This window comes from Chryseobacterium sp. KCF3-3, from assembly GCF_045865955.1.
Lineage (GTDB): Bacteria > Bacteroidota > Bacteroidia > Flavobacteriales > Weeksellaceae > Chryseobacterium.
In genome coordinates this window covers 2,822,706-3,745,451 of the sequence record NZ_AP035792.1, presented here as the reverse complement: position 1 = coordinate 3,745,451, position 922,746 = coordinate 2,822,706, and the positions used below count along the sequence as shown (strand labels likewise).

Sequence of the window (922,746 nt, the reverse complement as noted above, 5' to 3'; positions counted from 1 at the left end):
AACGAATGATTCTCTCTTCATCTTCATCCATCATAAAAATGCGGACACTTCCGTTTTCAATAAAATAAATAGAGGTATCTGTACTGCCCGGGATCTTCAGGAACTCATTTCGTTTGAATTCTTTCTTTTCCCAATGAATTCCACTCTGAAGCAACTTTTCAACCATTTCATTTTATTATTTGCTTTTCCAAAGATAATAGGTAATTTTAAAGTTTTAAAACACTAATCACTGATAATGCTCAAAAGAACAGTACTTTTTATACTGCTTTCGGCCGGATTTTATGGTATGAAAGCGCAGCAGACTATTCCCTTCCGGATTACAAAACACAATAATATCATTGTGAAAACCCTCGTCAACAAGAAAGATTCACTGGATCTGATGTTCCAGATCGCGATGAAGGATTGTTCAATTTCCCCCGAACGAAAGCGGAAAGCGGATCATATTATTTTTAACAAAGACGAAATCAGTGATCATAATATTATAGAAATCGGGAAAATCACTCAGAAAAATGTGCGCTTTTTTGATAATCAATTAACCGGGCATGAAGCAGACGGAAAGATAGGAACCGGAATTTTTGAAGGGAAAGTATTTAAAATTGATTACGACGACAATCAATTTGTAATGTACAATACAATGCCTGATCTGAAAGGCTATCAGCCTGTCAATATCATCTTAGACCATGATGGGTTTTATCTTGCGGCAGATAATATTATTGATGGCGATCAACAGCAGGAAGCTTATTTTGTACTGCAATCCGGATTTTCGGGAGCAGTTCTTTACAGCAACGAATTCGCTGAAGAAAAGCATCTGGATAAAAAGCTGAAGGTAACAGGAGAGAAAACACTGAAAAATTCTGAAGGGAAAACTTTAACTACCAAGCAAGCCGTTCTACCCTATTTCAAGTTGGGAAACAGCGTGTTTAAAGATGTTTCTGTAGGATTTTTCTCCGGCGAACTGAAAACACAAAATGTAAGTTATATCGGTGCTGATATGCTCCGAAGGTTTATCTGGATCTTTGACGCAGAAAGGAAAATGGCTTACATTAAACCCAGCAAATATTTTTCAGAACCTTATTACAAAATGAATTAAAATATTAATAACTCTTTACTATTAAGAAAGATGATAAAGATTAAAACTGTAGCAGCACTTATATGTTTTCAACTGGTTATTGTGAGCTGTCAAAAAGAAGAGAAGAAAACGGTTACCACAGAAACAAAAATTACGAATGATACTATAAAAACAGTAAAAACTGAAGAGAAAATAGATTACACCAACTTTAATATATTCAGTCTGTCTGTTATTTCATCCGCAGAAAAAGATTCTGATATGGATATTTTCATTTCTGTTTCAGATATCTACAAAGGAGAGCAACCGATACCTGCAGAAATTGTTAAAAATCATAAACAGATGTCTTTCGAAGAACGTCAGCATTTTGAACTGGATGCTTCCAGCAGAAAAAAACTTCTTAACGGAATTCAGCTCACGGAAAATGATTCTTTATATATTTATGAGTATGGTTCTAACCAACTTCAAAAAATGCCAGTCGGCCAATTAAAGGCAGTCGCTTATCTAAGTCCTTATACAGACAGTGAAGATTTAGATCCGGATTCTTATATGATGGGGTTTCAGGTAGCCACTCACCAAAAAACCACAGACTACGACCGATACAATAATGCCATCGCCTATTTTGGGAATAAAAATCCGTTTGTAGACAATAAAATGAAAGCAGTAAAATGGCAAAAAACCGGTGCTGATATTTCAAAAAAATACTTTTCTCACTCAAAACTGGCTCTGGGAAAAACTTATCAGTCACAATATGAAAATCTAACCTATTATCTGCAGGATTATCTTGAAGAAGGAAATATCACAGAGCGCAAACTTGTAGTAATCAATGATCGTAAAGAAAAAATTGCGGAAAAGACATTCAGTCTTACAGGAAGTGATGGAGGAGAATTTATGCCTCTTTATGGAATAGATGCTGATGAAGCCAATATCTCCCAATGGACAGGCCATCTTTTCAAAGGGAAACCTCCTGTTATTTTTGGGTTCATGGCGCAGTCTTTTGGCTGTCCTTCCATCAGTTTTTCAGATCAAAAGGAGAAGGATTTCCCGATTAATTGTGATAACAGGCATTAACCTGAAAAGAATCTGCATGGATTCCTATGGAATGACAAACTGTGCGGATAATCTTTGAGAATAAATCTGCTCAATCAGCAAAATCTGCGAGAGAAACATTCAATAGGAACGGGCTTTAGCCCGTTTTTTATTATATCAGCAATTCCATTGGCTTTAGCCAAAACCTAATTTTAAAATTAGTATATATAAAAAAGAAACTGTCTCAAAAGCCTAATTGTTTGACTTTTGAGACAGTTTCTTTTTCAGCGTATTATTTCTTAGAATAATATTTGTCTTTCAGATTCATAAAATAAGTTTCGGAATCTTTGAAGCCGTTACTCTTCATGAATTTGATAACTACATTCAGATAAGTTTCTGAAGGAATAAAATTTGTTCCCATTTTTTCAGAAAACTGTTTATAATCTTCTTCAAGCAGTTTGGGATTTTTAGCCAATTGTTTTATATCCGTTCTGAATCCTTTGAATATAAATTTCAAAGCCTCATAATTTCCGGGATAAGAAACCGTTCCGTGGGTTTCTCCTTCAAAAAAGCGATGTTTATAGTTCAAAGAACCGTTCTTTTCTATAATTCCTTTAAACTCTTCAATAGCCTGTGTCATATCAGAATTCCAGTTTTTCTGCTGTTCTTCATTATCTGCCTGGGAAACATACAATGATTTTTTTTCAGGAAAGTTCTTATTTTTTTCCAGATAATCTTTCGTTCTGGAAATAGTCACTTTATGATCCCACCATAAACTAGGATCATTCGCAACATAAGCATTAAAATAATCAGGATGTAAAAGGAAGGTATTGATGGCAAATAATCCTCCGAAAGAGTGCCCTACCAACACAGAATAATCCTGAGTCCTGTAGTTTTTGCTGATAAATGGTTTCAGCTCTTCCTGAATGAATTTCACGAAGTTTTCACCACCTCCGCTATCTGCAAAAAGTGTAAGAGAAGGATTTACGGGACTTTTCTTTTCAGACTTTGTCGGGGTAAGATCTCTTGTTCTTTCTGTGTTTTTAATTCCGACAACAATACATTCCGGAATATCGGCATAGGGTGTTCTGGCAATGAAATCCGTTAATCCTGTATAATATTCAAAATTGATTTCTCCGTCCAAAAGATAGATGACAGGATATTTTGCAGGATTGATGGTATTGTCGTTATAAGTTTTGGGCAGATGAACCCAGATTTCTCTGTTTTCATTGAGAACTTTTGAAAATACGTTTTGCTTCTCTCCTATCGTTAGTTTTTCCTGGGATTTCCCCAATGTAAACAGTAAAAATACAGGAATGTATATAATTTTAAACCAATTGTTCATGGTGTGAATCTTTTCTGTGTTGATGAATGTTTTTAATTTCTTTATTCTTTTTGGGTGATTTGTTTCTTCTTCCCCACCAGATCAGAAATCCGGTAATCGGGAGACTGGTACAGATAATTCCGATAATGAATGTGAATATTTTACCGAACATTCCGCCCCAGTAGCCTACGTGAAGATCAAAATTCATATGTTCTATCACTTCATGCATCTGAACTTCTTTAGGATAATCTATCTCTTTTCCGGTGTATTTATTGGTTTCCATACTTTTTCCGTTGATAAGGCTTTTCAATCCGATAAACTGAGCGACTCCAACATGGTATACCGTTGCGGAATCATTTCTGGGAATACTCATTCTGAACTGTTTTGCATCAGGAAACTCATTAAACTTTCTGTCTACAAAATCAGTATAAGTCAAAGCTTTCTTTTCCGGATCAAACTTAGGTTCATATTTTTCCGCAATAGTATGGGCATCTACAGCTCCTCCGAAAGCCTGTTGGGTAAGATTGGTTAAAACCTCATAGGCCATAATCAATCCTGTAATAGTAATAAATACGGCCGGAAGTAATGAATAAAACCCAAAAACATTATGAAAGTCGTAGTTTTTCCTGCGCCATTTTGTTCCGGATTTGATTTTAAAAGCTGTTGTTCTTGTTGTTTTGTTCCATTTTTTTGGCCACCAGAGAATCAGTCCACCGATAAGCTGAACAAAAAATATGATGGAAGCAACACCGACTACTGTTTTCCCGAACTTTCCTGCCAGTAGCTGTGCATGAATATGGGCTACAACATAGAAAAACTCATAGCTTTTTGTAGAACCGATTACTTTCCCGGTGTAAGGGTTGAGATAATGATAAGCAAATACACCTCGCGGGCCACGCCCTTTTTTCTTTGGTTTCTCTGCTTTATCTGCATTTTTATCTTTAGGCGGTTTGGTGGCTGAAGCTACTCTGAAACTTCTGTCAGCACCTTTATAAGTATCAAAATAGAACGCTTTTCTGTCCGGAACCTGTTGATGAAACTGAGCAAGTAACGCTTCAGGGGTCATCTTTTTTGTATGAGCCGGAGCATTGACGTATTTAGCACTTCCCCCGCACAGATCAATGATTTCGTCACAAAAGACAAATACAGTTCCCGAAAGAGTAACAGTAAGCACAATGATTCCGGAAACCAGCCCGAGCCAGAGATGTAACCAACCGGTGATCCTTTTGGTAAGGGATTTCCCCTGCTTTTTTTTAGGATTCGTTTTTTTATTTTCCATATCTGTTTTCATCCAATTAAAATGTAAGTGTAGAAAATGCAAAGGCGCAATTGTATTTATAATGGCGTGTTTGTAAAGTGAAAAGAGTTATTTCTGCTGCCGTTTACTTTAGCATATTTGAAGGCTTCAGAAATAGTGAGTATTATAAATCAAAGTGTTGCACCTTTGCGGTTTTCATCCTTATATTTTTTTGAGATTATTTTTGTTTTTAGGTATTAAAATTTGAATGCAAAATTGGCAAGGATTTCTCTTGGCTTCTGTGGTTGTCCGTAGAAGTTCCAATAGTTTTCATTCAGAGCATTATTCATTTTCAGACCGATTCTGTATTTTTTCTTGTCATAGAAAATGGTAGCACCTACAGTAGTATAAGACGGAGCAAGGAAATGATTGGTAATATTGATATAAGTTTGATCTACGAAATTAAATCCAGCTCCGAAACCAAGTCCTTCATAAGCTCCATCCATGATTTTGTAACTTGTCCATAGATTAGCTACATGTTTTGGAGTCCAGGCGATTCTTTTTCCACTATCTTTGCTTCGGTCATCATATTTATTATCGTTATATCCATATCCGGCAATGATATTCCATCCTTTAAAAGGGTTGGCAATGATACCTATTTCCAGTCCCTGACTTTTGATATTACCATCCTGAATACTTCCTATTCCGCCCGGATCTGCAACCAGCCTGTTTTTAACATTAATATTATAATAGCTCACGGTTGTCAGTAATTTTTTATGAAAAAGATCTACTTTGAAACCTGTTTCAATCTGATTTCCCTGCTCAGGATCCCATTTTGTCAGGACACCCACTTCATTCAAAGATGGCGCATAGTTTTTAAAACCATTCACATAATTGGCAAAGAATGAAATCTGTTCTTTTACTATTTCATACACCAATCCAAACTTTGGTGAAAATTGGGTCTGACTGTACCCTGTAACTTTATTTTCAGGATATCCGTTTTTCGTAGAAATTTCAACACCGTTTACCACCGTGTCGTCATTTTTATAGCTGTCTACTCTTAAACTGGCCATCACCAGTAAATTATCTGTAATATTTAAAACATTGGAGATATAACCACTGATCGTTCTGAATGTTGTGATATCAGATTCTGTGGATTTTCTCTCCTTATTCATGAATTTATTCCTTGAGATAGGATCCCATGCTGAAGAACTGTCCAAAGTTACTTTGTCATAAGGCATGAAAACATTACTGTATCCATTGGCTTCATAGTAAGGGAACTGATATTTTGTTCTTTGCTGGAAGTAATCTATTCCCACTACCAATCGGTTTCTTAAGCCGCCTATTTTAAAATCTCCTGTAAAATTCTGTTGAATATTGTCTGTGGTTACTTTAAAGCTGTCGAAAGGACGGATCATTCTTTCTACCTGATTGTTATTCAGATATCTCAGCACTAAAAAGATCGACTCATTTTCATTAGCTTCCCCTCTTTGATAAGATGTTCTTGAAGTCCACTGATCATTGAATTTATGAGTTACCTCAGCCATTGTCACAAAATTGGTTCTTTTGGACCCGATATCATTACTGGTAAATGCTCTTTTGTAAGCGACTTCCAGATCTTTCATTGAGTGTAAGGTTAATTTCTCTGAGTTTCTTACATAAGCATTCAATGTTTTGTCCGGAGCATGGAACTCTGTATCAAGTGTCACCGTGGTTTTGTCGCTTACTTTATACAAAACACTTCCTGAGAAAAATAATCCTTTGTTGTAGCCTGCATCCTGGAAAGAATCCTGAGAATAGGCAGCGACATTGAATCTTGCCAATGCCGTTTTTTCTTTGTTCAAAGGGGTATTCACATCTGCAGTGATTCTGTTCATTCCCCAGCTTCCGGTGGTATAATTGATAATTCCTCCGAAGTTTTCCTGTGGTTTTTTCGTAACGATATTCACCACACCGCCATAGTTGGCTAATGTCCCTCCAAATAAAGTTCCGGATGGGCCTTTTATTAATTCTACTCTCTCGATATTAGCGATCTCGGACTGAACTCTTGGGTTTTGAATCAACCCGTTTCTGAAACTGGCATTGGAGCTAAAACCTCTCATGAAAATGTCATTCCCGCTGTCGTTGACACTGTTGCTTACCACCACTCCTGGAGCAGAAGCCATGGCTGTGTTAAAGTCCATTGCTCCCATTTCACTGATGATTTCTTTGGGTACAAAGTTGTAAACGGTAGGATTTTCAAGATTTTCAAGAGGAAGTCTTGCGATGGATTCAGATTTTTTGGTTCTGTAATTGTGAGTTCCCTGAAGGGATACGGACTGGATTTCAGCCACTTTGATGGTATCCGTTTCCTGGGCACTCAGCATTGTTACGGCTAATAGAGCTGCAGAAATAATAGTTTTTTTCATGTTTATAATTAAGTTAGTTCTGCAAAATTATCTTATTTTTATTAATTCTAAATAAAAACATGATACAAATCATAAAACTTCCTTAATGAAATAACCGATCAATAAAGGATTTTATGAAAATAAACAACAATTAGAATATGAATTTTTCTTATCTTCATCACTCTATACAAAGTTAATTATTGATTATAATTTTCAAGAAATGAACAGCAACATCCAAGAAACCACCCAGCAATTTCTACAGTTTATGTCGGAAAGAAATTTGACAGAATTAACTAATCTTTTTTCTGACACCGTAGACTGGTATATACCTGGAGATGAACAAAAAGCACCCTGGTTGGGAGTAAGAAATAATAAACAGGAAGTCGCCGAATTTTTTGAACTGCTATGGAAAAATACAGAACCTGTTTCTGCAAAAATTGATCATATTTTTACCGATGATGAAAATGCCGTGATTACAGGAGAATTTGTAACGAAAATGCTTGAAACAGGCAAAATTGTAGAGTCTTTATTCTGTATTCAGATGCGTATTCAAAATAATAAAATTACACGCTACAGATTGCTGGAAGATAGTTTGGCTGTTTCAAAGGCTTTGGAAAAGTAGGTAAAGACTATTTATCTTATTGGTAACAACATACATTGGAGTTGTTTAAACTTATCAAAAATATTGGATATTTCTTAAACCATTAAGAAGGATTTAAGCAGTAAAGCATCATTAAGTTAAGATAAATCATTCTGATTTTTAAGCTTAAAGCGAAGCTTATCTTAATACTCTCAATACCTTAATACAATCTTAATGTTTCAAAAAAGTTTAAACAAGTTCATTATTAATGAGATTCTTTGAACAATATTCGCAGAATTTCATTCTGTGTCAGAATGACATCGCTATTAAAATCTAAAATTATTTTTTATATAACAGCAGCAGCCATCATCGACATATAATAATTGGCGCAATGCAGTGCATTAATTAAAACGATTTCTTTTTCGGGGAAGGTTTCAAAGGCATCAGAGGTGGTAATCTGGTATTCGTAATTCATGGAAGTCCATTTCAGATGGGGTTTTATGATCATCAGCTCAACGCCGTCCTGATCTGTAAGGACAAATGATTCTTTAAAAATCCCTCTGTGTTTAAAAAGATAACCATTTTTAATTCCGTCAAAATAGGTCTGCACTACAATTTCTCCGTTCCAGTTCATCCTGAATTTCAGAAGCACTCTTTCATGATCTTTAAGCTCAATCGTAGTTCCCCAAAAACCTTTTGGCTCCACCTGATAGGTTTGTCCATCAGCAATTTCAATAACAGCATTAAATTTAAACCAGCTTGTATAAGTAAGTTTTCCAATTAATCTTTCTTCTCTTGTAACTTCAAAAGATAAAGAATTGCTTGATTTTGCGTAATATTCTGCCATGGTTATATTTTGATTTGGTGGAAATTCTATTAGTTTTTAAATAATAATAACAGCTTGAATTTTAACGCTCTAATTTATAAATAATTCGGTAAACATCATGTAATTTTAATTTGATATGGTAAAAACGCTCCTGAATTCATTTTAACCCTGTTTTTTGTATTGAAAATTTGCTTTTAAATGTAGGATAATATGATAAACAATTACTTAATTGTCTTCAAACCAATACTTCCACTTCTCATCATCAATTCCAAATTTTCCCTGCCACCATCTTGCGGGATAGCCAACATCATCATTCCTAATGGGTCTGTGCTCTCTTTCCGGATAGGTAACGTATTGATCTGCATACCCAAAATGGACATCATCATGTAAAATTCCGATCACTCCCAATATTTCTAACAATCCTAACCGTTCTTCATCGTTTGATTTTATTATTTTGGAAATCTTCTTTTTAAGTTGAGAAATTCTGTCGTTGGGTTCTGATGTTTCAATGATTCCTTTTAGTTCATTGAGAATCTTGTAGTCATTTTCATTGGGTTTAACAACCGGAAGTTTTGGAAATTGTTCCAGATCAAATAAAATCTGGATTAAATTATCAAAACAGCATCCGTCTTTGTATTTGAAATAATTGATGGTATTGAATTCGACAGGATCTTCAAATTCATAAGTATGAAGCCCACACACCGCACAGATGTTTTCATTAGGTTCCGGACTTGGGGTAAAGCTATGCTCTTCCAGATTTTTTGCAATGCAATAGCTGGATAAAAATGAGCGATACTCTAATTGTCTGGTGCTTAAGCTATAAATAAAAGCATCTACCACTTTCTGCTTTTCAATACCAGCCACAGCCCTTTTAATTCTTCTGCAAATTTCATCATGACTTATCTCTTCCTGATCATACATTACAGACTGCTTCTTTGCATACTCAAAATCATCTTCAGAGATATACTGCATATAGGTTTCCCAATAAAACCAATCCCTTACACTTTCGTTCTGGGAAGTTTTTATGGTGTTGAGTAAAATTTGTATTGCTTTCTTATCCATTCTTCATTGGTTGTTAATTTCAATAAGGACAAATGTATCGAATAAAAATAATGAAAGACTCCTGTTTTAAAGCAAAAAACCTCATAGATTTCTGAAATCTATGAGGTTTAAATTGTTTTCACATCAATTTTATTCAATCTTTGTAAGTGTCATTGTTTCGTCATGATCTATACTTTCAGGCCGTTTCCCATTCATGTTGATCAGCATAAGGAATTTTGAATCGTTAACCGGAACGATAATTCCTAGCAGTCTTCCTTTTTCCTGATTATCTTTTATTGCAATAAAATCAATCTCAATTGGTGTTTTATCCATATCAATTTTATATTTTAGTTCTCCCTTTTGTCCATTATTAGGACCTCCGTGGATGATAAAATTCTTGCCGTCAATTTCTTCCCCATTAATTGTAATGGATAGATATCCATCTTTTGTAAAGCCTGCTTTGCCTTTACTCTTCCAGTAATCAATAGATTCCCAGTTTCCCACAATATTAAACTGGGATTTTTGAGCTTTGGCCTGAAAACCAATAATAAGTATAAACGCTATTACGCTTTTTAGAAAAGCCCCTTGTATTTTCAAATAAAAATTCATAGTAAACTTTTAATTAATTTTATAAACATAATCCTTACTGATATATCTGTTTTTATTTATTAATTCTGAAGGATAAAAAATGGTTCCATTAATCTCAACACTCTTAATCCTATATCTCCAGCTTCCATTATGGCTTTTGTAAATTTTTGTTGTTGAATTTGGATAAAGCTCAAGAACAATGGAAGAATCTTTCACTTCTACTTTTTCAAGAGACTTTGGGTTTTTGACTTTATAAAAAGCCCTGGACGAAAGTATTCCATGTTCATAATTAAATGCAAAGCTGTCGGCTTCATTATCAATTGCTTTTGAGATGGGATAACTGTAATTGATCTTAATTATTTTTTTGGAGTCAGTCAGGTTTTGAATATAGAAATCAGTTATCCAGGAACATCCTGAAAGCACTGCTACGAAAATACAACATAGAAATCCTATCGTAATTGATTTTATATTCATTGTACTGGAGTTTAAATGGCTTTTGCAAAAGTAAACAGAATCCTTTATTTTTTCTGGATTAATTGATAAAAAAATCCCACAAGATAACTTGTGGGATTTTAATATTTATTCTAGTCCGAAATTACATCGTCTCCATTTTGAAGCTCATGCTTTCGATTACTTTTAGGATTGCTTCTACTGTATCCATTGAAGTTAAACAAGGAACACCGTTTTCCACACTCATTCTTCTGATCTGGAATCCGTCTCTTTCTGCCTGCTTACCTTTTGTAGTGGTATTTACAACATACTGAACTTTTCCTTTCTGAATCAGGTCGATAAGATTTACACTTTCTTCTCCGATTTTGTATCCGATTTTGCAAGGGATTCCTTTTTCTTCGAAGAACTTCGCAGTACCTTCTGTAGCCCAGATTCTGAATCCTACTTCATGGAATCTTGCTGCAAGAGCTGCTGCCTCATCTTTATGCTTATCTGCTACCGTAAACAGGATAGATCCGTGCATAGGAACTTTTCTTCCCGCTGCTACCAACCCTTTGTAAAGTGCTTTTTCAAGGGTTGTATCTTTCCCCATAACTTCTCCTGTAGACTTCATTTCCGGGCCTAAAGAGATATCCACTTTCGTTAGTTTAGAGAAAGAGAATACCGGTACTTTTACAAATACTCCTTCTTTGTTTGGAACCAATCCGTTTTCGTAACCTAAATCTTTCAGTTTTTGTCCTAAGATTGCCTTTGTTGCAAGGTTCGCCATCGGAACTTCTGTGATTTTAGATAAGAAAGGAACTGTTCTAGAAGAACGAGGGTTTACTTCGATTACATATACATTTCCTTCGAAAAGAACGTACTGGATGTTCATTAATCCGATAACATTAAGTCCTTTTGCCAGTCTCTTCGTATAATCTACTAAAGTATCAATCTCGCTCTGAGAGATATTTTGTGGCGGATACACTGCGATTGAGTCTCCGGAGTGAACTCCTGCTCTTTCGATGTGCTCCATAATTCCTGGGATCACTACTGTTTCACCGTCACAGATGGCATCCACTTCAATCTCCTTTCCTACCATGTATTTGTCTACCAATACTGGGTGCTCAGGGCTTGCTTCTACCGCATTTTCCATGTAGTGAGCCAGTTCTGCTTCTGCGTATACAATTTCCATCGCTCTACCTCCAAGAACGTAGCTTGGACGCACCAATACCGGATATCCGATTTCGTTGGCAATTTCGATAGCTTCTTCTTTCGAAGTTGAAGTTCTTCCTTTTGGCTGAGGAATTCCAAGCTCCTGAAGTGCTTTTTCAAATTTATCTCTGTTTTCAGCTCTGTCAAGGTCTTCCAGTGAAGTTCCTAAGATCTGTACTCCGTGAGAGGCTAATTTATCTGCAAGGTTAATCGCAGTCTGCCCTCCGAACTGTACTACTACTCCTTTTGGTTTTTCAAGCTCGATGATGTTCATTACATCTTCTTCTGTAAGTGGCTCGAAGTATAGTTTGTCTGAGATAGAGAAGTCTGTAGAAACTGTTTCCGGGTTATTATTGATGATAATCGCTTCGTAACCCATTTCTTTGATCGCCCATACTGAGTGAACGGTTGCATAATCAAACTCAACTCCCTGTCCGATTCTGATAGGTCCGGAACCTAGTACGATGATTTTTTCTTTGTCTGAAACAACGCTTTCGTTCTCTTCTTCGTAAGTTCCGTAGAAGTAAGGCGTTTCACTTTCAAACTCAGCAGCACAAGTGTCTACCATTTTGTAAACCGGCATGATTCCGTTTTCTTTTCTGAAGTTGAAAACCTCACGCTCTTTTACATCCCAAAGAACCGCGATGTTGATGTCTGCAAAACCTAATCTCTTAGCTTCAATTAGTGTTTCTTTATCAAATTTGTTGTCAGCGATTACTTTTTCGAAATCAACTAATTTTTTCAGTTTCCAGATGAAAAATTTATCGATTTTACTCCATTCTACAATTTGTTCCCAGTCGTATCCTCTTCTTAAAGCGTCTCCGATAATGAACAATCTCTCATCATCACACACTCTGATTCTTCTTTCGATTTCCTCATCAGTAAGTGCCTGAGCCTGCTTTGTTTTTAATCCTAAATGCTTGATTCCTGTTTCTAATGAACGGATTGCTTTCTGTAAAGATTCTTCCAGGTTTCTTCCGATCGCCATTACTTCACCAGTTGCTTTCATCTGAGTGGAAAGTCTTCTGTCTGCCGTTTCGAATTTATCGAATGGGAATCTTGGGAATTTTGTTACCACATAGTCAAGAGCCGGCTCGAAACATGCGTATGTTTTTCCTGTTACCGGGTTCATGATTTCATCCAGCGTCAATCCTACAGCAATTTTTGCAGCAATCTTTGCAATCGGATATCCTGTTGCCTTACTTGCTAACGCTGATGAACGGGAAACTCTAGGGTTTACCTCGATGATATAATATTCGAATGAATGCGGATCTAAAGCTAACTGTACGTTACATCCACCTTCAATTCCTAACGCTCTGATGATTTTTAAGGAAGCATTTCTCAGCAACTGATACTCTCTGTCTGAAAGCGTCTGAGAAGGTGCTACTACGATAGAGTCTCCTGTGTGAACTCCTACCGGATCAATATTTTCCATGTTACAAACCACAATGGCGTTGTCGTTTGCATCACGCATTACTTCGTATTCAATTTCTTTGAAACCTGCGATTGATTTTTCGATAAGACACTGTGTAACCGGGCTGTGTTTCAGTCCCAATTCAGCAATCTCTTTCAATTCAACTTCTGTAGAAGCGATACCACCTCCGGTACCACCCATTGTAAAGGCAGGACGAACAATTACAGGATACCCGATTTCATTTGCGAAAGCAAGTGCTCCTTCTACCGTATTGACAATATCAGATTCCGGTACCGGCTCGTTCAATTCTCTCATCAACTCACGGAAAAGGTCTCTGTCTTCTGCTCTGTTGATGGCAGAAAGCTTTGTTCCCAATACTTCCACTTTGCACTCTTCAAGAATTCCTGATTTTTCCAATTCTACCGCCATGTTAAGACCTGTCTGGCCACCTAATGTTGGTAATAATGCATCCGGACGTTCTTTTCTGATGATGTGGCTTACAAACTGTAATGAAATCGGCTCGATGTATACTTTATCAGCGATTTCCACATCTGTCATGATCGTTGCAGGGTTTGAGTTGATCAAAATTACTTTGTAGCCTTCTTCTTTCAAAGACAGACAAGCCTGCGTTCCTGCGTAATCAAATTCAGCTGCCTGACCGATGATGATAGGTCCTGAACCGATTACTAAAATTGTTTTTATATCTGTACGTTTTGCCATTTTTCTTTTTTTAGATACTAAAAGTTTGAACTTAAACTTCCAGCATTATGCTTTATTTAAATTGAATTAACACACTTTGTCATTCCCAAGGATCTCATTTTGTTGTTGAGATTCTTCATTCCGCTTTCGCTTCTTTCAGAATGACAATTGGAGTGTCTTACTTTTTAAAGTCCTCCATCATTTGAATGAACTCATCAAACAGGTAGTTTGCATCTTCAGGACCAGGGCTCGCTTCAGGGTGATACTGAACTGAGAAACAAGGGTGGATTTTATGTTTTAATCCTTCGTTTGTTCTGTCGTTCAAGGCGATGTGTGTTTCGATAAGGTCTGTTCCTTTTAAACTTTCCTGATCAACTGCATATCCATGGTTCTGAGAAGTAATGGCTACTGTATTTTTCTCCAGATCCAATACCGGGTGGTTTCCTCCTCTGTGTCCGAATTTCAGTTTGAAAGTTTTCGCTCCACAAGCAAGACCAATTAACTGGTGTCCTAAACAGATTCCGAAGATTGGAACTTTTCCTAATAATCCTCTGATCATATCCAACGCATGTGGTACATCTTCCGGGTCACCAGGACCGTTTGACAACATAATTCCATCCGGATTCATGAGTAGAATTTCTTCTGCTGTAGTATCCTGAGAAACCACAATAATGTCACAGTTTCTTTGAGACAATTCTCTGATAATTCCCAGTTTTGCACCGAAATCTACTAAGACTACTTTGAAACCTCTGTTGGGGTTAGCGTAAGGTGTTTTTGTAGAAACCTCCTCTACCTGATTGGTTGGGAAAGTTGTTGTTTTCAGTTCAGAAGCTACAGCAGCTTCGTCAGCATCAGCGTTTACAATTTTTCCTTTTACTACTCCATAGTTACGAAGAACTCTTGTAAGTCTTCTGGTGTCGATTCCTGAAATTCCTGAAAGGTTTTTCTTTTTAAATAATTCATCTAAAGTAATCTGAGTACGGAAGTTGGAAGGAAGATCGCAAAGTTCTTTTACGATAAGTCCTTTAATTGCCGGCTCGATACTTTCATAATCATCACGGTTAATACCATAATTTCCGATAAGCGGATAGGTCATACAAACTATCTGACCGCAGTATGATGGGTCAGAGATCAATTCCTGATACCCTGTCATTCCGGTATTGAAAACTACTTCCCCTGCAGTTTCCAATTCTGCTCCGAAACCTTCTCCATGAAACACTTCACCGGACTCCAGTATTAATTTTTTCTTCATTTTAAACTTTTATCTCTTATTATTTATATGTCATTAACAGGTCGCCCTTACAGGGCTCGGATTTTTTAAATCCTTTTATTTTCATGGGCTTCACCCATTGCTATTAGCAGGTCGCTCCTCTGGAGCTCTTTAACTTCTTACTTCTTACTTTTAACCTGGCTCTTTTTTATCTTGGCTCTTATTTAAAGGTATATCCTTTGCTTTCCAACGCTTCTTTTAAAATGGCCATTCTGGCGAAAACACCGTTTTCCATTTGTTTAAAGACTCTTGATCTTTCACATTCTACAAGATCTGAATCTATTTCCACTCCTCTGTTGATCGGAGCCGGATGCATGACAATTGCTTCTTTTTTCATGGCCTTCTCTCTTTCTTTCGTCAGACCATATCTTTTATGGTATTCTGAAGCAGTGAAACTCATTGCTGCATCATGTCTTTCGTGCTGGATTCTTAACAACATTAAAACATCTACTTCAGCGATTAGTTCGTCCACTGACATATATGTTCCGTTGATCAAGGCTCCTTCATCAAACCACTGTTCAGGTCCTGAGAAGTATACTTTTGCTCCCAGTCTTCTTAATGCCTCAGCATTTGAATTGGCAACACGACTGTGTTTTACATCTCCTACAATTCCCACTTTCAGTCCTTCAAACTTTCCGAATTCCTGATAGATGGTCATCAGATCCAGCATACACTGTGAAGGGTGATTTCCTGTACCGTCTCCTCCGTTGATCACCGGAATTTTAATATTTTTCAGTTCCTCGAAGTATCTGTCTTTCTTATCACGGATCACCACAAGGTTTACTCCTATACTTTCAATCGTCTTTACAGTGTCATAAAGACTCTCACCTTTGTTTACCGAACTGTGTGATGCATCAAAAGGAACTACCTGAAGTCCCAGTTTTCTTTCCGCAAGATCGAAACTTGTTTTCGTTCTTGTACTGTCTTCGAAGAAAAGGTTTGAGCAAAAAACTTCTCCTTCAATTTTAGCAGTTTTACCATTCGCAAAAGCCAGTGCTTCTGTCAGTATACTGTTGATTCTCTCGGTGCTTAGTTCTGTAATCGTAAACATAATTCTAATTTTTGGGCATAAAAAAAGCGAAGACAACTATCTTCGCTTAATAACAATAAATATCGTAAAGGGCGCTTTCGCCCGGTAAATCTAATGATATAAATGCTTTTTTATTCATTAGGTGCAAAGATACAACAATTTTATGAACCTACAAAAATTATGTTTAAAATAAATTAAAAACTTCAGTCTTTCCTTATTCTCATTTAAAATTAATATTTTTGTTAGCACACAACTTTATTTATGGATTTAAAAGACAAAATGATTCTCAGTATTATTCAGGAAGACTCTACACTATCGGTTAAGGAAATTTCCGAAAAGATAGGTCTTACCTTTACTCCTACGTATGAGCGAATCAAACAATTGGAGAAACAGGGCATCATTGAAAAATACGTAGGTCTTTTAAACCGTGAAAAACTAGGTCTGAATATCATCGTTTATTGCAATGTCCGTCTTAAGGAACAATCCAAAAAAGTATTGGAAACCTTTGAGGACAACATTTCCAAATACGATGAAGTTCAGGAAATCACCAGCCTTTCCGGGGAATATGATTATATGCTGAAAATTATCGCAAAAGATATCAATTCCTATAATGAGTTTGCCGTGAGTGTGATTTCAAATCTTCCCAACATCGGACAATATCACAGTTCTATTGTACTTCACGAGGTGAAAAAATCTACCAAGTTTAAAATTGATCTGGAATAATCCCTTCTATTTTAAACTCATTATTTATTCCTATTTTACTTGCTGAAAATCTTTGATTTTCTTGCGTTCTTGAAAAGAATATATATATCATTATCATTTTGCGCCTTTGCGTTTTCCAACAGACTTTTTTCTGATCTTTTATTTTATTAGAAAAACGCAAAGACGCAAAAGAAATTTATAAACTTTACGCTTTAAGGCGCTAAGATTTTATCTCCGATAAAATTTTATGCAGCATACTTTCACTAGTTGGAAATATACCTTAAAACTGATTTGGAGTAAGTCCTTTTATTTTTAAACCATTAAGAGTTTTTAAGTGGTGAAGAATTATTAAGGAATTCGCAAGCGAATTTTAAATCGAATTTTAAAGCTTGACGGCTAAAAAAATCACAGATTTTCTTAACTTCCCTTCAAGTCTTTATTTCCTTAATGGTTCAATTTATCAATCATCAAATTCAAAGAGCGGAATTACAATCCAGCCATTAAGAATTGATCTGGAATAATTCTTCTATTTTAAACTCATTATTTATTCCTATTTTACTTGCTGAAAATCTTTGATTTTCTTGCGTTCTTGAAAAGAATATATATATCATTATCATTTTGCGCCTTTGCGTTTTCCAACAGACTTTTTTCTGATCTTTTATTTTATTAGAAAAACGCAAAGACGCAAAAGAAATTTATAAACTTTATGTTGTAAGGCGCTAAGATTTTATCTCCGATAAAATTTTATGCAGCATACTTTCAAAAGTTGAAAATATACCTTAAAACTAATTGGGAGTAAGTCCTTTTATTTTTAAACCATTAAGAGTTTTTAAGTGGTGAAGAATTATTAAGGAATTCGCAAGCGAATTTTAAAGCTTTACGGCTAAAAAAATCACAGATTTTCTTAACTTCCCTTCAAGTCTTTATTTCCCTTAATGGTTCAATTTATCAATCATCAAATTCAAAGAGCGGAATTACAATCAAGCCATTAAGAATTGATCTGGAATAATTCTTCTATTTTAAACTCATTATTAATTCCTATTTCAATTGCTGAAAATCTTTGATTTTCTTGCGTCTTGAAATAAGATGAATCATTATTATTTTGCGCCTTGGCGTTTTCCAACAGGTTTTTTCTGATATTTTATTAGAAAAAACGCAAAGACGCAAAAGAAATTTATAAACTTTATGTTGTAAGGCGCTAAGATTTTATCTCCGATAAAATTTTATGCAGCATACTTTCAAAAGTTGAAAATATACCTTAAAACTAATTGGGAGTAAGTCCTTTTATTTTTAAACCATTAAGAGTTTTTAAGTGGTGAAGAATTATTAAGGAATTCGCAAGCGAATTTTAAAGCTTTACGGCTAAAAAAATCACAGATTTTCTTAACTTCCCTTCAAGTCTTTATTTTCCTTAATGGTTCAATTTATCAATCATCAAATTCAAAGAGCGGAATTACAATCCAGCCATCAAGATCACTTAAGCAATTAAGATTTATTAAAGATTAAGGTTCACAACGAAAAGACAGCAGGCTAAAAATTATTTTTAGAACTTCTACTGATATTGCCTAAGTTTTGATGACCTTAATGGCTTAGATTCTAACCCAATAATTTATTTTTCAGTTTATTGAACTGATATTCTATTTTATCCAGGCAAAGATTTCCGATACTTCCCTGGTGGGTATGTTCAAGATTTCCAGGCTCAAATTCAAACTCGTTGTTTTCAATTTCCTGCCCCACTTTTACATAAGCATCACGGAATGAACTTCCGTTTTTCACTTCTTCATTGATCTTTTCTACACTGAAAAGATATTTATACTTTTCATCTTCCAGAATTCCGTCTTTTACCTGAATATTGGGTAAAGTATAGCTTAAGATTTCCAGACATTCCTTTAAAGAATCTATTGCCGGGAAAAGTATCTCTTTCGTCAACTGTACATCTCTGTGATAACCGGAAGGCAGATTACTTGTCAAAAGAATCAATTCGTTGGGAAGTGACTGGATTCTGTTGCATCGTGCACGAACCAACTCAAAGATATCCGGATTCTTTTTATGAGGCATAATGCTGCTCCCTGTGGTAAATTCCTTTGGAAAGCTAATAAAGTCAAAATTCTGACTTAAATACAGGCAAACATCATAAGCAAATTTTCCAAGCGTTCCTGCTAAAGTAGCCATTGCCATTGACAGCATTTTTTCCGACTTTCCACGGGTCATCTGAGCATATACCGAATTATAATTCATCGACTGAAAGCCTAGATTATAAGTGGTACTTTCACGATTGATTGGAAAAGATGAACCATAACCAGCCGCCGATCCTAATGGATTTTTATTAATGATATTCTTTACGGAAAACAGCATTTCCACATCATCCAAAAGCGCTTCGGCATAAGCTCCAAACCACAATCCAAATGATGAAGGCATCGCAATCTGCAAATGGGTATATCCCGGAAGCAGAACGTTTTTATGCTGATCTGCCAGTTGAATTAAAATCTGAAAAAATTCGTCTGTAAGCGCTGTAATTTCACGGATTTCATCCAATAAGTACAATTTTATATCCAATAAAACCTGATCATTTCGTGATCTTGCTGTATGGATTTTCTTTCCTGTATCGCCTAATTCTTCAATGAGAATGGCTTCTACCTGAGAATGGATATCCTCAGCATCTTTATCAATTTCAAAACTACCTTCTTCAATTTTATTTAAAATACTGTTCAAGACAGATAACATCTGTTCTGATTCTTCCTTTGTAATAATTCCGGTTTCTGCCAGCATTTTGCAATGGGCCATAGAACCTTTTACGTCATATTTCGCTAAACGTTCGTCAAAGTCAAGGTCTTTACCGACTGTAAAGCTATTGACTAATATATTGGTGGCAAGGTCATCCTTCTGCCATATTTTTTTCATATTCTTTGATTTAAAATACTGATGGGTTTTGACAAGCCCGGCAAGGCAATCCTTATTACTATTAACTATAAAAAAACATTTCCTTATGTAAAGCCTTCATTTCTAATTTTCTTTTTGCATAAATCTTATTAAAAACTAAACTTATAGTGCCTGCCGGGCGGAGTCAAAACATATATTGGGCTGAAAGCCTGAGGCTGGAAGCCGGAAGCTAATAACATACTGCAATAACTTCCCTCTTCCTACACTCATCTTCCATTTTTATAACACTTTTTCTAAAATTCTGATGTAAATTTCTATTCCTTCTTCTATTTCATGGATATAGATAAATTCATCTGCAGTATGAGAGCGCCTACTGTCTCCAGGTCCCATTTTTACCGATGTACATGGAATGATCGCCTGATCTGAAGAGGTTGGTGAACCGTAGGTGGTTCTTCCGATTTCAATTCCTGCTTTTACAAACGGATGATCCATTTCGATTTTGGAGGAATTCAGTCTGAAAGATCTGGCCGTTAACGTAGATTTCATCTGAGACTGAATGATATCAAACGCTTCCTGATTGGAATATTCGTCTGTTACCCTTACATCCAGTGTAAAATTGCACGACTCAGGAACAACATTATGCTGTACCCCTGCATGAATTCCGGATAAAGTAACCTTAACTTCTCCCAGATATTCTGAAACCTTTGGAAATTTAAAGTCTAAAATATTCTGCAGATCCTGCATACATTTTACAATCGAGTTATCATCATTAGGATGAGCGGCATGAGAAGGAGTACCTTTCATTTCTCCATCAATTACAAGAAGTCCTTTTTCTGCAATCGCCAGATTCATCTGCGTGGGTTCTCCTACAATAGCGAGTTCTACGTTGGGTAGCTGCGGAAACAAAGCTTCTATTCCATCAAACCCTGAAATCTCCTCCTCTGCCGTCAAAGCAATAACTAAATTATATTTTAAATCTTCTTTATCATAAAAATGCAAAAAAACCTGTGCCATAGAAACCAAAGAAGCTCCTGCGTCATTACTTCCCAATCCGAACAGTTTCCCCTCTTTTTCTACAGGAATGAACGGATCCAGCGTGTAAGCTTTGTTAGGCTTTACGGTATCATGATGGGTATTCAGTAAAATGGAAGGTTTAAAAACATCAAAATGCTTATTTACCGCCCAGATATTGTTTTTAAAACGTTTGGTAGGAATCTGGTGTTTTTTGAAAAAATTCTCAATTTCTACCGACGTATTGAACTCATCTTTACTGAATGAAGGAATCTCAATCAAATTTTTAAGCAATCCGACCGCATTATTCAATAGCTCTTCTTTATTATAAACAGATTTCAGTTCCTGCATGATGATTTTCTATATGGTTTTTCAATTCTGTTTCTTTGATCAGAAACACTTTGTCTACATTATTTTTTATGGCTCCCAGAGCATTTTCAAGTTTGGGTAAAATCCCTTTGTGAAGTTTCCCTTCTTCTTTTAATACAGTAAAATCTTCCTCAGTTACACTTTTGATCACCGATTCAGGATTGTTTACATCTTCTAAAACTCCTTCTTTATCAAAACAATACAACAATTCAACTTCATATTTCTCTGAAAGGGCTTGCGCCATCACAGAAGCAATGGTATCCGCATTGGTATTGAAAAGATTTCCTTTTCTATCGTGGGTAATCGCAGAGAACACAGGAACAAGGTCCAGCTTGATGAGTTTTGAAACCAGCTTTCTGTTCACACTTTTCTTATTGATATCTCCTACAAATCCAAAGTCGATTTCAGGATGTTCTCTTTTTTTAGCTTTGATCAGATTTCCGTCCGCTCCTGAGAATCCTATGGCATTGCATTTTTTCTGCTGCAGCTTTTCAACAATATTTTTATTGATTCCTCCCGCATATACCATCGTTACAATATCCAATGTCTCTTTATCCGTAATCCTCCTTCCGTTGATCATTTTCTGTTCGATGCCCAGTTTATCCGCCAGTGTTGTTGCCAGCTTTCCACCGCCATGAACAAGGATCTTTTTTTCCTGAATTTCAGAAAATTGTTCTAAGAATTGGTTTAATAATTCCTCATCATCAATTAAAGCTCCTCCAATTTTTATGATGTATAACTTTTCTTTCATTGTCAACTTTTTGAGATCCTTACCTCTTTCTATCCCTGTCAATTTTTAAAACCTTGACAAGGATTATTTTAGGCTTTTAATTCATCTAAAATTTCACTAAACACTGCCTGTGCAGAGAAAATTCGGTTTTTCGCCTGCTGATAGATGATAGAATGATCTCCATCCATAACCTCATCACTCAGCTCTACATTACGACGAACCGGAAGACAGTGCATTACTTTCGCAGCGTTGGTATTGGCTAATTTTTCATTCGTAAGCATCCAGTCGCCTTTTACTTCAGGCATTGCAGCATAGTCATCAAAAGAAGACCAGTTTTTCACATAGATAAAATCTGCATCTTTCAAGGCTTCATCCTGATCATGGATCACTTTCACATCTTTTGTGAAGTTTTTATCCAAATCATACCCTTCCGGATTGGCAATTACCAATTCCACATCCATTTCCTGCATCCATTCTGCGAAAGAATTTCCAACGGCATGAGCAATAGGTTTGATATGGGGCGCCCAGGTCAATACCACTTTTGGTTTATGGTCTTTTTTCCAGTTTTCTGTAATGGTAATACAGTCTGCTAAGCTTTGCAGTGGGTGGCGTGTAGCAGATTCCAATGAAATCACAGGAACTTTTGCGTGTTTTTCAAACTGGCTTAAGATGCTTTCATTCACATCATCTTCTTTACTCTTCATTCCTGCAAAACAACGTACTGCAATGATATCGCAATATTGATTTAAAACCTCGATTGCATCTTTGATATGCTCTACAGTATCACCATTCATTACCGCTCCATCTGCAAATTCAAGATTCCAGGCTTCCTGTGCGGCATTTAAGGTCAATACATTCAACCCTAGGTTTTGAGCTGCGATCTGACTGCTCAGACGGGTTCTCAAACTTGAGTTTAAAAATACAAGTCCGATTGTTTTCCCCTTTCCTTTTTGCGTTTCAGTAAGAGGATCTGCTTTTATCTGTAAAGCTTTTTTTATGATTTCCTGTAAGTTTTCTACATCACTTACAGAGGTAAATTTTTTCATTTTGAATTGATTTTAAAGATTGTGTTTACACATTTTTGAGAGTTTTAACGCAAGGGCGTTTCACTCAACAATTGACATTTGTTTTGTCATTCTGACGAAGGAAGAATCTTGCGTTGTTATATTGTAAGAGATTCTTCATTTCACTTCGTTACATTCAGAATGACAAACGCAGTACCTTTTTGCTATTTTGCCTTTTACATCTTAAATACTTCCCAACACTGCTTTCAAAGCATTGATGAAAAGATCTGTTTCCTCTTTTTTGATATTCAGCGCCGGAAGAATCCTCAACACTGTTTTATCATTCGAGTTTCCTGTGAAAATATGATGACCGAAAAGGAGTTCTTTCCTTACTTCCGAACAGTCTCTGTCCAGTTCTATTCCGATCATCAATCCTTTCCTTCGGATGGAATTAATATGTGGTAAATCTTTAATTTCATTTTCAATATACTCACCCATCTGTTGAGCATTTTCAAGAAGATTTTCATCTTTCATAACTTCCAGAACAGCAATTGAAGCAGCACAAGCCAGATGATTCCCTCCAAATGTAGTTCCCAGCAAACCGTTGCTTGCCTGGAATTTAGGATGAATCAAAACTCCGCCAACAGGAAATCCGTTCCCCATTCCTTTAGCTGTCGTAATAATATCTGCTTCTACACCAAATTCCTGATGCGCAAAGAAATATCCGCTTCTTCCGTATCCGGACTGAACTTCATCCAAAATAAGAACGGCATCATATTTTTCACACAATTCTTTGATTTTAGATAAAAATTCCGGAGTTGGAATCATAATTCCTCCTACTCCCTGAATTCCTTCGATGATTACGGATGAAATTTCATTCCCAAATTGTTCAAAGGTTTCTTCTAGCTGTTTTACATCATTCCATTCTGATTTGATAAATCTTTCGGAGAAGTTAACCGGAGCAACAATTTTTGGATTATCAGTCACAGAAACCGCTGCAGAAGTTCTTCCATGGAATGAACCTGAGAAATAAAGTACTTTACTTTTTCCGTTATGAAAAGAAGCCAATTTCAATGCATTTTCATTCGCTTCCGCTCCAGAGTTACATAAGAAAAGGTTATAATCTTCATATCCTGAAAGCTTTCCTAATTTCTCTGCCAGTTCAGTCTGTAATTCATTCTGAACAGAGTTAGAATAGAAAGATATTTTTTCCAGCTGATCTTTCAGTTTGTTCTGATAATGCGGGTGATTATGACCAATAGAAATCACAGCATGACCTCCGTAAAAATCAAGATACTGCTCTCCTTTATCATCCCAAAGAAATGATCCCTGAGCTTTTACCGGATTTATGTTGAATAATGGATATACGTTGAATAAATTCATGTCTTTTTATAAGTGATAATTGATAAATAATGAATGATGCTGGATGTGGGATTCGGGTTTCGAGTTCCCATACATCAATCTACTTTCTATATTAGAATGCTATCGGTTTCAGGTTCAATCCTGCATTTTCCTCCCAGTTCATCGCCAGATTCATATTCTGAACAGCCTGTCCCGAAGCACCTTTTAACAAATTGTCAATCGCTGAGTGAATAACGACAACATTTCCACTCTTTTCGATTTGAATCACACAGCGATTGGTATTGACAACCTGCTTTAAATCAACTGCCCTGCTACTTACCGTAACAAAAGGCTCCTCCGCATAAAAATCCTGATACAATTGTTCTATTTCCTCCAACGTCAAATCCGTCTTCATGGTGGAACTTGTAAAAATCCCTCTTGCAAAATCTCCTCTCCATGGAACAAAATTCAGGGTTACTTCTTTATTATTGAATGAAATCAGCTGCTGCAAAATCTCATCAACATGCTGATGAGTTAATGTTTTGTACGCTGAAACATTATCATTTCTCCAGGTAAAATGAGTGGTAGCCTGCAGAGATTGTCCAGCTCCCGTAGAACCTGTAATCCCTGTAGTAAAAACTTCATTTAACACTCCTTTTTCTGCCAATGGCAACAATGCCAATTGAATGGCCGTAGCAAAACATCCCGGGTTCGCGATGCTTTTAGCACCCACCAGTTGGTTTTTATTGACTTCAGGCAATCCGTAGATAAAATCTCTGTTTCCGAAATTTCCTTCCAAACGGAAATCGTTTCCAAGATCAATCACCAATGTTTCATCTTTAACAGGATTCTGAGTTAACCAGTTTTGACTTTCTTTATGCGGAAGACACAGAAAAAGAATATCTACGTCTTCAGGTTTGTCCGTCAAAACCATTTCACAAACCGTCGTTAAATCCGGGTACAGATCCGAAATTCTTGTTCCCGAATTCGAACGACTATATAAAAAACTCAATGTCACATGGGGATGAAAAGCCAGTAAGCGTATCAGCTCACTTCCTGTATAACCGTTGGCACCAATTATTCCTACTGTTTTCTTCATTTTAATTCTGACAGCATTTTGTTCTGCCTTTCATTATATCGTCCCTTCGGAACTAGTTGATATTTTGGTTAATCTGATGGTATATATTTAAAGAATTGCTTACAATCTTAGTATATCCTTTTACATCTTCTCCCGTCCACGCTCTGTTAGCTTCTCCGTAGCTTCCGAATTTATCAGACATCAGATCATGAGCAGATTCAATTCCATTCAAAATAAATCTGTATGGGTGAAGCGTTACAAATACTTTTCCACTCACTGTTTTCTGAGAATCTACTAAGAAAGACTCAATATTTCTCATCACAGGATCTAAGAAAAGTGCCTCATGAAGCCAGTTTCCATACCAATCGGATAACTGAGACTTCATCATTTGCTGATATTTTGAAAGAGTGTGCTTTTCCAATAAATGATGCGCTTTGATAATCACCGATGCCGCTGCTGCTTCAAATCCTACTCGTCCTTTAATTCCAACAATGGTATCTCCTACGTGAATATCACGACCAATTCCATATGCTGAAGCCAATTCTTCTATTTTTTGAATGGCATATACTGAATGTTCAAAGCTTTCTCCATTGACTCCTACCACTTCTCCGTTTTTAAACTCGATCTCCAGTTCTGAAGGCTGAGTTTCTTTAATTTGAGACGGAAAAGCTTCCTCCGGAAGATAATTCCTTGATGTCAATGTTTCTTTTCCTCCTACTGAAGTTCCCCAAAGTCCTTTATTGACAGAATATTGCGCTTTCTGGAATTCCATTTCATAACCATGTTCTTTCAAAAACTCAATTTCCTCTTCACGGGACAAAGCCATATCACGGATGGGTGTAATGATTTCAATATTCGGGCACATCACCTGGAAAATCAGATCAAAACGAACCTGATCATTTCCAGCTCCCGTACTTCCGTGAGCAATAGCATCTGCCTGTACTTCAATAGCATATTTTGCAATTTCCTGCGCCTGAATAGTACGTTCAGCACTTACAGAAAGAGGATAGGTATTGTTTTTCAGTACATTCCCGAAAATCAGATATTTCACACATGAATTATAATAATCTTCCTGAGCGTCAACGCACCTGTATTCTTTTACCCCAAGGTTTAAAGCTTTTCTCTCCAATTCTTTTTCCTCTTCTTTTGAAAAACCTCCGGTATTTACAGTAACTGCATACACCTCATATCCTAGTGTTTCACTAAGATATTTAGCACAGTAGGAAGTATCTAAACCTCCGCTAAACGCTAAGATGACTTTCTTTTTCATCTGGACTCTTTTTATTTTTATTAATTGTCAAATGGAACTCATCAATCGAATTCTGAGCAGAATACTCAAAATCAGCCTGACTCATTTCAAAATATTTACTTTCAGGCAGATTATCTACTACCTCATCTTTTTTTTTATCATTTTCAGGAACAAATAACATGGCTGTACACAGACAGTTTTTGCGTTCCTTCATCATTAAAATCTCATAGTTCACGCAGTTTTTGCAACCATTCCAGAATTCCTCATCCTGAGTCAGTTCAGAATAAATGACCGGCTTATAGCCTAAATCACTATTGATTTTCATTACTGCCAAACCTGTTGTCAAACCAAATACTTTCGCATCCGGATATTTATCTCTAGATAATTGGAAAACTTTCTGCTTAATCTGAGTAGCTACTCCTCCGTTCCTGAATTTCGGTGACACAATCAGCCCCGAATTGGCCACAAACTTCCCATGTGACCAGGTCTCTATATAACAGAAACCTACCCACTCGCCGTTTTCAGTGGCTACCACAGCATTGCCTTCTGAAATCTTCTTACTCAAATATTCTATAGAACGTTTTGCGATACCCGTCCCTCTACGCTGTGCAGAATCGTACATTTCCTGCTGTATTTCACTCACATACATTAGATGTTCGCATGAGGAAATTTCTATTTCCATTTATTTATCTAATTTTTTTGGCAAATTTAAAATATATTTTCTTTTAAATCCAAATAAAAAAGATATTTTTTTTGTTTTAAAATTTTAAGCAGGTAAAATTATCTTTACAGAAAAATATACATTTGCTAATTTATTATATATTTGCTAAAATAATATAGTTATGGAAAACACCTGTCCTAAATGCAAGAGTATCAAAGTAGTAAAAAGCGGTATCATTAATGAGAAACAACGCTTCCACTGCAAAGACTGCAACTATTATTTTACCGTCAAAAAACTGGGAAAACAAATTGATGATTACTATGTCACCAAAGCTCTTCAGCTTTATTTAGAAGGCTTAAGTTACCGTGAAATCGAAAGAATCATCGGAGTTTCCCATGTTACAATAAGCTCATGGATTAAAAAATACAACATCACAAGACCTCCTCATTCAGAATTCCATCCTGTCTATAAAATCCTGAAACAGAGCGAACTCATTGAATACATTGCACAGGAGGAAAACATTAAAAATTCCGGAATTATCATCACCCAGTTTGCAGATAAATACATGCTGATTAAATGGGAAAGATTTAAAAAGTAGTGCATGGTTCGGGGTGCGAGTTACGGGGTACAGGATCCGAGTTATATAATGCGACTATGAAAACATTGCGGGTTACGAGGTTTAAAAATCAAGGGAAAAACATCCTCACAAAATATTGTATATCAAATTATTAAAAATTATAATTTTAAAATATCGAATCCCGAATTACAAAAACCCGAATCCCGAAACCCGAATCCTTCACCCCGAAACTCAAAGCTTCACCAATCATAACTATACTATTACCAATAATATATATTAAATTTTCATAAACAAATTATTAATTACAATTTGGCATTCACAAAAAACAACGCCAAAAATTGATAATTTATGAAGAAATTACTTACATTCATTGGATTAGCCTTAATCAGCAGTTCTGCCTACTCACAAGGCTCTCCTGATTATGGCAATGGCTTAAAAATTAACCTCAACCAAAACGGTGATAAATTCGTCAGATTTATTTTATGGGACCAGTTTTGGCTAAGAAACACTTCCATGAACCCCGGAACTATGGTAGGAGGCGAACCTACCGACAATTCATGGAGCCTGGGAAACAGACGATTACGTGCTTTAACGTATGCTCAAATTTCTAAAAGATACATGATTCTCCTTCATTTCGGAATCAACAATCAGACATTCATTAACGGTGGCGCTTCAGGAACTTCAGGCACAGGCGGTTATGGAAACGGAAAGAAAACCCAGTTATTTTTTCATGATGCCTGGAACGAATACGCAGTTATTTTACCTGGAGAAGCAGGAAAATTCAGTTTAACTTTAGGGGCGGGACTTCATTACTATATGGGACTTTCCCGTATGACTATGGCTTCTACGCTTAATTTCCTCACATTAGATTCTCCTGTTTTTTCATGGCCACTGATTGACAATTCCGACCAGTTTGCAAGACAACTGGGAATGTTTGCTAAAGGAAAATACGGAAAACTGGAGTATCGTTTCAGCTTAAACAAACCTTTCTCCACAGATCTTATTCCTGTGAATGTAACAGATCCTTCAAAAGCTGTAGCCGTAGATAACAACGGAAACCCAAGTTTCTCAAAGGCAGGATATGTTGAATATCAATTCCTTGATGAAGAATCCAATACACTGCCTTTCAAAGTAGGGTCTTATCTGGGGACGAAAAAAGTATTCAATGTAGGAGCCGGTTTTTATCATCAGGCTGATGGAACAAGAACTTCCGTCAATTCAAATATTGAAAAGCATGACATCACTCTTTTCGCAGTAGATGCTTTCGCAGACATTCCTTTGGGAGAAGCGAAAAACAAAATGGCCGTTTCAGCATATGCAGGATATTATAATTACAATTTTGGCCCCAACTATGTAAGAAATCTGGGAACGATGAATATTGGGGCATCAGATCCTAATTTCATCGGCAATAAAGCCATTGCAGGACCAGGAAATCTACAACCGACCATCGGAACAGGTAATATTATCTACGCACAGGCTGGTTTACTATTACCAAGTCAGGCAGAAAAGCCAAAAATCAGAATACAACCTTTTGCCGCTTATACGCACAAAAGTTTTGAGGCTTTCGATAAATCTTCATCACAGTTTGATGTGGGAGCCAACTGGTTCATAGACGGGCATCATGCGAAAATCACAACGCAATATTCAACAAGACCTGTTTATACAAGTCCTACAGAAAGCCCGTCTTCTAAAGGGGAATTTATTGTACAGTTTCAAATCTACCTTTAAAATCTGAACCATTAAGAAGAGTAAAGAATTTAAGATAAGTTAAGCTTCATCAAAGATGGATAAAGTATACCGCTGAATAAAATGCTTCAGCTATAATCTTAATTAGTCTTAACCCCTTAAAAACCCTTAATGGTTTAAAACAATTTCAAATTAAATCCTATTCCACTAACATCAAAAACTAATCGATATGAGTGAAAATCATCACGAAACCTACGAAAATATGACCGACAGGCAGAAAAACCGCACCATCTGGAGCGTGATCACCGCCTCATCCCTCGGAACATTAATAGAATGGTATGACTTCTACATTTTTGGAAGTTTGGCCGTTGTTTTAGCTACCAAATTTTTCCCTGCTGACAATCCTACAGCTGCCTTTTTATCTACTTTGGCAACTTTTGCTGCCGGATTTGTGGTAAGGCCTTTCGGAGCATTATTTTTCGGGAGACTGGGAGATATTATCGGAAGAAAATACACTTTCCTTGTTACGTTACTGATTATGGGATTTTCCACGTTCCTGATCGGATGTATTCCAAGTTATGAAACCATTGGCTTTATGGCTCCGGTTTTGGTTTTAATTTTAAGATTACTTCAGGGACTTGCTTTAGGAGGTGAATATGGAGGTGCAGCCACGTATGTTGCAGAATATGCCCAACCTCATCGCCGTGGATACTGGACTTCATGGATTCAGACGACTGCAACAGCCGGACTTTTCATTTCATTAATTGTCATTCTCATCACTAAGACAACGCTGTCTGCAGAAGAATTCGATACCTGGGGATGGAGAGTTCCATTCTGGATTTCTATTCTAATGGTTGCTGTATCTTACATCATCAGAAAGAATATGAAGGAATCTCCTCTTTTTGCGAAAGCCAAAAGCGAAGGTAAAACCTCTAAAAATCCTTTAAAAGAAAGTTTTGGAAATAAATATAACTTCAAGTTTGTCCTATTGGCTTTATTCGGAGCAGCGATGGGACAAGGGGTAATCTGGTATACAGGGCAGTTCTATGCGATGAGTTTCCTTCAAAAAGTAATGAATGTAGAATCTGCACAAGTGGATTCATTGATGGCAACGGCTTTATTTTTAGGAACACCTTTTTTTGTATTCTTCGGATGGCTATCTGATAAAATCGGAAGAAAAGCGGTGATGATGACCGGAATGTTAGTTGCTATTTTAGCCTACAGACCCATTTATGACAGCATGTTCAAGAGTGTCAACCTCGAAAATAAAACGGTTGCAGCCAACGGGATTACCGAAAAAAGAACGGCAAAAATCCACAATGATATTGCAACAGACAGTTTAGTTACTTTTCACAAAGAAACTCTTTATACCGATGGAACCTTAATCAAAAAAGACAGTATTGTTCACTGGTCGCCTGCAGGAGTTGTCATGAAAGACGGAAAAGCTGAGGAAGCCAAAGTTTCTCAAAGTTTAAAATTAAGTGATGACACCAAATGGTATCTTATCTTCCTTGTATTCATTCAAGTGATATTTGTGACTATGGTATATGGACCAATCGCTGCTTTCCTTGTCGAAATGTTCCCTGTGAGAATCCGTTACACTTCAATGTCATTGCCTTACCATATTGGGAACGGAGTCTTCGGTGGACTTCTTCCGGCGGTAGCAACTTATCTGGTAACCACAGGAAAAGAAGCAGGACATGCGACATGGTATCTGGAAGGGCTTTGGTATCCGATTGGAGTCGCTACAGTGTGTTTGATCATCGGATTATTTTATCTTAAAAATAAGAACAATAATCTTCACGATTAGGTACTGAATCACTCAAATTTTTATTAATTTTAAAACTACTAAAATGAACGGACTAAAAAAAATATTAGGCATTCTCTGGATTGCAATAGCAGTAATTGTAGGCTATTTCGGAATTACGGTATTGGGAATCCCAAAAATCGCATCCGGAAAACAGGAAGATCTGGTTTTTGGCATCATCATTCTTTTTGTGCTGATGCCGATTATCTCAGGCGGAATGGCCATTTTCGGTTATTATGCCTTAAAAGGAGAATATTCTGACGATAAAATTTAAAAACAATAGAGATAATTGATGAATGCAGTGATTCATCAATTATCTTTTATTAAAAATCATTTATGAAAAAAAGACACGAGCAAAAACTTATCATACTGAGTGTAGGGCTTATGATTGCTTTCAGTATTCCTATTTCATTGCTTTTCAACAGTGACAGGGAAGTCTTGGGCTATCCTATGATCCTGATCTATCTGTTCGTGATCTGGATGATCTCCATTGTGATTTCTTTTGTAATTGTAAAAAGGCATGATGAGTAGTTTCGCTTTATTTTTTGTTGTTCTGTTTTACCTGGCTCTTCTTTTCTTAGTTGCTCATCTGGCAGAGAAGAAAAGGAGTAAAGTATGGATCAACAATCCATATATCTACGCTTTGTCTCTTGCAGTATATTGTACTGCATGGACCTATTATGGAAGTATTGGCGTGGCAGCTACAAGCGGATTAAACTATCTTCCGATTTATATTGGCCCTATTATGATTATTCCGGCGTGGATCTACATCAATACCCGGATTGTAAGAATTTCAAGAGTCAATAAAATAAGCAGCCTTGCCGATTTCATTTCATTGAGATACGGTAACAGCAGAAGCCTGAGTGCAATTATCACAGTAGTCTGCCTTCTGGCCATAGTTCCTTATATCGGACTGCAGATCAAAGCTATTTCTGAAACCTTTCATTTGGTGACAGAAACACCTATGTCTAAAGATATTCTAACGGACAATGCAACTTTTGTAGTGGTTTTAATTGCACTATTTTCCTCTTATTACGGAACACGATACGTGGATGCTTCGGAAAAAAGGCTGGGAATTATCTCCGCCATTGCTCTGGAAAGTTTTTTGAAACTATTTTTTATCATTATTCTTGGACTTTTCGTTATTTATTATGCTTTTGATGGATTCTCTGATATTTATGAGAAGGCAAGTAAGTTCGAAGATTTTAAAGAAAAAAATACATTCAACGGAATTGAAGGAGCCATGAACTGGATGGTTCTCTGTATGATTTCCGCCACAGCGATCTGCATTCTTCCGAGACAGTTCCACACTGCAATTGTAGAAAACAGACAGGAAAAGCATATCAGAACAGCCATTTGGTTTTTCCCGCTTTATCTTTTAATTTTTACCATATTCATTTTCCCGATTGCATGGGGAGGAAGATTAATTTTCGATGGACAGAAAGTAAATCCTGAGTTCTATTCTATTCTCATTCCACAGCATTTTGATAATACTTTAATCACAGTGCTTGTTTTTCTTGGTGGATTAAGCTCATGTATTTCCATGATTATTATTTCTGCCATTACTTTATCCATCATGCTTTCCAACAACCTTATCATTCCATACGGATTGCTGGGAAAATTAAAATCTGAAAGCGAAGAAAAAAATACGAGAAGCATCACCAACATCAGAAAGTTCAGCATTTTTGCCCTGATTATTATGGCTTTTGCCTTCTATAAATATTTCATTCTAAAAACATCACTGGATTCCGTAGGATTAATTTCATTTGTTGTCATCGCACAATTGGCTCCTGCATTTTTCGGGGCCTTATTCTGGAGAAGAGGAAGTTATAAAGGTGCTGTTACAGGTCTTTTAGCCGGATTAGTGATCTGTTATTTTGGATTAATTATTCCTCAGTATTATTTTTCCTACAATCAGGAATTCAAAGGAATAATCAGGGAAATGTATGATGCTTTCGGCTTTTTTACCATTCCTTATTTAGGGAGAATTCCGCAGATCTTTTTCTGGTCAATGCTGGTCAATACAAGTCTGTTTACTATTGTTTCCGTGAGTTCAAAAGGAAATTACCGTGAGAGAAACTTTGCTGAATTGTATGTAGATATTGACAAATATATTCAGAATCATGAAAATGCTTTCATCTGGCGTGGAACAGCTTATATTTCAGACATTCAGAATATTCTGGAACGTTTTTTAGGCAAAAATAAAACAGAGCAGGCCTTAAGAATTTTTAATTTAAAATATAATATTGATTCAAAAACTGAAACTGCGGATTCAAGATTTATCAAATTTTCAGAAAACCTTTTAGCCGGAAGAATCGGTACAGCTTCCGCAAAAATACTGATCGAAGGAGTAACCAAAGAAGATAAAATATCTTTAAAAGAAGTTTTAAATATCCTTGAAGAATCAAAAGAAAATATCAGCTTAAATAAAAAACTTACTGAACAGTCTGAAGAATTACAAAAACTCTCAGATGACCTAAGAACAGCTAACGAAAGTCTGATCATCAAAGACCGTCAAAAAGACGACTTCCTGGACTCTGTTGCGCATGAGCTCCGAACTCCAATCACTGCCATACGCTCTGCCGGAGAAATTTTAGCCGATGATGATGATATTCCTTTTGACATCAAACAGGAGTTTTTAAACAATATCATTACAGAATCTGACAGATTAAGCGAAATCATCAATGATATTCTTTATCTGGACAAATTACAGCATGGCGAAATCTCTTTACACATTCAGGAAAATAACATTATTGAAACGTATAAAAAAGCATTAAACCCTCTCCTTCATCTGATACAGCAGAAAAATATTCATTTGAGTGAAGTTAATCTCCTGAATCATTTTATATTTGAATATGATGAAGCGAGAATGATTCAGCTGTTTCAGAATATCTGGGGAAATGCCTTAAAATTCACAGAAGAACAGGGAACAATCCAGACTAAATTATTTGAAAAAGACCAAGAGTTGGTAATTACCATTTTCAATACCGGAAAACATATTCCGGAAGAGGATCTGGAAATGATTTTTGACAAGTTTTATCAGTCGAAAAACCAGAATATTTTAAAGCCTACAGGAAGCGGACTGGGACTGGCCATTTCCAAAAAAATAGTACAGGCACACGGAGGAAATATAAAAGCAGAAAACAGCGGATTGGGTGTAACTTTCACCATCAGCCTTCCTGAAAAAACTAAAAAAGAGATTATAAATGAAGTTGAACACCATTAAAACCTTCCTATGAGAAAGATAATTATTGCGGATGACGAACACAAAATATTAATGTCGTTAGAATACAGCTTTAAGAAAAACGGATACGATGTCTATATCGCCCGTGACGGAACAGAAGTCCTTGAATTCCTGAAAACAATGATTCCGGATGTTATTCTTCTCGATATTATGATGCCTAACCTTGATGGTTACAGCACACTCGATCTCATTAAGCAGGATGAAAAAATGAAAGACACCAAAGTGATTTTTCTGAGTGCTAAAAACAATCCAAGAGATATTGAAAAAGGATTGGAAATGGGAGCAGATGCTTACGTTACCAAACCCTACTCGATTAAGAAACTGATGCAGCAGATTGAGGAGATGTTTTGACACATCAAATAAACCATTAAGAGATTGCTTCGCCTTTGGCTCGCAATGACATGCAGATACGCAACACAACTATTGACCTTGATATTGATATGAATACAGATACCTTATTTAAACAAAGCATAGAAAACAAAGAAGACTTCTGGAAAAAACAAGCAGAAGAAATCAAATGGTTTGAGTTTCCGCAACAGATTCTTTCAAATGGTGAAAACGATTACCCACAATGGTTTTCGGACGGAAAACTTAATATGTGTTATTTGTGCATTGACAAACACATTGAAGACGGTTTCAGGGATCAGTTAGCAATTGTTTACGATTCTCCTGTAACCCATCAGAAGAAAACCTATACTTTCCATCAGGCAAAAGAAGAAATCTCAAAACTGGCAGGAGGATTGGTTTCTCTGGGATTAAAAAAGGGAGACACTGCTGTTATTTATATGCCTATGATTCCGCAGACGCTTTTTGCTATGCTGGCTTGTGCAAGAATCGGGGTTATTCATAATGTGGTTTTTGGAGGCTTTGCTCCACATGAGCTTGTTGTGAGAATTGATGACTGCAAACCTAAAGTTTTAATTACCGCTACAGCCGGTGTGGAAATTGCCAAAAGAATCCCTTATCTGCCGTTGGTAGAAAAAGCAATTGAACTGGCACAGGATAAAGTAGACAATATCATTGTATACAACAGAAAATTAGTAGATAATCAAGATGAAATGTTCGAGGGATTGATTGATTATGAAGAACTGGTAGAAAAATCTACTCCAGCAGACTGTATTTCTGTAGAATCTACTCATCCGCTTTATTTGCTTTACACCTCGGGAACTACCGGAAAGCCTAAAGGTATTGTTCGTGATACCGGAGGTTATGCTACGGCATTACAGTTCTCAATGAATTATGTTTATGGTGTAGAACCAGGAGAAACCTATTGGGCAGCTTCAGACTTTGGATGGGCCGTAGGGCACAGTTTTTCCGTGTACGGACCATTAATCAACAGAAATACAACGATAATTTTTGAAGGAAAACCCATCATGACTCCAGATGCAGGTACTTTCTGGAGAATTATTTCGGAATATAAAATTTCGGTGATGTTTACGGCTCCTACCGCCATCAGAGCGATTAAAAAAGAAGATCCCAACGGAGAACTGGTAAAAAAATATGACCTCTCGCATTTCAAAAAACAGTTTCTGGCTGGTGAAAGATGTGATGTAGCCACTTTGGACTGGTTTGCAAAACATATTGGTGTTCCCGCAATAGATCACTGGTGGCAGACAGAATCCGGCTGGCCTATGCTTGGATTGCTGACTCACGATGAAAGTTATCAGATCAAAAGAGCATCAGCTGGGAAACCTGTTCCAGGATATGACATTAAAATCTTTGATGAAAACGGATTGGAACTCGATCCTCACCATGAAGGTTATCTGGTAATCAAACTTCCTCTTCCACCCGGTGCCATGCTTGGAATATGGAAAGATTACGGCCGTTTTGAAAGCAGCTATCTGTCTCAGTACAAAGGATATTATTTTTCTGGAGATGGTGCCATTCAGGATGAGGATGGCTATATTTTCATTACAGGAAGAGTGGATGATGTGATCAATGTAGCGGGGCACAGGCTTTCCACTTCTGAAATGGAAGAAATTGTTTCATCCCATCCCGATGTTGCAGAATGTGCGGTGGTAGGTATTGATGATGATTTAAAAGGACAGGTTCCTTTTGCCACGGTTGTTTTGAAAAACGGTTCAGCTATCTCTGAAGAAGACATTGAAAAAGATATCATTCAGATGGTCCGCAACAAAATCGGAGCAGTGGCTTTTCTGAAAAATGTAATGGTTGTCAAACGCTTGCCTAAGACAAGATCGGGAAAGATATTAAGAAAACTGATCCGAACACTGCTTGACGGAAAAGATTTTCAGATTCCGTCCACCATTGATGATGAAAAAATCATTGATGAAATTCAGGAAAAAATCAAGGAATATAGAGGCTAAACGGGAAATTAGACTTAAATTTAAATACATGTTTAATTCAATAAAAAAATTAAACCATTAAGAGAAATAAAGATGTTAAGGAAAATTAAGTTCATCCAAGATGAATAAAACAAATAGCTTACTCTATGACTTCAACAATATTAAATCATGGAGTTGTTTAAACTTATCAAAAATATTGGATCTTTCTTAAACCATTAAGAAAGATTTAAGCAGTAAAGCATAGTTAAGTTAAGATAAATCATTCTGATTTTTAAGCTTAAAGCGAAGCTCACCTTAATGCAATCTTAATGGTTCAAAAATGTTAAACAAGTTCCATTTAAAATTTAATGGCTTAAAAATCAAAACATAAAAAATTATCAAAATAAAATCAATAAAAACGAAAGGGATATGAGAAATTACTTAATAGAAGATTTACCACAATATTTTGAAGACTATAAGAAGTCTATCAAAAATCCTAAAAAATTCTGGGATAAGGTAGCGGATCAAAACTTTGTGTGGTATCAAAGATGGAGCAAGGTTGTTAAGTACGACATGAATGAAGCTAAGATCACCTGGTTCAAAAATGCGAAACTCAATATTACTAAAAACTGTATCGACAGACATCTTACCATAAGAGGAGAAAAAACAGCAATCATCTGGGAACCTAACGATCCTAAAGAAGAAGCACAGCATATTTCTTACAATGAACTGTATACACGCGTTAATAAAACAGCCAATGTTTTACGCGATATGGGAATTGAAAAGGGAGACAGAGTCTGTATTTATCTTCCCATGATTCCTGAGCTGGCCGTTACGATGCTTGCCTGTGCAAAACTGGGCGCTGTACATTCTGTTATTTTTGCAGGATTTTCTGCTTCTGCAGTGGCTTCAAGAGTCAATGACTGTGAAGCCAAAATGGTCATCACATCAGACGGAAGCTACAGAGGAAATAAAGTTCTGGATCTGAAAACTATTGTAGACGATGCTCTGGAAAAAACGCCGACTGTTGAGAAAGTTCTTGTTGTAAAAAGAACCCACAACGAAATTAAAATGAAAGAAGAGAGAGATTACTGGATGGCTGATTTATATGAGAAAGCTTCTGCTGATTTCGTTACCGTCATTATGGATTCCGAAGATCCGCTTTTCATTTTATATACTTCCGGATCTACAGGAAAACCAAAAGGAATGCTGCATACCTGTGCAGGCTACATGGTGTACACCGCTTATACCTTCAAAAACGTATTCAATTATAAAGAAAATGATATTTATTGGTGTACCGCAGATATCGGATGGATTACAGGACACTCTTATATCCTTTATGGACCATTATTAAATGGAGCGACTACCGTAATCTTTGAAGGCGTACCTACTTACCCTGAACCTGATCGTTTCTGGGAAGTGATTGAAAAACATAAAATCACTCAGTTTTACACCGCTCCTACCGCCATTCGTTCTTTAGCAAAAGAAAGTACGGAATGGGTGGATAAGCATGATTTGAGCTCTCTGAAAGTAATCGGATCTGTAGGAGAACCTATCAACGATGAAGCATGGCACTGGTTCAATGATCATGTAGGAAAGAAAAAATGTCCGATTGTGGACACATGGTGGCAAACGGAAACAGGAGGAATTATGATTTCACCATTACCTTTTGTAACACCTACCAAACCTACTTATGCCACTCTCCCATTGCCTGGTGTACAACCTGTATTAATGGATGATAAGCGAAACGAAATTACAGGAAATCAGGTGACCGGAAATCTTTGTATCCGCTTTCCATGGCCGGGAATTGCCAGAACCATCTGGGGTGACCACCAAAGATATAAAGAGACTTATTTTACCGCATTCCCTGGAAAATATTTTACAGGTGATGGCGCTTTGAGGGATGAAGTTGGATACTACAGAATTACAGGCCGTGTAGATGATGTGATTATTGTTTCAGGGCACAACCTTGGAACAGCACCTATTGAAGACAGTATCAACCAGCACCCTGCCGTTGCTGAATCTGCTATTGTAGGTTATCCACATGACATCAAAGGGAATGCATTGTACGGTTATGTGACACTTAAAGAAACCGGGGAAGGACGTGATAAGGAAAATCTGAAGAAAGAGATCAACCAACTGATTTCAGATCAAATAGGACCTATTGCAAAACTGGACAAGATACAGTTCGTTTCCGGGCTTCCAAAAACACGTTCCGGAAAAATTATGCGTAGAATCCTGAGAAAAATTGCCGAAGGTGACTTCAGTAATTTCGGAGATATCAGTACGCTTTTAAATCCTGAAATTGTTGAGGAAATCAAAAACGAAAGAATATAAATTTTATCAATTTTTTAACCAATAGAAGCTCTGGAAATGATTTTCAGGGCTTTTTATTATAGAACAAGAAAATTATCATAGATGAAGACACATATTATCCCTAGCTACCGCACGATTGCACCGTGTGAAACCTATACTACCAATCCAATATCTATCAGGTGTGATGTTGATATATTAACTTAGAATAATAAACAGTTTTAACCACACGAAAGGATTCGTGCGGTAGCAGGGAAAATATAAGATCATTAAAAAAGAAAAGTTTTTAGGAATTCAAGCTGAGGTTTTGATCTATAGTTTTAACCACACGAAAGGATTCGTGCGGCAGCAGGGGATGTTGATATATTAACTTAGAATAATAAACAGTTTTAACCACACGAAAGGATTCGTGCGGTAGCAGGGTTAAAAATGTAAGATCATTAAAAAAGAAAAGTTTTTAGGAATTCAAGCTGAGGTTTTGATCTATAGTTTTAACCACACGAAAGGATTCGTGCGGCAGCAGGGGATATTATTTATTTTTTCTGGTAAATTAAAAAAATAATGCTTTAGAATTTTCCTTTGCTACTTTGGGCATTAAGTATGATGATAAGGCAACTTTGAAATCCTTCGCTGGCACGAGCATCTCGCTCGTTTAAAAAAAACTTGCAAGTTGTGAGTTTTTTTGTTTGTGACTTTCTATTTTAAACAGAAACCAAAAACGAAATAGACATCAAGATTTCAAAAAGCCCCATATTATCCAATTGTTAAAATTAAACACCCGTTCAACAACTATTCTTAAACATTATCATTATCTATTGAAAACTGAATATTAATTAACAAATTATATTGACTCAAATACAATGATAATAAGAAAATTATTACTAACTTTAATGAGAACTTTAAAACCAATTAACTATGTCACATATATTAGCTGGAGTATTTGGTCATCACAGCGACTACAAAAAACTGGAAAGTGATCTGGAAAATTCAGGATTCGGAACTTCAGATTACATTGTATACCTTAATGATGGTTCCGGTAATTCCCAATATTTGGCAAGCGTTACCGTAAATGATCTTAATCAGATAGATCTTGCACGAAATGCATTTGTTCAGAATGCAGCATTGAAATCCTATTTATTCGAAAATATGAAGATCAATGAAACCAATTACGATACCATCAAAAGGTATATTGATGCAAGAAACAGAGCTGAAATCCACACCAGTCCCGAAATTAAGATTAAAACGTCAAGTGACGGCATGAATTCTGAAGTAAAATTCTAATCGATATAAAATCTAATAGCCGGAGATCCGCAGTATATGCTGCGGATCTTTTATGTTTGAAAAAACTAAAAAATTTCGTATTTTCGTCTTATTATAGGCATGTGCACAAATGAGCTACGATTTAGAACAAGAGAATAAAGAGATCCTTGCCAGATATAAGGACCTGATTTCTAACACATACAGAACATTGGATGAGGAAAACAATAAACTCATCCGAAAGGCATTCGATATTGCGCTGGATGCCCACAAGGATCAAAGGAGAAAATCCGGAGAACCTTACATCTACCACCCTATTGCTGTTGCTAAAATTGTAGCGACAGAGATTGGTCTGGGTGCTACTTCTATTGCCTGTGCGCTTTTGCACGACGTAATTGAAGATTCCGATTATACCTACGAGGATCTGAAGAAAATCTTTGGTGAGAAGATTGCGAATATCGTGAATGGACTGACCAAAATTTCCATCATGAACCATCAGAATATTTCCGTACAGTCTGAAAACTACAGAAAACTGTTATTGACATTATCTGAGGATTTCAGGGTGATTCTGATTAAAATTGCTGACCGTCTTCATAATATGAGGACTCTGGAAAGCATGGCTCCGGACAAGCAGAAAAAAATTGCTTCCGAAACGGTTTATATCTACGCTCCAATGGCTCACCGTCTTGGGTTGTACAACATCAAATCTGAGCTTGAAGATCTTTCTTTAAAGTATAACAGCCCCGAAGTATACAACGAAATCACGGAAAAATTGGAACTGGCCAAAGAAAGCCGTGAAAGATATATCGAGGAATTTAAGAAAGAAGTATCTGAAAGACTTCATGAAGAAGGCTTAAACTTTAAAATCAAAGGCCGTGCAAAAGCGATCTCTTCCATTTACAGAAAGATGCTGAAACAGGGCGTTTCCTTTGAAGAAGTTTTTGACAATTATGCCATCAGGATTATTTATAAATCGGATGCAAAAAATGAAAAATTTCTGGCATGGAAGATCTACTCTATCGTTACGGACGTATACCACAGTAACCCTTCAAGAATGCGTGACTGGATTACACAGCCCCGTTCTACAGGATATGAAAGTTTGCATTTAACCGTTTTAGGGCCGGACAGAAAATGGATTGAAGTACAGATCCGTTCGGAAAGAATGGATGAAATTGCTGAAAAAGGGGTCGCTGCTCACTATAAATACAAAGAAGGTTACAAACAGAGTTCTGATGACAGAAACTTTGAAAAATGGGTGACCGAGATCCGCGAAGTCCTGGAACAGCAGCAGAACCTTTCTACTTCGGAACTTTTGGATAATATTAAACTTAATTTATATTCCAAAGAGGTATTTGTCTTTACGCCAAAAGGAGAAATTAAAATCCTTCCGACTAATGCTACCGCTCTGGATTTCGCCTTCTCTGTCCACTCCGATCTGGGAATGAAATGCTTAGGTGCCAAAATCAATGGAAAGCTGGTTCCTATCTCTTACATTCTTCAAAATGGAGATCAGGTAGACATTCTTTCTTCACAGAATCAGAAGCCAAAATCTGACTGGCTGGAATTTGTAGTAACTTCGAAAGCCAAATCCAAGATTAAAAGTTATCTGAACTCTCAGAAAAACCAATTGGTAGAAGAAGGAAAAGAAATTCTGCAGAGAAAACTTCGTCATGCGAAAATCAATTTTAATGATGAAGAAATTAATAAACTTCAGAAGTTCTTTAATTTAAAATCATCTCAGGAGCTCTTCCTTAAATTCCAAAGTAATGAACTGGATGTAAGCAGCCTGAGAAAATATATAGAAAGTAAAAACGTATTCAATAACTTACTTTCAAGATTCAGAAAATCACCTAATAAAAGCCAGCATTTTGAGGATCCGAAAGAGGAAAACCTTGACATGATTGTCTTTGGGAAGGACGAAGAGAAGCTTAACTACACGTATGCAAAATGCTGTACCGTGATTCCGGGAGATAAAATCTTCGGATTCATCACGATTTCAGACGGAATCAAGGTGCATAGTGATAACTGCCCGAATGCCATCAATCTGAGAGCTCAGTATGATTACCGTGTTATTCCGGCCAAATGGGTGAATGCGGAAAGCTTCAAGAACAGAGTAAAAATTGAAATTGAAGGACTTGACAGAATGGGAATGATTAATGATATCACAACTGTTATCAGTGGAAGTATGGGGATGGATATGAAAAGTATGTCTATTGAATCCAACAATGGTGTTTTCACAGGAAATATCAACCTCGAAGTCAAAAATAAAGGTCAGTTAGAAGAAACCTTTAAAAAACTTAAAAATATTAATGGTGTTTCCAGAGTGAGACGAGTACAATCGTAAACATGAATTTATCTCTTTATTTTAAAAAATTTTTCAACAACAGTCAGTCCTCAGGAATTATTCTTATTTTCTGTGTACTTATTTCATTGCTTATTGCCAATTCATCTGCTGCAGAGAACTTTCAGCATTTTTTAGACCAGGAAGTAGGAACTCATCTTTTTGGATTAGAATATCCTGTCAGCATCTGGATCAATGACGGATTAATGGCAGTTTTCTTCCTTCTGGTAGGCCTTGAAATAAAACGTGAACTTGTAGAAGGTGAATTGTCATCCTTTAAAAATGCCTCCCTTCCTATTTTTGCAGCGGTAGGCGGAATGCTTGTTCCTGCGGTAATCTACAGCATTTTCAACACAGGAACGGAATACAGTAATGGTTGGGGAATTCCTATGGCAACCGATATTGCATTTTCCCTTGCTATCATTTCGATGTTAGGTAAAAAAATCCCTAATTCTATCAAAATATTTTTGGCAGCATTAGCTATTGTAGATGACCTGGGAGCGATCCTCGTAATTGCAATTTTCTATACAGAACAAATCCACTGGAGTTATCTTCTTTTATCTTTTGGAGTGACTGCCCTGCTTTTTATTTTAAACTTTTTAAAAGTAACCAAAACAATATTTTACATCATTCCGGGATTGTTCTTATGGTATTTCCTTCATCATTCCGGAATTCATGCGACGATAGCAGGTGTTTTGCTTGCATTTTCCATTCCTACCAATGCTTCGAACGTAGAAATTTCACCATTGGAAAAGCTGGAGCATCAGCTTCATATTCCGGTAAGTTTTCTGATTATGCCCATATTTGCTTTAACGAATACCAATATTACTTTTTCCAGTGAAATGGTGGCAGGAGTTACAAGTACATTAGGATTGGGAATTATCTGTGGATTGGTATTGGGTAAGCTGATTGGGATCAATTTATTTTCATTGATTGCCATTAAATTAAAACTCAGTTCCCTTCCTCAAAACAGTAACTGGCTACAGATGATTGGTGTAGGATTGTTAGCCGGAATCGGGTTTACCATGTCTATTTTTATTGCATTGCTTTCTTTTAAGGGAGAAATTCCGATTCAGGATGAAGCGAAGTTTGCGATCCTGATTGCGTCCTTTATCGCTGCAATTGCCGGATTTACCATACTCAGCGTAAGCTCAAAAGAAAACCCTGAACTGGAAGAGAATTAATCTTTCTTCCGGTTCTCCAATTTTCTTTTATGTTCCTCATCACTATCAAAATCAGGTTCAGTAATCTGGGCATGATATTCTGAGGCTTCTTTCTCGATCTCATCAGACAACAGCTTTTCTATTCTGAGTTTTCTAATCGCCATATTCAGCTCATTTCCGAATAAAAGGAGATATACATTAACATTCACCCAAACCATCAGTAGAATCATACTTCCAATAGAGCCATAAAGTACGTTATATCGGGCTATATCCTTTACATAAATGGCAAAAATATACGTTGTAACCACAAACAATACTGTGGTAAGAATAGCTCCTGGAACCGCTTGTCGGAATCTTGTAATCTTCACAGTTCCCAGCCAGTAAAATAAAGTCAGAAGTATAAAATAAAAAAGCGGAAAAGAAACAAACCCGATAATTTTGGAAAGGTTGTCTACAAGCCACGTTACATCATAAGCCGGAGTAAAAAGCTTCATTACAACCTCTGCATAATATACTCCGAACAGGGCTAGAAAAACGATGGTGATAAAACCTATTGTAATAAAGAAGGAAAGGATAAACTCTTTTACATCACTTAATTTTTCATCTGTATTTTCATTAAAACCGTTAATCAGGGAAAATGTACCATTGGTCGCGAAAATAAGAGCCAGAAGAATGGTTAGGTTACTGATTCCTTTCATGTTTGGAATGATATTGCTTACAATGTATCCTTTCACGTCTCCTTCCATGTTGGAAGGAAAAACATTATGCATCAGTACATCAAAAATATAAAACTGAAGCTCATCATATAGTGGCATATGAGGCAGTACAGAAAGCAAAAACAGAATAAACGGAAAGAGGCTTATGGTAAAGCTCCACGAAATTGCAGCTGCTTTTCTTCCTATTTTTCCTTTAAAAATTCCGGAGATATAGATCTGAAACATCTGCCAAAGTGATATTCCCAAAACAGGAATATGAATGCTGTCAAAAAACTCTTGAATCTTTAAAATAAATTTAGGAACCTTTACACTCATCGATCTGTTTGTCTTTATACAAAGGTAGGAGAATTAAATTAAATAGGGAAAAGATAGGTGGCAGATGTTAGGTAGCAGGTGGCAGGGTTTAGGGATTAGGGGGGAATTTGAGAGTTTGAGAGTGGGAGGGCTTTAGAGTTTAAGGTTTAGAATCTAAGGTTCAAGGTAACCCGCGACTAATATAACTTGCAACTCGAAACCCGAAACAAATAACCTTGAATCCCGAAACTACAACCAAAAAACCAGCAACAAATTAGCCGCTAAACCCTATCTTTGCACTCTGAAAATTCTTACAATGCGAATCAGTTTACTTTGTATCGGTAAAACAGATGATAAGGAAATTACCTCTTTAATCAATTATTATCTCAACCGCTTACCCAAACACTGGAATTTTGAAATCACAGAAATTCCGGATGTAAAAAATGCCAAAAACCTATCCCCTGACCTTCTTAAAAAGGAAGAAGCCAAGTTATTCTTAAACCATATTGACAAAAACGATCTGGTTGTGATTCTTGATGAAAAAGGGAAACAGTTTACCAGCCGTGAATTTTCTCAGAAAATTGATACCTGGATGAATTCTTCTGTAAAAAAAGTACATATTCTGATTGGAGGAGCCTATGGCTTTTCTGAAGAGATCTACACCAGAGCCAATGAAAAAATGTCTTTATCCAAAATGACGTTTACCCACCAGATGATCCGTCTGTTTATTGTAGAACAGCTTTACCGTGCAGATCAGATTTTACAGGGGAAACCTTATCATAACGATTAAAACAAAAGAGGCTCTCAAGAATGTCATTCTGACGAAGGAAGAATCTCACCAATACAATTTATGAGATTCTTCACTACATTTCGTTCAGAATGACATTTTTTAACAACCTCCTTTTTTATTTCAGACTGATCTGTCTCTTGGCTTCACCCACTACAAAAGCAACGGAATTGGCAATATTAAAGCTCCTGATGAGTTTCGACATAGGAATGGTTAAATGATTTTCAAAACGGTCCAGAACCTCTTTACTCAGTCCCACACTCTCCTTTCCGAAAACCAACCAGTCTCCATCCTGAAAATCAGTTTCAAGATATGATTTTTCGGCATGTGAACTCATTAAAAATACCCGTGACTTATCAGGGATACTTGTAATCCATTCTTCCACATCTGCATATTCAGTAACATCGAGATGCACCCAATAGTCCAATCCCGAACGTTTCAGATTTTTATCATTAATTACAAATCCAAACGGATGAATCAGGTGTAATCTGCTTTCGGTTCCTACACATAATCTTCCGATATTTCCAGTATTATTAGGTATTTCAGGTTCTACAAGAACAATATTCAACATCTTTCTATCTCTTTCGTTTTTTAGTATGGATTTATTTAAATGATTTGGGTAGAGTATTTTTTAATTTACTTCTTTACACATTTAGCATAAGAATCAGTCAGGACTGCTTTTTCATACCCTAAAGCGACCGCTTTATCCAGATTTTCACAAGCTTCCTTAATTTTGGAAGTGTCCATCAGAATCATGGCTTTGCTTACATAAGACTGGGCAAATTTTGGGTCTATGGAAATCGCTTTATTGGCATCTGTAAGAGCTTCTTTATATTTTTTCATTTTAAAATAGACGTCTGCTCTGCCGTTATAAAGTAATGATTCCGGTTTTTCAGCAATAAGTTTATTATAATCTTTTAAAGCTCCGTCAAGGTCACCATTATTCTTTTTCAGATTGGCCAACCCTGTTTTTGCAAAAATATTATCCGGAGCAAAAGTCAGAATCTGATTTAGATCTTTGATAGCAAGTTCTTTTTTTCCCTGACTGTCGTAAATTTTGGAACGTGTAAGATACAGATCCGGAGTTTCAGCATTCACCTGAAGTCCTTTTTCTATATATTCCAGTGCTTTTACCTTATTTCCTTTCTGGCTGTAAAGCGATGAAAGATTTACGTATACAGAAACGGATAAGGGATTTGCTTTCAGAGCAGAATCATAGGATTTAAAAGCCTGAGTCGTTTTTCCAAGCCTTCTCTGAGCTGTACCCAGATAATCGTAATATTCAGATTGAAATTTTTGGATCTGTTCTTTTTCTGCCAATTTTAAATACTGCTCTTCTGCACATTTATAATCAGCTTTTTGGAAGCACTCTTCGGCCAGTTTTTTATTCTGGGCATAGAAATTAAAGGAGAAAAAGAGGGAAATTACGGCTAGTAAAGTTTTTTTCATGAATTTATAGTTTGTTTGTTGATCACTTTTTTGGCGAGTGCACCAAATATCACTCCCAATAAAGATCCAACAAACGCCCCCACCAAAATATCTATCGGGAAATGCACTCCTAAATATATACGGCTGTAGGAAACCACTATAGCCCATACAAATATAGCATATGGAAACCATTTAAGTTTATTTTTTAATAAAATACTTAAAAAGGCAGCCAAAAAGAATGTATTGGAGGCATGAGCAGAATAAAACCCAAATTGTCCACCGCATTTCACGATTCTCATATGATGTTCCAGAGTAGGATCATGACACGGTCTCAACCTTGCCACACCATATTTAAAGACACTGGCCAACTGGTCAGAAACCGTTGCCCCAATAGCCAAAAATATAAGGATAAAAACTAATGATCTTAGTTGATAATTTTTGTATAAAAAATAAAGAAATATAATATAAAGAGGCACCCAGATCCAGGTACTTGAAATCAGCATCCAAAACTGGTCGAAAGATGAATCGCCCAAATTATTAAGGTAAAGAAATACCTTCTTATCTTCCTGAATGATTTCCTCCATCGTTATCTGCTTACAGGTCCTTCGTAAGTCTCATCATCTGCCGGTTTCGGTTTTGGAGGCTCATTAGAAGCCACTGAAGAAGGTTCCGTCAGAATATCTTTCTGAATATCATTCATCGGGTTGAAATCCTTTGCAGCATCTTTTACTTTCTCAATCTCACGTTTGATTTCAGAAACAGGATTATCCGTTTCCTTCATGATTTCAGTTTTGATATCTTCTACTGCTCCACGCATCTTTCTAACGCCTGCACCTAAGTCACGCGCAATCTGAGGCAGTTTATCCGGACCGAATAATACAACGATTGCAATGGCAATGAGTGCCATTTCTCCAATGCTTAATTCCATGGCGTAAAATTACGAAAGATTATTGCATTTATGGAATGTAAACTAAAAATTTAAACAAATTTTAAGATTTTATAATGAAGTTCAGGGTTCAAAGTTCAAAGTTCAAAGTTTAATGTTTAATGTTTAATGTTTGGTGGACGGGTTGCGGGTTTCGAGATTATTTTGGTGCAGGTTGCTTGGAGACGAGTTTTTGGTGTTGGTACGAGTTTCAAGTTTATTTTGTTACGAGGTGCGAGGTGCTGGTTTTTTTTATTCCTGTTTACCCACAAGCTTTAAACTCAGAACCTTGAACCCTCAAACTCTCCCACTCTCAAACTTAACTACCTGACATCTGCAACCTGCAACCTCTACTTATTAATTAACAAATATTTAATTCAAAACAATGAGAATTACACAACAATTCTGTATATTTATAATGCACAACCAAATAAATATTAATTATGAAAAAACTAGTGACTACTTTTAAAGTTTTCGCCGTGTTATCGGTATTGGCATTCCAAAGCTGCCAGAATGAAAACAACGAAATGAGCCAACAGGAAGCGGTTCAGGCTAAGACAACCATAGATGAGCTGAAAAAAGAAATCACTCCTTCTTCTTCTCAACTTGTTCCTGAAGCAGTACAGCTTCAACTGAATGAATCCACCAAAAATCTTGAAACTTATTTAAAAAATGATTTACAAATTGTTGGAGTGGCTGTATTAGGAAAAATTTCAACCCAACAAGGGGTAGAACTTTCCAAAAAACTGATTACAGATAAAGATCAGTTCATTGCATCCGGAAATATTATGGATCCATCTTCTGTAAAAATCGGAAAAATTGGAGATTTGTATAATGGTGAGGATTTAACAATCGCACAACAAGGGTTAAAAGAAGCCATCACCGAAGAAGTAAAACCAGGCACCCAGGTTATGGAAGTAACATGGAACGGCAAAAACGGGAAATTTACCACCTTATGTTTTTATGGTGATTCAGGAATTATCTGGGATAATATCTTCGGAGGTCTTGTGATGATGGATACCCGTGGAAATTCGGAAGCATCGAACAATCAGGCTTCAAAAGTGGTTTCTACATGGTATAAACAATGGTGGACAGCCAACTGGCTTTGGGGTTCTAAACGAGGTGAAGCAGGATATCAGATTACCATTTATTATTCAGGGTCTACGGTGTCCAATGCAGATGTAAGTGACTGGGGATATATCAGTTTAGGAAAAGCAAAAAGTGAAAGTAAGATTACCAAAAAGACAGGAGCTTACGGACAATGTCGTTATGCACTGGGACTTTGTACACCTACAGGTTCTTTGAGCTTTAATTCCACTAATTTCTCTGTATCATTCTCCGGATTGGGCAGTAATATTGTAAGTAACGGGACAAAATCCCTTTATCCATAATAGTTATCCTCATAAAAATCAGATTTTAATCAAAACGGGAAGCTCACTGAGCTTCCCGTTTATTGTATTTTATAAGTTCTACCAGATCCTGACTTTTGACTTCAATGCTTCTATTGCATTTTCTTTAAGTCCGAAAGTATTAATCAATATCTCATAGAGCTGTACATCATTTTCTATCCTTATAGATTCTTTTTCACCATCATCAGACCGGATATTCAGTACATGGTCTGTATAAGTGTAGCGGGCATTCTCATCTACTTTTGAAAGAATCAGTCTGTTCTTAAAATGAGAATCCGGATGAGTAGACAAATACCAGTTGGAAATATCAAGATCAATAGGTTCTACATACTCAGGAATAAATCGGTACACCGGAAGCCATTGTTCTTTCCACATCCAAAGTGTATAGGTTTCTTCTTTATGGGAAACTTTAAATATTCCGTTGGGTGTTTGCTGCTGTTCTTCTTCATTTAAAAGTACTGGTGCAGTAAGGGTGGCTGTTCCAAATCCGCAGTCTACCACATATTTTTCTTCTTCAAAATCAACAATAAGCAATAGATGAGTCTGCGCAGCAATACTATCTTCCTGTCTTCCCCACACTACCCTTCCAAGCTGGAGTTTTACATTGAATCCTAATTTTTTTAAAACTTCACTTAAAAGCAGATTTTGTTCATAGCAGTATCCACCTCTGGATTCAATAACCAGTTTTCTGAAAACATCATCTACATTCAAAGAAGGAACAATTCCTGTATAAGAATCAATATTCTCAAAGGGAATATACTTGGGATGGAGCTGATGTATTCTTTTCAATGTCTCCAAACTCAATTCCGGACTTCCGGAGAAATGAATCCGTTCAAAATACTTTTCCAGTTCTGATGTATTCATAATTTGGTTTTTCCTGTTTCAACAATGAGTAAAACTATTTCACTCATGTAAAATTATTGAAAGATGTAACCCAAAATCATCTATATCTCATCAATAGAACAAATCTATTTAATGAAAATCTTTTTTTGAAGTCACATCAACTAAATTTTTATTTTTCTTCTGAAAAGCAGAATAGGTAATTACCACGCTGATTGCCATTAAAATAAAAGCTAAAAAGAAAGGTGCACCGGAAAATTTGAACGGCGCTTCATCATGGGTGAAATAATAAAATAAATTAGTCATCATTGGAGGTCCGATAATGGATGTAGCACTCATTAAACTCGTTAATGCTCCCTGAAGTTCTCCCTGTTCATTGGAAGGAACACTTTTCGTAATAACCGATTGTAAAGCCGGTCCGCAGATTCCTCCTAAACAATAAGGTACGAGAAAAACAAACATCATCCAACCTTCTGAAGCAAAGGCAAACAATAACATTCCTACCGCATAGAAAGCCAATCCGTAATAAATACTTTTCTGTTCTCCCAGTCTTGGGGTTGTATATCTGATAAGACCACCCTGTACGAGACCTACCAACAAACCTACAACTCCTAAGGAGATTCCAACCATTCTTTCTGTCCAGCTGAACTTATACATGGTAAAGAAACTCCAGTTGCTCTGTACAGCATGACCTGCAATATAGATTAAGATCAAAGAAACAATCAAACCTGAAATTTCAGGGTGTTTCCCTAAAAACTTAAATGAACCAATGGGATTGGCACGTTTCCAGTCGAATTCTCTTCTTTTATCTTTATCCAAACTTTCAGGAAGAATGAAGTATCCATAAAGGAAATTAAGCAGACACAGGCCGGCAGCCGCATAGAAAGGAACTCTGGCTCCATAATGTCCAAGAACTCCACCCAGAACAGGTCCTATGATAAATCCGAGCCCAAAAGCAGCACCTATCAGGCCGAAATTCTTAGCTCTGTCTTCATCCGTGGAAATATCTGCAATATAAGCACTGGCCGTGGTGACACTTGCTCCTGTAATCCCCGCAATAACTCTTCCCAAAAATAACCACCAGATCGTGGGAGCCAGTGCAAGGAAAATATAATCTACTGCAAATCCGAAAAGAGAAATTAGAATGATGGGTCTTCGTCCGTATTTATCACTAAGGTTTCCTACTAACGGAGAGAATATAAATTGTGTAAATGCATAGGCAAATCCCAACCAGCCACCATATTTTGCGGCTTCACTAATATCTGCATGAATAAGTTCCTCAATTAATTTAGGAACAACAGGAATGATGATTCCCCATCCTGTAATATCGATCAGTAAAGTAATAAATATGAAGCCTATAGCCGCTTTTTTCTTTGAATTTTCCATGATGGTGCAAAATTAATCAAATCTGAAAAATAATGATTCTAAATTATGAATACTTCATATAAATTTTAAAAAGCAAAAAGACTAAAACGTTATTAAATAATATATTACATTTACCACAGCTTTATTTTTCCCGCATTTTCCTACCGAACATAAAGAATAAACCTGCTCCAAAAATGAATTTGAAACAGGTTACTATCCTTAATTAGAGACCAATCTTAGTTGCTGTTCAACGTTGTGTATATCATTCTGTTTGTTATGATACACTTAATCAAACAACTTTGTTTTACCGTTACTTTTACCACATTGCTGTATTGATAAGCCGTTGTGTTTCCGTTCAGAACAGATCTTACTCCCCGACGGTAATAAGCAGTTTGTGTAATAGGCGGAGCATCATAAGTAGCAGATGTAGCGTTGGTAATATTTACAAATGTTACGTTATCTGCGGAGCTTTGCCACTGATATTCTGCAGAACCACTTACCTGCGCCGCTGTAGTCTGACTAAATGCAGCAGGATCATTGCTGATATCCATACATATTGTCTGATCCGCTGAAATAGTTCCGGGAGCATTCACTGAGTTGACAAAAAGTCGTCCCACAGTAGAAATTGCCTGGAAGGAACAGGTATGGAAGCTGGAATTGGCAACAACTCTGTACTGATTATTGTGAAATCCTGCAGGAACATTATTAATACTAAGAGTAGATGAAGTGACATTCGCATAGTTGAACCCGTTTGCAAGATTAGTCCATGTACTTCCGATAAGAACCTGCCACTGATAGGTAATATTATCCGGTGTTTCATCTGTAGAAGTATTATTGATTACCGCTGTCATCGTTGTAGATCCTCCGGCAGCAACTGTTTTATCAGAAGGCTGAGACAGAAAGGTCATAGGAGCCAGATAATACTCTGAAAGAATGTTATATACTCTCATCTGGCTGAAGGAAAAACCAATACCAATAGCTTCTCCGAAAGCCAACTGCACTTCATCCCATGCAGCTGTCGGAATTACTTTAATAATTCTTCGCTCCTGATTATCTCCGAAATCAAAGAAGAAATGCCCGTTGATACCAGTACGATAGACTTCCTGCCCATTATTGTAGAAAACAAAATTCCCCCCATTAAAACTGGGATTAAAATTGAATCCATCGGAAGCAAAATCAATATAAACAGGTTTATTAGCCTGAAAATCGGCTCCCGAAGTTCCTACCCCGATATACATACTACAGAATAGTCCGGCACCAGTTCCTGGTTTCAAAGATGCATATGAGTTGACATCCGTATCCGTCATATTATTAGGATTAACAGCTTCTTTTCCTAATCTGAAACAAAGAAAACCACCATCACTTGAACTTGAGGTATTGGTATCCAATAATCTTCCACATCCACCATTGGGAAGGGCAACCATCTCCTGCGATGCCACTTTGCCTGATACAAAAAGACATATTACCATAAGCAAACAGCGTACTATTGAAATTGTTTTCATCATCAATAATTTTTAAAGTTAATTATACGTGGTAGACACTCATCCCTGGATAAGGATGATCATAATGACTGTATGTCACTTCAAATTATTTGATTACAAATACAATGTTGACAAAAGAGCAGGCCGTTGCCGTTCCTACCACATCATATTTCAATATTCCATTGGGATCAATGCTTACATTACTCAATACAGTATTATCAAAATCGGTAACATAATAATACAAATCTGATGCATTAGCAAAGAAAGGAATTCCCCCTGGAGCTCCCGTACTTGAGACCTTAGGGGTCGAAAACTGAGCCTTATAAAGCTGGAACAAATCTTTTGTTCTTCCTGTACCTAAATTAGAGGTATCAATACTGATGGACGGCATATAGAAAAACTTAACAATATTACCACTGATGGGAACCCAGTTAGGACTGGAAGGAGTTCCTATATTCTGAGTTAATGCCTGTCTTTGGAGATCATAAACCAGCAAGCCGTTGGCCGGTGTGGCTATTGTTGACAGATTGGAAATTCTTGGGATCAGTACACCTTTAGTGGTATTCGTAATATCTAAGGCAGCACTTTTATCAGGATTAGGAGTTCCAATTCCTACCTGTGCTAAAAGGAAACTAGCAGCACATAATGCCACAGCAACTAATAATTTTTCGATTTTCATTTTTGTTTTGTTTTATATAAATATAAAATATTTTACTACATAAAACTCTTATTTTTTAATATTTTTCAATTAAAATAATTATTTCCATATAAACTCACAAAAACCCTTTATTATTCAACAATTACACACAATACAATTATTCTCTAAAATTAGAGTTATTATATATAACTCCAATTAAAACTCATTAAAAAAAGTAAAATCTACAATATAAATTATAAAAACAAGGTTTAAAAAACACTAATAAATAATTACCAATAGAAAACAGATAAAATAATTAAAAACTAGATGAAAATTTAATCATTTAAAACAAAAGCTTTCAAATAGTTAGGGTGAGATACCCTATTTATCATTTGAAATGATCAAAAAGAAAAAAAACGGATAAGTATATAAAAAAAAGACCGCTTCTTTCGAAACGGTCTTTACTAATTTATTGTAGTTTGTATTACTTTGAAGCAAGTTCTTCTTTAGCAGAAGTGGATTTTCCATGTACCTCTTCTTCTTTCCCTGTTTTAAGGAAGTCGTAAGCAATTGCAGACGCAATAAAGATGGATGAATAAGTACCGAATCCAATACCGATTAACATCGCAAACATGAATCCTCTCAAGTTATCACCACCGAAGATGAAGATCGCAAGGATAACCAAAATCGTAGTGAATGAGGTGTTGAATGTTCTACCCAATGTACTTGAAATAGAGTCATCAAACAGACCTGCTAATGTTAAAGATTTTTTCTCTCTCAGGTATTCTCTAATTCTGTCGAAGATAATTACGGTATCGTTAATTGAGTATCCTAATACAGTAAGAATCGCAGCAATGAAATCCTGGTTGATCTCCATGTTGAACGGCATATATTTGTGAAGCAATGAATATGCTCCTAAGATAATTACCGCATCGTGGAATAGAGCAGCAACTGCTCCAAGAGAGAACTGCCATTTTCTAAATCTTACTAAGATATAAATGAAGATCATTGCTAATGCAGCTAATACCGCATAGATACCGTGAGTCTGGATATCATCAGCAACAGAAGGTCCTACTTTCTCAGAAGAGATAATTCCTGCGTGGTCTTTATCAGCAGATTTGAAATCTTTCAATGTAGTTCCTGCCGGTAAGTTTGATTTTAAACCTTCGAATAATTTCTGTTCGATAATCTGGTCAGCTTTTAAAGATTCGTCCTCGATAAGGTAATCGGTAGAAATCTTTAATTGTTTGTTGTTTCCGAAAGTTTTAGCTTCTACAGAAGAGTTTTTACCGTCTTCAGTTTTGAATAATGCTACTAATTTTTCTTCAACATCTTCAGCTTTTACATCTTTATCAAATCTTACCACATAGTTTCTACCACCGGTAAAGTCGATACCGTATTTGAAACCATGCGTTGCGATTGAAATCACACAAATAACGGTAAGAACAGCAGAAACGATGTAAGCATATTTTCTCTTTCCGATGAAATCGATCCAGGTATTTCTGAATAGGTTCTTCGTAGCCGGAGTCCAAACAGAAAGTCCTTTTCCTTTATTTAATCTTGAGAAGATCATTACTCTTGAAAGCAATACAGACGTGAATAATGTCATTAAAATACCGATCATCAACGTCAATGCAAAACCTTTGATAGGTCCTGTTCCGAAGAAGAACAATACAACTGCCGTTAGGAAAGTAGTAGTGTGACCATCGATAATCGCGTTTAATGCATGTTTGAAACCATCTTTGTAAGCTTCAAGGATACTTTTCCCAGCGAATAATTCTTCTTTAGTTCTTTCATAAATGATAACGTTCGTATCGACCGCTACTGCCATCGTAAGAACGATACCCGCGATACCTGGAAGCGTAAGGGTAAAGTCACCCGAATCCATGATACCGAAAATATAGAATAAGTTGATCACCATTGCAATTACCGCATATACACCAGCTCCACCGTAGTAGAAAATGATATAAACAATGATAATAGCGAATGCAATGATAAACGACATTAAACCAGAATCAATAGCCTCTTGCCCTAAAGATGGACCTACAACGGTAGCCTGAACTACTTTTGCACCTGCAGGCAATTTACCAGCACCTAACACGTCTACCAATTCTTTAGCTTCTTCCTGAGAGAAGTTACCAGAGATCTGAGTTCTACCGTTAGGGATAGCACCTACAACGTTAGGAGCTGTGTATACTCTGTTATCAAGAGTTACTGCAACCGGTTTTCCAACATTTTTCTCAGTTAATGTTTTCCACTCTTTTGCTCCTTTAGAGTCCATCTGCATATCTACCACTACTCTGCTTAGTTCATCGTAGCTGATATTTGCAGTTTCAACAGCACCGTCTACCGGAGCTTTCTGGTTGATGTTACCTCTGATCGCATACAATACTAAGCTTTCGCTATCTGTAGCTTCAGGTTTGTAACCCCACATGAACTGTGTATATTTAATGTTAGACGGACGTAAAGACTGACCTACTTTGCTGTTTAAGATTTTGTTTACAACAGCAGTATCAGATAGTTTTACGTTAGCAACACCATTTGTTCTTAATTTGTCAAGCTGTAAAAGGCTCATGAAGTTCACATTTTTTGCCACTCCCATAGAATCTCCTTTTGTAGCAACCATAGTTGTCAAAGTCTGGAAATAAGGCGCAATTTCAGGAACCTGCTGTACTTCCCAGAACTGAAGTTTTGCAGAAGTCTGAAGCATTTTCTTCACTTTATCGATGTCCTTCATACCAGGCATTTCCACAGAAATTCTAGCTGTACCAGGTACTCTCTGAACGTTTGGCTGGATGGCTCCAAGCTTATCAATTCTCGTTCTGATTACCTCGAAAGCTGTTCCTACAGATGCATCGATTTTTCTTTTAACAATGCTTTTCACCTGCTCATCAGGCGTGTTGTACTTCACCTCAGTAAGGGTTGTATTTCCGAAAATTTCCGGATCTGCCAACTTAAGGTTTGTCCCTTTAGCTTTGTTAATTACATCGAACTGCTCAAAGAAGTTGTCGATGTAAGGTTTAGTAGAATTCTTCTGTGCTTCATCAGTTTTGTTTAAAGCCTCAATAAGAACAGGATTTGTAGAATAATTGGTTAAATCATTCACAAGATCTCTTTGGTTGATTTCCAAAAGAACGTTGATCCCTCCTTTCAAGTCAAGACCAAGTTTCATTTCCTTGTCTTTGGCTTTAGTGTAATAAAGTTTTGTGAATCCTAAATTCAAAGTATCCTTAGAAAGTCTTGCGATTTCTTTTTGATACTTCTCCGGATTGTCTCCTGCAATAGCAGTCGCCTGCTTTTCAATTTTGCTGGCGTACCATGTTGGTAATAGCTCGTTTAAGCAAATCAACCCTAGTACAATAGCGACAATTGTAATAAGTCCTTTTCCTTGCATTTTGTTATAACTACGTTAAATTAAGTCGGCAAATATAATGATTTTCTTGTATTTTATGAATTTTTAACAACAGAAATGGTTTATTTCCAGATATATTGGTATCGTGATTTCTATTTAAGATTTAACAATTTTTTCATACTATCATAACGAAGTTTTCAAAATATGATTGGTATAAAATTTTCATTCATCATATCAACGCACTAACTATCAAAATATTATGAAAAAATTACTTTTTTGCATCAGTATTTTTTCTTCCTTAATTGTTAATTCTCAAAGCATTAATTTGGAAGAATTTGCCACGGGGCTTACCAGTCCTGTAGAGATTACGAACGCCAATGACAACCGTCTTTTTGTGGTTCAACAGGACGGCATCATTAAAATTATTCAACCCAATGGGACAATTAACACAACCCATTTTCTGAATATCGGATCAAAAATTACTTTCGGCGGTGAAAGAGGCCTTCTCGGTCTTGCATTTCATCCTCAATACTCTACCAACGGGTATTTTTTTGTGTATTATAACAACCTTTCAGGCAATATTATTGTTGCCAGGTACAGTGTAAGTTCTACAGACCCCAACGTAGCAGATCCTGCTTCAGAAAAAATACTGCTGAATATTCCCAAGCCATTTGACAATCACAATGGAGGAAGCATTCATTTTGCTCCTGACGGAAAGCTCTGGATCATCACCGGAGACGGAGGAAGTGGTGGCGACCCTAATAATAATGCCCAAAATAAAAATGTGTTATTAGGAAAAATGCTGAGAATAGATGTAGATGCTACCGGCCCTTACAATATTCCACCAGACAACCCTTTTGCCGGAGCCGGAGTGGATGGTGCAGACGAGATATGGGCTTACGGCCTTAGAAATGCCTGGAAATTTTCTTTTGATCTGACTACCGGCAATGCCATGATTGCGGATGTTGGTCAGGGAGCAATAGAAGAAATCAATAAAATGCCTATTACTACAGCCGGATTAAATTATGGCTGGCGCTGCTATGAAGGGAATAATGCCTACAATACTGCAGGATGTGCTGCCCAATCCACCATGACCTTCCCTGTTGCTGTATATAACCATTCTGGCGGAAAATGTTCTATCACGGGTGGTTATGTCTACAGAGGAAGCCAATACCCGTCACTTCAGGGGAAATATTTCTTTGCTGACTATTGTTCTTCTCAGATCGGAATTCTGGATACCAATAATGCCATTACGTGGACGACTCCTTATTCCGGAAATAACTTTTCTACTTTTGGAGAAGATTATCAGAAAGGATTGTATGTAGCAGATTTGAGCAATGGAAAAATTTTCAAAATATCCACAGGAACTTTAGGAACTAATGAAAATACTTTAGGCACAATAAAAGTTTATCCTAATCCTGCTTCCAAAGAAATTTTCATTGAGGGAGTGAAAGATAAAAAAGCAACCCTGGAAATCATCAGTGCAGAGGGAAGAAAGGTTATGGAAACGGATCAGATTATTAATGGCAAAGGAATTAATATTTCGGGGATTCCTGCCGGAGTTTATTATATTAATCTAAAATCCGGGGAACTGAAATCATATAGCCAGAAATTGATTATTAAATAGTAGTAGCTGGTTGTAAACGCCAACGAAACGCTAAGGCTTTTAAATTCTATAAAAAACGATCGCAAAGGCGTTTCACTAAGCAAAAAACATTGGATATTTCTTAAACCATTAAGAAGGATTTAAGCAGTAAAGCATAGTTAAGTTAAGATAAATCATTCTGATTTTTAAGCTTAAAGCGAAGCTCATCTTAATACTCTAAACACCTTAATGCAATCTTAATGTTTCAAAAAAGTTTAAACAAGTTCAAAATAAGCCATCTCAACAAAAAATTGAAACTGCCCAAACTTTTTGGACAGCCTCTTGTATTATTACTGCCTGATAAAAAGTGTAAATACATTGGAAATATCAATATTTACGGCATGAATTAACAGGTCGCTCCTTCGGAGCTTTATTTTATGGCGATCTCATTTTTTCTACTAACAGTTGATCCCGATGGGATCAAATCCAGCTCCAATAGGAGCTGACTGTTAATAGGACGTATTTATTTTAAAATTAGAGCTCCGGAGGAGCGACCTGTTAATTCTATTTAAATTTTATCGAACAAGAATGGTTTTTATATAAATGTCAGATCCAAGGTTGAATCAAGACATTGATATGACTCTCAAACTCTCCTAAATTCTTTTTCTTTATAACAAAAGAGACTGCCCAAACTTTTTGGACAGCCGCTTTTGTTTTATATAGTCATTGAGAAAATCCTTGTTTCAGGTTTATTTCTCATCATTCTCAGATCAAAAACCATCGCTACATTTCTCGTGAATGCTCTTCCGGCTTCTGTTATTTTAACTTCAGTTCCGTTGATTTCAACCAAACCGTCATTTTCCATTTCTTTCAACATTTCCAGTGCATTGTCAAGCTCAGGGAAAGAATTATTAATATCAAAAGTGGTTTCAAGCTGACACATCAGATTCAGAATATGCCTTCTTACCGTAAGATCCTCATCGCTCAGAACATGTCCTTTTACAACAGGAATCTCACCCTCTTCAACCATTTTCTGATACTCTTCCACTGTTTTTACATTCTGAGCAAAAGCATACCAAGAATCTGAAATGGCAGACATCCCAAGTCCAACCATCAGCTGGGTATTGCTGGAAGTATAGCCCATGAAATTTCTGTGTAGTTTTTTATGAATCAAAGACTGATACAGATCATCATGCTCAAGAGAGAAGTGATCCATTCCTACTTCAATATATCCTAAATCCTGAAGAAGCTTTTTCCCATCTTCATACAAACGGCGTTTCTCTTCTCCACTTGGAAGGTCATTTTCATCAAATCCTCTTTGTCCAACACCTTTCACCCATGGAACGTGTGCGTAAGAGTAGAATGCCAGTCTGTCCGGTTTCAGCTCCATTGTCTTTCTTATAGTGTGCTCCATTGCATCCCAATTCTGGTGCGGCAATCCGAAAACAAGATCATGACTGATTCCTCTGTACCCAATTTCCTTAGCCCATTCTGTAACATTTTTTACATTTTCAAAAGGCTGGATTCTGTTGATCGCTTTCTGAACTTTAGGATCATAATCCTGAACTCCAAAACTTACTCTTCTGAAGCCGAGATCATATAAGGTCTGAAGATGTTCTTTCGTAGTATTGTTTGGATGTCCTTCAAAAGAAAATTCAGGATGTTCCGCAATATCTACCGATGAAAAAATACCTTCCAATAATGTTCTTAAATTCTCAGGAGAGAAAAACGTAGGAGTACCACCTCCAAGGTGTAATTCTTTCAGTTTAGGTCTTTCGTTGAAAAGATCAAGATACAGTTTCCATTCCTTTAAAACACTTTCCAGATAAGGTATTTCAACACTATGTTGTTTGGTAATACGCTTATGGCAAGCACAGAACGTACATAATGCCTCACAGAAAGGCAAATGGATGTAAATAGAAATTCCCTCCTCTGCATTGCTTTCATGAAAAGACCTGATTACAGTTTCCTTCCATTTTTCCGATGAGAATGTTGATTCATCCCAATATGGAACGGTAGGATAAGAAGTGTAACGCGGTCCGGGAATATTATACTTATCTATTAAAGAGTTCATTTTGAAAATTAAAATTTTATAAGGACATGAAATTTAACATCATTTAAATTTCATCTTACAAAATTAACCATTAGTTATGAATTTTAACCTATGAATTATATTAGGTTCTATTTTATAATGAGTCTAAATACGTATGATCAGGCTTTTGACAAATAGTGATAAATTCTATTCCTGATATTTAAAATTTTAATTTCATCACTGCAATTCTGTTATTTCCTGCAAGAACCACATGGTTAGCATCAATCCACTGACAGACAAAGAAGCCTTTCTCATCAGAAATTTTCGTCCATGTTTTTCCAAAATCTGAGGAATAACTGATGTGCTTATCTCCTACTGCAATAATTTCTTTTCCTTTGGATCCCGGCTTTATTTTCACGCAGGTTGTATATCCTGCATTCTGTCCTGAAGCCTGAATCTGCCAGGTTTTCCCTGCATCACTTGTGGTTGCGATATTATTGATATTAGCATCCTGTTTTGTATAATCTCCTCCAGCTGCAATTCCAAAGCTTTCATCAAAAAAATCTACAGAATACATTCCCTGTGAAGATTCTCCCTGTACAAATGGGGTATTGAATATTTCAAATTTTTCATCTTTCAGATTCATTCTTAAAATTCTTGAAGCTTTTCCTCCGGTGGCAATCCATAAGTATTTTTTAGAGGATGAAATATTGGTATTACTTGCAGCAAAAGCAGCTTCACCCTCATTTAATTTTACATTATTCTTAAACATACTCCATTTCCCGTCTTTGTAAACAGCCAGCTTCAACATCTGATCTTTATCTGCATCACTAAAAGTATAGGCCAGCTTATCATTCACAAAATGTAAGGCATCATAAAAAGCAGTTTTGGCTGTATCTTTAAAAACAACCTGTGATTTCAGAGTTTTCTTATCAATGACAAAGAAACGTCCTGGACTTTCGATGTTGATTGCATAAAAAGTCGTTTTGTCCTGTGCTAATGTTCTGAACTGAAGTTTTTCTTCAGATAGCTTGATCTGTTTCTGGTTTTTATAGTCTTTAAGATCTACAAATCCAAATTTAGAATCTGTACCGCTGTACCAGACCTTATTGTCATATAATTCAAGAGCTCTGATACTGATCTTATCATTAAGAATGGTTTCAAGACTTTCCACCTGTTGGGAAAACGCTGTAAATCCTATGGACAGGAATAAAATGGACAAAATATTTTTCATAGTAATAGTATTGGGACAAAAAAAACCGCCGAAGCGGTTTAATATGATGATTAATCTTGATTCTGATATTTTTCAGGATTGTTAAGCTTACTGTTTGATTTTCCATACAGGAAGTATACTAAACCTCCTAAGAACAACCATACTGCAGAAAGCTCCAAAGCATGAGCACTTAAGTTAAAGATCAAATAAATATTGATAAATACTCCTAATGCTACCACTATTTTGTAAGCCGGAACTTTGAAAGGTCTGATCAAATTAGGTTCTTTTTTTCTCATCACCCAAACGGCAATACAAACCAGGGTAAATGCGAATAGAGTTCCGAAACTTGTCATATCTGCCAATGTTGAAATTGGGGTAAATGCTGCGATCAATGCTACCACAAGTCCTAACAAAATGATTCCTTTGTAAGGTGTTTTTGTTTTTGGATGAAGATCACCGAAGAATTTAGGAATCAATCCGTCTTTTGCCATCCCGATGAAGATTCTGGACTGTCCCATCATCATTACCATTACTACGGAAATTAATCCTACAGTAGCTGCAATGGTTACAATATTACTCGCCCAGTGTTTTCCTGCAATTTCAAAAGCATACGCTACAGGAGCTTTGATAGCATCCGGATATTTTCCTTCCGGGTTAAAGTCTGTATAATGCATCATCCCTGTTAATACAAGAGATACACAGATATATAAAGCAGTACAAACCAATAATGAAGCAATAATAGCGAAAGGTACATCTTTCTTAGGGTTAATAGCCTCTCCAGCTTGTGTAGAAACAGCATCAAAACCGATATAAGCAAAGAAAATAGCTGCTGCTCCGGAAATAATTCCTTTAATACCGTAGGCAGAAACCATATCTCCTTCAGAATTTTTAATCTGAACCTGATCCGGAATAAAAGGCTTCCAGTTTTTAACACCATCTACTGCATTGTAAAGATCTGTATTAGAGAAAATAATATATACACCAGCGATAATTACAAAGATAACCGCTGAAGTTTTCATTAAAACGATCAGATTATTCGCTCCTGCAGCTTCTTTAGTTCCCTTTACCAATAATGCAGTAATTAAAAGAACCAGAATAAATGCTGGCAGGTTCATTGAAAAACCATCTCCGGTATAACTTGCCGGATCTGATGTCAGATAAGCGGGCAAGTGAATATTAAAAATCTTCAAAAATTTGTTAAAATATCCGGACCAACTCACGGAAACCGCCATACTCGCCATGGCGTACTCGAGGATGAGACACCATCCCATGGCCCATGCAAAAATTTCTCCTACTGTTCCATATGCATAAGCATAAGCTGAACCCTCTACAGGAATAATGGATGCAAACTCTGCATAGCACAATGCAGCAAAAACGCAGGCGATCCCTGCTATGATAAAGGAAATTGCAAGTGCTGGTCCTGCATGATAATAGGCTCCTGTTCCTGTAAGAACAAAGATTCCACCACCGATAATAGCACCTACTCCAATTGCTGTTAAACTCCATTTTCCAAGGACTTTTTTCAGCTCACTTTTCTTCATATCTGCCTCATAGGCACTTAGTGGCTTTTTAACCCAAATTTTCGACATGTTTTTTTATTTATTAAGGATTTACGAAAATATAAAAAATTTAGGAACTCCCACGTTTATCGTTAAACTTTCCTCATTTATTTTACATTAAAGGTTTAAAAACCTGAACAACACATTATATAATCCATTTTAAAAAGTCCATATTTTTGCTTATTTTTGATTGCATGAATTTATATGATCTTTTTGTAAAGCCTTATGAAAGCTATGATTCTTTACAGATTACGTTGGAAGCATCAGGTGCAATTTTCGGAATACTGAGCGTATTTTTTTCCATAAAGAAAAATATATGGGTATACCCTACCGGCATTATTTCAACCCTGATCTACGTATATCTTCTTTTCAATGCCGGGCTGCTGGGAGACTGTATGATTAACGTCTATTATACTGTCATGAGTATTTATGGATGGGTTCTATGGGCAAGAAATTCTGAAGATCATGTTCATGTAGAAGTTACATGGGCTACCCGAAAAGAATGGATACATGCAAGTATTCTTTTTGTGCTGAGTTTGGGATTTGTTACTTTTATTTATTATTGTAAACCTTACATTGATCATTTAGAAGGTGCTTATTTGGGATTATATCATCTCGATTGGGCCAATTGGATGGATATTTTTACCACTTCCATATTTTTAGTAGGAATGTGGTTGATGGCCAAACAGCGCATTGAGAGCTGGATTTTCTGGATTCTCGGAGATCTTATTTGCATCCCTATGATGATTTTTAAGGGACTTGGAATCACTTCGGTTCAATATTTGGTATTTACTATAATGGCGATCTTAGGATACGTCAATTGGAAAAAAAGTTTTAAAGAAAAAAAAGTACAATAAAGTCATGAAAAATTTATTTAAAATAGCAATCAGTATTTTTGCTATTACCAGTTTAACCTCTTGTTTAGCATATACTGACGGATACGGAAGCAATAGTGGTTACGGATATGGTGATCCCTATTACAACAATGGGTATTATTATGCTCCTTCAGGATACTACGGAAGCGGTGGATATTGGGGCAATGACGGCTATTATTACAGAAACAACGTTAATTATTACTATGATAATGGCATTCCTTATTATTATGACAGTTATAACAACTCCAGAAGAAAAGTCTATGTAGAAAGAAGATCTTCTTCTTCATCAAGACCTCAAAACGGATTCCAGAATACGCGTACAACGAACAGTAACGGTTCATACAATAATAACGGAGGATTCAATAATAATAGAAACTCCAACAGCAACAGCGGATTCAGAAACCAGAATAGTGGTTATCAAAACAATCAGGGAAATCAAAACAACAGTGGTTTCAGAAATTCTAACAGTAACAGCGGATTCAGAAATCAAAACAGCAGTAATCAGAACAATCAGGGAAACCAGAATAACAGCGGTTTCAGAAATTCTGAAAGCAGCAGATCAGAATCTTCTGGCGGTGGATTTAGAAATAGCTCAGGCAGCCAAAGCACCAGTTCAAGCAGACAGCAGAGCGGCGGAGGCGGCTTTAGATAAAACGATTATAAATAAGAAAACGAACAGCTAACACTGTTCGTTTTTCATTTAAAATATAGTAATTTTGCTTCTTTATTTAACAAAAAATATGGAATTTTATAAATATCAGGGAACAGGGAATGATTTTGTAATGGTAGACAACCGTGATCTGCAATTTACTAAAGATAAAGATAGTATTGAAAAATTATGTGACAGACGTTTCGGAATAGGTGCTGACGGTCTTATTCTATTGGAAAACGATCCTGAATATGATTTTAAGATGGTGTATTACAATTCTGATGGTGGAGAAAGTACAATGTGTGGAAACGGAGGAAGATGTCTTGTTGCTTTTGCTTTTTTCCTGGACATTTTTGAAGACAAATGTAAGTTCATTGCAACCGATGGTGAACATGAAGCTGAAATCCATAACGGAATCATTAAATTAAAAATGATCAATGTGGATACTGTTTCCCATGACGGCAATGACTTTGTTCTGAACACCGGATCTCCTCATTATGTAAAATATGTAGACAACCTGAAAGATTATCACGTTTATGACGAAGGATATGGCATCAGAAATTCTGAAAATTATAAAGAAAAAGGAATCAATGTGAACTTTGTAGAAAAAATTTCTGATAATGAAATTTTTGTAAGAACCTATGAACGAGGCGTTGAGGACGAAACTTACAGTTGCGGAACAGGAGTTACAGCTTCTGCTTTAACTTTTCTTCAAAAACATAATCTAACCTCTGTAAAAGTTAAAACTTTAGGTGGAAACCTTAAAGTATATGCTGAAAAAAGCGGTGATGCATTCCAGAATATTTGGCTGGAAGGTCCTGCAAAGCAAGTTTTTAGAGGTAAGACAGATTTTCTTTAAAAACAAAAAACTTTTAATCAACATTTATAAAGAATGAAAAAAGCAATTCTCATAGTCATTCTGCTGGTTTTTGTAGTGGCAGGATTTTTTGGTTTGAGATTTTATAATAAATATTTAGGAAATAACGTAGAAAAGGATGGCTATGTTCTGATTCCTCATAGAGCAGGTTTTAAACAGATCCTCGATTCTATTGCTCCTTATATTAAAGACAGAGAGTCTTTTGAAGCTGTAGCTAAGGAAAAAGGCCTTGATACGAATTTTAAAGCAGGGCGATATCATATTCAGAGCGGAACAGGTAACAAAAACCTTGTCAATATGATCAAAGCAGGTAACCAGACTGCAAATTCTTACAGAATCGGTGATTTTGGAGATATGTATCAGATGATTGGTAAGGTGACTAAAAAAACAGAAATTGATTCATTGCATTTTGTGAATGATCTGGATGCTGTTGCGCAGGAGAAAGGCTATAAAAATGTTGAAGATTTAAAAAAATATTTTTTCATTGATACTTATAATTTTTTCTGGACAGTAAGTCCGAGAGAATTTTTTTCCAAGTTCGAAAATCAATATAATGATTTCTGGACAAGTGAAAGAAAAAACAAAGAACAGCAGTCCGGTCTTACAAGAGATCAGATTTATGCTTTAGCTTCTATTGTTTATAAGGAGTCCGGAGGAAAAAAGGACGAAATGAAAACAATTGCTGGATTATATTTAAACCGTTACAGAAAAGGCATGAAGCTTCAGTCTGATCCTACGGTAATTTATGCGATCAATAAGCAGACTAATTTTAAAGAACCTATAAAAAGGGTATTATATAAGCATTTGTCTACACCATCACCTTATAATACTTATGCCAATGCAGGTATTCCTCCGGGACCTATCTGTGTAGTGGATAAGAATTCAATAGATGCTGTTTTAAATGCCGAAAACAACAATTATATATTTATGTGTGCTGATCCGGCAAGATTCGGATACCATAAGTTTACTGCAAGTGCTGAAGAACATGCAGTGAATGCAAAGGCTTATCAGGACTGGCTCAACTCAAAAAATATAAAATAAGCTTAGAAAGCACCTGAAAATTTAAACAGTTAGAAAAAACATACAACCATAATGTTTTGAAGATCAAATTGATATGGATATTCAAAATATTAAGGGTTATTCTTTCACGATCTTATACAAAAAAATAACCTATGAAGAATAAGACAGAAATTGTCAATATTTTCACCAGAAAAACTTTAGGACTTACCCTAGTACTTTCAGCGGCAGCACTGGCTTTTGCACAGGAGAAGGCTGGAGTTTCAGGAATCATTGTCAACAAAAAAAATCAACCGGTTCCTTATGCTTCCGTAACTTTTAGCAATAAGGCCAACAAGACTTTAAGTGATGCTGTACTGACAGATGAAAAAGGGCAATATACACTTCAGCTTATGCCCGGAGACTATGATATTACAGTAGAAGCTATTGATTACAAAAAAAGTGTAGTCAGCAAAAATATTGCAAAAGCAGGTAATATCGGAGCATTATCTATTGAAGCAGAGCCAACCTCTACTGTTGATGGTAAAACAAAGGAAATACAGGGTGTTGTGATTACTGCTTCAGCCACCAAAGCATATAAAGTAGAACTTGATAAGAAAACCTATGATCCTTCACAGGATATTGTGAGTAAAGGAGGAAATCTTCAGGATGTTTTAACCAATGTTCCTTCGGTTTCTGTAGATACAGACGGAACGGTATCGATGAGAGGAAATTCCAATGTAAAATTTCTGATTAACGGAAAGCCTTCTTCTCTTCTTGGAATAGATGATGGAGCCAACGCTTTGCAAAGTATTCCGGCGGATCAGATTGAAAGAATTGAGGTAATTACCAACCCTTCTTCTAAATTTGAGGCAAGTGGGACCGCTGGTATTCTGAATATCATTCTTAAAAAGGATAAAAAAATGGGATTCAATGGTAGTGTAACCGGAACTTTAGGTTATCTTCCAAGAACCAATCTTAATGCGAATTTAAACTGGAGAAAAGGTAACTGGACCTGGTTTTTAAATGGCGGCGGCGGTTATCAGAAGAATGAAAGCACCATGAAGAATACAACCACCAGAAAGGATGATATTGGCAGCCTGGCTTCTGATGCATTCCCTTTTACACAGTATTCTCAACAAAATGGTAAAACGACAAGAGAAAGTAACACTTATAATGTGACTGCTGGTTTTACTCATGATTTCAGTGATAAAACATCCATCAATTTCTCAGGAATGATCAGAAGTTTTGATACCGATCAGACAGGTCTTAATTCTTATAATGAAAGACTGTATACGACTCCTACTTCTGGAGTAAGCAATGTTTTAAGGGAAAGAAACAGCTACGGAAATAACACAAACCTGGCAACCCAGTTTGATCTTGGACTTGATCAGAAAATTGGAGATAATGGCCAGTTATTATCCGCATCCGCAAGTTACCAGACCAACAAAACAGACGGAATTAATAAAATTGATCAAAGAACATTTATTGAAAATATTGTACAGCCAAACGGTAATATCATCAATAATGTAAGTACAGATTCTAAAACGGATACTTTCATTGGAAAAATCGATTATGAACTTCCAATAGGTGAAAAGTCTAAATTAGAAGCAGGAGCACGTTATGATTATAACAGAAATACCTATAACTATTTTGTAGATCAAAAGTTAAACGATCAACCTACAACTACCAGGTTCGATTTCACAAGTAATACGGTATATTCTGAAAAGATTTTGGGAGTTTATGCACAGTTTAAAAGTAAAATTGGAGAAAAATTTGCGTATCAGTTAGGATTAAGAAGTGAGACTTCAAAAATTGACGTTAATTTTCAAAATTTTGATGTAAACGGAAACCCGGCAAATACTCCGGAAGTTAATAAAAACTATACTAAGTTCTTCCCTTCTGTATTTTTAAGCTATGATCTGGCAAAGAACAATCAGATCTTGTTAAATTATTCAAGAAGAATTAACCGTCCGAGAGCTTTCTCCCTGATCCCTTTTATGTCTTTTGATGATGACAGAAACTATTTCAGAGGAAACCCGAATCTTAATCCAACCTACGAAAACTCTTTTGAACTTGGATACAATCTTTCAAATAAAAAGATTACGTTTAATCCAACTCTGTATTTTAAAAAGTCTGAAGACGAGCAAAACAGATATCAATATGTAGATCAGACGGGAGCTGTAAACACCATTCCTTTCAACGTGGGTACGGAGACCAATTATGGTTTGGATTTAAACGGAACTTATGATCCTTACAGCTGGTGGAAAATAATGCTTTCTGCTGACCTTTACGGATATAAAAATACAGGAAGCTATAACTTATTCCCGGACAATCCAAAAACCTTAAATGATTTCTCTGGTTCCGGATTCTCGTACAGAATACGTTTTAACAATACATTTAAGCCTACTAAAAACTTAAGCCTTCAAATTCAAAGCTTCTACAGAGCTGCTGAGAAAACAGCTATGAACAACAGAAAGGCAATGTATGGGATAGATTTTGGAGCGAGCCAGACCATCTGGAAAGGAAACGGAATTATAGGATTCAACATCAGAGATATCTTTAATACCAGAAAAATGAAAAACTTCTCTGATAATGCTCAGTTTACCCGAGAAATGGAAATGCAATGGCAGCCAAGACAGTTTGCTTTATCTTTCACTTATAAGTTCAAGCAAGGCGAGAAAATTGATGCCAAACCTAAAATTAAAAAAGATATTAATTCTAATACAAAAGGGGACGAAGAACAAGGCGGCCCAATGTAATACAACAAAAATCCCGAAAGTTCTTTCGGGATTTTTTTATTTCTGTTATTTTACAGGTTCTGCTTTTGCGTATTTTTCTTTTTCAGCTTCATAGATTCTTCTTCTCAGATCACTGGTGGAAAACCTATGGTCTCTTTTGTTGAAAAAAAGCTCAATTCCTTTTTCTTCACAGTATTTTTTACCTGTAAAGTCTCTGTCCATATAATCATCCCCGATGATTCTTACGTCAATCACAAATGATTTAAGAATATCCAAAAGGTCTTCTTCTGTGTAATAAGGAATAATCTCATCCACAGCATTCACTGCTTTCAGCTGGATATATCTTTCAACAATAGTCTGACTTGGCTTATTTTTGTTTGGACGATCGTGGGACGGATCGATTTGAAGTCCGACGATTAAATAGTCACATACAGTTTTAGCTTCTTCAAGCATTTTAATGTGACCTGCATGCAATAAGTCAAATGACGAAAATGTAATACCTATTCTCTGTGTCTTCATATTAATGTTAAATTAAAGCTTCGCTGAAATAAATGTTTTTTAAAGATAAAACATTCAATTTTCAAGGAAGATGTTTTTGTAATTTGTTTTATGATCGTTTAAATTGCTCTTTCTATATAAGCATTTCTCAATGCTAAGTTATGAATTTCTGGTGTTCAGATATTTTTGCCATTCCCAAACTGTTCTTAAAGCCTCTTCAAGCGAGGTTTCAGACTTCCAGTTGAGTTCTTTTTCCGCTTTATCGGGATTAGCATAGGCAATAGTGATATCTCCTTCTCTTCTGGCACAGATCTGATAAGGCACTTCTACATGATTGGCTTTTTCAAAAGCTTTTACCACTTCCAGTACAGATGAACCTTTTCCTGTCCCCAGATTGTAAATATCTATTACAGCATCCGATGAAGAATCCTCTATCAGTTTCTTTAATGCTGCAACGTGTGCTTTTGCCAGGTCAACAACATAGATATAATCACGAACGGCTGTTCCATCCTCCGTAGTATAATCATCACCCCAGATATTCAGTTTCTCACGAACTCCAGAAGCCGTCTGCATCACATAAGGCACTAAATTATTAGGAATCCCTATCGGCAATTCTCCCAGCTTTCCGGAAGGGTGTGCTCCGATTGGATTAAAATACCTTAATAGTGATATTTTACTCTGATAGGCTTTTGCAAAATCAATCAGGATCTGTTCTCCCATTTGTTTTGTTTTCCCATAGACACTTTCAGGGGTTTTCAACGGAGTATTTTCATCTATCGGCATTACATCTGCCTGTCCGTATACCGTACATGATGAGCTGAAAATAAAATTGGAGATCTTTCTTGCTTTAAATTCCTGAAGAATATTAATCAAAGAAAACAGATTATTCTCATAATAATCTACTGGAATGATCTGGCTCTCTCCTACCGCTTTAGAGGCAGCAAAATTGATACAACCATCAATCTGGTGAGCATCAAACACCTGAGTAAGAAGTTCTTTCCTTCTTAAATCAAAAGGATAAAAAACAGGCTTCTTACCTGTAATTTCCTCAATATTTTTTAAAATAAACCTTTCTGTATTGGATAAATCATCTACAATAACCACTTCAAAGCCGTTATTAAGAAGTTCTACAACAGTGTGAGAACCAATATATCCAAGTCCGCCGGTAACAAGTATAGCCATCTTTATTTTTTAAATCTTAGCGGTTTCTTAGTCTTCGCGTTTTCCTATATTCTCTATTTCATTTATTCCTATCTCTTCTTTCTCACTATTTTTATTGAGATAAAAGATATAAAAAACAATAAAACCTATAACTCCTGTATTAAAAGTAATTACAAAGTTATAATATGAGTTATTAACATAAGTTTTAATCAGGGTATATTCGGCATAACAAACCAAAATAAAGATCATTACTGCAAAAAAATTGAGGATAGTCTTTGCTCGTTTTATTTTAAAATAAATGATCGCTACCGAAATTAAATTTATGATAATATAAAAAGAGTATTTTGCGATATTTTCATAAATACTCTCTTTATAATATGTTGAATAAGATGAGGAATTATAAGACTTCAATGTATTTATGATATAGATTGAATAAAGCCCTACAATAAAAAGGTGAAATCCTAAAAAGAATTTATACTTTCTCCCTTTTAAAAAAAATTCCTTCATGCTTATTTTATCCCATAAACTCAAGCACTGCATCCGTAATATACTTCAGCTGCTCTTCGTCCAATTCTGTATGCATTGGCAACGAAATTACCTGATCCAAAAGCTTATCAGTATTCACAAAGTCTGCAGCATTACTTTCCTGGAAGTATGCTTTTTGCTTTCTTAATGCTACCGGATAATAGATCATTGCAGGAATTTCTTTTTCCGTTAAAAACTTCTGAAGCTCATTACGTTTTCCATTCAGGATTCTTAACGTATACTGGTGGAATACGTGAGTAGAGTTCTCCGCTCTTTTTGGAGTCAGAATATTCGGGTTTCCTTCGAATGCTTCATCATAAAAATCAGCTGCTTTTCTTCTCGCTTCGTTGTAAGAATCAAGGTGAGGAAGTTTTTTTCTTAAAACTGCTGCCTGAATGCTGTCCAAACGTGAGTTTACTCCTACCTCATCATGATAATATCTCTCATACATTCCGTGGTTTACAATTCCTCTTAAACGGTGAGCTAATTCATCATTATTGGTAAAAATAGCACCTCCGTCTCCGTAGCATCCCAGGTTTTTGGAAGGGAAGAAAGAAGTAGTTCCCACAGTAGACATTGTTCCTGCCTGTTTTACAGTTCCGTCAGAGAATGTATATTCTGAACCGATTGCCTGAGCATTGTCTTCAATAACATATAAATTATGCTCTTCAGCAATTTTTAAAATTTCTTCCATGTTGGCACACTGTCCGAAAATATGCACCGGAATAATCGCTTTTGTTCTTGGCGTAATTGCTTTTTTAATCTGTTCAGTAGAAATTGTGAATGTATCATAATCTACATCTACCAGTACAGACTTTAATTTAAGCAGGTGAATAACTTCTACTGTAGCAGCAAAAGTAAAATCAGCCGTGATAATTTCGTCTCCTTCTTTCAGATCCAAAGCCATCAGGGCAATCTGTAATGCATCTGTACCATTGGCACACGGAATCACATGTTTTACTTCTAAATAAGACTCCAATTCATTCTGGAAAGACTTTACTTCAGGACCGTTAATAAATGCCGCAGAATCCATTACATTCAAAACTGCATTGTCTACATCATTCTTTATTTTGTAATACTGACTTTGCAAGTCAACCATCTGAATTTTTTTCATATACTAAATATTTCTGTAAAAATAAGGAATTTAAAATCCTATCAAAAATTTTATTGATTTTGTTTTTATCTTTATACAAATAAATTTTATGAAAAAACTTTTACTCTTTTGTTTCCTAACTGGTTACCTTACTGTTTCCGCACAAACGGAACTCGTTTTTGTTTACTTCACGGATAAGCCTAATAAAGCAGCTTTTTATGCAAATCCGCTATCAGAACTCAGCCAGAAATCACTCAACAGGCGTACGACGCTGGGAATACCACTCAATGATCAGGACGCTCCTATTGAACAATCTTACCTTCAGAATCTTCAAAATTTGGGATTTGTTGTTACGGATTATTCAAAATGGCTTAATGGTGCAGCAGTCAATGCCACACCTGCACAAAAAACGTTACTTCAGGCTCAAACTTTTGTTTCCTCTGTTGAAAATTTTGCCAGAAATAATTCTACTACCGTGAAAACAGCCCCGGGAAAATGGAAAGACGATGCCAGCATTAATAAAACACTTACCAATTTTAATTATGGTTCCGGTGCAGGACAAATAGATCAGGTCAATATCCGACCGCTACATCTGGCGGGCTACACCGGAACAGGAGTTTCTATAGCTGTGATTGATGCCGGATTTCCAACGGTGAACACAGGAAGTGCTTTTTCAAGATTGTGGACCAATAATCATATCAAAGCTTCTTATGATTTTGTGACCAAAACCGGAGATATTTACAATGCAGCTCTCAGCACTCATGGTTCCGTCGTGCTAGGTGTTATCGGTGGATATCTGCAGGATGTTTTTGTAGGAGCAGCCCCTGATGCTGATTTTTATCTTTATCGAAGTGAAAATGCTGCTGTAGAAATTCCAGAAGAAGAGCTTTACTGGATTGAAGCTGCTGAAGAAGCAGATCGAAAAGGAGTAGAAATTATTACCTCATCATTGGGATACAATGTTTTCGACGAAAGCCGTTATAATTATACGTATGCCAACATGGATGGGAATACTTCATTTATTGCCAGAGGCGCTGGGATTGCTGCTGAAAAAGGTATTTTTGTTCTTGCCGCTGCAGGTAACTCCGGACAGCAGCCTTGGCACTATCTTATGACACCCTCTGACAATGCTAAAGTATTTTCTATCGGATCTGTAGATTCTGCAGGAAATGCATCCGGATTTTCTTCTTTCGGGCCTAATGCTCTCGGGGTGGTAAAACCAGACGGAAGTACACAGGGAACCGGTACAACAACCGTGTATGATAATGCGACCTTAGTTGTAAATGGAACTTCTATTGCTACTCCTATTGCCGCAGGCGGTGTTGCATGTCTTATTCAGGCGTTTCCAACGATGAACAGAGAGCAGATGAGAACAAAGCTAAGACAAACGGCTTCACTTTATCCTCTTCATTCGGATCAGACAGGATTTGGAATTCTTAATTTCGGAAGTTTATACAATCTGGTTCTAAATACCTCTGAGACTGTAAAAAAAGAGAAGTTTTCTATCTTCCCGAATCCTGCAAAAAACATTCTGAATGTTGCTTCAGAGCAAGAAGTTCAGTCCCTGGAAATTTATGATAATCTGGGGAGACTCATCAGAAAAAGCAACCACCAGAAATCTATAAAAGTAGAGGATTTTGCAAAGGGAACCTATTATCTGAAAATTCAGACGAAGGATAAAGTTTTCTATGAAAAATTCTTAAAAGAGTAATCTTTTTGTTTCTCGCAGATTATTCAGATTGAGCAGATTTAGTACAACATAAACATCTGTGTGATCTGTGTAATCTGCGGGAAATATTCTTGTAAAACTAGTTGTTACCTATTTTGGCTAAAGCCTATGGGTGGGTCAATAAAAAAAGAATGGGCTAAAGCCCATTCCTATTGATATAATATTGTACGACAGGTACAAAACTTTTGTAATAATTTATGCAGAATTTCTACTCGCATTGATATTTCCGAATAAGGAACGTGTCACCAGCTTTTCATACGCTTCTTTGTTTCCTTCTCCTTTCTGAATTTTCATCAACGCATACTGCTGAATACTTAGCAATGGAAGGACAATCTTCTCACGGATCTTCACAGATTTTCTGGATAACGGATCTTCTTCCTGAAGCATTTTAAATCCTGTCAACTCCAGCATAATGTCTCTTGAAAGCTCATATTCATCGAAAAGGACATTCCAGAATGCACCGAATTTCGGATTGTTTTTAATGTAATAGGTCAAAGGGAAATAAGACTTATTCATACTCATCATGGAGTTCAAAACTAAAGTTTTAAAGAAGTCCGAACCTTTGTACAATTCTCTTACCTCTTCAAACCTACCCTGTTCTTTCATCTTTTGCATCGCATATCCAAAACCAAAGAATCCCGGGACATTCTGTTTCAATTGTGACCATGATCCTACAAACGGGATTGCTCTCAGATCTTCAAATCTTAGTTCACTTCCGCTTCCTCTTTTGGAAGGTCGGCTTCCGATATTGGTTTTCCCGTAATATTCAAGCGTACTCATTTCCTGAAGGTAAGGAACAAACATTGGGTGCGCTTTCAGGTCTGAATATTTTCCATAGCTGATATCTGCCAACTCAATAATCAAAGCTCTTTCCTTTTCGGTAAGTTCTTTTTTGGCATTTTTGAATACATCATTTTCTACACCGGCGGTCAGAAGCTGTTCAAAGTTATATTTTGCCTGTTCTTTATTTCCAAAAATACTGGTAATCGTCTGCCCCTGAATTGTTAGTTCTATTTTATTATTTGCAATAGTTTTCCCCTGAGAAGCATAGAAATCGTGGGTTTTCCCTCCTCCTCTGGCTGGTGGTCCGCCTCTACCGTCAAAGAATACCACTTTAATATTATTGTGCTCAGAAAGTTTTGTCAAGACTTCTTTAGCTTTATAAATTTCCCAGTTAGCTTTTAAATATCCTCCGTCTTTGGTTCCATCCGAGAACCCAAGCATAATTGTCTGCTGATTTCCTCTTTTTTCAAGGTGCTTTTTATAGACAGGATTATGGTACAGCTCATTCATCACATGCTCTGCATTGGCAAGCCCTTCCATCGTTTCAAAGAGTGGAACAATATCCATATTAATAGTTTCATCTTTATAACCGCATATTTTAAAGAACGCGTATACATTCATAACATCTTTTACGGCATCAGAATTGGAAATAATATATCGGTTCATTCCTCTCAGTCCGTTCAGATTCTGGATATCTGTAACCTGAGAAACCGTTAATAAAGTATCTTTTACAATATCTTCGAAATCTTCTGCATTGACAGTTTCTGAAATCTGAATCAGTTTATTGAACTTCTGTTCGTAATCAGCTTCATCATTTCCGTAAACTTTTGCATATACCTCATCAATCACTTTCTGATGAATTCTGCTGTCCTGACGGATATCCAATGTTGCAAAGTGAGTCCCGAAAATCATCACACGGTCTCTGAAATTGACCAAAAGATCTAAAAACAAAGAATTATGCTCGTTAACTAATATTTTTTCTGCCTCAGCTGCTTTCTTTAAAATATCTTCTGCTTTAATGCTTGTCCCGTCAAAAATTGCGGCATACAGTTCTTCACTTAATTGGGTCAATACTTCGGCAACTCCTCTGAAACTTAATCTTCTTCTGATAAATTTCAAATGGCTGTAATAAGACTTCAGAATGGCAGAACGAAGTTCTTCAGCTACTCTTTTTGTTACCTCTGCAGTTACAAAAGGATTTCCGTCTCTGTCACCTCCAGGCCAGAAACCAAGCTGGATAATATCTTCATGAAGGTGGAAATGACCGTTTCCGAAAGTCTTTTTAATCTTCGTAAACAGTTCACCAATGGTATCATAATACACATATCTCAGGTAAGAAATAATGCTCAGCGCTTCATCTATCGGAGTAGGTTTTTCTTTATTGACAAAAGGAGTTTTCCCCAACTGCTGAAGAAGCATATCAATCTGCGTCACCGAATCACTGGTAATCGCTCCTCTCAAATCCTGAATAATTCTTTGTACCGAACTCGGATAAAACTGAGTCGGGTGCGCAGTAAATACAACCTTAACACTGAAATCTTTTAATTTCTCACGTACTTTTTCAATTTTATGATCCTGAAAAGAACGTTCAAAGAGGTTGGTCACCGTTCCGTTATCACTTTCTGAATGAAGGTTAGGAAATGCAGCATCTTCAATACTGTCAAACAAAACTACCTGTCTTTCTATATACTGGATGATCTTGAAAAGCAGTTCAAGTTTCTGCTCTTCGTTCTGGAGATCGGTGTGGTTTTTAAAGAATTCTTCGACGATATCTTCAGGGGTTTTCCCTGCTTCATAACCGGTTCTGCTTTCTTCATATAGAAACGGAAGCAGCATTCCGATATTCGTCATTTTATCATAAGGCAGGCTCATAAATAATGAATTGTAGATCTGGAACTTATTTTCCACAATCTGCCTGAATTTTTCTGCGCGTTGGTCATGTATCATATTAACAAATGTAAGTGATTTTGAAATTAATTTAATTGACAAATGACAAAAATTAAGGTCGAAATACAAAAAAATAATATTAATTTTTGTTTAAAATTTGATTAGTTTTGGCAACCATGTTAACTCTATGATTAAATTCAATTTCAACGGCAATATAGATATTAAAAGCAACGGAACTAAAATTGATAAAAAAGCATTTAAAACTATACTCATTGTATTTGCTGTATTTATCTTTGTCTGTATCTCCTCAATAATAGGATTCGGGGCTTTTATATACAGAAGTTTAGATTCAATGGAACAGGCTGTGGAAGCCCACAACAATCAATTGGATAATATTGCTGATTTGCCGGTACTGAAGTGCAAAATATATACTGATCAAACAATCACTTCACCTATGTCTGGAACAGAATCTTCTTTATATCTTCTACGTATTGGTGTTGTTAATTTCAGTACCCATATGAACAGCAAACGTCCATCGAAAATTTTCGAAGAGTTTGATTATAGTGCCATTGCAGGTTTTCCTAAAGGAACTCAGCTTTCAATTAATAATCAATTATATCCTGTTGATTTTAAATTATGTATTGCTGATAATATAAATGGAGCAGTGCATTTCACAAAAGATACTTATGCCACCAATCATGAAACATCATATTATTTAAGAAATTATCATACAACAGAAAATCATAAGATATCGCTTTTAAAAGGTCAGCATCCTTGGGTTAATTCATTTCTTGAGCCGTATGGTTTAACCAATCTGCTGGTGAAAGAATATGTCTTTAAAAAGGGTGATTCTATTTTTATCAAAGGAAAAATTGAGAATGAACGAATTGTTCCATTTGTAGAGCATATGGTGAATTAATCTTCCAAAAAGCATTTCTGAAGGTTTACTGGATTTCATTAACTTTGTAAGATAATTCAACCCTATGGGCTACATCAGAGAATATTACGAACAGATCGTCAAACTGCAGGAATCAGAATGGGCATTTATAGCGGGACATTTTCATAGAAAGGTTTTTGCTAAAAATGACATCATTACCCAGCAGGGCGATACGGAGAATTACTTATCTTTTATTGAATCCGGACTGGTAAGATTTTATATTCCTGATGATGAATACGGATATACTTTCAGCTTTAGTTTTGAAAAAGAATTCAGCTGTGCTTATGACTCTTTCCTTACCCAAACTCCTTCTGAATACGAGATGCAGGCTTTAACAGAAACTGTGGTATGGCAGATTTCCTATGATGATCTGCAGAAAGTCTACAACCACACCCATGTTGGAAATCATCTGGGACGTTTCGCTTCTGAAAAATTATTTCTGACAAAAAGCAAAAGAGAACTTTCTCTACTAAAACTTACGGCCAAAGAACGTTATCTGAAATTATTTACAGAACAGCCGGAAATGATTAAGCGCGTTCCTCTAAAATACATCGCATCCTATATCGGAATTACGCCACAGGCTTTAAGCAGAATCCGCAGACAGATTAGTTAACATAGGTTCATTGTGTATCTGTTCTCTTCTCCTGAACTTTGTGGGAAAATACGACAATGAATTTATCTATTCTCGCTTACGGAAATCAGATTTTAAAGCAAAAATGCTCAAATATCATAGAAAACACCTCTGAAATCCAGAAATTGGTAACAGACATGTGGGAAACCATGGAAAATGCCAATGGATGCGGCCTTGCCTCTCCTCAGATCGGAAAATCTTTACAACTTTTCATTATTGACAGTGAGATTGTTTTTAAAAATCTGGATATGGAAGATCAGATCTTATATTTCGGGAAGGATAACAAAGGGATTAAAGAAACTTTTATCAATGCAAAAATAGTCCATACTTCGGAAGAAACCTGGGAAGATTATGAAGGCTGCCTGAGTATTCCCGGACTTTCTCAAAAAGTAAAAAGGCCCTGGGAAATTACCATTGAATACCAGAATCGGGATTTCACAAAACATACGAAAACCTTCACTGGATTAACCGCCAGAATTATCCAGCATGAATATGATCATACGTTGGGAATCTTATATACAGATCACCTGAAACCTCTGACCAAAAAATTGATGGAGTCTAAGCTTAAAAAAATCATCAATGGAAATGTTACCGTGGGATATCCGATGAAGTTTTTATAAATTTGATTATTAGACATTAATAATTAACTTTACTCTTCACACCATCTGTAATCCATGAAAAAAATTTTTACTCTTTTACTCATAGCCCTTCTTTTCATCTCATGTGAAAAAGATTGTTATAACCCACCTCTGCCGATCCTTTTTAAGTTTGTGGATTCTAATGATGAAAATCTTATTGCTAATGGGACATTGACAACTTATTCAGTGCAGGACGAAGAGAACAATAGTGTACAACTATCCAAAACATCTGACAATATGATCATTGTAGAAAATGTAGGGGCTTACAATGGAACAAAAAAGTATAAATTCTTTTCTAATATTAAAGACTTAGATTTTTCAATACAGTCGTCAGAATTTAATGGAGGTTGTGATGGCTATCAAATCAATAAAATAACGTTTACAGGTATAGATATTGATGTAACTGCTGAAAAAGGATATTATAAAATTGTATTGGAATAATTCTCTTTCTTAAATTTGCACCGGAAACCCATTCTCTATGAAAGTAATCATCGCATTTTCCCTGATTCTCTCCAATCTGCTTTACAGCCAGATCAAGGTTCCTGATGATTATAAAAAAATTCCTGATATTCTTGACACGGTAGAATATCTCTATCCGTTCATTGTTCCTGATAAAGACTATGCTTACTGGCGTGTTCTCAGTAATGATATGGACTATGAAAAATCAGTACTCTATGAAAGCCAGGCTCCTGATTTTATGACCATCAATGAACCTGTTCCTGAAAAAGGTTTTTTCCAGAAATGTATTGGGAACAATTGTTTTTCATACATTCTGGCGTGTAAGAATGAAAGGTCTGTTTATTTTTCCAATGAACAACAACTGAGAGATTTTATCGGAACGGTAGACAATCTTCCGGAGGCTATTTTACTGGCAAAAACGTATGGTTATTCAGTGGATACAAGTAACCGCTTTACAGGAGCTTATAAAATTGAAGACCGCCATATCTCTATGTACCTTATGCAATCAAAGGGCTGTCCGGCTGTGAAAGAATCTTTTTGGGTTAAAATCAATAGAAAAACCGGAAAGCTGGAGGCAAAAAGCAATGGAGTGTACGCAAAGGATGAAAACTGTACTTCTTTGTAACTGAATTTTAAAAAACGCCAAGACGCAAACTAATTTAACAAGATACAGCTTGAAGGCGCGAGGATTTTATCTGCGATAAAATTTATAAACTGCTATTTTAAACCATTAAGATCTTTGAAGATGATAAGGATAGTTAAGGGAATAGCTAAAGCTATTTTTTAGCAAGATACTTTTTTTCATCTAAGATGAATCTTAATTATTCTTATGCTCTTCACACATCTTAATGGTTTAAATTTTAGCATGACTTCTTTATATATTAATTGCTCCTTGTCCTGAAGCAATCAGATAAGCTTCTTTCAGCGTTTCAGAATAGGTTGGATGAGCATAGGAAATACGGAACATATCTTCTGCCGTCACTTCATATTCCTGGGCGATAACACCCTGAGCAATCAAATCTGCAGCTCTGGCACCAATAATATGAACACCCAATACTTCTCCATATTTAGGATCTACCAAAACTTTCGCAAAACCTTCCATATCCATTGAAGCACGAGCTCTCGCGCTGGCAGAAAACGGGAATTTCCCTACATTATATGCGATGTTATTTTGTTTCAGATATTCTTCCGTATATCCTACTGAAGCTACTTCCGGCCATGTGTACACTACTGAAGGAATGCGGTTGTAATGAATATGACGTTTCTGTCCGTTAATGGTTTCAGCCACAAAAACACCTTCTTCTTCCGCTTTATGAGCCAACATTGCACCACCGATAACATCTCCTATTGCGTAAATAGTAGGCACCGAAGTCTGGTTTTTCTCATTCACTTTAATAAAACCTCTCTCGTCCAGCTGAACGTCTGTATTTTCAAGACCGAGGCCTTTTACATAAGGACTTCTTCCCACCGCTACCAATACAAAATCTGCTTCCAGTTCTCCTTCTGTTCCGTTTTTATCTTTAAAGAAAACTTTACCCTTAGAACCTGCATTCTCCGTTTTATATACCGTCTGATTAAGACGAATATCAATTCCTTCTTTTTTAAGGATTCTCTGAAGGCTTTTTCCCAACTCATGGTCCATGGTGGCAATCAGATGATCGGCATATTCCAGAATGGTCACCTTTGTTCCGATACGATTGAAAATAGAAGCCATTTCCACCCCTATCACTCCACCGCCAATAATAACCATAGATTCCGGTTTTTCCTGCAAAGACAATGCTTCTGTGGAAGTAATAATTCTTTTTTTATCAATTTCAACTCCCGGAATACTTGAAGGTTTTGAGCCTGTGGCAATGATAAAATGTTGAGCGGTTATTTCTTTAATCTCCGATTCGCTGACAATTTTTATGGTAGAATTATTAATGAAGCTTGCTGTCCCTTTTAACCTTGTAATTTTATTTTTATTCATTAAAAAGTCCAGTCCTCCTGTATTTTTTGAAACAACGTCCGCTTTTCTCCCGTACATTTGGGAAAAGTCCAGTTCAATATTATCCAGCCTAATCCCATGTTCCTTGAATTGATGTCGTGCTTCTGCATAATGATGAGTGCTGTCCAATAATGCTTTAGTCGGAATACAGCCCACATTGGTACATGTTCCTCCCAATGTATCATATTTTTCTATAATCACTGTTTTATACCCCAACTGAGCGCTTCTAATGGCAGCTACATATCCGCCGGGTCCTGAGCCAATTACGGCAATGTCATAATGATCCATTTGATTTATTAATTTTTATGATTAAATTTACTTGCAAAATAAAAGCAAAATTAAAATAAACACTTTCATTTTGCAAGTATTATTTTAAAATTAACAAAATGAGTAAAAAAAGATCAGACTGCCCGATCAGCTGTTCACTGGAAATATGGGGTGACAAATGGTCTCTTCTCATCATAAGAGATCTGATGCTGAAAAAGGAATGTACTTATGGTGACTTCCTCAAAGCTGATGAAAAAATAGCCACCAATATTCTGGCTACAAGGCTTCAAAACCTTTTAGATCATGGAATCATTGATAAAAAAGATCATCCGGACAACAAGCTGAAAATTCTTTATTTTCTGACTCAAAAAGGGATTGATCTTATTCCCGTGATCGTGGAAATCAACCTTTGGGGTGACCAGTATCTTACGATTCCTGATGACCGGAAAAAACTATTGGAAGAGATAAAGAAGGATAAAGAAGGTTTTATAAAAAGAGCAAAAACCTATCTTTCATCTGAAAAATAGTATTTAAATTAGAATGGAATAAAAAAAGAGGAATAAAAGCAGCTCAAGGCAATAGCTTTCATAAAAATGAATAATAGCAATTTTAAAATTTCATTAACTCACTTTTCCTTTTTCATTCCGTAAATTTGACTTAAAATAAATTTAGAACAATGCTTAATTTCGAGTTTAAAAACCCAACAAAAATACTTTTCGGGAAAGGCGAAATCGCTAAAATTTCCAAAGAAATCCCTCAAGACGCAAGAATATTAATGATTTACGGTGGCGGAAGCATCAAAAATAATGGTGTTTACGATCAGGTAAAAGAGGCTTTAAAAGGTCATGAATTATATGAGTTTGGCGGAGTTCCTGCCAATCCTGAATATGAAGTTCTGATCAATGCTTTAAATTTTATCAAAGAGAAAAATATTACTTACCTTCTTGCTGTAGGTGGCGGATCTGTCATTGACGGAACAAAATTCCTTTCTGCAGCCGCCAATTATGACGGCGAACCATGGGATATCCTGAGAAAGTCGGTGAGAACATTTGAAGGGGAAGGAATGCCTTTTGGAAGCATTCTGACACTTCCTGCAACAGGCTCAGAAATGAATTCTGGGTATGTGATTTCAAGAAGGGAAACCCATGAGAAATTATCTTCAGGAGGACCTGGACTTTTCCCACAATTTTCTGTTCTGGATCCGGAAGTGATCAGAACCATTCCGAAAAATCAGATTGTAAACGGAATCACTGATGCCTACACTCACGTTTTGGAACAATACATGACAGCTCCTTCTTCTGCTGATCTTCAGGAAAGAATTGCAGAAAGCATTCTGATCAGCCTGCAGGAAACTGCTCCTAAAGTATTGGCTGATGATTTCAACTACGATGCTGCCGGAAACTTTATGTGGTGTTGTACAATGGCTCTGAACGGCCTGATCCAGAAAGGAGTCATTACAGACTGGGCAGTACACGCAATGGGGCACGAGCTGACGGCTTATTTCGGTATTGATCACGCAAGAACACTGGCAATTATTGCTCCATCCCATTACCGTTACAATTTCGAAGATAAAAAAGGAAAACTGGCTCAGTATGCTGAGAGAGTTTGGGGAATCAAAGACGGAAGCGTAGAAGAAAAAGCTGAACTGGGCATCAAAAAACTGGAAGAATTCTTCCACAGCCTTCACATCAAAACCAGACTTTCCGAGTATACAGAAGACTTTAAAGGAACTGCTGAAAAAGTTGAAAAAGCCTTTACAGACAGAAACTGGCTAGGTCTTGGAGAATATAAAAAACTGACTCCGCAGGACGCTTATAAGATTGTAGAGATGAGTTATTAATGGATTCGGGGTGCGAGTTTCTGGGTACGGGCAAGAGATTTGAGCTACGCTATTTCGAGATTCGGATGAAAGTGTTTATTAATTTTCATGTTGAAAATATATAACCCAAAACTCGTATCTCGCATCGCAGTATTCATAAAATTATTTAATTTATAAACATTCGTTTAAAAAATCGTTATTTCATTATAGATATTTCAAATTTATTTATATTTTAGCATATTCTTAAATTTGTGAAAATGAAAAAACAGCTACTTTTATTTGCCTTTTCTGCCCTGGCGCTTACTTCTTGTAAAGATGACAATCTTGAAGCTTATGATATGGATATCATGAAGGGAGATTGGAAGGAAGTTAAAAGGGAAGTAATTTCCGGAAAAGATAATAAAACAGTGCTTTATACTGAAACTTTAACAGGATGTGCAGCTAAAAATACTCTTTTCTTAAGAACAGATTATTATGTAAGCTATACAGCGTATACAGGAAGCGGTGCAGATTGTACTCCATCTCCGAAAACTGAAGGAAGATATACCTACGATGCTGATTCAAAAGTTATTGGAATTAAACTTGGCGACGAAGGATCTGTCAACTACAGAGTTGATATGTTAACAGCCAAAGATCTTAAACTTGCCCAGCAATCTGGAATCTTTGATATGAATGGAGATAAAATTCCTGACATCCCTTACGTTACCTACAAAAGATAAATCATAAACTCCCGCTAATCGGGAGTTTTTTATTACTTTTATATCTAATTTTAAACTGAATATAATGAAGAAGATTCTATCAGCATTTCTATTGCTGTACTTTGCTATTGCCTTTTCTCAGGAAAAAAAACCAATGTTCTGGCAGGACATCCAGGAGTTCAAAAAACTGGATCAGCAAAACCCACCGGCAAAAGATGCTATCTTATTTCTGGGAAGCTCATCATTCACGAAGTGGACTGATATAGCAGATTATTTTCCTGGCAAAACAATCATCAACAGAGGTTTCGGAGGTTCAAGACTTACAGACCTTAATGATTTTGCAAATGATCTTTTAACTCCTTATCAACCCAAACAAATTATTATTTATTGTGGGGAAAATGATTTTGCAGACAATCATCAGCTAAAAGCAAAAGTAGTCGTAGACCGATATAAAGCTTTCTACAAAAAAATACGTGAGAGATTCCCTAATATTGAGGTTGATTATATCTCTATCAAATATTCGCCAAGCAGAGAAGTGATCTGGCCACAGATGAAAATAGCCAATAAAAAAATTGCTGCTTTTATGAAAAAGGAACCCAATGCAGAATTTATCGATGTTACCAAGGCAATGGAAGATGCTAATGGAAATGTAAGAAAAGATATTTTTGTGGAAGATATGCTTCATTTTAAGCCGGAGGGATATAGAATCTGGACAAAGATTATCACTCCTTATCTGAAATAAACCAGAACCCATGATAAAAAAACCAATAACCATTTTATTCTTTATTTTACTGTATTCTCTTTCATTTTCTCAGGATAAGCCGAATGAAAAAACAGTTCTTCAGGAACTTTCAGAAAACGCCTGTAAATGTGCTGATTCTATTGCTTTAGCTAACAGGAAGAAGGAAGATATCATCAAAGATGTTCATGAATGTATTGATAAATACTCGGGAGCACTTCAGATCTCAACTCTTTTGAAAGGAGCAGAAGAACAATCCAAAAATGCACCAAAAGTAAATGGAAAAAAGCAGATTAATCTGACTTTTGATCCCAATAAGGATTCAAAACAGTATACAGAAAGCTATAATGAACTTGAACGCTATCTGATGCAAAACTGCGAAAGCGTAAAGAGGGCTACTACCACTACGGAAACTGAATATAATAAGTTCTCGGAAAATCAAACTGCTCTTGATTTCTACACGAAAGCGGTTAACGTATCCAAAGAAGAAAACTGGAAGGAGGCCATTCAGAATTATGAACAGGCTGTAAAGATTGATCCAAAATTCATTTATGCATGGGATAATCTGGGTATTACTTATAGAAGAGTTGGAGATTATGATAAAGCTCTTAATGCCTACAAACAGTCATTAGCCGTTGATCCAAAGGGTAAAATGCCTTTACAGAATATTGCCATTACTTATGTCTATAAGAAAGAATATCAAAAGGCTATTGATGCATACCTAGATTTTGACAAGACATATCCTGGTGACCCTGAGGTTTATTATGGAATGGGGCAAGTCTACTTTACCCACCTGAAGAATAATGAGAAAGGTCTTGATAATATGTGTAAAGCATACAGGATCTATTCTGTTCAGAAATCACCTTACCGATCAGATGCTGAAAAAATGCTAGTATATATTTATAAGAGTATGAAAGAGGAAGGCAAGACCGATAAGTTTAAAGAAATTTTAAAAAATAACAATATTCAATTGGATTAAAAATAAAAAACGATTCCAATATTAGGAATCGTTTTTATTTTATTTCTTTCTTTTCGATTTCGAAATTGCTTTCTGCTGAGCTCTGTTGGCTCCAAACTTCTTAGGTGCTTTTCTTTTGGAAGGTCCACCCCAGTTTTCTTTGGTATTTTTAGCTTTCTTCTCGTGGAATGCGCCTCCACCGTCATTCAGTTTTACCTGAGCAGGATTTTTCATCACTACCTGATCTTCTTCAGCAGCAATCTTTTTAGGATTGATCTTAACGTTCTCAGGGAATTCATTAAATTTCAATTCTTTATCCATCAATAGTTCAATGTCAAGAATCAAAGGTTCTTCTTTTTTAGTCACAAAAGTAACAGCCTTTCCTTCTTTGTCTGCTCTACCCGTTCTACCGATCCTGTGGATATACTGCTCCGGAATATCAGGGGTTTCAAAATTGATCACATGCGTAATGTTTGAGATATCAAGACCTCTTGCCATTACATCGGTAGTAATCAAACCTCTGATCTCTTCATTTTCAAAGCTTTTCATCGCTTTTAATCTGTAGTTCTGAGATTTGTTGGAGTGAATCACATCAAACTGTTCAGGGAAAAGCTCATTAATTTTAGTAAAGAGCAGGTCAGCATGTTTTTTATTATTATTAAAAATCAACACTTTAGACATATCTGCATCACTTTTCAGCAAATGTTCAAGTAAATTGATTTTAGTATTAAAGTTTTCAACTTTGTACCCTGTCTGTTCAATTTTTTCAAGCGGAGTTCCTGATTTTGCCAGTGAAATCTCAATCGGATTGGCAAAATACACATCCAGCATGTCATCTACCGCTTCTGTCATAGTAGCTGAGAAAAGAATATTCTGTCTCTTCTCTTTCATCATTTCAAAAATGTGGGTAAGCTGTGGTCTGAAACCAAGGTTAAGCATCTCATCAAATTCGTCAATGATAAGTTTCTGAACTTCTTTCAGAGAGATTGCGTTGTCTATGGAAAGGTCCATTACTCTTCCCGGTGTTCCTACTAAAATATCACAACCATCATTGAACAATAGTTTTTGAGTATTGATATTTTTTCCACCGTATATTCCGATTACTCTTGCGGTAATATTTTCCGTCAGTTTTTCAAGGATTTCAGTCACCTGTACCACCAATTCTCTTGTAGGAACAAGCACCAAAACAGTTGGATTTCCTGTCTTACTGTATTTCCATGTTTTCAGAACGGGTAAAAGATAAGCCAATGTTTTTCCGGTTCCGGTCTGTGCAATTCCCATTACATCTCTTCCCGAAAGAATAGGTTTTAAGCTCTTCTCCTGAATGGGAGTAGGTTCAAATAATTCCAAATCCGCTAAAACATCAAGAATTTTAACCGGAAGGTCAAAATCCGCAAAAGTGAGTTTTTCCATTTTGCAAAGATAGGTATTTAATTTTGTAGTATGGAAGCACGAAGTCTGAAGCTGGAAGATTATCAAACGTTCTTTTAATTTTTTGAATGTACAATGAAACAAATTAATGTATTGACACAAATCATTTCCTTCCCTCTTCCAGCCCCCATCCTCCAGCGATTGTACTCAATTCACCTTTACACTTTCACTGATTATTTTAATATCATCATCTATCCATTTGCTGGAAGTAACAATAACATATCCTTTCTTTTTTGGATCTTTTTTGATGGGGAATTTATCCTCTTCCCACTGATTACAATGGGTTGAAATAGAGGGCAATAACAGCTTCCAACCCGTTTTACTTAACGTATACACATAGAATGGATGCCAGCAGCTGGTACACCAATTGGGGTAAAAACCAATCTCCTCCTTCCCATCTCCATTAAGATCACCCAAATTATACAGACTTCCCTGCTTGGCAGGCGTAATCTTTATAGGTTTTATGTTTTTATCGCTGAAATAAATGGTTGTTTCACACTTTCCTTCACATTCGTCACCACAGTCGCTGACTTTTGTGTAAGCGTATTCTTTTGTTCCGTTTCCATCAAAATCTCCCTGAAGTTTCTCTTCATTTCCCTGTTGAGCAATACAATATGAGCTGAACAAGGTGAGTGTTGTTATAATAAGTGTTTTCATTGCTGAATTGGGGTTATAAGTTGTGGGATTCGGGTTACGAGATGCGGGGTTTAGGGTTTCGAGTTTTTGAATTTTTCGGGTTTATTTTCTGGTTACTCTTAGCAGGAGGATTATGACTAAAAGAATTGAAAAGATAAAGCCCAGAACCGCTACCAAAGATAATTCTCCGATTCTTGGTCCGGATTCGGAAGAAAAGACAATAGCTGTGGCAATAATATTTGCTCCTAAAATCATAGCCAGAATCAGATTGATGACACTGGATTTGATCAGTTGGTTGGTCTTATCTATATTTTTGATCTCGCTGGAAACCGTAAATTTATTTTCATCCAGCTTTTGAAGAACGGAACGGAGCTCTTTCGGGATTTCATCCACATTATCCGTGAAATTCATCATGCGGTCCATCCCTGTTTTTAAAAGATTTTTAGGACTGATTTTCTTGGTGAAAATCTTTTTGGTGTAAGGGTGAAGGCTTTTAACAATATCAAGATCAGGATTAATACTTCTTCCCACTCCTTCTATAAGGCTGATTCCTTTGAACAGAAGATAGAAATAATCCGGCATATAAAGCCTGTTGTCCTTTAAAATATCCTTCATCTTGTTGATAATCACCTGTACATTGATGTCCTGTAATGACGAACTGTGAACAAAATTCAGAATTTCTTCCACATCATTCTCAAATCTTCGTTCGTCCGGAATTTCATAGCTTATCGCCATTTTTTTGAGTGAACGGACTATTTTATGCGAATTTTTAGCAACAAAACTGACAATAAGATTTTCAAGAATTTCTTTATCATTGGGCTGAATTTTACCCACCGCCCCGAAATCAATGAACACAATTTTACCATCTTTTCTCACTAAAATATTTCCCGCATGAGGATCGGCATGGAAAAATCCATAATCTAAAATCTGCGACACAAAGAGCCTTAATCCGGCTTCTGAAACTTTCACCGGATCAATATCATTCGCCAGCAGAACAGATTTATCGGTAACCTTAATCCCATCAATAAACTCCATACAAAGAATATTGTTGTTGGAAAATTCTTCATAGACTTTAGGAACATATGTTTCTTTATTGTTCTTAAAATTCAGACGGAACTGCTGGATATTATTTTTTTCATTGATCAGAGAGACTTCTTCCAGTAAAGATCTTTCAAAGGTAGAAATAGCCTGTTTCAGATTCAGTTTTTCTCCTATTTCCGAATAGGCAGATATTAGTTTTTCAATATCTTTAATCAACAGTAAATCATCTTCAATGACGGACTGCACATCAGGTTTTCTCAGTTTTAAAATCACCGGGCTGCCATCCATCAGAACAGCTTTGTAAACCTGTGCAATAGAAGCTGTAGCCAGAGGCTTTTTCTGAATTTCACGGAAATAATCTTTAACGGAAATATTAAACTCGCTTTCCAGCGCCTCTTCTACATCCATATCTACCGTATCCACTTTGTCCTGAAGTTTTTGCAGCTCCTGGATCAATTCCGGTGGCAATAAGTCTTCCCTATTACTGAATGTCTGACCCAATTTTACAAAGGTAGGTCCAAGCTCTTCTAGGGCGAGTCTTATTCTTTCGTAAACGGTTCCTTTTGAAATGATTTCATCTGAATGACCAGAAGCTTCTTCCTGCTTATTTCCATTCATTCTGGCCAGAAGATCTTTGAATCCATATTTACTTAATACAGAAATCAGTCTTGCGGATCTTTTCAGTTTTCTTTGAGGCTTATCAAACATAGTGTATCAATAGTAGGTGCAATTTACTCCAAAAATTGTTCCTTTATGAAAAGAATTATGAGCAGAACACCAATGGATGAAATTAAAAATAACAACACATAATCAATATTTTAAAGAATAAAATACACCATAACAATAAAAAAGCATCATATATTGTAAAAATTGATATATTTACAACGTACAAATAAAACAAACCAAAAGTATTAAAACATGAAAAATTTACGCAACAACAAACTTTCAAGAGAACAATTAAAAGGGATTGCAGGAAATGGGATTATCATCCCTATCAAAAACTGCTCAAACCAATGCTGCCCTACTGATGGAAGACCAACATGTCCAGGATTGATTTGCCCTGCTGTAGTTTGCCCTGAGTATATGTAAAATCTGATTTTATACAGAACCATATAGTACCCGAAGAAATATTCTTCGGGTATTTTTTTTGCTCCAAAAAATGCTTACGTACCACAATTTATGGCATATTATTTCCATCTAAAACAATAGCAAACAAAACACAAGAATCTATTTATCAAACCATTACACAACAAAAACCCAAAACAGAGAATTAAATCCATAATCATGTTCAATTAACAACAAACTATAAATATAATTACAACACTATGTTAAAAAAAATTATTTCAGCTGGCCTTATTGTATCAGCAATGATGTTTACAACACAGGTAAAAGCTCAGGTAGCATCAGCCCATTCTATTGCCGAAGTAGCCACAAAAGAAATGAGCTATCTGGGACTTACAGAATCACAGGCCAATAAAGTAACGGAGATCAATACAATGACCGCAGATGCCCTAATTGCTCTTGACAGCAAAGCCGGTAACAATAACAGTCCGGAGAACAACAAAATAATTGCTGACGAATTTGTAAGCATCATCGCTCAACGTCATCAGGCCATGGCACAAATCCTTACTCCTGAACAGATGGCAGTGGTAAAACAAGACAGAGCAGAAAAGATTGCTCTTTTCAGAACATTTCTTATGGTTCCTATTCTGGATCTAACTGAAAGACAGGTTGAGCAGGTATATGAGATCAACTTCAAAGGGGTACAGGAAGTTCAGAAGGATTATGGAAAGCGTCTTAACAAGAAAAATGCAGGTCCGGAAGACGCTGACAGCAAAAAAGCAAAACGCATTATTATCAATGATTTTAAAGTATTGGATAAAGATTTTAAAAAGATACTAAGTCCTGAACAATATGAGGTTTATAAAAACAATCAGGATTTAATCAGAGAATCTGCTAAAAAAGGTTAGTTCGTTCCGCTTGGATACTTAAGAGGCTGTCCAAAAAGGTCAGCCTCTTTTTGTTTGTTTTGAGACTGCGTATAGTTATGCAGCAATTTTATACTTTTGGATTTTCATATACTTATGGAAAAGATGCATATGTTGTTTGCATTTAAGTGTATTTAGCCAATTTTTACGGTTAAGTTTTCTGTTTTTCACTAATTTTCTAAGATTATGTGCCAATGCCATTAATCCAAATTCAATATTTACTTTTTCAAGTCCTTTTAGAGTAAATCTTGAAAATTTATTATTGCTTTTTAATTGCCCGAATACAGCTTCTACTTCTATAGGCCGTTTACTTCTGTGGTAATGCCCTTTTTCAGATATCAGCCTTTGTCTGGCTTTCATTCTGTGATGGTTCAGATTATAATTCACTTCGATTAATCGATTATCCTGGCTTTGATGGCAGCTTTCTCTAAGAGGACAACCCTGACATCTGAAAGCCTGATAATAATGTACCTGAGATTCATATCCGTTACTGCTGATTCTTTTGCCTTTACCGATAAAGTTCATTTGCTGTCCGCAGGGACATACATAGAAGTTATTTTCCTCATTATAATATAAGTTCTGTACAGCAAACGCATTGTTCTTCTCACTGCGCTTCTGTTCTTTATGAAAATTATTATATTTTACATAGCCCTCTATAGCTTTTTCTGCCATCATTTCGTAATTCTCTTCACTTCCATATCCGGCATCTGCTACTACCTCTTTACTTTGTTTGTGATACTGATTTTCAAAGCTGTTAAGATGATCCTTCAATGTAGTGGTATCTCCAGGAGTCTGATGAATGCTGTAATGGGTGATAAACTGGTTTTCAGTACTGATCTGTGCATTATAGGCTGGCTTAAGCTGCCCATTTTTCATATGGTCGTCTTTGAGCCGCATGAAGCAGGCGTCGGGATCTGTCTTACTATAACTGTTGCGGCCTGAGAGTATTTTTAATTGATCTTCATACTTCTGTAATCTGGGCAGGTCCTGATGCTGAAGCTTTTTAATGAGCTTCTTACCGGTTTTATTGTCCTGTGCCACAGAGTGATTAAGTTCTGCTATTTTATCCTGAAGCTCTCTGCTGTCAATAGATTTTGGAAGGGTCTTTTCATGGGATTCATAACGCTCTTCTTTGATTTGGGATTCAATATCTTCAAGTACGGAATGAATTTGAGCTTCCAGTTTTAATTTATTCTTTTCTACAGATTTTTTCCATACAAAGCTGTATCGGTTGGCAGATGATTCTATTTTTGTACCATCTATATATTGAACATTTAAACTTACGTAACCTAAATTCTGCAAAACAACGGTAACATCTGCAAAAAGACGGTGAATATGGTTTTTAAGCCGTTTGCTCCTAAAGTAATTGATGGTTCTGTAATCAGGCTTACTGTTGCCGGAAAGCCACATGAAATGAATATTTTCTCCAAGTGCCTTTTCTATTTTACGGCATGAATAAATATTGTTGAAATAGGCATAGAATAAAACTTTGATCATCATCCGGGGGTGAAAACTTGTCGTTCCACCGCCTTTATATTCACTTATAATATGATCGATATTCAAGTTATCCACTAATTCATTGATAAGACGTACCGGATCATTAGCACCTATCTTATCAAAAATATCTTCAGGAAATAAGCTGGGAGTATTGGTGGGTAAAGATTTAAACCGTACTTTCATATCAATGTTTGTTTGGGTGCACCTTAAAGATAAATCTTAAAGGACAAACAACAAAAAAATCCCCGAAACTTTTTAAGTAACGGGGATATTTTTTTGGACTTTTTAGACAGCCTCTTTTATTTAAGGTAAGTTTCGTAAAGGTCTTTTCTTCGGTCTTTCATTACCTGGACAGAACCGTTATGATGAAGATCTTTCAAGAGGTTCAGATCGACATCTACAATCAGTGTCATTTCTGTATTGGGAGTTGCTTCTCCTTTCACAGCATTAGACGGAAAGGCAAAATCTGAAGGGGTAAACACAGCCGCCTGCCCAAACTGAATATCCATATTATTTACCTTCGGAAGGTTTCCTACACAACCAGCAATGGCTACATAACATTCATTTTCTATGGCTCTTGCAGCAGCACAGTGGCGTACTCTCATATAGGCATTTTGGGTGTCTGTAAGATACGGTACAAACAGAATTTTCATTCCCTGATCGGCCAGAATTCTTGGTAATTCCGGGAATTCTACGTCATAGCAGATCACAAGACCTATTTTCCCACAATCGGTATCAAAGACTTTGATTTCATTTCCTCCTTTCATCCCGTAGTACCTCTTTTCGTTCGGCGTGATGTGAATTTTTCGATATTCATCCATACGGCCGTCACGGTGAAGAAGGTAACTTACATTGTACAAATCGTTATTATCACTATCAAAAACAGGCATACTTCCGGAAATAATATTCACGTTGTAACTGATGGCCAATTCTGAAATCTTTTCTTTGATCTGTTCGGTAAGCTTAGACAATTCTATCATACTGTCTCTTTCGGAAAGATTGTTGAAAGGAGCCAGCAAAGGCGTGTTGAAAAGTTCCGGAAAAAGAACAAAATCAGACTTATAATCTCCCATCACATTCACAAAGAATTCTACCTGCTCATAAAACGCTTCTATGTCTTTAAACGTTCTCATCTGCCACTGCACCAATCCAAGACGGATAATGCTGTCCTGCATGGTATTCGGTTTTCTGCTGTAATAGATATTATTCCATTGCAAAAGAACCGCATTTTCTCTGGAAGCTTCATCTTCCGGAAGGTACTTTTTCAGGATTTTTATCGGAAGAAAGTTATTGGAAAGCTGGAAAGACAATACCGGATCATAGATTTCTTTGTCTCTTACTTTTCGGATATAATTTCTTGCGGAAAGCTCATGGCTGTATTTGTGATAATTCGGGATTCTGCCTCCCAGAACAATAGATTTCAGATTTAATAATTCACAAAGCTCTTTTCGGGCATCATACAATCTTCTTCCTAAACGCAGTTCACGAAACTCCGGATCTACAAAAACTTCTATTCCGTACAGAACATTTCCTGTAGAAGTATGGGTATTGAATGTATAATTTCCCGTAATATCACTATACGTGTGATCATCTCCGAATTCTTCATAATTGACGATTATGGAAAGTGCTACAGCAGCCAGTTTTCCGTCAACGGTGATACAGATCTGTCCGTTCGGGAATATTTTTGTGAGTTTATCGATACTTTTTTTGGACCAGATAGACTCCGACATCTGCGGGTAGGCCCTTTTCATCGTTTCCGCCAGCTCATTATAATCCTGAAGGGTCAGGTTTCTTGTTTCTATTTGCATTTGATGTAATTTTACTTAAATTTAGTGAAAATATTTTACTTCAATCCTTATAGAAAAGTACTTCCCAATCATTTATACAAAATTTAACAGTGGATATCTCTAAAATTTTACAAACAGTTGTTCATTCAGATAACTACTGGAAACATTCTGATTTCAGTTCTGTAATGGAGGCGCTTAAACCCCATTATAATACTCATATAGAAATGGATACAGAAAAAGTTGTTGTTCTGCTATTAGGAGATAAAGCCATCGGATACATCTGTTTGAATTATCCTCTGATTTTTATAGAAAGTCAATATGCTTTACAAGTAAAAAATATTCTGCATACATTTCATGACATAGAATACATTATGGTCGATATGCTATCTAATCCCTATCTGTCTGTAGATACTGATTTTTATAATGCCTATTTTGATTTTATGGAAAACCTGAACGCTTTTTCTGCTGAAGATTTTTATTTTTACAATGTACATTAAAAATCATTCTTGTCCGATTAAATTAAAGCGTAATTAACAGGTCGCTCCTCTGGAGCTTTGTTATTTATGGAAACATCTTTTTTTTCTACTAACAGCAGATCCCGACGGGATCAAATCCAGCTCCACTGGGAGCTAACTGTTAATAGGACATATTTGTTTTAAAATTATAGCTCCGGAGGAGCGGCCTGTTAATTCATGCTGTAAATATTGATATTTTCAATGTATTTATAATTTTTATCGGAGAGTAATGATTATATTAAATTTTATTAGCTAATGAAACCGTACGCAGTAACTTTATTCATAAGTACCTTACTTATTTTGATTTTAAGAATCTTTTATCCTTACTCAATCATTAATCTTTTACATAATTTCAACTTGTTTTCAGTATCTGAACTCAATGCTGAGGAAGTGAAAACTTTTGTTTATGTATATGTAGCTGGATCAATATTTTTAAACTATCTTATTTTTCATAAGCATATACTCTTCAAACTGATATATTGCTTGTTAATTGCTTTTAATATTTTACTTATCATTTCTTCATTAAGGCCATTTTAACAAAAAAATATCCCACCCAAAACGGGCAGGATTTTATATTTTAAATTCAAGTCAAAAATTATTCCCACTCAATGGTTGCAGGTGGTTTGCTTGAAATATCGTAAGCTACTCTGTTGATTCCTCTTACTTCGTTGATGATTCTGCTTGAAACAGTATCCAAGAATTCGTAAGGAAGTCTGCTCCATGTTGCTGTCATAAAGTCGATGGTGTTAGCAGAACGAACTACCGCTGTGTATTCGTAAGTTCTCTCGTCTCCCATTACTCCTACAGATTTTACCGGAAGAAGTACTACGAAAGCCTGAGATACTTTTTCGTAAAGGTCATTTTTGTATAATTCTTCGATGAAGATATCATCAGCTTCCTGAAGGATTCTTACTTTCTCAGCATCTACCGCTCCCAATACTCTGATTCCTAATCCAGGACCTGGGAAAGGGTGTCTGTATACCAGATGATGAGGAATACCCAATTCTTCTCCTACTCTTCTTACTTCGTCTTTGAAAAGCTCTCTTAATGGCTCTAATAATTCGAATTCCATATCTTCAGGAAGTCCTCCAACATTGTGGTGAGACTTGATCACTGCAGAGGGTCCGTTGACAGACTGGCTCTCGATAACGTCAGGATAAATGGTTCCCTGAGCTAAGAATTTAGCGCCTTCAATTTTGTGAGATTCTTCGTCAAAAACATGGATAAATTCGTTTCCGATGATTTTTCTCTTCGCTTCAGGATCATCTACTCCAGCCAATTTTGAAAGGAATCTATCCTGAGCATCTACCATTTTAATGTTCATATGGAAATGCTCTCCATACTGATCCATTACTTTTTTACCTTCATCCTTTCTCAATAATCCTGTATCTACGAAGATACAAGTCAACTGATCACCGATAGCTTTGTGGATCAAAACAGCAGCTACAGAAGAGTCTACACCACCAGAAAGTCCAAGGATTACTTTGTTGTCTCCTACTTTCTCACGGATTTCCTCAACTGTTTTTTCGATATAGTTAGTCAGTTTCCAGTTTTTCTCTGAGTTACAGATGCTGAAAACAAAATTTTCAAGCATTTTCCCTCCTTCTTCAGTATGAGAAACTTCCGGGTGGAACTGCACGCAGTAGATTTTTTTATCTTCATTAGCGATAGAAGCAATTACTCCGGATTTTGCATTTAATTCAAAACCTGCAGGCAATTCTCCTACTTCGTCAAAGTGGCTCATCCAAACGACAGAGTTCTGAGTCACTCCTTTTAATAAAGAGCTTTCTTTAACGATCTCTAAGTTTGCTTTACCGTATTCTCCTTTTTCTCCTTTGTTTACTTTACCTCCTAAAAGGTGAGCTGTCATCTGCATTCCGTAGCAGATTCCCAATACAGGAACTCCCTGCTCGTATAATTCTTTTTCAACCAGGTGAGCATTTTCTGCATTTACAGAACTTGGTCCACCGGAAAGGATGATTCCTTTTGGTTGTTTTGCTAAAATATCTTGTAATGGTGTATTGTAAGGCAAGATTTCAGAGTACACGCCCATCTCACGGATTCTTCTTCCGATAAGCTGGTTGTACTGGGATCCGAAATCTAAAATAATAATACCGTTGTTCATTTTTGAATTATGATTTATAAATTATAAATAATGAGTTATTTTTTGATCTTTCAATTGCATTGGGATTCATATCAATTTTGAGGCTCCTAAGGAGAGACAAAATCTGTATTACATCTAATAATCAACTTTTCACTCACAAAATGTGTAATCAATATGCTTAGGTTTTGGCTAAAGCCAATCATATCTCTACTTCTTACAATCGGGCTAAAGCCCGATCCTATTGATAAAAAACTGACTTTATAGCATACTGCCTGTAGCCTAAAGCCTATTGCTTCTTAACTGTTTTACAAAAAAAGACTTGGATTAGCTCCAAATCTTTTTTCGTGATTTTTATTAAAACTTTCCGATGTCTTCTCTGTAGAAGCCGTAATCGAAATGTACGTGACCTGCGTCTTCGTAAACTTTTTTGCGGGCATCTTCGTAAGTAGCTCCTGTAGCCACAATGTTCAGTACTCTACCTCCATTGGAAACCACTTTATCTCCTTTACTGATTGCTCCTGCGTATAACAGTTTACTGTGTTTCAGTTTCTCTTCTCCTGTAATTTCGAAACCTATTTCGATATTTCTTGGATAACCTCCTGAACACATTACAAGACAAACTGCTTTTTCATCTTTAAACTTAAGCTCAATATCTTTTCCTTCCATACAGTCCTGGATCACATCCAAAAGATTGTTTTCCATCAATGCCATCAATACCTGAGTTTCAGGATCTCCGAATCTCATGTTGTATTCAAGAAGGTAAGCTCCGTTTTTAGTTACCATCAATCCGAAGAAGATGATTCCTTTAAATCCGAAACCTTCAGCTTTAAGACCTTTAACAGTAGGCTCTAAGATATTTTTCTCAAAATCTGCGTAGTGCTCCTGAGTAAATTCCGGGCTTGGTGCTACTGAACCCATACCTCCTGTATTAGGTCCTGTATCTCCGTTTCCAGCTTTTTTATAATCTTTAGCTGCTACACATGGGAATAATTTTTCCCCGTTAGAGAAAGCAATAATAGAAGCTTCAAAACCTTGTAAATATTCTTCAATAACTAAACGAATACCAGCATCACCATAGATTCTTCTGATCATGAAATCATGGATTGTAGCTTCAGCTTCTTCAAGGTTGTCACAGATAACAACACCTTTTCCGCCAGCTAAACCACTTGCCTTGATTACCAAAGGATACTGCTGTGTCTGCACATATTCTTTAGCATCATTGTATGAATCAAATACGACAGCCTTAGCTGTTTTGATATCATAGGTCTGCATAAATTTCTTAGAGAAAGCTTTACTTCCTTCCAGGCTTGCTACTTTTTGAGTAGGCCCGAAAACCTTAAGATCATGCTTTTTAAATTCGTCCTTGATACCCGCTACAAGAGGAGCTTCCGGACCTACGATCGTAAGATCAATTTTTTCTTTAATAGCGAAATCTCTAAGTTCTTTGATTTCTGATAAATGAACATTTTTCCCTATTACATCGGTAGTAGCATTCCCGTTGGCAAAAAACATTTTAGAAATTCTTGAGTCATTCTGAAGCTTTGCCGCTAAAGCAGATTCTCTACCGCCTTCACCTATGATTAATATTCTCATACTTTATATTATTATCTAGTCTTATTTTACAAATATATAATTTTGAATGCTAAAAATACAATCCCTAATTATTTTTTAATTCTATTTTAATTAGTGGAAAAAGTGTCTGACACCTGTAAACATCATGGGAATATTGTGCTCATTGGCAGCCTCAATACTATCCTGATCTTTTACACTTCCACCCGGCTGAATAATCGCCTTGATACCTTCCTGAGCGCAGAAATCTACCACATCACGGAAAGGGAAAAATGCATCTGAAGCCAGTACCAAATCTCCTGAGAATTTTTCTTTTGCTCTTTCGATAGCCTGCTGAGTCGCCCAGATTCTGTTTACCTGACCGCCACCGATACCGAATGCCTGAATTCCGTTGGAAACTACGATTGCATTAGACTTCACATATTTTACTACTCTCTGAGAGAAAAGTAATGCTTTTTTCTGTTCTTCTGTAGGCTGTACTTCAGTTACCACTTTGATATCATCTGAGAAGTGAAGGTCATTATCCTGAACAAGGATTCCTCCGTCTACTTTTACCCAGGTCTGTTTGTCAGAAACAGGGTTTACGATTTTGATGATTCTCAGGTTTTTCTTTTTTCTTAAAATTTCAAGAGCTTCTTCATCAAATTCAGGAGCCATTACAATTTCAAGGAAAGTTTTATTTAATTCTTCAGCTGTAGCTGCATCAATCTTATAGTTCATTGCAACAATTCCGCCAAAGATGGAAACCGGATCACATTCAAATGTTTTTTGATACGTTTCCAATGCTGAAGTTCCGATCGCAACGCCACAAGGTGTAGAGTGTTTTACCGCACAACAAGCCATTTCTTCTTTGAACTCAGTGACAACTTTCCAGCAAAGGTCCATATCACGAAGATTGTTGAAAGAAAGTTCTTTACCTCCAAGCTGCTCGAAATCTTTCATCGCTCCGTTCTCGAAAGTAGAAACGTAGTAAGCTGCTGTCTGGTGAGGATTCTCTCCATATCTTAGATCTGCTACTTTTTTATAAGAAGCATTCAGATAAGTAGGATATTCTTCATCTAAGAGCATTCTGGAAATCGCAGCATCATACGCAGAGGTAAGGTTGAATACTTTTCCTGCAAGCTTTTTACGGGTTTCGATATACGTATCACCGTTTTGCTCCATTTCAATTTTCACTGCTGCATAATCTTCAACATCAGTGATTACTGTTACAGAATCAAAGTTTTTCGCTGCAGAACGAAGCATTGAAGGACCTCCGATATCGATAAACTCTACTTTTTCATGTAAAGAAATGTCTTTGTTTACATTTTCAAAGAAAGGGTAAAGGTTTACGATCACCATGTCAATCAGATCAATCCCGTGCTCCTGAACGGTTTGCATGTGCACTTCGTTGTTACGAACAGCCAGCAATCCTCCGTGAACTTTTGGGTGTAAAGTTTTCACTCTTCCGTCCAACATTTCAGGGAAATTGGTAACTTCATCAATCTGAATAGGATTTAAACCAGCGTCTTTCAAATGTTTGAACGTTCCTCCTGTAGAGATCAACTCATAATTCTGAGCTTCCAAAAACTGTGCGAATTCAATTAATCCACTTTTGTCAGAAACACTGATTAAAACTCTCTTTTTACTCATTTTACTTTCAATTTTTTACTTTTTACAGCTATTTCAAACTGTGTCCGGGTCTTTCACCTCCGAACTTACTTTTATTTTACTTAGATTTTTTTTCTTAATGTAACAATGAGATTCTTCGCTATGCTCAGAATGACAATTACCATTATTGATAAATTGGTACATTGTTACATTACAGGTTTCCCAGGACCTTATTGATCGCTAACGGGAATATTTCATATTCAATCTGGTGAACTTTCTGAGCCAGAGTTTCAGGAGTATCCTCAGCGGTTACTTCGAAAGACTTCTGAAGAATAGCTTCTCCTTCATCAATCCCTGGCGTTACAAAATGTACAGTTGCCCCACTCTCTACTTCTTTGGCTTCAATAACTGCATTGTGAACGTTCATTCCCCACATTCCTTTTCCTCCGAATTTCGGAAGCAAAGCCGGGTGAATATTGATTATTTTACCATTCCAGTTTTCACAGAATTCAGATTTTAAGATGGATAAAAACCCGGCCAATACGATTAAATCTGTATTTTCAGGGATTACTTTAGCCAACTCGCTGCTGAAGTTCTTTCCTCTTGGAATCAATATGTTTTCTATATTGTGATTCTTTGCTCTTTCCAGTCCGAAACATTCTCTGTCTGCTACCACCAAAGTTACTTTTGCATTCTGGATTTCCCCAGCTTCAATGGTATCAATGATTCTCTGCAGATTGGTTCCTGAACCGGATACGAGTACAACGATGTTCTTCATATTTCTAATTAGCCCCGATTGCAGCGGCATCCTTTTTTTGAAATGGCTTTGTAAAAAAGCACTGGCAAAAAAGATATAGCGGAAAGCGGGATTAAGCTTCTAAAACTTTAAATTAATTTTCTCTGCTCCTTCAGTGATTTCACCGATTTCGTAAGCGTCATCTAAAAGGTGCAATACTTTTTCAGCATGTTCAGCATCTACAACGATTACCATTCCTACACCCATGTTGAATGTTCCGTGCATTTCTTCACGTTTTACTCCACCTCTTTTTTCAAGCTCAAGCATAACACTAGGAATTCTGATTTTTGATTCGTCAATAGAAGCACAAAGTCCTTCTGGAATAATTCTAGGAACGTTTTCGTAAAGACCACCTCCTGTGATGTGAGCAATTCCTTCTACTTTTACTTCTTCCAATACTTTGTGAATATCTTTGTAGTACAGTCTTGTAGGCACTAAAAGTGTTTCATATAATGGTTTTCCTTCAAACTCTTCTTCAAAGTTCGGGAATACTTTTCTTACTAAAGAGAATCCGTTTGAGTGGAATCCTGAGCTTGGTAACGCAATAATTTTGTTCCCTGCTTTGATCTTAGAACCGTCAATGATCTGATCTTTTTCTACGATTCCTACACAGAATCCTGCAACATCATAATCTCCAGGCTGGTACATACCAGGCATTTCAGCAGTTTCACCACCAATCAGTGCACAGTTGTTATCTTTACAAGCGGCAACCATTCCTAAAACGATTTCTGCAGCGATTTCTGAATCAAGCTTTCCACAAGCCAGATAATCTAAGAAGAATAAAGGTTTGGCTCCGTGGCAAAGGATATCGTTAGCACACATTGCGAAACAATCTACACCGATAGAATCATATTTTTTGGTATCTAAAGCTACTTTCAGCTTTGTCCCTACTCCATCTGTTCCTGATACAAGAACCGGATTTTTGTATCCACCGATTTCATAGAAAGCACCAAAACTTCCCAAGTGGTTCAGTACATTGGAATTGTGGGTTTCACCGACCGCTTTTTTGATCTTGTCAACCGTTTTGTATCCTTCTTCTTTGTCTACTCCTGCTGATTTGTAAGTGTTGCTCATGTCTGCTTAGATTTTTAGATTTCAGATTCAGATTTCAGATGATTTATTGTCTTGCATCTGACGTCCTGTGTCTTCTTATCTTTTAATATTTCAATTACTTTTATACTCGATTTTAGAAAACAAAAAAGCCGACAATCTTTTCAGATTATCGGCCGTTATTTTATCTCAGAATTTCAGAGCCCACAACTTTCCCTTTATGAGAAAAACATTGTTTATAGGAGGTCTGAATTTTCATCTCTTTTCTTTTTGCAAAAATAGTAATTTTAAATGAATATTCAAATTCTATTTTTCAAGGATTGTTTCAATGGCTGCAATCTTCTTAATTTTTTCTTTTAACTCGCTGTTTTTCTCTTCATTAGAAATTTTCTGAGCGGCTTTATCAAAGTTATCATTAAAGAAAGGAAGAGAAAAAGTTTCTACCACATTTCCTCCATGGAAAGGGAAACGCTTTGATGCTGCTTCCAAAACACCTGCTCCACCTCTGCCTCCGGGAGATGTAGACATCAATAGCATTGGTACTTCATTCCAAACGGTTCTGTCTTTGATTCTGGATACCCAGTCGAATACATTTTTGAATGCTGTAGAATAGGTTCCGTTGTGCTCTCCTAAAGAAACCAACAATAGGTTTGCGCCATCAATTTTTGCTGCAAAATCATGAGCTTCCTGAGGAACACCTCCTGCTAATTCTCTTTCATGTTTATAGATTGGCATTTCGAAAGGATTTAAGTCTATCACTTCTACGTCTGCATTTTCAAATAGTGTTGATGCATAAGCTACCAACTGTTTGTTCATTGAAGCTTCTGAGTTACTTCCTGCTATTGCTAAAATTTTCATAGGTGAGGTTTATTTTTAAGATTACAAATTTAGTTTTTTATTTAAGATAAGAAGGCAATTCCATTGGGACTTCCATTAATAATACTTCTGTGTCTTCCACGGCTTCGATATTAAAGCTCTGGGTATCCCAGATTCCCAATCCGTCTCTTTCATTCAGAACACGGTCTCCGATTTTTGCACTTCCTTTTAACACAAATGCATAGACTCCATTTCCTTTTTTGTTGAGCATATAATTTTTGCCATTCCCTTTTTTAAAGTTGGCCAGATTGAACCAGGCATCCTGATGAATCCAAACTCCGTCATCATTTTTATTGGGAGATAAGATCTGCTGGAATCCGTTGATTTTCCCACCTTCTTTGATACTTTTCTGATCGTATCTCGGCTCTACATTCTGTTCTTTTGGGAACACCCAGATCTGAAGGAATTTCACCTCCTCGTCTTTATTTTTATTGTATTCGCTGTGCATAACACCGGTTCCGGCACTCATCACCTGAATTTCTCCTTTTCTGATCACCGCTGTGGTTCCCATTGAATCTTTATGCTCCAAATCGCCTTCCAAAGGGATTGAAATAATTTCCATATCTCTGTGCGGGTGTGTTCCAAAGCCCATTCCCTGAGAAACGGTGTCATCGTTCAATACTCTTAAAACGCCAAAGTTCGTTCTTTCTCTGTTTTGATAGTTGGCAAAACTGAATGTATGGTATGAATTTAACCATCCGTGATTGGCATGGCCTCTTGAATCTGCTTTATGATATACTGTTTTCATTTCTGTGATTATTTATAGTACAAATGTACGGGATGTAGGTGTTTAAAAAGTTGATGTAGGTTAAGAAAGGAAATTGGAGAAGTAAAAAGGGTTGAGAGCGCTCAGAAAGTGAGGATCATTTATAGATTGGATTACGCAAAGACGTCATTTTTTTGCATTTGATATGTTTTTAGGGCGCAAGGATTTTATCTGCGATAAAATTTTATACTGGATATTTTTTTCTTCCAATGATTGAGCTGATTATATATAAGTGCAAACATCTGTGTTACCTGTGAAAATCTGTGGGAGATTATTATAATCTTAAGATCAAAAAAAACAGATAAGTATGATGTGGGTGTTTAGTAGATTAAGAAAGGAAATTGAAGAAGTAAAAGGGGTTGAGAGCGCTCAGAAAGTGAGAATCATTTATAGGTTGGATTACGCAAAGACGCGATTTTTTTTACATTTGATATGTTTTTAGGGCGCAAGGATTTTATCTGTGATAAAATTTTATACTGGATATTTTTTTCTTCCAATGATTAAATAAGTGCAAACATCTGTGTTACCTGTGAAAATCTGTGGGAGATTATTATAATCTTAAGATCAAAAAAAACATATAAGTATGATGTGGGTATTTAAAAAGTTGATGTAGGTTAAGAAAGGAAATTGGAGAAGTAAAAAGGGTTGAGAGCGCTCAGAAAGTGAGGATCATTTATAGATTGGATTACGCAAAGACGTCATTTTTTTGCATTTGATATGTTTTTAGGGCGCAAGGATTTTATCTGCGATAAAATTTTATACTGGATATTTTTTTCTTCCAATGATTAAATAAGTGCAAACATCTGTGTTACCTGTGAAAATCTGTGGGAGATTATTATAATCTTAAGATCAAAAAAACTAATAAGTATGATGTGGGTGTTTAAAAAGTTGATGTAGGTTAAGAAAGGAAATTGGAGAAGTAAAAAGGGAGAGCGCTCAGAAAGTGAGGTTCATTTATAGGTTGGATTACGCAAAGACGCGATTTTTTTTACATTTGATATGTTTTTAGGGCGCAAGGATTTTATCTGTGATAAAATTTTATACTGGATATTTTTTTCTTCCAATGATTAAATAAGTGCAAACATCTGTGTTACCTGTGAAAATCTGTGGGAGATTATTATAATCTTAAGATCAAAAAAAACAGATAAGTATGATGTGGATGTTTAAAAAGTTAATGTAGGTTAAGAAAGGAAATTGAAGAAGTAAAAAGGGTTGAGAGCGCTCAGAAAGTGAGGTTCATTTATAGGTTGGATTACGCAAAGACGCGATTTTTTTTACATTTGATATGTTTTTAGGGCGCAAGGATTTTATCTGCGATAAAATTTTATACAGGATATTTTTTTCTTCCAATGATTAAATAAGTGCAAACAGCTGTGTTACCTGTGAAAATCTGTGGGAGATTATTATAATCTTAAGATCAAAAAAACTAATAAGTATGATGTGGGTGTTTAAAAAGTTGATGTAGGTTAAGAAAGGAAATTGGAGAAGTAAAAAGGGAGAGCGCTCAGAAAGTGAGGTTCATTTATAGGTTGGATTACACAAAGACGCATTTTTTTTATATTTAATCTGTTTTTAGGGCGCAAGGATTTTATCTGTGATAAAATTTTATACTGGATATTTTTTTCTTCCAATGATTAAATAAGTGCAAACATCTGTGTTACCTGTGAAAATCTGTGGGAGATTATTATAATCTTAAGATCAAAAAAAAACAGATAAGTATGATGTGGGTGTTTAAAAAGTTAATGTAGATTAAGAAAGGAAATTGAAGAAGTAAAAAGGGTTGAGAGCGCTCAGAAAGTGAGGTTCATTTATAGGTTGGATTACGCAAAGACGCGATTTTTTTTTACATTTGATATGTTTTTAGGGCGCAAGGATTTTATCTGCGATAAAATTTTATACTGGATATTTTTTTCTTCCAATGATTAAATAAGTGCAAGCATCTGTGTTACCTGTGAAAATCTGTGGGAGATTATTATAATCTTAAGATCAAAAAAAACAGATAAGTATGATGTGGGTGTTTAAAAAGTTAATGTAGATTAAGAAAGGAAATTGGAGAAGTAAAAGGGGTTGAGAGAGCTCAGAAAGTGAGAATCATTTATAGGTTGGATTACGCAAAGACGCGATTTTTTTTACATTTGATATGTTTTTAGGGCGCAAGGATTTTATCTGTGATAAAATTTTATACTGGATATTTTTTTCTTCCAATGATTAAATAAGTGCAAACATCTGTGTTACCTGTGAAAATCTGTGGGAGATTATTATAATCTTAAGATCAAAAAAACTAATAAGTATACGAAAGATAGATTTTAAGTTTTGGCTAAAGCCAATTGATGAATGTTTAAAAGAAAAGCGGGCTAAAGCCCGCTCCTATTGAATTGTATGATGCTATTTTAAATTAATTTCAAAACAGATTACATTACTAATTTCTAACCTCTAACTTCTAGTTTCTAATTTAAAAATGTACCTGCTTGATTTCTTCTTCAATTTCCTTTGGTGTTTCATCTTCAGATTTTACAAAAATCATGGTTACTACAGCTCCGATCAGCATGCAAACACCTCCTACAACAACATAATCCATAGCCTGTTTTCCGAAAATACCACTTACAATGGGACCTCCGAATAAACCATTGATGATCTGTGGAATGACAATAAAGAAGTTGAATATTCCCATATAAACACCCATTTTCCGTTGTGGAATCACCTCAATAAGCATGGCATAAGGCATTGCCAGAATACTTGCCCAGGCAAAACCTAATCCGATCATTGAAATCCATAGGTTGTTGACATCTTTAATAAAGTACATTGAAACCAGTCCCAAACCTCCACACAATAAAGCTAAAGCATGAGTCTGTTTTTTACCAATAAGTTTAGCGATAGGTGTTAACAGAAACGCAAACGGAATTGCCCAGAGATTATACATTCCGAAAAGTTTTCCGGTAAGGTCACCTGCATCATTAAATGCTTTGGAATGGGTATCTTCCGGGGAAAGTCCAAAATGATGGGTTGCCAATGCACTGGTTGTGAAAACCCACATCGTAAACAATGCAAACCATGAGAAAAACTGAACAATTCCCAGCTTTTTCATCTGTGCAGGAATCGCAGCAAAATCTTTAAAAATATCTGAAAACTTAGAGTTATGTTGTTCTCCTTCTTTTCCATCTTCAAAATCAGCAAATTCCTGTGGGGAATACTCTCTGGTTGTCATGATGGTGTATAGAATTGATATGATAAGCAATCCTGCACCAATATAAAAAGAGTAAATAACATTATCCGCAACAAATCCTTCTGGAGCTACATTGGAAATTCCCATTTTTGTTAACCAATCCGGCAGATAAGAGCCTAGTACCGCACCGATTCCAATTAAAATCGTTTGTACGGAAAATCCTATAGTACCTTGATGTTTGGGAAGCATATCTCCTACCAAAGCTCTGAATGGCTCCATCGCAATATTGACCGAAGCATCCATCATGGCAAGGAATATTACCGCTAACAAAAGAGCATTGGCCGCAAACATCTGCGTAACTGAAGCTGCATTAGGAAGCAAAACCAATCCTATAGCACACAAAACAGCGCCAATCAGGAAATAAGGTTTTCTTCTACCCAACGGACTCCAAGTATTGTCGCCCATGTGGCCGATTATAGGCTGAACAATCAGACCTGTAATGGGGGCCACCAGCCAGAACCACGATAATTCGTGTACATCTGCTCCTAAATTCCCAAGAATACGGCTCGCATTTCCATTCTGTAGTCCAAATGCCATCTGAATTCCCAGGAATCCCATGCTCATATTGATAATCTGGAGCATTGATAAGTCTGGCTTTTTTCTTTTCCCGACTGCCCCAGTATCATATTTCCCCATCATTATTGCCATTATGACTTCAGTTTTTGAATTAATGCATCTTCGATAGGTGCTTTTTCAGTAACCACTTTATCTACCACTTCATTAGGAACTGTCACAGAAAGAACATATTGTTTTACCTTCCAGCTTCCATTGATTTTTTCTACCACTCCGGAACCTCTGCAAATTTTCATCTGCGTATCCAATAATTCATCAAACCATGCCAGTTTTCCATCTTTGCTGAAGTAAATATTTCTTTTAAGCGCTTTAAAATTCCAGGTTTTCTTTTTGTCGAAATAAGGTTTTGCCCACACCATAAATGCTTTTTTATCCCAGATTTCGGTAGCATCTGTTCCAATAAAGGTAGATTCATCTGCAAAGAGGTTAAAATATCCTGTGTAATCCGCCTTTGCAGCTGTTGCATTGAAAGTGTCCAGCATCATACTTATTTCCGTTTTTTCTTTCTCAAATGTATTTTTTGACTGTGCGGTAAATAAAGAGAATCCCAGTAAAAAAAGGATTAATGTATAAGCAGTCGTTAGTTTTTTCATATGGTATTATTATTTTTCTAGTTCAATAATCAATGATGTTTTCGCAGGAATATTCATATTGTTTTGTAATGAAATTTCTTTGCCTGAAATAATCTCTTTTCCTTTTGCAAATCCGTTAAGTGATTCCGCAAATCGTTTCAATTCTAACGACTGATCTTTTTCATTATTGTTGATGATTACCATTACACTTTCTTTTGCATTATATCTGAAGTACACAAAAACACCATCCTGAGGAACGAAATTTTTAGTCTTTCCATTATGAATCACCTCTTTGCCTTTTCTCCAGTTCATTAATTTTTGAGTAAACTGAAAAAATTCTTTCTGCTCCTGAGTCTGAGTAGATGAATTGAAAGCATTTTGTTGATCAGATTTCCATCCTCCCGGAAAATCTCTGCGGATATCGGCATCGCCTCCTGCTTTTTTATCGCCTCTTATTCCTATTTCAGATCCGTAATAAATCTGTGGAATTCCTCTTACTGTCGAGATCAGAGTGAGTACCATTTTATAGGCATCAGGGTTTGCATTAAAGATTTCGTTCCATCTTTCGGTATCATGATTTTCGAAGAAAACAAGCGTATTATTGATATCCGGGTAAAGAAAATCACTGGTAAAAGAATCGTAAATACGGATCATTCCTTTATCCCAGCTTTCTTTTTCTTTAAGGGCTTTAGGCATATTTTCAAACAGCATGAAGTCCATCACAGAAGGTAAATATGAATTGTACCCTTCTATTTCTCCGATCTTCGAATTTTTCTGCCATGCTGCAATTTGTGCCGCTGTATAAAGCCAGGTTTCTCCTACAATATTGAATTTCGGATATTCATCAGTGATTGCCTTTGCCCATTTTGCCATCGCATCTTTATCATTGTAAGGATAGGTATCTACACGAAATCCTCCCAGTTCGGCATATTCTATCCACCAGATTGCATTTTGTATGAGATACTTCAGAACCAATGGATTTTTTTGGTTGATATCAGGCATCGTAGTATCAAACCATCCATCCAGTGCATATTTTTTATCAATATCAGAAGCATTGGTATCAAATTGCGTTGTGGTTTTATAATTGGAACGTTTAAATCCTTTTTCTCCTTCATCAAACCAATGGATCCAGTCTTTGGAAGGAAGATCTTTAATCATCCAGTGTGAGCCACCCCAGTGATTGGTAACATAATCCATCACCAGCATCATCTTTCGTTTATTCAGTTCCTGAGATAATGTTTTATATTCTTCGTTGGTACCGTAGCGGGAATCAATTTTATACAGATCGGTCTGAGCATAACCGTGGTAGGAATACACTTTTTCGTTGTCTTCATTCACTGGAGTAAGCCAGACTGCTGTTGCTCCCAGATTCTGAATATAATCAAGGTTATTGATAATCCCACGGAGATCACCTCCATGTCTGCCGTTTGGAAGACTGCGATCTGCTTTCTCGGTAAGTTCCGGCCTTGAGTCATTCTTCTCATCACCGTTGGCAAATCGATCCGGCATGATCAGATACATGAGATCTTTTGAAGTAAAAGATTCACGGTTGGCAGATCCCGGATTTCTTTGTTTCAGCTCATAAGTGTATGAACCTATATTTTTTTTGCCTTTTTTAAGATTGATAGCAAACTTCGGAACGTTTATCTCGTTGGTATTGACTGTAATAAAAACATAATTCGGATTGTCTACTTTCCGGATGTCTTTAATCTGTATTCCATCTGAAAGCGTAATTTCGTTATTAGCCACTTCTTTTCCGTACACAAGAATCTGAAGTTCAGGATTTTTCATTCCCTTCCACCAGAAAGCCGGTTCTACTCTTTCCAGATTTTTCTGAGAAAAAGCACAAGAAGCTATTGAAAGGGCGAATGCTGCATATATTGTCTTCATATTAGTTTTCAATTTAGCATTAAATTTTCAAATACACGTTCAAAAATGTTACGGAAAACCTCTTTTTTTCATCTTCATTTCTAGAAGATGATAAGATTAAATATCTTCATTTTAAATTTTATAAAGAATAATTAAATTTTTCACAAAAAATTCATGCATAAAATTAATTTCCCATGCTTTTTATGTTTAGTTTTATAGAAAAAATGTTGGATTTCAGCAATATATTCAAAACTGAAGGACCGGATGTTGTTTACACATGGACAATTCCTGTTTTTGCTGCTATAATTTTCCTGGAAATGGCCTACAGTCATTTTAATAAAGAGAAAATATATGAGACTAAAGATGTAGCAACAAATGTTCTTTTCGCCTTGCTTAATTATGGGCTAGACATCATCATGAAAGGTTTTTCATTATTCGTTATGATGTTTTTTTACCAACATCGTCTTTTCGACTGGCAGGAAGGAATCTGGTACTGGATCGCCGTATTCCTGGCTCAGGACTTTGCTTATTATGTCCATCATTATGTAGATCATCATTCACGTGTTTTCTGGGCGGTACATATTACGCACCATAATTCTGATTATTTCAATATCAGTACAGGGTTCAGAAGTCCTGTATTTCAGCCCTTGTACAGGTATTTATTTTTCTCTCCATTAGCTTTCATGGGCTTTCATCCGTGGCATATTCTGGTAGCGTATTCTTCCATACAGATTTACGGTACATTTGTACACACTCAATCCATTAAAAGTATGGGATTTTTAGAATATATCCTGGTTACCCCTTCTCATCACAGAGTACATCACGCTTGTAATATCAAATATCTGGACCGTAACATGGGAATGGGACTGATTATCTGGGATAAAATTTTCGGAACTTTTGAAAAAGAAGATCCTGAAGTTCCTGTAAAATATGGTGTTTATCCTAAAATAAAATCCAAAGACCCTGCAACGATGCTTTTCTATGAATGGAGAAGAATAGGGAAAGATATCAGACAGCCGGGAATCTCTTTTAAAGACCGCATTAAATATCTTTTTTATTCGCCGGGATGGAGGCATGACGGTACTGGAAAAACTGTCAAACAGTACCAGAAAGAATATAAAGAGAAAGTAAAAACTCCTGTTAAAGTACAGGAGCAACTATTAGAATCTGAAAATCAATATTCCCAACTGATTCAACAGGCAGAGGATAAATAAAAATACCCCGGCCATCGAAAATTCGATAAACCGGGGCACCTTAGTGTCTCTTTACAATTATTTTACTGGTTTAATTGAAATTGCGAAACCGCCACTTCTTACCATTTTAAAATTAATTTTTGACTTACTTGTAATCTCTTTTTTATAGATGTTGTAGCTTTGAGGATTGTCAATATAGTCAGCATCTTTTCCATCTTCATAAATGGTTGCTTCATATTTCTTTCCTTTGTCTAAGAAAGAGAAATCTACTGCATATTCACGTTTGTTTTCATCAGTAATACCTCCTACAAACCAGTTTTCAGTACCTTTTGCTTTTCTTGCTGTAACTACATAATCACCTGGCTCAGCAGCTAAGATTTTTGTATCATCCCAATCTGCTGCTACATCCTTAATAAACTGGAATGCATCCATGTGCTTTTTGTAGTTTTCAGGAAGATCTGCAGCCATCTGAAGCGGCATATACATCGTTACATAAAGCGCTAACTGTTTTACCAAAGTAGTTTTTACAAAACGGTTATCTCCAGGGAAATAATAGTCAAGTTTTGTCTGGAAAATTCCCGGCGTGTAGTCCATAGAACCTCCCATCCATCTTGTAAACGGAAGAACCGTCTGATGATCTGGCTTATTTCCTCCGAAAGCTTCATATTCCGTTCCACGAGCTGCTTCTGCAGAGATGTAGTTCGGATAAGTACGGCTTTCTCCCGTAGGACGTACAGACTCGTGAGAATTCACCATGATTTTATAGTCGTTTGCTTTTTCTGCAATTCTATAATAATGGTTGATTGTCCATTGAGAATAATGATGTTCCCCTCTAGGAATGATATCTCCTACATATCCGGTTTTCACGGCATCATATCCATACTTATTCATTGTTTGGAAAGCTTTATCCGCCCATCTTTCATAGTTCGTAGCAGAACCTGAAGTTTCGTGGTGCATGATCAGCTTGATTCCTTTTGAATGAGCGTATTCATTCAGCATTTTGATATCAAAGTCCGGGTAAGGTGTGATGAAATCAAAAACAAATTCTTTTGAGTGTCCGAACCAGTCTTCCCAACCGATATTCCATCCTTCGATCAATAATCCCTGGAATCCGTTTTCTGCAGCAAAGTCAATATATTCTTTAACTTTTGTATTGTTGGCAGCATGTTTTCCGTTTGGAGTTAATTTTGCAAAGTCTGTTTTACCTAAATGAACATTTTCAGCGGTAGAATAAGCCCACTGTGATTTCCCGATGATCATTTCCCACCAGACTCCCATGTATTTTGTAGGGTGAATGTAAGAAGTATCGGTGTACTTTGTAGGCTCATTAAGGTTGAAGATCATTTTAGAATCCATCACCTGTTCTGCTTTCGGAGCTACAATAATCGTTCTCCAAGGCGTTACTGACGGAGTCTGAATATATCCTTTCGCTCCCTGTCTGTCGGCAGTCAAATGCGTTTTGAATTTAAAATTCTGTGCATCTACCTCAAGGTGTGAAGCCGGATAATCTAATACAGCAGCTTCAGCAACGTTGATATATAAAGGTTCTTTTCCTTCTTTTTTAAGCATCAATGGAGACTGAACTGCATTTTTCACCAATGACTGTGAAGCGTTTGCATCGTATGCTTTGTCCCATTTTGAAGGAATTTCAGACACTTTAGTTTCCTGATACTGATATTCCTGAGAATCGTAATCTGCTACCATCCACCATGCCTTCATATCGGTAGGGAAATCGATTTCAGAATCTTCTTCTCTGATGACGAAATAATTAAGGTTTTTCTGTTGTGGAAATTCATATCTGAAACCAAGACCATCATTGAATAGTCTGAATTTCACCACAATACTTCTGTCTGTAGAAGCCTGGTTCAGGGTAACTGCCAGTTCGTTGTAATGGTTGATATAATTTTTCTTTTCTCCTAAAACCGGCTGCCAGGTTTCATTTTTGGAGTCTCTTTTTTCATCTGTCTTCGCAAAACCGTTGTTCAGATCGTATTTTGCATCTTCTGGTTTGGCAATCTCAGAAGCGAATTTTATGGCTGTGTCTTTAAATAATCTCAATCCCAATTTAGAATCTTCCACCACTACTGCACCGTTATACTTAAGGTTGTAGTAAGGCACTCCTTCTTTCAACTGGAAATTCATTTCAAATTTCCCGTCCGGAGATTTTAAAGCTTGGGCTTTCACACCTGTAAACATCATTGAGAGCAAAAGTGCTCCAACTGTAATTTTCTTCATAATGACTATTTATTAACTTAAAAAATAAAGTGCCGCGGTAAAGCAGCACTTTGCTTTATTTTAGTTTGTTTAGTTTAATTTACAATTTAGTAATGGTTAGCTTGTAATAGGCTGAATTGTGTAAATCCAGTTCAATTTTATAATTACCCGCCTGTGATACTTTATATCCTGGGTCTCCTGTAACAGTTCCTTCTAAACTTAAATAGGATTGAACACCTGTTCCTGAAACCAAAGTCTGATCTGCATCTTTTGGCTGGAACTTGATTGCCCAGTCATCATTGGCTCTGAACTTAAATACTCCTGTATTGGATAATGCAATGGAATTAATCACATAAGTTTTGGTTGCAGGATTATACACAAAGTCAGTATCTGATCCCCAACCTGTAGGCGTTGCATCACCAATAACTCCGAAGTTTGCCAACACAGCAGAATAAGTATTTGCTGCCCAGTCTACTTTCATATAATAGGTTCCTGCTGCTGCCGGCACTATATCTGATCCATCAAGTTTTAGTTTTCCGGTATTGGTTCCATCATCCCCTTTATTCCCCGGCCAATCCTGATTGATCGCAAATTTATATTTACCATTATCACCTGAAGCATCTTTGATGAAAATAAATCCTCTGTATTTATCATTTTTCTCAGGAGAGAACAGATTCGGTGAATTAGATGGAGTCCAGTTTGCATAACCAGCCGCTCCTGCATACGCTCCTGGTACATTGATCTTCGGATACACTAAATCTGGATTCGGAGTATAAGGAGTTACTTTAAGGGCAATTACATTGGAATAAAAAGCTGCTGAGCCTACTGAAGTTTTCAGTCTTACCTCAATATCATTAACAACATCCGGCACTGCTCCAATGGCAAACATGGCGGCATTCATAGCGGCATGCGTTGCAGAACCTGAAGTCATATCATTAGAAAAGTCAATGGTAGCACTTTTTTTGAAACCATCCCCTTTAATTCCGAATTCTACTTTCTGATTGGGAACTACAGCAATATTGAATGTAGGTTTTGTCCATGTAAAAGTAATGATCGCATCATTTGCATTAAGTTCATTAAGAACTATTGCACTTTTATCAGCAGATATTTTACCGGCAGACGTTTCATTAATAACCGCCTGATCTTCATCTTTTTCACAGGAAAAAACGATAAGACCTGTAAAAACCAAGGCTAATATTTTGAATAAATTTTTCATTTTAAACAGGATTTAAAATTAATACCCAGGATTCTGAATCAGATTAGGATTCGCTACAATATCTTTAGCAGGAATCGGGAAAAGATTTCTATAGTTTTCTACTGCTTTACCATCTTTTACATTTCCTTTCCATGGCCATAGATAATCTGCTGTCGTAAATTTGTTGAAACGGATAAGATCGCTTCTTCTGGTCATTTCCCAGGATAATTCTCTTCCTCTTTCATCTAAAATGAAATTAAGATTGATAGAAGATACATCTCCACTTGTATTTCCATATGCACGCTCTCTCAGTTGATTAATATAACCAATTGCTGTAGCCTGATTTCCACCAGTTCCACCTCTCAATACAGCTTCTGCATACATCAGATAAATATCTGCCAAACGGTACAATGGGATATCAGCTTCAACCCAGTTGGTATGAGCTCCGACAGATCCGTTACTTTTAACATTTTTAAACTTGACAAAAGCATATCCATCTGTAAATGAACCCAAATCATTAATTTCTAAATTCTGCCCTGCAGTAAAGAATCTTCCTCTCTTATCACTTCCATTGGACGGGAATAGTCCTACAAATGCTTTTGTAGTTCTTAAACCACTCCATCCTCCATTCACTCCAAAGTCAGCAGCTTTCATATCACCTCCTATGGCAGCATGAACAAGGAAAGTAGTTCCTCCATTGGTCTGTGTATTAATTCCGTCAAAGTTTACACTTAAAATCTGCTCCGGGTTATTGATATTGTTATCCGCCAGGAATAAATCATCATATTTTGGTTTTAAAGAATAACCAGCTGCAATTACTTTGTTACAGTATGTGATACAGTCTGTATTTCTCTGAGTTCCCGTATAAACTTCAGCATTCAAGTATAATTTTGCCAGTAATGACCATACAGCTGCTTTATCTGCTCTTCCGTATTCATTGGTTTTAGGGTCTTTTAATTCTCCTGCGATTGCAAGCAATTCAGACTCTATATAATTGAACAATGCTTTTCGTTCTATTCTTTGTGGCGGATTGATAGATCCGGGCAAATAGGATTCATCTACAAAAGGAACATTCCCGAACATATCGATCGCATGGTAATACGACTGTGCTCTTAGGAAACGAGCTTCTGCTCTCATTAATTTCGCCTGAGTAAGATTGTCTCCTGTAATATTATTGGAAGCTAATTTTTCATCCGTTACATTTCTAAGAAATTCATTACAAAAAGCAATTTCTGTGTATACTCTGTAATACATTGCAGCAATGAACTCGTTGGAAGCATCCCAAGTCATTTTGTGAAGCGTGTGAAGATTACCATCATTCCATCCAATAACGGCCTCATCAGTGGTTACTACATTCAGATTATACATCAATCTGGTATATTGGGAGAATCCACCATTGATACCGTTAATATCACTATCCGGCTGATCACCGTCTCCACTTACCTGACCTCCCATGGCAAGTCCTCCGTAAAGTTTTGCCAGAACATTTTTATAGTTGGCAAAATCCTTATAAATACTAGCTGAAGTAACATCTGTGATAGGCTCTCTTTCAAGATCTTTCACACAAGAGGCTGCTGTCAATAAAAATACTGCTGAAAGAGGCAATACTATATTTTTAAGTTTAATTCTATTTAGTTTCATTGAATTCTTATTTAAAATTGGAAGTTAAAACCTAAAGAATAAATTTTAGGCATTTGATAGTAACCGTTGTCTATTCCCCCAAAAACTTCAGGATCTACCCCTGAGTATTTAGTGATCACAAAAACATTCTGTGCCATCGCATATACTTTCAGATTACTTCCTTTCGTGAAGATTTCTCCGAAATTGTATCCGACATTGATATTATCCAGTCTCAGGAATGAAGCATTCTCAACATAAATATCAGATTTGTACTGAGGAACTGCAAACTTATACTGAGGAGCTGTAGAGAATACGTTCTGAAGGTATTCGTTGGTAGATGCTGACTGCAGTGAACTATTTGAAGCTGCATTATTATATACATAGTTTCCTAATACTGCTCTTGCACTTAATGCAAAATCCCAATTCTTATGAGATACTTTGGTAGAGAATCCTAAAATTGCATCAGGTGTAGTAGATTTGTAATAATACATATCTTTTGTATTGATTACTCCATCTCCGTTTCTGTCTACAAAAGCTCCGTCAACAGGTTTTCCGTTGTTATCATATATTTGCTGATATACCCAGAATGAATTAGGTGCATACCCTACTGCATGAGCCTGAATTCGGTTTCCAGAACCTCCTTCAATACCTCCTACTTCCATGTTAAATGATTCGTCAGCTCTGTCCTTAAGCTTCGTGATGACAGGTTTGTAATGAGTAGCATTAAAGCTTACTTCCCAGGTAGTATTCTGGTTTTTAACAGGAATTACAGTAATACTTCCTTCAATCCCTTCATTTTTCATATCACCTACGTTCTGCCAGCTTGCATTACTTAAGCCTCCAGCAGGTTCGTCTGCATATACAAGAAGATCTTTTGTATCTTTTCTGAAGACATCTATTGATCCTGTGATTCTGTTTTTATTAAAACCAAAGTCTAATCCTAAGTTTTTAGTGGTTGTCGTTTCCCAGGTAAGATTTGGATTATAGTTAGCAGGTCTGAACATAAAATAGTATTCATTTCCGAACTGATATCCCGCTCCCTGATAACTTGGATTGTAGGCTGCAAAAGCCGGGTAATTATTAGGTTTGTTACCGTTAAGTGCAGGCAATTCCTGCTGACCTGTTTTACCCCATCCTGCTCTTAGTTTTAAGGTACTGATGGATGATATATTTTTGATGAAACTTTCTTCATTAAGCTTCCAAGCTAAGGAAACTCCAGGGAAAACTCCCCATACATTATCTCTTGTACCGTTAAAGAATCTTGAAGAACCATCTTTACGAACTGATCCTGAAATAACATATTTATTAGCTATGGTAAAAATAGCTCTTCCATAGAATGAGATCAATGTATTTTGAGTTTTGAAGTCTAAATCTTGCGAGTTAATTCCTGTTCCTCTATAAGTTATAGCTCCTGGAAGATAAATATTGAAATCCTGATAAGAATACCCTGCAGTAATATCCACACCAGTATTAATAGCACTGATGTTTTTTACATAATTAAAATAGGTTTCCAAAAGCTTGTTTTTCTTTTCCATAGAATAGAAATTTGAACTTCCTTTATCTTCGAAACCTGGTCTCAGACGAGCATCTTTAAACTTGTGCCCGTCACTTTTTGTGTAATCATATCCGGCATTTACATTGAAGTGAAGGTCCGGAAGAAAGTGAAACTTATAATCTAACTGAATATTTCCCAACCCTCTTAATACAGAAGAAACATCTCTTACCCCATTGATCAACCCAAGAGGGTTTGAATTGGCATTTACATTATAACCCGTTGCAGATCCTGAATCCAGCCATTCATAATAGCCTCCGTAATTAGAGTTTCCTGAATATACCGGTTGAGTAGGATCAAAATAAGTAGCTGCCTTGATCACTCCACCATCTACAAATCTGTTATCGGTAAATGTTCCTTTCGCATTCACATTCACTGATAAATGATTATCAAAGAATTTAGGGTTTAGGTTCAAACCTACAGAAGTTCTACGAAAAGAATTTGATTTTACAATACCGTTCTGCTCATTATATCCTAATGATAAACGGTATGGCAGACCTTTAATACCTCCTGAAAGGGCAACGTTATTATCTGTACCCCATGCAGCCTGATAAATTTGATCCTGCCAATCGGTATCAGCATTTCCAAGTTTCGTTTTATAACCTGCAGGAGCATACGTATTAACAAAATCTCTAAACTCCTGAGCATTCAATACGTCTACCTTTCCCATTTTAGTAGAAACCGAAGTAACTGTTGAGAAATTAACTTTAAACTTTCCTGCTGTTCCTTTCTTGGTTGTAATGAGAATAACCCCATTGGAAGCTCTGTTACCATAGATAGCAGTAGCGGAAGCATCCTTAAGGATATCGAATGTTTCAATATCGTTTGGGTTAATTAAAGATAAAGGATCAGAAACACCATTCATTCCAACAAAATCCTGAGGAACTCCATCAATGACGATCAACGGAGAGTTTTCTCCACTTAAAGAAGAAGTACCCCTGATCCTGATTTTCGTTCCTGAACCCGGAGCTCCACTGTTATTGGTAATCTGAACTCCTGGTGTTTTACCCTGGATCAACTGCCCGGCAGAAGTAGCTCCTCCGTTGAAGTCTTTAGCCGTAACAGAAGTTATAGAACCGGTAAGATCAGATTTTTTCTGTTTTCCATATCCGATTAGTACAACTTCGTCAATCTTCTTCTCCTGAGGAAGAGAATCTTTTTTCTGCGCATGTATTACTGTACTGGCCAGTAAAAAAGCGGGCGCGATTTTTAATACTGTTGCAAAATTCTTCACAATCTTATTTTTTTATAGTTTCGTTTTTCAGTCATATTTTGGCCTGGAGCCAGACTCGCAATTTAAAAAAAAAATAGAATTATTATAAATTTAATATAATTTTAGTTAAAATTATGTATATTACGAAACCCATTTTAGTTAGTTTTTTAAAATCCAATAATTTACAACGTCTTATGCATTGCATAATATTTGTTTTAAATTAAGATAATGTTAAACAACTGTTTAACTTAATTTCATATTCAGCTCCTAAAATTTGCTTTCTTCATCATAATAATGCCACCAATAGCGGTATTCAACAGATATTCCTTATCTTTGCAGTCAAAACTTTACTATAAATGTCAAACAGAAAGATGATTACGGCAGCTTTGCCTTATGCAAACGGGCCGGTTCATATAGGACATTTGGCAGGTGTTTATATTCCTGCGGATGTTTACGCAAGATTTCAGAGAAGATTAGGAAAAGATGTAGCGTTTATCTGTGGTTCGGATGAGCACGGGATTCCTATTACCATAAGAGCTAAAAAAGAAGGAGTAACTCCTCAGGATATCGTGGACAAATATCACGAAATCATTAAAAAATCTTTTTCTGACCTTGGAATTTCATTTGATGAGTATTCCAGAACAACGTCTAAAAATCATTATGAAACCAGTCAGGATTTCTTCAAGGTTTTATACGAGAAAGGAAAATTCACTGAAGAAGTTTCTGAGCAGTATTTTGATGAGCAGGCGGGAGAATTCCTTGCTGACCGTTATATTGTAGGAACATGTCCTAATTGTGGTAACGAAAACGCTTACGGAGATCAGTGTGAGAAATGTGGTTCTACCCTTTCTCCTTCTGAGCTGATCAATCCGAAATCAATGCTTAGTGGAAATGTTCCTATCCTTAAAGAAACCAAAAACTGGTACCTTCCATTAAATGAATACGAGGACTTTTTAAATGAATGGATCATTGAAGGTCATAAAGATGACTGGAAGCCTAATGTATACGGACAGGTTAAATCATGGTTGAATGATGGCCTTAAGCCTCGTGCAATGACCAGAGACCTTAACTGGGGAGTTCCGGTTCCTCTTCCGAATGCAGAAGGAAAAGTATTATACGTATGGTTTGATGCTCCTATCGGTTATATTTCTTTCACCAAAGAATGGGCGGAGAAAAACGGAAAAGACTGGAAAGACTACTGGCAAAGTCCAGAAAGCGATCTGGTACATTTTATCGGAAAGGATAATATTGTTTTCCACTGTATTATTTTCCCTTCGATGATGAAAGCTCACGGAGATTATATTATGCCGGCTAATGTTCCTGCTTTTGAATTCCTGAACCTTGAGAACGATAAGATCTCAACATCAAGAAACTGGGCAGTATGGGCTCATGAATATGTGGAAGATTTCCCTGGACAACAGGATGTTTTAAGATATGCTCTTCTTTCATCTGCTCCGGAAACAAAGGATAATAACTTTACATGGAAAGATTTCCAGACTAAGAATAATTCTGAATTGGTAGGGATCTTCGGAAACTTCATCAACAGAGTTGCTGTTCTTATTCACAAATATTATGACGGTGTTGTTCCACAAGGTGATGTAAACAGCCCTGAACTACAGGAAATAAGTAAATCGGCAAAAGAAATCTCAGGATTCCTTGAAAATTATGAGTTCAGAAATTCATTAACTGCATTAATGAACCTTGCCCGTTTTGGAAACCAGTATCTTCAGACAGAAGAACCTTGGAAAACCATCAAGGACAACCCGGAAAAAGCGGCTCAATCTTTATTCGTTGGAGCACAGATAGCTGTTGCTTTAGCTCAGTTATGCGAACCTTTCATGCCTTTCAGTTCTGACAAATTATTGAACATGTTCAATGTTGAGAAGAAAGACTGGAGTTCTATTGAAAACCAATCAGTGCTAATTGAAACAGGGCATAAAATTAACGAATCATCTCTTCTTTTCTCAAAAATTGAAGATGATGTCATTGAAGCTCAAATCCAAAAGCTGGAAAACACAAAACAAAACAATAAAAAAACAAACCCTAACGCAAACCCTATGAAAGAAGAGATCACGTTTGATGACTTTACTAAAATAGACCTTAGAACAGCAACCATTTTAGAAGCTGAAAAAGTAGAAAAAGCAGACAAATTATTAAAACTTACTGTAGATACAGGAGTAGACGTAAGAACTGTTGTTTCCGGTATTGCTGAAAGTTTCACTCCTGAAGAATTAATCGGGAAGCAGGTGATGATCCTTCTGAATCTTGCGCCAAGAAAAATCAGAGGAATTGAGTCTCAGGGAATGTTATTATTAACAACAAAACCAGACGGAAAATTATCTTTCGTAACTCCGGATGACAGCAATGTTGAAAACGGTATTGAGATCGGATAATTAAAATCTTTATAAAGATAACAGGCTGTTTCATGAGAAGCAGCCTTTCTTTTATATACAGTTTATGGTTAATAGAAATGTTTTAAGAAAGCTTTCCAATCAGGAATTAGAAGGATATTTAAAAGAAGGCAACCGTTTTGTTCCGGAGGCCGTTCAGGCAGCTTTTGAAATTCTGGAAGAAAGAGGGCGTGTTTTCAATGAGCAGGAAAAAACAGCTGTTCAGCAATTGATTCAGCGTAAACAAGAAGCTGAAGAAGCAAAACGTGCAGAAGAAGTGGAAGTTTGGAAAGATCATATTACAGAAGATCCGGAGGCCATTAAACTTTATTCGCGAATGACTATTTTTGTCAGCTGTATTTTGTTCAGCACGATTCCCGGAGCTATTTTACTTTCTCTTAATTTAATCAAACTCAGAAAATACTTTCCTGCCTTTCTGACACTGGCATTTGGTGTGCTTTTTTTTATATTTCAAAAATACGTCCTGCTTTCCCATTTTGATTTTGGTACATCTTCCAGATACAGTCCCGAAATTGGGGTGATTGGAATCGGAGCTCTCAGTCTAATTCTTATCAGCGTTTTAGCGACTCCAAAAAAACTTCCTTACCGTGCAGCATCATATATTTTCCCGGTAATTTTATGCTTGGGAACAGCTGTTGTGATGTATTTTTATTTTCAGGAATGGTTCTCTAATTATCCGTTTGCAAGAGCGATTCATCTATTCAGACAATAGCAAGGAGCTGATTCCCGCTATCCACTTTTACTCCTCGCACCCAGCTGTCACCCTGAGCGTAGTCGAAGGGCCTCTTCTTTGCTGTGGGGTAACCGTTACTATCGGGGCTAGAAAGTACAAAAAAAGTCATTCCGGTTTACAGAATGACCATATATTAATTCGTGAGATTGCTTCGCTTTCAGCTCGCAATGACTTGTTGTCAATTATTTCTTAGTTAGTTTTGCCAGATAAGAATCTTCATCTTTCAAAACTCTTTCTATTTTGAAGCCATTATTTGTGGCAGCATTTTTCAACGTATTAAAGTCAAGATACAGCCAGGTAATCGGTTCCTCGGATTCTCCTTTATAATGAACTACGTATTCCAGTTCTCCGTAATATCCACCAGCCGGAATATACACTCCGCCATCTTTATCACGGTCGAACATATAAAGAATATCCGTACTGTCAATTAAAACCTGTCCGCCATCGTTCAGTAAAGTATGCAATTTCTGAAGATAAGTATCAATTTTCGCAAGGCTTTCAAAAACTCCGGTACCGTTCATCAATAATAAAATGGTATCAAAAGTTTCTTCAGAGAAATCAAGCATATTTTCACAAACTGCTTTTTTAATGCCTCTGAGCTTGCAGACCTCAATTGATTTTGGTGAAATATCCAAAGCCGTCACCTCAAGATTTCTTTCATTTTGAAGGTATAAAGAATGAGAACCTGCTCCCGCTCCGATATCCAGAACTTTTCCGTTGGATAACTGCAGTGCTTTCTGCTCAATATCATTCATTTCTTCAAAATCTCTGAATAAATAATCCACCGGAAGTTCATCCAGCTCAGAAATTGACGTTTCAGTCTGCAGATCTTCAGGATTGTCATTGTGGTAATAATCCCAGATCGCTCTGCCCATTAAATCTTTCATAGTGCAAAGATAGTAGTTCAATGTTCAATGTTCAAAGTTTTTAGTTGAATGTTGCGAGAGGCGGGTTTGCGAGGTACGGGTTTCGAGATGCAGAGTACGGGTTCCCAGTTACAAGATACGGCGTACCTTAAACTTTAAACTTTAAACCTTGAACTTTAAACTCTCAAACCCTCCCACTCTCAAACTCTCAAACTCTCAAACTCAAAACTCCTGCCACCTACTCCATCGAATCCTTCTCTTTATGTCTGTCCGCCTGAGATTCATTTTCTGCTACACCTGCTTTCCAGTAAGAATAAGCATATAGTTCCTGGGAAGTCCAGTTTTTCTCTTTTCTCAGATAAGTACGGATTTCTTTCACGCTTGAGAATTCACAGGCTACATAACCAAACTTTGTTGATTCTGGAATCTCAATACTTTTTACAGCATTTGAAATTTCACTGCTGATCTGAGGCTCTGCATTGTGTAACCATTTAAAATCAATCTGAGCTTTGGTTTCAAGCAGTTGTTCATCTTCTTTTCCATGAACTTCGATAATACATATCCCTTTTGCCGTTTCAGGAAGTGTTTCTAAAATAGCACTGATGACCGGAATAGCTGTAGCATCTCCTACCAGCAAATACCAATCCGCTGCCGGATACAATTCTTTCCCTTCCAAACGCATCATGACACCCAGTTTTGAGCCTGCTTCAGCTTCTCTTACCCATCTTGAGGCTGGTCCACCGTCTCCGTGATCTACAAAATCGATGATCAGTTCATTTTTTTCCAGATCAATTCCTCTGTGGGTATAGGTTCTGATGGATGGAGCCACTTCTTTTGGCGGATACACCCATTGATGATTTTCGTCCAGCGCAGGGAAATGAATCTCGTTCAGTCCAGCCGGAGGAACTGCGATCTTATTATTATCTCCCACCATCGTATTTTTGAACAGATGAACTTCCGGTGAGTACAAATACACTCTGATAAAATGGTCAGTAATGTATTCTTTTCTGGTGACTTCGGCAACAATCTGCCCTGTTGAAATTTTAGCCATAACTGATTTTTTTAAAGTTAAAATCCGGTTTCCGATTGATTCAGAAACCGGATTTGAAATACAATATGTTTTCAGATCAAGGCATTTTTACCTTCATCTTATTTTTAAAATTCAAAAGTGTAAGAAAGATTGAATGTTCTTCCTCTTCCTTTATAATTAAACAATTCCGGAAGTCCGTAAGTAGAATACAGTACCTGGGAACGCTTGCTCCATATTGTCTGATAATCTGTATTGAATAGATTCTGGATTCCTAAATTGAATTTTCCAAAATGGAATCTGTATCCTATCATCAAATCTGAAGTATTATACCCTTCCACTACATTATTAAGCTCGTCTTTCTGTTTGAAATTCTGCAAAGACTGGAATCTGAATGACCAGTTCTGAATGTTATAGCCGATATAGGTTACCAATTTGGAAGGAGAAGCATTATAAATCTCCTGTTTCTGCCATTCTCCCTTATTATCTACCTCAGATTTGATCAAAAGTCCACTTGCCCCGAAATAAACTCCGTTGTTTAAGGAATAAGAAACCTCAGCTTCAATTCCCATGTTTCTTAATTTCAAATCATTCACAAGAATCTGGAAAGTCTTCTTATCTACAGCAACGGTTTTGTCTGAATTACTTAAAAATCCTGCAATCTGTGCTCTTAAACCACCTCTGTTGACACGGTAACCTACCTCAAACTGATTGGTTTTGATAGCTTGAAGCGGCTGTTCTTTTACATTGATACTGGATATTACATCCCAGTTTGTTCCTACCAATTTGTACTGTCCGATTCCATAAAATTTAGCAGGATCAGCTAAGCTTGCTCCCTGGGAAAAAGTTCCCCAAACCTGATGCTGCTCATTGAATTTGTATAATAAACCTGCATTAGCTAAAGTCACATTATAAGAACTTTCGCCTCCGGGAATTGCGGATGCTGAATTTCCATAGCCCATAGCAATCTGTGTCTGCTGCTCTGAACCTACAAAATCATCCATTTTTACGTTGATATGCTGATAACGGATTCCTGCATTCAATTGCAGTTTTGGAAGAATATTATATTTTGCCTGAACATATCCTGCATAACTCTGTGAGTGATTCGTAGGATATCTGCCAAGGCTATATTTTGTTTCGTTGATTAAACCTCCGCTAGACATGGTTTTTGCGATATCATAAACAGATTGAGTTCCTTCAAATTTTTCAAAATCGAAATCTGCTCCGTAAGTCACATTCAGCCCTCGCCATGATTTTGACAACAAAGCTTTAATCCCTGAGTAATAAGTATCCTGCTGTGAAGAAGACATATAAGGTATTTTCCCCGTCTGCAAAGTAACATTTCCCGGGAATGGATAGAATCCTAATTTTTCACCACGGGTAGCCAATTGTACATACAAATCCTGTCCGCCTAAAATTCCATTTCCGTTATACGCTACGGTGGCCATATAACGTTCTGTTCCTACATTTTTATCGGATGAGAAACCATCTCTCATTTCCAATAATGAAGCATTTTTTGTAGTAAATGCACTTAAATTTTCACCTAAAAATAAGCTTCTGTCTCCATTAAATTTAGAGTTGTAATACTGAACAGAGGCTGTTATTTTATGTTTATTGTTAAACTGATATCCTCCTGTAGCCAAGACATCAATAGACTGGTTATACTGAAGGTCCGTCTGGGTTATATCTGTAAAAAGCTGTTTCTGATCTGCCCCATACACTCCACCATTCTGTTGGTAAGCAACACCTAGTCTTCCGAAGAACTTTTCTCCTTTAGCAGCAATAGACTGAGCAGCACGGAAATCATGGTCATCTTTTCCCATAAATCCTGTACGTACACCCAATTCAGTTTCACCGCTGATTCCTTTTTTGGTAGGTGTTTTAGTAATAATATTGATAATCCCACCAGTAGCATTCCCTCCATAAATTGAGCTTGCACCTGAAAGCACTTCGATTCTTTCGATATTAAAAGGGTCTATCGCATCCAGTTGGCGGCTTATCGCACGGATACTGTTCAGGGTGACTCCATCAATCATGACCAGTGCAGAACGCCCTCTCATATTCTGTCCGTAATTGGTTCTTCCCTGAGGACCAATATCCATAGAAGGTATCAGAATCGATAACATTTCTTTGATCGGAACTCCGCTTTTGGCCTGCTCCTGAATCTTTTCTTTCTGTACTACCCAAACCGTTCCCGGAACTTCAGAAATTTTTGTAGGTTTTCTGGAGGCTACGATCACCACATCTTCAATACCTTTAGAGGCAATAGTATCTTTAGCGGTCTGGGAAATCATCACTCCCGAAACCAAAAGACCTATGAATGCATACTGCTTTTTCATTCTTTCTACTTCAAAGTTTTATAATCTCACAAAGATAATTGTTATTTAGAAAGAATAAAAATAACAAAATATGAGATTTTTCCTTATTTTATGATGACAAACATGTTTTTTACAGAGAGATTGTTTTAATTCTGGATATATTAAAAACCATTAAGAGGGATTTAAGAAATAAAGTAGAGTTAAGATGAATCATTCTGATTTTAAGCTTAAAGCGAAGCCCACCTTAATAATCTCAACACCTTCATACAATCTTAATGGTTCAAAAAGCTTAAACAGGTTTAAAGTTTAACATCTTATTAAAAACGTAAAATCCCAGCCCAACGAAGGACCAGGATTTTACTAGTGAAAAACAAGGTATTTTTTATACTGCAGGACCTGCTGCATCTTTTATTTCTTCTAATAATTTTCTTCTTTCGCGAAGTCTTCTTCTCGCGATAACGGATTTACCTCCCAAAACTCTTATAAATCTGAAATACTGGAATCGTTTTGCTCCAAAATGATGGGTCGCAACATAAATCAATACCGCAAATCCAACTAAAATAATATATCCGAATATCTTTTTGGTGGCGATGATAATGGCATTAAGCTGAATCGCTTTCATATTAGCCGCAACATTTTGAGGAGTAATGGTCATTCCATCCATATAAACGGCAAGGTCACCTATTGCTGTAACCTGAAAACGGTATTGAAACCACGAGTACAGTGTTGAAAAAATTCCTACAGCCAGGAAGGTTCTCCAAACCAATACAAGTCCGATGGCTGCCAGCATTTCATCCATTTCAAGTTTATCCAGTGTATAAAACCATACAGAGATAAACAGTGAACACATTCCATAGCCTTTTAAAAACATAGGCAGATACCAGTTGTCATAACTGAATTCCAAAACCATAGAAAAGTACATGATAATAGCATATCCAATCATAGCAGCAAAACCGGAAAAAATATACATTTTCAAAGGTTTTTCTTTTTTGAACCAGAAGATGGCTATGATTCCTGCTAAAATAATTCCGGGAATCATCAATAAACTTAGCCTGGTATTGGTCAATTGGTCATATCCCAATACTCCCACTGCAAAAGTATTCTGAATAGAAGCTGTTCCTAAAAACATTCCCAGCCAGAAAAGCATAAACAATCCATTCTGTACATTATTTTTTTTGAAGATTTTGAATGAAAGGTACGGTCGTTTTAAAGTGAGCTGACGGATAGAAAGCAGTGCAAAACTCACAAAAGCAGCAATACTCGCATTCATGATATTCTTGGAATTGAACCAGTCCTGTTGTCTTCCAAATGAATACACATATGCAGAAAACATAAAAGTGGAGATGAAAAGCAAAATACTCAGCCAGTCAATATAATGCAGAGGAACTTTTAACGCAAAATATTTATTATGCATAAAAATCCAGTGGATCAAAGCTAAAATAAAGCATAACACAGCTGTAAAAAGGTAAAATTGCTGCCAATTGTAAAGAAGAGCAAACTCAGCGGCATAATAGGTAGCTATCTGGTTCATGACAAGAACGAAGGTATAAAAAGCTCCGTAAAACATCCCGCGGTTTCCAATCATAACCATCAGTGGGAGGAACAACTCTATGGTAACCATCATCTTCATAAAACCAATCAACAAAGAAGTAAATATGAAAACCATCGGCTGTAAAGTAGTTCCGTTCACATAGCTGAGTAATCCTAAAAGCACCAGCAATAAAACCAGTTTATCTCTTACTTTGAATCTCATTTTGATTCTGATAACAACAGGCATACAGGCTCCCATCCCAATGGTAGTTGCGTAGTTAGCCCACATAAAATATTCTGTCATGGCTCCGGTACCGCTTACCAGAGAACTGATATTTCCTGTATACACCCCACCGATGGGCATTACTACAGCAAGCAGTAATACAATCAGCAGCAGCTGTATGGGTTTTGGTACCCAGTCATTATATAATCCTTTGTTGTACATGATGAAGTTAGAAGTTAGAGGTTAGAAACCAGAAGTTAGTAACTGAAAGTTTTCAGCTTAACTTCTGTATTTTCCAATCTTTTAATCTTTCAATGATTAAAGCTTTAAATTATTGCCCAATATTTACATTCATATTCATTCCGGCACTCAGTTTATCCAGATCTTCTTTTTTGTTGGAAGCTGTAAACTCTATTCTTACAGGAATTCTCTGCTGTACTTTAATGAAGTTTCCGGTAGAGTTATCTGTTGGCACATTTGAATATCTTGAACCGGTAGCCGCAGAAACTGCTGTGACTACTCCTTCGAATTTTTTACCGCCTAAAGCATCAGCTGTCATGAAAATTTTCTCACCTACTTTAATGTTTGGCATCTGGCTTTCGAGGAAGTTGGCGGTTACCCATTTCTGACCATTCAGAACGATCGTTGCCACCTGTTGTCCCGGTTGGATCAACTGACCTTCAGAAATTGTTCTTCTCCCCATTACTCCATCATAAGGTGCTGTAATAACAGTATACGAAAGATTGATCCTTGCCATATCCAGAGCCGATTTTGTTCTTTTAATTTCAGCATCATTGATTCCCAGTCTGCTTTTCACTTCTGTAGTAGAAAGGTTGGCGGATTGTTTTTGATTCACCAGCGTTTCATAAGCGGCCTTTTGGGCATCATATTCTGTTTTTACCTGATCATATTGTTGTCTGGTAACGGCTTCAGCTACCAAAAGGTTTTTGTATCTATTTAAATTCTGCTCAGCATTCCATAATCTCGCTTTCGCTCCTGCAATATTGGACTGCATGACATTGATATTGTTGGAAACCGTATTCACGGAAGAACTGGTTGCTGTTTTCTGAGCCATTGCATTCTGATAAGCTGCTTCTGCCTGTCCCAATTGAGTAAGAATTTCACGTTCATCAAGAATTACTAACGTATCTCCTTTTTTTACACGTTGATGTTCAATGAATTTAATTTCCTTGATATAAGCAGAAACTCTTGTATTGATAGGATTAATAAATTCCTCTACCTGTGCCGCTTCTGTATAGGTTTTGCTTCCGATATGGAAATATTCACGGATTAACCAGAATAGTCCGAATCCAATCACCAGAAAAACGATGATGTTGGAAATGATTGCTCTGATTTTATTCGTTTTATTTTTATTTTTTTTATTTTCTACAGCAGATGTTGCCGGAGTTGGTGTCGTATTTTGAGTAGTTTGTCCCTTGTTTTCCATTGTTGATTTTCAGTTTTAAAAATTAAAGTGTTCCCGTAGATTTCAAAAGGTTGTAGTACTGATACAAAACATTGATCTCAGCATTTGCATAATCCAGCTCTGACTGTAGCTTCTGATTCTGCGCATCAATCATTTCTGCCTGCACAGCCAATTGGTTCAGATATTTCGCTTCTGTAATCTTGTAGTTTTCTTCAGCCAGTCTTTTGGAATCATTCAGAATATCAGCCTGCTGAATCGCTTCCTGATATTTTGTATAGGCTGCGTTCACTCCCATATCTACATTCTGCTGTACCAGAGTTTTGGCATCATTCGCCTGATTCTTCTGCAGCTCACCTAATTTTACTTTTTCCTTTGTTTTAAAAAGAGTATCGATATTATAACTCAAAGAAACTCCTGTCTGCCATCCTCCTGAATACATATCCAAAACAGGATTTCTTGTTGTAATCGGTCTTTGCAGCGTATACCCACCAAATCCTGCCAATGTAGGCGCATTATCGGTTTTGATAATCTCTATATTTTTATCTGCAACTGCAATATTTTTTTGAGCCGATTTCAGTAACGGATTGCTTTCATGAGCAAGATCTGTATAATATTCCATACCTATTCCGGATTCTTTATTCTCCAGACTTTCTGTAGGAACAATCTCCGTGTCAGAAGATAAACCTAAAGCAATGTTCAGGTTATAATTAAGGATTTTCTTATTGTTGGTAAGGGTAAGAATTCCCTGATCCAGGTTTTTGATGGCCAATTCTCCACGTATCACTTCGTTTCGGGTTACCATTCCCTGTTGATAGAATTTCTGGATGTTTTTCAGACGTTCCTGAGCCAGTTTTTTATTATTCTGAAATACCTCTTCCTGATTGATGATTTTATAGACATCCAGATAATTGGAAATCACTAAAAATTTCACATCCTGCTTATTTTTCTCTAAATCCAGTTCCGAAAGCTGTTCACGAAGCCCTGCCATTTCAATAGATTTATTCACCAATCCTCCTTTGAAGATCAATTGTGTTGCCTGTACAGCATATGAACTTCCATAATGCGGCATCGGAACGTTTGTAGAATTCGAAAAGTCTTTGTCAATAGCTACTGCATCTCCTAAATAGAACTGACTTGTAGAAGCTGTGATCGTAGGAAGTTTCTGAAGCTTAACGACATTCGTATTTTGTTTTGCAATACCAATGTTCTGTGCAGAAACCTTGAGCTGCTGGTGATTCTGAACAGCGAGTTCCGCCACCTCACTTGCGGTCATCTGCTTGATCTGTTGTGAAAAAAACAGCGCAGGAAAAGCTGCTATCAATACAGATAGTGCTGTTTTTATTTTCTTTGTCATTTTACCTTGTTTTACAGATGCAAAGTTAGGTCAACAACAAAATCAATCAAATGTTTGATTTTTGGAAAAAGATGTTCAAATGTAAGATTTTAACTTTCAAACTGATGCCTGTACTGTGTAGGGCTTACCTCCAGATGTTTCTTAAAAAAGTGAGAAAACGAGTATTGATCGCTGAATCCAAGAATAGAAGAAACCTCTGAAACCGGTTTATTGGAAGAGTTTAAGAGTACTTTTGCCTCATTAATAACAATTAAAGCAATGATGTGGCTTGCAGACTTACCCGTAATGGTCTTTACCACTGAAGAAAGATGTCTGGTTGTAATTGATTGTCGTTCGGCATAGAACTCAACTGTTCTTTCGGTAAGATGATGCTCTGCAAGATCGGTAAGAAATACAAATACAATTTCTTCCTGTCTGGACATCTGATTCAAAGAACTGTTATCTTCCTTGGAAATAATTCCTGCCATCTGATAACAGAAAACAGAGAAAAGATGTTCCACCATTTCTTTCTTATAGAGCATTTCAGTATCAGAATCAAGGATATATTTCAGGAAATTGACACTTTTCCAGACTACTTCCATTTCGTCTTCAGGAAAAGGAACTCCTTTGTTCATCTGCTGTCTGAAATAGCGATACGTAATCAGACGGTTAAATTTCAATGATAAGGCAGAAATAAATTCTCTTTTGTAAGAAACCATCCTCGACTGAAAGTCATCCGTTACTCCCACCACTTCATAAATGGTTTGTGGATCAGTTACCATAAACATATTGGCAGAAACTTCCAGATCGCTGAAATGCTGACGGAGTTTTATAGTCCCTGATTTAATAAATATAAAAGCAGGATTTTCAGGACGGAAAGGTTTACCGACAGCAATTCTCTCGAAAATATTTCTTTCCGTAAAAATATCAACGCCAAATTTTTCCAGGGCAGACATAAGACAAATGTAAGCAATCTTATCAGTGATTACAAAATTTTATTATTTTAGCAAGAATCCAATTTCCCTTCATTATGAGAAAGGTTGATCTATTATTTGCCGAGTATAGTAAAAGCCATAGAAATGCGACCAACAAGTTCATTCACTGGATTTGTGTGCCTTTAATTTTCTGGACAATTCTTGGTTTTACTTCCCTGATTCCTTCCCCACATTTCTGTGCTTCCTATTTCGGATGTGTCAGTATCATAAGCCTTATAGTGATTACTCTGATCACTTTATTCTATGTAAGACTGTCTCTTTTGATTTCCGTTGTGATGATCGTAATAATGCTTATCATGGAACATTTTATCTATTTGACCAATATCAGTGTCGGAAAGCAATCATGGATGGTTTACCTTTCTGTGTTCATCATCACATGGATTTTCCAGTTTATTGGTCATAAAATTGAAGGAAAAAAGCCCACTTTCCTCAAAGATCTTCAGTTTCTTCTGATAGGACCCATATGGCTTTTAGGCTTTATTCTGAAAAAAACAGGAATCAGATACTAATCTTCCAAGGCATAAACAGCAAAACTGGCCAGCCAGTGATCTCCACCATAATTTCCCTGGAAAAGCAGTGGTAATCCATTATTCAGAAACACATCTGCTGTTTTTCTGAAGTCTTTTTTCAACGGATGATTAGCAGGAAGTGCGTTGGAAATCCCTTTCATACACCATGCTTTAGAAAAGGATAATCCTACAAGGTGAACCGTCTGATAATCACTCAGATCACTTACTACAGGAATTTTCTCAACATTTTCCAGACTTCTTTTTTCATAAAAAGCATTCAGCCATTGTACAAATTCTTTTTGAGGAAGAACTCTGCGCATAAGATCTGCAATTTCCAGACTTGGCGAAAAGAAATCCGAACCGTCCGGCTCCAGATAAGCAGGTGTTTTCTGATCTTTTAAGAAAAAGTATTTTGCCTTTTCCATCAACTGATTTTCAAACTCTTTATCTTTATTGGCTCTTGCCCAATCTATAGCAAACGCCATTGCAAATGCTGTATTAGGGTGAACTCCGGTTCTGTTTGGATAAGTCTGTTTGGGAAGATAAGTCTTCCATGATTTCAGGATCTGATCCGTAAGCGGCTTCAGGTTTTGATGCCATATTTTAGCTTTTGGATGATCCCAGGTCGTGAGTTCTTCATCCAATTTTAAGATCCACGCCCAGCCATAGGTTCTTTCAAAAGTTCCTGTCAGCTGATATTTTGTAAAGTAATCTGCTTCTGTCTGAAGTTTTTCTTTTTGAAATGATTCATCCAGAATTTTTTCAATCTCTTTGGCATTGGAGAGATTAGGTTTTGTTTTTAAAAGTCTTGTCAGCATCCAATGTCCGTGAACAGAGCTATGCCAGTCGAAACATCCATAAAAACTAGGATGAAGATCTTTGGGTGTCAAAGGAACTTCACCGGCATTATTAATGATATGAGCCGTTTTATTAGGATATTCCTGATTGATACAGTGAAGAGGTTTATCGGACAATTTCATCGCCATCTCGTCTGTAAGTTTCGGAACTTCCTGGGCATACATCAGAAATGGAGAAAACACAAATGCTAAAAGACTTTTTTTCATGAATTAAAAATAGAAATAATTTACCAGTCTCCACAATTTTTCACATTGGTTTTAAAGCTATTTCTTCTATTTTTTGATTCAATTTTAAACATTCCCGTATTTTAAATTTTAATCAATCTTACCAATAATCATTTTTGAGCATACTTTTTGATCATATCCATCAAAAACTAACTAACCTATGAAAAAAATTATTTTACTATTATCTGGTCTTATTCTGATCAATTGCAGTAAATCTGGTGGTGAAAAACAAGAAGTGAAAGCCGACCTGATGGAAGTTTTAACCGAAGAGAAAGCGCCCTCTTCTGCAGCTGAACCTATACCTCCACCCCCATCACTTTCTGTTTCCGAAAAGCTAGTCTCTGATGAGAATGGGATAAACAAAGATGTTTACACTCCAAAGAAAACAGATACGATCTCCAAAAAAATCATCAAAAAAGGAGATATGAAGATTCAGGTGGGTGATATTAAAAAAACGCAGAATCAGATCAATGAGATCATTAAGAAAAACAATGCTTATATCCAGAAAGAAGAGTTTCAAAATACGGATATGGATGATAATCTTACTCTGATCATCCGTGTGCCTCATAAAAATTTTGATGCACTGATCAATTCCTTTTCAGATGGTGTAGGAACTGTGTTGTCTAAAAATATTTCATCCAATGATGTGACTGAAGAATATACTGATGTAGCGATAAAGCTGGCCAACAAAAAGATATATCTTGAAAAATACCGTGATATGCTTAAAAAGGCTGCTACCACGAAAGATATGCTGGAAATTCAGGAAAATATCCGTGAACTGGAAGATGAGATTGATGTGGCTGAAGGCAGACTTCGTTTTATTGATGACCGTGTGAATTACAGTACTTTGAATTTAAACTTATATAAAGAAAAAGTAAGAAGCTCAACCACTTCAAAAATTGGTTTTGGAAGCCGCTTTATAGATTCTCTGACAGAAGGCTGGAACAGTTTTGTAAGTTTTCTGCTGGGAATGGTTTCGTTATGGCCTTTCTTTTTACTTATTCCTGTTATTATTTTCCTTTGGAGAAAATGGAAACCAGGGAAGGAAAATAAAAATTAAATGATAAAAAATCCGGGCATCTGCGATGCCCGGATTTTTACTGCATTATCAACAATTTATCCTGTTTCCAGTACTTGTTTAAAATCAATAACAATGCAATAGTCTTGTTAACAGCTGTTAAATATTTTTGAAAAATTACTTTCTGATGGTTTTAGTAATACTGCTTCCATCTTTATACTGAATTTTTACAAAATAGATTCCAGACTGAAGTCGGCTGATATTCATGCTATTTTGTCCCGGATTCATGAAAGTTATGATCTGAAGTCCTTGAGGGGTGATGATATCTACTCTGTTTATTTTACCATAATAAGTTTCTGGTGCAAAATTGATCATATGTTCAGATACAATAATTGAAAGATCATTCTCTTTGTTAGCAAGAGCTGATGTTTTACAGCTTTGACCTTCATTGCAGTCGCTTACCAGTTTCCAGACAGCATTACTTCCCGGTGCTTCTCCCGGATTTGCATACCATTTGTTTTCCCAGATTTTGCAGGCGTGGAAAACCTTTGTTCCTGCTGTTGGATAGGTTTTTGCCGGATTATATTCCTGCGCTCCACAATACGTAACCGGACCGCCGGATTCACAACCTGGACCTTCGGTACATGTGCTTACTTCTTCCCATACCATATTAGTTCCCGGTAGTTCTCCCGGATTCGCATACCATTTGTTTTTCCAGATTTTACAAGAGTAGAAAACTTTCACTCCTGCTGTAGGATATGCATTAGCAGCATTATATTGCTCTGCACCACAATATTGACCATTGCCTGGCGTAGTCTTCTTCGTTCTGACTTTTAATTCATTACTGGCATCAGAGAGCTGATCATTCATGGCAATTGATTTTACGGTATAACGATATTCTGTGTCTTGTGCCAATCCTGTTCGTAAAAAGCTTGTTTGCACAGTCTCTCCTACCTTGATTCCATTTTCAAAGATCTGGTAATTTTTGATGCCTTGTGAGTGAGTAGAAGCCATCCACATCAATGAAACAGAATTTTCAGTAACTTCCATTGAATGGAGGTTTGATGGTGGTGTAGGTTTTTCGAGAGTGCCTTCACTATTCGTTTTTACATTAAGTGACGCACTTTTTCCAGAAGTAAGTCCCGAAGAGCCTTTCGCCTGTATTTCATAGGTATAAATTGTATTAGCAGTTAATCCGTTATCCTGAAATGTAGCTGTACTTACCTGCTGAATATGTTGTCCGTTTCGGAAAACGTTATAGGACACTGCATCTGATTGTGCATTCCAGCTTATTTTAGCAGAAGAGCTTGTGACTCCTACTTGTGTTAATCCTGTTGGAGTAGCGGGTGCAGAAACTCCTGTTCCGGAGGTGACGTTCACATCAATTACATTATAGAATGCATTGGTGGTATCTGCAACATCCCAAACTGCTAAAATAATATGGTAGCCCGTACGGTTAGCAGGAACTGTAATCTGATGAGAAACATTGTCCTGTGGTGGTGTTCCATTATGCGTAACTGTACCTATAAGTTCAAGATCCTGACGGGAAAGCGGTTGATTGGGATTCCAACCCTGTTTTGTCATATAATAATGCCATTTCGCAGTGGCATGGTAAGCCAGATATTTCCAGATAAAGGCGTTCACTCCGGTAGTGATATTGGTTTTCTTCCATCGGTCAGCAGTTTGGATATCCAACGTTGTGTCTCCCCCTATACTTCCATTAGCAGAAGCGATCTTTCCGTCTGCGGGACCAGCTGCAGGAAACCCTTTTGGAGCTTCCAGAGATCCGGGTTCGTTAATGATAGATCCATAGATTCCAAATGCTGTGGAATAACCGAGTGTAGCCTTATCCAGACTTCCCTGATAGCCTCTTGAAGCAGGGCTCATTACATATCCATGTGCAGATACATGAATTAGAGAAGGTACCAGCATCGCCAACATCAGCAATACCGGAAGAAAAAATTTACGTGTCATCATATTTTAATATTTTGGTGTTGATTTTATAAGATCAATTTTCTATAAGCTAATTTTTCAAACCATTTCACTCCAGATAACTAAAGAAATACAAGAGATACAGGTTTAAATTCACTGAATAATTCTAATTACATATTTTTTAATAATAATCGAATTAAACAAAATAAATTATTCAATATTTTAAATTAAAACATAAAATAATAATTCATAACATATTATTATTAACATATAATTACAACATGTTAAAACATAAAAATACAAAAAATTAAATAATTAATCACATTTTGTTGAAATATTTTTCATGTAAATCAACATTAAATAGAGCATTGAGGGAAAATAAAAACACAAAACACTGACAATTATATGATTCGCACCCAATTACTATAAAAACTATTAAAAAAAAGCTGAGAGAATTGATCATTCTCTCAGCCAGTAAATTTTAAAGATCCAAAGATTACCTTCAAAAAGGAATCAGATTTATTTCCCAAGTACAAATACTGCGGGAATTTTATGAAGTTCCGGCTTTTGTTTTTGCCAGTCTTTTATGGTTTTCGTTTTAATGAATTCATGTTCCGGATCATTGATATTGGCAGCAATACAAAGCTTTGTATTAGGCGATAAAAACTTGCATAAGTCTTCAAAAAGCTGGTTATTTCTGTAAGGAGTTTCCATGAAAATCTGTGAATATCCGGTTTTCTGAACAAGGCTTTCAAGATTCATGATCTGTTTCTTCTTTTCTCCTTTATCGATAGGAAGATAGCCATGGAATGTGAATTCCTGACCATTAAAACCACTAGAAATCAAAGCAAGAATAATGGATGAAGGCCCTGAAACAGGAACTACTCTGATATTTTTTTCATGACACCATTTCACAATCAGATTTCCGGGATCCGCAATACATGGCAATCCTGCTTCCGAAAGTAATCCGAAGTCCTGCCCTTTCAGCATTAGCTCCTGAGCTTCCTTAATATCTGCATTTTCTGTGTATTTATCCAATAAGAATAATTTCAGATCAGCCTGTTTTTTTTCGGGAGCAAAAAATTTCACAACCTTTCGTGCTGTTTTCTCATTTTCCACGAAGAAATAATCCGTCTGCATGATATAATCTTTCAAAACAGGTGAAAAGTGATTGATAGAAGTATTTTCTGATAAGTAAGCAGGGAGTAAAAAAAGCATTGTATTATTTTTTAGTTCTTTCGTTTAATGTAGGTTGTGGGAAGTATTTTGTCAAATCCATAGAAAAGGTAACGGAGGTGATTTTCCAGGTTCCATTGATCTTCATTAATGTCCAGATCTCCTTTCCCCAGTTTTCCATTTTACCGTCATACCAAAAACTGTAATCGAAATTGGCAGAAGCTATTGCTCCATCTTCCACAATCTTAATATTGTCAAATTTTTCTTCAGATTTATCATCTTTAAAACTCTTGATAAAAGCTTTATAATCATCTGCAAAGTAATAATCTGCCTTAGGATTTTTCTCCAAACGTTTGGCCTGTGTTCTGTCTTTATAAATTCCAGTCCAGAGCACCGGCTCCTGAAATAAAGAGAGATATTTGGCTTCATCTCTGGATTTGATACATCCCATGAAATCATCCATTACCTTGCGGATTTCAGTTTCATCCTTGGTTTGAGCAAAGGAAAAATTAAAGCTTACTAAAAGCAGTAAAAGCAGCTTCTTCATAATTATTATTTTGATATCTGGTTTTTGATAGCATCACATCCTTTATCCAAAAGCTGGAAAACCTTTTCAAAATCTTTCATATCTCCCCAATAAGGATCCGGAACCTCAGCATTTTTATGATCTCCCAATACTTCCAGGAATAAGGATACTTTCTGACGTTCTTCTTCATTTTTAGTTTTAGAAACTACATCTTCCAATACGTCAATATCCATACAGTAGATTTTATCAAAGGTTTCAAAGTCTTTTCTGGTGATAGGTCTTGATCTTTGTCCGGATATATCAATATGATGATGAGCAGCCGTTTTAATGGCTCTTTTATCGGGATGTTCGCCTTCATGCATTGAAATAGTTCCGGCTGAATCCACCGTATAATGATCAGGTAGTTTTGCTTTCATAATCCCTTCCGCCAAGGGGCTTCTGCATATATTCCCCAGACAAACCATTAATATTTTCATATCCTGTGTATTTAAAAAGAATCTTTTCTCACGACAAAACTAAATAAAAAATGAAGAATAAAACTATCCTTCATTTTAATTTATGTAAGCTCAACCTTAATTATTGTTTGATTCTTTCAGTAAGGTCTTTTACGTATTTCTTGATTTCTTTATCTATTTTAGAAACGTCTTTGATGGTATCACAAGCATACATTACTGTAGAGTGATCTTTTCCACCCATTTCTTCACCAATTTTAGTAAATGTAGAATTGGTAAATTCTTTGGAGAAGTACATCGCAAGCTGTCTTGGTAATGCAATCTCTCTTTTTCTTGTTTTTGAAAGCAGCTGTTCTTTTTTGATTCCAAAATAATCACAAACCACTTCCTGAATGTAAGGAATATTGATAACCTTCTTCTGGTTCGCTGCAATTCTGTTGATTGTTTCCTTAAGCAACTCAAGACTAAGATCTCTCTTATATACTGTAGAGTAAGCAATCACAGAGTTGATAACCCCGATAAGCTCTCTTACATTCGTTTTTGCTTCAGCAGCTAGGAAATCAAGCATATCTCCCGGAAGAACAATTCCGTCTCTGCTTAGTTTATCTTCAATAATCTGCCTTCTTGTAGATAGATCCGGAGATTTGATTTCTGCAGAAAGTCCCCATTTGAAACGGGAAACAATTCTGTCCTGGATATCCATGATATCTGCAGGTGCCTTATCTGAAGTAAGGATAATCTGTTTTCCATTCTGATGCAGGTGATCAAAAATATGGAAGAAGCTGTCCTGTGTAGCTGATTTTCCGGACAGGAACTGAATATCATCAATAATCAGTACATCTACCATTTGATAGAAGTTTGCAAATTCCGTCTGCTTATGAGCTTTAGCCGCAGAGATAAACTGCTGGATAAACTTTTCAGAAGACAGATAAAGAACTACTTTATCAGGAAACTGATTTTTTACTTCAAGACCTACAGCCTGTCCTAAGTGAGTTTTACCCACTCCATAACCTCCATATAAAAATAAAGGGTTGAATGCTGTTGCTCCAGGTCTTTTTGCTATGGATCTGGCTACAGTAGCTGCAAATTTATTGCTTTCTCCTTCTACATAACTATCAAATGAATAGTCAGGCTTAAGGTTAGAATCTATGTTTACTTTTCTAATTCCAGGAACTACAAACGGGTTTACAATATTAGCGGAAAAACCTTGTGGCATTGTTTCCTGTGTTTTTGGAGTAGGAACACTTTGTCCCTTGATGTTCATGGTAACTGGTTTCTCTTCACCTTTTGGTCTGTTTTCCATCACAGAATACCATAATTTCACTCCTTTTCCAATATTTTTCTTCAGGGCAGCAGAAAGTAAGGACAGGTAATTGTCCTCTATATATTCCTTGTAAAAATCGCTCGGTACGATCAACGTAAGGTTATTGGCCATCAACGAAAGCGGCTGAACCTTATCGAATAGCATATCGAAAGATTTTTCAAGTTTTTTTAGGTCAGAATTGTCTTCAGCAGCGTTCAGGTTATCGCGCATAAACTGAAGGCATTTCTGCCATATCATCATTAAATTGTCATCCATTTTTTAAGCCCCGATTATTCTTTGTTTGTACTGTGTTTAGAAGGAAGACAAAGGTCCAATATTTTCTTTTCAAAAAAAAATATTGCAGGTATTGATTATTTAAAAATATATTTGTATGTATAATTTAACACGTAAAATGATACACACAACACACTCAATACGAGTACGTTACACAGAGACAGACCCGATGAAATATGTATACTATGGAAACTATGCAACGTACTTCGAAGTAGCGAGAGTTGAACTCTTCAGAAGCATAGGAATTTCATACGATGAAATTGAAAACCAAGGAATTTGGCTGCCGGTTTCAGACTATAAAATTAAATATATCCGACCTGCTTTATATGATCAAAAATTAGAAATCCATACTTATGTTAAAAAAATTCCAGGGGTAAGAATTGAATTTGAGTATGAAATTTACAATGAAGAGCATACTAAAATAACAGAAGCTTCCACTACTCTATTCTTTCTCGACGCAAAAACCAACAAGGTAATCAAGTGTCCGGATTTCCTGATGGAGCTAATTGAGAAGAACTGGAAAGGATAGATGGTAGATAGGAGGTTTTAGGTTACAGGTAATAGGTAGCAGGTAATAGGTTGCAGGTAATAGGTTGCAGAAATTAGGAGATACTCTACGAAATATTGGTGGAAGTTTTATAAAGGTGAATTTTTAATAGAGTTAAGATATCTATCTCAAATTATCCAGTCACAAAATAAAACCGCAACTCGAAACTAAAAACATTAAACTCGAAACCTTAAACTTTAAACCCTACACCCTCTCTATTTATGAATTAATTCGCACCTTTGTACCCTTATTTTAATTATCCCTTATATACTATATTATGAAGATTGCATTTTTGGGACCTCATGCCAGTTTCACCCAGCTTGCTACAGCACAGCTTTTCCCTGAAGACGAAATAGTACCACAAGCCAGCATTCTGGATTGTTTTAATGCCGTTGAAAGCGGAGAGGCAGTAAAAGCAGTAGTACCTTTGGAAAACTCTATTGAAGGAACCGTCTCTATGACGCTGGATTATTTATATAAGACTCCGTCTATTAAAATTGAAGCAGAAGCAGTAATGCCTATTGCCCATCATCTGATGATTCACCCGGAAAATTCTATTGAGAATATCGAAAGAATATATTCACATCCGCAGGCTCTTGCACAGAGCTTCCATTTTCTGGATACTCATTATAAAGAAATTCCAAAACAGGACTTTTCCTCAACTGCAGCCGCTGCCAAATTTGTTTCTGAGAATCCGGACACTCCTATTGCTGCGGTAGCCAATCAGTTTGCAGCCAATTTATATGGTTTGAAAATAGTGAATCGTAATATTCAGGATTTCGAACAGAACCACACCCGATTTATCATCATTTCTAAAGAGCAGAATAAATATCAAAATGATAAACTGGAAACACTGGGTGAAAAATCAGGTATGCTGATCACTCTTCCCGAAGATCATCCCGGTGGATTACATCAGGTATTATCTGTTTTTGCATGGAGAAAAATGAATCTCAGCAAGATTGAATCCAGAACATTAAAAACAGGACTGGGAAACTATTTCTTCTTTATCAATGTTGAAGGGCCATGGAAAGAAGTCTTACATGAAAATGCACTAAAAGAGCTTGAATCAATCCATGCAAATGTAGATTTTCTTGGGAATTACAAAGAATTTCTCCTGGAAAGCTAGAAAAAAAACAATAAATCTGTAAAAAAACACTGCCATTAAAGCAGTGTTTTTTTTTATTTCCACTATAAAAAAAACAAAATCAAAAAAACTTTTACAATAAATTACCATAATAACAATACCTTCTGTTTAATTGAAAAATAACCCACACAATGGAGAGAATTATTATTTTTTAAACAATTGAAATACAATATGTTAAACTAAAAACAAATATAATAAGTCGTAATTAAATTATGTAGTAACATCGATCAAAATACAAACATATGTTTAAAGATATTACATCATAATAATATTAAAAATGAAAATATCACAATGTAGAGTATAATTTTTATTGTATATTTGCTTAGCAACTAATTAAAATCTTGATCATGAAAACTAAACTTTACAGCTTAATGTTAGCATGCGCTTCATTACCTCTATTTTCTCAAGTAGGTATTAATACAGCAACTCCATCTGCGACTTTAGATGTTAACGGGACACTGAAAGTTCGTGACACTCCCGCCGCTACCGCATTACCCGGATACCAGGTTTTAGCAATTAACCAGGGAACTACCCAGGTTTTCACCGTGGACCCTGCTCTATTAACAGCCGCTGCAGGAACTAATAGTTCGGTATATTCTGCAAAAAAAACAACAGGTATAACCCTTCTGAATTTAGGTGTTTTACCGTCTGATTTCCAGCCTGTCAGCTTTGTACAAGCCGACAGAACTATAGGAACTGCTACTTTATTTACAAATGCTGACGGTTCTTATAATATTCCATCCACTGGAGTTTATGCTGTTGGATTCGCATTCAGATATGGAACAGGTTTACAGGCTTCTTTACTATCAGGAGCACCTGGTATCGCAATTGCAAGAACCAGATCCGCAGTAACAACTCTAATAGACACACGTCCATTCAGTGGTGTTAACCTTGCATTAGCAGTTAACTTAACACTTTCTGATTCCAGCATTAATTCTTTGTATTCATTTCAGGCAGGTGACAAAGTCTCTTTTGGAATTGTAGATTCCGGTATTGTTTCGGCAGGATTATTAGGATCCAGTATTGCATCATTCTACATTTACAAAGTATCCAACTAGTAAAACATATTGTTAGTTATCTATACCATTTAACCCATCGCTTATACCGTGATGGGTTAATTTTTTAAATAGCATATCAAACCATTTCTTTATATTTGATAAAAAACTAATGAAATGAATGAATTTGTTGCGGTCATCATCTTTATCATTATCTTGATCATTTTCAATAATCTGAATACCAAAATCAGAAAATTGGAAAAGGAGATTTCAGATCTTAATTATAAAATCAATAATACTCCTCCGGCTCAGACTGAAGTAATTCATAAGAAAACCTCAACAGAAGAGACATTCATCCCTCAGCAAGAGCAATCTCAGCAGGTTCATCATCAAAACATACAACACAGTGAAGAAAGTGAAAACATTTCTACACCCGCCCAAAAAGACTGGCTTACTCCTGTTTCTGATTTTTTAAAACAAAATGCACTCACAGTTATTGGTATTTTCACCCTTGTTCTTGGAATTGGCTATTTTGTAAAATACGCTATTGATAAAAACTGGATTGGAGAAGCAGCAAGAGCAGGAATTGGTTTTTGTACCGGAGCAGGAATCATTATCACCGGACATTTTCTCAGAAAAAATTACCAGGCTTTTTCTTCTATTATTACAGGAGGTGGAGTTGCTGTTTTATATTTCACAGCTACCATTGCCTTCCGTGAATACCATCTGTTTACTCAAAATACCGCTTTTATCATAACTGCACTCATAACTGCAGCTTCTATAATCTTATCCTATTATTATAAAAGTGAAGTACTGATCATCTTTTCACTGATAGGAGGTTTTGCAGCTCCTCTGATGATCAGCATCGGACAAAGCAACTATCTTTTCCTTTTTATTTATATTACTCTTTTAAATACAGGAATGCTGGCAGCCTCTTTTCTGCAGCACTGGAAAAGCGTGGGATGGACAGCTTATATTTTCACCACCGGATATCTTTTCTTTTGGACCAATGAAAGCCCTGAGATTTTAAGCATTACTTTTTATTTGATCAGTTATCTGATTTTCTATATCTTCGCCCTGCATGATTACTTCAGAAGAAATATACTTTCAACCTCCGATATTTTAATACTTGCTCTCGCTAATTTTTCGAGCATTCTGGGACTGCTTTATATTTTTGATACCCTGAAATATGAACCCCCGATTATTTTCCCACTTATTTTTGCTGCTATTAATACCGTTCTTCTGTTCAGAGAATATAGCCGCAGAAATTTCGGAATTGCCTATTCTGTATTCGCAGGTCTTGTTACCAGCCTTATAACCGTTGCGATTGCTATTCAGTTTAAAACCCATCTCATCACCAGTATCTGGGCAATAGAGACTACTCTCCTTCTTTTTATCTGGAAAAAAACAGGCCATAAGATTTTCAAAATCTTCTTTTACATTCTGTTTCCATTAGTGATGATTGCTCAGCTTGTAACCTGGACCGCATATTTTGGAACAAAAGATTTCAACATCATATTGAATGCTCCGTTTATCACCAGTTTATTTACGATCATTTCTATCATAATTAACCTGTATTTATTAAGGAACACCTCCAAAGAATCCAATGGAAAAGATCATAACTTTTTTGAAGATCTTATTACTGTGGTCAGCTACGGGGTTATCTACATTACTTTTCTTCTTGAGATTACGTACCATATTTCAGAAATGCCATGGTCAGCCATTACCAGCGTAGGACTTTTATTCAGTATTTATTATATTTTTGCTTTATTACTTCTCAGAAAACCATTGAACATCAGAAATGATATCCAAAACATCCTGATTTATCTGTTTTTATTCCTGATCATCCTTAATACATCTGCTTCTACATTTCCAGTTGTAGCAGCTATTATAACAAAAAAACTCCATTTAAGTTTTTATTTCCTACACCTGCTTCAATGGATTCCTTTTATATATATAGGATATAGAATTATTCCTTCTTCAGAATTTCATAAGCAACGGATTTCTTACTGGATGCTATCTTTAGCTCTCATTACCTCTGTAAGCTGTGAACTTCACCACTCTTATATTTTAATGATCTCCAATGATCTTCCTCATTCTTATAAAGCAAGTGAACATTTCAATATTCTTTATCTTCCTATTATATGGACAATTCTTGCCAGTATATTTATTTATAAAGGCTTGAAAAATAATATCCAGGAATACAACAAGATTGGTTTTGCATTGATAGGCCTGATGGTATTAAAACTTTACGGGTATGATGTATGGCAAATGGATAACATTTCAAGAATCAGTGCCTTTATTGTTCTCGGAATTATTTTATTATTAAGCTCTTTCACTTTTCAGCGACTGAAAAATATGATCAGAAATATGGTGGACAAAAAAGACAAAACGGAAGAAAGCACCGACTGACAATCAGGGTAAAAGTTTTTATTTCTAAATAAAATTTAAAACAATTTAAGATTTTATTCAAATTTTATAAAAAATAACTATATTTATCACGTTTTTAACAGTTACATATTCTGATTATGAAAAAATTACTCTATTCTTTTTTACTCCTATCTTCTGCTACTTTATTTGCTCAGCAAAAAAATCCTGCGGTGAAGTTTGCAGTGGCTGACAATGCCATTGGGACGGTAGAATTGTTCAATACCAAAAAGAACGTATTGCAGGTTTCAAAGGTATACAATACTTCAGCCAGTCTTCCCCAAAGCTTAAAAAAATACAGTTCTGTTTTTACAAAAGGCGTAACTGAATATAAGTTTAAAAATGGAGAAAATATATTGGACAGAATGTCATTATCCAATATCAATGTACAATACAATATCCCGGCAGATAATCCTGTATTTATTGAAGGATATGAATTTGCAGACACAAGTACTATGATCTATCCTGAAATCAAGAAAAGAACAGAAACAAAAGATTACAACGGTAAGAAAACATTATTTATTTACACTACCGAATAAAACTTGAATAATAAAGTTTTTTGAACCATTAAGATTGTATTAAGACGTTAAGATTATTAAGATATATTCGCTTTAACTTAAAATCAGAATGATTGATCTTAACTATACTTTAATTCTTCAGATTCCTTAATGGTTTAAAAATATTTACCACCATTTTTCACTTATAATAGCTGAAATATGATAACCTTTATATTTTAAGGTTATTAAATTTAAACAGATTTAATATAAAAAGGATGCCGTTTTTTCAGTATCCTTTTTTATTTTTTAGTATTTATTGTTCCATTTTTTCTTGAGCTCCTCGTAAATCTTCTTTTCCGTAGAGTTATTTCCCGGCTCATACAGCTTCACATTCCTGATTTCTTCCGGAAGAAAATCCTGTTCTACAAAGTTTCCTTCATAAGAATGGGCATACTTATACTCTTTTCCATAATCCAGGTCTTTCATCAGTTTGGTAGGAGCATTTCTCAAATGAAGTGGCACAGGCAGGTTTCCCGTCTGTTTTACCAAAGCCAGAGCTTCATTGATGGCCATATATGCAGAATTGCTTTTAGGGGAAACTGCAAGATACACCGCTGTTTCACTTAATATAATCCTTGCCTCAGGATTCCCGATCACATTGATTGCCTGAAAACAGTTATTGGCAACCACCAAAGCGTTAGGATTTGCCAGCCCTACATCTTCAGCAGCCAGAATAAGCATCCTCCTTGCGATAAACTTGATATCTTCTCCCCCGGCAATCATTCTCGCCAGCCAATATACCGCTCCATTAGGATCACCTCCACGCATGGACTTGATAAAGGCTGAGATAATGTCGTAATGCTGCTCTCCGTTCTTATCATACAAAGCCATCGTCTCCTGAAGAACTTCCAGTACATCAGAATTAATAATTTCCGTTGTACCCGAATTTTTATATTGATTCAAAACCAATTCTACAGAATTGATCAGTTTTCTGGCGTCACCTCCTGAGTATTGAATAAAAGCTTCTTTTTCAAGGATTTTAAAATCCGTTCCTTCATCTTTATTGTATCTTTCCGAAGCAATATCAATTAATTCTTCCAGCTTTTCATAGCTCAAAGCTTTTAAAATATAGACCTGACTTCTTGAAAGCAAAGCCGAAACCACTTCAAAACTAGGATTCTCGGTAGTAGCTCCAATCAAAACAATCCAGCCTTTTTCTACCGCATGTAATAATGAATCCTGCTGCGACTTATTGAACCGGTGAATCTCATCAATAAAAAGAATTGGTGATTTTCCAGAGAAAAGATTCTGCTTCTTGGCATCTTCAATCACATCACGTACATCTTTCACCCCGGAAGAAACAGCAGAAAGCTTATAAAACTTTCTCCCCGACTGTTCTGAGATAATTTCAGCCAGCGTAGTTTTACCGGTACCAGGAGGTCCCCACAATATCAGTGAATTCAGGGTATTGTTTTCAATCATTTTTCTGATTGTTCCTTTATCGCCGGTAAGGTGCTCCTGTCCCAACACATCGTTCAGGGTTTTAGGTCTTAATTTTTCAGCTAATGGAATATTTTGATTCAAAGTAATTCTATTTTTTTAAGATCAATGTTCCGGATTTCTGATCTCCGAAACTTATAACAAATTTAAACTAATTTTCATTTTTTTACCCTATTTTTGCATTGTTTTGAAACTTACATTCAATAAAATCATTACATTTCCGCTGGTAATTTTGATCAAATTTTACCAATGGTTCATCTCGCCCTTACTTCCCAAAAACTGCCGTTACGAACCTACATGCTCTCACTATATGATTGAGTCGCTTCAGGTACATGGTGTTTTTAAAGGTTTCTGGCTGGGATTTAAAAGAATTTTAAGATGTCACCCATGGGGAGGAAGCGGCTATGACCCTGTTCCACCCAAACATAAATGTCAATAATAAAACTATTAAATCAATAGAAAAATGAATACACTCTTTTTCAGAATTTATCTTGTGCTGTTTGCGTTCACAACGCAGCTTTTTTTCGCACAGGAATACCCTGGAGGTTTATCTGACGGAACTTTAGATATCAATGGAAGCAATGTTCCTGTAAAAATCTATTCTACTACAGAGATGGGAGACCTTACGGCTTTTCCGGACAGAGAATCAGACAAGAACCAGTCTTTTGTTGTCATCCTTAATGAATCTAATTTTGAACCCACTTATTACAACTATGGTGCTTCCACTTTAGCAAAGTACAAGGATTCAAAGTACCAGTTTTTCGATAAAAACTTTAAACTGATTGACACTGGTGTGACCAAAGAAAATATCACCACTTTCAAGTATGCGGTAAAATCTGTAAAACCCATTACTGATTCTGACAAAGTAGAACTTAAAACTTCATTTAAAATCTGGGATCCTTCAAAAGGTATTCACATTGGGTCATTTACACTTCACTTTTACAGTTTGATGTTTGTATTTGCCTTTGGTTTCGGATATATTTTAATGACCAGAATCTTTAAGATTGACAATGTCAACCAAAAATACCTGGAGCCTCTGTTTACATGGACACTGATCGGGACAATTCTGGGAGCAAGATTAGGACACGTTATCTTTTATCAGCCGGAGTTATTCAAAGAAGATTTCTGGAGCGTATTCCTACCGATAAGCACAAAAAACGGTTTTAAATTTACTGGATTTTCGGGACTAGCGAGCCACGGAGCTACGATTGCCCTGATTTTCACTACGCTTTATTATTCATTTAAAATCATCAGAAAAAATCCATTCTGGGTATATGACAGATTGGGTATTGTGGTTGCTTTAGGAGGAGCATTTGTAAGAATGGGGAACTTCTTCAATTCTGAAATCGTTGGTAAACCAGCGGACCCGAATTCTCCGTTTGCTTTGCTTTTCCCACAACAAAGCAGTGAGTATGGCCTTACTGTACCACGTTATCCAAGCCAGTTATTTGAAGCCGTAGGATATGTTCTGCTGTTCATTCTATTATGGATATTGTACAGAAAGACAGATAAAAAATATCAGCAAGGATGGTTATTCGGTCTGTTTTTCATCATTCTTTGGGCGATCAGATTCTTTGTTGAATTCCTTAAAGAGCCACAAGGAGATGAATTCATCCAGATTGGTGGTCTGAATACGGGTCAGGTTCTTTCCATTCCTTTTATGATTGCAGGGGTTGTGATCATGATTGTTTCTAAGAAATTTAAAATTACAGAAGAAGAAAACGGAAAGCCGGAATAATTGAAGACTAACCGTTTTATTCAGCAATAAAATATAAAAGGCAAATTTGTATACATACAGATTTGCCTTTTTTTATTATCTTAAAATCATTGACTATCTTGTTTATTCACCTTATTACAGATTCCTCTCTTCCTTCCTGTTCAGTTCCTCAAAAACAGTCCCAAATGCATCAATGACATCCGTAGGCAGCATAGATTCTTTTGAATGTTTCTCTGAAGCTATATCGGCAGCTCTGCCATGTAACCATACACCAAGAATACAAGTCTCTTCTTCAGAATATTTCTGGGCCAGAAGCGAAGTAAGGATTCCGGTAAGAATATCTCCGCTTCCACCCTTTGCCAATCCTGAATTACCCGTTATATTATAAAAAACCTTCCCTTGTGGAGTGATAACCTGGGTATGATGATCTTTCAGAATAATATAAATATTCAGATCTTTTGCCTTTTTCTTTGCCAGTTCAAGCCTTTTGAAAGAATCTTCCGTACTTCCGAAAAGTCTTTCAAATTCTTTCGGATGAGGGGTGATGATTGATTTTTCAGGGATTAATTTCAGGTTTTCCGGATCTTTTGAAATGATATTCAGTGCATCTGCATCCAGAATCAATGGTTTTGAATAGTCTTTCAGAAAATTCAGAAAACTTTTCTCAGTTCCTGAATGAGTTCCCAATCCAGGTCCTACACCACAAGTAAAGTCATTGTCAATCTCAAAATTGAGTATAAACGTATCTCCTCCTTTAATGAACATGGCTTCGGGACATGAGGTTTGCAAAATATCATATCCACATTCCGGAGCTAGAGTAAAAGTCAGTCCTGCTCCAGTTTTTAAGGCTGATTTTGTTACGAGTACTGCTGCGCCTATTTTCCCGTAGCTACCTCCTATAATAACTACCTTACCATAACTGCCTTTATGAGAAAATTCCTGTCTCGGAATGAATACAGAGGCTGCCAGCGAATCATCAATCACATAATAATCAGAATCAGTAGCATCTGCATATATTTTACTTAAATCAATATCCAGCAACACTACTTTTCCTGTATATTTTCCTGTTTCAGGATGAAGGAAAGTTCGCTTCCAGCATTGAAAAGTCAGCGTATAATCAGCATTCAGAATAACAGAATTATTATCAAACATTCCATCCGCAGGTAATCCGGAAGGGATATCGATGGATATTTTAATATTCTTTTTGGTATTCAATTGCTCAACAAGCATTTTATATTCTCCTTCCAACGGTCTGGATAATCCTGTTCCGAAAAGAGTGTCAATAATGATTGTTTTATCATCAAAATTATATTGTTCTTTAGTATCAAGTTTCCTTACTGAAATTCCGGATAAATCGCGGAGTCTTTTCAGGTTGACAGAAGCATCTTCTGAAAATTTCCTTTTAGAATCATTCACAAATACATCCACATCAAACCCTTTCAGGTAAAGTAATCTTGCAACCGCTAATCCGTCTCCTCCATTATTTCCGTTACCACAAAATATGGCTAGTTTTTTATGGTTTTTACAATGCTCCGAAATCCAATGTGCTACAGCCATTGAAGCTCTTTCCATCAATTGAATGGAGGAAACCGGCTCTTGAGAAATCGTGAACTGATCCCAGTTTCGTATCTGTTCTGCAGTAAAAACTTTCATAGGTAAATTAAACTTTTAAGCAAATTACAAAAGATTTTTCATTATGATATCACGTCATTAACAAAAATAAAAAGTCATCATTAATGAAATAATGTATTGATATAATGATGAAATATTCATTAAAACAGATAATAGGAAATCAGCATAAAATTCAATATTTTGGGAATAAAAAACTATAAAACGTAGTGTTTTTTACATTTTTAAATTATATTTTTGTGTATATACTAATTAAAAAAAATATAAATTATGGGATTTGTAAAAGAATTTAAAGAGTTTGCTTTTAAAGGCAATGTTCTCGATTTAGCTGTCGGTGTGATCATTGGAGCAGCTTTTGGTAAAATTGTTTCGTCTTTGGTAGAAGATGTCATCACGCCTCTGATCTTAAACCCTGCATTGAAAGCAGCCGGTGCAGAAAACATTGCAAAACTTACATGGAATGGTGTTGCCTATGGGAACTTCCTTTCAGCGGTAATCAGTTTCCTTTGTATTGCGATGGTTCTTTTCTGGATCATTAAACTGGCTAACAAAGTGAACAAGAAAGAGGCTCCGGCTCCTGCAGGTCCTACAGAAGATCAGAAATTACTGACTGAGATCAGAGATTTATTGAAAAGCAAAAATATCTAATCTGTAACCACAGTTTTTAAAATAAAAAAGAGAGGCTGTCCAAAAAGGGCAGTCTTTTTTTATGCGACCCGTTACTGTCCGATAAAAAGTATAAATACATTGAAAATATTAATATTTATGCTATGAATTAACAGGTCGCTCCTCCGGAGCTCTAATTTTAAAACAAATACGTTCTATTAACAGTCAGCTCCCATAGGAGCTAAATTTGATCCCGTCGGGATCTACTGTTAGTAGAAAAATGAAATCCCAATAAAATAAAGCTCCGGAGGAGCGACCTTTTGATTCTATTTAAATTTTATCGAATAAGAATGTTTTTTTATTTAAAATGTCAGACCTAAGGTTGATTCAAGACATTTATATGACTCTCAAACTCTTCAAAATTCTATCAACAAAAAATTGAGGCTGCCCAAACTTTTTGGACAACCTCTTTTGCTATATTATATCGTTTTCAGATTATTGAATCTGTAAGATACTTGAAATCTGCTCTGCCAGGGAAAGACCGATTCTATCCTGTGCTTCCAGAGTAGACGCTCCTGTGTGAGGAGTAAGAGAGATTTTAGAATGAGTAAGGATTTCTTTAGAAGGTGTTGGCTCATTAATGAAAACATCTAATCCGGCAAATCTTACTTTACCTGAATCCAAAGCCTGAATCAAAGCTGTTTCATCAATAACTCCTCCTCTTGAGCAGTTCACAATAGCCACTCCTTCTTTCATCATTTCAAATTCATTCTCACCGATCATATAACCGTCTTTCTGCGCCGGAACGTGTAAAGTAATGAAGTCTGAATGTTTTAGCACTTCCTGAAGTGGTTCAGTTTCGATATCTACGTTGATGAACTGATTGTTGTAAAACTTCACTTTGATACTTGCTTTTCCAACATTATTATCAGCCGCTACTACTCTCATTCCAAGTCCTAAAGCGATTCTTGCTACTTCCTGCCCGATTCTTCCCATTCCTACAATACCAATGGTTTTTCCTCTTAATTCAATCCCTGCAGCATAGGCTTTTTTAAGACCTCCAAATTCAGTATCACCTACCAAAGGCATTTTTCTGTTGGAATCCTGAAGAAATCTTGCCCCGGAAAATAAATGGGCAAAAACAAGTTCAGCCACAGATTCTGAAGATGCAGAAGGCGTATTGATCACATGGATACCTTTTTCTCTTGCGTAATCTACATCAATATTATCCATACCTACTCCACCTCTACCAATAATATCGATGGACGGACATCCGTCAATAATATCTTTTCTTACCTGTGTAGCACTTCTTACCAATAAAGTACGGATTTTGTGCTCATTAATATAATCTACTAAAAACTCCTGAGGAACTTTTGTAGTAATCACTTCAAAGCCTTTTTCTGTCAATGCATCTATTCCAGATTGATCCAGGCCGTCGTTTGCTAAAACTTTCATAAAATATCAAGTATATTAAAAAATGAAAGATTTAAAAATTAACGGAACAGGTTCACATTTAATCTTTAAATCTTTGAATTATATTTTTATTCGCCGTCTTCTTTGAATACTTCAATGGTCACTTGCTTTTCAACCAAATCCGTAAATCTTCCTTTATATCTTGTAGCTCTTACCAGGTGGTTGTCTATCCAGTGATAATTTCCTCCTCTTGGTTTTCCGCAAAGCACACTGTGGTATTTGAAGCCATGCTTATCCAGCCAGTCGATCGTGATTTGTTTTAGATTTTCGGTTCTTGAAGTAAAAAAGCAGATCTGATGTCCTTCGTCATACCATCTGTTGATCGTTTCCAGTGCATCAGGATATGGTTCGCAGGTAACCATTCTTTCCGGCTCTTCATTGGGAACGTCATCCGTAATGGTTCCGTCGATATCTATTAAGTAATTTTTTATTCCATCCTTTAGAATAGGACTAATGTGTTCAATGTATTCTAATTCCATTACTAAATATTAAGTAACAAAGTTAGCGTTTTTACAACTATCAGGTATATTAATCTTAGTTTATGTTAATATTTTACTACAAAAACTATTATTTAAAGAATAATATCAATATTTTATTCATCATTTCACCCGAAAAAGTTAAAAATTTTCGTTTCGTATTTTGTTTTTTAAATAATAAAGTGAAAACGTAAAAGAAAATCAATTAAGCAATTAACAAATTTACCTGTTTGCATTGCCGGCTTCTTCGTCATCTTGTATCATGATTACAAAAAGCATGATGTTTATCTAAAAATTTCCAAAATACATTAATTACTCTTACATTTGTAGGAATGGAAGAATTTGTCGTTTTAGTAAATCCTGAAGATGAAGTTTTAGGGCTGATGGAGAAACAGCAGGCTCACATCAATGGCCTGTTACACCGTGCTTTTTCTGTATTTCTTTTCAACAGTAATGGGGAAATGCTATTGCAGAAAAGAGCGTCAGGAAAATACCATTCTCCCAATCAATGGACCAATGCTGTATGCTCACACCCACGAGAAGGGGAAACTTATCTAGAAGGAGCAGTACGCAGACTGAAGGAAGAACTGGGAATTGAGGCAGAGCTTTCAGAAAAATTCAATTTTATTTACAAAGCAGATGTAGGAGGTGGCCTTTGGGAACACGAGCTGGATCATGTATTTGTAGGAAATCATGAAACTGATTTCAATTTAAATAAAGAGGAAGTGGAAGAAGTAAGATTCATTTCTATGGAAGATCTGGATAAAGAAATTTCCGAACAGCCTGAAAACTTTACGGAATGGTTCAAAATCATCCTCGAAGAATATAAACACCACTTTTAATGATGAAAAAAATATTGCTTTTTTCTGCTTTTCTGACAGGAAGTCTTTTTTTTGCCCAAAAGGCAGGTGTATTTGACACTCCGAACTACTCTATCAATGTTCCTGAAGGTTGGAAATCCACCAACGACAGTGAGATCATCAATATTTTCCCTACCAGCCAGATCGGTGCTATTACCATCTCGGAATATCATGATCTTTCTCTTCCAAAAGAAGAAGTGAAAAAATTCATCCTGGCCCTTTATCAATCCCAGGATGAAGAGAAAAAAGTAAAAGCAAAAAAGAGCCAAAAAGGATATACAGAATATCTGTATGAACATTTTGATGAAAAAGAGAAGCTGTTCTGGATTACCAAGGCTTTTCAAAAAGATAAAAACTTATATTTAGTTTCCATCAACTGTGGCCAGAAGTTCTGGAACGGAAACTATATGACCCTATTCAATGAGACTTTTAACAGTTTTAAAATAAAGAAATAAAAATTAAATATGAAGAAAACAGCCTTGTACGACAAACATGTTTCTTTGGGAGCTAAGATCGTACCTTTCGCAGGTTTTGAAATGCCTGTTCAATATTCAGGGGTTACAGAAGAGCACTTTGCCGTAAGAGAAAAAGCAGGATTATTTGATGTTTCCCACATGGGACAGTTTTTCATCGAAGGACCAGGCTCAAAAGATCTTTTGCAGTATGTAACTACTAATAATGTAGATGCACTTGAAAACGGAAAAGCTCAGTATTCTTGTCTTCCCAACGAAAACGGAGGAATTGTAGACGACCTTATCGTTTACAAAATGGAAGATGACAAATATTTTGTAGTAGTAAATGCCTCCAATATTGATAAAGACTGGAATCATATTTCAAAATACAATACTTTCGGAGCTAAAATGACCAATGCTTCTGATGAGATGTCATTATTGGCAGTTCAGGGGCCAAAAGCTACTGAAATTCTTCAGAAACTTACGGAAGTAAACCTTTCAGAAATTCCTTACTATCATTTTACCGTAGGAAGTGTTGCAGGAGAAAATGATGTGATCATTTCAAACACTGGTTACACAGGAAGCGGAGGTTTTGAGATTTATTTCAATAATGCAAGTGCTGAAAAACTTTGGGATGCTGTAATGGAAGCAGGTAAAGAAGAAGGAATCATTGCTTGTGGACTGGCTGCCAGAGATACTTTAAGATTAGAAAAAGGATTCTGCCTTTACGGAAATGATATCGACGATACTACATCTCCAATTGAAGCTGGTTTAGGATGGATCACTAAATTTGATAAAGACTTCGTTTCTAAAGATGTTTTTGCAAAACAGAAAGAAGAAGGAGTTGGAAGAAAATTGGTAGGTTTCGAATTGACAGACAAAGGAGTTCCAAGACATGACTATCCTGTAGTAGATGCTGAAGGAAATGTGATTGGAAAAGTAACTTCTGGAACACAGTCTCCAATGAAGAAAGTAGGTTTAGGTCTTGCTTATGTAGACAAACCACATTTCAAATTAGGATCTGAGATCTTTATTCAGGTAAGAAACAAGAACATTCCTGCAAAAGTGGTAAAAGCTCCTTTTGTATAATCTGTTCTGAAGATATACTTAAATAAGAGAGGCTGTGATGTGTTCACAGCCTCTTTTTTGTCTAATAACAGATACAGCAGATTTTCCTGTCGGGAGAACAGGCATCACCTACCCCGGGAGTATTGGAAAGCACTCCGCCTGCAGGAAAACATAATGTATTACAGTTAACCGGAAGGTTTTTCCCTCCACCATTAATTTCCTTTAAGGCTGATCTGTTAAGATTCTTTGTTTTTGAAAAGTTTGTTTTCATGATGTAATTTTTGGTGATCATAAATATAGTCATAAATCACAACAAAACATTAAAAATCAACAACATAAAACACACTCCCAAATAAAAACAACCGGCTTAACAATAGAAATCATTAAGCCGGATAAATTAACTCGTTAAAGTTTTATTTATTCATGTACCCCAAAGAACTTCTGCAGTTCTTCAACATTTTTCTTATCATTTCCAACGAAAATCTCCTTATCAGTAATAAATACAGGTCTTTTCAGGAAGGTGTAGTGATCCAGCAATAATTCTTTAAAATCTTTTTCGGTCAAAGATTTCACATCCAGCCCTCTCAGTTTGATCTGAGTAGATTTTTTGCTGAATAATGCTTCGTATGATTTTGTTTTTTTATGCATTTCCACCAATTCTTCTTTCGTAATCGGCTCTTTTTTGATTTCGCGAAGCTCCCAGTCTGTAAGATCGAATTGGGCTAAAATTTTTCTGCAGGTATCACATGTGTTGAGATAAAATACTTTCTTCATTACGGTTTCTAAATCTGTTATGGGTTAAAATTCTCTTTCATTGAAAGTTTCGTCTTTCAAAAGTAGGATTTAATCTAAAACTTTGGAAATTATTAAATAACTTTATTCAAATTTTATAAAGATGCAGAACAAGCCTATTACTTTTCAGTTTATTTCGGAGCCTTCAGATGTTAATTACGGAGGAAATGTACATGGAGGAAGTGTTATGAAATGGATTGACCAGGCGGGTTATGCATGTGCGACAACCTGGAGTGGTAATTATTCCGTCACGGTGTATGTAGGTGGAATCCGTTTTTACGATCCAATTAAAATCGGTGAAGTGGTAAAAGTAGATGCACAGGTGATCTATACCGGAACATCCAGTATGCATATTGCCATCAATGTCTTTTCCCGAAACCTGAAACAGCCGAATTTTGAGAAAAAAACCCACTGTATTATTGTTTTTGTGGCGGTAGACGAAAACGGAAAGAAACTTCCTGTACCGAAATGGATCCCCGAAACAGAAGAAGAAAAGCAGCAGGAAATTTACGCTAAGCGCCTGATGGAGTTGAGAACGCAGATTGAGAATGAAATGAAACCGTTTTTGTAAGAGCGGGTTTCGAGATGCAAGAGTACGAGGTTCAAAGTTTAAGGTTCAGGGTTTAACGTTTTTGAGAAATCAATGACAAAAAGACGACCAATCACATGATATGAAAAGTATTTTCACCTTAACGGCATTGCTTATGATAGCTTTGTGTCCGGCTCAGACGCATCGGTTTATGTATGAACTGCAATATAAGATGGATTCTACCGAAACCTCTTATGAAAAGCTGAATATGATACTGGATATTACTCCCAAAGAGGTAAAATTCTACGGAAGAAATCTCATTACAACGGATTCTTTAAACAAGAAATTCGGGATGAATACCAGTCATACGGATATGTCCGGACAGGTAGTGAAAAGAAAAATCAATTCTTTTGATAATGAGAATTTCATTAATATTAAAAATGGATATTACTCCTTTAAAACTACAGATAAAATAAACTGGATAATCTCTGATGAAACCAAAAAGGTAGAAAATTATACATTACAAAAAGCCACTACCCGATTTGGAGGAAGAAACTGGATCGCCTGGTTCTGTAAAGATATTCCTTTTAATGAAGGACCATTTAAACTCCGAGGATTGCCAGGTTTAATTTTTGAGCTTTCTGATACCAAAAAGAACTTCATTTATCATCTTATTAAAAGTCAGGAACTGCCGGAAGTCTATCCGACAGATAACTTTATTGAATCCAATTTCGGAAACAAAGCCATTTCTATCAATGAAAAGCAAAAATATAAACTGATCATGGAATTTTACAACGATCCTTTTGCTTTCGAGAGAAACAATTTCAGCAAATCCAATAATGATCTTAAAATTAATATCAATGGAAAAGAAATCCGGAATGTAGATGAATTGAATACCCAAACCAAAAGTATGCAGGAAGTCATAAGAAAATACAACAATCCGCTTGAGATTGATAAAGCAATGCATTATCCAATATATTAAAACGATGGTTTATTTTTAAGTTTAGGCTAAAGCCTGAGGAAAGTTAAAAATTTATTTAGGTGGGCTAAAGCCCACCTCTATTGATGTTGACATCCGGATACTTAATGGTAATATCTTTTATCTTTTATCTTTTATCTTTTTATCATAATTCTTATATTTGCAGTATCAAAAGGAAATGGTGTTCTTCCTTACCCAACCGCTTTACAAAAGCTGATGACGCCTGATTAAAAGATTATTAACAAATAACTAATCAGGATTATCATGTCAAAAAGTCAAAGAACACCAGCTAAAAAAGCAATTTTTCTTACTCATTTTTTCTTCAGAAAATTTCCGGCTCTACCCTATATTTTAAAATGGCTGTGTATCAGTATCATTATTGGAACTTTAGTAGGAACCGCTTCAGCAGGATTTCTTCAATCTCTGGAATGGGCAACAAACTTCAGAGAAAACCATCTCTGGCTGATTGCATTGCTTCCTGTAGCGGGATTCCTGATAGGACTTCTTTATTATTACTTCGGGAAAGATGTAGAAGCAGGAAACAATCTGTTAATTGATACTATTCATGAGCCTAAGGGAATCATTCCTTTTAAAATGGCACCTTTTGTTTATCTCGGAACGATTGTAACCCATTTTTTCGGAGGCTCTGCAGGCCGTGAAGGAACAGCACTTCAAATGGCGGGAGCTATCGCTGATCAGCTTACAAAACCTTTTAAGCTCGACAGAAACGACAGAAAAATATTGGTTATTTCAGCGATTGCTGCTGGATTTGGCTCTGTTTTCGGAACTCCACTTGCAGGAGCAGTTTTTGGTCTTGAAGTTTTTCTGATCGGAAGAATTCGTTACAATGCCATTTTTCCGGCATTCGCTTCTGCAATTCTGGCAGACTGGGCAACCAATCTCTGGAATGTAAAACATACTCATTATCATATTGATTTTATTCCCAAACTGGAGTTTTTACCCATTCTCTACAGTATTCTGGCGGGTATTGTCTTTGGAATCTGTGCGGCTGCTTTCAGTAAAATCATCCATTGGATGGGCTCTCTTTTCAAATCAAAAATCAAATATCCTCCGCTTCGTCCTGTTGTAGGAGGAATCATTATAGCACTTGCTGTTTTTGCAATGGGAACAACCCGCTATATCGGATTGGGAGTTCCTGTGATTGTAGAATCTTTTGAAAAGCAGCTTCCATTATATGATTTTGCATTAAAAATGATTTTTACCATTGTTACGCTTTCCGCTGGATTCAAAGGTGGAGAAGTCACCCCTTTATTCTTTATCGGAGCTACATTAGGAAGTGCTTTATCACTTTTCATCCCATTACCCTTCGGATTATTGGCGGGAATGGGTTTTGTAGCCGTATTTGCCGGAGCTACCAATACTCCCTTAGCCTGTATGTTGATGGGAATTGAATTATTTGGAGCGGAATGTGGTGTGTATGTGGCTATTGCCTGTGTTGTATCTTATCTTCTTTCCGGTCACAACAGCATTTATTCCAAACAGAAAATCGGAGAAGCAAAAAACAGAAGGTATGAAAATCAGCAGGACAAATCTATTTCGGATTTTTTATAAGGGGTTACGGGTTTCGAGGTGCGAGATTCGGGGTGCGAGATTCGGGATTCGGGTTGCTAGTTAAAAGGTACGAGATTCGTGGTTATGAGATTTACATTAGGTTTATTTTGTTGTGTGATGCTGGTTTTTATTGGTTCTTAGTTGTTCTCTTATAAAATCTTGAAACCCAAAATATACAATCGCATAACCAAAAATCACTCAAACTCAAAACCACAAACCTCGAATCCCGAATCTCTCAAGTTCTCAGACTCAAAAAACCCCGAAACTCGCAACTCGCATCTCATCACCCTCAAACCCTCCCACTCTCAAACTCACCAACTCCCTCACTCCATTTCCAACTATAATTCGTAATTTTACCCCATGTTCGATTACAGATTAAAAGTTTTCCATACGGTAGCTACCCGATTAAGCTTTACGAAGGCTTCAGAAGAGCTACATATTTCCCAGCCGGCTGTTACTAAACATATTAAAGAAATTGAAACTCAGATAAGTGCTAAGCTATTTGACCGTAAAGGAACTTCTATTCAATTAACCCAAAGCGGAAAGATTCTGTTTGAGCATGCAGAAAAGATCAGAAATATCTACCGTGATATGGAATTTGAGATCAGCCAGATCAATCAGCAGCATAAGGGAAAACTGATTATCGGGGCGAGTACAACTGTTGCACAGTATATTTTACCGGAGATTTTGGCCAAATTCAATTCATATTATAAAGATATTAAGATTGAACTTCTTACAGGAAATACAGAAACCATCACAACCCTTTTGAAGGAAGAAAAGATTGACCTGGGCATCATTGAAGGAGAATCACAGTCTTCTTATTTCGAGTATAAAACATTTAAGCCGGATGAAATTGTTCTGGCTGCAAAGTCAGATCACCCTCTTGCTCATAAAACATTAAACTTAAAAGATCTGTATCAACTTGATCTGATCTTCAGAGAACAAGGTTCTGGAACTCTTGAGTTTATACAAAACAGGCTTAAAGAAAAAGAAATCAATATGAACGATCTGAATACTGTCATGCAGCTGGGAAGCAGTGAGAGTATCAAAAATTATCTTCTTCATTCGGAATGTATGGCATTTCTTTCCATCAGTACGATTTTGAATGAACTGAAAAACAATATACTGACCGTGATTGATATTAAAAATTTCAGTATTGAAAGAGATTTTCATTTTATCCTGCCTAAAGGTGAACAATCTGAACTGATCAGGCTTTTTCTGAGATTTGCAGAATAAGCAACAAGCAAAGATATAACCTTTAGTTATCCAATATAACAAAATACGATTTACTTTATAATAGTATTTTCCGGAATTTTGATGCAGATTTTAAAAGTTCGCATTATGAAAGATTTCATTCAAAATGAAATGACACGGAAAGTATTTTTTATTGTTTTGGCTGTATTATGCCTTACACCGCTTATATCTTCTCCAATCGCTCTGGCTCTAGGTTTTTTTCTAGTTGTTTTTATCGGAAACCCATTTGAAAAACACCTTCATCAATATATTCATTTGTTGCTGCAGATTTCAATTGTAGGTCTGGGATTCGGGCTGAAGCTGGATGAAGCACTTCACGCAGGAAAAACAGGACTGATGCTGACCGTTGTAAGTATTGTTACTGTAATGGTATTAGGATATTTTCTGGGAAAATTATTTAAACTGGAAAGACCTTTATCTTATCTTCTTTCCGCAGGAACGGCTATTTGTGGCGGGAGTGCCATTGCAGCCGTATCTCCTATTATTAAACCCAGTACGAAACAGATTTCTCTTGCGCTGGCTATTGTTTTTACCCTAAATTCTATTGCGCTGTTTGTTTATCCTGCCATAGGACATCTTCTGAATCTGTCACAGGAACAGTTTGGACTTTGGTGTGCAGTGGGAATTCATGATACGAGTTCTGTAGTAGGTGCTGCCAGCAAATATGGAGATGAAGCCTTGAAAATAGCAACTACTGTGAAATTGGCTCGTGCTTTATGGATTATTCCTGTTTCACTGATTACCATGTTTATTTTTAAAAGTAAAGATTCCAAAATAAAGATTCCATGGTTTATTGGATATTTCATTGTGGCGATCCTATTGAATACTTATTTCCCGTTTCTTGACCGTTTCAGCACTTCAATTACTGTTCTTGCAAAATCCGGTCTGAATCTGACTTTATTTTTGATTGGTTCTACCCTTTCTATTCAAACGCTGAAATCAATCGGATTAAAACCTTTGGTTATGGCAATTATCCTATGGGTAGCGATAAGCATCGGTAGTCTTCTTTACATCATCCATTAAAAAGAGCAGAACCCTTTTGAAGTCAAAAGGGTTCTGCATATTAAATGTGGAAATGTTTATTTCTAATTGAAATAATTTTCTTTAGATTGCGGCTTCACCACAAGTATATACCTGCGGGCAACCGATATACTGTACACAATACCAAGGTCCTGTTACAGATCCTGAGCAGCTGCATCCGCAAAGAGATAAATCCGGATTACCGCTTATTCCTCCTGTAATATTTTTCAAGTCTTGTTTTCTCAGTTTTTTAGCGTTTTTCATAATGTTCGTGAGATTTAGTTTTAATTAGATAATTTAGTTTTAGTTACATTCCAAAGTTAAACAAATATTAAACACTCGCAACAAAAACCAGAATAAAATTTAATAATTTATTGATTATAACTTCATTATTACATTCAAAATAAGGATTATCAGTATTTTATTTATTAAACAAGTTAAATTATTCTGTAAATTCAAGATCTCTGTCGTGAGTTTCAGAAATGGTAAGTGAAGAATAAAATGCAAGCCCAAATACCACGACTCCAACTATAGCAGCACTTTCCACAACAGGAAAATGTCCTTTAAGAGAATCAAAAGCGAATATCATCACCGGTACCAATCCTCTTACCATATTAGGAACGGTTGTGGTGGCGGTATTTCTGATATTCGTTCCGAACTGCTCTGCGGCCAGTGTCACAAACATTGCCCAGTATCCTGTTCCGAAACCAAGCCATACACAAAACAGATAATATTTTGTTTCTGTATTCGTATTACCAAATAACATGATTGCCACCCCGATCAGGGTAAAGATCAGCATATAAAAGATGGCCATTTTACGGGATTTTAAAGCATGGGAAATAAAACCGCTCAGCAGATCACCGACAGAAATCCCCACATAAGCCCACATAATTGCTTTTCCGGGGTTGATCTCTGTAATTCCTAATTCAGGGGCAAACTGATTGGCTAAAACAGCCAGAATCCCTATACAATACCATGTAGGTAACCCTACGGCAATGCATTTTAAATATCTTATCAATCTGTCTTTATTGGTAAAAAAGGAGAGAAAGTTTCCTTTTGAGATATTTTTATGCTCAAGATTCTTATAAATTCCGGATTCCGATACGCTTATTCTCAGTATCAATAACATAATTCCCATGATTCCACCAATAATGTAAGAAATATTCCATCCTCCAGACAGCTCTACAGTAAGTTGAGCCACTACAGCACCCATTAATCCAAAACCAGCAACCACTGAGGTTCCGATTGCTCTTAAATTCTTCGGCAGACTCTCAGAAACCAGTGTAATTCCCGCTCCAAGCTCTCCGGCAAGCCCAATACCTGCAATGAACCTTAAACCTGCATATTGGTACACCAAATGCTCTTTGGGAAAATAAGGAAGAAAACCACAGGCGATATTGGCTAATGAATAGACCAGAATAGATCCAAACAGTACAGAAAGCCTTCCCTTTTTGTCTCCGAAAATACCCCAGAATACTCCTCCGATGAGAAGTCCTACCATCTGGCAGTTCAGTATAAAGGTTCCGTCTGCATCCGGATTAAGCCCTAAAGCTTTTAAACTTGGAATTCTAACGATACCGAATAAAAGAAGGTCATAGATATCTACAAAATAGCCTAAGGCAGAAATAATAACGGGAATAGAGAAAATGTACTTCAGTTTTGAAGACAGGGACAGTTCTTGCATTTTTAAGTTTTGATAAAAATAAAAAACCTTTCAATTTCTTGAAAGGTTTTTATCAAATATCTTTTTCTGATTATTATCTGGCAATATTCACAGCTCTCGTTTCTCTGATTACTGTTACTTTTACTTGTCCCGGATAAGTCAGTTCATTCTGGATTTTCTCAGAGATGTCGTAAGAAAGCTGAGACGCTACTTCGTCATTTACTTTTCCACTCTCTACCATTACTCTCAGTTCTCTACCTGCCTGGATTGCGTAAGCACTTGATACTCCATCGAAGCTTAATGCTGCAGATTCAAGGTCTTTTAATCTCTGAATATAAGATTCCAATACCTGTCTTCTTGCTCCCGGTCTAGCTCCAGAGATCGCATCGGCAACCTGAATGATCGGAGATAATAATGACTTCATTTCAATTTCGTCGTGGTGAGCTCCAATAGCATTTACTACTTCAGGATTTTCACCATATTTCTCAGCCCACTGCATTCCTAAAAGGGCGTGTGGTAATTCTGATTCCTGCTCAGGAACTTTACCGATATCGTGTAAAAGACCTGCTCTTTTAGCTAATTTTACGTTTAATCCTAACTCAGCAGCCATAGTTGCAGCGATGTTAGCTACTTCTCTTGAGTGCTGTAGTAAGTTTTGTCCGTAAGAAGAACGGTACTTCATTCTACCTACGATTTTGATCAATTCCGGGTGTAATCCGTGGATTCCTAAATCAATGATGGTTCTCTTACCCACTTCGATGATTTCCTCCTCGATCTGTTTTCTTGTTTTTTCTACAACTTCTTCGATTCTTGCCGGGTGAATTCTACCATCGGTTACCAATCTGTGAAGGGATAGTCTTGCAATTTCTCTTCTTACAGGATCAAAACATGAAAGAAGAATAGCTTCCGGAGTATCATCAACAATAATTTCTACTCCTGTTACGGCTTCTAAAGCACGGATATTTCTACCTTCTCTACCGATGATTCTACCTTTTACTTCATCAGATTCAATGTTGAAAACTGATACTGAATTTTCGATAGCCTGCTCTGTTCCGATTCTCTGGATCGTTTGGATAACGATTTTTCTCGCTTCATTTTTAGCATTCATCTGAGCTTCTTCCATGATGCTCTGAACATGTGCCTGTGCTCTTGTTTTAGCTTCAGCTCTCATGGTTTCTACCAATTCTGCCTTAGCTTCATCTGCTGTATAATTAGAGATTTTCTCAAGTACTTCTACTTTCTTGGCAGTAGCTGTATCTAATTCCTGTTGTTTCTTTTCAAGAATTTCATTTTTCTTAGCATAATCTGCAATCTGCTTGTCTAAATCTTTTTCAAGTTTTCCAGTCTTGCTAAGCTCGTCATTCAGCTTATGTTCTTTGTCTTTCGTTCTCTTTTCAACTTCCTGCATTTTCTTTTCGCGGGATTGAATATCTGCATCATGCTGTGATTTCAATTCCAGAAATTTTTCTTTAGCCTGAAGATTCTTTTCTTTCTTTATGGATTCAGCCTGAACGTTAGCTTTTTCTATAAGGTTTTCGGCATTTTTCTTTGCATCATCTATGATGAATTTTGCTTTAGTATTCAGAGAACTTCTGGAAAAAAACATTCCCACGACAGCTCCGATTACTAAACAAACAACACCGACTATAACTTCTATCATAATTTATATTGAGTTTTAATTGTATTCATATCCTTGTTCAATAAAAAAAGCCTACAATAATCCAGAGATTGAGAGTAAACTCCTAATCAACACGATTTGAACTGATTTCCACTGTCTGTAATCCGGAAGTCCGGCACGCCATTCAATGGACATTTGTTCGGTAATTGTTTAGCGTTGAGTTTACCTTTAATGTGTTAGAATTATTGTAGGCAGTACTTTTCAGGAAAAAAAATCTATTTCCCGATTTCATTCAACGATTGATTAATCTGCGTTAATCTTTCGTTGGTTGAATTAATATTTTTCTCGTAGTTAAGAGAAACTACTTCTGCATTGGTTCCCAGTTTAAGGGCACACATAGCCAAAGCATCCTGTTTATCTCTTACATCGAAATTCTGTTCAAAATCTTTAATCATATTCTCGATCTGCTTCCCTACTTTACGCAAAGTTTCTTCCTCTGCTGCCGGTACGTTCAGCGGATACACTCTTCCTGCAATGTTGACGGTTATTCTCCTTACCTCCATTATAATCCACTGTTTTGAAGCTGAGCAATACAGAAATCAATTTCTTTCACCAATCTGTTGATATGGTTTTTCATTAATCTATTGTGTTCAGGATTTCCTGATATTGCTGAATAAAGTTTTATATTTTTTTGTTCTTCTGCTAATACCTGATTTTTTCTTCTTTCCTCATCATATTTCTTCTTCAACTCTTCATGCTCAAAATTTAATTCTTTTAAATTTTCCGTAAGATTTTTATAGTTCTTTTGCAGAGTCGAAATCTTTCTCTCTAATTCTGAAAAATTGTTTTCTAAATCTTGAAGCATTTCAGGTTTGTATATTCTAACTAAAAGCAAAAATAAAAAAATAATAACACTAACAAAAATAAAACACTCTATATTTTGATATAACAATAAAAAAGGAGGCGCTAGTGCACCTCCTCTGTATTTTTTAATACAATATTTTTTATTCAAATTTCAGAACGAACATTACCGCTCTAGTCTGCAATGTAGAGATCGCAGATGACCAGTAAGGAGGTGTAGTAGCGTTATCTGCCACTTTTTCATTGTTCATGAAGAATGTTCCTCTTACAGCAGGAGTCAGTTTAAACTTGTTGAAATAAAACTGAATTCCCATTTCTGCAGACCATGCAAAGTTGTGCGTTGTAGATCTGTAGATTCCCTGCATGTTGTCATCCGTGGAACTTGAGTTAGACTGAAGGTTTACAACATAGTTCACCCCTGCAGCAACGTAAGGCCTTGAATTGTACCATCTTTGACCGTGAAGTTCCAGAAGTACCGGAATATCAATCAAAGTAGATTTAATTTCTCTTACTTTATCCTTTTCCTGTAAAGGGAATGGCATAAAAGGAGGATTGGTTAAAGATCCACCCGCATAAATGTCATTGGATTGAGTATTAAAAGTCAACTGTCTTTGTGCAAACTGTAACCCTGGTTCTACTCTTACATCAAGATAGTCATTCAGTCTCCATTTTGCAATAAGCCCGGCACCGAAACTATAACTTTCCTTAGAGGTAACAAGGTTTTCATTATCATTCATCCCATATTTCGGATGCAAAACAATGCGGTAATCCAGTCTGTTCCCGTTCAAATAAAACCCCCAACTGAATTTCTGTTCGTCGAAATCTTCCAACTTGTCCATTCTGTTTCGGGTTCTGAATTGCGCGTTTGCAAAAACGGCAACATTTACTGAGGTTAAAACCAGTGCTTTTAATAGAAATTTATTCATAGGTTACTTTGTTGCTTTATAAATTGTGGCTATACCTAAACTTAATTTTTTATATTCAACTTTCTTAAATCCCGTATCTAAAAGAATTTGCTTCATCTTCTCCCCGAAAGGAAAAGCATTTACAGAATCCGGAAGGTATGTATACGCCCTATTATCCTTAGAAACCAATCTGCCGATGGCAGGTAATATATTTTTGAAATAAAACATATAAAATGGTCCCATGAAACCCTCAACCTTTGAAAACTCCAGTATATAAACACTTTTGTTATCTTTAACTACTCTTCTTAACTCTGCCAAACCTTTGGTAAGGTTTTCAAAATTCCTTACTCCAAATGCAACGGAAACAGCATCAAATCTATTGTCCTCGAAAGGTAAATTTTCTGCATCTCCTTTTTGCATGGAAATTTTGCCGTCTAATTTAAGTTTTTTTATTTTAATAACGCCAACATTCAGCATTTGTTGTGATAAATCTAATCCAACTACTTTAGAACCGGTTCCTTTTTCAATCGTAATTGCCAGATCTCCCGTTCCTGTAGCCACATCCAGCACTTCCTGCGGATTATCATTTTTCATCCATTTTACCAGTTTATTTCTCCACAAAATGTCAATTTTCATGGATAAAACACGGTTCAGAAGGTCGTACTTCGGTGCAATGTTGTCGAACATATCCTCTACCTGGCTCTTTTTTGTAGCCTCTGAATTGTAGGGAGTAACTTTGGTGATATCTTTTGTCAAAACTTAAAACTTGTAATATTCTTTGTAATAATTTAGGTAATCCTGCTTTCTGAAGATTTTGGATCTTGATTCCACTTTCTGGATATTTTTGATCACTTTGTCATAGTCTTCATCTACATTGTAATAAAAATCTTCTGTGTAAAGCTTATTGAAGCGTCTTGCTCCTCCGTAATAATCCTTTCCGTCAATAACAGTTTTATCAAGGTTGGCCAGTAACGAATCTTTCTTAAGATTGTATCCGTAATACTGATCGTTTACATAGTAATCCTGGTGTGTAATATTAATCAGACCACGAAGTTTATTCACTTCAAATGCTGAATCATAAAGCATTTTTTTGTTCTGATCAAAAACCTGAATAGAGTTTTTCCCTTTATTCAAATCCACATGCACATACTGCCCCGCTGAAATAATTCCTTCAGATCCGTTATTGATCTTAAAGTAATACGTATTCGGGGTAGGATTATCTACCACATAATAATTCTTCTTGGCTAAAAAAAGGAAGTAGATCCCAAAGGCAACGATAAACGCCACAGCTGCAATAAGTAAGCCTTTTAAGGACGAGTTGTTTTTCATAGATTGTAAAGTACAATTTTTGCAAATTTAATAATATTTTTAATTCTCCGTTATTAATATTAATTATTAACTTTGCATCTTTAAAAAAATCATATAAACGAATGCCGAATACGATCATTATTGGCTCTGGATCTTATATTCCGAACAGAGTTATTGGTAGAGATTACTTCATGAATTCCGAGTTCTATACTGAAGACGGAGTAAAGATTGAAAAGCCTGTGGAAGAGACCATTGCGAAATTTGTAGAGATTACAGAAATCGAAAACAGGAGATTCATTGAGGATGATCTTTCCAACTCTCAAATCGGTTATGAAGCTGCAAAAATTGCCCTTGAGGATGCAAAAGTAGACGGCGAAGAATTGGATTATATCATCTACGCAAGCAATTTCGGGGAAGTTACTGAAAACGGATACGCTGATTTTATGCCGACAATGGCAGCGAGAGTAAAAAATAAACTGGGAATAAAAAACAGAAAATGCGTAACATATGATATGGTTTTCGGATGCCCGGGATGGGTTGAAGCTATGATTTTGGCTGATAATCTTATCAAAGCTAAAGTAGCTAAAACAATCCTTGTTATTGGAGGAGAGACTTTAAGCAGAGTAACTGATCCATATGACAGAAACAGAATGATCTTCGCTGATGGTGCCGGAGCTGTAGTAGTAAAAGCAACTGACGAAGAAAATGTAGGAATTATTGCTCACAACACGATTTGTGACAACGGACCGGAATTAAACTACCTTGAAAACCAACCTTCCATCAATAAAGAAGCAGATCAAAAACGTCTTTATGTAAGAATGTTAGGAAGAAAGATCTACGAATACGCTCTTAAAAACGTACCGGTTGCAATTAAAGATACCATTACTGATGCAAATCTTTCTATTGAAGATATAGATAAAATCTTAATTCACCAGGCAAACGCTAAAATGGATTATGCAATGATTGAGAGACTTCACAGGCTTTATGATGTAAAAGAATACGATCATGCAATCTCTCCAATGACGATTCAGGACCTTGGAAATACTTCCGTAGCCACAATTCCTACTATGTATGATATTATAATTAAAGGAAAAATGGAGGGTCAATCGTTTAAAGATAATGGTAACATTGTGATGACTTCGGTAGGTGCCGGAATGAACATCAATGCTATCGTTTATAGATTTCCTAAAAAGTAATATTTAAACCATTAAAAATATAAAAGCACAGGGAAGTTTATTCTTTGTGCTTTTTTTTGATCAGACATGCAAAAGAATTTTTTAATCATCGCCGGAATCTTCCTTTTTTTGGAAGTGTACATTTATCAGGCCATCAGAACACTTACCGATAATTTCTGGATCAGAATCGGATATTGGGTAATTTCTTTGGTTGTGTACGGGATTTTCGCTTACGAAGTCACTCATTATCAGAGATCAGACAGAAGTATGGTAAGAGCCCAGATCATGATTTCCTTATTTTTAATCTTCATTCTTCCCAAAATATTCGTGGTTCTCTTTTTATTAATTGATGATATCATCAGAACCGGAGGCTACCTGATAGGTTTTGCCAAACCTTCTGAGAATTTCTTCCCGGAAAGAAGGAAGTTCCTGAGTCTGGTTGGATTGGGAATGAGTGGTGTTCTTTCTGCTCTTTTTATTGACGGAATTACGTTTGGAAAGTACAGACATAAAGTAAGGAGAGTAAGGGTGAATTTTGCTAACCTTCCGAAAAGCTTTAAAGGATATAAAATCATCCAGATCTCTGACGTTCACAGTGGAAGCTTCTCAGATCCGAGTAAATTACAGCACGCGATTGACCTGATCAATGAGCAGAAGCCTGATCTGGTATTATTTACCGGAGATATGGTGAACAACGTTGCGGACGAGTTCAAACCTTTCATCCCCTTGTTTTCAAAGATCAAGGCCAAAGACGGAAAATTAGCTGTGCTAGGAAACCATGATTACGGAGATTACGTAACCTGGGAATCACCTGCCGCCAAAAAAGAAAACCTTGACACCTTAATTGGTTATGAAAAACAGGCTGGTTTCGATATGTTGAGAAACGAACACAGAGTTATTGAAAAAAACGGAGAAAAACTATACATTCTGGGAGTTGAAAACTGGGGACTCAAACCATTCCCTCAATTCGGAAAAATAGATGATGCTTTAAAAGGAGTGCCTGAATCCGCTACGAAGATTCTGATGAGCCACGACCCAACCCACTTTGATTATGTGGTTAAAAAACACCCATCAAACATCCATCTGACCCTTTCAGGTCACACCCATGGAATGCAGTTTGGTTTAGACCTTAAAAATGTAAAATGGTCACCCGTACAATACAAATATCCAAAATGGGCCGATTTATACGAAAGTGAAGGAAAACTATTATATGTAAACAGAGGATTTGGAGTATTGGGATATCCGGGAAGAGTGGGTGTACTGCCGGAGATTACACTTTTTGAACTGAGCTAGAAGTGCGGGTTTCGGGATGCGAGATTCGGGGTGCGAGTTATTATTTGCGAATGTTTGGTTGTTTTTGTTCCTGATTACCTACCGCATTAAACACTCTCACTCTCAAACTCTCAAACTCTCAAACTCAAAAACCCTGCTACCTAACACCTATCACCTAAAAAATATAATCTTTCATGCGGGAAGTAGCCATTTCCCTGTCATTGAGAAAAGTAAGGAGGGCATCTAATTTGTCCTCCATTTTTTTGCCCGAAAATAAGCTTCGGTAAAAAGGAATATCAAAACGGTATTTCTTGAAATCTGTAAACTGCCATGTATTCAGATAAATCAGCACAAACTCTTCATTCTGCAAAGTTTCCAGAACCATATTCTGATAATACTTCATCGGCAGGATCTGAAATACAAAATCATTATAAGGCAGCTGACTGTATGGAGAGATACTTTCCGGAACAATACTCAGTCCGTCTTCTTCAGTAATTACAGTATCTCTTTTAAGCCTTTTGAAGGGAAAAAGAATATTGGCATTATCGATATTGGAGACGTAATTAAATTCCATCATCTTCAAAGTTTCCTGAGAAACTTTTACATCTTTCTGACGAATTCCTCTGATCTGTTTTTCCAGAAGTTCCTGAATATTCTTCTTGGCATTTTCAATTTCTTCAGGATTTGACCCTTTATTATAAAAAGCAATTTCATGCCCTTTGGATGAAATTGCTTTTATTAAATTCTGAAGTTTTTCGGTAAGAGAAACCTCTACAAAAAAACTTGATTTGATATCATGAATATCTAAAATTCTAAGAATCGCTTTGGTATTATCTTCTGTAATTTTCAATCGCTCATCAGCAGTAATTTGAGAGCCGTTTTTTACTTCAGCCTCAATACAAGTGATGTTAAAAGTCAATAATACCATTTAAATTAAAGTTTATATAGATTCTATAAAATATTAAAAATCAGGTGTTAAAAATAAAAGCAATTAAAGTATTACTTTATATTATTAATCCTTACCCAATTTTACTTTCAGATTCTTAATCATATCTTTTGTCATTTCAGAAATTCCGAAATCATACGTCAGACCCCAGTCTTTTTTCGCTACTGAATCATCAATAGAAGCCGGCCAAGAATCTGCAATTGCCTGTCTGAAATCCGGATTATAATCAATCGTAAAATCTGGAATTTCTTTTGTGATTTCTTCTGCCAATTCTTTTGGCGTAAATGACATTCCACCCAAATTATAAGAAGAACGAACCGTCAAACTTTCTTTTGGAGCATCCATTAATTTCAAGGTTGCATTGATGGCATCATCCATATACAACATCGGCATTCCTGTATTCTCGGAAATAAAACTTGTATACTTCCCTTCTTCGATCGCTTTGTAAAAAATCTCAACTGCGTAGTCAGTAGTTCCACCTCCTGCAGGAGTCTTCCAGGAGATCAATCCAGGATATCTGATACTTCTTACATCCACACCATATTTATCGAAATAGTATTCACACCACTTCTCCCCTGCCATTTTAGAGATCCCATAAACAGTTGTTGGGTTCAATACCACATCCTGTCCTACCTCATACTTTGGAATTCCTTTTCCAAATACCGCGATAGAACTTGGCCAGAAGATCTTTTTAAGAAGCCCTTCTTTCGCCATTTCACAAAAATGAAGTAGTGGTTCAAGATTTAGTTTCCACGCAAAAACAGGCTGCTTTTCCGAAGTTCCGGATAAAAGTGAAGCAAGGTGATACACTGTCGTGATCTCATAATCATGAATCACCTGTCTTACCAATTGAGTGTTGGTAACATCCATTCTTTCATAGTGTCCGGCAGAAGTAATTCCTTCCTGCCATCTGTCCAATCCTGAAGCAACAACGTTTTCCGCTCCGTGAATTTCAACAAGTCTGTTCGTAAGTTCGGTACCAATTTGTCCCAAGGCACCTGTAATCAGTATTCTTTCCGTATAGGATTCCATTTTTCAGATTTTTTTAGAATTGTACAAAAGTAAAAAAAACATGTCAACCAGAATAAAAAAGGTACACTTTCGCGTACCTTTTATAATTCTAAGAAAAATATTGATTAAAAATTAAGATTTATCCTGGCAAAAAGAAACCTTCCGTTCATTCCGAACTGAGAAACATTTCGGGAGTACACAAACTGATTCTGATTAGAAAGATCAATAGTAGAAGTATTAACATACACAAGGTTACCGGAAGCATCCAAAGAAGGTGTTTTCACAGCTGTCGGACCATAGTTTTTATCGGGATAAATATCAAATAAATTATTGGCTCCTAATGTCAGTTTAAGGTTTTTGGTAAATTTATACCCTACAGATAAGTCTGTAATCACTTTTCCTCCCCAAACCGGATGTTCAGTAGCCACAGCCTGCCCATTAATAATTTCTCCACTTACAATTCCGTCCCCGTTAGCATCCATTGTATTGGGATCTGTAACTTTTCCAAAATAAACATTCCTCAACAATACGCTGAATTTATCCATCTCTAAAGCATTATTCAGTGAAGCTTTAAATCTTGGTATAGCTTCTTCAAGATAAACACGGCTGGATTCAGAATAATACCTGTTTACCTGGCCGGCTTTGATTAAAACATCAGAACCATGAATATCTCCTACCCTGTTAGTCTTTGAAACAGTAATTGCCAAATCTGAATTCAGAGAATATCTTTCAGAAAACTTTGCTTTATGCGAAATCACGCCTTCAATACCTTTAGTCTGAGTATCTATAGCATTAGCAAAAAATGTAGCTGCATTCGCATTGGCCTTATCAAAGGCAGCCTGTAACCTACCAAGGTCACTTTCCGCCGGATAAGTTCCTGATGGTCTCGAAAACTGATCCGTTAAAACCACTCTGTTTTTAATTTTAATATAATAGCCATCTACTGTAAACGTTAGATTCATCTGAGGGATCTTAACCGTAAAACCGGCAGAATAACTCGTTGATTCTTCCTGCTTCAATTGTGGGATTCCTAAATATCTGGCTGCATCAGAATCATTTGAAAAAGTTCCCACCTCATATGGCACTCCTCCAACAAACTGTGTGGCAGTAGCATTGAAATAGATCTGCTGCAAAGAAGGAGCTCTGAATCCTGTAGAATGTGCTGCTCTGATATTGATCTGATCAGTAAGTTTATATCTTGTAGCTAATTTATAATTGAATGTAGATCCAAAATCTGAGTAGTTTTCGAATCTAAGTGCAGCACTCATTAGCCATCTGTCAGTTACATCCAATTCCGTATCCACATAAGCAGCAACAGAATGCCTTCCATTATTTAGAGCATTCTCAGGGCGAAAACCTGGAAATACCTGAGACCCTCCGGGTCTGGTACCTCCAAAGAAGTCAGTAGGCTTTAGAGCAGCAGCTGTTGTGGGAGTCTGAATATTTCCATTAATATCATAAAGAGCCCATGAAGCTTCCTCTCCATTTTCTATCTTATACTTTTCGAATCTCATCTCTCCCCCGAAAGCAACATTAAAGCCTTTTAACCAGTCAATCTTTGTATCAAAATCTGCATTGATGGTATTTTGAGAAAATCCTAAACCGCCTGCATCAAATTCTCTTTTATTTGGATATCGCATGGAGGCATTGGCTGTATTTTTTATCGTATAGTCAAAAGTATTTCTTCCAAAAGTATTGCTGATATCATAATTAATATTTCCCAACTTTCCTTTAAATCCCGCAGCAAACGAAAGATCTATAACATCCGAAGCTATTTCCGGAAGAAAACCATTAGGATATATAGAGGTAGAAGTTCTGCTTTGATTAGGTCTTCTGTAAAAACCTGCTGCATTTCCAGCTCTATAGGAAATTCCTCCAAAAGCATATCCCCGGATTGTTGAAGACAGATCAAATTCAGAGTTCATAAAAAACTGACCGGATCCTAACCTGGATTGTCCCACCCGCATATTAAAGTCATCTCTTGTTAACCCTCTGTAAGCAAGTTCATTTTCAGTAACATCTCCCTTCAGAAGATCCTGCAAGGCTACAATTGTATTAGCCGACTGAATATTAGCCTGTTGTGCCGCAGTAAAATAATTTACATTTGGAGCATACTGATGTATATAATCTATGATTTGCTGTGTATTGGAAGTATTATTGATATTCCCAAAAAGAGCGGAAATATTAACTCCTTTTTCTAACGCCCTTTGCTCAATAGCATTATAACCATTAAAAATATCGCCTGTTGCTGACTTGGCTCTTCTGGTGTCATCCCTGTTCAGCAAACTTGCTGTAAAATTGATAAATCCATTATTGCCAATTTTAGTTCCGTAATTAAGATCAAGCTGATACTTCGCTCCGTCCCATCCTCCGGTATGATCATTAGCTCCCTTCGAATTAAATCCTCCTCCTGTAATTGCAGCGGTGAATGCATTCGTATTTTTTTTCATGATCACATTAATAACCCCGGCAATGGCATCTGAACCATACTGAGCTGAAGCCCCATCCCTCAATACTTCCAGTCTTTCAATAGCAAAAGCCGGAATAGCATTCAGATCCGTTCCTACAGATCCTCTACCAGGAGAACCGTTAATATTAACCAGTGATGAAGTATGCCTTCTTTTTCCATTAAGTAAGACAAGTACCTGATCGGGTCCCAACCCTCTCAGCTGAGCAGGATCAACATGATCCGTACCATCTGCTACAGTTGTTGAATTGGAGGTAAAAGATGGTGCAGCATAGTTTAAAATCTGATTCAGATCGGTTTGCGGAGTTAATACAGATTGTGATCCAATATTGATAACATCTACGGGAACAGGTGTATCAGTTGCCACACGGCTTTTATTTCTGGACCCTACAGTAATCTTAACTTCATCTACTGTTTTTACTTGTACAGAATCTTTCGTTTGCGCATTTAGATTAGCGGATAGAAAGAATAATGTACCCAAAAATATAATTTTCTGATAATTTTTTTTCATGTGTTTTTTTTTCAAATGTATCAATTAAAATGATAAAAAATAAATTAAAGTTCATTAAAAATTGAAATAAATTAAACATTATTCAATACTATTGAATAAATTAATAATTATCAATAAATAAATTTAAAATATATTGATAACTATAAAAATCAAAGGATGATTTTCACATACCTGCTAAAAAAAGCCATTTACACAAAAAAATCAATAATTTTGTTGTAAGAAAAAACAATCATATGAAGAAGATTTTAATTGCTTCGATGCTGTTGGCAGCTCAACTCAGCTGGGCTCAGTTCACAGATATCAATATTATCAAGGAAGTACAGGTAAAGAATAAAGGTGTTGTAGTCTCTGCACACCCATTAGCCAGTGAAGCGGGCGCTAAGATCTTAAAAATGGGCGGAAATGCCTATGACGCTGTTACCGCAACACAATACGCACTTGCTGTAGTTTATCCTCAGGCTGGAAATATCGGAGGAGGTGGATTTTTGGTTGGCGTAAAAAATAACGGTGAAAAATTCACTCTGGATTATAGAGAAACCGCTCCTAAAAAAGCCTCCAGAGATATGTACATTGATAAAAAAGGAAAAGCAGATACTGATCTTTCCCAGAACGGAAGACTGGCCGTAGGTATTCCGGGAAGTGTAGCAGGATTCTTTGCTACGCTGAAATACTGTAAACTGCCTATGGAAAAAATCATCCAGCCCGCTATTGACCTTGCCGAAAAAGGATTTGCCATTACGGATAAAGAAGCGGAAATGCTGAATAATCAAAGAGAAAAATTCCAGAAGCATAATAAATCTTCGATCATTTTTGTAAAAGGTACTCCGTGGAAAGCCGGAGATCTGTTGATCCAAAAAGACTTAGCTGAGACATTGAAACTGATTCAAAAACAAGGCGCTAAAGGTTTTTATGAAGGAAAAACAGCTGATCTTCTGGTTGCTGAAATGAAAAGAGGAAACGGAATCATCACTCTGGAAGATCTTAAAAATTATAAAGTTGCCGAAAGAAAAGCTCTGGAATTCGACTATAAAGGAAGCAATGTTGTTACCATGCCTCTGCCTTCAAGCGGTGGAGTTCTTCTGGCTCAAATGCTAAGAATGGCAAGTTTTGAAAACCTTGAAAAGTATCAGCAAAACTCTACAAAAGCAGTTCAGATCATGACTGAAGCAGAAAGAAGAGCTTACGCCGACAGAGCAGAATATATGGGCGATCCGGATTTTATTCAGGACAAAACCTCTTATCTGATCTCGGATGAATACCTGAAAGGAAGATGGAAAAGTTTCAGTTTTGACAAGGCTACTCCAAGTGCAGAAGTAGGTAAAATCATAGAACAGCCTAAAGAATCTATGCAGACTACTCATATTTCTGTATTGGATAAAGATGGAAATGCAGCTTCTGTAACCACCACACTTAATGGATACTATGGAAGTAAAGTCCTTGTTTCAGGAGCCGGATTCTTTTTAAATAATGAAATGGATGATTTCTCTATCAAACCAGGTGTACCGAATATGTTTGGAGCAGTAGGCGGAGAAGCTAACTCCATTCAGCCTAACAAGAGAATGCTCTCTTCTATGACCCCAACCATTATTCTTAAAAACGGAAAGCCTTATATGGTCGTGGGAACTCCAGGAGGAACTACAATTCCGACTTCAGTGTATCAGTCTATCGTGAATGTAGTGGATTTTAAACTGAATGCCAATATTGCGGTGAATGCCCCGAAATTCCATCATCAGTGGCTGCCAGAAACCATTACCGTGGAAAATAATTTCCCGGAAAGCACTATTTCTGAACTGAAAAGCAAGAATTATGTCATTGAAAAGACAAAATATATCGGAAAGACAGAAATGATTGTTCTTGATGAAAACGGAAATATTCACGCAGTAGCAGACGGCCGTGGAGATGATTCTGTTGCAGTAGAATAATACTTATATAATACATCAAAAATACAGTTTGGGCTTCATTCTTCGAATGAAGCCCAAACTTTTTTAAGCACTTTAGAAAACAAGTACTACAGATTCTTTTCAATGACTTTTGTCATGTTTTTAGATAAATTTTCTTAATTTTCGCCCTTAAAAAAACAAAACGACTGTTCTTTGAAAGCAAAAAAAATACACAATCAGCTTTATTTCCAGGTGATTATTGCCATCATTGCAGGTATTCTTCTAGGAAAATTTTATCCTGAATTAGGAGAAAAGATGAAACCTTTGGGAGATGGATTCATCAAATTGGTAAAAATGATTATCGCTCCGGTAATTTTTATTACGCTTACGCTAGGAATCGCCCATATGACCGATTTGAAAAAAGTAGGCAGAATTGCAATCAAAGCAATGATCTATTTTTTCACCTTTTCAACTCTGGCTCTTATCATCGGATTATTAGTAGGAAATATTCTACAGCCAGGACATGGTTTAAATATTGATCCTTCTACTCTTTCGGGTGATGTTTCTCAATATCAGGCAAAAGCTCATGAATCAACACTTACGGGCTTCATTATGAATATTATTCCGGAGACATTATTCAGTCCGTTGGTGGGTGAAAATATTCTTCAGGTACTTTTGGTAGCAATTTTAATGGGAGTTGCTTTAGTTTTAACAAAAGAAAAGAGCCAGAAAGTAACTGATTTCCTACAGGATTTATCAACTCCGGTATTTAAAATTGTTCACATGTTGATGAAGCTGGCCCCGATAGGTGCTTTCGGAGCAATGGCTTTTACGATCGGTAAATATGGACTTCATTCTGTTCTGAATCTTATATTTCTGGTAGGTACATTCTATATTACGTCTATCCTTTTTGTCGTTCTGGTATTAGGAGCAGTAGCGTGGTATAATGGATTTAATATTTTCAAACTTCTTTTCTATCTTAAAGAAGAGCTACTTCTCGTTTTGGGTACAAGCTCTTCAGAGTCTGCCCTTCCTGGAATTATGGAAAAACTTGAAAAAGCAGGCTGTTCACGCGCCATTGTAGGTCTTGTGGTTCCCACCGGATATTCTTTCAATCTTGACGGAACGAATATTTATATGACCCTGGCCTCTCTTTTTATTGCGCAGGCCTTAAATATTCATCTTCCTATTGAAAAACAACTGATGCTTCTTTTGGTGGCTATGCTAAGTTCAAAAGGTGCAGCTGGTGTTACAGGTGCCGGATTTGTTACCCTTGCAGCAACATTGGCCGTAGTTCCTGAAATTCCGATTGCAGGAATGACTTTAATTCTTGGAATTGATAAGTTCATGAGCGAATGCAGAGCTTTAACCAACGTAATTGGGAATTCTGTAGCTACCGTAGTAGTTGCCAACTGGGAAAAGCAGCTTGATAAGAAGCAACTTCAATACTGCCTGGATCATCCGGCTGAAGTAGAAAAGAAACTGGAAGTATAGCAGGTGGTAGATGACAGGTTTTAGGTTGCAGGGATTAGGGGGAATTCAAGGTTCAAGGTTCAAGGTTCAAGGTTTAAAGTTGTAACCAGCAACTAGTAACCTCGAAATAAAAGAAACCCGCAACTCGCAACCAAAACAACTCGCAACCAAACAACCAGCAACTCGTAAACTCGAAACCCGTACCCTAGAATCTAAACCAAAATACTCAAACTTGCAGGTTGGACTTTAACATGAATCGGTGATTTGATTTTATTGAATTCACCATCCAGATGCCAGTTTTTGGTATTGACCTTAAATGATATTTCAGAGACTGGAAGATAGGTTACATATTCATCATCTTTCAGTCTTTTGGTAAACATCCGGAAAGCAAAGAGTGCAGAATACGTAAGTGGAAACTTTTTTACCAAAACCATGTCAACCAACCCATCACTTTTACTGGCTTTCGGAGCAATATAAGCATTGTTACCAAACTGGCGGGTATTGGCGATGTTCATCATCAGATACCTTCCATTGTACTGTTGATATTCTTCATCAAAAAATTTCACCTTGATCGGCTTGTAATTGAAAAAGGTTTTCAGGGAAACTTTGATATAGTTTTTGAATCCACGGCTTGTTTTTTCAAATTCTTTAACGACTTTACCGTCAAATCCCGTTCCCGAAACATTGATGGAAAGCCTGTCATTTACCGTAAAAGTATCAATCTTTCTGGAATTTTTGATTTTAATTTTTTCTAAAAGTTCATCAAGATTTTTACTGAATTGTGTTTCATTGGAAAACCCATTTCCTGAACCTGCCGGAAAAATTGCCAGAATTTTATCTGTATAAATAAGATTTTTGGCTACTGTAGAAATAGTACCATCGCCTCCTATTGCCACAAAAATATCTACCTCTTCAAAATGAGACTGAATAAATTCCTCTGTTCCGGGAATAGATTCTGACACATAATACAATGGGTTATTAACCTTTGTTTTAAGTTCGTTTAAAAACGGCTGATAGTTTTTTTTGGCCGAAAAAGGATTGATAATAAAAGCTACTTTGTCCATCACCACAAAATTAAAAAATGCTTCCAAAACTGGAAGCATTAATTTACTTAATTTTCATTCTTTCTTTAAATTCTGTATTCAATGTGCCTTTCAGGTCTTCCCATGAAACCGGAATTGTAATGTCTCCGGCAGCAAAAGCGGCAATTTCATAGGGACTGTAGTGAAAATACAGGTTTTTATCATCAAAATAAAAGTTATCAGATGCCGGAATTTTATCCACTAAAAGCATTTCTGAATTTTTTACTTCTCCGTCTCCATCCATTGTTCCACTATTTATTTTATCAATATTTTTCATCAGAATGGCTTCAATTTTATTTTTAGGCATTGAAGTAATGTCTTTCAATTCTAATTTTTTGTTGTTTTTAAGATCAAAAACCCTTTCAGAAAATCCGTAGTTATCATGTGCTCCTCCTTCATATCCGCTTCCCAAATATTGAATATGCATATAACCGTTGGTATTAGAAATAAGATTCATATGAGAGCTTGAATACCAGTTTTGAGCATAAGTGACATCTGAAACCCAGTCTTTATTATCATTTTTTACAGAATTGAAATAACTGTTTTTTTCATTATCCAGATAAGCCTGAAGACCGGCTTTGGAAAAATCTTTAATCTTTTCATTCTGGAAATAGATGCTGTCTAACAGTTTTTTATCTTTTAAAGTAGGGAAAACCAAGAGCTTTGAAGTAAAGCTCACTTTTAAAGAGTCTGTAATTTTTGTAGAGTCATTGACTTTCACAGAGTCTACTACAAATTCTTCAGTGGCTTTGTTTTCTGTTTTTTCTACTGATCCTGCCGGTTCATTTTTTTTACAGGCAGTCACTGCTAAGAAAGAAGATAATGCTATAACAGCAATCGTATTTTTCATAATTCTATTTTTTTATATCAAATACAAAAACCATTCAAAAGATGAATGGTTTTTGAAAAAAAAATATTTTTTTATTTAAATCCTGTTAACTATTACTTTTTTATAAGGCTGATTACCTGATTTTCAAATTTCGAAGCAACACCCCAGATTTGTTTGAATGCAGGGTAATATTCTTTCGGATAATCTGAACTACCAATTTTTGTAGTCGTAGTCACCACCAATAAATTTCCTTTTTGTTCTACAGAATAAGTATAAGCTATCTCTTTATCTTCGGTAACAATTCTTTTTTCTTTAGGCATTTCCTCAATCACATACCCTTCCGGGATTTCAAGAGTGACCTTTTTGGTTTTGGTTATAGGCGATCCAAAATCGATAGGATATTTTCTTACTTCGGTTTGATCAAATTCATTAGAGCTTTTACTTAAAAACAACATCGGATTAATAATCATTTTCTTCCCTACTCTGTCAATAAGGTTGGATGAAGAGAATTTCATACTGCTTTCAAAGTCTCCATTTTCCAACACTTTTGAATTGATATCTGTGAAGTCCATTGAAAAGTTCTCCTTATACTGTTTTTTGTATTTTTCTGCATTATCATCGTAGTTGTCTTTAGCATACATTGCGTATGCACCTGTATCTTTATCTGAATAGGTTCCGGAAATACTTCCGTCATCATTGATCTTGGCATTTGCAGTAAGATAAGTATTACTGGATTTCAAATTGGTCATTTGAATCTGCAGAGCTTTATCTCTGGTCACCAAAATCCCTAACTGATTCCAGTTTTTAAGAGGAATTTCATCCAGCGAAGACTGTTTAGAGGTAGCATCATAAATATGCAGCTGATTATCTATATTGATGGCACTCAACACGAAGTTCATATTGGATATATTGGGAGATACCAAATTAATCAGCCCGTTTTCTACTGTAGAAATAACCAGCGGGTCGGCTTTAAGACCAGCTTCACGAAGCATCATAACCAGAAAAAGATTGATTTCTGCGGCGTTCCCCGTTTTAGTTTCCAAAAGCTTTTTGATACCATCTTCTGTGTAAATCCCTTTGTCTTTATTCCAGGTAAAAGTCTTTTGAACGTATGAAAAAATAGCATTTGCTTTTTCAAGATCAGTTTTCATTTCCGAAACTCCTGCCGGCATATTTTCTTTTGCCAGTTTTGTTCTTTTCAGCTCACCTCCAAAATCTTCACTTTCATAAAGTCTCTTCGAAATCTGATCCCATGAAGATGAATACAGTTTAAGCTCACCGAAATTCGTAGAATTTAGCTCCGCACTGATTTTTGTTCTGAAATTTCTATCATTTCTTACAAATTTCTCAGTTTTAAAGCCATTCAAGTTTTCATAAGCAAATCTAAAGGTTTTATATTGAGCACCATACAGATATCTTTCTTCCATTTCTCTATACTTAGGGCTGATTCCTCCTGTATAGTTTACATTATAAGACATATTGATGGGCGTATCAAAGACATATTCCGTATTCAGTGAAGGAGTATCGGATTCTATCAATACCTCTGGAATTATAAATCGGAACGGAGATATAATTTCATATTGATATTCTATAACTGATCCGTTTTTCACGCTTGGAAAAGCAAATTTCGTTAAAGTAACATATTTATTCTCTTTGCTTTTATATTGAGAACTTTTCTCCACTTTTACGGGAACCGTAGTTCCATTTTCAAGATTGTAGGTAAAAGCTTTGAACTTCCCCAGCGATTCTCTGTTGGTTCCAACATTATAAATAGGAATTTCAAGATTCAACCAGTCTTCAGCTTTATCTTTATTATAAATCTTAACTCTGTAAAAATATCTTTTGTGCAGATTCCCTGTATTAGCATCTACCATAAAATAAGCAGACTTATATAAAATTTCAGCAGGAGCATTTTCATCTAATAATGATTTTGCTTTAGATAGGTCTGCGTCATTAAATTTAGGAGGATTCAGAAATTCATATTTCTTCTGAGCATTGACCAATATTGTATTGGCAGAGCAAAGAAGCAATACTATAATTTTTTTCATGGTTATATTTTTGTTATTAAAATTTTTGAGTTGTCCATATTCAGAATCTTTTTTCTGAAATTGATGTAATCATTGTATTTTTCTTTTGGATATAATCCTTTATTAATCTGCATTTTTCTGATCACCTTTACTTGCCCGTCACTTGTAGCGAAGCTCAGTTTATAAGATCCAAATTCAGAAGTAATGCTTGAATTATCCGGAGTTTCATCTACTTTATACCCCATAGGAAGAACAAAAGCAATTTCATATTCATCTTCGTAAGACATATTTACTTCAAAAGGAAGTTCACGATTTTCGTCTGTTTTAAAGATCAAATCAGAGAAAATAGGAACCGATCTGAACAGAAGACTGTTTCCTGCTTTTTTAGAGAAATTATTGGTTTTGAAATCCACGTCATAAGTAATAACAGCATTATCTCTGTCATTATTAAAATTTTTCATTTCAACTTTTTCAAAGTTTAAAACATCAAAAGTTCCCTTCAGTGCATCATTTTTTTCCTTAGGATTAAGATTAGCAAATCTTAAATTATAATCATACTGATTTCCTGTATAGGAAAAATTTCCTGTTCCCGTAATGCTGTTATCTTCATTAAGGTTAACTCTCAATATTTGTTTTTCTTTGTTCTGTTCAGCTTTATAAACCGGTGTATTGATCAGCTCAATTCCTTTTGATGTTACGGAAAGTACATTTCTGTCCGTAGTACTGTAACTTAAGTGGTTAAAAGCTATTTGCTGAGAAGTATTTTCAAGCCAGATATTTCCTTTTTCCGTTGGGACCATCAGAATAATATGATTCCCACCCATAGAAGGAAATTCCGGATCAAAGGAAACCTGTGAACGACCGGAATTGATAATACAATAATTGGAAGGAATTCCAGCTTCATTCAAAAGAATCTTCATATAATTGGTGAGCCCTTTACAATCTCCATACCCTTTTTTCTGAACCTCATCCGGCAACATGGGCTGCCAGCCTCCTATTCCTAATGAAACAGCGATATATCGGGTTTTGTTCTGCATGTACTGATAAATTTTCTTTACTTTATCTTCTACAGATCCTTGTAATTGTAAAGAAGCTACTTCAGCTTTAATTGCAGGAGTAGATGCAGAAACAGGTACCAAAAGATCATTGTAAATCCAGGTTCCAAAGTCTGTCCAGGTATTTAAAGTTCCCTGCTTTCCTGCCAGATTAAATTTCGCAAGTGCGAAGTTGACTGCAGGTAAAATTTTAACAGGTTGTGGAATCATAAAAGCATCATCAATGGCTGGTACATTTTTATATGAATACGTTTTATCATTTCCACTACCGCTTTCTATCACAGAAGTGTAATTGTATTTTGAAGGGTAAATCTTAGATCTAAGTTCAATTCCCGACGTATTAATGATTTTAAACTGTGCTTCCTCCAAAGAGATTTTAGGAGAAGTAAACGGTACAAAATCCGGAATAAAAACAGTATCTTCATCTTCCGCTTCATACGAAAAGTCAATAGTGTAGGGATATTGAACTGGAGTATATGAATAAACCAATATTCTGTTATCAGAATAAAAAACTCCCTGAGGATTGTTGGCTACATCTTTAAAATCAGATTTTGAAACACTTTTAATTTTTTTCCCGGCTTCATCATAGATCGTCACTTTGATGTTCGAAATACTTTTTGATTTATCATAAGAAATATAAGCTACGGCTTCATTATCCCCATCTTTATTTAAGACTGTAGTTACCTTATTTTTCTGATATTTTATTTCATCAATTTTATTGATCTGAATTGTTGTAAAATCCTTCCGAATCACAACATCTGCATTTTTCTTTAAATTCTCAGGAATAGCAGAGGCAGGATAGCTCTGTGCGAAATATAATGAGGCGGTAGATAAAGCCCCCAAGACTAATATTTTCATCATAGTTATTAAGATGGTACAAAAATAATAAAATCTTAATAACTGTTAAAAAAAATATAAAAGGCTTCAACATGTGAAGCCTTAACCTATTACTTAAAAAAGTACTGTATTAAATGTACCTATAAGAAAATGAACACATTATCAACTTTTCATCATTCAATTTTGAAAAGTTAAAAACAGAATATTTATACTCATTCTATATTGGGAGAAGGGTGTACCTATTCTGTAGCATGAAGGGATAAACTTCATATTATCTGCATTTCAAATTTAAAATAAATTACAATTCATGTAATTTAAATAATGTAGAATTAATAACAATAAGAAGTACAATAAATTCTACAGTTGAAAATTATTTATAAAAAAAGACCTCAAAAATGAAGTCTTTTAATTTTTTTGTTTCTTTTTTAATCATTCGGGACCAGTTTACTATCAAACTGATCACTTCCAAGTCCCAGTACAGGAATAAAAATAAATCCGAAAAGGAGAATCAGAATCGTGTAAAGAGGAGTTTCTTTGGCAAAGCCTTTAGCTAGCCTGTCATATACAACCCAGCATGCATAGATATTCACCAATGGAATAAAGAAAAGAATGATCCACCAAATTGGTTTTTTCACAATTTCCAGCAATACGATGGTGTTATAAATAGGAATAAAGGCAGCCCAGGCATCTTGTCTTCCTGCTTTCTGGAAGATTTTGTACATGCAATATCCATAGAAAATATAGCAAAGTAAGCCGAAGAACATTGTTCCGATCCCTAATCCTGCAGCTACTGCTCCAGAAGCTGCATCTGCCCCGTTGTAAGGGTCTGTTTGTAAAAGAGTTAACATATTATTGTTTTTTTGGTTTATCCAAATATAAAAAAAGCTTCTAAATAATTAGAAGCTTTTTTTATTATATTTTTAAAAACGTTTATGCATCAATTTTTGCATATTTCGCATTTTTCTCGATAAACTCTCTTCTTGGCGGAACTTCATCTCCCATCAACATTGAGAAAACACTATCTGCCTCTACAGCATTATCGATAGTTACCTGCTTCAGAATTCTGTGTTCAGGATTAAGGGTAGTTTCCCAAAGCTGCTCAGGGTTCATTTCTCCAAGACCTTTGTAACGTTGTACTTCTACTCCTTTACCGTCCGGAGCCATTTCTAAAGTAAACTCTTCACGTTCTTTTTCGTTATAAGCATATACTTTTTTGTTTCCTTTCTTTAATAGATATAAAGGTGGCTGAGCAATATAAATATAACCGTTCTCAATAAGCTCCTTCATATATCTGAAGAAGAAAGTAAGGATCAGTGTAGAAATGTGAGATCCGTCAATATCGGCATCGGTCATGATAACGATTTTGTGATATCTCAGCTTAGCCATATTCAATGCTTTGCTATCTTCTTCAGTACCTACAGAAACCCCAAGAGCTGTATATATATTTCTGATTTCCTCATTGTCATAAACTTTATGAAGCATAGATTTCTCTACGTTCAGAATTTTACCTCTTAAAGGAAGGATAGCCTGGAAGTGTCTGTCTCTTCCCTGCTTAGCTGTTCCACCTGCGGAATCTCCCTCTACAAGGAAGATCTCTGATTCTGCAGGATCTTTTGAAGAACAGTCAGATAGTTTTCCCGGAAGACCAGAACCTCCCATCGGAGATTTTCTCTGAACCATTTCACGGGCTTTTTTAGCAGCCTGTCTTGCTTTTGCAGCTAAAACAACCTTTTGAACGATCAGCTTAGCTTCATTAGGGTTTTCTTCCAAAAAGTTAGTAAGCATCTCCCCTACAATTTTATCTACAGCCCCTGAAACTTCAGAGTTTCCTAATTTTGTTTTAGTCTGTCCTTCAAACTGAGGTTCCATTACTTTTACAGAAACTACAGCTGTTAACCCCTCACGGAAGTCATCTCCTGTAACTTCTACTTTCTCTTTCTGTGGAATACCAAGATCATCTGCATATTTCTTAAGGGTTCTCGTCAAAGCACGTCTGAAACCTGCCAGGTGAGTTCCTCCTTCATGCGTATTGATGTTGTTTACGTAAGAGTGAAGATTTTCATTGAAAGAAGTATTGTAACGCATTGCTACTTCTACAGGAATATCATCTCTTTCACCTTCCATGAAAATTACGTGTTCCATGATAGATTCACGGTTTCCGTCAATGTAAGCAACGAATTCTTTTAACCCACCTTCTGAATGAAAAATTTCCGTTCTGAAAGAACCGTCTTCTAATTTCTCTCTTTCATCAGTTAATGTAATGGTAATTCCTTTATTAAGATAAGAAAGTTCTCTTAAACGGCTTGCTAATGTATCGTAATTATAAATTAATTCTGTAAAGATGGTATCATCCGGTTGGAAAAACTGTTTGGTACCTCTTCTTTCACTGTGACCAATTTCCTCTACACCTGTCTGAGCTTTTCCTCTTGAATAGATCTGCTGGTAAACGTTTCCATCTCTGTAAACTGTAGTGATCATCTCATTGGAAAGTGCATTCACACACGAAACCCCAACCCCGTGAAGACCTCCTGAAACCTTATAAGAGTCTTTGTCAAACTTACCTCCGGCTCCAATTTTCGTCATTACAACTTCAAGGGCAGATTTCTGTTCTTTTTCATGGAAATCAACCGGGATACCTCTACCGTTATCACTTACTTCAATTCCGTTTCCTTCCTTGATGCTAACGAAGATCGTGTCGCAGTATCCTGCCAATGCCTCGTCAATAGAGTTATCTACTACTTCATAAACCAAGTGGTGAAGTCCTCTGACTCCTACATCACCAATGTACATTGAAGGACGCATACGAACGTGCTCCATTCCTTCCAATGCCTGAATACTACTAGCTGTATATTGTTTTTGACTCATATTAAATATTAAAAATCCTGCTATATGCAAAGACTTACAAATATCGTGATTTTTTTCGAGGTATGAAAGTTAAAAAGTGTCAAAAAAATGTAGAGTTTTCTTAGTAAAAACATAAGAAAAAGGAAGCCAATAAAAGAATCAAAATTAAAATGTATTGTTGAAATACCAACTGTTGTAAATCATACTCTAATCAATAATTTATGCGTAAATTTATTTACTGAAAAGTTGATATTATGGATGATTTTATAGCTGCACGCGCTCAGATGGCACTCTCTCTGGGCTTTCACATCATATTCTCCTGTGTGGGTATGGTGATGCCTTTTCTGATGGCTTTTGCCCATTGGAAATACCTAAAGACCAATAATGAAGTATATAAAGGACTGACAAAAGCATGGAGCAAAGGAGTAGCCATCCTTTTTGCTACAGGAGCTGTTTCAGGAACGATGCTTTCCTTTGAACTCGGACTTCTATGGCCCGGTTTTATGAAACATGCAGGTCCGATTTTCGGGATGCCGTTTTCTCTGGAAGGAACTGCCTTTTTCATTGAGGCTATTGCTATCGGCTTCTTTTTATATGGATGGGAAAGGTTCAATAAATGGTTTCACTGGTTCTGTGGATTTCTAGTAGGAGTAAGCGGACTGGCTTCCGGAATTCTGGTGGTAGCAGCCAACTCATGGATGAACTCTCCCACCGGTTTCGATTATATCAATGGACAGTATCTTAATATAGATCCTATCAAAGCAATGTTCAATGATGCATGGTTTCCTCAGGCTCTTCACATGACGGTTGCAGCATTCTGTGCAACAGGATTTGCTGTAGCTGGAGTACACGCCTTTATGATTCTACGAAAAAGAAATATTGAATTTCATACCAAAGCTTTTAGAATTGCCGTAGGATTTGCTTTGATTGGAGCGTTCGGAGCACCTTTAAGTGGTGATGTTGCTGCAAAATCGGTGGCAGAAAGACAACCTATCAAACTGGCAGCTATGGAAGCTCATTTTGAAACTGAAAAAGGGGCTTCATTTGTGATCGGAGGAATTCCTGATGAGGAAAAAGAAGAGGTGAAATATGCAGTAAAAATTCCGAAAGTTTTAAGTTTTCTGGTGAGCAATGATTTCAATTCTGAAGTTAAAGGTCTTAAGGATTTCCCTAGAGATGAATGGCCTCCGATTGCTGTGGTTCATTATGCTTTTCAAATCATGATTTTCTTCGGAGTGGTAATGATTGTTATTGGAGCTATTTATTTATATGCTTTCTTCTTCAAAAAAGAATGGCTGAACAAACACTGGTTACTGAAAACATTTTTAATAGCAACACCTTTCGGATATATTGCGCTGGAAGCCGGATGGACAGTGACAGAAGTAGGAAGACAGCCTTGGATTATTTATGGGATTATGAGAACGGTTGATGCCGTAACTCCTATGCCGGGAATACAGTATTCATTCTATTTCTTTACTGCTATTTTCGTATCATTATCATTAATCCTTGTTTTTCTTTTAAAGAGACAGATTCAAATGGTACCGAAGCTTTACGATCCTACCGATGCTCAGTTTAACGATAAAAACAAAAAATCATGATTTACATTGTAATAGGTTTTCTCTGGCTATCCATCTGTCTTTATATTATTTTAGGCGGAGCTGATTTCGGGGCTGGAATTGTGGAACTTTTCACCCATAAAAAAGCCAGAAATAAGACCCAGGAAATCATGTATGAATCCATAGCTCCTGTATGGGAAGCCAATCATATGTGGCTCATCATTGCGATTGTAATTCTCTTTGTAGGGTTTCCCGAGATTTATACCACCATGTCTACCTATCTTCATATTCCTTTAGTACTGATGCTTTTGGGAATTATTGCGAGAGGAACAGCATTTACCTTCAGACATTATGATGCTGTGAAAGATAACTGGCAGGTTTTATATACTCAGATCTTTTATTATGCCAGTCTTTTAACTCCTTTCTTTTTGGGATTAATTGCTGCTGCTACGGTTTCACATTCTATCAATCCTGATGCTGTAGGTTTTCTGGACTTGTATGTATTCAGCTGGCTGAACTGGTTTGGAGTTTCTGTAGGTTTATTTACGGTAGCGCTTTGTGCTTATCTGGCATCTATTTTTTCATTAAGAGAAACGCGTGATAAGGCTGATCTTTTATTAATGATCAGAAAATCCAAGCAGACGATGATCTTCGTGGTAATTACAGGTATTTTGGTATTTGTGACCGCTTATATTTCAGACATTCCCCTTTTGATGTGGGTATTTTCTAAACCTTTGGGGATTATGGCAATTGCCTTTGCTACGATTGCTTTATTGCTTATTTTAAGAGCGATGAACCGTCAAAAACTACTTCCTGTACGTGCTTTGGCCGGATTCCAGATGGTGATGATTTTAGTGGCAGCAACGTATCAGCATAATCCGGATATTATTTTATTAGGAAACGGACAACATCTTTCATTGCTTGAGCATATGGCTCCTCCAAAGACTATTGCCGCATTGGGATGGGCATTGATGCTGGGTTCATTATTTATTCTTCCGTTTTTATTTTATCTGATGGCTTCTTTCAGTAAGTTGAGAAAATAGGTAAAATATGCAGACTTATAAAGACAAAACAGAACTCATTGAGGAGCTAAAGAAAAGATACCTGCTCTATGATCAGGAATTTAATGATGTAAAAGAAGAGGAAAAAGATCTTCTGCAACCAGGAGTTGACAAAACTCCGTCCCAAAATATTTCCTATCAATTGGGTTGGACTCACCTGCTTTTACAGTGGGAATCTGATGAAAGCAAAGGAATTGAAGTGAAAACTCCCACTCCTGAATATAAATGGAATAATCTGGGAGGATTATATCAGTCTTTTTATAATGAATACGGCTCTTATAGTTTACAACAGCAAAGAGAACTGCTGCAAAGTAAGGTTGATGAAATTATCACTTGGATAGAAAATCTTGACGATGAAACATTATTCACTCCCGGACAAAGAAAATGGGCAACTACTCCCGCCCAGTGGCCAGTCTGGAAATGGATTCATATCAATACCGTGGCTCCGTTTAAAAACTTCAGGGCACAGCTTAGGAAATGGAAAAAAGAAAAAGGTACAGCATAGTTCTGTACCTTTTTTATTGTTTAAAAACGCTTTCTGATCCTTTGAAAAAAGAAATTGAGTATTCCTAGTGTTATTTTGACAACAAGCATAATGACAAATGCTAATATAGCACCTGGAATCAAAAGAATTGGCCCTATAACGATCCATCCGGTTTTAAAAATTACGGCAAATGCAAGAATTGCCACAGCAATCATGATGATATACATAAGGGGTTTCATCCACCAGTCTTTACTTTCAGAATAATCTACATTGGAAAGAATATACCCTGTTCTTTTACCATATAAAATTTCAAGAAAAACTTTGTTTTCAGAAGTAATGTCAAATTTATCTTTTTTAACAAGTGTTTTAATATTCACGTCTGCATTGCTTTTATCATAGAAAAGTTCCAGATACTTTTCCTTTTTCCCTGAATCATAAGTCCTGCTTAGTCTTACAGCCGTATTATTTTCTTCATTTTCTATTCTTGAACCACTGAATACTTCAGAAAAAGATCTTTTTCTACCATCATTTTCTTCAATAAATACAACGGTGCAGGAATCATCGGAAAGACTGGCATCTCTCACAATATACATTTTAGAAAAATCTTTCTTAATATATAAGGTCTTTCCGGCAATATAAATTTCCATCCAGTTAATTCCATTTCGCCTTTTTTCCCGGTTAAATTCTACAATTTCTCCTTCATGTAAAAAGTCAGAGGTTTTGGAATTTTCTTCATGAGCCGAATATAGCGCCACAGGCTGAAGAATTTTAATTCGTTTTGACATGTTTAATAGGTTTTCAGTTAGTTTTTTAGGAGATGAATATACAAATAAAACCTTCTTTTACAATGCCCTACAAAAAAAGACTGCCCAAAAGCAGTCTTTCTATTTATACTATTTATTGTATTAAATCTTAAGCCAATTTCATCAAAAGATTTTCGTCAATCTTTTCTACTTTCACAATATTATTTTTTGTCAAAGTTTTAGAAGCTTTATCCCATTTTTTACCGGATAACTGGCTTCTTTCTTTTACTTCAGCTAGAGACATTGCTTCTTCCTGAGAGTTAAGGATTTCAAGGATTACTTTCTCATCCTCACCTAATTCAATCTGTGGAACTGCTTTTTCAGGTCTCATCTGAGGGAAGAACAATACTTCCTGGATTGAGGCATTATTCGTTAAGAACATAATTAATCTGTCCATACCGATACCTAATCCTGAAGTTGGCGGCATACCATATTCCAGCGCTCTTAAGAAGTCCTGATCGATGAACATTGCTTCATCATCTCCTCTTTCAGATAACGCCATCTGTGCTTCAAAACGTTCTCTCTGATCGATAGGATCATTAAGCTCTGAATAAGCGTTAGCGATTTCTTTACCGCATACCATTAATTCAAAACGCTCTGTTAAACCTTCTTTGCTTCTGTGTTTCTTTGTCAGTGGAGACATTTCGATCGGATAATCCGTAATGAAAGTCGGCTGAATGAAGTTTCCTTCACATTTCTCACCAAAGATCTCATCGATTAATTTTCCTTTCCCCATTGTCTCATTCACTTCAATACCGATAGACTTGGCAAAATCGTATAATTCCTTCTCCGTTTTTCCAGTGATATCGAATCCTGTAAATTTAAGGATTGCTTCTGTCATGGAAACTCTTGGATAAGGAGCTTTGAAGTCTACATTATGTTCTCCGAAAGTAGCCGTTGTAGTTCCGTTTACCTGGATAGCACAGAATTCCAATAATTTCTCAGTGAAATCCATCATCCAGTTGTAATCTTTGTACGCTACATAGATTTCCATAGCCGTAAATTCCGGGTTATGGGTTCTGTCCATCCCTTCATTTCTGAAGTTTTTAGAGAACTCATATACACCATCAAAACCACCTACGATCAATCTTTTCAGATACAATTCGTTAGCAATTCTTAAATATAATGGAATATCTAAAGCATTGTGGTGCGTGATAAATGGTTTTGCTGCAGCTCCACCAGGAATTGACTGTAGAATTGGTGTTTCCACTTCAAAATATCCTGCATCATTAAAGAATGTTCTCATGGCATTGAACAATTTTGTTCTTTTCACAAAAATTTCTTTTACCTGTGGATTTACCGTTAAATCTACATAACGCTGTCTGTATCTTAATTCCGGATCGGTGAACCCATCGTGTACAACACCGTTATCGTCAGTTTTTGCCTGAGGAAGAGGACGTAAAGCCTTTGTAAGAAGCGTAAAGTTTTTCACTAAAACAGTCTTCTCTCCTACCTGAGTAGTAAACAATTCTCCCTCAATACCGATAATATCACCGATATCCAAAAGGTGCTTGTAAACTTCATTATATAGTTCTTTATCTTCACCCGGACAGATCTCGTCTCTGTTGAAGTAAACCTGGATTTTTCCTTTAGAATCCTGCAATTCTGCAAAAGAAGCTTTTCCTTGAATTCTGCGGGACATCAATCTACCAGCGATCTTCACCTGTTTACTTTCAGAAAAGTCCTGTTTTATAGATTCTGTAGTATCTGTAATTATATACTCATCCGCAGGGAACGCATTAATCCCCATTTCAGTAAGCTTATTCAGCTTTTCTCTTCTAATGATTTCTTGTTCTGATAATTGCATTTCTTATTTTTCTAAAAGCGTACAAATTTAGGCATTTTTGACATGACCATCAATGGCTTTTTTCAGAAATTTTAAAAAGTAGTTGAGATGCGGGTTGTGAGGTACGTGTTGCGGGATGCGGGGTATAAGATGCAAGAGTTGAATTATTGCGCTATTAACCTTAAACTTTAAACCCTCGAACTTTAAACCAACCAGTTTTTCTGTTTTTCTGAGGAATAAACGTCCACGCCAGCATTCTGCTAACTTTTTGTCCCTGAGCCATATCAATGGTTTTCACCTCTACGGCTTTGACGTTTTTTAAAAGGTTAGTCAACTTATTAAGATTATCTTTTTTAGAAACCAGACATGTGAACCAAAGAACCTGTGATGAAAATAATACGCTTTCATTAATCATTTTTGTGATAAATGCCAGCTCACCACCTTCACACCAAAGTTCCGACTGTTGCCCACCGAAGTTAAGAAGAGGTTTCGTTTTCTTTGATTTACTAAGGTTTTTGGTTTTCCTGATATTCCCTTTTATGGCAGATTCTTCAGAATCATGAAAAGGAGGATTACACATCGTAAAAGTGAATCTGTCGTCAGAACCAATGATATTGGTAAAGATATGACCAGCATCAGGCTGACTTTTCAACTGAATGGCAGTGGATAAATCTTCATTCTGGTCCAGAATATTCTGAGCATTTTTCAAAGAATCCTGATTGATATCTGTTCCCAGCATGGTCCAGCCATAAGATCTCTGACTGATTAAAGGGTACACAAGGTTAGCTCCTGTTCCTATATCCAACCCTTTTACAGAATTTCCTACGGGAATTGTATCAAGCTGTTTGCCTAAAAGATCTGCAATATAATGTACATAATCTGCCCTTCCCGGAATGGGTGGACAAAGATTGGTATCGGGAATATCCCAACCTTTAATATTGTAGAAATGTAAGAGTAAGGCTTTGTTGAGCAGTTTCACTGCTTTTGGAATGCTGAAATTAATGGTTACCGTCTGATAAGCATTCTCGAAAACATAATGTTTCAGTTCCGGCACACAAGAAATAAGCTGATCAAAATCATAGGGATTGCGATGCAGATTTCTTGTGTGCAGACTGGATTTTTCAGCGGACATATTCTATTTCTTCTGACTTAAAATATATTCCACCATTTTTTTGGCATCTTCTTTAGATACCTGTGGATGGGCGGCCATAGGCACACTTCCCCATACTCCACTTCCGCCTTCTATAATTTTGGAAGCCAGCAGTTCTGTATCCTTTTCAGAATACTTTCCTGCAATTTCCTTATAAGAAGGTCCTATCATTCTCTCATTAACAGAATGGCATCCTGAGCAATCCAATGTTTCCATGATCTGATCACCTGAAAGATTAGATTGAGCAGGTTCTGAAACAACGGCCGTTTCAGAAGAAGACGCTACTTCTGCTGTATTTTCTTTTTTAGAACAGGAAATGATCATAAGACCTAAAGTTCCTGCTAAAAGTATTTTTTTCATTATTTCTTCGCTGTAGAATCTGTTTTAGCAGCTTCAGGTGCAGGAGCAGCCGGAGTTGCAGCAGCTGGAGCAGCAGTTTTAGCCGTAGAATCAACAGTAGCTACTTCTGGCTCTGGAAGCATCGTGTTGGTGTCCTGTAAAGAGTGATCTACTTTTTTAGAACAGCTTGCTAATAATAAACCTCCGATAAATGCGATTGCTAATACTTTTTTCATTTTTTTCTAATTTGGAAGCAAAAATATAAAAAATAACCTTTTAAACTTATGACAAATGTTTTCTTTGAGAAATATTTTTGTAGTCAGAGTTTTAATTTAACAATAAAAAAATAATTCAAACTTTAGGGAAATTTAAAATAGGTTATTATTTTTGTATATCGGATGATCCGAGCCAAAACCGAAATATAAATATGAAGCTTATGACTAAAAAAAATTTGTTGGCTACAACTTTCTTTGTTGTAGCCTCTTCCCTTTTTCTTTCGTGTGACAATTCATCTAACGAACCACAATCAGAATATTCTGATAAAATAGAGTCGGTGACACTTTTAAAAACAACTAAATCATGGGATGGAACAGTATATCCGGCCTATCCTACCACACAGCCGGAAATCACAGTTCTTAAAATTGCGGTGCCTCCCAATTCTGCTTTGAGCTGGCATAAACACCCTGTGATCAATGCAGCCTATGTAGAAAAAGGAGAAATTCAAATTGAGAGAAAAGAGGATGGTAAAACACAGTGGATCAGAAAAGGCCAGGTACTTCCTGAAATGGTTAATATTGGCCACAGAGGTAAAACCGGAGATCAGGGAGCAACCTTGATTGTTTTCTACAGCGGAACCCCTGATATTCCTTTGTCTGAACCGGTACAATAAATGGTTTAAACGCTATGTTCGCAAAGTAATTATTATAAAACTCTATTTTGTTCGCAAGAGCACTTCATTCAGCTAAGGACAGCGTATTTTGCTGAGTGAAACGCCCTTGCGATCGTTTTAACAGTTATTTAATAACATCTTTGTGACCTTTGCGTTTAAATAAATGATTATTATAGTTATATTTAATCCATGGTTTTAATTTCAAAAATTCTGTTTTTCACCAGTCATCATGGTTTTTATACTGTGATTCTGTTGTTTGCGTTCTTTGGATTGCTCTCCTATCTGACCAAAAAAGCATGGCTTTTAATTCCAATTATTCCACTGGCTATAATCAATGGATTTGGAGGACAGTTTTTAAATGCATGGTTTCTAAATAAATATGGTGTTGAAAGTACAGCTATTATCACCTCGGATGTAGAAACCAATTCTACCCTGAATGACATGTATATCCACGATTATGAAGCTATTGTGAAAAAACAGGATGGAAAATATATTTCAACCTTTTTCTCCACCACTACTGCATCCATCTATCCTATTGAAAATGCAATCAGAATCCCACAAACTGAAATTGCTTTCCCTGTAAAATATATTCCGGGATATGAAAAAAATATCGTCATTCTTTACAATCAGTCTGATGAAGGGCGGGCTAATCTTAAATATTCAAAACTGGCTCCTGTAAACTCTGCCAGAATCAAATATGAAGCAGACAAAACGAATAAAGAATTTATTGAAGAATACATTTCTGCCCTGGAAGATTATGTAAGATACTACGATAATGAAACTTATAAGGAAAAAATCAAAGAATTGAAACAGGAGCTTAAGCAGCTTAAATAAAGGATTTCTATATTAAGTTTTAGTATTTTCTGATATTTTTTAGTTTTTTTATTAAAAAAATTTCTACATTTGTCCCATGTTAAAAATGAACAACAATATTTGGTGGTGGCTTTCAAACTCTTCGTCGGGTCTGGAGGTATTGTCATGTTGTTAACTACAGCAGAAATAATCAAAAAACAATATATAGGCTTTGACGGATACCGTTAAAGCCTTTTTTTATTCCTTAATCTCACAAAAAAACAATAAAATGTTGACCAACACAATTACAATAAAAACTGTTTCGAAAAAAACACTGGGAGACCTTCATACTCCCATGAATATTTATCTTAAGATCAGGGATAAATTCCGGGATACTATTCTTCTGGAAAGTTCAGATTCCAAGAGTATTGATAATAACTTTTCCTTCATTGCGGTAAATGCTATTGCCGGAATAGAAGTGAAAAACCTCAACGAATATGAAATCAAACTTCCTGCTTCTGCTCCCGTAAAGCAATTTATTATGGAGCGAAATATCACAGATATATTTGAAGAGTTCCGAAAAATTTTTAAATGTGAAGAAACCAATGATCCGATTGAACAGACAGCTCAGAGTCTTTTTGGATATACAAGTTTTGAAGCGGTACAGTTTTTTGAAAACATCCATCTTAAAGCACAGAGCAAGGAAGTAGAAATTCCTGTGATGAGATACAGATTATACCAATATGTAATTGCGATCAATCATTTCAATGATGAAATGCATATTATTGAAAACTTTATTGATGGGGTAAAATCTGAACTTCATCTGTTGGAAAACCTTATTAAAAATCAAAATACTCCGGTTTATCCTTTTGAGAAAACCAGTGAGGAAACCTCTAATATTACTGATGAAGATTATCTTGAACTGGTAAAAACAGCACAGAAACACTGTATGCGTGGTGATGTTTTCCAGTTGGTACTGAGCAGAAGATTTGAACAGAAATTCAAGGGAGATGAGTTCAATGTGTACCGTGCTTTGAGAAATATCAACCCTTCCCCTTACCTGTTCTATTTTGATTACGGAAATTATAAATTATTCGGATCAAGTCCTGAAAGCCAGTTAATCATTAAAAATAATAAAGCAATTATTCATCCGATTGCCGGAACTTCAAAAAGAACAGGAAACTTTGAAGCTGATCTTGAAGCTATTGAAGTTTTAAAAGCTGATCCCAAAGAAAATGCAGAACATACTATGCTGGTAGATCTCGCTAGAAATGATCTTGGAAAGCTTGGAAAAAATGTAACTGTTACTAAACTTAAAGAGATCCAGCTTTTCTCTCACGTGATTCATATGGTAAGTGAAGTGACTGCAGATGTTGCTAATGATATCAATCCTCTTGAAATGGTTTCCGCAACTTTCCCTCAAGGAACATTGAGCGGTGCACCTAAGCATAAAGCACTTCAGCTAATCAACCAATACGAAAAAGATTCCCGTGGATACTATGGCGGTTGTATAGGAATTATCGGATTGAATGGAACCTGCAATCAGGCTATTATGATCAGAACCTTCTTAAGCAAAAACAATACATTATTTTATCAGGCTGGTGCAGGCCTTGTGGCAAAATCTGTTCCTGAAAGTGAGCTGCAGGAAGTCAATAACAAACTGAATGCTCTTAAAAAAGCTGTAGAAAAAGCCGAAAAAATAGTTGAAAAATAAGTCCGTCAACCAGCAACAAAAATTACCAGCAACTATCTAACAAAAAAAGCAATGAACAACAATATAAACACCCAACAGCCACAGCTTAAAGTTCTCGTTTTCGACAACTATGACAGCTTCACCTATAACCTTGTCCAGATTATCGAAAGAGTTCTGAATCAAAGAGTGGATGTGGTAAGAAATGATAAAATCACTCTCGAAGAGATTGGAAAATATGACAAAATCATCCTTTCTCCCGGCCCCGGAATTCCAGAAGAAGCCGGTATTTTATTAGACCTTATTAAAGAATATGCTCCTACAAAAAGTATCCTTGGGGTATGTCTCGGGCAGCAGGCTATAGCCGAAGCTTTTGGAGGAAGCCTGATTAATCTCTCTGAAATCTTCCACGGAGTAGCCACCACTACTGAAATTGTAAAAGAAAATACCAAAGTTTTCAAAGATTTACATTCAGGATTGGAAGTAGGAAGATATCACAGCTGGGCAGTAAATCCGGAAGGATTCCCGGAAGAACTGGAAATTACAGCTGTAGATAAAGACGGAATGATCATGGCTTTGCAGCACAAAACATATGATGTACACGGAGTACAGTTTCACCCTGAAAGTATTTTAACGCCGGAAGGAGAAGTAATTATTAAAAACTTTCTGTTGTCATGAAAACCTTAGAAATCTCTTCAACAACCATAAAAACACCACAAATGAAAGAAATACTGCAATATCTGTTCAATCATAACACACTCTCAAAATCTGAAGCAAAAGCGATGATGATTGAGATTGCACAGAATAAGTTCAACGCTGCAGAAGTTACCGCTTTCATAAGTGTTTTCCTGATGCGGAATATCACCTTGAAAGAACTGGAAGGCTTCAGAGAAGCACTATTACAAATGGCTGTTCCTGTAAATATCAACGCCAGTGATGCCATTGACATTGTTGGAACCGGAGGTGACGGAAAGGACACCATTAATATATCTACTCTGGCCAGTTTTGTAGTTGCCGGAGCCGGACAGAAAGTAACAAAACATGGAAATTACGGAGCTTCCACTACTACAGGGTCATCGAATGTACTGGAAGAACTGGGATATCAGTTTAAAAACAGTTCAGAACAATTGAATGAAGATCTTGAAAGAGCCAACATCTGCTTCTTACATGCCCCTTATTTTCATCCTGCACTGCAATCAGTCGGATTATTGAGAAAATCTTTGGGATTGAGAACATTTTTTAATCTTTTGGGACCATTAGTGAATCCTGCAAAACCTAAATATTCCATGATTGGAGTTTATAATCTGGAAATCGCAAGAATTTATCAGTACCTCCTTCAGAAAGAGGAACGTGACTTTACTCTGGTTCATGGTCTTGACGGATATGATGAAATAAGCCTTACCGACGACAGCAAGATTATTACAAAAAACGGTGAAGAAATCTATTCTGCAGAAGATTTAGGTTTCAATCCGGTAATGCTGGAAGATATTAAAGCCGGAAGCTCTATTCGGGAAACCGCAAAAATATTTATGAATATTCTGGAAGGAAATGGTACAGAGCAACAAAATTCTGTAATCCTTGCCAATGCTTCAGTAGCGCTACACAACACTGGTAAATTCGGGACGTATGACAACTGTCTTTTAATGGCTCAGGAAAGCCTTCAAAACGGAAAAGCATTGAATAGTTTTAATCTTTTAATTAATTAGTCTTACAATTTTTTTAACCGTTAAGGATTTTTAAGTAATGAAGAATCGTTAAGATTAATCATTCTGATTTTAAGCTAGAGCAAAGTTCATCTTAATAATCTTAACACCTTAATACAATCTTAATGGTTCAAAAGAAAAAAGTTTAAACAGGTTCGAATAAAATAATCATTGATTAAATTTTAAACACAAAAAATGACTATACTGGATAAAATTATTGAACGAAAAAAAGAGGAAGTTGCTGCAGCAAAATTGCGAATTTCCCTTGACCGATTAAAAAGCACAGCCTTTTTTGGAAGACCTACGTATTCCCTGAAAGAATCCATCAAAAATAAGAGTGGAATTATTGCTGAGTTTAAAAGACAGTCTCCTTCAAAAGGAATCATCAACAATAGTGTACAGCCTTTAGAAGTAGTTTCTGCTTACGAAAATTTTGGAGCCAGCGGAATTTCTATTCTGACTGACCATGATTTTTTCGGAGGAAATTTAAATGATGTTCTGGATGTAAGAAATGAGATTAACATTCCGATTCTGCGAAAAGATTTTATGATTGATGAATATCAGTTTTATGAAGCCAAAAGTATTGGGGCTGATGTCGTTTTACTGATTGCTTCATGTCTGTCACCAGCTCAGGTACAGGAATTCACAGAATTAGCTCACCAACTGAAATTGGAGGTTTTACTGGAAATTCATACAGAAGATGAACTGAAACATTTCAATTCAAAAATCGATCTGGTGGGGATTAATAACAGGAATCTTAAAGATTTTAAGGTAGATCTTCAGCATTCGGTTCAGTTGAAGAATCAACTTCCAAAAGAAGTTTTATCTGTTGCAGAAAGTGGTATTTACAGCCTTGAAGATTTTCTGTTTTTAAAAGAAAAAGGATTTGACGGTTTCCTGATGGGAGAATATTTTATGAAAAATACAGATCCTGCCAAAGCTTTTGAAAAATTCGCATCTCAAATTTAAACTCAATAATAATCAATGATGAGCCTGCAACCTACAACTTCAAACATGCTACCTCAACTTAAAGTCTGCGGTCTTACAAAACCGGATCAGATTCAGGAACTGATTTCTATGAAAGTAGATTTCCTTGGTTTTATCTTCTACGAAAAGTCACCGAGATATGTTTTGAATCATCTGAGCCTGGAAGAGATCTCAAATTTTGAGCATCGTGGAAAAGCAGGTGTTTTTGTGAATGAAGAAGTAGATATCATTGTAAAGATCGCTCAGCATGCAGATTTAAATTTTGTACAGCTTCATGGTGATGAAAGTAATGATTTCATTACTGAACTAAGACAAAAACTGAGTCCTAAGGTTGGAATCATTAAAGTAATCAGAATAGGAAATATTGATTCTGATAACAAAGATAAAATAGCACAAACTCTTTCCTGCAACCTCCAACCTATCACCTACTACCTATTCGATACTGACAGCAAAGCCTTTGGCGGAACGGGAAAACAATTCGACTGGAATATTCTGAATGAATTTGAAATTCCACTGCCCTACTTTTTAAGCGGCGGTATTTCTGAGGAAAATATAGGGAATATTGACACATTGAAACAACAACCTTTTGCTTTGGATATCAATTCTAAATTTGAAACAGAACCTGGCAGTAAAAATATTGACAGCATAAAAAAGTTTAAAACTTTATATCAGCAAAATAAATAACACATAAAAACACACAAGGATGAATATACATTTGCTCAAAAAGACATTTTATAAAACCTTATTTCCCCCTAAATTCGGGAATGAAAAAATCCAGAATCTGTACCACTTTGTTGCACAGAACGACAGTAATACAGAACATTGGGAAGTGGGTGGATTATTGTCCGATTTCATTTGTATTATTAAAGATTTTGAAGAAACAGATATTCAGTATTTTTTTGAAAGAATCAGCTTATGGAACAGCTATTATCTTGTCATTATTTCAGATAAATTTTTAGAAACCCATGTAAAATCAAGTGTAAAGTATGACTTAGGACTGATTTATGCTAAAATATTCTTGCTTTATGAAGATTCCGATCCTTATTATCTGATTGACAATCTGGAAATTGCCATTACCATGTATCAGTCGAAAATTGATAAAGCAACTTTAATTGATTTAATGCATAAAATAGAATTGCTGTATTATAAAAAACTGATTACCAAACAGCAGCACGATTATCACCTCACATTTATTAATAGCTTAAACCCATGAAATATCAGATAAAAGAAACGAAAGATTTAACAGAAGCCGAGATAAAACATATTCTTGAACTTTGGGACATTTCTGCATGGAACACGATGAAATCTACCTATTTCCGGTCTTTTTTTAAAGATTCAGAGTTTCATTTTCTGGTAGATACCCATGAAAATATACTGGCCATTATGAGGGTGAATTTTGATTTTACCTTAAAAATAGCAGACACAGCATATACTTTTGCAGAAGCTGTAGGACTTGTGGCAGCTCATAAAAAGAAAGGTTACGGTGCTGCATTGGTAAAGAATTTCAAGGAAAACGTCATTCAGAGAAATTTGGAAACGATTGGTTTCTGCCATTCCGATCTTCGTTCCTTTTATGAAAAATGTGATATAGAAATTCTCCACGACAAAGCCAAAATGATCAAAGAAAGTATCGGTTCGGAGTGGGTAAATTCTGAAGATGATGATATTTTGATTTTTCATACCTCGCAGGAAAGAAAAAAACTACTGAACCAGCTGAGTGCACAAAACAATGCCTATTTAACTACTAAAGAATAAAAAAATGAATTATAAAAACCCCGATGAAAACGGATATTATGGAGAGTTTGGAGGCGCTTTCATCCCCGAAATGCTCTATCCTAATGTAGAAGAACTGCAAAAAAACTATCTTGAAATCATAGAATCTGAAGATTTTCAGGCTGAATATCAGGATTTGCTGAAAAATTATGTCGGAAGGGCTACTCCTTTATATTTTGCTAAAAACTTAAGTCAAAAATACCAGACACAGATTTATTTGAAACGGGAAGATCTCAACCATACGGGAGCTCACAAGATCAATAATGCTCTGGGACAGGTTTTATTGGCAAAACGTCTTGGAAAAACAAGAATCATTGCTGAAACCGGTGCAGGACAGCATGGTGTTGCTACCGCTACAGCGTGTGCTTTGCTTGGTCTTGAGTGCATCGTTTATATGGGAGAAATTGATATCCAGAGACAGGCCCCGAATGTCGCAAGAATGAAAATGCTTGGTGCAGAAGTAGTAGCAGCTACTTCAGGTTCAAAAACGCTAAAAGATGCAGTAAATGAAGCATTAAGAGACTGGATCAACAATCCTGTGACGACTCATTATGTGATTGGAAGTGTGGTGGGACCTCACCCTTTTCCTGATTTGGTGGCAAGATTTCAAAGTATTATTTCAAAAGAAATCAAAGAACAGCTTCAAGAGAAAATCGGAAGAGAAAATCCTGATTATGTGATTGCCTGTGTGGGCGGAGGAAGCAATGCTGCAGGGACTTTTTATCATTTTGTAGAGGAAAAAGAAGTAAAAATCATTGCTGCGGAAGCGGGAGGATTGGGTGTAGATTCAGGAAAATCTGCTGCGACTACATTTTTAGGAACTTTGGGGGTACTTCACGGAAGCAAAAGCCTTGTAATGCAGACAGAAGACGGACAGGTGATAGAACCTCATTCTATTTCCGCAGGATTGGATTACCCAGGAATAGGACCTTTTCATGCGCATTTGTTTAAAGAAAAAAGAGCAGAATTCTTTAGTATTAATGATGATGAAGCTTTACAATGTGCATTTGACCTTACCAGACTGGAAGGAATTATTCCTGCATTGGAAAGTTCTCACGCACTGGCAGTTTTAGACAAGAAAAAATTTAACGAAAATGATGTCGTAGTGATTTGTCTGAGTGGCCGTGGAGATAAGGATATGGAAACCTATCTGAAAGAAATTAAAAGTTAGATACCAGAAATCAGTAAGTATTAACTCATAAAAAGTATTTGCCTTCTAACTTCTCATCGCTAATTTCTAACTTCTATAATAAAGAAATGAAAAAACTAAATATATACTTCACAGCAGGAATTCCACAATTGGAAGATACCGCTGATATTATACAACTGATTCAGGATTCCGGAGCCGATATGATCGAAATCGGAATGCCCTATTCTGATCCTGTAGCAGACGGACCTGTGATCCAGAAAGCTCACGAACTGGCTTTACAAAACGGAATGACCATTGAAAAACTATTGTCTCAGCTGAAAACCATCAAGGACGAAATCAAAATTCCCATTATTCTGATGGGTTATATCAATCCTGTTTTGAGCTTTGGATTTGAGAAATTCTGTGCAGCATGTTCGGAAAGTGGTGTTTCAGGATTGATCCTTCCAGACCTTCCTCCTATTGAGTTTGAGAAAAACTATCAGCATATTTTAAAACAGTACAATCTAAATTTCACCTTTCTGGTAACTCCGGAAACTTCCGATGAAAGGATGATCTATCTGGATTCTCTAAGCTCAGGTTTCCTTTATGCCGTAAGCTCTTCTTCCACCACCGGAAATGAAAATGCTGTTTTGAAAAATGAGAGTTACCTTTCCAGAATAGCAGCTCTTCCACTTAAAAATCCGGTAATGATAGGATTCGGAATTAAATCGAAAGATGATTTTGAAAATGTAACAGAAAAAGCAGATGGTGGTATCATTGGGACGGCCTTTGTGAATATTTTACTTCAGGATAGAGACTGGAAGAAAAGTGCTATAGATTTTATCCATTCCATAAAAGGGTAAAATTCACTAAATTTGTATATCAAAAATTGAAATGAATACAAATCAAAATAAAGCAGTAGAATTTGAAGACTTAGGAGTCAAAGAATATCAGCCTGCCTGGGATTATCAGGAACAGCTGATGAAAAACATCATTGACACCAAAATAAAAAACAGAGATCTTCCTGCAGAACAGCATACCACTACGCCTAATCATCTTCTTTTCGTAGAACATCCTCATGTGTATACCTTAGGAAAAAGTGGGCATGAAGAAAATATGCTTGCCGGTATTGATAAACTGAAAGAAATTGATGCTACTTTCGTGAAAGTAAACCGTGGCGGAGATATTACCTATCATGGTTACGGACAGGTGGTAGGTTATCCTATTCTGGATCTTGAAAACTTTTTCACGGATATTCATTTATATATGAGAAATCTGGAAGAAGTGATCATCAGAACCATTGCCGAATATGGTATTAAAGGAGAACGTTCTCCGGGAGAAACAGGAGTTTGGCTGGATGTAGGAAAGCCTTACGCCAGAAAAATGTGTGCGATGGGAGTAAAAGCTTCCCGATGGGTAACTCTTCATGGTTTTGCTTTGAATGTGAATACCGACATGCGTTATTTTGAATACATTATTCCATGTGGGATCAAAGACAAGCAGGTAACTTCTTTGAAAAGAGAACTTGAAAGAGAATTGACACCAGAAGAAATGGAAGAACTGAAAGCAAAGATCAGAAAACATTTCGCTGATGTTTTTCAGGCAGAATTGATTTACAAATAGTCAAGTTTATTTACAATATAACAAACCCGGTTTCAATAGTTGGAACCGGGTTTTTAGTTTTATGATAATGTTATTTTTATTCACTTAGACTATCCACAACGTTTGTCATTCCGCAGGAATCCAGACACAGAAAGCTTGTGATAAGGAATGAGGATAAAATAAGAGTTTAGATTCCTACGGAATGGACAAAGCGAGTAAAGATACGTACTAAAACATCTGTATTCCCGTCGCAAAAAATAACGGATTTCACCATTTTAAAAATTTTCTATTTTCTCTGAATATCCCTATAAAAATCATCATTTTTCCACCTTTTTCACTATCATTAAACCAATAAAACAGCAGAATAATTTATTTTTTTCAAAAAAACTCTTGCACATATTTTAATTTTTATTACTTTTAATATCACAAAATAGTGAACTATCACCATTATAAAGTTCACTGAAAATTAACCACAAAATATAAAAACTATGAAAAAATTTCTGTTATCCATGATGGTATTCGTGACGGTACTGTCATTTAATTCCTGCTCGGATTCAGGTGCCAATCAGGATCCTAATCTTGTTGCTAAAGAGTCTAACGAAATCGCAATGAAAGACTTCGGCAAAACTGTTCCGGTAGGGATAGAAAAAGAGGAAGGAAAATTTAAAGTTTCATTTATGGTTTCTGCACAACCTTATCAAATTAAGGATACCAAAGAAAATGCGGGATTTATCTCCATGATCAAAGAAGCTGTAGAAAATGAAACGCCTGTTCAGGTTTTCTTGAAGGCCAATTCTAATGAAATTGCAAAGGTTGAAAAAGCAACAGCTGATGACATCCGTTATTTCAAATCAGTATTTAACAAAGAAGAAAGAGGTGACAGCAAAAAAGCGGTAAGCGTTATTCCTAATCTTGCAACACTGAACAGCTTATTCACTCAGATCAAAAACCAGTCTTGTGGAACTTCTACTGCATCTTCACCATGTATCACATTCAGATATCCTGTGGATGGATGCTATGCAAGAGCGCACAAAATGAGACAAATCCTTTTGAATGCAGGTTACGATTGTGAAAAGCAATTCGTATATGGTAACTTAAGAGCTTCTACAGGAACATGCTGTGTTTCATGGGTATATCACGTAGCCATTTTGGTAAGCTTCAAAAATGCTTCAGGAATTGTTGAAAAAAGAATCATTGACCCATCATTATTCTCCAGCGGACCTGTAACTGACACTGCATGGAGAGCTGCATGTACCAATACTAGCTGTGGATCTGCTTCTGTTTCTTCTTATGCCAATACCGCAGGAAACGTATACTACAGAAGTCCATCAGGATCTTTATTATATGATAACAATTATGTAAATACCAACTGTGTATTAAACATATTCTCATCCCTTTCAGGATGTTCTCCTTCCCCTGCACCTAGTGTAGCAAGCTGTGGATTTTAACTAATTTATATAGAGCTCCTGCCTATATTTTGATATATTGCAGGAGCTTTTTTACTTAATCTCTTTTATTATGAAAGCCTGGTCCTATTTACTATTACTATTTATTATGATTACATCCTGTTCCGGTAACTCCAGTTCACAGAACTTGACATGGTACAATAATGCCACTATTTCCAACATCATGGAAGATCCTGATAAACCGAATGAAGTGGTGCGTGTCGCTATTGGAATCAGTGCACAGGTTTTTTATCTCTCTAAAAAATCACCGGAATACAAAAGCCTAATGGAAAAAGCAACCCAAAGCTTTAAAAAAGGTAAGACCTATAATATCGGTATTGAAAATAAAACCAATATCATCAAAGAAATTAAAGAGGTCAAATAATCCGGATTATCTGATCACAGAAATCCCGGCATCTACTTTTATCTCAGCTCCATGAATGTATGAAGCTTCTTCTGAAGCCAGAAACAGAACTACATTGGCTATTTCTGACGGTTCGCCCTGCCTTTTAAAAGGGATTGTCGGAATAATATCATCAATAGCACTTTCAATCTGCTCTCCCGTTAATCCTGTATTATTAAAAATATTGGTTTTAATATGTCCGGGACTTACTCCATTCACACGGATTCCACGTTCTGTAAGTTCTACGGAAAAAGTTTTGATGAATGACTGCACCGCAGATTTTGCAGCAGAATACACCGAAAAATTAGGCATCGCAATATCCGTTGCCACGGAAGTATTGAAAATAACAGAGCTTCCGCTTTTCATCAGTGGTAATACCTGCTGTACAGTAAAAAATGGTCCTTTTACCAGCATATTAAAGAGTTCATCAAACTGATTTTCATCTACATATTCCACTGGAGCAAATCTTCCGTATCCCGCATTGGCAAAGACCATATCTATATGTTCTGTATATTTTCTGACTTTCTGCTGAAGATTCATCAGATCTTTTATATTTCCTGCATTGGATACGATTCCGCAAGCACTTTCTCCAAGCTTTTCCAAAGCATTATTCACTGTTTCTTCACTTCTGCCTGTAATAATGACTCTTCCTCCTTCTTCTATAAATTTCTGAGCGGTAGCCAAACCCATTCCATTGGTTCCTCCTGTAATTAAAGCGGTTTTGTTTTTAAATCTCTGCATTGTTTTTAGTTTAAAATTCTATGGCAAAGATTGGAATTCAAAGGCTTTGAAAAAATCCGAATCATGCTGAAATGATTAAAACCGAAACTAAAAATTTCTCATTGCTCTCTTCATTATTTTACCTTTTTAAAGTTTATCAATAATTGCCATCAATAAAATCTTTCAAAATTAAATTGCACACAATTAAATTGAGTGTACATTTGTACTGTTAATTTACTTCAACATTCAAATAGAAGTGATAAAACTCAAAGTAGTTTAATTTAAAAACAAAATAAAAATGTCATTAATAGAAAATCTAAACTGGAGACACGCTGTAAAAGCTTATGATCCTACCAAAAAAGTTTCACAGGAAGACCTTAATACTATTTTAGAATCAGCAAGACTGGCTCCTACTTCATCTGGACTACAACCGTTCAGAATTATTGTAGTAGAAAATCAGGAACTGAAAGAGAAAATGGTAGCAGGTGCTTTAAACCCTGAAGTAATGAGAGATTCTTCTCACGTTTTGGTCTTTGCAGCATGGGACAGTTATTCTAATGAAAAAATTGACAAAGTTTACGATTATCACACCGATGTAAGAGACCTTCCGAGAGGACGTTTCGGCAGCTATACGGACACCATCAAAAAAATGTACGGAGCACAGACTCCTGAAGAGCATTTTGCCCACACTGCCCGTCAGACTTATATTGCCTTAGGAATTGCTCTTGCACAGGCTGCAGAACTTAAAATCGACAGTACTCCTGCAGAAGGTTTCAACAATGCTGTGGTGGATGAAGTACTGGGATTGAAAGAACTGGGATTAAAAAGTGTGACTCTTTTATATCTTGGATACCGTGACGAAGCTAATGACTGGCTTTCTTCTATGAAAAAAGTCAGAATTCCAATGGATGAATTTATCATAAAAAAGTAATACCTTCATCGAATCTTTCGTACTCAAAAATTATGGAAAATCCGAATACACCCAAACTAGAAAACCAGATTTGCTTCCCATTATATGTAATTGCCAAAGAGATTACAGGGCTTTACCGTCCTTTTCTTGATGAGCTGGGTATTACGTATCCGCAGTACCTTGTGATGATGATATTATGGGATGGTGACGGACTTACGGTAACTCATATCGGAGAGAAACTGTTTCTGGATAGTGGTACCTTAACCCCTCTTCTTAAAAGACTGGAGTCTAAAGGATTTATCATCAGAAAAAGAAAAAAAGAGGACGAAAGAGTGGTTGAAGTATTTTTAGATGAAGCTGGAAAACAGCTTCAGCAGAAGGCTTGTGAAATTCCGGGAAAAATCCAGGAAAAACTGGGAATACAACCGGAAGAGCTGCTGCACCTTAAAGACACAGTCTTAAAAATATTAAACAAAATAGAAAAATAAATGAAAACATTATATACCACTCAGGTTACTGCTCAAGGAGGCAGAAACGGACATGTAAAAAGTGAAAACGGAGTATTGGAACTTGACGTAAGAATGCCGAAAGGTTTAGGAGGAGCCAATGATGATTTTGCTAACCCGGAAATGCTTTTTGCAGCAGGATATTCTGCATGTTTCGATAGCGCTCTGAACAGAGTCATCAGCCTTTCTAAAGTAAAAACCGGAGAAACTACAGTAACCGCTCAGGTAAGCATAGGCCAACTTGAGAATGGAGGTTTCGGACTGGCAGCAGAACTGGATGTGAACATCCCTGGAGTTTCTATTGAAGAAGCACAAGCTTTGACAGAAAAGGCACACCAGATTTGTCCTTATTCTAATGCTACCAGAAATAATATGGAGGTGAAACTTTCAGTAACCAACAACGATTAATCCAATTTTTTTAAGCATAGTTATAACGAAAGGAGCTGTTTCCATGGAAACAGCTCCTTTTTATTTTTTTTTATTTTCCCGCAGATTTCGCAGATGGCGCAGATGATTGAGGATATTTTTATATGCTTATAATGGTTAAGAATTTTATTCATAATTCATCATTATTGAATATTTTTACATAATGGAAATCATTATAGATATTGTTTGCCAGGTGTATGCAGGGCAAAAATCAAGAAAGACGATTGATCTGGTTTTGAATACGTTCATTCCCGGATATGAAAAATTAAATCTCAATTATACTTACCCAAGGCACGACAGAGATTATATTTTTAAAACAGAGGACGAAATGATTGGTTATTTCATCGAAAACCCTGCCCTTGACCAAACTTTTTACTGGAATAAATACCATGATAATCCGGAAAGAATAATGGTGGGTGCCAACATTACAGATGATGACAGGCTTATCATGAGCCTAACAATGGATACAACTGAAGAGAAAAGGGATATGTATTTCGATCAGCTTAAAAAACTTTTACAATCTGATATAGGAATAGTTACTTATGTAGATCCTGCAGCTTATGAAGACGGAGAAGATTTTATTATAAAATATGGATAGAAAACAGAAACCTACTCAATCTATTCATCATTCATCATCACCTCCTGTCTTTATTTACATCACTTTTCTGATAGGCATCTACCTTTTTATAAGAATCGTTTTTTTCTTTTTCTTTTTTATCGGAAATCAGGATTCCGAAAAGATGGTCTATTTCATGTTGAAAAATCACCGCAGTAAAACCTTCTACAATTTCTGAATATTTCTGCCCTTTCAAATCCACATATTCCAGTTGGATAACTTTGCTTCTGTAGAACTGATCTCTGAAATCAGGAATAGACAAATCGCCCTCAGGACCGAGGTTCTGAAGATCAGATCGCCAAACAATTACCGGATTGATAAAATATTCCAACGGAGTTCCTTCTTTATCAAAACGCTGTACCCAGATGATCTTTCTATTGATTCCCACTTGAGGAGCCGCAATGCCTACTCCACCATCTGTTGACAGAAGAGATTCTTTCATTCTTTTTACCAGAACAGCTGTATTCGGGTCAAGCGGATCTGCTTCTGAAGAAGTGTTCAGCAATGTTTGATGCTGATTATTATCCGTCGTCTGATAAATTGGTAACGCCTTATTTACGTCTCCCTGATTGATGATTGAAAGTTCATTGGAAGTCAGTTTTTGTGCATTGAACAATCCGATAAAAAAGATCAGCAGAATGGGTAATTTCTTCATATTTTTTGAATGTAATACAAAGGTAAATATTGTGGAGTGAAAATAATTTATTTACCGATGAATTTTAAGTTTTGGCTAAAGCCAATGGAATTTTGATATAAAAAAATGAACGGGCTAAAGCCCGTTCCTATTGAAATGTAAGTAATTGATTTTTGTCATTCTGAAAGGAATGCAATGTAGTGAAGAATCTTATAATTAATTAACAGTGAGATTCTTCCTTCGTCAGAATGACACTTTTGTAAAAAATTAGAAAGTCTTCGTCATATCTCCCGGAATAATCAGATTGAAGTCTGTCGGGATATAATCTTTGGCTGGAACTTTTAGTTCAGGATCATCCGATTCAAAAACGGAGATTACTGCCATTTTCAGATTAGGGTTTTTCTGTTTGATGTACCAATAGATTCCTCCAAATTCTTTGCTGTGATAATTTCCGTTGTAGTGGATGAAGGTTTTTCCCGCCTGGTAATTTTTCAGGATAGATTCAGCCATTGTAGCATCTTTTGTAGCCTGAGCTGAAATGAAATTCATCACTTTGGTTCCTTCTGCATGATCTCCCATCATCTTTTTCATTTCCGGATATCCAGGAGTGTCTAAAGTCACTTTGATAGGCAGCTGGGCAATATAGGTTTTCTCTTTTTCACTTAATTTATTTAAGGATTCTAGACCTTCTTTTGCGGTTTGAGAGGCATACCTTCTTGGGATATTGGTAGCAACAAAATTCAGCTTTTTATCTTTCGCAAAATCCACCAAAGGCTTGTAATCAGTTGCATAATTGTTCCATAAACGGGCAGAATCTTTCAACGTTTTAGCATCAAACTTTCCGTTTAAATATTGATCCAGCTGCGCCTGATTGTCTCTTTCAAACATTTCTGCTCCTAGGATCAGCTGACCATTCTTCTTTGCAAACAACGCTTCTGTAATTTTAAGCTGAAGCCAGTGATTGATAGAACTGTTATGATTTTCACCAAAAAAGACCACATCATAATCTGCCAATTCTTTTACCAGCTTTTCCGTCTTTACTTCTTTTCCTTTTTTATCATAAAATTGATACGCTTTTAAGTCCTGTGCTTTTAATGAACAGAAACCGGCAAAAAGTATCGCTATGAAAATATTCTTCATTATATTTTATATTTAATCCCAAATTACACAAATATTCTGGTAGCTGCAGATCACTTGTCATAAAAAAGACCGCTTTGAATTTTACAAACAAAACGGTCCCATTCAAATCATCTAATTATTATTTCTCTAATGCGGCTACAAGGTCCTTCCACTCCTGAAGCTCAGGAATTCCAGGTTTTCTTTTTCCGAAGAACTGAACGATGAAGTCTCCTTCATTGTTGAATACTTCGATAGCCGTTACTTCTCCGTCTTCAGTTGGTTTTTTCACGATCCATGCTTCAGCAATTTTCGTTACATCAAGGTGTAAGTTGAAATCAGGATCCATCACATTGAACCATTGCTGGTGCCAAAGTGTTTTCTTCACATTTCCTGTATGGATCTGAATGATTCCTCTGTTTCCAACGAAAACCATGATCGGTGTATTTTTTTCAGAAGCATCTTCAAGAATGTTAACTACTTTAGCGTTATCAATTTTCTTTGCAAATCCTTCCGGAGCCAATCTTAATGCCTGCGTTCTGCTTACTCCATATTTTCTGGTCATCATGAAGAAATCATGAGTATCTTTCAATTCTGTCCATGCTTTTTTGAAACCTTCCACATCAATGTCTGAATCAGCTTTTTCAGCCTGTTTTGGAGCTACTGCTTCAAAAACAAGTACTTGATTCTGATCTTCTGCTTTGAATTTCTCTACGATAGCATCGAAAGCAGCCTCATTACTGTCTTTTGTCAGATAAATCTTGTGAAGTGCCAGACCATCTTTTCCAAAAAACTGAAGGCTTTTCTTCTCTCCTTCCAATACTGCAAAAGCAAATTTCCAGTGGTTAAGGAAAATTCTAAGATCGATATCTTCACCCACAAAAAGCTGTGCATGAGGACTGCTGAAATCTCCGTTCAGGTAAGTTCCTTTTCTTTCATGAACACATTCATCATTACGGGTAAGAGCCATAACCTTTCCTAATTGCTCAGCTTCTGTAAGGATTCCCTGGAAATCCGGGTTCAGGACAGTAACGCCTTCTCCAATGCTTGTTGCCAATAATTCTGCCTCACTTACTTCTAACTGTGCTGCTGCATTTCTTATTCTGATATGTGGATTTTCTGCTTTCAGAGCTTCCCATTTTTCCTTTAAATCATTAACTAATGTGCTCATTACTTTACTTTTTTATGGTTAAAATTGTATAAATTCTTCGTATTGTTTCGTTTCCTGTTTTACTTTTTATTTCTTCTTCTCTTTCAGAAGTTTTCATTCTTTTAAATTGGCTTTTGGAGACCAGCTCTTCCATTTCACTGTTGCTGTACAAGGTGAAATCATATTCCGTAAACGGTAGTTTTTCCATGAACTCTCTTTGTCCGAATGTAAGAACGAAAGTTCCGTCATCTTTTAAAACTCTGTAGATCTCATTTAGAAATTCTACCGGATTTTCCCAGAAATAGACCGTGTTTACGGTGAATATTTTATCAAAAGATCGATCCCGAAAAGGAAGTCTTTTGCCTTCATACAAAACAAAATCTGCTTCACTTTCAAATTCTTTATTGAGCCTTTTAGCTTCATTGTGCATGGTCTCAGAAATATCAATTCCTGTATATCTGAGGTTTTTAGCAAGACTCATTAAGCTTTTCAGATGGGCAGCGTTTCCGTGTCCTATTTCAAGAATCTGTTGCTCATCTTCTATCACAAGTGTTTTGATGCTTTCTAACGTCATGCTGATGTTGGTAGCATTCATCATTTCACCAATCTCGATCCCTTTTTCTCCCTGAGGATTGGCAAGATTCTGTGCGAGGATTTTGAGTTCGTCTTTTTCCATGGTTATCCAAAAATGATCATTGGGTTATTGGTAATAGGGTGTCCGCAGATGGTACAGGGAAAATTATAGGCATTGCTGATATTTTCTTCCGTAAAAACTTCCTCTGGAGTTCCATAGGCAGAAACCTGTCCTGATTTCATTAATAAAATCTTATCTGCAAACTGTGCAGTAAGGTTCAGATCATGTAAAACAACAATAGCACTGTTGGCTTTTTTGGTGAAATTTTTGATAATTTCCAATGCTTTGTACTGATGTTTTATATCTAAATTATTCAATGGTTCGTCCAGAAAAACCAGTTTGTGGGCGATATCATTTTCAAGCTGAGCCATTACTCTTGATAGTTGTACACGCTGCTTTTCTCCTCCCGAAAGGGTATTGTATTCTCTTTCTTTCAGATGAAAAATATCGGTTTCGTACATCATATTATTCATGGCTTCCAGATCTTCTTTTCCGGGTTGGGCATCGAAATACGGATACCTTCCCATCATGATCACATCTTTTACCTCAAGCGGAATATCGTTGCTGTTATGCTGTGAAAACTTTGCTTTGTGTTTTGAAAGTTCTTTGATATTCCATTCTTTAATAGGTTTATCTTTAAACAAAACTTTGTTATTGCCGGATTTCACTTCATCTGCCAGTACGCTCAGAAGGCTTGACTTCCCGGCTCCGTTGGGTCCTACAATGGCCAGAAATTCACCGTATTCCAGAGAGACATCTACCCCATCCAGAATCCTGAATTCTTTATGTTTATAATTAATCTGGTGTGCCTTGATCATTACAGTGATTTTTTAAATTTAACCAAAATAGCGATAAAAATAGGGCCTCCCATTAAGGCTGTTAAAATTCCGATCGGTAGTTCGGATGGCTCCACAATACTTCTGCTGAAGGTATCTGCTGTCAATAACAAAATGCTTCCGCACATTGCCGATAATGGCAAAATAAAAGTGTAATTGGATTTGAATAGCAATCTTAAAATATAAGGTACAATAAGACCTACAAAACCAATGGTTCCTGAGAATGCCACACAACTTCCAACCATCAACGCCACGATGATAATAATCTGTTTTTTCAGTCTTTCCACATTAATTCCCAGATGTTGTGCATCTTTCTCTCCCAGCATCATTGCATTCAATGCTTTTCCTTTTGGAAGTAAAATAATGTAAGCAATAATTGCAACAATGGCCAGAATGATATTCTTCGTCCATGTAGCGGCTGCCAGACTTCCTAAATTCCAGAAAGTAAGGTCTCTGAGCTGCTCATCTTTTGAAATATAGATCAAAAATCCGGTTATCGAAAACCCGATAGCCGTTATGGCAACTCCGGTAAGCAGCATCATGACTACATTTGTCTTTCCTCCGCTTGTTGAAATTCTGTAGACCAGCATCATTGATAAAAAAGAACCTATAAAAGCTGCTATTCCTACCAGTGAAAATTGTACAGCTTCAGGAAGATATTCTTTGAAATGTCCTCCTAAAACAATCGCAATAGCTGCCAGCAACGTTGCTCCTGATGTAAGTCCTATTAAATCTCCCGTTGCCAGAGGATTCTTGAAAAGTCCCTGAAGACTTGTCCCTGAAACCGACAACATACTTCCTACTAAAATCGCCATGATAATTCTGGCTGCTCTTACGTCCCAAATCACATATTTATCACTGAGTGATAAACCGGAATCTCCTTTTATAAATTGCCACAGCGCCCTGAACGGAGATTTTTCTCCAAAATCATAAACGCCTGTATTAAGTGACAGTACTGCTATAATGGCAAGCAGTACTGCACTTATAATAAGATAAAAGTATAGTTTACTTTGTGCTTTCAATTAAAAGTTTGTTTAATCCTACTGCTGCTTCTCCTACTCTTGGTCCAAAACCTGATACTAAACCTCCGTCCATTGCGATAATTTTCTTGTTTTTACCTGCATTGGTCTGAGATACTCCCGGCATTTTTAGCGCTCCTTCGTTTCCTCCTGCTCCCTGCAGACCAGTTTCGAAGAAGAATAATACATCAGGATTAGCTTTTACAACTGCTTCCGGTGTCAATGGTTTGAAATCTTCAAAATCAGTTACTGCATTTTCTCCGCCAGCAAGGGTAATCAATGAAGCCATTGGGGTGTTTTTACCACTTACCATCAGCATATTTCCTCTGGCATAGATGAACAATACTTTTGGTTTTTTAGCAATAGGCTGTACCTGTTTCAAATCGGCATCAATTTTATCATTTAATTTCTGATAATCTGTATTTCCGATCGCTTTTGCTACTTGTTCAATCAGTTTTTTAGTTCCGTCAACCGTATATTCCTGTTTGAAAACTTCCGTTTTAATGCCTGAAGACTTAATTTTTCCCATTAATTCAGGGTTGATATCTTTATCTGAAGCCAGAATCAAAGTAGGGTTTACAGCCATGATCGGCTCAATCGTCATTGATCTCATGTGTCCTAAATCTTTAGCTGTAGCTTTTAAAGAAGCAGGATAAGTACTGGTAACATCTGTTGCAACGATTTCTTTTTCGTGGCCTAAAGCAGCTACGATTTCAGTAATTCCTCCGTTTAGAGTTACTATTTTATTATTGGTTTTTGGTGCTTCAGAAGTCGCTTCCGTTGTATTTTCTTTTGCTCCTGCTTCTGCTTTTTTGCAAGAATATACTGCTACAAGAACAGAAGCTGCAAGGATGAATTTTTTCATGATATACTATTATTTATAAAGGTTCGAATTCAAAATTGGTGTATCCTCTTTCACCTTTTGTATTCTTCATGGTATTGAATCTCAGCTTGAAATAAAAACCTTCAGCATCTTTCAATACAAAGAAACGGTCTGCATACACAAAAGGAACAGGATTGGATGCCGTACCGGTAGTGGTTCTCCATTTATCACCAATTGCTCTCTGGTCATTGAAAACAAATTTTGCAGGCTCTACATCTTTCAGTTTAAATGCGTTATAAGCAGCATCAAGGCTTCCTGTAACCGTTACCTGATAAGCTCCTACTCCATTAAGAGTATTGGTTGCTACAAAGTCAGCATAGAAATAACTTCCTGCACTTGTTGTAGGTCCCATGAATACTTCATTGGTAAATGTGGTAAACACCATATCCCATTTTTTCTTCTTTGGCTGAATTTTTACCGGAGTTCCTGTTTTCAGGTTGAAGAATGAGAAGTTGTATTCTGTATCTTTGGTAATAAGATATTCTTTGATATCTGTTCCTGTCGCATTCACATCGGCATAACGGATTTTGTATCCATTCTGTGCTCTCAGAATCTGAATTTTTTTCCATCCTCTCGGATCACCGGACAATGAAACAGAACCAGCTCCGATATTGGCTGCAGAAGGTATTTCTCTTCCCAGATTGATCAGATAGACAGGGTTATCAGCATCATTTTCTTTGATTGGATCAATTCCGGATGTCTGATTTAAGAAGTCTCCGTTCGGATTGTCAACATATTTCATGTTCGCAGCATCAAATGTTCCTACCTGAGCAATGTCTTTTAAACTTGAAATATCAGTTTCCTTTACTTTACTGATGTCTGAAGCATTGGGTATTTTGATCACTGTCATCGCAAGAGACCCGTTCATAATCACCCTGTAAGCATCGCCACTGTAAAAACCAAGATCCCAGTCTGTTCTGCTGTTGACCGCAGGATTGGTATAATCACTTAAATCGATCCAAACCTGATTAGGTTCTGTAGGACCGCCAACTTGCACACTTACTTCTGATCCTGTCATAGGAGGAACCGAAACCGGATCTTCGTCTGCAGATAAACAAGACTGTGTGGCAGCCATGATAGAAAGAACAGATAATATTTTTAGATACTTCATAATAGTAACTTTATTATTTAAAATTGAAACATTAATCGGGCAAAATAGCTTCTGCCATAGAATAAATTAACAAAACCATTCGCTGCAGTATGGGCTGAGCCTGCCACTGCTGTAGAGTTTAATCTTGTTACATCGAATATATTTTTCACTCCTGCGGAAATTTCAAAATGTTTGTTCCAGAAAGGCTGGCTCACAATGAAATCCATCATATGAAAGCTATCTACTTTTCCAAGACGGAAGTCGTTTGCTCCATCGGATACATAAATTCTGTCCGGACCTGTGAACTTATAATAAAGGGCAAAATTGGTATCGGTACTTTTCAGTTTGTAGGTTGCTGAAGCGCCTGCCTGCACCAAATACTGGAAGTCTGTAGGGGAAGAAGATTTTAAATCAATCATCGATACTGATGTTCCGCTTACAGATCCTCTTAAAGACAAAGCAAACTGATCTTTTCTGAAATCTACATTAGCTGTAACCAATAGATTTTTAAATTTATTAATGTTCATGTATTTGTAGGTGGAAGGCTCCTTTATCATCACCAACTCAATTCTGTCACGTACATCCAGATATAATGCATCTACTCCATAAGCGATTTTCCAGCCATTGTCTACTGCAAAATTCTGGTTCCAGAAAAGGCCTGCTGAGAATCCTTTTTCAGGATTCAAATCGGGATTCCCTTGTACATCATGATTGATATTTACAAAATAGGTGTACAGCTCTTCATATTTAGGATAGCGGTTGGCTGATCCTACCACTGCTCTAAGATTTGAATTCTCAGAAGTTTTATATCTTGAGGATAAAGAGTAATTGTATTGATTGCTGAAGTTCTCACTAAGAGATAATCTTACTCCCGGTCTCAAAGAGAATTTGTCTGAAACATTCCATTCCGCAGAAAGGAAATTGGAATAGGTAAATATTTTTCTCTTTACCGCTTCACCAAAGAAGTCACCGGCCATTTGAGAAGCATAACCATTGGTATAATCTAGCTCATACCCTAACTGAAAGTCAAAAACTTTACTATCCAGGAAGTTGCTGAACATCCCTCTTGAGTAGATAACGTCTGTTTTATAATAAGACTTTTCGTCCTCACGGCTTTTTATGGTTCTGTTGGGAATATCGTAAACGTAGTCGTAATATTTTCTATCCTGATTCTGATAGGAGAAATCTCCCATGTATCGGATGTGCCCCAGGTTGGTTTGAATATTGAATTGATGAACCCAACGGTCTGTATTGTATCTTTTGTCTCTGCTCTCATAAACAACTCCACCCAATCCATCATTAAGAGGATTTCTGTTAACCTCCGGATTGTAGAAATTGAATTTTTCATTCAGATAAGACAGTTTGTAGAAGAATGTAGTTTTATTTTTGGTATATCTTAACAAAGCAGAAGCATCGTACTGATCTTTCGGGTTCCATTCATATCCTCTTTTGTTATCCTGTCCAAAATACTTGTAGCCTTTACTTTCTCCTTCATATCCCATAAACTGGTTATGATTGAAATTGATGCTTGCAAACCATTCTTTATTGATATTATAATCTACATTAAGATTCTGAATGTGTCTGCCGTTTCCTCTTTTCTTAAGATCATAATTATCTCTCACTGTTTCTTCCTGCAATGAGCCCCTTACACTAATCTTTTTAGTACTGGATTTCTTGGTAATAATGTTGATGACTCCGGCAACAGCGCCGTTTCCGTACTCAACTCCCATACTTCCTTTTACAATTTCGATTCTTTCGATATTGCTTAAAGCAATTTTAGTAAGGTCAATATTACTCCCAAGCCCTGTGTCCCCTACTACCGGAATATTGTCTATTAGGATTTTTACATAATCACCATTAAGTCCCATAATCTTGGCTGTAGAATTTCCTGAACGGGAATCCGGGGTAATCTGTATATTAAGACTTTGATTTAAAACCTCGGCAACATTTGTAGCTGCCATATTTTTAATCTGCTCTGCATCAATAACCTCAACCTTATATATTGATTTGTTTACAGACTGTTGCATGTACTGTCCTGTAATAACAACTTCTTCAATTTTCTTTTGATTAAGAGAATCCTTTTCTTGTGCATTTACCCATAAGGCCACGGATAATGATAGAACGGAAAGCACTTTCTTCTTCATAAGGGTACAAATTTTCGACAAATATAAAACTTTATTTAGACTCATTAAAAATAATTACATATTTTTGTGGAATAATTCTAAATAAAAATAATCTCATGAAATTAAAATTACTTTTAGGAGCTCTGATGTTTACAGCCTTAACGGCGAACGCTCAGGTGTCTAACATCAATGAAAATTTCAACAATTTTACAGCTGGGAACACAACTTTCCCACAGTTTGGATGGTCTGCCATCGTTGCACCGATAACGGGTGAGTTTCCTCCTGTACCTCCAAGAATGATTGTAGCAGGAGATTCTAACAGATTTGTTCAGTCGTATGCAGGAAACAATGCAACAGGTTCTTCTTATCTGATTACTCCACAGATTGAAACTCCAACAGGAAATAAAACGTTAACTTTTGATACTACATTGGTATCTCCATCTCCTGGTCCGGGAAGCATTCAGATAGGAGTAGCATCCAACCCTGCAGATATGTCAACCTTCGTTCCTGTAGGAAGCCCTATTAATGTATCTGTTATTGGTACAGTACAGAATATCAGTGTTAATATTCCGGCATCCACAGGTTCATACATTGTATTTAAATTCACACCTACAGCTACTCACGTAGCAATCCAGGTAGATAATGTAGTGTACAACACAACGGCTTCTTTAGGCGTATCAGACAACAATAAATCAACAGAAAATTTCAGATTTGCCTTAAATTCTGATCAGTCTGCAATAGAATTCATTGTAAAAAAAGATCCTAAAAATATTCAGATCTATTCTGCAGCAGGACAAAAAGCAGCGGAAGGAAAACTGAACGGACAAAGATTTGATATCAGCACGCTTCAAACAGGAGTATATTATATGAATATTGAAACTGCAGAAGGAAAATTGATCCAATCAAAATTCATCAAAAAATAAGGTTTATTAGACTATTATTTGCCTTTTTAAAGCCGGCGGGATCATTCCTTCCGGCTTTTTCTATGCCCAATTTTCTATGTTTATCATGAGGATTAAAATAAAAACACGATAAAAATCATGTTTTTATTTAGACTGATTAAAAATAATTATATATTTTTGTGGAATCATTCTAAATAAGGATTTAAAAAATAAATTATGAAAACAAAACTATTATTGGCTTCAGTACTGGCATTGTCTGTTCAGCAGACTGTTTTGGCGCAGACTGACGCGTTGGGATACTCACAGGTAAATATGACAATGGGGAGCGGATACCAAAACCGTGTGTTTGTAGATCTTGCAGATGGTAATATGGTTTCTCAGCCAGCCAATACTTGGGATATTGCTTTTTATAGAAACTCAAACTATGCTTTTGGATCAAGAGTCAATGATGCTAAAGATATTGAAGTATTCACTGCTTCTACCAATTTAGCAGATTGGGATAATATCAATATCAGTAATGAATCTTCATGGGGAGCACCTCTTTACAATCCGGATCAGACTACTGACTGGAGCCAGGGAGCTTTTGAACAGGGACCTGTGACTTCTCCAAACCCCAATATTCCTTCAACAGGATGGGGAGTTTACAACCCGATGAATCACCATATTCAGGGGAAAGCTATTTTTGTTTTAAAATATGCTTCTGGAACTTATATCAAGTTTGCTATTGAAGATGCTTTTGCAGGGTATACTTTCAGATATTCAAAATGGAACGGTACATCATGGGGAGCTACGGAAACAAGAACTCTGGCTAACGGTACGGATGATTCTTATTTCAACTATTTCTCTTTTGATAGCGGAGCAAAAGTTCCTAGTCTGGAACCTTCCAGAACAGCATGGGATTTTGTATTCACAAAATATTACACATTCTATATGGGCGTACAGATGTACCCTCTTTCCGGAGCTATCCAGAGTCCAAACGTAAAAGTAGCAATGGTACAGCCGGAAACTCAGCAAACAGCAGCCAATTCTATTCCTGCCAGTACAAGTTTCTCTTCAGCTATTACTACTGTAGGACATTCATGGAAAGGAATCGGGACTGTAAAAAGTGATGTTGTATACTACGTTAAAAAAGGAAACGACTATTACAGAATGTATTTCACTACCAATGGTGGAGCTAGTACAGGAAACATGTATTTTAAATACAAAAAGATTACGGAAACCTTAGGAATTACTGAAGTAGGAAAAAAAGCCTCTTTTGGTATTTATCCTAACCCTACCACAGCAGATAAAAAAGTAACTGTTCTTTTTGATGTTAAAGAAAAAGCAGGCAACAAAGGGAATGTAGAAGTTTATGATCTTACCGGGAAAAAGGTATATTCAGATGAACTTACGAACCAGGCAGGATTCTACAAGCAGGACCTGAACCTTTCTACACTTCCATCAGGAAATTATCTTGTAAAAATTACTTACGGTGGCCATTCTGAGACGAAAAAGCTTATCGTGAAATAAATTATTTTATTTTAATACTTTCTATTTTTTCTAATAAAAAAGGTGGTTTCAGAATATTGAAACCGCCTTTTATTTTTTCTTCATTAAAGAACTTAAAAATTCATAAAAACAATAGTTCTATAACGCTATTCTTTAAATCATTAAATTTTTAAATATTTAAATCTTCAATACATTAATATATTTTAAACCCCTTATAAACCTCTACAGAGCTTTCCATAATTTTGGAAGCATCTTTACGGAAGTCTAACAGGTGATCCTGACCGTTATGTCTGTTGTGGTGTTCTACACTTTCCCAAAGTTCGATCAGGAAGAAAGTTCCTTTATTATCTTTATCTTCAATAAGATCATACTGCAGACAGCCTTCTTCTTTTCTTGTTTCTTTCACAAGGTTCTGAAACAGCTCTACCGCGTCCATCAGATAATTTTCATTAAACTTAAAAAGTGCAATGATATGTAAATTCATGTTCTAATATTTAGTGATGTAAAAGTAAAATATTTTCAAAACCGAATATCTTTTTAAACCTTTTATTTTTCCACACCAAGCATAATTTTTAATTAAAAACTGATTTATAAATAGTTATAGAACTCATTACAATCACCAAAGTTCCAATAATCACAAACATTTTCTTTACAGGAAGCTTAGCGGTAAGCATTGCGGAAAAAGGAGCGGTGATAATTCCACCGATTAAAAGTCCGAGAATGATATTCCAGTGCTGGATTCCCAGGGTAAAGAAAAAGGTAATGGCAGCTGTTAGCGTAAGAATAAACTTGGCTACAGTAGAGCTTCCTACAGCAAATCTTGGAGTGAAAGCACTTTTAATCAATGTTCCGGTTACCAAAGGTCCCCAGCCTCCTCCGGCAAAAGAATCTATAAAACCTCCTATCACTCCAAGTCTGGTCAGATTGGTTTTCCTTTTCAGCGCTTTACTCTGTTTTTCTTTAAAAGCATTTGATAGAATCTGGAATCCAAGGTATAAAGTGTAAAAAGCAATGAGAGTTTTCGTTACTTTCGCATAATACTCTCCCAGATAAGTAAGACTAACAGCTCCGATAATTGCTCCGATCACAGCCGGAATGGCGAGCTTTTTCACCAGACTTTTGCTTACATTTTTCAATTTAATGTGGCTGAGACTTCCTGCGGCGGTGGTAAAACTTTCTGCTGAGTGAATACTCGCGCTTACAATATGCGGTGGAATATTGAGCAGCATAAGAGTTGTGGTACAAATAACTCCATATCCCATTCCCATAGAACCTGCAACAATTTCCGCAAAAACACCTACCAGAAGCATCCAGTAAAAAATATAATTATCTTTTGCCAGAATGGTCTGCAGTTCTTCCAGATATCCCAGTTCATACATGGAAAAAACAGCAATGGAGATAATAGCAGCTGTCACCAAAAGGACATTAATCCTTACCTGAATTTTTCTTGAAATCACCATATCACAACCGTTTTAGTCCATACTCCTTCATCATCAGTACCATTGACCATTGAGACATTTAAAGTTGGATTGTTGTCTGTAGTTCTATGCAAGGAAATTTTTCCGGATATAATACATGCAGCCACGGAATGCGCTGCGGTAATAGAGGGCGTAAGCTTTTGTAATTGGTTTACCTCTTCTTTTGAAATCATAGTTTATTCATTTGAAGTAGTGCAAATATCTGATAAAATATTTATCCTACAAAACAAGTAGACTATTAATTCAAAAAAAAGGATCGGGTTAATCAACCAGATCCATTAAAGTTTTACTTTCCAGAATATTCAGTGAAGCATCCCTCACCTCTATCAGTACATCATGAAGCCCGCAGTGATCTTCATTGCAGTCATCACATTTTTCATAAAAATTAAGACTTACACAGGGAAGCATGGCAATAGGACCGTTGACAAGACGAATAATCTTCGCCAGTTTCACATTTTCCGGTTTTTCTTTTAAAAAGTATCCTCCACCCTTTCCTTTTTTACTGTCGAGGATTTCAGCTTTTTTCAATTCAAGAAGGATGTTTTCCAAAAACTTTAAAGGAATCTTTTTATGTTCCGCAATTTCAGAAATAAGAATCGGGCCTTCATTTCTTTTTTCTACAAGATATGAAAGCGCCTTAAACGCATATTGAGATTTTTTTGAAAGCATTAGAGCAAAAATACGAAATTTGTTTAATATTTGAAAAAGACCTGAAAACAGGAATAATAAAGGAATAAAAAGGTAAGTTTGTCTATCCGTAATTTTACGGTTTTAGGTACCACATTTTTGCCTTTCTCCTATTAAATCATTATGTTTGCGCTATGTTCAGTAAACAAGAGGCACAGCAATTAAAAAAGGAATTTTGGACAGCTTTTGGAAGATCATTTCCCAGAAAATGGATTCTTTATGATACCAAAATCAAGGACATGGCATTTAAATTTTCTGCTGACAACAAAAAAGTAGAAGTTTCCCTGGATATCGAAATGAAAGATGAAATCTTCCGAAATGCTTACTACGAGAAGATCTGGTCTTTGGAAGATATTTTAAAAGATTTTATTGGAGATTTTCAGAAAGAAGAACATTTTTCCCTTGAAAATGGTAAGATAATCAGCAGAATATGGGTTGAAAAGCATAATGTTTCTATTTTTAACAAAAACACCTGGCAAGAAATTTTTGAATTCTTTGTGGACAAAATGGACGGTTTCGAACGGTTTTACTACGAATATGAGGATTTTATAAAGGATATATAGAATACTTACGAAATAAATACTACTTTACACTTCAGGTTAAGATAAAAAAAGAAAACTTATCTTTGCCCTACCACTTAAACTAATAGATGAAACAAACTAACATGATTAAAAATGAGAAAAGTGTACAAAAACATTTTTGGAGAGATTATCTCCAAAAGTAATGCTGTGAAGCTGAGCGAATATCATCTGTATTATTATGAGGAAGGTTCCGATTTCCTGAAAGAAATTGAATTTATTAACGAAGACAGTGTTTATAACATCAATTATTTTTTAAGTGACGAAGAAGACGAAACTCAGGTAGTCAATTATCTTAAAGAAAAGTCTGACTTTTTTGATATTGAAAAAAAAGAAACAACCGACAGCTTTATTATTTCTACCAATAAACTGTATTCCTTATCCGTAGATGAACTGCCTTTAATTTCTAAAACTGTTTTCAAAACAGACGATCCTGAAAATTTTATCTGTTCACAGGTTATCGATAACGAAACCCACCAACCACAGCTTGAAAGAACCATAAAATGCTGGTATACTAACGACGAAAGCGGTGAAAAATATGCAGCCATCGAATGCAGCTACCAGGAAGACGGAAAACTGGAACTTGCTGTAGACAAAACTCCGGATCCGGATCATGAAGAAAACTGGATTCATTATGATTATGACACTTTCCAGGACCTTCAGTCACAGATTTCCACTGACATCAGCTATTACAAAACTGCAGCCTTGCTCCCAAAAGAAGCTTATCAGCAGTAATCTATATTCTTTAACACACCACAACCTGATTATTAAATGGAAGAGAACCCAATTTTTTTTGCAGACGGAAAGTGATTGAAGTATAAACTTAATGAGCATCTAAGTGAACCTATCTGTTTTATCAGACCGAATCTTTAGAAAAACAATAAAGACTGTTTCCAAATTGGAGACAGTCTTTATTGTTATGATATCTTGAATATTCTAGAAAAGTATTAAAGCAAATAAAAATAAACTTATAGAAAACATGTAGTGTAATTATCAATTTATGAAATTTATACAATTTTACGGTTTACCTTTTTTTATTATAGATCAATTATTTTATTTTTGAAGAAATAGGAATATCCTTAACTTTTTTAAAACTATAATAGATAACTAAAAACTATGGAGAAAGAAGTAAACTCATTAAGTGAGTTAATTACAATTTTACGTGATGATATAGGAACTTACATTGAAGACGTTTGGTTTAGGGGACAGAGCAACTTTGATTGGCAGCTTATGCCTGGAATATTTAGATATTCTACGGATATATCAGAAACATCATTATTAACAAGATTTAAACAATCTGCTTCATTATTAATTGATACCTCTCCAAAAGATGATTTTGACTGGCTTTTTTTAATGCAACATTATGGTGTTCCTACCAGATTGCTAGATTGGTCAGAAAGCCCCCTAACGGCCTTATATTTTGCAATATCAGAAGAAATATATAACGATGATGATAGTGCATTATGGATGTTGAAGCCAATTGAGCTAAATAAGTTAGCTAATATTAAAACTACAGAAAAAAATTACATTCCAGCGTTTGATGATGAATATCTCGAAAACTATAATACACAAAATGTTAACTCTAATAAAAAGTTAGAAATGTCTCCTGTAGCAACAATAGCAACAAGAAATAATTCAAGAATTCAAGCACAGATGGGAGTTTTTACCATTCATCATTTGGATAAAAAACCCTTAGATGAATTTTGCACAAATGCTGAAATTATAAAATATAAGATACCTAAGGAATCAAAACAATTATTAAGAAAAGAGTTAGACTTACTTAGTGTTAATAAATTTTCACTTTTTCCAGAATTATCAAGCATTGGAGAAATATTAAAAAAGAAAATATCATGAGTTATATTGAAACCCATCCTCTACAACATAGTACAATCTTAAGAATATATTCAGAAAAAGATGAAATAGAATCTTCACCAGAGTATCAAAGAAATGGAGGTATCTGGACCCCAGAAAAAAAGCAACTATTGATTGATTCTATATTAAATAATTATGATATTCCTAAAATTTATTTCCATCAATACACGAGAGAAGATAGAAACAATTCGGGAAAAGTATATTCAATTATAGATGGAAAACAAAGACTTGAAACAATTTGGTCATTCATTGATAATGAATTTAAATTGTCTGATGATTTTGAATACCAAGATGATGAAAATATTAGGCTTGCAGGCATGAGTTATAATGATATAGCTCAAGAATATCCAAAAATTAAAATAAAATTTGATTCTTTTGTTTTACCTATTATATCAGTTAACACAGACGATGTTGACTTAATTGAGGATATGTTTTCACGACTAAATGAAGCTGCTCCTTTAAATTCTGCCGAAAAAAGAAATGCCTTTGGTGGTGATATGGTAAAGGCAATAAGAGAAGTTTCAAATTTAGGATTGTTTACTCAAAAAGTCAGGTTTAAAAATAATAGATATCAACATTATGAAGTAGCAGCTAGATATTTACTTATTGAATCTTCAAATTACGAAAGTTCTAAATTGATAGATACTAAAAAGGTTTATCTTGATGCCATGGCAAAGAAGTACAAATCTGATAATCTTAATCTGGTAAATACTTTTAAACAAACCGTTACTAATGTAATCCAATCAATGGAAACAGTATTTATAAATCAAGATAATCTATTACGAACGCAAGGAATAATGGTTGTTTATTATCTTTTATTTAAAAAAGCTCTACACGAAAATATTAAGATTAATAGGATTGATCTTCAAGAGTTTGATGAAAGAGTAAAAAATAATAGAAGAATTGCTGAGGGAAATTATGAAGATGCAGATTTTGAATTACTAGAATATGACAGACTTTCACAATATGGAACAAATGATGTTTCAAATATTAGAGAAAGATTTAGAATTATTTCAGAAAATCTAGGGATATAAAACAAAATTTTAGCTTATTTTTAATTTGATCTAAATATTATTATCTGATATAATTATATTATTTCTTACAAAGTATTATTAAAAAAAGAGAAAACATTTTTAATCAAAATTAAATATTATTTTTATAATAAAATCAATTAAGTATTTCCGCGCAAGATAATTTCTGGTTATTTGTACTCTAAAATTGTTCTTTTTTTCTTGATTACTTTGGGTTTCCTAGAGCTGAAAAAACCAACTCATTATAACGTTATAAAGGGTAAAAGCTGATTAATAACAAAAAATAAAAACGTGTAAATAGTTTAAAATCAACAGAATTGAGAAAGAATTATCAATTCTTTCCAAAAGAGTTATTACTTCTGGTAGTTATTAAAAAAGAAACAGTACAATTATTCATTTATCAGATTATATTTCTGCCAAACCTGCTGCAGAATTCAATAAACTGAATTAATTTCTAAACAGGATTAAGTCTTATTATAACAAAATTCCGGAAGAAAAACTTCCGGAATTTTTTATGTTTTATCCAAATTTCTTTTTCCTTAACCAGAAGAACAATCCTCCGATAAGACCGATAATAGCCAATGGAAGCAGTAAATTGATCCATTGCCAGGTCGATTTCTCTTCAGTAATTCTTTGTCTGTCAAGAAGTCTTTCTTCAATGTTTCGGTTTCTCAGTTCCATCAGGTTGCTGTCATCAAGAAGGTAATCTAAGGCATTTCTAAGAAACTGTTCGTTTCCAAACTGCTCGTTTGTTAAAAGGTCTACGCCTAATGGAAGTGGTTTACCTTTGATCACTTTGTTTCTTCCCACATCTCCGTCTGCAATCACAATCATTTTGTTTTCCGGGCTGGATGTTTTGAATCCAGGGTAAGATTTTCTTTCAATTCTTGATGCATAGGCAGAGTTGAATTTTCCTTCCAATGCTACAGCGAAGATCTTTGGTGTACTTGGTTTTTCCATTTGTCCAAGACTGTCTACGCTTGCAATTTCTTTCAGATCCACATAATTTGGAACCTGTTTCAGCAATGTTCTTTCACTGGATTCGAAAAGAACTTTTGTTTTGATATTCTTTCTCCCTCCTAATGTATCGATAGAAGTTGGGAATTCAAATTTTACAGGATTGATATTTTTGGTGATCGGATTATTGTTTTCAGCAATTCCAAGCGGATAATAAGGCCAAGGTAAGCTTGTATACTGAGGATTTCCACTCACTTCTCCTGTAACCAGTCTTAAAAGAGCAAACTTTTTCACATCTTTTACCAGAGCAGGATTGATTCTTATCCCGTAATTGAAAAAGAAGTCTGTCATATTGATATCTACAGGGAAAGGCATTACTTTTTTGGATCTTGTTAACGTATCCATTTCAGCATTTACCGCATCAATCATCCAAAGAGTTTTCCCTCCGTTCATGATGTATTGGTCCAAAATTACTTTTTCATTATCTGTAAAAGCTTTTCTTGGTTTTGCAATCACCAAAGCACTCATCTGTTTTAATAGCGGAATATCTTCCACTGAAAGTTCTGTCTGATTTTTAGGAATAATAGGTCCTGCATCGTAGTTTTCCATTGCAAGCTGTACAAATCCCTGGAACTCGTCCGGATTCAATTCATCGTGGTTGACCAGAATTCCGATTTTCTTTCTCTTGGCTGCTGCAATGTTTTTAATATTAGAAACAAGATTATATTCCAATCCTTCAATGGATCTTGTCAACTGCTGATCAGCATCGATTCCTGCCTGCTGTACCACTAACGGGATAGAAACTCCGTCATTTCCATGTTTAATCACCGCATAAGGGAAAAGGGTGATCTGTGAGATCTTTCCATCTTTTACATCCGGAAGAATAGACGGCTGCATTCCCATTGCCATCAGAGTGTCCTGAGACATTTTTGTTTTAATAGGATCGATGAATTTGAAATCAATCTTCGGATTAATTTTTCTGAATTCTTCAAGCATGAATTTCGTTTCGCTTTGCAGCTGTTTGAAACTTGCAGGAAAGTCTCCTTCCAGATACACTTCAACCGTCAGAGGCTTTTTAACAGACTCTAATACTTTGATGGTATTATCAGAAAGGGTATATCTTTTTTCTTTTGTTAAGTCTAATCTTATTCCCGAATAGGTCAGGATAATCACTAAAGGAACAATTACAATTAAGAATATTCCCAATGGAGATTTAGCATTGAACTTCTTCATGATTCTACTTCTTTTTGTTAATAAAATGATTAGACAATACTAATGAAGCCCTGATAACCAGTACAAAATAGGCAACATCCTTAAAATCAATAAGCCCTCTTGTAAAGCCTAAGAAATGCTGATAGAAACCAATATTCTGAAGGATAAAATCTGCACCTCCCAATAGTTTATAGCTCGCTAACTGTTCAATTCCAAAATACATGATGAAGCACATGAAAACGCCCAGCAGATAAGCCATAATCTGATTTTGTGATAAGGAAGATGCCAGGATTCCTACTGCTGAAAAGGCAGCAATTAAGATCATCAGTCCAATATAACTTCCGAAAGTCATCCCCAAGTCAATATTTCCTGCAGGAACTCCCAAAACATAGACTGTATACAAGTAAATTAAAGAAGGAATAAGGCATAAAATCCCAACAATCCATACGGAAAGAAATTTTCCAGCTACCAGTTCTGAAACTTTTAATGGTTGTGAGAAAAGCCAGTTTAATGTTCCGGTTTGCTGTTCTTCGGCAAAAGTTTTCATGGAAAGTGCCGGAATGATAAACATCAACAGCCATGGAACCAATACGAAATAGCTCTGAAGCGAGGCCATTCCGATCTCAAAAATATTAGAATCGTTGTCGAAAAAGAACAGGAAAAGGGTTGCTATCAAACTGAAAGCGGCAATGATCACCCATGCACTCCAGTTTCCAAAGTAACTCCAAAGTTCTTTCTTTAATATTGCAATCATAGTTTTTTTGTAAGATGTAAAAAGGATGAATGTTTCAAGACATACGGCCTACTCTACAATTATTTGTTTTTTTTATTTTTATTAACCAGTTTCACTGTCATCATGATCAGCAATACAAGAACGAAAAATCCTGCAATTAATTGCCACCAGTATTCGATCACCATTGATTTTAATATAACGGTAAATACCACCAGAAACAGAATGAATGTTGCAATTTCATTCGCCTGTCTCAGTTTGATATTGGCAATCGGCAGGGTATCTCCATGTAATTCTTTTAAATGAAGGACTTTTTTCCAGCACCAGTAATGGTAAATGGCAAGCCCGATAAGGAAGGTCAGTTTCAAATGAAACCAAGGCATTTTCATCAGCCCGGTATTTAAAAAGATCATGACCAATCCGCAAACTGCCATGATTATCCCCGCAGGAACGGTGATAATATTCCACAGCCTTCTGGCCATAAAAGTGTACTGCTCTCTCAGAATTTTCTTTTTTTCTTCCGGAAATTCATCGGTATCTTTATAATAAACGAAAATCCTCACGAGATAAAAAATTCCCGCAAAGTAGCTTACCATGAAAATAATGTGCAGCGCTTTGATTATTGTATAAAGCATTTTTAATTCTATTTTTTAACAGGAACAATCTTACTAAAAGTATCTAGTTTTTTCAAATATTCAAAAAAATTATCTTTTGCGTTATTAATCCGAACATGTTCAAATAAAACAATTAAAATAGAAATGAAGATCAAAGCAATCCATAAATAATTTTCCTGCTGAAAAAGTACAATTGCAAACATCAACATAACTATTATTCCTAAAATATTTCCAAAAATGGAAAGAACACCATTGTATACGGTTAATTCAATAGTTTCCGGTTTATCTTCTTTTGCAACAAACTTTCCCTTAAAATAAGGAGACATTTTATCATAATTAAACTTAATATCAAAACTATTCTCAGATACCCTTCCTACGAAAAATTTGTTCCAATCAAAGAACTTTTTAGATAAATTTTCATCTATATCATTTAAAATTTCCTCTTTTGGTTTTGAAAATTCAACTATATACTTGGATTTAAAAAACATTTCATTGAAAATTATGCGCAAAGATAAACTTATTATATAATTGTTAAAAATAAATTTCTATTGATCAGGAAAACCCAATCAAAAACGGGTTTATATAAAAAATAGTTCGGCTCGGGGCAGCAAAGCTGCCCGAGCCGAACATTATATTTTCATTGTTGTAACCAATTCAACGATTAAGAGATCACTCCTAATTCTTTTCCAACCTTTTCAAAAGCAGCAATGGCTTTATCCAAATGTTCTTTGGTATGAGCAGCTGATAGCTGTACTCTGATTCTAGCTTTTCCTTTTGGTACAACAGGATAGAAGAATCCGATGACGTAGATTCCTTCATCCATAAGCTTTTCAGCCATTTTCTGAGAAAGTGGTGCATCGTAAAGCATTACCGGAACAATGGCAGCATCACCATCAGGAATATCAAAGCCTTTTGCTTTCATTTCTGTTCTGAAATATTCTGCATTTTCCATTACTTTATCACGAAGAGAAGTATCATCAGAAATCATATCCAATACTCTTAATGCCGCCCCTACAATACCAGGTGCTAAAGAGTTTGAGAATAAATAAGGTCTTGAACGCTGTCTCAGCATATCAATGATCTCTTTTTTACCGGAAGTAAATCCTCCTAAAGCTCCTCCTAAAGCTTTTCCTAAAGTAGAAGTGATGATGTCTACTCTACCCATTACTTCATTAGCTTCGTGAGTTCCACGCCCTGTTTTCCCGATGAAACCCGTTGCGTGGGAATCATCTACCATTACCAAAGCATCATATTTATCGGCAAGGTCACAAACTCCTTTTAAGTCTGCTACGATACCGTCCATTGAGAATACTCCGTCTGTAACGATAATTTTGAAACGGTGGTTTTTTTCAGAAGCTGCAATCAACTGAGCTTCCAGATCAGCCATATTATTGTTTTTATATCTGTATCTCGCTGCTTTACACAAACGAACACCATCAATGATGGATGCATGGTTCAGTTCATCTGAAATAATAGCATCTTCTTCTGTAAACAAAGGTTCAAAAACGCCTCCGTTTGCATCAAATGCAGCTGCGTAAAGGATCGTATCTTCAAGACCTAAGAAATCAGCAATTTTTTTCTCCAAATCTTTGTGAATATCCTGTGTTCCGCAGATGAAACGTACAGAAGACATTCCGTATCCGTGAGATTGGATCATATCCTGAGAAGCTTTCATCACTTCCGGATGGTTGGATAATCCCAGATAATTGTTTGCACAGAAGTTCAAAAGTTTTTTTCCGTTCGCTTCTATTTCTGCACTCTGCTGAGAGGTGATGATTCTTTCTCTTTTGTAAAGTCCGTCATTCTCAATATTCTGAAGTTCGTTCTGTAAATGTTGAAGGTATTTTTCAGAGATCATTTTTAGTAATTTTTTAGATGTGCTAATTTACTAAAAAGGCAGTAAAATAAAACCTTTTATATGCTTAATTCTAAAAAATGAATATAGATTTCAGTTTTAACATTATTAGTCTACAAATTTAGTAGGATAATATTTATATTTGTTTAAAATTTTAATGCATGAGATTAAAGCCGGTACAAAAAATAAAGATGATCAGTTCAGAAACCTTTATCAACAGCCACATGAAGCCAGGAGTTCCGATTATTATTGAAGACTTTGTGCATCCGGAAAGTCCCGCTTTCAAAAAGTGGAATTATGAGTATTCCAAAGAAGTTGCGGGAGATCATAGGGTGAATATCTACGGCAGCGAGCTTGATTCCCTGGACAGAGTGGCCAGTGATCCTATTGCACAGACTACATTTTCAGAATATCTTGATTTGATTCAATCTACTCCTACTGAACACAGGCTCTTCTTATTTAATTTATTAAAAATAAAACCTGAGCTTAAGAACGACATTATCTACAATGATGTTACGAATGGTAAAATACTGAAATGGCTGCCCTTTATGTTTTTTGGAGGCGAAGGTTCTGTTACGAGAAATCATATCGATATTGATATGTCCCATGTTTTTATCACCCAATTCCAGGGAATCAAAAGAATATGGCTCTTCCCGTGGGAACAGTCTGATTTTATGTATAAACTCCCCTACAATTTCCACAGTCTGGCTCAAATTAAAAATCCCGATTACAGAAAATATCCGGCGCTACTTTATTTAAACGGTTATGAAGCTATTATCCACCCTGGAGAAACCCTCTATATTCCTTCCGGCTGGTGGCATTATATTCAATATGACACGGAAGGTTATTCCATATCGGTAAGGGCACTACCTTCAAGTCCGCTCGAAAAATGGCGTGGATTTAAAAACCTGGTCATTACCAGACATTTTGATAATCTCATGCGAAAAGCATTCAAAGAAAAATGGTTTGAATATAAAGTGAAAACGGCAAGAAAAAGAGGAGCCAGAGCGGCAAGAAAACAAAGAAGCTTTCAAATCTGAAAGCTTCTTTTGTTATATTATGATTGATTTTGATAAAAGTATCATTCATACTTTACCATTTTCATTTTTAATGTTTGATAAATTTGATATTCTTTTCATCAATCGTAATGAAATAAGCTCCCGGAACTAATTCTGCAATTCCAATCGCTTTACCTGGCTGATACGTTCCTTTTCCAACCAATTTTCCGTCTATAGCATGAATTGTAAAATCAACAGCTTTGTTAATACCTTTCAGATTAATCTCATTTTTTGCAGGGTTCGGATACAAACCAAAACCTTCTTTCTCAACAGAAGAAACACTTAACGTATTATCCTGAGTCACTGTAGAGTTTTTCTCAATAATCTGGTAATCATAATTAAACTGAACACTTGCTATCGGGAATGTTACCGACTGTAAAAAGCTTTGATTATTGGATGTATTATTAAGAACAAAATAAGCAGTCTGACCTGCAGTTCCTGTCACTTTAATAGGTAGAGGCATTTCAAAAAAGCTAACATTAGCACTACTTTGCGTCTGAGAAACTTTAAATAAAGCCTGATTTCCGCCCTGCATCCATTTTATGGTATAAGTAGGATATCCTTCGCCATATACCCAGTCATTGAAAAATTCTGTAAAGTCTGTTCCCGTAGACTGAAGCAAGGAAGCATTAAAATCAGCAGTACGAGCATAGCTGTAGGCAAGGTTCGGTCTTGCATGATAGTCTTTAAGTGCCTGGTAAAATGCAGCGTCACCTAAAATCCACTTCAGCATTCTCAATACATATCCTCCTTTAGCATAAGACAATCTGCTGTCAAATATTCTGTTGATGCTGGAAAGGCCGGAATCCGGTACATACACAGTTCCTGTTGTACTTGCGGTAATGTAGTTAGACTGACCTTGTAAGTAATTCAAAAATTCTGTGTTGGTCATCAATAGTTTTTCATTGGCAAGATGCTCTCCAAAAGTTGCAAAACCTTCATTCAGCCAGATATCATTCCATGCGCCACAGGTTACTTTATCTCCAAACCACTGGTGAGTAAGCTCATGGGCAATCAACTGCTTGCTCCATCCACCCATGGAAGACATGGTCTGATGCTCCATTCCTCCACCATACATGAATTCCATGTGACCGTATTTTTCATTACGGAAAGGATAAGTTCCAAAATAGGTTTCAAAAGTATCCATTACCTGCTTTGTCCAGTTAATATTCGCAATGCTTGTTGGATTTGAATTCGTGGACGGATAGATATAGTTCACAAAAGGAAACGGAGGATTTCCAATGGTATCAGTAAGTTTAACAAAATTTGTAATCGACAGTGCGATCAGATAAGCCGGCGTAGGATACATTGTTCTCCAGAAAGTAAGCTTCGTACTTCCTGTAGGAAAAGTTTCAGACATCAGCTTTCCATTGGCGGCTACACTATAATTGGATGGCGTTGTAATTTTAAAATCAAATTTTTCTATTTTATCATTTAAACTCTGCTTGGTAGGAAACCAGTCCTGTGCTCCGTAAGGTTCATTCAACGTAGAAAGTACCGGAGTTCCACCCTGAGTGGCTGTTGTAAAAGCACCATTGGCACTGGAAGGCGTCCCGGAGTAATGAATCGTCAGAGAATCCAGAGTATTAGCGGCTAGTGAAGCTGGAAAATCAATTTTTATTTCTTTGGAAGGAAGTTGCTGGAAAACAAGATCGTTACCATGGTATTTAACCTGAGAAACAGTTAAGGAAGTCGTCAGGTCAAAATAAATACTTCCCATACTCTGCGTAGGCTTAAAATGAGAAGTTACTGATCCTGAAATATAATTGGAAGCCGGATCAAGACTAACATCCATTCTCTGGTACTGTAAATCGTAATTGAGCGTATTGGGATTGATATTCCCGATATTCATCTTTTGGGTAAAGGATTTTTTCTCTTTTTCGATCAATCCTTTCATATCAATATTCTGTTCTTGCTTCTGGCCATAGAACTGCTGGGATAATAAAAACCCCAACACCAAAAGGTACAATTTTGTCATGTTTAGAAAAATTTAATCAAATATAAAAAAAAACCTTTTAATCAATGATTAAAAGGTTGTTATAATGTATAAAATAAAAAATTTTTAAAGATCCAGTGCAGGTTCAAGAATTTTCTCCATTCTCTTTTTTACCATATCTACTGACCCGGAATAGTTATTCACCATTAAAGAAAAAACCAGTGTTTTTCCGGAATTTGTTTTCAGATAACCGGCTAATGTTTTTACTTTATTCAGTGTTCCTGTTTTAGCAAAAACCTGTCCGTTTCCTCCCATATTGAACATTCTTTTTAAAGTTCCGGATTGTCCTCCGATGGGTAAAGAAGTCAGATAAGATCTGTAGTATTTCTGATCCATCAGAGAAGTAAGAAACTTCACCTGAGAAATTGGCGTTACATTATTGCTTCTTGACAGTCCGCTTCCATCTATATAGTTAAGACCAATCATATCAAAACCGGCATCTTTCAGGTGATTAGTCACCACCATTCTTCCGGATTCTGAAGTCTGGTCTCCCATTTTCTGATATCCTACCGTTCTCAGCAAAGCTTCTGCCAGTGAATTGTCACTGTGTTGATTGGTATAATAAATAATATCATTTAAAGTTGGGGACTTATACGCTGAAAGCATTTTTCTGTTTTCTGGTGCTGCATCTGTCATTTTCGGAGTTACTTTTCCGGTAACAGGAATTCCGCTTTTTACCAATGTTGTTCTGAAAGAGTTGGCAAGATAAGCCGGAGCATCAGGAAGTTTGGTTGTTAAAGCTCCGTTTCCTTCGTATTTATCAGCATATACCATCTGATGGTTGTAAGGAGAAACGTAGAAAAATTTCTTTTCTGTAGAGAAACCTCCTTTTTTAACAATCAGTTTTTCGTTGGCAGGGTTGATATCGCGGGTACTTCCTGCAGGCAGATAATAATTATTGTTTTCCAACCATACAACATTTTCCGGAAGCACTGAAATATTGCCTTTGAAAAGCGCTGTCTGAATGATAATATCACCATTTACCTTTTTGATTCCCTCTCTTGAAATACCGCCTACGAAATCTGAAATAATATCTCGATAAGATGCTGCACCAGCTTTGTTAGTTCCCAAAGAAGGGTCACCGCTTCCTATCACATAAAGATTTCCATTCAACACTCCATTTTCGTCTATCGTTCCTGAGTACTCCAGCTGAGTCATCCAACGGTAATTTTCACCCAGCATGTTTAATGCCGTTTCCGTTGTAAGCAACTTTGTAGTAGAAGCAGGTACTAAAGGAGTATTTTCGTTATACGAAGAGATTACCTTCTTCGTTTTCGGATCATACACTACGAATCCCCAGGTTGCATTTTTCAGCACAGGATCCGCCATCATTGTGTTTACATTAATGTCTACAAGTTCTTTTGCTGACAAAACAGTTTTCTCCACCATCGTACTAACGGGTGACGGCAGGTTTAAGCTGCTTTTCTGATTGTCATAATTCTGAGAATAAAGAACGGTAGAAACGGTAGATTGAGCCAGGAAAAGACCAGAAGCCAACACCGCCGCACTTGAAATATATTTTCTGAAATTTACCATCTATCTTCTTTTTGTTCTATAGCTTTGACTCTATAAAAAATGACAGGTTAAATCATCCAGTACAAGAGCCAAACACTTAATCAACGTCCAAAAGTAGAAATTATTGTCATATAACGGACCACCGACCCGTTATAAAAGAGTGTAAAATTTGTTAAAAATTGTTAAAAATCAACAAAAACATCTTTTTTAATGCTTTGATATGCAGTGATTTCATCAAATTCTTTCAAACTTATCAAAACCATGTTTTTGAATTTCTCATAGTTTTTCCCACGGGGAAGCTTCAGCATAATCTGGAACTGATAGAAGTTATTCAGTTTTGCAATCTGTGCTCTTTCCGGACCTAAAACACATTCTTCCGGAAGATACTTTCTGAGGATAGAACCCAGAAAGCGGGATGCACGGTCTGCTTTATCCTCTCTTCTGTGTTTCATTTCAATCATGATCAGCTTGGTGAAAGGCGGATAATGGAATTTCTGACGTTCCGTAAGGATATATTTATAGATCTTGGCAGGGTTGTTCATCTTGATCAGCTGAAATACGGAATGATCAGGATTAAAGGTCTGAATAAGGATTCTCCCTTTTCCAGACACTCTTCCAGCCCTTCCCGAAACCTGGGTGATCAGTTGATATGCTCTTTCTTCCGCTCTGAAATCCTGTACATATAATAAAGAATCCGCTTTAGGAATCGTCACCAGTTCGATATGATCAAAATCCAGTCCTTTTGAAATCATCTGTGTTCCTACAATAATGTCAGTTTCTCCATCCTCAATTTTCTCGTACAGCTTTTCGTAGGCGAATTTTTTACGCATGGAATCTACATCCATTCTATCCACCTCATTTTCAGGGAAAAGTTTGGTAACTTCTTCATGAATCTGCTCTACACCGACTCCTCTTTCGTTCAGCTTTTCAGAATTACATTTCGGGCAGGTTTTAGGTTTTGAAGCTCTTTGTCCGCAGTAATGGCACTTCATTTCATTGGCGGCTTTGTGATAAGTCATTACCACATCACAATTGGAACAGTAGTTCACATACCCACAGCTTTCACATTCTATGACATTGGAATAGCCACGACGATTATGAAGAACAATTGCCTGATTTTTTTCATCCACCGTTTTCTTAATCTCTTCGATAAGTTTCAAAGAGAAATTTCCTGAGACCTTTTTAGATTCCTGGGCTTCTTTGAAATTAATGAGTTCATATTCCGGCAGATTGACATTCCCGAATCTTTCATTCAGGAAAACATATTTCATTTTATCTTTTCGGGCTCTGTAATAACTCTCAACAGAAGGTGTTGCTGATCCTAAAATCACTCCTGCCTGGTACAATCCACCCAACACCAAAGAGGCATCTTTCGCATTAAAATAAGGAGAAACTTCTCTCGGTCTGTATGCAGAATCGTGTTCTTCATCTACAACAATAAGTCCGAGATTCTGATAAGGTAAAAATAATGCATTACGCGTTCCGATCAGAATACGGATATCGTTCTGCCTGATTCTTCTCCAGACTTCTACCCTTTCAAAATCGGTCAGCTTCTGATGATAAAAACCGAGCTGTCTGCCATATTTTTTTTCTAACCTTTGAGTAATCTGTTTCGTAAGAGATATTTCCGGAAGCAAAAACAGAACATTTTTTCCTTCTTTGATACATTCATCAATTTTCTCTAAATAAATATGAGTTTTTCCCGATGAAGTAACTCCATGAAGCAAAACATTCTTTCCTTCTTCAAAAGCCTCATCAATTTCAGATTTTGCTGTTTTCTGCTGTTCGGAAAGTTCTTCAAGTTCCTCAATTTCTCCTTCATAGCTTTCTATTCTGTCTTTCTGCATGTAGTATTCCTCTACAAGACCTTTATCTGCCAAAGGTTTGAAGTGAGAACTTCCGAAATAACCGTCTTCAAACAATTCAGATTTTTTAATAGGAACATCAGGGCTTTCAGTCTGTTTTTCTAAAATAAGAAGGAAAAGATCTTTCTGTTTTTGTGCTCTGTTCAATTTTAAAAGAATATCCGTAAGATTTTGATTGGCCAAAACCTCATCATTAATTCTTACGTAAGCCACTTCTTTGGCTTTATACTTTTCAGCAATTTTCTCATCAATTTCAATATACTGAAGATCAATAAGCGAATTGATGGTTTTGATGATATCTTTTTTAGGAATAAAAGCTTCAATATCCGTCAGATTGATCAGTTGTCGAACTTCCAGGGCCTGAACCAGATACATTTCGTTAACATCCAGGTTTTCAAAATCTATGATGGCTCCTGGTTTTAATTTTAAATAGGTTTCACTTTCCAGTTTTAAAGAAGAAGGAAACGAAAACCTGTAAATCTCTCCAAGGCTGCACAAATAGTATTCTGAAAGCCAATTCCAGAAATCAATCTGTTCCTGAGGAAGAATCGGCTGATCATCCAGCATGCTGATGACTTCCTTGGCTACAAAGTTTTCCGGTGCATTATCATGAAGCTCAAATACGATTCCCGTATAGATCTTTTTTCCACCAAACGGTACCAGAACACGCATTCCTGGTTGGATTTCAGACATCATTTCCTCAGGAACTTTATAGGTGAAAGATCCTTTGAGGTTTAGGGGTAAAACAATTTGAGCGTACTGCAAGGGAAATATTTAAAATGTAAAATTAGATTTTTCCTGAGAGAACTGCAACTTTGTGAAGATTCTTTCGCACTCCTGTAATAGACCTTGAAATCCAATGTGGAAAAAAATCAATAGGAACGGACTTCAGTCCGTTTAATAAAAAATTAAAATTTCAATCGGCTTTAGCTAAAACCTGGATTAAACACAATGTCCGCAAAAGATTAGATGAATCGTTTTAATTCGGTCGCAAGGGCGCTCCACTCAGCAAAGATATCCCTCCATATTCATATTAATAAACGATGGCTTATCATTAAAAAAGAAGTTCTGTCATCTGATACCAGAATGCAGAGGTAAAAAATCCTACAATAATACTGACTCCGATAATCAGGTTGGTCAGTTTTGTATTCAGCCGGAACTGTTCTGCAATGATACTTGAAGTAACCAATGTGGGCATGGCTGCTTCAAATACTGTAATTTTAGCTACATCTCCTTTTATTCCGAATAACAGAGCCATACCCAATACTATTGCTGGTGCCAGAATCAATTTATAAAGCATCGACATAGACATTTGGGGAATCAGTTTTTTCCATCCATTGAATTTCAGCTGTAATCCGACTGAAAATAAAGCTAACGGGCTTACTGTAGCGGCCAGTTTATCAAAGAAAGGTTCTGCAACGGTAAAGTCAATGAACCTCGACAATACCAACGCTGAAATACATCCTATTAACGGAGGAAATGTGACCAATCTTTTTAAAATGAATATGGCACTTACTTTTCCTGATTTACTTCCTCCTTTTACTGCTGCAATAATTCCGAGGGTGGAAAGCGCAAAAAACATGGTCTGGTCACAAATAATGGCAATGCTTAAAAGCCCTTCGCCATAAAAAGCACTGATTAAGGGAAATCCGATGAATGAGGTATTACTGTATCCGCTTGCTAATTCCAAAGTACTTCTGGACCGCCTTGAGTATCCCCTGCTCTTACTGTAAAACATCATAAAGAAAAAGCAGAACACAGAAACTAAAAATGTGGCTGCAATGGGGAACAGCATCTCTGTTGTCCATTTTACTTTAGGCAGATATTTAAACGAAACTGCCGGAAGAGCAAGATAAAGAATCCAGGTATTGATACCTTTATGGGCATCGGGGTGGATAGATTTTGTTGCTTTGAATATCATTCCTGCAATGATACACACTGCAATCAGAACAAAATTTACCATAACTATAAAGAAATATAATGCAAATTTACGGCTGATTTTTGAGTTGGAAGGGTAAAATTTATATTTTTTTCGGTAGAATTTCTAATGAATCTTTTCTGCTTTAAACCTTATAGGTTTCAAAAACCTATAAGGTTTGCAAAAGTTTTTTCAAAATAGATATTAATTCTTCATCACATCCCAAAGACTCATCACTTCAATTTTTTCCAAAGGTTTTGAAAGGGTAATTCTTTTTGAAGTTCCCGGCAAGAGATCAAAGAAATTATCACTGAAATGAGTATCTCCCACCAGATAAACATCTTTGGCTAAAATATCTGTTGATATTTCAATTTCAGTAGATGAAACTTTTCTGATTTTAATTTCCGGGTTTGACAGCTTTAAATCTTTAGGCTTATTAAAAAAGAACAATTTTTCAAATTTTGTGTCTTTTTCAGAACTGATTTTTAAAACAGCTTTAGACAAATCAAACTGGGCCAGTTCTGATTTACTGATATTTCGTATTTTCTTACTTACATCAGCTTTTATATTTTCTGACTGATTGCTTTTCCAAAGTATTTTTCCTTTAAAATCAATGAGTTCAAACTTAATATCTGAATTAAATTCTTTCACAAGATCACTGATCAGATAAATATCATAACTTTTATCGGTTTCAGCAATTGATATCAACACAGGTTCAAAGCTTCTTTTCGCCTGATAATGGAAGGCTTTCCAGTTTCCGAGATAATCAATGGAAGACCATGAAACTACCGGCCAACAATCATTGAGCTGCCAATACAAGGTTCCCATATTATAAGGTTTTGCACGACGATGGGCTTCAATAGCGATCTGCATTCCTCTTGCCTGTAGCAACTGTGAAACATAATTGTACTGTACAAAATCTGTCGGAATTTTATAATCACGCTTCAGGTATTCATTAATGATATCCCAGCCGCGGGCATGTTTTTCATGTGCTTTGATAGTTGGATTCTGAAGACTTAAATCCGGAGTTCCTGAGAACATTGATTTTGTCGTTTCAAGAGTTGGTGTACCCTGAAAGCCATATTCAGACATGAAACGTCCCACTTTTTCGTTGTAAATTTCAAAAGGCTGCTCGCCCCACCAAACACCCCAATAATGGGAATCTCCTTCGGTAAGGCTTTCTTTGTGTCCCCAACCGATTGAGGGAGAACTTGGCCAATATATATTTTTATCCGATTTCAGATTTTCTGCCAATGCATTGGGAATTACCTCATGAAACAGCTTTTTATAATCTTTCCAAACCTGAAGTGAATCATTTTTTGAATATTTGAACTGTTTCTGATAGCCCCAATTGACAATCGCTTCGTCAATTTCATTATTTCCGCACCACAAAGCAATAGAAGGATGATTCTGAAGTCTGTTCACCTGATCTTTTACTTCTTCTTTTACATTGTTCAGAAATGTTTCATCTGCAGGATAAAAGCTACCCGCAAACATAAAGTCCTGCCAGACCAGGATTCCGTTTTCATCGCAAGCTTTGTAAAACTCATCATCTTCATAAATTCCTCCACCCCAGATTCGGATCATATTCATATTGGCAGCTTTGGTATCTTTAATCAGTTTCTGGTACTTTTCTTTGGACATTCTTGGTGAAAAACTATCTCCAGGAATCCAGTTCGTTCCTTTGATGTACAACGGCTGTCCATTGACTTTGAAATAGAAGGATTTTCCCTTTCCGTCTTTTTCCTGAACCAATTCAACCGTTCTTAAGCCTATCCTGATATTTTTAGTATCAATATTTTTCTGATCTTTTGAAAGTTTTACTTCAAAATCATAGAGATGAGCATCACCACAACCGTTAGGCTGCCAGAGCTCCATCCCACTTGTTTCATAAGGAATGGATATCGTGTTGATTCCTTTTTTTAAAGATATTTTTTGGTGAATTTTATTAAGATCCAAGGTATAATTTCCAGCGTTTTGAGCTTCAATTTCTACATCAAAATGTAAATCAGAAGAAGTATCGGAAGTTCTTTTCTGAATATCCTTAACAGTAATAATTTTGGCATTATTCCAGAATTCTAATTGTACATCTTTCCAAATTCCAGCCGTAACCAATCTTGGTCCCCAATCCCATCCAAACTGATATTGTGCTTTCCTCACAAAACTTCTTGGTGATTCCGGTAGGGTGAACGGAACTTTTTTCGCTAATTCTTTTCCTGTATTGACAGCGGATTTAAACTTAATCTGAACTGTATTTTTTCCTGTTTTCAGATATGGCTTCACCGGAATATTCCATTTACGGAACATGTTGTCGGTTTTCTTTAACAGTTTTCCGTTAAGATAAATTTCTGAGAATGTATCCAGTCCGTGAAAAACAAGATCGATATTATCATTCTTTAATTCCTGGGTGGAAACAGTAAATACGGTCTGATAATCCCAGTCATCATTTTCTATCCATTGTACTTTTTTTTCATTTTCATCTTGATAAGGATCAGGAATCACCTTGCTATTCATTAAATCCAGATGAACGGTTCCCGGCACTTTCGCAGGAAGCCAGTTTTGATCTTTTGAGTTTCTGAACTGCCAGTTTTCAGAAGATAAATTTCTTTGGGAAAACTGTGCTGAAAGGATATTCTGTGTAAAAAGGAAAGCAAAAAGGATCGTTCTATTCATCAATAATTTTGTTTTGTATCTTAATATTCAGTAGTTCTGTCATTCCGAGGAACGAAGGAATCTCTATCTTATTGGTTTAGATTCCATGCTGCGCTTGGAATGACAAACTGAGCGCATATTATTCGTTTTATTTACTTTTCAACGCAACCACTTCATCCGCATTGGCAAAAGCTCCACCATCCGTAATTGCTGAAGAATGGAAGTATCCAGCATGGGTAACTGCTCTTATTCCTTCGATATTGGATGAGCGAAGTCCTCCTCCAACAAGGATTTCAATTCTTCCGTTGGAAAGTTCAACCAGTTTCTTAAGGTTTTCTTTTCCTTCAGATACATTCGGTTTCTGACCGGAAGTAAGAATGGTTGTAAAACCACATTCAATTACTTTTTCTAAAGATTCTTCCAGACTTGCAGCGCGGTCAAAGGCACGATGAAAGGTACACGGAAGCGGTTTTGCCAATTCGACTAAAGCTTTATTCTGTTCTATATTAACCTCATCATTTTCATCCAGAATACCGAATACAAAACCATCTGCATGTAAAGATTTTAATTGAATCAAATCATTTTTCATCTGTTCAAATTCCGAATCCGAATAAGTGAAATCTCCACCTCTTGGACGGATCATCACAAAAATCGGGATCGTAATTTTTTCGCGAAGCTTCTTCATGGTTTCGAAATCCGGAGTGGTTCCACCTTCACTCAGTCCATCACATAATTCTATTCTGTCTGCCCCATTTTCAAAAGCAATGATTGCTGATTCAGGATTAAAACAAGCTATTTCTATTTTTGACATTGTATTATCTATTTGATTTTATTTTGGTTCATCCTGCAGTACATCTGCAATCAGAAAAGAACCGTTTTGTTTTACTACTTTGATCACAGAAGGATATTGAGCTTTGAAGCCATCATCTCTCAATACTACATTGAAGATATATTCATCCTTTGAAGACGACTTTAAATCGCAACTTTCCACTTCAATACTGTTCCAATCCTGGGCGGAGATAAGAAATCCTATGCCAACTCCAGCTTTACCGGTATCAAACTTAGACTTCCATTTATCCTGAAATTCTTTGTCGGTAAGGCTTCCATCTACATCCAGATCAACATTTGTTGCATCAGTTTTATAATCAAAATAATCTTTTGTTGTCATCTTCTGCATATTCTTTTCTTCATTTCCGATATCAGCTTTAAAGTAGTTCACAATGCTTGTCTTCAGCCATTTTTGGGCTTCTTCTACATCATTGGACTCATTATTCTGAACGGCTTTTTCTTCTGTCTGTTGTGGTTGGAGATCTATTTTAATTTCCTTCTTTTCTTCTTTGCAAGACATGATCAGAAGTAGAGAAGCGATAATCATTCTTTTCATATTTGTTTTATGTTTTGGCTAAAGCCAATTGGTATCTTTTATGGGTTTAAATGGGCTAAAGCCCATTCCTATTGAATTTATTTCAAGGCAAATTCTGGTTTTTCCAGGCGGTTTCCTTTCTGATCATAAACGGCAAAGTTGAATCCATCCTGAATACAGTAAGATCCATATTCTCCCTGCTTATTGATGGCGATAAAGCCTACCTGAATATCTTTTAGATTTTTGTTTCTTCGCTGATTGATTTTTACAATTCTTTCTACCGCTTCCCTACAAGCTTCCTGTGGATTTCTGCCTTGCCTCATCAACTCAACCACAAGATGTGTTCCTACCGTTCTGATCACCTCTTCACCATGACCTGTTGCAGTAGCAGCTCCTACTTCATTATCTACAAACAAACCTGCTCCGATAATTGGGGAATCTCCTACTCTGCCATGCATTTTGAAAGCCATTCCGCTGGTTGTACAAGCACCAGAAAGGTTCCCTTGAGCGTCTAAAGCGATCATTCCTATCGTATCATGGTTTTCAATGTTGGCAATAGGTTTATATTGACTGGTTTTTAACCATTCTTTCCATTCTTTTTCTGATTCAGGAGTGAGAAGGTTCTCTTTTTTAAAACCTTGTGAAAGCGCAAACTGTAATGCTCCATCTCCTACCAACATCACGTGAGGTGTTTTTTCCATTACCGCTCTGGCAACAGAAATAGGATTTTTAACATGTTCCAGACAGGCTACAGAACCAATATTATAATTTTCATCCATAATGCAGGCATCCAGCGTTACTCTTCCATCTCTATCCGGACGGCCTCCGTATCCTACACTTCTTTCCTTTGGATCTAATTCTACAAGACGTACTCCTTTTTCTACTGCATCCAAAGCTTTCCCCCCTTTTCCAAGGATTGTCCATGCTTCTTCATTAGCTTTTAATCCGAAATTCCAGGTGGAGAGTACGATAGGTTTATTGATGATTTTTTTATTTTCAGGCAGATTTTGGGCCATCACATCTAAAGGATTAATGGTAAGTGCTGCTGTGGCAATTCCCAGTTTTTTAATAAAACTTCTTCGGTTATTGTTCATTGTAAGTAAGAATTATTTAATACAAAGCAAATATCTTAAAAAAATTCGTTGAAAGTCTAATGGCTTTTTCACTATTTTTTCTTTGCTATTTTTTATTATTTTTATAATGGTTATTTTAATTAGTATTTATGTTTAAAACATTTAGAAGAATGGATTGCTTTAAGGAATTATCGGATGAAGAAATCCAGGTCCTTTCAAGCATCAGTACTCCCAAACTTCTTCGGAAAAAAGAAAAACTTTTAGAGCCTGGTCAGCCATTTAACCATTTATTTATACTGACCAGTGGCCTTCTGAGATTTTTCTTTGACGATGAAAACGGAGTTGAAATCAATACTTTCCTGCCCTCGGAAAAAGAGGTTGCCTTTTTGGAAAGCCCGGAATCTTATTCCCCAGAAGGCGCAAAAAAGTATACTATACAGGCTGTCATTGATTCACAAATTTTTCTTTTTAATAAAGAGAAATTTGAACAGATTGCATTTCAGCATAAAGGAATTTACAATTTGTATTTAAAATCTTTAAAACAGATTATCAGCATCTTATCCGCACGCACAGAGCAGTTTTGCAAAAGTTCTCCGCTTTCCCGCTATGAAGAATTCCTGAGCAGCCATCCGTTTGTCTGTCAAAATGCAAACAGAAAGTATATTGCCAATTTTTTGGGTATTACCCCTAATTCTCTTTCCCGTATTACTGCCCGTGATGTTAAAAAAAAGAATCAAAGAAAAAAATAACTTAAGAATATTTTTAATTGTTTCGTTCAGTATAATTTTGTCCGGTCAAAAAATAGTTCCTCATCAATAAAAAACCAAATGAAAAAAAATATCATCATCTTCAAAGCATTACATCTTATAGAATAGTCTTTACATCTTAACAGGAGTAATATGTGATTATCCGGATTTTTATTCGGGTCTTAATCTGTATTTTCTTAAGTCAACATTTTATTACCATTTTATACCAATTTATGCAAAGAATAACCACCATTCTCTGCCTGTTATTAGCATGCAATTTTGTGCAGGCCTCTACAGGCAATGTTGAAGACAAAATAGCCGATGGAGCATCCTGGCTAATCTTACTTGTATTGCCTATTGCAGGGATTTATCTCTTCTGGAAAGTTCACATTTACCCGGAAAAAGTAGCGGAAAAGAAAAACCATCCCCAGCTGAACGCTATCAAAAGCATGTGCCTTCTTTCTCTGATCTTTGGCGGTCTTTTATGGCCGGTTGCCTTAATCTGGGCCAATTATGACTATGGAAACCAGACGACTCCTGAAAAAGAAACAGACAACACAGATTTACCTGAAGAAGAATTTAAACCTATCGAAAATTAAAAAACATGCTGGAATTACTAGTTGCAATATATGCCGGGATTTGCTGGCTTCTTATTAAAAAATTAAAACTAATCCCGTGGACATTTACCACACAGGTCATTGTGTATTCATTGCCGATCTTCGGATCTATCGCTTTGATATTAAGTTTAAATTATTATTGCCCCATTACCTCTGATGTAAAGGTAGGAAACAGAAGTGTGGATATTACTACACAGGTTTTAGGTAAGGTGAAGAAAGTATATGTGAGCACCAACCAGGAAGTAAAAAAGGGAGATACTCTATTTGTGCTTGACAGAGAGCCTTATTTACAGGAAATTAAATCCCTGGAAGCTAAGCTGAGCAGCATGAAAGCCACTGTGCATTCCTATGATGCAGATATTTCGGCTTCCAGAAAAAATATTTCTGCATTACAGTCACAGCTTGATCTTGCCAATAAAAGAGTAACTCAATATCAAGAACTAGTACAGGCAGGAGCAGCCAACAAATTTGATCTTGAACAGGCAATAACCAATGTACGTGATCTACAATCCAGAATCAGTGCTGCACAATCACAACAACAGTCTTTGGAAACAAAGTCCAATGCTTCTTATGGTGGAGAAAATTCATCAGTATCTGAGATTCAGGCTAAGCTGGAGCAGGCAAAATGGAATCTTTCCCAGACCATTGTTTTGGCTCCTACAGACGGTGTGATCCCCAATGTTCAGCTGAATGAAGGAGCTATTATGGCCCCATTCAAATCTGCATTTGTTCTGATTCAGAAACAGCAGTCAGTCATTGGATTTTTTGCTCAGAACGAGCTTGAATCTGTAAAAAATGGAAATGAAGTAGAGCTTGCTCTTAAAACAGAACCGGGAAAAGTAGTAAAGGCCAAACTTGAATATGTAATTGATGCTACAAGCCAGGGAATCATGAATAATGCAGGAGGAATGCTGGGCGGAAATGGTTCTACGGCAGGACTTCCTGATACCGCAAGACAATTACCTGAGACCGATGGAAAACTTATTGCCAAGTTTGTCCTGGAAGATAACCAGAAACAGCTTACAGTAGGAGCAAGAGGAACGGCTGTGATCTATTCTGATCATATTAAACCTCTTCATCTTATCAGAAAAGTAATGGTACGAATCAACAGTAAAATCAACTTCCTGATTCCTAAACTTCATTAACATGTATAAAAAGTTAGTTTTATTGAGCGTGCTCGCTGTAAGCTTAAGCTCATGCATCGGTTATAAAGAAGCTACGAAGGAAAATATAAATGAGCTGAAAGAAAAAAGTGAAATTGCTTCTCATATACAAATTCCGGATGACTGGATTTTTGACAGAAAAGCAAATTCAAAATCAATTTCCTATGACTGGATCAATGATCTTAAGACCTCTCAACTGGAAACCCTGATTAATGAAGGAATGTCATATAATGCGGATCTGATTATTGCCAGAGAAAAGCTTAACCAAATTGAGCTGGCAATGGAAATTGCAGGAAGCGACCTTTATCCAACCGTAAGTGCTGTTGCCAATACTTCCAATAATTTGGTGAGTGGCAGCCAGATTCAACGTCTTGCATTAAAAGCCAATTGGGAAATTGATCTTTGGGGTAAAAATAAATCTTCACAGATGGCAAGTACCAGCAGCTATTTTTCTGCAAAACATCAGAATACACTACTGCATCAATCTATTGCCGGGATGATTGCCAAAGCCTATTTTCTGAATATTGCCGGAAACATTCAGGAAGATAAAGTTGAAAGTTATATTCAGAAGTCTAAAGATCTTGAAAAGCTTTATATCATTCAAAAGAAAGTAGGAACGGCCAATGCTCTGGATATTTCCAATATCTCTGCAGAAATTATTTCCCTGAAGGGCTATCTTGAGAAGATTAAAAATGCCAATACACAGTCCAGAAGATCTCTGGAGCTTCTTACCGGGAAATACCCGGCGGGAAAACTGATGACCCAAAACTCTTTTACCCCCATAAAAAGTAGTATTCCTGAATCTTTCCCTCTTGAACTTCTGGAGGACAGATCAGACATACAGGCCAGTCATTTTCAGATTGAAAAAGCTTTTTATGAAGTACAGGAGGCTAAAGCAGCAAGACTTCCTTCACTGAGTATAAGTTCTTCTCTTGGGAGTGCCGGAAGTAATGTAGAATCTATTAATTCTTTATTTTCCAATCCTTTAATAAAAGTGGGCGGAGGATTAGTTTCTCCTCTATTCAATGGTGGAAAGCTTAAAAAGAATGTGGAAGTAAAAAATTCCCAACAGAAACAGGTTGTTGAAGAATATTCTAAAGCTGTTCTGAATGCATTGAACGAAGTGGAATCTTCTTTAGCGAATCTCCGTTCCATTGAAAAGCAGATGATTTATACGACTAACGCTGTCAATGAGCTGAAAAATAATATTACACTCACTGAGAAACAAATAAAGGTAGGTACCAACAACAGTTTTGTACTGATCCGTAAACAAAGAGACCTTTTGAAAAATGAAATGAACCTCATCAATCTGGAACTTCAGTACAGAATAGAGCGCATAAATCTTTATATGGCTTTAGGTGCGGAGAACTTCATTTATTCATAATTTTATACTTGGAGAGACTGCAGATTTTTTCTGCAGCCTTTTTTATAAAGTATTAATGAGGTAGCTTATCTCTGAAATATCCATATAGCCATGTTCCGGCAATGGCACTTAACAAGGTGACGGATACAGCTAAAGCTCCTGTTCCAATCTGAGCAAAAAGAGGTCCGGGGCAGGCTCCCGTAATCGCCCATCCAAAACCAAATATCAATCCGCCATAGATCTGACCTTTATTAAACTTTTTAGGTGTCAGGGTGATAGGTTCTCCATCAATTGTTTTTATCTTAAATTTTTTAATCAGCCACACTGAAATCATTCCTACCAAAACAGCGCTTCCGATGATTCCGTACATATGGAAAGACTGCAGACGGAACATTTCCTGTATTCTGAACCAGCTGATCACTTCTGCTTTCACAAAAATAATTCCGAAAATAATCCCTGCAATGAGGTATTTCAGATTGTGATACCATTTATGTGTAAAGGTACTTTCGTTCACACAAAAAGCATTCTGATAATGTATATTCTGTTCTTTTTCTTTTATCATGATCTAAACTTTTCTTTTCAATTATATTTATAGGGAAAGAATGATAGGCAGAATCATATTCGCCATTAAAAAACCACCAATCATAAAACAGACTGTTGCCACCAAAGAAGGCCACTGTAAGTTAGAAAGTCCCATGATTGCATGTCCGCTGGTGCATCCTCCTGCGTATCTTGTTCCGAAACCAACCAAAAATCCACCCACTACCATCATAATAAATCCTCTCAGGGTCAACAGGCTTTCGAAATTCATCAGCTCTAAAGGAACCAGATTGCTGTAGTCTGTAATTCCATATCCTGCCAATTCTGCTTTCAGATCAGGATTCACTGTTATGTCATTGGGGTTCACCAGAAGATGGGCAGCAATCATCCCTCCAAAGAAGATTCCCAGTACAAAAAATAGATTCCAGGCTTCTTTTTTCCAGTTGTATTTGAAAAAATTAACATTGGCAGGAATACAGGCTGCACAGATATGTCTTAATGAGGAACTGATTCCAAAGGATTTATTTCCCATAATCAATAAAGCAGGAACGGTAAGCCCGATCAATGGTCCGGCAACATACCACGGCCAGGGTTCTTTTATAATCTCCAACATCTTTTTTATTTTTTAATCTAATGTATTTAAAATTTTAGTCTGACACACAAAATCACTTTTAGGAATCTCTGTAGAGCTAATGGCTTTAAAACCTCCTTCAATTTCTGAAAAGTTTCTGTATCCTCTTGCCTGAAGAATGCTTGCTGCCATTGTACTTCTGTAACCGCTACCACAATGCATGTAGAAATGTTCAGTTGGTTCTATCTTATGAATCCATTCGTTGATATAGGCCAGAGGTTTGCTGTAAGCTTCATGAATATGTTCTGCGTTGTATTCACTTTCTTTTCTTATATCAATAATTTTTGCTTCTTTTTCTTTGATTTCGGATTCAAACTGTTCAGCCGAAATACGGTTGACAACATCGATTTCTTTTCCGCTCTTTTTCCAGGTTTCGAAACCTCCATCCAAAAATCCTAAGATGTGATCAAATCCTACTCTACTCAATCGGGTTACAGCTTCTTCTTCTGTTCCTTTTTCGGTTACCAGCAGAATAGGTTGGTTGACATCTGCAATTAATGCGCCTACCCAAGGAGCAAAATCACCATCTAATCCTATATTGATAGACTGTGGGATAAAACCTATGGCAAAATCATGATTGTTTCTTACATCTAAAATCAAAGCTCCTGAAACTTCAGCAATTTCTTCAAACTGTTCAGAGGCAAGAGCATGCAACCCTTTTGAAAGAACCTCATCAAAACTGCTGTACCCTTTTTTATTCATCATCACATTCATCCCGAAGTAAGCTGGCGGAGGCAAAAGCCCATCTGTTACTTCTTGTATAAAACTCTGTTTATCCTTTTGATTCAAGGCATAATTGGTTCTTTTTTGATTTCCCAATGTATCTACTGTTTCTTTCTGCATATTTTTACCGCAGGCTGAACCGGCTCCATGAGCGGGATAAACCGTAATATCATCTTGTAAAGGCAGAATTTTATGATACAAACTATCATATAAAAGGCCTGCCAGTTCTTCCTGAGTCATATTTGCTCCTTTCTGTGCCAGATCAGGGCGGCCCACATCCCCAAGGAATAAGGTGTCACCGCTAAAAAGAGCCTTTTCATTACCATTTTCGTCAATCAATACATAACATGCACTTTCAAGAGTGTGTCCTGGTGTATGAAGAACTTTAATTTTAATATCTCCCAGTTCAAATATCTGTTCATCTTCTGCAATAATGGCTTCAAACTCGGGATTGGCTGTCGGTCCATAAACAATTGGTGCTCCGGTTTTATGGCTTAAATCCAGATGTCCGCTAACAAAATCTGCATGAAAATGGGTTTCAAAAATATATTTCAATTCTACTCCATCTTCTTTCAGTCTGTTAATATAAGGCTGTGTTTCTCTTAAAGGATCAATAATTGCGGCTTCTCCCGCTGAGGTAATATAGTAAGCGCCCTGTGCAAGACATCCTGTGTAAATCTGTTCTATTTTCATTGTATTTTATTTTGATTTATTATCTGATACAAATTTCCATCTTTCCTTTTTCCTGTACAGCTACTTTTGTTACATAAGAAAATTAAAGGAATATTTCTCTCATGATGATATAAATACCCATTATCAGAATAAACCATCCGAATGCAGGTTTCAGTTTCTTACCGTCTATCTTTTTTGATAATTGTGATCCGATTATAATCCCGGCAACAGCAATAGCTGTGATAGAAACCAGCAGTTTCCAATCTATTGCCACATGGTTTACAGTGGAAGCAAAACCGATCAGAGAATTGATAGAAATGATAGCTAATGACGTTCCTATCGCTATCTTCATTGGAATTTTTAACAGGTTAACCAATGCCGGAATGATCATAAAACCGCCTCCTGCTCCTACCAATCCAGTTAAAACACCTACTATTGAACCTTGCCCTGCTGCCAGAAAAGCACTATTCTTATTCGTAATGCTTTCTAAAGGTTCTTCTGAAGAATTGTTTTTTATCATTTTATAAGAAGCCAGAATCATTAAACCTGCAAAAATCAGTAGTAAAAAAATATTTTTGGTAACCGTAAAGTTCTGTATCTGGAATACGTTTTCAGGAATTAAAGGAAGAAGATATATTCTGGTCAGAAAGATGGAAATGACCGAAGGAAGTCCGAATACGAATGCCATTTTAAAATTGATCAATCCTTTTTTAAAATAAGACACAGAGCCTACGAGACTGCTAATTCCTACTACAAAGAGAGAATATTCCGTTGCCAGAAAAGCATCGATTCCAAAGAGATAAACAAGTACGGGAACAGTGAGAATACTTCCTCCACCTCCTATTAAACCGAGAGAAACTCCTATTAAAACTGCGGCTGCATATCCTATAATTTCCATTTTTATTCAACTAATTCTGATGCAAAAATGGGAATGCGGGGAGAAAGCTACAGCTACTTTTGTTACATAAGGAGATTTTTTAACACGAATGAACACTAATGGTTTCACAAAGGACACAAAGAAGTTAGAGTAATTCCTCTTCTTTGAGATTGCTTTACCTTCGGTTCGCAATGATTTTGACCACCCCGTCAAAAATTCTTTGAATTTTTGCCACCCCTCCAAAGGAGGGGAATATGAGTACCTTTGATTAAATGGAAGGAGAACTTACGAGTTCAGGGGTTTTAGAAGGATAATTTTGTTTCTGCCCAGTTTAAGCCTTCCGTCTTCTTCAAGTTGTTTCAGGAGTCTTGATACCACTACCCTTGCAGTTCCCAATTCATTAGCAAGTTGTTCATGGGTCGTGTGAATGGTTTCAGAGCCGGTGAGTTCAGATTTTTTCTGCAATAGATTGAGAAGTCTTTCGTCTACTTTTTTGAAAGCAATGGCATTGATTATATCTAATAGTTCTTCAAACCTTTTATGGTACAGTCTGAAGATATAATCCAGCCATTCCGGATGTTCTTTAATGAATAAAGATACCTTATCTACAGGAAGAAAAAGAATTTCAGCATCTTCTTCAATTTCGGCTCTGACAATGCTTTTTTCATTGTGCATTCCGCCCAGAAAAGACATGATACAGCTTTCTCCGGCTTTGATGTAGTACAGTAAAATTTCACGCCCATCTTCTTCCGTTCTGATCACTTTCAGCATTCCTTTCATCACGATAGGAATAGAACGAATGGAAGCATTTTCATCTAATATAATATCACCTTCATGGTATTTTTTTGTTGTACCATACTGATACAGCTTTTCTACCAATTCTGGTGATGATGAAAATTCGGAAGAAAGTACGGTGTCGTCCTGCATTTTTTATTCTAATTTACGCCAATTTCATCAACAAACAACCATGCTTTGGAATCTGCTCCGGGATTTCCAGCCGGAATAATACCAGCATTTTCAATAGTTACTTTCAGGTATTTTGCGTTCTGAGTTCCTACATTCAGTTTGATTTTTCCAGTGGCATTTTTAATTTCTGCAGTTCCGATTTCTTTGATCAGTTTAAAATTTGTGTTATCATCAGAAACATAAATCTTTGCAGATTTAGCCAGATGAATCCAGCTTCCTTTATTTTCGAGGGTATTGAAATACACTTCTGTGAAGGCTGTTTTTTGTCCAAAATCTATTGTTGCCACAACATCTTTTCCCTGGAAGCCCAGCCATGTTTTACCTAATTGTTTTACATTTCCGATAATACCGTCTACCAAAGTGAAAGCTCCTCCAAAAGAATAGTTTTCGCTAGGTTGCTGTTCTAAAGTTATCTTTTTTCCGGTAGTCTTTGAAATGGTAAATTGCTGTGTAGACACGGCACTTTTCAACTGTCCCTCTTCAAAATAAGCTGATTTAATGGTTAAAGAATTAGGAATCTCAACTGCCGTCTGATAAGTTTTAGAATTGATGGAAGGGTTTGTTCCGTCAAGCGTATATCGGATACCGTTTGAATTCTGTGATGTTGACAGTTCATAAGCAATTCCGTTATTGGAAGGAATTACTTTTCCGGTGATGTTATAAATGCTTTTGGCATAGTTAACCTTCATACCATCCAGAACTTTAAACTGATTGATCACTCTGTTTTCAAATTCTTTATAGTTTTTAGGATCTGATGTACCCCATCCTACTTCAGAAAGAGCCATTAATCTTGGGAAAATCATGTACTGTACCTGCTTAAAATCTAAAATATATTCTGTCCACAGATTAGCCTGAACTCCCATGATGTACTTGGCCTGCTCTGCATTCAGTTCGGAAGGAATAGGATCATAAGAGTATACTTTTTCTAACGGTGTAAATCCTCCAAAAGCATTAGGTTCAGACTGTGGATCTCCCTGATAATGGTCAAAATAACAGTATGCTCCTGGTGTCATTACGGCAAAGTGCTTTGATTTTGCAGCTTCAATACCTCCATTCACGCCCGTCCAACTCATTACAGCGGCATTCGGAGCTAGCCCACCTTCTAAAATTTCATCCCATCCGATAATTTTCCGGCCTTTGCTGTTGACATATTTTTCAATCCGATGAATAAAGTAGCTTTGTAAGCCATGTTCATCTTTTAAATTATTTTTCTTAATCAGTTCCTGGCAGTGTGCACATTCCTTCCATCTTGTTTTCGGGCACTCATCACCGCCAATATGAATGTATTGGGAAGGGAATAATTTGATTACCTCATCCAAAACGTTTTCCAGAAAGGTAAAGGTTTCATCTTTCGGGCAGAAAACATCATCAAAAACGCCCCATTTTGTAGCAGGTTCAAAAGGTCCTTTGGTACATGCCAGTTCAGGATATGCAGACAGTGCAGCCAAAGCATGCCCAGGCATTTCAATTTCAGGGACCACAGTAATGTGTCTGTCCTGAGCATATTTTACAACTTCCTTTATTTGTTCCTGTGTATAGAAATAAGGGCCGTAAGGTTTTCCGTCAAACGTATTGTCAACATAAGCTCCGATCATTGATTCTTTCCGTTTTGATCCGATCTGAGTAAGTTTAGGATATTTTTTAATTTCAATTCTCCAACCCTGATCATCGGTTAAATGCCAATGGAAAGTGTTCAGTTTATACATCGTCAGATAATCGATATACTGCTTCACCTCATCAACAGTGAAAAAATGACGGCATACATCCAAATGCATTCCTCTCCATGCAAATTTCGGCTGATCTTCGATTTTCATTGCCGGAATTTTCTTTCCCTCTTTATACTGTTCAATAATCTGAATCAAAGTTTGAAGAGCCAGAAAATACCCTTGTTTCGTATAGGACTTAATATGAATTTGATTTGGAGAAATTTCTATTGAATAATATTCTTTTTTCTGCTGAGTCTCTGTTTCCGAAGGTGAAGGAATTACAGAGTTTGTTAAATGAATTCCACCACCTTTCTGAGCATATTGAAATTCTAACTGAGAACCAATCCTTTTTTTGAAATATTCTGTTTCCTCTTTTGGCAGGTTACCGCTTAGTACGAACGTTTTGGGGATTACAAATTCCCCCTGTAAAAGTTGAACTTTTTGAGGATAAGGGATTAGGTTTAATTTATTTTGAGCAAAAATCACGTTTGAAATCAATACAAAAAGTACTAAAAAAGTCCGTATCATTGGATGTGGTTAAGGTTTGAGCTAAGATAATTATTTTTCAAAACTCTTTGAACCTTTTTTAAAAGCAAAATGTAAACATTTTAAATCGTTTATATGCTTATGAAATAAATAGTTTACAATTATTAAACCATATCTATAGAAATTATTCTATTATATCCTGTGCCTTATGGTTTGTTTTTTGATCAAGCTAGTCGACTTAAAAAAATTAAAAGGTTTAAATTTGTAAAAAAATAGGATGAAAAAAAACATTTTCCTGGCAGCCAGTTTATTATTCTCAATGTCAACTCAGGCACAGATCTTTGATATTATAAAATCTGCTGTTAAAGATAAAACAGGCGTAGATCTTAATGCTCCGGTAAAAAATAATGGTACCGCAACTTCTACTAAAACTACCACTACAACTTCCGGTTCCAACAATTCATCTGCCAACCTTGGAAACCTTACCTCTACTCAGATTTCTTCAGGGTTAAAGGAAGCTTTAAGTATGGGCGTAACGGATGGAGTAAAAAAACTGGCAGTAACGGATGGTTTTTTCAAAAATGAAGCCGTAAAAATTTTAATGCCTGAAAAATTAAGAAAAATCGACACTACTTTGCGTTCTATCGGGATGGGAAGCCTTGCTGACGAAGGAGTAAAATTACTGAACAGAGCGGCTGAAGATGCCGTAACAGAAGCAGCTCCTATTTTTACAAATGCTATTACTTCTATGACAATTACAGATGCAAAAAATATCTTGCTAGGGAGTAATAATGCTGCAACAAGCTACCTGCAGGGAAAAACTCAGACTCAACTTTTCAATGCTTTTCAACCTAAAGTAAAAGCTTCTTTAGGAAAAGTTGGCGCTGATACGCTTTGGAAAAATCTGATTTCAAAATATAATACGTTTACCGGGCAGGCTGTTACTACAGATCTTAACGAATATGTTACTACAGAAACCATTAATGGAGTTTTTAAAATGGTAGCAGATAAAGAAAGTGGGATCAGAAATACACCTGCTATGAGAACAACGAGTATTTTGCAGAAGGTTTTTGGGGCTCAGGATGGGAAATAAATGAGAAGTTAGTTAACATGCTAACTTTTAGATATAAAAGCTGTTTCGTGATGAAGCAGCTTTTTTGTTGGGTTTTAATTTCTTTTGTCTTGAAACAAAAGAAACAAAAATTCAAGACCTGGATCTCTTCGCTAAAAATAAGTCCTGTTCTCTAAAAATTCTAAACTTGCGCGAATTCTTTATTTCTGAATCGGTTCGGAATTCGTCTCGCGCTTCGGACAGGAGAATTTTCTTAACGTTCTCAGGAATTATTTTTTTTACGCTGCGAGTTCCTATGTCGGTTGTAAGGTGATCTCATAGAACTATTTGTCTTAATATAAATTAATTTTTTTTTGTTCTCTTAATTTCTTTTGTCTTAAAACAAAAGAAACAAAAATTCAAGACCTGGAGCTCTTCGCTAAAAATAAGTCCTGTTCTCTAAAAATTCTAAACTTGCGCGAAATCATTATTTCTTAATCGGTTCTGAATCTGTCTCGCGCTTCGGACAGGAGAATTTTCTTAACGCTGCGAGTTCCTATGTCGGTTGTAAGGTGATCTCATAGAACTATTTGTCTTAATATAAATTAAATTTTTTTTGTTCTCTTAATTTCTTTTGTCTTGAAACAAAAGAAACAAAAATTCAAGACCTGGAGCTCTTCGCTAAAAATAAGTCCTGTTCTCTAAAAATTCTAAACTTGCGCGAAATCATTATTTCTTAATCGGTTCTGAATCTGTCTCGCGCTTCGGACAGGAGAATTTTCTTAACGTTCACAGGAATTATTTTTTTTACGCTGCGAGTTCCTATGTCGGTTGTAAAAAATTTTCGGCCTCACTTTGTGAGGCCGAAAATTTTATATTTATCATCAGATTAGAACTGCATCTCAGGAATTTCTCCTTCAATAATCAGATCTGCTTCTGTTGCTTTGATAATATCTTCTACAGAAACGCCAGGTGCTCTTTCCACCAGTTTGAATCCTTGTGGAGTCACATCAAGAACAGCTAATTCCGTAACTACTTTTTTCACACAGTTTACCCCGGTTAAAGGAAGTGTACATTTTTTAAGGATTTTGCTTTCTCCTGCTTTGTTTACGTGCATCATTGCAACGATAATATTTTCAGCAGAAGCTACAAGATCCATAGCACCTCCCATTCCTTTTACCATTTTTCCCGGAATCTTCCAGTTGGCAATATCTCCGTTCTCTGAAACTTCCATCGCTCCAAGGATGGTAAGATCTACTTTCTGACCACGAATCATCCCGAAACTGAAGGCAGAATCAAAGAATGAACCTCCTTCCAGAATAGTAATAGTCTGTTTTCCGGCATTGATGATATCGGCATCTTCTTCTCCTTCGAAAGGGAAAGGTCCCATTCCCAAAACTCCATTTTCACTCTGGAATTCTACGGAAATACCTTCCGGAACATAGTTGGCAACCAAAGTAGGAATCCCAATTCCCAGGTTTACATAATAACGATCTTTCAGTTCTTTTGAAATTCTTTTGGCAATTTGTTCTTTTGTAAGCATAATAAAAACTTAGACTGCAATTTAATTATTTTCACGTGAATACAAAAGGGCTTTGTTGTATTCAACAATTAACACTGTTAGTTAAAATAATATCTGTAATTTTGTTCCATTATTTTTTAATAGAATGAAAATACTTTTTAGATATCTTAAACCTTATCAGTGGCTGATAATCATCTCTTTATTTTTGGCTACGATCAACCAGGTTTTCTCTTTATTTGCTCCGGCTATCACAGGAAATATTCTTGATCAGCTGGTTACTCATCCTAATTTTTTTGATAAAGAAAAGCTATTGCCCAGAAACCTGAATGAGTATTTATACGGAAGCTCTGTATATCACGGTGCTTTTTACTTCTTGGGACTGCTTATTGGAACAGCAATGGTAAGCAGAATTGCCAAAGCTTTTCAGGATTACGTTGTAAGTGTAATTACTCAAAAATTTGGAGCGAAAATATTTACAGACGGTTTAAAACATTCTATGGCACTTCCCTATCAGGAATTTGAAGATCAGAGAAGTGGTGAAACCTTGTCGATTTTAACAAAAGTAAGAGAAGATACGGTCAAATTCATCACAAATTTCATTAATATTTTCTTTGGAATTCTGGTGAGTATTATTTTCGTTTCCGTGTATGCGATCCGTTTGCACTGGTCTATTATGCCGGTTTATATCTGTGGAATTTTCTTTATTGCGATTGTTACCAATTTATTGAGTAAGAGAATCAAAGTGATCCAGAAAAATATCGTCACTGAAACCACCGCTTTAGCCGGGAGTACTACTGAAAGTCTTAGAAACATTGAGATCGTTAAAAGTTTAGGATTAACCAATCAGGAAGTGATCCGTTTAAATAACAACACCTATAAAATCCTTGGTCTTGAATTGAGAAAGGTGAAAAGCATCCGTTCTTTGAGTTTTATTCAGGGGACAATGGTTAATTTTCTTCAACAGTTAATTACCCTGACCCTTTTATTTTTAATTTTTAAAAACATTGTGACTCCGGGGCAATATCTGTCTCTGATGTTTTATGGTTTCTTTATTTTCGGGCCTATGCAGGAAATTGGAAACATTATTATTTCTTATCGTGAGGCAGAAGCATCTCTTCAGAATTTTGACCGCTTGATGAAAAAAGAGGTAGAAGAAAAACCTCTTCATCCGAAACAAATCGGAGCTATTGAGGAACTGGAATTTAAACATGTTTCTTTCAAGCATCAGTCTGCTCAGTACAAAGCTTTAAATAATATTTCTTTTGATCTTAAAAACGGTGAGACGATTGCTTTTGTAGGACCGAGTGGTTCAGGGAAAAGTACATTGGTAAAACTATTGGTAGGATTGTACAGACCTCAGGAAGGGAATATTTTTTACAATGGAATCAATGGAAAGGAATTTGATTTTGATGAGCTGAGAAATCAAATTGGTTTTGTAACGCAGGATACTCAGTTATTTGCAGGAACTATTAAAGAAAACCTTCTTTTCGTTAATCCTTCCGCTACTGAGGAAGAACTGGCCGTTGCTTTACAGAAATCAAGCTGTACAGCCTTACTGGAAAGAGCTGAGAAAGGAATTGAAACCGTTATTGGTGAAGGCGGTCTGAAGCTGAGTGGTGGTGAAAAACAAAGAATTGCCATTGCAAGAGCTCTTCTGAGAAAACCTCATCTGTTGATTTTTGACGAAGCAACTTCAGCACTGGACAGTATTACCGAAGAAGAAATTACCACAACCATCAAGGACATTTCGAAAGAAAGGGAACAGATTACTGTTCTTATTGCACACCGTTTAAGTACGATTATGCATGCAGATAAAATTTATGTTCTTGAACGTGGTCAGGTAGTAGAAACAGGTTCCCATGCCAATCTTATTGACGAAAAAGGACTTTACTACGCCATGTGGAGACAACAGATCGGAGAAAGAAAAACACTTACTCCTCAAGCATAAAAAAAAGCGCTGAATGGATGTTCAGCGCTTTCTATTTTTATTGTTTGAACTTATTCTTTAGTTCTTACGGTTCTCTGCTCAATTCTTTTTTCAAATTTTTCTCCCTGAAAAATTCTCTGAATCATGATTCCCGGAATATGAATTTCGTTCGGATCTAACTGTCCCGGTTCTACCAGTTCTTCCACTTCAGCAATAGTAATCTTTGCCGCACCCGCCATCGGATGGTTAAAGTTTCTTGCTGATCCTTTAAAGATAAGGTTTCCTGCATGATCCCCTTTCCATGCTTTTACGATAGAAAAGTCTGCATCGTAAGCGTGCTCCAGAATATGAGGTTTTCCTTTGAAGTCTTTTACTTCTTTCCCTTCTGCTACTTCAGTTCCATACCCTGCAGGTGTATAAAATGCCGGAATTCCCGCCTGAGCAGCTCTGCATTTTTCTGCTAAAGTTCCCTGAGGAGTTAGTTCTACATCCAATTCACCTGAAAGCATCTGTCTTTCAAATTCAGCATTTTCACCTACATAAGAAGAGATCATTTTCTTGATCTGTCTTTTGTGAAGCAGTAATCCTAATCCGAAATCATCTACTCCTGCATTGTTTGAAATGCAAGTAAGATCTTTCACATCGCTTTCTACCAAAGCATTGATTGAGTTTTCAGGAATACCACAAAGTCCGAATCCGCCAAGCATCAATGTCATTCCATCATTAATTCCTTCGATGGCCTCCTTTGCATTTTTTACTCTTTTATCTATCATGAAATATTAGATTTTTCTGTTGGCTAAATTTAATAAATTTTCTTGTATATCCTATGAGTGGAAACAGTACTGAATTCGATACGGTTTTTAAAAACCTTCCCAAAACATTTAAAAACATCATAATCAAACCATTACATTAAAAACCGAACAGATCTGTTCATTTTTATCTTTTTTCTCATCAATTTCATCTATATTTGCCCTCTCAAAGCCGGAAATACTGTATTTTTTTTAGTTCCGACTGTAATTTAAACACAACTTTAATGTAGAAATTATTTCAATGGCGGACCATTACTGCCCTTTTCGCTTCTTTTGATCGCTACAGAGATCTGCTTCAACACCCTTCATCACATTAATCATATATAAATATCAAAGCTTACAAAAAAAACATGAAAAAATTATTTACCTCAGCATTACTTGCACTGGTACTCAGCATCAATGTATACGCACAGGAAAAAACTTATTTCGATGAAAACTGGGAAAAAACTACTCAGGACAACATGGAATATTACCGTGAAACGACTCCTAAAGGAAAACTTACCCTTATCAAAGATTTCTATAAGAACGGAAAACTTCAAATGGAAGGACTCGCTTCAGATCCAACTCCTAATAGCGAAGTGTATGACGGAAAAGTAACCTGGTATACTCCTGAAGGAAAGGTATTAAATTTTGCCACTTATTCTAACGGTCAGCAGGTTGGGCCAGCTCAGACTTATGATACGAAAGGGAGACTGACAGAAGATTTGGTATATAAAGCAGATGGAAACTTCTCAGGAAAGATGTTCACCTATAAAGATGCTGAGGACGGAATAGATTTTACTATTCTGATCGATTACGAAAACTCTTTTCCTACAAAAACCACCGTTTATGATGACGACATCAAAGGGATCAGACATGAAACGATTATTGACAAGGACAGCAATACCGAAACGAAATATTACGGTGAAAAGGGCAAGTATCTGGGAAGCGGTACCTCTTCTCCTTCCGGGGAAAATATGATGGTAGATTACTACTCAAGCCCGATGAGGATTTCTAAGATAGAAAAATACAGAAAAGACGGCAGTGTAAAGGAAAGTGTAATCTACAGCAAAACCGGAAAGATCTTACAGGAGCAGAAAATGAACAAAAAAGATGGCTATAAAACCACTTATGACGAATCGGGTAAAAAAATAGGACATCTGGTATATCAATATGATAAAGAAAATGATATTTACAATCCAATGGATGGAGAGGATTATCAACTGGCCTATGAATACACACAGGTTTCATCCATCGACACCTATGAAAAAGGCTCCATTGTAAATAGCAAATACTTTGATGAAGACAAAAAATTATCGTCTGAGAAGTTTTTAAAAGATGATGTTATACAGGAAATCAAATATTATTCTCCGGATGGAAAGCTGAAATCTACATTAACGTACCAGGATGGTATTCCATATAATGGTACTACTTATGAAGGCTTTAATGAAACCCTCTATAAAGACGGTGTTATTGTAAATATCAAAAACTATTATGAAGGGCTTAATAAACTGAATTATGAAAAAAAGCTGAATGCTAAGCAAACAGGCTATGAAGCAACTGTTTATGACACTAAAGGAACTGTTTTGTATACTTTTACACAACCTTTCAGTGAAGATGGTGAAGATTATTATTTCACAGCACAAATCACACAGTATATAAAAGGCAAACCAGCCAATAAATCTTCTGTAAAAGCCGGTGTTATTCAATCCGGAAAAATCAGACTAAAAACATTTGATGGAGCCAAAGAACTTGAACGCAGCGGAAAATGGATTCTGTTAAAGCTTTATAATATGGATGGAAAGCTTATTCAGGAAACAAAGACTCTTGCTGATACTCAGGATGAAAATGCTTCTGCTGAAAACCTGACGTTACTCAATGAGGATGATCTGTACTATCCATTTGACTAATTACCATGTCTCTATATCAAAGGCGGTTTCAATTTTTTTGGAATCGCTTTTTTATTTAAACACAGATTTTCACGGATGATTTTGCGGTTATTTACATCAATAAAAAGAGGCTGTCATTGCTGACAGCCTCTGCATTATAATTGTGTTTAGTTTACCTTACTGAATAATCAGCTTTAAAGTAAATAGTTTTCTTCCGTGTACTTTTACAAAGTAAACGCCTGCCGGAAGATTTTCATTCACCAAAGAGAAACGTTGGTTATTAATATTTTTCGATACATACAGTAATTCTCCGGAAGCTGAAACCAATTCAATTTTTTCAATCGGGTAATCACTTTTAATAAAAGTAGGCTGTCCCGGTTTGGTTGGGTTTGGATACAATACTACATTTTTCTCTGTACTTCTTGTTTCTTCAGTTCCTAAAGTAGGTGAAGCCACCTGGAACTGTACTCTGTTTGAAACTTCTGTATAGGAATCATTGGTAAACATGACCATATAATAATTTCCTGGTGTTGCAGGTACGGCTGTTCCCTGAATGGTTTTTGTTCCCTGAGTTACTCCATCAAAATAAGTATAAGAAACAAAATTATCATCCGGCGTCTGAACACTTTGAGGATAAATTCCTAACCAGTCTTTGATGATTCCCGGAGAATCTGTCCATGAAGCCGTAATGTTTTCTCCTAAAGTGTATACAGGTTTATTGATCCAAAGATCGGTAACGATGTCACCTACTTTGAAGAATACCTTCTCCCCGATTCCGTTATAGCCGTCTTCCAATAGATACTGAGCATAATAATATCCTTTCGGAAGCCCTGTAAAATTAAGAGTTCCTGATGCAGTCGTTACATAGCTCCATTTGATAGAAGCTGTAGTTCCCGGAGTCTGCCCCATTTTATAAATTCCGATCCAGTCTTTCTGCAAATTAGGCCCGTCTGTAAAATTGATTACAACAGTTCCTCCTACAGGATATGTATCAGCAGTGGTCTGCAGCTGCACTTTCGGCCCTACATAGAAATTTTTTCTTGGAGTGATTTCTGCATATCCTCCATTTGCAAAGAATCCTGCAAAATACTGACCTTTAGGAGCCAGACCATTATTAAAAGTTACTGTTCCTGCAGTCTGTCCATTCGTATAAATATACCCTTGTGAAGTGGTAGAAGCCGGAGTTTGTCCTTTTTTATAGATTCCTACCCAATCCTGCTGATTTCCGGGACCTCCAGTAAATGTAGCCGTGATAGCTTCATTCTGAGCATATTCTGTTTTGTTTAAAGTGAAGGTAGGATTTGAAACCACACTTCCTGTAATTTCGAACTGCTTCACATCACTCCAATCGCTCCATTCAAGGTTTCTGTCTCTGTAACGTGTTTTCACATAATAGATTCCGTTGGGAATAGAATTCGCTGCCAATGTTGCTTTTGTGATGTCTACTCCATCATTCAGATTTTTCGTTTTATCAGGAGTTCCATTTCCATCTTTTCCGAACCAGTTTTCAAAATCGCGGTAGAATTCTTTTTCAATCACAGAGAAGTTCGAGGCTTTACTGATCTGGAACTGTGTTGTATTTAAAAGTTCTCCGTTGGAAGACGCAAATGCACTTCCATTCAATGTCAAAGGTAAAGTAATTGGTCCTGAGAAAGTATTTGTAATGGATGGTTTTGCCGGTTTAGGCTGATTTTTATATCTATGGAAAGAATCTACCAGCACATTGTTTTTCTTGTTGTAAACTCCGCCGATTGAATAGCATTCAATATCTACTTTTCCGGTGGGAATATCTACTTCCACAATCTGATAGGTCCAATCTGTCAAAGTTTTCTGAACATCATCAAAATCCTGCTCATTAGACATTCCCCAATATTGATCCCATGCTGTTCCTCCGGAAATAATCTGGTAGTTTGGGGTATTTTTAAGCTGACCTCTGTGGTATAAATGATGGTGAGCTCCAACGTGCATTAAATATTTATCAGAAGTTACAAGAAGCGGTACAGCATTATCTCTTACCCAGGTAGAAATATCTCCTACATACTGCTCAGCCTGATACGGTCTGTGACTCAAAGAAATAATCCAGTCTACTGTAGAATCATTATTGGCTGCTGTTAAGATCTGCTGGAGCCATGTCTGCTGTGCTGAACCGGTATGTTCAGAACTTAAACTTACAAATAATACATTTCCTGCCTGCTGGGCATAATAATTCTCATTTCCTGAGCTTATCCCTTTATAGCTGATTTCATCAATATAAAAATGGGCATAGTAAGAATTCATTCCCATTGTGCCGTAGGTTTCATGATTTCCTACCGTTGTCTGAATAGGCAGATAAGGTGATAATCTAATATTCTTTTTGAAATGAACATTTTCATAGTGATCCAATGTTCCTACATCTACCTGATCACCTACCATAAAAGTAAGCGCAATATTATCTGACGGATCTGAGGTAGCTCCGAATTTTTCCTTTAGTTTTTTATACGCATTCAAAGTAAGCGTATCATATCTTGGCTCTGCTTTGATCTGGTTGTCCCCCATAATAAGGAAACGGATCTTTCCATTGGCAGTTACAGCCTGTCCCGGTAAAGGAAGTGTTCTGAAATTGTAAACGGCCGACTCAGTGGTTCCTGTTTTGATCTTATAATAGTATTTCGTGTTCGGCTGAAGATTCGCAATCTTTGCTGTGTGATAGTAGTAATTGTTGTTGTATCCCGTATCTGAGAAGATATTGGTAGTTCCCGTTACGGTTACGTTCAGATTCGCTGGAGAATCTCCGTAGATTACTGTTGTTTCATTATTGGAAGCTGTTTTCCAATTGACGATCATAGAATTCGGGGTCGGATTTTGTAAATAAGGATACAAAGCCTGCCCGAAAGCCATCTGGACCGCGAAACAAAAAAAGAAGAAATAATGTTTCATAATCGTTTTCGTTTTAAAATAACATATAGAATTTCGAATTGTAAATCAACTATTTAAAAATCCTTGCTCAGATTTTTTACTTCGGGCAAAAGTAGAGTTCCCATATAAACTCTGTCTGATGGTACTTTAAAGAAACCGTTAATTTTTTGGCAAAACCGGAATGAAAAAATTATAGTTTTTAGCACATTAAATATTTGGTGTATTCAAAAACTATTTTGTACATTTGCAACCTGTTATTCAACCTCTGACGAAGAACGTGTAAGTTGCTTAGCTTTAACATTTTATTTTATTAATAATGGATTTATTAAAGTACGTACAAGACAAGTACATTGCGAAAAAAGAATTCCCTGAATTCAAAGCAGGTGATACAATTACTGTGTATTACGAAATTAAAGAAGGACAAAAGACTAGAACTCAGTTCTTCAAAGGAACAGTTATCCAATTAAGAGGTACTGGTTCTACAAAAACTTTCACTATCAGAAAAATGAGTGGTGATGTAGGTGTAGAAAGAGTATTCCCTATTAACATGCCTGCACTTCAAAAAATCGAAGTTGATAGAAGAGGTAGAGTTAGAAGAGCTAGAATTTACTACTTCAGAGACCTTAGAGGTAAAAAAGCAAGAATCAAAGACGCTGCTTACAAGAAGAAATAATTCAGACAACAATAAATACAAAAAGAGGCTGTTTACATGTAAACAGTCTCTTTTTTTTGTTTCAATATTTTTTACTTTATAAAGGGAGCTCCTTCTCCGGTTTCCAGAAATTTTTTCAGACTGACTATAAATTGCAGCCAACCATTTGAACAGATCTCATAACATTCAATAGCCGGATTCAGACCGATATGAGTAAGTTTTATCTGGCTTAACCCTTTCTTTTCCTCTATTTCCCATACAATTGTTGTCCCGATCCACTCTGTTTGGTTCTTTAAATCAGGAAGAGCAATTAATGAGTCTTCAACCAACCATACAACTTTTGCATTAGCAGCTACTTCTTTCACACGCATTGTTTTGTGAATCTGATCTCCAAATCTTATGGTAAAGAGATTTTCAACCTCCGAAGATGAACCTTCAAACAATTCAGTCCACCAAAGAGGAATTTCATGAGTCAAAGCATGATACACTTTATCTGCCGTAGTGTTGATCTCAATTATATGTATGTAATTCTCAACGTTATTGGTATTCATCGTTTTCATAAAATATTGTATTAGGTAGTACAATTTTATGAAATTTACTATGAATCAGGCTTTTCATAAGACAAGAAATATACGTTCTTGAGCAGTTTTGGAATCCTATATTATTACATCAACCCTGTCAAGGTTTAAAACCTTGACAGGGTTCACAATCATTACTTTTTATCAGTTGCAAAAAGGCTATTCATTCTTCATAAGATATTGCAAAGGTGTTGATCCTGTCTGTTTTTTGAAAAACTCAATAAAAGCACTATCTGATGAAAAGTCCAGGATATGCGACACCTCTCCTATTGAATTACCTTCCACCAAAAGTTCAATAGATCGTTGTAACCTCCATTGCTGTCTCCAATCCTGATAAGACAGTCCGGTTTCTTTTTTAAAAATACGGCTGATCGTTTTCTCCACTGCTCCGGTTTTTTCTGCAAGATCTTTCAACATGGGAGGCATAGAATCACGTAGTGTCCATTCTTCAACTACTTTCTTAAAACGCCTGTCCTGCGGCATTTTAAGTGCCAGCTTTTCTTCCGGAGCCCTTTGCATTTCATCCCAGAACACCTTTAAAAGATTCGTTTGATCATTTTTAAGAGCAGACCATTCCCAAAAACAAATCCTTTCTATAATTTCCTTTAACAAAGCGTTGACATGAAGAACTTTCAGATCCGGTTTTATATAGTTTTGGGAATAATCTTCATCAAAATAAATGGATCTGTAGGCGACAATATTCCTGAAATTCACACGGTGAACTTCGTTCGCAGGAATCCAAAGCATTCTGAACGGAGGAAGAACCAGCTGCCTATCGGAAGTAGTCACTGTCATACAGCCTGATGGCGCATACAACAGTTGAGACTTTGTTTTATGAAAGTGAAAACCGGAATCATGCAATACCATATCAGAAGCTATCCCAATTACTTTTTCGTGAAGAGTATCTGCATTAAAGCTTTCATTTTGCTTCAGTATAGCCATGTCCTATTTTTGATATTTTTTGTTTTTATATCATTATAAATATACATGAATTTTTTGGAAACTTTGCAGAAAAAAAAATGAAAAAGACAAATCCAATCTGGTTGCTGACTTTACTTGTGATGCTTCCTCAGTTTGTAGAAACCATCTACAGTCCAGTTTTACCAATGGTACAGGAGAAGTTTGGAGTGAATGAAGAATCAGTTACCTTAACGATCAGTTTATATTTTATAGCATTTGCGCTGGGTGTAGCATTCTGGGGCATTCAATGCGACAGGATTGGAAGAAAAAAATCATTGGAATATGGTCTCATCACCTATGGAATCGGAACTTTGGCTGCTGTTTTTGCTTCTGATTTTATGATTCTTCTTACAGCCAGAATTATTTCTGCATTTGGAATTTCTGTAGGTTCTATTGTAACCCAAACCATTTTAAGAGACAGCTATGACAGAGATCATATCAGCAAAGTATTTTCCTGGATTGGAATCGGCTTATCCATCAGTCCTGTAATCGGAATGATTACCGGTTCAATATTAGCTTCCTCTGTGGGACATCAAGGTGTATTTATAGCATTATGTATATTGTCCCTATTATTCTTGATTCTCTCCAGAGAAAAAATTTCTGAAACTCATCATGCTTCAAAAGAAATTAGTATCAGTATTTTAGGAAATTTGCTCAAGCGAATGCTTCGTGATCAGGAGATCATCAGATGTTGCTTACTGATCATGAGTTTTAATGTCTTGTTATTTTCATACTATTCGCTGGCTCCGTTTATCTTTAAAGAAAATCATTATTCTTCTTATGTCTTTGGATACAGCAGTATGATACTGGCAACAGGTACATTTGCAGGAGCAAAACTTAACAGATATTTGTTATTCAGGAATATACAATCTAAATATTTAGTTAAAACAAGTACATATATAGCATTTATCGCCTCTATTTTCGTATGGATTCTGATAGGTAAAGGAATATACTTTTTAATTCCTTATTTCTTCATTGTAATGGCTTTCAGCATTGCTATTCCTAATATCCTGAGCACAGCGCTTATCAATTATAAGAGCGAAACCGGAAGTGCAGGTGCTTTATTAGGATTGATTTATTATATACAAATAGGCCTTGGACTGATAGCCATTGGATTGATACAAAACCTGGGAATTGCATGTGTATTGTTTTCTGGAATTGGAGTTTGTACTTTATTGCTGTTTGGGAACAAAAAGAATTGATTTTGAAACATTAAGTTTAATGAAGGGGATAAGGTTAAGTTTCATCAAAGATGAAAAATTAAGCAAAATGTTTATAAAGCTTATTATTTTTAATCACTTGCAAAAAACTTAATGTTTCAAATATTTTATAGTTTAAAATGAAATTATTGTATAAAATTATACAGTGCTTCAATAAATTTAGGATAGACTTCGATATGGGGAAGATGCCCTACATTTTCAATCTCTACAAGCTTTGAACCCGCAATTTCACGTTGGGTTTTCTTTCCCAATTCCTGATATTGCCCCATCTTCGGCTGAAGTTCTTTAGGAGCTCTGTCCTTTCCTATGGCTGTTCTGTCTCTTGTTCCAATGATTAGCAATGTAGGAACTTTGATATTTTTAAATTCATAGCATACGGGTTGATTGTAAATCATATCTGTGGTAAGTGCAGCGTCCCATGCTACCTGAGGATAATCTTTATGAAGCGTCCATCCAGCAATTAAATCAAGCCAGGGTTGGTATTCTTCTTTCCATTTGTTGTCGTAATAGAACTTAAGCTGATAATTTTTATACGTTTCGGCTGTATTTTTAAGTTCAGACTGATAAGCCTGATCAATGGTCTGATACGCTGCAAAAGTTTTATAATCTTCAAGCCCGATCGGATTTTCAAGAATCAGTTTTTGTACTTTCTCAGGATATAGTAATGTAAATCTGGTGGCCACCATTCCTCCCATTGAATGTCCTAATACTATAGCTTTGTCTATTTTCAATTCATCCAGAACCGCCTTTGTATTTTCTGCCAGTTGTGAAAAAGAAAACTGGTATGCATGAGGTTTTGATGATTTTCCAAATCCTATCTGATCAGGAATCACTACTCTGAATCCTTTAGCAGAAAGATCTTTCGCCGTTCTTTCCCAATAAGCTCCATTAAAGTTTTTCCCATGAAGAAGCATAATCACTTTTCCATTGGATTTTTGTGGTTGTATATCCATATAAGCCATTTTCAAATCTTCGCCCTGAGACTTGAAATTGAGATAATGTACTTCGTAAGGGTATTGATAATCAGACAGCATTGCATCCAGAGGTTTTACCTGAGAAAACATAAAACCGGAGACTGTCAAAGTAAAAACAGTCATTATATTTCTGAAATGTTTCATGAAACGTTTATTTTAGAGATTAAAATTAAAAAAAACCGCTCCAAAAGGAACGGTTTCAATTGTTATTTTTAGTTAAATATTTTTATAGAATTATGCTATTGAAACTTCTTTTTCTTTTTTTGAAGGTAAATTCATCAAAACAATAGCAAAAAGAATCAGAACAATTCCTACCCACTGGATCAAAAATACTTTCTCTCCCAGTAAAACAAAAGCCATGGTAACGGAAACCGGAAGTTCCAGTGATGAAACGATACTTCCAAGTCCTAAGCCTGCATTTGGAAACCCAACATTGAATAAGATTGGCGGGATAATAGTTCCAAAAAGAGCCAGTACAAATCCATACGTAAGAAATATCGAATAATTAAATGAATGAATATGTTCTGTATTATCTGTAAAATTCAGGTATAATGATTTTAAACCATCAAAATACATGGGTCCTATCTGGGCAAAGAATAAGAATGCAAAAACGACAACAGAACCACCTGCCAGCATAATAATACTCTTTCTGAAAACCGGAAGATGAGTAGCCAGTGTGTTAGAAGTGAACATCGTCAAAGTATAGGAAGCTGCTGCCATCAGTCCCCAGAAAACCCCATGCCAGTCCAGTTCTATTTCCATATTAATAAGATTGGTTGCCAGAACGGTTCCCAACAATACGATAACCACAGAGACCACTTTCCTTGTATTGGGCAACTTTTTTGTAATAATACTCTCTACTACCACACTGAACCATACCGACTGCATCAATAATACAATAGCAATGGAAACATTGATATATTGTACGGCAATATAATAGAATAAACTTGTCCCTCCCAAAGAAGTCCCTGCAAGCAAAAGCATTCTTACTTCTTTAGAACTTGGCATCGATAATTTCTGTTTTGAGGTTAGGGTCTGAATAAAATTGAGGATCAAAAGTCCTGTCAAACCTAAAACGAATTGGGAAGTAGTAACTTCTGAGGTGGTAAAACCATCATGGTAAGCCATTTTTACAAAAGTGGCCAACATACCGTATATACTAGCTCCAATCCCTACAAATAAAACACCTTTTAGTATATTTTTCTTCTTCATAATTTTTTTAACAGCCTGCAAAGGTACAACATATTAATTTAATCATTCTGAAGCGTCATGATAATAGATAAATAAAATCGCCACAAGCAAGCTTGTGGCGATTTTGAGATTGTTTATAAAAGTAAATTATTTTTTAACCATTACTTTCGAAGAAGCTTCGAAACCTAGTCCTTTGATTTTAACCATGTAAGTTCCGTTAACAAGATTGCTTGTAGAAATTGCTTTCTTAGCATCTGGTGAGATTTTATCTTCTGAAGAAACCAGCTTACCAGACATGTCATAAAGTTCTACACTTACTTTTCCAAGAGTGTTGCTTGGGAAGTTGATGTAAAATTCATCTTTAGCCGGGTTTGGATAGATCAAAACTTTATTATCCTTAATTGTTTTCACTTCATTTGTAGCCAACAAACATTCTTCAGGCACTGCAAAATTTTCTACCTGATCAGTAATCACATTCTTAACTCCAGCTGACGCATTTAATCCTAAACCTCTTCTTGCAAAAACGCTCCAAATCATACATTTATCTTGTCCTTGTGTACTTGCTAATTCTGCAGCCAATATCGCATCTCTACCTTCAATAAAGCTAGGATTACAAGACTGAAGTTTTAAAGCATTGGTGATTAACTGAAGTACTCTCGTACTTCCATTCGTAGTATTTGCTAATACATCTGAAGAATATCCATATTTTTCAACATATTTCCAGTGAAGATCCCAAAGCATTGTTGCCCAAACAAACCCAATCGAGTGCACATCCGGAACCAGATTACCACTTGTATTGGTATACTGCATTGTATTAGTATCTCCGTAGGTATAATCATTAATAGCTAGATTAGGTGAATATCTCACTGGTCTTATACCTCCTCCTTCAGTTGGCTGTCCCCCTACATATGTCCCCATACCTCTTGGTACTGAAGCATTGTCTCCTGATTTATTGGTTAACATTAATGCAAAGAAATCAGACCACCCTTCTCCCATCTGCTCTTTACTTACATTTGCGTTCAAACATGATGATCCTGTACCTGTAAGTCGATTTGAAATTCCATGTCCATATTCATGAATTACAATTCCATTATCAAAGCTACCATCTGGAGTTACATTATATGCAGGGTCTTTTTTTAGTGTGATGTTTACCGTTGCATTAGAAGCAAGCTGGCTTTTAATATACTCTCCCTCTGAATTTGTAACAAGTATTGAAGGAATTGTAATACTGGCATCTGTTCCCCCCATTGCAGGAGGAATGTTAACTGCAGCTGCATTATTATAAACAATAACTCCAATAGCTCCTGCATTTTGTGCATTCTTCACTTTCACTGTAAACCCACAATTAGTTCCGCCTCGTTCAATAAGTCCAATCTTCCCTGCAAGAGATCCTGCTGGTAAAGCCTGACAAGCCAGAATATCTGATGACAGTTTTACGTCTCCTGTTACACCAGCAACTGTTAATGCTGGCCCAAACTGAGCCCCCATAACTATAGGTTCACGGGTAATTGCAGTAAGCGGACTATTATAAAATAATAATCTGCTATTGGTTGTTGACCAAAGATACATCTGCATTTTAGGATTATAGCCGTCTTGAGGAGAGCTAAAGTTGGCATTATTCAAACCTCCTCCATCTTGAGCTTCTGCATATACAGAGTCATCATCTCCTCCTACAGGTCCATTTCCAAAATTATTCTGCTGGAAGTTCTTTGCAGATTCTGTAAATCCGAACTGATAGAAAACATCGTGAATTTTGTTATTCAGATAAAATAAATTGGTAATGGCAGCATTCCTATTGTTTACAGAAGTATCATTAATATTAAAAGTAAAATTAAAATTTCTTGTAAAGCCTCCTTCTGCAGGAGTACCTGTAAGATAATCAGGAGCCGTTAAAGCTGTTCCTGCTACATCTTCATAGGCAAAAACATTATTTCCTCTTGTAACAGTATAATGATTAGTTCCGTCAGAATGCCATCCTTCTGGAGAAGCAGTCAGATTCCAAGGGTTGTTAATGATTGATCTTGAACCAAAAGTAGGTGCTTCAATAGGCAATGGAAATACATTATATGATGCATTATCCGGTAAAAGTAATGGAATATTATTATTCTGTACTACACTATTTTGAGGCCCAACTAATGTATTTTCAAAATGATCAGCATGGCTCTCTCCTGCTTCTGAACCGTAAGCATCATGATGGAAATTACATGATAGTGTCAGATTGTTTTTCAACAGTATATTTCCATTATTGGCATCTACTAAAATATTCCAGTAATTGGGAGATTTTGGCTCCATTAAAGTATATTCGTAAGCCAAACGTAAGTTTCCACTCTCATCATTTGTATAAACTAACCTTTGATTAGCTGATGTAGCTCTTTTCTGAGTCTTTTCAAGATATCCGAGAATCGTGAAATTCGCAATATCAGGATTCTTCAGATCCTCAGCAATTTTTTGAAGAGCTGTATTTTTATTAATAGCAGCTATACCTGAAGTAGATGCAGTATAATCTTTGACAAAATTATCGGTGTAGTAAATAATTTTATTATCTCTAATCAATGCTGTTCCTACAGAACTGTATACCGGTAACCCCTTATAAGTCTGTAAAAATTTAACAACATTACCATTCAATGATTTTGAAGGATCTATATTATCAACAATGATATTATTAAGATCAGACTTTTTATATTCTCTTATTTTATTTTGAGAAATATAATCTTTAATCAGTTTTTCATTATCCTGTCCGAACAATATTGTCGGAAATGCAGAAAATACCGCAAATAGAAGAGGTAGAGCTTTGTTTTTCATATCCATTATCAAAGCCGCTAATCTACAAATAATTCACAAAACTTTACTATTTTTTTTATTAAAAATAAACACGTAAACAAATACATATATAAAATACAGCCTAAAAATTATTTTATGTAATTCTCAATTTATAGAACAACATAATACATTCAAGTCTTCCAAATTATGTTTACTCTGTTTTTTGATTTTTTTCATTCAAATATTTCGCAACATAAATAGATATAATTAATATGAATTTCTAATATAAACAGGGTTCATTTTTTTACTATTTTATAAAATTAAGTCTAAGAAAGCCTCTTTTTCAATACCTTAAATATAGATCACACTATAATATACTCATAAAAAAAGCCGCTCAAATGAGCGGCTCCTTATGTATAAATGATTCAAAGATTATTTACCTTCTTCCATTTTTCTTTTCAACTCTGCTAATGCATCGATGTCTCCAAGAGTAGATCTTTCTTCGTTGTTAGAAGAAGAAGTTACGTTTCTAGAAGAAGCTTCTTTTACGTTTTTCTTCTCTTCGTCTCTGAAGATACCTGTGTGAGATACTACTACTCTCTTGAATTCTTTGTTGAATTCGATTACTTTGAATTGAGCATCTTCACCTTTTTTGATTTTAGATCCATCTTCTTTCTCTAATAATCTTGAAGGGCAGAATGCTTCTACTTCAGCATCTTCGAATTGAACAGAAGCTCCTTTATCGTGAACTTCTACAGCTTTACCAGCGTGGATAGTTCCTTCAGCATATTTAGTTTCGAATTTATCCCATGGGTTTTCAGTCAATTGCTTGTGACCTAGAGATAATCTTCTAGCTTGGATATCTAATTCAAGAACTACAACGTCTAATTTATCACCTACTGCGCAGAACTCAGATGGGTGCTTGATTTTCTTAGTCCAAGAAAGATCAGAGATGTAGATTAATCCGTCGATACCTTCTTCTAACTCTACGAATACACCAAAGTTAGTGAAGTTTCTTACAGTTCCTACATGCTGAGATCCTACCGGATACTTAGCTTCGATGTTTTCCCATGGATCTTTAGACAATTGCTTGATACCAAGAGAAATTTTTCTTTCTTCTCTATCTAAAGTTAATACTTCAGCTTCTACTTCATCACCTACTTTTACGAAATCTCCAGCAGATCTTAAGTGAGTAGACCAAGACATTTCAGAAACGTGGATTAATCCTTCAACACCTGGAGCGATTTCTACGAATGCACCATAGTCAGCAAGAACTACTACTTTTCCTTTTACTTTGTCACCTACTTTCAAGTCAGCAGAAAGAGCATCCCAAGGATGAGCTTCTAATTGCTTCATACCTAATTGGATTCTTGTTTTCTCATCATCGAAATCAAGGATTACAACTTTTACAGTCTGTCCGTCCTCTAGGATTTCAGATGGGTGGTTCACTCTAGACCAAGAAAGGTCTGTAATGTGGATCAATCCATCAACACCTCCTAAGTCAATGAATACACCGTAAGAAGTAATGTTCTTAACAGTTCCTTCAAGAACCTGACCTTTTTCAAGCTGAGCGATGATTTCTTTTTTCTGACCTTCGATATCTGCTTCGATCAATGCTTTGTGAGATACCACTACGTTTTTGAACTCAGGGTTGATTTTCACAACTTTGAACTCCATAGTTTTTCCTACGAACTGATCGTAATCTTTAATTGGCTTAACGTCAATTTGAGAACCAGGTAAGAATGCTTCGATTCCGTGAACGTCAACGATCATACCACCTTTAGTTCTAGATTTAACAAAACCGTTAACGATTTCTCCAGTTTCGTGAAGTTCGTTTACTTTATCCCAAGCTTTAAGTGTTCTAGCTTTTCTGTGAGATAATTGTAATTGACCAGTTTTGTCTTCTCTCTTGTCAACCATTACTTCTACCTCATCACCTACTTTAAGGCCTTGGTTGTAACGGAATTCGTTTAGAGAGATAACACCTTCAGATTTGAAGTTGATGTCTACGATAGCTTCTTTGTCAGTTAATCTTACAACTTTACCAACTAAAACGTCGTTATCGTCAAGGTTGTTTAAAGATCCGTTGTAGATTTCTTCTAAATCGCTTTTTTCTTTTCTCGCATCTGCATCAAGACCTGATTCGAATGAATCCCAATCAAATTGTTCTGGTGCTACGTTTTGGTTTAATAAAACCTCTGCTGAATTTGTCTCTTTTGACATTTTCTAATAAAATTTGTATTCCTTCTTTTTTAACGGTTTGAATAAATGCGGATTAAAAAATACGGAAGTAATTAATTGTAAGTAATTTACTCTTCAAACCTTTTCGCCACAAAAGTGGGTGCAAAGATATGAATTTTATTTAAAATAAGCAATAGATTTCAGCAGGCTAATATTTAACTTATATATTTAAAAATCAATACTTTGATTAAAAGAATGCTTCGACTGAGCTAGGCATGACAGCTGATATTGCTTCGTTCTAAATTTAAAACAGTTAGTATTAGAGATGCCATGCTGAGCAGGGTCGAAGCATCTATAACTAGTGGGAGACAAAATGAGATTCTTCATTTCGCTACGCTTCATTCAGAATGACAGGAACGCAGAATTAAAGAAGAACATTACAGTCCTATCCCTCTCAAACTCTCCTATTCTAAAACGCTACCACTCTAGAACTCTCAACCCCTCAAACTCTCCCACGCATCACCCGCTTAAATTCACTACCTTTGCAGCATGGAATTACAGCCGATCTATCAAAAACTGCAGATTCAGGATATGAATCAAATGCAGAAATCTACTTATAAAGCGTCTGAAAACAATACAGACATTGTTTTACTCTCCCCAACTGGATCCGGGAAAACGCTAGCCTTTTTATTTCCTGTTCTCAGAAATCTGAAAAAAAATGTTCAGGGAGTTCAGGCATTGATATTAGTTCCGGCAAGGGAACTTGCTTTACAGATTGAGCAGGTTTTTAAATCTATGGGGACAGATTTCAAAGTTTCTGTCTGCTATGGTGGACATGATAAAAAAATTGAGGTTAATAATTTGATTGAAGCTCCGGCTGTATTGATCGGAACTCCTGGAAGGGTTGTTTACCACTTAAGAAATAACAATTTTAATCCGAAAACGATTAAAACACTGGTTCTTGATGAATTCGACAAAGCTCTGGAATTGGGTTTTCATGATGATATGGAATTTATTTCCAATTCTTTAAAAGGACTTTCTCAAAGAATTTTAACATCTGCCACAGCTATGGATGAAATTCCGGCTTTTACAGGCTTAAAAGATGAAAAAGTAATCAGTTTCCTAAAAGAAAATGATGTAAAACCGGATCTCCAACTGAGAAAAGTAATGACTATTCCTGAAGAAAAACTGGATACTCTTTTCAATCTGGTTTGTAAAATCGGGAACAAGAGAACTTTGATTTTCTGCAATCACCGTGAAGCTGTAGACCGTATCTCTGAACTTCTCAACCAAATGGGAATCGACAGAGAAACTTTCCATGGTGGTATGGAACAGGATGAAAGAGAACGTGCCTTACTGAAATTCAGAAATGATTCTGCAAGAATTCTTATTACCACAGATCTGGCTGCCCGCGGACTTGATATTCCTGAAGTAGAATCTATTGTTCATTATCAGCTTCCTCCAAAAGAAGATGCTTTCATTCACAGAAACGGCCGTACAGCAAGAATGAATGCCAAAGGTTTTGTATACCTGATCATGACTGAAGAGGAAAACTTCCCGTTCATTAAAAATAATACCCCTGAAGAAAGTGTTGCCGGATTTACTAAAGTTCCGCAAAAAACACCTTTCCAGACTGTTTACATCAGTGCAGGAAAAAAAGATAAAGTGAACAAAGTGGATATTGTAGGATATTTACTAAAGAAAGGAGAATTGCAAAAAGAAGATGTAGGAATTATTGAAGTAAAGGACACCACATCCTATGTTGCCGTTGCCAGAAATAAAGTAAACGCTCTTTTAAGAAAACTTCAGAACGAAAAACTGAAAGGTAAGAAAGTGAAAATGGAGGTTGCTTATTAAGAGTTTCATCAACCACAAAGTCACACATTAATTGTAATACGTGCGAGGAATTCCCCTCCTCTGGAGGGGTGGCGAAAATTCTAAGAATTTTTGACGGGGTGGTTTCATCAGCATAACAAAAAGAGTTCTGAAATTTTAAATTTCAGAACTCTTGTATTTATATATAATTATTAAAGTTTATCTGATCCCTCTCACCCTTGTAGGGAAAGTATATACAGATTTCGAGGCAGTAATAAACAGAATATCATTGTTTTTTCCCCCAAAAGCCACATTGGATGTCCATTTCTCAGGAATAGAAATATGATAGATTTTCTTTCCCAAACGGCTAAAAACATGTACGCCATCTCCCGTTAAGTAAAGATTTCCATGTTTATCCAGCTCCATTCCGTCTGAACCCATTTCACAGAAGAGTTTTTTCTCAGATAATTTTCCTTCTCCTAAAATATCATATACATAGGTTTTTCCGGCATCAATATCAGAAATATAGAGTTTCTTTAATTTTTCGCTTCCTACAATTCCATTAGGTTGTGTGAAGGTATCCAGTTTCGTAACTTTTCCTGTTCTATCTCTGTAATAAAGACTTTTATGTTGGATTTCCTGTTTAAAACCGATCCAGTAATCTCTTTCATACAAAGGGTCAGTAAAGTACATTCCTCCCACTTCATCATTCCAGACATCATTGGGTCCGTTCAATCTTTTTCCTTCAAAACCTTTTAGCAGAACTTCAACTTTTTTGTCTTTGGAAATCTTCCAGATCTCACCCTGATCGTCTGAACAGGTAATCAAATAGCCGTCTTTATCAAAGTGTGTCCCGTTGGCTCTTCCTGTTTTATCTAAAAACTCTATCACCTTATTACTTTTCCAGTCCCAATAATAAATCTTATCATTTGGCTGATCAGTAAAGTAAACATTCCCTTCTTTATCTGCTGATGGTCCTTCTGTGAAACTGAACTTGTCGGAAACCATTTCCGGTTGTACTCCTTCATAAAACATTTTACTATAATTTACTGATTGACAGTTTACCAATGCGAAAACCAAACCAATCATACTTATTTTAAAGATATTCTTCATGCTTCATTTTTAAAGCTGCAATTTACGATATGGCTCAAAAGTATCAAAACATTTTCTCATTTTGATACAATAAAAACCACCGAAGTAAAATGTCCTAATTATCCTATTTTGGACGTAGATCATATTAGTAATAAAAAGATATAATCCGGAGCTTTGCAGTAACAGGATCAATCACTTTTTTTCATGGAAAATATCTTAAAAAAATGATGAATCCGGATGAAAATTGTACCAAAATACTTTATAGCATACAACAATGAGCGCAGAGTCCAACAATATCAAGTCTTTGGAAATTGAAAATGAAGATTTCAGAAATTCCGTAGGAACCATGGATGAAACCGGGAAAAGAAAATGGATATTCCCCAGAAAACCTAAAGGAAAGTATACCAACTACAGAAATTACACCAGTTATCTTCTTCTTGCGATTTTCTTTGGATTACCTTTTGTAAAGATCAATAACAATCCTTTTCTTCTCATTAACGTGATCGACAGAAAGTTTTTTATTCTTGGACAACCATTTTACCTGCAGGATTTTTTTATCCTGGCTTTAGGAGCGGTAACCTCTGTCATTTTTGTGATGTTGTTTACGGTGGTTTTTGGAAGAATATTCTGTGGCTGGCTGTGTCCGCAGACTCTTTTCATGGAAATGGTTTTCCGCAAAATCGAATACTGGATTGAAGGTGACCGAAATAAGCAGATGAAGCTTGACAGACAGGAATGGGATGCGGAGAAAATAAGAAAGAGGCTGACTAAATGGTCTGTTTTTCTTCTCATTTCACTGATTATTTCCCACTTTATGTTCATGTATATTGTGGGCTACGAAGAAGTTTTTCGTATCATGAGTGAAGGACCGGAAGGAAACTCACTGAAGTTTCTTGTTATGATTTTCTTTACCATGACGTTTTATTTTGTTTTCGCATGGCTTCGTGAGCAGGTTTGTACGTTGGTTTGTCCTTATGGGAGACTGCAAGGGGTATTGATTGACAAGCAAACCATCAATGTATATTATGATTTTAAAAGAGGTGAAGGCCGTGCCAAATGGAGAAATAATGAAGATAGAAAAGCTGCAGGAAAAGGAGATTGTATCGACTGTAACCAATGCGTTGTGGTATGTCCTACAGGAATCGATATCAGAAACGGACAGCAGCTGGAATCCGTAAACTGTACAGCCTGTATCGATGCCTGTGATGAAGTCATGGAAAAGGTTGGTTTACCTAAAGGATTGGTACGTTATGCAACAGAAGCCGAAATTGAAAATCAGGATAAATTCCGTTTTACCCCAAGAATGAAAGCAACAACCGTTATCCTTGCATTATTAATCGGATTCCTTGGATTTTTAATGTACGATCGTGGTTCTATGGAAGCAAAATTCATCAAACCGGCAGGTTCTACATTCTTTGTTAAAAACGGTAAAATCACCAACACCTTTATTTACACTCTTCTGAATAAATCCAACGAGAAAAAAACACTTACCATAAAAGTCATTACTCCAACAAATGCAGAGATCACTTATTTTGGTTCTGAAAAAATCATATTGAAAGGAGATCAGATCCTGAAAGGAAACATCAACATTTCCTTCCCTGAAGAACAAATTAAGTTCTCAAAACAAAATATGGTCATCGGAGTATTTGATGAAAAAGGTCAGTTGGTAGATTCGTTTGAAACGACTTTTGAAGGACCGTTTAAGTTGGCACTTTAGGTTGAAGATGGTAGGTGATAGGTTGCAGGTTGTTGGGATCAGAAAAAGTCGTTGATATTTCCCTAATTCCTCTCCTCTGGAGGGGTGACAAAAATTCAAAGAATTTTTGACGGGGTGGTTTCCAACAATCTTTCATTAAACATTAAACTTTGAACCTTAAACTCTAAATTTTACACTCATTAAGCCTTATATTTCCTCATAAACTGCGTAGGAGTCATTCCGGAGCTTTTCCGGAATACTCTTACAAAGTAGGAATATTCTTCATATCCTAATCTGAAAGCAATTTCAACCAGGCTTTCATCCAGGTACATTAACATCCTTTTGGCTTCCAGCACTACTCTTTCTGTAATCACATCTGTAGCTGTTTTTTGAACAACAGTCTGTGCAATCCTGTTCAGGTGTTTGGATGAAATTCCTAATAAAGAGGCATAATGGGTAATGGATTTATGTTGGGTAAAGTTTTGTTCAATCAGATTTTCAAAATCCTGATAATGTTTAAAATAAGAAAGTCCGGCAGCTGAATCCATTGTATCAAAATCCTTTGAAAACAATCTGGAAGCATTGATGAAAATCTGAGACATCAATGATAAAATCAGCCCTTCTTTCATTATGCTTTTAGTCTGATGTTCTTCTCCCAATTCCTGAAATAAGCTAATGTTTTTCTTAAGCTCACCAGCATCCAATTGAAGTTTTCTCGGAAACGATACAGATCCAAAGAAGGGAAAATTTCTCAGTTTCTGATTCACATAATGCATTTCATAAAACTCCTGAGAACAGAAGAAAATATATCCATCAATATCTTCGGAAAGTTCCCAACTGTGAATCTGTCCCGGCGACAGAAAAAACAAGCTTCCTTCCGAAACTTCATACCTTTGAAAGTCTATTTCATGTACGCCTGTTCCTTTAGTAAAAAGAACCGCAGCATAAAAATCATGTCTGTGAGGTTTCTCTATATGACGATGTCCCACCACCAAATGATTCTTCATTGTATTAAAATAAAAATCTGAAGTATTTTTACCCGCCTGGAAAAGATCGATATGAAGAACAGAAATCGGATTCATTTATATTTATGTATCGTAAGAATTCACAAATTTAGACAAAAAAGAGCTGGTAAATAACGGTCCTCTGTATATGCTACAATAAATGTGTGCCATTGAATCATGAATTTGGCCCTATAAATTCCATTGAAACAAAGTATGACCGCACTTTTTACAATATATTTTGGGTGAAACTTTAAAAAATTTTTATCTTTGAAGTTTAGGAGTTGTAAAATGAAAATAAATTTACCTGATAAGCTGTATTATTCGATAGGAGAAGTTGCGAAAGCATTCGATGTAAACACTTCATTAATACGTTACTGGGAACAGGAATTCCCGATTATCAAGCCTAAAAAAAACAGAAAAGGAAACCGATATTTCACTCCTGAAGATATTAAAAACCTTCAGATGATCTACCATCTGGTAAAAGAAAAAGGATATACCCTGGACGGAGCCCGCGTCGCTCTGACAACCAACAGTAAAATTTCTGAAACCATCACTCTGATTGACCGCCTGGAATTTGTAAAAGCTGAATTGATTAAGCTGAAAGAATCTTTGGGAGAAAGAGAGGAAGAATAGTTTCTTTGAAAATATAAAAACCTCCGCTGCAATGAATTGCAGCGGAGGTTTTATTTAAGCCTATCAGGAAATACGATAAACAGCTATTTTTACAATATACTATACCTTAGCTCCCCCTTGACTAAGGAGATTATAAGGGTTATAGAACGGGCTGAACGAACTTTCTAAGTTGCTGAAGACGATTTAATGGTTAACAAGATTTCAGGTTTCTGAGCCAAAAATAAAACCCACCGCGGTTGCAGTGGGTTTATTTTTATCTACCACACGAAAGGATTCGTGCGGGAGCGGGGGAACCGATTTAAAGCCAACCAATAATATCTTCTTTACCTTTGCCTATTGAAAGTAAATATTGTACTTTATTGTTCTCAATTTTAATAAAAAATGGTTCTTTTAGATGTTTGTTTTCTAGAATATAAACACCTTCAGTTATGCCATCTAAATTAGGCTTTTTACTTTTATAAGAGTTGTAATCTGTAATAGTAAATTCACAATTATATTTTTTAAATTCCTTTAATACTTGAATATAGCCCTCCTTATAGTCTTTTGGTTTATCTTTATAGTAAGAGTCATAAAATTTTTCTGCACTCTCACTACTTAATTCATTAAAAAAAGTAGCAAAAACCGGGTTACTATACTGTTGTTTTGGTTTTGAACAGCAAAAGCAGAAAAAAACAACTGCTAAACTACAAACCAATACCTTTAACTCTATCGTTATCACTCTCATTATTTTTATTTTTTGGTGTTTTTGAATTACCTTCAAGGGTCTTTCCCTTGCGAATATTATTATTTTGTTCTCTTATATCTTCACCTAAATCACCCGGATTATGTCCTTTGAATCCACCATATGAACTCGTAGTTTTTGGCAATTTGATACCTCCTGCTGCTGCAGTGTTTATAACAAAGTCAGCGCAATTATTGGTATTTAGATCATATTTTGTATTTTGATCTGATTCTACAAAATCTAAAATATCATTAAAGTTTTTTTCGTTAATAGACCTTGTTTGTACTACTTCTTGTTCATGACCAAAATTATCTTTTATTTTTCCTGATGCCTCTGATGCTATAGGATTGACACTAGGTGGATAAGGATAAAAGCCAAAAGTTTTAGAATCTGTTGTACCATCCGTATTTTTCCTATTTAATGTTATAAATGCATGTCCTGAATCTCTATTTGGACTAATTTGATATACAGTTCTATCTCCTCCTTTCCCTGGTTGATCTACATGAATAACTAATTGATAGCTTTTCCCTTTTTTTCCATTATCAAAAGTTTCTCTAATTTTATTAGCATCTATTGCTTCTAAGCCCTCTAATTCTCTATGGGATATAACTTTATTTTCCGAGAAATTATAGTGTGACTGATAAGCATATTTTTCACTTAGCGGGTCAACATTAAAGAACCTCGCCATACCAGTGTCATAATTCCTCCATCTATAAGAACTCCATTTGGTATCAATCTGGTTTTCCTGTCCCTGCGTAGAGTATCTATAGCTTGGGGTTACTGTACCATTAATATTAAAATCTCCACCAAACTCAAGCCCGAAAGGATAGTAATGATTAGTTCTGTCTACTTTAACGTTACCGGAAGCATCTTTATAATACGCAACTCTGATGTTTCCTAACTGATCGCTATAATTTGCTTATTAAAATTTAGGGTACTGTTTCCAATACCCTAAATTATTACAAGTTTAGAAATTACTCATTATTTAATATCTCTTCAGCAATTTTTACTGACTCTAAGGTTTTCACATACAAAATTTTATCATAATCCTCTGGAATCCACTCTTGCAAACCAAAATGGGCTTTTAATGCATTTTGAAATCGAATTGGCCCGACTTCATTTTGATATGAAAGACTGTCAAATGTATCTTTATCAATATTTGCCAGAACATTTCCCTTGTGGTCAACCAGCCTTGCTCCGTCAGGATAGTCATCATTTGGTAAGCCTAATTTATAACAAGGAAACTTGACTGATGATAAATTAGACAAAGTATTTCCTATTATTTCCCAATGCTTATGATACAGTTTTGCATCAACAGTATATCCTAAGAAAAGTACTTTTAAATCTTGTAACCCATTTAAGTCAACTTCTTCTTTTAAATTATACTTTTTATCGAAAACGATCATTATAAAATTATGCTTGTGGTTTGGCATATAAACAATTTGTCCTATTCCAAATTCATCATTCTCAAGGGGAATTGTAAAAACATCACCCACATTTAATTTAAATCTTTTAGCCATCCTATGAATGTTTTGGTACTTTTGGTTGTTTAATTTGATTTCTTTTATTTTCTAATCCTCCATTAGGATTGGATTTATTAGTTGGTCCCCCTCCTTCGTCTATATGTTTTTGTTCTTTCTTATCAAGATCCTTACCCGGTTTTCCTCGATCTATAATATTGAAATCATAATCTGCATCTGGGTTTTTTCTTTGATGTTCTTTTTTTCTTTTTTCATATCTACCCTCATTTTTTGCCTGTCCCACATAATCTTTTTCCTCTCCATTTTTATCTTTTCTTTTATAGATAACACCTTCTTCCTCAGATTTCGTATCACTTCCTTTGTTTTCGGCTTTGCTATCTCCTTCACTGTTCAGAACACGCTTTGCAATCACTAATCCTGTACTACCTACTGCGGCGGCAACATTTATCTGAGTACCAATTACTCTTAATAACCCATTATAATTATTGATGGCATTACTCTTTGCCGTCTCATAAATAGAAGAACCGGCTCCCGCTTTTCCAGAATACATAGGAGGAGGTGTCATAGCTCCAACTCCATATGCAGGTAGTAGTACAGGCTCTAATCCTTCTAACTCCCTTGCATCAATAACTCTGTTTCCACTAAAAGCATAAGTAGACCATGTAGGATAGATTTCTGCTAAAGGATCTACAGTAAAGAACCTTCCCATTGAAGCATCATAATTCCGCCATCGGTAAGAACTCCATTTAGTATCAACCTGGTTTTCCTGTCCCTGAGAAGAGTATCGATAGCTTGGAGATATTGAAGAAATATTTAAATCTCCGCCAAACTCCAATCCAAAGGGATAGTAATGGTTGGCTCTATCCATTTGCAGGTTTCCGGAAGCATCTTTATAATACGCCAGTCTTATGTTTCCTACCTGATCTTTGTATTACTATAATGGCTTTTCTAAGAGATAGAAAAAACCACCACAATTGCAGTGGTTTTTTGTTTATCTGCCACACGAAAGGATTCGTGCAAGAGCAGGGGGCTTGTTACTATCGCTGGCATTATCACTTATCTCTAAACTCTTCTATTTTATGATTGTAGTTTTTATTATTTTTAAAACTTACATATTGAATACCAAAGCAAGGGCTTACATTACCATCCACCAATTTGGTGTTATAAAAAGAAAAATGCTTTAATTTCCTCAATGACTTGATCCATTTTAAGTCAGGAATATCTCCACAGTCCCCTAAAATTAATTTTTCCAGATTTAAACAATCCTTCAATTCATTATACTGAATTAATTTCCTACAATAGTCTAAAATCAAAATTTCTAAATTTTCACAAATATTCTCGAGCCCCTTTAAAGTACTTAATTGACTACAATAATGTCCCTCGAAAATTTTCAATTTTGAGAGTTTTAATCCCTCAAAATTCTGAATATTACTTTCTGTAATATGTATTTTTTCAAGCGAGTCTGGTAACTTAATAAACGAAAAAGATTTATTTTTGGGTCTAAACTTCCAAATGACTAATGTTTCCAAACATCTATTTTCGGACAAATCTATTTGTTCATTGTACCAATCAATTGAAAGGTACTCTAACTTCTTAAATTGAGAATAGTCGATACTTGGTTTAGATTTGGGGTCATGAATATTAACTGTAATCTTCTTAAGATTATTCAATTCATATAGCCCTGAGTAATCAATATCAAATTTGTTTAGATAGATTTCTTCAATAAAGGTAATTTCTTTTAAGAAAGATAAATCTTTAATAGAATCTGAATTGATAGAAATAGAACAGATTTTTTCTGATTTTATGTATTCTATCTCTTCAGATAAACTACGATTACCTCCCCCTATAGCCAAAGTTTTACCATCTTCCGCGATAGCATATCCATTATTTATCATAATTGCTTGTTATTATAATTCTTTGCGTCCTGCTCTCTATATCTGTCACCAGGAGACCTTCTTTGATTGTAATTATTGTCACTTTTGTGTCCAGGAGTTCCCTTTTTCTTGTCAGCGTCTGTTTCCATTCGTTCAGATTCCTGCTTAAATGCTTCTCTATCGTTTTTCGCTTCTGTCCAATCTGTCTTTTCCAAAGGATCATCATTCTTTTCTGCCTTTTCTTTTCCAGATTTTGCTGCTCTTTTTTCATCACCTTTTCCGTGATATTTTTTACCACTTTGATGAGTATTTGTATATGATCCGGTTTTCTTTTTTTCAGCAGAAGAACCACTATCTCCACTTTTACCTTTTTTATCACTATCGTTATTCAGGACACGGCTAGCAATGGTTACTCCTGTAGTACCTACTGCCGCAACGGCGGTTATTTGAGCAGCTAAGCCTCGCATTAAGCCATTATAGTTATTAATGGCATTACTCTTCATCTGCTCATACACTGCTGATCCTGCTCCCGGTTTTACTGAATATCCAGGTGGAGCTGCTACAACCCCAGGTCCATATATTGGCAGCAGTACAGGCTCTAATCCTTCTAATTCCCTTGCATCCACAACTCTGTTTCCGCTGAAAGCATAAGTAGACCATGTAGGATAGATTTCTGCTAAAGGATCTACATTGAAAAACCTTCCCAATGAAGGATCATAGTTTCTCCATTTAAAGGAACTCCATCCCGTCTCAGTCTGTTTTTCCTGTCCCTGGGTAGAGTACTTATAATTTGGAGTGATAGAATTAGCAGTTCCTAAATAGTCTCCAAACTCCAGTCCAAAAGGATAAAAATTTGTGGTTCTGTCTATTCTCAGGCTACCGGAAGCATCTTTATAATACGCCAGTCTGATGTTTCCAATATGATCGGTAAAGTACTTTATAAAAATTTAGGGTATTAATTCAATACCCTAAATCATTAATTGTCAGATTTTAAAAATTAATCATTGCTTAATATTTCTTCCGCAATTTTTACTGACTCAAGAGTCTTTTCATACAAAATTTTATCATAATCCTCTGGAATCCACTCTTGCAAGCCAAAATGGGCTTTTAATGCATTTTCAAAACGGATAGGGGCTATTTCAGATTTATATGTTAACTTATTAAATTGAGATTCGTCTATATGCTTCAAAACTTTACTTTTATAATCAACCAATCGAGCATCATCACTTGTTCCAAGTTTAAAAAAAGGTAAATGAATGGATGTTATATTATCCATATAATTTCCGATTATTAACCAATCTTTATAATATAATTTAGCATCAAAGGTATACCCGAGAAAAATTATTTTTAAATCCTCTATTTTTAAATCTGCATACTTTTCTAAATCATCAATTTTTCGATCAAATATTATGACAATAAATGCATCAGAGGTTTTGGGGAAATTTATAATTTGCCCTATACCAAATTCGTTATTTCCCAAAGGGATTGCGAAAATATCACCTTCGTTTAATTTAAATCTCTTAGCCATTTTATGGTTGTTTTGGTAATTTTGGTGGTTTAATTTGATTTCTTTTGTTCTGTAATCCCCCGTTAGGATTGGATTTATTAGTTGGGCCTCCTCCTTCATCAATATGTTTTTGTTCCTTCCTGTCAAGATCTTTTCCCGGCTTACCTCTATCAATTTCTTCAAATTCATAGTCGGCATCCTTATTAGCTCTTTGATGTTCTCTTTGTCGTTTCTTATATCTTGCTGAATCTTTGGCTTGTCCTACATAGTCTTTTTCTTTTCCCGTTTTTTCCTTTCTTTTGTAGATAATACCTTCTTCTTCAGATTTTGTGTCACTTCCTTTATTTTCAGCTTTACTGTCTCCTTTTTTATCAGAATCGTTATTAAGTACACGGTTAGCGATTACTAAGCCCGTAGTACCTACTGCTGCAAGAACATTAATTTGGGTACCTAACCCTCGTATTAAGCCATTATAATTATTAATAGCATTGCTCTTCATCTGCTCATACACTGCAGATCCTGCTCCCGGTTTTCCAGCGTAAACCGGAGGTGGTGTCATAGCTCCAACTCCATAGATGGGTAGGGGTATCCACTCCAATCCTTCCAGTTCCCTACCATCGACAACCCTGTTTTCCGAGAAATTATAATGCGACTGATAAGCATATTTTTCACTTAACGGGTCTACATTAAAGAACCTCGCCATCCCGGCATCATAATTTCGCCAACAGTAAGAGCTCCATCCAGTTTCCGTTTGTTTTTCCTGTCCCTGAGAAGAATACTTATAATTGGGTGTAATGGAATTAGCAGTACTTAATTCTCCGCCAAACTCTAGCCCGAAAGGATAGTAATGATTGGTTCTGTCTATTCTCAGGATACCGGAAGCATCTTTATAGTACGCCAGTCTGATGTTTCCTACCTGATCTGTATAGTTGTAAATATACTTATTTTGGACGAAATCATAATACCCTTCCGAAGTAGGCACAAACTGTAATATCTGATCGTTATATTGAAATCCATCCAGATAGTCTGTAGTAGAGGTGGTTTCTATATTTGCTTTGCCGGCACCGAAGGTATACATCTTTTTAAGCTTGGTACCATCTGCTTTGTATACATATTTAGTATTGACATTGAAAAGCAGATTGTTAAAATTACGTGGTTTATATAAAGAATTGAATTCTATATAATTGGGAAGGTTCAGGTAATTGTAACTGATCTGTAATATTCCCTTATCAACATGGCTGGTCATGTTTCCGTTGCCATCATAAGGAATCTCATTTCCTGAAACGTCGGGGTAGCCAGCATAATTTCCCGAAGTATCATTCACCTTAGTGAGTCTGTTCCCGGTGTAAGTATATCCCAGATTATCCATCACTACAGCTCCTACATTTGATAATAATCTGTTTCTTTTTAGGGTCTGGATATTCCCGTTGACATCATAGCTCAGGGCTTCATTATAATAATTATTCTGGGGTACAGTGGCATTGGGCTCAGAATAGATTCCACTTTTTAAACGGTCCAATCCATCGTACTGATAATTATATCTTCTAAACGTTCCTCCGTCAGCAGCCTGCCAATCTATTTCTGCAATATTCCCGTTGTATTTCCCTGTAGAAACTGTGGAGTACGCAGGATTATGGTATTTCAGTTCATAGGCAAAAAGCTTCCCATTTAAGCTCGTAGGATCATTCACTTTGGTAATCCATCCGCGGATATTGTAGGTCTGGTCTATAGACTGTAACGGTGTACCCGTGGTATTTCCTGTCTTTTTATTGATAAGCTGTCCCAGGTCATTGTAGGTATTTTCTAACAGCAGTTCTTCTGTCTGGCTGTTCACCTTGTGATAATGCTTCAGCAGTCTTTTCTGCCCATCATACACAAACGTTTCTTTGATCACCACTTCTGCATCTGTATTCCCTTTTTTGTGATAGGTATAGCTTTCATCTACAGCACCGGAGAAATCAAGCTTAAATTCCTTTTTGGTGTACCCACCTAAATGATTCCAGCTTTTTTCTGCTACTTTTCCTCCTTTGGTATTGTAATAGAAATAGGTTTTCGTCCAGTTATCATCTTCAATATTTTTCACATAAGAGGCGGTGGTCAGACCTTGGGTATTGGCTCCTCCGTTAAGCGATTTATCTTCGTTCACGACATATTGATCAAGGATTTTCGCAGGGGGAAACTCTTTGGTATCTCTTGGATAAGAGTCATAGTAATGAACAGAAAGAAGTGTCTGAAAATTAGTAAAAAGAGTATTGGTGTAATACACTACAATCCCGTTTTTGCTGAAACCTATAGCAGTAGGGGTTTCGTTAATAACAAGGTTATTAATCTGTCCTTGCAGATCGGCACGGCTTCCTCCGTCAATGAGCCCGGTATAGGCAACACGGCCAAAGGCATCATACTTGGTCATTAGCCATTTCCCTTTATTTTTCAGGTTTACATCCTGGGTAAGCACCGGGCGGTCAGACGCATCATACACCACAGATTCCCAATCGTCTCTTCCGGGCAGCCTTTTCTCCACCTGTCTGTCCAATCCATCATATCGGTACTGATAACAAAGACTGTTTACAATATCGGAGGTAACAACATTGCTGTTTTGTTCAATTTTCTTTACTGCCAGAGGGGGAATTACAAATGCTTTTTGTCCGTATTCATTGTACACATAATAGGTATCAATGTTTTGGGTTCCATCTGTTCTACGTACGAGAATAGTCTCACCACGTCCGTTCTGAAACTGTATCACAGGAGTTCCATCCTCATCGGTTACCGTATTTTTGTATAATGTTCCTGCCCCATAAAATTCACTGCCTGGGACTATGGATACAGAAGAAACCGTTTTGTTATCTGTTCCGGTTGTACTGGTAGTTGTATTGGTGATAAATTTCTTTACTTCTGAGCCCTGGTTTACTTCATATTTATACTTTTGGGTATGTCCGGATGCCATTTTCCAAGGTTCACCCGGCTGGGCCACTTGTTTTACCCTGTCCAATGGAGAATTTTCAATCTCTCTTTCTGTATACGCATTGGTGACACCGTAATAAGAATTAGCCGCCGTTTCATTCACAATCCCAGTATGGATTGCTGAATTGAGGCTATTGGCAGGAACAGGAAGAATATCTTTAGCCTGTCTTCCATACCCATCATAAGTAATAGGAGTAACTAAGTCTTTCCCGGTAGTGGTGGCTTTTACGCTAATGATCTGTTTGGGTCTTCCTAATCCGTCAAAATAGGTAACTGTTTCTGTTTTCTTGCTGCAGTCTCCATTTAAACAGGTTTTGGACTGTATATAGTTTTCTGTGGTGCTTTGTGCAAAGGCCGTCATCGCTGTAAACAGCAGACCTAAAAGTTGTATTTTTTTCATGGGTGTTTACTGTTTATAATTATACTTGAATTCTTTAACTACCTTATAGCTATAGGTTCCGGTGTTGTCTCTTTCCCTTATCTGAACCTGTTTCAATCTGTTAGCTGAGTCATAAATATAGAGTTCTCTAACTCCTGAAGGTGGAGTAATAGTGGTTACTCCTACTAAAGGATCGTAAGTATATTTGGTGGTCATTCCAACAGGCTGAAAAGCATCAAGAGCCACTAAGAGTTCAGCTTCTTTGGTGGGATCAGCAGCATCTTCATTGGATTTGGTTACAATAGCACTGATCATTCCTTCTATTTGGCTATACAAAGAACCTACAATTTTGGCTATCGGCCTTGTCTTGTTGTATCCCCAGACAATACTTACCGGAGTACCGTCTTTCTCCCTGTATTGAAGAATATTTCCTTTGTCATCATATTTTTCATAGGTAACATCCTTAGAAGAAATAGCCGGATTAAGGGTATCATAAGAATATTCAGACAGAGGAAGAACTAAATTTCCGGTAATTGCATGAGGCAGAGCGGTTGGATAAATTGTTTCATCACGGGAGGTCACTTTGGTGATATTATTTACCGTTTGTTGTGCTTTCGTTTCCAATGGAATCCCCACCATGTTTTTATCAATCATCAGCTGGTTATTTTTCTCGTGAGCATACTGATAGGTTTTTTCTGCAGTAGAAAGATCAGGGAAAATTGTTTTCTCACTGGTCAGTTGATGGTGTTTGGGATTGTTGAAGAAATATTGGGTTTCTGTTTTCATGGCATTTCCGTTCAAATAATCTGTTGTTTTCTGGGACTTCAGATATTCGAAATGGGAAATGTTTTTGTATTGTACAATATCAAGATTATCCAGCTTGTCTTCATAGGTAATCAGGCCTACAGGTTTACCAAAACAGACATCATTATATGTTTGAGTGGTATTTTGGGCACCTGCTGCCTGACAGTTTTTATATCCATCTACCGCATTGTATTTGTGAGAATGATTGGCAGTACAATAGGTATACGATATGGTTTTTACCACATCTTCTGCCGTACAGAGTTTTGTCTCATTCTTAGTGACAGGATTCTCATAATTTTTTCTGATCGAAAAACCATCTACCTGATATTTTCTGCTGTTATCCTCTTCATAATTCATCTCTACAATGCGTACCGGATTACCTCCTGCATCAAGATATTGAGTCAGAATTTCTCGTCCATTATTCCAACCAAAATTGGTCCATACAGAGTTTCGGATATTATCCCCATGAATTACTTTTCCGAAATCATCTGCATTGGTAGAGTATTTATGAATAATATTTGATTTTCCTTCTACAATTTCCTGCACGGTTTTATAAAATACATTGGGATGGGTAGCAAATAGCTGATTAATATTGGAAGATGTTACCATTGTATAGGAAAACCTTTCTACTCCTGTAGGAACTGATCCACTTGGCAGATTGGGATTATTTGTACTACAAGTTCTGGTATAAAGAAGCTGCTCCTGAAATGCCGGAGTTCTTAATACAGTAGCTTCCGTGTTTTGTTCATTTAAATCACGATAAATAAACTTTCTTGTATTGGCTACTCCATTTTCTGAGGTATCTACAATTTTAGCGATTCTTAAACCTCCAATAGGCACTTCTCTGTCTCCATAAACTGCCTCTTTACTGGTATAGCTTGCGGATGCAGTGGAACGGGTACAAACAAATAGTGTCCAAAGCTTAAGGGTTAAAGGTTCATCTTTCTGGACATGGGCAAAAATACCTCCTCCATTATTGGTAGGAAAAGTAACTGAATTACCTGCATTGGTAACAACCCCTGTTGAAGTTTTATAATACAATGGCACGGCTTGTCCACCGGGTTTCAAGAGTCTAACAATAGCTCTGTGCTTTCCGGTGATTTGTTCAGCAGGATCACACGTATTGTTAAACTGGGCACTCCCTCCCAAGCTTATTTCTTCTGTTTTTAGTGGAGTAAAAACCACTGTATTTTCAACATGAGCATTATTATCATCCGCAGTTGCCTTGATCTGGACCCCCGTTCTTTCTGATGGGCTCAACATCACATTTTTCTCAATCGAAGTATTATTTTCATAAAAAAATTCAGTAGAGCCTTTAGTAGGGTAAATAACCTTCTGAAGCATCCCTATAGGTGTATGTTGCGGGCTGACTGGCTGCGATGCTCCGTTATATGAGCTCCACAAAGCTACCTCATATATGGAAGGGACAAGATTGGTGTTGCCGGTTACACCATTATAATATCCCCAACTATCTCTACTGAAGGAGAGTCTTTGAGGAAATACATCCGGTAAATTATATTCAAACCCATAGGTAGTGTTTAAAATACCGTCCACTACAGAAGTGAGAAATAACCTGTTGTTGGCTGTAAGTTTGTAATTGAGTGTAACGTTATTAATAATACTGCCGTTAACTTTTCTAGTAACCTTTTGCAATCGTTTATAATCACTGCTGCCTCCTGATTGCAGATAATCAAATATAATCTCCCCATAAGAAGGATTGTTACTGTATATTCTCTTGATCTGTTTTCCGGCAACGGTCTGGTTATGGTTGATCAATTCACTTACCTGAGGGTATCGGATGAATGCAGGATTTCCACAACTTGATGTCATTGGACCCGCGTTAGGTGATGTGTAAGATAAGGTCTGTGACTGGCTCATCGTGTTGGTATAACCACCATCTACATTTTCAATAAATACAATTTCTCCACTGTTTATATCCTCAATTTTTGTCAGATACCAGGCTGTGGTAGAAATGGATATAAGAGAATGTCCTGCACCAGCGGTGCGGTTAGATGTCGTCTCTTTATCTGTAAAATAGTATTTGGTTCCATTATCTACCGTTATAGTAAAGGAATTTCCTCCACTGGTTCCCTCAATCACTACATCTTTTTGGGAATAAATGACAGGAATTCCTTTTTTGTCAAAGACAAATTTAATCTGCATCCCTCCAAAACTTGCCATATACAAATCCTGCTCTGTATCTATATCATCAAAGGAAGCATCCTGGAAAAACTGCATGACTGTTGGATGGTTTACGCCAAGTCCATCAATATTAGTGGGAATCACTACATTGCTCTGATGGTCTTCATCAGGCATATCTCTTATTACCCTGGTTATTACGCCTCCTGAAACAAGATTCCAGCCTAAGCCTGTAGAGCCATTCATATCATCCACTTTGATTCCATTGGAAAAATAATTAAGTCTGATGGGAATAGTAATATTTCCTGCTGCAAAGGAGGTTACAGGGATATCTACATTAGCATTTCCCGTGAAAAGACTTACGGGAAGGTTTCCAAAAGAGCCAAGTTTGTAAGACTCTGCAGATGGAGGAATAATATTTGGAAGGGTGGATGGTTTGCTGCCTGTAGTTTGCGCTAATGCTATTCCAAGGGACAGGCAAAAAAACAAACTGGTTATATTCTTTTTCATTGTGTTTTTATTTCTTAATTAATTTAGCACTTGCCGTTTTGTTGGTATCTGTTTTTATGGTAATTAAGTAAGCTCCCTGAACCAAAGCCTGGGTATTAACCTTAGTAACTCTGTTTTTGGTTTTTATACTTTGAAGTTGTCTTCCGCTCATGTCATACAACAGAATATCTGCTTCTTTGAAGTCGTTGAATCCTATTTCTACATAAGCATAATCTGATACTGGATTCGGATAGATCTTGATATCATATTTTTCAATCAACTGATCAACTTGTTTGTCTCCCAGCTTAACAATCTTCCAGTTCTCTTTACCTAATTCTTCTGCACTGGTTCCTGCCAGAATAATAGAACCATCTCTGTTCAGTTTTAAATCAGAAAGCCTTTCTTCTTTTTGTCTGGATTCTCCTTTCACATGTTTCCTCCACTGTTCATTTCCATTCTGATCCAAATACAGCATCCAAAAAGTTTCATCATCTGTCTGTATTCTTCCTTCTGCCTGAGTGTATCCTCCTAATAAAATTCCTTTAGAAGAGTTGTCATCCGCAGAATGAAGAACGCTCATTCCCATCAGAATATCACGGTTGCCAAAACTATAGGACTTTTGCCACTGTTCTTCACCTCTTTCGTTTAGGGAAATAAGCCAAAGATCTGTTCCTTCTTCAATACCTACGGTTTTGTTTCCCGATCTTTCTGATCTGGATTCTCCACCAATGATAAAACCAGTAGAAGTTAAAGCCAGGGTTCTCAAATGATCATCCCCTTTTCCTCCGAAGTTCTTTTCCCATTCTACTTTCCCGTTTTTGTCCAACTTGACAATCCAGTAGTCTCCCTCACCGAAGTTTTCAGTTTGTTTTGAGTTTCGGGATACGGGATTTGAGTTTTGAACGTTTGATGCAGAACCTGCGCCTCGCATCCCGGAATCATTTTCAGAACCCGAAGCACGAACCTCGGAACTCCTTGAATATATCCCAAGTAATGCACCTCCATCACGGGTTGGGATCATCTTCGCTACTTCATCTAAACCTTTTCCACCTAAAATTAATTGTGATAATTCTTTTCCATTTTTATCCAGTTTTGTGATTAAAACATCTTTAGAACCATAGCCTTTTGAAGCATTCTGTATATTTCCGGCAACAAAGAATCCTAAATCAGTAGTTTGGATAACAGCTCTTGCTTCTTCATCAGAAGAACTTCCTAAGGTTTTCTGCCACAATTCATCACCAAATTCATTAATTCTGATCAGCCAGATATCTGATCCTCCTTTGGAATCCTCTTTTTTGTCCAGTCCTTTTCCTGAATAAGATGTTCCGGTTAATAAAAACCCTCCATCCTGTGTGGTAACAGTTGCCGATAAATAATCATGGTTTGGTCCTGAGAAATATTTCTCCCAGACTTCTTGACTATGTTGATTGAGTTTTACCAGATGAAAATCATATCCGTTATTCTGCTTACTGCTTGAAGCCTGTTGCTTATTGCTTTGAATAGAACTTCCCGTGATCAAATACTGCTGATCTATGGTTGTAGTGACCTGGCTTAGAAAATCCTGGGTAGAGGATTGGATGTCTTTCTGCCATATCACTTCCTGGGCAGAGATACCCAGAACCGTGCATAAAGTGAATGCACCGAGAGATATTTTTTTCATCTTTGTATTGTTTTTGAGTAGTAATTAATTATAAAAACTATACGAATTTAATTCTTTTTAAGACACGAAAACTACTTTAATTCAATATACTGTAAATCATACTATTAATAATTAAATTTCCTTTCTAACACATTACAATTCATCTTATTTTGATGAAAATTATCTCTGCATGAAGACAAAAACTGTCATATTAAAAATAAAATAAGAATATTCATCTTCAAAGGTGAAATTATCACACATAAATGACAATATTACCATTAGCCCATCAACAATAAAATACTTTCTCTATATCATAATCAACCATTTCAGGATCAGCTATTGCGATGCTTTATTTTTCTCAGTAAGTTTACTTTATGATGAGAAAAAGCTATTACCAGAAACTGGCATTTATGGTCACGTTACTGACTGTATTATTTGCCTATCAGAAATACACCAGCCGGGAAAAAGAACCGTTTCCTGAAGTTACGTTCATCAAAGATGCTTCAATACCAGTAAACCTATCAGATTTTGATCCCAATACGCTGGACAATGAACAGTGGCAGAAACTTGGATTTTCAGAGAAACAAACAGCAACCATCCTGAAATATAAAGATATTGTAGGGGGAAAATTTACATCAAAAGAACAGTTGAAAAAATGTTATGCTATTTCTGAAGAGAAATTCAGTGAACTTGCTTCTTTTATTTTACTTCCTGAAATAGCAGAAAAAGGAGATTCCAAAAGATTCACTACATACGGAAAGAAAGGAATTATGATTTCAGGAAAATTCAATCCTGATCAGTTTTCTGCCAATGACTGGCTTAAAATGGGCTTTAGCGAAAGACAGTCAGAAGCCATTATAAAGTATAGAAATTATCTCGGGGGAAGTTTTATCAGTAAAGAAAAATTTAAAGAATGTTTTATCATCTCTTCGGAGAATTACAGCAAGCTTGAACCCTATCTTTTGCTTCCTACAAAAACTCCGGAAAACTTCAGGAATTCCGTAAAGAATAATCCTGTAAAATCCAAGATTCAATATCATCCATTTGATCCTAATCAGCTTGGTCTAGATGAGTGGAAAGCACTTGGGTTTTCAGAAAAGCAAGCAATCACTATCATCAATTACCGGGACAGGAATTTACGGGGAAATTTTAAAAGCTTAGACGATCTGCAGAAATGTTTTGTGATTTCCGCAGAGAAATTTCAGGAGATGAAACCTTATATCAAACTTCAGGAAAAACAACAGGAACAAACAGATTTTTCAAAAACAGATCTTAATACCATTACTTTTAAACAGCTTATAGAATTTGGGCTGGATGAAAGAAGTGCAGGCTCAATAATTGGTTTCAGAAAGAAACTGGGAGGTTTTATGAATAAGCAGCAAATTTTAAGCACTTACAATATTGATCGGGATCTTGTTCAGAAACTGATTTCAACAGCACCACTGAACACCTCGGATGTCCCCCGATATTCACTAGCAGAAGCCCCTGAAGAATGGCTTAAAAACCATCCCTATTTCAAGTATTCTGCAGACAAGATTATTTTCTACCGAATCAGTAATCCTGATGATAAAAAAATATGGAAACTTTTAAAATTAAAATCAGAATATGAAGAAAGAATGAAATTATATGTAAAATAATACAATCCGATAAAGATATAAACCCGTCCAAAATACTATTCCGGACGGGTTTGTATTCTCAACCTATATTTTTAAATTTAATGATGCATATAATTGCTTGGCCCATTGGTTCCTTCAATAGATTCCGGCAGTATTCCATATCGCTCACGTAAATTTACGGTACCCAATGTTTTTCCCGTATTAATATCAATTACGCTAATAGTTCCGGAATTTAAGTTAGGGAGATCCAATAAATTATTTTGCACTGCAACCACCTCTTTTCCGGATTTGGTTTTAAAGAAGGCCATATGATGTGCTCCTTTATCGGCATCAAAAGTCTTCAGAAGTTTCAACTGGGGAAGATTATTAATATCAAAGACAAGCACTTTTCCTGGGTCTGCAAAGCTGACATAGAGTTTGTTTGAGTCATCAATATACATTTCGAGCGCCCAGCCTAATCCTTTTGTACTTCCGTCAAAAATCTTAGTAAAAGCATCATATTTCTTGGTTGTCGTATTGTATGGAGCTATCCAGATATCTCCACCAAGCATAGTTGTCGCAAGTGCATATTGCGGAAATTTCCCACGCAGTAATAAAACTTCAACAGGAGCTGACAAATCTGTTGGAGAATCTGCTACCTGATACGTTTCTTTTATTTCGTAGGTATTCAGGTCTAATAAAGTGCAGGTATTCCCCATTCCTGTTGTCAGATCCGGGTGAATGGTTGACGTCACCATCATTAATCCTTTTTCTTCATTAATTGAAATACCATGCGGATACATTATAAATTGGCTCGGATTCGTTTGAATGGGAGCTTTAATGGTTTTGATAAGCTGATTATTACCAGCATTAAAAACCCCTATACTTCCATCTTTCGAACCTCCTGCCCCACCCATAAAGGTCATAAAATATCTTCCGTCATTAGTAAAAAACAGATTTTCACCTACAGTATTTTCTCCGGTATCAATAGGTGTTGCATTGATCAATATGGGCTGTCCGTTTTTATCTTTTCCTGCTTTTACTTCATAAAGGTAGCTGCCTCCCAGAGCAGTTGTAAACATTTTATTGGCATTCTGATTATAATAAATATGGTGAGGCAATACACCGACACCTAATTCAAGCCTGCTGCTGATATTTCCAAAATTGGGGGCTTCAGGATCGAGTTCAATAACGGCAATTCCGTCTGATGATCCTTTTAAACTTCTGTAATCAATGTAAAACGAAGAATCATGCGGATGATCCGGATTATGATTATCATTTTGACAACTCACAAATATTACCAGAGTAATACATAGTAGAACTGAATTAAATTTTAATTTCATGATTTTCAGGTTATTGGTGTTAATATTATAAATATAATATATTTTTATTGAATAATAAAAATATATTACACCAATAAGTGATAAATAATTAAATGAAAAAATATTTAATGATCTATCAACTTTTCATTCCTGAGTATGAAAGTGAAACCGTTAAAGTATATTAGATATTTTTAATCAAATGTTTTACTGGAATCTACCAGCAAAGAATTGAGCGTATTAAGTTCTTCGTCTGTCATATCTCTCCATTTCCCGACCGGCAAATCAAGTTTGATATTCATGATACGGATTCGTTTCAGTTTTTTCACTTCGTATCCAAGATATTCACACATTCTTCGGATCTGTCTGTTGAGTCCCTGAGTAAGAACAATTCTGAAATTCATTTCATCAATCTTCTCTACCTCGCATTTTTTTGTCACGGTATCAAGGATTGGAACTCCGTTTCGCATTTTTTCCAAAAATCTTGGAGTGATAGGTTTGTCTACACGAACAAGATATTCTTTCTCGTGGTTGTTTCGCGCTCTCAGAATTTTATTGACAATATCACCGTCACTTGTTAAAAGAATAAGTCCTTCACTGGGTTTATCCAATCTTCCGATAGGAAAAATTCTCTTCGGGTGGTTGATATAATCTACGATATTATTTTTTTCACGTTTTGTATCGGTAGTACAGACAATTCCTACAGGTTTATTAAAAACGATATACACAGGTTTTTCCTGAGGCTCTCTGATTGGTTTTCCGTCTACCTCTACAAGATCTTCATCAGAAACTTTGGTTCCCAACTCAGGAATTTTCCCGTTTATCTTGATTCTTCCTTCTTCCAAAAGTTTATCTGCTGCTCTTCTTGAACAGTATCCCACTTCTGATAAATATTTATTGATACGCGTTTTTTCCATTAGTCTTTTCCGTAGCCGGTATAATTTTAATTGCTGAAAATAGTACTTTCATAGTGTAAGTTTATGAAAAAACCATCAGCTTATATTCCCAGTATTTCCTAATGCAAAGTTAGGAAGAAAATAATATCCCTATGGCAGTCAAACCATAAACAATACTTTCTGGTAATGTACTATTCTCAATATCCTGAGAATTTTTAATATAATTTTTTACAGACCTTCAAATCTGTACTCGTTATTCAGGAACTGATCTGTAGCATCTTCAATAGCATAATCCCCAATTTTGGTACGTCTTAACTGCGTCAGATAAGCTCCTACTCCCAATTCCTGGCCGATATCATGGGCAAGACTTCTGATGTAAGTTCCTTTTGAACATCCTACCATAAAACTCACTAAAGGAAAATCAATTTTTATATCCTTGATATAATGGATCGTTGTTTTTCTTGCTTTCATCTCCACTTCTTCACCCGCTCTGGCAAGGTTGTAAGCTCTTTCGCCATCAATTTTAATAGCCGAATAAACAGGTGGTTTTTGTTCAATTTCTCCAACAAATTTCTCCAATACTTCTATTACTTGTTCTTCAGTAATATGGGAAATCTCCTGTTGAAGAATTTCAGGTTTTTCAGTATCGTAAGATTCTGTCTGTACACCAATCTTAATCTCTGTCCAATATTCTTTGGGAGCATCCTGGATCTCCGGAATTTTCTTTGTAAATTTTCCACAGCAGACGATAAGAAGCCCGGTTGCTCTGGGATCTAAAGTTCCGGCATGTCCTATTTTAAATTTTTTAGGAAGATCAAACTCCCTTTTAAGTTTATATTTCATTTTATTGACAGCCTGGAAGGAAGTCCAGTCCAAAGGCTTATCCAATAAAAAAATGTATCCTGATTTCAGTTCTTCAGCAGTCATGAATGGGTATAAAAGATTTCTTATTTAAAGAAATAAAAATAAATCAACAGGGCAATTCCAACAAAAATACGGTACCAGCCCCAAGGTTTGAATCCATATTTATTAAGCACTCCAATGAACGCTTTGATCGCAATAAGCGCTACAATAAATGCTACAATATTTCCTACAACGAAGATCATGATGTGATCCTGAGAAGCCATAATCATTTCATATCCTTTCTGTGGATTGGCCGTTTCTTTTCCCCAGGTCTTCACAAAAACTGAGTACACTGTTACTGCCAGCATTGTTGGTACTGCAAGGAAAAAAGAGAATTCTGCCGCTGCTTTTCTGGTAAGCCCTTGTGCCATTCCTCCAATGATAGAAGCAGCACTACGGCTTGTTCCCGGCATCATCGCAAGACACTGCCAGAAACCAATGGTAACAGCATTTCTTATGGTAATTCCTTTTTCATCATCAATCTTAGGGTTCTTAAACCATTTATCTGCAAACAGTAAAACAACACCCCCTAAAACCAATACGGAAGAAATAGCAATCTGATTTCCAAGAACGGCTTCAATTTTATCATCAAACAAATAGCCCAACACTAAAGCCGGAACTACTGCAAATGCAAGCTTGAAATAGAACTGAATATTATTTAAGTCAAAAAACTTTTTCCAGTAGGCTACTACTACAGATAAAATAGCTCCAAACTGAATAGACACCTGAAACATTTTCAAAAATTCTGTTTCCTCCAACCCCATAAGATTTGCAGTAAATCCCATATGTGCAGTAGAAGAAATCGGAAGATATTCTGTTAACCCCTCTACAATGGCAATAATAATTGCTTTGATTAAATCCATATTCCTTTAAAAAATTAAAAGATTAAGAGATCCGGAAACTCAGAATACATGATTCTCAATTTCTTAATCTCTTAATCTCAAAATATAAAAATTTATTTATTTTCTTTTTAAGATCGCGTACACTTCTATGACAAATCCTATAACAACAAACAGAGGTGCTATTCTGATTCTTCTGATAGAAAAGATATCGTCATTCCATGAGTTAGGATCAAATTTCCCATCTACAGTATTGGCATCAGGTCCCATCATCAGTAGAAATCCTACTACAATAAATGCTAATCCGATCAGCATCCATTTGAAATTCTGCTGTCCGAAATAGAAAGCGTTTTCCTGTGGTACTTCAGCTTCATGTCCAAAGTCTGAAGCGGAAAATTTATTTGTTTTTTTGCTCATTATTAAGAGTAATATAAATCGTCAACGTTTGATTTTAAGAATCTCCATGTAGCGAAAATTGTACTTAAGACAGAAATAAAAATTCCTACTCCAAGTACGAGGATAACTAACCAGAAGTACTGATTGTTGTCCTGCACGAAAGCTGAACCAATCTGACTTGTGAAATAATACCAAACTCCTCCTAACGCAATAAGACCTATTACAGAGCCGATAGCTCCCAGAATAATAGCTTCTACAATGAAAGGTTTAAGGATAAATCTTCTTTTCGCTCCTACCAGCTGCATTGTTTTAATAATAAATCTCTTTGAGAATATTTTCAGACGGATAGAGTTGTTGATCAATACAACCGCCAATATCAGGAACAGTACTGAAAATCCTAAGATCCATTTCAGAATTCTGCTCAGGTTATTGTAAACATCTACCATCAAAGTACTGTCATTTTTAACATCGATAATTCCCGGAACAGATTTGATCTCTTTGATGGCTTCATCAATTTTTGCTGGATCCACGAATTCCGGTTTTAAAGCTACTTCAATAGAAGAAGGGAAAATATTTTCTTCAAACAGTGCATCACTGTCGATTCCCATAGTTTTTTTGGCTTCTTTAGCCGCCATATCCCTTGAAATATAAGTCGCTTTTTTTACAGGAGCTAATAACTGTACCTTTTTAAAAGTTTCTTCCTCAAGTTTTGCAATTTTTACAGAATCTTTAGCATCATAGTTTTCATCAAAGTAGGCGTTCACCACCAACTGTTCTTTGATATAGTCAGAATACTTCTGGGCATTAATCAGAATAAGCCCCATTAATCCTAACAAAAATAACACTAAGGCAATACTTATCACTACTGTAATATTGCTGGACCGAAGCCTTTTCTTATTAAATTCATCTACAGATTTAGCCATTAATATTAAAATTTTTGGCTAAAATAGAAAAAATCTTCCGAAATTTGGGACGAAATAAAGAAAATCACTGTTAATAAAATCATAAAAAACTTTGAGTGTAAAAGCAAAAAAACATCTTGGACAGCACTTCCTGACAGATGAAAATATCGCAAGAAAAATCGTAGAAGGTCTTAGTTTTGAGAACTATACCAACATCATGGAAGTAGGTCCCGGAATGGGAGTTCTTACCAAATATCTTCTTGAAAAGGATCAGAACATTTACCTTGCAGAAATAGACACGGAATCTATTGAATACCTGAAAAACAATTATACAAAAGTAACGGAAGAGACTTTTGTAGGAGATTTCCTGAAGCAGGATTTCAGTTTTATCAAAGACGATCAGATTGCTATCATTGGAAATTTCCCTTATAACATTTCGTCACAGATTCTGTTTCAGATTGTAGATCATTACCAATTGATCCCGGAAATGGTGGGAATGTTCCAGAAAGAGGTTGCTGAAAGAACAGCTGCTGTTCCGAGAACTAAAGATTACGGTATTCTTTCTGTTCTGATACAGGCTTATTATGACGTATCTTATATGTTTACGGTACATGAGAATGTCTTCAATCCTCCGCCAAAAGTAAAATCGGGAGTCATCAGACTTACAAGAAATCCTAAGGAAGGACTTGCAGGCAATGAGGTTCTGTTTAAGCAGATTGTAAAAACAGGTTTCAACCAAAGAAGAAAAAAGCTGTCTAATGCTCTGAAATCATTAAACATTCCTGAAGCTTTAAAAGGACATGAATTTTTAGATAAGAGAGCGGAAGAACTAAGTGTTGCAGATTTTATACACTTTGCGAATCTCTGGAAAGAAAATCAATAAGACAATAATTATAAAAGCTCCTCTATCAGGAGCTTTTTTTGTTGAATAAAGTACAATAACCTTATTCGTTAAAAGTAGAAAGCCTTTCAAATAAATTCGAAAGGCTTTCTTTTATAGTACATTATCAATTTTAGTTTCTGTTCTTCAGCATGATCCATCCTGACCAGTTCATCTGAGCTTTTGATTTTGGATACTCAAAGTTGAACTTATACCAGTATGTTGCTGTAGGAAGTCTCTTACCACCTACTGTTCCGTCCCAAATAGGATTTTCTTTTGAGAATCGGAACATTTCCACTCCATATCTGTCGTACACAGAACCTGTAAAGTTTTTAAAGTCTCCAAGAGCCTTAAGATCCAGTACATCGTTGATTCCGTCTTCGTTCGGAGTAATGATATTGTTAATCTGCAATGTAAAGAATTCAAGAGATCCCACACAATGTGTTCCTACTCTTCTTACTAAAACAGTATAGTTTGTATTATCTAAAAGGTTAGTAAATACATTGGAATCCTGCCATGTAATCCCGTTGTCAATAGAATATTCCAAAGTACTTGGCGTATTGTTCATTGGCGGGTTTTCGGCTGTAATTGTCACTGACTTTTTGATGCTTTCATAATTTAAAGCGGTAACGAAAGGAGTTGCTGCTCCCATTACTTTAGCTTCAAAAACTTTCTTACAGATACCGTTATCAATTTCCACTGAGTAAATACCCCATTGGTTTACATTAATTTTCTGCGTTGTAGCACCTGTGCTCCAAAGATATTTGTAACCATCGCCAGCTCCTGCATCCAGTGTTACAATATCACCTACACACATTTCAACATCTTTTAATGTAGAAGTAATTTCTGGTGTTACTTCAATTCTAATTGTTGCCGGATTCAGAGATTTACATCCTTTTGCTCCCAGTGCATATACTGTAAATGTTGTAGTCTGGTATAGAGTAACGGTCTGCATATTCCCTGTTCCCATGAAATTGCTCCAAAGATAAGTATCTCCTCCTTCAGCGGTAAGGGTTACAGATTCTCCCGGACAGATTTTTATTCTGGAAGCTTTCACTTTAGCGGTTGGGGTTGTTTCTTTCTGTAATGTCAATTCTACAATTTTGCTACAGAATCCTCCATTGGAAACCAGAACATACAAAATTTGTCCATCGTTACCATTATAGTTTAAAGGAGTCTGAATATAATTGTTATTCTGTGCAACAGCATCCGCCTGATTTTCGTAGAATTTAAAGATAGCTCCAGGCGTTGGGCTGATGGTAGGCATAATTGTACTTAAATCAAAAGTAGTAATATCCGGTGTGGTACAAAGCAGCAATGTAGCATCCTGAGCCAGCGGTGTTGTTCCTCCGTGAATCTGTATGGAAGCTTTACCCGGACATGGATTACCAGGAACACTTACTTCGATAGTATAGGTACCAGGCTGTATTGCAGTAATTGTATTAGTCGTTGCATTAGGTATTGGTGCACCGTTATAGAACCACTGATATACAAGGTTAGGGTCATTTACAGAAGCTGTAATTACCTGAGGTACATTATCACATACATTGATGTCTGAAGGTAATTTTGTTCCTGCAGGATCTAAAAGGTCTACTCCGATATTGAAAGATCCACCTTCAAGGAATACTGCAGAGTCATAACTATGGTCACTGTAATCGGCAATTACCATTTTGAAGTGGTATTGCTGTCCTGCTACTACTGTTGCCGTAGCAGTCAAAGGAATCGTTCTCCCGTTAAAATTTGTTTCAACGTTTCCGGTGTTATATCCTGCAAAATATTGTTCGTTTACGGCACCACAACTCCCTGCAATTGCAGGGTGGATATTGGTAATACTTACCGGTCCTGCTCCTCCCGGAAGAACAGCCATATTTACATAAGGTCCACCTGAAGTAGGTCTCAACAAGATGGCAAATGCATCTGCAAAGGTACAAGGGAATGAGCCTGTATATTCTTCTGAGGCGATCAGATAATTAAATTTAATCTGAGAGGTTGTTGGAACGAAGTCGAACTCCAAAAGAACGGCATCATTCAATCTACTTTCCACTACTCCAATCACCTGTGCAAGGTCAGCATCTGATCCTCCACCGTTCACATCACTAAGGCCACCTTCAAAGGTGTTACCAGCTCTTCTTGCATACCCTGTAGAAAGAATAAGCCCATCTTTAAAAGGGAAATTGGTTGTAGCTTTATGAAAATATCCCCATGCTCTGTTGGCATCACTTGGAGCGTGATTAGGTGTAATCTTTACATTGGATACATTGGGAGTAAGACAGGTATTGGTCCCTGATGAGATCAATACATCTTTAACCATTTTTTCAATAGTGTAAGCGGTTTCAGGATACTGCGGAGCGTTTACATCAATAAAAGCACCAGCCCTTCTGGATAGATTTGAAGGAATTTCTTTTGCCTGTTTTCGCGGAGGCAGATTTTGTGAAAATAAAAAAGTCGAGATGACTAAAAAAAATAAACAAAGCGGTAGATATCTTCTCATAATATTTTTGTTTCAACAAATTTAATTTTTTTTTAAATATATCATATACATATTTATATTTTTTACCATAAAAAAACAAAATAAGAAGCTCTTACAGTAAATTTTCATTAATCAATCCCTATTCGGACAAATCATAAATGGTGTGGTAGCATTGTATTACAAAAAATTTTAACATATTCCTCCCCTATTCCAAATAATTCACAAAACGCAACAATATTTATTCTTAAAAACAACAAAATCTTTCATTGCTGAAAGATTTTGTTGTTGATTTTTTATTTTAGTAAATATCTAGTTTCTGTTCTTTAAGAGAATCCAACCTGAACGTTGTTCCATTTTCTTGCTGGCCGGATTTTCCCATTGTACCCTGTACCAATAAGTAGCAGTAGGAAGATTGATTCCTTTTAAAGATCCTGTCCATATAACATTACCTTTGCTTGCTTTGAATACTTCCGCTCCATATCGGTCGAAAATTGAAGCGGCGAAGTCTTTGTATCCGCTTATTCCAGTGAAGTCGATGGTATCATTTACCCCATCCATATTAGGAGTAATGGCATTGCTGATAATGAATGTAAAGTAATCCAGAGAAGTACCACATTTGGCACCTTTCACTCTTACCATTACAGAGTACATCGTATTATTCAAAACACCTGTAAATACATTGGATGCCTGCCACGTCAATCCTCCATCTATAGAGTATTCTAAAGTTCCACCTGTAGGATTACTTGCCGTAAGGGTAAGAATATGGTTATCATAAACAATATTGGTAAACTGTGGCAGATCAGGATTAATAAGCTGTGCAGAGAATGTTTTGGAACAAACCCCATTGCTGATTATCACAGAATACGTTCCCGGGATATTAGTCGTTATCGTTTGAGTCGTTGCTCCTGTACTCCATACATAAGTATAGTTGGGTCCTGCCCCGGCATCCAGAGTTCCTTTATCTCCGGCGCAAACAAATACATCTTTTAAAGTAGAAACGATCGCCGGAACTACTTCAATAGTAACTTTAGCTGGGTTCACAGAGCTACATCCGTTTCCTCCTAATGCATATACTGAATATTCTGTTGTTACTGTAGGCGTAACTACCTGTGTGTTTCCGTTTCCTGTAAGTCCTACCCAGTTATAAGTAATTCCTCCTGTGGCAGTTAATGTTACAGATTCACCTTCGCAAATTTTTAATTTAGATGCGGTAAGACCTGCTATTGGTGGACCTACCTGAACTGTAACAGTTGCGGGCGTTGCAGAAATACATCCGTTAGCTCCAACTGCAAATACCGTATATACAGTAGTTGTAGTAGGTGAAACCACTTGAGTACTTCCATTTCCTGTAAGACCATTACCCCAGTTATAAGTAACTCCTCCGGAAGCAGTCAACGTAACTGATTCTCCCACACAAATACGAGGTTGTGATGAAACTAATGCAGCAACCGGTTGTACTTTATCTTCCTGAACGGTTACTGTAGCAGTAAATGTACAGCTCAGGTTTCCTGGTTGTGATATGTTAGTAACCGTTAGAGTATAAGTTCCTCCAGCGCTTACAACAGGTGTAAGGGTATTGCCACCTGAAACAATAGTTCCTCCGGTTGTCGTCCAGGCAATTGTAGATCCTGCAGGAACGACTGATGCCGAAGCATTGATAGTAACCTGAGGAGTTGTACAGGTAATTGTTTGTGGTGCAGCAATGGTAAGAGTAGTTTGGGCTGTACTTAATAATTGCAGAGATACTACATAGCTACAACCTCCATTGCTTACTAATACATAAATAGTCTGGCTTCCTCCTGGAGGTGCATATGTTGTAGGTGTTGCAATAAAGTTTCCATTAGCTGCGTTAGCATCAGCCTGATTGACATAGTAAGTAAAAGTAACGCCTGCAGTAGTTGTAATCTGAGGTTGTGCTTCTGTAAGATTATAAGTTAATCCTGGCTGATAACACTTGTGCAATGTTGCATTTTGTGCTGTAAAAGGCTCTGAAACTTCTATTATTATCGTTGCAGGGTTTTGAGAGACACAACCATTTGCACCCACGGCTGTTACGGTATAAGTAGTGGTAACGGTAGGTGAAACAACCTGTGTACTTCCATTTCCTGTAAGGCCATTACCCCAGTTATAGGTAGCTCCGCCTGAAGCAGTAAGTGTTACAGAATCTCCTTTACAGATTTTTATTTTGCTTGCTGTAAGCCCGGTAACTGGTGGAGCACTGTTTCCTGTTACAGTAACAGTTCCTACAGCTGTACAGCTGATATTTCCAGGCTGGTACACTTTTGTAATCGTTAAAGTATATGTTCCTGCTGCATTAATAACAGGGTTTAAAGTAGTTCCTCCTGAAACAATATTTCCTCCTGTAGTTGTCCAGTTGAAAGTAGCTCCTGCCGGATAAACGGAGGCTGATGCATCCAGTGTAGTCTGAGAGGTAGCACAGGTAAGTACTGCCGGAGGAGCAATAGTAGGCGTCATTTGTGGCGCTTTTACCAATTGGAGTTGTGCTACTTTTGCACAGAAACCGTTTGCTACTCTTACGTACACTGTTCCACCTGCACTCTGATGAGCTGTTGGATTAGGAATTGTGTTGGCGTTTCCTGCATTAGCATCCGCCAATGTTGTATAATAGGTAAACACAGCTCCCGGCGTGGTGCTTATTGAAGCTTGTGCTGATGTTAAATTAAAAGTTGCATTTCCTGCAGCATAACAGGCTGTCAATGTAGCATTCTGTACTGTAGGAGACGTTCCACCTACCACAGTGATCGTAGCTTCTCCCGGACAGGTATTTCCCTGAATAAAAACCTTAACGGTATATACCCCTGGCTGTGTTGCAGTATAACTTGCATTCGTAGCGCCTGGAATCGCATTAGTACCTAAATACCACTGATAGGTAATATTGGGTCCCTGAACAGAAGCAGTAAAAGTCTGTGGTGTATTATCACACATATTTACAGATGCAGGAAGCTGTACACCTGCAGGATCCAGAATTTTCACCCCGATATCGAATGATCCGGCTTCAAGAAATACAGCTGAATCAAAGTTAGGATCCTGATAATCCGCCAGCACAATTTTAAAATGATAGGTTTGTCCTGGAATTACTGTTGCTTTAGCAGTAAGAGGAATGGTACGTCCATTAAAATTAGTCTCAATCTGAGCGGTATTTGTTCCTCCGTAATAAGCTTCATTTTTAGGCCCACAGTTTTGATATTGCGGGTGGATATTCGTTACACTTACAGGTCCTGCTCCTCCCGGAAGTACTGCAAGGTTGGTATAAGTAGGATCGGTGGATTTTTTTAACAGCAAAGCGAAACCATCTGTAATAGTACATGGAAAGTTTTGCTGATATTCTTTAGAAGCAAATAAATATCTGAAAGTAATTTCAGTAGAAGCTGCTACAAAGTCAAACTCTATAGAGGTTGCATTGGTCAAGTTATTGTTAGCAATCCCTAAAGCGTTCGCAAGATCTACATCTCCTCCGGTTCCCAGATCATCACTTAATGTTCCCTGGAAGGTATTCCCGGCTTTATTGGCATATCCGGTTGAAAGTATAATCCCTTTACTGAAAGGAAAGTTGGTATTTGATTTATTAAAATATCCCCAGCTACGGTTCTGACTGGTAGCAGACACGTTTGGAGAAACGGTTACATTGCTTACCGTTGAACTGGTACAAGTAGAACCTCCGGATATAAGTACATCATTGATAAGTTGGGTTATAGGATAGCCTGATTCCGGGTAACTAGGTGCGTTTACATCTATAAAAACACCTGCCCTTAAAGAAGCAGCTTTAGGTTTTGCAGCAATTTCTACCCTTCCTTTATTTTGAGCCCAAATAAAGTTCCCCATGAAAGCTAAAAATAACGCTAAAAATAAATTTCCTCTCCTCCTATTTAACATTTTATATTATTTTGAACAAAAATACTATTTTTTTTGATTGAAATTCAAGTTAACACAATTTACATTATTACTAACGCAAATTTATTTATATTAGAATATCAACTCTGTTTATTTTAAAATAATAAAAAAAGACTGACGAAATAGTCAGTCTTTCAGTTATAGTTTAAATTATTCTATATTTTTAAGTAATATCCATCCTGTTTTTACAGTAAGTTCTTTACTTGCAGGATCTTCAAAGGTTACCTGATACCAATACGTTGAAGTAGGAAGCTTTTTGCCCTGGAAATATCCGTCCCAATATGGGTTGATCTTCGCTGCTTTAAACACTTCTCTTCCATATCGGTCGAAAACCTGTCCGCTGAAATCTTTATAATTAACTACACCGCTGAAATCAATGACATCATTAATATTATCACCGTTTGGAGTAATTACATTTTTCATCACGAATGTAAAGAATTCAAGGAAACCTACACAGCTGGTAAATTTAACCCTAACTCTGATCGAAATGACTTTATTTTTAGGTACATTATTAAATACATTGGAAGACTGCCAGGTAACTCCGTTATCTACTGAATATTCCAGAATACCGTTACTTGGATTGCTTGCTGTAACGATCATAACTCCATTCTCACTATAATCTACTTTTATTACTTCAGGGATTACGGCTTTAATAACCTGAGTTTTGAACTCTTTTGAACAAACTCCGTTACTGATCGTTACTGAATATTCTCCAGGAGTAGCTACTGTAATGCTTTGACTTGTTTCTCCTGAACTCCACTGATATGTATATCCAGGACCTGAACCTGCATCCAGAACAATTTTATCGCCCTGACAGATGTGTCCTCCTTTCAAGTTTGAAACAATGGCCGGAACTACTTCAATGGTAATACGTGCCGGCTGAAGAGATTTACATCCCTGTGCTCCTATAGCATATACGGTATAGGTGGTAGTCTGAGTAGGGCTTACGGTTCTTATTCCTCCGGTGGTACTTGCAGAATCACTCCATTGGTATGTTACTCCTCCGGTAGCTGTAAGCAATACGGATTCTCCGGCACAGATTTTCAATCTTGGTGCGGTAAGTAAAGCTGTTGGTGTTTCTTCTTTTCTTAAAGTTAATGTTGCAATCTTACTACAGAAAGCTCCATTGGAAACCAGTACGTATAATATCTGTCCATCTGTACCAGCATAGTTGGTCAGATTGGTGATATAGCTGTTATTTTGGGCCTGTGCATCAGCCTGATTTGCATAGAAACGGAATACGGCTCCCTGCGTTGTACTGATCAAAGGTTTTGCTGTTTCCAGATTAAAACTGGTAATTGCAGGTGTTGTACAGAGCTTAAGTTCGGCATTCTGTACAGTAGGGCTCGTTCCTCCGATAATGGTAATAGTAGCTTCACTTGGACACTGATTTCCCGGAACCATTACTTTTACCGTATAAACTCCTGGTTGGGTAGCTACATACACAGCACTGGTTGCCCCTGGAATAGCCACTCCATCTTTATACCACTGATAAGTCATCCCTGGAATTGCTGCTACCTGTGCCTTTAACTGTTTCGGAGTATTATCACACATGTTGATAGTGCCTGGTAACACTACTCCAGCTTCGTCAACAATTTTAATTCCCACGTCAAAAGATCCTCCTTCCAAGAAAACTGCAGAGTCATGGGAAGGGTCTTTTGCATCTGCCAATACCATTTTGAAATGATAAGTCTGTCCCGGAATTACATCTGCAATAGCTGTTAAGGGAGTTGTTCTTCCAAAATAATTGATCACTAAGTGTGGATTCGCCAATGCTCCAAAATAACTTGCATTGATAGGTCCACAACTGAATCCGTTTCCTGCAGGAACAATATTGGTTGCACTTACAGGTCCTGCACCTCCCGGTAATACAGCAAGATTAGTATAGGTAGGATCTCCAACTTTCTTTAACAAAAGAGCAAATGCATCAGAATATCCTGTACAAGGATAGTTGGAAGTATATTCATCTGAAACGAATATATAATTAAATTTTACCTGGTTTGAATTCGGAACGAAATCAAATTCAAGAGCTACGGCATCCGTTAAGCTGACATTGGCTCCGGTAGCTGCTACAAGATCCGCATCACTTCCTGTTCCTACTGATTGTCCAACCGCAGCCACATAATTATTACCTGCTTCGGAAGCATATCCTGTAGTCAGGACAATCCCGTCTGTAAAAGGAAAATTGGTTGTTCCTTTATGAAAATATCCCCAGAATCTGTTACTGTTGCCTACTTCATGATTAGGAGACACAGTAACGTTGGTAACATTGGCTGTTGTACAATTGGTACCGCCATTGATCAAAATATTCTTTACCAACTGCTCTGGCGTATAGTTTGAAGGCGTATAAGGAGGTACATTCACATCAATGAATGCTCCGGCCCTGAGAGCTGCAGCAGAAGGTTTTATCTTTTCTGATTTTCTGACAGGCCTCGTTTGAGAAAATGCAGAAGCAGAAATCAATAAAAAAGAAAAAAGGAAAAAATAGTTTTTTAGTCTATAGATTAACATTTTGTTTTCATTTGTTCAAATGTAGCAAAAATAATCATACTAATTCACCCTCACCTATTACTATTTTCTATTTCTACATCTACATTCATAATGAATTTTTCTTATCGTTACATTTTCCATAAATCATTAAACCCAAAAATTCGGACATAAAAAAACAGATCAATGTTATTGATCTGTTTATATTTTAATTGTCATTATTCCGGCAGTTTATCATCTTTTTTCAATTGATCTATTTCATTCTGCAACTGGGAGATAATATCTTTTAACGCTTTAATTTCGTTCTTGTTCGAGCTTACATTGCTCTTGAGTATTACGTTTTTCGCTCTTTCATTATGGTCTTCTTCATCTTCGTCTTCATTGATTTCTTCAATATCCTCACTGATTTCCTCAATATCTTCCTGAATATCTTCTATATCCTCGTTGATCTCTTCAATGTCTTCACTGATTTCCTCAATATCCTCGCTGATTTCCTCAATATCTTCCTGAATGTCTTCGATATCTTCCTGGATATCTTCAATTTTCTCGTGGCTTTTATTCACAGACATCTGAATGAAGATTGCCAGATAAATAGCTTCCAGAGAAAGTACCGTCGTCAGGATAAGAAGCATTTTATCAAAATCAACAATATTCAGCATCGGAAGCAAAAACGAAGTAAGAAACAAGAGGGTATGCACAACCAGAGACTGGATAGATCCAATCCATGAAGTAATACTGTCTGCTATTTTTTCAAGAACTTCTGTTTTTTCGTTATATTTTTTCATCCTTTATATTTTTACAACAGTTCCTTTGTCACTCCTAATCCAAACAATGCAAAGTCATATTTTGCAGGGTCTTTTTCATCAAATTTTCTGATGGCAATATCAAGCTCTTCTACTGTCTTCCAATCATTCTGTGTTCGGGAAACCAAGCCTAATTTTCTGGAAATATTTCCGGTATGCACATCCAGAGGAATGGAAAGATTTTTCTGATCTATATTCTCCCAGATGCCAAAATCTACTCCTCTTTTATCTTTACGTACCATCCATCTCAAAAACATAATAATCCTTTTGGCAGAGGAATTTTTATAAGGTGAACTGATGTGTTTATGGCTTCTGTGTTTTTCTGTTTCCAGGAAACCACTTCTGAATCTTTCTATTGCGTGCAGAAAGTTATTCTCTGTTTTGTTGACTTCAAATAGACTTTCCAGGCTTTCATTTTCTTTATAAATTCTGTTGAACTGTCTGATGAAATAGGAAAAATCCTGTCCATTGAACGTTCTGTGAATGCTTTTATCCTGAATACTTTCCAGATCTCTTTCTGAATAATTCATTACAAAATCATAGGGAGAATTCCCCATAATATCAAGCATTTTATCTGCAGAATTAATGATCGACTTTCTGTTTCCCCAGGAGATTGTGGCTGCCAGAAATCCTGCAATTTCAATGTCCTGTTTTAAAGAAAAACGATGCGGAATCTGTATCGGGTCATTTTCAATAAAATCAGGAGCGTTATACTGATCTGCTTTTTCGTTGAGAAAATCTCTGAGCTCTTCAAATTTCAACATATTCATACTAAATCTTTACACTCTCCAATGCTTTTGGTAAAAATGTATTGGGAAATATTTCTCTGGCTTCATCAGTAAATACTGTCAGATCTCCATATCTGTTGGAAAAGTGACCTAAAATCAACTTTCCAACCTGAGCTTTCTGAGCAATGGTAGCTGCTTCCAAAGCTGTAGTGTGTCCTGTATAATCTGCCATTTCCTTCAAATCATGTAAAAATGTAGATTCATGATACAGAACCGTTACATTCTTAATAATAGGAATCACACTTTCAAGATAACGGGTATCACTGCAAAACGCATAGGATACTGATGGAGCGGGATCAACAGTCAGAATTTCATTTTTAAGGACATAACCATCGCTTAGTACAAAATCTTTTCCTGCTTTGATATTATGATAATCGCAGGTTTCAATTTCGCTGTACTTGGCAATCTCTTTCATATTAAGATGTCTGTCTTTCGGTTTTTCTTTAAAAAGATACCCATTACAGTAAATCCTATGATCCAACGGAATAGTGTAGACTTCTACCCTGTTATCCTCATATATTTTTTCAGAATAATCTTTATCCAGTTCATGATAAATCACTTCAAAACCTCGATGGGTTTCTGTAATCTGAAAAATGGTTTCCATCATCTTCTTAATTCCTTTAGGACCATAAACATGCAAAGGCATATCTCTTCCTAAAAGACGGAAAGAAGCTATAAGCCCCGGAAGTCCGAAACAATGATCTCCATGAAGATGGGAGATAAAAATATGATTGATTTTTGAAAATCTTGCTTTTGCCTTTCTCAGCTGTACCTGTGTACCTTCTCCACAATCGATCAGGAAGAGTCTTTCTTCCATTTCCAGCAGCTGTGCTGTGGGTGATGTATTGATGGTTGGAATCGCAGAGTTAAAACCTAATATTGTTAAATAAGTACTCAAATCAATAATTTATGATAACAAATGTACAACAGAAAATATAAATGGGGATTTCGTCCTGATATTTAAACTTAATCAGTTACTTTTAAAAAATCCATAAATAGGTCTAATGCCTGTTTACGGTGGCTGATCTTGTTTTTGTCTTCAGGATCCATTTCTGCAAAGGTTCTTTCATATCCTTCAGGAACAAAAATCGGATCATATCCGAATCCTTTAAAGCCTTTATTTTCTGTCAATAAATTTCCATGAACTCTGCCTTCAAAATATTGAGCACCGTTTTCATCATAGTAGCAAAGAACCGTCACAAAATAAGCCTTTCTGTTTTCAATTCCCTGCATTTCTTCCAATACCTTTTCGATATTTTTTGCGAAATCATGATCTCCGGCATAACGGGCTGAGAAAATTCCCGGTCTTCCGTCCAAAGATTCTACAACCAAACCACTGTCATCTCCCAAGCTTGGAACACCTGTTTTTTCAAAGCAATATTTGGCCTTGATCAGGGCATTGGCATGAAAAGAATCTCCATCTTCTACAATTTCTTCGTGAATATTATAATCGGTAAGGCTCTTCACCACGCAATCACTTCCCAGTATCTGTTGGATTTCTTCTTTTTTATGTTCGTTGTGTGTAGCTACTAATAATTCCATTTCTATATTCATTTTCAATTTTACTTTTTTAATCGGGTTACTTACATTTCAGCATAATGTACTTTATACTTTTTCATAAAAAGATAATAAAACAAAGAGAAAAGTACAATTCCAACAGCTAGTACAAGCCATTCTGAAACATGAAGAACCTTTGCAAAACTCTCATCTTTACCATAAAGAACCAATAACGACAGTGTTAAATTATTAAACGCATGCAGCAATATCGGCATCAGTAAAGACTTTGTTTTATGATAGACTAATCCCAATACGCAGCCCAGCATCACTGCGCTGATAAACTGCCACGGATTTCCATGAACAACTCCAAAAATAATGGAAGCATACAGAATCGCCTTCCATGGTTCTACTCCTTTATTGATCAATCCTTTCTGGATAATTCCTCTGAAAATAATTTCCTCAAAAATAGGAGCCATAATCACGGTCATAATAATCATTACAACAGGATTATCTGTCAATTGACTCATCAATTGGGTAAAATATTCATAAAATTCACCGAAAAACGGTCCTGTGGTTGGGATCTGAGCGGCAATAAATTCGGAAATAAACATCATCCCCGCCATCATTGGAAAGATGAGAAGATAGGTAGAAAAATTAACCGATGATAAGTTAAAATTAAGCTTCTTTTGAGTGGTACGTCTTACAATAAAAAAATCGAAGAAGGCAATAGCTGTAAGAAATCCTACAGAATTTGCTACCATCAGAAACCAGTCTTTCAATTCAATATTTTCTCTGAAAACAACTTTCCAAAAAGTGCTGAATAAAGAAACTGCCATTGTTCCCACGAATAATCCAACCACCAAAACTACACCTCCAAACCATGTGAACGTAAACTTCGGATATTTGCTATTTCCCATCCTTTCTCTGTAAAAGTTTATGAAAAACAAAGATAATTTTTTTGACTGCTACAGGCAACTAAAAAAGGAATTTCTTATTTTCGTTCCTTTATCCATGAACATCACAAAATGAATACAGAACCTCCGTTTCAAAAAATTGAGTCTACAACCAACAGATTGATGACTGTTGTTCTGAATGTGCTTTTCTTTGTGATCTTTATTCCTTTCGCTTTGCTTTTTGTTTTAGGTCCTGCTTACGGAATTTACAAAAGAGGATTAGAGGCAATGCTGTACCCTGCCCTAATCGGCTGGGGACTTTCATTGTTGATTTTAATTCCTGCAATCCGTTATTATATTATTAAGAGAAAAAAACTAGCCCATACAATTGTGGTTGATGAAACCGGTCTCTTATTTTATAATTCAAGAAATGAAATTGCAGATCAGATCCTCTACACAGATCTCCGGCCTTCAACACAGGATTTTGATATTTACACAGTCAATCCGGTGGGATCAGGAATCGCTCCTTTACTGGAGGTAACAATTCTATCAGATAAAAAAGACGAGACTACAAGACGTATTGATATGAATCTTCCTTTGAGAGTGGTAAAAAACAAATCTACTTTGTATGCCCATTTCCTACATGGTATTGTTACTTTTCGTCCTGATTTGAAGGTAGATCCTCTCGTTTTCCGAAGCTATACTATTGATACGGAAACATGGAAAGTGAACAGCAAAGGGATTTCGTTGGGAGGCTGGCTTTTAATGCTGGCCGCACTTATTATTACAGCACTTATATGCGGGCTTGTTTTTTTGTTAACTTAAGCTAAGAATTAATATGATTGAAAAATTCCAGACTATAGAATCTAAAATCAATACACCCATTACTTATTTTCTAATGGGAATTCTCTGGATCGCTGTCATTCTGATTATGGTGGTAATCGGGGTTGTTTTCAATCTTATTTACAATAATTTCAGGCAATATCTGGAACATAATCTTGGCATTTTTTTCACGCTTCTTATTGCCCAACTGTTTCTTATATTTTGTTGTATCGCTTTGATAATGGCTTTAACTTACAGAAAAAAACAAAAGATACGAAAAGCGGTTGTGGATGAAAATGGGGTTACGTTCTATAACTATCAGAATGTAATCATTGAAACTATATTATATCACGACCTTAAGCCTGCTCGAAACTCATCCACTGATGTACATGTTTTCAACACCCAGACCGTAAAATCTGGCAAAACGACATTGCAGGTCTACCTGAAAAATAAAGCGGGAGAAATTGGACCAACACGTGTTGATTTTAATTTTGAACTGGTAATTTTAAGTAACCAATATGATCTGTACCGTCATTTTCTAAAAGGGATTCAACACTTTCGTCCGGATCTGAAAATAAGTCAACAAACGATTAATCAGTACAATCTTAGTTCAGAACCACAAAAAACAGAATTTGGAATATTTGAATATATCATGGCAGCCATTGTTATTCTGATTGCTACCGGACTGATGTATATTTTTATGTTGCTAATAAAAATAATAGTCTGATAAGCTGCATTGAAGAAAAGCCAGCTATTGCCGGTTCATAGTTATATTCATCATTCTGAAACCTGAATATCCTTCTATTATTCTGTCTAATTAATATTGTCTTCATTTAAATTTGAAAACCTCGTAAAAAATCACGATTTTTGCAACTTCAAAATACGATATGTCAGACTTAATCAAAGAAATACAAAAAAGAAAGACCTTCGGGATCATTTCCCACCCGGATGCCGGAAAAACAACTCTTACAGAAAAGTTACTTCTTTTCGGGGGAGCAATTCAGGAAGCGGGTGCGGTAAAATCCAACAAAATAAAAAAAGGAGCTACCTCCGACTTTATGGAAATTGAAAGACAGAGAGGAATCTCTGTAGCGACTTCCGTATTGGCTTTTGAATATAGAGACCACAAAATCAACATCCTCGATACTCCCGGTCACAAAGACTTTGCTGAAGATACTTACAGAACATTAACTGCTGTAGACTCCGTAATCGTTGTAATTGACGTTGCAAAAGGGGTTGAGGAACAGACTGAAAAACTGGTTCAGGTTTGTAGAATGAGAAACATTCCTATGTTGGTTTTCATTAATAAATTGGACCGTGAAGGTAAAGATGCTTTCGATCTTTTGGATGAAGTAGAACAGAAACTGGGATTAACTGTTTGCCCGCTTTCTCTACCAATTGGTATGGGAAGTGACTTCCAGGGAATTTATAATATCTGGGAAGACAATATTCAGTTATTCTTAGAAGAGAAAAAGCAGAAAGTTGGAGATTCTATTAAGTTTGATGATATCAATGATACATCTATTGATGACGTAATTGGTGAAAAGGCTGCTAAAACTTTAAGAGAAGAGCTTGATCTGATCCAGTCTGTTTATCCTGAGTTTAACCGTGAGGATTATATGAATGGTGATCTTCAGCCTGTATTCTTCGGTTCTGCTTTAAATAACTTTGGAGTACGTGAATTATTGAATGCTTTCATTGATATTGCTCCAATGCCACAACCTAAGGAAAGTGATACCCGTCTGGTAAAACCTGAAGAAAGTACTTTCACAGGATTTGTGTTTAAAATCCATGCGAATATGGATCCTAAACACAGAGACAGACTTGCTTTCGTAAAGATTGTTTCAGGAACCTTCAAGAGAAACGAAAACTATTTACTGGTAAGAGAAGGTAAAAAAATGAAATTCTCCTCTCCTAACGCATTCTTTGCTGATAAAAAAGAAGTGGTGGAAGAAAGTTTCCCTGGTGATATCGTTGGTTTACATGATACGGGAAGTTTCAGAATCGGAGATACATTGACTGGTGGAGAAAAACTAAGCTTCAAAGGAATTCCAAGCTTCTCTCCAGAACATTTCCGTTATATCAACAACAATGATCCGTTGAAAGCTAAGCAATTGGCGAAAGGTATTGATCAGCTGATGGATGAAGGAGTTGCACAGTTATTTACGCTTGAAATGAATAACAGAAAGATCATTGGAACGGTTGGAGCCCTTCAGTACGAAGTTATCCAATACCGTCTAGAGCATGAATATGGTGCAAAATGTACTTATGAACCGCTATCTATGCACAAAGCATGTTGGGTAGAAGCTGATGAGAAGTCTGAAGAATTCAAAGAATTTGCAAGATTAAAGCAGAGATTCCTGGCGAGAGATAAATACAATCAATTGGTATTCCTTGCTGACTCTTCTTTCACGATTCACATGACGCAGGAGAAATTCCCGAATGTAAAATTACACTTCATCAGTGAGTTCAGAGAAAACTAAATAAAAGACAAAATCGCAAAAAGGCGAAATTGTTTACAATATAGATCCGCAGAAGTTTCTGCGGATTTTTTTATGCTTTAATTATATAGCATAATTTAAACTACAGTAGATTCCTACGGAATGACATACTGAGCGCTGCAATTTATCCACACACTTTGTCATTCCGTAGGAATCTACCCATCAATAACATGTTCAATTAATAAGCATTTTGCTATTAAACAAAACTAAATACTTTGTAAATCTTTTGTAAAACAAATACAAAACATTGAAAATATAACAGTTACTATTTTACCAGCACAATACATTTCATTTACAATCTTTACAAGAACTTCCCTTCTAATTTTACTTCATCAAAAAAATTAATCTTATGAAAAAGTTCATCTTACTCGTTGCTGTATCAAGCACTTTCATTATGTGTAAAAAAGCGGAAGCTACACAGGATAAAATACATGAAGCAATCCATTCAGCCGACAGTGCGGCTACAGTTGCTACAAAAACCGTTGAAAATGCCAGTAAAACAGTAAACCAGGTTATGGATTCTGCCAGCATTAAAATAAAAGACTTTGAGAATACTAAAAATGACATCCAGGAAAAGATAGAACATACCTCCAAAATGGTAGATTCTTTATCTGATAAAATTGCCAATACAAAACTGGAATCAAAAATTGAGAAAAAAGATTCTATAGCAAAGAAATCTGAAAAAATTGCAGCAAAAACTTCAGCACCAAAGGTTATTAAAGAAACAAAAATCATTTATAAAGAAAAGCCTAAGAATGACAGTTACGAACTGAATATGCCTAAAGATAAAATGGTAAAATCAGGATATCTTTCTATAACCGCAGAGAATGTGGAAACGGTAAAGGAAATTATCAGGGAAGAAGCGAACAGAAATAACGGCTATATCAAAAGTGAAAATCTTTCTTATGTAGAATCTGCCAGCCCTCATGGAGAAGATCAAAAAATATACAGCCTTGACATCAAAGTTCCTATGCAGCATTTTGATGGATTAATGGACGCTATCAATAGCAATGTTGGAGATATTGATACAAAAGATATTCAGGTTTCAGGGCGAAACTACGCAGACAATACCATCTGTACAATCAATGTAAATATCAGCGATAAAGCTAAAACAGAAACAGAGCCTAAAACTTTTGGTGGAAAATCACTGGCTGCCATTGAATCCGGCTGGGATGTTATTACTTCCATATTCCTGTTTATCCTTCCATTATGGCCTTTATTCCTGATTGCCGGTATTGGATATTATTTCTATAAAAAGAAGAACAGAAACATTCCTAATAATGATTCTCACTAGGTTTCAATCTTTCCTCAGGGTAGATTTTTAATATTTTTTTAATGAGGTTTAGAATTGAAGTTCGATTCTTATGTTTAATTTTATCAAACGTAAAAGAAAGTGCTTGCTTATTAGAAAAATAACTCTTAACTTTAAGTATAAGCAAAATGTAAAGAATCTTCGTTGTGAAACAGGGTTCAAAAGAAATTTGGAAATTTTATTTCATATATTAATATTTTGTGATTTGGTGTAAAATAAGGCCCTCTATTGAGAGCCTTATTTGTTTTATTTCATATTCACTACTTTATCTACAATGAACTTTGTGTTTCCTCTCCAGGGAAGTGCGCCATTGTACTCTTTGTAATGCAGGTCAAAAGTTTTACCGCTGTTGGTTTCCAGTTGTTTGAAAACTTCGGGATCATCTACGGAAAATTCAAACTCATAGCTTGTAATTGTTCCTGTTTTTCCTCTTCCAAAGCCTTCCTGAATCAGCTTGCCTTCATAAGTTTTGAAAACATAACCTTTTTTCATAGCATAGTTCAGGTATCCGGATTTTACTCCTTCTCCGAAAACAAAATAGTACTTATACCAGACAAATACGCCCAGTAACAGCAGTACAACCCCAAGGGTGATCCACAAAGATTTTTTCATAGGTAGTGTGTTTTATAAAATGTTATTTTGCGATGCTTCTGGAGATCACTATTTTCTGAATTTCAGAAGTTCCTTCATAGATCTGAGTGATTTTTGCATCTCTCATTAATCTTTCTACGTGGTATTCTTTCACATATCCGTATCCACCGTGGATCTGTACTGCTTCAATAGTAGTATCCATTGCCACTTGAGAAGAATATAATTTTGCCATAGCTCCGCTTTCAGAAATATCTTTCCCAGCATCTTTCTCACAAGCAGCTTTGAAACATAACATTCTTGCAGCAGTGATCTGAGTAGCCATATCAGCCAATTTGAATGCAATAGCCTGGTGGTTGATGATTTCAGTTTTGAAAGCTTTTCTTGTTTTAGCATATTTCAATGCCAGTTCGTAAGCACCTGAAGCAATTCCTAAAGCCTGAGAAGCAATACCAATTCTTCCTCCGTTCAATACTGCCATAGCAAAGTTGAACCCGAATCCGTCAGCACCGATTCTGTTTTCCTTCGGAACTTTTACGTTATTAAAGATCAAAGAGTGAGTATCACTTCCTCTGATTCCTAGTTTGTCTTCTTTTAATCCAATTTCAAATCCTTCCCATCCTCTTTCAACGATGAAAGCATTGATTCCTTTGTGCTTTTTCTCAGGATCTGTCTGTGCAATTACGATATAATAAGTAGCTGTTCCACCATTGGTGATCCAGTTTTTGATACCATTTAAAAGATAGTAATCTCCTTTGTCTTCAGCAGTAGTTTTCTGAGAAGTTGCATCAGAACCTGCTTCCGGCTCAGATAATGCAAATGCTCCAATTACCTGCCCGCTTGCCAGTGGAGTAAGATATTTTACTTTTTGCTCTTCAGAAGCGAATTTTTCAAGACCGGCACAAACCAATGAGTTGTTTACAGACATCACAACAGCTGCAGAAGCATCCACTTTTGCAATTTCTTCCATTGCAAGTACGTAAGAAACGCTATCCATACCTGCACCGCCGTATTTTGGATCTACCATCATTCCTAAAAGTCCCATTTCTCCCATTTTCTTCACCTGTTCTGCAGGGAATTTCTGGTCACGGTCTCTTTCAATCACTCCAGGTAAAAGTTCGTTCTGTGCAAAGTCTCTTGCTGCCTGCTGAATCATCAGCTGTTCTTCCGATAAATTAAAGTCCATAAAAAAAATAATTAGATAGCCGTAAATTTACACTTTTTAAGCAAATCTGAAAAAATAAATTAAAAGCGGGAAAAAGGCAGGTTTGGCGAGGTTTAATGATAATGGGATACGTGTTTAGGGATCTGAGATCATGGGTTAAGAAGACAATATAAAACAGATGGAAAAAAATAAACCTTTATAAAAGAATCATTGGAAATACAAAATCCCCACTTCAGGGCTTCCGGCCTCCTTTTTGATTCAAACTATTATGGTAAGCATTTAACTAATTCCTAATTATCACATTGAGATGTTTTCAATTAAAAAAAATGCTTATATTTAAATTTCTTTATAAATTACGTAAAAAATCATGACGATCAAGAGATTATTCGATATTCCACACTATGCTTTAGAAAAATATCCTAAAACGGATATGTTTGTAACAAAATATCATGGTGAGTGGAAAAAAACTTCTACACAGGAGTTTATTAATGAGGGAAATAAGATATCCAGAGGATTATTGAAGCTTGGTATAAAACCAGGTGATAAAATCGCTTTGATTACAACCAACTCCCGTACAGAATGGGCTATCATGGACTTTGGACTTTCTCAGATCGGCGTTGTTTCAGTACCGGTTTATCCAAGTATTTCTCCTGAAGATTATGAATTCATCTTCAATAATGCTGAAATTCAGTATTGTTTTGTTTCTGATAAAGAGCTGTTGAATAAAGTAATGAAAGTAAAGCATAATATCCCAAGTTTACAGGGAATTTTTACTTTTGATAATATCAGTGGAGCTGCCAACTGGAGAGAAATTCTGGATCTGGGTAAGGATGAATCTACCCAAATTGAAGTAGAAGACCTTTCCAATGCCATCAATACAGAAGATCTTGCAACCATTATTTATACTTCCGGAACTACAGGAAGACCAAAAGGAGTAATGCTTACGCATAATAATATTGTTTCAAACGTATTGGGAGCCATACCAAGAATTCCAAAGAAAAGAAGTCTGGATTACAAGGAAACAAGAGCATTAAGCTTCCTTCCCATCTGTCATATTTTTGAAAGAATGCTGTTCTATCTTTATCAGTACAACGGTTTTTCTCTTTATTTTGCTGAAAGCATCGAGAAAATGGGTGAAAATGTAAAAGAAGTGAAACCTCATTATATGACTGTAGTACCAAGACTGGTAGAAAAAGTATATGATAAAATCTACAATACTGGATCTTCAGCCGGAGGATTAAAATCAAAAATCTTCTTCTGGGCCCTGAACCTGATTACCAAAAAGAAAACCATTTCAAAACCGTCCGGGCTTCAGGAAATTATTGCTGACAAGCTTGTATTTTCTAAATGGAGAGAAGGTTTAGGTGGTGAAATTGTGACTTTGGTTTCAGGATCTGCAGCATTATCTACAAGACTTAACCTGATGTTCCAGAATGCTGGTATTCCAATTCTGGAAGGCTATGGCTTAACAGAAACTTCCCCTGTAATTTCTGTCAACAGCTTTGATAAAATGAAAGTGGGAACCGTAGGGATTCCATTGGATAATTTAAAAGTTAAAATTCAGGAAGACGGTGAAATTACAGTGAAAGGACCATCGGTATTCAAAGGATATTTCCAGAATGAAGAAATGACGAAAGAAGCTTTTACAGAGGATGGATTCTTTAAAACCGGAGACATTGGACATATCGACAGTGACGGATTTTTACAGATCACTGACCGTAAGAAAGAAATGTTCAAAACTTCCGGCGGAAAATATATTGCTCCACAGACTATTGAAAACTTAGCAAAAGCTTCAAAATTCATAGAGCAGATTATGGTTGTAGGTGATGGTGAAAAAATGCCGTGTGCTTTGGTACAGCCTGATTTTGAGTTTGCTAAAAACTGGGCTTTAAGAAATAATCTGAACATCGGTGCTACACCGGAAGAGATTGCAAAAAGCCCTGAATTGAAGCAAAGAATTGAAAAAGAGATCGACGGCATCAATGAGCACCTTGGAAACTGGGAGAAAATCAAAAAAATCGAGCTTACTCCTGAAATATGGAGCATTGAAAGCGGATTGCTTACTCCAACGTTAAAACTGAAAAGAAAAGCGGTAAAAGAGAAGTTTATTGCTTTGTATAATAAGATGTATGATCATCAGGAATAATTATTCAATGGAATTATTTAAGTATAAATTCATCTACCAATCCACTTTTGTTGGATTGGTATTTTTTATGTTTTCATGTAAACAACAGATTGAAAACACAAAATCAATAGCTGAGGAAAATATAGAAATTCCACAACTTTTATCAGATTCCACGTTAAAAGAGAAAACATTGAATGATTATATTCAAACTGCTGAAATCATAAAACCCAATGTAAAAAACGGGATTCCTTTTAACAAGCTTGATTATGATAAAATTATTGCTTATGATTTTGCTGGTGACGAAGAGACCTATCCTAATCCAATTGATAGAAAAGGAAAATTTATCCCTGTGATCCTGAGACAACAGTTTCTGACTCAAAAACAAGCCGATCAGATCCTATCTGCCTTAGCAAAAAATTCAAGCTATGGTGAGAGCTCTGCGGCATGTTTTCAACCTCATCTGGGATTAGTGTTTTTTAAAGACAATAAAAAAATCAATCAGATCAGTATTTGTTTAAGCTGTAACGCTTCAATTACAGAAATTGAAATTCCTGCCAGAATCCATAAAGTATTTAATAAGGGAACAGATAATGAGTATTCCTTTACTGGCTTCAAACCGTCTGGAAAAGCAGCAATCATCAAACTGTGTAAAGAGATTAATTTTCATTATGGAAACAAGAAAGAGTAATATATTAATAAAACAGATTGAAAAATAACTTTCTTTTTTATTTATAACGAAGTCCTTTATTTTGAATATTTTTATAGGTTTTGGCTAAAATTTCATTTTGATTAAACGGGCTAAAGCCCGTTCCTATTGATGATTTTCCATTGTTTTTTTCAACCTTAATGATTAACGCCAACTTTGTCATTCCATAGGAATCTATATCATATTAAAAGAATGTGCAAAGATTCCTACGAAATGAAAAGAACACCGTAAAAAATTAAACGGGCTAAAGCCCGTTTCTATTGAATACACAAAAAAAGCTGTCTCATTTCTGAAACAGCTTTTATATGTTTTAAAATCAATAATTAGAATTTAATTACAGATTTCATTCTTTCGTTTTCTTCCATTACCAACTCATCATCAACAAGGATTTTTCCAGAGTGCTCATCAATGATGATTTTCTTTCTCTGAGCAATTTCCATTTGCTTTTGAGGAGGAATAGTGAAGAAAGATCCTTTTGGAGCTCCTCTTTCTAATCCTACTACTGCAAGACCATTGATAGAGTTGGTTCTGATTCTGTTGTAAGAAGCTAATAATCTCTCATCAATTTTACCTGCGAATTCTTTAGACTGCTCTAAAAGATATTCTTCTTCTTTCTGCGTTTCAGAGATCAAACCATCCAATTCTTCTTTCTTGAATTTCAAGTGGCTTTTCAAATCATCGATCTTAGAGTTCAGTTCGCTTAAAGTTTCGTTTTTGTGAGCAATTTTAGCTCCGAATTCTTTAATTCTTTTTTCAGCAAGCTGAATTTCCAGATCCTGGAATTCCATTTCTTTCCCTAATGCTTCAAACTCTTTATTGTTTCTTACATTATCCTGCTGAGATTTGTATTTCTCAATTAAAGTTTTAGCATGGTTAATTACTTCATGCTTTGTTTTGATCTGATCGTCCTGATCTTTGATATCAGCATGAAATTTTTCAGCTCTTTTTTCAAGACCTTCAATCTCAATTTCAAGATCTTCAACTTCAATTGGCAATTCTCCTCTAGTATTTCGGATTTCATCCAATCTTGAATCAATGATCTGTAAATCGTATAAAGCTCTTAATTTTTCTTCAACTGAAATATCGTTGGTTTTTGCCATATTTAAATGAAATAATTTACTGGGTTTGTTTTTTCAATAGATTTTGAAATTGCAAATGTACTAAATTTTTGTGATAAAATTTCAAATAATTGTTGAGCAACAAATTGTTCTGATTCATAATGTCCTATATCACAGATCAGCATTTTAGACTCAGCCAGAAAATAGTCGTGATATTTAAGATCTCCGGTAAGGTAAGCATCACATTTCCTGGCTGCTGCAGATCGTATTCCACTTGCTCCTGAGCCTCCCAGAACCCCTACTCTTTTGATTTTTTTATTATTAAAAGAGGAATGTTTTATCACTTCCAAACCAAATTTTTCTTTTACAAATCCAAGGAAATCTTTTTCATCCATTTCTTCTTCCAGATCACCGTACATTCCCAAGCCGGCATGATGATTTTTATTATCCAGATTATAAACCTGATAGGCTACTTCTTCATAAGGATGTGCTGTCTTCATAGCACCCACAATCTGCCCTTGTTTAAAACCTTCAAAAATCACAGAGATCATATCTTCATCTGCATTTTCACGAACTCCCTGCTGTCCTGAAAACGGATTTGAACCTTCTACAGGCCTGAATGTTCCGTTACCATTCACTGTAAAACTGCATTCATCATAAAATCCGATATTTCCTGCTCCGGCTGAGAACATGGCTTCTTTTACTTTTTCTGAATAGTCTTTGGGAACAAAAACCGTCAACTGTTTTAAATTATTTTCTTTAGGCTGAAGAATTTTCATATTCTTTAGTCCCAACTGACTGCATATTCCATGGTTGACTCCAAAGAAATCATTATCAAATGCGGTGTGGATGGCATAGATGGCAACCTTATTTTCAATAGCTTTTAAAACTGCTCTCTCTACGTAGTTCTTCCCTGTTAAAGATTTTAATCCGGAAAATATAATGGGATGAAAGCACACAATCAGATTGCAGTTTCTCTCAATAGCTTCATCAACCACATTTTCCAACGCATCATGGCAAACCAGAATCCCTGACACATCGCGGTCGTAAACCCCGCAGAGTAATCCCACATTATCAAAATCTTCCGCCTGTCTGATACTTATTTCCTCTTCAATCTTTGCAATTACAGTTTTTAGCTTCATTAATTTTATATTTTACAGTTACAGCGAAGATATTAATTTTACGGGAAAAATTTCCACACCCATAAAAAAACCGGCTTTCATCAACCGGTTTTATTTTGATATTAAAAAAGACTGTTAATCTTTGAAAAGAGATACTCTTGTAAAGGATTCCACGACAACACCACAGTTGATATCAGACTCCATAAAAAGTTGATATCCTCTTCCCGGATCAAGACTTGCAGGGTCTGCAATGGTATAGAAATAAAAGGTAAGAATGTTACCCGTTCCACTTGAGCCACTTGGAACCAGCTGAATAGAGTTAATTTCAAAGCCTGAATCAGGATTTTTAAAAGTAGCTTTTATAGATCCTGAAGAATTGGATCCTGGAGTGATGGTAGCAATTACTCTCCATACATGTACTTGCCCGTAAATTTCATTTTCCCGCCATTTACCAGTTGCCGAGATATAGATATTACTGGTTACTCCGGGAAATGGAACAGTGGTTTCCGGCCAGCTTGTAGTAGGGCTTGCGGCAAATACTAGCGGAGTAGCATAAAGTACCTGTTGTCTTGGGCCGTAGCCGCTTCCTGCTGCACTTAAACTGAATGAGGGTTTTACATTTGCGTTTCCAGAATTGATTTTAACGACACCATCGTTACCAGCCTGAGAAGATGTGGGAACAAAAAGCTGTCTCCAGAGGGTACCGTCCCAATACTGGAAGTTATTTGTTGTCGTATTAAAAATAAGGGTTCCTGCAGTAAGGTTAGGGTTTACCACACCTGCAGGAGGTACTGTGGAAACATCGTTATCTGCCAGGTTGGTATCCCGGTCAGTATCTGTAAGACGAGGAATAAGAATTCCTTTTTGGTTGGAAACTATATCCAGTACTGAAGCCCCATTTGGCGCTGCAGTATTAATCCCAACCTGAGCATTAGCAAAACTGCTTATAATAAACAGAATAAACAAGGTTAAAATTTTTCTCATGATATAAAGCTTTTGTAGAATAAAATTACAAACTTGGACCAAAAAAATGTTAAAAATTTAATTTTTATATGTCATATTTTATTCGTATTTTACTAAATATAACATATTGAAAACCATGTAATTAATACAATATAATTCACTTTTTAATGATAGATTTTCCTTTAACATTTGCAAGATTCTTTTAACAATCATATATTTACCGTATACATTATAGAAATTATTAACTTCGCTGTGAAATAACCTTATATAAATGGAAAGAGAACATAATCTGATTCCTGAGGACACTTTATGGAAAAGATTCCTTTATCGTATAATTTATCGCTCCGATACGAAGCTTGGAAAACTGTTCGACATCATATTATTGTCATTGATTCTTGCCAGTACTGCTATTATTATGATGGAAAGTGTACCAAAGCTTGATAAAAGATTCCATTATACCTTTCTGATCCTCGAATGGATCATCTCTATTTTTTTTACAGCAGAATATTCTATGCGGATTGCGGTGGTAAAAAATAAACGGAATTATATATTCAGTTTTTTCGGAATTATAGATTTCCTGGCTCTTGTTCCTTTTTTTCTAAGCTTTATTTTCCCTGTTACTAAATATTTCCTGATTTTCAGAATGCTGAGAATGCTGAGAGTGTTCAGAATTTTCAACTTACTGGATTTTATGAATGACGGATATTTTATTGTAAGGGCTTTAAAAAACAGTTCAAGGAAAATTTACATCTTCCTTCTTTTTCTGATTATTTTCTCAGTTATTGTAGGATCGCTTATGTTTATGGTAGAAGGCGGAAGAGAAGGCTTTGAAACAATACCTCAATCCATCTATTGGGCAGTTGTTACAGTAACTACTGTAGGGTACGGTGATGTATCACCTATCACGCCTTTAGGAAAGTTCTTTGCTGTTATTCTTATGCTGGCGGGTTATTCCATTATTGCAGTTCCTACCGGTATTGTAACGGCCGAAATGAGAAACAAAAGACAGAACCTGGAAATAGTATGCGACCGCTGTGGTAATGATGATATTGATGATGATGCAAGGTATTGTAAGAAATGTGGCAAGAAATTAGCTTAATATTTGGTATAAGTAAAATTTATTCACCAAATACCACAAAATCATGGAACCAAAAAAGAAAAACAGACCGAATAGCTTAGTGATTATTCTTTTTGCATTGATCGTGCTGATGATCATCATCTACTTTATATTAGCAATGTTCTTCCCTACTGTTTTTGACCTTATGAATAAAGGAGAAATACAGCCTGTACCCAATAAATGATGAATAATGTGAAATACGCAATGGGGAATAATTTATAATCAACTAGAACTATAGAACAAAATAAAAAAGATGAGCAAAGTATTTTGCTCATCTTTTTTCATCAATATTTTTCAAATCAAATTCTATTCAATCTCCATAAAAAAAGACGGATCATCAATGACCCGCCTCCCTTTTTTTATTTAAATGATGAATTATTTTTTAATAGCTTTAATAGTCTGCTTGGATCCGTCTTTCATTTCAAGGGTTATTAAATAAACTCCTTGCATCAGATCTCTTAAATGGATTGTAGATTCAGGGTTGGTAATAGTTTTCACCAATCTTCCTGTAGCATCTGTCACCGTTACATTTTTAACATTTTTCACATCAGAGATATTCAATACATCCGTAAATGGATTAGGATAAAGCTGGATATTATTTTTCGCTTTAGCAACTTCTACTGTTGCCAGGTTCGCATTATTAATACTGATATCGTCAATATACAGATTATACTGGTCCGGATCTGAATAAGCATTAAATCCAAAGAAATACACTCCTGTTGTAGGCACTGTAAACGTTATAGATTCTGTATGAGCCATTTCATCATTGATTGAAGGATAATCTGCGATAGAACCTGTCATAGCTGCTGCAGCTGGTGAAGTTCCGTACGCTACCTTCAATTTTTCAACATAGGTTGATGAGTTATTACCATATTTATAACTGATGGTATACTGCACTCCTGCCGTCAAATTCAATCCTTGTGTAAAGAACCATGCATTACCAGAATTGGAAGAGTTATACTGATATTTCAACACATTGGTAGTGAATCCCTGGCTATCAGAAGGAGGATCCATTGTTTCCCAATCATTTCCTGTTCCCGCATTAACATTATTTGTGCAACCAGGCAGATCCGGAACAGTAACGTTTTCAAAATCTATTGTGTAAGGAATATTCGTACTTGAACATAATGTTGTAAAGGTAGCAGAATCACTCCATATACTTTTACTGGTTGCGCTACATGCAGATCTTACCCATACGTAATAAGGAGTGGAAGCAGCTAAACCTGGAATATTATAAGTGGTTGCTGTAACTCCTGTAAAGTTAGGGGTACTTGTTGCTGTAGGTGCTGTATTGGTTGTACTGTAATAAATATCATAGCCGTTAGCCGGAACCGGAGTGGCTGCTGCCCAGGAAACTGTAGCTCCTGCAGCGGTAATATTTGAAACAGCTAATGCATTAGGTTCACTACAAGCCGGTGCTACATCGATATTAATATCATCAACGTATAGTTTATTCATATTAGCATCAGAATAGGCCTGAAATCCAAAATAATACACGCCCGTTGTTGTTGGTGTGAAGTTCGCAAAAGCACTTGTTGCGGTGCTGATAACAACATCCGAGTGGTCCGCCAATGTATTGGTCATTCCCGCACTTGTAGCCGAAGTTCCGTAGGCTACTTTTAGTTTTTCAGCATATACAGTTCCTTCCGCATTGGCATATTTATATTTAATTCTATAGGTCACTCCTGCAGTAAGATTAATTCCGTTGGTAAAAAACCAGGTATTCGCATTCTCTGCATAGTCGTAAGAATACTGAAGAACATTTCCAGTAAATCCTTGAGCATCCAGATCACCTGTTTCCCACATATTTCCTGCCCCATCATTCACTACCGAGGTACAAGTTGGCATATCTGGTGGAGTTATACTTTCAAAATCCAATGCATAAGGCACTCCCACCGCAACACACGAGGTCATAAATGTGGCCATTTGAGACCATGCACTCTTATTAGAAGAACTGCATACAGAACGTACCCACACATGGTAAATAGTAGCTGGTGCAAGAGAAGGTAAATTTGTAGTCAATCCATTGATAGACCCTGAAACTACTGTTGCAGCAGTAGGATATGTACTGGAAGTTGAGTAATAATATTCATAACCACTTCCCGGAGCGGAAGCCGGAGCTGTCCATGCTACCTGAGCTGAATTTGCCGTAATAGCAGATACCGTTAAAGCAGATGGTGCAAAACAAGTCGGAACCGCCCCAATTACAACTGTATAATCATGAGCTTCTCCATATCCATCTGTATTACAAGGAATAGGATCTCCGGAGAACCTGTCTCCCACTCTCATTCTGTAAGTACCTGGAGTTACAGTTGAAGGAATTGTTATAAGTCCTGCTGTAATATTATCCCCTCCTACAAACGTACTGCTTGCAGAAGCTACAAGCTCCGGAGCTGCATCATCAAAAGTTCCATCGTTATTGAAATCTATCCAGATACGAACATTCTGATCACTGTAATCATGTTTAACGCTAAAATCATAACTTAAACCTGCACTGAGATTAATTGTCATAGAAGTATAATCTCCATAGGCATTAGTAGAACAACCTGTATTAGAATGATCAAATCCCGCTCCCGGAATTGCAAAAGTGTCTATCATATCCCCACCGCTACAGCCACTAGCGAACGCAGGCGTACAATAGGTTTGCGCAGAGGATAAAAAGCCAGTTATTAAGAAACCAACGAGTAAAAAATTTTTCATATAAATCAGTATTAGTTAATCAAATCTAGTGAAAATCAGCAATAAAAAAAATATTTTTTTCATCATATGACAACAAATACAAATTTTCTTTCAACAAAAGACAATTCACCTTATAAACAAAGAGACTGCTCAAATTGAACAGTCTCTTTTTTCTATTTTTAAAAGAAATTATTTATTTCTTAATTGCTTTAACGGTTTGTTTAGATCCATCTTTCATATGCAGTACTACTAAATACATTCCTTCTTTCAGATCTTTCAAATGAAGCTCAGAGGAAGGTTTTTCAATTGTTTTAATCAATCTTCCGGTAGAATCCAGAATAGAAACTGATTTTACTTTATCTGGTTTTGCAATATTCAGTACGTTTGTAAATGGATTTGGATAAACCTCTATACTTTCTCCGTTTTTAGAAACTTCAGAAACCCCCAAAGTCCCTTTGGAAATAGTAATTGTAAAAGGAAATTCTAAATAATCCACGGTTGAACTTTCATTCCCAACATTCACATAATATACAGTTCCCGGAACAGTATCAATAGATATTGGTGTAGAATGCCAACCTCTGGTAATACAAGTTAAACTTCCACATCCTCCTTTATAAACTCCAACCTTAGGAAATTCATTTCCTATAGGTGATACTATAATTTTATGAGTAGAACCATCCCCTGTAAACGTAAACCATGTACCATCATTCATTGCCGGGCTACAAGTTGTAACAAATCCATTATTATTAGTTGCAGCTAACGCGTCTGTTTGTGTGTAACTATAAGGAAATACAGAAGCAACCAAAGCTCCGGAACAACTGTCATTAACTGGAACCGGCGGCAATGTTCCAATACATATATTAAATCCGACAACTTCACTTGGGTATCTAGTATTAAATACTCTTATATAATAAGTTTGGCCTATTGTAAGCCCGGAAACCCCACCCATACGATGTGAGCAATTAATACTTGTAAGGTTACCACAATCACCACTAAAAAGCTGAAAGTAGATTTCATTACCGAACTGCACCCCAAGAGAAACCAAATCTTTCAATTGAATCAAATGACCTGTTGCAGTGGCCGTAAACTTAAACCATACATCTCCCGGTTTTGCAACACCATTGCATGTAGGAGCTGATATATTCGACGCTGTAGCCCCCACTGTACTTCCAGCTGTTGCAACGGAACAATTCACATCAGAATTTACAGGCAAAGTAATTGCATTTATACATTCATCATTGGGAGGAGGTGGTGTATTATCTGTCCCTATACATATATCAAAATCCATAGCACTGGATTGTTGCGTCGAACTACTATAAACCCTTATATAATAAGTATCTCCTACTGTAAGATTATCTACAGCCAAAGCATTCAGATAAGAACAAGAAAGACTAGCTAAACTATTACAATCCCCCTTATAAACCTGAAAACGTAAAGTAGGAGCAAAAAATACCGGGACTTTATAGATAATATTGCTTAATTTAATAACATGCTTATTGCCTGTTGCTGTAAATTTGAACCATACATCATAATTAGGACTATTATAGCAAGTAACAGGTGACAGACTGGAATCTGTCGCGGATATAATGGTTCCTTGAGTAATGCTTGCACAATTCAAATCAGGATTTACAGGTAAGTCTATAGCATTTCCACATTCATCATTGACTGGTGGTGGCGGAAACGTTACCACGCATATATCAAAATTTTGAGCAGCACCATAATTAGCACGAGTAAACACTTTTACATAATAAGTTTCACCCGGAGTAAGATTACTTACTATTGAATAATATTGAGCTTCGTCGCTACATGCAATATTTGTTAAGTTACCACAACTTCCTTTAAAAACAGAAAAATATATAAACTTATTATTTACTGCTCCTACGGAGGTTATATTACTTAATTTAATCATATGTTTGGAAGCTATAGCAGTAAATTTATACCACACATCATTATGACTATAAGAATTAATACATGAATTCTGTCCCTGATTAGATACAGACGCCATCAAATTTGTACCAGGAGTAAAATTTGTACAATCTATAGTTGGGCTCACAACCAACTCCACAGCGTCTGCACATTCATCATTAGATGGAGTTAATGGTGCAGTTGTAAACTTGATATTAGCACAACCGTAGGATTCCCCTGTTGATCCTACTGCCGTCACCTTAAGATAATATGTGGTAGTCAGTGAAAGCGGAGACGATGGGGTGAAACTTGTTCCCGTTACAGACTGTTGATTTACCACATCAGTTCCTCCTGGTGTAGTCCCTATTGAAACTTTGTAACTTGTCGCTCCTTGTGATGCAGCCCAGGTAATCACGGGTGAAGTAGGTACAAGCACTTCATTATTAACAGGATAAGATACTGCAGGACATACTGGTAAAACACTCGGCTCCAAGCCCTTAAGAGTTATTACAGATTTATACGGCAAAACATTTCCCTGATTACTAGTAGAAGGATCTCCAAAACCAGGATTTAAAAGATAGCGCCCCCCTCCTTCTGTAGTATTGTAGACAAAAAATTGATTAGAAGGATTGTCGTTAGATACCTTTCCATGAACTGCAATTACTAAGTTCCGGACATTATCATATGCAAAAGGAGTCGTAAATGTTATATCTATAATTCCATTTACATTATAAATAGCACTAGAATAAACCTTTGTCATTTGTCCGCTTGAAATCCAGTTATCATTAGGCGCAAAGGTGGTTTTTGTAGTATGTCCTATATATACATCCCAACTTGACGAGTACGCTGGATTTGCAGATGAAGTTACATAAAATTTAAGCCCGGTAATATTTCCTGCGGCATCAGCATTAATTTCTTGCTTTGTAAAAATCTGCTGAGAATAGGACGTGCTATAATCTGTATTGACTGGAGCATTACCTGTATCTGTACTTCCTGCACCTAATTTGATTTGAGCACTTAGTACAATACTTACCATTAGTAAGCATAAAAATAAGATTTTCTTCATGTATAAGTTTTTGGTTATTAACACATCCACGAATTTACAATAATTTGAAACATCTTTTTTTAAGTTTAAAAAAAAAGAAATAATGATAGATCTATAGGCATCTACACCACAAATAACAATAAAAAACGACAGCCAAATAGCTGTCGTTTGATAGGATATAATTAATAAATTTTATCTCTTAATTGCTTTAATGGTTTGTTTAGATCCGTCTTTCATATTCAACACCACTAAATACATCCCTTCTTTCAGATCTCTCAATTGAAGTTCAGAGGAAGGATTATCAATGGTTTTCACCAATCTTCCGGAAACATCAACAATTGAAACAGATTTTACTTTAGAAGCATCTGAGATATTCAGAACATCTACAAATGGATTAGGATAAGCTTTAATCTCATTATTTTTCTTTTCAACCTCAGCTGTTGCAAGACCCGAACAACCTTGCGTTACTGAAATACTATAGTTACCAACTCTGGTTGCAGCATATCCTGTAAGCAAGATATAATACGTAGTACCAGCAACTCCTGTAAAGGTTAATGTCGGAGCATTATAAAGAGAAACTGTACATCCGGCATCAGCATATCCCACACCAGAACTATTACTGAAGCAAGTAAGCGAACCACAAGTACCTGTGTATACTCTTAGATATGCATCATATTGTGTACCACAAGCATCAATAGTAATAGGTCCATTTTCAGTAGCTTTTACTGTATACCAAACTCCTTTATAAGATGCAGTAGAACCTGTACTACCACATGATGAAGCAGGAAGGGTTTCATCACCCGCCAGTGCATTTACACCTTGAACCGTTCCGTTACAAGCTATAGCAGTTGCTGTATCACATGTATCATTAACGACAGGTGAAGGAGTAGTCACAGCAATCTGGAAATTAGATGTTGTAGTTGCCGTACTTGTAGAAGAATATACTCTTACATAATAAGTTTGACCTACTACAAGATTTTGTAACAATATGTTGGAATTTCCATAAGCACCATCAAAACAAGTCATAGCTGTTAAAGCCCCACATGCTCCAGAATATATCTGTGTACTTGTTGCATTATCAGTATATAAAACATGTACAAGATGCGTAGCAGCTGTTGCTGTAAACGAATACCAAACGTCATCATTGATTCCAGATGCACTACATGTAGGCGCTGTAACTCCTGAACTCTGAGTAGCACTTACAGTAGAACCGTTCACAGCGTTTAGGAAAGCATCAGTACTGCTCACAGAAAGAGCTGTAGCGTTTGCACAGTCGTCATTTGCAGGAGGTGGCGGAGGTGTACCAATACAAATATTGAAGCTATTAGCGTACAGCGTAGTACCATTCGTATTAGAATTATAAACTCTCACGTAATAAGTCTGACCTGCAGTAAGACCAGTAAGTGGAGTATTTACAGAAGTACCACATTTAATACTTGTCAAAGTACCGCAAGCACCACTGAACACCTGAGTATACAAACTCGTTGATGAAGAAGTTCCAACCGCAGTAACATTTGAAAGCATTACCATATGATCAGTACCTGTAGCTGTAAATTTATACCAAACATCATCATCAGCTGTTCCTGTACATGGACTTACTGCCAACCCTGAGTTAGTAGCACTTAAAGTTGTTCCCGATACAGGCGTAGCACATGCCAAAGTAGAGTTTACTGATAAGGAAACAGCAGCTGAACACTCATCATTAGCAGGAGCAGCAGGAAGTGTTCCCATACAGATATCAAAAGAATTTGCATAAAAACTCGCTCCTGAATTAGCATCATATGTATACACTCTTACATAATAAGTCTGACCTGCTGTAAGACCTGTTAAGTTTGTAAAGTTTGTATTTGAGCTGATACATGTAGTACTTACCAAAGCTCCACAAGCACCACTGAATACCTGAGCATACAAAGATGTAGTAGAAGCAGTTCCAACAGAAACTACATTCTTCAACTGGAAAGTATGACCAGTTCCTGTAGCTGTAAATTTATACCAAACATCATCATCAGCTGTTCCTGAACAAGATCCAAGAGCAACTCCTGAACTTGTTCCTCCTAAAGTTGTTCCCGATGTTATACTTGTACAGCTCATATCAGGATTGATGGTAATTGCCACTGCATTAGCACAGTCATCATTCGCTGGCGGCGGTGGCGGCGTACTTACACAAATATTAAAGCTAGCATTAGCCGTAACCGTAGTAGAGTAAGTATAAACTCTTACATAATAGGTCTGTCCCGGAGTAAGACCGGTAACAATATTTGTTTCAGCATCAGAACACAGTAGACTTGTAAAAGTACCACAGTTTCCTGACAATACCTGGAAATACATATCAGTAGTTCCTGTTGTAGTTCCAGTAGAAGTGATATTAGATATTGCTATTACATGACTTGCTGCTGTTGCAGTAAACTTATACCATACATCATCATTCGGGCCTCCGAAACAAGTACCTGCAGCCATAGATTCTGTAGCACCCAAAGTATTACCAGGAGTTGTAGCAGTACAAGTTAAAGAAGGATTTACTGTTACATCCACAGCACCTGAACAATTATCATTTACCGGAGGTATTACAGTAGTCGTGAAATTTCTTTCAGTACAACCTGTTGATACTACACCACCGTTATAAGCTGTAACAGTATAATAATATTGAGTTGTCGGATTCAGTTGCTGCGCAGGAGTAAGGGTATAAGTAGTAACATTTCCCATATCAAAATTACTCAAAACATTGGAAGCACCAGCAGACGTTCCGATACTTAATCTATATCCTAATGCTCCGCTTACAGCAGACCAAGAGAAAGTAGTTAATACAGGTACACCAATCTGAGCACTTGTAGGCGCGCTCACAGAAGGACATCCCAATGTAGCCATTGTTGTGAAAGATCTTTCAGCACATCCAGTAGATGTCCCTGCAGAATTTACAGCATATACTGTATAGTAATATTGAGTATTGAAACTCAAAGAACTGGTTAAAGTATAAGAATTAGTAATTCCTACATCCTGCATATTCATAATATTTGTTCCTCCAGGCGTTGTTCCTATGCTAATCTTATATGAGGAAGCATAGCTGGAAGCCGTCCAGGTAATCGTAGGCATTACAGAAACATTGGTTGCTGCAGCTGCAGGCGCAGAAACCGCCGGACAAGCTGGAGCTGCTGCCGGAGTAAGTCCCAAAAGACCTGTAACTGATTTTGTTGTTGTTCTTGATCCTGTTGGAGGTGATGCAGGATCCGGGTTCACAGTATCACTTCTATTATACAGCGTTGAATTAGAAGGTCCGGTATAGGTGTAGAATTTGTTTGTGGTTGCTGTATAATCAGCAGTATTCTCATCTATAGCAAACACAAGGTTATCTGTATTGTTATAAGCAAAAGGAGTTGTAAAATTAACAATCACCTCTCCTCCTGAAGCACTTACAGTACCAGCAAAAACCTGTGTCATTCCAGAAACAGGAATCCAATCCGACGTAGAAGAAAAGGAAGTTTTGGTAGTATGAGCTACATACACCACCCAATCTACAGATTTGGAAATATCAGCATTGTTTGGAAGATAAAACTTCATTCCGGTAATATTTCCGGCGGCACTCGCATTAATTTCACTTTTAGTAAAAATCTGCTGGGTGTAATTGTATCCGTAGTTGACATCAACCGGGACGTACCCGCCCTGGGACGTCCCACTGCCGAGTGTTACCTGGGCATTCATAATAGAAGCTATTAAAAATAGACTTAATAGTAGTAGTTTCTTCATAAAATAGTAATAATAAAGGTTAGGGCGGTAAATGTATAAATATTAATTCAAATTTTAAATGAAAAAAAACAAAAAATATCATAAAACCTTAAACAAAAACAAATAAAAACAACAATAAAACACAATAAAACTAAACATTTATTTAATTTTAATGATTATTTCGCAATATATTGAAAAATAATAAATAATTGAAAAACAGACACTTAAATACTATACAATCAAAATAGACTTCAGAAAATTTTTCTATTTAACATAAAAAAATATTTAAAATTTTTCACTAATATTGACAATATGCAAACAAAAAAAGAGTGACCTAAGCCACTCTTTTTTATTATAAGGTATTTTCTAGTTTAAGTAAAACTCATATTTATTAAGAAGTTGAATTTCTTTAATCAAATCTCCATTAAGATCCACTGAATGCTTCATAGACTGCACTTCAATATCAGAACCATCTTCCATGTTTTTAATAAAGAATTTCAGCTTTTGATTTCCTTTATTCCTGTCGAGAACTGTTCTGAAAAAGTCGAGATCTTCCCGTCTTACATCCATCACATCCATCACCAGAGAAATACTTTTTGCAAACCGCTCAAATGCTTCCTGAAGTTCTATCACATCATTTACATTCACAAAGACTCTTCCATCCTTTACCTGAGCAAATTTGATCTTAAAAATAACAAATCTCTGAACCTCCAGCTTCTCCTTCAATCTCATATAATCTCTGTCTCCCAACCTGAATGAATACGATCCGGAATAATCTTCCAGGGTAACAAAAGCTACTTTCTCACCACTTCTGAAGCCATCTTTCACCACATATTCCGTAATCAGGCCAGCAACAGTGTATTCTTTACCGCCGCCGCCATTTTCCCTTTCTTTCTGAAGGGTTTTCCAGTCTTTCTTTTTCTCTTCAAACAACTCTTCCTGTTTATTGGAAAAAGCCTGTTCTTTATAAGCATCTACCTCATCCAGATTCAGGAATAGGAAATTCCCTTTAGGCTCTGCTTTTTTTGTTACTTCCTCCACGACTTCCTCTTCACCTGCCACAACATCATCTGATACAATTTCCGTAAGATCTGCAGCATCATCCTGAGTATCCTGTTCCAAAATAGGCGCTTCATCCGTAACTACTTTATCTTCCTCATTTTTCTCAAGAACAGATTTTTTAGAAAGCTGCCCCTGCATAAACTGGAACTGATATTTAAACTCATCCAGTGGATGTGCAGAAAGATAGAAACCAATAATCTCCTTTTCTTTATTAAGCTTATGCATATTAGGCCATTCCGGACAAGGCGCTAATTTCGGCTGCTCAATCTGAACTTCTTCCGCAAAATCAGCAAATAAGGAATGCTCCATTTCGTTTTTGCTTTCCTGGAAGCTCTGTCCGTATCTGATAAGTCTTTCAAGGTTAGTCTTTCCAGCCATGTCAATATCAAAATACTGTCCTCTGTGGAAAGAATCCAGTTCATCAAAAGCTCCGGCAAGCACTAAACTTTCCGCTACCCTCTTATTCATCTGAGAAGGCATTATTCTTTCAAAGAAATCGTAAATATTTTTAAATCTTCCGTTTTCTCTTTCTCTTGTAATTCCTTCGCTTGGCCCTTCACCAATTCCTTTGATTGCTCCCAATCCGAAACGGATCTGCCCTTTTTCGTTTACGGAGAACTTGTATTGAGATTCGTTTACATCCGGTCCTAATACATCAACTCCCATACTCTTACAATCTTCCATGAACATGGTAATAGAATCCGTATTATTAATGTTATTACTCATTACACTCGCCATATATTCCGCAGGATAATTCGCTTTTAAATAAGCAGTCTGATAAGCAATAAACGCATAACAGGTTGAGTGAGATTTGTTGAAAGCATATTCCGCAAAGGCTTTCCAGTCATTCCAGATTTTCTCTAATCTTTCCTCATTCAGGTTGTTTTTTCTACCACCTTCAATGAATTTCGGGTACATTTTATTAAGAACATCAATCTGCTTTTTACCCATCGCTTTTCTCAAAGTATCGGCTTCACCTTTGGTAAAGTTGGCCAGTTTTTGAGATAAAAGCATTACCTGCTCCTGATAAACGGTAATCCCGTATGTTTCCTTTAAATATTCTTCTGTTTCCGGTAAATCGTAAACAATTTCTTCAATCCCATGCTTTCTGTTGATGAAGTTTGGAATATATTTAATCGGACCTGGACGGTACAAGGCGTTCATGGCAATAAGATCGGCAAAAACCGTTGGCTTAAGCTCCCTCATATATTTTTGCATCCCAGGACTTTCATACTGGAAAATCCCAACCGTTCTTCCTTCTTTGAACAACTGATACGTTTTGGTATCATCAAGCGGAATAAGATCCGGATCAATATCTATATCATATCTAGCTTTTACCAGCTTCAATGCATCTTTAATAATAGTCAGAGTTCTCAACCCCAGGAAGTCCATCTTCAGAAGTCCTGCACTTTCCGCAACGGAGTTATCAAACTGCGACACTAAGATATCAGCATCTTTCGCAGCAATGGTCACAGGAACCAGATTACTCACATCTTCAGGTGTAATGATTACTCCACAGGCATGAATTCCGGTATTTCTGATACACCCTTCCATCTTTTTGGCACTTGCCAAAACTCCATGTCGTGCATCATCAGGACTATCAAGAACATATCTCATTTCATCTACGAGCATCTGTTCTTCCGGTTTTAATTTATCATATTTTGCTAAAGCTTTCGCAATGTTCATCCCCGGACTCGGAGGAATCAGCTTAGCAATATTATTCGTGTCAGGAATCGGAACATCCAAAACTCTTCCGGCATCTTTAATAGCAGATTTTCCACCCAACACTGAGTAGGTAATAATCTGTGCTACCTGAGTTTTACCATACTTTTCAACTACCCATTTGATAATTTTATCTCGTCCTTCATCATCAAAGTCAATATCAATATCAGGCATGGAAACCCTTTCAGGATTCAGGAATCTCTCAAAAAGGAGATCATATTTAATCGGATCTACATTGGTAATTCCGATACAGTAAGCCACCGCAGATCCTGCAGCAGAACCCCTTCCAGGACCAACCCAAACACCCATATTACGAGCTTCGTTACAGAAATCCTGTACAATAAGGAAATATCCCGGATAACCGGTATTGGCAATTACTTCAAGCTCGAAGTCAAGACGTTCTTTAATTTCATCAGTAATCCCATCATATGGATCATATCTTCTTTTCGCTCCTTCATAGGTAAGATAGGTAAGATAAGCCATCTCTCCTCTTTTTCCTCCGTCTAGCTCATCTTCTGCGTGGATAAATTCTTCAGGAATATCAAACTTCGGAAGGAGAACGTCCCTTTTTAAAGTATATGGTTTAAACTTTGCTGTAAACTCTTCATAAGCATCAAAAGCATCAGGATAAGCTAAAAAAGCTTCTTTTATTTCTTCAGAATTTTTAATAAAATATTCACCTGTAGCCAACCCTCTTCTTTTACCAAATCCCTTACCAATAGGTGTTGTCAGCTTTTCACCATCTTTGATACAGCTTACAATATCCTGGATATTAGAATCATCTTTATTGGTGTAAAAAGTCTCGTTCTGAGCAAGAATTTTAACATCATATTTATCAGCCAGATATAAAAGAACCTCATTCAAATGCTCTTCTTCAGGCAGTTTGTGATTCTGAATCTGAACATAAAAATCATCTTCAAAAGTATCTTTCCACCATTTGAAAAGTTCTTCTCCTTTCTGCTCACCGGTATTTAAAATCGCATCAGGAATATCTCCCATAATTCCGGAAGTCAAAGCAATCACTCCTTCTTTATATTGGGCTATCAATTCTCTGCTCACCCTTGGAACCCCAAAATAAAATCCTTTCAGAAATCCTATACTGGAAAGCTTTGCCAGGTTTTTATAACCATTAAAGTCTTTTGCCAAAAGCACTACCTGCGTTCTCCTGTCCGGATCATCTTTGGTAAATTGCTTTTGTTCATAACGTTCTGAAATATAAAATTCGCAACCTACAACGGGTATAAGCGGTTCGGAAACAGGTTCGGCTTCATTAAACTCTGTTCCGTTTTCTTCTGCTTCCTGCTTTTTCGCCAGGTATTCTTTATGTTTCTTTGCTCTGTCTCCATTAGCTCCCTCTACTGCTGAAACAAACTTGAAAGCTCCCATCATATTTCCGAGATCCACCATTCCGACAGCCGGGAAGTTTTCATCAGAAGCTTTTTTAATCAAATCATTGATGCTAGAAGTAGCGGTAAGTGTTGAGAAAACACTGTGATTATCAAAATTGAAATATTTACCTAAATCAATTTCATCAATACTTCCGAAATCCTGTTGTTTTTTCTTATTATGAAAATCAGCAACCTGCCTTCTGATAACAATATTGAAAGGCTTAATCGGATCCGGATAAAGGCTTCTGAAATAAGCAAGCTGATCTTCTGAAATCTTTAAGGTTTCAGCGGGTACTACTCCAATTCTTACCATTTCAAAGAAAGCTCTGGCAGTAGCATTTACGTCGGCAGCAGCATTATGGGCTTCATCAAATTTGTTCCCATAAAGTTTTTCATAAAGTTCTTCAAGTTTCGGAGGTTTGAATCTCCCTCCACGTCCTCCACCAAGCTGACAGAAGTCGGTTCCCAAAATCATGGTATCTGCTTTGGGTTTTTCCTGAAGATTATCTTTCAGATTTTTTCTATAAAATTCTGCCCCTACAATATTATAGTCGAATTCTACATTATGTCCGGAAACCACCCTTACCCTTTCGAGAACTTTAGAAAATTCTTCAAGAATCTCCTGAAGATCCCGTCCTTCTTCATTGGCAATCTTGGTTGTAATTCCGTGAATACGTGCTGCGTTGAAGGGAATATCGTACCCTTCAGGTTTTATTATATAATCCTGGTTTTCAATCAAGTTCCCGTCATCATCGTGCACTTGCCATGCAATCTGAACCATTCTTGGCCAGTTATCCGAGTCTGAAAGCGGAGCGTTGAAATTTTTTGGTAAACCGGTTGTTTCTGTGTCAAAAATTAAATACATATAATGTTCTAACTTTTTTATAAAAAGAGAATGTAAAGTTACTTCATTTTTTCCAATTATTATTTTATGACCACGATACAATAAATCAATAATATTCAAAACAAATCAAATGGACACTTTCCCAATAATAACTCCATTTTTTTAAGTTAAATTAAAATAATATTAAAAAATTAGAGTTATATAATAAAACACTACTGACTATTAAAATTTTACTATAATTTTGATTCAATATACTTTTTAACAATTTACCATCTAAAATGAAGAAACAATTACTTTTAATTAGTTCTTTTGCTATTTCACTATTAAGTGCCCAAAATAACGAAGAATTAAACAGACAGTTTGAAAAACAGAGAATAGAGAACAATGCTAAGTTTGATACTTATATAGCTAAGCGGTTTGGCTCCGACAGAAGCCCTGAAACTTTAAAGAAAATTGAATTACAGAGAGCCACTTTGGCAGGTTTTCTACCTGATAACAAACCTTATTTCTTACAGGCTCAAGATGCTGACCAAATTAAAAATTCCAATTCTGATTTTTTACAGGGAGGAACCATCACAGGATTAACAGGATCTTTTAACGGAGAAGGCATTAAGTTTACTATTTTTGACGGGAGTACTTCTTCAGGGGTAGCAAGAGTATTTGCAGGCCATGTATTTTTCAACAACCTTCCTAACAGAATAACGAATAAAGAAAGCAGTACAGTTAATTACGGCGACCATGCGACTGCTGTTTCCAGCTTTATAGGAGCTAAGGACTATCCATATACTGTAACTTTTAACGATGGTACAACAAGACAAGTTAACTTCAAAGGGATTGCTCCTAACTCTACAATAGATGCATATGCTTTTGGAACCTCTATATTAGATGGAGAAACTACACAAAAGACTGTCTATCAAAAAATCACACAAGCCCAACCTAACATTTCCAACCATTCATACGGAAGTAATCAGGGATGGGCAGACCCTCAGTTGATTAACAATGAACCTTCATGGGTATGGAACGGTGCTTTTGCCAGCCCTAATACCACTTTCGATGCTCAGGGTACTTACCACACCGATGACCGTAATTACGATCAAATTGTATACAACAATCCATCATATATCATTATAAAATCAGCTGGAAATTCTTTCGGCAATGGGCCTAGTTCTGCTACCAGTACATATAAAAAATACTACACAGACAACAGCGGTAATCTGGTTGAATTTGCGCCAACTGACACACTACCTCAAAGCAATTGTGCACAAGGATATGATTGTATAGGGATTGGTTCTTTAGGAAAAAACATAATTGTTGTAGGAGCTACTGATAAAATTACAACTAACAGCGGAAGGTATACTGCCTCTTCAGATGTTATCCACTCCAGCTATAGTAGTGCAGGACCAAGAGATGACGGAGGTATTAAACCGGATATTACAGCTGTGGGAACAGAAGTTGCCAGCGCATGGACTGATAACAATGCGACAGGAGGCAGTAAAATTGATATAGGAGATGGTACTTCTTATTCCGCTCCTGTAGTAACTGGTATTGTGGGACTTTGGACTCAGATTAATAAACAACTATTTGCAGGAGGCTTATTAAATGCTGCATCAGCCAAAACTCTAATGATACACTCTGCAAAAGAAGCAGGTAATATTGGCCCTGACCCGCAATTCGGATGGGGATTCATTGATGCTAAAAAAGGAGCAGAACTCCTTGTAGGGAAATCCAACAACAGTATTATTTTTAATGATGAAACTTTAAATAGCGGAGTTGCGAATGTAAAAACCGTAAAAGCATCAGCTTCAGAACCGTTAAAAGTAACAATATCCTGGATAGATCCTGAGTTCACCAACTTTACTAATCAATGGAGTAATATCTACAATAACCGAAACTCCAAGTTGATTAATGATTTGGATCTCAAAATTACAGATACCACTACAAACACGGTATACTATCCATGGAAACTGGATGCTAACAATCCAATGACTCCCGCTACCAAAGGAGACAATACAGTAGATAACGTAGAACAGGTTGTAGTAGACGCTCCGGTTGCAGGAAGAACTTATAAAATAGAGATCACCAATAAAGGCATACTGAAAAACAACACGGGTGGGAATGCCCCTCAAAACTATTCTGTTATCGTAACAGGATTTACCGAAGTATTGGGAACTAAAGAAGCCGGATTTGCAATGGATGCTGTAACCGTAGCTCCAACTGTTGTAAAAGACTTTACCAATATATTAAAAGCGCCTAAAAAGTCTACTTTTAATGTTTACGATCTTTCGGGTAAAAAATTACAGACAGGTATCATTAACAATGATAAAGAAGCAGTAGATTTATCCGCTTACACAAAAGGAATTTACATCATTGAAGTAAAAACAGACAAAGATGTTATTTCTAAAAAAGTGATCAAGGAATAACCTATATCAACAAAGATTTTACACAAAATACTAACAGTTGTTAGTATTTTGTTTTTTTATGTATATTTGCTTCCTATGGAAAATGCACTTCACGAAAAAGTTTCTCAGGATATATTACTCAAAGCGTATAATCATATGATGCTGGCGAAAGCCATGGCAGACATCTACGAAGAAAACAGAAATGTATGCAAATACGTTCACAGTACTTCCAGAGGTCACGAAGCTATTCAGCTTGCAACGGCTTATCAGCTAAAGAAAGAAGACTGGGTTTCTCCTTATTACAGAGACGAAAGTATTCTTTTAGGAATTGGCTTTGAACCTTATCAATTAATGCTTCAATTACTAGCCAAAGCTGATGATCCTTTTTCGGGAGGAAGATCTTATTATTCACACCCTTCAAGTAGGGATGAAAACAAGCCAAAAATTGTTCACCAGAGTTCTGCCACAGGAATGCAGACCATTCCTACGACAGGAGTAGCACAGGGTATCAAATACATTCAGGATTTCAACCTTCAGAATTTTGAAAATAATCCTGTTGTGGTTTGTAGTCTTGGAGATAATTCTGTGACAGAAGGTGAAGTGAGTGAAGCTTTACAATTTGCCGCTTTACACCAGCTTCCTATTATCTTCCTGGTTCAGGATAACGAATGGGGAATTTCCGTAACAAAAGACGAGGCAAGAACCTGTGACGCTTATGATTTTGTAGCTGGATTTACCGGATTAAGCAGAATGAGAGTAGACGGAACTGATTTCGTGGAAAGTTTTGAAGCCATGAAAAAAGCCGTAGACTTTGTAAGAACAGAAAGAAAACCGTTGGTTGTCTGTGCAAAGACTGTATTGATCGGACATCACACTTCAGGAGTAAGAAGAGAATTCTATAGAGACGAAGAAGATTTAACAAAACACAGAGCTAAAGATCCGGGAGAAATCCTTAGAAAATATTTACTGGAAGCAGGTGTAGACGAAGATCTTTTAAAACAAATCACTAAAAAGGCTCGTCTTGAAGCAGAAGAAGCTTTCGAAAAAGCTAAAAACGCAGAAGATCCAAAGCCTGAAACCGTAATGCAGCACGTTTTTGCTCCTACTCCAATTACAGAGGAAACAGGAACACGTGAACCTGCTAACGGAGAAAAAATCGTAATGGTAGACGCTGCCATCCACGCGATACAGGAATTGATGTGGAAACACCCAGAAGCTCTTCTTTACGGGCAGGATGTAGGAGAAAGAATTGGTGGAGTTTTCCGTGAAACGGTTACTTTAGGAAAAAAATTCGGTAGCAAGAGAGTATTCAATACGGCTATTCAGGAAGCGTATATCATTGGGTCTACAGCGGGAATGAGTGCTGTTGGACTAAAACCAATTGTTGAGGTTCAGTTTGCTGATTATATTTATCCTGGAATCAACCAGCTCATTACTGAGATTTCAAAATCAAGTTATTTAAGTGGCGGAAAATTCCCAGTAAGCAACATCATCCGTGTTCCTATCGGAGCCTATGGAGGTGGTGGTCCTTACCACAGCGGAAGTGTTGAAAGTATCTTAGCCAATATCAAAGGAATCAAAATAGCATATCCAAGTAACGCTGCCGATTTTAAAGGATTATTAAAAGCAGCCTATTACGATCCGAACCCGGTAGTAATGCTGGAGCATAAAGGATTATACTGGAGTAAAGTTCCGGGAACTGAAGATGCTAAAACTATAGAACCTGCTGAAGACTATGTTCTTCCATTCGGAAAAGGTAAAGTGATCATTGAAGCTGATAAAGATGAAACTGAAAAAGGCAGAACTTTATTAGTGGTTACTTACGGTATGGGAGTTTACTGGGCTAAAGAAGCAGCCAAAAATTTCAACGGAAGAGTTGAAGTGATTGATTTAAGAACATTAATTCCTCTGGATGAAGAGCTTGTTTTTGAAAGAGTAAAAGCGCACGGAAAGTGTATCGTTCTTACAGAAGAACAACTCAACAACTCTTTTGCAGAAGCATTTGCTCATCGTATTTCTAAAAACTGTTTCAAGTATCTTGATGCTCCGGTAGAAACGATGGGATCCCTGGATGTACCTGCCGTTCCAATCAATCTGGTGCTGGAAAAAGAAATGCTTCCGAATGCTGAAAAGCTCAGCAGTAAGATCGAAGAAATGCTGAAATATTAATTTTATATAAACTTAAAACCTCTAAAAATATTTAGAGGTTTTTTTATGCAATTTTTTCACTACTTTTATTTAAGATTATCAATCTCAATTCTAGTCGATTATCAACCAACAAAACACAATTATCCATTATCTGAGAGGTACTATGAAATACAATTAATCCCAGTTTGGTATTTATTTTGTCTATACACGCAAAACACATCCATTTTTATGATCACAACCAAATACGTCAACTATAAACAGGTTCTCAATCTTGCCGGTGTACATCTTATCCTTATCTCTATCTGGTGTACATTGATTGCTGTTTTCTTTTATTTCTTTAACTGGCACTGGATGACGATTCCATGGGTTCCTGTTGCACTTATTGGTACAGCAGAAGCATTCCTTGTAGGTTTTAAAAACAACCAGGCCTATGACAGACTTTGGGAAGCCAGAAAAATATGGGGCGGAATTGTGAATTCCAGCCGTTCATTTGCGTCTATGGTATATGCTTTCGATACCAAAAATGAAGAAATTGGAGTTTTTGATCTCGAAGACCGTAAGAGAAGAATCGTTTACCGCCATATTGCATGGTTATATACTTTCCGTGAACAGCTTTTAGTCCCTACAGAATGGGAACACATCAGTACAGAAAATAATAAATTCGGGAATATCAACCTGAGAAGAAACAGATTAATCAAGGCTGGTTTTCCTGATTACGGAAGAGCCCCTATTTTCCTTCACAAATATCTTTCGGAGGAAGAATATGAACTTAAAAACGATTATAAAAACTTCGCCACGTATTTAGTTGCCCAACAGGCAAAAGACATCAATGAGCTGAAAAATATGAATGCCATCACAGAATTCAACCAGACTCAGCTTCAAAACAGCCTGAATGAATTCTATAATTTCCAGGGACAGGCAGAAAGAATCAAGAAGTTTCCTTCTCCAAGACAGTTTGCCAGCACAGCTTTTGTTTTCAATATTCTTTTTATCATGCTGCTGCCACTAGGATTAGTGAATGAGTTTGCAAAACTTGGTGATTGGGGAATCTGGACCTCCATTCCTTTCTGTATCATCATCGGATGGATTTATATCATTATGGAGCTGGTGGGAGATTATTCTGAAAACCCTTTTGCAGGATTAATGTTTGATGTTCCGATGCTTTCAATCTGCAGAACCATTGAAATAGACCTTCTTCAGATGAGCGGAGAAACAGAGCTTCCTGATCCTATTTCTTCCAAAAACGGAGTTTTGGTCTAACTTCTTTAATCATATTCAAAACTTAAAATTCATATCAAAAGCATTGTAAAAAACTTTAAAATATTCTTTAAAACATATTCAAAAAGTTCATTGTTTTTCATAATTTAGAAGCATTGAAAGCACAAGCTATATTGATTCATCCGAATCGATTTAGCTTTTACTTTTTTCATCAACTAATAATTTTATCCTTCCTTTTGTAAACAATGAACTCCAAGCAACTTCTGCAGGCTATCACAATGCTATGTCTTACCCTCTTCTGTACTAAAGTGAAGTCGCAGGCCGCCTACAACCAAGAACTACCTAAAGAATTCAAAGACCAATTCACCAAAGAAATTAATGACAGTATTCCTTCTCTGGGATCTTTTATTGTTTCCCAGAATAATAAGGTAATTTATGAGCAGTATTTCCATGGAGCTAATAAAGAAACTATATTCAGTATAAAATCTGTTACCAAAAGTATTGTCTCTGTACTGGCAGGCATCGCACAGGATAAAAACATACTTCCTAACCTCAATACTCCGGTTTTAAAAATTCTTCCGGAATACAATATATCGAGAAGTAGTTTCAAAAACATTTCCAATATTGAAGGAAAGGTGGCTCATGATTCCATCAGAAATACATTAACATTAAAAAATCTGCTGACCATGCAGGGTGGTTTTGACTGGGTTGAAAATTCAAAAATTTCAACAGCCATGTTGTTTTCCGGTGATCCTGTAAAGTTTGTACTGGATCTTCCTTTTGAAGAATATCCGGGGACAGTCTTCAATTATAACAGTGGTGAAACCCATCTTTTTGGAGCAGCGTTGGCAAAAATTGTAAAAACGAATTTGAAGCAATTTGCCACAGAAAATCTTTTCAGGCCATTAAAGATGAATATTCCACGATGGGACACAGACTCCATGAACAGGAATATTGCAGGTTCGGAAATGTTTATGAAACCTGAAGACATGCTGAAGTTTGGTACAATGATTCTGAACAACGGAAAATTTAGCGGCAAACAGATCGTCTCTTCAAAATGGATTCAGGAATCTACTTCTGAACAGGTAAAACTGGATGCCTGGGATGTAATGCCGAATGCCGACGGTTACGGCTATTACTGGTGGCGAAGAAAGACCAACGGACATCAGGCCTTCGTAGCCACCGGCTATGGCGGGCAGCTTATCTGCGTTATTCCTGATTTAAAAATGGTTATCGTGACCACTTGTTTTTTAAATGACAAAAACAAAGGCAGAACCGAGATTAAAAGACTTCATTATTTCATCGATAAAATGACAAAAACAGATCAATAATTGAATGTCAAATCATTGATAGTCTATAATATGATGGCCGTCGTATTTTTCACTTCAGAAATCATAAATGAGCTGTGTGTACTTGCGATGTGCTGAAGCGTCGTAAGCTTTGTGAGCATAAAACTGCGGTAATCTTCAATATCTTTCACACCAATTTTAAGGATATAATCATAGTCACCGCTTACATGAAAGCACTCTGTCACTTCCTGAAGATCCATCACCTCCTTTTCAAACTGCAGTACAAATTCTTTTTTATGCTGACTTAGTTTCACATGACATAAAACTATAAAATTTTTCTTAACTTTACTCTTGTCCAGCAAGGCTACATATTTTGAAATAACACCAGCATTTTCAAGCTTTTTTACACGCTCATAAATTGCTGTAACCGACAATCCAAGCTTACCGGACAGCTCTTTGGTGGTTTGCTTACAGTCTTCCTGTAAAAAAAGTAACAGTTTCTTATCTGTTTCGTCAAGTTCCATAGATATTTTTTTGGTAAAAATTTAATAATATCGAAGATACTAAATATTTTTTCTAAATAAACAATATTTTACAGTTTTATATTCTATAAATTCAAATTTATATTGTAATTATTAAGAAATTAATGCAAATTGGAACGATAAAATAAAAACAATATTTATGGAAAACTTTAACGCAGCCAATGAGATCCAGGATCTTCAGTATTTTGGTGAATTCGGAGGAGTGAATCCTTCTATCTCTGATAGCTCTACCTATACGTTCCTTTCTGCAAAGACCATGTTTGATACTTTCGAAGGAAATGCAGAAGGATGTTATCTGTATTCCAGACATTCATCACCGATGAATCTTTATCTGGCTCAGGCTCTTGCCAAGATGGAAAACACAGAATCTGCCAACGTTACGGCATCCGGAATGGGAGCTATTACTTCCGTTTTGATGCAGGTGTGCAAAAGTGGAGACCATATTATTTCAAGCCGAACGATCTACGGAGGAACTTATGCTTTTCTTAAAAATTTCTTCCCTCAATTCAATGTAGCGACTACTTTTGTTGACATCAACAATTTTGAATCTATAGAAAAAGCAATCACTCCCAATACCAAAGTTATTTATTGTGAAAGTGTGAGCAATCCGTTGCTTGAAGTAGCAGACCTTAGAAAACTTTCTGAAATCTGTAAAAAACACAACCTGAAACTGATTGTAGACAATACCTTCTCTCCTCTTTCTATCTCTCCGACATTATTCGGGGCTGATGTGGTGATTCACAGTTTAACAAAGTTCATCAACGGAAGCAGTGATACGGTAGGAGGAGTATATTGTGCTAGCCAGGCATTTATTGATGACACTAAAAATGTCAATTCCGGCGCATGTATGCTTCTTGGTCCAACGATGGACAGCTTAAGATCTTCAAGTATCTTAAAAAACCTGAGAACATTACATATCAGAATCAAACAGCATAGCCACAATGCCATGTATCTGGCTGAAAGATTCGAAAAAGATGGCTTAAAAATATCCTATCCTGGCTTACCATCTCATAAAAACCATGAATTAATGAAAAGCATGATTCATGAAGAATACGGATATGGAGGATTATTAACTCTGGATGCCGGAACAACAGAAAAAGCAAACGAACTGATGGAGCTGATGCAGGCAGAAAACCTAGGATATCTTGCCGTAAGCTTAGGGTTCTATAAAACCTTATTCTCATGCTCAGGAAAATCTACCTCATCTGAAATCCCTGAAGAAGAGCGAGCTTCCATAGGAATTTCTGACGGACTGATCAGATTCTCTATTGGTCTAGACCACGATATCAAAAGAACTTATCATAAAATGAAGGAATGTATGTTGAAAGTAGGAGTTCTTAACCACCATGAAAACATTTCTACCATCTAAATTTATTGTAAAAAGGCTGTTTCGTTTGAAACAGCCTTTTTTTATTTTCTTAATTTATAATTCCAACCGTTTAGATTCCTTCGGAATGACAAGCTGAACGGGTAAAAACTATTCACAAAGACTATCCCCATAGTTTGTCATTCCGTAGGAATCCATACAGCAATAGTTTTCAAATAGTAAATGATGATAATAGAACTGAGACTTCTACGGAATGGCAAAGATTGTGAATAATTACAAGCAAAAAATTCAATAGGAATGGGCTTTAGCCCATTTATCAAAAAAGAATTCATTCGACCGGCTTTAGCCAAAACTTAAAACTATTTCTTATAATAATGATGCGGAAAAGCATCCTCAGGCTTCATTCTGAAAACATTCAATAAAATCCATGATTTCAGGAAACCATATCCGTAAGAAAACATCTGAATATAGGTGGAAATAACTGCCATTCCGGCAATGCTGATATTTTTAGTCAACAATAAAGCATGGAACAATACTAAAAAGGTATACAATCCGTAAAAAGCAAGGATGATTCCTCTTCCCATTATAAAGTATTCCAAAAAGCCCATCAAATATCCTAACATGAATAAGGTAGGAAATGCAAAGGAAATCTTCACATAATTGGGGTGTCTCTGATTAAGAATCGGTCTTGCACAGCCAAATTGGTAGACCTGCTTGGAGAATTTCCCAAAATCAACCCTACGTTTGTGATATACAGCAATATCATCAAAAAAAGCAGTGGTAAAACCATTTTCCCAAAGCGTCATGGAAAGATCCGGATCCTCACCTATCCTCATCTCTGAAAATCCGCCTACTTTTTCAAAAACAGCCTTTTTCACCCCCATATTAAAACTTCTGGGTTGAAATTTCGAAACAGCTTTCTTACTTCCTCTGATTCCTCCGGTTGTAAAAACAGAAGTCATAGAATACGAAATAGCCTTCTGCATCAGATTAAATCCTTTATGCGCTTTATCCGCTCCTCCAAACGCATCACAAGGAATGGTAAGAATATCGTTTTTAATATGTTCTATATAATCTTTTTCAACGATGACATCACTGTCTACAAATACCAGCCATTCGTTAGCGGCTCTTGCTGCCCCATAATTTCTTGTCAGTCCGGGACCAGAGTTATCCTTTTTGAAATATTTAATATCCAGGATTCCATCAAAATTTTCAATGGTAGGTTTCAGGTCGATTAAAGAACCATCATCCACAATAATGATCTCAAACTCCTTATCTGTCTGCTGAGTAAGAGAAGTCAGCAACTCGAAAAGTTCATCTTTTCGGTTGTAAATGGCAACGACAATAGAAATAGTAGGTTTCAAATTGAAAATTTTTCAAAATTACTTATTCGCAGAACAACCTACAAACAGTTTAACAGCTTATTCAGATAAATTAACGATAGAGAATTTTATCTGCCTTACTACATGGAGATTACAAATGAAATTCTGAACCAAGTCATTTGACATTTTAAACAAAATAAACATGAAAAATCCCTCCTAATTTTGCTATAGAAATTTAAACCAATAAAAAATGGAAACAATGATCAGCACATTACAACAACCTGTTCAATCAGGTTTTGATGCTTCTTCAACAGCTCAGGAAGTTATTAAAGGAATAGATCTTACCGGAAAAACGGTCATCATTACCGGTGGCTATGCAGGGATTGGTCTTGAAACGACAAAAGTTCTTGTTTCAGCTGGAGCGCATGTTATTATTCCCGCAAGAGATATCGAAAAAGCAAAGGAAAATCTTACAGGAATTGAAAATTTTGCACTTGAGAAAATGGATCTGATGGATCCGGCATCTATTGACGCTTTTGCAAAAAGATTCATTGCATCTGGTAAAAGTCTGGATCTTCTGATTAATAACGCAGGAATCATGTGGGTTCCCCTTCGTAGAGACAGCAGAGGTTTTGAATCTCAACTGGCCACGAATTACCTTGGACAATTTCATCTTACTTCAAAATTATGGCCCGCTCTGAAAAAAGCAAATGGCGCAAGGGTTATCAGTGTTTCTTCTTATGGACATCAGATGGCTCCGTTTAATTTTGAAGACCCTAATTTTGAAAAAAGAGATTACGATACTCTTTCCGGATACGGGCAATCCAAAACAGCTTGCAATCTGTTTGCTGTAGAACTTGATGAGAGAGGAAAAGAATTCAATATCAGAGCGTATTCCCTTCACCCTGGATCTGTATATGGAACAGATCTGGGCAGAGAAGAACCTATCGAACTTTTTAAACAGCTTGGAACACATGATGAAAACGGAAATATCAAACCGGAGGTGGAAGCACGATTGAAAACTATCCCTCAAGGTGCTGCAACAACAATTTGGTGCGCTGTAAGCCCTCAACTTAACGAAATAGGTGGTGTTTATTGTGAAAACTGTGATATCGCAGAAGTAGACAAGGGACAAATTGAACATAGATTTGATGAACCGGCAACTATTTATGGAGTACAGCCTTATTCCATCGATAAAAACAATGCGGAGCGTTTATGGAAATTAAGCGAAGAAATGCTGGGATTTGAGTTTGACACCCAATAACTGTTTTTAGCCAATTATATACAATTTTACATAATCCTGCTGCCTTATTATTATGACACTGTCATTCTGAATGTAACGCAGTGAAATGAAGAATCTAAGCTATACATGAGATTCTTCCTTCATCAGAAATCGAAGATCCGACTTAGTTAATGACAAAGCGTAAAATTATATATAGTCGTCGTTTTTAAATACATTTGTAATGAAAAACTTTTGACAATGGATTTCCAGATACAATACCTCACTCCGGATATCAAGATTTCCAGTTATGACGACAAGCTGTTCAAAACGGAAACGGTTTTTGAATATCATATGCTGGTATGGTTCATATCAGGAGAAACGAAAATTATTCAGGCAGACAAAACCTATCTGTTCAAAGCAGGAGATATTTTTCTGATTCCGAGAAATCATCTTGCCACGATTATCAATTATCCCAAGGACGGACTTCCTCATAAAGCAGTGGTAATGCACCTTACCACAGAACGGCTGAAGAATTTTTATAGCTCTGTTGATTATGAAAGAAAAAACAGAAATCCGGAATCCAGCATTCACAGTTTCAGCAGCCATCCGCTTCTGAACAGCTGTCTTGCCTCCCTGATTCCTTATTTTGATATTGAAGGTCCGTTTCCTGAAAACATTGCCCATTTAAAGATCACTGAAGCCATCAGTATTGTAAGGGAAATTAATCCGGATATTGATACTCTACTTGCAGATTTTGATGAACCCGGAAAAGTGGACCTGATTAACTTTATGGAAAAGAATTATATGTTCAATATGCCATTGGAACGATTCGGATATCTGACAGGAAGAAGTTTATCTACTTTCAACAGAGATTTCAGAAAGATTTTTCAAACGACACCACAGCGATGGCTTACTCAAAAACGTCTGGAACTGGCCTATTATCATTTATCGGAAAAGAATAAAAAGCCTTCTGATATTTTTCTGGAAGTAGGGTTTGAAGATCTCTCCCATTTTTCGCACGCTTTTAAAAAACAGTATGGCTTTGCACCTTCACTGGCAAGATAAAACAAAATAGGTTGTACCGCGTGAGTACAACCTATTTTTTATTTTAATTACTATTGGAATTATTTTTTCGGTAAACTATCCGGATCTTTTGAATCCTTCTTTTGAGATATCATATTATGATTTAGAGCTTTTCTTTCAGGTTTTGAAGGTGATTTTGAAGGTAACGATTTTGATCCAGAACCCAACAGACCGAATAAATCAAAAACTACATCAAATATGTCAAAAAAATTCCAAGACATCAGTTTATTATTTTAAATCCTACTTATTCTCTTCCAGTTTATGTACTTTCTTAGTTCCTTCATACATTTCGTACTGTAAAAATCTCGTTTCCAGTTTTCCGTTGAAAAGTTTGATCTTTCTTGAAGGACGTAAACCGATCTTCTTCACCGCTTCCAGATCGGAAGAGATCAGCCAGGCCAGTGTATTCGGATAATGCGTTTTAAAAGTATCTCCGATTTTCTTGTAGAAATCATCATCATTAATAGAAATTCTCTCATCATATGGAGGGTTGAATACCATTAATAATGGGAAGAGTTCTTTTTTAGAATCAAAGAAGTTCTGTTTTTTAATCTCAATAACATCTTCCATTTCTGCTGCTTCTACATTCATTCTTGCAGCATTCAGCATTCTTGCATCAATGTCATATCCAACAATTTTTCCATCAAATTGTCTTACTCTGTTAATTCTGAATTCTTTAATTTTTGCAAACAAGTCTGCATCATAGTTATTCCAGTTCTGGAATCCGAATCTCTTTCTGAAAATCTGAGCCGGAAGATCCATCGCAATCATTGCTGCTTCAATCAATAATGTTCCGGAACCACACATTGGATCAAGGAAATTTCCTTTTCCATCCCAGCCTGCCAGCTGAAGCATTCCGCTTGCCAGCACTTCATTGATCGGAGCCTCACCTTGTTCTCTTCTGTATCCTCTTTTAAACAAAGGATCTCCTGAAGAATCCATGGAAATCATTACCAATTCTCTGTCAATATGAAGATGGAATTTGATATCCGGATTTCTGGTTTCTACATTCGGACGTCTTTTGAATTTTTCCTGGAAATAATCTACAATCGCATCCTTCATTTTTAAAGTCACAAACTGAGAATGCTTGAAGGTTTCAGAATTTACAGTAGCATCAATAGAGAAAGACTGATCAACATCCATAAAGTTCTCCCATTCAAATTTGAACAATCTGTCATAGAACTGATGCTGATTAAAAGCTTTGAATTCATGAATTGGTACCAGAATTTTCAATGCTGTTCTCGCAGAGTAATTGATTTTATAAAGAAAACCAAGATCTCCTTCACAATTTACTGCTCTGTTTTTAATTTCAACATTCCTTCCACCCAATTTTTTGATTTCTTCTGCCAGAATCTGCTCCAATCCGAAGAATGTTTTTATCTGTATTTTAATATTTTCTGTATCCATAAGTTTGAATTAAAAGATTTAAAGCTTTAAAAATTAAAAGATTAGCCATCCAACTTCTTGTCCAATTGAATTTTTCAATCTCTTAATGTTGTAAAATACTTTGCTTTTAACCGCACAAATTTAGTTATTTTTGCATTATGGAATGGTTTGAATCTTGGTTTGATACCCCTTATTATCATTTGCTTTATAGCAACAGAGACTATACTGAAGCTGAAAACTTCATTACAAAGCTCACTGCGGACCTTCAGCTTCCGCCTCAGTCGAAAATCATAGATCTTGCCTGTGGTAAAGGAAGACACTCGGTTTTTCTTAATAAATTAGGGTATGATGTTTTGGGACTTGACCTTTCAAGACAAAGTATTGAATCTGACAAACAGTACGAAAATCAAACTTTACTTTTTGAAGTTCATGACATGAGAAACCCTATTGATGCAGATCCAATGGATGCTGTATTCAATTTATTTACAAGTTTTGGATATTTTGACAATGAAAGTGATGATAAAAAAGTATTTCAGTCGGTATACAATGCTTTAAAACCAGGAGGATATTTTGTTCTGGATTATCTGAATGAAGAATTTGTAAGAAATACCTTAGTTCCTGAAACCACAATAACCCGCGGCGATATTGATTTTAAGATCCTGAAAAAAATTGAAGGCAGACACATCATCAAGGATATCCGTTTTGAAGCTGATGGTAAGCCATTTCATTTCTTTGAAAAAGTAAAACTTCATACCCTGGAAGCGATCCATAACTATGCTTCCGAATGTGGTTTTGAAAGAATAAAAATCTGGGGAGATTATCAGCTGAATGAATTTAAGAAAGAAAATTCCCCGCGATGCATCAATTTATTTAAGAAAAAATAATGACAACAGTACTTTTACTGATTTTAAGTGTCGTAACAGGAGTATTCCTGGGAAAACACTTTGGTAAAAAAGAAAAACTGGCTAAAAACTTACTGATATTAAGTGCCGGTTTTTTGATTACAATATGTCTCAACGAAGTTTTTCCGCAGGTTTACACCTCAGCCGGAAGCAATAGTCTTGGGATATTTGTAATTGCAGGAGTTCTTCTCCAGATGATTCTGGAAGCTCTTACCAAAGGTTTCGAACACGGACACTTTCATCATCATAGTGAACACAATATTCTTCCCGTTGCTTTAATGGTAGGACTATTCATCCATGCTTTTATTGAAGGGATTCCTTTAGCTAACGAGCAGCATGAAATGTCACCTTACCTTTGGGGAATTGTATTTCATAATCTCCCTATTTCATTTATTCTGGGAGCATTTTTATTTAACAGAAAGGGAGAATCTAAAAGTTCATCATCTTATCCTTCTATTCTCATTGTAGCATTATTTGCCCTGGCTTCTCCAATGGGAATGTTATTGGGTAACTATTTCAATCCAAATCTTCAGCCCTATTTTCTGGCTATCGTAGGAGGAATTTTCCTTCATATTTCATCTGTAATCATTTTTGAAAGCAATAAAAATCACAATATCGATTGGGTAAAGATTGGGCTGGTTGTCTTAGGAGTTTCACTTGCACTCATGATGCATGTTTTCCATCAACATCCTGCCGCTGCTCATTCTCATTAAAAAATAAAAAAGCTCCGGAGTCTAGAGTCCGGAGCTTTTTTGTTATATATAGCTTAATGTGTTATAAGCTTAGAATTTCCATCCTAAAGTAAGGAAGAAATTATTTCTGTTGTTTTTCACATCACTTACAGCATAAGCATCACTTTCGAAAATGTTTTTAGCAGAATAATATGATGAATCAAAATTATCACCCATATATCCTCTCATGAAAGGATTGGTGTATTTAGACGAAATATTCTGATAAGATGCATCGATATAGAATGATTTGAAATCATATCCAATACCAAATGAAAGTGTATTTCTGTCGCTCAACATCAAGTTGCTATAAGACTGATCTCCTACACTGCCTGCATCATTAAATCTACTGATTGTAAGTGCATCAAAAGGACTTGACTGGTAAGAGTATCCTCCTCTCAATCTGAACTGCTGTACTCTGTACTCAGCTCCCACTCTTACTTCTGAAAGATTCTTGTAGTTTTCTTTGAAGAAATCATTCAATTCTCTTTCTGCACCTCCATATACTTTATAATCAGGCTTTGTAAGTCCAAGAGTATAGTCTACGTTCAATGAGAAGTTTTTACTTGCTACAAACGCAGCACTCACCGTTGCTTTAAGAGGTGAAGTGAACTTTCTGTTTTCAGCTCCCATATCATCTCCGTAAACAGGATCATTATAGAAGTAATAATTTCTGTCTATTGTCCAGAATGTAGGAGTTTCAAGAGATGCTCCCACTCTGAAGTTAGGACTCAACTTTCCGATCACCCCTAATGAAGCAGAAAAACCTGAAGATCTTTCTGAATACGGAGTATCCTGCTTGCTGAATGCTTCTGTAGAACCATTGGCAATGTTTCTGTACAACAAAGTATCATATTGATCCAATGAAGCGTTGAAAAAGTTGAAACCTGCTCCTAAATATAAATTATGATTATAATTGGCTCCAACCCCAAAACTCATCTTTGAAAGGTTTCCGTATCTTTCATACATATGCCCTGCTAATGCAGCATCTTTGGTAATATCATCCTTATCAAAAGCATAAACGACATTATTATTTCCCGGTGACTGGATGATATTGTCTAAAGTCTGATTAGAAAAATTAATACCAATATTGATAAACTTCCATCCGGTTTCTGTCATCAAAGGAAAAGCAATTACTCCTCCTGCATTCCCAAGGTCTCCTCTGGTTTTACTATAATCTATTGTAGATCCTCCTAAAGAACTTTTGTTTTTATTTCCTAAAATAGATAAAGTTCCTGAAACCTCTCCTGAAATAGCAACTCCTAAACCTGCCGGGTTCGTAAGCAAAGAGTTTGCATCACCACCTAGCGCACCATTAGCTCCAGCCATCGCATTAAACTTAGCTGATCCCACCATAGGAGTACTTGAATAAACCTCTACAGTATTTCTTATGACAGAAACATCCTGAGCCTGTGCATAAAATGCAGCAGAAATGCTCATTAATACTAAAGATTTTTTTAACATTATTTTTTAATAGTTTATTAATTTGAAAAATTATCTGAAGCCTCCTCTGCCTCCGCCGCCGGATCTCATTCCGCCACCGCCTCCTGAAGAACCGCCTCTAAAGCCTCCTCCACCAGAGTTGAAGCCACCACTAGATCTGAAACCTCCTGAATCATTAGATCTGAAGCCTCCGTTATTGTTGTTATATCTTGGCTGTGGTTGCTGATAATTGTAATTAGGTCTTGTTTGTGGCGCAGAGTTACGGAAACCACCATTAGATTGTGTATTTCTGAAACCTCCGGAATTACCGTTTCTAAAACCTCCGGAATTACCATCTCTGAAACCGCCATTGCTATTTCTGAAACCTCCGTTTGAGTTAGTATCTCTGAAACCACCATTATTATTAGTGTTTCTGAAACCTGAATTATTTGTATTCGTTCTGTAAACTGCATTGGCTACCCCAGTATTCTGGAATCCACCTCCGCTGATACCACTTCTTCTGTAAACAGGTCTGTTGTAGTAGCCACCACCCCAGTAGCCGCCTCCGTAACCCCAGTAAGGATTTCCGTAGTATCCGCCCCAGAATGGATCATAATAGCCACCATAGCCATAACCCCAGTATGGACTTCCCCATCCGTAAGAGCCTCCCCAGCCCCAACCGAATGATCCGCCCCAACCCCAGGACATGCTTGCACCCCAGCCCCAGCCACGGTTCATACCCCAACCCCAATAAGGGCTGTAACCACCATACCATCCCCAAGGAGATCCCCATCCCCATGAGTTGTCATAGTAGTTAGTCTGAGAACCTGAATAAAGTCCCCAGTCGGAATCTGTAGCATTAGAGTTCCAATTTGGATTGGTGCCACTCCAGTCATTATATCTGTTTTGCTGTTCTCTGGAATTCGTCTGTGCATTCTGAATTACATTAGAATCCTGATAGTAGTCATAGTATTCTCCTACTCTGTTTCCGCTATCATTAATGATAACTCCTTCAGGTAGCGTATCCTTATTGGGGTCGTAATACACCCCATCTGTCTCGCTATACCCTCCCATCTGAGCACCACAAGACACAAGTAATAATCCGCCCGATATAGCCAATATCCCTTTGGATCTTAGCAGACCAAGCAAATTTTTATGTATATTTCTTTTCATGATAACGTAAAAATTTTTAATTTAAATTATATTTGCAATCTGTACCAAAAATGTACCAAAATACTGGTAAAAAAATCTATCAAAAATAGATTTTTATTTTTAGATAACAATAATGTACAAAAGTTAAAAAAATTTTAAAAAATAATGGCAAAATTAACCTCAAGAAGCGAAGATTACAGCAAATGGTATAATGAGCTGGTTGTAAAAGCTGATTTAGCTGAAAACTCAGGCGTGCGTGGATGTATGGTGATCAAACCGTATGGCTATGCGATCTGGGAAAAAATGCGTGATGAAATGGATAAAAAATTCAAAGAAACAGGTCACGTTAACGCATACTTCCCGCTTTTTGTGCCCAAGAGCTTGTTTGAGGCTGAGGAGAAAAATGCAGAAGGTTTTGCAAAAGAATGTGCTGTTGTTACCCACTACAGATTAAAAACTGATCCGGACAATCCTTCCAAGCTGATTGTAGATCCGGACGCAAAACTGGAAGAAGAACTTATTGTTCGTCCTACTTCAGAAGCAATTATCTGGAATACTTACAAAAACTGGATTCAGTCTTACAGAGACTTACCGATACTAATCAACCAATGGGCAAATGTTGTTCGTTGGGAAATGAGAACACGTCTGTTCCTTAGAACAGCAGAATTCTTATGGCAGGAAGGTCACACTGCTCACGCTACAAAAGATGAAGCTATTGAAGAAGCAGAGAAAATGAATAAAGTATACGCAGATTTTGCAGAAAACTTTATGGCTATTCCTGTAATTCAAGGGTTAAAAACTCCATCTGAAAGATTTGCAGGAGCTGATGAGACTTATTGTATTGAAGCATTAATGCAGGACGGAAAAGCTTTACAGGCTGGAACATCTCACTTCTTAGGTCAGAATTTCGCAAAAGCATTTGACGTAAAATTCACCAACAAAGAAGGTAAAATCGAACATGCATGGGCAACATCATGGGGAACTTCTACCCGTTTGATGGGAGCTTTAATTATGACCCACTCTGATGATTTCGGATTGGTATTGCCTCCTACCCTTGCGCCAATTCAGGTAGTGATTGTTCCTATCTTTAAAGGAGAAGAGCAACTGGCACAAATCAGTGAAGTGGCTTTAGATATTCAGGCTAAACTGAGAGCAAAAGGAATTTCTGTGAAGTTTGACAATGATACTCAGAACAAACCAGGATGGAAATTTGCAGAATATGAATTGAAAGGAGTTCCTGTAAGAATTGCAATGGGACCAAGAGATCTTGAAAATAAATCTGTAGAAATTGCGAGAAGAGATAATCTGACTAAAGAAGTTCGTTCTATTGATGGACTTGATTCTTATATCGAAGATCTATTGAAAACGATTCAGCAGGATATTTATAACAAAGCATTTGAATTCAGAAAAAATAATATCACGAAAGTGGATACTTATGAAGAATTCAAAAAAGTTCTGGAAGAGAAAGGTGGATTCATCTATGCACACTGGGATGGAACAGCTGAAGAAGAGGAACAAATCAAGGATGAAACGAAGGCTACGATCAGATGTATTCCTCTGGACAATGACGTAGAAGAAGGTATTTCTTTGATTTCAGGAAAACCATCTAAGAGACGTGTATTATTTGCAAAAGCTTATTAAAAAATTTTAACGATTTAGAAAAAAATCGTTAATTTTTAAAGAAATATTCAAAAAAAGTGACATTTGGACGGATTTTTGTTTAAATTTATCTCAACATTAATCAAAAAAATTTATTATTATGTCTTTAAATGTCATTGATTTAATTAAAGGACAATTAGGTCCCGCATTGGTTTCACAGGCTGCATCGCAGTTTGGAGAAAGTGAATCCGGTATTTCTAAAGCAATTGGCGGATTATTACCTGCCGTAGTAGGTGGATTAGCCAATAATGCAGATAAACCTGGCGTTGTGGATGCTATTACACAAGCCTCTTCAAGTGGAATTTTAGGAAATTTATTAGGTGGTTCGTCCAGCAATCCTATTATTTCAAACTTGTTGTCTTCAATTTTTGGAGATAAAGTAAGTGCATTAGTGAATTCTATTGCCAGTTTTTCAGGAGTGAGCAATACCTCTGCAAGTTCTTTGTTAAACCTGGTGACTGGAGCTACAGTAGGCACTGTGGGAAAATATGCAGCAGACAATAATTTGGGTGCTTCAGGTATTTCCAGCTTACTGAATGATCAGAAAGGCATTATTTCTTCTTTATTGCCAGCAGGTCTTTCTTTAGCTTCCTTTGGATTAGGAGCTGAAAATTGGTTTGGCCAGGCAAAAGAAACAGTTTCTTCGGTAACTTCTACTGCTAAAGATAACATCGCTGAAGGTGTTGCTACAGCAAGAGAAAATGTTTCGGAAGGAGCAAGAGAAGTAAGAGAAAGATTTGAAAATAATAACAATAATAATCAAGGCGGAGGTTCAATCTGGAAATGGTTGCTTCCGCTTTTATTATTGATCGCTGCTGCTTATTTCTTATGGAAGCAGTGTGAGAAAAAACAAACCACTACAACCACTACCACAACATCTGATTCTGCAGCAACCAGCTCAACTACAGATACGGCTGCTACAACAGCAACACCTGCTCCTGCAACAGCTAAAACAGATGAAGACATTGATCTTAATGGAGTGATGTTAAAAGGTTACAAAGGAGGAATGGAAGATCAGATGATTACATTCCTGAAATCCGGAAACTACAAAAATGCAGCTGATGATGCGGCATTGAAAGACAAGTGGTACGATTTCGATCACGTAAACTTCAAAATGGGAAGTTCTACTGAACTTGAAGCTGGTTCACAAGGACAGTTAGATAACTTAGTGGCTATCCTTAAGGCTTTCCCTGATGCAAAAATCAAAATCGGAGGTTATACAGACAAAACCGGAAACGAAGCCAACAATGTAAAACTATCAAAAGCCAGAGCTGAATATATCAAAGCTGCTTTAGTAAAAGCAGGAGTTGGTGCTCAGGTCTTAGAAGCTGAAGGCTATGGAAGCAAATTTGCTAAAGTAGATGCAAAAGCTTCTGATGCTGAAAGAGCTGCCGACAGAAAAATGGCTGTAAGATTTGCAAAATAATCTTTAGATTGAATAAAAATTAGATCCCGGGAAGCAATTTCCGGGATTTTTTTAGGTCATGATTTTTCTGTTTACATTTATTTAATTAAATTTGTTAGTCATTTCTAACATTTATGAATTTCAATATAAAAAGCGCCTGGCAAAAAGATAAAACCAACCATTCTTTATCAGAGGTTTATTCATCAATCAAAGTCCCTAAAAATGCAACTTTTTGGAGAAAATATCTTGCATTTGCAGGACCGGGACTGATGATTGCTGTAGGATATATGGATCCCGGGAACTGGGCTACAGATATTGCCGGGGGAGCTCAATTCGGTTATACACTCCTTTCGGTTATCCTTATTTCCAATATTTTTGCAATGGTTCTACAGCACTTATCCGTGAAACTTGGAGTTGTTGCAGAGAGAGATCTTGCTCAGGCTTGTAGAGACCACTTCAGTCCTACCACTAATTTTATTCTCTGGGTATTCTGTGAAATAGCCATTGCCGCCTGTGATCTCGCTGAGGTTATCGGCTCGGCCATTGCATTAAACCTGTTATTCCATATCCCGCTCACCTGGGGAATTGTCATTACAACAGTGGACGTTTTAATCATTCTTTTGCTTCAGTCCAAAGGTTTCCGATGGATTGAGAGTATTGTAGGAGGGCTTATCTTCATTATTCTGGCGTGTTTCGTGTATGAAATTATCATTTCGCAACCTGCTTTTAATGAGATTCTGGGAGGTTTGGTTCCACAAAAGGAAATCATTCAGAACCCTGCCATGCTTTATATTGCAATCGGGATTTTAGGAGCTACCGTAATGCCACACAATCTGTATCTGCACAGCAGTATTGTACAGACCAGAGATTATACCCGTGATAAGGAAGGAAAAAAAGAAGCCATAAAGTTTGCCACCATAGACAGTACCGTTTCATTAATGCTGGCATTTTTTATCAATGCAGCAATCCTTATTCTGGCAGCTGCTACATTCCATACTACAGGTAACGAACATGTGGCGGACATTCATGATGCCTATAAAATGTTAACGCCTATTCTGGGAGCTTCTATGGCAAGTATTGCATTTGCCATTGCTTTATTAGCATCCGGGCAAAACTCAACATTAACAGGAACTCTTGCCGGACAGATCGTAATGGAAGGCTTCCTGAATATCAGATTAAAACCATGGCTGAGAAGATTGATCACCAGACTTATTGCTGTAATTCCGGCACTTATTGTTGCCATTCTTTACGGAGAACAGGGAACCACTGAATTATTGGTTTTAAGCCAGGTAATTCTTTCCATGCAACTGAGTTTTGCAGTTGTTCCATTGGTGATGTTTACCAATGACAAAGCTAAAATGGGAGAATTCGCCAATAAACCATTCCTTAAAATCTGTGTATGGATTATTTCCATTATTATTATTGTTTTAAATCTGTACCTATTGTACCAGACTTTTACAGGAGAATAAGAAATACAACTATAGTTTTAAAATTGACTATTGGGCATTGGTAAAGTGAATGGTCAATAGTCAATTTTTGCTTTGAAAAGGCAATTTTTAAAATTACACACCTACAAATTCACAAGCGTAGCGAATTGACGCCTTCACCATTGATAAGTGAATAGTCAATTTTTGCTTCGCAAAGTCAATTTTTAAATTACACACCTACAAATCCACAAGCGAAGCGAATTGACACCTTCACCATTGATAAGTGAATAGTCAATAGTCAATTTTTGCTTTGCAAAGGCAATTTTTAAAATTACACACCTACAAATTCACAAGCGTAGCGGATTGACGTATTCACGATTCACCATTACTCCTTTTTCTGCCTTAATGTCCAGATTTTAGATTTGGCAGGCTCTTTGTCAAACAATCAGTAAATAAATATTGAATTATGGAAAACCAGGATATTAACGAAGAAAGCATCAATAATCAGGAAGAAAACAATGTTCAGAATGACGCAACGTCTCAGGACAATGTGACAGCGACTCCTTCTCCAGAGGAACTTTTGGCAGAAGAGAAAGACCGTTACATCAGATTGTATGCTGAATTCGAAAACTATAAAAAAAGAACGAGCAAAGAGAAGATCGAATTCTTCCAGTATGCCAACCAGGAAATGATGGTTTCAATGTTAGGAGTTTTGGATGATTTTGAAAGAGCTTTAAAAGAAATCGCTAAAAACGGAAATCCGGCTGACCTGCAAGGTGTAGAGCTTATCTATCAGAAATTCAAAAATAAACTTACCGAAAAAGGACTAAAAACAATGGAAGTAAAGGCTGGTGACAGCTTTAATGTTGATTTCCATGAAGCGATTACTCAGATCCCTGCTCCATCGGAAGATTTGAAAGGAAAAATCGTAGACGTTATTGAAACAGGATATACTTTAAATGATAAAGTAATCCGTTTTGCAAAAGTAGTAACAGGAAATTAAAATTCATAAATGATAAATGGTGAGTGATAATTGATGAATGTTTCACTTATTAGCTTTACAATATCTTTTATCATTTATCAACAATCAATTATAAAATTGTCATGTCAAAAAGAGATTATTACGAGGTTCTTGAGATCAGCAAATCTGCATCGGCCGACGAAATAAAAAAAGCATACCGTAAAATGGCCATCAAATTTCACCCGGATAAAAATCCAGGGGATAAAGAGGCTGAGGAAAAATTTAAAGAAGCTGCTGAGGCTTATGAAGTTCTGAGCGACGATCAGAAACGTGCAAGATACGACCAGTTCGGTCATGCCGGAGTAGGTGGAAACGGTGGTTTCGGAGGCGGAGGCTTCGGAGGCGGAATGAACATGGAAGATATTTTCAGCCAGTTTGGAGATATTTTCGGTGGTGGTTTCGGAGGATTCGGTGGTGGCGGTGGAGGCCGTCAGCAGGTGAAAGGTTCTAATTTAAGAATCAGAATCAAGCTGAACCTTGAGGAAATGGTAAATGGTACTCAGAAAACCATCAAAGTAAAGAAAATGAAGATGGCAGAAGGCGCCACTTCAAAAACATGTCCTACCTGTAATGGTTCTGGTGTTCAGTTAAAAGTAATGAATACCATGTTTGGTCAAATGCAGACTCAAACTACATGTAGTACTTGTCAGGGAATTGGAAAAGTTGCTGACAAAATTCCTGCAGGAGCCAATGCGCAAGGTCTTATCAAAGATGAAGAGGAAATCACAATCAACATTCCGGCAGGAGCAAGAGACGGTATCCAGCTTAATGTAAGAGGAAAAGGAAATGACGCTCCATTTGGAGGTATTCCGGGAGACTTACTGGTGATCATTGAAGAGGAAATAGATCAGGTGATCAAGAGAGAAGGCGATAATCTTCACCAGGAATTATATGTTTCATTTGCTGAAGCTGCTTTAGGAACTAAGAAAGAAATTCCTACTGTAGGCGGAAAAGTAAAAATTACCGTTGATCCGGGAACTCAATCCGGAAAGATCTTGAGATTGGCCGGAAAAGGACTTCCTAGCATCGATAGTTATGGTAAAGGAGACATGTTTATCCACATCAATGTCTGGACTCCACAGAAGCTTACTAAAGACCAGAAAGATTTCTTTGAAAAGCAGATGTCCAGCGGAGAAATGGTTGCAGAACCATCCGGAAAGGAAAAAACTTTTTTTGATAAAGTAAAAGATTTATTCAATTAATATAGAAAAAGAGGCTTGTAAAAAGTCTCTTTTTTTGTTCAAAGTTTTATATTCAAGGTTTAAATCTCATCATAAAAAATCCTGCACTCTCTCGAGCACAGGATTTTTTGGTTATTTAATTCTAATTCTGTTTTATTTTTTTGTGGCTAAGGAATAAATTCCCTTTCCTAAAGTAAATACGGCAACCGCCAGCAATCCGCCAACAACACCAAGCGTAAGTTCTTTCAAAACATCTGGCCAGGTTGGTAATATGCCATGGAAAAATTCAATCCTATGCAGAAAAATTCCACCAGCAACCATTATTAAAGCAATTGTTCCTACGACTCCTAATATTTTAATAACAATAGGTAAAGCCTTCACTAATAGATGTCCAAGCCTTCCGAAAAAACCTTTATCGTTACTTTTCTTTATTAATTTAAATCCTGCATCATCCATTCTTACGATCAAAGCTACAATTCCATAAACTCCGACAGTAGCGATAAATGCAACTAAGCTCGTTACTAAAATCTGCGTAATGAAAGGATGACTTTCTTCCAATACAGTTCCTAAAGCAATAATAACGATCTCAATTGATAAAATAAAATCAGTTGTAATGGCCGATTTTACTTTCTCTTTTTCAATTTCTTCAGAACTTTTTTCGTCTTCTTCAATTTCCTCTATCACTTCATGACCTTTTTTGTCACGGTGAAAAAGAAATTCTATTACTTTTTCAACACCTTCAAAAGCCAGGTAGAATCCTCCAAGGATCAATACATAATTAATAGCCGGAGCATACAACCAATTAAGTAAAAAAACGACAGGAAGAATAATCAGTTTATTGATAAATGATCCTTTGGTAATTGCCCATAAAACGGGAATTTCTCTTGAGGAAAGAAAGCCAGTGGCTTTTTCTGCATTTACAGCAAGGTCGTCTCCTAAAATTCCTGCTGTCTTTTGGGTAGCAACCTTACTCGTAACCGCTACATCATCCATCAATGCTGCAATATCATCCAAAATTGCAAAAAAGCCTGATGCCATATTTTAATAATTTTTTAATCTTTGTTAAGTTCAGCAAAAATAATTATTTAATTCCGTTTTTGGATTCATAATCTAACAATAATTTTCAAAATTATAAGAATCTTTCAACAATCCTTCACTTTCAATATTTTATATCTTTGTTTAAAATCTATTCAATGGATAAAAACTGGGAAAACCAATTACAAAGTATATGGCTAAAACTTGGAACTATAAGCAATCAAGAGTTTATTGAGCAAATTAAAAATCATGCAGAATTACTTACGGAAACGGATTCCCAGGCTATTGCTGATTTTGAAAAAGCCTGCGCTTTTGACTCCACAGGACATGAAAAGGAAGCAGAACCTTTGTACAGATCAGCATTAGAAAAAGGATTAACTGGCTTACGAAGAAGAAGAGCCAGAATTCAGCTGGCTAGTACATTAAGAAATAATGGAAAAATAGAAGAAAGTATCCATATTTTAAGGGAAGAAAAAGCCCATTATTCTGATGAACTGGATGATGCGGTAGATTCTTTTTTAGCACTGTCCCTTTCTTCAGCAGGAGAATACAAAGAAGCACTGTCTTTAGCATTGAAAGCAATATCAAAACATTTGCCCAGATACAATAATTCTTTGAGCCGCTACGCTGAAAACCTGTAATTTTAACCGTTTTTAAAATCTGATACCTATGCAACGTCAATTTCATATTTTAGCTTTAAGATGTGTGTTTTGTTTGTTCAGTACATTCTACTCTACTCTGAAAGCTCAGACAGAAGATCATCTCAACACTATTAATCCTATTAATCAGGAAAAAAAGAAAGAAGAAATAGACCGCATTATAAAAGCATTTGCTGCAATTAATAAATTTAATGGAACTGCTTTGATCCATTATCAGAATAAAAACATCTTTGAAAGATCATACGGCTGGCAAGATGCGGAAAAAAAGATTCCCAATCAGGACAAAAGCATATATCAGATTGCTTCTTTAACCAAATCTTTCACGGCTTTGATGATTGTGAAGCTAAGTGAAGAAGGAAAACTTTCTTTTAAAGATCCTGTCTCAAAGTTTATCCCCGATTATCCCAGAGGAAATGAAATTACTATCGAACATCTCCTTACTCATACTTCCGGAATTTATGAGGTATTGAGAAATAAAGAGTATTTCAATCTTCTTCACACCGGAAAGTCTATACCAAAAGATAAAGAACTTTCATATTTTAAAAATGAGCCATTGGATTTTGAGCCCGGTACTCAGTTTTCTTATACCAATTCAGGCTATATTATATTGGGACTTATCATTGAAAAAATCACAGGACTTTCTTATGAAGACGCTGTAAGAAAATTCATCCTAAATCCCCTGAAGATGACTCACACAGGCTTTAACTACCTTGCTCTGAAAAGTCCGTACAAGACCGTTCCTTATTCTTATATTTCAAAAACAAAACAGGAAAAAACAGCAGTCTGGAATTCTACATTAACCGGGCCAGCCGGACAAATCTACAGTACCGTTGAAGACCTGTACAATTATTATATTGGGTTGAGGGATTATAAAATTGTTTCCAAAGAAGCATTTAAAAAAGCAACCACCCCTTATTTGAGTGGCTACGGCTATGGTTGGTTTATTGATGATCTTTATGGGAAAAAACTTATTAATCATGGTGGAAATATTGAGGGTTCTACAAGTTATTTTGCGATGCTTCCGGAGGATGATCTTTGCATTATCCTTCTGAACAATATCACGAGTAAAAAACTGGAGAAAGCAGGTAATACTATTTTAGCGGCTCTCTTACACCAGCCTTACACTCTTCCACAACCGAAGAAAGAAGTAGTCTTAAGTGCTGATATCCTTAAAAAATATGCAGGAGACTATCAGCTTTCTGATGATAATATTATCCATATTCTGTACGAAAACGGTCAGCTTTTTATGCAGAACAATAAAGATCCTAAAGTCAGAATTCTAGCTGAAAAAGAAGATGCATTTTTCCTTCAGGATGATGACACTGAGATTTCTTTCATTTTCAAAGAAGGTGAAAAAGGTATTATTACCATCAAAAAAGGTCTTTCATCAAAAACAGCAGAAAGGCTTTAATTAAGTCTTGTTTGCTTCATAATCAATAGAATATTTCGTAAATTTAAGTAATGAAAAAGCTCATTCTCCGGTATCATTTTTTCGTCATGGGATGCATTGGTTTCCTTCTGCAGTCCTGTAATACGAAATTCAGAGTTTGGGTAGGTCCCGGAGGACAGCAGAAAATTTATAATCTGAAATATGGGGAACATAAGAGACAGAAAATGGATGTCTTCCTTCCCAAAGATTATGCTGAAGATTCCCCGGTAGTACTTATCGTTCATGGTGGAGCGTGGACTTTAGGTAAAAAAGAGCATATGATTCAGGTTCAGAAAATGCTTTTTGAAAACAGAATTCCGAGTATCAGCATGAACTATAGATTGGTTTCTACAAAGGAGAAAATCACTTATAGACAACAGCTCGAAGATATTGGTCTCGCCATTGAGAAATTCAATTCTCTGGCAGAAAAAGCAGAACTTCAACCCAACAATTACATTCTTCTGGGAGAAAGTGCCGGCGGACATCTCGCCTTACTTTATGGATATCAGCATCCTGAGCAGATCAAAAAAATAATCTCTTTAAGCGGACCTACAGATTTTTACAGCTCTGAATATCTTAAATCTTTTTATTCCAAATACACCTCTCCTACTTTCCAAAAGGTAGTAGGGACTAAATTTGATCGGAAAAATATCTCTGAAGCCTTTAAAGAAGCCAGTCCCATTGCCAATATTTCAGATGTTCCTACCTTGTTGTTTCAGGGAAATAATGATGTGCTGGTGAATCAACATCAGGGAATTGCGATGGACTCTGCGCTTACCAAGATGAATGTTCCACACAAATTCATTTTCATGAAAGGAGCCGGACATGCACCAAGGTTTTTCAGTAAAAGAAAAAGAGACAGTATTATTTATCCTAATATCCTGGAATGGATTAAAAAATAGCTATTATTTAATGCAATAAATAATTAAACTACTATTTTAAACCATTCGTTCATAAGAATCTTTTAAGTATCCAGCATAAAAAATTTTTGTCTGGTGGATATATTTTAAAAACGCGATGTCCGCAAAGAAATTTTAAAGCTTATATTCTATCGATCGCAAAGACACTTCGCTCAGCAAAGTACATTACTTAGCTAAGTGAAGCGCCTCTGCGAACAAAAAGTAACGGATCATGATAATACCCTTGCGAGTTTTGCGTGGTAAAAAAATATTTATATGCACAAAAAAGCCATCTCATGATTGAGACGGCTCTATATTTTTGATTGAATTTCTTATTTATTCAAAATCCTGATCTTCGTATTTTTTAGCAAGATCTTCTTTTTTTCCGAAAACGAACTTGAAGATTACCGGAAGTGTAGTTACCAATACAATGACGATAATGATGTATTCCAGCTTTTGTTTCAGGTTGATTCCAAACTGTTCCATGAAAAGTTTATCCAGATAATGTCCTGCAAAGATCAAAATGAATGACCATAATACAGCACCGATAATATTATCTCTTAAAAACTCTTTTTTATCCATTTTTACAATACCTGCTACAATAGGGGTAAAAGTTCTTACAACCGGTAAGAATCTTGCCATAATAACAGCTAATGCACCATGTTTTTCAAAGAAATCGTGTGCCTGATAAAGGTATTTTTTCTTGAAAAGCATTGAATCCGGTCTTTTGTATAAAGCGGGTCCTGCTTTTCTTCCGAAATAATATCCTACTTCATTTCCTATGATAGCAGCAAGAGCCACTCCGGAAGCTAAAAGTGTAGTATCTAAGAAATCGCTCCCTGTAGAGCCAAAAGTCTCTTTGATGATTTCAACAGCATAAATTCCCGAAACGAACAGTAGTGAATCTCCAGGTAGAAAAAATCCTACAAAAAGACCTGTTTCAGCAAAAACAATAAACAAAATCAGCCAAAACCCTCCCATTTTTATATAAAACTCCGGGTTTAATAAATCCTTCCAGCTATTGAAATCTTCCATAAATATCGATGAACAACAAAAGTAAGCCTAAAATGTCTGAAACAAAAATTAATTATAAGATTTTAACTAAAATTCAAACATGATTTTTATAAGTCCATGTCATCATCGGAAACTGCCGTTCCATCGGCCATTAAGAATGCTTTCAGGAATGGAGTGATATTTCCGTTCATTACGGCATCTACATCTGAAGTTTCATGACCTGAACGTACGTCTTTTACCAGTTTGTATGGATGCATGACGTAGTTTCTGATCTGGCTTCCCCACTCGATCTTCATTTTGTTGGCTTCAATCTCATTTCTGGCTTTCATACGCTCTTCCAGTTCCATTTCGTAAAGTCTTGAACGAAGGAGCTGCATAGCCTTTTCTTTATTCTGAAGCTGAGAACGGGATTCTGAGTTCTCAATGATAATTCCTGTAGGCGCGTGACGAAGACGTACAGCAGTTTCTACCTTGTTTACGTTCTGTCCTCCAGCTCCTGAAGCTCTCATCGTTTCAAAGCTGATATCTGCCGGATTGATATTGATTTCAATGGTATCATCCACCAAAGGATACACATATACGGAAACAAAACTTGTATGGCGTTTTGCATTACTGTCAAAAGGGGAAATTCTTACTAAACGGTGTACTCCGTTTTCACCTCTTAAATATCCAAAAGCGAATTCTCCTTCAATTTCCAGCGTAACAGTTTTCACTCCGGCTACATCACCTTCCTGAAAGTTCAGTTCACGGATTTTATAGCCTTGTTTTTCTGCCCACATCGTATACATTCTCATCAGCATAGCTGCCCAGTCGCAACTTTCTGTTCCTCCTGCTCCTGCTGTAATCTGCAGCACTGCAGAAAGTTCATCACCTTCGTTGGAAAGCATATTTTTGAATTCGAGATCTTCAATTTTTTCAACCAATTGCGGAAATGTTTCATCCAGTTCTTTTTCAGAATCCGGATCTTCTTTAGCAAAATCAGCCAAAACCTGCAGATCTTCAAACTGTGTCTTAATTTCGTCATAGCCTTCCACCCATTTTTTCTTGGAACGAAGCTGCTTTAAAAATGCTTCAGCAGTTTTTGGATTGTCCCAAAATTCGGGTGCTGCTGTTTTTTCATCATCATTGGCAATTTCAATCTTCTTTTTTTCAATCTGAAGGTATCTGTGTAAGTCTTCAATTCTGGATTGAACTTCTTTTATCTGGTCGTTGTTAATCACGAATGTTTCTTTTTGCAAAAATAAGGAATTCTTTTAGAGTGGAGAGGTACGGATTTAAAGTTCCGAATTTAAAGTTTGGGGTTCGAGGTGCGATTTTGAGAGTTTGAGAGTAAGAGGGTTTGAGTGTGGGAGAGTTTGAGAGTTTTAGAGTTTTGGGTTGCGGGATTCGAGTTTTGGGGTTTGAGAGTTTGTGAGTGAGAGGGTTGGAGGGTTAGAGAGTGGGAACGCTTTGGGCTCGGGATGACGAGATTCGAGATAGTAGAGTTTGAAAGTGTAGGAGTTAAACTCATAACTTATAATTCATCATTCATAATTAATTATCCAGCCTATAATTTCTAAAATCATCCATCAAATCATTTCCGTTATCATTTCTCCAATCCTCGGAGCTAAAGCAACGCCCATTCCTGAAAGTCTTACCGCACAAAACTGTCTCTCCGAAACTTGTTTTACAATAGGTGACTTTTCTTCTCCCATAGCCATTATTCCTGACCAACGGAGGGCAATTTTAATATTTTGATGAGGCAGAATGACTTCTTTCAAAAAGTTTTCCAAGTGATTCTGCAGAAATTCTGTTGTTTCAAAAGCCGTTGTTTCTTCTGTTTTAAAATCCTGATTTCTTCCGCCACCCAGCAATACTCGGTTTCCTAAATTTCTGAAATAATAATAGCCTTCGTCATAATGAAATGTCCCTTTAAGTTTCAATCCATCTATAGGTTCTGTCAGAAGAACCTGCCCACGGGCCGGAATAATATTCTCTTTTTCCAGAAACTTTGAAGTGAATGCATTGGTACAATAGATAAGTTGATCTGCTTTTACAGAAAGGCCAGCAGAAAGATGAACCTCAACTTTGTCTGTTTCTTCAATATTTTGAACTTCCGTTGCAAATAAAAACTCGATTTTCAGTTCGTGGCATTTCTCCAGCAGTTTCTGTACTAACTTTCCGGAGTGAAGACTTCCTTCGCAGGGATTTTCAATCAGGAATTCAGATTTTCCAAGTCCGAATTCCTTTATTTTATCCTGTCTCAAAGTGTAGGTTTGATCCAATCCTGTTATTGCTTTCAGTTTTTCATTGACTGCATCAATATGGGATAGAGGTTCTTCATGATTTACAATTTCATAACCTCCGCTAAGTTCGAAATCAATTTCACTATTTTTAAAATAATGCTGGATTTTCTGAAGCCCGTCAAATCTCATTTTAACCAGTTCCAGTGTTTTTTCCCAGCCCATTTTCTGCGAATCTGCGATAACTTCGGTAAGACTTCCAAAACAGGCAAAGCCGGCATTTCTTGTGGAAGCACCCAAAGGAATTGCATTCCGCTCAATAATGAGGACAAATTTGTCAGGATATTTCTCTTTAATGGATATAGCAGTCCACAGCCCGGAAAATCCGGCACCAATAATGATGATGTCTCTTTTTCTGTAGAATGTATCCAGTTCCCAAATACTGTTCATAAATAATGAGTAATAGGTAATAAGTAATTTTTCTAAAACCTTAAACCTTAAACTTTAAACCTTAAACCTTGAACTTTAAACAGTCTACCCTCTATCTCCTTCCTCATTTTCATTATGCTGGAACCCGATTGCTCTTTGCGGTTCTTCAACAACTCTGTAGGTTTCCAGTTCATTTTTCAATGCCTCAATTCTGAATCGAAAGTCATCAAAATTATTGATAATGGCATCCGCAAGAAATCTCGCTACCTGATCAAGATATTCTTCAGTAAGCTTTGATCCTGCATCTCTCAGTGCACTTTCTAAAATTTTCTGATCAATTTTCAGTTTTTCGTTTCTGGTTCTCTGGTAAAGGTTTTTAATTCTTTTCTTTAAACTTTGCGTAAAGTCTATCAACATCGTATTGCTGAAGGCTTTCATCTTTGAAGAGATTTCATGCCAGAAAGGAATTTTATCAGCTTTGTTATTTTTAAGTATTTTGTAGAGTAAAGAATCTTCTTCCAATCCTCTGGTCATGGCATAAAGAATAATTTCTGAGCGTTCAGAAGCATTGGGTGGAAATATTGGAATCATCACATCAAATCTTCCCGGAGCAAGAATTTCTTCGTCAATTTCTGAAACGGAATTAGCCGAACCTACCATCAGAACACCTTCTTTTTCAAATTTTCCGATGTAGTGAAGAATCAATTCCTGAGCTTCAAGATTACAGGAAGCGACATCTGTTTCTGCCCTTCTCTGCATCATAATTTCATCGAAATCATCCATGAAAAGCAGCATTTTGTTTTCCTTCATCATACTCAGCAGGAAATCACTGAAATTGATTTCATTTCCGTCAATCAGTGAAGTTCCCAGATAATGTTTTTTAACTTCTTTAAACTGATATCCGATGATTTCAGCAATCTTATTGGCCCAGAATATCTTTCCGCTTCCCGGAGGTCCATACAGAATAATTCCCGCAGGTTTATTGATGCCCCAGTCTTTGATCTGTTGTGGATTCAGGAAGGGTTCCAAAACAGCAGAAGTATAAAAAAACAAATCTCTGTATCCTATAAAATCTCTTTGTTTAAGGCTGGTTTTATGTCCGAAATAATCATAGACAAACTGATAATTCCCGCCCAGTTTATTATCAATTCCATAACTTGAAATAGAGGATTTGAAAAAACCATTATCGAAAATATTAAGATTATTGTCTTTAATCACCTTTTCCACCTTATCTTTCGGCTGCTTAATAACTTCGGCAATCTGCTCCAGTGTTTTATTTTTATCAAGATCTTTTTCATATAGCCTTAAAAAATCTACATTTTCTCGGGCAAACTTTTCAAAATCTTCTTTTACATCAAAATTTGTACTGACACAGTCTACCAGTTCAAGATCAAAATCCTGAATAAACTGTTTTATGGCTTCTGCAGAAACATTTAATTCTTCTGCCAGTTCAATTAGCTTCATAACTGTTGATTAATTCTATCAAATTTAATGTATTTGTACATAAATTAATATTGATTTATGATAATTCTGTAACATTCTCTTATTTATATAGACTACTACTATGTAAAACAAATTACATGGAAAAGATTTTATCAGTAAAAAATTTGACGAAGAAATTCAAAAGAGTTGTGGTCAACAATATTTCTTTTGATGTCGAAAGAGGAAATGTTTATGGCCTATTAGGTCCGAACGGAAGTGGGAAATCCACTACTTTCGGGATGCTGCTTTCAACCATCAATCCTACCAGCGGAGACTGGTTTTGGTTTGGAAAAAAAGGAACGGATCCGGATACCTTGAAAAAGATCGGAGCTATTATTGAGCAGCCTAACTTTTATCCTTATTTAAGTGCAGAAACCAACCTTAAGATTGTTGCTGAAATTAAGCAAACACCCTATTCAAGGATTGACGAAGTTCTGAAGACCGTTAATCTGTATGAAAGGAGAAAAGATACTTTCAAAACTTTTTCTTTGGGAATGAAACAGCGTCTTGCCATTGCATCGGCAATGCTGAACAATCCTGAAGTGATGATTTTAGATGAACCTACCAACGGATTAGATCCTGAAGGTATTATTCAGATCAGAGAAATCATCAGCAATATTGCCAAACAGGGAATTACCATTATCATTGCAAGCCACCTTCTGGATGAAATTGAGAAAATCTGTAGCCATGTGATTGTATTAAAAGAAGGAAATTCCATTTACTGCGGAAGAGTAGATGAAATGACTTCCAACAATGGCTATTTTGAACTGAAAGCAGATAATAACACACTGCTTTTAAATGCTCTTAACGAGCTTCAGTGGTTCACTTCCATCAATCAGGAAGGTGATCTTATCAAAGCCCAGATCCGTGATGATGCTTCTGTTTCAGCTTCGGCAATGAATCAGAAACTGGCAGAGAAAGGAATCTATCTTTCCCATTTAACCAAGAAAAAGCTATCTCTTGAATCTCAATTCCTTGAACTTGTAAAAAACACTAATTAATCATGATAAAATTATTAAAACTGGAATACTACAAAAACCTGAACTACCAACCGTTTAAGGTTTTCACGATACTCTATTTCGCCATTCTTATTGCGTTGCTTTTCATTGGATTGGTCGACTTTGATATTTTTGGAGGAACCATTAACTTAAAGGAACAAGGGATTTATAATTTCCCTGAAATCTGGAATTTCACCACATGGATTGTTGCTTTACTAAAAATTTTCCTGGGATTAATCATTGTCTTCTCCATTTCACAGGAATTCAGCAACCGAATGTTCAAACAGAATACGATTGATGGATTGAGCAGAAAGGAATTCATCACTTCAAAATTACTGACAATAAGTATTTTTACCATTGTTTCAACAGCCATTGTATTGGGAATTACCTTGTTTCTGGGATATCAATATTCGAAGACAACGGAATCTACAAAGGTTTTTGCTGAGATTTTCTTTATTGGAAATTATCTGGTAAAATTATTTACGTTCTTCTGTTTCCTGATGTTCCTTTCCGTTTTGTTGAGAAAATCTGTCTTTGTATTTCTTGCTCTCTTTATTTTCTGGATTGGTGAGGGAATTTTAAAGGCTCTTGAAGTCTATTTAAAAGTAAAAGGAATGCAGGCACCTCAAAGAAATGAGGTTCTTCAGAATGATTTTTTCATCTCGCATCTTTTACCACTGGAAAGTATGTCTAACCTTATTCCTAACCCAATGATCAGATTGGATATGGCCAAAATGATGGGATTAAAATATGAATTCCACTACCCTACAGAAAGCCTTATTGCTTGCCTGGTGTGGTGTGGTGTTTTTATATTCGGATCGTACTGGATTCTGAGAAAAAGAGATTGGTAGTATAATATCTCGAATTTAAAGATTTAAAAATTACAATATTTAAAAGATTATTTTTTTAAGTGGTTCGTTTTCGGATCACTTTTTTTTTGGCTTAAAATTTTCATTCGGTACTGTCAAAAACCAGCCATGAAAAAAATATACTACTTTCCGGGATTGATCAGCGCCTTGCTGATTCCTGTTTTGTTTTGGTATTACGGAAACCAAAAGTTTGAAGATATTAATGTTTCTGTGATAGATATTGGACTTCCTGCCAAAGAAAGAGAAGGGTTTAAAAATACTTTTGCCAGTTTTGAACCTGTAAGAAACTGGAATTACCAACAAATAAAAATAGTCCCTGGTACTGCTAAAGAAAATTCAAAATTATATGTTTCCGAACTGAAACAACTTCAGAAAAGAAATGAGAAAGAGTCTGGTATTGAGTTTATTTTAGATCAAAATAATAGCTATGGTGATTTTGTCTCCGTTTTGAATGATCTGGAAATAGCTCAACAAGATCAGTATGCTGTTGACCTTGAGAAAACCGGACATATTTTTGCGGTTTATAACTATATTGATCCTAAGGTACAATATCCTGAATATGAATGTTTCCTTTGTAATGATACTATAGATTGGGGGCCAGCAGAAACTGTGAATGCTTTTGAATCTACCCGCTATGGGAAAATCTTTAATCTGTTTAGAACTGCATCCAAAGAAACCTCTTACATTATTTTCGGTTTTCTCCTATTTCTGAACATTTCTATGCTCAGCATCAAAGAAAGATTTCAACTACATCATTAATTTAAAATAAAAAGAGACTGTCCAAAAAAGTTTTGGCAGCCTCTTGTTGTTATAAAGAATAGAATTTAGGAGAGTTTGAGGGTCATATAAATATCTTGAATCAACCTTAGATCTGACACTTTATATAAAAAAACATTCTTGTTCGATAAAATTTAAATAGAATTAACAGGTCGCTCCTCCGGAGCTTTATTTTATGGGGATTTCATTTTTCTACCAACAGTAGATCCCGATGGGATCAAATTTAGCTCCAATGGGAGCTTACTGTTAATAGAACGTATTTGTTTTAAAATTAGAGCTCCGGAGGAGCGATCTGTTAATTCATAGCGTAAATATTAATATTTTCAATGTATTTATACTTTTTATCGGACAGTAATGGGTCGCATAAAAAAGACTGTCCTTTTTGAACAGCCTCTTTCTTTCACATTACTTTTTATCTAACAACGGAAGATATTTTCCGTATCCTTTACTTTCCATTTCCGCTTTTGGAATAAATTTCAGCGAAGCACTGTTGATACAGTAACGAAGTCCTCCTTTATCCTGTGGTCCGTCTGTGAAAACGTGACCTAAATGGGCATCACCGGTTTTACTTCTTACTTCTACTCTATCCATACCGTGGGAACGATCCAGTTTTTCATCAATCAAACCTTTGGTAATCGGTTTTGAGAAACTTGGCCAGCCACATCCGGATTCAAATTTATCTGTAGAGACAAACAAAGGTTCTCCTGTGGTAATATCTACATAAATTCCTTCACGGGTTTCATTCCAGTATTCATTCTGGAAAGGTCTTTCTGTCCCGTTTTCCTGGGTAACATTATATTGTTCTGCAGACAGTTTTTCTTTCAGAACCTTTTTATCCTGTTTCTGATAAGCTAGTTTTGGAAGTGGATTGGCTTTTTTCGCCATTTCAAAAAGTCCCGGTTCAATATGGCAGTAACCGCCCGGATTTTTATCCAGATAATCCTGATGATAATCTTCTGCTTTGTAGAAATTTTTCAATGGAATGGTTTCTACAAGTAGTGGCTTGCTATAGTTTTTTGCCAGTTTCTGAACTTCATCTTTTACTACAGCTTCATCTGTTTTATTGGTGAAATAGATTCCTGTTCTGTACTGGTTTCCTCTGTCGTTTCCCTGCTGATCTTTGCTTGTAGGATCAATAGTTTTAAAATATAAATCAATCAACAGTTTCAGATCTACCTGTTCAGAATCATATTTTACTTTTACGGTTTCTGCAAAACCTGTTGTATGACTTACCACCTCTTCATACGTAGGATTTTGGGTATTTCCGTTGGCATACCCCACTTCTGTTCCTACAACACCACGAATTTGTTGAAAAAAATGTTCTGTTCCCCAGAAACATCCACCTGCAAAATAAATCTCTCTAACGTTTTTGTTATCCATAATTTTCTCATTTTCTTTTTTTATTTCCACTACATTAGGCTTGTTTTTCTTGAAAAGCCCGGATCCCGCAGCAAATACTGCTATACCCAGAATGATTCCGAGTACAATTAATATATTTTTCATTTTTACCTTTTTATTCATTACTTATTATTTTGAACGATCATGAATCCAAATCCTAAAAGCATAAGGTCTTTTAGAATAAAGAAATCCGTCACAGGCACTCCGTCCACTATTTTCCATATTCCCGGTGTTGTAAACAAATAGCTTAATGTCACCAGAAAAGTTACGATCATTCCTATCCCTGCATACTTTTTCAATACAGCAAATTTCGCACTAAATATCAGGAGTAAGGCAATGATAATTTCTATCACTCCGATAAGATTTGACACTGCCTGGACGCTTATAATTTTATATACGAAAAAAGTTAAGAAATGGTTTTCTACCAAGGGTTTTATTGCAGCAGCTTCCGTGGGAGTGAATTTGAAGATACCAATCCACAGTAAAATAAGTGCTGCTCCGAAAAGCGAGATATAATATCCGATTCGGGTTAATTGATTTTTAGATTCCTGTGCTGTTCCGACCATATTTTTAAGATTTTAAATGAATACTTTATTGTTTTCAAAAGTATAGTCGGAGCTATTTTAAAATCCTGACAGAAATTTTCCTAGAAATTTAATTTATCAATCATTTTATTTTTAAAATCCTGAATTTCAGAATCATTAATTTCAGCTTTTTCTTCAGAGAATTTCTTTTTAAAAACCTTATCCAGAAGCGCCAGCTTTTCATTGTACATTCTGCACCATTTGCAGATCATCAAATGCATACTGAGCATCCTGTTTTCTTTGGAAGAAATAGATTGGGCATTCCTCTTTTCCATCAGTAAAGTGGCTTCACTGCATGGTAAAAATAATATATGTAGTATTCTTCTTATCATTTCTCTTATGATTTTGAAAACCAGTTAAACTCCAGGCATTCTCTCAACTGCATTCGGCTTCTTTGCAAAATCTTCCAAAGATTAGTCGTAGAAACTTCTAATTCCTGACTTACTTCCGGTGCTTTTTTTTCTTCGATATAATACATTTTAAGCAGAATCTTCCATCTGGAGGGCAATTCTTCAATACATTCTTCCAATGTTTTATTAAATTCTGTACTGTCTAAAAGCTCATCACCATCGCCAGAAACATTCCAGTCATTCAAAACATCATTATTTTTCCATGATCCGGTTTCATCAAAAAAATGATCAAGTCTGATATTCGGTTCAGATTTATATTTTTTCCGGTAAAAATCTGCGACTTTTCTGTTCAGAATAGCCATCAGCCAGGTCAATGCCTGACTTTTTCCTTCAAAAGAATCATAAGCTGAGTAAGCTGCAAGAAAAACTTCCTGAACCACATCCTGTGCATCTTCTTTATTTGAAAGAACGTACAGCGCACGCTTCAAAAGTGGTCCTGAATATTGTTCTATCCAGTTTTTCAATTCTTCATCTTTAGCCATTGGAAGTGTTTTTTGTCTTTTTTCAGATCGCAACGAAGGTAGGAAGTTAAATGTAAAATTACAAAATTAGATAGATTATTATTGATTACAGTCATTACAAAACTTCCATTACAGACCTTCTAGGTTTTGAAAACCTAGAAGATTTACCACACATCCATTAGCCAAACTCGTTATCATTCAAAACATAGCATAAAATTATTACAAATCGCTTAAAAATCTTAAATTTGCATCTTATCAAAAATTTGATATTTAAAAAAGCAAAAGCAATACTATGACATCACAAGAGATACGTCAAAAATTTTTAGATTATTTTAAAAGTAAGGAGCACTTGATCGTTCCTTCAGCTCCTATTGTGCTGAAAGACGACCCTACCCTTATGTTTTCCAACTCCGGAATGACGCAGTTCAAGGATTTCTTCCTTGGCTACAAAACCCCTACCGCCCCTAGAATTGCCGATACCCAAAAGTGTCTTAGAGTTTCAGGGAAGCACAATGACCTGGATGATGTAGGTAGAGATACTTACCACCACACCATGTTTGAAATGTTAGGGAACTGGTCTTTCGGGGATTACTTCAAAAAAGAGGCTATTGCTTTTGCCTGGGAATTACTGACTGAAGTATACGGAATTCCAAAAGAAAATTTATATGTAACGATTTTTGAAGGGGATGCTTCAGAAAATCTGGACAGAGACCAGGATGCTTATGACTTCTGGAAATCTCACATTTCAGAGGACAGAATCATCAACGGAAATAAAAAAGATAACTTCTGGGAAATGGGTGAAAGCGGACCATGCGGACCGTGTTCAGAAATCCATATTGACTTGAGAACACCAGAAGAGAAGGCTAAAGTTTCAGGACTTGAATTGGTGAATAACGATCACCCTCAGGTTGTTGAAGTATGGAACCTGGTTTTCATGGAATTCAACAGAAAGGCTGATAAATCTTTAGAGAAACTTCCTGCTCAGCACGTAGATACAGGAATGGGCTTTGAACGTCTTTGTATGGCGCTTCAAGGGAAGTCTTCCAACTATGATACTGATGTTTTCACTCCGCTTATTTCTAAAGTTGAAGAACTTTCAGGTAAAAAATACACCGGAATTTTAGAAGACGAAAAAGATATTGCGATCCGTGTTGTGGTAGACCACATCAGAGCGGTTTCCTTTGCTATTGCAGACGGACAATTGCCATCCAACGGAGGAGCTGGTTATGTGATCAGAAGAATTTTAAGAAGAGGAATTTCTTATTCTTACCGATTCCTGGATATGAAAGAACCTTTCCTTTACAAGTTGGTTGCTGTGCTACAGGAACAAATGGGAGCTTTCTTCCCGGAACTTGAAAAACAAGGAAAACTGGTTGCTGAAGTGATTAAAAGTGAAGAAGATTCATTCTTAAAAACAATTGAAAACGGTCTGATCAGAGTAGAAAAACTAATCCAGCAGACTATTGCAGATAATCAGAAAGTATTACCTAGCGAAGAAGTTTTTGAATTGTATGACACTTATGGTTTCCCTGATGATTTAACAAGAATCATTGCTGAAGAAAAAGGATTAACGATTGATGAAGCAGGTTTCAAAGCTGAAATGGAGAAACAGAAGCTTCGTTCAAAAGCTGATTCTGCTCAGAAAGTATATGACTGGGTAAATCTTGAATCAAAACCTGAAACATTTGTAGGATATGACCAGATGGAGTCTGAAACCTATATTACAAGATACAGAAAGGTAGAAAACAAAGACGGAGAATTTTACCAGGTGGTATTAAGCAGTTCTCCTTTCTATCCTGAAGGAGGTGGACAGGTTGGTGACAAAGGGGTTCTTGAAAATGCTGTTGAAAGCTTCGAAGTACTGGAAACTAAGAAAGAAAACGGATTAATTATTTCATTAATCAACGGTCTTCCGAAAGATGCAGGTGCTGTTTTCTATGCTAAAGTAAACGCTTCTGAGAGAAAAAATTCTCAGGCTAACCACTCTGTAACTCACCTTCTGCACGAAGCTTTAAGAGATGTTCTGGGAACTCACGTAGAACAGAAAGGTTCTTATGTAGGTCCTGATTACTTGCGTTTTGACTTCTCTCATTTCAACAAAATGACTGAGGAAGAATTAGCACTTATTGAAGAAAAAGTAAACAAAAAGATCAAAGAAAGTATTGCTTTACAGGAGTTCAGAAATATTCCGATTCAGGAAGCTCTGGAAAAAGGGGCAATGGCTTTATTTGGTGAAAAATATGGTGACAGTGTGAGAATGATCCAGTTCGGAAGTTCAAAAGAACTTTGTGGAGGTACTCACGTAAAAAACACCAGCGAAATTGGTCATTTCAAGATCACTTCTGAGGGGTCTGCAGCTGCAGGAATCAGAAGAATTGAGGCTATTTCAGGAGACAAGTCTGAAGAATATTTCAACAATCTTGAAAAACAGATCATTGAACTTTCTCAATTATTAAAGTCTAAAGATGTTGTAAGATCTATCGAAAAACTGATCGAAGAAAACATTTCATTGAAGGCTGAAGTAGATGCTCTTAAGAAGGAAAAGGCAAAAGGAGAAATCGGAGAATGGAAGAATGCTTATGAGCAAAAAGGCAACAAGCAGCTTTTAGTAAAGAAAACTTCTCTGGATGCAGGTTCTGTAAAAGACATCGTATTCCAGTTGAAGAGAGAAATTCCGACTTCAGTAACAATTATTCTTTCTGACGCAGACGGAAAACCAATGATTACCGTTGGAGTTTCTGATGATCTTGCTGCTGATTACCAGGCTGGAGCTATCGTAAAGGATCTTGCTAAAGAAATCCAAGGTGGTGGTGGTGGAAACCCTGGCTTTGCAACGGCTGGTGGTAAAAACCTTGAAGGTATAGAAAACGCTTACCAAAAAGCTTTGAACATCTAAAATAGAAACCTCTATTATAAATTTTAGCCCCGGCTGTCTCAAAATTGAGACAGCCGGGGTTGTTTTTACTATATATTATTTTAACGCAAAGTATTTTCTACAATACCTTATAATTTTCAGGAGGCAAAGAATGGAATCAACTTCATTGATTCTGACTAAGCATGTGTACTATTCTTACTTCTCGCAGATCAAACGGATTACGCAGATTTTTCCGCAAACATCTGCATAATCTGTGAAATCAGCGGGAGATTAAAATAAATTTAGGCGGTTATACAAGCTGGATATATGTTTTATTTAACGCTAAGGATCGCAAAAAACATTATTTTATCTTAAATATTTTCGTGCGCAAAGGCGTTACACTCAGCTATGAAATGATTGCGTTTTTTGCTAAATGGAATGCCTTTGCGAATGAAAAAAGCAGGAAATAAAACTTTTGCGTACTCTGCGTTATAACATACCATTCTTTATTACTCAGATATTCATCAAAGTCTCTTTATTTATATCCGTTCTAATTATTGATCTTATCTTAACAAACCATTACCTAATCTTAAACTATTTGTTTTGTCTTCTTAAAACATAATTAACACTAGACCTTTAGTTTTGTCATAATCGAAATTCAAAAAAAGTAATTATGAAAATTAATCAAACTATTGGAGCTCTATTCCTTGCAGCTATTGTTTTTCAAAGCTGTAACGATGACAACAGTAACTCTGATACTCCTGTGAATGACAAAATCAAACTTGAAAATTTTTCTAAAGAACCGGCTTTCGTTTATGGAATGGAAGGTTTTGAAAATTTAAATATTACCACTCTAATCTCTAGTTCTGATGTTCTTTCAGGTTCTCCAGATTTCGTTTTCGGAGGTCAGCCAGACGGAATGGGTCTTATGAAAGATCCTAACTCTGATGGCTATCTGATGATCACCAACCATGAGATCAAACAATCGGTATCAAGAGTGTATTTAGACAAAACATTTAAGCCTGTAAAAGGAGAATATATCTTAAACGGAACAGGAGGAATGACAAGATTATGTTCTGCTACGTTAGCAACTCCTGAAATTCATGGTTTCAGTGCATTCCTTACCGCAGGAGAATCAGGTGAAGAAAGTATGGTTCACGCTTTGAATCCTTTGGCACCTGCTTCTCAGGCAGCAGACAAAACAAGAGTAAAGCCAGCTTTAGGAAAGGCTTCTATGGAAAATGCAGTTCCGCTTCCTAAAGATGTTTCTAACGGAAAAACTTATATTATCATTGGTGAAGACCAGTCTTATTCTTCTTCTCACCAGTCTGCAGGACAATTGATCATGTATGTATCCGATACGCAGGGAGATCTTGATAACGGTAAGTTGTATTCTTTGAAAAGAACCAACAGCAACTATACTGAAACCGATATGACAAAAGGAAGCAACTATGATGTAGAATTCGTGGAAATTCCGAACGCTAAAAACCTTACCGGAGCTCAGATCAACCAGAAAAACATTGACAATAATGCGATCCGTTTTTCAAGAGTGGAAGATGTAGATTACAGAAAAGGAGCAGGAAAAGGAAGAGAAATCTACTTTACCGCTACAGGTGAATCTTCTGATGGTTTGAATCCAAAAGCAGGATTAACAATGTGGGGAAGAGTATACAAGCTTGTTCTGAACGCTAACAATATGATGACAGGTAAACTGGAAGTTGTGGCTGAAGGAGATTCTAATCCAGGAAATAACCTTATCAATCCTGACAACTTATGTGTGACTGAAAACTTTGTGTACATCCAGGAAGACGGAGATTCTTATTACAAAAATGCCAACCACGATTCTTATATCTGGCAGCTGAATATTGCTACAAAACAATACAAACCATGGCTGAACATGAGGCACAACAGAGGTGACTCTGCATGGCAGACTGCTTACAACCAATCCGGAGATCTTCAGAAATTCGGTTCGTGGGAATTCGGAGCGATGGTTGATATTTCAGACATCATCGGAATTCCGAATACCTTCTCTGTGAATATCCACTCACATACATGGCAACTGGATAAATTCAAAAACCCTGACGGTTCAGGAATCAACACCAACAAAGAAGGTGGACAGATTGTAATCATCAGAAACGTAGAAAAATAGTTTTAATTCCTTCATATCCAATTAAAGTATCAATAGAGAATCTCTGTTGATACTTTTTCATACCTATGAATAAGCTTTCAAAATACCCAATGCTCCTTTTTCTGTACTGTGCAGCAGCGCTTTTTACTCTTTATTACTGTAAAAATGATAAGCAGCAGCCGGTATACGAAGATCTTGGTTCTGTAAAAAACAGGATTATCAAAACCAATGCTGATTTCGAAAAGCAAATTAGCGAACTGAAAACCCTGGTTTCTAAAAACGCTGATGAAAAACTTCTTCAGGAAAAATTTCAGGATATCCGAAAAACCTATAAAACAATGGAATGGGCGGTAGAATACTTTCTTCCCCACTCTGCAAGGTTTATCAACGGGCCTGCGCTTCCTGAAATAGAAATGGACGAGCATACAGAAATAGAGCCCGAAGGACTACAGGTGTTGGAAGAAATGTTCTATCCTTATGATAAAGGAAATAAAGAGGAAGTGATCAGAATGCTCAATAAGCTCATCAATAAAAGCAATACTATAGAAACCAACTTTCAGGTCATTACGATCAGTAAAGATCAGGTTTTTGATGCCTTAAGACAGGAAGCTTTCAGAATTTCCAGCTTAGGAATTTCTGGTTTTGACACACCCATTTCAGGAGTATTTTTAGAGGAAATGCCTTCTTCTCTGCAAGGAATTAAGGAAACTTTGGAACAAATCTCTACTGATCGTTCGAAAAATAAAGCCTTAAAAAGTATCGTGGCAGAGATCAGTTCAACCATTGAAGTTCTGAAGAAAAGCACAGACAAAAATACATTTGATTATGTTAATTTCATTCCGGATCATCTGAACAAGATCACCGCTTTGATGCTTGATTTTAAAGCTCAGGAGAACATTCCGGATGTTGATGTAACCACCGCTTTAAATAAAAATGCAGCTACTTTTTTCACTAAAAATGCATTTAATCCTAATGCTTTCACTCCGGGAAAAGAATATGCCTACTCCGAAGAAAAGGCAGCTCTTGGACATCAGCTTTTTAATGACAAAATATTATCCAACAGCAATAACCGAAGCTGTGCAACATGCCATATTCCAGAAAAAGCATTTACAGACGGACTTGCCAAAGCCATGTCCCTTGAAAATTCGGAATTGGCAAGAAACACTCCTTCACTCAACTATGCAGGATATCAGCATGGCCAGTTTTGGGATATGAGAAAGGATGACCTGGAAGGACAGAGTTCGGATGTAATTTCCAATAAAGAAGAAATGCACGGTGATCTGAATGTCATTCTTGCCAAAATTAATCAGGATAAAAATTATCAGGCAGCATTCAAAAAGATTTATCATTCTCAAAAAACAGAGGTTTGGCAGTTGCAGAATGTACTGGCAAGCTATATTCGTTCGCTGGCGAAATTCAATTCAGCTTTTGATGAATATATGAGAGGAAATAAATCAGCGATGACAGAAAATCAAAAGCAAGGATTTAATCTTTTTGTTGGAAAAGCCCAGTGTACTATCTGTCATTTTCTTCCTTTATTCAATGGTACCGTGCCTCCGAATTTCAAAAAAACTGAGCAGGAAATATTGGGAGTAGCTTTGAATGCAGAGAATAAAACATTTGATAATGATCCAGGAAGAGGAAAATTTCATGAAACCGTTCCTTCATTACAACATTCCTTCAAAACACCAACTCTTCGAAACATTCAAAAAACTGCTCCTTATATGCACAACGGAGGGTACAAAACATTGAAAGAAGTAATGAATTTTTACAACAAAGGTGGCGGAAAAGCTTTTGGATTTAAAGTAGAAAACCAGACCCTTTCTGATGCTCCGTTACAGCTTACCGATAAAGAAATAGATGATATCATTGAATTCATGAAAGCGCTCAATGATCAGTAAAAGACGATTCTAAAACACAAAAAGAAAAACAATTAAAACTCCTGAATATGAACCCTTCAGGAGTTTTTTTATTGGTAAATGTCAGTAAAATACAGAAAGACTATCTGAACAATTTTATCCTTCGGGTTGCTTTGGAAAAAATCCATAAAAACATTAGATTAAATCAATGTTATACTCTGTTAAAAACTTTTCTACAACAATAAATATCATTATTTTTGACCTAGTTTTTTTACATGAAAAGGGGTTTACTGTTAATATTTTTTCTGATCTGCTTTTTGGGGTATTCACAAACAAAAATTAAGGTTGTGGATGACGCCAGTCAAAAGCCTGTCTTTAAAGCAAAAGTATCCTGTGACAATACAGTTATCGGATACACCAATGAACAAGGTATTCTGGAGTTTAAAACAGGATGTAAAAACATTGATATAGATGCTGATTCTTATCAGAAAGAAACCCTTACCGTGGAAAGCAGCATGGAAGTTTCCCTGCTTAAAAAAACATTAAAGACTACCAATATTGAAGCTGTTGTTATTGAAGATAAAAGTGATCCAAGAGCTCTGGAAATTCTAAGAAAAGTCAATAAACTATTTAACGAAAACTCACCCAAAAGCTTAGGATCATATTCTTACAAATCCTACGAAAAAATTTCTCTGGATATTGATGAAGACAGTCTTTCTCAGTTTAATCAGTATTTTAATGATCTTAATATTTTCAAGAAAAAAAGAGAAAAAGACTCTCTGAATAACATCACTGCAAGAAAGATATTTTCAAAAAGTAAACTCTTCCTTTGGGAAAGAGCTCAGGAGTTTTTATATTCCAAAAAGTACGGGGAAAAGATCAATATTCTGGACAACAGAATTTCCGGACTGAAGCAACCTATCTATGAAATGATCGCTCTTCAGCAAAGTAACAGGGATGTTGTTCCGGAACAGATAAAACCAGAAAACAGAGGACTGTACAGATTTTTCCTTTCAGACACAGTTACTCTTGACGGGAGAAAAAACTTTGTGATCCGTTTTCGTGAGGTGAATTACAAAAAACCGGACAGAAAACGAAAGTACAACGGTGCTATTTATGTAGATACCGAAACCTACGGGCTTAAAAAAATTGAAAATTTCAGTAAAAACAAAAACGACGGAATTATCACCAGTACCTGGGTGTTTTATAATAACAAATGGTTCCTTGCCCACGAAAAAGCCAAGCTTAAAATGGGTAAAATGGCTATGGATGACAAAGTGCATGCTGATGATAAGAAAGACAAAAAAAGCTTTGGTACCTACGCTTTTCTTACCTCAAAATATTTTGATTTCGAGGCTCCTATTGAAGAGAATCCAAAAGACTTCAAAGGCTACACTTTCTCTGTAAAAAATATTGACGGACATTCTCTGGACCAGTATAGAACCGATCCACTTACCGAGAGGGAAAAAAACACCTACACAACGATCGACAGTTTAGGAAAAAAATATAAAATAGACGGCAAAGCCCAGATTTTATCGGGATTACTGAACGGACAGATCAGAGTAGGTTCCGTAGATTTTGCCGTGGATGAAATTGTAAACTATAACTCCTACGAAGGTTTCAGATTAGGTTTAAAAGCCAAGCTGAATGAAAATTTCAACCCTTATTTTTCACCAGACTACTATTTTGCATATGGAATGAAAGACAGAAAATGGAAGTATGGAATGGGGCTTGACATGAAAACCACTCTGGAGAAAAACTCATTTTTCAGATTTGAGGTGTATGATGATGTAACCGCCTCAGGAGAATTCAACCGAAAGCTGTGGAATTTCAAGATGAGAATGATGAACTTCGGGAATAATCTGAACAATGACCGATATTTTCACTTTAAAGGAATGTCATTATCTTATCTGAACGATGTCACCAACGGACTTACCGTGGCCCTTGCTGTAAGAAGAAATACGGAAGAGGCTGAATTCGATTATCAGTTCAGAGACAGAGGAACTTCGTACCGAAATTTCAATACCCTTTTCACCTTAAAATATTCCCCGAATTCTACCAATATCATGACTCCGCAGGGAAAATCTCTGATTGATCAGAAATATCCTGAGCTGTATTTTAACTATGAGCAGAGTTACAAAATACTGCAGGGAGATTTTAATTATTCCCGTTTTGACGCCTTATTTGTTCATAATTTTAAAACTCCGATCGGGACTACAGGTTTCAGATTGTACGGAGGTCTTGTTCTGGGTGGAGCGCCTATCTGGAAAAACTTTACGATGAACGGACTGGCTTCTCCGGGTAAAGATTTTAATTTTAACCTTACTTCTTACCTTGGGTTTGCAACTCTGGAGGGAGGAAAATATTATAACGACAGATTCGTCGCGTACTACTTTACGCACAAACTTCCATGGTATTTCAAAAGTTTCGGACACAATGTTTCCAGTTTTGATTTTGTATTAAGAGGAACTATCGGAGATATGAAACATCCGGAATACCACCAGTTTAAATTCAGAAAATTAGACCATCTCTATCAGGAAGTCGGGTTGGAATGGAATAATTTCCTTTCCAGTTATTTTAACCTTGGACTATTCTACAGAGTGGGTTATTATGCTACTCCGCATTTCAAAGAGAACTTTGCTATTCAGTTTAAGTTGAAGTTTCTTGAGTTTTAATACTCTTTACCATACAAAATCTTTATTTTTGAATCAGAATTCAGAAATATTCAACGACAATATATAAAAAAGAACATGCAGAAAATCGAAATCAAAGCAGAACAGTTTTTTGAATTATTAAAATTAAAAGACACTCCGATGTGGGAGATTTTCTCACAGATGATTGATGGAAATGAAAAGGAAATTATCTTTTTGGACAATGAAGACAAAATCCTTTTTAATTATATTTTACCTTCTACACAGGAAAAACTGGAAGAAGACAGAAAGGAATTTTCAAAACAGTTTTCAGAGAAATTAGCTAACTTCAATTAAGAGTTCTTATGAATAAAAAGTACGTTCTCTCTCTCCTTGGGCTTTTTTTATTTGCCTTTGGAAATGCTCAGAATTATAAAAAACCTTTGGTTTCCGCCATCAAAGAATCTGATCTTCGTACCGATATGTATCAGCTTGCTGCAGATCAGTTCTGGGGCCGTGAAGCCGGAACTCTGGATGAATTGAAAGTTTCTATGTGGCTAGCCGACAAAGCCAAAGAAGCAGGAATGAAACCCGCTGGAGATAACGGAACTTTTTTCCAGTTCTTCGATATGTACAGGCATCAGGTAATTCCACAAAGTAATCTGAAAATTGGAAATACCAGTTTGAAATTATGGAAAGATTTCCTTGTCGCTGAACCTGTAAACGCTTCATTAGATGCTGAAATTGTATATGCCGGAAACGCAGAGCCTGAAGATCTTGCGAAACTGGATATCAAAGGAAAAGTTCTTGCAGTAAACGCTTCTGACAAAAACATTTCAAAAGATATGACCCTTTTTGTAAGAAGATATCCCGGATTTGTAAGAAATAAATATTATGATAAAGCTTTTCAGCTGGGAGCAAAAGCAATTATTTTCATCACCGATGATACTTCCGAACAAAGCTGGGTAGAAGTACTGCCTCAAATGACAAGAGGAAGCTACGGCGTAGAAGGATTAAGAGAGAAAATCACGAATAACATCCCTGTTTTGTGGATCAAAAGAGAAAATGCAGGCTGGGTAAAAAACAATCCTAAAGCTTCTCTCAATCTGATCACTGAAACTTACAAATATCCATCAGTTAATATTATCGGAAAAATAGATGGTACAGATCCCGTTCTTAAAAATGAATATGTTTTGCTAAGCGGACACCAGGATCATGACGGAATCAGACATCCTGTAAAGAACGACACCATTTATAACGGTGCTGATGATAATGCAAGTACTTGTGTTGCCATGTTAGCAATGGCCAGAGCTTATAAAAAACAGCCGGGAAAAAGAAGTATTCTGTTTGTTTTCCATGGCGCTGAAGAAAGAGGATTGCTGGGTTCAAGATGGCATGCAGCACATCCTGTAGTTCCAAAAGAGAACATTGTAGCCGTTCTGAATGGTGATATGATCGGAAGAAATGACAATAATGAAGCTGCTCTATTAGGAGGAAATGCTCCTCACAAAAATTCTGAAGAGCTGGTAAAAATGGCTGAAGACGCCAATAACGAAAGTACAAAATTCAAATACCTGAAAGATTGGGATTCTCCAAGCCATGCTGAATATTTCTATTTCAGAAGTGATCACCTTCCGTATGCTAAAATTGGGATTCCTGCCATATTCTTCACCAGTGTATTGCACGATCAGTACCATACTCCACAGGATGAATCTGAAAATATCAATTATAAAAAGCTTTATAAAATGACTGAATGGATGTATAGAACATCCTGGAAAGTAGCTAATGAAGCTGAACGTCCGAAAGTGATTTCGAATTTTTCGCTTGAAAGATAGTCTATAAAATATTTAAACCATTAAGGATAATTTAGATGGTAAGGAAAGTTAAGATTCAAATTAATTTGAATGAAGCAGCTTGCTTTATAAATATCGGAAGATATTTCCCTTAACTATTCTTTAAATCTTTACTATCCTTAATGGTTTAAAAAAATATTTTTAATTCATCATATTTCTTTTGTCTTGAAACAAAAGAAACAAAAATTCAAGACTTAGAAACTTCCACTAAAAATGAAATCTGTTCTCTAAAAACTCTAAACTCGTGCGGAAACACTCTATGTTTAGAATCATAGGTTGTCCCGCACTCAGACAGTAGAGTTTTTTTAACGTTCACAGAATTCATTTTCTTAACGCTTCAGGTTCTTATGTCGTTTGATATTGTCAAAAAACAAAAAGGCTTCACAGATTGTGAAGCTTTTTTCATCATTGTGTTTTTAGAATCTGAAATACGAAATAATTTAATGTTGAATATGATTTGGAACCATTAAGAGGTGTTTAGGTTGTAAGAAAAGTTAAGATTCAAATTAATTTGAATGAAGCACCTTGCTTAATAAATATCTCAAGATATTCTCCTTCACTATTCTTAAAAACTTTATCATCCTTAATGGTTTAAAATTTATTTTTAATTCATCATATTTCTTTTGTCTTGAAACAAAAGAATCAAAAATTCAAGACTTAGAAACTTCAGCTAAAAATGAAATCTGTTCTCTAAAAACTCTAAACTCATGCGGAAACAATCTGTGTTTAGAATCATATGTTGTCCCGCACTCAAACAATAGAGTTTTTTTAACGTTCACAGAATTCATTTTCTTAACGCTTCAGGTTCTTATGTCGTTTAATAGTCTTAAAAAACAAAAAAGCTTCACAGATTGTGAAGCTTTTTTCATCATTGTGTTTTTAGAATCTGAAATACGAAATAATTTAATATTGAATATGATTTGGAACCATTAAGAGGTGTTTAGGTTGTAAGAAAAGTTAAGATTCAAATTAATTTGAATGAAGCACCTTGCTTAATAAATATCTCAAGATATTCTCCTTCACTATTCTTAAAAACTTTATCATCCTTAATGGTTTAAAATTTATTTTTAATTCATCATATTTCTTTTGTCTTGAAACAAAAGAAACAAAAATTCAAGACTTAGAAACTTCAGCTAAAAATGAAATCTGTTCTCTAAAAACTCTAAACTCATGCGGAAACAATCTGTGTTTAGAATCATATGTTGTCCCGCACTCAAACAATAGAGTTTTTTTAACGTTCACAGAATTCATTTTCTTAACGCTTCAGGTTCTTATGTCGTTTAATAGTCTTAAAAAACAAAAAAGCTTCACAGATTGTGAAGCTTTTTTCATCATTGTGTTTTTAGAATCTGAAATACGAAATAATTTAATATTGAATATGATTTGGAACCATTAAGAGGTGTTTAGGTTGTAAGAAAAGTTAAGATTCAAATTAATTTGAATGAAGCACCTTGCTTAATAAATATCTCAAGATATTCTCCTTCACTATTCTTAAAAACTTTATCATCCTTAATGGTTTAAAATTTATTTTTAATTCATCATATTTCTTTTGTCTTGAAACAAAAGAATCAAAAATTCAAGACTTAGAAACTTCAGCTAAAAATGAAATCTGTTCTCTAAAAACTCTAAACTCCTGCGGAAACACTCTATGTTTAGAATCATATGTTGTCCCGCACTCAGACAGTAGAGTTTTTTTAACGTTCACAGAATTCATTTTCTTAACGCTTCAGTTTCTTATGTCGTTTGATATTATCGAAAACTAACTGGATATAATTTTGAACCATTAAGAAGAGTTTAGATGGTAAGGAAAATTAAGTTTCAAATTAATTTGAATGAAGCAGCTTGCTTTATAAATATCGAAAGATATTATCCTTAACTATTCTTTAAATCTTTACTATCCTTAATGGTTCAAAAAAATATTTGTAATTCATCATATTTCTTTTGTCTTGAAACAAAAGAAACAAAAATTCAAGACTTAGAAACTTCAGCTAAAAATGAAATCTGTTCTCTAAAAACTCTAAACTCGTGCGGAAACACTCTATGTTTAGAATCATATGTTGCCCCGCACTCAAACAATAGAGTTTTTTTAACGTTCACAGAATTCATTTTCTTAACGCTTCAGTTTCTTATGTCGTTTGATATTGTCAAAAAACAAAAAGGCTTCACAGATTGTGAAGCCTTTTTCATCATTGTGTTTTTAGAATCTGAAATACGAAATAATTTAATATTGAATATGATTTGGAACCGTTAAGAGGAGTTTAGGTTGTAAGAAAAGTTAAGATTCAAATTAATTTGAATGAAGCAGCTTACTTAATAAATATCTCAAGATATTTCCCTTAAATATTCTTAAAAACTTTATTATTCTTAATGGTTTAAAATTTATTTTTAATTCATCATATTTCTTTTGTCTTGAAACAAAAGAATCAAAAATTCAAGACTTAGAAACTTCAGCTAAAAATGAAATCTGTTCTCTAAAAACTCTAAACTCCTGCGGAAACACTCTATGTTTAGAATCATATGTTGCCCCGCACTCAAACAATAGAGTTTTTTTAACGTTCACAGAATTCATTTTCTTAACGCTTCAGGTTCTTATGTCGTTTGATATTGTCAAAAAACAAAAAGGCTTCACAGATTGTGAAGCCTTTTTCATCATTGTGTTTTTAGAATCTGAAATACGAAATAATTTAATATTGAATATGATTTGGAACCGTTAAGATAAATTCAGGATTTAAGGAAAGTTAAGATTCAACTCTGTTGAATGAAGTATTTCGCTTAATAAATATCGAAAGATATTTCCCTTAAATATTCTTAAAAACTTTATTATTCTTAATGGTTTAAAAATTTTAAATAAGCAAATTCATAAGAGAAGGATCATTGTTCAGATAGTTGACAAAGAAATCATACTGTTTCATCTTATCGATCAATGGGGTGAAATCTTTGTTTTGCTTCAGAGCAATTCCTACGACTGCAATTCCTTTTTCTTTTGAATTTTTCTGGGTGTACTCAAAGTAGGTAATATCATCATCAGGTCCTAATACATCCATTACAAAAGCCTTCAATGCTCCGGGACGTTGTGGAAATCTGACCAGGAAATAATGCTTTAATCCTGCATGAAGCAATGCCTTTTCCTTGATCTCTTCCATACGGGTAATATCATTATTACTTCCACTGATGATACATACTACGTTTTTACCTTTTATTTCTTCTCTGTACTTTTCCAATACTGCTACAGAAAGTGCTCCTGCTGGTTCTACCACGATAGCATCTTTGTTGTACAGTGACAATATGGTTTCACAGACAAGTCCTTCATCTACTGTAGCCATATCATACAGTACGTCTTTACAGCGTTCAAAAGTAAGATCTCCCACTTGCTGTACGGCTGCACCGTCTACAAAACGGCTTATCTTTTCGAGAAGAACGGGTTCCCCTTTTTCAAGGGCTTTTTTCATGCTTGCTGCTGCGGAGGGTTCTACACCAATAATTTTTGTTTGTGGAGACAGATGCTGAAATACAGTACAAACTCCTGCTGCCAGTCCACCACCACCTATCGGAACAAAAAGATAATCAACTAAACCTTCTGACTGTTCCAGAATCTCAAGTGCTGTTGTAGCCTGCCCTTCAATAATAGCAGGATCATCAAATGGATGAATAAATACACTGTTATGGTCTTTACAAAACCTCATCGCAGCATCTTTCGCAGCATCAAAAGTATCTCCGAAAAGAATAACGTCTATGTATTCTCCACCAAACATTTTCACCTGTTCAAGCTTTTGTCCGGGAGTTGGCAAAGGCATGAAAATCGTTCCTTTGACCTTCATGGTCTGACATGCAAAAGCAACGCCCTGGGCATGATTTCCGGCACTGGCACAAACAACACCTTTTGAAAGTTCTTCCTCAGACATGGTGGCCATCTTATTATAGGCTCCTCTTATTTTATAGGATCTGACCCTTTGAAGGTCTTCTCTTTTAAAATAAATATTCGACTCATAAATAGCTGACAGATTATTATTGACAGCCAAAGGTGTTTTTACCACTACATTTTTTAATCGTTCCTCCGCTTTATAGACATTCTTTAGAACGGAGGAACTTACATCCTCTTTCATCATCTGTTTAGTAATTAATTGTTTTCGGGTCTCAGGCTTCGTACCGTTTTACCTGCTTTCCACATTTCGCTTTCTCTCAACTCAGTAAGTTCAGCTTCCAATTTTTCACGATAATCCGGTTTGCTGTTACTGTCGATCGAACGTTGTGCCTCGTTTCCTTTCGCTACATTGTCATACAGTTCTTCAAACAAAGGCGAAGTAGCATCTCTGAAACGCTTCCACCAATCCAAAGCTCCTCTCTGAGCAGTTGTGCTGCAGTTAGCGTACATCCAGTCCATTCCGTTTTCTGCTACTAAAGGCATTAATGACTGAGTCAATTCTTCTACGGTTTCATTAAAAGCTTCAGAAGGGCTGTGTCCATTTTTTCTCAATACATCATACTGAGCAGCAAATATTCCCTGTACAGCACCCATCAAAGTTCCACGTTCTCCGGCAAGGTCGCTGTATACTTCTTTTTTAAAGTCGGTTTCAAAAAGATATCCGCTTCCTATCGCAATTCCTAATGCAGTTACTCTTTCTCTGGCCTTTCCTGTAGCATCCTGATATACAGCAAAACTGCTGTTCAAACCTCTATCCTGCAAAAACATTCTTCTCAATGATGTTCCAGATCCTTTTGGTGCTACCAGAAATACATCTACATCGGCTGGAGGAACAATTCCTGTACGCTCGCTGAAGGTAATTCCGAAACCATGAGAGAAGTACAATGCTTTTCCTGGGGTAAGATGCTGTTTTACTTTCGGCCAATATTCTATCTGTGCGGCATCACTCAGAAGATAGCAGATAACAGTTCCTTTTTCCAGTGCTTCTTCGATTTCAAATAAAGTTTCTCCTGGTACAAATCCGTCTGCTAATGCTTTATCCCAAGATTTGGAGTTTTTTCTCTGACCTACAATAACATTAATTCCGTTGTCTTTCTGGTTTAAAGCCTGTCCGGGTCCCTGTACTCCATAACCGATCACTGCTACGACCTCATTTTTTAATACTTCCTGAGCTTTTTCCAACGGAAATTCTTCTCTTGTTACTACGTTCTCCTCTACTCCTCCAAAATTCAATTTTGCCATTTTTTTTGATTTTATTTATTATTGATTGTGATGTTTAATTTTTACATTTAGCTGGCATATTCTACCACCGTCAGATATGGGTTTCTGTGATAATGTACCTCCAGAACATCTACCTGCTTTTCCATTTGTCTGCTGATCTTTTGAACAGAATCTTCTGTTTCCCGGATTACAATGACAAACTTTTTTACCTTTTCTATTTCTGAAGGCCCTACATTGAAGGTTACCATAGAAATTCTTCTTCTTGAAAAAATAGCATTGATGCGGCTGATCAATCCTAAATAATCTTCTGTGTACGCCGTAATGGTGTATTCTTTATGATCTGTTTTCATCTTTTTATTTTTAAGCTTTATTATTTAATACAATCTCCGAAACACTTTTCCCCTGTGGAATCATCGGAAATACATTGTGTTCTTTTCCTGTCATTACTTCAAGGAGGAAAGATCCTTTATGATCCAGCATTTCACGGAGTGCCCACTTCAGTTCTTCTCTCTCAGACACTTTCTTTCCAGAAATATTATACCCTTTTGCTACCTGAACAAAATCCGGACTCTGAATATCTACTGAAGAATATCTTTCTTCGTGAAACAATTCCTGCCACTGTCTTACCATTCCCAGATAGCAATTATTCAGGATTAATATTTTGACTTCCGGATGGTATTGCATAATAGTTCCCAGTTCCTGAATATTCATCTGAGCTCCTCCATCACCCATCACTGCAACCACAGGGCGGTTGGTTTCTGCATAAGACGCTCCTATTGCTGCGGGAAGACAGAATCCCATTGTTCCCAGCCCTCCACTTGTAACGTTGGTTCGGGAATGTTTGAAATGAGAGTAACGACACGTTGCCATCTGATGCTGTCCCACGTCGGTTACAATTACAGCTTCACCTTTTGTCATTTCATTCAGGTGGCGGATAACTTCTCCCATTGTAATTTCTCCCTCTTCAGGGTAAAGCTCTGTATGGATCAGATTGATACTTTCAATTTCATGACATTTTTTAAATCTTTCATGCCAGTCATGATGTTCTCTTTTTATAATCCTTTCGGTAAGAAGAGGAATCGTGTGTTTACAATTTCCAAGAACCGGAACATCTACTTTTACATTTTTATTGATCTCTGCGTTATCAATATCCAGATGAATAATCTTTGCCTGTTTTGCATATTGATCCAATCTTCCGGTCACTCGGTCATCGAACCTCATTCCGACTGCAATTAAGACATCGCATTCATTGGTTAATATATTCGGGCCATAGTTTCCGTGCATTCCTACCATTCCTACAGCTTGTGGATGATGAGTTGGAATAGCACTCATTCCTAAAACCGTCCATGCTACAGGAATTCCTGATTTTTCGGCAAATTGTAAAAATTCTTTTTCGGCTTTCCCCAGCATAATCCCCTGTCCAGCGATGATAAATGGTTTTTCTGCTTTATTGATCAGCTCTGCAGCTTTTCCAATATTTTCCAGACACGGATCAGGATCGGGTTTATAACTTCTCAATGAATTACATGACGAATATCCTTTATAAGCAACAGACTGCAACTGGGCATTTTTGGTCACATCAATCAGTACTGGACCGGGACGACCTGACTTTGCAATGTAGAATGCTTTTGCCAATACTTCGGGAAGCTCATTGGCATCGGTCACCTGATAATTCCATTTGGTAACAGGACTTGTGACGTTCATTACATCAATTTCCTGAAAGGCATCAGTTCCCAGAAGGTGTTCAAAAACCTGTCCTGTAATACAAACCAAAGGAGTATTATCTAATAGTGCATCTGCCAAACCTGTTACAAGATTAGTTGCTCCCGGACCACTTGTAGCCAATACAACTCCGACTTCTCCTGAGACTCTTGCTAAGCCCTGCGCTGCATGTACTGCCGCCTGTTCATGGCGTACCAATATATGTTTCAGATTTTCCTTATAGTCGTAAAGGGCATCATAAATAGGGATAATAGCACCTCCCGGATATCCGAAAACAGTTTTCACTCCTTCCTGAAGAAAGGCTTCAAGAATGATCCGGCTTCCGCTCAGTTGTATTTCTGTTGATATATTCAGATTTTCCATATTTTCTTATTGAGTGATTTCGTCCGTTACACAACCTTCTGCAGCTGATGATACTGTTAATGCATATTTATAAAGCAATCCTTTCTGTACTTTAAGGGCTGGTTTTTGCCATCCTTGTTTTCTTCTTTCTATTTCTTCTTCTGAGACTTTAAGCTGTATGGTATTGTTGACAGCATCAATTTCAATCAGATCATTATCGTTTACAAAGGCAATCAGACCTCCTTCGTGCGCTTCCGGAGTGATATGTCCTACTACGAAGCCATGGGTTCCTCCGCTGAATCTTCCGTCTGTAATTAAAGCAACACTGCTTCCCAGTCCTGCTCCTATCAGTGCGCTGGTGGGTTTCAGCATTTCCGGCATTCCGGGAGCTCCTTTCGGGCCTTCATGACGGATGACAATGACGTCTCCATGCTGTACGGTTCCATCCTGAATTCCTCTGATCAGATTTTTTTCACCATCAAATACACGGGCTTTACCTACGAAACGTTCGCCTTCTTTTCCTGTGATCTTGGCTACACTTCCTTTTTCCGCAAGATTTCCGTATAGTATTCTCAGGTGTCCTGTAGCTTTTACAGGTTCTGAAAGAGGCTTTATAATTTTTTGTGTATTAAAATCCAGATCGGGAACATTTTCTAAATTTTCAGCTAATGTCTTTCCGGTTACTGTTAAACAATCACCGTGTAATAATCCCTGGTTTAAGAGGTATTTCATGACTGATGGTATTCCTCCGTGTTCATACAGATCCTGCATCAGGTATTTCCCGCTTGGTTTTAAATCTGCCAACACCGGAGTTTTATCACTCATTTTTTGGAAATCATCCTGAGTAAGCGGCACTCCTACACTTTTTGCCATGGCTATAAAATGTAGAACGGCATTAGTGCTTCCCCCAAGAATAACAATCATGCGAAGGGCATTTTCAAAAGCTTTGCGGGTCATGATATCCGAAGGTTTAATGTCTTTTTCCAATAATATTTTCAGATATTTTCCTGCTTCAAGGCATTCTTCCTGTTTTTCTTTGCTTAAAGCCGGATTGGAAGAGGAATACGGAAGACTCATTCCTAACGCTTCTATTGCAGATGCCATTGTATTCGCAGTATACATTCCACCACATGCACCAGCTCCGGGACAGGAATTTTTCACAACTCCATCAAAATCTTCTTCAGTGATTTCTCCAGCTATCTTTTTTCCTAACGCTTCAAAAGCAGAAACAATGTTAAGCTGTTCACCTTTATAGCAGCCGGGAGCAATTGTTCCTCCGTACACCATGATAGATGGTCTGTTCAGCCTTCCCATTGCGATGATGGTTCCCGGCATATTTTTGTCGCAGCCTGGTAATGCAATCAATCCGTCGTAGTATTGTGCTCCACAGATAGCTTCGATACTGTCTGCAATCACATCACGGCTTACCAGAGAATAGCGCATTCCATCTGTTCCGTTGCTCATTCCGTCACTTACTCCGATGGTGTTAAAAATCAATCCGGCTAATCCATGATTCCACGTTCCTTTTTTTACTACCTGAGCCAGATCATTCAAATGCATATTACAGGTGTTCCCGTCATAGCCCATACTGGCAATTCCGACCTGAGCCTTGTGCATATCTTCCTCTGTAAATCCTATCCCGTACAACATGGCTTTGGCTGCGGGTTGTTCGCTATTTTGCGTGAATGTTTTTGAATATTTATTTAACATACTTTTCCTACATTTTCTATTCTTTTCCTCTTCTTCAAATAGAGTTCTTTACTAAATTTTGATCCAAAACTACATTTTGTAATATTCTTTTCATTTTCATTTTTTCTAAAAACTACAATATTCAATTATTCAAAAAACAGAATTATCCAATTGATAATCAAACATTTAAATTCATAATATTTACAATGACAGAACTCTTACTAATTTTAAATATGCCTGTTGTACTCTCCCACTTGCTGTGTTTTCCCAGTCTTTGGTAAAAGGAACATCATCAAGTGAATCCAGGGCAACAATTTCTGCTGCGGTACCACAGAAAAAGCCTGCATCTGCACCCCGCATTTCCTCTGGTTTAAAAAAGGTTTCTTTTACAGGGATATCAAGCTCATCGCAGATCTCCATCACCGTTTGTCTTGTGATTCCAGGAAGGATGCTTCCTTTAGCCGGAGTATATAAAACTCCGCCTTTTTCATAGAACACATTGGCACCTGAGCTTTCGGCAACATTCCCGTTTTCATCCAGAACCAGCGCTTCATCATAGCCTTTATCTTTGGCATCCTGACAGGCTAATATGGAGTTTACATAATGTCCTCCTACTTTGGCTTCCACCTTGAAAGCTTTAGGATTAGGACGTTGAAAAGGGGAAGTCATAATTTTCATTTTATCTGCCAGATAGCCGTTATTCCATTCCCAGGCTAGAAGTGACAGGTAAGATTTTTGTCCTTTTGAGAGAGACATATTGGGAGAGCACGTAACCAATGGACGGATATAAGCATCGGTAAATCCATTTCGATCCAGAAGTTCATAGGTAAGTTCTGTAAGCTGATTTACGGAATAATCGAAAGGAATATGCATCAGTTCTGCTGATCTTTTCAGTCTTTCGTAGTGTTCTTTTGCTTTAAAAATTTGAGTTCCATGATCTGTGCTGTAGGATTTAATTCCTTCAAAAACAGAGTAACCATAGTGAAGAGATTGTCCATACAGATCAGTTCCGGCATCTTTCGCTTTCATAAATTTTCCGTCAAAATAGATGGTTGTGTCGTCGTTGTAATACATGTTATAGGGGTTTAAAAAAAATTAACAAATGGGAATAAAAAAAGCCCTCTCACACTGTGAGAGGGCTCAATATATGTACAGTCATACACCTTCCTTCTCACAGACGCAAGGGAATAATAATGACGATAATAATTACTGATAATAACTGATACATATTCTTATACTATAAAAAATTAAAAACAAAAAAACCGTTTCATAATTTGAAACGGTTTTATATATAATTTAAATTAAAATCTATTTAAAATGCCGTTTCCTTACTGTTGTTAATGACAACAGCAATAATAGAAATGACAATAATATTTTTCTGATTCGTAAAATTCATACTGCAAATGTATAAACTTTTTAATTACTCACAAGTTTTTTTCACACTTTTTATTTTTTTCGTAAAAAATGAGTCAACGTTTCCTTTGCTGAAGCCACATCATGAACCCTTAAAATTTTTGCTCCCTGTTCCAGTACAGCCATGTGGAGTTTCTGTGTTTCCTCATTGATATCCAGAGGGGATTTCCCAAGTGGTTTGTAAATAAATGACTTTCTGGAAATACCTATTAAAAGAGGAAATTTTCCGAATCCCAGATATTCAACTTCATGGATCATTTTCATTTGATCTTCTACTGTTTTTCCGAAACCAAAACCGGGATCAAGAATGATATCATTCACTCCTTTTTCTAAAAGTTCTTTTGTTTTTTTAGCAAAATATTGGTTCACTTCCAGTGTAATATCTTCAAACTTTATTTTATCATGCATGGTTTCATAAGAAGGATTTACATGCATCAGGATATAAGGAAGTTTCGTTGCAGCAGCGGTATCAAACATTTCCGTATCATACTGACCTCCAGAGATATCATTGATCAGATCAATTCCTTCATTGAATCCGAATCTTACTGTTTCTGCATAAAAAGTATCCAGAGAAATCAGGGCTTCCGGAAATTCTTTTTTAATGAGAGAAATCAGATTTCCAAGTCTGTTTATTTCTTCTTCAGCACTTAAAAATTCGGCATTGGGGCGTGTAGACTGAGGACCAATATCCAATATTTCTGCTCCGTCCTTCAATAGTTTTTCTGCATGTTTCAATGCTGATTTTTCATTATTGAATTCCCCACCATCCGAGAAAGAATCCGGTGTCATATTGAGGATTCCCATAATTTTTGGGGTGTCCAGTTGTACTAACCGGCCGTTGCAATTGATTGAGTAGGTGGGAGCGTTGGAGGGTTGGAGAGTTGGAGAGTTGGAGAGCATGAGTTGGATGATTATGGATTAATGATAATTGATGAATGATTTCTGTAGTGCAAAATTAGTGATTTATGAGTTTTTAATGAGAAGAAATTAGAAATTATAGGCTGGATTATTAATTATGAATGATGAATTATAAGTTATGAGTTTAACTCCTACACTTTCAAACTATACTATCCCGAATCTCGTCATCCCGAGCCCAAAGTGTTTCCACTCTCTAACCCTCCAACCCTCTTACTCCCAAACTCACAAACTCTCAAACTCGAATCCCGCAACCCAAAACTCTAAAACTCTCAAACTCTCCCACACTCAAACCCTCTCACTCACAAACTCTCAAACCCAAAAACTCGAATCCCGCAACCCGAAACTCTCAAACTCTCCCACACTCAAACCCTCTTACTCTCAAACCCAAAAACTCGAATCCCGAAACCCGAAACTCTAAAACTCTCAAACTCTCCCACACTCAAACCCTCTCACTCACAAACTCAGCTCATCAAATTCAAAAATCTAAAACCGAATTCGTATATTTGGAAGATTAAGAAAATTTATGCTAAAAACATCAGTACAGTTCGAGAAAATTATCAGTCAGTGCCGTGATCTTTTCGGTAAAAAATTACAGGATTATGGTGCAGCATGGAGGGTTTTAAGACCGAGTTCCATTACCGATCAGATTTATATCAAAGTCAACAGGATCCGTACGCTGCAGATGACTGATAAAAAAATGGTGGATGAAAGTGAGGAAGATGAATTTATCGCCATTGTGAACTATTCTATCATTGGACTTATTCAGCTAGAGAAAGGTCTTTCCAATGATTTCAACGAAAATAAGGAAGAAATTTTAGGTCTTTATGACAAGTATGCCACTGAAGCAAAGGCTTTGATGGAGAGAAAAAACCATGATTATGGTGAGGCATGGAGAGATATGAGAATCTCTTCAATTACAGATCTTATTTATCAGAAAGTATTAAGAACTAAACAGATTGAGGACAATCAGGGAAAAACCATTGTTTCGGAAGGGCTTGATGCCAATTATTTCGATATGCTGAATTATGCAGTCTTCTGCCTTATCAAATTCTCAGAAAAAGAAAATCAATTCGAACCCAAAAATATTTAATATGCTCAAAGGTTTATTACGCTTTATTATTGCTGTTATTTTTATCCTTTCAGGCTTTGTAAAAGCCGTGGATCTGGTAGGTTTTTCTTTCAAAATGGAAGAATATTTCGCACCGCCGGTTTTCAACATGCCTTTTTTAGAAAAGTTTGCTCTGCTATTTTCCATTATCGTAGTGGTACTGGAGCTTTTCTTAGGATTTATGCTGTTGCTTAAATTAAAGCTTAAGTTTACCTTGTCCATATTAATTGCACTTTGTGTTTTCTTTGGATTCCTTACATTTTACTCAGCGTATTTCAATGTGGTAACCGACTGTGGATGTTTTGGAGATGCTATCAAATTCACTCCTTGGCAGAGCTTCTTAAAAGATGTTGTACTGCTGGTAGGATTGATTATCTTATTTATCCTTTACAGAAAAGATTTCCGTAAAAAAGATGAGTACGGAATTACTCAGAAAGAGTCTTCCAATACCTTTAAATATATCCTTTTAACTGTCTTTTCTTTAGGGATGATTTATGTTATGGCTCAAGGAATTATGCATGAACCTATTATTGATTTCCGTGATTATAAAATCGGGACTGATATAAAAGCTGAAAAAGCAAAAATTGATAAAAACCCTTCTGAATATAAAACTTTCTACACGCTGAAAAATCAGAAAACAGGAGCCGTTGTAAAAGTAAATCAGGATGATTATATCAAAAAAACAGAATACTGGGCAGAAGGCTCTCCATGGAAAATTGAAGATGGAAAGAATGAATCTGTCCTTATTAAAGAAGGCTATAAATCTGAAATTGTAAAATTCAAGATTGAAGATCCTACAGGAATGGAAGTTACTCAGGAAATCATTAATGCACCAAAAGCAGTTCTTGTTTTCTCATATCATCCAAAAGAGATTCCTGCAGATCTGCTTCAAAAAGTAGAAGCGAAGGTAAAAGCACAGAAAGGTGCTCTTATCTACGGAGTTTCCACAGAACCTAATACTTTTAAAACCATCAAAAATGTACTGATGGATGGAACTGCTATCAAAACAATAGCGAGAAGCAACCCATTTGTACTGATTCTTGAAAACGGAAAAATTATAGATAAACAGCCTGCAAAGGACTACGTTAATTAATTATAAATGATGAATGATGACTTATAAATGATCTTTCTTTGACGAGAAATAATCATGTATTAATTATCAATTATCAAATTTAAACACTAAACTTAAACATACAACAACTCATGCAAAAATCAAATAAATCAATCGCCGGTTATCATTTACTTATGATCCTTTCTTCTGTAGACGGAGAATTTGCTCCTGAGGAAGGAATGCTGGTACAGCAATACATGGCGGATGAATTTCCTTTCAGAATGAATCTTGACAACGAGCTTGAAACATTGGCTCTTTTGCAGCCTGAAGAATGGAAAGATCATTTTGAATTCCATGCAAGATGTTTCCACGAAGATTCTACAGAGGACGAGCGTGTGAAATTTGTTCAGTTTGCAAAATCACTGATCAAAGCTGATAATAAAGTAACGGAAGAGGAACATACGTTCTACGTACTGTTGAAAAACCTTTGGGGATTATAAACGCTCAACACATTGCACAAACTTAAAAAAATAAATAAATCTATATTTAAATCTTATGAGAAGAAAAATAGTTGCAGGAAACTGGAAGATGAACAAAAATGTAATTGATGCACAACAATTAATGATTCAGTTACTAAGCTATAAAAACAACAATGCTACGAACTGTGAGGTTTGGATTGCTCCACCTGCATTGTATTTGATGATGGCAAAAGATGTTTTTGAAAAGGATGAAATAGGAGTATTTTCTCAGGATATGAGCGAGCATGAAAGCGGCGCCTATACTGGTGAAATTTCTGCAGATATGCTGGAATCTATTGATGCAACCGGATCACTAATCGGGCACTCTGAAAGAAGACAGTATCACGGAGAAACAGATTCTCACTGTAACAGAAAAATCAAATTAGCTCTTGACAAAGGTCTTATTCCTGTTTACTGTAACGGGGAAACTCTTGAGCAGAGAAAAGCAGGACAGCACCTTGAGGTAGTAAAAAACCAGACTGAAGTAGCGCTTTTCACACTTTCTGCTGAAGAAATTAAGAAGGTAGTGATTGCTTACGAACCGGTTTGGGCGATCGGAACAGGAGAAACAGCAACTCCGGAGCAGGCTCAGGAAATCCATGCACACATCAGAAGTATCATCGCTGCAAAATACGGACAGGAAGTTGCTGATGAGGTTTCTATCCTTTACGGAGGTTCTGTAAAACCAGACAATGCTAAAGAAATTTTCTCTCAGCCGGATATCGACGGAGGTCTGATTGGAGGAGCAGCTTTGAAATTAGAGGATTTCTCTAAGATTATTGAAGGTTTTAACTAATATAAAATATTTATATATCATCCAATAAAAAGCGGCGGAATCGAAGATTCCGCCGCTTTTCCGTTAAAAAAATCTAATTATTGAATATCGACTACATACATTGTTCCTTTGTCTACTTTACCCGTTTTAGGTAAAATTTTAGCTTTTGGATTTCCGTTTCCATCATCCACTACTCCAAAATCATCATCATTGAAAACAGCCAGTTTATTATTTCCTAAATAAACAATTCCTTCGAATTTATCATGCTCGTAACCCAGTTTTGCAACCAGATCTACGGCTAATGTTTTGGTAACAGCTTTTATTCCTGCATTGGTAATTTCATCCCATGAACACTGCTCTAAAGCTTTTCCGTTAATTTTCATTCCGTCCACCGCATTAATATCGGCTCCGTTCACATCGGAAGCATTGCTCAGATTGATTCTGTATACTTTTTTGATTCCTCCCTGAGAACCGAAATTTCCGTCTCTTTCAATCACCAGGAATTCATTATTGCTGATGGCTGTAATATCACACACCGAATCAGAAGCGCCACCATCCTGTTTGTATAAAAACTGCTTGGTTTGCCCTGTAATAATATCAAAAGTGACAATTCTCGTTAAAGTAGTATTGGTGGCCAATGCTTTACTAGGAACAAACATCATGGATTGTATTGTACCTACCAATGTTCTTCCATCCGGAGTCATGCAAAGTCCTTCCATTCCTCTGTTGGCTCTTCTTTTTGCTAAAACAGCTGGTAGTTTTCTTGGTCCTGTATTTACGCCAACAGGGCTTATTCTTTCCATTTCTACTCCGTCTACACTGTAATGTACGATATGTGGACCATATTCATCAGAAACCCAGAATGTACCATCAGCGGCAGCAACAATACTTTCGCTATCAAGACCATATTGATCAGTACCCAAAACATTTCCGGAAGCATCATAAGCTACTTCTCCGGTACTTCCCATTCCTACAGGATTTGGAAGTCCTGTAATAGGTTGTCCGGATGGATTTTTAAGTTTAATATATTTGATGACCTCTACATTTCCGTCAGCATTGATTTTAAAATGCATAATGGTTGGAGTAAAATTAGGAGCAAGAAACTTTTTCCCATTCTGGAAGTCGGTATTAGGACCTCTATCTGTAATGACATAAAATTCTCCCTTTCTTGTAGGATGAGCAGCTGCTCCGGAACCAAAGCCACCGTTAATAACATCCACACCGTTTATTGTAGCCAGTTTTGTAAATGGAAATTCCTGAGGTAGTTTGGAATAATTAATATCCTGATTAATCATTGTGGTATCGTCATCACTTTTACAGGAAGCCAATACAGCCAGTATACCCACAGAACATAGTAATTTTTTCATATGCTATTTTATGGCTGCGAAAATAGGGCTTGATTGTAAACTGATCTTAAATACAATGATAATTGTTTTTTAACAATAGAACAGACAGAATGCATTGAAGATAAATAATAAAAGAACCTGTTTGAAAATGAAAAACCAAGAATCCAGCCCAATCGTTAATCAATTTGAAAATCAACTTTTTAAAGGAAAATAATTCACAAAACGGACTTATCAATTTATATGATATATTTGCAGCGTTTTAAGGCTGAACAATGTTCATTAATAGGGAATCAAGTGAGAATAATATTCAAATCTTGGGCTGTACCCGCAACTGTAAACTGTTTAAACTTACTGCACGAAAAACCACTGGACCTGAAAATCCGGGAAGGAAGCTGTAAGATGTGAGCCAGGAGACCTGCCGTAAAGCACCAGATTCAGAGAAAGAATTATTTCTCCTCTGAAGATAAGTTTCGGGAATAAAACTTTAAATTAATTATATCATGAGGAAAATCTATCTTTTTTTCTTACTGCTTTGCATGCAGGTATTGTCGGCCCAATTTACAGAAAACGACATTAAATTTTGGGTAGGAACAGGTTCTAAAAAAGCATATTTCATTGCAGATTTTAATGATGACAGCTCTCCCAATTCTTATGCATGGGGATATCGTTTTGACGGCGATGGCCTGTTGATGGAAGATCTTATCAATGCAATTGTGGCAGCAGAATCCCAAATGCAGGTTGACATTCCTACGGGATATCTTTCTATTCTGAATTATAATCATCACACATCTACTGTTGATGACAGCTGGATAACATGGTCCGGATCCAGTTCATCAAACATGACATGGAACAATGGTGTAGGTTATACGCCTTTGGAGGACGGAAAATGGTATGGAGTGACTTACGGCCTTGATCATTACGATATTCCTCCTTCTTCTCCCGTTCCAGCCTACAGTTCTGCCTGGTTTACTCCGTCTCAGGTTACGAACTGGGTGGGAACAGGAACTAATAAAAGCCTTGTCGTTATTGATTTCGGAACTGATAATGCCAACGGAAATGCGAATTCTTTTGTTTTTGGAATTACATACAACGGAAGTATCAATGCTGAGCAGGCTTTACAACTGATCCAATCTCAGGCTTCTTATTTTAATTTTGCATTAGCGAATAATCAGATTGCTACTCTATCATTGAATTCCTTTGCAGGGAATGCTTCCGGATCAGACAGCTGGAAGCTATATAAAGGAAAAGATCTATCAAGCTGGCAAACAAAAGCCAGCCTTTCTCAGATTCAGCTGAGCAATAATGATTGGTTTGGGTTGAGCTTTGGGCTAAGAAGACCATTTACACCCTCTGAAGCACAGCTGACTTTAGGAATTTCTTCTGTGACAAAGAAAAAACTCAATATTTATCCAAACCCGGCAAGTGATTTTATTCAGATTGAAACGGCTGAGAAACTGAAAGAAGTGAATATCTATTCTGTAGCAGGACAGAAAGTAATGACTTCCCAAGTTACTAAGATTGATATTCATTCTTTAAACTCTGGAGTTTATTTTGTGGAAATTAAGACCTCTGAAAATACAACGATCCATAAGATTGTTAAGAAATAGAGAAAGCGACTTGAGTCGCTTTTTTTGTGAAGATGTGAGTAAAATATACTGTTGAAAACCACCCCGTCAAAAATTCTTTGAATTTTCGCCACCCCTCCAGCGGAGGGGAATTTTTACCCCTTCAGTTGGAATTTTGATCTGGTTTGTAATTTTTCTCTCACATCTGTTGTTGAATCCTTATGCTGTATTCTTACGGAATGACAAACTGTATGGATAAACCATTATTCCAATTGTGTCTTTCCACAGGAGTCTAAGCATTTGGTAAATAACTTAAATGAGTGATTAAAATACAAATCCAACAAAAAAACCGCACCAATCTGGTGCGGTTTTCTTATGATTTTAAAATCAATTATTTTTTCTCTGTAGATCTTTGTAAAACCTCATCTACCATTCCGTAGCCTTTCGCTTCTTCAGAAGTCATCCAGTAATCTCTGTCAGAAGATTTTTCTACCCACTCGTATGTTTGTCCTGAGTGATGACCGATGATTTCATAAAGTTCCTGCTTCAGTTTCAACATCTCTCTCAAGTTGATTTCCATATCAGAAGCAACTCCCTGAGCACCTCCTGAAGGCTGGTGAATCATTACTCTTGAGTGCTTAAGCGCAGAACGTTTTCCTTTTTCTCCTGCAACCAATAATACAGCTCCCATTGAAGCAGCCATACCTGTACAGATTGTTGCTACATCCGGCTTAATGATCTGCATCGTATCATAAATACCTAAACCTGCATATACACTTCCACCAGGAGAATTGATATAGATCTGAATATCTTTTGAAGGATCAGCACTTTCTAAGAATAAAAGCTGAGCCGTAACAATGTTTGCTACCTGATCATCAATACCTGTTCCAAGGAAGATAATTCTATCCATCATCAGACGGGAGAAAACGTCCATCTGAGCAACGTTTAATCTTCTTTCTTCCATGATGTACGGAGTAAGATTCGTTGGGCCATACATTCCCATATACTGATCGGTAACCAAACCGTTGTTTCCTAAATGCTTTACAGAGAAATCTCTGAATTCTTTTTTAATGTCCATATTTTTATTATGTATTATTTTTTAAATATTCTCGAAGTTTAAATTACAATATTTATTCCTAAAATTTTATAGGACTTTTTGTCACAGAATACTCAAAAACCTGACGTCAAATTATCTTTTTCTATCTACATATATTCCTTTGATAGGTGAATATTCGATCATATTATTCAATCGGATAGACGCCTGTTTCAACAGGGTAATCTTTTTGATCAGCTCATAATATTTTACTTCATCCGTACTGCTGTACTGATCGAGTTCTTTAGCCGTTTCCTTGATCAGATAGTCAATATATCTGTATTTATGCAGCAAAACATCTCCCTTGATCTGATCTGCCACTTTATCACCATAATTGGGAGGATAAATATTTCTGGAAGCCCAGTTTTCAAGCTCATCCAACGGAATTAAAGCATCTACAACCTTGGTAGTAATTTCTTCGTCCATAAAAGATACAAAAAAGTTTCCACTTCTCAACTCATCTTTTTGAATCCCTTCCCTTACCTGATTGATAATGATCTCATTTTCTTTGACTAAAAATATATACTGTTCTTCTTCGAAATGATGAAGAATTTCTTCAATAACGGTAATATCATATTCCTCGTTCTGATCATTTCTTCTTTTCAGAATAATATCTCCGAACATCAGCATATGATCTACCAGCTTGTTCTCCATGAACAGTACATCATACAGAAAAGGATCTTCTTTTTCCTGGTCCAAAGGCACAACTTCCATCTTTGGAGCAGCTGTTTTTTCCTTCTGCTGTTGCTGAACATGATGAGTCTGATTCTGCGTGATCTGTTTCTGAACATCCAGTTCATTGAAAAGACTCTGTTCGGAAAGTCCGAATTTATTGGAAACTTCTTTAAGATAAACCTCTCTTTTCAGGGCATTCTGTACAAAAGAAACCGATTTTACAATATCCCTTATGGCTTCAGCCTTTTTGATAGGATCATTTCCGATATCTCTCAACAGAATTTCCGCCTTAAAGTCGATAAAATCCATCGCTTCATTTTCGATGTACTTTTCAACGTAATCCTGCGGATGTTTTCTGGCAAAGGAATCCGGGTCGTCTCCATCAGGAAAAAGTAAAACACGGATATTCATTCCTTCTGTCAGGAGCATATCAATACTTCGGAAACTGGCCTTGATACCGGCATTATCACCGTCAAAAAGAATCGTTACATTTTCTGTAAGCCTCTTAATCAGTTTAATCTGCTCTGTAGTCAAAGACGTTCCGGAACTTGCTACCACATTTTCAATTCCGGACATATGAAGTGAAATCACGTCCATATATCCTTCCACCAAAAGACAGGCATTCTTCCTTGAAATAGCCTGTTTACTCTGGTTTAATCCGTAAAGAACATTGGATTTATGATAGATCTCCGTTTCCGGTGAGTTGAGATATTTCGCAGTCTTGACATTATTCTTCAGAATCCTTGCTCCAAAACCTAAAACCCTTCCGGAAAAACTGTGAATAGGGAAAATAACTCTTTCTCTAAAACGATCTACGCCTGCAGGAGTGTTTTCAGGGAAAATAGAAAGTCCGGATTTTTCAAGAATTTCTTTGGTATACCCTTTCTCCAGGGCATAAGCCGTGAAAGCATTTTTCTTCTCCGGAGAATATCCCAGCTGGAATTTTTTAATGATATCATCCTTCAGCTCTCTTTCTTTGAAATAAGAAAGACCTATACTTCTACCCTCCTGATCATCCCAAAGAATCTCCTGAAAATAAGTATTGGCAACCTCATGAATCTTATATAAAAGATCTTTTTCTGTCTGGGCATTTTTTGCTTCCTCAGAAATTTCACGCTGATCTTCTTCAATTTCAATTCCGTATTTTTTGGCAGCGTGGCGAAGTGCCTCAGGATAAGTAAAGTTCTCAATTTCCATAAGGAAAGAAATGGCTGTACCACCTTTTCCTGTGGAGAAATCCTTCCAGATCTGCTTGCTGGGTGAAACCACAAAACTCGGAGACTTTTCTTCATGAAACGGACTGAGTCCTTTGTAGTTAGACCCTGCCCTTTTCAACTGCACGTATTCGCCTACAATCTCTTCAACGCGGATTGTGGAGAATATCTTATCAATGGTCTGTTTGGAAATCATGCTGTAAAATTAAGTAATTTTATGGAGAAGTTGGAAGTGTTTCGGGTTTCGGGATTCGAGTTGTTGGGTTTGAGAGTTTGAGGGTTTGAGGGTTTGAGGGCTAGAGAGTGGAAACATTTTGCGCCCGGGATGACGAGATTCGAGATTTTTGGTAGTAGGGTTTGAATGTGTAGGAGTTAAACTCATAACTTATAATTCATCATTCATAATTAATAACTTTCAGCTTCTAACTTTCAACCGCTAATTTCTAATTTCTAGCCTCTAATTTCTCATTAAAAACTCATAAATCATTATTTTTGCAAAACAAATTAGTATATGCAGTTCACTATCAATACAATCGAAGACTGGCAGGAAGTTGTTGACAGCATCATTCCTCAATTACAGCATCATATTCTTTTATTAAAGGGAAATCTGGGAGCAGGTAAAACCACATTCACCCAATTTCTGCTTAAAAATATGGGCAGCAAGGATGAAGTCAATTCACCTACCTACTCTATTGTGAATGAATATAATACAGAAAAAGGAAAAGTATATCACTTTGATCTTTACCGCTTAAAAAACATTGAAGAAGTCTATGATATCGGTATTGAAGAGTATCTGGACAACTCTTTTTTATGCATTATCGAGTGGCCGGAAGTGTATGAAGAGGAGCTTTATGGTCTCAACTATCACACAATGAGTATTGTGAACACGGGTGAAAACAGAGAAGTTTCATTCGATTAAATATTATGTATCTTTGCTCATTAATTGAGTGTAAATAACAATCTGTAAGACATAATTTAATTTAAGGATGAGTACAAATATTTTTACTCCTTTCACAGAAGAAGAATTAATGCCGAAAGAGGAAAAATTGGAGGTTATTAAAAAGGGAAAACAGTTTAGTATTGGAATTCCTAAAGAGACCTGTCTCAACGAAAGGAGAACCTGCATCACTCCTGACGCCGTACAGGTATTGGTAGAGCACGGCCATGAGATCATTATAGAATCCGGGTCCGGGGAAGGTTCGTTTTTTACAGATTTACAGTATTCCGAATCAGGAGCGAAGATCACTAATGATCCTAAAGAGGCTTTCGGGCAGGATCTTATTCTGAAAGTCAACCCTCCTACTGAAGACGAAATTGAGTACATGAAACCTAATACATATCTGGTTTCGGCACTTCAGATCAACCTCAGAGACAAGGAATATTTCTTAAAACTTGCAGAGAAAAAAATAAACGCCATTGCTTTTGAATTTATCGTTGATGAATACAAACAGCTGTCATTGGTAAGATTAATTGGAGAAATTGCAGGAACTGTTTCCATTTTATATGCTTCAGAATTACTGGCCTTATCAAACGGCTTAATGCTGGGAGGGATCACAGGAGTAAGACCTGCAGAAGTAGTGATTCTTGGAGCCGGAATTGTAGGCGAATTTGCAACGAAAGCAGCCATTGGTTTAGGAGCCAGCGTAAAGGTTTTTGACAATTCTTTATCCAAGCTGAGAAGACTTCACACGATTGTTGACAGCCGTGTACCGACTTCCATTATTGATCCTAAAGAACTCAGCAAAAGCTTAAGACGTGCTGATGTAGTGATAGGAGCTCTTCCAAGATTGAATATGACTCCCATCGTCACTGAAGATATGGTGATGAAAATGAAAAAAGGGAGTGTCATTATTGACATTACCATAGATAACGGTAAAGTTATTGAAACCTCAGAACTTACTACCATGGAAGATCCTTATGTCATCAAACACGGTGTTATCCACTGCGGACTTCCGAACCTTACTTCAAGAATGCCGAGAACCACCACCAAGGCCATCTCAAATTTCTTCCTTTCCTATATTTTAAATTATGACGAAGAGGGCGGCTTTGAAAACATGCTGATCCGCAAAAACGAAATGAAGCAGAGCTTATATATGTACAAAGGAAGACATACCAAGAAGATCATCTGCGACCGTTTCGGACTTACGTACCACGATATCAATCTTTTAATTTTCTAATGAAAAAACTGAAATTTTATGCAATAGGCTTCGTTCCGGGGCTTTTGATCGTATTTTTTATTTTAAACAAAAAAGGGGCAAGCTGCAGCGGATATTTACCGAACAGCCGTGTCATTGCGGAAAGCCTTTCCAAAGAATTCAAATATTCTGAAGAAGCTAAAAATGCAATGGCAGCCTACAAGATTGATGAGAAATTTATAAAAGACAGTATCATTACCAAAGGAAAAGTGGATTTTGACCGCAGCCATGCACAAAAAAAACCTTGCCCGAACTATCTTTTAACCTATCCTGAAAAAAATCCGTCTTACGAAATCACGTATGAAAAATGTGAAGAAACCGTGACGGTAAACGGTCTTAAAAAACTTAAATAGTTTTAATACCATAGTATGGGCGGCAATTATTACATGATTCATGATTACCTGATATTCATCGGAGTTTTTGCCATTTTCCTGTTTCTGACCGTCAGTATTTATCTCTTCAGCCAGAATCAGAAGCTGAAACAGAGAAATACCAAACTAACAGAAACCAATAAACTTATCGAGCAGCGGCTGAATGAAGTCCGTCTGGAACATATTGGTACCAAGCTGAACCCTCATTTGTTTAAAAACATCCTCAATTCGGTTCAGTCTCATGCCTATCAGACGTATATGTCTCTGGATAAGCTGGCGAATGTCCTTGATTATATTTTATATGAAAGCAATAATAAGTACGTCAGCCCGAAAGAGGAACTCAATTTTGCTTTAAGTCTTATTGAAATTAATAAAATTAAGATCAACCCTCTTTTCGATTTCAGAATCAAATCAAGGATCAACAAGTCTGATTCTCTGTATGAAGAAAAGGTATTTGCGCCGCTGATCTCCGTGGACCTTATTGAAAATGCCTTCAAACATACAGATTTCCTGGCTCAGGACTCTTTTATTTCTATTTATATGGAGCTTGAAGGTGGAATTTTCACGATGAAAGTCAGCAATAAAGCGTCTCTGAAAAATGTTCTTGAAAAAGAAAAAAGCGGTTTTGGAAGCCAGTCTTTTGATCAAAGGCTTAAAATGATTTACAGCACGTACTACCAGCTGGAAAGAAGTTCAAAAAACGGAGTTTTCACCGCAGAATTAAAAATCAATTTAGGAGAATTCTATGATAAAATGCGTTATTCTGGATGATGAATTACTGGCCATCAGTTATTTAAAACTTCTATGCGAACAGATCGACAATGTAGAGGTGGTAAAAGCATTCAACGATCCTAAAATTTTCCTGAACGAAATAGACAGCATCGACTGTAATCTGTGTATTCTGGATATTGAAATGCCCGGAATGACAGGGCTTCAGGTGGCTGAAATTATCTCAGGTTCAAAAAAAATCATCTTTACAACGGCATATAAAGAATATGCAGCCGAAGCTTTCGACCTGAATGTGGTAGATTATGTAAGAAAACCTATTAAAAAAGAAAGACTGATCCAGGCCTTTGAAAAAGCCAAAGAGCTGGTAGAGAATCCTCCTAAAAAAGACTTCATCGAATGGAATACGAATATTGGGAAAACGGTTATATTTACAGAGCAGATTTCCTACATCAAAACCTCTGAAATCGACAGCAGGGATAAAGACATCATTCTCAGCGACGGAACGATGATTGTCTTAAAAAACCTGAATTTTAAAAACCTTCTGGAAATGCTTCCCGCAAAAGACTTTGCCCAGGTCAACAAAAAAGAGATTATTGCGCTTTCTTCCATTAAAGTTTTTTCAACCAACGAAATCATTACCACAATTCCTACAGAAGATCACTCTTTTCTGAAACTCCAGATTGGAGACGCTTATAAAAACTCACTGATGGAGCTTTTCGGGAAATAGACCTTCTTCAAATCTTCAGGGTTTCGTTACAGAATATCCGGCCTTTATTACAACTTCCTCTCTTCAGAGTAAAATCTGTTTATTTTTGCATAGAATGAATTGATTTTATTACATTTTTTGAAACATTCATTACATTTAAAAAAAAAGAGTATTTAACATAACTATATTCTTATCAACTTTGCATAAAATATTGGAATCATGAATTTGGGGAAATACAAAAATTTAATTTTCTACATTACTACCATCGCAGTCTTTTCGTGTCTGATGTATTATTTCATTATCGAAGGGCAGACACTGGAAGTAAAAGAAAATATTGTTGCTAAAACCAACAGCGGCTCTACCTGGGAGAATTTCCTGGAATCATTTAAAACCAATCTTCACCATCCACTTGCTTTATTACTGGCGCAAATCGTCACCATCATTATGACGGCAAGGCTTTTCGGGTGGATTTGTATGAAAATAAAACAGCCTACGGTCATCGGAGAAATGATTGCAGGTATTGTGCTGGGTCCATCACTTGTGGGAATGTATTTTCCTGAGTTTTCGGCTTTTCTTTTTCCAAAAGAATCATTAGGCAACCTTCAGTTTCTGAGCCAGATAGGTCTTATCCTTTTCATGTACATTGTAGGGATGGAGCTGGATCTGAGTGTATTAAGAAAAAAAGCTCATGATGCGGTAGTGATAAGCCACGCCAGTATTATTATTCCTTTCGCCTTGGGAATAGGACTTTCCTATTTCGTGTATCAGGAATTTGCACCGGATGGTATCCAGTTTACTTCTTTTGCTTTATTCATAGCCATTTCTATGAGTATTACAGCATTTCCGGTACTGGCGAGAATTGTACAGGAGAGAAACCTTCAGAAAACCAAACTCGGAACAATTGTTATTACCTGTGCGGCGGCCGATGATATTACGGCATGGTGTATTCTTGCTGCAGTAATTGCCATTGTAAAAGCAGGTTCTTTTGCAAGCTCCATCTATGTGATCATCATGGCAATCGCCTATGTATTTTTAATGATTAAAATTGTCAGACCATTCCTGAAAAGAATCGGAGATCTTCAGGCAGGAAAAAACACGATCAGCAAGCCCATGGTCGCTATCTTCTTTCTGACCCTTATTTTGTCTGCATATGCTACTGAAGTAATCGGTATTCACGCTTTATTCGGGGCTTTTATGGCTGGAGCTATTATGCCGGAAAATACAAAATTCCGCACGCTCTTTATTGATAAAGTAGAAGATGTGGCTTTGGTACTTTTACTTCCGTTGTTCTTTGTATTTACAGGACTTCGTACGCAGATCGGACTTCTGAATGACAGCCACTTATGGATGACCGCAGGGTTTATAATTCTGACGGCCGTCCTCGGAAAGTTTGCAGGAAGTGCACTGACCGCCAGATTTGTAGGCATCAACTGGAAAGAAAGCTTAACCATCGGGGCTTTGATGAATACACGAGGTCTTATGGAACTTATTGTCCTGAACATCGGATATGATCTTGGAGTTTTAAGTCCTGAAATCTTTGCAATGCTGGTAATTATGGCACTTTTCACCACTTTCATGACAGGCCCTGCGTTAGACTTCATCAATTTTATTTTTAAATCCAAAAAAAATCAGGACGAGCCCCTTCACGACAGTGATTCCAAGTACCGTGTTCTCCTCTCTTTTGATAAACCGGAATCCGGAAGTACTTTATTGAAACTTGCACACAACTTTACCCATAAAATGAACGGCAATAAAAGCATCACTGCGATGAATATTGCTCCGGTAGATGAGATGCACGCCTATGATATCAACGAATATGAAGATTCACAATTCCAGAATGTGATTGAAACCTCCCACGAACTTAATCTGGAAGTGGCAACCCTCTTCAAAGCCTCTACTGATATTGAAAGTGACCTCACCAGTATCACCAATAAAGGACATTATGATCTCTTGCTGATCATGCTTGGAAAATCAATGTACGAAGGAAGTTTATTAGGTCGTTTGCTGGGCTTTACCACCAAGATCATTAATCCTGAAAAGCTTCTGAATACAGTAAAAGGGAAAGGAAATATATTCAACAATTCTCCTTTTGACGATTTTACGCTTCAGATACTTGACAAAACCAATATTCCTGTGGGAGTTTTGGTGGAAAAAGACTTTAAAGCCGCAGACAAAGTGTTTGTTCCTATTTTTAATCTGAGTGATTTTTACCTTCTTGAATATGCCAAAAGACTGATCAATAACAACAATTCTCAGATTATTATTCTGGATGCTGCAGGACAGATCAGAAACAATATTGAAGTGAAAGAACTGATCAGAAGCATTGAACAGGTAGCTCCCAACCACATCACCCTTTACAATGAGAAAAAGATTGAAAAAGAATTTCTGAATTCTCAGGATCTGATGCTGATCAGCAGCAAAAGCTGGAAAAATCTGATTGATACGAAGAGTCTTTGGCTTTCTGATATCCCATCTACCTTAATAATTTCAAACCCATAACCCAAATAACACACCGATATTTCTATTTCTACAAGAAGCTGTAAATATTATTCGTTGTCTGTAAAGAAAAAACGGGTATATTTATAGCTTCAATTTTTTGGGACATGCTGATTAACAGTGAAAATGGAGTTATAGAGCTGAAAACCTTCAATACACAGCTTTATCGGAGGATGAGTCTTGATCAGCTGAAGCAGACTGATTTTTATAAAGAAAAGTATCACAACTTCCAGGATGTAAAAACCGGGTATTTTTGGTATTATTTTCACCCTATAGAAATAACAGGATATCAGGTATCTTTTGGTTTGTGCTTTTTCGGAGATCAGCTGGACACCATCCATATGAACACATGGGAAAATGGTGATGCCAAAGACTGGAATGAATGGACAGAGGAAAAAGAAATGAACGTTTTTCACAGAAACAACACCTTTCTCACCCGAATCCTGGAAATCCTTCCAACCCAAAAAAAGAAAAAACCTTACCCAAGCTGCACCTTCAACTTTCCCTGGGGAAATGTATGGTCCGTATATGATCCGAGAAGTGCCAGCAGCCTTATGGGAATCAATTTTAATGAAGAGGAAAAAACAAATAAAAAATAACTTTTAACCAAAGATTAAGATTTTAAATATGTGCCGATACTCCATGATGGTTTACAAAGGTCATTATGCCTGTTTCAACTGCCAGAAAACATTCAAACGCCGCCATCTGAAAGATGTGGACCGGGATGCTCAGGTCTCTGTGGAAGCCAAGTGCCCGGAATGTGGAAATCTGATGGCCAATATGGGACTCGATTTCAAATCACCGGCAAAAAATGACGATAAACAATGGGCTCATATCCGTGATTTGTATACAGTTGGAATCACTTTCCATTCATGTGGATGTTCCGGTCCCGGATATATTCCTCAGGATCGAAAAGCTATTATTCATTATCTGGAAAAAATCCGCTCAGAATATATGCACGCATTAGTATTCTGGAGATACCGCATAGAACCTGAAAATAAAAAAGAACGCGAATTGGATTATCAAAAAAACAGAGGTCATTTATGGACGGTCAACCGAAATGCTTTTAAGGAAACAGTGAGCAATCAGGAAGGAATCAATTATTGGCTTAAAAGGATTAATGAAGTAGAAGAAAGGCTTAATATTATCAAAGCTGATCAACAGAAATAACAGATATTATTCTGCCAGTTTCAGGAGCTTTTTGAAACTCTCTGTTAAGCTTTTTTCCTGTTCAGACGGATAATCAGCACCGATATTAAATCCACGCCCTGTAGTATTACTGATCATAATGATATTTCCATTTTCAAAATAATTTCTGGTTGTAATAACCTCGGATTTATTGAAATCAAAGGCTTCCGTATCATTATTCACTTTCATTGCTTTAGTATCGTAGAAAAGCGGACGATTATACCTGTACTCTTTCTCGAAAACAAAAGATAGCTGCCCGTTCATAAGATAATATTCGATCAGCATTTGTCCCATTTCTCCATAATGTCTGGCAATAACTTTTTCCAGCCCTTTATCGGTATAATAAAATGTGGCCTCCCCGCCTTCTGCTGATTCTCCTTCAATATCCTTCTTTTTAACAGAGGTCCATTTTGTTATGGAATTGATACTTTTAAAATTAGCCTGAATAGGTTTTATCCTATTTTTTAAACCCTTGCTGCCCGTAGTATCTTTCTCGTTAAATGTTTCCCCAGTCTTTACAGTATCCTGTGCTTTAGTGGTGAAAAAAACAGACGCTGGATCGCCGGACTTCTGAGCATATACAGAACCCCAACTGATCAATATTATGAAAACTCCGTATAAGAATCTATTCTTCATATTGGCTTTTTTATAGCTTTAAAATTAATAATAACTTTTGGTTGTATTGTATATCATGAAACCACAAAAGTCATAAAAGTTTCTTTGTTGGCTTGTTTTAAGTTACTACTAACTGTTTTTAAAAGGTATATAAGTTTTAAAATATAGTAGCTTAGATTCCTATGGAATGACATAATTGGAATGATTGTCTTACCCATACTGTTTGTCATTCCGTAGAAATCCAGCCACCTTAAACCAACAAGAAAGCATCAACAGAAATTAAATCCTGCTCCTATCTCACAACTGAAGACGTAAAAATTCCCATCCTCTGGAGGGGTGGCGAAAATTCAAAGAATTTTTGACGGGGTGGTTTTCAATACACCATCAATCTCATGTCGTAATTCTACTACAATTTTTAAAATTTAATCCAAAAAAATAATTTCCAATAGAGTTTTTTAATAGCTTTATCAGATAATTCACTTTGGATGGAAATTGATTTCTTACAATATCAGGTACGAAATGGAGACACGCTGACCTCTATCGCTTCCCGGCTGGGCATGACCAGTGAGGAACTAAAGTTGTTTCATAATTCCCATTGTCAAAAAATGGATAAGGTTTGGTTTGAAAGCCTCAATGAAGTGAAAAACATCTTTGTTCCTACAAATTTTAAAACCAAAGCAGATAAAGAACAGGAAAGAAAAAATTGTCTTCCCCACCAACTTTCTGATTCTTTCTTTGCTCAAAAGTATACAGTTAATGAAACTTTTGAAAGTCTGTTCGGGTCTCCAGTTACTATTAATTATACCATTGATCTTAATCTTCATAAAGATAAAAATAAAGGACAATATATATTAAGCTACAGCCAAAAAGACTTTACATCTGATGGAAATACACCTGATGATAAAATAAGCAGTATTTCCATTGCCTGTATGCAAAGTATTATGCCTCTTGAATTTGTGATCAATGAACAGGGTAAAATCACCGGATTTGCAGACCATAAGAAAATTACAGACACTTTTTCCGAACAACATCAAGAACTTGAGGAATTTTATACAGGAAAAATTTTTCAAAGTTATCTGAATACGTTTGAAAGAAATATCAACGATGAAATGTTTTTATTAAAGCAGTTTCAGAGTACTCTCCTATTTCAGACCTTGTTTCCAAAGATAGATTGGTTTCAGAAGAAGACAAGGTGGAAAGAATCTTTCTACTTAATACAAAACTCTTTTTCTGTACAATGTGAACTCAATATCGAACAGAAAAATGAAGATGACAACTCTGTTTTGACCATTTTAACCGGTAAAATCACTGAATTATGTACTTCGCAGGAAATCATACGAGGTATTAAACTTCAGGAATCAACGTCTGAACCAGCATCCGGAAATATCTTATTGGAATACATCACTCACATCAAAAATAAGAATCTGCTTCAGGCGAAAGCTTCTGTTTTACTTGGTCATGAAGAAGAATTTATTCACCAACATCACATCAATATAACACAAGGATAATATGAAAAATTATGTCATACAAAAAGGTGATACTTTCAGCTCACTGTCCCGGCAGTTTAAGTTGAAAAATGAGGGCATTTTAAAAACGTATCACAACCTCCACTGTCCTCCGGAAGATGTTATGCAGGAGCCTGTTCCCGGAAAAACCATTTTAATTTCGGAAGATCCACAGCTTATGGCTGATGAGACAGAACCTCAAAATATCACTGCCTCATCACAGGAAGAATCTGTAGAGAATATGTCCGAAAGTGAAGAAAATTCTACAGAAGAAGAGCCAAAAGATGAAAAAAAATCACCTGAGGAAAACGAACAGCAAACGGACAAAGAGGAAAAAAAAGATAAAAAAGAAGACAGTGGTTCGAGCCCTCATGAAGGAAAATATTTCGTTGTACAGAAAGGAACCGTACAATGCAATCAGGGATTTAAATTTCCAAAATTTAAAGTAACCAGCCATCAGAAACATTACTGGAATGATGAGGAAGGACAGGCTGATTATCTCGCTGTAACGGAAGATGATCTTCAGCTTGATCCTGCTGCACAACCCTTCGGACAATGTAAACTTAAGCCAACCTCCGGAGGATATCTTCCCTGTGCTTACGCTCCTGCCGGAAAATGGCAGAAAACGTATGAAAAAGTAAAAGTATTGGGAAAAAGTTGTGTTACAGAGATCTCAGAACTGATGTGCAGCACAGGAGGAAAAATCACCATTCTCAAGCACGGACAGCAAAGTGAAGCAGGCAAAAGCCATGTTGCAAAAGCGAATACACAGGAACAGCAGGTTTATAATCCCGTTGTGGATTTTGATGAATTCAAGGAAGATACGAAAGGTACAGACGAACTTTATTACAGCTAAGCCATGACAGGAAATATTATCGGGAATCAGAATCCTCTGGTAGGAACCACCTGCTCCTACGAAGTAAAACCTTCCATCCTCTCCTTCGGATTGAAAGGTGATTATGAATGGTATCTTTATAAGAAACAAAAGAACGGAAGCTGGAAAGACATTACCAGCCAGCCTAAAAAGGGCGAAAAAGTAACCTTCAAATTTGGAGAAATAGGTCTGGGAATAGAGTTTCAAATGAAAGTCTATGAAACTAAAAAAGGAATTTTACCGGGACTTCCCACAACTAAAAATCTGGTTGCCAGCATTATATTAATCCCTACCAGTAACAAGGTTCCAAAAATAGACAAAGTAGTGCTCTTCAACAGAGGAGGAACAAACGTTAATAAAGCCAGCTATCGGGATACTCTTATTGCCCAGGCTCACTGCATCGCCATGTTTAATAAAGAGATTGAATTCCATCTTTGGGAGGATGATGCGCCTGGAAAAGGCCATGACCCTGTTATCAATAAAAACAACCGTCATACCCGCAGCTACAAAGCCCGGGTCAATGAAAAAGGGATTGCAGAAGTACAGATACCTTTGATGTCTGATGAAAAAATCCTTCGTCAGATGGCCAATCAGTTTCTAATGAAAGGTGATAAAAGTGAAGGCGCTAACCATGAGTATTATGTTACGGCAACCTATTCAGGGAAAATCCAGGGAGCCAGCCAGGTGAATGTAGATGTGGCCAATCCGGATTATAAAGGACAACCTCAAAGTCAGCCCAAACCTAAGCCGCAGCCTGAAAAACACACTCCAAAATTCCCGGCCGGACAAGGAGGCGGTCCCAAACAGCCGGATCCTAAAGGTAATATTATAGAAGCCGTTTTCATTGATGATACAGGAGAAGAACTTTCCAAAGTCGCTGTAGGAGATAAAGTAAGGGTAAGAATTCACTCCAAAAATATGGTGGAGAAGCATATCCAATATGTCATCTGGGAGTATGATACGGCTTCCAATGATGAAGTATTCAGAAGTGGGAATATTAAAATCTCTGCTGATATCCATGACACTTCAGGATTTGTCATTACCAAAGATATTTTTGAAAAAGGAATAGACTCCCCTATTGGCGATCCGGATTCTGATAAACAAAACTATTTCATTGAAATTATCTCCAAAGATCTTTCTGCAGAATCTCAGAAATTTGGGGTAAATTCGGAAGGACTGATGGAAGTGGAGAAGGTGAAGAGTGCAGCGGGGGTGCAGAAGACGCAAAAACCAGATAAACCAGGTAGTTGTATATGTCAGGAACAATACAAAGACTTAGTATGGGGTGGAAAAGTAAGTTGTGAGTTTAGGAAGAAAGTGATACAAATCGCAAAAAACTTGGAATTGCCACAGAAAAATTATGAAGGGGCTAATTGGTTAATGACAATTATGGCTCTAGAATCGGCATATTCATTCAGCCCTAAATGTGGAACTTTTGGAAAAAATCCTGATGAAAATAGTAAATATAAATATATTGGGTTAATACAATTTGGAAAAGCGGCTGCAGAGGAAATAGGAACAACAAGAACCCATTTAATGTCATTAACTGCAGAGCAACAATTAGACTATGTTGAAAAACATTTTAAGAAGAAAATATATCAAAATTTATTAAAAAATAGAACTGCACTTTACTTAGCTGTAAATTACCCAAACTCTACATCTCATGCATCTGAAAGAAACTATGTTGTTTATGATAACACAAAAGATGCATATGATGACAACCCAATGTTTAAAAGAGAGACACACGAGTTTTGGATTGATAAAGCTGGTAAAAAACAATACTATAAGGGTAAGGAAGGAAAATCTTATGTTTGGGAATTCGAAGAGGCATTAAAAGAAGTAGAGGAATTAGGACAATCTAATAAAACAAAGACTTTCACATGCAACAATAATAGTACAAAAAATGATAATATTAGTGCAAAAGATATTGTCACTTATCATATATACCATGATAGCAAAATTGAAAAACATATACCTAAAAAAATAAAAGAAGGTAATGAAACTAAATATAAATATGTCTATCACGATTCAAAAGGAAATGAGCATGAAATAACTACTGTAGATTGGCATACAACTAGAGAAAAAGGTGTTGGACAAGTTTATAAAACTAAACCAACTCATGCAAAAGTTCTTTCTGATCAAAATGTTTCTGAAGGAAATACATCTAGACGTGTAAAATATGAAAATGGAGATATTGCAGAATATGGAACTCATCCTAAAAAAGGAATTATTTGGTTATTATATAAAGCAGGAAAAAATAATGTTGAATTAATTAAAATGCCAGATAGTTTAAATTATAAAAAAGATGGAGTTTATATTGCTTATAGCTTTTCAAAAACTCAAAGAAGATATACTGGAGCTGATTCTTTTGCTGGATTTATTGGATATTTAGCTAAATCTGGATACAAACTAACCACAACGGGTAGTTGTTTTTCTGAAGGATCAAGCTTTCCAAGTCAAGAACATTGTAATGGAAGAAGTGTAGATACACTTTATTTAAGTATAGTTGAACAGGATCAAAAGGTAATCGACAGTGCAATATTTTTCCATTTTACAGAAGTGTTAAAGGGAGTAAATGCTTACTGCCAAAAACTAAAAAGAGCTGGTAATGGAGGTTCCCTTCACAATAGTCATTTGCATTCTGGAAATTTTAATAGTAGTGTTATAAAAACAATTAAAGAAAAATGAAAAACCTAATTATTTTATTATCATTCTTAAGTATTTTTTCTTGCAAAAAAGCGCAAGAAAACATTTCAAAACCATCTTTCTCCCAAGAAATTTCCATTGATAAAAATTGGAATGGTGATGCGTTAATTTCAGATTTGAATTTTGTAAAGTCTATAAACCCTACTTGTAAATTAAAAACTACTTTTTTTAATAGATCAGAAAAACAAGTTGAAGAGGATGATTCTAAATGTGCCTTATCTAAAATTAAATTCGATTACGAAAAGTTAAACTCTTTAAATAAAAAAAGCAATATTGGAAAAATTGCTTCTAATATAGAATTATTTATTAAAAATACTGTCCCTAAAAGTGATAATGCAGATTTAAGTTACCAAACGACATTGTATATTGAAAAAAATAAAACAACAACTGACTCGATTGTTATTTACCAATCTTTTAATTTTTCAGAAGCATTAACTGTAAAAACAAAGTATTATTACCTTGATAAAAGTGAAATTCACTTATTAGATATAGTAGAAGATGAATCTGGAACAAATGTTGAAAAATGGGAACATTATAAAATAAATTCTTTAGGCAAAATATCGTTAGTACAACAAAAAACTTTCTCGAAAGATAATAATATTACGAAAACAGATATTAATTTCTGGAAAGGGGAATATCATTTTGAAGCATCAAATAGAGACGAAGCAAAAACTATTTTTGATATAACAATAAATTCATTGAATGACATTTCAGTAGATATTACCGAAGAAGGGACAAAAAATAAATATTCCCAATTGAAAGCTGAACAAGTTAATAATACAAAAATTAAAATCAATTATGATAATTCCTCTGAAGATATGGGAACTATTTATATTGAAAAATCTGACAACAGCTACTTTATTTCAGGAAGCCCAATATACTTTATAAACCCTGGAAATAATGAGATGCCATTACAAAAATTGAAGTAATATTATAATTTTTTATAATGGTAAGAATGTCTCTAATATTATAAAAAACAATAAAAGCTCTCAATGGGATGATAAAAGTATTTTCGACTTTATTAATTGTGATATTTTTTGTTTGCACTTGCAAAGGTCAAAAAAAGAAAGATGATTACATAAATTTTCTGGATGTAAAATACCAAGCAACTGGTTTCTTCATTCCAGACATCTCCAATCCATACCCAACCTATACCTATTCAGATAAAAAAATAGGTATTCTGAGTGTAGATTTTATTGGAAAAAAGGATGAAACTCAATATTTTTGGAATCCGAATAATACAAAAGGTTATTTTTCAAAATCTACTAACCCTGAAAATGATGCTCAAAATTCAAAAGCAATAAAAGATCTTATTAAAGAAGATGATTATTATGTAGTTGCCTCATATCTACCTAATAAGTTCATTACTTATACAGGAGGGGAAGATGGAGAATTTGAACCAAAGCAAAATGCGAAAACAACTTTCTATTTATATGAAAAGAATAAATGGAAACAAATAGGAGAAATAGAGACTTCAAAGATTCCAGAAAATATTTTAGCATTTGAAACCAATCTTATTAAGAAATTCCAAACTTCTAAAAATAAGTAGTTAGCCCTTTAACAAAGACCTGACCTCATTCTCAAAAAACCCATTCATCCCATCAATATATAATTTCAGAAAAGAAATTTCGTTTCATTTGAAAAATATTTATACCTTTGCTCTGTGATTTTTAACAACGGAACATATTATTATAGAATTTTTACCTCAGCTCTGGGATAGGGATTCTTATGAATATAATTTAAAACCTCGTCCTAGGGACGAGGTTTTTTTATTTTAAAAAAAATAGAAAGATGAAAATAAGTATTATTGGAGTAGGATTAATCGGCGGTTCGATGGCCTTGAAATTAAGGGAGAAAAACATTACCAGCTTCATCTACGGAATCGATAACAATACACAGCATATCAGTGATGCATTAGATCTGAAGATCATTGATGCCGGAGTAGATCTTGAGCATGGAATTAAAAATTCGGATCTGATTATCCTTGCTATTCCCGTAGATGCTGCCAGAAAACTATTGCCTACTGTTCTTGACTTAGTAACTGACCAGCAGACGGTAATGGATGCAGGTTCCACAAAAGCAGGAATTGTAAATGCGGTAAAAGACCATCCGAAGCGTTCAAGATTTGTGGCTTTTCACCCGATGTGGGGAACAGAAAATAACGGTCCGAAATCCGCTATTGCAGAAAGTTTCGCAGGAAAGGCTGGAGTAATCTGCAACAAAGAAGAATCTGCAGAAGATGCATTGAATATTGTTGAACAAGTGGTTAATGCCCTTGATATGCACATGATTTACATGGATGCACAAGATCACGATGTCCATACCGCTTATATTTCCCATATTTCCCATATTACGTCTTATGCCCTTGCCAATACGGTACTGGAAAAAGAACGTGAGGAAGAAACTATTTTTCAGCTTGCGAGTTCAGGTTTTTCAAGTACGGTACGTCTTGCCAAATCGCATCCTGAAATGTGGGTTCCCATCTTTAAACAAAACAAAGAAAATGTGCTGGATGTGCTGAACGAACATATTTCCCAGCTCAGAAAATTCAAATCTGCCCTTGAAAAAGAGAATTATGAATACCTTGAAGAACTGATCACCAATGCCAACAGAATAAGAGGAATTTTAAGGTAAGTAATTCCACACGATACTAAAAGCCCAATGGTTTTTACTTTTATTTTATTAAGAAACCCTTAGACATTACGGCTAAGGGTTTTATTTTTAAAACAATGTTGTTTCTATTAACACTCCGGAACGTTAACGGCAATTGCAAGCCCGCCTTCGGAAGTTTCTTTAAAACGGTCACTCATAGACTGAGCGGTTTCCCACATGGTAAGAATCACTTCATCCAATGTTACTTTTGCTTTGGTAGGATCACTTTCCAACGCAATATTAGCTGCAGTAATCGCCTTCATAGCGCCCATTGTATTTCTTTCGATACATGGGATCTGTACCAATCCTTTAATTGGATCGCATGTTAATCCCAGGTGATGTTCCATGGCAATTTCTGCCGCCATCAGTACCTGCCCTACACTTCCACCCAGAATCTCTGTAAGTCCGGCCGCTGCCATTGCAGAGGATACTCCGATTTCCGCCTGACATCCTCCCATCGCTGCAGAAATAGTGGCATTTTTCTTAAATAAGGTCCCGATTTCTCCCGCTACAAGCAAGAATCTTATAATATCATCTTCATTGGTAAATGGTGTAAATGCCTGAGCGTACATCAATACTGCCGGAATAACTCCACTCGCTCCATTGGTAGGTGCGGTAATAATTCTTCCGAAACTTGCATTCTCTTCATTCACTGCCAGTGCGAAGCACGCAATCCATTTGTTGATATTGGTAAAGTTCTCTTCAGCGTCTACCACCTGCTGGAACCATTCATCTTTATTTTTATAAATTTTGTCTCCTAACAGCTTTCTGTTGATTCCTGCTGCTCTTCGGGTAACATTCAGTCCGCCCGGAAGGATTCCCTCTTTATTGACTCCTTTATAAATACATTCTTTGATCTGTTGCCAGATATAAAGCGCTTCCTGTCTGGTTTCTTCCTGAGTTCTCCAGCTTTCTTCATTCATGAAAATCAGATCCGACATTTTATTCAGTCCCAGTTTTTCACAATATTTTGCAATATCCGAAGCTTTATGACAAGGGTACAAGGTACGTACACACTGCTTTTGAATAGAGTTTTTCTCCTGGCTAGCGATGAAACCTCCTCCTACAGAATAAAAATCCTGCACAAGTTCTGTTCCGTCTTCGAAAACAGCTCTGAAGATCATTCCGTTAGGATGAAAATCAAGGCTCTTTTTCATATTTAAAATCAAATGATGTCCGTAAACAAATGGAATAATTTTCTCTCCTCCCAGGTTAATGGTTTGAGTACTTTTGATGTATTCTATTTTCTCATCAATTTTTGAAGTATTGATCGTCTTAAAATCTTCTCCATTCAACCCAAGCATTCCGGCAATATCAGTTCCATGCCCAATCCCCGTTTTGGCGAGTGAGCCAAAGAATTCAAGAAAAACCTCTTTAACTTCTTCTATTGATCTTTCTCTTTTTATAATCCTGATAAATGCAGCTGCTGCATTCCAAGGTCCCATCGTATGCGAACTGGACGGGCCTATTCCTACTTTAATAATCTCAAAAACCGATATTGATTCCATAAATGATTCGTCATTTTCCTCAAAAACAAAGATACATGATAAATCCTAATATATGCATAGCAAAATCTTAGATTTATTTGGTTTTGGCAGTCTATAAAACAAGTTTTTTTGTAGATTAGCTGGTTGTACGAATTTCCAATTATATTGTTCTTTTTAATCATTTTTTTAAATGGAAACATTAATTAAAAGCATTTTACAGCATGTCCAACTAAGTCCGGAAGAAATAACTGCCTGTAAAAGTTTCTGGACAGAAAAAACATTGGAAAAAGGTGATTTCCTATTGAGAAACGGGGAAATCTGCCGCCATGACAGTTATATCATTTCAGGTGTTTTAAAAGCTTTCTGCATCAATGAAGACAACGGAAATGAGGAAATTCTCTTTTTAGCTATTGATCACTGGTGGGCTACAGATATTGCCAGTTTTTCAAAACAAAAACCCTCCATTTATAATATTCAGGCCGTAGAAAAAACAAAGCTCCTACAGATCAGCCATCAGTCCTTTCAAAAAATGCTGAAGGAAATTCCATCCTTAGAAAGATACTTCAGAATCATTCTGGAAAGTTATCTCGGAACGCTGGAAAAAAGAGTCGTGTTCAATCATATGCACAAAGCAGAACAGAAGTATTATGATTTTCTGGAAACCTACCCCGATATTTCCTCCAGAGTACCTCAGTATCTGATTGCTTCTTACCTCGGTGTAACTCCGGAATTCATCAGCAGAATTAAGAAAAAAAATAAATCCTCTTGAACTAGATCAATTTTTCAGAACTCAATAATCAGGAATTTTGCTGGTATAATTCTTAACAAATGAAAATACTGATTATTAATGCCAGTGTAAGAAATGAAAGATCTTACAGCAGAAAACTGACCCAGCTTTTCGTTGAAAACTGGACAACGAAATATCCTCTTGACACGTTCACCTACAGAGAAGCGGGAACTGATACGATTCCTAATATTGATGAATCATGGATTGCAGGAGCTTTCAAAAGATCTTCAGACAAAACTGAAGAAAACCAAAAGCCTTTACAGCTAAGTAATGAACTCGTCAAAGAGCTCAAAGAACATGATGTATATGTCATCGGAACTCCTATGTACAACTGGTCTATTCCGTCCGGATTAAAAGCTTATATTGATCAGGTCATGCGAATCAATGAAACCTGGAAATTCCGATCCGGAGTTCCGGATGGTGATTACGTTGGTCTCCTTGAAAACAAAAAGCTATTTATCCTCTCAACCCGTGGCGATACCGGATACGGAGAAAATGAAAAGAACGGACACATCAATTTTCAAACGACTTATCTGAAGCATATTTTCGGAATTATGGGTGTAAAAGATGTCACCATTCATTCCTTGGATAATGAAGAATTCGGAGGTGAAGTCTTTGAAAATTCTAAAAATAAAATCTTTGAAGCAATTGAATCTATTCAATAAAGTATTTTTGATTTAATATAACACTCAGCAGGCTATCTCAAAAACCCAATTATTGGGCACTTGTCATTGACTACGTCGAATCTTTGATTTCTGACGAAGGAAGAATCTTATTAATAACCAGACGGATGAGATTCTTCACTACATTTCATTTCTTTCAGAATGGCATTTTTGGGAAAGCCCCTACTTTTATCAGCTGAAAGTTTCCTCGTGCTGAGAAAGGTCAAGCCCTTTATTTTCTGATTCTTCAGAAACTCTGAGGGTAATAACAGCATTGGTAATCTTATATAAAAGTAGTGAACCGAAGAATGTAAAAGCAGAAACCAACACCAATGCTGCCATATGATGAAGAAAAACTTCAATTCCTCCATGTAATAAGCTCGCTTTTTCACCATGAGCAAAGATGGCGGTAAGAATCATCCCCATAATTCCCCCTACTCCATGGCAGGCAAAAACATCCAGCGTATCATCTATTTTCTTTAAACCTTTCCAGTTGACCATTATATTAGAAACGATTGCGGTAATAAATCCTATAAAAAGACTCTCCTGAATACTTACAAAACCACATCCCGGAGTAATGGCCACCAATCCCACCACTGCACCGATGCAAGCCCCCAATGCAGAAACACTTCTCCCATTGATTCTGTCAAAAAAGATCCAGGTCATCATCGCTGAAGCAGAAGCAAGAGTGGTTGTTCCGAAAGCAGTGGCTGCAGAAGCAGAAGCACTCAAAGCAGAGCCGGCATTGAAACCAAACCATCCAAACCACAACATTCCTGTTCCCAGAAGCACATATGGAATATTGGAAGGCTCATGGTGCGGATTCTTTCTGTTTCCGACCACCATAGCGCCGGCAAGGGCTGCAAAACCTGCGCTCATATGCACCACGGTTCCGCCAGCAAAGTCTTTTACCCCAAAGTATTTGTTCAAAAGACCTTCCGGATGCCATACCATATGACAAAGAGGAGTATAAATAAAGATGCTGAAAAGAACGATAAATAATAAATAAGAAATAAAACGAACCCTTTCTGCAAAAGATCCGGTAATAATAGCCGGAGTAATAACGGCAAATTTCATCTGAAACAGGGCAAACAGGATAAATGGTATTGTAGGTGCCATCAGTTTATGTGGCAGATTTCCTACTCCATTAAAAAAGGGATAACTTAAGGGATTTCCAATAATTCCGTAATGTTTTCCGGCAATGGTAACGCCAAGAGATTCCCCGAAAGACAAAGAAAAACCAACAACTACCCAGACCATAGAGATGACTCCTAAAGCAATAAAGCTTTGCAACATGGTAGAAATGACATTTTTCTTCCCGACCATGCCTCCATAAAAAAAGGAAAGTCCTGGTGTCATGAGCAGTACAAGTCCTGCCGCAGCCAAAATCCAGGCTACATCAGCGCCCACAATTTTATCTTCACTTAAAAATTCTCCCGTATCAGGAATATCTGCAGCCGGATTCCAGAATAAACCTCCCACGGCTACGAGTGTGATCACCGAGAATGAAACAATCCATTTTAAGCCTACTTTCATAAAATTTATATTTTACCCTATCAAATTTAAACATAAATTTCATAAAAATAACATTTTTAAAGACTCAACCCCTATGAAAATACTATTTAAACAATAATATTTTTATTTTTCATGAGAAAACCTCTTTCAATATTTTGGAAACTTCTTTAGATTTTGTAGCAGGAAAAAGGTGTGTTCCTCCCTTTACTACGTAATCCGGATTGGAATAACGGATGGGGAAAACAATATCTTTATCACCTAATACCTGAATAACATTCGGATTTTCATCAAACTTCCATTCAGAAACTTTTTCTACAGACCATTTCAGATAATAAGGATCTCTTACTTTAAAATATTGAAGAAGTTTAGGATTTTTAGGATCAAAAAGCTTTCGGATAACAGCATATACATTGGCTGCCTTATCATTGAACAATCCTACAGGAAGGATTCTTGGAATTTTGGTAACCTCACCGGTTTTTATAAATTTAGATTTTTCCTTATCCGATTTTATACTTCCAAGGATCACTACTTTTTCTGCAGGTTTCAATTGATTAATCTCCTGCACAATAATTCCTCCAAAAGAATAACCTAGCAGGCAAAATGGTTCTGAATCATCTACTTTCTCTGCCATTCTTTTGACATAAGCATCGAAAGGCTCGTTTTTTTCAGGAATAAGCCAGTCTATAAAAATCAATTCACAGTGTTTGGGAAACTCTATTCTTTCAAGGACCTTGAAGTCTGCTCCCAGACCGCTTACGATATAAATTTTCATACCACTAATTTATGAAAAATACAGAAACAAGGGAATAACAGTGCCCAATCTTTATTTAATGACGCATAAAAAAAGAGGCTGTCTAAAAAGTCCAAAAAAATATCCCCGTTACTTAAAAAGTTTCGGGGATTTTTTTGTTGTTTGTCCTTTAAGATTTATCTTTAAGGTGCACCCAAACAAACATTGATATGAAAGTACGGTTTAAATCTTTACCCACCAATACTCCCAGCTTATTTCCTGAAGATATTTTTGATAAGATAGGTGCTAATGATCCGGTACGTCTTATCAATGAATTAGTGGATAACTTGAATATCGATCATATTATAAGTGAATATAAAGGCGGTGGAACGACAAGTTTTCACCCCCGGATGATGATCAAAGTTTTATTCTATGCCTATTTCAACAATATTTATTCATGCCGTAAAATAGAAAAGGCACTTGGAGAAAATATTCATTTCATGTGGCTTTCCGGCAACAGTAAGCCTGATTACAGAACCATCAATTACTTTAGGAGCAAACGGCTTAAAAACCATATTCACCGTCTTTTTGCAGATGTTACCGTTGTTTTGCAGAATTTAGGTTACGTAAGTTTAAATGTTCAATATATAGATGGTACAAAAATAGAATCATCTGCCAACCGATACAGCTTTGTATGGAAAAAATCTGTAGAAAAGAATAAATTAAAACTGGAAGCTCAAATTCATTCCGTACTTGAAGATATTGAATCCCAAATCAAAGAAGAGCGTTATGAATCCCATGAAAAGACCCTTCCAAAATCTATTGACAGCAGAGAGCTTCAGGATAAAATAGCAGAACTTAATCACTCTGTGGCACAGGACAATAAAACCGGTAAGAAGCTCATTAAAAAGCTTCAGCATCAGGACCTGCCCAGATTACAGAAGTATGAAGATCAATTAAAAATACTCTCAGGCCGCAACAGTTATAGTAAGACAGATCCCGACGCCTGCTTCATGCGGCTCAAAGACGACCATATGAAAAATGGGCAGCTTAAGCCAGCCTATAATGCACAGATCAGTACTGAAAACCAGTTTATCACCCATTACAGCATTCATCAGACTCCTGGAGATACCACTACATTGAAGGATCATCTTAACAGCTTTGAAAATCAGTATCACAAACAAAGTAAAGAGGTAGTAGCAGATGCCGGATATGGAAGTGAAGAGAATTACGAAATGATGGCAGAAAAAGCTATAGAGGGCTATGTAAAATATAATAATTTTCATAAAGAACAGAAGCGCAGTGAGAAGAACAATGCGTTTGCTGTACAGAACTTATATTATAATGAGGAAAATAACTTCTATGTATGTCCCTGCGGACAGCAAATGAACTTTATCGGTAAAGGCAAAAGAATCAGCAGTAACGGATATGAATCTCAGGTACATTATTATCAGGCTTTCAGATGTCAGGGTTGTCCTCTTAGAGAAAGCTGCCATCAAAGCCAGGATAATCGATTAATCGAAGTGAATTATAATCTGAACCATCACAGAATGAAAGCCAGACAAAGGCTGATATCTGAAAAAGGGCATTACCACAGAAGTAAACGGCCTATAGAAGTAGAAGCTGTATTCGGGCAATTAAAAAGCAATAATAAATTTTCAAGATTTACTCTAAAAGGACTTGAAAAAGTAAATATTGAATTTGGATTAATGGCATTGGCACATAATCTTAGAAAATTAGTGAAAAACAGAAAACTTAACCGTAAAAATTGGCTAAATACACTTAAATGCAAACAACATATGCATCTTTTCCATAAGTATATGAAAATCCAAAAGTATAAAATTGCTGCATAACTATACGCAGTCTCAAAACAAAAAAAAAGAGGCTGACCTTTTTGGACAGCCTCTTTTTTATTTATAAAATAGGTTTTATTTTTTCTTCTTTGGAACTCTGTTCTCGTTATCCAGCATTTCTGTAGTAACTTTGAACTGGATGTCCATTTCATTCTTAATGAAATAATCTTTCAATGAAGACTGATAGAATACTTTAAAGTCTCTTCTGTTAAGGGAGAACTTTGCAGATTCAATAGATGTTGTAAACTGAGTAACATATACATTCGCAGGGAAAGAGATTGTTTTTCTCACTCCTTTAAGGGTAAGGTCACCGTATACTGTAGAATTGTATTCACTGTTTGCTAAAGGAATAATTTTAGTCAAATGGAATTTTGCAATAGGGAATTTTTTCACTTCAAAGAAGTTCGAGCTCTTCAGATCGTTGGTAAGCTTGATCTGATCTTCATCAGAAACATCTCCCGCCATCATACTTCTCATATCTATTACAAACTCTCCATCAACAAGCACCGTATGGTCAAAGTTGAATTTTCCGCTTTTTAGCTTTACTGTTCCTGAGTGGGAAGTTTCTTCAGTTTTCACCACCTTATACCCCCACCATCTGATCTCTGATGAAGTCACTTTTGCAACCTTATCAAATTTCTTTTGGGCAGAAACAAATGATATACTTGCGCACACCATAGCAAACAATAGTAATCTTTTCATTCTTTTTTATTTACAATTCAACAAAAATAAAAAAAAGTGTAGAACTTCTACACTTTTAATAATCTTTTTTTGATTAATTTATTGAGCAGTTACCTTTACAAGCATATCAATATCATCTTTCACAAAAACATCCTGCATCGTAGACTTGTAAGCTACGTCAAATTTTTGTCTGTCGAAAGAGAATTTGTTTGATACTAAGCTTACTACTCCTTTGCTGTAAGAAATCTTAGCAGGGAAAGAGATTGGGCTTGTTTTTCCTTTTACAGTAAGGTTTCCTGTTACAAGAGAGTTATAAACTTTATCGTTGTTTTTCTTTACTCCTGTAATTTTGAAGCTAGCAGTTGGGAATTTTTCAACTTCAAAGAAGTCACCATTCTTAAGGTGTCCGTTTAATTTCTGCTGATATTCTCCTGTAAGGTCAGTAGAGCTGATTGAAGTCATATCCAATACGAAGCTTCCACCTACCAATTGGTTTCCTTTCATTACCATATCTCCAGACTTCACTTTTACAGTACCCTCGTGAGAGCTAGCCTCAGATTTTGCTACTTTATATCCCCACCAGTGTACATCAGACGCTACTACTTTTTTTGATTGTCCGAAAGCTAAACCACCAGCTAAAACTGCTAATAAAAATATTTTTTTCATTGAATAGAGTTATTTACTTATTTAATGATGCAAATGTAAGTATCTTATTCAATAGATTTCATTGATGTATATCAATAAAATTTATTATTTTCATGAATAATATCATTCCATAAAAAAAACTCCGGAGAAACCCGGAGTTTTTTTTTATAGCTGATAGTAAGCGGTGTAAAGCGCTATACCGTTTAATGCCGTGTGATTTTGCTTGACCAGATAGATGGGAGTATTTTTAAGCATCTCCTCCATTTTATCACTGATCTTGAATTTCTCATAGAATTTCGCCTTGTCGATATATTCTGCGATCATCTGTGGAATATCTCCGGCAATAAGTAATCCTCCGGTAGCTTTTAATTTTAATGTTAAGTTGTTCGCTTCTCTTGCCAGAAATTCAAGGAAAGTATCTAAAGCAATTCTGCAGATCAAAACATTTTCCTCTACAGCAGCTTTATAAAGCTCTTCCACAAAATTTCCCTGCGCAAGACGTTCTCCTAACCATTCAGGTTCAGGATGTCTTTTCACATCTCTTAAGAATCTGTAGATATTGAATAAACCAGATTTTGAAAGTACATTTTCCCAGCTTACAATACCATAGATATTATTTAAGAACTGGTAAAATTCAACTTCTACGTTGGTTCTTGGCGAAAACTCTGAGTGTCCTCCTTCTGTGGCGAAAGGTCTCAGGTATTTCCCGTCAAAGAAATATCCGGCTTCTCCTAATCCGTTTCCGGGAGCAAGAACCGCTACGTTTCCTTTTTCAAGATGTCCGCTTGTATAAATGGCTTCAAGATGATTATCTTCAAGAAGAGCCATTCCGTAGGCAGAAGCTTCCAGGTCATTCAGCATTTCTACTTTTTCAAACCCGAAATCACGTGCATATTCAGCAATATCCAAATGCCATCCCAATCTTGCAGGGCTGCTTTTCCCGTCCAATACAGGACCTGGCACTGCCATTCCCAGACGTTTTACATTTTCAAGCTGATTATCCTGAATAAACTTCTTTAAAATATCTGAAAAGGAAGCATATTCTTTGGTTGCGAATGTATTTTGTACTTTGATCTCAAGACCTCCGTTCCCGGAAACGAAATAGCCTAAGATTGTTATATCTTCACGGAGACTTGCTCCAATGATAGAAACATTATCATTATTACTGTTCTCTACTCCTGGTAAATAAAGTGGAAATTTTGGATTCAGAATCATAACCTCAAATTTTACCAAATATAATAATTGTTTTTGTAAATCCTGCACGGAACAAAAAAACCTTTCCACTTTCGTGAAAAGGTTTTGGTTAATAATTGTTTATATATTAAATCTAACTACTTTCCTAATGGAATATTGTAACCGAATCCTACTCCGATATTCCCCACATTATAGTCCTGACCTGGCAAATCTCCCTTCGTTCCTACAAAAACCTTTTGGTATTGTACGAAGAAATTCCAGTCTCTGTTGTGGTATCCGATCTCCGGTTTAAGGTAGAAACCTCCGCTTGCTCTCTCAACATTGGTATTTGAAGCCACTGTTTTATCTCCAACCAGGAATCCGTATCCTAAGTCAGTTCCGAAATAGAAACCGGTTTGTTTTGGATAAATTCTGATTAAAGCTGCTACAGGAACTACTCCTACATCATTGTTTTTATATCCGTTATTCTCTTTTCCAAAATAGTGAGTATATCCTGATGCAATACCTAATCCAAATCCTGGTGTAATTAGATTTTGGTATGCTACATCCACTCCTACTGCAGCGGAAAGATTATCTGCGGGAACTGCTAAACCAACATTTGCACCTACCTTGATCATATTGTTCATTTGAGCACTTTGGGCGCTTGCGATACCTGCTGTTAAAATACCAGCCAGTACTATTGCTTGTTTAAACATTTTCATAACTCTAATTTTTTAATTTTACTAAACAAGAGGATGTAAAAATCATGCCAAGCAAGGGTTTTTCTTGTATTTTAACACTCAAAAAATTCATAAAACAATGAATATCAATATATTAATTTTAACAAAATTTAAATAATTGTTTAACAAAATTTATCAGAAAATGATAGCCAAAAAGTGAATTAAAGGATGGAAGAAAGGAAGCTGGATATTGGAAGAAATAGAACTCCATAAAATCAACCCTATTTCTACGATCCAAAACTTCCAACCCCAAACTTCCTGCCTCCTGCTTCCAGCTCCCAGCTCCCAGCCTAATACAACAATATTAACAATCCTTAACCCGTTATCATTTTAACCTTTTTCTTCAAAATACATCAAAAAATAAATTCTCCACGATGGCTGATTCATTATTAAAAAACAAGCATTTTCTTTGGCGAGCAGGTTTTGGTGTTGGTATTAATCAAATTGATGATTTGAAAAATAAAAACATTAAAACGTTAATGAATGAATTATTTAAAGAAGAAAACTTCATCGAAATCACTTATGACACTCCTGATCCGGTTTCAGCAGCAGATTATATGAACAGTACAGCTCCTGCAGAAAAGAAAAAAGAAATGCAGCGGATCAACAGGGAACAAAATAACGAACTGAACATTAATTTTCTGAATTCCATCGTTAACAGCAAAGAGCAGATGAAGGAGAAGATGGCGTTTTTCTGGCATGGGCATTTCGCATCCAGAGTACAAAATCCAAGGTTCAACAAACAGCTTTTGAATACAATCAGAAAAAATGCACTGGGTAGTTTCAAAGATTTGCTTTTTGAAGTAAGCCAATCCCCAGCCATGCTTAACTTTCTGAATAATCAACAGAATAAAAAAGATCATCCTAATGAAAATTTCGCCCGTGAGGTAATGGAACTCTTTACCATGGGGAGAGGAAATTACACCGAAAAGGACGTAAGAGAAGGAGCAAGAGCTTTTACAGGATGGAGCTATGATAAAGAAGGGAATTTTAAAGAAAGAAAAAATCTTCATGACGAAGACAGCAAAACGTTTTTAGGAAAAACCGGCAACTTTGACGGAAATGATGTTCTCAATATTATTCTGGAACAAAAAACTACGGCACAATTTATCACAACAAAGATTTACAAATTCTTCGTCAATGAAAAACCTGATCAGGAAATTGTCAGTAAACTCAGCATAAATTTCTATAATTCAGGGTATGATATTAAGAAACTGATGACTGAGATATTTTCAAGTACGTGGTTTTATGATCAGAAGAATATCGGAAACCGTATAAAATCTCCGGTAGAACTGATGGCAGGAATGATGAGAATTCTTCCTATGCATATTCAGAACCCTGAAAACCTCATCGTATACCAGAAATTATTGGGACAAATGCTGCTTTATCCACCCAATGTATCAGGATGGCCAAATGGAAAATCATGGATTGACAGCTCTACTTTAATGCTGAGACTTCAGGTTCCACAGATCTGGTCCGGACTTCGCCCTTTGGAATACAGTCCCCGACAGGATGATGACATAGATATGGGAATGAAATCCCGTGAAACGGCTTTTAACAAAAGCTTTAAAAATCCTAATATCACCATCGACTGGAACCGTATTGAAAAGCTTTTCGCTAATAAAAACTGCGAAGATTATCTTCTGCAGAATACTCAAAGTCTCGATATGAATTCTGTAAAGAATTTTTCAGACAAGAGTATAAAAATGAATGTTATCAATCTGATGTCTACTCCGGAATACCAGTTAATGTAGGGAGAAGATTTTAGGTTGCAGGTAGCAGGTAATAGCTGTCACAGTATAGCTTAACTGCCATCTATTATTATCAAATAAATTTTAATAAATACGACCTAGCACTATAACCTGCAATCTATCACCTGCTACCTTTATCCTAAAAAACAAAATTATGTTAATCAAAAGAAGAGAATTCCTCAAAATAAGTTCATTGGCCACCGCTTCTATGCTGATGCCCAATTTCCTTAAAGCCATGACTCTGGATGAAGCACTGAATCCTAATCAGAATATTCTGGTAGTTCTTCAGTTTACGGGTGGAAATGATGGTTTGAATACCATTATTCCGGCCAAAAATGATATTTATTTCAGAGAAAGGAAAACATTGGCTATTCAGGATTCTATACCGCTTACAGATGAGGCAGGAATCAATCCGTCACTCTCCTATTTTAAAGAACTTTTTGATAACGGAGAACTGTCTGTGATGAATAACGTTGGCTATCCCAATCCGGACAAATCTCATTTCCGAAGTATGGATATCTGGCAATCGGCAAGCAGAAGCGACCAGTTTTTGGAAACAGGCTGGCTGGGACGTTTTCTGGATGAAGAATGCTATCGTTGTGAGCATCCTACCCAAGCGCTGGAAGTGGATGATATGCTAAGTCTTGCCTTAAAAGGTGAAAATAATAAAGCTTTTGCCTTTAAAGATCCTAAAAGACTCTACCAAACCAGCCAGGAGAAATATTTTAAATCTCTCTACGACCATCATCATGATGATGAAACAGTGTCTTATCTTTACCAGACTTTAGGCTCTACCATCAATAATGCCGATTATATTTTTGAAAAAAGCAAAGCGAAAAAAACAGAACAGATCTATCCCAATTCTCAATTAGGAAAGGATTTTAAAACTGTAGCTTCTTTGATAAAGTCAGATATCAATACTCAGGTGTATTATCTTTCTGTAGGAAGTTTTGATACGCATGTTAACCAGAATGACAGACAGAAAAAGTTATTCGATGATATCAATGAAGCGGTAAAGTCATTTGTAGCAGATATGAAAAGCAATGGACTTTTCAAAAATATACTATTAATGACATTTTCAGAATTTGGTCGTCGTGTAGCTCAGAATGCCAGTAACGGAACGGATCACGGGACAGCTAACCAGATGTTTTTTATCAGCGGAAATCTTAAGAAAAAAGGGCTATTGAACGCTCTTCCGGATCTTCAGAATCTGAATGAAGGCGATCTTATCTACAAAGAAGATTTCAGAAAAGTATATGCTACGATTTTAAAAAACTGGCTCAAAGCGGACTCTTCCAAAGTATTAGGATGGAAAGATGGTATTTATGATTTTGTGTAGGGAAACCTTAACCTAAACGATAAAAAATAAAGATGCTTAGATTCCTGCGTAATGACACAATTGGAATGCTGGCATATCCACACAGTTTGTCATTCCGTAGGAATCCAGCCACAATAATTCAGGAATGGATATGAAGAGAAAAATTACATTACTTACCAAAATTCTAACTGAAGACGTGAAAATTTCACTCCCTCGAAGGGGTGGCGAAAATTCAAAGAATTTTTGACGGGGTGGTTTTCAGCGTTCATCAAAAAAATCCATCAACAAAAAAAAGAGACTGTACATCCTCATGACAGTCTCTTTTCAATAATTTTAAATTTTAACTACTTATACGTTTATGCAGTAATCTGCTTTTTTTCGTTCTCTTTCTCTTCTTGTTTTTTATCTATCTTCTCAGATATTTTTTTAACGATATACTCTATCGCCAGCGGTGCTATAATTGCAATTAATGCTTTAAATATTCTTGATTTCATAATTAATTTGGTATTGTTAAGTTAATAGTACAATTTCCAAGCCAAGATAAAAGATAAAACATGAAAATAAATTATCTTCAATAAAGCCTTGTAAATCGGACATTTAAACTAAGTTAGTTTTCCTCAGGAACAATCAGGTTCTGATAATTTTTACTGCCAGCATTAAACTTTTCTTCCATTTTCAACCGTAGTTTTTTGGGCTTATGCACAATCAGAGAGTCTCCAAACCCAAGCAAGAGCCTTTCCAGCTCAAAATTGATCTGCACACATATTTTAAACAGCGTTCCGTCACGGTCTTCCTTTAAGATTTCCTGACTTTTATGCAGCGGCTTTGTTTTCACATAAGGAGCATTTCCCGAATCCACCCAAAAGATCACATTCCTGGGGTCCATTGACTCTGCAACAGTTACTCCCACAATATCTTTAAAATATTCATCTCCATCCAGATCCTTGTCAATATAGGGAAGATTGTCATCTGTTTCAATACTTTCCATTCTGTCCAGTGCCAGATTGTACATTTTCTGTTTGTAAAGACAGATCAGAAACCAACGGTTGTTGAATTCCTTCAAGAGCTGCGGATGTACCGTAAAAATATTGGATTCTCTTGCTGTAAAGCTTTTATAAAGAATCTTCAATACTTTTTTATTAGCAATACTTTCATACAGAATATCAATATGTTCCAACCCTTTTAGCTGTTCATTTTTATCCAGATGAATAATGGATTTCTGGCTGGTTGCATGAATAGAGTCTTCCAGTTTCTGAATAACCCCATTCATTTCCTTGAACATGGAAAAGTCTTTGAACTGTTTTAAAATCTGAACTGCATTATTCATGGCCTTCAGATCACTTTCATTCACAGAAATATTATGAATACTGTAATCCGGATCACTGTAACGATAGTATTTCCTTTCATAGACTTCAATAGGAGCTTCATAGCCGAACTTTTCACTCCGCATATTCTGAAGATCAAGCTGAACAGTTCTCTTACTCACATAAGATTCTTTTCCCTCAAATTCAAATAATGCTTCCGAACATTCATCTATGAGATCTTCCAGCGTATATTTCCTGTATTTGTTTTTAAGACATTTATCTAAAGTTTTATACCGGATCAGAGCATTTTTATTGGATGACATACCTTAGTGTTTAATGATTGGGTGTTTTTTAATAAGCAAAACTGCTTTTTATTTCTGCTCTTTTCTTGAAAACTATTTCTCTCTCAAAGCATTTTCATCAAAAGTAATCCCTTCCCAGCCGAATTTCATAAAGTTTCGGATATTTTGGTGGTCAGTTCCTTCAGGGTTTTTCAAAACATCTTCTCTGTAGAACTCACCAAAAAGCCAAAGTGTTTGTTCTTTCGTCAAATCCTGAATGCTTGCAAAACTGAAAACCTTGCACGAACCATTATTCTGGCCGGCCTGATTGGTAGTATCTCCGTTTTGAAAGGCGGTAGGGGTAAATTCATAATGTTCATCAATATGAGCGATCACATCACTAAACTGGATCGTTTCCGGGAAATGTTTTAATTGTTCTAATAATACCATGAGCCTTGTTTTTTTAATTTTATATTATTTTTACGAGTCTGCTAATGTGCATTTTCGTCTTTTTAATTAATTTTTGTAAAAATAATTAAAATTTCTTTATCTACGCAAAACTATTGCGCAATAATGATATTACTTTGCATCATCAAAATGAAACAAAATGGAATTTAATGGAAATCATTTAATCGAATTAGGATATAGACCGGCAAAATGGTTTAAAGATGCTATTAGCCATATCAACGAGAATAATCTGGGTGAACATCAGATCGCAGAGTATCTGGTACAGTTCAAACAACCAGATCTTATTCCGCTTCATGAAACAGCTAAAGATTTTATGATCAACATACGTGCGGAACACGAAAGTGAGAATGATAATGTGGAAAAAGTAATCAAAACAATGAAAGTTCTGATGAAAACCCCTACACTGATTAGCGGAGCTTTAATGCCTGATGCCTGTCCTACAGGTCCTGAAGGTCAGATTCCCGTAGGAGGTGTGGTAGTAGCAAAAAATGCTATTCACCCGGGATTCCATAGTGCTGATATCTGTTGTTCTGTAATGTTGACGGATTTTGGAAAAACCAATCCTAAAGATGTTTTGGATGCAGCACATTCTATCACTCATTTCGGATACGGAGGAAGACCAAGAGGGGAACAGATGCCGATGTCTCAGGAACTGATGGATGCTTTCAGAGAAAATGAATTCTTACAAGATGAAAAACTGATCAGCATTGCCCGTTCTCATATGGGAACTCAGGGAGACGGAAATCACTTCCTTTTTGTAGGAATTTCCAAAAATACAGGAAATACTATGATGGTAACCCATCACGGATCAAGAGCTCCGGGTGCTGCTTTATATGATAAAGGAATGAAGTTTGCTAACCGTTTCAGACAAGAAATCTCTCCTGAAACATTAAGAGAAAATGCCTGGATTCCTTATGATACGGATGAAGGTAAATCTTATTGGGAAGCCCTGCAACTGATAAGACAATGGACAAAAGAAAACCATACTTCCCTTCATGATGCCGTGCTGAATAAGCTGGAAATGGAGAAAGAAAACAGATATTGGAACGAACATAACTTCGTTTTCAAAGATGGAGATCTGTTCTATCATGCAAAAGGAGCTACTCCACTGGATGATAAGTTCATGCCTGATATTACAGGACCAAGACTGATTCCGTTAAATATGGCAGAACCGGTATTGATTGTTCAGGGAAAAACAAATGAAAGAAACCTAGGTTTTGCACCTCATGGAGCAGGAAGAAATTTCAGCAGAAGTCAGCATAAAAGATCTTTAGCTCATAAAACAACTGAGGAAATTTTCAATGAAGAAACAGCAGGATTAGATATCCGTTTCTACTCTAACGAGGTTGATATTTCTGAGCTTCCTAGCGCTTATAAAAGTGCTAAAAATGTAAGAGCACAGATAGAAGAATACGGACTTTGTGAAGTTCTGGATGAAGTGATGCCTTATGGATGTATTATGGCTGGAGACGTTCAAAAGAATGCTCCGTGGAAGAAAAAGAAGAAATTCGGAAAAGCATGATTTTAATAGTATGTTCCAACCTAATGTTCAAACCTAACGGGTTTTAGAAACCCGTTAGGTTTGAATAAAAACAATAACCAAAATTTCACAGCACTAAAAAGTTATTTTTAAAAAAAATTAAAGGCACAGAAAGTTCCTATATTTCCAGATTTACTTTCCGCCTTTTTACAAATTATAAGGCAAAGGGAGTTCCTATATTTTTTGGATAAATCACTCCCCGCTTTTTATAAACTATAGGTAAAAGGAGTTCCTATACCCTTCACTTTTAATGAATCTACTCCTCACTTATTTTTTAAAATTAAAACAATGAAAACACTACAATTATTCAATGCTGTACTGGCCAGAAAATCTGATGAAAAGCCATTTATTTCTAATGATGGATTCATCATTGAACCAGATGCTTTATGGGCAAAAAATGAAATAATTTCTTTTTATGCAAAAGAAAAACTGAATGGTAATGATTTGAATAAAACCTTTCATAAATCCTGGGAGAAAATAAAGAATACTTCCAGAATTGACTTATTTTTTGAACAGATCACTCATTATATTTCAACCTATGGAAGCGATTTTCAAAATGAAATCTATATTCCCAATGAAATCTTGAATGTTCCTGATATGAAGCTGGTTTTTAAAGTTATCAAAGCCTACTCTGTGGAAGAAATGCAGGAAAAATGTCTTGCTCTTTTAAGATCAGGTATTGCTTTAAAAGAAGAAACCATTGATGATTTGCTTTCTATTTTACATACGGAGCTGGAATATGATTTTACCGGAAAAGAAAACATCAGAAATAAAGAAGCGGTTATAAAAATTGCTGACCTTTATAATATCTATCCTGAAAATCCGGTTGAGTTTTTCCGTTATGTTATTTATAAAACAACCAATACAACGCTTTTAATCAAAAACGATGATTTGATTGATTTAATCAAGCAGAGTAATTTCAATCCGACATCCTTATTTGAAAGCTTTGGAATGGAAAAAATGGCGGAAATTTTCAACAGATTTAAACCATTATTTCTGGCTTATAAAAACAGAGCACCAAAACCGATTAACAAAATATCAAAATTATCTAAGACTCATCATAAGCCACTGATTTCAAACCCTTTGAATGACGCTACAAATACTCTATTGGAAAACAGCGATTGGCACTGGCTGGAAAATGCGACACCGTTTGCGTTATTCAAAGCATTGTCAGCATGTTACTCCAGGATGTATGGCCAGGATACGTTTGTCTACAGAGTCCGAAACGGAAAATCATGGACTAAAAAAGGTAAGGAAACTTACGTGAATCAGTTCAATTATGATTTCATTCTTGACTTTTTGAAACTGAAGTATGAAAACCTATCCGGAAAGAAGTTCTATTTCCCTGAGAATATAGAATTTGCGTTACCAACTTCTGAAAAGATGTTTGTTGGAAACATTCCTACCGGAACCCGTTTTTATGCTGAAAGACTGGCTGTAGGTATTTATTGGGAAGACCAATGGGGTGCTAATGACCTTGACCTTTCAGGATTGAATATCGCTGGAAAAATTGGTTGGAATGCCGCTTATAATCATGGTAACGGACAATTGATGTACTCCGGAGATATGACGTCTGCTCCCAACGGTGCTGTGGAATATCTTTATGCCAATAAAGGTCTTTGTGAACCAACACTTGTCATGAACAACGTTTTCAGTGGAGATGCCAACTGTGGATATAAAATTGTGATCGGAAAAGGAGATGATATTTCCTACGATTATATGATGAATCCTAATCATCTCTTTGCTGAGGCCAGATGTAATTCTGTTCAGAAGCAAATGATTCTGGGAATGCTGGTGACAAAGAACGAAAAGCAATGTTTCGTACTGTTGAATTTCGGAGCAGGACATTCACATGTTTCAGGAAATAGCCAGGTTTCCATGATGGCTACAACGGCATTGTATCAGCAATGGTATGAAGCGATGCCTTTCAATGAGCTTATCAAAGAACTTGGAGGTGAGATTACCACAGAAAAAGCGGAAGCTGATTTTGATTTCTCACTGGAAAGCCTGGAAAAAGACAGTTTTATCAGAATTTTTAAATAAATTCCATGACGTCATCTGATGGTATCAGGTGGCGTTTTTTTGTGGAATGTTATAGGAAAAATGTTGGATAACCACCCCGTCAAAAATTCTTTGAATTTTCGCCACCCCTCCGAGAGAGGGGAATTTTTACATCTTCAGTTGGGAGGTTGGTCAGGATTGTACTGTTTCTGTATGTTTTTTTACGGGATTGGGGCTGGATTCCTACGGAATGCCAAACTGTGTGGATAGACCGTCATTGTAATTGTGTTATTCCGTAGGAATCAAGCCTACAAAGTGTAATCTTTAACAAACGGACTAAAGTCCGTTCCTATTGAATAAAACTTTTACCGTAATTATACATTCACCTTCTTCACTGAAAAAACTCCTTCATTCACTTGAATAATCACTTTCCTTCCATAATCAATCTGAATACTGAACATATTCTCCAATGGAAACTGAAGCACCGTCTGAAGGATCAAACGAATGACTCCGGCATGAGTGATAAGAAGTACTTTATTTATGTCTTTTTTCTGAATCAATTCTTGCCAAAAGCTGAGAACGCGGGTTTGCATTTCCAGAAGACTTTCACCGCCTGAGGTTTTTACACTCACAAAATCCTGATACCAAGGATTGATTTCGTCTTCAGGAATATCTGTCCATTTTTTCATTTCCCAGTTCCCGAAATTCATTTCGCGAAGTCTTTCGTCTGTCTGATAATCAAACTTAAAAAAATCGGCTAAAAGACGGCAACGTTGGGAAGGACTTGAAATAATTACATCATAATCCCTGTCTATCTCCAACGTTTTAAAATCTTCAGTGAAATCTTTACGTAAAGGCATTTCAGCAAAACCATAACACCGATTTTCCGGATTGTCTACAGCGGTATGACGGATTACATGAATTTCCATACGATAATTGTTCCTAAATAAAATAAAACTTCACAAACCTGCTGTACCGATCCCAAACAGTCACCTGTATAACCCCCAATATGTTTTTTAAAATACCAACCCATATACATCTTTCCCACATACGCGAGAGCAAAAGCAAAAATCAAATACCAGTCCTGAACCAGAGCAAATACAATTAAAACACTGACAAATCCTACCAGCAAAGCCATCTTATCCAAGGGTTTATTCGCTAAAGGTTTTGATTTACTGACATCAATATCAGTCACATACTCATGAGTATAGATCATTGTTCCCGCAATAAAACGGCTTACCGTATGTCCTAAAATGACAATGAGTAAAACTCCCACCGGATTACTCATTCCAAGGGCCTGAATACTATAAAATTTTAAAGCAAAAAGCAAAATGATCCCTATTGTACCATATGCTCCTACCCGACTGTCTTTCATAATCGTCAGTATTTTTTCTTTTCCATATCCGCCTCCGAAACTGTCACACATATCTGTAAAGCCATCTTCATGAAAAGCTCCTGTCAGTAAAACATTGGAAATCATCATTAAAACAATCCCGATTTCCAGATTAAAAAGCAGTGTAGAAAGATAAAGAACCAAAGCGTTGATGAACCCAACGATCAAGCCTACCCAGGCAAAATATTTCTGAGATTTATTCATAATCTCACTGGAGTACGGAATGGTAAACGGAACCGGAATTCTTGTGAAAAACATGAGTGCCGTAGCAAAGTAAATCAGTTCATTTTTGAGGACTTTCATCTGTTATTTTTTAATATAAAAACTGGATTAATCAATTCCCGCAAAATTAGGAAAGCTTTTAACAATGATAAAGAGATCAATTAAAAAAATAAGAAACATGAATCTTATCACCTGAAATTTGTCCTTTTTATCTCTGAAGTATTTTTAGTTTTGCACCATAATAACCATGAAAAAAGAACAAATGAAAAAAGCGTATTTCGTTGGATTATGTCTTATATCCATCGTAAGCTGTTCGGCTCCCGGTGATGAGCTGGACAACGTAAATGAAGCCCAAGCCTTAAATGCATCCGGCAATAACATGATGGCGAAAGGAGGCTTCAGAGACACTCCTGATACACCAACTCCTCCTCCTGCAGGAATCTGGTCCAAATCTTTTTACTTAACCAATCCTATTTACGGATTTTACAGTGATCTGACCAAAAAATATCTGTATAATACTTCTCCTTTACCCTCCGAACTTCCTAAATCCTATCCTGGATTAAGCTATTATTTTCAGGAGAGATTATTAGGTTCTGCAGATGGGCCGGGGCCGGTCATTACAAGATGGTTTCATACAGGAAGTAATGATCTGGTATTAACGACTAATCCTAATGAGCTGGTAGGACAAAGCTACTGGGAAAAAAGAGATCTCGGCACCAGCTACAACGGTGATGAGCCGGGAAGTTTTCCGATTTACAGGTATTTTAATTCTGATAAAAAAACGCACTTCTACACCAGAGATAAAAATGAATTGGGAGATGGAAAAAATGGATTTGTTTACGAAGGTATTGCTTTCTACTTAAAAGATTCTGAACCTAAAGCATACCGTGTTCGTGACGGGCAGTTTTTCCAGGATAATGCTACAGGAAATTTGTATATTGTATTTGAAAGTACGCTGAGACGTATCGAATCCTTTGCAGTGATCAATAATCTGTTTGCTGTACAGGGTAAAGCCTATTTGTTATTTAAAGTAAATATAGAAGATTATACAGGAGAAAGAGGACCTGATATCACTGCAGGAACCCAACTGGTACGAAACACCAATACCGGAAAACTATATTTGGTAGATGATGGTTTATACAGATATTTTCCTACCATGTTTGTATTTAATGCATATAAATTCAATGAAGGTGCTATTCAAAATAAACCTGTAAGAATGATGTTTACAGGTAAAGATGTTGCACATACTTACTAATTGTCATTAATTTAAGATAAAAGGGGCTTCATTGCCCCTTTATTATTTTATAAAACTAAGATGATTTATTGGAAATATGAGCATCTTCAAAGCTTGACATTTCATTCAGGAAATTAACCGCACTCTGAATAATCGGATAGGCCAATGCACAGCCTGTTCCTTCTCCGAGACGTAGATTCAGATTGAGAATGGCCTGCTCTCTCATCAGTCCCAATAGCTGAGGATGGGCATTTTCATTGCTTACATGGCAGAAGATACAGTTGTTCAACACTTCAGGATTCTTTTTCCAGACCGTGGCTACCGCAACCGTTGCAATAAATCCGTCTACCATGATCAGCATATTGTGATGATACGCTTCTTCTATCGCTCCAATCATTTGGGCAATTTCTAATCCACCAAATGTTTGGGCAATTTCATCCTCAGTCATTTCAGCCGGATATTTTTCAATAGCTTCTTTTAAAATACTGACCTTATTGTCCAACTGATGATCATTAAGTCCCGTTCCACGTCCGATACAATGGATAATCGGAATATCAAAAAGTTTGCTCATCATCAAAGAAGAAGCAGAAGTATTCCCGATTCCCATTTCACCGAAACCAATGATGTTACAGCTTTTTTTCGCAATATCATTCACCACAGCTTTTCCATTTTTAAGCGCCTGATGATATTCTTCAGGAGTCATAGCAGGTTCTTCCAGAATATTACGACTGGATTTTCTGACTTTTTTATCCACCAGATCCAATCCTTCCGGAAAATCAAAATTGACACCGGCATCCACAATTTTGATTTTAATATCATTCTGCCTGCAAAAAACATTAATGGCTGCGCCTCCACCAAGGAAATTCATCACCATCTGATAGGTTACTTCCTGTGGATAGGCACTTACTCCCGCTGCAGCAATCCCGTGATCGGCCGCAAAAACCACCATATGAGGATTCAATAACTGTGGTGAAGTAGTTTTCTGAACCATTCCGATTTTGTGGGCAATATGTTCAAGATGTCCTAATGCGCCTAATGGTTTTGTTTTAAAATCAATTTTATGCTGTAATTCTGATGATAACATGGATGTTTATAGTTACGTTAAATGGAAAAGTGCAATATTAGTAAAATTCAATGAGTCTTTTTCTTTTGTCTTGACACAAAAGAAACAAAAGGTCAAGACTTTGAAAATTGAGCTAAAAATAAAATGTGTTCTCTAAAAATTCTAAACTCGTGCGAATTCATTATTACTTTTTTGTATCAATATATTCGTCGCACTCAGACAGGAGAATTTTCTTAACGTTCACAAAATTTATTTTTTTTACGCTCAATTTTCAAAAGTCAAAAAAATTTTAGCCCGCAATATTCACTTACTCACAAACCTGAACCCTGAAACTCTCAAACTCTCCCACACTCAAACCCTAGACCCCATCCCCACGAAACCCGGATCTCGAAACAAAAACAACGTAAGAACATTGCGCACTTCATCTTTTACTTTGCACTATAAATACAAAACAATGACACCAAAAATACTTAAAAAAATAAAAGAAGTTGAGGCTACAAAAGGCGTAGAAGTCCTTCTTGCGGTAGAATCAGGGAGCAGAGCATGGGGTTTTGCATCTCCTGACAGTGATTATGATATACGTTTTATATACCGTCACAACAAAGAATGGTATCTTTCTCCCTGGGATAAGGATGAAACGATAGAATTTATGACAGAAGATGATCTGGACGGTTCCGGCTGGGATTTGAGAAAGACCTTTCACCTTTTATTGAAGTCGAATGCAGCTTTGCTGAGCTGGTTCTATTCTCCTATCGTGTATAAAGCGGATGAAAGGTTTGTAAAACTCTTTAAACCTTTGGCTGATGCCTGTTTTTCTCCGGTAGCCGTTTCCTATCATTATCTGAGCATGAGCAAGAAATATCTGGAAGCGTGCAGAAGTGATGAAGTAAAATTAAAAAGTTACTTTTATTGCCTACGAACCACCCTCACCGGAAAGTGGATCATAGAGAAAGGAACGGTTCCACCCATATTGTTCAGTGATCTGCTTGTTTTAACAGATGATGCAACCCGACGAAAAATAGAAAACCTCGTTGCCTTAAAAGCCACCAAAGGAGAATCTTACTACCACCCGAATGATTGGGAACTGTTTGATTTTCTGGAAAAAACGATAGCAGATAATGAAAAGAAATCGAAAGGTTTATCAGGAGGAAAGGCGGATAAAGGTGAGATGGAGAGGGTTTTTAGGAAAATCTTAAAATAGAAAATAATATAAAAGCTTATTTTGCATAAAATTAAAAAATACAGATGAAAAATATAATCGCTCTGTCTCCCATGTATACAGAAGACAGCAACAATCTAAAGAAAGCATCGCTCAGTTCTCCTTACGAGCTAAACCGCTTCAATGCAAAATGGAATGTTCCGGAAGAAGTTCGTGCAGATGTAGTAGCGGTATATGGTGAAGATATTTATGCAGAAATTGTTGCAGAACAGTGTAATCTAACATTAACAAAACCAGATAACAACTGGTTATCAAGCATTTCAGACGAATTTACAAAGCGGAAAATTGCTTATGGAAAGCTGAAAGATTTTGTACATAAAGAAAATATTTTCATTAAATGTTCGGATTTTAAAAGCTTTAAAGCAGGAGTTTTCGATAAAGTTACAAATATCAAAGGCTTTGAAACACTTGATCCGGAAAGCATGGTTTTCACTTCAGAAATTGTGGAATGGGAACTGGAAGTGAGATGTTTTGTTTTTAATAATGAAATTAAAACATATTCTTCCTATTGGCGAAATGATACTTTTGATACCACCGAGCTTTCTGAGAAAGAAAAAAAAGAGATGTTTACTTTCTTTGAATCTTTTATACAAAAGTATTCCTCTACTCTTCCTGTTGCCATTGTACTGGATTTTGGGATCATCAAGGAGAAAGGCTGGGCTTTAATTGAAGCAAATCCTGCATGGTGTTCTGGATTGTACGCTTGTGATGCGGAAAAAGCTTTGGAAGTGATTGTAAACAGTTGTATTAAAAATTAGATCTCAAAAATACATATATATTGATTTTATAAATGACCATCCAAGACCTAAAAAACAAAAACCTCCTCCTCTTCGAAGCCATTTCCGGAAGCCGGGCTTTTGGGCTGGCCACGGAAAATTCTGATACGGATATCCGTGGGGTGTATTATCTGCCGAAGGAAGATTTCTTCGGACTGAACTATATTCCGCAGATTTCCAATGAAACGAATGATCTTACGTACTATGAAATCGGGAGGTTTGTAGAGCTGCTTCAGAAAAACAATCCTAATATTCTGGAAATTCTGGCAAGTCCGGAAGATTGTATTCAGTACAAACATCCGCTGATGGATCTGTTGAAAACTGAAGATTTCCTGTCAAAATTGTGCAAAGATACTTTTGCAGGCTATGCTGTTTCACAGATCAAAAAGGCAAAAGGTCTCAACAAAAAGATTGTAAATCCGATTGATCAAGAAAGAAAATCAATCCTGGACTTCTGTTTTATTTTGGAAGGACAAGGTTCTGTACCATTGAAAAAATGGCTGCATGAATTCTCTGCATCCGCAGGACGGCATAGTCTCTCACAGGAAAATTGCGGATTGATAAGTATTGATCACACCAAGGGAATGTATGCACTATTTTATGACGAATCGGGGACATTGGGATATAAAGGAATTATTCAGAATGAAGAAGCCAATCAGGTTTCTGTATCCTCCGTTCCTAAAGATGAAAAACCGGTGGCTTACCTGTTTTGCAATCTTGATGCTTACTCTGTGTATTGCAAAGACTACAGGGAATATTGGAAATGGGTTGCTGAGCGCAATGAAGACCGTTACAATGTCAATCAAACCCACGGACAGAATTACGACAGCAAGAATATGATGCACACCATCCGACTGCTTCAGTCCTGCAAACAGATTTTTAAAAACAATTCATTGAAAATCCGTGTAGAAAACCGTGATGAACTCTTAGATATCAAAGCAGGAAACCAGTCTTATGACAGTGTCATGGAAAAGACAGAAAACCTCATACAATCTATAGAAAATCATTATTCCACTTCCACTCTACCCAACGCTCCCGATCTGGAAAAAACCACAAAAACCTTAGTTCAGATCAGAGAAAAACTGTACAATAATGATGAATTATAAATGATGAGCTATGAATGGTGGGACTGTTGAATTCCAGCGCTCCCACTCTCAAACTCTCAAACCCTAAAACACTCTCCAAAACCCGAATCCCGAAACTCTCATCCCACACTCACTTACCCTCAAACGCTCCCACTCTCATACCCTCCAACCTCGTCCCCAAAAATCCCGCAACTCTCATCCACACACTCAAACCCCGAAACTCGCACCTCGTACCCCGCAACTCTCCACCACACTCACTTACCCTCAAACTCTCCCACTCTCAAACCCTCAAACCCAAAACTCACTTCTTCGCCGCCTTCGCCGCCGGATTATAATCAAGACATATTTTAATCCAGTATTCAAAGTCATCGGGTTTTTGAAAACCGATAGGTTCTACATAGCAATAGCCATTTAACTGTTTTCCTTTCATAATCATTGGAAGAAATCCTTTCTTCTCGGAAACCTCATCTTCCAGTTCGGGATTGTAGCGGCACATCAGATTATCATGACTGATGTTGATGCACATCTTTCCGTTCACAAGAAAAGACAGTCCGCTGAACATTTTCTTTTCCTCGATCTCTATATTATTTTCCATAGAAAGCCGTTCACGTACGCGGTCGGCAAGTTCAGTACTGTAAGCCATGATTTCAATTTTTTTTTGATCTATCCCTTTTAGTAATAATAGCTTCGACAGGCTCAACCTGACAATGCTTAAAAATTGCGGTTGGTATTCCAGTTGTCACCCTGAGCCTGTCGAAGGGCATCAATAAGAAAACCTCTGTTAATCATTAAGCTCGAGAATTAATTAAAGGGATAAGTTGATCAACTTTTTTGTTATTAAAATTAATAAAAACCCGTGATTAATGCGTTATTTTATGAGTTCGACTGAAGAATTCAAAATCCAATAAATAAAATTTTATTTAAATAAATTATTGTTTTACGATAATTAATTATACATTTGCAATATCAATTAAAGTTCGTACCATGAACCAGACCAAAATTATTGCAAGAATTTTATTTTATCTCTGTGCCTTACTTTCGGCCGGATATTTAATCACTTTTGGATATTCCTTATTCTGTCTGATCACAGGATTTTCGGTTACGCCTTATAAAGAAGGACAGTTCCTTCATGTCAATTATCCTTTTACAGAACAGCCGTTTCTGAATATCGAAAACAATTACCCTTATATGATCTTTTCCTTTATGTTGGTGCTTATCACTTATGGAATCTTTTTCTGGTTATCTGCCAGGGTTTTCAAAGTGTTTTTCCAGCAAAAACTGTTTACTCAGGAAAATATCATTCAGCTTAAGAGATTTTACCTGTACAATATTTTCATTCCGCTTCCACTGGTTATTGTCGCGAGTTTCTTTGTGGAAGTAGAAAGTATGATATGGGGACTGGTGTTTATTCACTTTATGCTTGGAATTTTCTGTCTGTTTCTTGCGAATATCTTTAAGCAAGGACTACATTTGCAAAACGAACAAGACTTATTTATTTAGAATGCCAATTATAGTCAACTTAGATGTGATGCTTGCCAAACGAAAAATGCAGAGTAAAGAATTGGCAGAAAAACTGGGTATCACGCCCGTGAACCTCTCTATCCTTAAAACCGGCAAAGCCAAAGGTGTCCGCTTCGATACCCTTGAAGCTATCTGTAAAATCCTGGAATGCCAGCCGGGAGATATTCTTGAATTTAAAGAGTAATCGGGATCCGGGTTGCGAGTTGCGGGGTTTGAGAGTGAGAGTGTTTGAGCGTCGGAGGGTTGGAGAATGAGAGCGTTTGAGCATGGTATGTGAAACTTCCACTTCTAACTTCTAACTTCTAACTTCTAACTTCTAGCTTCTAGCCTCCTGCCTCTAGCTTCTAGCTTCCAGCTTCCAGCCACCAATTTCTAACTTCTAAATCAGCTGCCGAAATGCCGCCTGTCCTTCTATTCCCCAAACACAACGTTATGAACACATTAACCATCAGCAATCTTAGCCTTACCTACAAAAATGGTTTCCAGGCTATTAAAAACATTTCACTGGACATCAACAACGGAATGTTTGGACTTCTTGGTCCGAACGGAGCCGGAAAATCTTCTTTGATGAAAACCATTGTCGGGCTTCAGAAACCCACCTCCGGAACACTATTTTTCAATGAAATAGACATTGTTAAAAATCCTGATTATATCCAACAGAATCTGGGATTTCTCCCACAGGATTTCGGAGTATACCCAAAAGTTTCAGCGTATGATCTATTGGAACATATTGCCGTATTGAAAGGGATTATCGACAAAAACGAACGTAAAAAACAAATTCTGAGTTTGCTGGAAAAAGTCAATCTTTCTGATTTTGCTAAAAAAGAAGTCCATACTTTTTCAGGAGGAATGAAGCAGCGGTTCGGTGTTGCCCAGGCCTTATTGGGAGATCCGAAGATCATCATTGTAGATGAACCTACTGCAGGATTAGATCCTGAGGAACGTAACCGTTTCAATACGCTGCTCAACGATATCAGCCAGGATGTGATCGTCATTCTGTCCACGCATCTCGTTGAAGATGTCAGAAATCTCTGCTCGGAAATGGCGGTGATGAACCATGGCCAAATTCTCAGAAAAGGAAATCCGGGAAAACTGATCGCAGAACTTGACAACAGAATCTGGTCAAAACCTATTCACAAAAGTGAACTGGAAAGTTATCATTCCAATTATGAAATCATCAGCAGACAGCTTTTGGAAAGAGAACTTCATATCACTGTATTTTCTGATGAATCTCCGAAAGACTTCAGCCCTGTAACCCCTTTGCTGGAGCACGTTTACTTCCACACACTCACCCAAAAACCTTAATCATGAATACGATATTTTTATTCGAAGCCAGACGCTCTTCCAAGCATTGGCTCACCTATCTTGTGGCCTTACTTTTAATTGGTCTCGGTATTTTTTGCGGCAGTCAGTTCAACCTTTCTGTAGGGGAAGGAATTTATTTAAACTCGCCTTACACCATCGGTTTTATGACCGGAATGCTGAGCCTAGCCGTGATTTTTTTCGCTACGGTTTATGCATTGCAACTACTTTTTAAAGATCAGGATTCAAAATTTGACAGCATTCTTTTTTCATTTCCTTTTTCAAAATTCACTTACCTGAAAGGGAAATTCTGCACCTATTTTTTACAGACTTTTTTAAGCTTTTCATTTTTAATGACAGGATTTATCATAGGTCAGATGATGCGGACCAGAAGTGAAATGCAGGAAGGTTTTAACATTCTTCATTATATGTATCCTTTATTCATCTTCGGGTTTATCAATAGTCTGGTTGTCTGTAGTTTTCTGTTTCTCATAGCGGTTACGGTAAAAAGAAAATTACTGGTTGCAGTAGGTGGATTGCTTCTGTATGTTTTCTATATGATTATCCTGCTGTTTTCCAATTCACCATTTATGGCGGGAAGTCTGCCGCAGTCACTGGAAACGCAACAGTTTTCAGCCTTAATTGATCCTTTTGGATTATCTTCTTATTTTATGGAAGCTCGTGATCTTACGGCTCATCAGAAAAATATACAGATGGTTCCTTTTTCAGGATACCTTTTGTTTAACAGAATTTTATTCTTTTTTATATCTGTTGGAATTCTTCTGCTTTCACTCAAGCTATTTTCTTTCTCCAATACCTCTGGACAGAAAGTAAAAACATCAGGAAATACTCTTATATTTTCGGAAACAAATGAAGCAGAATACTCCACTGTTACACCCAACTTTAATGGATGGAGTTCTTTCCGGTCTGTACTTTCATTTGCCAAAACGGATCTTACCTATTTGTTTAAAAGTGTTGCTGTTCCGGCTGTTTCCATTCTGCTATTATTTTGCGTTGGGATGGAAATGTATGCCGAAATTGAAAAAGGAATCCGTCTTCCCCAAAAGTATGCAAGTTCAGGTCTTATGGCTACAACCATTTCAGAGAATTTTCACCTGCTCGGACTTCTTATTTCCGCTTATTTTTTAAACGATGTCTACTGGAGAGGTTCTTCATCAGGATTTTCTCTGATTGAAAACAGTACTTATTTATCAAAAAACCGGTTAACCGGACATTTTATTTCCATCAGTTTTCTGCTGTGCTTCTTTACAGGAATTTTAATTATTCAGGGGATTATTTTTCAAATGGCGTATCAATATTTTCATATAGACTGGAAGGCTTATCTCGGGATTTTTCTTTTCAATACTTTCCCATTGATGCTGTTTTCCGGATTAATTCTTTTAATTAATGACAGAATTCCCAACAAATTCATTGCTCTTGGAGTTTCCATCCTTGCCGTCTTTATATTATCTGGTCCGGTTTCAGGGAAACTGATCTCCTATCCTCTTTTCAGGATTTTTTCTGATTTTAAAGGTACATACAGCGATTTTAACGGCTATGGAATCTATGAAAAGGCTTTTGCTCAAAGACTATTATTCGGAACAGGGATTATCAGTATTTTATGGATACTCAACAGTATTATAAAAACTAAAAAAGCCTCTGTACTTGCATATGGTTTCAGTATCATTCTGCTCATCTCAGGAATCTTTGCCGGAGTATTGTTTATGAAAGGATATATTCCAAAAAATGAAGATCAGACTATTCTAAGTTCCGCAGCATATGAAAAAAACTATCGAAAGTATGAAAAACTTCCACAGCCTGACATCACTGATATTGCTACAGAAATTAAATTGTATCCTTCTAAAAACGCTTATCAGCTTGTTGGAAAATATACCCTTAAAAATCAAACCAATCATCCCATCAATAAGATTCTGATCAATTTTAATGAGGATTTAAAACTGGAATCTGCTGTATTAAAATGTGGTACTGAAATCTCAAAAATTAATAAACATGTTACAGAAGTTTCATTACAACAACCTCTTTTACCAGGTAAAATAGCTTCTCTTGATTTTAAAATCTCCTATCAATGGTTTGCAGTAAACGGTCACAAGTCTTTCAATGCCATTATTGAAGACGGATCTTTTATGAGGATCAGCAGATATTATCCTACCATCGGTTATCAAAAAGATGAGGAAATTCAGGATGAAAAAGAGCGCAACCAATTCAAGCTTGGAAAACTCACTGAACCAAAGAAACCGGAAGCTCCCGAAGTTTCAAAAAGGGATTTTATCAATTTGAATATGATTATTTCCACTGAAAAAAGCCAGACTGCCATAGGAACAGGGGATCTTATCAAAAAATGGTCAGAATCAGGACGCAATTATTTCGAGTATAAAGCAGATCAGATTCCTTTCCGGTTTGCCGTTTCTTCAGCAGAATACGAGGTAAAAAATATGAATTATAAAGGAATTGACATCAATATTTTCTATCATCAGAAACACTTTGAAAATGTGAATCACCTCCTTGAAAACGCAAAGCTTACTTTAGATTACTGTCAGCAGAATTTTGGACAATATCCTTTTAAAAGCATCAATTTTGCAGAGATTTCTTCTTTTACCAAAGGTTTTGCAGCTACAGCCTATCCTTCCGCCGTCTTTATGCCGGAAGACATGATTTTTCACGCTAATATAGGTGCAGATAAGAAACAGGATGTCATCAATGAGCTTGCCGGTCATGAGCTTTCCCATCTGTGGTGGGGGAATAGTCAGATCAATCCCGATGACAGGGAAGGTTCTGTGATGCTTACCGAAACCCTCGCGATGTATACTGAAATGATGCTCTACAAAAAAATGCACGGCCAGGAAAAAATGATGGAAAGAATAAAAGTACATCAACAGATTTACGACAATGAAAAAGGTCTGTCTGAAAATGTCCCGATCTACAAAGCTACAGGAGATGTTCCCCATATTTCGTATTCCAAAGGAGCTGCGGCAATGGTACAATTGAGCAATGTATTAGGTGAAGAAAAAGTAAATATGGCATTGAAAAACTTTCTCAATAACAATCATTATCCAAAGAAACCCACTTCTCTGGATCTGATCAATGAGTTTTATAACGTTGCTCCGGATATTTCCACCAGAAAACAAATCGACAGATTATTTAAAACCATAGAAAATATAAGTTTTACTTCAGGTTCTAAAACTGCTTCTGCAAAGGCAAAACCCAAAGAACCTATCAACAGTTTTTAATTTTTTTGAAAATATTTTTTCAGGAATTGTAACAAAGTAAAATGATGAATTACTAATTAATTGATACATCAATAATTGATACATCATTTTAAATCTGAAAATATGGAAAAGTTAAATTCAATCATATTCTACAACATAGACAAAGCGATCAGAGCCTACAGAAACTATGCTCAGCGACAGCTGAAAGCTCATGGTTACACGATCACTATTGATCAGTGGCTTATCATCAAAGCGATTCTGGAAAACCCGGGAATTACCCAGAATGAAATTGGTGATCTTGTTTTTAAGGATAATGCTTCTGTCACAAGAATAATTGATTTAATGGTAAAATCCGAATACATTATCAGAAAAGTTCATCCTGAAGACCGAAGAAAAACCCAGCTGGAAGTGACAGATTCCGGGGTAAAAGTGATTAAAGAGGTTCAGAATATCGTAGAAAAGAACCGAAAAACAGCTTTAAAAGGCATCAGCAACAATGAACTGGAAGTGATGTATTCTGCTTTACTGAAAATTTCAGAAAACTGTCTCAACCCTAAAAAGTAAAACGCTATGACCAGAATATTCTCACTTATTATTGTCTGTATGCTGATGCTATTCAGCAGCAGGGTTTCCGCCCAGCAGACAATGCAAAGTTTGACTTTGTCCGGAAATATAAAATCCGACAAAGCAGAGCAAATGGAGATCAATCTCTTTGATGCCGATCAGAAATTGATCAAAACAGAAATTGCTGATAACAACGGTAAGTTCAATTTTAATGATTTAAAAGAAGGAACTTATCAGGTAAAAATTAATAAAAACGGTACTGAGGTTTATCACTCAGAAAATATTTCATTAACCGAAAATAAGACTCTCAATCCCATTGACCTCAATGTAAAATCCATTGAAGGAGTCACTATTACGAAAACCAAACCTCTCATTGAAAGGCAGGATGGAAAAATGATTATGAACGTTGAAAACAGTATTGCCAGCACCGGAAATTCTGCTTTTGAAGTGTTGGAAAAAGCTCCGGGAGTGAACATTGATAACAATGATAATATCAGTCTTCGTGGAAAAGGAAATCTTCTGATCCAAATCGATGGTAAAAATACACCGATGACGGGAGCTGACCTTGCCAATTACCTGAAGGGCATCCCCTCTTCTACCATTGAAAAGATCGAATTCATCACCAATCCATCTTCAAAATATGATGCGGCAGGCTCTGCAATTATTAATATTAAACTTAAAAAAGAGCAGCGAAGAGGAACCAATGGAAGTATTTCCAGCTCTTTAGGATCGGGGAAATATGTGAAAAACAACAATAGTTTCAGCATCAATCACAGGAATAAAAACATCAATATTTTCGGAAATTACAGCTTTGCCTACAGGGAAGCTTATAATGGATTGGTTCTTGACAGAAATTTTTATGAGGCCAATACCTTCAAAAAGGCTTATATACAGGACAATTATCTGAAATTCAAATTCAACAGCCATGTGGCCAAAGCCGGAATGGATTATTATCTGAACGACAAAAATGTACTAGGATTTTCTGTGGGGCTGGTTTCCAATAAATTCAATGTGAACGGCGATAATTCCAACGTAACACTGGGCAGCAACTATCTTCCGGAAAGTACATTCACAACGGTCAACAGATCGAATGACCGCTGGACCAATGTTTCATTCAATCTTAATCATAAATATACAATAGATTCCCTAGGTTCTGATATTTCTACCGATTTTGATTACATCAACTATGCTAATTCTTCTTTGCAGAGCTTCGATACAAGAACGCATGAAATTGCCAGCAACACAGATAATCTCGACATTATTAAAGGTGATATGGATGGAAAACTTAATATCTATTCATTAAAATCTGATCTTACAAAAAACTTCAGCAACGACTGGAAGCTGGAAAGCGGAGTAAAAACCAGTTTTGTAAAGACAGACAACGATCTGAAGTTCTTCAATGCCAGTTCTGGTGTTCCTGTTCCGGATCTTGGGAAAACCAATCATTTTATTTATGAAGAAAACATCAATGCAGTGTATGGAAATGTTTCCAAAAAATGGGAGAAGTTTAAAGTTACAGGTGGTTTAAGACTTGAGAATACCAATGTAAAAGGAACTCAGATTACCACTAACCAGATCAACAAGAGAAATTATACCCAGCTGTTTCCAAGTGCTGTTTTGAGTTATGATCTGACAGAGAAAAGTAACCTTGAAATTAATTTCAGCAGAAGAATTACAAGACCAAGCTACAACCAGCTCAATCCTTTTAAATTCTACCTTGATCCTACCACTCTGAAAGCCGGAAATCCTGATCTGAACCCGCAAATCACGATGAATTATGAATTAACGTATAGTCTGAGCAATAAATATTTCGCCACATTAAGCTACAGCAGGAATTCTGATAATATCACAGACATCTTAAAACCTGTAACAGAAAACGGACAGATCGTAACTGTACAGACCATTGAAAACCTGAATTCTGCTTCTTATTTTGGATTAAACCTGATTGCTCCTGTGAAAGTGACCAAATGGTGGGATATGAATAACAGCGCCAATTTCTACTATGGTTCATACACAGGAAATGTGTCCGGAACACAGATTAATAACCAGGGAAATTTCACATTCAGCATCAACAGTATCAATTCTTTTAAACTTGGAAATGGCTTCACTGCTGAGCTTACCGGAAATTACAAGGCCAGAGAAGTCTATGCTTATCTGAATATGAGCCCGAACTGGTACCTGAATATCGGAGCACAGAAGAAGTTTAAAAACAACAGTGTTCTGAAACTTTCCTTCACAGATGTTTTCTTTACCAGCAATATTAAAGGACAGACGGTTTATAATGATTATTTAGAGAACTTCGCTGTAAAAAGAGATACCCGTGTGGCAACCATCTCCTATACTTACAATTTTGGTTCTTCCAAAAACGGACAGCCTAGAAAAACAGGAGGTGCTGAGGATCTGAAACAGAGAGTGGGAAGTTAATTGTAAGAAGTTGGAAAACGCAAAGACGCCAAGAAGGAGAAATAAAATACTGTCTTTAAGACGCAAAGATTTTATCTTCGATAAAATTGAGCACCAAATAGCTGTACCTGTATTTTAGTCTCTCACGATTGGGCAGGCAAAGCAAATGCAAAAAATAAAACAATATGCTTGCTGAAAATCTTCGATTTTCTTGCGCCCTAATCAATATAAAATTAAAATTACTTTGCGCCTTTGCGTTTTCCAACTTATAACTTATGGTATACAAAGCAAAAATCCCTCAAATTGAGGGATTTTTTATGTTTAAGAATAAATCTTATTAAGCTTCGTTAGATGGAGTTTGGTTTTCCACTGGTTTTTCGCTTTGTGGCTTTTCACCTTGTGGTTTCTGTCCTTCAGGTCTTCTTTGTCCCTCTGGTCTTCCTTGTCCTTCGGGTCTTCTCTGCCCTTCCGGTCTACCTTGTCCTTCCGGTCTTGGAGGTCTTGGTAAAAGAACTTTACGGGAAAGTTTCATTTTCTTACGGTCATCGTAACCCATGAACTTCACTTCTACTTCATCACCTTCTGCATAAGGAACTTTGTCTAGACGAGCCCACTCAATTTCAGAAATGTGAAGAAGTCCTTCTGTTCCTTTAGCAATCGCTACGAATGCACCAAAGTCCATTACTTTCACCACTTTACCTTTGTAAACTTCACCTATAACCGGTACGAAAGTAATTTCATTGATTCTTGCAATAGCAGCATTGATCTTCTCTCTGTCTGTACCAGAAATTTCGATACGTCCGATTTCTCCCATCTCTTCGATAGCAATAACCGTATCAGTATCTTTCTGTAACTGCTGAATAATTTTTCCACCAGGTCCGATTACCGCACCAATGAAGTCTTTTGGAATCTCCATTACTACCATTTTCGGAGCGTGAGGCTTCACGTCTGCTCTTGGCTGAGAAATCGTTTCCGTGATTTTGTTCAGGATGTGTAATCTTCCGTCTTTAGCCTGCATCAAAGCTTTCTCCATGATATCCATAGAAAGTCCCTGGATTTTGATATCCATCTGACAAGCTGTGATACCGTCTGCAGTACCTGTTACTTTAAAGTCCATATCTCCAAGGTGATCTTCATCTCCTAAGATATCAGAAAGTACAGTAAATTTACCTGATTTTGTATCAGTGATCAGACCCATTGCAATCCCTGAAACAGGTTTTGTGATCTGAACCCCTGCATCCATCAATGCTAATGTACCTGCACAAACTGTTGCCATTGAAGAAGAACCATTAGATTCTAAGATATCGGAAACAATTCTGATTGTATATGGGTTTTCTGCTGGAATTACTGCTGTTAAAGCTCTTTGAGCTAAGTTTCCGTGTCCTACTTCTCTTCTTGAAGTACCTCTTAAAGGTCTTGCTTCACCAGTAGAGAATGGAGGGAAGTTATAGTGTAAGAAGAATCTTTCGTCGTGCTGCGTGATTACGCTGTCGATCATGTTTGCATCTTTTACAGAACCTAAAGTTACCGCTGTTAAAGACTGAGTTTCCCCTCTTGTGAAAACTGCAGAACCGTGAGCTCCCGGAAGATAATCAATTTCTGACCAGATTGGACGGATCGTTTGAGGATCACGACCATCAAGACGGATATTGTCTTCAAGGATCATCTGACGCATTGCTTCTTTCTCTACGTCATGGTAATATACTTTAACGAAAGGAGTTACTCTTGCCAATTCCTCTTCATTTTCAGCATATTGTGCTAAGAAATCTGCAAGAACTGCTTTGAATTTTTCTCCTCTTTCTTCTTTGTTAGATGGAGTTTTTGCTACTTCATATACTTTATCATAGCACTCTTTCCATACTTTTTCACGAATTTCTTCATCGTGATCTTCGTGGCTGTATTCTCTTTTAGGGAAAGATTTTCCTACTTTTTCAGCTAATCTCTCCTGAGCTTCGATCTGTTTTTTGATCTCAGCGTGAGCGAAGTTGATTGCTTCAAGCATTTCCTGCTCAGAAATCTCTTTCATTTCTCCTTCTACCATTACGATGGAGTCTTTAGTAGCTCCCACCATAATGTCGATATCTGATTTTAATAAATTCTCATAACTTGGGTTAACAGCCAATTGTCCGTCAATTCTTACGACTCTTGCTTCAGACATTGGTCCGTTGAAAGGAATATCTGTAATTGCAATAGCTGCAGAAGCTGCCAAACCTGCCAATGCTTCAGGCATTACTTCTTTATCGTAAGAAATTAATGAGATCATCACCTGTACTTCCGCGTGGAAATCTTCAGGGAAAAGAGGACGTAATACTCTGTCCACTAATCTCATTGTAAGCACTTCATCATCAGATGGTTTTGCTTCTCTACGGAAGAAATTTCCAGGAATTCTTCCACCTGCGTAGAATTTTTCTCTGTAATCTACCGTTAATGGTAAAAAGTCTACACCAGGATTGGCTTCTTTATTGGCTACAACAGTTGCTAAAAGCATTGTTCCGCCACATTTCACCACTACAGATCCGTCAGCCTGCTTAGCCAGCTTTCCCGTTTCGATAGTGATTTCCCTGCCGTCTGCAAGGATAATCGTTTCTGTAAACGCTTGAGGTATACTCATAAATTTGCTTCTTTATACTCCGTATTGAGTATGATTAATATTTAAACTCTTTAAATTTTCGTTTGCAAAGGTAATATATAATAATGATATATTAAATTTTTCGATTGCTTAAATAGACGCTTAAAATACAAAAAATTGGCTATCAATTGATGAAAGTTTGAAAATTTATACTAGTAATCTGAACTTATTCATCATTTATTAAAATAAAAAAGCATTTTTTTGAGGATAATGTATTGAAAAATCCTGTCGTTTTTGTATTATTGTCTCAAAAAATGAAAATAATACTTTGAAACGGAAAAAAGTATCTGTTTCATTTTAAAAATGATTAAAATTATTGCAAACCAATAGGCTGATCCCTATATTTGCCCTACTTCACCAATTACAATGCTGTAGGCTAAAAAAAGTTAAGGAACTATCCTTATCCAGATAAATAAATGTTTATGATTAATAAAGAAGTACAATCTCAAAGCAGGAATTATACGGTTCCGTTGATTACCATCACCCTGCTATTTTTTATGTGGGGATTCATCACCTGTATGAATGATATCCTGATCCCGTATCTGAAACAACTTTTCAATCTTACCTTTTTCGAATCCATGCTGGTACAGTTCTGTTTTTTCGGAGCTTACTTTATCGGATCACTGATTTATTTTATGATTTCCATTACGAAAGGAGATCCTATCAATAAGTTAGGCTATAAGAAGGGAATCCTGTTTGGAATTTTTCTGGCAGCATTCGGCTGCGTTCTGTTTTATCCGGCAGCTACGTTTTCATATTATCCGCTGTTTCTGGGAGCTTTGTTTATTTTAGGACTCGGCTTTACAGTACTGCAGATTACAGCCAACGCGTATGTTTCATTGCTGGGAAGTGAAGAATCTGCATCCAGCCGACTGAATATGACTCAGGCATTCAATGCCTTCGGAACCACCATTGCTCCGGTACTGGGAGGTCATCTTATTTTTGAATTTTTCTCATCTCCGGACGGATCATTCAGTGCGGTAGCAACGAGAATTCCTTACCTTATTTTTGCAGGTATCCTTTTACTGGTTGCTTTATTGATTTCCAGAGTTAAACTTCCTTCATTCCAGATGGGAGAAGAAGAGATTGTAAAAGGTTGGGGAGCACTTGAATTCAGCCACCTGAAATTCGGAGTATTCGCCATGTTCTGTTATGTAGGCGGAGAAGTTGCCGTAGGAAGTTTTATCATCAGTTTCCTTGAACAGCCACAGATTATGGGCTTTAATGAGATTATCAGTAAAAATTACCTTTCCTTATATTGGGGCGGAGCGATGATTGGCCGTTTTCTGGGAGCCATTTCTTTAAATCAATCAATAAGCCAAAGCAAAAAGGCTCTATATATGCTGGGAGCGGCGGCAGCTGTTTTCCTTGTGATTTTCAGTATTGTTAATCTGACTTTCAGTCAGATCAGCTTTTTCCTTGTATTTATCGTTCTTAATTTTATTGCCTTTTTCGTGGGTAAAGCAGCTCCGGCAAGAACATTATCTATTTTTGCAGCGATTAATGTTATTCTATTGATTTCTGCAATGGTAAATCATGGTGAGCTGGCGATGTACAGTATTTTAGGAATTGGAATTTTCAACTCTATCATGTTCTCTAATATTTATACACTGGCTATTTCAGGACTGGGTAAATATACAAGCCAGGGATCATCCTTAGTGGTAATGGCTATTCTGGGAGGAGCTATTGTTCCGATATTCCAGGGATATCTTGCAGATCAGTTTGGAGTACAGCATTCATTTATTATTCCTGTATTCTGCTATCTGGTTATTCTGATATTTGGAGCTTACTGTACCAAATATTTAGGTCATGTAGAAACTACAGAAGCCAAATCAGGTCATTAAAATCAAATTCAATCAAAATGTATAAGGCGGAATATCTCAAAGGTATTCCGTTTTCCTTTTCCAACCTAAAAATGTAACTTTTCATCAGAAAAAGGAACTTATCTTACAGACTAACTCAATTATTATGAAAATACAGTTAAAGCTTGAATATGCCGCATTTCTACTGTTAGGTATATATGCTTTTTCACAAACAGGATATTCCTGGTGGTGGTTTGCCGGATTATTTCTTGCACCCGATATTTCCATGTTGGGATATATAGTTAATACAAAAGTTGGGGCTTTTTGTTATAATCTCTTCCACCATTTCGGAGTAGCTGTCATTGTTTATTTTGCCGGAACAGCCTTGTCTCTACCCTATTTGCAGATGATTGGGGCTATTTTGTTTTCTCACTCTGCGTTTGACAGAATTCTGGGGTACGGTTTGAAGTATCCGGATAGTTTTCAGAATACGCATTTGGGGAAGATTGGGAAGAAGGCTGAATAATGATGTTGTAAACCACCCCATCAAAAATTCTTTGAATTTTTGACACCCCTCCGAGAGAGGGGAATTATCGCTCCTTCGGTTGTGATATTAGTCAGGATTGGAGCTGTTGTGATGCTTTTCTTGTTGGTTTAATATGGCTGGATTCCTACGGAATGGCAAACTGTATGGATAAACCATCATTCCAATTATGTCATTCCGTAGGAATCTAAATACTCTTCTATTATCACATGAAAATCAAAGACTTTAAGAAACTTAAGTGTTCTTCTCAACAATCTAGTATTTTCTAAAAAAATTTTGTGGCTTTTGTGGTTAAAAATCACTTGTTATGTAAAAACAAAAAAGCAACTTCTTTCGAAGTTGCTTTTTATTTTGAAAATCTTTATAGATTATTTTCTTAAACCTAGTTCAGCAATAATTGCTCTATATCTTGCGATATCTTTGTTTTTAAGGTAATCTAATAAACTTTTTCTCTTACCTACCAATTTCACTAGAGATCTCTCTGTGTTGAAATCGTGACGGTTAGCCTTTAGGTGTTGAGATAAGTGGTTGATTCTGAAAGTGAAAAGAGCGATTTGTCCTTCAGCACTTCCTGTGTCTTGTGCAGATTTTCCGTGTTTTGCGAAAATTTCCTGCTTTTTGTCTGTTGTTAAGTACATTCCAATATTGTTTAATGATTATTATGTAACGGGTGCAAAATTACGACTATTTTTTGATTCTGCAAACATTATTGATTTCATATATCAATTTTGATAGAAAAAAATGTTAAAAATTTCTTAATGATTTGTATGCAATCCAACGAAAAGGCAGTAATTTTGCATTCGGATTACAAATGAAAAAAATTATATTCTTTACAGCGGTTACTACTTTTTTATTCATCGGACTTACTTCGGTAAAAGCCCAGAAAAGTGCTGATGATAAAATAAAAAAAGTTCTTTACTTCAATCCTGAGGTAGAGCCTGATATCGATGAAATAAAAGATCCTACCAACAATGCTTTCTTTGATGCTGTTACCGATAATTTCAGTAACAGAAAAAATAAAATGCTCCGGGCCGAAGTTCAGGTTCCCTTTGATAGTATCGACAAACAAACGATTGCAGATTACTGTCTCAACAATGATGCAGATTTTGCCATTGTTTCCAAAGTGAGATATTTCAAAGTAGGATTTGGAAAGTATGTTTTCTCCAATCAGGTAGTTGTGAGTATGAAACTCTTTGGTGCTGACGGAACTCTTGTCACAGAAACCGATCATGATACTTACCGGAAAAATATGCGTCTGCTGGGTTCTACAACCAACTCTGTTAAAATAGGAACCGAAGGAGCGATAAAAGGAATCATTAAGAAGCTGAGAAAGCTGAAAACAACGGAAGCAGAGCTTTAAGATTTAAAGTTCAAGGTTCAAGGTTTAAAGTTCAAGGTTTAAGGTTGGAATATTCAGCCACTTATCGTTAATGGTCAATTTTGCTTCGCAAGTCAATGGTGAATTTTTTTCATGCGGATCAATCCATATATCAGACTCATTCATAATTCATAATTCATAATTCATAATTCATAATTCTTTTATAGACACTATCCTGTAGTGTATCTCTATCCTTATCAATAAGTTGAAAGCTTTCATTAGTTTAGTTTTATCTTAAATCTAAATTATTATGAAAAAATTAAATCTTAAAAAACTGAGCAGAGAAAGCCAGAAAGAAATTCTGGGAAGTATCATCCGTCTTCAAAAATGTCAATATCATTTCGAATGTCCTGGTGGATCATGCTGTCACAGAGTATGTGTTGCTTACGCATGTCCTGAATTATAAATATTTTCATGTTAAATAAAGCACTTGTTCACCCTTCCGAACAGGTGCTTTTTTATTTAAAATACACTATAAACAACTGATTAACAATTAAATATTTTCACCAAATGATGATTTATTAAATATTTTTTACTATTTTAGACCAACATTAAAACCAAAATCTCATGAAAAATCTAAAGAAACTCAGCAGAGAAAAAGCAAAACAGATTAATGGAGGATCTATGGAAAGATGCAGCGAAACTAATCCGTGTACCGTTGGATGGTGCTGTTTTGGAATCTGCTCCCCTTTCATCTGCCTTGAATAAAAGATAAAACTAAACCGTATAAAATCAAAATTTATGAAAAATCTAAAAAAACTAAGCAGACAAGTACAAAAGGAAATTAAAGGCAGTGGACCTTTCAAAAGATGTACAGAACATTACGAATGTCCGGGCGGATCATGTTGTCACAACATTTGTGTTGTCAATCCATGTCCTCTGGAATAATATATGATCATTACAGACACCTGCATTAGTAGGTGTTTTTTATTTAAAACATGAATAAAACATTGATTACTAGTAAAATATTTTCACTCACAAATGAATAATATAGAAATATTTACTATTTTAGTCTGACATTAAATCTAAACTATAACGCTATGAAAAATCTAAAAAAACTCAGCAGAGAAGCTGCCAAGCAAATTAATGGCGGTATCGGACCGTTCAGATGCAGCATCACAAGACCTTGCTCTGTGGGATATTGCTGTAATGGAGAATGCCTTGACCATGACTGCATGATAGAGCCTTAATTTAAATACAATCATATAGCATGAAGAATTTAAATCTTAAGAAGCTCAACAGGCTTGAACAAAAAAACATTAAAGGAAGTGGGATAAAAAAATGCGGTGACCACTCAGATTGTGGCCCGTACCAATGCTGTACAAACGCTGTCTGTACATACATTCCCACTTCAGAATGCGAACCAATATAAAGAATATTGGAATTTAAAATTTAATTTTTATACATCCGTTTCGGCGGGTGTTTTTTTTACCCTTATACTGAAGCACTAAACTTTAATTAATCCTTAATTTTGCCACTTTATTGCTCAGTCTTAAAAATTTGAATTATTTTTGCATATCCAAAAAATTTCACGTTTTGAATTCTAGAGACGAACTTATCTTCAACCCTGCCGATATTGCCGAAACTCTCAGCGAACTTCCTGCTGATGAGAGGCTGCTCGCGTTTCTGAAGGTTCCGAAAGAATACAAAGCAGAAGTTTTCTCACACCTTGATCCTGATTTTCAGGAAGATACCATCAGAAGTATCGGAAGCGATGAAGTTTCCGAAATTCTGAATGCCATGACTCCGGATGACAGAACTGCTCTTTTCGAGGATTTTCCGGATGAGCTGATCAAGTATTCCATCAATCACCTTAATCCGCAGGAAAGAAGAATTGCTTTAAAACTTCTTGGATACAACTCAGATTCTATTGCCCGTCTGATGACACCTTATTATATCCAGATCCGTAAGGAATGGACGGTAAAAAGATGTCTTCAACAGATCAAAAAGGTAGGAAAAAGAGTGGAAACCATGAATTACCTGTATGTGGTGGATGAAAGAAACCGCCTGATTGATGACCTTGCCATCGGAACTTTATTATTAGAAGAAGAAGATACGCTGGTTTCTGATATTACAGATAATCATTTCGTAGCGATTACTACCACTACTTCCAAAGAGGATGCGGTAACGTATTTTGAGAAGTATGACCGTGGCGCTCTTCCTATTATTACGGAAGCAGGTGTTCTGGTAGGAATCGTGACTATTGATGATATTCTCGATCAGATTGAACAACAGAACACGGAAGATATCCAGAAGTTCGGGGGATTGGAAGCATTGGATCTTCCCTACATCCAAACTTCATGGACCGAAATGATCAAAAAAAGGGCGACCTGGCTGATCATTCTATTTGTTTCGGAAATGCTGACTGCTTCTGCGATGGGATATTTTGATAAAGAAATTGAAAAAGCAGTTGTTTTGGCCTTATTTGTTCCATTGATTATTTCCAGTGGAGGAAATTCCGGATCACAGGCAGCAACTTTGATTATCCGTGCGATGGCTCTTCAGGAAATCAGTCTGAAAGATTGGTGGTATGTCATGAAAAAAGAAATTATTTCCGGATTATGTCTTGGAGCAATTTTAGGAGTTATCGGATTTATCAGAATTATGCTTTGGCAGCAGATAGGCCTGTTTGATTACGGCCAATATTGGGTATACGTAGGATTAAGTGTTTCTGTTTCCCTGATTGCCATTGTGTTATGGGGAACATTATCAGGTTCTATGATTCCGTTTGTTTTAAAGAAATTAAACCTTGACCCTGCCACTTCTTCGGCTCCGTTTGTAGCAACATTAGTGGATGTGACCGGACTTATTATCTATTTTACCGTAGCCGGACTTTTCTTAACCGGAAAACTTTTGTAATTTTAGGCATCATCTAACATGCCAATATGAAAATCGTTTCACTTGTACCTTCTATTACTGAGGCTTTATTTGACCTTGGACTGACCGAAAATGAAGTGGCAGGAAGAACAAAATTCTGTATTCATCCTCAGGACAAAATAAAAAATGTAGCCATAATCGGAGGAACTAAGAATATCAATATTGAGAAGATTAAAGCATTACAACCGGATCTTATTCTTGCCAATAAGGAAGAAAATGTAAAAGAACAGGTAGAAGCTTTGATGAATGACTTTAAAGTAACAGTAACCAATATTGATACGATTGAGGATAATTACTATCTGCTTAAAAATCTTGGAAAACTTTTCGGAAAGGAAGACAGAGCACAGCTTTTCAATCTTAAAATTTATGATGTTCTGGATCAGGCAAAACTGGAAGCACCGGTAAAAGCCGCTTATCTTATCTGGAAAAATCCTTATATGACCATTGGTTCAGACACTTTCATTCACCGGATTATGTCAGAAATTGGTTTTGAAAATATTTTCAAGGACAAAACCCGCTATCCTCAGATCACCACTGAAGATCTGGCTGATGCCGATGTCATTATGCTTTCCTCTGAACCTTTTCCGTTTAAAGAAAAACATATTGAAGAGCTACAAGTTTTTTATCCTGATAAAAAGATAATAATCGTAGATGGTGAAGCCTTTTCCTGGTATGGAACCCATATTGCAAAATGCGAGAATTATTTTAAAGAACTTCTCACAGAAATTCAACAGATGCAGCAAAGCTAATTTTTCACGATCAACTTTAAACCCAAAACTTTAAACTTTAAACTTTAAACTTTAAATATTTAATCCATGTCTGGTACAGTTATATTATCTGAAGGAGCAGAATTCGATCATGTCATACAGGAAGTTTCAAAATATATCCACCTGTATGTAATGGCGTTTGAAAAAGAAGAAAGAACCATCACCCGTGTAGATAAACGCGAAAATATGTATGGAGGAAACGGAACAGTCTATATGATACAGATGTTTGGTCAGGAAGAACTGGCCAATAACCGCCTTGCCGCCTACATGGTTTTACTGAATAAAGGAGATGAATCCGGATTCCACACACACAATCTAAGAAATGAAGAGGAATTGTACGTTGTAGTGCACGGAACAGGAGAATATAGAGAAAGAACCGGAACAGAAGGGGGAATACGCAAGAAAACGCTTCAAAAAGGTGATATCACAGCCATAAGCTCCATAGGATATCATTCTATTGAAAATACAGGAGAAGAACCTTTAATCATGTTTGTAATTACCACCAATAATCCATAAAAAAACTCCAGCTGAAATAGCTGGAGTTTTTATTTTTTTATAGTAAGTTTCGATTACAAAATCTTAGAAACTTCGTTACAAAGCCATTCTAGCAATTCACGGTCTTCTTTTGTGAAAGGATCGATGGTGTGAGAATCAATATCGATCTGACCGATGTTCTTTCCGTCTTTAAAAATCGGAACTACAATTTCTGCTTTTGTATCAATGGAACAGCTTAAATAATTGCTTTCTTCATGTACATCAGGAACTACAAATGTTTCATTGGAAACCGCTACCTGACCGCAAATCCCTTTACCGTAAGGAATAATGGTGTGATCTGTCGGCGCTCCTACGTAAGGTCCTAAAATCAACTCATCTTTGTCTCCATTTTTGAAATAGAAACCTGTCCAGTTGAAATAAGGAATCTCCTGATCCAACAAATGACAAACTTTTTCAAGTTTTTCTTCTGTATTATGTTTAGGACTTTCAAGAATTGAGGAAAGTCTTTTCTTTAATTCTGACATTGTATTTATATTTTAAGAGAATTGTTTTAGGGAAAGTTCTTCTTTATATCCGAACATTCCACGCTCTTTAATCATTTCTGCTACGCCTTCCGGAACCTGAGTTTCCCAGCCTTTCACACAACATGCAATTTTTCTCAATATTTCTCTGGAATAGATTTCCAAAAATTCCGGATTATAATTGGTAATATCTACAATACGATTGTTGTGTTTGAAATATTTGTATAATTCTTTCAGGTTTTCCTCTACTTTAAGGTTGGAAGAATCCAACAGCTGATGAGTTTCCGGATCTTTATAAGGATACAGATATACTCTCATTCCATTTCTGAAAAACTTACCGAAGGCTTCAAGAATTCCTCCTGAAAGATTTTTATAATATTTCTCATCGAATACCATCAGCATGTTATTTACGCCCATTGCTACTCCGATGTCTCCACTTGTGTAAGATGCGAAATAATCAATCAGTCTGTAATATTCAGAGAAGTTTGAAATAATAACGGTATACCCCAGTTTTCCAAGAATGTCTACTCTATCCAGGAAATCTCTTTCATCAATGTCTCCGTCTGCTCTCAGATTGGAAATAGTGATTTCGATAAGAACCTCTGTTTCTTCATGAGTACACGTAGCGTCTTTGAAGAACATATCCATACCGTTTTTAAGCATGTCAATGTTTACCTTCGTTACCGGTCTGAAACTTCCTCTTACCGCGAAAATATTTTTCTTGTACAAAACATCTGCCGGAAGCATATTGTTTCCTTGAGAGTTGAAAATCACAGCATCGGTCATTCCATTCTTTACCAATTGAAGAGACATCAGTCTGTTATCAACATAGGCAAAAGCAGGTCCGCTGAAGTCGATCATATCAATTTCCAGATTATCTTTTGCAATATCATCGTAAAGAGATTCTACTAAAGTTCTTGGATTATCAAAATAATGAAAGGCTCCGAAAATAAGGTTCACCCCCAGATTCCCTAAGGTTTCCTGCTGAAGTGTAGCATCATTTTCTTTGAATTTTACGTGGATAACGATCTCATTATAATCTTCATTTTCTTTGGTTTGAAAACGAATTCCTACCCAGCCGTGGCCTTTTACAGTTTTGTCAAAATTGATAGTAGTTACCGTATTGGCGTAAGAAAAGAATTTTCTATCCGGATTATTATCTCTTGAAATTCTCTCTTCAATCAAAGCTACTTCATATCGAAGCATTTTGCGAAGCCTGTTTTGGGTAACGTACCTGTTTTTTACTTCCTTTCCGTAGATGGCATCACTAAAATCTTTGTCATAAGCAGACATTGCTTTAGCAATCGTACCGGAAGCTCCCCCTGCTCTAAAAAAGTGGCGAACAGTCTCCTGCCCGGCTCCAATTTCTGCGAAAGTACCATAAATAGTAGGATCTAGATTAATTGTTAATGCTTTTTGTTTAGGAGTTAGTTTCTGATACATTAGGACATGAAATTTTTTGTAAATTTACCAAAATTAAACCAACCTCAAAACAAAATGAAGTTGAAATTTTTAGGAACTGGTACTTCTCAAGGTGTACCCGTTATAGGCTGTACATGTGAAGTGTGTACTTCAGAAAATCCCAAAGACAAACGTTTACGTTCTTCCGTGATGATCACTACGGAGGAAAATAAAAAAATACTGATCGACTGCGGTCCGGATTTCAGACAGCAAATGCTTACCAATCATGAACATAACGTAGACATTGCGCTGATTACCCATGAACATAATGACCACGTAATCGGATTGGACGATATGCGACCCTTGATTTTTAAAAGTGGAAAAGATGTTCCGTTGTACTGCTATTCAAGAGTGGCTCATGAAATAAAAAACAGATTTCCTTACGCTTTTGCAGATGTAAGATATCCCGGTGCACCCGCTTTTGAACTTCACGAAATTGAAAATAAACCTTTTCAGGTACTGGATACGGAAATCACTCCTGTGGAAGTGATTCACTATAAAATTACCGTTTTCGGATATAAGTTTAAAAAACTGGCTTACATTACAGATGCAGGATTTATTTCTGAAACGGAGAAGGAAAAATTGAAGGATCTGGACATTCTGATCTTAAACTGTATCAGAAAATTTGATCCCCATCCAGCCCATTTTATCCTTCCCGATGTCATTAAGTTGTTTGAAGAGCTAAAACCTAAGCAATTATTTTTAACACACATCAGCCATCATTTAGGACTGCATGACATTGAAGATAAGGAGCTTCCATCCGGAATACACCTTGCCTACGATGGTTTGGAACTTAATTTTTAAAAAAAATTATTCAAAAAGCTTTTGAACATTGAAAAAAGTTCCTATATTTGCACACCAATTTGAAACAAACATCACGTTTGAAATCAACATCAAGCCCAGGTGGCGGAATTGGTAGACGCGCTGGTCTCAAACACCAGTTCTTAGGAGTACCGGTTCGATCCCGGTCCTGGGTACAAAAAACCTCTGAAATTTTCAGAGGTTTTTATTTTTTACAGATTCTTCAAAATTCTTTCAAGCTCCAGGTCTCGTTTCTGAATAATATCATCATCAGAATATTCAATAAATTCATTGACTTTCACTCCTACTTTTTGGGTTTGAGAACCATCATAATAAAAAATACCATTCCCTGTGAATTCAAGATTGTAACCACCGGGAAGTGTTATGGTTCTGATATCACCGTCAGCTCCAGCTGTTCTCTGCCCAATAGTTCTGGCATTAGGAAAGATATTCTGAAGATTCATTGTATTCCATTCGCTCATGCTTAAAGTTTCAGGATTAACAATCATGAAAACTTTTCCTTTATAAGGATGAACGGTTTTATTTTTAATATCCGGATAATAAGTTCCAAATCCATCATAGCTGATAGGAATATATGTTCCGACATTTTTGGGATTGGGTTTATAGTATTTTCCAAAACGGTTTTCCACGGGAGAAAAATATTTATAAACATAATGAAATACAAAACCACCCCAGTCCGGATATCCTCTCATATCAAATATAATAGCTTTTTTCGAGGAAGCATCCCTGAAAATAGAATCCATATGCTCATCCAGCTTATCATCAGAGATATTATTCGTAAAAGCAAAAACATCATTGATTTTAAAATAGACAATATCTTGATGATCTATCGTATACTGCTGTTTCTGACGGATCTTATTTTGAATATATTTCGAAACAATAGCCCGCTGTCCTTCATTGGTGAAATTAACAAACTCTGTGTCTGCCATATGGGTTTTATTATCCCTGGATTGTATTTTTAATCTTTTGCGAGCCAGATTATCAGGCCAGATCAGATTCTTCTGAAAGTCCGATATCAGATACAAAAACGTTTCAGGATTGGAAGTAGAAAGCAACTCTTTTTTTTCTTTAATAATCTCACGAACACTTTTACCATTCACCTCTGTTATTTGATCACCAACATGAATATTCGCTTTGGAACAGATTTCGGGTAAAAGAATTTCAGTAACCAATAGATGATCTTTCACGATCATATAATCAAAAGGCGGAAAATAGAATCTGTGGAAAATCTCATTTTTGAAATTCAATTGATCATAAAACCTGAAAGAATGGGTATCTTCCATCTTAGAAACTACTTTGGTAAGAATAACCTCAAAGTCTTTTCTGGAAGAACAGCGAATGACCTGATCTACTAAATCTGAAAAATAAACCTCAGCATTTTTATCCATCAGATATTTGTGAGGATAAAGATAATCGATAGCACCCTGTAATTTGGCCAATGCCAGCAGACGATATGCTAAAGGCAGGTTTTCCTCTTTTTTAAACTCGTTGGTTTTAGAATCAAATGTTTTATCTTTCTTTTCAGTTTCAGTAACAAATCTATGATTGTAAATATCATTTAACAGTATCTTGTTTTCTGAACTTATCTTTTTATTGTTCTGATACCATCTGAAATCTTGATTTACAGACAATACTTCTTTTGGAGTGTCGATCACCGGAGCACCAGTAAATTTATGATTCAGATTTTTTAAAAGAAGGGTAATAATTGTGTTTTCACTGGTATTTGCATTTACTTTTCCTATTGTTTCCAAAAAAAGACTGTCTGCATCTTTCCTACCATCAGCAAGATCAGGATGGTAATATTTTATGAAATTCCAGGTTTTCATAAAATACATGTAATGGTCTTTTTGAGCATAAGTAGTAGCATGAAAAGCTATCACAAAAAATACAATAAAGATATTCTTCATTTACTTGAATTTGTGATGTAAAATACACTTTTAAAGTCTATAAATAAAATATAACTATTTCTCTTGTCATTCTATTTCGGAATACCACAGTCTTTATACGATATCGCTACAAAATAAGTAGGCCTTCTATTTTCAAAGTATATAATAGGTCACTATCAGGATTAATCAATTATTTTCAAAATAAAAAATCCTCTGAAAATCAATTGATTTCCAGAGGACTCTAAATATAAGCATTATCATCATGGGAAGTTTATTGGTTTTCGCATTGTTAAATATTAATGGTTTTTTAATGGTATTAATAACAGGGATAACTTTTTCGTTTTTGTTATATGCGCTAGTCACTTATAAAAAATCAACAGGAAAATCAATCGCTATTCTTGAAAACAAACCATTAGAATTTTTAGGAAAAATATCTTACAGTCTATATCTTATACACGGGCCGTTCCTTGCAATCATAAACCTTTATTTATTAAAAAACTTTGAGTTTACAAATGATACCCGGCAATGGATTATCTTTATTTTTATCTTTATTTTTATCATCCCTGTAACGACTATTTTTTATAATTTGGTTGAAAAGAGATTTCTAAATAAATAATTCTAAAATAGAAAAATCCGGATAGTTTTATCATCTAATTTTAAATCCGGTGTCAGATAAAAGAGATAAAAGTTTTCATTACCCATCATACAAAACTCTATCATCCCATATATAAAAGAACACCTGAAAAAGCAGGTGTTCTTGTGTATTTTAATGATCAATTTTAATTAATTCAATTTTTAAGATCTTTGAAGTTTCGGATACCACAATCTTTATGCGACATTAACCCCAAAAATATGGCCTACTAATGCAGTAATTCCCATTGCCACAGTTCCCCAGAAGCAAATTCTCAATACAGCTATTTTAATGCTGGAACCACCAGCCCGGGCAGAAACCGCCCCTAAGAGCATCAAAAATATAATTGAAAATCCATATTGGAAATACACCATTTCCTTAAGAGGAGCCAAAAGAGACACCGTAAATGGTAATAAGGCACCCACCGCAAATGAGCCGAATGAAGCTATTGCCGCCTGCAGAGGTTTCGCCTGCGTTATTTCATTGATTCCCAACTCATCACGGGCATGTGCTCCCAATGCATCGTGTTCTGTAAGTTCAATAGCTACCTGCATGGCTGTTTCTTTGGTACAGCCTCTTTTTTCATACACTTTGGCCAGCTCCCTGAGTTCTATTTCGGGCATTTGTTCCAGTTCGCGTTGTTCACGGATCAAATCAGCTTTTTCTGTATCCTCCTGAGAGCTTACGGAAACGTACTCACCGGCAGCCATAGACATTGCCCCGGCAATCATACCTGCCAATGCAGCAAGAATAATGATATGTCGCTCCGGCTCTGCAGCTGCAACTCCTATAACAATACTTGTGGTGGATAATAACCCGTCATTAGCGCCTAATACAGCTGCACGAAGCCAGCCTACTCTGTTTACATAATGTTTCTCCAGCTGATGATGCATAACTTTTGTTTTGGTGGTAGGCTAAAGTTACCCAATATTTCATCAAGAATCAATTTAAATTAACATGAGATTCTACCATCTTAGCTTACAACTGATACTGGATGTTCGTTCTTAAATCTGATAAAATCCTCTAATGAATATTCCGGGCATGCTCCTTCCTGTGAGGTGATGAATGCTCCGAGAGACACAGCCTGAGTCATAATTTCATGAACAGTACTTCCTTTTTCCAATCTTTTGGAAAGAAATCCTGCCAGAAAAGAATCTCCGCTCCCTACGGTATCTTTTACAGTAACCGGTATGGTAGGATACAGATAAAAATGATCTTCTGAGGCATACAGAGCTCCTTTGCTTCCTTTGGAAATAATAATTTCTTTAAGATCAAACTGATCCTGCAAATATTTTATCCCATCTTCTTCAGTGGTATATTCTTTTCCTAAAAAATCAAGCATCATTCGCATTTCTGCTTTATTGAATTTAGCGAGATGTGTTTTATGAAGCAGGTCTTTTATCATTCCAACCTCATAATAAGGTTCTCTGAGATTGATATCAAAGACATTATAATGGCTGAGTTCAAGCAACTGGAAGAGCGTATTTCTGGATTTCCCATTTCGGGCTGCCAGCGTTCCGAACACCAACGCATCTGTTGTATTAAGGATTTCCTTATTTTCCGGAGTGGTTTCAATATAATCCCATGCTACCCCTTCCACAATATCATAATGAGCATCATTATTTTCATCTACTGTAGCAATAACCGTACTTGTTGGATACTCTGTATTGATCTGAACATGATCTGCGGGAATATTCCAGTTTTTCATTTTATCCAAAAGATCACGCCCAAGCTGATCATCACCAATACTGCTTATCATATTGACTTCTACGCCCATTTTGGAAAGATGGTAGGCTACATTAAAAGGAGCACCTCCTACTCTTTTCTGCTCTCCCGGAAAAATATCCCAGAGCACCTCTCCAAAACATACTGCTTTATTTTTTTTGTATTCCATTATATAAAAGTAATTAAATGTATTGAGTTTATAAAAAATTTACTCTTTGAAGCTCTTTGCTTCAGAATGAATAAACCTGCACAGAAAACTGAAGAAATGCATTATTATTGACCGGATTCCACATTCCCCAAATTCCCACAGGAATTGTATAGCCTTCAATGGTAAAGCTTTTCGAAACGATAAGGCTTACCTCATTGAAACCAGTATCTTTAGCAAAGAAATTATTCTTTTCTCCATGACTGTCTAAGGCAAAAGCATAGCCCACTCTCCCTCTTATTTCAAGGTTGTCTTTTTTGTATACAGGATATTCTCCCGAAACAAATGAAGAATATTTATTTCCTGTATTTTCACTGTTTCGGTCTCTTCCGAAAACTACAGTATTCCAGCTGAGTACTAAAGGAAATTGATCACTTATGGTATAATAAGATCTGAAATCCCAAAAACGACCAGTTTCCTGAGCGGAATAATTAAAAAATTCTTTATTGTTATAGTTTGCTCCAGGAGAAAAGTTATAGATATCCCATAACTCCAGCGTAAGATGCTTATTCTTATATCCTATATAGTTGTTGAATTCTTTATAGGAACCATCAACATTTCCGCCTGCCCAGAATCCTGCATAAAAATTCTTATAGTCAAGATGTAAATCTCCGGTATAAATAAGCCCTGCAGAGACTTCAATTCCGCGCCATAAATGGCTGTTGCGAAGCTGCAGCGCTGAATGCACTTCCTGCGCGCCCATACAATGTCCTATAATCAGGAAACAAGGTAATAAATAGTTTTTTAGCATGATTCAAGTGTTTTTTAAGGCAGTAAGTATTCTGTATCCAGTAATAGTCTACAGGATATTTACATGAATTGAAAGAAACTATATAATTAGTGAATAAAGTCTTTTTCTCTTATACGCGATCCGAACAGCGCATAGGTAAGCATAAGCAGTTCACAGATTACGGTAAGCCACCAGGTCCATCTCCATGAGCCTAAAATATCTGCTAAACCTCCCTGAATAAGCGTAAAGACGGCTCCACCAAATACGGCAGAAATAAAAATACCGGATGCTTTTGAGGTATATTTATTCAAACCTTTAATAGAAAGTGTATAAATACAGCTCCACATGGATGAATGCAGAAGACCGATTGCTACAAGAAACCAAAGATTCTGAGTGATCATGGATATTAAAGCAAGTATTGCTGCAAGTACTGTGGTTGTTATCAATTGCGTTCTTGCAGAAATCTTACTGAAAAAGCTGGACACTGCTCTTCCTACCAGAAAACCTCCCCAATACAATGTGGACAATAATGCATGAATTCCTAAGTCCATTCCTCCGACAATGATATCTGTTTTTCCGAAAAAGGTAATAGGATGCCCTGAATCCATGAGCTCAAAAGCATACAGATTAATATTCGCACCAATGGCCACTTCGGTTCCTACATAAAAAAAGATGGCTAAAACTCCTAATACAAAATGCCTGAATGTCCAAATGCTTCTCTCCAGTTTTTCTTCTCCAACCACTCTTGTATGAGCAAGGTCAGGAAGATGAAGCCTTTTCGTGATGATCATGACGGTAAGAATACAGACAATCAAGATAGAAAGTGGAAACAAAAGCTGTCTGATCTCTATATTTTCAATGGAAATCCCACTGAACATGACTACAGTAACAAAAAAAGGTGCAGAAGTAGTTCCGATAGAGTTAATGGCTGTCAGAATATTCAGACGCTGTACGGGCTGAGTTCCTTTCAGTTCATAGGATGCAGCATAAGGATTTACAACCACCTGAATAATTGCTGCTGCTGTCCCCATTAAATAGGAACCCATGACAAAGACGATAAATCCATAAGGAATAACAGCATCTTTTATATTAAATTTCAAATCAGGATAATGATCACCAACCCATGATGAGCACAGATACATAAAAAGACCTGAAATCATAAAGAAAAGCCCGCGCAGAATTGTATTCTTATATCCGAAGGCGTTCACCCATTTGCTACCCAGTGTTCCGTTCAGAAGATATCCTAAAAAGAAGAAAAAGGAAATCAGGGTAGTAAATGTATTTTTAAGACTGCCTGCATGACTCAAAAAAGTAAATTTCAAGGGTGCTTGCAGCTGTTCATTCACTGTGGTCAGAAAACCTACAATAAAATAGATAAACGTAATGATGGCAAACGGCAGTATAGCATTGTTTGCTTTATTGTCTGAAGAGGTTATCCCTGGATTTATCTGCATGGCTGAGTTATTTTATGATGGATTGTAAAACCGAAGCGGTTCCTGAGCTTTTTATATCTTCTACAAAACGGTTGTATTGTTTGATGAAAGATTCAGAAGTTTTTAGCTGAATACCTTTAAAAGCTGACAACTCCAGGAAGTCCTGTGGATTTTCACTGGCAACAAGCTTCTGATCATTTTCTGTAATCCAGGGTTCTGCTGTCTCGAATATATTACCCTGATCATCTTTTTTATATGTAAGATAATGTCTGTAGGAAGCAATAAGAAAAGCCGGTCTGGTAAGGTCTTTCCCTCCTTTGATCATTTTATCAAGGTTTGGAATGATATACACCGGGAATTTTGAAATCCCATCGAAACACAGACGGCTCACCTGATCACTTACACTGTGATTGGCAAATCTTTCAATCAATGTCTGTTTATATTTTTCCAGATCTGTATTTTCAGGGGCAGGAACAAAAGGTGTAATGTCTGTATCCATAAAATCTTTGATGAATTTCACAAGATTTTCATCTTCCATAGCCTGATCTACTTTACGGTAACCCATTAAGAAAGCCGGATAAGATAAAAGGGTGTGGGAAGCATTCAATAAGCTTAATTTCATATTTTCAAATGCAGTTACATCATTGGTAAACTGTACACCTACTCTTTCCCATGCCGGTCTTCCTGCTATAAAGTTGTCTTCTATCACCCATTGTGTAAAGTCTTCACAATATACAGGAGCACAATCATCCGTTCCATTCAACTTATTTAATCTTTCCACGTCTTCCGGAGTTGTGGCCGGAGTAATACGATCTACCATGCTGTTTGGGAAGGTTACGTTTTCCTTTACCCAAGCTGCCAGTTCTGTATCCTGAGCTTCTATAAATGAGATGAAAGCTCTTTTTGTCGTATTTCCGTTATGCTGAAGGTTATCACATGAAAGTATTGTAACGGGTCCTGCATTTTGAATCTTTCTCTGGCGCAGTCCTTCTGCAACAAAGCCGAAAACAGTATTAGGACTGGAAGGATTTTTCAGGTCATGCTGTATTTTTTCATCTTCCAATATAAATTTTCCCGTTTCTTTATCAAGATTATAACCTCCTTCTGTAATGGTTAAAGTGATGATCTTAACAGTGCTGTCTGCAATTTTTTTCACCACAGCCTCAGGATCTTCTATTCCCCAGATCAACTCTCTCAAAGAGCCTATTTTATACACCTCATCATTCCCGTTTCTTCCACAAACGGTAAGAGAATAGTGAAGATTCTGAGCTCTTAAATTTTTTACGATCTTTTCATCTGAAGGCAGCAAGCATACTCCGCAGATTCCCCAATCTTTCTGATCCTTGTCATTAAGCAGCCTATTGGTATAAAACTGCTGATGAGCCCTGTGAAAGTTCCCTACTCCAATATGTAAAATTCCGGTGCGGATTTCCGATGCATCATAGTTGTAATAAATCATACTCATAAACATAAAATTGTTATCATATTAACCGATTCGTTAAAACTATATTAACAAATGGTTAACCGGATAATTTTTTTATAAATTTCAGACTGGGAACGTTCCCAAAAATCAGGGAACGTTCCCAATTGTCTATTTTTTTATTATTTTTAGCCCAAAAACAAGGCTGATGAGACGTATTACGATTAAAGATCTGTCCAAATTTTTGTCATTATCTACCTCTACCATCTCCAGAGCGCTGCTTCATGATAAAAATGTGAATGAAGAAACACGAAAAAGAGTGCTGGATGCTGCAGAGAAATTGGGCTATAAACCGAACCTTACCGCTTTGAATTTACAATCCGGACAATCCAGAACAATTGGCTTTGTAGTACCGGAAATGATTACTCCTTTTTCCTCCACTGTACTGAAAGGAATTCAGAATATTCTTTATCCTCTCGGATACCGTATTATTATTACTCAGTCTGATGAAGATCCTCTTATTGAGAGAAAAAATCTTCAGCTTCTGGAAGAGTTTAATGTAGATGCTATTATTATTAATTTATGTCATGAAACCTCAAATAATGATATTTATCAAAATATTATGGATATAGGAACTCCTTTAATCTTTTTCGACAGGATTCCTCACAAATCTCTGGATGTATCGAAGGTTATTATTGATGATGCTATTAAAGCTTCATTAATGGTAGAATACTTAATTAAGACCGGAAGAAAAAGAATCGTTCATCTCATGGGACCTTCAACCATCCGAAATGCTGTAGAAAGGGTAAATGGTTATAAGCGCATTCTTATGAAATACAATATTTTTGATGAAAACCTGATCGTACAGACCGATGGAATGACTTTCGAACATGGAAAAAAAGCAGTTAAACAGCTATTGAATAAGAATATAGAGTTCGACAGTATTTTTGCCTTCAGCGATACTCTTGCCATGGGAGCCATGAATTTTCTTCTTGAACAAAAAGTAAGAATTCCGGACGAAGTTTCTATTGCAAGCTTTTCCGGAACGGAATTGTCAACCATGGTGTATCCTCAGCTGACCAGCGTACAACAGCCTTTGGAAAAAATGGGTGAAGCCGCTGCAGAGCTGGCATTGGAAAAGATCAAAAACAATAATCTTCCAAGCAGAGCTGTATTGATGGATGCAGAACTGATTTACAGAGCTTCTACTTAAATGATTCTCAATTTTGATAGTATGACATTTTATAGTCTATTGTAAAATGACAAAAAGTCCGGGTAACAGATTACAGTTCAATACATAACCTCTTCAAAACACACCATTCTGTTCAGAAAATCCTATTTTCTTATCTTTGCAGCAATGAATTTATTATATATCAACTGGGATGTTAATCCCGAAATCGTCAATATCTTAGGACTTCCCATAAAATATTACGGATTACTATTCCTTGCGGGACTTGTTTTATCTCTCAATATTTTAAAAAGAATTTATAAAAAAGAAGGTCTTAGTTCACAGGCACACGAAGCTTTATTCTCCTATGCACTGATAGGAATTCTGGTGGGAGCCCGATTGGGTCACTGTATTTTTTATGATTTTGATTATTATTCCCAGCACCCGCTTGAAATATTTTTACCGATTCAGAAAGGACCGGATGGAGTCTACCATTTCACAGGATTTGCAGGTCTTGCCAGTCATGGCGGCGGTATTGGTCTGGTGATTATGCTTCTCATCTATGCAAGAAAGTATTCTATCCCGTTCATGACCGTTCTGGATGCCATAGCGATTGTACTTCCGCTAGGTGGTACTTTTATCAGGCTTGCCAATCTGATGAACTCTGAAATCATAGGAACTCCTACAAATGTTCCATGGGCTTTTATATTCCGTCAGGTAGATGATCTTCCGAGACATCCTGCTCAGCTGTATGAAGCGATCTCTTATTTTATAATCTTCCTTGCGGTATATTTTATTTACAGGAAGAATATTTTTAAGATCGGAAAGGGTTTTTATTTTGGAATCAGTATTCTATTGATCTTCATTATGAGAATTCTGATTGAGTTTATCAAGGTGGATCAGGTAGAATTTGAGCATGGAATGAGCCTTAATATGGGACAGCTTCTGAGTATTCCATTTGTTCTTCTTGGATTATTCTTCATCATCAAAAGTATATTGGAGAAAAGAAAGATTAAAACTACTTAATTTTCTTATTTCTTTTACCATAAAAAAACTCACTGAAAACAACTTTCAGTGAGTTTCTTTTTTGATTAGGCTTTATAATATACTATCTCGTTGTGTATCCACCGTTGGCAAAAATGGTTTGTCCGGTAATCCACCAACCTTCTGTTACCAGGAATTCTACCAGCGGAGCAATATCTTTAATATCTGTCAATCCTCCTAATGCAGATGCAGATTTATGATAAGCAACGGCATCGTCGGTTTCCTGTCCGTAGAAGAAAGGAGTATCCATTGGTCCAGGTGCTACAGCTGTTACGGAAATTCCTCTTGCCCCGAATTCTTTGGAAGCCGCTCTGGTAAAGTGCTCTACCGGTGCTTTTGCTCCTGCATAGGTGGAATATAATCCGGTGTAGGCTGCCAATAATGAAGTTACAATGGTACAGATTTTCCCATGATCGTTCAGTTTTTTACCAGCTTCCTGAAGAAAGAAGTAAGCAGATTTTGAATTGACATTGAACATGGTATCATATTCAGCTTCTGTAGTTTCTGAAAATGGCTTTTTAAGTACCATTCCTACGGTATTGATTGCAATATCGATTCCTCCGAAACGGGAAATGGTCTCATCAAAAAACTTCGTGATATGATCTACTTTGGTAAGGTCTCCCTGAAATAAAAATGCTTCAGCTCCTAATGCCTGTACTTCAGCCAGTGTTTTCTCACTTTCAGCTCTTGAGCTTTCGCTGTTATAATGGATGGCCAGCTTTGCCCCTTTGGATGCAAAATCTCTGCTTAATAATCCACCTAAATTTTTACCTCCTCCGGCAATTAAAACAACTTTTCCCTGTACATTTTGTGTTGACATGTTTTTATATTTAAATGTTAATGAGACAAAGATCAATAATAAAACCCGCCTCAACATGGTGAAATTTTCGGAAATTTCTTTTTATTATTTTTAAACCGAAGGAAAAATGTTTATTATTTTATGTAAACAATATTTTTAAATAGAATGTTATTTACCAACCAGATACGCTTTGATACAGGCCTTTTCAATTAAACACTTTTGGATAATTCACAAACTCGCTTCAATTTTAGGCATAACATTTGATACCTTCCTCCCGTATCACGCACCACCACTTCATTTTTAATATATTTTTTTATAATCCTCAGGCTTCTGAGGATTTTTTTATACAATTATTACAACTTCCTTTAGATCTTTCTTACAGAATATAAAGTATCACTTAAAACCATTTCTGATAATCAATCATTTAAAACCGGATTATTCATTTTATTGTTGTATATTTGCATATTATAAACCGAGCCACCACTTTGTTTTCTGTAACGACCCGAATATTTTTTATTCAGTCTTTGCCTTTTGAGCAGCCATATTTTTAACTTTTATTCTTCTATTAAAGAACAATACTTGTCGGAATTTTAAAGCTCTGTATGATTGGGATTATCCAAGACAGAAAACATAGCCAGGCTTTATAGGGGTCTACACAGACCAGATTGAACTCATTAATTTATAGAAACTAAATACTAAAAATAATTTATGGCAGATTCTTTTTCTAAAAAGGAAAATTTCAAGAAAAAAATTCAAAAGCAAAAAGAAAAGGCGCTAAGACGCGAAGAACGTAAAACGAACAACAACAAAGGAGCGGAGGATGTCTTCATGTATGTAGACGAATTCGGAAGATTAACATCTACTCCACCTGAACAAAGACAGGAAGTAAATCTTGATGACATTCAATTGGGTGCAGCACCTATCATTGAAGAAGATCCAAGAAAAACAGGAATTGTTACTTTCCTGAGCGAAAAAGGATATGGTTTCATTACGGAAGATAATTCCAAAGAAAACATCTTCTTCCACAACAACAACTGTGCAGAACCGGTGAAAAAAGGGAATAAGGTATCTTTTGAAAAAGAGAAATCTCCTAAAGGATTTTCTGCTGTTGAAATTCAGATTGTTAAATAATATGTACTTATAAAATGCTTCTGTCTTAAAAGCAGATTCATTTTAAACCATACACAAAGAGACTGCCCGTTAGGACAGTCTCTTTTTTTAGGGACATATAAAAAAAGTTAACTCAACTTTTAAAAAGTTAGATTCTAACGCAAGATCCTGGAATTATTTCAATTAGCATTACGGGAATCCGTAGAATCCGGTTAAAACATAAAAGAAGCTGCCTAAAAAGACAGCTCCTTCATCGTAAAAAAAGTAAAAATTAATCCAGTTTCCCTCCCAGTGCTTTAAACAGCAGGACGTTATTTCTGGTATTCTGGTGCTGAAACTGCAGTAAATCCAGCTCAGCAGTTAATTTGCTTTTCTGAGAATTGATCAGTTCAAAATAGTTTGCATAACCTGTCAGATACAGATCGTTGGAAACCTCAACACCACGGTCAAGGAAACCTACTTCTTCTGATTTAAGCTTTAAGACACGCTCATAGATCTTCGTCTGTTTCAAAATAGACTGAAGTTCATTAAAAGCAGTCGTGATACTTTTCTGATAGTTTAAAAAAGCAATTTCCTGCTCTTTGCTCGCTACTTTAAATTCATATTTCAACTGTCCTTTATTGAAAACTGGAACCATTAATCCTCCCAACAACTGCCCGGCCAGTGAACTTGGCTTGAAGAATGTTTCTACAGAAAAAGAATTCAGTCCGAAACCTGCACCCAGATCAATTTTAGGATAAAAAGCAGCTCTTGCAGCTTTCGCATCAGCCTGAGAAGCTTCCAACACATAATAGTTTGCGGCTACATCCGGTCTGGAATGGATCACATTTTCTACATTAATGGTTTTATTCAGGACTTCCATATTGGTAGGCATCAGTATTTTGCCTCGCTTCACATCTCCACCATAACTTCCCGTCAAGGTTGTAATCGCCTGTTCTACCGTAACGATTTCTACTCTGATGTGTTCAATCTCTGCCAGCCAGTTGTTATTCTGAGCTTTGAATTGCTGAACTGCCAACTCCGTGGCTTTTCCCACTTCACGCTGGGCCAGAACAATTTCAAAGGCTCTTTGCTGAAGTTTATAGTTCTTCTGATAAATGGCAAGACGATTATCCAACGCTACCAACTGGTAATACAGATTGGCAATATCTGTGAAAAGTTCTACCTGCAATAATCTTAATCCTTCTGTGGAAGCCAGATATTTCTTCTGAGCCGCAATCTTCTTATTTTTCAGTTTTCCCCATGCATCAATTTCCCAGCTGCTTCTTGCTCCCAGCCAGTAATTAGGAGTAAAATCTCTGTTGATTTTCTGATTTTCCGTAATATTAGGGGAAAGATTGGTATCATAGTTTCCAACGCCTTCCATGGTATATTTTCCGTAGCGGTCACCGGAAGCCTGTACTCCCACTTCAAGAGATGGCAATAGATCCATCTTCGATCTTTGAAGGAAACTGTTGGCAATTTCCACTCTTTGCCGGGCAATTTGAAAATCCGGATTAGCCTGAACTACTTTATCAAAAAGTTCAAGCAGGTTTGGATCTGTAAAATAAGCTTTCAGATTGATTTGCTGGAATTCATCCGGAGATTTATTTTTGTCAGCTTTAATGATCTCCTCTGGTAATTCCTGGGCTTTTTTCAGCTCTGTTACTTTGGGAACAGCACACGAAACCAGGCTCAGTGACGCTATTCCATACAATATATTTCTATGATTTAATCTTTTCATCTTTCTTCTTATTTTCAAGTTTTGCAAAGAATATATACAGTCCCGGAATCACCACCAGTCCGAAAATGGTTCCGATGAGCATTCCTCCTGCCGCAGCAGTACCAATGGAACGGTTACCGATTGCTCCCGCTCCTGATGCAATACATAAAGGAATAAGCCCTGCTACAAATGCAAACGAAGTCATCAGAATTGGTCTCAGACGTTGTCTTGCTCCTTCAATAGCGGCCGGAATAATATCAAATCCCTGTTTGTTTCTTGCTACTGCAAATTCTACGATCAGAATGGCGTTTTTGGCCAGAAGGCCAATCAGCATGACCAACGCTACCTGTGCATAAATATTATTATCCAATCCCATTAGTACCAATGCGATGTAAGACCCGAAAATTCCTGTTGGAAGGCTTAATAATACCGGCATTGGAAGAAGGAAACTTTCGTATTGTGCTGCTAATAAAAGATACACGAATAAAAGGCAGATCGCGAAGATATAAACGGTTTGGTTTCCTGATAAGATCTCTTCCCTTGTCATTCCTGACCATTCAATATCGAATCCTCTTGGCAGGGTTTCTTTAGCTACACGTTCTACGGCTGCAATGGCATCTCCGGAACTGTAACCGTCTGCAGGTTCTCCATTGATCATCGCAGACATATACATATTATATCTAGTCAGTACTTCAGGGCCGTATACCTTTTCAATAGTGATGAAAGTTGAGAAAGGAACCATTTCACCTTTATCATTTTTTAAATATAAATTCAGAATGCTTTCCGGGGTATCTCTGTGCTCCGGACTTGCCTGGACCATTACTTTATACATCTGGCTGAAACGGATAAAATTCGTTGCATAATAAGATCCCAGCATAGTCTGTAACGTTGACATTGCGTTGTCTACCGATACTCCTTTCTTCGCTGCCATATCATAATCTACATTGATCATGTATTGCGGGAAAGTGGCATCAAAGCTGGTAAAGTTGTTCTGCAGTTCAGGAGCTTCGTTTAATTTCTTAACAAAATCCTTCGTGATCTTATCTGTATTTTCAATCGTTCCTCCGGTTCTGTCCAGTAAACGCAATTCAAAGCCGCTGGTATTACCGAAACCAGGAACCGTTGGCGGAGCAAAAATTTCAATCTGAGCATCTGCAATGCTTTTTGTTTTGTCTGAAAGTTCTGCGATCAGATCATTCACTGAAATATTTCTTTCTTTCCAGTCTTTAAGGTTAATCATCGCCATTCCGTAAGAAGAACCTGCAATTTCTGTTACGATGCTGTATCCTGCAAGTGTGGTCACGTTTTCCACTCCTTTGATCTTCTTGGCAATCACTGTAACTTCATCCAGCACCTTTTCTGTTCTTTCTACCGTTGCTCCCTGCGGAGTCGTTACACTTACATATACCATTCCCTGATCTTCCATTGGAATAAACCCAGTTGGAAGGAATTTACTGGTCACAAAAGTAAGTCCGACAAATAAAAATAACAGTCCGAAAGTCACTGTAGTTCTTGTGGCAAATTTTGATAAAATACCTACATAACCATTCGTTAATCTTTCAAATCCTGTATTGAAACTCTGGAAAGCCCTGTCAATAATGGTTTTCTTTTTATTATGGTCATGAGGCTTTAAAATAATCGCACAAAGTGCCGGAGTAAGCGTCAGGGCATTCACCCCAGAAATCACAATACTGATGGCCAGCGTTAATGAAAACTGACGGTAAAAAACGCCTACCGGACCATCCAGAAATGCTACAGGAATAAATACAGCAGACATCACAATGGTAATCGCTACTACAGCTCCCGCAATTTCTTTGGTGGCACTGATGGTGGCATCCATCGCATTCATTCCTTCTTCCATTTTCACGTGAACGGCTTCAACAACGACAATGGCATTATCGACGACAATTCCGATGGCAAGAACCAATGCGAACAATGTTAAAAGGTTAACAGAGAAATCCAGCATATTCATAAAGGCAAAAGTTCCTACCAATGCTACCGGTACAGCCAGTACAGGAATCAATGTGGAACGCCAGTCCTGAAGGAAAATAAACACAACAATTCCTACCAGAATAAAGGCTTCGATAAGGGTTGTCAGTACCGCACTGATAGAAGCATCCAGGAATCGGGAAACATCATAAGCCATGTTATATTCCATTCCGGGAGGGAAAGAAGTAACTTTTAATTCTTCCATTTTTGCCTTTACGCTTTCAATCACTTCAGAAGCATTGGAGCCGGGACGTTGTTTCATCATAATCGATGCAGAAGGCCTTCCGTCTGTTTTGGAAACCATTCCGTAGTTCATCGCTCCGAATTCCACTTTCGCAATATCTTTAAGCTTTAAAATGGTTCCATCCACATCAGATCTGATGGGAACTTCCTCATATTGTTTAGGCTCAAAAAACTTTCCTTTATATTTGATTACATACTGAAGCTGGCTTGAGGTTTTACCAGAGGTTTCACCTACTTTTCCAGGTGCAGCAGAAATATTCTGTTTTTGCAGGGAAGTGATCACTTCATCTGCTGAAATATTATAAGCTGCCATTTTCTGAGGATCCAGCCATACTCTCATGGAATATTCTTTCTGCCCCATGATTTCAGCACGTCCTACTCCATCAATACGTTTCAGTTCCTGAAGGACGTTGATATCTGTAAAGTTATAAATGAACTGTTCATCCTGGCTCGGATCTGCACTGGTGATGTTAAGGTACATCAGCATACTGTTCACCTCTTTTTCAGTAGTTACACCGGCTCTGATTACTTCTTCAGGAAGTTCATCAAGAATAGTCGTTACCCTGTTCTGAACATTTACTGCTGCCACATCAGGATCTGTTCCTACTTCAAAGAAAACCTGAATGAGCGTAAGACCATCATTGGAGGTTACTGTAGACATATAAGTCATTCCCGGAACTCCATTGATCGCACGTTCCAGAGGAAGGGCTACCGCATTGGCAGATACTTCGGCGTTTGCTCCTGTATATTTTGCTGTAACGGTTACTGAAGGCGGTACAATATCGGGAAACTGGGTGATGGGCATTTTAAGCAACGCCATAATTCCCAGCAATACAAATAATATGGAAATAACCAACGAAAGAACCTTTCGTCTTATAAACATTTCTACCATAGTTAGTTGATTTAAAGATTATGAAAGGTTAATACTTCTTTTTGATTTTGATGATATCACCATCTTTCAAAGACTGAGTCCCTTCATAAATGATTAAATCTCCCTTTTTAAGACCGCTTTCTACCATATAAGAATCTCTTAAAGTAGTTCCGATCTTAATATTGGTCATTTTCACTTTATTCTGTTTATCTACTACAAAAACATAGGTCTTATCCTGAATGGAGAAGGTAGATTTTTGTGGAATAAGGATCGCATTATTCTGTTGTTCAGAAATGATAAGCTTCCCGGAAGTACCGTGTTTGATCAAACGGTCCGGATTCGGGAAAAGCACTTTATAACGAATAGAACCTGTGGTTCTGTCGATTTCCCCTTCGGCTGTTTTCAAAGCTCCGTTGAACTGGTAATTAACTCCATTCGGAAGTGTTAGCTCAATCTTCTGATGACTTCCGATCTTATCATTAGCTAAAAGTTCAAAATACAGATTTTCAGGAATGGAGAAATAGGCATATACTTCGTTCAGTTGGGAAAGTGTGGTTAGCAATGTTCCATTTTCTACCAAACTTCCATCTTTATGGGGAATTACATCAATTACTCCATCAAAAGGTGCAGTGATTCTTGTAAAGCTTATTTTCTGAAGAACTGTCCTCTTTTCTGCATCAGCAAATGCATGTTTTGCTTTGGCGGAGGACAGTTTTGCTTTCACCATTTCCAATTCATTATTAGCAACAAATTTTTTAGCATGAAGACTCTGAATCTGTTTCAGCTCTACTTCTGCAATCCTAACGTCTGCTTCAGTCTGTTTTAATGTTGCATTGGCTTTCAGAAGTTCCATCTGAAGTTCAGCATCATTGATTTTAAATAAAGCCTGTCCCTGATGCACAAACTGCCCCTCGTTGACATAAATATGCTGTATAATACCTCCAATTCTGGAACGCATTTCAACATTCTTTTTTGCCTGGATATCGGTCACAAACTGGTTGCTTACCAATGTATCTTTTTCTTTGATTTCCAGTACGGGAACTTCTTTATCTTTCTGGTTGTTTTTCTCCTTGTCTTTACTGCATGACACAGCGAATAATGTTGCAAGAATGCAAATTATTACAGTTTTAAAATACATTTTTAAATGTTTAAGTTATAAAATTTCCGTTAAAATGATTTGGTTTTCAAAAACTTAAACCTAGTACAACTGAAGAAGATGGAGAAAGGATTTAACTCCACAAATAATAGAAATTGCAATTTCAGGAAGTGTAACTTTTGGAATAACTTTTAAAATTCCTGAAAAATCTGCAATTGCAGGATCATTTTTTTTAACTGAATGTTTTACAATTTTAGCAGCTGCAGGCAATGCATGCGTATTCATATCTGCTTCTTCGTAAACATCCAGAACATGAATGTTGGTTACAGGCGGAACATGAGGAATATTCTGCAACGATTTTTCTGCCCAATTCGAATTGAAAAGAGAAAAAACCAGTAGGATATAGAATAAGAAAAATGACCTCAGACTTGCCATGTCAACCAGAACACATTAGTTTTTCAGTAAAAAACGATAATCCGGCAAAATTAGTGATTTTTACTGGGAAATCCGGCCATTGAACTGTTAAAAAAACTTAAACAATGGAGGAATAATTCTACTTATTCGTATTGGGATTCCTAGAATAATAAATAGAATGCGAAGTCTATTCATACAGTCTGTCATACCGAAGGAATCCAACTTCTAAAATTTTGAATAAAAAATGGCATTAGGTTTTGGCTAAAGCCAGATGAATTTTGGTTTATTATTAACGGGCTAAAGCCCGTTTCTATTGAATTATTTTCTCACAGATTTCATACATTAAGTAGATTATTCTCAAGACTTATCTACCCAGTTTGTCGTTCCGAAGAATCTAATTGGAATCGTTAAAGTTTTGGCTAAAGCCAATGGAATTTGGGTGATCATTTTTAAACGGGCTAAAGCCCGTTTCTATTGAATAATTAGAACAATTTGCTGAGTACTCTGAAGCGGTAATCAAAGATGTGTTCCAGTTTCTTTTTCACAAAAAGACGATGGGCAAATTCTCCTAAAAATCCCATTGGAAGTTCATAATCTATGGTATCTCTCATCAGAACACCTTCTTCATTGGGAATAAATTCATGGTGGTGGTTCCAGAGTTTGTATGGCCCTTTTTTCTGAAAATCAATGAAGCTTTTCTGAAAATCTACGTGGGTGATCTCCGTCTGCCACTTCATTTTGATACCGAATAATGGAGAAACATAATAATCAATGAGCATTCCTTCATAGATTTCATCATCTTCCATTTCCGTTAATACAATGAAGCCCATATCTTTCGGTGTAATTTCTGAAAGATTGTTTGCGGAGGAAAAAAATTTCCAGGCCGTTTCTATATCACAATTGAGCTGTTGTTCACGGAAAAGGGTATGTTTCATAAGGCAAAATCAGTTAACAGGATTGTTATGAAACAAATGTATGACAAAGATTTAATTATAGATCCACATCAGGACAGGTTTTCCTGATTTCTGAATCATCGGATCAATTTCCTTCATGGCATTGTTGGAAACAGTTGGACAACCCCAACCTTCAGGAGATCCGTTAGGGAAAGTTTCAGTATCACTCATCAGATTCCAGGAATGAAAGACAATAAATCTTTTCAAAGCATTCCTGTTGGTTTCTTCAAGGCCGTGCATCAGATATTTTATATTGATTCCCCAGTCGCTGTAGCCTCTTCCTTCCAGTTTATACTTTCCTAAAGATGAAAGGTGGCTTCCGTCTTCATTGCTGAAACCAGGATTTTCTTTAGAATTATCTTTACTCCAGGAATTGGAACCGCATCCATGGCCTACCAGATATTTTTTCGAAATCTTATTATTTTTAAAATCCCAGACAAAAAAACGGTTAACGCCGGAGTGAAGGCTCATATCAATGAGAATACAGAAATCTTTGCTAAGATTCTTTGAAGTACAAAATTCCAAGGCTTCTTCTGCTTTTAATTTTAATTTAGAAAAATCAGCTTCAGGTTTCTTTTCTTCAACTACTGATGTTTCTACCGTTCTTATTGTATTATTTTTCCTCTCCTGAGAACATGAACAGATCCAAAAGATGGTGAAAAACAAAAAAATACTTTTCATATTTTATTTATAATGCTGAAAGATTCCGAAATCAGAAGGTGTCCATAGTGCTGCTTTCTGTCCTGCTGCTTTCAAAGCATTATTTGACCAGGTGTTGCAAGTATAAAGAAAACTGTAAGTTCCTTTTGCATCGTAAAAGGCATCGTTATCACCGTAAACAGCATTGGTAGGAATCAACATGAAATTTCCATTCTGATCTCTGTCAAACTTATCTTCCACATATTTCACCAGATTTTCATACTGATTTCTGCTGATCATAATCATTTTACAGTCAGCGCCTTCTTTCATCGTATTATAGTAAGTACAATGCATGGCAGAATCACTTAGCCAGAATGCTGCTTTTATAGCTGTTGAAAATTTCAGGTCTGCCCACGTAGGTGTATCAAGATAGAAACCTTTATCTCCCCATCCTATTCCTATATACTGATAGTCTGTTTTTTTTGATTTTGTATTGGCAAAAGGAATTTTCTGGCTCCAGTCCTGCAAGTCGTTTTTCACAGGCATTACAATATCGGTATGCACTCCGTTGGTATAAATATAGATGGGAATGTCTTTCTTTTGTCCGTCATCTTTTGCAGAAACGGGAATATAGGGAATCAACAGCCCAAGGATCACATAAATAATCACAATTCCTAAAATAATTCCTACCACTTTCAGGAGATACATTAATATCGTTTTCACAGTCATGTTTTTTAATAAAATTTAATCTTTAATTTTTAGTAAAAGTATTTGTTTTAATCGAAAAATTAGCTATATTTATTTACGAAATATTCACAAATATGCGTAAAAATACTAAATCCCAAAAAAGGTTTAAAGTAAGAGTAAAAACTGCTCCTAAAAGAATACAAAAAAAACGTTGATTTTCGGTGAGATTTTGATCTCCTGAAAATCAATTTTTCTTTATAGGAAAAGCTTTTTAAGAAACTTATTGATGTAAATCTTCACCTCCTTAAAGCGAAAAATTTAAGGAATGGTCAACCATCAGCTCTGGTTTGGAACTTCAAAAAATTCCAAAAGAGGGATTGTCACCAAAAGTTTAAAGAAAAATCAGTCAGAAGATTTCTGCAAAAACTCAATATTTCTTTTGAGCCCTGCAAATTTGGTTCTTTTCACAGGAGATTTTCTGAAGATTTCCGAGAAAATTTCCTGAGTAAGTTCTTTCCATTCTCCTTTTTTGAAGTTTTTCAACGCTTCATTGGGTTGAAAACGGCTCTGTTTATTAGGTGCTGAGAATCTGTTCCATGGGCAAACATCCTGGCAGATATCACATCCGAACATCCAGTCTTCCATTTTATCTTTAAAATGATCCGGGATTTCATTTTTGAGTTCTATGGTTGCATAAGAAATGCAGCGGCTTCCATCTATAATTTTTTCAGAAACGATGGCATCTGTGGGGCAGGCATCGATACATTTCCTGCAGCTTCCGCAATGATCTGTGGTTGCATGATCAGGAATCAGCTCCAGATCACAGATAATTTCGGCCAGAAAATAAAAGGAACCACTTTGTTTGGTAATAAGGTTGGCATTTTTTCCTACCCAGCCTATTCCCGACTTTTTAGCCCAGGCTCTCTCCATTACCGGTGCAGAATCTACAAAGACCCGGAAACCAAACTCTCCTATTTCTTCCTGCAGCTCAGCTACCATTTCACGAAGAATTTCTTTGATTACCTCATGATAATCTTCTGCATAAGCATATTTTGAGATTTTAAAATTCTCCAGGATAGAGATTTTCTCTTCAGGAAAATAATTGTAAGAAAGTGAAATTACAGATTTTGAACCTTCTACCAGGAGTCTCGGATCAAGCCTTTTGTCGAAATGATTTTCCATATACTTCATTTCGCCGTTATAATTATTCTTCAGCCATTTTTCAAGATGAGGAGCGTCTTCCTCGAGAAAATCAGCTTTGGAAATGCCACAATTCTGGAATCCAAAACTTTTTGCTTTGGACTTGATCAGTTGGGAATATTTTTCGGCACCAGCATTCATTAATTTCACACTGCAAAATTAAGATTATTTTATCAATCTTCTGATTTTGGAGGAAGTTCATACCACAGCTGGTTTCTTTTCTGAAAAATTATGTTTTCATTAGGATTTTTTTCAAAAAAAAATTGCGTAATTTCGTTTGTAATTTAATATTTAAACCAACAACTATGTCTTTAATAGAAGTAATACAATCCGGAAACTATGAATTAATTGACGTTCGTGAGCCAATGGAGCTTGAAATGGACGGTAATATAGACGGTGCTAAGAATATCCCTCTAGGTGAAGTAGAAGACAGACAGGATGAAATTCTATCTGTTGAAAAACCAGTAATCTTATTCTGCAGAAGTGGAAACAGAAGCGGAAAAGCATTGGATTATCTTAACGCTCAAGGGTTAAAGGACGGCTATAACGGCGGAGGCTGGGCTGATCTGAAAGCTGTACTGGAAGCAAATCAGGGAACTTTTTAAAAGTTCCTTTTTTTATATCTTTATTTCTATGAATCTGAAAAATCAATTTGAACAGCTTTGCGCTCCGTTTACAGAAGATCAGCAATTAATCCGTGATCTGTGGAGGGAAATTGAAACCAGATATTCTGAAAAAGGCAGGCATTATCATAATCTTCTTCATCTTGAAAATATGTTTAAAGAGCTTGACGCAGTGAAAATGAATATCGCAGATTTTACAGCTCTTTCTTTTTCTGTATTCTATCATGATGTGATTTATGATGCAACTTCCAAAGCTAACGAAGAGAAAAGTGCTGCCAAGGTAGAAAAAAGACTTACCGAACTTCATATCAATCAAGATAAAATTTCATTAATTTCTGCACAGATTCTTGCTACAAAATCTCACCAGCGCTCTGATAATGAAGATACCAATTATCTTCTGGATGCTGATCTCTCTGTTCTGGGTAAAGATTTTAAAACTTATTCAGAATACACTCAGAATATCAGAAAAGAATATTCTATTTATCCTGACTTCCTTTACAAACCGGGACGAAAAAAAGTGCTTAAGCATTTTCTGGAACTTGAAAGTATCTTTAAAACTGAATATTTTAAGGAAAAATATGAGGCTCAGGCAAAGGAAAACATTGCTGCTGAACTGCAGTTACTTTAACTATAATTTCATTTATCTTTCATATCAATAAAGACACCCTGATTACAAGGTGCCTTATTTCTATATTTTATAAGTTCAGATTAAAAAAATTTACCAATAAATTCCGCAGCTTTCTCCAATACAAGCTCTGGAGATTCTTTATGTGGTGTATGTCCTATTCCGGGAATGATGTATTTTTCCGCACTTCCACTCACCTGGGTAATCGTTTTTTCTACCTGATCCAATGTACCGTATTCATCAGCTTCTCCCTGAACAAATAATAATGGAGCAGTAATATTTTTTAAGAGATATTCAATATTCCAGGTTCTGTAATCTTCACGCGTCCAGGTTTCCGTCCAGGCTCTGAAAAGCATTTCTACTTTATCACCATGATATTTCTGTAAACGTTCAGGAAGATTGGTCGTTTTGTAAGCTTCCCAGGCATCATAAACCCCTTTCAATGTTACCTCTTCCACAAAAATATGACCTGCTTCACAAATGACAGCTTCTACTCTTTCAGGATATTTTGCAGCGGTGATCAAAGCTATTGTTCCCCCATCACTGTGTCCGAACAGAATAGCATTATCAATCTTCATTTCAGTCAATACATCATTCAACAGATCTGCTTCCAGCTCCATGTAATTTACTGGTCTTATATGAGTAGGCATTGGATATGATTTCCCATAACCTAAACGGTCATAAGCCAAAGTATTACAATGGGTGGCTTCGGATAGTTTGGCTGGAAAATCTCTCCAGAGTTGTACTGATCCTAATGAATCATGCAGAAAAACAATCGTAGGTCTGTCTTGAAATTGAGTAATGTGTTCAATATATAATTTTTGTCCCTTTACATCAATTATTCTTTCTTCCATCAAATAAAATTATATTTAAAAAGTTGGCATTTTTGTTTCTTCAAATTCTCTTAAAAGGTGGTTGAAAACAGTTTCCACCGGAAGAATATCATCAATCAGAGCTGAAACCTGGCCTATTTCCAGTTCACCATCTTCCATATCTCCTTCAAACATTCCACGTTTTGCTCTGGCTCGTCCTAATGAAGCAATCAATGCTTCTTTATCTCTTCCGTTTACATAAATATCCTCCAGTTCATTGAAGAATTTATTTTTAACCATTCTTACAGGTGCCAGCTCCTTCAAAGTAAGGTGTGTATCTCCTTCCTGCAGTTCTGTGATTTTCTTTTTCCAGTTTTCATGGGCACTTGCTTCAGTAGTGGCAGCAAATCGGGAGCCGATCTGTACACCGTCTGCACCGAGAATCATGGCAGCCTTCATCTGTGAACCTAAAGCGATTCCTCCGGCTGCGATTAACGGCTTAGAAATATGTTTCTTTACATTCGGAATAAGGCAGAATGTGGTGGTTTCATCTCTTCCATTATGACCTCCTGCTTCGAAACCTTCTGCAACAATGGCATCTACTCCGGCATCTTCACATTTTACAGCAAATTTGGTGGAAGAAACGACGTGAGCTACTTTTATTCCTTCTTTCTGAAGGGTTTCCGTATAGGTTTTCGGGTTACCGGCTGACGTAAATACAATTTTCACTCCTTCTTCAAGAATAATCTGAATAATTTCATCAATATTAGGATATAACATCGGTACATTTACCCCGAATGGTTTATCTGTTGCCAGTTTACATTTCTGGATATTTTCTCTCAGGATATCAGGATACATACTCCCTGCTCCTATTATTCCTAACCCTCCACAGTTAGATACTGCAGAAGCAAGTCTCCATCCTGAATGCCAGATCATACCTGCCTGGATAATTGGATATTTAATATTAAAAAGGTGTGAAATTCTATTGTGTGTTCCCTCCATCTCATGAAGTTTTTTTGCAGCGTTAAAATCTATAAAATTGCTCATGTGTAAAAATACTAAAAACAACGATTTCCAGAGTCTTCAATTGATTAAAAATATACAGGAAAACAGATATATTTATTTTTTATATTGCTCTAAAACACTGTCAATAATTGAGCTGATATTTAAAAATCTTTGAGCGAGTTCATAGACATCCTTTTCTATATGATCAGGTTTTAAATCCAGCCAGCCTTCCATTAATGTCAACGGGCCATAATTGACCTTTACATTAGGCCAGTCTTTGTGGTATTTTAAAAATTCTTGTCTGAAGTTTTGGGCAAATTCTCTGCTGGATATTTTATAAACTTTCAATGCTCTTAGCTTTAACGCATGAATGTTATAATAGATCTTATTTTCGCGGATAGTCTTATCATTTACCCAGACTGAAAAGAAAATCCTTCCTTCAGCATCTAAAGGCGATTGTGGTTCTCCTGTCCATTCCGGCTTGTAAACTTTAAGGGCTACCGATTCTAAAACAGTATCAACAGATATTTTCAATCCATATTTACTAAGTTTTTCTTCAGGAATTTCAGATGCTGCCTGATGAAATTTTCTGAGGTAAAAAGCATAATCCATACTTTTAATTTTTGTAAATATATCAATAAAAAAACCTTCAGAAATTCTGAAGGTTTTGATTTTATTTTGTCATGGATTGTTTCTTCCAGTTAGACTTAAAGTTACAGCTGTCGTAACGTCCGTCAATTGAAATAAAAGTTGTCGGCAACTTAGAGTTAACAAACTTTTCAACCATTTCACTTTTCTTTTTATTCAGCGCCATCTGCTTGATTCTGCTGAAATCTGTTTCCAGGGTAATCTGGTGAGAAGGAATCACATCTTCAACTTTGATGATTTTGATTTGTTTTCTCTTGTTTTCTTCGTCTTCAAAAGCAGTAGTGATATCACCTTTGTTTAATCCTGCCAATTCGTAGCTGATTGTTCCAGGGATACTTTCTCTTTCAATTTTATCAGAACCATCTGCTCCAGGAATAATTCCTGCATTGAATTTTGTTCTTTTATCATCTGAGTATTTAAAAGCAGCATCTTTAAACGTCATTTTACCATCAACGATAAGACCTCTGATACTGTCTAATTTTGCTTTTGCAGTTTTAATTTCGTCATCAGTAGGAACAGCTTTCAACAAGATGTGTCTTGCATCATATACTTTACCTGATCTTTTCACTAACTGAATAATATGGAATCCGAATTCAGATTCAATAGGATCTGAAATTTCATTTTCCTGAAGGTTCAATGCCGCAGCTTCGAATGGCTTCACCATCTGCCCTTTATTGATATTTTTATATAATCCTCCGTTAGCAGCAGATCCTTCATCTTCAGAATAAATTCTTGCCTGGCTTTCAAAAGTCTCACCTCCGATAATATCCTGCTTGATTTTTTTCAACCTGTTGATAAGTTCTTGTTTGTGAGCTTCCGTAAGTGACGGGTAGATCATAATCTGAGCTAAAGTAACTTCATCTTTTACCTGTGGCAGCTGTGTTTTATACATGTTGTAAAAATCAGTTACCTCATTAGGAGTTACATCCGCTTTATCAGTTACCCTCTGGTACTTTGCCTGTCCGTAATACTGGTCTGTATCTATTTTTTCAATAGCATTTTTCAGTTCATAAGCATTTCTGAACTTATAGGCTGCAAGCATTGTTTTTTCATCCGGAAATTGAGAAAGCATCTGACGGTATTTTGCATTTGCCTGTTCTTTGATTGCTGCAGAACGATTTTCAATTAAGGTATCTTTTTTTGCTTCGTATACAAGAAGCTTATTGCTGATAAGGTTTTCCAGGAACTCACATTTGTCTGTGTTGGCAGCTCCCTGTTGTTTACCATAATTCATCTGCTCGATTACATCAGATTCCAATACAATCTCATCCCCGATAACAGCTGCAATACCATCCACCAAATCTCCTTGTTTTAGCTGGGCATTCATCATATTTGAAGAGAATATCATGATGAAAATCCCAAGAAGAAAAGTGATTTTTAGTTTATTTGTCATTTTACTATTTTAACAAGTTGCAAATTTAGAATTCTTAACGAATTTCACTCAATTTTTTATTATAAATATTTCTTAAAAAGACTTATTTACTGCAGTTCAACATCAAATGTCGTTAATTCTTTGAATTGTCTCAATCTGCTGAACATATCTGCTTCGTTTACTTCTTCTATTCTTTCTGTCCCGAATTTCTCTACCGTGAAAGAAGCCATTGCAGATCCTACGATAAGGGCAGATTTCATTGTTTCGAAATCAATTTTCCCTTTTTTAGCAAGATAGGCCGCGAAACCTCCTGCAAAAGTGTCTCCAGCTCCTGTTGGATCGAACACATCTTCTAACGGAAGTGCCGGAATAGCAAATACTTTATTGTCATGGAAAAGTAAAGCTCCGTGCTCTCCTTTTTTGATGATTACGTATTCAGGACCCATTGTGTGGATCTTTTTAGCAGCTTTTACTAAAGAATATTCTCCTGAAAGCTGTCTTGCCTCTTCATCATTGATGGTAATAACATCTGTTTTCGCAATCATATCCATTAAGATATCCCATGCAGAATCCATCCAGAAGTTCATGGTATCAAGGATAACCAGTTTAGGACGGTTGTTCATTTTTTCAAGTACAGATAACTGAACTCCAGGGTGTAGGTTTCCAAGTAACAAAATTTCGGCATCCTGCATTGAATCCGGGATTTTTGGATCAAAATTTTCCAGTACATTTACTTCTGTAGCTAAAGTATCTCTTGTATTCAGATCGTTGTGGTATTTTCCAGACCAGAAGAATGTTTTTCCTTCTTTCACGATTTCAATTCCTTCGATGTTTACCTCTCTGTCTGTGAACATATCAAGATGTTCCTGTGGAAAGTCTCCTCCTACTACAGAAACAATTCCGGATTTAACGCCTAAAATTGATGAAGTGATTCCGATATAAGTGGCTGCACCTCCTAAAATTTTGTCCGTTTTACCAAATGGTGTTTCAATTGCATCAAATGCAACACTTCCTACAACTAAAAGTTTCATATATTTTTCAATGTATATTAAAAGTAATTATTTTTTCCATTCAAAGGTGTCCAGCAGGTGTTTCATATCATTTTTGATATAGTTCACTGCAGGCGCAAGAGAGTCCGGTTTCGGTCTCGTATTAAAGTATAAGTAAGCAGTCACGAAGTGTTTCGTACTGTCTGTAATGTAAAACTGAAGGTTGGAAGCGCTCTGCCCTTTCAGTTCATAGAAGTTCCCGTATACTTTCTTTTCAGGGTATTCGAAAGATTTTGTATCTATGGAACTGGCTTTAATGGTATGCTCATATACCATTTTCTCGGCTTCCTTGATATGGTCAGCAAAGTCGTTCTGTATCGGATAATAGGTCACGAAAAGCTTAGCCTTCATTTTCGGATAGTTCAGATAGAACCAGCAAGGTTTCTTGGCTGGGGCAATGGATGCAAAGTCTGAATATTCAAAGGTATAGGCACAATCGTTTTCAAACTTTTGGTATTTCGGTGCAGGATATTCTAGACGCAATTCTCCATAAGGTTTTGGTGAAGGGTCTTTTCCACATGAAATTAAAAGCAGCGATACAAAAATAAAAATGACTTTTTTAATCATTTTGCAAAAGTACAAATTAGATTTCAGATTTCGGAAGACAAATTTCAGTCTTTCAGAGAGTTTTGAATGTAATTTTCCAACGGCTTTGGAAACGATTTTTCATGAGAGGCTTCAACGTCCGTAATCAGGTACTGATTTTCAGTTATAAAATCATTCCATATCTTCTCAGAAGTAACGTGTACATTCCATATTTCAATGCTTAAATTCTTGTGGGTCAGTTTATGGGTAACTGTTTTTGAGCCTGTAATGAAGGGTTCCATATCTGTAGTAATAGCTGTTGGAAACTCAAATAATTTCTTCCAGATGAAGTCATCGCCTCTCTGACGGATCAGAAATTGTCCGTTTTTGTGAACAAAATAATATGTCAGCGCAAGATCTTCTGCTTTTACTTTTTTTGTTTTAACGGGATAAGCTGAAATTTTCTGCATAGAAAATGCAAGACAGTCTTTATTCACGGGGCATTCTCCACACAATGGATTTTTGGGTTTACAGATTTCAGATCCAATATCCATCATGGCCTGATTAAAGTCTCCAACATTTTCCGGCATGACCAAAGCGGCCAGCTCTGAGAAATAGGTAAATGCTTTTGAATTCGAAATATCAAAGTCATCTGCAAAAAGGCGGCTCAGAACGCGGTAGAAATTCCCGTCAACAGCAGGGATTTTTCCCCCGAAACATATACTTGAGACCGCTGCTGCAGTATATTTCCCTACTCCTTTCAGTTTTAAAATTTCTTCGTATTGATGAGGAAAGGTTCCCTGATAATCATTCATGATCTGCCGGGCAGCTTTATGAATATTGATGGCTCTGGAATAATAGCCCAGTCCTTTCCAATAGAGTAAAACTTCGTTTTCTTCAGCTTCTGCCAACGTTTTTACATCAGGAAATCTTTTAATAAAATTATTGTAGTGATTCAATCCCTGACTGATCCTCGTCTGCTGAAATACAATTTCACAAATCCAGATTTTATAAGGATCTTTTGTCTGTCTGAAAGGCAGATCTCTTGCATTATTTTTATACCATTCAAGGATTTTGCTGCCTATATGGAGAAAATCTGAGGCCCTTTTATTTTTTCCCAAAAACCAATCTTGTTTTAAATCATTGAAGAGATCATTTTCTCTTCATCCCGAACATTGTTTCAATATGCAAAGATAGGTTTATTTTATTTTTGTTATCTGTTTTGATTTTTTGAAATAGATTTTTGCACTTGTTCCATGAAAATAGATTATGGAAAAAATGTTTTGATTATGAATCCGTTATTATATGATTTCTTTTTTTACTTTTATTTCTTCCTGTTTACCGGAACATGAAAAGAATATAAGTAATAATACAATTAAATAGGGTTTCATCGTTGCGTTTTATTCAATTTTAATTTTCAAATTAAAGACAGTAAAAGGTTATTTATTTCTTAACATTTAAGATGCCCCTACTTTATCAAAATCACTTCCATACCATACCATTTCTTCCAGATTAGGTAAATTATAATATTTGTTTTCTTTGAAATTATTAGTGAGTTTGGTCCAAATTTGATCGTGATATGCGACATTACAAAAACCTAAAATATATCCTTCCTGTCCGTTGTTCCACTTTTCAAGGTTATTTTTCCAGTATTTTTTAAACAATGGATCTGTAGTATCTGCTGCATATCCAATTATTTTAAATAGGTCTTCTTCTCCCCATTCTGTACTGCCATTATCATAATAATTAATAATAAGTTGAGTTACATATTTCGACAATGACATGGAATATGAGTTATTACTATCAGTAGTATTTTTTTGTATGTAATCCAAAATATCAGTATTAATTATTAATTTTCCCAATTTGTCTTTTGTGAAAATCAATTTATTGGTAATCTTATCTGGAGTTCTTATGTTGTCATTAAGAAAACTAATATTTAAAGTAGCTTTGCTAGAATTATCGGTGTTAAGATTAATTGCTTTTTCTAAATCAAATGAAAAGTTTCCAAGTTGAGAATTTAAGAAGATATCAACTTTACTGTCTGTTTTTTTTATTTTAAAATTATATGCATCGTTCTCTTCAGTGGTGTTGATTATTTCATTTTTTCCTAAAAATTTTATACTGTTTTTGTTAACATAATAAACAAGAAATAGGTGACCATTTTCTAAAAAGTTGTCTATTAAAATAATTTTATCATCATTATTTTTAAATAAGAAAGTTTCATATCCAAGATCACTATTTAAATTATTTAATTCATGAATATATTTTCTATTATTATGTATAAATACAATTGAACTTTTATCGAAAGAAATTGATAATTTTTTATTTTTATCAATACATTTATTTGAACTATATTTTTCACCAGTACATTCTAGTTGCTCTTGTTTAAAATCAATAGAATATGATGTTTTGGATTTATCTATCTTTTCCTGTTTAGGTCTGTTTTCCTTACATGATAATAAATTAAAGAAAAATAATAGTATAAATAGATTTGTTAAATTTTTCATATTATTTACCTGCTGTTTTGTCTTGTTTTTTTCTTTCAGATTCCGAAAGCTGAATTTCATTCTTATAATTAACATAGAAAGCTGGATTGTAACGCTCAGAATAGCCAGAAGGATTTTGAGCACTTCTTATTTCAAAATGAAGATGTGGTCCTTTAGTGTCAGTTGCTCCAGTATCACCAGTTTTTCCTAATCTTTTTGTTTTATAATTATCAACCGTAATTTCTTCGTTTTGCGAAACATTTAGTTCACTTAAATGAGCGTACATTAAATATACATCTTTACTCCCTTTAATTCCTTCATACTCATCAAAATCACCGTATCCTTCAATATCATATTTATTTTTATCATAAGTCCTTTTTGATTTTACATAGTATGGTTCATAAACTCTACGTTGTTTCTTAAAAATATCTAAATATTGAGAATCTACTTTTAAAACTAAACCTTTACCATATCCAGTTCCAGGAGATAAGCTAACTACTTTACCGGGTAGGCATGCATATACGGGAGTTCCTTTCTCTGCAAATAAATCAATACCATGATGAGGTCTTTTTCCGTTATCACTTCCAGGCATATCTGTTCTGACCCTTCCAAAGGCAGATCGCCATGGTCTTTTTAATCCACCAAACGTATATATAGTAATTTGAGGATTTTCTAAAGGGTTATTCCAAATAGCATTTTTATCATCAGTTTTATTTTGTGGTTTAACTTCTGGACATTTGTCAACTTCAAAAACTATTTTAGTTATTTTATAATGATCTTTTCTTTTCTTTCTTGAATTAGTATTTCTATTTATAATATTAACAATCAAATCAACAACATCATCATCTTTTAATTTTCCTGTTTCATCTGCTTTATTAAACATTTCACCTTTATACCAATCTGCCATACCTGTAAGGGCTGCCTCTTTGGGGCTATAGTCCCTATCCATTCCATCGCTTATTTTAATATTCTCAGATGCGGCAAATTTATCAATCCTTTTTTGAATTTCTCCATATGTAGTTCTCCCTGTTATTTGCAATAATCCTCTTCCTCTATAATTCCAAGTGTCTTCAGCAGATTTATTACCTAATTCTGGACGGTTTCCATATGCTATTTCTGCAATTCTCTTTTGATTTGCAACGTACCCATTTTTTGAGCTTCTTCCATATTGATATGCTAGATCATTTGGAACTGTTTTAGAACTATCATCTGTTGGATTTCCATATTTATCAACTGCCTTTCCTTGAGCATTTCGTTTTCTAAAAGCTTTAAATTGGATAGGTAACGCTTCCGCTGAGTAATTTAAACCTTCTCCATGTATTGCACCCGATAAATCTAGTCCAGATTCTTCAATTGACTGTGCGAAAAAATGAGCTTTCCGTGCACAAGTATCTAACTTATAGTTCTTTTTATATTTGTTTAAAGTTTTTGCAAGTTCAGATAAGAGAGTTTTATCTTTAACCTCTGAATATATTCTTTGTAATTGTTCAACCGTTATATCTTTCTCACAATTCGGACATTTTCCGATTTCCGGTTTCGGATCTTGTGTCTTCTGCACCCCCACCGCACTCTTCACCTTCTCCACCTGCATCAACCCATCCGAATTTACCCCAAATTTCTGAGATTCCGCAGAAAGATCCCTGGAGATAATTTCTATAAAATAGTTTTGTATATAGGAGTCGGTATTGCTGGTAGGAGAGCCCGTTCCTTTATGGAAAATATCTTTGGTAATGACAAATCCTGAAGTGTCATACACATCGGCAGGAATTTTAATCATTCTACTTCGGTAAACTTCATCGTGAAATACCGGGTCAGATTCCCAGATGACATATTGGATATGTTTTCCTACCATATTTTTGGAGTGAATTCTTACCCTTACTTTATCACCAACGGCTACTTTGGACAGCTCTTTTCCGGTATCATCAATGAAAACAGCTTCTATAATATTACCTTTAGGATCACGTTGCTTTGGACCATTTCCGGCAGGGAACTTCGGAGTGTCTTTTTGTGGCTGAGGTTTGGGGCTGTTTTGGGGATTTTCTTTATAATCCGGATTGGTCACCTCAACATTTACCTGGCTTGCTCCCTGTATTTTTTCGGAATAAGCGGCTGTAATGTAATACTCATGTTTTACACCTTCATCTCTGTCGCCCTTCATCATAAACTGGTTGGCGATCTGACGAAGAATTTTTTCGTCTGACATCAGCGGTATTTGTACTTCTGCAATACCATTTGCATCCACTCTTGCTTTGTAGCTGCGTGTATGACGATTATTTTTGTTGATGACAGCATCATGGCCTTTTCCCGGAGCATCATCTTCCCAAAGATGGAATTCTATCTCTTCATTAAACATGGCGATGCAGTGAGCCTGCACAATCAGAGTATCCCGATAGCTGGCCTTATTGATATCTTTTGAGCCTCTGTTGAAGAGTACTACCTTATCTATTTTCGGGACTTTGTTACTGGCAGGGATAATGGTAAGAGTACCTGCCAGCTCTCTGGTATCAGCAAGCCCGGGTAAAATTCCTTTTTTAGTTTCATAGACTTTCATTTGAAATTCTATTCCCAGCGCTATTTCTCCAAATTTGTAAGTTACTTTTTCACCAGTTTTTGGCTTATCGGTGATGTCTTTCCAGAGTCCGTTTTTCTGTTGCTTGTAAATATACCATTCATATTCACCCCTCAGTCCAAATGAAAGACCGGAAGGTTGTACTTCGTAGGAATATGTTTTTCCTACCTGAGGATTTCGATCCCCGGCAATATTTCCTGTCATGGCTAATAAAATTTAACTGACTTTCAGTCAGAAGCTATTTAGACAGGTACTACTTTTCTGATTAAATTGTTGGAGAGGATGCAGGATTATATCCTCATACAGGGTTAGATTCTTTTTCATTGTGTTTTTGTGTTGTTTCAAAAACAAAAATAAAAAAAATCATAACACAGTGATATAAAAAAATTGAATTAAAATTAAAAGTTATTTATTCTCTACAGAATATACGGGAGCAGCTTTCAGCCACTGATATTTTAGGTTTCTATCTTTGGCTATAAAACGGTATCCTTCAAGTTTTTTAAGATACACATACATGGAATCGGTATTTTTGATCTTTAGTCTGTATTGAGACAAAAACATCATTGGCATTTCTACAGCAGAATCTCTCACTGTTTTCAATACTTTTCCAGATCTTACTTTATAAAGGTAGAATGATTTTCCACGGCCTTTAGAACTGTCTGCCAGTTTTACCTCTGAACTTGCCAGTACAAGTTCACTTCCATCAAAACATTCATCTCTATTCATGATGTATGCTTTTCCTTCCTGACGTTCCTGTGCGAAAAGATCATTTTCATAAGTGCCCGGACTTTGGTATTTTTTTTCACAACTTATCAAAAGGATGATCAGCATAAAGGGTAATCCAATAATAAGTGTTTTATTCATATTCAATTTCATAGGTGTTGGTTGAAAAAAAACCGATGTAATATTGCATCGGTTTTTGTTATATAAAGTACGTTTATGTTACTCCTGAGTGTATTCTGCATCCCATTCGTTACCATCATCTCCTTTGTGTCCGTCCAATTTAATAACGAAACTTTTTGTAGGGAAATAAGGGGTCATACGAATATCCAGCCATACTCTGTCTTTGTTTACTCTATCCTGCTCAAAACGAACAATTTTGAATTTCTCGATCAACTTGTCCGGTCCTTTGATATTGTCAAGGAAGGTTACAATCTGTCTTCTCAAATCGTCTTCGTTCTTGGCATTCCAGTTTTCGAAAGCTCTTCTGTTCAGGAAGTCAAGCAATACTTTGGTAACATAGTCGAAAACACGAACTACGGAATACGTCTGAAGACCGATATTGTCTCCTGTAAATAAGGTCTTCGCAGAGAAAGCCATAATTTTTCCGTATTCGTTTACCATTGGTACAAGACCCATTTTTTCCAACTGAGAAATTTCACTTTTCTTCAATTCGAATTTTACAGCGTCTACTTCGTTGATATTACCATGCTTTTTACCTGCTGCTACCTGAGACATCAGTGTTTTGTGGATTTTTCCTGCTAATGAAGTGGAAGGTGGAAGTTCTACGTTTTCTTCTTCGCCTACTTCTTCAGCCTTACCACGTCCTACCAGCCAGTTACACGTCATGATAACGTTACTTCTGTGAAGCTCACCACCTGTAAGGTTTGCAGAGTGGAATAAGTCTACCACGTCATCCGGCTTATCAAGGTTGGCGAAGTCTGTAACCATCATTACTTTGTTTTCGTTACAGATTTTTGCCCACTTCTCGATAACTTTATTAGATCCTAAATATCCTGGTATTGCAAGGATTGAGTAATTATCTCTAAGATCAAGACGGTCGTAATAGTTTTTGAATTCTTCTGAGATGGCATCGATGAACAAAGGATTATCCAGATCGGAAACCTGATCAAGGCTTGCATTCACGATACTTACGTTGTCCACTTTATCCAATTCTGTGTTTTTGTAGAATTGAGCTACTGTTCTGTAGTTGGTTTCCAACAGACGAACGGCATCCAGTGTATTTTTTAAGTTTGTCTTTAAGTTCTGGTCGGCCTGTTGTGCTTTACTTTTGCATGTATCGGCCATTTTATCAGCAGATTCGCTACCTTCTAAAAGGTTTACCCAAAGATTGATCTTCTGAAGAAGTTCTTTTCTTTCATCTGCTTTATTGCTGTCATTCAGGAAGATTTCTTTTCTTGCCTTTCTTGTTGGGTTCATATTGGCAATACCGTCTACAACGGATTCAACAAAGCCAAATCCTCCCATTTTATTGAGCTCTGCAAGCGGGTTGCCTTTCGGTTGTCCCGAGTGCTGCTGCTGACCCTGCTGCTGGCTTTCTTGTGCCTGTAATTTGCTATCCATGATTTAATGTAAGTCTTTAATTATTTTTCAAGTTCTTGTGCCACTTCTTTCAATACCTCTATGAACGCTGCTCTTGTCTGATCGTTCTCCAGCATATTGCGTAGAATTTTGTTTGTTTTCAGCTGACGTACTATTTTATTGTACTGCTCCTGCTCCATGCTCAGCTGCTGCAGATAATCTGACTTCTGAGTAAGGCTTTTAGGGGTAAAGTCTCCAAGGTTTTGAAAGCGGAATTCTTCTTCTACCATTCCTCCGTCTTCTGTTTCGTGTTGTACCGATATTGAAGGCTGAAAATGTTTGAATACGTCTTCCACTGTTTTTAATCCTGTTACGATTTCAGGGGTATAAGACTCTTCTGTTGTAAGTTGGCTTACTATCAGTGATTTATTTTCCTGTATTTCCTGAATAGCTTCATTAGCGTCTACTTTTACCTCGTTTCCGCCAACACCATAATTAAACATTGCCATATTATTGTTATTTTGAGATTTACTATTTGGGTTTGGATCTGTCTTTGAATAATTTACCGATGAATCAAATAAATTACCAATCCAATGTTTAAATTTAAAAAAAAACTGTAACATACAAAATTTTACTAAGATTTTTCTTGAATCATCTAAATCTATTTACATTTATTCAACATAAAATCACCATATTACGATATCACTAAGCTATGAAAAAATAAATAAAGTCTTCCAAGAAAAATAAAATAAAATTTTTGTTCGCTTTACTCTTTTATAAACATGCCTGATGAATGTTAAAATAAGAATTCCTAAGATTTCACAAAAAAATATTCTTTATATTTAAACAAAGTGAACAGCGTCATGAAAGATGTAAAAATAGCGTTCAGAAAACCGATATTTCCCGTTTCAGAAGCATTACAACAATATTTGGAAAAATATAACAGAACTACCAAGATTAAGTTCCTGTATGAAGACCTTTTAAGATTTAATGATAATGTGAGAATTCTGGATAAAGATGGCAAAGATACTTTGTGGCTTGGAGTTCTGTATTCTGAATATGAGTTTAAAGAAATAGAGGCCAATTTAAATAAAATTTATACCCTTCTTCATTCTGATGGAGATACTGCTACTTTACCCTATCTGAAAGTGGATACGATAGACTTTTGTACTTTCGGAAATTCTAAACCTTTCCGGATTCGGGTGAGAAATGTACTGAATGACAATTATACTTATTTCTATATTAAACAGGCCGATGCTTCCCGGATCTTCGGATTAGAGCTTGAAGATCTGCTTTCTCCTAACCGGATTAACTTCCTGGTTTATAAAAATACTTTGATTGAAGAGCATATTTTAGGAATTCCCGGAGATGTTTTTATTCAGAAACATTTATCCAACTGCTCTGAACTTGAAAAGGCACAGATTTCCAAGGAATTTGTAAAATTCAATGAGCGCTGCCTTATTGGGCTCCTTGGTGATATGCGTTCTTATAATTATGTGGTTATTCCTATACATGATTTTGACCAGGTAATTTATAGAATTCGTCCTATCGATTTTGATCAGCAGACTTATGAGGGAAATCTGAAAGTCTATCTTCCGCAGTATTTCAAAGAAAATAATCAAATGGTGACCATGGTATTGGAAAAACTGAAGCCAAGTTCTATAGAACAATACCGTAAGGAGGTGCGTTCACAAATTGTAAAAAGAGTAACGAGCAGTCAAAACAGATTTGATGAACTCATTTCTATTATGAAAAAAGACAATCTTGCACCGGAAGCCAATGTCATAGAACTAAGGACGGCTTTACAAAAACTCACCTACGATGTTAATTTCAAATATTGTAAAACCATGGGAGATATTATAGAAACCGGAATAAAGTTTGTGCTCCGGAATTATAAGAAAGAATATTAAAAAAGAATCCGTCTCATATTGAGGCGGATTCTTTCTTTTCTAACAATTTCGGGTAAAATTACCAGATTTTTATTCTGTCCTGAGGAGCTTTATACAATTTGTCTCCCGGTTTGATATCAAATGCTTTGATGAATGAGTCCTGATTAACCAATGGACCGAAAGCTCTGAACATTCCCGGAGAATGTGGATCTGTTTTCACCTGATTAATCATATACTGATCGGTAGCTTTAGTTCTCCAAACAGTAGCCCAGCTCATAAAGAACCTCTGGTCCTGAGTGAATCCGCTGATCTTTCCTGGGTTTCCTTTGTCTTTTAAATACATCTGAAGCGCATCGTAAGCTACTGCCACTCCACCTAAGTCTCCAATGTTTTCACCGCTTGTAAATTTACCGTTTACGAAGCTGCCTTTTACAGGTTCATAAGCACTGTACTGAGCTGCCAGCTGACCTACTTTTGCATCAAAGTTTTTACGGTCTGCATCACTCCACCAGTTGTTTAGGTTACCATCTCCATCGAAACGTGAACCACTGTCATCAAATCCGTGAGAAATTTCGTGACCAATAACGGCACCAATACCTCCGAAGTTTACTGCTGCGTCAGCTTTAGGGTTATAGAAAGGTGGCTGAAGAATTGCTGCTGGGAAAACGATCTCATTGTTTGATCCGCTGTAGTAAGCATTTACAGTTTGCGGAGACATTCCCCATTCTGTTTTGTCAACAGGTTTTCCTACTTTATCCAGACTTCTTTGATATTGCCATGCTGCTACATTCTGAAGGTTAGAATAAAGGGTCGCACCTTCTTTCGGAGATTCTACTTTTAGTTGAGTATAATCTTTCCATTTATCCGGATATGCAATTTTTACGGTAAACTTGGATAGTTTTTCCTGAGCTTTTACTTTAGTTTCAGGAGACATCCAGTCTATATTCGCGATGTGTGTTTTGAATGATTTTAAAATGTAATCAATATATGTTTCCATCTGCTTTTTAGCTTCAGGAGTGAAGTATTTATCTACATATAATTTTCCGAAAGCTTCTCCAAGAACACCATTTACAAGGGTAAGCCCTCTTTTGTTCATTGGACGCTGTTCTTTCTGACCCTGTAGGTATTTAGCATAGAAATCAAATCTGATTTGCTCTAAGCTGTCATTCAGATTGCTTGCATTTCCATTGATGATATGGTATTTCAGATAGTCCTTCAGTAAAGGAAGATTTTTCTGAGTAATGAACTGATCCATGTTCTGGTAATACTTCAGTTCTCCAATGATCACTCTATCTGTATTTACTCCAGCATCTTTCAGATATTTTGCAAGATCAACGTTTTTCACAAGCCCTGATAATTCTGATACGTTTTTAGGGTTGTATCTTAAATTAGCATCTCTGTTCTGCTCAAGCGTCAATAAATAATTGGCAAGCTGTTTTTCAAAGTCTACCACATTCTGTGCTGCCTGAGGAGAATTTTTATATCCTAAAACTCCGAATAGCTTTCCAACGTAAGCCTGATATTCTGCAAGGGTTTTGGTATTGGCTTCGTTTACTTTCTGATAATAGTCTCTTCCCAAACCTAGATCCGGACCGCCAAGATAGACAGCATTCATATTAGAATTCTTCATATCAGCACCCACTCTCCATCCGTAGAAAGAGTTGTCACCTAATCTTGTAGCGTCCAAAAGATATTTCTGAAGGTCACCAAGACTTTTAATAGCATCTACTTTAGCAAGATCAGCTTTGATAGGCGCCAGACCTTCTGCATTTCTCTTATTGGTGTCCATAAAAGAGGCGTATAGGTTCTGGATTTTCTGTCCTTCAGATCCGGCTGGATAGGTTTCTGTAAGGATTTTGTTTAAGATATCTAATGAAGCATCATCCACATTTTCTCTCAAAGCATTGAAAGAACCCCAATTTGCTTTATCGGAAGGAATCTGAGTAGTCTTCACCCAGTTCCCGTTCACATAGCTAAAAAAGTCATCCTGCGGGCGAACACTTGTATCCATGTACGATAAATTGATCCCTTCCTCTTTTGCTTCTTCTTTTACCGGTTCAGCTACTTTTGCTGTAGCTTCTGTTTTATTGTCTGTCCCTGCAGTCTTTGCTGCACCACACGAATTAAGAAATACAATACCTGAAAGGGCAAGTATTCCAATATTTAGCTTTTTCATTAAAGATAATTTTTGATTTTACACAAACTTATCAAATATACAAACTTTAATGATATGTAATGAATGATAATTGATATATGGTGAAAATTGAAAATTCAATGTTTAATGTTTAATGTTTAATGTTTAATGTTTAATGTTTAATGTTTAATGTTTAATGTTTAATGTTTGAAGTTATTACGTATAGGACCACCCCGTCAAAAATTCTTTGAATTTTTGCCACCCCTCCAGCGGAGGGGAATGATGGAAGCCGTTATTATAACTATTATATTATTCCCCCGATTCCTTATCACAGCCCTTATTACTTATTACTTATTACTTATTACTTATTACTTATTACTTATTACTTATTACTTATTAACTATTTTCCCTAATCCCTAAAACCTATTCCCTGCAACCTATCATCTATCACCTGCTACCTCATAAAAAACAAAACCGCCCATTGCTGAGCGGTTGTTATTTTTACCAGATTTTGATTCTGTCTTCCGGAGTTTTGTATAATTTGTCTCCTTGTTTCACATCGAATGCTTTGTAGAAAGCGTCAACGTTGATAAGTGGACCAAAACTTCTAAAGTATCCTGGAGAGTGCGGGTCAGTTTTCACCTGATTTACCATATATTTCTCACTTGATAATGTTCTCCAAACGGTTGCCCAGCTTAGGAAGAATCTCTGATCCTGAGTGAATCCGCTGATTTTTCCTGGGTTTCCTTTGTCTTTTAAGTACATTTGAAGAGCGTCATAAGCGATGTTTACCCCTCCTAAGTCAGCGATATTTTCACCGTTTGTGAAAGTACCGTTCACAAAAGTTCCTTTTACAGGCTCATATTTGTCATACTGAGAAGCAAGGGCTTTTGTTGCTTTTTCGAAGTTTGCTTTATCTTCCGGAGTCCACCAGTCTACTAGGTTACCGTCTGCATCGAACTGTGCACCTGAATCATCAAATCCGTGGCTCATTTCGTGACCGATAACAGCACCGATACCTCCGAAGTTTACAGCAGCATCAGCTTTAGGGTTGAAGAATGGCGGCTGAAGGATCGCTGCAGGGAATACAATCTCGTTGTTTACCGGGTTGTAATATGCATTTACAGTCTGTGGAGTCATTCCCCATTCTGTTTTATCCACTGCCTTACCAATTTTAGCTAAATCTTTATTGTACTGCCATTCACCAATGTTCTGAAGGTTTTTATAAAGGTTTCCTCCATTTGCCTCAGAAAGGATATTTAATTTTGAATAGTCTTTCCATTTGTCAGGATAAGCAACTTTCACAGTGAACTTGTTTAGTTTCTGCATTGCTTTTTCTTTAGTTGTAGAAGACATCCATGCTAAGTTATTGATGTGAACTGCGAAGCTTTTCTTTAAGTAGTCGATCAATTCTACCATCTGAGCTTTTGCTTCAGCAGGGAAATATTTCTCAACATATAATTTTCCGAAAGCTTCTCCCAAAGAACCATTGATCAATTCAAAACCTCTTTTATTAAGAGCTCTTTGCTCCTGTTGTCCTCTAAGGTATTTACCATAGAAAGCAAACTTCATGTTTCCTAAGTTTTCGCTTAAGTAAGAAGCACTTCCGTGGATCATGTGGAATTTCAGATAATCTTTGATCACAGAAAGATTCTGAGCATTTACTAATTTATCAAAGCTCTTATAGAATCCTAATTCACTGATAATTACTTTATCTGTATTTACCCCTACTTTTTTAAGATAGCCAGGAAGATCAACACCTTTTACCAAAGTGGAAAGTTCAGCCATCGTCTTAGGATTGTACTGAAGGGTGTTATCACGGCTCTGTTCGTTTGTAAGGTAAGTATTTGCGATGCTTTTTTCATAATTAACGATACCTTTTGCTGCTTCATCAGCATTTTTGTATCCTAATTCTTTTAGCATAGAAGCTACATATTTCTGATATTCAGCAATAGCTTCTGTATTTTTTTCGTTTACTTTCTGGTAATAATCTCTTCCTAACCCTAGAGAAGGATTTCCTAAGTAAACAGCATTCATTTTAGAATCCTTAAGGTCTGCATCTACTCCCCATCCGTAGAAAACGTTTTCACCTTCTTTAGTTACAGAAGTAAGGTAGCTCTGAAGATCAGCCATATTTTTAATAGCATCAATCTTATTCAGATTTTCCTGGATAGGCTTTATTCCGTCTGCATTTCTTTTCTGCATGTTCATGTAAGTAGCATACAGATCCTGAATTTTTTTCCCTTCACTTCCGTCAGCAAATTTATCTTTCAGAAGAGAGTTCAGGATTGTCATGGAATTGTTATCCGTATCCTCAGCCAGTTTGTTGAAGCTACCCCAAGTTGGTTTGTCAGATGGAATTTTGGCTGTTTTCATCCAAGTTCCACTTACATAGTTGTAAAAATCATCCTGAGGACGCACCGAAGTGTCCATCAAGCTAAGGTCTAAGCCTTTGTCTGTGTTATTCACTGCTATTTTAGCAGCTTTAGCTTGTGCGCTCATAGTAGTTTGAGTGCAGATCCCTGCTATTAAAAACAAAGAAAGCGTTATTTTTTTCATTATGATAACAATTTTTAGAATATGTATGATTTATTTCGTATTTGTTACTTTATAAGGAAACAAATTTAAATAAATAACGTCATAGCATAATAAAAATTTACAAAAGATGGAAACTGCAAGAATGAGGCTGGAAGTTATGGTGTGATTTGTACATCCCTAACTAGAGTTGACCGTATTGTTATTTAATATCTCATTGTTAAATATATTCAAAATAGGTTTATTAATGTTCATATTTTGTCTCCAATATTCTTCAAATTTTTCTGGAGACATTTTACCAATTGCATTATGCGGTCGTTTAGTGTTATAATGGTTGACCGCTTTTTTAATAAACCTTTTAAGCTGCTCAAAGTTCTTTGGATTCCAATATTGGATATAATCATTCTTTATGGTTCTATTGATGCGTTCTGCATAAGCGTTCTCCTGAGCAGAAGCACCCATACTTATTGTACTGTTATGGGCTTTTAATAAATCAATATAATCCCTTGAAGTGTATTGACTTCCTCTATCTGAATGATGAACCTTTGGAGGCTGGTTATTTTTCAATGCCATTTTTAAAGCTTTCAAATTGGCTGAAGCACGCATATGATCTGATACACTAAAGCCTACAATTTTCTTGGTATAAACGTCTATAATAAATACGGCATAGTAGAACTTGTCTTCAATTGGAATATAAGTGAGATCCGATTGCCAGAGAGCAGAAGGAGATGATATTTTCATTCCTTTTATTACATTAGGAAAATAAATCTTTGAGGCAATTGTAGTTCTTTTATAATTTTTCTTGATGTTTAAACGATAACCCAACTGCATGAAAATCTCTATAAAATTATCTCTACCAATAAAGTTAGGTTTTAATGTATAGTACATTTTTTCAACTCCACAACCCGGATGTTCCCTTCTTAGTTCATCGGCATCCATGATCAATGCTGCCAGTTTTACATCAAATTCCTGTTGTCTTTTTACCTGTTGATGTACAGCCTGTTTACTCACGCCAATGGACCGATAAAACATATTCATGGAATAGTTTACTTTTTCTTTGTTTGATCTAAACCATTGGATTGTGGAGTGGCGAAGTTTTTTTTGATGTCAATATGTAATTCGGTTTTAGCTAAATCTATCATCTTCTCCAAATAATCTATTTTGATCTGCTTTTGCCCCACACTGCGTTCTAACTCACGGATACGATCCTCTAAGTCTTTAACTTTTTGTGTACTGCTTATTTTCATTTCAATAACTCTTTGTCCTGGTTCGTTAAAGGTAGAAAATTTATAAATCCAATTATAAATGCTGCTATTACTAATTCCATAAAGTTTTTCCAGCTGAAGAGTACTGTAGGTGCCTTTTTCAAAGAGAGAAACTATTTCACGTTTAAATTCTTCAGAATAAATCCTATTCTTTTTAATAAGTCTGATGTTTACTTTCATAATAAATTGATCTTTTTTTAGTCAACTTATTTCAGGGACGTACAATTTTCATAACTTCCAGCTTCCTCCTCCCAGCTTCCCAACTTCTTAAGAAACTGCTATCTCTTTTACATTCCCGGTTCTTTTCAGGAATCCCCAGGACTGCATTTCGCCTTTCAATGCTTTTCTTAAACTTTTAAACAATACAATATACATTAGCCATCTATACCCGAATCTCTGCGGAATAACATACAATAGATTAATCAGTTTTTCCCTCTGCATAATGAATGCGATTAAAGCTAGTGAAGCATCCACCAAAAGGAAGATCAGATAATAGGTAAATATTTTATCCCCGTTTCCGGACAGAATTCCAAAGAACATAATCACGTCTGCCAATGGCGAGAAAAACGGGATAATGTATTGGAATAATAAAATATTCGGCATTGCCCAAAGTCCCAATCCTTTATATTTGGGGTTAAGGAAAGTCTGTCTCTGTTTCCAGAACATCTGCATGATTCCGTATGTCCAGCGGAAACGCTGTTTTAAAAACTGTTTTACGGTTTCCGGAGCTTCTGTGACTGCAACAGCTCTGTTTTCATTGGCAACCGTATATCCGGCTTTTAATATTTTTACGGTAATATCACAGTCTTCTGCCAAAGTATCGGATGAATAGCCTCCTGCTTCAATAATCACAGATCTTTTAAAGGCTCCGATAGCTCCCGGAATAACAGTAATAGCATTGATGTGAGCATATGCCAGTCTGTCAAAATTCTGACTTGTCGTATATTCTATCGCCTGCCATTTGGTAAGCCAATTGACTCTATTTCCTACTTTCACATTTCCTGCTACGGCGGCAATTTTTTCTTCCGGATCTGAATTTAAAAATCTTGCGATCATATATTTCACTGCGTCCTGCTGTAGTTTGGTATCCGCATCAATACATACTACATATTCTGCATCGGTCTGCGAAATTCCGAAATTCAGGGCTGTTGCTTTTCCTCCGTTTCCTTTGGTGAATATTTTCAGTTTCGGGTGATTAGGAAATGCTTCTAATGCTTTTTCATAAGTGGAATCTTTACTTCCGTCATCTACCATAATAATGTTAAAATTAGGGTAAGTCTGTTTCAACAAATTCTGCAGTGAAGAGACAATATTCACTTCTTCATTATAAGCAGGAACAATGATTGAAACCTTCGGATAAGATTCCAGAACCGGAAATTCATCCAGTTTTTTTTCTTTTTTTCTTTCTTTAAAAGCCCAGTATGCCATCAGCAATAATCGGATCAGTCCTAACACAATGAAAATGGTAAACAGTGCAACCAAAAAATGGCTTATTCCATAGATGACAGTAGCCAATACAAGATTCAGCTGCATAATGTAATACGACTTCGTTTTAGGAACTTCAGGCATCAATTCGTTTCTGCTTTTATGTAAAATATTGGTCAGATTGGTAAAATGATATCCTTGTTTCTGAAGAGTCGGGATCAGGATTTTTAAAGCTTTCACCGTTTCTTCTCTAGTATCACCACCCGCATCATGAAGAAGAATGATATTTCCTCTCTCATGTTTGATTCCGGCCATTACACGTTTTACGATCTCATCCGCTTTTATTCCCGGCTGCCAGTCTTCAGGGTCTATATTTTCTCCGATATCAAGATAGTTTTGCTGTCTCGCCAATGCTACCGGAATAATCTCTTCTGAAGTGGTAGGCTCAGAGTCTGCATTGTATGGAGCTCTGAAAAGAATCGTACTGTGACCTGTGATACATTCGATCAGCAGTCTTGTAAGCTTCATTTCCAGCAAAGCTCTCTCAGGGCTTACTTTGGCTACATTTTCATGAGTAAAGGTATGATTTCCTATTTCGTGTCCTTCACGGTAAATTCTTTTAACGAGCGGAAGATTCTTTTCAGCATTCAATCCTACCAGAAAGAATGCTGCCGGAACGTGATATTTGGACAAAATATCCAATACCTGCGGTGTATAAGTTTCATCCGGACCGTCATCAAAAGTAAGGACAAGCTCTTTTTGAGGAGCACTTCCATATTTTTTTACTTCGTAAGAACTTGGATAGGTAATATAATTTTCGTCTGTGATGATTTTCTCTTTCGGATCAATTTCCAGGGCAATTTTTCCATCATGAGGCGTATTCAGAACGTCCAATACTTCTCCATCCCCAATATAATCTACCATAGTTTGTCCTTTCACATTTTCCAGTGTTTTCAAATTCAGCTTGGAAAGTCCGGCAAACGTAAGATCTTTATCATAGAAATTCCAGACTCTGCTGTCTTCACTTCCCAGTCTCCAGAGTGCAGTTCCTGCCAAAGGATATTCTGAAGAAAAACGCATTGTATTAAAAATAGAAGCCGCATCATTGAAAAATACAGTGTGGGTTAAATTTTTAGAATCGGTATAAGAATAATTTAAATTAAATGTATTGTCATTAAAATCAATAACTGCTTTACTTGCACTGGCTTTGGTAATTGCCTGCATATAAGTAACGGAGGTATTGTCATCCTTATTGGAACTCCAGTCATATCCATATGCTCCAAGACCCAGAATGATCTTTTGTGGGGAAACCTGTTTTACAATTTTCCCGGTCTGTTCTTCAATCCATTTTTGAGAAGAAACCGGACCTGCATCACTTCCTGCAGAATACTCATCATAAGCCATCAGCACAAAGTAATCTACGTAAGGGTTCAGTTTTGGGATATTGTAATCGTCATTATCCGTCATGATATCCATGGTAACCAACAACTGATTCTTTTTGAAAGTCTCTGAAAGTTCTTTCATAAAGGCAATCAGATTGTCATCAGAATTCAGGTTCATGTCCTCAAAGTCAATATTGATTCCTTTGAAATGGTATTTTTGACATTGCTGGGTAATTTTTTGAATCAGATGGGTTCTTTTCTGCGGATCATTAAGAACTTTTACCAATCCTTCTGCTCGGAATTCACGGTCTGAGTTGTTACTTAACATTGGCATCGCAGCCACACCTGTTCTTTTGATCACTCTATATCCTTCCGGATCCACATTGGTTTTCAGATCACCTGTTTTGGGATCAAGGAAAAACCATTCAGGAAAAACAAGATTGACATGTCTGATATTTCGTTTCAGCGACATCAGCGACTGGGGATCCCATGCTACATAAAATGCAGACCGGATTCCTCCCGGGAACTGAGCCCAGTTTCGGTTCTGATTCTGATATCTTTCTGCTCTTGCCTTCTCAATTTTGTCGAGGCTGGTATGGATTGTTTTTTCAGAGATAAAGCTTCTGAAACCTTTGTATTCTTTGGAAATCTTATTCTCCTGAAGATAAGGTTTATTGGCTGTAATTACCGCTTTATAATCTTCTTTAAAGGGAATTTTAGGACTTCTGTCCAGGGTCATCATCAGACCTAAAGCAAGCAGAAGCAGTATTCCTATAAATATAAAAACACGGCTTCCCCATTGTACACTTTTCCAGCGTTTTTTGCTGCTGGTCTGAAAAATCTGTTTGGAATTTTCCACGATTTTTGAAATTTATTGAAGGGCTTTCAAAAACTGTGAAAAACTATATAAAAATTAATTAAAAAAAAATTAAAAAAAAAGTATTCTAGTTAATTGTTTACAAGAAGACTTACCAAATCCTGAATTACCTTTTGAGAAACAAAATCCATAAAGTCTACTCTTTCCAGATGAGGCAGGTATAATTTTGAGGTTACCTCCTGATCATTCATTCTGATCGTATAGTAAACCGTTCCAACATCTTTACCATCTTCGCCTTTTCCAGGTCCGGCAACGCCTGTTGTAGAAAGGGAGATTTGGGTTTCAAACAATTGCTGGCAGCCTTTTGCCATTTCCTGAGCCACCTGCTCGCTCACTACTGTGAACTGGTCTACAGTTTCTTTGGAAACATTTAAAATTTTAATCTTTTTCTCTGTGGCATAAGCTACCATTCCACCAAGAAAATATTTTGAGCTTCCGGAAACTGAAGTAATCATTTTTGCCAGCTCGCCTCCTGTACAGCTCTCTGCAGTAGAAATTGTCAGATTCCTTTCTGTAAGCATTTCTGCCAGAATATTTTCAATTTTATCTTCAGATACGGCAATTACATGGCCTTCTACCAATGGAAGTAATTTCTGAATTTCTTCTTCTGTTCTTTGTTTCAACTGTTCTTCATTCTCGCCGGAAGCCGTAAGACGAAGCTTTACACGCGTTCCTACCGGAAGATAAGACAGTGCAATATTTTCAGGAAGTGCCAGTTCCCAATCTTCAATTTTGTCTGCAAGGATACTCTCAGGAATTCCCACCACAGAAACAATTCTGGTATGGATATAATGAAGGCTGAATCTTTTCTGTAAATAAGGAATGATCTGATCCTTAATCAATGGTTTTACTTCGTAAGGAACTCCGGGAAGGCTATAGCACAATTTTCCGTCCTGTTCCATCATCATACATGGTGCCGTTCCGTAATGGTTTTGAAAAACGATAGATTTTGTAGGTACAAAAGCCTGTTCTTTGTTTCTCTCCAGAATATCTGCCCTTCCTCTTCTTTCCATGTAGCCTTTCAAATGATTGAAGGTTACCTCATCTAAGGCAATTTCATCATTGAAATATTCTGCCAGTGCTTTTTTGGTTTTATCATCTCTGGTTGGCCCAAGTCCTCCGGTTGTAATGACTAAATCGCCAGTTTCAAAGGCTGTGTTTAATGCATTTTTAATGGTTTCAATTTCGTCTGAGATCGTAAGAATCTGAATAACTTTTATTCCTATATTTTTAAGTTCAGTCGCTATAAAATTAGAATTGGTATCTACCGTATTTCCGGAAAGGATTTCATCCCCGATAGTAATCAGAACAGCTTTTTCCATATGTTTTTTTGTTGAAAAAAATTCTATGCAAATGACGGAAAATTCTGTGGCAGCGGCAATATAAATTGATTTTTTCTATTTTTGCCTGAATTATCAAAAACTACAATACAAATTATGTCTAAATATGATGATGCTTCATGGCATTATGGTGGTGATTTTCCGGAAGGACTTCCTCAGAAAAATGGTGCTACACATACAGGAATGTTCCTGAACTGGTGTATTCATAACAATCTGATCTCCGAAGAACTGAAAGAAGATGCTGCAGAAGAAATAGAAAAAGTAAAACGAAGAGAGATGACTGGAGCAGAATTTGTCATGGATACCTGTGACGGAAAATTTTCTGAATATGATCTGAATGAACTTGGAAATCTTTTTGCCAAAGACTATTATGCAGACGACACAGATTTCGGTAACCGTTACAGCTCATTTGCCGATGATTATGTGAATATTTTTGATGCTAAAGCTGAAGAAAGTGACTACGAATATGAAACCTTCTATCACATCGAAGATACCTACGAAAACTACGATCTGATGAAACAGGTTATTGATCACCGTTTTGAAGAATGGAAAGAATACATTAATAGCTAATAATGAAAAGATAAAATCGCAAAACGGCTGATTTACAAATTGACCCTTCTGCGATTTTGTTTTTTATTAATTATGCTTTACCCATATCAGTTCATCGGTGTTATAGCCGATTTTTTTTGCTTTCTGAATGAAACGCTGGCGGATACTTTCAGGAATATTGGTAGTACGGGAAAGAATCCATAAATATTTTAAACTGCTTCCTGCTACCAGAGCATATTGATAGTCTTCATCAATATCTATGACGTTATAACCCGCCCATATCGGTTTAAAAAATGAAACTTTAAGACGTGCTTCTGTCAGGTCTTTTACAAATTTTGCTTCCCCGATTGATTCGTTCCATACTTTTTTAACGTAATCATACCCTTTATTTCTGACCTGAACTGTTCCATCCGGATTTTCTGTATACTCTGCAGTAACATTATCCATATTTTTCTCGAACCTGTAATCAAAACGGGCGATCTCATACCATCTGCCCAGGTATTTTTTTAGATCAAAATTCTTTACCGCAGATGCTCCTCTGGGAATCCTTACAGAATAGGAATTGAAAACGATAAGTCCCAATGCTCCTAACGAAACGGGAAGTATAATTTTATGAATAGTTTTCATGACAGAAAGATTTTGTGTGGTTGTTATAAAAACGTCAAAAATAATGCCTTAAGTCTGTTAAGGTACAATAAATTCTATGAAAATACTTTCAGAAAATTATCTTTAAAGCTTCCTGAAACCTCAATTTCTGTATCGTCGGACAGCATCACTGTTCCGCTTTTATGATAGGATTTCACAAAACCTGTATTGATAATATGGGAACGATGGACCCTCACAAAAGGATTTTCCAGAAGGTCATCAAAGTGTTTCAGAAAACGGCATACCATCTTCTTTGAACCATCCGTAAGATATACCTGAGTGAAGTTTCCATCTGCCTGAAGTCTTACAATGTCTTCGGTTTTCACCACATCAAACCCTTGTAAAGTTGGCAAAATCAATTGCTGTTTTTCAGGTTTTAATTTCAGGTTTTCAAGAAGGATCTTATTCCGGTTGAGTTCATCTTTTTTCTCAAGACTTTCAGCCACTTTATTGACAGCAAGAATCAGTTCCTGAATATCAATCGGTTTTAAAATATAATAACTGGCCGATTTATTCAAAGCCTGCAAAGAATATTGTGAAAATGCAGTAATGAAAATCGTTTCATAGGAGAGTTCCTTGGTAGCTTCCAGTACATCAAAGGCATTTCCAAAAGGCATTTCTACGTCCAGAAATACCAATTGAGGTTGTTTTTCAGCGATTAATGGAACAGCTTCTTTAATATTTTCAGCTTCACCCAGAATTTCCACTTGCGGACAGTATTTGGTCAGATAGCTTCGTAAAACTTCTCTTGCTATGAGCTCATCATCTACAATTACGGCTTTTATTTTCATCAGATCAGATTTTAGGTGGCAGATCATTAAGTTGCAGGTGCAAATTAGGAATATTTAACCAACCTTACAATTTGCCTACACAAGTTCTCCAACATACTTTTGGTCACTTTTATTGCAAGAAAGATGCAAAAGAATTATTTTAGAGATTAAAATTAATAAACCATACAAAATCATATGAAATCAAAACTTCTTATTCTTTGCTGCATGAGTGTATTCGGTTTTTCTTTTTCACAGATGAAAATTTCAGAAAGAGAGGATATCAGTAAGATCAATAAAAACTGGAGGCTTACAAAAACCAATTCCGGAACGTATGGAATTTCAGATATTAGTGGAAGAATCATCGCTCAGCCTGTGTATTCCAAGATTAATAAATTCGGTGAGTATTCCGATGATCTGGCACTGGTAAAAAACATAACGGGAACGTATGGATTTATTAACCGTTCAGGTACTGAAATCATTCCTGCCCACTATGAACTGGACTATATCAAAAAGAATTTTTCTGTTTTGGAGAAAAAATATATCAAATAAAATACACAGATCAATCTGAGTTTTACTTACTTCAGATTGATCTGGATAGTTACCAAAACACCACTGTTATTTTCCTTATCCTTTACGGAGCAGGTGATCTCTTTTTTGTAAAGATCATTCAGAAGCTGAATTCTTTCCAGCGTATTTTTCATTCCTCTTCCCTCTCTCGTTTTTTGGTGCTGGGTTTTCTGCTTTTTACTTTCTTCAATACCTATTCCGTTGTCTTCAATAAGGATGTTCAGATGAGATTCACTTTTTTCAAAGCTTAGTTTTAAAAATCCTTTATCAGTTCTATAGCGGAGTCCGTGCCAGACAGCATTTTCCAGAAACGGCTGTATCAGCATTCCGGGAACGTGAAGGTTTTGCATATTCAGGCTTTCATCTACTTCAATTTCATAATCGAATTTATCTGCAAAACGTGTTTTCTCAAGGGCAAGATAATTCTGAAGGAGATCCAGCTCCTGCTGAAAGGGAATAAAATCTTCAGTGGAATTTTCCATTACACCACGCATCAGCTTCGAAAATTTGGTTAGATACTGATTCGCTTCCAGTTCATTATTGGTTGCTATAAAGTGGTTGACGCTATTCAAACTGTTAAAGATAAAATGAGGATTCATCTCACGACGTAACGACTGAAGGGCAATTTTCTTATTTTTGGTCTGAACCTTTTTCAGGGTTCTGAAAATAAAAATGATTAATCCTGTCAGCAAAATCAAAGCTCCAATCAGGCTGTAATTAAAGACATTTTTCTTTCGTATAAGCTCGTCTTTAAGCTCTTTTTCTTTTTCCAGCTGTGAGATTCGCTGTTCTGTATCTTCCAGAATTTTATTATCAACAAGACTTCTGTCTTTGGAAACAAGATTCGGAAGTTTTCCCAAAAAATCTCTATACAGTTGAACTGAAGCATCTACATTTCCTGAAATCGCATAAAGGCTATCCAGTTTTTTTACACTTCTCTGTGCTTCCAGCGTATGACCTTTGTCCAAAGCAATTCCGTAGGCATTTTTCAAAAGGTCCACGGCTTCTTTAGGATCATTCTTTTTAATATAGATATCAGCCAATTCCTGAATCTGATTGACTTTCTCCTGAGAATTTTCTTTCACAAAATCCTCCTTCAGAACTTTCTTTTTGGCTTCAATAGCTTTTTCAAAATTCTTATTTTCCACATAAAGATCTGCCAGTTTCTGATTAATGGCAAGGGCTTGCTGAGGAGCTTCTTTTTTAGAAATTTTATAGGCTGTATTCAGGTTTTCTTCGGCGCTGGAAACGTCTTTCTGTTTCAAATTAACATCTGCAAGCTGGCTGTAACTTTCTGCAAGATCGCCTTGTTCGTTTTCTTTTTTGGTCAGATTGATATTATTCTGGATAGCTTCTGCTTTAAGCTCCGGTGTGGGAGAAGAAAGTCTTGCCACATCATTAGCATTGACCGCTTTGCTTTTTTCACTGTAACTCACTTGCGCTGCCATGCTGTAATTGCTGATCGCAGGCGTTATTTTATTCTGCTTTTCCTGTGACTGGGCTAATCTTCGGGTAGCTTTTTCAATATTAGGTTTGTCGTTAAGTTTTTCATACAGCTTTTTGGCTTTTGTATAATATTCTTCACTTTTCGCAAAGTTTCCGCTATTGAAAAATGTTTCTCCGATATTATAATAAGAATCTGCCTGGGCAGGTTCATTTTTCTTGTCCATTGCTTTTTTCAGCTTCTTCGTTTCTACCTGCACTTCTTCCACAGCAGCAGTGCTGTTATTAGTGGTTTGGGAATAGATTATATTTCCCAAAAGCCCAAGTAAAAAGATAGTAAAGAGTTTAAGCATTTTCATAAAACAAAGATATACATATATATAGTCTGCTCAAAAACTATTCACCAAGTGAAAACTCCATTTCACCAAGTCTCCCGGAATCTGGTTTCCAGTCAGCGTAATTTTACATCAGAATTAAAAATTTAAAACAGGAAATTATGAAATTGAAACATTTTTTATTAATCGGAATTTTAACCCTTGGAAGCTTTGTAAATGCTCAGGAAGTAAAGAAAAACTCAATTGAAGTGACAGGTGTTGCCGAAATGGAAGTAGAACCGGATGAAATTATCTTCAGCATTGGGATAAAAGCTGATAATAAAAACGATCTGGCAGATAATGAAAAGAAGTTATTTGATATTTTAAAAAATGCAGGAGTAAAGAACGAGGATATCAAGTTCAAATCCATGTACCAGAATATCTATTCTAAGACAGCTAAGTTTTCTAAGAACTATCAGTTTAAAGCCGGTACAAAATCAAGTCTTAGCAAAATCTTCGAAGACCTGAATCAAAAATGGGTAAGCAGCCTGAACATTGCAGAGGTAAAAAATACTAAAATTGCAGATTTCAGAAAAACAGTCAAGATCAATGCTTTGAAAGCGGCAAAAGAAAAAGCTGACTACTTGTTGGAAAGCATGGGTAAAAAAACTGGAAATGCTCTTGAAATTGTAGAAATAGAAGATTACACCAGCGATATGATCATGCCTGCAGCTTACAAAGGAAGAGCTAGTAATATTCAGTTGGAAATGGCTGATGCTCCGGTAGATTTCTCTTTTGATAATATTGAAAACATTAAGCTGAAATACAGCATCAAAACAAAATACGAAATCCTTTAATAAAAGATTTTAACAAGGCAGTTCCCAGGGAGCTGCTTTTTTGTTTTATGCTATCCGGCGGGCTTCTGATTGAAGAAGAATATCTGCCATCTATCAAATTTTCTTGAATGCAAAGGGTTCGGCTCCGCTCAGCCTGACAGTATTGAAATGACACATTAGATTGCTATTATCATACTGAATAGATAACCGGATTCTTCCTTGTTCTATCATCCACCAAGTGAAACCTTCCGTTCACCAAGTTCCCTTATTTTCAGTCTGAAATAGGAATAATTTTACTTTAGAAATTTAAAATAACGGACAATAGAATGGTATTTCTTAATTACAAAGTTGTTTAAATTTCACAAAATCATAAAAGGTTTCATTTTAAAACACCTTAGTTCACTTAAGTAAGCTTAAAATGATACCGCAGAAAAGTTCACATAAGATGAAAATCAAAGATTTTCACAAAACTTAGGTGTACTCATTCCGCATAAGGCTTGGTTCTGAAAAAACTTAAGTGTTTAAAACATTTGTGCCTTTTGTAGTTAAAATAATGAATGTAAATGTTTATCAATCTCTACAATAAATAACCCATAAAAAAATAACAAAATGACAACTTTAAAAATCTTAGCACTTGCAGCAGGTACAGCATTTTTAAGCACCGGAAACATTCCGGCCAACCGCTCCAATAGTAATACAGACCATACATTATCCGTACAAAAAACATCACTGATTCCGGTAAATTCAACGGTAAAGGATAATAAAATTCAGGTCGCTCTTTTACTGGATACGTCCAACAGTATGGACGGACTGATTGATCAGGCAAAATCCAGACTCTGGAATATTGTAAATACTTTAACCACTCTCAAGTATAACGGAAAAGCACCAGAGATTGAAATTGCCCTTTATGAATATGGCAATGACGGAATCCGTGATGAAAACTACATCCGCCAGGTCACTCCTCTTACTCAGGATCTCGACCTGGTTTCTGAAAAGTTGTTTGCCTTAAGAACCAACGGTGGTAGTGAATATTGTGGTGCGGTGATTCGGGATGCTTCTGCCAACCTCAACTGGGATGGGAATGAAAAAAGTATGAAACTGATTTATATTGCAGGTAACGAAGCATTTGATCAGGGAAAAATAAATTATAAAGATGTTGTTTCAAAAGCAAAAGCTAAAAATATTTACACCAACACTATTTTCTGTGGAAGCAGGGAGGAAGGAATCCAGACTTTCTGGCAAAACGGAGCCTCATTAGGAGGTGGAAAGTATTTCAATATCGACAGCGACAGAAAGGTTCTTTATATTGAAACTCCTTATGATATCAGAATTTCAGAATGTAATGCAAAACTGAATGACACCTATATCTACTACGGAAATCACGGCTCGGAATACCGGCTTAAGCAGATCACTCAGGATAAGAATGCAGAAGCACAATCAGCATCCAACTTAGTGGAAAGAACGGTTGCCAAATCTAAAAAGAATGCTTACAAAAATGATCACTGGGATCTTGTAGATAAAGCTGAAAAAGATGCAGGATTTATCGCCAATGTCAAAGAAAGTGAACTTCCAGCGGAGTTGAAAGGAAAAAGTAAAGAAGAAATTCAAAAAACAATTGCTGCCAAGTCAGCAGCACGTGACAAGATTCAAAAAGAAATAGAGGAACTTTCCAAAAAACGCCAGACTTATATAGATTCCGAAATGAAAAAACGGGGAACTGATGATTCTGATGATCTTGGAAAAGCCATTGAGAGTTCTATTGTTGAACTTGCGAAAAAAAATGGGTATAGTTTGTAGTGTAAGCGGGTTGAGGCCCGCTTTTTTTTACCACCCCGTCAAAAATTCAAAGAATTTTTGACACCCCTCCGAAAGAGGGGAATTGAGCACCTTCAATTGAAATATAGGTTTACTCACGCAGTTTGTCATTTCATAGGAATCTAAATAACCTTTATTCTTATTTATAAAAATTGGGGTAAAATAAAGTATCACCTACCAAACTGAAAATACCTTGATAACGGATGTTTTTTTCCCTTCATAAACAAAGAAGCCATTTCCATTCCTGTTATTGAGAAAGTAATTCCATTTCCTCCGAACCCCAGCACGAAATAAGAATTTTTAAATTTCTGATGTTCTCCGATGTAGGGAAGTCCGTCTTTAGTTTCACCAAAAGTTCCTGCCCATACAAAATCTGTATAAAAATGATAATCGGGTTTTATTTTATTCAGGTTTTTCAGAATCTCCTTTTCTTTTTTATGGAGTATTGCATCACGTTTTTCTGCATCATAAAAATCTTCATCACCTCCTCCAATAAGAAGTCTTCCGTCATCGGTAGTTCTCATGTAGAGATAAGGATCATCGGTATTCCATACTAATGTGCTGCTGATATTTTTAAACTTCTCTTCATCTATTTCAGAAACTACGGCATAGGTACTTTTCAGGTTGACAAAGTTTTCTTTCAGCAGATTTTTACTTTCATAGCCTATACAGTAAATGATTTTTTTTGCTCTAATCTCAAATCCACTATCTACGGTAACCAGATTAAAACCTTTATGTTCCTCTACTTTTACCATTTCAGTCTTATCAAATATTTTCAATCCTTTCTTTACATTATGCATAAACAGCTCATGAGCAAACTGAAAAGCATCAATACTTGCTCCCTGTTTTGATAAAATTCCACCATAAGTATTTTCAAATTCAAATTTTCTCAAAATGTCTTTTGCCTCCAGCCATTCTACATCAAACCCGTTTTGTTTTCTGGTCTCACATTCTTTCTTTAGCCATTCTGTATCTTTCTTTTTTGAAGCAAAATACAATGAGTTTTTCCGTTTGAAACCTGCTTTGGACCTGATTATTTTTGTAAGCTTTTCTATCCTGTCAATAGCATCACTACAAGCTTTATAGCTTAGGACAGCTCCCTTTTCGCCTATTTTTTCTATCAGCTCGTATAAAGGAATATCTATTTCGTACTGGAGCATGGAAGTTGTAGCGGAAGTGCTCCCGTTGCAAAGTTCTCTTTTATCTATAAGAACCGTAGTATATCCGTCTTCTATCATCTGATGGGCAATCAGACTTCCTGTAATACCTCCTCCTACAATGAGAACATCACATTCTTCATTGGATTGTAAGGATGGATAAGATGCTAATAATCCGTTTTTTAAAAGCCAAAAAGGTTCATTTGATTTGAGATTCATATTACTATTTTACATTTAAAATAACAATATTTATACCTTTTTTAACAATTATTCACCAAATAATGGTGTAATTATTGTTGTTCTTTTAAACTCAAACCACCAAAAAAAAATATTTATTATGATAACAATTATTCCAGAAGCTCCGGAGAATGTTGCAGCATTTAATGCAACAGGAGAAGTAACGAAAGAGGATTTTGAAAGATTGGTAATTCCGCGTGTAAAAGAGAAGGTAGAGCAATTCGGTGAACTGAATTATTTATTGTATTTGGATACCGATCTGGATAATTTTACTGTGGGAGCATGGCTTGAAGATTTACTGTTAGGACTGAAAAACCTTACTAACTGGAATCGTTCTGCCATTGTAACAGACAAAGAAGGCATACGTGATTTTACCAGTATCTTCAGTGTTCTGATGCCGGGAGAATTTAAATCTTTCCCAAAAGAAAATTTGTACAATGCCCTCTATTGGTGTAAAAACGGAGATGAAGTAGAGGCATAAAAACTTATATTATAAAAAGAGCCTGTTTCAGTGTGAAACAGGCTCTTTTTTATGTTTAAATATAAATTAATTACATTTTTTATTTATCACATGATACGCATTCAGCAGCCACTTCTTCCTCATTTTGAGTTTTTGAACCGTACAGATACATATATCTTACACTGATAACCACTCCAATAAAAGTCATCCCCACTCCTACCAGTGATGGATAATTGAATGAGTAGCCGTATTCTAAAGGAATTCCACCAAGGAAAGCTCCCATTGCATTGGCAATATTAAAACCAGCCTGCATAAAAGCGGCGGCCATCATTTCACTTTTCGGGGCAGCTTTCATCATCATAATATTGATGGGTGAAGCAATAGACATGGATAAAGCCCCACACATGAATGTCAATACCAGGGCTATATTTTTATACTCTGCAAGGAAGAAAACTCCTCCAAGAGAAATCATCATCAGGAAAATCAGCAATGCACAGGTTTTTTCCGGGCCTAATTTATCTGAAACAATACCTCCAACCAGGTTTCCAACCACCATTCCTGCTCCGGCAAGAACCATTACATAAGCCATTTGACTACTTTTGATTCCTGCAACAACAGTCATTAAAGGGGTAATATAGCTCAACCAGGTGAACAATCCTCCAAACCCTATCGCTGTAATAGCCAATACCAGCCACGATTGTTTATTTTTAAGGAATTTCAGCTCTTCCATGAAATGGGTATTCTGATTGGACTCCATTGCCGGAAGCCATAGTTTTAAAAATAAGATGGCAAAAAGCCCAATCACTGCTACTATAGCAAAGTAAAATCTCCAGTGGAAGGTGTGCCCAATATAGGTGACCAGAGGTACCATTGCCAGATTGGCAACCGTGAGCCCTGTAAACATCATCGATATATAAAAAGCTTCTTTTCCTTTTCCGGCCATTCTTGAAGCTACCACTGTTCCCACACCGAAGAACGCTCCATGCGGAAGTCCGGACATAAAACGGATAACCAGCATACTGTTGTACCCGGGAGCAATAGCAGAAAGCCCATTAAATAATGTAAAAAGGATCATAAAAGCCATCAAAACTTTTTTCGGTGGAAATTTTACGGAATATCCAATCAGAATTGGAGCTCCGATAACCACTCCCATGGCATAAGCAGAAATTAAATGTCCGGCTTGAGGAATGGTGATCTGTAATGTTTTTGCAATATCCGGCAACAGTCCCATGACGGTAAATTCCGTTGTTCCTATCCCTAAACCACCGATAGCCAGTGGTATTATTCTTTTATCAATCTTCATTGTATCTAAATCTTTTTTCTGAATTAATTCTGTTCAAATTAAAGGACTCGCTGAGTATCTTTATTTTGAAAGTGCAAAAATCGAAAGAAAGTTTGAATTTCACACCTCTTTGAATGATAAAAATTTGCTCCATATTAACCTTTTTGTTTAATTTTAATTTCAGAAACAATCAAATAAGAACAAAATGAAGATCCAGAAAGAAATTATTGAGTTTGAAAAAGGGAAATCGTTTAAGCTATTTGCTCCTTCTCTGAAAAATTGTTTTTTCTGGCATTATCATCCGGAAATTGAACTGGTATATGTAGAAGCGGTGAATGGAATCCGTCATGTTGGGAAGAATATTTCCGGTTTTACAGACAGTGATCTTTTGCTGATTGGTTCCAATGTTCCCCATCTTAATTTTGATTATGGGATTCAGACCGAATGCAAGCAGCTTGTATTGCAAATGCGGGAAAGTTTCCTTCAGGATATCATCCTTCCTGTTCCTGAATTTGAAAATATTAAAACCCTTTTAGAACGTTCCTATCTCGGACTCTCATTCTCCGGAGAAACCAAAAATACTGTTGTTGAAAAACTACAGATTATTAAAGATAAAAACTCTTTTGAATCTTTGGTTGGATTAATTGAAATACTACAAATCCTGGCCGATTCTACTGAAGTAAAAGAACTTAATAAAGATGATACCAGAATCAAATGGTTTTTGAATGATAAAATCAGAATGGGAACTATTTATGATTATATCCACGAAAATTACGACAGGAAACCCAATGTAAATGAGGTAGCAAAAGTGGTAAGCCTTAGTACTCCTGCTTTCTGCAGATATTTTAAGAAACAGACAAATATGACGTTTACTGATTTTGTCAATAATTATAGGATTAATCAGGCTAAAATATTCCTGCTGAAAGATCAGTCTGTGACAGAAGTTTGTTTTCAGGTGGGTTTTGAAAGTCTTTCTTATTTTAATAAACTGTTCAAACAGCATACGGGAGAAACACCTTCTGAATTCAAGAAGAAACATTTCAGACCGATTGAAATTAATGGGAGGATTGGAGTGATTAAGAAGGATACGACTTGTTAAGTAGATTTTGGTGCGTGTTTTATGAACCACTCCGTCAAAAATTCTTTGAATTTTTGCCACCCCTCCAAAGGATGGGAATGATGGCAGCAGTTATTGTAAAGATTGCCACATTCATTAGCTAATGCTTAACATCTGATACCTGCAGCCTATCACCTATAATCTGCTACCTGAAAAAAACAAAAAACCGTTCATTGCTGAACGGTTTGTATTTTTAGTGAATATGTTTTTCTGCGTGGTAAGAACTTCTTACAAGAGGAGAACTTTCAACGTGTCTGAAACCTAAACTTCTTGCAAAATCTCCGAATTCATCAAATTCTTCAGGAGTGATAAATTTCTTTACCGGAAGATGTTTTTTAGTCGGCTGCAGATATTGTCCTAGTGTAATCACATCTACATTGGCATTTCTGATATCTTCGATCGTCTGGAAGACCTCATCTTTAGTTTCACCTAAACCAAGCATTACCCCTGTTTTGGTTCTTCTTTGTCCGGCTTCTTTCAGGTATCTTAATACTTCAAGGCTTCTTTCATATTTTGCCTGAATTCTTACTTCTCTGGTCAGACGTTTTACGGTTTCCATGTTGTGAGAGATCACTTCAGGCGCTACATCTACTAATCTGTCAAGGTGTTTAGTAAGTCCCTGGAAATCCGGAATCAAAGTTTCCATTGTTGTTCCCGGAGAAATTCTTCTGACAGCATTCACTGTTTCTCCCCAAAGAATAGAACCCATATCTTTCAGATCATCACGGTCTACAGAAGTAAGAACGGCATGTTTGATCTTCATTAATTTGATGGATCTTGCTACTTTTTCAGGTTCGTCCCAGTTTACATCAAGTGGTTTTCCTGTTTTTACCCCACAGAATCCACAGCTTCTTGTACAGATATTTCCTAAAATCATGAAAGTAGCTGTACCTTCACCCCAACATTCTCCCATGTTCGGGCAGCTTCCGCTTTGGCAAATGGTATTTAATTTATATTTATCAACCAAAGTTCTCAGCTCTCTGTAATTCTTTCCGGTAGGAAGTTTTACGCGGATCCATTTTGGTTTTTGAACGGTAGTGTCTTGAACTGAATTTTCCATTTCTAAAATTGAAGTTCAAAGTTAAGGATTTTTTAATGGAAACCATCAACCGGATATATTGATGAAACTTATAATTCGAAATTTCATTTGTATATTTATCTCTTCAAAATATTCTTATGAAAAAAATATTCTTCCTTTTATTCGCAGTATGCGGAACATTTTGTCTTGCCCAAAAACAGTTTCAGCCTTCGGGTTCTACTATCATTGAAACGGTAGACGGAGATCTTGATGGGGATAAAATTCCTGAAAAAGTAATTATTTACAATACAAAGGACACCACAGATATGGGAAACATCCGTGAAATTCAGATTCTGAAAAAGGCAGGCGGAGCATGGACCATCCTTGAAAAATCCAGAAATGCTGTTATGGAAAGCAATGGCGGAGGCATGATGGGCGATCCTTACAGAGAAACTAAAATAGAAAAAGGACTTCTGATCATTTCTCAAAACGGTGGAAGCAGCTGGAAATGGGATGTTACAGACAAGTATAGATTTCAGAACGGGCATTTTGAACTCATAGGAACTTCCTCCACTTCAGGAAGACCTGGTGATTACTGGAAAGATGTTGATTTTAATCTTTCAACAGGACAACTGAACTATTCAAAAGAAGTAGAAAATACTGCTGAATATGGTAAGTCTTTAAAAGAAACTTATATAAAAAAAGGGCTGAAAATTAATCTGCAGAACAGAAATCAGGAAAAGCAGCAAAAAATAATTCTTCCAAAAACAAAAGAAGAGGTTTATTTTTAAATAAAAGCTATGGGATGTAAGTTTGGGCTAAAGCCCATTCTGGATTTATATTTTTAGTAAACGGGCTAAAGCCCGTTTCTATTGAATAGGATTTATTGAATTATTGAGTTTAATGATCATCAAATTCATTATTTTTCAACAGCTCAGCTAAGACTTTTTTGGCACGCATGACTCTTACTTTGGTGTTGGCAACGGAGATCCCCAGCTCTTCAGCAATTTCTTTGATGCTTTTTTCTTCAAAAAATCTCAGCTTGATAATATCCTGATAGTTGGCATCCAGCGATTCTATTGTTTTAATGATTTTCTTTTGTTCTTCTTCGGAAATCAGAAGTTCTTCGGGAGATTTTGCATATTGGTTTTTGACCTCATCAAGGTTTTCAACAGCGTCTTCGTTATCACGATTCTTCTTTCTCCAGAAATCAATAACAGTATTTTGGGCAATGGTCAATATCCAGGTTTTAAACTGAAAATGAGGATCAAACATATCCAGTTTCGACAGTACTTTTGAGAAAACATTGACGGTAATTTCATCCGCATCATTTTCATCTCTTACCTTTTTCATGACAAAAGAGAAAACATCCACCCAAAAAATATTAATGAGTTTAGTCTGGGCCTTCTGATCTTTATCTTTGGCCTTCTGGATGAGCAGGAATAGCTGTTCGTCGTTCATTAATAACAAATATAGATTATTTGGGGTGAAAAACAAAGGAGTAAAAGGGCAAAAGTCTGAACTTGTTCAATTCTTAAGGTTAACATCCAAAAGGTTTTCATGATCTGTGACTTTCTTTCCCCTACATTTTTTGCTGTTTCGCTTTTACCCTTAATACTTATGAATTTACTATCTTTGCATCTTAAAATTTTAAAGTTAAAAATCAATGAATTCCTTTATAGAAGAACTTAAATGGCGTGGTCTGTTTGCCGATATGATGCCAGGAACCGATGAACAACTGAATAAAGAGGTAACTACTGCATATATTGGTTTTGATCCTACTGCCGATTCTTTACATATCGGAAGTCTTATTCAGATAAAAATTTTAGCTCACTTCCAGCTTCATGGCCATAAGCCAATTGCATTGGTGGGAGGTGCAACAGGAATGATTGGTGACCCGTCCGGAAAATCTGCTGAAAGAAATCTTTTGGATGAAGAAACTCTTTTACACTATGTAGACTGTTTAAAAAATCAGCTTTCAAAATTCTTAAATTTCGAAGGGAACGAGCCTAACAAAGCTGAGCTAGTAAATAACTACGACTGGATGAAGAATATTTCTTTCCTTGATTTTGCTAAAAATGTTGGGAAAAATATCACGGTCAACTATATGATGGCTAAAGATTCTGTGAAGAAGAGATTCTCAGGAGAATCGGGTGCAGACGGAATGAGTTTTACAGAATTTACATACCAGCTAATCCAGGGATATGATTTCCTTCACTTATACCAAAACAATAATGTAAAGCTACAGATGGGAGGTTCTGACCAGTGGGGAAATATCACTACAGGTACAGAATTGATCCGTAGAAAAGCGCAGGGTGAAGCATTTGCATTAACAGTTCCTTTGATTACCAAAGCAGACGGCTCCAAATTCGGGAAGTCTGAAAGCGGAGAAAATTACTGGCTGGATAAAAAGAAAACTTCTCCTTACAAATTCTACCAGTTCTGGCTGAATGCTACTGATGAAGATGCTGAGAGATTCATTAAGTTCTATACTTTCTTAGGAAAAGAAGAGATTGATGCTTTAATTGAAGAGCACAAAACGGCAGCACACGAAAGAAAGTTACAGAAGAAACTTGCGGAAGAAGTAACAGTTTGGGTACATGGAAGAGAAGAGTATGAAAAAGCTCTGAAAGCTTCTGAAATTCTTTTCGGACGTTCTACTGCTGAAGATCTTGTAAGTCTTGATGAAGAAACATTCCTTGAAGTTTTCGATGGAGTTCCTCAGAAAGAAATTGCAAAAGCTGATGTTTTAGGAGTGAATATTATTGATCTTCTTTCTGAAAAATCAGGATTCTTAAAATCTAAGAGTGAAGCTCAAAGAGAGATTAAAGGAAATTCAATCTCTGTCAACAAGCAAAAAGTAAATGATACTTTTACAGCTAATGAAACTGACCTTATTGATGGTAAGTTCTTATTATTACAAAAAGGTAAAAAAAGCTACTTTATTGTAAGAGCAAACTAGTATAAGATACATATAAAAACGGGCGCTGAGATGGATCTCAGCGCCCGTTTTATGTCCTAAAAAAATTTAATATTAAAATGTATAGCTTGTAGAAGCTGACAAATACTGTCCACTGGAAGTTCCTTCTTTCTTAAGTTCTCCGTCTACCCAGATCTGAACCTTCAACGTTGCTGAAGCATTGGGTCCGACAGCATTTACTGCAACATTAGCGCTATATGCTCCTGGTTCTGATGTCACTTCCGGGCTGGACCATGTTGTTCCACTCAAACTTGATGCTGTGGTAGGGTTACCATCAATTCCGTAAACCGCTACGTCAATATTGCTTCCTGAAGAAGCAATTGCTTTAAAAACCACTTTATGGCTTTTCCCTGCTCCATTCACATTGTCGTCGTTATCTTTACTGCATGACGCTGTAAATCCAATAAACATTGCTGCTATTGCTGCAACCAATGCTCCTCTTAACAGCTGATTCATTTTCATTTTTTTCATAATCTTTTTGTTTAAATTTTAGTTACTATATTGAATATTCTATGATTCATGATTTGATATTTGCAAAGCTATGAGCATCCCCTACGTCTATCAATCCTGAAAAACCAGTAATTTTTTCTACCTAAATTCAGGTATTTTTTATGCTAAAATTTTTAATTAAATTGAACGTTTTAAAAAACATTTTACAGAATTGATCCATAATGAAGAGATTACTTGTCCTGTTAAGTCTATTTTTGTCTTTTGCTTTACAATCCCAACAAATCATTCCGCTTAATGAGAAAGCTTATATAGATAGTTTACAAAGTATTACAAAGGATAATCACCCGGATACTTCAAAAGCAACGGCCTCTTTTCTTTTATCCAATTATTACAGGAACAGTGATTCTGCTTTGAGTAAGAAGTATCTTTCCAACGGAAAAAGACTGGCTCAAAACAATCCATTTATTTCAGCAAAATATTATTATTACGAAGGACAATATCATCTGGACAGGAATAAAAAGAAAGCTGCAGTTTCCTATCAGCAGGCTATTCGGTCTTTATCGAAATTCAAAAATGAAGAGTCCGATTTCTTTCAGGCTCTTGCCTGGTACAGCTACGGAGTTTCACAAAAGGATAAAGAGGGTTATATTCCTTTGGTCAAGATAATGCTTGAAAAAAGCATCCCACTGGTTAAAAAATATGAAAACAGCAGGAATCTGGGTTTCCTATATACTCAGCTTGCGGTTATTCTTACATATAATGCTCAGTTTAAAAAAGCTGAAGAATACAATAAAAAAGCCCTGGAAATTCTTGAAAAAAACTATCCGAATTCTGCAGAATTATTTTTTACCTATCTTAATTCTGCCAACAATTTCTGTTACCAGGCCAATGGAGATGAAGCTGAAAAGTTTTTAAATAAAGCTGAAAAACTCATCAAGGGTTATCCGGAATCTTCATCCAATGCTTTTTATTATTACAGTAAAACCCTGTTGTATATTACCCGTCAAAAAAATGAAGAAGCCCTTCCTGTGATAGAAAAAGGAATTTTCTATACCAGAAAGTACAATCAGAATCTTCTGGCTCAAATGTTTTATTTCAACAAGTATGATATTTTAAAGAAGCTTAAAAGATATAAGGAGGCTAAAACTACTTTGGAGAATGTTTTAACAGAAAAATCTCTGGCCATTGATCTTAATAACAGAAAAACCTTTTACAAACAACTCTCTTTACTCAATGAAGAATTGGGAGATACCAAAGAAGCTCTTGTATGGGAACAGAAATATTCTAAGCTAAATGATAGCCTTAATACGGAGAATGTAAAAATTGAAATCAACAAACTGGAATCTAAATTCAATACTGCCGAAAAAGAAAGAAAAATAGCAACTTTAAATGCTGAGAAGAATCAAAAAGACCTGGAAGTCAACAAGAAAAACTCTTATTTATGGGGAATGGGACTTGTTTTATTGCTGGCGTTAAGTCTTCTGATCTTTCTGTTTATTATTTTCAGAAAAAATAAAAAAATAAGTAAACAGAAACTCAATGAAATAAAGCAAAAGGAAGAACTATCATTAACCAAAGCCATTCTTGATGGGGAAGAAAGAGAAAGAGAACGTATTGCAAGGGATCTTCATGATGGTCTTGGTGGAATGCTTGCCGGCGTAAAGATCAACTTTTCTACGTGGTCTTCCAGTCATTTAAACCCTGAAAAAGATCAGGAATTTTATAAGATACTGGGTCAGCTGGACAGCTCTGTAAGTGAGCTTAGACATGTTGCCAGAAATTTAATGCCTGAATCATTGCTTAATTTTGGTTTGGAAACTGCTCTACTCGACCTGTGTGAATTTTACACCAGAAAAAATCTTGAAATTGATTTTCAGGCTATTGATATTGACAAAAAATTACCTTTAAATATCCAGCTTAATATCTACAGAATTGTGCAGGAGTTATTGGCCAATGCTGTAAAACATGCCGAAGCCAGCAGTATTCTTCTTCAATGCTCCCAATCCGGCGAAAATTTTCTGATCACGATTGAAGATAACGGAAAAGGATTTGATAAACATATAGAAAACACCACTAAAAGTCTGGGACTTCGTAATCTGAAAAACAGGGTCAACTACCTGAAAGGAAAAATGGAAATCAATTCTGATGATCAAGGAACAGCCATTAATATAGAACTCAACATCCATGGAGAATGAGAAAATAAATATCGTCATTGTAGACGACCACCCTATTGTCATTGAGGGACTGAGAATGATGCTGAAAAGCCAGCCTTTCTTTCATGTAGCAGGAAGCTTTGCATCCGGTGCAGAAACACTGAGTTTCATCCGGTCTGAAATGGTAGATATTGTTCTTCTGGATATTACGCTCCCAGATTCCAACGGAACAGAACTCTGCAGAGAAATCAAAAAAATATCGCCAAGCACCTCTGTAATAATGTTCAGTAACCGTTCAGAACGAAGCATTATTATGCAGTCTATACAAAACGGAGCAAGCGGTTATCTTCTCAAAAACACCTCTATTGATGATCTTGTGATAAGTATCAGAGGGGCACTTTCGGGAGATATTGTTTTCTGCAATGAAACCAAACAGATTATCAGTCTTCCGTCTCAGAATAATCTTCCTGTTCCCAGACTGACAAAAAGGGAAAAACAAATTCTACAGATGGTAGCACAGGGGAAAACAAGTAATGTAATTGCTGAAGAACTGTTTTTAAGTCCTCTTACCGTAGACACTCATCGCAAGAATCTGCTACAGAAATTTCAAGCAAAAAACTCAACAGAATTGATCAACCTCGCTGTACAGCAACATATGATTGAAGAATAAAAAAAACCGCTTTGAAAGCGGTTTTTTTTATATATTGTTAAAGTAATTTAAGGTTCTAAGAAGCTATAATCAATAGAAGCAACCAATACCCCTTTACCTTTCTTCTTCACTGTTCTTGCTATCTCACCATCAATGTAAAGATTGATTGTCAATTCAGAATTATCATCCGGCATTGACGCGTTAGCATCAAGATTCAGCTGTGCCTGGCTGGAATTCACAAAGAATTCTCCACTTGTCCACGGTGAAGTTACAGGAGACTGCGGAGTATTGTATATGGTATTCTGAGCTGTACCTACCTGTGTTACAACACTTATAATGTTTCCTCCGGCAGTGGTCTTCACTTCGAATTGAACCACATGATCCTGAAATTCTTCATCGTCATCTTTTTTACAAGAATTAACAACGGTGATTACAGAAAATAATAAAACGAATAAAAAAGAAAGTCTAAGTAAACTTTTTGAATTGTAAAATTGCTTCATTTCTCCAAATAGATTTTTTAATGTTTCAAATATAAGTTTTTTATTAATATAAAAATAACTTTTATGAAAAATTTCCAATAAAGATTTCCAAATAATATCAAATCAATAAAAACAGAAAGCCCCGGAAAAATTCAAAAATATACTCCAAATAATTAATCATTACACATAAATCATCATGCAACAGAAGTTCATTGTATGAATAATAAAAGTTAAGATTCTGTAGGTAATTTAATTATCTTTGCTGTATGAATTTAGATTATCTAGTAAGAGAGCCGGAAAATATTACTTCCCAAACTCCTATTCTTTTTATGCTTCATGGATATGGCAGCAATGAACAGGATCTTTTCAGTTTTAGAGAAACTCTTCCCAATGACTGGATCATTGTAAGTTTCAGAGCTCCACGTGATACCCAATTTGAAGGATATTCATGGTATGATATCAATTTTAATGATCCCGAAAATTTCATCGATGTTCCACAGGCCAATGAATCTTTACATGCAGTTCTGGAAAGTATGCTAAAGATTATCAACCACTATGGACTTACGGAGAGCAAAGCTCACCTTTGTGGCTTCAGCCAGGGAGGAATATTGTGTTATGCTTTGGCTTTAAAACATCCTGAGCTTTTCAATCGTGTTGCCTGTATGAGCAGTTATCCTGAAGATAAAATTCTGGACGGTATTGTAAAAGATAAGAAAAAACTGGAAGGACTTCGTTTCTTCATTTCTCATGGTACGGATGATGCTGTGATCCCACTTGAATGGGGAAGAAAAGCAGCAGATCTTCTTTATGATCTTAGCTGTTACTTCACGTTCAGAGAATATATGAGCGGACACGGTGTCAATCAGAAGAACTATATGGATTTGATGGACTTCTTTTCAAAATAAACAAAACCTATTTTGAAATAAATTCAATAAAAAACACTACTTCATTGTAACTTATATAAACATTCCAGCTTTTGGAATGTTTTTTTATTATCATATAGATAAATTCACTAAATTCAGTAAATGAAATTTAAATTGCTTTTACTGGGATTATTTCTAAGCATTTTTGTAAATGCTCAAAATACTTTTGAGCTGATCAATACTAAAAAAGCAGTTATTCCTTTTCAGTTTATCAACAATCTTATCTTTATTCCAATCAATGTTAATGGTGCTGAACTCACCTTTCTTCTGGATACGGGAGTTTCTGAAACCATTCTTTTTAGTCTGGAAAATAAGGAACTCACGCTAAGCAACGTTGAAAAAGTAAAATTTTCAGGTCTTGGAGGCAGTCTCAGTATTGATGGCTTGAAATCTGAGCGGAATATAGGTAAAATTGGGAATGAAATTGTCAATACCTCTATGTCTCTTTATATCATTATCGATGAGGAATTTAACATTTCGCCCCACGTAGGAATTCCTGTGAACGGAGTTATAGGATATCATTTTTTCAAAGACCACCCTATTTATATAGATTATAATTCTAAAAAAATAACCGTGTATGAAAATGAAGATGGTCTGCAAAAGAAAATCAAAAGGTTTGAAGAGTTCCCTATCACCATTGAGAAAGATAAGCCCTATCTTTATGGTGGCATAGAAATGACAAATGAAAAAAAGGACTCAAAATTGTTGATTGATCTTGGAAACAGTGATGCCATCTGGCTCTTTCCTACTCTTATTAAGAACTTTGTTTATAACAGACCTAATATTGACGATTTCCTTGGCCGTGGTTTCAACGGAGATATCTATGGAAAAAGAAGCCGTATTCATAATTTCTATCTTGGAAAATTTAAGTTTGAAAAACCACTTACTGCAATGCCGGATGAATTCTCCATACAACATGTTAATATGGTAGAAAACAGAAAAGGCTCAATAGGCAGCGAAATTATGCGTAGATTTACTGTAGTCTTTGATTACCCCAATAAAAAGCTTTATTTGAAAAAAAACAGATACTTTGATGATCCTTTTCATTTTAATATGAGTGGGCTTGATTTCAAACAGGATGGACTGGAGTGGCAGGAAGATAAGGTAAAAATTGAAACCCAGAAATCGGCGATGGTAGCAACAGAGGTTTATAAAGACGCTTTTCAGTATAAATTCAGTTTAAAACCTATATTTTCTATTGCCGGTGTAAGAAAAGATTCTCCCGCTTATGAAGCTGGTCTGCAAAAGGATGACAAAATTTTAACCATTAATGGAGCCCAGACCTCAGACATGACTCTGGAAAAAATAGTAGAGCTTATGAAATCCAATGAAGGCAGAAATATTACCATGGTCATTCAAAGAAAAAATCAAAAACTTACATTAAGTTTTGCTTTGGAAGACCCCATTCCTTATCAAGAATAACAATATGAATACCGAAGAAACCACTTTAGACAGAATAAGAACCAGACCCCGATTTAAAATGTTTACTCATCTTACCAAGGAAGAGTATGCTGAAAATCTGAAAAAATATATGGAAGAACATAAAGATGAGTTTTCGGGTAATATTAATAAAGAAGTTGCCACTATTTGGGTGAAAACAGAATATGATAATTACTGGAAACCCCGACTTGCCTTACGGGTGGAAATGGAGGATGAACATACGGCAATACGCGGAGTATTTGGTCCGAGTTCTGCAGTGTGGACATTCTTTATGTTCCTGTATTTTTCTTTTTCTATTCTTTGGATGACCTTTTTCACAATGTATTACGTAGAAAAGCAAATAAAAAGCGCCGAATACCCTTGGGCACTGAGCGCTTCTTTTATTATGTTATTATTTATTCTTCTTACTTATATTGCTGCCAGATTCGGGCAACATAAAGGTAAAGAGGAAATGCTTAAATTGAGAAAGTTTGCTGAAGAATCTACATTACAATTTGAAAAGAAAATTAATTAGACAGAGGTTCTACAGGCTTTTCATTTTGAACAGGAGCTGCTGCTTTTGCTGCTTTGATCGAATCGGACACTTTTTCTCTGTTGCTTTGTTCTTTTAGCATTTTCGGAACATCTGGTTCTAAAAGTTTCGTCAATTCTTCAACGGAAATATTGTTGGCATTAGGATCATCCAAAAGATTTCTCCATGGTTTTCTTCCTCCCCATTTATAATCTCCGAATACCATTACTGCTGTACCTCTGGCTTTAGTAGTAGCTCCACCGGGATTCAAAATCCAGGTATCTGCATAGGAATACAGCCATTGGGCATCTTTTCTCAGCAATCGTAAACATGAGTGCGAAGCAGGATATCCGGGAAGCGTATATTCATGCCATCCGATTCCTCCTATATTGTGGATATTAAAATTGTAAGGAAGTTTCCATTCGCTGCTCACGGTGGAAATAGCCAGTTTCTTTTTCCAGTTGGCAAAAGTAAGCCCTCTTGTGGTCTGGGCTGCTTTTTTACCCATACTTGTTGGGCCCCATTTTATAAGACTTCCATTAGAGTATACAGCAAAGGCCTGTATGGGATATGAGAAAATGACAAACTTTTTCACTCCGCTTAATACATCCAGTTGCATTGGAAACGGTGAATAGGCCATCAGTGTGGTATCTATTTTCGCAGGAACTACCAAGGTGTCGGCATTCCATTTACTTTTAGAATCCAATCTGTTTAAAGCTAAAATAGCTGTTCTTTCTTCTACACTATATTTCTTGCTGAATTCTGCGTAAATAGAATCACGCATTTTTTTATCTTTTGGAAGAACAAAGGCATTATAAAAGCCATTCTCCTGCATAACAGGCGGAACAGATTCTTTTTTAACGACAGGAACAGAATCTTTCTTTACAGAATCCTTTTCTACCTCCGGAACTTCCGAAGAAGAAACAGTATCTTTAAAGGTATCACTTATTTTTTCTATTTCCTTTTTACAGGAAACCAGAAAAAAAGCACATAAACAGATATAAAAAAAGGATTTTTTCACAGATATGTTTTTCATAAATAAATCGGCCATTTAGTTTGGCTACCCAGTACAAATATCAGACCTAAATTTGAATCCTAAAAGACATTCTTAAAAATACCGTAAAAAAACGGAGGCTTTATCACTGTAAATGAGGAGTTATAGTTTACAATTTCAAAAAAAACATAGATTTTAAAGGTATTCTCAGATATTAAAAAAAAGCATTATTCGTCCGTATTTTCTTTTGTAGAAATCCATTCTAAAGTCCCGTTTTTACCAAAGCGGTAAACATCCTGATGCCATCTTGCTCCCCCTCTGCATCCTGTTGTTAAAAGCTTTTTATCTTTTTCTACTGTGACATCACATAAACATGAACAGCTTGAGTGGGAAAAATCCGGTTCTTTAAGCTTTTCAAAACGTTTGCTTTGTAGATTATACAGATAAATCTCAAACATTCTGTAAACACCCATTCCGTCATCGGGAACAGAAAATGCAATATCATCATAACCGTCAAAATTATAGTCTTCAATAATACTCTGTCTTGCAAAAGAAGGTTTATCGGGAGACTGAAGTTCTATGGCTGTCTTTTTTCCATCGGGATAAGTAATGATGAAATGATTATTATAAAAATGGTTAAAGGTAAGGAGAGCATCATTCAGAAGATATGTATTGCTTCCGTCATATTTTTTTTCGTTCTCAATCATTTCCATCTTAAACTTTCTGTTGTCTTTTGCTCTGGTATAAGTGATGTTCGAAGCAGTATGATGCATCATTTCGAACGTATATATTCCGGTGACATTCCCATCAATTATTTCATTCCAGACGTAATAATTAATATCCGGCTGTCCGTCACTTCTTCCACTGTCATCTACTTTAAAACTTTTAATATGTAAAGGAATAATTTCTTTCTTCCCTGAATATTGTACAAAAGCTCCTTTTCCCTGAGTTCCGTAATAAAGTGTCAACCTAAACTCTTTTGCTTCTCCTACTGATTTTAGAATGAATGGCTGTGCAGAGATCACCACAGAAAAAATTATAAAACAGAATAAAAACAGTTTTTTCATAAGGTTCAGTTTAGATAAAAAGGTTGAGTACAAATCTTACAATCCATAAAAAAACAATAAGCAACAGTATTGAAAACTGAACTTTATTTACGTTTTTATTCCCGAATTTCCATACGAGAATACGATCTATAATCATCACCAGCAATAAAGGAACTAAACTAAACAGGATATACATTCCGAATAAGGCATCAGGTGCGGATGGCCCATTCATCATAACGATGGCTGCAATCAATCCGGCAATCATAGCTATGATACCTGTAATAAAAAAGAGGGTCCAGTTTTGAAATTGTTTTTTCATGAATATACGATCAGTGGTTGGTTATGTTGAAACGGATATTGAATCTGTAATAATACAATATCCAAAAAGCCAGCCACGGCAGATTCATAATCAAAAAAACGATCGTTTCTTCACCGTCAATCTTTCCATCAGTGATCGTGAAAAAGGAAAAAACAGAAGCTGTAAGAGGCAGCAGAAACCAACATAAAGCTGTTTGTATTTTACCATGAAATTTTTGTAAGAGAGAAAGGAAGCTGCTTAAAGATAATATGCTCAGAAATGATATCCAGAAAATGGTAAACCCATAGACTAATCCACTCATATCACAATTCCTCGGCCTATCTCCTACTTCTTTCGTAAGACTTAAAAACAAGATTAAAAGCACAAAAGAAAGCAGTGTGGAGATTAGCCACGTTTTAAGTATTGAGAATAAAATAAATTTTCCTTTTGACATCTCAGCTTATGCTTATTCGCTAAAATAACAATAACCATTCAAAATACAAAACTGAAAAATCCCTGAAAAACCTGTCAGTACATTACTTTTGATAAGAACCGGCTATTATTTCCCATCTGTTTATCAATAGGGGAAAATAAAAAAGTCTTCTATTTCTAGAAGACTTTTTGCGATCCGGACGGGACTCGAACCCGCGACCTCCGCCGTGACAGGGCGGCATTCTAACCAGCTGAACTACCGGATCAATTTTTAAGGTAGCATTTGCTTTTTAACTGGTGCAAATATATAGCTTTTTTTAACTTTTCCAAAGAAACGTATTTCTTTTCTTTCAAAGCTATTGTTAAGATACAGATTGTCAAATATAAAAATTTTAATATATAGCTGCACTTAATACCCTTTTGCCCACTTTTACTTAGAAAATTTAAGAAAGTCGATTATAAAAACACACACAAAATCAACATTCTTGTTACTTTAAATTCTAAGATGACCCTTTATCTATGATTTATACATACAATAGATTCTTTCTTTTGATCATTTATTCTGTTTGCTCGATAACTTCAACAAATTTTTTACACAAAATGGATTTGTCATAAACTGTTTCAGCCAATTCCCTTGCATTCTGTCCCATTTCCTTTACCAATTCAGGATTGTCTTTCAGATAGAGTACTTTTTGTACAAGTTCTTCCGGACGGTTTGGGTTTACATAATATCCGCAATGGTATTTTTCGGCTATATCTTTCGTCCATCCGGCAGAGTTTACAATAATCGGTTTTCCTGCAGACAGCGAATCGAAAAGCTTGTTTGGAGAGTTGGTATACAAAATCGGGATATCCAAAAAGGAAATCATCGAAACATCCGAAAAATTGACAATCTCGGATACGTCAGTCATAGGGAATTTTCCGAGAAATTTCACATTTTTAAGGTTGTTTTTCTCTACTTCATCTACCAAATCTTTTTCAGTAGAACCTCCTCCTACAAACAAAAATTCTATATCTTCTCTATTGTTTAATAATTTGGCAGATTCAACAATTGTATGAGCCCCATTTGCCAATCCCAGAGAACCAAAGTGAACTATTTTGAAGGAATCTTTTTTTAAGTCAAGCTTTTCCATCAGTTGATCATTTTTCCCCCTAGGCCAGAATTCATCCATTTTAGCCATATTAGGAATCATGGATGTTTTTTCTTTTGGAATATATTTTACCACTCCAGCCTGCATACCGGGAGAAAGTGCAATAACACGGGAAGCATTTTTATAAATCACTTTTTCCAGCAGACGGGTCGTTTTTATTGTCCAACTGTTTTTTATGGCTCCCATCTGTATTGGCACCTCCGGCCAGAGATCCCTTACTTCAAAAACAAAAGGTTTCTTTTTAAACCACTTTAATATAAGTGCCGGAATACCTATTGTAAGAGGAGTAGATGTAGCAATTACCAAATCGATATCTTTCTGTTTCAATCCTAGCACAGATGATTTGTACATAAATTTCAAGAAAGCCTTTAACCTTCTTGAAACACTCATATTCTGGTCGTAGTCTTCCTTTATATAAACGACTTCAATACCATCAATTTCTACAACTTTAACATCCTCTGAAAATTTGGATGATGAAGTGAGCATGGTAACTTTATGCCCATTTTTAATAAGTTCTTGTGCCAGCCAGTACGATCTTGTTCCTCCTGGCTCCTGAGGAGTTACGAAATATTGGTGGATGTATAATATATTCATTATTTTTTTTCTATATATAATTTTTGATATACTTCAGCTATTCTCTTCCAGTCATGATTTTCTAACAATTGTTCCATATCAAAACTATAGTGATCTCGTTTTTGTATTAATCGTTCAAGTCCTCGTTCGATAGCAGAAACAGAAGTGTCTTCCACTTTTTCTCCAATAGAATCATCATAAAAACCGTCGATCCCTTCATTTTGCGTGTACATCACCGGTAAGCCTTGCAGAAGCGCTTCTATATAGACCAAGCCAAAGGTTTCTGCTTTGGAAGGCATTGTAAAGAAGTCACTTCGTTCGTAATAGGATTTTAGAACAGGCAGACTGTCTACTTTTCCTACAAATTCAAAGGAATGATCGTTTTCAATAGAATCCAGGATTCTTTTCTCGTCATTTCCTCCTCCTCCAATCAGTGTTAATTTTATTTTATTCTGAATTTTGTGATTATGATTCTTAACAGCACTAATGAGGTTAAAGACATTTTTGCCCTTATTGAATTTCCCTATATAAAGCATCTGAATGCTTTTTTCATTCTCAACAATTTTCCTGTTCACAACCTTTGATTCTATCCAGAAAGGGTCTACACCATTTGGAATCACCATTAGTTTTTGCTGTACATCGCTCATGATATGAGACAGGCGTGGATCTTCAAGCATTCTTTTTTTATAGACTGCAGAAATGGCTATGATCTTATTTGCATTCTGAAGTATTTTTTGTCCGTAGCCTCTTTCGTGCAGAAAATACTTCAAAAACACATTAAGATCCGTATTGCGCACGGCTAATATGTATGGAATATTATATTTTTTATGAAGTTCATAGGCCACTCCGCCATCGCTATACCATGTGTGAGCATGAATAAATTTGACAGTCTTGAGGTCTATTTTTGCTTCAATGTCTTGTACTATTTTTTTAATTTTTTTCTTATACAAAACCCGATCTGCATATTTTGATAAAATATGACTGTAGATAATCTGAGAGTGGGTAGTTTTAAAATCTATTTTATTTTTCCCTATTCTGGAAGATTCTCGGAATGGATTATATACAATCTGCTCTAGCCCGTTATTATCCAGCTCTCTCACTAAATTTTTATACACTGTAGATCCTGAGTAATCGTTTGTAATGTGGAGTATCATTATGGATAAATTGAATTAAACTGCAGCTCTAAAGAAGAGTTGTTAATTTTATTACTATAATTTGTAAGGTTTTTTTCGACTAAAGGATATAAACTTGTATCAAAATAGATAAGTTTCATCCAGCCATCCGATATTTTCCAACCTGTATTCTGCACACTTGGATCTGTAGTACCATCTACATTATCGGCAATACTGTCTCCTTTCAGAATCTTAAGTTTTAAGGTATTGCATAGGTAACTGAAATTAAAGTCAGCCCAATTGGCATTTCCCAATTCTCTTGCCTTTATTAAATATAATACGACATGATTTCCATGTGATACATCCTGTACAACCGGTTTATAATTCTTAATTTTCTGTAACGCCTTACAAAAAGTATCAGGATATGTACTGTTCCACGTGTAATACAAAACGCTACCTGCGCTCTTGTTTAAAACCAACGCTTTTTTCAGCTGCTGATCAAACTGATTTACAAATAAGGCATATGAATTTTTATCAGATTCGTCATACTTCATCAGATAGAGTGCAACAACTGCCCAGTTTGCTCCTGTATGAAGCCTTTGATGAAACAATAATGAATAATCTCCATATTGGCTAAAACTTCTGGCTTTCCATTTATCGAAGGAGTATTTTAAACCACTTTCTATCGCCGGCTGATAATTCGTATATAATTTATTCTTGGCTAGAATATCCAAAAACTCACCGATGTATCTGAAAAAATATCCCTCTGAAATTAAATGTTCCTGTCCGTTCACTGCTGCATTCTGATTTCCTTTTGCTACATTCATCACCCAGCCATTTTTTTGGTATGAGGTATTTGAATTGGTATCAATCAGGATTGGTTTTATGACAGAAATATTAGTATCAATATATTTTTTATCTTTTGTTTTAAGATACATATTGTTATTTGCATTGATAAAATATCCTAATGCCATGAAATCGTAAGTATTTTTACTCTTTGATGACATTTCCATTTTCTGCAAACCATAACTTTTGGATGCCTGCATATCTGCATTATATCTGCTTACTCTGTTTTGCTGAGCAAAAGAAAAGCTAAATAATAATAACGCACTAAGCTTTATAAAATCACTTAAATATTTCATAATTATTAATATTATAATTTTGAATCAGATTCTGTAACTGCTTATCATTACCTCCATCTGCCACGTTTTCCTGGCTTAGCTTAAAGAGGGAATTTTTATTTTCAATGGGAATTAAATTTGAAAAATAATTGGATTTCACGGTCTTTGTCTTATTCAACTGAGCCATCGTATTCAGCCAGACATCGTCTGCCATAAAACATAAGCTGACAAAAGCATCTTTGTTTAAAACTTCTTCACTAAAAAAATTAGTCTTATACAAAGTTCCTCCCCCACTTGTGTGAAATAGATCAAATGCCGGTCCAAAATTTCCAAAAACTTTTTTCCAGTTGGAATATTTACTTATTGTATTATCATCATTTCTTACGATTTTATGGGCTCTATGACAACAAATTGCATCAGGAAATTTTGCATGTAAATCCATTAAGTCTTTAATGATATTCGATGGATAAAAAATATCATCATCTATCGTTATGATAACGTCGTTTTGATATTCCTTAAAGGCATAGTAATATTTTTTATGAGACCTTAGATCTTCATCTACAAATCTTATTTCCAATTGTTTCTTTTTATGATAACCCATCAGATTATCCGGTATATCTTTCAACTCATTCGGAAATTGATCTTTTGCCAGATACAATACAATTTTGTTTGGCAGCAGACTTTGTCGTAACATACACTCTACAACCATCCATAATTTGGATATCCTTCCTGGAAATGTTGTAAGTGACACGATAATATTTTCCGACAATTTTTCGGGTAGTACTACTTCTTTTATAGTATTTTTAAGATATATCGGGAAGACAAAATTTGAAAACTTTCTTATAGAAAATCTTGCTAAAGACTGAGCTCTAGAAATTTTTCTTAACGATGAATATTTTCTATCTATATAATCAATTAACATTTTTAGCCGTTGTTTTATAAAATGATGATATACAATAAAGACTTGCCAGCCAAATCCACATGTACGGATTATTTAAATAAACACTATTAATTGTAAATGCTAATGGCATTACCAGTAATGATCCTAATAAAATATAGTTCGGAATTTCACGCTTTTTAAAAACCCTTTTTGGATTAAAAATTTTAAATAACAATAAAAGAAATGTAAAGAAGACAACAATCCCATATTGAGAGAGTAATTCTATAAATAAATTATGGGGTACCAGGATAGGATTATTTGTCATTTTACTAGCTGTATCAGAAAAGTTTCCAGCTCCTACACCCAAAAATTTTGAGTCCACAAACATGTCGATACCGATGTTAATCATTTCCTTTCTAGAATTGTCTTCCAGTCCTTTTTGTTCTATTCTTGTCTTTAAATAAGAAAATGATGCATTATTCATTACATATATATACCCTGCAACAGATGCTATTATTGAAATGAATGTGTACATAATGGTTTTGCTGATTGACTTGCTGGAATAAAAAATAATATATATAATAGTAGATATTAATAAGCACAGCATAGTACCACGACTTGCATTGGTTAATACAACCCAAACAATAGCTAAAATAAAAAGGATATAAACTATTTTAAATAATTTGCTTGAAATAAATTTAAGTTTAGCTAAAATAAAAGGAAATGAAATCGCCAAAAGGTGATTATACAAATTATAATTTCCAAAAGTAATAGCTGCATATTTTCTAAGAGTTCCCACACCTCCTAATACCGTATCATCTCCAAACTTTGAATTAGAAAAGTGTAAATTGAAATTAATTTCTATAATTGCAATTGGAATACTTAGTAATACAAATATAACCCAGCCATTTATCAGTTTATTTAGACTTATATACTTGCTAAAATTTACTATTTCAACGAAAATGATAAAATTTATCAGCGCATATGCAAACTCTTTTAATGATTGGTCATTATTAAATGTTAAAAATAACATTGACAATACACAATACATAATAAAAGAAAAGAAAAACAATAAATACTCTTTCCCTTTAATAAGCTTTTTATTTAAATCCTGTATCAGTAATGGTAAAAATAAAATAGCAAGAAGTCTCGGTGCCTGTAGCATACCACCGTATAAACCAAATATTTGTGAAATGATTAATATTGGGGTTATATTTTTCTTTAAGTAATTCATCTATTAATCAAATTATCCAACCTTATCAGAAGGAAAATAAAAGTCCAATTCTTATAAATAAAAATCGATTGGGAAGGAAATAGCTTTCTTTTAATATATTTCACAATAAAAGAATCATACTGCCTTGTAAAAACAAAAAAGTTTTTGGTACTAATAGTATTTAAGAGATCCATAATTTCATCTTTTTTCATATTACTCTTATGTAAAAAAATGAATAGCAAACTAAAATAATAGTGATGTCTATTTATTATGAACTTTTTCGGAAAAAAATCTATTATATCTTTCTTGTTATATAATTCTAAAATTTTTAATACTGATTCTATATTTTTTATAGTCTGTTTTTTCTTCATAATTGACTCTCCTCTCTGTACATAATTTACAAAGATGTTGTCAATAACCTGCAGAACAGGATTTTTACTATATACTTGTGTATTAAATAATACATCCTCATATATTGCTCCTTTTTCAAATATGATCTTATGTTTATCTAAGAATTTTTTTGAATAGATCTGTGTCCACGCCTGAATACCATAGTTATTGTATTTTAACAGCAAATCGTGACCACTGATCTTTTCTTCATTTTCAAATTTTTCAAATTTGACAATTTTATTTTCATAAATTTCCTGATAATTAAATAATAAAATATCAGTTTCTGTATTAATTTTTTTTAAAAAGACGTCGATACTTTCACTTTCAATATAATCATCTCCATCCACAAACCAAATATATTCCCCTTTCGCTATTTTATATCCCGCATTTCTGGCATCAGAAAGCCCTCCGTTTTCTTTTTCCAGGACGACAATTCTTTTATCTGCATTTTTATATTTATTACAAATACTGATACTATTATCTGGAGAGCCGTCAATTACTAAAATCAATTCAAAATTAGCAGAAGCATTTTGGACTATACTGGCAATACACTTTTCTATATAATTTTCAACATTATATATTGGGACAATAATGGATAAAAAAACATCATTCATTTACATTCTCTATTAATGGTAAGTAAAACTTCCTTATCTCCTGAGGATTATATTTTTCATAGTTATCATTACTCAATAACTCATCTATCGCTTTGCTTGCTTCATCTACATTTTTAACAAACTTTATATATGTTAAGTACTTGATCCAATTGTAAGTTCCTATAACTTTTTGATTATAATTTGAAAAAACGACGCACGGTGTTCCTGTAATGATGCAAAGAACCATTCCGTGTAATCTATCAGTGATCACTATTTTTGCCTTAGAAAATTGTAATAACTTATTAGTCAATACTTTTTTTCTCACTGACTCTATATCTAAATCTGTTATTTTATCACAATGCATATCAGATTTAATTATTTTGTCAAATTTTCCTTCTAAAATTTGGGTAATTTTATCTTTATCGTTTGCGGTTAGTATTGATTCCTGATCATTTCTGATTACTTCTAATGCATACTCTCTTTCATTTTCAAAACTATATTCAGTGTATAGAACAATATCGGGGGTCAGAATTACCTTATTTTTTGGAAAATAATTTTTCATTAATTCAAATGATTTTTCCTCTCTTGCTGTCAAAATCAAATTTGAATGCTTTTCAAAAATATCCTGTGTCCTTTTTAATTCAGACTCACCAATCTGATCATTAGAGTAATAGATAGTTTGTGGAAACAATATCGTTTTATTCTCAGGAAAGTTTTGAATTACCATTCTTCTTAAATTTTCTTCCCTCATATATTCATTCCCAAAATTACCACCACCATGAATGAATATCAAATCATCAGGATTAATCGTATTTCTGTACTTTTCAATAAAATACTTCATTTGAGATTGATTGATCTCAAACACATGATGCCCGGGTAAATTTTCTTTAAAAAATTTCAACTGTCCTTCAGCAATAGCATGATCTCCAATATTAGTATGGGTAGGAGTTTGAAACAAAAATAATCGCTTTGTCTTGCAATTATTAATTTCATTAGCTATTCTATCTACTCTGGCATTATTATTTATATTATTAATAATTGAATTTGTTTTATTTTTTATTCTCTTAAATAAATCCATATTTATTTCTTTATTTTTTTAATGATTTTTTTCTTAAACTGTAAATACTCTTCCCGTTTAATACCAATAAGAATAATTAATACAAACAAAATAATCTCAGCACCAATAGTTGAAGATATTGCAAAAAAGTAGCTGTTAAACTCCACTTTTTTGATGAGCCATATCAGAACAAAACAAGAGAAAATAACCAAGAAGGTCTGTTTTAAATAAAGCAATACATCTTGCAAATCATATTTCAATTTATGATTAACATACAGAAAACGAAATACGAATGTGCATAAATTCAAAATAACGTTTAAACTCATAATATATACCGGAGAAAAACCTAATTTTAAAAATATATATGCCAGAGGTAGATTTAATAATAATATCAATGAAACACCTAGTTGATAATTTCTGATATTTCCAATGGCATTTGCAGACATCCAGAATGGTCCCACTATAGCATTAATAATAGAGCCTATTATAACTATTTGAGTGAAGCTTACAAGATATTGAGGTAAATTAACACCAAGCCATAGTTTTAAGATAAATTCTGTATGCAGTAAAATCGGTACTGATAAAATTAAAAATAGAAATACTGAATATTTCGAAGTATTTAATACTAAATTTTTATGTGTTTCTATATCATTCGAAGCATAACTTTGCGTAATTTGTGGATTAAATGCTACCTGCATATTTGAAACAAAACTGTATAATACACTGTTTACCTGATTCGCAATACCTAGGGCTGCATTTACAGTAACACCTATGAATATATTCATAATCATATTCAATCCCTGTGTTGAACTTAAAACGGCCACTTGCCCGAATAAACTCCAACCAGAAAATGATAATAATTCTCTGAACAGTTTTTTGTCAGAAAAATAATGGTAAGCAGTTTCTTCCTTAAAGTTCTTATAGCAATAAATTTTATAAATTATATTCACTATAAGGTTGACCAGTAATAACAAAAATGAATAAACTATGAGCTGATCATATTCAACAAAAAGCGATAATAAAAATACAATAGCTAGTTTTAGCACAGTCTCCCCTATACCCAAATAGGCATAGAATGACATTCTTTCATTCGCCAATATGGTAGCATTGAAGGGTATTCTAATGATATTGATGATTGTTGTAATAATAGAAAACTGAAATACAAAATTTGCAGCGTTAAGCCGGTTAGCAGGTATATTTAATTTGTAATTTAAAAACCACAATCCAATAGTCTCAGACAAAATCAATACAATAATTGAGATAATTATATGAATATTGAGACTCATACAAAAAACTCTATTAACTTTTTCTTTAATATTTGAAGCCAGTTCAATATTTAAGAATCGTTGAGTAGCGCTTGTCATGGCATTATTTAAAAAAGAAAATAATACAACTACTCCAGCTACTAAATTATATATCCCAAAATCCTCTACGCCTAACTTCTGTAAAATAATCCTTGAAGTATATAAGGAGATAGCCATATTGATTATCATCCTTATGTAGAGTAATATTGTATTTTTTGCGATCTTTTTTGTACTTGACAATTTATTTACTTTTAATCATTACCAAATAGATCCCTTGTATACACTTTTTCCTGTACATCAGCAAGTTCTAACGCATTACGATTAGAAATAATGACATCGCATTCTTTTTTGAAAAGCTCTAAATCTTTTACCACTTTGGAACTGAAAAAAAACTCCTCATTAAGGGCAGGTTCAAACACTTCCACTTCCACTCCCTTAGCTTTAATCCTTTTCATTACTCCCTGTATGGCAGATGCTCTGAAATTGTCGGAGCCTGCTTTCATGATAAGACGGTAAACTCCTACTTTTTTTGGTTTTTTGGCTAGTACAGAATCTGCTATAAAATCCTTACGGGTTCTGTTGGCATCTACAATTGCCTGAATAATATTATTGGGAACAGCGTCATAATTTGCCAAAAGCTGTTTGGTATCCTTAGGTAAGCAGTATCCTCCATATCCAAAAGAAGGATTATTATAATGTGAACCAATTCTTGGGTCCAGACCAACACCTTCTACAATCTGGCGGGTATCCAGTTCGTGGATTTGCGCATAGCTGTCTAATTCATTAAAATAGGCAACTCGCAATGCCAAGTAGGTATTTGAAAACAATTTAATGGCTTCTGCTTCGGTAGGATTAGTAAACAAAACAGGAATATCCTTTTTAACCGCTCCTTCTTTCAGTAATTCTGCAAAAATCCTTGCTCGCTCGCTTTGCTCCCCGACAATAATTCTGGAAGGATATAAATTATCATACAAAGCTTTACCTTCTCTCAAAAATTCAGGAGAAAACACCACGTTATCTAAATGCATTCTGCTTTTTAAGTCTACGGTATAACCTACAGGAACCGTAGATTTAATAATGATTACAGCATCAGAATTATACTCTGCAATTTCCTTTATTACATTTTCAACACTGCTTGTGTCGAAATAGTTAGTAGTAGGGTCATAATCTGTGGGTGTGGCAACAATAATGTATTCAGCTTTATCGTAAGCTTCCTTTTTATCTAAAGTGGCTTTGAAATTAAGTGGTTTAGTACTAAGAAATGTGCTGATTTCATCATCTTCAATAGGAGATTTTTTAGAATTAAGCAATTCTACTCTTTCCTGAACAATATCTAGCGCTACGACTTCATTATGCTGGGCCAATAAGACGGCATTAGACAAACCTACATATCCTGTTCCTACTACTGCTATTTTCATTTTCTACTTTTTTTATAAACGATTATCGTATTTCTCTAAAATTCCTTTAACATCATATACAATTCCTCCTTCCTTCAGATAATGAGAAAGATCAATATTCAGGAACTCATTATGAGAAACAGTGAGAACAACTGCATCAAATTTTTCATTCATATCTTCCAGAGAACTTGTAGATCTTATACCATATTCGTGCATTACTTCTTCCGGGTTTACCCACGGATCGTAAGTTGTAACTTCGATAGAATAGTCTTCCAGTGCTTTGATAACATCTGCTGCTTTCGTATTTCTTACATCCGGACAGTTTTCCTTAAAGGTGATCCCAAGATTCAGCACTTTGGCATCCGGAATGTTGATTCTTTTCTTAATCATCGTTTTTACGACCTCGGAAGCTACAAATTGCCCCATAGAATCATTCAATCTTCTTGCTGTAAGGATAAGCTCAGAATAATATCCTACATCCTGCGCTTTTTGGGCGAGATAGAAAGGATCTACCCCGATGCAATGCCCTCCTACTAATCCGGGTTTGAATTTCAGGAAATTCCATTTCGTTCCTGCAGCTTCCAAAACGGCATGTGTATCGATATTCAAGAGGTTAAATATCTTTGCAAGCTCATTCACAAAAGCAATATTGATATCACGCTGTGAGTTTTCGATCACTTTTGATGCTTCAGCTACTTTGATGGTTGGTGCCAAGTGTGTACCTGCTGCAATTACAGATTTATATAATTCGTCTACAATTTTACCAATTTCTGGTGTAGAACCTGAAGTTACTTTTAAAATCTTCTCTACAGTACGTTCTTTATCTCCCGGGTTGATTCTTTCAGGAGAATATCCGGCAAAAAAATCTTCGTTAAATTTCAATCCCGAAACTTTTTCCAGCACAGGGATGCACTCTTCTTCTGTAACGCCGGGATAAACAGTAGATTCATAAATAACTATATCCCCTTTTTTCAATACTTTTCCCACTGTTTCAGACGCTTTGTATAAAGGCGTCAGATCAGGGCGGTTATGTTTATCTACCGGTGTAGGAACAGTTACAATATAGATGTTAGCATCTTTAATATCTTCTAGATTAGATGAGCAAAACAATCCTTTTGATGAATTTGAAAAGGGATTCTCTTTTACTAAAACCGGTAGCAATACGTCATCTTCTACCTCCAAAGTAGAATCTTTTCCGCTATTAAGTTCTGCAATTCTGGCCTGATTGATATCAAAACCAACTACCGAGTATTTTGTTGCAAATAAACGGGCCAGAGGTAATCCTACATAACCCAATCCGATTACCCCAATTTTATTCTGTATATTCATATTTTATGTGATGTTCTTACTTTATTTAATGTATATTTTGAAGATAAATTGATTATTTATTGAAAAGCTTTTGCCACCATTTTTTCTCCTTATCAGTGGTATATCCGTAACCGTAACCATAGTTGTATCCATAACCATAACCACCAACATTTTTAGAAACATCATTGATTACAAAAGAGACGTTTGATATTTTTGATTCTCTAACCAGTTTATTTGCAAAATCTATTAATATTTTTCTTGATACTCCCGATCTCACAACGTATAAAGAAGCGTCAGCTGTATCAGAAATACTCAATGTATCTGAAACAAGCATCAGTGGAGCAGAATCGATCACAATATATTCGTAACGGGACGACATTTCACTGATAAGCTTCTGATAACGACCGTTGGAAAGAAGCTCCTGAGGGTTTGGAGGAATAGATCCCGCATAAATTACATCACATTCAGGATTGGTATCCGAAGTATGTATAAGATCTTCTACATCTGTCGTTTCATCATATAAATATTCCGTAAGACCAGCATTCTTAACACGCTCATCATCATATCTCTGTATCTGTGGATTTCTAACATCCGAACCAATTAGTAATGATCTTCCGTTTTTGCTTCCCAATGTCAGAGCAAGATTCACTGAAACCAGTGTTTTACCTTCCCCTTTCACTGAAGAAGTTACCAGTATGACTTTCGCCGAATCTTTCTTAGGAAGTAGAAATTTCAGGTTGGAAACCAGTATTCTAAACGATTCCGCCAATTCGGAGAAATCATTTCTCTGTACCAAATGGTTCTGATTATCCTTCAACGATGGTATATCTGCTAATACACCAAGTGGCGAATTTTCTGTAATATCTGTACGGCTGTAGATTTTATCATCCCACATAAAGAAAAGATAGAATACTCCCAACGGTAACATTAATCCTAATAAAGCCGCTGCCAAAAGAATAATATTTTTCTTAGGCGAAACCGGAATATCATCAGTATAAGCAGGGTTTACAATTTTAGCTTTCGGAACATTTACCGAAAGATTAATTGCATTTTCTTCTCTTTTCTGTAAAAGGAAAAGGAAAAGCTGTTCTTTAAGATTCTGCTGACGTTCGATACCTCTGTAGATTTTTGACTGTCCGGGAACCTTTTCAATCATACCTGTGCTGGCAGAAATCTGGTTGTTTATCTGTGCGATAGATGCCTGAACGGTTGCTTTTTGCTGACGGATGTTATCTCTTACAATTTCTTTTAATGAAGAAATTTCTTTATTCATTTCTATCACTGCAGGGTTCTCATTCGTTGCCTGCTTCAAAGTTTTATTTCTAGTGATAACAAGATTATTATACTGTAAAATGGCCTGTTCCAAAGAAGGATTAAGTCCTAAATTAGAAGGCATAAGCTGATTATCTCCTTTTGAAGCTTCATTCTGAAGGGAGTTAAGAAGATCCAGCTGGGTTTGCTGTAGAAGAAATTGTTTAGTGTTATCGTTGGTATTCTGAAGCGCCAACTGAGCCTGCGCCTGTAAGTCTACGATTCGGTTACGGTTCTGGAAATCTTCTTTCTGATTCTCCACTCCGGAAAGATCCCTTGAAATAACCTCTAATCGTTTGTCGATAAACTCCTGAGTATTTTGAGCTTGTAAGTTTTTATCTCTTAGCCCATCCAGATTATACTGTTTGGTTACCTCATTAAGAATAGCCTCTGATTTTTCAGGAACAGTTCCTACAATCTTAATGTCCATAAGCATAGCCTTTTGATCCGGAAGATCAACTTGGATCTTTTTTTCCAAAGATTTCACCTTCTCTATAGGATTCCAGAAGACAATTTTATATTTATCTTTAAAGGTCAGACCCGGAACTTTTTGAAGAACTACAGTTCCAAAATCAAGAACTAGATTTTTATCGAAAGTTCCCTTTACTTTTTTGTTTTCCTTATCTTCCAAAACAAATTCGTTTCCGTTCACTTCTTTTACCATATATTGGGAAGAAACAAATTTTTTGGTATTCTTATAAGAAATAATTTTTGCAACAATTGGTACTTTGATAAATAATTCTGAATCCCTTATCTCACCCGAATTATAATATTGTATATTAAGATTTAGGTTTTCAACAACTTTCATAAGGATTGGTCTGGAGCTTACCACAGCCACTTCACTTTTAAGTTCATCTGCATTTCCTAAACCAAGTCCCAAATTATCAAGATCAATTAATGCTCCTGTTAAATCAGACTGTTTTTTATCAAATTTTAAAGTAGTAGTCGATTCATATTGAGGTACAGCATATCTTAGATATATAAAGGCGATAATAACAAATAATAAGACAGATGCTATAAACCAAGGCCATTTTACTAAATATTTTCCAATGATCTTTCTTAAATTCAAAGATTCTTCACTTTCCTGAAATTCTATCTGCTGCATATTTTATTTTCGAGTTAAAGCAATAATAAGTGTACCTGCTGTAAGTAAAGCACCAATAATCTGGAATGTAAGAGCTCTGTTCGGATTTGAGTTAGCCTGAACCTGCTTATTTTTATCCGGCTGTACATATAATATGTCGTTTTGTTTCATATAATAGTACGGTGAACTCACAATATCAGATCTTGTAAGGTCAACATTAACCACCTGGTCCGCACCATCTTCTCCTGTACGGATAAGTTTTACATTGGTTCGGTCTCCGAAATCCGTCATATCACCTGCAAGTCCAAGTGCTTGAAAAATATTGATTTTCTGAGAGAGACTTTCTTTCTGCCCAGGTTGTTTTACCTCTCCTAAAATACTTACATTGAAGTTTTTAAGTGTAATAGTCACCAATGGATCTGTTAGATATCTCTTAAGACGTGATTCAAGTTCCTGTTTTAGCTGTACCTGTGTCATTCCTTTAGTATATACATTTCCTAAAACCGGAAAAGAGATATAGCCTTCTTCATTTACAAGGTATTGACTTGGTTCTACGTATTGGTTAATTCCTCTACTACCGTCGCTCCCTACTTTGTTTGCAGTATTAAGGTTAAAAGGCTTTACAGCAATTTCATCGAGTGCAGATACAAGAATCAGAAGTACATCTCCTTCCTGAATATGCAAGCCCTGAAATTTTGCTTTCGCAACTTCCTCTTCCATATTATGTTTCGACATATATACCATATTCTGCTTCGGTCTGCATGATAACAAAATAACCGATAACAATGTTATATATGTAATAATTTTTTTATTCATATGTTGTTTATTCTAAGTCTACTTGTGCTATTATTTAAAATCTATCTGAACTAAATTTAATTTAAGATACCTAATCGTAAGGAAAATAACCACATAAGTATTCTATATTTACAATGAAATTATGTAGGTGAGAGGTATTTTAATCTTTATATTTAAATTAATTCTTTCTCCAGCAATTTTCATTCCGTTTGGAATTAAAATAGCAAAATTATTATTTTATATTAGTTTTTTATGTATTTTATTCTTTAATTTCATTCATATGCTTAATGTTCAGATATCTTGTCAAGAATTTCAAATTCAGAATTATTGCTTTTAAATTCCGGCACAATTATTTTTAATATTCTCACAATCTGTAAACTATCTTTATTCATTGCTGAAAGAATGATTTGTGTGCACAAAATATCTATATCTTCAAACTTCATCAATGGATCTCTGGATATCATAATTTTCTCATGATGGGTAGGAATAGTCGTAGAATTATCTGTTAAAAGTTCTTCATACAGTTTTTCGCCAGGTCTTAACCCAATAAAATCAATTTTAATATCGATACCCGGAGTATATCCTGATAATTTGATCATTCTTTCCGCTAAATCCAGAATTTTAACCGGTTTACCCATATCAAAAACATAAATCTCTCCTCCCTGCCCCATTGTTCCCGCCTGAAGTACCAATTCGCAAGCTTCAGGAATCGTCATAAAATAACGAATGATATCGGGATGAGTAATCGTTACCGGACCTCCTTTTTCAATTTGTTTTTTGAAATGGGGTATTACTGAACCATTGGAACCTAATACATTTCCAAAACGGGTTGTTATAAATTTTGTTGTATTCTCCGAAGAATTTTGTAGAGACTGTACAAAAAGTTCAGCAGCTCTTTTAGATGCTCCCATTACGTTGGTGGGATTTACTGCTTTATCTGTAGACACCATCACAAAACGATTTACATTATATTTTTTCGATAAGAGTGCTACATTTTTAGTTCCTCCAATGTTGACAAAAATAGCTTCATGCGGATTATCTTCTATTAAGGGTACGTGCTTGTAGGCTGCCGCATGATAAACTATTGAAAACTGATAATTATCAAACAATTTTTCCATTCTGGAATAGTTTGAAATATCAGCCAGTATAAATTTGAACCTTTGGTTTGGAAACTTTTCTAATAATTCGAGCTGCAACTCATATAAAGGAGACTCAGCCTGATCTACCACAACAATCAATGATGAATTTAACTGAGCAACCTGCCTTACAATCTCACTTCCTATAGATCCGGCTCCTCCGGTTACCAGAATATTTTTATTAACATGAAAACATTTTACCTCATTGTTTTCTATTTTAATTGTCGGACGATTCAGTAAATCTTCAATCTGAAGAGGACGGATACTTCTCACCCTATCTTCCTCTTTTATGATATTGGTTACGGGTACTTTTAATACTTTCAATCCTTTATCCAATGCAAAGCTAGTCCATTCTTCTATCTCTCGCTTTGTCATCACATCTTTGATTAAAACCGCATCAAATTGTTCTTTCAGAGTATTGCTCTTAAGGAATTGTTTTTTATTATAAATTTTATGGCCTAGCAACCTTGCTTTTTTAGAATCCGATCTTGCACTGAGAAATCCTGCCAGCTGATAGGGATGATCGGGATTGTGAATAATAGCCTTTACTAATGACACGGAAGTATCCTCTACCCCTACAATAGCAATTCTAGCTTTGGATGGAGTATCCTTAGAATCTATTAAGACACCGAAAAGCTCTTTGATTGCCATTCTGAAAAAGAACATCAAAAAAATGGAGATAAAGAAAAATAAAAAAAGAACAGGGTATAAAAATACAGGGTTGCCCAATATCAGTTCTGATATAAAATTCAGTCCCAGCAAGACAATAAGAGCACTGCCTGAAGACCATACAATTTTAAAAAAATCAAAAAAAGTAGAGTGTCTGATAATTCCTGCATACGTTTTGAACAGAACTATACACAGAATATTAATAAGCACCACTGAAAATATTTTTTCCTTTTGATACTTAATAAAGTTGAGTTTTACCTCCAGACTATTCAGAAGAAAATATGAAACTAAAATTGAAAAAAAAATGACTGAAACATCAATAAGAAAAACCGACCACCTGGGTATATACCTTAACTCCCTGATTTTAAAAACATTCCCCATACACAAATAAACCTAAAGTATCTTTTTCATTATTTCAACAATTGGTGGTTTTTATTATCGAGCGAAGATAATAATTATTATTAATATTTAATAGCATACGTTAATTTTTATTCAAAATATAAATCGCTAGTGCCAAGGTATTTTAACATTAAATCATTCGCATACTCCCAAAAAAAATACTGTAAAATTTACATTTTACAGTATTTTGACTACTTTGATATCGTAGTTGCGATCCGGACGGGACTCGAACCCGCGACCTCCGCCGTGACAGGGCGGCATTCTAACCAGCTGAACTACCGGATCAATTTTTTTTAAAAGAAATTGAGAAAACTTCTGCGATCCGGACGGGACTCGAACCCGCGACCTCCGCCGTGACAGGGCGGCATTCTAACCAGCTGAACTACCGGATCAATTTTTTTAAAAGAAATTGAGAAAACTTCTGCGATCCGGACGGGACTCGAACCCGCGACCTCCGCCGTGACAGGGCGGCATTCTAACCAGCTGAACTACCGGATCAATTTTTTTTAAAAGAAATTGAGAAAACTCTGCGATCCGGACGGGACTCGAACCCGCGACCTCCGCCGTGACAGGGCGGCATTCTAACCAGCTGAACTACCGGATCATTATTTGAAAGAACGTCGTTTCTTTTTCGTGGTTGCAAAATTACAACTTTTTTTGTTATCTGCAAATTATTTTAAAAAAAATGCCTCCCAATACTGGAAGGCGTTCATTATCAAACTTATTTTTTTTATAAGTGAGCGCTTAATTTTTCAGCAATTACCTCTTTTGGAGCTACACCTACTAATTTATCTACTACTTCTCCATTCTTAAAAATAAGAACTGTAGGAATATTTCTGATACCATACTGCATAGAAATCTCCTGGTTGTTGTCTACATCTACTTTTCCAACTACTGCTTTACCTTCAAAATCTGATGCTACTTCTTCGATGATTGGTCCTAAAGTTCTACAAGGTCCGCACCATACTGCCCAGAAGTCTACTAATACCGGTTTGTCTGATTTTAAAACCGTATCCTGAAATGAGCTGTCTGTAATTTCTAAAGCCATTTTTGTTTCTTTTATTTTAATTAATATTATTTTCTTTTAATCCTTTATTGGATGTTCAAAATTACGCTTTTTAGAGCACAAGCCTATCTATGCTCAACATTAGTTTTTTCTATAGTGTAATCGCTTGAAATTTCCTTTAATGCATTCACCAATGTATCAATCTCCGCTTTGGTCGTCATATGGCTGAACGAGATACGTAATGGAGTACAGTGATCCATTTCGTCCTCAGAAAGTACCATCATCATTACCATTGAAGGTTTTGACGCTCCTGATGAGCATGCACTTCCCTGAGAGATGGCAATCCCTTTCATATCCAATTGAAGTCCTATGAGTGGATTTTTATAAGGCAATAAAGCACTTAAAACGGTATAAAGACTGTTTTCTTTTTCAGCACTTCTTCCATTAAATTTAATTCCTTCTATTTCAGCAGAAAGTCTTTCAATTGCATAATCCTTTATACTCTGCATATGGTTGGTATATTCCTCCATATGATTCAGAGAAAGTTCTAATGCTTTTCCTAATCCTACGATACCACAAACATTTTCAGTACCTGCTCTAAGGCTTCTTTCCTGAGGACCTCCGGTAATAATTCCTTTTAAACCTGTCGCTTTTCTGATAAACGCAAATCCAGCACCTTTTGGCCCGTGAAATTTATGAGCACTGCAGGATGCAAAGTCTACAGGAATATCAGAGAAATCAAGGTTCATATGAGCCATTGTCTGTACCGTATCTGAATGGAAAAGTGCATGATGCTCTTTGCACAGCTGCGCAACCTGTTTAAGGTTGATGATATTCCCAATTTCGTTGTTGGCATGCATTAAGCTTACCAATGTTTTTTTATCTGAAGCTTTTAAAAGTTCTTCCAATTTAGCAAGATCAATATCTCCTTTTTCATTCGGGCGGATGTAGTTTACTTCTACACCTTTTCTGCTTTTCATATCCAGAATACTTTCAGAAACGCATTTATGTTCCAGAGGAGAACTGATGATTCTTTCCACTCCAAGGTGTTCTACCGAGGATTTGATGATCATATTGTTTGATTCGGTACCACAGGAAGTGAAAATAATTTCAGCAGGAGTTACATGAAGATAGTCTGCAACCTGTCGTCTTACATTTTCAATAAGGATTTTTGCTTCCTGACCAAAACTGTGTGTTGAAGACGGGTTTCCGAAATTCATTTTCATAGTGCCAACCATTGCATCTATAACTTCTTCTGCAAGCGGAGTGGTTGCGGCATTATCTAAATATACTTTATCCATTATTATTTTGAATATTTTAATTCTACAGAGGTAAATTTATAATCTGTGGGAACAGTAAATATAAACCAAGGGCTTGAGATCACCTGAATTTCCATTCCACCGGAAGGTTCTCCAGCCGGAACTTCTACATACAGAATCTGATTTTTCACAGATATACTTTTGATCTCTTCAATTTTGTGGCTCCCAGATCTGAAGGTTCCCAAATTGTATAAAACGACTTTTTTATTTTTCGGAAACTGCGGATATTTGATATAAGATTCTTTTCCTATTTCTGAAATACCAAAACTTCCGCTGATAATGTTGCGGAAATCCTTTTCTTCCTTAATAATTCTAAAGCCAGGAGTCTCAGCTCCTCCCTGAGATTCAGAGACAAGAAGTTCAACATTTCCCTGCATAGCAGAAGATTTCTGAGATGAAGTGCTTGCACAGCTCATGATAATTGCTGTACATGCGATTAACAGGCTTTTCATTTTTTACAATTTTATCTCCCAAAATTAGTGAAAAAATTGGTAATGTCCTTCATTTGCCCATTTCAACATTGGCCGATCTCCTGAAGTATCACCAAATGCAATAATTTTATCGTACTTAGAATCGTTAATTTCCTCTTTAATTCTTACCAGTTTTTCTTTTCCGTTACAGTTTTTTCCTATAAAATTTCCGGTGAAAACTCCGTTCTTAAACTCTGCCCGCGTAGAAACAAGCTCCATTTTCAGTTCATCAGCGAAAGGTTTCACCCAGATATCTAATGATGCTGTTACCAATAAACTCTGTGTATTATTCCTATCGATATTTTTTATAAAGTCTAATGCATTTTCCCTCACTATTTTAGGATAATGCTGTTCAAAAAACTGTTTAGACTTCAGTTCGATTTTTTCCTGGGTCTGGCCTCTTAAAATAGAGCCAATAAAGCTTTTTTTCACTTTTTCTGTTTCAGCAAGTTTCAGCTTCAGCAGAATAAAGAGAGGTACATGTCTTAAAAATTGTATACGATATTTTGTAGAATCGTAAAATTTAAGATACATAAACATTGTATCTTTATAAGTAAGGGTTCCGTCAAAATCAAAACAATACAATTTTTTCATTTTCTTAAAGCTTTAATTTCTTGAATATAAACTCAGGGATATTCCTGATAATCATCATAATAATACTCCAAACCGGCAAAACATATGCCACATTTTTCTGCTTTTTGAAGGCTTTGTAAATACAGGAAGCAGCTTGTTTGGGACTTGCTGTCAGTTTCGGATTTAGAGGCAGGCCTTCTGTCATCTTAGTTTCCATAAACCCCGGTTTTATGGTAAGAACGTGTACTTTTTTATCAAAAAGGTAGTTTCTCAACCCACTCAGATAAGCAGTAAAAGCTGCTTTGGCACTTCCATAGATAAAATTGCTCTGCCTTCCCCGGTCTCCTGCCACAGATGAAAGCCCGATAATCGTTCCGGATCTTCTGCTTTCAAACTTATGAGCAAAATAATTCATCACAGGAACCAGTTTTGAATAATTGATATCAATGATACGTTCTGTATTTCTGTTATCATACAATCCTTCTTCGGTTCCTTCTCCTAAATATCCTACGGCACAAAATAATACATTTGAATTGATATTATCAAATCTATTGTAATCAATTTCTTTAGTCAGATCCAGTTCAATGACTTCCGCCTGTTGTAGAAACTTCACATCGAGGTGTCTTGCAAAACGCTCTGTAGTTTCTTTATTTGAGGTAAAAAGATAGATTTTTTCAAACTTCTCGCCTTCCTGAAGTGCCTTTTCCACAAAAGCCTGTGCCACTTCAGATGTACTTCCCAGAACTATCATTATGAGTTATTATTTATGATTCTTTTGTGCTGTAAAGACACAAATTTAGGATTTTGAATATTTTTCAGGTAATTGGTAAGGGATGACCTGCTCATGCTGTCTTTGGTAAGATAAATTCTTCCTCCGAACTCCTGAACAATAGCATCCAGCTGATCTACCAGTTTTTTCAGTTTTGAATTAACTTTAAAATCAAGAGCCAACGTATACCCTTCTACAGGAAATGAGTTGTAAGCCTGAGGATTGTTTTTTCCAAAAAGTTTTAAAACCGCTAAGAATGAACCGTTCCCGCTTTTGGCAATCGTTTCAAGAATTCTTTTCATTCCTTCTTTTCCTGCTTCTTTAGGAATGACCATCTGATATTGTATAAAACCGGATTTCCCGTAGATCTTGTTCCAATCATTAATAGCGTCCAATGGATAGAAAAATGTTTCGTAATCAATAAAGTTTTTCACTTCTTTCTTAGACTGTTTTTTATAAAACAGCCAGTTGAAAATTTTTACGGTAAGAGCATTCAGTACAAATCCCGGAAAATAAAAAGGAACGGTAGGTTGTAATTTTTTCTTTAGTCTTAAAGGTGTTTTTGAAAAACTTTGGGGAAGTTCATGCTGAAACGCATGTTCTCCTCTCATGAGAATACTTCTTCCGATATTTTTTCCTTTCTGCAGGCAATCAATCCATGCAACAGTGTAGGTCCAGTTTTCACTTTCATCGAACAGCTTAAATATCTCATCCAGATTGTCTGCTTTTATACTTTCCTGACGAATGTATGCAGACTCTATATTTTTAAGTTTAAATTTTGCAGTAAGAATAATTCCTGTAAGTCCCATTCCACCAATGGTAGCCCAGAACTTTTCTGCATTCTCTTCTCTGGAACAGGTCATAATTTCCCCCTTCTCAGTCATTAACTTAAATTCGATAACATATTCTGAAAAACATCCTTCTGCATGATGGTTTTTTCCATGAACATCGGAAGCGATAGCTCCTCCTACTGATACAAATTTTGTCCCTGGAGTAACGTATAGAAAGTATCCCTGTGGAACTGCTATCTCCAGTACATCTGAAAGCAGCACTCCGGATTCACATTCTATGATTCCGTTCAATCGGTCAAAATTGATGAATTTATTTAATTTTTTAGTTGAAAATATAGATTCTCCCAACGAAGCATCTCCATAGCATCTCCCGTTTCCTCTCGCAATAACCTCGTTGTGACTGAGTACAAATTCTTTTATTCTTTTGAAACTGTCCTCAGATCTCATTTCCTTCTCTACTATTGGGAAATTTCCCCAGTTTGTAACTTTCTGTATGAAATTCGGTTTCATTTCTTAAAATAAATTTGAATTAAAAATGCAACTACCCAAAGCAATAAAGTAACCTGTATATAACGGTCTCTGTAAACAATTTTTGTAGGAGATTCCGTTCTGTTATAAACCAGTGTCTGCTGAAGATATCTTAACAACGCAAATACAACGAAAATCACGGTATAAAAAACTCTTTCGTGAAATCTTTCCTGAACTTCCGGAGAAAGGGTAAACATCAGATAGCAGACAATAGCCAGTGTAATAGAAATAGATAAGGCTATATCTGCAAACTGAACATTATATCCATCCAGTGCCTTTCTTGTTTTTCCTGAAACCTGGGCATTGATAAGTTCTCCCCTTCTTTTTCCAATAGCCAGTACCAAAGCCAATACAAACGTCAGTAGAATCGCCCATTGTGAGATACTGATTCCGGTAATATAACCTCCAGCCAGTACACGTAATACGAATCCTATAGCAATGATAAAGATATCAATGATAGGAACATGCTTCAGCCTGAAAGTATAGGCAAGATTCATAACCACATAAAACCCTATGATGATTGCAAATTTCCAAAGAAATTCATGGAAATAAAGTTGAGTAAAAAATACAAGAACTATATCAACCACGATGAGGCCTATAAGAATTCCTATCGCTTTTGATTTTGAAATAGCTCCACTCGCTAATGGTCTTCTTCTTTTTTCCGGGTGCTTTCTGTCTGCTTCAATATCATTGTAATCATTCAGGATATAGACAACACTTGCTGCAAGCGAAAATATGACAAATGCAAAAATGCTTTTGAGAAGCAGATCTATATTGGTAATATTACCTGAAAAGAACAGAGGGACAAATACAAAAAGGTTTTTCACCCATTGCTCCACACGGAGCAGCTTTAAATATTTCTTCATTTATGTTATTTCAAATACAAAAATAATAAATTCAAAATTTCTAGCATAAAAATACAAAAAAAACCGCCGGGGCGGTCTTTTACGAAAATATTTATATATTAAATTAACTATTGCCCTTGTTTGGCATCGTTAATCATTTTTTCATTGGCAGTAATAGCAAACTCTACTCTTCTGTTTTTAGCTCTTCCTTCATCGGTATCGTTGCTTGCTACAGGCATTGCTTCACCTTCACCTTTTGTAAACATTCTGCTTGATGCAATTCCTTTTCCTGATAAATAGGCTTTCACAGCGTCTGCTCTTCTTTGAGAAAGTTTAAGATTGTACTCATCCGAACCTTTACTATCTGTATGACCATAAATGTTGATATTGGTATCTGGGTTGTTAACCAGTACTTCAGCTAATTTATCAAGGTTTGTCTGTGCTACAGAAGTAAGGTTTGAAGAGTCGAAAGCGAAGTTAACAATACTTTCATTCATGGTTACTTTAATACCATCTCCTACTCTTTCTACCTGAGCTCCTGGTAAAGTTTCTTTAATATCTTTAGCCTGCTTATCCATTTTGTTACCGATAACATTACCTGCAACACCACCGATAATACCTCCTAATACAGCTCCGATAGCACCGTTTCCTCCTTTACCTACATTATTTCCAAGGATACCTCCCAGTACTGCTCCTGAAGCAACACCTACTGCTGTACCTCTTTGTTGGTGATTTGAATTCTGAACCGCTTCACAGCTTGTCAATAATAATGCTGATGACAAGAAAAGGGCTCCTACGTATGTTTTTGTAAATTTCATTTTTTTTGATCTTTTATGTTGATAAATTATTTCATTCCTGTTCTCTGGAAGTTGTAAACTACTTTTACATTACCTCCTTCAAAAGGAACATCTTGCTCAAGTGAAAACTGATCTGTAGTCTGATTGATCATTGTAAGGCTGTAACCAGCTGTATTTTGTTTTGCTTTTGTACCTGTAGCAATTTTTTTAAACATAAACGTATTACCGCCTTTTACTTCAAATTTGATAGGTTGTGTAATTGCCGGGCAATCTCCACCACCGTTTAAAGTATACGCTCCTGTCCAGTTATTAGGAATCAATCTCCAGTGGCTTCCTACGAAACACTGTGCGTCTGCACCTTCGTCAAAAGGTTTAATTTTATAACCTTTATCGTAATCTATGCTCACAATCTGCCAGTCTCCTTTCATTTTAAGGAAGTCGGCTCTTTGATTTTGAGATGTAGCTGCTTTGTTAACAGAGGAACACGAAACTGCAAAAAGTGATGTTCCCAACATCCCTGCAAGTAGTAACTTTTTCATTTTGTTGTTTATTATTTTGTTACTATAAAGTTACAAAAAACCGTGCCAAAATTTAAAATAAAAAATAAAAAGTCCGAAAAAATTCGGACTCTTTATGGTTTCTCCTTAAACAGAGGGAGATAAATTATTTTTTAACAGCCTTTTTTACGGATTTCGAAGGCTTGGCAGTGCCTGAAGGTTTCCCTTTGTAGAAATTCGTATACGCATATTCTGCTGCTTTTTTCAGGTCAATAACTCCACCAGCCTGAGACTGATCACCAAAACCATCTGCTGTACTTGGATTACTGCTTTTCACAAGAGCTTCAATGATCTGATAAGGTTTCAGGTCCGGCATATAAGCCAGTAAAACAGCTGCTCCTCCGGCTACAACAGGTGAAGCCATAGAAGTACCCTGAAGATATTTGTATTCGTTTTTAGGAACGGTAGAATAGATTTCCTCTCCCGGAGCAAAAACATTGACCATCTTTTTATTGTAATTAGAAAAATCTGCTCTCAGCGCATTGTTTTTATTGGTACTTGCACCTACCACAAGAACATTACTTACAAACGGTTTTTCGTCCGTAACATTTTTAAAGTTGGTAGGATAAGCCAGATGTTCTGCTACGTCTTCATTTTCGTTACCTGCAGCCTTTACTAAAAGAACTCCTTTATCTTCAGCATATTTGAAAGCATCCCAAACTACATTCTTACCAGGAGAAACTGGTTTCCCAAAGCTCATATTTAATACTTTCGCACCGTTATCTACTGCATATCTGATAGCATTGGCAACGTCTTTATCTCTTTCATCTCCATTAGGGACAGTTCTTACAGACATGATTTTAGCCACTTTGGAAGCAACTCCGTACTGCACTTCTTTTCCTTGCGGAAGTCCTGCAATAATACCTGCCACGTGGGTTCCATGTTCTGCATCCGGTCCTTCATAGTGATTATTTCCATAGATTTTTTCAGAATAATCATCGTAGTTATCTCCTACAATCTCTTTTCTCGGATCGTATGAAAGGTCATATTGTTTTGCAGCTGGAGCAAAATGATCGATGGCTTCTTTCATTTCCTCCTTCATCTTTTTTTCAAATTCTTCTGCTGATTTTCCTTTAAATTCCGGACTTTGTGAAATCTGGCCTAAGAAATCCAGAGCAATAGCATCTCTCTGATCTGTTGGAGCTTTGATAGCTGCAATAGTTTCAGCAGTTACAGGCTTACCTCCTAATAGTTTTACCATATTAGGAATCAGCTCATTCAACATAGAATAGGTCTGAAAGTTTTGTTTCGCCTCGATACTTTTTTTATTGAACATATCTTTGGCTTTCATATACATCTCAAACTCCTCCTTCATTTTAGCCTGGTTGGCTTTATTTTTTGTAGAATCATCTCCTTCGAAAACAGGCTTATATTTGGCAACTACTCTCGTTACCTCCATGTTATCGATATCAATATCACCGTTTTTACCTCCTATGAAATTCCAACCGTGTACGTCATCAATATACCCGTTTCCATCGTCATCTTTACCATTTCCAGGAACTTCATTAGGGTTTGACCATAGGTTCTTTACCAATCCGGGGTGATCTACCTGTACTCCACTGTCTAACACTCCCACCACTACGGTTTTAGGCTTCAGGCCTTTAGATTCCAAGTATTTATAAGCATTTGATGTATTTACTCCATATACTTTTGAAGATGCAAAATCTTTATGATACCATGTCATCAGATCTTTATCTTCGTTGGGATCAATACTTTTAGCTTTAGATTCCTGTGCAAAAGAGAAACTAAAACCTGCTAAAAAAACTGCAGCTAATAATACCTTTTTCATATGTTGATATTTAATTTTTTAAAGACATATTCCAATCGCCACCTTCATGTTTTTTATCCTGAAAATTTTATCAAAAGCGATTGTATGCTAATATGATTGTTTTATATTTTTTATATATACTAATGATTCCGGGCCTTTATTACAAATAAGGTCAAGAACCGAAAGGTCTTCCAAAAATCCTAATTTATCAGAAAATGTCTGGTAATATTCTTCCATTTGAAATTCTGAAGGAAGTTTTGCCGAAAACTTTTCTCTGAAATTAATACTCTCCGGATTTTTGATATATTCTTCATTCAAAGAGTGTGCCTTTTCTGTTTTCAGTATCTGTTGGATTACTTCTATCCCTTTAAGGTTAAAATCCAGAAGGAACTTTTCTTTAAGGTCAAATATTTTTCTGAACTTATCTTCATAGTACTCGAAATAAGGAGAGCTCTGGTATGCCGTTTTGATCGATTTCCAGTGAAGCGTTCTCCAGTCTTCACGATAAGAGATTTCAACATCTTTGAATTCTCTTTTTCCGTTATGGTTAATGGGAATTATTAATGACAATTTTCCGTTGGCACCATAAATATTGGCTCTGTTTCTATACGTCTGTTTCGGGAAATTTTCAAACTGTTCAAATACAATTTCATTCTCAGGATTCAAAAACACTGAGAACCATGAGATTGGGGGCATATAAAATGCCGGCAATAATACATTCGTCATATTCATAATGCAAAAATGAAGTATTTTTTCAAATACTTCATTCTATTTTAAGTTTAATTTTTCTATTAGTCGTCTTCAGTTTTTTTCTTTCCGAATAATTTCACGAAATACTCCCATCCGAAGAATAAGATAAGAATCATCGCTGCAACCCACCAGTAAGAAGTTTTATTGGCTTCACCTGTATTGGTAGCTTTGAACATTCTTTCCCAACGGATTTTAAATGGTGCCTGATAAGTAGAGCTGCTGTCAGAGAATGCACCCTGAAGGCTCATCCATGTAAACATTGGTTTTCCAACAATATTTTCTTCCGGAACGAAACCAAAGAATCTTGCATCTAATGAAGCATCTCTGTTGTCCCCAATCATCATATAATAATCCTGCTGAATGGTATACTGACTCGCTTCTCTACCATTGATGAAGATCTTTCCGTTTTTCTTTTCTAAGCTGTTGTGCTCATATTCAGAAATGATCCACTGATACATTGGCAATGTTTCCTGATTGATCGCTACAACATCTCCTTTTTTAGGAATTCTGACAGGTCCGTACCAATCCTGATTCCAAGGTTTGTTGATTGGGAAAATGGATTGCGTTGTATCAATTTTAGTTTTAGCCTCGTCTCTGTAATATACTGCAGCTTCTCCTTTTGGTGAAACCTCTTCCTTCATGTCAATAACGTGAGGAAGTTCTTTAATTTCTTTAGCCGTTTTATCCGTTAAACCCTGGAATCCATAAAGGAAACCTCCGTTATTCTGCTGCACTTCCTGAACCGGTAAGAATCCATAAGCTTTATATAAAGTAGGGATATCTAATTGTGCGTCCGTTGTTACAAGGTATCTGTGCTGTACTTCCTGGTCACCTAAAACAGTCTCCGGCTTTCCGTTAACGAAAAGTCTTCCGGCTCTCATTTCAAAAGCATCTCCTGCTGTAGCCACACATCTTTTTACGTAAGGATCTTTTCTGTCGATCGCTGTATGTACTGAATCCTGAGGATAGTTGAAAACAACTACATCATTTTTCTGTGGTTTATTGAATTGTAAAATTCTTGTGTAAGGAAGCTTTACTCCATCTACATAAGATTTAGGATCATCTTTAGGATTACCTTTCTGTCCTGTATCCATAATAGTTCCCTGAAGGAAAGGTATTGCTACCGGACGCATTGGAAGTCTGTACCCATAGCTCCATTTGTTTACAAAAAGGAAGTCACCTACCAATAAAGTTCTTTCCATAGATCCTGTAGGAATCCCGAAAGGCTGTGTTACAAAAACATGAATAATAGTAGCGAAGACTACAGCAAAGGTAATGGAACCAATGAATGTATCTTTCTTTTTATCATTTTTCTCTTCGTCTGTAAGAAACAGATCGTTTGCATTTTCATCTTCTAACTCTACATCTTTAGAATAGTTGATTACCGCCATATAAATAAATGGCAGAATCACGGTAAGAATCTGATCTTTGAAAAGTGTTTTCCCGAACTTCTTCACTAAGTAAAGGTGGAAAACAGACATCATGATTGGCCCTACTATCGGAAGATAAGAAAGGATTGCCCACCATTTCGGATGTTTTGTTTCTTTAAGAATAATGAAATAGTTGTAGAAAGGGATAAAAGCAAATAAAGGGCTATACCCCATTTTTTTGAACAGTTTCCAAGATGAAATCCCCATTAATACTGATAGTATGAGGACATATACTGTATAAGTTAAAAAATAATTCATAAATTTTTGTGCCTATTCTTATGATATAAATAATAAAAATGATGAGTAATAAATGATAAAAGCAGTCCGCTGTTTACAATTCACTATTCATCATTTTCTGCTTATTGGTCTGCAATTTACAGAATTTGTTACAAATTAAAGCCCCAAAACGTCTTTCATTGCGAAGTTTCCTTTTTTATCTTTAATCCACTCGGCAGCTACTACAGCTCCCAGTGCAAAACCGTTTCTGTTGAAAGCGGTATGTTTAATCTCGATTTCGTCTACTTCACTTCTATAATACACGCTGTGTGTTCCCGGAACTTCATCTTCACGTACCGCAAAAATCCCCAGCTGCTTGCCTTCTGTTTCTTCCAGCTTCCAGGCATCGAATTTCGGATTGTTTTGAATGATTCCTTCTGCAATGGAAATTGCGGTTCCACTTGGAGCATCCTTTTTATGGATGTGGTGAATTTCTTCCAATTGGCAAGAATATTCATCCACGTTTTTCATCAGAGCCGCCAGCTTTTCATTGAGTGCAAAGAATAAATTCACGCCTAAACTAAAGTTTGAACCATATAAGAAAGCAGTGCCATTATCTACCGCCAGTTTTTCAATTTCAGCTTTTTGATCAAGCCATCCTGTTGTTCCGCAGATCACCGGAATTTTATTTTCAAGACAAGCTTTGATGTTTTCAAATGCAACTTCCGGGAGTGAGAACTCAATCACAACATCCGGATTATTAAGATTCTCAGCAGTTGGGGTTTCCTTCAGACGGGCAACTACTTCATGACCTCTCTTCTGTGCGATCTCATCAATGATCTTACCCATTTTACCGTAACCGACTAATGCTATTTTCATATAATCTTTTTTATTTTTAATCTGCATTCAATCCTCAAAAATTCTGCAGGTGTATTGTCTTTTAAAATCTGTAACTTAAACTGAATCCTGTTTTTGGTGCGCTGTACCCATACTGATCCTGAATAACCGATGGTTTAAAAACCAAATCCGGATCATGGCGGCTTTCATAAAGGTGGGCATCTACTACAGCGTCTACAATATTCAGAATATAGATCAAACCTGTAATGGCAATGGCATAATCCCGTTGTCTTTTGGCTCTGTCCTGTGCGTTACCCAAAGCTTTTTTGTCCAACCACGGGTGACTGTCTACAAATTCATTAGGAGTTCCATTCAGTTTTGCCACATAATACTCACGGTATTTTTTGTATTGATTGTCATTCCATACGGCAATACCAACCCCAGCACCTACCGCTCCCCAAACAATGGGAATTTTCCAGTATTTTTTGTTATAAAACTGTCCTAATCCAGGTAAAACTGCGGAGTATAATCCCGCTCTGGTAGGGTTTAGCTTTATGGTTTTTGCTGTGGGACCATTGGCTTTTTCAAGATCTTCAATAATCTTTGCTTCTGTTTTGCTTGGTTTTACCACACGAGGTTCTTCTTTCGGAAGAGTCTGCATCCGAACGGTATCGATAGGTTTTACTTGTGAGTAAGCCATTGCAGCGATACACAAGAAAAATGTGAAAAATATTTTCTTCATTTATTTAATATGGGATAAAATATATTCCAGCTCTTCTTCATTTTTGAAGTCCAGAACAATTTTACCTTTTTTACCATTTCCAGAAGATTTGATTTCCACTTTTACGTCTAGGATATCTGCGATGGTCTTCTGGGCTTTTTTATAGTTATTGGAAAGCTCCACTTTTGCCTTTTTGGCAGCAGGAGACTTCGGATTCTTCAATGCAGCAGCAGCCTGTTCAGCCTGACGAACATTTAATTTTTCTTTGATGATAAGATCAAATAATACCTGCTGATCTTCTTCACTTTCAAGACTGATAATTGCTCTTCCGTGTCCTGCAGAAATCTCACCACTTCTGATGGCATTCTGAATATCCGGATTTAATCTTAAAAGTCTTATAGAATTGGTAATAGTACTTCTATCCTTTCCTATTCTCTGGCTCAGGTTTTCCTGAGTAAGACCGATTTCCTCTAAAAGCCTATGATAGGTTAATGCTATTTCGATAGCATCAAGGTCTTCTCTCTGGATATTTTCAACAAGAGCCATCTCAAGAAGCTCCTGGTCATTTACTAAACGGATATAGGCAGGAATAGTCGTTAACCCTGCAATTTTAGTTGCCCTGTAACGTCTTTCCCCGGAAATGATTTCAAACTTTTCACCGTCTTTTCTTAGGGTAATCGGCTGGATTACGCCTAAGTTTTTAATGGACTGTGCAAGTTCGTTTAATGCTTTTTCATCAAAATAAGTTCTCGGCTGCGTTGGGTTCGGATAGATATCTTCAAGCGCAACTTCCACAATATTTCCCACAAACTTATCTGCTCCTTCATCTGTAGCGGAATTGATAGTTGCTTTGGATTCTGCACTTAAAATGGCGCCCAAGCCGCGTCCCATAGCTCTTTTTTTGTCCTTCATAGATATAATTGATAAATGATGTTTAAAAAGTGATGACTAGCATTCACCTGTTGGCCATTTATTATTAATTTAATTCTTTATTAAGTTTTCATTCTTCAAAAGAACTTCTTCAGCTAACTGAATATACTGAACCGCTCCTTTACTTTCTGCATCATAGTTCAGGATACTTTCTCCAAAACTTGGTGCTTCACTCAATCTTACGTTTCTGCTGATGATAGTTTCAAAAACCATTTCAGGGAAATGTAGATTGACTTCTTCAACAACCTGATTGGATAATCTCAATCGGCTGTCATACATCGTTAAAAGAAGACCTTCAATTCCAAGATCTTTATTATGGATCTTCTGAACATTTTTAACGGTGTTCAAAAGTTTACCAAGCCCTTCTAATGCAAAATATTCACACTGGATCGGAATGATTACAGAGTCTGCTGCCGTAAGCGCATTGACGGTAATAAGACCTAAACTCGGTGCACAGTCGATGATAATATAATCATAATCATCTCTTACACTTGCCAGTGCCTTTTTCAGCATATACTCACGGTCTTCCTTGTCTACCAATTCAATTTCCGCAGCTACCAGATCGATGTGTGACGGAATAATATCCAGGTTTGGAGTCGCTGTTCTTTTGATACAAACTCTTGTATCCGCACTGTGCTCCAGTAGATTATAGGTAGAATACTGAACATCCTCAACACCCAGACCGGATGTTGCATTCGCCTGAGGGTCAGCATCAATGATTAATATTCTTTTTTCCAATACTCCTAATGCTGCTGCCAAATTTACAGCGGTGGTAGTTTTACCAACACCTCCTTTTTGATTAGCAATACCTATGATTTTTGCCATTATTAGAACTTTAAGTTTCAAAAATACACTTTTTTCTTTGCTCTCGGTGAGTGGGGAAAATCAAAATTGAGTTAAAATATTGTTAATAAGCAATTTAACGATAAAAAAAATTATCCACAAAAAAAATTCTTTGTGGATAACTATTTGAAATTTACTTTTCCGTATTAATTCTCAAATTTCATGGAGATAGGAAATTTGAAATAACTTCTTACGTATTCTCCTTTTTTGTTTTTGGCCGGGATCCATTTTCCTCTGTTGGAAATCATTTTAATTGTTCTCATTGCCTCATTATTAAAATCGGCGTTGGTTCCGTTAGCTTTTACCCCTGAGATGGTTCCGTCCATTTCTACAATAAAGGTAACTGTCGTCTTTACAACATCTTCTGATTCAAATCCTGAACCATCAAAGCTGTTCATTACTTTATTTCTGAAGGAGTCTATTCCTCCTGCAAAACTAGCTTCTACACTAGGATCTTTATCAATAATTGAAGGGTCTGTCTTTTCAACTACCGGATCTGCCTTTACAGCAGGCGGCCCATCACCTCCGATAACCCTTGGTACAATCGGGATATAGGTGGTATTCGGAGTTTCTTTACCTTCTGATGTTTGTGTACTTGCTACCGCATTAATCTTATCCTCAACTTGCTTTTCATTGGTAACAATTGCTTTAGGTTCCGGCAATCTGTCATCATAAGTTTTTACAGCAGGAGCTGGAGGAGTTGGTTTTACAATTTGTACCGGCTGATCTTTCGGCTTTTCTACATCCTGAATTTCAACGACTCTCGGAAGTTCAAATACCGTTCCGACAGGCTCATCAACAGGTTTCAATGCAGAAATCACAAACGGTGTAATGGATACTGCAGCCATTAAACTTGCTCCGATAAAAAGCGCTTTGGTTAATATTCTATCTGATTCGTTTCTTAATACATAGGCACCATAGTCTTTATTGCGGTGCTCAAAGAGAACTTCGTTAAAACGAAATTCCTGGTTTTGGTTATGTTGTTTCATCACTACTACTATTTAAACTGTTAAAATTTGTGATTATTAGTTTTGTTAGCTCTTATCGATAAGCAATGTTGTAATATCAAAACATCTGCCAAAATTTTAGCAAAACAACATAATATTAGAAAATTTTATGATAATGTTTAAATTTTAACATTTATAAATAGAAAGTTTATCTGGAAAAACACTACTGCTTTTCATAAAAATAAATCACACAAATAACAGTGTACGAATTGAGTAGAGACACTATAGAAGCAGCAGAATAAGAGTAAGTGGTATTAATAATCCCAGGGCATTAATAATAATCAGAATAACAGAACTGATCTTTGTTTTCAAAAAGCTTTTTGCAGCAAAATAGATTCCACCCGTACTAAAAAGCAAACTGCAGACAATAAACAGAATCAGTACAAAATCTGAAATCTTACCGAGGGGTAAACCTAAATATATGATAAACAAAACAGCATAGGCAATCGTAAGATACAAGCTGATGACGATATTGTCCAGAAAACGCCGGGGTATTTTATTTTCTTCCATAATTTTTCTTATTTACATTTTTGCTTGAAAACAAAAGTATACAAAAATTCAAGATTGGAATTATCTCTTAATCCTAAAATCCTTGTCAAGGTTTTGAACCTTGACAAGGATGGATTGAAAAGCTGAAAAAGTAAAGTTTTAAACAAAAAAAAGAGACCATCCCATGATGATCTCTCTGTTATTTTTATCTTTAAGAATATTAGAATAATTCTTTTCTGATGATGTTCTGACTTCTTTCAGGACCTACAGAAACTAAGTATACATTGATTCCTAAGTATTTTTCAATAAACTCGATGTATTTCTGTGCAGTGTCAGGAAGTTCATCATAGCTTCTTGCTTTCGTAATATCTTCGCTCCAACCTGGTAAATCCTGATAGATTGGTTCGTAGTTGTATAGTTTTTCTGTTGAAGAAGTGAAATAATCGATGATTTTTCCGTCTTCAGTTTTGTAATGTGTTACTACTTTCAGGTTCTCAATTCCTGTAAGAACGTCAAGCTTTGTGATCACAAGGTTGTTGATTCCGTTGATCATACAAGCATGCTTTAAAGAAACAAGGTCTAACCAACCTGTTCTTCTCGGTCTTCCTGTAGTTGCTCCAAATTCACCACCAATCTGTCTGATTTTCTCACCCAGTTCGTTATCCAATTCAGAAGGGAAAGGTCCGTTTCCTACTCTTGTACAGTAAGCTTTTGCTACTCCAATAAGATTTTGAAGTGAAGTTGGTGGAACACCAGCTCCTGAACAAACACCTCCTGTAGATGGAGAAGATGAAGTTACGTATGGATAGGTACCGAAATCGATATCAAGCATTAATGCCTGTGCACCTTCGAATAAAACATTTTTACCATCTCTGATCGCTTCGTTCAGCTCTAATTCAGTATCAACGATTCTGTCCTGAAGCTGCTTTCCGATTGCTAAATATTCGTTGTAGATTTCCTCAACGTCTAACGTTGGCTTTCCGTAATATTTTTCAAAAAGAGAATTCTTAACTTTTAAGTTTTTCTCAATTTTATCTCTTAAAATCTCAGGATTTAAAAGGTCTACCATTCTGATTCCGACTCTTGCAATTTTATCTTCATAACAAGGTCCGATTCCTTTTTTGGTAGTTCCGATCTGAGTTCCTCCGTGTTCCTCTTCACGGTAAGTATCCAAAAGGATGTGGTAAGGCATGATTACATGCGCTCTTCTGCTGATAAAGATATGATCTGTTCTTAAGCCTTTGCTCTCGATCTGACCAACTTCTCTAATGAAAGATTTAGGGTTTACCACTACTCCGTTCGCAATGATACATTTCCCTTTGCATTGAAGAACTCCTGAAGGAAGAAGGTGCAAAACGAATTTTTCTTCACCCACATAAACCGTGTGACCAGCGTTGTCTCCACCCTGGAAACGTACTACATAGTCCGATTTTGCTGATAAAACATCCGTTATTTTTCCTTTGCCTTCATCTCCGTACTGAAGACCTACAACTACATAAGTTGACATATTTTACTTTTGTTTTTAGATTCGTGCAAAATTACTTTTAAAAAATTGGGTGAGCAAATTCTAGGTGGATTTTATTTTTGGGTGGGGTGGAAATCATGAGGTCGAATTATTATTTTTATATATTTGAAATACTTACTTTCTAAATATATATAAACACTTTTAATGAATAATATCTCTAATCAAAATATTGAAGAAAATTTAAATTCTATTGATTATAGTTTTATAAATTTTATTCATTCTGAAACACAAAGTGTAGGAAATAACATAATTTGGACTTCTACAGTTGTAATTCTTCTTTGCACCAATATAATTTCTTTATCAGAAATTGAGATTAATGGTCTCAAAATAGACATTAAAAAAGAATATATTTCCTATATCCTTTTTACGATTAATGTTTATTATTTTTTACGCTTTTGCAATCTTTTAAATTACGATAATTTAAATTTTAGAATGCCAAAAGAAATTAATTTAATTATCACAGAATCTAAAGAAAAAATAAAACATTATTCTTCTACAATTACTCAACACACAGATAATATTACAAGATTAAATAGTGAAGCAGATACTTTAAATAATGAAGACATAGACTTAGATATAAAAGGTGCTAAATTAGAACTATTAAAAAATGAAATTTTAGACTTAAAAAATAATATGGCTGAAGATTTTAATTCTATTAAATATTTTTCAGATTTATTAGAAAAGACTGAATCTAGATTAGTAATGGGAAATAAATACTTAAAAAATAATAATTTGATAAATAATTATTTCCCAAAATTAATTTTTTCAGCATCTTTCTTTACAATTCTTTGGAGTTTATATCAATTAATTTTCTATTGAATTTTACAAAATCAACATAAATCCTTCCAATTATTTTAAAATTTCTTTGATAATTAACTTTGAATAAATACCAATAATTGGTATATTTGATTTAAAATTAACACAATGGCAAAAAACACATCCATATTATTAGGAGATTATTTTGACAACTTTATCAGCCAACAGATCAAATCCGGAAAATTTTCTTCCGCCAGTGAAGTTGTAAGAACAGCTTTAAGAATGTTCGAACATGAAGAATCTAAAAAAACAGAATTAATCAACGAATTAAAAAAAGGTGAAAAATCTGGTTTTGTTGAAAATTTTGACCGTAAAGAATTTTTGAAAAATCTTCATCAAAAACATTCTGCTGACTAAATGAAATACAAAATCAGTAAAGAAGCGTCAAATGATTTAGAAAAAATCTGGCTTTACACCTTCGAAACGTGGTCAGTAAAACAGGCAGATCGTTATTTTGATTTGCTCATGAATGAAATTGAATATTTATCTGAGAATCCAAAATCTGGAAAAGATTATGGTGAAATCAGAAAAGGATATTTCCGTTCAAGGGTGAAATCTCATTTTATATTTTACAAAATCAATCTTAAAAATGAAGAAATTGAAATCATAAGAATTCTTCATCAACAAATGGATATTTCATCAAGATTAAATGAATAGAAAAATCATTAATTCTGTATCTTCAATTACCCTCCAAACCAAAAGAGAATCCCCCATGAGATCACTACAAAAGTCTGCATACCTCCCATCAAAAATAAACAGCAAGTCCCAGCTTTTCTACACCTTATTTTCACCTGAGACAGCAAAAGCCACGCTACTTATTGTTCACGGTATGCAGGAACACAGCGGAAGATATGCAGAGATTGCAGAATATTTTGCCAGTCATGGGATTGCTGTATTAACGTATGATCATTTGGGGCACGGAAAATCTGTAAAAGAGAAAAAAGACATTGGTTTCTTTCAGCTTGAAAAACCGGATGAAAGGCTTGTTGCTGATGCAGAAATGATGGCAGATCATCTTACAGAACAATATCCAGATGTTCCTCATTTTATTTTGGGACATTCTATGGGATCTTTTATCACGCGTTGTCTTCTTCAAAAGGCAAGCAGTAAATTTTCCGGAGCTATCATTACAGGAACCGGCGGACCTTTACCTGGAATAGATATATTGAGAGCTTATCTATCATTAACCAATGCCATCGCTCCTCGTCATCGTACTTTCTTGAATTCTGTTTTCACAAGTGTCAACAATAAGCATTTTAAAAAGGATAAAGATTTCAGTGCTACCAGCTGGCTGAGTGTCAATACAAAAAACAGAAAAGCCTTTGAACAGGATGAACTTTGCGGAATTCCGTTCACTCACAATGCTTTTTATACTTTATTTACCATTTATAAAAAAGCCACATCCAGGAATTGGGCTTCATCTATTTCAAAATCCTTTCCTTTCCTGTTTATAAGCGGGCAGAATGACCCGATTGGTGATTTTGGAAAAGGTGTGATGCATACCGTTAATCATCTAAAAGCTGATGGTTTCCAACATATAGATGTAAAGATCTATCCTGAAATGCGTCATGAAATTTTGAATGAGGAAATACAGGAAGAAGTGCTGAAGGAAATCTCTAATTGGATTTCAAAGTATTAAAATCTCTCGCAGATTATAGAGATTTCGCAGATTTTATAGAATAATAAATCATGAGAATACATATTTTCGGAGCTTCCGGTTCTGGAGTGACCACTTTAGGAAAAGCTTTGTCTGGGGAACTTAATATTGAATATTTTGACAGTGATGATTTTTTCTGGCTTACAACCCAGCATCCATTTACGGAAAGACAAAATCCTGAAATAAGAAATACTTCTGTTTCAGAGAAGCTTCACACTACTGAAAACTGGATTTTTGGAGGCTCAATCATTCATTGGGGAGAAAATGTATTTCCTGAGTTTGATCTGATTATATTTCTCTATCTGCCTTCTGAACTCAGAATGGAAAGACTGAGAAAAAGGGAATATGAAAGATACGGCGATGAACTGATCACCCATCTTGAAAGAGCCAAAAAATATCAGGAGTTTATGGATTGGGCTAAAGATTATGACCATAATACAGGAATTGCCAACAGAACTTTAAAAGCTCATCTTGAATGGTTATCTGATATAGATACTCCTTTGATTGAACTTTCAGGGGATTATGAGCTGTCTCAAAAGATGGAGATTATTTTGGATAGAATAAAACAGGGAAACTTACTTGCTAAGTAGAGATTGCTTCGCTTTGCTCGCAATGACGGGTGATGTTACTTTTAAAAGGAATTGTTAATTTAGGACACTGAAAAAACAAAATCAATCACCGTGACTATAGAAGAACTTATAAAAGACAAGACAGTAAAATCAAAGGAAAAAGTAGACATCATCAGCAAATGGATTGTTGATGCTTCTTTACCTAGTGATGAACTGATTGCTTTCGCAGAGAAATCAAAAGACCCTGTAAAAGCTACGTGCATAGAAGCGTTAGAATACGCTACGAAACAGAATCCTAGCCTTGCAGATGAAACCGTATTTTCATTTGTTACCCAAACGCTTACTGAAAAAGCACCCAGAATAAAATGGGAAAGCGCCAAAGTAATAGGTAACACCGTCCATTTATTCCCTGAAAATCTGGATAAAGCCATCACCAATCTGCTAAGCAATACAGGTCATGAAGGAACTGTGGTACGATGGAGTGCAGCATTTGCGTTGGGGGAGATTTTGAAATTGAAAACCAGTCATAATACAACCCTGCTTCCTGCTCTTGAAAGTATCAGTGAAAAGGAAGAGAAAAACAGTATCAAGAAGATTTATATTGATGCAGTTAAGAAAACGAAGAAATAATTCATAAAAATAAAAACATGGAAATTGATTTCCATGTTTTTTATGATAGGTTTTGGCTAAAGCCAATGGAATTGTTTTGATATTGAAGGTGGGCTAAAGCCCACCCCTATTGAATTTTTCATCTTATTATAAAATAGTTTTTTGTAACTATTATCCGCCACATCTGCTAAATCCGTGAGAAATATAATAATTACTCCAGTATTAATTCTCTATCCATCCCAATCTCCTCCAGAAAAACTTCATCATGGGAAATAACCAATAGGGTTCCATGATAATCTTTGATAGAATTGGTGAGAATTTCTACATTCTGAAGATCAAGGTTATTCGTAGGTTCATCAAGGATAATCACATCAGGTGCTTTATTGCTGATAGAAAGTCCGCAAAGAAGTAACCGTAAACGTTCACCACCACTGAGCATACCACATTTCTTGTCCCAGGTGTCTTTCCAAAATAAAAATCTGGACAATAATGTTTTCACTTCAGATTCCTGCATTGCATTGTCATTGAAAGTCTGTACAAAGTCATAAAGCGTCGAGTCATTATCAATCAGAGAATATTCCTGATCAATATAGATGCTGTTGAATTCCGTCTTATTTATTTTCCCCTCTGAAGGTTCAAGTTTTCCCAACAGAAGTTTTATCAGTGTTGTTTTACCGGAACCGTTTGAACCTTTCACTGAGATTCGATCTCCGCTTCGAACCTCAAGGCTGATGTTTTCTTTCCAGAGTTTTTCTTTTCCGTAAGTGAAATTAACCTCTTCAGCAGTAACAAGAATTTTTCCTGAATGCAGATTGGAATCATTAAAATTAACTTTCATCTGATCAGAATTCTTTAAAGAGGAACGCAGATCTCTTAAATCACCAGAAATCCCACTGATTTTCTCAGCATGTACACCTTTAAGTTTTGAACTGTTTTTTTCAGCATTATTCCGAAGCGTATTCATCATAATTCTGGCTACTCCGGATTTCTCCTGCTTCCCTTTACCTCTTGCATCGAGCTTTTGTTTACGTTCCAATGTTTCCCGTTCTTTTTCTTTTGCCTTTTTCAAAGCGCGTTCTTTGGAGTGAATATCATTATGCAAAGCTTCCTCCTCCACTTCTTTCTGTTCTGCATAGAAGTCATAATTTCCACCATAGGCAGCAATTCCCTGATTGCTTAATTCGAATATGATATCCACAAGATTGAGCAAAGTACGGTCGTGGCTTACGATAACAACTGTTGCATCTGTTTTGTCAATAAGATCATACAAGAGTTTTCTTCCCTCTCTGTCCAGGTGATTGGTTGGTTCATCCAATATGATAATATCAGGTTGATTGATCTGAATTCCGGCAAGAAAAACTTTGGTCTTCTGCCCTCCGCTCAGGCCTTCCAGTTTTTGAGTTAATTCAAAATTATCGAGTCCCCAATGTTCCAGAGCATGCTGACATCGTTCTTCAATGTCCCAGTCGTCATTGAGCGTTTCAAAATACATTTCGTCCACATCTCCATTGGTAATTTTGTGAAGAGCCTGTAATTTCCTGTCTATTTTCAGGCATTCTGCAATGGTAAAATGATTAAAATTCCCAAACATCTGAGGTACATAAAAAATATCACCCTGGATATTGATATTGCCGTTTAAAGGTTGTATTTCACCTGCGATTATTTTCAGCAGGGTTGATTTCCCCATACCGTTACTTCCCACCAAAGCAGATTTGGTATGAGACTGTATTGTTAAATTGATATGATTGAATAGAAGATTTCCTCCCGGAAACCCAAAGGATATATTTTGCAGTAAAATCATGATTTCTTTCTTAATAAAGGTTGAACACCGGCAACATCTTCGTTACCGTTTTATTGAGTCTGAAAGAAATGATATCCTACATGCCTGTATTTTTGGGATTTGAAAGAACAAAGATAGTCATTTTTCTGAATATTTGCTTTTCATCAATAATCAGGACATTTATCATCCCTACATTATTCATCATTTCAAACACCTGCTTTTTAAAATCCTTTCCTGAATCCTTTTTTTAAGGCTATACATTCTATCCCGCTAAACAGCTTATTGTTATTATTATTTAAACAGACTTCATCAGGATATTCAATTCTGCGATCCCGAAACCCTTAAACTTTCAAACTGATAAAAACAGGAAAGTATTTTAATCAAAAATCCGTAACTTTGCCAACTACTAAAAATTTTATGGAAAGCATTAAAGTTCACGACAAAACTTTCGTTCCTTATTTAAAGGATGCCGAAATTCAGGAAATTGTAAAAGAGACAGCGCTAAGAATTTATGAAGATTACAAGGATGAAGTTCCTGTTTTCATTGGGGTTTTAAATGGAGTTGTTATGTTCTTCTCTGATCTTTTAAAATATTACCCGGGAGAATGCGAAATTGCCTTCATTCAAATGAGTTCTTATGTAGGAACTGAATCTACAGGGATCGTTTATCAGAAAATGGAGCTTACTAAAGAAGTGAAAGACCGTCACATCATTCTTGTAGAAGACATTGTAGATACAGGAAATACGGTTGAAAGTCTTTTCAAATATTTCAAGGAAACACAACGTCCTAAATCTATAAAACTGGCTAGTTTCTTATTGAAACCTGAGATTTATAAGAAAGATTTCAAACTGGATTATATCGGAAAAGAAATTCCTAATAAGTTTGTACTTGGATACGGACTGGATTATGATGAGTTAGGAAGAAATCTACCGAATTTATATCAGTTGGAAGACGGACAAATCAACCATTAAACGCTGTTGGCTATTAGCTGATAGCTTTTAGCTTAAAATTATATAAAGAAATAAATTTAATAATAACTTAAAAAAGCTGAAAGCAAAAAAAGCAAGCCGCCAAAAGCCAAGAGCCAGAAGCAAAATGCCCATTGCTGGAAGCGTATCAACATTATGATAAACATTGTTCTGTTCGGCCCTCCAGGAAGTGGAAAAGGAACACAAGCTCAGAATCTAATCGAGAAATTCAATTTAAAACAGGTTTCAACAGGTGATCTTTTCAGATACAATATGAAAAATGACACTGAACTTGGTAAATTGGCTAAGTCATACATCGATAAGGGAGAATTGGTTCCGGATCAGGTAACAACAGATATGCTGATCGACGAGATCAAAAAACCTACTGATACCAACGGTTTTATTTTTGACGGATACCCAAGAACAACTGCTCAGACAGAAGCTTTGGAAACCATCGTTAAAGAAGTACTGAATGATGAGATAGACATCTGTCTTTCATTGGTAGTAGAGGACAAAATTTTGGTTGAAAGACTTCTGAAAAGAGGTGAAACCAGCGGAAGATCAGACGACAGCAATGTAGAGATCATCGAAAACAGAATTAAAGAATATTATACCAAAACAGCAGAAGTTGCCGAGCTTTATAAGCAGCAGGGTAAATATGTAGAGGTAAACGGTGTTGGAGAAATTGATGAGATTTCCCAAAAACTTTTCGCTGAGGTAGAGAAAATTAAATAATCGGGATACGGGTGCGGGATAGAAAATTTCCTCCCGTAGCCTGCAACTCGCAACACAAACTATATGTCTAACTTTGTAGATTACGTAAAGATCCATTGTAAAAGCGGACACGGAGGTGCTGGTTCTGCCCACCTTCGCCGTGAAAAGTATATTCCTAAAGGTGGTCCTGACGGTGGCGACGGAGGTCGTGGCGGACACGTCATCATGAGAGGAAATGCTAATGAATGGACTTTGCTTCCACTCCGATACACCCGTCACATAAAAGCAGAACGAGGTGAAAACGGAGCGAAAAACCAGCTGACAGGAGCTGACGGTTCTGATATTTATATTGATGTTCCCATTGGGACTATCGCTAAAAATGAAGAAGGTGAAATTATCGGAGAAATCCTTGATGACAAGCAGGAAATCATTTTGATGCAGGGAGGAAAAGGTGGAAAAGGAAACGAACATTTCAAATCCTCTACCAACCAGACTCCAAGATATGCTCAACCCGGAATGGATGGTGAAGAAGGCTTTGTGGTCTTCGAACTTAAAATTTTGGCCGATGTAGGACTTGTTGGATTTCCAAATGCTGGAAAATCTACACTTTTAGCATCTGTTTCTGCGGCAAAACCAAAAATTGCCAATTACGCTTTTACCACTTTAACTCCTAACCTTGGGATTGTAGATTACAGAAATTACAAATCATTTGTAATGGCTGATATTCCCGGGATTATTGAAGGAGCTGCAGAAGGAAAAGGCTTAGGACACAGATTCCTGAGACATATTGAAAGAAACTCTATCCTTTTATTCTTAATTCCGGCTGATTCTGAAAATCATTTCCAGGAGTTTAAAATTCTTGAAAATGAATTGAAAGAATATAACCCAGAATTACTGGATAAAGATTTCATTGTTTCTGTTTCAAAATCTGACCTTTTGGATGATGAGCTGAAGAAGGAAATTGCAGCAGAGTTCCCGGAAAACAAACAGCCTCTGTTCTTCTCAGGTGTTACAGGAGAAGGTCTTATGGAGCTGAAAGATGCTATCTGGAAACAATTGCACGGATAGAAATACATTGATTTATCAGTTTTATTTTGAAAATAGAACTGCATCATAAAAAAACAGTCTCAGATTTACTCTGAGGCTGTTTTTATGTATACAATTTCTTCCACTCAATATTTTAAACCATTAAGAAGGATGTAAGAAATAAAGCATAGTTAAGATAAATCATTCTGATTCTTAAGCGCGAAGCGAAGCTTACCTTAATACTCTTAACACCTTATTAAATCTTAATGGTTCAAAAAATAAAGGTTTAAATTTTATATTTAATATTAAACCATTAAGAAAGATTTAAGAGATAAAGTATAGTTAAGATGAGTCATTCTGATTTCTTAAGCATAAAGCGAAGTTTCTCTTCATATTCTTAACATCTTAATACAATCTTAATGGTTCAAAAAAGCAAAGGGTTAAACAGCTTTCCTTTTTTATATTTAACATAAAAACATAGTAAGATGAATACTTTTGGAACAATTATTGGGAGATTCTTTCAAATTGAAAAAACTATGAAATATTTGCTAGCCATTTGTACATTTGTATTTTTGACATCCTGTACAACTTCTCAGAAAGTAAATTCAAAATATACTACAATTGAATATGAAGCAACTCCCTGCTTTGGATTCTGTCCAGTTTTTAAAATGACGATCAATCCGGACAGAACGGCTGTTTTTGAAGCAGAACATTTTAATTTTAATGATAAACCTTCTAAAGATGAGTTTTCCAAACCCCGTGAAGGAACTTTTAAAGGAACCATTAAAGAAGAAGATTACAATAAATTAGTCAGTTTACTTGATAGCTTAAATCTAAAAAGTTTGAATGATAAATACGGTGAACACAATATTACCGATCTTCCAACATCATATTTAAGAATAAAATTCGCCGATGGGACATCAAAAAATGTAGAAGATTATGGAAAACGTGGAAGTAAAAAGCTTTCGGAAGTGTATCAGTTTTTTGAAAATTTAAGAAAGAATCAGGAATGGACTAAGATACAATAGCCCATTTAAAAATATTTAGATTATTTTTGTGCAAATAATTCCTTCTTTTGGGGGAATTATTTTTTTGTAAAATTATTAACCATTTAAAACAACATGGAAAAAAACTTTTTTTTCGCTTCACTATTTGCCTTTTCAGGCTTCATTAATGCCCAAACTCAACAACCCGCAAAAACAGAATCTTCTATCAGCTTTGGAGTGAAAGGAGGATATTCTTTATCCAGCATGAAACTTTTTGATGATAAACTGGATTCCAAGTCTTATTTCTACGCAGGTATTCTGGCAGAGCAGCCAATATCCCCAAAATTCGGAGTACAGGCCGAGGTTCTTTATACTCAGCTAGGCGGTAAAATTTCATATCCTATAACAATACAAAATACTCAGGGCAGTTTAGGAAATATGAACTATACATATTCCCTAACTCAGATACAGGTTCCCATTTCTGCAAAGTATTATATCATTCCTAATCTTTCTGCTTCTGCCGGGATGAATATTGGTTTCAATATTTCTACAAAAGAAGAAGCCAGCAGCAGGATAACCGGAACTGAGAAAAGAAATTATGATGGAGTAAAGACCTTAAACTTATTTCCATTCCTGGGAGCAGAATACAAGCTTAGCAACAAGTTTTTTGTAGATGCAAAATATAATTTCAATTTTATAGAGATAAGTAAAAACAATACTTTACCTATGAAAGTCGGTTTTCTGCAGGCTGGTGTAGGATATAAATTTAAATAAACATTAGTTTTTATATCAATAAAGTGACTGCTCATATATGGGCGGTCATTTTATTTTATATCCTCAGCAGTATCTTTATAAATACCTAAAATACTAAAAGAATATCTTAATTTTTTTTAAACTACCTTTGCAGAATGTAATTCTTTCAGACTGAAGGAATTTTTATTTAAATTTTAAAATAATTCATTTGAATTTTACAGACTTAAACTTAATAGAACCTATTGCAAAAGCAATCCAGGAGCAGGGATACACGACTCCTACTCCTATCCAGGAAAGATCTATTCCTGATATTTTGGAAGGCAGAGACTTTTTAGGTTGTGCGCAAACAGGAACAGGAAAGACAGCAGCTTTTTCCATCCCTATTCTACAGAATTTATCCAAAAATAAAATTCCCAATAAACATATAAAAGCGTTAATCCTTACTCCAACCAGAGAACTGGCTATTCAGATTGAGGAAAATATTAATGCTTACGGTAAATACCTTCCATTAAAGCAACTTGTCATTTTCGGTGGGGTAAAACAAGGAAATCAAGAGGCAGCCTTGAGAAAAGGCGTTGATATTCTGGTAGCAACTCCGGGAAGACTTCTGGACTTTATTGCACAAGGAATCATCAGCCTGAAAAACCTTGAGATTTTTGTTCTTGATGAAGCAGACAGAATGCTGGATATGGGATTCGTACATGATGTAAAAAGAATCATTAAACTTTTACCTCAGAGAAGACAGACTTTATTCTTTTCGGCAACAATGCCTGGTGAGATTCAAAAGCTGGCTAATTCTATCCTTAACAATCCAGTGAAAGTGGAAGTAACACCTGTTTCTTCTACTGCAGATACCATCAAACAATCTGTATACTTTGTAGAAAAAGACAACAAACTGAATTTGCTTTCTCACATTCTTCAAAATGATATTTCAGACTCTGTATTGGTTTTTGCAAGAACGAAACATGGTGCAGATAAGATTTCCAGAAAACTTCAGAAGGATAATATCTCTGCAGAAGCGATTCATGGTAATAAATCTCAGAATGCAAGACAGAATGCGTTAAACAACTTTAAATCCGGAAAAACAAGAGTTCTTGTTGCGACAGATATTGCGGCAAGAGGAATTGATATTGATGAACTGAAATTCGTTATCAATTTTGAACTTTCTGATGTTTCTGAAACCTATGTACACAGAATCGGAAGAACAGGAAGAGCCGGAGCAGAAGGTAATTCTATATCTTTTGTAGACGGACTTGATCTTTTGAATTTAAAGAATACCGAAAAACTAATTGGGAAGAAAATTCCTGTGATCAAGGATCATCCGTTCCATACTGATGACCTGATAGCACAGAAAAGGGATTCGAATAATAAACCGGTTTCTGCTGGTGGTGGTAAGCCTAAAACAGGTAATGGCAACACTTCAAGACCGAATAACAACCGTAAAAAGCCTGCAGCGGGTGCTTCGGTAGGGTTTAAAAAACCTAAGAATAAGAATTTCACCAGAAAAAAATAAAATAAAAGAGGCTGTCTAAAAAGTCCAAAAAAATATCCCCGTTACTTAAAAAGTTTCGGGGATTTTTTTGTTGTTTGTCCTTTAAGATTTATCTTTAAGGTGCACCCAAACAAACATTGATATGAAAGTACGGTTTAAATCTTTACCCACCAATACTCCCAGCTTATTTCCTGAAGATATTTTTGATAAGATAGGTGCTAATGATCCGGTACGTCTTATCAATGAATTAGTGGATAACTTGAATATCGATCATATTATAAGTGAATATAAAGGCGGTGGAACGACAAGTTTTCACCCCCGGATGATGATCAAAGTTTTATTCTATGCCTATTTCAACAATATTTATTCATGCCGTAAAATAGAAAAGGCACTTGGAGAAAATATTCATTTCATGTGGCTTTCCGGCAACAGTAAGCCTGATTACAGAACCATCAATTACTTTAGGAGCAAACGGCTTAAAAACCATATTCACCGTCTTTTTGCAGATGTTACCGTTGTTTTGCAGAATTTAGGTTACGTAAGTTTAAATGTTCAATATATAGATGGTACAAAAATAGAATCATCTGCCAACCGATACAGCTTTGTATGGAAAAAATCTGTAGAAAAGAATAAATTAAAACTGGAAGCTCAAATTCATTCCGTACTTGAAGATATTGAATCCCAAATCAAAGAAGAGCGTTATGAATCCCATGAAAAGACCCTTCCAAAATCTATTGACAGCAGAGAGCTTCAGGATAAAATAGCAGAACTTAATCACTCTGTGGCACAGGACAATAAAACCGGTAAGAAGCTCATTAAAAAGCTTCAGCATCAGGACCTGCCCAGATTACAGAAGTATGAAGATCAATTAAAAATACTCTCAGGCCGCAACAGTTATAGTAAGACAGATCCCGACGCCTGCTTCATGCGGCTCAAAGACGACCATATGAAAAATGGGCAGCTTAAGCCAGCCTATAATGCACAGATCAGTACTGAAAACCAGTTTATCACCCATTACAGCATTCATCAGACTCCTGGAGATACCACTACATTGAAGGATCATCTTAACAGCTTTGAAAATCAGTATCACAAACAAAGTAAAGAGGTAGTAGCAGATGCCGGATATGGAAGTGAAGAGAATTACGAAATGATGGCAGAAAAAGCTATAGAGGGCTATGTAAAATATAATAATTTTCATAAAGAACAGAAGCGCAGTGAGAAGAACAATGCGTTTGCTGTACAGAACTTATATTATAATGAGGAAAATAACTTCTATGTATGTCCCTGCGGACAGCAAATGAACTTTATCGGTAAAGGCAAAAGAATCAGCAGTAACGGATATGAATCTCAGGTACATTATTATCAGGCTTTCAGATGTCAGGGTTGTCCTCTTAGAGAAAGCTGCCATCAAAGCCAGGATAATCGATTAATCGAAGTGAATTATAATCTGAACCATCACAGAATGAAAGCCAGACAAAGGCTGATATCTGAAAAAGGGCATTACCACAGAAGTAAACGGCCTATAGAAGTAGAAGCTGTATTCGGGCAATTAAAAAGCAATAATAAATTTTCAAGATTTACTCTAAAAGGACTTGAAAAAGTAAATATTGAATTTGGATTAATGGCATTGGCACATAATCTTAGAAAATTAGTGAAAAACAGAAAACTTAACCGTAAAAATTGGCTAAATACACTTAAATGCAAACAACATATGCATCTTTTCCATAAGTATATGAAAATCCAAAAGTATAAAATTGCTGCATAACTATACGCAGTCTCAAAACAAAAAAAAAGAGGCTGACCTTTTTGGACAGCCTCTTTTTTATTGATCGTTTATTATTATTCTGTTTTTTGTTTTGTATAGCAATAACCTATAATACAAAATGGTAAACAGGCTGCCAGATAAGTGGTAGAAAAGAAATTATTCTGGTAAGAAAATCCTAAAGTAAAATACTGTTCACTTACAAAGCTCAACATCACCAAAAAAAGGATATAGGCTGAAAAGTAAAATACTGTTTCTATTTTTTTAACATAGAAGGAAAGGATTACCGACAGTATCATAAAAAACAGCATAACAAATTTATTGCTTTGCCCCTGAAGATTAAGAGGATTATATTGCAGCACATGCTCCATACTTTTGGCAGGCAGCAGAACGGATGCCAATAAGATTGCTACCGTTAATAAAAAACTTAATCCAAATTTTATTTTGTTTTTCCAGCTGGTTTTCAAAAAAGGGTTTAATAAAAAGATAATCAAAGGAATGATCACTACGCTTCTTGTAAGACATAGAATTCCTATGCATATTCCCAACAGATAAGGTCTTTTAAAATAATCATCTTTAAACATTCTGTTCCAAAAAAGAATAAAGGCTGCCACTGCAATAAAGGAAGAGATAAAATCACTCTTACAAACCACTTCATAAATATAAGCCAGGGAAATACCTAACATTCCTATCGCAAGAAATCTCTGAAAATTGCCCTTAAATTCTAAAAAGATAACATAGGAAAACAGTAGAAAGGCTGCAACCTGAAGATATCCGACATTCCCTAAAAAATAAAAAACACTTGACAAAAGCAATTGCCCGGGAAGATAAGATGATAAATTCCCCATGAAATTTGGAGTATCATAGATGTATTCTCCTTTCACCCAATGTTGCACAGAAAATTCCAACGTTGCCCATCTGTCAATATTCATTTTGTAAGGATCTTTCATCACATGGCACATTGCAATGTAAGCAATCGTTGTAAAAATAATAAGAAGATATACCGATTTTTTGGTCCATAATTTTTTCAACCAGGACCATTTTCCTAAAGAAAATAATAATAAATTGCCTCCTGAAAAAAGAATAATTAAAATAGTAAGAGGAACAAAAGACTGTCTGATTCCATATTTTGTCAGAAATAAAAGATTAATGATGAAATAAACAGCAAACAGCAATATGCCATTCAACCTGTTGCTCCTAATAAAATTTAACAGGGCGCTCATTAATTATGGTATTTGAAAAATGTTTTTAGCATTTTCTGTCGTGATACGGTCTATCTCAGAAAAATCTTTCCCATAGATATTCACCAGTTTTCCTGCAACCAGATCCAGATAAGAGCTTTCATTTCTTTTTCCTCTGTGCGGAACCGGAGCTAAATATGGAGAATCTGTTTCCAGAACAATTTTGTCTAAAGGTATTTCGTTCAGAAACTGGTCTATTTTCCCGTTTTTAAAGGTCACTACTCCACCGATCCCTAAAATAAAATTAAGATCAATAGCATGCTGTGCCTGTTCCAGATTTCCTGAAAAACAATGAAAGATTCCTCTTAATTTAGGGTGTTTTTTTCTTTCCAATACTTCAAACGTTTCATCAAAACTTTCTCTTGTATGGATCACAATCGGAAGATCTTTTTCTATCGCCCAGTCAATCTGCTGTTCGAAGGCTTTCACCTGAATATCAAGTGTTGTTTTATCCCAGTACAGATCAATTCCGATCTCTCCGATTGCCGGAAAATGTCTCTGATCAAGATATTTTTTTACAATTTCAAGTTCTTTTTCCCATGATTCCGGTTTTACATAGCAGGGATGTAATCCCATCATTGAAAAAATCTGTCCCGGATATTCTGCTTCCAGCTGCAGCATTTTCTCATGCGATTCAGAATCGATGGCAGGAAGATAAAATTCTGTAATTCCTTTATCTAAAGCTCTCTGAATGGCTTCTTTTCTGTCTTCATCAAATTCTTCTGCGTATAGATGTGTATGTGTATCAATCATTTTATTTAAAATTTCAATAGATCTTCATAAGGATTTTCAAGTCCCAGCAATAGTCCGAAAGCGGGTTCTGTTTTTATTCCCTGTTTTTTAAGTTCTATTATTTTTTGTTTAAATTTTTCTCCTTTTTCCTGTAATATTTTGTATTCAGCAATCATATGAAGATAGGCATTCTGCTCTGCTGTAGGCTTATTTTGTCCAAAAATCTCAATAGGAAATCCGTCCAGCATAAAATTTAATGTAATGCATTTCTCCCCGTTTACAATAGGATATTCTACTTCTACATCATGAGGAATAAGCTGACAAAATAGTAAATCATCCAGAAAGTCCTGTTCATATTTTAAATCCACCTCGAAAATAAGATCCAGATCACTTCCTTTGATATCAATCTCAATAGGAACAGTTCCTGCCAAAATTGGGGAATAATCTTTCAGTTTCTCAAAGACACGATACTTTGTAAGAATTTCGTACGCTTTTTTCTGTCTTTCATTTCCATCTTTCAGATAGTCAATTCTGGTGAAATCAAGCATTTAAAATATTTTATGTTTTACTTTTTTACGCTGTACTTCAATTCTCTGATCCAGTTTTTCTCTGAATTCGATAAACTTCGGATCTTTCTTATCACTGGTTTTATGTTCCAGGGCTCTCATAATCTTAAAGTTTTCTTTGATAAAATTCTGGGTTTCTTCTGAAAAATAAGATTTTCCAAATTTCTCAAAAATATAATTCACCGCCTGTGTACTGGGATGAATCATATCTTCTTTATAAAAACGATAATCCCGGAGATCATCCATTAAAATCTCATAAACAGGTAGATAATGACAGTTTTCAAACATTGAAATAGACTCATGGATAGCAGTAATCAGCTTGGATTTGCTTAATTGATTTTCCACCATTCCGTCTTTTGTATGCCTTACAGGTGAAACGGTAAACAGGATTTGTACTCCTTCTTTGCAAATATCCTTAAGATCCAGAATAGTCTGGTAAATTGAAGTGGTGAGCTCCTGATGGGAAAGCAGTCCTTTTTCAAAAAACTTTTGCGGAATCTTGTGACAGTTGGCCACCAGTTTTTTCTTGGGAAGAAATTCATAGATAAATGAAGATCCGTAGGTGATAATGATCCAGTCAGCTTCCTGAAGGAAGGCATTTCCCGCTTCAATAGCTCCATTAATCTTATCTAAGGTCTGATGAATATATCGGGTATCAAAACTGGTGTGATGATCCAGAGAAATATATTCTTCATTGTAAGTGATCAGTTCCTCTTCTTCATAAAATGCAGAGTCATGTAATCTGTTGACTGCATTATTGATAGAAAAAGGATTAAAAATAGTCCCAAAAGGGTTGTTAAGGGTCTGAAGTTGTCCGTCCTGGAGTAAATCCGTCATCTCAGAGGCAAAACATGATCCTATTGAAAATATTTTATCTTCAATCTCAATCTTCTTTTCTGATGCGGGAATATCAACTTCTGTTCTGAATTTCATTGTATAAGGATTAGGTTGCAGGAAATAAGTAGCGGGTAAATTACTGTTACCTGCTACCTACCCTCTGCTACCTATATTAACTTTCTCTTCTCAACAAATAATTTGCCAGTTCGATAAAAGGTTTTTTCTTTTCTTCCGGAACATCAATTTTCTGAAGATAGCTTTGTCCGATCTCATTATGTTTTTCAATCAGACGTAATGCTTTTTCATCTACTTTTGTTCTTCTGAAAATCTTTTCTACTCCATATACTTTATCAACATTTTCAGTCTTCTTAGAATACCAGTAGTCCAGTTCTTTTCTTTCCTCGTCTGTAGCATGTTCTCTTGCTAGCAGATACAGAACGGTTTTCTTGTTCTCATAAATATCTCCTGCATGTTTTTTTCCAAACTGCGCCTGATCTCCGAATACATCAAGATAATCATCCATAATCTGGAAGGCAATTCCGATATGTTTTCCGAAATTAAAAATAGCTTTAGCATCTTTAAAATCTGCTCTTGCAATTAAAGCTCCGATTTCAAATGAAGAAGCACTCAACACGCCGGTTTTGTAAGTAATCATTCTGATGTAGTCATCAAAAGTAACATCTTTCTGAGTCTCAAAATTGATATCATACTGCTGTCCTTCACATAGCAAAAGCCCTGTGTGAGTAAATATTCTGATACAAGCTTTGAAAATTTCAGGTTCAAGATCTTCAAAAAACTTATATGCTTTCAACATCAGTCCGTCTCCGGAAAGAATTCCTACATTAAGACCGTGTAAAGTATGAATCGTAGGCTTATTTCTTCTTAGTGGCGCCTCATCCATAATATCATCATGGATCAACGTGAAATTATGGAAAAACTCGATAGCCAATGCCGGTTTGATAGCCTGTTTAAGATCTCCCCCGAACATATCACATGCCATAAGCACCATGATAGGACGAAGACGTTTTCCACCATGGGAAATAATATAATTCATCGGGTCATACAGCTCCGAAGGTTTATCTTTAAAAGTATATTTAGTGATGGCATCTGCAACAATCTGCTGGTATCTGTCTAAAAATTCCATAAAATCTTATAATTTGAACAAAAATACGATTTTTCAAGGCTTTATAAAACAAAAAACTTTGCCCAAATGGACAAAGTTTTTGAAATTAAAATCATAGAGAGCCACTACGTTTTTTTTAATATTACAAAAATAATCCTTCTTTGTTTTATTTTTATCTACATTTGATGACTTATAAAAACACACAAATCCGATGAAAAAAAATATCTCCAATTCAGAGATGATTTCCGAGAACCATATTTCGGGCATCAATCGGGTAATTAAACTCGATATTATAGCTGGTGGAAAACCTATCAGCCATTTTAAACATTTCCGTTTACAACAGAGTGCTAAAACTCATCATTGTTTTAAGCTTATCCTGGCTCATGATTCCTTAGATGAAACCCAAAACTACAATCTTGAACAGGCAAGAAAATTCATGGGAAAGCGATTAACTGTAACGTTCAAATACAAAGATCCAGAGCATGAAAATCCTGAAAGAACATTTGTAGGAATTATTACAAATGTAGCATTCAGTAAGGAGAAAATGAGCTTGGGAAATATTGTACTTAAAGGTTACAGCCCCACCATTCTGATGGATTCTGCTCCACACACCCAAAGCTTTGGTGGAAGTCAGTCTGTAAATACTTCCATTATTGCAGACAGGGTTATCAAGGAAGTACTGGGTACCAATGATTTTGATTTCAGAGTAGACGCTCAAAATAACAGTTATATCAACTACAGTGCACAGTATTGTGAGACTCATTATAACTACCTTGCCAGAATTGCTGAAGCTTATGGAGAACAATTTTATTATGATGGAGAAGTGCTACATTTTGGAAAACTTCCACCTCATGAAAAACCCATTAAACTTATTGATGGCAGTAATGTAAATGATATTTCTATAGCCCTAAATGCAGTCCATACAAAACCTGAATATTTTGGGTATAATAGCAGTATCCATACAAAAATGTTGGGTGTTGACAATCGTATTAAACACTTAGGTGAGTTATCAGCCAAAGCTTATGAATTGAATGATACTATCTTTAAAACCCGTTCACTAACACCTACTCCCATTAATGCCAATATGTTTCGTGATGTAGATGATTCCCAAAAGAGTGCAAGAGGGAGTAAAGCAGTAGATGTTTTTACAGTTTCAGGAGAAACAACAGTTCCATTTCTTTATATTGGTTGTGTAGCTGATTTAGCTATGAGAAAGCCAGACAGCAATCAAACCTCGCATTTTACTACTTTAATGATTACAGAAGTAAGTCATGAAGTTGATGCAAGAGGATATTACACAGGAAATTTTGAAGCGATTGCTGAAGGAACAGGTTTTATGCCGAAGCCTAATTTTGAAATGCCCAAAGCTGAGCCACAAGTAGCAACCGTCATCTCGAATGTTGATCCTTTAAACCAAGGAAGAATACAAGTGCAATTTGATTGGCAATTGAATGATACAACAAGCTTTATCAGAATGATGAGTCCTGATGCAGGAGGAACAGATGCTATAAGCCAGAACAGAGGATTTGTAGCCATCCCTGAAATTGGAGACCAGGTAATGGTAGGTTTTGAGTATCATAATCCAGATTTCCCTTTTGCCATGGGCGGAATGTTTCATGGAAATGTTGCATTGGGAGGTGGAGTCAACAATCACCTGAAATCCATTCAAACCAGAAGCGGAATCCGTATTTTGATGAATGATGCTGAGGGAAGTGTAAATATTATTGATCCGAGTGGTAATACTTATTTTATGGATGGACAGGGAAATATTTCGGTGACTGCACCGAAGAATATGACTCTTAATGCTGGCGAAAACATTAGTATGACTGCAGGAATGAATATTACATCGAATGCAGGGATGAATATTTCTGAAACAGCAGGCGTGAATCACAGCAGTTTTGCAGGAGGAATGATGATGCAAAATGCTGTTGCGGACTATTCTCTAATGGCAGCAAATATTATGGAAATAGCTCAGGGAGAAAGAAAATCCAGGGCAAAGAGTGTTACAGACCAATCCAAGAAAAAACAGGTTGTATCTGATGAAAAGAATGAGCTTCATACAAAGGGAAACTTTGAAAATAACAGTGGAGAAAAGTCTAAAATGCACTAAACATGGCAGGCGGAAAAATTACAAGAATAGTAGGTGGTACTCATAGCATAGAATGTGAGACCTGGACCGTTTACACGGATGAGTTTTCGGCGTATGCCGGACAAGGAAGCCACTTCACAGCAGATGGAGAAACCAATTTCGGAGAGCCAAAGGAAGCCCCATCCTCATACACTTATTTTGAAAAAGGTTGGTGGACCGATGAAGAAGGCAAGGAAATCAAAGAAGCCCGGTTAGGTGATAAGGTTCAGTTTCATTTGAAAATGAAAAACATTAAGTCTCCCGAAGGAAAAAAAGTGAACCTTGAATTACGGGAATGGGATGAGTTTGATTTTCTGCTCTATATTCTAAGTTTAGCAAATAAGGAATTAACAGGCTACAAAAATACCAAAGGTTACGAAAAAATAAATATGGTAAGTACCGATCCTGAAAACAATGAAGTACTGACAGACTGGAAAATGGATGCAAATTCTGAAATAGTAATATCTTTACTTTTGAGCGAAGATGCACTGATAAAAATGATGGCCAATGATGAAGGGAGGGATTTAGAACTTTATTTCAGATGTAAATATATTGATGAAAATAATTTTATCGAAATAGCAGAACTGCCCTGGGAAAACTGGAATTACCTGAAAGTGAAGCCTAAATCGGTGGTGGAACCTATTATTTTCGTTCATGCTTCAAATAAGCATCTCTTACCTGCAATATATTCTGCCGAAAATGGAAGTCCATGGTATGTTTCAGCCATTAAAAACGGACTGTATGCCAATAAAGTGAATACTTTATCAAAACCTTATGGAACTGCTGGTAATAAAGAACTTACCGCTTTTGAAAAGAAAGCATATAATATTGCCATAAGAAATCTGGAGAAGAAAAATTTCTTCAGTACTATAAGAAAAGGGGCAACTTCTGAGTACTATTATTATGATGTATCGGATATTGACAACAGGTTTGAGAAGGAAATAAAAAGAGCCGTAAATGTAGGAACTGAAACATCCGCCAATGTGCCCAAAGGAATTAACGCAATAGAATATGAATCCGGAAAAGGTCTTGCAGGAAAAATAAAAACTGTTGGAGAGATTGCAGGTCTTTTTGGGGTTTTATCAGATATGGCTGCTTTATTAAGAGGAGCTGCAGACCACAAGATTCCGCCACCGTCTATTATTCCGCCTTTTGTAACAATGGAGGTTGAAAAATATCTTAATGAAATGTATGAAGAGTTAAGAGATTTATGGAAAAGGGATTTGCAAAATAGTTTAAACAAAGGTAAGGGAGGCGTTATTAAATTTCTTGAAGAAAACAGTTATAGTGATGGTCTAAAAGTTCGGAATTTAGGATTTAAAGTAATAGATATGACAGAGGATGGAATAATGAAAATTTTAAATAAAGAAATAGTCTCCATTAATGATAAAAGTGATGAGAACTCCCCAAAAATGATAGAATCTTTATCAAACCTCGGTGTTGGTCGTCATAACTCAGGAATTCTAATCCAATCAGTGGAAGAAAATGATAAGTTTAATAGATTAACAACTAATCATTATATCCATGCTATATTTGTTGATGATTTAAAAATCTAAATGTATGATAAAAAATATTTTTTACATTCTATTTCTGTTACCTTTATTTTTTTCTTGTCAAAAAAAGTATAATAATGTCCCATTTGATAAAAAAGAAGAACATTTGAGAGCAATGCCTGATACGATAAAAATCTTATTATTAGATAGTTTATGGTATAAAAGAGATTCTTTAACTTATTTATATTTTAAAAATATAGAACAATTAGTATTAACAGAAACAGATTCAATCCCAAAATGGATTACAAAATTTGATAAATTAAAAATATTGTACGTAAGTAACTACCAAAAAAAAATTAAAACTATTCCAAATGATATTGGGAAGCTAAAAAATCTTGAACAAATAGATTTACCAAGAAACAGCATATCATATATCCCAATGTCATTATTTAATTTGATAAAACTTAAAAGACTAAATTTAGAAGAAAACCTTTTAGCAAACCTTCCGTCTGATATTAAAAAGTTAAAAAAAATCACAATTTTATCACTTGGAAATAATCCCATTTCTATATTGCCAAATGAAATCTGCAGTTTGGATTCATTAAAAATGCTTCCAATTGAAAATACTAATATTAGTGAGTTACCAAATTGTTTAAATAATTTAAAACTATTAGAAAGAATATATATTACAAATACTAAGTTAAAATATGTTCATCCAAATATTTTAGAAATTGAAAATTTAAAAGATTTAGATGCAAAAGGTTTAAAACTTCAAAATTACAAAGAAGTAAAAACTATCTGTGAGAAAAGAAATATCACTTTTTACTATGATGAATAAAGTATTCACGCAATAGAATATGAATCCGGAAATGGTCTTGCAGGAAAAATAAAAATTGTAGGTGAAGTTATGGGGAAACCTCTACTACTTTATAAAACAAAAAACTTTGCCCAAACGGACAAAGTTTATATAATTGTATGATTTGTTTTTTAGAAAAGGAAGGTTACCGCAAGATAAGTAATTGCAGCTACTATTGCAGAGATTGGAATGGTTAAAACCCAAGCCCAAAGTAAGCTTACAGTGATTCCCCATCTTACCGCTGAAATTCTTTTCGTTAATCCTACCCCGATGATAGAACCTGTAATCGTGTGTGTAGTAGATACAGGAATACCAAAGTGATCTGTGATGAATAAGGTAATAGCACCTGCAGTTTCTGCACTTACTCCTTCTAATGAAGTTACCTTAGTAATCTTAGTTCCCATTGTTTTGATGATCTTCCAACCACCGCTCATGGTACCTAAACCAATAGCAAGGAAAGAAACCAAAGGAACCCAGATATAATGCTGTGCAAAATAATCAAAACGTTCTGCAGAAGGAATATTCAAATATTGCGCATCCTGAAGCATATTAACGTGATAATAGATTACTGCTGCACCAATGATCCCCATTACTTTCTGTGCATCATTCAAACCGTGCCCTAAACTGAATAAGGCTGAAGAAGCCAACTGTAATCTTTTAAAAGACTGATCTGCTTTGTGTGGGTTTGATCTTTTATAAAGGTGTACGATAATCAGGGTAATGATGATCGAGATAATCATCCCTATGATCGGTGCCATGAAAATGAACAGGAAGATAGGAATTACTTTATCAAACTTTACTACACCCTGTTGGGTTACCTGGCTGAAAGCTTCTTTAATGGTATCCCACATCCCAAGTCCGGGTTGTGCTGCAGCCACATCATGATAATCCATCATGAAAGCGTGCATAAGAGCTGCTCCTAAGAAACCTCCGATCAGCGTATGTGAAGATGATGAAGGGATCCCGAACCACCATGTCAAAAGGTTCCATGCAATTGCGGCGATAAGGCCGGAAAATATAACCTCAAGAGTGATAAAATTCTCATTAACTGTTTTGGCAATTGTATTACCAATTTTGAATTCTCCAATAATGTAAGCAGCAATAAAGAAAGCTGCAAAGTTCCAAAGCGCCGCCCAAAGTACAGCCTGGAATGGAGTTAAAACTTTTGTAGAAACTATAGTTGCAATTGAGTTGGCTGCATCATGGAAACCATTGATATAATCGAAGATCAGGGCCAGCGCAATAATAACTACAAGTAAAATCGGAAATTCCATTTTTTGCTATGTATTAGGCGTATTTAATCATGATGTTCTCAATCGTATTGGCAACATCTTCTGCTTTGTCGGTTACAATTTCAAGGTAGTTTAATACGGATGAAACTTTAATAATGTTGATGGCATCATTGGTTTCAAATAATTCTACCATTGAGTTGGAAAGCAAATCGTCAGCAATATTCTCAATAGAGTTCACCTTAATACAAGCCTCTTTCACCTGTTCCATATTTTTGAACCCTTTAAGGTTTTTCATTGCATTCTGAATTTCAAGACATGCTTTGTGGATCAATAAAGAGAAGTCTGAATAAGCCTTCATCTCAGGTGATTTGTAAAGGAAAATATATTTTGTGGATGCGTAGATATAATCAGCGATATCATCAAGCCCTGTTGCCAGTGTGTGAATGTCTTCACGGTCAAAAGGTGTAATGAAGTTCTTTCCTAGTTCTACGAAGATTTCGTGAGTAAGTTCATCATTCTTGTGTTCAAAGTCGCTCATTTTCTTCAACATTGAATCGTCATTAAGATCGAAATCCTTGATTCCTGTGTTGAATTCTTCTGACATTGCAACTAGATTTTCAGTTACTTTTTCGAAAAGTACAAAGAAGATTTTATCTTTTGGTTGAAAAGCGTGGAAAATATTACCAATTCCCATTTTTTAGTATTTATAATTCGTGTGCAAATTTCTTAAAAAAGGATTGTACGTGAAACTATATAACATTAAGTTTTGTTAACATTCGCTTAACTACTGATTATCAAATAAAAAAACCGGCATTAATGCCGGTTTTGTATGGTATAAGAAGAGATTAGTTTGCTACTTCAGCTCTCATATCTTTTCCTTTGAACTTCATCGATTGAATATTGCTCAAAACATTGTCTTTGAACGATTTTTCAACTTCGAAGAAAGAGAATTTCTCAAGGATCTCGATATCACCGATTTCAGCTCTTTTCTTGCTTTTTCCGCCAGCAGTAGCTTTGTTGATAATATCTAAAACATCAAGTTTCTTCAAGTGGTCTTTTTTACCAAGGTTGAAGAAGAATCTTACCATGTTTTCATCTCTTCTTCTTGGCTTTCCGCCACGATCTCTGTCTCTTCCACGCTCTCCACGCTCTCCTCTATCTCTGTCTCTGTCACGTCCACGGTCTCTTCTTGAGTAGTCGTCATCTCTGTTGCTTAATTTCTGCTCAACAAGGTCGTGCTTGTCTTTGTAGTATAAAGCAAGATCTTTCAACTGGAACTGTAGAAGCTGGTGTACCAGTTCTTCTTTTGTAAAGTTGCTCAGATCCGGGATTAAGCTATCATCAAATTCGAAAAGATCTTCGTGCTCCGTCAATAATTTTTCGAATACACCTCCTACCTGAGCTTTGATAATATCTTCACCTGTAGGGATAAATCTTTCGTTGATCTCAATTTTTGTTGCAGATTTGATCTGTTTTAGCTTTCTGCTTTCTTCAGGCTTGATTAAAGCCATAGAAATACCATCTTTTCCGGCTCTACCTGTTCTTCCGCTTCTGTGAACGAATACTTCAGGGTCATCTGGTAAAGAGAAGTGAATAACGTGAGTTAAAGAGTTTACATCCAATCCTCTTGCTGCCACGTCTGTCGCTACAAGAATATCAATGTTTTTCAATCTGAATTTCTTCATTACCGTATCTCTCTGTGCCTGAGAAAGATCACCATGAAGAGCATCAGCTGCATATCCGTTCTGCATTAAGAAATCAGCAACCTCCTGAGTTTCCATTCTCGTTCTACAGAAGATGATGGAGTACTGGTTAGGGTTTGCATCGATAAGTCTCTTCAATGCTTCTTTTTTCTGACGGTATCCTACAACATAGTATTCGTGAGTAATGTTCTTCTTCACTTCGTTGATAGAACCTACTGAAATACGATGTGGCTTTGTAAGATAATTTTTGGAAATTCTTTCCACTTCTTTATTCATCGTTGCAGAGAATAAGAAAGTTTGTTTCGTTTCCGGAGTTTCGCTTAGAATGGTTTCCAATTCATCCTTGAATCCCATAGAAAGCATTTCATCAGCTTCGTCTAATACTAACCAATGAATCGCAGAAAAGTCTAATGCTTTTCTGTTGATAAGATCAATTACTCTTCCCGGAGTTCCCACGATAATTTGTGGTTTGTCCTTCAAAGATCTCATCTGCTCTACAATACTACTTCCACCATAAACCGCAGTTGTCTTGATGTCTTTCATATACTTAGAGTAATTCTTTATGTCCTTCGAAATCTGAAGACATAATTCCCGTGTCGGACAAAGCACCAATAATTGGATTTTGCGACTCGTATCGTCAATCATATCCAAAATCGGAAGCGAAAACGCTGCTGTTTTGCCTGTCCCTGTCTGCGCAAGTGCGATCAAGTCGCGAATATCTGAAAGAATAAAAGGGATAGTCTGTTTTTGGATTTCTGTTGGGCTTTCGTAACCCAGTTCGCCAATTGCCTTAAGGATATCAGGACTTAAATTGGTTTCCGTAAATAAATTCATTAACTATTTTAAAATTTTTGCAAAGATACAATAAATATTTGATTTGTTTTTGAATAAATTTTTAAATATCCAAACTTAAATTCACAATCCTTTAATATATTTTTAATTTTTGGAAAATTAAATCTAAAAAAACAAGCCTTAGGTTAAAAAGTTGTTAAACATTGTTTTTTTTTATTAAATTGGATTGATTTTTTCTGTGATATTTATGAATTTTCAAAAATAAAGCCATGAAAAGCAAATTTTTCTTTTTGATATTCTCGTGCATAGTCGTTGAAATATTTGCCCAAACACCCAATTATCCGTCCGCCTGGACTCTGGAAAATTGTATTGAATACGCCAAAGAAAATAATATTTCCATCAATTCCCTCAGGCTTTCAAAAAATTCTGCCCAACAGGATCTTCTTCAGGCAAAAGACGCCAAATATCCCAACGTAAGCGGAACCGTTTCACAAGGACTTTTTGCTCTTAACGGAAGTGACGGACTTCACATGACCGGAGCACAATCCCAAAGCATCGGAGCCAATTCTTCCATAACCCTTTATCATGCCAACTATATTAAAAACAATGAAGCATCTAAGAATCTTCTGGTGCAAATGGCAGATTTGTCTGTACAGGAATCCGAAAATAATATAACACTCAATATCACCCAGGCCTATCTCAATATTCTGATGAACCAGGAAAACATCGTTTCTCTTGAAAATGTTCTGAAGACTACACAAACTCAGTTAAAACAAGGCGACCAGCTGTATAAAGCCGGAAGTCTTTCCAAATTAAATTATCTTCAGATCCAGTCTCAGGTTGCCCAGGATCAATACAACCTGGTTGCCGCTCAGAATAATCTACGGACCAATACTGTTAACTTAAAACAAATTCTGCAGCTGCCTTCCGGTTATGATTTTCAGATTGTAAAACCTGACAGCATTATCGTTGATGAACAGTTGAACCCCTTACAAGATGTTCAAAATCTGGCACAAAATCAACGCCCGGAAGTAAAATACGGTGAATTGAATGTAGAAAATTCCAACACGAATCTGAAAATGGCGAAGGCCTCTATTCAGCCTACTTTGAGTTTAGTTGGAAACATTTCCACCAATTATTCCAACGGAAACGGAAATTATTTTAACCAACTGGGAAACAATTTTTATATGCCCATCGGATTAAGTCTTGGCATTCCGATTTACAACAACAGAATTTACAAAACACAGATTGAAAAATCAAAAATCGCCATTGAACAGGCCAATCTTGACTTACAGAACACCAAAACAATTCTGAATCAGCAGGTCGAACAATCTTACATCAATTTTCAGAATGCTTTGTCACAATATGATTCTGCCTCCCAACAAATGGACATTAGCAAGCAGAGCTATGATATTGTGAATGCCCAGATGAAAATCGGAAGCATTGATTATGTACAGCTTCAGCAACAACGATTGCTTTATATACAGTCTGTTCAGAATTATCTTCAGGCAAAATATACGGCAATTCTCAATAAACAGATCTACGAATTTTACGCAGGTAACCCTATAAATCTAAAGTAAGCTATGAAAACAAAGAATAAAAAATGGTTGTACTGGATTGTGGGCGGCATCATTGTGATAGGTGCAGTCTGGTTTTTCTTCATTCGGGAAAAAGAAATAAAAATTCAGCTGGAAACAGTGAAGCCTGAAATGGGAGAAATTTCAAATTCCATTACGGCTACAGGAACTATTCAGCCTGTAGATACGGTTGCAGTAGGTACTCAGGTATCGGGAATCATTAAAAATATTTATGTTGATTTTAATTCAACCGTAAAAAAAGGTCAATTACTGGCCACTTTAGATCCGGATCTGCTTCAGTTTCAGTCGGAGCAAATCAAAGCCAACCTTCAAAACGCAAAAAGCAATCTTGCTTACAACGAAATCAATATCAACAGACAGTCTCAACTGTACAAAGTGGGTGCTATCAGCAAAGCGGATTATGATGTTGCCACCAATCAGTACAATGTCGCAAAAGCACAGGTAGGTTCAGTGAATGCTCAGCTTTCCACTGCTAATAAAAATCTGTCGTTAACTAATATTTATTCTCCCATTGACGGAACGGTACTCAACAGAAATGTAAGCGAAGGACAGACAGTGGCTTCAAGCTTTAGTACTCCTACCCTTTTCAGTATTGCCAAAGATCTTACCAAGATGAGAGTTCGGGCATCGGTAGATGAAGCAGATATCGGAAATGTAAAAGTAGGTCAGAAAGCCACATTTACAGTAGATGCATTTCCGGATGAGACTTTTGATGGTGAAGTATCGGAAGTTCGTCTTCATCCTACCGTTTCATCAAATGTTGTGAATTATACCACCATCATCAATGCAGATAATTCAAGCTTAAAACTGAAGCCGGGAATGACAGCCAATATCACAATTTACACTCAGGTTTTAGACAACATTATGAAAATTCCTGTGGCGGCTACCAGTTTCAGACCTGACAGTCTGGTGATTAAAAAATACAAAGTAAACGCTCCGTTTGCCAATGGTAAAAAACATGAAAAAGGCCAATGGAAAAATCCAAACAAAGGAACTGAAAACAAAAATGAAGCTGCAGTATGGGTGATCGCAAAAGACAGTACCATTTCCCGTAAAAAGATAAAAACAGGAATGGATAATGACACCGAAATACAGGTTATTTCAGGATTAAATAAAAACGACAATATCATCACTGGCTATAAAGTTCTGTCAAAAAAATCTTCCGGTGGACAAGCTAAAAGTCCTTTCATGCCTCAAAGAAGAGGTAGTGGAAACAACAGAAACAGCAGTGGCGGCGGTGGCGGACCAAGATAACAAGAATTTTATACTCCTAACCAATCAACCAGCAAACCTAAAACAAAAAGTCATGGCAGAAAAAATTCTTAAGATCATGGATCTGAAAAGAGAATTCAGGATGGGCGAAGAAGTTGTTCATGCACTGAAAGGCGTAACATTTACAGTAGAAAGAGGCGAATTTGTTACCATTATGGGAAGCAGTGGTTCCGGAAAATCTACCTTACTGAATATTATTGGCTGCCTGGACAAGCCATCAGGAGGAGACTATATTCTGGATGGTGTCAATATTAAAAATCTTGATCGTGATGAGCTGGCTGTTCTCAGAAATCAGAAAATAGGGTTTGTATTTCAGTCTTACAATCTCCTTCCCAGAACTACGGCAAAAGAGAATGTGGAACTTCCTCTTCTTTATAATTCAAAAATATCTACAGAAGAACGCCACAAAAGAGCCATAGATGCTTTGACAGCAGTAAAATTAGAGAGCAGGATTGACCATCTTCCCAATCAGATGTCGGGAGGGCAACAACAAAGAGTAGCTATAGCCAGAGCTTTGGTAAATGAACCTGTGATGATTCTTGCAGATGAAGCCACAGGAAATCTGGACACCAGAACCTCCTATGAAATTATGGCGCTTATGCAGGATCTTCACCATCAGGGACGAACCATTGTTTTTGTAACCCACGAACCTGATATTGCCACTTTCAGCAGCAGAACGGTTACCCTTCGGGATGGGAAAGTGATTAAAGACATCCAAAATGACAATATAAAATCAGCCAAAAAAGCATTGGAAAATCTTCCGGTAAATGATGATTACAGATAAAGTAAACTAAAAATTTATTACAATGAACCTCTCAAACCTCTTCAGAATTGCCTGGAAAGCCCTTTTAAGAAATAAGCTTCGTGCGTTTTTAACGATGCTAGGTATTATTATTGGTGTGGCTTCAGTGATCGCAATGACCGCCATTGGAGAAGGTTCAAAAAAAAGCATCAGCGACCAGCTTTCTTCGATGGGCTCTAATATGATTACCATCCGTCCGTCCAGCAATGTGAATGTTTCAGGAGGAGCAAGAATCGGAGCTTCCGGATTACAGACTTTGAGACCACAGGATGCAGACGCCATTTCAAAAGGAGCTCCTGATGTTTCTTACGTCTCCCCTGCAGTACAAACCAACGGACAATCCATCAACGGAGCGAATAACTGGCCTACGCAGCTGCAGGGCGTGAATGATGAATATTTCAGCATCAGAGACTGGAGTATTGCAGAAGGCAATCTTTTCACCAAAAAAGATGTCACTTCATCTAATAAAGTTTGTCTTCTCGGACAGACGGTTTACAATAATTTATTTCCCAACGGTGAAGATGCCGTAGGAAGCATCATCAGATTCAATAAAGTTCCTATGAAAGTGATTGGAATTCTGGCTCCAAAAGGGTCTAATGCCTTCGGGCAGGATCAGGATGATGTAATAATCGCCCCGTTCAATACCGTTCAGAGAAGATTTTTAGGAATAACCTATGTTCAGACCATTTATGCCGCTTCTTCGAATGAAAACACATCACAACAGGCCACCGATCAGGTTTCAGAGATTCTGAGAAAACAGCATAAACTACCTGCAGACGGAAATAATGATGATTTCAGCGTGAGAACTCAGGCAGAGCTTATCTCAACCATGAGTTCTACCAGTCAGCTTCTGACTGTACTTTTATCTGCTATTGCCGGAATTTCCCTTATTGTAGGAGGCATCGGAATCATGAATATTATGTACGTTTCTGTAACAGAACGAACTAAAGAAATTGGATTGAGAATGTCTATCGGAGCAAGAGGAAAAGATATTTTGTATCAGTTTCTTATTGAAGCAGTACTGATCAGCATTACCGGTGGAATTCTTGGGGTACTTTTAGGCATCCTTTCTTCGGAACTGGTTACTTTTTTCCTTTCATGGCCAACTTTTATTACAGAATCTTCCATTATTGTTTCGTTCATTGTGTGTGCTGTAACAGGAGTATTTTTCGGATATTACCCAGCATTGAAAGCTTCAAAACTAGATCCAATCGAGGCATTGAGATATGAATAGTTTTTGTACATTTGATTGATGAGATTCGGGGTTCGGGGTACGAGATTCGGGGCTTTGAGATTTTGATCCGGGATTCGGGGTACGAAGATTCCGGGTTTAGAAACCGTTTTGAATATCACTTAATAACGGGGTTATTTAGACTTATAAAAATATTGAATATATTAAAACCATTAAGAATGGATTTAGGAAATAAAGTATAGTTAAGATGAATCATTCTGATTTTTAAGCTTAAAGCGAAGCTTATCTTAATACTCTTAACACCTTAAGATAATCTTAATGTTTCAAAAATAAAAGTTTAAACAAGTTCAACAATAAAAAAACACTTAACACAATATGTCTGCAAGTATTTCCTCCAAAACATTTGATTTTTTAAACAAATTAAATAAAAACAATAACCGCGATTGGTTTAATGAAAACAAAAACCTGTACACAGAGTCTCAGCAAAACGTGGTTTCATTCTTAGATGAACTCATCAGAGAGATGTCTGGTTTTGATGAAGAACTTGCTAAAATAGACAGTAAAAAAGCCTTATTCAGAATTTACAGAGACACCCGTTTTTCCAAGGACAAATCTCCTTATAAAACCAATTTCGGAGCTTCTCTGGGCATGGGAAAAGGAAATCAGAAAGGAGGTTATTATCTTCACATGGAACCAGGAAAGTCCTTTTTAGCCGGAGGAATCTACATGCCGGAATCCTCTGTCCTGAAAGATGTTCGCAAGGAGATTTCTTTGTATGGAGACGATTTTCTAAAAATTCTCAATAATAAAGATTTCAAAAAACATTTTCCGGAGCTTGATCAGGAAGACAAACTGAAGAAAATACCTCAGGGTTTTGAGAAAGAAGATCCTATGGGAGAATATCTCAAACTTAAAAATTTTATTGTGGTCTATTCTCTGAAAGATGAGGAAGTCCTGGATAAAAATGCAGTGAAAAGCATGACCAAAGTTTTCAAACTGATGAAACCTTTCAATGATTTCCTGAATACCCCTTTTCTTTAGACAGTTTTATTTTTCAACTACAGATCACTCGGTTTTTTGCAGATCATTGAGTGTATTTTGGTTGAATTTCTATTTCTACAGAATGTTTTAAAGAAATGTTCAGGGTATACAGGTGTCTCTGTGACAAATCAAAAATATAGTAAAATTCAACAGGTTACAAAAACAAATTCCAGGAATCCATCCTGAAAACCAACCCATTATAATTAACATTTTTTAAGAAAAGTTTTACATTTTTACGTATCTTTGCTGTTCGCCAAAAAGCCAAAGATGTCTTTATACCAAAAAATTGCAGAGAAACTACAATACATAAGCCCGAATTTCTACAAAAAAAGATATTTTAAAGCTTTAAATAATCTTAATAAAAATAACTTTTCGGAACGTAATGTAGAACCGGAATTGGTATGGATCAAAGAATACCTTCCTAAAAATGCTGTAATACTTGATATTGGTGCCAATGTGGGAACTTTCCTTTATCAGCTGGAAAACACCTTGAAGCATGAGCATATTTATGGTTTTGAACCTAATAAAAAGCTTTACAGAAGACTGAAAAGACTGTTTTCTGACATGCACATTCTCCCTCTGGCTCTTTCGGATGAAAACAGAATAGCAGAGTTCAAAGTACCCATTATTAATGGAAAAACGATTGCTTCCCGTGGTACTTTAAACACTTCTTACAAAGAAAAAGGAGAAGAGAAAAGCTACACGGAACAGGTAAAAGTTATTAAACTTGACGAATGGGCAGCACTGGAACATTTCAACAGACTTGATTTTATCAAAATAGATGTTGAAGGAAACGAAATAAAAACTCTTTCCGGAGCAAGAGAAACCATCAGACAATTCAAACCGACCTTAATGGTTGAAATGGAGCAAAGACACCATGAAACTCCTATATGGAATGGAATATCCGAAGTGATGAGCTGGGGATACGATGCCAGATATCTGAACAGAAACAGCTTTACGCTGGAAGATCTTACAGAAGATATCATAACACAAAATACAAACGACGAAAAAAATAAAACTCAGTACATCAACAATATTATTTTTATACCTAAAAACATTTAAAACGACTTATGAGTGTAGTAGCGAGACAAGGCTTCAAATATTCCATTATCGGTTATATTGGTTTTTTGCTGGGCACCGTTTCCGCAATATTTATATTTCCGAATGATTTTGAATTTTACGGAAAGCTACGCTACATTCTTCCCACGGCTGAAATGCTGGTTCCTTTTGTTGTTTTGGGTATTTCTTATTCGAATGTGAAATTTTTTCACAAAGTAGAAAAAGACGGTAAAAAACAGAATATGCTGTCACTGTCACTCCTGACGGTTTTTATCAACTTTGTTATTTTCACGGCTGTATTTTTTATCCTTCCTTATTTTTATCCGAAATTCAGGCATTCAGAAGCATGGAAGATCAAGGAAATGATTCTGCCATTGATTTTAATCCTTTCATTCTGTGCAATTTTCAATAAATACACATCCAATTATAAAAGAATTGTGGTTTCCAATATTTTCGACAATCTGTTTCCGAAAATAGCGAATCTGGGAGCTTTCTGTCTCTTTTTCTTTGCTTTATCACAGAATATTACAGCTTCTACTTCGCAGACCATTGCATATGTTTTCTTTTTTGGAATATTCTTTTTAATGCTTTTGGGGTATATTTATTACACCAACAAACTGGAAAAAATTCAGCTGGATTTCAATACCGATTATTTTAAAAAGAATAATTTCTGGAAAGAATTTTTCAATTACAGTTTCTTTGGATTCCTGGGAACTTTTGGGAATTATCTGGCGATCAACAGCTTTATGATCGGAGAATTTATGGGAATGGAAGAGGTTGGAATTTATTCTGTTCTGTATGCTCTGATCTCATTGATTTCTATTCCACAGCTTGGATTATTTAATATTTCAGCACCTATCATCAACAAAACTCTGGCAGACGGAGATATGGTGGAACTAGACAGGTTCCATAAAAAAACATCTTTAACACTCTACTTCCTTGGAGCTGTTTTATTCTCATGTATTATGGTAGGATTTCCTTATCTGACGCAATTTATGCCAAAGAACGGAACGATGCTCAGAGAATACGAACCCGTAGTCTGGATCTGGGGTTCTGCAGTATTGATTGATCTGGCCACAGGATTCAACGGGAATATTATTTCGCTTTCAAAATATTACAGATTCAATATTCTGGTAATGCTTCTGCTGGCCGGACTGACTATCGGACTGAATTATTATTTCATTAAAAATACAGACCTGAAACTGATCGGAATTGCCCTATCTACTGCAATTTCACTGACCATTTACAATGTGGTGAAAATCATTTTCAATTATATCGTATTTAAGGTTTCCCCTTTGAGTATTGAAATGATTTTTGTTTCCATTATCTGTACTTTAGCCATTACAGTAGCCATTGTTCTTCCCAATTTCAACAGCAATCTGCTTAATCTTATTTACAAACCTGCAGTGGTCTTGATACTGATCTATGTCGGAAATTACTTCACCAGGATTTTCCCGGTTGAAGATTATCTGAATATGAGATTTATTAAGAGTGTATTTAAGATAAAATAAGTGCTTTTAAGACAGAAAAAGACAGTAATCCAAAGTTTTTTATATCAAGCCAGTTAGAAATTGCTCCAGCTTTTTCTGAACTTCTTTCCTGCTGTATGCTGTATAAAAATCAAATGGGTTTTCAGAAACGGTTTTTAACTGTTCAAGAACATTTTCTTTTTCAGGAATAATAAAATTTAGTTTTGAAGGATAATTTCCAGGAAAAACAGCCAGTTTTCCATAAGCTATGGCATCGCCAAGGTTTCCCGTCATTTTAGTAAATCCATACGTTTCTTTCATGCTGAAAAATTCTGTATCCTGCTGAATCGGACACCATAAAACATCTGCTTTCTGCATCCACTTTTCAAATTCTTCAGAAGAAACTCTTTCTGAAAAATAGGTGATTTCAATGTTTTCAGGCAGTTTTTCAGACAAATGTTGCAGTTGTTTCAATTCATGTCCGTTTGCTTTTCCAAGGAATATAAATTGGTAAGACTTATCTACATTCAGATTCTGAATAGTTTCAAAAATATAATGATAATCTCTTCTTTTCTGTGAAACACCACCTGGAATCACCACTACAAACTTTTCATTTTTCGCTTTGTCAAAATCTCTTGTAAAAAACAGGGGCAAATACTGATATTTCTCTGAAATAAGGGCTTCATCCAGCACAAAAAGAGATCTGGAATTCTGATATACTTTGGTTTTGTAAAATAATCCTTCTTTCAGCCATAATTTTAACCTGAAAATAATGTCTCCTTTGAAAACACTTTTCATCAGATCCAGCTTGGAAGCTTTTATGAAATTAAGATTATGAGAAATAACTGCTGTATTGTACTTTTTTGTGATCGCTAAAAATGTATTAAAATAACGGTGTACCGTGCCTATGATCACAAGATCATACCCTTTTCCCTTTAACTGATCCAGAATCATAGAACTATCTGATAAAAACACAGCTTCATGGCGGTGACTTACCTGATCTTTGATTCTTTTTGAAAAATAATAGTCTACCGCAAAATCCTGAGAATCTTTCATAATATCCATGAAAGCCTGGGCAATTTCTGCGTGGGTATCTATTTCTATGTAAGCTATTTTTTTCACGGGTTAACGGGAGTTATATCATAAGATTTGGCTAAAGCCAATCGATTTTATTTTTTATTAAACGGGTTTAAACCCGTTCCTATTGATGAACATTTACAACATTTAGAAAATCACCTTCTACATTTTCAGCCATTTCTTCTTCAACATTCTCCAACGCTGATCATTAACGGCTTTCTGTTCTTCTTTCGTGATTTTCAGTTCTAATTTCTCTGATCTGCAGCTTTCATAAGAGTTGATAATATCAAAGAAAAATGAAGCAGATTTGCTTTTCATAGCTTCTTTTGAAGAGGCAATATAAGCCAGAAACCTGTTCAGTCCCAAGAAATAAAAATATCTTCCGTAATAATCCGCAGGACGTATGGTGTAATCGGCTCCTTTTACTTTAATCAGCTTTACATGGAGCTCCGGAAGTACAACTTCTTTCCATCCCAGATGATCCAGCAATATGGAATCAATATTATCCCAACCCAATGTTTCCCTTAAACCACCGATCTGCACAAAGCATTCTTTACGGTAAGCCTTCATAGGACCTCTTACATGATGTTTATTGGAATTTCCTTCATACACCCAGCTTCCTTCTTTTTCTATGTACAGAAGCCCTCCAACAAGTCCGTATTCAGGATTATTGATAAAAGCTGTTGCTACATCCGCCAGATAATTTTCCGGAAGAATGATATCAGCATCAAATTTACAGATGATATCAAATTCATCTATAGATTGAGTCTGAAGTCCGTTTTTAAAAGCGTGAACGACTTTAGAACCTGGCTGATGTTCAGATTTCTGTAGGTTGACTGTTTCAAAACGGGAATCAGTTTCTGTATAGTTTCTGATGACCTCAGCTGTTCTGTCTGTAGAACCGTCATTCACTACCACTACTTTAAAATCTTTGCTACTTTGCTGTTGCAGAGAAGTAAGAGTAAATGGGAGGTTGTCTTCTTCGTTATGGGCAGGAATTATGATTAAAAACCTCACGGAAATGATAAGTTGATTAATGATGAAGGATCAATGATAAGAAGCCATTTCGGAAATCAATTATCATTGATCTTTCATCGTTGATAGAATTTATTTGTTATGCGGTTTCAGCATGTTTTTCGGATCAAGAATTTCATCCAGCTTTTCCTGAGAAAGAATTCCTTTTTCCAAAACAAGGTTGTAAACGCTCTTTCCTGTTTCCAATGCTTCTTTTGCAATCTGTGTAGACTGTTTGTACCCGATATAAGGGTTCAATGCTGTTACAATACCGATGCTGTGTTTTACCATATTCAGGCAAATTTCTTTATTGGCAGTAATTCCAACCACACATTTGTCACGAAGCGTATCTAACGCATTGCAAAGGAAGTTGATATTTTCCATGATGGCATGTGAAAGTACCGGTTCCATTACATTCAGCTGTAATTGACCTGCTTCTGCGGCAAAAGTTACAGTAAGATCATTTCCGAATACTTTGAAACAAACCTGGTTTACCACTTCCGGAATTACAGGATTTACTTTCCCTGGCATGATAGAAGATCCTGGCTGCATTGGCGGCAGGTTGATTTCAAAAAGACCAGCTCTTGGACCTGATGAAAGTAATCTTAAATCGTTACAGATTTTGGACAGCTTCACCGCAAGACGCTTTGTAGCTGAAGAATAAATCACATAAGATCCTGTGTCAGGAGTAGCTTCTACTAGATCCGGTGCTGAAACAATCGGGAATCCTGTAATCTGAGCTAAGTTTTTAGCACAAAGAGTAGCATATCCTACCGGAGCATTTAATCCAGTTCCGATAGCGGTTGCTCCCATATTTACTTCTACAAATAGGTTGGCATTGTTATTCAGTTTGGAGATATCCTCTTCTAAAGTGGCTGCATAAGCTTCAAATTCCTGTCCCAAAGTCATTGGAACGGCATCCTGAAGTTGTGTACGTCCCATTTTAATAACATCATGGAACTCCTGTCCTTTTGCACGGAAAGCTGTGATAATTCTTTCCAGTTTTTCTACCAATCCGATATTCATCTGAAGCAATCCCATTTTGATTGCTGTAGGGTAAGCATCGTTGGTAGACTGAGAAAGGTTGATATGGTCATTAGGTGAACAGAATTCATATTCTCCTTTATTTTTCCCTAGCTTTTCCAACACGATATTGGCGATCACTTCATTCGCATTCATGTTGATAGAAGTTCCTGCTCCTCCCTGAATCATATCTACCGGAAACTGCTCATGATATTTCCCTTCTACAATTTCATCACACGCTTCTGCTATTTTAAAATACAGGTTTTCGTCTAGAAGTCCTAGTTCATAATTGGTTTTAGCTGCTGCTTTTTTTACAAACGCCAATCCTTTTATGAAATCCGGATATGAAGACAAAAGCTGCCCTGAGATTTTAAAATTGTTGATAGCTCTTTGTGTCTGAACCCCATAATAAGCATCTAAAGGCACATTCAGTTCGCCTAATAGATCACTTTCTTTTCTGAAATTTTCCATTACAGATATTTTACTGTTTTTGATCGTTTAAAGATAGCAAAAACGCATCTAACCGATGCGTTTTAATTTGAATTATTTTGTTGGATATTTTTGATTTAAAGCCTGGAGTATTGCCCATGTTTCGCCATCCATAATTCCGTCATAATTCTGTGGACGGAAATGATACTGGAAAGCTTCAATTGTTTTTTTGGTAGCATCATCCCATTTTCCGCTAAGATCAAGTGCATATCCAAATTTCTGCAATGAAGTTTGAATAAGGAAGATAAAACTGGCCTCATTATATCTTGCCGTAATATCAGCCTGTGCTGCCTCAAGATAAGTCTGTTTAGCGGCTTCATCATACCACATTCCAACCTGGTACTCATCATACAGTTTTTTCCATGGGAACATAGGTCCCGGATCCTGCTTTCTTGTAGGTGCAATATCGGCATGCGCCAATACATTCGTAGGCTGAATCTGATATCTTGTCACAATATCTTTAACCAAGGCAGCTACTTTTTTCACCTGGTCATCGCTAAAAGGAGCAAAAGTTCTTTTGCCGGTAGCATCTGTAGTATAGCCTGTATTTACAATTTCAATACCGATAGAATTATCATTGAGATTTTTGTCATTTCTCCAAGCGCTTACTCCTGCATGATAGGCTCGCTTATTTTCATCTACCAACTGATAGATCTCGTTATCTCCTGTATTATTTACCAGATAATGGGCACTCACTGCCTGCTGGGTAAGAACAGTAAGAGATTTATCGTCCGCAAGAGCTGTATAATGTAATATAAGATAACGTTGTCTGAAATTCTGGGCTATCGCAGGGAAATAAGTTTTCACCACCTTGTATCCGGCTGGTTTTGCAGATACAATAGAACCATAACTTGCCGTATTATCATTTTTTGTTGGGTCTGCTATATTAGTAGTAAAAAAGTCTACTCCATGATCAGATACAACTTTTGGTTTTGGAGCGACCGGAGGAGTTGTTTGAACCGTCGGTTTCGCCTGTGTTATTGGGGTTTTCGGTTTGTAAGTATTTTTTTTTACATTTTGTTGAGAAGTACATGAAAAAACAAAAGTGCTTAATCCGATGATATATAATGTTTTACGCATCAGTTTGGTTTTTGAATGATTTATTACCTCAAAAATACACAAAAATTTCTTGAATTTTATTTGGTAAATAAAGAAATCTGTTCTATATTTGCACTCGCAATAACGGAACAACGATCATTAAAAAATAAACAAAAAGGAGGGTTGCCGGAGTGGTTAACGGAGCAGTTTGCTAAACTGTCGACGCGAAAGTGTCGCAAGGGTTCGAATCCCTTACCCTCCGCTCTTCTTATATATTCGGGGCGTAGCGTAGTCCGGTCATCGCGCCTGGTTTGGGACCAGGAGGTCGCAGGTTCGAATCCTGCCGCCCCGACTTTTTAATGTGCTTATTTACTAAGCGAGAATCAACTTCTAAGGGTGCGTAGCTCAGCTGGATAGAGCATCTGCCTTCTAAGCAGACGGTCAAAGGTTCGAATCCTTTCGCGCTCACATAAAGACTTACTATTTTTAGTAAGTCTTTTTTGTTTTTATTCCTTACTTAAAAATCATTGATAAAACAGACTGGATAGAGCATCCCGATTTCAATCGGGACGGCAAAGGTTCGAATCCTTTCGCGCTCACATAAAGACTTACTATTTTTAGTAAGTCTTTTTTGTTTTTATTCATTACTTAAAAATCATTGATAAAACAGACTGGATAGAGCATCCCGATTGAAATCGGGACGGTCAAAGGTTCGAATCATTTCGTACTCAAAAAAAACTTCACTTATCAAAAATGAAAATCTTCTACAGAGAAGTTATTAATATAAGATTAATGATCTGTAAAATATTGCCCAAACCATTGATCAAAACTTTCTTTATATCGAGCCTGAGCATTTTGAATCAACACATCAGGTTCTTCAATCTGGCTTAAACCGTAATCTCCTTTCATCCACCTCAAATATTCATTTAAATCCGGACTCTCTTCATAATCCTCTTCATCTCTATAAAAATAAGCTTCATCAAAGTCTACTGAAATCTCAGTGTCAAAAGTGAGCAAATGTAAAAACTGTACACTATTTTCAGCGACAATATGAACTCCACCTTCATCTCCAAAAACCACAACAGGCATTTTATTTAAAGGCTGATCCGTTGCATTATTCCAGATTGCATAGAATGAACCTGAACCATTGGCCTGAGCAAAAGGCAGCATACTATTCAAAAAACTTTCATCATCACTCCAGCTTTTCAGTCCGGATTTACTATCGATTAACACACCAAAGCCTTGCGAATAATTTTCAAACGAGGAAATGGTATTCTGGAAGTAAATCAGTTTTTCAAGCTCTACAGGAACTTCACTCAAACCCAGATTTTGTTTAAATTCTGCAATGTCTACCATAATCAATAATATACGATTAATAAAATTTATAAAATGAAAGAAGAACAGTAAATTTATTAACTATCTTTAATTTTTCGGTTATCTTTTATATTAATTTAACAACACAAATAATCCGTTTTCACCCTAAAACACCCATCACAACTTAAGCATTTCCAATAGATTACAGTAAAAAAACTATTGATTACATAAAATATCTTTTTCGTTATTATAAAATACTTATATTTACCACCAAGGAGTTCTTAAAACCTTCTTTATCAACCGAAACTGGTTACACTTAGCTGTGTATTAAAAGGGAATCGTGTGTAAATCACGAACTGTCGCGCAACTGTAAGTAACAAACAAAAAGTTTTTATCAATTGATATCCACTGTATATTTTTCATATGGGAAGGATGATAAAAACCGTTACAAGTCAGGAGACCTGCCTATTTCGTATTGACGATGCTTTCGCGATTTGAAGCTTACAGTCAGGTATGATACGATATGGATATAGTGTGATAAAAACAGTTTTATCAACCTATGTTATTTTTTTGAGATGGATATGAGTGTACATTGGGTACTTCTCATGATTCTGTGGCTCATTCGTATCCCCTTTCCGTAATTTTTCTTTCTTCATAAAGCACCGCGAAGTTTACTGAGGACTTTTTATAGGATTTAATCAATGTAAAAAGTAATGGTGTACCAAAGCAATCTTAATTATTCGTGGAGTCGTAACAGGTTTATTTTACAGACCTGCTCAGGAAGATTTTATCAAAATTCTCATCAGCTGCAGGATAGTAAGATTTCTCAAATTGTCACCCATCTTTTCTTTTTTTACTCAAAAGCTATGTCTTTACAGATTCCCGGCTTCTTCACTGATAAACAAATTTCAACTCAACAATACATATTAAAATGATCAAAAATGAAAACTGGAAATCCCCCGGCCTGAAATTCCGGGAGGCAATGGAAAAAGAAAATCCCCTTCAGATTGTGGGAGCCATCAATGCCAATCATGCATTATTGGCACAGCAGGCTGGTTTTAATGCAATCTATCTTTCAGGAGGAGGTGTTGCTGCAGGATCTTTAGGAATTCCTGATTTAGGGATTACCACTCTGGATGATGTACTCATAGATGTTCAGCGTATTACTAATATTTGTGATTTACCCCTTTTGGTGGATATTGATACAGGATTTGGACCTTCTGCCTTTAATGTTGCCCGAACTATTAAATCATTAATCAAAGCTGGTGCAGCAGCCATTCACATTGAGGATCAGGTGGGTGCAAAACGTTGCGGACACCGTCCTGGAAAAGAAATCGTAAGCAAAGAGGAAATGGTAGACCGACTTAAAGCGGCTGCAGATGCCCGTACCGATGAAAATTTTGTGATTGGAGCCAGAACAGACGCTTTTGCAAATGAAGGTCTTGAAAAAACATTAGAAAGAGCCATCGCCTACAAGGAAGCTGGTGCAGATTTCATTTTTGCCGAAGCAGTACCCGATTTAAGTTTTTATCAAAAATTTGTTGATGCTGCCGGAATCCCCGTATTAGCCAACATTACTGAGTTTGGGATGATCAAAATGTACACCGTTGAAGAACTGAAAAACGCAGGTGTAGGGCTTATCCTCTACCCTCTTTCCGCATTCAGGGCAGCCAATAAAGCAGCACAGAATGTCTACCAGCATATCCGTCAGGATGGAACACAAGCTAACGTACTGGATACGATGCAGACCAGAGAAGAACTCTATCAAAGCATCGGCTACTATGATTATGAACAAAAATTAGATAACCTTTTTAAACAAAATACTCATGTCAACGAATAGCGAACCAACATTTAAACCTAAAAAAAGTGTAGCTCTTTCAGGGGTAACAGCAGGCAATACTGCTCTTTGCAGTGTAGGAAAAAGTGGAAATGACCTTCATTACAGAGGTTATGATATTTTGGATCTTGCAGAAAGAGCACAATTTGAGGAAGTAGCCTATCTTCTGATTTATGGCCAGCTGCCTACTGAAGCTCAACTCAAAAACTATAAAGCAAAATTAAAATCACTGAGAGGACTTCCCCACTCTGTAAGAAATATCTTAAAAAGTATTCCGGCAGCCGCACATCCAATGGACGTTATGCGTTCAATGGTTTCAGCAATCGGAAGTATTCAGCCTGAAAAAGATGACCACAATGTTGCGGGAGCAAGAGATATTGCCGACAAACTACTGGCTTCCTTCAGTTCAGGACTTTTATATTGGTATCACTATACACACAATGGCAAAGAGATCAATGTAGAAACGGACGATGATACTATTGGCGGACATTTCCTTCATTTGCTGCATGGTAAAAAAGCACCGGATTCGTGGGTGAAAGCAATGGAAATATCTCTTAATCTGTATGCTGAACATGAGTTTAATGCATCTACGTTCACTGCCCGAGTTATTGCCGGAACCTCATCGGACTTTTATTCTTGTATCACAGGAGCTATTGGTGCTTTGAGAGGTCCAAAACATGGAGGAGCCAATGAAGTAGCTTTCGAAATCCAAAGCCGCTACAATTCTCCTGATGAAGCAGAAGAAGACATCAGAAAACGTATTGCTGACAAAGAAGTAATCATCGGATTCGGACATCCTGTTTATACCATATCGGACCCAAGAAACGTAGTGATAAAAAAAGTAGCCAAAGAACTTTCCGAAGAAGCCGGAGACATGCTGCTGTATAATATTGCTGAAAGACTGGAAACTGTGATGTGGGGAGAAAAGAAAATGTTCCCGAATCTGGACTGGTTCTCTGCGGTATCTTATCACCTGATGGGAGTTCCCACATTGATGTTCACTCCGTTATTCGTTATCTCCAGAGTCACAGGATGGAGTGCACACATTATCGAACAAAGACAGGATGGAAAAATTATCCGCCCAAGTGCCAATTATACAGGCCCTGAAAATAAAGACTTTGTCAACATCGAAAACAGAAAATAAAAAATCAATTCATAATTAAACTAAAAAATAAAGATGTCATCACACATTTCAAACGAAAGACCACAGCCGGATCAGGTATTAACAGATATTGCAGATTATGTATTACGCTATGAAATCAAAAACGATTTAGCCTGGAAAACAGCACACTACTGTTTATTAGACACGATCGGATGCGGATTGGAAGCACTGACTTATCCTGCATGTACCAAACTTTTAGGACCTATCGTAAAAGGTACTGTTGTTCCGAATGGAGCTAAAGTTCCTGGTACACAGTTTCAGCTGGATCCGGTACAGGCTGCTTTCAACATTGGAGCAATTATCCGATGGCTTGATTTCAATGATACCTGGCTAGCTGCTGAATGGGGACACCCTTCAGATAACCTGGGAGGAATTTTAGCAACCGCTGACTGGCTTTCAAGAACGAATATCGCAGAAGGAAAAGCTCCGCTGAAAATGAAACAGGTTCTGGAAGCAATGATTATGGCTCACGAAATACAAGGCGTAATTGCGTTAGAAAATTCATTCAACAAAGTAGGTTTAGACCATGTTTTATTGGTGAAACTAGCCTCTACAGCCGTTGTAGGAAAACTAATCGGTTTGACGCGTGATGAATTAATCAATGCCGTTTCTCTAGCATTTGTTGATGGACAGTCTTTAAGAACATACCGTCACGCTCCCAATACAGGAAGCCGCAAATCATGGGCTGCAGGAGATGCCACTTCAAGAGCTGTACGTCTGGCATTAATTGCCCAGACAGGCGAAATGGGTTATCCATCTGTATTAACTGCAAAAACATGGGGATTCTATGATGTATCTTTCAAAGGAAATGAATTCAAATTCCAGAGAGATTATGGTTCTTATGTGATGGAAAATGTTTTGTTTAAAATTTCATTCCCTGCAGAATTCCACTCTCAGACAGCTGTAGAAGCAGCTATGACTTTACATCATCAATTAAAACAATCAGGAAAATCTGCTGAAGACATCAAGAAAATAACCATCCGTACCCACGAAGCCTGCATTCGTATCATTGATAAAAAAGGTCCATTGAACAATCCTGCTGACCGTGATCACGCTATTCAGTACATGGTAGCAGTTCCACTGATCTTCGGAAGGCTTACTGCTGCAGACTATGAAGATAACATAGCATCAGATCCAAGAATCGACATCCTTCGTGATAAAATTGAATGTGTGGAAGATGTACAGTTCACCACAGATTATCATGATCCTGAAAAACGTTCGATTGCCAATGCTTTAACGGTAGAATTAAAGGACGGAACCGTGCTGGAAGAAATCGTTGTAGAATATCCAATCGGTCACAAACGCAGAAGAGAAGAAGGAATTCCTGAACTGATCAAGAAATACAAAGTAAATCTTGCCAGAATATTCCCGGAAAAACAACAGAGAATTGTATTGGAAAACTCTTTAGAATACGATACGCTTGTTGATCTGGATGTCAACGAGTTTGTTGATCTGCTGGTAATATAATCTAATAAGAAGTTGAGAGTGAAAATAAAAATTCACTCTCAGCTTTTCACCTCAATCTAAAAATCATGTCACAAAAAGTAACAATATTAATCAACGGAGATTTTATAGAAAGTAAAGCGGTACAGCATCTTCCTGTAGAAAATCCTGCTACCCAGGAAATTCTTGCAGAAGTCCCTTTAACGGAATTATCTGAAATAGATCAGGCGATAGAAGCAGCTAAAGAAGCCTTCAAAACATGGAAAGAAGTAGCTACTCCGGAAAGAGCCAGATTCTTTCTAAAATACCAGCAGCTTTTAAAAGAAAATCAAAAAGAAATTGCCGAAATCCTTTCCAAAGAAAATGGAAAAACATTCCCTGATGCCATGGGAGATGTATGGCGCGGCATTGAAGTGGTAGAGCATGCCTGCAACATTCCAACGCTCATGATGGGAGAAACGGTAGAAAATGTAGCGAGAGGTGTTGATACCTATAGCTATATTCAGCCTCTTGGAGTCTGTGCAGGAATTACCCCTTTCAACTTTCCCGCAATGATTCCTTTATGGATGTTCCCTATGGCCATTGCCTGTGGAAACACCTTTATTTTAAAACCTTCAGAACAAACCCCGATGACCTCTATGAAAATGGCTGAGCTATTTTTAGAAGCAGGTTTTCCTAAAGGAGTTCTGAATATTGTTCACGGATCCAAAGATCAGGTTAATCACATTCTGAACCATCCGGAAATCAAAGCCATTTCATTTGTAGGCTCAGTTCCCGTTGCGGAACATGTTTACCGCACAGGAACTGATAATCTGAAAAGAGTTCAGGCTTTTGGAGGAGCAAAAAATCATATGGTAGTCATGCCGGATGCCAATAAAGAACAGGTCATCAACAATCTTGTAGGAGCTTCCTGCGGAGCGGCCGGACAGCGTTGTATGGCAATCAGTGTAGCTGTTTTGGTGGGTGAAGCTCAAAATTGGGTGGATGATATCAAAAAAGCTTTAAGCACGATTAAACCCGGAGTATGGTCTGATGATTCAGCAGCTTTTGGTCCTTTAATCAACAAACAATCAAAAGACAAGGTTGTAAGATTGATTAAAAGTGCTTATGATCAGGGAGCTGAGGTATTGCTGGATGGCAGCAACTGTACAGTAGAAGGCTATGAAAACGGACACTTTGTAGGTGCTACTTTATTCAATAACGTATCTACGGATATGGATATTTACAAAGAAGAAATTTTCGGGCCTGCTTTATTATTATTAAAAGCGGAAACACTTGATGAAGCTATTAAAATCATCAATGCTAATCCTTATGGAAACGGAACTTCCATCTTTACCAATTCAGGGGCAGCAGCCAGAAAATTCCAGCACGAAATTGAAGTGGGACAAATTGGGGTAAATCTTCCGATTCCTGTTCCATTACCGTTTTTCTCTTTTACAGGATGGAGAAAATCATTCTTTGGCGACCTGCATTCTTACGGAAAACAAGGAGTTCGTTTTTATACAGAAACCAAAACGATTACAGCCCGTTGGTTTGAAGAAGATATTCCTGCAGGCGACCTGAATATGACCATCAGTTTAAAATAAGTTTTCTATGGAATTCAACCTAAATCAAGATCAGCTGGCGTTTCAGGATGCCGCAAGAAGGTTTGCCGATAAAGAGCTGGCACCTTATGCTTCGGAATGGGATGCTCAGAAGGTATTTCCGAGAGAAGCTATTATGAAGGCCGGAGAACTGGGGTTTTGCGGTGTTTATACCAGCGAAGATGCCGGAGGTCTGGGATTATCACGGCTGGACGCTGCCATTATATTTGAAGAACTGGCAGCAGCCTGTCCTTCCACTACCGCCTATATTACCATACACAATATGGTTTCATGGATGATTGATGAATTTGGGAGTGAAGAGATCAGAAAACAACTATGTCCGGATTTGTCATCAGGCACATTATTAGGTTCTTATTGTCTTACAGAGCCGGGTTCCGGTTCAGATGCTGCAGCCCTAAAAACTACGGCAGTAAAAAAGGGCAGCAAATTCATCATTAACGGAACGAAAGCATTCATCTCCGGAGCAGGCGAAAGTGATATACTTATTGTAATGGCCCGTACGGGAGACTCTGGTCCTAAAGGAATCAGTGCATTTGTAGTACCCGCTAATTCTGAAGGGATCAGCTTTGGCGAAAAAGAAAAAAAATTAGGTTGGAATACCCAGCCGACACGCTTCGTCTTCTTTGATCATGTGGAAGTAGATGAGAAATACCTTTTAGGTGAATTGGGGCAAGGATTTAAAATAGCATTGAAAGGCCTGGATGGCGGCCGCATCAACATCGGAACATGTTCTGTAGGAGCTGCACAGGGAGCTATTAACCAAGCCCGAAAATATATGCATGAAAGGCTTCAGTTTGGAAAATCACTGGCTCAGTTTCAATCACTGCAGTTTAAAATTGCTGATATGGCAACAGAATTGGTGGCAGCCCGTCAGATGGTCCTTTTGGCAGCTTTCAAATTAGATTCTAAAGACACGAATGCTACTACTTACTGTGCTATGGCAAAACGTCTGGCAACCGATATGTGTTTTAACATCTGCAACGAAGCATTACAAATACTGGGCGGATATGGATGCACACAGGACTTTCCTGTGGAACGTCTTATGCGGGATGCCAGAGTGCATCAGGTGGTAGAAGGAACCAACGAAATTATGAAACTGGTGATTTCAAGAAAGATTTTAGAAGAAGGAGCCATGATACAAATCCGTTAATTCAAAAGATTAAAAATGAGTTTAGTACTAACAGAAATAAAAAATAAAGTCGGGATCATCACCCTGAATTCCGAAAAAACGCTCAATTCGCTTTCATTAGAAATGATTGAAGAATTGAAAGCTGTTTTGGAAAAATGGAAAACATCTGATGAAGTATTCTGTATGTTTATTCAGGGAGCCGGTGAAAAAGCTCTTTGTGCCGGAGGAGATGTAAGAAAACTGCACGATGCTATTATCGAACAGCAAAGTGTTGACGGAACAAAAGTACCTCAGCCGTGTTTCGATTTCTTTTTCAAGGAATATCAGGTAGATTATGCTATTCATACTTATCCGAAGCCCATTATTGTCTGGGGACACGGAATTGTGATGGGTGGCGGAATCGGTGTTATGGTAGGAGCTTCCCACCGTATTGTGACCGAAAGAAGTAAGCTGGCAATGCCTGAAATTACCATCGGTTTATATCCGGATGTTGGCGGCACATGGTTTTTAAACAAAATGCCTTCCGCTTATGGAATTTATCTAGGATTAACAGGGGCAAGATTAGATGGAGCCGACTGTAAATTCTTAGGATTGGCAGACTATTACGTCTCTTCCAGTTCAAAAGAAACACTATTGAATGCGCTGAATCAGGTTCAATGGAATGGAAATAACCACCAAACCGTTTCCGCAATTCTGGAAAACATTTCCAAAGAAACAGATACTCCCGAGTCACAGGCGCAGAGCCATCATTCATTCATCAAACAATTTGAAGGAATAGGTTCTTTAGAAGAGTTCAAAGAAATTTTACTGCAATATCCTGATAAATATGAATGGATCAATACAGGAATCAAAAGCTTTGAGGCAGGCTCTCCAAGTTCAGCACACATCATCTTCAGACAATTAAAAGAAGGTAAAAATTTAAGTTTGGAAGAAGTCTTTCAATCCGAATTAAACTTATCGTGCCAATGCTGCATCCATCCGGATTTTGCAGAAGGCGTAAGAGCATTGCTTGTAGATAAAGACCAGTCTCCAAAGTGGCAGCCTGTAACATTAAATGATATAACCAAAGAATGGGTAGACAGCTATTTTACTCCGCTTTGGTCTCGTGAGGAACATCCATTAAAAAACTTAGGAAAAAAAGATTAAATATGTCAAATATAGCATTCATAGGATTAGGAAATATGGGTGGCCCAATGGCCATCAACCTTGTACAAAAAGGTCATAACGTTACCGGATTTGATCTTTCCCCATCAGCTTTGGAAATACTGGTTTCAGCAGGTGGGCAGATATCTGACTCTGCTCTAGCTGCTGCGAAAGACGCAGATTTCATTATTTCCATGCTTCCGTCTGGTAAACACGTTGCGGAACTCTATTCTGATGAGTTTATCAGCCAGCTGAAACCTGATACATTGATCATCGACAGCAGTACTATTGATGCAGTGACCGCACGTTCTGTTGCTCAATTAGCAGATTCAAAGGGATGTAAAATGATCGATGCACCCGTTTCCGGTGGTACTGCAGGAGCACAGGCAGGAACATTAACCTTTATTGTTGGCGGTAAAACCAAAGATTACGAAAAGGCAAGACCGATACTCAAATGTATGGGACAGAATATTTTCCATGCCGGAGATTCAGGAGCAGGACAGGTAGCAAAAATCTGTAATAATATGCTGCTTGCGATACATATGATCGGAACTTCAGAAGCCATCAATTTAGGAGTACGCCACGGATTAGAACCTAAAATATTAAGTGAAATCATGCAGAAAAGTTCCGGTAGAAACTGGTCGCTGGAAGTCTATAATCCATATCCCGGAGTGATGGAAAATGCACCTTCATCAAGAGAATATTCGGGAGGTTTTGCAGTAGATTTAATGACAAAAGACCTGGGACTGGCAGCAGAAGCAGGTCTGGAAACCAGAACCTCTACTCCATTGGGAAATGCTGCTTTAAACCTTTACAGAATCTGGAGTGAAGCCGGAAATGGTACGAGCGATTTTTCAAGCATTATTCAATTCTTAAACAAACATCAGTAATCATGAATTTTGAAACACTATTATACCAGCAGGAAGGATATATCGGAACCTTAACCATTAACCGCCCACAGGCTTTAAATGCTTTGAATGAAACCGTTTTAAAGGAACTGAAAGCATTTGCAGATCAAATCCAATCCAATAAAGACATTCGTGTTTTAATCATTACCGGATCCGGAGAAAAAGCTTTTGTTGCAGGTGCTGACATCAAAGCAATGCAGGGTATGTCCCCAAAGGAAGCAACCGATTTTTCTGTTATGGCTCAGACTGCTTTCAACTCTATTGAAGCATTACCATTAGCCGTGATAGCAGCAGTAAGCGGTTTCGCACTGGGTGGCGGGTGTGAACTGGCTCTATCCTGTGACATCATTCTGGCCAGTGAAAAAGCAAAATTTGGATTACCGGAAGTAACCCTTGGATTATTACCTTGTTTTGGTGGAACACAACGTTTACCGAGAGCTATCGGACTATACAAAGCCCGGGAAATGGTATTCTCCGGTGAATTTTACTCAGCAGAAACCTGTAAAGAATTGGGATTTGTAAACCGTGTGATTGCCCCTGAAGAATTATTGAATGAAGCCCAAAAATTAGCTGCAACAATAGCCTCAAGAGGACCTGTAGCTGTAGCAAAAGCGAAACAATCATTGAACACAGGTGTCGAATTACACATTACAGATGGTTTGCAACAGGAGGCAGTTTTATTCGGAGAACTGTTTGATACGAAAGATCACAGTGAAGGTATTGGAGCATTTATAGAAAAAAGAAATCCGGATTTTAAAGGAGAATAAAAGAGAAAATGAATTTTGAAAGAGAGAAATTAGTATTACCGGAAGGTGGTAAAAAGCTGTTGCTGCATTCCTGCTGTGCTCCCTGCTCGGGAGAAGTAATGGAAGCGATAATTGCTTCGGGTATTGACTTTACTATTTTTTTCCATAATCCCAATATTCATCCAAAGAAAGAATATGATTTAAGGAAAGAAGAAAATATCCGTTTTGCAGAAAAGCATAGTATTCCTTTTGTGGATGCTGATTATGATGTTGACGATTGGTTTGCCAGAGCAAAAGGCATGGAATGGGAGCCTGAAAGAGGAATCCGATGCACCATGTGTTTTGATATGCGTTTTGAGCGAACAGCCTTATATGCTTATGAAAATGGATTCGACATTATTTCCAGTTCATTGGGAATTTCCCGATGGAAAAACATGGAACAGATTAACGATTGTGGTGTAAGGGCCGCCAGCCATTATGAAGGAATACAATACTGGACTTACAACTGGAGAAAAAAAGGAGGTTCAAAACGAATGCTGGAAATCAGTAAAAAAGAAGAGTTCTATATGCAGGAATATTGTGGATGTGCTTATTCTTTAAGAGATACCAACAAATGGAGAGTAGAAAATGGAAGAGAGAAAATAAAATTGGGCGAAAAATATTATGGAAAAGAATGAAAACACTTTGCTTTGTGAACCTGAATTAAAACTAGAACAAAAATTAAGATCGTTTCATCAGCATGTATACCCGATCAGTATTGGCAATAATCCGGAAGAGCTAAAATATTTCAGCTCATTAATTTCCAATGAAATACAGGAAATAACAAAAGTATCAGATACCAGTCATCAAGACTGTTCAGATCATCAAAGCGCATCTTTTAATCCATTACAATTCGTTGTTCACTATTTTCAAAATGGAGAAATAGATAACGCCTGCTGGCTGCTGTTTTTATACTCTTATATCGGAAAACATCCGAAGCATGAATGGAATCTGCTTAGAAATATCTATTTCAACACCGAAAGCAATGATCTTTGGAGCTGGGAAAAGATCTCTCATAATTTTGAAGTCTTTCAGAAATGGTTTTTAGAAAAAATATCCATTATACAGGAAAAGGCAGGCTTAGGAGAATATCATAGATATTCTGAATTGAATCATTCCAAAGCTCTTATCATATGCCGCGATCTTCATGAATATATACACTGGATAAAAGAGTCTGGAAACCATCATATTTTCTTCCAACAAACAGATAGTCTTCCTTCTGACAAATTCCAGAAACTGTATCAGTCTATGGATGCTAAAACCAGTTTCAACAAACTTATTAAGTTCAGGTACTTAAGTCTGCTTGGTATTCTTAATATATTTCCTATTCAGCCAGATCGGCCCTATCTGAATGATTTTATTTTGTCCAGAAGAGGAGCTCAGCATCTTTTTGAAAGTAAAAACCGCAAAAAAATTTCCGTTGAAAAACTGAATACCCTTCTCTTTTTATTAAATAATCATCTGGAGCTCAACCATGGCATAGAAATATTACAAACAGCTTTGTCAAAATGGGGAAAAGAAAGATTTAAAGTCGAAAGACAAAATTTTAAAAGATATATTTGATTTGTAGGAGGCTGGTCTATTCTTATTGCCGGCCTCCTTTTTTACTTCCATAAAATAATTGTCATCCAATCAAATTGTCATAATTTTGTTCTTCCTATTCAAATTCTATGAAAAATTTTAATCTCATTATCGCCAGTTGCTTCTTTGTCTCGGTTATATCGTGTACAACAACGGCACCAGTTTCAAAGACTTCTACAGACAATACACCTTATCAAAACCTTGGACGTGACGGAAAGATATACGCAGCTTTTTATCAGCAAAGAGCAGCAGAATATGAAGCATTATGTCTTCAGGCCTACAATATTGCCACGCTTCGTCTGGATGAAGCTTTATCGCAGAAATCTGACAAACCTTTAGCCATTGTTTCTGATATTGATGAGACCTTTTTAGATAATTCTTATTACGCTGTTGAGCGTTCAAAAATGGGAAAGAATTATGATCAGAAAACATGGGAAGAATGGACTGCGAAAGGCATTGCCACTCCGCTTACAGGTTCTCAGAAATTCTATCAGTATGCTGCCAGTAAAGGAATTCAGGTATTTTATGTGACCAACCGTGTGGAGCAGGAACGTGAAGGGACTTTAAAGAATTTAAAAAAATACAATTTCCCGATTCAAAGCGATGCCAACCTTATCCTGAGATCCAAAGAAAGTAGTAAGGAAACCCGCAGAAAAGATATTGCTAAAAATTATAATATTGTGTTGCTGCTAGGTGACAATCTCGCTGATTTTTCAGATATATTTGATAAAAAATCGGAAACAGAGCGTTCTTCAGCAGTGAAAAACTCCGCTAATGATTTTGGTAAAAAATTCATAATTATACCTAACGTTGGCTATGGAGACTGGGAATCATCATTTTATCAATACAAATACGATTACACAGATCAGCAGAAAAACTCAATGATGTACGATGCTGTGAAATCTAATCCTTAAACAAAATCTAAACTGTAGATACAAGATCGAAAAACCTCACAATATTGTTGTGAGGTTTTTTATATGTTTTCATAAAGAAGAAAGACAAAAAGATGAAAGTTGTTTGAAGACTAATCAATTGATTGTTTTCTCCAAGCTTCTGTCAAAATATTTATGCGACTCCTTTTATTTTAATTCCGTTCTTAGCCGCTTCGATTTTCTTATTATTTCTAAGCTCACGTTTCATTTTGCGGTAGTCCCAGGGAGCGAGAGCGTTACTATCCTGCCAAAGTCCCACTTTTTTAAGCTTTGCAGTTTCCTGAATTTTGCCCAGAGAAGTATCTTTTGAGTAGGAAAAATACCACCATCCCAATCCTGCTTTGATAAGCTCTTTAGAAAGGTATTTTCCATCATCATAATACACTTTCGCAATAGATCTTCCATAACGGTCCGTAGTCGTTTCAACAAAGCTTACCGTTTTCCCGAATACCTGCGCAGAAGTAAACTGCTTTGCATTTTTACCGAACGCCTGTCCACTTTCCGGACAATCGACTTCGGCTAATCTGATCTTTTTTTGTTGATTGCCTTTTAACAGTAAAGTAATGGTATCTCCGTCTGAAATTTTGATCACTTTTCCGGTAGTCTGTGAGAATAGAAATACAGGGAAAAGTACGTACAGCAGCATTAATCGTTTCATGGAGCAAATATAGGAATTAGTGGGGCTTGTTTAATGAAAAAACCTCGCATTTTGCAAGGTTTTTATAATATTGAATTGAGTTATTTGATTTTTTTTGCCTCAAAGTCGGGAGACTTTGCGGAGCTGAGGAAATAAAAGCAATTCAGGAACTCGACAACGATACTAAAAATCATATTTTTGCCACAATAGACGCTTTTATTAAGGCATCTAAACTTAAAAATATTGCTACATTATAATACAAAAACCTCAAAGTCGGGAGACTTTGCGGAGCTATGGAAATAAAAGCAATTCAGGAACTCGACAACGATACTAAAAATCATATTTTTGCCACAATAGACGCTTTTATTAAGGCATCTAAACTTAAAAATATTGCTACATTATAATACAAAAACCTCAAAGTCGGGAGACTTTGCGGAGCGGGAGACTTTGCGGAGCGAGTGTATATCAAACACATTATCCTACAATTTCAATACCAAGCAAAATACCATCTTCATTAAAATCTAAACATACAGTAACTCCTTTGTAATCAATAATATCTGATAAATCAATAGTTTTCTTTACTTTTTTCTTCTCCTCATGTAATTCATTCGGTAAATATACATATCCTACAGACTCATCATCTTCGCTTATTTTAACAATTATTTTATTTTGCATTTAAAACTGTTTTTAATTTAACTGTTCCATTTTTTCCTACTTGATATGCCGCTTTTCCATTATTTCCAATTGGTACTAAAACTCTATCAGCATAGCTTGGATCTTTAATTGATCCCACTTGGAAAATCTTTATTCTTAGTTATCCAATCTGAAGTTTCTTTTAAAGCAAATCATATTTTTGCCACAATAGACGCTTTTATTAAGGCATCTAAACTTAAAAATATTGCTACATTATAATACAAAAACCTCAAAGTCGGGAGACTTTGCGCAGCGGGATAAACTCAGTGATGTATTTGCAATAGCGTGATTAACAAATTCCTGATTCTTACAGCAAGAATACATCATCAAAAAACAGAAGAACAGAAGAAAACGAGTTTCTGTTTTCAAGGCTATTTTTTTATATTTTGGGATAAGAATGTTTAATGTGAACAAAAAAAAAGAAAATTCTTTCATCATTTTTAAGCGGGCTAAATCAATGGTTATTAACAGGGTAAAGTTAATAAAAAAGGGTGCATAAAAAATTAATTAAAAATTATACCTCATTTTCTTTTTTTATTCCAAAAAGAATTGCAACTTTGCAGCCCTAAAAACGATGTAAAATTCGTTATTGATGACCCCTTCGGGGCGTAGCGTAGTCCGGTCATCGCGCCTGGTTTGGGACCAGGAGGTCGCAGGTTCGAATCCTGCCGCCCCGACTTATAAATTTAGGGTGCGTAGCTCAGCTGGATAGAGCATCTGCCTTCTAAGCAGACGGTCAAAGGTTCGAATCCTTTCGCGCTCACTGAAAGACTTACTGGAAACAGTGAGTCTTTTTTGTTTTTTTATTTACTCTCAAATAATCAGTGATTAATCAAATTGGATAGAGCATCCCGATTTCAATCGGGACGACAAAAGTTCGAATCCTTTTGCGCTCACTTAAAGACTTACTATTTTTAGCAAGTCTTTTTTGTTTTTTATTTACCTTCAAACAACCAGTAATTAATCAAATTGCATAGAGCATCCCGATTTCAATCGGGACGACAAAAGTTCGAATCCTTTCGCGCTCACTGAAAGACTTACTGGAAACAGTGAGTCTTTTTTGTTTTTTTATTTACTCTCAAATAATCAGTGATTAATCAAATTGGATAGAGCATCCCGATTTCAATCGGGACGACAAAAGTTCGAATCCTTTTGCGCTCACTTAAAGACTTACTATTTTTAGCAAGTCTTTTTTGTTTTTTATTTACCTTCAAACAACCAGTAATTAATCAAATTGCATAGAGCATCCCGATTTCAATCGGGACGACAAAAGTTCGAATCCTTTCGCGCTCACTGAAAGACTTACTATTTTTAGTAAGTCTTTTTTGTTTTTTATTTACCTTCAAACAACCAGTAATTAATCAAATTGCATAGAGCATCCCGATTTCAATCGGGACGGCAAAGGTTCGAATCCTTTCGCGCTCACTTAAAGACTTACTATTTTTAGTAAGTCTTTTTTGTTTTTATTCCTTACTTAAAAATCATTGATGAAGCAGAATAATAGAGCATCCCGATTTGTAATCGGGACGGCAAAGGTTCGAATCCTTTCGATTTTACAAAAAGGCTCACAATAAAAATTGAAAGGCTCTTTTTATTTTTGCTCAAGTCTGGGTAAAAATTGGTCATTTTAGTGAGTGATAATAAAAACAATATAAGAATATGATTCTTAAACAAGTATAAGTATTCAAAGAGCGTTCACGAAAAAATAATTAAAAATTATTCCTGATTTTATTTTTTTATTCCAAAAAGTATTGTACCTTTGCAACCGCAAAAACGAAGTAAAATTCGTTACTGATGACACCCTCGGGGCGTAGCGTAGTCCGGTCATCGCGCCTGGTTTGGGACCAGGAGGTCGCAGGTTCGAATCCTGCCGCCCCGACTTATAAAATTTAGGGTGCGTAGCTCAGCTGGATAGAGCATCTGCCTTCTAAGCAGACGGTCAAAGGTTCGAATCCTTTCGCGCTCACTTAAAGACTTACTATTTTTAGTAAGTCTTTTTTGTTTTTATTCATTACTTAAAAATCACTGATAAAGCAGAATGGATAGAGCATCCCGATTTCAATCGGGACGGCAAAGGTTCGATTCCTTTCGCGCTCACTTAAAGACTTACTATTTTTAGTAAGTCTTTTTTGTTTTTTATTTACCTTCAAACAACCAGTAATTAATCAAATTGGATAGAGCATCCCGATTTCAATCGGGACGACCAAAGGTTCGAATCCTTTCGCGCTCACTTAAAGACTTACTATTTTTAGTAAGTCTTTTTTGTTTTTATTCCTTATTTAAAAATCATTAATAAAACAGAACGGATAGAGCATCCCGATTTGTAATCGGGACGACAAAAGTTCGAATCCTTTCGCGCTCACTTAAAGACTTACTGGAAACAGTGAGTCTTTTTTGTTTTTATTTACTCTCAAACAATCAGTGATTAATCAAATTGAATAGAGCATCCCGATTTCAATCGGGACGGCAAAGGTTCGATTCCTTTCGCGCTCACTTAAAAACTTACTGGAAACAATAAGTCTTTTTATTATATTCAAGATCTTTGGAACTCATACTCGTAATCACTCATTCTGATATCCTGCTGAAGAAGTTATTATTCTTAGTGTTTAATATCATCAGGGAAACCTGTATCTGCTACTTAGATATTTCTACATCATAATTAAGAAACTTCCATTTAGCAGTAAAAAAATACGATATGATACTGGAACTTTTATTTTCATTTGTATACCGATTTACATCTAATAGATTGGAAAAATATTGGTAAAGAAAAAGACATACCGAACATTAAAATTATTTTTTCAGTTCTTTTTTAAACTTCATGCAAAGTAAGCATAACAACATCATCCATTACAAAACCACTATACAATGTGTGTAAGCAATGGACCTACACCATACATACAACCTAATAATAACACTTACAGACAGAGTAAAACAACATGATGTACCTATGATGTATTCTATAATTTTCTTATTTCTTTTCTTTTTTTGAAATTGCAGTCAAATTATCGATTCTAAAACACAAAATTGATCAAAAAACCTTTATGATGCTTACAGGTGGGGGTAATAATCCCACCTGTTTTTTATCAACATTAGCCTTAATTACAAGAATTAATAAACTGCAGTTTATAGTATAATGAAATCCACTTTCATCTTCCATTGTATTATTCTTGTCCTATTTTCAATACAGTATTTATTCTATGGCCGAGAAATCTTTGACAAATTTTAATAGAATAATCTATTGCCTTATTTTTACATGCTGTTGTTCAAAACTATTTCCACAACACTACAGCATAGCGCAAATAGATACTTTACTCATAAAAAAAATGAAGAACTCAGAACCCAAATATCTAACAAGGATCTGATCATTTGGAATCAAAAAATCATAAAAGAAGCCTGCCAAATTAATTACCCTAAAGGAGAAGCTCTGGGATATGCCAATCTTGCCAATCGTTTCTGGCTGACAGGAGAATTTAAAAAGGCCATAGAATATCTGAACGATGCTGAGGAAAAATCAAAAGATATCAATGATGACTTTCTTGCTGGTAAAATCAATCAGGAATATTCACAGGTCTACAACAGAATGAATCTCCCTAAAATGGCCTTAGATTATAATTTAAAAGCCATGAAATCTGCTTTAAGATTGAAAAAAGATAATCAGGACTGCCGATTTTTTTTACGGTATGTTTATTCAACCCGGGCATCGTATTTCAACGGAGCTGAACATTCTGATTCATCACTCGTCTACCTTCATAAAGCAATGAAAACAGATCTGAATCCTTTAGATACAGGACTTATAGCCTATCATTATACAAAGTATGACCAAAATTTAGATTCAGCCCATTATTATTTAAAAAAAAGCCTTGACCTCATAGAAACCAAAAGGTTTAAACATAATAAATACCAGAGAGCGGTTGTTTTATATAATTATGTTTTTTTTCTGGTATGTTCAGAAAAAAAATAATGAGGCTATTGATGCCTATCAAAAATCCCTTGAACTGGCAAAAGAAGTAAACAGACCTTATCTGGTCTTAGATAATTACAGATGGCTGGCCACAGTTTATAAAGACCTTAAAGAATCTGAGAAAGAATCTGAATATTTAAACAAAGCAACTTTGTTAAAAGATAGTATGGACAATGATCAAAGCAAAGCTATAACACTATCCTTCAATAAAATAACCAAAGAAAAAGAGGAAGAAAAAGAGGAAGAAAAAAAGAAAGCCAAAACTCAAACGGCATTATGGTATGGAGGTTTTTCATTGGCACTCATTGCTGTACTTTCTCTTTACTTTTATATGCAGATTAAAAGAAAGAAAAAAAAGCTTTTAGAAAAGAAAAAGATCATCCTGCAGCAAGAAGAGGAAACAAAAAACCTTAAAAGAAACTCAGTAAAAATCATGAAAATATCATCCAAATTGCCAAGAAAAACAGCGTTGGCTTTTTGTCATTATTTCAGGAAACTTATCCAGAAGTCTGTCAGCAGCTTTTAAAAACTAATCCTCAACTTTCTCAATCTGATTTATCTTTTTGCGCTATGATCTGGCTTGGATTTTCTTCAAAAAAAATTGCACAATATACTTCCATGGAGCACAGGTCTGTACAAACAAAAAAATATCGTTTACGAAAAAAACTCTATCTTGATACAGAAACTGATCTCTATCAATTCATCAAATCAATATCTGAAACTGAATAATTCTTAAAGAACAAAAGGCATTTTAGATGAATCAACCCTAAGATTATACTTAAAAATCCCTCAAACGCAATTGAGGGATTTTTTTAATTTAATATGCACAGACTTTATTTCAATTTATAGGTATTTCCATTCCAAAGATAAGTTTTGGAAGAACTTTTCTTCTTCTCTCTATCTTTTTCATCCACTTCCATATCTTCCACTTTTAGGATAAATGCGTTGGAAATTCCGCCCTTATCATTAGGAAAAACATATTCTTCACTGTGATAAAAAGCACCGGCATCCCCAACGTTTGTCAATTGCGGAAGGGCAATCAACTTTTTACCTTTAAAAAGAACATACTGATCATAACTTGCTATTCCACAAGCTTCTCCGGAAACCATTGCTTTGAGTGAAAATTCAACATTTTGCAGTTTGTGATTGCTTTCTATATTGAATGCTGCTGAGCTCAATTCCTCTCCTCTTCCGGTATCAAAATACACCTCATCAATAAGTGTATTTCCTTCCAATACTTTTATTCCGGCAATATTCTGCTTTTCAATCTCATTGATTTCTTTATTCTTCCGGTCAATTGTTTTGGAAAGCCCAAAGAGGAAATCATATCCATTCTTATTACGGTAGCCTACACAAAGATTGCCACCCCAGATATACCCTTCCAATGTATTCTCTCCTTTCTGATAAGAAATTTTATACCAGTTAGCATTTCTTTCTCCCAGTTTCAGGACTGAATTTTCTTTTTTAAGAATTATTACCTGTTGGTTCACCTGCAATGAATCTACAATCTGAGCATTCACTCCGGGATCTGATCTCACGCGGGTCCAATCCGTAAAGATTTTTTGAGTTTTATTTTCTTCAAAGCTAAAGATACCATCTGCATATACTTCATTTTCCTGTGCTGTAAAAAACTGCAGCATCAGTAAAAATAAAGCAGTCCATAAAGTTTTCATATTCGTATTTTGTTTTTTGGTGTGTTATTTTTCAAGCAGAAGGCTTACCCACTCTTCACGCTGTAATTTCTTTTTAAGCTCCAGACCGCTTTCTTTGCATACTTCCAGAATATCATCTACATCAAAGAAGCATAGTCCTGAAAGCAATAATTTTCCTCCTTCATTCAATACTGAAACATAAGTCGGGATATCTGAAATCAGGATATTTCTGTTGATATTAGCTAAAATGATATCATAATTCTCTTTGCCCAGGTTTTCGGCAGTTCCCTGTTCAATATCCAGCTCTACATTGTTTCTTACTGCATTTTCCTTTGAGTTTTCCACTGACCATTCGTCAATATCAATAGCTTTTGTATCTCCAGCTCCCTGTTGTTTTGCATAAATGGCTAATACAGAAGTTCCGCATCCCATATCCAATACTTTTTTACCATTGAAATCAATATCCATCATTTGCTGGATCATCAAATGGGTTGTAGGATGATGCCCTGTTCCGAAAGACATTTTAGGCTGGATAATAATTTCATGCATTCCTGGTACAGATTCATGGAATTCTGCTCTGATCAATACTTTATCATCGATATTGATTGGAGAGAAATTCTTTTCCCATTCTTCATTCCAGTTGATATTCGGCATTTCTTCGAAAGAATATTCGATTTTTACATTTTCGTTTTCGAAGATTGGAAGTGCTTTCAACTGATCTTCGTGAAACAGTTCTGTCTGAATATATCCTAAAATTCCGTCAATTTCTTCTGTAAAGCTGTCAAAACCTATTTCTATAAGTTCTGCCATTAATATTTCATTCCAAGGTTGCAATGGAGAAATCTTGAAATTGAATTCTAAATAATTTTGCATGTGACTAATTTGCTGCAAAAATACTAATGTTATTACGGTTAAAAAAATGATGGAAGGATTTTTGGCTGAAACCGGGGATTTTTATGATTTTTTATCCCGCAGATTGCACTGATTACACAGATTTTTTATTGTGGATAAATTCTGCTGAAGACTTATTTTAATATTTTTTACGCTCTCAGATTCTCCGGATGAGGTAGATTTTTTTAAATGCAAAAGATTCTAAGTTTTGGCTAAAGCCTAAATGGAAACATAAAAAAGAAAGCGGGCCAAAGCCCGCTTCTATTGAATTTTATTATCCAAGGAAAAGTAAGAGTTCTTTGCTTTAAACTCAGAACCTTAAACATTAAACCTTGAACATTAAATTTTAAACCTTTTATGGATTTGTAGAGAAGATAGAACCGTTTGCGATCAACGCTCTTCTGTTCATTTTCAGGATATCTCTTACCCATTCTGCAAAATCTTCCGGCTGTAATACTTTATCAGGATTTCCGTCTGTAAGTCCTCCCTGGATGCTCATATCTGAAGCAATGGTACTTGGAGTTAAAGTGATTACACGGATATTTTGTTTTCTCCATTCTGCCATCATGGATTGAGACAGAGATACAACGGCTGCTTTTGAAGCGGCATATGCAGACATATTCGGACCACCTTTCAGACCTGCAGTAGAAGCTACGTTGACGATATCACCTTCTCCTTTAGCTTTCATGAATGGATGAGCTGCTTTGGCTGCATAATATACTCCGAAAAGATTGGTTTTAATCACCTGCTCCCATGTTTCAGAAGGCATTTCTTCGATGCTTCCAAAATCTCCGATTCCTGCGTTGTTGATTAGAATATCGATTCCTCCTAATTGTTCTGCTAAAGATTCTATTCCAGCTTTTACCTGAATTTCATTATCTACAGAAAATACTGCGTAGGCTGAGTTCACGCCCAGTTTTTTGATTTCTTCAACCGTCATTTTAAGGTTTTCCTCGTTTCTTCCTGTAATGGCAACGTTTACTCCTTCATTAGCCAAAGCAAGAGCTACAGCTTTTCCCAGTCCTCTTCCACCACCTGTTACGATGGCATTTTTTCCGTTTATATTCATAGTAATGATACTTTTCTTTTTACAAAGTTACGAAAGAACATTTTTATGAAACAGCGAAAACATGGATTTAATAGTTTTTTAATGGTTTTTTGTAAACCTCGATAAAAATTAAAACCAGCTCGTAAGAACCGGTTTTAAAATCTAAAAAAAGGTATAGTAAAAAAAATAAAAAGCTTAAGGAATCTGAATGGCATTCTGAACTTCAAATTCTTCTGAAGCTGAGAATTCATTTCCATACATATCTACCGCTTTCACCTCAACTTTGTGTTTTCCTAATGATAATTTCTTCGGAAAATCTGCTTCCCAAATGTGCTTTGACATTTCGGGATTGGAAGGTCTTCTTCCCGGAAGAATTTTTTCTGTAGAATCCCATTTGAACACAGAAAGAGCAAAATTCGGGTCTATGGTTTCATCGTATTCCATTTCCTCCCATTTTCCGCCGTCTATTCGGTATTCTACTTTGTCTTTTTTGCTTCCCATGAAGAAATTGGCCAGCACTTTTGCTGAGGTTCTTGAAGAAGAAATCACTTTTGGAACATATAATTTGATCTGATAGTCTTCCGGTTTTCCAGCTGTTCTGTATTTTACTTTATACTGATTGTCTGTAAAACTGATGAATGAATATCCTTTTGCTGTTCCGTCTCTCATGGTTGAAGTAGGAAGTCCTGCATCATCAGGAGTACCCGAATACCAGTCGCCGCAAGTGGTTCCTACGTTATATTCATGTAGTTCTTTTATTCCGTTCCAGCCTGCTTTTTTACCATAGAAAATCTGCTGCTGGATGTGAGTATGTGCAGATAAAAGCAATACATTCTGGAAAGGATTTAAGAAATCAAATAATTTCTGACGGTCCGCATTTCTAAAATTGTCTTCATTTTTATGCTCTAAAGGAATATGGAAAGAAATGACGATCAGTTTATTTTTATCAACCAGTTTCAAATCATTTTCTATGAACTGAAGCTGGTCTTCACGGAAACCTCCCCAATACCCTTTGCCATCTCTCGGATCCGGATAAAGAATATCATCCAGGATGATGAAGTGTACATTTCCATAATTGAAAGAGTAATTGGCAGGACCAAAATTGGATTCAAACGTTTCGTCGGAAAGCTTGTCTTCCTTTGCATCATAATTCATATCATGATTTCCCATTACATTGTACCACGGTAATCCTACTTCTTTCATGACGTCTGCATATGGTTTCTGAAGACTTAGATTGTCACCCACCAAATCTCCCAAACTGATTCCCAACACTGCATTTTTCTTGGTGTTTTTCACTTCGTTCACAATGCCTCTTTTGAAGTAATCCAGCTCTTTTTCTGTGTAAGGTTGCGGATCACCAAAAACCAGAATATCAAAGTTCTTATCTTCATTTTGCTTATAAAGCGGGAAGTTCAGTTCTTTGGGAAGATCTCCGGTGGGAGTAACTCCCTTGTATTTAAAATCAGACGGAGAACCTTTTGGTTTATGATGATAATAAAATTGTGGCAAATTGTTAGCATTTAAAGCTGTTTGATATCCTGAAGGTTTAATAACAAAAATAGTCTGATCCTCCTGAACCGGCAGGCTGTATCTTCCGTTTTTATCGGTAAGAACTACCTGAACACCATTGGAAACGGCTACACCTTCTATTCCTTTTTCGCGGTTTTCTTTCTTTTGGTTTTTGTTGTTGTCTTCGAATACATATCCGGCAACAGAAACCTGTGAGAAAGCCATTGCTGAAACCAGCATACATGGCATTACAAATTTTATATTGATACTCATAATTTTTTAAATCTTTAAATTATTTTTAAATCTTTCAATTGAGGTTATTATTTATTCCACCACATTTTTACATTGATATTGTCTCCTCCCATGGATTGTACGGCAGCATTATAATTATCTGTATTCATCACTTTTGTAGCAGTAGGATACATAAATCTTACAGGCATCTGTCCACCGTTCTGAAGTCCGCCATTATTAGGCAATACCGGAAGTTTTGTACGTCTGAATTCATACCATTGCTGATGGTCTACAAAAAACAGGGAAATGTATTTCTGAAGCATGATCTTTTCCAGAGAACCGTCATAAGCCACTTTTGTATTGCTGAAATAATTAACCGGGACTGTTGCTCCCCATTGCTCGATTATAGATTTCACACCCGTTTCATAATAAGTCTGCTGGCTACCTGCAATAATTCCTCTGTTGACAAGCTCTGCCAGAATAAACTGAACTTCAGAATAGGTCATAATTAAAATCTTTAAAGGTGCTTTCGCAAGATTTTGATTAAGGTTAGAAGGCTGATAGTTGAAAGATGTTCCCAGAGCATATCCTGAAGGAGCTCCTTTATAACCAAGATCTTCTCCTGATGTTGCTTTAGCTTTAGTAAAAAACATGCTAAGCCTTGGATCATTATTATCTTTCATAGCATTTACAAAGAATTCGCCTGCTGATCTGTAAGCTGTAAAATCCTGCGGGCGGGCTATTGGAGGTAAGTATGGAGAAATTCCCGAAATAGGAAGCACTGCGCTGTCTGTATTATTTTGGAAAACTGGATATTGAGCAGGGTTATTCACAATTTCCTGAATTCTTTCATATACATTTACTTCTCCGTTTCTGCTCAGAATTCTGGTCAGTAATCTTAATGAAAGTGAATTACAGAATTTTTTCCATCCTAAAATTCCGGTCTGGCTATTGGTATTGGCATTGTAAAACAGATCAGTTTCTGTAAGTGTCTGGTTTGTATTAAATAATGAGTTGGCTGTTTTCAGATCATTTAAGAGTTGGATGTAGATATCTTTCTGCTTATCATATTTCGGTTTCAAAATATTTTCTTCAATCTTCACAGCTTCAGATAGAGGTACATCTCCAAAAGCATCGGTAAGGTTAGAGGCAATCCATGCATTTAAAACCATTGATATCGCCAGATAGTTATTATTCTGTTCCTTAGTGGCATATTTTCTAAGGTCACTTACCTGTTTAAGCCATTTATAAGATGTATTCCAGTAACCGTTGCCACTTTTTTCATCCATATAATATCTGCTGTAGGAGTTTCCTTCATTGGGAAAGTCTAAAGCAATCTGCATGATATCAAAAGTAAAATCGTCGGCTCTGTTATATCCGTAGCTTCCCATTTCATATTGAATAGGAGCAAGAAGGCTTCCTACTGACGGATCTTTGATTTTGCTGGTATCTGTATTAATTTCCTCGAATGTTCTGTCGCAGGATTGAAGCATGAAAACAGAAGCAACCAATGCCAGATGTATGATTATTTTTTTCATTTTTTAAAGATTTTAGAATTTAAGATTTAACTGGAAACCAACTGTTCTTGCCGATGGAAGTTGTCCCATCTCCACTCCCGGAGTGATGGTGGCATTATCCAGTGTAGCTACTTCAGGATCAAACAGCGGGAACTTCGTCCACATCCACAGATTTTTTCCGAAAATGGCAATAGTAAGATCATCAAGACCAATAGATTTGATGGTTTCTTTCGGGAAAGAATAGGCAATTCTGGCATCTCTCAGCTTAATAAAATCTGTACTGAAACTGTTGGTTTCTACATTGGCTCTTCTATAGTAATCTCCGTAATAAGAAGATACCAGTACTCCTTTTGTATTCGGGCTGAAAGATCCGTCAGGATTTTGAACAACTCCATCCCCAACAATCATTCCTCCAGGGTTGTCTCTTCCCGGAAGGGTAGATTTCAGCTTACCCTGCTCAGACATTTTATGATGGGATTGTGAATAAGCAATACCTCCGTACTGGCCGTCAAATGAGAAGCTTATTGTAAAGTTTTTAATTCTGAAATCATTCTGAAGACCTGCTCTCCATTTCGGGAATGCGTTTCCTACTTTTTCAATATCTGCAGGTCTGGCAGGAAGCCCGTTATCTCCGTAAATTACTTTTCCGTCCGGAGTTCTTAATAGTTTAAATCCATACATATCTCCCAACGAACCTCCAACTTCCATTTTATAGAAGACCACATCTCCTACATTGGAAACGATTCTGTCAAATCCTTCAGGCAGGGTCATTACTCTGTTTTCGTTGGTAGACCAGTTTCCGCCTACTTTCCAGGAAAAATCTTTACCTTTTACGGCTAAGATATCGGCTGAAAGTTCAAGACCTCTGTTTCTGATTTTACCTGCATTAATGATCCTTTTGGAATATCCGGTTTCTGTGGGCAACGATACAGGGACAATCTGATTTTCACTGAAATTCTGGTAAGCAGTAAAATTAAAGTTCAATCTGTTTTTGAAAAGGCTGAAATCCATACCGGCTTCTATATTGGTATTTTTTTCAGGTTTAAGTGAAGGATTATTAAAAATGGTAGGCGCTACTACACTTCCTGTAATGTTGCTGGCTGTATAATAGTTATCCAAAAGATAAGGATCACTGTCTATTCCTACTTTCGCCCATGAAGCTCTCAGTTTCCATAAGTTCAGATTATTACTTTTCAGATTAAATAGATCCGAAAGAATGAAACTGGTACTCACTGAAGGATAAAAGAAAGATCTGTTCTGTTTTGGAAGCGTAGAACTCCAGTCATTTCTTCCGGTGACGTCTACAAATATTTTATTATCATATCCCAACGTTAGCAATCCATAGACACTATCTACATGTTTGTCCCTTGGAGCTGGATATTTCACCGGAATAGAAAGCGCATTGGTAAGGCTGTATTCTCCGGCAGTTTTCAATCCTATTGCCTGATAATCGGTCTGCAGATATTCATTATAACGGATACTTCCTCCTGCTGATGCGGAAATACTGAATTTATTCCAATCTGCTTTGTAAGAAAATAAGAGGTCGTTATTATATTCCTGATTTTTGATAAACTGTTCTCTGTAGAAACCTTTCAGGTAATTGGCAGAACTCCATGGTCTTTTGGTGGTTCTTTTTTCGTTCAGAATTTCAATTCCTGACCTCAACATTAAGCTGAAGTTTTTATTAAACTGATAATCTGCTGTGATATTTCCTGTGATGGTTTTCTTTCTGACACCATTCAGCATTTCGTAAGCAATCATGTAAGGATTGTCAATATAGGAACTGAACGGATGGATTTGATCCACCTGTTCCTGTCCGGGTTTCCAGATGGGTTTATACCATTCCAGATCCACGTTGGGATTCTGGAAGATCATGAAATAGGAAATCGACTGATTGTTGTATCCTGTCGCTGGAAGGTTATCACTGGTCGTCGTGTTATAAGCAAATTTTGTAGAAATTTTTAATTTTTGGGTAAGCTGATGGGCAAAAGACAACGCAAAATTGAATCTGTCAAAGCCTGTATTTGGCATCATCCACTCATTATTAAGATAAGTAAGTGAAGTTCTGAAGCTAGTTTTCTCGTTGGAGCTTTCTACAGAAATACTGTTGGAGTAATTAGAACCAGTTCTCCAGAACCCTTTTATATTATTTTCATAAGGTCTCCACAACTGTCTTTCTTTACTCTGTCCCATTACAGTAGGATCATACTGGAAATAATACTGCCCGGCAAATTTTGGTCCGAAAGCACTACTTGTTCCGCCCGTACTTGGTCCATCAGGAGAAAGGCCATATGAGTAATAAAAACTACCATTGTTTGTGGCTAGTGTTCCCTGTCCATATTCATATTGCCAATCCGGCCACTTCAGGACGGAATCAAAACTTGAGGAAGAGTTAAAAGTTACTCTCAGTTTTCCATTTTTCGTCTTTCCTGATTTTGTGGTAATCATTAAAGCTCCGTTGGCAGCGCGTGATCCGTATAATGCAGCTGCAGAAGCTCCTTTCAATACGGTTACAGATTCAATATCATCCGGGTTGATGCTGTTCAGTCCGTTTCCAAGATCAATAGGAACATCGCCTCCGGAACCTGCTCCATACGCCGATGTCCCGGAACCTGTGGTAGAATTTCCCATTGGAACTCCATCTACGACGATCAGTGCATAGTTATGATCCATCATAATGGATTTTTCTCCTCTCAAAGTAATTCTGGAAGTTCCCAGCGGTCCTGCTCCTGCAGTCTGAATTTTAAGACCTGCCACTTTCCCTTCCATTGATTGTGCCCAGTTGTTGTTCTGAGTTTCTTCAAATGTTTTGGCATCTACTTTCTCTGCAACATATCCTAAAGCCCTGTCGTGCCTTTTGATCCCCAAAGCAGTCACTACTACTTCATCAAGTCCTTTAACGGTATCTTTTTTAGCTTTCTGCTGAGCTGCCAGATTAACGCTGACAAATCCTAACAGCGACAAAACCAACAGTTTTTGTGTCTCTTTACGCATTTCCTTTTTGTTTGCGCAAAATTAAAACGACATTAGCAGGATGGTCTTAACACGATTTTAACGTTTCTTAAAAATTTATTAAACAGTATATTAATTCAAACTTAACAACATTACATAAATATCTAATTAATAAACACTTAAGCAATTAAGTCTTTTTAATACCATTTCACGGTTATATTTATGTATCTTTATTGTCTTGTCTTGGGATAATACCATACAAAACACACAATCAACTCATAATCAAATCATTAATTTAAACCCGATTATATTCTTTCTTTTAATATCCTTTAAAATATAGACTAGCTTATAAAAAGAAACAGTCTGACCCCTTTTAAGAGTCAGACTGTGTAAATTATGATAGCAATTGATTTAACTGGGATATTTTTTAAACCACCCCGTCAAAAATTCTTTGAATTTTTGCCACCCCTCCGGAGGAGGGGAATATTTCGTCCTTCGGTTTTAATAGTGGTGAAGGATATTTAATTGTTATTTATTCTTTAACTGATCAGGAATATTGGTTGTAACGAATCCTATTCCCTGCTTTTTCAGTTCATCATATACGGCAACGTCATTCACTGTCCAGGCATTGGTAATTAATCCTAACGCTTTTGCATCCGCAATCCAGGTTGGGTTTTTCTGGAAAACACTGTAATGGTAGTCCATTCCGTCTAATCCTTCTTTTTTGATCTGTTCAGGAGACAGCTCACCGTTCAGGTATTGTACTTTAAAGGCAGGAGCCAGTTTTTTGATCTCTTTACAAATATTAAGACTGAAAGAAATAAACTCACTCTGAGATTCCAGCTTCATATCTTTAATCATTTTGATCGTTTTCTCTGTGATCTCATTTTCAATTTCCGGAGTCTTAGCTGGTTTGATTTCAACGATCAGTTTCAGCGATTTATCTTTTTTTCCCTGCTTTAAATAGTCTTTCAGAGTAGGAAACTTTTCTCCGTTGGATAATTTCAATGCTTCCAGTTCTTTGAAACTTGTTTCTGAAATTTCCATTTTACCGTGATGCTCATCGTGGTTAATCACCAATACACCATCTTTTGTCATTCTCACATCAAATTCAGACCCATACACTTTCAATTTTTGAGCATTCTCAAGGGATTGAAGTGAATTTTCCGTTGTAGGAGGCTGAGCCTGAAAATAACCTCTATGGGCAATGATCTGGGTTTGTGCTTTCATCATAACTGTACTTAAAACTGCTAACCCTAAGATAAAATTTTTCATAATATAATTTAGATTATTAAAAAGAAAGTCCTGAAACTTCTGATAAAGGTAGTTATTAAAAAGTGGAAACCACAAAGACATAAAAGATTTTCTGGCTAAAACTAAGGTTTCAATACCCATTAATCTGCCGTTTTAATTTCTTTTATGTCTTCTGTGGTTAAAAACAGATATTAGAAGGAGTACTTCGCTCCGATCTGAATCTGATATGGATTTCCGGATAGAGGAACCAGTCCACCTCCACTTACGTTTTTAGTGTATTCGTACTGCATGGTGTCTTTATTGAACTTGGTTACTTTATACAAAGATGTATTATTATATGATTTGTTTACCCCCCATTCTTTGTTAAGAAGGTTGGCTACGTTGAAGATATCTACAGAAAGTTCAAAAGCTCCTACTTTATCAAATTTTATTTTCTTAGCTACACGTACATCCCAAACGCCATAGAAACCATTTTTCCCTCCGTTACGTTCTGCAATTTTACCATTATATTCGTTGATATAATCTTTCAGAGCCTGTCCCACCTGTGGATCATCCAGAATCGCTTTGGTAAGGTTCGGGAAGATAAAAGCAAGGTCATTGGAATCTACGAAATCACCATTGATATTCCCTCCGGTTGTCGCTGAGAAACGCGTTCCTCCAATCCCTGAATATCTGATTCCTAAAGTAAATCCTGCAATGGTAGGTGAGTTACCATAAATAACGACTTTATTACGGAACTGGTTGTCAGAATATGTCATTCTTAGATCTCTCGGGTCACTCTGAATCATGGTAGACAATGTTGCAGAGTTCGCTACGTTTCCGTTGTATGAAGTATTGTCTTTGATATCAGACCATGTATAACTTGCTGTGATTTCCCCATCTTTCCAGTAACGGTAACTTGTATCCAATACGAATGAGAACTGGTTTACTTTACCATCACTTACCAACTCCAGTACTCTACCGAAATTATTATTGATTCTTCCCTGTTTCCAGTCGAAACTTACACTGTTATTGGTATTGTTGGTAATAGCTCCTGTAGGAATGAACACTCCCCTTCCGCCTTCATTAGCTAAAGTAAAGAAAGGATTGGCTACCATGTTTCTGTCGTAGTAATAGTAATTATTTCTACCTAAAGCCATGTATCCTGCAATTCCTGCTCTGAACCTTTCATTGAAGAAGTGGGTATAAGAGATATTTGCTTTGTAAACGATTGGAATTTTTGTGTCTTTACCCGTATAGTTGATGGTTGGCATCTGCTTCTGGGAAAGTGTAGGAATCGTATTATAATTATCTCTATAACTGTTAAAATCCGGGAATGGAACATCTTTACCCGTTACATCCACGGTAGCCAGGTGATTACCGTCGAATACAAGGTTGTTGATGATCATATAATTGTTGATATCGGAAGAGAAAATCCCGGCACCAAACTTAAGGAAGTCTTTATTTTCTTCGTTGATGTTCCAATCAAACTGGAATCTTGGCTGAATAACAAATGATTTGAGCTGATTATCTGTTCTGATTCCCATTTCATCAAACAATTTCTGATTGAATTTTGCTTTTGGGTAGCCACCGTAATCTAATCTTAAACCAGCCATTAAATCCAGGCCTTTTGCTACTTTGGTCTGAAACTGTCCATACAGACCAATGTTCCAGATGTTTGATCTAACAGATGGATCATCCACCAAAGGAACTTCTCTGTAGAATCGGTACGGAGTCATAGTGTCAAAGTTGCTCATTCCCTGGAAATGGAATCTTCCGTTCACTTCACTTCCGTAGACCGATTTTGCTGTTGTATACATTAAATCAGCACCAAAAGTATATTTTACTTTATCCGTATTATAGTATAAATTATCTACAATCTGGAACACATTATTTCTAAAGCTTTCCTGTGCAAAGCGATGTCCTCCGATCTGAATATTGGTAGATCCGGCACTTGAAGCTACTCCTTCCACAATAGCTCTCGGTACAGGTTTTCCTAATTGATTATTCTGATAACTGTCCTGGAAAGTGTAAAGATACTGTGCCTTTAACTCATTGGTTAAATTAGGTTGCACATTTGATCTTAAAGTCAATAATAAACTGTTGTCAAGGTTCTTATCATTTCCGTAAGATTCAAAGAAGTTGATATTGGTATTATCACCCAATCCGTTTTTATTAAGATCGTAGGTGAAGTTATTTCTAAGCGTTAATAAATGTTTTTCATTGATCTGCCAGTCTAAACGTAAAAATCCGGCATCAGAATTCCTTACTTTATCAAACGTTCCGAATTGCGGGCTGCTTCCTACCCCATATTTGGCTCTTGCAATATCCAGAAACTGGTTAAGCGTCTGCGTGGTTGTGTTGAATCTCTTCTCATCATCCGGAGATTTGATATCAGCAATCACCAACGGTCTTGAATCCAGCTGATGATCCCATGCTACGAAGAAATGCAATTTATTTTTAATGATGGGTCCACCCAATGAAAACCCGAACTGAGAAGTAGAGAAATCATTATCTCTTTTGTTTCCTCTGATATCATACGGGCTGGAAAGCCAGTTGGTTCTTAAATATTCCCATGCACTTCCGGAAAATTTATTCGTTCCTGATTTGGTAACAGCACTTACCGTTCCTCCTCCACTTCTTCCCAATGTAACGTCATATTGGTTGGTGGTAATTTTGAATTCACGTACAGCTTCAATGGAAATGGAGAATGGTGCACCGCTTCGGCTGGTTGTAGATCCTGCAGAAGTTGGATTTTTGGCAGTCATCCCGTCAATGGTAAAGTTGGTGGAAGATCCAAGCTGGCCGGAAAGGTTTCCTCCTTTTCCACTTAACGGAGATAGTTCCGTAAGATTGGTGAAGTTTCGTCCATTCACAGGAAGCATACTGATGTTTTTCGCAGAAATTGCTGTAGCTGCACCAAGGTTTCCGATTTTGTTTTTAAGGTTTCCGGTAATTTTTACTTCCTCAATAGTCTTTTCATTCCCCAGATCCATATTTACAGTCACCTGATCTCCGAAGTTGACACTGTAACCTTCTTTTTTATCATCGTTTACAATGACAGTATAAGGTCCTCCCAAAGGAATTTCTTTAAAAATATATTCCCCTTTTGAGTTGGTTTCCGTTTCCGTTCTGAATCCTGTGGACTCGTTCACGATCGTTACTTTCACTTTTTCCTGAGCCGTACTTCCCGGTCCGGTAACTTTCCCTACAATAGAAGCCTGCGTGGTCTGTGCATAAGCCATTGTCCCAAGCCCTAAAAACAATAATCCCAGTACAATCTTTACTTTTTTCATTTCTTCCGAAGATCTATATTATTAATTTTTTGATGTTCGCCAGGAAACCTCTTTGATTTTCATACTGATAGATCATGTTGAGGTTTCTTACAATTAGATGTGCAAAGGTATTTTGACTTTAACAGCGGGGTGTTTAAGAAAGTTTTAACATTTTTTTAATTAAATCAGAACGATATGTTAAATTATTTTAAACAAGCGTTTTATTTCCTGCAAAACCAGCCAGTTAAGACATATTACGCATTCTTAATTTTCCTGTACTATTTTATTCTGTTATTTTTTAAATGCAATTACTTTAGTTATTTTTGCTCAAAAGATAGAAACCCAATGTCTGAAAACATTCAACAAAAGATAGAACAGCTCCGCAAGGAACTTCACCAGCATAACGAAAATTACTACCAACTGGATACTCCCACCATTACAGATTATGAATTTGACATGCTTCTGGAGGAGCTCCAGGATCTGGAAGCCAGGTATCCCGAATTCTATGATGAAAATTCTCCCACCATGCGTGTAGGTGGTGGTGTTACCAAGGTATTCCCAACGATTCAGCATAAGTTCAGGATGTACTCTCTGGACAATTCCTACGATTTTGACGATCTGGAAGACTGGGAAAAAAGAATCATCAAAACCATTGAAGATCCTGTAGAGTTTGTTGCTGAACTGAAATATGACGGTGCATCCATTTCTATCCTTTATGAAAACGGAAAGTTATCACAGGCGGTTACCCGTGGTGATGGTTTCCAGGGAGATGAGATTACCCCGAATGTCAGAACCATTTCAGATATTCCTTTGACTTTGAAAGGTGATTTCCCGAATCATTTTTTCATGCGTGGCGAAATTTATCTGACCAGAAAAAACTTTGATAAGCTGAATGTACTGCGTGAGGAAGAAGGTCTTGACCCCTTCATGAATCCAAGAAATACTGCCAGCGGAAGCTTGAAAATGCAGGACAGCGCTGAGGTAAGAAAGCGTGGACTTTCTTCTGTACTGTATCAGTTTATCTCAGAAGATATTCCTGCAGAAACGCATTGGGAACTTCTTCAAAAAGCTCAAAGCTGGGGCTTTAAAACATCACAGCAGGCCAAATTATGTAAAACGATGGCTGAAGTACAGGAATTTATCACGTTTTGGGATACTGAACGTCATAATCTTCCTTTTGAAATTGACGGAATCGTTTTAAAAGTGAATTCATTACAGCAGCAAAGACAGCTTGGATATACAGCCAAATCTCCACGTTGGGCAATGGCTTATAAATTTAAAGCAGAAAAGGTAGAGACAGAACTTCAGAGTGTGTCTTATCAGGTGGGAAGAACCGGAGCTATCACTCCTGTTGCCAACCTTAAACCTGTTTTACTGGCCGGAACCATTGTAAAAAGAGCATCTCTTCACAATGAGGATATCATAAAAAAACTGGACCTTCATGAGAATGATTTTGTGTACGTGGAAAAAGGAGGTGAGATTATTCCTAAAATTGTAGGCGTAAATACGGATAAGAGAACGGAAGAAAGCAAAGAAATAGAATACATCAAACATTGCCCTGAATGTGGCACTGAGCTGGTAAAAATTGAGGATCAGGCGATTCATTTCTGTCCTAATGAACTTCACTGCCCGCCACAGGTAGTAGGAAGAATGATTCACTATGTTTCCAGAAAAGCGTTGAATATTGACAACCTTGGAAGTGAAACTATTGAACAGCTATACAGAGAAAGACTGATTGAAAATCCTGCTGACTTCTATGTTTTAACGAAAGAACAGCTTCTTCCCCTGGAAAGAATGGCTGAGAAATCTGCCCAGAATATCATCACAGGAATTGAAAAATCTAAAGAAATTCCTTTTGAGAAAGTATTATACGGAATCGGGATTAAGCATGTAGGAGAAACAGTGGCTAAGAAACTGGTTAAAAACTTCCCAACGATTGAAGAACTGAAAAATGCAACCGTAGAAGAGCTTTGCCAGGTAGAAGATATTGGGGTTAAAATTGCAGTCAGTATTGTTGATTTCTTCCAGAATTCTGAAAATCTTTTGATGATCGAGCGATTGAAATCTTACGGAGTACAGCTTGAAAAAGGAGAAAGCACGAATGAAGTTTTATCCAATGTTCTGGAGGGGAAAACATTCCTTTTCACCGGAAAATTGTCATTATTCACCAGAGAATCTGCTGAAGAGATGGTAGAAAAGCATGGCGGAAAAAATATTTCTGCGGTTTCGAAAAACCTCAACTATCTTGTAGTAGGTGAAAAAGCAGGAAGCAAACTGAAAAAAGCTCAGGATATCGGAACAATTACTATTCTGGATGAGCAGCAGTTTTTGGATCTGATTGAGAAGCAATAAAATTAATGATATTAGTATCAAATTGATTATAGGCTGTGATTATTTCACAGTCTTTTTTATTTTTAAATACGCTGTAAATCTCCTGAATTCCAGCAAACAATAATCTTTTCAAAAAAATAAGATAATATTCGGCTAAAAGTTTACATTTGTTCATTATTTGTCATCAAATAATAAACAAAACTTAATACAACTAATCCATGAAAAAAATCTACTTCTTTATTCTAGTAGCTATGTTTTCTGTGTTTCAATCACAGACCGTCAATATTCCTGATGCTAATTTCAAAAGTCTACTCGTTGCTAATGTACCTTATATGGCAAAAGATATTTATGGCAACACTACAATTATCGATACCAATCATGACGGAGAAGTTCAGTTGTCCGAAGCAGCCAACATCAGCCAATTGAATTTTGACCTGTACAATATGCCTAATTATAATTATTTTTTTAATAATATCGTTTCAACGGAAGGTATAAAAAGTTTCACAAATCTTCAAAAGCTTTATATAGACAGCTTTCCCTTATTGCAATCTATAGACCTCAGCAATAATACAATACTGGATAAGCTGGATATCAGCAGGTGCTATGTTCTTTCATCTGTAAATATTCAAGGATGCAGCCAGTTACATGATCTGGATATTTTCTTTAGTAATATTCCTTCTATTGATCTTTCAGGATTGAGTAACTTATATGAAGTAAATATAACACAGTGCCAACTGTACAATCTTTATTTAAACAACAATACCAATCTCAGCAATCTAACTTTAACTTCAAACAAACTTCAAACTCTCCCTCTAAACCAAACACCTAATTTAAAATTTCTAGGTATTGCAAGTAATCTATTTACTACACTTAATTTTGGATCTTTTTCAAAACTGGAAACACTAAACTGTACTTACAATAAATTTACTACGATTGACCTGTCTCAAAACGGAGAGCTTATTAATTTCGGATGTGATATGAACCCCAATCTGCAATCTTTATTGATTAAAAATGGAAAAAACAACTTCAATCCAAATTCTAGCTCAAGTTTTACAGGAACTCCAAACCTTGTTTATATTTGTGCTGATGATTTTGAAATAGCAAGTGTAAATTCTCTTCTACCCTCTACAAGTTCATGTGTTGTTAATTCTTACTGTTCATTCACTCCGGGAGGGATTTTCTATAAGATTCAGGGGAATACAAAAGTTGATATAGACCTTAATGGATGTGATTCCAATGATCCTAATAAAGCTTTTCAAAAGTTCACAATAGCAGGAGGTGGAATAACAGGAAGTATGATCGCTAATATTTCCGGAAATTATTCTATTCCTTTACAGGCAGGAACTCATATGATTACCCCAATTTCAGAGAATCCGGCTTATTGGACGATCTCTCCAAGTACTTTAACGGTAAATTTTCCGGCGCAGGCAAGTCCTTTGACTCAAAATTTCTGTTTAGCAGCCAATGGAACCCACAATGATCTTGAAGTTTTAATTATTCCTGTCACAGCTGCGGTACCTGGATTTGATACCAAGTATAAAATTGTTTACAAAAACAAAGGAACGGCAGCCCAATCCGGAAATATTGTTTTCAATTTCAATGATAACCTGATGAATTTTCTGAATGCAACCATTTCTCCTGATACACAATCTACAGGATTATTAACATGGAATTTCACGAATCTTCTTCCTTTTGAAACCAAAGAAATTACCGTAACTCTGAAATTAAATACACCAACACAGACTCCATCATTAAATGGAGGTGATATTTTACATTACACAGCACAAATCAATGGAGCTGCTGATGAAACGCCTGCTGACAATACCTTCACATTGAACCAAACGGTTGTCAATTCTTTTGATCCGAATGATAAAACCTGTCTGGAAGGAACTTCCATTTCTCAAACTCAGGTGGGAGACTATGTACATTACCTGATCAGATTTGAAAATACAGGAACAGCCAATGCAAAGAATATTGTGGTGAAAGATGAAATCGACATTACTAAATTTGATATTTCTTCCCTGATAGCATTAAACGGAAGTCATAATTTTGTGACAAGAATTACCAGTCCGAATACGGTGGAATTTATCTTTGAAAATGTTCAGCTTCCTTTCGACGATGCTAATAATGACGGTTATGTTTCGTTTAAAATTAAAACAAAATCTACCTTAAATCCTGGGGATAGCTTCAGCAATACAGCAAAAATCTATTTCGACTACAACGCCCCGATTGTTACCAATACGTATACAACAAGTATTCAAAATGTATTGGTAACAGCAGAAATTGATAAGGAAAACACGAGTATTTCTGTTTACCCTAATCCTGCAAAAGATGTTTTAAATATCAGATCCAAGCAGGAAATCATCAAAGCTGAAATCTATGATGCGACTGGAAGAATTATCAGTTCATTAAGTGTAACAGGAAACTCAATTTCTGTTTCAGAACTTTCTAAAGGAAACTATATTCTCAAAGCCTTCACAAAAGACAAATTACTTGTACAAAAGTTTATTAAAGATTAAGCTTATAAAAGTTCATATAAAAAGGCTGTAATCAATTTCACAGCCTTTTTTATTTATTAATAATCAACAACTTATGATATCTTCAGATATACATAATTTGGTTTACTTGAAAACAATAATAGTATATGGAGTATTTTCTCCTGCTTTAGGCAAGATCAACCTGATATGTTCCTTATTCCTGTAGTAATCTGTGTAAGGCTCTTTGGTGATAATCTTCCCTTTTTCTGTTTCTTTGTATCCTGCAGCCAATATCAGTTTAAAGTATTGTTCATATTCTTTTTTGTCCTTAAACTCAAATTCAATTCTGTCTTCTGATTTTTCTTCTTTGTATTCAAACTTTCCGATTTTCGAGCTATAGTCTGGAGCTTCGTATTCCGTTAAAAGAAAGCTTAAGCCTTCCGTTCTGTCATAAAATTTGAACTGAAGCTGTTTCATTTCCTTTTTAAACTCATCCATCGTAAGTTTGTTGAAACCTTTAAGCTGTTCTAATGTGAAGGTCTGTGCAGAGACCTGAATACTTAGTACAACTGAGAATAATATGAGTCCTAAAGTTTTTCTCATTTCTATTTTTATCGCAAATATAAAGAATAGGATTACATTTTTTAATTGGAAGGATCTGATATTTTCTTATTCTAATAGATGAATACACCTAATAGGTTTATAAAACCTATTAGGTGTTTAAATACGCAATTTAATCCTTATGAAACCGGCAGCCTGAAATAAAATGTACTTCCATTATTCAGGGAACTTTTCACTCCTATTTCTCCGTGTTGTTTTTCAATAAAGTTTTTTGAAATGGCCAACCCCAATCCTGTCCCGTTCTGATGTTCTCCGGGAACCTGAAAATAGCGGTCAAAGATCTGGCGGTGGTATTTTTCATCAATTCCGCTTCCGGTATCAATAATACTGAACTGAATAAATGCATTCAGTTTTTCTACCACTATTTTAATATTTTCATCCTGAAAAGAGTGCTTCACCGCATTGGTCAGGAAATTATTCATCACCCAGACGGTTTTATCAAAATCTGCAGTCACCGCATCACTTTCTTCCAGAAGATATTCTGTACTTATAGAGATATTTTTCTGCTCAGCCAGTTTCTCTACATTCTTTACAGCAGTCTGTACAATTTCTTTGGGAGAACATTTTTCCACGGTCAGTCTGATATTTCCGGATTCTACCTGAGAAAGGTTCAGCAATTCTCCTGTGATATCCAATAAACGCTGTCCGTCTTCATTGATGCTCTTCAACAATTCCTGCTGCTGCTCATTCAGTTCTCCAAATTTCTGGTTTCCAAGAAGCTGAACGCCCATTTTGATTGCAGAAATCGGAGTTTTTAATTCATGAGAAATGGTTGCAATGAAGTTGGTTTTGGCAAAATCAAGCTCTTTAAAAGGCGTAATATTTCTTAATAAAATTACCTTTCCAATATATTTTTTTTCTTTTTCTCCTGTCTTTACAATATTGATGGGAATAATATCCTGCTCGAAATAGTTTTCCTTATTATCACGAACAATTTTAATCGGATCTTTCACCGGATGGTCTATATTTTTCAGCAGTTCGCGCATCAAATCGTTATTAATAGCTACTTCATGAGCCGTTTTTCCGATAATATCTTCCTTATGGAGATTGGTGATCTTCAAAGCTTCATCATTGATCATATAGATAAAATGATTCTCATCCAGGCCAATCACCGCATCGTGCATATTGTTAACCAGTGTTTCGATACGTTTTTTATCCATCAGCTGCTTAGAAAGCGTACTGCTTTCGTACTCCTGAAGTTTTTCCGCCATACTGTTGAATGAGTCTGCCAGACTGTTGAACTCTTCACTTCCTTTGAAATGAACCCTTTCACTATAGTTTTTATCAGCAATCTGTTTGATACTGAAAGTAAGCTGATTGATAGGCTCTGCAATGGTTTGTGGTAAATTAAAAAGCAGGATAAAAGCGATCAGAAAGCATACAGTTCCTAAACTTACGATCCAAAAAGTGGCATTTTCTGCTGTAATAATCGCAATATCACTTTTCCGTTCTATCCCTTTCATATTCAAAGACATGATCTTCGAAAGATCTTCACGGATGAGCTTTTCCTTATTGATATCGGGAGCTTTCAGGTAGCTGTTAAAATGGAGATTCAGATTTTGTGTGGCTTCTTTTTCTCCAAATTCTGTAAGGTTTTTTTCCTGAAGCTTGTTATTTTTTTGAAAATCCGCTATGGCAACGGTACTGTCTGTACTGATGTTATCCAATGCCAGAAGCATATTTTTGGAAAACTCCAGACTGTTGTAATTGGCCGTAAGGATCTTTTCAGTATCAGATTTTAATTTATTGATGTATACAGAACCTATCACTGAAAGCAGAACGATCAGTAGAAATAAAAGGCCCACGCCTAAGGTAAGTTTCGTTTTAAGTTTCATTACTTTTAAGATAAAATAATAATATCTATCTGTCTTTCATTCAGCCTGTTCATAAGGGTATAAATCCAGCTGTATCCCAACATCCGCTGCCAGAAACTGGCGTGAGGTTTTCCAATACAGACCGTAGTGATGTTATGAGCAATCACATATTCCAGAATCCCGTTATGAACACTGCTTTCTTTGATGCGGACTACTTTGGCACCTAATTCCTGTGCTAAATTAAAATTATTAATTAAATACCGTTGTTTATCCAGTGCAATTTTTTCCGGATTTTCAGAAGGTTTCTGAACGTACAAAACAGTCCATGGACTGTTATAATAGCTGGCTAATCTAGCCGTTTTACGAATAATTGTTTTGGCAATTTTCTCATTACTGCTGATGCAGGCCAGGAATTTTATCGGTTTAAAATTTTCGGTTTTGATTTCTGTTTCTACCTTTCTTTCTACATGGGTTGCCACTTCCTTTAAAGCCAGCTCACGAAGCTGAAGAATATGTCCGCTCTGAAAGAAATTACTCAGAGCGGTCTGAATTTTTTCCTTTTTATAGATTTTCCCTTCTTTTAATCGGGTAAGAAGCTCATCTGCGGTAAGGTCAATATTTACTACTTCATCTGCCAGAGCCAGAATCTTATCCGGAACCCGCTCTGCTACTTCTACTCCAGTAATTTTCTTTACCTCTTCATTCAGGCTTTCGATATGCTGAATATTCATCGCACTGATGACATTAATCCCGTTATCAAGGATTTCCAACACATCCTGCCATCTTTTTTTATTTTTAGAACCTTCTACGTTGGTGTGAGCCAGTTCGTCAACCAGAACTACTTCAGGATGTTCATTGATGATGGCCTGAAGATCCATTTCTTCAAGATTTTTTCCTTTATAGAAGACTGATTTCCTTTCAATCTCAGGAAGACCTTCTACCAAGGCTACCGTTTCTTCTCTGCCATGAGTTTCAATATAGCCAACCTTTACATCAATGCCATTTCGCAAAAGGGAATGCGCTTCCTGAAGCATACGGAAGGTCTTTCCTACACCTGCACTCATCCCGATATAAATTTTGAATTTTCCTTTACGGGATTTTTGAATCAGTTCTAAAAAATCTTTTGCTGATGACATTGATTTTATTCTTTTTAATTTTACTTTAAGCACTATTTTCTGTGGCTAAACCGATTTTAAAACCAGACCGCTAAACTCGATGTTATATAGAAATTTCCTTTTTTAAAATCATCATTCTTTGCAAAAATGGCATCTTTGGAAGTAAAACCTCTCGCTTCTGTACGGAAAACTACATTTTTGAATATGGCATAGTCTACATTGAGAGAATATCCGAAGGTCTGGAATCCATTAGGCGTTTCTGTGCTGATAATCACACCATTTTTATCATTATAATATTCCAGTCTTCCTGCCAGTGCCCATTTGCTGTCAAACTGGTACTTCATCTGAACATTCGGACTGTACCAGATGTTATACTGCTCGCTTCCTTTGGATTTCTGCTCTGCACCGATATCAAATCCCAATACAGCCGAAAACTGATCTGTCAGCTGAAAGCTTCCGTACAAATCATGGAAATAACGCATTCTTTTATCTTCTTTTGCTTTATCATTTCCTATGAATGAGCTGCTGTTCAAAGTAATTTTATCATTAGGTTTATACGTTATCTGATGTCCGAAAGAAATACTCTGGTTTCCTTCAGGTTTGGCAATTCTCTGCCATCCGTTTAGTACCAGTCCGCTTAAAAACCATTTCCCGTTATCTGTGGTATAAGAAATTTTGGCTCCTGTTTCGAAATATGGAGAGTTCTCAGCGGCTAAACTTCTTGTCAGATTCACATTATCCTTTCCTATGGCACTTTCCCATCCGATATGTGAAGGCATGATCCCGGCATCAATCCATAAATTCTTATTCTTTGATATTTTGATTCCAACATTGGCTTCGTTTACATAACGCAGTGCATTTTGTTCTGCCACCATATTATCCTGGGCATAAGTTCCGGCCATTAAAGCAACATTGGCACGGATATTTTCACTCTGGTAATTGGCTTTAACCAATCCCAGATTGAGATTCATTTCATTATGTCTGTTATATGAGTATAAAAAATTCTGACGCATATGGTTGCCCGGCTCATTAAAATCATAGGTATAAAAAAGTTCTGCATAAGCGGAAAATGTCACTTTATTACTTGTTTTTAATGAATCTGATGACTGGGCTTTTGAGAAAAACATTCCCAATACGGCTCCTATAACTAAATATTTTTTCACTTTTATTAAGGTATGTTAATCATGTCAAGTTTTAAAATCTTGACATGATTATCGGTTATTAAATTTATTATTTTAACTGGTCCAAAGCAATATTAAGCTTCAGAACATTTACTTTGGATGGCCCGAAAAGTCCTAAGAAAGGCTTTTCAGTTTGATTATTAATTAAGCTTTTGATCTGTTCCTCTGAAAGGCTTCTCACTTTTGCAATTCTCTTTGCCTGGTAGAAAGCTCCTTCTTCAGAAATATCCGGATCCAGTCCGCTTCCGCTGGCCGTTACCAATTCTACAGGAACTTTAGCATTAGCCATTTCAGGGTTGTCCATTTTTAAAGTATCAATTCTTTTCTGTACAATTTCCAGATATTCTTTATTGCTTGGACCTTTGTTGCTTCCTCCACTTCCTGCTGCGTTATAATTGACTGAAGAAGGACGACCGTGGAAATATTTTTCAGACTTAAATTCCTGCCCGATATTAGCATAAAACTTCTGCCCTTTATTGTAAACAATTTCTCCGTTTCCTTTGTTAGGAAGTATTTTAGAACCTCCATAAACAACTGCCAGATAAATTCCTGTAACGACCAACATTACAAGAGTTAATCTGAATGCTGAAACAATATGATTTTTCATTTTTAAAATTTTAATAGAATAAACTGATTACCAGATCAATGATTTTGATTCCGATGAACGGAACGATTACTCCACCTAAACCATAGATCAAAAGATTTCTTCTTAATAATGCACTTGCACCAATCGGTTTGTAAGCCACTCCTTTCAACGCCAGCGGAATCAGGAACGGAATAATCACCGCGTTGAAAATAACTGCTGATAATATGGCTGTTTCCGGGCTGTGAAGATTCATAATATTCAGCTTCTGAAGAGAAGGAATAAAAGTGATAAACAGTGCAGGAATAATAGCAAAATATTTCGCCACGTCATTCGCAATACTGAAAGTGGTCAATGTTCCTCTGGTCATCAGCAGCTGCTTCCCGATTTCCACAATTTCGATCAGTTTTGTAGGGTCGTTGTCAAGGTCTACCATGTTACCGGCTTCTTTGGCTGCCTGTGTACCACTGTTCATTGCTACCCCAACATCGGCTTGAGCCAGTGCCGGCGCATCGTTGGTACCGTCTCCCATCATGGCTACCAGCTTACCTTCCTGCTGTTCCTTTTTGATGTAATTCATTTTGTCTTCAGGCTTAGCTTCGGCAATAAAGTCGTCTACTCCTGCTTTTTCTGCAATGAATTTTGCAGTCAGAGGGTTATCTCCGGTTACCATTACCGTTTTCACACCCATTTTTCTCAGTCTCTGGAAACGTTCCTGGATTCCTGTTTTGATGATATCCTGAAGTTCAATAACGCCCCATACTTTTTCGTTAACGGCTACTACTAAAGGAGTTCCTCCGTTTTCAGAAATTTTGGTTACCACATCCTGGGTTTCCTGTGGGAAGATATTCCCGGCTTTTTCAGTCAGTTTTTTTATCGTATCATAAGCTCCTTTACGGATTCTTGTTTCATCAAAATCAATTCCTGAAGTTCTTGTTTCCGCAGTAAAATCAATGTAAGTAGGATTAGCAACTAATAAATCTTCAGATTTCAAAGCACTCAGTTCAATGATGGATTTTCCTTCCGGTGTTTCATCCGCTACAGAACTTAATGCTGATGCTTTAATAAATTCTTCAAGCTGAATTCCATTGGCAGGGTGAAATTGAGTTGCCTTACGGTTTCCAATGGTAATTGTTCCTGTTTTATCAAGCAGCAAAACATCAATATCTCCTGCTGTTTCTACTGCTTTACCACTTTTGGTAATCACATTTGCTCTTAATGCTCTGTCCATCCCCGCAATCCCGATTGCAGAAAGCAGACCTCCGATAGTTGTCGGAATAAGACAAACGAAAAGAGATATAAATGCCGCTATGGTAATCGGAGTCTGCGCATAGTCTGCAAAAGGCTTTAAAGTGAGGGTAACAATAATAAATGTAAGCGTGAATCCTGCTAAAAGTATGGTTAATGCGATTTCGTTGGGTGTTTTCTGTCTTGATGCTCCTTCTACAAGGGCAATCATTTTATCCAGGAAGGATTCTCCGGGTTTTGTAGTTACTTTTACTTTAATTCTGTCTGAAAGTACTTTTGTCCCTCCGGTTACAGAACTTTTATCTCCTCCGGCTTCACGGATGACAGGTGCACTTTCTCCGGTAATAGCAGACTCATCAATGGTAGCAAGACCTTCAATAATCTCCCCATCCATCGGAATCTGATCTCCGGCTTCACAAAGGAAAATATCGCCTAATGTCATTTCAGCAGACATCTTCAGTCTTGTTTCTACCTGAAATCCCGGCTTGTTATCAAGTACCAGTTTGGCCGGCGTTTCCTCCCTTGTTTTTCTGAGGGTATCAGCCTGCGCTTTTCCTCTTGCCTCTGCAATAGCTTCTGCAAAATTGGCAAACAGAACGGTGAAAAATAAAATAATAAATACTAAAAAGTTATAGGAAAAGCTTCCCTGGGATTTATCACCAGTAAGACTGAACATGCTTACGATAAACATGACAATGGTTCCGATCTCCACCAGGAACATTACTGGATTTTTAAACATAATTTTCGGATTCAGTTTTACGAAAGACTGTTTGATTGCTTCGTTTACCAAATCTCTTTGAAATAATGTTTGTGACTGATTTTTCATTTTTTGAAAGAGTTTATATCATTGTAAATCAATAATCACCATTAAGGTCTGCCCAATAATAAGGATAGATATGGATAATATTAAGTGAACGTTTCGTAAGTGTCAGACTAGCTTCCTCAAACTCTTCGGCTTCCTTAATGGTTGAATATTGATTATAATTTTTAATGTTCACATTTATTTAGAGAAATACTGAATCTGCTCTGCGATAGGTCCTAATGTTAATGCCGGGAAGAAAGACAGAGCTGCAATCAGTAAAATCACTGCCAGTGTCATAAATCCGAAAGTAGCCGTATCTGTTTTCAGTGTTCCTGAACTTTCAGGGATATATTTCTTCTGTGCTAATAACCCTGCAATCGCTACTGGTCCTATAATCGGGATGAATCTTGAGAGTAGCAATACAATTCCCGTTGAAATATTCCACCAAGGAGTATTATCTCCAAGTCCTTCGAATCCGGATCCGTTATTCGCTGCAGAAGAAGTAAACTCGTACAGCATTTCACTGAAACCATGGAAACCAGGGTTGTTCAATGTTTTTGCTCCAAATTCTGGTAGATAAGCCGTTAAAGCTGTTCCTGCAAGAATTAAGAAAGGATGGAATAAAGCCACGATCATTGCGATTTTCATTTCTTTGGCTTCAATCTTTTTACCCATAAATTCCGGGGTTCGCCCTACCATCAGACCACTGATAAATACAGCCAGAATAATAAAGATGAAATAGTTCAGAATTCCGACCCCACAGCCTCCGTAGAAGCAGTTAATCATCATCGCAAGGAGTTCATTCATTCCGGAAAGAGGCATTGTACTGTCGTGCATCGCATTTACAGATCCTGTAGAGATTACCGTTGTAGCAATACTCCAATAACCGGATGCTGCACTACCGAAGCGGATTTCTTTACCTTCCATAGCTCCAAGACTATTGTCTGCACCCATTTGTGTAATCAAAGGATTTCCACCTGTTTCATTCACGATATTCGGAATAGTAAGTGCCAGAAAACCGACCGTCATTACCGTAAAGATTACCCATGAAAGTTTTCTTTTATTCAGATAAAAACCTAATGCAAATACCAATGCAAACGGAATAATCATCTGAGTGATCATCTCTGTCATATTGGTGATATAATTAGGGTTTTCAAGCGGATGCGCAGAGTTTGCCCCGAAAAATCCACCTCCATTAGTTCCTAAGTGTTTGATCGCTACAAATGCAGATACAGGACCTCTTGAAACATCTGCTTTCTGGCCTTCCAATGTCACAACATGATCTTTACCTTCGAAAGTCATCGGACTTCCGTTGATGGATAATATTAATGCAACAATCACGCTGATCGGAACCAGGATTCTGATCATTGATTTAGTGAAATAATCGTAGAAATTCCCAAGTTCGATACTTGTTTTTTCTTTAAAAGCTTTGAAAAGAACCGCCATTGCTGCCATTCCCGTTGCAGCTGTAACAAACTGTAAAAACATCAGATAAAGCTGGCTCAGATAACTTACTCCTGTTTCTCCTGAATAATGCTGTAAATTACAGTTCACTAAGAATGAAATGGTTGTATTAAAAGCCAGATCGGGTGACATATTCGGGTTTCCATCAGGATTTAAAGGGAGCCACGCCTGATTCAACAAAAGAAGAAAACCAATGATGAACCAGATCAGGTTGATTGCCAGCATGGCATACATATTCTGTTTCCAGTTCATCTGGCGGGCAGGATTAATTCCCGAAACTTTATAAATTAACTTTTCAATGGGTTCAAAAACCGGATCCAGAAAAGTTTTTTTGTATCCATAGACATTAGCTATATATTTCCCTAAAAAAATTCCGATAACTAATGTAATAGCAAACATTGCTATAATGCCTAAAATTTCTGTATTCATGACCTATTAAAATTTTTCAGGTTTAATTAAAACATAACAGATATACACAAAGGCAAGTATTGAGAGGAAAAATAAACTCCACATAATTTATATTCTATCAAAAAATTCAACTGATTTACATAAAAGCCAAAACAACACTGCAAAAAGCAGAATTAAACTTATGAGCATCATATCTTAATCATTAGGGTTAAAAGAGTCAACAATACGTACGATACAATCAGCAAACTAAAAGTAGAATGCTCCCGTTTTTTAAACGTTTTTCTTGAAATTGTCATTTTTAAATATTTTATTCAGAGACTATATGCCAAAAGAAAGTCCATTTTGAAAAAACAACACTTAAAATATTGAATAACAACAAACTAAACCTAAAAACCAAACTGTATAAAAACAGAAAAGCCTATCAAAATGATAGGCTCTTTATTAAAATGATAAAAGATTTATTTCAATCCGTATTCTTCGAGTTTACGGTATAGCGTGGCAATGCCAATCTCCAGTAATCTGGCTGCTTCTGCTTTGTTTCCTTTTGTATACTGTAATACTTTTTGGATATGTACTTTTTCCAGTGATCGGATACTCAAAGAATCACTTTCAGGAACTGTTTTTTCAGAATAGTGAGGAAGACTTTCAGCATCAAGGACATTGTTATCCATTAGAATCAAACTGCGTTCTACTGCGTTTCTCAACTCACGGATATTTCCTTTCCAGTCATTTCTCTCTAAAACTTTATAATATTCCGGATCAACCTGAACAGCGGACAAGTGAAGTTTATTTGAAAAAATATCTACAAAGTTTTTTGCAAGAGCTTTAAGGTCTTCTTTTCTTTCTCTTAATGCCGGAAGAGTGATCTCAAATACATTCAGTCTGAAATAGAGATCTTCTCTGAAATTACCCTGCTTTATTTCATCTTCTAAATCCCTGTTGGTTGCTGCAATCAATCTGAAGTCTGACTTTGAAACTTTAGTTTCCCCCATTTTGATAAATTCCCTGGTTTCCAAAACCCTGAGCAATTTTGCCTGAAGTTCTATAGGCATCTCACCAATTTCATCCAGAAACAGAGTTCCTCCGTTAGCTTCTTCAATCAATCCTTTTTTATCTTTAACAGCACCGGTAAAAGCACCTTGTTTGTGACCAAAAAGCTCACTCTCAAGTATCTCCTTACTGAATGCAGAACAATTGATCGCTACAAAACTATTTTTCTTTCTGTCACTTCCTTCATGAATAGCACTGGCAAAAACTTCCTTTCCTGTACCGGTTTCACCTGTAAGAAGGACGGCAGCATCCGTTAAAGCCACTTTTTCAGCCAATTTCTTAGCCTGTAAAATTAGAGGTGATTTACCTATAATCTGGTCAAATCCCTTCACAACCGTCTGCTGAACAACTTTTGATTTGTTATCCTTTACCTTATCCAGAGCTTTATACACCAGCGGAATTATTTTCTCATTATCATCTCCTTTCACCAGATAATCATACGCTCCATTCTTCATGGCCTGTACTGCATCGGTAATATTGCCGAATGCCGTCATCAGGATAATTTCAATTTGAGGATATTTATTCTTGATAGACTTTACCAGTTCTACTCCAAACGCATCAGGCAGACGTACATCACTCAAAACAACATCAAATTCATATTGCTCCAGCATCGTCATTGCTGAACGGGCTGTAGAAGCTTCTTTTACATTAAAATTTTCTTGGGAAAGGATCATTCCTAACAGTTTAAGGAGTTTGATCTCATCATCGATGATCAGAATATTTCCTGACATTATAATTATTTTTGGAAAACTAGTACAAACTTATTGAATTTATTCGAGGAAAACGGGGTAATAGAAGGAAATAGTTTAGGGAACAACTTGTGATATTTCAGGAGCTTTTTCCCGCTATCCATTCATACTCCTCACGCCATCGCGCTCTCACACTCAAACCCGCCTGCTCTCTAACCCAGGTTGCGGGGTAACCATTACTATCGGGGCTAGGCTAAAACTAATTATGAATGATAAATTATGAATGATGAATGATGAATGATGAGTTATAAGTTGTAGGATCCATCCTGATTAAGAACACTCAATTTTACATAGTAAGATCTAACATCCCAACTATGTCATTCCGTAGGAATCCAGCCACATGTATTAGCGTCTAAAGGATTCATAGGAATACTACAAAGGCTTTTAATACTTAAGTGATTTGATAATCTTAGATAAAGTTGATGATAGAGTTCAAAATGGATTATTTAGACTCCTACGGAGTGACAAAGTGTGTGTTGTAAACGGTAGTGGTGCCTACAAGAATGAATCAACTGTAAGATCAGGAAGGAAAAAGCAATAATGAATGATGAATTATGAATTATTAATTATGAGTTATGAGTTGCGGGATCCTGATTAGGAAGAGTCAATTTTACATAGTAAGATCTAATATCCCAACTATGTCATTCCGTAGGAATCCAGCCACATGTATTAGGGCCAAAGGATTCATAGGAATACTCAGAACTATCAGAGTTTTTTTAATACTTAAGTGATTTGATAATCTTAGATATGGTTGATGATAGAACTTTAAAATGTATTGTATAGACTCCTGCGGAGTGACAAAATAGTATGTGCTATCAATGATAAGTATAAATGATAAATGATCAATGATAAACAATCAGCCATTACTGATCCCTTGCTGGCTATTACTTATTACTTATTACTTATTACTCATTGCTTATATTGGCGGTGTAGCTGCTTATTTCGCTGGATTGGGGAGTAGGGATTAGGTATAAAACAAAAAAATCCTTTATCATAAGATAAAGGATTTTTTAAAAATAAAATAAAAACTGGCGGCGGCCTACTCTCCCGCGTTAGCAGTACCATCGGCGCTGGTGGGCTTAACTTCTGTGTTCGGAATGGGAACAGGTGAGCCCCACCGCTAAAACCACCCTAAAGGTTGTATATAAGGTTGCTGGATGTAGGTAATAGGTTGCAGGTTGTACCTGCTTCCTGATAGCTACCATCTGCTACCTGTTTTAAGCGATAAAAACTTTCACAAAGACAAAACCTTCACTGCGCATAAAGCACTTGGTTTATTAGTAACCATAGACTATAAATCTACGGGTAATTAGTACTACTTGGCTATGACATTACTGTCTTTACACCTATAGCCTATCAACGTCGTCATCTACAACGACCCTTAAAAGATGTCTCATCTTGAGGCGAGTTTCGCACTTATATGCTTTCAGTGCTTATCTCTTCCAAACGTAGCTACTCAGCGGTGCACCTGGCGGTACAACTGATACACCAGAGGTTTGTTCAATTCGGTCCTCTCGTACTAGAATCAAGCCCTCTCAAACATCTAACGCCCGCAATAGATAGAGACCGAACTGTCTCACGACGTTCTGAACCCAGCTCGCGTGCCACTTTAATGGGCGAACAGCCCAACCCTTGGGACCTTCTCCAGCCCCAGGATGTGACGAGCCGACATCGAGGTGCCGAACCTCCCCGTCGATGTGAGCTCTTGGGGGAGACTAGCCTGTTATCCCCGGAGTACCTTTTATCCTATGAGCGATGGCCCTTCCATACGGAACCACCGGATCACTATGTCCTGCTTTCGCACCTGATCGACTTGTAGGTCTCACAGTCAAGCACCCTTATGCCATTACACTCTACGCACGGTTACCAAGCGTGCTGAGGGTACCTTTGAAAGCCTCCGTTACTCTTTTGGAGGCGACCACCCCAGTCAAACTACCCACCACGCAATGTCCTTCTGAAAGAAGTTAGGCTCCAAGTAAGTAAAGGGTGGTATTTCAACGTTGGCTCCACAAACACTAGCGTGCCTGCTTCAAAGCCTCCCACCTATCCTACACATTACTTACTCAAAGTCAATACGAAGTTATAGTAAAGGTTCACAGGGTCTTTTCGTCCCATTGCGGGTAATCGGCATCTTCACCGATACTACAATTTCACCGAGCTCGTGGCTGAGACAGTGCCCAGATCGTTACACCATTCGTGCAGGTCGGAACTTACCCGACAAGGAATTTCGCTACCTTAGGACCGTTATAGTTACGGCCGCCGTTTACTGGGGCTTCAGTTAATGCCTTCGATTTAACTCTAAGCACCTTCCTTAACCTTCCAGCACCGGGCAGGTGTCAGACCCTATACAGCATCTTTCGATTTAGCAGAGTCCTGTGTTTTTGATAAACAGTCGCCTGGGCCTCTTCACTGCGGCCAACATTGCTGTTGGCGTCTCTTCTTCCGAAGTTACGAGACTATTTTGCCTAGTTCCTTAGCCACGACTCACTCGAGCACCTTAGGATTCTCTCCTCGACCACCTGTGTCGGTTTTGGTACGGGTTGCTTCACTTCGGCTTTTCTTGGATCAGATTACACTACAGCAGCTTCGCCCGAAGGCTAGGCCTTGACTATTCCGTCAGTCTCCAGCAGCTACATCCAACCGTCCCCTTTTATTGTGAGCAAGTATGGGAATATTAACCCATTGTCCATCCACTACCCCTTTCGGGTTCGCGTTAGGTCCCGACTAACCCTCAGCTGATTAGCATGGCTGAGGAAGCCTTGGTCTTTCGGTGAGCAGGTTTCTCGCCTGCTTTATCGTTACTTATGCCTACATTTTCTTTTCTATCCGCTCCACAATACCTCACAGTACTGCTTCGGCGCAAATAGAATGCTCTCCTACCAGATATATCTAAAATATAAATCCATAGCTTCGGTAATATGTTTATGCCCGATTATTATCCATGCCGGACCGCTCGACTAGTGAGCTGTTACGCACTCTTTAAATGAATGGCTGCTTCCAAGCCAACATCCTAGCTGTCAATGCAGTCCAACCGCGTTGTTTCAACTTAACATATATTTTGGGACCTTAGCTGTTGGTCTGGGTTCTTTCCCTCTCGGACATGGACCTTAGCACCCATGCCCTCACTGCCGTAGAACATTTATTAGCATTCGGAGTTTGTCAGGAATTGGTAGGCGATGAAACCCCCGCATCCAATCAGTAGCTCTACCTCTAATAAACTTATATACGACGCTGCACCTAAATGCATTTCGGAGAGTACGAGCTATCTCCCAGTTTGATTGGCCTTTCACCCCTACCCACAGGTCATCCGAAGACTTTTCAACGTCAACCGGTTCGGTCCTCCACTCTGTGTTACCAGAGCTTCAACCTGCCCATGGGTAGATCACAAGGTTTCGCGTCTAATCCTACTAACTATGCGCCCTATTCAGACTCGCTTTCGCTCCGGCTCCGGTACTTAATACCTTAACCTCGCTAGTAAAATTAACTCGTAGGCTCATTATGCAAAAGGCACGCCGTCACAGCTTTATGCTGCTCCGACCGCTTGTAGGCGTACGGTTTCAGGTTCTATTTCACCCTTCTATTCGAAGTGCTTTTCACCTTTCCTTCACAGTACTTGTTCACTATCGGTCTTTCAGGAGTATTTAGCCTTGGAGGATGGTCCCCCCATATTCAGACAGGATTTCACGTGTCCCGCCCTACTCATTTATCATCTTAATATGCCTTTCGAGTACAGGATTATCACCTTCTACGATTGTTCTTTCCAGAACATTCCTCTAAACATAAAAAGACTTTTGGGCTAATCCGCTTTCGCTCGCCACTACTTACGGAATCTCTTCGATTTCTTTTCCTCCGGGTACTTAGATGTTTCAGTTCTCCGGGTTTGCTCCTCTTACGAGGTGACATATCTTCAATATGCCGGGTTGCCCCATTCGGATATCTGCGGATCAATTCGTGTGTGCCAATCCCCGCAGCTTTTCGCAGCTTACCACGTCCTTCGTCGCCTCTGAAAGCCTAGGCATCCGCCATACGCCCTTAACGATTTCTTTCCTATTGGTTACTCAAGCGCTTTATGCGCTCGGTTTTCTCTTTGTGATGTCTTTACCGTTAATGTCAATGATCTTAATTTCTTTCTTTCAAACTGATGAACAAATGTTGTTTTTGGCTCCATTCGTAACTTTTAAATCAGTCTTCCAAAACTGTGGAGAATAAGGGAGTCGAACCCTTGACCTCCTGCGTGCAAGGCAGGCGCTCTAGCCAGCTGAGCTAATTCCCCGCTAGTTTAGATGTTAGTAGTTAGAAGTTAGAGATTAGTAAAAACTAACTTCTAATTTCTAGATTCTAACCTCTATTTTAATTAGTAGTCTCGGGCAGGCTCGAACTGCCGACCTCTACATTATCAGTGTAGCGCTCTAACCAGCTGAGCTACGAGACTTTGTTTTAGATGTTAGATTTTAGATACTAGATGTTAGACTAATCTCTAACTTCTAATTTCTAACTTCTTTTCTAAATCTCTTTCCCTATACTAATTTCTAGTGGGTTTTGTATTTTTATATAGCAACCAAACAAAAAACTAAAGCTATTGCTTTAAGTAAGTATATTGTATCTTACGATACTGATTTTGTTTAACGTCTTAAGACGCTCTAAAATGAGATGTTCCAGCCGCACCTTCCGGTACGGCTACCTTGTTACGACTTAGCCCTAGTTACCTGTTTTACCCTAGGCAGCTCCTGTTACGGTCACCGACTTCAGGTACCCCAGACTTCCATGGCTTGACGGGCGGTGTGTACAAGGCCCGGGAACGTATTCACCGCGCCATGGCTGATGCGCGATTACTAGCGATTCCAGCTTCATAGAGTCGAGTTGCAGACTCCAATCCGAACTGAGACCGGCTTTCGAGATTTGCATCACTTCGCAGTGTAGCTACCCTCTGTACCGGCCATTGTATTACGTGTGTGGCCCAAGGCGTAAGGGCCGTGATGATTTGACGTCATCCCCACCTTCCTCTCTACTTGCGTAGGCAGTCTCACTAGAGTCCCCAACTTAATGATGGCAACTAGTGACAGGGGTTGCGCTCGTTGCAGGACTTAACCTAACACCTCACGGCACGAGCTGACGACAACCATGCAGCACCTTGAAAAATGTCCGAAGAAAAGTCTATTTCTAAACCTGTCATTTCCCATTTAAGCCTTGGTAAGGTTCCTCGCGTATCATCGAATTAAACCACATAATCCACCGCTTGTGCGGGCCCCCGTCAATTCCTTTGAGTTTCAAACTTGCGTTCGTACTCCCCAGGTGGCTAACTTATCACTTTCGCTTAGTCTCTGAAGCTTGCGCTCCAAAAACGAGTTAGCATCGTTTACGGCGTGGACTACCAGGGTATCTAATCCTGTTCGCTCCCCACGCTTTCGTCCATCAGCGTCAGTTGTTGCTTAGTAACCTGCCTTCGCAATTGGTGTTCTAAGTAATATCTATGCATTTCACCGCTACACTACTTATTCCAGCTACTTCAACAACACTCAAGACTTGCAGTATCAATGGCAGTTTCACAGTTAAGCTGTGAGATTTCACCACTGACTTACAAATCCGCCTACGGACCCTTTAAACCCAATAAATCCGGATAACGCTTGCACCCTCCGTATTACCGCGGCTGCTGGCACGGAGTTAGCCGGTGCTTATTCGTATAGTACCTTCAGCTAGATACACGTATCTAGGTTTATCCCTATACAAAAGAAGTTTACAACCCATAGGGCCGTCGTCCTTCACGCGGGATGGCTGGATCAGGCTCGCACCCATTGTCCAATATTCCTCACTGCTGCCTCCCGTAGGAGTCTGGTCCGTGTCTCAGTACCAGTGTGGGGGATCACCCTCTCAGGCCCCCTAAAGATCGTAGACTTGGTGAGCCGTTACCTCACCAACTATCTAATCTTGCGCGTGCCCATCTCTATCCACCGGAGTTTTCAATATTAAATGATGCCATTCAATATATTATGGGGTATTAATCTTCCTTTCGAAAGGCTATCCCCCTGATAAAGGCAGGTTGCACACGTGTTCCGCACCCGTACGCCGCTCTCAAGATCCCGAAGAATCTCTACCGCTCGGCTTGCATGTGTTAGGCCTCCCGCTAGCGTTCATCCTGAGCCAGGATCAAACTCTCCATTGTATGTTTGTCTGACTCACTCAAAGTTTTTAACGCTTTAGTTTTTCCTTACTTGGTTGTTATATTGTATGTCAATGATCTTTATATCTTTCGCTTTTTAACGTAGCAATCTTTCTGTCAGTGTTGCTCCGTATTTGCGAGTGCAAAAGTAAAACTTTATTTTGAATTGACCAAATGTTTTTGAAGAAAATTTTAAAGTTTTTTAAGTAACCTTAATTCTTCCTAAACCTTCAATCTATCTACTCCTGCGCTCCCTCTAATTGGGACTGCAAAGATAATAACTATTTTTTAACTGACAACTTTTTTTATAAAAAAATTAAAGTTTTTTTTCGTCCTTATCTTATGAAGTATTTCTTTGTTTCTGCCTATCTAAAGGCTCTTCTGCGCTACTGAATGTCTTTCGTTTTTCAGTGGGGCAAAGATAGAAACTTCACACACACTACGCAACTTTATTTAACTTAAATTTTACCTTTTATTAATATTTAAACCTAATACACTGGAACGCAGGGAGAAAAATTTCAAACATTTGTTTGGAGGATCGGGGGAGTGTGAGAGTGTGGGAGGGTTTGAGAGAGTGAGAGGGGATGATTCGAAGGGCGGGAGGCGGGGTTTTGGGGTGTGGAGGGATCAAAATAATGGGTATATAATTATATATAGAATAGCTTTTTTAAATTAATAGCCTATATATAAGTTTTGGCTAAAGCCGGCTTAAGGAGTTATTTTTTACTAAACGGGCTAAAGCCCGTTCCTATTGAATAGTTATAATGAACCACAGATGACACAGATTGACACAGAGAAGATGTTTGCTTTTATAGTATATATAATATAAAGTAATAAGATGTAACTCCTATACCCGTAATTAAAATGCTTCGACTCTGCTCAGCATGACACTGCTAATACTAACTGATAAAATGCCTTAGACATTATACTGTCATTTCACTTTCCTTTATTAAAACTCTCGTAAAGAAGTTGGGATGCCTGCGCAATGACACAAGGGGAATAACGGTATATCTCTACACTCGTTATTTTATAGAATTTATAGATTTAGCTCCTATACCCGTAATTAAAATGCTTCGACTCTGCTCAGCATGACACTAGCTAATACTAACTGTTAAAATGCCTTAGACATTATACTGCCATTTTACTTCCTTTAAGACTCTCGTAAAGAAGTTGGGATGCCTGAGGAATGACACAAGGGAAATAGAGATTGATACTCAATAACCAGCTTCCATAGAAATCAGCAAGATGAGAATTCAATACAAATGTTCCTTTTCTACCGGGAAACCCGAAACCCGTAACACAATAACCCGAACCTCATCATTCATCATTCATAATTCATCATTTATAATTTATAATTCATCATTTACAACTCCTCCCCTAGCCCTGATAGTAATGGTTACCCCGCAGCTGGGGTTGGAGGGTGGATGGGTTTGGGTGTGGGAGACCCTTCGGCTTCGCTCTGGGTGACAGCGTGGGAGAGCGCTGGCGCGAGGAGTATGAATGGATAGCAGGATGAAGCTCCTGAGAAAGTTCGAGAGTTGGAGAGTTGGAGAGTTTGAGAGTTTGAGAGTTGGAGGGTTTGAGGGTGGGAGTTTGAGGGTGGGAGGATGAGAGAGTTGGTGAGAAATAGGAAATTGTGCTTTTAAAGAATGGGAATATGAAATTGCAGTGAGAGTATATATATGATGGGATGCAGGATTGGGAAACAGTTTCTTTGGAATGATTCACCTTCTCAACTGTAATAATAGATGTAATAATGATAAAAAGAGGTCTACATTTTTTTTGATTCCTTACATTTGTAGTGCATTCCGGTTTCTAAGGAATGAAATGAGTTTTATATATGACAGACAGAAAATATAAGGAAACGGTACATACAGATAAAAACCAATACGACTATATTACGGTAACCCACGACGAAAATAACGTCAGAATCTATACTTTGAAAAATGGATTAAAGGTTTTTCTTGCTCAGAATTTTGATGCTCCAAGAATACAGACTTTCATTCCTGTAAGAACAGGAAGTAATAATGACCCTTCTGATAATACAGGTTTGGCTCATTACCTTGAACATATGATGTTTAAAGGAACGTCTCACATCGGAACTCAGAACTGGGAAAAGGAAAAAGAACTTCTTGATCAGATCTCATCTTTATATGAAGAGCATAAGGCAGAACAGGACTCTGAGAAGAAAAGAGAAATCTATAAAAAGATTGATGAAGTTTCTCAGGAAGCGAGTCAATATGCCATTGCCAATGAGTATGACAAAGCAATCTCTTCTCTGGGAGCGAGTGGAACCAATGCTCATACCTGGTTTGATGAAACGGTTTACAAAAATAATATTCCGAATAACGAACTTGAAAAATGGCTGAAAATAGAAAAGGAAAGATTCTCTGAAATTGTCCTTCGTCTTTTTCATACCGAGCTGGAATCGGTATACGAGGAGTTCAACAGAGCGCAGGACAATGATACAAGACTTGTGAACTACGAACTGATGGATGCTCTTTTCCCCACTCATCCAAATGGACAGCAAACGACACTTGGAAAACCGGAACACCTGAAGAATCCATCGATGAAGGCTATTCATAAGTATTTTGATGAATATTATGTTCCTAATAATTATGCCATGGTACTGGTTGGGGATTTTGATTTTGAAGAGACCATTCAGTTAATCGATCAATATTTCGGGACTTTACCTTATAAGGAGCTTCCTAAAAAAACACCTGTTATTGAAGAACCTATTACAAAAGTTGTAACAAGAACGGTAAAAAGTCCTACTACTCCACGCGCTCAGCTTGCATGGAGAACAGATAGCTATGGTACAAGAGAAGCAATGCTGGCTGATGTGGTTGCGAATATCCTCAGCAACCGAGGGGAAGCCGGATTACTGGATCTGCATATCAATCAAACTCAAAAAATGCTTTGGGCTCAGGCTTTTTCTGTGGGGTTAAGACAATATGGATATTTTTCTATTGTTGCTGTTCCCAAGGAAACACAAACTCTGGAGGAAGCCAAGAATATGGTACTGGATGAAATTGAGCTGATCAAGAAAGGAGATTTTCCGGACTGGATGCTGCCGGCAATCATCAATGATTTCAAACTTCAGAGAATGAAAGGTCTTGAAACTGCCGAAGGACTGGCCACTAACCTTTATGATTCTTATATAAAAGGAAGAACCTGGGAAGAGGAACTGAATGAAATGGATGAATATGCCGCTTTCACTAAAGAGGATGTTGTAAATTTTGCCAATGATTTTTTCAAAGAAAATTATGTGGTTGTCAATAAAGAAAAAGGAGTCAATGACAAATTGATCAGGGTTGAGAATCCTGGGATTACTCCTGTTAAGATCAACCGTGATACACAATCTGAATTTTTGAAAGAGATTCTGGCAGATAAAACGGAGGATATTAAACCCGAGTTTATCGATTATCAGAAAGAAATCATCACGGATCAGCTTAACGGAAAGAAATTAAGCTTTGTAAAGAATAAGTATAACGATATCGCTCAGCTGCATTTCATTTTTCCTTTTGGAAGTGATAATGACAGAGATTTAGGGATTTCAACTCAGCTTCTGCAGTATCTAGGAACGGATACGCTTTCACCGGAAGATTTAAAAAAGGAATTCTTTAAAATCGGGATCAGCAATGATTTTAAAACAACGAACAACCAGCTTATTATTTCTTTAAGCGGATTAGAAGAAAATATAGAAAAGGGAATCGGTCTTCTTCAGCACTGGATGCATGACGTACAACCTGATCAGGAAATCTACAATCAGTTTGTGGGCACAGTACTGGAAAACCGTGAAGCCATTAAGAAAGATAAAAACCGAATTATAACGGCACTCAACAATTACACGAAGCTGGGCAGCAACTCCCGTTTTACGGATGTTATTTCTAAGGAAGAGCTTGAAAGCAGCAATTCTGAAGTATTCACCAACAGAATGAAGAAGCTTTTCCAATATCCTTATCAGGCATTTTTCTATGGCAAAAATTTTGAAAACTTTAAAGAATACATTGGTCAGTATATCAAGCCTGAAAGTCTTCAGATCCCGGAAGCTAAGCAATATCCGGAACCAGCAACGGGAGGAAATGTGAATTTCATCAACTATGATATGGTTCAGATGGAAATGAGTAAGATTGGAAAAGGAAACGAGGTGAATCCACTTCATTTCGGAAAGATCAATGTTTTCAATGAATATTTTGGAAGAGGATTATCTTCTATTGTTTTCCAGGAGATGCGTGAAAGTAAAAGTCTTGCTTACTCTGCTTATGTTTCTTATGCTGCAAACTCTGAGCTGAAACATCCGGACTATGTGACAACGTATATCGGAACTCAGCCTGACAAACTGATGATCGCTGTAGATACGTTGAATGAACTGATGAACGAACTTCCTGAAGTACCTATTCAGTTTGAAAATGCCAGAAATGCAGCGCTGAAACAGATTGCCTCAACAAGGGTTACCCGAAATAATATATTCTTCAACACCTTAAGGCTACAGAAACTGAACATCTATCATGATTTCAGAAAGGACATCTATGGACAGATCCAGAACCTGAAGTTTGAAGATATCGAACATTTTTACCAGACGGAAGTTCAATCAATACATTTTAATACGGCCATTATCGGTAAAAAGGAGAACCTTGATATGGAAGCTGTCAATAAAATGGGAACATTTAAAGAAGTAAGTCTGAAAGATATATTCGGACATTAAAAAACAAACCGCACGATAGGATTATCGTGCGGTTTGTTTTTATAAGTGATGAATAATAATTTATAATTCCTCATTCTATTACGTCATCATACAATCTCCGTCTCCATCCTGATAATTTGGTTCAAAATGATCAGGAAGTAATTCCAGCAGGTTTTTGTGAAACAGATATTCCCGTTTGAAATCACGTTCGTAGATAGGGGAAAATACTTTTGACTGTTGTATTTCTTTGTTCAATAGGGTTTGATAAGAAGTAAAACCTTTTACTTTATGGCTTACAATGAAGTCCTGTAAAAACCGAACAACCTCATCTAAATTACCATCTGCAAAAAGGTAAGGGATTTTAAGATAGCCATCACGGAGCTGTAACAGAAAACAGGAGGTGAGCTTATTATTTTGATCGAAAATTTTGATCCAGAAATATTTAAAGATCTCAGCAAAACTTGAAAAGAAGTATTTTTCATCTTTTTTTCCTTCCAAAACCCAAGGATGATTGATAAAAGTGTTGATTTCATCTGCATCACGTCTCCCAGAAAATCCATTAATAAAATCTACACTTTCTTTGTCGATCTGATCCAGAACTTCATATTTGAAATCCGGTTTTGATGCTGTAAGATTCTTTATTGAAATCAATCCATTGGCGGCAACATCCAGAATTTGAAAAAGAGGTCTCAACGGTTTTGTTCCCGGTTTCTTTTCAGGAATCATTTTGGCTGCATCGGTTCTGAAGTAATAGCGTTTCCCTTCTTTAGGAAAGACATATTCAAAAACACCCATAATATTGTAGAGTGCTTCGGCTTCTTTAGTAAATTCTGTAATAGCGATTCTGCCCTCGTACTCTTCAAAAACTCTTTTCAGTAATGCTTTTGCCGGTCTTTTTTTTCTGTATTCAGGGTTTACATATAAAGTGCTCAGCCATGCGTAACGGATTCCTTTTCCATCAATGGTAAAATTATCCGGAAAACATCCTACGTAACCTACCAGTTTTTCTTCATAGAAAGCCAGAATAAGAAGAACATCTTTATCTGATGCTTTTGGATTTTGAATATGAGACAGTGCACGGTGCCTTGTAATGGGAAGAAAATCATATTGCTGAAAATCTCCGGAGGATATAAAATCTTCCAGTTCCCTTCTATTGAATGTTTTCAGCGTTATCATTCTCTAATAATTGTATTTTTATGGATGAGTTTTTTCAGTCTGAAGTAAGCGATTTCCTTTTTTAAGGTCTCTACTCCGCTCTCTCCCATTTCCATTGGAATTCGTTGAAAGTTTCTTTGTATACTGTCCAGTTTGACACCAGCACAACCAAAACTGCAGTAGATTTCTTCATTTTTATAGAGTTCATCAAAAAAATCTTTCTTTACTTCAAAATCGGTAAACGGAAAGGCGAAACTTTCATACAGGAAATCATTTTCTTTTAAATAATGAAAAGTCTTATCTGTTGTTTCCATTTGTTCTTTCAAAGATAAATCTCCATATTTCGGATGATCCCAGCTGTGCGAAGAAATTCCGAAACCTTTGTTGGTAAGTTCTTTTAATTCTTCTGTTGTTAAATAAGGTTTAAATTCCTTTGAATAAGCCTTAAAATCAATTTCAAATTTTTCTGCAAGCTGATCCAGAATATCTTTTTCCTGATAATTTATGGATAAGATTTTCTTTTGTAAAACACGTCTGTCTACATTTTTCAACGACAGGATAAAATAAATTTCAGGATCTATGGTTTTTATTTTTTCAGCAGCATCGGCAAGAAGGCTTGCTTTACATCTGAACATCATATCTTCATTGTCTATGAAAGCGGGATTGATAAAATTACAGGCATAAATTCCTTTTCGTTCCAGAATGGGAGCTACAACATCATAGAATTCTCTGAAGCCGTCATCAAAAGTGAGCATGGCAATCTTTTTCTGAGGTTTGAAATTCCCGAACGTATATTCTTTAAACTCCTGCCAGTTTACAAACTGAAAATGTTTTGCGATATAATCCAGATCATTTTCAAACTGTTGAGTCGTCTTATAACGGATCACATGTTTTAAATGAGAAAGTTCTTTATCGGAAACACTATGATAAAGCGGCAGACAATAGTCCAGCGGAAATGATTTCCCGATATTCTCAGATTCAAAAGCTGCCAAAACATTGATGATCCTGTCTTTCATCCTATTTTAAATAAAAAAGAATCTATTCAAAATTAAATTCAAATAGATTCTTAAAGGTATAACTTTTAAAATTATTTTATAATTTTCATTTCATCAACAAGCCACCTTGAATCAGCGAACTTATCGATGATGAAAAGGATATATTTTGTATCTACCATGATGTTTCTGCTGAAACGTGGATCATAATTGATATCACTCATTGTTCCTTCCCACTGTCTGTCGAAATTCAATCCAACAAGGTTTCCGTTGGCATCAAGAGCAGGGCTTCCGGAGTTTCCTCCGGTTGTGTGGTTGGTAGCAGTGAATCCTACGGGAACGTCACCTGTTTTATCTTTATAGATTCCGAAATCCTTTTTGTTGTAAAGATCAATCAGTTTCTTTGGAACATCAAATTCGTAATCTCCAGGAACATATTTTTCCATTACCCCTGCAAGGTGAGTCTGATATCCGTAAGAAACAGCGTCTCTAGGAGTAGAACCTTTTACTTTTCCATACGTTACACGAAGTGTTGAGTTGGCATCCGGGAAGAATTTTCTGTCTTTATCCGTCTGCATCTGCTGTGCCATAAACTTTTTCTGTAAGGCATCAATTTTTGCCTGCATAGAAGTATATTGTGGGTCAGCAGTTTTCATATACGTTTCTTTCATGGAAACATATAATTGATAAATTGGATCTTTCTTTAAAGTCTTGATTAATTTATCCTGATTAGAAAACGCTTTATCAATATCTGTAGTCAATGCTCCTCCGTTTACAGCAGTTCTTCCTGTGATGATAGAGTTTTTAGACATATCTTCTACTACAGGAATATTAGCATTCTCATCTTTATACTTGTTGAATCCTGCCGGTAAAAACTGTGTTGCCGTTTTATTCACGTATAAAGCCAATAGTTTTGCAGTTACTTTTGCATCAAGTTCAGCACTGTAATCCTTATAAAAAGAAGTTAATTTTGATTTTAATTTTGAAAGTTCCTTTTCATCCATTCTTCCAGCTTCTACAGAAGCTACGAAATCATAATAATCACCAGCAAGCTTCAAAGTCTCCGCATTTCTGATTACTTCTGTATAGTAAGCATTGTTTAATGCATAAGGAGCCTGATCATTGTACAGTTTATTCAACTGATCCAGAGTAGTCTTGATCTCCGGATTTTTAGCAACCAAAGAACCTTCATACATTACTTTCTTTTCTACGGCATTGGATTTTTTCAATCCTTCTACTTCACCGATCCATTTTTTCCAATAGTTCGCTACTGAAGCATATTTGGATGCATATTTGATACGCGTTTCATTGTCAACACGCATTTTTTCGTCCAACGTTTTTAAAGCGACATCACGTACCGCAATTCTTGCAGGATCAATATCTTTCATGATCTTTTCTACCCCAATTGCAGGAAGATATTCTGTAGTTCTTCCCGGGAATCCGAATACAAAAGTAAAATCGTTCTCGTTTTTATCTTTGATAGAAACCGGTAAATAGTGTTTTGGAACGTAAGGTACATTGTCTTTTGAGTATTCTGCAGGTTTGTTGTTCTTGTCTGCATAAATTCTGAACATAGAGAAATCTCCGGTATGTCTAGGCCAAACCCAGTTGTCCGTATCGCTTCCGAATTTCCCGATGCTTTGAGGAGGTGCTCCTACAAGACGGATATCTTTATACGTTTCGATGGTGTAAGCATAGTATTTGTTTCCATAATACATTGGCTTTACCATGATCGACTGGTAAGATTCAATTTTCTGAGAGTTTTTATACACCTCAATATTGTTGTTGATCCTTTTAGTAAGCTCAGGCTCTGTAAGATTGTCTGTACCATCTAATATTGGATCAGTAACTTCTTTTATATCTACAATAAAATCTACTTTTACTCCCGGGTTAGGAAGTTCACCTTCTGTATTTTTTGCCCAGAATCCGTTTGAAAGAAGATCATTCTGAACGGTAGAATGTGCCTGAATCTGACCAAAACCACAGTGATGGTTCGTTAAAAGCAATCCTTTAGGCGAAATAATTTCTGCAGTACATCCGCCATTAAACTGTACTACCGCATCTTTAATGCTTGGTTTCTGAGGATTGAAAATATCTTTTGCAGAAATCTTCATTCCTAAATCCTTCATTTCCTTTTCATTCAGCTCCGTAGGAATCCACATTCCTCCATATTGTTGCGCAAATGCCATTGCAGCTGGCAAAAGAAATACAGATAAAAGTATCTTTTTTGTCATAATCAAAATTTTGCCCAATTTACAAAGAAAAATAGGAACAGACTTTATAAAACACGTAGAAAAGTTATTAAGAGTTCTTTTTTGAAAATATGGATAGGCAATGGTCAGTTTTGCTTCGTAAGTGAATGGTGAATTTTTATAATTAAAAATAAGTAAATTCATCAAAAATTGACAAGCGAAGTGAATTGACTATTCACTATTCACTATTCACGACTCATTCAAAAATTGGATCGTCAATGGTCAATTTTGCTTCGCAAGTGAATAGTGAATTTTTATAATTAAAAATAAGTAAATTCATTAAAAGTTGAAAAGCGAAGCAAATTCACCATTCACCATTCACCATTCACCATTCACCATTCACCATTCACTATTCACCATTCACTACTTATTCACTCATCCTATCCCTTCCCTATGGCTCAGTTTTTGTTGATTGGAAGTAACTTTATTATTAAAAACATCCTTAAATTAATTATTATGATGAAAAGTAAAATGCTCATGTTGGGAATGGCATCTGTTCTATTCCTTGCTTCATGTTCTAAAAAGGAAACCACTGAAACAACCGCTACTACAGATTCTGCAACGGCAGTACAGCCTGCTGCTACCGACAGTATTACAAAAGCAACTCCTACAGCAGCCGGAGATACTTCTGAAAATGCTTTAGACTGGGCAGGTACTTATGAAGCAACTGTTCCGTGTGCTGATTGTCCGGGAATCAAGACTTCATTGACATTGAATGATGATAAAACATTCAGCATTACAGAAGAATATCTTGACAGAAATTCAAAGAACCAGGATAAAGGATCTTTCATCTGGGATGCTACAGGAAGCATGATTACTTTAAAGGGAAAATCTGCCAGCTATAAATATAAAGTGGGTGAGAATATGCTGATTCAGCTGGATATGGAAGGAAAAGAGATCGATGGTCCGAATAAGGATCATTATGTATTTAAGAAAAAATAAAAATAAAGGCTCAGGCCTTTATTTTTTTGCTTTTATATCGTCTAAAACTGGTAAGCTGTAATCTTCGGATCATCTATGAGCCTTCTGATCACTTCTTCATGATGACTGTTTTTACCTGTCAGCCTCCAGATAACTGTTAAACTCTCCGGTGAATATTGCTGTTTGAGCATCTGATATCTTAAATGATGTTCTTTGAAAAGCGCCTCACAATATTGGATATCTGAAGCATGCGTCAAAGCAATTTTATATTCTCTTACTTTATTATAATTATCAATGAAATTCTGAAGATAGGTTAAAGCACTCAAAACAATCAAAACTAACGCTGTTCCCAGAAGTGCAATATAAATATAGCCGGAACCTACCGCCATTCCTATAGAAGCCGTGGCCCAAATAGTAGTTGCTGTAGTAATTCCTTCAATTTTATTATCTCCTTTGAAAATGACGCCTGCTCCCAGAAATCCGATTCCTGTAATGATATTAGCTGCCAGACGATCCGGATTGGCCACGCCTATTTTTATGGAAAGTATGGTAAACAGACAGGCTCCGAAACACACCAGGATAAAAGTTCTGAGGCCTGCAGATTTGTTACGGTATTCACGCTCAGCACCAATGAACAGTCCGAGAATAACTGAAATAAGAATCAGCAGCAATTCATTTTTAATAGCGTAATGGTCCTGAAGAAAATCCATTTTTTTTCATTTAAACTGAGAATAAATTTACAATAAAATACCATTAAGGAACTATCTTTGCTGCAGAGATTTTGTGTTGTTACCCCAAAAATTTATTTCACGAAAAAACTTTTGTAATATTACATTTTAATTGAAACAATTTTCTTGTATAAAAGCAGTACTGAAAGTATTGCTCATCAACAGGAAAGATCTTGCTTATAAAAAATCAAAAAATAATACTTTTATACAATTATGGACAAAGAAATTTCACACTTCTGGTTAGGATATTTCAAGAATGAAGAAGACTTTTATAGCTTTATAGAAGAGGATGAAAACTACTATATAGAGGAAGAAACTGATGATCAGTATGTTTCCAAGTTTGCAGAATCACAGAACATTAAGTGGTTTGACGATGACTTTATAGAATATGGTTTTGAGGATGAAAACCTTAGTCTTTATGACAAGTTTGCAGAATATTCCTATGCAGACCAATGGATTCCAATCTTAGAGAAAAAATTGAATGAACTAAGTCTGGATACGCCTGTAAATGCTATCATTTTTGCAACAAGATTTGTGATTCCTAATCCTGTTTCTGTAGAAAATGATGATTATTCTCTGCATTATGTGGGGGAAATAGAATATGATATTTAAGAAGACAATTAAACATAAAAATAAAACTTCCGCCCAAAAGACGGAAGTTTTTTATTTAAGGTATGATTTACAGTATTTATTAATGCGCTTCCAGCCAGTTATCTCCTACTCCAATTTCTACCAATAGTGGAACCTGTGTTTTTAAGGCGCTTTCCATTTCAGTTTTGATCAATTTTGAAGCGGTATCAATCTCGTCTACCGGAGATTCAAATACCAATTCGTCATGTACCTGAAGCAGCATTTTTGTTTTAAGTTGCTGCTCATCAAGTTCTCTGTCTATTTTAATCATGGCAAGCTTTACAACATCTGCTGCACTTCCCTGAACAGGCGCATTCACCGCATTTCTTTCTGCATGTCCTCTTACCACAAAATTATTGGAATTAATATCTTTCAAATGACGTTTTCTTCCTAAAATGGTTTCCACATATCCTACCTGGCGTGCTTTGTTCACCTGTTCTGCCATGTATTCCTTCAATTTCGGATAGGTTTCGAAATAAGCTTCGATCATTTGTTTAGCTTCTGTACGGGATAATCCGGTTTGTTCTGCCAAAGCAAAAGCTCCCTGTCCATAGATAATTCCGAAGTTTACGGTTTTAGCCTGACTTCTCTGGGTTTTTGAAACCTCAGCCAAAGGAATTTTAAAGAGTTTTGCAGCTGTAGAAGCGTGGATATCTTCTCCATCCTGGAAAGCTTTAATCATATTATCCTCTCCGGAAATTTCAGCAATCAAACGAAGTTCAATCTGTGAATAATCGGCAGAAATAATCTTCTTTCCTTCTCCGGAAACAAATGCTCCACGAATCTGTTGTCCTCTCACCGTTCGGATAGGAATATTCTGCAGGTTCGGGTTTACACTCGCCAAACGGCCTGTAGCGGCTGTAGTCTGTGAAAAGTTGGTATGTACTCTGTTATCTTTTTTCTCAATCTGTGAAGGCAAAGCGTCTACATAGGTTGATTTTAATTTCTGATAGGTTCTGTATTCCAGAATATGCTTGATGATCTCATGTTTTGAACTCAATTTTTGAAGAACATCTTCTGAGGTTGCATATTGTCCTGTCTTTGTTTTTTTAGCTTTTGGATCCAGCTGCATTTTTTCAAACAGAATTTCTCCTAGCTGTTTCGGGGAATTCATATTGAATTCTTCTTCTGAAAGTTCAAAAATCTTCGTTTCCAGCTGTTTCAGATCATTTTCAAGGTCAACACTTTCCTGTGCCAGCCATTTTTCATCCAGGGAAATCCCCGAAAGCTCCATTTTTGCCAATACTTCCATCAGAGGCATTTCGATATTGTAGAAAAGCTCTTCCAGATTTTCCTTTTTCAATTGAGGAGCAAAAAGCTCGTACAACTGGAAAGTTACATCTGCATCTTCTGCCGCATAATCTGTCTGTGTTCTTACATCTGCATCTCTGAAGCTGCCTTGTTTTTTCCCTTTCTTTCCAATAATGGTTTCAATAGATACCGGTTTGTAGTTCAGATACACTTCTGAAAGGTAATCCATCCCGTGCCTTCCATCCGGATTCAGCAGGTAGTGGGCAATCATGGTATCGAACATTGCCCCTTTAACGGTGATGTCGTATTGTTTTAAAACCTTATAATCGTATTTAAGATTGTGAGCAACTTTCAGCAGGTCTTCTTTTTCGAAAAACGGTCTGAAAATCTCCAGGGTCTGCAATACTTCTTCTCTGTTTTCAGAAAGCGGAATATAATAGGCCAATCCTTTCTTGTAAGAGAAGCTCATTCCTACCAGTTCTGCTTCCAGCTCATTCAATGAAGTGGTTTCCGTATCAAAACAAACTACTTTTTGCTGTAATAAGTTGTCAACCAGTTTTTTCTGAGCCTTTGAATTGTCTATATACTGATAAAGGTGATCATTATTCTCAATGGTAGACTTTGTAGAAGTAGCCTGTTCCAGTTCTTCAAAGTTGGCAAAAAGGTCAAGCTGCATCACCTGTCCTTTTACTTCTCCAGCTGCAGAAGCCTGCTTTTCTTTTACTTCTACTTCGTTTACAACTACTGCTTCCACAGTGGCAGGAGCAAAAGCTCTGTAAAGATTTTCATATAGTCTTCTGAATTCTATTTCATCAAAGACTTCTTTTACTTTTTCAAAATCCGGAGTTTCAAGGTCATATTGTTCCTGATGGAATTCTACAGGAGCATCACAGATAATGGTTGCCAGTTTTTTAGACATAATACCACGTTCTGCTGAAGCTTCTACTTTTTCTTTCAACTTTCCTTTCAGCTTATCGGTATTGGCAAGCAACGTTTCGATATTTCCGAATTCTTTCAGGAATTTCATAGCCGTTTTCTCTCCTACTCCTTCTAATCCAGGAATATTATCTACTGCATCTCCCATCATAGCAAGGAAATCTATCACCTGTTTAGGGTCTTCAATCTCATATTTTGCCTTTACTTCTTCAACTCCGAGAATTTCGATATCGCCACCTTTTAAACCTGGCTTATAAATTTTAATTTTATCGGTAACCAGCTGTGCAAAATCCTTATCCGGCGTCACCATGAAAGTGGTATATCCTTCTTTTTCTGCTTTGCATGCAATAGTTCCAATAACATCATCGGCTTCATATCCTTCTACTCCAAGAATCGGAATATGCATTGCTTCCAGAATTTTGTGGATGTATGGAACCGCAATTTTGATCGCTTCAGGAGTTTCACTTCTATTGGCTTTGTAATCTGAATAGTCATCAGTTCTTACACTGGCCTGTCCTACATCAAAAACAACTGCCAGGTGAGTAGGTTTTTCTCTTCTGATCAATTCGATCAAAGAATTGGTAAACCCAAAGATAGCAGAAGTATCCAGTCCTTTGCTGGTAAGTCTCGGATTCCTGATTAGTGCGTAATATCCTCTGAAAATCATCGCATAAGCATCGATGAGAAACAGCCTTTTATCGTGTGTTGCGTCCATATTTTGAATAATGAACAAATATAAGAAAATAGGAGTAAAAATTGGTAGCCCGTTGAAGGGTTTTGGGAATGGAGATTCGGGGTTCGGGGGTTCGAGATGGGGTTAAAAAAACAAAACAGCATACCCGAAGGCATACTGTTTCTTTTTTATTTAAGTTTATGGGATTATTTACCTGAAGAAGGCCATAGTCCAGCGTACTGAGAAGTACCATAGTCAATAGTCTCAGCACTGATTACGAAGCTGATCAGCATACTGTTGCTGTCTACTGCGTCGAAATCTACTTCGTGTTGGATCACATATCCGTTCTCCCATTTCAAAGTGATTAATGTTCCTTCTTCGTGAGATTTGTTGAAAGTGATTTCTCCTACTGTTGGCTTGTATTTACCATTTAATAAACTTTCAAGGATGTCTGACTTTTCAGTAGCTTCTACTGTAACCTTGATTAATGCGTTAGAAGGATCTGATGCTACACGTCCTGAAACGTCTGTAGATCTTGATACACTGTAATTCATTTTTAACAGTTTCTGTCCTTCACCGTTGTTGAATTTTAAGATTCCTCTTGAATTTCTTTCTGCCATGATTGTAAATTTTAATCGTTAGTAATAAATTGTAATTCAATAATTATATAACAAAGATAGCCTCCTTGGTTTTGAAAAAAAAGCAATTGAAGGGAAATCTGAAAAAGTGTCGTAATTGTACGATTTGATGTAGTAGTTCTACGATTTCATGTCGTAATTCTACGACATTAGATTTAAAAACAAAACACAACATACTATAAATAAATATCTTAAATACAAATAAAAATTGCTTTCAAATCACAATTTATTACACCATTTAGAGAAATAAAATACATAAAATTCACTTATATACATAAAAAAAGACCTTATTCAGGTCTGGTTATTTTATCTTTTTTAAATCAAAAAATGGGTTGTGTTTAGGCATCATTTGCTATTACATGAATTCCGTTTCCGGCATCTTCTGCCATTGCATTGGCTAATATTCTTCTTGAGTCTTCAGAAAAATACGTAGCAATAAATGGGAAAAAGAAACCTATGAATCCACCACCTTTTACTCCAAGCTTACCAATATTTTTGATATTCTGCATTTTTATGCTGGGAAGTTCTTTGGCTAAATTCGGTAAGTTTCGGGGACGTACTCTTCCTAAGCCGTCTTTTGCTGTGGCAACCAGAGATTCTGAATATTTGCCGTTACGGATATTTTCTACAATGGCTTTTCCTTCAGGTGTCTTCCATACTTCACGGGAGTCTACTCCTTCTAAAGCAGTTAAATCTTTGGATAAAGCTGTACCCTGTTTTATTTCAATCAGATTTTTCTGCCAATCCTGAACGTACCATTTTCCGTTAAAGAAAATAGGGGTTTTACCATCTCTGCTTGCCAATCCACCTTTTTCATTAAGTTCAAGAATATCCGGACTGGCAAGGTCTGAAGGAGTTATACCTGTCACATTTTTCGGAAAATCTTTTAAATATCCGGGAATTCGGCTGTTTTCATCTGCTTCATTATTCATATCCTGATAATGGCTATTATCTTCCAATGAGTTACTTCTGATTATTTCTCTTTCCCAATAACTTCCTTCGTTCATTACTGCCATGGTTCCACCCATCCACAATAGGGTCTTACCGATCCCCATTTCTACTCCTGCAATCACGATCCCAGCTCCTCCGAAGAAAGAGGCAGCGGCATTGAGAACAATTTCTTTTCCATTATTGCTATCGATTTGCTGTGCATATTTTTTGGCCACAGAATAGCTGAAAATCGGGCTTAATAATCCTCCGGTATCACAAACCAAAATAGAATTCTGGGTGATAGCCCTAAACTTATCGAATGTCACTTTTTCATGTTCAATTTTCCAGCTTCCTTTTCCTAAAGATTCGGTACATAAATGGCTAATTTTTGTAGCATGATAGGCTGCTGCTCCTGCACATGCAAGAACTCCTACTCCCACAGCTAATGCCGCCCAGCCAATAGGACCGGATAACACAAGAAGTGCGCCTACAATAAGCCCCGCTCCAAAACAGAGAAATCCCCACATGGCATTTTTAGGGCTTTTACAGGGAAATTCCTTATTGATATTACGATCTTCTATGGTTAATAAAGGACGTGTTTTATCTGATCCGTAGAAAACAGTAATAGGTTCTCTTGTAGGAATTAATTGTCTTGGTTCTGAATCGGTTTGAAATGTACACACTGTGTAAACATCTTTGGGTATATAGGAAGCACTCATAATGTTACATTTTATTGATTAAAACATCCTGTAAATAGTGAATTTGTCTTTTAAATTTTCAGAGTTTATACGCCTTAATTGTATTGTGAATACCAATAAACATTCTGAAGACTTTTCTTTTCTGTTTTGGAAAAATGGAGTTCTTTCTGAGCCGATATCAGAAATTTTTTAAGTTCGTTCCCTTTTTCTTCTTCATATTTGTTTTTGTATTCAACATCATTTAAGTAAATGTCTGTCTTATTTTTCAAGCGGAATCTGAAGTATATTTTTGAGCTTTGTAATGAGGGTGCTTTGGTTTCATAATCATAAGCGTAAAATCCTTCAATATCTGTCTTGGAATATTTTTCAGGAGTCTGGTTTCCCTTCTGGATATAAAAATAGTTTTCATCAAACCAGATCTTCAACTTCACAGAAATAGCTTTCAGGATCAGATAACAGGTTCCAAAATAAAAGAGGAAAAAAAACATAACGAATGAAAGTCTGAATACTCCTTTAAAGAGAAAATAATACAATGCTCCATAGAAAACCAGACACGGTATAATAACCAGAAGTGTCCTGGCAATATGATAAGGCAAAACGTTATTGAATGTAAACACTTTATTTTCGGCCATACTTAAAAATTACTTTTAATATTCAATTTGTTTTAGATCAAACTGGGTGACAAACTGATAATTATTTTTCACTTCTTCTTTCATTAATGCCGAAGCATTCACAATAGTTCCTGTTTTTTTATCGACCATTCTTCTGATTCTGTAATCATAATTATATTCACTGAAACCATATTCGATAATAGGTTTGTAGAACTTGTTGTATTGTTCTTCCAGCACAGAATTATCTATTTTATCTTTTACAAGTGTTCCCACTGTTCTGAATTCTATAAAATAATCATCTTCTTTTATAATGGTATGCTGCAATTCCAGTTCTATGGGGATATTGACAAATATCTGTGAAATAAACTTCAAAACATCATTTTGTTCCTTTTTTTTACGGGCATCATAATCATTGAACAATACATGATACAAAAGAGACTTGTCATAGGTCTTTCTCAGATTGGCTTCACTCTCAAATTCCAGTCCGCCTCCTTTAATAATATCTTCCGCTGCTTTTGCATTGATTTTTTCGACTTGTCTGTAAAATTCCGAAGCTTTTAATTTAGGCTTAAAAAGTTCCCATTTTTCTTTTATCTGAGGAAAATTCTCTACTCCTTTTATGGTATGGTCATGATTTAAATCGAAAATTACGTTTTCTTTATCAAACTCCAGTTCTTTAACGGCTTCTATAGCAAGAGCCATATTCTCGGGATTTATTTTATACAGATATTCTTTAAGCTTAACTTTAGCTTTTGTGTTGGCTGCATCTTTTTCAACAATGTATTCCTTTTTTGTATTGCAATGGAATGTGATTCTGTCTTCAACCTTTGTAGTATTGAACTGTTCACATCTGTATCTTGCTTTTTGGGGAAATTTTCTGTCTTCTATTGCCTTATTGATTTCTTCACCCGTTTTCTTTTCTAAAAAAAGATATTGCAGATGAATAGGCAGTTTTTCTCCAATAATAAAATTTGTTGTTCCACAATACAGGTTATGGAAATTGATAAGTTCTTTAACCGATGTCCCTTGCTTCTCTGCAAGAGATTCTAAGGTATCTCCTTTTTTAATCTCGTATTTTATAAAATCCATCCTGTTAATTGATATCTACCTGTGATCCCGTTATTTTTGTCAAACCTTTAAAATTAGCTGTTGCACCGCCTCCGCTGATGTCGATTTCATCACTTTTAATAGATACTTTTGTTCCGGTAATGATAATCTCGCTGTTTCCTACTTTAATGGTAATTTTCTGAGCTCCGGTTAAATCAATCACTCCGGCATTATCCATCGTAAATACACTCTGGTCTTTACCTACTGAGACTTTATGGGTATTGCCTACGTCTGAAATATGATCACAGCCTACTTCCAGTTTTTTATTGTTTCCAATCTTATCGGTTTTATCATTACCAACGGTTTTAGTACTATTGTTATTGGCATTATGTATTACATTTCCAGATCCGTCAAAGAACATATTGGCACCGCCCTGATCTTTAAGATTCATCGATCCGGCTCCGTTATCATACTTTAATTCTGCACCACTTCTACCGCTAAAGCTCATAACATTATTTCCGGCTCCACCTCCGGCTCCGATACTACCATGAAACATTCCTCCCATTACGAAAGGACGGTCAGGATGCTGATGTACAAAATTGACTATAACCTGATCTCCAACTTCGGGAACTGACATAAAGCCTCTATTTTTATTGACTTTATCACTGCTTCCTGCATCCGGAGACATTACACGGATAAATTCTGTACTGTCCGGCCCGTTTTGCCAGTCAAACTGTACCTGAACTCTCCCCTGATTCATAGGATCTGTATTGGAAATAACTTTTGCAAACTGAGCCTCAGCTCTTGGAGTTTCAAATTCAGGACGTGGTATGAAACCTGTGTCTGCCGCAATCGCTTCAAATTTACCATCATAGTAACCTCTTGCATCTACTTCATGGGTAACTTCTACAATCATCAGCTTGGTAAAATAGGACGTTTCATTTGTTGAAGATTTCCGCATTTCAATATCTGCTGTACATCCCGGATATAAAAACGGAACAGTAGTTGTCCCCGAAGTAATAAATACTTCTGAAGCCTTACTTCCTGCAGTTCCTTTCTGTGAGGCATCAATGTCCATAAAAGAAGTTGCTTTTATTGGGGCTACTCTCAAAGAAGGTGTGGTGAAGGTTTTTTCTGATATTTCGTAAGCTCGTCTTGCAATATCTGAGGTATGGCTGATCTTCGAACTTCCGGTGGTCAGTTTTTCATTTTTACTGCTGTTATAGCCATAAAATGTAGGATTCACGTGTTGTGCCTTCATTTTAACAGCAATATCGCTTACGCTGCTTCCATAGGTAAGCTTAACAGGTTTTTCCTGTGGTGGAAGTTTTCCAAAATGTAATACTTCACCATCATAATAAAACTGCTCACCATAGGCCTCAGCCATTCTTGCCAGATAATTATAATGGGTTTCTTCATACTGTGAACTGTAGGCCACATTTCCATGCTGGGCATCAATTCTGAAGTCGAATTTATTTTGTCCCAGTCCTTCACGGATCACCTGATCGGCAATACTGTTCAGACTAACCGGCTGCCCACCTCCAAAACTCTGAATATGCGGAGCAGCATCCAAAAGTACTGTCGGGCTAAAACCTTTAAGAACGATATTTCCAAGGCTTCCCTTTTCCTGACTAAAGCCTACTTCTGTAATGACTCCCACAAAATTACGTTCAGCACCTTTTTCTACATCTTTATATTTAAATACAACAGTAATTCTTTTTCCTAAAAAGCTTTGGGCTTCTTCAAGATTGTGATTTTCTGCATTGCCCAGAGTATCGTGAGCCAGCATCAGATTGAATTCATGATGTTTTGCTGCACTCTGGATAAGTTTGAAATGTTTAAAATGTTTGATAATTTGTCCTTCAATAACAACCTCCAGCTTTACTACACGATTGATTCCTGCAATAACACTTTGAGCAATAGCTTCAGCATTGTGTATTTTTGAAGTTGGCTGTTTCGCCCACACTTTATTATCAACAATAGAAGGATTGTTGGGTACAAAAGTCTGGTTCATAAACATATCTGCACCTTGAACAGCATTTAAACTTTGTTGTCCTGCTTTTGCTACCTTTTTTACTTTTTCATCTGCCTTATTTAATTTTCCTTCTGCTTTTTTGGTAACATTCTCAGGTAATGTATTTTTCAACTGTTGTTTGCCCGTCTTTATCTCGTTTTTCGGGTTTGCTACTTTAATTTTTTTATCATCCTGAAACATAGCGTTTTGTATTTATGTTAAATCGTAAATAAACTGCTGATACTTACAGCATAGAAAATATGAGATTGATGAATCACTTGTGCTTCTATCATTTTCTTTTGAAAAATGATTTTTGAAATTCTTTTAAACGGAAAAACAGAACAGTATACCCGAATGAGCGTACTGTTCTGTACCAATTTTATTTTTACTAAGATGATGAATAGGCTTATTTACCTGCTGAAGGCCATAGCCCAGCGAATTGAGCAGTACCGTAGTCAATGGTTTCAGCGCTGATTACGAAGCTGATCAGCATACTGTTGCTGTCTATTGCGTCGAAATCTACTTCGTGTTGGATTACGTATCCGTTCTCCCATTTCAAAGTAATCAGTGTTCCCTCTTCGTGAGATTTGTTGAAAGTAACTTCCCCTACTGTTGGCTTGTACTTACCGTTTAACAAGCTTTCAAGGATGTCTGATTTTTCAGTAGCTTCTACTGTTACTTTGATCAATGCATTAGAAGGATCTGATGCTACACGTCCTGAAACGTCTGTAGATCTGGAAACGCTGTAATTCATTTTTAACAGCTTCTGTCCTTCTCCGTTGTTGAATTTTAAGATTCCTCTTGAATTTCTTTCGGCCATGATTAGTAAATTTAATCGTTATTAATATTTTGTGATGTGGTGATTGTGTTAGCAAATATAGAGGCTCTTTTTCGCTAAAAAAAACTTTTGAATATAAATCTGAAAATTTGTAGTAGTTCTACGATTTCTTGTAGTAATTCTACGACAATTGATTTAACAACTTCATTCAAAACACCATCAATAAAGGGTTTTAATTGACTGAAAATTAACAACAAAAACAATAATTATCCACATCAGTGAGAAATATTAAGATTTTATTAATAAAACATTGGCATGTTTTTAACAGATTATTCAATAAAAAAAGCAACCGTTTTATGGTTGCTTTTTTATTTTTTATTGGATATTATATTTTATTGTTGGGTCTTTCCGCCTTCTTTGATGGAACGAACCAATATTTTATTTTTCCTCAGAAGAAAATCGGGCATTAGATCTACAGGAAGATAGAAAGGGCTTTCTCCTTTTTTCTGGAGCTCTTCCACAATTCCCGGATTCCAGGCAAGGATTTTATCTACTTCTACGTTCAATTCAGCAGCAACAATGTTCAGATTGAATCCGGCATTGATTTCTGTTTCTGAAAGCGCTGCAGCAGTTTCTTTACGATCTCCCTCAAAGAAAATCTTGTTGAGCCTTGCAGAATTATAATTGTTCAATACACTCTGAAGTTCTCCTGTGGCATAGCATGCATTAAGATATTTCTTTACATGATTAATGGTTTCTCCCGGAAGGTATTTATAAAACACATGGTATTGAGTAGAACCAGCAGCTTCCATTGCTTTGGCAATATTTCCTTCACCACAGTTATAGGCTGCTACCACAGTCACCCAATTATTATACTTTTTATAAAGATTACTTAAGGAGATAGTAGCGGTTTTAGTACTTTTATAAATGTCTGTACGTCCCTGTTCTGTAAGTCCGTACTGGTTGGCATGTGCAGTCATAAACTGCCAGATCCCTACTGCTCCGGCGCCTGATGTAATATTTCTGTCAAAATGGGACTCAATCAGGGCGAGATTTCTCAAATGCTTGGGAAGACCTTTCTGAAGGAGTAATTGTTCAATAAATTCTACAAGATCCTTATTGGCATTAATGATACCTTTATACTTTTTCACACTGCTTTCCGAAGTATCGGAAGCGGCAAGAAACTGTCCGTTGATCATGATAACGGATCCTAATAATAGAAAACCTGTAAAGATATTTCTGACAATTGTTTTCATTTTAATTTTATTTATAAGCTAAAAGGCAAAAGTGGATAGCAAATCTGCCTTTTTACTTTATATTTAATCTACTTTCCAGCTTAATTTATCTTCGTCTTTATTCCAATCTACATGAATCGTCTGGCCGGATTTCACTTCTTCTCTCACAATCATTTTGGAAATTGGTCTTGCAAGCTGAGCGCGGATGACTCCGGAGATCTGTCTTGCACCATATTTACTGCTAAATCCTCCTAATGCAAGGTTTTTCACAGCCTCGTCAGTAATTTTTAAAGCAATTCCCAATCTTGTTAATGAAGTATGAAGTGATTTCAGCTGAATATTAAAGATTCTTTCTGCAATGGATTCTGTGATCGGTGCAAAAGGAATAATCTCTGTAATTCTTGCCAGGAACTCAGGTCTGAATCGTCCGGAGTTTGACATAATCCGCATGAGTGAAGATGATTCAGGAATTTTTCCTTCTTCAAACTGTTTTACAATTTCTTCACTTCCGATATTGGAGGTAAACAGGATCAATGCATTACTGAAATCACCTTCTTTACCTAATTTATCATGAACTTTTCCTTCGTCCATAATCTGAAGGAATACATCAAAAACGGAATGGTGGGCCTTTTCAATCTCGTCAAATAACACAACGGTATAAGGCTGTTGTCTGATTTTATTAACAAGCATCCCTCCTTCTTCATATCCTACGTATCCCGGAGGCGCTCCGTATAGCAATGCTGCGGAATGTTCTTCTTTAAATTCTGACATATCAAACCGTACCATTGCTTTTTCATCGTTGAAAAGTAATTCTGCCATTGACTTAGCCAGCTCTGTTTTACCGGTTCCTGTAGGCCCCAGAAGGAAGAAGGATCCGATTGGCTGTCCTGGTTTATTCAATCCGCTTCGGTTTTCAACAATAGCATCGGAAAGGATTTTTAGTGCATGATCCTGTCCTACGACTCTGTTCAATAGAAGAGATTCCATATTAAGGAGTTTTTCTTTTTCCTGAGCCTGGATTTTCCCGATTGGAATATTGGTTTTGGCGGCCATTACGGCAGCCAGTTCGAGCCTGTCTACTTTTTCTCTTTTCTTGGCTGCATGCTGCAAAAGCTCTGCATAAGTATCTTCAATAATCTTCTGAATCTGATCTACAGGCATAGAGTTATCAATTGATGGCTGTTCGCTCAGTGAGCCCCATAAAATCGGGCTTATTTTATCTCTCAAAAGATTATAAGTCCAGATCAGTTCGTCTGCTTTATCTTTGCTGTCTGCATATTCTTCTGTTAAAATCGCATCGTAGCTTTCTTTCCAGCTATCCAGTTCTTTTTCTGATAATTCATCCAGCATTTTGATGGCAGCCATTGTTCTGTCTAATAAATCAATAGCGGCATCCGGTAATTTTTTACCTTTTGCATATCTTTTTGCCAGGCGAACACATTCCGGAAGAGCTGTTTTTTCAACTTCAATTCCGTGATGTTTTTTGTACCCTTCAAGGAGTACATCGATCATTTTAACACAGGTTTTCTCGTCCGGTTCATTCACCTTTAACACTTCAAAACGACGGTTGAAAGCCTGTTCCGGCTCTATAATTTTTCTGTATTCTTCCTGAGTGGTAGCTCCAATTACGGTAATTTCGCCTCTGGCAAGCTCAGGTTTAAGAAGATTGGCAACGTTTCCAATGCTTCCTTTAGGATCTAAAAGGGTATGAATTTCATCAATAAAAAGAATGGCTTTTTCAATTTTCTTACATTCATTGATTACTTTTTTCAGGCGGTCTTCAATTTCTCCTTTATAAGAAGTTCCGGCTAATAATGCTCCGGTATCCAGTTCTAAAAGAGTACCGTTTTTAAGCATTTCAGGAACATTTCCTTTAATAATTTCGGTAGCGAAACCTTCTACCAATGCTGTTTTTCCTACTCCCGGTTCTCCGATAATGATTACATTTGGTTTGCTTCTTCGGCAAAGAATTTCCACCAACATTCTCAGTTCTTTATCTCTACCAATAATATTTTCGATTTCTCCTTTTCTTGCCTGTGCGGTTCTATCCACACAATAGCTTTTAATGGAAGGAAAGGAAGAGTCTGAATACTCTGCACCATTTGAAAATAATGATGAGAAATTTCCGTCTTCTGCAACGGTAAACGGAGTATCTTTTCTATACAGGTTAAAGATCTCATGTTCTCTCAACGGAAGGGATTTTAACTGCTGAAGGGAGAACACCACCTGTGGTTTTACAATTGCGGTAAGAATACAGATGGGAGTAATCTCATCCAATCCTAATTTTAAACGGATATCATCAGCTTCTTCAATAAGGGTATCTATGGCGTCATCCTGCCCAACCTCATCGGGAAGGTGATTGGTTTTTGGATATTCTTCAATACGGACATCTGCCCATTCGTAGAAATAGCCTGGATCTTTATCTATACTTTTCAGGAATTCATTAAGGCCGATATCTTTATGCATTAAAGCCTGCAGAATGTGCGGGCCACCATAAGTTCCATTATAATTTTCCTTCGCTATCGACTGAGCAATGTGAAATAGTTGCTTTACTGTTTCGTTGGTTACTAGTACTCCCATTTATAATTTTCTTATATTAATATATTTGCGTTCTGTTGTGCTTACGATTTGATGATTTTAAAGTATGTTTTTCATCTCTTTTTTCAAAGAATCAAAACTTATTCTTTTTGTGCAGCTAAAATTAGCTATTTTATTCTAAACGATATAAAGATAGTTAATTCTTCAATTAGAGAAGTAGCCACTGTATTTTTTTGTTTAAAGCATGATTACGTGACTATCATTTAATGCCCAATTGTTGTTCTCTACTCCTTTTTCTTTTAAATATTCAAGAAATATAATAAAATCAGACTGAGCCACTGAAGTCCTATGTAGATATAGAACAGCATGGCTGAAGGTTCTGCCAGTTCATGAAGTTTTTCAATCAATGTGGTCTTAATAATTTCTGAGAAGTCTGCATTTTCTTGCGCTAAATTCAGTTCATCAAATTTGATCTTATTTAAGGCATAACCTAATATTTTTTTCAATATTCTGTTTTCAGAGCTGCTTCTGAATTCATTTAACAGTTTAACTTTGGCAATAGCAAAATCTGCACTGGTTCGGATTACCGCAGGCTGTTTTGCTTTAAATGTACTGATAACCTTATCTATAAACGGAGTTACAATTGTTTTAGAATGGTCCTGAAGCAGTTTACTAATGACTACAGACATTGCATATTTTGTGGCAAAAACTACTGTAAAAAATGGGGCGATAATGATCAGCAGATAAAAAATACTCGCTGAAACAGGTTGAGCAGTAATAGTGGTTATCAAAAATCCTCCAGCACCACTGTGCCCTAAAGACGGCCCTAGTTTTTCTGATAAGATATAAATTCCCAGGACGAGTACAATAATGGTTGAAATGGCTCCAATTGCGTAAATTTTCAACACATTGAGTATGAATACTGCAGATAGTTTGGACAAATATTTCAGGTGATCTGTGATTTTGTTCATTGATGTTTTAAGGTTATTTAGTTTATTTTTCTATATCTATATTCAATAGAATTATGGGTTATAAAAAGGTATTGTTTTCTTTTGAAGCTCTTTTCCTGTTTTACCATCCAAAATAATTTCTTCTATTTTGTCGCCCGCAATTTGATGAGAAATCCGCCATACTTTTTTGCCTTCAAACTCCTGTTTTAGTACTCTTGTCTGATAACCTGAATCATGATAACCTTTTGAAAGATTAATTTTATTTTTTTCGCAGTATACAATAATATCTTCAGGTTTGAATTCATAGCCTTCATCTGTATTTTCTTCTTTTGTAAACTTACCTGATTTATCAAAATGATATGATATTCCTACTGACGAGCCCATGTTAAATGAGAGTGATTTATTTTTTATGTAACCATTTTTATAATAGAATTTATCTGATTTATAAAAAGAATTCTCAAAGTAAATACTTAATGTATATCCATCTTTAGAAGCAGAAAAGATTTCTTTTCTTCCTTCCGGAGTTTCAATACATCTGTCATCATTTTTTTTCTTAGAGTTCTGTATAGTAATCTTTTCAAATTCATTACTAATTTTAGGAATCATTGTCTTTTGTAATTCCTGAGATTGAAATTGAGTAAAAAGACCCAACCCAACTAATATTATTATTTTATTCACAATATTTTTTTTATAGGTTGATTGTTTTTTCCATTGCCAATAATACAGTGTGATATACTAATGACATTCAAAATGTAATTCTCACTGTTGATTCATAACTAAAAAATCAATTGTTTATAAATTCTGACTCTCTTCTTGAAATTACTTTACCTGAAATACCATCCAAAATTATATTTTCAACACGATTTGACTTCTTTAGCCATTCTATTTCCCAAATAGGTTTTTCATTTTCTATTCTTCTTGAAATTATAGTATGAAAACCTGTACTTTGTAATACCGGACCTTTTGTAATGGGAATAACTTCTTCTTCACAGAATTTTAAAATATCTTCAAATGTATATTTGTAAGGCTTATCATTATCAACCTCTTTAATCAACTTTCCATTTTCATCAAACTCATACCAGACTCCTTTCTGGAAAGGAGCTCCCCAAGGTACATTAAACATAATACCTTTATATTTTATATTTCCATTTGGATAATATGATTTAGACAGCATAAAATAAGAACCTTTATATGATTCAGTATAATATTTACCAGAGTTTGCCATACTCATTTCAATATAATTTCCATTGGGCAGAAACTCTCTTACAACATCAGTTTCTTTTTTTGCTGATTTACTAAATTTGTCTTTATCAAACTTTTCAAATTTATTATCTATTGTAGGAGTTATCATATTTCTTTTTTGAGATTTACATGAAAAAAGTATCAATAAGCTGAATAATAAAAATATTTTTTTCATAATTATTTGGTATTTGTATTAGCTATCACCCATTGCCATTTCCAAAGATTATAACGTGTTTCGGGAATGTGATGAGAATAATCCATAATATTTTCTGTTTTAGCATATTCATAAGTAAACTGTGCTTTTGCATCGGCTTCTGAATTAGTAAAACTGTGAGGCAATGCAAAACTATGAAGAAATTCGTGAGCTGCTGTTTGATTATTTTTTGTTGGAAATAGTACCACAAACCTGCCATTACTATATCCATTGAGCGCAATTACATGATTAGAAGCATCTACAAATCCCCCGCTTTCTCCGAGATAGATAGCAATATAATGACTATCATATTTTGTTTCAGAAATTTTATTATTTTTCAACTGTGTTTTCAATTTATCGTATATATAGTTTTGAAGAGTAACAAACCCTGATGGAGCATTACCTGATGGTTGATAATAAGCAGCAATTTTACCTCCAATGACATACTTACCACCTGCTTTAAAATGGGAATCTGTAGATACATCTATAGTTTCCGTTTCTACATCTGCTTCTATCAACGCCTGGCGTAAATAATTTTCAAACAATTCTTTCTGTCCAACAGAATTACCTGTTTTTGGAGTAGCTCCAGGTGTGAGCTCAGGGGTCTTTAATTCAATAATTAAAAACTTAGTTTTTTTCCTTTTGGTAGCATGATTAGCCCAAACCTTTAATCTCCCGGCGACTTCAGAAGTTTCAATCCCCGCATTGTCTTTTTTTACTGCGATAACTTCTATAACCTGATCATTTGAAAACTCTTCCACACATTCTATGGTTACAAAATCTTTAAGATTATGTTTCCCTTTGGTTTTGGGAGAAATTTCCATCGGAGAAATTTTGAAAAACTTATTTTCTTTAAATTTTAAAGCGTCTGGTTCTTCATCTACTTCAATATTAAGGCTTAAAACAGCTTTGGTATTTTTAAAATTAGATGCAGTAAGCTGGTTTGTTTTACTATCTTTGATCTGGGAGGGGTAGAGTGATAACCAGGAACAATAATAATTTTCGAAAGTACCGTCTGCTTTTTTCTTCCACGGAATACTGTAAACCCCATATATTTGCTTAAGTTTAGAATATAAGACAGGCGCCTTTTTAAAGCTCCCATCATATTCATTGATATTTCTTTCCAATGTTGTATAAGTAGCATCCGTATATTGCTTTGCTATTATATCTTCATAATTAACATCACCAAAAGTAGAGGTCTCCCCCAATCTCATCCAGTCAAAACCATAATCTTCTCCCTGCCAGCCATTTTTACTGCGAAAGTGAACAATACATTTTGCTTTTATTTCAGGAGGAGGAGGATCGCTTGGCGTATTATGACTCACTCCTTTAGCATTACCCTTTTCAGAAATCCATTTCATGGCACGTGAAATAATACTCTCTTGAGAATACATATTATGATCTTCTTGAGAGATTTTGGTATAAGTACCTTTTACAATTCTCGTTCTGCTCATAATTAATAGGCTTTAGATCTTTCTCCGCTATTGTTCTGTACTTCCTGCTGGGCGTGTTTATTGATAGAAGCATTGGAGGTAATGTTAATTTCCTTTTCTGAAATCTCATTTCTTTCCTTCTTTGTTTCGCTATGTACATCTCCTTCAATAATTTCAGTCAGTTTTCCTGTAATAAAAGTACTCGCATTTCCAATTACTGATGTCAATTTCATCGCTCCAACAGATTCTGTGTTATTTAGTCCTATACTATCAGACTTATTCATTCCCACCGTCGTCGTCATATTCTCCCCAACATTGATATTCATATTCTTACAGTTCAGGGTCATGGTTTCAGGTGCCGTGATATTAATATTGCTTCCCGTTGTATCCAGATGAATTTCATTCCCGCTCTTATCTGTAATAATAATACTTTCGTCTTCTGTAAAAACAATTCTGTGGCCGCTTCTTGTCTGAATAGATTTCACACGGTTGTCTGCTCCTCCACCAAGACCTATTCCTCCGTGGAACATTCCTCCCATCACAAACGGTCTGTCGGGATGACTGTGCACGAAATTAACCATTACCTGATCGCCTACCTCGGGAATGGCTACATAGCCACGATTCTGAGTAATCTGATCTGTTCCTCCTGCATCAGGGCTCATTACCCTTACAAAGTGAGTGTTATCATTCATCTGCCAGTCGAATCTTACCTGAACTCTTCCCTGACCTTCCGGATCCGTGTTGGAGATAACAGTTGCGATCTGTGGCTGCGCAGCGGGTTCAGTAAATTCCGGTTGGGGCAGAAATCCTGTGTCTGCAGCAATAGATTCGAAAGTTCCGGTGTAATGACCAATTGTATCAATTTCATGAACAGCTTCTGTCACCATCACCTTTGTAAAATAGGAAGTTTCATTACTATCAGGTTTTCTCATGTGAATATCTGCAATACATCCCGGATGTAAAAAAGGAACGGTTGTAGATCCTGAAACTGAAAATACATTAACAGCCTCACTTCCTGACGTACTTCTTTGAGAATGCTCTACATCAAGATGAGTTGTTGCTTTGATAGGTGCAACCTGTAGTGCCGGAGTTTTATATATTTTATCGTTATGATTGTATGCTGTACGGGCTAAATCACCTAAATGGCCAACCGGAGTTTCTCCTGAGGTCAGTTTTTCATTTTTACTACTATTATAGCCATAATACTGAGGTTTTGTATGAACCGCTTTTAGCTCTACTTTAATATGATCAGCATTGCTTCCGTATAAAAGTTTTATAGGTTTATTCTGAGGTGGAAGTTTTCCAAAATGTAATACTTCGCCATCGTAATAGAATTGTTCGCCATAAGCTTCTGCCATTCTCGCCAGATAATTATAATGGGTTTCATTATATTGGCTGCTGTAAACGATCTGAGAATAATCATTGGTATCAATTCTTATATCAAAACGCTCTTTATCTATTCCCTGTTTAATTACTTCTTTGGCTATGATTCCCATATTAACGGGCTGTCCACCGCCAAAGCTCTGAATATGCGGAGCGCCATCCAGCAAGATCGTAGGACTGTATCCGGAAAGTACAATATTTCCCAGGCTCATTTTTTCCTGGCTGAATCCGACTTTGGTAATAATCCCAACGAAATTTCTTTCCGGGCTCTTTTCAATATCTTTGTAGGAAATGACAGCAGTAAGGCGTTTTCCCAAAAATTTATTGGCTTCTTCAAGGGTGTGGCTCTGCCTGTCTCCCAATGCATCATGTGCAAGGACAAGATTAAATTCGTGGTGGTGACTCGCTTTTTGCTTAAGAGTGAAATGTTTATAGTAATTAATAATTTTACCCTCTATAACCAGTGACAATTTAACCAGCCGGTTGATGCCTGCGTGATGATTCTCGGATATTCCATCTGCATTTTGTGATGGACGGAAGGAAGATCCTTTGGTCTTTGATTCGGTTTTCATATGCTTTGTGTTTGTGTTTGGTATTAAAGATAACAAAATTTATATAACAGACACTATATAAACATGTTATAAAATAAAGTTTTCGGGTATAGTTTTTTCATTCAGGCAAAAAAAGACCGTCTTAAATGGGACAGTCTTTTTTCTTATGAATGTTGATAATGTGTGTCAATTTTAGCTGGATGGCCATAGCCCAGCATATTGAGAAGTACCGTAGTCAATAGTCTCAGCACTGATTACGAAGCTGATCAGCATACTGTTACTGTCAATAGCATCGAAATCTACCTGATGCTGGATAACATATCCGTTTTGCCAGTTTAGGGTAATCAATGTCCCTTCTTCGTGAGATTTATTGAAAGTAATCTCTCCTACTGTTGGCTTATATTTACCGTTTAGTAAGCTTTCAAGGATATCTGACTTTTCAGTAGCTTCTACTGTAACCTTGATTAATGCGTTAGAAGGATCTGATGCTACACGTCCTGAAACGTCTGTAGATCTGGAAACGCTGTAATTCATTTTTAACAGCTTCTGTCCTTCTCCATTATTGAATTTTAAGATTCCTCTTGAATTTCTTTCGGCCATGATTAGTAAATTTAATCGTTAGTAATATTTTGTGATGTGGTGATTGTGTTAGCAAATATAGAGGCTCTTTTCCGCTAAAAAAAACTTTTGAATATAAATCTGAGAATTTGTAGTAGTTCTACGATTTCTTGTAGTAATTCTACGATAATGGATTTACACACCACAGTATAACACCCATTGAAACAGTGTTTTAAATTATATCTCTATTTTTAGATAAAAAATATTTTTACACCTTAAAGAGAAATAAAGAGAGTTTAGGGTTCAAAAATTCAAGGTTTAAGGTTTAAAATTAATTAATATATGCTGACTCATTTTTTACAGTACAAAAAAAGCAGAAGTATATACTCCTGCTTTTGATATCATAAAATGAATTTCTTAATGTTTTGTGTATTCCGGTTGTTCTGTTGGAATTCTTGATGGAGTAAAGTACTCATTAAGCCAGTAGAAAGTCTGTCCGTTCTGCTGAATCTTTACAGCCGGATTGTTTCTGTTGGCAAGCATTCTGTCCGCTAAGTTTTTGTAGTGCTGGAAATAATTTTTTACCGTCTCACTAGGAACGACTTTTGATTTTTTCCAACCTTTCAACTTATATTTAGCCATCAGTTCTTCTTCAGTAAGATCAAATCCTGTACTCATTCCGATTGCGTAAGACATTGGCAGCTCATAAAGCGCTCCTTTATCTAAGAATTTTATTGTAGGATTATATTTCTTCAACAGCTTTACATATTCTTTCACCGCTCTTGCCTGATTAAAGTCTGCACGGTCCGCCTGAGTATTTCTGTAAACTTCGGTATAGAAAGCTTTTAAGTTATCATATTCCGATTCAGAAATAAGGATTCCCTTTTCTATTCCTGGTGTAAAATCTTTCAGTTCTTTTGGAATATATCCTTTCACAAGGAATGGGCTTCCGTAGTTAATCAGCTGTGCTGCAATTCCGGCAGAAACCGGATTGGTAAGTCCTGGATACAGATATTTATATTTCAGGTCTACATCTGTTCTTCCTGCTCCTACAGAAGAATGGAAATATTCATTCAGAGATTTATCAACAGTCTGATTGTCTAAAGTAACCTGTGCAATAAGACTGTCAACAGATTTTTTCAGGAATCCCGGAGTTGTAATGTCTCCTTTTTTAGGGAAAATAACGAATCCCTGAGACATACTCTGCTTAGGATAAGCTAAAGAGAAGAATCCCTCATCACCTTCCACAAGGCTGAAATTATTCTTGGTAAGCACATCATATTGGTTGATGATCTTTTGCTTTTTAAGTTCAGCAATATTTTTAGCTGTATTGGTTACCACGTTTTCCGCCATCAATACAAAGTCATTGTAAGTATCAGATGATCTTGCACTGGTCTGGAACATGATTAACCTTGCCTGAGCCTGCGTCAAAGAGCTGATTACACTGTACATATTTCCACTTTGGTTGGCAGAAGTACCTACAGTCACTACAATATTGGTTTCATCAGGAACATTTGAAAGAAGATTTCCAGCTGCTGTAAGAGCTTCTCCTACCGGCTGATAACCATTATTGCTTGCGCAGTTCATTTCATTTGTTTTCTGATCAATAAACGAGGAAATCTTGCTGTAATCTGTACTTAAATTGGATACAGAAATATTCTCTCCGCAAGGATTATTTTTATATAAAACCACTCCATATTTAACATTACTGAAGTAAGATGGTTTTTCAAATCTAAGCTGAAGATCCTGTAATAATGATTTTACAATAGGAGCATAAGGTGCGTTGGCAGCACTTACGTCTAATGCGAAAACAATATTGATATTTTTATCTCTTTCCGTAATCTCTCTGTAACGGTCAAAATAGATGGGTTCTCCCAGTACATTGGATACAAAGTTTTTGCTGTAATCTAAAATATTGGTGAAATATTTTGTCTTTGAATCCGGAGTTGGAGCTTCTTCTAAAGGAAGATTTACCGGGAAGATATTTTCAAGAGGTGTTCTCTTGTTTACATCAGTAAGAAGAACTGCTGTTTTATTATCCGCATCTGAAGCAGATCCACCAGGATGTCCTTCATGAATTCCCAGTGTTGTATCATTAATTCCTGTGGTATTTTTTAGTTTGATAGCAGAACGCTCTCCCCAGCTGGAAATTACATTTGAGCTTACCCATCCGTAAAGTCCTTTGTTGATACTGTCCATATCAACAGACGGTTTTTTACCTACTAAAAAACGTTTATTATTTTCAGCCATCTTGTATACGTAAACGATCTGTCCGTTAGGTATTTTCACGTTGGCTGTTTCAATAAGACTTGGTGAATTAAACACCATAATAGAGTCATTTTTGTAGTATCTTTCAGCATTTCTGATAACTTCGCTGTTATTAGGAACTACTGCAACTCTTACAGGATAACCTGTTTTTTCGCTTTTTAAAGCGTTATTCCAAAGAAGGAGGTCAGATTCCTGAATCCAGCCGTAGGTTTTGACTGATTTCGAGGAAACTTTTTTCATTAAAGCATCCGGAACATATTCCGCTACTTTTACCATTCCGTCTCTATGTTTTAAAACCATTAAAGGTTCAAGGAATTTTACTTCTTTGTAAGACTTCTCATTATCTTTATCCAAATAAGCCGTATTTCTGGATCTGTCTGAAATAACAATCCATGGAACTGACTTTTTTGGATATCCGTTAACGACAGGTGAAGCATCCACCTGCCCATACTGTGAAGGCTCCGGGGTTTTCTTTGACGGCAGTTTTACCTGGCAACTCGTCAATAATACTGATAACCCTATATAATATGCTGCTAGAGGAAATTTATTTTTCATCCTATTTAATCTTTTTATGATTGGCACATCCGTAAGACCGGACGAAATTATTTGCTTTGATTAATATCGACTTTAGTTACACAGTTCTGCGTATCATCCAGGTTTACTTTTACTGTCTGGATTACCGTATTTTTGTCAAACTGAAGGCCTGCACAATACATGTAGAAGTTATTGACTTTGCTGTCGTTTACTTTTACCACAGTATTTTCATTGTTACACAGATACGTTTTCAACAGGTAATTGTAATGCATGTTGAAGCTGTTTCCGTTAGCAATCTGCTGCAGGTGATATTTAAAATCGTTATCTACTTTTGCATAAGAGTCTTCTACTGAAACTTCATCTTCTGCAAGAGCGTCATAAGCCGGAAGAATTTTGATACGGTGATAGATAGGATCCTGGCTTTGTTCTGTGTAAAGAGTCACCAGATACTCTCCAGGTTTTTTATAGGAATAGATGGTAAATTTATCCTTAGCATCTGTATTTCCAGACTCGCCGAATTTCCATGCAAACTGTTTTGCATCAGAAACAGCACGGAAAGTCACATTTTCATTTTGCATCGCCTGAGTAACCGCTTCAATAGTTGTTTTAGACTGTGCAGTATCTTTTGGTTTCTGAACGCTTCTTGCGCCTACCATTACAGGGAAAGATTTCGTGTACTTGTTGTCAACGATCAAACTTACCTGATAGTACCCTGGTTTATTATAGAAGTGAATACCACTGTTTTTATCTGAAGTTGTCCCATCCCCGAAATTCCATCTTTTGGTTTTCGCAAACTGGGTTTTATCTTCGAATAAAAGTGTGTCTCCTACCGCCAATGAAGACGGATAAACCACCCCAACAATATCATCGGCTGAGTGTATTACCTTTTTCTGCAGCCACAGAGCAACCAATGCTGCGATCAGCAAAGTTGCAATAACACCGATAATAATGTTTTTCTTGTTCTTTTGAAAATAATTCATAGTTAGTAATTGTGATGTGTTTTATTTAAAATTCCTAGTATTTATTTGCTTACTGCATTCTTGCTTTCAGATCCTGCTCGCGCTGATAGAGCTTATTCTGCTTATCTTTAAATCCGATTCTGCATTCATCTACCTGTTTCTGGAAAATTTTAATGTCTTCAGAGGTTGTTGAAATGACTTTTTTGTCATCAAAATACATTTTGTAAAATTTTGCGATCTGTGGATAGGCATCTTTGCGGATATCCACAACGTCAGTACTATTGAAATAACTGTTAAGGTCGTTTACTCCCAACTGGATATTGTTTTCGATGAAAGGCTGTGGCCCGTCGTCCGTAAGTTTGGTAATCATGGTATACGTACTGTCCATGATAGGAAGAACAACTTTCTGGTGTTGTTCAAATTCTGCTTTCTGCTCAAGATTCTGAATTCCTCTTACATCTTCATCAGAAAAAGGAGATACAAATCCTTTTAAAAAGATCACTCCCAAAAATAACATTGCAGTTACCAGCATCAGTATTAAATAAAAAAACTGATAATGCCTTTCTTTCTTAGATAATGTGATTTGTCCTTGCATATCTTTTCTTTTTATCTTCTTCTTTTACTTCCTGTGAAATTTCTTGTAGGGTCTTTTCTCAGTTCATTATTGGTTACTTTGATCTTACCCATACATTCATCAAGATCTCTTAAAACTGTTTTCTTCTGATACTCTACTTCAATAATCTTGGCTTTTAAAGTCATCATCGGTACAATCTGTTTCATCAGCACAGCATAATGTTTAAAGCTCTGCACACTGTCTTTACCCATAATGTTTTTAGCATCTCTCACATTATCCATAATACTGGTTCTGAGAAACACTTCATTCTCCACCTTATTAATGCTAAGCTGGTTCATTTTGTCGTAAATATCATCAATGTGATCCTTTAGCACGTCACTTCGAAGCATCAATTCTTTATAGGCTTCAGCTTCACGGCTAATCCCTTCGCGCTGTATATCATAACTCTTAAAGAAGAGAAATAAGCACGTAAAAGATACAACCGACAAAACGACAAATGACAGAATAAACTTCCAAATGCCCGTTCTGACGTCAGATTTGTTTAATTTTTTTTCCCTGTTAGAAGACATAATTTGCGATTTGTTTGGCCTGTGAAAATATAAAAAAAAAATTTTATGCACAATACGTAATTTCCCCAACCCTGTTTCGTGAAAACCCTGATTAAATTAATATTAATTTTCACTTTGATAAGTTTTTCATAAATTAGACCTCTAAATTTTAAATATCATTCGCCAAATCGATATTAAGAATGAGTAAAATATTATCTAATACCGTACGTTTTTCCATTGCAGACAGTGATTTTTATTTTAAAAAAATAATGATCAAAACCCTTATGGAAAATCCTTTCTATATGCTTCTGAATGATTGTAACAATGGGCATGAACTGGTAAACAGAATCTACAGAAGACAGGAAGATGTGTTCATTATTGAACTCTTCATGCCGGTATTAAGTGGAATTGAAGCCATTAAGTACATCAGAAAAAACAATACAGAAACTCCCATCATCACTTATTCCGGCACTTACCAGGAAGATATGGCCGAAATCCTTTCAAAGATTCCCAATATCTATTACTGTCAGAAAAAAAGTACCATCATAAAAGATATTATTAAAGGAAGCATTGCCTCTGAAGACTTTGATTATCAAGCATATTCTAAAGAATGGGAACAGCAACCTCTTGCCGTACAGGAATATATGGACAGGCAGAAGAAAGGACAGGAAGAGCTTTCACCAGCAGAAATACAGCTTATGAGATTCTGTTATGAAGGATTCAGTAATAAAGAAATTGCAGAAAAACTTAATCTGAGTACCAGGACTATAGACACTTACATCAACAGGCTGACAGAAAAACTGGGGTTAAAAACCAAACTTCACCTTATACGCTTCTGTGTAGAAAACGGATATTATAATTCCAGTTTATAAAAAATTTTGATTTCACTAAAAAACAATCAATTCCTCGTGATGTATGAGGACAGAGAAGAGGATCTCAAAATATCATATTCAAGATAAGAAAGTACTGTAAAGCCTGCTATAACCAGCATTTATTAAATTTTGTTCATCAAATTTTTGTACCTTTATCCGGCTGTATTATTTTATTGTTAAATAATCTTCACTGCACCTTAATATAGTGTATACATAAAAAGTCCAACTCTTTGAATAAAAATATTTTGCCACTAATTTGCTAGTATTCAATTTTTTTAACTAAATTTGCACACCTAAAATTTAAAATTAAAATAAGGAAATGACAAAGGCAGAATTGGTAAACACCATCTCAAATAAGTTGGGAACAGAAAAGAATGAAACACAGAAAGTTGTAGAAGCTTTTATGCAGGAGATCAGAACTTCTATGTATAATGGGGATAATGTTTATCTAAGAGGTTTTGGATCTTTTATCATTAAAACAAGAGCTGCTAAAACAGGAAGAAATATTTCTAAAAACACTGCAATTGAGATTCCTGCTCATAACATTCCTGCTTTCAAACCATCAAAATCTTTTGTTGAGAAAGTAAAAACTAAAGTTGCAGTAAAATAAGAACATTAACTGAATATTAACTAGTTACTAAAAAATTAAAATTATGCCAAGCGGAAAGAAAAGAAAAAGACACAAGGTTGCTACTCACAAGAGAAAGAAAAGAAGAAGAGCAAACAGACATAAGAAAAAATAATCTCTTTTTCTCGAGATTTACAATATAATAATATAGTTGGTGGATTTAAATTTTTAAAGTTCACTAACTATATTTTTGTTTGCAACTATAAGATTCCGCGGAAAACGGAGGGTTTCAAATATTATTTTAATAAACATATAATGGTTTTCATTCAAAATCATTATATTTAATAGATGAATTAATCGATAAAAAACATCCACTTCCTATAATCTTAACAATTTTATCTTATTAAAAAATGAAGAAAGAACTAATAGTTTCGCATGAAGATGATCTTACAAAGATTGCGCTGCTGGAAGACGGAAGACTATGTGAACTTCATGAGCAAGAAGACAAAAGCGATTTTATAGTTGGAGATCTGTTTATAGGAAAAGTAAAAAAACTGGCCCCCAATCTGAATGCAGCATTCGTCAATATCGGATATGACAAAGATGCATTTCTGCATTACCAGGATCTGGGACCTCAGTATCTTACGTACAGAAAGTTTTTAAAAGATACTATTTCCAAAAAACAAAGCACTTCGAGCTTAAAAAATTTCGAGATACAACCCGAAATAGACAAAAACGGAACGGTAGACAAAGTAATTGCCAAGGACGATGTGGTTCTTCTACAAATTACCAAAGAACCTATTTCTACCAAAGGCCCAAGAATTTCTACCCAGATTTCATTAACAGGACGTTTCCTGGTTTTAATTCCTTTTGACAATAAAGTTTCCATTTCCAAAAAGATCAGAAGCTTTGAAGAAAAAGAAAGATTAAGAACTCTTATCGACAGCATTAAGCCTGAAGGATTTGGAGTGATTATAAGAACGGTAGCGGAAGGAAAAAAAGTAGCCGACCTTCATAATGACATGAATCAGCTGGTTCAGAAGTGGGAAAGCACTTTCAAAAACATCCAGAGAAACAAAGTTCCGTCTAAAGTTTTAAGCGAAGAAGACAAAGCTTCAGCTATTTTAAGAGACAATTTTAATCAGGATTTCGTGAATATCATCTGCGACGATGAGCAAATGGTGAACGAAATGAAAAATTACATTGAAGTCATTGCCCCTGAAAAGAAAAATATTGTCCAGTTTTATGATTCTCATATTCCACTTCTGGAATATTACAATGTTGAAAAACAGCTTAAACAGAGCTTCGGAAAACACGTTAACATTCCGAGTTCCAAAGGAGCCTATCTTGTTATTGAACACACAGAAGCACTTCACGTAGTAGATGTCAACTCCGGAAACAATATTACTACCGGAACTGCTGTCAACAAAGAGCATGCACTGAAAGTGAACAAAATGGCTGCTACAGAAATCGCAAGACAACTTCGCCTCCGCGATATGGGAGGTATCATCGTTATCGATTTCATAGATATGCCGAATTCTGATCACAGAAGAGATCTTTACGAGCATCTGAAAGAGGAAATGAAGCGCGACAAGGCTCGCCACAAAATCCTTCCTCCTAGTAAATTTGGTTTGATTCAGATCACCAGACAAAGAAACCGTCCGGAAAAACAGATCGACACCAAAGAAGAAAACCCGAACAAAGACGGAGAAATTGTAGCTCCTATTGTTATCGTGGAAAGAATGGGTGAAACTTTAAGAAATATCCTGCAGAAAGAAAAAGGAAAAATCTACCTGCATGTACACCCATTTGTGGAAGCCTACCTTACAAAAGGCATTAAAAGTATCCAGATGAAATGGTTTATCAAATACAAAAAGTGGGTAACCATTGTTCCAAGGGATTCTTTTAAATATTTAGAATACAAAATCTACAATGCCAAAAAAGAAGAATTGATAGAATTCTCTAATTAAAAAATTTAAAACCTTCAGTTTTCTGGAGGTTTTTTTTGTTTTATATTTATTTGCAAGGATAGAATATGATTTACAATTTAAGTTTTGGCTAAAGCCAATGAATTTTATAATTTTAAAGGCGGGCTTTCTTCGTCTCCGCTCAGAATTATAGCCCACCCCTATTGAATTTTAACAACAACATCATCATTTATTATTTATCTTTAAAATATGAAAAACCACCATTACAAAATCACTATCCAATGGACAGGAAACCAGGGAACGGGAACAAGCAGTTATAGAGATTATGAAAGAAGTCATACTATTTCAGCAGAAAACAAAACTATTATTGAAGGTTCATCTGATCCGGCGTTCCGAGGTGATAAAACAAAACACAATCCGGAAGACATGCTATTATCTTCACTTTCCTCCTGTCATATGCTATGGTATCTTCATTTCTGTTCTGAAGCTGGGATCATTGTTACAGACTACACTGATGAAGCCACAGGTATCATGACAGAAACAGCCAGTGGAAGCGGTCATTTTACAGAAGTAACTTTATACCCTACAGTAACAGTTGCAGAAGAATCTATGATAGAAAAAGCGGAGCAACTTCATCATAAGGCCAACGAATTCTGCTTCATTGCCAATTCTGTTAATTTTCCGGTAAAGCATATCCCTACCACGTTAGTTAAATAGTACCACACTTCGAAATAACCTTTGAAAATAACGATGAATAATAGATTTTAACAGCAATAACTCCCAAAAACTCCACAAAAAGAGAATTATTTAATGAAAAATCAATAAAAATAACGTTTTACTACTAATAAAAACATAATAATTTTAAAATATTTAACAATTTTATTCAAAATGTGAAGTTTTTTTCCTATTTTTATATAAACAAAACAAACCATGATGAAACCAAGATTGACCATTTTTGATGAGCCCATGCTCTACACAGAGGGATTATCAAGACTGCTTACCCAAAGCAAAATTTTCAGTACCATTGATATTTGTAATTCTTTAGAAAACCTTTCCAAACATTTAAAAGAAGAACCTCCGGAAATGCTTGTAATGAGTTCCAACATGCTCATGCTTTCGGAAATCTGCAAGCTGGTGGAAAGTATTATTTCAGAACATAAAAATACCAAAATCATCATCATTGGGAGTTCATATGATGTGATTGACATCCGAAAACTCTTCAATAAAGGTATTAAAGCTTATCTGGATAAAAACTGTTCCTATGACGAGTTTGTTAAATCCATCAATGTTTTACTTCTTAATGAGATCTACATCTGTGATCATGCCAAGGAAAGAATGATCAATTTTATTAGTAGTGAACAGGGAAAACCCAATCCTCATATCAAAGAACCTCTCACCCGTCGCGAAATGGAAATCCTCAAACTCATATGTGACGGCTGCAGCAGTAAAGATATCTCTGAAAAATTATTTATCAGTATCAATACGGTAGAAACACACAGAAAAAGAATTCTTTTGAAACTCAATGCCAAAAACTCAGTCGGAATTGTAAAATATGCGATAGAGAATCATATCATCGACTGAAAGACTTCCATGAATCACTCAAAAATTCCAGGCTTATACAAAGTCTGGAATTTTTTTTACCCCTGATTTTAATGTTAGCATTTCTTCAGGGAGAATTTTTATTGTCAAATATAATCAAAGTCTATAGCATAAAAAGTGAGGCAGAGAAATCAGAGACTTAACAATGAAAAACTTATTTAATTAATTCTAAATTTATCTCTAATGGGTACAGATATGATCTCATACCTCACTTTAAAACTAAAACCTTGGACTTTAAACATTAAACTTTGAACTTTAAACATTGAACATTAAACGTTATTCCTTACTCATAATCCGGCATTTCTCCATTACTGAACAGAGTTGTTCTTGTCATATCGGTCAGCGTACTACTAAGGTCAATCACCATTACATTCCTTTGAGAAATATTGTCGTTGGAGGTATTCATGAAGATAATCTGAGCATTATTTGGTGAGAACCTAGGATCGAGATCATTCGTTCCCAGTACTTTTTCGCTTTCTGCAGAAATATCACTCACAGCATCTGTAACAAGGTTATAGATAAAGATATGTGAATCCAGCTGACGGTAATTCCCACTTCCATCCAAATATCCGGACATATCACGGGTAAAGAGAAGAAGCTGTCCGTCTACAGAGAAGTTCAAACCTCCGCTGGCACCTGCAGTACCCGACAATACCGTTTTAAGAACAGCACCATTGATGTCTATTACATAAATTTTAGTATTATATCCGTTATAATCATTGGTTTTCAATGCTATTTTACTGCCATCATAGCTCCAGTCACATTCGGAGATCAGGCTTCCGTCCGGAGTTGTATACACTAAGCTCAGCCCGCTTCCATCTTTATTAATCCTGTATAACTTATTAAAGTTGGAATAAATAAGTTCTTTACCATTTGTACTCCATGCAAAGTCCATTTCATAGTTATTAAAGCCTGCAACAGCCACTGTTGTTACTTTAAATGGATTGGAGCCATCCGGATTGGCAGTATAAAGATGGGTACTTCCACCTTCCGTACGAAGGAATGCAATAAGACCTGCATTATTATTTTTGCGCGGTCGCCAGCTGTTGTAGGAAGAACTGGTAAACTGGAAGTTATTTCCCTGGTCATCACTGGAAATAATCACAAAGTTTCCATTCTGTTTCTGAACGTAATGATACCTGTTGGCCGGAACTGTATTGGTGGTAAATTTACTGATAGAACTTAAAACTGGCTGGTGAATGCCGTCCGAAACAGACACCTGCCAGAAGTAACTTACACCAAACTTCAGATTTGAAAGCGTATAGTGGTTTGCTGTCAAATCATTAACCTGAATCACATTAGTGTCAAGATTATTTTTAATGGTCAGACTGTATCTTAATACATCTGCTGTATCGGGATCTGTTGCGCTCCAGGTTAATTCGACGCTCAAAGGTTGATTTACTGCGTTATCTATCGGACTTAGCAACTGTGGTGTAGCGGGAGGAGAATTCAATGAAGTATCATCATCCATCTCAAAAACTACCGTTATCACCTGATTTTGATTTTGTATATTGACTGACTGAAAGCTTGTGATATATCCTGAAAGTTCTGCTTTTACAGAATAATTACCTATCGGCATGGCAGCGATTTCAAATGAACCGTCTGTACCACTGAAAACCGTTTGTGTCGTAGGATTGGTAAATATCTTCACATTAGAAAGCGGCACATTGCTACCTCTTTTTACGACTTTTCCTTTTAACATTCCTGTTTGAGCCTGTTCTACAAGGTCTTCATTGCATGAAAACAGACAAAAAGCAAAGATGAATATGCTGAATATTTTAATTATAGTTTTCATAGTTCGTGTTTTTATTTGTTTCCGAAGTAAAAGTTGATTCCTATTCCAAAGCGCAAAGCCTGATCTTTTCTTTTTCCGTTTACAAGGCCTTCCCAGTCGTCTTTGAAGCCAAGGTCATATTGGGCGGAGGCTCTCAGCGAAAAATTCTTGCTGATCATATATTCCAGCCCGCCACCGAACTGTGCTTTATATTGGGGTTTATATTTTGAATACAACGCTCCTGCTCCACCATAAACAAATGGACTGAATCTGTATTTTGGAAAAAGGATGTATTCCAGATTCACTTCAGGACCATAGTAGTTTCTTTTCACAATATTTGAATTTTCAAGCGTAAAATAGCTTGCGTTCAGTTCCATATTCAGATAAGGAGTAAGGAAATATTTAAGTCCTATTTTTCCACCAACATTCATCTTAGGACCTACATAGTCATCTTTAACTTTCTGTCCTTCAACATTGGCAAATATGGATACTTTCTGTCTGTAATCCTGCGGATATCTGCCTCCAACAGCTCTGTCATTATTTTGCTCCTGCTCTCTGTTGTATTCGTTGATTAAGCTTTGATATCCTCCATTCTCATCTATTGCTTTCCCCCATATTTTATCTCTGATTCCTTCAACAATCAGGGCTTTCACAGCTTTTTCTATTGCTTCTGTTACGGCGAGCTGAACAGGTTCGTTTTGAGTCAGACCTACCTCAGCTTCCAGTAATCTTTCAGTATCAATATATCTGAAAAAACTTCCGTTAACACTGGTTGAAAGAATGGTTTTAGAAGTATAAACCGTTTTAAGAATTTCTCCGTTGAGTGTAGAGACAGCGCGGAGATAGATGGTAATTCTGTCCTGCCGGTACTGTGTGGAAGCTCCGATTCCGAAATACCTTGCTCCAAGTCCTCCGGTCAGAATATTGCTGTCGTATGAGATAACGCCGCCTTCGAGAAGAATCCCGGCGTATAAAAGAGGAGGAAGTGATTGATTGTTTTTGTCTGCATCCTTGATGTATTCCTGTCTGGTGGAACGGATGATCTGTCTTTCATTGAGAAGATTGGCTATATTTTCCCTTTCAATAGGGACAAACCAGCGGCTGTCTTCTAATGCTTTGATAAGAATGGTTGTAGTTCCCTGAGGGACTGCCGTACTCCAGTTGTTTCCATTTTCGGAAGGTTTATACTGGCCGGTCTGGTCTCTGAATTTGTAGACTCCTATTACAATCTTCTCTTTGGGAAGCGGAAGATTTTTTAATTCTGCAGTGGAAGATGTAACCTCTCCCATTGTTGGTTTTTCGGGATCCGAAGGTAAACCAAATATTGAACTACAGGCCTGCAAAATGCATAGCAGGAAGGTGCAGAAAAAGATTCTGGTATAAGTGTAGGTTGTCATGGTAAGTTTATTTTTAGTGATTACCTATTTCGGAATTACGATCTCGGACTGATCGCCATTGCTGGTATCCAAAATATTGATTAAAAGTCCCTGATTAGTATTGGTAATTTGTAGATAAAGGGAACCGAAAAGATAATTTCCGGGTTTTATGTTTCCATCACCAAACTGTTCTTCAAACAGTTTTCGTGAAAGCTCACTGAGGATCTGCCTGTTAAGACTTTCAGTAAAACTATCAAGAGAGTTCACTCGATCCAGCAAATCGCTGAAATCATTTTTTTCATCAAATGGGTTTTGTGCATTAGCAGAGCTTAAAAGCCACTGATAATTAAATGTATCTCCTCCAAAGGCTGGATTTACCGGCTTATAGACGAGCTGCTGAGCTTTTCCGTAGAAAATACCCGCAATACATGTCAAAATAATGATAAACGTTTTCATGGCGGACATTTTTAATAGATGAATTCATTTTTTATAAGATTTTTCTTGGCATTAAATTCTTTGATATATTTTAAGCTATAGCCTAGTTGTTCTTTTAAATAATCCTCTGCCGGATTGGTCATAAAACTGTAAATAATTTTATCTTCCATCTGAATATTAATCTGACCACTTGTTCCGCGGAGAGGAAGTTCTGTAATAGTTATTACGCTACTGCTTTTATCAGGAAGCTGACTGTACTGCATGTAAAACATATCATAAAAGTCTTTTCCTACTTTGGTTTTTGTCTCATCGATGGTAAGTCCTCTGAGCTCATAAGCAGCGTCTTCTTCTATCTTAGCTGTTTTTTTTTTGAAAAGGTCGCTGTTCAGTTCCAGACTGTCTTTGGCAATCAGCTTCTGGGTTTCTTCATCCCTGATGTAAAGGAAAGCTTTGAGAGCATCTTTTGATTCGAGATTCACACTGATTTCTGATAATACTTTTACTTCATTGGGATTGACGGAAAATTTACCGTTCTGCTGATTGTTGGAGAGATTTCCACTATTTCCTTTTTTAATAGAAATCAAAAGGTAATTCAGTTCTTTATATACAGCGGTGTTATTGATTACCACTGCTTTTAATCTGACCTGGTTTTCAAGAACACTACTCTCTATCCTTGCATTTACTTTCTTATCTTCCTGCCCATAAACCCATACAGACAGGAAGGTAAAAAATGTACCCAAGCTAAGGGAATATAAAAGTTTCATCATTTGTGTTTTAATAGTTTCTCATGAAAACTGTCCTATTATCTCCCTTTACATTAATCTGAATTCCATCCGAAATACTGTTGCTTCCTGTAACATCAATAATATTATTGTTTCCCTGTGCAGTAATAGCAGCTTTTGTTTCTTTATCTGTGAATGAATTGATAAAATACAGGGTATTAAAATCTCCCAGCTGTCTTACTATAATATTGGTTCGGGCGTTAAGGGAAAGTTCGGCATTATTATAGTCTCCTATCTGAATGATATCGGATCCATAAGAACTCTGATCTGTCTGTTGTCTGGCTATAAGATTAAAGATTGTATTGCTGTTGACCTTATCCCAGTCTATTTCCTGTGCATGTAGTGGCAACATTGTGAAAAGAGCCAAAACACTCCATTTCAAGTTAAACATAGCCTTAGTATTAAAATTACATGATAACAAAACGGAGAAAATCGAAGGGTTAAAAAAGGAGAAACACTGCAGTTTCTCCTTTACAATTTCTAAGATTTACAGTATGTTGTTATAGGGCTTAATTCGACTGATTTACAATCATTGAGTTTCCATTACCCATCTGAGTTCCTACATGAACATGGCCAAGACCGCTCTGAGCTACCCAGGTAAAGTTACCATTACCCATTTGAAGGTCTATAGCTGTGTTGGAATCTCCTATCTGGAACTGATAAAGTTGGTTACCATTACCTACCTGTAATCCTGCAGTGGTGTTGTCATCTCCAATTTGAAGTGAGGCGGCAATATTACCAGACCCTACTTGAGCATGGCTGGCACTGTTATCATCACCATCCTGGTACTGAACAAGAACATTATTAGCTCCTAACTGAAGGGCACTTGCATCATTTCTTCTTCCTAACTGAATTTGATAAGCATCATTACCAAGACCTATCTGAACAGCAGAAGCATCATTTCTTCTTCCATCCTGATATTGGAAAACATAGTTACCTAATCCAATCTGTACTGAAGAAGCATCATTTCTTCTTCCGATCTGAGTTTGTTCTGTAGAGTTAAGTACTCCTAACTGCCAAGTTGAAGCAGAGTTTCTGTTTCCCATCTGCAACACTTCATTTGAGTTTGCAATTCCCATCTGATCTACATCTACAGAGTTTCTGTTTCCGATACTTTGTGCATTATTGACATTAAAAATTCCTACCTGGTCAATATCTGCAGTATTACGATTCCCTGTCTGTGTAAGAGAATTGATGTTCAAAAGACCAGTCTGGTCTACTGTAGCAACATTTAAGTTTCCTGTTTGAGTAGTCACATCAATATTGAATTGTGCGAATCCGAAACTCATTGCGAATAGTGTAAGTACACCTGTAAGTAAATTTTTCATCTTAGTAAAAATTAATTGGTTAATAGTAAGGCAAAGGTAGCTTCCCCGTCAAAATGAAAAACCACCATCAAAGTGTAAATTTTGAAAATCACGGTTTCCAGTTGGACAAGTCATTATTTACCGTTACGGAAAAACACCATCACAACATGTTGATTTACAAGCAAATCCATCGTCAGTGAATATTAACCTTTCTTCAATCATGATTTACTCTGAATAAACCCGATCTTTTATATTTTTAAAACATCACAATTCAGAGTTTTACGCTTTTTCTTACAAACTCCTGTCAAATTTATTATCTCAACCTAAAATCAATTTTATATTAAAAATTCAAGACTGAAAGTGAAATAGATTGTATTTTATCATTCATGATATCTCATTGGATTTAAGAAGTAAATATTTCCGGCTACAATGCGGTCTTTCTCATAGGTTAATTAATGTTAAGGCACTTATTTCTTCAAGATATATTGCTAAATTTGAGCTATGGAAAATTTTGGAAAAGATTTATTGAGAAAAATAAAAAGCGTGGAACTTCCCGGTGAACACGCCCATGGAGTATTCTCGCCTCCCTACCGTCCCGTTTTTACTTATGATGAAGTATTGTCAAAGAATCCCAAATTTGCGGCTGTCAATATTGTTCTCTATCTAAAGGACAACGAGTGGTATTTTCCATTGATTCAAAGAACGATTAATGAGCACGACAGGCACAGCGGGCAGATCTCACTGCCTGGAGGAAAGCGTGAGGAAATGGACAGAGATTTTGCTGAAACAGCAGTTCGTGAAACTTCTGAAGAAATCGGAATAGATAAACATTATGTAAGGATCATCAGAGAAATGTCTCCTATCTATATTCCGCCAAGCAATTTTTATGTATATCCCTATATCTCTTATACCAAAAAGAATCCGGCCTTTGTTCTTCAGCAGACAGAAGCTGTGGAAACCATAGAATTTCCCATCACTTCCTTTTTAAACCTGTCGGATACCCCGGAAATTATGGCTCTGCCAAGTGCAGGCGGACATGATGTTCCCGTCATTAATTTCAACGGATACATCATCTGGGGTGCTACAGCAATGATATTAAGTGAATTCAGTCAGTTGCTGAAAAAAATGTAACTTTGCACTACCGTGTTTAATTGAGAGATGGCGAAGAAAAATATTTTCACCGATGCATTCGGAACTCCTTATTTTTTGAAAAGGTTTATTATTTTTATTTTAGGTATTGTGTCTTACAGAAGATTCAATGGCTTTAATAAGTTAAAAATAACCGGTACAGAACACCTTGTGGATCTCCCGGACTCCAACGTCCTTTTTGTATCCAATCATCAGACGTATTTTGCAGATGTGGCGGCAATGTACCATGCCTTCTGTGCTGTAAACAACGGATATTTAAATACGATAAAAAACCCGATCTATCTACTGAACCCAAAGATTGATTTTTATTATGTAGCAGCTGAGGAAACCATGAACAAAGGTATTCTTCCCAAAATTTTCAAAATTGCAGGTGCTGTAACCGTAAAAAGAACATGGAGAGCTGAAGGGAAAAATGTCAACAGAATGGTAGACATGAGTGAGGTGGATAATATTATGAAAGCATTGGACAATGGCTGGGTAGCTACTTTCCCTCAAGGAACTACTTCCGCTTTTGCACAGGGACGAAGAGGAACGGCCAAATTGGTAAAAAACCAGCGTCCTATAGTAATTCCAATCAAAATAAACGGATTCAGAAGAGCTTTTGATAAAAAAGGACTCCGCGTAAAGGTAACCGGTGTAAAACCTACGATGGAATTCAAAGCTCCTTTGGATATTGATTATGATAATGAAAAAGCACCGGAAATTTTATTGAAAATTATGACTGCTATTGAGCAGACAGAAGATTTCAATGTATTACACAGTTATGATGAAGAACTTAAAGCTAAAAAATTAGAACAAAAGGACTCAAATAATTAAAGTAAATTAAAAATTATGAACAAAATACTTGGAATCTTATTCGCAATCATAGTATTAGTTTCATGCAACAGCCAAAAGGTATATTCGGATTTTGACATCAGCTATTCGAAAAGCGGAGGTGTTGCTCCTATTTATGAAAATCTTCTTATCAAAGGAAATAATGTACATTACTCTTTTGAAGGACAGGGAAAAAAATACAAACAGGATTTTAAAATTTCTGATGAAGATTTAAAGAAACTGGATCAGGCTCTTTCTCAGAATAATTTCAGAAGAATACAGGAAGACCGTAAAAAATTGTACGACAATATTTCAACTTCCATCAATGTCAAGAAAGGTCCTAATGAAGGCAGTAAAACGGATGCAAGTATGATTATTCCGAATTACAACACCAACTGGAACAATATTCTTGAAGCTTTCCAGCAGATCATTAATACTAATGTTAAAAAACAGTAAATACAATTGAAAACCCACTTCATTGCCATTGGCGGAAGCGCCATGCATAATCTTGCAATCGCATTAAAAGACAAAGGATATCAGGTGACAGGTTCTGATGACGCTATTTTTGAGCCTTCAAAATCCCGATTGGAAAAGAAAGGAATTCTTCCTCAGGAAATGGGCTGGTTCCCGGAAAAGATCACTTCGGATATTGATGCTGTCATTCTTGGAATGCACGCACATCAGGATAACCCTGAGCTGGCAAGAGCAAAAGAACTGGGCTTGAAAATATATTCTTATCCTGAATTCCTGTACGAACAGTCTAAAAACAAGACAAGAGTTGTTATTGCCGGATCACATGGTAAAACGACTATTACTTCAATGATCCTTCACGTTTTGAATTTCCATCAGAAAGATGTGGATTTCATGGTAGGCGCTCAGCTTGAAGGTTTCGACTGTATGGTAAAGCTGACTCAGGATAATGATTTCATGGTGTTGGAAGGTGATGAATACCTTTCTTCTCCTATTGATCTTCGCTCAAAATTTTTATTGTATCAGCCTAATATTGCTTTGATGAGCGGTATTGCATGGGACCATATCAATGTATTCAAAACATTTGATGATTATATTGAGCAGTTCAGAAAGTTTGTGGCAAGTATTACAGCAGGCGGAGTTCTTGTATATAATGAAGAAGATCCGGAAGTAGTGAAAGTAGTGGAAAATGCAGAGAACTATTTCAGAAAGATTCCTTATAAAACGCCTGAATACGAAATCAATAATGGTAAAGTGTATTTAAAAACCGAAATGGGAGATGTTCCTCTTTCTGTTTTTGGAGCACACAATCTACTGAATCTTGAAGGTGCAAGACATATCTGCCAACAACTTGGGATTATGGATGAAGATTTCTATGAGGCGATCATGAGCTTCAAAGGAGCATCCAAGCGTCTTGAAAAAGTAGAAAGAGAAGATAAAGGGACGCTTTACAAAGATTTTGCCCATGCACCAAGTAAGGTGAAAGCAGCTGTAAAAGCCTTCGCTGAACAATTTAAAAAGGATAAGAAATACGGATTCCTGGAGCTTCATACCTATTCCAGCTTAAACCCTGCTTTCCTTGAGCAGTATGACCACGCCATGGATGGTCTGGAGGAAGCCATTGTTTTCTATTCTGAAGACGCATTGAAGATCAAGAGAATGGAACCTATTTCTCCTGAGTTTATTAAAGAAAAATTCAAGAATGAAAAGCTGAAGGTTTTCACGAATGCTGAAGATCTACATGCCTACTGGAATACATTAGATAAAACAGATGGTGTTTATCTCATGATGAGTTCCGGAAATTTTGGCGGATTAGACTTAACAAAATAAATAAAAAGCTTCAGAGTATATTCTGAAGCTTTTTTTATGGTAGTTTATTTTTAATCGATCAACTTTTTATTGTTGGTCAGTTCCATACTTTTTATGGAACCTACCGGTGCTATTTTTATCGTTTTATTTCCTTTAGCCAGATAAATATAATACATGCTGTTGGATCCTATCAGGTGTACCTGCTCAGAGCTTTCATCACCATAGTTTAATTTATAGTCATATTTAAGCTTGTTTTCCTTTATCTTCCTGGTGAGCCCAAGGCCTTCTCCCCATCCTATTCCTACAAAGAAAGACAGTAACATCATGGCAAGAAATCTCACAAACATATTGGTAAAATGATTCTCAATAGCTTCTTTACTCATGTTTTCATGTTCTTTGAGCGATGCCATTTGTAATGCCCAACGTTTATTTTTATTGGCCTGCTTTGATAAAAAAGAGGGAAAAGCAAATGAAAATACAACAACACCAATCAGGGCAATCAATATAATGGGATGAGCGGTCAAAGTAGCAATCGGACTTATCAGAATATCCATTATTGTTGAGTACTTTAGAATATTAATATTGATCTGATAGTAGAAGACACTCTCTTTTAATATTCCCATTACAACGAGAAAAAGATACCCGAATGGAAGTGATCTCTGAATTCCTTCTGAATATTTCATGGATGTTTTTATTGATTTTAGTTTTTATATTGGGGCAGATCAATGATATTGATGTACGAAAATATAAAATTATCATCAAATTAGAACATATAGATTCATCTTTCACATTCTTTGATCAGTTTCTTCAAAATTTCTTCTGTAGAAAGTTCGCTATACTGATGGATAGACTGTCCAACCCAGATTCCTACAAATTCTGGATTTTGCAAAGATTTTGCTGCTTTACGTAAAGCATTGGTCAGCTTGTTCTGATAAGGATAAGGTAAAATATATTCTGAGTTTTCAACCGTTTCTATAAAATGGTTTTTCACTCCTCTTGCATACCGCCCGGAGAAACTCTTCGTTAAAACAATTTCCTCTTCTCTTACCTTTCTCAACCTTTCTTTTTCAAAAGGTAAAAGAGCACTTTCCTGAGAAGTCAATAGAAGATTCCCAACCTGAAAGCCTTGCGCACCTAAGTCTTTCACAGCCTTTAATGTTCTTACTCCGTAGATTCCTCCTGCATAAATCAAAGGAACATTTACCTGTTCATAAACCTGTGACAGTAAAGATAAACCTCCGATCTGCGGAATATTGTCTGCTTCAAAACTCCCTCTGTGCCCTCCAGCCTCAATTCCCTGAACACAAATGATATCAATACCGGATTTTTCAAGCAATAAGGCTTCCTTTACAGAAGTGCAGGTTCCGATAAGGGTAACTCCATTTTCTTTTAACTTCTGAATACTCTCATCATCAAGATTTCCGAAAGTAAAGCTTAAAATCTTACATTTTTCTTCAATAATAGCATCCACCTGATCATGATAGCCGTTGACACTAATTTCTTCAAGGTCCGGAAGATGAACTTCTATAGCATTTTCTTTTGCCAGCTGTTCTATAAACTGCCTGGTTTTACTATATTTTTCTTTCAAAGCATCTGTCACTTCAGGAATATGATGAACAAATATATTCGCTGCAAAAGGTTGATCAGTCTGTGTCTTCATTTCTCTGATCAATTCCACAGACTGATCTGCAGAAAGATCAGCCAGCGCCAGTGATCCGAGACAACCTGCTTTTGTAGCTGCTACAGCCATCTGTACCGTGCTCACACCAAACATTGGAGCTTGAATTACAGGATATTCTATCCCTAATTTTTTACTGATTGTATCCGGCCAAAACATAAGAATTATTTTAATTAAAATGTACGAAGAACAAAGCAATACTTTTTATTCCAGAATATGATATTGCTCACGATTTATTCAAAGTTCAAGGTTTAAGGTTCAATGTTTAGAGTTTAAGGCTGTTGATCAACTTCTATTGTATATTGAATAAATGAAGATTTACTTTTTCTTCCTGAGCTCTTTGTAATATAATTTTGATTCCGGATCCAGTTTTTCAGTTGCGTAAGAAAATGTAACAGCAGGCATTGTTTTAACATAAGTATTGAGAAAATGCTGTAATTTCTTTTTGTCTTTTTTTCCGGCTTCCCGAATCCAGCTTCCTACAGCTTTATTCACAAGCTCGTTTGGATCGTGAACGAGGATTTCTGCGATGGCAAAAGTATCCTCAGCATCATTTTGTCTGATAAATGCATGAGTGCTTACTATCGCTGTTCTTCTTTCCCATGGACTTTCGGAATCAGCAAGTTTGTATAAAATGTCTCTTGGTTTATCGATAAGATATTCTCCAATAATACTTCTGGCTGCTCTGTCTACAAAATCCCAGTTATTCAAACGATCATGACGGTTGAGATAGAGATCAAAAAGAGCTTTCTTCCGGTCTTCAGACGTTTTTTTACTTCTCGCCTGAAAATCCATAATACTTACCGCTCCCATTCTTACTTCATAAAAATCACTGTCAAGAAGCTTGTTGATTTCATCCAGAGGCATCATCGAAAATGCCTTCGCCGTAGTAAAAACATCTCCGAATTTCACCCCGAAACTCTTGGTAATACCATCATTTCCTTTGAAAAACTTCTCAGCTTTATTAAGTTCTTTTTCATTTTTAAATAATGCGAGTGTTTCTATGAATTCTTTTGCAGTCATGGTTATATTGATTTAAAAATCCCGCAAATCTCACAATATTTCAGATTGGAAAGTCTGCAAATTCATGAAAACTGCGGGATGTATTTTTATAAAATTCCGGATTAAATATCTGCTACAGAATTTAGCATTTTTTGCTCCCATTCAGGGTCTTTAGGATCAAAGAATAATCTTTTTCCAGTATCTAAAGAACGGACAACATTCATTTCATCTTCTGTCAGTTCAAAATCAAATACATTAAAGTTTTCTTCAATTCTTGAAGGGGTTACAGATTTCGGAATCACTACAAATCCTTCCTGTAGATGCCATCTCAAAATTACCTGTGCTACAGTTTTTCCATATTTCTCTGCAATGGCTTTCAGATCAGGATTGCTTAAAAGATTCGCATTACCGTTTCCTAGCGGACTCCAAGGTTGAGTTACGATGTTATTGTCTCTGTCATACACCTGTAATTCTTTCTGTTGGAAGACAGGATGCAGTTCAATTTGATTGATAACGGGTAAAACGGTTGAATTAGCTTTCAATTCCTCCAGTTTCTCAACGGTAAAATTACACACTCCAATCGCTTTGATTTTTCCTTCGTGATATAATTCTTCCAAAGCTTTCCATGTACCCAGAAAATCTCCGTATGGCCAGTGGATAAGATACATATCAAGATAATCCATCTGTAATCTGTCTAACGTTCTCTGAAAAGCACTTTTTGCCTTTTCGTATCCATGATCCTGAACCCATACTTTGGATGTGATAAACAGTTCGTCTCTGTTTACACCATTATTTTTCACAGCAGCGCCTACTGCAGTTTCATTCTGATAAATAGCAGCAGTGTCTATCATTCTATATCCCGTCTGAATAGCTTTGATTACAGCATTTTCACATTCTTTCAGATCTTCCATCTGCCATACTCCGAATCCTAAAGCCGGAATATCCACTCCGTTATTTAATGTTACCACAGGTTGTCCTGTATAGGTTTTCTTTTGCATAAATCTTTATTTTAATGATTAATATAAAGTGATAAACAAATTTGCAATAAAAATTTGAAAATCCTGCCTACCAATTTTACTGTTTTTCTTCTAAGAAAGGTATTTTATTAGCTTCAGAATAGGTTAGAAAATGTAAAGGTGTAAAGTTGTTTATTTTGATTAATCAATTTTATCGAAGATAAAATCTTTGCGTCTTATCTATTAAGTCTTTAAAAAGATTTCTTGCGTCTTTGCGTTAACCAAAACATTATATACCGAATTAACTACCCCGTCTTTTTGCTTCACAAAAATCCACCCCTTCAGAGAAGGGGAATGATTGTAGTTGATAAAGCTTATCAAGCCACTTCTAACTTCTAACTTCTAACTTCTAACTTCCAGCACACATCTTCTATGCCCATCCTCAAATTTTCTCTATTTTTGTTTAAAATTTAAAATCATGTCACAACATATCAGATTGGCTACAGCAGAGGATTATCCGATAATTATGGAAATATGGGAATCAGCAGTAAAAGCAACTCACGATTTTCTTGCCGAAGAGGATTTCAATTATTTCAAAGAAGCTATTCCAAGAGATTATCTTCCTAATCTGGAAGTGTATTTAATTACTGAAGATAATGAATCTAAAGGATTTGCCTCTGTAGCAGAAGGTAATTTGGAAATGCTTTTCATACATAATGATACCCGTGGAAAAGGTTATGGTAAAACACTTTATCAGTTTATGAAAGAGAAAACCGGATTGACGAAAGTAGATGTCAATGAACAAAACCCTCAAGCCATTGGATTTTATGAAAAAATGGGGTTCAAAAAGACAGGAAGATCTGAAAAAGACGGTTCAGGAAAGAATTATCCACTTATTCATATGAGTCTGTAAATGGAAGAGTTTACTTTCAATCTCTTGCACTCTGATTCAGAGATTCCTTATCATCTGTTGCTATTGGCAGATGATACCAAAGAGGCAATCAATCAGTACATTTTCAATTCTGACATTTATCTTTTACACGACGGCACTGAAAACATTGCAGTGATGGCATTGTACAGAAAAAGCAATACTGAACTGGAAATTAAAAATGTTGCTGTGATTGAAAGCTACCGAAGTAAAGGTATCGGAAGCATCCTGATGGACAAAGCAAAAGAAATTGCGAAAGAAAATCATTATAAAACACTGACTGTTGGAACATCGGATACCGGTGTCCAACAGATCAGATTTTATGAGAAAAACGGATTCATCAAAAGTGGAATCCTGAAAGATTTTTTTATTGAAAACTATCCAGAACCTATTTATGAAAACGGTTTACAGATGAGAGATATGGTTTTATTAAGCCATCACCTTGCGGAATAATCCTTTGATATGGTCTATTTCGGTTTGATAATTGGTTTTCTTACGACAACCGAAATACAGGGTATTTTCAAACTTTTTCTTTCCTTCCCAGATCAGCTGAATATCACCGCCTGCAATATCATTTCTGCATAGAAAGTCAGGAACAACGGCTAATCCTGTTCCTCCCTTCAGACAACGGATGATGGAGTTCATATTGGGAACGATATAATTAGGACGGAAATTCGGTTTATGACCAAAATTCAATATCCAGTACTGGAAAAGGTGTTCCATATCTCCGGTGGTTCCGTACCATTTTTCGTTTTTCAGCCATTCTTCAATCTGTTCTGCATTTTTTGTTTTCAGCACTTTATTGAAAGCTGTTTTATCTACATCCTTCCCTCCTACCAGAATGATCTGCTCGGAAGAGAATGCTTCATGTTCGATATTGGGTGAAGATCCTTTTTTGGGAGTAATGATCAGATCCAGAATTCCTTTATCCAGCTGATCCAGCATTTCGGGATATTCTCCGAAACTGATAATCAGATTAAAAGGCAATGAAGAAACATATTGCTCCAAAGTGGTCTGAAAAGTCTCAAAACACATCCCGACACTGATGGTAGGAGTATGCTTCTCTGTAGATTTTTGAAAATTTTTCTCTACATCTTCCAGTTTAGTAATAGGTTCGGCAACTGCATTAAACAATACTTTTCCTCTTTCTGTCGGAATCATTTTTCGACCCGTTCTGTCGAATAGTTTGTATCCTACATAAGCTTCCAATGAGCTTAAGTGAAGGCTCACTCCTGGCTGTGATATAAACAGAGCATCGGCAGCACCTGTCAATGTCCCGGTTTTATAGATCGCCTTAAAAGTACGATACCATTCTAAATTAACCATGACTTAATTATTAATATTCTGATGCAAAGTTACAAAATAATTATAATATTAATACATTTTCGTTCTTTAGAAATGATGCATAATAATCCGGAATACCACTTTCCTCAATTCCCCGAAGTGTTTCTTCAAGCGGATAGGATAATTGTACAATCTCAGGAGTAATTTTTTCTTCATCTAAAGTCACCACCAGATAAGAAGCCAGTCTGTTTTCTTCTTTGGAACGTCCCACCGAACCACAATTGACTGCCCAGGTATTATTTTCAAACTGTTTTTGAAATGATAAATGGGTATGTCCCATCACAATAAGATCAGCATCTACACTTTCCAGCATAGATGTAAAAATCTCATCATTTTCAGATTCGTATAAATAGGTATCATTGCTTTCAAGACTGGAATGCACTAACTGAATATTCCAATGTTTTTTACCTGTTTTATAATTTAATTTTAAATGAAAAGGAAGTTCGGAGAGAAATCTTTTGTTGAATTCTGTAATATGTTTTTTAGAATGATCTATCGCAATAAATCTGGCGTTTGTTTCTTCTTCTGAATGCTTGGATAAAGGAATCACAGGAATATCAAAGGCAATTCTTTCATCATGATTTCCCATCAGACAAGGAATGTTCAGACTTCTGATTTTTTCTATTACTTCATTTCCCCAGGGTGCAAAGTCTACCAGATCTCCCAAACAGAATTTCTGACTGATTCCTCTTTGCTCTATATCCTTCAACACAACTTCCAATGCAGGAAGATTTCCATGCACATCACTAAAAACAGCTATCTGTATCATTGTCCTTCAATTTGTTAGACAAATTTACATGACGGAAAGGAATTTCAGCTCGGATATACTATGACATTTTACCATGAAAAGGGAAATTGTCAATGGTCAATAGTCAATTTTTGCTGCGCAAAGTCACTTGTGAATGAGTAACTACTGGTTAGCAATACCTGCATACACAAACGAATCGGTTGAACTCAACCTCGAATCACGCAACTCGAAACACATAACAAATTCACAAGCAAAGCGGATTGACCATTGACCATTCACATACATAACCTTAAATTTTGAACCCAAAACCTTGAACATAATTAACTATCACAAAAATAATAACATCCTATAATTTATATTATTTTTATTATACAAACATCCGTTCTAACTTTGCAGAGTAAAATTCAAACAATCATAAAAAAATGAAAAAAGTACTAATCATCAACGGAGGACAGAATTTCGGACATTCCGGAGGAAAATATAATCAGACTATTGCAGACAATACATTAGCCGTTCTTAAAGAATTTGAGAACGTAGAAGTAAAGATAACGAATGTAAGTGAAAACTACGACAAGAATGAAGAAGTGGAGAAATTTGTATGGGCAGATTATATCATTTACCACACTCCAATCTGGTGGTTCCAATTGCCTAACGGATTGAAAAAATATATTGACGAAGTGTTCACAGCAGGACATGCCAAAGGAATTTATATGAGCGACGGAAGAAATGCTGAGAATCCGGAAATCAACTACGGAACAGGAGGAATGCTTGGAGGAAGAAAATACATGCTGACTACCAGCTGGAATGCTCCTGCAACGGCTTTCACTCTTCCAGGAGAATTTTTTAGTGAAAAAAGTGTAGATGAAGGACCATTATTTGGTTTCCACAGAATGAATGCCTTTGTTTCACTAGAAAAAATGGAAAGCTTCCACTTCCACGATGTAGAGAAAAATGCTAATGTAGAACGTGATATGACATTATACAGAGCGCATGTAAGAAATGTATTTGAAAAAGAATTAAAACCGGAACTGGTATCATGAAAAAAGTACTGATCACAGGTATTACCGGCTATATTGGCGGAACTATCGCAAAAAAACTCCTAGACAAGGATTATGAAGTGACAGGACTGGTTCGTAATGAAACCCATGTACAGGAACTGGAATCATTAGGAATCAAAGCTATTGTGGGAAATATCCATGATGAAGATCTTATCAGAACAGCGGTTTCCGGTGTAGATGCAGTTATTCACAATGCAGATTCAGCAGATGATGCTTATGCAGCAGATAACTTTATCAAAGCTCTGGAAGGAAGTCACAAAACGTTTATTTTCACTTCAGGTTCTGCCATTTTTGGAGGAAAAGAGAATGGTCAAAAAAGTGATTTTATCTTCAGGGAAGATTTCCCTTTGCAACCAAGACTGGAAATGGCATCAAGAGTGCTTATCAACAATTATGTACTGCAATCTGCAAACAAAGATATAAGAAGTATTGTTATTGTTCCTACAATGGTTTACGGAGAAGGTCTGGGAATAAAAAAAGACAGCATCCAGATTCCCGCTCTCATCAATTTTTCTAAGGAAAAAGGACATGGAGTCTATTTTGGTGAAGGAGAAAATATCTGGTCTAACTTACATATTGAAGACCTTGCAGATTTATATGTACTTGTATTGGAAAAAGCAAAAGGAGGTTCCATTTATTATGCAGAAAATGGTTCATCTTCTTTAAAAAACATTGCAGAAAACATCAGTAAAAAATACAGCCTACAACCTGCAGAATCATTAAGTATACAGGAAGCTGTTAATAAATTCGGTCCTGCGGGAGGCTATTTCGGTTTTGCATCCAACAGCAGATGTAGCTCGGATAAAGCTAAAGCAGAATTGGACTGGAAACCTATCTATAACTCAATTGAAAATTTTATTTAATTATGAAAATTCATCTTACAGCTATTATAAAAGCCAAAGAAGAACATCAGGCAGAAGTACTGGAAGTTCTTCAGCATATGGTAGAAGAAACAAGAAAAGAAGAAGCTTGTGAGCTTTACAGCCTGCATCAGGGTATTGAAGACAAAAATGAATTTGTTTTCTACGAAATCTGGAAAAGCGAGGAAGGGTTGGCTCAGCACAATCAGCAGCCTTACATCCAGGCTTTCGGAGCTTTGGTAGATGAGAAGCTTCAGGAAAAACCACAGATTTATCTTACCAACATCATTTAATTATGAAAAAATTAGCGTTGTTAATGTTGGCTGTCTTTACGATAGGATTCGTTCAGGCACAAACCAAAAAATCAAAGAATATGAAAAAGAAAATCTTATTCGTCGTTACCAGCCATGATAAAAAAGGCAGTACCGGTGAGGATACAGGATATTATCTGGGCGAAGTTTCTCATCCGTGGGAAGTTCTTCACCAGGCAGGATATGAAATTGACTTTGTAAGTCCGAAAGGCGGAACTCCTCCGGTAGATGGCTTCGATTTGAAAGATCCTGTCAACAAGGAATTCTGGGAAAACAAGGAGTACAAAAACAAGATTGATCATTCTATGACGCCATCACAGGTGAATCCAAAAGAATATTCAGCCATTTTTTATGCAGGAGGACACGGAGCAATGTGGGATTTTGCAGACAATAAAGAACTGGCAGATATTGCTTCTAAAATTTATGAAAACGGAGGAATTGTAGCCGGAGTATGTCATGGTCCTGCAGGTTTGGTGAATATCAAACTCAATAACGGAAAATATCTTGTAGACGGCAAAAAAATCAATGCTTTTACCAATGAAGAGGAAGCTGAAGTAAAATTAACCAACGTTGTTCCTTTCCTATTGGAAGATAAACTGAAAGAAAGAGGTGCAAAATTTGAAAAATCCGGGCTTTGGCAGAATCATGTGGTAACCGATCAGAGAGTGATCACAGGACAGAATCCACAATCAGCAAAAAGCGTTGGAGAAGCTATCGTAAAAGAATTAAAGAAATAACAGACACTTTTTAACCACAACAAGATAATCAATAAACTGATTGAGATTGTCTCAAAAATCAAATTATTTGGACTTTGTCATTGACTACGTCGAATCTTTGATTTCTGACAAAGGAAGAATCTCATTAACAATCAATCACATGAGATTCTTCATTACATTTCATTTCATTCAGAATGACATTTTAGCAAATAAAAGATTTGACGGGGTGGTTTAACGTTTAACACACAACAACAATTTTAAAACAATCAAAAATGGAATATAGAAAATTAGGAAACACTGACTTAGAATTATCAACAATTACACACGGAGCTTTTGCCATTGGCGGAAACATGTGGGGCGGTAATGAAAAACAGGATTCTATCAATTCTATTCACGCTTCATTAGATCATGGGGTAACTTCTATTGACACCGCACCATTCTATGGTTTCGGGCTGAGTGAAGAAATGATCGGTGAAGCCATCAAAGGAAAAGACCGTTCAAAAATCCAGCTTTTAACAAAATTCGGATTGGTATGGGACGGAAGCAATAATGGTAAAGGAGAGTTTTTCTTCGATGCAGAAGACGAAGGAAAAACTATTCCCGTGTACAAATTGGCTTCAAAAGAAAACATTATCAAAGAAGTTGAAGAGAGCTTAAAAAGATTAGGAACAGATTATATTGATCTTTTACAGCTTCACTGGCCGGACAGCACAACGCCTATCTCCGAAACTATGGAAGCTATGGAATTATTGATCCAGCAGGGAAAAATCCGTACAGCAGGAGTCAGCAACTACAGCGTTGCTCAAATGAAAGAAGCTAACAGAACCTTACAACTTGCCAGCAATCAGGTTTCTTACAGTATGCTGAACCGTGCCATTGAAAACGATCTTGTCCCTTATTCTTTGGAAAACAATACAGGAATCATCGTGTACAACCCAATGGAAAGAGGTCTTTTAACCGGTAAATATTTCAAAGAAACCCAATTGAAAGATAATGACCACAGAAACGGATATTTCTCTCAGTTTGATCTGAATAAAGTAAAAACGTTCTTAGAAAAAATAGAACCTATTGCTCAGGAAAAAGGAGCAAGCCTTTCTCAACTGGTATTAAGATGGACAACGCTACAGCCAGCAATCACAGTCGTATTGGCAGGAGCAAGAAATGCACAGCAAGCCATCGAAAACGCAAAAGCAATGTCTATTGACCTTTCACAGGAAGAATTAAGCTTTATCAATTCTGCTTTGAGCGAAATTTAATGTAGATGTTGGAAGCTGGAAGAAGGAGGCTGGAAGTAAGATCAGTCTTCTGATCAATGACATTATCTGATTTAAAGATCTGATTTAACAGAACTTCAGTTGTTATCAGACTTCAATAACCTCCCCCAGCTTCCAGCTTCCCTCCCTTAACCTCAAACCTCATAAAAAATGAAAAATAATCTGATCAAAATGTTCGGGTTCGCTACACTATTGACTTTCAACAGCATTAGTTTAAAAGCTCAGACACTCGTCAATCCTGAAGACAAATCATGGTATCCTTCGGTTTACGGTGCGAAAGATGAGATTGGAGCAGCCAATCTGTTAACACCGGAAGTCGTAAAACAAGCACTAGGATTAGTAAAACAAGGCAAAACCTTAGCACTTGCCGTTCCTATTGATAAAAACCTGCCTGCTTTCAGACACAGAAGTTTCAATTTATATAATATTCAGCCCGGAGAGCAGGGCGGAAAAAGCATAGGACCTAATAAATTCACCTTCAATGACGAGTTAGTAAACGGATGGACCGGAGTGGGAACACAGCTGAATGGTATCGGACACATCGGTATTGATAATACTTACTACAACGGAAATAAAGCAACAGATTTTGTAACCGTAGAAGGTGTGAAAAAACTGGGTGTTGAAAAAGTACCTCCTTTCGTTACCCGTGGTGTAGTCCTTGATATGACTGCTCATTATGGAAAATCAATCGTACCCGGAGGAACAGAATTTACAGTCGAAGATATTAAATCCGTTTTAAAGAAACAGGGACTTACTCTCCGAAAGGGTGATATCATTCTTTTTAATACCGGATGGCTTGAATTGATCGGTAAAAACAATCAGCAATTCCTGGAAACAGAACCCGGCATCGGAATGGATGCTGCAAAATGGCTTGCCGATCAGGGAATCGTTGCTTTTGGTGGTGATACCTGGGCTTCTGAAGTATATCCCAACCCTAAAAGTAAAGAAGAATTCCCTATCAATCAGTTTATGCTCGCAAAAAAAGGAATTTATAACCTGGAACTGATTGACAGCCGTCCATTGGTGAAGCAAAAAATCTGGGAATTTTTATTTGTACTGGGACAGCCTTTGTATGTAGGTTCTACTCAGGTGAATGTGAATCCGGTAGCTATTTATTAAATTAAATGTTTACAATATGAGGTTGTTTAAACTTTTCTATTCATTATTTTAGGCACAAAAGTTTTAAACACTTAAGTTTTTTCAGAACCACTTCTTATGCATAATAAGTACACTTAAGTTTTGTGAAAATCTTTGATTTTCATCTTGTGTGAACTTTTCTGCGGTATCATTTTAAAGTTACTTAAGTCAATTCAAGTGTTCTAAAATAAAACCTTTTGTGACTTTTGTGGTTGGATAAAATTCAAACTACCTTTATATCCGAGAAACGGAGAGACAATGTAATTCCGGTTTAAAAAATAAAATGAACCAAAGAATTTATTTTTAGAATTAATACCCGAACTGTGTTACACTGTCACTTTACATCTTGCATCAAAACGAGGCTGTCCAAAAAGGTCAGCCTCTTTTTGTTTGTTTTGAGACTGCGTATAGTTATGCAGCAATTTTATACTTTTGGATTTTCATATACTTATGGAAAAGATGCATATGTTGTTTGCATTTAAGTGTATTTAGCCAATTTTTACGGTTAAGTTTTCTGTTTTTCACTAATTTTCTAAGATTATGTGCCAATGCCATTAATCCAAATTCAATATTTACTTTTTCAAGTCCTTTTAGAGTAAATCTTGAAAATTTATTATTGCTTTTTAATTGCCCGAATACAGCTTCTACTTCTATAGGCCGTTTACTTCTGTGGTAATGCCCTTTTTCAGATATCAGCCTTTGTCTGGCTTTCATTCTGTGATGGTTCAGATTATAATTCACTTCGATTAATCGATTATCCTGGCTTTGATGGCAGCTTTCTCTAAGAGGACAACCCTGACATCTGAAAGCCTGATAATAATGTACCTGAGATTCATATCCGTTACTGCTGATTCTTTTGCCTTTACCGATAAAGTTCATTTGCTGTCCGCAGGGACATACATAGAAGTTATTTTCCTCATTATAATATAAGTTCTGTACAGCAAACGCATTGTTCTTCTCACTGCGCTTCTGTTCTTTATGAAAATTATTATATTTTACATAGCCCTCTATAGCTTTTTCTGCCATCATTTCGTAATTCTCTTCACTTCCATATCCGGCATCTGCTACTACCTCTTTACTTTGTTTGTGATACTGATTTTCAAAGCTGTTAAGATGATCCTTCAATGTAGTGGTATCTCCAGGAGTCTGATGAATGCTGTAATGGGTGATAAACTGGTTTTCAGTACTGATCTGTGCATTATAGGCTGGCTTAAGCTGCCCATTTTTCATATGGTCGTCTTTGAGCCGCATGAAGCAGGCGTCGGGATCTGTCTTACTATAACTGTTGCGGCCTGAGAGTATTTTTAATTGATCTTCATACTTCTGTAATCTGGGCAGGTCCTGATGCTGAAGCTTTTTAATGAGCTTCTTACCGGTTTTATTGTCCTGTGCCACAGAGTGATTAAGTTCTGCTATTTTATCCTGAAGCTCTCTGCTGTCAATAGATTTTGGAAGGGTCTTTTCATGGGATTCATAACGCTCTTCTTTGATTTGGGATTCAATATCTTCAAGTACGGAATGAATTTGAGCTTCCAGTTTTAATTTATTCTTTTCTACAGATTTTTTCCATACAAAGCTGTATCGGTTGGCAGATGATTCTATTTTTGTACCATCTATATATTGAACATTTAAACTTACGTAACCTAAATTCTGCAAAACAACGGTAACATCTGCAAAAAGACGGTGAATATGGTTTTTAAGCCGTTTGCTCCTAAAGTAATTGATGGTTCTGTAATCAGGCTTACTGTTGCCAGAAAGCCACATGAAATGAATATTTTCTCCAAGTGCCTTTTCTATTTTACGGCATGAATAAATATTGTTGAAATAGGCATAGAATAAAACTTTGATCATCATCCGGGGGTGAAAACTTGTCGTTCCACCGCCTTTATATTCACTTATAATATGATCGATATTCAAGTTATCCACTAATTCATTGATAAGACGTACCGGATCATTAGCACCTATCTTATCAAAAATATCTTCAGGAAATAAGCTGGGAGTATTGGTGGGTAAAGATTTAAACCGTACTTTCATATCAATGTTTGTTTGGGTGCACCTTAAAGATAAATCTTAAAGGACAAACAACAAAAAAATCCCCGAAACTTTTTAAGTAACGGGGATATTTTTTTGGACTTTTTAGACAGCCTCTTTTTTTTTAAATAAAGTAAACATCCGTAGATGATGCAGTCTTCATCAACTTCCATCCTCCATCTACACACTCCCTGATTTCACTATTTTGCAATCGGAAGATGAGTACTTACTGCAATTCTGTTCCAGGCATTGATCGTAATGATCGCCATAATGATCTGAGCGATCTGGTTATCATCAAAGAAAGACTTCGCTTTCTGATACGTTTCTTCGGTTAAACCTTTTTCGCTGATCAGTGTAATTTCTTCTGTCATCGCCAACAGCACCTGTTCTTCTTCAGTGAAAAATTCTTTTGCTTCCGTCCATCCGTTCAGAATAAAAATTCTCTGAGGATTTTCTCCGTATTTGATGGCATCTTTGGTATGCATATCAAGGCAGAAAGCACATTTATTGATTTGTGAAGCTCTGATTTTAATCAGTTCCTTCTGAATATGTGTTAAAGAAATCGTTTGTAAATACCCTTCCAATCCCAGCATGGCTTTATAGGCTGCTGAATCTACTGTTGCAATATTTAATCTTGCGCTCATAATATTATATTTTTTTGGTTAATTGATCTATACTTAAAGAATAATGTTGCTGTACTGCCAGTAAAAGAGCGGCTGCACTTCCCACCCATACAGAATAGTTTAGTGGGGCTTTTGGTCCTGATGCAATGGTCATGGATATCGCAAAAATTAACAGCAGGATACAGCTTCCATAGGCTGCCATTTTTGTTTTAAATCCAAAAATAAGCATCAAAGGAAAAAGAATTTCTAAAAAGGTAGCGGCATACGCTGAAACTGTACTTAAAGCTTCCGGTAGAAAAAAGGTAAGCTGTCTTGTATATTCTTTAAAACTCTCCATGTTTCCCCATGATGAATTTTCTTTGCTCCACCATCCGAATCGGTCTGCCACTGCAGAAAGCATCGTAACGGCAAGAGCCAGTCTTAAAAAAAGTTGCGGAAATTGATTTTTTTGATCTGTCATTGCATTAGCTTTTAATCACATGACAAATTTCCGGCTTCTGATCCGTAAAAAACTTAAACTGGTTTAAGATCGTAATTTTGCTCTGATTTCACTCAGATATTCCGGCGTAAAACCTAAAAAGGAAGCAATTAAATATTGTGGAATTCTCTGGATAAACCAAGGATACAGAGTGCTAAAATGTACATAATATTCTTCCTTTGTCATCTCGTAAATATAACGGATTCTTTTTTCAGCCGCCGCATAAGCTGTTTGGTACACCATTCTGAAATAGCGTTCCATGATGGGATGCTTTTCCAATAAAAGCTCCTGAGACTGAAAATCAATGGCTAAAATTTTGGAATTTTCTACAGCCTGAATATTAAAATCTGATTTCAACTGTTTCTCAAAAGCAAAAGTATCAGACATCCACCAGGTTTCAATAGCAAATTCAGTGGTTTGTTCTACTCCTTTTTCGTTCACAAAAAATTTCCTCAGACAGCCTTCCAGAACGAAATATTTAAATTTGCATACCTCACCTTCAACCATCAGATTTTCTTTCTTTTTCACTTTCAAAACATGAAAAAAAGAAATAATGGAATCAAATTCCTCGTCATTGATCGTAATGAATTTATTTAAATGTGATTTGAATGAGTCCATCTTGCAAATTAATACTCAAACTTAACTTTATTTTTTTAGTTTTACAATGAGAAAATATTGAATCATGGAAATCGTTGCTAAAATTCTGATCGCCGTCGTTGCACTGGAACACCTTTATATTCTTTGGATGGAAATGTTCGCATGGGAAACCAAAGGAAAAGAAGTTTTTAAAGCTGCTCTGCCTGCAGAAATGTTTAAACCAACGAAAGGACTCGCTGCCAATCAGGGACTTTACAATGGATTTCTGGCTGCCGGACTGATCTGGTCTTTTCTGATTAAAGATCCGCAATGGCAGACCAATGTAGCATTATTCTTTTTAGGATGTGTAGCTGTTGCCGGAATCTATGGAGCAATTTCTGCCACTAAAAAAATATTTTTCGTTCAGGCATTACCCGCCATTCTTGCAGTTATTGCCGTTTTATTGAAATAGTCTTACGGTTTATCTTTTAAAATAATTACCCTATTCATCTTCACTTACCTTTAATGATAAGAGAAAATTCGTCATGAAACCGCCTCTTTAAAACTACTTTGAAAATCAACAACTTACACATGTAAAAATCCATTTAATATAAAATTCGTAAATTTGCACCGTCATAAAAAATTGATATACAGTTTTTTGATGCTGGCAAGCATTTTGATAAAATGTAGCCATTCAAGTTGTTCAGTACACATATCTGTAATTACCTCATCAGTAATTTAATTGTAGAATCTATGTAAAAGATCAGTTTCTTTTTACATAATACACTCTTTTTCTAGAGTATAATCTATTGAAATATTTAAAATAAACATAAGGCCAGCAGGTCTTTATGCTGTTATTTTTTTGTTTAAAGCTTTTATCAATAAAGGCTTAACAAACTATTTTATCCTATTCTCAGCAGCAGAACAACGAAAGCTAAATGTATATAATGAATTGGTGTACAATTTTTTATATCAAATTATTAATTGAAAAATTCTGAATATGGAAAAAAATGAAAACACTCGAAAAGTAAAACTTAAAGTGGAAGACCTGACGATCATCTTTGGTAAAAACAAAGAAAAAGCACAGGAACTTCTGGACAAAGGTTTTTCCAAAAAGGAAATTCTTGAAAAAACAGGCTGTACCATAGGAATCAACAAAGCCAGTTTTGAAATTTATGAAGGAGAATTCTTTGTTATTATGGGATTGTCGGGAAGTGGAAAATCTACTCTACTGCGCTGTCTTAACAGACTGAATGAACCTACTTCAGGAAAAGTATTCATCAATGACGATGATATTACCGGAAAAAACAACAAAGAACTGCTGGAAGTAAGAAGAACAGAAATGAGTATGGTATTTCAGAAATTCGGATTACTTCCCCACCATACAATTCTCGACAATGCAGGTTTCGGACTGGAGATCAGAGGAGAAGACAAAGTTTCACGCGATAAAAAAGCACAGAAAGCTCTGGATATCGTAGGATTAACCGGCTTTGAAAACCAATATCCTTCCCAGCTTTCCGGAGGAATGCAGCAGAGAGTAGGATTGGCAAGAGCATTAGCGAACGATCCTGAAGTATTGCTTATGGATGAAGCCTTCTCCGCACTGGATCCATTGATCAAATCTGAAATGCAGGATCAGATGCTTGAACTGCAGAATACATTGCAAAAAACCATAGTCTTTATTACCCACGATTTGGACGAAGCCATTAAAATCGGAGATCGTATCGTCATTATGAAAGATGGGGTCATAGAGCAAATAGGAACAGCGGAAGATATTTTAACCAATCCTGCAAGCGACTATGTGAAAGCATTTGTAGAGAAAGTAGACCGTAAGACCATTATCACTGCGAGATCTTTGATGTTCGACAAAGCGACGGTGGTACGTTTCAGAAAAGACGGTCCTGAAGGAGCTTTAAGAAAAATGAGGGCTACAGGTCTGGAAAACTTACCTGTGGTAGATTTTCAAAATAAATTTCTTGGCTTTGTAACGCTTAAAGATGTGGTCCGCATCGCCAAAAAGAAAGAACCTACGGTAGAATCTATTATCAACAGTAATGTTCCTTCGGTTTATCCTGAAGTGACTGTAGAAGAAATGCTGCCGCTGATCTCAGAAAATAAATCGTCCATTGCCGTAATTGATGAAGACAATAAATTTTTAGGTCTAGTAACCCAGTTATCGCTTGTCATAGAAGCTACCAAGTTTAACGAAGAAGAGATCATAGAATTAAAAGAAATCGCAAACAATCAATAAGATGAATAAAACTATAGATATAGGCCAATATGTAGAAACTGCAATCAATTGGCTCACAGAAAACGGAAAGCCTGTATTTGATGTCATAAAACATCTGGGAAATTCATCCATTATGGGAATTGAATGGATTTTAACAAACACCCCTTTTTATGTAATCATTCTCTTTTTTACCCTGTTGGCATTATGGAAAGCCGGAAAAGGTATCGCTGTGGTAACCGCTGCCGGATTAAGTTTAATATTTTTAATGGGACTATGGAAAGAAACCATGGAAACACTGGCACTTATCTTTGTTTCCTCCATTACCGCTCTTATTCTTTCTATCCCTTTGGGAATTTTAGCTGCGAAAAGCAAAATAGCCGACAAAATCATTCGTCCTTTACTGGATTTAATGCAGACCATGCCCGCATTTGTCTACCTGATTCCTGCTGTACTGTTTTTCAGTATCGGTAAAGTACCGGGTGCTTTTGCAACCATTATTTTTGCCATGCCACCAGCAGTACGATTAACGACATTGGGAATTGAAGCCGTTCCGAAAGATATTGTAGAAGCTGCCAGAGCTTTTGGTGCTACCAACCGTCAGATCCTTTTCAAGGTAGAACTTCCGTTAGCGATGAAAACAATTTTAACGGGAATTAATCAAACCATATTGTTATCCTTATCCATGGTTGTTATTGCAGGAATGATTGCTGCAGGCGGTTTGGGAGAGAAAGTACTTGAAGGAATTAATAATCTGGATATCGGATTAGGATTTGAAAGTGGTTTATCCGTTGTGATTTTAGCCATTATCCTGGACCGTATTACTCAGGGATTTGTAAAGAAAAAGCAATAAGATGAAACAATTAAAATATCTGTTTTTACCCGTTTTAGTGTTGATATTTACAATATTAAGTTCGTGTGAAAACATAAAAAACTCTAAATACATCACCATAGGAATGGTAGACGGCTGGGCAGAAGATGTTGCAATGACACATGTTGCTAAAGCTATTCTGGATAAAGAAGGTTATCATGTGATTATTCAAAAAGCTTCTACGGATATGATCCTGGCTTCGATGAATAATGAAGATACAGACCTTTTCATGGGAGTCTGGCTTCCTTACACCCATGCTAAAAAACTGGCTAAATTTCCGGGATTAGCTCATCTTGGAACCAATTATGATAACGGTCGTATAGGATTGGTTGTACCGGAATACGTTCCTGTTAATTCCATTGAAGAACTCAATCAGCATAAAGATCAATTCAATCAAAGAATTATTGGAATTGAAAAAGGAGCCGGATTAACCACCGGAACAGATAAAGCGATTGTTGATTATCAACTGGATTTTCAGCAGATCAACTCCTCTACCATTGCCATGATCACCGAATTACAGAATGCCATACAGCGTAAAGAATGGATTGTGGTAACCGGATGGCAGCCTCACTGGATGTTTGGTAAAATGAAGCTGAAGTTTCTTGATGATCCCAAAAAGATATTTGGTGAAGCAGAACAGATTAAAACCTATTCCAGAAAAAGCTTTGCAAAAGATCATCCGGAGCTGGCTAAATTCTTTTCCAAAATTCATTTTGATGATGAAAATATGTCTGATCTTTTAATGAAAATGGAACAGAGTAAAAACAAAGAAGCTACGGCCAAAGAATGGGTGGAAGATCACTCTGAACTCGTACAGTTGTGGTTAGATAAAAATTAATAAACAATTTGGTAGTATTTAAAATCCTCAACTCTATATGAGTCTGAGGATTTTTTCATCAATATAGATTATTTGATCTTTTCTCTATGAAGCAATATTTATTAGTAATCGCTAGGACGTAAAGAAATTTAATAATATACTTCTTTAAAGCGCAAGAACATTTCGACTTCGCTCAATAGGAGATTTTCAGCAAGTTTGTTTCAGTTAAAATTCAACAGAATTAAATTTTATCAAAGATAAAATCCTTGCGCCTTAAGGCCTATTTAAAGGAAAATTCTTGCGTCTTTGTGTTTTCCACTATCTCATAACTATCCCATTGATTCTTTGATTTTTTCCCGATGGATTATTCCCCAATTGACTAATGTTTCCGTTACAGGAAATACTGATTTTCCATATTCCGTCACTGCATACGTTACCGTAATCGGTTTTGTATCCTGAATAGTCCTTGTGATCAAAAGATTGGTTTCTAACTCTTTTAATTCTTTGCTCAGCATTTTCGCAGAGATTCCTTCAATACTGCGTTCCAGCTTTTTAAAATGAATCATCTGATCCGGTCTGTTCGTCAGATACCGTAAAATCATCAGTTTCCATTTTCCTCCCAAAACATCCAGACTGTCTCGCATTGCAAACAATTCTTCTGTACAGCTGGCCTCTCTTTCGATGCCGTTTTCAATGATTTTTGCCATAATAGTTTCATGAAGGTAACTAGTTACCATTGGTTAACTAGTAGCAAATATAAACTATTCCCTCTTTACATTTGTGTATCAAATTAAATGTATGAAAGCAGTTATTTTAAATAAAAACGGAAAACTGGAAGACGGACTGGCAGAGCAGCCTCAACCCAAAAACAATGAAGTTTTAATTCAAATTAAAGCAAGCGGTTTCAATCCCATCGATTATCAGATGCTGGAAAATGAATTGGAACGGAAACTGATCAGTTCACCCATATTGGGAAGAGAATTATCCGGAATTGTAGTGAATACAGGTTCTGATGTTACAGAATTCAATATTGGAGATGAAGTCTACTGTGGAAGCGGCTCTATGGGAAGCAACGGTACTTACGCTGAATATATTGTAGTTCCTGAAGCTATTGTTTCCTTTAAACCAAAAAATATTTCGTTTGAACAGGCGGCTGCTATTCCTTCAGTAGGGATGACTTCTTTACAGATCTTTAACCGTTTGAAATTAAATCCGGAAAATACAGTTCTGGTAACGGGAGCAACCGGAGGCGTGGGTTCATTTCTGATCAAACTTTTATTAGCACATAATATCCAACAAATCACAGCCACAGTGGGCAGCGAAGAAAACAGACAGATTCTTCTCAATCTGGGATTGAAAAACCATCAGATCATCAATTATAAAGAGGAAAATCTTATCAGTAATATTCTAAAAGCCAATAACGATCAGCCTTTCGAATATGGAATTGATCTGGTAGGAAATTACATGTCAGAAGTCACTGCAGACGTTTTGAAAATTAACGGAATGTATGTAGATGTGACGGCTTTGGTTACAAAAGATGCTCACGAAACCCTTTTCAACAAAGGAACTCTGATGATGAATATCTCCAATTATACGTATGGAATGGTTAAAAAATACGAGTACTATAAAAACAGTTTGCTTACCATCAAGACACTCATTGAAAACGAAACTATTCTTCCTCCACGATATAAAACCGTTGGAAATATTTCTTTGGAGACTGTTCTGCAGGCACATTCTATTCTAAAAAATAATCAGACTCAAGGTCATAAACTTATCATGAAACATTAATCTATGAACAAAATACCAAGACGAATCGTAACAGGAATAAAAGACGGAAAATCTGTCATTATTGAAGACATGCAGGTAGAAAATGCTGTAGAACACTTCCCGGGACTTATCATTTCCGATGTGTGGAATACCCAGACCATGCCAGCCAGTCTGGACTTTGAAACCAGAATCCCCAATACCGGATTTCCGCAAACTCCTAAAAATGGCACTTACTTTCGATATGTTGTAGTCCCTCCAGATAAAAATTTAGGAGTAGAATGGAAAAAGAATGAACCTCATCCGATGATGCATCAAACGCCTACACTTGATTATATCATTATTCTTTCCGGTGAGCTCTATCTCATCATGGAAGAAGGTGAAACTCTTCTGAAACCTGGCGACATTGTCATTCAAAGAGGAACAAATCATGCATGGAGCAACCGTTCTGATGAACCTTGTATTCAGCTGGCTGTTTTGATAGATGCAGAAATTTAATTTGTTGGAAAAACGCAAAGGCGCAAAGAAAAATAAATAATGTATTGTTTTTAAGGCGCAAGAAAATCAAAGATTTTCAGCAAGGAATTATTTATAAAGTATTAGGGATATACAATTTTATCACAGATAAAATCCTTGCGACTTAAGACAGAAGAAAGAAAAAAAATTGCGCCTTTGCGTTTTTCCAACAAAACTCAGAAACATAAAAAAACTCCACTGATCTAGCAGATTTTACACAAACATCTGCGTAATCTGTGTGATCCGCGGGAAATAAAAACAACTTTGTGTTTTTCAAAAAAACTCTCAACTTACAAAGCAGAAATCTCCAACAGCTTCTGCTTCATTTTCTCAGGTGTCATCTGCCCTTCCTGATAATACACCAGATTCTGATGTTTATCCAGGAATACCCATAAAGGATAAACAGGCTGATTTTTATTCTTTGATAAAGCCAGTGCCAACTCATGAATTCCGGAGTTTCCATTCTGCAGATATTCAAACTCCTGATTCTGAAAATGGATTTTTTCCTTTGTCTTCTCTGCCTCAAAATTGACAAAATAAAAATTGTCATTGATCATATCAACCAGCTCTTTATCTTTACTCATACGGAAAGACTCAATCTTACAGACTGCACACCAGTCCGTATAAAGGTGAATAACCACCGGCTTCGGGTTTTCTTTCTGCTGAACTTCAAGATCAGAAAAAGTGCCTGTCTTCATCTGAGACAGATAAAAACAGGGCACTAACATTAAAAATAAAGCTATTCTTTTCATTTTAAAGTATATTTTACTCCCAGGAAACCTCTGATCCCCTGCATCGGTGCATAACCGTATGCGGTATCAAAAGTATAATGATTAGGATTATTGATAGGATCATCAACATGCTTATCAAACGGGTCAAATGGTCTCATCAAAGGATCTTTAGGTCTGAAATTGAATAAGTTTTTCATCCCGCAATACACTTCAAATCCGGATTTAAAACTCTTGGACACCTGAATATTGGCCAAAGAATAAAAGGGTGAATATTCAGGGCGGAAATCATTCACAAGAACAGGAAGCCTCATTGGTCCGTAAAACTGTCCTGTAAAATCGATAGTCAGGTTATTCGCGAATTTATAGGTCAGGTTATAAGTACCACTCCATTTCGGAGCGTGCAGCTGCTGTGTTTTTTGATTTTCATTATCAAATTTCTGATATACATCCAGATAAGTAACCCCCAGATTAACACTCAAAGGAAACTGAAAACTGAAATCCACATTCAGGGAAGCACCTCTTGAAATTCCATATCCATGAAGATTGTCATAAATAATTTTATTAGGATCAGAATCAAAATCACCTACAATTTTATTGCTGAAATAAGTATAGAAAGCAGAAGCATCAAGATTCACCATTCGGCTGCCTACCGGAATTTTCCAGATATAATTAAGGTTTCCGTTGATGGATCTTTCCGGCTTCAGGTCAGATTTTACTACCACTTCCCTCGAACCCGTCAATGCAGCATGATCTTCCGTAAATAAATTAACCACTCTGAACCCTGTTCCAAAATTGAAACGCAAAGTGTGATACGGATTAGGATTAAATTTCCATGCAAACCTCGGTGAATGTACGGAATGATGTACTTTATCATAATCATATCTGTACCCAAGTAACAACGTATTTTTATCATTAATTTCCCACTGATCCTGGATAAAAGCTCCCCAGATAGGAGATTTCATCGGTGCATTCGTGATACCGTCTGAAGCTAATGTTCCCGGAGTGTTATCATCATAAAAAGTTCTTTTGAAGGTAAGTCCGGCCGTGATATCATGTTTCCCGAAACTTCTGTCCCAATACGTCTGTACAAAAGCCACTTTTTGTGTAGCATTGAATGGGTTTGATCCATAAAACGAATTCTGATCATGATAATTATAAGAAAACTGTGTCACGATATGCTCTTTCATCGGCCATTCGTACAATCCGAAAACCTCTGCTCTGTTGGTATAGATACTTTCTCCGTATACTTCCTCACTGCCACGGAAAGATTTATTCCACTGCATTTCACCGCCAAAACGGTCTTCATACAGATACCTCAAAGCAAAACTTGCCTGTCTGTTTTCTTTTCTCTTAAAATTCCACTTGTTAAATACGGAAATTCTGCTTTGTAAAGTGGTATCCGTGAAATTATCTTTATTCTGATCTATTCTTTCCTGAAAACTGAAATAATTTAAACTTAATAATGAAGCTGCATTCTTCCCAACGTTGAATTTGGTGGAAAGATCCAGATTATTTTCAAACCAACTCGATGTCATCAGATCAACACTTAATTTAGGAGCAGTCAGTGCATTTTTGGTGATAATATTAATTACACCTCCCATTGCTTCAGAACCATAGATTGAAGAAGCAGGTCCTTTTACAACCTCTATTCTGTCTACCAAACTATTCGGAATTCCACTTAGTCCATACACGGTAGAAAGTGAACTTACAATGGGCATTCCGTCAATCAGAATCATCGTATAAGGTCCTTCCAGTCCATTAATATGAATATCTCCTGTGTTACATACTGAACAATTCAGCTGAGGTTTTACCCCATTTACCATCGCAATGGCTTCAAAAATGCTGGGAGTAGGATTTTTCTGAAAAAATTTCTGACTGTAAATTTCTACGGCAACAGGACTTTTAGACCTGCTCATCGGTTTTATGGTACCGGTAACCACTACATCCTCAATGTTACTTGTCTTGATTTCCCTCTTCGTAACTCTCGCAGAATCCAGATTTTTAGTCTGTGATAAACTCAAACTATCGGTCTCCTGCGCAAAACAATAGGTTGATAAAAAAGTAATAGAAAATAATATTCGCTTCATGAAATTAAAATTGTTAGACAAATCTAACAATTATTTTTCAAATACAAAACTTAATGCAAAAAATATAGGTTGAGCCAATTCATGAAAAATGATTAAATTTGAGAAACTACATATGAAAGTAAAATGAGATATCATCAACTGGGAAATATCCCACCAAAAAGGCATACGATCTTTAAGTCTCCGGAAGATAAATTTTACTATGAGCAGCTTTTCGGTACAGAAGGCTTCCATGGTATTTCTTCTCTGTTATATCATATCCACCGCCCTACACAGATTAAATCTATCGGTGAGCCGAAAGATGTTACTCCAAAAATAGCAGTGGAAAAAAATGTGGCTCCGAGAATGTTTAAGGGAATGAACGTCACTCCTGAAGACGATTTTATGGACAGCCGAAAGATCCTTTTGATGAATAACGACCTGAAAATGGGATTGGCAAAGCCAAGAAAATCGATGGATTATTTCTACAAAAATGCAGAATGTGATGAGCTTTTGTATGTTCATAACGGAACCGGAATTTTGAAAACATTTGTAGGAGATCTTGAATTCGTAACGGGAGATTATCTGATTATTCCGAGAGGAACCATTTATCAGGTAGAACTGAAATCTGATGATACAGTCTTTTTTGTATTAGAAAGCCACTCTCCTATTTATACTCCGAAAAGATACAGAAACGAATTCGGACAGCTTTTGGAACATTCTCCATTCTGCGAAAGAGATATGATTGCTCCTACTTACAGAGAACCTATCGATGAAAAAGGAGAATTCTTAATTAAAGTAAAAAAAGAAAACCAGATTACCGACTTCATCTACGCCACACACCCATTTGATGTGGTAGGCTGGGACGGCTATTTTTATCCTTACAAATTCAATATCAAAAACTTCGAACCGATTACCGGAAGAATTCACCAACCGCCACCGGTTCACCAGAATTTTGAAGGACATAATTTCGTGGTATGTTCATTCTGTGCAAGAATGTATGATTATCATCCACAGGCTATTCCGGCGCCTTACAACCACTCTAATATTGACTCTGATGAGGTACTGTTCTACACAGAAGGTGATTTCATGAGCCGTAACCACATTGACCTTATGGACTTCACGCTTCACCCTGGCGGAATTGTACACGGACCTCACCCTGGTGCTATGGAAAGAAGTATCGGTAAAAAATTCACGGAAGAATATGCCGTAATGGTAGATCCTTTCCGCCCGTTAAAAATTACAGAAGAAGCTTTAAAAGTAGAAGATCCTTCTTATAAAACTTCATGGCTGGAATAGTCAACAGTTATAAACTTTAATATCAACCACAAAAGTCACAAAAGATTTAAACACTTAAGCCTTATAAGCAAATAATGCTTACCAAAAAGAGCACTTAAGCTTTTGAAAATCGAAGATTTTCGTCTAATGTGAACTTTATGCAGCACTCATACTGTTTTTTTTTATTAAAGTAAAGTGTTTAGCCATAAGCCTTTGTGACTTTTATGGTTAAAAATTCAAAATAGATTAATTTAACAATAAAAATCTATTAAGCTCATATAAAAAAAGTATTACTGAATACATACAAAAGACGCTTTAAATCCTTTATTTAAAGCGTCTTTTTTCGTAAATTTGTGAGGTATGGTTAACATATTTACCATCATTATTTTTCATATCGCATCCTAAGTAATGGTGGTTTAAAACAAAATCAATATTACATGTTAGAAAGAATCAGATTAGAAAGTTTACACCAAAAGGTAACCACAGCCGAAAATGCTGTAAAAATCATTAAAGACGGTATGACCATTGGGTCCAGCGGCTTTACAAAAGCAGGTGACAGCAAAGCCATCTTACCGGCATTGGCTGAAAGAGGAAAAACAGAAGACCTGAAAGTCACTTTGATGACCGGAGCTTCACTGGGGCACGGTACCGATGGAAAACTGGCAGAAGCCAACGTTCTGAAAAAAAGAATGCCGTTCCAGGTAGATCCTATTTTAAGAAACAAAATTAATAATGGTGAAATTCTCTTCATCGACCAGCATTTGAGTGAAAGTGCCGAGCTTCTTCACACCAAAAATCTTCAAAGCATTGATGTAGCCATTATCGAAGCTGCTTATATTGAAAGAGACGGAAGTATTGTTCCTACCACATCTGTAGGGAATTCAGTGACTTTTGCGGCTTTGGCTAAAAAGGTTATTATTGAAATCAATACGGAAGTTCCTGAAGAAGTTTACGGAATTCATGATATCTACCAGGCAGAAGATTATCCTTACAGAAATGTTATTCCAATTGTTGCGCCATGGAACAAAATCGGGAGAAAAAGTATTCCTGTAGATCCTGAAAAAATTGAGGCCATCGTATTTACCAACCGTAAAGACAGCCCGGCGGATATTGCAGAACCGGACGAAAAAACAACAGCAATCGCCAAACATCTTCTTGCTTTCTTTGAAAATGAAGTTCTTTTGGGACGTCTTACAGACCGTTTACTTCCTCTGCAGGCAGGCATCGGTAAAGTAGCCAACGCTGTTCTGACGGGATTCAAAGACAGTAATTTTTATGACCTGACAATGTTTTCCGAAGTGCTACAAGACAGTACATTCGATCTGATCGATTCCGGTAAGCTAAGCTTTGCTTCTGCATCATCCATTACCGTTTCTCAGGAATGCTATGAAAGAGTTCTGGGAAACCTGTCAAAATATAAAGACAAATTCGTTTTAAGACCTCAAAATATTTCCAATACACCGGGATTGATCAGAAGACTGGGAGTAATTGCTATCAACACTGCCATTGAATTCGATATCTATGGAAATGTAAACTCTACTCATATCGGAGGAACAAAAATCATGAACGGAATCGGTGGTTCCGGAGACTTTGCAAGAAACGCTTATTTAAGTATTTTTGTGACTCAGGCAGCTTCAAAAGGCAACAATATTTCCCATGTTCTTCCAATGGTTTCTCATACTGACCATACAGAACATGATGTAGATATTCTGGTAACAGATGTCGGATTAGCTGACTTAAGAGGATTGGCACCAAGAGAAAGAGCCCAGAAAATCATTGACAATTGTGTTCACCCGGATTATAAGGAAGAACTACAATCTTACTTCGACAGAGCCTGTGAAAAAGGAGGTCATACTCCACATTTATTACAAGAATCTTTCAGCTGGCATTTACGATTTGCAGAAACCGGAAGTATGAAGCAGAAAACAGCTGTAGAAATAGCTAATTAAGATTTTTATCAAAACAACAGATAAAACGAAAGGACTGAATGCCAACACATTCAGTCCTTCCTGTTTAATTCAAAGCTGGTTTATTCATATGATAAAAGTCTGTTCAATATCCTCAATATATTTATATGAATATAAAATTATAAAGATTATCTTTGATAGAAGAGAGGTATTTTTATGAGTTATAAAAATATCCTTAACCCCCTTTTTAAAAATACAAAATATGAATAATTACATCAGCGCAGAAGAAGCAATATATACGATAAAAAGTGGAAACCGTGTCTTTTTTCACGGTAGTGCCTGTACTCCCAATTACCTTATTGATGAGCTGGCAAGACAGTCTAATCGTTTGCAAAATGTGGAAATGGTTTCCATTACCCAACAGGGAAATGTGGAAATTGCAAAACCGGAATACAAAGACAGTTTTTTTATCAACTCTTTATTTGTTTCCACTCCTGTGCGTGATGCTGTGAATTCTGACCGCGGAGATTTTGTTCCCGTTTTCCTGAGTGAGATTCCTATTTTATTCAGAAAAAATATACTTCCTCTGGATGTAGCGATCGTTACAGTTTCTCCTCCGGACAAACATGGTTTCTGTACATTGGGAACTTCGGTAGATATTGCAAGAGCCGCTGTAGATACAGCAAAAATCATTGTAGCCATTGTTAATCCAAGAATGCCAAGAACCCACGGAGACGGAATGATCCATATCAGCAGAATTCACAAACTGGTTTGGCATGAAGAGGAACTTCCGACCGTAGACTATGGTTCTAAAGTAGGCCCTGAAGAAATGCTCGTCGGAAAAAATGTAGCAGAGCTTATTGAAGACAGATCAACGCTGCAGATGGGTATCGGAACGATTCCTGATGCTGTTTTAAAATGCCTTACCAATCACAAAGATCTGGGAATTCACACAGAGATGCTGAGCGATGGAGTTATTGATCTGATTCAGAATGATATAATCAACAACAAATACAAAGGGTATAACGACAATAAGACCATTACAAGCTTCTGTTTCGGAACCAGAAAACTGTATGATTATGTGGACGATAATACAATCTTTGCCTTCAGAGATGTAAGTGAAGTGAATTTCCCGATCAACATCATGAGGAACAAAAAAATGGTAGCCATCAACTCTGCCATCGAAATAGATCTTACAGGACAGGTATGTGCCGACTCTATCGGAACGATGCAGTACAGCGGAATCGGAGGGCAAATGGACTTTATGCGTGGTGCAGCTTTAAGTGATGATGGAAAACCTATCATAGCCATCACCGCAAGAACCAAAAAAGGAATTTCCAGAATTGTTCCTTTTCTTAAACAGGGAGCGGGCGTAGTAACCACAAGAGGACATATTCATTATGTGGTAACTGAATACGGAACAGCTTATCTGTATGGGAAAAACCTTCGCCAGAGAGCACAGGAACTTATCAGTATTGCTCATCCTGATGACAGAGAAATGCTGGAAAGAGCTGCTTTTGAAAGATTTAAACACTGATTATCAAACTATAAAGTCCTTACAACTGCTTTTTAAAATTGAAATATTAAAACAAATTTTGAACTCTTCATCATAAATTGATAAAAAAATATTAAAATTTTGGCAGTATATTTGATAAAACTCTTTCAAAAACAAGGAAATTGAAAACTATATATAATTCGATACGAGACGAAGTGGTAAAACATTCCAAGGTAAGGAATTCTGTTTTGGGGAATGTGAATGAATGGAAGAGAAGCCATTATATTATTCTTTCCGAAATTATTAAAGATGAGCTTTCTGAAGCTGAAGAACTGAAAGGAGGAAAAAAATTTGAAATCGGAAATACCATTTCTCATGTAACCTTACAACGTTTTTTTGAAAACGATTATCAGGATAAAACCCATAGTGATCTCAGATTTCTTAAAACACTTGATAAAATATGCATCTTCTTAGGATATAAAGATCTTAATGATTACATCCTTACCATCAGATATAAGAAACAGGAAGAAGAGGAAACGGATGACCAGTCTTATCTTACGCAGATGGTTTATGAATACTGTGCCACCGCTTTTGAGTTTTGTAAACAGTTTCCCAACCATAATACCAAGCTTTTTAAAGATCTGGTTTTTGATGATTCTCCATTCCTGGAAAGGGTTTCGCTGTTCAGTAAAGAATTGTGTGATAAAGACTTCCAGCTGGTGACCAAGAACAACAGATCCAATTATGAAGTTTTTGATATTCAGGTGGTCACTGATGATCCGGAGAAAAAAATCCTGGAATCTCAGGAATTCTGGAATCTTCTTTTTAAAGTAGGTGAAACCGGAGAAGAACATTTTGTCAATCAACTGAGTACACAAATTTATTTTATCAAAAAAATAAATAACACCTGGAAGATCTGGGATAACTATAATCCCGATGCGGGAATGCTCAACAGAAAAATTGAAACAACCTAAAATAAGAAAGCCGTAGAGAGTATCTGCGGCTTTCATGTTTCGAAATATTTTTTTTCACTTGTCTTTTGTATAACAAATGTAGGCAGATGATTTTAGACTTATGAAACTTAAATATACTTAAGTAAACTCTTCTTTAACGTTATGTTAAATATATTCAATGAATCCTTGGGAATATTTTCGCCATATCTAAGAATTTTGTAATTTGCATACCAATAAAATAAAAGTAAAAGAGAAAATATGTCAACACTTACATTTGCCGAGAAAATAGCTCAAGCAGAAAATTTCTTACCGATTAACGGTACAGATTATATTGAGTTTTATGTAGGAAATGCAAAACAGGCTGCCCATTATTACAAAACCGCTTTCGGTTTTCAGTCTGTAGCTTATGCGGGTCCTGAAACAGGAGTAAGAGACCGTGCATCTTATGTGCTTCAACAGGGAAAAATCAGATTGGTATTAACAACAGGACTTAAGTCTGAATCTCCTATCAGTGAGCACGTAAAAAAACATGGTGACGGAGTAAAAATTTTGGCACTTTGGGTAGATGACGCTTATGCAGCTTTCGAAGAAACAACTAAAAGAGGTGGAAAACCTTATTTAGAGCCTGTAACGTTAACTGATGAGCATGGTGAGGTAAGAATGTCCGGTATCTACACGTATGGAGAAACCGTTCACATGTTTGTGGAAAGAAAAAATTATAACGGAGCTTTCATGCCTGGTTATGAAAAGTGGGAAAGCGATTATAAGCCTGAAGAAGCAGGTTTATTATATGTAGACCACTGTGTAGGAAATGTTGACTGGAACAGAATGATCCCAACTGTAGAATGGTACGAAAAAGTAATGGGATTTGTGAACATCCTTTCTTTTGACGATAAGCAGATCAATACAGAATATTCTGCATTGATGTCTAAAGTAATGTCAAACGGAAACGGATATGCTAAATTCCCTATTAACGAACCTGCAGAAGGTAAAAAGAAATCTCAGGTAGAAGAATATCTTGATTTCTACGAAGGTGAAGGAGTACAGCACATCGCTGTGGCAACAAAGGATATTATCCACACTGTAACTGAATTGAAGAAACGTGGTGTAGAGTTCCTTTCAGCTCCACCGGAAGCCTATTACGACATGGTTCCTGAAAGAGTTGGTCATATTGATGAAGATCTTAAAAAACTTCAGGAGTTAGGTATACTTATTGATCATGATGAAGAAGGATACTTATTACAGATCTTTACGAAGCCTGTAGAAGACCGTCCTACTCTATTCTTCGAAATTATTGAAAGACACGGTGCACAGAGTTTTGGTGCCGGAAATTTCAAAGCATTGTTCGAAGCATTAGAAAGAGAGCAGGAAAGAAGAGGTAATCTTTAATTTTACATTAAAAATATAAGTTTTGTCAGAATACAGTATTCTGGCAAAACTTTTTTATAAAACACAGTATATGAGAAAACTTTTAATCGGGACTTTCCTTCTGGGAACCTTAGGGCTTAAAGCTCAATATGGAACTTTGAATGAAATCCTTAACCGGCTTGAACAAAGAAAAGGCATCAATCAACATCTTGAAAATGTAAATATTGACAACAAAAAGTTTGTTTTCATTAAAGATGAAGCCGACCATACGGAGAGGGACTTTATTATTATCAAAGGGAATAATGCCACTTATGTAGAAGTTTTCGATGATAAAGCAACAGGAGAAAGCAGTTCCAATGTTTTCACCGGTGATATCATCAGGAAAAAAAATATTATTTCTTTAAGAGCAGATATGCTTGAAAACAAAAAAATCCCAATGCCTGTCACCAAAACTTTATTGCTGACACAACAGGATAACATTCTGTACCTTATCGATGTCAATACCAGAGATAGGTGGATTGATGAAGCATCTTACTCAAAAAAGACCAAATAAATGTTTCGGGGGAATTTCTCCGGATCATATTGAATCTAACTAAAATCTAAACTTATGAAATCATTTGTAGACTACTCCTCAAATTCGGATTTTTCTATACACAATATTCCTTTCGGAGTCGCAGTTTTTAACAAAGAATATATCGGATGCTGTACAAGAATCGGAGATCAGGTCATTGATCTTGCTACATTGTACGATCTTGGCTATTTTGAAGATATTGAAGGATTAGACGACAATGTTTTTGAAGCATATACCATCAACGAATTTATCGAACTTGGTAAACCTGTTACCAACGCTGTTCGTACTAAAATCCAAACTTTACTACAGGAAGGATCAACTTTATCAAAAGATCAGAAAACCATTGAAGAAGCTTTCTATGACCTGGATAAAGTAAAAATGATGATGCCTGTTCACATCCCGAATTATACAGACTTCTATAGCAGCATCGAACATGCTACCAACGTAGGAAAAATGTTCCGTGATCCGGCAAATGCTTTATTACCCAACTGGAAACATCTACCGGTAGGTTACCACGGAAGAGCATCTTCTATCGTAGTTTCCGGAACGGAAATCAACCGTCCTAAAGGTCAGACGAAACCCGCAGATGCAGACAAACCGGTTTTCGGAGTATCTAAACAACTGGATTTCGAACTGGAAATGGCTTTCATCATCAATAAAAATACAGAGATGGGAGAAAGTATCTCTACCAAAGATGCAGAAGATGCGATCTTCGGAATGGTCGTTTTCAATGACTGGTCTGCAAGAGATATCCAATCTTGGGAATATGTTCCGCTAGGGCCATTCCTTGCGAAAAACTTCGGTTCTTCAATTTCTCCATGGGTGGTTACGCTTGAAGCTTTGGAACCATTCAGAACAGCTTCTCCAACTCAGGATCCTGAAGTTTTAGAGTATTTAAAATTTGAAGGTGATAAAAATTACGATATCAACCTTGAAGTATATATCCAACCTGAAAACGGAGATCAAAACCTGATATGTGAAAGCAATTACAAACACATGTACTGGAATATGACTCAGCAACTGGCACACCACACCGTGAACGGATGTAATGTGGAAGTAGGTGACCTATATGCCAGCGGTACCATTTCAGGAAGTGATCCAAAATCTTTCGGTTCTATGCTTGAGCTTACATGGAGAGGGCAAAATCCTTTATCATTAAGTAACGGTGAAGAAAGAAAATTCATTGAAGATAATGATACCGTTACCATGAAGGCTTGGGCTGAAAAAGATGGTGTGAGAGTAGGTTTCGGGGAAGTTTCCGGTAAAATTATTCCAACACTTTAATAATTATTTAAACACTTTAGTTTTTAAAGTTATATGATAATGGTAAAATTAAGTTCACTTTAGTTTTTTGAAAATCTACGATTTTCATTTTCTTACATTATGATGACTCAAAAATTAGTTAATGATTTATCTTACAAAATCGTTGGAGCTTGTATAGAAGTTCATAAACTGGCTGGTCCCGGTTTATATGAGGAAGTCTATCATCAATGTTTAGAAAAAGAATTTAATTTGTTAGGTTTAAAATACAGAAGTGAACTTGAAATACCATTTTTCTATAAAGGAAATAAAATAGATTGTAAGGTAAAATGTGACTTTTTAATTGAAGAATTAATTGTTTTAGAACTGAAGTCAGTTGCTGAGATTCATCAAATTCATAAGGCACAAACCATCAACTATATGAATCTTTTAAAAGTTCCTCGTTCAATATTAGTCAATTTTAATGTCACAAACCTTTATCACGAAGGTTGTGAATCTTTTGTATCTAAGATATTTAAAGAACTTCCTAAAGAATGAAAATCAAAGATTTTCAAACTCTTAAGTGCCCTTTTTTGGAAGCAATCAGAAATAACTAAAAATAACTTAAGTGTTCAGCTCAAAAACATGAAAACAGTAATCCCCTCCGAGATAACCTCCGTACAATTGCAGACCATTATGCAGACAGCCGTTTCACCACGTCCCATTGCATTGGCTTCTACAGTAGATAAAGACGGTAATAATAACTTATCTCCGTTCAGTTTTTTTAATATGTTCAGTACAGTTCCTCCGATTTTGATTTTTTCACCATCGAGAAGGGTACGTGATAACACCACCAAACATACACTGGAAAATGTTATTGAAGTTCCTGAAGTAGTAATCGGAACGGTAAACTTTCCGATTGTACAGCAGATCTCTTTAGCTTCTACAGAATACGAAACCGGAGTCAATGAATTTATCAAATCCGGTCTTACGATGAAAGATGCAGATCTTGTACAACCTAAGCTTATTGAAGAATGTCCTGTTAACTTTGAATGTAAAGTTTTAGAAGTAAAATCATTGGGAGATCAGGGTGGTGCCGGAAATCTGGTAATCTGTGAGGTTCAGAAAATCCATATCAGAGAAGAATATCTGAATGAAGCCGGAAATCTGGATCAGAAAAAACTGGATATGGTAGCCCGTTTAGGTAGCAACTGGTATTCCAGAAGCAATGAAAACAGTCTTTTTGAAGTGCCCAAACCTTTGGTAACAAAAGGAATCGGTTTCGATCTGTTGCCAGATTCTATTAAGTACAGTAAAGTGTTTACAGGAAATGACCTTGGAATGCTTGCCAATACGGAAGTATTACCTGCCGGAGACTTTCATGCCGATGAAAATATCCATCTTGATGCACAGAAATTACTTCTGGAAAGCAAAATTGAAGAAGCCTGGAAGATTTTAATTAAATAGACTGAATTTATTGATGAAAAAATACATCTTCTTCCTTTTTCTCATAATCACATTACAATCATGCTATTATCCTGTAAAAAAAGATTATGGGATCTATAGCAAGTCATTGGTATTTTCGAAGGACAAAAAGTGGCTGATTAACAACATCAAAACGGATGTAGATTCGCACCACCGGGAAATGATGAGCAAAGAGGCATTTCAACTATTCCAGGATTTAAGCAATGGCAAAGCCTTTGATTTAAAAACGGCAAAAGCAGAAAATATAATTCAGAATAGCATTTCTTTTGATCCGGAAACTGAAGATCTTGAGGTATTGAAAAGGAGCTCTGATTTTAATTTTCTGGTAAACATCTACACCATGAAAGTGCGAAACGGTTTAGATAATTCAATTGGAACGCAATATGAATATAAAAAAAATGAAACTTTTGCAATGATGGATGTCTATGATATCAGTACTATGAAGAAAATATATTCGCTCAAAGCATATTCAGAAGTTTCAGTGGAGAAAGATCAAAAGGTGACTATCTTCGATCCTTCAACAGAAATGATGACTATGAAAAACTTTCGAAGTCTTTTAAAGGCAGTAAAAAAGAATGCTGTTAAAACGAACTAAAGATATCTATTGATCATCAATAAAAAAAGGAGTGAAAGTTTCACTCCTTTTTTTATTATTTGGATTTAAGCGATTCAGAAACAGTAATTTTTCCTTTTTCAGCAAATTCTGTTGCTTTACCGTTTTTATCAATAGAAACATTCAGGTTGTCATTTTTAGCATCGTAGTAAATACTTGTAGCATATCCCGGGCAATCGTGCTGTTTGCATCCTGTCAGTTTGTAGATTCCATTTTCTGATGCAATAGGACTTTCAACATTGAAATTCTTTACCATCTCATCATACTGAGCACCGGTAAGCTTTTTCAGTCTTTCTGAAATACCTTTATCTTCAAAGAATTTAATATCATGAGGATATTTCCCAACGTTTTTGGTAATAACATTATCCGGAGCAGGAGCAGAAGGAGCTGCAGTTGCTGCTGAATCTGTTTTTGGAGTTGTTACGGAATCCTTAGGCATTACGGTTGCAAAGTATCACTGCTTACAGAAGATTCTGTTTTTGTTTCTTTTTTACATGAAACAACACATAGTGAAAGCGCAAATGCGCCTGCAATAATTTTTTTCATAATTCTATTTTATGGTGGTTAATGTATAATAACGTAGTTTTAAACGTTTTATTTCAATTTTTCTTTGATAAAATCAATACATTTTTCAGTTACAGTATTGAGATCTTTTGGTAAATCATTTCCTTCCCATGGTTCTTTCGCCCCGAAAGTATGGTTGGCATTTTCAATCAGAAACAATTCAGAATTGGGGTGAAGAATATGAAGATGTTCTGCCTGCTTCACCTCTACCGCTTCATCTTCTGTTCCATGAATAATCAACATATAAGCTTTAGCCATTTCTGTAGCTCGTTCTACATCAAAACGGTGCATATCTTTTTCATAATCTTCATAAAACTGATAATAATGAGGCATTTCCTGTTGGGTACGTCCATTCAAAGCATAATAAACACCATTATTTTTCCAGTTTTCAAAAGCAGTATCTTTTGGGAAACGATCTAAAGTATCCACACTGGCCAATGTAATCAAACCGTTGATTCTTTCGTCTTCAAAGGTTTTAATAATAGAAATTCCTCCTCCTCTGCTATGCCCGATCAGGACAACCTTTTCATCATCCACATGGGGATCTTTACTAAAGTGATCAATTACAACACCAAGATCTGAAAGTTCTTTAGAATAATTATTCTGTCCAAAAGCTTCAAGATCTCCGAAATTAAACGGATCATCTGTTGTGGTTCCGTTATGCGAAAAATTAAACTTGACGAAGAAAAAACCTGCTTCAGCAAACTTTTCAGCCATCATATTCCAGGCTCCCCAATCTTTATACCCTTTATATCCGTGAACAAATATGACCAAGGGAAGTTTTTTTTGAGTGTCTTTATAAAAAACATCAGCAAGAAAACCTTTTGTTTCTTTATTTTCTAAGTATATATTCTTTTCTACAATCAAATTCATAAAACAAATGGGCTTTACTTAATATTATTTATATTTATAGGATTAATTCAAACTGAAATTTATGAAAAAAACTCTACTTTTTTTATTTTTAATTACTTTTTCTTTCATCCTGAGCCAGACAACCAAAAGGGTCTTTTTTATTGGAAATAGTTATACTTACGTTAACAATTTACCTGGCCTTATTCAAAGCATTGCCACATCTAATGGCGACGTATTCGAACATCACAGTCAGACTCCGGGAGGCGCTACCCTCCAGGATCACTCCAACAACCCGAATGTCATTACAGACATCAATCAGGGGAACTGGGATTACGTGGTATTACAGGAACAGAGCCAGCTTCCTTCGTTTCCTGATTCACAGGTACAAAATCAGGTGTATCCTTATGCCCTTCAGCTTTCCAATTTAATTAAAACAGCCAATCCTTGTGGAAATGTTATTTTCTACATGACCTGGGGGCGTAAAAATGGTGATGCAACCAACTGTCCAGGACTTCCTACGGTCTGTACATACCTGGGAATGGACACTCAAATTTATAACCGTTACATGGAAATGGCCATGAACAATGAAGGCATTGTCTCTCCTGTAGGTAAAGTATGGAGAACAATCAGAGAGCAAAATCCAGCAATTGAACTGTATGATCAGGATGAATCTCACCCTAGCTACATTGGTTCTATGGCAGCTGCGTATACATTTTATACTATTATATTCAAAAAAGATCCTACACAGATTCCTTTTAATGGAAATCTTACTGCTGCACAGGCTCAACTGATTAAAGATATTGTGAAAACAGAAGTATATAACCAGCCTGGTAAATGGTATGTAACCAACAATGATGTTCACAGCAGATTCACCTATCAGCTTACCGGAGCAGGAAGTATTCAGTTTACGAATACAACTCAAAATGCGGCCAATTATTCATGGGATTTTGATGATGGTACTACTTCTACTCTGGAAAATCCGACGCACACTTATGCTGTGGGAGGAAGTTATAATGTAAAACTTACAACAGATGCCTGCGGAGCAACCACCACTAAAACAAAACTGGTTGTTGTAAGCACATTAAATACTGCGGAAACAACTATAGAAAACGGTATTCAGATCTATCCAAATCCTGTTCAGAACCTTATCAGCATTGCTTCTAAAAATAAAGTTGAGATACTTTCTCTTACAGATGTATCAGGAAAGATCATTCCTTACCATTTGAATAAAACAGAGACTGGCTACAGTATTTCACTTCAGCATCTGACCAGCGGAGTTTATTTCCTGCAATATAAAACAGGAGAAAAGGAATTCACTAAAAAAATTATTAAAAAATAAGCTTATTTTTGCTGCATGCAGAATTTAAGAACTGTAACCGTGATGCGTTACATTCTGCCCCTGAGAGAAGGAGGATCTCTTCCGGCTCTGGCAGAAGCTGATGATGATTTCAAATATGTATTAAAATTCCGTGGTGCAGGCCATGGGGTAAAAATGCTGATCTCCGAACTGTTGGGTGGGAAAATTACCGAAGCTTTAGGACTTAAAATTCCTGAACTTGTTTTCGTTAATCTTGATGCTGATTTCGGAAGAACGGAAGCCGATGAGGAAATCCAGGATCTTCTGAAGTTTTCTGAAGGTCTGAATCTCGGGTTACATTATCTTTCCGGTTCTATTACATATGATCCGGGAGTAAGTGTGGATCCGCTTCTGGCTTCAAAAATAGTATGGCTGGATGCATTCATTACCAACATCGACCGTACTTTTAAAAATACGAATATGCTGATGTGGCATAAAGAACTTTGGATCATCGATAATGGTGCTTCGTTCTACTTCCATCACTCATGGCAAAATTTTGATGCAGCAGCCAAAACACCTTTCAAATATGTGAAAGACCACGTGCTTCTTCCTAAGGCAAAAATGCTTGACGAAGCTGATAAATTTGCCCATGAAATTTTGAATGATACTCTTTTCAGAGAAATTGTCAACATGATTCCTGAGGACTGGTTACACTGGAATGATGCTGATGAAACACCAGATGAAATTCGTGAAATCTATTTTCAGTTTATGAAAACCAGATTAGAAAATTCTCAAATCTTTGTAAACGAAGCGAAAAATGCAAGAGGATAAAATATATGAATATGCGGTAATACGCCTGGTGCCTAAAGTTGAAAGAGAAGAGTTTTTCAATATCGGGCTGGTGATGTTTTCTAAGAAGGAGAAATTCATCAGAGTGGAATTCTATTTGTGTCCGGACAAATTCAAACTGATGCACAGCAAACTGGATTACGATGATATCATCCACAATCTGGAAAGCTTTAAAAAAATTGCTAACGGTGAGAAAGATGGCGGTCCTATTGCTTTTTTTGATATTCCGGAGCGCTTCCGATGGCTGACAGCGGTAAGAAGTTCTGTGATACAGACCTCAAGACCTCATCCGGGAAAATCAAAGGATCTGAATGCCACTTTTGGTAAGCTTTTTGAGGAGTTAGTAAAGTAACACTTCCTTAAAAAATTTATTATGAATTTATCGACAAACAACATATCAATCTACAGGTTTTTCACAAACCTGTTTTTTGTTTTAATAATAGGATTTTCTAATTTATTTTTTTCACAGAACTTCTCACAGGTACAGGTTAAAACTCCTCCTGTAAAAAGTACATTACTTCCGGAAATAGCCAATTTATCTGAGGACATTGTATATAAAACCAACAGGAAAGGAAATCCTATTCAACTTGATGTTTTCACTCCTAAAAATGCTGCCGCAGACCAACTGCTTCCTGTACTGATTTATGTTCACGGAGGTGGATGGATAGAAGGAGATAAAGTGATTCACTCAGATAATTATGTTGAAACCACCATTGCAAAGCTAATGGCCAAGCAATATGCGGTAATCAGTATTAATTATACCCTTTTGAATGACAACACTCATTTTCCATTGCCTTTGGAAGATACCAAAGATGCGGTAAGATGGGTAAGAAAAAACGCAGAGAAATATCATTTTGACACCAATAATATAGGGTTATTCGGGGCTTCAGCTGGTGCTCACCTTTCTCTGATGGCAGCCTATACACCAGACAATACTTATTTGGGTAATCCGGAGCTTTCGTCTTATTCGGCTAAGGTGAATTATGTGATTGATCATTATGGCCCTGCAGACCTCAACAAACTTTTCCACACAAAATTAGGTACAATTCCCGTAGCACTCATCGGATTAATGTCAAAAAAAATTGTCGGGTTACAGGAAAATCTTGTCAAAGGAATTTCCGGATATGATATCAGAAAAGATCAGGACAGCGCTATTGATTATCTTAAAACGATGTCTCCTGTCTATTTTGTTTCCGGAGGTGTGCCTACTTTGATTGTTCAGGGGAATAATGATAAAATTGTTCCTTTAAATCAGTCTAAAAAGCTTCACAGAAAATTAAACAGAGCAAAAATACAGAACTCACTGATTATCGTAGATGGCGGAGTACATGGATTTGGCACAACTGATAAAGCTTATCTGGATCAACTTACTGATCAGATGGTGGAATTCATTCTTTCACAGAAGAAATAATATATACACCCTTATTTAAAAACAACACAAAATACTATAAATAAGCACAATAAATAAAAACAAAATCACAAATTTGCTAGATTGATATACTTATTGATATTTTTTCATTGAGAATTAATTACCTTGGTCTTTGTTTAAATTATTTACAATAAAAACAACGATAACTTAATTATTTATCAATAAAAATAAGCAATATGGAATCTTTAAACAATATCAATGCGCTTACGCTCATCTTTGTATCTGTTCTTCTTTTTGCGATAGCTTACCGTTTTTATGGTATTTTCATTGCCAATAAAGTTCTCCGGCTCAATGATCAAAATACAACACCTGCTGTAGAATTTGCAGATGGTAAAGATTATGTGGCTACCAATAAAAATGTACTTTTCGGACATCACTTTGCGGCTATTGCCGCTGCAGGACCTTTGGTAGGACCTGTTCTTGCTGCGCAGTTCGGCTATCTTCCGGGTGCTTTATGGATATTGATAGGATGCGTACTGGGAGGCGGAGTACATGATATGATTGTTCTTTTTGCTTCTGTGAGACATAAAGGACAAAGTCTTGCAACGATTGCTTCCAAAGAAATTGGAAAGGCAACGGGTACAGTAGCGGGTTTTGCTATCCTCTTCATTTTGATTCTTACGCTGGCAGGTTTATCATTGGCCTGTATCAATGCGATGCACGAAGCTTCATGGTCTCTTTTTACCGTAGTGATTACTATGCCCATTGCAATCATTATGGGACTGATTATGCGTTACAAAAAGAACAGTGTGCTTTTTGCAAGTATTCTCGGGGGGATTCTTCTGATTGCTGGGATTATCGGAGGACATACTCTGATGCAGAATCCTACGATGAATGGTTTATTTTCCTGGGATATTAAAACCATTTCTATTGCGATTCCTTTGTATGGTTTTATTGCTTCTGTATTACCGGTATGGCTTCTTTTGGTTCCGAGAGATTATCTTTCAACATATTTAAAGATAGGAACTATTATTATGCTGGCTATCGGGGTAATCGTTATTCATCCTACGATACAGATGCCTGCGATTACAGCTTTTGTTAATGGCGGTGGCCCTATTATTGGCGGTCCGGTCCTTCCTTTTATTTTTATTGTGATTGCCTGTGGAGCGATTTCCGGATTCCATGCAGTGATTGCTACGGGAACCACTCCAAAAATGCTTAATAAGGAAAGAGAAATACTTTTTGTAGGTTACGGAGCTATGCTTGTAGAAGGTTTTGTAGCATTAATGGCACTTATTGCTGCCTGTACGCTGATGCCGGGTGATTATTTTGCCATCAACACTCCCAAAGAAGCCTATGATTCATTTCTGGCAGCGCATCCTTCCCTGCACGGAGTAGATATAGATTATTATTCACAGAAAATAGGTATTGATCTTTACGGAAGAACCGGAGGTGCAGTATCTCTGGCTGTAGGAATGGCTCATATTTTTAATAAAATTCCGTATATGGATCAGCTGACGGCTTATTGGTATAATTTTGCGATTATGTTTGAAGCAGTATTTATTCTTACTGCCATTGATGCGGGAACAAGAGTGGGTAGATTCTTTTTACAGGAAATGCTGGGTTCTGTTGTTCCAAAATTCAATGATAAAAACTGGATTCCGGGGATTATTATCAGCAGTCTTCTTTTCACTTTTGCCTGGGGATATCTGGTGTATACCGGAAATGTAAACAGTATCTGGCCATTATTCGGGATCAGTAATCAGCTGCTGGCAGCCTGCGGACTTATCGTCTGTACAACGATGCTGATCAGAATGAACAGAGGGAAATACGCTTTATGCTCGGCTATTCCGGGTGTTTTTATGGCTGGAATTACCTTCTGGGCAGGTTATATTCAGGTGACTGCTATTTATATTCCTAAAGGACAATATTTACTGGCAACTTTAGCAGTAACAGCTATGGTTCTGATGCTTATTGTATTTGCAGGAGCTTTCAGAAAATGGTATCAACTTCTTCAAATCAAAACAACTGAAATTGACCATTATGGTGAACCAGTGAAAGAACTGGTAGAAAGGTAAAATTCAAATTTTATAAAGAAAAACCATTAAGGAGGATTTAAGAAATAAAGTATAATTAAGATGAATCATTCTGATTCTTAAGCTTAAAGCGAAGCTTATATTAATACTCTTAAACTCTCATTACCTCTTAAGGGTTCAAAAATAAAAGTTTAATTCATATTACATAAAGAAAAAACAGTTCAGGATTTCTGAACTGTTTTTTTTATTGGAGTTATTTAAACGTAGAATATATTAAAACCATTAAGGGGATTTAAGAAATAAAGTATAGTTAAGGTAAATCATTTTGATTTTTAAGCTTAAAGCGAAGCTTATCTTAATACTCTTAAACTCTTATTACCTCTTAATGGTTCAACATATAAAAGTTTATAAATATGATCTCTTATTTTATTTAAAAATTGAAATTCAATCTTGCAAAAACATATCTTCCGTTCTGTCCAAACTGTGAAGTCGATCTTGAATAGATGAATTGATCATTATTGGTAGAAGCAGTAAGGTTTTTCGTTGGATAGATATCAAACAAATTGTTTACTCCCAAAGTCAATCCTACATTTTTAGTAAACTGATAAGCAGCAGATAAGTCCGTAATGATCTTATCTCCGATCTGCTGGTGTTCATTAAAATCAATAATTCCGTCTCCGTTCACATCAATAATATCAGCGCCTGTTACTTTCCCGAAATAGGTATTTCTCAGATATAAACTTGCATTCTTCCATGAAAGCGTATGTGAAAAACTGGCTTTCACTCTCGGTACGGCTTCTTCCAGATACACTCTTGATTTCTCAGAAAAATACACTTTCTCCAATTGTGGCGACTGTAAAAGACCTGCAGAATGGATATCCCCAACCTGTTTTGTTTTATTAAGGTTAATGGCAAAGTTGTTATCCAACTTAAATCCTGAGAATCTGGCATTGTGTGAAATCACTACATCTAAACCTTTTGTTTCTGTATCAATAGCGTTGGTAAAGAACTGCGCTGCATTAATTCCCAATTGGTCATAAGCTTCCTGTGCTTTCTGAGGAACATTCGCTTTTAAGAACTGGTCTGTAAGAATAATACGGTTATCAATTCTCGTGAAATATCCGTCTGCTGTAAAGGTAAGACTAGCCGAGGGAATTCTATAGGTAAATCCTACACTTGCTGATTTAGAGGTTTCCTGTTTCAGTTTTGGCATATCCAGCAATCCTGCAAGTTGAGAATCATTGCTAAAGGTTCCTACTTCCAAAAGTTGATTATTGGTGAACAATGTAGACGTTACATTATAATAAATCTGGTGGATAGATGGCGCTCTGAATCCTGTAGAACCAGCAAATCTCACATTGAAATTAGGCGCTACTTTGATTCTTGAAGCCAGTTTATAATTGAATGTAGATCCGAAATCTGAATAGTTTTCATATCTCGCTGCAGCATCCACTAACAACCAGTTGGTAAAGTTAAATTCTACATCTGCATAAGCTGCTACCGACTGTCTGTTTTTATCTACCGCATTTTCAGGTTTAAATCCATTGAATACCTGCGATCCTCCCGGAAGCGATGCCCCAAAAAAATCTGTAGGTCTCACAGAATTTCCGTTCCATATATTTCCTGAAACATCATAGGTTGCATAAGAAGCTTGCTCCCCCTGAGTAATTTTAAAATTCTCATAACGGTGCTCAGCTCCAAACGCTACGTTGATTCCTTCCCATACGTCATATTTTTTAGAGAAATCTAAATTGATCGTATTTTGAGAAAATCTTAATCCTCCTGCATTAAACTCTCTTGGTGAAGCAAAACGCAAAGAGGTATTTCCTGTATTCTGAATATTATAGGTAAATGAATTCTGTCCATACGTATTACTGAAATCAATATTCCAGCCTTCCCATTTTCCTTTAATTCCTGCAGCTAATGAAATATCCTGAATATCTGTTCCAATCTGTGGAAGGTAACCATTAGGATATAATCCTGTAAAAGTTCTGTTTTCAGTTGGTCTTCTGTAGAATCCTCCGGAAGTTCCATGTCTTATACTATAACCACCAAAAGTATACACCTTCCAGTTGTCACTTACAGGGATCTCAGCATTCACAAAAAGCTGGTGATTGTTAAGCTTAGACTGCCCTACCTGCATATTAAAATCCTTTCTCGTCTGTCCTCTATAAGCCAGCTCCTGATCGGTGATATAATTAAGCTGATCTCTGGTAAAATTTCCAGGCTTCAAAATACTTTGTAATGCGGAAATGGTATTTGCTCCCTGAATATCATTTTGTAAACCCTGAGAAAAATAGCTCACATTCTGCGCATACTGATGGATGTAATTTACAATCTGTTGTGAATTGGGTGTACTTCCAATATTGGTAAAAAGCGAAGAAAGGTTCACACCGTCATTCAATGCACGCTGTTCGATGGCATTGTAAGCATTGTAAATAGGACCACTTTCTGTTCCTGCTCTGTACGTTGGGTTTCTGAATTGTGAAGACCAGGTGATATTAAAGAAACCTCCTTTGGTTCCAATTTTATTCCCATAGTTTAAATCCAGCTGAATATTTTGTCCGTCAAAATCTCCGGTATGGTCATTAGCCGTTGGCGTCAGATTTCCTCCATAACTGATCTGCCCTGCCAATTTTCCTGTATCTCTTTTCAGATCAAGATTGATTACTCCGGCAATGGCATCAGATCCATATTGTGCGGCAGCTCCATCTCTTAATACTTCAATTCTGTTTAAAGCAAAAGAAGGAATAGCGTTCAAATCAGTTCCTACCGTACCTCTTCCTGGTGTTCCGTTGACGTTTACCAAAGCTGAAGTATGTCTTCTTTTTCCATTCACCAAAACCAACACCTGATCCGGTCCCAAACCTCTCAGCTGTGCAGGATCCAGGTGGTCTGTTCCATCTGAATTCGTTTGAATGGTAGAAGTAAATGAAGGGGCAACAGCATTTAGAATTTGCCCGATATTAGTCTGTGGAAGAATAATTGAAGATTCTTTTACATTGAATACATCTACAGGAACAGGGCTGTCTACTTTTGATCTGGCACCGGCTCTTGAACCCAGTACTACTACTTCTTCTACAGTATTGGTTTTTATGGTGTCTTTATTTGCTTTTATGCTGTCTTTTTCCTGTCCGTAAGTAAATACGCCGAGGAAAAATAAAACTGAGGCCGAAAGAATAGTTTTCTTATTATTCATAGTTTAGAATTTAATTAACATTTATGTTTTTACAAGGTGCAAATGTAAAATCTATTTATTAGTCTACAAAACAGATAGACTTTGTTTTTGTAAAAAACTATTATCGTTTCTTTCTATTCCTCATTTAAAGTTATGATAAATTAAGGAAACATTTGTAAAAAACATTGTTTTATAGAAGGTTACCGGTAAAATAAATATTGAAAAACGCTATGTACACAAAGAAAACACATTACTTTTTTATTATTACGATCGCAAAGGCACTTCGTTCAGCAGAGGATTTGTCTTAGCTAAGTGGAACGCCCTTGCCAACATAAATATAAAACACATCTTAATAGAAACTTTGCGAACTTCGCGTTTAAATAAAAAAACGGATCCAAAAATTGAATCCGTTTCTTTTATATTTTTATTTTGAAATTAAATCTTAGTCAGTTTAGCATATTTCAGGATCAGATTTTTCTCTCCTTCATGCATGAAAACAACCTTTGCTTTGATGTTCTGAGGATCTGTTCCGTCTAAGAAAGTAACTTCACCTATTCCGAAACGATCGTGTCTCACTTTATCTCCTACTTCAATATCCTGAGAAGAAGCTCCGCTTGGGTTGATAATTTTAGCCGTGCTTACTGGTTTCAGTTTTCTGACTTCAGGAGCAGGTTTTGAAGTATCACCTCTGTCAATAGTTTTCTTTTCAACCTTTTTGAAAGATTTCATTTCTGAAGGATGCTCATCAAAGATATTGGATTTCACTCCTGAATTATTGATAAACCTTTTTTCCAAAGCAGGATTAAGGAATTCAATATATTGATCATCAATTTCACTTAAGAATCTTGAAGGCTCAGCATCCGTAATTTTCCCCCATTGAAAACGGGAAACAGCATAAGAGAAGAAGGCTTGCTTTTCTGCTCTTGTCAATGCCACATAGAATAATCTTCTCTCCTCTTCAAGATCTTCTCTGGTTGCCGAACTCATAAAGCTTGGGAAAAGGTTTTCTTCAAGTCCTACTAAGTGTACCACCGGGAATTCTAATCCTTTTGAAAGGTGAATGGTCATCAAAGAAACCATATCATCTTCCAGTTCTTTATCCTGAGTATCTGCAGAAAGTGCAATGTTTTCAAGGAAATTGGAAAGACTCGGATCACCATCTTCAAGCTGCATCTGCTCTTCAATGAATCCCTGCATAGAGTTCATCAATTCCTGTACGTTTTCTACTCTGGAAATCCCTTCAGGAGTCTGATCATCTTTTAAAAATTTGATTAACCCGCTTCGTTTTGCTACTTCCATAGCCACACTGTAAGCCGTTTCTGTTTTCAGCAATACCTGAAAAGCTTTGATCATAGACCAGAAGTCGTTCAATTTGTTTAAAACCCCATTGTTCAAACCTAATTGCGGTGCATACATCGGAAGGTTTTCCAATACTTTTGAAACTGCAATATTGTGGGCATCAGCAAAAACAATCAGTTTATTCTGCGTCGTTTCTCCGATTCCTCTTGCCGGATAATTGATAATCCTCATTAATGCTTCAGAATCATTTTCATTGATCAGAAGACGAAGGTATCCAATAAGGTCTTTTACTTCTTTTCTCTGATAGAAAGAAAGACCTCCATATACTTTGTACGGAATATTTTTACGTCTCAGTGCATCTTCAAAAGCACGTGTCTGAGAGTTGGTTCTGTATAAAATAGCAAAATCGCTGTACTTTCTCTGGTCACGATTACGAAGTTCCCAGATATTTCCTGCCACGAAATTGGCTTCATCAGCATCGGAAAGAGATCGGTATATTTTAATCTTATCTCCTTCTTCATTATCACTGAATACATTTTTCTTAAACTGCTGAAGGTTTTTAGCGATGACCACATTAGCTGCATTTACAATATTCTGTGTGGAACGGTAATTCTGCTCCAGAGATACTGTTTTGGCATCCGTATAATCTTTTTTAAAGTTTAAGATGTTATAAATATTCGCTCCACGGAAAGAATAAATAGACTGTGCATCATCTCCTACCACACAGATATTCTCAAATTTTGAAGCCAAAGCTTTCACAATAAGATACTGAGAGTGGTTGGTATCCTGGTACTCATCTACCATGATGTACCGAAATCTGTCCTGATATTTTGCCAGTACTTCCGGAAAACGTGTCAATAATTCATTGGTTTTCAACAACAGGTCATCAAAATCCATAGATCCGTTTCTGAAGCACTGATCCACATATTTCTGGTAAATCTGTCCGATGAATTTCATATTTGCTTTTTCATCCGCTTCCATCAGTTCAGGATTGTTGAAATAAGCTTTTACTGTAATCAGGTTATTCTTATAGGTTGAAATTCTTGCCTGAACTTTCTTAGGTTTATAAAGATCTGCATCAATATTCATATCCTTCAGAACTTTTTTAATCACATTCAGGGCGTCCTGCTGATCATAAATGGTAAAATTGGAAGGATATCCCAGATAATGAGCTTCAATTCTCAGAATTCTTGCAAAAACGGAGTGAAATGTACCCATCCAAAGACTTCTTGCATTGCTGTCTCCTACTACTTTGGCGATACGGTCTTTCATCTCACGTGCCGCTTTATTGGTAAAGGTAAGCGCCAGGATATTGAAAGGGTCTATTCCGTTGTGTATTAAATGGGCAATACGCATAGTCAATACACGCGTTTTTCCTGAACCTGCTCCGGCAAGTACCATGAGAGGTCCTTGTAAAGAGGTAACAGCTTCATATTGTGATTCGTTGAGTCCTTTCAAATAGTCCATACAGCAAAAAAATTTTGGGAACACAAAATTAAGGTATTCAGAGCAGAATTCAAACTTTCATAGAGAAGTTAGGAATTTGAGGGATTAGGATTGTATTAATAGTATTTGTCAATAGTCAATTTTGCTTCGCAAGTGAATGGTCAATGGTGAATGATTAACCACAAATTAGAAAATTTGTCTGCAATAATTATTCGTAAGCTCAAACCACGCAACCCGAATCCCGTAAAAATTCACAAGCGCAACGGACTAACCATTCAATCTTGGATTTTCAATACTCAATTTTGCTTCGCAAGTGAATGGTCAATGGTGAATGATTAACCACAAATTAGAAAATTTGTCTGCAATAATTATTCGTAAGCTCAAACCACGCAACCCGAATCCCGTAAAAATTCACAAGCGCAACGGACTAACCATTCAATCTTGGATTTTCAATACTCAATTTTGCTTCGCAGGTGAATGGTCAATGGTGAATGATTAACCACAAATTAGAAAATTTGTCTGCAATAATTATTCGTAAGCTCAAACCACGCAACCCGAATCCCGTAAAAATTCACAAGCGCAACGGACTAACCATTCAATCTTGGATTTTCAATACTCAATTTTGCTTCGCAGGTGAATGGTCAATGGTGAATGATTAACCACAAATTAGAAAATTTGTCTGCAATAATTATTCGTAAGCTCAAACCACGCAACCCGAATCCCGTAAAAATTCACAAGCGCAACGGACTAACCATTCAATCTTGGATTTTCAATACTCAATTTTGCTTCGCAAGTGAATGGTCAATGGTGAATGATTAACCGCCGATTAGAAAATTTGTCTGCAATAATTATTCGTAATCTCAAACCACGCAACCCGAATCCCGTAAAAATTCACAAGCGCAACGGACTAACCATTCAATCTTGGATTTTCAATACTCAATTTTGCTTCGCAGGTGAATGGTCAATGGTGAATGATTAACCACAAATTAGAAAATTTGTCTGCAATAATTATTCGTAAGCTCAAACCACGCAACCCGAATCACGTAAAAATTCACAAGCGCAACGGACTAACCATTCAATCTTGGATTTTCAATACTCAATTTTGCTTCGCAAGTGAATGGTCAATGGTGAATGATTAACCGCCGATTAGAAAATTTGTCTGCAATAATTATTCGTAAGCTCAAACCACGCAACCCGAATCCCGTAAAAATTCACAAGCGCAACGGACTAACCATTCAATCTTGGATTTTCAATACTCAATTTTGCTTCGCAAGTGAATAGTCAATGGTGAATGATTAACCACAAATTAGAAAATTTGTCTGCAATAATTATTCGTAATCTCAAACCACGCAACCCGAATCCCGTAAAAATTCACAAGCGCAACGGACTAACCATTCAATCTTGGATTTTCAATACTCAATTTTGCTTCGCAGGTGAATGGTCAATGGTGAATGATTAACCGCCGATTAGAAAATTTGTCTGCAATAATTATTCGTAATCTCAAACCACGCAACCCGAATCCCGTAAAAATTCACAAGCGCAACGGACTAACCATTCAATCTTGGATTTTCAATACTCAATTTTGCTTCGCAGGTGAATGGTCAATGGTGAATGATTAACCACAAATTAGAAAATTTGTCTGCAATAATTATTCGTAATCTCAAACCACGCAACCCGAATCCCGTAAAAATTCACAAGCGCAACGGACGAACCATTCAATCTTGGATTTTCAATACTCAATTTTGCTTCGCAAGTGAATGGTCAATGGTGAATGATTAACCACAAATTAGAAAATTTGTCTGCAATAATTATTCGTAATCTCAAACCACGCAACCCGAATCCCGTAAAAATTCACAAGCGCAACGGACTAACCATTCAATCTTGGATTTTCAATACTCAATTTTGCTTCGCAGGTGAATGGTCAATGGTGAATGATTAACCACAAATTAGAAAATTTGTCTGCAATAATTATTCGTAAGCTCAAACCACGCAACCCGAATCACGTAAAAATTCACAAGCGCAACGGACTAACCATTCAATCTTGGATTTTCAATACTCAATTTTGCTTCGCAAGTGAATGGTCAATGGTGAATGATTAACCGCCGATTAGAAAATTTGTCTGCAATAATTATTCGTAATCTCAAACCACGCAACCCGAATCCCGTAAAAATTCACAAGCGCAACGGACTAACCATTCAATCTTGGATTTTCAATACTCAATTTTGCTTCGCAAGTGAATAGTCAATGGTGAATGATTAACCACAAATTAGAAAATTTGTCTGCAATAATTATTCGTAATCTCAAACCACGCAACCCGAATCCCGTAAAAATTCACAAGCGCAACGGATTGACTATTCACCATTCACTTTTGCCTCTCTAAAAAATTTTCCCTCCTGCAATCATATATTTCTATAAACTTTGTAACATTTAATTCACTTTTCATACTAATTGATAAACAATTTCTAAATTTTATGAAAAAGCGATTTATTTCTGCTGTTGCCGTAGCTTTCTTCGGGCTAATGCTGAATGCACAGCAAATCAAATTCGAAGAGTATGACCTTCCCAATGGTCTTCACGTAATTCTTCATCAGGATAACTCGGCACCGGTTGTCACGACAGGGGTGATGTACCACGTAGGTGCAAAAGATGAAGTAAAAGGCAGAACAGGTTTTGCTCACTTCTTTGAACACCTTTTATTTGAAGGAACTCCAAACATCAAAAGAGGAGAATGGTTCAAGATCGTTTCTTCAAACGGAGGGCAGAACAACGCCAACACTACCAATGACAGAACTTACTACTATGAAACGTTCCCTTCCAACAACGAACAGCTTGGACTTTGGATGGAGGCAGAAAGAATGCGCAACGCTGTCATCAACCAGATTGGTGTGGATACTCAGAGAGAGGTTGTAAAAGAAGAGAAAAGATTAAGAATGGATAACCAGCCTTACGGAAATCTTTTCACGACTATTCAGAAAAACTTATTTACCAATCACCCATACAACTGGCCAACAATTGGCTCTATGGAAGATTTGAACTCTGCTAAACTAGAAGAATTCCAGGCGTTCTATAAAAAATATTACGTTCCGAATAACGCTACTTTAGTGGTTGCAGGAGACATTAAACCTGAGCAAACCAAGAAATGGATCGAAACCTATTATGGTGGAATTCCAAAAGGAACGCTTTATCCAAAAGATTTCCCGAAAGATGCTCCTATCACACAGGAAAAAGAAGTTACTGCTACGGATCCGAACATTCAGCTTCCGGCTTATGTATTTGCGTACAGAACTCCGGCTAACAAAGAAAAAGATGCTTATGTGTTGGATATGCTTTCTTCTTATCTGAGCAACGGTAAATCTTCAGTTTTATATAAAAAATTAGTTGACCAGGATAAAAAAGCACTTCAGGTAGCTGCTTTCAACCAAGGACTTGAAGATTACAGTATTTTCGCCTTCTTCGCAATTCCAATGGGACAAACTACAAAACAGACTTTACAGACTGACATTGATGCTGAAATCAAAAAAGTACAGACTACTCTGATTTCTGAAGAAGATTATCAGAAACTTCAAAACCAATACGAAAACCAGTTTGTAAATGCTAATTCAAGCATTCAGGGAATTGCTGCTTCATTGGCTACCAACCACGTATTGATGGGTGACACGAATTTGATCAACAAAGAAATCGACATTTACAGATCTATCACCAGACAGGATCTTCAAAATGCAGCTAAAAAGTATCTTAATTCCAACCAAAGAATAATCATCAATTACGTACCTGAGAAAAAGTAATCATTCAACTTTTTAGGTGATAACATGATTATTAAAAATTAAATTTTTACAAATGAAAAAGCAATTAACATATATAGCTGCAGCGTTTTTCTTTACAGGAATGGTTTCAGCACAAAAAATAGATCTTAATGCAATGCCAAAACCAGGACCTACTCCTGCGATTAACATTGCGAAGCCAAAAACTTTCCAGCTAAGCAACGGCCTTACGGTAATGGTGGTTGAAAACAACAAATTACCAAGAGTAAGCGCAAGTCTTTCTATGGACAGACCTCCTTACAACGAAGGAGCAGTAACCGGAGTAAGCGGAATTATGGCTGAACAGTTCGAAAACGGAACGACCAACATCAGCAAAGATGATTTCAATAAAAAAGTAGACTATCTTGGAGCAAACCTTAATTTCTCTTCAGGTGGTGCTTCTGCCAATTCACTTTCAAAATATTTCCCTGAAGTTCTAGGTTTAATGGCTGATGCTATGATTAATCCTAAATTCTCTGCTGAAGAAATTCAGAACTCTAAAGAAAGAGCTATCGAAGGATTAAAATCTGAAGAAAAAAATGCTTCTTCTATTGCAGAAAGAGTTTCTAACGCTTTGATGTATGGAAAAAATACGTCAAGAGGAGAATTTGAAACTGTTGAATCTATCAATAAAATTCAGTTAGCTGACGTACAAAACATTTACAAAAAATACTACGCTCCGGATAATGCTTATTTAGTAATTGTTGGAGACGTAAAGTTTGACCAGGTAAAACCTTTGATCGAGAAAGCTTTCGGAGGTTGGAAAAAAGCAAACACTCCTATTGCACAGTTAGAACCTGCTTCTAATGTTGCTAAAACGGAAATCAATGTAGTAGATGTTCCTTCAGCTGTACAGTCTGTTGTTTCACTAAACAACCTGAACACCCTGAAAATGAAAGACGCCAACTACTTCCCTGCAACAATCGCAAACTATATCCTTGGTGGTGGTGGTGAAGCAAGACTTTTCATGAACCTTCGTGAGAAAAACGGATTTACCTATGGGGCTTACTCAAGTATGGTTGCCAGCAAATATTCTCCACAATTCTCCGCAAGTGCAAGCGTAAGAAACGAAGTTACAGACAAAGCTGTTAAAGAATTCATGAATGAACTTAACGCTATTTCTACAGTAAAACCGGAAGAATTGGCCAATGCTAAAGCTAAACTGAAAGGATCTTTCATTATGTCTTTGGAACAGCCGGCTACTATCGCAAGATTTGCTTTAAACCAAAAAGTTCAGGATCTTCCTGCTGATTTCTATACCAATTACTTAAAATCTATCGATAAAGTAACTGCTGCAGATGTTTCCAATGCTGTAAAAGCTACGATCTTACCAAACCAAAGCAGAATTTTCATTGCTGGTAAAGCATCTGACATTTCTGAAGGATTGGAAAAATTAGGTTACCCTGTAAAATATTTCGATAAAGAAGCGAATCCTGTTGCAAAACCAACTGTACAAAAAGTGGATGCTAGTGTAACGGTAGCTTCTGTAGTTGACAAATACATCAATGCTATCGGAGGAAAAGCTAATCTGGCAAAGATCACTTCTTACACTACCAATGCTTCAATGTCTATGCAAGGACAGAACATCGATTTTAAAATCGTTAAAGCACTAGGTGGAAAGGAACTTACCACTGTAACAGCAATGGGACAGGTTGTTCAGAAGCAGGTTTTCGATGGAAAAACCGGTTATTCTATGCAAATGGGACAAAGAGTTGATATCACACCTGAAGAAATTGCTGAAAAACAAAAGAATCCTGAGCTTTTCGAAGAATTAGGTTTTGCAAAATCTGCTGATTATACATTAGCCGGAATTGAGAAAATCGGAGGTGAAGATTCTTATGCTATTAAAGGAGGAGATACAACCTATTACTACAGCGTTGCAACGGGATTAAAAACCGGAGAAACTAAAAAAGAAAAAGCTAAAGGTCAGGAAATGACCATCCCAACAACATTCTCTAATTACAAAGATGTAAACGGAGTGAAAATGCCTTACACAATTTCTGTAAGCCAAATGGGAATGGACATGACAATGACGGTAAAGTCTTATGAGATCAATAAGGCTACTGATGCTGATTTTAAATAAGAACATCCTATTTTTTATAGAAAAAACGGCAACAATTGTTGCCGTTTTTATTTTTATCAACATTTGGCGACATCTTTTTTTGTCATTCAGTAAAAAAAGATTAAATTTGCCCATTCAAAAAGATATAAGAATTAATGGATACTATATTTACACTACTAATGGTTCTTGTTATGGTTGCCAGTGTTTTATTGGTAATTATCGTTATGGCACAAAACCCAAAAGGAGGAGGCCTTTCCAGTACATTCGGAGGTGCATCATCTGCACAGTTCGGAGTACAGAGAACCAATGATTTCATGGAAAAAGCAACATGGACTCTAGGCGGAACTATCATCGTTCTTATCCTTTTAAGCGTTGTTATCACAGGTAAACCATCTCAGGCACTTCCTGCACAACAACCTGCTAAGAAAGAAGCTCCGGCTAAACAGTCAGCTCCAGCTTCTTCTACAACAACTCCGGCACAGACTCCGGCAGCTCCGGCAAAATAAGAAGAATATCATCTTAACATACAACAAAAGCAACTCAAATTGAGTTGCTTTTTATTTTAACTTGATCTTTTCAATCTGATGCCGAAGTTTTAATCCTGCCTTTAAAAATGAGTATTGCATAGGCTTAGATTCTTTATAATACTTATCAATGAAGATCTGCATAGCTCCATAGAATCTGTTGAGATATACTTCATCTTTGATGGTACTTTCTCCTTTATGGTGAAGGATAGAAACTTTTCCATAATAGAAATTATGATATCCATTTCTTAAAAATGTATAGCAGAGATCAATATCTTCTCCATACATAAAATAAGCTTCATCCAATCCTCCTATTTTTTCATAGACCTCTTTTTTAGCCAATAAAAATGCTCCGGTGATCACATCCACCTCTGCAATGGCATTTTCTTCTATGTCGTTCCTGTAATAGGATTTCGAATTATTCTTTTTAAAATTGGTAAACAGCTTTTCAAACGAGTTGAACATATCCGGAACAGAGCGTTTGCTTTCAGGAAGGAAATTCCCCTCTGCATCATGCATTCTCACTCCCAGACATCCGAATGAAGGCTGAGCATCTGCAAAATCCAGCAATTCTTTCATATAGAACCCTTCCAACTCCGTATCGGGATTTAAAAGCAATATATATTCTCCTTTGGCAGTTTGAACAGCCTGGTTATTCGCTTTTGCAAAACCACCATTTGTTGCAGATGATATAAAATGTACATGGGAAAATTCCGGAATAAGATCTCCCCACGAACTGTCTGTAGAAGCATTATCAATGACAATCACTTCATAATCTATGTCCTGTATATACTTCTGGAGCGACAGGAGACAGCTTCTGAGCAATTGGGTAACATTGTAATTAACAATAATAACGGACAGCTTCATATTAATCCTTTTCGTTGTAAGGCAACCTGTTAATAATAGACCTTCCTAAAGAAATTTCATCAGCATATTCCAATTCATCCCCTACAGAAATTCCTCTTGCAATGCTTGAAAAATTCACATTGAAACTTTTAAATTTCTTGTAAATATAATAAGCTGTGGTATCTCCTTCCATCGTAGCACTCAGTGCGAAAATAAATTCCTTTACCTTTCCGTCATTCAGTTTCTTTTCGATACTTGGAATATTCAGCTGGCCCGGGCCTACTCCTTCCATAGGAGAAATTTTCCCACCAAGAATCAGATATTTTCCGGTATACTTTCCTGTATTTTCAATCGCAATTACGTCACGCACATCTTCAACGATACAGATCAGTTCACCATTTCTCTTTTCATTGCTGCATATTTCGCAGATGTCAAAATCTGAAAAATTGTGACATTCTTTACAGTATTTTATTTCATTGACAAGGTTAATCAGGGAGTTTCCAAGACTTACAGCTCTGGAATTGGGCTGCTTCAACAAATGGAGTGCTAACCTCAAAGCCGTTTTTCTTCCAATCCCAGGCAATCCCGAAATCTCATCTACTGCTTTTGCCAATACTTTACTAGGGTAATCCATAGGTACAAAAATAAGGATTAAAGTTGATAATTGATAGTGAATAGTGAGTCGTCAATTCGCTTCGATTATGAATTTGTATAAAGTGATTATTGACAATTGACTTTGCGCAGCAAAAATTGACAATTGACTATGAGATTAATGTCTCATGATGATGTTTTAAATTTCTCCCATACCTGAGAACACTAAAAAAAACCTTTATATTTGCGGCATAAATTAAATATGAAAAAAATAAACTGACATGGTACTTAACAACCTTAATTATCCTCTGGATTTCAAATTCAAAATCACTACTTTAGCAGGAGACTTCAACATTACTGACAAAAACGGAAATTATGTAGCATATGTTCGTCAGAAAATGTTCAAGTTGAAAGAAGATGTTATCGTTTTTAATGATGAAAGCAAGTCTAAAGAACTTTTCAGAATCAGAGCAAATCAATGGATTGATTTTAATGCTTCTTATTCTTTGAATGATCTTATCGACAATAAAAACTTTGGTAGACTGGCGAGAAAAGGAATGCGTTCTATCTGGAAAGCAAGTTATGATATCCTGGATGCACACGATCAGCCTAAGTTTAAAATTCAGGAAGATAGTGCCTGGGTAAGATTCTGGGACAGCTTTGTAGGAGAACTTCCTATCATCGGAATGTTTACCGGATATTTCCTTAACCCATCGTATACTGTAACAGGAATTGATGGAAAGGCTTATTTTAAACTGAAAAAAATGCCTTCATTCTTTGGAAGAAGATTCCAGCTGGACAGACTGATCGATATTGATGATGAAGAAGAAAGCTTGGTAATCCTTTCTCTATTAATGATGACACTTCTTGAAAGAGCAAGAGGATAAACAAATAATAAAACCACAAACACATGAAATATTTAATCATTTTATTTTCAGCATTTCTACTGGTAGCCTGTAAAAAGGAGAAAGAAACTGTTTCAGGTTCTGCTACTGCCGATTCTTTGCATGTTGCTAAAAACAGTGCATCAACAGGTCATTCTTCAGGAGATATTCTGGTAGGAACAATCCCTTTTCCAAAAGAAATCAAAGAATGCTCCTGTTATTTTGCTGCAAGCAAAACTGATTTTGAAAATGAAAGATACATCTACGCTGATGATGCCGGAAAAACAGCTTATATGATGCTGGATGGCAAAAGACTGGCCATGAATCTTATCTCATCAAGTGATATGGAGGTAGATGAATTGCTTACCAAAGAAATAGAAAATGATGATTATAAAATTTCTGTAAAAGGTAAAAAAATAAAAGGCGAAGAAGCTTTACTGTTTGAAGGAACTCTGACTATAGAGAAACCAGACGGCACCACATTTACCACTCCGATCTATGGAGAGTGTGGTTGTTAATAAATGCAAAATCATACAAAAATGCTTCTGTATCTCACGGAAGCATTTTTTATTTCGTAAATTTGAGAAAAATAAATTTCAATGGAATTATCTAATATAGAACCGCAGATCATCTGGAAAAACTTCTCCAAATTAAATGCAGTTCCAAGACCTTCAAAAAAGGAGGAAAAAGTGATTGCTTTTATCAAAGGATTTGGTGAAGATTTAGGACTGGAAACTACGGTTGATGAAGTAGGAAACGTTATTATTAAAAAACCTGCCACTGCAGGAATGGAAAACCGTAAATCTATCGTGCTTCAATCGCACCTTGATATGGTTTGCCAGAAAAACAATGATGTGAATTTCGATTTTGAAACAGAAGGAATCAAAATGGAAATTGATGGTGACTGGGTAAAGGCTAAAGGAACTACTTTGGGCGCTGATAATGGGTTAGGAGTAGCTACCATCATGTCTATCCTTGAAAGCTCAGATATTCCACACCCTGCATTGGAAGCTCTTTTCACGATTGATGAAGAGACAGGAATGACGGGTGCTTTAGGATTAAAACCAGGACAATTGACAGGACAAATTCTATTGAACCTTGATACTGAAGAAGATGATGAAATTGATATCGGCTGTGCAGGAGGTGTAGATGTAACCATTACTCAAACGTATGCTACAGAAGCTTCAAAAGGGCAAATTGTAAGACTTGAAGTAAAAGGTCTTCAGGGAGGTCACTCCGGAATGGATATCCATAAAGGTTTCGGAAATGCCAATATTATTTTGGGAAGACTTCTTTACACCGGACTGGAAAACCAAAATATTGAATTAATTTCAATTGACAGCGGAGGATTGAGAAATGCAATTCCAAGAGAAGGAGCAGCTCTGATTTCTGTGAGAAACGCTCAGGAATTTATAGACAATGCAACTTCTCTTAAAAAAGATATCTTAGAAGAATTCGCGACTGTAGAACCGGGACTTCAGATCAATATTGAGAACTCTACATCTTCTGATAAAGCTATTTCAGAAGGAGATTCTAAAAAAGTGATCTTTACTTTAAAAGCTCTTCACAATGGAGTTTACAGAATGAGCCCTGATGTAGCTGATCTTGTAGAAGCTTCCAACAACGTTGCAAGAGTAGAACTGAAAGGTGGAGAACTTAAGATTTTAAATCTGACAAGATCTTCTGTAGATTCTTCCAAATATTCAGTGGCAGAACAATTAAAATCTGTAGCAGAGCTAGCTGGAATGAACGTTGAATTCAGCGGATCTTATCCAGGATGGAAACCAAAACCAGGTTCAGAAATTGTACAATTGATGGAGAAGCTTTATATTGAAAAGTTCACTGAAAAACCTCATGTAGTAGCTTGCCACGCAGGTCTTGAATGTGGGATCATCGGTGCCAACTATCCTGAAATGGAAATGGTAAGCTTTGGGCCAACGATCAGAGGAGCTCACTCTCCTGATGAGAAGGCAAACATCCCTTCTACTCAGAAATTCTGGAGCTTCCTGAAAGATATTTTAGCAAATATTCCTCAGAAATAGAACATTAAAATGAGTATATTGAATATCCAAAGTCTTATGATTTTGGATATTTTAGTTTTAATTGAAATAAAAAATGCTTCGACAGGCTCAGCATGACCTCTCTAATACTAACTGTTTTTTTAGAGATCAATTTTTAGCTGCGTCATGCTGAGCTTGTTGAAGCATCCCAACAATAGCATAAAAACAAATCTTATACAATGAAAAGTATCACTGTATTCTGCGGCTCAAGTTTTGGTTCGCATGACATTTACAAAGAACAGGCATTTTTATTGGGACAAACTTTAGCTCAACAAGGTATACAGCTTATTTATGGCGGTGCTGATGTTGGTTTGATGGGAACCATAGCAGACGGAGCATTGGCCGAAGGAGGCAAGGTCATTGGAGTCCTCCCCCACTTTTTACAATCCAAAGAAATTGCTCACAAAAACCTGACAGAACTTATCATCGTGGAAACCATGCACGAAAGAAAAACCAAAATGAATGAACTTTGTGATGGAGTTATCGTTCTACCCGGCGGCTACGGAACGCTGGAAGAGTTTTTCGAGATGATTACATGGGCACAGCTTGGGCTTCACAAAAAACCCATCGGAATTTTAAATATTGACGGATTTTATAATGACCTGATCAATCTGGTTCAGACGATGGTAGATAAAGGATTTTTAAAGCAGGTAAACAGAGATATGCTGCTGATTAGTGATACCATTGATGATCTGTTGGAAAAAATGAAAAATTATCAGGCTCCTACAGTTGGAAAATGGATTTCTAAGGAAGAGATTTAAATGGTAAAGTTTTATAAAAAACAAAACCCGTCCGAAAAATTCGGACGGGTTTCTTATTAAGATTAAAAAAAATTTTCTAAGGATAAGGAGCAATTTCCACTTCGAGTCCTTCCATGGCATCGGCAATATGCAACTGACATCCCAATCTGCTGTTGTCTTTCACATGGAAAGCCTCAGCCAGCATGGCATCTTCTTCATCTCCCATCGGTTCCAAACCGGGATCATTTATTACATATACCTGGCATGAAGCACACATCGCCATTCCTCCGCATACCCCAATAGTACCTTCTTCTGCCAATTCATAGGAACGGATAATTTCCATTAAGTTCATGGACATATCCGTAGGAGCTACGACATCGTGGGTTACACCTTCTCTGTCGGTGATTTTAATATTAACGTCTGACATAATTCTGCAAAATTAGTCAATTTTTTTCACAACTGCCTTCTCTGCTTCTTTACGGCTTCCGTCAAATCCGTCAACACCACTTACCGTTGTATATTTTAATACGAATTTTTTACCAGGATTTAGTCTGTTATACACACTCTGACACATTAAAGTAGCCTCGTGGAAACCACAAAGGATCAACTTCAGTTTTCCAGGGTAGGTGTTGATATCTCCGATAGCATAGATCCCATCAATGTTAGTCTGATAATCAAGAGCGTTATTTACAACGATTGCATTTTTCTCGATATTCAGTCCCCAGTTTCCGATCTCACCCAATTTTGGTGTCAATCCGAATAAAGGAATGAAATAATCTGTTTCAATATCGTAAGCTTCCTGCCCTTCAACTTCTACAGTGATTGCTTCTACTTTTCCGTCCCCTTTAATACCGGTAACTTCTGCAGGAGTAATTAATTTGATTTTCCCCTGGTTTTTCAGATCCTGAACTTTCTCTACAGAATCCAAAGCTCCTCTGAACTCATTTCTTCTGTGGATCAAAGTCACTTCACTTGCAACGTTTGAAAGGAAAACACTCCAGTCCAAAGCAGAATCTCCACCTCCGGCGATCACTACTTTTTTATTTCTGAAATGTTCAGGTTCTTTAACGAAGTATTCAAGACCTTTCTCTTCATAATCAGCAAGATTGTCGAAAGTAGGCTTTCTAGGCTCAAATGTTCCTAATCCACCTGCAATAGCAATCGCTTTACATCTGTGAACAGTTCCTTTGTTTGTGATCACTTCAAACCACTCATCATCTACTTTTGTATAAGAAACAGCGGTTTCTCCCAAAGTAAATCCAGGTTGAAACTGTTTGATCTGCTCCATCAAATTATCTACTAATTCTCCAGCATTCACGGAAGGATAACCAGGAATATCGAAGATCGGTTTTTTAGGATAAAGTTCTGCCAATTGCCCTCCCGGCTGTGGAAGCGCATCAATAATATGACACTTCATTTTTAATAAACCAGCTTCAAAAACTGCAAAAAGTCCTGTAGGTCCCGCACCTATGATCAATATATCAGTGGTTATCATAATCTTTAAGATAATTTAATTATACATGTAACTGCAAATTTACTAATTTTAATGCGAAGCATATTTAATTGATTCTAAATAAAAACCTGAGATTTGTCAAATATCTATTAATTAAGATTTTAAATTTGGCAATGTTTTTGTAAATGTCTTGTTATGAAGAAAATTTCAATCCTTTTTGCATTATTAATATTCTTTTTTGGCTCAGCCCAGATTGATAATATCGCAGACGGCGAATCTATTACTCTTAGAATTCACTATGGTTTCCTCAATGCCGGAACTGCCAACCTTACTACAAAGCAAACCACGTACAAAGGGGTTCCTCATCTTTATGTAAAAGGAACAGGACAGACCACAGGTGCTGTAAAAGCATTCTTCAAAGTAGAAGACTTATATGAAAGTTTCATCAATACACAGACGGGATTACCAAGTTTTTATGTCAGAAATGTACGTGAAGGAAGCTACCGCCAGCATTTTGAAACAGTTTTTAATCACGATAATAATACTTTAATATTAACTGATAAAAAGACTCCGGCCAATGGTTCTAAGGTTTTAAAATCAGTAAAAGGCGTTCAGGATATGCTTTCGTGCTTTTATTATTTAAGAAGTAAAAGCCCGGATGAACTGAAAGTGGGAACTGTTATTAATATGAATGTATGGATTGATGATGAAATGTTTCCTTTCCAGCTGAAAGTAACAGGAACAGAAAATTTAAAGACAAAATTTGGTACGATCAACTGTTTAAAGATTATTCCATCGGTAAAGAGCGGAAGAGTATTTAAAGAAAAAGAAGGCGTAACGATGTGGGTTTCCAATGATGCTAACCACGTTCCTATGTTATTGAAAGCAGAGCTTGCAGTAGGATCACTGAAAGCAAGTATTGACGATTATAAGAATGTAAAATACCCTTTAAAGTTCAGCAAATAACAATCATCAGTTTTAAAGACAAAACCTGTCTCAAAAGTCAAATAATTTGATTTTTGTCATTCTGACGAAGGGAGAATCTCATCGATAATTAATAACCTGAGATTCTTCACTCCATTTCATTTCGTTCAGAATGACACTTGTGAGACAGGCTTTTTTATGTTCAATGTAATAGAAAGTTAACATTGATTGTCTTTATAATAGAGGCAGACAGAGAACTGCAGCATGTCAATACTTCAATTCAACAGTGGTTGATCCGAAGTATGGGCATAAGAAACAGACACGTGTAAATTTTTCAATAAGATCAGTTTTTAATTACGTTTTGTTTCTTAGGTCAGTAATTAAAAACAAAAACCTCCGGAGCTCCGGAGGTTTGATTTTTTATAGTGTTTTGAACTGTTCCAGTGTTCTGATATCATTTTCGAAGAACATTCTGATGTCACTCATCTGGTAAAGAAGCATGGTAATTCTTTCAATACCCATTCCGAATGCATATCCTGAATATTTCTCAGAATCAATATTCACATTTTTCAGTACAGCAGGGTCTACCATTCCGCATCCCATGATCTCCAGCCATCCTGTACCTTTGGTAATTCTATAATCCGTTTCAGAGTTTAATCCCCAATACACATCAATCTCAGCACTTGGCTCTGTGAATGGGAAGAAAGAAGGTCTCATTCTGATTTTAGATTTTCCGAAAAGCTCAGTTGTAAAGAACTGGATTGTTTGCTTTAAATCTGCAAAGCTTACATTCTCGTCAATATATAATCCTTCAATCTGATGGAAAATACAGTGAGAACGAGAAGAAATTGCTTCATTTCTGAACACTCTTCCCGGAGATAAAATTCTGATTGGCGGCTGATTTTCTTCCATATAACGGGTCTGTACGGAAGAAGTATGCGTTCTTAAAAGAATATCAGGATTCTGTTCAATGAAGAACGTATCCTGCATATCTCTTGCCGGGTGGTATTCCGGAAGGTTAAGCGCTGTAAAGTTATGCCAGTCATCTTCAATCTCCGGACCGTCTGCTACAGCAAAGCCAATAGATTTGAAGATTTCAATAATTCTGTTTTTCACTAAATTGATCGGATGTCTTGAACCCAATTCCAATGGAAAAGCGGGTCTTGTAAGATCTTCTTTTTCAACCACAACAGAAGATGCTGAAGCATTTTTCAAATCCTCCAGTTTTACAGCAACTGCCTGTTTCAAAGTGTTGATCTTCTGTCCGAATTCTTTCTTTTGATCGTTAGGAACTTCTTTTAATGTTTCGTAAAAATCATTAAGAACCCCTTTTTTACCATTGTACTTGATTCGGAAGTTTTCGATATCTTCCTTAGAGGTAGCATTGAAGCCATTTACTTCGACCAGTAATTCTTCTATCTTTTCTATCATTGTTTTACCCTTTCAAAATGTTTTGCAAAAATACGACTTTTAAGTTGAATAATAAGTCCGTCATAAAAAAATCTGCCTCTTTTTCGGGAGGCAGACTTCAATCACTTATTTCACTTAAATAAAAAAATTATTTCTTTTCCAAAGCTTTAACGCTGATCTGAAGAGTTACCTCGTCTTTAATCACGCCGTTTTCAGCAGGAGCCTGGAACTTCACTCCAAACTCTTCTCTCTTGATATCTTTCGGCTCAGTAGCTACACTTACTTCTCCATCTTTCACAGAAACGTTAGCTTTAAACTGAACAGGTTTTGTAATTCCTTTAATCGTTAAATTACCATCTAAAAGAGTATTGTAATCACCTTCTGTAGCCGGAGTAACCTTTGTAATCTCATAAGAAGCTGTTGGGAATTTTTCAACTTCAAAGAAATCTCCGCTTTTCAGGTGGCCATTTAATTTTCCTAAATCTTCCGGGCTGTCTTTCAAATCCACAGAAGTTAAAGAGTTCATATCAGCAACGAATTTTCCGCTTTCCAGTTTTCCGTCTTTCACCGTCACATCTCCACTTTCAAACCTGATTGTTCCAAAATGGCTTGTATTCTCAGATTTAAATACTTTATATCCCTTCCATTCAACCTTACTGTTTAGCGTATCCAAAGTGAACTGACTACCTTCTTTAGTAGTCGTCACCTCATTACTTTCACTGGTAAGTGGTTTGTCTTTTTTACAAGAAACCATTACAGCAGCGATAAATAATGCAGGAATAGCTAATGAAAACAGTTTTTTTCTCATTTTTGATTTATTTTTATTAGTTCCGCTAATATAATAAAAAAAATTATGTTTTCATAAAAACCTTACATTTGTAATATGCTATTAGAAATAAACAATTTATTTTTCTCTCACAACAAAGAAAATCCCCTGTTTCAGAACCTTAACCTAAGGTTTGAAGAAAACAGAATTATAGCTCTTGCCGGTGAAAGCGGATGTGGAAAATCTACTCTTCTTAGCCTTATTTATGGTCTTTTGGATTGGGAAAGCGGAGAGATTATTTTTAACGGAACAAAGCTTTTGGGACCGAAAGGAAATCTTGTTCCGGGAGAAGCTGAAATGAAATTCGTAGCACAGAATTTTGATCTTATGCCCTACGCTACAGTGGCTGAAAACGTAGGAAAATTTATTTCTAATATCAATTTAAAACAAAAAAAAGAAACCGTAACGGAACTTCTTGAAGTAGTAGGACTTCAGGAATTTGCGAATGTACTTCCAAAATACCTAAGCGGCGGACAACAGCAAAGAGTGGCTATTGCCAGAGCATTGTCTGTACTTCCCAAACTTCTTATTTTAGATGAACCCTTTAGTAATCTGGATTTTCCGAGAAAAATTGAGCTCAGAGAAAGGCTTTTCAGATATGTAAAACAGCATGGCGTTTCTCTGATTATTTCCACTCATGAACTTCAGGATATTATGCCATGGCTGGATCAGATTGTTATTCTGCAGGATGGAAGACTGATTCAGAATGACAGCCCGGAAGAAACCTACAGAAATCCTTACAACTCTTATGTGGCTAAATTATTTGGAGAAGTAAATATTTTCAGTGAGGCTGAAGCAGAAGATTTCAAGCTTCAAAAGTTTTCTTATTATCCTAAAGAAATTAAAATTACAGAAACCGGTATTGAAACTGAAGTTCTTGAAAGCAGATTTGCTGGAAATTATTACTGGAATAAATTAAAAGCAAAAGAAAAGGAACTTGTTGTGTATACGGATGAGAAAATTTCAGGAACCATAAATGTTTCGTTTGTTTAGTACAAAAAAGCTAAATTACAGAAAGACAAAAGAATAAAATTGTAAAAATAAAACAGTTTATTCTTCAATTGGCAACTTCATCATTTCACTATTTGCCTTTTCGCTATTCTGCACATAACTTATACATTTACTTACACTTATCAATAAAAAAATACAAACATAAGAATCTGTATATGAAACTTTTTCTTACATTTGTATTTCTAAAGTATAAGGAAATTTTTGGTTAATTCTCTTTCTGCCTTCCAGACGGACATTAGCAATCTTGCAATTAAGTCTTTCGAAAGATTACACTGTCCAATTTTTTCCTTTTCTTATTTTTAGGCATAAAAAAAACGAAGTTTTCTTACGCTTTCTTTACAAATTCTGACTTAAGAGCCATTGCTCCGAAACCATCAATTTTACAGTCAATGTTGTGATCACTTCCCGGTCTCAGGCGGATATTTTTCACTTTAGTCCCTGCTTTTACCGGTTTTGGTGCTCCTTTTACCGGAAGATCTTTTACTACCACTACAGAATCTCCATCCTGAAGTTCATTTCCGTTGGAGTCCAGAATTTTTCCTTCATTAGCAGCTTCTGCAGCTACTTCAGCCGGATTCCATTCATAGAAACATTGGGAACATACCATCATATTATCGCTCGGATAGGTAAACTCGGAGCTGCATTTTGGACAAAGTATTGTATCACTCATATTCTTATTTTTTGCAAAGGTAAAAATTTTTAGAGGTTGAAGTCAAGAGATAAAGTTCAGTATAGTAGATAATAAGCGCACCTTAATATAACACAATATAGTGAATTAATACAAATTAAATAAACTTGCCACAAAGAAAATAAGGTATAGTAATGAACAGTGTATATTTTGTCAGCAAATATTTTTCATTAAGCAAAAACATAGGTGTATTTGTTTTAAAGTGAAAGGCTATTGTCAACAAATAAAAAATATAAATATTCGGAAAATCTTTACAAATTCAGCATTAAAATGTATTTCTACCACTTAAAAAATCAATAAACAGATTGACCATTCACTACTGAATCTCAGATTGTCAATAGTCAATTTTTGCTTTGCAAAGTGAATGGTGAATGCGCCACCTTCCATTAGAAAACTGATCTGTACAATATATAATTAGTCATAACCTCTCAACCGGAAACCCAAACCCCAAAATTCACAAGCGAAGCGGATTCACCATTCACAATCCCCTTCATCTCTCCTATTCTCAAACTCTCCCACCCAAATCCTCAACTCTCAATTAAAAGTCGTATTTTTGCAGATTCAAACAGCGAAGCAAATTTATGGAACTTATTCACAGAAACTTGGCAATCGGAATTCACGATGCCTTACAGGAGACATTTTTTGAGAAAAACAAATATGCCGATAAAGTTATCGAAAGACTTTTGAAAGCAAACAGAAAATGGGGAAGCCAGGACAGAGCCGTTGTTTCTGAAATTTTTTACAATATTATCCGTTGGAAAAAACGCCTTGAATACTATATGGGTGAAGGTGTGAAACCCAACAATATCTACAAACTGATTATTGCGTATTTACTTTGGAGTAAAACCAATTATAAAAAATTCGAAGAATTTGACGGAATCAAAATCGCCGATATTCTTACCAAACTTAAAAAGAACACTGTTCCTACAAAAGCAATAGAACACTCTATTCCTGAATGGCTGGCTGAAACTCTTGAAAAAGAAATAGGTGCTAACTGGGAAAAAGAAATGGCTGCTTTGAATGAGCAGGCTCCTACAGTTTTAAGAGCAAACTCTTTAAGAACAACAACTAAAGAACTTATTTCTGACCTTTCAGATGAAGGTGTTGTTTCTTATCCTATTAAAAATTATCCTGATGCTGTTCAGCTGGAAGAAAAGAAAAATGTTTTCCTTACTACGGCTTTCAAAGAAGGATTATTCGAAGTTCAGGATGCTTCTTCTCAGAAAATCGGGTATTTCCTTGATGTAAAAGAAGGACAAAGAGTAGTAGATGCGTGTGCGGGTGCAGGAGGAAAAACATTGCACTTGGCAGCATTAATGAAAAACAAAGGGCAGATTGTAGCATTAGATATCTTCGAATGGAAACTTGCCGAGCTGAAGCGTCGTGCCAAGAGAGCCGGAGCCCACAATATTGAAACCCGTATGATCTCTGATAATAAAGTGATTAAACGTCTTCATGAAAAAGCTGACAGACTTCTGATTGATGCACCATGTTCAGGTCTTGGAGTTTTGAAAAGAAACCCGGACAGTAAGTGGAAAATTGACCAGGACTTTATTAACAGAATTAAAAAGGAGCAACAACAAATTCTTCAGGACTACTCTAAAATGCTTAAAAAAGGAGGAAAAATGGTATACGCTACCTGTTCTATCCTTCCATCTGAAAATAATCTTCAGGTAGATGAGTTCATCAAAAACAATCCTGGATTCAAGATGATTAAAGATGAAAAAGTAATGCCTAGTGAAGGCTATGACGGATTCTATATGGCTCTGATTGAGAGAATTTCTTAATTCAAATCCAACAACAATACATTAAACTACTCTATTTTCTGGAGTAGTTTTTTTTTGAAATTATAAACATAGAAGTAAGCATTCGTATCAAATAGAACTATTTTATCACCAAAATTATCTTTTGAAAGTTGAAACGGGTACCACGAACTTTTTTCTACTTCTATTTTATCTGGTGTATTCTCACTATCACCGTCAAAGTATGTAAATGTATTGGGAGTAAGAAAAATCAGAAAGAAATCTGAATAAGCAGAATCTACATAATATTTGAAATCCTCAATCTCATAATTATATATTTCAGAATCTGGATAAGTCTCACCTGCTGGATATTTACGGTTAATTCCAAACATGAATTTCCCGTTTTTCCATGAAATTTCAGTTCTTAAAAATCCATTGTCCAATAATTCAATATTGTTATCAATAACTTCATCGACTAATTTGGATTGCATTTTACATATTTTTCGAATAAAATCTTCAGAATTTGCTAATATTTTCAACTTTTCTTCTCCATAAAAATAGGTTTGGGGAATAAGTTTCTTATTAAGTTTCTTGCGATTCAGAATAGAATATTCCACAAGCTTTAAAACATCCACAACATTTACATTTTCACTCATAACTCTAATTGCCAGACCACTGTTATTAGTTTTCAGTAAAACTCCTTCATCCAAAACAGCAAGCTTATATTGAGAATTATTATTTTCAAGAATAAAAAAATTTTGAGCAGTATCATGAGCATAATAAGTTGTTCTTTCAATCATGATCGTATCAGAACATCCTAATTTTTCAGCAATAATTCTGGACAACCTACCAATAACCCGTATCTTTAGCTCTTCAGATTCAATTGTTTTCTGATTAAAATTAAACCCTGACTTAAAATAAGTCTTTATATTTCCGAGGTTTTCTATCCTTACTTTAGGTTTATGTGCTTCTACAGAATTTGACAACAATAGAAATATAAAAAGGAGAAAAAAGTTTTTCAATGGTATTATTTTTTTGATTGAACGTAAGATCTATCAATTTATTTCAAGTTCAATATTGTTTAAAACCTGCCCGAAAAAATGTAACAATTTTTGTAACATTTCAACCCCATTGCCTACTAACTGTATAGATTAAAACCGGTTTGATGCTGTAGAAAGTTTAGAATACCTTTGCATCAAACTCAATTATTTATGCATACAAGAATCGTTTTCAATTTTCTGGCTGTTTTCGTATACTGTCTGTTTTCTGCACAGACGTATGAAATTCAGTACACCAGTTCTTATAACGGAAAGATATCAACGGATCAACCTTCTACCATCGTTTGGGTCAATGAGAAGGAAAATTTTATTCTTAACAGTACCATCAAAGAACAAAAAAGCAGCTATCCTTATGAGATTACTAAGGTAGAAAAGCCGTCTAACACGATTGTTTCTTACGCTTTTTTAAAGCCAGGATCCATTATTTCAGCATCAGATGCAGAGTCGGTGGGAAAACAGAATTTTGAACTTACCAATGAAACAAAAAAGATCTTAGGATACAACTGTAAAAAAGCGGTTACAAAGGTCAATTCAAATACCATTGAAGTTTGGTACACCAATGATTTGAACTTAAAAGGCGGACCATCTGTTTTAGGACAGAATTTAGGATTAGTTCTGGAAGTGGAAAGAAACAAAAATTCTTTAGTTACAGCCAGATCAATCAAAAAAATCAAAAATACCGGGATTGAGAACATTCTAAAAGGAGACATACAGACAACCGATCAGCTGGGATATAAAGATCTCCTTTGGAAAAGCAGATTTACCACGCTGAATATTTTCGAAAATGAAACCATCAATTTCTCTGACGCTTCAAAATCTGATGACCAGATAAAAAGATACGCCAACGGAACTATCATTCTTAAAAAAATAAAATTCCCCATTATCACAGAAGGAGAAAATATTTTTGTAGAACTAAAACAACAGTCTAACGGAGATGCCTATGACAGAACCGGAACCGTATTTTTCATTCCACAGGATAAAGAAAAGTCTTTTTTTGACGGATTGGAAAAAGGAGCAAAAACACTTCCTCTCTATGAAAACGGAAACGGAAAGCAATATTACGGAATAACCGCTACAGACAACTATAGCCCTGCCATGGAAATGATGAGATTCTTTACCGCCTTTGGCATCCAGAAATTCAATCATATTCAGCTTAAAGGAAAAGACTGGCAGACCATCAGCCCTTACCGACAGGATATTACAGATTTGAAGCCTTCTTTATCAGGAAAAGAACTTTGGATAGGTACATTTATCGGCAATTATGATAAAGGAGGACATAAAGTGAGCCTTGATATTACGATTCATAAAAGTGATCAGACCGTTAATAAAAACAATACCGCTATTCCTTTATTCAATACGTTAAATATTATGGAAATGGCCGGACAGGACTACTCTACTATGTTCAACCAGGATAAAGGTCTTCTTGTTACTTTCACTTTGGATAAAGATCTGAAAAATGCACAGCTAAGATATACCACAACAGGACACGGCGGTTGGGAAAACGGTGATGAGTTCGTTCCAAAAGCCAATTCTATATTCATGGATGGAAATGCTGTATTTTCATTTATCCCATGGAGAACAGATTGTGGCTCCTACCGTTTATACAATCCGGCTTCCGGAAATTTCCAGGACGGGCTTTCATCCTCAGACCTCAGCAGATCAAACTGGTGTCCGGGAACGGTTACCAATCCTAATTTCATCCCTCTGGGAGATTTGAAAGCAGGTAAACACACCATACAGGTAAAAATTCCGCAGGGACCTACAGAAGGAACAAGTTTCAGCTCATGGAATGTTTCAGGAACGTTACTGGGAGTACAATAAAAACAAAACCTTCTTGCATGAGAATTGCAAGAAGGTAAAAACACAAATGATGAAAAAAAATTATTTCGAGCCACAAAGTAAGGGGTAAAATTCATATAATTAATTACCATAGATTAATAAATATGTCATTTTTATTTCGTATGGAAATCACATCCATTTCGGCTCAACGAAAAAAATTAATCAAAAACATGTCAATTTCAATAAATAGTTAAAAATTTTAACTTTAAAATATTAATTGATTAAAAATTTTCGTTTTTAAATATTTTTCATTGTTATTTATAAACATCCCTTCTACTTTTGTTCCATAAATAATAAAAATCATGTGTGGAATTGTATGTTTATTCGACGCCAAGCAAAAAACTGAAGTATTAAGACCTCAGGTATTGGAAATGTCAAAAAAAATCCGTCACAGAGGACCGGATTGGAGTGGAGTTTTTCAGGACGAGAAAGTAATTTTTTCTCATGAAAGACTTGCCATTGTAGATCCTACTTCTGGAAAACAGCCTCTATTTACTAAAGATGGAAAAGTAGTATTAGCGGTGAACGGTGAAATCTATAACCATAGAGAACTTAAAGAAGAATTTCCGGATTATGAGTTTCAGACTCAGTCCGACTGTGAGGTGATCCTTGCCCTTTACAGAAAATACGGAAAAGATTTCGTAGAAAAACTTAACGGAATTTTTGCATTCGCTTTATACGATACAGAAAACGATATTTATCTTATTGCCCGCGATCATATGGGAATCTGCCCGCTTTATCAAGGTTGGGATAAAAACGGAAACTACTATGTTGCTTCTGAATTAAAAGCTCTTGAAGGAATCTGCAAAAAAATAGAAACCTTCTTACCAGGACATTTGATGTACAGCCCGGACGGAGCCGAACTTCAGCAATGGTATACAAGAGAATGGGACAGCTTTGATCATGTAAAAGACAATGAAACGGATATATCAAAATTGAGAAAAGGTCTCGAAGATGCCGTTCACAGACAACTGATGAGTGATGTTCCTTATGGTGTGCTTCTTTCAGGAGGATTAGATTCATCTGTTATTTCAGCAATTACTGCAAAATTTGCCCGCCAGAGAATTGAAAGTGGCGATACTCAGGAAGCCTGGTATCCAAGACTTCACAGTTTTGCGGTAGGATTGGTTGGTTCTCCTGATCTTGCAGCAGCCCAAAAAGCTGCAGAACATATCGGATCGGTTCACCATGAAGTTAACTTCACTGTTCAGGAAGGACTGGATGCTGTACGTGATGTGATTTATCATCTTGAAACCTATGATGTAACCACTATCAGAGCATCTACCCCGATGTATCTTTTAGCAAGAGTCATCAAATCGATGGGGATTAAAATGGTTCTTTCAGGAGAAGGCTCCGATGAATTGTTCGGTGGTTACTTATACTTCCATAAAGCTCCTAACGCAAAAGAATTCCACGATGAAACTGTGAGAAAACTAGGCAAACTCCACCTTTATGATTGTTTAAGAGCCAACAAAGCACTGATGAGCTGGGGAATTGAAGGCAGAGTACCTTTCCTTGACAAAGAATTCATGGATATCGCTATGACTGTTAACCCTCAGGATAAAATGATTAACACTACTGAAGGGAAAATTGAAAAATGGGTATTGAGAAAAGCTTTTGAAGACTTACTTCCAGATTCTATTGTATGGAGACAGAAAGAACAGTTCTCGGATGGTGTAGGCTATTCATGGATCGATACCTTAAAAGAGGTGGCTGAAAAAGAAGTGACGGATGAAATGATGACTAATGCAAGATTCAGATTCCCGCTAAACACGCCTCAGAACAAAGAAGAATACCGATACAGAACTATTTTTGAAGAACATTTCCCAAGTGAAACTGCAGCAGCTACCGTTCCATCGGTTCCATCAGTTGCCTGCTCCACTCCTATTGCTCTGGAATGGGATGAAGCGTTCAAAAAAATGAATGATCCAAGCGGAAGAGCTGTGAAGGTGCATGAGACGTCATATTAAAAAGGGATATTTATGAATGGGCCAATCGTAAATCCGCTTCACTCGTGAATTTGTTGCGGGATTCGGGTTACGGGATTACAGGTTTATTATTCACTTGCGAAGCAAAAATTGACAGTTAATAATTCACTTGCAAAGCAAAATTCACTAATGACATGTATATTTTTTTCATTCAAACATATAACTCCCTCAGTTATAATTTATCAATCCTGTAGCAATACAGGATTTTTTCTTGAATTAACAATAACAATATGGCATAATTTAACTCACAATCCAAAATAATATCTAATAAATAATTATATTTGGAAAACGAAAATATCAATTATAAAAAAATGAGAAGAAACCTTACTGTTTTATTTGCCTTATTAGCCATAAGTTTTGCTTTTGGACAAGGAAAATATGGCAAATATCTGAATTCAAAGAAGCTTGCTTTGGCTTATAAGAGTGTGAAAGACCAAGATAAGGATGACTATTATCAACAATTCTATTGGCTTGTAAAGGCAGAGCAACTGAAAACTTATCCTCACCTTAAAGACATTAAACCTGTTGTTTTATATGAATTTGTAAAATATGTAAACCCTCAGAATCCGACAAAAAAACTGGATGCAAGAGGGAAAGAGCTGAGAGCAACTGCAGAATTATCTTTAAATCAATATTTTAAAAATAAAAAATTCGAGAACAATTCTGTATTAATGTATAACCTTGAAACGTATGTAGATCCTTCAAAAGGTCAGTATTATACGAAGGTTGATCCGGAGAAAATCAAAGAACTTGTACCGAAGGAATTATTTGCTTTCAACTCATTCAACAGAAATATAGGAGAAGAAAAGACCTATTATCTTTGGATTGACAAGAAAAAAGATGATCTGAATATTGTAGATATCATCCCTAGCGAAAAAGAAGACAAAGCTTTCTACACAAGATTGAAACAATATCTTCCAAGCTATAAATTCTCAAAATATGTTCCTTCCGTAAAAAAAGGGAACAAATCTGATAAAACGGACATTGAATACTACTACATCATGCCGTTCGAGCAGAATACCGATAACATCGAATATAAAACAAAGGATTTCAAAACTTTCACCTTAAGCCAGTATAGAAAAGCTGGTGATGAATGGAAAGGAGTAGAAAAACCTAGAAAATAAATCAAAAAGTCCTGTGAAATCTCGCAGGACTTTTTTAATTTTATATGGATTTCATGATCTAAGGATCAGACCGCTTAAAGCAAGCAAGTTCTTCAAATAAAAATAAGCCTGGATATTTTCTATGTCCAGCCTATACAAAATGACAGAAGCAAGCCCACAAAAGACATCCATAAAGAAAATCCTTCCCTTAATTCTGGCCACTGCTATTTTCATGCAGATGCTGGATTCTACGATTCTGAACACCTCCCTGCCTTCTATTGCAAAAGACCTGAAAGAATCTCCGCTTAATATGCAGAACGCCATCATCAGTTATGTTCTTACATTAGCTGTTTTTATGCCAGCCAGCGGATTTCTGGCAGACCGGTTTGGAACAAAAAAAGTATTTATATTTTCATTAGTGCTATTCAGTTTAGGCTCACTGTTTTGTTCCATGTCTCAAAATCTTACCCATTTGGTAATTTCAAGGGTCGTTCAGGGAGTGGGAGGAAGTCTGATGACCCCCGTTGGGAAGCTGGCACTCATCAAAACATTTGACAAGAATGAACTGCTCAAAGCCATGAACTTTGCCATTATCCCGGCACTTATCGGGCCAGTACTCGGGCCTTTGGTAGGCGGCTATATGGTAGATTATCTTTCATGGCACTGGATATTTCTGATCAATATTCCGATTGGAGTGCTGGGAATTCTTTTAGGATTAAAATTTATGCCCAATTATAAATCAGATGATGTTGATTTCGATTTAAAAGGATTCTTAATTTTTGCCGCTGCTTCTCTCCTGCTTTCCGTTTCATTGGAACTTTTTGGAGACATGCAGAATATTACGCCGGTTCTTGTAGTCTTTATCCTTGGGTTCTTATTCCTTTATTATTATTACAAACATGCAAAAAAGGGAGGACATCCTATTTTTCCTTTAAACTTGTTTCAGGTAAGAACTTTCAGGGTAGGTATTGTAGGAAATCTAGCTACCAGATTAGGAATCAGTTCAGTTCCGTTATTGCTTCCGCTGATGATTCAGATCGCCTACAAACAATCTGCAGTAACCTCAGGCTGGATCATCGCTCCTATGGCTTTGACAGCTATCTTCGGGAAATCATCAGTTATTAAGATTTTAGATAAATACGGCTACCGTCAGACCTTAATGGTAAACACCTTCATCATCGGAACTCTGATATGCCTTCTTGCCATCCCTAACATTCATACTTCCCTATACTGGTTTGTTCCTATTATTGCTGTATTAGGTTTTTTCAACTCGATACAGTTCACCTCCATGAACACCATTTCTATTGCTGATCTTCGAAACTTTCAAACCAGTAGTGGAAATTCATTAATCTCGGTCAATCAACAATTAGCAATCGGTTTTGGAATTGCCTTCGGACTTATTGTTTTAAAGCTATTTGAAAATACAGATCTGATCAAAGGAGAGATCCACAATGCATTCCGATATACTTTTCTCACAGTAGGTATATTAACGATTTTATCCGGATTCGTGTTTAGAAGACTGCATATTTCGGATGGAAAGAATATGAAGTCGAAGGAAGATTAAATAGATCAGATCACAGTTTCATCCCTTCCTACGAACTTAACACAGATCAATGCTTTTCGCATATAACAATGGTAATTTTGTTTACATAAATCAACAATGTGATGGCAACTAAAAAAATAGAAATCGTAGTATCTCCAAAACCTGCGCACTTCGTAGGTGATGGATTCAGGGTTCACAATTTCATTCCGGGAGTACCTGGATTGGATATGAAAAGAATGGATCCGTTTATTATGCTGGATTACAATTCAAAATTTCATTTCAACGGATCAGAGACACCAAGAGGTGTGGGAGTGCATCCGCACAGAGGTTTTGAAACAGTAACCATAGCATATAGCGGAAAAGTAGAGCACCATGACAGCGCTGGCGGCGGCGGTGTGATCGGAGAAGGTGATGTTCAGTGGATGACTGCCGCTAAAGGAGTTCTTCATAAAGAATATCATGAAACCGAATGGGCAAAAGAAGGAGGAATTTTTCAGATGGTTCAGCTTTGGGTGAATCTTCCTGCAAAGGATAAAATGAGCTGCCCAAAATATCAGGCTATAGAAAATTCCAAAATGGAACGAGTGGATCTGGATGAAAATGGTTTTATAGAAGTAATTGCCGGAGAGTATAATGGCCACAAAGGGCCTGCCAGTACTTTCACACCAGTTCATATGATGAATGCCAAACTTAAAACTGGAGGAAAAGCTGAATTTAGTTTTCCGGCTCATTTCAATACGGCAGCTTTGGTGATTGAAGGAAGTATGATCATTAACGGAGAAGACACCATTAAAGCAGATCATTTTGCTTTGTTTAAAAATGAAGGTGAAACATTCACCATCGAGGCAAAAGAAGATGCAGTTGTTTTAATTATCAGCGGTGAGCCTATCAACGAACCTATTTATCCTCACGGACCTTTTGTGATGAATTCCAGAGAAGAAATCATGCAGGCTTTTGAAGATTTTAATACCGGAAAATTCGGATATCTGGAAGATTAAAGAATTAAATTTATCTTAATCTTTGACTATTCCTTTTTTTATTAACTTTATATAATGGCAAACCTTATAGGTTTTAAAAACCTGTAAGGTTTAACTGTCATAATGAACAAAATCCTGTTTTAAAAAAAACCGGACACCCTTAATGCAAAATATTATGAAACCAGAATTTGAAAATATACCTCTTGTAAAAGCCGAAAAAAGATTTGAAATAGAATTCAACGGACATTTTGCATTTATTGATTACCGTGAAACCTTGCATCAGATTTCTTTGATTCATACTGAAGCAGAACCGGAATTAGCCGGAACAGGTGCCGCAGCAGCGGTAGTAGAGAAAACTTTGAATTTTATTGAAGAAAGTGGAAAAAAACTTCTTCCTTTCTGTCCTTATGTTTTCGCTTTTATTAAGAAACATCCTGACTGGAAACGTATCGTGGATGAGAGATTTGAAGGATATGACAAACTGTAAACCTTCATCACGACTCATCAATTTATTTAAATAACATTTTAAAAAGTATCACATCATCATGTCAAATATTGGACTTATTATTGAAGAAAAAGCAGCAGATATCGGAAACTTCCTGGTGGGAAGACTACTTCCCTTCCGTGAAAAAAGAGCCGTTGGACCTTTCGTTTTTATTGACCACATGGGACCTTCAGAATTAAAAGATTATCAGAATCTTGATGTTCCTCCTCATCCGCATATCGGCTTATCTACATTAACTTATCTGCTGGAAGGCTCTATTTTCCACAGAGACAGTATTGGAAGTGCTGTAGAAATAAAACCGGGTGCTGTTAACTGGATGACTGCCGGAAAAGGAGTTGTACATTCAGAAAGAACACCTGAATATTTAAGACACAGTGATAAAAGACTTCACGGATTCCAGATCTGGGTTGGTCTTCCAAAACACCTTGAGCAGTCTGAGCCTACTTTCCATCATATTGAAGCGGATGAAATTCCGGTGTGGGAAGAAGATGGTATTCAGTATAAATTAATTGCCGGTGAAGCATTCGGAAGAACGTCTGCAGTTCCGGTACATAGTAAGTTATTTTTCATTGAGATCAAAACAAAAGAAGCAAAGAAAATCAGCATCGGGAAAGATCTTTATGGAGAAGCAGCCATGTATGTTCTGGATGGAACGGTAACCACAGACGGAAATTCTTATGGTTCAAAACAGCTGATGATTGCTAAAGATACCAAGCTTTGCGAATTTGAGATGAGTGAAAACGGAACAGTTTATCTTTTCGGTGGCGAGCCATTCGATGAAGAACGTTTTATATTCTGGAATTTTGTTAACTCTGATAAAGAATTAATCGATCAGGCAAAGGTAAACTGGAATGACCAGAATCACGAAGCATTTCCTTTGGTTCCTGGCGATGAAAATGAATACGTTCCGCTGCCTAAGGCTATTTTAAACAGAAAATAACTTCACACCAGATTTATCAGCCATGAAAATATTAGCATTTGCCGGAAGTACGTCTTCCACTTCTATCAACAGAGAACTGGTAAAATTTGTTCTGAAAGATTTTCAGGACGAAGAAATCAATCTGATAGACCTCAACGATTTCACAATGCCCGTTTTTTCTGTGGATCTCGAAAAGAAAGGGTTTCCGGATGAAGCGCATCAGTTTTTAAAAGTGATTGAGGAATGTGATGTAATCATCTGCTCTCTTGCAGAACACAACCGTTCTTACAGTTCAGCCTTTAAAAATGTCTTTGACTGGTCTTCAAGGATTAATGTAAAAGTATTTCAGAATAAACCCATGCTTCTGATGAGCACCTCTCCCGGAGGTTACGGAGGCGGAAATGTGATGAATACGGCAAAAACATTTTTTCCTCAGTTTGCAGCAGATATCAAGGACACTTTTTCTCTACCCAAGTTTTATGAAAACTTTGATATGGAAAGCGGAGTTATTAATCCTGATATGCTGAATGATCTGAAAGGGAAGATACAAAACTTTAAAAATCAGGTAAAGTAAATGAATAAAGGAAGACTGGAGGCGTTCAGTGATGGTGTCCTTGCTATTATTATCACCATTATGGTACTTGAACTGAAAGTACCTGAAGGAAATAGCTGGGCCAGTGTCAAACCTCTTCTTCCTAAATTTCTGGCTTATATTTTCAGTTTTATTTATGTAGGAATCTACTGGAACAATCATCATCATTTGTTTCAGACGGTAAAGAAAGTAAATGGCAGCATTCTTTGGGCTAATCTTCACCTTCTGTTCTGGCTTTCTCTGATGCCTGTTGCCACAGAATGGATCGGAACTACGAATTTTGCAAAAAATCCTGTTGCTGTCTATGGTATCGGGCTTATTATGTCAGCTATTGCCTACACCATTCTGGAGCATTTGATTATCAGGTGCGAAGGAGAAGATTCAAAGCTAAAGGAAGCTATTCATTCGAAATATAAAGAGTATATCTCCATTGTATTTTATGTCCTGGGAATCGCTACTTCATTTTTTTATCCTTATATTGCCATAGGTTTTTATTATATCGTGGCTCTTATATGGCTGATTCCGGACAGAAGAATCGAAAAAACATTAAAAGAAAATTGATATGGAAACACACGAATATCCTAACGGAAACATTACTGTCATCTGGCAGCCTCAGAAATGCATCCACTCTGCCGTATGTGTGAAAACACTTCCCAAAGTCTACAATCCTAAAGAAAGACCTTGGATAAAAGCAGAAAACGCAAGCCCCGAAGAACTTAAAAATCAGATCGACCTATGCCCTTCAGGTGCATTAAGTTATAAATTCAATACAGCAAAATAATGGCGGTAACGGTAAAAGCAAGTTTAGGAAAAACAAAATATTATACAGAGGTAACAGCCGGCGAGAATACAATCATTACGGATGAACCGATTGATAAAGGCGGACAGAACAAAGGTCTTAATCCTATGGAAATTCTGGCCACATCACTGGCAAGCTGTACAGCAGCTACCTTGAGAATGTATATTGAAAGAAAAGAATGGGATGTGGAAAACATCAATGTAGAAGTAGAGCTTGAAAATTTTCCATTAACAAAAAGAGCCGTCTTCAAAAGAGACATCAGCTTTGAAGGTATTCTGGATGATGAGCAGCATAAAAGACTGCACACCATTGCGGATGCATGTCCTGTTCATAAAATATTAACCAACGACATAGAAATACTAACTAAATTCTCATAACATGATCGAAGTAAAACAAAACAACGACGAAAAACACGGAAGTTTTGAAGCTTTCATAGATGGAAGACGCGCAGGAATGATGACCTATACCTGGGCAGGAGAAGAAAGATTTATTATAGACCACACTGAGGTGGAAGAAGCTTACAACGGAAAAGGTGTAGGCAAGGAAATGCTTCTGGCAGCCGTAGATTTTGCCAGAAAAAATGATAAGAAGATTATTCCCCTCTGCCCTTTCGCTAAAGCAAGTTTTCAGAAAAGTGAAGAACTTCAGGATGTTTTGGTGAATTAGTCACTGTATTCTATCCTTACCATACAACCCTTTCAGAGCAATCTCTGGAAGGTTTTTGTTTTTAAAGGAAATCACTGCTTACAAGTAAATTAACCATCACAATTTATTTTGAAACCAACAGGATTTTAAATTCACGATTCACGACTGATCTTTTTTATATATTTGCTAAAATTTAAAAATCAAGCATGAATCCAGGAACTATCCTTTTGCTATTTGTTTTCGTCTATTTTATCGGTCTTTTGGTGATTTCTTATTTCACCAGCCGGAATTCTGATAACCAGTCTTTTTTTATCGGTAACAAAAAGAGTAAATGGTGGCTCGTAGCATTCGGGATGATAGGAACCAGCTTAAGTGGGGTTACTTTTATTTCCGTTCCGGGAACGGTAGGAAAAATGACAGGCTCCGAATATATTTACGGAGGTTTTGAGTACTATATGATGGTAATCGGGTTCTTCATCGGATATTTCATTGTGGCAGCGATATTATTACCACTTTACTACAAGATGAATCTGACTTCTATTTATACCTATCTGGGAAAAAGATTCAATGTGGAAGCGCATAAAATAGGTTCTATCTTTTTTATTATTTCAAGAGCAATTGGAGCTACCGCAAGATTATATCTGGTGGTTAACGTTTTACAGATATTCTTACTTGAAGGATTGGGAGTTCCGTTCTGGGTAACTTCTCTTGTTCTTCTGCTAATGGTACTTCTGTATACTTTTGAAGGCGGAGTAAAGACCATTGTCATCACAGATACGCTGCAGACTTCTTTTATGATCATCAGTCTTGTAGCTTGTATTGTTTATATTTTATCCAACCTGAATTTATCATTTGGAGAAGCTTACACGATTCTTGAACAGAAAAACTATACTCATTTCATCAATTTTGATCCTAATTCCAAAACCTTTTTCCTGAAAACCATTCTGGGCGGAATTTTTATTACCATTGCCATGACAGGATTGGATCAGGAAATGATGCAGAAAAATATCTCTGTGGATAATCTTAAGAATTCAAAGAAAAACATGTTGACTTTTGCAGGAACACTTCTTATTGTGAACCTTGCCTTCTTATTCCTGGGAGGATTACTTTATCTTTTCGCAATACAGCATGGTGCAGAATATGGAACAATAAACGCTGAAACAGTAACGAATATTTTCGGATTTAAAGATGCAACTGGGAATATTAAAAACGTAATGGGTGACGATCTTTTCCCGGCTTTATCGCTTCAGGGATATTTCCCGATGGCTATTTCTGTTATTTTCATTATTGGATTAATTTCAGCCTTATTCCCTTCTGCTGATGGTGCTTTAACAGCTGTAACAAGTTCATATTGTGTAGATTTATTAAACCTTAATGAAGACAAAACCAAAACTGAAAAAGAAAAGAAACGCCTTCGTATGAAAGTACATTTGATTTTCACGGTAGTTTTCTTTATTCTGATTATGGTTTTCAAAGCATTGAATGATAAATCTATCGTCTATCTGATCATGGAAATTGCAGGATATACTTACGGACCGCTTCTAGGACTATTCGCTTTTGGGATTTTCACCAAGTTTCAGATTTCCAGAAAATACTCAATTCTTACAGTTACCCTTTTAGCACCGGTATTGACTTACTTCATCAATACGGCAGTTACAACTTATACGGATTATAAAATTGGTGTAGAGCTAATTGTTTTAAACGGATTGCTTACTTTCATTGGTCTGTGGCTGGTAAAAAACAAACAACATTTAAGAGTTGTTTAAAACAACATACATTACAAAAAAAGGCTGTCCTCTATTGAAGACAGCCTTTTCTTATTTGAATCAATGCAATAGATTATTCCTTAATCCATTTGATTGTTTTCTCTAAATTCTTAGATTTAACTTTAATCAGATAATCTCCCTGAACAAGGTGTGACAAGTCAAAAGTACCTGTTTTATCATGATTCAGTTTGTTATTTGCCTGAGTGAATACTAATTTTCCGCTTACATCATATACTGTAATATCATACACTTCATTTGAATTGGTAAATTTCACATTCAGTAATCCTTTACTTGGATTAGGATATACCACAAATACATCTTTATTGGCAGCGGTTTCATTCACGCCTAATGTTTGGGTAATGGTAAAGTTGATTGGATTAATGTTGTAGAAAACATTCGTTTCTGCAGCCACCATAATTCTTGCCTGTGTAGTATTTACGTTAGGAATGGTCACCGCTTCAGAACCATCGTTCGGAGTGGAAGCCAGAATCAGCGTAGGATAGGTAAGCCCACCATCTGTAGAAAGATAAATATTTACAGTAGCAGCATTCACCGGGAATGCAGTAGTATTGGCTACATCCCATGTGATTGTTTGAGTAGAATTACCAGCCCAGTTTACCGCTGTAGTAGGCGCAGTTACGTTAAAAGGTCCGGAATTTCCATCAACGGTAATGATAGCATCATCATTGGCTACCCCCGCACAACCCGCATTATTATCTCTCACCGTCAGTCTGAACTCCATTGTTCTTGCATAAGAAGGTCTAACTTCTCCTTTGGATACTGTACCATTAATTACATCCGTAAGTTTTGGGAAATATCTGTAAGGAACGGTTACAGGTACGTATGATCTGAACAGAGGTGCATTTAATGTTGGTGCATTCCAGTCACCCGCAGGTCCTACATCATTCTGTTCCCAGCTGTAAGTAAGAGGATTGTTATCTAAATCTGTAGCAGATCCTTCCAATCTGAACGGTGTACTTTTAGGAATAGTATAATCTCCTCCCGCGTTTACTGTAGGAGCGAAATTATTGCTGGGAAGTGTCACCTGACAAGTTGTTGACTGAACTTTTGTGGTGATAGACTGATATGATTTAGTATGGAAAGTAGGGATACTGTTAGGGGCTAAGTTGTTTACACTTCCACAAATCCCTGCATAAGCCATAATAGTAATTCCGCTTCCAGGTTCTACAGCATTGGCAGCACTACGGTTTCCTCCTCCACAGCTTCCGGTAGTTGCATTAAAAGTATGTGGACCTCCAAACTGATGTCCTACTTCATGGGCAACATAATCAATATCATAAGGATCACCAACCGGGTTAGGTGAACCGGTAATTCCTCTTCCTTTATTGGAGTTGTTACAGATTACTCCTAATCCTGCTAATCCACCGCCTCCGGTACTGAAGGTATGTCCGATATCATAATTGGCATTTCCTATCAGTAAGTCAATCTGAGTCTGGCTTTCGTTAATTAATGTTCCGGCACTGTCATTTCCTGTAAAAGGATCTGTAGCAGCACTTGTAAAGATCACATTGGTTTCAGTACCTACTAATACCAATCTTGAAGCAACTTCCTGTTCATATACTCCATTTACTCTGTTTACAGAGGTTACAATAGCTGAAAGTGTCTGGGCCACTGTAGGTGTTGCTGAACCCGTTGCAGCAATTGCATACTGATGGGTACAGGCCACTACAAATCTGAAAACTCTAATTTGAGTTCCTACGCTTGGAGCTACGGTTTTTTGAGCGTTTTTTTTTGCTAATGAAGAATCTTCTTCATCCTTCACTCCGCAGGATTTTGGATTTTTATCAATCAAATCACTTTTTTTATAAATGATATAATTGTTGACATCCTGTTTTGCATAAGGATCAATATAAGAGTCACCTGCTACCAAAGATTTTATCTGTGCATGGAAACCTAGTTCTGTAAAATCAAGTTTTAGGGTTGCATACTTGTCATCAATTCCCTGTCCTGTAAAAGTGACAATCTGAGGAAACTTGCTGGCCAATTCGGGAGCCATCACTGAAGATTTCCAGATTCTGAATTTTGCTTTCGTACCATCTGGCATTGGAAGAACAATAATCGGAGCATTTTCTTTGCGGTCACTGTCTTTCAGTTCCGGGACAGAATTGAAATAACTTTTCATTCCGGCCACATCCAAGGTGTAGGTAAGTGACTTTTCCGGTTGTACAGTTCTGTTTTTCGGATCTGCTTTGATGGACCTCTCACTGATTACCGTAAAAAAGTCCTGTGCTTTCCCTGAGGAAACGGATATAATAAATATCCCCAGATAAAATAATTGTTTAATTTTCATATATAATGGTATGTAATTTTTACTAATTCAAATATTATAACCAAAAACAAAAAAAATAATTCGTTAAAGGTTTATAATTCATAATTATTTGAATTATAAAATTAGTTAAATTAATCTAATTATCACAAACTAAAATTCAAAAAAAAGCGATGTTTAATAGTAAAAAGCCAATGATCCTGCTACCACAAAGCATTACCGTTAATAAATATTTTTCATTTTTTTGTCTTTGTCTAAATAACTGATTTTATAGACTTTTGTATTTTAATTATCTTTGACACGAATGATATAAATTAATTTTTAAAATCATCGAAATAAAAAAAAACAAAAATTAAAAAACTATGAAAAAAATTATCACGATTTTTACATTTCTATTGACATTTAGTTTTATGAATGCTCAGGAAAATTTTGAAGTATCAACCTTAAGAATCGGACCATTTAAAGTCTTTATGCCCAAGGTTGAAGCAGAAAAAATTGCAGGAACAAAATTGGTCAACTCAAATGGAGAGAAAAAAAATATGGTAAAGTATAATGGGGAGACCATCCAGATTGATCTTTTTGACAATTACATCAATGAAGCCAATCCAAGTGTTCCTTCCATTACCTATATGACAACAATGAGTAAAAAATTTAAAACCAAAAGCGGAATTGGGGTAGGAAGTACAAGAGATGATCTGATTAATGCTTATAGAAATTATACTAACTTCAGTGTACGCCCGGATTGGGATTCCAATGGTAAACCGATTAAAGATTCCGGCTATTTTAATATTGAAGACAGCCAGGCAGGAACACTACTAAGCTTTAAATTTGTTAATAATATCGTGACAGAAATCTCAGTTTATCTCAATGAAGGCTGTTAAAAGCAGAAAAATATTCAATTCAATCAAAATCCGGGGTTTTATATCCGGATTTTTGCATTTCCATAAGCCGGTAAAAAATTGTAAATTCGCATGCAAATAAATCAGATATAATGAGTAAAAGTATCGAAGAGTTAAAAACTCTTACTACGCAGATCAGAAGAGACATTTTAAGAATGGTTCATGCTGTAAATTCAGGACACCCTGGTGGAAGCTTAGGTTGTACAGAATTCTTCACAGCCCTTTATGGGAAAGTGATGAACTATAAACTTCCTTTCACAATGGAAGGTAAAAATGAAGATCATTTTTATCTATCAAACGGACACATTTCTCCGGTATTCTACTCTACTTTAGCAAGATTTGGTTTCTTCCCAGTGGAAGAGCTGAGCACTTTCAGAAAATTAGATTCAAGATTACAGGGGCACCCAACAACTCATGAAGGACTTCCGGGAATCAGAATCGCTTCAGGTTCTCTTGGACAAGGACTTTCTGTAGCACTTGGAGTAGCTCAGGGTAAAAAATTAGATGGTGATCAGTCTCTTGTTTACTCTCTTCACGGAGACGGTGAGCTTCAGGAAGGTCAGATCTGGGAAGCATTGATGTATGCTTCTGCTAAAAAGGTAGATAATATCATTTCTACTATTGACTACAACGGTCGCCAGATTGATGGTGATACAGATGATGTATTAAGCTTAGGAAATCTTCATGCTAAATTGGAAGCATTCGGATGGATTGTTTTAGAGGAAAAGAATGGTAATGATCTTGAAGCTGTGATTGCAATCCTTGAGAAAGCAAAAACAGAAACCGGAAAAGGAAAACCGGTAGCAATTCTTCTTCATACAGAAATGGGGTACGGAGTGGATTATATGATGGGATCTCATGCATGGCATGGTAAAGCTCCTAATGACGAGCAGTTGGAAACAGCTATCAAGCAATTATACCTAGAAGCTCCGGCTGATTACTAATATCTTAACATCTCGATTAATAAAATAAAAATGAAATATACATATACAGAAAAAAAGGACACGCGTTCAGGATTCGGAGCAGGATTAGCTGAACTGGCTGACAAAAATCCTAATGTAGTAGCACTTTGCGCAGACCTTATCGGTTCTTTGAAAATGGAGAAATTCATTGAGAAAGCTCCTGAAAGATTCTTTCAGATTGGTATTGCAGAAGCAAACATGATGGGAATTGCAGCTGGTCTTAGTATTACAGGAAAAATTCCTTTTACGGGAACTTTCGCTAACTTCTCTACTTCAAGAGTATATGACCAGATCCGTCAGTCTATCGCTTATTCTAACAAAAATGTAAAAATCTGTGCTTCTCACGCAGGTCTTACTTTAGGAGAAGATGGAGCTACTCACCAGGTTCTTGAAGATATCGGTATGATGAAAATGCTTCCTGGAATGACCGTGATCAACACTTGTGACTACAACCAGACTAAAGCTGCGACTTTAGCGATTGCAGATTTTGAAGGTCCTGTATATTTAAGATTCGGAAGACCGGTAGTTCCTGTGTTCATTCCGGAAGATATGCCTTTCGAAATCGGAAAGGGAATTATGCTTCAGGAAGGTACTGATGTAACGATTGTTGCAACAGGACACCTTGTATGGGAATCTCTTGTAGCTGCTGATGAGCTTGAGAAAGAAGGTATTTCTTGTGAAGTTATCAACATTCACACAATCAAACCTCTTGATGAAGAGATCATTTTAAAATCTGTTGAAAAAACAGGTAAAATTGTAACGGCTGAAGAGCACAACTACCTTGGAGGTTTAGGAGAATCTGTTGCAGGAATGCTGGCAAGAAAAAGACCTACAAGACAGGAATTTGTGGCGGTAAATGATACTTTCGGAGAGTCTGCAACACCAGCAGAATTGATGAAGAAGTATAAAATTGATGCTGCTGCAGTAAAAGAAGCTGTAAAGAGAATTTTAGCTTAATATAAGCTGTTTTATATAGACAAAACCCGGCGGTTTCTTCGAAACCGCCGGGTTTTTTGTTATTGTGTATCAACCACCCCGTCAAAAATTCTTTGAATTTTTGCCACCCCTCCGGAGGAGGGGAATGGTTATACCTCCATTCTTCATCGTATTAGTTTTTACCCTGCTTATTATTGTTCTTCCTGATTCAAAGGAATTCCTACGGCAATGAGAACAGGACATAAAATTTCTTTTATATACTCATCCTCTCTTCTCTCGGAAGCTTTTGAACCAGAAAAATAATTACTGATTCTGTAGTTTTTTACAAACTGATTTCTCTTTTTACCGATGGAATAATAATATCCGCCTCTTTCATCATTCACAAAATAGGTCATTTCATCAAAGTTCATGAGCTTTTTGGAAAGTAACAGTTTTCTGTAAATACACTTTTCCGATTTATCAAAAATATATTTCACAGGAATTCTGAAAAAGAGGTCAAACAGGAAGTAGATCATATAAACAGCCCATAATCCCATGGTAATTCTGAACTGATCTCCGGACATTTTATCCATAAAATAATAGATGATTACAGGAAGTGCAATGATTCCCAATACCAGCCACCAAACCAAAATGCGCAGGAAACTGTAATTGGGCATAAAGCTGATTTCACTTCCGTTTTCTTCAAACTTATAGCGGTCTCTGATGTCCATTTTCAGGATGATTAATGTTCAAAATATCCTCAGTTTCATTGACCATTTTCTGTATTCCTTTCTGGGTAAGCGCCTGGCCTATTGTAAGCTGTTTTTCTTTACCATCTACTTCAAAATAAACAGACAGCATTACATTGGTGGTAATAAAACCCATATATTTTGTTGCTACCACATGAAAATTTCTGAAATTCTCAATAGGATATGTTCTTGCCGGAACAAAAATCGTATGTTTTCCGGTAATCGTTTTACGATCCATATCGATGATAAATTTCTTGGTAAAGAAGTTGACTACAATAAGGGCAACTACTGCCATAATAATATAGCTACCGGTTCTTACACTGTTAAAAATTAACCCTGCAATGACCAGAAAAATAATGCAGAGCACTGCAATAAACACCGGCTGGTTTTTAAAAATATATTGATTTCCTTCTTGTTTATAAAATTGATAGTTGTTCATAATGAATGTAATTGTTCTTAATATTTTCGTTGTGAGTTGAGTCTAATGCTTTAAAAAGCTTTTATAGAGATTGTAATGTATAAGAGGCTTCTGAGACAATTATTTTATCGGGCTTCATATGTATATATTTAAAGTGTTTTTTTAATTCTTCATCCTTTTAATTGCCCCAGGTAGCCATCCAGTCCAGATATTCATTTTTGTATTCATTATCATTCAGTCTGATGATAAGATTCTTCAGATCTTCTTGCTCAAACTCATAATCCGAAACCGTGAAAATCAGGAAAATATCTTTGCCTGTAATCTTTCCGAAAAAGTTCTCATTTTTAAGTTTCTCCAGTACTTCAATGCAGGTTGAATATAATTTGGTCTGAAAACTCTCAAACCATTGATCATCGTCATCGTGTTTACTAAGCTCTGCTCTCAACTGAGTACAGATGCTATCAAATTCTTTATCAGCACCTTCCATTTCATAGGTCCATTCTGCCGGTTCATATTTATAATAAAGAGCATCTTCTTCATCTGCATTCTCCATTACTTTCAATGTATTAGCTGCAGGACATACTGTCATTGCTCCCTCATCGCTGTACAGTGCAAAGCTGTAAATTCCTTCTGCACCATGTTTTTCATACACTTCTAAAAAAGCTTTCTTAGCAGCGTCTTCTATCTGCTGTTTCAAAATTTCAAAATCCATACTTCTTTTCTTTTTTAAAATGGGCGGTAAAAATACCTTTATCATGTCAAATCAGCACCTTATATTTTTATAAAGGCTGTTCAATTTCGTGATTATAGCTATCTATTTTTATTATAGAGGACTAATCCGGGAATCAAAATAGCTGCTCCAAGGAGTATAGGAATCAACTCTCCATATTTAAACAGCCAGGAAGTTTCTCTGGATGGTCCTATTTTAATCACCACGACCAGGCAAAAGCCTATTATTATCAAAATAATTCCTAGTATTTTTTTCATACTATCAGTTTTAGTTATTGGTAAATCAATCTACAAAGCTGTTATAACGATCAAGAATACAACCTGCTTCTCTTTCCAGATCATCAAGATCTCTGTTCAGTTTTTGATTATTTTCAATAAGCAATATCGAAATACAAACCCAGGCTATTCCTATAATATGCTGAAGTGCTATATACTGCTTCACCTCATATTCCGTACCCTTTTTCTTTAAGTGTTTAAAGCCTTCCATATCCAAAAAAATTCAGATTCTATCCGATGAAAGAGAATTTATCTTCGAACATTTTTCCAATCAGAGGTAAAGGTTTTTCAACATCATTGGCTGCATTAATGATTCCGATAATCATCAGTACCAAAGGAATAAAACCAAATATCCCAAGAATTCCGATTTTGGTTACCATCAATATGATATTGAGAATGATGGATAATATAACTGAAAAAATAATCAATCCCAAAGACTGTTTCAGATGATATTTTAAAAGTTTATTCGATTTTTCTTTTCCGATAATGAAGGAAATCAGCCACCCGAAAAGCGTAATGTAAGAAACAATTGATAATGTTTTGTTGTCCATAATGGTAAAATTTTAAATTAATATTCTTTGATTTTTTACTGGTTCAAAATTGCGACAGAAAAATTCCCTCTTCATCATTTCAGCAACTACAAAACACCTTCAACCGATATTAAAACTGACTACAAAACGTCTACAAAAACAAACAACACACTGATTTACAATCAGATATGAACTTAAATCATTTTTACTTTTTTATGTGGGAAATTGACAGGTGTCTACAATTTTTGTACTTTCACCCTATGAAACTAAAGTACTCACTTTTATATTGTATACTTTTTATCTGCACCTTGTACCCTGCACAGAATACATTTATCGATGGCCTTAAAAACCAATTGAGCGAAGAGCATATTACAACCGCAGAAAAATTCAGAATTTATAATGAGCTTACCGAATATTACAGAGTCAGTGATCAATATAGTACCGCAGAAAAATATGTACAGCAACAAATGGAGCTGGCTAAAAAGGAACAAAATGATGCCGAAGAAGTAAAAGCACTTACCCAAAAAGGAATTATTAAGCTTAACCAGTCTGAGTACAATACAATTCCACCTATCATTGATGCTGCGAATGAAATTGTTCAGAAGAGTAATAATAAAACTGCAGCTCTATATGCCAGCTATCTGAATATCTACTACATGAATGCTCTTGGTGAATCTGAAAGCACAATCAAACTGATACAGAAAGTACTTCCTATGGTAGAAAAGCAACCTTCAGAAATCATGCTGAATGCAAAACTCAATTATCTTCTCTACGGAATCTACACTGAATGGAATGATGCCGAAAATGCTACCAAATATGCAAAAAAATCTATTGAGCTTGCTGAGAAATCAGGAAATAAAAATCTATTGAGTTCTACCTATTCTGCATTGGCAGTTTGCTACTCTTTCCAACATGAAAAGACCGGAGACTTAAAAGATCTGAAACCTGTCATAGAAATGTGTAAAAAGGCTGTAACTCTATATCATCAGTTTCCTGGGCATGTTTCTGCACACGTACATGCTATGGCATTGCTGAATCTTATCAATTACTATTTGAGCTATCCTGTTATGACTCCTGAGATACGGGAGGAAATTCAGAATAATGCTAACGAAATATTAGCCCTTACTGAGCATACCACCCTTAATCAGGGAATGCAGGCAGGAGCGCTTGGTGTATTGAGTAATCTTGCATCACGGGATCAAAATGATGCTTTATCAGAGCAATATCTCCTGAAAGCAGAAACAATTCTTCTTACTCAAAAGCCGGTCTATTACCATGTAATGATTAATGTGGTAAAAGATCTTGCCCAGCTGTATGCCAAACAAAAAAATTATCAGAAAGCCTATGAGTATGAGTCAAAAGTAACAGAATACAATAATCTTCTTTTTGATGAAGGGCAGGCGGAAACAGCCAAAAGACTGGAAGCTCAATATCAATCTCAGAAAAAAGAAACTGAACTCAGATCTCTCACCGAAAAAACAGCAAGTCTGAAAAAAGAAAAACTCCTCTATATCGGGTTGGGGATTATTGGATTGATTGGAGCATTCTTTATGTTCCGTTCTTATCATTTTAAGCTGCGGTATTCTATAGAAAGAGAAAATAAGCTTGATACGGAAAAGCATGAAGCAGAAATACAGATTAAACTTCAGAAGGAAGAACAGGCCAGATTAAAGGCAGAGCAGGAACTTCTTACCCTTCAGCAGCAAAAGCTTCAAAGTGAGGTACTGGCCAGCCAGCTTCATATCCAACATAAGAATGAGGTTCTTCAGAACCTTCAGACCCAGCTTTCTGATACTGATATCAATATTCATCAGGTTGTAAAGGGAGAAAACCGCGTTGATAATGATTTTGAAAAGATCAGATTCACCATTCAGGAACTGCATCCTGATTTTTTTAAAAATATCACTGAAAAAGCCCAACAAAAACTTACTGCTCTGGATTTAAAATACTGCGCCTATATCTATCTGGGAATGGATACGAAACAGATAGCCAACCTCCTTAATGTAGAACCCAAGAGTGTAAGAATGACCAAATACCGCCTGAAAAAGAAGTTCGGGCTGGATGAAAATATAGCCTTAGAATCTTTTTTTCAGGGAGTACTCGCTGAGTAAGCAGACAATATTTATAGTACACTAAAAGGCATTTCAACTCATTGCTGAAATGCCTCATTTTTATATTTACATTTCATTTGTTCAGGTTTAAATTTTTAAAACCAGAGGTTTTCTATAAAAACAGAGAAGATGTTTACCTCTATTTTTGAGTAAAAAGTGTGTCTTCTTCATAAAAATCACACAGAAAGCATACAAATTATAACCAAAATAAGTTGGAAAACGTCTTATTTCCGGGCTAAAAACAATTTATTACCGGATATTGTACAATAGAAAATATTACTATGCAACCTCGCATTAAAACCTTTAGTTTTCTTTAGATGATGATCATGTAATTTATACTTTTTCATATTTCAAATATTTCACCAAAACCCAGCTCTCATTCAGAGTAAAATTTGCATTTGTGTATACAGAAAAATACAAATCATTTGCACATTTTATCCCTACAAAGTGATCTAAATAGTTATAGTTTTATCCCATCAACGTTGATGAAATACATTCTACATTTTTGATTACAAGTGTACAGTGTATGACAAAGTTTAGAATTATTCACCCCAGGTCATGGGGTAATTTGACACAAATGATTTACATAAAACAATTAAAAATTACACACATGAAAAAATTAAATGGAATGAAGAGAGACTTCTCTTCTTTGGAAAACAAAAGGCTGAAAGATCTTAAAACAATTCAAGGAGGCAGCTATAATGTTAAATCTAACGTTTCCGTTGGAGAAGGCTGTGAAGAATATGATACCTATACAGCACCCGGAGGCACATATATAGGAAGAATTACTGTATGCAATCCAACACAGGAATCACAGTCCCTAAACTAATACATGGAGGGCTTTGCCCTCCTTTTTCAATCTTAGGTTAACTATCAAAAACTTCTTTACAAGATTATGAAACAATATACTTGTTGTTTTCTATTTTTTATTTTGGTCTTTTTATCATGTAAAAATCAAGAAACAAATTACATTACTTATTATAACAAAGTGAATGAAATTGACAGTATTTACAGAATGGCTAATAAACCTGAAAAAGCCATAAAAAAATTCACAAAACTGTTTCACAAGTATGAACCTAAAAACCAAGAGCTTACTGAAGAATACAAAACCTACATTAAACTTGCAGATCAATACCATAAAAAATTTGGTGGAAAAAAGAGTCTATACAAACTTATTACCCTGTTAGCGCCCTATGGTAATGAATATAAAAAACTTTATCCGCTTTGTAAGAAATACGGAATAGACAGTCTGGAAGTAAACCAAAAAGTAGCCGATTGGAAAATGGGACTGAACAGCGCATTAATAGACTCCTTTAGTATTGCGATGATTCGTGACCAGAAAGGAAGACCTGAAAATATAGCCCTTGTAAATAAGAACATTGATAAAAATGTAAATCTTTTTTTCTGGACATTTGAACATTATGGGTTTCCTGATGGGCAAAAAATAGGGAGATTAGGAAATGATAATGTTTTCATCGCCATGCCTACATTGTTAAGTCATATGATTGGCTCAAAAAAATATCCTGAATTCAGAAAAAAATTATTCGAATATGTAAAATCAGGTGATTGTTCTCCACAGGAATATGCCTTAATGTCTGATACCTATGATTACTATAGAAATACTGCTGTACGATACAGCTTACGTAACAATAATCTGGATTCTGTTCGGATTAACCGCAACCGAAAAAGTATTGGACTTCCCAGTATAAAACATTCATCTAAAATCAGAAAAGATAAATTTAAGAAAAAATGATTCTTATCCTTTCCGCTAATCAGGAAACAACAACAAATGAAGTTATTAAGTGGCTTAAAACATTAGGTAAAGCTTTTATTCGTGTCCATGAAGATGAAATTTTTGAAATAAAAGTCTATCAAAACAAAATCCTTTTACAAAGTCAAAGAAATCGTTTTTTCATTGAAGATATTACCAGTGTTTGGTATCGCAGAGGAGGATTACAATTTATGAGAAAAAAATATGACAACCCTTCCATTAATTCTTACATGAATGAAACTCAATATTGGCTTGAAGATTATGTAATAAAAATGCTTGAAACAAAAAGACATATTAATAAGCAAAGCAACAGCCATTTAAATAAACTTCTGGTACTTGAACAGGCCAAAAAAGTAGGTTTGAAAGTCCCGAAATATTACTTGGCAGAAAACACAGACCAGCTACTTGTGAATAAGACCATTACTAAATCTATTGCTGAGAATATAATACTAAAATCTATAGGTGACTTTTCTGAAAGCATTTTGTATACTTCTCTTGTTACAGAAAAGGAAAAGGAAAGCTTCTTTATTACCTTTTTTCAGGAATTGATCGAAAAAGATTTTGAAGTGCGGGCTTTTTATATTCATGGCAAAATCTGGGCGACTGCTATTTTTTCTCAAAATGATAAGAAGACTCAACTTGATCATAGAAAATATAATCACGAAGTACCGAATCGAAATGTTAGATATAATCTTCCAAAAGAAATTGAAGAAAAAATACATATCCTTATGATGCAACTCGATATCAACTGTGGTTCACTTGATTTTATAAAAAACAAAAATGATTTTTACTTCTTAGAAATCAACCCTGTTGGTCAGTTCTTAGGTCTATCAGCAATTTGTAATTATTTACTTGAAAAAGAAATAGCAGAATACTTATGAAAAAAAAATTCAAGGAAAGAAATAAGTTACCTCTTACTCTAAAGTATATAGAAAATTTTAGAGGTGCTTCAGCTGAAATACAAGATAGTCATAAGATTAATTATGTTACCACTGTAGAATACCAAACTAATTTTTTAATGAGAATAAAACCTACAAAACCACTTGTAAGACTAGTATGAAATACATTAATACAAAAACACAAAATTTATATACTATTTTTAGGCATATAATTTATTTGACTCTTTGTCTATTCCTTTGCTCCTGCAAAAATCGAAATTATATTATGTATTATAATAAGGTCAATGAAATCGATAGTATCTACAGAATGGCAAAACAACCTGAAAAAGCAATAAAATTATACAAAGCACTATTTAGAAAATACCACCCTCTCAATCAGGAACGTATTGAAGAATACGAAACTTATATCAGGCTTTCTGATCAACACCAGAAAAAATTTGGAGGGAAGAAAAGCCTTTATAAACTTATTCCTTTAGTTGCTCCTTATTGGATATATAAAAAACAAAATTCAAAATTTATTAAACTTTATAAAAAATATGGGATAGACAGTTTAGATATGGAGCGGAAAGTTGCACAGTGGAAAAAAAGACTTAATCAAAAACTTGCAGATTCTTTTGCTGTTGCATTTAAACGGGATCAGAGTAGCCGAAATGATCTAAATTATCAGGAAATTACTAAAAATGACAAAAAAAATATTGAACTCCTAAAATGGATGTTTGAAAATTATGGTTTTCCAAGTATGCAAAAAATTGGTTTGTTAAATGGTGATTTTTTTATGCCTTCAGGACCTCTATTACTACATATGACAGATTATGATGAATACCATCAATATTTTAAAACCAAAATATTAGAATATGTAAAATCCGGTGAGTGTCCACCTCGTGATTACGCAGCAATGATTGACAGAAATAATTTACACCATAAGGTCCCTTATACTTATGGAGTTTATCAAGGATATGAAAATATAAAAGATTCCGCAACCGTCAATCGTAATCGCAAAAATATAGGACTTCCAAGCTTAAAGCATGCTCAATTGATCGCAAAAGATTTTTTCAAAAAAAATAAAAATTGATATTCATGATCTGTAAAAATGATGTAAAAAAGATCTTACCAGCATATGAAATACTTCAACCTATTTAGTAATATCCTCATCACCAAAGGAACCACCAGAATCCTCATTTCAGATCTCCAGAGAAATGTATCAGAACTGTATCCTCTGGAGTTATACGAGATCATTATAGAATTGAAAACTCATTCTATTGAAGCTATGATGACAAACTATGATGAAGAATCCAGAGAAATTGTTCAGAACTATATCAATTTTCTGCTGGAAAAAGAGTATGGATTTGTTACTGAAAATGACTGGGACAGAAATTTTCCTCCTCTCTCTTACGACTATCATGAACCCAGTGCTGCAACAGATCTTTTTATAGAAATGGAAGATATAGGGATCTTAAAGAAAATACACCCGTCAATAGAAAATCTTGGAGTTAAACATTTGGTTATTTACAGTTTGAACCCGTTAGCTTTAAAAGATTTTATAGAAATTGATGAAATTTTTAAAACTTCGGTCTTATCCGGAATAGAAATCTTCTCTCCGTTTCATCAGAAAATCAACCTATCTTTTATACAGGCTCTTCAAAAAAACACGGTCAGAATTTACAGTCTCATTCTTTACCATTGTTCGAAACCTCCTTTCAAAGCTAAAGATGAATACCGTTTCTCGCTGCATTTCCTGAAAGATGACCTGAAAATATCTGCGTGTGGAAAAGTGGATCTGAAATACTTCAATACGAATATGACTAAAGTTATAGAAGCTATCAACCACAATTCCTGCCTGTATAAAAAGATAGGCATTGATAGACATGGTACCATCAAAAACTGTCCGCTCATGAGTGAAAGCCTTGGAAATATCCATAAACAAAGTCTTGAAGAAACACTCAATCAGCCTGATTTCAAAAAATACTGGAACCTCACCAAAGACCATATTGAAATATGCAAAGACTGCGAGTTCCGTTATGTCTGCACAGACTGCAGGGCATACACTGAAAATGCTGTTAAAAACAAAAAAGGACTGGATATATCAAAACCGCTAAAATGTGGCTACAATCCTTATACAGGCGTTTGGGATGATTGGTTAAAAAATCCTTTAAAACAGGAAATTTTTAATTCTCTGGAACTCAGATAATTTTTTTCATAAACCTTGTTAATTGAAAACCGCTTTTAAATTTGATTTAAAAGCGGTTTGTTATCTTATTGTATTTGAAACTTTATTTAAAAAACTTCCATTTTGGGATAATGGCAAGCATTCCGAAGCCTGTAAACAGGAAGAGATTGGTAACATCTGTATACAAAAATGTAGACAGATAGTAATTGTGCATAAAGAAATGCAGCACCAGTAAAGCCGGAAACATAATGATTCCTACTTTTCTGTAAAAGAACATCAGCACCAGCCCTATCATCATCAGTACATCAATAGAAAAAATCACATAGAAATACCACCTCGGAATCTGAAGATATTCATGCTGCAGATATTCATCCACATCGATACCAAGCCCCATTATAGTAAACAACATCAAGGCTGCAAATGCCAGTATAAATCCCCATCCTTTCTTTGGGTCTTCGTCAAAATAGCTGTATTCTTCCATACCTACAAAAATAAAGAACTTATGAGAGATTTCATAAGTTCTTTTATAATTATTCGTTTAAAATTTGACTTACACAGAGATTGCGTTGATCAGTCTGTTTTTGTCACTTAAGAATTCCTCCATAGAGATCATACTTTCAGTTCTCATTACATCCTGAATGTCGTCGATCTGGTAAATAATTCTTTTAGCATCATCAGTATTCTTAGCTCTTACTTTACAGAAAATATTATATTTCCCGGAAATAACGCTAGCCTCGATTACGTTAGGAAGAGTTGACAATTCTTTCAATACTTCTTGAGTACGGTTTGATTTTGTCAAAAGGATACCTATGAAAGCTGTAAAGTGATAATCCAGCTTACCATAATCGATGTTAAGAGATGATCCCAAAATAATACCTGCATCTTCCATCTTTTTCACTCTTACGTGAATTGTTCCAGCAGAAACATCCATCTGCTTTGCAATTTCAGTAAAAGGCATTCTTGTGTTTTCTACTAAGAAATCAAGAATTTTCTTGTCTATTTCGTCCAGTTGATAGTTCATATTAGTTAAATTACAATTTCTTTAAAAAATCTATGTATTTTTTGCAAATTTACGAAAAATAATTTAACTAAAAAATATATATTAAATATTAACAATAATTAACACAGATGATAAAAATCATTAAAATATTCCAATTATTTACCATTTGATTTTATAGAATCTGTTTTTATTTCACCTTTTGCGTCTGAAGTTTTTTTGTCTTTTTTCTTCTTTTTAAACAAAGAATTGAAGCTTTTACTCCACACTACCCCTCCACCATAGGCTTGATTAGCAGAACCGTTTGTACTCACCATTCCGATGTTTGTAGGCTTGGAATAAGCACGTATAACTAATGAACCGTCATTCTTTTTAGATAAATCATATTCTACCGACCCTTCCGTGGAAAGGTAATTGTTTTGGGCACCATCTGTTTTTGATAACGGAATACCCAAACCGGTCTTGATATTAACTCTTGGGGAAAGCGCTACACTCACACCTGCATTGGCTCTGTCTCCGAAGTTTGAATTCTGGTCTCCTTTTACATAATTAAGGTCAATCTGGAACTCATTACTCATCGTATTAAGAACAGATCCCAGCTGTTTCAACAGCATATTATATCCGGAAGATTCCGCTACATTTCCTACATTTACATCGAATCCACCTGTATTGGATACATTGAAAGTACTTAACAACAATACAGAACCAAACTGGAGAACTTTCTCTCCTTCCTGGCTCATTTTCGCAGCCAGCGTTTCTCTTACCTGACTGGACACATCCATTGCAGTTACATTAAGATCAATCTGAGGATCTACCAACGACTGGGTAATGTGGGCCTGCAGCAAAATACTGATAGGCTGTAGCTTCCCCATACTCAGATATTCTCCTGCATTGGAAACCATTCTTATATAATTGGCATTGATATCTAATGTAGGTTTCATAGCATCCCCATCCCATCTGATACTACTGTTTCTTTCAATCTGGAATGTTTTATTCAGAATAGCTTTAGAGACAAATGTTCCGTTATCTACTTTATAGGTACCACTCATGGCAATATTTCCCTGTCTGTTCATATGGAACCTTAGCGGATCAGCTGATCCTTTTACCGTAATATTTCCCACATCGTCTCCTACGAGTACATTGACAGTAGTTCCTTTATCCACAGCCAGATTGAAATCAATGTTCATATTGGCTCCTGTTTTTTTCTTTTCTTCCAGTGTGATCAAACCGTCTTTTCCTTCTTTCAGGAACCTCAGCATTTTAAATTCTTCCACATTGGAAGTAGAGCTGGAATTAAAGGTAAAGGTACTTCCGTTAAGCGCCTTCATATTAGGGGTCGTTATACTTAATCCTGAAACAGGTCCATCCACGTACAGATCTCCCTGTCCGTAAACTCTTCCCCAGAACAGGTCAAAATCTTTTTGCGTAGTATTCAGCATCAACAGGTTATCTGCTCTCATTACGAGAGACACCCCCATTGAAGAAAGGGTTTCAAACTGAATCGCCCCGGAAATATTCCCTTTGGAATTGGTTCTTCCGTCGTGTACTTCAATATTGTTGAGGATAGCAAGCCCTTTAGTCAACTGAATCACGGTATCATCAAATGAATAGTCAACTCCGGTAAACAGAAGCTTCAATCCAAAATCTTTTAAAGCAATATCTCCATTATAATCAAGGTTGTTAAGCTTTCCATTGATTTTAAGATCACCTGTTGCTTTTCCACGAAGGTTTCCAAAAATAGTCTGCACAAACTGCTGTGTAAATGATAAGTCAAAATCACGCATTTCTGCTGTAAGATCAATAATTGGCGAAGAAGTATTATTATTAACCGTTCCTGTCAGATTAAGACTGTTATTTCCCAGTACACCTGCCGAATGAACTTTCACATCAATATCATATACATTCAGTGAGAATCCGTTGGTAGCAGAAATAGAGATATCTCCCATATCATTGCCATTCATCTTAATATCATCAATGTTAAGATCTACCAATGGCTGAAGGGTACTTTTATCCATTTTGATCTTCACACTTCCGTTGGCAAGACCTTTAATATCCATAGTATTTCCTCCGGACTGCATTTCAAGAAGTTTTTCTACAGCAAAATCGTTAATATCAGCATCTACATAAAAGTCTTTTGCAGACTTAAACTGAGCTTCTTTAATAAACAAAGCACTTTTATCGGAATAAACTCTCAGATTTCTGATATCAAAATCTCCGGTTTTCTTTCTGTAGGTAATGGAGTGATCCAATTCGGGACTTGTATCTATTGCCCACGTAACGTCATTGAATTTTACCTCGGTAGGTTCAAACCTGAATACATAATCTCCGGCCGCATCTGTAGACTGATCTACATTGATGGCGTATTCCTTAAGTTTTTCATTAATCTCATCATCAGGACTTCCATGCTTAAATACAGTAGCTAAATGAAGTGTATTTCCGTTTTCATTATTTCCTTTAAGCTCAAAATCTTTGATTACATTTTTATTATAAATGACTCTGTTGATTTTAGCATACAATTGCTGGTTAAGATCTCCGGTGTTAATTCTAACTTTAACACTATCCACCATCGCACTATCTCTGCTGAGATTATTTCTGTCATTAATTTTATAATCAGGGTTTGAAGATGCCAGCGCCTGATCAGCATCTGTAATCTCTTCCTCCTTAGTCATAATATATTTTAAAGATGCTGCATCCAGATTCAGAATCAGATTGTTTGAGTTTCCATCATATTCTCCTTCTACAAGAGCTCCTTGCGGCAATCTCAATTCGGGTAAGAAATAATTGATCAATCCTTGCTGAACATCAAACTTCAACGCAAAATTCTGTCCACGGTATAATTTTCTTGGCGGTGGTCCCACTAATATTTTCCCTACTCCATTTTCTACCATTCCAGCAAGATCCGCAAGACTGTATTTTCCTGAAATCTTACCTGTAGCTGCTCCCGGAGCATCCACATCAATCACACGACCTCCTGCTTCAACAAACGTTTTTAACTTGGCATTCGGAATATTATATTTTTGAGTAGCTGAAGCAAAATGAAGGTTATTGGCATTCACATCTAAGGTAAGATCATTGATAGAAGACATTGCCATTTTACCGTCAACCTGACCACTTACCACCTGAGTACCCGGCTTATTGGTAAAGTAGTTCATGTTCAGATAAGTAACATCTGCATTCACATCCATAGCAATTCTCGAAGTACTGAAATCTATCAATCCTTTAACCGTAGCTTTAGCCTGTTCATCATTAACAGTGATGAGTCCGTTATATTTTTTATGATCCAATAAACCATCCAGATACAGATTATTGATCGTTTTATCCATAATTTCAATACTTGCAATCTGAGATTTTGTGGTCAGACGCATGGTATTAACATCAAAACTTTGTCCGTTAAGATCAAATTTACCGGAAATTAAACCTACTGCTTTATTCTTTGTGATGACTGAGGTATTGAGATCTTTCACATCAAGATAACCGGAATATTTCGGCATAGCAGTACTGTAGCCCGTCAAGGTAAGTTTGGAAATTTTCGCCTGCCCGATTCCTGTCATTAAGTTTCCATTATCCACATAGATCTGATCCGGATTCACTTTTGCCGTTCCATTGTATTTCAGTTTTCCGAAATCATCAGCAAAGTTCTTCATCTTTTTGGAGATGAATGAAGGCATCATTGCTTTTAAATCTTTGTAGGTAAAATCTGTGGAAAGCACTTTTGTTTCAATTGCAAAATGACCTTTCAGCAGATTATCTACCTTCATCGTTTTGGTAGCAATATTAACATCAGGGTTTCTGATCAGAAAATTTTCAAGATGAAATTTATTCAAAGGACCAGTCATAACCCCGGAAAGATTGAAAGGTTTGATATTATCCCAGTTGGTTACAAAATAACTGATATCATATCCACTTAGCTGGCTTCCCTGCTGAATATTCATATCCCAACGTACCTTGTCTGCAAAATCTGCCCAGGATCCGTCATGAAGATTAAATTTAATATCTCCCTGAAGTAAGGTATGATCTGTATTCAGGGTAAGGTCTTTTAATGACAAAAACTGCTTCGTTAGAGACAGTTCTGTTGAAAATGTATCTACAAAATGAGATTTCCCCCATCTTGAAGTTACAAAAGACATATTATTGATTAACGCCGAAACATTCGGACCGTTAACTTTTACGTTCGGTGCTTTTAAGTTGAATTTTGTTGCTGTCAGCCATTTCCCTTGTTCTCCTGGAGAGTTTTCATTAACGATGGAAACTTTAGAATCAATGATCTGAATTCTGGAATTCAGTTGAAAAGGAGGTTTCTTAGGATCTCTTTTCTTCCCGTTGTCAAAGAGCTCTACAAACCTGACAAAATTGGATATACTGTCGCCTTTATAAGTAATTACTTTTACATCGGCATTCACAAGAGCCAAAGAGTTAAAACTTAAAGAATTACTGCTTCCTGAGATGGCATTTACCGCCAGAGATATCCAGTCTGAATCTGCTCGAAACTCACGGGCTGTAATAAAATTAAATCCTTTATAATCTTTTACTTTTAACCCTTTTATGGTGACATCACCAAAGTAATTTACATCTACACTTTCTGTAGAAAAATCAGATTTAAAATCATTATTAACAAGCTTGAGTGCCTGATCAGCTGCCCATTTTTTCGTAACCGGAAGATTGATGGCAATCAGTACTCCACCTACAAGGAAAATCCCCAGCCAAAAGAGAATCAAGAGAAGTTTTGCCCACCAGGTATAGCTGGTAACATCCTTTACTGCCTGTTTCCCAAACTCTTCAGCTGTTTCCACAGGATGGTGTATAGCATCCGAAGCAAGCTCTGATGCTTCCTTCACTGTTTCCCGAACTTTTCCCTCTACATTTTCAACAGTTTTCTGTACCTGATCCCCTAGGTTTTCAGCTACTGATTTTTTATTCTCATTCTCGTTATTATTCTCTAACTTTGCCATTATTATGAGCGACTCTATAATTTTAGGTATTGAATCGTCCTGTGACGACACCTCAGCAGCTATCATCAAGGGAAATTCTATTCTTTCAAACATTGCCGCGAACCAGGCCATCCACAAAGAATATGGCGGCGTTGTCCCTGAATTGGCTTCACGAGCCCATCAGCAAAATATTATCCCCGTTGTTGAAAAATCTTTTTCTAAAGCAAATATACAACAAAATGCTATCTCTGCTATAGGATTTACTCGCGGACCGGGACTTTTAGGATCTCTTCTTGTAGGAACATCATTTGCTAAGTCTTTGGCTATGAGCCTGAATGTACCTTTGATCGAAGTAAATCACCTTCAAGCCCACATTCTGGCCCATTTCATCGAAGATGCAAATCCTGTGCCGCCTACCTTTCCATTTTTATGTCTTACCGTAAGTGGTGGACATACCATGATTGTATTGGTAAAAGACTATTTTGACATGGAAATCATCGGGAAAACCATTGATGATGCAGCAGGAGAAGCTTTTGATAAAATCGGAAAGATTTTTGACCTTGATTACCCTGCGGGACCTATCATCGACAGACTGGCCAGGGAAGGAAATCCTGATGCTTTTAAATTCAACAAACCGAAGCTGGAAAACTACGATTATTCTTTTAGCGGAATTAAAACTTCCGTGCTGTATTTCATTCAGAAAGAAGTCAGAAAGAATCCGGATTTCATCAAGGAAAACCTCAATGATTTATGTGCATCCGTACAGAAATCCATTATTGAAATCCTGATGAATAAGCTTGAAAAAGCAGCCAAAGATCTCAATGTAAATCAGGTGGCTATTGCAGGAGGTGTATCTGCCAATTCTGCACTTAGAAAAGTAATGGAAGATAACAAAGAAAGACTTGGTTGGGATATCTATATTCCTAAGTTCGAATATACAACAGACAACGCAGCTATGATTGCTATGGTGGCAAAACTGAAGTTTGAGCGAGGAGAATTTACAGATTTAAGAACTTCCGCAACCGCAAAATACGATTTATGAAAATACTCTTAGAAGAAAAAGTACTGGGAACACACTCTAAAAAGAACTCAAAATATTACTGGGTATTAGAAACTATCACAGGAAGACATGAGGGATCAGAAACTTTTTCAGAGTTTAACGGAGGAAGTTCTGAAACAGGATATATTCAGGATATCAAAGATGAAGTTTTACAATTAATCAATTCTGAACATCTTTTTAGTTTTCCCTATACTCCAAAAGAAGGAGATTATTTATCCATCAAAAATAATTTGAGAAAACAGGAATATTTAAATCTGATTTTCATTAATAATGTATGGATAGAAGAAATATACATGTGTTCTTACCGGGAATGTGATACAGACATATATACAACCATCAAAACAGGAGTTGCATTTATAAACCAGGATATATGAAACTATTCTACGGAGACATCAACGGAAATAAAGTTACGATCAACGATGAAGAACAGCAGCATATCGTAAAAGTTCTTCGCATGAGAGATGGAGAAGATATTCATGTGACGGATGGAAAAGGAAAACTGGCTTCCGGAAAACTTATTATAGAAGGTAAGAAAGCCGGTATTGAAGTTTCTGAGATCAAAGAAAATCTGCCGGAATTCAATCCGAAACTTCATATTGCCATTGCTCCTACCAAGAATATTGACAGAATTGAATTCTTTGTGGAAAAAGCTGTGGAAATGGGGATTTCTGAGATCAGTATTATTGTTACAGAGAAAACAGAGCGTAAGAATATTAATATCGATAAAATCAGAAAACAGGCTGTTGCCGCCTCAAAACAAAGTCTGAGATTTCATTTTCCGGTTATCAATGACGCTGTAAGGCTAGGTGATTTTCTGAAAAATATGGATCCGGAACATACTTTTGTAGCACACTGCCATGAAAATCTGGAAAGAATTGATCTTAAAAATATTCCTCAATTGGAACAACTTACATTTTTAATAGGCCCTGAAGGTGATTTTTCTGAAAAGGAAATTGCATTTCTGGTCGAAAATAAAGTAAGAGCAGTATCTCTCGGAAACCAAAGACTCAGAACGGAAACGGCCGGCGTTTTTGTAGCCGCATGGAATTATTACAATATGATATAAATAAAAAGAGAAGATGTTGAATCTTCTCTTTTTTATTTCTCATTAATTATTTCCAGTCAATATTATTCTCTTTCAGGTATTTTTCAAAAATCTGCTGTCCGCTTCTCATTGAATTCACTGCCCAAAGGATTTGCATCCTTAAAAGCTTTTCTTCATTCAGTTTATAATCAATCCCAGACTTTATCAGCTTTTGTTTCAATTCATACATACAAATTGATGCCGCTACAGAAACATTGAAGCTTCTGGTAAAGCCATACATCGGAATAGCCAGTGTTTCATCGGCAAAATCTAAAATCTCCTGGGAAACACCTTCCATTTCAGTTCCGAAAACCAAAGCAATAGGTTCTGTTATTTCGTATTCTGGTAACATTTTAGCGTTCTTTTCCAGCGAAACAACCACTATTTTATATCCTCGGTCTTTAATATTCTGAAAGGATTCCATATTCCGGGGTAGTTTTTCCACCTCAACCCAGGTATCTGCTCCTTTTGTTACACGAAGATTGGGTTCAAAACTGTATTCTTCCTGCAACGCCACTACTTTATGAAAACCACAGGCTTCCACAGAACGTACAATGGCTGCAGCATTTCTAAACTGATAGATATCTTCTACCACCGGAAGGACAAAGTCTGAACTTTCCTGAGAAAAATGTTCAATTTTCTCGAGTCTTTCTTCGGTTAAAAACTGTTTTAAATATTCAAAAGTTTGCGCTAAATCTTTCATCCGCATTTAGTTATTTTTTTCAATAGCCCTATGAAACATCTGCCATTTTCATTTTATTTTTATAAAATTTCATGATAAGCGTTTCATTCATTTTCAAATCTTTGCAAATTAACGTAATTTTGGCCTATGAACCCTAATCGGGGCCCAATTCTTAATAAATTAGTACATGAAGCGAAAAGTCCTGCTCATCTATACCGGTGGAACCATCGGAATGGAAAAAGATTACGAAACCGGAAGTCTCCGTGCCTTTGATTTTGGAAATATATTCGAAAAGATGCCTGAAATGAGGCTTATGGAATGTGAAGTCTTTGTTCATCCTTTTGCCAAACCACTGGATTCTTCGGATATGGGACCTGAAGAATGGAGAGTTATCGCTAATTATATTCACAAAAATTATGATGACTACGACGGTTTCCTGATTCTTCACGGAACAGACACAATGTCTTATACCGCATCAGCACTAAGTTTCATGCTAAAAGGATTAAGAAAGCCGGTCATCATGACAGGGTCTCAGCTTCCGATTGGTGATCTGAGAACAGATGCTAAGGAAAATCTTCTGACAAGTCTTTATTACGCCAGCCTTTACGAGAATGATGAAGCAGTCATTCAGGAGGTTGCCATTTATTTTGAATACAAATTATTAAGAGGAAACAGAACGTTGAAATATTCTGCGGAATATTTTGATGCCTATTCAAGTCCGAACTATCCTATTTTAGGACAATCCGGCGTTCATCTGAATATTATTAAAGATAACCTGTTCCGTTGTGATCCTGAGGTAGAGTTTCACGTGGATGAACATATTTCTGAAGATATTTTATTCTGGAGAATTTTTCCGGGAATGCATCTGAGCCACTTCAGAGAAATCCCTAAAATGAAGGTTCTTATTCTTCAGGTTTTTGGCTCGGGAACTATTTTCAGCAGTGCAAAAACCCAGGAAACGCTTCAGGAAATCCGAGATAACGGAACTGAAATTGTGGTGGTAAGCCAGTGTATTTCAGGAGGTATCTCATTTGGAAAGTATGAAAACAGTAATATTTTCTCCAGAATCGGAGCGATCAGTGGAAGAGACATGACAGCGGAAACAGCGATTACCAAAGCCATGCATTTAATTGATAATCCAAATTACTCCGGAAGCTTTGCTGATAATTTCACCAGAAGCCTTTGTGGAGAAATTACAGATTAATTTGTAAGAATTATTTGGATATTCCAGAAAATACACTATTTTTGCAATCTCAAAAAGAGAGGTGTCCGAGTGGTTGAAGGAGCTACCCTGGAAAGGTAGTATACGGGTAACTGTATCGAGGGTTCGAATCCCTTCCTCTCTGCAAGAAACAAAAGCCTGTGCTAATGATTAGCACAGGCTTTTTTGTGCTTAAGATTTTGGTACCTTTTCTCATAGGTATTTATACTCACTCTAATAATTGGTTATTTATACTCTACTGCAGGAGCCTTGTTCTTCGTTACTTTGAAATACAATCTAATCACCTAAAAAACAAATCAATATGACATCAACAAGTGTAAATGCAAATTCTTCAGGTCAGCTAGTACTTGGAAACGGAGCACAATTCTGGGTGTATCTTTCCCCACAAAATGATACCTCTAAAATGATTTCTACATGGCGTGTAACCTTTTCACAGGGAGACTGGAGTGATTTCATCTCAAGTGAAAATCCTACTAAACAGATTCAGACTCCTAATCTTTCAGGGATTTTTGAAATCAAAGTAGAATTATTGAGCGGATCTACCGGTACTTGGCGTCAGATTCCGCCTCAGGCTGGAAGTCATAATGAAATAGGCTGTAACTCCAACTGTGCTTCAATGGTAGGAATTGTTGCAGACAGTACAAATCCTCCTATCGGAGCTATTAATGCCCATTTCTGGACTACATGGGATGCTATGTGCGGAGTAAGACAGAACTAACAGGTAAATCAACCAGTCCATACAACCCGATTGCCACAGTATTTTATATTGTGGCAATTTACTATTATACCTATATCATAGATAACCAAACCATTATGTCATTATTTATAAATAAAAAAATAGGTTATCCACGAACTACTAACAAGTTATCAACATTTTATCCACAATCAAAATACTCTCCTAAAACTCATTTTCAATTCTCAGAAAATCTTTATTCCTAAATCTATCCTAAATCGGGCCTTTACTTTGTCTTGTTTTTAAACAGTATTAAAAGATTTTGAATAAACATTCTATGAACAAAGCCTCTAATTTTGCTATTACAAAGTATTCTCTCTGCGTATCAACAGTATTCTCATCCGTTTCATGGTTTCGCAGTTATTTAACAGTAAAACAGTTACCCACACTATTGAGCATGAAGAAATTTTTTGCAGGATTATTTTTATTGGGATGTATAGGAACATCGATAAAAGCACAGATCAGTCCACCTGGACTGGGAGATGCCAACAATGCATTCTGGGGAGCCTTTGGAGTAAAGCGACAACTTGACTCTTTGGGCAAAAAACAGACTTTGAGCTATGTAGCCATCGGGAGAAAAAGCAGTCCGGATGATCACAATCTTTTTTCGAAGCAAGCGATCATTGTTTTAAATCATGAAGTTTATCATTCCTTTGCTCCACACCAGCAATATAGTTATGCATTAAGTTACCGACGTCAGCCACAATACGAAAGTACAGCTCCTTATGATCAGGAAAACACAGAACAGGAATTCAGAATTTATGGAAGATATGCCTATACTTTTGATCTCGGCAGGAAATGGAAACTTAAAAGTACCATACGTCAGGAATTCAGGAAGTTCTTTGATGCAGACTTTCATAAAGTCGAAGAGGATTTTCAGTTGAGAACACGTATCAAGAGTCAGCTCACCTATAATTTATCTCCAAAAAACAATCAGAAACTGGCACTGAGTGCAGAAGCTTTGTTTTCTATAAGCCACCTCAATGAACCGGATTCTGAATGGAGTTCGTTTGGATATCGTGAAATGCGTATTTCGGCTTATTATATGTTTACGATTCCGAACTCTCCTTTTACCGTAGATATTGGATATATGGATGATCTGATCAGAGACAGCAGAAGTATTCACCATGGAGGCGTTCATTATCTGGCTGCCGATCTGGTATGGAACATTCCTTATAAAAAAAACAAGTAATACACGTAAGCAAGTATTCATGAAGTTGCAATACAAAATCCCGATCATTACTGACCGGGATTTTTGGTTGAAAACATAAGTTTTCCGCAATATAATTAAGTATGAATGTTTGGTGTAAAATTTTAGTTGCACAAGGTCAAAAACTGACGGCTCAACTGCACATTGAATTTGGCCTCCGCTCTTGAGCGTGCATAAATCGTCTGTTTAAAAGCGTGAACTGTTTTTAATTTCTGATCTATAAACTCTGCAATCTGAACAACAGAAAAAAGGAAGTCTCTGTATACTGCCATATTAACGGTCTGCCCATAATAAGGAAGATAAGCTTTTAAAAAAGGAATGGCTTTCTGGTGACGGTTGTAACTGATACAATACCCTACCCCTTCCATTGAAGTAATAATAGCATAGTTATTAATATAATCCTGAATATTTTTACTGCCGTCCAGAGCATGGCTATTTTTTGAACAGAACTTATTGATTTTATCCAGAATATGCTGGGCATACTCCATCATGGAAATATTTTTAAATTCAAATACCTGATTCATTCCGTTGGATGGGGAAATTCCGTTTTCACTATCAATACAGAAAGAGATCCCGATTTTTTCATGATAGGGGAAAAAGCAGTCTTTTACTTCAATGGAAGCATCGGGCTTTAGCATGTCATCTGCAAAGTTATAATACACATACGGACGGTAAAGCTCCGCAAGCGCTTTCAGATAATCTGTTTCGCTGGTATTATGATATTCTTCAAACCATTTTTCAAGGTTATCGTAATAATTACTTTCAAAGTCGTTAAAGTTTAAGTAAAATGGCAATTCCATAGCTCTGTAATTTTGATATGACAAAGCTATATCCGTAATGCGACAAAACTTGACGCAATATATTTTTTGTGAAAAAGATTTGGAAGGGTGTTAAGTCAATAGTCAATTTTTGCTGTGCAAAATCAATCGTCAATCATTGTTAACGCTAAGGTTCGCAAGGTTTGTTGGGTAACGTTTTATATTTTGTTCGCAAAGGTACTTCGTTCAGCCAGGACCTTAGTGTATACATGGCTGAGTGAAACGCCTCTGCGATCGAAAAAAATTAAACATCATAGAAAGCTTTGCGAACGCTGCGTTTAATTATATGTATTAAAATTCACGAGCGCAGCGAATTCACCATTCACCATTGACATTTATTTATCATAATTCTTCATGATGTACTCAAAATAATGAATCATTTTCAGATAGTTTTCAATACTAAGATATTCATTGGTACTGTGAATACTTTGCTGCTCGGCACTGTTGATCTTAATCGGCATGAACCTGTAGACATTTTTGCTTACAATTTCATATTTACCGGCATCAGTTCCAGCCATAGTAAGATATGGTGTAACAATAGCTCCGGGATGAATTTCTTTCACTCCGGCTTCTATCATTTTAAAAGCTTTTGTGTTGGTTGGCGAAATAGCAGAAGCTTCTCTCGTATTGTCAATTTCTTCTACCTCAACATCAAAACCTTCAGTCGCTTTAGCAATATGATCTCTTACATCTTTCACCGAATTTCCGGGAAGTAATCTGAAATTGACTACAAATTCCACTTCGGGAGAAAGTACATTGGTCCCATCACTTCCTTTCATCATCGTTAAAGCTGTGGTGGTTCTAACCAAAGCATTGGTTGTATTATTTTTGGTAAGCTGGGAAATCAATACCGGTTTTAAAAGCCATTGATTCGCCAGTGCCATTCTTGTGGTAAAAGGCATTTCACCACCGATATTATTAAAAAACTCTTTGATTAAAGGAGTAATAACAGGTTTCATCTGGTGATCCTCCAGACGCTGCATGATAACAGCAGCTTTTCCGATAGCGCTTTCCATAGGAGGCATAGAAGAATGTCCGCCCAATCCTTTTACTTTAATTTTTGCGGAAAGAAACCCTTTTTCAGCACATCCTACTACGGCTACATCAGTATCAATCCCGGCTACATTTCCTTTTCGCATAATTAATCCACCTTCGTCATAAACCGCATCGAACTTCAATCCTTTTTTCTTAAAATAATCGGCAATCTGGATCGCTCCTTTTTGTCCGCCTACTTCTTCATCGAAACCGAAAGCCAGATAAATATCACGCTGTGGGACCTGTTTGTTTTTAATCATAGAATTCATGGATTCCATCAAGGAAAAAAGCATTCCTTTCATATCTATGGCACCTCTTCCATAGATTCTTCCGTTCGCAACCGCTCCTGAAAAAGGGGCAAATTCCCAATCTTCTGCTACTTTTGAAACGGGTTCCAAAGGTTTATCGTCAGGACGGAATACATTTGTATCATTATTCTTTATATCAGCATCTCCGGGAGGAACTACGTCCATATGGGACAAAAATAAAATAGGTTCCAAAGATGGATTGCTTCCTTTAAGTCTGAACACTAATCCGTATTGATTGACTTCAACATTTTCTGTGTTCTGATAGACTAACGGATAAGATGTTTTTAAATACGTTTTGAACTGTTCAAACGGTGCATAATCAAATTCACCCAAACTTCCTGTAGAAACGGTGGGTACTTTTATTCCTCCTGAAAGTCTCATGACTGCAGAATCATTTTTTATAGGTTTCCAACCCTCGCCTGCCCCGATCGTATTTTTTTTAAACGGATAGGTGTAGGTTTTGATCAATACGACAGCAGCCAGAATGACTACGATTCCCAAAAGGATTAAAAGAAACTTTTTCATAGCGGATAGTTTGTGAAGTGATTTTATTCTATAAATATAACAAAGTATTTGGTCATTAACAATTTTCGGCCTGTGCTGCTTATCATCTATAGACAACTAAAAAGGCTGTCTCTGCAGAGATAGCCTTAATGATGTCATCAAAAATTTAGGATTGGGATTGGTGGATTATTTATTCTTTACCCGCTGTATCCAGTGAATAATATCATCCAGAACCAGTTTTGTATTTCCAATATTACAGTGGTTTTCAGCGGAGTCACTTTTAGTATACATTTTATAGCTGAGTGATTTTACATTGGGCAAGGCATCAATTACATCTTTGTACAATTTCACAGGAATAAAATGATCTTCATTAGAGCCCAATAATAAAAAGTCCTGAGTAATCTGATGTCCTATACTCTGCATTTCAAATTTCCTGGTTTGGGTAAGATAATCATAAGGTGTATCCACATTCATACTGAACATTCCGTGCTGTATGGCCCATTTTATTAAGGGATCAACTTTCATTTTTGCATGAATCAACGTATTCACCTGATCTTTTTCTCCCAGATCCATTAAAAGTTTTAATTGTTCGGGCACTTTACTCAATACCACTTCATAAAAATCCGGCATAATTCCCCACGCCACTACTCTTTTTATACGATCTTCAAAGGCTGCAGCCCGCGGAGCAAGCATTCCCCCCAGAGACAATCCGATAATCGTCACATCATCCAGCTGATAAGCATCCTGAATAGCTTTTACAGGCTTTTCCCATTCGTGCGTAAAATGAATTCCAGATTCTCTTAACGCTCCTCCCTGACCTGGACCGTCAAATAAATAGACAGCAATTCCTTCTGACAAAAACCGTTGAACCAAAGGGAGAAATTCTTCCATATAAGAATCATTCCCTCCGTGAATAATGACGGTATCTTTTACTTCCGTTTCCGGCAAGCCTATCCAGACAGGCAGTTTCCCCTGATCATATTCTACCTCATCTCTTCTGATTTTTGTTTTAAAAACATCCTGATACACTTCGTAGAATAAAGATTTTGATTTTGTATAAAACTCCGATTTGTCCCATGATCCGTCAGCTTCAAAAAATTCTGCCATTCTGTAATATCCGGCCGCTTTGGACTTCTGCTGACTGGCTTCCGCTCTTTCAGCAAGAGTCTTCATTTCTCTTACCCAGTCTTCTGTGGTATTGATTGCCGGAGCAACACTTCTGATCTCTTCCAGATCTCCTCCTCCCCACATCAGAGTACGATTCAGCTGAAAATTAAAATTGGCCTCATCGTGTAATTGGTACGTTCCTTTTTTCATTATGATTCTTTTTTGGTGAAAAACCTGCTGCCCGTGTTTCTTAATTCTTACAGACATGCCTTTATAAGCTTAATTTTTATCGAAATTAAGTGTATAGTTTAGCTTTTCTTTTAACCTGGATTAAAAAAGAATCATGATCGTTGAGCTCTTATTTTGCTCAGTTGCTGCTTGGTCATTCCCAGATATCCGGCAATATATCCAAGATTGATTCTCTGAAGCAAACCAGCGTGTGAAGCCACAAAATCCTGATAACGCTGATCTGTAGATTTTATCCGGTGATCGATCAGCCTTTCGCCCATTGTGATTAAACTTTCAGCAAAGAGATCTTCCATCAACTGCTGTATTTCCGGATTTTTTGATTTTAATTCCAACAATTTATGATAAGGTAAACGAAAGATTTCACTGTTGTCTTCTATCGCTTCAATCCCAAACGGTATTGGTTTCCCAGACAATATACCCGAGAAAAGACCAATAAAATAGCCATCTGAACTAAGCCAATGGGTATGGTCCATCGCTTTATCATCGTAATAGAAAATGCGGGCCACTCCTTTTCTGATATAAAATAAATCACGGTGAACCTGCTCCACATCCATTATTATTTCTTTTTTCCGATAGATATTAGCATCAAATACCTGAGTAAGGATTTCAATTGCCCTGGAATGTTTCTGGCTGATCATAGCTGATGGGATTTACAAAGGATAAAGATAGTTTAAAGGTACTCTTTATCATTCAATCCCCTACTATTCATTTTTTTGTCCCCTTACAGAAGTTCTGATCGTCATGAGGGTAAAATAGTATATTATGAAGAATATTCTGCACATTATCTCCAGCGCAAGAGGAGATCTGTCTTATAGCAAAGGACTCAGTTCAGCTATTGTTGAAAAAATTTCACAACAAAATAATATCCGTCAGATTACGGTACGGGATCTGGTGAAGGATATGCCACCGCTAGCGAATGAAGTTTCTATTCATGAATTTTACAAACATCCGGAATCCTATGATGAACAAAGCCGACAACTTCTTTCGTATGCCAACAGGATTGTGAATGAACTCCGCGAAGCAGATATTATTGTTATGGGAACCCCCATGTTTAATCTGGGAATTTCTACTCCTTTGAAAGCATGGCTGGACCAGCTGATCCGGGCAGGTGTCACCTATATTTTTGATGAACACTGGAATCGTATAGGACAGTTTAAAGATAAAAAAGTATATCTCGCGGTTGCTTCTGGCGGAAGAAGTACAGAAGGTACTCCAGATTATGTTTCTGCTTACCTCAAAGATGTTTTAAGGAGTTATACCGGAATTACCGATGTGGAAACGTATCGCATTGAAGGAACGATGGAGACTGGTTTTACAGCGGATTACGAAAGTATTCTGAAAGAGTTTTGATGGTGGATAATACGGTTTGTTTTTAACGCAAAGTTTTTGAATTGCGAATATTGAATAGAAGAGAGCAAAGAGGGAATCAACAAGTTGATTGGATGAAGTTTTGTGAGGTAAAATACTACTTGTTATTTTGTTTTTAACGCAAAGGCGCAAGAACATTTCGACTGTGCTCAATGTGAGATTTTCAGCAAGGAATTATGATGAAATTCTGGCGCCTTTGCGATTTACTTACTATTAAATAAGCGATCTTAGTTTAATTCAGGATTTCATTCATTTCGGTTAAAATGATAGGTTTTCCATCCGTGATTACGATAGTATGTTCATGTTGGGCCATATAGCCGCCTTTATTGCCTACCATGGTCCAGCCGTCTTTTAATTCTACAGCGATATTGGAATCGGTGGAAATAAATGTTTCAATAGCAACCACAGAGTTTTTTTTGAAACGTCTGGAATCATAGCGGTTTCTGTAGTTCAGCAATTCGTCAGGCTGTTCGTGTAAGCTTCTCCCTACTCCATGACCTGCAAGATTCTTAATAACTTTAAGGCCTCTTTTCTTGGCTTCTGTTTCCATTAAATGTCCTATGTCAGCTATTTTTACCCCGCCCTTGATATTGTCGATAGCTTTTCTTAAAATATCTTTGGAGGCCTCCACCAATTTTTGATGTCCGTGAATATCTTCTCCAATCACGAAGGAACCTCCGTTATCCGCCCAATATCCATCCAACTCCGCAGAAACATCAATATTGATCAGATCGCCTTCTTTCAAAATCCTCTGATCTGTCGGAATCCCGTGACAGAATTCATTGTCCACGCTGATACACGTCCACCCTGGAAATCCATATGTAAGGTAAGGCGCTGATTTTGCTCCGAAACCTTCCAGTATTTGGGCTCCATATTCGTCCAGATCTTTGGTGGTCATACCGGGCTCAGCGTAATCCATCATCTTCTTCAGCGTATAGGCAACAGCTTCACTTACTTTTTGCATTCCGAGCATCTGATCTTCGTTGGTGATTGACATATTTTTATTTTGATTGTTATTGAAAACTACAAAGTTAGGAAATTTAAATATTACCGTATGTCCTGTTTCCATTACTTACATCTATACTATTGAAAAAATAGTGATTACCCCCTTCGCCAACCCCCTCTCGCCCCTTGGGTAAGGGATATACCTGGTTACATAAGGGGCTAAAGGGTGTTCCATAACAGTCTGCAGCTACTTGAATAAAAGGCTATAGGGACTATGAAAACGGTTGAGACGGTTGTAAAGTAGTTATACCTATTTGATAAAGTGTCCGGAGATACTTACAATAGCGTCTGAAGGCATTTCTTAAATATCTGGAGACAGTTTATAAAATGGTTATAGCAAATTAATGAGCGGCTGCGAATACTTAGTGGAGTGATTGAAAGCACTTCCGAAGCTGCGGGAGACAGTTTATAATAATAAACTATATGAACAACCCCTGCAAATATACAAGAGTTGTTATTTATTCTACCTTGGAAACCAGAAGGTAAGTTTATTTAATAAGCTCAAAGTCTGCAGACTTTGCGCAGCGGGGACTTTGTACAATTGTGGAAACTTGTTACAATAAAAGATCCATGTAAATGGATAAAACCACTACTTGCGCAGTGGTTTTGTTTTATTTGTGGACACAAGTAAGAAGCTCGCGCCAGCGGAGAATATTAGATAAGTATCATAAATAAGACACTATCCCGTAAAGTGTGTAAGTTAAAAAGTCAGGGCTTAGATTTTATAATCTGAGCCTTTTCTCAAAAATAAGCATAAATTGGTTGAGGACAATACCCCAATTCTGTATAGGCATTGTCCATTTTTTAGTAGCTTCTTTTAATGCCAAATAAACTGATTTCATTACAGCATCATCAGTAGGAAAAGACATTTTATTTTTGGTGTATTTTCTGATTTTGCCGTTGAGATTTTCAATTAAATTTGTGGTGTAAATGATTTTTCGTATCTCGAGAGGAAATTCAAAAAATACAGTGAGTTCATCCCAATTGTTTCGCCAGGATTGTATAGCATAAGAATATTTGCTTTCCCATTTATCTGCAAAATCATTGAGAGCTGCTTGAGCCGCTTGTTTTGTTGGAGCGGTGTAAATATGCTTCATATCGGCAGAAAATTCTTTTCTGTCCCTCCAGACCACATATTTGCAGGCATTTCTTATTTGATGGACAACGCAAATTTGGGTTTGAGATTCAGGAAAGACGGAACGGATTGTTTGGGTAAATCCGTTTAAGTTATCGGTAGCAGTGATGAGAATATCCTCCACACCACGGGCTTTTAAATCCGTGAGAACACTCATCCAGAAGGCTGAACTTTCATTTTTTCCAAGCCACATTCCCAAGACCTCCTTTCTCCCGTCACGGTTTAATCCAACAGCCAGATAAACGGTTTTATTAATGACTTTGGAATTTTCCCTTACCTTGAAAACAATCCCATCCATCCAGACAATGAGATACAAATCTTCAAGCGGGCGGTTCTGCCAGCTAACAACTTCACTGGCAACCGCATTGGTGATTCGTGAGATGGTAGAGGTAGAAACATCAAAATCATACATTTCTTTAATTTGTTCTTCAATATCACTTACACTCATTCCCTTAGCATAAAATGATATGATAATATTCTCCAAACCATCGATAATATTATGTCTCTTTGGAACCAATGCTGGTTCAAAACTACCTCCTCTATCTCTGGGAACTTTAATTTCAGATTCGCCAAATGAGGATTTTATCTTTTTAGTCCCGTGACCGTTACGGTAATTTCCAGTGGCAGATTTCTGATGTTTATCATTATCCAAATGAGAGTCCAATTCTGCATCAAGCATATGCTCTATAGCTCGCTTGTGCATTTCTTTGAAGAAAGAAGTTAAGTCTTCTCCATTTTTAAAGGACTTGTAAAAATCCTTGTTGTTTAATAATTCTTCTTTGTCGATCATAACTATGTAATGGTTAAAAATAATAAAAAGTTATTTCCGTAAAATTTTTTGAGCTATAAGGGCTCAAAATTTTCCAGAATAACTTTTTAACTTACACAGTTAGTGAGATACTACCATAAATAAGAAAAATCACTAAGAACATCATTAAATTTTTTTCTTAGTTGTTTAACTTCTATGACATTTTTTTTGAGCTCACTTATTTTACTAAAAGTACTAACCAGACTGAATAGCCCTTTTTTCTGTACTGGATAAAAATCTGTAAATCCAACAAGCTTCAAATCATCTATTTTTAGTTCTTCTATAGAAAATTTTACTATCTTTTTTTTAAATTTTAAAGTGTTAAAGAACAATAAATCATCATAATTTTTAACATTTTTTATTTGAGAATAGATTATTAATGTAGAATTAAACTTTTCTCCATCAGAGTCATTATTAAAATAAACAAGCCCAATATTATATTTTTTAGCTTTCTGATTATTACATATAATTTCATTAATCTTATTCTTACTTAATGTAATTGCTTTAGCTTGTTTAATTTCTTTATAATTATAATAAGAAGTTCTTCCCAGATACTTCCCTTTTCCATCTTTTTCAGAAATATAAAGGTCTGTTATTCCCAAGAAAATGTAATTTAAATATTCTTTATTAATAATTTTATCTACTAAAGCATTAACATCTTTCTTAAAATCTTTATAGTTACTTAATTTAAGCACATATGAAGATTGAACTGCTACATATTTGTTGCTTTCTTCTTTATAGAACATTAATGTAACACCAATATACTTGTTTTTCATTTTAAATTTTATCGTTGTTTCCAATTTGGATTTTGTCTCTTTTTCTCTCCTAAATCACCAGGTCTTCTTTTTTGATGTTTTGTTTTTTTGGCACCCGTTAATTTACCGTTTCCAGTTTGTTTATGCTGAACTTCTTGTTGTCTTGCAGAAGCTTTTCCTTTTTTTGTTTTAGCAAAATTATCCATCCATTTTTCTTGTGGAATTGACGCATCAAAAGGTTTCATAATACCACTATCATCTACGGGAACACCATTAATATCTGTTTCCTGTTCTAAATCTGGGAATATTTCAAATGTTTTAGGAGCTGTTTCTTCATTGATTTCTCCATATATATCTCTATTTTTAATGGCATCTGTAGTTCTATCTGCAATATCCCAAGCCGCATAACTAACTAATGCATAATATGCTGCTTCAAGTAAATATGCTGCGATAGGTATTGCTGGCGCAAAAGCTTGATTCGTAAATGAAAGTCCAGCTATATTTGTCTTTAGTGGCTTCGATCCAGTAACCACAACCTCTTCAATTTGGGTTACTTTTGAAACGGTGTTCGTTTGACTGTCATAAAAATATTCATTCTTTGGATCATTAATGAATGGCTTAAATTCAGATTTGTTTGGGCAAGTGGGACATGTTGCTAATTCTCCTGTCATACCTGTAGGATCATTAAACCTAATTGGGTTATTCCAAACATAACTATAAGCTTCATGAGTGTATTGGCTTCTTGGATCAATTACACCCCATCTACCAATATCCGCCATATACATTCTCGCATTATAATCATACATCCCAGTCCCTGCTCTCCGAAGTCTCCCGACTTTGGAGCATATTGTAAAGGAATTGCTTTTATTATTGGCTCAAAGTCAGGAGACTTAGCGTAACGGGGACAGTTTATAATAATAAACTATATGAACAACCCCTGCAAATATACAAGAGTTGTTATTTATTCTACCTTGGAAACCAGAAGGTAAGTTTATTTAATAAGCTCAAAGTCTGCAGACTTTGCGCAGCGGGGGAAATAATTTTAGGGCCGGGGCCACCATCGTTATTCATTTGATCTCTTAAGGATAGAAAGGCTGATTGAGCATCAGCTCCCGTGTAAGTAGTTCCTGAGGCAGTTTCTACAACATCCATTCCATCCGGATCAATAAATCTAATAGGATTGTTCACAGCGTAATTGTAAGGTGAATGTCTTCTATATTGTTCCGCCAACGGATCCACCACTCCCCATCTTCCCAGATCAGGCATATACATCCTTGCTCCATAATCATACACCCCACTTTCCTGAAGCTCTTTACAATTATTATAATCAAATAATAAAATACTCCGGTAACGAAAGTGAAATTATTATAAAATAATTCATATTCCTTCATCTCTTTTGCTACTTTCAGAGATTGGTTGATGATGGTAGCATTAAATCCAAAGATTTACTATTTCATAAACTCATATTATCATTTCTTTTTCCCCATTTTTGATATAATTGAAACTCATATACCTGTTTTAATCTATAGCCCGGCGCATGAGAAACTCCTTTTTGGGATCTAACATTAATAACTGAAAAACCTTTTTTAAAGATTTCATTTTTTTTATCAAAATCCCTGTCAATTATTGACACACAAGGTAACCCTAGGGAATCATGTGGTGGAATAGAAATTGGAGTTAATGCTTCAAAATTTATCTTAAATGTATCTTTTTCATAAATATGTCGATAGTTTGTTTGAAAATCTTTAAGAGAAATTTTAAGGGTATCATTTGTTGGATTCCCAAAAAGTAAAAAAGTTTCTACATTTTTTATCTTTATACTATCTTTTGTATAATCACATACTAAATTTTGGAAAGAACAAACAACATTATCATTCTTTAACATAGGTTTCTTACATGATATAAATAAGATAATCAATAGAAATACATAAATTTTAAATTTACTTTGCCCTGTACGTGTTATAATACCATTTATCATCGTTATAATTTTTTTTCATTAATTGTTGAAATTCAGGTGTCGTCTTCTTAAAAAGAGGAGAAGCCATTTGATATTCATAAATTTTAATATGTTCTTTTGCTAAATCTAGTTTAGATATATTAATATCATCAGGATTTACTGTTAAGTGACTTATTTTTCCGCCCTCATGACTTAATGCAGAAATCATATTGTTTTTATCATTATAATATGGATGAGCTTTTCCATTGCCAACCATCAAAGAGACTGTTTTAGATTCCTTATTTGCCTGCATTAAAGCATCTGGATTATATTCACCTCCTGCTCTCCGAAGTCTCCCGACTTTGGAGCATATTGTAAAGGAATTGCTTTTATTATTGGCTCAAAGTCAGGAGAATTTGCGTAACGGGGGGCTATAACAGTAATCATTCCGTAAACATTGATTTTTATCTTAATATGGATATGAGACTATATTACCACAACATTAATTAACTGGAGAATTATTTTTAATTTTGATATTAATAATATTACTGTCTATATAATTATTTAAGAATTTATATTTCTGTAATTTTACCTTTTGAGAAGCTGTTAGATATTTACTAATTTCTTTAAATTCACATAAATTTAAATATAGCTGATAACTATGTGATTCTTCAAGAATATAGTTATAAAAAATTAATTCTTGATTTGTTACGTTGTTTAAATCAAGATTAACATTAAATGTTACTTTTTCTTTAGGTTTTAAATAAATCAAATTTTTCATTATTTCATAGTTAATGTATGCGAGATTATAATTTTTTATATTATTATTTTTACTCCATATCATTACCTCTTTTTTTAATTTTTCTCTTCTTTTATTAAGATTATAAAGAATAGCATCACGTTCAGAATCTTTATTATAACCCAAAATATAATTTTCCTTATTTCCTTCAGAGTTTATAATATTAACCATAAGTCCAAAGCTTGGAAACTCTTTTTCGTATTCATCAAATGCATCACATATTGATTCGTAAGGTCGAAAGTGAGACCTGTCTAAAGGGAAAATATAACTTTCTTCCGAATCATTATAAATAGTTATGTTTGCTACAGAATTTATTAGTTTAAAATCTAATCTTAGCTGACCAAATAATGTGGTAAAAAAGAAAAAAGACACAATGGTTATAAATTTTGTTTTCATATTACTTTGATTGATTTTTTTGGAAATTATAAATAATTTTCCACTCATACATTAAACGATTGATATTTTTTCCAACAAGATCTATAACTGACTGTTCATGCCCTTGCCCTGCTGGACCATAATAAAAAGCAGCTGATTTAAATGGGTCTTGATTATTATACTTTGTGTATCTAGTAGCCCCTACAGACATTTCCCATTGTAATCCCATTACTTCTTGAAAAAAATTAAAAGATCTAGGGCTTGATTCGGGAACTCTTGTTATTTCACTAAACTTACTTTTAAAAAACATATTTGCAAAAACATGCCCATACATTTCGTGTCCAAGCGTAAATGCATAATATAAAACATTTGGATTATGTTTCATATTAATAAAAACAGTATTTCCACGTGTGACACCAGGACTATTTATATTAGAGTCTTCTCTAAATTCTGTTTTTGTAATCTTATATAGTTCTGAAAGTGATGATGATTTATTAGAAGATACTAATTTTTTCCAATCATCATATTTAGCTTTCATTTTCTCCGGATTTGGAAAATCTTCACCTATTTGTTCTCTTAAATTCAATATTACATTAGCTTCCATATAAGATGATATATCCCCATTTAGTTCCAGACCAACACTTTCCAAGATCTCACCAATACTTATAGCACCACCTCCACCTTGGCCGTCATTTCCCAAGGCTTTGGTTTCTACCATCATTCCACTTTCATCACGGAAAAGCAAAGGCATATTTCTTTTATCTGTCAAACCAGTTCTGTCAAAGAAATCCATGACAGCACTTCCCGTACTATATCCCCCTTGAAGGTTATCTACGGTAAGCCTTCCATCTGGATCTATAAACCTTATCGGGTTGTTGTTTCCATAATGATATGGGGTAAACCTTCTGGACGCTTCAGTTAGTGGATCAATAACTCCCCATCTTCCCAGATCCGGCATATACATTCTTGCTCCGTAATCATACATTCCGGTCTCCTGTAATTCCTTACCATTATATTTGTAGTTATAGCTTGGGTTTCCTACAGCAGGGTTGGATATTCCATGTTTTAAACCAAATGGATAGTAATTGCTTTCTTCAAGAACTTCTGCGCTATTTCCATTTTTGAAATAACTTACACGTACATTTCCTAAATGATCGGTATAATTGTAAATGTACTTATTATTTTCAAAATTATAATAACCTGCTGAGGTCGCAACAAATTTTAATGACGGTGGTAATGGTTGGCTGGTTTCTCCTGTCTCTCTGTTATCATACTGAAATCCATCTAAATAGTTGGTTTCAATATTACCCAGGAATGGAGTATATTTTTTAGCCACTTTTACTCCATCTGCTCTATAAATATATTGAATATCTTTTGTTATAATACCTTGCTTCCCTTCTGAAATTTTTATAGAATAAGGAAGGTTCAGATGATTATATTGTATCCCACTGATATCTTTATCCTTATGATTAATCATATTTCCGTTGTCATCATAATCTATCGGTTTACCCCCTGTAGGATATCCGTTAAAATTTTGGGTTGCATCAGATGCTGAAATAAGTCTGTTTCCTTGGTAGACATACTGAATGTTGTCTATATACTCCGCTGAATTAGTGCTTCCTTTCATATTTCTCTGAAGCCGGGTAATATTTCCGTTAAGGTCATAAGCTATTTCTTCATTATAGAAATGATTAACAGGAACCGAAGTTGTGGGTTCCTGATAATATCCTGCGGTAAGTCTGTTTAAGACATCATAATTATAAATATATCTTTTCAGTACACCATCAACAGAAGTTTTCCAGTCTATCTCAGAAACGTTACCGTTGAATTTTGTAGAAGGAGCATTATCAGGGTTTTGGTACTTTAATTCATATCCAAAAAGTCTTCCATTCAGATTTTGAGGATCATTGATCTTAGTAAGCCATCCCCTGCTCTCCGAAGTCTCCCGACTTTGGAGCATATTGTAAAGGAATTGCTTTTATTATTGGCTCAAAGTCAGGAGACTTTGCGCAGCTGGATTTATTCTTGTTTAAAATTATAGCATTAAAACCAGCTCCAATTTATTACCAGCATATTTGGAACATTCCCAGTCCGGTTTACATTCTTTAATTATATTCTGAATTATTTTCAGTTGGAAATGTAAAATCAAAAAAAACCTTCGAATAATCTTCTGCAAAAACAAATAGCCTACTCGTAACATCATATCTTACAACAACAAATTTTACATATTCAACAGATTCGTTTTTAATTAAAAGAAGATTATTTAAGACCTCATATGTTAATTCTCTTATACGTTCGCTTTTAGCTAATTTATTTCTTCCTTTATAGGACATAATTACATCATCCAACAATAGAGGATGATTTGAATATGAGATTTCAAAGTCATCTAATTGAGGATCATATTCTTTTATTTTAGAATAAATTAATTCTTTCATTTTTTGATAGTATTTTATAGTAAATAATTAAATTAAATCTACTTATTGCCCAGGTCTAGGAAGGACATATTCTACTTTTGCACCATAAACTACACCAGGAACAAGCCACTCGTTTTCACCTAAAGTGTAGGGGTTAGGATTTGCTACACCAACCTTAAAACTTTTTGACATTATAATTCCAGGAACTGCTGGTCCAAAAGCTATTCCTGTAGCAAAATCTCTAGCAGTTTCCTTACTAGTAGTCCAACTTGTCCAAATACTATAATTATCACTGTCTGCGTGTGCTTTCATATCTTGGTGGGGACCATAAAGTGAATTAACCTGTAAATATCCTTTCGGAATTGCAATTCCAAAATGTGCATTTATATATTGGCTATTATCATTATGAAATATTTTTGATGAAACGCCTCTATATAAAGTAATCATTTGCTCTGGACTTGATTCATCAGCCGTTGTTGTAACAGGAATATCAGTTACTCCGGTAATCGGCTTTGAATTAGCAGAAAAACCACTATCTCCATTAAGCATTAAAGGTAAACTCCATAAGCCTAATCTTGCATAACCCGCCAATCTTGCTATATCTGGTCCAAATTCTAACGGAGGAGCGAGACCTTCAAATGTAGCAGCTCCGACAGTGAGAACACCTACAACAGCATGTTTACTTTTACCGAATAGCCTTCCAATGAAATTACCTATACTCTTAAAAATACCAGGTTTAGGACCTTGAGCAGGTCCTCTACCACCACCTTGTCCGTCATTTCCTAAGGCTTCAGTTCTTATCATTGCTCCCCCTTCATTACGATAGAATAGCGGCATATTTCTTTCATCTGAGCTTAAACCGGTTCTGTACATGAAATCTGCTACAGCACTTCCTGTACTATATCCCCCTTGAAGGTTATCTACGGTAAGCCTTCCATCCGGATCGATAAACCTTATTGGGTTGTTATTTCCATAATGGTAAGGGGTAAACCTTCTGGACGCTTCAGTTAGTGGATCAATAACTCCCCATCTTCCCAGATCCGGCATATACATTCTTGCTCCGTAATCATACATTCCGGTCTCCTGTAATTCCTTACCATTATATTTGTAGTTATAGCTTGGGTTTCCTACAGCAGGGTTGGATATTCCATGTTTTAAACCAAATGGATAGTAATTGCTTTCTTCAAGAACTTCTGCGCTATTTCCATTTTTGAAATAACTTACACGTACATTTCCTAAATGATCGGTATAATTGTAAATGTACTTATTATTTTCAAAATTGAAATACCCTTCTGAAGTCTGAACAAATTTTATGCTTCCTTCCGTATATTGAAACCCATCAAGATAATCTGTGTTTGATTCTGTTGGTCCTGATTTCTTAATTTTAACTCCATCTGCCCTGTAATAATAGTTAATAGCTTTAGAGTTTTGTGTAATCTGTTTAGGCAGATTTAAATAATTATATTGGATGGAAGAATATAATTACCAGAACCTATTTATAAACTTATTTCACCACACGAAAGGATTCGTGCGGCAGCGGGGGTTAAGTTTTGAAATATTGCTCTAAATATTTAATATCCTCAGGGTTATTAAGATTACAGTCAACTATAACTACATTTTTATTTACTAATTCATTTAAATGTTGAAAGATCTTTTTCAAATTATCAATCAAAAACTCAAATGATATCATATGGAAACCAACATTACTAATAACGATATTATCTTTTTTTCCATCGATTAATAATTTTAGTAAAATTATGTGTAATTTACCTAAGGTATCATCTACTCTAATTTCAATACCTGTTAATTGATTAAATAAATTAATTAACTTAATTCTCTCATTCTTCCTAATTTCATCGTAAAAATAACCTATTTTTAGAGCATTATCATAGGCAAAATTAACGAAAACATAATCATTCATATCCTTTAAGGTTTGTAACTCCTTTGAATTAATTATAGATACTCTGTTCATTATCTTGTTGGTTTTACAGGGAATTTATATACTTTTCCATAATTAACTGGATTTGCGTTATCCCATTTTGCATTGTTCATAAGTATATCCATATATTTATAGTCACCAGTTAGTATTTTATATTGGATAGCAGAATTCATTCTATGATTACCATCATTTAAATAAAATTTGCCTTCCCATCTAAATCCTGCTACTCCTACAGGCTTATTAAATGTACCATTCATCATTTGTTCTAAATAATTTCCTGTTATAGCCGGATCTATTCCAGAATTGAGACTTTTAAAACCTTGAGCTTCTGCTTCGGCAGCAATCTTTGATGTCATAGAAACCTCTTCTGCAGCAGTTACAGTCCTTCCATAACCACCAAACATCAATCCACCACCGCTTCCTTCATCTTGTAGTATCTCCATATGAGAACTGTTTATATTTCTGGCGAATTTATCAGTCCAACTTTCTCCTGCATGATACGATGGATCATCTCTCCATACCCTATACTGCTCTAATGGGCTTTCTCCATTGGCATTTACATTAGCATTTTTAATTAACCCAAATAGTCTAGTATGACCATCTGGTAATCTTTCAGGTGTACCTACAATTACTCTATTGGAGTTTTTTTTCTTGCTTCCAAAAAGCCCGCTAAAGAAATTACCTATACTCTTAAAAATACCGGGCTTAGGCCCACCGCCACCACCTTCACCATCTTTACCCAAGGCTTCAGTTCTTATCATTGCTCCACCTTCATTACGATAGAATAGGGGCATATTTCTTTCATCTGAGCTTAAGCCGGTTCTGTACATGAAATCTGCTACAGCACTTCCTGTACTATATCCTCCCTGCAGGTTATCTACGGTAAGCCTTCCATCTGGATCTATAAACCTTATCGGGTTGTTGTTTCCATAATGATATGGGGTAAACCTTCTGGACGCTTCAGTTAGTGGATCAATAACTCCCCATCTTCCCAGATCCGGCATATACATTCTTGCTCCGTAATCATACATTCCGGTCTCCTGTAATTCCTTACCATTATATTTGTAGTTATAGCTTGGGTTTCCTACAGCAGGGTTGGATATTCCATGTTTTAAACCAAATGGATAGTAATTGCTTTCTTCAAGAACTTCTGCGCTATTTCCATTTTTGAAATAACTTACACGTACATTTCCTAAATGATCGGTATAATTGTAAATGTACTTATTATTTTCAAAATTATAATAACCTGCTGAGGTCGCAACAAATTTTAATGACGGTGGTAATGGTTGGCTGGTTTCTCCTGTCTCTCTGTTATCATACTGAAATCCATCTAAATAGTTGGTTTCAATATTACCCAGGAATGGAGTATATTTTTTAGCCACTTTTACTCCATCTGCTCTATAAATATATTGAATATCTTTTGTTATAATACCTTGCTTCCCTTCTGAAATTTTTATAGAATAAGGAAGGTTCAGATGATTATATTGTATCCCACTGATATCTTTATCCTTATGATTAATCATATTTCCGTTGTCATCATAATCTATCGGTTTACCCCCTGTAGGATATCCGTTAAAATTTTGGGTTGCATCAGATGCTGAAATAAGTCTGTTTCCTTGGTAGACATACTGAATGTTGTCTATATACTCCGCTGAATTAGTGCTTCCTTTCATATTTCTCTGAAGCCGGGTAATATTTCCGTTAAGGTCATAAGCTATTTCTTCATTATAGAAATGATTAACAGGAACCGAAGTTGTGGGTTCCTGATAATATCCTGCGGTAAGTCTGTTTAAGACATCATAATTATAAATATATCTTTTCAGTACACCATCAACAGAAGTTTTCCAGTCTATCTCAGAAACATTACCATTGAATTTTGTATAGGAAGTATTATCAGGATTTTGATATTTCAATTCATAACCAAAAAGTTTTCCGTTCAGATTTTGAGGATCATTGATCTTAGTAAGCCATCCTCTGATATTGTAGGTGTAATCGACAGTTTGCAAAGGGTAAGCAGCAGAAGTTCCCCCTACTTTTTTAGATTCCAGCTGAGAAAGCTCATTATACTTATTCTGAGTTAAGATCTCCGGAGTATTGCTGTCTACCTGATGGGTATGGGTAAGCAGCCTGTTTTGGTTATCATAGGTGAAAACTTCAGTAATAACTCTCTCCGTATCGGTATTAAGTCTTTTATGATAAGTTCTTACCTGAAGTGGTGCTCCCGCAAAATCGAGTTCAGATTCTGTTTTGGTATAGCCTCCTAAATGATTGATTGAATATCCTCCGACGGGTCTTCCTTTTGTATCGTAATAATTATAATTCTTAGTCCAGTTGTCATCCTCTATATTTTTTACCAGGCTCATGACAGGCATTGCTTTCGTATTTACATTTCCGGAAAGATCATCTTTTAAAACTGGTTTTCCGAAAATTGCTGATGGAAATGCAGGATTAAAACTGTATTGCGGATAGGTGTCATAATAATTAATACTTAAGACCTGGGTAACACCGGTAGCAGTCGAAACGTTAGTATAATATACAGGCATGCCGTTTATGGTCAGTCCCGCTGTAGCAGTTCTGGTTTCATATAAATTAGCATTGGCATTGGCACTGTTTTGCATTGATGCCCTGCTGGAAGCATTATTGGTGATTCCTGTGTACACAACCCTTCCCAATTGGTCATATTTGGTAAAAAGCCATTGTCCTTTTTCTTTAAGGACCGTATCCTGAGTTAGAATAAGCCGATCAGCTTTATTATACACCATGTATTCCCATCCTTTTCCGGGAACTTTCTTTTCTGCCAGTCTGCTCCTGTTATCATATTTATACTGATAGCAGAGATCATTCAGAATCTGCTGGGTGATGATATTGTTATTCGAGGTAATCTGAGCGTCTGCTTTCGGAGAAATAACGTAGACAAGATGTCCATAATCGTTGTAAAGATAATAGGTATCTGCATTTTCAGCAGCACTAACGACTTTTCTTACCAGAATAGTTTGTCCCAATCCATTGGTAAATTCAATGGTTTTGTTGCCATCTTCATCCGTTCCTGAGGTTTTTACCAATACTTTTTCATTGTAAAAAGAAACGGTAGGAACAGAAGAAGTTGCAATCGTGCTGACCCATGAATTGGTAAACGAGAACTTCTTTACCTTATCTGAGTTTTTGTTGATTTCATAGGCTGCCTTTCGGGTATGTCCGGAGTTCATTGCCCATTCATTTCCGGGACTTGCGGTTTCCAGGACTCTTGCCAGAGGAGAAGCTTCCAGTTTCTGTTCGGAATAGGCGTTGGGTACTCCGTAATAATTATTGGCCGTGGCCTCAGAAACATTCTGGATTCCAAGGTTGGAAGTGGGCATTGGAACCGGCAAAATACTTCTGGTCTGCCTTCCCAGCTGATCATAGGTAACCGGCATTACAAGATCCTGCCCCAAAGGAGTAGATTTTACCTGGATGGTTTGCTTGGGTCTCCCCAGACCATCAAAATATTGGATGGTTTCTGATTTTTTGCTACCATCTTCAGAGAGAGAAACTTTGCTGTAGACATAATTTTCTGTCGTTGTCTGTGCAAAAACAGACAGAGAAAGAGCCAAAGCCAGCGCTGAAAAATATTTTTTTATCTTCAGTTTTCCTGTATGGATTATGTTTATATTGTTTTTCATCGTTTAGTTTTTGTTGTTGTACTGGTATTCTTTCACCGTAATTCCGTCATTGTTGATGACTTTTTGAAGCCTGCCAAAAGAATCATACTTATATTTTGCCATCATCCCATTGGGAGAAATTGTAGTGGTCATTCCGACCAGAGGGTCATAGGTATAAGCTGTAATCACGAAATTTTTAAGAGCAGTATTTTTTCTGAAGGTATTCAAAGCATTAATTAATGCTGTTTCTTTTGTTACCTCATTGGCTGGAACAGCATCTGCGTCTTCATTAGAGGCATTGACAATGGATGTAACAAGTGCTGCCGGAATATCCGATAGTTTTGCACCTTCTATTTTAGCAATCGGCATGGTTTTGTTGTATCCCCAGATGATGGTAGTGGGAATTCCTCCTGTAGAGGAATCTACAGCATCCGGAAATGCTCTGTACTGAACTAGATTCCCTTTATCATCATAAATATCATTCACCGCATTTTTAAATGACTGGGAAAGGTCATCAGGCAAAAATCCTATGACAGAAGTTGGATATAAATGAGTGGTATCATCGTATCGGGTTTCTGTTTTAGAAAGGGTAGCTCCATTTTTTTTGGATTCAGTAGTAATGACCCTATCTTTGATTCCTGCCACAAATAAGCGGAGAGCAGCCTGCTTTGGATATTTATAATTTTCTTCCAGAATATCTCCTTCAGGGGTAATTGTCTTTTTGTTTGTAATATTAAGATTTATGGTTTCTCGTGTAGATTCTATTGTTGAAGAAATAGCATCCTGCCCAACAAAAGAATTCGTAGTATTAGTCTGCTTCGTAACAATTGAATTCTTTACGGTACCCCCTGAAGTCATTATGTCACTAAGTGAATAAGAATTTCCTATAGATGTTAATTGATAGGTATTTTCTTCTTTTGCTACCAGCGTATTGTTGGCATCAAAAACTTCTTTTTTATCTAAAAGACCATTAACAAGGATATTGTAATGAGATACCGGACTTGCTAATGCTCCTTCTGGGGTTTGATTCTCAGGGTGATCTTTCAACGTTTCAAAATAATATTTGGCATATCCTTTATTCTGACCAATGGTTTCTTTTACATTCTTATAAACCACAGGACTGTCCTTAAGCCAAGCCAAATAACCACTTGTTTTGGCATTATCGTCAAACTGTTGATAAGAGTAATAACGGGTTTCAGAATCTACCGGAACTCCATTTTCAAGAAATTCTATTTTTTTTATTCTGACTCCATTTCCTGTAGTATAGTTGGGAAGCGGAATAGACCTGTATCTGATTCTTTTGATGGTAACTGTACCTCCGCCACCTGTTCCCAAGACTTTGAAAGTATTAGTTCCCGGCATAAATTTTCTATTGCCATCATTACCTACTACTGATGAGGTGAGTTCGATATCAACAGAAGGAGTCAAGCCTGGATCCCATACCGGTGAATCGGTGTAGTAAGCGGTGACGTCTACACAATACATAAGATAACTTCCTCCCTCGGAGTCGTCTGGGTTTGAAGGAATATTGAAGGTATAAGTATTTGTAAAATGGGTGTCAAAATTAAAAGTACCTACAGTTTCCAAAACTTGGGCGTCCTGATCTGAAAATTCATTAGGTAGGATATATAAATCACCAGAGACAGTCCACGGATCAAATATATTGGTCTTTTTGAATTCATACTGATTAGGTTCAAATTCGTACCTTGTTTGCCCGCCTGTTGGATATTTTATGGTGCTGAGAAGTCCTATATTTAAAAACTTTGGACTATCAGGATTATTGAGGCAATAACATTTAAACTCTGTCCAGTTGCCTCCGGTAAAAGGACTGTCATTATATTCAAAACTTGTTTTTTCAAATTGGGTAGATGTTCCATATTTCTGAACTGAACGAAGCATTCTTCTGTCATAGAAACCATCAGGTACTGCCTCTGCTGTACATGAAGATATTAAGGGTTCAGTATAGGTAAATCCGCTATCGTCACTTTGCAGGGTATATTTCTGAATCACTTTTCCGGCTTTGTTTTTCAGGGCTACGGTTTGCAACTGATAAGGGTCTGTTAATTTCTTTCGAAGAGCCTCATTAAAATTATAGCTGAATTCAATGGAGCCAAAATCTGGTGAAGTTACTTTGCTGATTTTCAAACTTTTCATAGTGAGGACCTGATCGTTAGGTACATAACTATCCTCAATGTAGGTGAAAAGTAGTGGTTCATTCTGATAAACATCCTTTATTTTAGTAAGATAATAAGCTGACACATACGAGATAGAATTATTACTCTTTTTAAAAATATTCTGATCTTTATTATTAAAAAAATACGTATTTCCTGATGGATCAACAACTTTAAAAGTATCTTCTGCTTGATTATAAGTGAGATCCAGGTTGGTATGAGTTATATAAGTAATTTCTTTTTGTCCGGAAGCATTTGCTTTTAATAAAAACTTACCATTGAATCCCATAAAGGAATAGTAATAAATATCAGTAGGTATACCATTATATGGGTTTATTGATCTGTAAATAAGACAGCTTGTCCCGTATAAAGACCAACCTAACCCTACATCAGAAGCTTTGCTTGTTTTACCTGCATTGCCAGGGTGATAAGATATTCCTACATTGATCCCTATTCCAGAGTTATGAGTAGCTAACGCAAAGAAAGGAATATTAATGTCCGGAACCCCGGTAGATAAAGATATCGGAGCATTGATGAAACTAGACATTGATGCTGCAGAAGGTGCCGAGGTGAAACTTTCGCCTGATGCGCCTTGTGATAATAATAATCCTGAACAAAATGTAAGCAGGAATACTATAATCTTATGTTTTTTTCTCATGATGTTATTTCTTGATTAATTTGGCATTGGCCGTTTTATTGTTATCAGTTTTTATAGTCACCAGATAAGCTCCCTGAACCAAAGCCTGAGTATTGATCTTAGTCACTCTATTCTTGGTTTTTATACTTTGAAGTTGTCTTCCGCTCATGTCATACAACAGAATATCAGCATCCTTAAAACCCTGTCCTGAGCCTGTCGAAGGATCAAAGCCGATTTCCACATAAGCATAGTCAGATACTGGATTTGGATAGATCTTGATATCGTATTTTTCAATCAGCTGATCAACTTGCTTATCTCCCAGCTTAACAATCTTCCAATTCTCTTTACCTAATTCTTCTGCGCTGGTTCCGGCAAGAATAATGGAACCGTCTCTGTTGAGTTTTAAATCTGAAAGTCTTTCTTCTTTTTGTCTGGATTCTCCTTTCACATGTTTTCTCCACTGTTCATTGCCATTCTGATCCAAATACAACATCCAGAAAGTTTCATCATCGGTTTGAATTCTTCCTTCTGCCTGGGTGTAACCTCCCAACAGAATACCTTTAGACTTCTCGCTTCCATCTTCCAGCCTCCCACTTACCACACTCATGCCCATCAGGATGTCTCTGTTTTTGAAATTGTAGGATTTCTGCCACTGCTCATCTCCTCTTTCATTGAGAGCAATCAGCCAAAGGTCTGTTCCTTCTTCAATGCCTACGGTTTTGTTTCCTGATCTTTCTGACCTGGATTCTCCACCAATGATAAAGCCAGTTGAACTTAAAGCCAGTGTTCTCAAATGATCATCTCCTTTACCTCCAAAGTTCTTTTCCCATTCTACTTTTCCATTTTTATCCAACTTGACAATCCAGTAATCACCTTCACCAAAGTTTTCAGTTTGTTTCGAGTTTCGGGATACGGGATTCGGGTTTTGAACGTTTGATGCAGAACCCGAAACACGAACCTCGGAACTTCTCGAATAAATCCCCAGTAACGCTCCTCCATCTCTCGTTGGAATCATCTTTTCCACTTCATCTAAACCTTTTCCTCCTAAAATTAATTGAGAGAGTTCTTTTCCATTTTTATCGAGTCTGGTGATCCAGACATCTTTAGAACCATAGCCCTTTGCTGAATTCTGTACATTTCCGGCAACAAAAAATCCTAAGTCCGTAGTTTGAATAACAGCTCTCGCTTCTTCATCGGAAGAATTTCCCAATGTTTTCTGCCACAATTCATCTCCGAATTCATTGATTCTGATCAGCCAGATATCTGAGCCTCCTTTGGAATCGTCTTTTTTGTCTAATCCTTTTCCGGAATAAGATGTTCCTGCTAACAGAAATCCTCCATCCTGAGTGGTAACAGTAGCCGACAGATAATCATGATTTTGTCCTGAGAAATATTTCTCCCAGACTTCTTGACCCTGTTGATTGAGTTTTACCAGATGAAAATCGTAACCGTTGTTTTGCTTACTGCCTGAAACCTGTTGCTTATTGCTTTGAATAGAACTTCCTGTGATAAGGTATTGTTGATCAATGGTTGTCGTGACCTGGCTTAGAAAATCCTGGGTAGAGGATTGGATGTCTTTTTGCCACACTACTTCCTGAGCAGATACGCCCAAGATTGTGCATAAAGTAAATGCACCGAGATAAAGTTTTCTCATTCCCGTGTTGTCGTTTTTTGAGTTAGTAATTAGTTTATTAAAAACGCAGCGAATTTAGTACTTTTTAAGACACAAAAATTGATATACTCCAACCTACTATAAATCATGCTATTAATAGTTAGATTTTCTTTATATTGTATTACAATTTGTATCATTATGATGCAAAAAAATCTACTCACGGCGACAGAACCTGTCGTATTAAAAATAAAAAGGGCCAATCCTAAAAGAATTGACCCTTCCAAAAAACATTAACTGTTTATTGATAGAATTATGATGTTTTATTTCCAGCCTCCACCTAAACTTTTATAGATGTCGACTACAGTGCTGAGCTGTTTTTGCTTTGCTTCGATAAGTTCCATTTTGGCATCCAATGCATCTCTCTGGTTCAAAAGAACTTCAAGATAATCTGCTCTTGAATTACGGAACAACTGATTGGCAATATCAATAGACTGATCCAGGGCTTTGGTTTCCTGTGATTTCAACTGATAATACTGATCTATATTCTTAACCTTTGACATCAGATTGGCAACGTCCAGATAAGCATTCAAAATGGTTTTGTCATATTCGTATAATGCCTGAACCTGTTTTGCATCTGCCGTCTGAAAATTAGCTTTTATCGCACTCTTGTTAATAAGTGGTCCTGCCAGTTCCCCTACAAGATTGTAAGCTATTGATTCTGGTAATTTAACAAGGTATGAAGGTTTGAAAGCCTCCAGCCCTAAGGTTGCAGAAATTTCCAAAGAAGGATAGAATTCTTTTCTTGCAGCTTCCACATCCAGCTTTGATGCCTTCAATTCCAGTTCTGCCTGTTTGATATCAGGGCGGTTAGCTAATAACTGAGATGGAATTCCGGTATACACTGTGGGAGGAATGGTAGACATAAAGTTTTCCTTTGTTCTCACAATTGGCTGTGGATATCTTCCCAGTAAAGCATTGATTTCGTTTTCTTTCTCTGTGATCTGCTGACGGATTGTATATTCTGCTGCTTTGGATTTCGCCAGTTCTGCTTCAAATTTCTTCACAGCCAGTTCCGTTGCAGCAGCGGCTTCTTTCTGAATTTTGGAAATTTCCAATGCTCTCTGTTGCAGCTTGATATACTGCTGTATAATATCCAATTGATTATCAAGTGCCAATAACTCATAATAATTATCCGCAACTTCTTCAATAAGATTAGACAGAACGAAGTTCTTCCCTTCCACAGTAGAAAGATAATGAGCCACTGCAGATTCTTTTTCTGTTCTGAGTTTTTTCCAGATATCAATCTCCCAGCTCGCGTTTAATCCTGCTTCAAAATTCCCAAGCGGGTCTGGCATTTCTTTTCCTGGTTCTATTTCTGTAGTAGCATCACCAGCTCCTTCACTGGTATAACGGCCTGATTTTTTCAATCCTGCTCCTATTCCTGCAGAAACCGTTGGAGTCAATCTTCCTTTTTTAGCTAAAACACCACTTTTAGCAATTTCAATCTCCTGAAGCGTGATTAGAAGCTCCTGATTATTTTTTAAAGCAGTTTCAATAAGCGTCACAAGATTCGGATCAGTAAAAAACTGTCTCCATGGTGTTGTTCCGCTATTGTTGTTAGCATCCTGCTGTTCTTCCTGATTAAAGTTCTGAGGAATATTTTCTTTTACCTCATCTTTTATGACAGTCGCCATCGGTGCCTTACAACTTGCAAGTACAAGCGATAAGGCAATGGCTGCGATTATATTTTTAGTCTTCGAATTTTCCATCATGTTCATAAGGTTCAGTTTGTTCTGTTAAAGGATTCTCTTCTTCATATCTTGCCAGTCTTGACTTATCAGCAATTGTTCCGAAGATATAATACAGTCCGGGGATAATCATCAATCCGAAAATAGTCCCGATTAACATTCCTCCTGCTGCTGCAGTACCAATGGTTCTGTTACCAACCGCTCCTGGTCCTGTTGCGATCACCAGAGGAATCAACCCTGCAATGAAGGCAAATGATGTCATCAAAATCGGACGGAAACGGATGGCAGCTCCTTCAATAGCAGCTTTTGCCACAGGAATTCCTTCTTCTGCCTTTTTCTGAACGGCAAATTCTACAATCAACACGGCATTTTTACCCAGAAGTCCAATAAGCATGACCATGGCCACCTGTGCATAGATATTGTTTTCCAATCCTAATAATTTTAAGCATAAAAAAGCTCCGAAAATACCTACCGGAAGGGATAAAATAACCGGTAGCGGAAGGATGAAACTTTCATACTGTGCAGAAAGGATCAGATAAACAAATCCTAAACACACCAGGAAGATAAATACGGCTTCATTTCCACGGCTTACTTCATCTTTAGAAATCCCCGCCCAGTCGATACCAAAACCTCTTGGAAGTGTTTTATCTGCAACTTCCTGAATGGCCTTGATGGCCTGTCCACTACTATATCCAGGCGCCGGAGTTCCGCTCACCTCTGCAGAATTATACATATTATGTCTGGTAATTTCGGATAGTCCATATACTTTTTCCAATCTCATGAAGTCTGAGTATGGAACCATCTGGTCTTTATCATTTTTAACATACAGTTTCAGCAGGTCAGTTGGTAAGGCTCGGTATTGAGGACCAGCCTGAACAATTACCTTATACGGTCTGTCAAAGCGGATGAAACTCGTTTCATAGTTGGACCCGATCAATGTAGAAAGGTTATCCATCGCTTTCTCAATCGTGACTCCTTTTTGTTCTGCAAGATCATTATCAATCTTCAGCATATACTGTGGGAAACTCGCAGAATAGAATGTAAATGCTGATCCCAATTCCGGACGCTTCTTAAGCTCCTTCACAAAGTCATTACTTACCTGTTCCATTTTATGATAATCTCCACTTCCCGCTTTATCCAGCAGACGAAGTTCAAAACCTCCTGCTGCTCCATACCCCGGAACGGAAGGCGGCTGGAAGAATTCTATATTAGCTCCCGGAATATTCTTGGCTTTTTCTTCCAGTTTTTCAATGATTTCCGCAGCTGATTCTTTACGTTCTTCCCAGCTTTTAAGGTTGATCAGACAGGTTCCGGAGTTGGATCCGGTACCTTCTGTCAAAATCTCATAACCTGCAAGAGAAGAAACGGATTGTACCCCATCAATGTCTTCAGATTCTCTCAAAAGTTCTCTGGCAATCTGATTGGTTCTTTCTAATGTAGATCCAGGAGGTGTCTGAATAATGGCATAGATCATTCCCTGATCTTCAGCCGGAATAAATCCTGAAGGTAAAGAGTTACTCAGGAAGAATGTACAGGCACAGAATGCTAATAGTAAAGGCAATGTTATTGTCTTTTTCGTCACTGTTTTATTCAACATCTTCTCATATCTTCCTGCTCCCTTCGTGAACAGGTTGTTGAATTTATCAAGGAAAATAGTAATCGGAGTTTTCTTCTTCGCTTTTCCATGATTATTTCTTAAGATCAGAGCACATAAAGCCGGTGTCAAAGTAAGCGCCACTACCCCTGATAAAATAATGGATGAAGCCATTGTAATAGAGAACTGACGATAAAATACCCCTACCGGTCCTGACATAAATGCAATCGGAATGAATACAGAAGCCATTACCAGCGTAATTGCAATAATCGCCCCACTGATCTCATGCATTGCTTCTTCAGTGGCCTTTAATGGGGAAAGATGTTTTTCTTCCATCTTGGCGTGAACAGCTTCAATAACTACAATCGCGTCATCTACCACAACCCCGATCGCCATTACTAAAGCAAAGAGGGAAATCATATTCAGGGTAATTCCGAAAGCAGACATTACCGCAAATGTTCCTACCAATGAAACCGGAACAGCTAATGCCGGAATCAATGTTGAACGCCAGTCTCCAAGGAATAGGAATACTACGATAGCAACCAGAATAAAGGCTTCAAACAAAGTATGGATTACTTTTTCCATGGATGCATCCAGGAATCTTGAAACATCATAACTGATATCGTAATGCATTCCCTTAGGGAAGTTATTTTTTTCAAGATCTTTCATCAATGTTTTCACATTTTTGATAACGTCACTTGCATTGGATCCATAGGATTGTTTTACCGTGATTGCTGCTGAAGGTTTCCCGTTCAATGTGGAATAAATATCATACATGGAACTTCCAAACTCTATATCGGCAACATCTTTCAGTCTTACAGATTCTCCGTTCGGTTTTGCTTTTAAAATAATGTTTCCGTAATCTTTTTCATTATTGAAACGACCAGGATATTTTAATACATATTCGAAAGACTGAGAGCGTTTTCCGGAACTTTCACCTGTTTTACCCGGAGAAGCTTCCAAACTCTGCTCATTCAGAGATTCCATTACTTCATCTGCTGAAATATTATATGCTGTTAATCTATCTGGTTTAAGCCAGATACGCATTGCATATTCACGGGTTCCGAGGATATCGGCAAAACCAACACCGCTTACCCTTCTCAATTCAGACATTACGTTGATGTCTGCATAGTTGAAAAGGAATTTCTGGTCAGCTTTAGGATCGTCACTGTACAGGTTAATATACATCAACATGTTGGGTTCTTCACGCGTAATCTTTACCCCTTCACGCACTACCAAAGGCGGAAGTTTATTTACCACTGAAGATACACGGTTCTGCACGTTTACTGCAGCTACATTGGGATCGGTTCCCAGATCAAATACAATCTGAATGGAAGCTTCCCCGTCATTTCCGGCATCCGAAGTCATATATTTCATACCGGGAACTCCATTTAATCCTCTTTCCAAAGGAATTACTACGGATTTAATCAACAATTCGTTGTTAGCTCCGGGATATTCTGCGGTGATATTTACTTTAGGCGGAGAGATGGATGGAAACTGTGTCACCGGAAGTTTTACCAATGACAGTATTCCCATAAATACAATAATCAATGAGATTACTATAGACAGAACTGGTCTGCGAATGAATTTCTTAAACATACTGCTTCATTTTAGAGACCACTACTCTGCTTTTAGTTTCAATGATTGAAGAACTTTCTTAGGATCCTGGAATTTTGTTTTCACCTTTTGATCATCCTTTACTTTCTGAACTCCTTCCAGAAGGATCTGATCTCCTTTTGAAATTCCTGATCCCACTACATAAAGATCCTGAAGTTCATAAGCTACTTTGATATTTCTGGATTTTGCTACTCCATTTTTATCAATTACAAATACATATTTCTGATCCTGAATTTCATAGGTTGCTTTCTGTGGAATGATCAATGCATTATGAACAGGCATTGACATCTGCACTTTTCCGGTTTCTCCGTTTCTCAGAAGTTTGTCTGGATTCGGGAATTTCGCACGGAAAGCAATATTTCCGGTTTCGTTATCGAATTCTCCTTCAATTGTCTGGATTTCTCCTTTTTGTGTATACGTTTCTCCGTTTGCTGTAATCAGAGAAACCTGGTTACTGCCTCTGTCTGCAGCATGAGTCTGGTAGCTTAAATATTCAGGTTCTGAAACGTTGAAATAGGTGTAGATACTTGTGTTATCAGATAACGAAGTCAACAAATCACCTTCATCTACAAGGCTTCCCAATTTCAGTGGAATTCTGTTAATAATCCCTGAAAACGGTGCTTTGATATCAGTAAAAGACAAATGGATCTGGGCCAGTTTCATTTCTGCATTGGCAGCATCCAATTTGGCTTTTGCCATTGCTCTTTCATTTTTAGAAACGATGTTGTTTCCTGCCAGCGTACTTGCATTTTTAAGCTCAATAGAAGCCTGTTCTACTTCTGCTTTTGCTTTTAATAATTCTGCCTGATACAGTTTAGGCATAATTCGGAACAATGTTTGTCCGGCCTGTACGTATTGTCCTTCATCTACAAAGATTTTTTCCAGGAAACCTTTTTCCTGAGCTCTCACTTCAATGTTTTTTACAGATTGAATCTGGGCTACGTATTCTTTGTTGATTACGGTATCCATTACCACAGGGGACGTCACCGGATAGACGGTAACTTCTTCTTTTTCTTCTTTTTTCTTATTGCAGCCAACCGCCAACAAAAGGGCACTCAACGCAATTCCCGAAGCAACTCTTTTTATCATAATTCTAGAGTTTATATAAATCGTTAATGTTTTGATAGAAATAAAAAACGGTAATAAAAGGGGTACGATGTGATGATTACCGGCATACACAACGCAAGTACTTTCCACCCGGAATCAGGCAGAAAATAAATAGAACGGAGAAATTTTAGATTCTAATGGAGCGGATAAGAATAAATCTTTTGGTTGCTAAACCAAGAACAAAGCCATGAATATCCGGCTTGGATCTTTTATAGCTTTTTAATCCAAAAATATAGACTAAAGAGAAGACTCCGGCAAAAACAATAACAGCCTGCCATACATCAGACAGCTGGAAATCATCTTCGGTAAGTTCTAAAGTGGAATTGTCTACATTATCGGCCATCTGCTGAACAGAGAGTTTTTCAAAAGTCTGATTCAGGCGGTTGGCTCTTTTTGGCATATGATGAGAAACATGACCGTTATAGTCGTTTCGGAGCGTTTTAACATCAAGTCTGCTTTCTACTACAAAGAGCAGAAAAAGACTGGTTAAAAAATATACTACGAAGTTTCTCATTTTGAAGTTGCAAATGTACACCCAGATTATGATATTACCATCATGGATTAACAAAATTTAACTCTTCTTTAAAATACCTGAATATAAAAAATTGATAAATATTAAATATTTCGTTTATTCAAGCGTAATTCAAGCAATCCTGATATCTCATCTGTGCAAGTTTCAATTTTCAAATATCAAGCCATTTTTTTTGATTTAAGGAAATTTTAATTTTAAAGCTGTTGCTTTTTTGAACATTTTAAGTGGTTGGATACTCTATTTTGAAAATTTTCCTATCAAACCTAAACTTTATCATGAATTATAATTATTAACATTAACTTATTGTTACTCTCTTCTTTTTGAATTATTTTTGCCGAAAATTAACACAACAAATGAAAAATGAAAAAAAAACAACATTATACCATTGAAAACAAGTTCGTTAAAAATCCTGAATTAACAATGGTTCTCCTTAATTTTCTACAATAATTATCACTTTCTGTTTCGTGAATTTTGTTTCAAAAAACAGTGAGTTAAATTGCATAAAACTTTAATTTTCTGTTAGTTTATGAAAAATTAACATATATTTATTAAAAATATTTGTAAATTTATATAGCATTAACATCATAATTCATGAAACACTTTAAAATCACTTATCACTATGAAAAAATTATTATTACCAGTCCTTTTCGGATTGACCATTATTTCCCTAACAGCGTGTAAACATCCCGGAAAAGAAGCTGAAACCATTACTGCTGTTACTCCAGAAAATACAGATGACATTTCAAAAAATGTGTATGTTGACAGCTATGGAGAAAAAATTGAAGTTACGATCAACAACACCAAAAATACAGCAACAATACATTTAAACGGTAAAACTTTTGACCTTAAAAAAAGTGATGCTTTACCTGAATATACTGCCTCTAATGAAGAGTATCAATATTCTGATATTAAAGGGAATATCACCTTCCTGAAAAAGAATGTAGATATGGTTCTGTTCCATCTTAAACAGGCAAAAAAAGAGTCTGGTCCTGCAAAAATGGCATCGTATTAGCATAAGGATTAGCAATTCAAATTAAAAAAATAAACATTATGAAAAGTTTATATTATTACTTATCAGCACTTGTTATCGCAACATTTTTAGTTGTTTCATGTAAAACACAGAACGCTCAAAAAGCAACTACTGATATTACAGGAAAAACATGGAAACTTACAGAGCTTAACGGGAAGCCGATTGAACTGAAAAATCCTAAAAACAATCCTTATTTTAAACTTGAAATGGATGGTATGAGATATCAGGGACATGCAGGATGTAATGGTTTGGGAGGAACTTTTGAGATCAAACCTGAAATGATGAGAATTAAGTTCAATCAGGGAATGTCTACCATGATGGCTTGCGAGGATCTTGATATTGAAAATCAATTTACCAAAGCAATTCTTGCAGCAGACAATTACTCTGTAAACGGAAATACGCTTACTTTAAACAAAGCAAGAATGGCTCCTTTAGCTAAATTTGTTCTTCAGTAATAGAATCAATCTCATTTAAATAAAAAAATAAAGAGGCTGTCCAAAAAGGTCAGCCTCTTTTTTTTTGTTTTGAGACTGCGTATAGTTATGCAGCAATTTTATACTTTTGGATTTTCATATACTTATGGAAAAGATGCATATGTTGTTTGCATTTAAGTGTATTTAGCCAATTTTTACGGTTAAGTTTTCTGTTTTTCACTAATTTTCTAAGATTATGTGCCAATGCCATTAATCCAAATTCAATATTTACTTTTTCAAGTCCTTTTAGAGTAAATCTTGAAAATTTATTATTGCTTTTTAATTGCCCGAATACAGCTTCTACTTCTATAGGCCGTTTACTTCTGTGGTAATGCCCTTTTTCAGATATCAGCCTTTGTCTGGCTTTCATTCTGTGATGGTTCAGATTATAATTCACTTCGATTAATCGATTATCCTGGCTTTGATGGCAGCTTTCTCTAAGAGGACAACCCTGACATCTGAAAGCCTGATAATAATGTACCTGAGATTCATATCCGTTACTGCTGATTCTTTTGCCTTTACCGATAAAGTTCATTTGCTGTCCGCAGGGACATACATAGAAGTTATTTTCCTCATTATAATATAAGTTCTGTACAGCAAACGCATTGTTCTTCTCACTGCGCTTCTGTTCTTTATGAAAATTATTATATTTTACATAGCCCTCTATAGCTTTTTCTGCCATCATTTCGTAATTCTCTTCACTTCCATATCCGGCATCTGCTACTACCTCTTTACTTTGTTTGTGATACTGATTTTCAAAGCTGTTAAGATGATCCTTCAATGTAGTGGTATCTCCAGGAGTCTGATGAATGCTGTAATGGGTGATAAACTGGTTTTCAGTACTGATCTGTGCATTATAGGCTGGCTTAAGCTGCCCATTTTTCATATGGTCGTCTTTGAGCCGCATGAAGCAGGCGTCGGGATCTGTCTTACTATAACTGTTGCGGCCTGAGAGTATTTTTAATTGATCTTCATACTTCTGTAATCTGGGCAGGTCCTGATGCTGAAGCTTTTTAATGAGCTTCTTACCGGTTTTATTGTCCTGTGCCACAGAGTGATTAAGTTCTGCTATTTTATCCTGAAGCTCTCTGCTGTCAATAGATTTTGGAAGGGTCTTTTCATGGGATTCATAACGCTCTTCTTTGATTTGGGATTCAATATCTTCAAGTACGGAATGAATTTGAGCTTCCAGTTTTAATTTATTCTTTTCTACAGATTTTTTCCATACAAAGCTGTATCGGTTGGCAGATGATTCTATTTTTGTACCATCTATATATTGAACATTTAAACTTACGTAACCTAAATTCTGCAAAACAACGGTAACATCTGCAAAAAGACGGTGAATATGGTTTTTAAGCCGTTTGCTCCTAAAGTAATTGATGGTTCTGTAATCAGGCTTACTGTTGCCGGAAAGCCACATGAAATGAATATTTTCTCCAAGTGCCTTTTCTATTTTACGGCATGAATAAATATTGTTGAAATAGGCATAGAATAAAACTTTGATCATCATCCGGGGGTGAAAACTTGTCGTTCCACCGCCTTTATATTCACTTATAATATGATCGATATTCAAGTTATCCACTAATTCATTGATAAGACGTACCGGATCATTAGCACCTATCTTATCAAAAATATCTTCAGGAAATAAGCTGGGAGTATTGGTGGGTAAAGATTTAAACCGTACTTTCATATCAATGTTTGTTTGGGTGCACCTTAAAGATAAATCTTAAAGGACAAACAACAAAAAAATCCCCGAAACTTTTTAAGTAACGGGGATATTTTTTTTGACTTTTTAGACAGCCTCTTTTGTATTTTCATCTACTTTTTTTGTTGTATATAATATAACAGATCAAAAGACTGACATTTACCAGAACTGCAAATGCATTTGATATAATAATAGGAAGTTCGTCTTTTTCAAAACCATACCATACCCATAAAGAGAGCCCTGAAATCAGAACCAGAAGCATGAGTAAAGAAATATCTTCTACATTCTTTTCTCTGATTACCTTTATAAGTTGTGGAATCATTGAAACGGAAGTAAGAACTCCGGCCACTATACCTAATATATTTTCATTCATACATTTTCACCTTGAATATCAATACTAAGATACACTATTGAAATCTCTTCCATGAAACTTCTTCATGCAATGGAATATCTTCTTCCATAAAACGGAAAAGATCTCTTGAAAAATAGCACCCATTAAGAATCCCACGGGCTCCAAGTCCATTAAAAACATAAAGATTACTAAACGTATCGTGCCTTCCGATGATAGGTCTTCTGTCTTTTACGGTTGGACGAAATCCAAAATGTACTTCTTCTACTTCAAAATCATAAGGATAAAACTCTGAAAGTCCTTTCACCAGTTGGGCAACTGCTGATTCATCAATATGATGGTGAAGCTGCTCTCTGTCATAAGTTCCTCCATAAAAATATAATCCGTTTCCGGTTGGAAATAAAAAGTGTTTCTTTTTAATGGTTATGTTTTCCGGAATCGGTTGAGAAAGTTTTACTTTTATGTGGTGACCTTTGTTCGGGTTTACTGTAATTTCTGAAAAGTATGGATTATCCTTCACACCCATTCCTTCACAGAAGATTATATTTTTGAAAATAAAATCTTTATATATGGATTCAGATGGATTCAATTTTGAATAATCGAATTTTTCTTTTACCAGATGATCGTTTTTTTCAAAATAATTGAATAAACCACTGAAAAATCCATTAACATTAAGTCTTGCAGACTGATTCACCTTTCCGGTAAGAAAATCGTTTTTTACTACACTTAAACGATCGAAATTTTGATCAAGAAAATGTGATAATTCTTCATTTGCCGATTTTTTCAACCATAAATTCTGTTCATTCTCATCATGGAAAATTCTGTGAATGGGAGCATTGATCAAATAATTTTCTCCTGTATATGATTCTATTTCTTTAAGACTGTCTTTAAGAAAATCTATTTGCTCCTGTGCTTTCCAGAATGTGGTAAACTTCTTTAGAACAACAGGATTGATAATTCCTGCTGAAACCTGAGAAGCACTTTTTCTTCCTTCCGTAAAGATCACAAAAGACTTGTTATTTTTAATGAGCTGATGAGCTAAGAAAAGCCCTGCATATCCGTCTCCAACGATAATATAATCTACATTTTTCATAATAAAAAAAACCTGAGTAAAAATACTCAGGTTTTCTATAAATATCAAGTGAAATCTAGTAATTCCACATATCATTTTCCATGTCAAGAATCTGTGCTTTGATTCTGTCACTTTCTTCAAGCTGCTCGTCAGCATTTTTAGGAATATAGTCCTTAATAGTACCATCTCCTAAACCGTTTGAAGACTTATAAATAATAGAAGAGAATCTTCTTGCATTGATAACATCATCGAAAGATAAGTCAGCAGAAGAATTTTTTCTATTGAAAACATAATTGTTTGCTAAGATATCACGAGCACTTGGGTAATAAATCCAGAACAAATCAATCAATTCATCAGCACCTGCCAAAGGCTGGCCATCAGGACCAATTCTTCCTACAGATGTTGGATCCGGCCCCATAGCAGCGATGCCAAGAGGTCTGTACTTCATCTGACCGTCTCTCTTATCGATAAACCACATACCCATTACTTTAAGAACTTTTACTTTATCAGTAGTTGTTCTGATGATATCTGTTAATCTTTTCTTTTCGTCCTCTGTAAGTGTTCTTCCAGAGTTAAGGATATCGATAGCTTCTTCGTCAAGTCTTACACTTTCCAATCTTTTCTGAATAGCTTCAGGTGAAAGTCTTGTAACGAAGTTTTCGTCATCATAAACTTCCTTGATATCCCCCTTAAGGGCGCCATCAAGTAATAATTGATATAATGATCTTGTAGAACTTGAAAGAAGACCATCCGGATTGTCATAATAAAACGGCTGGTTGATCTTATCATTCATATCAATGATTTCCCAAACAAACATACTTTTGTAAATATCCTTGTCATCAACGAAACCATATTCAAGAGGCTTTACTTTATTGCTGATAACAGTATCCCCTGCTTTTCTCATTGATTCAGCCCTCATTTGTCTGAATTCTTCAGGAGAAGCAGCATTCAGAATAGTTTGGGAAAAAGCGAATCCCGAAACTAAAACTAAAAGGGTGCTAATATATTTTTTCATAATATGATTTTACAAATTAACCTTATTGAACATTAATAATTACAGGTGAAATCTCCTTAAGCCTTTGGTTTCCTAGCCCTGTAGCAGTAGCCTGAATATCATAGATCTGAACTACGTCACCAGGTCTAAGATTTCTAAGCATACCTTCAGCTCCTGATAATGAACTTCCTTGAATCAGAGTACCTGCTTTTCCTGGAAGCTTAATAATAAAGCTATTAACAGTGAATGAAACAGGGAAATCAAAGTCAGGTAAAGTAGCAGAAACAATCTGGTTAGGTATAGAACCTGCCGGCATAAAGTTTACAGCTTTACCTCTGATCTGACCTTGTGGTCTAGGGATATTCTTAATTCTATATTCAAATACCTGAGAAACTGTTTTACCATAAGGGTCAGTTCCTGATAATGTTAACTTAACTACATTTCCTGTAGTAGGAGTTACATCCCATTTACCTGGACCTTTACCTTTCACAGTAGCTCCTGCAGCAGATAATGAAAGTTTAGAATTGTCAGCACCTAAGATTGATCCTGAAACAGGGTTCTCAAGTCCTCTATACATTACATTCATTTTATCCGCAGAAAGTAATAATCCTTTTTCAAGTTTTACTTCTCTTGGTCCAGCGATTACATTATAAGTATGTGTCCAAGGGAAAGACTGTGGTTTCCCTGAAGCATCTGTCAATGTAATTGTACCTCCTAATTTATGTTCACCTATTCCAGAACCTGAAATAGCGATAGAACCTTTACCGTTTTCTACTTTACTTACTCCAGAAATGCTGATCTTATTACTATTAGAATAAGTACCTAACATTACTTTTACTTCAGCCTGTTTTCCTGCCTGGATATCAACCGGACCTGAAACAATAGGCTCGTAGCTTGAGAATTTAATATTCGCATCTACTTTTTCCTGAAGTAATAGTGCCAATGCATCAGACTGAACGTTTCTGGCATCATTTTGGATAATTTCCAAATTAGATATTGCAGCAATTAACGGCTGATGATAAAATTTATTCTGGAACCAAGTCTTTTCATTTGGAGATGTTCCTTTCGGATACTCCGCAATAAGAGACTTGTTAGCTCTTGCAACTAAATCCTGTAACTGAGCATTGCTTCCAAAAGTAGCATTGATGTAGTTTCTTACGTCATCAATTTTAGCTTTCAGATCTAATGCATTCTTTGATGGAGTATTTTCATCTCCTTCCTTGAAGAAATATTCAGTAGTCGCTTCGTTATTGTTAAGTGCAGCAAAGTTTTCACTTACGTCAATATCTTTCCCGTCCTTATCTTTATCGTGAAACTCAGATTGTTTTTTCAACAAATCTTTAACATCCTGAGCAGATTTCACCAATGCATCAATTTTGGTTTTCAATACTTTGTACTGAGCCCAAGGTTGTGCGTAGGTATCCGGAACTTGCTGAGCCTTAGCTTCCAACGTTCTTTCAAAGATCTTCTCGTTCTTTTTTTCTGTTAAAGTTCTGGTTTCATTTAATGCTCTGGTAGAGTCATAGTATGATCTGATGATTTCTGCATCAATATTTAGGGCCATCATCGCGATGAACACCAAATACATTAGGTTGATCATCTTCTGACGAGGGGTCTGTTTTCCTTGTGCCATTCTCTTTTCTTGGTTTTTTTGATTAAGTAGTTAAATTTAGAAATGGTTAGGAATTAAGACTTCATAGCAGTTAGCATACCACCATAAACTCTATTTAAGTTATTAAGATTAGATGTTAAACCTTGTAGCTCTTGGTTGAATTTCTCAGATTGCTCTGCAGATTTCTGCATATCTGCAACATACTTGTTCGCAAATTCAGATTGTCTCTTACCGCTTTCAAGTTGCATTGCATAAAGAGCATTCATGCTTTCCATGTGCTGAGCTGCTTTATTTAATTGGTCGTTATATTTATGAGTAGAAGCAGATACGTCTACAGTTTGATTGATCTGATCAACAGAGTTTGAGAATTTATCAATTCCTGTTCTTAATCTTTCAAATAATTGAACGTCTAGTCTGGCATCTTGAAGCATTTTATCCAATTTGTTAGAAAGAGAGTTTTCTAATTCTGCAAATTGAGCGCTTGTATTTTTTGTTGTTACATTAGAGTGTAAAGGATTTGGATTAGCATGCTTATCTAATAACTCAGGATAAACATTTTCCCAGGCATAAGACTCTTCAGTTTTTGGAGGGTCAAATGCAAAGATGATAAAGATAATCGCCTCAGTAATAAGTCCTACGGTAAGAGCGATGTTACCGTTAATAGGTCCCAAGGTAATGTGAGTAATTTTAAGCCAAGCTCCAAGAATTACAATTGCAGCACCGAATGAATAAAAGAAATTCATCCAAGCATCTTTAGTCTTAAACATATTGAGTTAGTTTTTTTAATGTTAAATAAAATTGTTATTGAAAATAATTGTCTGATTAGTTATCTGTTAACTCTTCTTGGTTTAACTGCTGCTTCAGGAATATCCTGTACAGTTCTGAATCCGATATAGCTTCTTGCGGAATCTTTTCTTTCCCAATCTCTAGCACCTGTCATTAGTGCATATCCTATATCTTTCCAAGATCCACCTCTTACAGATTTCTTCGTATCCAACTTATCTTTAGTAGAAGGATTTAATGTAGAAGTGAACCCAGCTGAAGAGTTGTTAAACGAAGATAGTGTCCATTCAGAAACGTTTCCAGCCATATCAAATAACCCAAACCCATTTTTCTTAAATTTCTTAACTGGAGCTGTATATGTATAAGTACCTTTTTTCTCGTCTTCCATATAGTTACCTCTTTTCGGCTTAAAGTTAGCCAGATAGCAACCTCTGTCGTCCATTAAATACGGACCACCCCAAGGGTAAGTAGCATTCTGCATACCTCCTCTTGCAGCATATTCCCATTCAGTTTCTGTTGGAAGACGGAACTCTAATGGTCTTTGTTTTTTTCTTTTTAAACTTTCGTTGTAATCTGTTTTCAATTTAGATCTGAAGTTACAATAAGCCCTTGCCTGATCCCAGGTAACCCCAACAACAGGATAGTCTTTGTAAGCTTTGTGCCAGAAATACTGTTCAAACAATGGCTCATTGTAAGCAAAGTGGAAATCTTTTACCCAAACTGTAGTATCAGGATAGATCGCGATGCTTTCACTTTTCAGGTAATTAGCTCCTCTTTCGTTATCTGCAACTGCAGCGTCCATATCTCCCCAACGGTAAGTATATTTCAGCTTACTTACATCTAAAATTCTTTCGTTTCCGATTCTTGAAGAAGAAGGTAGATACAGAGATTCTAAAACTTCTGCGTATTCTACATCCGGATATTTTGATGTGCTCCAGTGTAAAGGGATTTTCCAATCTAATCTTTTGCTGGCATCATAGCTTCCGTCTTCTCGGCCACCCTGGCCTTCCATATATTCTTGATAAGGTGTTAAATTTTCTTCTTTTTTAGCAAGATATGCATAATCTCCTATTGCTGCTCCTTTACGTCCGCCTTCATCACCACCTTCTCCGGCAGCTTCAGCAAGTAAAGTTCTCGCGATAGAGTCTCTTACATAATTGATAAATACTCTGTACTCCGAGTTGGTAGTTTCTGCTTCATCCATGAAGAAAGAAGAAACAGTAACAGTCTTCAATGCTGCTTTTTCAGGAGTATTTGTTGGATCCTGGTCTGCTAAACCAGCAACAAATGAACCTGCAGGAATTGCAACCATTCCGTATGGTCTTTCCGCAACAAATGATTTAGTTTTTTCTCTTGGTATCAATTCACCTTTTGTTCCTGGCTTCCCTACAGAAGAGCTGCCACCACCTGAACAAGATACCGATGCTACCGACGCAGACAATAATAAAAGAAATATCCTTTTCATGTTAATTTTTATAATTAAGCCGTAAATATATAATTTTTTTAAGAAACTTTTAAGATTTTTTTTGAAATAACGGAAGAAATCTAAATTTATTTTATTTACAACAACTTTTTATTCCACGGTAACAGATTTTGCAAGGTTTCTCGGTTGATCTACGTTGGCTCCTCTATATACTGCTATATAATAAGCAAGCAGTTGCAGAGGTACGGAAGCAACGATTGGAGAGAAACATTCTGAAGTTTCAGGGATTTCGATAACATAATCTGCCATTTCACTCACCTGACGGTCTCCTTTATTAACTACAGCGATAATTTTTCCTTTTCTCGCTTTAATTTCCTGAACGTTACTTACAATTTTATCATAGTGGCCTTTTCTAGGTGCTATAATTACAATTGGCATATTTTCGTCGATCAGAGCAATTGGACCGTGCTTCATTTCTGCAGCCGGGTATCCTTCTGCATGGATGTAAGAAATTTCTTTTAATTTTAAGGCTCCTTCTAAGGCTGCAGGATAATTATATCCTCTTCCTAAGTAAAGGAAATTGGTAGCTTTCACAAAATCTTTTGCAATATTCTGCGTAAGCTCATGAGTGGTATTCAACACTTCTTCGATTTTCTTAGGAATAGCATCAAGCTCAGCAATTAGGCTCATAAATTCAGCGTTTCCTAAGTTTCCGTTGTGTTTTCCTAATTTAAATGCAATTAAAGTAAGAATAGTAAGCTGTGCCGTAAATGCTTTGGTAGAAGCAACCCCGATTTCAGGACCGGCATGGGTATATGAACCAGCGTCTGTAATTCTTGCAATGGAAGAATCCACAACATTACATATACCATATATAAATGCACCTTTTTCTTTTGCTAATTTTAAAGCAGCCATGGTATCAGCTGTTTCTCCAGATTGAGAAATGGCAATCACCACATCTTTATCTGTAATGATCGGGTTTCTGTATCTGAACTCTGATGCATATTCTACTTCCACAGGAATTCTTGCATATTCTTCTATCAGATATTCTCCGATAAGACCTGCGTGCCATGAAGTACCACAAGCAATGATAATAATTCTGTTAGCATTTTTGAATCGCTCAACATGATCCCAGATTCCGGCCATTTTGATTACTCCCTCATCTACAAGAAGTCTACCTCTCATGGTATCGTGTACAGATTTAGGCTGTTCAAAGATTTCTTTAAGCATGAAGTGCTCGTATCCACCTTTCTCGATTTGTTCAAGACTCAACTTAAGTTCCTGGATTTCAGGCTCAATCTTAGAGTTTTCATTGATGGTTCTGATATCTACTCCATTTTCCAGAGAAATTGTTGCCATATGTCCTTCTTCAAGATATATAGCTTCTTTTGTAAATTCTACGAAAGGAGAAGCATCAGATGCAATAAAATATTCTTTATCTCCGATTCCGATTGCTAAAGGAGATCCTAATCTTCCTACAACCAATACTCCAGGATAATCTTCATGAAGTACAGTGATTGCATAGGCACCATATACTTCATTCAATGCATATCTTACTGCAGTTGGGAAGTCGATATCCGGATTAAGATCCATAAAATATTGAATAAGGTTTACCAATACTTCAGTATCTGTTTCTGATTTAAAAGTAAAACCTTTCTCAGTAAGCATTGTTTTAATGGTATCATAGTTTTCAATAATACCATTATGTACAATTGCAATTTTTCCGTTGTTTGACAAGTGCGGGTGGGAATTTCTGTCACTTGGAACTCCGTGGGTAGCCCAACGGGTGTGTCCCATTCCAATTTTAGACGTTCCTTTTAGTCCTTTTGAAATATTCACCAAATCCTCCACTTTACCCTTTGTTTTTTCTACTTCCAGCTTGTTCTCTGGTCCTTCTAAAACAATTCCGGCACTGTCATACCCTCTATATTCCAATCTTCTAAGACCATTAATTACAATTTCATAAGCGTCTTGAAAACCTGTATATCCTACTATTCCGCACATATTTTATTTTGTCTAGTGTTGTTTGTTTATCGTGTTCTATTTTTTCGTACCATAAGTCACCATTAGCTGGATTCTTTTTGGATTCGTATTGGCTTTATCTATACCTGTCAGAATAATTCTGTTCATATCAAATGCTCTTGTCGTATTACGAACTCCTAAAAGGGTTCCTGTAGTACTTGCAGCAAATGTTCCTGCAGTGATTATTAATGGTTTGTTAACGATCGGTTGCTCAGTTCCATCTACGGTTTCTTTTTTCCCTTCAACAAGATCCTTGATTGTTTTTGTGACTACAAAATCATAATAACCAGGCTCAGGTTTATCTTTAAAATAGTACAACCCAAGTCCGCTTGTCAGATCTGAAGTGAATGTTAATTTTGAATAATCAATTTTACCAGCATTTAATGTATTATTTAAAAGGGTAAACCTACGATCTTCGGTAGAACCCGTATTTTTCCATGTTGAAGGATCAAGATAGATTCTGATCTTAGCACTTACAATACCTGCTTTATCTTTGATAAAAATATCCTTAAGTTGTGCAATAGTCTCATCCTTAATTTTTACTACCACAGAAGGACCTCCCATTCCCTGAACAAAAAGCCTTTCATCTCCTTCACTAGAATTACTTGCAGCCAGTGCAGCTGCAGCAGGTGATCCAGATCTGTTGTACTCATACAATCCGATATGAGCATTAGCACTTCCTAGGTTGAAATTAAGTGTTGTTTGTGGTCTTGTGGTTGTTCCGTTGTCTGTCTTATCATATTTGTAATACATGATAAGCTGCAAATCATTAGGAGAGAACTGGTACAGATATCTATCCGTTTCGTCCACCGAAATTTTTATTCCTTTAAAATATCTGATAAAGTTAGCAGCATCCTGAAGTTCAGGTTTTCCTTTTTTATCAAGAATATGAGTCTGGAAGAAATCTGTATTGCTCAATTTCATTCTGAACCCTAAGTTTCCGGTAAATACTACTGAGTTATCTGATTTTTTAGTAATAGATAAGGAGTTCATGTTACCATCAAATACTCCTGAACCTAATAGCTCACCAGTACTTACTGAGGCATTGGAACGTTTTAGAGCATCATTATTTGCATCTAAGAACGTAGTCACTTCATGTACATTGATTTTCATTGATTTTGAAGCACCCCCTATTTTACCGTATTTACGAACAGGGTAAGTTTTTTTCTCAATAGAAACTTCTGTAGCTACCCCGTCTACCGGGAAATCAGTTTTTGCGTATGTATTTGTCTTTAATGAATCGCTGCTTTCAAAGAAGTAAGTATTCGAAGCTGTATTTGCAGGTGGTCTCACTACAAGGACTACAGAATCAACTTTTGGATTCGCGCCGTTGAAGTCGAAATTATCTACCGGCATTCTTAGCTGCGTAACATAAGATGCTCTCTGCATTCCAAACTGGGATTCAGTAAAGGCTCCAAGAACGGCAACATTTGTGGTAGCACCTGATTCGTTCAATCCGCTGATCAATCTTGAAGCATCACTTCTGATTGAATCATTATTGTCGTAATTGTAAGCTATAACAGGATATGCAATTTCATTGCCTTGTGCTGCATCACCATTAAACAGCTGCTCACCAAGAGAATCCGGATCCGGTTCACAGTTATAAAGCAATGCACTTCCAAAAATCGCCAATAGAAGTATGGCGAAGGTCTTTTTAAGATTATGAGTCATTAAAAATGTGTTTTTAATAAAGTTGATTTATAGAATCTACGTCCAGATACTCCGATTTCTGGGTTGCTGTTTCGTTGAAAGCCTTATCCAGGTCTTCATCCAGAAACTCATCCCCTTTTACAACGGCATCTACATAGTTCATACTCTCGATAACAAAACTTTTAATAGTTGGGTTATCTAACGCTTTTAATCCTGAAATATTATCAAACTGTAGCTTTTCATCGATCTTTTTGTCCAAGTCAGCATCTTTCTCATTGTAAAGAGAAAGTACAATTTTTGCGTCTTTGAAATAAGTATCTGATTCGTAGTAAGTTTTAAGATAAATTGGAACAAAAGAAGACATCCATCCATTTAAATGAATAACGTCCGGCACCCAGTTTAGTTTCTTAATGGTTTCAATAACTCCTCTGGCAAAGAAAATAGCTCTTTCGTCATTGTCTTCGAAAGGGTTTCCTTCATCGTCGAAATAATATTGTTTTCTTTTGAAGTATTCTTCATTATCAATAAAGTAAACCTGAAGTCTTTCCCCCGGAAGAGACGCTACTTTAATGATTAGAGGCTGGTCCAGGTCATTGATAATAATATTCATCCCTGAAAGACGGATTACTTCATGAAGTTGGAACTTTCTCTCACTTATTTGTCCAAATCTTGGCATAAAAACTCTTACATCATTGCCTTCTTGGTGCATCTTAAGTGCCATTTTGTTTACCACTGCAGCCATATTTGTATCTTCCTGATATGGATACATCTCTGTAGTAATGTACAGTATTTTTTGATTCGGCATAAACTTTCTATCTAATTTTTGTAAAAATGCTTTAATGTGCAAAATTACAAAAAAACATCCAACATTATTTTAATTAACATTTTTTTACGAAAATTCCCTTTTTCAAATTATTAAAAGTACATATTATTATGCGATATTTTTAGTATTTTTGAAATAGTATTAAAATAAACTATGGAAGTTCTAAAAAACAGAAAAGTCCTTCAGGATTTCATTGAAAGACAGAAAGAAATGGGAAAAAGAATTGGCTTTGCCCCTACTATGGGCGCCCTGCACAATGGCCATCTTTCTCTGTATGAAGAGGCAAGAAAAGAAAATGATCTTGTTATTTCTTCAATTTTTGTAAATCCAACTCAGTTCAACAACCCTGAAGATCTTGAAAAATACCCAAGAGATATTAACAGAGATATACTTATTCTTCAGAATTCAGGCCTTGTAGATGCTGTTTACATCCCGGAGGTAGCAGATATTTACCCTGAAAAAGCTGAAAGCCAATCGTATGATTTTGACGGATTGGAAAATGAAATGGAAGGTAAATCCAGGCCGGGACATTTCAACGGAGTAGGAACTGTTGTAGAAGAGCTTTTCAGACAGGTACAGCCTGATCATGCTTATTTTGGTGAAAAAGATTTTCAGCAGCTTGCTATTATTAAAAAAATGGTGGAGAAAAAACATCTTCCCGTTAAGATATCCGGAGTTCCTATTTACAGGGCAGAAAACGGACTGGCACTAAGTTCAAGAAACCAGAGACTTCATGAAGACCGAAAAGAAGCTTCTAAAATAATTTATGAGACTTTAAAAAAAGTAAACGACTGGTTCAGAACTGTTAGTATTCCGGAAATAAAGGAAAGAGTAGCTGATGTTTTTGACGATCAGCAGGGCATGAAGCTTGAATACTTTCTGATTGCTGATGAAAACACATTACAGGAGACTGATTTTTTCTATAAAGACAGAAGTTTCAGAGCCTTCATCGTAGTTGTAGTAGATGGAGTAAGATTAATTGACAACATGCACCTGGATTAATCTTTATCTATTAAAATATAATATCCCTGGCTATTTCGGCTGGGGATTTTTCATTGAGTGCACAAATAAAAAGACTAGGTTTAGACTTGAGTTGATACAAAAATCAAAGGCCTCCTGAAGGAAGCCTTTGAAACACCAAATCACAAAATATTAATATGAAAAAAATTTACTTTTCAGTAAACTTGTGACCCGGCTGGGATTCGAACCCAGGACCCATACATTAAAAGTGTATTGCTCTACCAGCTGAGCTACCGAGTCGGCCACAATTAAAATGAAATAAATTTCAATATTAATTATAAAATTTTCTTTGCAGTGCCTGCGACTGGACTCGAACCAGCACATCCTTAGGAAACCACCCCCTCAAGATGGCGTGTCTACCAATTTCACCACGCAGGCAATAAAATTACAAATTAAGTAATTATTATTGCTAGTGACCCGGCTGGGATTCGAACCCAGGACCCATACATTAAAAGTGTATTGCTCTACCAGCTGAGCTACCGAGTCGGCCACTTGTATAACAAGTTTTCATTTAAGTAATGTCCCTTGTTTTAAGTGGTGCAAAGATATGACTTTTTTCTTTATCTCAAAACTTTTTCGCAAATTTGTTAAAAAAAATTTCATGGTAATTTCATTGATCGGATACATGGGAAGTGGCAAATCTCACATTTCCAAAATATTAAGCGAAAAAATAGATTTTAAATTAATTGATCTCGATAAAGAGATTTCCAGAAGAAATAAATTAACCATCCCTGAAATTTTCGAGAAAAAGGGAGAAATTTACTTTAGAAAACTGGAAAGAGAGGCACTTGAAGAGATATTAGCTTCTGAAGAAAATGTGGTTTTAAGCCTTGGTGGAGGAACTCCTGTATATTATAATAATATGGAAATCATTAATCATAACTCCAAGAGTATTTTTTTAAGAACAGGGGTTGGAACATTGGTTGAAAGACTTTCAAAACAAAAAGAAAAAAGGCCATTAATTGCCAATATATCTGATGAAGACCTGCCGGAATTCATTGCCAAACATTTATTTGAAAGGAATCAATTTTACAGCAAAGCACAATTCACTGTAGGGACAGATTCCAGAGAACCGGAAGACATCGTCAACGAAATAATAGAAAAGCTCTATCTCTAGAGCTTTTCTATCTTATTATTAACCTGAGTTCGGGTTAAGTAAAGTAATATTGAAGGCGGGAAGCGAGAAGCTGGAAGAAATAGGATGGAGGTAATTATTTTTAGTTATAAAATTACAGTCGCATCACAAGTAAATACAGAAGTTGTTTCAACTTATCAAAAAATATTGGATATCTATTAAAACCATTAAGAAGGATTTAAGAAATAAAGTATAGTTAAGATGAATCATTCTGATTTTAAGCTTAAAGCGAAGCTCATCTTAATACTCTCAACACCTTAATACATCTTAATGTTTCAATAAACAAAAGTTTAAACAATTTGAAATTGACTCTTAAAAAAGAGAAACAGCCATTGTTGATGCTCTTCATACCTTCCTTCTCCCAGCTCCCAGCTCCCAGCTTCAAAACCATCTCAATCAGGAATTCTTATCCCGAACTCAGGTTATTAATCTTCATCATCAGCTTCACTGCCTGTTTCTCCAAAGAAATCATCCCAGTCTGTAAAATCGGAGTCGATATCGTTTCCTACATAGTCGTCCATCTCTCTTCTGTCTTTTTTGGTAGGCCTTCCCTCTCCTTTATTTCTGTAATAGTCTTGTGACATTTTACGGAGTTTCAACAGTTCGTACTGCTCTTTATCTGTCACATCCTGGATGTGAAGAGGGACCAGCTTGGCACCTATTCGGCTTTTAGGAATCTGAATTACCTTTATTTTATAATCAATTTGATTCTTACGGATTTTAATAGTATCTCCTTCTTTTACCTCTTTAGATGACTTTACGGCAGACGTTCCTATAGAAACTCTATTCTTTTTAATCTCCTCTGCTGCAATACTTCTCGTCTTATAAAAACGAATGCTCCATAAAAATTTATCTATTCTCATAATTTTTTATACTTTTGCCGTTATATTATTTGTAAAGTAATTAAAGTTTTTTGAAATGAAAAAAATATTTTTATATATCCTTGCAGGATCTTTGTGTTTTTCTGCTTGTAAGAAAGATGATGATGTATCAACCTATGTAGAACCGGAAGATATTGCTACGCAAAACACCTATGATGATCAGGCCATTAAGAAATTCATGGATGAGAATTATCTCGATGCACAGGGTAATATAAAAGCTTTCAGTTCTACGGATACTGCAGATGATAACGAAAAGAAATTATCTGAGTTGTCACCTATAACCCTTCCTTCAGGAACAATCTATATTATGAGAAACGGAGCTCAGCCTGTTAATCCTGCCGATGATCAAACGATCAAAGATGATGATGTTATTAAAATCATGGGAAGAGTGTACTCCTATCTGGCTGTTAATTCTGACGGTAACACTTTATTTCAAGCAAAAGCTGCCTTTTTAAATACTATTGACGGAACAGGTGTTCCTGTTATTGACCCTATGTTTTATTACGTAAAGAAATCAATATTAGAGGCTGGTACAACAGATGCTTCAAAAAAAGCAAGTTATTATCAAATTCCTGGTTTCAGAGAAGCTTTGTTGAAATTCAAATCATTCAAAGATCTTCCCAGTGAAACCCCTTATAATTTACAGGGAGTAATCATTGTTCCTTCAAGAGCTGCTTTTGCAAGAAACCCTCATTATCCTTATTTAAATACTTCTTACAGAAATAAATCGTTTGTGTTCAACTTTCAGATTTATGGAAGATCGGACAGACCTAGTGGTGAAAAACAATAATAAGTAAAAAATAAAATATAAACATCCCCCAAATTGTTATTTGGGGGATGTTTATTTATTAGTATCAATTAGAATTACGATCTTGCTTTCTGTTTTACATTTCCTAAAATATCAGGGAAGTATAAATCTGCAAGGTGGTCAAACTCATCACCTCTCATAAACATGGTAGCATCCACTTCTTCATAAGAGCTTCTTCCTGCAGCAGCAATCAGTTCATTGCAGGTATGAAGTGTATTTTTGTGGAAGTGATATACTCTTTCAGCTTTATCCGTCACATCCAGTCCTTTAATCAGCATTTTATCCTGTGTTGCTACTCCTGTAGGACAGTTGTTTGAGTTACATCTCAACGCCTGAATACATCCTAAAGAAAACATAAATCCTCTGGCATTGTTACACATATCTGCACCCATTGCAACTGCTCTCAGAATATCAAGGCTGGTAAGAACTTTACCACTGGCGATCACTCTTAATTTACTTCTCAGATTATAGTTATTAAGCGTTCTGTTCACAAAGATCAACGCAGGTTCTAAAGGCATCCCTACTCCATCGGAAAATTCTGGTGGTGCAGCTCCTGTTCCTCCTTCTGCTCCGTCTATAGTGATAAAATCAGGATAAATTTTCAGAACATTCATCTGTACACAGATATCTTCAAATTCTTTGGTATCACCAATACAAAGTTTAAAGCCAACCGGTTTTCCTCCGGAAAGGTCTCTTAATTGCTGTACAAACCTCAGCAGTCCGGCCGCATCAGAAAAAGCGCTATGTGAGGGTGGTGAAATAACAGTCATTCCCGGTGTTACGTGACGAATTGCTGCAATTTCCGGTGTGTTTTTTACTCCTGGAAGAACTCCTCCATGTCCCGGTTTTGCTCCCTGTGATAATTTAATTTCCACCATTTTCACATTAGGAAGAGTGGAATATTTTGTAAATAATTCAGGATTGAATTTTCCTTCTGCGTCTCGGCATCCGAAATACCCTGTTCCAATCTGCCAGCATAAATCTCCTCCTTCCATATGATAAGACGAAATTCCTCCTTCTCCTGTATTGTGGTAAAAGTTTCCTTTTTTAGCTCCTCTGTTCAGTGAGATCTGTGCTCTGTCGCTCAAAGCTCCGAAACTCATCGCAGAGATATTGAATAAAGAAGCATGATAAGGCTGTGTACACTGCTCTCCTCCTACCCATACTCTCGGAAGTTCTTCTGATGGCGATTTTGCATAAATAGAATGCTTGATCCCTTCGTATTTTCTGTGATTTACTTCCAGCTGTGTACCAAAAGCTACAGTATCACTTAAATTTTTTGCACGTCTGTATACTGCAGAACGCTGGTTTCTTGGAAATGGTTTCCCATCTGTCTCCCTTTCTATAAAGTATTGCTGCATTTCGGGTGAAATACTTTCGAAAAAATACCTGAAGTATCCCAATACAGGAAAGTTCCTCAAAATAGCATGTTTCGATTGGTAAGCATTGTAAACACCCAATGCATAAATGGCGGATAACAGCGTTGGTATCCAATAATGCGCTCTGATCAGTATTGCTATAATCCATGTAGCAACTACTAATACAATTCCCCAAGATAAAAACTTATCTCTCATGAATGTAGTATTTAAAGTTTAAAAATAAATTTAGTAGAATTTTTGCAAAGAGCCTATGCTTTTGCTAAAAAATTTTGGTAAGAAGATTGCACAGAAACCGTGCCATCTGACAGGATTTTTTCTAAATTTAGAAATTCAATTTGATTGATGGATGCAGGATCAAAGTCTTTCTGGACTCTCACATAGTTTTCTGTGAAGCCGAACATTTTCCCGTCTTTATTTTCATGCTCCCAAAGAACAGGAAGCGTTTTTCCAAGTTGTGTCTGATAAAATGCCATTTTCTTCTTTTCAGAAAGAATTCTCAACATTTTATTACGTTTTTTTCTTTCCGCAACAGGAACTACACCTTCCATGGCTGCGGCTTCTGTATTTTCCCTTTCAGAATAGGTAAATACGTGAAGGTAAGTGATAGGAAGCTCATTAAGGAAATTATAAGTTTCCATAAATCTTTCTTCCGTTTCTCCCGGGAATCCTACAATAACATCCACACCGATAGCCGCATGAGGCATAACCTCACGGATCTTGTTCACTCTGTCATTATAAAGCTTGGTGAGATAACGACGTTTCATCTTTTTCAAGAGATCATCGCTTCCGGACTGTAACGGGATATGAAAATGCGGAACAAAGCTTTTGCTTTTAGAAACCAGCTCAATACTTTCATCTTTTAAAAGATTGGGTTCAATAGAAGAGATACGAATTCTTTCAATTCCTTCTACTTTATCCAGTTCTGAAATAAGATCAAGGAAGGTATGCTCGTGTCTTTTATTTCCGAATTCTCCTTTACCATAATCACCGATATTCACCCCTGTAAGAACAATTTCTTTGATGTCTTTTGCAGCAATTTCTGTCGCATTTCTAAGAACGTTTTCGATGGTATCGGAACGTGAAATTCCTCTGGCTAACGGAATGGTACAATAGGTACATTTATAATCACAGCCATCCTGTACTTTCAGGAAAGCTCTGGTTCTGTCTCCTATAGAATAACTTCCGATAAAGAAATCGGTTTCTTCAATTTCACAGGAATGAACAACACCTTCACTTTCAGATTTCTCCAAATCGTCAAGGTAGCTCAGAATATTGAATTTTTCTTTTGCTCCTAAAACAAGGTCAACTCCTTCAATCTGTGAAATTTCTTCAGGTTTTAACTGTGCATAGCACCCAACAATTACAACCAGTCCTTCAGGATTGGCTTTCATTGCTCTTTTCACGTGAAGTTTACATTCACGGTCAGCATTTTCTGTCACAGAACATGTATTGATAACATACACATTCGCTTTTTCATCAAAGCTTACCTTATCATAACCTGCATCTGTTAATTGACGGGCAATAGTAGATGTTTCTGCAAAGTTTAATTTGCAGCCAAGTGTATGAAACGCGGCAGTTCTATGAAAAGTAGACATTTGTTACTCCTGAATTTTATGGGTGCAAAGATAGTAATTTTAATAAGAATCCAAGATTGATTCAATCTATTGTTTATATTCGTCTCTTACTTCGGGGCTGTTTTGAAAGCAGACGGGTGATGAATTGGTCTCCGGATCCTGATTTGAAAATTTGGTTTTCATTTCTGTATTAAACTGTTGAGATCGGTTTCTGGCAATTGAAAGCGTATTCCAATCTTCATTCTTTATCATTTTAGCGATATAAACCATCTGACCGATATGGTAAGGATAATGAGCCAACTGACGAAGAACGGCATCAATAACCGGATGTGCTTCTCCTCTGATATACGTTGTGGAATAGAGATTCTCCTCGTTTATTTTATCAAGAGCATCAAAGAAACATTTCCAACCCTGTTCCCAAAAATCCAGAACTTGCTCTTTAGTGGTAAAGGTATTGACAAATTCTCCGTCACGGTTACGCCAGGATTTCTCTCCGTCTTCAGTGAGGAAATTGGTCCATCTTGAAAGCATATTTCCTGCAAGATGTTTCACAATAATGGCAATAGAATTACTTTCTTCATTATACTGCCAGAACATCTGCTCATCTGTTAACTGTTCAAAGGTTTTATCACCAAGAGATTTATAGTATTCAAAACGTTTTACAAACAGGTCTTTCATTCTTTCTATTTTGATATCTAATTTAAAAACTTTTAAAAATAAAAACCACCTCGATTGAAGTGGTTTTTTCTATCTGTTTTATATACTATTCTCTGTTTTTCACCAATACCCAACCTGTGAATTTAATGGCTGTATTCTTTTTATCATTTTCATTCCATGTGATAGAATACCAGTATGTTCCTGTAGGGACTCTTCTTCCACCCTGAGTACCATCCCATTTATAGCCATTGGATCTGTCTGCCTGGAAAATTTTGTTTCCATAACGATCAAAGACATTCATGATCAGATTTTGTTTGTTAGCCAAGGCTGAATAATCAATCACATCATTTATTCCGTCTGCATTAGGGGTAATCACATTGATCAGATTAGGGACAACAATTCCTATCTCAATCGGATCACAATCAAAGGCATCTTTTACGTATACTTTATGATCTCCTCTTGACAGATTATTGAAAACGTTGGAATCCTGCCAGATGATATTATCTATTGAATATTTATAGGCTGGAGTTCCTCCTATGACAGATACCGTGATTGTATTATTTGAGATATCAATACCGGAAACAACCGGCTGTTCAGAAGGAAGTACTTTTACAGTCTGTGTTGTAACACATTCTCCTGTTTTAAGTTTTACCCGGTATAAACCTATTCCGGCTTTGATCGTTTGTGTAGTAGCTCCTGTGCTCCATTCATAACTTTTAAATCCAGGCCCTGCATCCAGCGTTGTCTGGTCTTCAGCACAAATAGTCACATCTTTAAGTTTATCAGAATAGACAGGTGGAATAACCGCTAAAGTAACCTTCGCCACATTATAACATCCCTGAGCATTAGAAACTCTTATATATACAAATCCATTAGGAGCAATGTAATTATTGGCATTCAGAATCTCATTGGTCTGATTAAGAGCATCCGTTAATGAAGGGTAATATTTTTTTGTCGGATTGGTTTGTCCGGTCACCGAAGCATTCACAAGATTAAAAGAGGCAGTAGACGGACTGGCTTCGATGAAGCATGATCTCAGGGTTGTTTCATTCACTACCACTACCGGATAAAACTTCAAAGTAATCTGTGCGACTGCAGTACAACCAAACTCAGATATTATTTTTACATAAATAATTCCTTCCGCAGATACAAACGCCATTGGGATGGTAATCTCATTGGTTCCGGCGTTGAGATCCGCCATCGTATGATAATATTTTTTAGTAACATTAGGGTTTCCAATAACGTCCGCTGTGGTTAAATCAAATACAGCTGTACCTGCATTATTATTGTTACATTGGGTCAAAGTTGCATTTTTTGCTGTAATAGAACCATCTTTAAATTTAAATGTTCCGACCTGTTTACACTTATTAAGCGGATTAGATGCATTGGCTGGGTCGGTATAATTGATGCTGTAATAATAGACAGTTGTTGTATTTACTGTGATAGGAGCTGTAATAGGGTTATTCCCTGTTAAAGCATCATTTTGACTCAGATGATAGCTTACTCCAAAATTTTGATTTCCGTTGAGAATTCCAGAGGACAATGTTGAAAAATCAAATAAAGCCGTTGTAGAGCATATTACCACTTCTCTTGGATCAGCAGGATTTGCCGCCGGAATTCCAGGAGGATTAAAGGGTTGAGTCTGGATATTTGGATCTGTAAAAGGTGAAGCCAATGTTGCAGTTCCTCCCCATGTCAAAGAAAACGGAGCTGTTGTAGAACTGGTACTGCTCACCCAGTTGTCAATAAACAAATAATAAGTCTGCCCTGGCAAAACATCAAGATATCTGCAATAAGGAGTTAAAGAACCTCCTGCAGCACTTAAAAGCGTACTTGTCATATTTAATCCCGTTGCAGGACCTGGCCCAATAACTGTTGCAGCATTACAGCGTATTGGTGAGCCTAAACTTCCACAGTTTACATTGGGGCCAAAAATCGCCCAGTCATAATCAGCATCCGGATTATTAGGAACCAGATCAAAAGTAAGAGTTCCTCCAGTAGCAATTGTAATTTTATACCAGATTGAGTTGTGCTCCCCTGTAAAGTCTATACAGCTTCCTGAGTTGACCAATTCTTTTATATTGCCATATCCTGTAGGGCTATACGTAATATTTGAGTTTCCACAGACAGACAGTGCAGTAGCACAGTCGGCCTGAGCATAGAAAGTATGAGAGAGGCTGAGAAGTATAAAAAGTAAAAATTTTCTCATAGATTAATGTTTTTATGGTTACATTAGTTATACATTGTATTGATTTTCAATGCACATCAAATATAATCTTATTTTAATTAAAAACAATAAAATCTAAATAATTTTAAACTATTACAAATTAAAACACTGAATATTTTTCAATTATTCATCTTACAATCAATTAAATCATAAAATAACCAAATACAACCAATCTACTTTATGCTTGTAATATTTCCGCACAAATTCTCCAGGTGAAATATTTTATGGAAAGGACTTTTCACTTCTCTCAAATGTTCTTTATCCTGAATGAAGGTATATCGTGAAGCAATAGAATTCATATCTGAAACAATCACCAGCCAGCATTCATCTACAGAGGTGTCGTAGTAAGGAAATTTTTCGTTCTTTTTTTCAATGAGTTCCAGAATCTTTTCGGAGCATAGTTCATCAAACAGATTCATGCTGTATTCATGAGTTATGAATACATTTCTACGATGGAAAGATTTTCTTACACTTTTCACACAGCCCACTCCTTTATTTTTTTTGATGCTCTTATAAATGCTGATGATGTTTTCCTGCTGTACTTCCAGATTATCAAATTTGGTTTCCGGATGGAATTCTAAAAAATAAACACCACGATATTTCGTAGTGTCTTCCTGTTCTAATAATATTTCTGCCTGACGGAACATTTTATTCAAAGTACTTTCTACTTTTTTCATTTCCAGATGATTGATCACTTCGGTCAGCTCTATTCCGATTTTTTTGTCGTTTAATTTGGCGATAAAGTCTGGACTCTCGCAGGTAAGGTTTTCAAATTTCACTTCGGGGAAGTGATGCATAAAAGAATTGAGAAGCAGAATCTCGGATTTCTTTCTGTATTTTTCACGGTCATGCAGCGGAGATTCGTCTATGGTACGGTGATACTTCTCTATGGGCTTTTTTTTCAAATGCCGGTTCAGGTAATATAAACTCAGATTCTTGATCAGATCTTCTTCAGAAAACGTCTTTTTCATGTGTGATTTTTTTATTTAATTAAAGAACACATGCAGCCAATGGCTTTCATTATTAAAAGTTTTTGATAATCAAAAATTTACACTCTTAAAGGTAAGTAAAAAAACAATTCAATACTTAGTTTTTTAATTAATTTATCGATTAATTAATGTAAAGTTTATTTTCATAATTAATACCTTTGTCTTTTTAAACACAAACCCACATTTATGGATTTTAGGAATTTCAGAATACCCTACACGATCAATCCTCAATATTCAAAAAAGACCGTCTATTTCTCAATGGAATTTGCTCTTGAGCAGGTACTGAAAATATATTCGGGAGGACTTGGCTTTCTGGCAGGATCTCACATGAGAAGCGCTTATAATCTTAAGCAGGATCTTATCGGAATTGGTATCTTATGGAAGTTCGGTTATTATGACCAGGCAAGAAATCACGATCAGACTTTACAACCTGTATGGACGAGAAAAATGTACAGTTTTCTTGAAGACACCGGAATAAAATTTCAAATCGAAATCCACAGTGCTCCGGTTTGGGTAAAGGTTTGGTATCTTGATCCTGAAATTTTCAATACGGCACCTATGTTTTTCCTTTCCACAGATGTTCCGGAAAATGATCACGTTTCTAAAACGATCTGTCACAAATTGTATGATGCCAATGAATCCACAAAACTTGCACAATATATTTTACTGGGAAAAGGAGGCGCCAAGTTACTGGATGAAATGAATATTGAAAGAGAGGTTTACCATCTTAATGAGGCCCATGGACTTCCGGCAGCCTTTCATCTTCTGAGAAAATATAACGGAGACCTTAATAAAGTGAAAGAAAAACTCGTTTTCACCACTCATACTCCGGAAGAAGCAGGTAATGAAAAGCATAGTTTCAGATTATGTTATGATATGTCCTATTTTTCGGGATACAGCATGGAAGAAGTAAAAAAGATTGAAGGATCTGATGATGACCGTTTCAATCACTCTCTCTGTGCCTTAAGAATGGCAAGAATGGCCAATGGTGTTTCCCAGCTTCATGGGGTAGTTTCCAGAGCCATGTGGAATAAATATCCGGGAATCTGTGAAATCACCTCTATTACCAATGCTCAGGAATTTAAATATTGGTCTGATAAACCTTTATACAATGCAAAAGATGAAAATGATGCCACTGCTTTCGATTTCCGCAAGAAATATTTAAAGAAAAAACTGTTCAGTATTGTTGCCGATCAAACAGGAAATTTATTTAATCCCAATGTCTTTACGATTGTATGGGCAAGAAGATTTGCAGGCTATAAAAGAGCAGAACTTCTTTTGCATGACAAGGAAAGATTTTACAGACTTCTGAATCATCCAAAATATCCTGTACAGATCATTTGGGCAGGAAAACCTTATCCAATGGACTACTCAGCAATTTCTACATTCAACACCCTGGTGGAAGAAAGTAAATACCATAAAAATATTGCTGTTCTTACGGGTTATGAGCTTTCTTTAAGCAAATCGTTAAAACAAGGTTCTGATGTATGGCTTAATAACCCAAGGGTTCCAAGGGAAGCTTCCGGAACTTCCGGTATGACAGCTGCCATGAATGGCTCTGTCAATTTATCCACAGACGACGGCTGGATCCCTGAATTTGCAAAGCATGGAGAAAACTCTTTCGTTGTTCCTAAAGCAGATTATCAGAATATGAGCATTTATGAACAGGATAATTATGATTTAAATACATTGTATGAAATCCTTGAAAACGAAATTCTTCCCACGTATTATGATCGCCCTGATGAATGGAGAAAAATTCAGCATAATGCAATGAATGATGTGAAAGATCATTTCAACAGCGACAGGATGGCAGATGAATATTACAGAATACTTTATAATGAAACGAAATAATCTATTTATTTTTCGTTTTTCAATACAAAATGCCCGGAAATTTTTTCCGGGCATTTTGTATTGAAGTTTATTTGCTTTTTTTCTTTGAAGGTACTTTTAAACCTTCTTCCCTCGCTTCAGAAATACCAATGGCTATGGCTTGCTTTCTATTCGTCACTTTTTTTCCGGAAGAAGATTTTAGTTTTCCTTCCTTGAATTCGTGCATTACTTCTCCTACTTTGTCCTGAGCTTTATCTGAATATTTTGTTTTGCTCATGATCTTTTTTTTAAGATTTTGGCAGGGAAACCCCTAGTTCATAAACACAGGCATGCTTCAAATATTTTGAACGCTCTCTCGATGTTACCGATTCAAACTGATCATTTTTGATCACAATAATCGGGTCTTCTATATTTTCAATTTCAAAATTGGCAAAGTATCGTTCGTCCGGACTGGTTTTATCATTTCGTGCTTTTATTTTCTGCAGCTCATCCGCATATTTTCTGAATCCCGGATCTGAAGAATGGATAAATTTATACTCATCGCCTGCATACACATAGTAATGAATTTTTTTCTCTATCAAACCCGCTTCATCTGTAATTTCGGGATTATCATTTCCGTCTCTAAACACCACTTCTACCAATGTTCCTCCTTTTTTATGAGCACATTCTTCGGCATCGCTAAAGCTGGAAAAACCTGTATAAACAATCTGGTCGTTTAATACATAACGGTTCAGTTTCTGGTTGTATGCATTCGTTTCCATAATTATTATTTCATTTGATTTATACTTATTATATATTCAATTTTTTTGCCAAATTGCCTTTTTAAAGAAATTTCATTAATGAATATTTTCAATTACTCCAGATTCGAAAACTAAAAAACATTTTCCTGAAAGAGTAAGAAAAAATGATATCAGGTCCTGATTTTTATTTTATATGGTTATGTAAGTAAGAATTATTAAATTTGGAATCATTAAAATTGAAAATGAAAAAACTCCTTTTAACTCTTACTGTTGCTGCCGTATTTCAAAATATCTCAGCACAGGAAATTACTTTAGATAAAATATATTCAGGATATTACCGTGGGAAAGGGATTGCAGGAATCTCATCTATGAAAAACGGAGAGAACTATCTTGTCATTGAACCTTCAGGAATTGCAAAATATTCTTATAAAACTTCACAAAAGGAAGGAAATCTTGTGGATGGAAGGTTTGAAAGCTATATTTTTTCTGATGATGAATCTAAAATCCTTTTACAGACAGGAAGCCAGCCTATTTACAGACATTCTTTTCTGGGAAAATTTGATGTAAAAGATTTAAAATCCGGGAAAGTAATAAGCCTGAATGAAGGAAAACCGGTTCAGGAGCCAACATTTTCACCAGATGCTACAAAAGTGGCGTTTATATCTGACAATAATCTTTTCTATCAGGATCTTAGCTCAGGAAAAATCACACAAATTACTACGGATGGTAAAAAGAACTCTATCCTGAATGGTTTGGCAGATTGGGTATATGAAGAAGAATTCGGGCATGCAAGACAATATGAATGGACAAAAAATTCTGATGCCATCGTATTTGTGAAGTCTGACGAAAGCCAGATTCCGGAAATCTATATTCCGATTTACGGGAAAAACCTTTACCCTGCTGAGATGCGTTATAAATATCCAAAAGCAGGTGAAAAGAACTCTGTAGTTTCAGCACAGTTATACCGTCTTGATAACGGGAAAACGATGCAGCTGAATTTAGGTTCTTTCAAAAACTATTACATTCCGAATGTATTCCAGACCGCAAAGCCTGATGAGATTGTTTTAATTACTTCTGAAAGAATCCAGAATGCTTCGGATATTTTAAAAGTAAATACCAAAACAGGAGCAGTTCAGAAACTGTTTACTGAAACTGATGATAAATGGATTGATACAGACAGCCCTACTCTTGAATTCCTTGAAGACGATTCTTTCCTTTGGGCTTCTGAAAGAGATGGAAACCGTCACCTTTACTGGTATGATAAAGACGGTAAGTTGAAAAAACAGATCACAAAAGGAAACTGGGAGGTAACGGATTATTATGGTTTTAATCCAAAATCTAAAGAAATTTACGTTCAGACTACTGAAAAAGGAAGTATTAATAAGGTGATTTCCAAAGTAAATATTGAAAACGGAAAAACTCAGCTGATCTCTAATGCAGAAGGAAACAATTCTGCTAACTTCAGCAAAAACTATAATTATTTCATTGAAACTTCCTCTACAGCTGCAAAACCTTATACATACGTTTTAAAAGACGGTAACGGAAAAGCAGTAAAAGAACTTCAGAACAACAATGATCAGCTTCAGAAGTTGAAGACTGATAATTTTGTTGAAAAAGAATTCATTACGATTCCCAATGCTGTAGGCGATCAGATGAATGCCTGGATCATGAAGCCTAAAAACTTTGATCCGAATAAGAAATATCCTTTATTTATGTTCCAGTATTCCGGCCCAGGATCTCAACAGGTTGCCAACTCATGGGACAACGGAAATGCCATGTGGTTCAATCACCTTGTACAAAAAGGATATATTGTTGCTTGTGTAGACGGACGTGGAACGGGTTACAAAGGAGCAAAATATAAGAAAGTAACCTATATGAATTTAGGAAAATATGAGATCGAAGATCAGATCACTGCAGCCAAGTGGTTCGGGAATCAATCTTATATTGATAAAAGCAGAATCGGAATGTTTGGATGGAGCTTTGGGGGTTATATGACCAGCTTAGCAATGACTAAAGGTGCCGATGTTTTCAAAGTAGGAATTGCTGTAGCGCCGGTAACCAACTGGAGATATTATGACTCTGTGTACACAGAAAGATTTATGAGAACACCTCAGGAAAACCCTGATGGATATGATAAAAACTCTCCTACAGAATATTCTAACTTATTAAAAGGTAAATTCTTATTAATCCACGGAACTGCTGATGATAACGTTCACTTCCAGAACTCTATGGAATTCTCTGAAGCTTTGATTCAAAACAAAAAACAGTTTGATTTCATGGCTTATCCGGATAAAAACCATGGAATTTATGGTGGACAGACAAGACCTCAATTGTATCAGAAAATGACGGATTTTATTTTGAATAATTTATAAGTATTCAACGTACATCTCATAAAAATCCCTTCCAGAATTTCTGAAAGGGATTTTTTTTATCTGGTATTAAGGATATTTTACAGCACACTATTGTCATTCTGACGAAGGAAGAATCTCATACGCGGCTTAGATCCTTCATTTCACTTCGTTACATTCAGAGTGACAGAGTCATAATAATAATCTTTCTTGTATACAACATCATACGCAAACCTGTTGCTTTGAGAAAAACAAATAAATGTTCCTAATAATAACTTTTTCATCGTTTAAAATCTGCAATTTAAAATAAAATTATTACTACAGACCAAAATGGTTTTCTATTTATTTCATTAATCATTTAGGTATGTATTATTTATTTTATCAATTGAAATTAAAAACTTATTTTTGGGAAATTTGAAAATTGATTATATGAAGACTAAACATCCTAAAGGGCTACCCTATCTATTCTTTACAGAAATGTGGGAGCGTTTCGGGTATTACCTGATTCTTGGAATCTTTGTTCTCTATGTTATTGAACCTACGGGCATGAAAGGCGGACTTGGACTTCCGGATAAAACTGCTGATGACATTTTCGGAACTTATATTGCCTTAACTTATCTGACTCCATTCATTGGAGGATTCCTGGCTGACAGGGTTTTAGGGTATATTAAATCTATTTATCTCGGAGGCTTTTTAATGGCTGCAGGATATATAGGAATGGGAGTTTTTAAAGATTTGCCTTTGTTTTATGCTTCCCTGGCATTAATTATCATTGGAAACGGTTTCTTTAAACCTACTATTTCAACTTTACTAGGAAATCTTTATTCTGAAGAGCCTTATAAAGCAAATAAAGACTCGGGATACAATATTTTCTATATGGGAATCAATATCGGAGCATTTATCTGTAACATTATTGCGGCTTTCATGCGTAATAAATTCGGTTGGGGTGAAGCTTTCATCACTGCTGGAGTAGGAATGCTTATCGGAATGGTTATTTTTACTATCGGAAGAAAACATTATATCCACGCTGCACAGATGAAACCTGTACAGGAAGGAGATACCAAGCTTTCTGAAATTCTGATCAAAGTATTCGTTCCTGCTATCGCTGCCGGGGCAATAGGTTGGTTTATTCCTGGAAATATTTTCGGAAGTGATAGTACGGATGCCTTTATTTTCGCTTGTATACCTGTTATTTATTTCTATGCTTCTCTTTATTTTAAAGCTAAACCAGATGAAAAAGCCTCTATCGGAGCATTACTTTCTGTATTCCTGATCAGTATGTTCTTCTGGGCTGTTTTCAAACAGAATGGTACCGCTTTAACAAGATGGGCTAATTATTATACGGATAGAAGTGTTCCTGCTTCTCTTGAAAAACCATTGGAAGGAATTTATATGGTGGAAGGGAAAAGTTATGAAGATAAGGAAACTCCTGTTTATGACAATCAGTTCCGTTCTCAAAAAGATGATAACGGGGAAACAAAGAAAGAAATGGGAAAAGATGTTTATTTTAAAAACATATCTCCCGAACAACGTGCTGCTCTTGAGAAAAACCCTGAAAACAAAGTATATTTATACAATACAGAATTATTCCAGTCTATCAATCCATTCTGGGTTATTGCTTTAACCCCGGTTATTGTAGGATTCTGGGCATTGCTGAGAAGAAAAGGAAAAGAACCTTTAACGCCTACTAAGATTGTTTTAGGGCTATTCATTTCAGGACTTTCTTGTCTGGTAATGGTTTTAGCAGTAATGGCCGGAGACAATGGATCTGTAAAAGTCTCTCCTCTATGGCTTGTTGCCAGCTACGGAGTGATTACCATCGGAGAGCTATGCCTTTCTCCAATGGGACTTTCATTTGTATCTAAACTTTCTCCAGCGAGAATTACGGCATTGATGATGGGAGGATTTTTCCTTGCTAACTCTGTGGGAAATAAACTTTCCGGAATCCTGGCAAGCACATGGTACAATTACGAAAACAAAACGAATTATTTCCTTGTGAACTTCGCTTTGTTAATATTTGCTACACTTTTAGGCCTTTCTATGTTAAAAAGGCTGAATAAAATTATGACAGAAAAAGGGCATTAAAATCCTTAATATTATAAAGATAAGTAAGCTGCGGAAGAGTTCCGCAGCTTTTTTATTTAAAAATAAAATTAAAACCTTGCCAAAAACCCAAAATAAACTATATTTGTCAGTCTTAACAAAAATTAACAATAGAAATGGATAATATTGAAGCATTGAGTCCGAAACCGGATGAATTTGTAGAGAATAAGAATTCCAGGCATCCTAAAGGATTATGGGTTCTTTTCGGAACAGAAATGTGGGAGCGTTTCAACTTTTATGGAATGAGAGCTCTTTTGACGCTCTTCATGGTAAATTCCTTATTGATAAAAGAAGCTGATGCAGCGATCATCTATGGTGGATTTCTAGCTTTATGTTATTTAACCCCTCTTTTAGGAGGATTTATTGCTGATAAATATATCGGAAACAGATATGCCATCATCATCGGAGGATCGTTAATGGCTATTGGCCAGTTCTTATTATTCATCAGTGCCTCTACTTTCTCAGCAGATATTGGAAGTGCCAAACTTATCATGTGGCTGGCATTATTCGTGATTATTTTCGGTAACGGATTCTTCAAACCGAATATTTCCTCAATGGTAGGAAGCCTTTATCCAAAGCAGGAAAAATCTAAACTGGATTCTGCTTTCACCATTTTCTATATGGGGATTAATATTGGGGCATTCTTAGGTCAGTTTATCTGTCCATATGTAGGTGATGTAAAAGATGCTGCAACTGGAGTAAGAGATATCTTCGCTTTCAAATGGGGATTCTTAGCTGCTTCTATTGCCATGGTAATCGGAACAATTACATTCTTTATCCTTAAAAACAAATACGTAGTAACTCCTGAAGGAAGACCTATCGGAGGGTTACCAAAAAATAATACAAGTGCTGACTTCGAAGAAGGAGAAACACAAACTGCTAAATTCTCAGGTCAGGCTTTAGGAATCACCGGAGGAATATTTGTTGTTTTATTCTTCGTTTTCAGATACCTTCTTGTAGGTGAGTTTGGATTCAACTCCGTAGAAATGGGACAGTTGATTAAAGGGATCATTTATCCATTCATCTATTCGGCTGGTATTGCTCTTGCATTCTTAATTATGTCTTCTGCTGAAAACAAGGTGGAAAGACAGAGAATCTGGGTAATCTATATTGTATCATTCTTTATTATTTTCTTCTGGGCTGCATTTGAGCAGGCGGGATCTTCATTAACATTTATTGCAGATAACCAGACTGACAGAAACATTTTCGGATGGAATATGCCTCCTTCAATGGTACAGATCTTCAACGGTATTTTCGTAGTTCTTTTAGCTGTTCCTTTCAGTTTATGCTGGGACAAGTTAAGAGCTAAAGGAAAAGAGCCAGTATCTCCATTCAAACAAGCAATGGGATTAGCATTGATCGCACTTTCTTATTTCATCATTGCACACAATGTAAAAGATCTTGGAAACTCAGGGTTATTAGCCATCAAATGGTTAATGTTACTCTATTTCATCCAGACTTGTGGTGAGCTTTGTCTTTCTCCAATTGGCTTATCACTGGTTGGTAAACTGGCTCCGAAAAGATTTGCTTCATTATTATATGGTGTTTTCTTCATTTCTAACGCTGCTGGTTATGCATTAGCAGGTTCATTAGGAGCACTTATCCCTGCAACAGGTGATAAATTCAAAAAAGCTCAAGAAATGGGTGTTAATTTACAGGATGTTTTGGATAAAAAAGTAACACTGACAGCTGATCAGGTTGCCGCTTTCGATAAAGCTCAGCTTCCATTACACAACCCTACTTTTGTAGGATTTGAGATTCACAATCTATTCGAATTCTTCATGGTATTCGTAGTACTTTGTGGTATTGCTTCTGTTATTTTAGGTTTAATTTCACCTATCTTGAAGAAAATGATGCATGGTGTAAACTAATTGTATCAACAAAATATAATAAAACCTCTGCCAAGTCAGAGGTTTTTTTTATTTTCGTATGATGGAAATTTCCGAAGATTCTTTATTCCAATCCGTAAAGGAAATCATTAGACAGTCGCGCGAAAAAGTTTTTCGGATAGCGAATTCTACTCTACTGCTCACGTACTGGCAGATTGGAAAACTTATTGTTGAAGATGAACAGAATGGAAAAGAACGTGCACAGTATGGAAAATATACGCTGAAAAAACTTTCTGAAAAACTCACTTTGGAATTTGGAAAAGGGTTTGATTATACCAATCTATCCAATATGCGGAAATTTTACACAGCATTTCCAATTGTTGACGCATTGCGTCAACAATTAAGTTGGACTCACTATAGACTATTGATAAGACTTGATAATGCTGACAAGATGAATTATTATATAAATGAATCCGTTCAAAATAACTGGAACTACAGAGATCTCAAAAGACAGATAAACTCACTTTCCTACGAACGGGTTTTACAGCATAAAAAATCGTCTACAGAAAGTATTCACAGTGTTTTAAAAGATCCTTATATTTTTGAGTTTCTGGGTCTAAAAGCTAATGAACAATTTTCCGAAAAAGAAATTGAAACAGCCATTATTGATCACATCCAAAAGTTTTTACTGGAATTCGGGAAAGGATTTGCTTTTGTAGCCAGACAACAACATATTTCAACTGATACCTCAGATTTCTATATTGATCTTGTCTTCTATAATTACATCTTAAAATGCTTTGTGATCATCGACCTGAAAACCGGGGAACTTTCCCATCAGGATATTGGGCAGATTGATATGTATGTGAGAATGTATGATGACCTGAAACGCGGTGAAGGAGATAACCCAACCATCGGAATTTTATTATGTTCAGAAAAAGATGAAACTATTGTAAAATATTCCATTTTGAATGATAAAAACAATTTATTTGCCAGCAAATACCTGCTGTACCTCCCAAAAGAAGAAGAATTAAAACAAATTATTGACCAGGACAGAATCCGTTTTGAACTGGATCAGAAAGATAAAAACCCTTAATTAGAACTTAATCATATATCATTATGAGCTTAACTTTAGATGAAATACAAAATTTCAAAGGAAAGTATCCCAGACAAATCTGGAGCCTGTTTTTCTCTGAAATGTGGGAACGTTTCTGTTTCTACGGAATGCGTGGAATGCTGGTTTTCTTTATGATCTCCCAGCTTAATTTCCATGAAAAAGAAGCCAACCTCCAATATGGAGCCACCCAGGCATTCGTATATGCCTTTACTTTTGTAGGAGGTCTTTTTGCCGATAAAATTTTAGGATTCCGAAAATCCTTGTTCTGGGGCGGCCTTCTGATGATCGTAGGAAGTTTAATTCTTGCTACCGATCCCCACAAATTCTTTTTCTTAGGAATAGCATTCACCGTACTAGGGACAGGTTTCTTCAAACCTAATATTTCATCTATGGTAGGACAGCTTTATAAACCAAATGACTCAAGAGCAGATGCAGGATTCTCACTTTTCTATGCGGGAATTAACCTTGGTGCATTATTAGGAGGTTATTTGTGTATCGCAATCGGTAAAGGAGAATTCCTGGGCAATATCATTGCAGAAGAGATGAGATGGCATATTGCTTTCGGACTTGCTTCAATAGTAATGGTGGTGAGCTTAATTAATTTTGTATTCACACAAAGAACATTGGGTACTATTGGTTTACAGCCGGGACATCCTTTAGCAGAAGAAAAAACAGCTCCAATACCAAAATGGAAAGAGTATGGAGTATATGTTTTGTCTTTAATTTTCGTTCCTATCATCATGACCATGGTAGCCAAGACAGAATATACAGATTATTTCATGTGGACCATCGGACCATTAACCTTAATCTATTTATTCTATGAAATGTCTAAAGTAACCGCTTCTGAACGCAAAAAACTTTGGGCAGCTTTAGTATTTATTATATTTTCAATCATATTCTGGGGAATCTATGAGCAAAGTGGAGGTTCTTTAAGTATTTTCGCAGCTAAGAACCTGAATAAAGACCTTCTGGGATTAGACCCAAATGGTGTAAACAACTCAGGAGGAGCATTCTTCATTATTTTCCTTGCTCCATTGATCGGACTTCTTTGGATCTGGCTGAACAAAAGAAAAATTGAACCCAACACGATTATCAAATTCGGATTAGGATTCATTTTCTTAGGATTAGGATATTATGTTTTGTTTGCAACCCGTCTTTTTGCAGACCTTCAGGGAATCACTTCACTGAATTTCTTCACACTGGCATTGCTTATCATTACCCTTGGAGAATTATGCCTCTCTCCTATCGGATTATCCATCATGACCAAACTTTCCACTAAAAATCTTCAGGGAATGATGATGGGAATGTGGTTCCTTGCTTCTGCGTATGGACAGTATGTTGCAGGAATTATCGGGGCCAGTCTTGCCACAGCCAAAGAAGGTTCTACCAACTATGATGAATTGATCACTTATACTGATGGATATAAACAATTGGGATTATATGCGGTAATTGCCGGAGTGGTATTAATTTTGATATCTCCGTACGTGAAAAAATTAATGCAAGATGTAAAATAAAAAATAAGTAATTATGCTTATTTTTATCCAAATATCACAATATGAAGAAAATTTTAAGCATACTACTCTTATTTTTATTAAATTTTAGTTTTGCCCAGGTAAAGTGGATGACCATTGAAGAAGCTTTAAAAGCCCAGAAGGAAAGTCCCAAAAAAATATTAATTGATTTCTATGCAGACTGGTGTGGTCCGTGTAAAATCATGGATAAAAAAACGTATGGTCACCCTGTAATTGCTCAGATTTTAAATGAGAATTATTATCCTGTAAAGTTTAATGCAGAAGAAAAAAAGAGCATTGAAATCTTTGGAAGAACATTTTCAAATCCTAATTCTGAACATAAAAAGGGGAAAAATTCTCTGCATGAGTTTACACAGTATATGAATGTAGGAGCTGTTCCAAGTACCGTATTTCTGGATGAACATGGCGATCCCATTACCATTCTTCAGGGAGAACTGTCTGCCAAAGAACTGGAACCTTATCTGGAACTGATCTCCAAAGATTTGTTTAAAAAGATTAAGACCAGAGAACAATGGGAGGATTACCAGAAAAAATTCAAATCTAAAATAAAAGATTAATTAGAACTTTGAAACCTGATTTTCTGTTTCAATTCTAAAAATTCACTATAGAGGCTTCCAATTTTTTGGAAGTCTTTTTTATTTTACCGAAATTCGAACCTTTATTTCTATTATCCGAAATAAGGATCAAAAAATTCGAAAATTAGTATCCTGAAACCTGAAAATGAATCTCGAAACCTCCATAGAATATGTAAAAGGAATAGGTCCGGAAAGAGCCAAACTCATCAAAAGTGTGTTGGGTTTATCTACTGTAGAAGATATGTTGAATTTCTACCCTATCCGTTATCTGGACAAAAGTAAAATTTATACTGTTTCTCAACTCAAAGAAGAAACCAGCCAGGAAATACAATTGAGAGGAAGAATTACTCAGATACAGGAAATTCAGACCGGTAAAACCAAGCGCTTATCTGCAAAGTTCAATGATGAAACTGGTAGTATAGATCTGGTTTGGTTTCAATATTCCAAGTGGTTGAAAGAACAGCTTCCGATCAACAAGGAAGTTTATATTTTTGGAAAGATCAATGTTTTCAACCGCCAGTTTTCTATGCCGCATCCGGAAATTGAAGCAGAAGAAAAAAAAGAAGGAGACACTCGTCTTAAACCCATTTATCCGAGTTCTGAAAAACTAACCAAAAGAGGATTAAATCAAAGGTTTTTCCAGAATGCTTTAAGAAATATCTGCAAAGAGATTCCAAGCCTTATTGAAGAAAATTTCCCGGATTATCTGATGAAAACCTTTAAATTCATGTCAAGACAACATGCTTTTCTGAATGTTCACTTTCCAAAAGATCAGGAACATTTTGATAAAGCAGATTACAGATTGAAATTTGAAGAATCATTTTTCTTTCAGTTAGGATATGGCTTAAAGAAACTCCATCATAAAACACAGTCTCATGGTAATCCTTTCCCGATTATTGGAGATCACTTCAACGATTTTTATGAGAGCCATCTTCCTTTTGAGCTTACCAACGCACAGAAAAGAGTTTTAAAGGAAATAAGAATGGATATGAAAAGGCCGATTCAGATGAACAGGCTTTTGCAGGGAGATGTAGGATCAGGGAAAACAATGGTTGCCCTTCTTACCATGCTGATCGCCATGGATAATGGTTTTCAGAGCTGTTTGATGGCTCCGACGGAAATTCTTGCCCAACAGCATTACAATGGGATTAAAGAGCTGTTGGAAAAAACAGGAATCAATATCCGCCTTCTCACAGGTTCTACCAAAGCAGCTGAAAGAAGAATTATTCATGAAGAACTGGAAAATGGAAGTCTTTCTATTTTGGTAGGAACTCATGCCGTTTTAGAAGACAAGGTTAAATTTAAAAACCTGGGATTAGCCATTATTGATGAACAGCATAGATTCGGGGTTGCTCAAAGGGCTAAACTGTGGGCTAAAAATAAGATTCCACCCCATATTCTCGTGATGACCGCTACTCCTATTCCAAGAACTCTGGCCATGAGTTTTTATTCTGATCTGGATGTTTCTGTGATTGATGAGATGCCAGTGGGAAGAAAGCCTATTATTACTGCGCACCGCAGGGAAAAAGACAGACTGTATGTGTATAACTTCTGTAAAGATGAAATCAAGAAAGGCAGACAGATTTATTTCGTATACCCTCTCATTGAAGAATCGGAAACGTTGGACTATAAAAACCTGATGGAAGGTTTGGAACATGTCATGGATTATTTCTCAGAATACAATGTGACAATGCTTCACGGGAAAATGAAACCGGATGAAAAAGATGCTGCTATGACTTATTTTGCTTCGGGAAAAGCTGAAATAATGGTTGCAACAACCGTAATTGAAGTTGGAGTAAACGTTCCGAATGCTTCGGTAATGGTGATTGAAAGCTCAGAAAGGTTCGGACTATCACAGCTTCACCAGCTCAGAGGGCGTGTAGGAAGGGGTGCCGAACAGAGTTACTGTATCCTGATGACTTCCGATAAATTATCAAAAGAAAGCAGAACGCGTATTAAAACAATGACTGAAACCAATGACGGTTTTAAAATTTCTGAGGTAGATATGCAGCTTCGTGGTCCCGGAGATATATTGGGAACTCAGCAAAGTGGTGTGGTAGATTTTAAAAGACTGGATCTTATTAATGATTCTGCGATCATCAAAACAACCAAAAATACGGTAGAAAGAATACTTGAAGCAGATCCTATGCTTGCAAGACCAGACAATCTGATCATCAAAAATTATTATATCAGATACTACAAAGGAAAAAATAAGTGGAGTAAAATATCATAAAAAAAACCGCAGAAAAAAACTTCCTGCGGCCCCCTTATAAAACTGTTATTTAGAAGAAATTACTTTTGGTATGTCCAAAAAAAATTTATTTTAATAGTTCAGGCTTAATATTTTGTGATGTGGTGTGAAAATATTTATATAACAATATAATAATGAGCTAAAACCATAACTATTAAAATAAATTATAAAAAAACAAAATGAATTATTTTTTCCAACTTGCTTATTATAAAAACTAACTGTGTTTCGGTGGAGATGAGGGAATGAAACGAATAAAAATATCTCCAACTACTTATTGAGTTTTCATGATTGTACCGTTTTGTTTAAAGATCTTCTGTGCTTTATAATTGGAAAATTAGTATAATCCATTTTGTTTAACTAACATCGTGATTTATATAATTTTGTTCTTTAGAAACAATTACTTTCATTCATCTGTATCTTCTACTATATTATGAAATTTGTGTCTTAGTTTACTTTTACAAATGTCTGTATATTAATTCAGTTGCCTTTTATATTATTTTAATTATTAGTTATAAAATTTTCACTTATTTGTGAATAGTATGCTATAAATATGATTTAAAAATCATTAATATTTAATTAACAAATCCTTTATTCATCATATTTTCAAGATGAAATTATCTTTATTCAATCCGGAAGTATGATACTGCCAGTTGATCGTAATAACTTCCGTAAGTACCTTTTTAAGCTTATCAAAACACTCAGGTTTTTTCATAAAAATGTGAGCTCCTTTTACAAAAATATCTTCTATTTCATTTTCCGGAATGGGGTCAGAAAAAATAGCCGTCACCATATTGTTGAATTTTGAATTCGAAACAATATCTTCCAGGCATTCCATGCTCTCTTTTCCGGGAATCCTATAATTGATAAAAACAAGTTCCGGAACTACGGCATCATCATTATTCAGGTATTCCATCAGACTGTTCCCGTTACTGAAACATTGAACTTTTATAGAGATTTTCAACTCTTTCAGAATATTTTTAAAAAAAATCAAAGTGTTTTCATCGTTATCTGCTACAATTACGTTCAGAAATTCTTTATTCATACTGCATTTTATGGTTTATTACAGTGCTTTGTGCTCTTCTTCGTTTGCCTATAATTTTTTGAAACTGGGATGGTGTGATTCCTGTTGTATTTTTGAACTGGGTACTTAAATGCGCCACGCTGGAATAGTTCAGCTTATGGGCAATTTCTGTAAGACTTTGTTTGTTTCTTATGATCAGAGCCTTTGCATGCTCAATCTTTTGAAGAATAATAAAATTCTCAATAGAGGTATAAGCAACTTCTGAAAAAAGATTGGAAAGATATCCATAGCTGTGATTCAGCTTTTCAGAAATATAGATGGAGGCTTTTACCGGTATAATTTCATCAGAAAAAACGAGCTCTACAATAGCATCTTTTATCTTCTGTACCAGCGCACTTTTTTGGCTTTCTATGATCTCGATCCCATAATCTTCAAGATTTTTCTTAAAAAGATTGTGCTGTTCCTGTGTGAGGGGCTCATAGAATTCCACTTCACCGAAGTTCAGTAACCTGTACTTCAGCCCGTGTTCTTTAAGTTTCTCGTCCAATACCTTTTTGCAAAGAGCATTGAAATCAAATTTAACATACATTTTCATCCTAGTATATATAAGCCAATATTATTTAGTAAATATAATAATTTATTTCAAGTAAACGTGAAATAGATGTATATTTTTAATATTTTACTATATATACGAAAAAACTCCTGTATTTTAGAATACAGGAATTTAAACACTAAGGATGAAAAAAATATACTGATAAAAAGCTTTTCAGCTCAAAACCAAGCATATGAATGTATTGTATAAGTGATTTGGTTCTGAAGCAAAGATGAATTAAAAAAACACATCACTCGTTATAGAATTATAATTAAATGTTACAGAATTTTAAGTCAAATCAGGGTGAATTATATATTCCATTTGATAATCATCCATTACGAAACCATTTCCTATATCTAAAATCATTTCATTATATACCTTAAAATTCTGAGATTCATAGAATTTTCTTGCATTGTTTTCTTTGTTTACATTCAGAATAATTCTCTTGTCACTGCTTTCAGAAAGTTTTGACTTCAGGAAGTCCAGAGCTCCTTTTCCGAACCCTTTCCCTTTGCTTTCCGGAACAAGATAAATTCTGTGAAGCTTCGTAGTTTCTATTTCATATCCGTGTTCATACCCAATAAAACCTTCAAAGGAATTATTATTCTCATCAAAAATTAAATAGTAATGATAGTTTGGATTGTCAAGATGTTTAGAAATTTCATCTTTAGAATACATTTCCTCCAGCATATAATTGATCTGTTCATTGGAAATAATTCCTACATATGTACTCTCCCATGATCTTCGTGCAAGATCCTGAATCAAAGGAATATCTGCTGCTGTTGCCTGTTGTAATTTCATGATTGGTTATATTATGATGATTAAAAAAAGTGAAAAGCCTAAACTTTTCACTCTTTATATTGTTCAATGATGACTGATGAGTTTTAACATGATTAAAATTCACTTTGCCAGATCATTATTAAATCTTAGTCATTTCAGCTTTAATTTTTGCATGAAGACCTTCTGAAGCTTTTACCAAAGGAAGTCTCAGATAATTTTTGATGATTCCTTTTTCCGTCAGAATTACTTTAATACCACAAGGATTACCTTCGGCAAAAATCAGACGGGTAATATCTACCAGTTTGTTATGAATTTCATAAGCTTCTTTTACCTTACCTTCGAAAGCCAGCTGCACCATCGTAGAAAATTCTTTAGGATATGCCTGCCCGATTACGGAAATTACACCATCTCCACCGGCAAGTGTTACAGGTAATGTATATTCATCATCTCCTGAAACTAAAGAAAATCCTTCTGGTTTCTTTCTGAGAATATCAAAATACTGAAGAATGTTAGGAGAAGCTTCCTTAATCAGGAATAAATTAGGAAATTCCTTTGCAAGACGAAGGGTAGTATCTGCTTCTACATTTTGCCCTGTTCTTGACGGAACATTATAAATAATTATATTTTTTCCTGTAGAAGCTAAAGCTTTATAATGTTGATAAAGACCTTCCTGGTTTGGTTTATTATAATATGGAGATACTGAAAGTACGGCTTCAAATGCAGAAAGATCTGCTTCTTCAATCTGTTTCTTGACGTCAAGAGTATCGTTACCGCCAATTCCTAAAACTAAAGGAAGACGTTTATTATTCACCTTAATGATATGCTCAATTACCTGTTTCTTCTCCTCTGCAGAAAGCGTTGCGGCTTCTGCCGTTGTTCCCAATACAACTAAATAATTGGTTCCGTTTTCGATATTGTACTCCACCAGTTTTGTTAAACTGTCGAAGTCAACGGATAAATCTTCATTAAAGGGCGTTACCAATGCAACACCTACTCCTTTTAAAATGCTCATCTGTTAGAATTATTTTTGTCAAATTTAATAATTTACAGTAAGAATTTGTAATAAATAATAATGTTTTATTATACATATAGTTATATTTGCATATACTAAAAGAGATTATGAAAAATAAATTCTTGTTACTAGGAATTGCTCTGGTGTCGCTTACTGCATGCAAAACGGCTTCTGTGCCGCAGCTTGTGAATGTAAAGACTCAGAAAAATATTTCTATTAATAATGAGCTAAAGAATGATGAGGAGTTTGTAAAATTTATCGAACCTTATAAGCAGAAACTGGATAAAGAAATGAACCAGAAGATCTCGCACACCAATGTGGATCTTACCAAACAAGGCGATAACAGCAATTTGGGCAATCTTTTAGCTGACTATACGTTTGAAGGAGGTAATGAATGGATCAAAACTCATCGTAAGCAAAACGTAGACGCTGCACTGATCAATATCGGAGGAATCCGAACCACTATTGGAAAAGGAGATATTTTACTTAAAAATGTATTTGAAGTAATGCCTTTCGAAAATGAAGTGGTAATTGTAAAAATGAAAGGAGCAGATTTACAGGGTCTTTTTGAGTATTATGCAAAAACGCAGGTCAACAATCCTGTTTCTCATTTATACATTGAAACAAAAAACGGACAGGTAATCAAAGCCTTAATCAATGGTAATACAGTAGATCCTTCTAAAGATTATTATATTGCTACTTCAGACTATCTTGCACTGGGAGGAGACAATATGAAATTCTTTGCCAAAGGAGAATCCATTGCAACAGGGATTAAAATGAGGGATTTATTTATCGATTATTTTAAAAAATCACCTGAAGTGGTGGCTAATTCGGATGTTCGTTTAAATTTTATTGGGAAGTAATAATGGATAGAAAAAGTTTTTTAAAAGCAATAGGCGGCGGATCTTTAGCAATGGCTTTAGCTCCCAATATGATGATGGCAGAGGAATTAAAAATTCTTAATTTAAAATCTGCAAATAAACTGACTATTCTACATACCAATGACCAACATAGCAGAATAGAACCTTTTGACGCAAGCTATACCAAAAATCCTAATCAGGGAGGTTTTGCAAGAAGGGCAAACTTAATCCAACAGATCAGAAGTCAGGAAAGCAATGTTCTTCTTCTTGATTCCGGAGATATTTTCCAGGGAACTCCTTATTTTAATTTCTTCGGAGGAGAACTGGAGTTCAAATTAATGTCTATGATGAAATATGACGCCTCTACCATGGGAAATCATGATTTCGATAATGGACTTGATGGATTTTTAAAAGTGCTTCCTAATGCGAAGTTTCCTTTTATCTGTTCCAATTATGATTTTAAAAATACTGTTCTTGACGGGAAAACTTCTCCCTACCAGATATTCAATAAGAATGGAATTAAAGTAGGCATTTTCGGAGTGGGAATCCAGCTGGATGGCCTTGTAGGCAAAAAACAGTACGGAGAAACCGTTTATTCCAACCCGATTGATGTAGCACAGCATTATTCAAACTTCCTGAAGAAAGAGAAGAAATGTGATCTTGTGATTTGTCTTTCACACATCGGCTACGACTACAGAGACGAACCTAATAAAATAAGTGATAAAATTTTAGCGGCCAATACAGAAAATATTGATATTATCTTAGGAGGCCATACTCATACATTCTTACCGGAACCTCAAACCTTTACCAACAGACAGGGCAAAAATGTCCTTGTTAACCAGGTGGGATGGGCAGGTCTTCTTTTAGGTAGAATAGATTTTTATTTTGATACAAACAAAAACGTACAGCATATTTCCTGGAACAATCAGGTGATAGATAGCAGCATAACCGCATAATATGAAAAAACTCTCTATAATTTCTCTTGGTATTTTAGCATCCCTGCAGCTGACAAAAGCACAGGTTATTTCATCCAAAAAGTGGGCAGATCTTTTTTCCTACAATAATGTCTTAGCAATGAAAGAAGACAATGGAAAAATCATTGCAGCCACTCAAAACGGAATATTCTATTATACAATATCAACAGGAGAAATTACGAAGTTATCCAAAGCCAATGGTCTTCACAACATCGGAATTACCGCTTTCGATTATAATCCTCAGACTAAAACAGGGCTTATTGGTTATGAAAACGGATCTATGGATGTGATTACCCCACAGGAGATCAAATATATTGTTGATATTCCTATTGCTACAGGATATAATGGGGATAAAAAGATTAACCACATTTCTATCACCGGAAATCAGGCTGTCATTTCTGTTGGATATGGAGTTTCTATATTTAACCTTCAGAATAAAGAGTTTGGTGATTCTGCATTTTTCCTGTCCGGTGGTATTTATCAGGCAAGTAATGAAGCTACGATATTCGGGAATAAAGTATATTCTGTAACAGATACAGGATTGAAAAGTCATCAGATGAATACTACATTTCCTGTGTATTCTACCTGGACAACGGAAGCTCCCGGAGCTTTCAAACACATAGATTCAGAATCAGAATTGGTTTACTCAACGGCTACAGCAGCTTATATTTATAACAACGGTACTCCAACACAACTTCCTACTACTTTTGAAAAGATCAGGGATGTTGTTATGACTTCCAATAGTATTGTGGTTACAGATAACAGAGTGTACACCTATGGAATCAATGGAGTATCGCAAAATGCGGTAAGCCTTGGTGAAGAATGTAATACTGCTTTAACAGCTGGTGGAAAGATTTTAGGCGGAACGGTATTATCGGGAATTAAGGATGAAGGTAACAATACTTTTAAACCTTCCGGACCTTACTTCAATTTTGCTTATAATATCAATCTTTTTGATAATAATCAGCTTCTGGTTTCCTCGGGTGCCAGAGCCAATAATTACAACCATCCGTTTATTCAGCCACAAGAACCAGGATTTTATTATTTCAATGGTACAGAGTGGATTTATCCTTCATTTTTCAATAAAAGTAATCCCAATCGTCCCATCTTTATCAACGTATTGGATGCTATCATAAGTCCTTATAACAGCAATGAAGTACTCTTTACCAATTATACAATGTTGGATAACGGAGTGTATAAAATGAAATATAATGCGACAAGCAAAGATTTTGAACTGGTAAAATATTATAATCTGGGAGCACAGCCTTACCTCAGACGTCCGGTAGGTTTTGCTGTAGACCCACAAAATAATTTGTTTGTTTCTTTTGGATTCAATGATGGAAACCCTTCTATAGGAATCTACGATAAAGCATCTGATGATTTTCTTATCAAGAAAATAGTTCTTGCCAGTGATGGGATACAAAAGACTATTTACCATGAAAACATGCTATGGACACCTCTGCCGAGATCTAATAATTTCTGGGTATACGATTATAAAAATGCCACTAATCTTTCTGATGACAATGATTATATTCTGGGAACGTCTAATGGATTTAACAGTTCCGGAGGAATTTTATCAGTAGCATTTGATAAGGCTGGTGATGCATGGATTGGTACAGACGGAGGACTAAGGATCATGTCTAACGCAGCAACAGAAATTAAAAGTGCCCAGCCTAAAGTGGAGCCTATAGTTATAGAGCAGAATGGTTTAGGAGAAGAACTTTTCAGAGAATCAGCTATTCTTCAGGTCGCTGTGGATGCAGGTGATTATAAATGGGTATCTGTTGATGGTGGTGGTGTTTATTACCTGTCTTCAGACGGTCAGAGAACCATAAAACATTTTACCAAAGAAAATTCACCTCTTCCTACGAATAGTGTTACCGATATAAAAGTTGATAAGAAAACAGGTAAAGTATATTTTGTGACGTATAATGGTATTGTAACGTATCAGGGAGATGTTGCAGATGTGACTTCCAATTTCGGTGATGTGGTAGTGTATCCTAATCCTGTTGTTTATTCTAATTTCAAAGGAAAAGTAACGATAAAAGGTCTTGCAGAAAAAACCAATATAAGAATTGTAGATGCTGCAGGAAATGTAGTTCACTCAGCTGTAGCACGAGGAGGATATTATGAATGGGATCTGAATAATCAGAAAGGAACAAGAGTAGCCTCAGGGATGTATTTTGTTCTGATGACGAATGAAGACGGATCTGATAAGGCTACCGCCAAAATAGGAGTGGTTAATTAATGAATTCACAAAACGGTTTTTTACTTTCATTTATCAAATATGGGGAAAATGATGCTGTATTGCATTGTTTTACAGAAGAAGAAGGTTTTCAGAGCTATTTTCTGAAGGGAATTTATTCCAAAAAGAATAAAAAGAAAGCCTTGCTTCAACCGTTGAGCCAGCTCAATTTTTCTGTAAATCCACCACGTGGCAACGGTATTCCGTCTGTTTCAAAATTTGAACTGGTAAAAAACAATGACATTTATACAGATATCAAGGTCAATACCGTCATTTTCTTTATTTCAGATTTTCTGAGCCATATTCTTAAGCATGAGAATAAAAATATTCCGATTTATTCCGGTATTGATCATCTTATCAGTGAGCTGACCCATAAAAATTATCAGGCACATCTTCTGTTTTTGCTGGCTTTTTTAAAAATTCAGGGCGTTGCTCCATTGTTGAGTGAAGGCCCATTTTTAGATCCGGAAACCGGAACTTTTTCACTTGGAATCTGTCACCAGCTTTTCAATGAAGAAATTTCCATGCTTTGGAAAGAAGCACTTTGTGCAGAAGATTTTTATGCCACAAAAATCCATTCCTCCTTGAGAAAAGATTTCCTTGACAGCCTTTTGGTATACTATCATTACCATATAACGGATTTCAAAACTCCAGCCTCCTTGGAAATCATACAGCAGATATTTGAATAGATAATATTATTCCTTCTCTGTTGTTTTTTCAATATCTTCCGGCATTTCTGTTTCGGATTCTGCCATTTCTTTTTTGGAAAATCTAGGTTGAAGAATCTTAGCAATAAGTCCTGTCCAGCCCGTCTGATGAGAAG

At 36.2% G+C, this 922,746-nt stretch carries 784 protein-coding genes, 20 tRNA genes, 3 rRNA genes, 1 pseudogene and 3 riboswitches (2 of these 811 running past the window's edge); of the genes and pseudogenes, 352 read left to right on the top strand and 456 right to left on the bottom strand.

Annotated elements, in window-relative coordinates; all coding sequences use genetic code 11:
* A protein-coding gene (locus tag ACKTTZ_RS16795; RefSeq protein ID WP_407846068.1) for a Crp/Fnr family transcriptional regulator crosses the window boundary here: on the bottom strand, positions 1-166 show its start. It extends 353 nt beyond the left edge of the window; 166 of the gene's 519 nt are visible here — the first part of the coding sequence; its start codon is at positions 164-166; its stop codon lies off the left edge, out of view.
* Between the two features lie 69 nt (positions 167-235).
* On the opposite strand from ACKTTZ_RS16795, the gene ACKTTZ_RS16790 reads away from it, so the two are divergent.
* The gene (locus tag ACKTTZ_RS16790; protein ID WP_407846067.1) at positions 236-1,090 is read left to right on the top strand and encodes a hypothetical protein; all 855 of its coding nucleotides are present in this window, start codon (positions 236-238) and stop codon (positions 1,088-1,090) included.
* A 30-nt stretch (positions 1,091-1,120) separates the two neighbouring features.
* Positions 1,121-2,137: a hypothetical protein gene (locus ACKTTZ_RS16785; protein WP_407846066.1), complete on the top strand. Its 1,017-nt coding sequence runs from the start codon at positions 1,121-1,123 to the stop codon at positions 2,135-2,137.
* A 250-nt stretch (positions 2,138-2,387) separates the two neighbouring features.
* On the opposite strand, the gene ACKTTZ_RS16780 is transcribed toward ACKTTZ_RS16785, so the two are convergent.
* The 3 genes from ACKTTZ_RS16780 to ACKTTZ_RS16770 form a co-directional block, all read right to left on the bottom strand.
* On the bottom strand, positions 2,388-3,440 hold the full coding sequence (locus tag ACKTTZ_RS16780; protein WP_407846065.1) for an alpha/beta hydrolase: 1,053 nt from the start codon (positions 3,438-3,440) through the stop codon (positions 2,388-2,390).
* Positions 3,424-4,698, bottom strand: a complete 1,275-nt coding sequence (locus tag ACKTTZ_RS16775) for a PepSY domain-containing protein (protein ID WP_253317828.1) — start codon at positions 4,696-4,698, stop codon at positions 3,424-3,426. The genes ACKTTZ_RS16780 and ACKTTZ_RS16775 overlap by 17 nt, the downstream gene beginning before the upstream one ends.
* Before the next feature lie 215 nt (positions 4,699-4,913).
* Positions 4,914-7,064 (bottom strand): TonB-dependent siderophore receptor, encoded by a 2,151-nt coding sequence (locus ACKTTZ_RS16770; protein ID WP_407846064.1) that lies wholly within the window; start codon positions 7,062-7,064, stop codon positions 4,914-4,916.
* Between the two features lie 199 nt (positions 7,065-7,263).
* Here ACKTTZ_RS16770 and ACKTTZ_RS16765 point away from each other — a divergent pair, with 199 nt between their 5' ends.
* Positions 7,264-7,665 carry a nuclear transport factor 2 family protein gene (locus ACKTTZ_RS16765; protein ID WP_407846063.1) on the top strand — a complete coding sequence of 134 codons (402 nt, stop codon included), beginning with the start codon at positions 7,264-7,266 and terminating at the stop codon, positions 7,663-7,665.
* A gap of 304 nt (positions 7,666-7,969) precedes the next feature.
* Here the strand turns inward: ACKTTZ_RS16765 and ACKTTZ_RS16760 are convergent, their stop codons facing one another.
* The 7 genes from ACKTTZ_RS16760 to ACKTTZ_RS16730 all read right to left on the bottom strand — a co-directional run bounded on the left by ACKTTZ_RS16760 (position 7,970) and on the right by ACKTTZ_RS16730 (position 16,156).
* A complete protein-coding gene (locus ACKTTZ_RS16760) occupies positions 7,970-8,470 on the bottom strand; it encodes a hypothetical protein (RefSeq protein ID WP_034696237.1) in 501 nt (166 codons plus the stop codon).
* 204 nt (positions 8,471-8,674) lie between these two features.
* Positions 8,675-9,511, bottom strand: coding sequence for a hypothetical protein (locus tag ACKTTZ_RS16755; protein ID WP_407846062.1), 837 nt, complete (start codon positions 9,509-9,511; stop codon positions 8,675-8,677).
* Between the two features lie 129 nt (positions 9,512-9,640).
* Complete coding sequence (locus ACKTTZ_RS16750) at positions 9,641-10,099, bottom strand: hypothetical protein (protein ID WP_407846061.1); 459 nt, start codon at positions 10,097-10,099, stop codon at positions 9,641-9,643.
* Between the two features lie 9 nt (positions 10,100-10,108).
* On the bottom strand, positions 10,109-10,552 hold the full coding sequence (locus tag ACKTTZ_RS16745) for a hypothetical protein (protein ID WP_407846060.1): 444 nt from the start codon (positions 10,550-10,552) through the stop codon (positions 10,109-10,111).
* A 121-nt stretch (positions 10,553-10,673) separates the two neighbouring features.
* On the bottom strand, positions 10,674-13,856 hold the full coding sequence (gene carB / locus ACKTTZ_RS16740; protein ID WP_253317822.1) for a carbamoyl-phosphate synthase large subunit: 3,183 nt from the start codon (positions 13,854-13,856) through the stop codon (positions 10,674-10,676).
* Positions 13,857-14,013: 157 nt separating this feature from the next.
* Positions 14,014-15,087, bottom strand: coding sequence for a carbamoyl phosphate synthase small subunit (locus ACKTTZ_RS16735; RefSeq protein ID WP_034696244.1), 1,074 nt, complete (start codon positions 15,085-15,087; stop codon positions 14,014-14,016).
* Positions 15,088-15,265: 178 nt separating this feature from the next.
* Positions 15,266-16,156 carry an aspartate carbamoyltransferase catalytic subunit gene (locus ACKTTZ_RS16730; RefSeq protein ID WP_034696245.1) on the bottom strand — a complete coding sequence of 297 codons (891 nt, stop codon included), beginning with the start codon at positions 16,154-16,156 and terminating at the stop codon, positions 15,266-15,268.
* A 240-nt stretch (positions 16,157-16,396) separates the two neighbouring features.
* On the opposite strand from ACKTTZ_RS16730, the gene ACKTTZ_RS16725 reads away from it, so the two are divergent.
* Entirely contained in the window at positions 16,397-16,858 is a 462-nt protein-coding gene (locus ACKTTZ_RS16725) for an Lrp/AsnC family transcriptional regulator (RefSeq protein ID WP_034696246.1), read from the top strand.
* Between the two features lie 1,575 nt (positions 16,859-18,433).
* Here ACKTTZ_RS16725 and argH read toward each other — a convergent pair.
* The 8 genes from argH to ACKTTZ_RS16685 form a co-directional block, all read right to left on the bottom strand.
* The gene (gene argH, locus ACKTTZ_RS16720; RefSeq protein WP_407846059.1) at positions 18,434-19,738 is read right to left on the bottom strand and encodes an argininosuccinate lyase; all 1,305 of its coding nucleotides are present in this window, start codon (positions 19,736-19,738) and stop codon (positions 18,434-18,436) included.
* Between the two features lie 258 nt (positions 19,739-19,996).
* Entirely contained in the window at positions 19,997-21,079 is a 1,083-nt protein-coding gene (locus ACKTTZ_RS16715; RefSeq protein WP_407846058.1) for a M20 family metallo-hydrolase, read from the bottom strand.
* Positions 21,054-21,848 (bottom strand): acetylglutamate kinase, encoded by a 795-nt coding sequence (gene argB, locus ACKTTZ_RS16710; protein ID WP_034696339.1) that lies wholly within the window; start codon positions 21,846-21,848, stop codon positions 21,054-21,056. The genes ACKTTZ_RS16715 and argB overlap by 26 nt, the downstream gene beginning before the upstream one ends.
* 68 nt (positions 21,849-21,916) lie before the next feature.
* A complete protein-coding gene (locus tag ACKTTZ_RS16705) occupies positions 21,917-22,873 on the bottom strand; it encodes an N-acetylornithine carbamoyltransferase (RefSeq protein ID WP_034696248.1) in 957 nt (318 codons plus the stop codon).
* A gap of 201 nt (positions 22,874-23,074) precedes the next feature.
* Positions 23,075-24,214, bottom strand: coding sequence for an aspartate aminotransferase family protein (locus tag ACKTTZ_RS16700; RefSeq protein WP_253317232.1), 1,140 nt, complete (start codon positions 24,212-24,214; stop codon positions 23,075-23,077).
* 91 nt (positions 24,215-24,305) lie between these two features.
* Complete coding sequence (gene argC, locus ACKTTZ_RS16695) at positions 24,306-25,271, bottom strand: N-acetyl-gamma-glutamyl-phosphate reductase (protein WP_253317231.1); 966 nt, start codon at positions 25,269-25,271, stop codon at positions 24,306-24,308.
* A gap of 52 nt (positions 25,272-25,323) precedes the next feature.
* Positions 25,324-26,520: an argininosuccinate synthase gene (locus ACKTTZ_RS16690; RefSeq protein ID WP_034696251.1), complete on the bottom strand. Its 1,197-nt coding sequence runs from the start codon at positions 26,518-26,520 to the stop codon at positions 25,324-25,326.
* The gene (locus ACKTTZ_RS16685; RefSeq protein WP_034696255.1) at positions 26,492-27,181 is read right to left on the bottom strand and encodes a GNAT family N-acetyltransferase; all 690 of its coding nucleotides are present in this window, start codon (positions 27,179-27,181) and stop codon (positions 26,492-26,494) included. Before ACKTTZ_RS16685 ends, ACKTTZ_RS16690 begins: the two co-directional genes overlap by 29 nt.
* A 160-nt stretch (positions 27,182-27,341) precedes the next feature.
* On the opposite strand from ACKTTZ_RS16685, the gene ACKTTZ_RS16680 reads away from it, so the two are divergent.
* The 12 genes from ACKTTZ_RS16680 to nhaA all read left to right on the top strand — a co-directional run bounded on the left by ACKTTZ_RS16680 (position 27,342) and on the right by nhaA (position 43,854).
* Entirely contained in the window at positions 27,342-27,758 is a 417-nt protein-coding gene (locus ACKTTZ_RS16680; protein ID WP_034696257.1) for a helix-turn-helix domain-containing protein, read from the top strand.
* Between the two features lie 327 nt (positions 27,759-28,085).
* Positions 28,086-29,465, top strand: a complete 1,380-nt coding sequence (locus ACKTTZ_RS16675; protein WP_253317230.1) for a porin — start codon at positions 28,086-28,088, stop codon at positions 29,463-29,465.
* Positions 29,466-29,652: 187 nt separating this feature from the next.
* Complete coding sequence (locus ACKTTZ_RS16670; protein WP_051934342.1) at positions 29,653-31,233, top strand: MFS transporter; 1,581 nt, start codon at positions 29,653-29,655, stop codon at positions 31,231-31,233.
* A 43-nt stretch (positions 31,234-31,276) separates the two neighbouring features.
* Positions 31,277-31,504: a DUF6814 family protein gene (locus ACKTTZ_RS16665; protein WP_034696261.1), complete on the top strand. Its 228-nt coding sequence runs from the start codon at positions 31,277-31,279 to the stop codon at positions 31,502-31,504.
* 62 nt (positions 31,505-31,566) lie between these two features.
* Complete coding sequence (locus ACKTTZ_RS16660; protein WP_034696262.1) at positions 31,567-31,761, top strand: hypothetical protein; 195 nt, start codon at positions 31,567-31,569, stop codon at positions 31,759-31,761.
* Complete coding sequence (locus ACKTTZ_RS16655; RefSeq protein ID WP_407849174.1) at positions 31,754-34,456, top strand: ATP-binding protein; 2,703 nt, start codon at positions 31,754-31,756, stop codon at positions 34,454-34,456. The genes ACKTTZ_RS16660 and ACKTTZ_RS16655 overlap by 8 nt, the downstream gene beginning before the upstream one ends.
* Before the next feature lie 9 nt (positions 34,457-34,465).
* Complete coding sequence (locus tag ACKTTZ_RS16650; protein ID WP_034696265.1) at positions 34,466-34,825, top strand: response regulator; 360 nt, start codon at positions 34,466-34,468, stop codon at positions 34,823-34,825.
* An 89-nt stretch (positions 34,826-34,914) separates the two neighbouring features.
* Positions 34,915-36,801, top strand: coding sequence for an AMP-binding protein (locus ACKTTZ_RS16645; protein WP_407849172.1), 1,887 nt, complete (start codon positions 34,915-34,917; stop codon positions 36,799-36,801).
* A 387-nt stretch (positions 36,802-37,188) separates the two neighbouring features.
* A complete protein-coding gene (gene acs / locus ACKTTZ_RS16640) occupies positions 37,189-39,096 on the top strand; it encodes an acetate--CoA ligase (protein WP_407846057.1) in 1,908 nt (635 codons plus the stop codon).
* 891 nt (positions 39,097-39,987) lie between these two features.
* Positions 39,988-40,353, top strand: a complete 366-nt coding sequence (locus ACKTTZ_RS16635) for a hypothetical protein (protein WP_407846056.1) — start codon at positions 39,988-39,990, stop codon at positions 40,351-40,353.
* Between the two features lie 109 nt (positions 40,354-40,462).
* Entirely contained in the window at positions 40,463-42,673 is a 2,211-nt protein-coding gene (locus ACKTTZ_RS16630) for a bifunctional (p)ppGpp synthetase/guanosine-3',5'-bis(diphosphate) 3'-pyrophosphohydrolase (protein ID WP_034696272.1), read from the top strand.
* Positions 42,674-42,675: 2 nt separating this feature from the next.
* On the top strand, positions 42,676-43,854 hold the full coding sequence (gene nhaA, locus ACKTTZ_RS16625; protein WP_034696273.1) for a Na+/H+ antiporter NhaA: 1,179 nt from the start codon (positions 42,676-42,678) through the stop codon (positions 43,852-43,854).
* Here the strand turns inward: nhaA and ACKTTZ_RS16620 are convergent.
* Positions 43,851-44,864 (bottom strand): YihY/virulence factor BrkB family protein, encoded by a 1,014-nt coding sequence (locus tag ACKTTZ_RS16620; RefSeq protein ID WP_407846055.1) that lies wholly within the window; start codon positions 44,862-44,864, stop codon positions 43,851-43,853. The genes nhaA and ACKTTZ_RS16620 overlap by 4 nt on opposite strands.
* A 295-nt stretch (positions 44,865-45,159) precedes the next feature.
* Between ACKTTZ_RS16620 and ACKTTZ_RS16615 the strand changes: the two genes are divergently transcribed.
* Positions 45,160-45,633: a 23S rRNA (pseudouridine(1915)-N(3))-methyltransferase RlmH gene (locus ACKTTZ_RS16615; RefSeq protein ID WP_253317227.1), complete on the top strand. Its 474-nt coding sequence runs from the start codon at positions 45,160-45,162 to the stop codon at positions 45,631-45,633.
* Between the two features lie 115 nt (positions 45,634-45,748).
* On the opposite strand, the gene ACKTTZ_RS16610 is transcribed toward ACKTTZ_RS16615, so the two are convergent.
* From ACKTTZ_RS16610 to ACKTTZ_RS16595, 4 genes are all read right to left on the bottom strand, one after another.
* Positions 45,749-46,201: a tRNA (cytidine(34)-2'-O)-methyltransferase gene (locus tag ACKTTZ_RS16610; protein WP_034696276.1), complete on the bottom strand. Its 453-nt coding sequence runs from the start codon at positions 46,199-46,201 to the stop codon at positions 45,749-45,751.
* 65 nt (positions 46,202-46,266) lie between these two features.
* Positions 46,267-47,079 carry a tetratricopeptide repeat protein gene (locus tag ACKTTZ_RS16605; RefSeq protein ID WP_034696277.1) on the bottom strand — a complete coding sequence of 271 codons (813 nt, stop codon included), beginning with the start codon at positions 47,077-47,079 and terminating at the stop codon, positions 46,267-46,269.
* Positions 47,076-47,642: a phosphatase PAP2 family protein gene (locus ACKTTZ_RS16600; RefSeq protein WP_034696278.1), complete on the bottom strand. Its 567-nt coding sequence runs from the start codon at positions 47,640-47,642 to the stop codon at positions 47,076-47,078. Before ACKTTZ_RS16600 ends, ACKTTZ_RS16605 begins: the two co-directional genes overlap by 4 nt.
* Positions 47,643-47,644: 2 nt before the next feature.
* Positions 47,645-47,986, bottom strand: coding sequence for a twin-arginine translocase TatA/TatE family subunit (locus ACKTTZ_RS16595; RefSeq protein WP_034696279.1), 342 nt, complete (start codon positions 47,984-47,986; stop codon positions 47,645-47,647).
* 440 nt (positions 47,987-48,426) lie between these two features.
* Here ACKTTZ_RS16595 and ACKTTZ_RS16590 point away from each other — a divergent pair, with 440 nt between their 5' ends.
* Complete coding sequence (locus ACKTTZ_RS16590) at positions 48,427-49,374, top strand: hypothetical protein (RefSeq protein ID WP_034696280.1); 948 nt, start codon at positions 48,427-48,429, stop codon at positions 49,372-49,374.
* Between the two features lie 78 nt (positions 49,375-49,452).
* Here the strand turns inward: ACKTTZ_RS16590 and ACKTTZ_RS16585 are convergent, their stop codons facing one another.
* The 5 genes from ACKTTZ_RS16585 to ACKTTZ_RS16565 all read right to left on the bottom strand — a co-directional run bounded on the left by ACKTTZ_RS16585 (position 49,453) and on the right by ACKTTZ_RS16565 (position 57,109).
* Positions 49,453-50,256, bottom strand: a complete 804-nt coding sequence (locus ACKTTZ_RS16585) for an arylamine N-acetyltransferase family protein (RefSeq protein WP_407846054.1) — start codon at positions 50,254-50,256, stop codon at positions 49,453-49,455.
* A 108-nt stretch (positions 50,257-50,364) separates the two neighbouring features.
* Complete coding sequence (locus ACKTTZ_RS16580; RefSeq protein ID WP_034696282.1) at positions 50,365-51,618, bottom strand: TCR/Tet family MFS transporter; 1,254 nt, start codon at positions 51,616-51,618, stop codon at positions 50,365-50,367.
* 215 nt (positions 51,619-51,833) lie between these two features.
* Positions 51,834-53,102 carry a hypothetical protein gene (locus ACKTTZ_RS16575; protein ID WP_407846053.1) on the bottom strand — a complete coding sequence of 423 codons (1,269 nt, stop codon included), beginning with the start codon at positions 53,100-53,102 and terminating at the stop codon, positions 51,834-51,836.
* Between the two features lie 82 nt (positions 53,103-53,184).
* Positions 53,185-53,757, bottom strand: coding sequence for a hypothetical protein (locus ACKTTZ_RS16570; protein WP_407846052.1), 573 nt, complete (start codon positions 53,755-53,757; stop codon positions 53,185-53,187).
* 442 nt (positions 53,758-54,199) lie between these two features.
* On the bottom strand, positions 54,200-57,109 hold the full coding sequence (locus ACKTTZ_RS16565) for a protein translocase subunit SecDF (RefSeq protein ID WP_034696285.1): 2,910 nt from the start codon (positions 57,107-57,109) through the stop codon (positions 54,200-54,202).
* Between the two features lie 217 nt (positions 57,110-57,326).
* Here ACKTTZ_RS16565 and ACKTTZ_RS16560 point away from each other — a divergent pair, with 217 nt between their 5' ends.
* Positions 57,327-58,694 (top strand): sorbosone dehydrogenase family protein, encoded by a 1,368-nt coding sequence (locus tag ACKTTZ_RS16560; protein ID WP_034696286.1) that lies wholly within the window; start codon positions 57,327-57,329, stop codon positions 58,692-58,694.
* Positions 58,695-59,367: 673 nt separating this feature from the next.
* Here the strand turns inward: ACKTTZ_RS16560 and hemN are convergent.
* The 3 genes from hemN to ACKTTZ_RS16545 all read right to left on the bottom strand — a co-directional run bounded on the left by hemN (position 59,368) and on the right by ACKTTZ_RS16545 (position 63,486).
* Complete coding sequence (hemN, locus tag ACKTTZ_RS16555; protein ID WP_034696287.1) at positions 59,368-60,726, bottom strand: oxygen-independent coproporphyrinogen III oxidase; 1,359 nt, start codon at positions 60,724-60,726, stop codon at positions 59,368-59,370.
* A gap of 178 nt (positions 60,727-60,904) precedes the next feature.
* Positions 60,905-61,918 (bottom strand): WD40/YVTN/BNR-like repeat-containing protein, encoded by a 1,014-nt coding sequence (locus ACKTTZ_RS16550; RefSeq protein WP_407846051.1) that lies wholly within the window; start codon positions 61,916-61,918, stop codon positions 60,905-60,907.
* A gap of 50 nt (positions 61,919-61,968) precedes the next feature.
* Positions 61,969-63,486 (bottom strand): amino acid permease, encoded by a 1,518-nt coding sequence (locus ACKTTZ_RS16545; protein WP_034696290.1) that lies wholly within the window; start codon positions 63,484-63,486, stop codon positions 61,969-61,971.
* A gap of 164 nt (positions 63,487-63,650) precedes the next feature.
* Between ACKTTZ_RS16545 and pnuC the strand changes: the two genes are divergently transcribed.
* The 5 genes from pnuC to ACKTTZ_RS16520 all read left to right on the top strand — a co-directional run bounded on the left by pnuC (position 63,651) and on the right by ACKTTZ_RS16520 (position 69,615).
* Positions 63,651-64,313 (top strand): nicotinamide riboside transporter PnuC, encoded by a 663-nt coding sequence (gene pnuC, locus ACKTTZ_RS16540; protein ID WP_034696291.1) that lies wholly within the window; start codon positions 63,651-63,653, stop codon positions 64,311-64,313.
* Positions 64,314-64,317: 4 nt separating this feature from the next.
* Positions 64,318-64,983, top strand: a complete 666-nt coding sequence (locus ACKTTZ_RS16535) for a hypothetical protein (RefSeq protein WP_034696292.1) — start codon at positions 64,318-64,320, stop codon at positions 64,981-64,983.
* Between the two features lie 88 nt (positions 64,984-65,071).
* The gene (gene dapF / locus ACKTTZ_RS16530; protein ID WP_407846050.1) at positions 65,072-65,839 is read left to right on the top strand and encodes a diaminopimelate epimerase; all 768 of its coding nucleotides are present in this window, start codon (positions 65,072-65,074) and stop codon (positions 65,837-65,839) included.
* A 33-nt stretch (positions 65,840-65,872) separates the two neighbouring features.
* On the top strand, positions 65,873-66,898 hold the full coding sequence (gene mltG, locus ACKTTZ_RS16525) for an endolytic transglycosylase MltG (protein WP_034696294.1): 1,026 nt from the start codon (positions 65,873-65,875) through the stop codon (positions 66,896-66,898).
* Between the two features lie 131 nt (positions 66,899-67,029).
* Positions 67,030-69,615: a TonB-dependent receptor domain-containing protein gene (locus ACKTTZ_RS16520; RefSeq protein ID WP_034696296.1), complete on the top strand. Its 2,586-nt coding sequence runs from the start codon at positions 67,030-67,032 to the stop codon at positions 69,613-69,615.
* 45 nt (positions 69,616-69,660) lie between these two features.
* Here the strand turns inward: ACKTTZ_RS16520 and ACKTTZ_RS16515 are convergent, their stop codons facing one another.
* The 4 genes from ACKTTZ_RS16515 to ACKTTZ_RS16500 all read right to left on the bottom strand — a co-directional run bounded on the left by ACKTTZ_RS16515 (position 69,661) and on the right by ACKTTZ_RS16500 (position 72,892).
* A complete protein-coding gene (locus ACKTTZ_RS16515) occupies positions 69,661-70,113 on the bottom strand; it encodes an adenylyltransferase/cytidyltransferase family protein (protein ID WP_034696297.1) in 453 nt (150 codons plus the stop codon).
* A gap of 138 nt (positions 70,114-70,251) precedes the next feature.
* Positions 70,252-71,274 carry a UDP-glucose 4-epimerase GalE gene (gene galE, locus ACKTTZ_RS16510; protein WP_407846049.1) on the bottom strand — a complete coding sequence of 341 codons (1,023 nt, stop codon included), beginning with the start codon at positions 71,272-71,274 and terminating at the stop codon, positions 70,252-70,254.
* 27 nt (positions 71,275-71,301) lie between these two features.
* Positions 71,302-71,760, bottom strand: coding sequence for a hypothetical protein (locus tag ACKTTZ_RS16505; protein ID WP_034696299.1), 459 nt, complete (start codon positions 71,758-71,760; stop codon positions 71,302-71,304).
* Between the two features lie 7 nt (positions 71,761-71,767).
* Entirely contained in the window at positions 71,768-72,892 is a 1,125-nt protein-coding gene (locus tag ACKTTZ_RS16500) for a DegT/DnrJ/EryC1/StrS aminotransferase family protein (RefSeq protein ID WP_034696300.1), read from the bottom strand.
* A gap of 88 nt (positions 72,893-72,980) precedes the next feature.
* Here ACKTTZ_RS16500 and ACKTTZ_RS16495 point away from each other — a divergent pair, with 88 nt between their 5' ends.
* A complete protein-coding gene (locus tag ACKTTZ_RS16495; protein ID WP_407846048.1) occupies positions 72,981-74,582 on the top strand; it encodes a S8/S53 family peptidase in 1,602 nt (533 codons plus the stop codon).
* Between the two features lie 213 nt (positions 74,583-74,795).
* On the opposite strand, the gene ACKTTZ_RS16490 is transcribed toward ACKTTZ_RS16495, so the two are convergent.
* Positions 74,796-77,330, bottom strand: coding sequence for a phosphoenolpyruvate carboxylase (locus ACKTTZ_RS16490; protein ID WP_407846047.1), 2,535 nt, complete (start codon positions 77,328-77,330; stop codon positions 74,796-74,798).
* Between the two features lie 127 nt (positions 77,331-77,457).
* Here ACKTTZ_RS16490 and ACKTTZ_RS16485 point away from each other — a divergent pair, with 127 nt between their 5' ends.
* The 5 genes from ACKTTZ_RS16485 to ACKTTZ_RS16465 all read left to right on the top strand — a co-directional run bounded on the left by ACKTTZ_RS16485 (position 77,458) and on the right by ACKTTZ_RS16465 (position 80,560).
* The gene (locus tag ACKTTZ_RS16485) at positions 77,458-78,189 is read left to right on the top strand and encodes a hypothetical protein (protein WP_407846046.1); all 732 of its coding nucleotides are present in this window, start codon (positions 77,458-77,460) and stop codon (positions 78,187-78,189) included.
* Positions 78,190-78,253: 64 nt separating this feature from the next.
* Positions 78,254-78,820: a Crp/Fnr family transcriptional regulator gene (locus tag ACKTTZ_RS16480; protein ID WP_407846045.1), complete on the top strand. Its 567-nt coding sequence runs from the start codon at positions 78,254-78,256 to the stop codon at positions 78,818-78,820.
* Positions 78,821-78,876: 56 nt separating this feature from the next.
* Positions 78,877-79,458, top strand: a complete 582-nt coding sequence (gene def / locus ACKTTZ_RS16475) for a peptide deformylase (RefSeq protein ID WP_407846044.1) — start codon at positions 78,877-78,879, stop codon at positions 79,456-79,458.
* A gap of 54 nt (positions 79,459-79,512) precedes the next feature.
* Complete coding sequence (locus ACKTTZ_RS16470) at positions 79,513-79,917, top strand: hypothetical protein (RefSeq protein WP_034696306.1); 405 nt, start codon at positions 79,513-79,515, stop codon at positions 79,915-79,917.
* A 37-nt stretch (positions 79,918-79,954) separates the two neighbouring features.
* Positions 79,955-80,560 (top strand): hypothetical protein, encoded by a 606-nt coding sequence (locus ACKTTZ_RS16465; RefSeq protein WP_253317213.1) that lies wholly within the window; start codon positions 79,955-79,957, stop codon positions 80,558-80,560.
* A 249-nt stretch (positions 80,561-80,809) separates the two neighbouring features.
* Here ACKTTZ_RS16465 and lpdA read toward each other — a convergent pair whose 3' ends face one another.
* A complete protein-coding gene (lpdA, locus tag ACKTTZ_RS16460; RefSeq protein ID WP_407846043.1) occupies positions 80,810-82,210 on the bottom strand; it encodes a dihydrolipoyl dehydrogenase in 1,401 nt (466 codons plus the stop codon).
* 98 nt (positions 82,211-82,308) lie between these two features.
* Between lpdA and ACKTTZ_RS16455 the strand changes: the two genes are divergently transcribed.
* From ACKTTZ_RS16455 to ACKTTZ_RS16435, 5 genes are all read left to right on the top strand, one after another.
* Complete coding sequence (locus ACKTTZ_RS16455) at positions 82,309-82,716, top strand: winged helix-turn-helix transcriptional regulator (RefSeq protein WP_407846042.1); 408 nt, start codon at positions 82,309-82,311, stop codon at positions 82,714-82,716.
* Between the two features lie 149 nt (positions 82,717-82,865).
* On the top strand, positions 82,866-84,029 hold the full coding sequence (locus tag ACKTTZ_RS16450; protein WP_034696311.1) for an iron-containing alcohol dehydrogenase: 1,164 nt from the start codon (positions 82,866-82,868) through the stop codon (positions 84,027-84,029).
* A gap of 236 nt (positions 84,030-84,265) precedes the next feature.
* The gene (locus ACKTTZ_RS16445; protein WP_034696312.1) at positions 84,266-84,727 is read left to right on the top strand and encodes a lipocalin family protein; all 462 of its coding nucleotides are present in this window, start codon (positions 84,266-84,268) and stop codon (positions 84,725-84,727) included.
* 64 nt (positions 84,728-84,791) lie between these two features.
* Positions 84,792-85,448, top strand: coding sequence for a GDSL-type esterase/lipase family protein (locus ACKTTZ_RS16440; RefSeq protein WP_407846041.1), 657 nt, complete (start codon positions 84,792-84,794; stop codon positions 85,446-85,448).
* A gap of 10 nt (positions 85,449-85,458) precedes the next feature.
* A complete protein-coding gene (locus tag ACKTTZ_RS16435; protein WP_407846040.1) occupies positions 85,459-86,424 on the top strand; it encodes a tetratricopeptide repeat protein in 966 nt (321 codons plus the stop codon).
* A gap of 39 nt (positions 86,425-86,463) precedes the next feature.
* Here ACKTTZ_RS16435 and ACKTTZ_RS16430 read toward each other — a convergent pair whose 3' ends face one another.
* From ACKTTZ_RS16430 to ACKTTZ_RS16420, 3 genes are all read right to left on the bottom strand, one after another.
* Positions 86,464-87,816: a DEAD/DEAH box helicase gene (locus ACKTTZ_RS16430; RefSeq protein WP_253318129.1), complete on the bottom strand. Its 1,353-nt coding sequence runs from the start codon at positions 87,814-87,816 to the stop codon at positions 86,464-86,466.
* 165 nt (positions 87,817-87,981) lie between these two features.
* The gene (locus ACKTTZ_RS16425; protein WP_051934344.1) at positions 87,982-88,491 is read right to left on the bottom strand and encodes a hypothetical protein; all 510 of its coding nucleotides are present in this window, start codon (positions 88,489-88,491) and stop codon (positions 87,982-87,984) included.
* An 81-nt stretch (positions 88,492-88,572) separates the two neighbouring features.
* Positions 88,573-90,219 (bottom strand): AarF/ABC1/UbiB kinase family protein, encoded by a 1,647-nt coding sequence (locus tag ACKTTZ_RS16420; RefSeq protein ID WP_034696318.1) that lies wholly within the window; start codon positions 90,217-90,219, stop codon positions 88,573-88,575.
* A 210-nt stretch (positions 90,220-90,429) separates the two neighbouring features.
* On the opposite strand from ACKTTZ_RS16420, the gene ACKTTZ_RS16415 reads away from it, so the two are divergent.
* Together ACKTTZ_RS16415 and ACKTTZ_RS16410 are read left to right on the top strand one after the other, a co-directional pair.
* A complete protein-coding gene (locus ACKTTZ_RS16415) occupies positions 90,430-90,600 on the top strand; it encodes a hypothetical protein (RefSeq protein WP_167595386.1) in 171 nt (56 codons plus the stop codon).
* Positions 90,601-90,836: 236 nt separating this feature from the next.
* Complete coding sequence (locus ACKTTZ_RS16410; protein WP_407846039.1) at positions 90,837-91,481, top strand: hypothetical protein; 645 nt, start codon at positions 90,837-90,839, stop codon at positions 91,479-91,481.
* A 75-nt stretch (positions 91,482-91,556) separates the two neighbouring features.
* On the opposite strand, the gene ACKTTZ_RS16405 is transcribed toward ACKTTZ_RS16410, so the two are convergent.
* Both ACKTTZ_RS16405 and ACKTTZ_RS16400 read right to left on the bottom strand, forming a co-directional pair.
* On the bottom strand, positions 91,557-93,179 hold the full coding sequence (locus ACKTTZ_RS16405) for an IS1182 family transposase (protein WP_407845762.1): 1,623 nt from the start codon (positions 93,177-93,179) through the stop codon (positions 91,557-91,559).
* Between the two features lie 116 nt (positions 93,180-93,295).
* Positions 93,296-94,804, bottom strand: a complete 1,509-nt coding sequence (locus ACKTTZ_RS16400; protein WP_407846038.1) for a nitrilase-related carbon-nitrogen hydrolase — start codon at positions 94,802-94,804, stop codon at positions 93,296-93,298.
* 89 nt (positions 94,805-94,893) lie between these two features.
* Between ACKTTZ_RS16400 and ACKTTZ_RS16395 the strand changes: the two genes are divergently transcribed.
* Complete coding sequence (locus tag ACKTTZ_RS16395; protein ID WP_034696324.1) at positions 94,894-95,280, top strand: hypothetical protein; 387 nt, start codon at positions 94,894-94,896, stop codon at positions 95,278-95,280.
* Between the two features lie 613 nt (positions 95,281-95,893).
* Here the strand turns inward: ACKTTZ_RS16395 and guaA are convergent.
* The 10 genes from guaA to ACKTTZ_RS16345 all read right to left on the bottom strand — a co-directional run bounded on the left by guaA (position 95,894) and on the right by ACKTTZ_RS16345 (position 110,307).
* Positions 95,894-97,423 (bottom strand): glutamine-hydrolyzing GMP synthase, encoded by a 1,530-nt coding sequence (gene guaA, locus ACKTTZ_RS16390; protein ID WP_034696325.1) that lies wholly within the window; start codon positions 97,421-97,423, stop codon positions 95,894-95,896.
* Between the two features lie 333 nt (positions 97,424-97,756).
* The gene (gene purD / locus ACKTTZ_RS16385) at positions 97,757-98,995 is read right to left on the bottom strand and encodes a phosphoribosylamine--glycine ligase (protein WP_034696326.1); all 1,239 of its coding nucleotides are present in this window, start codon (positions 98,993-98,995) and stop codon (positions 97,757-97,759) included.
* Positions 98,996-99,085: 90 nt separating this feature from the next.
* Positions 99,086-100,603, bottom strand: coding sequence for a bifunctional phosphoribosylaminoimidazolecarboxamide formyltransferase/IMP cyclohydrolase (purH, locus tag ACKTTZ_RS16380; RefSeq protein WP_407846037.1), 1,518 nt, complete (start codon positions 100,601-100,603; stop codon positions 99,086-99,088).
* Positions 100,604-100,772: 169 nt separating this feature from the next.
* Positions 100,773-101,339 (bottom strand): phosphoribosylglycinamide formyltransferase, encoded by a 567-nt coding sequence (purN, locus tag ACKTTZ_RS16375; RefSeq protein WP_407846036.1) that lies wholly within the window; start codon positions 101,337-101,339, stop codon positions 100,773-100,775.
* 99 nt (positions 101,340-101,438) lie between these two features.
* Positions 101,439-102,431 (bottom strand): phosphoribosylformylglycinamidine cyclo-ligase, encoded by a 993-nt coding sequence (gene purM, locus ACKTTZ_RS16370; RefSeq protein ID WP_034696328.1) that lies wholly within the window; start codon positions 102,429-102,431, stop codon positions 101,439-101,441.
* A gap of 282 nt (positions 102,432-102,713) precedes the next feature.
* On the bottom strand, positions 102,714-103,265 hold the full coding sequence (locus ACKTTZ_RS16365) for an NADPH-dependent FMN reductase (protein WP_034696329.1): 552 nt from the start codon (positions 103,263-103,265) through the stop codon (positions 102,714-102,716).
* A gap of 37 nt (positions 103,266-103,302) precedes the next feature.
* A complete protein-coding gene (locus ACKTTZ_RS16360; RefSeq protein WP_407846035.1) occupies positions 103,303-104,031 on the bottom strand; it encodes a pirin family protein in 729 nt (242 codons plus the stop codon).
* 2,470 nt (positions 104,032-106,501) lie between these two features.
* A complete protein-coding gene (locus ACKTTZ_RS16355) occupies positions 106,502-107,920 on the bottom strand; it encodes an MFS transporter (protein ID WP_407846034.1) in 1,419 nt (472 codons plus the stop codon).
* Positions 107,920-108,438, bottom strand: coding sequence for a nuclear transport factor 2 family protein (locus ACKTTZ_RS16350; protein WP_034695902.1), 519 nt, complete (start codon positions 108,436-108,438; stop codon positions 107,920-107,922). Before ACKTTZ_RS16350 ends, ACKTTZ_RS16355 begins: the two co-directional genes overlap by 1 nt.
* Positions 108,439-108,447: 9 nt before the next feature.
* The gene (locus tag ACKTTZ_RS16345) at positions 108,448-110,307 is read right to left on the bottom strand and encodes a glycoside hydrolase family 13 protein (protein WP_407846033.1); all 1,860 of its coding nucleotides are present in this window, start codon (positions 110,305-110,307) and stop codon (positions 108,448-108,450) included.
* A 203-nt stretch (positions 110,308-110,510) separates the two neighbouring features.
* On the opposite strand from ACKTTZ_RS16345, the gene ACKTTZ_RS16340 reads away from it, so the two are divergent.
* Positions 110,511-111,500, top strand: coding sequence for a sterol desaturase family protein (locus ACKTTZ_RS16340; protein WP_253317531.1), 990 nt, complete (start codon positions 110,511-110,513; stop codon positions 111,498-111,500).
* A gap of 57 nt (positions 111,501-111,557) precedes the next feature.
* Here the strand turns inward: ACKTTZ_RS16340 and ACKTTZ_RS16335 are convergent, their stop codons facing one another.
* From ACKTTZ_RS16335 to ACKTTZ_RS16320, 4 genes are all read right to left on the bottom strand, one after another.
* On the bottom strand, positions 111,558-113,714 hold the full coding sequence (locus tag ACKTTZ_RS16335) for a glycoside hydrolase family 97 protein (RefSeq protein ID WP_407846032.1): 2,157 nt from the start codon (positions 113,712-113,714) through the stop codon (positions 111,558-111,560).
* 79 nt (positions 113,715-113,793) lie between these two features.
* Positions 113,794-114,909, bottom strand: a complete 1,116-nt coding sequence (locus ACKTTZ_RS16330; RefSeq protein ID WP_407846031.1) for a SusE domain-containing protein — start codon at positions 114,907-114,909, stop codon at positions 113,794-113,796.
* 18 nt (positions 114,910-114,927) lie between these two features.
* On the bottom strand, positions 114,928-116,529 hold the full coding sequence (locus tag ACKTTZ_RS16325) for a RagB/SusD family nutrient uptake outer membrane protein (RefSeq protein ID WP_081906442.1): 1,602 nt from the start codon (positions 116,527-116,529) through the stop codon (positions 114,928-114,930).
* 11 nt (positions 116,530-116,540) lie between these two features.
* Positions 116,541-119,294 carry a SusC/RagA family TonB-linked outer membrane protein gene (locus ACKTTZ_RS16320; protein ID WP_407846030.1) on the bottom strand — a complete coding sequence of 918 codons (2,754 nt, stop codon included), beginning with the start codon at positions 119,292-119,294 and terminating at the stop codon, positions 116,541-116,543.
* Positions 119,295-119,629: 335 nt separating this feature from the next.
* On the opposite strand from ACKTTZ_RS16320, the gene metG reads away from it, so the two are divergent.
* Positions 119,630-121,666 (top strand): methionine--tRNA ligase, encoded by a 2,037-nt coding sequence (metG, locus tag ACKTTZ_RS16315; protein WP_253317518.1) that lies wholly within the window; start codon positions 119,630-119,632, stop codon positions 121,664-121,666.
* A gap of 64 nt (positions 121,667-121,730) precedes the next feature.
* A complete protein-coding gene (locus ACKTTZ_RS16310; RefSeq protein ID WP_407846029.1) occupies positions 121,731-122,396 on the top strand; it encodes a hypothetical protein in 666 nt (221 codons plus the stop codon).
* A 203-nt stretch (positions 122,397-122,599) separates the two neighbouring features.
* On the opposite strand, the gene ACKTTZ_RS16305 is transcribed toward ACKTTZ_RS16310, so the two are convergent.
* From ACKTTZ_RS16305 to ACKTTZ_RS16275, 7 genes are all read right to left on the bottom strand, one after another.
* A complete protein-coding gene (locus ACKTTZ_RS16305; RefSeq protein ID WP_034695913.1) occupies positions 122,600-123,304 on the bottom strand; it encodes a bifunctional 2-polyprenyl-6-hydroxyphenol methylase/3-demethylubiquinol 3-O-methyltransferase UbiG in 705 nt (234 codons plus the stop codon).
* 217 nt (positions 123,305-123,521) lie between these two features.
* Positions 123,522-124,334: a siderophore-interacting protein gene (locus ACKTTZ_RS16300; protein WP_034695916.1), complete on the bottom strand. Its 813-nt coding sequence runs from the start codon at positions 124,332-124,334 to the stop codon at positions 123,522-123,524.
* Between the two features lie 104 nt (positions 124,335-124,438).
* Complete coding sequence (locus tag ACKTTZ_RS16295; RefSeq protein WP_253317521.1) at positions 124,439-126,649, bottom strand: TonB-dependent receptor; 2,211 nt, start codon at positions 126,647-126,649, stop codon at positions 124,439-124,441.
* Between the two features lie 361 nt (positions 126,650-127,010).
* Entirely contained in the window at positions 127,011-128,603 is a 1,593-nt protein-coding gene (locus tag ACKTTZ_RS16290) for an MFS transporter (protein ID WP_407846028.1), read from the bottom strand.
* Positions 128,604-128,712: 109 nt separating this feature from the next.
* On the bottom strand, positions 128,713-129,828 hold the full coding sequence (locus ACKTTZ_RS16285; protein ID WP_407846027.1) for an HlyD family secretion protein: 1,116 nt from the start codon (positions 129,826-129,828) through the stop codon (positions 128,713-128,715).
* Positions 129,829-129,850: 22 nt separating this feature from the next.
* Positions 129,851-131,161, bottom strand: a complete 1,311-nt coding sequence (locus ACKTTZ_RS16280; RefSeq protein ID WP_034695921.1) for a TolC family protein — start codon at positions 131,159-131,161, stop codon at positions 129,851-129,853.
* Positions 131,162-131,250: 89 nt separating this feature from the next.
* Positions 131,251-132,096: an AraC family transcriptional regulator gene (locus ACKTTZ_RS16275; protein WP_034695922.1), complete on the bottom strand. Its 846-nt coding sequence runs from the start codon at positions 132,094-132,096 to the stop codon at positions 131,251-131,253.
* A 74-nt stretch (positions 132,097-132,170) separates the two neighbouring features.
* Between ACKTTZ_RS16275 and ACKTTZ_RS16270 the strand changes: the two genes are divergently transcribed.
* Positions 132,171-132,644 (top strand): Mpo1-like protein, encoded by a 474-nt coding sequence (locus ACKTTZ_RS16270; protein WP_034695923.1) that lies wholly within the window; start codon positions 132,171-132,173, stop codon positions 132,642-132,644.
* Here the strand turns inward: ACKTTZ_RS16270 and ACKTTZ_RS16265 are convergent.
* Positions 132,641-133,708: a DUF2891 domain-containing protein gene (locus ACKTTZ_RS16265; RefSeq protein ID WP_253317525.1), complete on the bottom strand. Its 1,068-nt coding sequence runs from the start codon at positions 133,706-133,708 to the stop codon at positions 132,641-132,643. The two genes, ACKTTZ_RS16270 and ACKTTZ_RS16265, sit on opposite strands and share 4 nt — an antisense overlap.
* Positions 133,709-133,886: 178 nt before the next feature.
* On the opposite strand from ACKTTZ_RS16265, the gene ACKTTZ_RS16260 reads away from it, so the two are divergent.
* Positions 133,887-134,786: a DUF4349 domain-containing protein gene (locus tag ACKTTZ_RS16260; RefSeq protein WP_407846026.1), complete on the top strand. Its 900-nt coding sequence runs from the start codon at positions 133,887-133,889 to the stop codon at positions 134,784-134,786.
* 135 nt (positions 134,787-134,921) lie between these two features.
* Here the strand turns inward: ACKTTZ_RS16260 and ACKTTZ_RS16255 are convergent, their stop codons facing one another.
* From ACKTTZ_RS16255 to dnaA, 5 genes are all read right to left on the bottom strand, one after another.
* Entirely contained in the window at positions 134,922-136,721 is a 1,800-nt protein-coding gene (locus tag ACKTTZ_RS16255; protein WP_407846025.1) for a lytic polysaccharide monooxygenase, read from the bottom strand.
* A 474-nt stretch (positions 136,722-137,195) separates the two neighbouring features.
* A complete protein-coding gene (locus ACKTTZ_RS16250) occupies positions 137,196-137,894 on the bottom strand; it encodes an SAM-dependent methyltransferase (protein ID WP_034695928.1) in 699 nt (232 codons plus the stop codon).
* Positions 137,895-137,898: 4 nt separating this feature from the next.
* Positions 137,899-138,399 carry a nuclear transport factor 2 family protein gene (locus ACKTTZ_RS16245; RefSeq protein ID WP_034695929.1) on the bottom strand — a complete coding sequence of 167 codons (501 nt, stop codon included), beginning with the start codon at positions 138,397-138,399 and terminating at the stop codon, positions 137,899-137,901.
* Positions 138,400-138,404: 5 nt separating this feature from the next.
* Complete coding sequence (locus ACKTTZ_RS16240; RefSeq protein ID WP_034695930.1) at positions 138,405-138,854, bottom strand: low molecular weight protein-tyrosine-phosphatase; 450 nt, start codon at positions 138,852-138,854, stop codon at positions 138,405-138,407.
* Between the two features lie 100 nt (positions 138,855-138,954).
* Positions 138,955-140,409, bottom strand: coding sequence for a chromosomal replication initiator protein DnaA (dnaA, locus tag ACKTTZ_RS16235; protein WP_034695932.1), 1,455 nt, complete (start codon positions 140,407-140,409; stop codon positions 138,955-138,957).
* 136 nt (positions 140,410-140,545) lie between these two features.
* On the opposite strand from dnaA, the gene ACKTTZ_RS16230 reads away from it, so the two are divergent.
* From ACKTTZ_RS16230 to ACKTTZ_RS16210, 5 genes are all read left to right on the top strand, one after another.
* Positions 140,546-140,956, top strand: coding sequence for an acyl-CoA thioesterase (locus tag ACKTTZ_RS16230; protein ID WP_407849170.1), 411 nt, complete (start codon positions 140,546-140,548; stop codon positions 140,954-140,956).
* 295 nt (positions 140,957-141,251) lie between these two features.
* A complete protein-coding gene (gene pheA, locus ACKTTZ_RS16225; protein ID WP_034695934.1) occupies positions 141,252-142,100 on the top strand; it encodes a prephenate dehydratase in 849 nt (282 codons plus the stop codon).
* A 365-nt stretch (positions 142,101-142,465) separates the two neighbouring features.
* On the top strand, positions 142,466-143,176 hold the full coding sequence (locus ACKTTZ_RS16220) for a hypothetical protein (protein ID WP_034695937.1): 711 nt from the start codon (positions 142,466-142,468) through the stop codon (positions 143,174-143,176).
* 114 nt (positions 143,177-143,290) lie between these two features.
* Complete coding sequence (locus tag ACKTTZ_RS16215; protein WP_407846024.1) at positions 143,291-145,525, top strand: DUF2339 domain-containing protein; 2,235 nt, start codon at positions 143,291-143,293, stop codon at positions 145,523-145,525.
* A gap of 116 nt (positions 145,526-145,641) precedes the next feature.
* A complete protein-coding gene (locus ACKTTZ_RS16210) occupies positions 145,642-146,079 on the top strand; it encodes a hypothetical protein (protein WP_034695940.1) in 438 nt (145 codons plus the stop codon).
* A 264-nt stretch (positions 146,080-146,343) separates the two neighbouring features.
* On the opposite strand, the gene ACKTTZ_RS16205 is transcribed toward ACKTTZ_RS16210, so the two are convergent.
* The gene (locus ACKTTZ_RS16205; protein WP_034695942.1) at positions 146,344-147,621 is read right to left on the bottom strand and encodes a replication-associated recombination protein A; all 1,278 of its coding nucleotides are present in this window, start codon (positions 147,619-147,621) and stop codon (positions 146,344-146,346) included.
* A gap of 103 nt (positions 147,622-147,724) precedes the next feature.
* Here ACKTTZ_RS16205 and yidD point away from each other — a divergent pair, with 103 nt between their 5' ends.
* Together yidD and lgt (ACKTTZ_RS16195) are read left to right on the top strand one after the other, a co-directional pair.
* Positions 147,725-147,976 carry a membrane protein insertion efficiency factor YidD gene (gene yidD / locus ACKTTZ_RS16200; RefSeq protein WP_034695943.1) on the top strand — a complete coding sequence of 84 codons (252 nt, stop codon included), beginning with the start codon at positions 147,725-147,727 and terminating at the stop codon, positions 147,974-147,976.
* Positions 147,977-148,486: 510 nt separating this feature from the next.
* The gene (gene lgt / locus ACKTTZ_RS16195; RefSeq protein ID WP_253317532.1) at positions 148,487-149,275 is read left to right on the top strand and encodes a prolipoprotein diacylglyceryl transferase; all 789 of its coding nucleotides are present in this window, start codon (positions 148,487-148,489) and stop codon (positions 149,273-149,275) included.
* A 114-nt stretch (positions 149,276-149,389) separates the two neighbouring features.
* Here the strand turns inward: lgt (ACKTTZ_RS16195) and ACKTTZ_RS16190 are convergent, their stop codons facing one another.
* Positions 149,390-150,907: an NAD(P)H-hydrate dehydratase gene (locus ACKTTZ_RS16190; RefSeq protein ID WP_407846023.1), complete on the bottom strand. Its 1,518-nt coding sequence runs from the start codon at positions 150,905-150,907 to the stop codon at positions 149,390-149,392.
* A gap of 246 nt (positions 150,908-151,153) precedes the next feature.
* Between ACKTTZ_RS16190 and mscL the strand changes: the two genes are divergently transcribed.
* Positions 151,154-151,531: a large conductance mechanosensitive channel protein MscL gene (gene mscL, locus ACKTTZ_RS16185; protein WP_034695945.1), complete on the top strand. Its 378-nt coding sequence runs from the start codon at positions 151,154-151,156 to the stop codon at positions 151,529-151,531.
* Between the two features lie 453 nt (positions 151,532-151,984).
* Here the strand turns inward: mscL and ACKTTZ_RS16180 are convergent, their stop codons facing one another.
* Both ACKTTZ_RS16180 and ACKTTZ_RS16175 read right to left on the bottom strand, forming a co-directional pair.
* Positions 151,985-152,944 (bottom strand): D-2-hydroxyacid dehydrogenase, encoded by a 960-nt coding sequence (locus ACKTTZ_RS16180; RefSeq protein WP_253317029.1) that lies wholly within the window; start codon positions 152,942-152,944, stop codon positions 151,985-151,987.
* Between the two features lie 86 nt (positions 152,945-153,030).
* On the bottom strand, positions 153,031-153,441 hold the full coding sequence (locus ACKTTZ_RS16175; RefSeq protein ID WP_002980498.1) for a phosphoheptose isomerase: 411 nt from the start codon (positions 153,439-153,441) through the stop codon (positions 153,031-153,033).
* Positions 153,442-153,770: 329 nt separating this feature from the next.
* Between ACKTTZ_RS16175 and idi the strand changes: the two genes are divergently transcribed.
* From idi to gcvT, 3 genes are read left to right on the top strand one after another with little or no spacing between them, the layout of a single operon-like run.
* Entirely contained in the window at positions 153,771-154,280 is a 510-nt protein-coding gene (gene idi / locus ACKTTZ_RS16170; protein ID WP_407846022.1) for an isopentenyl-diphosphate Delta-isomerase, read from the top strand.
* Positions 154,280-154,753 (top strand): hypothetical protein, encoded by a 474-nt coding sequence (locus ACKTTZ_RS16165; RefSeq protein WP_034695950.1) that lies wholly within the window; start codon positions 154,280-154,282, stop codon positions 154,751-154,753. The genes idi and ACKTTZ_RS16165 overlap by 1 nt, the downstream gene beginning before the upstream one ends.
* Positions 154,754-154,762: 9 nt before the next feature.
* Entirely contained in the window at positions 154,763-155,839 is a 1,077-nt protein-coding gene (gene gcvT / locus ACKTTZ_RS16160) for a glycine cleavage system aminomethyltransferase GcvT (RefSeq protein WP_034695952.1), read from the top strand.
* A gap of 61 nt (positions 155,840-155,900) precedes the next feature.
* Here gcvT and ACKTTZ_RS16155 read toward each other — a convergent pair whose 3' ends face one another.
* Both ACKTTZ_RS16155 and ACKTTZ_RS16150 read right to left on the bottom strand, forming a co-directional pair.
* Entirely contained in the window at positions 155,901-156,089 is a 189-nt protein-coding gene (locus tag ACKTTZ_RS16155) for a hypothetical protein (RefSeq protein WP_156106447.1), read from the bottom strand.
* Positions 156,090-156,235: 146 nt separating this feature from the next.
* The gene (locus ACKTTZ_RS16150) at positions 156,236-156,592 is read right to left on the bottom strand and encodes an arsenate reductase family protein (RefSeq protein WP_034695958.1); all 357 of its coding nucleotides are present in this window, start codon (positions 156,590-156,592) and stop codon (positions 156,236-156,238) included.
* A 121-nt stretch (positions 156,593-156,713) separates the two neighbouring features.
* On the opposite strand from ACKTTZ_RS16150, the gene ACKTTZ_RS16145 reads away from it, so the two are divergent.
* The 5 genes from ACKTTZ_RS16145 to ACKTTZ_RS16125 all read left to right on the top strand — a co-directional run bounded on the left by ACKTTZ_RS16145 (position 156,714) and on the right by ACKTTZ_RS16125 (position 161,967).
* The gene (locus ACKTTZ_RS16145) at positions 156,714-157,181 is read left to right on the top strand and encodes an acyl-CoA thioesterase (protein ID WP_034695960.1); all 468 of its coding nucleotides are present in this window, start codon (positions 156,714-156,716) and stop codon (positions 157,179-157,181) included.
* Positions 157,182-157,281: 100 nt separating this feature from the next.
* Positions 157,282-158,121 (top strand): GLPGLI family protein, encoded by an 840-nt coding sequence (locus tag ACKTTZ_RS16140; protein WP_253317031.1) that lies wholly within the window; start codon positions 157,282-157,284, stop codon positions 158,119-158,121.
* A 162-nt stretch (positions 158,122-158,283) separates the two neighbouring features.
* Positions 158,284-158,351: riboswitch (Fluoride riboswitch) on the top strand.
* A 31-nt stretch (positions 158,352-158,382) separates the two neighbouring features.
* Entirely contained in the window at positions 158,383-159,690 is a 1,308-nt protein-coding gene (locus ACKTTZ_RS16135; RefSeq protein WP_407846021.1) for a voltage-gated chloride channel family protein, read from the top strand.
* Between the two features lie 360 nt (positions 159,691-160,050).
* Positions 160,051-160,926, top strand: coding sequence for a LysR family transcriptional regulator (locus ACKTTZ_RS16130; RefSeq protein WP_034695961.1), 876 nt, complete (start codon positions 160,051-160,053; stop codon positions 160,924-160,926).
* Between the two features lie 105 nt (positions 160,927-161,031).
* Positions 161,032-161,967: a YeiH family protein gene (locus ACKTTZ_RS16125; protein ID WP_407846020.1), complete on the top strand. Its 936-nt coding sequence runs from the start codon at positions 161,032-161,034 to the stop codon at positions 161,965-161,967.
* A gap of 81 nt (positions 161,968-162,048) precedes the next feature.
* Here ACKTTZ_RS16125 and ACKTTZ_RS16120 read toward each other — a convergent pair whose 3' ends face one another.
* From ACKTTZ_RS16120 to ACKTTZ_RS16085, 8 genes are all read right to left on the bottom strand, one after another.
* Positions 162,049-162,228, bottom strand: a complete 180-nt coding sequence (locus ACKTTZ_RS16120) for a hypothetical protein (RefSeq protein WP_034695964.1) — start codon at positions 162,226-162,228, stop codon at positions 162,049-162,051.
* A gap of 178 nt (positions 162,229-162,406) precedes the next feature.
* Entirely contained in the window at positions 162,407-163,648 is a 1,242-nt protein-coding gene (locus ACKTTZ_RS16115; protein ID WP_034695965.1) for an MFS transporter, read from the bottom strand.
* Positions 163,649-163,721: 73 nt separating this feature from the next.
* Entirely contained in the window at positions 163,722-165,287 is a 1,566-nt protein-coding gene (gene rny / locus ACKTTZ_RS16110) for a ribonuclease Y (protein ID WP_034695966.1), read from the bottom strand.
* A 233-nt stretch (positions 165,288-165,520) separates the two neighbouring features.
* Positions 165,521-165,808, bottom strand: a complete 288-nt coding sequence (locus tag ACKTTZ_RS16105) for a cell division protein ZapA (protein WP_034695967.1) — start codon at positions 165,806-165,808, stop codon at positions 165,521-165,523.
* Positions 165,808-166,257 carry a hypothetical protein gene (locus tag ACKTTZ_RS16100; protein WP_253317034.1) on the bottom strand — a complete coding sequence of 150 codons (450 nt, stop codon included), beginning with the start codon at positions 166,255-166,257 and terminating at the stop codon, positions 165,808-165,810. Before ACKTTZ_RS16100 ends, ACKTTZ_RS16105 begins: the two co-directional genes overlap by 1 nt.
* Positions 166,250-167,032 (bottom strand): porin family protein, encoded by a 783-nt coding sequence (locus ACKTTZ_RS16095; protein ID WP_034695972.1) that lies wholly within the window; start codon positions 167,030-167,032, stop codon positions 166,250-166,252. The genes ACKTTZ_RS16100 and ACKTTZ_RS16095 overlap by 8 nt, the downstream gene beginning before the upstream one ends.
* Before the next feature lie 3 nt (positions 167,033-167,035).
* On the bottom strand, positions 167,036-167,698 hold the full coding sequence (gene ubiE, locus ACKTTZ_RS16090; RefSeq protein ID WP_129036908.1) for a bifunctional demethylmenaquinone methyltransferase/2-methoxy-6-polyprenyl-1,4-benzoquinol methylase UbiE: 663 nt from the start codon (positions 167,696-167,698) through the stop codon (positions 167,036-167,038).
* Between the two features lie 72 nt (positions 167,699-167,770).
* Positions 167,771-168,340 (bottom strand): hypothetical protein, encoded by a 570-nt coding sequence (locus ACKTTZ_RS16085; RefSeq protein WP_034695976.1) that lies wholly within the window; start codon positions 168,338-168,340, stop codon positions 167,771-167,773.
* Positions 168,341-168,441: 101 nt separating this feature from the next.
* Between ACKTTZ_RS16085 and ACKTTZ_RS16080 the strand changes: the two genes are divergently transcribed.
* Entirely contained in the window at positions 168,442-169,515 is a 1,074-nt protein-coding gene (locus ACKTTZ_RS16080) for a 3-oxoacyl-ACP synthase III family protein (protein WP_034695978.1), read from the top strand.
* Positions 169,516-169,581: 66 nt separating this feature from the next.
* Positions 169,582-170,787 (top strand): metallophosphoesterase, encoded by a 1,206-nt coding sequence (locus ACKTTZ_RS16075; protein WP_253317035.1) that lies wholly within the window; start codon positions 169,582-169,584, stop codon positions 170,785-170,787.
* 154 nt (positions 170,788-170,941) lie between these two features.
* Here the strand turns inward: ACKTTZ_RS16075 and ACKTTZ_RS16070 are convergent, their stop codons facing one another.
* The 3 genes from ACKTTZ_RS16070 to ACKTTZ_RS16060 all read right to left on the bottom strand — a co-directional run bounded on the left by ACKTTZ_RS16070 (position 170,942) and on the right by ACKTTZ_RS16060 (position 175,701).
* Positions 170,942-171,694 carry a polysaccharide deacetylase gene (locus ACKTTZ_RS16070; protein ID WP_253317036.1) on the bottom strand — a complete coding sequence of 251 codons (753 nt, stop codon included), beginning with the start codon at positions 171,692-171,694 and terminating at the stop codon, positions 170,942-170,944.
* An 84-nt stretch (positions 171,695-171,778) separates the two neighbouring features.
* Positions 171,779-172,744, bottom strand: a complete 966-nt coding sequence (locus tag ACKTTZ_RS16065) for an NAD-dependent epimerase/dehydratase family protein (protein ID WP_407846019.1) — start codon at positions 172,742-172,744, stop codon at positions 171,779-171,781.
* A gap of 104 nt (positions 172,745-172,848) precedes the next feature.
* Positions 172,849-175,701, bottom strand: coding sequence for a TonB-dependent receptor domain-containing protein (locus ACKTTZ_RS16060; RefSeq protein ID WP_034695986.1), 2,853 nt, complete (start codon positions 175,699-175,701; stop codon positions 172,849-172,851).
* A gap of 233 nt (positions 175,702-175,934) precedes the next feature.
* Between ACKTTZ_RS16060 and ggt the strand changes: the two genes are divergently transcribed.
* Both ggt and ACKTTZ_RS16050 read left to right on the top strand, forming a co-directional pair.
* Positions 175,935-177,623 (top strand): gamma-glutamyltransferase, encoded by a 1,689-nt coding sequence (gene ggt / locus ACKTTZ_RS16055; protein WP_407846018.1) that lies wholly within the window; start codon positions 175,935-175,937, stop codon positions 177,621-177,623.
* Between the two features lie 171 nt (positions 177,624-177,794).
* Positions 177,795-179,075 carry a dicarboxylate/amino acid:cation symporter gene (locus tag ACKTTZ_RS16050; RefSeq protein ID WP_253317040.1) on the top strand — a complete coding sequence of 427 codons (1,281 nt, stop codon included), beginning with the start codon at positions 177,795-177,797 and terminating at the stop codon, positions 179,073-179,075.
* Positions 179,076-179,266: 191 nt separating this feature from the next.
* Here ACKTTZ_RS16050 and ACKTTZ_RS16045 read toward each other — a convergent pair whose 3' ends face one another.
* The 6 genes from ACKTTZ_RS16045 to gyrB form a co-directional block, all read right to left on the bottom strand.
* Positions 179,267-180,118 carry a diacylglycerol kinase family protein gene (locus ACKTTZ_RS16045; protein ID WP_034696091.1) on the bottom strand — a complete coding sequence of 284 codons (852 nt, stop codon included), beginning with the start codon at positions 180,116-180,118 and terminating at the stop codon, positions 179,267-179,269.
* A 43-nt stretch (positions 180,119-180,161) separates the two neighbouring features.
* Positions 180,162-180,986, bottom strand: a complete 825-nt coding sequence (locus tag ACKTTZ_RS16040; RefSeq protein ID WP_407846017.1) for a DUF3298 domain-containing protein — start codon at positions 180,984-180,986, stop codon at positions 180,162-180,164.
* A gap of 92 nt (positions 180,987-181,078) precedes the next feature.
* Positions 181,079-183,013: a transglutaminase-like domain-containing protein gene (locus ACKTTZ_RS16035; RefSeq protein WP_407846016.1), complete on the bottom strand. Its 1,935-nt coding sequence runs from the start codon at positions 183,011-183,013 to the stop codon at positions 181,079-181,081.
* A 2-nt stretch (positions 183,014-183,015) separates the two neighbouring features.
* Positions 183,016-184,908 carry a DUF3857 domain-containing protein gene (locus tag ACKTTZ_RS16030; RefSeq protein ID WP_034695993.1) on the bottom strand — a complete coding sequence of 631 codons (1,893 nt, stop codon included), beginning with the start codon at positions 184,906-184,908 and terminating at the stop codon, positions 183,016-183,018.
* A 401-nt stretch (positions 184,909-185,309) separates the two neighbouring features.
* Complete coding sequence (locus ACKTTZ_RS16025; protein ID WP_034695994.1) at positions 185,310-185,732, bottom strand: DUF5684 domain-containing protein; 423 nt, start codon at positions 185,730-185,732, stop codon at positions 185,310-185,312.
* A gap of 82 nt (positions 185,733-185,814) precedes the next feature.
* Positions 185,815-187,749, bottom strand: a complete 1,935-nt coding sequence (gyrB, locus tag ACKTTZ_RS16020) for a DNA topoisomerase (ATP-hydrolyzing) subunit B (RefSeq protein WP_034695996.1) — start codon at positions 187,747-187,749, stop codon at positions 185,815-185,817.
* A 233-nt stretch (positions 187,750-187,982) separates the two neighbouring features.
* Between gyrB and ACKTTZ_RS16015 the strand changes: the two genes are divergently transcribed.
* From ACKTTZ_RS16015 to ACKTTZ_RS16005, 3 genes are read left to right on the top strand one after another with little or no spacing between them, the layout of a single operon-like run.
* A complete protein-coding gene (locus ACKTTZ_RS16015) occupies positions 187,983-189,326 on the top strand; it encodes a cytochrome ubiquinol oxidase subunit I (RefSeq protein ID WP_034695998.1) in 1,344 nt (447 codons plus the stop codon).
* Positions 189,323-190,327, top strand: a complete 1,005-nt coding sequence (locus ACKTTZ_RS16010; RefSeq protein ID WP_034695999.1) for a cytochrome d ubiquinol oxidase subunit II — start codon at positions 189,323-189,325, stop codon at positions 190,325-190,327. The genes ACKTTZ_RS16015 and ACKTTZ_RS16010 overlap by 4 nt, the downstream gene beginning before the upstream one ends.
* A 7-nt stretch (positions 190,328-190,334) precedes the next feature.
* Positions 190,335-190,850, top strand: a complete 516-nt coding sequence (locus ACKTTZ_RS16005) for a ClbS/DfsB family four-helix bundle protein (RefSeq protein WP_407846015.1) — start codon at positions 190,335-190,337, stop codon at positions 190,848-190,850.
* A 20-nt stretch (positions 190,851-190,870) separates the two neighbouring features.
* Here the strand turns inward: ACKTTZ_RS16005 and ACKTTZ_RS16000 are convergent, their stop codons facing one another.
* From ACKTTZ_RS16000 to ACKTTZ_RS15980, 5 genes are all read right to left on the bottom strand, one after another.
* Positions 190,871-191,614 (bottom strand): hypothetical protein, encoded by a 744-nt coding sequence (locus tag ACKTTZ_RS16000; RefSeq protein WP_034696004.1) that lies wholly within the window; start codon positions 191,612-191,614, stop codon positions 190,871-190,873.
* A 127-nt stretch (positions 191,615-191,741) separates the two neighbouring features.
* A complete protein-coding gene (gene lysS, locus ACKTTZ_RS15995; RefSeq protein ID WP_034696005.1) occupies positions 191,742-193,439 on the bottom strand; it encodes a lysine--tRNA ligase in 1,698 nt (565 codons plus the stop codon).
* A gap of 160 nt (positions 193,440-193,599) precedes the next feature.
* Positions 193,600-194,550, bottom strand: a complete 951-nt coding sequence (rlmF, locus tag ACKTTZ_RS15990; protein ID WP_253317043.1) for a 23S rRNA (adenine(1618)-N(6))-methyltransferase RlmF — start codon at positions 194,548-194,550, stop codon at positions 193,600-193,602.
* 3 nt (positions 194,551-194,553) lie between these two features.
* Positions 194,554-194,928 (bottom strand): c-type cytochrome, encoded by a 375-nt coding sequence (locus ACKTTZ_RS15985; RefSeq protein WP_407846014.1) that lies wholly within the window; start codon positions 194,926-194,928, stop codon positions 194,554-194,556.
* Positions 194,928-195,143 carry a hypothetical protein gene (locus tag ACKTTZ_RS15980; protein ID WP_034696013.1) on the bottom strand — a complete coding sequence of 72 codons (216 nt, stop codon included), beginning with the start codon at positions 195,141-195,143 and terminating at the stop codon, positions 194,928-194,930. The genes ACKTTZ_RS15985 and ACKTTZ_RS15980 overlap by 1 nt, the downstream gene beginning before the upstream one ends.
* Before the next feature lie 200 nt (positions 195,144-195,343).
* On the opposite strand from ACKTTZ_RS15980, the gene ACKTTZ_RS15975 reads away from it, so the two are divergent.
* The 14 genes from ACKTTZ_RS15975 (at position 195,344) to ACKTTZ_RS15910 (ending at position 207,302) form a co-directional block, all read left to right on the top strand.
* Positions 195,344-195,796 (top strand): cupin domain-containing protein, encoded by a 453-nt coding sequence (locus ACKTTZ_RS15975; RefSeq protein ID WP_407846013.1) that lies wholly within the window; start codon positions 195,344-195,346, stop codon positions 195,794-195,796.
* A gap of 189 nt (positions 195,797-195,985) precedes the next feature.
* Positions 195,986-196,630 carry a hypothetical protein gene (locus ACKTTZ_RS15970; protein ID WP_407846012.1) on the top strand — a complete coding sequence of 215 codons (645 nt, stop codon included), beginning with the start codon at positions 195,986-195,988 and terminating at the stop codon, positions 196,628-196,630.
* A 247-nt stretch (positions 196,631-196,877) separates the two neighbouring features.
* A complete protein-coding gene (locus tag ACKTTZ_RS15965; RefSeq protein ID WP_034696017.1) occupies positions 196,878-198,302 on the top strand; it encodes an anthranilate synthase component I family protein in 1,425 nt (474 codons plus the stop codon).
* A 51-nt stretch (positions 198,303-198,353) separates the two neighbouring features.
* Entirely contained in the window at positions 198,354-198,956 is a 603-nt protein-coding gene (locus tag ACKTTZ_RS15960) for an anthranilate synthase component II (RefSeq protein WP_407846011.1), read from the top strand.
* A gap of 41 nt (positions 198,957-198,997) precedes the next feature.
* Positions 198,998-199,984 carry an anthranilate phosphoribosyltransferase gene (gene trpD, locus ACKTTZ_RS15955; protein WP_407849168.1) on the top strand — a complete coding sequence of 329 codons (987 nt, stop codon included), beginning with the start codon at positions 198,998-199,000 and terminating at the stop codon, positions 199,982-199,984.
* Between the two features lie 192 nt (positions 199,985-200,176).
* The gene (gene trpC / locus ACKTTZ_RS15950; protein ID WP_034696022.1) at positions 200,177-200,950 is read left to right on the top strand and encodes an indole-3-glycerol phosphate synthase TrpC; all 774 of its coding nucleotides are present in this window, start codon (positions 200,177-200,179) and stop codon (positions 200,948-200,950) included.
* Positions 200,951-200,965: 15 nt separating this feature from the next.
* On the top strand, positions 200,966-201,652 hold the full coding sequence (locus tag ACKTTZ_RS15945; protein ID WP_407846010.1) for a phosphoribosylanthranilate isomerase: 687 nt from the start codon (positions 200,966-200,968) through the stop codon (positions 201,650-201,652).
* Between the two features lie 19 nt (positions 201,653-201,671).
* Positions 201,672-202,181, top strand: coding sequence for a hypothetical protein (locus ACKTTZ_RS15940; protein ID WP_253317049.1), 510 nt, complete (start codon positions 201,672-201,674; stop codon positions 202,179-202,181).
* Entirely contained in the window at positions 202,178-202,723 is a 546-nt protein-coding gene (locus ACKTTZ_RS15935) for a GNAT family N-acetyltransferase (protein ID WP_034696025.1), read from the top strand. The genes ACKTTZ_RS15940 and ACKTTZ_RS15935 overlap by 4 nt, the downstream gene beginning before the upstream one ends.
* 4 nt (positions 202,724-202,727) lie before the next feature.
* On the top strand, positions 202,728-203,912 hold the full coding sequence (gene trpB, locus ACKTTZ_RS15930; protein ID WP_407846009.1) for a tryptophan synthase subunit beta: 1,185 nt from the start codon (positions 202,728-202,730) through the stop codon (positions 203,910-203,912).
* An 86-nt stretch (positions 203,913-203,998) separates the two neighbouring features.
* Positions 203,999-204,733 carry a tryptophan synthase subunit alpha gene (gene trpA / locus ACKTTZ_RS15925; RefSeq protein WP_034696029.1) on the top strand — a complete coding sequence of 245 codons (735 nt, stop codon included), beginning with the start codon at positions 203,999-204,001 and terminating at the stop codon, positions 204,731-204,733.
* 31 nt (positions 204,734-204,764) lie between these two features.
* Positions 204,765-205,493, top strand: a complete 729-nt coding sequence (lipB, locus tag ACKTTZ_RS15920; RefSeq protein ID WP_034696030.1) for a lipoyl(octanoyl) transferase LipB — start codon at positions 204,765-204,767, stop codon at positions 205,491-205,493.
* Positions 205,494-205,960: 467 nt separating this feature from the next.
* The gene (locus tag ACKTTZ_RS15915) at positions 205,961-206,920 is read left to right on the top strand and encodes a protein-glutamine glutaminase (protein ID WP_253317051.1); all 960 of its coding nucleotides are present in this window, start codon (positions 205,961-205,963) and stop codon (positions 206,918-206,920) included.
* A 70-nt stretch (positions 206,921-206,990) separates the two neighbouring features.
* Complete coding sequence (locus tag ACKTTZ_RS15910; protein WP_034696036.1) at positions 206,991-207,302, top strand: hypothetical protein; 312 nt, start codon at positions 206,991-206,993, stop codon at positions 207,300-207,302.
* Positions 207,303-207,308: 6 nt separating this feature from the next.
* On the opposite strand, the gene ACKTTZ_RS15905 is transcribed toward ACKTTZ_RS15910, so the two are convergent.
* Complete coding sequence (locus tag ACKTTZ_RS15905; RefSeq protein WP_407846008.1) at positions 207,309-208,061, bottom strand: SDR family oxidoreductase; 753 nt, start codon at positions 208,059-208,061, stop codon at positions 207,309-207,311.
* Positions 208,062-208,338: 277 nt separating this feature from the next.
* On the opposite strand from ACKTTZ_RS15905, the gene ACKTTZ_RS15900 reads away from it, so the two are divergent.
* The 4 genes from ACKTTZ_RS15900 to ACKTTZ_RS15885 all read left to right on the top strand — a co-directional run bounded on the left by ACKTTZ_RS15900 (position 208,339) and on the right by ACKTTZ_RS15885 (position 210,480).
* Complete coding sequence (locus ACKTTZ_RS15900; RefSeq protein WP_253317053.1) at positions 208,339-208,971, top strand: NAD(P)H-dependent oxidoreductase; 633 nt, start codon at positions 208,339-208,341, stop codon at positions 208,969-208,971.
* 32 nt (positions 208,972-209,003) lie between these two features.
* Positions 209,004-209,438 (top strand): MarR family winged helix-turn-helix transcriptional regulator, encoded by a 435-nt coding sequence (locus ACKTTZ_RS15895; protein WP_034696044.1) that lies wholly within the window; start codon positions 209,004-209,006, stop codon positions 209,436-209,438.
* Positions 209,439-209,864, top strand: a complete 426-nt coding sequence (locus tag ACKTTZ_RS15890) for an organic hydroperoxide resistance protein (RefSeq protein ID WP_034696046.1) — start codon at positions 209,439-209,441, stop codon at positions 209,862-209,864. It begins immediately after the preceding gene.
* Between the two features lie 181 nt (positions 209,865-210,045).
* A complete protein-coding gene (locus ACKTTZ_RS15885) occupies positions 210,046-210,480 on the top strand; it encodes a hypothetical protein (protein ID WP_034696048.1) in 435 nt (144 codons plus the stop codon).
* Positions 210,481-210,517: 37 nt separating this feature from the next.
* Here ACKTTZ_RS15885 and ACKTTZ_RS15880 read toward each other — a convergent pair whose 3' ends face one another.
* The 9 genes from ACKTTZ_RS15880 to ACKTTZ_RS15840 all read right to left on the bottom strand — a co-directional run bounded on the left by ACKTTZ_RS15880 (position 210,518) and on the right by ACKTTZ_RS15840 (position 220,004).
* The gene (locus ACKTTZ_RS15880; RefSeq protein WP_051934330.1) at positions 210,518-211,153 is read right to left on the bottom strand and encodes a peptide deformylase; all 636 of its coding nucleotides are present in this window, start codon (positions 211,151-211,153) and stop codon (positions 210,518-210,520) included.
* A gap of 246 nt (positions 211,154-211,399) precedes the next feature.
* Positions 211,400-212,272 (bottom strand): ChaN family lipoprotein, encoded by an 873-nt coding sequence (locus tag ACKTTZ_RS15875; protein ID WP_034696051.1) that lies wholly within the window; start codon positions 212,270-212,272, stop codon positions 211,400-211,402.
* 118 nt (positions 212,273-212,390) lie between these two features.
* Positions 212,391-213,419 carry a hemin-degrading factor gene (locus ACKTTZ_RS15870; protein ID WP_034696052.1) on the bottom strand — a complete coding sequence of 343 codons (1,029 nt, stop codon included), beginning with the start codon at positions 213,417-213,419 and terminating at the stop codon, positions 212,391-212,393.
* A 4-nt stretch (positions 213,420-213,423) separates the two neighbouring features.
* The gene (locus tag ACKTTZ_RS15865) at positions 213,424-214,074 is read right to left on the bottom strand and encodes a class I SAM-dependent methyltransferase (RefSeq protein ID WP_034696054.1); all 651 of its coding nucleotides are present in this window, start codon (positions 214,072-214,074) and stop codon (positions 213,424-213,426) included.
* Between the two features lie 2 nt (positions 214,075-214,076).
* Positions 214,077-214,850: a heme ABC transporter ATP-binding protein gene (locus ACKTTZ_RS15860; protein WP_407846007.1), complete on the bottom strand. Its 774-nt coding sequence runs from the start codon at positions 214,848-214,850 to the stop codon at positions 214,077-214,079.
* Positions 214,850-215,890 (bottom strand): iron ABC transporter permease, encoded by a 1,041-nt coding sequence (locus tag ACKTTZ_RS15855; protein ID WP_034696059.1) that lies wholly within the window; start codon positions 215,888-215,890, stop codon positions 214,850-214,852. The genes ACKTTZ_RS15860 and ACKTTZ_RS15855 overlap by 1 nt, the downstream gene beginning before the upstream one ends.
* Positions 215,874-216,752, bottom strand: a complete 879-nt coding sequence (locus tag ACKTTZ_RS15850) for an ABC transporter substrate-binding protein (RefSeq protein ID WP_034696061.1) — start codon at positions 216,750-216,752, stop codon at positions 215,874-215,876. Before ACKTTZ_RS15850 ends, ACKTTZ_RS15855 begins: the two co-directional genes overlap by 17 nt.
* A 13-nt stretch (positions 216,753-216,765) precedes the next feature.
* On the bottom strand, positions 216,766-217,881 hold the full coding sequence (locus ACKTTZ_RS15845; protein ID WP_407846006.1) for an HmuY family protein: 1,116 nt from the start codon (positions 217,879-217,881) through the stop codon (positions 216,766-216,768).
* A 17-nt stretch (positions 217,882-217,898) separates the two neighbouring features.
* On the bottom strand, positions 217,899-220,004 hold the full coding sequence (locus ACKTTZ_RS15840) for a TonB-dependent receptor plug domain-containing protein (RefSeq protein WP_407846005.1): 2,106 nt from the start codon (positions 220,002-220,004) through the stop codon (positions 217,899-217,901).
* Between the two features lie 95 nt (positions 220,005-220,099).
* On the opposite strand from ACKTTZ_RS15840, the gene ACKTTZ_RS15835 reads away from it, so the two are divergent.
* The gene (locus tag ACKTTZ_RS15835; RefSeq protein ID WP_253317060.1) at positions 220,100-220,906 is read left to right on the top strand and encodes a T9SS-dependent choice-of-anchor J family protein; all 807 of its coding nucleotides are present in this window, start codon (positions 220,100-220,102) and stop codon (positions 220,904-220,906) included.
* Positions 220,907-221,101: 195 nt separating this feature from the next.
* On the top strand, positions 221,102-222,394 hold the full coding sequence (locus tag ACKTTZ_RS15830) for a T9SS type A sorting domain-containing protein (RefSeq protein WP_034696068.1): 1,293 nt from the start codon (positions 221,102-221,104) through the stop codon (positions 222,392-222,394).
* A gap of 172 nt (positions 222,395-222,566) precedes the next feature.
* On the opposite strand, the gene ACKTTZ_RS15825 is transcribed toward ACKTTZ_RS15830, so the two are convergent.
* The 4 genes from ACKTTZ_RS15825 to ACKTTZ_RS15810 all read right to left on the bottom strand — a co-directional run bounded on the left by ACKTTZ_RS15825 (position 222,567) and on the right by ACKTTZ_RS15810 (position 224,520).
* Positions 222,567-222,857 carry a putative quinol monooxygenase gene (locus ACKTTZ_RS15825; RefSeq protein ID WP_034696070.1) on the bottom strand — a complete coding sequence of 97 codons (291 nt, stop codon included), beginning with the start codon at positions 222,855-222,857 and terminating at the stop codon, positions 222,567-222,569.
* 88 nt (positions 222,858-222,945) lie between these two features.
* Positions 222,946-223,833, bottom strand: a complete 888-nt coding sequence (locus ACKTTZ_RS15820; protein ID WP_407846004.1) for a sulfite exporter TauE/SafE family protein — start codon at positions 223,831-223,833, stop codon at positions 222,946-222,948.
* Complete coding sequence (locus ACKTTZ_RS15815) at positions 223,827-224,024, bottom strand: hypothetical protein (protein WP_407846003.1); 198 nt, start codon at positions 224,022-224,024, stop codon at positions 223,827-223,829. The genes ACKTTZ_RS15820 and ACKTTZ_RS15815 overlap by 7 nt, the downstream gene beginning before the upstream one ends.
* An 88-nt stretch (positions 224,025-224,112) precedes the next feature.
* On the bottom strand, positions 224,113-224,520 hold the full coding sequence (locus ACKTTZ_RS15810) for an Rrf2 family transcriptional regulator (protein WP_034696076.1): 408 nt from the start codon (positions 224,518-224,520) through the stop codon (positions 224,113-224,115).
* 152 nt (positions 224,521-224,672) lie between these two features.
* Between ACKTTZ_RS15810 and ACKTTZ_RS15805 the strand changes: the two genes are divergently transcribed.
* From ACKTTZ_RS15805 to ACKTTZ_RS15790, 4 genes are all read left to right on the top strand, one after another.
* Positions 224,673-225,101, top strand: coding sequence for a DUF4268 domain-containing protein (locus ACKTTZ_RS15805; protein WP_253317062.1), 429 nt, complete (start codon positions 224,673-224,675; stop codon positions 225,099-225,101).
* A 111-nt stretch (positions 225,102-225,212) separates the two neighbouring features.
* Positions 225,213-225,851, top strand: a complete 639-nt coding sequence (locus ACKTTZ_RS15800) for a hypothetical protein (RefSeq protein WP_407846002.1) — start codon at positions 225,213-225,215, stop codon at positions 225,849-225,851.
* A 381-nt stretch (positions 225,852-226,232) separates the two neighbouring features.
* Complete coding sequence (locus ACKTTZ_RS15795; RefSeq protein ID WP_407846001.1) at positions 226,233-226,970, top strand: FRG domain-containing protein; 738 nt, start codon at positions 226,233-226,235, stop codon at positions 226,968-226,970.
* A complete protein-coding gene (locus tag ACKTTZ_RS15790; protein WP_407846000.1) occupies positions 226,967-228,022 on the top strand; it encodes a DUF262 domain-containing protein in 1,056 nt (351 codons plus the stop codon). The genes ACKTTZ_RS15795 and ACKTTZ_RS15790 overlap by 4 nt, the downstream gene beginning before the upstream one ends.
* 516 nt (positions 228,023-228,538) lie before the next feature.
* Here the strand turns inward: ACKTTZ_RS15790 and gldG are convergent.
* The 5 genes from gldG to kbl all read right to left on the bottom strand — a co-directional run bounded on the left by gldG (position 228,539) and on the right by kbl (position 233,390).
* Positions 228,539-230,209 carry a gliding motility-associated ABC transporter substrate-binding protein GldG gene (gene gldG, locus ACKTTZ_RS15785; RefSeq protein WP_407845999.1) on the bottom strand — a complete coding sequence of 557 codons (1,671 nt, stop codon included), beginning with the start codon at positions 230,207-230,209 and terminating at the stop codon, positions 228,539-228,541.
* A gap of 4 nt (positions 230,210-230,213) precedes the next feature.
* The gene (locus tag ACKTTZ_RS15780) at positions 230,214-230,942 is read right to left on the bottom strand and encodes an ABC transporter permease (protein ID WP_407845998.1); all 729 of its coding nucleotides are present in this window, start codon (positions 230,940-230,942) and stop codon (positions 230,214-230,216) included.
* Positions 230,943-231,001: 59 nt separating this feature from the next.
* Positions 231,002-231,553, bottom strand: coding sequence for a CopD family protein (locus ACKTTZ_RS15775; protein ID WP_407845997.1), 552 nt, complete (start codon positions 231,551-231,553; stop codon positions 231,002-231,004).
* Between the two features lie 8 nt (positions 231,554-231,561).
* Positions 231,562-232,020, bottom strand: coding sequence for a hypothetical protein (locus ACKTTZ_RS15770; RefSeq protein WP_407845996.1), 459 nt, complete (start codon positions 232,018-232,020; stop codon positions 231,562-231,564).
* 173 nt (positions 232,021-232,193) lie between these two features.
* On the bottom strand, positions 232,194-233,390 hold the full coding sequence (gene kbl, locus ACKTTZ_RS15765) for a glycine C-acetyltransferase (protein ID WP_343640316.1): 1,197 nt from the start codon (positions 233,388-233,390) through the stop codon (positions 232,194-232,196).
* A 158-nt stretch (positions 233,391-233,548) separates the two neighbouring features.
* Between kbl and ACKTTZ_RS15760 the strand changes: the two genes are divergently transcribed.
* On the top strand, positions 233,549-234,427 hold the full coding sequence (locus ACKTTZ_RS15760; RefSeq protein ID WP_407845995.1) for a cupin-like domain-containing protein: 879 nt from the start codon (positions 233,549-233,551) through the stop codon (positions 234,425-234,427).
* Positions 234,428-234,494: 67 nt separating this feature from the next.
* Here the strand turns inward: ACKTTZ_RS15760 and ACKTTZ_RS15755 are convergent, their stop codons facing one another.
* From ACKTTZ_RS15755 to ACKTTZ_RS15720, 8 genes are all read right to left on the bottom strand, one after another.
* On the bottom strand, positions 234,495-236,423 hold the full coding sequence (locus ACKTTZ_RS15755) for a M1 family aminopeptidase (RefSeq protein ID WP_407845994.1): 1,929 nt from the start codon (positions 236,421-236,423) through the stop codon (positions 234,495-234,497).
* Positions 236,424-236,507: 84 nt separating this feature from the next.
* The gene (gene dacB, locus ACKTTZ_RS15750) at positions 236,508-237,977 is read right to left on the bottom strand and encodes a D-alanyl-D-alanine carboxypeptidase/D-alanyl-D-alanine-endopeptidase (protein ID WP_407845993.1); all 1,470 of its coding nucleotides are present in this window, start codon (positions 237,975-237,977) and stop codon (positions 236,508-236,510) included.
* A 161-nt stretch (positions 237,978-238,138) separates the two neighbouring features.
* Positions 238,139-240,586 carry a primosomal protein N' gene (gene priA / locus ACKTTZ_RS15745; RefSeq protein WP_407845992.1) on the bottom strand — a complete coding sequence of 816 codons (2,448 nt, stop codon included), beginning with the start codon at positions 240,584-240,586 and terminating at the stop codon, positions 238,139-238,141.
* A 289-nt stretch (positions 240,587-240,875) separates the two neighbouring features.
* Positions 240,876-241,784, bottom strand: coding sequence for an AEC family transporter (locus tag ACKTTZ_RS15740; protein ID WP_034695375.1), 909 nt, complete (start codon positions 241,782-241,784; stop codon positions 240,876-240,878).
* A gap of 159 nt (positions 241,785-241,943) precedes the next feature.
* Positions 241,944-244,412 carry a glycosyl hydrolase 2 galactose-binding domain-containing protein gene (locus tag ACKTTZ_RS15735; protein ID WP_407845991.1) on the bottom strand — a complete coding sequence of 823 codons (2,469 nt, stop codon included), beginning with the start codon at positions 244,410-244,412 and terminating at the stop codon, positions 241,944-241,946.
* Between the two features lie 127 nt (positions 244,413-244,539).
* Positions 244,540-245,202, bottom strand: a complete 663-nt coding sequence (locus ACKTTZ_RS15730; RefSeq protein ID WP_253317881.1) for a copper homeostasis protein CutC — start codon at positions 245,200-245,202, stop codon at positions 244,540-244,542.
* Positions 245,203-245,220: 18 nt separating this feature from the next.
* Positions 245,221-245,775, bottom strand: coding sequence for a hypothetical protein (locus tag ACKTTZ_RS15725; RefSeq protein ID WP_034695372.1), 555 nt, complete (start codon positions 245,773-245,775; stop codon positions 245,221-245,223).
* A gap of 77 nt (positions 245,776-245,852) precedes the next feature.
* Positions 245,853-246,848 (bottom strand): N(4)-(beta-N-acetylglucosaminyl)-L-asparaginase, encoded by a 996-nt coding sequence (locus ACKTTZ_RS15720; protein WP_034695370.1) that lies wholly within the window; start codon positions 246,846-246,848, stop codon positions 245,853-245,855.
* Between the two features lie 128 nt (positions 246,849-246,976).
* On the opposite strand from ACKTTZ_RS15720, the gene ACKTTZ_RS15715 reads away from it, so the two are divergent.
* From ACKTTZ_RS15715 to ACKTTZ_RS15700, 4 genes are all read left to right on the top strand, one after another.
* Entirely contained in the window at positions 246,977-247,576 is a 600-nt protein-coding gene (locus ACKTTZ_RS15715) for a Crp/Fnr family transcriptional regulator (protein WP_407845990.1), read from the top strand.
* Positions 247,577-247,806: 230 nt separating this feature from the next.
* Positions 247,807-248,172: a DUF3302 domain-containing protein gene (locus ACKTTZ_RS15710; RefSeq protein ID WP_407845989.1), complete on the top strand. Its 366-nt coding sequence runs from the start codon at positions 247,807-247,809 to the stop codon at positions 248,170-248,172.
* Positions 248,173-248,177: 5 nt separating this feature from the next.
* Positions 248,178-249,335, top strand: a complete 1,158-nt coding sequence (locus tag ACKTTZ_RS15705; protein ID WP_253317886.1) for an HlyD family secretion protein — start codon at positions 248,178-248,180, stop codon at positions 249,333-249,335.
* Position 249,336: 1 nt separating this feature from the next.
* Positions 249,337-250,737 (top strand): TolC family protein, encoded by a 1,401-nt coding sequence (locus tag ACKTTZ_RS15700; RefSeq protein ID WP_407845988.1) that lies wholly within the window; start codon positions 249,337-249,339, stop codon positions 250,735-250,737.
* A 52-nt stretch (positions 250,738-250,789) separates the two neighbouring features.
* On the opposite strand, the gene ACKTTZ_RS15695 is transcribed toward ACKTTZ_RS15700, so the two are convergent.
* The 6 genes from ACKTTZ_RS15695 to ACKTTZ_RS15670 form a co-directional block, all read right to left on the bottom strand.
* A complete protein-coding gene (locus ACKTTZ_RS15695) occupies positions 250,790-251,278 on the bottom strand; it encodes a DUF6691 family protein (RefSeq protein ID WP_407845987.1) in 489 nt (162 codons plus the stop codon).
* A 27-nt stretch (positions 251,279-251,305) separates the two neighbouring features.
* Positions 251,306-251,869 carry a YeeE/YedE family protein gene (locus tag ACKTTZ_RS15690; RefSeq protein WP_034695364.1) on the bottom strand — a complete coding sequence of 188 codons (564 nt, stop codon included), beginning with the start codon at positions 251,867-251,869 and terminating at the stop codon, positions 251,306-251,308.
* Between the two features lie 12 nt (positions 251,870-251,881).
* Positions 251,882-253,303 carry an MBL fold metallo-hydrolase gene (locus tag ACKTTZ_RS15685; protein ID WP_407845985.1) on the bottom strand — a complete coding sequence of 474 codons (1,422 nt, stop codon included), beginning with the start codon at positions 253,301-253,303 and terminating at the stop codon, positions 251,882-251,884.
* Positions 253,304-253,385: 82 nt separating this feature from the next.
* Positions 253,386-254,180 carry a sulfite exporter TauE/SafE family protein gene (locus ACKTTZ_RS15680; protein WP_407845984.1) on the bottom strand — a complete coding sequence of 265 codons (795 nt, stop codon included), beginning with the start codon at positions 254,178-254,180 and terminating at the stop codon, positions 253,386-253,388.
* Between the two features lie 264 nt (positions 254,181-254,444).
* Positions 254,445-255,086 (bottom strand): Crp/Fnr family transcriptional regulator, encoded by a 642-nt coding sequence (locus ACKTTZ_RS15675; protein ID WP_034695357.1) that lies wholly within the window; start codon positions 255,084-255,086, stop codon positions 254,445-254,447.
* Between the two features lie 8 nt (positions 255,087-255,094).
* Complete coding sequence (locus ACKTTZ_RS15670; RefSeq protein WP_407845983.1) at positions 255,095-257,359, bottom strand: family 20 glycosylhydrolase; 2,265 nt, start codon at positions 257,357-257,359, stop codon at positions 255,095-255,097.
* 235 nt (positions 257,360-257,594) lie between these two features.
* On the opposite strand from ACKTTZ_RS15670, the gene ACKTTZ_RS15665 reads away from it, so the two are divergent.
* Positions 257,595-258,410: a DUF4197 domain-containing protein gene (locus tag ACKTTZ_RS15665; protein ID WP_407845982.1), complete on the top strand. Its 816-nt coding sequence runs from the start codon at positions 257,595-257,597 to the stop codon at positions 258,408-258,410.
* 847 nt (positions 258,411-259,257) lie between these two features.
* Here the strand turns inward: ACKTTZ_RS15665 and ACKTTZ_RS15660 are convergent.
* A complete protein-coding gene (locus ACKTTZ_RS15660) occupies positions 259,258-259,911 on the bottom strand; it encodes a CoA transferase subunit B (protein ID WP_034695353.1) in 654 nt (217 codons plus the stop codon).
* A 124-nt stretch (positions 259,912-260,035) separates the two neighbouring features.
* On the opposite strand from ACKTTZ_RS15660, the gene ACKTTZ_RS15655 reads away from it, so the two are divergent.
* Positions 260,036-261,838 carry an ABC transporter ATP-binding protein gene (locus ACKTTZ_RS15655; protein WP_034695352.1) on the top strand — a complete coding sequence of 601 codons (1,803 nt, stop codon included), beginning with the start codon at positions 260,036-260,038 and terminating at the stop codon, positions 261,836-261,838.
* Between the two features lie 50 nt (positions 261,839-261,888).
* On the opposite strand, the gene ACKTTZ_RS15650 is transcribed toward ACKTTZ_RS15655, so the two are convergent.
* Positions 261,889-262,590 carry a CoA transferase subunit A gene (locus ACKTTZ_RS15650; RefSeq protein ID WP_034695351.1) on the bottom strand — a complete coding sequence of 234 codons (702 nt, stop codon included), beginning with the start codon at positions 262,588-262,590 and terminating at the stop codon, positions 261,889-261,891.
* Between the two features lie 386 nt (positions 262,591-262,976).
* Here ACKTTZ_RS15650 and ACKTTZ_RS15645 point away from each other — a divergent pair, with 386 nt between their 5' ends.
* The gene (locus ACKTTZ_RS15645) at positions 262,977-264,515 is read left to right on the top strand and encodes a membrane-binding protein (protein ID WP_407845981.1); all 1,539 of its coding nucleotides are present in this window, start codon (positions 262,977-262,979) and stop codon (positions 264,513-264,515) included.
* Between the two features lie 156 nt (positions 264,516-264,671).
* On the opposite strand, the gene ACKTTZ_RS15640 is transcribed toward ACKTTZ_RS15645, so the two are convergent.
* Positions 264,672-267,410 carry a fibronectin type III domain-containing protein gene (locus tag ACKTTZ_RS15640; RefSeq protein ID WP_407845980.1) on the bottom strand — a complete coding sequence of 913 codons (2,739 nt, stop codon included), beginning with the start codon at positions 267,408-267,410 and terminating at the stop codon, positions 264,672-264,674.
* Positions 267,411-267,705: 295 nt separating this feature from the next.
* Here ACKTTZ_RS15640 and rplS point away from each other — a divergent pair, with 295 nt between their 5' ends.
* Positions 267,706-268,062: a 50S ribosomal protein L19 gene (gene rplS / locus ACKTTZ_RS15635; RefSeq protein ID WP_002980648.1), complete on the top strand. Its 357-nt coding sequence runs from the start codon at positions 267,706-267,708 to the stop codon at positions 268,060-268,062.
* 71 nt (positions 268,063-268,133) lie between these two features.
* On the opposite strand, the gene ACKTTZ_RS15630 is transcribed toward rplS, so the two are convergent.
* On the bottom strand, positions 268,134-268,601 hold the full coding sequence (locus tag ACKTTZ_RS15630; RefSeq protein WP_253317798.1) for an SRPBCC domain-containing protein: 468 nt from the start codon (positions 268,599-268,601) through the stop codon (positions 268,134-268,136).
* 177 nt (positions 268,602-268,778) lie between these two features.
* Positions 268,779-269,561 (bottom strand): AraC family transcriptional regulator, encoded by a 783-nt coding sequence (locus ACKTTZ_RS15625; RefSeq protein WP_407845979.1) that lies wholly within the window; start codon positions 269,559-269,561, stop codon positions 268,779-268,781.
* Positions 269,562-269,638: 77 nt separating this feature from the next.
* On the opposite strand from ACKTTZ_RS15625, the gene ACKTTZ_RS15620 reads away from it, so the two are divergent.
* Positions 269,639-270,781 (top strand): MFS transporter, encoded by a 1,143-nt coding sequence (locus tag ACKTTZ_RS15620; RefSeq protein ID WP_253317800.1) that lies wholly within the window; start codon positions 269,639-269,641, stop codon positions 270,779-270,781.
* Between the two features lie 143 nt (positions 270,782-270,924).
* On the opposite strand, the gene ACKTTZ_RS15615 is transcribed toward ACKTTZ_RS15620, so the two are convergent.
* From ACKTTZ_RS15615 to rpsA, 4 genes are all read right to left on the bottom strand, one after another.
* Positions 270,925-271,917 (bottom strand): alpha/beta fold hydrolase, encoded by a 993-nt coding sequence (locus ACKTTZ_RS15615; protein ID WP_253317801.1) that lies wholly within the window; start codon positions 271,915-271,917, stop codon positions 270,925-270,927.
* Positions 271,918-272,007: 90 nt separating this feature from the next.
* Positions 272,008-272,985, bottom strand: a complete 978-nt coding sequence (locus tag ACKTTZ_RS15610) for an EamA family transporter (RefSeq protein WP_034695345.1) — start codon at positions 272,983-272,985, stop codon at positions 272,008-272,010.
* Between the two features lie 126 nt (positions 272,986-273,111).
* Positions 273,112-275,766 (bottom strand): T9SS-dependent M36 family metallopeptidase, encoded by a 2,655-nt coding sequence (locus tag ACKTTZ_RS15605; protein ID WP_407845978.1) that lies wholly within the window; start codon positions 275,764-275,766, stop codon positions 273,112-273,114.
* Positions 275,767-276,156: 390 nt separating this feature from the next.
* A complete protein-coding gene (gene rpsA / locus ACKTTZ_RS15600; protein ID WP_034695342.1) occupies positions 276,157-277,947 on the bottom strand; it encodes a 30S ribosomal protein S1 in 1,791 nt (596 codons plus the stop codon).
* 507 nt (positions 277,948-278,454) lie between these two features.
* Between rpsA and ACKTTZ_RS15595 the strand changes: the two genes are divergently transcribed.
* Complete coding sequence (locus ACKTTZ_RS15595) at positions 278,455-279,762, top strand: DEAD/DEAH box helicase (RefSeq protein WP_407845977.1); 1,308 nt, start codon at positions 278,455-278,457, stop codon at positions 279,760-279,762.
* Positions 279,763-279,939: 177 nt separating this feature from the next.
* Here the strand turns inward: ACKTTZ_RS15595 and ACKTTZ_RS15590 are convergent, their stop codons facing one another.
* Positions 279,940-280,833, bottom strand: a complete 894-nt coding sequence (locus tag ACKTTZ_RS15590; RefSeq protein WP_253317804.1) for an SMP-30/gluconolactonase/LRE family protein — start codon at positions 280,831-280,833, stop codon at positions 279,940-279,942.
* A 253-nt stretch (positions 280,834-281,086) separates the two neighbouring features.
* Here ACKTTZ_RS15590 and ccoG point away from each other — a divergent pair, with 253 nt between their 5' ends.
* On the top strand, positions 281,087-282,529 hold the full coding sequence (ccoG, locus tag ACKTTZ_RS15585) for a cytochrome c oxidase accessory protein CcoG (protein ID WP_407845976.1): 1,443 nt from the start codon (positions 281,087-281,089) through the stop codon (positions 282,527-282,529).
* A 179-nt stretch (positions 282,530-282,708) separates the two neighbouring features.
* Here ccoG and ACKTTZ_RS15580 read toward each other — a convergent pair whose 3' ends face one another.
* The gene (locus ACKTTZ_RS15580) at positions 282,709-283,590 is read right to left on the bottom strand and encodes an AraC family transcriptional regulator (RefSeq protein WP_407845975.1); all 882 of its coding nucleotides are present in this window, start codon (positions 283,588-283,590) and stop codon (positions 282,709-282,711) included.
* Between the two features lie 210 nt (positions 283,591-283,800).
* Between ACKTTZ_RS15580 and ACKTTZ_RS15575 the strand changes: the two genes are divergently transcribed.
* Positions 283,801-284,145 (top strand): MerR family transcriptional regulator, encoded by a 345-nt coding sequence (locus ACKTTZ_RS15575; RefSeq protein WP_034695336.1) that lies wholly within the window; start codon positions 283,801-283,803, stop codon positions 284,143-284,145.
* Between the two features lie 298 nt (positions 284,146-284,443).
* Here the strand turns inward: ACKTTZ_RS15575 and ACKTTZ_RS15570 are convergent, their stop codons facing one another.
* From ACKTTZ_RS15570 to ACKTTZ_RS15525, 10 genes are all read right to left on the bottom strand, one after another.
* Positions 284,444-284,863 carry a hypothetical protein gene (locus ACKTTZ_RS15570; RefSeq protein WP_156106434.1) on the bottom strand — a complete coding sequence of 140 codons (420 nt, stop codon included), beginning with the start codon at positions 284,861-284,863 and terminating at the stop codon, positions 284,444-284,446.
* Positions 284,829-285,554 (bottom strand): hypothetical protein, encoded by a 726-nt coding sequence (locus tag ACKTTZ_RS15565; protein WP_407845974.1) that lies wholly within the window; start codon positions 285,552-285,554, stop codon positions 284,829-284,831. Before ACKTTZ_RS15565 ends, ACKTTZ_RS15570 begins: the two co-directional genes overlap by 35 nt.
* A 286-nt stretch (positions 285,555-285,840) precedes the next feature.
* The gene (locus tag ACKTTZ_RS15560; protein ID WP_407845973.1) at positions 285,841-286,386 is read right to left on the bottom strand and encodes an Imm26 family immunity protein; all 546 of its coding nucleotides are present in this window, start codon (positions 286,384-286,386) and stop codon (positions 285,841-285,843) included.
* Position 286,387: 1 nt separating this feature from the next.
* On the bottom strand, positions 286,388-287,215 hold the full coding sequence (locus ACKTTZ_RS15555; protein WP_407845972.1) for an RHS repeat-associated core domain-containing protein: 828 nt from the start codon (positions 287,213-287,215) through the stop codon (positions 286,388-286,390).
* Between the two features lie 184 nt (positions 287,216-287,399).
* Positions 287,400-288,242 (bottom strand): hypothetical protein, encoded by an 843-nt coding sequence (locus ACKTTZ_RS15550; protein WP_407845971.1) that lies wholly within the window; start codon positions 288,240-288,242, stop codon positions 287,400-287,402.
* Positions 288,239-289,021 (bottom strand): RHS repeat-associated core domain-containing protein, encoded by a 783-nt coding sequence (locus tag ACKTTZ_RS15545; RefSeq protein ID WP_407849166.1) that lies wholly within the window; start codon positions 289,019-289,021, stop codon positions 288,239-288,241. The genes ACKTTZ_RS15550 and ACKTTZ_RS15545 overlap by 4 nt, the downstream gene beginning before the upstream one ends.
* A gap of 197 nt (positions 289,022-289,218) precedes the next feature.
* Positions 289,219-289,749 (bottom strand): Imm26 family immunity protein, encoded by a 531-nt coding sequence (locus ACKTTZ_RS15540; protein ID WP_407845970.1) that lies wholly within the window; start codon positions 289,747-289,749, stop codon positions 289,219-289,221.
* A gap of 1 nt (position 289,750) precedes the next feature.
* Positions 289,751-293,089 carry a DUF6443 domain-containing protein gene (locus tag ACKTTZ_RS15535; RefSeq protein ID WP_407845969.1) on the bottom strand — a complete coding sequence of 1,113 codons (3,339 nt, stop codon included), beginning with the start codon at positions 293,087-293,089 and terminating at the stop codon, positions 289,751-289,753.
* A gap of 6 nt (positions 293,090-293,095) precedes the next feature.
* Entirely contained in the window at positions 293,096-296,521 is a 3,426-nt protein-coding gene (locus ACKTTZ_RS15530) for a hypothetical protein (protein ID WP_407845968.1), read from the bottom strand.
* 7 nt (positions 296,522-296,528) lie between these two features.
* Positions 296,529-298,160: a T9SS type A sorting domain-containing protein gene (locus ACKTTZ_RS15525; RefSeq protein WP_407845967.1), complete on the bottom strand. Its 1,632-nt coding sequence runs from the start codon at positions 298,158-298,160 to the stop codon at positions 296,529-296,531.
* A gap of 353 nt (positions 298,161-298,513) precedes the next feature.
* On the opposite strand from ACKTTZ_RS15525, the gene ACKTTZ_RS15520 reads away from it, so the two are divergent.
* The gene (locus tag ACKTTZ_RS15520; protein WP_407845966.1) at positions 298,514-299,776 is read left to right on the top strand and encodes a hypothetical protein; all 1,263 of its coding nucleotides are present in this window, start codon (positions 298,514-298,516) and stop codon (positions 299,774-299,776) included.
* A 77-nt stretch (positions 299,777-299,853) separates the two neighbouring features.
* Here ACKTTZ_RS15520 and ACKTTZ_RS15515 read toward each other — a convergent pair whose 3' ends face one another.
* The 6 genes from ACKTTZ_RS15515 to ACKTTZ_RS15490 all read right to left on the bottom strand — a co-directional run bounded on the left by ACKTTZ_RS15515 (position 299,854) and on the right by ACKTTZ_RS15490 (position 305,010).
* Positions 299,854-301,077 (bottom strand): hypothetical protein, encoded by a 1,224-nt coding sequence (locus ACKTTZ_RS15515; RefSeq protein ID WP_034695330.1) that lies wholly within the window; start codon positions 301,075-301,077, stop codon positions 299,854-299,856.
* Positions 301,078-301,247: 170 nt separating this feature from the next.
* Entirely contained in the window at positions 301,248-301,970 is a 723-nt protein-coding gene (gene rluF / locus ACKTTZ_RS15510; protein ID WP_407845965.1) for a 23S rRNA pseudouridine(2604) synthase RluF, read from the bottom strand.
* A gap of 207 nt (positions 301,971-302,177) precedes the next feature.
* A complete protein-coding gene (gene truB, locus ACKTTZ_RS15505) occupies positions 302,178-302,876 on the bottom strand; it encodes a tRNA pseudouridine(55) synthase TruB (protein ID WP_129037073.1) in 699 nt (232 codons plus the stop codon).
* Positions 302,877-302,896: 20 nt separating this feature from the next.
* Complete coding sequence (locus ACKTTZ_RS15500; protein ID WP_407845964.1) at positions 302,897-303,715, bottom strand: undecaprenyl-diphosphate phosphatase; 819 nt, start codon at positions 303,713-303,715, stop codon at positions 302,897-302,899.
* Positions 303,716-303,811: 96 nt separating this feature from the next.
* Positions 303,812-304,108: a DUF3098 domain-containing protein gene (locus tag ACKTTZ_RS15495; RefSeq protein WP_079241025.1), complete on the bottom strand. Its 297-nt coding sequence runs from the start codon at positions 304,106-304,108 to the stop codon at positions 303,812-303,814.
* Positions 304,109-304,110: 2 nt separating this feature from the next.
* Positions 304,111-305,010 (bottom strand): ABC transporter permease, encoded by a 900-nt coding sequence (locus tag ACKTTZ_RS15490; RefSeq protein WP_034695324.1) that lies wholly within the window; start codon positions 305,008-305,010, stop codon positions 304,111-304,113.
* Between the two features lie 91 nt (positions 305,011-305,101).
* Between ACKTTZ_RS15490 and rsmA the strand changes: the two genes are divergently transcribed.
* Positions 305,102-305,872 carry a 16S rRNA (adenine(1518)-N(6)/adenine(1519)-N(6))-dimethyltransferase RsmA gene (gene rsmA, locus ACKTTZ_RS15485; protein ID WP_034695323.1) on the top strand — a complete coding sequence of 257 codons (771 nt, stop codon included), beginning with the start codon at positions 305,102-305,104 and terminating at the stop codon, positions 305,870-305,872.
* 130 nt (positions 305,873-306,002) lie between these two features.
* On the opposite strand, the gene ACKTTZ_RS15480 is transcribed toward rsmA, so the two are convergent.
* The 8 genes from ACKTTZ_RS15480 to ACKTTZ_RS15445 form a co-directional block, all read right to left on the bottom strand.
* A complete protein-coding gene (locus ACKTTZ_RS15480) occupies positions 306,003-308,360 on the bottom strand; it encodes a T9SS C-terminal target domain-containing protein (protein ID WP_034695321.1) in 2,358 nt (785 codons plus the stop codon).
* A 288-nt stretch (positions 308,361-308,648) separates the two neighbouring features.
* Entirely contained in the window at positions 308,649-312,182 is a 3,534-nt protein-coding gene (locus tag ACKTTZ_RS15475; protein ID WP_407845963.1) for a choice-of-anchor L domain-containing protein, read from the bottom strand.
* Positions 312,183-312,401: 219 nt separating this feature from the next.
* Positions 312,402-314,762 (bottom strand): T9SS C-terminal target domain-containing protein, encoded by a 2,361-nt coding sequence (locus ACKTTZ_RS15470; RefSeq protein ID WP_034695319.1) that lies wholly within the window; start codon positions 314,760-314,762, stop codon positions 312,402-312,404.
* A 194-nt stretch (positions 314,763-314,956) separates the two neighbouring features.
* Positions 314,957-315,523, bottom strand: coding sequence for a DUF1003 domain-containing protein (locus ACKTTZ_RS15465; RefSeq protein ID WP_034695317.1), 567 nt, complete (start codon positions 315,521-315,523; stop codon positions 314,957-314,959).
* Between the two features lie 11 nt (positions 315,524-315,534).
* Positions 315,535-316,305, bottom strand: a complete 771-nt coding sequence (locus ACKTTZ_RS15460; protein WP_034695393.1) for a TIGR02757 family protein — start codon at positions 316,303-316,305, stop codon at positions 315,535-315,537.
* Positions 316,306-316,312: 7 nt separating this feature from the next.
* Positions 316,313-317,227, bottom strand: coding sequence for a ribonuclease Z (locus tag ACKTTZ_RS15455; RefSeq protein ID WP_034695314.1), 915 nt, complete (start codon positions 317,225-317,227; stop codon positions 316,313-316,315).
* Positions 317,228-317,295: 68 nt separating this feature from the next.
* Entirely contained in the window at positions 317,296-317,871 is a 576-nt protein-coding gene (rdgB, locus tag ACKTTZ_RS15450; RefSeq protein WP_262916991.1) for an RdgB/HAM1 family non-canonical purine NTP pyrophosphatase, read from the bottom strand.
* 41 nt (positions 317,872-317,912) lie between these two features.
* Complete coding sequence (locus ACKTTZ_RS15445; protein ID WP_407845962.1) at positions 317,913-318,743, bottom strand: lysostaphin resistance A-like protein; 831 nt, start codon at positions 318,741-318,743, stop codon at positions 317,913-317,915.
* 108 nt (positions 318,744-318,851) lie between these two features.
* On the opposite strand from ACKTTZ_RS15445, the gene ACKTTZ_RS15440 reads away from it, so the two are divergent.
* The 4 genes from ACKTTZ_RS15440 (at position 318,852) to ACKTTZ_RS15425 (ending at position 323,336) form a co-directional block, all read left to right on the top strand.
* Positions 318,852-319,544: a hypothetical protein gene (locus ACKTTZ_RS15440; protein ID WP_156106432.1), complete on the top strand. Its 693-nt coding sequence runs from the start codon at positions 318,852-318,854 to the stop codon at positions 319,542-319,544.
* Positions 319,545-319,557: 13 nt separating this feature from the next.
* Positions 319,558-320,268 (top strand): hypothetical protein, encoded by a 711-nt coding sequence (locus tag ACKTTZ_RS15435; RefSeq protein ID WP_253318021.1) that lies wholly within the window; start codon positions 319,558-319,560, stop codon positions 320,266-320,268.
* A gap of 160 nt (positions 320,269-320,428) precedes the next feature.
* The gene (locus ACKTTZ_RS15430) at positions 320,429-322,024 is read left to right on the top strand and encodes a peptide chain release factor 3 (protein ID WP_253318022.1); all 1,596 of its coding nucleotides are present in this window, start codon (positions 320,429-320,431) and stop codon (positions 322,022-322,024) included.
* Between the two features lie 367 nt (positions 322,025-322,391).
* Positions 322,392-323,336 carry a DUF4349 domain-containing protein gene (locus ACKTTZ_RS15425; RefSeq protein ID WP_407845961.1) on the top strand — a complete coding sequence of 315 codons (945 nt, stop codon included), beginning with the start codon at positions 322,392-322,394 and terminating at the stop codon, positions 323,334-323,336.
* Positions 323,337-323,600: 264 nt separating this feature from the next.
* Here the strand turns inward: ACKTTZ_RS15425 and ACKTTZ_RS15420 are convergent, their stop codons facing one another.
* Entirely contained in the window at positions 323,601-323,966 is a 366-nt protein-coding gene (locus ACKTTZ_RS15420; RefSeq protein ID WP_034695305.1) for a hypothetical protein, read from the bottom strand.
* Positions 323,967-323,988: 22 nt separating this feature from the next.
* A complete protein-coding gene (locus tag ACKTTZ_RS15415; RefSeq protein ID WP_034695304.1) occupies positions 323,989-325,128 on the bottom strand; it encodes an acyl-CoA dehydrogenase family protein in 1,140 nt (379 codons plus the stop codon).
* A 346-nt stretch (positions 325,129-325,474) separates the two neighbouring features.
* On the opposite strand from ACKTTZ_RS15415, the gene ACKTTZ_RS15410 reads away from it, so the two are divergent.
* Positions 325,475-327,253, top strand: coding sequence for a long-chain fatty acid--CoA ligase (locus tag ACKTTZ_RS15410; protein WP_034695302.1), 1,779 nt, complete (start codon positions 325,475-325,477; stop codon positions 327,251-327,253).
* Between the two features lie 7 nt (positions 327,254-327,260).
* The gene (locus ACKTTZ_RS15405; protein WP_407845960.1) at positions 327,261-327,920 is read left to right on the top strand and encodes a hypothetical protein; all 660 of its coding nucleotides are present in this window, start codon (positions 327,261-327,263) and stop codon (positions 327,918-327,920) included.
* A gap of 341 nt (positions 327,921-328,261) precedes the next feature.
* Here ACKTTZ_RS15405 and ACKTTZ_RS15400 read toward each other — a convergent pair whose 3' ends face one another.
* The 3 genes from ACKTTZ_RS15400 to ACKTTZ_RS15390 form a co-directional block, all read right to left on the bottom strand.
* Complete coding sequence (locus tag ACKTTZ_RS15400) at positions 328,262-329,038, bottom strand: zinc ribbon domain-containing protein (RefSeq protein ID WP_034695298.1); 777 nt, start codon at positions 329,036-329,038, stop codon at positions 328,262-328,264.
* A 2-nt stretch (positions 329,039-329,040) separates the two neighbouring features.
* Positions 329,041-330,138: a Nif3-like dinuclear metal center hexameric protein gene (locus ACKTTZ_RS15395; protein ID WP_034695296.1), complete on the bottom strand. Its 1,098-nt coding sequence runs from the start codon at positions 330,136-330,138 to the stop codon at positions 329,041-329,043.
* Between the two features lie 114 nt (positions 330,139-330,252).
* Complete coding sequence (locus ACKTTZ_RS15390; protein ID WP_051934309.1) at positions 330,253-331,101, bottom strand: hypothetical protein; 849 nt, start codon at positions 331,099-331,101, stop codon at positions 330,253-330,255.
* Between the two features lie 250 nt (positions 331,102-331,351).
* On the opposite strand from ACKTTZ_RS15390, the gene ACKTTZ_RS15385 reads away from it, so the two are divergent.
* The gene (locus ACKTTZ_RS15385; RefSeq protein WP_253317196.1) at positions 331,352-332,179 is read left to right on the top strand and encodes an ion transporter; all 828 of its coding nucleotides are present in this window, start codon (positions 331,352-331,354) and stop codon (positions 332,177-332,179) included.
* Positions 332,180-332,222: 43 nt separating this feature from the next.
* A complete protein-coding gene (locus ACKTTZ_RS15380) occupies positions 332,223-332,381 on the top strand; it encodes a hypothetical protein (RefSeq protein WP_156106430.1) in 159 nt (52 codons plus the stop codon).
* 191 nt (positions 332,382-332,572) lie between these two features.
* Here ACKTTZ_RS15380 and ACKTTZ_RS15375 read toward each other — a convergent pair whose 3' ends face one another.
* The 4 genes from ACKTTZ_RS15375 to dnaE form a co-directional block, all read right to left on the bottom strand.
* A complete protein-coding gene (locus ACKTTZ_RS15375; RefSeq protein WP_081906433.1) occupies positions 332,573-334,897 on the bottom strand; it encodes a GEVED domain-containing protein in 2,325 nt (774 codons plus the stop codon).
* A gap of 172 nt (positions 334,898-335,069) precedes the next feature.
* On the bottom strand, positions 335,070-337,817 hold the full coding sequence (locus ACKTTZ_RS15370) for a T9SS type A sorting domain-containing protein (RefSeq protein ID WP_034695293.1): 2,748 nt from the start codon (positions 337,815-337,817) through the stop codon (positions 335,070-335,072).
* A gap of 201 nt (positions 337,818-338,018) precedes the next feature.
* The gene (locus ACKTTZ_RS15365) at positions 338,019-341,567 is read right to left on the bottom strand and encodes a T9SS type A sorting domain-containing protein (RefSeq protein ID WP_407845959.1); all 3,549 of its coding nucleotides are present in this window, start codon (positions 341,565-341,567) and stop codon (positions 338,019-338,021) included.
* 345 nt (positions 341,568-341,912) lie between these two features.
* A complete protein-coding gene (gene dnaE, locus ACKTTZ_RS15360) occupies positions 341,913-346,583 on the bottom strand; it encodes a DNA polymerase III subunit alpha (RefSeq protein ID WP_407845958.1) in 4,671 nt (1,556 codons plus the stop codon).
* A gap of 257 nt (positions 346,584-346,840) precedes the next feature.
* On the opposite strand from dnaE, the gene ACKTTZ_RS15355 reads away from it, so the two are divergent.
* The 4 genes from ACKTTZ_RS15355 (at position 346,841) to ACKTTZ_RS15340 (ending at position 353,658) form a co-directional block, all read left to right on the top strand.
* A complete protein-coding gene (locus ACKTTZ_RS15355) occupies positions 346,841-348,982 on the top strand; it encodes a S8 family peptidase (protein WP_253317200.1) in 2,142 nt (713 codons plus the stop codon).
* Positions 348,983-349,057: 75 nt separating this feature from the next.
* Positions 349,058-351,130 carry a thiamine pyrophosphate-dependent enzyme gene (locus ACKTTZ_RS15350; protein WP_034695285.1) on the top strand — a complete coding sequence of 691 codons (2,073 nt, stop codon included), beginning with the start codon at positions 349,058-349,060 and terminating at the stop codon, positions 351,128-351,130.
* Positions 351,131-351,337: 207 nt separating this feature from the next.
* Positions 351,338-352,369, top strand: a complete 1,032-nt coding sequence (locus ACKTTZ_RS15345) for a bestrophin family protein (protein ID WP_034695280.1) — start codon at positions 351,338-351,340, stop codon at positions 352,367-352,369.
* A 203-nt stretch (positions 352,370-352,572) separates the two neighbouring features.
* On the top strand, positions 352,573-353,658 hold the full coding sequence (locus ACKTTZ_RS15340; protein ID WP_034695279.1) for a serine hydrolase: 1,086 nt from the start codon (positions 352,573-352,575) through the stop codon (positions 353,656-353,658).
* A 23-nt stretch (positions 353,659-353,681) separates the two neighbouring features.
* On the opposite strand, the gene ACKTTZ_RS15335 is transcribed toward ACKTTZ_RS15340, so the two are convergent.
* Positions 353,682-354,140 carry an Lrp/AsnC family transcriptional regulator gene (locus tag ACKTTZ_RS15335; protein ID WP_034695278.1) on the bottom strand — a complete coding sequence of 153 codons (459 nt, stop codon included), beginning with the start codon at positions 354,138-354,140 and terminating at the stop codon, positions 353,682-353,684.
* Between the two features lie 157 nt (positions 354,141-354,297).
* Between ACKTTZ_RS15335 and ACKTTZ_RS15330 the strand changes: the two genes are divergently transcribed.
* Entirely contained in the window at positions 354,298-355,527 is a 1,230-nt protein-coding gene (locus tag ACKTTZ_RS15330) for an aminotransferase class I/II-fold pyridoxal phosphate-dependent enzyme (protein ID WP_034695275.1), read from the top strand.
* 317 nt (positions 355,528-355,844) lie between these two features.
* Here the strand turns inward: ACKTTZ_RS15330 and ACKTTZ_RS15325 are convergent, their stop codons facing one another.
* Positions 355,845-356,849, bottom strand: coding sequence for a glycosyltransferase (locus ACKTTZ_RS15325; RefSeq protein WP_407845957.1), 1,005 nt, complete (start codon positions 356,847-356,849; stop codon positions 355,845-355,847).
* A 208-nt stretch (positions 356,850-357,057) separates the two neighbouring features.
* Here ACKTTZ_RS15325 and ACKTTZ_RS15320 point away from each other — a divergent pair, with 208 nt between their 5' ends.
* Both ACKTTZ_RS15320 and ACKTTZ_RS15315 read left to right on the top strand, forming a co-directional pair.
* The gene (locus tag ACKTTZ_RS15320; RefSeq protein WP_407845956.1) at positions 357,058-358,071 is read left to right on the top strand and encodes an SDR family NAD(P)-dependent oxidoreductase; all 1,014 of its coding nucleotides are present in this window, start codon (positions 357,058-357,060) and stop codon (positions 358,069-358,071) included.
* Positions 358,072-358,287: 216 nt separating this feature from the next.
* Complete coding sequence (locus ACKTTZ_RS15315; protein WP_407845955.1) at positions 358,288-359,094, top strand: helix-turn-helix domain-containing protein; 807 nt, start codon at positions 358,288-358,290, stop codon at positions 359,092-359,094.
* Between the two features lie 59 nt (positions 359,095-359,153).
* On the opposite strand, the gene ACKTTZ_RS15310 is transcribed toward ACKTTZ_RS15315, so the two are convergent.
* Positions 359,154-359,333 carry a hypothetical protein gene (locus ACKTTZ_RS15310; RefSeq protein ID WP_407845954.1) on the bottom strand — a complete coding sequence of 60 codons (180 nt, stop codon included), beginning with the start codon at positions 359,331-359,333 and terminating at the stop codon, positions 359,154-359,156.
* 19 nt (positions 359,334-359,352) lie between these two features.
* On the bottom strand, positions 359,353-360,519 hold the full coding sequence (locus ACKTTZ_RS15305; protein ID WP_034695266.1) for a class I SAM-dependent RNA methyltransferase: 1,167 nt from the start codon (positions 360,517-360,519) through the stop codon (positions 359,353-359,355).
* A gap of 137 nt (positions 360,520-360,656) precedes the next feature.
* Here ACKTTZ_RS15305 and ACKTTZ_RS15300 point away from each other — a divergent pair, with 137 nt between their 5' ends.
* Complete coding sequence (locus tag ACKTTZ_RS15300) at positions 360,657-361,382, top strand: class I SAM-dependent methyltransferase (RefSeq protein WP_034695265.1); 726 nt, start codon at positions 360,657-360,659, stop codon at positions 361,380-361,382.
* Complete coding sequence (locus ACKTTZ_RS15295; protein WP_034695263.1) at positions 361,382-362,113, top strand: ZIP family metal transporter; 732 nt, start codon at positions 361,382-361,384, stop codon at positions 362,111-362,113. The genes ACKTTZ_RS15300 and ACKTTZ_RS15295 overlap by 1 nt, the downstream gene beginning before the upstream one ends.
* A 69-nt stretch (positions 362,114-362,182) precedes the next feature.
* Here ACKTTZ_RS15295 and ACKTTZ_RS15290 read toward each other — a convergent pair whose 3' ends face one another.
* Together ACKTTZ_RS15290 and ACKTTZ_RS15285 are read right to left on the bottom strand one after the other, a co-directional pair.
* A complete protein-coding gene (locus ACKTTZ_RS15290; protein ID WP_407845953.1) occupies positions 362,183-363,568 on the bottom strand; it encodes an OmpP1/FadL family transporter in 1,386 nt (461 codons plus the stop codon).
* Between the two features lie 54 nt (positions 363,569-363,622).
* Positions 363,623-364,723 carry a hypothetical protein gene (locus ACKTTZ_RS15285; RefSeq protein WP_034695260.1) on the bottom strand — a complete coding sequence of 367 codons (1,101 nt, stop codon included), beginning with the start codon at positions 364,721-364,723 and terminating at the stop codon, positions 363,623-363,625.
* Positions 364,724-364,867: 144 nt separating this feature from the next.
* Between ACKTTZ_RS15285 and proS the strand changes: the two genes are divergently transcribed.
* The 5 genes from proS (at position 364,868) to dnaJ (ending at position 371,416) form a co-directional block, all read left to right on the top strand.
* Positions 364,868-366,343 (top strand): proline--tRNA ligase, encoded by a 1,476-nt coding sequence (proS, locus tag ACKTTZ_RS15280; RefSeq protein WP_034695259.1) that lies wholly within the window; start codon positions 364,868-364,870, stop codon positions 366,341-366,343.
* 118 nt (positions 366,344-366,461) lie between these two features.
* Positions 366,462-367,787, top strand: a complete 1,326-nt coding sequence (locus tag ACKTTZ_RS15275) for an OmpA family protein (RefSeq protein ID WP_253317208.1) — start codon at positions 366,462-366,464, stop codon at positions 367,785-367,787.
* 113 nt (positions 367,788-367,900) lie between these two features.
* Positions 367,901-369,235: an Nramp family divalent metal transporter gene (locus ACKTTZ_RS15270; protein WP_407845952.1), complete on the top strand. Its 1,335-nt coding sequence runs from the start codon at positions 367,901-367,903 to the stop codon at positions 369,233-369,235.
* Positions 369,236-369,656: 421 nt separating this feature from the next.
* The gene (locus ACKTTZ_RS15265) at positions 369,657-370,196 is read left to right on the top strand and encodes a nucleotide exchange factor GrpE (protein WP_374728321.1); all 540 of its coding nucleotides are present in this window, start codon (positions 369,657-369,659) and stop codon (positions 370,194-370,196) included.
* Between the two features lie 101 nt (positions 370,197-370,297).
* On the top strand, positions 370,298-371,416 hold the full coding sequence (gene dnaJ / locus ACKTTZ_RS15260; protein WP_034695254.1) for a molecular chaperone DnaJ: 1,119 nt from the start codon (positions 370,298-370,300) through the stop codon (positions 371,414-371,416).
* A 132-nt stretch (positions 371,417-371,548) separates the two neighbouring features.
* On the opposite strand, the gene ACKTTZ_RS15255 is transcribed toward dnaJ, so the two are convergent.
* A complete protein-coding gene (locus ACKTTZ_RS15255) occupies positions 371,549-372,433 on the bottom strand; it encodes a DUF808 family protein (protein ID WP_034697497.1) in 885 nt (294 codons plus the stop codon).
* 155 nt (positions 372,434-372,588) lie between these two features.
* Between ACKTTZ_RS15255 and ACKTTZ_RS15250 the strand changes: the two genes are divergently transcribed.
* Genes ACKTTZ_RS15250 through ACKTTZ_RS15240 form a run of 3 tightly spaced genes read left to right on the top strand, consistent with a single transcriptional unit; the run spans position 372,589 to position 375,420 of the window.
* The gene (locus ACKTTZ_RS15250) at positions 372,589-373,071 is read left to right on the top strand and encodes a tetratricopeptide repeat protein (protein WP_051934477.1); all 483 of its coding nucleotides are present in this window, start codon (positions 372,589-372,591) and stop codon (positions 373,069-373,071) included.
* Between the two features lie 28 nt (positions 373,072-373,099).
* Complete coding sequence (locus ACKTTZ_RS15245; RefSeq protein WP_407845951.1) at positions 373,100-374,500, top strand: serine hydrolase; 1,401 nt, start codon at positions 373,100-373,102, stop codon at positions 374,498-374,500.
* Between the two features lie 50 nt (positions 374,501-374,550).
* Positions 374,551-375,420, top strand: coding sequence for an alpha/beta hydrolase (locus ACKTTZ_RS15240; RefSeq protein WP_034697500.1), 870 nt, complete (start codon positions 374,551-374,553; stop codon positions 375,418-375,420).
* Between the two features lie 333 nt (positions 375,421-375,753).
* Here ACKTTZ_RS15240 and ACKTTZ_RS15235 read toward each other — a convergent pair whose 3' ends face one another.
* From ACKTTZ_RS15235 to ACKTTZ_RS15220, 4 genes are all read right to left on the bottom strand, one after another.
* Positions 375,754-376,452, bottom strand: a complete 699-nt coding sequence (locus ACKTTZ_RS15235) for a DedA family protein (RefSeq protein ID WP_034697501.1) — start codon at positions 376,450-376,452, stop codon at positions 375,754-375,756.
* Positions 376,453-376,538: 86 nt separating this feature from the next.
* The gene (prfB, locus tag ACKTTZ_RS15230) at positions 376,539-377,651 is read right to left on the bottom strand and encodes a peptide chain release factor 2 (protein WP_407845950.1); all 1,113 of its coding nucleotides are present in this window, start codon (positions 377,649-377,651) and stop codon (positions 376,539-376,541) included.
* Between the two features lie 348 nt (positions 377,652-377,999).
* A complete protein-coding gene (locus tag ACKTTZ_RS15225) occupies positions 378,000-379,103 on the bottom strand; it encodes an NAD(P)/FAD-dependent oxidoreductase (RefSeq protein WP_407845949.1) in 1,104 nt (367 codons plus the stop codon).
* Positions 379,104-379,187: 84 nt separating this feature from the next.
* On the bottom strand, positions 379,188-380,546 hold the full coding sequence (locus ACKTTZ_RS15220) for an AAA family ATPase (protein ID WP_034697505.1): 1,359 nt from the start codon (positions 380,544-380,546) through the stop codon (positions 379,188-379,190).
* A 116-nt stretch (positions 380,547-380,662) separates the two neighbouring features.
* Here ACKTTZ_RS15220 and ACKTTZ_RS15215 point away from each other — a divergent pair, with 116 nt between their 5' ends.
* From ACKTTZ_RS15215 to ACKTTZ_RS15205, 3 genes are all read left to right on the top strand, one after another.
* On the top strand, positions 380,663-381,565 hold the full coding sequence (locus ACKTTZ_RS15215) for an ABC transporter ATP-binding protein (RefSeq protein ID WP_407845948.1): 903 nt from the start codon (positions 380,663-380,665) through the stop codon (positions 381,563-381,565).
* Between the two features lie 2 nt (positions 381,566-381,567).
* Positions 381,568-382,413 carry an ABC transporter permease gene (locus ACKTTZ_RS15210; RefSeq protein ID WP_407845947.1) on the top strand — a complete coding sequence of 282 codons (846 nt, stop codon included), beginning with the start codon at positions 381,568-381,570 and terminating at the stop codon, positions 382,411-382,413.
* A 126-nt stretch (positions 382,414-382,539) separates the two neighbouring features.
* The gene (locus ACKTTZ_RS15205) at positions 382,540-383,190 is read left to right on the top strand and encodes a hypothetical protein (protein ID WP_407845946.1); all 651 of its coding nucleotides are present in this window, start codon (positions 382,540-382,542) and stop codon (positions 383,188-383,190) included.
* A gap of 423 nt (positions 383,191-383,613) precedes the next feature.
* Here ACKTTZ_RS15205 and msrB read toward each other — a convergent pair whose 3' ends face one another.
* The 4 genes from msrB to ACKTTZ_RS15185 all read right to left on the bottom strand — a co-directional run bounded on the left by msrB (position 383,614) and on the right by ACKTTZ_RS15185 (position 386,082).
* A complete protein-coding gene (msrB, locus tag ACKTTZ_RS15200) occupies positions 383,614-384,711 on the bottom strand; it encodes a peptide-methionine (R)-S-oxide reductase MsrB (RefSeq protein WP_407845945.1) in 1,098 nt (365 codons plus the stop codon).
* A gap of 17 nt (positions 384,712-384,728) precedes the next feature.
* Entirely contained in the window at positions 384,729-385,172 is a 444-nt protein-coding gene (locus tag ACKTTZ_RS15195) for a DUF417 family protein (protein ID WP_034697509.1), read from the bottom strand.
* 80 nt (positions 385,173-385,252) lie between these two features.
* Positions 385,253-385,522 (bottom strand): hypothetical protein, encoded by a 270-nt coding sequence (locus ACKTTZ_RS15190; RefSeq protein WP_253318162.1) that lies wholly within the window; start codon positions 385,520-385,522, stop codon positions 385,253-385,255.
* Positions 385,523-385,527: 5 nt separating this feature from the next.
* A complete protein-coding gene (locus ACKTTZ_RS15185) occupies positions 385,528-386,082 on the bottom strand; it encodes a sigma-70 family RNA polymerase sigma factor (RefSeq protein WP_407845944.1) in 555 nt (184 codons plus the stop codon).
* A 271-nt stretch (positions 386,083-386,353) separates the two neighbouring features.
* On the opposite strand from ACKTTZ_RS15185, the gene alaS reads away from it, so the two are divergent.
* The 6 genes from alaS (at position 386,354) to ACKTTZ_RS15155 (ending at position 397,367) form a co-directional block, all read left to right on the top strand.
* A complete protein-coding gene (gene alaS, locus ACKTTZ_RS15180) occupies positions 386,354-388,957 on the top strand; it encodes an alanine--tRNA ligase (protein ID WP_034697511.1) in 2,604 nt (867 codons plus the stop codon).
* Between the two features lie 631 nt (positions 388,958-389,588).
* Entirely contained in the window at positions 389,589-391,064 is a 1,476-nt protein-coding gene (locus tag ACKTTZ_RS15175) for an alkaline phosphatase PhoX (RefSeq protein ID WP_407845943.1), read from the top strand.
* A 65-nt stretch (positions 391,065-391,129) separates the two neighbouring features.
* Positions 391,130-392,944: a cytochrome-c peroxidase gene (locus tag ACKTTZ_RS15170; RefSeq protein ID WP_407845942.1), complete on the top strand. Its 1,815-nt coding sequence runs from the start codon at positions 391,130-391,132 to the stop codon at positions 392,942-392,944.
* A gap of 305 nt (positions 392,945-393,249) precedes the next feature.
* On the top strand, positions 393,250-395,577 hold the full coding sequence (locus tag ACKTTZ_RS15165) for a hypothetical protein (protein ID WP_253318165.1): 2,328 nt from the start codon (positions 393,250-393,252) through the stop codon (positions 395,575-395,577).
* Positions 395,578-395,652: 75 nt separating this feature from the next.
* Positions 395,653-395,889: a hypothetical protein gene (locus ACKTTZ_RS15160; RefSeq protein ID WP_034697514.1), complete on the top strand. Its 237-nt coding sequence runs from the start codon at positions 395,653-395,655 to the stop codon at positions 395,887-395,889.
* 8 nt (positions 395,890-395,897) lie between these two features.
* Entirely contained in the window at positions 395,898-397,367 is a 1,470-nt protein-coding gene (locus ACKTTZ_RS15155; RefSeq protein WP_407845941.1) for a M20/M25/M40 family metallo-hydrolase, read from the top strand.
* 2,861 nt (positions 397,368-400,228) lie between these two features.
* Here ACKTTZ_RS15155 and ilvA read toward each other — a convergent pair.
* From ilvA to folP, 7 genes are all read right to left on the bottom strand, one after another.
* The gene (gene ilvA / locus ACKTTZ_RS15150; RefSeq protein ID WP_034692310.1) at positions 400,229-401,491 is read right to left on the bottom strand and encodes a threonine ammonia-lyase; all 1,263 of its coding nucleotides are present in this window, start codon (positions 401,489-401,491) and stop codon (positions 400,229-400,231) included.
* Positions 401,492-401,502: 11 nt separating this feature from the next.
* Complete coding sequence (gene ilvC / locus ACKTTZ_RS15145) at positions 401,503-402,549, bottom strand: ketol-acid reductoisomerase (protein ID WP_407845940.1); 1,047 nt, start codon at positions 402,547-402,549, stop codon at positions 401,503-401,505.
* A gap of 47 nt (positions 402,550-402,596) precedes the next feature.
* Positions 402,597-402,878: a hypothetical protein gene (locus ACKTTZ_RS15140; protein ID WP_051934208.1), complete on the bottom strand. Its 282-nt coding sequence runs from the start codon at positions 402,876-402,878 to the stop codon at positions 402,597-402,599.
* Positions 402,879-402,888: 10 nt separating this feature from the next.
* Positions 402,889-404,613, bottom strand: coding sequence for a biosynthetic-type acetolactate synthase large subunit (gene ilvB / locus ACKTTZ_RS15135; protein WP_407845939.1), 1,725 nt, complete (start codon positions 404,611-404,613; stop codon positions 402,889-402,891).
* A 6-nt stretch (positions 404,614-404,619) separates the two neighbouring features.
* On the bottom strand, positions 404,620-406,302 hold the full coding sequence (gene ilvD, locus ACKTTZ_RS15130; protein ID WP_407845938.1) for a dihydroxy-acid dehydratase: 1,683 nt from the start codon (positions 406,300-406,302) through the stop codon (positions 404,620-404,622).
* A 180-nt stretch (positions 406,303-406,482) separates the two neighbouring features.
* Positions 406,483-407,355, bottom strand: coding sequence for a branched-chain-amino-acid transaminase (ilvE, locus tag ACKTTZ_RS15125; RefSeq protein WP_253318216.1), 873 nt, complete (start codon positions 407,353-407,355; stop codon positions 406,483-406,485).
* Between the two features lie 372 nt (positions 407,356-407,727).
* On the bottom strand, positions 407,728-408,498 hold the full coding sequence (gene folP, locus ACKTTZ_RS15120; protein WP_407845937.1) for a dihydropteroate synthase: 771 nt from the start codon (positions 408,496-408,498) through the stop codon (positions 407,728-407,730).
* Between the two features lie 637 nt (positions 408,499-409,135).
* On the opposite strand from folP, the gene ACKTTZ_RS15115 reads away from it, so the two are divergent.
* The 4 genes from ACKTTZ_RS15115 to tpiA all read left to right on the top strand — a co-directional run bounded on the left by ACKTTZ_RS15115 (position 409,136) and on the right by tpiA (position 412,085).
* Entirely contained in the window at positions 409,136-409,702 is a 567-nt protein-coding gene (locus tag ACKTTZ_RS15115; RefSeq protein WP_253316541.1) for a DUF1599 domain-containing protein, read from the top strand.
* 1 nt (position 409,703) lies between these two features.
* Entirely contained in the window at positions 409,704-410,813 is a 1,110-nt protein-coding gene (locus ACKTTZ_RS15110) for a BT_3928 family protein (protein ID WP_407845936.1), read from the top strand.
* 110 nt (positions 410,814-410,923) lie between these two features.
* A complete protein-coding gene (locus tag ACKTTZ_RS15105; protein WP_034692300.1) occupies positions 410,924-411,271 on the top strand; it encodes a TerB family tellurite resistance protein in 348 nt (115 codons plus the stop codon).
* A gap of 55 nt (positions 411,272-411,326) precedes the next feature.
* On the top strand, positions 411,327-412,085 hold the full coding sequence (gene tpiA, locus ACKTTZ_RS15100; RefSeq protein ID WP_407845935.1) for a triose-phosphate isomerase: 759 nt from the start codon (positions 411,327-411,329) through the stop codon (positions 412,083-412,085).
* A 77-nt stretch (positions 412,086-412,162) separates the two neighbouring features.
* Here the strand turns inward: tpiA and ACKTTZ_RS15095 are convergent, their stop codons facing one another.
* The gene (locus tag ACKTTZ_RS15095) at positions 412,163-413,431 is read right to left on the bottom strand and encodes an esterase-like activity of phytase family protein (RefSeq protein ID WP_407845934.1); all 1,269 of its coding nucleotides are present in this window, start codon (positions 413,429-413,431) and stop codon (positions 412,163-412,165) included.
* Positions 413,432-413,655: 224 nt separating this feature from the next.
* Positions 413,656-413,848: riboswitch (cobalamin riboswitch) on the top strand.
* A 62-nt stretch (positions 413,849-413,910) separates the two neighbouring features.
* On the opposite strand from ACKTTZ_RS15095, the gene ACKTTZ_RS15090 reads away from it, so the two are divergent.
* On the top strand, positions 413,911-415,017 hold the full coding sequence (locus ACKTTZ_RS15090; RefSeq protein ID WP_407845933.1) for a T9SS type A sorting domain-containing protein: 1,107 nt from the start codon (positions 413,911-413,913) through the stop codon (positions 415,015-415,017).
* A 349-nt stretch (positions 415,018-415,366) separates the two neighbouring features.
* On the opposite strand, the gene clpP is transcribed toward ACKTTZ_RS15090, so the two are convergent.
* Entirely contained in the window at positions 415,367-416,053 is a 687-nt protein-coding gene (clpP, locus tag ACKTTZ_RS15085) for an ATP-dependent Clp endopeptidase proteolytic subunit ClpP (protein WP_027373257.1), read from the bottom strand.
* 111 nt (positions 416,054-416,164) lie between these two features.
* A complete protein-coding gene (dnaG, locus tag ACKTTZ_RS15080) occupies positions 416,165-418,153 on the bottom strand; it encodes a DNA primase (protein ID WP_407845932.1) in 1,989 nt (662 codons plus the stop codon).
* A gap of 315 nt (positions 418,154-418,468) precedes the next feature.
* On the opposite strand from dnaG, the gene tsaE reads away from it, so the two are divergent.
* From tsaE to ACKTTZ_RS15040, 8 genes are all read left to right on the top strand, one after another.
* The gene (gene tsaE / locus ACKTTZ_RS15075; protein ID WP_407845931.1) at positions 418,469-418,876 is read left to right on the top strand and encodes a tRNA (adenosine(37)-N6)-threonylcarbamoyltransferase complex ATPase subunit type 1 TsaE; all 408 of its coding nucleotides are present in this window, start codon (positions 418,469-418,471) and stop codon (positions 418,874-418,876) included.
* Between the two features lie 67 nt (positions 418,877-418,943).
* Complete coding sequence (locus ACKTTZ_RS15070) at positions 418,944-420,134, top strand: alanine dehydrogenase (protein ID WP_309875101.1); 1,191 nt, start codon at positions 418,944-418,946, stop codon at positions 420,132-420,134.
* Positions 420,134-420,505 carry a hypothetical protein gene (locus ACKTTZ_RS15065; protein WP_407845930.1) on the top strand — a complete coding sequence of 124 codons (372 nt, stop codon included), beginning with the start codon at positions 420,134-420,136 and terminating at the stop codon, positions 420,503-420,505. The genes ACKTTZ_RS15070 and ACKTTZ_RS15065 overlap by 1 nt, the downstream gene beginning before the upstream one ends.
* Positions 420,506-420,520: 15 nt before the next feature.
* Positions 420,521-421,294: a histidine kinase gene (locus ACKTTZ_RS15060; RefSeq protein WP_407845928.1), complete on the top strand. Its 774-nt coding sequence runs from the start codon at positions 420,521-420,523 to the stop codon at positions 421,292-421,294.
* Positions 421,269-421,979: a LytR/AlgR family response regulator transcription factor gene (locus ACKTTZ_RS15055; protein WP_407845927.1), complete on the top strand. Its 711-nt coding sequence runs from the start codon at positions 421,269-421,271 to the stop codon at positions 421,977-421,979. The genes ACKTTZ_RS15060 and ACKTTZ_RS15055 overlap by 26 nt, the downstream gene beginning before the upstream one ends.
* A gap of 204 nt (positions 421,980-422,183) precedes the next feature.
* Positions 422,184-424,457, top strand: coding sequence for a cation:proton antiporter (locus ACKTTZ_RS15050; protein ID WP_407849164.1), 2,274 nt, complete (start codon positions 422,184-422,186; stop codon positions 424,455-424,457).
* 104 nt (positions 424,458-424,561) lie between these two features.
* Positions 424,562-425,053 (top strand): hypothetical protein, encoded by a 492-nt coding sequence (locus tag ACKTTZ_RS15045; RefSeq protein WP_407845926.1) that lies wholly within the window; start codon positions 424,562-424,564, stop codon positions 425,051-425,053.
* Positions 425,054-425,096: 43 nt separating this feature from the next.
* A complete protein-coding gene (locus ACKTTZ_RS15040) occupies positions 425,097-425,624 on the top strand; it encodes a hypothetical protein (protein ID WP_407845925.1) in 528 nt (175 codons plus the stop codon).
* 6 nt (positions 425,625-425,630) lie between these two features.
* On the opposite strand, the gene ACKTTZ_RS15035 is transcribed toward ACKTTZ_RS15040, so the two are convergent.
* On the bottom strand, positions 425,631-426,278 hold the full coding sequence (locus tag ACKTTZ_RS15035) for a hypothetical protein (RefSeq protein ID WP_407845924.1): 648 nt from the start codon (positions 426,276-426,278) through the stop codon (positions 425,631-425,633).
* A 464-nt stretch (positions 426,279-426,742) separates the two neighbouring features.
* Here ACKTTZ_RS15035 and ACKTTZ_RS15030 point away from each other — a divergent pair, with 464 nt between their 5' ends.
* From ACKTTZ_RS15030 to ACKTTZ_RS15005, 6 genes are all read left to right on the top strand, one after another.
* Entirely contained in the window at positions 426,743-427,765 is a 1,023-nt protein-coding gene (locus tag ACKTTZ_RS15030; RefSeq protein ID WP_407845923.1) for a LysM peptidoglycan-binding domain-containing protein, read from the top strand.
* 1 nt (position 427,766) lies between these two features.
* A complete protein-coding gene (locus ACKTTZ_RS15025) occupies positions 427,767-428,618 on the top strand; it encodes a PAAR-like protein (protein ID WP_407845922.1) in 852 nt (283 codons plus the stop codon).
* A 3-nt stretch (positions 428,619-428,621) separates the two neighbouring features.
* Complete coding sequence (locus ACKTTZ_RS15020; RefSeq protein WP_407845921.1) at positions 428,622-431,324, top strand: hypothetical protein; 2,703 nt, start codon at positions 428,622-428,624, stop codon at positions 431,322-431,324.
* Positions 431,321-432,271: a hypothetical protein gene (locus ACKTTZ_RS15015; protein WP_407845920.1), complete on the top strand. Its 951-nt coding sequence runs from the start codon at positions 431,321-431,323 to the stop codon at positions 432,269-432,271. The genes ACKTTZ_RS15020 and ACKTTZ_RS15015 overlap by 4 nt, the downstream gene beginning before the upstream one ends.
* Before the next feature lie 68 nt (positions 432,272-432,339).
* Positions 432,340-432,891: a hypothetical protein gene (locus ACKTTZ_RS15010; protein WP_407845919.1), complete on the top strand. Its 552-nt coding sequence runs from the start codon at positions 432,340-432,342 to the stop codon at positions 432,889-432,891.
* 242 nt (positions 432,892-433,133) lie between these two features.
* Entirely contained in the window at positions 433,134-433,976 is an 843-nt protein-coding gene (locus tag ACKTTZ_RS15005) for a prephenate dehydrogenase (protein ID WP_407845918.1), read from the top strand.
* Positions 433,977-434,083: 107 nt separating this feature from the next.
* Here ACKTTZ_RS15005 and ACKTTZ_RS15000 read toward each other — a convergent pair whose 3' ends face one another.
* Positions 434,084-435,502, bottom strand: a complete 1,419-nt coding sequence (locus ACKTTZ_RS15000; RefSeq protein WP_034692275.1) for an L-serine ammonia-lyase — start codon at positions 435,500-435,502, stop codon at positions 434,084-434,086.
* Between the two features lie 169 nt (positions 435,503-435,671).
* On the opposite strand from ACKTTZ_RS15000, the gene ACKTTZ_RS14995 reads away from it, so the two are divergent.
* Entirely contained in the window at positions 435,672-436,250 is a 579-nt protein-coding gene (locus tag ACKTTZ_RS14995; RefSeq protein WP_253316553.1) for a Crp/Fnr family transcriptional regulator, read from the top strand.
* Between the two features lie 59 nt (positions 436,251-436,309).
* The gene (locus ACKTTZ_RS14990; RefSeq protein WP_034692273.1) at positions 436,310-436,933 is read left to right on the top strand and encodes an NAD(P)H-dependent oxidoreductase; all 624 of its coding nucleotides are present in this window, start codon (positions 436,310-436,312) and stop codon (positions 436,931-436,933) included.
* Between the two features lie 189 nt (positions 436,934-437,122).
* Here the strand turns inward: ACKTTZ_RS14990 and amt are convergent, their stop codons facing one another.
* Together amt and ACKTTZ_RS14980 are read right to left on the bottom strand one after the other, a co-directional pair.
* The gene (amt, locus tag ACKTTZ_RS14985) at positions 437,123-438,466 is read right to left on the bottom strand and encodes an ammonium transporter (protein ID WP_407845917.1); all 1,344 of its coding nucleotides are present in this window, start codon (positions 438,464-438,466) and stop codon (positions 437,123-437,125) included.
* 109 nt (positions 438,467-438,575) lie between these two features.
* Positions 438,576-439,217, bottom strand: a complete 642-nt coding sequence (locus ACKTTZ_RS14980) for an alpha/beta hydrolase (RefSeq protein WP_034692271.1) — start codon at positions 439,215-439,217, stop codon at positions 438,576-438,578.
* 188 nt (positions 439,218-439,405) lie between these two features.
* Here ACKTTZ_RS14980 and ACKTTZ_RS14975 point away from each other — a divergent pair, with 188 nt between their 5' ends.
* Positions 439,406-441,028, top strand: coding sequence for an IS1182 family transposase (locus ACKTTZ_RS14975; protein WP_407845762.1), 1,623 nt, complete (start codon positions 439,406-439,408; stop codon positions 441,026-441,028).
* Between the two features lie 75 nt (positions 441,029-441,103).
* Here the strand turns inward: ACKTTZ_RS14975 and ACKTTZ_RS14970 are convergent, their stop codons facing one another.
* From ACKTTZ_RS14970 to ACKTTZ_RS14955, 4 genes are all read right to left on the bottom strand, one after another.
* Positions 441,104-441,730 (bottom strand): YceI family protein, encoded by a 627-nt coding sequence (locus ACKTTZ_RS14970; RefSeq protein ID WP_034692270.1) that lies wholly within the window; start codon positions 441,728-441,730, stop codon positions 441,104-441,106.
* 78 nt (positions 441,731-441,808) lie between these two features.
* Positions 441,809-442,375 carry a YceI family protein gene (locus ACKTTZ_RS14965; protein WP_034692269.1) on the bottom strand — a complete coding sequence of 189 codons (567 nt, stop codon included), beginning with the start codon at positions 442,373-442,375 and terminating at the stop codon, positions 441,809-441,811.
* A 144-nt stretch (positions 442,376-442,519) separates the two neighbouring features.
* Positions 442,520-443,569, bottom strand: a complete 1,050-nt coding sequence (locus tag ACKTTZ_RS14960; RefSeq protein WP_034692376.1) for a glucokinase — start codon at positions 443,567-443,569, stop codon at positions 442,520-442,522.
* Between the two features lie 116 nt (positions 443,570-443,685).
* Positions 443,686-444,249 carry a hypothetical protein gene (locus ACKTTZ_RS14955; RefSeq protein ID WP_034692268.1) on the bottom strand — a complete coding sequence of 188 codons (564 nt, stop codon included), beginning with the start codon at positions 444,247-444,249 and terminating at the stop codon, positions 443,686-443,688.
* A gap of 392 nt (positions 444,250-444,641) precedes the next feature.
* Here ACKTTZ_RS14955 and ACKTTZ_RS14950 point away from each other — a divergent pair, with 392 nt between their 5' ends.
* A complete protein-coding gene (locus ACKTTZ_RS14950; protein WP_407845916.1) occupies positions 444,642-446,021 on the top strand; it encodes a DUF1800 family protein in 1,380 nt (459 codons plus the stop codon).
* 151 nt (positions 446,022-446,172) lie between these two features.
* Complete coding sequence (locus ACKTTZ_RS14945; RefSeq protein ID WP_051934204.1) at positions 446,173-447,357, top strand: DUF1501 domain-containing protein; 1,185 nt, start codon at positions 446,173-446,175, stop codon at positions 447,355-447,357.
* 335 nt (positions 447,358-447,692) lie between these two features.
* Here the strand turns inward: ACKTTZ_RS14945 and ACKTTZ_RS14940 are convergent, their stop codons facing one another.
* From ACKTTZ_RS14940 to ACKTTZ_RS14930, 3 genes are all read right to left on the bottom strand, one after another.
* Entirely contained in the window at positions 447,693-447,830 is a 138-nt protein-coding gene (locus tag ACKTTZ_RS14940; protein ID WP_167348772.1) for a hypothetical protein, read from the bottom strand.
* A 113-nt stretch (positions 447,831-447,943) separates the two neighbouring features.
* On the bottom strand, positions 447,944-448,963 hold the full coding sequence (locus ACKTTZ_RS14935; RefSeq protein WP_034692265.1) for a WYL domain-containing protein: 1,020 nt from the start codon (positions 448,961-448,963) through the stop codon (positions 447,944-447,946).
* 72 nt (positions 448,964-449,035) lie between these two features.
* A complete protein-coding gene (locus tag ACKTTZ_RS14930; protein WP_034692264.1) occupies positions 449,036-449,371 on the bottom strand; it encodes a HopJ type III effector protein in 336 nt (111 codons plus the stop codon).
* Between the two features lie 739 nt (positions 449,372-450,110).
* Here ACKTTZ_RS14930 and ACKTTZ_RS14925 point away from each other — a divergent pair.
* Together ACKTTZ_RS14925 and ACKTTZ_RS14920 are read left to right on the top strand one after the other, a co-directional pair.
* Positions 450,111-450,911: an RtcB family protein gene (locus tag ACKTTZ_RS14925; RefSeq protein WP_407849162.1), complete on the top strand. Its 801-nt coding sequence runs from the start codon at positions 450,111-450,113 to the stop codon at positions 450,909-450,911.
* A 306-nt stretch (positions 450,912-451,217) separates the two neighbouring features.
* Positions 451,218-452,972: a hypothetical protein gene (locus ACKTTZ_RS14920; protein WP_034692262.1), complete on the top strand. Its 1,755-nt coding sequence runs from the start codon at positions 451,218-451,220 to the stop codon at positions 452,970-452,972.
* Positions 452,973-453,304: 332 nt separating this feature from the next.
* Here the strand turns inward: ACKTTZ_RS14920 and cobC are convergent, their stop codons facing one another.
* Positions 453,305-453,859, bottom strand: coding sequence for an alpha-ribazole phosphatase family protein (cobC, locus tag ACKTTZ_RS14915; RefSeq protein WP_407845915.1), 555 nt, complete (start codon positions 453,857-453,859; stop codon positions 453,305-453,307).
* Complete coding sequence (locus tag ACKTTZ_RS14910) at positions 453,844-454,626, bottom strand: adenosylcobinamide-GDP ribazoletransferase (RefSeq protein WP_253316557.1); 783 nt, start codon at positions 454,624-454,626, stop codon at positions 453,844-453,846. Before ACKTTZ_RS14910 ends, cobC begins: the two co-directional genes overlap by 16 nt.
* Before the next feature lie 166 nt (positions 454,627-454,792).
* On the opposite strand from ACKTTZ_RS14910, the gene ACKTTZ_RS14905 reads away from it, so the two are divergent.
* Positions 454,793-455,800 carry a hypothetical protein gene (locus ACKTTZ_RS14905; protein ID WP_407845914.1) on the top strand — a complete coding sequence of 336 codons (1,008 nt, stop codon included), beginning with the start codon at positions 454,793-454,795 and terminating at the stop codon, positions 455,798-455,800.
* Positions 455,801-455,855: 55 nt separating this feature from the next.
* Here ACKTTZ_RS14905 and cobT read toward each other — a convergent pair whose 3' ends face one another.
* Complete coding sequence (cobT, locus tag ACKTTZ_RS14900) at positions 455,856-456,863, bottom strand: nicotinate-nucleotide--dimethylbenzimidazole phosphoribosyltransferase (protein WP_407845913.1); 1,008 nt, start codon at positions 456,861-456,863, stop codon at positions 455,856-455,858.
* Positions 456,864-457,296: 433 nt separating this feature from the next.
* Here cobT and ACKTTZ_RS14895 point away from each other — a divergent pair, with 433 nt between their 5' ends.
* The 3 genes from ACKTTZ_RS14895 to ACKTTZ_RS14885 are packed head-to-tail and all read left to right on the top strand — an operon-like array spanning position 457,297 to position 459,943.
* Entirely contained in the window at positions 457,297-458,043 is a 747-nt protein-coding gene (locus tag ACKTTZ_RS14895; RefSeq protein WP_407845912.1) for a DNA polymerase beta superfamily protein, read from the top strand.
* 44 nt (positions 458,044-458,087) lie between these two features.
* Positions 458,088-458,819 carry an ATP-grasp domain-containing protein gene (locus tag ACKTTZ_RS14890; protein WP_407845911.1) on the top strand — a complete coding sequence of 244 codons (732 nt, stop codon included), beginning with the start codon at positions 458,088-458,090 and terminating at the stop codon, positions 458,817-458,819.
* Positions 458,820-458,851: 32 nt separating this feature from the next.
* On the top strand, positions 458,852-459,943 hold the full coding sequence (locus ACKTTZ_RS14885) for a DNA polymerase beta superfamily protein (protein WP_407845910.1): 1,092 nt from the start codon (positions 458,852-458,854) through the stop codon (positions 459,941-459,943).
* Positions 459,944-460,223: 280 nt separating this feature from the next.
* On the opposite strand, the gene ACKTTZ_RS14880 is transcribed toward ACKTTZ_RS14885, so the two are convergent.
* A complete protein-coding gene (locus ACKTTZ_RS14880; RefSeq protein ID WP_407845909.1) occupies positions 460,224-460,565 on the bottom strand; it encodes a TfoX/Sxy family protein in 342 nt (113 codons plus the stop codon).
* A 341-nt stretch (positions 460,566-460,906) separates the two neighbouring features.
* Between ACKTTZ_RS14880 and ACKTTZ_RS14875 the strand changes: the two genes are divergently transcribed.
* The 6 genes from ACKTTZ_RS14875 to ACKTTZ_RS14850 all read left to right on the top strand — a co-directional run bounded on the left by ACKTTZ_RS14875 (position 460,907) and on the right by ACKTTZ_RS14850 (position 468,960).
* On the top strand, positions 460,907-461,422 hold the full coding sequence (locus ACKTTZ_RS14875) for a DUF2975 domain-containing protein (protein WP_034692254.1): 516 nt from the start codon (positions 460,907-460,909) through the stop codon (positions 461,420-461,422).
* Position 461,423: 1 nt separating this feature from the next.
* Complete coding sequence (locus ACKTTZ_RS14870) at positions 461,424-461,627, top strand: helix-turn-helix transcriptional regulator (RefSeq protein ID WP_002980904.1); 204 nt, start codon at positions 461,424-461,426, stop codon at positions 461,625-461,627.
* A gap of 248 nt (positions 461,628-461,875) precedes the next feature.
* Entirely contained in the window at positions 461,876-462,748 is an 873-nt protein-coding gene (locus ACKTTZ_RS14865; protein ID WP_253316563.1) for an ABC transporter ATP-binding protein, read from the top strand.
* A 2-nt stretch (positions 462,749-462,750) separates the two neighbouring features.
* Positions 462,751-465,993 (top strand): M1 family aminopeptidase, encoded by a 3,243-nt coding sequence (locus ACKTTZ_RS14860; protein ID WP_407845908.1) that lies wholly within the window; start codon positions 462,751-462,753, stop codon positions 465,991-465,993.
* Positions 465,994-466,095: 102 nt separating this feature from the next.
* Positions 466,096-466,536, top strand: a complete 441-nt coding sequence (locus ACKTTZ_RS14855) for a MarR family winged helix-turn-helix transcriptional regulator (RefSeq protein WP_034692251.1) — start codon at positions 466,096-466,098, stop codon at positions 466,534-466,536.
* Positions 466,537-466,542: 6 nt separating this feature from the next.
* A complete protein-coding gene (locus ACKTTZ_RS14850) occupies positions 466,543-468,960 on the top strand; it encodes a TonB-dependent receptor domain-containing protein (protein ID WP_081906376.1) in 2,418 nt (805 codons plus the stop codon).
* Between the two features lie 316 nt (positions 468,961-469,276).
* Here ACKTTZ_RS14850 and ACKTTZ_RS14845 read toward each other — a convergent pair whose 3' ends face one another.
* Positions 469,277-471,550 (bottom strand): polyribonucleotide nucleotidyltransferase, encoded by a 2,274-nt coding sequence (locus ACKTTZ_RS14845; RefSeq protein ID WP_034692249.1) that lies wholly within the window; start codon positions 471,548-471,550, stop codon positions 469,277-469,279.
* 440 nt (positions 471,551-471,990) lie between these two features.
* On the opposite strand from ACKTTZ_RS14845, the gene ACKTTZ_RS14840 reads away from it, so the two are divergent.
* Entirely contained in the window at positions 471,991-473,412 is a 1,422-nt protein-coding gene (locus ACKTTZ_RS14840; RefSeq protein WP_034692248.1) for a sugar MFS transporter, read from the top strand.
* Positions 473,413-473,536: 124 nt separating this feature from the next.
* Positions 473,537-473,896, top strand: coding sequence for a DUF4260 domain-containing protein (locus ACKTTZ_RS14835; RefSeq protein WP_407845907.1), 360 nt, complete (start codon positions 473,537-473,539; stop codon positions 473,894-473,896).
* Positions 473,897-474,282: 386 nt separating this feature from the next.
* On the opposite strand, the gene rpsO is transcribed toward ACKTTZ_RS14835, so the two are convergent.
* On the bottom strand, positions 474,283-474,552 hold the full coding sequence (rpsO, locus tag ACKTTZ_RS14830; RefSeq protein ID WP_034692246.1) for a 30S ribosomal protein S15: 270 nt from the start codon (positions 474,550-474,552) through the stop codon (positions 474,283-474,285).
* 173 nt (positions 474,553-474,725) lie between these two features.
* Between rpsO and ACKTTZ_RS14825 the strand changes: the two genes are divergently transcribed.
* The 8 genes from ACKTTZ_RS14825 (at position 474,726) to ACKTTZ_RS14790 (ending at position 479,452) form a co-directional block, all read left to right on the top strand.
* Positions 474,726-475,274 carry a pyruvate decarboxylase gene (locus ACKTTZ_RS14825; protein WP_407845906.1) on the top strand — a complete coding sequence of 183 codons (549 nt, stop codon included), beginning with the start codon at positions 474,726-474,728 and terminating at the stop codon, positions 475,272-475,274.
* Between the two features lie 268 nt (positions 475,275-475,542).
* On the top strand, positions 475,543-475,698 hold the full coding sequence (locus tag ACKTTZ_RS14820; RefSeq protein ID WP_156106372.1) for a bacteriocin-like protein: 156 nt from the start codon (positions 475,543-475,545) through the stop codon (positions 475,696-475,698).
* 161 nt (positions 475,699-475,859) lie between these two features.
* On the top strand, positions 475,860-476,000 hold the full coding sequence (locus ACKTTZ_RS14815) for a bacteriocin-like protein (protein ID WP_156106371.1): 141 nt from the start codon (positions 475,860-475,862) through the stop codon (positions 475,998-476,000).
* A gap of 33 nt (positions 476,001-476,033) precedes the next feature.
* Positions 476,034-476,180: a bacteriocin-like protein gene (locus ACKTTZ_RS14810; RefSeq protein ID WP_156106370.1), complete on the top strand. Its 147-nt coding sequence runs from the start codon at positions 476,034-476,036 to the stop codon at positions 476,178-476,180.
* Between the two features lie 152 nt (positions 476,181-476,332).
* Positions 476,333-476,482, top strand: coding sequence for a bacteriocin-like protein (locus ACKTTZ_RS14805; RefSeq protein WP_156106369.1), 150 nt, complete (start codon positions 476,333-476,335; stop codon positions 476,480-476,482).
* Positions 476,483-476,828: 346 nt separating this feature from the next.
* A complete protein-coding gene (mgtE, locus tag ACKTTZ_RS14800) occupies positions 476,829-478,151 on the top strand; it encodes a magnesium transporter (RefSeq protein WP_034692244.1) in 1,323 nt (440 codons plus the stop codon).
* Positions 478,152-478,177: 26 nt separating this feature from the next.
* A complete protein-coding gene (locus ACKTTZ_RS14795) occupies positions 478,178-478,918 on the top strand; it encodes an ABC transporter substrate-binding protein (RefSeq protein WP_407845905.1) in 741 nt (246 codons plus the stop codon).
* A 66-nt stretch (positions 478,919-478,984) separates the two neighbouring features.
* Positions 478,985-479,452 (top strand): cupin domain-containing protein, encoded by a 468-nt coding sequence (locus ACKTTZ_RS14790; protein ID WP_407845904.1) that lies wholly within the window; start codon positions 478,985-478,987, stop codon positions 479,450-479,452.
* Positions 479,453-479,505: 53 nt separating this feature from the next.
* Here ACKTTZ_RS14790 and ACKTTZ_RS14785 read toward each other — a convergent pair whose 3' ends face one another.
* Entirely contained in the window at positions 479,506-479,955 is a 450-nt protein-coding gene (locus ACKTTZ_RS14785) for a GAF domain-containing protein (RefSeq protein ID WP_034692242.1), read from the bottom strand.
* A 12-nt stretch (positions 479,956-479,967) separates the two neighbouring features.
* On the bottom strand, positions 479,968-481,395 hold the full coding sequence (locus ACKTTZ_RS14780) for a hypothetical protein (RefSeq protein ID WP_034692241.1): 1,428 nt from the start codon (positions 481,393-481,395) through the stop codon (positions 479,968-479,970).
* Between the two features lie 54 nt (positions 481,396-481,449).
* Between ACKTTZ_RS14780 and ACKTTZ_RS14775 the strand changes: the two genes are divergently transcribed.
* Together ACKTTZ_RS14775 and ACKTTZ_RS14770 are read left to right on the top strand one after the other, a co-directional pair.
* Complete coding sequence (locus ACKTTZ_RS14775; RefSeq protein WP_034692370.1) at positions 481,450-482,217, top strand: MBL fold metallo-hydrolase; 768 nt, start codon at positions 481,450-481,452, stop codon at positions 482,215-482,217.
* Positions 482,218-482,310: 93 nt separating this feature from the next.
* Positions 482,311-482,390, top strand: a tRNA-Leu gene (locus ACKTTZ_RS14770).
* 36 nt (positions 482,391-482,426) lie between these two features.
* On the opposite strand, the gene ACKTTZ_RS14765 is transcribed toward ACKTTZ_RS14770, so the two are convergent.
* Positions 482,427-484,142, bottom strand: a complete 1,716-nt coding sequence (locus tag ACKTTZ_RS14765) for a S41 family peptidase (protein ID WP_407845903.1) — start codon at positions 484,140-484,142, stop codon at positions 482,427-482,429.
* Between the two features lie 241 nt (positions 484,143-484,383).
* Between ACKTTZ_RS14765 and ACKTTZ_RS14760 the strand changes: the two genes are divergently transcribed.
* On the top strand, positions 484,384-484,737 hold the full coding sequence (locus tag ACKTTZ_RS14760; RefSeq protein ID WP_407845902.1) for an acyltransferase family protein: 354 nt from the start codon (positions 484,384-484,386) through the stop codon (positions 484,735-484,737).
* 212 nt (positions 484,738-484,949) lie between these two features.
* Here ACKTTZ_RS14760 and ACKTTZ_RS14755 read toward each other — a convergent pair whose 3' ends face one another.
* The 5 genes from ACKTTZ_RS14755 to ACKTTZ_RS14735 form a co-directional block, all read right to left on the bottom strand.
* Positions 484,950-485,645 carry a VIT family protein gene (locus tag ACKTTZ_RS14755; protein WP_034692141.1) on the bottom strand — a complete coding sequence of 232 codons (696 nt, stop codon included), beginning with the start codon at positions 485,643-485,645 and terminating at the stop codon, positions 484,950-484,952.
* Positions 485,646-485,725: 80 nt separating this feature from the next.
* Positions 485,726-486,646 carry a carbohydrate kinase gene (locus ACKTTZ_RS14750; RefSeq protein WP_034692140.1) on the bottom strand — a complete coding sequence of 307 codons (921 nt, stop codon included), beginning with the start codon at positions 486,644-486,646 and terminating at the stop codon, positions 485,726-485,728.
* 61 nt (positions 486,647-486,707) lie between these two features.
* A complete protein-coding gene (locus ACKTTZ_RS14745) occupies positions 486,708-487,433 on the bottom strand; it encodes a hypothetical protein (protein WP_407845901.1) in 726 nt (241 codons plus the stop codon).
* An 86-nt stretch (positions 487,434-487,519) separates the two neighbouring features.
* Positions 487,520-488,866 carry an MFS transporter gene (locus ACKTTZ_RS14740; protein WP_034692138.1) on the bottom strand — a complete coding sequence of 449 codons (1,347 nt, stop codon included), beginning with the start codon at positions 488,864-488,866 and terminating at the stop codon, positions 487,520-487,522.
* 7 nt (positions 488,867-488,873) lie between these two features.
* Positions 488,874-490,310 carry a mannitol dehydrogenase family protein gene (locus tag ACKTTZ_RS14735; protein ID WP_407845900.1) on the bottom strand — a complete coding sequence of 479 codons (1,437 nt, stop codon included), beginning with the start codon at positions 490,308-490,310 and terminating at the stop codon, positions 488,874-488,876.
* A gap of 163 nt (positions 490,311-490,473) precedes the next feature.
* Here ACKTTZ_RS14735 and ACKTTZ_RS14730 point away from each other — a divergent pair, with 163 nt between their 5' ends.
* On the top strand, positions 490,474-491,478 hold the full coding sequence (locus ACKTTZ_RS14730) for a LacI family DNA-binding transcriptional regulator (protein ID WP_407845898.1): 1,005 nt from the start codon (positions 490,474-490,476) through the stop codon (positions 491,476-491,478).
* Between the two features lie 144 nt (positions 491,479-491,622).
* Positions 491,623-492,459, top strand: a complete 837-nt coding sequence (gene lgt / locus ACKTTZ_RS14725; RefSeq protein ID WP_034692136.1) for a prolipoprotein diacylglyceryl transferase — start codon at positions 491,623-491,625, stop codon at positions 492,457-492,459.
* 82 nt (positions 492,460-492,541) lie between these two features.
* Here the strand turns inward: lgt (ACKTTZ_RS14725) and ACKTTZ_RS14720 are convergent, their stop codons facing one another.
* Positions 492,542-493,297 carry an SDR family oxidoreductase gene (locus ACKTTZ_RS14720; protein WP_076597636.1) on the bottom strand — a complete coding sequence of 252 codons (756 nt, stop codon included), beginning with the start codon at positions 493,295-493,297 and terminating at the stop codon, positions 492,542-492,544.
* Between the two features lie 687 nt (positions 493,298-493,984).
* Here ACKTTZ_RS14720 and ACKTTZ_RS14715 point away from each other — a divergent pair.
* Positions 493,985-494,407: a cold shock domain-containing protein gene (locus tag ACKTTZ_RS14715; RefSeq protein WP_034692134.1), complete on the top strand. Its 423-nt coding sequence runs from the start codon at positions 493,985-493,987 to the stop codon at positions 494,405-494,407.
* 250 nt (positions 494,408-494,657) lie between these two features.
* Here the strand turns inward: ACKTTZ_RS14715 and ACKTTZ_RS14710 are convergent, their stop codons facing one another.
* From ACKTTZ_RS14710 to queG, 8 genes are all read right to left on the bottom strand, one after another.
* Positions 494,658-496,109 (bottom strand): TolC family protein, encoded by a 1,452-nt coding sequence (locus ACKTTZ_RS14710; protein ID WP_253316570.1) that lies wholly within the window; start codon positions 496,107-496,109, stop codon positions 494,658-494,660.
* The gene (locus ACKTTZ_RS14705) at positions 496,090-499,212 is read right to left on the bottom strand and encodes an efflux RND transporter permease subunit (protein ID WP_253316571.1); all 3,123 of its coding nucleotides are present in this window, start codon (positions 499,210-499,212) and stop codon (positions 496,090-496,092) included. The genes ACKTTZ_RS14710 and ACKTTZ_RS14705 overlap by 20 nt, the downstream gene beginning before the upstream one ends.
* 28 nt (positions 499,213-499,240) lie before the next feature.
* Positions 499,241-500,329, bottom strand: a complete 1,089-nt coding sequence (locus tag ACKTTZ_RS14700) for an efflux RND transporter periplasmic adaptor subunit (RefSeq protein WP_034692131.1) — start codon at positions 500,327-500,329, stop codon at positions 499,241-499,243.
* A gap of 60 nt (positions 500,330-500,389) precedes the next feature.
* Positions 500,390-500,722, bottom strand: coding sequence for a hypothetical protein (locus ACKTTZ_RS14695; RefSeq protein WP_034692130.1), 333 nt, complete (start codon positions 500,720-500,722; stop codon positions 500,390-500,392).
* A 461-nt stretch (positions 500,723-501,183) separates the two neighbouring features.
* Positions 501,184-501,636 (bottom strand): SRPBCC family protein, encoded by a 453-nt coding sequence (locus ACKTTZ_RS14690; protein ID WP_253316574.1) that lies wholly within the window; start codon positions 501,634-501,636, stop codon positions 501,184-501,186.
* Between the two features lie 51 nt (positions 501,637-501,687).
* On the bottom strand, positions 501,688-502,335 hold the full coding sequence (locus tag ACKTTZ_RS14685; protein ID WP_407845897.1) for a murein L,D-transpeptidase catalytic domain-containing protein: 648 nt from the start codon (positions 502,333-502,335) through the stop codon (positions 501,688-501,690).
* A gap of 3 nt (positions 502,336-502,338) precedes the next feature.
* Positions 502,339-503,022, bottom strand: coding sequence for a TIGR02117 family protein (locus ACKTTZ_RS14680; protein WP_051934192.1), 684 nt, complete (start codon positions 503,020-503,022; stop codon positions 502,339-502,341).
* A gap of 360 nt (positions 503,023-503,382) precedes the next feature.
* Positions 503,383-504,321, bottom strand: a complete 939-nt coding sequence (gene queG, locus ACKTTZ_RS14675; protein ID WP_034692126.1) for a tRNA epoxyqueuosine(34) reductase QueG — start codon at positions 504,319-504,321, stop codon at positions 503,383-503,385.
* A 164-nt stretch (positions 504,322-504,485) separates the two neighbouring features.
* On the opposite strand from queG, the gene ACKTTZ_RS14670 reads away from it, so the two are divergent.
* Positions 504,486-504,785, top strand: a complete 300-nt coding sequence (locus tag ACKTTZ_RS14670; protein WP_034692125.1) for a rhodanese-like domain-containing protein — start codon at positions 504,486-504,488, stop codon at positions 504,783-504,785.
* A gap of 28 nt (positions 504,786-504,813) precedes the next feature.
* Positions 504,814-505,431 (top strand): hypothetical protein, encoded by a 618-nt coding sequence (locus tag ACKTTZ_RS14665; protein WP_407845896.1) that lies wholly within the window; start codon positions 504,814-504,816, stop codon positions 505,429-505,431.
* A gap of 80 nt (positions 505,432-505,511) precedes the next feature.
* Here ACKTTZ_RS14665 and ACKTTZ_RS14660 read toward each other — a convergent pair whose 3' ends face one another.
* From ACKTTZ_RS14660 to ACKTTZ_RS14605, 12 genes are all read right to left on the bottom strand, one after another.
* Positions 505,512-506,282 carry an alpha/beta fold hydrolase gene (locus ACKTTZ_RS14660; protein WP_407845895.1) on the bottom strand — a complete coding sequence of 257 codons (771 nt, stop codon included), beginning with the start codon at positions 506,280-506,282 and terminating at the stop codon, positions 505,512-505,514.
* 15 nt (positions 506,283-506,297) lie between these two features.
* On the bottom strand, positions 506,298-507,287 hold the full coding sequence (locus ACKTTZ_RS14655) for a nitronate monooxygenase family protein (protein ID WP_253316576.1): 990 nt from the start codon (positions 507,285-507,287) through the stop codon (positions 506,298-506,300).
* A 72-nt stretch (positions 507,288-507,359) separates the two neighbouring features.
* Entirely contained in the window at positions 507,360-507,857 is a 498-nt protein-coding gene (locus ACKTTZ_RS14650) for a hypothetical protein (RefSeq protein ID WP_034692122.1), read from the bottom strand.
* A gap of 61 nt (positions 507,858-507,918) precedes the next feature.
* The gene (locus ACKTTZ_RS14645; RefSeq protein WP_034692121.1) at positions 507,919-509,286 is read right to left on the bottom strand and encodes a peptidylprolyl isomerase; all 1,368 of its coding nucleotides are present in this window, start codon (positions 509,284-509,286) and stop codon (positions 507,919-507,921) included.
* 86 nt (positions 509,287-509,372) lie between these two features.
* Positions 509,373-510,296: a PfkB family carbohydrate kinase gene (locus tag ACKTTZ_RS14640; RefSeq protein WP_034692120.1), complete on the bottom strand. Its 924-nt coding sequence runs from the start codon at positions 510,294-510,296 to the stop codon at positions 509,373-509,375.
* Positions 510,297-510,323: 27 nt separating this feature from the next.
* On the bottom strand, positions 510,324-510,881 hold the full coding sequence (gene gldD, locus ACKTTZ_RS14635) for a gliding motility lipoprotein GldD (RefSeq protein WP_034692119.1): 558 nt from the start codon (positions 510,879-510,881) through the stop codon (positions 510,324-510,326).
* A 44-nt stretch (positions 510,882-510,925) separates the two neighbouring features.
* A complete protein-coding gene (mutY, locus tag ACKTTZ_RS14630) occupies positions 510,926-511,960 on the bottom strand; it encodes an A/G-specific adenine glycosylase (protein ID WP_407845894.1) in 1,035 nt (344 codons plus the stop codon).
* Positions 511,961-512,296: 336 nt separating this feature from the next.
* Positions 512,297-513,346 carry a hypothetical protein gene (locus ACKTTZ_RS14625; protein ID WP_407845893.1) on the bottom strand — a complete coding sequence of 350 codons (1,050 nt, stop codon included), beginning with the start codon at positions 513,344-513,346 and terminating at the stop codon, positions 512,297-512,299.
* A gap of 1 nt (position 513,347) precedes the next feature.
* A complete protein-coding gene (locus ACKTTZ_RS14620; RefSeq protein ID WP_407845892.1) occupies positions 513,348-516,098 on the bottom strand; it encodes a peptidoglycan DD-metalloendopeptidase family protein in 2,751 nt (916 codons plus the stop codon).
* A 201-nt stretch (positions 516,099-516,299) separates the two neighbouring features.
* A complete protein-coding gene (locus tag ACKTTZ_RS14615) occupies positions 516,300-516,758 on the bottom strand; it encodes a hypothetical protein (protein ID WP_253316580.1) in 459 nt (152 codons plus the stop codon).
* 78 nt (positions 516,759-516,836) lie between these two features.
* A complete protein-coding gene (locus tag ACKTTZ_RS14610) occupies positions 516,837-518,198 on the bottom strand; it encodes a DUF5458 family protein (protein ID WP_309432700.1) in 1,362 nt (453 codons plus the stop codon).
* 20 nt (positions 518,199-518,218) lie between these two features.
* Positions 518,219-518,665 (bottom strand): type VI secretion system contractile sheath small subunit, encoded by a 447-nt coding sequence (locus tag ACKTTZ_RS14605; protein ID WP_047377213.1) that lies wholly within the window; start codon positions 518,663-518,665, stop codon positions 518,219-518,221.
* 354 nt (positions 518,666-519,019) lie between these two features.
* Between ACKTTZ_RS14605 and ACKTTZ_RS14600 the strand changes: the two genes are divergently transcribed.
* Positions 519,020-520,066, top strand: a complete 1,047-nt coding sequence (locus ACKTTZ_RS14600; RefSeq protein WP_253316581.1) for a hypothetical protein — start codon at positions 519,020-519,022, stop codon at positions 520,064-520,066.
* A gap of 58 nt (positions 520,067-520,124) precedes the next feature.
* Here ACKTTZ_RS14600 and ACKTTZ_RS14595 read toward each other — a convergent pair whose 3' ends face one another.
* The 6 genes from ACKTTZ_RS14595 to ACKTTZ_RS14570 form a co-directional block, all read right to left on the bottom strand.
* Positions 520,125-522,221 carry a M13 family metallopeptidase gene (locus ACKTTZ_RS14595; RefSeq protein ID WP_407845891.1) on the bottom strand — a complete coding sequence of 699 codons (2,097 nt, stop codon included), beginning with the start codon at positions 522,219-522,221 and terminating at the stop codon, positions 520,125-520,127.
* 459 nt (positions 522,222-522,680) lie between these two features.
* Positions 522,681-524,738, bottom strand: a complete 2,058-nt coding sequence (locus tag ACKTTZ_RS14590) for a M13 family metallopeptidase (protein ID WP_407845890.1) — start codon at positions 524,736-524,738, stop codon at positions 522,681-522,683.
* A 156-nt stretch (positions 524,739-524,894) separates the two neighbouring features.
* Positions 524,895-525,752 (bottom strand): IS3 family transposase, encoded by an 858-nt coding sequence (locus tag ACKTTZ_RS14585; RefSeq protein WP_081906501.1) that lies wholly within the window; start codon positions 525,750-525,752, stop codon positions 524,895-524,897.
* 8 nt (positions 525,753-525,760) lie between these two features.
* Positions 525,761-526,159: a transposase gene (locus tag ACKTTZ_RS14580; RefSeq protein WP_034697610.1), complete on the bottom strand. Its 399-nt coding sequence runs from the start codon at positions 526,157-526,159 to the stop codon at positions 525,761-525,763.
* Between the two features lie 87 nt (positions 526,160-526,246).
* Complete coding sequence (locus ACKTTZ_RS14575; protein WP_407845889.1) at positions 526,247-529,645, bottom strand: polysaccharide deacetylase family protein; 3,399 nt, start codon at positions 529,643-529,645, stop codon at positions 526,247-526,249.
* Between the two features lie 89 nt (positions 529,646-529,734).
* Entirely contained in the window at positions 529,735-530,985 is a 1,251-nt protein-coding gene (locus ACKTTZ_RS14570; protein ID WP_407845888.1) for a CinA family nicotinamide mononucleotide deamidase-related protein, read from the bottom strand.
* A gap of 114 nt (positions 530,986-531,099) precedes the next feature.
* Here ACKTTZ_RS14570 and ACKTTZ_RS14565 point away from each other — a divergent pair, with 114 nt between their 5' ends.
* The gene (locus ACKTTZ_RS14565) at positions 531,100-531,573 is read left to right on the top strand and encodes a hypothetical protein (protein ID WP_034692108.1); all 474 of its coding nucleotides are present in this window, start codon (positions 531,100-531,102) and stop codon (positions 531,571-531,573) included.
* 66 nt (positions 531,574-531,639) lie between these two features.
* On the opposite strand, the gene ACKTTZ_RS14560 is transcribed toward ACKTTZ_RS14565, so the two are convergent.
* A complete protein-coding gene (locus ACKTTZ_RS14560) occupies positions 531,640-532,179 on the bottom strand; it encodes a lipocalin family protein (protein WP_407845887.1) in 540 nt (179 codons plus the stop codon).
* Between the two features lie 74 nt (positions 532,180-532,253).
* Positions 532,254-532,988, bottom strand: a complete 735-nt coding sequence (locus ACKTTZ_RS14555) for a LytR/AlgR family response regulator transcription factor (protein ID WP_407845886.1) — start codon at positions 532,986-532,988, stop codon at positions 532,254-532,256.
* Between the two features lie 174 nt (positions 532,989-533,162).
* Between ACKTTZ_RS14555 and ACKTTZ_RS14550 the strand changes: the two genes are divergently transcribed.
* Complete coding sequence (locus tag ACKTTZ_RS14550; RefSeq protein ID WP_081906368.1) at positions 533,163-533,516, top strand: WG repeat-containing protein; 354 nt, start codon at positions 533,163-533,165, stop codon at positions 533,514-533,516.
* Between the two features lie 26 nt (positions 533,517-533,542).
* Here ACKTTZ_RS14550 and ACKTTZ_RS14545 read toward each other — a convergent pair whose 3' ends face one another.
* Positions 533,543-535,336 carry a histidine kinase gene (locus ACKTTZ_RS14545; RefSeq protein ID WP_407845885.1) on the bottom strand — a complete coding sequence of 598 codons (1,794 nt, stop codon included), beginning with the start codon at positions 535,334-535,336 and terminating at the stop codon, positions 533,543-533,545.
* A 137-nt stretch (positions 535,337-535,473) separates the two neighbouring features.
* Between ACKTTZ_RS14545 and ACKTTZ_RS14540 the strand changes: the two genes are divergently transcribed.
* A complete protein-coding gene (locus ACKTTZ_RS14540; RefSeq protein ID WP_407845884.1) occupies positions 535,474-536,148 on the top strand; it encodes an SIMPL domain-containing protein in 675 nt (224 codons plus the stop codon).
* Positions 536,149-536,736: 588 nt separating this feature from the next.
* Complete coding sequence (locus ACKTTZ_RS14535) at positions 536,737-537,924, top strand: VWA domain-containing protein (protein ID WP_407845883.1); 1,188 nt, start codon at positions 536,737-536,739, stop codon at positions 537,922-537,924.
* Between the two features lie 188 nt (positions 537,925-538,112).
* Here ACKTTZ_RS14535 and ACKTTZ_RS14530 read toward each other — a convergent pair whose 3' ends face one another.
* Positions 538,113-539,318, bottom strand: a complete 1,206-nt coding sequence (locus ACKTTZ_RS14530; RefSeq protein ID WP_407845882.1) for an NAD(P)/FAD-dependent oxidoreductase — start codon at positions 539,316-539,318, stop codon at positions 538,113-538,115.
* 118 nt (positions 539,319-539,436) lie between these two features.
* Between ACKTTZ_RS14530 and ACKTTZ_RS14525 the strand changes: the two genes are divergently transcribed.
* The gene (locus ACKTTZ_RS14525; protein ID WP_034692101.1) at positions 539,437-539,817 is read left to right on the top strand and encodes an STAS/SEC14 domain-containing protein; all 381 of its coding nucleotides are present in this window, start codon (positions 539,437-539,439) and stop codon (positions 539,815-539,817) included.
* A 79-nt stretch (positions 539,818-539,896) separates the two neighbouring features.
* Here the strand turns inward: ACKTTZ_RS14525 and ACKTTZ_RS14520 are convergent, their stop codons facing one another.
* Entirely contained in the window at positions 539,897-541,099 is a 1,203-nt protein-coding gene (locus ACKTTZ_RS14520; RefSeq protein ID WP_081906367.1) for an MFS transporter, read from the bottom strand.
* Positions 541,100-541,283: 184 nt separating this feature from the next.
* On the opposite strand from ACKTTZ_RS14520, the gene ACKTTZ_RS14515 reads away from it, so the two are divergent.
* Positions 541,284-542,177: an AraC family transcriptional regulator gene (locus tag ACKTTZ_RS14515; RefSeq protein ID WP_407845881.1), complete on the top strand. Its 894-nt coding sequence runs from the start codon at positions 541,284-541,286 to the stop codon at positions 542,175-542,177.
* 211 nt (positions 542,178-542,388) lie between these two features.
* On the opposite strand, the gene lipA is transcribed toward ACKTTZ_RS14515, so the two are convergent.
* Complete coding sequence (lipA, locus tag ACKTTZ_RS14510) at positions 542,389-543,255, bottom strand: lipoyl synthase (RefSeq protein WP_034692098.1); 867 nt, start codon at positions 543,253-543,255, stop codon at positions 542,389-542,391.
* A gap of 116 nt (positions 543,256-543,371) precedes the next feature.
* Between lipA and ACKTTZ_RS14505 the strand changes: the two genes are divergently transcribed.
* Positions 543,372-544,004 carry a hypothetical protein gene (locus tag ACKTTZ_RS14505; RefSeq protein ID WP_407845880.1) on the top strand — a complete coding sequence of 211 codons (633 nt, stop codon included), beginning with the start codon at positions 543,372-543,374 and terminating at the stop codon, positions 544,002-544,004.
* Positions 544,005-544,113: 109 nt separating this feature from the next.
* On the opposite strand, the gene ACKTTZ_RS14500 is transcribed toward ACKTTZ_RS14505, so the two are convergent.
* Positions 544,114-544,674, bottom strand: coding sequence for an RNA polymerase sigma factor (locus tag ACKTTZ_RS14500; RefSeq protein WP_034692096.1), 561 nt, complete (start codon positions 544,672-544,674; stop codon positions 544,114-544,116).
* 205 nt (positions 544,675-544,879) lie between these two features.
* Here ACKTTZ_RS14500 and tyrS point away from each other — a divergent pair, with 205 nt between their 5' ends.
* Positions 544,880-546,175: a tyrosine--tRNA ligase gene (gene tyrS / locus ACKTTZ_RS14495; RefSeq protein WP_407845879.1), complete on the top strand. Its 1,296-nt coding sequence runs from the start codon at positions 544,880-544,882 to the stop codon at positions 546,173-546,175.
* A gap of 72 nt (positions 546,176-546,247) precedes the next feature.
* Here tyrS and ACKTTZ_RS14490 read toward each other — a convergent pair whose 3' ends face one another.
* The gene (locus ACKTTZ_RS14490) at positions 546,248-546,664 is read right to left on the bottom strand and encodes a hypothetical protein (RefSeq protein WP_034692094.1); all 417 of its coding nucleotides are present in this window, start codon (positions 546,662-546,664) and stop codon (positions 546,248-546,250) included.
* Between the two features lie 200 nt (positions 546,665-546,864).
* Between ACKTTZ_RS14490 and ACKTTZ_RS14485 the strand changes: the two genes are divergently transcribed.
* Positions 546,865-548,838, top strand: coding sequence for a sensor histidine kinase (locus ACKTTZ_RS14485; RefSeq protein ID WP_034692093.1), 1,974 nt, complete (start codon positions 546,865-546,867; stop codon positions 548,836-548,838).
* On the top strand, positions 548,828-549,466 hold the full coding sequence (locus ACKTTZ_RS14480) for a response regulator transcription factor (protein WP_034692092.1): 639 nt from the start codon (positions 548,828-548,830) through the stop codon (positions 549,464-549,466). Before ACKTTZ_RS14485 ends, ACKTTZ_RS14480 begins: the two co-directional genes overlap by 11 nt.
* 47 nt (positions 549,467-549,513) lie before the next feature.
* Here the strand turns inward: ACKTTZ_RS14480 and ACKTTZ_RS14475 are convergent, their stop codons facing one another.
* The gene (locus ACKTTZ_RS14475; protein WP_228432265.1) at positions 549,514-549,945 is read right to left on the bottom strand and encodes a hypothetical protein; all 432 of its coding nucleotides are present in this window, start codon (positions 549,943-549,945) and stop codon (positions 549,514-549,516) included.
* Between the two features lie 245 nt (positions 549,946-550,190).
* Here ACKTTZ_RS14475 and ACKTTZ_RS14470 point away from each other — a divergent pair, with 245 nt between their 5' ends.
* From ACKTTZ_RS14470 to ACKTTZ_RS14460, 3 genes are all read left to right on the top strand, one after another.
* Positions 550,191-550,829, top strand: a complete 639-nt coding sequence (locus ACKTTZ_RS14470; protein WP_034692090.1) for an alpha/beta fold hydrolase — start codon at positions 550,191-550,193, stop codon at positions 550,827-550,829.
* Positions 550,830-550,949: 120 nt separating this feature from the next.
* Positions 550,950-552,269, top strand: coding sequence for a PDZ domain-containing protein (locus ACKTTZ_RS14465; protein ID WP_034692089.1), 1,320 nt, complete (start codon positions 550,950-550,952; stop codon positions 552,267-552,269).
* A 4-nt stretch (positions 552,270-552,273) separates the two neighbouring features.
* A complete protein-coding gene (locus tag ACKTTZ_RS14460; RefSeq protein WP_034692088.1) occupies positions 552,274-552,801 on the top strand; it encodes a hypothetical protein in 528 nt (175 codons plus the stop codon).
* On the opposite strand, the gene ACKTTZ_RS14455 is transcribed toward ACKTTZ_RS14460, so the two are convergent.
* The 3 genes from ACKTTZ_RS14455 to ACKTTZ_RS14445 form a co-directional block, all read right to left on the bottom strand.
* On the bottom strand, positions 552,794-553,819 hold the full coding sequence (locus tag ACKTTZ_RS14455; RefSeq protein ID WP_034692313.1) for a L,D-transpeptidase: 1,026 nt from the start codon (positions 553,817-553,819) through the stop codon (positions 552,794-552,796). The genes ACKTTZ_RS14460 and ACKTTZ_RS14455 overlap by 8 nt on opposite strands.
* Positions 553,820-554,019: 200 nt before the next feature.
* Entirely contained in the window at positions 554,020-554,859 is an 840-nt protein-coding gene (locus tag ACKTTZ_RS14450; protein ID WP_407845878.1) for an XAC2610-related protein, read from the bottom strand.
* 10 nt (positions 554,860-554,869) lie between these two features.
* A complete protein-coding gene (locus ACKTTZ_RS14445; RefSeq protein WP_407845877.1) occupies positions 554,870-555,157 on the bottom strand; it encodes a hypothetical protein in 288 nt (95 codons plus the stop codon).
* On the opposite strand from ACKTTZ_RS14445, the gene ACKTTZ_RS14440 reads away from it, so the two are divergent.
* A complete protein-coding gene (locus tag ACKTTZ_RS14440; protein ID WP_156106363.1) occupies positions 555,156-555,344 on the top strand; it encodes a hypothetical protein in 189 nt (62 codons plus the stop codon). The genes ACKTTZ_RS14445 and ACKTTZ_RS14440 overlap by 2 nt on opposite strands.
* 416 nt (positions 555,345-555,760) lie before the next feature.
* On the opposite strand, the gene ACKTTZ_RS14435 is transcribed toward ACKTTZ_RS14440, so the two are convergent.
* From ACKTTZ_RS14435 to ACKTTZ_RS14255, 37 genes are all read right to left on the bottom strand, one after another.
* Positions 555,761-555,834: transfer RNA gene (locus tag ACKTTZ_RS14435), tRNA-Asp, on the bottom strand.
* A 291-nt stretch (positions 555,835-556,125) separates the two neighbouring features.
* Positions 556,126-557,313: a glycosyltransferase family 4 protein gene (locus ACKTTZ_RS14430; RefSeq protein ID WP_034692085.1), complete on the bottom strand. Its 1,188-nt coding sequence runs from the start codon at positions 557,311-557,313 to the stop codon at positions 556,126-556,128.
* Entirely contained in the window at positions 557,313-558,446 is a 1,134-nt protein-coding gene (locus ACKTTZ_RS14425) for a glycosyltransferase (RefSeq protein ID WP_051934187.1), read from the bottom strand. The genes ACKTTZ_RS14430 and ACKTTZ_RS14425 overlap by 1 nt, the downstream gene beginning before the upstream one ends.
* Positions 558,446-559,546 carry a hypothetical protein gene (locus tag ACKTTZ_RS14420; RefSeq protein ID WP_034692083.1) on the bottom strand — a complete coding sequence of 367 codons (1,101 nt, stop codon included), beginning with the start codon at positions 559,544-559,546 and terminating at the stop codon, positions 558,446-558,448. Before ACKTTZ_RS14420 ends, ACKTTZ_RS14425 begins: the two co-directional genes overlap by 1 nt.
* A complete protein-coding gene (locus ACKTTZ_RS14415) occupies positions 559,530-560,447 on the bottom strand; it encodes a glycosyltransferase (RefSeq protein ID WP_253318088.1) in 918 nt (305 codons plus the stop codon). The genes ACKTTZ_RS14420 and ACKTTZ_RS14415 overlap by 17 nt, the downstream gene beginning before the upstream one ends.
* Positions 560,437-561,639 (bottom strand): O-antigen ligase, encoded by a 1,203-nt coding sequence (locus ACKTTZ_RS14410; protein ID WP_034692081.1) that lies wholly within the window; start codon positions 561,637-561,639, stop codon positions 560,437-560,439. The genes ACKTTZ_RS14415 and ACKTTZ_RS14410 overlap by 11 nt, the downstream gene beginning before the upstream one ends.
* Positions 561,636-562,622 carry a glycosyltransferase gene (locus ACKTTZ_RS14405; protein ID WP_034692080.1) on the bottom strand — a complete coding sequence of 329 codons (987 nt, stop codon included), beginning with the start codon at positions 562,620-562,622 and terminating at the stop codon, positions 561,636-561,638. The genes ACKTTZ_RS14410 and ACKTTZ_RS14405 overlap by 4 nt, the downstream gene beginning before the upstream one ends.
* Positions 562,615-563,679: a polysaccharide pyruvyl transferase family protein gene (locus ACKTTZ_RS14400; protein ID WP_407845876.1), complete on the bottom strand. Its 1,065-nt coding sequence runs from the start codon at positions 563,677-563,679 to the stop codon at positions 562,615-562,617. The genes ACKTTZ_RS14405 and ACKTTZ_RS14400 overlap by 8 nt, the downstream gene beginning before the upstream one ends.
* Before the next feature lie 2 nt (positions 563,680-563,681).
* On the bottom strand, positions 563,682-565,139 hold the full coding sequence (locus ACKTTZ_RS14395; RefSeq protein ID WP_081906366.1) for a hypothetical protein: 1,458 nt from the start codon (positions 565,137-565,139) through the stop codon (positions 563,682-563,684).
* A gap of 74 nt (positions 565,140-565,213) precedes the next feature.
* Complete coding sequence (locus ACKTTZ_RS14390; RefSeq protein WP_034692077.1) at positions 565,214-566,380, bottom strand: nucleotide sugar dehydrogenase; 1,167 nt, start codon at positions 566,378-566,380, stop codon at positions 565,214-565,216.
* Positions 566,381-566,392: 12 nt separating this feature from the next.
* Positions 566,393-567,688 (bottom strand): nucleotide sugar dehydrogenase, encoded by a 1,296-nt coding sequence (locus ACKTTZ_RS14385; RefSeq protein WP_407845875.1) that lies wholly within the window; start codon positions 567,686-567,688, stop codon positions 566,393-566,395.
* Positions 567,689-567,740: 52 nt separating this feature from the next.
* Positions 567,741-570,083, bottom strand: a complete 2,343-nt coding sequence (locus ACKTTZ_RS14380; protein WP_407845874.1) for a GumC family protein — start codon at positions 570,081-570,083, stop codon at positions 567,741-567,743.
* A 3-nt stretch (positions 570,084-570,086) separates the two neighbouring features.
* Positions 570,087-570,797 carry a polysaccharide biosynthesis/export family protein gene (locus ACKTTZ_RS14375; protein ID WP_253318196.1) on the bottom strand — a complete coding sequence of 237 codons (711 nt, stop codon included), beginning with the start codon at positions 570,795-570,797 and terminating at the stop codon, positions 570,087-570,089.
* 344 nt (positions 570,798-571,141) lie between these two features.
* Positions 571,142-573,043, bottom strand: coding sequence for a polysaccharide biosynthesis protein (locus ACKTTZ_RS14370; RefSeq protein WP_407845873.1), 1,902 nt, complete (start codon positions 573,041-573,043; stop codon positions 571,142-571,144).
* A gap of 229 nt (positions 573,044-573,272) precedes the next feature.
* Positions 573,273-573,346, bottom strand: a tRNA-Asp gene (locus ACKTTZ_RS14365).
* A gap of 33 nt (positions 573,347-573,379) precedes the next feature.
* Positions 573,380-573,453: transfer RNA gene (locus ACKTTZ_RS14360), tRNA-Asp, on the bottom strand.
* Between the two features lie 32 nt (positions 573,454-573,485).
* A tRNA-Asp gene (locus tag ACKTTZ_RS14355) sits at positions 573,486-573,559 on the bottom strand.
* A gap of 32 nt (positions 573,560-573,591) precedes the next feature.
* A tRNA-Asp gene (locus ACKTTZ_RS14350) sits at positions 573,592-573,665 on the bottom strand.
* Positions 573,666-573,791: 126 nt separating this feature from the next.
* Positions 573,792-574,109 carry a thioredoxin gene (trxA, locus tag ACKTTZ_RS14345; RefSeq protein WP_027374941.1) on the bottom strand — a complete coding sequence of 106 codons (318 nt, stop codon included), beginning with the start codon at positions 574,107-574,109 and terminating at the stop codon, positions 573,792-573,794.
* Positions 574,110-574,192: 83 nt separating this feature from the next.
* A complete protein-coding gene (locus ACKTTZ_RS14340) occupies positions 574,193-575,368 on the bottom strand; it encodes a cysteine desulfurase family protein (RefSeq protein ID WP_253317276.1) in 1,176 nt (391 codons plus the stop codon).
* A gap of 2 nt (positions 575,369-575,370) precedes the next feature.
* Entirely contained in the window at positions 575,371-575,838 is a 468-nt protein-coding gene (locus ACKTTZ_RS14335) for a hypothetical protein (RefSeq protein WP_407845872.1), read from the bottom strand.
* A 24-nt stretch (positions 575,839-575,862) separates the two neighbouring features.
* Positions 575,863-576,450 (bottom strand): HAD-IB family hydrolase, encoded by a 588-nt coding sequence (locus ACKTTZ_RS14330; protein ID WP_034697467.1) that lies wholly within the window; start codon positions 576,448-576,450, stop codon positions 575,863-575,865.
* Between the two features lie 4 nt (positions 576,451-576,454).
* Complete coding sequence (locus tag ACKTTZ_RS14325) at positions 576,455-577,180, bottom strand: SDR family NAD(P)-dependent oxidoreductase (RefSeq protein ID WP_034697466.1); 726 nt, start codon at positions 577,178-577,180, stop codon at positions 576,455-576,457.
* Complete coding sequence (locus ACKTTZ_RS14320) at positions 577,180-578,499, bottom strand: FAD-binding protein (protein ID WP_407845871.1); 1,320 nt, start codon at positions 578,497-578,499, stop codon at positions 577,180-577,182. Before ACKTTZ_RS14320 ends, ACKTTZ_RS14325 begins: the two co-directional genes overlap by 1 nt.
* Complete coding sequence (locus ACKTTZ_RS14315; protein ID WP_034697464.1) at positions 578,496-579,383, bottom strand: decaprenyl-phosphate phosphoribosyltransferase; 888 nt, start codon at positions 579,381-579,383, stop codon at positions 578,496-578,498. Before ACKTTZ_RS14315 ends, ACKTTZ_RS14320 begins: the two co-directional genes overlap by 4 nt.
* Positions 579,384-579,490: 107 nt before the next feature.
* Positions 579,491-580,180 carry an OmpA family protein gene (locus tag ACKTTZ_RS14310; protein WP_034697463.1) on the bottom strand — a complete coding sequence of 230 codons (690 nt, stop codon included), beginning with the start codon at positions 580,178-580,180 and terminating at the stop codon, positions 579,491-579,493.
* A 26-nt stretch (positions 580,181-580,206) separates the two neighbouring features.
* Positions 580,207-580,698 carry a lipocalin family protein gene (locus ACKTTZ_RS14305; protein ID WP_034697462.1) on the bottom strand — a complete coding sequence of 164 codons (492 nt, stop codon included), beginning with the start codon at positions 580,696-580,698 and terminating at the stop codon, positions 580,207-580,209.
* A gap of 124 nt (positions 580,699-580,822) precedes the next feature.
* Entirely contained in the window at positions 580,823-582,505 is a 1,683-nt protein-coding gene (locus ACKTTZ_RS14300; protein ID WP_407845870.1) for a S8 family serine peptidase, read from the bottom strand.
* An 87-nt stretch (positions 582,506-582,592) separates the two neighbouring features.
* On the bottom strand, positions 582,593-583,216 hold the full coding sequence (locus ACKTTZ_RS14295) for a WbqC family protein (protein ID WP_185103729.1): 624 nt from the start codon (positions 583,214-583,216) through the stop codon (positions 582,593-582,595).
* A 59-nt stretch (positions 583,217-583,275) separates the two neighbouring features.
* On the bottom strand, positions 583,276-584,922 hold the full coding sequence (gene lepB, locus ACKTTZ_RS14290) for a signal peptidase I (RefSeq protein WP_407845869.1): 1,647 nt from the start codon (positions 584,920-584,922) through the stop codon (positions 583,276-583,278).
* A gap of 135 nt (positions 584,923-585,057) precedes the next feature.
* The gene (dapB, locus tag ACKTTZ_RS14285) at positions 585,058-585,759 is read right to left on the bottom strand and encodes a 4-hydroxy-tetrahydrodipicolinate reductase (protein ID WP_253317278.1); all 702 of its coding nucleotides are present in this window, start codon (positions 585,757-585,759) and stop codon (positions 585,058-585,060) included.
* Positions 585,760-585,820: 61 nt separating this feature from the next.
* Positions 585,821-586,459, bottom strand: coding sequence for a DUF5683 domain-containing protein (locus ACKTTZ_RS14280; protein ID WP_034697458.1), 639 nt, complete (start codon positions 586,457-586,459; stop codon positions 585,821-585,823).
* Positions 586,460-587,350, bottom strand: coding sequence for a ParB/RepB/Spo0J family partition protein (locus tag ACKTTZ_RS14275; protein WP_034697457.1), 891 nt, complete (start codon positions 587,348-587,350; stop codon positions 586,460-586,462). It abuts the gene before it with no gap.
* A gap of 69 nt (positions 587,351-587,419) precedes the next feature.
* Positions 587,420-588,193, bottom strand: coding sequence for a ParA family protein (locus ACKTTZ_RS14270; RefSeq protein ID WP_002981269.1), 774 nt, complete (start codon positions 588,191-588,193; stop codon positions 587,420-587,422).
* Between the two features lie 164 nt (positions 588,194-588,357).
* On the bottom strand, positions 588,358-589,200 hold the full coding sequence (locus tag ACKTTZ_RS14265) for a hypothetical protein (RefSeq protein ID WP_034697456.1): 843 nt from the start codon (positions 589,198-589,200) through the stop codon (positions 588,358-588,360).
* A 240-nt stretch (positions 589,201-589,440) separates the two neighbouring features.
* Positions 589,441-589,728 carry a hypothetical protein gene (locus tag ACKTTZ_RS14260; protein WP_407845868.1) on the bottom strand — a complete coding sequence of 96 codons (288 nt, stop codon included), beginning with the start codon at positions 589,726-589,728 and terminating at the stop codon, positions 589,441-589,443.
* Between the two features lie 199 nt (positions 589,729-589,927).
* Positions 589,928-591,214, bottom strand: a complete 1,287-nt coding sequence (locus ACKTTZ_RS14255; protein ID WP_034697454.1) for an adenylosuccinate synthase — start codon at positions 591,212-591,214, stop codon at positions 589,928-589,930.
* Positions 591,215-591,376: 162 nt separating this feature from the next.
* On the opposite strand from ACKTTZ_RS14255, the gene ACKTTZ_RS14250 reads away from it, so the two are divergent.
* The 6 genes from ACKTTZ_RS14250 to ACKTTZ_RS14225 all read left to right on the top strand — a co-directional run bounded on the left by ACKTTZ_RS14250 (position 591,377) and on the right by ACKTTZ_RS14225 (position 594,904).
* Entirely contained in the window at positions 591,377-592,051 is a 675-nt protein-coding gene (locus ACKTTZ_RS14250) for a hypothetical protein (protein ID WP_253317280.1), read from the top strand.
* A 105-nt stretch (positions 592,052-592,156) separates the two neighbouring features.
* Positions 592,157-592,405, top strand: coding sequence for a type II toxin-antitoxin system ParD family antitoxin (locus ACKTTZ_RS14245; RefSeq protein WP_253317281.1), 249 nt, complete (start codon positions 592,157-592,159; stop codon positions 592,403-592,405).
* Positions 592,406-592,705, top strand: a complete 300-nt coding sequence (locus ACKTTZ_RS14240) for a type II toxin-antitoxin system RelE/ParE family toxin (protein ID WP_253317282.1) — start codon at positions 592,406-592,408, stop codon at positions 592,703-592,705. It begins immediately after the preceding gene.
* Between the two features lie 55 nt (positions 592,706-592,760).
* A complete protein-coding gene (locus tag ACKTTZ_RS14235) occupies positions 592,761-593,687 on the top strand; it encodes an alpha/beta fold hydrolase (protein WP_407845867.1) in 927 nt (308 codons plus the stop codon).
* Positions 593,688-593,737: 50 nt separating this feature from the next.
* The gene (locus tag ACKTTZ_RS14230) at positions 593,738-594,295 is read left to right on the top strand and encodes an AAA family ATPase (protein ID WP_407845866.1); all 558 of its coding nucleotides are present in this window, start codon (positions 593,738-593,740) and stop codon (positions 594,293-594,295) included.
* Positions 594,296-594,385: 90 nt separating this feature from the next.
* Positions 594,386-594,904, top strand: coding sequence for a hypothetical protein (locus ACKTTZ_RS14225; RefSeq protein WP_034697449.1), 519 nt, complete (start codon positions 594,386-594,388; stop codon positions 594,902-594,904).
* A gap of 190 nt (positions 594,905-595,094) precedes the next feature.
* Here ACKTTZ_RS14225 and ACKTTZ_RS14220 read toward each other — a convergent pair whose 3' ends face one another.
* Positions 595,095-596,684: an ABC-F family ATP-binding cassette domain-containing protein gene (locus tag ACKTTZ_RS14220; protein WP_034697448.1), complete on the bottom strand. Its 1,590-nt coding sequence runs from the start codon at positions 596,682-596,684 to the stop codon at positions 595,095-595,097.
* A 396-nt stretch (positions 596,685-597,080) separates the two neighbouring features.
* Here ACKTTZ_RS14220 and ACKTTZ_RS14215 point away from each other — a divergent pair, with 396 nt between their 5' ends.
* The 7 genes from ACKTTZ_RS14215 to ACKTTZ_RS14185 all read left to right on the top strand — a co-directional run bounded on the left by ACKTTZ_RS14215 (position 597,081) and on the right by ACKTTZ_RS14185 (position 604,368).
* Positions 597,081-597,635, top strand: a complete 555-nt coding sequence (locus ACKTTZ_RS14215) for a phosphoribosyltransferase (protein WP_034697447.1) — start codon at positions 597,081-597,083, stop codon at positions 597,633-597,635.
* 153 nt (positions 597,636-597,788) lie between these two features.
* Positions 597,789-598,367 (top strand): adenylate kinase, encoded by a 579-nt coding sequence (locus tag ACKTTZ_RS14210; RefSeq protein WP_034697446.1) that lies wholly within the window; start codon positions 597,789-597,791, stop codon positions 598,365-598,367.
* A gap of 63 nt (positions 598,368-598,430) precedes the next feature.
* Positions 598,431-599,414, top strand: a complete 984-nt coding sequence (gene obgE, locus ACKTTZ_RS14205; protein ID WP_079240760.1) for a GTPase ObgE — start codon at positions 598,431-598,433, stop codon at positions 599,412-599,414.
* Between the two features lie 494 nt (positions 599,415-599,908).
* Positions 599,909-600,400 (top strand): DUF6438 domain-containing protein, encoded by a 492-nt coding sequence (locus ACKTTZ_RS14200; protein WP_407845865.1) that lies wholly within the window; start codon positions 599,909-599,911, stop codon positions 600,398-600,400.
* Between the two features lie 93 nt (positions 600,401-600,493).
* On the top strand, positions 600,494-601,132 hold the full coding sequence (locus tag ACKTTZ_RS14195; RefSeq protein ID WP_034697444.1) for a porin family protein: 639 nt from the start codon (positions 600,494-600,496) through the stop codon (positions 601,130-601,132).
* A 187-nt stretch (positions 601,133-601,319) separates the two neighbouring features.
* Positions 601,320-602,624, top strand: coding sequence for a DEAD/DEAH box helicase (locus ACKTTZ_RS14190; RefSeq protein ID WP_253317286.1), 1,305 nt, complete (start codon positions 601,320-601,322; stop codon positions 602,622-602,624).
* A 121-nt stretch (positions 602,625-602,745) separates the two neighbouring features.
* Positions 602,746-604,368 carry an IS1182 family transposase gene (locus tag ACKTTZ_RS14185; protein ID WP_407845762.1) on the top strand — a complete coding sequence of 541 codons (1,623 nt, stop codon included), beginning with the start codon at positions 602,746-602,748 and terminating at the stop codon, positions 604,366-604,368.
* 74 nt (positions 604,369-604,442) lie between these two features.
* Here ACKTTZ_RS14185 and ACKTTZ_RS14180 read toward each other — a convergent pair whose 3' ends face one another.
* The 5 genes from ACKTTZ_RS14180 to ACKTTZ_RS14160 form a co-directional block, all read right to left on the bottom strand.
* Complete coding sequence (locus tag ACKTTZ_RS14180) at positions 604,443-605,588, bottom strand: hypothetical protein (protein WP_253317287.1); 1,146 nt, start codon at positions 605,586-605,588, stop codon at positions 604,443-604,445.
* A gap of 3 nt (positions 605,589-605,591) precedes the next feature.
* Positions 605,592-606,359 carry a TatD family hydrolase gene (locus tag ACKTTZ_RS14175; protein ID WP_407845864.1) on the bottom strand — a complete coding sequence of 256 codons (768 nt, stop codon included), beginning with the start codon at positions 606,357-606,359 and terminating at the stop codon, positions 605,592-605,594.
* A 5-nt stretch (positions 606,360-606,364) separates the two neighbouring features.
* A complete protein-coding gene (locus ACKTTZ_RS14170; protein WP_407845863.1) occupies positions 606,365-606,886 on the bottom strand; it encodes a DUF4269 domain-containing protein in 522 nt (173 codons plus the stop codon).
* Positions 606,887-607,837 carry a GSCFA domain-containing protein gene (locus ACKTTZ_RS14165; RefSeq protein ID WP_034697589.1) on the bottom strand — a complete coding sequence of 317 codons (951 nt, stop codon included), beginning with the start codon at positions 607,835-607,837 and terminating at the stop codon, positions 606,887-606,889.
* Between the two features lie 76 nt (positions 607,838-607,913).
* On the bottom strand, positions 607,914-608,885 hold the full coding sequence (locus ACKTTZ_RS14160; protein ID WP_034697588.1) for a polyprenyl synthetase family protein: 972 nt from the start codon (positions 608,883-608,885) through the stop codon (positions 607,914-607,916).
* A 190-nt stretch (positions 608,886-609,075) separates the two neighbouring features.
* Here ACKTTZ_RS14160 and ACKTTZ_RS14155 point away from each other — a divergent pair, with 190 nt between their 5' ends.
* Genes ACKTTZ_RS14155 through ACKTTZ_RS14145 form a run of 3 tightly spaced genes read left to right on the top strand, consistent with a single transcriptional unit; the run spans position 609,076 to position 613,323 of the window.
* Positions 609,076-610,974, top strand: a complete 1,899-nt coding sequence (locus ACKTTZ_RS14155; RefSeq protein WP_407845862.1) for a type VI secretion system Vgr family protein — start codon at positions 609,076-609,078, stop codon at positions 610,972-610,974.
* A gap of 2 nt (positions 610,975-610,976) precedes the next feature.
* Positions 610,977-612,548 carry a hypothetical protein gene (locus tag ACKTTZ_RS14150; RefSeq protein WP_407845861.1) on the top strand — a complete coding sequence of 524 codons (1,572 nt, stop codon included), beginning with the start codon at positions 610,977-610,979 and terminating at the stop codon, positions 612,546-612,548.
* A gap of 4 nt (positions 612,549-612,552) precedes the next feature.
* Positions 612,553-613,323, top strand: a complete 771-nt coding sequence (locus tag ACKTTZ_RS14145) for a leucine-rich repeat domain-containing protein (protein WP_407845860.1) — start codon at positions 612,553-612,555, stop codon at positions 613,321-613,323.
* Between the two features lie 149 nt (positions 613,324-613,472).
* On the opposite strand, the gene ACKTTZ_RS14140 is transcribed toward ACKTTZ_RS14145, so the two are convergent.
* From ACKTTZ_RS14140 to ACKTTZ_RS14130, 3 genes are all read right to left on the bottom strand, one after another.
* Positions 613,473-614,615 carry an inorganic phosphate transporter gene (locus ACKTTZ_RS14140; RefSeq protein ID WP_034700227.1) on the bottom strand — a complete coding sequence of 381 codons (1,143 nt, stop codon included), beginning with the start codon at positions 614,613-614,615 and terminating at the stop codon, positions 613,473-613,475.
* Positions 614,616-614,628: 13 nt separating this feature from the next.
* A complete protein-coding gene (locus ACKTTZ_RS14135) occupies positions 614,629-615,267 on the bottom strand; it encodes a DUF47 domain-containing protein (protein ID WP_027374906.1) in 639 nt (212 codons plus the stop codon).
* Positions 615,268-615,418: 151 nt separating this feature from the next.
* Positions 615,419-617,110 (bottom strand): DEAD/DEAH box helicase, encoded by a 1,692-nt coding sequence (locus ACKTTZ_RS14130; RefSeq protein ID WP_407845859.1) that lies wholly within the window; start codon positions 617,108-617,110, stop codon positions 615,419-615,421.
* A gap of 227 nt (positions 617,111-617,337) precedes the next feature.
* Here ACKTTZ_RS14130 and ACKTTZ_RS14125 point away from each other — a divergent pair, with 227 nt between their 5' ends.
* From ACKTTZ_RS14125 to ACKTTZ_RS14095, 7 genes are all read left to right on the top strand, one after another.
* Complete coding sequence (locus tag ACKTTZ_RS14125) at positions 617,338-618,648, top strand: TolC family protein (protein WP_407845858.1); 1,311 nt, start codon at positions 617,338-617,340, stop codon at positions 618,646-618,648.
* A 3-nt stretch (positions 618,649-618,651) separates the two neighbouring features.
* Positions 618,652-619,920 (top strand): efflux RND transporter periplasmic adaptor subunit, encoded by a 1,269-nt coding sequence (locus ACKTTZ_RS14120; protein ID WP_407845857.1) that lies wholly within the window; start codon positions 618,652-618,654, stop codon positions 619,918-619,920.
* A 52-nt stretch (positions 619,921-619,972) separates the two neighbouring features.
* Entirely contained in the window at positions 619,973-620,722 is a 750-nt protein-coding gene (locus ACKTTZ_RS14115) for an ABC transporter ATP-binding protein (RefSeq protein ID WP_407845856.1), read from the top strand.
* A gap of 22 nt (positions 620,723-620,744) precedes the next feature.
* Positions 620,745-621,974 carry an ABC transporter permease gene (locus tag ACKTTZ_RS14110; protein WP_407845855.1) on the top strand — a complete coding sequence of 410 codons (1,230 nt, stop codon included), beginning with the start codon at positions 620,745-620,747 and terminating at the stop codon, positions 621,972-621,974.
* Positions 621,975-622,307: 333 nt separating this feature from the next.
* Positions 622,308-622,973: a DUF2461 domain-containing protein gene (locus tag ACKTTZ_RS14105; RefSeq protein ID WP_034700214.1), complete on the top strand. Its 666-nt coding sequence runs from the start codon at positions 622,308-622,310 to the stop codon at positions 622,971-622,973.
* A gap of 267 nt (positions 622,974-623,240) precedes the next feature.
* Positions 623,241-624,035 carry an FkbM family methyltransferase gene (locus ACKTTZ_RS14100; RefSeq protein WP_253317298.1) on the top strand — a complete coding sequence of 265 codons (795 nt, stop codon included), beginning with the start codon at positions 623,241-623,243 and terminating at the stop codon, positions 624,033-624,035.
* Between the two features lie 8 nt (positions 624,036-624,043).
* Complete coding sequence (locus ACKTTZ_RS14095; RefSeq protein WP_407845854.1) at positions 624,044-625,543, top strand: lipopolysaccharide biosynthesis protein; 1,500 nt, start codon at positions 624,044-624,046, stop codon at positions 625,541-625,543.
* A 39-nt stretch (positions 625,544-625,582) separates the two neighbouring features.
* Here the strand turns inward: ACKTTZ_RS14095 and ACKTTZ_RS14090 are convergent, their stop codons facing one another.
* The 4 genes from ACKTTZ_RS14090 to ACKTTZ_RS14075 all read right to left on the bottom strand — a co-directional run bounded on the left by ACKTTZ_RS14090 (position 625,583) and on the right by ACKTTZ_RS14075 (position 630,184).
* Positions 625,583-626,623 carry a hypothetical protein gene (locus ACKTTZ_RS14090; RefSeq protein ID WP_407845853.1) on the bottom strand — a complete coding sequence of 347 codons (1,041 nt, stop codon included), beginning with the start codon at positions 626,621-626,623 and terminating at the stop codon, positions 625,583-625,585.
* 117 nt (positions 626,624-626,740) lie between these two features.
* A complete protein-coding gene (locus tag ACKTTZ_RS14085) occupies positions 626,741-627,595 on the bottom strand; it encodes a glycosyltransferase (RefSeq protein WP_407845852.1) in 855 nt (284 codons plus the stop codon).
* A gap of 90 nt (positions 627,596-627,685) precedes the next feature.
* Positions 627,686-629,086, bottom strand: coding sequence for an aspartate ammonia-lyase (gene aspA, locus ACKTTZ_RS14080; RefSeq protein ID WP_034700201.1), 1,401 nt, complete (start codon positions 629,084-629,086; stop codon positions 627,686-627,688).
* A 72-nt stretch (positions 629,087-629,158) separates the two neighbouring features.
* Positions 629,159-630,184 carry an N-acetylmuramoyl-L-alanine amidase gene (locus ACKTTZ_RS14075; RefSeq protein ID WP_253317301.1) on the bottom strand — a complete coding sequence of 342 codons (1,026 nt, stop codon included), beginning with the start codon at positions 630,182-630,184 and terminating at the stop codon, positions 629,159-629,161.
* A 135-nt stretch (positions 630,185-630,319) separates the two neighbouring features.
* Here ACKTTZ_RS14075 and ACKTTZ_RS14070 point away from each other — a divergent pair.
* The 3 genes from ACKTTZ_RS14070 (at position 630,320) to ACKTTZ_RS14060 (ending at position 630,610) form a co-directional block, all read left to right on the top strand.
* Positions 630,320-630,404 (top strand) — tRNA-Ser (locus tag ACKTTZ_RS14070).
* 15 nt (positions 630,405-630,419) lie between these two features.
* Positions 630,420-630,494: transfer RNA gene (locus ACKTTZ_RS14065), tRNA-Pro, on the top strand.
* Between the two features lie 42 nt (positions 630,495-630,536).
* A tRNA-Arg gene (locus tag ACKTTZ_RS14060) sits at positions 630,537-630,610 on the top strand.
* A gap of 321 nt (positions 630,611-630,931) precedes the next feature.
* Here ACKTTZ_RS14060 and ACKTTZ_RS14055 read toward each other — a convergent pair.
* Positions 630,932-631,498 carry a hypothetical protein gene (locus ACKTTZ_RS14055; protein ID WP_051934673.1) on the bottom strand — a complete coding sequence of 189 codons (567 nt, stop codon included), beginning with the start codon at positions 631,496-631,498 and terminating at the stop codon, positions 630,932-630,934.
* Positions 631,499-631,746: 248 nt separating this feature from the next.
* Positions 631,747-631,940: riboswitch (cobalamin riboswitch) on the top strand.
* Positions 631,941-632,387: 447 nt separating this feature from the next.
* Here ACKTTZ_RS14055 and prpB point away from each other — a divergent pair.
* The 11 genes from prpB (at position 632,388) to ACKTTZ_RS14000 (ending at position 643,962) form a co-directional block, all read left to right on the top strand.
* The gene (gene prpB / locus ACKTTZ_RS14050; protein ID WP_034700197.1) at positions 632,388-633,296 is read left to right on the top strand and encodes a methylisocitrate lyase; all 909 of its coding nucleotides are present in this window, start codon (positions 632,388-632,390) and stop codon (positions 633,294-633,296) included.
* A complete protein-coding gene (prpC, locus tag ACKTTZ_RS14045) occupies positions 633,283-634,437 on the top strand; it encodes a 2-methylcitrate synthase (RefSeq protein WP_407845851.1) in 1,155 nt (384 codons plus the stop codon). The genes prpB and prpC overlap by 14 nt, the downstream gene beginning before the upstream one ends.
* Before the next feature lie 33 nt (positions 634,438-634,470).
* The gene (locus tag ACKTTZ_RS14040; protein ID WP_407845850.1) at positions 634,471-635,922 is read left to right on the top strand and encodes a bifunctional 2-methylcitrate dehydratase/aconitate hydratase; all 1,452 of its coding nucleotides are present in this window, start codon (positions 634,471-634,473) and stop codon (positions 635,920-635,922) included.
* Positions 635,923-635,987: 65 nt separating this feature from the next.
* The gene (locus ACKTTZ_RS14035; RefSeq protein WP_034700191.1) at positions 635,988-637,484 is read left to right on the top strand and encodes a CoA-acylating methylmalonate-semialdehyde dehydrogenase; all 1,497 of its coding nucleotides are present in this window, start codon (positions 635,988-635,990) and stop codon (positions 637,482-637,484) included.
* A gap of 7 nt (positions 637,485-637,491) precedes the next feature.
* The gene (locus tag ACKTTZ_RS14030; RefSeq protein ID WP_407845849.1) at positions 637,492-638,652 is read left to right on the top strand and encodes an acyl-CoA dehydrogenase family protein; all 1,161 of its coding nucleotides are present in this window, start codon (positions 637,492-637,494) and stop codon (positions 638,650-638,652) included.
* A gap of 15 nt (positions 638,653-638,667) precedes the next feature.
* A complete protein-coding gene (locus ACKTTZ_RS14025; RefSeq protein ID WP_407845848.1) occupies positions 638,668-639,777 on the top strand; it encodes an enoyl-CoA hydratase/isomerase family protein in 1,110 nt (369 codons plus the stop codon).
* 2 nt (positions 639,778-639,779) lie between these two features.
* Positions 639,780-640,664 carry a 3-hydroxyisobutyrate dehydrogenase gene (gene mmsB / locus ACKTTZ_RS14020; protein WP_407845847.1) on the top strand — a complete coding sequence of 295 codons (885 nt, stop codon included), beginning with the start codon at positions 639,780-639,782 and terminating at the stop codon, positions 640,662-640,664.
* 2 nt (positions 640,665-640,666) lie between these two features.
* The gene (locus ACKTTZ_RS14015) at positions 640,667-641,449 is read left to right on the top strand and encodes an enoyl-CoA hydratase/isomerase family protein (protein ID WP_034700185.1); all 783 of its coding nucleotides are present in this window, start codon (positions 640,667-640,669) and stop codon (positions 641,447-641,449) included.
* An 8-nt stretch (positions 641,450-641,457) separates the two neighbouring features.
* Entirely contained in the window at positions 641,458-642,105 is a 648-nt protein-coding gene (locus ACKTTZ_RS14010; RefSeq protein WP_407845846.1) for an epoxyqueuosine reductase QueH, read from the top strand.
* Positions 642,092-643,030 (top strand): hypothetical protein, encoded by a 939-nt coding sequence (locus ACKTTZ_RS14005; protein WP_407845845.1) that lies wholly within the window; start codon positions 642,092-642,094, stop codon positions 643,028-643,030. Before ACKTTZ_RS14010 ends, ACKTTZ_RS14005 begins: the two co-directional genes overlap by 14 nt.
* Before the next feature lie 107 nt (positions 643,031-643,137).
* The gene (locus tag ACKTTZ_RS14000) at positions 643,138-643,962 is read left to right on the top strand and encodes a 5'-nucleotidase, lipoprotein e(P4) family (RefSeq protein WP_034700179.1); all 825 of its coding nucleotides are present in this window, start codon (positions 643,138-643,140) and stop codon (positions 643,960-643,962) included.
* A 151-nt stretch (positions 643,963-644,113) separates the two neighbouring features.
* Here ACKTTZ_RS14000 and ACKTTZ_RS13995 read toward each other — a convergent pair whose 3' ends face one another.
* The 3 genes from ACKTTZ_RS13995 to ACKTTZ_RS13985 all read right to left on the bottom strand — a co-directional run bounded on the left by ACKTTZ_RS13995 (position 644,114) and on the right by ACKTTZ_RS13985 (position 645,410).
* Entirely contained in the window at positions 644,114-644,638 is a 525-nt protein-coding gene (locus tag ACKTTZ_RS13995; RefSeq protein WP_407845844.1) for a thermonuclease family protein, read from the bottom strand.
* 453 nt (positions 644,639-645,091) lie between these two features.
* Positions 645,092-645,292: a hypothetical protein gene (locus ACKTTZ_RS13990; RefSeq protein WP_407845843.1), complete on the bottom strand. Its 201-nt coding sequence runs from the start codon at positions 645,290-645,292 to the stop codon at positions 645,092-645,094.
* Positions 645,282-645,410 (bottom strand): hypothetical protein, encoded by a 129-nt coding sequence (locus ACKTTZ_RS13985; protein ID WP_407845842.1) that lies wholly within the window; start codon positions 645,408-645,410, stop codon positions 645,282-645,284. Before ACKTTZ_RS13985 ends, ACKTTZ_RS13990 begins: the two co-directional genes overlap by 11 nt.
* A 502-nt stretch (positions 645,411-645,912) precedes the next feature.
* Here ACKTTZ_RS13985 and ACKTTZ_RS13980 point away from each other — a divergent pair.
* The 7 genes from ACKTTZ_RS13980 (at position 645,913) to ACKTTZ_RS13950 (ending at position 649,797) form a co-directional block, all read left to right on the top strand.
* Positions 645,913-645,987, top strand: a tRNA-Pro gene (locus ACKTTZ_RS13980).
* Positions 645,988-645,999: 12 nt separating this feature from the next.
* Positions 646,000-646,073 (top strand) — tRNA-Arg (locus ACKTTZ_RS13975).
* A 731-nt stretch (positions 646,074-646,804) separates the two neighbouring features.
* A tRNA-Ser gene (locus tag ACKTTZ_RS13970) sits at positions 646,805-646,866 on the top strand.
* A gap of 248 nt (positions 646,867-647,114) precedes the next feature.
* Positions 647,115-647,189: transfer RNA gene (locus tag ACKTTZ_RS13965), tRNA-Pro, on the top strand.
* Positions 647,190-647,202: 13 nt separating this feature from the next.
* Positions 647,203-647,276: transfer RNA gene (locus ACKTTZ_RS13960), tRNA-Arg, on the top strand.
* Between the two features lie 1,272 nt (positions 647,277-648,548).
* The gene (locus ACKTTZ_RS13955) at positions 648,549-649,271 is read left to right on the top strand and encodes a hypothetical protein (RefSeq protein ID WP_407845841.1); all 723 of its coding nucleotides are present in this window, start codon (positions 648,549-648,551) and stop codon (positions 649,269-649,271) included.
* On the top strand, positions 649,237-649,797 hold the full coding sequence (locus ACKTTZ_RS13950) for a hypothetical protein (protein WP_407845840.1): 561 nt from the start codon (positions 649,237-649,239) through the stop codon (positions 649,795-649,797). The genes ACKTTZ_RS13955 and ACKTTZ_RS13950 overlap by 35 nt, the downstream gene beginning before the upstream one ends.
* Positions 649,798-650,104: 307 nt before the next feature.
* Here ACKTTZ_RS13950 and ACKTTZ_RS13945 read toward each other — a convergent pair whose 3' ends face one another.
* From ACKTTZ_RS13945 to ACKTTZ_RS13910, 8 genes are all read right to left on the bottom strand, one after another.
* Complete coding sequence (locus tag ACKTTZ_RS13945; RefSeq protein WP_407845839.1) at positions 650,105-650,944, bottom strand: SH3 domain-containing protein; 840 nt, start codon at positions 650,942-650,944, stop codon at positions 650,105-650,107.
* Between the two features lie 24 nt (positions 650,945-650,968).
* A complete protein-coding gene (gene prmA / locus ACKTTZ_RS13940) occupies positions 650,969-651,796 on the bottom strand; it encodes a 50S ribosomal protein L11 methyltransferase (RefSeq protein ID WP_407845838.1) in 828 nt (275 codons plus the stop codon).
* A 373-nt stretch (positions 651,797-652,169) separates the two neighbouring features.
* A complete protein-coding gene (locus tag ACKTTZ_RS13935; RefSeq protein ID WP_077415804.1) occupies positions 652,170-652,883 on the bottom strand; it encodes a 3-ketoacyl-ACP reductase in 714 nt (237 codons plus the stop codon).
* Between the two features lie 174 nt (positions 652,884-653,057).
* Positions 653,058-654,620 carry a calcineurin-like phosphoesterase C-terminal domain-containing protein gene (locus tag ACKTTZ_RS13930; RefSeq protein ID WP_034700166.1) on the bottom strand — a complete coding sequence of 521 codons (1,563 nt, stop codon included), beginning with the start codon at positions 654,618-654,620 and terminating at the stop codon, positions 653,058-653,060.
* Between the two features lie 71 nt (positions 654,621-654,691).
* Complete coding sequence (locus ACKTTZ_RS13925; protein ID WP_034700163.1) at positions 654,692-656,140, bottom strand: SusD/RagB family nutrient-binding outer membrane lipoprotein; 1,449 nt, start codon at positions 656,138-656,140, stop codon at positions 654,692-654,694.
* A gap of 12 nt (positions 656,141-656,152) precedes the next feature.
* Positions 656,153-659,113, bottom strand: coding sequence for a SusC/RagA family TonB-linked outer membrane protein (locus tag ACKTTZ_RS13920; RefSeq protein ID WP_407845837.1), 2,961 nt, complete (start codon positions 659,111-659,113; stop codon positions 656,153-656,155).
* A gap of 486 nt (positions 659,114-659,599) precedes the next feature.
* Positions 659,600-660,346, bottom strand: coding sequence for a glycerophosphodiester phosphodiesterase family protein (locus tag ACKTTZ_RS13915; RefSeq protein WP_253317894.1), 747 nt, complete (start codon positions 660,344-660,346; stop codon positions 659,600-659,602).
* Positions 660,347-660,516: 170 nt separating this feature from the next.
* Positions 660,517-663,600, bottom strand: coding sequence for a carboxypeptidase regulatory-like domain-containing protein (locus tag ACKTTZ_RS13910; RefSeq protein WP_407845836.1), 3,084 nt, complete (start codon positions 663,598-663,600; stop codon positions 660,517-660,519).
* 324 nt (positions 663,601-663,924) lie between these two features.
* On the opposite strand from ACKTTZ_RS13910, the gene ligA reads away from it, so the two are divergent.
* Positions 663,925-665,931 (top strand): NAD-dependent DNA ligase LigA, encoded by a 2,007-nt coding sequence (ligA, locus tag ACKTTZ_RS13905; protein ID WP_407845835.1) that lies wholly within the window; start codon positions 663,925-663,927, stop codon positions 665,929-665,931.
* A gap of 197 nt (positions 665,932-666,128) precedes the next feature.
* A complete protein-coding gene (locus ACKTTZ_RS13900) occupies positions 666,129-668,429 on the top strand; it encodes a T9SS type A sorting domain-containing protein (protein ID WP_407845834.1) in 2,301 nt (766 codons plus the stop codon).
* Between the two features lie 102 nt (positions 668,430-668,531).
* Here ACKTTZ_RS13900 and ACKTTZ_RS13895 read toward each other — a convergent pair whose 3' ends face one another.
* The 16 genes from ACKTTZ_RS13895 to ACKTTZ_RS13820 form a co-directional block, all read right to left on the bottom strand.
* On the bottom strand, positions 668,532-668,990 hold the full coding sequence (locus ACKTTZ_RS13895; RefSeq protein WP_407845833.1) for a hypothetical protein: 459 nt from the start codon (positions 668,988-668,990) through the stop codon (positions 668,532-668,534).
* 137 nt (positions 668,991-669,127) lie between these two features.
* Positions 669,128-670,843, bottom strand: a complete 1,716-nt coding sequence (locus ACKTTZ_RS13890) for an ATP-binding protein (protein WP_407845832.1) — start codon at positions 670,841-670,843, stop codon at positions 669,128-669,130.
* Positions 670,844-670,848: 5 nt separating this feature from the next.
* A complete protein-coding gene (locus ACKTTZ_RS13885) occupies positions 670,849-671,958 on the bottom strand; it encodes a histidine kinase (RefSeq protein WP_047383121.1) in 1,110 nt (369 codons plus the stop codon).
* Positions 671,959-672,014: 56 nt separating this feature from the next.
* Positions 672,015-673,064 carry a porin gene (locus ACKTTZ_RS13880; RefSeq protein ID WP_407849160.1) on the bottom strand — a complete coding sequence of 350 codons (1,050 nt, stop codon included), beginning with the start codon at positions 673,062-673,064 and terminating at the stop codon, positions 672,015-672,017.
* Between the two features lie 103 nt (positions 673,065-673,167).
* Positions 673,168-673,725, bottom strand: a complete 558-nt coding sequence (kdpC, locus tag ACKTTZ_RS13875; RefSeq protein WP_407845831.1) for a potassium-transporting ATPase subunit KdpC — start codon at positions 673,723-673,725, stop codon at positions 673,168-673,170.
* 10 nt (positions 673,726-673,735) lie between these two features.
* Positions 673,736-675,775 (bottom strand): potassium-transporting ATPase subunit KdpB, encoded by a 2,040-nt coding sequence (gene kdpB, locus ACKTTZ_RS13870; RefSeq protein WP_407845830.1) that lies wholly within the window; start codon positions 675,773-675,775, stop codon positions 673,736-673,738.
* 28 nt (positions 675,776-675,803) lie between these two features.
* Positions 675,804-675,947 (bottom strand): hypothetical protein, encoded by a 144-nt coding sequence (locus ACKTTZ_RS13865; RefSeq protein WP_253317900.1) that lies wholly within the window; start codon positions 675,945-675,947, stop codon positions 675,804-675,806.
* 2 nt (positions 675,948-675,949) lie between these two features.
* Positions 675,950-677,644 carry a potassium-transporting ATPase subunit KdpA gene (kdpA, locus tag ACKTTZ_RS13860; protein WP_407845829.1) on the bottom strand — a complete coding sequence of 565 codons (1,695 nt, stop codon included), beginning with the start codon at positions 677,642-677,644 and terminating at the stop codon, positions 675,950-675,952.
* A 6-nt stretch (positions 677,645-677,650) separates the two neighbouring features.
* Positions 677,651-677,728, bottom strand: coding sequence for a potassium-transporting ATPase subunit F (locus tag ACKTTZ_RS13855; RefSeq protein WP_077415921.1), 78 nt, complete (start codon positions 677,726-677,728; stop codon positions 677,651-677,653).
* 353 nt (positions 677,729-678,081) lie between these two features.
* Positions 678,082-679,404: a sigma-54-dependent transcriptional regulator gene (locus ACKTTZ_RS13850; RefSeq protein WP_407845828.1), complete on the bottom strand. Its 1,323-nt coding sequence runs from the start codon at positions 679,402-679,404 to the stop codon at positions 678,082-678,084.
* 1,044 nt (positions 679,405-680,448) lie between these two features.
* A 5S ribosomal RNA gene (gene rrf / locus ACKTTZ_RS13845) occupies positions 680,449-680,556 on the bottom strand.
* Positions 680,557-680,711: 155 nt separating this feature from the next.
* A 23S ribosomal RNA gene (locus ACKTTZ_RS13840) occupies positions 680,712-683,468 on the bottom strand.
* A gap of 153 nt (positions 683,469-683,621) precedes the next feature.
* Positions 683,622-683,695, bottom strand: a tRNA-Ala gene (locus ACKTTZ_RS13835).
* Between the two features lie 85 nt (positions 683,696-683,780).
* Positions 683,781-683,854: transfer RNA gene (locus tag ACKTTZ_RS13830), tRNA-Ile, on the bottom strand.
* Between the two features lie 211 nt (positions 683,855-684,065).
* Positions 684,066-685,582: ribosomal RNA gene (locus ACKTTZ_RS13825) — 16S ribosomal RNA — on the bottom strand.
* Together the 16S, 23S and 5S rRNA genes with 2 tRNA genes alongside form the textbook arrangement of a ribosomal RNA operon.
* A gap of 1,125 nt (positions 685,583-686,707) precedes the next feature.
* Complete coding sequence (locus ACKTTZ_RS13820; RefSeq protein ID WP_407845827.1) at positions 686,708-686,836, bottom strand: hypothetical protein; 129 nt, start codon at positions 686,834-686,836, stop codon at positions 686,708-686,710.
* A gap of 583 nt (positions 686,837-687,419) precedes the next feature.
* Between ACKTTZ_RS13820 and ACKTTZ_RS13815 the strand changes: the two genes are divergently transcribed.
* Positions 687,420-690,287, top strand: coding sequence for a pitrilysin family protein (locus tag ACKTTZ_RS13815; protein WP_253318231.1), 2,868 nt, complete (start codon positions 687,420-687,422; stop codon positions 690,285-690,287).
* Between the two features lie 78 nt (positions 690,288-690,365).
* On the opposite strand, the gene ACKTTZ_RS13810 is transcribed toward ACKTTZ_RS13815, so the two are convergent.
* The 3 genes from ACKTTZ_RS13810 to ACKTTZ_RS13800 form a co-directional block, all read right to left on the bottom strand.
* Positions 690,366-691,442, bottom strand: a complete 1,077-nt coding sequence (locus ACKTTZ_RS13810) for a GNAT family N-acetyltransferase (protein WP_253316904.1) — start codon at positions 691,440-691,442, stop codon at positions 690,366-690,368.
* Positions 691,439-692,437 (bottom strand): polysaccharide deacetylase family protein, encoded by a 999-nt coding sequence (locus ACKTTZ_RS13805; protein ID WP_407845826.1) that lies wholly within the window; start codon positions 692,435-692,437, stop codon positions 691,439-691,441. Before ACKTTZ_RS13805 ends, ACKTTZ_RS13810 begins: the two co-directional genes overlap by 4 nt.
* A gap of 71 nt (positions 692,438-692,508) precedes the next feature.
* Positions 692,509-694,647: a S46 family peptidase gene (locus ACKTTZ_RS13800; protein WP_253316902.1), complete on the bottom strand. Its 2,139-nt coding sequence runs from the start codon at positions 694,645-694,647 to the stop codon at positions 692,509-692,511.
* A gap of 474 nt (positions 694,648-695,121) precedes the next feature.
* Here ACKTTZ_RS13800 and ACKTTZ_RS13795 point away from each other — a divergent pair, with 474 nt between their 5' ends.
* Positions 695,122-695,607: a copper resistance protein NlpE gene (locus ACKTTZ_RS13795; RefSeq protein ID WP_407845825.1), complete on the top strand. Its 486-nt coding sequence runs from the start codon at positions 695,122-695,124 to the stop codon at positions 695,605-695,607.
* A 41-nt stretch (positions 695,608-695,648) separates the two neighbouring features.
* On the opposite strand, the gene ACKTTZ_RS13790 is transcribed toward ACKTTZ_RS13795, so the two are convergent.
* Complete coding sequence (locus tag ACKTTZ_RS13790) at positions 695,649-696,296, bottom strand: MgtC/SapB family protein (protein ID WP_407845824.1); 648 nt, start codon at positions 696,294-696,296, stop codon at positions 695,649-695,651.
* A 231-nt stretch (positions 696,297-696,527) separates the two neighbouring features.
* Here ACKTTZ_RS13790 and ACKTTZ_RS13785 point away from each other — a divergent pair, with 231 nt between their 5' ends.
* A complete protein-coding gene (locus ACKTTZ_RS13785) occupies positions 696,528-696,926 on the top strand; it encodes an immunity 22 family protein (protein ID WP_407845823.1) in 399 nt (132 codons plus the stop codon).
* A gap of 79 nt (positions 696,927-697,005) precedes the next feature.
* Here the strand turns inward: ACKTTZ_RS13785 and polA are convergent, their stop codons facing one another.
* From polA to tssO, 19 genes are all read right to left on the bottom strand, one after another.
* Positions 697,006-699,846, bottom strand: coding sequence for a DNA polymerase I (polA, locus tag ACKTTZ_RS13780; RefSeq protein ID WP_407845822.1), 2,841 nt, complete (start codon positions 699,844-699,846; stop codon positions 697,006-697,008).
* A gap of 164 nt (positions 699,847-700,010) precedes the next feature.
* Entirely contained in the window at positions 700,011-700,424 is a 414-nt protein-coding gene (gene tssD / locus ACKTTZ_RS13775; protein ID WP_034697132.1) for a type VI secretion system tube protein TssD, read from the bottom strand.
* A gap of 356 nt (positions 700,425-700,780) precedes the next feature.
* Positions 700,781-702,091 carry a hypothetical protein gene (locus tag ACKTTZ_RS13770; protein ID WP_034697133.1) on the bottom strand — a complete coding sequence of 437 codons (1,311 nt, stop codon included), beginning with the start codon at positions 702,089-702,091 and terminating at the stop codon, positions 700,781-700,783.
* Positions 702,092-702,165: 74 nt separating this feature from the next.
* A complete protein-coding gene (locus tag ACKTTZ_RS13765; RefSeq protein ID WP_034697134.1) occupies positions 702,166-702,702 on the bottom strand; it encodes a hypothetical protein in 537 nt (178 codons plus the stop codon).
* Between the two features lie 15 nt (positions 702,703-702,717).
* Positions 702,718-703,770 (bottom strand): LysM peptidoglycan-binding domain-containing protein, encoded by a 1,053-nt coding sequence (locus ACKTTZ_RS13760; RefSeq protein WP_034697136.1) that lies wholly within the window; start codon positions 703,768-703,770, stop codon positions 702,718-702,720.
* A gap of 4 nt (positions 703,771-703,774) precedes the next feature.
* Positions 703,775-705,943, bottom strand: a complete 2,169-nt coding sequence (locus ACKTTZ_RS13755; protein ID WP_081906488.1) for a type VI secretion system Vgr family protein — start codon at positions 705,941-705,943, stop codon at positions 703,775-703,777.
* Between the two features lie 205 nt (positions 705,944-706,148).
* Complete coding sequence (gene tssD / locus ACKTTZ_RS13750; protein WP_034697137.1) at positions 706,149-706,562, bottom strand: type VI secretion system tube protein TssD; 414 nt, start codon at positions 706,560-706,562, stop codon at positions 706,149-706,151.
* A gap of 350 nt (positions 706,563-706,912) precedes the next feature.
* Positions 706,913-707,776: a lytic transglycosylase domain-containing protein gene (locus ACKTTZ_RS13745; RefSeq protein WP_051934436.1), complete on the bottom strand. Its 864-nt coding sequence runs from the start codon at positions 707,774-707,776 to the stop codon at positions 706,913-706,915.
* Positions 707,777-707,839: 63 nt separating this feature from the next.
* Complete coding sequence (locus ACKTTZ_RS13740; protein ID WP_407845821.1) at positions 707,840-710,335, bottom strand: ATP-dependent Clp protease ATP-binding subunit; 2,496 nt, start codon at positions 710,333-710,335, stop codon at positions 707,840-707,842.
* A 257-nt stretch (positions 710,336-710,592) separates the two neighbouring features.
* Positions 710,593-711,264, bottom strand: a complete 672-nt coding sequence (locus ACKTTZ_RS13735) for a hypothetical protein (RefSeq protein WP_407845820.1) — start codon at positions 711,262-711,264, stop codon at positions 710,593-710,595.
* Between the two features lie 51 nt (positions 711,265-711,315).
* On the bottom strand, positions 711,316-711,921 hold the full coding sequence (locus ACKTTZ_RS13730) for a hypothetical protein (protein WP_407845819.1): 606 nt from the start codon (positions 711,919-711,921) through the stop codon (positions 711,316-711,318).
* Between the two features lie 106 nt (positions 711,922-712,027).
* Positions 712,028-712,660: a PepSY domain-containing protein gene (locus tag ACKTTZ_RS13725; protein ID WP_407845818.1), complete on the bottom strand. Its 633-nt coding sequence runs from the start codon at positions 712,658-712,660 to the stop codon at positions 712,028-712,030.
* 2 nt (positions 712,661-712,662) lie between these two features.
* Positions 712,663-714,132, bottom strand: coding sequence for a hypothetical protein (locus ACKTTZ_RS13720; RefSeq protein WP_407845817.1), 1,470 nt, complete (start codon positions 714,130-714,132; stop codon positions 712,663-712,665).
* A gap of 2 nt (positions 714,133-714,134) precedes the next feature.
* Positions 714,135-716,066, bottom strand: a complete 1,932-nt coding sequence (locus tag ACKTTZ_RS13715) for a type VI secretion system Vgr family protein (RefSeq protein ID WP_407845816.1) — start codon at positions 716,064-716,066, stop codon at positions 714,135-714,137.
* 171 nt (positions 716,067-716,237) lie between these two features.
* Positions 716,238-716,645: a type VI secretion system tube protein TssD gene (gene tssD / locus ACKTTZ_RS13710; RefSeq protein ID WP_034697144.1), complete on the bottom strand. Its 408-nt coding sequence runs from the start codon at positions 716,643-716,645 to the stop codon at positions 716,238-716,240.
* A 375-nt stretch (positions 716,646-717,020) separates the two neighbouring features.
* Positions 717,021-719,426 (bottom strand): type VI secretion system protein TssR domain-containing protein, encoded by a 2,406-nt coding sequence (tssR, locus tag ACKTTZ_RS13705; protein ID WP_034697145.1) that lies wholly within the window; start codon positions 719,424-719,426, stop codon positions 717,021-717,023.
* Positions 719,427-719,473: 47 nt separating this feature from the next.
* Complete coding sequence (locus ACKTTZ_RS13700; protein WP_034697147.1) at positions 719,474-720,385, bottom strand: PKD domain-containing protein; 912 nt, start codon at positions 720,383-720,385, stop codon at positions 719,474-719,476.
* 49 nt (positions 720,386-720,434) lie between these two features.
* The gene (locus tag ACKTTZ_RS13695; protein WP_034697149.1) at positions 720,435-720,959 is read right to left on the bottom strand and encodes a type VI secretion system transmembrane protein TssO; all 525 of its coding nucleotides are present in this window, start codon (positions 720,957-720,959) and stop codon (positions 720,435-720,437) included.
* 11 nt (positions 720,960-720,970) lie between these two features.
* Positions 720,971-721,507: a type VI secretion system TssO gene (gene tssO / locus ACKTTZ_RS13690; protein ID WP_034697151.1), complete on the bottom strand. Its 537-nt coding sequence runs from the start codon at positions 721,505-721,507 to the stop codon at positions 720,971-720,973.
* 179 nt (positions 721,508-721,686) lie between these two features.
* On the opposite strand from tssO, the gene ACKTTZ_RS13685 reads away from it, so the two are divergent.
* The 5 genes from ACKTTZ_RS13685 (at position 721,687) to ACKTTZ_RS13665 (ending at position 726,435) form a co-directional block, all read left to right on the top strand.
* Positions 721,687-722,358 (top strand): response regulator transcription factor, encoded by a 672-nt coding sequence (locus ACKTTZ_RS13685; protein ID WP_034697153.1) that lies wholly within the window; start codon positions 721,687-721,689, stop codon positions 722,356-722,358.
* Between the two features lie 319 nt (positions 722,359-722,677).
* The gene (locus ACKTTZ_RS13680; protein WP_002984212.1) at positions 722,678-722,968 is read left to right on the top strand and encodes an HU family DNA-binding protein; all 291 of its coding nucleotides are present in this window, start codon (positions 722,678-722,680) and stop codon (positions 722,966-722,968) included.
* Between the two features lie 368 nt (positions 722,969-723,336).
* Positions 723,337-724,896 carry a ribonuclease E/G gene (locus ACKTTZ_RS13675; protein ID WP_079240676.1) on the top strand — a complete coding sequence of 520 codons (1,560 nt, stop codon included), beginning with the start codon at positions 723,337-723,339 and terminating at the stop codon, positions 724,894-724,896.
* Between the two features lie 207 nt (positions 724,897-725,103).
* Positions 725,104-725,571 carry an OsmC family protein gene (locus tag ACKTTZ_RS13670; RefSeq protein ID WP_407845815.1) on the top strand — a complete coding sequence of 156 codons (468 nt, stop codon included), beginning with the start codon at positions 725,104-725,106 and terminating at the stop codon, positions 725,569-725,571.
* 213 nt (positions 725,572-725,784) lie between these two features.
* On the top strand, positions 725,785-726,435 hold the full coding sequence (locus ACKTTZ_RS13665; protein ID WP_253316889.1) for a response regulator transcription factor: 651 nt from the start codon (positions 725,785-725,787) through the stop codon (positions 726,433-726,435).
* A gap of 301 nt (positions 726,436-726,736) precedes the next feature.
* On the opposite strand, the gene ACKTTZ_RS13660 is transcribed toward ACKTTZ_RS13665, so the two are convergent.
* From ACKTTZ_RS13660 to ACKTTZ_RS13635, 6 genes are all read right to left on the bottom strand, one after another.
* Positions 726,737-728,248 carry a carboxypeptidase-like regulatory domain-containing protein gene (locus tag ACKTTZ_RS13660; RefSeq protein ID WP_407845814.1) on the bottom strand — a complete coding sequence of 504 codons (1,512 nt, stop codon included), beginning with the start codon at positions 728,246-728,248 and terminating at the stop codon, positions 726,737-726,739.
* An 11-nt stretch (positions 728,249-728,259) separates the two neighbouring features.
* Complete coding sequence (locus ACKTTZ_RS13655; RefSeq protein WP_051934438.1) at positions 728,260-729,624, bottom strand: CsgG/HfaB family protein; 1,365 nt, start codon at positions 729,622-729,624, stop codon at positions 728,260-728,262.
* Between the two features lie 24 nt (positions 729,625-729,648).
* A complete protein-coding gene (locus ACKTTZ_RS13650) occupies positions 729,649-730,059 on the bottom strand; it encodes a curli production assembly/transport component CsgF (RefSeq protein ID WP_034697196.1) in 411 nt (136 codons plus the stop codon).
* 11 nt (positions 730,060-730,070) lie between these two features.
* Positions 730,071-730,805, bottom strand: a complete 735-nt coding sequence (locus ACKTTZ_RS13645) for a curli production assembly/transport protein CsgE (protein WP_253316887.1) — start codon at positions 730,803-730,805, stop codon at positions 730,071-730,073.
* Positions 730,806-730,812: 7 nt separating this feature from the next.
* A complete protein-coding gene (locus ACKTTZ_RS13640) occupies positions 730,813-731,211 on the bottom strand; it encodes a hypothetical protein (RefSeq protein ID WP_253316886.1) in 399 nt (132 codons plus the stop codon).
* Positions 731,212-731,329: 118 nt separating this feature from the next.
* Complete coding sequence (locus ACKTTZ_RS13635; RefSeq protein ID WP_034697163.1) at positions 731,330-732,148, bottom strand: RIP homotypic interaction motif-containing protein; 819 nt, start codon at positions 732,146-732,148, stop codon at positions 731,330-731,332.
* A gap of 480 nt (positions 732,149-732,628) precedes the next feature.
* Between ACKTTZ_RS13635 and ACKTTZ_RS13630 the strand changes: the two genes are divergently transcribed.
* From ACKTTZ_RS13630 to murC, 4 genes are read left to right on the top strand one after another with little or no spacing between them, the layout of a single operon-like run.
* Positions 732,629-733,258, top strand: a complete 630-nt coding sequence (locus ACKTTZ_RS13630) for a CoA pyrophosphatase (protein ID WP_034697165.1) — start codon at positions 732,629-732,631, stop codon at positions 733,256-733,258.
* Between the two features lie 27 nt (positions 733,259-733,285).
* Complete coding sequence (locus ACKTTZ_RS13625) at positions 733,286-734,092, top strand: 1-acyl-sn-glycerol-3-phosphate acyltransferase (protein ID WP_034697173.1); 807 nt, start codon at positions 733,286-733,288, stop codon at positions 734,090-734,092.
* Positions 734,093-734,107: 15 nt separating this feature from the next.
* On the top strand, positions 734,108-734,545 hold the full coding sequence (locus tag ACKTTZ_RS13620) for a hypothetical protein (protein ID WP_407845813.1): 438 nt from the start codon (positions 734,108-734,110) through the stop codon (positions 734,543-734,545).
* Between the two features lie 6 nt (positions 734,546-734,551).
* Positions 734,552-735,889: a UDP-N-acetylmuramate--L-alanine ligase gene (gene murC, locus ACKTTZ_RS13615; protein WP_034697178.1), complete on the top strand. Its 1,338-nt coding sequence runs from the start codon at positions 734,552-734,554 to the stop codon at positions 735,887-735,889.
* Positions 735,890-735,939: 50 nt separating this feature from the next.
* Here murC and ACKTTZ_RS13610 read toward each other — a convergent pair whose 3' ends face one another.
* From ACKTTZ_RS13610 to ACKTTZ_RS13595, 4 genes are all read right to left on the bottom strand, one after another.
* Positions 735,940-736,551, bottom strand: a complete 612-nt coding sequence (locus ACKTTZ_RS13610; RefSeq protein WP_034697180.1) for a hypothetical protein — start codon at positions 736,549-736,551, stop codon at positions 735,940-735,942.
* Between the two features lie 95 nt (positions 736,552-736,646).
* A complete protein-coding gene (locus ACKTTZ_RS13605; RefSeq protein ID WP_407845812.1) occupies positions 736,647-737,705 on the bottom strand; it encodes an NAD(P)H-dependent flavin oxidoreductase in 1,059 nt (352 codons plus the stop codon).
* A gap of 159 nt (positions 737,706-737,864) precedes the next feature.
* Positions 737,865-738,569, bottom strand: coding sequence for a DNA alkylation repair protein (locus ACKTTZ_RS13600; protein ID WP_034697185.1), 705 nt, complete (start codon positions 738,567-738,569; stop codon positions 737,865-737,867).
* Between the two features lie 101 nt (positions 738,570-738,670).
* Positions 738,671-739,546: an aldo/keto reductase gene (locus ACKTTZ_RS13595; RefSeq protein WP_407845811.1), complete on the bottom strand. Its 876-nt coding sequence runs from the start codon at positions 739,544-739,546 to the stop codon at positions 738,671-738,673.
* A 436-nt stretch (positions 739,547-739,982) separates the two neighbouring features.
* Here ACKTTZ_RS13595 and ACKTTZ_RS13590 point away from each other — a divergent pair, with 436 nt between their 5' ends.
* Positions 739,983-740,417 carry a GNAT family N-acetyltransferase gene (locus tag ACKTTZ_RS13590; RefSeq protein WP_034697539.1) on the top strand — a complete coding sequence of 145 codons (435 nt, stop codon included), beginning with the start codon at positions 739,983-739,985 and terminating at the stop codon, positions 740,415-740,417.
* Positions 740,418-740,885, top strand: a complete 468-nt coding sequence (locus tag ACKTTZ_RS13585) for a GNAT family N-acetyltransferase (RefSeq protein WP_407845810.1) — start codon at positions 740,418-740,420, stop codon at positions 740,883-740,885.
* Here the strand turns inward: ACKTTZ_RS13585 and ACKTTZ_RS13580 are convergent.
* Positions 740,862-741,758, bottom strand: a complete 897-nt coding sequence (locus ACKTTZ_RS13580) for a LysR family transcriptional regulator (RefSeq protein ID WP_407845809.1) — start codon at positions 741,756-741,758, stop codon at positions 740,862-740,864. The genes ACKTTZ_RS13585 and ACKTTZ_RS13580 overlap by 24 nt on opposite strands.
* A 40-nt stretch (positions 741,759-741,798) precedes the next feature.
* Positions 741,799-742,545 (bottom strand): metallophosphoesterase family protein, encoded by a 747-nt coding sequence (locus ACKTTZ_RS13575; RefSeq protein WP_407845808.1) that lies wholly within the window; start codon positions 742,543-742,545, stop codon positions 741,799-741,801.
* Positions 742,546-742,946: 401 nt separating this feature from the next.
* Here ACKTTZ_RS13575 and ACKTTZ_RS13570 point away from each other — a divergent pair, with 401 nt between their 5' ends.
* The 6 genes from ACKTTZ_RS13570 to ACKTTZ_RS13545 all read left to right on the top strand — a co-directional run bounded on the left by ACKTTZ_RS13570 (position 742,947) and on the right by ACKTTZ_RS13545 (position 747,862).
* The gene (locus tag ACKTTZ_RS13570) at positions 742,947-743,564 is read left to right on the top strand and encodes an NAD(P)H-dependent oxidoreductase (RefSeq protein WP_407845807.1); all 618 of its coding nucleotides are present in this window, start codon (positions 742,947-742,949) and stop codon (positions 743,562-743,564) included.
* Positions 743,561-744,445 carry an NAD-dependent epimerase/dehydratase family protein gene (locus ACKTTZ_RS13565; protein WP_034697544.1) on the top strand — a complete coding sequence of 295 codons (885 nt, stop codon included), beginning with the start codon at positions 743,561-743,563 and terminating at the stop codon, positions 744,443-744,445. Before ACKTTZ_RS13570 ends, ACKTTZ_RS13565 begins: the two co-directional genes overlap by 4 nt.
* Before the next feature lie 2 nt (positions 744,446-744,447).
* On the top strand, positions 744,448-744,735 hold the full coding sequence (locus ACKTTZ_RS13560) for a putative quinol monooxygenase (protein WP_034697545.1): 288 nt from the start codon (positions 744,448-744,450) through the stop codon (positions 744,733-744,735).
* A 2-nt stretch (positions 744,736-744,737) separates the two neighbouring features.
* Complete coding sequence (locus ACKTTZ_RS13555) at positions 744,738-745,490, top strand: type 1 glutamine amidotransferase domain-containing protein (protein WP_407845806.1); 753 nt, start codon at positions 744,738-744,740, stop codon at positions 745,488-745,490.
* 251 nt (positions 745,491-745,741) lie between these two features.
* Positions 745,742-746,725, top strand: coding sequence for an aldo/keto reductase (locus tag ACKTTZ_RS13550; RefSeq protein ID WP_407845805.1), 984 nt, complete (start codon positions 745,742-745,744; stop codon positions 746,723-746,725).
* A gap of 168 nt (positions 746,726-746,893) precedes the next feature.
* Entirely contained in the window at positions 746,894-747,862 is a 969-nt protein-coding gene (locus ACKTTZ_RS13545; protein WP_253316880.1) for a cyclase family protein, read from the top strand.
* 429 nt (positions 747,863-748,291) lie between these two features.
* Here ACKTTZ_RS13545 and ACKTTZ_RS13540 read toward each other — a convergent pair whose 3' ends face one another.
* The 4 genes from ACKTTZ_RS13540 to ACKTTZ_RS13525 form a co-directional block, all read right to left on the bottom strand.
* Positions 748,292-749,914: an IS1182 family transposase gene (locus tag ACKTTZ_RS13540; protein ID WP_407845762.1), complete on the bottom strand. Its 1,623-nt coding sequence runs from the start codon at positions 749,912-749,914 to the stop codon at positions 748,292-748,294.
* A gap of 197 nt (positions 749,915-750,111) precedes the next feature.
* On the bottom strand, positions 750,112-750,555 hold the full coding sequence (locus ACKTTZ_RS13535; protein ID WP_407845804.1) for a carboxymuconolactone decarboxylase family protein: 444 nt from the start codon (positions 750,553-750,555) through the stop codon (positions 750,112-750,114).
* Between the two features lie 4 nt (positions 750,556-750,559).
* A complete protein-coding gene (locus ACKTTZ_RS13530) occupies positions 750,560-750,994 on the bottom strand; it encodes a DoxX family protein (RefSeq protein WP_034697405.1) in 435 nt (144 codons plus the stop codon).
* A 63-nt stretch (positions 750,995-751,057) separates the two neighbouring features.
* A complete protein-coding gene (locus tag ACKTTZ_RS13525; RefSeq protein ID WP_034697406.1) occupies positions 751,058-751,630 on the bottom strand; it encodes a Crp/Fnr family transcriptional regulator in 573 nt (190 codons plus the stop codon).
* A gap of 64 nt (positions 751,631-751,694) precedes the next feature.
* On the opposite strand from ACKTTZ_RS13525, the gene ACKTTZ_RS13520 reads away from it, so the two are divergent.
* The 4 genes from ACKTTZ_RS13520 to ACKTTZ_RS13505 all read left to right on the top strand — a co-directional run bounded on the left by ACKTTZ_RS13520 (position 751,695) and on the right by ACKTTZ_RS13505 (position 755,524).
* A complete protein-coding gene (locus tag ACKTTZ_RS13520) occupies positions 751,695-752,060 on the top strand; it encodes a DUF1304 domain-containing protein (RefSeq protein ID WP_034697408.1) in 366 nt (121 codons plus the stop codon).
* 528 nt (positions 752,061-752,588) lie between these two features.
* Positions 752,589-753,839, top strand: a complete 1,251-nt coding sequence (locus ACKTTZ_RS13515) for a glycine betaine/L-proline ABC transporter ATP-binding protein (protein WP_034697410.1) — start codon at positions 752,589-752,591, stop codon at positions 753,837-753,839.
* Position 753,840: 1 nt separating this feature from the next.
* Positions 753,841-754,668: an ABC transporter permease gene (locus ACKTTZ_RS13510; RefSeq protein WP_407845803.1), complete on the top strand. Its 828-nt coding sequence runs from the start codon at positions 753,841-753,843 to the stop codon at positions 754,666-754,668.
* A gap of 1 nt (position 754,669) precedes the next feature.
* Positions 754,670-755,524 carry a glycine betaine ABC transporter substrate-binding protein gene (locus ACKTTZ_RS13505; protein WP_407845802.1) on the top strand — a complete coding sequence of 285 codons (855 nt, stop codon included), beginning with the start codon at positions 754,670-754,672 and terminating at the stop codon, positions 755,522-755,524.
* Positions 755,525-755,832: 308 nt separating this feature from the next.
* Here the strand turns inward: ACKTTZ_RS13505 and ACKTTZ_RS13500 are convergent, their stop codons facing one another.
* Positions 755,833-756,210: a helix-turn-helix domain-containing protein gene (locus ACKTTZ_RS13500; RefSeq protein WP_034697438.1), complete on the bottom strand. Its 378-nt coding sequence runs from the start codon at positions 756,208-756,210 to the stop codon at positions 755,833-755,835.
* 91 nt (positions 756,211-756,301) lie between these two features.
* Here ACKTTZ_RS13500 and ACKTTZ_RS13495 point away from each other — a divergent pair, with 91 nt between their 5' ends.
* Complete coding sequence (locus ACKTTZ_RS13495; protein ID WP_407845801.1) at positions 756,302-757,291, top strand: zinc-binding alcohol dehydrogenase family protein; 990 nt, start codon at positions 756,302-756,304, stop codon at positions 757,289-757,291.
* A gap of 3 nt (positions 757,292-757,294) precedes the next feature.
* Positions 757,295-757,765, top strand: coding sequence for a cupin domain-containing protein (locus ACKTTZ_RS13490; RefSeq protein WP_407845800.1), 471 nt, complete (start codon positions 757,295-757,297; stop codon positions 757,763-757,765).
* A gap of 308 nt (positions 757,766-758,073) precedes the next feature.
* Here ACKTTZ_RS13490 and ACKTTZ_RS13485 read toward each other — a convergent pair whose 3' ends face one another.
* Together ACKTTZ_RS13485 and ACKTTZ_RS13480 are read right to left on the bottom strand one after the other, a co-directional pair.
* Positions 758,074-758,535, bottom strand: coding sequence for a thioredoxin family protein (locus ACKTTZ_RS13485; RefSeq protein ID WP_407845799.1), 462 nt, complete (start codon positions 758,533-758,535; stop codon positions 758,074-758,076).
* Positions 758,532-760,601, bottom strand: a complete 2,070-nt coding sequence (locus ACKTTZ_RS13480) for a TonB-dependent receptor plug domain-containing protein (protein ID WP_407845798.1) — start codon at positions 760,599-760,601, stop codon at positions 758,532-758,534. Before ACKTTZ_RS13480 ends, ACKTTZ_RS13485 begins: the two co-directional genes overlap by 4 nt.
* Positions 760,602-760,724: 123 nt before the next feature.
* Between ACKTTZ_RS13480 and ACKTTZ_RS13475 the strand changes: the two genes are divergently transcribed.
* The 10 genes from ACKTTZ_RS13475 (at position 760,725) to ACKTTZ_RS13430 (ending at position 771,468) form a co-directional block, all read left to right on the top strand.
* A complete protein-coding gene (locus ACKTTZ_RS13475; protein WP_034697422.1) occupies positions 760,725-761,876 on the top strand; it encodes a homogentisate 1,2-dioxygenase in 1,152 nt (383 codons plus the stop codon).
* A 416-nt stretch (positions 761,877-762,292) separates the two neighbouring features.
* Positions 762,293-763,804: a succinate CoA transferase gene (locus tag ACKTTZ_RS13470; protein ID WP_034697423.1), complete on the top strand. Its 1,512-nt coding sequence runs from the start codon at positions 762,293-762,295 to the stop codon at positions 763,802-763,804.
* Between the two features lie 220 nt (positions 763,805-764,024).
* Positions 764,025-765,299 carry an acetyl-CoA hydrolase/transferase family protein gene (locus ACKTTZ_RS13465; protein WP_034697424.1) on the top strand — a complete coding sequence of 425 codons (1,275 nt, stop codon included), beginning with the start codon at positions 764,025-764,027 and terminating at the stop codon, positions 765,297-765,299.
* Positions 765,300-765,439: 140 nt separating this feature from the next.
* The gene (locus ACKTTZ_RS13460) at positions 765,440-766,231 is read left to right on the top strand and encodes a hypothetical protein (protein WP_034697425.1); all 792 of its coding nucleotides are present in this window, start codon (positions 765,440-765,442) and stop codon (positions 766,229-766,231) included.
* A 237-nt stretch (positions 766,232-766,468) separates the two neighbouring features.
* The gene (gene hppD / locus ACKTTZ_RS13455; protein WP_034697426.1) at positions 766,469-767,599 is read left to right on the top strand and encodes a 4-hydroxyphenylpyruvate dioxygenase; all 1,131 of its coding nucleotides are present in this window, start codon (positions 766,469-766,471) and stop codon (positions 767,597-767,599) included.
* A gap of 70 nt (positions 767,600-767,669) precedes the next feature.
* Positions 767,670-768,131 carry a hypothetical protein gene (locus ACKTTZ_RS13450; protein WP_079243851.1) on the top strand — a complete coding sequence of 154 codons (462 nt, stop codon included), beginning with the start codon at positions 767,670-767,672 and terminating at the stop codon, positions 768,129-768,131.
* A gap of 54 nt (positions 768,132-768,185) precedes the next feature.
* Positions 768,186-769,433: a fumarylacetoacetase gene (gene fahA, locus ACKTTZ_RS13445; protein ID WP_079240643.1), complete on the top strand. Its 1,248-nt coding sequence runs from the start codon at positions 768,186-768,188 to the stop codon at positions 769,431-769,433.
* A 99-nt stretch (positions 769,434-769,532) separates the two neighbouring features.
* Positions 769,533-769,946: a GxxExxY protein gene (locus ACKTTZ_RS13440; RefSeq protein ID WP_051934459.1), complete on the top strand. Its 414-nt coding sequence runs from the start codon at positions 769,533-769,535 to the stop codon at positions 769,944-769,946.
* An 87-nt stretch (positions 769,947-770,033) separates the two neighbouring features.
* Complete coding sequence (locus ACKTTZ_RS13435) at positions 770,034-770,855, top strand: flavin reductase family protein (RefSeq protein ID WP_034697429.1); 822 nt, start codon at positions 770,034-770,036, stop codon at positions 770,853-770,855.
* Between the two features lie 13 nt (positions 770,856-770,868).
* Positions 770,869-771,468: a hypothetical protein gene (locus ACKTTZ_RS13430; protein ID WP_034697430.1), complete on the top strand. Its 600-nt coding sequence runs from the start codon at positions 770,869-770,871 to the stop codon at positions 771,466-771,468.
* Between the two features lie 55 nt (positions 771,469-771,523).
* On the opposite strand, the gene ACKTTZ_RS13425 is transcribed toward ACKTTZ_RS13430, so the two are convergent.
* Together ACKTTZ_RS13425 and ACKTTZ_RS13420 are read right to left on the bottom strand one after the other, a co-directional pair.
* On the bottom strand, positions 771,524-771,925 hold the full coding sequence (locus ACKTTZ_RS13425) for a hypothetical protein (protein WP_407845797.1): 402 nt from the start codon (positions 771,923-771,925) through the stop codon (positions 771,524-771,526).
* A 155-nt stretch (positions 771,926-772,080) separates the two neighbouring features.
* A complete protein-coding gene (locus ACKTTZ_RS13420) occupies positions 772,081-772,923 on the bottom strand; it encodes an alpha/beta hydrolase family protein (RefSeq protein ID WP_407845796.1) in 843 nt (280 codons plus the stop codon).
* Between the two features lie 61 nt (positions 772,924-772,984).
* On the opposite strand from ACKTTZ_RS13420, the gene ACKTTZ_RS13415 reads away from it, so the two are divergent.
* From ACKTTZ_RS13415 to ACKTTZ_RS13395, 5 genes are all read left to right on the top strand, one after another.
* A complete protein-coding gene (locus ACKTTZ_RS13415; RefSeq protein ID WP_407845795.1) occupies positions 772,985-774,241 on the top strand; it encodes a T9SS type A sorting domain-containing protein in 1,257 nt (418 codons plus the stop codon).
* A 15-nt stretch (positions 774,242-774,256) separates the two neighbouring features.
* Complete coding sequence (locus tag ACKTTZ_RS13410) at positions 774,257-775,030, top strand: HipA family kinase (protein ID WP_034697433.1); 774 nt, start codon at positions 774,257-774,259, stop codon at positions 775,028-775,030.
* Positions 775,017-775,400, top strand: coding sequence for a DUF3037 domain-containing protein (locus tag ACKTTZ_RS13405; RefSeq protein ID WP_034697434.1), 384 nt, complete (start codon positions 775,017-775,019; stop codon positions 775,398-775,400). The genes ACKTTZ_RS13410 and ACKTTZ_RS13405 overlap by 14 nt, the downstream gene beginning before the upstream one ends.
* 21 nt (positions 775,401-775,421) lie before the next feature.
* Positions 775,422-776,459, top strand: a complete 1,038-nt coding sequence (locus ACKTTZ_RS13400; protein ID WP_034697435.1) for an alpha/beta hydrolase — start codon at positions 775,422-775,424, stop codon at positions 776,457-776,459.
* 194 nt (positions 776,460-776,653) lie between these two features.
* Positions 776,654-778,495 carry a carbon starvation protein A gene (locus ACKTTZ_RS13395; protein WP_185103727.1) on the top strand — a complete coding sequence of 614 codons (1,842 nt, stop codon included), beginning with the start codon at positions 776,654-776,656 and terminating at the stop codon, positions 778,493-778,495.
* Positions 778,496-778,883: 388 nt separating this feature from the next.
* Here the strand turns inward: ACKTTZ_RS13395 and ACKTTZ_RS13390 are convergent, their stop codons facing one another.
* Both ACKTTZ_RS13390 and ACKTTZ_RS13385 read right to left on the bottom strand, forming a co-directional pair.
* The gene (locus ACKTTZ_RS13390; RefSeq protein ID WP_407845794.1) at positions 778,884-781,652 is read right to left on the bottom strand and encodes a TonB-dependent receptor plug domain-containing protein; all 2,769 of its coding nucleotides are present in this window, start codon (positions 781,650-781,652) and stop codon (positions 778,884-778,886) included.
* A 414-nt stretch (positions 781,653-782,066) separates the two neighbouring features.
* Positions 782,067-784,397: an ATP-dependent helicase gene (locus ACKTTZ_RS13385; protein WP_407845793.1), complete on the bottom strand. Its 2,331-nt coding sequence runs from the start codon at positions 784,395-784,397 to the stop codon at positions 782,067-782,069.
* 2,450 nt (positions 784,398-786,847) lie between these two features.
* Here ACKTTZ_RS13385 and ACKTTZ_RS13380 point away from each other — a divergent pair.
* From ACKTTZ_RS13380 to secG, 3 genes are all read left to right on the top strand, one after another.
* A complete protein-coding gene (locus ACKTTZ_RS13380) occupies positions 786,848-788,161 on the top strand; it encodes a M16 family metallopeptidase (RefSeq protein WP_407845792.1) in 1,314 nt (437 codons plus the stop codon).
* 52 nt (positions 788,162-788,213) lie between these two features.
* The gene (locus tag ACKTTZ_RS13375; protein WP_253318143.1) at positions 788,214-790,259 is read left to right on the top strand and encodes a pitrilysin family protein; all 2,046 of its coding nucleotides are present in this window, start codon (positions 788,214-788,216) and stop codon (positions 790,257-790,259) included.
* Between the two features lie 134 nt (positions 790,260-790,393).
* Positions 790,394-790,744, top strand: coding sequence for a preprotein translocase subunit SecG (gene secG, locus ACKTTZ_RS13370; protein WP_034697035.1), 351 nt, complete (start codon positions 790,394-790,396; stop codon positions 790,742-790,744).
* A 51-nt stretch (positions 790,745-790,795) separates the two neighbouring features.
* On the opposite strand, the gene ACKTTZ_RS13365 is transcribed toward secG, so the two are convergent.
* Complete coding sequence (locus tag ACKTTZ_RS13365) at positions 790,796-791,635, bottom strand: glycosyltransferase family 2 protein (RefSeq protein ID WP_156106481.1); 840 nt, start codon at positions 791,633-791,635, stop codon at positions 790,796-790,798.
* A complete protein-coding gene (recR, locus tag ACKTTZ_RS13360) occupies positions 791,631-792,242 on the bottom strand; it encodes a recombination mediator RecR (RefSeq protein WP_034697032.1) in 612 nt (203 codons plus the stop codon). The genes ACKTTZ_RS13365 and recR overlap by 5 nt, the downstream gene beginning before the upstream one ends.
* A 238-nt stretch (positions 792,243-792,480) precedes the next feature.
* Here recR and ACKTTZ_RS13355 point away from each other — a divergent pair, with 238 nt between their 5' ends.
* The 4 genes from ACKTTZ_RS13355 to ACKTTZ_RS13340 all read left to right on the top strand — a co-directional run bounded on the left by ACKTTZ_RS13355 (position 792,481) and on the right by ACKTTZ_RS13340 (position 795,904).
* On the top strand, positions 792,481-793,086 hold the full coding sequence (locus tag ACKTTZ_RS13355) for a hypothetical protein (RefSeq protein ID WP_034697031.1): 606 nt from the start codon (positions 792,481-792,483) through the stop codon (positions 793,084-793,086).
* A 23-nt stretch (positions 793,087-793,109) separates the two neighbouring features.
* The gene (locus ACKTTZ_RS13350) at positions 793,110-793,601 is read left to right on the top strand and encodes a hypothetical protein (RefSeq protein ID WP_407845790.1); all 492 of its coding nucleotides are present in this window, start codon (positions 793,110-793,112) and stop codon (positions 793,599-793,601) included.
* 81 nt (positions 793,602-793,682) lie between these two features.
* Positions 793,683-795,125 carry an aminoacyl-histidine dipeptidase gene (locus ACKTTZ_RS13345; RefSeq protein WP_034697029.1) on the top strand — a complete coding sequence of 481 codons (1,443 nt, stop codon included), beginning with the start codon at positions 793,683-793,685 and terminating at the stop codon, positions 795,123-795,125.
* Positions 795,126-795,322: 197 nt separating this feature from the next.
* Complete coding sequence (locus tag ACKTTZ_RS13340; protein ID WP_407845789.1) at positions 795,323-795,904, top strand: TIGR00730 family Rossman fold protein; 582 nt, start codon at positions 795,323-795,325, stop codon at positions 795,902-795,904.
* Between the two features lie 76 nt (positions 795,905-795,980).
* Here the strand turns inward: ACKTTZ_RS13340 and ACKTTZ_RS13335 are convergent, their stop codons facing one another.
* A complete protein-coding gene (locus ACKTTZ_RS13335; protein WP_034697026.1) occupies positions 795,981-796,310 on the bottom strand; it encodes a 2Fe-2S iron-sulfur cluster-binding protein in 330 nt (109 codons plus the stop codon).
* A 12-nt stretch (positions 796,311-796,322) separates the two neighbouring features.
* The gene (locus ACKTTZ_RS13330; protein WP_034697025.1) at positions 796,323-797,378 is read right to left on the bottom strand and encodes an NAD(P)/FAD-dependent oxidoreductase; all 1,056 of its coding nucleotides are present in this window, start codon (positions 797,376-797,378) and stop codon (positions 796,323-796,325) included.
* Positions 797,379-797,531: 153 nt separating this feature from the next.
* Here ACKTTZ_RS13330 and ACKTTZ_RS13325 point away from each other — a divergent pair, with 153 nt between their 5' ends.
* The gene (locus ACKTTZ_RS13325) at positions 797,532-798,302 is read left to right on the top strand and encodes a DUF3108 domain-containing protein (RefSeq protein ID WP_034697024.1); all 771 of its coding nucleotides are present in this window, start codon (positions 797,532-797,534) and stop codon (positions 798,300-798,302) included.
* A 378-nt stretch (positions 798,303-798,680) separates the two neighbouring features.
* Here ACKTTZ_RS13325 and pheS read toward each other — a convergent pair whose 3' ends face one another.
* Both pheS and ACKTTZ_RS13315 read right to left on the bottom strand, forming a co-directional pair.
* Positions 798,681-799,691, bottom strand: a complete 1,011-nt coding sequence (pheS, locus tag ACKTTZ_RS13320; protein WP_407845788.1) for a phenylalanine--tRNA ligase subunit alpha — start codon at positions 799,689-799,691, stop codon at positions 798,681-798,683.
* Positions 799,692-799,818: 127 nt separating this feature from the next.
* Positions 799,819-800,478 (bottom strand): YceI family protein, encoded by a 660-nt coding sequence (locus tag ACKTTZ_RS13315; RefSeq protein WP_034697022.1) that lies wholly within the window; start codon positions 800,476-800,478, stop codon positions 799,819-799,821.
* Positions 800,479-800,553: 75 nt separating this feature from the next.
* On the opposite strand from ACKTTZ_RS13315, the gene ACKTTZ_RS13310 reads away from it, so the two are divergent.
* Positions 800,554-801,489, top strand: coding sequence for an ABC transporter ATP-binding protein (locus ACKTTZ_RS13310; protein WP_034697020.1), 936 nt, complete (start codon positions 800,554-800,556; stop codon positions 801,487-801,489).
* A gap of 343 nt (positions 801,490-801,832) precedes the next feature.
* Here the strand turns inward: ACKTTZ_RS13310 and ACKTTZ_RS13305 are convergent, their stop codons facing one another.
* Positions 801,833-802,177, bottom strand: a complete 345-nt coding sequence (locus tag ACKTTZ_RS13305) for a zinc ribbon domain-containing protein YjdM (RefSeq protein WP_407845787.1) — start codon at positions 802,175-802,177, stop codon at positions 801,833-801,835.
* Positions 802,178-802,776: 599 nt separating this feature from the next.
* Here ACKTTZ_RS13305 and ACKTTZ_RS13300 point away from each other — a divergent pair.
* On the top strand, positions 802,777-803,982 hold the full coding sequence (locus tag ACKTTZ_RS13300) for an RsmB/NOP family class I SAM-dependent RNA methyltransferase (RefSeq protein ID WP_407845786.1): 1,206 nt from the start codon (positions 802,777-802,779) through the stop codon (positions 803,980-803,982).
* 26 nt (positions 803,983-804,008) lie between these two features.
* Here the strand turns inward: ACKTTZ_RS13300 and ACKTTZ_RS13295 are convergent, their stop codons facing one another.
* Entirely contained in the window at positions 804,009-804,959 is a 951-nt protein-coding gene (locus ACKTTZ_RS13295; protein ID WP_407845785.1) for a hypothetical protein, read from the bottom strand.
* Between the two features lie 189 nt (positions 804,960-805,148).
* Here ACKTTZ_RS13295 and ACKTTZ_RS13290 point away from each other — a divergent pair, with 189 nt between their 5' ends.
* From ACKTTZ_RS13290 to ACKTTZ_RS13230, 13 genes are all read left to right on the top strand, one after another.
* Positions 805,149-806,816, top strand: a complete 1,668-nt coding sequence (locus tag ACKTTZ_RS13290) for a GLPGLI family protein (RefSeq protein ID WP_407845784.1) — start codon at positions 805,149-805,151, stop codon at positions 806,814-806,816.
* Between the two features lie 320 nt (positions 806,817-807,136).
* Positions 807,137-808,804 (top strand): asparagine synthase B, encoded by a 1,668-nt coding sequence (gene asnB, locus ACKTTZ_RS13285; RefSeq protein ID WP_407845783.1) that lies wholly within the window; start codon positions 807,137-807,139, stop codon positions 808,802-808,804.
* 299 nt (positions 808,805-809,103) lie between these two features.
* Positions 809,104-809,946 carry a hypothetical protein gene (locus ACKTTZ_RS13280; protein WP_034697012.1) on the top strand — a complete coding sequence of 281 codons (843 nt, stop codon included), beginning with the start codon at positions 809,104-809,106 and terminating at the stop codon, positions 809,944-809,946.
* 139 nt (positions 809,947-810,085) lie between these two features.
* A complete protein-coding gene (locus ACKTTZ_RS13275; protein ID WP_034697011.1) occupies positions 810,086-811,489 on the top strand; it encodes an MFS transporter in 1,404 nt (467 codons plus the stop codon).
* Between the two features lie 101 nt (positions 811,490-811,590).
* On the top strand, positions 811,591-812,466 hold the full coding sequence (locus tag ACKTTZ_RS13270) for a pirin family protein (RefSeq protein WP_407845782.1): 876 nt from the start codon (positions 811,591-811,593) through the stop codon (positions 812,464-812,466).
* A gap of 154 nt (positions 812,467-812,620) precedes the next feature.
* Entirely contained in the window at positions 812,621-812,932 is a 312-nt protein-coding gene (locus tag ACKTTZ_RS13265) for a GNAT family N-acetyltransferase (protein ID WP_034697051.1), read from the top strand.
* Between the two features lie 58 nt (positions 812,933-812,990).
* Positions 812,991-813,890, top strand: a complete 900-nt coding sequence (locus tag ACKTTZ_RS13260; protein WP_034697009.1) for a pirin family protein — start codon at positions 812,991-812,993, stop codon at positions 813,888-813,890.
* 22 nt (positions 813,891-813,912) lie between these two features.
* The gene (locus ACKTTZ_RS13255) at positions 813,913-814,443 is read left to right on the top strand and encodes an NADPH-dependent FMN reductase (RefSeq protein WP_079240613.1); all 531 of its coding nucleotides are present in this window, start codon (positions 813,913-813,915) and stop codon (positions 814,441-814,443) included.
* Positions 814,444-815,022, top strand: a complete 579-nt coding sequence (locus ACKTTZ_RS13250; RefSeq protein WP_034697007.1) for a TMEM175 family protein — start codon at positions 814,444-814,446, stop codon at positions 815,020-815,022.
* A 1-nt stretch (position 815,023) separates the two neighbouring features.
* A complete protein-coding gene (locus tag ACKTTZ_RS13245) occupies positions 815,024-815,242 on the top strand; it encodes a (4Fe-4S)-binding protein (RefSeq protein ID WP_034697006.1) in 219 nt (72 codons plus the stop codon).
* Complete coding sequence (locus ACKTTZ_RS13240) at positions 815,242-815,637, top strand: OsmC family protein (RefSeq protein ID WP_407845781.1); 396 nt, start codon at positions 815,242-815,244, stop codon at positions 815,635-815,637. The genes ACKTTZ_RS13245 and ACKTTZ_RS13240 overlap by 1 nt, the downstream gene beginning before the upstream one ends.
* A 1-nt stretch (position 815,638) precedes the next feature.
* Entirely contained in the window at positions 815,639-815,926 is a 288-nt protein-coding gene (locus tag ACKTTZ_RS13235; RefSeq protein ID WP_171006298.1) for a GNAT family N-acetyltransferase, read from the top strand.
* Positions 815,927-816,111: 185 nt separating this feature from the next.
* On the top strand, positions 816,112-817,671 hold the full coding sequence (locus ACKTTZ_RS13230) for a sodium:solute symporter (protein ID WP_034697004.1): 1,560 nt from the start codon (positions 816,112-816,114) through the stop codon (positions 817,669-817,671).
* Between the two features lie 73 nt (positions 817,672-817,744).
* Here ACKTTZ_RS13230 and ACKTTZ_RS13225 read toward each other — a convergent pair whose 3' ends face one another.
* Positions 817,745-819,982 (bottom strand): reprolysin-like metallopeptidase, encoded by a 2,238-nt coding sequence (locus ACKTTZ_RS13225; RefSeq protein WP_407845780.1) that lies wholly within the window; start codon positions 819,980-819,982, stop codon positions 817,745-817,747.
* Between the two features lie 338 nt (positions 819,983-820,320).
* On the opposite strand from ACKTTZ_RS13225, the gene ACKTTZ_RS13220 reads away from it, so the two are divergent.
* From ACKTTZ_RS13220 to ACKTTZ_RS13210, 3 genes are all read left to right on the top strand, one after another.
* A complete protein-coding gene (locus tag ACKTTZ_RS13220) occupies positions 820,321-820,839 on the top strand; it encodes a hypothetical protein (RefSeq protein ID WP_407845779.1) in 519 nt (172 codons plus the stop codon).
* Positions 820,840-820,916: 77 nt separating this feature from the next.
* Complete coding sequence (locus ACKTTZ_RS13215) at positions 820,917-821,801, top strand: transketolase (RefSeq protein WP_407849157.1); 885 nt, start codon at positions 820,917-820,919, stop codon at positions 821,799-821,801.
* A gap of 30 nt (positions 821,802-821,831) precedes the next feature.
* Positions 821,832-822,776 carry a transketolase family protein gene (locus ACKTTZ_RS13210; protein WP_034697001.1) on the top strand — a complete coding sequence of 315 codons (945 nt, stop codon included), beginning with the start codon at positions 821,832-821,834 and terminating at the stop codon, positions 822,774-822,776.
* A gap of 170 nt (positions 822,777-822,946) precedes the next feature.
* On the opposite strand, the gene ACKTTZ_RS13205 is transcribed toward ACKTTZ_RS13210, so the two are convergent.
* From ACKTTZ_RS13205 to ACKTTZ_RS13180, 6 genes are all read right to left on the bottom strand, one after another.
* Positions 822,947-823,465 carry a hypothetical protein gene (locus tag ACKTTZ_RS13205; protein ID WP_253317397.1) on the bottom strand — a complete coding sequence of 173 codons (519 nt, stop codon included), beginning with the start codon at positions 823,463-823,465 and terminating at the stop codon, positions 822,947-822,949.
* Positions 823,443-823,922, bottom strand: coding sequence for a hypothetical protein (locus tag ACKTTZ_RS13200; protein ID WP_051934414.1), 480 nt, complete (start codon positions 823,920-823,922; stop codon positions 823,443-823,445). The genes ACKTTZ_RS13205 and ACKTTZ_RS13200 overlap by 23 nt, the downstream gene beginning before the upstream one ends.
* 157 nt (positions 823,923-824,079) lie before the next feature.
* Positions 824,080-824,613, bottom strand: coding sequence for a DUF4303 domain-containing protein (locus ACKTTZ_RS13195; protein ID WP_407845778.1), 534 nt, complete (start codon positions 824,611-824,613; stop codon positions 824,080-824,082).
* A 98-nt stretch (positions 824,614-824,711) separates the two neighbouring features.
* On the bottom strand, positions 824,712-824,888 hold the full coding sequence (locus ACKTTZ_RS13190; RefSeq protein ID WP_156106479.1) for a hypothetical protein: 177 nt from the start codon (positions 824,886-824,888) through the stop codon (positions 824,712-824,714).
* A gap of 25 nt (positions 824,889-824,913) precedes the next feature.
* Positions 824,914-825,117: a hypothetical protein gene (locus ACKTTZ_RS13185; protein WP_034696999.1), complete on the bottom strand. Its 204-nt coding sequence runs from the start codon at positions 825,115-825,117 to the stop codon at positions 824,914-824,916.
* A gap of 19 nt (positions 825,118-825,136) precedes the next feature.
* Positions 825,137-825,457 (bottom strand): import component protein, encoded by a 321-nt coding sequence (locus tag ACKTTZ_RS13180; RefSeq protein WP_034696998.1) that lies wholly within the window; start codon positions 825,455-825,457, stop codon positions 825,137-825,139.
* Between the two features lie 239 nt (positions 825,458-825,696).
* Here ACKTTZ_RS13180 and ACKTTZ_RS13175 point away from each other — a divergent pair, with 239 nt between their 5' ends.
* From ACKTTZ_RS13175 to gwsS, 6 genes are all read left to right on the top strand, one after another.
* Positions 825,697-827,547, top strand: a complete 1,851-nt coding sequence (locus ACKTTZ_RS13175) for a hypothetical protein (RefSeq protein ID WP_034696996.1) — start codon at positions 825,697-825,699, stop codon at positions 827,545-827,547.
* A gap of 610 nt (positions 827,548-828,157) precedes the next feature.
* Complete coding sequence (locus ACKTTZ_RS13170) at positions 828,158-828,376, top strand: TIGR04139 family peptide modification target (RefSeq protein WP_034696994.1); 219 nt, start codon at positions 828,158-828,160, stop codon at positions 828,374-828,376.
* A gap of 159 nt (positions 828,377-828,535) precedes the next feature.
* The gene (locus tag ACKTTZ_RS13165) at positions 828,536-829,300 is read left to right on the top strand and encodes a hypothetical protein (RefSeq protein ID WP_253317393.1); all 765 of its coding nucleotides are present in this window, start codon (positions 828,536-828,538) and stop codon (positions 829,298-829,300) included.
* Entirely contained in the window at positions 829,297-830,199 is a 903-nt protein-coding gene (gwsG, locus tag ACKTTZ_RS13160; RefSeq protein ID WP_034696990.1) for a grasp-with-spasm system ATP-grasp peptide maturase, read from the top strand. The genes ACKTTZ_RS13165 and gwsG overlap by 4 nt, the downstream gene beginning before the upstream one ends.
* Positions 830,200-830,524: 325 nt before the next feature.
* Complete coding sequence (locus ACKTTZ_RS13155) at positions 830,525-831,289, top strand: hypothetical protein (RefSeq protein WP_407845777.1); 765 nt, start codon at positions 830,525-830,527, stop codon at positions 831,287-831,289.
* A gap of 45 nt (positions 831,290-831,334) precedes the next feature.
* The gene (gene gwsS, locus ACKTTZ_RS13150; RefSeq protein ID WP_407845776.1) at positions 831,335-832,405 is read left to right on the top strand and encodes a grasp-with-spasm system SPASM domain peptide maturase; all 1,071 of its coding nucleotides are present in this window, start codon (positions 831,335-831,337) and stop codon (positions 832,403-832,405) included.
* An 82-nt stretch (positions 832,406-832,487) separates the two neighbouring features.
* Here gwsS and ACKTTZ_RS13145 read toward each other — a convergent pair whose 3' ends face one another.
* The 3 genes from ACKTTZ_RS13145 to ACKTTZ_RS13135 all read right to left on the bottom strand — a co-directional run bounded on the left by ACKTTZ_RS13145 (position 832,488) and on the right by ACKTTZ_RS13135 (position 838,330).
* Positions 832,488-832,865, bottom strand: a complete 378-nt coding sequence (locus ACKTTZ_RS13145; protein ID WP_034696984.1) for a hypothetical protein — start codon at positions 832,863-832,865, stop codon at positions 832,488-832,490.
* 69 nt (positions 832,866-832,934) lie between these two features.
* Complete coding sequence (locus ACKTTZ_RS13140) at positions 832,935-833,405, bottom strand: Lrp/AsnC family transcriptional regulator (protein WP_034696982.1); 471 nt, start codon at positions 833,403-833,405, stop codon at positions 832,935-832,937.
* A 134-nt stretch (positions 833,406-833,539) separates the two neighbouring features.
* A complete protein-coding gene (locus ACKTTZ_RS13135) occupies positions 833,540-838,330 on the bottom strand; it encodes a translocation/assembly module TamB (protein ID WP_407845775.1) in 4,791 nt (1,596 codons plus the stop codon).
* A gap of 4 nt (positions 838,331-838,334) precedes the next feature.
* On the opposite strand from ACKTTZ_RS13135, the gene tsaD reads away from it, so the two are divergent.
* From tsaD to ACKTTZ_RS13120, 3 genes are read left to right on the top strand one after another with little or no spacing between them, the layout of a single operon-like run.
* Positions 838,335-839,351, top strand: a complete 1,017-nt coding sequence (gene tsaD, locus ACKTTZ_RS13130; protein ID WP_079240594.1) for a tRNA (adenosine(37)-N6)-threonylcarbamoyltransferase complex transferase subunit TsaD — start codon at positions 838,335-838,337, stop codon at positions 839,349-839,351.
* Positions 839,348-839,743 carry a hypothetical protein gene (locus tag ACKTTZ_RS13125; RefSeq protein ID WP_034696976.1) on the top strand — a complete coding sequence of 132 codons (396 nt, stop codon included), beginning with the start codon at positions 839,348-839,350 and terminating at the stop codon, positions 839,741-839,743. The genes tsaD and ACKTTZ_RS13125 overlap by 4 nt, the downstream gene beginning before the upstream one ends.
* Complete coding sequence (locus ACKTTZ_RS13120) at positions 839,740-840,435, top strand: RsmE family RNA methyltransferase (RefSeq protein ID WP_407845774.1); 696 nt, start codon at positions 839,740-839,742, stop codon at positions 840,433-840,435. The genes ACKTTZ_RS13125 and ACKTTZ_RS13120 overlap by 4 nt, the downstream gene beginning before the upstream one ends.
* A gap of 46 nt (positions 840,436-840,481) precedes the next feature.
* Here ACKTTZ_RS13120 and ACKTTZ_RS13115 read toward each other — a convergent pair whose 3' ends face one another.
* On the bottom strand, positions 840,482-841,162 hold the full coding sequence (locus ACKTTZ_RS13115) for an RNA methyltransferase (RefSeq protein ID WP_034696973.1): 681 nt from the start codon (positions 841,160-841,162) through the stop codon (positions 840,482-840,484).
* Positions 841,163-841,322: 160 nt separating this feature from the next.
* Here ACKTTZ_RS13115 and ACKTTZ_RS13110 point away from each other — a divergent pair, with 160 nt between their 5' ends.
* The 4 genes from ACKTTZ_RS13110 to ACKTTZ_RS13095 all read left to right on the top strand — a co-directional run bounded on the left by ACKTTZ_RS13110 (position 841,323) and on the right by ACKTTZ_RS13095 (position 844,282).
* A complete protein-coding gene (locus tag ACKTTZ_RS13110; protein WP_034696972.1) occupies positions 841,323-842,339 on the top strand; it encodes an asparaginase in 1,017 nt (338 codons plus the stop codon).
* Positions 842,340-842,394: 55 nt separating this feature from the next.
* Positions 842,395-842,481, top strand: a tRNA-Ser gene (locus tag ACKTTZ_RS13105).
* A 177-nt stretch (positions 842,482-842,658) separates the two neighbouring features.
* On the top strand, positions 842,659-843,075 hold the full coding sequence (locus ACKTTZ_RS13100) for a hypothetical protein (protein ID WP_034696971.1): 417 nt from the start codon (positions 842,659-842,661) through the stop codon (positions 843,073-843,075).
* 412 nt (positions 843,076-843,487) lie between these two features.
* Positions 843,488-844,282, top strand: a complete 795-nt coding sequence (locus ACKTTZ_RS13095) for a DUF2490 domain-containing protein (RefSeq protein ID WP_407845773.1) — start codon at positions 843,488-843,490, stop codon at positions 844,280-844,282.
* A gap of 122 nt (positions 844,283-844,404) precedes the next feature.
* Here the strand turns inward: ACKTTZ_RS13095 and ACKTTZ_RS13090 are convergent, their stop codons facing one another.
* From ACKTTZ_RS13090 to ACKTTZ_RS13075, 4 genes are all read right to left on the bottom strand, one after another.
* Entirely contained in the window at positions 844,405-845,100 is a 696-nt protein-coding gene (locus ACKTTZ_RS13090) for a hypothetical protein (protein ID WP_034696970.1), read from the bottom strand.
* A gap of 353 nt (positions 845,101-845,453) precedes the next feature.
* Positions 845,454-846,986 (bottom strand): M20/M25/M40 family metallo-hydrolase, encoded by a 1,533-nt coding sequence (locus ACKTTZ_RS13085; protein ID WP_034696969.1) that lies wholly within the window; start codon positions 846,984-846,986, stop codon positions 845,454-845,456.
* Between the two features lie 165 nt (positions 846,987-847,151).
* On the bottom strand, positions 847,152-848,282 hold the full coding sequence (locus ACKTTZ_RS13080; protein ID WP_407845772.1) for an alpha/beta hydrolase: 1,131 nt from the start codon (positions 848,280-848,282) through the stop codon (positions 847,152-847,154).
* 131 nt (positions 848,283-848,413) lie between these two features.
* A complete protein-coding gene (locus ACKTTZ_RS13075) occupies positions 848,414-848,959 on the bottom strand; it encodes a Crp/Fnr family transcriptional regulator (RefSeq protein WP_407845771.1) in 546 nt (181 codons plus the stop codon).
* Positions 848,960-849,083: 124 nt separating this feature from the next.
* Here ACKTTZ_RS13075 and ACKTTZ_RS13070 point away from each other — a divergent pair, with 124 nt between their 5' ends.
* Positions 849,084-849,671, top strand: a complete 588-nt coding sequence (locus ACKTTZ_RS13070; protein WP_253317385.1) for an FMN-dependent NADH-azoreductase — start codon at positions 849,084-849,086, stop codon at positions 849,669-849,671.
* A gap of 250 nt (positions 849,672-849,921) precedes the next feature.
* Here ACKTTZ_RS13070 and map read toward each other — a convergent pair whose 3' ends face one another.
* From map to ACKTTZ_RS12975, 19 genes and pseudogenes are all read right to left on the bottom strand, one after another.
* The gene (gene map / locus ACKTTZ_RS13065) at positions 849,922-850,686 is read right to left on the bottom strand and encodes a type I methionyl aminopeptidase (protein ID WP_034697038.1); all 765 of its coding nucleotides are present in this window, start codon (positions 850,684-850,686) and stop codon (positions 849,922-849,924) included.
* Between the two features lie 730 nt (positions 850,687-851,416).
* Positions 851,417-852,619: an IS256 family transposase gene (locus ACKTTZ_RS13060; protein WP_253318248.1), complete on the bottom strand. Its 1,203-nt coding sequence runs from the start codon at positions 852,617-852,619 to the stop codon at positions 851,417-851,419.
* 110 nt (positions 852,620-852,729) lie between these two features.
* Positions 852,730-853,413 carry a hypothetical protein gene (locus ACKTTZ_RS13055; RefSeq protein WP_407845770.1) on the bottom strand — a complete coding sequence of 228 codons (684 nt, stop codon included), beginning with the start codon at positions 853,411-853,413 and terminating at the stop codon, positions 852,730-852,732.
* An 8-nt stretch (positions 853,414-853,421) separates the two neighbouring features.
* Positions 853,422-854,171 carry a hypothetical protein gene (locus ACKTTZ_RS13050; RefSeq protein ID WP_407845769.1) on the bottom strand — a complete coding sequence of 250 codons (750 nt, stop codon included), beginning with the start codon at positions 854,169-854,171 and terminating at the stop codon, positions 853,422-853,424.
* A 369-nt stretch (positions 854,172-854,540) separates the two neighbouring features.
* A pseudogene (locus tag ACKTTZ_RS13045) lies at positions 854,541-854,712 on the bottom strand (RHS repeat-associated core domain-containing protein); the annotation flags it as partial.
* 133 nt (positions 854,713-854,845) lie between these two features.
* A complete protein-coding gene (locus ACKTTZ_RS13040; RefSeq protein WP_407845768.1) occupies positions 854,846-855,370 on the bottom strand; it encodes a hypothetical protein in 525 nt (174 codons plus the stop codon).
* Positions 855,333-855,641 carry a hypothetical protein gene (locus ACKTTZ_RS13035; protein ID WP_407845767.1) on the bottom strand — a complete coding sequence of 103 codons (309 nt, stop codon included), beginning with the start codon at positions 855,639-855,641 and terminating at the stop codon, positions 855,333-855,335. Before ACKTTZ_RS13035 ends, ACKTTZ_RS13040 begins: the two co-directional genes overlap by 38 nt.
* Before the next feature lie 189 nt (positions 855,642-855,830).
* Complete coding sequence (locus ACKTTZ_RS13030; protein WP_407845766.1) at positions 855,831-856,523, bottom strand: hypothetical protein; 693 nt, start codon at positions 856,521-856,523, stop codon at positions 855,831-855,833.
* Position 856,524: 1 nt separating this feature from the next.
* On the bottom strand, positions 856,525-858,462 hold the full coding sequence (locus ACKTTZ_RS13025; protein WP_407845765.1) for an RHS repeat domain-containing protein: 1,938 nt from the start codon (positions 858,460-858,462) through the stop codon (positions 856,525-856,527).
* 145 nt (positions 858,463-858,607) lie between these two features.
* A complete protein-coding gene (locus tag ACKTTZ_RS13020) occupies positions 858,608-858,937 on the bottom strand; it encodes a hypothetical protein (RefSeq protein WP_034693750.1) in 330 nt (109 codons plus the stop codon).
* A gap of 42 nt (positions 858,938-858,979) precedes the next feature.
* A complete protein-coding gene (locus ACKTTZ_RS13015) occupies positions 858,980-860,062 on the bottom strand; it encodes an RHS repeat-associated core domain-containing protein (RefSeq protein WP_407849155.1) in 1,083 nt (360 codons plus the stop codon).
* A 397-nt stretch (positions 860,063-860,459) separates the two neighbouring features.
* Positions 860,460-860,888: a hypothetical protein gene (locus tag ACKTTZ_RS13010; RefSeq protein WP_051934488.1), complete on the bottom strand. Its 429-nt coding sequence runs from the start codon at positions 860,886-860,888 to the stop codon at positions 860,460-860,462.
* A complete protein-coding gene (locus tag ACKTTZ_RS13005) occupies positions 860,888-864,514 on the bottom strand; it encodes a DUF6443 domain-containing protein (protein WP_407845764.1) in 3,627 nt (1,208 codons plus the stop codon). The genes ACKTTZ_RS13010 and ACKTTZ_RS13005 overlap by 1 nt, the downstream gene beginning before the upstream one ends.
* A 3-nt stretch (positions 864,515-864,517) precedes the next feature.
* Entirely contained in the window at positions 864,518-867,322 is a 2,805-nt protein-coding gene (locus tag ACKTTZ_RS13000) for a hypothetical protein (protein WP_253318211.1), read from the bottom strand.
* A 4-nt stretch (positions 867,323-867,326) separates the two neighbouring features.
* Positions 867,327-868,955 (bottom strand): T9SS type A sorting domain-containing protein, encoded by a 1,629-nt coding sequence (locus ACKTTZ_RS12995; RefSeq protein WP_407845763.1) that lies wholly within the window; start codon positions 868,953-868,955, stop codon positions 867,327-867,329.
* Positions 868,956-869,233: 278 nt separating this feature from the next.
* Positions 869,234-870,691 (bottom strand): TolC family protein, encoded by a 1,458-nt coding sequence (locus ACKTTZ_RS12990; protein ID WP_253316906.1) that lies wholly within the window; start codon positions 870,689-870,691, stop codon positions 869,234-869,236.
* Complete coding sequence (locus ACKTTZ_RS12985) at positions 870,663-873,854, bottom strand: efflux RND transporter permease subunit (protein ID WP_253316907.1); 3,192 nt, start codon at positions 873,852-873,854, stop codon at positions 870,663-870,665. The genes ACKTTZ_RS12990 and ACKTTZ_RS12985 overlap by 29 nt, the downstream gene beginning before the upstream one ends.
* 21 nt (positions 873,855-873,875) lie before the next feature.
* Positions 873,876-874,958 carry an efflux RND transporter periplasmic adaptor subunit gene (locus tag ACKTTZ_RS12980; RefSeq protein WP_034693811.1) on the bottom strand — a complete coding sequence of 361 codons (1,083 nt, stop codon included), beginning with the start codon at positions 874,956-874,958 and terminating at the stop codon, positions 873,876-873,878.
* A 148-nt stretch (positions 874,959-875,106) separates the two neighbouring features.
* Positions 875,107-875,493, bottom strand: coding sequence for a hypothetical protein (locus ACKTTZ_RS12975; protein WP_034693732.1), 387 nt, complete (start codon positions 875,491-875,493; stop codon positions 875,107-875,109).
* 637 nt (positions 875,494-876,130) lie between these two features.
* On the opposite strand from ACKTTZ_RS12975, the gene ACKTTZ_RS12970 reads away from it, so the two are divergent.
* Both ACKTTZ_RS12970 and ACKTTZ_RS12965 read left to right on the top strand, forming a co-directional pair.
* Positions 876,131-876,523 carry a multicopper oxidase domain-containing protein gene (locus ACKTTZ_RS12970; protein WP_034693729.1) on the top strand — a complete coding sequence of 131 codons (393 nt, stop codon included), beginning with the start codon at positions 876,131-876,133 and terminating at the stop codon, positions 876,521-876,523.
* A 38-nt stretch (positions 876,524-876,561) separates the two neighbouring features.
* Complete coding sequence (locus ACKTTZ_RS12965; RefSeq protein WP_034693726.1) at positions 876,562-876,996, top strand: META domain-containing protein; 435 nt, start codon at positions 876,562-876,564, stop codon at positions 876,994-876,996.
* Positions 876,997-877,081: 85 nt separating this feature from the next.
* Here the strand turns inward: ACKTTZ_RS12965 and ACKTTZ_RS12960 are convergent, their stop codons facing one another.
* The 10 genes from ACKTTZ_RS12960 to ACKTTZ_RS12915 form a co-directional block, all read right to left on the bottom strand.
* Positions 877,082-878,704 (bottom strand): IS1182 family transposase, encoded by a 1,623-nt coding sequence (locus tag ACKTTZ_RS12960; RefSeq protein WP_407845762.1) that lies wholly within the window; start codon positions 878,702-878,704, stop codon positions 877,082-877,084.
* 124 nt (positions 878,705-878,828) lie between these two features.
* Positions 878,829-879,092: a SemiSWEET transporter gene (locus ACKTTZ_RS12955; protein ID WP_407845761.1), complete on the bottom strand. Its 264-nt coding sequence runs from the start codon at positions 879,090-879,092 to the stop codon at positions 878,829-878,831.
* Positions 879,093-879,126: 34 nt separating this feature from the next.
* Positions 879,127-880,161, bottom strand: coding sequence for an NAD(P)/FAD-dependent oxidoreductase (locus ACKTTZ_RS12950; protein WP_407845760.1), 1,035 nt, complete (start codon positions 880,159-880,161; stop codon positions 879,127-879,129).
* A gap of 55 nt (positions 880,162-880,216) precedes the next feature.
* Positions 880,217-881,155 carry a gliding motility protein GldN gene (gene gldN / locus ACKTTZ_RS12945; protein WP_034693716.1) on the bottom strand — a complete coding sequence of 313 codons (939 nt, stop codon included), beginning with the start codon at positions 881,153-881,155 and terminating at the stop codon, positions 880,217-880,219.
* A gap of 22 nt (positions 881,156-881,177) precedes the next feature.
* Entirely contained in the window at positions 881,178-882,767 is a 1,590-nt protein-coding gene (locus tag ACKTTZ_RS12940) for a GldM family protein (protein ID WP_034693715.1), read from the bottom strand.
* Between the two features lie 53 nt (positions 882,768-882,820).
* Entirely contained in the window at positions 882,821-883,513 is a 693-nt protein-coding gene (gene gldL, locus ACKTTZ_RS12935; protein WP_034693712.1) for a gliding motility protein GldL, read from the bottom strand.
* A gap of 59 nt (positions 883,514-883,572) precedes the next feature.
* The gene (gene gldK / locus ACKTTZ_RS12930) at positions 883,573-884,994 is read right to left on the bottom strand and encodes a gliding motility lipoprotein GldK (protein WP_034693708.1); all 1,422 of its coding nucleotides are present in this window, start codon (positions 884,992-884,994) and stop codon (positions 883,573-883,575) included.
* 108 nt (positions 884,995-885,102) lie between these two features.
* Positions 885,103-886,956, bottom strand: a complete 1,854-nt coding sequence (gene glmS, locus ACKTTZ_RS12925; RefSeq protein WP_034693705.1) for a glutamine--fructose-6-phosphate transaminase (isomerizing) — start codon at positions 886,954-886,956, stop codon at positions 885,103-885,105.
* Between the two features lie 36 nt (positions 886,957-886,992).
* Entirely contained in the window at positions 886,993-888,645 is a 1,653-nt protein-coding gene (locus ACKTTZ_RS12920) for a DUF4270 family protein (protein ID WP_051934259.1), read from the bottom strand.
* Positions 888,646-888,658: 13 nt separating this feature from the next.
* Entirely contained in the window at positions 888,659-889,429 is a 771-nt protein-coding gene (locus tag ACKTTZ_RS12915; RefSeq protein ID WP_034693703.1) for a glycogen/starch synthase, read from the bottom strand.
* Between the two features lie 171 nt (positions 889,430-889,600).
* Here ACKTTZ_RS12915 and panC point away from each other — a divergent pair, with 171 nt between their 5' ends.
* On the top strand, positions 889,601-890,449 hold the full coding sequence (gene panC, locus ACKTTZ_RS12910; RefSeq protein WP_034693700.1) for a pantoate--beta-alanine ligase: 849 nt from the start codon (positions 889,601-889,603) through the stop codon (positions 890,447-890,449).
* Positions 890,450-890,634: 185 nt separating this feature from the next.
* Here the strand turns inward: panC and ACKTTZ_RS12905 are convergent.
* The 3 genes from ACKTTZ_RS12905 to ACKTTZ_RS12895 all read right to left on the bottom strand — a co-directional run bounded on the left by ACKTTZ_RS12905 (position 890,635) and on the right by ACKTTZ_RS12895 (position 890,953).
* Positions 890,635-890,707, bottom strand: a tRNA-Lys gene (locus ACKTTZ_RS12905).
* Between the two features lie 55 nt (positions 890,708-890,762).
* A tRNA-Leu gene (locus ACKTTZ_RS12900) sits at positions 890,763-890,845 on the bottom strand.
* Positions 890,846-890,880: 35 nt separating this feature from the next.
* A tRNA-Lys gene (locus tag ACKTTZ_RS12895) sits at positions 890,881-890,953 on the bottom strand.
* 115 nt (positions 890,954-891,068) lie between these two features.
* Between ACKTTZ_RS12895 and ACKTTZ_RS12890 the strand changes: the two genes are divergently transcribed.
* Positions 891,069-891,584 (top strand): shikimate kinase, encoded by a 516-nt coding sequence (locus ACKTTZ_RS12890; protein ID WP_034693808.1) that lies wholly within the window; start codon positions 891,069-891,071, stop codon positions 891,582-891,584.
* 443 nt (positions 891,585-892,027) lie between these two features.
* On the opposite strand, the gene ACKTTZ_RS12885 is transcribed toward ACKTTZ_RS12890, so the two are convergent.
* A complete protein-coding gene (locus tag ACKTTZ_RS12885; RefSeq protein ID WP_034693697.1) occupies positions 892,028-892,465 on the bottom strand; it encodes an RNA-binding S4 domain-containing protein in 438 nt (145 codons plus the stop codon).
* 55 nt (positions 892,466-892,520) lie between these two features.
* Here ACKTTZ_RS12885 and ACKTTZ_RS12880 point away from each other — a divergent pair, with 55 nt between their 5' ends.
* Complete coding sequence (locus ACKTTZ_RS12880) at positions 892,521-893,273, top strand: hypothetical protein (protein ID WP_034693695.1); 753 nt, start codon at positions 892,521-892,523, stop codon at positions 893,271-893,273.
* 74 nt (positions 893,274-893,347) lie between these two features.
* Here the strand turns inward: ACKTTZ_RS12880 and ACKTTZ_RS12875 are convergent, their stop codons facing one another.
* From ACKTTZ_RS12875 to ACKTTZ_RS12855, 5 genes are all read right to left on the bottom strand, one after another.
* A complete protein-coding gene (locus ACKTTZ_RS12875; RefSeq protein WP_034693692.1) occupies positions 893,348-894,865 on the bottom strand; it encodes an FMN-binding glutamate synthase family protein in 1,518 nt (505 codons plus the stop codon).
* Between the two features lie 53 nt (positions 894,866-894,918).
* A complete protein-coding gene (gene mtaB, locus ACKTTZ_RS12870) occupies positions 894,919-896,265 on the bottom strand; it encodes a tRNA (N(6)-L-threonylcarbamoyladenosine(37)-C(2))-methylthiotransferase MtaB (protein ID WP_034693689.1) in 1,347 nt (448 codons plus the stop codon).
* Positions 896,266-896,331: 66 nt separating this feature from the next.
* On the bottom strand, positions 896,332-896,922 hold the full coding sequence (locus ACKTTZ_RS12865) for a DUF1572 family protein (protein ID WP_034693686.1): 591 nt from the start codon (positions 896,920-896,922) through the stop codon (positions 896,332-896,334).
* An 85-nt stretch (positions 896,923-897,007) separates the two neighbouring features.
* The gene (locus tag ACKTTZ_RS12860) at positions 897,008-899,110 is read right to left on the bottom strand and encodes a T9SS type B sorting domain-containing protein (protein WP_407845759.1); all 2,103 of its coding nucleotides are present in this window, start codon (positions 899,108-899,110) and stop codon (positions 897,008-897,010) included.
* Positions 899,111-899,301: 191 nt separating this feature from the next.
* Complete coding sequence (locus ACKTTZ_RS12855; protein WP_034693680.1) at positions 899,302-900,099, bottom strand: hypothetical protein; 798 nt, start codon at positions 900,097-900,099, stop codon at positions 899,302-899,304.
* A 204-nt stretch (positions 900,100-900,303) separates the two neighbouring features.
* Here ACKTTZ_RS12855 and glgP point away from each other — a divergent pair, with 204 nt between their 5' ends.
* Entirely contained in the window at positions 900,304-901,968 is a 1,665-nt protein-coding gene (gene glgP, locus ACKTTZ_RS12850) for an alpha-glucan family phosphorylase (RefSeq protein ID WP_407845758.1), read from the top strand.
* A gap of 67 nt (positions 901,969-902,035) precedes the next feature.
* On the opposite strand, the gene ACKTTZ_RS12845 is transcribed toward glgP, so the two are convergent.
* A complete protein-coding gene (locus ACKTTZ_RS12845) occupies positions 902,036-902,224 on the bottom strand; it encodes a DUF6496 domain-containing protein (protein ID WP_407845757.1) in 189 nt (62 codons plus the stop codon).
* Between the two features lie 10 nt (positions 902,225-902,234).
* Positions 902,235-902,708, bottom strand: coding sequence for a hypothetical protein (locus tag ACKTTZ_RS12840; protein WP_034693667.1), 474 nt, complete (start codon positions 902,706-902,708; stop codon positions 902,235-902,237).
* A gap of 221 nt (positions 902,709-902,929) precedes the next feature.
* Here ACKTTZ_RS12840 and ACKTTZ_RS12835 point away from each other — a divergent pair, with 221 nt between their 5' ends.
* From ACKTTZ_RS12835 to recG, 7 genes are all read left to right on the top strand, one after another.
* Positions 902,930-905,059, top strand: a complete 2,130-nt coding sequence (locus ACKTTZ_RS12835) for a S9 family peptidase (protein WP_407845756.1) — start codon at positions 902,930-902,932, stop codon at positions 905,057-905,059.
* A gap of 405 nt (positions 905,060-905,464) precedes the next feature.
* Complete coding sequence (locus ACKTTZ_RS12830; RefSeq protein WP_034693660.1) at positions 905,465-907,120, top strand: peptide MFS transporter; 1,656 nt, start codon at positions 905,465-905,467, stop codon at positions 907,118-907,120.
* 134 nt (positions 907,121-907,254) lie between these two features.
* Positions 907,255-909,009, top strand: a complete 1,755-nt coding sequence (locus tag ACKTTZ_RS12825; RefSeq protein WP_079240545.1) for a peptide MFS transporter — start codon at positions 907,255-907,257, stop codon at positions 909,007-909,009.
* Positions 909,010-909,067: 58 nt separating this feature from the next.
* Positions 909,068-910,060, top strand: coding sequence for a YhcG family protein (locus tag ACKTTZ_RS12820; protein ID WP_407845755.1), 993 nt, complete (start codon positions 909,068-909,070; stop codon positions 910,058-910,060).
* 23 nt (positions 910,061-910,083) lie between these two features.
* A complete protein-coding gene (locus ACKTTZ_RS12815) occupies positions 910,084-911,595 on the top strand; it encodes a peptide MFS transporter (RefSeq protein WP_407845754.1) in 1,512 nt (503 codons plus the stop codon).
* A 41-nt stretch (positions 911,596-911,636) separates the two neighbouring features.
* Positions 911,637-912,170 (top strand): thioredoxin family protein, encoded by a 534-nt coding sequence (locus ACKTTZ_RS12810; protein ID WP_034693649.1) that lies wholly within the window; start codon positions 911,637-911,639, stop codon positions 912,168-912,170.
* Positions 912,171-912,333: 163 nt separating this feature from the next.
* The gene (recG, locus tag ACKTTZ_RS12805) at positions 912,334-914,421 is read left to right on the top strand and encodes an ATP-dependent DNA helicase RecG (protein ID WP_407845753.1); all 2,088 of its coding nucleotides are present in this window, start codon (positions 912,334-912,336) and stop codon (positions 914,419-914,421) included.
* Positions 914,422-915,034: 613 nt separating this feature from the next.
* On the opposite strand, the gene ACKTTZ_RS12800 is transcribed toward recG, so the two are convergent.
* The 4 genes from ACKTTZ_RS12800 to dapA form a co-directional block, all read right to left on the bottom strand.
* Positions 915,035-915,481 (bottom strand): response regulator, encoded by a 447-nt coding sequence (locus ACKTTZ_RS12800; protein ID WP_253316912.1) that lies wholly within the window; start codon positions 915,479-915,481, stop codon positions 915,035-915,037.
* A complete protein-coding gene (locus ACKTTZ_RS12795) occupies positions 915,474-916,055 on the bottom strand; it encodes an AraC family transcriptional regulator (RefSeq protein ID WP_034693638.1) in 582 nt (193 codons plus the stop codon). Before ACKTTZ_RS12795 ends, ACKTTZ_RS12800 begins: the two co-directional genes overlap by 8 nt.
* Before the next feature lie 285 nt (positions 916,056-916,340).
* Positions 916,341-916,853 carry a GNAT family N-acetyltransferase gene (locus ACKTTZ_RS12790; protein WP_081906403.1) on the bottom strand — a complete coding sequence of 171 codons (513 nt, stop codon included), beginning with the start codon at positions 916,851-916,853 and terminating at the stop codon, positions 916,341-916,343.
* A 118-nt stretch (positions 916,854-916,971) separates the two neighbouring features.
* Positions 916,972-917,844 carry a 4-hydroxy-tetrahydrodipicolinate synthase gene (dapA, locus tag ACKTTZ_RS12785; protein WP_034693636.1) on the bottom strand — a complete coding sequence of 291 codons (873 nt, stop codon included), beginning with the start codon at positions 917,842-917,844 and terminating at the stop codon, positions 916,972-916,974.
* 107 nt (positions 917,845-917,951) lie between these two features.
* Between dapA and ACKTTZ_RS12780 the strand changes: the two genes are divergently transcribed.
* From ACKTTZ_RS12780 to recO, 4 genes are read left to right on the top strand one after another with little or no spacing between them, the layout of a single operon-like run.
* The gene (locus ACKTTZ_RS12780; RefSeq protein ID WP_034693634.1) at positions 917,952-918,707 is read left to right on the top strand and encodes a 5'-nucleotidase C-terminal domain-containing protein; all 756 of its coding nucleotides are present in this window, start codon (positions 917,952-917,954) and stop codon (positions 918,705-918,707) included.
* Positions 918,708-918,709: 2 nt separating this feature from the next.
* Positions 918,710-919,660, top strand: a complete 951-nt coding sequence (locus ACKTTZ_RS12775; protein ID WP_034693630.1) for a bifunctional UDP-sugar hydrolase/5'-nucleotidase — start codon at positions 918,710-918,712, stop codon at positions 919,658-919,660.
* A 1-nt stretch (position 919,661) separates the two neighbouring features.
* Complete coding sequence (locus ACKTTZ_RS12770) at positions 919,662-921,926, top strand: isoleucyl-tRNA synthetase (protein ID WP_034693628.1); 2,265 nt, start codon at positions 919,662-919,664, stop codon at positions 921,924-921,926.
* Positions 921,926-922,612: a DNA repair protein RecO gene (gene recO / locus ACKTTZ_RS12765; RefSeq protein WP_034693625.1), complete on the top strand. Its 687-nt coding sequence runs from the start codon at positions 921,926-921,928 to the stop codon at positions 922,610-922,612. Before ACKTTZ_RS12770 ends, recO begins: the two co-directional genes overlap by 1 nt.
* Before the next feature lie 6 nt (positions 922,613-922,618).
* Here recO and ACKTTZ_RS12760 read toward each other — a convergent pair whose 3' ends face one another.
* A protein-coding gene (locus ACKTTZ_RS12760) for an MGH1-like glycoside hydrolase domain-containing protein (protein ID WP_407845752.1) crosses the window boundary here: on the bottom strand, positions 922,619-922,746 show its 3' end. 2,545 nt of this gene lie beyond the right edge of the window; 128 of the gene's 2,673 nt are visible here — the last part of the coding sequence; its start codon lies off the right edge, out of view; its stop codon occupies positions 922,619-922,621.

Coding starts and splice junctions, on each gene's coding strand:
- ACKTTZ_RS13375 (WP_253318143.1), top strand. CDS start 788,214: ATGAAAAAGCAATTAACATATATAGCTGCAGCGTTTTTCTTTACAGGA.
- ACKTTZ_RS16280 (WP_034695921.1), bottom strand. CDS start 131,161: ATGACAAAGAAAATAAAAACAGCACTATCTGTATTGATAGCAGCTTTT.
- ACKTTZ_RS13275 (WP_034697011.1), top strand. CDS start 810,086: ATGACAGAAGCAAGCCCACAAAAGACATCCATAAAGAAAATCCTTCCC.
- ACKTTZ_RS13790 (WP_407845824.1), bottom strand. CDS start 696,296: ATGGATTTTCTTCAGGACCATTACGCTATTAAAAATGAATTGCTGCTG.
- ACKTTZ_RS13575 (WP_407845808.1), bottom strand. CDS start 742,545: ATGATACAGATAGCTGTTTTTAGTGATGTGCATGGAAATCTTCCTGCA.
- ACKTTZ_RS12800 (WP_253316912.1), bottom strand. CDS start 915,481: ATGAATAAAGAATTTCTGAACGTAATTGTAGCAGATAACGATGAAAAC.
- ACKTTZ_RS15695 (WP_407845987.1), bottom strand. CDS start 251,278: ATGATAAAAGAAAAAGAACAGAATATACATTATCAGAATGCTTTTTGT.
- ACKTTZ_RS14295 (WP_185103729.1), bottom strand. CDS start 583,216: ATGAATATGACGAATGTATTATTGCCGGCATTTTATATGCCCCCAATC.
- secG (WP_034697035.1), top strand. CDS start 790,394: ATGGATACTATATTTACACTACTAATGGTTCTTGTTATGGTTGCCAGT.
- ACKTTZ_RS14920 (WP_034692262.1), top strand. CDS start 451,218: ATGAAAACACTACAATTATTCAATGCTGTACTGGCCAGAAAATCTGAT.
- ACKTTZ_RS16165 (WP_034695950.1), top strand. CDS start 154,280: ATGATGAAAAAAATATTGCTTTTTTCTGCTTTTCTGACAGGAAGTCTT.
- ACKTTZ_RS13030 (WP_407845766.1), bottom strand. CDS start 856,523: ATGAAAACAAAATTTATAACCATTGTGTCTTTTTTCTTTTTTACCACA.
- ACKTTZ_RS13550 (WP_407845805.1), top strand. CDS start 745,742: ATGGAATATAGAAAATTAGGAAACACTGACTTAGAATTATCAACAATT.
- ACKTTZ_RS16265 (WP_253317525.1), bottom strand. CDS start 133,708: ATGAAAAAAAGTCTTTTAGCATTTGTGTTTTCTCCATTTCTGATGTAT.
- ACKTTZ_RS13600 (WP_034697185.1), bottom strand. CDS start 738,569: ATGACTGCAAAAGAATTCATAGAAACACTCGCATTATTTAAAAATGAA.
- ACKTTZ_RS15270 (WP_407845952.1), top strand. CDS start 367,901: ATGAATTTCAATATAAAAAGCGCCTGGCAAAAAGATAAAACCAACCAT.
- ACKTTZ_RS13675 (WP_079240676.1), top strand. CDS start 723,337: ATGAAGAAAGAACTAATAGTTTCGCATGAAGATGATCTTACAAAGATT.
- ACKTTZ_RS15870 (WP_034696052.1), bottom strand. CDS start 213,419: ATGAGCACATTAGTTAATGATTTAAAGGAAAAATGGGAAGCTCTGAAA.
- ACKTTZ_RS14160 (WP_034697588.1), bottom strand. CDS start 608,885: ATGGAATTTTTAGACAGATACCAGCAGATTGTTGCAGATGCCATCACT.
- prpB (WP_034700197.1), top strand. CDS start 632,388: ATGATCAAAAATGAAAACTGGAAATCCCCCGGCCTGAAATTCCGGGAG.
- gldD (WP_034692119.1), bottom strand. CDS start 510,881: ATGATTAAAAAAGTCATTTTTATTTTTGTATCGCTGCTTTTAATTTCA.
- ACKTTZ_RS13655 (WP_051934438.1), bottom strand. CDS start 729,624: ATGACAACCTACACTTATACCAGAATCTTTTTCTGCACCTTCCTGCTA.
- ACKTTZ_RS15780 (WP_407845998.1), bottom strand. CDS start 230,942: ATGATTGCAATATTAAAGAAAGAACTTTGGAGTTACTTTGGAAACTGG.
- ACKTTZ_RS13640 (WP_253316886.1), bottom strand. CDS start 731,211: ATGTTTAACTTGAAATGGAGTGTTTTGGCTCTTTTCACAATGTTGCCA.
- ACKTTZ_RS16580 (WP_034696282.1), bottom strand. CDS start 51,618: ATGGAAAATTCAAAGAAAAAAGCGGCTATAGGCTTCATATTTATTACT.
- ACKTTZ_RS15610 (WP_034695345.1), bottom strand. CDS start 272,985: ATGAAGAAGAAAAATATACTAAAAGGTGTTTTATTTGTAGGGATTGGA.
- ACKTTZ_RS14325 (WP_034697466.1), bottom strand. CDS start 577,180: ATGATAGTTCTGGGAAGTACATCTGAAGTGGCACAGGCTTTTGTGGAA.
- ACKTTZ_RS15645 (WP_407845981.1), top strand. CDS start 262,977: ATGAAAAAATTATTTACCTCAGCATTACTTGCACTGGTACTCAGCATC.
- ACKTTZ_RS14470 (WP_034692090.1), top strand. CDS start 550,191: ATGAATTTAGATTATCTAGTAAGAGAGCCGGAAAATATTACTTCCCAA.
- ACKTTZ_RS16570 (WP_407846052.1), bottom strand. CDS start 53,757: ATGAAAATCGAAAAATTATTAGTTGCTGTGGCATTATGTGCTGCTAGT.
- ACKTTZ_RS15195 (WP_034697509.1), bottom strand. CDS start 385,172: ATGGTCGGAACAGCACAGGAATCTAAAAATCAATTAACCCGAATCGGA.
- dnaG (WP_407845932.1), bottom strand. CDS start 418,153: ATGATTTCCAAACAGACCATTGATAAGATATTCTCCACAATCCGCGTT.
- ACKTTZ_RS12860 (WP_407845759.1), bottom strand. CDS start 899,110: ATGAGAAAATTTTTACTTTTTATACTTCTCAGCCTCTCTCATACTTTC.
- ACKTTZ_RS15720 (WP_034695370.1), bottom strand. CDS start 246,848: ATGAACAATAACCGAAGAAGTTTTATTAAAAAACTGGGAATTGCCACA.
- ACKTTZ_RS13995 (WP_407845844.1), bottom strand. CDS start 644,638: ATGAAACGATTAATGCTGCTGTACGTACTTTTCCCTGTATTTCTATTC.
- ACKTTZ_RS15805 (WP_253317062.1), top strand. CDS start 224,673: ATGTTCAGTAAACAAGAGGCACAGCAATTAAAAAAGGAATTTTGGACA.
- lgt (WP_253317532.1), top strand. CDS start 148,487: ATGTTTGTATTTGCCTTTGGTTTCGGATATATTTTAATGACCAGAATC.
- ACKTTZ_RS15675 (WP_034695357.1), bottom strand. CDS start 255,086: ATGCAGGACGACACCGTACTTTCTTCCGAATTTTCATCATCACCAGAA.
- ACKTTZ_RS15655 (WP_034695352.1), top strand. CDS start 260,036: ATGAAAATACTTTTTAGATATCTTAAACCTTATCAGTGGCTGATAATC.
- ACKTTZ_RS15715 (WP_407845990.1), top strand. CDS start 246,977: ATGTTTAAAACATTTAGAAGAATGGATTGCTTTAAGGAATTATCGGAT.
- ACKTTZ_RS14490 (WP_034692094.1), bottom strand. CDS start 546,664: ATGAAAAAAATGAAAATGAATCAGCTGTTAAGAGGAGCATTGGTTGCA.
- obgE (WP_079240760.1), top strand. CDS start 598,431: ATGTCTAACTTTGTAGATTACGTAAAGATCCATTGTAAAAGCGGACAC.
- ACKTTZ_RS13720 (WP_407845817.1), bottom strand. CDS start 714,132: ATGAGCAGAACGAGAATTGTAAAAGGTACTTATACCAAAATCTCTCAA.
- ACKTTZ_RS15175 (WP_407845943.1), top strand. CDS start 389,589: ATGAAAATTAATCAAACTATTGGAGCTCTATTCCTTGCAGCTATTGTT.
- ACKTTZ_RS15045 (WP_407845926.1), top strand. CDS start 424,562: ATGCTGATTAACAGTGAAAATGGAGTTATAGAGCTGAAAACCTTCAAT.
- alaS (WP_034697511.1), top strand. CDS start 386,354: ATGACATCACAAGAGATACGTCAAAAATTTTTAGATTATTTTAAAAGT.
- ACKTTZ_RS16565 (WP_034696285.1), bottom strand. CDS start 57,109: ATGCAAGGAAAAGGACTTATTACAATTGTCGCTATTGTACTAGGGTTG.
- ACKTTZ_RS14180 (WP_253317287.1), bottom strand. CDS start 605,588: ATGAGCGCCCTGTTAAATTTTATTAGGAGCAACAGGTTGAATGGCATA.
- ACKTTZ_RS14785 (WP_034692242.1), bottom strand. CDS start 479,955: ATGTCAGAATTAAAGAAAAGACTTTCCTCAATTCTTGAAAGTCCTAAA.
- ACKTTZ_RS14380 (WP_407845874.1), bottom strand. CDS start 570,083: ATGCAGCAGATAGAATTTCAGGAAAGTGAAGAATCTTTGAATTTAAGA.
- ACKTTZ_RS13935 (WP_077415804.1), bottom strand. CDS start 652,883: ATGAATATAAACGGAAAAAATGCCATCGTAACAGGTGGTGGAAGAGGA.
- ACKTTZ_RS15090 (WP_407845933.1), top strand. CDS start 413,911: ATGAGGAAAATCTATCTTTTTTTCTTACTGCTTTGCATGCAGGTATTG.
- purH (WP_407846037.1), bottom strand. CDS start 100,603: ATGAGTAAAAAGAGAGTTTTAATCAGTGTTTCTGACAAAAGTGGATTA.
- folP (WP_407845937.1), bottom strand. CDS start 408,498: ATGGGAATCCTCAATATGACACCGGATTCTTTCTCGGATGGTGGGGAA.
- ACKTTZ_RS16260 (WP_407846026.1), top strand. CDS start 133,887: ATGAAAAAAATTATTTTACTATTATCTGGTCTTATTCTGATCAATTGC.
- ACKTTZ_RS14400 (WP_407845876.1), bottom strand. CDS start 563,679: ATGGATTTATTTAAGAGAATAAAAAATAAAACAAATTCAATTATTAAT.
- ACKTTZ_RS16130 (WP_034695961.1), top strand. CDS start 160,051: ATGTTCGATTACAGATTAAAAGTTTTCCATACGGTAGCTACCCGATTA.
- ACKTTZ_RS16365 (WP_034696329.1), bottom strand. CDS start 103,265: ATGAAAATTTTAGCAATAGCAGGAAGTAACTCAGAAGCTTCAATGAAC.
- ACKTTZ_RS14610 (WP_309432700.1), bottom strand. CDS start 518,198: ATGGATAGCAAATTACAGGCACAAGAAAGCCAGCAGCAGGGTCAGCAG.
- ACKTTZ_RS14235 (WP_407845867.1), top strand. CDS start 592,761: ATGAGATCACTACAAAAGTCTGCATACCTCCCATCAAAAATAAACAGC.
- ACKTTZ_RS15880 (WP_051934330.1), bottom strand. CDS start 211,153: ATGAAGAAATTACCCATTCTGCTGATCTTTTTTATCGGATTGTTCAAT.
- ACKTTZ_RS14950 (WP_407845916.1), top strand. CDS start 444,642: ATGGCTGATTCATTATTAAAAAACAAGCATTTTCTTTGGCGAGCAGGT.
- ACKTTZ_RS16240 (WP_034695930.1), bottom strand. CDS start 138,854: ATGAAAATATTAATGGTTTGTCTGGGGAATATATGCAGAAGCCCCTTG.
- ACKTTZ_RS13100 (WP_034696971.1), top strand. CDS start 842,659: ATGACATCAACAAGTGTAAATGCAAATTCTTCAGGTCAGCTAGTACTT.
- ACKTTZ_RS16095 (WP_034695972.1), bottom strand. CDS start 167,032: ATGAATAAATTTCTATTAAAAGCACTGGTTTTAACCTCAGTAAATGTT.
- ACKTTZ_RS13475 (WP_034697422.1), top strand. CDS start 760,725: ATGAGATATCATCAACTGGGAAATATCCCACCAAAAAGGCATACGATC.
- dacB (WP_407845993.1), bottom strand. CDS start 237,977: ATGGTAAATTTCAGAAAATATATTTCAAGTGCGGCGGTGTTGGCTTCT.
- ACKTTZ_RS15375 (WP_081906433.1), bottom strand. CDS start 334,897: ATGAAAAATTTTTTACTCGTTGGTTTCTTAATAACTGGCTTTTTATCC.
- ACKTTZ_RS14550 (WP_081906368.1), top strand. CDS start 533,163: ATGAAATCAAAACTTCTTATTCTTTGCTGCATGAGTGTATTCGGTTTT.
- ACKTTZ_RS14600 (WP_253316581.1), top strand. CDS start 519,020: ATGAAAGATGTAAAAATAGCGTTCAGAAAACCGATATTTCCCGTTTCA.
- ACKTTZ_RS15495 (WP_079241025.1), bottom strand. CDS start 304,108: ATGAGCAAAAAAACAAATAAATTTTCCGCTTCAGACTTTGGACATGAA.
- ACKTTZ_RS15040 (WP_407845925.1), top strand. CDS start 425,097: ATGATGGTTTACAAAGGTCATTATGCCTGTTTCAACTGCCAGAAAACA.
- ACKTTZ_RS14945 (WP_051934204.1), top strand. CDS start 446,173: ATGTTAATCAAAAGAAGAGAATTCCTCAAAATAAGTTCATTGGCCACC.
- ACKTTZ_RS15275 (WP_253317208.1), top strand. CDS start 366,462: ATGTCTTTAAATGTCATTGATTTAATTAAAGGACAATTAGGTCCCGCA.
- ACKTTZ_RS13740 (WP_407845821.1), bottom strand. CDS start 710,335: ATGGGAGTACTAGTAACCAACGAAACAGTAAAGCAACTATTTCACATT.
- ACKTTZ_RS13025 (WP_407845765.1), bottom strand. CDS start 858,462: ATGCTCCAAAGTCGGGAGACTTCGGAGAGCAGGGGATGGCTTACTAAG.
- ACKTTZ_RS13435 (WP_034697429.1), top strand. CDS start 770,034: ATGAAAACAGTAATCCCCTCCGAGATAACCTCCGTACAATTGCAGACC.
- ACKTTZ_RS14270 (WP_002981269.1), bottom strand. CDS start 588,193: ATGGCAAAAATCATAGGTATTGCTAATCAAAAAGGAGGTGTTGGTAAA.
- ACKTTZ_RS12825 (WP_079240545.1), top strand. CDS start 907,255: ATGGATAATATTGAAGCATTGAGTCCGAAACCGGATGAATTTGTAGAG.
- ACKTTZ_RS16455 (WP_407846042.1), top strand. CDS start 82,309: ATGAGTAAAAAAAGATCAGACTGCCCGATCAGCTGTTCACTGGAAATA.
- ACKTTZ_RS14475 (WP_228432265.1), bottom strand. CDS start 549,945: ATGAAGCAATTTTACAATTCAAAAAGTTTACTTAGACTTTCTTTTTTA.
- ACKTTZ_RS13405 (WP_034697434.1), top strand. CDS start 775,017: ATGCAAGAGGATAAAATATATGAATATGCGGTAATACGCCTGGTGCCT.
- kdpB (WP_407845830.1), bottom strand. CDS start 675,775: ATGAAAAATCAGTCACAAACATTATTTCAAAGAGATTTGGTAAACGAA.
- ACKTTZ_RS14500 (WP_034692096.1), bottom strand. CDS start 544,674: ATGAACGACGAACAGCTATTCCTGCTCATCCAGAAGGCCAAAGATAAA.
- ACKTTZ_RS14560 (WP_407845887.1), bottom strand. CDS start 532,179: ATGAAAACTATTCATAAAATTATACTTCCCGTTTCGTTAGGAGCATTG.
- ACKTTZ_RS14315 (WP_034697464.1), bottom strand. CDS start 579,383: ATGAAGAAATATTTAAAGCTGCTCCGTGTGGAGCAATGGGTGAAAAAC.
- ACKTTZ_RS13515 (WP_034697410.1), top strand. CDS start 752,589: ATGGAAAAAAATGAAAACACTCGAAAAGTAAAACTTAAAGTGGAAGAC.
- ACKTTZ_RS15865 (WP_034696054.1), bottom strand. CDS start 214,074: ATGGAAAAAGACGAACTCAAAATCCTCGCACAGAATCTTGCCAATCCT.
- ACKTTZ_RS15390 (WP_051934309.1), bottom strand. CDS start 331,101: ATGAGAAAAATTTTAACCTTGTTTATTCTGTTTATTATAAGCAGTTTT.
- ACKTTZ_RS16070 (WP_253317036.1), bottom strand. CDS start 171,694: ATGGTATTATTGACTTTTAACATCACTTGTATTGAGGCTGAAGTAAAA.
- ACKTTZ_RS16005 (WP_407846015.1), top strand. CDS start 190,335: ATGCAGACTTATAAAGACAAAACAGAACTCATTGAGGAGCTAAAGAAA.
- ACKTTZ_RS16275 (WP_034695922.1), bottom strand. CDS start 132,096: ATGTCTGCCCTGGAAAAATTTGGCGTTGATATTTTTACGGAAAGAAAT.
- ACKTTZ_RS16030 (WP_034695993.1), bottom strand. CDS start 184,908: ATGATGAAAATATTAGTCTTGGGGGCTTTATCTACCGCCTCATTATAT.
- pnuC (WP_034696291.1), top strand. CDS start 63,651: ATGAATTTATATGATCTTTTTGTAAAGCCTTATGAAAGCTATGATTCT.
- ACKTTZ_RS13325 (WP_034697024.1), top strand. CDS start 797,532: ATGAAGAAAATTTCAATCCTTTTTGCATTATTAATATTCTTTTTTGGC.
- ACKTTZ_RS16010 (WP_034695999.1), top strand. CDS start 189,323: ATGATTTACATTGTAATAGGTTTTCTCTGGCTATCCATCTGTCTTTAT.
- ACKTTZ_RS14940 (WP_167348772.1), bottom strand. CDS start 447,830: ATGAAATCAAGAATATTTAAAGCATTAATTGCAATTATAGCACCGCTG.
- ACKTTZ_RS14685 (WP_407845897.1), bottom strand. CDS start 502,335: ATGAAAAGTATTTTTTTGTTTTTCACCATCTTTTGGATCTGTTCATGT.
- ACKTTZ_RS14255 (WP_034697454.1), bottom strand. CDS start 591,214: ATGTCAACTTATGTAGTTGTAGGTCTTCAGTACGGAGATGAAGGCAAA.
- trpC (WP_034696022.1), top strand. CDS start 200,177: ATGACTATACTGGATAAAATTATTGAACGAAAAAAAGAGGAAGTTGCT.
- ACKTTZ_RS14740 (WP_034692138.1), bottom strand. CDS start 488,866: ATGCAGATAAATCCAGGGATAACCTCTTCAGACAATAAAGCAAACAAT.
- ACKTTZ_RS15825 (WP_034696070.1), bottom strand. CDS start 222,857: ATGAATTTACATATCATTGCACTTTTTAAGTTTAATGAAAATTATCTG.
- ACKTTZ_RS14975 (WP_407845762.1), top strand. CDS start 439,406: ATGAAAGTACGGTTTAAATCTTTACCCACCAATACTCCCAGCTTATTT.
- ACKTTZ_RS16770 (WP_407846064.1), bottom strand. CDS start 7,064: ATGAAAAAAACTATTATTTCTGCAGCTCTATTAGCCGTAACAATGCTG.
- lysS (WP_034696005.1), bottom strand. CDS start 193,439: ATGCAATTATCAGAACAAGAAATCATTAGAAGAGAAAAGCTGAATAAG.
- ACKTTZ_RS13310 (WP_034697020.1), top strand. CDS start 800,554: ATGCTATTAGAAATAAACAATTTATTTTTCTCTCACAACAAAGAAAAT.
- ggt (WP_407846018.1), top strand. CDS start 175,935: ATGAAGAAGATTTTAATTGCTTCGATGCTGTTGGCAGCTCAACTCAGC.
- ilvD (WP_407845938.1), bottom strand. CDS start 406,302: ATGTTAAATAAATATTCAAAAACATTCACGCAAAATAGCGAACAACCC.
- trpB (WP_407846009.1), top strand. CDS start 202,728: ATGAATTATAAAAACCCCGATGAAAACGGATATTATGGAGAGTTTGGA.
- recG (WP_407845753.1), top strand. CDS start 912,334: ATGAATCTCGAAACCTCCATAGAATATGTAAAAGGAATAGGTCCGGAA.
- ACKTTZ_RS15285 (WP_034695260.1), bottom strand. CDS start 364,723: ATGAAAAGAAATATACATAAAAATTTGCTTGGTCTGCTAAGATCCAAA.
- ACKTTZ_RS14005 (WP_407845845.1), top strand. CDS start 642,092: ATGGAAAAGAATGAAAACACTTTGCTTTGTGAACCTGAATTAAAACTA.
- kdpC (WP_407845831.1), bottom strand. CDS start 673,725: ATGAAAAATCATATTGTTTCAGCATTCAGATTAACTCTTGTAATGTTG.
- ACKTTZ_RS12775 (WP_034693630.1), top strand. CDS start 918,710: ATGGATAGAAAAAGTTTTTTAAAAGCAATAGGCGGCGGATCTTTAGCA.
- ACKTTZ_RS13755 (WP_081906488.1), bottom strand. CDS start 705,943: ATGTTTCAGGATGATAAAAAAATTAAAGTAGCAAACCCGAAAAACGAG.
- gcvT (WP_034695952.1), top strand. CDS start 154,763: ATGAAGAAAACAGCCTTGTACGACAAACATGTTTCTTTGGGAGCTAAG.
- ACKTTZ_RS14580 (WP_034697610.1), bottom strand. CDS start 526,159: ATGAAAGTAAACATCAGACTTATTAAAAAGAATAGGATTTATTCTGAA.
- ACKTTZ_RS13635 (WP_034697163.1), bottom strand. CDS start 732,148: ATGAAAAATTTACTTACAGGTGTACTTACACTATTCGCAATGAGTTTC.
- ACKTTZ_RS15500 (WP_407845964.1), bottom strand. CDS start 303,715: ATGGATTTAATCAAAGCAATTATTATTGCCATTGTAGAGGGGTTAACA.
- kbl (WP_343640316.1), bottom strand. CDS start 233,390: ATGATCTCTGAAAAATACCTTCAACATTTACAGAACGAACTTCAGAAT.
- ACKTTZ_RS14710 (WP_253316570.1), bottom strand. CDS start 496,109: ATGAAAAGATTAAATCATAGAAATATATTGTATGGAATAGCGTCACTG.
- ACKTTZ_RS13430 (WP_034697430.1), top strand. CDS start 770,869: ATGAAAAAATACATCTTCTTCCTTTTTCTCATAATCACATTACAATCA.
- ACKTTZ_RS13610 (WP_034697180.1), bottom strand. CDS start 736,551: ATGAAATATTCAGAAGGAATTCAGAGATCACTTCCATTCGGGTATCTT.
- ACKTTZ_RS16150 (WP_034695958.1), bottom strand. CDS start 156,592: ATGAAGAAAGTATTTTATCTCAACACATGTGATACCTGCAGAAAAATT.
- ACKTTZ_RS16290 (WP_407846028.1), bottom strand. CDS start 128,603: ATGTACAACAAAGGATTATATAATGACTGGGTACCAAAACCCATACAG.
- ACKTTZ_RS14705 (WP_253316571.1), bottom strand. CDS start 499,212: ATGGTAGAAATGTTTATAAGACGAAAGGTTCTTTCGTTGGTTATTTCC.
- ACKTTZ_RS15615 (WP_253317801.1), bottom strand. CDS start 271,917: ATGAAACATTTCAGAAATATAATGACTGTTTTTACTTTGACAGTCTCC.
- ACKTTZ_RS15365 (WP_407845959.1), bottom strand. CDS start 341,567: ATGAAGAAACTACTACTATTAAGTCTATTTTTAATAGCTTCTATTATG.
- ACKTTZ_RS13410 (WP_034697433.1), top strand. CDS start 774,257: ATGCAGAATTTAAGAACTGTAACCGTGATGCGTTACATTCTGCCCCTG.
- ACKTTZ_RS16655 (WP_407849174.1), top strand. CDS start 31,754: ATGAGTAGTTTCGCTTTATTTTTTGTTGTTCTGTTTTACCTGGCTCTT.
- ACKTTZ_RS12865 (WP_034693686.1), bottom strand. CDS start 896,922: ATGAAAGACCTGTTTGTAAAACGTTTTGAATACTATAAATCTCTTGGT.
- ACKTTZ_RS14875 (WP_034692254.1), top strand. CDS start 460,907: ATGAACCAGACCAAAATTATTGCAAGAATTTTATTTTATCTCTGTGCC.
- ACKTTZ_RS15335 (WP_034695278.1), bottom strand. CDS start 354,140: ATGGAACTTGACGAAACAGATAAGAAACTGTTACTTTTTTTACAGGAA.
- ACKTTZ_RS14840 (WP_034692248.1), top strand. CDS start 471,991: ATGATTAATAAAGAAGTACAATCTCAAAGCAGGAATTATACGGTTCCG.
- ACKTTZ_RS13420 (WP_407845796.1), bottom strand. CDS start 772,923: ATGAATTTGATTGTAGAAAAGAATATATACTTAGAAAATAAAGAAACA.
- ACKTTZ_RS16665 (WP_034696261.1), top strand. CDS start 31,277: ATGAACGGACTAAAAAAAATATTAGGCATTCTCTGGATTGCAATAGCA.
- ACKTTZ_RS13500 (WP_034697438.1), bottom strand. CDS start 756,210: ATGGCAAAAATCATTGAAAACGGCATCGAAAGAGAGGCCAGCTGTACA.
- trxA (WP_027374941.1), bottom strand. CDS start 574,109: ATGGCTTTAGAAATTACAGACAGCTCATTTCAGGATACGGTTTTAAAA.
- ACKTTZ_RS13260 (WP_034697009.1), top strand. CDS start 812,991: ATGTCAAATATTGGACTTATTATTGAAGAAAAAGCAGCAGATATCGGA.
- ACKTTZ_RS12790 (WP_081906403.1), bottom strand. CDS start 916,853: ATGAAATTACAACAGGCAACAGCAGCAGATATTCCTTTGATTCAGGAT.
- ACKTTZ_RS15480 (WP_034695321.1), bottom strand. CDS start 308,360: ATGAGAAGATATCTACCGCTTTGTTTATTTTTTTTAGTCATCTCGACT.
- ubiE (WP_129036908.1), bottom strand. CDS start 167,698: ATGTTCGACAACATTGCACCGAAGTACGACCTTCTGAACCGTGTTTTA.
- ACKTTZ_RS15020 (WP_407845921.1), top strand. CDS start 428,622: ATGACAGGAAATATTATCGGGAATCAGAATCCTCTGGTAGGAACCACC.
- ACKTTZ_RS13235 (WP_171006298.1), top strand. CDS start 815,639: ATGATCGAAGTAAAACAAAACAACGACGAAAAACACGGAAGTTTTGAA.
- rlmF (WP_253317043.1), bottom strand. CDS start 194,550: ATGTCCGCTGAAAAATCCAGTCTGCACACAAGAAATCTGCATCGCAAT.
- ACKTTZ_RS16345 (WP_407846033.1), bottom strand. CDS start 110,307: ATGAAGACAATATATGCAGCATTCGCCCTTTCAATAGCTTCTTGTGCT.
- mmsB (WP_407845847.1), top strand. CDS start 639,780: ATGTCAAATATAGCATTCATAGGATTAGGAAATATGGGTGGCCCAATG.
- ACKTTZ_RS14320 (WP_407845871.1), bottom strand. CDS start 578,499: ATGAAACCGAATTTCATACAGAAAGTTACAAACTGGGGAAATTTCCCA.
- ACKTTZ_RS13415 (WP_407845795.1), top strand. CDS start 772,985: ATGAAAAAAACTCTACTTTTTTTATTTTTAATTACTTTTTCTTTCATC.
- ACKTTZ_RS13540 (WP_407845762.1), bottom strand. CDS start 749,914: ATGAAAGTACGGTTTAAATCTTTACCCACCAATACTCCCAGCTTATTT.
- ACKTTZ_RS14565 (WP_034692108.1), top strand. CDS start 531,100: ATGTCTAAATATGATGATGCTTCATGGCATTATGGTGGTGATTTTCCG.
- ACKTTZ_RS13570 (WP_407845807.1), top strand. CDS start 742,947: ATGAAAAAAGTACTAATCATCAACGGAGGACAGAATTTCGGACATTCC.
- ACKTTZ_RS13210 (WP_034697001.1), top strand. CDS start 821,832: ATGAAATATACATATACAGAAAAAAAGGACACGCGTTCAGGATTCGGA.
- ACKTTZ_RS13345 (WP_034697029.1), top strand. CDS start 793,683: ATGGAATTATCTAATATAGAACCGCAGATCATCTGGAAAAACTTCTCC.
- ACKTTZ_RS13425 (WP_407845797.1), bottom strand. CDS start 771,925: ATGCCTAAGGATTCCGTAACAACTCCAAAAACAGATTCAGCAGCAACT.
- ACKTTZ_RS14845 (WP_034692249.1), bottom strand. CDS start 471,550: ATGAGTATACCTCAAGCGTTTACAGAAACGATTATCCTTGCAGACGGC.
- rpsO (WP_034692246.1), bottom strand. CDS start 474,552: ATGTACTTAACAACAGACAAAAAGCAGGAAATTTTCGCAAAACACGGA.
- ACKTTZ_RS16520 (WP_034696296.1), top strand. CDS start 67,030: ATGAAGAATAAGACAGAAATTGTCAATATTTTCACCAGAAAAACTTTA.
- ACKTTZ_RS12880 (WP_034693695.1), top strand. CDS start 892,521: ATGAAAAAAATATTTTTATATATCCTTGCAGGATCTTTGTGTTTTTCT.
- ACKTTZ_RS16620 (WP_407846055.1), bottom strand. CDS start 44,864: ATGAGTGTAAAGGTTCCTAAATTTATTTTAAAGATTCAAGAGTTTTTT.
- ACKTTZ_RS16085 (WP_034695976.1), bottom strand. CDS start 168,340: ATGAAAAACAACTCGTCCTTAAAAGGCTTACTTATTGCAGCTGTGGCG.
- ACKTTZ_RS16575 (WP_407846053.1), bottom strand. CDS start 53,102: ATGATGAAAACAATTTCAATAGTACGCTGTTTGCTTATGGTAATATGT.
- ACKTTZ_RS15730 (WP_253317881.1), bottom strand. CDS start 245,202: ATGTCAAAAATAGAAATAGCTTGTTTTAATCCTGAATCAGCAATCATT.
- ACKTTZ_RS14765 (WP_407845903.1), bottom strand. CDS start 484,142: ATGAAGAATATCTTTATTGTATTTTTTGTGATAGCTTTTCATGCTACT.
- ACKTTZ_RS15305 (WP_034695266.1), bottom strand. CDS start 360,519: ATGGATACAGAAAATATTAAAATACAGATAAAAACATTCTTCGGATTG.
- ACKTTZ_RS14515 (WP_407845881.1), top strand. CDS start 541,284: ATGAAGATCCAGAAAGAAATTATTGAGTTTGAAAAAGGGAAATCGTTT.
- ACKTTZ_RS13205 (WP_253317397.1), bottom strand. CDS start 823,465: ATGGACATCAGAGACCGCTATAAGTTTGAAGAAAACGGAAGTGAAATC.
- ACKTTZ_RS13090 (WP_034696970.1), bottom strand. CDS start 845,100: ATGGAATTGCCATTTTACTTAAACTTTAACGACTTTGAAAGTAATTAT.
- ACKTTZ_RS13380 (WP_407845792.1), top strand. CDS start 786,848: ATGAAAAAGCGATTTATTTCTGCTGTTGCCGTAGCTTTCTTCGGGCTA.
- ACKTTZ_RS15535 (WP_407845969.1), bottom strand. CDS start 293,089: ATGAAAAAAATACAACTTTTAGGTCTGCTGTTTACAGCGATGACGGCC.
- ACKTTZ_RS16505 (WP_034696299.1), bottom strand. CDS start 71,760: ATGAAGGAATTTTTTTTAAAAGGGAGAAAGTATAAATTCTTTTTAGGA.
- ACKTTZ_RS13590 (WP_034697539.1), top strand. CDS start 739,983: ATGTCACAACATATCAGATTGGCTACAGCAGAGGATTATCCGATAATT.
- ACKTTZ_RS13330 (WP_034697025.1), bottom strand. CDS start 797,378: ATGATAACCACTGATATATTGATCATAGGTGCGGGACCTACAGGACTT.
- ACKTTZ_RS15470 (WP_034695319.1), bottom strand. CDS start 314,762: ATGTTAATCTATAGACTAAAAAACTATTTTTTCCTTTTTTCTTTTTTA.
- mltG (WP_034696294.1), top strand. CDS start 65,873: ATGAAAAAAGCAATTCTCATAGTCATTCTGCTGGTTTTTGTAGTGGCA.
- ACKTTZ_RS15530 (WP_407845968.1), bottom strand. CDS start 296,521: ATGAAAAAGAATATAACCAGTTTGTTTTTTTGCCTGTCCCTTGGAATA.
- ACKTTZ_RS13190 (WP_156106479.1), bottom strand. CDS start 824,888: ATGAAAAAAATACTAGGAATTATTTTGATAATAATAGGCTTTTGCCTG.
- ACKTTZ_RS15005 (WP_407845918.1), top strand. CDS start 433,134: ATGAAAATAAGTATTATTGGAGTAGGATTAATCGGCGGTTCGATGGCC.
- rplS (WP_002980648.1), top strand. CDS start 267,706: ATGGATTTATTAAAGTACGTACAAGACAAGTACATTGCGAAAAAAGAA.
- ACKTTZ_RS16600 (WP_034696278.1), bottom strand. CDS start 47,642: ATGGAGGAAATCATTCAGGAAGATAAGAAGGTATTTCTTTACCTTAAT.
- ACKTTZ_RS14595 (WP_407845891.1), bottom strand. CDS start 522,221: ATGAAAAAGCTAAATATTGGAATACTTGCCCTTTCAGGTATTGTATTT.
- hppD (WP_034697426.1), top strand. CDS start 766,469: ATGTCAACACTTACATTTGCCGAGAAAATAGCTCAAGCAGAAAATTTC.
- ACKTTZ_RS15010 (WP_407845919.1), top strand. CDS start 432,340: ATGATAAAAGTATTTTCGACTTTATTAATTGTGATATTTTTTGTTTGC.
- ACKTTZ_RS15900 (WP_253317053.1), top strand. CDS start 208,339: ATGTCATTAATAGAAAATCTAAACTGGAGACACGCTGTAAAAGCTTAT.
- ACKTTZ_RS16715 (WP_407846058.1), bottom strand. CDS start 21,079: ATGCAGGAACTGAAATCTGTTTATAATAAAGAAGAGCTATTGAATAAT.
- ACKTTZ_RS15620 (WP_253317800.1), top strand. CDS start 269,639: ATGAAAAAGACAAATCCAATCTGGTTGCTGACTTTACTTGTGATGCTT.
- ACKTTZ_RS15220 (WP_034697505.1), bottom strand. CDS start 380,546: ATGAAGCTAATTGAACTGGCAGAAGAATTAAATGTTTCTGCAGAAGCC.
- ACKTTZ_RS14445 (WP_407845877.1), bottom strand. CDS start 555,157: ATGAAAAAACAATTTCAAAACTGGACCCTCTTTTTTATTACAGGTATC.
- queG (WP_034692126.1), bottom strand. CDS start 504,321: ATGAATGCTGGTGCCGAAAAATATTCCCAACTGATCAAGTCCAAAGCA.
- ACKTTZ_RS14750 (WP_034692140.1), bottom strand. CDS start 486,646: ATGGAATACAAAAAAAATAAAGCAGTATGTTTTGGAGAGGTGCTCTGG.
- ACKTTZ_RS14570 (WP_407845888.1), bottom strand. CDS start 530,985: ATGGAAAAAGCTGTTCTGATTACTATCGGGGATGAAATCCTTTCCGGA.
- ACKTTZ_RS14460 (WP_034692088.1), top strand. CDS start 552,274: ATGAATACCGAAGAAACCACTTTAGACAGAATAAGAACCAGACCCCGA.
- ACKTTZ_RS14825 (WP_407845906.1), top strand. CDS start 474,726: ATGAAAAAAATTATATTCTTTACAGCGGTTACTACTTTTTTATTCATC.
- ACKTTZ_RS14735 (WP_407845900.1), bottom strand. CDS start 490,310: ATGAGTATGATTTATTACAACTATGATGCATCGGAAATCCGCACCGGA.
- ACKTTZ_RS15160 (WP_034697514.1), top strand. CDS start 395,653: ATGCAGAAAATCGAAATCAAAGCAGAACAGTTTTTTGAATTATTAAAA.
- ACKTTZ_RS14370 (WP_407845873.1), bottom strand. CDS start 573,043: ATGGGGAATGTTTTTAAAATCAGGGAGTTAAGGTATATACCCAGGTGG.
- ACKTTZ_RS14150 (WP_407845861.1), top strand. CDS start 610,977: ATGGCAGGCGGAAAAATTACAAGAATAGTAGGTGGTACTCATAGCATA.
- ACKTTZ_RS16690 (WP_034696251.1), bottom strand. CDS start 26,520: ATGAAAAAGAAAGTCATCTTAGCGTTTAGCGGAGGTTTAGATACTTCC.
- cobT (WP_407845913.1), bottom strand. CDS start 456,863: ATGTTATCATCAGAATTACAGCATAAAATTGATTTTAAAACAAAACCA.
- ACKTTZ_RS12955 (WP_407845761.1), bottom strand. CDS start 879,092: ATGAATGAAAATATATTAGGTATAGTGGCCGGAGTTCTTACTTCCGTT.
- ACKTTZ_RS14140 (WP_034700227.1), bottom strand. CDS start 614,615: ATGGAATTTCCGATTTTACTTGTAGTTATTATTGCGCTGGCCCTGATC.
- ACKTTZ_RS16735 (WP_034696244.1), bottom strand. CDS start 15,087: ATGAAGAAAAAATTAATACTGGAGTCCGGTGAAGTGTTTCATGGAGAA.
- dnaJ (WP_034695254.1), top strand. CDS start 370,298: ATGTCAAAAAGAGATTATTACGAGGTTCTTGAGATCAGCAAATCTGCA.
- ACKTTZ_RS12815 (WP_407845754.1), top strand. CDS start 910,084: ATGAGCTTAACTTTAGATGAAATACAAAATTTCAAAGGAAAGTATCCC.
- ACKTTZ_RS13195 (WP_407845778.1), bottom strand. CDS start 824,613: ATGGATTTTGAAATTTTGAAACAGCAGATAGAAGACGCTGCTAAGAAA.
- ACKTTZ_RS14170 (WP_407845863.1), bottom strand. CDS start 606,886: ATGCTTGATTTCACCAGAATTGACTATCTGAAAGATGGAAATGAAAGA.
- ACKTTZ_RS15210 (WP_407845947.1), top strand. CDS start 381,568: ATGATAAAATTATTAAAACTGGAATACTACAAAAACCTGAACTACCAA.
- ACKTTZ_RS12770 (WP_034693628.1), top strand. CDS start 919,662: ATGAAAAAACTCTCTATAATTTCTCTTGGTATTTTAGCATCCCTGCAG.
- ACKTTZ_RS16335 (WP_407846032.1), bottom strand. CDS start 113,714: ATGAAGAAAATTACAGTTGGAGCACTTTTGCTCTCAATGATGTTTACA.
- ACKTTZ_RS14220 (WP_034697448.1), bottom strand. CDS start 596,684: ATGATTTTACTGCAAAATATATCCTTTGGGTTTCCGGGAGGAAATCTT.
- pheA (WP_034695934.1), top strand. CDS start 141,252: ATGAAGATTGCATTTTTGGGACCTCATGCCAGTTTCACCCAGCTTGCT.
- ACKTTZ_RS16215 (WP_407846024.1), top strand. CDS start 143,291: ATGAATGAATTTGTTGCGGTCATCATCTTTATCATTATCTTGATCATT.
- ACKTTZ_RS16645 (WP_407849172.1), top strand. CDS start 34,915: ATGAATACAGATACCTTATTTAAACAAAGCATAGAAAACAAAGAAGAC.
- ACKTTZ_RS16300 (WP_034695916.1), bottom strand. CDS start 124,334: ATGGCTAAAATTTCAACAGGGCAGATTGTTGCCGAAGTCACCAGAAAA.
- ACKTTZ_RS14650 (WP_034692122.1), bottom strand. CDS start 507,857: ATGGATTATGCTTTTTACCTCAGAAAATTTCATCAGGCAGCATCTGAA.
- ACKTTZ_RS16480 (WP_407846045.1), top strand. CDS start 78,254: ATGGGCTACATCAGAGAATATTACGAACAGATCGTCAAACTGCAGGAA.
- ACKTTZ_RS13050 (WP_407845769.1), bottom strand. CDS start 854,171: ATGGCGGATATTGGTAGATGGGGTGTAATTGATCCAAGAAGCCAATAC.
- ACKTTZ_RS14340 (WP_253317276.1), bottom strand. CDS start 575,368: ATGGATAAAGTATATTTAGATAATGCCGCAACCACTCCGCTTGCAGAA.
- ACKTTZ_RS13485 (WP_407845799.1), bottom strand. CDS start 758,535: ATGAAAAGAATAGCTTTATTTTTAATGTTAGTGCCCTGTTTTTATCTG.
- ACKTTZ_RS15860 (WP_407846007.1), bottom strand. CDS start 214,850: ATGATCAAGGCACACCAGATTAATTATAAACATAAAGAATTCAGGATT.
- ACKTTZ_RS14935 (WP_034692265.1), bottom strand. CDS start 448,963: ATGTCATCCAATAAAAATGCTCTGATCCGGTATAAAACTTTAGATAAA.
- ACKTTZ_RS16425 (WP_051934344.1), bottom strand. CDS start 88,491: ATGAAAACACTTATTATAACAACACTCACCTTGTTCAGCTCATATTGT.
- ACKTTZ_RS13795 (WP_407845825.1), top strand. CDS start 695,122: ATGATGAAAAGTAAAATGCTCATGTTGGGAATGGCATCTGTTCTATTC.
- ACKTTZ_RS14795 (WP_407845905.1), top strand. CDS start 478,178: ATGAAAATCGTTTCACTTGTACCTTCTATTACTGAGGCTTTATTTGAC.
- ACKTTZ_RS15775 (WP_407845997.1), bottom strand. CDS start 231,553: ATGCTTTATACAATAATCAAAGCGCTGCACATTATTTTCATGGTAAGC.
- ACKTTZ_RS13245 (WP_034697006.1), top strand. CDS start 815,024: ATGGAAACACACGAATATCCTAACGGAAACATTACTGTCATCTGGCAG.
- ACKTTZ_RS13880 (WP_407849160.1), bottom strand. CDS start 673,064: ATGTTTTTCTCAAAAGCCCAGTCATCAGATTCATTAAAAACAAGTAAT.
- ACKTTZ_RS16585 (WP_407846054.1), bottom strand. CDS start 50,256: ATGAATACATCAGAACTGGAAAAGTATTTTGAACGGATTCATTTCTCC.
- ACKTTZ_RS15665 (WP_407845982.1), top strand. CDS start 257,595: ATGAAAAAAAACATTTTCCTGGCAGCCAGTTTATTATTCTCAATGTCA.
- ACKTTZ_RS15700 (WP_407845988.1), top strand. CDS start 249,337: ATGTATAAAAAGTTAGTTTTATTGAGCGTGCTCGCTGTAAGCTTAAGC.
- ACKTTZ_RS15235 (WP_034697501.1), bottom strand. CDS start 376,452: ATGGAAGATTTCAATAGCTGGAAGGATTTATTAAACCCGGAGTTTTAT.
- ACKTTZ_RS16245 (WP_034695929.1), bottom strand. CDS start 138,399: ATGAAGAAGCTGCTTTTACTGCTTTTAGTAAGCTTTAATTTTTCCTTT.
- ACKTTZ_RS15895 (WP_034696044.1), top strand. CDS start 209,004: ATGGAAAATCCGAATACACCCAAACTAGAAAACCAGATTTGCTTCCCA.
- ACKTTZ_RS14185 (WP_407845762.1), top strand. CDS start 602,746: ATGAAAGTACGGTTTAAATCTTTACCCACCAATACTCCCAGCTTATTT.
- argC (WP_253317231.1), bottom strand. CDS start 25,271: ATGAAGAAAACAGTAGGAATAATTGGTGCCAACGGTTATACAGGAAGT.
- ACKTTZ_RS14465 (WP_034692089.1), top strand. CDS start 550,950: ATGAAATTTAAATTGCTTTTACTGGGATTATTTCTAAGCATTTTTGTA.
- ACKTTZ_RS15415 (WP_034695304.1), bottom strand. CDS start 325,128: ATGGACTTTAATTTATCGGAAGAACAGCTGATGATTCAGCAGGCAGCA.
- ACKTTZ_RS13910 (WP_407845836.1), bottom strand. CDS start 663,600: ATGAAAAAAGTAAAGATTGTACTGGGATTATTGTTTTTAGGGCTTGGG.
- mscL (WP_034695945.1), top strand. CDS start 151,154: ATGGGATTTGTAAAAGAATTTAAAGAGTTTGCTTTTAAAGGCAATGTT.
- ACKTTZ_RS16660 (WP_034696262.1), top strand. CDS start 31,567: ATGAAAAAAAGACACGAGCAAAAACTTATCATACTGAGTGTAGGGCTT.
- ACKTTZ_RS16705 (WP_034696248.1), bottom strand. CDS start 22,873: ATGAAAAAATTTACCTCTGTAAGTGATGTAGAAAACTTACAGGAAATC.
- ACKTTZ_RS13075 (WP_407845771.1), bottom strand. CDS start 848,959: ATGATCAGCCAGAAACATTCCAGGGCAATTGAAATCCTTACTCAGGTA.
- ACKTTZ_RS14545 (WP_407845885.1), bottom strand. CDS start 535,336: ATGAAAATGCTTAAACTCTTTACTATCTTTTTACTTGGGCTTTTGGGA.
- lpdA (WP_407846043.1), bottom strand. CDS start 82,210: ATGGATCATTATGACATTGCCGTAATTGGCTCAGGACCCGGCGGATAT.
- ACKTTZ_RS13505 (WP_407845802.1), top strand. CDS start 754,670: ATGAAACAATTAAAATATCTGTTTTTACCCGTTTTAGTGTTGATATTT.
- ACKTTZ_RS15835 (WP_253317060.1), top strand. CDS start 220,100: ATGAAATTAAAATTACTTTTAGGAGCTCTGATGTTTACAGCCTTAACG.
- ACKTTZ_RS15035 (WP_407845924.1), bottom strand. CDS start 426,278: ATGAAGAATAGATTCTTATACGGAGTTTTCATAATATTGATCAGTTGG.
- ACKTTZ_RS14615 (WP_253316580.1), bottom strand. CDS start 516,758: ATGAATAAAACACTTATTATTGGATTACCCTTTATGCTGATCATCCTT.
- ACKTTZ_RS13900 (WP_407845834.1), top strand. CDS start 666,129: ATGAAAAAAATCTACTTCTTTATTCTAGTAGCTATGTTTTCTGTGTTT.
- ACKTTZ_RS14200 (WP_407845865.1), top strand. CDS start 599,909: ATGAAATATTTGCTAGCCATTTGTACATTTGTATTTTTGACATCCTGT.
- ACKTTZ_RS15820 (WP_407846004.1), bottom strand. CDS start 223,833: ATGGTGATTTCAAGAAAAATTCAGGTAAGGATTAATGTCCTTTTGGTG.
- ACKTTZ_RS16340 (WP_253317531.1), top strand. CDS start 110,511: ATGTTGGATTTCAGCAATATATTCAAAACTGAAGGACCGGATGTTGTT.
- ACKTTZ_RS15710 (WP_407845989.1), top strand. CDS start 247,807: ATGCAAAGAATAACCACCATTCTCTGCCTGTTATTAGCATGCAATTTT.
- ACKTTZ_RS15850 (WP_034696061.1), bottom strand. CDS start 216,752: ATGAAAAAATTCATCCTTGCAGCTTCTGTTCTTGTAGCAGTATATTCT.
- ACKTTZ_RS16675 (WP_253317230.1), top strand. CDS start 28,086: ATGAAGAAATTACTTACATTCATTGGATTAGCCTTAATCAGCAGTTCT.
- ACKTTZ_RS15810 (WP_034696076.1), bottom strand. CDS start 224,520: ATGCTTTCAAAAAAATCTCAATATGCGTTTAAGGCGCTTTCATATCTT.
- ACKTTZ_RS13180 (WP_034696998.1), bottom strand. CDS start 825,457: ATGGACAACAAAACATTATCAATTGTTTCTTACATTACGCTTTTCGGG.
- argB (WP_034696339.1), bottom strand. CDS start 21,848: ATGAAAGAAAAGTTATACATCATAAAAATTGGAGGAGCTTTAATTGAT.
- ACKTTZ_RS13240 (WP_407845781.1), top strand. CDS start 815,242: ATGGCGGTAACGGTAAAAGCAAGTTTAGGAAAAACAAAATATTATACA.
- ACKTTZ_RS16270 (WP_034695923.1), top strand. CDS start 132,171: ATGAGAAAGGTTGATCTATTATTTGCCGAGTATAGTAAAAGCCATAGA.
- ACKTTZ_RS15550 (WP_407845971.1), bottom strand. CDS start 288,242: ATGATAAATAATGGATATGCTATCGCGGAAGATGGTAAAACTTTGGCT.
- gldL (WP_034693712.1), bottom strand. CDS start 883,513: ATGTTTAAGACTAAAGATGCTTGGATGAATTTCTTTTATTCATTCGGT.
- ACKTTZ_RS16040 (WP_407846017.1), bottom strand. CDS start 180,986: ATGAAAAATACGATTGCTGTTATAGCATTATCTTCTTTCTTAGCAGTG.
- ACKTTZ_RS14335 (WP_407845872.1), bottom strand. CDS start 575,838: ATGAAAAGCCTGTTAATCGCATGTACAGCAATTATCATGAGCTGTGCA.
- ACKTTZ_RS14695 (WP_034692130.1), bottom strand. CDS start 500,722: ATGGCAAGTCTGAGGTCATTTTTCTTATTCTATATCCTACTGGTTTTT.
- ACKTTZ_RS14730 (WP_407845898.1), top strand. CDS start 490,474: ATGAGACGTATTACGATTAAAGATCTGTCCAAATTTTTGTCATTATCT.
- ACKTTZ_RS13010 (WP_051934488.1), bottom strand. CDS start 860,888: ATGAACAGAGTATCTATAATTAATTCAAAGGAGTTACAAACCTTAAAG.
- ACKTTZ_RS14055 (WP_051934673.1), bottom strand. CDS start 631,498: ATGGTAGACATTGCAGAATTTAAACAAAATCTGGGTTTGAGTGAAGTT.
- ACKTTZ_RS15225 (WP_407845949.1), bottom strand. CDS start 379,103: ATGAACAGTATTTGGGAACTGGATACATTCTACAGAAAAAGAGACATC.
- ACKTTZ_RS16420 (WP_034696318.1), bottom strand. CDS start 90,219: ATGTTTGATAAGCCTCAAAGAAAACTGAAAAGATCCGCAAGACTGATT.
- ACKTTZ_RS15885 (WP_034696048.1), top strand. CDS start 210,046: ATGGAAATCATTATAGATATTGTTTGCCAGGTGTATGCAGGGCAAAAA.
- ACKTTZ_RS15350 (WP_034695285.1), top strand. CDS start 349,058: ATGGAAAATGCACTTCACGAAAAAGTTTCTCAGGATATATTACTCAAA.
- ACKTTZ_RS14910 (WP_253316557.1), bottom strand. CDS start 454,626: ATGAAAGTCCTCAAAAATGAACTGATTTACTTTGCTACGGCACTCATG.
- ACKTTZ_RS15915 (WP_253317051.1), top strand. CDS start 205,961: ATGAAAAAATTTCTGTTATCCATGATGGTATTCGTGACGGTACTGTCA.
- ACKTTZ_RS14110 (WP_407845855.1), top strand. CDS start 620,745: ATGAACCTCTCAAACCTCTTCAGAATTGCCTGGAAAGCCCTTTTAAGA.
- ACKTTZ_RS14125 (WP_407845858.1), top strand. CDS start 617,338: ATGAAAAGCAAATTTTTCTTTTTGATATTCTCGTGCATAGTCGTTGAA.
- ACKTTZ_RS15055 (WP_407845927.1), top strand. CDS start 421,269: ATGATAAAATGCGTTATTCTGGATGATGAATTACTGGCCATCAGTTAT.
- ACKTTZ_RS16765 (WP_407846063.1), top strand. CDS start 7,264: ATGAACAGCAACATCCAAGAAACCACCCAGCAATTTCTACAGTTTATG.
- ACKTTZ_RS13785 (WP_407845823.1), top strand. CDS start 696,528: ATGGACAAAGAAATTTCACACTTCTGGTTAGGATATTTCAAGAATGAA.
- ACKTTZ_RS14075 (WP_253317301.1), bottom strand. CDS start 630,184: ATGCGTAAAACATTATATATCATCGGATTAAGCACTTTTGTTTTTTCA.
- ACKTTZ_RS16595 (WP_034696279.1), bottom strand. CDS start 47,986: ATGGAATTAAGCATTGGAGAAATGGCACTCATTGCCATTGCAATCGTT.
- ACKTTZ_RS16190 (WP_407846023.1), bottom strand. CDS start 150,907: ATGAAAGTTTTTACTGCAGAACAGATACGAAACTGGGATCAGTTCACG.
- gldK (WP_034693708.1), bottom strand. CDS start 884,994: ATGAAAAGGATATTTCTTTTATTATTGTCTGCGTCGGTAGCATCGGTA.
- ACKTTZ_RS14865 (WP_253316563.1), top strand. CDS start 461,876: ATGAACACATTAACCATCAGCAATCTTAGCCTTACCTACAAAAATGGT.
- gldG (WP_407845999.1), bottom strand. CDS start 230,209: ATGAAGAAGTTCAATGCTAAATCTCCATTGGGAATATTCTTAATTGTA.
- ACKTTZ_RS15400 (WP_034695298.1), bottom strand. CDS start 329,038: ATGGCAAAAACCAACGATATTTCAGTTGAAGAAAAATTAAGAGCTTTA.
- ACKTTZ_RS14780 (WP_034692241.1), bottom strand. CDS start 481,395: ATGTATCAGAAACTAACTCCTAAACAAAAAGCATTAACAATTAATCTA.
- ACKTTZ_RS15330 (WP_034695275.1), top strand. CDS start 354,298: ATGGAAAACTTTAACGCAGCCAATGAGATCCAGGATCTTCAGTATTTT.
- ACKTTZ_RS13255 (WP_079240613.1), top strand. CDS start 813,913: ATGAAAATATTAGCATTTGCCGGAAGTACGTCTTCCACTTCTATCAAC.
- ACKTTZ_RS13185 (WP_034696999.1), bottom strand. CDS start 825,117: ATGGAAGGCTTTAAACACTTAAAGAAAAAGGGTACGGAATATGAGGTG.
- ACKTTZ_RS15490 (WP_034695324.1), bottom strand. CDS start 305,010: ATGGCTAAATCTGTAGATGAATTTAATAAGAAAAGGCTTCGGTCCAGC.
- ACKTTZ_RS15345 (WP_034695280.1), top strand. CDS start 351,338: ATGATCACAACCAAATACGTCAACTATAAACAGGTTCTCAATCTTGCC.
- ACKTTZ_RS15410 (WP_034695302.1), top strand. CDS start 325,475: ATGACGATCAAGAGATTATTCGATATTCCACACTATGCTTTAGAAAAA.
- ACKTTZ_RS15595 (WP_407845977.1), top strand. CDS start 278,455: ATGGAATTACAGCCGATCTATCAAAAACTGCAGATTCAGGATATGAAT.
- tssD (WP_034697144.1), bottom strand. CDS start 716,645: ATGGCCGAAAGAAATTCAAGAGGAATCTTAAAATTCAATAATGGAGAA.
- lepB (WP_407845869.1), bottom strand. CDS start 584,922: ATGAATTATTTTTTAACTTATACAGTATATGTCCTCATACTATCAGTA.
- ACKTTZ_RS13625 (WP_034697173.1), top strand. CDS start 733,286: ATGGCGAAGAAAAATATTTTCACCGATGCATTCGGAACTCCTTATTTT.
- ACKTTZ_RS13990 (WP_407845843.1), bottom strand. CDS start 645,292: ATGCAAAATAAAATAATTGTTAAAATAAGCGAAGATGATGAGTCTGTA.
- ACKTTZ_RS16125 (WP_407846020.1), top strand. CDS start 161,032: ATGAAAGATTTCATTCAAAATGAAATGACACGGAAAGTATTTTTTATT.
- ACKTTZ_RS16175 (WP_002980498.1), bottom strand. CDS start 153,441: ATGGAATTAGAATACATTGAACACATTAGTCCTATTCTAAAGGATGGA.
- ACKTTZ_RS14815 (WP_156106371.1), top strand. CDS start 475,860: ATGAAAAATCTAAAGAAACTCAGCAGAGAAAAAGCAAAACAGATTAAT.
- ACKTTZ_RS15965 (WP_034696017.1), top strand. CDS start 196,878: ATGTTGACCAACACAATTACAATAAAAACTGTTTCGAAAAAAACACTG.
- ACKTTZ_RS12840 (WP_034693667.1), bottom strand. CDS start 902,708: ATGGAAACGAATGCATACAACCAGAAACTGAACCGTTATGTATTAAAC.
- ACKTTZ_RS16080 (WP_034695978.1), top strand. CDS start 168,442: ATGCCGAATACGATCATTATTGGCTCTGGATCTTATATTCCGAACAGA.
- dapA (WP_034693636.1), bottom strand. CDS start 917,844: ATGAGCATTTTAAAAGGAGTAGGTGTTGCATTGGTAACGCCCTTTAAT.
- ACKTTZ_RS15560 (WP_407845973.1), bottom strand. CDS start 286,386: ATGGCTAAAAGATTTAAATTAAATGTGGGTGATGTTTTTACAATTCCC.
- ACKTTZ_RS13665 (WP_253316889.1), top strand. CDS start 725,785: ATGATGAAACCAAGATTGACCATTTTTGATGAGCCCATGCTCTACACA.
- ACKTTZ_RS13765 (WP_034697134.1), bottom strand. CDS start 702,702: ATGGCCGAAAATAAAGTGTTTACATTCAATAACGTTTTGCCTTATCAT.
- ACKTTZ_RS14015 (WP_034700185.1), top strand. CDS start 640,667: ATGAATTTTGAAACACTATTATACCAGCAGGAAGGATATATCGGAACC.
- ACKTTZ_RS15245 (WP_407845951.1), top strand. CDS start 373,100: ATGCAACGTCAATTTCATATTTTAGCTTTAAGATGTGTGTTTTGTTTG.
- aspA (WP_034700201.1), bottom strand. CDS start 629,086: ATGGAAAATTTCAGAAAAGAAAGTGATCTATTAGGCGAACTGAATGTG.
- ACKTTZ_RS16500 (WP_034696300.1), bottom strand. CDS start 72,892: ATGAAAAAAATTCAGATGGTTGACTTGCAAAGTCAGTATTACAAAATA.
- rluF (WP_407845965.1), bottom strand. CDS start 301,970: ATGGAAAAAACGCGTATCAATAAATATTTATCAGAAGTGGGATACTGT.
- ACKTTZ_RS14925 (WP_407849162.1), top strand. CDS start 450,111: ATGGGAACTCAGGGAGACGGAAATCACTTCCTTTTTGTAGGAATTTCC.
- ACKTTZ_RS14430 (WP_034692085.1), bottom strand. CDS start 557,313: ATGAATATATTATACATCCACCAATATTTCGTAACTCCTCAGGAGCCA.
- ACKTTZ_RS16670 (WP_051934342.1), top strand. CDS start 29,653: ATGAGTGAAAATCATCACGAAACCTACGAAAATATGACCGACAGGCAG.
- ilvB (WP_407845939.1), bottom strand. CDS start 404,613: ATGGAAAATCTGAATATATCAACAGAAATACAACTGAGCGGAAGCCGG.
- ACKTTZ_RS13770 (WP_034697133.1), bottom strand. CDS start 702,091: ATGAGTGCTTCCTATATACCCAAAGATGTTTACACAGTGTGTACATTT.
- ACKTTZ_RS15935 (WP_034696025.1), top strand. CDS start 202,178: ATGAAATATCAGATAAAAGAAACGAAAGATTTAACAGAAGCCGAGATA.
- ACKTTZ_RS16210 (WP_034695940.1), top strand. CDS start 145,642: ATGAAAAAATTACTCTATTCTTTTTTACTCCTATCTTCTGCTACTTTA.
- ACKTTZ_RS15905 (WP_407846008.1), bottom strand. CDS start 208,061: ATGCAGAGATTTAAAAACAAAACCGCTTTAATTACAGGAGGAACCAAT.
- ACKTTZ_RS15215 (WP_407845948.1), top strand. CDS start 380,663: ATGGAAAAGATTTTATCAGTAAAAAATTTGACGAAGAAATTCAAAAGA.
- ACKTTZ_RS15670 (WP_407845983.1), bottom strand. CDS start 257,359: ATGATACGGACTTTTTTAGTACTTTTTGTATTGATTTCAAACGTGATT.
- ACKTTZ_RS13155 (WP_407845777.1), top strand. CDS start 830,525: ATGGCAAAACAACCTGAAAAAGCAATAAAATTATACAAAGCACTATTT.
- ACKTTZ_RS15070 (WP_309875101.1), top strand. CDS start 418,944: ATGAGTACAAATATTTTTACTCCTTTCACAGAAGAAGAATTAATGCCG.
- ACKTTZ_RS16635 (WP_407846056.1), top strand. CDS start 39,988: ATGTCACATATATTAGCTGGAGTATTTGGTCATCACAGCGACTACAAA.
- ACKTTZ_RS14855 (WP_034692251.1), top strand. CDS start 466,096: ATGGAAAAGTTAAATTCAATCATATTCTACAACATAGACAAAGCGATC.
- ACKTTZ_RS15115 (WP_253316541.1), top strand. CDS start 409,136: ATGCTAAAAACATCAGTACAGTTCGAGAAAATTATCAGTCAGTGCCGT.
- glgP (WP_407845758.1), top strand. CDS start 900,304: ATGGATTTTAGGAATTTCAGAATACCCTACACGATCAATCCTCAATAT.
- panC (WP_034693700.1), top strand. CDS start 889,601: ATGGAAGTTCTAAAAAACAGAAAAGTCCTTCAGGATTTCATTGAAAGA.
- ACKTTZ_RS14265 (WP_034697456.1), bottom strand. CDS start 589,200: ATGAAACAACATAACCAAAACCAGGAATTTCGTTTTAACGAAGTTCTC.
- ACKTTZ_RS14955 (WP_034692268.1), bottom strand. CDS start 444,249: ATGAAAATGTTTAAACAAGCAATAGTACTGGCTGGTATTTTAACAGCA.
- ACKTTZ_RS15310 (WP_407845954.1), bottom strand. CDS start 359,333: ATGTCTTGGAATTTTTTTGACATATTTGATGTAGTTTTTGATTTATTC.
- ACKTTZ_RS15475 (WP_407845963.1), bottom strand. CDS start 312,182: ATGGGGAACTTTATTTGGGCTCAAAATAAAGGAAGGGTAGAAATTGCT.
- ACKTTZ_RS15725 (WP_034695372.1), bottom strand. CDS start 245,775: ATGAAAAGAATGATTATCGCTTCTCTACTTCTGATCATGTCTTGCAAA.
- ACKTTZ_RS13895 (WP_407845833.1), bottom strand. CDS start 668,990: ATGAGAAAAACTTTAGGACTCATATTATTCTCAGTTGTACTAAGTATT.
- ACKTTZ_RS13745 (WP_051934436.1), bottom strand. CDS start 707,776: ATGAAAACAATTGTCAGAAATATCTTTACAGGTTTTCTATTATTAGGA.
- ACKTTZ_RS13685 (WP_034697153.1), top strand. CDS start 721,687: ATGAGTAAAATATTATCTAATACCGTACGTTTTTCCATTGCAGACAGT.
- kdpA (WP_407845829.1), bottom strand. CDS start 677,644: ATGAATACAGAAATTTTAGGCATTATAGCAATGTTTGCTATTACATTA.
- ACKTTZ_RS16615 (WP_253317227.1), top strand. CDS start 45,160: ATGCGAATCAGTTTACTTTGTATCGGTAAAACAGATGATAAGGAAATT.
- gwsG (WP_034696990.1), top strand. CDS start 829,297: ATGATTCTTATCCTTTCCGCTAATCAGGAAACAACAACAAATGAAGTT.
- ACKTTZ_RS15205 (WP_407845946.1), top strand. CDS start 382,540: ATGAAAAAAATATACTACTTTCCGGGATTGATCAGCGCCTTGCTGATT.
- ccoG (WP_407845976.1), top strand. CDS start 281,087: ATGAGCGCAGAGTCCAACAATATCAAGTCTTTGGAAATTGAAAATGAA.
- ACKTTZ_RS14480 (WP_034692092.1), top strand. CDS start 548,828: ATGGAGAATGAGAAAATAAATATCGTCATTGTAGACGACCACCCTATT.
- ACKTTZ_RS16025 (WP_034695994.1), bottom strand. CDS start 185,732: ATGTTAACTCTTTTACAAACAGACCCTTACAACGGGGCAGATGCAGCT.
- ACKTTZ_RS16730 (WP_034696245.1), bottom strand. CDS start 16,156: ATGTTTACGATTACAGAACTAAGCACCGAGAGAATCAACAGTATACTG.
- ACKTTZ_RS16065 (WP_407846019.1), bottom strand. CDS start 172,744: ATGGAATCCTATACGGAAAGAATACTGATTACAGGTGCCTTGGGACAA.
- ACKTTZ_RS14130 (WP_407845859.1), bottom strand. CDS start 617,110: ATGAATTTATTTACGGAAACCAATTTAAGTCCTGATATCCTTAAGGCA.
- ACKTTZ_RS16015 (WP_034695998.1), top strand. CDS start 187,983: ATGGATGATTTTATAGCTGCACGCGCTCAGATGGCACTCTCTCTGGGC.
- purD (WP_034696326.1), bottom strand. CDS start 98,995: ATGAGAATATTAATCATAGGTGAAGGCGGTAGAGAATCTGCTTTAGCG.
- ACKTTZ_RS14215 (WP_034697447.1), top strand. CDS start 597,081: ATGGAAAGCATTAAAGTTCACGACAAAACTTTCGTTCCTTATTTAAAG.
- ACKTTZ_RS15255 (WP_034697497.1), bottom strand. CDS start 372,433: ATGGCATCAGGCTTTTTTGCAATTTTGGATGATATTGCAGCATTGATG.
- ACKTTZ_RS13440 (WP_051934459.1), top strand. CDS start 769,533: ATGATGACTCAAAAATTAGTTAATGATTTATCTTACAAAATCGTTGGA.
- recO (WP_034693625.1), top strand. CDS start 921,926: ATGAATTCACAAAACGGTTTTTTACTTTCATTTATCAAATATGGGGAA.
- ACKTTZ_RS15755 (WP_407845994.1), bottom strand. CDS start 236,423: ATGACAAAATTGTACCTTTTGGTGTTGGGGTTTTTATTATCCCAGCAG.
- ACKTTZ_RS14410 (WP_034692081.1), bottom strand. CDS start 561,639: ATGAATTACTTAAAGAAAAATATAACCCCAATATTAATCATTTCACAA.
- ACKTTZ_RS16610 (WP_034696276.1), bottom strand. CDS start 46,201: ATGTTGAATATTGTTCTTGTAGAACCTGAAATACCTAATAATACTGGA.
- ACKTTZ_RS14665 (WP_407845896.1), top strand. CDS start 504,814: ATGAATCTGAAAAATCAATTTGAACAGCTTTGCGCTCCGTTTACAGAA.
- ACKTTZ_RS13915 (WP_253317894.1), bottom strand. CDS start 660,346: ATGAAAAATTTTATCTTAGGGTTAGCAGTTTTAAGTACAGTTATGATG.
- ACKTTZ_RS15705 (WP_253317886.1), top strand. CDS start 248,178: ATGCTGGAATTACTAGTTGCAATATATGCCGGGATTTGCTGGCTTCTT.
- ACKTTZ_RS15565 (WP_407845974.1), bottom strand. CDS start 285,554: ATGGCGAGGTTCTTTAATGTTGACCCGCTAAGTGAAAAATATGCTTAT.
- ACKTTZ_RS12830 (WP_034693660.1), top strand. CDS start 905,465: ATGAAGACTAAACATCCTAAAGGGCTACCCTATCTATTCTTTACAGAA.
- ACKTTZ_RS16180 (WP_253317029.1), bottom strand. CDS start 152,944: ATGAAAGTTTTAGCAAACGACGGCCTGGATCAATCTGGAATAGATGCA.
- ACKTTZ_RS16405 (WP_407845762.1), bottom strand. CDS start 93,179: ATGAAAGTACGGTTTAAATCTTTACCCACCAATACTCCCAGCTTATTT.
- ACKTTZ_RS15300 (WP_034695265.1), top strand. CDS start 360,657: ATGGAATGGTTTGAATCTTGGTTTGATACCCCTTATTATCATTTGCTT.
- prpC (WP_407845851.1), top strand. CDS start 633,283: ATGTCAACGAATAGCGAACCAACATTTAAACCTAAAAAAAGTGTAGCT.
- ACKTTZ_RS15385 (WP_253317196.1), top strand. CDS start 331,352: ATGGAAAGAGAACATAATCTGATTCCTGAGGACACTTTATGGAAAAGA.
- ACKTTZ_RS14115 (WP_407845856.1), top strand. CDS start 619,973: ATGGCAGAAAAAATTCTTAAGATCATGGATCTGAAAAGAGAATTCAGG.
- ACKTTZ_RS14210 (WP_034697446.1), top strand. CDS start 597,789: ATGATAAACATTGTTCTGTTCGGCCCTCCAGGAAGTGGAAAAGGAACA.
- ACKTTZ_RS15945 (WP_407846010.1), top strand. CDS start 200,966: ATGATGAGCCTGCAACCTACAACTTCAAACATGCTACCTCAACTTAAA.
- ACKTTZ_RS15520 (WP_407845966.1), top strand. CDS start 298,514: ATGATGAGAAAAAGCTATTACCAGAAACTGGCATTTATGGTCACGTTA.
- tssO (WP_034697151.1), bottom strand. CDS start 721,507: ATGTCTTCTAACAGGGAAAAAAAATTAAACAAATCTGACGTCAGAACG.
- ACKTTZ_RS15795 (WP_407846001.1), top strand. CDS start 226,233: ATGGAGAAAGAAGTAAACTCATTAAGTGAGTTAATTACAATTTTACGT.
- ACKTTZ_RS14505 (WP_407845880.1), top strand. CDS start 543,372: ATGAAAAAAATATTCTTCCTTTTATTCGCAGTATGCGGAACATTTTGT.
- ACKTTZ_RS14555 (WP_407845886.1), bottom strand. CDS start 532,988: ATGAAAATAAAAGCCGTAATTGTAGATGATGAGCTCATAGCAAGAGAA.
- ACKTTZ_RS14440 (WP_156106363.1), top strand. CDS start 555,156: ATGAATATACGATCAGTGGTTGGTTATGTTGAAACGGATATTGAATCT.
- ACKTTZ_RS13220 (WP_407845779.1), top strand. CDS start 820,321: ATGAAAAAAATTATCACGATTTTTACATTTCTATTGACATTTAGTTTT.
- ACKTTZ_RS16750 (WP_407846061.1), bottom strand. CDS start 10,099: ATGAATTTTTATTTGAAAATACAAGGGGCTTTTCTAAAAAGCGTAATA.
- ACKTTZ_RS13535 (WP_407845804.1), bottom strand. CDS start 750,555: ATGAGCGCAAGATTAAATATTGCAACAGTAGATTCAGCAGCCTATAAA.
- ACKTTZ_RS13085 (WP_034696969.1), bottom strand. CDS start 846,986: ATGAAAAAGTTTCTTTTAATCCTTTTGGGAATCGTAGTCATTCTGGCT.
- ACKTTZ_RS15030 (WP_407845923.1), top strand. CDS start 426,743: ATGGAAATTGATTTCTTACAATATCAGGTACGAAATGGAGACACGCTG.
- ACKTTZ_RS16700 (WP_253317232.1), bottom strand. CDS start 24,214: ATGAATTTATTCAACGTATATCCATTATTCAACATAAATCCGGTAAAA.
- ACKTTZ_RS15445 (WP_407845962.1), bottom strand. CDS start 318,743: ATGGGAAATAGCAAATATCCGAAGTTTACGTTCACATGGTTTGGAGGT.
- ACKTTZ_RS15190 (WP_253318162.1), bottom strand. CDS start 385,522: ATGATAAGAAGAATACTACATATATTATTTTTACCATGCAGTGAAGCC.
- asnB (WP_407845783.1), top strand. CDS start 807,137: ATGTGTGGAATTGTATGTTTATTCGACGCCAAGCAAAAAACTGAAGTA.
- ACKTTZ_RS13305 (WP_407845787.1), bottom strand. CDS start 802,177: ATGAGTGATACAATACTTTGTCCAAAATGCAGCTCCGAGTTTACCTAT.
- ACKTTZ_RS15625 (WP_407845979.1), bottom strand. CDS start 269,561: ATGGCTATACTGAAGCAAAATGAAAGCTTTAATGCAGATACTCTTCAC.
- ACKTTZ_RS14790 (WP_407845904.1), top strand. CDS start 478,985: ATGTCTGGTACAGTTATATTATCTGAAGGAGCAGAATTCGATCATGTC.
- ACKTTZ_RS15105 (WP_034692300.1), top strand. CDS start 410,924: ATGCAAAAATCAAATAAATCAATCGCCGGTTATCATTTACTTATGATC.
- ACKTTZ_RS15575 (WP_034695336.1), top strand. CDS start 283,801: ATGAAAATAAATTTACCTGATAAGCTGTATTATTCGATAGGAGAAGTT.
- ACKTTZ_RS14960 (WP_034692376.1), bottom strand. CDS start 443,569: ATGATTCTGAATCCAAAATTTCCACTTTATTTACCAGGAGTAGAGAAC.
- ACKTTZ_RS13580 (WP_407845809.1), bottom strand. CDS start 741,758: ATGGTTAATTTAGAATGGTATCGTACTTTTAAGGCGATCTATAAAACC.
- purN (WP_407846036.1), bottom strand. CDS start 101,339: ATGAAGAACATCGTTGTACTCGTATCCGGTTCAGGAACCAATCTGCAG.
- ACKTTZ_RS15940 (WP_253317049.1), top strand. CDS start 201,672: ATGAATATACATTTGCTCAAAAAGACATTTTATAAAACCTTATTTCCC.
- ACKTTZ_RS15370 (WP_034695293.1), bottom strand. CDS start 337,817: ATGGTAAGTATTGTACTAAGTGCTCAAATCAAATTAGGTGCAGGAAGT.
- ACKTTZ_RS14835 (WP_407845907.1), top strand. CDS start 473,537: ATGAAAATACAGTTAAAGCTTGAATATGCCGCATTTCTACTGTTAGGT.
- acs (WP_407846057.1), top strand. CDS start 37,189: ATGAGAAATTACTTAATAGAAGATTTACCACAATATTTTGAAGACTAT.
- ACKTTZ_RS15295 (WP_034695263.1), top strand. CDS start 361,382: ATGACAACAGTACTTTTACTGATTTTAAGTGTCGTAACAGGAGTATTC.
- mtaB (WP_034693689.1), bottom strand. CDS start 896,265: ATGTCTACTTTTCATAGAACTGCCGCGTTTCATACACTTGGCTGCAAA.
- ACKTTZ_RS15420 (WP_034695305.1), bottom strand. CDS start 323,966: ATGAAAAAATCTTTGTGGATCACCCTTGGGGTTGTACTGCTGTTACTG.
- ACKTTZ_RS13400 (WP_034697435.1), top strand. CDS start 775,422: ATGAATTTATCGACAAACAACATATCAATCTACAGGTTTTTCACAAAC.
- ACKTTZ_RS16310 (WP_407846029.1), top strand. CDS start 121,731: ATGGTTAATAGAAATGTTTTAAGAAAGCTTTCCAATCAGGAATTAGAA.
- ACKTTZ_RS14425 (WP_051934187.1), bottom strand. CDS start 558,446: ATGATACTCCACATTACAAACGATTACTCAGGATCTACAGTGTATAAA.
- ACKTTZ_RS14930 (WP_034692264.1), bottom strand. CDS start 449,371: ATGGTATTATTAGAACAATTAAAACATTTCCCGGAAACGATCCAGTTT.
- ACKTTZ_RS15690 (WP_034695364.1), bottom strand. CDS start 251,869: ATGTTGGAGATTATAAAAGAACCCTGGCCGTGGTATGTTGCCGGACCA.
- ACKTTZ_RS16035 (WP_407846016.1), bottom strand. CDS start 183,013: ATGAAAAAAATTATAGTATTGCTTCTTTGCTCTGCCAATACAATATTG.
- ACKTTZ_RS13525 (WP_034697406.1), bottom strand. CDS start 751,630: ATGGACTCATTCAAATCACATTTAAATAAATTCATTACGATCAATGAC.
- ACKTTZ_RS14155 (WP_407845862.1), top strand. CDS start 609,076: ATGAAAAAAAATATCTCCAATTCAGAGATGATTTCCGAGAACCATATT.
- ACKTTZ_RS13120 (WP_407845774.1), top strand. CDS start 839,740: ATGAAACTATTCTACGGAGACATCAACGGAAATAAAGTTACGATCAAC.
- ACKTTZ_RS16485 (WP_407846046.1), top strand. CDS start 77,458: ATGATTAAATTCAATTTCAACGGCAATATAGATATTAAAAGCAACGGA.
- ACKTTZ_RS16155 (WP_156106447.1), bottom strand. CDS start 156,089: ATGAAAACAAACTTTTCAAAAACAAAGAATCTTAACAGATCAGCCTTA.
- ACKTTZ_RS13520 (WP_034697408.1), top strand. CDS start 751,695: ATGGAAATCGTTGCTAAAATTCTGATCGCCGTCGTTGCACTGGAACAC.
- ACKTTZ_RS15790 (WP_407846000.1), top strand. CDS start 226,967: ATGAGTTATATTGAAACCCATCCTCTACAACATAGTACAATCTTAAGA.
- ACKTTZ_RS13735 (WP_407845820.1), bottom strand. CDS start 711,264: ATGAACAAAATCACAGATCACCTGAAATATTTGTCCAAACTATCTGCA.
- ACKTTZ_RS13005 (WP_407845764.1), bottom strand. CDS start 864,514: ATGAAAAACAATATAAACATAATCCATACAGGAAAACTGAAGATAAAA.
- ACKTTZ_RS12890 (WP_034693808.1), top strand. CDS start 891,069: ATGGTAATTTCATTGATCGGATACATGGGAAGTGGCAAATCTCACATT.
- ACKTTZ_RS16515 (WP_034696297.1), bottom strand. CDS start 70,113: ATGAAGACACAGAGAATAGGTATTACATTTTCGTCATTTGACTTATTG.
- ACKTTZ_RS15465 (WP_034695317.1), bottom strand. CDS start 315,523: ATGAAAAAATATAACGAAAAAACAGAAGTTCTTGAAAAAATAGCAGAC.
- ACKTTZ_RS13630 (WP_034697165.1), top strand. CDS start 732,629: ATGGAAAATTTTGGAAAAGATTTATTGAGAAAAATAAAAAGCGTGGAA.
- ACKTTZ_RS15910 (WP_034696036.1), top strand. CDS start 206,991: ATGAAAGCCTGGTCCTATTTACTATTACTATTTATTATGATTACATCC.
- ACKTTZ_RS15355 (WP_253317200.1), top strand. CDS start 346,841: ATGAAGAAACAATTACTTTTAATTAGTTCTTTTGCTATTTCACTATTA.
- hemN (WP_034696287.1), bottom strand. CDS start 60,726: ATGAACTCTTTAATAGATAAGTATAATATTCCCGGACCGCGTTACACT.
- ACKTTZ_RS15640 (WP_407845980.1), bottom strand. CDS start 267,410: ATGAAACATTATTTCTTCTTTTTTTGTTTCGCGGTCCAGATGGCTTTC.
- ACKTTZ_RS15515 (WP_034695330.1), bottom strand. CDS start 301,077: ATGAAATTAAAATTTAATTCAGTTCTACTATGTATTACTCTGGTAATA.
- ACKTTZ_RS15430 (WP_253318022.1), top strand. CDS start 320,429: ATGTCAGACTTAATCAAAGAAATACAAAAAAGAAAGACCTTCGGGATC.
- ACKTTZ_RS14905 (WP_407845914.1), top strand. CDS start 454,793: ATGAAAAAAGAACAAATGAAAAAAGCGTATTTCGTTGGATTATGTCTT.
- ACKTTZ_RS14620 (WP_407845892.1), bottom strand. CDS start 516,098: ATGACAGGAAATATTGCCGGGGATCGAAATCCTCAGGTAGGAAAAACA.
- ACKTTZ_RS15185 (WP_407845944.1), bottom strand. CDS start 386,082: ATGGCTAAAGATGAAGAATTGAAAAACTGGATAGAACAATATTCAGGA.
- ACKTTZ_RS14655 (WP_253316576.1), bottom strand. CDS start 507,287: ATGAGCAATTTTATAGATTTTAACGCTGCAAAAAAACTTCATGAGATG.
- metG (WP_253317518.1), top strand. CDS start 119,630: ATGTCAAACAGAAAGATGATTACGGCAGCTTTGCCTTATGCAAACGGG.
- ACKTTZ_RS14195 (WP_034697444.1), top strand. CDS start 600,494: ATGGAAAAAAACTTTTTTTTCGCTTCACTATTTGCCTTTTCAGGCTTC.
- clpP (WP_027373257.1), bottom strand. CDS start 416,053: ATGGACATTAAAAAAGAATTCAGAGATTTCTCTGTAAAGCATTTAGGA.
- ACKTTZ_RS16535 (WP_034696292.1), top strand. CDS start 64,318: ATGAAAAATTTATTTAAAATAGCAATCAGTATTTTTGCTATTACCAGT.
- ACKTTZ_RS12995 (WP_407845763.1), bottom strand. CDS start 868,955: ATGAGAAAACTTTATCTCGGTGCATTTACTTTATGCACAATCTTGGGC.
- ACKTTZ_RS16355 (WP_407846034.1), bottom strand. CDS start 107,920: ATGGCAATAATGATGGGGAAATATGATACTGGGGCAGTCGGGAAAAGA.
- ACKTTZ_RS12820 (WP_407845755.1), top strand. CDS start 909,068: ATGATGGAAATTTCCGAAGATTCTTTATTCCAATCCGTAAAGGAAATC.
- ACKTTZ_RS14640 (WP_034692120.1), bottom strand. CDS start 510,296: ATGAAACTTTTAGTTGTAGGAAGTGTTGCATTTGATGCAATTGAAACA.
- ACKTTZ_RS13945 (WP_407845839.1), bottom strand. CDS start 650,944: ATGAAAACTTTATGGACTGCTTTATTTTTACTGATGCTGCAGTTTTTT.
- ACKTTZ_RS15340 (WP_034695279.1), top strand. CDS start 352,573: ATGAACTCCAAGCAACTTCTGCAGGCTATCACAATGCTATGTCTTACC.
- ACKTTZ_RS14300 (WP_407845870.1), bottom strand. CDS start 582,505: ATGAAAAAGGTATTATTAGCTGCAGTTTTTTTAGCAGGTTTTAGTTTC.
- ACKTTZ_RS13290 (WP_407845784.1), top strand. CDS start 805,149: ATGCATACAAGAATCGTTTTCAATTTTCTGGCTGTTTTCGTATACTGT.
- ACKTTZ_RS13560 (WP_034697545.1), top strand. CDS start 744,448: ATGAAAATTCATCTTACAGCTATTATAAAAGCCAAAGAAGAACATCAG.
- ACKTTZ_RS15025 (WP_407845922.1), top strand. CDS start 427,767: ATGAAAAATTATGTCATACAAAAAGGTGATACTTTCAGCTCACTGTCC.
- ACKTTZ_RS12960 (WP_407845762.1), bottom strand. CDS start 878,704: ATGAAAGTACGGTTTAAATCTTTACCCACCAATACTCCCAGCTTATTT.
- purM (WP_034696328.1), bottom strand. CDS start 102,431: ATGAGCAACACTTACAAATCAGCAGGAGTAGACAAAGAAGAAGGATAC.
- ACKTTZ_RS15405 (WP_407845960.1), top strand. CDS start 327,261: ATGGAATTATTTAAGTATAAATTCATCTACCAATCCACTTTTGTTGGA.
- tpiA (WP_407845935.1), top strand. CDS start 411,327: ATGAGAAGAAAAATAGTTGCAGGAAACTGGAAGATGAACAAAAATGTA.
- map (WP_034697038.1), bottom strand. CDS start 850,686: ATGTCAATCACCAACGAAGATCAGATGCTCGGAATGCAAAAAGTAAGT.
- lgt (WP_034692136.1), top strand. CDS start 491,623: ATGAATTTATTATATATCAACTGGGATGTTAATCCCGAAATCGTCAAT.
- ACKTTZ_RS13355 (WP_034697031.1), top strand. CDS start 792,481: ATGGTACTTAACAACCTTAATTATCCTCTGGATTTCAAATTCAAAATC.
- cobC (WP_407845915.1), bottom strand. CDS start 453,859: ATGGAAATTCATGTAATCCGTCATACCGCTGTAGACAATCCGGAAAAT.
- tsaE (WP_407845931.1), top strand. CDS start 418,469: ATGCAGTTCACTATCAATACAATCGAAGACTGGCAGGAAGTTGTTGAC.
- ACKTTZ_RS13000 (WP_253318211.1), bottom strand. CDS start 867,322: ATGAGAAAAAAACATAAGATTATAGTATTCCTGCTTACATTTTGTTCA.
- ACKTTZ_RS16775 (WP_253317828.1), bottom strand. CDS start 4,698: ATGGAAAATAAAAAAACGAATCCTAAAAAAAAGCAGGGGAAATCCCTT.
- ACKTTZ_RS14860 (WP_407845908.1), top strand. CDS start 462,751: ATGAATACGATATTTTTATTCGAAGCCAGACGCTCTTCCAAGCATTGG.
- ACKTTZ_RS13095 (WP_407845773.1), top strand. CDS start 843,488: ATGAAGAAATTTTTTGCAGGATTATTTTTATTGGGATGTATAGGAACA.
- ACKTTZ_RS13020 (WP_034693750.1), bottom strand. CDS start 858,937: ATGAAAGAATTAATTTATTCTAAAATAAAAGAATATGATCCTCAATTA.
- ACKTTZ_RS13250 (WP_034697007.1), top strand. CDS start 814,444: ATGAATAAAGGAAGACTGGAGGCGTTCAGTGATGGTGTCCTTGCTATT.
- ACKTTZ_RS13760 (WP_034697136.1), bottom strand. CDS start 703,770: ATGGATTTTATAAAATACGAGATTAAAAAAGGAGATACCTTAGAATCT.
- ACKTTZ_RS14450 (WP_407845878.1), bottom strand. CDS start 554,859: ATGAAAAAACTGTTTTTATTCTGTTTTATAATTTTTTCTGTGGTGATC.
- ACKTTZ_RS15890 (WP_034696046.1), top strand. CDS start 209,439: ATGAAAACATTATATACCACTCAGGTTACTGCTCAAGGAGGCAGAAAC.
- ACKTTZ_RS12985 (WP_253316907.1), bottom strand. CDS start 873,854: ATGTTTAAGAAATTCATTCGCAGACCAGTTCTGTCTATAGTAATCTCA.
- ACKTTZ_RS13315 (WP_034697022.1), bottom strand. CDS start 800,478: ATGAGAAAAAAACTGTTTTCATTAGCTATTCCTGCATTATTTATCGCT.
- ACKTTZ_RS13855 (WP_077415921.1), bottom strand. CDS start 677,728: ATGTGGAGTTTATTTTTCCTCTCAATACTTGCCTTTGTGTATATCTGT.
- ACKTTZ_RS15540 (WP_407845970.1), bottom strand. CDS start 289,749: ATGGCTAAGAGATTTAAATTAAACGAAGGTGATATTTTCGCAATCCCT.
- ACKTTZ_RS14095 (WP_407845854.1), top strand. CDS start 624,044: ATGAGTGTAGTAGCGAGACAAGGCTTCAAATATTCCATTATCGGTTAT.
- ACKTTZ_RS13815 (WP_253318231.1), top strand. CDS start 687,420: ATGACAGACAGAAAATATAAGGAAACGGTACATACAGATAAAAACCAA.
- ACKTTZ_RS13620 (WP_407845813.1), top strand. CDS start 734,108: ATGAACAAAATACTTGGAATCTTATTCGCAATCATAGTATTAGTTTCA.
- dapF (WP_407846050.1), top strand. CDS start 65,072: ATGGAATTTTATAAATATCAGGGAACAGGGAATGATTTTGTAATGGTA.
- ACKTTZ_RS14970 (WP_034692270.1), bottom strand. CDS start 441,730: ATGAAAAGATTACTATTGTTTGCTATGGTGTGCGCAAGTATATCATTT.
- ACKTTZ_RS14245 (WP_253317281.1), top strand. CDS start 592,157: ATGGCAAAAAACACATCCATATTATTAGGAGATTATTTTGACAACTTT.
- ACKTTZ_RS16470 (WP_034696306.1), top strand. CDS start 79,513: ATGAAAAAAATTTTTACTCTTTTACTCATAGCCCTTCTTTTCATCTCA.
- ACKTTZ_RS15660 (WP_034695353.1), bottom strand. CDS start 259,911: ATGCTTACAAAAGAACAAATTGCCAAAAGAATTTCAAAAGAACTGAAA.
- ACKTTZ_RS16545 (WP_034696290.1), bottom strand. CDS start 63,486: ATGTCGAAAATTTGGGTTAAAAAGCCACTAAGTGCCTATGAGGCAGAT.
- ACKTTZ_RS14330 (WP_034697467.1), bottom strand. CDS start 576,450: ATGAAAAAATTGTATTGTTTTGATTTTGACGGAACCCTTACTTATAAA.
- ACKTTZ_RS16590 (WP_034696280.1), top strand. CDS start 48,427: ATGAAAAAACTAGTGACTACTTTTAAAGTTTTCGCCGTGTTATCGGTA.
- ACKTTZ_RS16045 (WP_034696091.1), bottom strand. CDS start 180,118: ATGGACAAAGTAGCTTTTATTATCAATCCTTTTTCGGCCAAAAAAAAC.
- ACKTTZ_RS13040 (WP_407845768.1), bottom strand. CDS start 855,370: ATGATAAATGGTATTATAACACGTACAGGGCAAAGTAAATTTAAAATT.
- ACKTTZ_RS15555 (WP_407845972.1), bottom strand. CDS start 287,215: ATGGATAGAGCCAACCATTACTATCCCTTTGGATTGGAGTTTGGCGGA.
- ACKTTZ_RS15760 (WP_407845995.1), top strand. CDS start 233,549: ATGAGATTAAAGCCGGTACAAAAAATAAAGATGATCAGTTCAGAAACC.
- ACKTTZ_RS13140 (WP_034696982.1), bottom strand. CDS start 833,405: ATGAACTATCAACTGGACGAAATAGACAAGAAAATTCTTGATTTCTTA.
- rpsA (WP_034695342.1), bottom strand. CDS start 277,947: ATGTCAAAAGAGACAAATTCAGCAGAGGTTTTATTAAACCAAAACGTA.
- ACKTTZ_RS15435 (WP_253318021.1), top strand. CDS start 319,558: ATGATTGAAAAATTCCAGACTATAGAATCTAAAATCAATACACCCATT.
- ACKTTZ_RS14305 (WP_034697462.1), bottom strand. CDS start 580,698: ATGAAAAAGTTACTACTTGCAGGGATGTTGGGAACATCACTTTTTGCA.
- ACKTTZ_RS15770 (WP_407845996.1), bottom strand. CDS start 232,020: ATGTTTTTTAAATCCAAGTATATAGTTGAATTTTCAAAACCAAAAGAG.
- ACKTTZ_RS14135 (WP_027374906.1), bottom strand. CDS start 615,267: ATGGGAATTGGTAATATTTTCCACGCTTTTCAACCAAAAGATAAAATC.
- dnaA (WP_034695932.1), bottom strand. CDS start 140,409: ATGGATGACAATTTAATGATGATATGGCAGAAATGCCTTCAGTTTATG.
- ACKTTZ_RS12875 (WP_034693692.1), bottom strand. CDS start 894,865: ATGAGAGATAAGTTTTTATCTTGGGGAATTGTATTAGTAGTTGCTACA.
- ACKTTZ_RS13390 (WP_407845794.1), bottom strand. CDS start 781,652: ATGAATAATAAGAAAACTATTCTTTCGGCCTCAGTTTTATTTTTCCTC.
- ACKTTZ_RS15290 (WP_407845953.1), bottom strand. CDS start 363,568: ATGAGCATTTCTGCTGCATTTTATGCACAGGCTCAGGATGTTTCTGTC.
- ACKTTZ_RS14990 (WP_034692273.1), top strand. CDS start 436,310: ATGAAAATACTGATTATTAATGCCAGTGTAAGAAATGAAAGATCTTAC.
- ACKTTZ_RS13925 (WP_034700163.1), bottom strand. CDS start 656,140: ATGAAAAAAATAATCATACATCTGGCATTGGTTGCTTCTGTTTTCATG.
- ACKTTZ_RS14010 (WP_407845846.1), top strand. CDS start 641,458: ATGAATTTTGAAAGAGAGAAATTAGTATTACCGGAAGGTGGTAAAAAG.
- ACKTTZ_RS14965 (WP_034692269.1), bottom strand. CDS start 442,375: ATGAAAAAAATATTTTTATTAGCAGTTTTAGCTGGTGGTTTAGCTTTC.
- ACKTTZ_RS16760 (WP_034696237.1), bottom strand. CDS start 8,470: ATGGCAGAATATTACGCAAAATCAAGCAATTCTTTATCTTTTGAAGTT.
- ACKTTZ_RS13680 (WP_002984212.1), top strand. CDS start 722,678: ATGACAAAGGCAGAATTGGTAAACACCATCTCAAATAAGTTGGGAACA.
- ACKTTZ_RS14715 (WP_034692134.1), top strand. CDS start 493,985: ATGGCAGATTCTTTTTCTAAAAAGGAAAATTTCAAGAAAAAAATTCAA.
- ACKTTZ_RS16415 (WP_167595386.1), top strand. CDS start 90,430: ATGAAAAATTTACGCAACAACAAACTTTCAAGAGAACAATTAAAAGGG.
- ACKTTZ_RS13480 (WP_407845798.1), bottom strand. CDS start 760,601: ATGAAGCGAATATTATTTTCTATTACTTTTTTATCAACCTATTGTTTT.
- gldN (WP_034693716.1), bottom strand. CDS start 881,155: ATGAAAAAATATATTAGCACCCTTTTAGTTTTAGTTTCGGGATTCGCT.
- gwsS (WP_407845776.1), top strand. CDS start 831,335: ATGAAATACTTCAACCTATTTAGTAATATCCTCATCACCAAAGGAACC.
- ACKTTZ_RS14145 (WP_407845860.1), top strand. CDS start 612,553: ATGATAAAAAATATTTTTTACATTCTATTTCTGTTACCTTTATTTTTT.
- ACKTTZ_RS12950 (WP_407845760.1), bottom strand. CDS start 880,161: ATGAAAAATGTAGATTATATTATCGTTGGAGACGGATATGCAGGGCTT.
- ACKTTZ_RS16780 (WP_407846065.1), bottom strand. CDS start 3,440: ATGAACAATTGGTTTAAAATTATATACATTCCTGTATTTTTACTGTTT.
- ACKTTZ_RS15315 (WP_407845955.1), top strand. CDS start 358,288: ATGGATTTCCAGATACAATACCTCACTCCGGATATCAAGATTTCCAGT.
- ACKTTZ_RS16550 (WP_407846051.1), bottom strand. CDS start 61,918: ATGAAAAATATTTTGTCCATTTTATTCCTGTCCATAGGATTTACAGCG.
- ACKTTZ_RS14520 (WP_081906367.1), bottom strand. CDS start 541,099: ATGAAGATTGATAAAAGAATAATACCACTGGCTATCGGTGGTTTAGGG.
- ACKTTZ_RS16250 (WP_034695928.1), bottom strand. CDS start 137,894: ATGCTTTTTTTACTCCCTGCTTACTTATCAGAAAATACTTCTATCAAT.
- rdgB (WP_262916991.1), bottom strand. CDS start 317,871: ATGGAATTATTAGTAGCTACACACAACGAACATAAAAAAGAAGAAATC.
- ACKTTZ_RS13695 (WP_034697149.1), bottom strand. CDS start 720,959: ATGCAAGGACAAATCACATTATCTAAGAAAGAAAGGCATTATCAGTTT.
- ACKTTZ_RS16400 (WP_407846038.1), bottom strand. CDS start 94,804: ATGCAAATAGAAACAAGAAACCTGACCCTTCAGGATTATAATGAGCTG.
- ACKTTZ_RS12810 (WP_034693649.1), top strand. CDS start 911,637: ATGAAGAAAATTTTAAGCATACTACTCTTATTTTTATTAAATTTTAGT.
- ACKTTZ_RS16495 (WP_407846048.1), top strand. CDS start 72,981: ATGAAAAAACTTTTACTCTTTTGTTTCCTAACTGGTTACCTTACTGTT.
- ACKTTZ_RS15060 (WP_407845928.1), top strand. CDS start 420,521: ATGGGCGGCAATTATTACATGATTCATGATTACCTGATATTCATCGGA.
- ACKTTZ_RS15580 (WP_407845975.1), bottom strand. CDS start 283,590: ATGAATCCGATTTCTGTTCTTCATATCGATCTTTTCCAGGCGGGTAAA.
- ACKTTZ_RS16075 (WP_253317035.1), top strand. CDS start 169,582: ATGCAAAAGAATTTTTTAATCATCGCCGGAATCTTCCTTTTTTTGGAA.
- ACKTTZ_RS16220 (WP_034695937.1), top strand. CDS start 142,466: ATGAAAACTAAACTTTACAGCTTAATGTTAGCATGCGCTTCATTACCT.
- ACKTTZ_RS13265 (WP_034697051.1), top strand. CDS start 812,621: ATGAAACCAGAATTTGAAAATATACCTCTTGTAAAAGCCGAAAAAAGA.
- ACKTTZ_RS14230 (WP_407845866.1), top strand. CDS start 593,738: ATGAGAATACATATTTTCGGAGCTTCCGGTTCTGGAGTGACCACTTTA.
- ACKTTZ_RS16430 (WP_253318129.1), bottom strand. CDS start 87,816: ATGGAAAAACTCACTTTTGCGGATTTTGACCTTCCGGTTAAAATTCTT.
- ACKTTZ_RS14175 (WP_407845864.1), bottom strand. CDS start 606,359: ATGATTGATACACATACACATCTATACGCAGAAGAATTTGATGAAGAC.
- ACKTTZ_RS15460 (WP_034695393.1), bottom strand. CDS start 316,305: ATGTTGAAATTTGAAGAGCTCAGAGATTTTCTCAACGAAAAAGCAGAT.
- nhaA (WP_034696273.1), top strand. CDS start 42,676: ATGAATTTATCTCTTTATTTTAAAAAATTTTTCAACAACAGTCAGTCC.
- ACKTTZ_RS16755 (WP_407846062.1), bottom strand. CDS start 9,511: ATGGATAAGAAAGCAATACAAATTTTACTCAACACCATAAAAACTTCC.
- ACKTTZ_RS13200 (WP_051934414.1), bottom strand. CDS start 823,922: ATGAACAACTATCAATTTTATAAACAAGAAGGAAATCAATATATTTTT.
- ACKTTZ_RS16325 (WP_081906442.1), bottom strand. CDS start 116,529: ATGAAACTAAATAGAATTAAACTTAAAAATATAGTATTGCCTCTTTCA.
- ACKTTZ_RS13335 (WP_034697026.1), bottom strand. CDS start 796,310: ATGTCAGACGTTAATATTAAAATCACCGACAGAGAAGGTGTAACCCAC.
- carB (WP_253317822.1), bottom strand. CDS start 13,856: ATGGCAAAACGTACAGATATAAAAACAATTTTAGTAATCGGTTCAGGA.
- ACKTTZ_RS15740 (WP_034695375.1), bottom strand. CDS start 241,784: ATGGTAAATTTTGTTCTGATTGCAGTGTGTATCATTGCAGGAATGATA.
- ACKTTZ_RS16725 (WP_034696246.1), top strand. CDS start 16,397: ATGGATTTAAAAGACAAAATGATTCTCAGTATTATTCAGGAAGACTCT.
- ACKTTZ_RS14025 (WP_407845848.1), top strand. CDS start 638,668: ATGAGTTTAGTACTAACAGAAATAAAAAATAAAGTCGGGATCATCACC.
- ACKTTZ_RS15155 (WP_407845941.1), top strand. CDS start 395,898: ATGAATAAAAAGTACGTTCTCTCTCTCCTTGGGCTTTTTTTATTTGCC.
- ACKTTZ_RS16255 (WP_407846025.1), bottom strand. CDS start 136,721: ATGATGACACGTAAATTTTTTCTTCCGGTATTGCTGATGTTGGCGATG.
- ACKTTZ_RS12965 (WP_034693726.1), top strand. CDS start 876,562: ATGAAAAGTTTATATTATTACTTATCAGCACTTGTTATCGCAACATTT.
- ACKTTZ_RS13555 (WP_407845806.1), top strand. CDS start 744,738: ATGAAAAAATTAGCGTTGTTAATGTTGGCTGTCTTTACGATAGGATTC.
- ACKTTZ_RS15875 (WP_034696051.1), bottom strand. CDS start 212,272: ATGAAGAATATTTTCATAGCGATACTTTTTGCCGGTTTCTGTTCATTA.
- ACKTTZ_RS13060 (WP_253318248.1), bottom strand. CDS start 852,619: ATGATCGACAAAGAAGAATTATTAAACAACAAGGATTTTTACAAGTCC.
- ACKTTZ_RS14880 (WP_407845909.1), bottom strand. CDS start 460,565: ATGGCTTACAGTACTGAACTTGCCGACCGCGTACGTGAACGGCTTTCT.
- ACKTTZ_RS15095 (WP_407845934.1), bottom strand. CDS start 413,431: ATGAAAAAATTACTATGTTCTGTGGGTATACTGGCTGTATTGGCTTCC.
- ACKTTZ_RS14120 (WP_407845857.1), top strand. CDS start 618,652: ATGAAAACAAAGAATAAAAAATGGTTGTACTGGATTGTGGGCGGCATC.
- ACKTTZ_RS13650 (WP_034697196.1), bottom strand. CDS start 730,059: ATGAAAACGTTTATCATTATTTTGACATGTATTGCGGGTATTTTCTAC.
- ACKTTZ_RS13340 (WP_407845789.1), top strand. CDS start 795,323: ATGAAAAGTATCACTGTATTCTGCGGCTCAAGTTTTGGTTCGCATGAC.
- ACKTTZ_RS16790 (WP_407846067.1), top strand. CDS start 236: ATGCTCAAAAGAACAGTACTTTTTATACTGCTTTCGGCCGGATTTTAT.
- ligA (WP_407845835.1), top strand. CDS start 663,925: ATGTCTGAAAACATTCAACAAAAGATAGAACAGCTCCGCAAGGAACTT.
- ACKTTZ_RS14030 (WP_407845849.1), top strand. CDS start 637,492: ATGGAATTCAACCTAAATCAAGATCAGCTGGCGTTTCAGGATGCCGCA.
- guaA (WP_034696325.1), bottom strand. CDS start 97,423: ATGAACAACGGTATTATTATTTTAGATTTCGGATCCCAGTACAACCAG.
- ACKTTZ_RS13530 (WP_034697405.1), bottom strand. CDS start 750,994: ATGACAGATCAAAAAAATCAATTTCCGCAACTTTTTTTAAGACTGGCT.
- ACKTTZ_RS13595 (WP_407845811.1), bottom strand. CDS start 739,546: ATGCAAAAGAAAACCTATACAGGACAACCTGTGGTAACATTAAATAAC.
- ACKTTZ_RS15830 (WP_034696068.1), top strand. CDS start 221,102: ATGAAAACAAAACTATTATTGGCTTCAGTACTGGCATTGTCTGTTCAG.
- ilvE (WP_253318216.1), bottom strand. CDS start 407,355: ATGTATTACAACGACGACACAACCATCTATTTTGACGGAAAATTTATG.
- ACKTTZ_RS15440 (WP_156106432.1), top strand. CDS start 318,852: ATGAATACAGAACCTCCGTTTCAAAAAATTGAGTCTACAACCAACAGA.
- ACKTTZ_RS12970 (WP_034693729.1), top strand. CDS start 876,131: ATGAAAAAATTATTATTACCAGTCCTTTTCGGATTGACCATTATTTCC.
- ACKTTZ_RS15980 (WP_034696013.1), bottom strand. CDS start 195,143: ATGAAAAAAGTATTAGCAATCGCATTTATCGGAGGTTTATTATTAGCA.
- ACKTTZ_RS12990 (WP_253316906.1), bottom strand. CDS start 870,691: ATGAACATGATGGAAAATTCGAAGACTAAAAATATAATCGCAGCCATT.
- ACKTTZ_RS15590 (WP_253317804.1), bottom strand. CDS start 280,833: ATGAAGAATATCTTTAAAATAAGTATGATTGGTTTGGTTTTCGCATTG.
- ACKTTZ_RS14535 (WP_407845883.1), top strand. CDS start 536,737: ATGACAACTTTAAAAATCTTAGCACTTGCAGCAGGTACAGCATTTTTA.
- ACKTTZ_RS14760 (WP_407845902.1), top strand. CDS start 484,384: ATGGGAAGTTTATTGGTTTTCGCATTGTTAAATATTAATGGTTTTTTA.
- ACKTTZ_RS13465 (WP_034697424.1), top strand. CDS start 764,025: ATGAATAATTACATCAGCGCAGAAGAAGCAATATATACGATAAAAAGT.
- ACKTTZ_RS16285 (WP_407846027.1), bottom strand. CDS start 129,828: ATGGAAAACAAGGGACAAACTACTCAAAATACGACACCAACTCCGGCA.
- ACKTTZ_RS16105 (WP_034695967.1), bottom strand. CDS start 165,808: ATGGAGGTAAGGAGAATAACCGTCAACATTGCAGGAAGAGTGTATCCG.
- ACKTTZ_RS15735 (WP_407845991.1), bottom strand. CDS start 244,412: ATGAATAGAACGATCCTTTTTGCTTTCCTTTTTACACAGAATATCCTT.
- ACKTTZ_RS14385 (WP_407845875.1), bottom strand. CDS start 567,688: ATGAATATACAGAATAAAATTGGGGTAATCGGATTGGGTTATGTAGGA.
- ACKTTZ_RS13170 (WP_034696994.1), top strand. CDS start 828,158: ATGAAAAAATTAAATGGAATGAAGAGAGACTTCTCTTCTTTGGAAAAC.
- ACKTTZ_RS15815 (WP_407846003.1), bottom strand. CDS start 224,024: ATGATTTCAAAAGAAGAGGTAAACCAATTACAAAAGCTTACGCCCTCT.
- proS (WP_034695259.1), top strand. CDS start 364,868: ATGGCAAAATTAACCTCAAGAAGCGAAGATTACAGCAAATGGTATAAT.
- fahA (WP_079240643.1), top strand. CDS start 768,186: ATGAAATCATTTGTAGACTACTCCTCAAATTCGGATTTTTCTATACAC.
- tssR (WP_034697145.1), bottom strand. CDS start 719,426: ATGAAAAATAAATTTCCTCTAGCAGCATATTATATAGGGTTATCAGTA.
- ACKTTZ_RS14700 (WP_034692131.1), bottom strand. CDS start 500,329: ATGTATTTTAAAACTGTAATAATTTGCATTCTTGCAACATTATTCGCT.
- ACKTTZ_RS14415 (WP_253318088.1), bottom strand. CDS start 560,447: ATGTTAATTGATTATATAGATAGAAAATATTCATCGTTAAGAAAAATT.
- tyrS (WP_407845879.1), top strand. CDS start 544,880: ATGAATTCCTTTATAGAAGAACTTAAATGGCGTGGTCTGTTTGCCGAT.
- ilvA (WP_034692310.1), bottom strand. CDS start 401,491: ATGATGAAAGAGGATGTAAGTTCCTCCGTTCTAAAGAATGTCTATAAA.
- ACKTTZ_RS15630 (WP_253317798.1), bottom strand. CDS start 268,601: ATGAAAACGATGAATACCAATAACGTTGAGAATTACATACATATAATT.
- ACKTTZ_RS12885 (WP_034693697.1), bottom strand. CDS start 892,465: ATGAGAATAGATAAATTTTTATGGAGCATTCGTTTTTATAAGACGAGA.
- ACKTTZ_RS14670 (WP_034692125.1), top strand. CDS start 504,486: ATGTCTTTAATAGAAGTAATACAATCCGGAAACTATGAATTAATTGAC.
- ACKTTZ_RS15170 (WP_407845942.1), top strand. CDS start 391,130: ATGAATAAGCTTTCAAAATACCCAATGCTCCTTTTTCTGTACTGTGCA.
- ACKTTZ_RS13175 (WP_034696996.1), top strand. CDS start 825,697: ATGAAACTAAAGTACTCACTTTTATATTGTATACTTTTTATCTGCACC.
- amt (WP_407845917.1), bottom strand. CDS start 438,466: ATGAAAGTAGGCTTAAAATGGATTGTTTCATTCTCGGTGATCACACTC.
- ACKTTZ_RS13080 (WP_407845772.1), bottom strand. CDS start 848,282: ATGAAAAAAGGAACGTACCAATTACACGATGAGGCCAATTTTAATTTT.
- ACKTTZ_RS16680 (WP_034696257.1), top strand. CDS start 27,342: ATGGAAAACACCTGTCCTAAATGCAAGAGTATCAAAGTAGTAAAAAGC.
- ACKTTZ_RS15250 (WP_051934477.1), top strand. CDS start 372,589: ATGGATAAAAACTGGGAAAACCAATTACAAAGTATATGGCTAAAACTT.
- ACKTTZ_RS15605 (WP_407845978.1), bottom strand. CDS start 275,766: ATGAAAAACAAAGCTCTACCTCTTCTATTTGCGGTATTTTCTGCATTT.
- ACKTTZ_RS13545 (WP_253316880.1), top strand. CDS start 746,894: ATGAAAAATAATCTGATCAAAATGTTCGGGTTCGCTACACTATTGACT.
- ACKTTZ_RS13110 (WP_034696972.1), top strand. CDS start 841,323: ATGAAGCGAAAAGTCCTGCTCATCTATACCGGTGGAACCATCGGAATG.
- polA (WP_407845822.1), bottom strand. CDS start 699,846: ATGGACGCAACACACGATAAAAGGCTGTTTCTCATCGATGCTTATGCG.
- ACKTTZ_RS15685 (WP_407845985.1), bottom strand. CDS start 253,303: ATGAAAATAGAACAGATTTACACAGGATGTCTTGCACAGGGCGCTTAC.
- ACKTTZ_RS14040 (WP_407845850.1), top strand. CDS start 634,471: ATGTCATCACACATTTCAAACGAAAGACCACAGCCGGATCAGGTATTA.
- ACKTTZ_RS14000 (WP_034700179.1), top strand. CDS start 643,138: ATGAAAAATTTTAATCTCATTATCGCCAGTTGCTTCTTTGTCTCGGTT.
- ACKTTZ_RS15240 (WP_034697500.1), top strand. CDS start 374,551: ATGAAAAAGCTCATTCTCCGGTATCATTTTTTCGTCATGGGATGCATT.
- ACKTTZ_RS14240 (WP_253317282.1), top strand. CDS start 592,406: ATGAAATACAAAATCAGTAAAGAAGCGTCAAATGATTTAGAAAAAATC.
- ACKTTZ_RS14645 (WP_034692121.1), bottom strand. CDS start 509,286: ATGACAAATAAACTAAAAATCACTTTTCTTCTTGGGATTTTCATCATG.
- ACKTTZ_RS16630 (WP_034696272.1), top strand. CDS start 40,463: ATGAGCTACGATTTAGAACAAGAGAATAAAGAGATCCTTGCCAGATAT.
- ACKTTZ_RS15680 (WP_407845984.1), bottom strand. CDS start 254,180: ATGGAAATTATAGGATATGCAGCCGCAGTTTTAATAGGAGTTTCTCTC.
- ACKTTZ_RS13490 (WP_407845800.1), top strand. CDS start 757,295: ATGAACAAAATACCAAGACGAATCGTAACAGGAATAAAAGACGGAAAA.
- ACKTTZ_RS14980 (WP_034692271.1), bottom strand. CDS start 439,217: ATGAAAATTTATATCGTAAGCGGTCTGGGAGCAGACTTCAAGGTCCTT.
- ACKTTZ_RS16120 (WP_034695964.1), bottom strand. CDS start 162,228: ATGAAAAACGCTAAAAAACTGAGAAAACAAGACTTGAAAAATATTACA.
- ACKTTZ_RS13585 (WP_407845810.1), top strand. CDS start 740,418: ATGGAAGAGTTTACTTTCAATCTCTTGCACTCTGATTCAGAGATTCCT.
- dnaE (WP_407845958.1), bottom strand. CDS start 346,583: ATGTATTTAATTTTTGACACAGAAACAACCGGTTTACCAAAAAATTTC.
- trpD (WP_407849168.1), top strand. CDS start 198,998: ATGAAAGAAATACTGCAATATCTGTTCAATCATAACACACTCTCAAAA.
- gyrB (WP_034695996.1), bottom strand. CDS start 187,749: ATGAGTCAAAAACAATATACAGCTAGTAGTATTCAGGCATTGGAAGGA.
- ACKTTZ_RS13270 (WP_407845782.1), top strand. CDS start 811,591: ATGGCAACTAAAAAAATAGAAATCGTAGTATCTCCAAAACCTGCGCAC.
- ACKTTZ_RS15065 (WP_407845930.1), top strand. CDS start 420,134: ATGAAAAAACTGAAATTTTATGCAATAGGCTTCGTTCCGGGGCTTTTG.
- ACKTTZ_RS12915 (WP_034693703.1), bottom strand. CDS start 889,429: ATGCCGAATCAAAAAATACTGTACATTACTACAGAGATGTATCCATAT.
- ACKTTZ_RS14405 (WP_034692080.1), bottom strand. CDS start 562,622: ATGAATGATGTTTTTTTATCCATTATTGTCCCAATATATAATGTTGAA.
- ACKTTZ_RS14540 (WP_407845884.1), top strand. CDS start 535,474: ATGAAATTGAAACATTTTTTATTAATCGGAATTTTAACCCTTGGAAGC.
- ACKTTZ_RS13135 (WP_407845775.1), bottom strand. CDS start 838,330: ATGGCAAAGTTAGAGAATAATAACGAGAATGAGAATAAAAAATCAGTA.
- ACKTTZ_RS13145 (WP_034696984.1), bottom strand. CDS start 832,865: ATGGAAGAATACAGCTATTTTGACGAAGACCCAAAGAAAGGATGGGGA.
- ACKTTZ_RS13660 (WP_407845814.1), bottom strand. CDS start 728,248: ATGAAAACTATAATTAAAATATTCAGCATATTCATCTTTGCTTTTTGT.
- ACKTTZ_RS13450 (WP_079243851.1), top strand. CDS start 767,670: ATGAGAAAACTTTTAATCGGGACTTTCCTTCTGGGAACCTTAGGGCTT.
- ACKTTZ_RS13350 (WP_407845790.1), top strand. CDS start 793,110: ATGAAATATTTAATCATTTTATTTTCAGCATTTCTACTGGTAGCCTGT.
- ACKTTZ_RS14275 (WP_034697457.1), bottom strand. CDS start 587,350: ATGAAGGACAAAAAAAGAGCTATGGGACGCGGCTTGGGCGCCATTTTA.
- ACKTTZ_RS16490 (WP_407846047.1), bottom strand. CDS start 77,330: ATGATACATGACCAACGCGCAGAAAAATTCAGGCAGATTGTGGAAAAT.
- ACKTTZ_RS16450 (WP_034696311.1), top strand. CDS start 82,866: ATGCTTAATTTCGAGTTTAAAAACCCAACAAAAATACTTTTCGGGAAA.
- lipB (WP_034696030.1), top strand. CDS start 204,765: ATGAATACAAATCAAAATAAAGCAGTAGAATTTGAAGACTTAGGAGTC.
- ACKTTZ_RS12940 (WP_034693715.1), bottom strand. CDS start 882,767: ATGGCACAAGGAAAACAGACCCCTCGTCAGAAGATGATCAACCTAATG.
- ACKTTZ_RS16350 (WP_034695902.1), bottom strand. CDS start 108,438: ATGAAAAAACTAACGACTGCTTATACATTAATCCTTTTTTTACTGGGA.
- ACKTTZ_RS14890 (WP_407845911.1), top strand. CDS start 458,088: ATGAAAAATATAATCGCTCTGTCTCCCATGTATACAGAAGACAGCAAC.
- ACKTTZ_RS14390 (WP_034692077.1), bottom strand. CDS start 566,380: ATGAAAATAGCAGTAGTAGGAACAGGATATGTAGGTTTGTCTAATGCC.
- ACKTTZ_RS16145 (WP_034695960.1), top strand. CDS start 156,714: ATGCAGAACAAGCCTATTACTTTTCAGTTTATTTCGGAGCCTTCAGAT.
- ACKTTZ_RS14530 (WP_407845882.1), bottom strand. CDS start 539,318: ATGAATCTCAAATCAAATGAACCTTTTTGGCTTTTAAAAAACGGATTA.
- prmA (WP_407845838.1), bottom strand. CDS start 651,796: ATGCAAAATTATTTAGAATTCAATTTCAAGATTTCTCCATTGCAACCT.
- ACKTTZ_RS15000 (WP_034692275.1), bottom strand. CDS start 435,502: ATGGAATCAATATCGGTTTTTGAGATTATTAAAGTAGGAATAGGCCCG.
- ACKTTZ_RS13115 (WP_034696973.1), bottom strand. CDS start 841,162: ATGCGGATGAAAGATTTAGCGCAAACTTTTGAATATTTAAAACAGTTT.
- ACKTTZ_RS14995 (WP_253316553.1), top strand. CDS start 435,672: ATGGAAACATTAATTAAAAGCATTTTACAGCATGTCCAACTAAGTCCG.
- ACKTTZ_RS14100 (WP_253317298.1), top strand. CDS start 623,241: ATGTCTTTATACCAAAAAATTGCAGAGAAACTACAATACATAAGCCCG.
- tsaD (WP_079240594.1), top strand. CDS start 838,335: ATGAGCGACTCTATAATTTTAGGTATTGAATCGTCCTGTGACGACACC.
- ACKTTZ_RS13510 (WP_407845803.1), top strand. CDS start 753,841: ATGAATAAAACTATAGATATAGGCCAATATGTAGAAACTGCAATCAAT.
- ACKTTZ_RS15140 (WP_051934208.1), bottom strand. CDS start 402,878: ATGAAAACAGATCATAAAGAATACACCATTACGGCGTACACAGAAGAT.
- ACKTTZ_RS15845 (WP_407846006.1), bottom strand. CDS start 217,881: ATGAAGTATCTAAAAATATTATCTGTTCTTTCTATCATGGCTGCCACA.
- ACKTTZ_RS13035 (WP_407845767.1), bottom strand. CDS start 855,641: ATGCAGGCAAATAAGGAATCTAAAACAGTCTCTTTGATGGTTGGCAAT.
- ACKTTZ_RS13930 (WP_034700166.1), bottom strand. CDS start 654,620: ATGCCATGTATGCTGGTTTCAGCAATGGCTTTCTCACAGGTTTCTGTT.
- truB (WP_129037073.1), bottom strand. CDS start 302,876: ATGACTGCTGAAGAACTGAAATCAGGATACATTTTTTTATTGGATAAG.
- ACKTTZ_RS16000 (WP_034696004.1), bottom strand. CDS start 191,614: ATGTCAAAACGAATTAAAATTCTTCAGCCTGTGGCGCTATATTCGGCT.
- recR (WP_034697032.1), bottom strand. CDS start 792,242: ATGGATTACCCTAGTAAAGTATTGGCAAAAGCAGTAGATGAGATTTCG.
- ACKTTZ_RS14250 (WP_253317280.1), top strand. CDS start 591,377: ATGAATAATATCTCTAATCAAAATATTGAAGAAAATTTAAATTCTATT.
- ACKTTZ_RS13605 (WP_407845812.1), bottom strand. CDS start 737,705: ATGTTTTGGCCGGATACAATCAGTAAAAAATTAGGGATAGAATATCCT.
- ACKTTZ_RS13225 (WP_407845780.1), bottom strand. CDS start 819,982: ATGAAAATTAAACAATTATTTTATCTGGGGATATTTATTATATCCGTT.
- ACKTTZ_RS15380 (WP_156106430.1), top strand. CDS start 332,223: ATGGAACCAAAAAAGAAAAACAGACCGAATAGCTTAGTGATTATTCTT.
- ACKTTZ_RS16295 (WP_253317521.1), bottom strand. CDS start 126,649: ATGAAAAAGCAGTATGCATTCATAGGTCTTTTGGTTTCGGGAGTGATG.
- ACKTTZ_RS12920 (WP_051934259.1), bottom strand. CDS start 888,645: ATGACTCATAATCTTAAAAAGACCTTCGCCATACTTCTATTGGCGATT.
- ACKTTZ_RS15650 (WP_034695351.1), bottom strand. CDS start 262,590: ATGATAGATAAAAGAGTAAAAAATGCAAAGGAGGCCATCGAAGGAATT.
- ACKTTZ_RS13725 (WP_407845818.1), bottom strand. CDS start 712,660: ATGAAAAAAATATTTTTATTATTCAGCTTATTGATACTTTTTTCATGT.
- ACKTTZ_RS15320 (WP_407845956.1), top strand. CDS start 357,058: ATGGAAACAATGATCAGCACATTACAACAACCTGTTCAATCAGGTTTT.
- lipA (WP_034692098.1), bottom strand. CDS start 543,255: ATGGAAAATTCAGTTCAAGACACTACCGTTCAAAAACCAAAATGGATC.
- glmS (WP_034693705.1), bottom strand. CDS start 886,956: ATGTGCGGAATAGTAGGATATACAGGTTTTCAAGACGCTTATGAAATT.
- ACKTTZ_RS13125 (WP_034696976.1), top strand. CDS start 839,348: ATGAAAATACTCTTAGAAGAAAAAGTACTGGGAACACACTCTAAAAAG.
- ACKTTZ_RS13670 (WP_407845815.1), top strand. CDS start 725,104: ATGAAAAACCACCATTACAAAATCACTATCCAATGGACAGGAAACCAG.
- ACKTTZ_RS14775 (WP_034692370.1), top strand. CDS start 481,450: ATGAAGTTGAAATTTTTAGGAACTGGTACTTCTCAAGGTGTACCCGTT.
- ACKTTZ_RS16305 (WP_034695913.1), bottom strand. CDS start 123,304: ATGAAAGATTTAATGGGCAGAGCGATCTGGGATTATTACCACAATGAC.
- ACKTTZ_RS14605 (WP_047377213.1), bottom strand. CDS start 518,665: ATGGCAATGTTTAATTATGGTGTTGGCGGAAACGAGGTAAAAGTAGAC.
- ACKTTZ_RS14165 (WP_034697589.1), bottom strand. CDS start 607,837: ATGAAATTCAGAACAGAAGTTGATATTCCCGCATCAGAAAAGAAGATT.
- ACKTTZ_RS16330 (WP_407846031.1), bottom strand. CDS start 114,909: ATGAAAAATTTATTCAAAATATTAGCCTTGGTTTTTACAGGTCTTATC.
- ACKTTZ_RS14420 (WP_034692083.1), bottom strand. CDS start 559,546: ATGAAATATTTAAGTGATTTTATAAAGCTTAGTGCGTTATTATTATTT.
- ACKTTZ_RS13495 (WP_407845801.1), top strand. CDS start 756,302: ATGAAAGCAGTTATTTTAAATAAAAACGGAAAACTGGAAGACGGACTG.
- ACKTTZ_RS13800 (WP_253316902.1), bottom strand. CDS start 694,647: ATGACAAAAAAGATACTTTTATCTGTATTTCTTTTGCCAGCTGCAATG.
- ACKTTZ_RS14820 (WP_156106372.1), top strand. CDS start 475,543: ATGAAAAAATTAAATCTTAAAAAACTGAGCAGAGAAAGCCAGAAAGAA.
- ACKTTZ_RS12780 (WP_034693634.1), top strand. CDS start 917,952: ATGAAAAATAAATTCTTGTTACTAGGAATTGCTCTGGTGTCGCTTACT.
- ACKTTZ_RS14805 (WP_156106369.1), top strand. CDS start 476,333: ATGAAAAATCTAAAAAAACTCAGCAGAGAAGCTGCCAAGCAAATTAAT.
- ACKTTZ_RS14585 (WP_081906501.1), bottom strand. CDS start 525,752: ATGAATATGTTTTATCGGTCCATTGGCGTGAGTAAACAGGCTGTACAT.
- ACKTTZ_RS16115 (WP_034695965.1), bottom strand. CDS start 163,648: ATGCAAGAACTGTCCCTGTCTTCAAAACTGAAGTACATTTTCTCTATT.
- ACKTTZ_RS15800 (WP_407846002.1), top strand. CDS start 225,213: ATGAGAAAAGTGTACAAAAACATTTTTGGAGAGATTATCTCCAAAAGT.
- ACKTTZ_RS15525 (WP_407845967.1), bottom strand. CDS start 298,160: ATGAAAAAAATATCTCTCGGTGCATTCACTTTATGCACGGTTCTGGGT.
- ACKTTZ_RS14395 (WP_081906366.1), bottom strand. CDS start 565,139: ATGGCTATCTCCTTATATACTTCAAGGATTATTTTACAGAAGTTAGGC.
- ACKTTZ_RS14810 (WP_156106370.1), top strand. CDS start 476,034: ATGAAAAATCTAAAAAAACTAAGCAGACAAGTACAAAAGGAAATTAAA.
- ACKTTZ_RS16605 (WP_034696277.1), bottom strand. CDS start 47,079: ATGAAAAAAACTTTACTAGCCGTAATTTCCCTCTTTTTCTCCTTTAAT.
- ACKTTZ_RS16140 (WP_253317031.1), top strand. CDS start 157,282: ATGAAAAGTATTTTCACCTTAACGGCATTGCTTATGATAGCTTTGTGT.
- ACKTTZ_RS13950 (WP_407845840.1), top strand. CDS start 649,237: ATGTTTTTTTTCTGGTATGTTCAGAAAAAAAATAATGAGGCTATTGAT.
- ACKTTZ_RS15395 (WP_034695296.1), bottom strand. CDS start 330,138: ATGAAGCTAAAAACTGTAATTGCAAAGATTGAAGAGGAAATAAGTATC.
- trpA (WP_034696029.1), top strand. CDS start 203,999: ATGAAAAAACTAAATATATACTTCACAGCAGGAATTCCACAATTGGAA.
- idi (WP_407846022.1), top strand. CDS start 153,771: ATGGAAGAATTTGTCGTTTTAGTAAATCCTGAAGATGAAGTTTTAGGG.
- ACKTTZ_RS15840 (WP_407846005.1), bottom strand. CDS start 220,004: ATGAAGAAGAAAGTGCTTTCCGTTCTATCATTATCCGTGGCCTTATGG.
- ACKTTZ_RS12845 (WP_407845757.1), bottom strand. CDS start 902,224: ATGAGCAAAACAAAATATTCAGATAAAGCTCAGGACAAAGTAGGAGAA.
- ACKTTZ_RS14660 (WP_407845895.1), bottom strand. CDS start 506,282: ATGGAAGAAAGAATAATTGATGTAAAGGGACAAAAATTATATATTGAA.
- ACKTTZ_RS16230 (WP_407849170.1), top strand. CDS start 140,546: ATGATACACACAACACACTCAATACGAGTACGTTACACAGAGACAGAC.
- ACKTTZ_RS12975 (WP_034693732.1), bottom strand. CDS start 875,493: ATGAGAAACTTCGTAGTATATTTTTTAACCAGTCTTTTTCTGCTCTTT.
- ACKTTZ_RS13890 (WP_407845832.1), bottom strand. CDS start 670,843: ATGAAACTTAAAACGAAACTTACCTTAGGCGTGGGCCTTTTATTTCTA.
- msrB (WP_407845945.1), bottom strand. CDS start 384,711: ATGAAAAATATATTAATTGTACTCGGAATCATTCTGGGTATAGCAGTA.
- ACKTTZ_RS12855 (WP_034693680.1), bottom strand. CDS start 900,099: ATGAAAAAGACGTTTTCTGAAGAAGATCTGATCAAGAATCTGAGTTTA.
- dapB (WP_253317278.1), bottom strand. CDS start 585,759: ATGAAAATAGCATTAGTCGGTTACGGTAAAATGGGTAAGATCATTGAT.
- ACKTTZ_RS15425 (WP_407845961.1), top strand. CDS start 322,392: ATGAAAAAGTTCATCTTACTCGTTGCTGTATCAAGCACTTTCATTATG.
- ACKTTZ_RS14625 (WP_407845893.1), bottom strand. CDS start 513,346: ATGAAAAATTTAACAAATCTATTTATACTATTATTTTTCTTTAATTTA.
- ACKTTZ_RS14870 (WP_002980904.1), top strand. CDS start 461,424: ATGCCAATTATAGTCAACTTAGATGTGATGCTTGCCAAACGAAAAATG.
- galE (WP_407846049.1), bottom strand. CDS start 71,274: ATGGCTATACTTGTTACCGGCGGACTTGGATATATTGGTTCTCACACT.
- ACKTTZ_RS14680 (WP_051934192.1), bottom strand. CDS start 503,022: ATGACTGTGAAAACGATATTAATGTATCTCCTGAAAGTGGTAGGAATT.
- rny (WP_034695966.1), bottom strand. CDS start 165,287: ATGATAGAAGTTATAGTCGGTGTTGTTTGTTTAGTAATCGGAGCTGTC.
- argH (WP_407846059.1), bottom strand. CDS start 19,738: ATGAAAAAAATATGGCAGAAGGATGACCTTGCCACCAATATATTAGTC.
- ACKTTZ_RS16685 (WP_034696255.1), bottom strand. CDS start 27,181: ATGGAAATAGAAATTTCCTCATGCGAACATCTAATGTATGTGAGTGAA.
- ACKTTZ_RS16560 (WP_034696286.1), top strand. CDS start 57,327: ATGAAAAAATTACTTTTTTGCATCAGTATTTTTTCTTCCTTAATTGTT.
- ACKTTZ_RS14485 (WP_034692093.1), top strand. CDS start 546,865: ATGAAGAGATTACTTGTCCTGTTAAGTCTATTTTTGTCTTTTGCTTTA.
- ACKTTZ_RS13920 (WP_407845837.1), bottom strand. CDS start 659,113: ATGCGTAAAGAGACACAAAAACTGTTGGTTTTGTCGCTGTTAGGATTT.
- pheS (WP_407845788.1), bottom strand. CDS start 799,691: ATGATAGAAAAGATAGAAGAATTACTGGTCGAAGTAAATGGCTTCAAT.
- ACKTTZ_RS14280 (WP_034697458.1), bottom strand. CDS start 586,459: ATGAAGAAAATATTTTTCACATTTTTCTTGTGTATCGCTGCAATGGCT.
- ACKTTZ_RS16445 (WP_034696312.1), top strand. CDS start 84,266: ATGAAAAAACAGCTACTTTTATTTGCCTTTTCTGCCCTGGCGCTTACT.
- ACKTTZ_RS12835 (WP_407845756.1), top strand. CDS start 902,930: ATGAAAAAACTCCTTTTAACTCTTACTGTTGCTGCCGTATTTCAAAAT.
- ACKTTZ_RS13470 (WP_034697423.1), top strand. CDS start 762,293: ATGTTAGAAAGAATCAGATTAGAAAGTTTACACCAAAAGGTAACCACA.
- ACKTTZ_RS13645 (WP_253316887.1), bottom strand. CDS start 730,805: ATGATGAAACTTTTATATTCCCTTAGCTTGGGTACATTTTTTACCTTC.
- ACKTTZ_RS16440 (WP_407846041.1), top strand. CDS start 84,792: ATGAAGAAGATTCTATCAGCATTTCTATTGCTGTACTTTGCTATTGCC.
- ACKTTZ_RS15985 (WP_407846014.1), bottom strand. CDS start 194,928: ATGAAAAAAATACTTTTAGCAGGAACTTTAGGTCTTATGATCATTTCC.
- ACKTTZ_RS15975 (WP_407846013.1), top strand. CDS start 195,344: ATGACTAAAAAAAATTTGTTGGCTACAACTTTCTTTGTTGTAGCCTCT.
- ACKTTZ_RS13715 (WP_407845816.1), bottom strand. CDS start 716,066: ATGAAAACCGAATCAAAGACCAAAGGATCTTCCTTCCGTCCATCACAA.
- ACKTTZ_RS13300 (WP_407845786.1), top strand. CDS start 802,777: ATGGAACTTATTCACAGAAACTTGGCAATCGGAATTCACGATGCCTTA.
- ilvC (WP_407845940.1), bottom strand. CDS start 402,549: ATGGCAAAATTGAATTTTGGAGGAGTAGAGGAGAACGTAGTAACAAGA.
- ACKTTZ_RS14310 (WP_034697463.1), bottom strand. CDS start 580,180: ATGAAATTTACAAAAACATACGTAGGAGCCCTTTTCTTGTCATCAGCA.
- ACKTTZ_RS16360 (WP_407846035.1), bottom strand. CDS start 104,031: ATGAAAACAGTATATCATAAAGCAGATTCAAGAGGCCATGCCAATCAC.
- ACKTTZ_RS13805 (WP_407845826.1), bottom strand. CDS start 692,437: ATGAAAGACAGGATCATCAATGTTTTGGCAGCTTTTGAATCTGAGAAT.
- ACKTTZ_RS13055 (WP_407845770.1), bottom strand. CDS start 853,413: ATGAAAAACAAGTATATTGGTGTTACATTAATGTTCTATAAAGAAGAA.
- ACKTTZ_RS13385 (WP_407845793.1), bottom strand. CDS start 784,397: ATGGACTATTTGAAAGGACTCAACGAATCACAATATGAAGCTGTTACC.
- ACKTTZ_RS15970 (WP_407846012.1), top strand. CDS start 195,986: ATGGTTTTAATTTCAAAAATTCTGTTTTTCACCAGTCATCATGGTTTT.
- ACKTTZ_RS14260 (WP_407845868.1), bottom strand. CDS start 589,728: ATGGAAGAAAATAAAATACCCCGGCGTTTTCTGGACAATATCGTCATC.
- ACKTTZ_RS16435 (WP_407846040.1), top strand. CDS start 85,459: ATGATAAAAAAACCAATAACCATTTTATTCTTTATTTTACTGTATTCT.
- ACKTTZ_RS16410 (WP_407846039.1), top strand. CDS start 90,837: ATGTTAAAAAAAATTATTTCAGCTGGCCTTATTGTATCAGCAATGATG.
- ACKTTZ_RS16465 (WP_253317213.1), top strand. CDS start 79,955: ATGAAAGTAATCATCGCATTTTCCCTGATTCTCTCCAATCTGCTTTAC.
- ACKTTZ_RS14105 (WP_034700214.1), top strand. CDS start 622,308: ATGTCTGCAAGTATTTCCTCCAAAACATTTGATTTTTTAAACAAATTA.
- ACKTTZ_RS14755 (WP_034692141.1), bottom strand. CDS start 485,645: ATGCATCATCAGCTGGAGAAACATTATGTAAACAGAGTAGGCTGGCTT.
- ACKTTZ_RS16135 (WP_407846021.1), top strand. CDS start 158,383: ATGTCAAAAAGTCAAAGAACACCAGCTAAAAAAGCAATTTTTCTTACT.
- ACKTTZ_RS14895 (WP_407845912.1), top strand. CDS start 457,297: ATGACACCAAAAATACTTAAAAAAATAAAAGAAGTTGAGGCTACAAAA.
- ACKTTZ_RS13230 (WP_034697004.1), top strand. CDS start 816,112: ATGAATCCAGGAACTATCCTTTTGCTATTTGTTTTCGTCTATTTTATC.
- ACKTTZ_RS14720 (WP_076597636.1), bottom strand. CDS start 493,297: ATGTCAACACAAAATGTACAGGGAAAAGTTGTTTTAATTGCCGGAGGA.
- ACKTTZ_RS15110 (WP_407845936.1), top strand. CDS start 409,704: ATGCTCAAAGGTTTATTACGCTTTATTATTGCTGTTATTTTTATCCTT.
- ACKTTZ_RS15960 (WP_407846011.1), top strand. CDS start 198,354: ATGAACAACAATATAAACACCCAACAGCCACAGCTTAAAGTTCTCGTT.
- ACKTTZ_RS14035 (WP_034700191.1), top strand. CDS start 635,988: ATGTCACAAAAAGTAACAATATTAATCAACGGAGATTTTATAGAAAGT.
- ACKTTZ_RS14375 (WP_253318196.1), bottom strand. CDS start 570,797: ATGTCGAAACATAATATGGAAGAGGAAGTTGCGAAAGCAAAATTTCAG.
- def (WP_407846044.1), top strand. CDS start 78,877: ATGAATTTATCTATTCTCGCTTACGGAAATCAGATTTTAAAGCAAAAA.
- tssD (WP_034697137.1), bottom strand. CDS start 706,562: ATGGCCGAAAGAAATTCAAGAGGAATCTTAAAATTCAACAACGGAGAA.
- ACKTTZ_RS14745 (WP_407845901.1), bottom strand. CDS start 487,433: ATGCTAAAAAACTATTTATTACCTTGTTTCCTGATTATAGGACATTGT.
- ACKTTZ_RS13395 (WP_185103727.1), top strand. CDS start 776,654: ATGGAATCTTTAAACAATATCAATGCGCTTACGCTCATCTTTGTATCT.
- ACKTTZ_RS14850 (WP_081906376.1), top strand. CDS start 466,543: ATGACCAGAATATTCTCACTTATTATTGTCTGTATGCTGATGCTATTC.
- ACKTTZ_RS13885 (WP_047383121.1), bottom strand. CDS start 671,958: ATGTCATCAGCAAAAGATTTTTTAGAACTGATTCAAAAATCCCGTAAA.
- ACKTTZ_RS13565 (WP_034697544.1), top strand. CDS start 743,561: ATGAAAAAAGTACTGATCACAGGTATTACCGGCTATATTGGCGGAACT.
- ACKTTZ_RS13700 (WP_034697147.1), bottom strand. CDS start 720,385: ATGAATTATTTTCAAAAGAACAAGAAAAACATTATTATCGGTGTTATT.
- ACKTTZ_RS16745 (WP_407846060.1), bottom strand. CDS start 10,552: ATGAATATAAAATCAATTACGATAGGATTTCTATGTTGTATTTTCGTA.
- ACKTTZ_RS14690 (WP_253316574.1), bottom strand. CDS start 501,636: ATGAAACATACCCTTTTCCGTGAACAACAGCTCAATTGTGATATAGAA.
- ACKTTZ_RS16060 (WP_034695986.1), bottom strand. CDS start 175,701: ATGAAAAAAAATTATCAGAAAATTATATTTTTGGGTACATTATTCTTT.
- ACKTTZ_RS14525 (WP_034692101.1), top strand. CDS start 539,437: ATGATAACAATTATTCCAGAAGCTCCGGAGAATGTTGCAGCATTTAAT.
- ACKTTZ_RS13850 (WP_407845828.1), bottom strand. CDS start 679,404: ATGTCAGGAAATATTCTGATCATCGATGATGAGATCAAACTCCTTAAA.
- ACKTTZ_RS14590 (WP_407845890.1), bottom strand. CDS start 524,738: ATGAAAAAAATAACGCTTTCTTTGTTTTTAATAGCAGGGATCTGCACT.
- ACKTTZ_RS13070 (WP_253317385.1), top strand. CDS start 849,084: ATGAAGAATATTCTGCACATTATCTCCAGCGCAAGAGGAGATCTGTCT.
- ACKTTZ_RS15015 (WP_407845920.1), top strand. CDS start 431,321: ATGAAAAACCTAATTATTTTATTATCATTCTTAAGTATTTTTTCTTGC.
- ACKTTZ_RS16650 (WP_034696265.1), top strand. CDS start 34,466: ATGAGAAAGATAATTATTGCGGATGACGAACACAAAATATTAATGTCG.
- ACKTTZ_RS14885 (WP_407845910.1), top strand. CDS start 458,852: ATGACCATCCAAGACCTAAAAAACAAAAACCTCCTCCTCTTCGAAGCC.
- ACKTTZ_RS12795 (WP_034693638.1), bottom strand. CDS start 916,055: ATGAAAATGTATGTTAAATTTGATTTCAATGCTCTTTGCAAAAAGGTA.
- ACKTTZ_RS13810 (WP_253316904.1), bottom strand. CDS start 691,442: ATGATAACGCTGAAAACATTCAATAGAAGGGAACTGGAAGATTTTATA.
- ACKTTZ_RS16785 (WP_407846066.1), top strand. CDS start 1,121: ATGATAAAGATTAAAACTGTAGCAGCACTTATATGTTTTCAACTGGTT.
- tssD (WP_034697132.1), bottom strand. CDS start 700,424: ATGGCAGAAAGAAATTCAAGAGGAATCTTAAAATTCAACAACGGTGAA.